756 protein-coding genes, 8 tRNA genes and 40 pseudogenes (2 of these 804 cut by a window edge) are annotated in these 922,746 nt (G+C 41.6%); 384 read left to right on the top strand and 420 right to left on the bottom strand.

Annotated features, from left to right (window positions below):
* The 7 genes from QUD05_RS30700 to QUD05_RS30670 all read left to right on the top strand — a co-directional run.
* On the top strand, positions 1–13 hold the 3' portion of the coding sequence (locus tag QUD05_RS30700; RefSeq protein WP_289799349.1) for a hypothetical protein. The gene continues 224 nt to the left of window position 1, outside the view; the window shows 13 of its 237 coding nt (coding positions 225–237); its start codon lies off the left edge, out of view; it ends in the stop codon at positions 11–13.
* Positions 14–182: 169 nt separating this feature from the next.
* Positions 183–2,345 carry a DNA helicase RecQ gene (gene recQ / locus QUD05_RS30695; protein ID WP_289799348.1) on the top strand — a complete coding sequence of 721 codons (2,163 nt, stop codon included), beginning with the start codon at positions 183–185 and terminating at the stop codon, positions 2,343–2,345.
* Between the two features lie 44 nt (positions 2,346–2,389).
* Positions 2,390–2,938 (top strand): hypothetical protein, encoded by a 549-nt coding sequence (locus tag QUD05_RS30690; protein WP_289799347.1) that lies wholly within the window; start codon positions 2,390–2,392, stop codon positions 2,936–2,938.
* A gap of 63 nt (positions 2,939–3,001) precedes the next feature.
* Entirely contained in the window at positions 3,002–3,574 is a 573-nt protein-coding gene (locus QUD05_RS30685; protein WP_289799346.1) for a Uma2 family endonuclease, read from the top strand.
* Between the two features lie 12 nt (positions 3,575–3,586).
* Entirely contained in the window at positions 3,587–3,835 is a 249-nt protein-coding gene (locus QUD05_RS30680; RefSeq protein ID WP_289799345.1) for a hypothetical protein, read from the top strand.
* 317 nt (positions 3,836–4,152) lie between these two features.
* Positions 4,153–5,415: a glycosyltransferase family 4 protein gene (locus QUD05_RS30675; RefSeq protein ID WP_289799344.1), complete on the top strand. Its 1,263-nt coding sequence runs from the start codon at positions 4,153–4,155 to the stop codon at positions 5,413–5,415.
* A gap of 388 nt (positions 5,416–5,803) precedes the next feature.
* Positions 5,804–7,537 (top strand): Rqc2 family fibronectin-binding protein, encoded by a 1,734-nt coding sequence (locus tag QUD05_RS30670; RefSeq protein ID WP_289799343.1) that lies wholly within the window; start codon positions 5,804–5,806, stop codon positions 7,535–7,537.
* Positions 7,538–7,668: 131 nt separating this feature from the next.
* Here the strand turns inward: QUD05_RS30670 and tnpA are convergent, their stop codons facing one another.
* Together tnpA and QUD05_RS30660 are read right to left on the bottom strand one after the other, a co-directional pair.
* Positions 7,669–8,079, bottom strand: coding sequence for an IS200/IS605 family transposase (gene tnpA, locus QUD05_RS30665; protein WP_289799342.1), 411 nt, complete (start codon positions 8,077–8,079; stop codon positions 7,669–7,671).
* 413 nt (positions 8,080–8,492) lie between these two features.
* Positions 8,493–11,123: a DNA polymerase III subunit alpha gene (locus QUD05_RS30660; RefSeq protein WP_289799341.1), complete on the bottom strand. Its 2,631-nt coding sequence runs from the start codon at positions 11,121–11,123 to the stop codon at positions 8,493–8,495.
* Between the two features lie 193 nt (positions 11,124–11,316).
* Here QUD05_RS30660 and QUD05_RS30655 point away from each other — a divergent pair, with 193 nt between their 5' ends.
* Positions 11,317–12,609 (top strand): dicarboxylate/amino acid:cation symporter, encoded by a 1,293-nt coding sequence (locus QUD05_RS30655; RefSeq protein ID WP_289799340.1) that lies wholly within the window; start codon positions 11,317–11,319, stop codon positions 12,607–12,609.
* Positions 12,610–12,649: 40 nt separating this feature from the next.
* On the opposite strand, the gene QUD05_RS30650 is transcribed toward QUD05_RS30655, so the two are convergent.
* Both QUD05_RS30650 and QUD05_RS30645 read right to left on the bottom strand, forming a co-directional pair.
* Positions 12,650–12,829, bottom strand: coding sequence for a hypothetical protein (locus QUD05_RS30650; protein ID WP_289799339.1), 180 nt, complete (start codon positions 12,827–12,829; stop codon positions 12,650–12,652).
* 430 nt (positions 12,830–13,259) lie between these two features.
* On the bottom strand, positions 13,260–15,941 hold the full coding sequence (locus tag QUD05_RS30645) for a U32 family peptidase (protein ID WP_289799338.1): 2,682 nt from the start codon (positions 15,939–15,941) through the stop codon (positions 13,260–13,262).
* A gap of 266 nt (positions 15,942–16,207) precedes the next feature.
* On the opposite strand from QUD05_RS30645, the pseudogene QUD05_RS30640 reads away from it, so the two are divergent.
* From QUD05_RS30640 to QUD05_RS30630, 3 genes and pseudogenes are all read left to right on the top strand, one after another.
* Positions 16,208–16,624 (top strand): annotated as a pseudogene (locus QUD05_RS30640) (XisH family protein).
* Entirely contained in the window at positions 16,612–16,944 is a 333-nt protein-coding gene (locus QUD05_RS30635; protein ID WP_289799337.1) for a XisI protein, read from the top strand. Before QUD05_RS30640 ends, QUD05_RS30635 begins: the two are co-directional and overlap by 13 nt.
* A gap of 268 nt (positions 16,945–17,212) precedes the next feature.
* Positions 17,213–18,610, top strand: a complete 1,398-nt coding sequence (locus QUD05_RS30630; protein WP_289799336.1) for a hypothetical protein — start codon at positions 17,213–17,215, stop codon at positions 18,608–18,610.
* Between the two features lie 123 nt (positions 18,611–18,733).
* On the opposite strand, the gene QUD05_RS30625 is transcribed toward QUD05_RS30630, so the two are convergent.
* From QUD05_RS30625 to QUD05_RS30595, 7 genes are all read right to left on the bottom strand, one after another.
* The gene (locus QUD05_RS30625; RefSeq protein WP_289799335.1) at positions 18,734–19,129 is read right to left on the bottom strand and encodes a type II toxin-antitoxin system VapC family toxin; all 396 of its coding nucleotides are present in this window, start codon (positions 19,127–19,129) and stop codon (positions 18,734–18,736) included.
* Positions 19,116–19,379, bottom strand: a complete 264-nt coding sequence (locus QUD05_RS30620) for an AbrB/MazE/SpoVT family DNA-binding domain-containing protein (protein WP_289799334.1) — start codon at positions 19,377–19,379, stop codon at positions 19,116–19,118. Before QUD05_RS30620 ends, QUD05_RS30625 begins: the two co-directional genes overlap by 14 nt.
* A 171-nt stretch (positions 19,380–19,550) precedes the next feature.
* Positions 19,551–20,954: a ferredoxin:protochlorophyllide reductase (ATP-dependent) subunit N gene (locus QUD05_RS30615; RefSeq protein WP_289799333.1), complete on the bottom strand. Its 1,404-nt coding sequence runs from the start codon at positions 20,952–20,954 to the stop codon at positions 19,551–19,553.
* 200 nt (positions 20,955–21,154) lie between these two features.
* Positions 21,155–21,946, bottom strand: coding sequence for a DUF5331 domain-containing protein (locus QUD05_RS30610; RefSeq protein ID WP_289799332.1), 792 nt, complete (start codon positions 21,944–21,946; stop codon positions 21,155–21,157).
* A 32-nt stretch (positions 21,947–21,978) separates the two neighbouring features.
* Positions 21,979–22,845, bottom strand: coding sequence for a ferredoxin:protochlorophyllide reductase (ATP-dependent) iron-sulfur ATP-binding protein (gene bchL / locus QUD05_RS30605; RefSeq protein ID WP_069070723.1), 867 nt, complete (start codon positions 22,843–22,845; stop codon positions 21,979–21,981).
* Between the two features lie 663 nt (positions 22,846–23,508).
* Complete coding sequence (locus tag QUD05_RS30600; protein ID WP_289799331.1) at positions 23,509–23,763, bottom strand: TIGR02450 family Trp-rich protein; 255 nt, start codon at positions 23,761–23,763, stop codon at positions 23,509–23,511.
* Between the two features lie 68 nt (positions 23,764–23,831).
* Positions 23,832–24,206, bottom strand: coding sequence for a hypothetical protein (locus QUD05_RS30595; protein WP_289799330.1), 375 nt, complete (start codon positions 24,204–24,206; stop codon positions 23,832–23,834).
* 96 nt (positions 24,207–24,302) lie between these two features.
* Here QUD05_RS30595 and QUD05_RS30590 point away from each other — a divergent pair.
* Together QUD05_RS30590 and clpB are read left to right on the top strand one after the other, a co-directional pair.
* Positions 24,303–24,575, top strand: a pseudogene (locus QUD05_RS30590) (ACP S-malonyltransferase); the annotation flags it as partial.
* A gap of 209 nt (positions 24,576–24,784) precedes the next feature.
* Positions 24,785–27,403 carry an ATP-dependent chaperone ClpB gene (gene clpB / locus QUD05_RS30585; protein ID WP_289799329.1) on the top strand — a complete coding sequence of 873 codons (2,619 nt, stop codon included), beginning with the start codon at positions 24,785–24,787 and terminating at the stop codon, positions 27,401–27,403.
* Positions 27,404–27,511: 108 nt separating this feature from the next.
* Here clpB and QUD05_RS30580 read toward each other — a convergent pair whose 3' ends face one another.
* Positions 27,512–28,069 (bottom strand): SRPBCC family protein, encoded by a 558-nt coding sequence (locus QUD05_RS30580; protein WP_289799328.1) that lies wholly within the window; start codon positions 28,067–28,069, stop codon positions 27,512–27,514.
* A gap of 431 nt (positions 28,070–28,500) precedes the next feature.
* Between QUD05_RS30580 and QUD05_RS30575 the strand changes: the two genes are divergently transcribed.
* The 5 genes from QUD05_RS30575 to QUD05_RS30555 all read left to right on the top strand — a co-directional run bounded on the left by QUD05_RS30575 (position 28,501) and on the right by QUD05_RS30555 (position 32,891).
* Positions 28,501–28,695, top strand: a complete 195-nt coding sequence (locus tag QUD05_RS30575; protein ID WP_289799327.1) for a hypothetical protein — start codon at positions 28,501–28,503, stop codon at positions 28,693–28,695.
* A 140-nt stretch (positions 28,696–28,835) separates the two neighbouring features.
* A complete protein-coding gene (rd, locus tag QUD05_RS30570) occupies positions 28,836–29,000 on the top strand; it encodes a rubredoxin (protein WP_289799326.1) in 165 nt (54 codons plus the stop codon).
* 51 nt (positions 29,001–29,051) lie between these two features.
* Positions 29,052–30,290 (top strand): BaiN/RdsA family NAD(P)/FAD-dependent oxidoreductase, encoded by a 1,239-nt coding sequence (locus QUD05_RS30565; protein ID WP_289800121.1) that lies wholly within the window; start codon positions 29,052–29,054, stop codon positions 30,288–30,290.
* Positions 30,291–30,429: 139 nt separating this feature from the next.
* Positions 30,430–31,482, top strand: a complete 1,053-nt coding sequence (gene lpxD / locus QUD05_RS30560; RefSeq protein WP_289799325.1) for a UDP-3-O-(3-hydroxymyristoyl)glucosamine N-acyltransferase — start codon at positions 30,430–30,432, stop codon at positions 31,480–31,482.
* A gap of 677 nt (positions 31,483–32,159) precedes the next feature.
* A complete protein-coding gene (locus tag QUD05_RS30555) occupies positions 32,160–32,891 on the top strand; it encodes an iron-containing redox enzyme family protein (RefSeq protein WP_289799324.1) in 732 nt (243 codons plus the stop codon).
* Between the two features lie 436 nt (positions 32,892–33,327).
* Here QUD05_RS30555 and QUD05_RS30550 read toward each other — a convergent pair whose 3' ends face one another.
* The gene (locus QUD05_RS30550; protein WP_289799323.1) at positions 33,328–34,233 is read right to left on the bottom strand and encodes a CoB--CoM heterodisulfide reductase iron-sulfur subunit B family protein; all 906 of its coding nucleotides are present in this window, start codon (positions 34,231–34,233) and stop codon (positions 33,328–33,330) included.
* Positions 34,234–34,657: 424 nt separating this feature from the next.
* Here QUD05_RS30550 and acpP point away from each other — a divergent pair, with 424 nt between their 5' ends.
* From acpP to QUD05_RS30515, 7 genes and pseudogenes are all read left to right on the top strand, one after another.
* Positions 34,658–34,912 carry an acyl carrier protein gene (gene acpP, locus QUD05_RS30545; RefSeq protein WP_289799322.1) on the top strand — a complete coding sequence of 85 codons (255 nt, stop codon included), beginning with the start codon at positions 34,658–34,660 and terminating at the stop codon, positions 34,910–34,912.
* A gap of 236 nt (positions 34,913–35,148) precedes the next feature.
* A pseudogene (fabF, locus tag QUD05_RS30540) lies at positions 35,149–36,400 on the top strand (beta-ketoacyl-ACP synthase II).
* A 385-nt stretch (positions 36,401–36,785) separates the two neighbouring features.
* Positions 36,786–38,812, top strand: a pseudogene (tkt, locus tag QUD05_RS30535) (transketolase).
* A 124-nt stretch (positions 38,813–38,936) separates the two neighbouring features.
* The gene (locus QUD05_RS30530) at positions 38,937–39,230 is read left to right on the top strand and encodes a hypothetical protein (protein ID WP_289799321.1); all 294 of its coding nucleotides are present in this window, start codon (positions 38,937–38,939) and stop codon (positions 39,228–39,230) included.
* A gap of 9 nt (positions 39,231–39,239) precedes the next feature.
* A complete protein-coding gene (locus tag QUD05_RS30525) occupies positions 39,240–39,650 on the top strand; it encodes a type II toxin-antitoxin system VapC family toxin (protein WP_289799320.1) in 411 nt (136 codons plus the stop codon).
* Positions 39,651–39,710: 60 nt separating this feature from the next.
* Positions 39,711–40,355, top strand: a complete 645-nt coding sequence (locus tag QUD05_RS30520; RefSeq protein ID WP_289799319.1) for a leucine-rich repeat domain-containing protein — start codon at positions 39,711–39,713, stop codon at positions 40,353–40,355.
* Between the two features lie 131 nt (positions 40,356–40,486).
* Positions 40,487–40,993 (top strand): hypothetical protein, encoded by a 507-nt coding sequence (locus QUD05_RS30515; protein ID WP_289799318.1) that lies wholly within the window; start codon positions 40,487–40,489, stop codon positions 40,991–40,993.
* A gap of 405 nt (positions 40,994–41,398) precedes the next feature.
* Here QUD05_RS30515 and QUD05_RS30510 read toward each other — a convergent pair whose 3' ends face one another.
* Together QUD05_RS30510 and QUD05_RS30505 are read right to left on the bottom strand one after the other, a co-directional pair.
* Positions 41,399–42,478, bottom strand: a complete 1,080-nt coding sequence (locus tag QUD05_RS30510) for a coiled-coil domain-containing protein (RefSeq protein WP_289799317.1) — start codon at positions 42,476–42,478, stop codon at positions 41,399–41,401.
* Positions 42,479–42,531: 53 nt separating this feature from the next.
* Entirely contained in the window at positions 42,532–43,515 is a 984-nt protein-coding gene (locus QUD05_RS30505) for a coiled-coil domain-containing protein (RefSeq protein WP_289799316.1), read from the bottom strand.
* A 509-nt stretch (positions 43,516–44,024) separates the two neighbouring features.
* On the opposite strand from QUD05_RS30505, the gene QUD05_RS30500 reads away from it, so the two are divergent.
* The 5 genes and pseudogenes from QUD05_RS30500 to QUD05_RS30480 all read left to right on the top strand — a co-directional run bounded on the left by QUD05_RS30500 (position 44,025) and on the right by QUD05_RS30480 (position 49,798).
* Positions 44,025–44,777: a winged helix-turn-helix domain-containing protein gene (locus tag QUD05_RS30500; RefSeq protein WP_094349166.1), complete on the top strand. Its 753-nt coding sequence runs from the start codon at positions 44,025–44,027 to the stop codon at positions 44,775–44,777.
* Positions 44,778–44,830: 53 nt separating this feature from the next.
* A complete protein-coding gene (locus QUD05_RS30495; protein ID WP_289799315.1) occupies positions 44,831–46,150 on the top strand; it encodes a sensor histidine kinase in 1,320 nt (439 codons plus the stop codon).
* 28 nt (positions 46,151–46,178) lie between these two features.
* Positions 46,179–46,847 carry a phosphate signaling complex protein PhoU gene (gene phoU, locus QUD05_RS30490; protein WP_289799314.1) on the top strand — a complete coding sequence of 223 codons (669 nt, stop codon included), beginning with the start codon at positions 46,179–46,181 and terminating at the stop codon, positions 46,845–46,847.
* 534 nt (positions 46,848–47,381) lie between these two features.
* Positions 47,382–47,999, top strand: coding sequence for a Crp/Fnr family transcriptional regulator (locus QUD05_RS30485; protein ID WP_289799313.1), 618 nt, complete (start codon positions 47,382–47,384; stop codon positions 47,997–47,999).
* Positions 48,000–48,147: 148 nt separating this feature from the next.
* Positions 48,148–49,798 (top strand): annotated as a pseudogene (locus QUD05_RS30480) (iron uptake porin).
* Positions 49,799–49,880: 82 nt separating this feature from the next.
* On the opposite strand, the gene QUD05_RS30475 reads toward QUD05_RS30480, so the two are convergent.
* Entirely contained in the window at positions 49,881–50,141 is a 261-nt protein-coding gene (locus QUD05_RS30475) for a hypothetical protein (protein WP_289799312.1), read from the bottom strand.
* Between the two features lie 232 nt (positions 50,142–50,373).
* Between QUD05_RS30475 and QUD05_RS30470 the strand changes: the two genes are divergently transcribed.
* From QUD05_RS30470 to QUD05_RS30460, 3 genes are all read left to right on the top strand, one after another.
* Positions 50,374–50,976: a DUF3318 domain-containing protein gene (locus QUD05_RS30470; protein WP_289799311.1), complete on the top strand. Its 603-nt coding sequence runs from the start codon at positions 50,374–50,376 to the stop codon at positions 50,974–50,976.
* A gap of 108 nt (positions 50,977–51,084) precedes the next feature.
* Positions 51,085–52,647, top strand: coding sequence for a hypothetical protein (locus QUD05_RS30465; RefSeq protein WP_289799310.1), 1,563 nt, complete (start codon positions 51,085–51,087; stop codon positions 52,645–52,647).
* A 473-nt stretch (positions 52,648–53,120) separates the two neighbouring features.
* The gene (locus QUD05_RS30460; RefSeq protein ID WP_099099661.1) at positions 53,121–53,312 is read left to right on the top strand and encodes a hypothetical protein; all 192 of its coding nucleotides are present in this window, start codon (positions 53,121–53,123) and stop codon (positions 53,310–53,312) included.
* 186 nt (positions 53,313–53,498) lie between these two features.
* On the opposite strand, the gene QUD05_RS30455 is transcribed toward QUD05_RS30460, so the two are convergent.
* The 6 genes from QUD05_RS30455 to QUD05_RS30430 all read right to left on the bottom strand — a co-directional run bounded on the left by QUD05_RS30455 (position 53,499) and on the right by QUD05_RS30430 (position 57,659).
* Positions 53,499–53,903, bottom strand: coding sequence for a hypothetical protein (locus QUD05_RS30455; protein ID WP_289799309.1), 405 nt, complete (start codon positions 53,901–53,903; stop codon positions 53,499–53,501).
* A gap of 539 nt (positions 53,904–54,442) precedes the next feature.
* Entirely contained in the window at positions 54,443–55,216 is a 774-nt protein-coding gene (hisA, locus tag QUD05_RS30450) for a 1-(5-phosphoribosyl)-5-[(5-phosphoribosylamino)methylideneamino]imidazole-4-carboxamide isomerase (RefSeq protein WP_289799308.1), read from the bottom strand.
* Positions 55,217–55,260: 44 nt separating this feature from the next.
* Entirely contained in the window at positions 55,261–55,563 is a 303-nt protein-coding gene (locus QUD05_RS30445) for a DUF3593 domain-containing protein (RefSeq protein ID WP_289799307.1), read from the bottom strand.
* Positions 55,560–55,895, bottom strand: coding sequence for a DUF2499 domain-containing protein (locus QUD05_RS30440; protein WP_289799306.1), 336 nt, complete (start codon positions 55,893–55,895; stop codon positions 55,560–55,562). Before QUD05_RS30440 ends, QUD05_RS30445 begins: the two co-directional genes overlap by 4 nt.
* 123 nt (positions 55,896–56,018) lie before the next feature.
* Complete coding sequence (locus QUD05_RS30435; protein WP_289799305.1) at positions 56,019–57,017, bottom strand: glycosyltransferase family 2 protein; 999 nt, start codon at positions 57,015–57,017, stop codon at positions 56,019–56,021.
* A 102-nt stretch (positions 57,018–57,119) separates the two neighbouring features.
* The gene (locus tag QUD05_RS30430; RefSeq protein WP_502911442.1) at positions 57,120–57,659 is read right to left on the bottom strand and encodes a TVP38/TMEM64 family protein; all 540 of its coding nucleotides are present in this window, start codon (positions 57,657–57,659) and stop codon (positions 57,120–57,122) included.
* 622 nt (positions 57,660–58,281) lie between these two features.
* On the opposite strand from QUD05_RS30430, the gene csaB reads away from it, so the two are divergent.
* From csaB to QUD05_RS30415, 3 genes are read left to right on the top strand one after another with little or no spacing between them, the layout of a single operon-like run.
* On the top strand, positions 58,282–59,319 hold the full coding sequence (gene csaB, locus QUD05_RS30425; protein ID WP_289800120.1) for a polysaccharide pyruvyl transferase CsaB: 1,038 nt from the start codon (positions 58,282–58,284) through the stop codon (positions 59,317–59,319).
* Between the two features lie 25 nt (positions 59,320–59,344).
* Positions 59,345–59,851, top strand: a complete 507-nt coding sequence (locus QUD05_RS30420; protein WP_289799303.1) for a pepsin/retropepsin-like aspartic protease family protein — start codon at positions 59,345–59,347, stop codon at positions 59,849–59,851.
* A gap of 8 nt (positions 59,852–59,859) precedes the next feature.
* Positions 59,860–61,188 (top strand): IS701 family transposase, encoded by a 1,329-nt coding sequence (locus QUD05_RS30415; RefSeq protein ID WP_289799302.1) that lies wholly within the window; start codon positions 59,860–59,862, stop codon positions 61,186–61,188.
* 54 nt (positions 61,189–61,242) lie between these two features.
* On the opposite strand, the gene pgeF is transcribed toward QUD05_RS30415, so the two are convergent.
* Positions 61,243–62,028: a peptidoglycan editing factor PgeF gene (gene pgeF / locus QUD05_RS30410; protein ID WP_289799301.1), complete on the bottom strand. Its 786-nt coding sequence runs from the start codon at positions 62,026–62,028 to the stop codon at positions 61,243–61,245.
* A 77-nt stretch (positions 62,029–62,105) separates the two neighbouring features.
* Between pgeF and QUD05_RS30405 the strand changes: the two genes are divergently transcribed.
* Both QUD05_RS30405 and QUD05_RS30400 read left to right on the top strand, forming a co-directional pair.
* Positions 62,106–62,924, top strand: a complete 819-nt coding sequence (locus tag QUD05_RS30405) for a biotin--[acetyl-CoA-carboxylase] ligase (RefSeq protein WP_289799300.1) — start codon at positions 62,106–62,108, stop codon at positions 62,922–62,924.
* A 90-nt stretch (positions 62,925–63,014) separates the two neighbouring features.
* The gene (locus QUD05_RS30400) at positions 63,015–64,598 is read left to right on the top strand and encodes a M23 family metallopeptidase (RefSeq protein ID WP_289799299.1); all 1,584 of its coding nucleotides are present in this window, start codon (positions 63,015–63,017) and stop codon (positions 64,596–64,598) included.
* Positions 64,599–64,663: 65 nt separating this feature from the next.
* Here the strand turns inward: QUD05_RS30400 and QUD05_RS30395 are convergent, their stop codons facing one another.
* Entirely contained in the window at positions 64,664–65,344 is a 681-nt protein-coding gene (locus QUD05_RS30395; protein WP_289799298.1) for a riboflavin synthase, read from the bottom strand.
* Positions 65,345–65,684: 340 nt separating this feature from the next.
* Here QUD05_RS30395 and QUD05_RS30390 point away from each other — a divergent pair, with 340 nt between their 5' ends.
* Together QUD05_RS30390 and QUD05_RS30385 are read left to right on the top strand one after the other, a co-directional pair.
* Entirely contained in the window at positions 65,685–66,182 is a 498-nt protein-coding gene (locus tag QUD05_RS30390; protein ID WP_094349146.1) for a bifunctional nuclease family protein, read from the top strand.
* 145 nt (positions 66,183–66,327) lie between these two features.
* Positions 66,328–67,459: pseudogene (locus tag QUD05_RS30385) on the top strand (aldo/keto reductase).
* 193 nt (positions 67,460–67,652) lie between these two features.
* On the opposite strand, the gene QUD05_RS30380 reads toward QUD05_RS30385, so the two are convergent.
* The 3 genes from QUD05_RS30380 to QUD05_RS30370 form a co-directional block, all read right to left on the bottom strand.
* The gene (locus QUD05_RS30380; protein ID WP_289799297.1) at positions 67,653–67,910 is read right to left on the bottom strand and encodes a ParE family toxin-like protein; all 258 of its coding nucleotides are present in this window, start codon (positions 67,908–67,910) and stop codon (positions 67,653–67,655) included.
* Positions 67,888–68,109 carry a hypothetical protein gene (locus tag QUD05_RS30375; protein ID WP_289799296.1) on the bottom strand — a complete coding sequence of 74 codons (222 nt, stop codon included), beginning with the start codon at positions 68,107–68,109 and terminating at the stop codon, positions 67,888–67,890. The genes QUD05_RS30380 and QUD05_RS30375 overlap by 23 nt, the downstream gene beginning before the upstream one ends.
* A gap of 123 nt (positions 68,110–68,232) precedes the next feature.
* A complete protein-coding gene (locus tag QUD05_RS30370) occupies positions 68,233–68,499 on the bottom strand; it encodes a hypothetical protein (RefSeq protein ID WP_289799295.1) in 267 nt (88 codons plus the stop codon).
* Positions 68,500–68,946: 447 nt separating this feature from the next.
* Between QUD05_RS30370 and QUD05_RS30360 the strand changes: the two genes are divergently transcribed.
* The 3 genes from QUD05_RS30360 (at position 68,947) to QUD05_RS30350 (ending at position 73,501) form a co-directional block, all read left to right on the top strand.
* Entirely contained in the window at positions 68,947–70,755 is a 1,809-nt protein-coding gene (locus tag QUD05_RS30360; protein ID WP_289800119.1) for an ABC transporter ATP-binding protein, read from the top strand.
* A gap of 171 nt (positions 70,756–70,926) precedes the next feature.
* Positions 70,927–71,544, top strand: coding sequence for a Uma2 family endonuclease (locus tag QUD05_RS30355; protein WP_289799294.1), 618 nt, complete (start codon positions 70,927–70,929; stop codon positions 71,542–71,544).
* A 166-nt stretch (positions 71,545–71,710) separates the two neighbouring features.
* Entirely contained in the window at positions 71,711–73,501 is a 1,791-nt protein-coding gene (locus tag QUD05_RS30350) for a GmrSD restriction endonuclease domain-containing protein (RefSeq protein ID WP_289799293.1), read from the top strand.
* A 109-nt stretch (positions 73,502–73,610) separates the two neighbouring features.
* Here the strand turns inward: QUD05_RS30350 and QUD05_RS30345 are convergent, their stop codons facing one another.
* On the bottom strand, positions 73,611–74,492 hold the full coding sequence (locus QUD05_RS30345) for a LysR family transcriptional regulator (RefSeq protein WP_289799292.1): 882 nt from the start codon (positions 74,490–74,492) through the stop codon (positions 73,611–73,613).
* Between the two features lie 692 nt (positions 74,493–75,184).
* On the opposite strand from QUD05_RS30345, the gene QUD05_RS30340 reads away from it, so the two are divergent.
* Together QUD05_RS30340 and QUD05_RS30335 are read left to right on the top strand one after the other, a co-directional pair.
* Positions 75,185–75,742 (top strand): hypothetical protein, encoded by a 558-nt coding sequence (locus QUD05_RS30340; protein ID WP_289799291.1) that lies wholly within the window; start codon positions 75,185–75,187, stop codon positions 75,740–75,742.
* 77 nt (positions 75,743–75,819) lie between these two features.
* Entirely contained in the window at positions 75,820–76,464 is a 645-nt protein-coding gene (locus QUD05_RS30335; RefSeq protein WP_099099657.1) for a DUF3318 domain-containing protein, read from the top strand.
* Positions 76,465–76,716: 252 nt separating this feature from the next.
* On the opposite strand, the gene QUD05_RS30330 is transcribed toward QUD05_RS30335, so the two are convergent.
* The gene (locus QUD05_RS30330; protein ID WP_289799290.1) at positions 76,717–77,514 is read right to left on the bottom strand and encodes a 7-carboxy-7-deazaguanine synthase QueE; all 798 of its coding nucleotides are present in this window, start codon (positions 77,512–77,514) and stop codon (positions 76,717–76,719) included.
* Positions 77,515–77,713: 199 nt separating this feature from the next.
* Here QUD05_RS30330 and QUD05_RS30325 point away from each other — a divergent pair, with 199 nt between their 5' ends.
* The gene (locus QUD05_RS30325; protein ID WP_289799289.1) at positions 77,714–78,763 is read left to right on the top strand and encodes a sugar transferase; all 1,050 of its coding nucleotides are present in this window, start codon (positions 77,714–77,716) and stop codon (positions 78,761–78,763) included.
* A gap of 303 nt (positions 78,764–79,066) precedes the next feature.
* On the opposite strand, the gene QUD05_RS30320 is transcribed toward QUD05_RS30325, so the two are convergent.
* The 6 genes from QUD05_RS30320 to QUD05_RS30295 all read right to left on the bottom strand — a co-directional run bounded on the left by QUD05_RS30320 (position 79,067) and on the right by QUD05_RS30295 (position 84,639).
* Complete coding sequence (locus QUD05_RS30320; protein WP_289799288.1) at positions 79,067–80,524, bottom strand: YcjF family protein; 1,458 nt, start codon at positions 80,522–80,524, stop codon at positions 79,067–79,069.
* 103 nt (positions 80,525–80,627) lie between these two features.
* Positions 80,628–80,704: transfer RNA gene (locus tag QUD05_RS30315), tRNA-Met, on the bottom strand.
* A 46-nt stretch (positions 80,705–80,750) separates the two neighbouring features.
* The gene (locus QUD05_RS30310; protein WP_289799287.1) at positions 80,751–81,704 is read right to left on the bottom strand and encodes an asparaginase; all 954 of its coding nucleotides are present in this window, start codon (positions 81,702–81,704) and stop codon (positions 80,751–80,753) included.
* 93 nt (positions 81,705–81,797) lie between these two features.
* Complete coding sequence (locus QUD05_RS30305; RefSeq protein WP_289799286.1) at positions 81,798–82,298, bottom strand: CGLD27 family protein; 501 nt, start codon at positions 82,296–82,298, stop codon at positions 81,798–81,800.
* A complete protein-coding gene (gene rsfS, locus QUD05_RS30300) occupies positions 82,295–82,753 on the bottom strand; it encodes a ribosome silencing factor (RefSeq protein WP_181928677.1) in 459 nt (152 codons plus the stop codon). Before rsfS ends, QUD05_RS30305 begins: the two co-directional genes overlap by 4 nt.
* Before the next feature lie 611 nt (positions 82,754–83,364).
* Positions 83,365–84,639 carry a glycosyltransferase family 4 protein gene (locus tag QUD05_RS30295; RefSeq protein WP_289799285.1) on the bottom strand — a complete coding sequence of 425 codons (1,275 nt, stop codon included), beginning with the start codon at positions 84,637–84,639 and terminating at the stop codon, positions 83,365–83,367.
* A 374-nt stretch (positions 84,640–85,013) separates the two neighbouring features.
* On the opposite strand from QUD05_RS30295, the gene QUD05_RS30290 reads away from it, so the two are divergent.
* The 5 genes from QUD05_RS30290 (at position 85,014) to QUD05_RS30270 (ending at position 91,276) form a co-directional block, all read left to right on the top strand.
* Positions 85,014–86,192: a DNA cytosine methyltransferase gene (locus QUD05_RS30290; protein WP_289799284.1), complete on the top strand. Its 1,179-nt coding sequence runs from the start codon at positions 85,014–85,016 to the stop codon at positions 86,190–86,192.
* A gap of 170 nt (positions 86,193–86,362) precedes the next feature.
* Complete coding sequence (gene deoC / locus QUD05_RS30285) at positions 86,363–87,043, top strand: deoxyribose-phosphate aldolase (RefSeq protein ID WP_289799283.1); 681 nt, start codon at positions 86,363–86,365, stop codon at positions 87,041–87,043.
* 138 nt (positions 87,044–87,181) lie between these two features.
* On the top strand, positions 87,182–88,132 hold the full coding sequence (gene recO / locus QUD05_RS30280; RefSeq protein WP_289799282.1) for a DNA repair protein RecO: 951 nt from the start codon (positions 87,182–87,184) through the stop codon (positions 88,130–88,132).
* The gene (locus tag QUD05_RS30275) at positions 88,119–89,771 is read left to right on the top strand and encodes an MFS transporter (RefSeq protein WP_289800118.1); all 1,653 of its coding nucleotides are present in this window, start codon (positions 88,119–88,121) and stop codon (positions 89,769–89,771) included. Before recO ends, QUD05_RS30275 begins: the two co-directional genes overlap by 14 nt.
* 356 nt (positions 89,772–90,127) lie before the next feature.
* Entirely contained in the window at positions 90,128–91,276 is a 1,149-nt protein-coding gene (locus QUD05_RS30270; protein WP_289799281.1) for a glycosyltransferase family 4 protein, read from the top strand.
* Between the two features lie 537 nt (positions 91,277–91,813).
* Here QUD05_RS30270 and QUD05_RS30265 read toward each other — a convergent pair.
* On the bottom strand, positions 91,814–92,692 hold the full coding sequence (locus QUD05_RS30265) for a pentapeptide repeat-containing protein (RefSeq protein ID WP_289799280.1): 879 nt from the start codon (positions 92,690–92,692) through the stop codon (positions 91,814–91,816).
* 90 nt (positions 92,693–92,782) lie between these two features.
* Between QUD05_RS30265 and QUD05_RS30260 the strand changes: the two genes are divergently transcribed.
* Entirely contained in the window at positions 92,783–93,217 is a 435-nt protein-coding gene (locus QUD05_RS30260) for a DUF29 domain-containing protein (protein WP_289799279.1), read from the top strand.
* A gap of 79 nt (positions 93,218–93,296) precedes the next feature.
* Here QUD05_RS30260 and QUD05_RS30255 read toward each other — a convergent pair whose 3' ends face one another.
* The 12 genes from QUD05_RS30255 to QUD05_RS30200 all read right to left on the bottom strand — a co-directional run bounded on the left by QUD05_RS30255 (position 93,297) and on the right by QUD05_RS30200 (position 102,075).
* Positions 93,297–93,533 carry a YlcI/YnfO family protein gene (locus tag QUD05_RS30255; protein ID WP_289799278.1) on the bottom strand — a complete coding sequence of 79 codons (237 nt, stop codon included), beginning with the start codon at positions 93,531–93,533 and terminating at the stop codon, positions 93,297–93,299.
* The gene (locus QUD05_RS30250; protein WP_289799277.1) at positions 93,530–93,961 is read right to left on the bottom strand and encodes a putative toxin-antitoxin system toxin component, PIN family; all 432 of its coding nucleotides are present in this window, start codon (positions 93,959–93,961) and stop codon (positions 93,530–93,532) included. Before QUD05_RS30250 ends, QUD05_RS30255 begins: the two co-directional genes overlap by 4 nt.
* 56 nt (positions 93,962–94,017) lie before the next feature.
* On the bottom strand, positions 94,018–94,827 hold the full coding sequence (locus QUD05_RS30245; RefSeq protein WP_289799276.1) for a peptidase: 810 nt from the start codon (positions 94,825–94,827) through the stop codon (positions 94,018–94,020).
* Positions 94,828–94,837: 10 nt separating this feature from the next.
* Positions 94,838–95,071 (bottom strand): preprotein translocase subunit SecG, encoded by a 234-nt coding sequence (secG, locus tag QUD05_RS30240; RefSeq protein WP_109011945.1) that lies wholly within the window; start codon positions 95,069–95,071, stop codon positions 94,838–94,840.
* 149 nt (positions 95,072–95,220) lie between these two features.
* Entirely contained in the window at positions 95,221–96,819 is a 1,599-nt protein-coding gene (gpmI, locus tag QUD05_RS30235; RefSeq protein WP_289799275.1) for a 2,3-bisphosphoglycerate-independent phosphoglycerate mutase, read from the bottom strand.
* Between the two features lie 221 nt (positions 96,820–97,040).
* Entirely contained in the window at positions 97,041–98,726 is a 1,686-nt protein-coding gene (locus QUD05_RS30230; protein ID WP_289799274.1) for an ABC-F family ATP-binding cassette domain-containing protein, read from the bottom strand.
* Positions 98,727–98,881: 155 nt separating this feature from the next.
* Entirely contained in the window at positions 98,882–99,700 is an 819-nt protein-coding gene (locus QUD05_RS30225) for an Rpn family recombination-promoting nuclease/putative transposase (protein ID WP_289799273.1), read from the bottom strand.
* Positions 99,701–99,746: 46 nt separating this feature from the next.
* The gene (locus tag QUD05_RS30220) at positions 99,747–100,070 is read right to left on the bottom strand and encodes a hypothetical protein (RefSeq protein WP_289799272.1); all 324 of its coding nucleotides are present in this window, start codon (positions 100,068–100,070) and stop codon (positions 99,747–99,749) included.
* Between the two features lie 32 nt (positions 100,071–100,102).
* Positions 100,103–100,276: a hypothetical protein gene (locus QUD05_RS30215; RefSeq protein WP_289799271.1), complete on the bottom strand. Its 174-nt coding sequence runs from the start codon at positions 100,274–100,276 to the stop codon at positions 100,103–100,105.
* Positions 100,277–100,474: 198 nt separating this feature from the next.
* Positions 100,475–100,951, bottom strand: a complete 477-nt coding sequence (locus tag QUD05_RS30210) for a hypothetical protein (RefSeq protein WP_289799270.1) — start codon at positions 100,949–100,951, stop codon at positions 100,475–100,477.
* Between the two features lie 116 nt (positions 100,952–101,067).
* A complete protein-coding gene (locus QUD05_RS30205) occupies positions 101,068–101,547 on the bottom strand; it encodes a DUF29 domain-containing protein (protein ID WP_289799269.1) in 480 nt (159 codons plus the stop codon).
* A 165-nt stretch (positions 101,548–101,712) separates the two neighbouring features.
* The gene (locus QUD05_RS30200) at positions 101,713–102,075 is read right to left on the bottom strand and encodes a helix-turn-helix domain-containing protein (protein WP_069070753.1); all 363 of its coding nucleotides are present in this window, start codon (positions 102,073–102,075) and stop codon (positions 101,713–101,715) included.
* A gap of 240 nt (positions 102,076–102,315) precedes the next feature.
* Between QUD05_RS30200 and QUD05_RS30195 the strand changes: the two genes are divergently transcribed.
* Positions 102,316–102,849, top strand: coding sequence for a hypothetical protein (locus QUD05_RS30195; protein WP_289799268.1), 534 nt, complete (start codon positions 102,316–102,318; stop codon positions 102,847–102,849).
* Between the two features lie 7 nt (positions 102,850–102,856).
* Here QUD05_RS30195 and prfA read toward each other — a convergent pair.
* The 31 genes and pseudogenes from prfA to rplC all read right to left on the bottom strand — a co-directional run bounded on the left by prfA (position 102,857) and on the right by rplC (position 120,986).
* Positions 102,857–103,955: pseudogene (gene prfA, locus QUD05_RS30190) on the bottom strand (peptide chain release factor 1).
* Between the two features lie 104 nt (positions 103,956–104,059).
* Positions 104,060–104,302 (bottom strand): 50S ribosomal protein L31, encoded by a 243-nt coding sequence (rpmE, locus tag QUD05_RS30185; RefSeq protein ID WP_251955662.1) that lies wholly within the window; start codon positions 104,300–104,302, stop codon positions 104,060–104,062.
* Between the two features lie 147 nt (positions 104,303–104,449).
* On the bottom strand, positions 104,450–104,866 hold the full coding sequence (gene rpsI, locus QUD05_RS30180) for a 30S ribosomal protein S9 (protein WP_289799267.1): 417 nt from the start codon (positions 104,864–104,866) through the stop codon (positions 104,450–104,452).
* Complete coding sequence (gene rplM / locus QUD05_RS30175) at positions 104,866–105,327, bottom strand: 50S ribosomal protein L13 (protein WP_114081992.1); 462 nt, start codon at positions 105,325–105,327, stop codon at positions 104,866–104,868. Before rplM ends, rpsI begins: the two co-directional genes overlap by 1 nt.
* A gap of 122 nt (positions 105,328–105,449) precedes the next feature.
* A complete protein-coding gene (gene truA / locus QUD05_RS30170) occupies positions 105,450–106,298 on the bottom strand; it encodes a tRNA pseudouridine(38-40) synthase TruA (protein ID WP_289800117.1) in 849 nt (282 codons plus the stop codon).
* 117 nt (positions 106,299–106,415) lie between these two features.
* A complete protein-coding gene (rplQ, locus tag QUD05_RS30165; protein ID WP_100901254.1) occupies positions 106,416–106,766 on the bottom strand; it encodes a 50S ribosomal protein L17 in 351 nt (116 codons plus the stop codon).
* A gap of 31 nt (positions 106,767–106,797) precedes the next feature.
* Positions 106,798–107,748 carry a DNA-directed RNA polymerase subunit alpha gene (locus QUD05_RS30160; RefSeq protein WP_289799266.1) on the bottom strand — a complete coding sequence of 317 codons (951 nt, stop codon included), beginning with the start codon at positions 107,746–107,748 and terminating at the stop codon, positions 106,798–106,800.
* Between the two features lie 392 nt (positions 107,749–108,140).
* Entirely contained in the window at positions 108,141–108,536 is a 396-nt protein-coding gene (gene rpsK / locus QUD05_RS30155) for a 30S ribosomal protein S11 (RefSeq protein ID WP_012410703.1), read from the bottom strand.
* Between the two features lie 54 nt (positions 108,537–108,590).
* Positions 108,591–108,971, bottom strand: a complete 381-nt coding sequence (gene rpsM, locus QUD05_RS30150) for a 30S ribosomal protein S13 (RefSeq protein WP_104906411.1) — start codon at positions 108,969–108,971, stop codon at positions 108,591–108,593.
* A gap of 115 nt (positions 108,972–109,086) precedes the next feature.
* Entirely contained in the window at positions 109,087–109,200 is a 114-nt protein-coding gene (rpmJ, locus tag QUD05_RS30145) for a 50S ribosomal protein L36 (protein WP_015129703.1), read from the bottom strand.
* 118 nt (positions 109,201–109,318) lie between these two features.
* The gene (gene infA, locus QUD05_RS30140; protein ID WP_006276978.1) at positions 109,319–109,543 is read right to left on the bottom strand and encodes a translation initiation factor IF-1; all 225 of its coding nucleotides are present in this window, start codon (positions 109,541–109,543) and stop codon (positions 109,319–109,321) included.
* 175 nt (positions 109,544–109,718) lie between these two features.
* Complete coding sequence (locus QUD05_RS30135) at positions 109,719–110,273, bottom strand: adenylate kinase (RefSeq protein ID WP_289799265.1); 555 nt, start codon at positions 110,271–110,273, stop codon at positions 109,719–109,721.
* A gap of 2 nt (positions 110,274–110,275) precedes the next feature.
* The gene (gene secY / locus QUD05_RS30130; protein WP_289799264.1) at positions 110,276–111,586 is read right to left on the bottom strand and encodes a preprotein translocase subunit SecY; all 1,311 of its coding nucleotides are present in this window, start codon (positions 111,584–111,586) and stop codon (positions 110,276–110,278) included.
* A gap of 74 nt (positions 111,587–111,660) precedes the next feature.
* The gene (gene rplO, locus QUD05_RS30125) at positions 111,661–112,104 is read right to left on the bottom strand and encodes a 50S ribosomal protein L15 (RefSeq protein WP_289799263.1); all 444 of its coding nucleotides are present in this window, start codon (positions 112,102–112,104) and stop codon (positions 111,661–111,663) included.
* 103 nt (positions 112,105–112,207) lie between these two features.
* On the bottom strand, positions 112,208–112,735 hold the full coding sequence (gene rpsE, locus QUD05_RS30120; protein ID WP_190891248.1) for a 30S ribosomal protein S5: 528 nt from the start codon (positions 112,733–112,735) through the stop codon (positions 112,208–112,210).
* Between the two features lie 93 nt (positions 112,736–112,828).
* Positions 112,829–113,191, bottom strand: coding sequence for a 50S ribosomal protein L18 (rplR, locus tag QUD05_RS30115; RefSeq protein WP_094349098.1), 363 nt, complete (start codon positions 113,189–113,191; stop codon positions 112,829–112,831).
* A gap of 2 nt (positions 113,192–113,193) precedes the next feature.
* On the bottom strand, positions 113,194–113,742 hold the full coding sequence (rplF, locus tag QUD05_RS30110) for a 50S ribosomal protein L6 (RefSeq protein ID WP_163927942.1): 549 nt from the start codon (positions 113,740–113,742) through the stop codon (positions 113,194–113,196).
* A 72-nt stretch (positions 113,743–113,814) separates the two neighbouring features.
* Positions 113,815–114,216, bottom strand: a complete 402-nt coding sequence (gene rpsH / locus QUD05_RS30105) for a 30S ribosomal protein S8 (protein WP_094349096.1) — start codon at positions 114,214–114,216, stop codon at positions 113,815–113,817.
* 20 nt (positions 114,217–114,236) lie between these two features.
* A complete protein-coding gene (rplE, locus tag QUD05_RS30100) occupies positions 114,237–114,785 on the bottom strand; it encodes a 50S ribosomal protein L5 (protein WP_094349095.1) in 549 nt (182 codons plus the stop codon).
* Between the two features lie 116 nt (positions 114,786–114,901).
* Positions 114,902–115,255: a 50S ribosomal protein L24 gene (gene rplX, locus QUD05_RS30095; protein WP_069070771.1), complete on the bottom strand. Its 354-nt coding sequence runs from the start codon at positions 115,253–115,255 to the stop codon at positions 114,902–114,904.
* Positions 115,255–115,623, bottom strand: a complete 369-nt coding sequence (gene rplN / locus QUD05_RS30090) for a 50S ribosomal protein L14 (protein ID WP_069070772.1) — start codon at positions 115,621–115,623, stop codon at positions 115,255–115,257. Before rplN ends, rplX begins: the two co-directional genes overlap by 1 nt.
* Before the next feature lie 46 nt (positions 115,624–115,669).
* Positions 115,670–115,918 (bottom strand): 30S ribosomal protein S17, encoded by a 249-nt coding sequence (rpsQ, locus tag QUD05_RS30085; RefSeq protein WP_094349093.1) that lies wholly within the window; start codon positions 115,916–115,918, stop codon positions 115,670–115,672.
* A gap of 6 nt (positions 115,919–115,924) precedes the next feature.
* Positions 115,925–116,152 (bottom strand): 50S ribosomal protein L29, encoded by a 228-nt coding sequence (gene rpmC, locus QUD05_RS30080; protein ID WP_289799262.1) that lies wholly within the window; start codon positions 116,150–116,152, stop codon positions 115,925–115,927.
* 3 nt (positions 116,153–116,155) lie between these two features.
* Entirely contained in the window at positions 116,156–116,581 is a 426-nt protein-coding gene (gene rplP / locus QUD05_RS30075; protein WP_012410718.1) for a 50S ribosomal protein L16, read from the bottom strand.
* 87 nt (positions 116,582–116,668) lie between these two features.
* On the bottom strand, positions 116,669–117,451 hold the full coding sequence (gene rpsC / locus QUD05_RS30070) for a 30S ribosomal protein S3 (protein ID WP_069070776.1): 783 nt from the start codon (positions 117,449–117,451) through the stop codon (positions 116,669–116,671).
* A gap of 53 nt (positions 117,452–117,504) precedes the next feature.
* Positions 117,505–117,861, bottom strand: coding sequence for a 50S ribosomal protein L22 (rplV, locus tag QUD05_RS30065; RefSeq protein ID WP_069070777.1), 357 nt, complete (start codon positions 117,859–117,861; stop codon positions 117,505–117,507).
* Positions 117,862–117,954: 93 nt separating this feature from the next.
* Positions 117,955–118,233 (bottom strand): 30S ribosomal protein S19, encoded by a 279-nt coding sequence (gene rpsS, locus QUD05_RS30060; protein ID WP_012410721.1) that lies wholly within the window; start codon positions 118,231–118,233, stop codon positions 117,955–117,957.
* A 108-nt stretch (positions 118,234–118,341) separates the two neighbouring features.
* Complete coding sequence (rplB, locus tag QUD05_RS30055; RefSeq protein ID WP_289799261.1) at positions 118,342–119,205, bottom strand: 50S ribosomal protein L2; 864 nt, start codon at positions 119,203–119,205, stop codon at positions 118,342–118,344.
* Positions 119,206–119,304: 99 nt separating this feature from the next.
* Complete coding sequence (locus tag QUD05_RS30050; protein WP_069070779.1) at positions 119,305–119,619, bottom strand: 50S ribosomal protein L23; 315 nt, start codon at positions 119,617–119,619, stop codon at positions 119,305–119,307.
* Positions 119,612–120,250 (bottom strand): 50S ribosomal protein L4, encoded by a 639-nt coding sequence (rplD, locus tag QUD05_RS30045; protein WP_289800116.1) that lies wholly within the window; start codon positions 120,248–120,250, stop codon positions 119,612–119,614. The genes QUD05_RS30050 and rplD overlap by 8 nt, the downstream gene beginning before the upstream one ends.
* Before the next feature lie 103 nt (positions 120,251–120,353).
* Entirely contained in the window at positions 120,354–120,986 is a 633-nt protein-coding gene (gene rplC / locus QUD05_RS30040) for a 50S ribosomal protein L3 (RefSeq protein ID WP_289799260.1), read from the bottom strand.
* Between the two features lie 914 nt (positions 120,987–121,900).
* Here rplC and QUD05_RS30035 point away from each other — a divergent pair.
* Complete coding sequence (locus tag QUD05_RS30035) at positions 121,901–122,377, top strand: NAD(P)H-quinone oxidoreductase subunit N (protein ID WP_289799259.1); 477 nt, start codon at positions 121,901–121,903, stop codon at positions 122,375–122,377.
* A 109-nt stretch (positions 122,378–122,486) separates the two neighbouring features.
* On the opposite strand, the gene QUD05_RS30030 is transcribed toward QUD05_RS30035, so the two are convergent.
* A complete protein-coding gene (locus QUD05_RS30030; protein WP_289799258.1) occupies positions 122,487–125,753 on the bottom strand; it encodes an efflux RND transporter permease subunit in 3,267 nt (1,088 codons plus the stop codon).
* Between the two features lie 62 nt (positions 125,754–125,815).
* The gene (locus QUD05_RS30025) at positions 125,816–127,345 is read right to left on the bottom strand and encodes an efflux RND transporter periplasmic adaptor subunit (protein WP_289799257.1); all 1,530 of its coding nucleotides are present in this window, start codon (positions 127,343–127,345) and stop codon (positions 125,816–125,818) included.
* Positions 127,346–127,924: 579 nt separating this feature from the next.
* On the opposite strand from QUD05_RS30025, the gene QUD05_RS30020 reads away from it, so the two are divergent.
* Positions 127,925–128,464: a phycobiliprotein lyase gene (locus tag QUD05_RS30020; RefSeq protein ID WP_289799256.1), complete on the top strand. Its 540-nt coding sequence runs from the start codon at positions 127,925–127,927 to the stop codon at positions 128,462–128,464.
* A gap of 264 nt (positions 128,465–128,728) precedes the next feature.
* Positions 128,729–129,043, top strand: a complete 315-nt coding sequence (rbp, locus tag QUD05_RS30015; RefSeq protein WP_289799255.1) for an RNA-binding regulator — start codon at positions 128,729–128,731, stop codon at positions 129,041–129,043.
* Positions 129,044–129,512: 469 nt separating this feature from the next.
* Here the strand turns inward: rbp (QUD05_RS30015) and QUD05_RS30010 are convergent, their stop codons facing one another.
* From QUD05_RS30010 to QUD05_RS29975, 8 genes are all read right to left on the bottom strand, one after another.
* Entirely contained in the window at positions 129,513–129,689 is a 177-nt protein-coding gene (locus QUD05_RS30010; RefSeq protein ID WP_289799254.1) for a hypothetical protein, read from the bottom strand.
* Between the two features lie 313 nt (positions 129,690–130,002).
* Entirely contained in the window at positions 130,003–130,761 is a 759-nt protein-coding gene (locus QUD05_RS30005) for a YebC/PmpR family DNA-binding transcriptional regulator (RefSeq protein WP_289799253.1), read from the bottom strand.
* A gap of 175 nt (positions 130,762–130,936) precedes the next feature.
* Positions 130,937–132,505, bottom strand: a complete 1,569-nt coding sequence (locus tag QUD05_RS30000; protein ID WP_289799252.1) for a metallophosphoesterase family protein — start codon at positions 132,503–132,505, stop codon at positions 130,937–130,939.
* A gap of 286 nt (positions 132,506–132,791) precedes the next feature.
* On the bottom strand, positions 132,792–133,217 hold the full coding sequence (locus QUD05_RS29995) for a type II toxin-antitoxin system VapC family toxin (RefSeq protein WP_289799251.1): 426 nt from the start codon (positions 133,215–133,217) through the stop codon (positions 132,792–132,794).
* 7 nt (positions 133,218–133,224) lie between these two features.
* Positions 133,225–133,440, bottom strand: coding sequence for a hypothetical protein (locus QUD05_RS29990; RefSeq protein WP_289799250.1), 216 nt, complete (start codon positions 133,438–133,440; stop codon positions 133,225–133,227).
* Positions 133,441–133,566: 126 nt separating this feature from the next.
* Complete coding sequence (locus tag QUD05_RS29985; RefSeq protein WP_289799249.1) at positions 133,567–134,799, bottom strand: damage-control phosphatase ARMT1 family protein; 1,233 nt, start codon at positions 134,797–134,799, stop codon at positions 133,567–133,569.
* 186 nt (positions 134,800–134,985) lie between these two features.
* A complete protein-coding gene (locus QUD05_RS29980; protein ID WP_289799248.1) occupies positions 134,986–135,387 on the bottom strand; it encodes a hypothetical protein in 402 nt (133 codons plus the stop codon).
* 10 nt (positions 135,388–135,397) lie between these two features.
* A complete protein-coding gene (locus QUD05_RS29975) occupies positions 135,398–135,622 on the bottom strand; it encodes a hypothetical protein (protein WP_289799247.1) in 225 nt (74 codons plus the stop codon).
* 576 nt (positions 135,623–136,198) lie between these two features.
* On the opposite strand from QUD05_RS29975, the gene QUD05_RS29970 reads away from it, so the two are divergent.
* Complete coding sequence (locus QUD05_RS29970) at positions 136,199–136,483, top strand: DUF427 domain-containing protein (RefSeq protein ID WP_289799246.1); 285 nt, start codon at positions 136,199–136,201, stop codon at positions 136,481–136,483.
* A gap of 133 nt (positions 136,484–136,616) precedes the next feature.
* Here QUD05_RS29970 and QUD05_RS29965 read toward each other — a convergent pair whose 3' ends face one another.
* Positions 136,617–137,285, bottom strand: coding sequence for a PEP-CTERM sorting domain-containing protein (locus tag QUD05_RS29965; RefSeq protein WP_289799245.1), 669 nt, complete (start codon positions 137,283–137,285; stop codon positions 136,617–136,619).
* Between the two features lie 678 nt (positions 137,286–137,963).
* Between QUD05_RS29965 and QUD05_RS29960 the strand changes: the two genes are divergently transcribed.
* Both QUD05_RS29960 and QUD05_RS29955 read left to right on the top strand, forming a co-directional pair.
* Positions 137,964–138,194: a DUF433 domain-containing protein gene (locus QUD05_RS29960; RefSeq protein ID WP_289799244.1), complete on the top strand. Its 231-nt coding sequence runs from the start codon at positions 137,964–137,966 to the stop codon at positions 138,192–138,194.
* A 59-nt stretch (positions 138,195–138,253) separates the two neighbouring features.
* Complete coding sequence (locus QUD05_RS29955; RefSeq protein WP_289800115.1) at positions 138,254–138,562, top strand: DUF5615 family PIN-like protein; 309 nt, start codon at positions 138,254–138,256, stop codon at positions 138,560–138,562.
* 548 nt (positions 138,563–139,110) lie between these two features.
* Here QUD05_RS29955 and QUD05_RS29950 read toward each other — a convergent pair.
* The 9 genes from QUD05_RS29950 to QUD05_RS29910 form a co-directional block, all read right to left on the bottom strand.
* Positions 139,111–142,119 (bottom strand): HEAT repeat domain-containing protein, encoded by a 3,009-nt coding sequence (locus QUD05_RS29950; protein WP_289799243.1) that lies wholly within the window; start codon positions 142,117–142,119, stop codon positions 139,111–139,113.
* Positions 142,120–142,188: 69 nt separating this feature from the next.
* Positions 142,189–142,629 (bottom strand): hypothetical protein, encoded by a 441-nt coding sequence (locus QUD05_RS29945; RefSeq protein ID WP_289799242.1) that lies wholly within the window; start codon positions 142,627–142,629, stop codon positions 142,189–142,191.
* Between the two features lie 273 nt (positions 142,630–142,902).
* Positions 142,903–145,947 carry a hybrid sensor histidine kinase/response regulator gene (locus QUD05_RS29940; protein WP_289799241.1) on the bottom strand — a complete coding sequence of 1,015 codons (3,045 nt, stop codon included), beginning with the start codon at positions 145,945–145,947 and terminating at the stop codon, positions 142,903–142,905.
* A 234-nt stretch (positions 145,948–146,181) separates the two neighbouring features.
* Complete coding sequence (locus QUD05_RS29935) at positions 146,182–148,992, bottom strand: methyl-accepting chemotaxis protein (RefSeq protein ID WP_289799240.1); 2,811 nt, start codon at positions 148,990–148,992, stop codon at positions 146,182–146,184.
* 61 nt (positions 148,993–149,053) lie between these two features.
* Positions 149,054–149,551, bottom strand: coding sequence for a chemotaxis protein CheW (locus QUD05_RS29930; RefSeq protein ID WP_289799239.1), 498 nt, complete (start codon positions 149,549–149,551; stop codon positions 149,054–149,056).
* 4 nt (positions 149,552–149,555) lie between these two features.
* Positions 149,556–149,933 (bottom strand): response regulator transcription factor, encoded by a 378-nt coding sequence (locus tag QUD05_RS29925; protein ID WP_069071198.1) that lies wholly within the window; start codon positions 149,931–149,933, stop codon positions 149,556–149,558.
* A 62-nt stretch (positions 149,934–149,995) separates the two neighbouring features.
* Entirely contained in the window at positions 149,996–151,063 is a 1,068-nt protein-coding gene (locus QUD05_RS29920; protein ID WP_289799238.1) for a response regulator, read from the bottom strand.
* A 603-nt stretch (positions 151,064–151,666) separates the two neighbouring features.
* Entirely contained in the window at positions 151,667–152,329 is a 663-nt protein-coding gene (locus QUD05_RS29915; RefSeq protein WP_289799237.1) for a tetratricopeptide repeat protein, read from the bottom strand.
* Positions 152,256–152,906: a tetratricopeptide repeat protein gene (locus tag QUD05_RS29910; protein WP_289799236.1), complete on the bottom strand. Its 651-nt coding sequence runs from the start codon at positions 152,904–152,906 to the stop codon at positions 152,256–152,258. The genes QUD05_RS29915 and QUD05_RS29910 overlap by 74 nt, the downstream gene beginning before the upstream one ends.
* A 302-nt stretch (positions 152,907–153,208) precedes the next feature.
* On the opposite strand from QUD05_RS29910, the gene QUD05_RS29905 reads away from it, so the two are divergent.
* Both QUD05_RS29905 and QUD05_RS29900 read left to right on the top strand, forming a co-directional pair.
* Complete coding sequence (locus QUD05_RS29905) at positions 153,209–153,625, top strand: XisH family protein (protein WP_289799235.1); 417 nt, start codon at positions 153,209–153,211, stop codon at positions 153,623–153,625.
* Positions 153,613–153,948 carry a XisI protein gene (locus QUD05_RS29900; protein ID WP_289799234.1) on the top strand — a complete coding sequence of 112 codons (336 nt, stop codon included), beginning with the start codon at positions 153,613–153,615 and terminating at the stop codon, positions 153,946–153,948. Before QUD05_RS29905 ends, QUD05_RS29900 begins: the two co-directional genes overlap by 13 nt.
* A gap of 372 nt (positions 153,949–154,320) precedes the next feature.
* On the opposite strand, the gene QUD05_RS29895 is transcribed toward QUD05_RS29900, so the two are convergent.
* Together QUD05_RS29895 and alr are read right to left on the bottom strand one after the other, a co-directional pair.
* A tRNA-Leu gene (locus QUD05_RS29895) sits at positions 154,321–154,402 on the bottom strand.
* A gap of 97 nt (positions 154,403–154,499) precedes the next feature.
* Positions 154,500–155,687 (bottom strand): alanine racemase, encoded by a 1,188-nt coding sequence (alr, locus tag QUD05_RS29890; RefSeq protein ID WP_289799233.1) that lies wholly within the window; start codon positions 155,685–155,687, stop codon positions 154,500–154,502.
* A 424-nt stretch (positions 155,688–156,111) separates the two neighbouring features.
* On the opposite strand from alr, the gene QUD05_RS29885 reads away from it, so the two are divergent.
* From QUD05_RS29885 to QUD05_RS29840, 11 genes and pseudogenes are all read left to right on the top strand, one after another.
* A complete protein-coding gene (locus tag QUD05_RS29885) occupies positions 156,112–156,609 on the top strand; it encodes an HNH endonuclease (protein WP_289799232.1) in 498 nt (165 codons plus the stop codon).
* Between the two features lie 655 nt (positions 156,610–157,264).
* Entirely contained in the window at positions 157,265–158,548 is a 1,284-nt protein-coding gene (locus QUD05_RS29880; RefSeq protein ID WP_289799231.1) for a DHH family phosphoesterase, read from the top strand.
* 175 nt (positions 158,549–158,723) lie between these two features.
* Positions 158,724–159,194: a DUF29 domain-containing protein gene (locus QUD05_RS29875; RefSeq protein WP_289799230.1), complete on the top strand. Its 471-nt coding sequence runs from the start codon at positions 158,724–158,726 to the stop codon at positions 159,192–159,194.
* 130 nt (positions 159,195–159,324) lie between these two features.
* A pseudogene (locus tag QUD05_RS34545) lies at positions 159,325–159,486 on the top strand (ParE family toxin-like protein); the annotation flags it as partial.
* Positions 159,487–159,537: 51 nt separating this feature from the next.
* Positions 159,538–160,032, top strand: coding sequence for a phosphohistidine phosphatase SixA (gene sixA, locus QUD05_RS29870; protein ID WP_289799229.1), 495 nt, complete (start codon positions 159,538–159,540; stop codon positions 160,030–160,032).
* Between the two features lie 108 nt (positions 160,033–160,140).
* Entirely contained in the window at positions 160,141–161,277 is a 1,137-nt protein-coding gene (locus QUD05_RS29865; protein ID WP_289799228.1) for a citrate synthase, read from the top strand.
* A gap of 540 nt (positions 161,278–161,817) precedes the next feature.
* Entirely contained in the window at positions 161,818–162,936 is a 1,119-nt protein-coding gene (nuoH, locus tag QUD05_RS29860) for an NADH-quinone oxidoreductase subunit NuoH (RefSeq protein WP_094327297.1), read from the top strand.
* A gap of 153 nt (positions 162,937–163,089) precedes the next feature.
* The gene (ndhI, locus tag QUD05_RS29855; RefSeq protein WP_229462911.1) at positions 163,090–163,674 is read left to right on the top strand and encodes an NAD(P)H-quinone oxidoreductase subunit I; all 585 of its coding nucleotides are present in this window, start codon (positions 163,090–163,092) and stop codon (positions 163,672–163,674) included.
* An 89-nt stretch (positions 163,675–163,763) separates the two neighbouring features.
* Entirely contained in the window at positions 163,764–164,378 is a 615-nt protein-coding gene (locus QUD05_RS29850; RefSeq protein ID WP_289799227.1) for an NADH-quinone oxidoreductase subunit J, read from the top strand.
* Positions 164,379–164,437: 59 nt separating this feature from the next.
* Entirely contained in the window at positions 164,438–164,743 is a 306-nt protein-coding gene (gene nuoK, locus QUD05_RS29845) for an NADH-quinone oxidoreductase subunit NuoK (protein WP_006199065.1), read from the top strand.
* Between the two features lie 6 nt (positions 164,744–164,749).
* A complete protein-coding gene (locus QUD05_RS29840) occupies positions 164,750–165,670 on the top strand; it encodes an NAD(+) kinase (RefSeq protein ID WP_289799226.1) in 921 nt (306 codons plus the stop codon).
* A 170-nt stretch (positions 165,671–165,840) separates the two neighbouring features.
* Here QUD05_RS29840 and QUD05_RS29835 read toward each other — a convergent pair whose 3' ends face one another.
* A complete protein-coding gene (locus tag QUD05_RS29835) occupies positions 165,841–167,610 on the bottom strand; it encodes a pentapeptide repeat-containing protein (protein WP_289799225.1) in 1,770 nt (589 codons plus the stop codon).
* A 544-nt stretch (positions 167,611–168,154) separates the two neighbouring features.
* On the opposite strand from QUD05_RS29835, the gene QUD05_RS29830 reads away from it, so the two are divergent.
* Entirely contained in the window at positions 168,155–171,175 is a 3,021-nt protein-coding gene (locus QUD05_RS29830; protein WP_289799224.1) for a zinc-dependent metalloprotease, read from the top strand.
* 332 nt (positions 171,176–171,507) lie between these two features.
* Here the strand turns inward: QUD05_RS29830 and QUD05_RS29825 are convergent, their stop codons facing one another.
* Complete coding sequence (locus tag QUD05_RS29825) at positions 171,508–172,245, bottom strand: DUF1995 family protein (protein ID WP_289799223.1); 738 nt, start codon at positions 172,243–172,245, stop codon at positions 171,508–171,510.
* A 336-nt stretch (positions 172,246–172,581) separates the two neighbouring features.
* Between QUD05_RS29825 and QUD05_RS29820 the strand changes: the two genes are divergently transcribed.
* The 6 genes from QUD05_RS29820 (at position 172,582) to QUD05_RS29790 (ending at position 181,176) form a co-directional block, all read left to right on the top strand.
* Positions 172,582–173,424: a DUF2382 domain-containing protein gene (locus QUD05_RS29820; protein WP_289799222.1), complete on the top strand. Its 843-nt coding sequence runs from the start codon at positions 172,582–172,584 to the stop codon at positions 173,422–173,424.
* A gap of 430 nt (positions 173,425–173,854) precedes the next feature.
* The gene (locus tag QUD05_RS29815; RefSeq protein WP_289799221.1) at positions 173,855–174,763 is read left to right on the top strand and encodes a DUF2382 domain-containing protein; all 909 of its coding nucleotides are present in this window, start codon (positions 173,855–173,857) and stop codon (positions 174,761–174,763) included.
* A gap of 321 nt (positions 174,764–175,084) precedes the next feature.
* The gene (locus QUD05_RS29810) at positions 175,085–175,975 is read left to right on the top strand and encodes a YsnF/AvaK domain-containing protein (RefSeq protein ID WP_502911420.1); all 891 of its coding nucleotides are present in this window, start codon (positions 175,085–175,087) and stop codon (positions 175,973–175,975) included.
* A 280-nt stretch (positions 175,976–176,255) separates the two neighbouring features.
* Positions 176,256–177,170, top strand: coding sequence for an ion channel (locus QUD05_RS29805; protein ID WP_289799219.1), 915 nt, complete (start codon positions 176,256–176,258; stop codon positions 177,168–177,170).
* A 459-nt stretch (positions 177,171–177,629) separates the two neighbouring features.
* Positions 177,630–179,330 carry an alpha/beta hydrolase gene (locus QUD05_RS29795; protein WP_289799217.1) on the top strand — a complete coding sequence of 567 codons (1,701 nt, stop codon included), beginning with the start codon at positions 177,630–177,632 and terminating at the stop codon, positions 179,328–179,330.
* A 1,024-nt stretch (positions 179,331–180,354) separates the two neighbouring features.
* Positions 180,355–181,176 (top strand): SDR family NAD(P)-dependent oxidoreductase, encoded by an 822-nt coding sequence (locus tag QUD05_RS29790; protein ID WP_289799216.1) that lies wholly within the window; start codon positions 180,355–180,357, stop codon positions 181,174–181,176.
* Between the two features lie 55 nt (positions 181,177–181,231).
* On the opposite strand, the gene QUD05_RS29785 is transcribed toward QUD05_RS29790, so the two are convergent.
* Together QUD05_RS29785 and QUD05_RS34210 are read right to left on the bottom strand one after the other, a co-directional pair.
* Positions 181,232–182,137: a ScyD/ScyE family protein gene (locus QUD05_RS29785; protein WP_354666165.1), complete on the bottom strand. Its 906-nt coding sequence runs from the start codon at positions 182,135–182,137 to the stop codon at positions 181,232–181,234.
* Positions 182,097–182,447: a ScyD/ScyE family protein gene (locus QUD05_RS34210; protein WP_354666164.1), complete on the bottom strand. Its 351-nt coding sequence runs from the start codon at positions 182,445–182,447 to the stop codon at positions 182,097–182,099. The genes QUD05_RS29785 and QUD05_RS34210 overlap by 41 nt, the downstream gene beginning before the upstream one ends.
* A 435-nt stretch (positions 182,448–182,882) precedes the next feature.
* On the opposite strand from QUD05_RS34210, the gene QUD05_RS29780 reads away from it, so the two are divergent.
* Positions 182,883–184,382: a polysaccharide deacetylase family protein gene (locus QUD05_RS29780; protein WP_289799215.1), complete on the top strand. Its 1,500-nt coding sequence runs from the start codon at positions 182,883–182,885 to the stop codon at positions 184,380–184,382.
* Positions 184,383–184,603: 221 nt separating this feature from the next.
* Positions 184,604–185,188 carry a hypothetical protein gene (locus tag QUD05_RS29775; RefSeq protein ID WP_289799214.1) on the top strand — a complete coding sequence of 195 codons (585 nt, stop codon included), beginning with the start codon at positions 184,604–184,606 and terminating at the stop codon, positions 185,186–185,188.
* 124 nt (positions 185,189–185,312) lie between these two features.
* On the opposite strand, the gene QUD05_RS29770 is transcribed toward QUD05_RS29775, so the two are convergent.
* Positions 185,313–186,671: a sensor histidine kinase gene (locus QUD05_RS29770; protein WP_289799213.1), complete on the bottom strand. Its 1,359-nt coding sequence runs from the start codon at positions 186,669–186,671 to the stop codon at positions 185,313–185,315.
* Positions 186,672–187,022: 351 nt separating this feature from the next.
* Between QUD05_RS29770 and QUD05_RS29765 the strand changes: the two genes are divergently transcribed.
* Together QUD05_RS29765 and QUD05_RS29760 are read left to right on the top strand one after the other, a co-directional pair.
* Positions 187,023–187,814: a Uma2 family endonuclease gene (locus tag QUD05_RS29765; protein WP_289799212.1), complete on the top strand. Its 792-nt coding sequence runs from the start codon at positions 187,023–187,025 to the stop codon at positions 187,812–187,814.
* 103 nt (positions 187,815–187,917) lie between these two features.
* A complete protein-coding gene (locus QUD05_RS29760) occupies positions 187,918–188,970 on the top strand; it encodes an S-layer homology domain-containing protein (protein WP_289799211.1) in 1,053 nt (350 codons plus the stop codon).
* Positions 188,971–189,321: 351 nt separating this feature from the next.
* Here QUD05_RS29760 and QUD05_RS29755 read toward each other — a convergent pair whose 3' ends face one another.
* Positions 189,322–189,759 (bottom strand): CAAD domain-containing protein, encoded by a 438-nt coding sequence (locus QUD05_RS29755; protein ID WP_289799210.1) that lies wholly within the window; start codon positions 189,757–189,759, stop codon positions 189,322–189,324.
* A 975-nt stretch (positions 189,760–190,734) separates the two neighbouring features.
* Between QUD05_RS29755 and QUD05_RS29750 the strand changes: the two genes are divergently transcribed.
* Positions 190,735–192,459 (top strand): sensor histidine kinase, encoded by a 1,725-nt coding sequence (locus QUD05_RS29750; RefSeq protein ID WP_289799209.1) that lies wholly within the window; start codon positions 190,735–190,737, stop codon positions 192,457–192,459.
* A gap of 599 nt (positions 192,460–193,058) precedes the next feature.
* Here QUD05_RS29750 and QUD05_RS29745 read toward each other — a convergent pair.
* From QUD05_RS29745 to QUD05_RS29730, 4 genes are all read right to left on the bottom strand, one after another.
* The gene (locus tag QUD05_RS29745; protein WP_289799208.1) at positions 193,059–193,760 is read right to left on the bottom strand and encodes a carbonic anhydrase; all 702 of its coding nucleotides are present in this window, start codon (positions 193,758–193,760) and stop codon (positions 193,059–193,061) included.
* A gap of 28 nt (positions 193,761–193,788) precedes the next feature.
* Positions 193,789–194,100, bottom strand: coding sequence for a P-II family nitrogen regulator (locus tag QUD05_RS29740; RefSeq protein WP_289799207.1), 312 nt, complete (start codon positions 194,098–194,100; stop codon positions 193,789–193,791).
* 4 nt (positions 194,101–194,104) lie between these two features.
* Positions 194,105–195,073, bottom strand: a complete 969-nt coding sequence (locus tag QUD05_RS29735) for a sodium-dependent bicarbonate transport family permease (RefSeq protein WP_289799206.1) — start codon at positions 195,071–195,073, stop codon at positions 194,105–194,107.
* Positions 195,074–195,495: 422 nt separating this feature from the next.
* Entirely contained in the window at positions 195,496–195,687 is a 192-nt protein-coding gene (locus QUD05_RS29730; protein ID WP_289799205.1) for a hypothetical protein, read from the bottom strand.
* A 15-nt stretch (positions 195,688–195,702) separates the two neighbouring features.
* Between QUD05_RS29730 and pcrA the strand changes: the two genes are divergently transcribed.
* Positions 195,703–198,027: a DNA helicase PcrA gene (gene pcrA, locus QUD05_RS29725; RefSeq protein ID WP_289799204.1), complete on the top strand. Its 2,325-nt coding sequence runs from the start codon at positions 195,703–195,705 to the stop codon at positions 198,025–198,027.
* Between the two features lie 396 nt (positions 198,028–198,423).
* Here the strand turns inward: pcrA and QUD05_RS29720 are convergent, their stop codons facing one another.
* The 3 genes from QUD05_RS29720 to QUD05_RS29710 are packed head-to-tail and all read right to left on the bottom strand — an operon-like array spanning position 198,424 to position 199,854.
* Positions 198,424–198,717, bottom strand: coding sequence for an antibiotic biosynthesis monooxygenase family protein (locus tag QUD05_RS29720; protein ID WP_289799203.1), 294 nt, complete (start codon positions 198,715–198,717; stop codon positions 198,424–198,426).
* The gene (locus QUD05_RS29715) at positions 198,707–198,934 is read right to left on the bottom strand and encodes an AAA family ATPase (protein ID WP_289799202.1); all 228 of its coding nucleotides are present in this window, start codon (positions 198,932–198,934) and stop codon (positions 198,707–198,709) included. The genes QUD05_RS29720 and QUD05_RS29715 overlap by 11 nt, the downstream gene beginning before the upstream one ends.
* A gap of 5 nt (positions 198,935–198,939) precedes the next feature.
* A complete protein-coding gene (locus tag QUD05_RS29710; protein WP_289799201.1) occupies positions 198,940–199,854 on the bottom strand; it encodes a metallophosphoesterase family protein in 915 nt (304 codons plus the stop codon).
* Between the two features lie 135 nt (positions 199,855–199,989).
* On the opposite strand from QUD05_RS29710, the gene QUD05_RS29705 reads away from it, so the two are divergent.
* Entirely contained in the window at positions 199,990–200,871 is an 882-nt protein-coding gene (locus QUD05_RS29705; protein WP_289799200.1) for a hypothetical protein, read from the top strand.
* 108 nt (positions 200,872–200,979) lie between these two features.
* Complete coding sequence (locus tag QUD05_RS29700; protein WP_289799199.1) at positions 200,980–201,810, top strand: ATP-grasp domain-containing protein; 831 nt, start codon at positions 200,980–200,982, stop codon at positions 201,808–201,810.
* A gap of 538 nt (positions 201,811–202,348) precedes the next feature.
* Here QUD05_RS29700 and QUD05_RS29695 read toward each other — a convergent pair.
* Entirely contained in the window at positions 202,349–204,382 is a 2,034-nt protein-coding gene (locus tag QUD05_RS29695; RefSeq protein WP_289799198.1) for a GAF domain-containing sensor histidine kinase, read from the bottom strand.
* A 94-nt stretch (positions 204,383–204,476) separates the two neighbouring features.
* Between QUD05_RS29695 and cobN the strand changes: the two genes are divergently transcribed.
* Together cobN and QUD05_RS29685 are read left to right on the top strand one after the other, a co-directional pair.
* On the top strand, positions 204,477–208,598 hold the full coding sequence (gene cobN / locus QUD05_RS29690) for a cobaltochelatase subunit CobN (RefSeq protein ID WP_289799197.1): 4,122 nt from the start codon (positions 204,477–204,479) through the stop codon (positions 208,596–208,598).
* Positions 208,599–208,607: 9 nt separating this feature from the next.
* Positions 208,608–209,738: a peptidoglycan-binding domain-containing protein gene (locus QUD05_RS29685; RefSeq protein ID WP_289799196.1), complete on the top strand. Its 1,131-nt coding sequence runs from the start codon at positions 208,608–208,610 to the stop codon at positions 209,736–209,738.
* 131 nt (positions 209,739–209,869) lie between these two features.
* Here the strand turns inward: QUD05_RS29685 and QUD05_RS29680 are convergent, their stop codons facing one another.
* The 4 genes from QUD05_RS29680 to lipA form a co-directional block, all read right to left on the bottom strand.
* On the bottom strand, positions 209,870–210,325 hold the full coding sequence (locus QUD05_RS29680; protein ID WP_012407750.1) for a Fur family transcriptional regulator: 456 nt from the start codon (positions 210,323–210,325) through the stop codon (positions 209,870–209,872).
* A 442-nt stretch (positions 210,326–210,767) separates the two neighbouring features.
* Positions 210,768–212,021, bottom strand: a complete 1,254-nt coding sequence (gene sigC / locus QUD05_RS29675; protein ID WP_289799195.1) for an RNA polymerase sigma factor SigC — start codon at positions 212,019–212,021, stop codon at positions 210,768–210,770.
* Between the two features lie 808 nt (positions 212,022–212,829).
* Complete coding sequence (locus tag QUD05_RS29670; RefSeq protein WP_289800113.1) at positions 212,830–213,765, bottom strand: NAD(P)H-dependent glycerol-3-phosphate dehydrogenase; 936 nt, start codon at positions 213,763–213,765, stop codon at positions 212,830–212,832.
* A gap of 23 nt (positions 213,766–213,788) precedes the next feature.
* Positions 213,789–214,673, bottom strand: coding sequence for a lipoyl synthase (gene lipA, locus QUD05_RS29665; protein ID WP_289799194.1), 885 nt, complete (start codon positions 214,671–214,673; stop codon positions 213,789–213,791).
* A gap of 136 nt (positions 214,674–214,809) precedes the next feature.
* Here lipA and QUD05_RS29660 point away from each other — a divergent pair.
* Positions 214,810–214,883 (top strand) — tRNA-Pro (locus QUD05_RS29660).
* 486 nt (positions 214,884–215,369) lie between these two features.
* Here the strand turns inward: QUD05_RS29660 and QUD05_RS29655 are convergent.
* Positions 215,370–215,522 (bottom strand): annotated as a pseudogene (locus QUD05_RS29655) (IS66 family transposase); the annotation flags it as partial.
* Positions 215,523–216,028: 506 nt separating this feature from the next.
* Between QUD05_RS29655 and psbA (QUD05_RS29645) the strand changes: the two are divergent.
* The 3 genes from psbA (QUD05_RS29645) (at position 216,029) to QUD05_RS29635 (ending at position 221,361) form a co-directional block, all read left to right on the top strand.
* Entirely contained in the window at positions 216,029–217,111 is a 1,083-nt protein-coding gene (gene psbA, locus QUD05_RS29645; protein ID WP_289796474.1) for a photosystem II q(b) protein, read from the top strand.
* 415 nt (positions 217,112–217,526) lie between these two features.
* Entirely contained in the window at positions 217,527–219,851 is a 2,325-nt protein-coding gene (locus QUD05_RS29640; RefSeq protein ID WP_289799193.1) for a PAS domain S-box protein, read from the top strand.
* Between the two features lie 10 nt (positions 219,852–219,861).
* Entirely contained in the window at positions 219,862–221,361 is a 1,500-nt protein-coding gene (locus tag QUD05_RS29635; protein ID WP_289799192.1) for a hybrid sensor histidine kinase/response regulator, read from the top strand.
* A gap of 15 nt (positions 221,362–221,376) precedes the next feature.
* On the opposite strand, the gene trhO is transcribed toward QUD05_RS29635, so the two are convergent.
* Complete coding sequence (gene trhO, locus QUD05_RS29630) at positions 221,377–222,291, bottom strand: oxygen-dependent tRNA uridine(34) hydroxylase TrhO (RefSeq protein ID WP_289799191.1); 915 nt, start codon at positions 222,289–222,291, stop codon at positions 221,377–221,379.
* Between the two features lie 71 nt (positions 222,292–222,362).
* Between trhO and QUD05_RS29625 the strand changes: the two genes are divergently transcribed.
* From QUD05_RS29625 to QUD05_RS29610, 4 genes are all read left to right on the top strand, one after another.
* Positions 222,363–222,435 (top strand) — tRNA-Ala (locus QUD05_RS29625).
* Positions 222,436–222,671: 236 nt separating this feature from the next.
* Complete coding sequence (locus tag QUD05_RS29620; RefSeq protein WP_289799190.1) at positions 222,672–223,118, top strand: DUF2127 domain-containing protein; 447 nt, start codon at positions 222,672–222,674, stop codon at positions 223,116–223,118.
* Between the two features lie 128 nt (positions 223,119–223,246).
* Complete coding sequence (locus tag QUD05_RS29615; RefSeq protein WP_289799189.1) at positions 223,247–224,656, top strand: lysophospholipid acyltransferase family protein; 1,410 nt, start codon at positions 223,247–223,249, stop codon at positions 224,654–224,656.
* Positions 224,657–224,848: 192 nt separating this feature from the next.
* Complete coding sequence (locus QUD05_RS29610; RefSeq protein ID WP_289799188.1) at positions 224,849–225,052, top strand: hypothetical protein; 204 nt, start codon at positions 224,849–224,851, stop codon at positions 225,050–225,052.
* A gap of 115 nt (positions 225,053–225,167) precedes the next feature.
* On the opposite strand, the gene QUD05_RS29605 is transcribed toward QUD05_RS29610, so the two are convergent.
* Entirely contained in the window at positions 225,168–226,481 is a 1,314-nt protein-coding gene (locus QUD05_RS29605; protein WP_289799187.1) for a hypothetical protein, read from the bottom strand.
* Positions 226,482–226,494: 13 nt separating this feature from the next.
* Complete coding sequence (locus QUD05_RS29600) at positions 226,495–226,965, bottom strand: hypothetical protein (RefSeq protein WP_289799186.1); 471 nt, start codon at positions 226,963–226,965, stop codon at positions 226,495–226,497.
* 269 nt (positions 226,966–227,234) lie between these two features.
* On the opposite strand from QUD05_RS29600, the gene QUD05_RS29595 reads away from it, so the two are divergent.
* The 12 genes from QUD05_RS29595 (at position 227,235) to QUD05_RS29540 (ending at position 240,833) form a co-directional block, all read left to right on the top strand.
* Positions 227,235–228,554, top strand: a complete 1,320-nt coding sequence (locus QUD05_RS29595) for an nSTAND1 domain-containing NTPase (RefSeq protein WP_289799185.1) — start codon at positions 227,235–227,237, stop codon at positions 228,552–228,554.
* 84 nt (positions 228,555–228,638) lie between these two features.
* Positions 228,639–229,979 (top strand): transposase, encoded by a 1,341-nt coding sequence (locus tag QUD05_RS29590; RefSeq protein WP_289794346.1) that lies wholly within the window; start codon positions 228,639–228,641, stop codon positions 229,977–229,979.
* A gap of 29 nt (positions 229,980–230,008) precedes the next feature.
* A complete protein-coding gene (locus tag QUD05_RS29585; protein ID WP_354666191.1) occupies positions 230,009–233,056 on the top strand; it encodes a WD40 domain-containing protein in 3,048 nt (1,015 codons plus the stop codon).
* Position 233,057: 1 nt separating this feature from the next.
* Positions 233,058–233,231, top strand: coding sequence for a hypothetical protein (locus QUD05_RS29580; RefSeq protein ID WP_289799183.1), 174 nt, complete (start codon positions 233,058–233,060; stop codon positions 233,229–233,231).
* A 48-nt stretch (positions 233,232–233,279) separates the two neighbouring features.
* Positions 233,280–233,693, top strand: coding sequence for a GIY-YIG nuclease family protein (locus QUD05_RS29575; RefSeq protein ID WP_289799182.1), 414 nt, complete (start codon positions 233,280–233,282; stop codon positions 233,691–233,693).
* A gap of 355 nt (positions 233,694–234,048) precedes the next feature.
* Complete coding sequence (locus tag QUD05_RS29570) at positions 234,049–234,375, top strand: hypothetical protein (protein WP_289799181.1); 327 nt, start codon at positions 234,049–234,051, stop codon at positions 234,373–234,375.
* Positions 234,376–234,459: 84 nt separating this feature from the next.
* Positions 234,460–235,773: a Tudor-knot domain-containing protein gene (locus QUD05_RS29565; protein ID WP_289799180.1), complete on the top strand. Its 1,314-nt coding sequence runs from the start codon at positions 234,460–234,462 to the stop codon at positions 235,771–235,773.
* Between the two features lie 295 nt (positions 235,774–236,068).
* On the top strand, positions 236,069–237,187 hold the full coding sequence (locus QUD05_RS29560) for a phosphotransferase enzyme family protein (RefSeq protein ID WP_289799179.1): 1,119 nt from the start codon (positions 236,069–236,071) through the stop codon (positions 237,185–237,187).
* Entirely contained in the window at positions 237,184–237,723 is a 540-nt protein-coding gene (locus QUD05_RS29555) for a DOMON-like domain-containing protein (protein ID WP_289799178.1), read from the top strand. Before QUD05_RS29560 ends, QUD05_RS29555 begins: the two co-directional genes overlap by 4 nt.
* Positions 237,724–238,109: 386 nt before the next feature.
* The gene (locus tag QUD05_RS29550) at positions 238,110–238,349 is read left to right on the top strand and encodes a hypothetical protein (RefSeq protein ID WP_289799177.1); all 240 of its coding nucleotides are present in this window, start codon (positions 238,110–238,112) and stop codon (positions 238,347–238,349) included.
* Entirely contained in the window at positions 238,346–239,617 is a 1,272-nt protein-coding gene (locus QUD05_RS29545; RefSeq protein WP_289799176.1) for an ATP-grasp domain-containing protein, read from the top strand. Before QUD05_RS29550 ends, QUD05_RS29545 begins: the two co-directional genes overlap by 4 nt.
* Before the next feature lie 28 nt (positions 239,618–239,645).
* Positions 239,646–240,833, top strand: a complete 1,188-nt coding sequence (locus QUD05_RS29540) for an MFS transporter (protein ID WP_289799175.1) — start codon at positions 239,646–239,648, stop codon at positions 240,831–240,833.
* 164 nt (positions 240,834–240,997) lie between these two features.
* Here QUD05_RS29540 and QUD05_RS29535 read toward each other — a convergent pair whose 3' ends face one another.
* The 21 genes from QUD05_RS29535 to QUD05_RS29435 form a co-directional block, all read right to left on the bottom strand.
* On the bottom strand, positions 240,998–242,134 hold the full coding sequence (locus tag QUD05_RS29535; protein WP_289799174.1) for a glycosyltransferase family 4 protein: 1,137 nt from the start codon (positions 242,132–242,134) through the stop codon (positions 240,998–241,000).
* A 247-nt stretch (positions 242,135–242,381) separates the two neighbouring features.
* A complete protein-coding gene (locus QUD05_RS29530; protein WP_289799173.1) occupies positions 242,382–243,851 on the bottom strand; it encodes an O-antigen ligase domain-containing protein in 1,470 nt (489 codons plus the stop codon).
* 63 nt (positions 243,852–243,914) lie between these two features.
* Positions 243,915–244,871: a glycosyltransferase family 2 protein gene (locus tag QUD05_RS29525; RefSeq protein ID WP_289799172.1), complete on the bottom strand. Its 957-nt coding sequence runs from the start codon at positions 244,869–244,871 to the stop codon at positions 243,915–243,917.
* Positions 244,789–245,991: a glycosyltransferase family 4 protein gene (locus tag QUD05_RS29520; protein WP_289799171.1), complete on the bottom strand. Its 1,203-nt coding sequence runs from the start codon at positions 245,989–245,991 to the stop codon at positions 244,789–244,791. The genes QUD05_RS29525 and QUD05_RS29520 overlap by 83 nt, the downstream gene beginning before the upstream one ends.
* Positions 245,992–246,202: 211 nt before the next feature.
* The gene (locus QUD05_RS29515) at positions 246,203–247,195 is read right to left on the bottom strand and encodes a glycosyltransferase family 2 protein (RefSeq protein ID WP_289799170.1); all 993 of its coding nucleotides are present in this window, start codon (positions 247,193–247,195) and stop codon (positions 246,203–246,205) included.
* A 34-nt stretch (positions 247,196–247,229) separates the two neighbouring features.
* Entirely contained in the window at positions 247,230–248,390 is a 1,161-nt protein-coding gene (locus QUD05_RS29510) for a glycosyltransferase family 4 protein (protein WP_289799169.1), read from the bottom strand.
* Between the two features lie 183 nt (positions 248,391–248,573).
* Positions 248,574–250,424: a heterocyst formation ABC transporter subunit HepA gene (gene hepA, locus QUD05_RS29505; protein WP_289799168.1), complete on the bottom strand. Its 1,851-nt coding sequence runs from the start codon at positions 250,422–250,424 to the stop codon at positions 248,574–248,576.
* Between the two features lie 196 nt (positions 250,425–250,620).
* The gene (gene hepC / locus QUD05_RS29500; protein ID WP_289799167.1) at positions 250,621–251,340 is read right to left on the bottom strand and encodes a heterocyst development glycosyltransferase HepC; all 720 of its coding nucleotides are present in this window, start codon (positions 251,338–251,340) and stop codon (positions 250,621–250,623) included.
* 654 nt (positions 251,341–251,994) lie between these two features.
* Positions 251,995–254,223 (bottom strand): GumC family protein, encoded by a 2,229-nt coding sequence (locus QUD05_RS29495; protein WP_289799166.1) that lies wholly within the window; start codon positions 254,221–254,223, stop codon positions 251,995–251,997.
* 125 nt (positions 254,224–254,348) lie between these two features.
* Positions 254,349–255,449, bottom strand: a complete 1,101-nt coding sequence (locus QUD05_RS29490) for a glycosyltransferase (RefSeq protein WP_289799165.1) — start codon at positions 255,447–255,449, stop codon at positions 254,349–254,351.
* Positions 255,450–255,756: 307 nt separating this feature from the next.
* Positions 255,757–257,070 carry an NAD(P)H-dependent oxidoreductase gene (locus tag QUD05_RS29485; RefSeq protein WP_289799164.1) on the bottom strand — a complete coding sequence of 438 codons (1,314 nt, stop codon included), beginning with the start codon at positions 257,068–257,070 and terminating at the stop codon, positions 255,757–255,759.
* A 346-nt stretch (positions 257,071–257,416) separates the two neighbouring features.
* Positions 257,417–257,962 carry a dTDP-4-dehydrorhamnose 3,5-epimerase gene (gene rfbC / locus QUD05_RS29480; protein WP_289799163.1) on the bottom strand — a complete coding sequence of 182 codons (546 nt, stop codon included), beginning with the start codon at positions 257,960–257,962 and terminating at the stop codon, positions 257,417–257,419.
* A gap of 132 nt (positions 257,963–258,094) precedes the next feature.
* Positions 258,095–258,940 (bottom strand): phytanoyl-CoA dioxygenase family protein, encoded by an 846-nt coding sequence (locus QUD05_RS29475; RefSeq protein WP_289799162.1) that lies wholly within the window; start codon positions 258,938–258,940, stop codon positions 258,095–258,097.
* 21 nt (positions 258,941–258,961) lie between these two features.
* A complete protein-coding gene (locus tag QUD05_RS29470) occupies positions 258,962–259,804 on the bottom strand; it encodes a phytanoyl-CoA dioxygenase family protein (protein ID WP_289799161.1) in 843 nt (280 codons plus the stop codon).
* A gap of 50 nt (positions 259,805–259,854) precedes the next feature.
* Positions 259,855–260,862, bottom strand: a complete 1,008-nt coding sequence (locus tag QUD05_RS29465) for a glycosyltransferase family 2 protein (RefSeq protein ID WP_099101522.1) — start codon at positions 260,860–260,862, stop codon at positions 259,855–259,857.
* Positions 260,863–261,080: 218 nt separating this feature from the next.
* Positions 261,081–262,124: an NAD-dependent epimerase/dehydratase family protein gene (locus QUD05_RS29460; RefSeq protein ID WP_289799160.1), complete on the bottom strand. Its 1,044-nt coding sequence runs from the start codon at positions 262,122–262,124 to the stop codon at positions 261,081–261,083.
* A gap of 436 nt (positions 262,125–262,560) precedes the next feature.
* Positions 262,561–263,775 (bottom strand): L-2-hydroxyglutarate dehydrogenase, encoded by a 1,215-nt coding sequence (gene lhgD, locus QUD05_RS29455; RefSeq protein ID WP_289799159.1) that lies wholly within the window; start codon positions 263,773–263,775, stop codon positions 262,561–262,563.
* 126 nt (positions 263,776–263,901) lie between these two features.
* Positions 263,902–264,675 (bottom strand): glucose-1-phosphate cytidylyltransferase, encoded by a 774-nt coding sequence (gene rfbF / locus QUD05_RS29450; RefSeq protein WP_289799158.1) that lies wholly within the window; start codon positions 264,673–264,675, stop codon positions 263,902–263,904.
* 327 nt (positions 264,676–265,002) lie between these two features.
* Entirely contained in the window at positions 265,003–267,168 is a 2,166-nt protein-coding gene (locus QUD05_RS29445) for a tetratricopeptide repeat protein (RefSeq protein WP_289799157.1), read from the bottom strand.
* Positions 267,169–267,225: 57 nt separating this feature from the next.
* On the bottom strand, positions 267,226–268,008 hold the full coding sequence (locus QUD05_RS29440; RefSeq protein ID WP_289799156.1) for a PP2C family serine/threonine-protein phosphatase: 783 nt from the start codon (positions 268,006–268,008) through the stop codon (positions 267,226–267,228).
* A 50-nt stretch (positions 268,009–268,058) separates the two neighbouring features.
* On the bottom strand, positions 268,059–268,733 hold the full coding sequence (locus QUD05_RS29435; RefSeq protein ID WP_094351580.1) for a vWA domain-containing protein: 675 nt from the start codon (positions 268,731–268,733) through the stop codon (positions 268,059–268,061).
* A 747-nt stretch (positions 268,734–269,480) separates the two neighbouring features.
* Between QUD05_RS29435 and QUD05_RS29430 the strand changes: the two genes are divergently transcribed.
* From QUD05_RS29430 to QUD05_RS29420, 3 genes are all read left to right on the top strand, one after another.
* Positions 269,481–270,866, top strand: coding sequence for a response regulator (locus QUD05_RS29430; protein ID WP_289799155.1), 1,386 nt, complete (start codon positions 269,481–269,483; stop codon positions 270,864–270,866).
* Between the two features lie 54 nt (positions 270,867–270,920).
* Positions 270,921–271,130: a type II toxin-antitoxin system VapB family antitoxin gene (locus QUD05_RS29425; RefSeq protein ID WP_289799154.1), complete on the top strand. Its 210-nt coding sequence runs from the start codon at positions 270,921–270,923 to the stop codon at positions 271,128–271,130.
* 102 nt (positions 271,131–271,232) lie between these two features.
* On the top strand, positions 271,233–271,730 hold the full coding sequence (locus QUD05_RS29420) for a hypothetical protein (protein ID WP_289799153.1): 498 nt from the start codon (positions 271,233–271,235) through the stop codon (positions 271,728–271,730).
* A gap of 227 nt (positions 271,731–271,957) precedes the next feature.
* Here QUD05_RS29420 and QUD05_RS29415 read toward each other — a convergent pair whose 3' ends face one another.
* The 3 genes from QUD05_RS29415 to QUD05_RS29405 form a co-directional block, all read right to left on the bottom strand.
* A complete protein-coding gene (locus QUD05_RS29415; protein ID WP_289799152.1) occupies positions 271,958–272,434 on the bottom strand; it encodes a hypothetical protein in 477 nt (158 codons plus the stop codon).
* Between the two features lie 403 nt (positions 272,435–272,837).
* A complete protein-coding gene (locus tag QUD05_RS29410; RefSeq protein WP_289799151.1) occupies positions 272,838–273,020 on the bottom strand; it encodes a DUF6887 family protein in 183 nt (60 codons plus the stop codon).
* Positions 273,017–273,193, bottom strand: a complete 177-nt coding sequence (locus tag QUD05_RS29405; RefSeq protein WP_322639371.1) for a DUF6888 family protein — start codon at positions 273,191–273,193, stop codon at positions 273,017–273,019. Before QUD05_RS29405 ends, QUD05_RS29410 begins: the two co-directional genes overlap by 4 nt.
* A gap of 252 nt (positions 273,194–273,445) precedes the next feature.
* Between QUD05_RS29405 and pheT the strand changes: the two genes are divergently transcribed.
* The 5 genes from pheT to QUD05_RS29380 all read left to right on the top strand — a co-directional run bounded on the left by pheT (position 273,446) and on the right by QUD05_RS29380 (position 278,053).
* Positions 273,446–275,896, top strand: a complete 2,451-nt coding sequence (gene pheT / locus QUD05_RS29400; RefSeq protein WP_289799150.1) for a phenylalanine--tRNA ligase subunit beta — start codon at positions 273,446–273,448, stop codon at positions 275,894–275,896.
* Between the two features lie 114 nt (positions 275,897–276,010).
* Positions 276,011–276,280: a YciI family protein gene (locus QUD05_RS29395; protein ID WP_289799149.1), complete on the top strand. Its 270-nt coding sequence runs from the start codon at positions 276,011–276,013 to the stop codon at positions 276,278–276,280.
* A 261-nt stretch (positions 276,281–276,541) separates the two neighbouring features.
* Positions 276,542–277,336 carry a Tab2/Atab2 family RNA-binding protein gene (locus QUD05_RS29390; protein WP_289800112.1) on the top strand — a complete coding sequence of 265 codons (795 nt, stop codon included), beginning with the start codon at positions 276,542–276,544 and terminating at the stop codon, positions 277,334–277,336.
* Between the two features lie 140 nt (positions 277,337–277,476).
* Positions 277,477–277,707 (top strand): type II toxin-antitoxin system MazE family antitoxin, encoded by a 231-nt coding sequence (gene mazE / locus QUD05_RS29385; RefSeq protein WP_289799148.1) that lies wholly within the window; start codon positions 277,477–277,479, stop codon positions 277,705–277,707.
* On the top strand, positions 277,694–278,053 hold the full coding sequence (locus QUD05_RS29380) for a type II toxin-antitoxin system PemK/MazF family toxin (protein ID WP_289799147.1): 360 nt from the start codon (positions 277,694–277,696) through the stop codon (positions 278,051–278,053). Before mazE ends, QUD05_RS29380 begins: the two co-directional genes overlap by 14 nt.
* A 52-nt stretch (positions 278,054–278,105) precedes the next feature.
* Here QUD05_RS29380 and QUD05_RS29375 read toward each other — a convergent pair whose 3' ends face one another.
* Positions 278,106–279,005, bottom strand: coding sequence for an aspartoacylase (locus QUD05_RS29375; RefSeq protein WP_289799146.1), 900 nt, complete (start codon positions 279,003–279,005; stop codon positions 278,106–278,108).
* Between the two features lie 198 nt (positions 279,006–279,203).
* Here QUD05_RS29375 and QUD05_RS29370 point away from each other — a divergent pair, with 198 nt between their 5' ends.
* From QUD05_RS29370 to QUD05_RS29350, 5 genes and pseudogenes are all read left to right on the top strand, one after another.
* Positions 279,204–280,385, top strand: coding sequence for a n-acyl-d-glucosamine 2-epimerase (locus tag QUD05_RS29370; RefSeq protein ID WP_289799145.1), 1,182 nt, complete (start codon positions 279,204–279,206; stop codon positions 280,383–280,385).
* A 55-nt stretch (positions 280,386–280,440) separates the two neighbouring features.
* Complete coding sequence (locus QUD05_RS29365; RefSeq protein WP_289799144.1) at positions 280,441–281,028, top strand: Uma2 family endonuclease; 588 nt, start codon at positions 280,441–280,443, stop codon at positions 281,026–281,028.
* Positions 281,029–281,132: 104 nt separating this feature from the next.
* Complete coding sequence (locus QUD05_RS29360) at positions 281,133–281,615, top strand: cupin domain-containing protein (RefSeq protein ID WP_289799143.1); 483 nt, start codon at positions 281,133–281,135, stop codon at positions 281,613–281,615.
* 206 nt (positions 281,616–281,821) lie between these two features.
* A pseudogene (locus QUD05_RS29355) lies at positions 281,822–282,070 on the top strand (serine/threonine protein kinase); the annotation flags it as partial.
* Positions 282,071–282,244: 174 nt separating this feature from the next.
* Positions 282,245–283,387, top strand: a complete 1,143-nt coding sequence (locus tag QUD05_RS29350) for a serine/threonine protein kinase (RefSeq protein ID WP_289799142.1) — start codon at positions 282,245–282,247, stop codon at positions 283,385–283,387.
* Between the two features lie 51 nt (positions 283,388–283,438).
* Here the strand turns inward: QUD05_RS29350 and QUD05_RS29345 are convergent, their stop codons facing one another.
* The 3 genes from QUD05_RS29345 to QUD05_RS29335 form a co-directional block, all read right to left on the bottom strand.
* Positions 283,439–284,767 carry an ATP-binding protein gene (locus tag QUD05_RS29345; RefSeq protein ID WP_289799141.1) on the bottom strand — a complete coding sequence of 443 codons (1,329 nt, stop codon included), beginning with the start codon at positions 284,765–284,767 and terminating at the stop codon, positions 283,439–283,441.
* 94 nt (positions 284,768–284,861) lie between these two features.
* Entirely contained in the window at positions 284,862–286,151 is a 1,290-nt protein-coding gene (locus QUD05_RS29340) for a tellurite resistance TerB C-terminal domain-containing protein (protein ID WP_289799140.1), read from the bottom strand.
* Positions 286,152–286,465: 314 nt separating this feature from the next.
* Entirely contained in the window at positions 286,466–287,815 is a 1,350-nt protein-coding gene (locus QUD05_RS29335; protein ID WP_289799139.1) for an ATP-binding protein, read from the bottom strand.
* Between the two features lie 87 nt (positions 287,816–287,902).
* Here QUD05_RS29335 and QUD05_RS29330 point away from each other — a divergent pair, with 87 nt between their 5' ends.
* The 3 genes from QUD05_RS29330 (at position 287,903) to QUD05_RS29320 (ending at position 291,427) form a co-directional block, all read left to right on the top strand.
* Complete coding sequence (locus tag QUD05_RS29330; protein WP_289799138.1) at positions 287,903–288,223, top strand: TMEM14 family protein; 321 nt, start codon at positions 287,903–287,905, stop codon at positions 288,221–288,223.
* Positions 288,224–288,971: 748 nt separating this feature from the next.
* Positions 288,972–290,213: a phosphotransferase family protein gene (locus tag QUD05_RS29325; RefSeq protein WP_289799137.1), complete on the top strand. Its 1,242-nt coding sequence runs from the start codon at positions 288,972–288,974 to the stop codon at positions 290,211–290,213.
* 125 nt (positions 290,214–290,338) lie between these two features.
* Entirely contained in the window at positions 290,339–291,427 is a 1,089-nt protein-coding gene (locus QUD05_RS29320) for a T3SS effector HopA1 family protein (protein ID WP_289799136.1), read from the top strand.
* A gap of 261 nt (positions 291,428–291,688) precedes the next feature.
* On the opposite strand, the gene xth is transcribed toward QUD05_RS29320, so the two are convergent.
* On the bottom strand, positions 291,689–292,471 hold the full coding sequence (xth, locus tag QUD05_RS29315) for an exodeoxyribonuclease III (protein WP_289799135.1): 783 nt from the start codon (positions 292,469–292,471) through the stop codon (positions 291,689–291,691).
* Positions 292,472–292,928: 457 nt separating this feature from the next.
* Between xth and QUD05_RS29310 the strand changes: the two genes are divergently transcribed.
* From QUD05_RS29310 to QUD05_RS29290, 5 genes are all read left to right on the top strand, one after another.
* A complete protein-coding gene (locus tag QUD05_RS29310; protein ID WP_289799134.1) occupies positions 292,929–293,999 on the top strand; it encodes a glycosyltransferase family 4 protein in 1,071 nt (356 codons plus the stop codon).
* A gap of 55 nt (positions 294,000–294,054) precedes the next feature.
* The gene (locus tag QUD05_RS29305; RefSeq protein WP_104909358.1) at positions 294,055–294,240 is read left to right on the top strand and encodes a hypothetical protein; all 186 of its coding nucleotides are present in this window, start codon (positions 294,055–294,057) and stop codon (positions 294,238–294,240) included.
* Between the two features lie 107 nt (positions 294,241–294,347).
* Positions 294,348–295,370, top strand: coding sequence for a zinc-dependent alcohol dehydrogenase (locus QUD05_RS29300; protein ID WP_289800111.1), 1,023 nt, complete (start codon positions 294,348–294,350; stop codon positions 295,368–295,370).
* 68 nt (positions 295,371–295,438) lie between these two features.
* A complete protein-coding gene (locus QUD05_RS29295; protein WP_194043991.1) occupies positions 295,439–295,699 on the top strand; it encodes a hypothetical protein in 261 nt (86 codons plus the stop codon).
* Positions 295,689–296,135 (top strand): HNH endonuclease, encoded by a 447-nt coding sequence (locus QUD05_RS29290; protein WP_289799133.1) that lies wholly within the window; start codon positions 295,689–295,691, stop codon positions 296,133–296,135. Before QUD05_RS29295 ends, QUD05_RS29290 begins: the two co-directional genes overlap by 11 nt.
* 18 nt (positions 296,136–296,153) lie before the next feature.
* Here QUD05_RS29290 and QUD05_RS29285 read toward each other — a convergent pair whose 3' ends face one another.
* Positions 296,154–296,726: a hypothetical protein gene (locus tag QUD05_RS29285; RefSeq protein WP_502911419.1), complete on the bottom strand. Its 573-nt coding sequence runs from the start codon at positions 296,724–296,726 to the stop codon at positions 296,154–296,156.
* A 309-nt stretch (positions 296,727–297,035) separates the two neighbouring features.
* Between QUD05_RS29285 and QUD05_RS29280 the strand changes: the two genes are divergently transcribed.
* Positions 297,036–297,800 (top strand): ABC transporter ATP-binding protein, encoded by a 765-nt coding sequence (locus QUD05_RS29280; protein ID WP_289799131.1) that lies wholly within the window; start codon positions 297,036–297,038, stop codon positions 297,798–297,800.
* Between the two features lie 65 nt (positions 297,801–297,865).
* Here QUD05_RS29280 and QUD05_RS29275 read toward each other — a convergent pair whose 3' ends face one another.
* Entirely contained in the window at positions 297,866–298,396 is a 531-nt protein-coding gene (locus QUD05_RS29275; protein WP_289799130.1) for an orange carotenoid protein N-terminal domain-containing protein, read from the bottom strand.
* Between the two features lie 223 nt (positions 298,397–298,619).
* Between QUD05_RS29275 and QUD05_RS29270 the strand changes: the two genes are divergently transcribed.
* Complete coding sequence (locus tag QUD05_RS29270; protein ID WP_289799129.1) at positions 298,620–298,997, top strand: hypothetical protein; 378 nt, start codon at positions 298,620–298,622, stop codon at positions 298,995–298,997.
* A gap of 129 nt (positions 298,998–299,126) precedes the next feature.
* Here the strand turns inward: QUD05_RS29270 and QUD05_RS29265 are convergent, their stop codons facing one another.
* Entirely contained in the window at positions 299,127–299,762 is a 636-nt protein-coding gene (locus tag QUD05_RS29265; RefSeq protein WP_289800110.1) for an HAD-IA family hydrolase, read from the bottom strand.
* Positions 299,737–300,710 (bottom strand): annotated as a pseudogene (gene queG, locus QUD05_RS29260) (tRNA epoxyqueuosine(34) reductase QueG). The gene QUD05_RS29265 and the pseudogene queG overlap by 26 nt, the downstream one beginning before the upstream one ends.
* Positions 300,711–300,948: 238 nt before the next feature.
* Between queG and QUD05_RS29255 the strand changes: the two are divergent.
* A complete protein-coding gene (locus QUD05_RS29255) occupies positions 300,949–301,380 on the top strand; it encodes a ketosteroid isomerase family protein (protein WP_289799128.1) in 432 nt (143 codons plus the stop codon).
* A 163-nt stretch (positions 301,381–301,543) separates the two neighbouring features.
* On the opposite strand, the gene QUD05_RS29250 is transcribed toward QUD05_RS29255, so the two are convergent.
* The 3 genes from QUD05_RS29250 to QUD05_RS29240 form a co-directional block, all read right to left on the bottom strand.
* The gene (locus QUD05_RS29250; RefSeq protein ID WP_094351551.1) at positions 301,544–301,969 is read right to left on the bottom strand and encodes an ATP-binding protein; all 426 of its coding nucleotides are present in this window, start codon (positions 301,967–301,969) and stop codon (positions 301,544–301,546) included.
* Between the two features lie 3 nt (positions 301,970–301,972).
* The gene (locus QUD05_RS29245; RefSeq protein ID WP_289799127.1) at positions 301,973–303,646 is read right to left on the bottom strand and encodes a SpoIIE family protein phosphatase; all 1,674 of its coding nucleotides are present in this window, start codon (positions 303,644–303,646) and stop codon (positions 301,973–301,975) included.
* Between the two features lie 163 nt (positions 303,647–303,809).
* Complete coding sequence (locus QUD05_RS29240; RefSeq protein ID WP_289799126.1) at positions 303,810–304,529, bottom strand: response regulator transcription factor; 720 nt, start codon at positions 304,527–304,529, stop codon at positions 303,810–303,812.
* Positions 304,530–304,949: 420 nt separating this feature from the next.
* Between QUD05_RS29240 and QUD05_RS29235 the strand changes: the two genes are divergently transcribed.
* Complete coding sequence (locus QUD05_RS29235; RefSeq protein WP_289799125.1) at positions 304,950–305,705, top strand: WecB/TagA/CpsF family glycosyltransferase; 756 nt, start codon at positions 304,950–304,952, stop codon at positions 305,703–305,705.
* Between the two features lie 195 nt (positions 305,706–305,900).
* Positions 305,901–306,647: a cell division ATP-binding protein FtsE gene (gene ftsE, locus QUD05_RS29230; protein WP_289799124.1), complete on the top strand. Its 747-nt coding sequence runs from the start codon at positions 305,901–305,903 to the stop codon at positions 306,645–306,647.
* A gap of 70 nt (positions 306,648–306,717) precedes the next feature.
* Here ftsE and QUD05_RS29225 read toward each other — a convergent pair whose 3' ends face one another.
* Entirely contained in the window at positions 306,718–307,491 is a 774-nt protein-coding gene (locus QUD05_RS29225; protein ID WP_289799123.1) for an armadillo-type fold-containing protein, read from the bottom strand.
* Between the two features lie 186 nt (positions 307,492–307,677).
* Complete coding sequence (locus tag QUD05_RS29220; RefSeq protein WP_289799122.1) at positions 307,678–308,262, bottom strand: hypothetical protein; 585 nt, start codon at positions 308,260–308,262, stop codon at positions 307,678–307,680.
* Between the two features lie 617 nt (positions 308,263–308,879).
* Between QUD05_RS29220 and QUD05_RS29215 the strand changes: the two genes are divergently transcribed.
* On the top strand, positions 308,880–309,776 hold the full coding sequence (locus tag QUD05_RS29215; protein WP_289799121.1) for an alpha/beta fold hydrolase: 897 nt from the start codon (positions 308,880–308,882) through the stop codon (positions 309,774–309,776).
* A 141-nt stretch (positions 309,777–309,917) separates the two neighbouring features.
* Here the strand turns inward: QUD05_RS29215 and QUD05_RS29210 are convergent, their stop codons facing one another.
* Complete coding sequence (locus QUD05_RS29210; RefSeq protein ID WP_289799120.1) at positions 309,918–310,451, bottom strand: DUF4330 domain-containing protein; 534 nt, start codon at positions 310,449–310,451, stop codon at positions 309,918–309,920.
* 393 nt (positions 310,452–310,844) lie between these two features.
* Between QUD05_RS29210 and QUD05_RS29205 the strand changes: the two genes are divergently transcribed.
* Positions 310,845–311,708 (top strand): M48 family metallopeptidase, encoded by an 864-nt coding sequence (locus QUD05_RS29205; RefSeq protein WP_289799119.1) that lies wholly within the window; start codon positions 310,845–310,847, stop codon positions 311,706–311,708.
* Between the two features lie 300 nt (positions 311,709–312,008).
* On the opposite strand, the gene QUD05_RS29200 is transcribed toward QUD05_RS29205, so the two are convergent.
* On the bottom strand, positions 312,009–312,764 hold the full coding sequence (locus QUD05_RS29200; RefSeq protein ID WP_289799118.1) for a metallophosphoesterase family protein: 756 nt from the start codon (positions 312,762–312,764) through the stop codon (positions 312,009–312,011).
* A 270-nt stretch (positions 312,765–313,034) separates the two neighbouring features.
* On the opposite strand from QUD05_RS29200, the gene QUD05_RS29195 reads away from it, so the two are divergent.
* A complete protein-coding gene (locus tag QUD05_RS29195; protein WP_289799117.1) occupies positions 313,035–313,319 on the top strand; it encodes a DUF2470 domain-containing protein in 285 nt (94 codons plus the stop codon).
* Positions 313,320–313,689: 370 nt separating this feature from the next.
* Here QUD05_RS29195 and QUD05_RS29190 read toward each other — a convergent pair whose 3' ends face one another.
* The gene (locus tag QUD05_RS29190) at positions 313,690–316,131 is read right to left on the bottom strand and encodes an NHL repeat-containing protein (RefSeq protein WP_289799116.1); all 2,442 of its coding nucleotides are present in this window, start codon (positions 316,129–316,131) and stop codon (positions 313,690–313,692) included.
* Between the two features lie 172 nt (positions 316,132–316,303).
* Between QUD05_RS29190 and QUD05_RS29185 the strand changes: the two are divergent.
* The 4 genes and pseudogenes from QUD05_RS29185 (at position 316,304) to QUD05_RS29170 (ending at position 321,881) form a co-directional block, all read left to right on the top strand.
* Positions 316,304–317,655: pseudogene (locus QUD05_RS29185) on the top strand (glutamine synthetase family protein).
* A gap of 27 nt (positions 317,656–317,682) precedes the next feature.
* Positions 317,683–318,822 carry an amidohydrolase family protein gene (locus QUD05_RS29180; RefSeq protein WP_289799115.1) on the top strand — a complete coding sequence of 380 codons (1,140 nt, stop codon included), beginning with the start codon at positions 317,683–317,685 and terminating at the stop codon, positions 318,820–318,822.
* Between the two features lie 686 nt (positions 318,823–319,508).
* A complete protein-coding gene (locus QUD05_RS29175) occupies positions 319,509–320,678 on the top strand; it encodes a glycosyltransferase family 4 protein (protein WP_289799114.1) in 1,170 nt (389 codons plus the stop codon).
* Between the two features lie 63 nt (positions 320,679–320,741).
* Positions 320,742–321,881: a glycosyltransferase family 4 protein gene (locus tag QUD05_RS29170; protein ID WP_289799113.1), complete on the top strand. Its 1,140-nt coding sequence runs from the start codon at positions 320,742–320,744 to the stop codon at positions 321,879–321,881.
* 215 nt (positions 321,882–322,096) lie between these two features.
* Here the strand turns inward: QUD05_RS29170 and QUD05_RS29165 are convergent, their stop codons facing one another.
* Positions 322,097–322,366 carry a hypothetical protein gene (locus tag QUD05_RS29165; protein WP_069069307.1) on the bottom strand — a complete coding sequence of 90 codons (270 nt, stop codon included), beginning with the start codon at positions 322,364–322,366 and terminating at the stop codon, positions 322,097–322,099.
* Positions 322,367–322,936: 570 nt separating this feature from the next.
* On the opposite strand from QUD05_RS29165, the gene QUD05_RS29160 reads away from it, so the two are divergent.
* Positions 322,937–324,235 carry a cation:proton antiporter gene (locus tag QUD05_RS29160; RefSeq protein ID WP_289799112.1) on the top strand — a complete coding sequence of 433 codons (1,299 nt, stop codon included), beginning with the start codon at positions 322,937–322,939 and terminating at the stop codon, positions 324,233–324,235.
* Positions 324,236–324,373: 138 nt separating this feature from the next.
* On the opposite strand, the gene QUD05_RS29155 is transcribed toward QUD05_RS29160, so the two are convergent.
* From QUD05_RS29155 to crtD, 3 genes are all read right to left on the bottom strand, one after another.
* On the bottom strand, positions 324,374–324,763 hold the full coding sequence (locus QUD05_RS29155) for a hypothetical protein (RefSeq protein WP_289799111.1): 390 nt from the start codon (positions 324,761–324,763) through the stop codon (positions 324,374–324,376).
* A 379-nt stretch (positions 324,764–325,142) separates the two neighbouring features.
* On the bottom strand, positions 325,143–326,249 hold the full coding sequence (locus tag QUD05_RS29150) for a saccharopine dehydrogenase family protein (protein ID WP_289799110.1): 1,107 nt from the start codon (positions 326,247–326,249) through the stop codon (positions 325,143–325,145).
* Positions 326,250–326,451: 202 nt separating this feature from the next.
* A complete protein-coding gene (gene crtD, locus QUD05_RS29145) occupies positions 326,452–327,966 on the bottom strand; it encodes a C-3',4' desaturase CrtD (protein WP_289799109.1) in 1,515 nt (504 codons plus the stop codon).
* On the opposite strand from crtD, the gene QUD05_RS29140 reads away from it, so the two are divergent.
* Positions 327,966–328,121, top strand: a complete 156-nt coding sequence (locus QUD05_RS29140) for a hypothetical protein (RefSeq protein ID WP_289799108.1) — start codon at positions 327,966–327,968, stop codon at positions 328,119–328,121. The two genes, crtD and QUD05_RS29140, sit on opposite strands and share 1 nt — an antisense overlap.
* Positions 328,122–328,180: 59 nt before the next feature.
* Complete coding sequence (locus tag QUD05_RS29135) at positions 328,181–328,909, top strand: Uma2 family endonuclease (RefSeq protein ID WP_289799107.1); 729 nt, start codon at positions 328,181–328,183, stop codon at positions 328,907–328,909.
* A 138-nt stretch (positions 328,910–329,047) separates the two neighbouring features.
* On the opposite strand, the gene pirA is transcribed toward QUD05_RS29135, so the two are convergent.
* On the bottom strand, positions 329,048–329,203 hold the full coding sequence (gene pirA, locus QUD05_RS29130) for an arginine synthesis PII-interacting regulator PirA (protein ID WP_289799106.1): 156 nt from the start codon (positions 329,201–329,203) through the stop codon (positions 329,048–329,050).
* Between the two features lie 109 nt (positions 329,204–329,312).
* Between pirA and QUD05_RS29125 the strand changes: the two genes are divergently transcribed.
* The 3 genes from QUD05_RS29125 (at position 329,313) to QUD05_RS29115 (ending at position 331,897) form a co-directional block, all read left to right on the top strand.
* Positions 329,313–330,143: an SAM hydrolase/SAM-dependent halogenase family protein gene (locus QUD05_RS29125; RefSeq protein ID WP_289799105.1), complete on the top strand. Its 831-nt coding sequence runs from the start codon at positions 329,313–329,315 to the stop codon at positions 330,141–330,143.
* Positions 330,144–330,551: 408 nt separating this feature from the next.
* Positions 330,552–331,208, top strand: a complete 657-nt coding sequence (locus tag QUD05_RS29120) for a DUF2301 domain-containing membrane protein (RefSeq protein WP_289799104.1) — start codon at positions 330,552–330,554, stop codon at positions 331,206–331,208.
* Positions 331,208–331,897 carry an ElyC/SanA/YdcF family protein gene (locus tag QUD05_RS29115; RefSeq protein WP_289799103.1) on the top strand — a complete coding sequence of 230 codons (690 nt, stop codon included), beginning with the start codon at positions 331,208–331,210 and terminating at the stop codon, positions 331,895–331,897. The genes QUD05_RS29120 and QUD05_RS29115 overlap by 1 nt, the downstream gene beginning before the upstream one ends.
* 239 nt (positions 331,898–332,136) lie before the next feature.
* Here the strand turns inward: QUD05_RS29115 and QUD05_RS29110 are convergent, their stop codons facing one another.
* Positions 332,137–333,216, bottom strand: a complete 1,080-nt coding sequence (locus QUD05_RS29110) for an SGNH/GDSL hydrolase family protein (RefSeq protein ID WP_289799102.1) — start codon at positions 333,214–333,216, stop codon at positions 332,137–332,139.
* Positions 333,217–333,747: 531 nt separating this feature from the next.
* Here QUD05_RS29110 and dprA point away from each other — a divergent pair.
* Both dprA and QUD05_RS29100 read left to right on the top strand, forming a co-directional pair.
* A complete protein-coding gene (gene dprA, locus QUD05_RS29105) occupies positions 333,748–334,890 on the top strand; it encodes a DNA-processing protein DprA (protein ID WP_289800109.1) in 1,143 nt (380 codons plus the stop codon).
* Positions 334,891–335,106: 216 nt separating this feature from the next.
* Positions 335,107–335,916, top strand: coding sequence for a prohibitin family protein (locus QUD05_RS29100; protein ID WP_289799101.1), 810 nt, complete (start codon positions 335,107–335,109; stop codon positions 335,914–335,916).
* Positions 335,917–335,949: 33 nt separating this feature from the next.
* Here QUD05_RS29100 and QUD05_RS29095 read toward each other — a convergent pair.
* The 4 genes and pseudogenes from QUD05_RS29095 to QUD05_RS29080 all read right to left on the bottom strand — a co-directional run.
* Positions 335,950–336,183: pseudogene (locus tag QUD05_RS29095) on the bottom strand (IS66 family transposase); the annotation flags it as partial.
* The gene (locus tag QUD05_RS29090) at positions 336,167–336,409 is read right to left on the bottom strand and encodes a DUF6444 domain-containing protein (protein ID WP_502911441.1); all 243 of its coding nucleotides are present in this window, start codon (positions 336,407–336,409) and stop codon (positions 336,167–336,169) included. The pseudogene QUD05_RS29095 and the gene QUD05_RS29090, both read right to left, overlap by 17 nt.
* Positions 336,410–336,653: 244 nt before the next feature.
* Entirely contained in the window at positions 336,654–337,115 is a 462-nt protein-coding gene (locus QUD05_RS29085; RefSeq protein WP_289799098.1) for a DUF7980 family protein, read from the bottom strand.
* 405 nt (positions 337,116–337,520) lie between these two features.
* On the bottom strand, positions 337,521–338,912 hold the full coding sequence (locus tag QUD05_RS29080) for a malic enzyme-like NAD(P)-binding protein (protein WP_289799097.1): 1,392 nt from the start codon (positions 338,910–338,912) through the stop codon (positions 337,521–337,523).
* A 618-nt stretch (positions 338,913–339,530) separates the two neighbouring features.
* On the opposite strand from QUD05_RS29080, the gene QUD05_RS29075 reads away from it, so the two are divergent.
* The 5 genes from QUD05_RS29075 (at position 339,531) to QUD05_RS29055 (ending at position 344,099) form a co-directional block, all read left to right on the top strand.
* Positions 339,531–339,881, top strand: coding sequence for a YtxH domain-containing protein (locus QUD05_RS29075; protein ID WP_289799096.1), 351 nt, complete (start codon positions 339,531–339,533; stop codon positions 339,879–339,881).
* Positions 339,882–339,892: 11 nt separating this feature from the next.
* Entirely contained in the window at positions 339,893–340,432 is a 540-nt protein-coding gene (locus QUD05_RS29070) for a DUF948 domain-containing protein (RefSeq protein ID WP_289799095.1), read from the top strand.
* 446 nt (positions 340,433–340,878) lie between these two features.
* Entirely contained in the window at positions 340,879–341,688 is an 810-nt protein-coding gene (locus QUD05_RS29065) for a TPM domain-containing protein (RefSeq protein WP_289799094.1), read from the top strand.
* 109 nt (positions 341,689–341,797) lie between these two features.
* Complete coding sequence (locus tag QUD05_RS29060; protein ID WP_289799093.1) at positions 341,798–342,427, top strand: precorrin-8X methylmutase; 630 nt, start codon at positions 341,798–341,800, stop codon at positions 342,425–342,427.
* 259 nt (positions 342,428–342,686) lie between these two features.
* Complete coding sequence (locus tag QUD05_RS29055; RefSeq protein ID WP_289799092.1) at positions 342,687–344,099, top strand: right-handed parallel beta-helix repeat-containing protein; 1,413 nt, start codon at positions 342,687–342,689, stop codon at positions 344,097–344,099.
* Positions 344,100–344,307: 208 nt separating this feature from the next.
* Here QUD05_RS29055 and QUD05_RS29050 read toward each other — a convergent pair whose 3' ends face one another.
* The 6 genes from QUD05_RS29050 to QUD05_RS29025 form a co-directional block, all read right to left on the bottom strand.
* On the bottom strand, positions 344,308–344,994 hold the full coding sequence (locus QUD05_RS29050) for a DUF8619 family protein (protein ID WP_289799091.1): 687 nt from the start codon (positions 344,992–344,994) through the stop codon (positions 344,308–344,310).
* Between the two features lie 32 nt (positions 344,995–345,026).
* Positions 345,027–345,863 carry a 4-hydroxy-tetrahydrodipicolinate reductase gene (gene dapB / locus QUD05_RS29045; RefSeq protein WP_194041462.1) on the bottom strand — a complete coding sequence of 279 codons (837 nt, stop codon included), beginning with the start codon at positions 345,861–345,863 and terminating at the stop codon, positions 345,027–345,029.
* A gap of 421 nt (positions 345,864–346,284) precedes the next feature.
* The gene (locus QUD05_RS29040; protein WP_289799090.1) at positions 346,285–346,464 is read right to left on the bottom strand and encodes a hypothetical protein; all 180 of its coding nucleotides are present in this window, start codon (positions 346,462–346,464) and stop codon (positions 346,285–346,287) included.
* 15 nt (positions 346,465–346,479) lie between these two features.
* Positions 346,480–347,259 (bottom strand): 3-methyl-2-oxobutanoate hydroxymethyltransferase, encoded by a 780-nt coding sequence (gene panB / locus QUD05_RS29035; RefSeq protein ID WP_289799089.1) that lies wholly within the window; start codon positions 347,257–347,259, stop codon positions 346,480–346,482.
* Positions 347,260–347,380: 121 nt separating this feature from the next.
* On the bottom strand, positions 347,381–348,487 hold the full coding sequence (locus tag QUD05_RS29030; RefSeq protein WP_289799088.1) for a ligand-binding sensor domain-containing protein: 1,107 nt from the start codon (positions 348,485–348,487) through the stop codon (positions 347,381–347,383).
* A 42-nt stretch (positions 348,488–348,529) separates the two neighbouring features.
* Complete coding sequence (locus QUD05_RS29025; protein ID WP_289799087.1) at positions 348,530–348,814, bottom strand: hypothetical protein; 285 nt, start codon at positions 348,812–348,814, stop codon at positions 348,530–348,532.
* A gap of 749 nt (positions 348,815–349,563) precedes the next feature.
* Here QUD05_RS29025 and QUD05_RS29020 point away from each other — a divergent pair.
* The 5 genes from QUD05_RS29020 to QUD05_RS29000 all read left to right on the top strand — a co-directional run bounded on the left by QUD05_RS29020 (position 349,564) and on the right by QUD05_RS29000 (position 353,564).
* Entirely contained in the window at positions 349,564–350,994 is a 1,431-nt protein-coding gene (locus QUD05_RS29020) for a form I ribulose bisphosphate carboxylase large subunit (RefSeq protein WP_069072882.1), read from the top strand.
* Positions 350,995–351,094: 100 nt separating this feature from the next.
* Positions 351,095–351,502, top strand: coding sequence for a RuBisCO chaperone RbcX (rcbX, locus tag QUD05_RS29015; protein ID WP_289799086.1), 408 nt, complete (start codon positions 351,095–351,097; stop codon positions 351,500–351,502).
* Between the two features lie 45 nt (positions 351,503–351,547).
* Positions 351,548–351,877, top strand: a complete 330-nt coding sequence (locus tag QUD05_RS29010) for a ribulose bisphosphate carboxylase small subunit (protein WP_069072884.1) — start codon at positions 351,548–351,550, stop codon at positions 351,875–351,877.
* A gap of 413 nt (positions 351,878–352,290) precedes the next feature.
* Positions 352,291–352,836, top strand: a complete 546-nt coding sequence (gene psbP / locus QUD05_RS29005; protein ID WP_289799085.1) for a photosystem II reaction center PsbP — start codon at positions 352,291–352,293, stop codon at positions 352,834–352,836.
* A 131-nt stretch (positions 352,837–352,967) separates the two neighbouring features.
* Positions 352,968–353,564 (top strand): Maf family protein, encoded by a 597-nt coding sequence (locus QUD05_RS29000; RefSeq protein WP_289799084.1) that lies wholly within the window; start codon positions 352,968–352,970, stop codon positions 353,562–353,564.
* An 84-nt stretch (positions 353,565–353,648) separates the two neighbouring features.
* Here QUD05_RS29000 and QUD05_RS28995 read toward each other — a convergent pair whose 3' ends face one another.
* A complete protein-coding gene (locus tag QUD05_RS28995; protein ID WP_289799083.1) occupies positions 353,649–353,879 on the bottom strand; it encodes a hypothetical protein in 231 nt (76 codons plus the stop codon).
* Between the two features lie 201 nt (positions 353,880–354,080).
* On the opposite strand from QUD05_RS28995, the gene QUD05_RS28990 reads away from it, so the two are divergent.
* From QUD05_RS28990 to QUD05_RS28975, 4 genes are all read left to right on the top strand, one after another.
* Positions 354,081–354,818: a phycocyanobilin:ferredoxin oxidoreductase gene (locus tag QUD05_RS28990; RefSeq protein ID WP_289799082.1), complete on the top strand. Its 738-nt coding sequence runs from the start codon at positions 354,081–354,083 to the stop codon at positions 354,816–354,818.
* A gap of 952 nt (positions 354,819–355,770) precedes the next feature.
* Positions 355,771–357,195, top strand: coding sequence for an HlyD family efflux transporter periplasmic adaptor subunit (locus QUD05_RS28985; RefSeq protein ID WP_289799081.1), 1,425 nt, complete (start codon positions 355,771–355,773; stop codon positions 357,193–357,195).
* 168 nt (positions 357,196–357,363) lie between these two features.
* The gene (gene devC, locus QUD05_RS28980) at positions 357,364–358,518 is read left to right on the top strand and encodes an ABC transporter permease DevC (RefSeq protein WP_289799080.1); all 1,155 of its coding nucleotides are present in this window, start codon (positions 357,364–357,366) and stop codon (positions 358,516–358,518) included.
* A gap of 125 nt (positions 358,519–358,643) precedes the next feature.
* Positions 358,644–359,354, top strand: coding sequence for a DevA family ABC transporter ATP-binding protein (locus QUD05_RS28975; protein ID WP_289799079.1), 711 nt, complete (start codon positions 358,644–358,646; stop codon positions 359,352–359,354).
* 206 nt (positions 359,355–359,560) lie between these two features.
* Here QUD05_RS28975 and QUD05_RS28970 read toward each other — a convergent pair whose 3' ends face one another.
* Positions 359,561–360,385, bottom strand: a complete 825-nt coding sequence (locus QUD05_RS28970; protein WP_289799078.1) for a hypothetical protein — start codon at positions 360,383–360,385, stop codon at positions 359,561–359,563.
* A gap of 104 nt (positions 360,386–360,489) precedes the next feature.
* Here QUD05_RS28970 and QUD05_RS28965 point away from each other — a divergent pair, with 104 nt between their 5' ends.
* Positions 360,490–361,287 carry an HAD family hydrolase gene (locus tag QUD05_RS28965; protein ID WP_289799077.1) on the top strand — a complete coding sequence of 266 codons (798 nt, stop codon included), beginning with the start codon at positions 360,490–360,492 and terminating at the stop codon, positions 361,285–361,287.
* Between the two features lie 50 nt (positions 361,288–361,337).
* A complete protein-coding gene (locus tag QUD05_RS28960) occupies positions 361,338–362,099 on the top strand; it encodes a Uma2 family endonuclease (protein ID WP_289799076.1) in 762 nt (253 codons plus the stop codon).
* A gap of 86 nt (positions 362,100–362,185) precedes the next feature.
* On the opposite strand, the gene QUD05_RS28955 is transcribed toward QUD05_RS28960, so the two are convergent.
* On the bottom strand, positions 362,186–362,896 hold the full coding sequence (locus tag QUD05_RS28955; protein ID WP_069072893.1) for a DUF4336 domain-containing protein: 711 nt from the start codon (positions 362,894–362,896) through the stop codon (positions 362,186–362,188).
* Positions 362,897–362,926: 30 nt separating this feature from the next.
* Positions 362,927–363,433, bottom strand: coding sequence for an MAPEG family protein (locus tag QUD05_RS28950; protein ID WP_289799075.1), 507 nt, complete (start codon positions 363,431–363,433; stop codon positions 362,927–362,929).
* 287 nt (positions 363,434–363,720) lie between these two features.
* On the opposite strand from QUD05_RS28950, the gene QUD05_RS28945 reads away from it, so the two are divergent.
* The 6 genes from QUD05_RS28945 to QUD05_RS28920 all read left to right on the top strand — a co-directional run bounded on the left by QUD05_RS28945 (position 363,721) and on the right by QUD05_RS28920 (position 371,896).
* Positions 363,721–364,635, top strand: coding sequence for a helix-turn-helix domain-containing protein (locus QUD05_RS28945; RefSeq protein ID WP_289799074.1), 915 nt, complete (start codon positions 363,721–363,723; stop codon positions 364,633–364,635).
* 849 nt (positions 364,636–365,484) lie between these two features.
* Positions 365,485–366,279, top strand: a complete 795-nt coding sequence (gene rpsB, locus QUD05_RS28940) for a 30S ribosomal protein S2 (protein ID WP_289800108.1) — start codon at positions 365,485–365,487, stop codon at positions 366,277–366,279.
* A 252-nt stretch (positions 366,280–366,531) separates the two neighbouring features.
* Positions 366,532–367,476: a translation elongation factor Ts gene (gene tsf, locus QUD05_RS28935; protein WP_289799073.1), complete on the top strand. Its 945-nt coding sequence runs from the start codon at positions 366,532–366,534 to the stop codon at positions 367,474–367,476.
* 250 nt (positions 367,477–367,726) lie between these two features.
* On the top strand, positions 367,727–368,569 hold the full coding sequence (locus QUD05_RS28930; protein ID WP_289799072.1) for a hypothetical protein: 843 nt from the start codon (positions 367,727–367,729) through the stop codon (positions 368,567–368,569).
* Positions 368,570–368,705: 136 nt separating this feature from the next.
* Positions 368,706–371,294 (top strand): ATP-dependent DNA helicase RecG, encoded by a 2,589-nt coding sequence (recG, locus tag QUD05_RS28925; RefSeq protein WP_289799071.1) that lies wholly within the window; start codon positions 368,706–368,708, stop codon positions 371,292–371,294.
* 227 nt (positions 371,295–371,521) lie between these two features.
* On the top strand, positions 371,522–371,896 hold the full coding sequence (locus tag QUD05_RS28920) for a hypothetical protein (RefSeq protein ID WP_289799070.1): 375 nt from the start codon (positions 371,522–371,524) through the stop codon (positions 371,894–371,896).
* Between the two features lie 100 nt (positions 371,897–371,996).
* On the opposite strand, the gene QUD05_RS28915 is transcribed toward QUD05_RS28920, so the two are convergent.
* Positions 371,997–372,938 (bottom strand): glycosyltransferase family 2 protein, encoded by a 942-nt coding sequence (locus tag QUD05_RS28915; RefSeq protein WP_289799069.1) that lies wholly within the window; start codon positions 372,936–372,938, stop codon positions 371,997–371,999.
* Between the two features lie 274 nt (positions 372,939–373,212).
* On the opposite strand from QUD05_RS28915, the gene QUD05_RS28910 reads away from it, so the two are divergent.
* Together QUD05_RS28910 and QUD05_RS28905 are read left to right on the top strand one after the other, a co-directional pair.
* On the top strand, positions 373,213–375,552 hold the full coding sequence (locus QUD05_RS28910; RefSeq protein WP_289799068.1) for a PhoX family protein: 2,340 nt from the start codon (positions 373,213–373,215) through the stop codon (positions 375,550–375,552).
* A 790-nt stretch (positions 375,553–376,342) separates the two neighbouring features.
* A pseudogene (locus QUD05_RS28905) lies at positions 376,343–378,506 on the top strand (PhoX family protein).
* A gap of 127 nt (positions 378,507–378,633) precedes the next feature.
* On the opposite strand, the gene QUD05_RS28900 reads toward QUD05_RS28905, so the two are convergent.
* On the bottom strand, positions 378,634–379,179 hold the full coding sequence (locus QUD05_RS28900; RefSeq protein ID WP_289799067.1) for a PEP-CTERM sorting domain-containing protein: 546 nt from the start codon (positions 379,177–379,179) through the stop codon (positions 378,634–378,636).
* Between the two features lie 319 nt (positions 379,180–379,498).
* Positions 379,499–379,759, bottom strand: coding sequence for a hypothetical protein (locus tag QUD05_RS28895; RefSeq protein ID WP_289799066.1), 261 nt, complete (start codon positions 379,757–379,759; stop codon positions 379,499–379,501).
* Between the two features lie 583 nt (positions 379,760–380,342).
* Between QUD05_RS28895 and QUD05_RS28890 the strand changes: the two genes are divergently transcribed.
* Positions 380,343–382,412, top strand: coding sequence for a tetratricopeptide repeat protein (locus tag QUD05_RS28890; protein WP_289799065.1), 2,070 nt, complete (start codon positions 380,343–380,345; stop codon positions 382,410–382,412).
* A gap of 11 nt (positions 382,413–382,423) precedes the next feature.
* Here the strand turns inward: QUD05_RS28890 and QUD05_RS28885 are convergent, their stop codons facing one another.
* From QUD05_RS28885 to QUD05_RS28875, 3 genes are all read right to left on the bottom strand, one after another.
* Entirely contained in the window at positions 382,424–383,212 is a 789-nt protein-coding gene (locus QUD05_RS28885) for a hypothetical protein (protein ID WP_289799064.1), read from the bottom strand.
* 131 nt (positions 383,213–383,343) lie between these two features.
* The gene (locus QUD05_RS28880) at positions 383,344–384,906 is read right to left on the bottom strand and encodes a DUF1565 domain-containing protein (RefSeq protein ID WP_289799063.1); all 1,563 of its coding nucleotides are present in this window, start codon (positions 384,904–384,906) and stop codon (positions 383,344–383,346) included.
* A 559-nt stretch (positions 384,907–385,465) separates the two neighbouring features.
* On the bottom strand, positions 385,466–385,996 hold the full coding sequence (locus tag QUD05_RS28875; RefSeq protein ID WP_289799062.1) for a pentapeptide repeat-containing protein: 531 nt from the start codon (positions 385,994–385,996) through the stop codon (positions 385,466–385,468).
* A gap of 438 nt (positions 385,997–386,434) precedes the next feature.
* On the opposite strand from QUD05_RS28875, the gene QUD05_RS28870 reads away from it, so the two are divergent.
* Positions 386,435–386,644 (top strand): hypothetical protein, encoded by a 210-nt coding sequence (locus QUD05_RS28870; protein WP_289800155.1) that lies wholly within the window; start codon positions 386,435–386,437, stop codon positions 386,642–386,644.
* A 157-nt stretch (positions 386,645–386,801) separates the two neighbouring features.
* Here the strand turns inward: QUD05_RS28870 and QUD05_RS28865 are convergent, their stop codons facing one another.
* Positions 386,802–388,196, bottom strand: coding sequence for a TldD/PmbA family protein (locus QUD05_RS28865; protein WP_289799061.1), 1,395 nt, complete (start codon positions 388,194–388,196; stop codon positions 386,802–386,804).
* Between the two features lie 358 nt (positions 388,197–388,554).
* Here QUD05_RS28865 and rbp (QUD05_RS28860) point away from each other — a divergent pair, with 358 nt between their 5' ends.
* Positions 388,555–388,872 (top strand): RNA-binding regulator, encoded by a 318-nt coding sequence (rbp, locus tag QUD05_RS28860; protein WP_194042424.1) that lies wholly within the window; start codon positions 388,555–388,557, stop codon positions 388,870–388,872.
* 120 nt (positions 388,873–388,992) lie between these two features.
* Positions 388,993–389,184: a 30S ribosomal protein S21 gene (gene rpsU, locus QUD05_RS28855; protein ID WP_289799060.1), complete on the top strand. Its 192-nt coding sequence runs from the start codon at positions 388,993–388,995 to the stop codon at positions 389,182–389,184.
* A gap of 334 nt (positions 389,185–389,518) precedes the next feature.
* Here rpsU and QUD05_RS28850 read toward each other — a convergent pair whose 3' ends face one another.
* The 3 genes and pseudogenes from QUD05_RS28850 to QUD05_RS28840 form a co-directional block, all read right to left on the bottom strand.
* Positions 389,519–390,454, bottom strand: coding sequence for a hypothetical protein (locus QUD05_RS28850; protein WP_289799059.1), 936 nt, complete (start codon positions 390,452–390,454; stop codon positions 389,519–389,521).
* A gap of 207 nt (positions 390,455–390,661) precedes the next feature.
* The gene (locus QUD05_RS28845; protein WP_289799058.1) at positions 390,662–392,146 is read right to left on the bottom strand and encodes a galactose oxidase early set domain-containing protein; all 1,485 of its coding nucleotides are present in this window, start codon (positions 392,144–392,146) and stop codon (positions 390,662–390,664) included.
* Positions 392,147–392,612: 466 nt separating this feature from the next.
* Positions 392,613–394,870: pseudogene (locus tag QUD05_RS28840) on the bottom strand (amylo-alpha-1,6-glucosidase).
* A gap of 131 nt (positions 394,871–395,001) precedes the next feature.
* On the opposite strand from QUD05_RS28840, the gene QUD05_RS28835 reads away from it, so the two are divergent.
* Positions 395,002–395,613: a peroxiredoxin gene (locus QUD05_RS28835; protein ID WP_289799057.1), complete on the top strand. Its 612-nt coding sequence runs from the start codon at positions 395,002–395,004 to the stop codon at positions 395,611–395,613.
* Positions 395,614–395,770: 157 nt separating this feature from the next.
* Positions 395,771–396,307: a peroxiredoxin family protein gene (locus QUD05_RS28830; RefSeq protein WP_289799056.1), complete on the top strand. Its 537-nt coding sequence runs from the start codon at positions 395,771–395,773 to the stop codon at positions 396,305–396,307.
* A 299-nt stretch (positions 396,308–396,606) separates the two neighbouring features.
* Here the strand turns inward: QUD05_RS28830 and QUD05_RS28825 are convergent, their stop codons facing one another.
* The 5 genes and pseudogenes from QUD05_RS28825 to QUD05_RS28805 form a co-directional block, all read right to left on the bottom strand.
* Positions 396,607–398,181, bottom strand: a complete 1,575-nt coding sequence (locus QUD05_RS28825) for a serine hydrolase (protein WP_289799055.1) — start codon at positions 398,179–398,181, stop codon at positions 396,607–396,609.
* Positions 398,182–398,355: 174 nt separating this feature from the next.
* Positions 398,356–399,096, bottom strand: coding sequence for an RNA methyltransferase (locus QUD05_RS28820; protein ID WP_289799054.1), 741 nt, complete (start codon positions 399,094–399,096; stop codon positions 398,356–398,358).
* A gap of 164 nt (positions 399,097–399,260) precedes the next feature.
* Positions 399,261–399,503 carry a hypothetical protein gene (locus QUD05_RS28815; RefSeq protein ID WP_289799053.1) on the bottom strand — a complete coding sequence of 81 codons (243 nt, stop codon included), beginning with the start codon at positions 399,501–399,503 and terminating at the stop codon, positions 399,261–399,263.
* 141 nt (positions 399,504–399,644) lie between these two features.
* Positions 399,645–399,777: pseudogene (locus QUD05_RS28810) on the bottom strand (TrmH family RNA methyltransferase); the annotation flags it as partial.
* Positions 399,725–399,907 (bottom strand): hypothetical protein, encoded by a 183-nt coding sequence (locus QUD05_RS28805; RefSeq protein WP_289800154.1) that lies wholly within the window; start codon positions 399,905–399,907, stop codon positions 399,725–399,727. The pseudogene QUD05_RS28810 and the gene QUD05_RS28805, both read right to left, overlap by 53 nt.
* 39 nt (positions 399,908–399,946) lie before the next feature.
* Here QUD05_RS28805 and QUD05_RS28800 point away from each other — a divergent pair, with 39 nt between their 5' ends.
* From QUD05_RS28800 to QUD05_RS28775, 6 genes are all read left to right on the top strand, one after another.
* Positions 399,947–400,135, top strand: a complete 189-nt coding sequence (locus QUD05_RS28800) for a hypothetical protein (protein WP_289799052.1) — start codon at positions 399,947–399,949, stop codon at positions 400,133–400,135.
* Complete coding sequence (locus QUD05_RS28795) at positions 400,122–400,940, top strand: ABC transporter ATP-binding protein (RefSeq protein WP_289799051.1); 819 nt, start codon at positions 400,122–400,124, stop codon at positions 400,938–400,940. The genes QUD05_RS28800 and QUD05_RS28795 overlap by 14 nt, the downstream gene beginning before the upstream one ends.
* The gene (locus tag QUD05_RS28790; RefSeq protein WP_289799050.1) at positions 400,937–401,755 is read left to right on the top strand and encodes an ABC transporter permease; all 819 of its coding nucleotides are present in this window, start codon (positions 400,937–400,939) and stop codon (positions 401,753–401,755) included. The genes QUD05_RS28795 and QUD05_RS28790 overlap by 4 nt, the downstream gene beginning before the upstream one ends.
* Before the next feature lie 304 nt (positions 401,756–402,059).
* Positions 402,060–402,860 (top strand): ABC transporter permease, encoded by an 801-nt coding sequence (locus tag QUD05_RS28785; RefSeq protein WP_289799049.1) that lies wholly within the window; start codon positions 402,060–402,062, stop codon positions 402,858–402,860.
* Between the two features lie 126 nt (positions 402,861–402,986).
* Positions 402,987–405,548, top strand: coding sequence for a penicillin acylase family protein (locus QUD05_RS28780; protein ID WP_289799048.1), 2,562 nt, complete (start codon positions 402,987–402,989; stop codon positions 405,546–405,548).
* A gap of 202 nt (positions 405,549–405,750) precedes the next feature.
* Positions 405,751–406,194: a hypothetical protein gene (locus tag QUD05_RS28775; protein ID WP_289799047.1), complete on the top strand. Its 444-nt coding sequence runs from the start codon at positions 405,751–405,753 to the stop codon at positions 406,192–406,194.
* 42 nt (positions 406,195–406,236) lie between these two features.
* On the opposite strand, the gene QUD05_RS28770 is transcribed toward QUD05_RS28775, so the two are convergent.
* The 8 genes from QUD05_RS28770 to rppA all read right to left on the bottom strand — a co-directional run bounded on the left by QUD05_RS28770 (position 406,237) and on the right by rppA (position 415,240).
* Entirely contained in the window at positions 406,237–406,920 is a 684-nt protein-coding gene (locus tag QUD05_RS28770) for a class I SAM-dependent methyltransferase (RefSeq protein WP_289799046.1), read from the bottom strand.
* A 29-nt stretch (positions 406,921–406,949) separates the two neighbouring features.
* Positions 406,950–407,249: a low molecular weight protein tyrosine phosphatase family protein gene (locus QUD05_RS28765; protein WP_289799045.1), complete on the bottom strand. Its 300-nt coding sequence runs from the start codon at positions 407,247–407,249 to the stop codon at positions 406,950–406,952.
* Positions 407,250–407,252: 3 nt separating this feature from the next.
* The gene (locus QUD05_RS28760; protein ID WP_289799044.1) at positions 407,253–408,116 is read right to left on the bottom strand and encodes a putative endonuclease domain-containing protein; all 864 of its coding nucleotides are present in this window, start codon (positions 408,114–408,116) and stop codon (positions 407,253–407,255) included.
* A 95-nt stretch (positions 408,117–408,211) separates the two neighbouring features.
* Positions 408,212–408,670 (bottom strand): aspartyl protease family protein, encoded by a 459-nt coding sequence (locus tag QUD05_RS28755; RefSeq protein ID WP_289799043.1) that lies wholly within the window; start codon positions 408,668–408,670, stop codon positions 408,212–408,214.
* A gap of 104 nt (positions 408,671–408,774) precedes the next feature.
* Positions 408,775–411,567 carry a preprotein translocase subunit SecA gene (gene secA, locus QUD05_RS28750; RefSeq protein ID WP_289799042.1) on the bottom strand — a complete coding sequence of 931 codons (2,793 nt, stop codon included), beginning with the start codon at positions 411,565–411,567 and terminating at the stop codon, positions 408,775–408,777.
* Between the two features lie 305 nt (positions 411,568–411,872).
* Positions 411,873–412,466, bottom strand: a complete 594-nt coding sequence (locus tag QUD05_RS28745; protein ID WP_289799041.1) for a cytochrome C — start codon at positions 412,464–412,466, stop codon at positions 411,873–411,875.
* A 595-nt stretch (positions 412,467–413,061) separates the two neighbouring features.
* The gene (rppB, locus tag QUD05_RS28740; RefSeq protein ID WP_289799040.1) at positions 413,062–414,501 is read right to left on the bottom strand and encodes a two-component system sensor histidine kinase RppB; all 1,440 of its coding nucleotides are present in this window, start codon (positions 414,499–414,501) and stop codon (positions 413,062–413,064) included.
* Entirely contained in the window at positions 414,488–415,240 is a 753-nt protein-coding gene (gene rppA / locus QUD05_RS28735) for a two-component system response regulator RppA (protein ID WP_289799039.1), read from the bottom strand. Before rppA ends, rppB begins: the two co-directional genes overlap by 14 nt.
* A 758-nt stretch (positions 415,241–415,998) precedes the next feature.
* Between rppA and QUD05_RS28725 the strand changes: the two genes are divergently transcribed.
* Together QUD05_RS28725 and QUD05_RS28720 are read left to right on the top strand one after the other, a co-directional pair.
* Positions 415,999–417,093, top strand: a complete 1,095-nt coding sequence (locus QUD05_RS28725; RefSeq protein WP_289799038.1) for a cysteine synthase family protein — start codon at positions 415,999–416,001, stop codon at positions 417,091–417,093.
* A 35-nt stretch (positions 417,094–417,128) separates the two neighbouring features.
* A complete protein-coding gene (locus QUD05_RS28720) occupies positions 417,129–418,457 on the top strand; it encodes a hypothetical protein (protein ID WP_289799037.1) in 1,329 nt (442 codons plus the stop codon).
* Between the two features lie 130 nt (positions 418,458–418,587).
* Here QUD05_RS28720 and QUD05_RS28715 read toward each other — a convergent pair whose 3' ends face one another.
* The 4 genes from QUD05_RS28715 to surE form a co-directional block, all read right to left on the bottom strand.
* Complete coding sequence (locus QUD05_RS28715; protein ID WP_289799036.1) at positions 418,588–419,496, bottom strand: AAA family ATPase; 909 nt, start codon at positions 419,494–419,496, stop codon at positions 418,588–418,590.
* Between the two features lie 227 nt (positions 419,497–419,723).
* On the bottom strand, positions 419,724–420,797 hold the full coding sequence (locus QUD05_RS28710; protein ID WP_289799035.1) for a bifunctional riboflavin kinase/FAD synthetase: 1,074 nt from the start codon (positions 420,795–420,797) through the stop codon (positions 419,724–419,726).
* Between the two features lie 132 nt (positions 420,798–420,929).
* Complete coding sequence (locus tag QUD05_RS28705) at positions 420,930–421,826, bottom strand: MBL fold metallo-hydrolase (protein ID WP_289799034.1); 897 nt, start codon at positions 421,824–421,826, stop codon at positions 420,930–420,932.
* Between the two features lie 276 nt (positions 421,827–422,102).
* Positions 422,103–422,909, bottom strand: a complete 807-nt coding sequence (gene surE, locus QUD05_RS28700; RefSeq protein ID WP_289800107.1) for a 5'/3'-nucleotidase SurE — start codon at positions 422,907–422,909, stop codon at positions 422,103–422,105.
* A 464-nt stretch (positions 422,910–423,373) separates the two neighbouring features.
* Between surE and pheS the strand changes: the two genes are divergently transcribed.
* The 4 genes from pheS to QUD05_RS28680 all read left to right on the top strand — a co-directional run bounded on the left by pheS (position 423,374) and on the right by QUD05_RS28680 (position 426,782).
* The gene (pheS, locus tag QUD05_RS28695; RefSeq protein ID WP_289799033.1) at positions 423,374–424,366 is read left to right on the top strand and encodes a phenylalanine--tRNA ligase subunit alpha; all 993 of its coding nucleotides are present in this window, start codon (positions 423,374–423,376) and stop codon (positions 424,364–424,366) included.
* A gap of 44 nt (positions 424,367–424,410) precedes the next feature.
* A complete protein-coding gene (locus tag QUD05_RS28690) occupies positions 424,411–424,626 on the top strand; it encodes a hypothetical protein (protein WP_289799032.1) in 216 nt (71 codons plus the stop codon).
* Positions 424,623–424,907, top strand: a complete 285-nt coding sequence (locus QUD05_RS28685) for a type II toxin-antitoxin system RelE/ParE family toxin (protein WP_322638513.1) — start codon at positions 424,623–424,625, stop codon at positions 424,905–424,907. Before QUD05_RS28690 ends, QUD05_RS28685 begins: the two co-directional genes overlap by 4 nt.
* A 321-nt stretch (positions 424,908–425,228) precedes the next feature.
* Entirely contained in the window at positions 425,229–426,782 is a 1,554-nt protein-coding gene (locus QUD05_RS28680) for an RNA-directed DNA polymerase (RefSeq protein WP_289799031.1), read from the top strand.
* Positions 426,783–426,979: 197 nt separating this feature from the next.
* Here QUD05_RS28680 and QUD05_RS28675 read toward each other — a convergent pair whose 3' ends face one another.
* On the bottom strand, positions 426,980–428,194 hold the full coding sequence (locus tag QUD05_RS28675) for a chromate transporter (protein ID WP_289799030.1): 1,215 nt from the start codon (positions 428,192–428,194) through the stop codon (positions 426,980–426,982).
* 139 nt (positions 428,195–428,333) lie between these two features.
* Between QUD05_RS28675 and QUD05_RS28670 the strand changes: the two genes are divergently transcribed.
* Complete coding sequence (locus QUD05_RS28670) at positions 428,334–428,756, top strand: protein tyrosine phosphatase family protein (protein WP_289799029.1); 423 nt, start codon at positions 428,334–428,336, stop codon at positions 428,754–428,756.
* 151 nt (positions 428,757–428,907) lie between these two features.
* Here the strand turns inward: QUD05_RS28670 and QUD05_RS28665 are convergent, their stop codons facing one another.
* A complete protein-coding gene (locus tag QUD05_RS28665; RefSeq protein ID WP_069074159.1) occupies positions 428,908–429,210 on the bottom strand; it encodes a PadR family transcriptional regulator in 303 nt (100 codons plus the stop codon).
* A 320-nt stretch (positions 429,211–429,530) separates the two neighbouring features.
* Positions 429,531–431,420 (bottom strand): S9 family peptidase, encoded by a 1,890-nt coding sequence (locus QUD05_RS28660; RefSeq protein WP_289799028.1) that lies wholly within the window; start codon positions 431,418–431,420, stop codon positions 429,531–429,533.
* Positions 431,421–431,572: 152 nt separating this feature from the next.
* On the opposite strand from QUD05_RS28660, the gene QUD05_RS28655 reads away from it, so the two are divergent.
* Positions 431,573–432,264, top strand: a protein-coding gene (locus tag QUD05_RS28655) for an IS1 family transposase (RefSeq protein WP_289794349.1) whose coding sequence is annotated in 2 segments (ribosomal slippage) — positions 431,573–431,897 and positions 431,897–432,264 — 693 coding nt in all. Because the reading frame shifts where the segments join, the coding sequence is not laid out codon by codon here.
* Positions 432,265–432,327: 63 nt separating this feature from the next.
* Here the strand turns inward: QUD05_RS28655 and QUD05_RS28650 are convergent.
* Together QUD05_RS28650 and QUD05_RS28645 are read right to left on the bottom strand one after the other, a co-directional pair.
* Complete coding sequence (locus tag QUD05_RS28650) at positions 432,328–432,756, bottom strand: hypothetical protein (RefSeq protein ID WP_289799027.1); 429 nt, start codon at positions 432,754–432,756, stop codon at positions 432,328–432,330.
* Positions 432,701–434,146, bottom strand: a complete 1,446-nt coding sequence (locus QUD05_RS28645; RefSeq protein ID WP_289799026.1) for a RecQ family ATP-dependent DNA helicase — start codon at positions 434,144–434,146, stop codon at positions 432,701–432,703. Before QUD05_RS28645 ends, QUD05_RS28650 begins: the two co-directional genes overlap by 56 nt.
* A 154-nt stretch (positions 434,147–434,300) precedes the next feature.
* On the opposite strand from QUD05_RS28645, the gene QUD05_RS28640 reads away from it, so the two are divergent.
* Positions 434,301–434,726 (top strand): GNAT family N-acetyltransferase, encoded by a 426-nt coding sequence (locus tag QUD05_RS28640; protein WP_289799025.1) that lies wholly within the window; start codon positions 434,301–434,303, stop codon positions 434,724–434,726.
* Here QUD05_RS28640 and QUD05_RS28635 read toward each other — a convergent pair.
* Positions 434,667–434,894, bottom strand: coding sequence for a type II toxin-antitoxin system RelE/ParE family toxin (locus QUD05_RS28635; RefSeq protein WP_289799024.1), 228 nt, complete (start codon positions 434,892–434,894; stop codon positions 434,667–434,669). The two genes, QUD05_RS28640 and QUD05_RS28635, sit on opposite strands and share 60 nt — an antisense overlap.
* Positions 434,891–435,148: a type II toxin-antitoxin system ParD family antitoxin gene (locus tag QUD05_RS28630; RefSeq protein ID WP_289799023.1), complete on the bottom strand. Its 258-nt coding sequence runs from the start codon at positions 435,146–435,148 to the stop codon at positions 434,891–434,893. Before QUD05_RS28630 ends, QUD05_RS28635 begins: the two co-directional genes overlap by 4 nt.
* A 314-nt stretch (positions 435,149–435,462) precedes the next feature.
* Here QUD05_RS28630 and QUD05_RS28625 point away from each other — a divergent pair, with 314 nt between their 5' ends.
* Positions 435,463–437,919: a HEAT repeat domain-containing protein gene (locus QUD05_RS28625; protein WP_289799022.1), complete on the top strand. Its 2,457-nt coding sequence runs from the start codon at positions 435,463–435,465 to the stop codon at positions 437,917–437,919.
* Between the two features lie 166 nt (positions 437,920–438,085).
* Here QUD05_RS28625 and QUD05_RS28620 read toward each other — a convergent pair whose 3' ends face one another.
* From QUD05_RS28620 to QUD05_RS28600, 5 genes are all read right to left on the bottom strand, one after another.
* On the bottom strand, positions 438,086–438,766 hold the full coding sequence (locus tag QUD05_RS28620) for an ester cyclase (protein ID WP_289799021.1): 681 nt from the start codon (positions 438,764–438,766) through the stop codon (positions 438,086–438,088).
* 181 nt (positions 438,767–438,947) lie between these two features.
* Positions 438,948–439,427, bottom strand: a complete 480-nt coding sequence (locus QUD05_RS28615; RefSeq protein ID WP_289799020.1) for a GNAT family N-acetyltransferase — start codon at positions 439,425–439,427, stop codon at positions 438,948–438,950.
* Between the two features lie 100 nt (positions 439,428–439,527).
* A complete protein-coding gene (locus QUD05_RS28610) occupies positions 439,528–441,132 on the bottom strand; it encodes a 2-isopropylmalate synthase (RefSeq protein ID WP_289799019.1) in 1,605 nt (534 codons plus the stop codon).
* A 95-nt stretch (positions 441,133–441,227) separates the two neighbouring features.
* On the bottom strand, positions 441,228–441,749 hold the full coding sequence (locus QUD05_RS28605; RefSeq protein ID WP_041565194.1) for a LabA-like NYN domain-containing protein: 522 nt from the start codon (positions 441,747–441,749) through the stop codon (positions 441,228–441,230).
* A 124-nt stretch (positions 441,750–441,873) separates the two neighbouring features.
* Entirely contained in the window at positions 441,874–442,002 is a 129-nt protein-coding gene (locus tag QUD05_RS28600) for a hypothetical protein (RefSeq protein ID WP_289799018.1), read from the bottom strand.
* Between the two features lie 486 nt (positions 442,003–442,488).
* Here QUD05_RS28600 and QUD05_RS28595 point away from each other — a divergent pair, with 486 nt between their 5' ends.
* The 4 genes from QUD05_RS28595 to QUD05_RS28580 all read left to right on the top strand — a co-directional run bounded on the left by QUD05_RS28595 (position 442,489) and on the right by QUD05_RS28580 (position 446,346).
* Complete coding sequence (locus tag QUD05_RS28595) at positions 442,489–444,852, top strand: CHASE2 domain-containing serine/threonine-protein kinase (RefSeq protein WP_289799017.1); 2,364 nt, start codon at positions 442,489–442,491, stop codon at positions 444,850–444,852.
* 328 nt (positions 444,853–445,180) lie between these two features.
* Positions 445,181–445,588, top strand: a complete 408-nt coding sequence (locus QUD05_RS28590; protein WP_289795575.1) for a transposase family protein — start codon at positions 445,181–445,183, stop codon at positions 445,586–445,588.
* A 119-nt stretch (positions 445,589–445,707) separates the two neighbouring features.
* Positions 445,708–445,989: a hypothetical protein gene (locus QUD05_RS28585; protein WP_289795576.1), complete on the top strand. Its 282-nt coding sequence runs from the start codon at positions 445,708–445,710 to the stop codon at positions 445,987–445,989.
* Between the two features lie 195 nt (positions 445,990–446,184).
* Complete coding sequence (locus QUD05_RS28580; RefSeq protein WP_289794484.1) at positions 446,185–446,346, top strand: hypothetical protein; 162 nt, start codon at positions 446,185–446,187, stop codon at positions 446,344–446,346.
* Between the two features lie 208 nt (positions 446,347–446,554).
* Here QUD05_RS28580 and QUD05_RS28575 read toward each other — a convergent pair whose 3' ends face one another.
* A complete protein-coding gene (locus tag QUD05_RS28575) occupies positions 446,555–448,879 on the bottom strand; it encodes a tetratricopeptide repeat protein (protein WP_289799016.1) in 2,325 nt (774 codons plus the stop codon).
* 243 nt (positions 448,880–449,122) lie between these two features.
* Here QUD05_RS28575 and QUD05_RS28570 point away from each other — a divergent pair, with 243 nt between their 5' ends.
* A complete protein-coding gene (locus QUD05_RS28570) occupies positions 449,123–449,977 on the top strand; it encodes a peptidoglycan-binding domain-containing protein (RefSeq protein WP_289799015.1) in 855 nt (284 codons plus the stop codon).
* Positions 449,978–450,304: 327 nt separating this feature from the next.
* Here QUD05_RS28570 and QUD05_RS28565 read toward each other — a convergent pair whose 3' ends face one another.
* The 4 genes and pseudogenes from QUD05_RS28565 to QUD05_RS28550 all read right to left on the bottom strand — a co-directional run bounded on the left by QUD05_RS28565 (position 450,305) and on the right by QUD05_RS28550 (position 452,421).
* Complete coding sequence (locus QUD05_RS28565; RefSeq protein WP_289799014.1) at positions 450,305–451,906, bottom strand: TROVE domain-containing protein; 1,602 nt, start codon at positions 451,904–451,906, stop codon at positions 450,305–450,307.
* A gap of 37 nt (positions 451,907–451,943) precedes the next feature.
* A pseudogene (locus QUD05_RS28560) lies at positions 451,944–452,069 on the bottom strand.
* A gap of 62 nt (positions 452,070–452,131) precedes the next feature.
* A tRNA-OTHER gene (locus QUD05_RS28555) sits at positions 452,132–452,255 on the bottom strand.
* Between the two features lie 36 nt (positions 452,256–452,291).
* Positions 452,292–452,421: transfer RNA gene (locus QUD05_RS28550), tRNA-OTHER, on the bottom strand.
* A gap of 623 nt (positions 452,422–453,044) precedes the next feature.
* Between QUD05_RS28550 and QUD05_RS28545 the strand changes: the two genes are divergently transcribed.
* Positions 453,045–453,770: a hypothetical protein gene (locus QUD05_RS28545; RefSeq protein WP_289799013.1), complete on the top strand. Its 726-nt coding sequence runs from the start codon at positions 453,045–453,047 to the stop codon at positions 453,768–453,770.
* A gap of 133 nt (positions 453,771–453,903) precedes the next feature.
* Here QUD05_RS28545 and QUD05_RS28540 read toward each other — a convergent pair whose 3' ends face one another.
* Entirely contained in the window at positions 453,904–455,037 is a 1,134-nt protein-coding gene (locus QUD05_RS28540; protein WP_289799012.1) for a quinone-dependent dihydroorotate dehydrogenase, read from the bottom strand.
* Positions 455,038–455,134: 97 nt separating this feature from the next.
* On the opposite strand from QUD05_RS28540, the gene QUD05_RS28535 reads away from it, so the two are divergent.
* From QUD05_RS28535 to QUD05_RS28525, 3 genes are all read left to right on the top strand, one after another.
* On the top strand, positions 455,135–455,560 hold the full coding sequence (locus QUD05_RS28535; RefSeq protein WP_289799011.1) for a GNAT family N-acetyltransferase: 426 nt from the start codon (positions 455,135–455,137) through the stop codon (positions 455,558–455,560).
* A gap of 200 nt (positions 455,561–455,760) precedes the next feature.
* Entirely contained in the window at positions 455,761–458,685 is a 2,925-nt protein-coding gene (locus QUD05_RS28530; RefSeq protein ID WP_289799010.1) for a sensor histidine kinase, read from the top strand.
* 623 nt (positions 458,686–459,308) lie between these two features.
* Positions 459,309–460,166, top strand: coding sequence for a PEP-CTERM sorting domain-containing protein (locus QUD05_RS28525; RefSeq protein WP_289799009.1), 858 nt, complete (start codon positions 459,309–459,311; stop codon positions 460,164–460,166).
* A 591-nt stretch (positions 460,167–460,757) separates the two neighbouring features.
* Here the strand turns inward: QUD05_RS28525 and QUD05_RS28520 are convergent.
* The 3 genes from QUD05_RS28520 to QUD05_RS28510 form a co-directional block, all read right to left on the bottom strand.
* The gene (locus QUD05_RS28520) at positions 460,758–460,922 is read right to left on the bottom strand and encodes a hypothetical protein (RefSeq protein ID WP_289799008.1); all 165 of its coding nucleotides are present in this window, start codon (positions 460,920–460,922) and stop codon (positions 460,758–460,760) included.
* Between the two features lie 142 nt (positions 460,923–461,064).
* Positions 461,065–461,310, bottom strand: a complete 246-nt coding sequence (locus tag QUD05_RS28515; RefSeq protein ID WP_289799007.1) for a hypothetical protein — start codon at positions 461,308–461,310, stop codon at positions 461,065–461,067.
* A gap of 106 nt (positions 461,311–461,416) precedes the next feature.
* Complete coding sequence (locus QUD05_RS28510) at positions 461,417–461,623, bottom strand: hypothetical protein (RefSeq protein ID WP_289799006.1); 207 nt, start codon at positions 461,621–461,623, stop codon at positions 461,417–461,419.
* An 815-nt stretch (positions 461,624–462,438) separates the two neighbouring features.
* On the opposite strand from QUD05_RS28510, the gene QUD05_RS28505 reads away from it, so the two are divergent.
* Both QUD05_RS28505 and QUD05_RS28500 read left to right on the top strand, forming a co-directional pair.
* On the top strand, positions 462,439–462,633 hold the full coding sequence (locus tag QUD05_RS28505) for a DUF2256 domain-containing protein (RefSeq protein WP_289799005.1): 195 nt from the start codon (positions 462,439–462,441) through the stop codon (positions 462,631–462,633).
* Positions 462,633–463,586: an isoaspartyl peptidase/L-asparaginase gene (locus QUD05_RS28500; protein ID WP_194041108.1), complete on the top strand. Its 954-nt coding sequence runs from the start codon at positions 462,633–462,635 to the stop codon at positions 463,584–463,586. The genes QUD05_RS28505 and QUD05_RS28500 overlap by 1 nt, the downstream gene beginning before the upstream one ends.
* On the opposite strand, the gene QUD05_RS28495 is transcribed toward QUD05_RS28500, so the two are convergent.
* From QUD05_RS28495 to QUD05_RS28480, 4 genes are all read right to left on the bottom strand, one after another.
* Positions 463,577–463,999, bottom strand: a complete 423-nt coding sequence (locus QUD05_RS28495; protein ID WP_289799004.1) for a DUF29 family protein — start codon at positions 463,997–463,999, stop codon at positions 463,577–463,579. The two genes, QUD05_RS28500 and QUD05_RS28495, sit on opposite strands and share 10 nt — an antisense overlap.
* Before the next feature lie 115 nt (positions 464,000–464,114).
* Positions 464,115–465,494 carry a bifunctional UDP-N-acetylglucosamine diphosphorylase/glucosamine-1-phosphate N-acetyltransferase GlmU gene (gene glmU / locus QUD05_RS28490; RefSeq protein WP_289799003.1) on the bottom strand — a complete coding sequence of 460 codons (1,380 nt, stop codon included), beginning with the start codon at positions 465,492–465,494 and terminating at the stop codon, positions 464,115–464,117.
* Positions 465,495–465,696: 202 nt separating this feature from the next.
* Positions 465,697–466,941, bottom strand: a complete 1,245-nt coding sequence (locus QUD05_RS28485; protein ID WP_289799002.1) for a response regulator — start codon at positions 466,939–466,941, stop codon at positions 465,697–465,699.
* Between the two features lie 501 nt (positions 466,942–467,442).
* Complete coding sequence (locus tag QUD05_RS28480; protein ID WP_289799001.1) at positions 467,443–468,366, bottom strand: tRNA (5-methylaminomethyl-2-thiouridine)(34)-methyltransferase MnmD; 924 nt, start codon at positions 468,364–468,366, stop codon at positions 467,443–467,445.
* Positions 468,367–468,392: 26 nt separating this feature from the next.
* Between QUD05_RS28480 and QUD05_RS28475 the strand changes: the two are divergent.
* Positions 468,393–469,215 (top strand): annotated as a pseudogene (locus QUD05_RS28475) (sulfurtransferase).
* Between the two features lie 54 nt (positions 469,216–469,269).
* On the opposite strand, the gene QUD05_RS28470 reads toward QUD05_RS28475, so the two are convergent.
* The gene (locus tag QUD05_RS28470; protein ID WP_409879259.1) at positions 469,270–470,586 is read right to left on the bottom strand and encodes a hypothetical protein; all 1,317 of its coding nucleotides are present in this window, start codon (positions 470,584–470,586) and stop codon (positions 469,270–469,272) included.
* A 648-nt stretch (positions 470,587–471,234) separates the two neighbouring features.
* Here QUD05_RS28470 and QUD05_RS28465 point away from each other — a divergent pair.
* The 4 genes from QUD05_RS28465 (at position 471,235) to QUD05_RS28450 (ending at position 476,693) form a co-directional block, all read left to right on the top strand.
* Positions 471,235–472,929 carry a FecR domain-containing protein gene (locus QUD05_RS28465; protein WP_289799000.1) on the top strand — a complete coding sequence of 565 codons (1,695 nt, stop codon included), beginning with the start codon at positions 471,235–471,237 and terminating at the stop codon, positions 472,927–472,929.
* A 333-nt stretch (positions 472,930–473,262) separates the two neighbouring features.
* Positions 473,263–474,639, top strand: a complete 1,377-nt coding sequence (gene gor / locus QUD05_RS28460) for a glutathione-disulfide reductase (RefSeq protein ID WP_289798999.1) — start codon at positions 473,263–473,265, stop codon at positions 474,637–474,639.
* A 112-nt stretch (positions 474,640–474,751) separates the two neighbouring features.
* Positions 474,752–475,387 (top strand): YqiA/YcfP family alpha/beta fold hydrolase, encoded by a 636-nt coding sequence (locus QUD05_RS28455; protein WP_289798998.1) that lies wholly within the window; start codon positions 474,752–474,754, stop codon positions 475,385–475,387.
* A gap of 157 nt (positions 475,388–475,544) precedes the next feature.
* Complete coding sequence (locus QUD05_RS28450; RefSeq protein WP_289800104.1) at positions 475,545–476,693, top strand: histidinol-phosphate transaminase; 1,149 nt, start codon at positions 475,545–475,547, stop codon at positions 476,691–476,693.
* An 8-nt stretch (positions 476,694–476,701) separates the two neighbouring features.
* Here the strand turns inward: QUD05_RS28450 and QUD05_RS28445 are convergent, their stop codons facing one another.
* Both QUD05_RS28445 and QUD05_RS28440 read right to left on the bottom strand, forming a co-directional pair.
* Positions 476,702–477,256, bottom strand: coding sequence for a hypothetical protein (locus QUD05_RS28445; RefSeq protein WP_289798997.1), 555 nt, complete (start codon positions 477,254–477,256; stop codon positions 476,702–476,704).
* Positions 477,257–478,152: 896 nt separating this feature from the next.
* The gene (locus tag QUD05_RS28440; RefSeq protein ID WP_322639206.1) at positions 478,153–478,791 is read right to left on the bottom strand and encodes a GNAT family N-acetyltransferase; all 639 of its coding nucleotides are present in this window, start codon (positions 478,789–478,791) and stop codon (positions 478,153–478,155) included.
* 1,032 nt (positions 478,792–479,823) lie between these two features.
* Between QUD05_RS28440 and QUD05_RS34540 the strand changes: the two genes are divergently transcribed.
* From QUD05_RS34540 to QUD05_RS28425, 4 genes are all read left to right on the top strand, one after another.
* Positions 479,824–481,530 (top strand): GAF domain-containing protein, encoded by a 1,707-nt coding sequence (locus QUD05_RS34540; protein ID WP_502911418.1) that lies wholly within the window; start codon positions 479,824–479,826, stop codon positions 481,528–481,530.
* Entirely contained in the window at positions 481,517–483,355 is a 1,839-nt protein-coding gene (locus QUD05_RS34535) for an ATP-binding protein (RefSeq protein ID WP_502911417.1), read from the top strand. The genes QUD05_RS34540 and QUD05_RS34535 overlap by 14 nt, the downstream gene beginning before the upstream one ends.
* A 68-nt stretch (positions 483,356–483,423) precedes the next feature.
* A complete protein-coding gene (locus QUD05_RS28430; RefSeq protein ID WP_289798995.1) occupies positions 483,424–484,668 on the top strand; it encodes a hypothetical protein in 1,245 nt (414 codons plus the stop codon).
* Positions 484,669–484,718: 50 nt separating this feature from the next.
* Positions 484,719–484,789: transfer RNA gene (locus QUD05_RS28425), tRNA-Gly, on the top strand.
* Between the two features lie 262 nt (positions 484,790–485,051).
* On the opposite strand, the gene QUD05_RS28420 is transcribed toward QUD05_RS28425, so the two are convergent.
* Both QUD05_RS28420 and QUD05_RS28415 read right to left on the bottom strand, forming a co-directional pair.
* Positions 485,052–486,098 carry an ABC transporter permease gene (locus QUD05_RS28420; RefSeq protein WP_289798994.1) on the bottom strand — a complete coding sequence of 349 codons (1,047 nt, stop codon included), beginning with the start codon at positions 486,096–486,098 and terminating at the stop codon, positions 485,052–485,054.
* 157 nt (positions 486,099–486,255) lie between these two features.
* Positions 486,256–486,774: an adenine phosphoribosyltransferase gene (locus tag QUD05_RS28415; protein WP_289798993.1), complete on the bottom strand. Its 519-nt coding sequence runs from the start codon at positions 486,772–486,774 to the stop codon at positions 486,256–486,258.
* A gap of 454 nt (positions 486,775–487,228) precedes the next feature.
* On the opposite strand from QUD05_RS28415, the gene QUD05_RS28410 reads away from it, so the two are divergent.
* The 4 genes from QUD05_RS28410 to QUD05_RS28395 all read left to right on the top strand — a co-directional run bounded on the left by QUD05_RS28410 (position 487,229) and on the right by QUD05_RS28395 (position 490,403).
* The gene (locus QUD05_RS28410) at positions 487,229–487,855 is read left to right on the top strand and encodes a DUF3038 domain-containing protein (RefSeq protein ID WP_094350233.1); all 627 of its coding nucleotides are present in this window, start codon (positions 487,229–487,231) and stop codon (positions 487,853–487,855) included.
* Complete coding sequence (locus QUD05_RS28405; protein ID WP_289798992.1) at positions 487,852–489,285, top strand: DUF4335 domain-containing protein; 1,434 nt, start codon at positions 487,852–487,854, stop codon at positions 489,283–489,285. The genes QUD05_RS28410 and QUD05_RS28405 overlap by 4 nt, the downstream gene beginning before the upstream one ends.
* Positions 489,286–489,593: 308 nt before the next feature.
* On the top strand, positions 489,594–490,001 hold the full coding sequence (locus QUD05_RS28400) for a transposase family protein (protein ID WP_289795575.1): 408 nt from the start codon (positions 489,594–489,596) through the stop codon (positions 489,999–490,001).
* A gap of 129 nt (positions 490,002–490,130) precedes the next feature.
* Positions 490,131–490,403, top strand: coding sequence for a hypothetical protein (locus QUD05_RS28395; RefSeq protein ID WP_289794483.1), 273 nt, complete (start codon positions 490,131–490,133; stop codon positions 490,401–490,403).
* Positions 490,404–490,930: 527 nt separating this feature from the next.
* Here QUD05_RS28395 and QUD05_RS28390 read toward each other — a convergent pair.
* Both QUD05_RS28390 and dnaK (QUD05_RS28385) read right to left on the bottom strand, forming a co-directional pair.
* Positions 490,931–491,929 carry a DnaJ C-terminal domain-containing protein gene (locus QUD05_RS28390; RefSeq protein ID WP_289798991.1) on the bottom strand — a complete coding sequence of 333 codons (999 nt, stop codon included), beginning with the start codon at positions 491,927–491,929 and terminating at the stop codon, positions 490,931–490,933.
* 108 nt (positions 491,930–492,037) lie between these two features.
* A complete protein-coding gene (dnaK, locus tag QUD05_RS28385) occupies positions 492,038–494,107 on the bottom strand; it encodes a molecular chaperone DnaK (protein ID WP_289798990.1) in 2,070 nt (689 codons plus the stop codon).
* 326 nt (positions 494,108–494,433) lie between these two features.
* Between dnaK (QUD05_RS28385) and QUD05_RS28380 the strand changes: the two genes are divergently transcribed.
* Positions 494,434–495,282, top strand: coding sequence for a M28 family peptidase (locus tag QUD05_RS28380; RefSeq protein WP_289798989.1), 849 nt, complete (start codon positions 494,434–494,436; stop codon positions 495,280–495,282).
* A gap of 106 nt (positions 495,283–495,388) precedes the next feature.
* On the opposite strand, the gene QUD05_RS28375 is transcribed toward QUD05_RS28380, so the two are convergent.
* The 5 genes from QUD05_RS28375 to QUD05_RS28355 form a co-directional block, all read right to left on the bottom strand.
* Complete coding sequence (locus tag QUD05_RS28375; protein ID WP_289798988.1) at positions 495,389–496,303, bottom strand: bestrophin family protein; 915 nt, start codon at positions 496,301–496,303, stop codon at positions 495,389–495,391.
* A gap of 455 nt (positions 496,304–496,758) precedes the next feature.
* The gene (locus tag QUD05_RS28370; RefSeq protein WP_289798987.1) at positions 496,759–497,166 is read right to left on the bottom strand and encodes a VOC family protein; all 408 of its coding nucleotides are present in this window, start codon (positions 497,164–497,166) and stop codon (positions 496,759–496,761) included.
* A gap of 851 nt (positions 497,167–498,017) precedes the next feature.
* Positions 498,018–498,953: an SIMPL domain-containing protein gene (locus QUD05_RS28365; protein WP_289798986.1), complete on the bottom strand. Its 936-nt coding sequence runs from the start codon at positions 498,951–498,953 to the stop codon at positions 498,018–498,020.
* Positions 498,954–499,092: 139 nt separating this feature from the next.
* Positions 499,093–499,467: a hypothetical protein gene (locus tag QUD05_RS28360; RefSeq protein WP_289798985.1), complete on the bottom strand. Its 375-nt coding sequence runs from the start codon at positions 499,465–499,467 to the stop codon at positions 499,093–499,095.
* A gap of 508 nt (positions 499,468–499,975) precedes the next feature.
* Positions 499,976–501,064: an NAD(P)/FAD-dependent oxidoreductase gene (locus QUD05_RS28355; RefSeq protein ID WP_289798984.1), complete on the bottom strand. Its 1,089-nt coding sequence runs from the start codon at positions 501,062–501,064 to the stop codon at positions 499,976–499,978.
* 328 nt (positions 501,065–501,392) lie between these two features.
* Between QUD05_RS28355 and QUD05_RS28350 the strand changes: the two genes are divergently transcribed.
* The 5 genes from QUD05_RS28350 to QUD05_RS28330 all read left to right on the top strand — a co-directional run bounded on the left by QUD05_RS28350 (position 501,393) and on the right by QUD05_RS28330 (position 507,961).
* Positions 501,393–502,235: a YaaW family protein gene (locus tag QUD05_RS28350; protein ID WP_289798983.1), complete on the top strand. Its 843-nt coding sequence runs from the start codon at positions 501,393–501,395 to the stop codon at positions 502,233–502,235.
* Positions 502,217–503,584, top strand: a complete 1,368-nt coding sequence (locus QUD05_RS28345) for an O-antigen ligase family protein (protein ID WP_289798982.1) — start codon at positions 502,217–502,219, stop codon at positions 503,582–503,584. The genes QUD05_RS28350 and QUD05_RS28345 overlap by 19 nt, the downstream gene beginning before the upstream one ends.
* A 733-nt stretch (positions 503,585–504,317) precedes the next feature.
* The gene (locus QUD05_RS28340; RefSeq protein ID WP_289798981.1) at positions 504,318–504,839 is read left to right on the top strand and encodes a Ycf51 family protein; all 522 of its coding nucleotides are present in this window, start codon (positions 504,318–504,320) and stop codon (positions 504,837–504,839) included.
* A gap of 702 nt (positions 504,840–505,541) precedes the next feature.
* Positions 505,542–506,732 (top strand): iron-containing alcohol dehydrogenase family protein, encoded by a 1,191-nt coding sequence (locus QUD05_RS28335; RefSeq protein ID WP_289798980.1) that lies wholly within the window; start codon positions 505,542–505,544, stop codon positions 506,730–506,732.
* Entirely contained in the window at positions 506,729–507,961 is a 1,233-nt protein-coding gene (locus QUD05_RS28330; protein ID WP_289798979.1) for an aspartate aminotransferase, read from the top strand. Before QUD05_RS28335 ends, QUD05_RS28330 begins: the two co-directional genes overlap by 4 nt.
* A gap of 511 nt (positions 507,962–508,472) precedes the next feature.
* Here QUD05_RS28330 and QUD05_RS28325 read toward each other — a convergent pair.
* The gene (locus tag QUD05_RS28325; protein ID WP_289798978.1) at positions 508,473–508,877 is read right to left on the bottom strand and encodes a hypothetical protein; all 405 of its coding nucleotides are present in this window, start codon (positions 508,875–508,877) and stop codon (positions 508,473–508,475) included.
* Between the two features lie 196 nt (positions 508,878–509,073).
* Here QUD05_RS28325 and ppsA point away from each other — a divergent pair, with 196 nt between their 5' ends.
* The 17 genes from ppsA (at position 509,074) to QUD05_RS28240 (ending at position 532,623) form a co-directional block, all read left to right on the top strand.
* On the top strand, positions 509,074–511,554 hold the full coding sequence (gene ppsA, locus QUD05_RS28320) for a phosphoenolpyruvate synthase (RefSeq protein WP_289798977.1): 2,481 nt from the start codon (positions 509,074–509,076) through the stop codon (positions 511,552–511,554).
* Between the two features lie 285 nt (positions 511,555–511,839).
* Positions 511,840–513,417: a dolichyl-phosphate-mannose--protein mannosyltransferase gene (locus QUD05_RS28315; RefSeq protein ID WP_289798976.1), complete on the top strand. Its 1,578-nt coding sequence runs from the start codon at positions 511,840–511,842 to the stop codon at positions 513,415–513,417.
* A 323-nt stretch (positions 513,418–513,740) separates the two neighbouring features.
* Positions 513,741–516,047 carry a sensor histidine kinase gene (locus QUD05_RS28310; protein ID WP_289798975.1) on the top strand — a complete coding sequence of 769 codons (2,307 nt, stop codon included), beginning with the start codon at positions 513,741–513,743 and terminating at the stop codon, positions 516,045–516,047.
* A complete protein-coding gene (locus QUD05_RS28305; protein ID WP_289798974.1) occupies positions 515,992–516,438 on the top strand; it encodes a response regulator in 447 nt (148 codons plus the stop codon). The genes QUD05_RS28310 and QUD05_RS28305 overlap by 56 nt, the downstream gene beginning before the upstream one ends.
* Before the next feature lie 213 nt (positions 516,439–516,651).
* Positions 516,652–517,815, top strand: a complete 1,164-nt coding sequence (locus tag QUD05_RS28300) for a hybrid sensor histidine kinase/response regulator (protein ID WP_289798973.1) — start codon at positions 516,652–516,654, stop codon at positions 517,813–517,815.
* Positions 517,816–518,955: 1,140 nt separating this feature from the next.
* A complete protein-coding gene (locus QUD05_RS28295; RefSeq protein ID WP_289798972.1) occupies positions 518,956–519,681 on the top strand; it encodes a helix-turn-helix domain-containing protein in 726 nt (241 codons plus the stop codon).
* Complete coding sequence (locus QUD05_RS28290; protein WP_289798971.1) at positions 519,575–522,295, top strand: peptidase domain-containing ABC transporter; 2,721 nt, start codon at positions 519,575–519,577, stop codon at positions 522,293–522,295. Before QUD05_RS28295 ends, QUD05_RS28290 begins: the two co-directional genes overlap by 107 nt.
* 153 nt (positions 522,296–522,448) lie before the next feature.
* The gene (locus tag QUD05_RS28285; protein WP_289798970.1) at positions 522,449–523,972 is read left to right on the top strand and encodes a beta-barrel domain-containing protein; all 1,524 of its coding nucleotides are present in this window, start codon (positions 522,449–522,451) and stop codon (positions 523,970–523,972) included.
* 125 nt (positions 523,973–524,097) lie between these two features.
* On the top strand, positions 524,098–524,865 hold the full coding sequence (locus QUD05_RS28280) for a peptidylprolyl isomerase (protein WP_289798969.1): 768 nt from the start codon (positions 524,098–524,100) through the stop codon (positions 524,863–524,865).
* A gap of 1,123 nt (positions 524,866–525,988) precedes the next feature.
* Positions 525,989–526,216: a hypothetical protein gene (locus QUD05_RS28275; RefSeq protein WP_289798968.1), complete on the top strand. Its 228-nt coding sequence runs from the start codon at positions 525,989–525,991 to the stop codon at positions 526,214–526,216.
* 119 nt (positions 526,217–526,335) lie between these two features.
* Positions 526,336–526,563, top strand: coding sequence for a hypothetical protein (locus QUD05_RS28270; RefSeq protein WP_289798967.1), 228 nt, complete (start codon positions 526,336–526,338; stop codon positions 526,561–526,563).
* A 119-nt stretch (positions 526,564–526,682) separates the two neighbouring features.
* The gene (locus tag QUD05_RS28265) at positions 526,683–526,910 is read left to right on the top strand and encodes a hypothetical protein (protein WP_289798966.1); all 228 of its coding nucleotides are present in this window, start codon (positions 526,683–526,685) and stop codon (positions 526,908–526,910) included.
* 147 nt (positions 526,911–527,057) lie between these two features.
* Positions 527,058–527,297: a hypothetical protein gene (locus QUD05_RS28260; RefSeq protein WP_289798965.1), complete on the top strand. Its 240-nt coding sequence runs from the start codon at positions 527,058–527,060 to the stop codon at positions 527,295–527,297.
* Positions 527,298–527,923: 626 nt separating this feature from the next.
* Positions 527,924–529,087: a phosphotransferase gene (locus tag QUD05_RS28255; RefSeq protein WP_289798964.1), complete on the top strand. Its 1,164-nt coding sequence runs from the start codon at positions 527,924–527,926 to the stop codon at positions 529,085–529,087.
* Between the two features lie 597 nt (positions 529,088–529,684).
* A complete protein-coding gene (locus tag QUD05_RS28250) occupies positions 529,685–530,785 on the top strand; it encodes a T3SS effector HopA1 family protein (RefSeq protein ID WP_289798963.1) in 1,101 nt (366 codons plus the stop codon).
* Positions 530,782–531,822, top strand: a complete 1,041-nt coding sequence (locus QUD05_RS28245) for an aldo/keto reductase (protein ID WP_289798962.1) — start codon at positions 530,782–530,784, stop codon at positions 531,820–531,822. Before QUD05_RS28250 ends, QUD05_RS28245 begins: the two co-directional genes overlap by 4 nt.
* A 30-nt stretch (positions 531,823–531,852) precedes the next feature.
* Positions 531,853–532,623 carry a peptidylprolyl isomerase gene (locus QUD05_RS28240; protein WP_289798961.1) on the top strand — a complete coding sequence of 257 codons (771 nt, stop codon included), beginning with the start codon at positions 531,853–531,855 and terminating at the stop codon, positions 532,621–532,623.
* Between the two features lie 199 nt (positions 532,624–532,822).
* On the opposite strand, the gene QUD05_RS28235 is transcribed toward QUD05_RS28240, so the two are convergent.
* From QUD05_RS28235 to trmB, 3 genes are all read right to left on the bottom strand, one after another.
* Positions 532,823–533,260 carry a nitrogen fixation protein gene (locus QUD05_RS28235; RefSeq protein WP_289798960.1) on the bottom strand — a complete coding sequence of 146 codons (438 nt, stop codon included), beginning with the start codon at positions 533,258–533,260 and terminating at the stop codon, positions 532,823–532,825.
* Between the two features lie 161 nt (positions 533,261–533,421).
* Positions 533,422–533,652: a hypothetical protein gene (locus tag QUD05_RS28230; protein ID WP_289798959.1), complete on the bottom strand. Its 231-nt coding sequence runs from the start codon at positions 533,650–533,652 to the stop codon at positions 533,422–533,424.
* A 761-nt stretch (positions 533,653–534,413) separates the two neighbouring features.
* Positions 534,414–535,067 (bottom strand): tRNA (guanosine(46)-N7)-methyltransferase TrmB, encoded by a 654-nt coding sequence (gene trmB / locus QUD05_RS28225; RefSeq protein WP_289798958.1) that lies wholly within the window; start codon positions 535,065–535,067, stop codon positions 534,414–534,416.
* 398 nt (positions 535,068–535,465) lie between these two features.
* Here trmB and QUD05_RS28220 point away from each other — a divergent pair, with 398 nt between their 5' ends.
* From QUD05_RS28220 to QUD05_RS28210, 3 genes are all read left to right on the top strand, one after another.
* Complete coding sequence (locus QUD05_RS28220; RefSeq protein ID WP_289798957.1) at positions 535,466–536,194, top strand: MotA/TolQ/ExbB proton channel family protein; 729 nt, start codon at positions 535,466–535,468, stop codon at positions 536,192–536,194.
* Positions 536,195–536,236: 42 nt separating this feature from the next.
* On the top strand, positions 536,237–536,929 hold the full coding sequence (locus QUD05_RS28215) for an ExbD/TolR family protein (RefSeq protein WP_289798956.1): 693 nt from the start codon (positions 536,237–536,239) through the stop codon (positions 536,927–536,929).
* Positions 536,930–537,325: 396 nt separating this feature from the next.
* The gene (locus QUD05_RS28210; protein ID WP_289798955.1) at positions 537,326–537,688 is read left to right on the top strand and encodes a phage holin family protein; all 363 of its coding nucleotides are present in this window, start codon (positions 537,326–537,328) and stop codon (positions 537,686–537,688) included.
* A gap of 75 nt (positions 537,689–537,763) precedes the next feature.
* Here the strand turns inward: QUD05_RS28210 and psb29 are convergent, their stop codons facing one another.
* Entirely contained in the window at positions 537,764–538,471 is a 708-nt protein-coding gene (psb29, locus tag QUD05_RS28205) for a photosystem II biogenesis protein Psp29 (RefSeq protein WP_289798954.1), read from the bottom strand.
* Between the two features lie 209 nt (positions 538,472–538,680).
* On the opposite strand from psb29, the gene QUD05_RS28200 reads away from it, so the two are divergent.
* A complete protein-coding gene (locus QUD05_RS28200; RefSeq protein ID WP_289798953.1) occupies positions 538,681–539,277 on the top strand; it encodes a chromophore lyase CpcT/CpeT in 597 nt (198 codons plus the stop codon).
* 85 nt (positions 539,278–539,362) lie between these two features.
* Here the strand turns inward: QUD05_RS28200 and QUD05_RS28195 are convergent, their stop codons facing one another.
* Together QUD05_RS28195 and hemF are read right to left on the bottom strand one after the other, a co-directional pair.
* Positions 539,363–539,731: an STAS domain-containing protein gene (locus QUD05_RS28195; protein WP_094351701.1), complete on the bottom strand. Its 369-nt coding sequence runs from the start codon at positions 539,729–539,731 to the stop codon at positions 539,363–539,365.
* Between the two features lie 252 nt (positions 539,732–539,983).
* Complete coding sequence (hemF, locus tag QUD05_RS28190; RefSeq protein ID WP_289798952.1) at positions 539,984–541,024, bottom strand: oxygen-dependent coproporphyrinogen oxidase; 1,041 nt, start codon at positions 541,022–541,024, stop codon at positions 539,984–539,986.
* A 599-nt stretch (positions 541,025–541,623) separates the two neighbouring features.
* On the opposite strand from hemF, the gene QUD05_RS28185 reads away from it, so the two are divergent.
* The 8 genes from QUD05_RS28185 (at position 541,624) to QUD05_RS28150 (ending at position 551,361) form a co-directional block, all read left to right on the top strand.
* Positions 541,624–542,148: an SRPBCC family protein gene (locus QUD05_RS28185; RefSeq protein ID WP_289798951.1), complete on the top strand. Its 525-nt coding sequence runs from the start codon at positions 541,624–541,626 to the stop codon at positions 542,146–542,148.
* A 242-nt stretch (positions 542,149–542,390) separates the two neighbouring features.
* Complete coding sequence (locus QUD05_RS28180; protein WP_289798950.1) at positions 542,391–543,461, top strand: Mrp/NBP35 family ATP-binding protein; 1,071 nt, start codon at positions 542,391–542,393, stop codon at positions 543,459–543,461.
* A gap of 160 nt (positions 543,462–543,621) precedes the next feature.
* Positions 543,622–544,935: a rod shape-determining protein RodA gene (gene rodA, locus QUD05_RS28175; RefSeq protein ID WP_289798949.1), complete on the top strand. Its 1,314-nt coding sequence runs from the start codon at positions 543,622–543,624 to the stop codon at positions 544,933–544,935.
* Between the two features lie 160 nt (positions 544,936–545,095).
* Positions 545,096–545,293, top strand: a complete 198-nt coding sequence (locus QUD05_RS28170) for an NAD(P)H dehydrogenase subunit NdhS (protein ID WP_094351697.1) — start codon at positions 545,096–545,098, stop codon at positions 545,291–545,293.
* A gap of 120 nt (positions 545,294–545,413) precedes the next feature.
* Positions 545,414–546,070: an HAS-barrel domain-containing protein gene (locus QUD05_RS28165; RefSeq protein ID WP_094351696.1), complete on the top strand. Its 657-nt coding sequence runs from the start codon at positions 545,414–545,416 to the stop codon at positions 546,068–546,070.
* Between the two features lie 148 nt (positions 546,071–546,218).
* Positions 546,219–548,357 (top strand): cation:proton antiporter domain-containing protein, encoded by a 2,139-nt coding sequence (locus QUD05_RS28160; RefSeq protein WP_289798948.1) that lies wholly within the window; start codon positions 546,219–546,221, stop codon positions 548,355–548,357.
* A 513-nt stretch (positions 548,358–548,870) separates the two neighbouring features.
* Positions 548,871–549,821 (top strand): UDP-glucuronic acid decarboxylase family protein, encoded by a 951-nt coding sequence (locus tag QUD05_RS28155; protein ID WP_289798947.1) that lies wholly within the window; start codon positions 548,871–548,873, stop codon positions 549,819–549,821.
* A 148-nt stretch (positions 549,822–549,969) separates the two neighbouring features.
* Positions 549,970–551,361 (top strand): UDP-glucose dehydrogenase family protein, encoded by a 1,392-nt coding sequence (locus QUD05_RS28150; RefSeq protein WP_289798946.1) that lies wholly within the window; start codon positions 549,970–549,972, stop codon positions 551,359–551,361.
* 171 nt (positions 551,362–551,532) lie between these two features.
* Here QUD05_RS28150 and QUD05_RS28145 read toward each other — a convergent pair whose 3' ends face one another.
* From QUD05_RS28145 to QUD05_RS28125, 5 genes are all read right to left on the bottom strand, one after another.
* The gene (locus QUD05_RS28145) at positions 551,533–552,327 is read right to left on the bottom strand and encodes an LmeA family phospholipid-binding protein (protein WP_289798945.1); all 795 of its coding nucleotides are present in this window, start codon (positions 552,325–552,327) and stop codon (positions 551,533–551,535) included.
* A gap of 649 nt (positions 552,328–552,976) precedes the next feature.
* Positions 552,977–553,282, bottom strand: a complete 306-nt coding sequence (locus tag QUD05_RS28140) for a small RNA NsiR4-regulated ssr1528 family protein (RefSeq protein WP_109007959.1) — start codon at positions 553,280–553,282, stop codon at positions 552,977–552,979.
* A 207-nt stretch (positions 553,283–553,489) separates the two neighbouring features.
* The gene (locus QUD05_RS28135) at positions 553,490–553,744 is read right to left on the bottom strand and encodes a hypothetical protein (RefSeq protein ID WP_289798944.1); all 255 of its coding nucleotides are present in this window, start codon (positions 553,742–553,744) and stop codon (positions 553,490–553,492) included.
* Between the two features lie 72 nt (positions 553,745–553,816).
* The gene (locus QUD05_RS28130; RefSeq protein ID WP_289798943.1) at positions 553,817–556,918 is read right to left on the bottom strand and encodes a phosphoenolpyruvate carboxylase; all 3,102 of its coding nucleotides are present in this window, start codon (positions 556,916–556,918) and stop codon (positions 553,817–553,819) included.
* An 84-nt stretch (positions 556,919–557,002) separates the two neighbouring features.
* Positions 557,003–557,257, bottom strand: a complete 255-nt coding sequence (locus tag QUD05_RS28125; RefSeq protein ID WP_289798942.1) for a hypothetical protein — start codon at positions 557,255–557,257, stop codon at positions 557,003–557,005.
* 458 nt (positions 557,258–557,715) lie between these two features.
* On the opposite strand from QUD05_RS28125, the gene QUD05_RS28120 reads away from it, so the two are divergent.
* From QUD05_RS28120 to QUD05_RS28105, 4 genes are all read left to right on the top strand, one after another.
* On the top strand, positions 557,716–560,733 hold the full coding sequence (locus tag QUD05_RS28120; RefSeq protein ID WP_289798941.1) for a DUF1574 family protein: 3,018 nt from the start codon (positions 557,716–557,718) through the stop codon (positions 560,731–560,733).
* Positions 560,734–560,830: 97 nt separating this feature from the next.
* Entirely contained in the window at positions 560,831–562,330 is a 1,500-nt protein-coding gene (locus tag QUD05_RS28115) for an MBOAT family O-acyltransferase (RefSeq protein ID WP_289798940.1), read from the top strand.
* A gap of 351 nt (positions 562,331–562,681) precedes the next feature.
* Positions 562,682–563,764 (top strand): photosystem II q(b) protein, encoded by a 1,083-nt coding sequence (gene psbA / locus QUD05_RS28110; RefSeq protein ID WP_289798939.1) that lies wholly within the window; start codon positions 562,682–562,684, stop codon positions 563,762–563,764.
* Between the two features lie 63 nt (positions 563,765–563,827).
* Entirely contained in the window at positions 563,828–563,956 is a 129-nt protein-coding gene (locus tag QUD05_RS28105; protein WP_289798938.1) for a hypothetical protein, read from the top strand.
* 41 nt (positions 563,957–563,997) lie between these two features.
* Here QUD05_RS28105 and QUD05_RS28100 read toward each other — a convergent pair whose 3' ends face one another.
* On the bottom strand, positions 563,998–564,333 hold the full coding sequence (locus QUD05_RS28100) for a hypothetical protein (protein WP_289798937.1): 336 nt from the start codon (positions 564,331–564,333) through the stop codon (positions 563,998–564,000).
* Positions 564,334–565,101: 768 nt separating this feature from the next.
* Here QUD05_RS28100 and QUD05_RS28095 point away from each other — a divergent pair.
* A complete protein-coding gene (locus QUD05_RS28095; protein WP_289798936.1) occupies positions 565,102–566,094 on the top strand; it encodes a metal ABC transporter solute-binding protein, Zn/Mn family in 993 nt (330 codons plus the stop codon).
* Positions 566,095–566,458: 364 nt separating this feature from the next.
* Here QUD05_RS28095 and QUD05_RS28090 read toward each other — a convergent pair whose 3' ends face one another.
* The 20 genes and pseudogenes from QUD05_RS28090 to QUD05_RS27995 all read right to left on the bottom strand — a co-directional run bounded on the left by QUD05_RS28090 (position 566,459) and on the right by QUD05_RS27995 (position 616,025).
* Positions 566,459–566,956: a DUF427 domain-containing protein gene (locus QUD05_RS28090; RefSeq protein WP_289800103.1), complete on the bottom strand. Its 498-nt coding sequence runs from the start codon at positions 566,954–566,956 to the stop codon at positions 566,459–566,461.
* 109 nt (positions 566,957–567,065) lie between these two features.
* On the bottom strand, positions 567,066–568,649 hold the full coding sequence (locus QUD05_RS28085; RefSeq protein ID WP_289798935.1) for a beta-barrel domain-containing protein: 1,584 nt from the start codon (positions 568,647–568,649) through the stop codon (positions 567,066–567,068).
* 113 nt (positions 568,650–568,762) lie between these two features.
* Positions 568,763–571,774 carry a peptidase domain-containing ABC transporter gene (locus QUD05_RS28080; RefSeq protein WP_289798934.1) on the bottom strand — a complete coding sequence of 1,004 codons (3,012 nt, stop codon included), beginning with the start codon at positions 571,772–571,774 and terminating at the stop codon, positions 568,763–568,765.
* Between the two features lie 815 nt (positions 571,775–572,589).
* On the bottom strand, positions 572,590–575,370 hold the full coding sequence (locus QUD05_RS28075; protein WP_289798933.1) for a putative Ig domain-containing protein: 2,781 nt from the start codon (positions 575,368–575,370) through the stop codon (positions 572,590–572,592).
* A gap of 455 nt (positions 575,371–575,825) precedes the next feature.
* Positions 575,826–578,264, bottom strand: a complete 2,439-nt coding sequence (locus tag QUD05_RS28070) for a beta-propeller fold lactonase family protein (protein ID WP_289798932.1) — start codon at positions 578,262–578,264, stop codon at positions 575,826–575,828.
* A gap of 267 nt (positions 578,265–578,531) precedes the next feature.
* Complete coding sequence (locus QUD05_RS28065) at positions 578,532–582,827, bottom strand: non-ribosomal peptide synthetase (RefSeq protein WP_289798931.1); 4,296 nt, start codon at positions 582,825–582,827, stop codon at positions 578,532–578,534.
* Positions 582,827–586,090 (bottom strand): annotated as a pseudogene (locus tag QUD05_RS28060) (non-ribosomal peptide synthetase); the annotation flags it as partial. The gene QUD05_RS28065 and the pseudogene QUD05_RS28060, both read right to left, overlap by 1 nt.
* A 72-nt stretch (positions 586,091–586,162) precedes the next feature.
* Entirely contained in the window at positions 586,163–587,305 is a 1,143-nt protein-coding gene (locus tag QUD05_RS28055) for an acyltransferase family protein (RefSeq protein ID WP_289798929.1), read from the bottom strand.
* A gap of 240 nt (positions 587,306–587,545) precedes the next feature.
* Positions 587,546–588,544 carry a cupin-like domain-containing protein gene (locus QUD05_RS28050; RefSeq protein ID WP_289798928.1) on the bottom strand — a complete coding sequence of 333 codons (999 nt, stop codon included), beginning with the start codon at positions 588,542–588,544 and terminating at the stop codon, positions 587,546–587,548.
* An 87-nt stretch (positions 588,545–588,631) separates the two neighbouring features.
* A complete protein-coding gene (locus QUD05_RS28045; RefSeq protein ID WP_289798927.1) occupies positions 588,632–593,566 on the bottom strand; it encodes a type I polyketide synthase in 4,935 nt (1,644 codons plus the stop codon).
* Positions 593,560–595,596, bottom strand: a complete 2,037-nt coding sequence (locus QUD05_RS28040; RefSeq protein WP_289798926.1) for a non-ribosomal peptide synthetase — start codon at positions 595,594–595,596, stop codon at positions 593,560–593,562. The genes QUD05_RS28045 and QUD05_RS28040 overlap by 7 nt, the downstream gene beginning before the upstream one ends.
* Positions 595,597–596,209: 613 nt before the next feature.
* Entirely contained in the window at positions 596,210–600,991 is a 4,782-nt protein-coding gene (locus QUD05_RS28035) for an esterase-like activity of phytase family protein (RefSeq protein ID WP_289798925.1), read from the bottom strand.
* A 461-nt stretch (positions 600,992–601,452) separates the two neighbouring features.
* Entirely contained in the window at positions 601,453–606,873 is a 5,421-nt protein-coding gene (locus QUD05_RS28030) for a phytase (protein ID WP_289798924.1), read from the bottom strand.
* A gap of 109 nt (positions 606,874–606,982) precedes the next feature.
* The gene (locus QUD05_RS28025) at positions 606,983–611,077 is read right to left on the bottom strand and encodes a choice-of-anchor I family protein (protein WP_289798923.1); all 4,095 of its coding nucleotides are present in this window, start codon (positions 611,075–611,077) and stop codon (positions 606,983–606,985) included.
* A gap of 392 nt (positions 611,078–611,469) precedes the next feature.
* Complete coding sequence (locus QUD05_RS28020; RefSeq protein WP_289798922.1) at positions 611,470–612,252, bottom strand: COP23 domain-containing protein; 783 nt, start codon at positions 612,250–612,252, stop codon at positions 611,470–611,472.
* A gap of 278 nt (positions 612,253–612,530) precedes the next feature.
* A pseudogene (locus QUD05_RS28015) lies at positions 612,531–613,257 on the bottom strand (Uma2 family endonuclease).
* A 310-nt stretch (positions 613,258–613,567) separates the two neighbouring features.
* Positions 613,568–613,738, bottom strand: a complete 171-nt coding sequence (psb34, locus tag QUD05_RS28010; RefSeq protein ID WP_289798921.1) for a photosystem II assembly protein Psb34 — start codon at positions 613,736–613,738, stop codon at positions 613,568–613,570.
* A 233-nt stretch (positions 613,739–613,971) separates the two neighbouring features.
* Positions 613,972–614,142 (bottom strand): photosystem II assembly protein Psb34, encoded by a 171-nt coding sequence (gene psb34, locus QUD05_RS28005; protein WP_289798921.1) that lies wholly within the window; start codon positions 614,140–614,142, stop codon positions 613,972–613,974.
* A gap of 109 nt (positions 614,143–614,251) precedes the next feature.
* Positions 614,252–614,383, bottom strand: a complete 132-nt coding sequence (locus QUD05_RS28000) for a hypothetical protein (protein ID WP_289798920.1) — start codon at positions 614,381–614,383, stop codon at positions 614,252–614,254.
* A 13-nt stretch (positions 614,384–614,396) separates the two neighbouring features.
* On the bottom strand, positions 614,397–616,025 hold the full coding sequence (locus tag QUD05_RS27995; RefSeq protein WP_289798919.1) for a mucoidy inhibitor MuiA family protein: 1,629 nt from the start codon (positions 616,023–616,025) through the stop codon (positions 614,397–614,399).
* 158 nt (positions 616,026–616,183) lie between these two features.
* Here QUD05_RS27995 and QUD05_RS27990 point away from each other — a divergent pair, with 158 nt between their 5' ends.
* Positions 616,184–617,233, top strand: a complete 1,050-nt coding sequence (locus QUD05_RS27990; RefSeq protein WP_289798918.1) for a polysaccharide pyruvyl transferase family protein — start codon at positions 616,184–616,186, stop codon at positions 617,231–617,233.
* A 360-nt stretch (positions 617,234–617,593) separates the two neighbouring features.
* Here QUD05_RS27990 and QUD05_RS27985 read toward each other — a convergent pair whose 3' ends face one another.
* From QUD05_RS27985 to QUD05_RS27955, 8 genes and pseudogenes are all read right to left on the bottom strand, one after another.
* Complete coding sequence (locus QUD05_RS27985) at positions 617,594–618,520, bottom strand: LysR family transcriptional regulator (protein ID WP_289798917.1); 927 nt, start codon at positions 618,518–618,520, stop codon at positions 617,594–617,596.
* Positions 618,521–618,766: 246 nt separating this feature from the next.
* A complete protein-coding gene (gene ccmO / locus QUD05_RS27980) occupies positions 618,767–619,555 on the bottom strand; it encodes a beta-carboxysome assembly protein CcmO (protein ID WP_289798916.1) in 789 nt (262 codons plus the stop codon).
* Positions 619,556–619,613: 58 nt separating this feature from the next.
* Positions 619,614–620,387, bottom strand: coding sequence for a beta-carboxysome scaffolding protein CcmN (gene ccmN / locus QUD05_RS27975; RefSeq protein ID WP_289798915.1), 774 nt, complete (start codon positions 620,385–620,387; stop codon positions 619,614–619,616).
* A gap of 169 nt (positions 620,388–620,556) precedes the next feature.
* Positions 620,557–620,802, bottom strand: a pseudogene (locus QUD05_RS34530) (RuBisCO small subunit-like domain-containing protein); the annotation flags it as partial.
* A 108-nt stretch (positions 620,803–620,910) separates the two neighbouring features.
* Positions 620,911–622,566 (bottom strand): annotated as a pseudogene (gene ccmM / locus QUD05_RS27970) (beta-carboxysome scaffolding protein CcmM); the annotation flags it as partial.
* Between the two features lie 81 nt (positions 622,567–622,647).
* Positions 622,648–622,950, bottom strand: a complete 303-nt coding sequence (ccmL, locus tag QUD05_RS27965; RefSeq protein ID WP_289798913.1) for a beta-carboxysome shell vertex protein CcmL — start codon at positions 622,948–622,950, stop codon at positions 622,648–622,650.
* A 6-nt stretch (positions 622,951–622,956) separates the two neighbouring features.
* Positions 622,957–623,301, bottom strand: a complete 345-nt coding sequence (locus QUD05_RS27960) for a carbon dioxide-concentrating mechanism protein CcmK (RefSeq protein WP_010995041.1) — start codon at positions 623,299–623,301, stop codon at positions 622,957–622,959.
* Between the two features lie 92 nt (positions 623,302–623,393).
* Positions 623,394–623,702 carry a carbon dioxide-concentrating mechanism protein CcmK gene (locus QUD05_RS27955; protein ID WP_012410633.1) on the bottom strand — a complete coding sequence of 103 codons (309 nt, stop codon included), beginning with the start codon at positions 623,700–623,702 and terminating at the stop codon, positions 623,394–623,396.
* A 656-nt stretch (positions 623,703–624,358) separates the two neighbouring features.
* On the opposite strand from QUD05_RS27955, the pseudogene QUD05_RS27950 reads away from it, so the two are divergent.
* The 4 genes and pseudogenes from QUD05_RS27950 (at position 624,359) to QUD05_RS27935 (ending at position 629,288) form a co-directional block, all read left to right on the top strand.
* Positions 624,359–626,216, top strand: a pseudogene (locus QUD05_RS27950) (NAD(P)H-quinone oxidoreductase subunit F).
* A gap of 149 nt (positions 626,217–626,365) precedes the next feature.
* Positions 626,366–627,871 (top strand): NADH-quinone oxidoreductase subunit M, encoded by a 1,506-nt coding sequence (locus tag QUD05_RS27945; protein ID WP_289798912.1) that lies wholly within the window; start codon positions 626,366–626,368, stop codon positions 627,869–627,871.
* A gap of 148 nt (positions 627,872–628,019) precedes the next feature.
* Positions 628,020–629,150: a CO2 hydration protein gene (locus QUD05_RS27940; RefSeq protein WP_289798911.1), complete on the top strand. Its 1,131-nt coding sequence runs from the start codon at positions 628,020–628,022 to the stop codon at positions 629,148–629,150.
* Between the two features lie 12 nt (positions 629,151–629,162).
* On the top strand, positions 629,163–629,288 hold the full coding sequence (locus tag QUD05_RS27935; protein WP_289798910.1) for a hypothetical protein: 126 nt from the start codon (positions 629,163–629,165) through the stop codon (positions 629,286–629,288).
* Positions 629,289–629,328: 40 nt separating this feature from the next.
* On the opposite strand, the gene QUD05_RS27930 is transcribed toward QUD05_RS27935, so the two are convergent.
* The gene (locus tag QUD05_RS27930; protein ID WP_289798909.1) at positions 629,329–629,799 is read right to left on the bottom strand and encodes a GNAT family N-acetyltransferase; all 471 of its coding nucleotides are present in this window, start codon (positions 629,797–629,799) and stop codon (positions 629,329–629,331) included.
* A gap of 272 nt (positions 629,800–630,071) precedes the next feature.
* Between QUD05_RS27930 and QUD05_RS27925 the strand changes: the two genes are divergently transcribed.
* Positions 630,072–630,578, top strand: coding sequence for a hypothetical protein (locus QUD05_RS27925; RefSeq protein ID WP_289798908.1), 507 nt, complete (start codon positions 630,072–630,074; stop codon positions 630,576–630,578).
* A 228-nt stretch (positions 630,579–630,806) separates the two neighbouring features.
* The gene (locus QUD05_RS27920) at positions 630,807–631,130 is read left to right on the top strand and encodes a DUF6464 family protein (RefSeq protein WP_289798907.1); all 324 of its coding nucleotides are present in this window, start codon (positions 630,807–630,809) and stop codon (positions 631,128–631,130) included.
* 243 nt (positions 631,131–631,373) lie between these two features.
* Here QUD05_RS27920 and QUD05_RS27915 read toward each other — a convergent pair whose 3' ends face one another.
* Positions 631,374–632,402, bottom strand: coding sequence for a DUF8189 domain-containing protein (locus tag QUD05_RS27915; RefSeq protein WP_289798906.1), 1,029 nt, complete (start codon positions 632,400–632,402; stop codon positions 631,374–631,376).
* Between the two features lie 635 nt (positions 632,403–633,037).
* Here QUD05_RS27915 and QUD05_RS27910 point away from each other — a divergent pair.
* From QUD05_RS27910 to QUD05_RS27890, 5 genes are read left to right on the top strand one after another with little or no spacing between them, the layout of a single operon-like run.
* Complete coding sequence (locus tag QUD05_RS27910) at positions 633,038–634,300, top strand: ABC transporter substrate-binding protein (RefSeq protein WP_289798905.1); 1,263 nt, start codon at positions 633,038–633,040, stop codon at positions 634,298–634,300.
* Between the two features lie 7 nt (positions 634,301–634,307).
* Positions 634,308–635,258 carry a branched-chain amino acid ABC transporter permease gene (locus QUD05_RS27905; protein WP_289798904.1) on the top strand — a complete coding sequence of 317 codons (951 nt, stop codon included), beginning with the start codon at positions 634,308–634,310 and terminating at the stop codon, positions 635,256–635,258.
* Between the two features lie 14 nt (positions 635,259–635,272).
* On the top strand, positions 635,273–635,875 hold the full coding sequence (locus QUD05_RS27900) for a Uma2 family endonuclease (RefSeq protein WP_289798903.1): 603 nt from the start codon (positions 635,273–635,275) through the stop codon (positions 635,873–635,875).
* Between the two features lie 53 nt (positions 635,876–635,928).
* A complete protein-coding gene (locus QUD05_RS27895; RefSeq protein ID WP_289798902.1) occupies positions 635,929–636,858 on the top strand; it encodes a branched-chain amino acid ABC transporter permease in 930 nt (309 codons plus the stop codon).
* A 55-nt stretch (positions 636,859–636,913) separates the two neighbouring features.
* Positions 636,914–637,705 (top strand): ABC transporter ATP-binding protein, encoded by a 792-nt coding sequence (locus QUD05_RS27890; RefSeq protein ID WP_289798901.1) that lies wholly within the window; start codon positions 636,914–636,916, stop codon positions 637,703–637,705.
* Between the two features lie 2 nt (positions 637,706–637,707).
* On the opposite strand, the gene QUD05_RS27885 is transcribed toward QUD05_RS27890, so the two are convergent.
* From QUD05_RS27885 to QUD05_RS27870, 3 genes and pseudogenes are all read right to left on the bottom strand, one after another.
* Positions 637,708–638,070, bottom strand: a complete 363-nt coding sequence (locus QUD05_RS27885; protein WP_289798900.1) for a DUF4351 domain-containing protein — start codon at positions 638,068–638,070, stop codon at positions 637,708–637,710.
* 142 nt (positions 638,071–638,212) lie between these two features.
* A pseudogene (locus QUD05_RS27875) lies at positions 638,213–639,521 on the bottom strand (NF041680 family putative transposase).
* Positions 639,522–639,948: 427 nt separating this feature from the next.
* Complete coding sequence (locus QUD05_RS27870) at positions 639,949–640,350, bottom strand: AAA family ATPase (protein ID WP_289800102.1); 402 nt, start codon at positions 640,348–640,350, stop codon at positions 639,949–639,951.
* A 654-nt stretch (positions 640,351–641,004) separates the two neighbouring features.
* Between QUD05_RS27870 and QUD05_RS27865 the strand changes: the two genes are divergently transcribed.
* Positions 641,005–642,786, top strand: coding sequence for a M61 family metallopeptidase (locus QUD05_RS27865; protein ID WP_289798899.1), 1,782 nt, complete (start codon positions 641,005–641,007; stop codon positions 642,784–642,786).
* Between the two features lie 117 nt (positions 642,787–642,903).
* Here the strand turns inward: QUD05_RS27865 and pyk are convergent, their stop codons facing one another.
* On the bottom strand, positions 642,904–644,673 hold the full coding sequence (gene pyk / locus QUD05_RS27860; protein WP_289798898.1) for a pyruvate kinase: 1,770 nt from the start codon (positions 644,671–644,673) through the stop codon (positions 642,904–642,906).
* A gap of 381 nt (positions 644,674–645,054) precedes the next feature.
* Between pyk and crtR the strand changes: the two genes are divergently transcribed.
* A complete protein-coding gene (gene crtR / locus QUD05_RS27855; protein ID WP_289798897.1) occupies positions 645,055–645,945 on the top strand; it encodes a beta-carotene hydroxylase in 891 nt (296 codons plus the stop codon).
* Here the strand turns inward: crtR and QUD05_RS27850 are convergent.
* Together QUD05_RS27850 and QUD05_RS27845 are read right to left on the bottom strand one after the other, a co-directional pair.
* On the bottom strand, positions 645,933–646,133 hold the full coding sequence (locus QUD05_RS27850) for a DUF433 domain-containing protein (protein WP_289798896.1): 201 nt from the start codon (positions 646,131–646,133) through the stop codon (positions 645,933–645,935). The genes crtR and QUD05_RS27850 overlap by 13 nt on opposite strands.
* Before the next feature lie 4 nt (positions 646,134–646,137).
* Positions 646,138–646,308 carry a hypothetical protein gene (locus QUD05_RS27845; RefSeq protein WP_289798895.1) on the bottom strand — a complete coding sequence of 57 codons (171 nt, stop codon included), beginning with the start codon at positions 646,306–646,308 and terminating at the stop codon, positions 646,138–646,140.
* Between the two features lie 106 nt (positions 646,309–646,414).
* Between QUD05_RS27845 and QUD05_RS27840 the strand changes: the two genes are divergently transcribed.
* The 3 genes from QUD05_RS27840 to QUD05_RS27830 all read left to right on the top strand — a co-directional run bounded on the left by QUD05_RS27840 (position 646,415) and on the right by QUD05_RS27830 (position 647,722).
* A complete protein-coding gene (locus QUD05_RS27840) occupies positions 646,415–646,606 on the top strand; it encodes a hypothetical protein (protein ID WP_289798894.1) in 192 nt (63 codons plus the stop codon).
* Between the two features lie 78 nt (positions 646,607–646,684).
* The gene (locus QUD05_RS27835; protein WP_289798893.1) at positions 646,685–647,158 is read left to right on the top strand and encodes a TspO/MBR family protein; all 474 of its coding nucleotides are present in this window, start codon (positions 646,685–646,687) and stop codon (positions 647,156–647,158) included.
* A gap of 90 nt (positions 647,159–647,248) precedes the next feature.
* Entirely contained in the window at positions 647,249–647,722 is a 474-nt protein-coding gene (locus tag QUD05_RS27830) for a TspO/MBR family protein (protein ID WP_289798892.1), read from the top strand.
* A gap of 5 nt (positions 647,723–647,727) precedes the next feature.
* Here the strand turns inward: QUD05_RS27830 and QUD05_RS27825 are convergent, their stop codons facing one another.
* Positions 647,728–648,435: a M15 family metallopeptidase gene (locus tag QUD05_RS27825; protein ID WP_289798891.1), complete on the bottom strand. Its 708-nt coding sequence runs from the start codon at positions 648,433–648,435 to the stop codon at positions 647,728–647,730.
* 141 nt (positions 648,436–648,576) lie between these two features.
* Between QUD05_RS27825 and QUD05_RS27820 the strand changes: the two genes are divergently transcribed.
* From QUD05_RS27820 to QUD05_RS27800, 5 genes are all read left to right on the top strand, one after another.
* Positions 648,577–650,046, top strand: coding sequence for an aminotransferase class I/II-fold pyridoxal phosphate-dependent enzyme (locus tag QUD05_RS27820; RefSeq protein ID WP_289798890.1), 1,470 nt, complete (start codon positions 648,577–648,579; stop codon positions 650,044–650,046).
* A gap of 195 nt (positions 650,047–650,241) precedes the next feature.
* Positions 650,242–651,222: a choice-of-anchor A family protein gene (locus tag QUD05_RS27815; protein WP_289798889.1), complete on the top strand. Its 981-nt coding sequence runs from the start codon at positions 650,242–650,244 to the stop codon at positions 651,220–651,222.
* Positions 651,223–651,357: 135 nt separating this feature from the next.
* Positions 651,358–652,377: an ABC transporter ATP-binding protein gene (locus QUD05_RS27810; RefSeq protein ID WP_289798888.1), complete on the top strand. Its 1,020-nt coding sequence runs from the start codon at positions 651,358–651,360 to the stop codon at positions 652,375–652,377.
* A gap of 105 nt (positions 652,378–652,482) precedes the next feature.
* A complete protein-coding gene (locus QUD05_RS27805; RefSeq protein ID WP_289798887.1) occupies positions 652,483–653,370 on the top strand; it encodes an ABC transporter permease in 888 nt (295 codons plus the stop codon).
* Between the two features lie 39 nt (positions 653,371–653,409).
* Entirely contained in the window at positions 653,410–653,808 is a 399-nt protein-coding gene (locus tag QUD05_RS27800) for a hypothetical protein (protein ID WP_289798886.1), read from the top strand.
* Positions 653,809–653,885: 77 nt separating this feature from the next.
* Here QUD05_RS27800 and QUD05_RS27795 read toward each other — a convergent pair whose 3' ends face one another.
* Entirely contained in the window at positions 653,886–654,323 is a 438-nt protein-coding gene (locus QUD05_RS27795) for a peroxiredoxin (RefSeq protein WP_289798885.1), read from the bottom strand.
* Between the two features lie 194 nt (positions 654,324–654,517).
* Between QUD05_RS27795 and QUD05_RS27790 the strand changes: the two genes are divergently transcribed.
* The 5 genes from QUD05_RS27790 (at position 654,518) to QUD05_RS27770 (ending at position 657,806) form a co-directional block, all read left to right on the top strand.
* Entirely contained in the window at positions 654,518–654,922 is a 405-nt protein-coding gene (locus QUD05_RS27790; protein WP_289798884.1) for an Npun_F0494 family protein, read from the top strand.
* Positions 654,923–655,294: 372 nt separating this feature from the next.
* Positions 655,295–656,779: a cobyric acid synthase CobQ gene (cobQ, locus tag QUD05_RS27785; protein WP_289798883.1), complete on the top strand. Its 1,485-nt coding sequence runs from the start codon at positions 655,295–655,297 to the stop codon at positions 656,777–656,779.
* 212 nt (positions 656,780–656,991) lie between these two features.
* Complete coding sequence (locus QUD05_RS27780; protein WP_289798882.1) at positions 656,992–657,228, top strand: 2Fe-2S iron-sulfur cluster-binding protein; 237 nt, start codon at positions 656,992–656,994, stop codon at positions 657,226–657,228.
* Between the two features lie 154 nt (positions 657,229–657,382).
* Positions 657,383–657,595 carry a type II toxin-antitoxin system HicA family toxin gene (locus tag QUD05_RS27775; RefSeq protein WP_289800101.1) on the top strand — a complete coding sequence of 71 codons (213 nt, stop codon included), beginning with the start codon at positions 657,383–657,385 and terminating at the stop codon, positions 657,593–657,595.
* On the top strand, positions 657,588–657,806 hold the full coding sequence (locus QUD05_RS27770) for a type II toxin-antitoxin system HicB family antitoxin (protein WP_289798881.1): 219 nt from the start codon (positions 657,588–657,590) through the stop codon (positions 657,804–657,806). Before QUD05_RS27775 ends, QUD05_RS27770 begins: the two co-directional genes overlap by 8 nt.
* Positions 657,807–658,005: 199 nt before the next feature.
* Here the strand turns inward: QUD05_RS27770 and QUD05_RS27765 are convergent, their stop codons facing one another.
* The 4 genes from QUD05_RS27765 to QUD05_RS27750 form a co-directional block, all read right to left on the bottom strand.
* A complete protein-coding gene (locus tag QUD05_RS27765; protein ID WP_289798880.1) occupies positions 658,006–658,449 on the bottom strand; it encodes an SRPBCC family protein in 444 nt (147 codons plus the stop codon).
* Positions 658,450–658,491: 42 nt separating this feature from the next.
* Entirely contained in the window at positions 658,492–659,931 is a 1,440-nt protein-coding gene (zds, locus tag QUD05_RS27760) for a 9,9'-di-cis-zeta-carotene desaturase (RefSeq protein ID WP_289798879.1), read from the bottom strand.
* Positions 659,932–660,208: 277 nt separating this feature from the next.
* Positions 660,209–660,385: a ribbon-helix-helix domain-containing protein gene (locus QUD05_RS27755; protein ID WP_289798878.1), complete on the bottom strand. Its 177-nt coding sequence runs from the start codon at positions 660,383–660,385 to the stop codon at positions 660,209–660,211.
* A gap of 2,044 nt (positions 660,386–662,429) precedes the next feature.
* Positions 662,430–664,061: a DUF6930 domain-containing protein gene (locus QUD05_RS27750; RefSeq protein WP_289798877.1), complete on the bottom strand. Its 1,632-nt coding sequence runs from the start codon at positions 664,059–664,061 to the stop codon at positions 662,430–662,432.
* A 321-nt stretch (positions 664,062–664,382) separates the two neighbouring features.
* Here QUD05_RS27750 and QUD05_RS27745 point away from each other — a divergent pair, with 321 nt between their 5' ends.
* From QUD05_RS27745 to QUD05_RS27735, 3 genes are all read left to right on the top strand, one after another.
* A complete protein-coding gene (locus QUD05_RS27745; RefSeq protein WP_289798876.1) occupies positions 664,383–664,739 on the top strand; it encodes an iron-sulfur cluster assembly accessory protein in 357 nt (118 codons plus the stop codon).
* A gap of 95 nt (positions 664,740–664,834) precedes the next feature.
* Positions 664,835–665,257, top strand: a complete 423-nt coding sequence (locus QUD05_RS27740) for a tetratricopeptide repeat protein (RefSeq protein WP_194045447.1) — start codon at positions 664,835–664,837, stop codon at positions 665,255–665,257.
* 126 nt (positions 665,258–665,383) lie between these two features.
* Positions 665,384–665,629 carry a DUF8620 family protein gene (locus tag QUD05_RS27735; protein WP_094352470.1) on the top strand — a complete coding sequence of 82 codons (246 nt, stop codon included), beginning with the start codon at positions 665,384–665,386 and terminating at the stop codon, positions 665,627–665,629.
* 113 nt (positions 665,630–665,742) lie between these two features.
* On the opposite strand, the gene thyD is transcribed toward QUD05_RS27735, so the two are convergent.
* A complete protein-coding gene (gene thyD, locus QUD05_RS27730; RefSeq protein WP_289798875.1) occupies positions 665,743–666,663 on the bottom strand; it encodes a thylakoid membrane protein ThyD in 921 nt (306 codons plus the stop codon).
* A 229-nt stretch (positions 666,664–666,892) separates the two neighbouring features.
* Here thyD and QUD05_RS27725 point away from each other — a divergent pair, with 229 nt between their 5' ends.
* Positions 666,893–667,240: a hypothetical protein gene (locus QUD05_RS27725; protein ID WP_289798874.1), complete on the top strand. Its 348-nt coding sequence runs from the start codon at positions 666,893–666,895 to the stop codon at positions 667,238–667,240.
* 81 nt (positions 667,241–667,321) lie between these two features.
* Here the strand turns inward: QUD05_RS27725 and QUD05_RS27720 are convergent, their stop codons facing one another.
* The 7 genes from QUD05_RS27720 to QUD05_RS27690 all read right to left on the bottom strand — a co-directional run bounded on the left by QUD05_RS27720 (position 667,322) and on the right by QUD05_RS27690 (position 677,318).
* Complete coding sequence (locus tag QUD05_RS27720) at positions 667,322–667,810, bottom strand: FHA domain-containing protein (RefSeq protein ID WP_094352473.1); 489 nt, start codon at positions 667,808–667,810, stop codon at positions 667,322–667,324.
* A gap of 197 nt (positions 667,811–668,007) precedes the next feature.
* Positions 668,008–670,509, bottom strand: a complete 2,502-nt coding sequence (locus tag QUD05_RS27715; RefSeq protein ID WP_289798873.1) for a heavy metal translocating P-type ATPase — start codon at positions 670,507–670,509, stop codon at positions 668,008–668,010.
* A gap of 590 nt (positions 670,510–671,099) precedes the next feature.
* The gene (locus QUD05_RS27710; RefSeq protein ID WP_289798872.1) at positions 671,100–671,375 is read right to left on the bottom strand and encodes a TM2 domain-containing protein; all 276 of its coding nucleotides are present in this window, start codon (positions 671,373–671,375) and stop codon (positions 671,100–671,102) included.
* An 821-nt stretch (positions 671,376–672,196) separates the two neighbouring features.
* Positions 672,197–673,771 carry a CPBP family intramembrane glutamic endopeptidase gene (locus QUD05_RS27705; RefSeq protein ID WP_289798871.1) on the bottom strand — a complete coding sequence of 525 codons (1,575 nt, stop codon included), beginning with the start codon at positions 673,769–673,771 and terminating at the stop codon, positions 672,197–672,199.
* A gap of 270 nt (positions 673,772–674,041) precedes the next feature.
* Entirely contained in the window at positions 674,042–674,479 is a 438-nt protein-coding gene (locus QUD05_RS27700) for a DUF29 domain-containing protein (RefSeq protein ID WP_289798870.1), read from the bottom strand.
* A gap of 81 nt (positions 674,480–674,560) precedes the next feature.
* Complete coding sequence (locus QUD05_RS27695; RefSeq protein ID WP_289798869.1) at positions 674,561–675,235, bottom strand: Nmad2 family putative nucleotide modification protein; 675 nt, start codon at positions 675,233–675,235, stop codon at positions 674,561–674,563.
* 154 nt (positions 675,236–675,389) lie between these two features.
* The gene (locus QUD05_RS27690) at positions 675,390–677,318 is read right to left on the bottom strand and encodes an alpha-amylase family glycosyl hydrolase (protein ID WP_289798868.1); all 1,929 of its coding nucleotides are present in this window, start codon (positions 677,316–677,318) and stop codon (positions 675,390–675,392) included.
* Between the two features lie 478 nt (positions 677,319–677,796).
* On the opposite strand from QUD05_RS27690, the gene QUD05_RS27685 reads away from it, so the two are divergent.
* The 3 genes from QUD05_RS27685 (at position 677,797) to QUD05_RS27675 (ending at position 681,763) form a co-directional block, all read left to right on the top strand.
* Positions 677,797–678,849, top strand: coding sequence for a tellurite resistance TerB family protein (locus QUD05_RS27685; protein ID WP_289798867.1), 1,053 nt, complete (start codon positions 677,797–677,799; stop codon positions 678,847–678,849).
* Between the two features lie 494 nt (positions 678,850–679,343).
* A complete protein-coding gene (locus QUD05_RS27680) occupies positions 679,344–681,158 on the top strand; it encodes a serine/threonine protein kinase (protein WP_289798866.1) in 1,815 nt (604 codons plus the stop codon).
* 386 nt (positions 681,159–681,544) lie between these two features.
* The gene (locus QUD05_RS27675) at positions 681,545–681,763 is read left to right on the top strand and encodes a hypothetical protein (RefSeq protein ID WP_094352484.1); all 219 of its coding nucleotides are present in this window, start codon (positions 681,545–681,547) and stop codon (positions 681,761–681,763) included.
* Between the two features lie 36 nt (positions 681,764–681,799).
* On the opposite strand, the gene ribD is transcribed toward QUD05_RS27675, so the two are convergent.
* The 4 genes from ribD to QUD05_RS27655 all read right to left on the bottom strand — a co-directional run bounded on the left by ribD (position 681,800) and on the right by QUD05_RS27655 (position 685,913).
* Complete coding sequence (gene ribD / locus QUD05_RS27670) at positions 681,800–683,020, bottom strand: bifunctional diaminohydroxyphosphoribosylaminopyrimidine deaminase/5-amino-6-(5-phosphoribosylamino)uracil reductase RibD (RefSeq protein ID WP_289800100.1); 1,221 nt, start codon at positions 683,018–683,020, stop codon at positions 681,800–681,802.
* 347 nt (positions 683,021–683,367) lie between these two features.
* Positions 683,368–683,985, bottom strand: a complete 618-nt coding sequence (gene mreD / locus QUD05_RS27665) for a rod shape-determining protein MreD (RefSeq protein WP_289798865.1) — start codon at positions 683,983–683,985, stop codon at positions 683,368–683,370.
* Between the two features lie 25 nt (positions 683,986–684,010).
* Positions 684,011–684,805 (bottom strand): rod shape-determining protein MreC, encoded by a 795-nt coding sequence (mreC, locus tag QUD05_RS27660; RefSeq protein ID WP_289798864.1) that lies wholly within the window; start codon positions 684,803–684,805, stop codon positions 684,011–684,013.
* Positions 684,806–684,905: 100 nt separating this feature from the next.
* Positions 684,906–685,913, bottom strand: coding sequence for a rod shape-determining protein (locus QUD05_RS27655; RefSeq protein ID WP_289800099.1), 1,008 nt, complete (start codon positions 685,911–685,913; stop codon positions 684,906–684,908).
* A 373-nt stretch (positions 685,914–686,286) separates the two neighbouring features.
* On the opposite strand from QUD05_RS27655, the gene QUD05_RS27650 reads away from it, so the two are divergent.
* Entirely contained in the window at positions 686,287–686,649 is a 363-nt protein-coding gene (locus QUD05_RS27650; protein ID WP_289798863.1) for a single-stranded DNA-binding protein, read from the top strand.
* Between the two features lie 139 nt (positions 686,650–686,788).
* Here the strand turns inward: QUD05_RS27650 and QUD05_RS27645 are convergent.
* Positions 686,789–687,533, bottom strand: a pseudogene (locus QUD05_RS27645) (SIMPL domain-containing protein).
* A gap of 62 nt (positions 687,534–687,595) precedes the next feature.
* Between QUD05_RS27645 and QUD05_RS27640 the strand changes: the two are divergent.
* From QUD05_RS27640 to murI, 5 genes and pseudogenes are all read left to right on the top strand, one after another.
* On the top strand, positions 687,596–687,784 hold the full coding sequence (locus tag QUD05_RS27640; protein ID WP_289798862.1) for a hypothetical protein: 189 nt from the start codon (positions 687,596–687,598) through the stop codon (positions 687,782–687,784).
* Positions 687,785–687,858: 74 nt separating this feature from the next.
* Positions 687,859–689,337, top strand: coding sequence for a cation:proton antiporter (locus QUD05_RS27635; RefSeq protein WP_289798861.1), 1,479 nt, complete (start codon positions 687,859–687,861; stop codon positions 689,335–689,337).
* 634 nt (positions 689,338–689,971) lie between these two features.
* A pseudogene (locus tag QUD05_RS27630) lies at positions 689,972–691,857 on the top strand (N-acetylmuramoyl-L-alanine amidase).
* 752 nt (positions 691,858–692,609) lie between these two features.
* A complete protein-coding gene (locus QUD05_RS27625; protein ID WP_289798860.1) occupies positions 692,610–694,526 on the top strand; it encodes an N-acetylmuramoyl-L-alanine amidase in 1,917 nt (638 codons plus the stop codon).
* A gap of 129 nt (positions 694,527–694,655) precedes the next feature.
* On the top strand, positions 694,656–695,522 hold the full coding sequence (gene murI, locus QUD05_RS27620; RefSeq protein ID WP_289798859.1) for a glutamate racemase: 867 nt from the start codon (positions 694,656–694,658) through the stop codon (positions 695,520–695,522).
* 80 nt (positions 695,523–695,602) lie between these two features.
* Here the strand turns inward: murI and QUD05_RS27615 are convergent, their stop codons facing one another.
* Complete coding sequence (locus QUD05_RS27615) at positions 695,603–695,755, bottom strand: hypothetical protein (RefSeq protein ID WP_289800153.1); 153 nt, start codon at positions 695,753–695,755, stop codon at positions 695,603–695,605.
* A gap of 968 nt (positions 695,756–696,723) precedes the next feature.
* Here QUD05_RS27615 and sds point away from each other — a divergent pair.
* Positions 696,724–697,695 carry a solanesyl diphosphate synthase gene (sds, locus tag QUD05_RS27610; RefSeq protein WP_289798858.1) on the top strand — a complete coding sequence of 324 codons (972 nt, stop codon included), beginning with the start codon at positions 696,724–696,726 and terminating at the stop codon, positions 697,693–697,695.
* Positions 697,696–698,251: 556 nt separating this feature from the next.
* Here the strand turns inward: sds and QUD05_RS27605 are convergent.
* Entirely contained in the window at positions 698,252–698,725 is a 474-nt protein-coding gene (locus tag QUD05_RS27605) for a hypothetical protein (RefSeq protein ID WP_289798857.1), read from the bottom strand.
* A 204-nt stretch (positions 698,726–698,929) separates the two neighbouring features.
* Here QUD05_RS27605 and hetZ point away from each other — a divergent pair, with 204 nt between their 5' ends.
* From hetZ to QUD05_RS27590, 3 genes are all read left to right on the top strand, one after another.
* On the top strand, positions 698,930–700,135 hold the full coding sequence (hetZ, locus tag QUD05_RS27600) for a heterocyst differentiation protein HetZ (protein ID WP_094352496.1): 1,206 nt from the start codon (positions 698,930–698,932) through the stop codon (positions 700,133–700,135).
* Positions 700,128–701,105 carry a PatU gene (locus tag QUD05_RS27595; protein ID WP_289798856.1) on the top strand — a complete coding sequence of 326 codons (978 nt, stop codon included), beginning with the start codon at positions 700,128–700,130 and terminating at the stop codon, positions 701,103–701,105. Before hetZ ends, QUD05_RS27595 begins: the two co-directional genes overlap by 8 nt.
* A 352-nt stretch (positions 701,106–701,457) precedes the next feature.
* Positions 701,458–703,761, top strand: coding sequence for a transglutaminase TgpA family protein (locus tag QUD05_RS27590; RefSeq protein ID WP_289798855.1), 2,304 nt, complete (start codon positions 701,458–701,460; stop codon positions 703,759–703,761).
* A gap of 75 nt (positions 703,762–703,836) precedes the next feature.
* Here the strand turns inward: QUD05_RS27590 and QUD05_RS27585 are convergent, their stop codons facing one another.
* Together QUD05_RS27585 and QUD05_RS27580 are read right to left on the bottom strand one after the other, a co-directional pair.
* Entirely contained in the window at positions 703,837–704,550 is a 714-nt protein-coding gene (locus QUD05_RS27585; RefSeq protein ID WP_354666162.1) for a hypothetical protein, read from the bottom strand.
* Between the two features lie 202 nt (positions 704,551–704,752).
* The gene (locus QUD05_RS27580; RefSeq protein ID WP_289798854.1) at positions 704,753–704,884 is read right to left on the bottom strand and encodes a hypothetical protein; all 132 of its coding nucleotides are present in this window, start codon (positions 704,882–704,884) and stop codon (positions 704,753–704,755) included.
* Positions 704,885–705,034: 150 nt separating this feature from the next.
* Here QUD05_RS27580 and QUD05_RS27575 point away from each other — a divergent pair, with 150 nt between their 5' ends.
* Positions 705,035–706,369: a hypothetical protein gene (locus QUD05_RS27575; protein WP_289798853.1), complete on the top strand. Its 1,335-nt coding sequence runs from the start codon at positions 705,035–705,037 to the stop codon at positions 706,367–706,369.
* 420 nt (positions 706,370–706,789) lie between these two features.
* Here the strand turns inward: QUD05_RS27575 and QUD05_RS27570 are convergent, their stop codons facing one another.
* Positions 706,790–707,557: a circadian clock KaiB family protein gene (locus tag QUD05_RS27570; protein ID WP_289798852.1), complete on the bottom strand. Its 768-nt coding sequence runs from the start codon at positions 707,555–707,557 to the stop codon at positions 706,790–706,792.
* 170 nt (positions 707,558–707,727) lie between these two features.
* The gene (locus QUD05_RS27565; protein ID WP_289798851.1) at positions 707,728–709,011 is read right to left on the bottom strand and encodes a type IV pilus twitching motility protein PilT; all 1,284 of its coding nucleotides are present in this window, start codon (positions 709,009–709,011) and stop codon (positions 707,728–707,730) included.
* 731 nt (positions 709,012–709,742) lie between these two features.
* Between QUD05_RS27565 and QUD05_RS27560 the strand changes: the two genes are divergently transcribed.
* Entirely contained in the window at positions 709,743–710,114 is a 372-nt protein-coding gene (locus tag QUD05_RS27560) for a hypothetical protein (protein ID WP_289798850.1), read from the top strand.
* 261 nt (positions 710,115–710,375) lie between these two features.
* Positions 710,376–711,488, top strand: a complete 1,113-nt coding sequence (gene wecB, locus QUD05_RS27555; RefSeq protein WP_289798849.1) for a non-hydrolyzing UDP-N-acetylglucosamine 2-epimerase — start codon at positions 710,376–710,378, stop codon at positions 711,486–711,488.
* Positions 711,489–711,609: 121 nt separating this feature from the next.
* Here wecB and QUD05_RS27550 read toward each other — a convergent pair whose 3' ends face one another.
* The 4 genes from QUD05_RS27550 to QUD05_RS34205 all read right to left on the bottom strand — a co-directional run bounded on the left by QUD05_RS27550 (position 711,610) and on the right by QUD05_RS34205 (position 714,556).
* Positions 711,610–712,200, bottom strand: a complete 591-nt coding sequence (locus QUD05_RS27550; RefSeq protein ID WP_289798848.1) for a peptidoglycan-binding domain-containing protein — start codon at positions 712,198–712,200, stop codon at positions 711,610–711,612.
* 257 nt (positions 712,201–712,457) lie between these two features.
* Complete coding sequence (locus QUD05_RS27545; protein WP_289798847.1) at positions 712,458–712,904, bottom strand: response regulator; 447 nt, start codon at positions 712,902–712,904, stop codon at positions 712,458–712,460.
* Positions 712,905–713,100: 196 nt separating this feature from the next.
* On the bottom strand, positions 713,101–713,811 hold the full coding sequence (locus QUD05_RS27540) for a Crp/Fnr family transcriptional regulator (RefSeq protein ID WP_289798846.1): 711 nt from the start codon (positions 713,809–713,811) through the stop codon (positions 713,101–713,103).
* Between the two features lie 412 nt (positions 713,812–714,223).
* On the bottom strand, positions 714,224–714,556 hold the full coding sequence (locus QUD05_RS34205; protein ID WP_354666161.1) for a cyclic nucleotide-binding domain-containing protein: 333 nt from the start codon (positions 714,554–714,556) through the stop codon (positions 714,224–714,226).
* Positions 714,557–715,739: 1,183 nt separating this feature from the next.
* On the opposite strand from QUD05_RS34205, the pseudogene QUD05_RS27530 reads away from it, so the two are divergent.
* The 3 genes and pseudogenes from QUD05_RS27530 (at position 715,740) to QUD05_RS27520 (ending at position 719,065) form a co-directional block, all read left to right on the top strand.
* Positions 715,740–716,777: pseudogene (locus tag QUD05_RS27530) on the top strand (NADP(H)-dependent aldo-keto reductase).
* A 103-nt stretch (positions 716,778–716,880) separates the two neighbouring features.
* Complete coding sequence (locus tag QUD05_RS27525) at positions 716,881–717,855, top strand: aryl-sulfate sulfotransferase (RefSeq protein WP_289798845.1); 975 nt, start codon at positions 716,881–716,883, stop codon at positions 717,853–717,855.
* A 538-nt stretch (positions 717,856–718,393) separates the two neighbouring features.
* Positions 718,394–719,065 (top strand): glutathione S-transferase family protein, encoded by a 672-nt coding sequence (locus QUD05_RS27520; RefSeq protein ID WP_289798844.1) that lies wholly within the window; start codon positions 718,394–718,396, stop codon positions 719,063–719,065.
* Positions 719,066–719,281: 216 nt separating this feature from the next.
* Here QUD05_RS27520 and QUD05_RS27515 read toward each other — a convergent pair.
* From QUD05_RS27515 to QUD05_RS27485, 7 genes and pseudogenes are all read right to left on the bottom strand, one after another.
* Positions 719,282–719,497: pseudogene (locus QUD05_RS27515) on the bottom strand (zinc-binding dehydrogenase); the annotation flags it as partial.
* A 39-nt stretch (positions 719,498–719,536) separates the two neighbouring features.
* A pseudogene (locus QUD05_RS27510) lies at positions 719,537–720,571 on the bottom strand (group II intron reverse transcriptase); the annotation flags it as partial.
* 106 nt (positions 720,572–720,677) lie between these two features.
* A complete protein-coding gene (locus QUD05_RS27505) occupies positions 720,678–722,465 on the bottom strand; it encodes a reverse transcriptase domain-containing protein (protein WP_289794279.1) in 1,788 nt (595 codons plus the stop codon).
* 499 nt (positions 722,466–722,964) lie between these two features.
* Positions 722,965–723,543 (bottom strand): annotated as a pseudogene (locus QUD05_RS27500) (reverse transcriptase N-terminal domain-containing protein); the annotation flags it as partial.
* Between the two features lie 562 nt (positions 723,544–724,105).
* A pseudogene (locus tag QUD05_RS27495) lies at positions 724,106–724,901 on the bottom strand (zinc-dependent alcohol dehydrogenase family protein); the annotation flags it as partial.
* 237 nt (positions 724,902–725,138) lie between these two features.
* Positions 725,139–726,162: pseudogene (locus QUD05_RS27490) on the bottom strand (tetratricopeptide repeat protein).
* 254 nt (positions 726,163–726,416) lie between these two features.
* Positions 726,417–726,551 (bottom strand): annotated as a pseudogene (locus QUD05_RS27485) (ATP-binding protein); the annotation flags it as partial.
* Between the two features lie 280 nt (positions 726,552–726,831).
* Here QUD05_RS27485 and QUD05_RS27480 point away from each other — a divergent pair.
* The 7 genes from QUD05_RS27480 (at position 726,832) to QUD05_RS27450 (ending at position 737,908) form a co-directional block, all read left to right on the top strand.
* Complete coding sequence (locus QUD05_RS27480; RefSeq protein WP_289798843.1) at positions 726,832–728,712, top strand: ABC transporter ATP-binding protein; 1,881 nt, start codon at positions 726,832–726,834, stop codon at positions 728,710–728,712.
* A gap of 448 nt (positions 728,713–729,160) precedes the next feature.
* Positions 729,161–730,639: an ATP-binding protein gene (locus tag QUD05_RS27475; protein WP_354666160.1), complete on the top strand. Its 1,479-nt coding sequence runs from the start codon at positions 729,161–729,163 to the stop codon at positions 730,637–730,639.
* Positions 730,626–731,201: a hypothetical protein gene (locus QUD05_RS27470; RefSeq protein WP_289798842.1), complete on the top strand. Its 576-nt coding sequence runs from the start codon at positions 730,626–730,628 to the stop codon at positions 731,199–731,201. The genes QUD05_RS27475 and QUD05_RS27470 overlap by 14 nt, the downstream gene beginning before the upstream one ends.
* Positions 731,202–731,273: 72 nt before the next feature.
* Entirely contained in the window at positions 731,274–731,831 is a 558-nt protein-coding gene (locus tag QUD05_RS27465; RefSeq protein WP_289798841.1) for a V-type ATP synthase subunit I domain-containing protein, read from the top strand.
* Between the two features lie 354 nt (positions 731,832–732,185).
* Entirely contained in the window at positions 732,186–733,508 is a 1,323-nt protein-coding gene (locus QUD05_RS27460) for an ATP-binding protein (protein WP_289798840.1), read from the top strand.
* The gene (locus QUD05_RS27455; protein ID WP_289798839.1) at positions 733,505–733,975 is read left to right on the top strand and encodes a hypothetical protein; all 471 of its coding nucleotides are present in this window, start codon (positions 733,505–733,507) and stop codon (positions 733,973–733,975) included. The genes QUD05_RS27460 and QUD05_RS27455 overlap by 4 nt, the downstream gene beginning before the upstream one ends.
* Before the next feature lie 18 nt (positions 733,976–733,993).
* Entirely contained in the window at positions 733,994–737,908 is a 3,915-nt protein-coding gene (locus QUD05_RS27450; RefSeq protein ID WP_289798838.1) for an nSTAND1 domain-containing NTPase, read from the top strand.
* A gap of 201 nt (positions 737,909–738,109) precedes the next feature.
* Here the strand turns inward: QUD05_RS27450 and dnaK (QUD05_RS27445) are convergent, their stop codons facing one another.
* Positions 738,110–740,035: a molecular chaperone DnaK gene (dnaK, locus tag QUD05_RS27445; RefSeq protein ID WP_289798837.1), complete on the bottom strand. Its 1,926-nt coding sequence runs from the start codon at positions 740,033–740,035 to the stop codon at positions 738,110–738,112.
* 427 nt (positions 740,036–740,462) lie between these two features.
* Entirely contained in the window at positions 740,463–741,281 is an 819-nt protein-coding gene (locus QUD05_RS27440; RefSeq protein WP_289798836.1) for an SDR family oxidoreductase, read from the bottom strand.
* A gap of 455 nt (positions 741,282–741,736) precedes the next feature.
* Here QUD05_RS27440 and QUD05_RS27435 point away from each other — a divergent pair.
* Together QUD05_RS27435 and QUD05_RS27430 are read left to right on the top strand one after the other, a co-directional pair.
* Positions 741,737–741,940, top strand: a pseudogene (locus QUD05_RS27435) (ATP-binding protein); the annotation flags it as partial.
* Between the two features lie 242 nt (positions 741,941–742,182).
* Complete coding sequence (locus QUD05_RS27430) at positions 742,183–743,781, top strand: sensor histidine kinase (protein ID WP_289798834.1); 1,599 nt, start codon at positions 742,183–742,185, stop codon at positions 743,779–743,781.
* A gap of 95 nt (positions 743,782–743,876) precedes the next feature.
* Here the strand turns inward: QUD05_RS27430 and QUD05_RS27425 are convergent, their stop codons facing one another.
* The 4 genes from QUD05_RS27425 to QUD05_RS27410 all read right to left on the bottom strand — a co-directional run bounded on the left by QUD05_RS27425 (position 743,877) and on the right by QUD05_RS27410 (position 747,801).
* Positions 743,877–745,118, bottom strand: coding sequence for a M20 family metallopeptidase (locus QUD05_RS27425; RefSeq protein ID WP_289798833.1), 1,242 nt, complete (start codon positions 745,116–745,118; stop codon positions 743,877–743,879).
* A 234-nt stretch (positions 745,119–745,352) separates the two neighbouring features.
* Positions 745,353–746,120, bottom strand: coding sequence for a phycoerythrobilin:ferredoxin oxidoreductase (locus QUD05_RS27420; RefSeq protein WP_289798832.1), 768 nt, complete (start codon positions 746,118–746,120; stop codon positions 745,353–745,355).
* Positions 746,121–746,201: 81 nt separating this feature from the next.
* Positions 746,202–746,999 carry a 15,16-dihydrobiliverdin:ferredoxin oxidoreductase gene (locus QUD05_RS27415; RefSeq protein WP_289798831.1) on the bottom strand — a complete coding sequence of 266 codons (798 nt, stop codon included), beginning with the start codon at positions 746,997–746,999 and terminating at the stop codon, positions 746,202–746,204.
* Positions 747,000–747,222: 223 nt separating this feature from the next.
* A complete protein-coding gene (locus tag QUD05_RS27410) occupies positions 747,223–747,801 on the bottom strand; it encodes a phycobiliprotein lyase (RefSeq protein WP_289798830.1) in 579 nt (192 codons plus the stop codon).
* A gap of 115 nt (positions 747,802–747,916) precedes the next feature.
* Here QUD05_RS27410 and QUD05_RS27405 point away from each other — a divergent pair, with 115 nt between their 5' ends.
* Positions 747,917–748,741: a pentapeptide repeat-containing protein gene (locus QUD05_RS27405; protein ID WP_289798829.1), complete on the top strand. Its 825-nt coding sequence runs from the start codon at positions 747,917–747,919 to the stop codon at positions 748,739–748,741.
* A gap of 141 nt (positions 748,742–748,882) precedes the next feature.
* Here the strand turns inward: QUD05_RS27405 and QUD05_RS27400 are convergent, their stop codons facing one another.
* Entirely contained in the window at positions 748,883–749,083 is a 201-nt protein-coding gene (locus tag QUD05_RS27400; protein ID WP_289798828.1) for a hypothetical protein, read from the bottom strand.
* Between the two features lie 151 nt (positions 749,084–749,234).
* On the bottom strand, positions 749,235–749,897 hold the full coding sequence (locus tag QUD05_RS27395; RefSeq protein WP_289798827.1) for a HEAT repeat domain-containing protein: 663 nt from the start codon (positions 749,895–749,897) through the stop codon (positions 749,235–749,237).
* Positions 749,898–750,084: 187 nt separating this feature from the next.
* Here QUD05_RS27395 and QUD05_RS27390 point away from each other — a divergent pair, with 187 nt between their 5' ends.
* From QUD05_RS27390 to QUD05_RS27345, 10 genes are all read left to right on the top strand, one after another.
* The gene (locus QUD05_RS27390) at positions 750,085–750,666 is read left to right on the top strand and encodes a bilin-binding protein (RefSeq protein ID WP_289798826.1); all 582 of its coding nucleotides are present in this window, start codon (positions 750,085–750,087) and stop codon (positions 750,664–750,666) included.
* Between the two features lie 445 nt (positions 750,667–751,111).
* On the top strand, positions 751,112–751,975 hold the full coding sequence (locus tag QUD05_RS27385) for a phycobilisome linker polypeptide (protein WP_289798825.1): 864 nt from the start codon (positions 751,112–751,114) through the stop codon (positions 751,973–751,975).
* 430 nt (positions 751,976–752,405) lie between these two features.
* Positions 752,406–753,164 (top strand): phycobilisome rod-core linker polypeptide, encoded by a 759-nt coding sequence (locus QUD05_RS27380; protein ID WP_289798824.1) that lies wholly within the window; start codon positions 752,406–752,408, stop codon positions 753,162–753,164.
* Positions 753,165–753,384: 220 nt separating this feature from the next.
* Positions 753,385–753,921: a phycobiliprotein lyase gene (locus QUD05_RS27375; protein ID WP_289798823.1), complete on the top strand. Its 537-nt coding sequence runs from the start codon at positions 753,385–753,387 to the stop codon at positions 753,919–753,921.
* A gap of 91 nt (positions 753,922–754,012) precedes the next feature.
* Positions 754,013–754,642 carry a chromophore lyase CpcT/CpeT gene (locus tag QUD05_RS27370; protein ID WP_289798822.1) on the top strand — a complete coding sequence of 210 codons (630 nt, stop codon included), beginning with the start codon at positions 754,013–754,015 and terminating at the stop codon, positions 754,640–754,642.
* A complete protein-coding gene (locus tag QUD05_RS27365; protein WP_289798821.1) occupies positions 754,636–754,974 on the top strand; it encodes a CpeR family transcriptional regulator in 339 nt (112 codons plus the stop codon). Before QUD05_RS27370 ends, QUD05_RS27365 begins: the two co-directional genes overlap by 7 nt.
* 786 nt (positions 754,975–755,760) lie before the next feature.
* Complete coding sequence (locus QUD05_RS27360; RefSeq protein ID WP_289798820.1) at positions 755,761–756,330, top strand: hypothetical protein; 570 nt, start codon at positions 755,761–755,763, stop codon at positions 756,328–756,330.
* A gap of 220 nt (positions 756,331–756,550) precedes the next feature.
* The gene (locus QUD05_RS27355; protein WP_289798819.1) at positions 756,551–757,375 is read left to right on the top strand and encodes a phycobilisome rod-core linker polypeptide; all 825 of its coding nucleotides are present in this window, start codon (positions 756,551–756,553) and stop codon (positions 757,373–757,375) included.
* Positions 757,317–757,559, top strand: a complete 243-nt coding sequence (locus QUD05_RS27350; RefSeq protein ID WP_289798818.1) for a hypothetical protein — start codon at positions 757,317–757,319, stop codon at positions 757,557–757,559. Before QUD05_RS27355 ends, QUD05_RS27350 begins: the two co-directional genes overlap by 59 nt.
* 630 nt (positions 757,560–758,189) lie before the next feature.
* Positions 758,190–759,401, top strand: coding sequence for a sensor domain-containing diguanylate cyclase (locus QUD05_RS27345; protein WP_289798817.1), 1,212 nt, complete (start codon positions 758,190–758,192; stop codon positions 759,399–759,401).
* Positions 759,402–759,435: 34 nt separating this feature from the next.
* On the opposite strand, the gene QUD05_RS27340 is transcribed toward QUD05_RS27345, so the two are convergent.
* Positions 759,436–760,029 (bottom strand): TetR/AcrR family transcriptional regulator, encoded by a 594-nt coding sequence (locus QUD05_RS27340; protein ID WP_289798816.1) that lies wholly within the window; start codon positions 760,027–760,029, stop codon positions 759,436–759,438.
* An 82-nt stretch (positions 760,030–760,111) separates the two neighbouring features.
* On the opposite strand from QUD05_RS27340, the gene QUD05_RS27335 reads away from it, so the two are divergent.
* Entirely contained in the window at positions 760,112–761,452 is a 1,341-nt protein-coding gene (locus QUD05_RS27335) for a cytochrome P450 (RefSeq protein ID WP_289798815.1), read from the top strand.
* A 57-nt stretch (positions 761,453–761,509) separates the two neighbouring features.
* Here the strand turns inward: QUD05_RS27335 and QUD05_RS27330 are convergent, their stop codons facing one another.
* Positions 761,510–762,100, bottom strand: coding sequence for a thioredoxin family protein (locus QUD05_RS27330; RefSeq protein ID WP_289798814.1), 591 nt, complete (start codon positions 762,098–762,100; stop codon positions 761,510–761,512).
* A gap of 181 nt (positions 762,101–762,281) precedes the next feature.
* Positions 762,282–764,201, bottom strand: a complete 1,920-nt coding sequence (locus tag QUD05_RS27325) for an ATP-binding protein (RefSeq protein WP_289798813.1) — start codon at positions 764,199–764,201, stop codon at positions 762,282–762,284.
* 335 nt (positions 764,202–764,536) lie between these two features.
* Here QUD05_RS27325 and QUD05_RS27320 point away from each other — a divergent pair, with 335 nt between their 5' ends.
* Together QUD05_RS27320 and QUD05_RS27315 are read left to right on the top strand one after the other, a co-directional pair.
* Entirely contained in the window at positions 764,537–764,740 is a 204-nt protein-coding gene (locus QUD05_RS27320; RefSeq protein WP_094348985.1) for a hypothetical protein, read from the top strand.
* Between the two features lie 414 nt (positions 764,741–765,154).
* Positions 765,155–766,009: a cyanophycinase gene (locus tag QUD05_RS27315; RefSeq protein WP_289798812.1), complete on the top strand. Its 855-nt coding sequence runs from the start codon at positions 765,155–765,157 to the stop codon at positions 766,007–766,009.
* 272 nt (positions 766,010–766,281) lie between these two features.
* On the opposite strand, the gene QUD05_RS27310 is transcribed toward QUD05_RS27315, so the two are convergent.
* From QUD05_RS27310 to QUD05_RS27300, 3 genes are all read right to left on the bottom strand, one after another.
* A complete protein-coding gene (locus QUD05_RS27310) occupies positions 766,282–767,199 on the bottom strand; it encodes a M23 family metallopeptidase (protein WP_289798811.1) in 918 nt (305 codons plus the stop codon).
* 648 nt (positions 767,200–767,847) lie between these two features.
* Positions 767,848–768,078, bottom strand: coding sequence for a DUF6737 family protein (locus QUD05_RS27305; RefSeq protein ID WP_289798810.1), 231 nt, complete (start codon positions 768,076–768,078; stop codon positions 767,848–767,850).
* Between the two features lie 59 nt (positions 768,079–768,137).
* Entirely contained in the window at positions 768,138–769,757 is a 1,620-nt protein-coding gene (locus tag QUD05_RS27300) for a cyclic peptide export ABC transporter (RefSeq protein ID WP_289798809.1), read from the bottom strand.
* 339 nt (positions 769,758–770,096) lie between these two features.
* Between QUD05_RS27300 and QUD05_RS27295 the strand changes: the two genes are divergently transcribed.
* The 7 genes from QUD05_RS27295 (at position 770,097) to QUD05_RS27265 (ending at position 779,612) form a co-directional block, all read left to right on the top strand.
* On the top strand, positions 770,097–771,752 hold the full coding sequence (locus QUD05_RS27295; RefSeq protein WP_289798808.1) for a B12-binding domain-containing radical SAM protein: 1,656 nt from the start codon (positions 770,097–770,099) through the stop codon (positions 771,750–771,752).
* Between the two features lie 86 nt (positions 771,753–771,838).
* A complete protein-coding gene (locus QUD05_RS27290) occupies positions 771,839–772,444 on the top strand; it encodes a CDP-alcohol phosphatidyltransferase family protein (RefSeq protein ID WP_289798807.1) in 606 nt (201 codons plus the stop codon).
* 202 nt (positions 772,445–772,646) lie between these two features.
* Positions 772,647–774,284, top strand: a complete 1,638-nt coding sequence (locus QUD05_RS27285) for an alpha/beta hydrolase (protein WP_289798806.1) — start codon at positions 772,647–772,649, stop codon at positions 774,282–774,284.
* Positions 774,285–774,532: 248 nt separating this feature from the next.
* Positions 774,533–775,288, top strand: a complete 756-nt coding sequence (locus QUD05_RS27280) for a phosphocholine cytidylyltransferase family protein (protein ID WP_289798805.1) — start codon at positions 774,533–774,535, stop codon at positions 775,286–775,288.
* A 238-nt stretch (positions 775,289–775,526) separates the two neighbouring features.
* On the top strand, positions 775,527–777,182 hold the full coding sequence (gene aepX, locus QUD05_RS27275; protein WP_289798804.1) for a phosphoenolpyruvate mutase: 1,656 nt from the start codon (positions 775,527–775,529) through the stop codon (positions 777,180–777,182).
* A 157-nt stretch (positions 777,183–777,339) separates the two neighbouring features.
* Positions 777,340–778,524, top strand: a complete 1,185-nt coding sequence (aepY, locus tag QUD05_RS27270; protein WP_289798803.1) for a phosphonopyruvate decarboxylase — start codon at positions 777,340–777,342, stop codon at positions 778,522–778,524.
* Positions 778,525–778,532: 8 nt separating this feature from the next.
* Positions 778,533–779,612: a 2-aminoethylphosphonate aminotransferase gene (locus QUD05_RS27265; protein WP_289798802.1), complete on the top strand. Its 1,080-nt coding sequence runs from the start codon at positions 778,533–778,535 to the stop codon at positions 779,610–779,612.
* Positions 779,613–779,794: 182 nt separating this feature from the next.
* Here QUD05_RS27265 and QUD05_RS27260 read toward each other — a convergent pair whose 3' ends face one another.
* The 7 genes from QUD05_RS27260 to QUD05_RS27230 form a co-directional block, all read right to left on the bottom strand.
* Positions 779,795–780,796 (bottom strand): type 2 periplasmic-binding domain-containing protein, encoded by a 1,002-nt coding sequence (locus QUD05_RS27260; protein WP_502911416.1) that lies wholly within the window; start codon positions 780,794–780,796, stop codon positions 779,795–779,797.
* An 81-nt stretch (positions 780,797–780,877) separates the two neighbouring features.
* Positions 780,878–781,189, bottom strand: a complete 312-nt coding sequence (locus QUD05_RS27255; protein WP_289798801.1) for a hypothetical protein — start codon at positions 781,187–781,189, stop codon at positions 780,878–780,880.
* 490 nt (positions 781,190–781,679) lie between these two features.
* Positions 781,680–782,108, bottom strand: a complete 429-nt coding sequence (locus tag QUD05_RS27250) for a DUF5615 family PIN-like protein (RefSeq protein WP_289798800.1) — start codon at positions 782,106–782,108, stop codon at positions 781,680–781,682.
* On the bottom strand, positions 782,035–782,373 hold the full coding sequence (locus tag QUD05_RS27245; protein WP_289798799.1) for a DUF433 domain-containing protein: 339 nt from the start codon (positions 782,371–782,373) through the stop codon (positions 782,035–782,037). The genes QUD05_RS27250 and QUD05_RS27245 overlap by 74 nt, the downstream gene beginning before the upstream one ends.
* Before the next feature lie 30 nt (positions 782,374–782,403).
* On the bottom strand, positions 782,404–782,559 hold the full coding sequence (locus tag QUD05_RS27240) for a hypothetical protein (RefSeq protein ID WP_289798798.1): 156 nt from the start codon (positions 782,557–782,559) through the stop codon (positions 782,404–782,406).
* 274 nt (positions 782,560–782,833) lie between these two features.
* Positions 782,834–783,289 (bottom strand): cupin domain-containing protein, encoded by a 456-nt coding sequence (locus tag QUD05_RS27235; RefSeq protein ID WP_194042486.1) that lies wholly within the window; start codon positions 783,287–783,289, stop codon positions 782,834–782,836.
* A gap of 232 nt (positions 783,290–783,521) precedes the next feature.
* On the bottom strand, positions 783,522–784,301 hold the full coding sequence (locus tag QUD05_RS27230) for a cysteine hydrolase family protein (protein ID WP_289798797.1): 780 nt from the start codon (positions 784,299–784,301) through the stop codon (positions 783,522–783,524).
* Between the two features lie 211 nt (positions 784,302–784,512).
* Between QUD05_RS27230 and QUD05_RS27225 the strand changes: the two genes are divergently transcribed.
* Together QUD05_RS27225 and QUD05_RS27220 are read left to right on the top strand one after the other, a co-directional pair.
* Complete coding sequence (locus QUD05_RS27225) at positions 784,513–784,647, top strand: hypothetical protein (RefSeq protein ID WP_289798796.1); 135 nt, start codon at positions 784,513–784,515, stop codon at positions 784,645–784,647.
* A gap of 299 nt (positions 784,648–784,946) precedes the next feature.
* On the top strand, positions 784,947–786,155 hold the full coding sequence (locus QUD05_RS27220; RefSeq protein ID WP_289798795.1) for a NupC/NupG family nucleoside CNT transporter: 1,209 nt from the start codon (positions 784,947–784,949) through the stop codon (positions 786,153–786,155).
* 105 nt (positions 786,156–786,260) lie between these two features.
* Here the strand turns inward: QUD05_RS27220 and QUD05_RS27215 are convergent.
* The 6 genes and pseudogenes from QUD05_RS27215 to QUD05_RS34200 form a co-directional block, all read right to left on the bottom strand.
* Positions 786,261–787,998: pseudogene (locus QUD05_RS27215) on the bottom strand (ABC transporter ATP-binding protein).
* A 351-nt stretch (positions 787,999–788,349) separates the two neighbouring features.
* Positions 788,350–789,567 carry a lipid-A-disaccharide synthase-related protein gene (locus QUD05_RS27210; RefSeq protein WP_289798794.1) on the bottom strand — a complete coding sequence of 406 codons (1,218 nt, stop codon included), beginning with the start codon at positions 789,565–789,567 and terminating at the stop codon, positions 788,350–788,352.
* A 476-nt stretch (positions 789,568–790,043) separates the two neighbouring features.
* On the bottom strand, positions 790,044–790,604 hold the full coding sequence (locus QUD05_RS27205) for an RNA 2'-phosphotransferase (RefSeq protein WP_289798793.1): 561 nt from the start codon (positions 790,602–790,604) through the stop codon (positions 790,044–790,046).
* Between the two features lie 68 nt (positions 790,605–790,672).
* Positions 790,673–791,989 carry an amino acid permease gene (locus QUD05_RS27200; protein ID WP_289798792.1) on the bottom strand — a complete coding sequence of 439 codons (1,317 nt, stop codon included), beginning with the start codon at positions 791,987–791,989 and terminating at the stop codon, positions 790,673–790,675.
* Positions 791,990–792,368: 379 nt separating this feature from the next.
* Positions 792,369–794,297 (bottom strand): hybrid sensor histidine kinase/response regulator, encoded by a 1,929-nt coding sequence (locus tag QUD05_RS27195; protein ID WP_354666159.1) that lies wholly within the window; start codon positions 794,295–794,297, stop codon positions 792,369–792,371.
* On the bottom strand, positions 794,287–795,402 hold the full coding sequence (locus QUD05_RS34200) for a PAS domain-containing protein (protein WP_354666158.1): 1,116 nt from the start codon (positions 795,400–795,402) through the stop codon (positions 794,287–794,289). The genes QUD05_RS27195 and QUD05_RS34200 overlap by 11 nt, the downstream gene beginning before the upstream one ends.
* A gap of 292 nt (positions 795,403–795,694) precedes the next feature.
* Here QUD05_RS34200 and QUD05_RS27185 point away from each other — a divergent pair, with 292 nt between their 5' ends.
* The gene (locus QUD05_RS27185; RefSeq protein ID WP_289798791.1) at positions 795,695–795,979 is read left to right on the top strand and encodes a hypothetical protein; all 285 of its coding nucleotides are present in this window, start codon (positions 795,695–795,697) and stop codon (positions 795,977–795,979) included.
* Positions 795,980–796,611: 632 nt separating this feature from the next.
* Positions 796,612–798,810, top strand: a complete 2,199-nt coding sequence (locus QUD05_RS27180) for a CHASE2 domain-containing protein (RefSeq protein WP_289798790.1) — start codon at positions 796,612–796,614, stop codon at positions 798,808–798,810.
* Between the two features lie 116 nt (positions 798,811–798,926).
* On the opposite strand, the gene QUD05_RS27175 is transcribed toward QUD05_RS27180, so the two are convergent.
* The 5 genes from QUD05_RS27175 to QUD05_RS27155 all read right to left on the bottom strand — a co-directional run bounded on the left by QUD05_RS27175 (position 798,927) and on the right by QUD05_RS27155 (position 804,676).
* The gene (locus QUD05_RS27175) at positions 798,927–799,673 is read right to left on the bottom strand and encodes a hypothetical protein (protein WP_289798789.1); all 747 of its coding nucleotides are present in this window, start codon (positions 799,671–799,673) and stop codon (positions 798,927–798,929) included.
* A gap of 599 nt (positions 799,674–800,272) precedes the next feature.
* Positions 800,273–801,256 carry an RNA polymerase sigma factor, RpoD/SigA family gene (locus QUD05_RS27170; protein WP_099100878.1) on the bottom strand — a complete coding sequence of 328 codons (984 nt, stop codon included), beginning with the start codon at positions 801,254–801,256 and terminating at the stop codon, positions 800,273–800,275.
* 553 nt (positions 801,257–801,809) lie between these two features.
* Positions 801,810–802,034: a hypothetical protein gene (locus QUD05_RS27165; protein ID WP_289798788.1), complete on the bottom strand. Its 225-nt coding sequence runs from the start codon at positions 802,032–802,034 to the stop codon at positions 801,810–801,812.
* Between the two features lie 28 nt (positions 802,035–802,062).
* Entirely contained in the window at positions 802,063–803,793 is a 1,731-nt protein-coding gene (locus tag QUD05_RS27160) for a helicase HerA domain-containing protein (protein WP_289800096.1), read from the bottom strand.
* A gap of 88 nt (positions 803,794–803,881) precedes the next feature.
* The gene (locus QUD05_RS27155) at positions 803,882–804,676 is read right to left on the bottom strand and encodes a glutathione S-transferase family protein (RefSeq protein ID WP_289798787.1); all 795 of its coding nucleotides are present in this window, start codon (positions 804,674–804,676) and stop codon (positions 803,882–803,884) included.
* Positions 804,677–805,414: 738 nt separating this feature from the next.
* On the opposite strand from QUD05_RS27155, the gene QUD05_RS27150 reads away from it, so the two are divergent.
* On the top strand, positions 805,415–806,239 hold the full coding sequence (locus tag QUD05_RS27150; protein WP_289798786.1) for a fasciclin domain-containing protein: 825 nt from the start codon (positions 805,415–805,417) through the stop codon (positions 806,237–806,239).
* A gap of 76 nt (positions 806,240–806,315) precedes the next feature.
* Here the strand turns inward: QUD05_RS27150 and QUD05_RS27145 are convergent, their stop codons facing one another.
* Positions 806,316–807,236 carry a polysaccharide deacetylase family protein gene (locus QUD05_RS27145; protein ID WP_289798785.1) on the bottom strand — a complete coding sequence of 307 codons (921 nt, stop codon included), beginning with the start codon at positions 807,234–807,236 and terminating at the stop codon, positions 806,316–806,318.
* 583 nt (positions 807,237–807,819) lie between these two features.
* On the bottom strand, positions 807,820–809,118 hold the full coding sequence (hemL, locus tag QUD05_RS27140; RefSeq protein ID WP_289798784.1) for a glutamate-1-semialdehyde 2,1-aminomutase: 1,299 nt from the start codon (positions 809,116–809,118) through the stop codon (positions 807,820–807,822).
* Positions 809,119–809,348: 230 nt separating this feature from the next.
* Here hemL and hisIE point away from each other — a divergent pair, with 230 nt between their 5' ends.
* Entirely contained in the window at positions 809,349–809,999 is a 651-nt protein-coding gene (gene hisIE, locus QUD05_RS27135; RefSeq protein ID WP_289798783.1) for a bifunctional phosphoribosyl-AMP cyclohydrolase/phosphoribosyl-ATP diphosphatase HisIE, read from the top strand.
* Between the two features lie 116 nt (positions 810,000–810,115).
* On the opposite strand, the gene QUD05_RS27130 is transcribed toward hisIE, so the two are convergent.
* Both QUD05_RS27130 and QUD05_RS27125 read right to left on the bottom strand, forming a co-directional pair.
* Positions 810,116–811,009, bottom strand: a complete 894-nt coding sequence (locus QUD05_RS27130; protein WP_289798782.1) for a phosphotransferase family protein — start codon at positions 811,007–811,009, stop codon at positions 810,116–810,118.
* Between the two features lie 161 nt (positions 811,010–811,170).
* Positions 811,171–812,433 carry an MFS transporter gene (locus tag QUD05_RS27125; protein ID WP_289798781.1) on the bottom strand — a complete coding sequence of 421 codons (1,263 nt, stop codon included), beginning with the start codon at positions 812,431–812,433 and terminating at the stop codon, positions 811,171–811,173.
* Between the two features lie 483 nt (positions 812,434–812,916).
* Between QUD05_RS27125 and QUD05_RS27120 the strand changes: the two are divergent.
* Positions 812,917–813,108 (top strand): annotated as a pseudogene (locus tag QUD05_RS27120) (DUF2811 domain-containing protein); the annotation flags it as partial.
* A 673-nt stretch (positions 813,109–813,781) separates the two neighbouring features.
* Here the strand turns inward: QUD05_RS27120 and QUD05_RS27115 are convergent.
* On the bottom strand, positions 813,782–814,501 hold the full coding sequence (locus tag QUD05_RS27115) for a response regulator transcription factor (RefSeq protein ID WP_094348795.1): 720 nt from the start codon (positions 814,499–814,501) through the stop codon (positions 813,782–813,784).
* A gap of 646 nt (positions 814,502–815,147) precedes the next feature.
* Here QUD05_RS27115 and QUD05_RS27110 point away from each other — a divergent pair.
* Positions 815,148–815,774, top strand: coding sequence for a CPP1-like family protein (locus QUD05_RS27110; RefSeq protein ID WP_289798780.1), 627 nt, complete (start codon positions 815,148–815,150; stop codon positions 815,772–815,774).
* Between the two features lie 295 nt (positions 815,775–816,069).
* Here the strand turns inward: QUD05_RS27110 and QUD05_RS27105 are convergent, their stop codons facing one another.
* The 10 genes and pseudogenes from QUD05_RS27105 to QUD05_RS27060 form a co-directional block, all read right to left on the bottom strand.
* Positions 816,070–816,762 (bottom strand): HAD family hydrolase, encoded by a 693-nt coding sequence (locus QUD05_RS27105; RefSeq protein ID WP_289798779.1) that lies wholly within the window; start codon positions 816,760–816,762, stop codon positions 816,070–816,072.
* 102 nt (positions 816,763–816,864) lie between these two features.
* Positions 816,865–817,923, bottom strand: coding sequence for a 4-hydroxyphenylpyruvate dioxygenase (hppD, locus tag QUD05_RS27100; protein WP_289798778.1), 1,059 nt, complete (start codon positions 817,921–817,923; stop codon positions 816,865–816,867).
* 106 nt (positions 817,924–818,029) lie between these two features.
* The gene (locus QUD05_RS27095) at positions 818,030–818,734 is read right to left on the bottom strand and encodes an SDR family oxidoreductase (protein ID WP_289798777.1); all 705 of its coding nucleotides are present in this window, start codon (positions 818,732–818,734) and stop codon (positions 818,030–818,032) included.
* 81 nt (positions 818,735–818,815) lie between these two features.
* On the bottom strand, positions 818,816–820,090 hold the full coding sequence (locus tag QUD05_RS27090) for an IS1/IS1595 family N-terminal zinc-binding domain-containing protein (protein ID WP_289798776.1): 1,275 nt from the start codon (positions 820,088–820,090) through the stop codon (positions 818,816–818,818).
* A gap of 186 nt (positions 820,091–820,276) precedes the next feature.
* Positions 820,277–821,056: a phosphate ABC transporter ATP-binding protein gene (locus tag QUD05_RS27085; protein WP_289798775.1), complete on the bottom strand. Its 780-nt coding sequence runs from the start codon at positions 821,054–821,056 to the stop codon at positions 820,277–820,279.
* Between the two features lie 820 nt (positions 821,057–821,876).
* Positions 821,877–822,672 (bottom strand): annotated as a pseudogene (gene pstB, locus QUD05_RS27080) (phosphate ABC transporter ATP-binding protein PstB).
* A complete protein-coding gene (pstA, locus tag QUD05_RS27075; RefSeq protein ID WP_289798774.1) occupies positions 822,666–823,589 on the bottom strand; it encodes a phosphate ABC transporter permease PstA in 924 nt (307 codons plus the stop codon). Before pstA ends, pstB begins: the two are co-directional and overlap by 7 nt.
* A gap of 1 nt (position 823,590) precedes the next feature.
* Positions 823,591–824,505: a phosphate ABC transporter permease subunit PstC gene (gene pstC, locus QUD05_RS27070; RefSeq protein WP_289800095.1), complete on the bottom strand. Its 915-nt coding sequence runs from the start codon at positions 824,503–824,505 to the stop codon at positions 823,591–823,593.
* Between the two features lie 111 nt (positions 824,506–824,616).
* Positions 824,617–825,630 carry a PstS family phosphate ABC transporter substrate-binding protein gene (locus QUD05_RS27065; protein ID WP_289798773.1) on the bottom strand — a complete coding sequence of 338 codons (1,014 nt, stop codon included), beginning with the start codon at positions 825,628–825,630 and terminating at the stop codon, positions 824,617–824,619.
* A gap of 514 nt (positions 825,631–826,144) precedes the next feature.
* Positions 826,145–827,099: pseudogene (locus tag QUD05_RS27060) on the bottom strand (stage II sporulation protein M).
* Positions 827,100–827,179: 80 nt separating this feature from the next.
* On the opposite strand from QUD05_RS27060, the gene QUD05_RS27055 reads away from it, so the two are divergent.
* Complete coding sequence (locus QUD05_RS27055; protein WP_289798772.1) at positions 827,180–828,025, top strand: hypothetical protein; 846 nt, start codon at positions 827,180–827,182, stop codon at positions 828,023–828,025.
* A gap of 45 nt (positions 828,026–828,070) precedes the next feature.
* Positions 828,071–828,856 carry an RDD family protein gene (locus tag QUD05_RS27050; RefSeq protein ID WP_289798771.1) on the top strand — a complete coding sequence of 262 codons (786 nt, stop codon included), beginning with the start codon at positions 828,071–828,073 and terminating at the stop codon, positions 828,854–828,856.
* A gap of 144 nt (positions 828,857–829,000) precedes the next feature.
* Here the strand turns inward: QUD05_RS27050 and QUD05_RS27045 are convergent, their stop codons facing one another.
* The 3 genes from QUD05_RS27045 to QUD05_RS27035 form a co-directional block, all read right to left on the bottom strand.
* Entirely contained in the window at positions 829,001–829,450 is a 450-nt protein-coding gene (locus tag QUD05_RS27045) for a type II toxin-antitoxin system VapC family toxin (protein WP_289798770.1), read from the bottom strand.
* The gene (locus QUD05_RS27040; protein ID WP_289798769.1) at positions 829,447–829,698 is read right to left on the bottom strand and encodes a hypothetical protein; all 252 of its coding nucleotides are present in this window, start codon (positions 829,696–829,698) and stop codon (positions 829,447–829,449) included. Before QUD05_RS27040 ends, QUD05_RS27045 begins: the two co-directional genes overlap by 4 nt.
* A gap of 153 nt (positions 829,699–829,851) precedes the next feature.
* Positions 829,852–830,640, bottom strand: coding sequence for a DUF1868 domain-containing protein (locus QUD05_RS27035; RefSeq protein WP_289798768.1), 789 nt, complete (start codon positions 830,638–830,640; stop codon positions 829,852–829,854).
* A gap of 195 nt (positions 830,641–830,835) precedes the next feature.
* Between QUD05_RS27035 and holA the strand changes: the two genes are divergently transcribed.
* Positions 830,836–831,825 (top strand): DNA polymerase III subunit delta, encoded by a 990-nt coding sequence (gene holA, locus QUD05_RS27030; RefSeq protein WP_289798767.1) that lies wholly within the window; start codon positions 830,836–830,838, stop codon positions 831,823–831,825.
* Positions 831,826–831,934: 109 nt separating this feature from the next.
* Entirely contained in the window at positions 831,935–832,417 is a 483-nt protein-coding gene (locus QUD05_RS27025; RefSeq protein ID WP_289798766.1) for a DUF4168 domain-containing protein, read from the top strand.
* Positions 832,418–832,675: 258 nt separating this feature from the next.
* On the opposite strand, the gene QUD05_RS27020 is transcribed toward QUD05_RS27025, so the two are convergent.
* Both QUD05_RS27020 and QUD05_RS27015 read right to left on the bottom strand, forming a co-directional pair.
* Positions 832,676–836,599, bottom strand: coding sequence for a PAS domain S-box protein (locus tag QUD05_RS27020; RefSeq protein WP_289798765.1), 3,924 nt, complete (start codon positions 836,597–836,599; stop codon positions 832,676–832,678).
* Between the two features lie 239 nt (positions 836,600–836,838).
* Positions 836,839–839,213 (bottom strand): annotated as a pseudogene (locus tag QUD05_RS27015) (glycoside hydrolase family 31 protein).
* 467 nt (positions 839,214–839,680) lie between these two features.
* Between QUD05_RS27015 and rsgA the strand changes: the two are divergent.
* The 3 genes from rsgA to nifH all read left to right on the top strand — a co-directional run bounded on the left by rsgA (position 839,681) and on the right by nifH (position 843,363).
* Positions 839,681–840,742: a ribosome small subunit-dependent GTPase A gene (rsgA, locus tag QUD05_RS27010; protein WP_289798764.1), complete on the top strand. Its 1,062-nt coding sequence runs from the start codon at positions 839,681–839,683 to the stop codon at positions 840,740–840,742.
* Between the two features lie 968 nt (positions 840,743–841,710).
* Positions 841,711–842,103: a substrate-binding domain-containing protein gene (locus tag QUD05_RS34195; RefSeq protein ID WP_354666190.1), complete on the top strand. Its 393-nt coding sequence runs from the start codon at positions 841,711–841,713 to the stop codon at positions 842,101–842,103.
* Positions 842,104–842,469: 366 nt separating this feature from the next.
* Positions 842,470–843,363 (top strand): nitrogenase iron protein, encoded by an 894-nt coding sequence (gene nifH / locus QUD05_RS27005; protein WP_289798763.1) that lies wholly within the window; start codon positions 842,470–842,472, stop codon positions 843,361–843,363.
* A gap of 169 nt (positions 843,364–843,532) precedes the next feature.
* Here nifH and QUD05_RS27000 read toward each other — a convergent pair whose 3' ends face one another.
* Positions 843,533–843,829, bottom strand: a complete 297-nt coding sequence (locus QUD05_RS27000; RefSeq protein ID WP_289798762.1) for a hypothetical protein — start codon at positions 843,827–843,829, stop codon at positions 843,533–843,535.
* A 224-nt stretch (positions 843,830–844,053) separates the two neighbouring features.
* Positions 844,054–846,147: a TonB-dependent receptor plug domain-containing protein gene (locus tag QUD05_RS26995; RefSeq protein ID WP_289798761.1), complete on the bottom strand. Its 2,094-nt coding sequence runs from the start codon at positions 846,145–846,147 to the stop codon at positions 844,054–844,056.
* 609 nt (positions 846,148–846,756) lie between these two features.
* Between QUD05_RS26995 and glgX the strand changes: the two genes are divergently transcribed.
* Entirely contained in the window at positions 846,757–848,883 is a 2,127-nt protein-coding gene (glgX, locus tag QUD05_RS26990) for a glycogen debranching protein GlgX (RefSeq protein ID WP_289798760.1), read from the top strand.
* Positions 848,884–849,006: 123 nt separating this feature from the next.
* Here the strand turns inward: glgX and QUD05_RS26985 are convergent, their stop codons facing one another.
* The 9 genes from QUD05_RS26985 to QUD05_RS26945 form a co-directional block, all read right to left on the bottom strand.
* Positions 849,007–849,408, bottom strand: a complete 402-nt coding sequence (locus QUD05_RS26985) for an iron uptake porin (RefSeq protein WP_289800094.1) — start codon at positions 849,406–849,408, stop codon at positions 849,007–849,009.
* 40 nt (positions 849,409–849,448) lie between these two features.
* Positions 849,449–850,543 (bottom strand): iron uptake porin, encoded by a 1,095-nt coding sequence (locus QUD05_RS26980; protein WP_289798759.1) that lies wholly within the window; start codon positions 850,541–850,543, stop codon positions 849,449–849,451.
* Positions 850,544–850,846: 303 nt separating this feature from the next.
* On the bottom strand, positions 850,847–851,827 hold the full coding sequence (locus QUD05_RS26975) for a phosphotransferase family protein (protein ID WP_289798758.1): 981 nt from the start codon (positions 851,825–851,827) through the stop codon (positions 850,847–850,849).
* A 21-nt stretch (positions 851,828–851,848) separates the two neighbouring features.
* The gene (locus QUD05_RS26970) at positions 851,849–853,645 is read right to left on the bottom strand and encodes an ABC transporter ATP-binding protein (protein WP_289798757.1); all 1,797 of its coding nucleotides are present in this window, start codon (positions 853,643–853,645) and stop codon (positions 851,849–851,851) included.
* 139 nt (positions 853,646–853,784) lie between these two features.
* On the bottom strand, positions 853,785–854,954 hold the full coding sequence (locus tag QUD05_RS26965) for a glycosyltransferase family 4 protein (RefSeq protein WP_289798756.1): 1,170 nt from the start codon (positions 854,952–854,954) through the stop codon (positions 853,785–853,787).
* A gap of 13 nt (positions 854,955–854,967) precedes the next feature.
* Positions 854,968–856,233: a glycosyltransferase gene (locus QUD05_RS26960; RefSeq protein WP_289798755.1), complete on the bottom strand. Its 1,266-nt coding sequence runs from the start codon at positions 856,231–856,233 to the stop codon at positions 854,968–854,970.
* Positions 856,234–856,345: 112 nt separating this feature from the next.
* Complete coding sequence (locus tag QUD05_RS26955; RefSeq protein WP_289798754.1) at positions 856,346–857,617, bottom strand: glycosyltransferase family protein; 1,272 nt, start codon at positions 857,615–857,617, stop codon at positions 856,346–856,348.
* A gap of 526 nt (positions 857,618–858,143) precedes the next feature.
* Positions 858,144–858,701, bottom strand: a complete 558-nt coding sequence (locus tag QUD05_RS26950) for a hypothetical protein (protein ID WP_289798753.1) — start codon at positions 858,699–858,701, stop codon at positions 858,144–858,146.
* Positions 858,702–858,713: 12 nt separating this feature from the next.
* A complete protein-coding gene (locus tag QUD05_RS26945; RefSeq protein ID WP_289798752.1) occupies positions 858,714–859,610 on the bottom strand; it encodes a coiled-coil domain-containing protein in 897 nt (298 codons plus the stop codon).
* Positions 859,611–859,925: 315 nt separating this feature from the next.
* Between QUD05_RS26945 and QUD05_RS26940 the strand changes: the two genes are divergently transcribed.
* Entirely contained in the window at positions 859,926–860,552 is a 627-nt protein-coding gene (locus QUD05_RS26940; protein WP_289798751.1) for a Uma2 family endonuclease, read from the top strand.
* Positions 860,553–860,562: 10 nt separating this feature from the next.
* Here the strand turns inward: QUD05_RS26940 and QUD05_RS26935 are convergent, their stop codons facing one another.
* The 4 genes from QUD05_RS26935 to QUD05_RS26920 form a co-directional block, all read right to left on the bottom strand.
* Positions 860,563–861,486 carry a tetratricopeptide repeat protein gene (locus tag QUD05_RS26935; RefSeq protein WP_289798750.1) on the bottom strand — a complete coding sequence of 308 codons (924 nt, stop codon included), beginning with the start codon at positions 861,484–861,486 and terminating at the stop codon, positions 860,563–860,565.
* A gap of 169 nt (positions 861,487–861,655) precedes the next feature.
* The gene (gene petJ, locus QUD05_RS26930; RefSeq protein ID WP_289800093.1) at positions 861,656–861,991 is read right to left on the bottom strand and encodes a cytochrome c6 PetJ; all 336 of its coding nucleotides are present in this window, start codon (positions 861,989–861,991) and stop codon (positions 861,656–861,658) included.
* A gap of 366 nt (positions 861,992–862,357) precedes the next feature.
* On the bottom strand, positions 862,358–862,852 hold the full coding sequence (locus QUD05_RS26925) for a GNAT family N-acetyltransferase (protein ID WP_289800092.1): 495 nt from the start codon (positions 862,850–862,852) through the stop codon (positions 862,358–862,360).
* 163 nt (positions 862,853–863,015) lie between these two features.
* Positions 863,016–864,188: an RpoD/SigA family RNA polymerase sigma factor gene (locus tag QUD05_RS26920; RefSeq protein WP_289798749.1), complete on the bottom strand. Its 1,173-nt coding sequence runs from the start codon at positions 864,186–864,188 to the stop codon at positions 863,016–863,018.
* Positions 864,189–864,992: 804 nt separating this feature from the next.
* Here QUD05_RS26920 and priA point away from each other — a divergent pair.
* Positions 864,993–867,599, top strand: coding sequence for a primosomal protein N' (priA, locus tag QUD05_RS26915; RefSeq protein ID WP_289798748.1), 2,607 nt, complete (start codon positions 864,993–864,995; stop codon positions 867,597–867,599).
* 505 nt (positions 867,600–868,104) lie between these two features.
* Positions 868,105–870,303, top strand: coding sequence for a PQQ-dependent sugar dehydrogenase (locus QUD05_RS26910; protein WP_289798747.1), 2,199 nt, complete (start codon positions 868,105–868,107; stop codon positions 870,301–870,303).
* A 521-nt stretch (positions 870,304–870,824) separates the two neighbouring features.
* Here QUD05_RS26910 and QUD05_RS26905 read toward each other — a convergent pair.
* Both QUD05_RS26905 and QUD05_RS26900 read right to left on the bottom strand, forming a co-directional pair.
* The gene (locus QUD05_RS26905) at positions 870,825–870,950 is read right to left on the bottom strand and encodes a hypothetical protein (protein ID WP_289798746.1); all 126 of its coding nucleotides are present in this window, start codon (positions 870,948–870,950) and stop codon (positions 870,825–870,827) included.
* 228 nt (positions 870,951–871,178) lie between these two features.
* Positions 871,179–871,250 (bottom strand) — tRNA-Thr (locus QUD05_RS26900).
* A 367-nt stretch (positions 871,251–871,617) separates the two neighbouring features.
* Here QUD05_RS26900 and argF point away from each other — a divergent pair.
* The 7 genes from argF to QUD05_RS26860 all read left to right on the top strand — a co-directional run bounded on the left by argF (position 871,618) and on the right by QUD05_RS26860 (position 878,519).
* Positions 871,618–872,538 carry an ornithine carbamoyltransferase gene (argF, locus tag QUD05_RS26895; protein ID WP_289798745.1) on the top strand — a complete coding sequence of 307 codons (921 nt, stop codon included), beginning with the start codon at positions 871,618–871,620 and terminating at the stop codon, positions 872,536–872,538.
* 211 nt (positions 872,539–872,749) lie between these two features.
* On the top strand, positions 872,750–873,355 hold the full coding sequence (gene lexA, locus QUD05_RS26890) for a transcriptional repressor LexA (protein ID WP_289798744.1): 606 nt from the start codon (positions 872,750–872,752) through the stop codon (positions 873,353–873,355).
* A gap of 234 nt (positions 873,356–873,589) precedes the next feature.
* Positions 873,590–875,062 (top strand): DNA phosphorothioation system restriction enzyme, encoded by a 1,473-nt coding sequence (locus tag QUD05_RS26885; RefSeq protein ID WP_289798743.1) that lies wholly within the window; start codon positions 873,590–873,592, stop codon positions 875,060–875,062.
* 308 nt (positions 875,063–875,370) lie between these two features.
* Positions 875,371–875,544, top strand: coding sequence for a hypothetical protein (locus QUD05_RS26880; protein WP_180277607.1), 174 nt, complete (start codon positions 875,371–875,373; stop codon positions 875,542–875,544).
* The gene (locus QUD05_RS26875) at positions 875,541–877,613 is read left to right on the top strand and encodes an AAA family ATPase (RefSeq protein WP_289798742.1); all 2,073 of its coding nucleotides are present in this window, start codon (positions 875,541–875,543) and stop codon (positions 877,611–877,613) included. Before QUD05_RS26880 ends, QUD05_RS26875 begins: the two co-directional genes overlap by 4 nt.
* Positions 877,614–877,766: 153 nt before the next feature.
* Positions 877,767–877,964, top strand: coding sequence for a PDDEXK family nuclease (locus QUD05_RS26865; protein ID WP_289798741.1), 198 nt, complete (start codon positions 877,767–877,769; stop codon positions 877,962–877,964).
* A 93-nt stretch (positions 877,965–878,057) separates the two neighbouring features.
* Entirely contained in the window at positions 878,058–878,519 is a 462-nt protein-coding gene (locus QUD05_RS26860; RefSeq protein ID WP_289798740.1) for a DNA phosphorothioation-associated protein 4, read from the top strand.
* Between the two features lie 29 nt (positions 878,520–878,548).
* On the opposite strand, the gene QUD05_RS26855 is transcribed toward QUD05_RS26860, so the two are convergent.
* Positions 878,549–879,739 (bottom strand): DNA sulfur modification protein DndB, encoded by a 1,191-nt coding sequence (locus QUD05_RS26855; protein WP_289798739.1) that lies wholly within the window; start codon positions 879,737–879,739, stop codon positions 878,549–878,551.
* 105 nt (positions 879,740–879,844) lie between these two features.
* Positions 879,845–881,446, bottom strand: coding sequence for a DGQHR domain-containing protein (locus tag QUD05_RS26850; protein WP_289798738.1), 1,602 nt, complete (start codon positions 881,444–881,446; stop codon positions 879,845–879,847).
* A 172-nt stretch (positions 881,447–881,618) separates the two neighbouring features.
* Between QUD05_RS26850 and dndC the strand changes: the two genes are divergently transcribed.
* The 6 genes from dndC to dndD all read left to right on the top strand — a co-directional run bounded on the left by dndC (position 881,619) and on the right by dndD (position 887,489).
* The gene (dndC, locus tag QUD05_RS26845) at positions 881,619–883,229 is read left to right on the top strand and encodes a DNA phosphorothioation system sulfurtransferase DndC (protein ID WP_289798737.1); all 1,611 of its coding nucleotides are present in this window, start codon (positions 881,619–881,621) and stop codon (positions 883,227–883,229) included.
* A gap of 87 nt (positions 883,230–883,316) precedes the next feature.
* On the top strand, positions 883,317–883,949 hold the full coding sequence (locus QUD05_RS26840; protein WP_289798736.1) for a Uma2 family endonuclease: 633 nt from the start codon (positions 883,317–883,319) through the stop codon (positions 883,947–883,949).
* A gap of 110 nt (positions 883,950–884,059) precedes the next feature.
* Positions 884,060–884,467 carry a transposase family protein gene (locus QUD05_RS26835; RefSeq protein ID WP_289795575.1) on the top strand — a complete coding sequence of 136 codons (408 nt, stop codon included), beginning with the start codon at positions 884,060–884,062 and terminating at the stop codon, positions 884,465–884,467.
* Positions 884,468–884,596: 129 nt separating this feature from the next.
* Positions 884,597–884,869, top strand: coding sequence for a hypothetical protein (locus tag QUD05_RS26830; protein ID WP_289794483.1), 273 nt, complete (start codon positions 884,597–884,599; stop codon positions 884,867–884,869).
* A gap of 195 nt (positions 884,870–885,064) precedes the next feature.
* A complete protein-coding gene (locus tag QUD05_RS26825) occupies positions 885,065–885,382 on the top strand; it encodes a hypothetical protein (protein ID WP_289798735.1) in 318 nt (105 codons plus the stop codon).
* 118 nt (positions 885,383–885,500) lie between these two features.
* Positions 885,501–887,489, top strand: a complete 1,989-nt coding sequence (gene dndD / locus QUD05_RS26820) for a DNA sulfur modification protein DndD (protein WP_289798734.1) — start codon at positions 885,501–885,503, stop codon at positions 887,487–887,489.
* A gap of 296 nt (positions 887,490–887,785) precedes the next feature.
* Here dndD and QUD05_RS26815 read toward each other — a convergent pair whose 3' ends face one another.
* Complete coding sequence (locus QUD05_RS26815; RefSeq protein ID WP_289798733.1) at positions 887,786–888,370, bottom strand: DUF726 domain-containing protein; 585 nt, start codon at positions 888,368–888,370, stop codon at positions 887,786–887,788.
* A gap of 175 nt (positions 888,371–888,545) precedes the next feature.
* On the opposite strand from QUD05_RS26815, the gene dndE reads away from it, so the two are divergent.
* The 7 genes from dndE to QUD05_RS26780 all read left to right on the top strand — a co-directional run bounded on the left by dndE (position 888,546) and on the right by QUD05_RS26780 (position 894,401).
* Positions 888,546–888,932: a DNA sulfur modification protein DndE gene (gene dndE / locus QUD05_RS26810; RefSeq protein ID WP_012410821.1), complete on the top strand. Its 387-nt coding sequence runs from the start codon at positions 888,546–888,548 to the stop codon at positions 888,930–888,932.
* Positions 888,933–888,983: 51 nt separating this feature from the next.
* On the top strand, positions 888,984–890,441 hold the full coding sequence (locus QUD05_RS26805; RefSeq protein WP_289798732.1) for a DNA phosphorothioation-associated putative methyltransferase: 1,458 nt from the start codon (positions 888,984–888,986) through the stop codon (positions 890,439–890,441).
* 242 nt (positions 890,442–890,683) lie between these two features.
* Positions 890,684–891,976: an AmpG family muropeptide MFS transporter gene (locus QUD05_RS26800; RefSeq protein WP_289798731.1), complete on the top strand. Its 1,293-nt coding sequence runs from the start codon at positions 890,684–890,686 to the stop codon at positions 891,974–891,976.
* On the top strand, positions 891,961–892,383 hold the full coding sequence (locus QUD05_RS26795; RefSeq protein WP_069068991.1) for a hypothetical protein: 423 nt from the start codon (positions 891,961–891,963) through the stop codon (positions 892,381–892,383). Before QUD05_RS26800 ends, QUD05_RS26795 begins: the two co-directional genes overlap by 16 nt.
* Before the next feature lie 250 nt (positions 892,384–892,633).
* A complete protein-coding gene (locus QUD05_RS26790) occupies positions 892,634–892,825 on the top strand; it encodes a DUF8624 family small hydrophobic protein (RefSeq protein ID WP_289798730.1) in 192 nt (63 codons plus the stop codon).
* A 16-nt stretch (positions 892,826–892,841) separates the two neighbouring features.
* On the top strand, positions 892,842–893,468 hold the full coding sequence (locus QUD05_RS26785; RefSeq protein ID WP_289798729.1) for a GNAT family N-acetyltransferase: 627 nt from the start codon (positions 892,842–892,844) through the stop codon (positions 893,466–893,468).
* A gap of 174 nt (positions 893,469–893,642) precedes the next feature.
* On the top strand, positions 893,643–894,401 hold the full coding sequence (locus QUD05_RS26780) for a HEAT repeat domain-containing protein (RefSeq protein WP_069068994.1): 759 nt from the start codon (positions 893,643–893,645) through the stop codon (positions 894,399–894,401).
* A gap of 107 nt (positions 894,402–894,508) precedes the next feature.
* Here the strand turns inward: QUD05_RS26780 and QUD05_RS26775 are convergent, their stop codons facing one another.
* The 7 genes from QUD05_RS26775 to QUD05_RS26745 form a co-directional block, all read right to left on the bottom strand.
* On the bottom strand, positions 894,509–894,916 hold the full coding sequence (locus QUD05_RS26775; RefSeq protein WP_069068995.1) for a phosphomannose isomerase type II C-terminal cupin domain: 408 nt from the start codon (positions 894,914–894,916) through the stop codon (positions 894,509–894,511).
* 395 nt (positions 894,917–895,311) lie between these two features.
* Complete coding sequence (locus tag QUD05_RS26770) at positions 895,312–896,655, bottom strand: PQQ-dependent sugar dehydrogenase (RefSeq protein ID WP_289800091.1); 1,344 nt, start codon at positions 896,653–896,655, stop codon at positions 895,312–895,314.
* A 300-nt stretch (positions 896,656–896,955) separates the two neighbouring features.
* Positions 896,956–898,167 carry an EAL domain-containing response regulator gene (locus tag QUD05_RS26765; protein ID WP_289798728.1) on the bottom strand — a complete coding sequence of 404 codons (1,212 nt, stop codon included), beginning with the start codon at positions 898,165–898,167 and terminating at the stop codon, positions 896,956–896,958.
* Positions 898,168–898,334: 167 nt separating this feature from the next.
* A complete protein-coding gene (locus tag QUD05_RS26760; protein WP_289798727.1) occupies positions 898,335–899,153 on the bottom strand; it encodes a histidine kinase in 819 nt (272 codons plus the stop codon).
* A gap of 569 nt (positions 899,154–899,722) precedes the next feature.
* On the bottom strand, positions 899,723–902,533 hold the full coding sequence (locus QUD05_RS26755) for a glycoside hydrolase family 10-like protein (RefSeq protein WP_502911415.1): 2,811 nt from the start codon (positions 902,531–902,533) through the stop codon (positions 899,723–899,725).
* Between the two features lie 1,336 nt (positions 902,534–903,869).
* Positions 903,870–905,195 (bottom strand): TIGR03279 family radical SAM protein, encoded by a 1,326-nt coding sequence (locus tag QUD05_RS26750; RefSeq protein WP_289800089.1) that lies wholly within the window; start codon positions 905,193–905,195, stop codon positions 903,870–903,872.
* Between the two features lie 132 nt (positions 905,196–905,327).
* Positions 905,328–906,152, bottom strand: coding sequence for an undecaprenyl-diphosphate phosphatase (locus QUD05_RS26745; protein WP_289798726.1), 825 nt, complete (start codon positions 906,150–906,152; stop codon positions 905,328–905,330).
* Positions 906,153–906,589: 437 nt separating this feature from the next.
* On the opposite strand from QUD05_RS26745, the gene QUD05_RS26740 reads away from it, so the two are divergent.
* The 3 genes and pseudogenes from QUD05_RS26740 to nadB all read left to right on the top strand — a co-directional run bounded on the left by QUD05_RS26740 (position 906,590) and on the right by nadB (position 910,266).
* Positions 906,590–907,369 carry a DUF3120 domain-containing protein gene (locus QUD05_RS26740; RefSeq protein ID WP_289798725.1) on the top strand — a complete coding sequence of 260 codons (780 nt, stop codon included), beginning with the start codon at positions 906,590–906,592 and terminating at the stop codon, positions 907,367–907,369.
* A 587-nt stretch (positions 907,370–907,956) separates the two neighbouring features.
* A complete protein-coding gene (psbU, locus tag QUD05_RS26735; protein WP_194040639.1) occupies positions 907,957–908,385 on the top strand; it encodes a photosystem II complex extrinsic protein PsbU in 429 nt (142 codons plus the stop codon).
* Positions 908,386–908,588: 203 nt separating this feature from the next.
* Positions 908,589–910,266 (top strand): annotated as a pseudogene (gene nadB / locus QUD05_RS26730) (L-aspartate oxidase).
* A 1,123-nt stretch (positions 910,267–911,389) separates the two neighbouring features.
* On the opposite strand, the gene QUD05_RS26725 reads toward nadB, so the two are convergent.
* The 3 genes from QUD05_RS26725 to btpA form a co-directional block, all read right to left on the bottom strand.
* Positions 911,390–913,594 carry a CHASE2 domain-containing protein gene (locus QUD05_RS26725; RefSeq protein WP_289798724.1) on the bottom strand — a complete coding sequence of 735 codons (2,205 nt, stop codon included), beginning with the start codon at positions 913,592–913,594 and terminating at the stop codon, positions 911,390–911,392.
* Positions 913,595–913,975: 381 nt separating this feature from the next.
* On the bottom strand, positions 913,976–914,959 hold the full coding sequence (locus QUD05_RS26720; protein ID WP_289800088.1) for a vitamin K epoxide reductase family protein: 984 nt from the start codon (positions 914,957–914,959) through the stop codon (positions 913,976–913,978).
* 159 nt (positions 914,960–915,118) lie between these two features.
* Complete coding sequence (gene btpA, locus QUD05_RS26715; RefSeq protein WP_289800087.1) at positions 915,119–915,967, bottom strand: photosystem I biogenesis protein BtpA; 849 nt, start codon at positions 915,965–915,967, stop codon at positions 915,119–915,121.
* 755 nt (positions 915,968–916,722) lie between these two features.
* On the opposite strand from btpA, the gene rimO reads away from it, so the two are divergent.
* Positions 916,723–918,042, top strand: a complete 1,320-nt coding sequence (gene rimO, locus QUD05_RS26710; protein ID WP_289798723.1) for a 30S ribosomal protein S12 methylthiotransferase RimO — start codon at positions 916,723–916,725, stop codon at positions 918,040–918,042.
* 259 nt (positions 918,043–918,301) lie between these two features.
* Entirely contained in the window at positions 918,302–919,834 is a 1,533-nt protein-coding gene (locus tag QUD05_RS26705; RefSeq protein WP_289798722.1) for a DEAD/DEAH box helicase, read from the top strand.
* 163 nt (positions 919,835–919,997) lie between these two features.
* Here QUD05_RS26705 and QUD05_RS26700 read toward each other — a convergent pair whose 3' ends face one another.
* The 5 genes from QUD05_RS26700 to QUD05_RS26680 form a co-directional block, all read right to left on the bottom strand.
* A complete protein-coding gene (locus QUD05_RS26700; RefSeq protein WP_289798721.1) occupies positions 919,998–920,945 on the bottom strand; it encodes an aldo/keto reductase in 948 nt (315 codons plus the stop codon).
* A gap of 125 nt (positions 920,946–921,070) precedes the next feature.
* Positions 921,071–921,478, bottom strand: coding sequence for a type II toxin-antitoxin system VapC family toxin (locus tag QUD05_RS26695; protein ID WP_289798720.1), 408 nt, complete (start codon positions 921,476–921,478; stop codon positions 921,071–921,073).
* Positions 921,475–921,690: a hypothetical protein gene (locus QUD05_RS26690; protein WP_289798719.1), complete on the bottom strand. Its 216-nt coding sequence runs from the start codon at positions 921,688–921,690 to the stop codon at positions 921,475–921,477. The genes QUD05_RS26695 and QUD05_RS26690 overlap by 4 nt, the downstream gene beginning before the upstream one ends.
* 245 nt (positions 921,691–921,935) lie before the next feature.
* Positions 921,936–922,160, bottom strand: a complete 225-nt coding sequence (locus tag QUD05_RS26685; protein WP_289798718.1) for a hypothetical protein — start codon at positions 922,158–922,160, stop codon at positions 921,936–921,938.
* A gap of 293 nt (positions 922,161–922,453) precedes the next feature.
* Positions 922,454–922,746: the final stretch of a hypothetical protein gene (locus QUD05_RS26680; RefSeq protein WP_289798717.1), read on the bottom strand. It continues 1,861 nt past the right edge of the window; 293 of the gene's 2,154 nt are visible here — the last part of the coding sequence; its start codon lies beyond the right edge, outside the window — the gene reads right to left on this strand; the stop codon is at positions 922,454–922,456.

Below are 922,746 nucleotides of genomic sequence, written 5' to 3'. Positions count from 1 at the left end.
AGCCGATGTATAAGTTAGTTATCACGAGCAAATTTAAAAGAGCTTTCCGAAAATTTACTCGTCGTCATGCTGACTTACAAGCCAGAATAGAAAGTTCTGACCAAGGCTACCAATGATGTGAGTTAAAATCCTGATATCTTCAATCACTACTCACGCAGACAGCCTCCGAAAAAGCGATCGCTATGCTTCAGTATCCCCATCTCGAACAAGCGCTAAAATATCACTTCGGTTATGACCAATTCCGCCCCGGACAACGGCAAATTATCGAAGATGCGCTGCAAAATCGAGATTTAATGGTTGTGATGCCGACTGGCGGGGGAAAATCTCTATGTTTTCAGCTACCAGCATTGTTGAAAAATGGACTAACTGTGGTAGTTTCGCCGTTAATTGCTTTGATGCAAGACCAAGTAGAAGCACTGCGAAATAATAATATTAACGCGACATTTCTCAATAGCAGTTTGAACGCTTACAAAGTGCGATCGCGGGAAGAAGCCATCCTCAACGGTAAAGTAAAATTACTCTACGTCGCCCCTGAACGCCTCTTGAGTGAAAGGTTTCTACCGTTTCTCGATTTAGTTAAAGAAAAAATCGGGATTTCTAGCTTCGCTATTGATGAAGCGCATTGTGTTTCGGAATGGGGACACGATTTTCGTCCAGAATATCGCCAGTTGAAATCTCTGCGGAAACGTTATCCTGATGTTCCTACGGTCGCTCTCACCGCCACAGCAACTGATCGCGTCCGTAGTGATATCATTCAACAATTAGGGCTAAAGCAACCTAGCATTCATCTTGCTAGCTTTAATCGTGAAAATCTTTATTATGAAGTTCGTCCTAAAACTAAATATGCTTACGCTGAATTGTTAGAACTAATTCGAGAAACTGAAGGTTCGACAATTATTTATTCTTTAACTCGTAAAAAAGTTGATGAACTCACTTTTAAACTACAAAATGATAAAATTGGTGTTCTGCCTTATCACGCCGGATTAACTGATGAGGAACGTAGTAGTAATCAAACGCGATTTATTCGAGATGATGTCCGGGTGATGGTAGCAACAGTTGCCTTTGGGATGGGAATTAATAAACCCGATGTGCGGCTTGTAGTTCATTTTGATATGCCCAGAAATATAGAAAGTTATTATCAAGAATCGGGTCGAGCAGGTAGAGATGGAGAACCATCTCGGTGTACGATATTTTTCAGCTTTGGTGATGTTAAAACAATTGAATGGAGTATCGATCAAAAAACTGATCCTCAAGAACAGTTGATTGCTAAACAACAACTGCGGCAGATGATCGATTATGCTGAAGGCACTGATTTTAAGCGAACGATTCAACTAGGTTATTTTGGAGAAAGGTTTCCTGGGAATTGTGGTAACTGTGACAATTGTCGTCATCCCAAACCCATGCAAGATTGGACAGTTGAAGCCATGAAGTTTTTATCTTGTGTGGCGCGTTGCAAAGAAAGATTTGGGATGCTACACATAATCGATGTGTTGCGAGGGGCAAAAAAAGACAAAATTCTCCAGTACGAACACGATAAACTTTCTACTTATGGTATTGGTAAAGATAGAACTGTAGATGAATGGCGAATGTTGGGGCGATCGCTTTTACATCAAGGGTTAATAGAACAAACTAGCGATGGTTACTCAGTTTTAAAACTAAATGCCCACAGTTGGGAAGTAATGCGAAAACAGCGCACAGTTTCGCTAGCTGTAACCACAGTCCAAAAGATTAGCTGGGAACAGGGGAGTGAAAAAGCAGAAGTTGCAGAAATATTATTACAGAAGTTGCGATCGCTCCGTAAACAATTAGCTGATGAGCAATCTGTACCACCTTACGTGATCTTCCATGATTCCACTTTAAAATTGATGGTACAGGTGCAACCTCAAAACTTAGCTGAATTTGCCAAACTTTCTGGTGTAGGTAGTCACAAACTCGCTCAATATGGCGAAAAGTTTATTACAGAAATTCGCGCCTACCGCCAAGAAAAAGGTTTGCAAAATAAATCTGCTACTTCCGTGTCTTCTCCCAAATCATCTTCTTCTTACACCGAATTACAGACATTACAATTGCATCAACAAGGTTTAAATATTGCTCAAATTGCCCAAAAGCGCAACCTTAGTCCAGCAACAGTTAGCAGTCATCTAGAAAAACTTATTGAGAAAAATCAGCCAGTTGATTTAAATCAATTAGTACCTATAGAACATCAACAAAAAATTTGGCAGGTTTTAGAAGTACTCGGTGACATTTCTCTCACTCCCATCAAAGAACAACTAGGCGAAAGGTACACTTTTGATGAAATTCGCTTAGTACGGAGTAAGTGGCGGCGTGAAAATCGCAAGAGATAATTTGCTTAGGACAAGTAATAAAAAAACACAATGATTGTTTTGTTATGAATGACAATCAAAAAAATAACGAGAGAGATAAATCAAAACTCTCAAATATGCCAAAATCAATACACTGCTTTAACTTTATATATTTGCTTTTTTGTGTTTCGCTTATTGCATTTGGAGTCAAGTTAATATCTGCACCAGAGAAGATTACCACTTTTTCTTGTGAGCGAACACCAAAACACATCAATTGTCAGTTGACTAATCGAGATTGGTGGGAGTCGTCTGTGAAAATTTATTCGGAATTAGATTTATGGATGGGCGTAGAAGTTAAGGCAATCAATGATGATGGAGGCAAACAATATTATGTCGCCCCTGTTATCAAGGATGGAAAAGATTATCGCATTTCTAACTCCTCCTACTGGCAACCATCAGCACAAAAACTTGCTGACAAAATTAATGCCTTTGTAAATGATTCTCAACAGAAAGTTCTGACACTCACTCAAGACAATTCTAACCCACTTATATTAGGTGGCTGGTTTTGCGTTTTATTTGGTACATTTTGTTTAAGTCTTACTATTTGCTCATATATTTGTTTTTTGAAAAACTAGATAAGAAAGCTCAATTTAAATCTTATGATTAAAATACAAGAGCAATATCAAAGGAGTTAGCCAATGAGTCAGATACTTAATACAGGAGTACGCTGGACAATTCACGATGTGGAACTATTTGCAGAAAATGAAGGGACGCGCTACGAGATAGTTGATGGAGAATTATTTATGACCAGGGCACCTCACTTTAAACATCAGCAAACTTGCGGCAGAATTTTTCAACAGCTTAACATTTGGTCAGAGTCTACTGGTTTAGGAGAAGCTGTAATCAATCCCGGTGTTTTGTTTTCAGAATCAGATAATGTAATTCCTGATGTAGTTTGGGCTACTAAAGAAACCTTGGCGCTAACATTGGATGAAGCGGGACATTTAACTGGCGCACCAGATTTAGTAGTCGAAGTCTTGTCTGAAAGTAAGTCAGATGAAAGACGGGATAAGGAAGCAAAACTTAAACTTTATTCTTCCAGAGGAGTAAAAGAATATTGGATTGCTGATTGGCGATCGCGTAAACTAGAGGTCTATCGACGCGAACAAAGTCAACTTAACTTGGTAGCAACCTTATTTAGTAATGATAATATAATTTCTCCACTATTGCCTGGTTTTAGCTGTACTGTAGACCAGTTTTTTCCTGTATAAATTTGAGGTGGAATGGAAAAACAAATCTCAAGTAGCGGATTAACTAAAGTCCAGGTAGTGACTATGGCGATCGCATCTGGTGTCTGTGTTGCTAATGTTTATTATAATCAGCCAATCCTCAAAGATATTGCATCATCTTTTCGAGTCAGTGAAGGCGAAGCGGGTAGCATCTCTGTGCTGACGCAAGTTGGTTACGGTTTTGGGCTTTTTTTAATCCCCTTGGGCGATAAAATCAACAAGAAAAAATTAATTTTTTCCTAACGCTGTTGCTGTTCTGAAATCGGTTAGGGGGTCAGACCCCTTATTCGCTGTATCCTCACAGAAGACAGAAGTCGGAGATTTGAGTCTCTGGGTGGAGAGCAAATTCAATATTTGTATTTAATCTATTTGTATTTGCAGTTTTCATGTATTTGAACCACATCTGTCGTAAGGGCATAGCAATGCTTTGCCCCTAGGGGGTGGTCTATTTACCTGAAAATAGTTGTAATGTTTAATCTAAAAGTATACTTCTGGCAGAGGATGTAAAAAAATTAGACATATCGTAATCAATCTTTGTCAAAATCAGCAACACACAAACTATGAACTCTACCACCGAAAAACGTATCGCCTTGATTTCAGTCCACGGAGATCCGGCGGTTGAAATAGGCAAAGAAGAAGCTGGAGGACAAAATGTTTATGTACGCCAGGTGGGCAAAGCACTAGCACAGCTAGGATGGCAAGTTGATATGTTTACCCGCAAGGTGAGTCTGAAGCAAGACTCGATTGTTGAACATAGCGACAATTGTCGAACTATTCGTTTAAAAGCTGGCCCTCTTGAGTTTGTGCCGCGAGATGAGATTTTTGAATATCTGCAAGAATTTGTGGATAATCTCCTCCAATTTCAAGTAGAAAATGACATTACATACCAATTGGTTCACACTAACTATTGGCTCTCTGGTTGGGTGGGCATGAAGTTAAAGGAAATCCAAAAGAGTAAACAGGTTCACACCTACCACTCCTTAGGAGCAGTCAAGTACAACACTGTAGAAGATATTCCTTTGATTGCTAATAAGCGATTAGCCGTGGAAAAAGATGTGTTGGAAAAAGCAGAGCGAATTGTAGCGACAAGTCCACAAGAACAGCAACATATGCGATCGCTAGTTTCCACAAAAGGCAGTATCGACATCATTCCCTGTGGTACAGATATTCAGCGCTTTGGTTCGATTGCACGAGAAGCAGCTAGGGCGGAATTGAGAATTGGCAAAGAAGCCAAAGTTGTGTTGTATGTAGGGCGTTTTGACCAACGCAAAGGTATAGAAACCTTGGTGCGGGCAGTAAACCAGTCTGGGCTACGCGATTCCAACAATCCCCAGCTAATTATTGGTGGTGGTAGCACTCCAGGTAACAGTGACGGGATAGAGCGCGATCGCATTGAGCAAATCGTCAACGAATTGGGAATGAGCGACTTTACTATCTTTGCTGGTCGTCTGAGTCAAGAGATTCTACCAACTTATTACGCAGCTGCTGATGTTTGTGTTGTTCCCAGTCATTATGAACCCTTTGGACTAGTGGCGATTGAAGCTATGGCAAGCGGTACACCAGTGGTAGCAAGTGATGTCGGCGGACTTCAGTTTACTGTAGTTAATGAAGAAACTGGTTTATTGGCTCCACCACAAGATGTAGATAGCTTTGCGTCTGCCATAGACCGAATTCTCTTAAATCCAGAATGGCGAGATGAATTGGGTAAAGCTGGTAGAAAGCGCGTCGAAAATAAATTTAGCTGGGATGGTGTAGCAAATCAGCTGAGTGAACTTTACACCCAATTGTTGCAGCCACAACCAATAGCGTCAACAGCAAAATAACTAGTGGACTCAACAGCAAAAAAGCCAGTTAAAACCAGTTTTGGTTGCTAAATAATTCTCTTGCGTAACAGATAATGATGCGTGAGTAACTCGGATAAGATTTTGGGTTTAACTTTGGCAGCGTAGGCGTTGGCGTAGCCTCTCGTAGAGAAGCCCGCCGTAGGCATCGCCTGAGCTTGGAAAACTCAACACCAAACACAAACTGTATAAAAAAGTAACTTGTCACCTCAACGTAGAAGTCTATCTCATGATAGAACTCTGCGTTTTTTGATTCGCAGCTATCACCAAACCAAGTAACCGCTATGATAGTTGAGGTCTGTTATGCTTTAACTAAACAAAAATAAAAGCATAGCGATCGCTACCATTTGAATGTTAAAAACTAATCGCTTTGCAACCAGTTGACTTTACCACTCTCACAGCTGCTTGTAGCGAAATCCGCGCTAACTGGCTACCATCACGCTTAGAACAGGTTTACCAGCGCGATCGCTACACGATTGTGATGGCATTACGCACCCTACAACAGCGAGATTGGCTACAGATTTCTTGGCATCCCCAAGCTGCCCATATTTGTATTGGTGATCCGCCACCGCGATCGCCAGATACCTTTACCTTTAGTCAACAATTAATACACCAATTGGGTGGTTTAGCACTGGTGGCGATTGAAGCGATCGCTCCTTGGGAGCGGGTTATTGATTTGCAATTTGCTCGTCGTCCCGGAGAAAGCGCCCTGTATCATGTCTATGCAGAAATCATGGGCAAGTATAGCAACGTTATTCTCACCGACGCTAACAATATAATTATCACCGCCGCCCATCAAGTCAGTCAGCAACAATCTAGTGTCCGTCCCATCCAAACCGGACAACCTTATGAAACCCCACCGAAACTGACTGGAACTGTCCCCAGTTTGGGCGAATCTCAAGAACGTTGGCAAGAACGGGTAAGTTTAGTCCCAGGAGCAATCAAGCGGCAATTGCTCAAAAGTTATAGTGGCTTAAGTGCTGCACTAGTGGAGTTAATGCTGCTAGAAGCAAATATCGCGCCAGAAACATCTACCGATACTCTCAACCCCGACGACTGGGGACGGTTGTTTGAGCGTTGGCAAGAATGGCTGCAAGCACTAGATTCCAAAGAATTTCAACCCGCTTGGACAAAAGATGGTTACACCGTAATGGGTTGGGGTGCAGTTGAAAAGGTCAAAAATATCCAGGAGTTACTTAACCGATACTACAGTAACCAAATTGACCAACAGTTATTTTCTCAATTGCGCCATCAGTTGAGTCAGAAATTAAATAATATTCTGACGAAATTACGGAATAAAGCTCAAACCTTTCAGACGCGCTTGCAGCAATCAGATCAAGCCGATGAGTATCGACAGAAAGCTGATTTATTGATGGCTCATTTGCAAAACTGGGAACCGGGGATGAAAGAAATTATCCTTGCTGATTTTGAGACAAATTTGCCAATTGCGATCGCACTTCAGCCAGATAAAAATGCCGTCCAAAATGCCCAAAGTCTTTACAAACAGCACCAAAAGCTCAAACGCGCTCGTGCTGCTGTGGAACCGCTACTATTGGAAGTGCAGACAGAAATTGATTATTTAGAGCAAGTAGAAGCTGCGATAAGCCAAATAGATAATTACCAAACAGCAGAAGATTTGCGAGCTTTAGAAGAAATCCGTGAAGAGTTGATTGGGCAAAAGTATCTGGAAGATCCAGAATATCGCAGCCGCAGTGCCAATGAACCCCCCAGCACCAACTTTCATCGTTACTTTACCCCCAGTGGCTTTGAAGTATTAATCGGTCGTAACAATCGCCAGAATGACCAATTGACCTTCCGTGTAGCAGGGGATTATGACATCTGGTTCCACGCTCAAGAAATTCCAGGAAGTCATGTATTACTACGTTTAGAACCGGGTGCTGTTGCAGAAGAAGGTGATTTGCAATTTGTAGCTAATCTTGCTGCATACTACAGTCGCGCCCGTCAAAGCGATCAAGTGCCAGTAGTTTACACTCAGCCAAAACACGTCTACAAACCCAAAGGAGCAAAACCGGGAATTGCCATTTACAAGCAGGAAACCATACTTTGGGGAAAACCGCAATTAACAATTCAAAATTCAAAATGACGCTCTTTACTTCACCAAAACCTAAATCAGTTATTTTAGTTTTTCTCCGCTTACTTTTTTCTCTGGGTGCAAATTGATTAAATTAATCAGCTTTGAGTTGCCCGTAGATATTAGCAGTTTCTTTTTCTTGGTTATGCGCCTGCTTTTTCTAAATGGGAATTTACTGTGCCTTCAAGATGATGTATTTTTTGATTTTGAACATATATAACAGCTTGCTCAAGTTGCTTACTGCCCAAAGAAAATATACCATATCCTTCTTGCCAAGTAAATTTTTCTGATGTAGGGTAAAGATTGTGATTGAAATGGTGAGAACTACTTACTTTAATTTTTTTCACAAACTCTGCAATCGCTATTGTCGGCGGGATAGATACTACTAAATGTATGTGGTCTTCAATACCTCCAATGGCATGGAGTCTACAATTTAAACTATTGGATTTATTAATGATGTAATTATAAAGCTCAGTTTCTTTATCGGAGGTAATTAGAGGTTGGCGTTTTTTTGTTGCCCAAACAATATGATAATAAAGTCGCCACAGAGACATAATATTTTTTAAATTTTGTATTTATTTACATACATTTATGTTTCCCATATTGCTGGAAAAAATTATCATATTAGCAGTGTCCGTAAGCCAGCCAGAAGGCAGCAGCCAGCAGCCAGCCAGGGAATGAAATTCCCTGTCTGAAAGCTAAAGTCATCTGAAGACGACTATGTGAAACTAGTGAATAATTAAACCAAGTTTTTTCTAGTCCTCTTCTAGAGGACTTGCACCATTAGACAGGGAATTCTATTCCCTGGCGGTTTGGTTGCTAAACTGGCGGTTTGGTTGCTAAACCAATGAATTTGGTTAGCGGGATGCCACCAACTAAAACCCATCAAACCCTGGTATTATTGGCGCATCTTCTTTAATTTTACGCGGTTTCCACCCCACAATAGTTAAAACTAATACCCCTCATCTCAATTCGGTAAACCCTCTACCCGCATCAAATCCAATTCCCGTTCAAATATTTCATCAATTGGCAACATTTGACCATCAACAGTCATAAATTTATGGTCTTTTGTCGCCCGAATTATTGAACCATCTTCCAAACAATATTCAAATACCTCTTGTTCACCGCGATCGTGCCATTGTGCTACAGGTTGCGTGTAAATATTTCCATTATTATCAATGCTGTACACACTGCATTCAATGCCTTTTTCGACAATTTCTCCAATCGGCATTAATCCATATTCTACTGTCAATATTTCCGTGTCATAACTTAAACAATATTCAGCAAACTTCAACATTTGCTCAAATAATTCATCCGCAACTTTTTTCTGAACACCATTTTTCGCTGCGCCATCCACGAATTTTTCTCGCTGCTTTTGCATCTCCGAAACTTTCTTTTTACCCATCGCCCGACGCAGCAAGTCAGCTTGTCCTAAAGAATATCCAGCCATATCCTGAGCAATTTTCATGATTTGCTCTTGATAGACCATAATTCCATAGGTTTCGTCTAATATTGGTTCCAGAACTTGGTGTTGATAATCAATTTTTTCTCGACCATGTTTGCGGTTAATAAATTTAGGTATCAGTCCCGCATCTAATGGGCCCGGTCGATAAAGTGCCAAAATTGAAGAAATATCTTCTATATTAGAAGGTTTCAAATCTCGCACGATCTGACGCATACCAGAAGATTCTAATTGAAATATTCCTTCTAACTCACCTGCTTCTAATAACTCATAAGTTTTTTGGACATCTTTAGGTAAACTGCTATGTTCACCTTTAGCTAATATCCTCTGGGCTTTTCTTTCTTGGCGAGGAATTTCATCAGGATCAACCCGATATCCTCTCGTTTCTTGAATCAAATCTACAGTTTTTTGAATCAGCGTCAGGTTCCGCAAACCCAGAAAATCCATTTTCAACAAACCCATTGATTCCAAGTCTTCCATGAAATATTGGGTAATTACAGAACCGTCATTATTCTTCTGTAGCGGGACAATTTCATCAAGTGGATCGGCAGAAATTACCACACCTGCTGCATGAACACCAAAAGTTTTGTTAGTTCCTTCAATTCGCATTGCCATATCAAGCCAATGGCGAACATGGGGTTCTTTATCATATTTATCTTTAAACTCTGGTTCTGGAGTTTTATCGGAAACCATTACCTTGAGTTTCGTTGGTTTCCCGCGTACCACAGGAATCATTTTCGCCATTTTGTCAGCTTCCCCATAGGGAATATTTAATACTCTGGCGACATCTTTCAAAACTGCTTTAGAAGTTAGGCGGTTAAAAGTAATAATTTGAGCAACTCTATCTGCGCCGTATTTCTCAGTGACATAATCAATAACTTTATCCCGTTGTTCAATACAGAAATCCGTATCAATATCAGGCATGGATTTCCGTTCTGGGTTCAAGAAACGCTCGAATAGTAACCCATGATGTACAGGATCAATATTAGTAATTCGCATCGCATAAGCGACTAATGAACCAGCCGCCGAACCCCGACCTGGCCCTACAGGAATATTATTATCTCTAGCAAATTTGATGTAGTCCCAAACAACTAAAAAGTATTTGGAAAAACCCATCTGCTGAATCATTTTCAGTTCGTATTCCAATCTTTCTTTATAGACGGAATCAACTTCCTGGCGAGATTTGCGATTTAAGCGTTCTAAAAGTCCGTTCCATGCAACATCTTCGGCGTAAGTGTCAGCAGTATGACCAGAGGGAATGGGAGGTGTAGGAATCTGAGGCTCACCCATGATATGGTAAGGCTCGACTTTATCAGCGACTTCTTCCGTAGTTGCGATCGCTTCGGCAATTACATCATCCGGCAAATGGTCGCGAAATAACTGCCGCATCTCTTCACCAGATTTGAGATACTCTGTGCCGCTATAACGCATCCGCTTATCTTCAATAATTAATTTGCCCGTTTGGATACATAGCAAAGCGTCGTGGGCTTCAACGTCGAAACAAGAAATAAAATGTGAATCATTAGTCGCAATAATTTTAATGCCTAACTCCCTAGCAATTTTAACTATTTCAACATTCACAATTCGGTCTTCTTGGGAGCCGTGGTCTTGAATTTCTAGATAATAATCATCACCAAATACATCTTTATACCACTGAGCAACTTTCCGGGCTGCATCTGGTCTATTACTAAGAATGGCTTGGGGAACTTCTCCACCCAAACAAGCGCTGGTGACAATCAAGCCTTCATGGTATTGTTTTAGTAAATCTTTATTAATACAAGGACGAGAAAAAATTCCTTTGCCTTGAACACCTTGAAGGTGAGAAATTGTAGTTAATTTTACTAAATTTTTGTAACCTTTGGTATTTTTAGCTAAAACAACTTGATGATATTTCGGGCGGCGTTCTTGTTTTTCAATATCGCCATTAATTACATACATTTCATTGCCGATAATCGGCTTAATATTTTGACTACGGCAGATTTTTATTAGTTCAACGGCTCCATACATGACACCATGATCGGTAAGAGCGATCGCTTTCATTCCCAGTGCGATCGCTCGATCTACCAACTCTGGTAGCTGACTTGCCCCATCAAGTAGACTGTAGTCACTGTGAATATGTAAAGGCACAAAAGACATAAGCATCTCCAACCACAAGCCAAGATATCTCTAGGGGCCTACCTTGTGGTATACCCTTTCGAGGCAGATTTTGCAAAGCAACGGAATCTTAGATTAACAGTTTTTAACCAAAATTAAAGCTGTTCTTTTTCGGGAATTATCACTATCATTAGTGTTGTTTTAATAGTTACAGCAGTTAAACAGTACCTAGCCAATGAGTCAAACAGAGAGAACTACTTCGCCTGAAACCAAAGCTAGCCCTTGGTGGCAGCGTATCCCTCTCACGTTGCAAATTCTCATCGCCTTAGTAGCAGCGGTCAGCGTCGGAATTACCCTTGGTGCAGGGAATCCCAATCCTAGCAACGCCGCCTTAATCAACAATTTAGCAATTCCGGCTGAATTGGTACTAAAGGCTCTCCGCGCCTTGGCTACACCCCTAATTCTGGTAGCGGTGCTGCATACTTTGATGACTACCAATATCCCTGGTACAGCCGGACGGCGGTTGGCAGTGTTACTTTTAACTAACACTACCGTAGCTATTTTGGTGGGACTGTTCGTAGCCAATGTACTGCGTCCGGGGACTTGGGGCAATGTAAACACCTCAATAAGTACGGCAATAACTGCTCAGAGTCTCGATCCTTGGGGAATACTCAAAGATGCTGTACCCGAAGCTGTCCTCAAGCCATTGGTTGATAATAATGTCATCCAGCTGATTGTGATTGCCCTAAGTTTTGGCATCGTCCTGCGGGGCTTAAAATCTGAACAAATCGCCCAAGGGAAGAATGGATTCCAGCCGATAGAGGATGTCATCGGAATTTTATTTGAAGCGGTAGTCCGCATCCTCAACTGGGTAATTGCTTTAGTGCCGTTCGCAGTCTTTGGGATTGTGGCTAAAACTATTGCGATGCAGGGCTTTGCCCCATTTAAATCTTTAGGTGCATTTATCGTCGCCGTATTATTAGCACTGGTATTGCAGGCTTGCTACTACCTGATCAGAGTAAAATTTGGTTCTTGGGTACACCCGCTAAAATTCCTAGCTGGTGGTTCTGATGCGTTTTTGACAGCTTTCTCAACTTCTTCCTCTGCGGCAGCAATGCCCATAACCTTTGAGGTTTTGCAAACAAAAGTCGGTTTAAGGGAATCTTCTGCTGCCTTGGGGGCATTAGTTGGGGCAAATTTTAATAATGATGGTACTGCCCTCTATGAAGCAATGTCTGCGTTGTATATTTCCCAACTAATTGGGCAACATTTGAGTCTGACACAGCAGTTAATTGTCATCCTTACCTCGATTTTTGCATCGGTAGGTGCGGCAAATATTCCCAATGCGGGACTGGTAACGATGACACTGGTGTTCACTTCTGTCGGCTTACCTACCCAGTACATCGCTTTGCTAGTTACTGTAGACTGGTTTTTGGATCGCTGCCGTACCGCGATTAATGTTATGGGAGATATGACTGTTAGCGCTCTACTTGACGGCAAAAAGCCACGTTCTGTAGACGAGGCTTAGTTTGCCAGCTTTTATTTGAGTTCAGCAGCTTGTCAAATATCTAATGCTGTTGAGGTCCTTTGGCGTCACATGCTTTAGTCCAGCAACGTTCTAAAAGTTGCAGACGCCAGATCAATACAAAGCGTTGGGGATTCAATACTAATTTAGTATCGCTACTAAATAAGGGCTGGTTCAGATACTGCCAAAGAGGAAATTTAATTTTGGTGTGTTTTGGAGTCATAAAAACAAGAAAAATAATATAAAAGTTGTGTCTAGGAATTACCTAATACTGTTTTTCTAGTTAAAGGCTACCCTGCGTTTTTGCTATTGTCTTTGTGGCAATTGCGGAATTCCAGCAAGTGAATTTATGTTGTTTACGCTTTAATACTGAAATTGCGCGCACCATTTTTCTGATTCCATATCCAGTGAAATATTATGACTTTTCTCAAGATTGCGTGAGATTATCTTTTGCTATACAAGTCTTGAAGTCTGTTTGTAGCTTAGACTACTATTTTTTATTTTTCAGCAAGCCCTATTTAAGTTTGTATGTAAATTTATGTAACTAATGATTTTGATATGTAATTTAAATGTGGAACAGCTTATCCCCTACATTCCCAGAATTAAACTTGACTGCTAAACAGATTTTTAAAGCTGGGCGTTCAGAAAATCAATTATGACCGCAGTGCTGACACTCCCATCGGGCCACGAGTCACGCCTAATTGATTTTGCAACTTCAATTCACGCCAGAGTTGGGAACCAGTAATTTCGCCTTGCAATAATTGACTATAAAAATATATTGTTTTACTCACTTGCTCTGGTGTTTCATTCACAAACTCGATGCGAAAGTGACGTAATCCCAGTTCTATAAGGCGCTGTACGTACTCGGCTCCCGTTTGAGCAGTGCCGTTAAATACAGTATTACGGCAACCTACATCTGCTTTGATGACGTGTTCGCTGCCTACACGGTCTTTTAATTTCACTTCCTGTTTTTCACAAGGTCGTCCACAGTTGGTGTAATCTGTACCCGTCGAGAGAAAGGCGCAAAAAACACAATGTTCCATGTGAAACATTGGTATATGTTGATGGATTGTCACTTCAAACCACTGGGGTGGACAACTGGTGAGCAGGTCTTGCAGTTGGGTAATATTCAGGTCATAGGATGCCGTCAGCCGTTCTAAACCAAAGTGTTGCTGAAAGTAGTCTGCTGTTAAGGGATTAGCAACGTTGAGCGAAAAATCTCCAATGCAACGGTCTTGAGCAAAGAATTGCAATTGGTCATAGTTCCGTATCAGATAGCCATCTGCTTCCGAGGCACGTACTTGCTGTAAAATCCAATTTTCCCCCGGTTTAGTAATTCGGGGTGGTGCAACCCAAATTGTGGGAAGTTGGGAGTTAGGAGCGATGCCCTGAGCCTGTCGAAGGGTTAGGAGTGCTGAGTTATGAGTTAAAAGTGAAGAATTTTCTGCTTTGTTTTTTTGCTGTTGCTGGCGCACCATTTGCACCGCTTCTTGGTAGGCACGGGGGTCTTCAAATTCACAGTACAGTGTTTCAACACCAGCTTTGAGGGCGGCTTGGAGTTGCTTGAGATTTCGTACTAGGACGATGAGTGAGGGAGATGTAGCTTTAGCTTCCCGCAGGGTGGGAGATGAGGGGAGTAAGTTTTGGAAAGAGACATCACAATGTAATTGCCAGCGTTTGGGTTGACTTCGCAATTCTTCCAACTGTGCTACGATTTCCCGCCGCATCCGGTTTAATTCACTTACGGGTAGCATAATAGCACCGCTGAGGTGGTTGGTTAGTGTTCCTAAACAGAAAGGGGTGTTACCCAAACGACCAAATTGTTCTTGTAAACGGTCTGTATCTAGGGGTTTGGTGTGCGCTTCAACTAGTGAAATTGCGGACTCTACCTGTACAATATTACCAAGTTGATCACGAGCGATCGCAATCAACGCCTGACCAACTTCTCCATAAATTTCTACATTAATGGGACGCTGAAATTGGGGATTTTCGCCAGCAAAACTCTGACGCACTTGCTTATCGAGTTCTGGATCGCTGGTTTTCCAAATGCGATCGCCTATATGCACTCGGCGCAGGTTCAAGTCATTTCGCCCAAAGGTCAGCATGGTTTCATTACCTTTGTGTACCACAGCATAAACCCGGCCACCTTCTTCCTTCGCCTCTGGATGACCGCAGTCAAACACAATTCCATCCCCTGGTTTTACAGGTGCTTCTAGTTTGACTGTTACCTGTTCGTTGTGAATGCGGCTGACTTCACCTAAATAAACCCCACGTTTTTTACCAAAACGGGCGTGAACTAGTTCTTGATTATTAATTCCGCCAAACCAACCCGTGTAGAGTCCGCGAGAAAATGCCATTTCTAGGTTGTAATGTTCTCGATCTGATTGACCTCTCCCCCAACCCCTCTCCGTTTCGGAGAGGGAGCCTTTTGTTCCCCCTTCCCTGATAGGGAAGGGGGTTAGGGGGTTAGGTCTTTCCAATTGCGTCATTACACTATCCAAAGCTTGCCGATAAACACGGGTGACATTAGCAACATACTCTGGAGCCTTCAAACGACCTTCAATCTTGAGACAAGTTACTCCAGATTTCACCAAATCGGGCAAAACATCTAACCCTGCTAGGTCTTGAGGACTGAGTAAATATTTGCGCTCTTTTAAATTTACAACTTCCCCATCGGCGATTAAATCGTAGGGCATCCGGCAAGCTTGGGCACATTCACCTCGGTTAGCAGAACGTCCGCCTAAAGCCTCACTAGTCAAACACTGACCGGAATACGCTACGCACAAAGCACCGTGAACAAAAACTTCCAAAGGCAGCGACGTTTCCTGTTGGGCAATCTGCTGCTGTATTTTATTGATTTCTTTGAGAGAACATTCACGCGCCAATACCACCAATTGACAGCCAAGAGATTTGGCAAATTCCACCCCAGCCGCACTGGTAATTGTCATTTGCGTGGAAGCATGGATGGGAAAATCGGGCGAAAGTTGACGGATGAGACGGCATATACCGATATCTTGAACGATCGCTGCATCCACACCAGCTGCAATAATTGTGCGGAGATATTGCTGTGCTTCTGCTAGTTCTTTGGGAAATATGAGTGTGTTGACGGTGACATAACCCTTTACGCCCCGACGGTGCAGGAATGCCATCAATTGGGGTAAGTCCGCCTCAGTAAAATTTTGTGCCCGCATTCTGGCGTTAAACCGATCCAAACCGAAGTAAATCGCATCTGCCCCATTTTCCACAGCAGCTTTAGCACATTCCCAATTACCTGCTGGCGCAAGTAATTCAGGACGTTGAAGAGAAAGTTGGGAAGAAGGGCGATCGCTTTTCATTATATTTAGAGAGAATTAACTAGCACCATAGTGATTTTATCGAAGTTATTGGGGGATGGGGCGTTCCCCAAAGGGGTTGCCGTAGGCATCGCTTTCTCCTCTGCGGTTTATTCAATCCTCTTCTCCTCTGCATCTGGAGTAAGTAGACAGGCGAGAAGAAACAGAACTATATTAAATTTAGTTAAAAAAAGTTTCGCTAAGTTCTCAATGTATTAACAAAATGGAAATTCTTAAATCAAGTGCCGCCATAAATTGGAATTAAACCTGTGCCTGCTAAAGATGCCTTTCATACAGTTGTCAAAACAGCACTTGAGAAAGATGGCTGGTTAATCACTCACGATACTTATGCTCTACAGGCAGGAACCCTTGAATTATATGTTGATTTAGGAGCAGAAAAAGTTATTGCAGCCGAAAAACAAGGACAAAAAATAGCTGTTTAAATTAAAAGTTTTCTAAGTCCGTCAAAAATTACAGAACTTTATGCTGCATTAGGACAATTTATTATTTACCGAATTGCTTTACAAAAACAAGAAGCTAATCGCACTTTATATTTAGCAGTTCATAGTACTGTTTACAATGAGTTTTTTATCCTTCCATTTATCCAATCTGTAATTAAAACTAATCAACTCTGTTTACTAATTTATAATATTGAACAGGAGGCGATCGCAGAATGGCAAAGCTAAACGAATATCGAGAATATATTAAGAATTTACTTCAACAACACGCCAGTATTGTTTGGGATAATCGTATTCAAGCACAGACAATTTTTGATACAGAACACGATCGTTATCAATTAGTTTATGTAGGTTGGCGCGAACAAGACCGCATATATTGGCCTGTTCTCCATCTAGATATTATTGACGATAAAATCTGGATTCAGCAAGATGGGACAGAGGTAGGAATTGCTAATGAATTGGTTGAATTAGGTGTCCCAAAAGAGGATATTGTTTTAGGTTTTCAGTTACCCTCTGTACGAAAATATACAGAGTTTGCTGTTAGTTAATTGAACTTCTTAAAAATAGCGATCGCTCTCTCATCTGTAATTTATTAATTTAAGTTAGATTTCCAGCCGCGTTCAATGATTGTATCTGCGATCGCTCTGCATCTTCTGGTTAAAAAGAGCGATCGCTTTTCTTTGTTAGCATTGGCGATTCGTTAAAAAGAGCGATCGCTATTAGACAGAATTGAACTTGCATTAGTAATTGTTAGACAACATATCAATTGGGGAATACTGAGTAAAGTGTAGATATTTTAGCAATCAGGAGAAGATTATGACTATACCATTAACAGTAACTTTTACACTTGCTAGTTGGATTGCCAAAGGGCTGCAAGATGGAACTTTAGTAAGGGTTGGAGGTGTAATTATAAACGCAACAAGCAAACATATTGTTACTTGGTTAAGAGAATCCAATAATTCTCCAATTTCAGCACTAAGTTCTTCCCCTAACAATTTACTCAACCTTGCTTTCTCTGGTGCAAATCTTGTTGCTTCTGGGGCAAATGCTGCTGCTACAAGACAAGGATTAGCTGATGTCAGTGGACGCTTGGGTGGAGTTGAACAAGCAAGTCTAGGCAACATAGCTGTTTCAAGGGTAAATCTGATTGGAACAGTCGCTAATGCGGCTATTTCTGGGAAAGGATTCGCCGATGTCAATGGACGTTTAGGTGGGATTGAAAATCAGTTAGGGGAAATTGGGCAGAATCTGCAATTAACTCAAGGTTTTTTGCAAGTAACTACTGCTGCTAGTGTACTTAATCTAGGTGTTTCAGTAATGGGCTTTGCTGTAATAGCACAGCGTCTCAATGAGCTAGAAAAACGCCTAAAACAAGCGGAAGAACTATTGAACAAAGTCAACCGCAAAATTGACCTGAGTTTCTATGCTAATTTCCATGCTGGAATAGAATTAGCACTTAATGCTTTCACGATGACTAAACCTGAAAATCGTAGAAGCAGTGCCTTACAAGCTATCAATCGCTTCTTAGAAGCAGAACATATTTACAAAGATTACACAGTTAATGAACTTTCCCAGAAAAGCCCAATTATTGACAAATATATACTGACATTATCTCTAGCCTATATTGCGGAAGCACGTTGTCACTTAGAACTAGAAGAACATGAGACAGCGCTTCGTCGTTTTCAAGAAGGAGCAAAATTTATCAGGTTGCTGCTTCACAAATATATTGAACTCATGCTTACTTCTAATCCAGCAGCATACTTACATCCTCAGTTTAAAGGTCAGATTGATTTACATAAACTAACCCAAATTTACCAATGGATTGACCCGAATTTTAATGAAAATACAGTTTTCGAGATGCAACGCGAGAATATGTTTAAACTAACTCAAAGTCATGATGAATGGTTATCATCACTTCCATCGGCAATTGTAGATCGTAGTGAAATTCAATGGGGCATATTCGGAGGAAATCCTACTCCATTCACAGGGAGATTTGAAAAAGAAGCTTACAAACGTCTTCCCCAAGTGTTTGAAGTAATGGAATCTATGATTGAAACCAATCGCCGCTTTGAATCTTACCAAACAGAAGTACAAGCAATATCCCAATTAGGAATCAGCTTTCATGACTGGCTTAATTTAACACCATCTACAGAAATTAAACCAGACGGCGCAGAATTAATGTATATAATTCCATCCAAACCTTTAGAGTTGTAACCTTCCATGTGAACTAAGTACAGCATTTCACTCGTAGCGAATTAAATTTAGCAAGACTCCGCGTTCCTCTGCGTTTAAAAACGCTACTATTTGAAGTAAAGCTGTATTAAGTTCGCTATTTTCCTAAGTCAAAGGCTTTTTAACTTCACACTGCATCAGCCCCTTCGCTCTTTTTACAAACTTTTCATCAAATGTGTAAAACTCAGAACAGTGCTGACTATGGATTAGATGAAAAGCATCAGCAAAATCTAAACCATTTTCATGCAACTGGATTAATTGAGCAATTAAGCTGGGATTGGTAAGGTAAATATTAGGCAAACCAAACAGGTTTTTCAAAGCTGTACAAATCTCATCTGATTTCAATTTGTATGCAAACCTTAATACCCATTCAGTCTCAAGTATTACTGTATCCGTAATAAAAATATCTTGAGTCTGGAAAATTTCTCTGCTCTTTTGAAACTGCAATTCATCATCTTGAGTCAAAAATCTAACAATTATATTTGTATCAACTGCAATCATGCCACGATTCCTCTATACCTTGGCGAATTGCATTATCCATATCCTCAAGAGTTTTAGGTTTTCCCTGATATTTTAAACAACCTGCTACATCATCTAATTTAGTTTCTGCAAAAGGTTTCTTAGGCTTTAAAAGAATTCCATCACCCATATCAATAATAATAAATTCTTGACCTACTTCCCATTGATGAGCTTCCCGCAAAGATTGGGGAATAATTACTTGTCCTTGGGGAGACAATTTGGTAATTTCCATTAATTTAAGAAGTAAAAAACTAAAAGTAATATAAAAATTTTAGCATTTTTGATTATCCCCATTTCTCCTCTTCCTCTGTGTTCTCTGCGCCTCTGCGGTTCATAAAAAAGGACGAACCAAAAAGTTCGCCCGTAACATAGTATTATGCTGTTGCTAAATCCAAACCTAAATCTAAATCTTTGCTTCTTCTCTTACCAACTTATCCCAACCCAAATCTTTCAAATTATTATTCCGACGCAACGGACGAGTCACCAACTCTAACATGTCACGCGCATTCGTAAAGCCGTGAATTTGAGCAAAAGTGAACTCCACAGACCACTTAGTATTAATACCGCGTGCTTCCAATGGGTTAGCGTGAGCCATACCAGTAATTACCAAGTCTGGTTTCAACTCATAAATTCGTTGAAGTTGATTGTAATTATCCGGCTTCTCTACAATCTTTGGCAGGGGTGAATTCATTTCCTGGCAAGTTTTCTCCAGCAATGCTAACTCAGCAGCTTGATAGCGCTTATCCATGTAGGGAATGCCGATTTCGTGAACTGTCATCCCACAACGGATTAAGAATCTTGCTTGGGAAATTTCCAGCAAGTTATCACCCATGAAGAATACAGACTTACCGCGAATCAGTTTCACGTAATCTTCCAAGCCTGCCCAAATTTGGGCTTCCCGTTCATCCAAACCCTTGGGAGTAATACCGAACACCGAGCAGATTTTCTCAATCCAAGCGCGGGTTCCATCGGGGCCAATGGGGAAGGGTGCGCCAATGAGTTTACACTTGCGGCGACGCATTAAGGTGGTAGCTGTGCGGCTGAGGAAGGGGTTGACACCAGCGACATAATACCCTTCTTCCAGTACTGGCAATTCTGTGAAGCGCTTCGCGGGTAGCCAGCCGGAAACCTTGATGCCTTGTTTCTTCAGTTCCAAGGTTAACTGAGTAACTACGGGGTCAGGAAGGGAGCCAAAGAGAACTAAGGGTGGATGATCTACGTACTCAGACTCATCTTGGGCGACATCTTCTTTCTTCTTACCAAAGTTGAGCAATTTAGCGATCGCATTACGTTCACTTTTTTCTGTTTCCGCCACCGGAGCCTTATCAGGGCAACGGTTAGCCATTGCTGCTAATACAGTGTCTTCCCCTTGGGTAAAGGCGTAATCTAGACCATTTGCCCGCGCTACAACGATGGGAATCCCGATTTCAGATTCTAGTTTCGGTGCCAAACCTTCCAAATCTGTTTTGATAATTTCTGTAGTGCAAGTGCCAATCCAGACAATTACACTAGGATTGCGATCGCGTTTAATTTGCAAGCATAACCGCTTTAACTCTTCATAATCACTCAGCTGTGCCGAAATATCGCCTTCTTCCAACTCTGCCATTGCATAGCGGGGTTCAGCAAAAATCATCACCCCCATCGCGTTTTGCAGGAAGTAGCCACAAGTTTTTGTCCCAATCACCAAAAAGAAGCTATCTTCAATTTTTTGATATAACCACGCCACGCAGCTAATTGGGCAAAAGGTATGGTAATTCCCGGTTTCACATTCAAAGCTTAAAGCTTCTGGTTGTTGAGCGACAGTCATTTTGGTTTTTTCTCCCCTTGATATTTAATGGCAGTTCAACCAATTTCAGATTTTAGACTTCGGCTTTGCTCAGTCGAACGATTGATAATTTTGGATTGAAGGCTGGGACAACAAAAGTATCCGCTGTCTAACGACAATTTCCCTAATTCCTCATCCAAAACCCCAAATCTAAACCTTAAAATTGCGAAGAACGGCAATAATTAAGCGTTGGGGAAGAGGCGGGCAATTTCTGATTCATCAAAAACGCCTGCTGGCAGTTCTTCCCCTAAAAAATCGTTATTTTCTTCAGCCTTTTGTAAAGCTGTTTCATCACCCCAGACATCTGATAACACGTCTTTAAACGCATTCTCATCTAGTGGACTATCTCCAAGCCCCTCGTCTTCGTCTTCATCCAGCTTTACTTCCGTTGCAGCTGTTGTATCGAAGGCAATTTCCCCAAACTCATCTGCTTCTATAGAGTTTTGGAGAGACTCATCTTTTGAGTTGTGTCCGTTGGTTAAGGAAATATCGCCAAAGCCATTTTCCGTTTCTTCCAACTCGCTGATTGCCAGGCTTTCATCCTCAGAATCCACCATTGTGAACTCTTCAACTACCGCCACCGCCGCAAAGCCATTTGTATGAGCGTGTGTCAATGTTTCATCTTCAGGCTTTTCATCAATGACATCTGCTGCTTCTTCTACGTATTTCTCTACATCTGGGTTGACGACAAAGCGATTACCGAGAGCTAAATCTGGGTCAAAATGCAAATCCAGCACCTCAATTAGGGTATCGGCGTCAGGATTGAGTTTGGCAAAGGGCAGCATTAACTGCGCTAGTTTTGGCTCTAGGGCGTTAAGAACTCCCAGGATGAGGTAGGAAGGTGGTCGCTTCCCGCCATCAGGGGTGTACACCGATTCCACTTCCATGTGGAGGGTAATCCAGTCTCGATTATTCTGGAAAAATTGCAACCACTTTTGCTTTATTGAATCTGTAAAGCTGTGAAAGAATGCCATGTTATTGTCCCCCATCCTGAGAACTTGGTGATTTATACAATCATCAAGTCTAGTTCCTCTTCTGAATTAGGAACCTGGGGTTTACCCGGATTTAGATAAAAATCGGACAACAAAGCGAACAGCTCCCGATCTGGTGTGTCATTAGGTACAACACCTTCGGGACGGGCTAGAATTTGGTCGGCGATGTTTAGGTAGTAGTCGCAAACGTAGTCTAGGGAAGGATCTTGCTCTGCCATTTCAAACAAAGTTTTGCCTTTCACACGGGAAACGCGGATATCTTCGATTAAAGGTAAAACTTCTAGAACTGGCATGGGCACTGCTTCTATATATTTTTCAATCAAGTCGCGCTTGGAGGTGCGATTGCCAATTAACCCAGCTAGACGCAGTGGGTGAGTTCTTGCTTTTTCGCGGACTGAAGCAGCGATCCGATTGGCAGCAAATAAAGCATCAAAGCCGTTGTCTGTAACAATCAGGCAGTAATCTGCATAGTTGAGTGGTGCTGCAAAACCACCACAAACTACGTCACCCAGAACGTCAAAAAGAATTACATCGTACTCATCAAAGGCGTTGAGTTCTTTAAGTAATTTTACGGTTTCACCGACTACGTAGCCGCCACATCCAGCACCCGCAGGTGGGCCACCAGCCTCTACGCAATCAACACCGCCGTAGCCTTTATAAATTACATCTTCCGGCCAGACATCTTCGTAGTGATAGTCTTTTTCTTGGAGGGTATCGATAATTGTCGGAATCAAAAACCCAGTCAGGGTAAAGGTACTGTCATGTTTGGGGTCGCAACCAATTTGCAGCACTTTCTTGCCACGTTTAGCTAGGGCGACGGATATATTACAGCTAGTTGTGGATTTACCGATACCACCTTTTCCGTAGACTGCTAGTTTCACTGTTGTTTCCCTCTTATAGCTTCTTGTCAAACTTGTGGCTCAAACATTTGCCTTCACCTTTCCTGAGATGGCGATGCGTGAGGTCTGTTGATGTCATTATTGGGCAAATTACCTAGAAAGGAAAGTGGCTCCTAATCTGTAAAACGGTCTTATACGATGAATTCAATCTTAATTATGCATATTTGGCTTTTTAGCAGCTTTAAAGACTTTAAAAGCCCTTAAAAGAGTTATTAAAAAGTTTTTATTAATTATTTTTATAAAAATAGTTACAAAAAACAAAAAACTGAAATCGGCTTTTTTGAATGCTTTTCATAGAATTAGCTGATGTTATGACAACGTGTTTTCAAGGCATTGGGGCGCATGGTTAAGGTTAAAGAGAGGTATATGCAGCCTGATGCTGGAAATACTACTAGAATTTGCGTTAGCGTAGCTCACCGTTCGCGCAGCGTTCTGCAGGAAAGGTATCGCAGATAAATTGCCAGTTTTCAACCGATAGATAAGACTGTTTAATTGCTGCTTGAGAGTAAGTTAGTGTGATTTTGTAAAAATTTATTAAATTACCAGATATTGTCTAAGATTATTAAAATCTTTCGGCTGCCGCCTTGTTCACAGGCGGCAGACTATTAATGGGCATTCTCAGACAGATACTGGGAAGGAGGCAAATCAGGACACCTCAGTTTCAAGTCCGTGGATTTCCTGTAATGTTTGCCAGCCAGCTTGCCACTGGGAGTTATCTTGTAATAATTTGGCATTTATCCAAAAACGGACTTTCGGATCGCAAGCAGAAACCATTTCGGCATAAACCCACTTAGCCTGATTTTTACGATTGACAACTTGGAAGTGCCGCCAGCCATCAACTTTTCGCTGTGCTGTCCACTTAGAACCAACTAGGTAAGGAAATTTTTGTTTTTTAGTCATTTTTTATTCGTGATTTGTCATTTGTCATTGGGAAAACATTTTCTTTATCCCAAATTTGCAATATTCAATTAAAATGTCACCAAATCACCATTACGGGTAAACTTTTGGCAATGCAACTCACTATCTTGCTGGACACATAGCGAAAACCATCTGATATGGCTCCAGCAAGTGTTGATGTTGTTGGTAATTTTGCGCTTTTTCTTGCAAAGGCGTTGTCTTACAACTTCATTAGGGCAAAGAATTTCTAACGTGCCTGTACCATCTTCGTAATCGACGATGCGAAATAGACAGTCTTGCAACATAGCACGGCTGCTGCTGTCGAAGAACCGCTTAAATCGCTGTAGCTTTTCCCCTTCAGTCATTTGGCTAATGGGTTTTATTTTCAAGAAATCCTCATCCTCAAAATCAAAGTCATCATCTTCAAAGTCGTAGGGGTCAATCATTTTTCAGCATCCACTAAGCGACCTGGAATTATGGTAGCTCTGTGTGGGGGCAAGAGGAGAATAGTAGGGGCAAGGTAAAAGAACTTCATTATCACATCTATTAATAGCAGCGACAGAGTTGTGTGGAGATTTGCTCAAACAAATCAGATGCTCCTACTCACAGCCAATCGCAGAATGAAAGGAAAGGATTCCCTAGAGCAAGTATTGCAGGAAGAAAATACGGCGACTTCGTTTCCTGTGATCACGATTGGAGATACCGATCGAGTTTTGAATGACCCTGATTACCAGCATCTCTGTGTTAACCGCCTACTTGAAATTGTTCTTTATATTGAAAATTACATGGGGACACGTAGAATTTTCATTCCATAAGTTGTTCTGCTTGTTGTGCAATGAAAAAGAATCGCACATAGGAAAATCAGAACTAGGGGAAAATACGACTTTTACAAGACGTGAACACCGATCTAGGCGATCGCTCCCCTCTTCATACAATATCTATTAACAGCAGAAATTATCTTTACTTGGTGTTCTGGTGGTAGCCTCTGACAAGCTGCTGCACCTCTACGTTCCTGAAAAAGCCTATGCAACCTACTAATCCTAACCAATTTACAGAAAAAGCCTGGGAAGCGATCGCCCATACCCCGGATATTGTTAAACAATATCAACAACAGCAAATTGAAAGCGAACACCTGATGAAAGCGCTGCTAGAACAAGATGGTCTAGCAATTGGGATTTTCACCAAAGCGGGTGTTAATCTTCAAAAGCTGCGCGATCACACCGAACAATTTTTTCAACGTCAGCCGAAAGTATCTGGTAATAGTACCTCAGTATACTTAGGACGGAGCTTAGATACACTTCTAGATCGAGCAGATGGGTATCGCAAAGAGTTTCAAGATGAATATATTTCAATTGAACACTTATTGCTGGGTTATGCCAAAGATGACCGTTTTGGCAAAGCTTTATTCCAAGAGTTTGGTTTAGACGAAGGCAAACTCAAAAATATTATTAAACAAGTTCGTGGGAGTCAAAAAGTGACCGATCAAAATCCAGAAGGCAAATACGAAGCACTGGAAAAATACGGGCGCGACCTTACAGAAGCCGCGCGTAAAGGTCAACTCGATCCAGTGATTGGGCGAGATGATGAGATTCGCCGCACTGTGCAAATTCTCTCTCGCCGCACCAAGAATAACCCTGTGCTAATTGGTGAACCGGGTGTTGGTAAAACTGCGATCGCCGAAGGATTAGCACAGCGCATTATTGCAGGTGATGTACCCCAATCTCTCAAAGACCGCAAGCTGATTTCTTTAGATATGGGTGCTTTGATTGCGGGAGCAAAATTCCGGGGTGAATTTGAAGAACGCCTGAAAGCAGTATTAAAAGAAGTTACTGAATCTGGCGGCAATATTGTTTTATTTATTGATGAAATTCACACCGTTGTCGGCGCTGGTGCTACTCAAGGCGCAATGGATGCGGGTAACTTATTAAAACCGATGTTGGCGCGGGGCGAATTGCGCTGTATTGGGGCAACAACTCTAGATGAATACCGCAAACACATCGAAAAAGATGCCGCACTAGAAAGACGCTTCCAGCAAGTTTATGTCGATCAGCCTAGTGTAGAAGATAGTATTTCGATTTTGCGCGGGTTGAGAGAACGTTATGAAAACCACCACGGGGTGAAGATTTCTGATAGTGCTTTAGTTGCCGCCGCCGTATTGTCGAGTCGTTATATTAGCGATCGCTTCTTACCAGATAAAGCAATTGACTTGGTAGACGAAGCCGCCGCGAGATTGAAAATGGAAATTACCTCCAAACCAGAAGAACTCGACGAAATCGATCGCAAGATTCTGCAATTGGAAATGGAGAAGCTATCGCTGCAAAAAGAAAGCGATGCCGCTTCTCGTGAACGTCTAGAAAGATTGGAAAAAGAAATTGCCGATCTCAAAGAAGAACAAAGAACCCTCAATACTCAATGGCAATCTGAAAAAGATATCATTGACAAAATTCAGTCTGTTAAAAAAGAGATTGAACGAGTCAACTTAGAGATTCAGCAAGCAGAACGCGATTATGACCTTAATCGGGCTGCGGAATTGAAATACGGTAATTTAACTAGTTTGCATCGTCAATTGGAAGCAGTCGAAGCTGAATTGGCAAGCGCTCAAAGAAGTGGTAAATCACTATTACGGGAAGAAGTTACAGAAGGTGATATTGCTGAAATTATTTCTAAATGGACAGGAATTCCCATCAGCAAGTTGGTGGAATCAGAGAAAGAAAAACTGCTGCATTTAGAAGATGAACTGCACCGCCGCGTGGTTGGACAAGAAGAAGCAGTCACAGCTGTAGCCGATGCAATTCAGCGATCGCGCGCTGGATTAGCCGATCCTAATCGTCCCATCGCTAGCTTTATCTTTCTTGGGCCTACAGGTGTGGGTAAAACCGAGTTAGCGAAAGCGCTGGCGGGGTTTATGTTCGATAGCGAAGATGCGCTGGTGCGAATCGATATGTCGGAATACATGGAGAAACACGCCGTCTCTCGCTTAATTGGTGCGCCTCCAGGATACGTAGGCTATGAAGAAGGCGGACAACTTACAGAAGCGATTCGTCGCCGTCCTTACTCAGTGATTCTCTTCGACGAAATCGAGAAAGCACACCCCGATGTCTTCAATATCTTCTTGCAAATTCTCGACGATGGTCGCGTCACTGATGCCCAAGGTCATAAGGTGGACTTTAAGAACGCTATTATCATCATGACCAGCAACATTGGTTCGCAGTACATTCTTGATGTCGCTGGGGATAACGCCCACTATGACGAAATGCGCCGTCGGGTAATGGAGGCAATGCGGAATAGCTTCCGTCCAGAATTCCTGAACCGGATTGATGAAATCATCATCTTCCACGGTTTAGATAAGAAGGAATTACGGCAGATTGTGCTGTTGCAAGTTGAGAGATTGCGCCAAAGATTAAGCGATCGCAAAATATCTCTCAAACTATCGGATGCTGCCCTTGACTTTTTAGCAGAAGTAGGGTATGACCCAGTGTATGGAGCGCGTCCACTGAAGCGGGCGATTCAGCGAGAGTTAGAAACTCAAATTGCTAAATCCATCTTGCGCGGCGAATTCAACGACGGTAACACCATCTTTGTAGATGTGCAAAATGAAAGGTTGTCGTTTAGCCGTTTACCAGTTGAAGTTTTTACCGGATAATTACGCCTGATAAATCACACACAAAAACCCGTTTTCTCACAGAGAGCGGGTTTTTGAATTGTCTATATATAGGTAAAGTGAAAATCCAATCAGCAACGTCTGAATTTTTTATTGAGTCTTACACATAACTTGTCGCATTTTACGCATATTTGCTGGCAACTCTAAATTCATCGCTTGTTGAATAAAAATAGATGGAATCGGAATTAGAGGTGTCGCTTGCACAGTATAAGCAAGTATTGTGCCATTACCACAATCTTGTAGTTCTAAATTGGCGTTAAAGTCCTCAAAAGTCCCATTTACCATGCGAAATTGGATTTGCTGCCCCAGCACTTCTACAACATTGAGGTAAATTTCTACTTGAGCCGTAAAAAAGAAGAAGGCTTTTTGTGCTGCTTGATACAGACGTTTGACTTCACCTTTATGTACTACCTCACTCTTGGTGATATCGGGAAAATATTGTACCCAGCGGGGATAATCAGTTAATTGCTGCCAAACGTGCGATCGCACCATCGGCAAATACATCCAGGCTGTCACTGCGCCACCCGATATCTTGTGCGATCGCGTTTCTAGGAGAATTTCACCCTGTACCAGCAACTTTTGCTTGTCTTGACTCCAAGCCATATCTGAACCTGCAATAATTGAATCTGATATATAAGACGCAGACATAATGATTAAGTTACTCCTCAACTCATCCACCTAAATAGAGTTGAAACTACAAGCCATAAAACTTGATTTAGATCCAACCCATTATTAAATTAGTTCCAGTTTAATACTTATCTTTTCCGGAAAGGATGATTTTTTGCTCATCATTTCAGTTACTTTACTGTAAAAACTGTGTTTCTTATCACAATTAACATAATTAATACTTCAGTAAGTATTGTCAAAGTAATACTTGTAGATGAAAAACTGCGTTGTTAACAGCTAGAATGGCACAAACATGATTTAACATCAAGTACCTTACCTTAACGTTTGCTAACGTTTGGATAGTATCTCTCGGTTTTACGTGTTATTTCTGATGAAACTATAACTTCATCGTAACTTCATATTTTAATTATCAATATCAAGTGTAATGTCTGTTGAGTTGAGAGGAAAATTAGGTGAGTCAATCTTCTTTAAATCGTAGATTAATCCAGATTTTTGGTATACTTCTCGGCATTAGCGTTGCCGTCTGGGTACTTAGAGGTATTGGTATTCTGACTTTTATCCCAGGTGGAATTATTTGGCTCTTGCTACTTGGGGCGATCGCGATCGGAATTATTAGTTACGCTCAAAGGACATGGTGGCGTTTTTAGTCATTTGACTAATGACTTTGCGAAACGGTTTGATTTTCATACCGTAGTCTCGTTTAAGAATTGTAGCTTGCCTATTTTGACTCATTGCCAAAAGTATTTAATAGGGAAGCAATGCCAATAATTTACGAGGGGAAAGGAGCATGGCAAAGTATAAATGTACTGTTTGTGGCTATATATATAACCCAGCAGAAGGCGATCCAGATAGCGACATAGCACCGGGGACAGCCTTTGAAGATATCCCAGAAGATTGGTCATGTCCAACTTGCGGTGCGACAAAAGACGACTTTGAACCTGATGAAGAGTGAAAATAACAGCTAGCCTAGAAAGTAGGTGCTGTAAAAGAGACATTTTTGAAATTGTTACCGTTACAAATTGTAGTTATTGGGGGTGGAGCAGCGGGATTTTTTGGCGCGATCGCTTGTGCTAAAGCCAATCCTGAAGCCCAAGTTACTTTACTCGAAGCCAGTCGTCAACCCCTAGCGAAAGTGCTAATTTCTGGTGGCGGACGCTGCAACGTCACTCACGCTTGCTTTGAACCGGAGGAATTGGTGCAAAATTACCCCAGAGGTGCAAAAGCTTTGCGGGGTGCTTTGACTCGGTTTGGGCCTCAAGATACAGTAGCTTGGTTTGCTGCTGGTGGAGTCTATCTTAAAACGGAAGCTGATGGCCGGATGTTTCCTGTCACCAACACTTCAGAAACCATTGTGGAATGTCTAATTAAATCGGTGGCGAAATCTGGGGTAAAACTCCGCATCGGTACGCATGTAACTTCAGTGAGAACCTCAGCAGACGGGGGGTTTGATATTCTTCTGAAGTCGGGAGAGACAATTAAATGCGATCGCCTACTTTTAGCGATCGGTAGTAGCCTTGCGGGTTATAAAATTGTCCAAGAGTTAGGTCATCAAATTGAACCGCCAGTACCCTCGTTATTTACCTTCAACATTGTCGATCAAAAATTGCGGGAATTGGCTGGAGTTAGCGTTAACCCTGCCCAATTACGGTTATCTGCGGGCGGAAAATCCCAATTGCAACAAACTGGGCCATTGTTAATTACCCACTGGGGTTTGAGTGGCCCCGCTGTTTTGAAGCTTTCTGCTTGGGGTGCGAGAGTTCTGCACGAAAGCCGCTATCAAGCCAAATTATCGATTAATTGGCTGCCCATGATGCAACAAGAACAAGTGCGAGAAAAAGTTTTAGCAGTTAAAGATGAATGGGGAAAGAAAGCGATCGCCTTGCATCGCGGAGTCGATCTACCCCATCGTCTCTGGCAATATATCATTGCCCGTGCAGGCATTACCACAGAAGACCGTTGGGCAGAAATATCTAGTAAAACCTTAAATCAACTGGTGCAGGAACTTACTCAGGGACAATACTTAATCAACGGCAAAGGAGCCTTCAAAGAAGAATTTGTTACCTGTGGCGGTGTCAAACTCAAAGAAGTCAACTTCAAGACAATGGAAAGTCGGTTAGTTCCTGGTCTTTATTTTGCCGGAGAAATCTTAGATATTGATGGCGTTACCGGTGGGTTTAACTTCCAAAGTGCTTGGACAACCGGGTATTTAGCAGGTGTGGCAATGGCGACTAGCTACGAATAGTCTTAAAGTAATCCAACCTGAAGCGAAACTAGGAACAGTCTGATTGCTTCACCACTACGCGTCTACAAAATTATTGTATTGGAGCATAAAGAGGGAAAATTATCTTGCAATTGTAGATCAATTTTGAACACACCCAACAATGAAATTCAGCGAAATCCTCCGTCAATTTGGTGACGCGGCTACCAATCATAGCCTGACTAGCAACCCAGACCAAGACCCCGAAATTACAGGGGTAGCAGCCATTGATGAAGCTACCAACGGTACGATCGGTTACGTAGAAGGCGCAAAATTTAAATCTTTTGTCAACACTACCAATGCTAGTGCTTTAATTTTGCCCCAGGACGAAAAATTACAGGCGCTTGCACAAGAGAGGGGTATTGTCTGGCTAGCAACCCCAGATCCGCGACTTTTGTTTGCCAAAGCGATCGCNACTTTTTATCAACCATATCGCCCTACCCCAGAAATTCATCCCACCGCTGTGATTCACTCCACCGCAAAAGTTGGTAGTAATGTTTATATTGGCCCCCATGCTGTGATTCAACAAGGAGTGGAAATTGGTGATGGTGCAATTATTCATCCCAATGTAGTGATTTATCCAGATGCCAAAATAGGCGATCGCACCACCTTACACGCCAACTGTACCATCCACGAACGCACCCGTATCGGTGCAGATTGCGTCATTCACAGTGGTGCTGTCATTGGTGCAGAAGGCTTTGGTTTTGTTCCCATCCGTACTGGTTGGTTCAAAATGGAACAATCAGGCTATACAGTCTTAGAAGATGGTGTAGAAGTTGGCTGTAACACTGGCATTGATCGCCCAGCAGTGGGAGAAACACGGGTAGGTCGCAATACAGTAATCGATAGCTTAGTGCAAATAGGTCATGGTTGCCAAATCGGTTCTGGTTGTGCGATCGCAGGTCAGGTTGGCATGGCCGGAGGTGTTAAACTTGGAAATCGCGTTATTTTAGCTGGACAAACAGGAATAGTCAATCAAGTGAAAATGGGAGATGGGTCGATGACATCTGCTCAAACTGGAATTCACAACGATGTTGCACCAGGAGAAATTGTCTGCGGAACCCCAGCCCTTCCTTACAAACTATATCTCAAGGTATCTGCTGTTTATGGCCGCTTGCCAGATATGTATCAATCGCTAAAACAATTGCAACGTAAATTCAAAAATAGCAATGAATAAGCTGAAAGTTATCTAAATTACATAACTAAATTCAAATTAACTCTTGTGGGGCGTGAATCTTGCACGTCCCATTCTGTATTCTTGTTCAAAAGGATTTTTTATTCCTATTGACAGATGACAAACAAAAATACTTTACGATCATTTTATACCAACTTTAGAAATTGCGGGAAAAAGTAAAGATTGAGTTAATGATTCTTTTTATCTGCGTATAAAAAAATATAAAGACTAAAATATTTATTAGGACAAAGTACGAACTTGTACTGAATTTTTCCACAAAGTAGGGTAACATATTAGTTAAAACAACTGTGCATACAGTTCCGTTAACCAAAAACAAAATTTTTGGAACGCATCCTAGTTAAATTTTAGACTCAATTGTTGAAGATAATGTCAATTTTCAAGCCGATACGAACCGAAATAAGCATTTGCAAATAACTTGTGAAGTATGGTTACAAAGGGTATACAAACTGCCTGACTAATTTTCCATTATTCGCATCTAATCAGTCAATCAAGTAACTGAAGTGAGTTCACTTTTTTAATAAGCATTTGCAAACATACTCTGAAACATAGTTACAAAGGGTATGCATTTTTTGCAATGCAAGCTGCGTGAGTAATTGTCCAAATATTCACGCTCAATTAGACAATTAAGATCGATAAAAATCCACTTATCCCCTAGAATAATGACTGCAATTCTTTCTTTGGATGCTAAGATATCCAACCAATTACAGCAAGTTTTGTTAGAACTCACAACAGCACAGGATTTGTCTCTACATCCCTTTGTTCAACGCTTTGCCAAAGGAGAATTTTCACAAGATGCAATCCGCCAGTTTGCAATGAAAATGCTACCTGGCTCTAACAGATTCAATATGGCTTTTCTGAAAGTTGCATCCAAAATGGATAGTTACCATGCTAGAACGATTATGCTAGAAAATGCATTTACAGAGCATGGAGAACTCAACTCAGACCTTGCTCATGTAGCATTATTTATGCGTTTCATGAAAGGTATTGATTGCCCTCAGATTGATATCAATGCCGATGATGGAGCGTTTCTCATTCCAGAATTACGCTTTAAGAAATTTGAATTTTGTGATGATGAACCTATAGTACGCTCTTTAGGAAGATTTGCAGCAATTGAGCAAGTCTTACCTGGAATTTTCATCAAATATATCGAAGGACTTCGTAAGATATTTAAAGGTATTGATGACCATACCATCGAATATTTTCATCTCCACTGCCACTTAGATCCAGAACATACAGATGAATTGATTCAAGTGGCCCAAATTTATACCAAGTCTGAGAAAGATGTTGCATTCTTCCGTGAAGGAGTTGAAGATATGGTTAAATCAATTGGCGATATGTTTTCTTGGATGGATGAAAACCTTGAAAAAGAAGCGTTAACTTTACGAAGCTAATACCAAAGCAATTCTCAAAATTAGAGTTTAATTAAAGTTATCCAAAATTACCAGTCTTATATATTATTGTAAGTTGGTTAATTTTGGAAATTTTTTATCAAAACAGAATAAAGGCGTCAGTTGTCAGAATACAAAAAGGTTATTCTGTACGACTAACGCCTTGGCGCAGCTAATGATTGCAACACATTCTTGGGTAAAGACGCGATGAATCGCGTCTCCACAAATGGTCTATTTGTCGCATTATTTTTTCAAATTGGTATTAGAACCAGCCTTTCAAGGTGGGTAAAATTTTGCTCAATAAACTCTCTTTAACCTCTTAACTCTGTGTTCTCTGTGCCTCTGTGGTTAAATAAAAGACTTTTCAACCGCAGAGACGCGGAGGGCGCAGAGAGAAAAAGAGATTTTACCAGTCACATTGAAAGGGCTAGTCCTAAAACTAAAATCCTAATTTCTCTAACACTGGCTTTGTAGAAACAATGTGACGGTCTAAACCCAGTTCTTTTGGACTAACGCCAAGTGCCAAAGCAATCAACTGGGGTAAATGCAACACTGGTAAACCTAGTTTTTGTTCAATCACCTTTTCTACCTCTGGCTGACGCGAATCTAAATTTAAGTGGCACAGAGGACAAGGTGTAACTATACAGTCAGCACCAGATGCTAAAGCATCTTGAATATGCATCCCCGCCATTTTAAAAGATTGGGTAGTGGCATAACTAGAAAGCGGCCAACCACAACATTGTGTCCGTCCTCGGTAATAAATTGGTGTTGCACCCACCGCCCGAAACATATTTTCCATCGCTTCCGGTTGGAAAGGGTCGTCATCAGGCATAGATTTTTGGGCGCGGAGGAGATAACAGCCATAAAAAGCCGCACATTTTAATGCAGTTAACTTCCGGGTGACACGTTTGGTAATTTCCTCTAAACCGTAATCTGTTACTAAGGCGTAAAGAAGATGTTTAACGTCAGTACTGCCGCGATAAGGCGAACAGCCTTCTTTATTTAGCAAGCCATTAACCTGTTCCATGTAGACAGGGTTAGAAGTCTGACATTCTTTCAGGTGTTCGTTGACATGACCAATAACACCTTGACAAGTGCTGCAATGGGTAAGTAAGGGCAGATTTAATTCTTCTGCTAGGGCAATATTTCTGGCGTTGACTGTATCTTCTAGCAGTTGCGAATCTTCTTTAAATGTGCCTGAACCGCAGCAAGCAGCTTTTTTAAGTTCAACTAGTTCAATACCCAATGCTTGGGTAAGCGCTTGAGTTGATTGATAAAGTTCCCGACAGGCCCCTTGAGCAACACAACCGGGGAAGTAAGCGTATTTCAGTGTCTGAGGTAGCATAGAAGTATGTTTGGGTTAGAGCGATCGCTCTAAACAATAACTGTTTTATCATTCCCTTGTTAGCACTAAAGTTCTGATGTTTGACGTTTAGCTACCTTTAAGCGTTTAGGTTAAAGGGCCGCGGCATCTACATATTCTTAACTGCTAGCAAGGCTGTAAATACTGACCGAGACATTGTAAAAAATTTTAGCAANNNNTTNGGAAAACCAAAGCATTTACACGGTATTGGCGATGGCGTAGCACGCTCTACTGCTCAAGTGTTTCCAGAAAACTTACCCCATTTATTTNNNGAATGGCAGAGGTTTTCTAACAGAAAAACCTTTGGAAGTATGCGGGCGATCGCGCTTGACGATAAGATGTATATGCTCAAAACAATCTCTCCTCTAAAGAGCAGATCGNNNCAAGTGGTTAAGGACTTTTATTTATGAGCCAAGCGGAACTTTTTGAAAAGGTCAAGAAAATCGTTATCGAACAACTGAGTGTTGATCCCCCAGATAAAGTCACACCACAAGCCAAGTTTATGGAAGACCTGGGAGCAGATTCTCTGGATACTGTTGAGTTGGTGATGGCTTTGGAAGAAGAATTTGATATCGAAATTCCCGACGAAGCTGCGGAGCAGATTATATCCGTTCAAGACGCAGTAGATTACATCAATAACAAAGTTACCGCCTCAGCTTAACTGGGGATTGGAATTGGGGATTGGGATTGGGGAGATTTTTCTCTAATGTCTAGCCACCCTTCGCGTGACGCTGCTAATGTCGCTAATGCTGACGTTAACGACAGTCACTTGAAGTCAGCAAATCCGATGCCAGTCGCTCGTAAAGGAAACCTTTAAGACCGCGCTGGCTCACCAAGTACCTAGTCGCTAACCTCAAATTTTTTGCCTGCTGCTTTTTCGCCATTTTTAACTGAATCATGACAGATCATACACGTAAACGCGTTGTTGTAACTGGTGTTGGCGCGATTACACCTATAGGTAACACAGCAACAGAATATTGGAATGGATTATTGAGTGGACGCAATGGCATTGACTACATCACATTATTTGATGCGTCTCGCCATGATTGCCGGATTGCTGGTGAGGTGAAAAACTTCGATCCACATGATTACTTGGAGCGCAAAGAGGCCAAGCGCATGGATCGATTTTCCCAATTTGGGGTTGCGGCAGCAAAACAGGCTCTCGCTAACTCGGAGTTAGCGATCAATGACCTGAATGCAGAACAGGTAGGTGTGATGATCGGCTCTGGCGTTGGTGGCATTAAGGTATTAGAAGACCAGCAAACTATCTACCTCAACCGTGGCCCCGATCGCTGTAGTCCATTCATGATCCCGATGATGATCGCCAATATGGCCGCAGGATTAACGGCAATTCATACGGGTGCTAAAGGGCCAAACTCTTGTCCTGTAACTGCCTGTGCCGCTGGCTCAAACGCTGTAGGCGATGCTTTTCGCTTAATTCAAGGGGGATATGCCCAGGCGATGATTTGCGGGGGAACGGAGGCAGGCTGTCACACCATTGTCGATAGCTGGGTTCGCCGCCTGCAAAGCACTCTCTTTTAACAATGATGACCCGGCTCATGCTTGCCGTCCCTTTGACCGCGATCGCAACGGATTTGTCTTGGGTGAAGGTTCAGGAATTTTAATTCTCGAAGAACTGCAACACGCCCTAAGTCGCGGCGCTCACATTTATGCCGAAATGATCGGTTACGGCATGACCTGTGATGCCTACCACATCACCTCTCCCGTACCTGGTGGACTTGGAGCCGCTAGAGCGATCGAACTGGCTCTTAAAGATGCTGGCATAACTCCCGAAGAAATTAGCTATATTAATGCCCACGGCACTAGTACCCCAGCTAATGATTCAACTGAAACTTCAGCAATCAAAAAAGCCTTGGGAGAACACGCCTATAAGGTGGCAATTAGCTCCACCAAATCGATGACAGGTCATTTATTGGGCGGTTCTGGAGGTATTGAAGCAGTCGCAACAGTACTAGCGATCGCTAATGACCAAATTCCACCGACAATCAATCTGGAAAACCCCGATCCAGAGTGTGATTTAGATTACGTGCCTAACTCTAGCCGCGCTCAAAAAGTCGAGGTGGCAATATCCAATTCTTTTGGGTTTGGCGGTCATAATGTCACACTGGCCTTTAAGAAATACGTTTAAAAGAAGGCAGGAATCAGGAGGCAGGAGTCAGAATTCAGAATTCAGAATTCAGAATTCAGTAGTTTAATCCGACCTGCTCATTTGCCCCATGCCCACTTGCCCTGAGCGACTTGTGCCGAGCATCTCGACTCCGCTCGATGGAACCGAAGCCGAGGTAAGCCGAAGGGATGCCCAATGCCCAAAGTATCAGAAATATCATTCCGATATAACTTAAGCGTTCAGCATGACCCAATTATCTGCTTGATTTATCACCAGAAACTCAGGAGATCCCGCTTGTCCATCGACAAGCGGGAGTGGGATGATGAGGATACNTGTGGGGAATCTAAAATAACCCCAGCAAAAGAAGCTACGAAGAGTGCTAACCCGTCGTTAAAAACAAGAGATTATGACTGTTGCAACCCAATCCGCCAAAGAACTGTCCCTCGAAGAACTTTGTATTAACTCGATCCGCTTCTTGGCTGTTGATGCCGTAGAAAAAGCTAAATCGGGACACCCAGGACTACCAATGGGCGCGGCTCCGATGGCTTTTGTCCTCTGGGATCGCTTTTTGAAGTTTAATCCCAAGAATCCCAAATGGTTTAATCGCGATCGCTTTGTCTTATCTGCCGGTCATGGCTCGATGTTGCAGTACGCCCTGCTTTACTTGACAGGCTACGACAGTGTAAGCATTGAAGATATCAAACAATTCCGTCAATGGGAATCCAAAACCCCTGGACACCCGGAAAACTTCATGACCCCAGGCGTGGAAGTCACCACTGGCCCCTTGGGTCAAGGAATTGCCAATGGAGTCGGTTTAGCGATCGCCGAAGCGCACCTTGCTGCTAAATTTAACAAACCCGATACCAAGATTGTTGACCATTACACCTACGTAATTTTAGGTGACGGTTGCAATATGGAAGGGATTTCCGGGGAAGCTGCTTCTTTCGCAGGACACTTGGGATTAGGCAAACTCATTGCTCTGTACGACGACAACCACATTTCCATCGACGGTTCCACAGATGTGGCATTCACCGAAGATGTTTCCAAGCGCTTTGAAGCTTACGGTTGGCACGTTTTGCACGTTAAAGATGGCAATACCGATTTAGAAGCGATCGCCAAAGCAATTGAAGAAGCTAAATCTGTCACTGATAAACCATCAATGATTAAGGTGACAACCATCATCGGTTATGGTTCCCCCAATAAAGCCAACACCGCTGGCGTTCACGGTGCTGCCCTTGGTGGAGACGAAATAGCTTTGACTCGGAAGAATTTGGGTTGGGAATACGAGCCTTTCGTAGTTCCAGAAAACGCCCTCAACCACACACGTAAAGCAGTTGAGCGCGGTGCAGGCTACGAAAGCGATTGGAACAAAACATTTGCTGACTACAAAGCTAAGTATCCCCAAGAAGCGGCTGAGTTTGAACGCTACATTAGCAGCAAACTACCCGATGGTTGGGACAAGGTACTACCCACCTACACCCCAGAAGATAAAGGACTACCTACCCGCAAACACTCAGAAACCTGCCTCAACAAAATAGCGGCAGTTTTACCTGAATTGATTGGTGGTTCGGCTGACTTAACCCACTCCAACTTGACCGAAATCAAAGGTAAGGGCGACTTCCAAAAAGGGCACTACGAAAACCCCAACATCCACTTTGGTGTGCGGGAACATGGTATGGGCGCAATCTGTAATGGTATCGCGCTGCATAGTTCAGGATTAATTCCCTACGGTGCTACCTTCTTAATCTTCACAGATTATATGCGTGCTGCCATCCGCTTATCCGCCCTTTCTCAAGCTGGCGTGATTTGGGTGATGACCCACGATTCCATTGGACAAGGTGAAGATGGGCCACACACCAACCCATTGAAACTCTGGCTTCCTTGCGAGCTATTCCTAATTTATTAGTGTTTCGTCCCGCAGATGGTAACGAAACCTCTGGTGCTTATAAAGTAGCGATCGAAAAGGCGAAGGAAAATGCTCCGTCTCTGTTGGCTTTCACCCGTCAAAACGTCCCCAACTTGGCAGGTACATCGATTGAGGGCGTAGCCAAGGGTGGATACACCGTGGTGGATAGCGAAGGTACACCCGATCTCATCCTAATTGCCACTGGTTCAGAACTGAGCCTCGCCGTCGGCGCAGCCGAAAAACTTAAGGCTGAAGGTAAGAAAGTCCGTGTTGTCTCCCTACCTTCATGGGAACTGTTTGAAGCACAGGATGCGGCTTATAAAGAGTCAATTTTGCCGAAAGCTGTCACCAAGCGTTTATCTGTAGAAGCTGGCGCTAGTTTCGGTTGGCACAAATATGTGGGTACTGAAGGCGATACTGTTAGTATCGATCGCTTTGGTGCTTCGGCTCCAGGCGGTGTTTGTTTAGAGAAGTTTGGTTTTAGCGTTGATAATGTATTAGCTAAGGCTAAACAATTGTTGGGTTAATAGCAACAGGATATTCTCAAAATATTGTGGGGTGGGCTGAAAAGCCCGCCTTTTTTTTACATAGAGAAGGGCTGAGGAAGATTAACTATAATTGAATAAATCAGTTACGAATTGAGAGGAAGTTATGCAGGAAGTTTCGGGTAAAAGAGATATAGCGATCGCACGGTTATCAAAAATCGTCGATAAGTTAATTCAAGATAATAGTCTCTATCAAGAAAGATTAGATAAACAAGAAATTATTCAACATCTAATTAATTTATTAGATAAGTTTTCACCAGAATTTATAAATGCTCTTTCTGAAAGGGAATTAACAGATAGAATTGATAGTATTCTAGTGATAGAGGCAGTTTCTGGGACATTAAATGACTTAACACCAGACCAAATAGAGATGTTTGATGCAGCAGTAGAAAGGAGATAGGAATAAATAATGGGCTATCTTCTCGACACGAATATATTAACAGCTATTCTGAAGAAGAATCAGAAGGTAAATAGTAAACTAGAGGAGGTGCGTTTTCTAGGAGAAGATGTATTGATAAGTTGTATAACATATTTTGAATCCAAAAGAGGATTGCTTTATGCAAATGCTAGCAGACAGATATCTGATTTAAATAAATTCTGTGGAATTTATAAAATTTTATTTTTAGATAATTTAGAAATTATAGAAAAATCCTGCGAAATTCATGCAGATTTAAAAAGAAAGGGTAGGAAAATACAAGAGGCTGATGTATTGATAGCGGCTACGGCAATTGTACGCGGATTAATCCTGGTTTCTAATGATTCTGACTTGCTGCGAGTTGAAGAACTAAGCTTGGATAATTGGCTATCAACAGATTATTAGAAATAAGAGCTTTGGCAAATAGATTTTAAGCTAACTATTAATGATTATTTACTAATCTATATGACTTCTATTAACATTGCACACACTCTAGAAGAACTTGACAAATTTATTACTTATCAACCTCAATTAACAGAACTTAGTATTTACGATTGCCACTACGTGGAATATTTACCTGATAGTATTGGCAATTTCGCAAGTTTACAGGAACTAGATATTTGTGATTGTGCTTGGCTCAAAGAAATACCAGACAGCATAGGAAAGTTGGCAAATCTTGAGAAACTACTAATACGAGGTTGTATAAGAGATATTTCTAGGTTAAAGAAACTTCCTGATAGTATTGGACAACTTAAAGCTTTGACATATTTTAAAATTAGTAACACAGCAATCACCTCATTACCTGAGACAATTGGTAATCTTAAAAACTTAAAATATCTTTCTCTTGAAAATGGTTACTTCACGTCTTTGCCAGAATGTATTGGTGAATTAAAAAGTCTTGAATTTTTAAATATCAGGCAAAACTATTTAATAGATTTACCAGAAAGTATTGGCAATTTACAAAATCTTTGGTACATAGATGCTCGTGACAATATGTTAGAGTCTTTACCAGATAGTATTTGCGATTTGAAATTACTGGAGGATATCAACATAGAGAATAATCCTAAGTGCAATTCTATCCCAAAGCATATCCGAAAGCTATTGGAGTAAAATTGCTGATACATTGTATAGCTCGTAGTAAGCGATTTATCGCTTATTTTATGTACTAAACTATCCACTACATGTGAACCGATTCTTAAAATATATTTCTTATAGATAGCCCTTCTTTATCTCAAAACGATTTGCTAATAAATATTACTTTCTTTGCAGGGATTGTAATTGGAGTTACAAGTGCAACTCTAGTTATTCATTTAATGAAGGAAATTACTAATTTTAATTTAGCTATTGCCGGAGTAAAATTAGGAGCTGTTCTTGTAATTATAACTGTAGTTATTATTTGGAATATACGGTATATTCTTAAAAAATATTTTTATATTAATATATTCTCTTGGTTAGTAACAGCATTGATAATAGGAACTATAGTGGCGCTAATTATTGAAGATAGAATTGGAACTATAGTTGCAGCAGGATTCACATTTGGTATTGTAGTAATGACTGCTACTTTAACTTTAGTTGGTTATGTCACTATTGGTATTTTATCTATTGGTTTTGATGCTAGATGTACGATTTTGGTAAATTCGTTTGAGGTTATTAGGGTATTCTTGACTGCGCTGGCAGTAAAGCTGATAGTAATTATCTTTTTCTACGGTATGGATATACAAAGCATAAAGTCTTATTTGCTTTGGTAAGCGATGCGTGCCGCAGGCTACGTCTACGCACCTCCACAACCAACTATAAAAAATGCCATATTACTTATTACTTAATTAACCCTCACATTTAGGATGCTGCTACAGAGGTAACATTATTTACTAAGTTGTTTTAGTTAAACTTAAATTTCCTGTGATATAGTGATGTAATCAAGAATACCCGTAAGGGAGATATTAAAACTTAGTATTATGTCTAGTCAAGAACAAAATTCCAACAAAACATTGAAGCAAACGCAGACTAGCCCAACAAAGAAGAAGAAAGTACAACCTCCCGCAGACCTCAAAAAACCAAAGAAAACTGAATAAAAAGCATTATAGTTACTTGCAGAGACTTAAATTACTTAAATTAAATTAAGTCTCTGCAATTTTTATCAAAAATAAATAAGCTTATTTATTTTTCGCTTGAGTCTTTGCTTGTTCTAAAGCTATTTCTTTGATTGCCTGATATGAATTAACATTTGAAGTACCTTCAATAGCTTTAACTGCCAAATCCTGAACTTGTTTGAGAGCGGATTCAAGTTGTTTAGAAAGATTTTGAATTCGCGTCTCTTGATTAGTAATAGTTTGTTCTAGAGATTGCAGCCTTTGTTCATAGAAACGCTTTTGCCCTTCTACTTCCTTAGAATATAAATCTGATTTTATTTTCGCTTGGTAGTTGGCGATGCCTTTGCCTTCTTCTGTAGCTTTTTTGATGGCTGCTTCTTTATCTTTTGGAAAAGCCTCTACCTTGGCTTTTAACTCTTCAAATTGTTTCTCTCTTTCCGAAATTGCTTTCTCCCGTTCAGCCCACTGCTTTTCTGTTTCTTGTAATAATTCTTCCAGTTGCTTATATAGCGCTTTCTGTTCCTGCTCGTATTCGTCATTTTGCAGTTGCCGCTGGAGTTCTAGATTATACTTGTACTCTGAAGCATCGCGTTGCCGAGTTTTATTCAAGTTTTCATTCCGTTCTTTTATCGCCCGTTGCTGTTCCTCTTGTTCTTTTCCCCAAGTATTTCTTTGCTCTAGTATTTCTTGGAATAACACTTCAGAACGTCGGCTATATTCTTCCTGATAAGCTTTAGTATTATCTTCATAGGCTTGGATGAGAGTATCCAAGATATCATCAGAAACTTCTAAATTATGCAGTTGTGTTAATTGTTGAATTTCTTCTTCTAAAGTTCGCCTAATTTCTTCCAATTTAGAGGCTTTTGTGGTTAGCTGTTCCGATAATTCATTAGCAGCACTGCCAAAACCTAATTGAATTTTTGCCAAGCTTTCAATTGTATTGTTCATTTTTTGTTGGACACTAGAAAGCTGATTCATAGCTATTTTTTGTTCTAATTTAGGCTGTTCTTTAGTTCCAGACTGGTTTTCTTGGGCAACTTTATCGAGTTCTGATTTCAGTGCTGCTTTTTCTTTTGCCAACTCCTCATACGCCTGAAGAATTTCTACTTTAGTATTCTTATCAGTCGGTTTTTTCCCCACCACAACAAACCTCCTCTTCAGGAATTCAAAATGATTAAGATGCTACGAACTCACAACTATTTAGGGTTAGAACTACCAAAAGCCCTCATAGCTAAGTCTTGTGCTTGTTTTAATGCAGTTTGCAATTGAGCAGAAATGCCTTCTATTTGCTCAGATTGTTTCTTAATTGTTTCTTCCAGAGATTGAATTTTTTGTTCATAGCTCTGTTTGTTCGATTCCCATTCTCTTTCAAATAAATCAGCCTCGATTTTAGCTTTTTGGCTTGTTTCTTTAATTGCTTCTTCTCTAGCTTTCTTAATGGCTTCTTCCAGTTCGCTGGGAAATGTAGTTACTTTTTGTTCATAATCTGCGAAGAGTGGTTGGCGTTCAGCGAATATCTTTTCTCGTTCTGTCCAATCTTTCCCTTTCTTTTGAGAATTTTCCTGTATTTCCCTTTGTTGTTGGCGTTTTATCCCTTCGTAGCTGTCTGTATTGAGTTTGCGAGTAGTTTCTAACTTATACTGAAATTCTTCTTGTTCTTGCTGGCGGTCTTTGGCTAATAAATCGTTATATGCTTGAAGTTTTTCTTCATACTCTGCTTGCTCTTTTTGCCATTCTTTCCGCCTAATTGCAATTTCTTTCTCTAGTGCTTCCTTTTTGCTAATAGTATCTTGTTCGAGAATTTTTAATTTTTCTTGGTGTTCTTGACTTAAAACGTCTAAAGTATCCGCTACAACTCTAATTTGTTGCAGTTCTTGTAGACGTTGAGTTTCAATTTCTATAGCTCGGTTCAATTCATCTAACTTGGAATTTTCCTGAGCTAGTTTTTCAGATAATCCATTGAGAATACTGCCAAACTCTAATTGTAAATCAGCTAAACCTTTGACAATACTATCAACTGTATATGCAGAAGCTGCTTGCAGAATTTCTTGACTTTTTGCCTTTTCTGCTTCCTCTTGTTTGGTTGCTATTTTGGATTCAAGTTTTTTTCTTTGGATAATAATTTGTTGAAATGCTTGCATTAGTTGTTGTTTGCTGTCTTTGACTCCAACTGTAGTCATCTTCCAACTCCCTTCAATAGGCAAATGATTTATTGGGTAGCAAGCCATACCAATGACTACCCTATGCAGACATCAGAGTAGCCTTTAAATCAACATTTTTAACGCAGTGGAAATACTGAAATGATCCACATCTGACACTTAGTGGGTACGAATTTTCCACATATATGTCCTTCTGTTTTTCAGTATAGTTTTTCTTTTGAGGTTTTATAGTATTTTTGTACTAAGATAAATATACCTAAACTAATCTCCTCTGTCAAGATAATCTTCATGCAATAGTGTCTTTGGATCTTGTGAAGACAGAATCGAAAATTGAAAGTCTTTAATTAAAAACTATTAGAAGCTTGCAGCCACAGTGATTTATGATTTAGGATACTGCTGTGGTGTATATTACTTTTTGTAAAGAAAATCTAAAAGAATTAACCCTAGTAGAAGCGCGGTTGCAGTAAGGCGAGATAATAGACTCATCATCCTAATTGATACAAACACAGTCGTAGACTTTTGTGATATCAATGTATACCAGTGAATCGACCAAATATTCTGCCAGAACGGACATTGGACAAACCAGCCGTATTCTAGTAGTAGAAGATGAAGAATTAATCCAGGAAATGCTAGCTGTAGCTCTGGAAGAAGAAGGTTACGGGGTGATAACTGCCCCTGATGGGCGGTCTGCTATAGAATATCTCAAAAGTTTTGAAACCAATTCAGGGGAACTTCCCTTCGATCTGGTCATTCTTGATTTGATGCTGCCGCAAATCAATGGGCTAGATATTTGCCGTTTGCTGCGTCATCAAGGCAACCCAGTACCTATTTTAATGCTCAGTGCTAAGGGTAGTGAAACTGACCGTGTTTTGGGGTTAGAAGTGGGTGCAGATGACTACCTGACCAAACCCTTTAGTATGCGAGAGTTAGTGGCTCGTTGTCGCGCTTTACTCCGCCGCCAACGCCTAAGTAATTTACCACCAATACCAGTATTAAAATTTAAGGATGTCTCCTTAAATCCCCAAGAATGTCGCGTGCTAGTTCGCGGTCAAGAAGTGAGTCTTTCTCCCAAAGAGTTCCGTTTGCTGGAGCTGTTTATGAGTTACGCCCGCCGGGTATGGTCACGGGAACAATTGCTCGATCAGGTTTGGGGGCCGGATTTCGTCGGCGATAGTAAAACTGTAGACGTTCACATTCGGTGGTTGCGCGAAAAATTAGAGCAAGATCCCAGTCACCCCGAATATATTGTGACTGTAAGAGGTTTTGGCTATAGGTTTGGATAATTAGTTTCGATAGTTGTTAGTTTTTAGTAGTCACCAAAAAACTAACAACTCAAATGCTTTTATTGGGATTTTTTCTGGGTTTAGCGGTAGGCATTGGGTTTTGGATTTGGCAACAGATTCAACTTAACCGCTACCTGGGGCGCTTACTCCGACCGTTAACCTCGCATTCTTATAAGATGGGACTGCTGCTGATTCCTGGGTTGCGGCAGGAAATAGCGATGGTGAAACAGCAGCGACAAGATTTGCAGCAGTCGTTGCAAACTTACCAAGACCTGCTAGATTTTGCCCCAGTGGGATATTTGCAGGTGGATGAGGAAAATCAACTGCTGTGGTGCAATCGACAGGCGCAGGAAATTTTGTATCTGCAAAGGTGGCAACCAGAACAGGTGCGCTTGTTATTGGAGTTGGTACGGTCTTATGAACTTGACAATTTAATTGAGCAAACTCGCGATCGCCAAAAACCACAAACGGGAGAATGGATATTTCATCCATCTTGTGATGATACGGCAGAGATGGCAACAATCAAATCTCTGGCTTTGCGGGCGTCTAGTTTGCCTTTACCCAATGGACAAGTGGGAGTATTTTTAGAAAATCGTCAACCCCTATTAGATATAAATCAAGTACGCGATCGCTCTTTTTCCGATCTAGCACACGAACTCAGAACACCGCTAACTTCGATTCGCTTGGTTGTAGAAACTTTACAAAATCGCTTGGAACCACCTTTAAATCGCTGGGTTAACCGCCTCATGCAAGAAGTTGACCGACTGATTAACTTAGTGCAAAGCTGGTTAGACCTTACCCAAATGGAAGCAAACCCAAATCTGCAATTGCAAGCCAAAGCTGTAGAATTGCGATCACTAATTACATCTGTTTGGGAAACACTAGAACCCTTAGCACAACGTCAACATCTGTCTTTTTCTTATTCTGGCCCCGAAAATCTGTGGATTAAGGCAGATAAAGCCAGGATTTACCAGGTTTTTCTCAACTTGCTAGACAACAGCATTAAGTACAGTCCTCCTTGCACAAGTATTCATGTTGAAGCGAAAATCTTATCAACAAAAGATAACGATCCTGTTTCCCCAATCTTGGAAATAAATCTTATTGATTCGGGAGTTGGCTTTTCTGAGGCAGATTTACCCCACGTTTTTGAGCGATTTTATCGAGGAGATAAAGCCCGAACCCATTCTCCCCAAGATAGTAACTCCATAGGAGCGATCGTTGGCAGTGGATTAGGTTTAGCGATCGTTGAGCAGATTCTAATTGCTCACGGTGGTTCAATCAAAGCGATGAACCATCCAGAAACCGGCGGTGCGTGGATGCAACTCCAATTTCCTGAAGTTATGGCAAACTCCCTAAGCCAAGACTATAGTTAGTAATATCTTCACCTTTGAGAAAACAAGTGTGAAAGCCGTCGATTATACTCCCAATCCTCAAAGACCACAACTCGCACGCGCCATTAGGCGCTTAGAACGGGATGTATTACGCATGGGTGCCTTGGTAGAACAATCATTTCGCCTCAGCCACCAAGCGTTATTTACTCGTAACTTAATAGCCGCTGAGGAACTCCCCCGATTAGATAAAAAGATCGATCGCTTTTATCGTCAAATCGAATCAGACTGTACGGCGATTATGACGCTACAAGCGCCTACGGCTCCTGATTTGCGCTGCTTGAGTGCTTTTATGCAGCTGGTGCGAGATTTAGAGCGCATTGGCGATTATGCTGAGGATTTAGCTGAAATTGCGATTAAAATTTTTCCTTACGCGCCTCATACGTCAATGCCCGACATTGAAGCTATGTCCCTTCACGCGCAGGCGATGCTAGCAACTAGCTTAAAGGCTTTGGGAGATTTTGATGAAGCCGGTGGACGCCGTTTAAAGCATCTGGATGATACTGTAGACGATGCTTACGATCGCGTTTATCAGACTTTAGCCCAACAACGAGATGTGCCTGGTGTAGTCGAGCCAATTATACTGCTAGCACTGGCAATTCGTTGTCTGGAACGTATGGCAGATCATGCGACAAATATCGGTCAAAGAGTAGCATATATTGTCACCGATCAACGCTCCTAATTGATATGCTGCCCAAATCTCCGACTTCTACGCTCCAAGTATCTGCAAGAAGTCGGGGATATAAATCCAGCGACTTAGTAAGCTCCATTCCACCCTCCTATCTTCATATAGGACTCCGATTTGATTTCTGAAAACATACTGAGACTGAAAAGCCAGTTTTATCAGGGTTTTATCTGAAATCTTGTTCAAAAATCAGATATGAGTCTTATAGATTATTTGTGCCTACATACATACTTAGTCTTCAAAAAATACCAAATTATTAAAAATAGGTTAACTAAATATTTTACTAAAAGCTTACCTATTCTTAAACTTACACAATTAAAGTAGCGGGTAAATAACTAAAAATTTTGGTTCTATCTCACTGATAAATACCTTAAGCAAAAGTTGTTGCCATCAGAAGATTTTGAGTTAGTCCCTAGCTCTAATTGAGAAGAATAGACTTTCCGAGACACAAGTAAATTTTGATACAAGTTATTAGAGTTTCTTAATCATTGTGAATAGCGAGATTCCCTGATAATTGTGTAATTACGGTTAATGATGTATTCTACAATTCCTAGTTCAAACTCTTCTGCCGTGTCAAATAGCTGTGCTTTCAGCAGACAATTACCCCAGCAGATATTTACCCGTCGGGAAGTAATTCCACCTCAAAATGATGTGCTTTGGCGTATTGAATACGGTGCAGTTCGTACCTTAACATGGAGTGAAGATGGAACATTCATCACTCTCGGTTATTGGGGACTAGGGGATCTGATTGGCTATCCTTTGTCTAGAGTCAAGCCCTACCAAATTGAATGTCTCACGGGCGTGGAAGTAAGCATTGTGCCACCTCATTTGTGGCATCAGGATATTAATGCTTTGTTGTCTCATATTCAACAAGCAGAGGATCTACTAAGCATTGTGCATCGAAAACCAATTTTGCTACGTTTATGGCAATTTTTAGTATGGTTAAGTGAAAAATTTGGCCGTGACGTAGATAAGGGTAAGCTAATTGATTTAAATGTTACCCATCAAGATATTGCTGAAGTCTTAAATACTACGCGAGTAACAGTTACGCGACTCTTACAGCAGTTAGAGGAAGAAGGAACAGTTTTACGTCACAAACGCCGCATTATTTTGCGCCTACCAAATAAATTAATTAAAAACTATATATAGTTCAGCAGTATATTAACTGACTTGCTTGTAATAATCACAGACTAAATGTATAATCATCGTTGTGATTGTGTGTGAAATCCACGAAAGAAAAGTGTTTAAAGCATTTTGTTATGACTGGATTACTGTAGGTGTGAGTGAAAGTAAAAACATGACAAAACGATTCTGGAATCTTTTTAAGGTTAGTCCGGTTGTATTAGCTGCTACATTTTTCGTTGCTAACAGTGCCTTAGCTGCTGAAGTTAACGAACAGGTAACAAATGTTGGCGAGTTATCTGAAGCTCAAGAGTCTAACGACATGAGTCAGGTAACATCAGTTTCTCAGTTTTCGGATGTGCAGCCTACAGATTGGGCGTTCCAAGCTTTACAATCTCTAGTTGAGCGCTATGGCTGTATTGCAGGTTATCCTAACAGTACTTATCGTGGGAACCGTGCTTTAACCCGTTATGAATTTGCCGCAGGTTTGAATGCGTGTTTAGATCGGGTTAATGAACTGATTGCTACAGCTACTGCTGATTTGGTCAGCAAACAAGATTTAGCTACTTTACAGCGTTTACAAGAAGAATATTCTGCTGAACTAGCAACTCTGCGCGGTCGCGTTGATGGACTAGAAGCCCGCACTTCTGAGTTGGAAGCTAATCAGTTCTCCACTACCACCAAGTTGGTTGGAGAAGCAATTTTTGCCGTGTCTGATGTTTTTGGTGACACTAGAGCCGCTCGTGGTGGCGATCCTACTCAAGATTTAAATTACAACACCACTTTTAGCGATCGCGTTCGTTTAAAATTGTTGAGCAGTTTCACTGGTACAGACCAGTTGGAAACACGTCTAAATGCTGGTAATATCGTCTCCAATCGTGGTAACGATGCATTGGGTACCGGTACTGGTACTAACATGAGCCGCTTAAGTTTTGATGGAGATACTGGCAACAGCGTTAGCATTGATAAACTCAACTATGCTTTCAACTTGACTGATGCAGTACGTGTCAAAGTTGATGCTACTGGTGCTGAATTATACGAAAACATCAATAACTTCAACCCTGACTTCGCCAGTTCTGGTAAAGGTGCGCTCTCACGCTATGGACGTTTCAGCCCCATATATCGCCAAGGTCAAGGTGGCTCTGGTGTAACTGTTACCTTCAATCCTAAAGGCGCCATAAGTCTCAGCGGTGCTTATCTAGCTAGGACTGCTAACGACCCTACCCTTAATAATGGGTTGTTTGATGGTGATAACGCTATCTTTGGTCAGATATCTTTCCAACCCACCAAAGCCTTTAATATTGGTCTAACTTACGCTCGCACTTATCAAACTGATGGTGCTGCCAATAACCTTTTCCAAGGTACAGGTAGTATTTTTGCCAATACTCCTTTTGGGGCTAACACTCGTACTGAATCCAACAACTACGGTGTACAAGCTACCTTCCAATTTAGTCCTCAGTTGGCTATTAGTGGTTGGGGAGGTTACACAACTGCTGATGCTAGGACTGGTATTAATGCAGGTGCAGACGCAGATATTTGGTACTGGGCTGGAGCGCTTGCTTTGAAAGACTTTGGTGGCGAAGGCAACGTTTTAGGTGTGATCTTTGGTCAACCACCCAAAGTTACTGGTGGTAGCATCAAAACAGTTGCTTAGCAATACTACCTTCGACGACAGTACTTCTTATCACTTAGAGGGTCTTTACAAGTACAAGATTTCCGATAATATTCAGGTTACACCTGGTTTGTTGGTAATCTTCAACCCAGAACACAACGACGCTAATGATACTGAATACGTAGGTACTCTACGTACTACTTTCTCCTTCTAAAATTGGAGATGAAATATAAAGCTGAGAATTAGATAAACAAAACCCCACTTTTAGGTGGGGTTTTGTTTAGGAAGAAAATTGGCTATGTAGGATTGTAATCTGGCTGATTGGATATATCTTTTGGGGGGCGATCGCTACTCCAAGCCCACCACACAGAACCACAGTGACAGTAGTAAAACTCTTGCCATTTACGACGACGGTCTTCCGTAAGAACAGGCGATCGCCGATTGAGCCAAACTTTCTCAGCTTCTAGGCTACTTGAGTGGCAGTTAGGACAGCAAAAATCATAAGCATGTATTGCCTTATTCGTCCATTCAGGTGGGAGGGGAGCAAAAGCGTCCATGTAGTTACAAATATAGTCTTAATGGCAAGCCAAAACTTTGAGGTTTTGAATTTGGCGGCAAAGGAATACTATAAAATCCCGCCATACTATCAAACTGCTGAATAAATATTCTTATAGCTCGATCTGAATCTATTCAAGACTGCGAGAGTATTTCATAAATCAAAGGTTAACATGAAAACTTTATTTTTTACACACCTAGTTACTATGCACATTATGGCTAATAATTAAATTTATGGAGCCAAATGTTGAAATTCGCCGTTTGTTAGATGTGATGCCTGCTTCTGGTCGGATGACGACAAAAATCGTCAGTAAGCCAGAGCAAGCAAAAGTAATTGACGCTTCCTTTCCCCAACCCTGGAACCAAGCGCGACCGATATACATTAATTTTGATTTGTGGCGTCGCCTGACAAAGCCGCAACGAGACTTGCTGCTGTTGCAGATGGTTAGCTGGTTGACGGGGGTAAAGTGGTTTAAACCCGACATTTATCAAGGTGTGGTGTTGGCTGGGCTGTTAGGCGGATTCTTAGAAGCAGCACAATCAGATGTAGTGGGTGTAGCTGTCGCTGGGGGATTAAGTGCGATCGCTGCTTTTCGGATCTGGCGCACTAATAAATCTCAAGAGTCAGAGTTAAATGCCGATGCAGCCGCAATTAAAATAGCACAGCGGCGTGGTTATTCAGAAGTTGAAGCAGCACAGCATCTATTATCAGCAATTGAAGCGGTAGCCAAAATTGAAGGGCGTTCCAGTTTCAATTTTACTGAGTTGATTCGTTGCCAAAACTTACGAGCGATCGCAGGTTTATCAGCAGTGGGTATACCAAAAAGTTATAAGTAAAAATGAGTAATAATTCCGAAGTCAGAATCCATCTGTCTGAATAGTTAAAGAATCAGAATAATATCTGATGATAATCACATTTACAGCAATCTTGATCGTACAAAAAAATTGGATTCTGAACTAACAATGTTAAGCAATAAAATTAGCAAGCTTAATTCAAAATTACCTTTGAATTCTCCTTGGTTTATTATTCTTCTTTTTTCTTTTCTTGGTTTAATAGGTATTCTTAACCATTCCATGTGGCGAGATGAACTAAATCCCTGGCTGATTGTCAGAGATAGTGGCTCGTTCGGAGATTTAATTGCAAATATTCATTATGAGGGTCATCCTGTTCTATGGTATTTTTCTCTGGCCATTCTGATAAAAATAGTCGATTATCCTATTATTATGCAAATTTTCCATTTGGCAATTACTGTTGTTTCAGTTACACTTTTTTGCCTATATAGCCCTTTTAACTATCAACAAAAATTTCTATTTTCCTTTGGGTTCTTTCCCTTTTACGAATATCTTTTAATTTCTCGAAACTATGCCTTTAGTATGTTATTTGTTTTTGCATTCTGTACAGTTTTTGCATCTAGAAAAATAACTTATGCTTATTTGGCAATTTTATTGGGTTTACTAGCAAATAGTAGTGCTTATGGTTTACTAGTATCATTTGCTTTATTATTGACTTTACTGGCTGAATTTTGTTTTGATCGTGAACATCGACAGCAGTATTTTAGTCAAACCAAAAAGTACGACTTGTTTTTAAGTATTTTAATTATCACATTATCTTTTATTTTATCCATTTATATTATTACTCCTCCGACAGATAGTTATCTTCACGGTGGCTTAAATAATGGTTGGCTAATAGAATTAGATGTACGTCATCTGTTGAGAAGTATCGGCAGAGTATTTGGTAGTTATTTATTAATTATTCCTGCACATAAAAGATGGCTGGATTTAATTGTTTGTGCGACAATTGCTTTATTTATTGTAGTTTTAACTTTAATAAAATTATCTGAAAAGCCAGTTGTTTTCTTTTTCTACATGATAGGCAATGGTATATTATTTGCCTTTACATACTTGAGATTTTTAGGTATGCCACGGCATTTTGGACATTTTTATTTAGTTCTGATAGCAGCTTTATGGCTGGGAAGTTATTATCACAAGTCTATATTTTTACTTAATAAAATTTCTATTCTTCCACGTTCAATTACATTTATTCACAAATGGCATTATATCGCTTTAATGCTCATTCTTTATGTCCAGTTTGGAGGAGGAATTTATAGTTTTTCAAGAGATTTAGTTGTACCATTTTCTGCTAGTCGTGAAACAGCCCAATATATTCACAAATCTGGATTAGATAATGAGTTTATTGTTGCCAGTCGAGATGCGAATATGGCTCCTTTATCGGGTTATCTTAATCGAAAGTTTTACTATCCAGAGGTGGAAAAAATAGGAAGCTTTACTTTATTTAAAAAAGGTCGTCAAGAAGTTGAACAAGCTGAGATATTAAGCCAGATTAATTCTCTACTTCAAAATCAAGATGAGCTAAAGAAAGTTTTGCTGATTTTAAATAAAAAATTGAATGTCAACCGCAATGATTTGAAAATTGTTCCGATTAAAGATTTTCAGAGAGGCTGGGTGGATAGTGAAAGATATTATCTTTATTGGGTAGATGAAGTATAAGGATAATGCGCCAGAGAACTTTGTAGTTTAATATAGTATGGACTTTTTTGTAATAGAGGATCAGCATTTACATTTGAATGTGTCGCCATAAATACTTGTTGTATCCAGTGGCTATCGCTAACAAAAGATATTTCATTAAAGTTATAGCAAGGAACTAATCCTGCTTTCTTAGCCATTTTACAGCGCTGTTCTGTCTTAAAAACTAAGGGCTTAATTGTTATACAAGCAAAATGTGTCACCAAAACACCTCAAAAATAACGCTTTTGCATCTTTTGACTAGCTTGCCACCGCTGATAACTAGCTGGGATGCGTGAGCCTAATCTACACTGGAATAAGAGAATGTGTGTTTAACTGGTTTAGATATCAAAAACTGGGGAGTTTTGTCATACCTTCTCGGTGTTGCTTATGAGGTGATTACCTCGTGTGGTAAAACTTAACTTAAATTCTGTCAGTTACTAACGGAGTTGATGGGAATGAGCACCTTAATTTTTATTGGCTTGATAGGAGTTTACGGAGGCGGCGCTTGGAAGTTTTGGAATGGGTTTGAACGGACTAATTTTAATCCAAGTTTGACCAATCGCATTGGTTTATCTTTGCTATGGCCAGCTTTGTTTATTACAAATCAGTCTTATCGTCGAAACTTTAGAAAGGCGTTGAAGGGCTAAGGATTACTATTAAACCTAACGTCATCCAATCCTGACGGTGGTATATATCTCAAATAAATCTAACCTACAACCTCGCTCCCCTATTAGGGAAGCGAGGTTAGGTTTGCTCTTTTTACGAAGCAGAGGAATTAGGGAAGGATAAGTTCGTTAATCGTTGGCAAATATTTCAACTGATGAATTTACGAATTATTTACCATTGGTTAATAGATGAATTGCTGCACCTACAGCGGCACCATCAACAGCATTGCCAAGAGTATCTCTTTTATCGCCAGTAACTACTCCCGTTACTGCGCTAGCTCCTGCACCAACTCCGATATCTTGAGCAGCGTTTCGGTGACGGCGATTACGAGTATTTCTCAGACCATTTGCACCATTGACGGCTGCACCAGTGACACCACCCTTAACAGCATTCCCTAATACACTGCCATTTCCCCTAACAGCTCCGGTTACAACGTTGGTAACAGCCCCGATACCTGCATCTCTTAGTACTTGGTCATCAGCAGCAGCGGGTTTGGCGGGAACTAAGGTTACACCAGTTAAACTTGCAGCCATGAGGCTGGGTAAAAGTGCGCGTTTTAGGATTTTATTCATTGTGTTACCTTCTCAAAACATCAAACAACTTTCTAAAAACCAAAGTTACTAGAGTCTGATAAAACCTGAATTTTTTATTTGAACTACTAGCAACTATTTATTGTTTGAGAACATATTCATTGTTGCATTTGCAAAGTCATAACTGCATCTACTGAAAGCATGAATATAAATTCAGTCCAGAGAAGGCCTTAATGATTTTTTAAATCATACAAGGGATTACATCTTGACAAAATTAATTAAATATGTACTTTAGATTTGTCACAATTAACAAGGGATTTGTAATGACAAATAAGTAGTGTTTACCTTATCTATCTCAGGACTTACGCAAAATCATGAAAAAACGAACCACAGAGGGCGCAGAGGACACGGAGAAATAAGAGTTTCAGAGAGTTCTTGCGTAAGTCCTATATCTAAAGATAGTTGTCAAAATAATTAAATTAATATCAATTCAATTAATGATTGCAATACATTCTTGGCTAAAGACGCGATGAATCGCGTCTCTACAAGATGGTCTATTTGTCGAACTTGCCAAGAAAATGTCAAGCAAAGGTAGAAAAACCGAGATTGGGTGGAATATCCTGAATTCGCCCAGGCCCGATCGCTCGTAATGCTTCTTTGAGTAAAATATCCTCAGTATACAAGGCACGTCCGACAATTACGCCAGTCACGCCTTGAGGTTCTAACGCCAACAAACTCAACAAGTCGGTGACAGAACTTACCCCGCCAGAAGCAATTATCGGGATGGAAATTGCGGCTGCAAGTTCTCGCAAAGCTTCTAAATTTGGCCCTGTCAGTGTACCATCCCGGTGGATATCTGTGTAAATTATGGCGGCTGCACCTAATTCTTGCATTTGTACAGCTAGTTGAGTTGCTAAAACTTCCGAGGTTTCTAACCAACCGCGAGTTGCGACTCGACCATTACGGGCATCAATACCGATAATAATCTGTTCGGGAAATTCTTGGCAGAGTTCTTGCACTAACTGGGGTTGTTCTACGGCAATGGTTCCAAGAATTGCCCACTGTATGCCTAGATTAAATACCTGTTGTACACTAGTGCGATCGCGCAATCCTCCGCCAATTTCAATGGGTACTGACACTGCTTGAGCGATCGCTTCAATTGCCCCCAGGTTTACTACTTTACCTGCTTTGGCACCATCTAAATCAACTATATGCAATCTGGTAGCACCTTGATCTACCCACTGTTTGGCAACATCAGCAGGATTTTCGCTAAAAACTTGCGAGCGATCGTAGTCTCCCTGATACAGTCGCACACAGTGACCTTCTAGTAAATCAATCGCTGGAATTACGTCCATTTAACTCTTCCTCATTGCAATCAAAACGCTATCTATAGCTGAATTTACGATTTTTCATTTTTCATTTGTAATTGCCTTACAGCTTGCCCAAAACCTAGCACAAGCAAGATGTTAGAAAGCGTCAAAAAAAGTTCTGCACCACCGTGCAACCAATCTACATTGGCCAAAGACTCGCCATAATGTAATTGGGCGTAAATTCCGGCTGGGATGGTGATAGCAACAAAGACAAGCGTGCCGTAAAATCCATACAACGCTAAACGTGGCATTTGCGGACTGCGGCTGATAAACCACAAGAAACCCAAATAGGGAAACAGTGAAAGTGCAAACAGGGTTTCTTTAGAAATCATTGCTCTGATTTGATAGGTTTTGGTTCAACAGTGTTGACAGATTTGGTAGAACGCCAAATCAAAAACGCCGCCGCCCAAAGCGTAAAATTACCAACTAAAGTCATGGTAGCTTGAAGCGTTACCATCCATTCCAAAGATTCGGCGTTGTCGAAATAATGCCAGGTACAGGCACACATAGCGCTGACTAAAGCTGGTAACATCGCCAGGGATAATCCCCACCAGCTACGGTTATTAGTCAGTTCGCCGTAAGTCCAGATTAACCAAATGGCCGCAATCCACTCAATAACGCTAGAAATATGAATAATCCAGGTTGGAATCGAAAGGGTGTGCATAAGAAAGTTAGGAGTTGGGAGTTAGAGATTTGGAGAGGACATTACTACTGTCAAGGTAATATGTCGCTTGAATTTTATATTTGTTTAAACAAACCTTTATTATGCAACGCCAAATAAAAATTCTTATTTGTAAGCGTCTTCTAAATTATCTAGTTTGTCAGAATTGCTCGTTGAGTTGGAGGATTTGCGCTCAAAACCACCTACCTCTGCCAAAGTATAGAGGGGTCTGGCTTTAACTTCTTCGTAGATGCGTCCTATATATTCACCTAAGATGCCAAGACTTACTAACTGCACAGAGCCGAGGAAGAAAATTGCCATCAAAATAATCGTAAACCCAGTTAAAGGCGAATGGGGGACAAAAAGACGCCAATACAAGACTAATAAAGCCATGAAAATGGCCGCCGCCGCTGCTACTAAGCCTAAGTAGGTTGATAACCGCAGTGGCACTATTGAAAAGGACACTAGACCATTGATAGCAAGGGCTAAGGATTTGCTAAAAGTGTATTTAACTTCCCCAGCAAAGCGGGGGTTGCGCTCGAACCGAATTGCTGTTTGCTGAAAGCCAACCCAAGAACGTAAACCACGAATATAGCGGGTACGTTCTGGCATAGAATTGAGAATATCTACAATCTGCCGATCCATTAGACAAAAATCACCAGTATCAGTAGGAATCTCTACATCTGCAAGCTTCTTAAGGATACGATAAAAGAAATAGGCAGTAAAACGCTTAAACCATCCTTCTTTTTGGCGTTGAGTGCGTTGAGCGTAGACGACTTGATAGCCCTGTCGCCATTTTTCAACCATGTCGGGGATTAGTTCTGGTGGGTCTTGTAAGTCTGCATCAAGGATGACAATAACTTGACCCCGAACAAAATTAAGACCAGCAGTTACTGCAATTTGATGACCAAAGTTACGAGCAAAGCTCAGATAGCAAATGCGCGGGTCTTTTTGATGGAGGTCTCGTAGTAATTGTAGGGAGCGATCGCGGCTACCATCATTGATTACAATTAATTCGACAAGCCCATCCATCCGATTCATGACTGCACTCAGTCTGCGGTATAGTTCTGGAATAGTTTCTTCTTCGTTATAAATTGGAACAATGAATGAATACTTTGGTAACATCTAAAAATATTGTTTAATTTTTTAACAGATGATAGACTGCTTGTAATTATAAAGATTTGCTTCTCACCATACCTAATAAGACTTAAGTCAGATTGTTATAGTTTATTTATTCTTTAGGTTGAGNTCATCTGAAGAGTCTGATTTTTTCAGCCTTTCTACAGCTTTTTTGGGAAAAGTTCGACGATGGCGATACCAAGTAGACCCTGCTATGAGTGTTCCAGTTAAACCTAATGCAAGTATTAGCGGCAAAAAATCGCCTGTATTCACTGCCTTCAGACCAGAACTACCTAGTAGTACAAAAGGTAAGACACTAGGAACAGTACCAAGTGTTGTACCGAGAACATAATCTTTAAAGCTAATCGAAGTCAGTCCCGCGACAAAGTTAACCAAGCCATAGGGCATGATTGGTACTAATCGGATGGCAAACATATAAAAAAGCCCTCCACGACGCACCTCAGCATCCATAGTTTGCCAGCGTCCTGCTAGTCTTTTTGCAACTGCTTTGCGTCCAATAGTTCGAGTAAAAACGAAGGCAATTATTGCCGCAATGACTGCTCCAACACTAGTCCAGACAGTACCTAGCCAAGGGCCAAAAATGGCACCTCCAGTCAAATTTAGTACCGTTGAGGGCAAAACTAACATGGTTGCCACAACGTACAAAGAAATATAAATAATCGGTGCCCAGATACCAGAAGATTTGAGCAAAGCTTGAATTTGTACTGGTTCAATGCCACCAAGAAGATATACGGTTATACCAGTTGCAATTATGCAACTCAGCGTGAGTAGCAAAATACCAGTTTTCAAGTTCCACATTAGAACTCTACTCCTACTTTTTGTGTAACAAAACCCATCTTTTGAAAATTTAAATCCTTGTAGAGACGCGAAATTTCGAGTTTCTACAAGGATTTTTCACTAGATGTCTATTGTATTAGCTAGTTTTAAAGAGAAGCGACGTAACTTTTATCCCAGTATCCAAGCACAGACCAGAAACCGCAAGCTAGCAAGACTTGTGTCAATGAAACCGGAAGTGAACACTTTGGAATGGAAAAAATGTAAGTAATTATAGCGCCTGCTATCCTGCTTAGGACAAGTCTGCTATGGATAACTGTTACAGTAGCTCTCTGACGATTTGCCAATGAATGTCCTAAGTTGTTTGACCACTGTTATAGAACTTGGGAATGAGTTTACCATCTATATGGTGGACAGAGATTCATTTAACAATAGCTATTAATTAATCTAAAATCCAAAATCCAAAATGGTCAAAATGCGGGCATTATTGTCTGGGTATTACGGTAAAGGTAATGGTGGTGACGAAGCTTTATTGGCAACGCTTTTGCAAATGTTGCCATCTCACGTAACGCCTGTGGTGCTTTCTGGCAATCCAGAGGAAACCCGCGATCGCTACAATGTAGAAACCTATGATCGCATGGCTACTTTAGATGTACTACAAGCTTTACGCTCAAGTGATGCCTTAATTTGGGGCGGCGGCAGTCTCATTCAAGATGTTACCAGTACCATCAGCCCATTTTATTACGGGGGACTAATGGCACTGGCGCAGAAAATGGGTTTGAAAACTGTTGCTTGGGCGCAGGGTATTGGCCCTTTAGTGCGTCCGCAAACTCGTTGGTTGGCACGGCAAACCTTTAGTAATTGTACCAAAGTTAGTGTCCGCGATCGCGCCAGTGCGGCTTTATTATCTGATTGGCAAATTCCTTGTATGATAGCGCCTGACCCAGTTTGGGCGTTGGAATCTCAACCAGTACCAGGACTTTGGGATTTACCTGCGCCGAGAGTTGCGGTAACGTTGCGATCGCATCCCCAACTTACAGAAACACGTCTGGCAAACTTAACTCGCGCTTTGGTGGATTTTCAAAAAGCCACGCAAGCATTTATTTTATTACTGCCGTTTCAAAAAAGTGAAGATTTAAGTATTGCTGAAGCTATTCAACCACACCTTAAAGATGTCAGCCAGATTTTGTGTCTGGAAGATCCGCAACTTTTAAAAGGTGTGTTTCGCGGCGTTGAAATGGCGATTGGGATGCGTTTGCACAGTTTAATTATGGCTGCTGCTGAAGGTTGTCGTTGTTTTGCTCTTAGTTATGACCCCAAAGTAAATCGTCTGATGGAAGATTTAGAAATGCCTGGATGGGATTTAGCAAGTTTACCCGATGACCCCAATTTGATTGGTCTGACTTGGATGGAGCATTATGCCAATGGCGATCCTTTATCATCAGAGAAAATCCAATCTTTGGTGGATGGCGCTTTAATGCACTGCGAGTTGTTGAGTGAAGCCTTAAGTTAAAGAATTTCCCAAAATTATACAGATTATGGTAAATCTCAATCGTGCCAATTCTGCCGCTAATCAACCTATGGGTGCAGTTCGCGTCAAAATCAAGCTCACTAATGCCATTGATGAAGCACTTGTCAGTCGAGGAATGCTCAATCCAAATATGCTGCGAGTGTATGAAACAGAAGCATTAGTGGACACAGGGGCAGTACGTACTGTATCTATTGTCCAGCAACTTGGTCTAAGAATTCGAGGACAGCAGATTGCTCAATACGCTAACGGTAGTGAAGAATCTATCGGCGTAACTGAACCCGTAATTATTGAATTGGCAGGACGGGAAACTACCGAAGCCACATTAGTTACAGGGAATATCGTCCTGCTTGGACAGACGGTTTTAGAAACGCTGGATTTACTGGTGGACTGTAGAAATCAACGACTTATCCCGAATCCTGAACATCCTAACTATCCTGTAATGAGAATATCCCTCTTCTGTCACTTTCCGAGTATTCTTAATAAAAGGATTAAAAGAAAAAACTCTGGAAGGTAAGCAGGGCAATGGATGTAGAATTACAAATCCTGAAACATTTGGCAAGAGACGCCCACCCAACAGTTGCGATCGTAGATGAATATTGTGCAGAGTATCAAGATTTATTTAAAGAGGTAAGAAATTATGAGTGCTTCAAATATTTGCACTTAGGAATAATCTCGCCAATAAAAAGAAAATCATTACCAGAAATAGCTAAAGTTGTGAGTATAAACTCTGCACAGTCATTACATCATTTTATAGCCAATTCAAATTGGTCAATAAATGAATTAAAAATCCGAAGATTAAATCAAATCAAGAGAGCATTAAATGGAAATGCCATTACGGTAGTAATAGATGAAACAGGAGATAGGAAAAAAGGTAAAAAGACAGATTATGTAGCAAGGCAATATCTAGGGAGTGTCGGAAAAATAGATAATGGGATAGTTACAGTCAATGCTTATGGAGTTTACTCTAATATAACATTTCCATTAAGTGTAAAAGTATTCAAGCCAAAAGGGACATTAAAAGAATCAGATAGATATCAAACTAAAATAGAGTTAGCGTCAGAAATCATTACAGAATTAATTGAAGATGGCTTTAATATTGAACTGGTACTGGCAGATAGTTTATATGGTGAAAGTAGCCAATTTATTAAAAAATTGGCTGAATATAAATTAAATTATGTAGTAGCAATAAGAAGTAATCATGGAGTCTGGTTGCCAGCTAATCAGAGGGTTAGGGCGAATAAGTGGTGTAAATTTGAGAGAACATTTAGCAATCAAAAATCAGAGATTAGATACATTAGGGAAATAGTTTATGGTAAAAAAAGAGCCATAACTTACTGGGAAATAACTACTGACCCAGAGACCATGCCGGAAAATTCTACAACATTTGTGATGACAAATCTTCAAGGAAAGCTGAAGAAAACTTTAGGCGATCTATATGGATTAAGAACATGGGTAGAATATGGTTTTCGCCAGTGTAAGCAGGAACTAGGTTGGACAGATTATCGTTTTACTAATTTCCAACATATTGAGAGGTGGTGGGAAATTATTTTTTGTGTTTACACAATGATTAGTTTAAATTCTTCAGCTTTCCTAGAATTAAATAAATCTCGTCAAATGGGAACAGAGATACAACAAAATACTTCTGTTGATTTTTCTAATCATAAACTATGGAACCATGAGGTCGGATGGAAGAATACTTTAAATAATCTCCGTCTAATTCTCCAACCGCTCTTACTATTTTGGTTGATTTATCCTTGGCTAGATATTTTTCCTAATTCCGATTTATTCCTGGGATTCAATCATTTAATTAGTGCAATGAATCAATTTAAACCTTCTTATGCTTCTGGATAGTTTAGTTTATTTACTACTTGCTTATTCCGGAAAGTGACAGAAGAGGGATATAGGCTAGTGACTAGTTTTGCCGCTGACAATCCCTGACCACTGTACTTTTTTCTCTTTCTCCCGACGGTAAGAAAAGAAATGCTCTGGAGTTTGGAAAGTACAATAAGGTGCGATCGCAATTTGTTCTGCACTAATTCCCATATTTTCCAGTTGTAAGGTATTCACTCGCCGCACATCTAGCCGTACCTTGCCAGGATTAGGATCTTCTAGTAAAGGTGAATTTGGTAATTCATGCAATGCCGTTACAATTTTTTCTTCGTCATTATGTGATATAATACTAGCCCCGATTTCGGCAGCCACTTCGGTAGAGACTTGGTAAACCTCACCAGCGATCGCTGAGCCCATTGCAATTCTCAAATCATCAAGTTTACTGCCTTGAGATTGTAGTCGAGCGATCGCCAAGGGAACAATCTTTTTAGCAGTCCCCCGCCAACCAGCGTGTAATGCCGCCACCCGTCCAGTTCGCACATCCCCAATTAGCACGGGTGTGCAATCTGCGCTAGCGACCCAAACCGCTTGTCTTGGCTGTTCACTCATTAAACCATCTGCCGATGCGAAATCCTCCTGTGCAGAGCTTAAGAAGCTTTCAACTTCTTGGGGGGTGAGAACAGTATTGCCATGAACCTGCTTTAAGCGATAGACTGATGCCTCTGGTTGCAATACTTCTGTGATAACTTGTGGCGATCGCGGCTCAAACTGTTGGGTAAAGAAGCCGTGGTGCCAACTTTCCAGAATACTACAAGTTAGATAGGGGAGTCCTTCCCAATTGCGCCAGTGCCAAGTGTGCATCTTCAACCAAACCTAAACAGAAATCACTCATCAGCCAATCAATGCTAACTTGAACAACGGAATTTGGGTTAACTGCTGTGGGATTTAATCTGCAAAACTTGGAAGCAGCCTTGCAAGCAGGGCGTAAGCATACATATTTACCATTTTCTCTTCAATTTTTTGAAAGCGTCTCCTCAACCAACCAAACCCTCTGGAACTTACTCAACCAAGGGGCTATTTCAGGGACAGTAGTAATCGCAACTCAGCAATCTGCTGGGCGTGGACAATGGGGACGCCAGTGGATTTCTCCGGCTGGGGGATTATATGTTTCCGTGGCGATTTCTTTCGACCATAAAATAGAGGCTACTGACAGCTACCAGCTAACTTTCGCTACTGCTTGGGGCATTGCGTCGCAATTGCGCCAATGCGGTATAGATGTTGGGATAAAATGGCCCAATGATTTAGTTTTAAATGGTCGCAAACTAGGCGGCATTTTGACAGAAACCAAAGTAAACAAAGGACAAATTACCCAAGCAGTAATTGGTGTTGGTATTAACTGGACGAACCCAGTTCCAGAAACTGGAATCAATCTGAAATCGTGGCAAGCTTCCCAAGATATTAGACCAATTTCTTGTCTGGAAATGCTCACCTCTAAAGTCTTGCTGGGAATAGAATCCGGTATGGAGTGCCTTTTTCAAGAAGGAGTAAATATACTCTTGTCTGGCTATCTAGACTTGCTTACAAACATGGGCGATCGGGTGTACATCAATAATCTTTCAGGTACAGTAGTTGGGGTAACTCCTCAAGGAAATTTACGAGTTGATTTAGAAACACATCATACAAAGGAACTAATTACACCGGAAATTTATATTGAACCCGGTACAATCAGTTTGGGGTACCATAAATCTTCCGTTTAAATTTGAGGTTTGTTCAAAATTTCGCTCTTTGGGCAAGACAAACCACTAGCATCATCTCTTTAGGCCAATTACACACAACTGAGAGAACAAATGACGCAGCGCAATAATTCTGCCCATCATCGTTTGCATTACTTATGGCAGCAAGGTCTAACAAAAAAACGTTTTGCCTCAACACTACCAGCTCAGAGCCTCTGTTGGCTGAGTAGCGTTAGCCTCCTTAGCGGTGGCTTCGTGTTTGCCCAAACGGAAACACAAATAGACAATATAGTTCCTACTGTTGAAAGTTCTCAACCAACAGCAGTTACAAATCCAGTTAACACTGAGCGAAGTCGAAGTGTTAAAAAACAGGCTGTTGCGTCGCCGGAAGCCGCTCAAGCGCAACCGGAATTTTCCCAACGGCGAGCCAGACTCAGACAGAGACTAGGCAAGCCAGAGGTTGCTCAATCAAAAGAGCCAGTTAAGCAGTCTACACCCAAAATCGAAGCAGCTGAACCTGTTGTAATTATCAGACAGTCAAAGCCCAAAGTAGAAGCCTCACAAGTCACTCCTGTAAGGGTGAGACAGGAAAAACCCAATACCCCTGCCCGCTATGCACCTGAAAAACTTCCAGTAGTTGCTCAACCATCAAATAACTCTAACAGCCCTGTCAGTGCAACGGCGGAGAAAAAGAAGGATTATAATAACGCCTATATCGATCCTAATAGTTATGACAGTGGTGCAACAGGTACTTATCAAGCACCAAACTCTGTAATTGTTACAGAACGCTCCAGCGGTTGTCGAGCCATTTTGCCATCAGGGCAAAGTGTATTAGGCGGCGTTTGCGCCAAAGTACCCCAGAAGAGTGTAGCTGATTCTAATGGTAAAGCAGCACCCAATTGGCTCAGAAGAAGTCAAAACGCCCAATTACCAGTAGTTCCACCAGTGCGGCAAATTGCAACTACTGGCAACACCAGTAGATGGCGTGCTGCTCAAAGTGGTTCTAGCGGTGTCACCAAGAGCGCATTTCGCTCGAATCGGTTTATCCCGACTCCCGCAGAATTCAGCCCCACAAGAGTGAGTGCAACTCCCATTGCACCGAGTGGTGGGACTTTACCGCCACCAATGGCAGATGGTAACATTGCACCCCGCCCCAGCAACGTAGCTTACGACTTTTCACTGGCATCAGTATTGCCGCAAATTCCCTACATGGGGAGAGTTGCATATAGTGGTACGGGAATGATGTATCCCTTGTCTATTCCCGCTCCCATTACTTCTTTGTTTGGTTGGCGAGTTCATCCAATCACCGGTAATCAACGCTTCCATGCAGGTACAGATTTGGGTGCGCCTACGGGTACGCCAGTTTTGGCAGCTGCTGCTGGTCAAGTAGAAACTGCTAACTGGTTGGGCGGTTATGGTTTAACCGTTACTCTGAATCACAAATCGGCTCAACAAACCCTCTACGGTCACATGTCAGAAATCTTTGTTAAACCCGGTCAGTGGGTAGAACCTGGAACTGTCATCGGGCGAGTTGGCAGCACTGGTAACTCCACAGGCCCTCACCTGCACTTTGAAGTCCGTCACCTGTCACCAAACGGGTGGGTTGCTACTGACCCAGGCGTGGAATTACAAAGTGCCCTCAGTCAGTTAGTGCGAGGTTTGCAAACCGCTCAGGTAAGCCAAGAACCAGGCAGTTAGAAGAAAGTTAGGAGTGAGGAGTGAAGAGTTATGAATTTAAAACTCCTAACTCCTAACTCCTTTACTTACAAATACCCGTGTTCTGCTAGGAATGCGGGTGTAATGCCATCTATACTATTGTCATCAGTGCCTCTGGTGTGGGGATTGCCAGAATAAAGAAATTTTTCGACGTATTTGCCGAGAATATCCCCTTCTAGATTCACCAAACTGCCAGCAACCAAATAGCGAAGATTGGTCTCGCTGTATGTCAGGGGAATTACCGCTACTTTGAATTGGGAGAGTTCTGGCTCATAATCGGCGACTGTGAGACTGATGCCATTGACGGCAATGCTACCTTTGGGGACAATGTACCGTGCGATCGCATCAGATGCAATAAAGGTCATTTCCCAAGAACTAGCCGTTTGTTCTGCCACTAGCAATCTACCAATTCCATCTACATGCCCCATCACAAAATGACCGCCAACTTTGCTGCCTACTTTTAGCGACGCTTCTAAATTGACATATCTCTGTTGGGTTTGCTCACCTCCCAAGGTTGTCCGGCGTAGAGTTTCCGGTGAAGCCGTGGCAATAAACCCGTCTTTTAAAACTTGTTCTACTGTCAGGCAAACACCATCGACAGCAACGCTGTCACCATAAGCCAAATCTTGCATAATTACTTCACCCGAATGGCTTACACAAGTAATTTGCCAAGAATCGCCCCCTAAGGGTTCCATCGTTCCTAATGCTTGGATTAATCCTGTAAACACGGCTTTTTTGTCAAACTAACTCTATTTATTGCCTAATTTTGCCTGAAATCAATTGGTAATTGTCACAGAAATCTCGAACATCCAAGTATATTTTCTGACTTTTTTTAGGATAGGAATATTAACACATTAGCATCCTTCACAAGGCATACTTGGTTAAGAAGGTTATTCTTTAAGAAGACCAATTTGACTTACTCTGGTTTTCACCACAAGTTCGGAGTTTAATAGAAGCAATTATAGAGAACGAATGCTTATGTTTATTACTGTCACCAAACCGCCTAAAAAAGGGTGCTATTTATTACACGGCATCCAAGGCTCTCAAAGCATTGTAGAGGCTTAGGCAATGATTGAAATGAAAGTCGCTGGCATAGCATTAGATGCCATAACCCGCAGCCCGATCGTCCTTTTGAAAGATTCTTCAGATCGGCGGGCTTTGCCAATTTACATTGGTCAGGAACAGGCTAGGGCAATTATGGGCGCACTGGAGAATCAGAAGCCTCCTAGACCCTTAACTCACGACCTGATTGTAAATATTTTAGAGACTTGGAACATGACTCTAGAAAAAGTCATTATTCATTCCCTGCAAAAGGATACATTTTATGCAGCTTTAATTGTCCAGCAAGGCGAAGTCAAAAAAGAAATTGACGCGCGTCCTAGCGATGCGATCGCTATTGCTCTCCGTACAAATACTCCCATTTGGGTAATGGAAGAAGTCATTGCCGATGCTTCTATCCCTGTTGATCGCGATGCAGATGAAGCCGAACAGCAAGCCTTCCGTGAATTTATTTCTAATCTCCGTCCTGAAGATTTGATCAAGCGCTTTGGTAATGGCGACAGCTAGGAAAGTTATGAGTTAGGAGTTAGGAGTTATTAGTTATGAGTGATTTTGCTTCAACTCCTAACTTGTAAGCAAAAAAGTTAGGAGTTAAGAGCTATGATTTACTTCCTTCAACTCCTAACTTATAACTCCTAACTCTTTGTTAAAAATGCAATACCGACGCTTTGGAAAAACGAATCTGCACCTCTCGGTTTTTTCCTTGGGAACAATGCGCTACTTGACTTCTTTTGAAAATGCTCACCAGACTATCGAACAAGCCTTAGCGCTAGGAATTAATCATTTAGAAACCGCCAGAGGTTACGGCAAAAGCGAGGAGTATCTTGGTAGAGCGCTAAAAGCTGGGTTGTCAGTACCCCGAACGGAGCTTTATGTCACTACCAAAATCTCAGCTACAGCAGATGCTGACACCATGCGTCGGTACATTGACGAATCCCTAGAACGATTACAACTAGATTATTTAGATTGCTTAGGTGTTCATGGTTTGAATACCTGGCAACATTTGGAGTGGATGCAAGCCAAAAATGGCTGTATGCAAGCTGTAGAAGAAGCTGTTGCTGATGGCCGAGTACGACACGTTGGTTTTTCCACCCACGGGCCATTAGAGGTAATTCAGGCAGCAATAAATACAGATTTATTTGAATTTGTCAATCTGCATTATTACTATTTTTTCCAACGGCACGCACCAGCAGTTCAACTAGCTGCCGAAAAGGATATGGGCATTTTCATTATTTCCCCTGCTGATAAGGGAGGACGCCTCTACACACCACCTCAAACCTTAAAAGACCTGTCTTATCCGTATTCACCCTTAGAATTGAGTTATCGATTTTTACTTGCAGATCGCCGTATTACTACTTTGAGTATAGGACCAGCTAACCCAGGTGAATTAAGAGAACCTTTACAAATTGCTGACCATGATGGAGAGTTAACACCAGCAGAAATTTCCATTTTCCAGCGGTTAGAAAATCATCAAAAACTTGCTTTGGAAACTGATAATTGTAGCCAGTGTTATGCTTGTTTACCTTGTCCAGAAAATATCAATATTCCAGAGGTATTGCGGTTACGTAATCTTGCCGTGGCATACGACATGAAAGACTATGGGGAATATCGTTATGGAATGTTTGAAAATGCTAGGTCACTGGTTCCCTGGAATGAAAGGCAACCGTTGTACAGAATGCGGTGATTGTTTGCCTCGGTGTCCAGAAAAGTTAGATATTCCAGCTTTGTTAAAAGATACTCACCAAAAATTAAGTGGGAAAGCAGGTAGGAGATTGTGGGGTTGACAAATCCAGGGTCAAATTCGCTATCAGTCCCTCTTCTGGGCAACTACTTTGACCTGTGCAATTGCACCCTCTGGAGCTATATGTATAACGACGTATAACGGCTAAAGTGAGCGGTGTCGAGTAGACTAGAACATAGCGCGAAGTCTCTCTACCGTCTGCTCCACTGCGTTGTTAGCTGGCTTGTCGCAACGGGCTAGTTCAAAAAACTCTCATATTCATCATGATCACCGATCCAAATCCAATAATAATCGTCACCCTTTTTCAAAGCTAATGCTCGATACCTATCACTGAGACGGGCAGACCAAAGGTTTTTACCAACTTTTTTGAAATGCAACGAGGGATGAAGTGAATTTTCCTGCCAAAGTTGATAAGCTTTCCGCGCTTGCTCTTGCATCTCAGGTGACAACTCGGCATACGCTTTCCAAAAATCATCCGTCGCAAAGGACTTCATCGAGATCCCTCACGTTGTTTGCTGCAATGTCCTCCTCTGCTTGAGCAATGAGACGATCTAATTTTCCTGATGCTAAGTCCACTTCGATTTTCCGATCCCACATCTCATCGAGATATTCTTGAAGCCATTTTGCCAGATTGCGAACTTCATCCTCTGATAATTGCTTGATTGCTGATTCAACTTCTAGGCGAGTGTTCATCGGGTACTCCACATACTAAAAGCAGACATATATGCCCACTAATTATAGCTTAGAGGTCAGCAGAGCTAAAAAAATAGACAGCAGCTATTTGAAAGTTTTTGTGTAAAAGTCAGTACTCAATGTTTATTCAAAATCATCAGGCTCTTCAAAGCTCGACGGCTGAAGACGAACAATATTGCCATCCTCTATTCCTTCGATTTTGTTGAGAATCTTTTTTGGGGATTCTTCAGAGAATGTGACTATATATTCATAGATCAAACCATCATCACTCTCGTTTGTCTCAATATCCCACTCCAATTCAAGCAGATCGTTGTATGATATGCCAAGCTCAGACGCTAATTTCTGATTTGCCAACTTTTCTTGCATCTCTTCAAGCTGCCGATTACTCATTGTCCTGATCTCCGTATTAAATTTTAAGGTAACTATTTATTATACAAAACTTTCCGTATATTTTTTCTAAATCCTAATATATCAAGCATTCCCGACATCCGCACAGTGCAGGAATTACTCGGATACAAGGATTTAAAAAGCACGATTATTTACACCCATGTATCTAATAGGGGTGGTAAAGCTGTTCGTAATCCGCTTGATTAGAACTACTGATATATATATATTGCATGAATTTTGAACACCTAAAATGGTACAAAGTTAACACCCTAGTGCCTTAGCCTACGGCATAACACACCCTACAAAACTAGTTTTTAGGTTTCAACTTCGGGGTTTTCAGCCAACATTCTTAGAAAAATGTAAAATTAATAAAGATTTAATAGAGTCAGGAAGATCCGCCTAAGCTGGGGTATCTCGCGGCAATAAAGATGAAGATTAAAAAAAAGAAATATCCTGCGCCAATCACTAACGGTTTTCCGCTACAGTGGACGGGCTGTAAGCTTAGTATGGACTACTAGCCGATCGCTTACTATTTTTCTGGCTAGTTTAACTTTGGTGGCTGGTCTATTACCAGCGGCGATATCCTACATCAGTAAATTAATTGTTGATGCAGTGGTATTTGCCTCTCAAGCTAATACACAAAGCAATGGTTCTGTCAATATTTATCCTTCACTATTTTATGTAGGATTAGAAGCGATCGCTGTAATTTTACTAGCAGGCAGTCAGCGAGGAATCACTATTTGTCAGTCGTTATTGCGGGCGCTAATGGGTCAGCGAGTAAATGTACTCATCTTAGAAAAGGCGCTGACACTCGATCTTAGGCAGTTTGAAGACTCAGAATTTTATGACAAATTGACCAATGCCCGACGAGAAGCATCGGTTCGTCCCCTTTCCCTAGTAAACCGCACCTTTGGATTGGTGCAAAATGCCCTTTCCCTAATCACCTATGGGATTTTGCTAGTAAATTTCTCAGTTTGGGCGGTGGTGGTACTGATTTTGGCAGCTATGCCTGTATTTATTGCCGAAACAAAATTTGCTGGAGAAGCCTTTCGCTTATTTAGTTGGCGTGCGGCAGAAACCCGTCAACAGCACTACTTAGAAAATCTATTAGCAAGAGAAGATTTTGTCACAGAAGTCAAACTTTACCAGTTGGGAGAGATGCTGCTAGGACGTTATCGCAGCCTATTTGAACAACTCTATGGTGAAGACCGTGATTTAACTCTGCGGAGAGGATTGTGGGGATATCTCTTGAGTTTGGTCAGTACTGGTGCTTTTTACTTAGCTTATGCTTGGATTGTGTTGGAAACAGTGTTAGGTAAGATTTCCTTGGGAGATATGACAATGTATCTCACTGTTTTTCGCCAAGGACAGTCTACTTTTTCCAATGCCCTCACTTCTATTGGAGGGATGTATGAAGACAACCTATATCTATCAAATCTCTATGATTTCCTGGAAGAAGAAGTACCAAAATCTTGGGGTAAGGCAACCATTGGTTTAAATCCCCAAGATGGTATCCGTTTTGAGAATGTCTCATTTACTTATCCGGGAAGTTCCAAGCCAGCATTGAGAAATATTTCGCTGCATCTTAAACCCAGAGAGAAACTGGCTATTGTGGGTGAAAACGGTTCCGGTAAGACTACCTTAATCAAACTACTTACCCGACTCTACACCCCTGACTCTGGGAGAATTTTGTTAGATGGCTTGGACTTGCAGGAATGGGATGTGGATGTGTTGCGGCGTCGCGTTGGTGTGATTTTTCAGAACTTTGTCCGCTACCAGTTCACTGTAGGGGAGAATATTGGCGTCGGCGATGTAGAACATCTCGAAAATAAAACACAGTGGAAAACTGCTGCTGAAAAAGGCATGGCTCAATCTTTTATTGACCAATTACCTCAAAGCTTTCAAACTCAACTTGGTCGTTGGTTTAAGGGAGGACAAGAACTTTCTGGGGGACAATGGCAGAAGATTGCTCTTTCTCGTGCATTTATGCGATCGCAAGCAGATATCTTGGTGTTAGATGAACCAACATCAGCAATAGATGCCCAAGCTGAATTTGAGATTTTCAATCATTTTCGCTCGATTACTCAAAATCAGATGGTACTTTTGATTTCTCATCGCTTCTCGACGGTACGAATGGCTGACAAAATTCTAGTCATAGAAAACGGCGAAGTTATAGAACAAGGAACTCACGAAGAATTGTTACAGCTAGGAGGACGTTATGCCAAGTTGTTTCTCTTACAAGCTGCTGGTTATCAATAGGAAAAGAAGCTAGTAGACTGTGTGAATTGAGATAGCGATGCCTACTTTGGGCTGCGCCTACGCTCACTTTGTAGAAAGCACATAACTTCTCTATCTAACCACGTTAAACTGTTCAGTAAATATGGGTCACTAGACACTCCGTATCGTTCAACATTGCTACCTGATAAAATTATGCAAATCACAAAACAGCGATACTATACCCCAGAGGAATATTTAGAGTTAGAAGAAGCTGCTGACTACAAAAGTGAATACATTGACGGGCAAATAATTCCTATGGCGGGTGGAACAATAAATCACAATCGAATCTCGTTGAATCTAAGTGCTGCCTTAAATTTTGCATTTCGCCAGCAAGATTACGAAGTTTTCATGGGTGATGTTCGTCTGTGGATACCCCAAAAGCTTACCTATACATATCCAGATGTGATGATTCTGGCAGGTGAACCAGAGTTTTTTAACAACCGGAAGGATATAATTCTGAATCCACAGATTATTGTTGAGGTTTTATCAAAATCTACCAAAGGCTACGATCGCGAAGATAAATTTCAGGCTTACCGAACTATTTCCACTTTCCAAGAATACCTATTAATTGACCAAACTCGGATTCATGTAGATCAATTTTCCAAAACTGGGAAAAAGCAATGGACGCTTCGTGAATATGATGAAGAAGATGAAGCGATCGCACTTGTAACCGTACCATTTGAGATTTCTCTACAAGATTTATACAACAAAGTGAAGTTTGAGCCTGTTGAGTTTGAAGGGGAAAGTGCAGATGTTGAGGGATTGGGGTAAGGTGCGATCGCTTAATTTATCTTTATTGAGAAAGGTGATCGCTTTGTTGAATTAAACGATGTGTAGCTTGTACAATAAATGTAAATTAATTGTTATTCTAATAGCCCATTTAATTTAGTTATTATATACTCAATTAAATCTTACTGCCTGTATCAAAATTCTCATTATGTCTAGTTTACCAATTAAGCCTCCTGTTTCTTCGCTTCAAAAAGAGCTTGCAATTAGAAGTGAGCCTATTCAAAGAATATATAATTTTTATGTTAACAATCAATTTTATGTAAATCGTAAATATCAGAGAAAGCTTGTCTGGACTATTGAAGAGAAAAGGGCATTTATCGATTCAATTTTACATGGGTTTCCAGTACCTATAATATTACTAGCTCAAGTTAAAGAAAATATAGCTTATGAAATAATAGATGGAATGCAAAGATTGAATGCAATTACTGCTTTTATTGAAGGTGAATTTGATGTCTATAGCAAATTTTTTGATTTGGCTACAATGGTAGAATCAAAATCTCGTCTTGATCAGGGTTTTGTAAATCAGAAAACACCTGTATTAGAAAGAAGTCTATCTGAAGTAATAGCAAGTTATGTAATGCCTCTTTCTGTTTACTCTTTTAATGACGAAGAAAGAATAGACGAAATATTTCGAAGAATTAATTCTAATGGCAAATACTTATCTAGGCAAGAGTTAAGAGCATCTGGAGCAACTGCATTCTTTCCTGACCTTGTACGAAAGATATCTAGTGAAATCCGAACTGATACTTCTGCTTCAGATACTTTGCTTTTAAATGATATGAAGTTAATAAGCATAACTAATAAAAATCTTGAGTATGGAATTAAAGTTGATGAGATTTTTTGGGTAAAAAATGGTGTTTTGACTAAAGAAATGGTTAGAGANATCAAAAGTGAGGAAATAGTAGCTGATCTGGTTGCTTATATGGCATTGCCAGAAATACCAAGGAGTAGTTCGGAAGTACTAGACGAATTTTATGGTTTAAAAGAAAGTCCCAGACAAAAGGAAATAGAAGCAGCACTTCAAAAAGTTAATCCTGACATTATTAGAAGGCGCTTTATTAAAGTATATGATCAAATTCGTAAATTATTAGAAATATCTCAATGTAAATTTAGTGAATTAATATTTTCACAACCACTTCAAATTATACCTCGCTACTTTCAAATAATTTTCCTAAGTATTTATGAATTAATGTTTAAAGAGAATATGGAAGTAAAAAACTATCAAGAATTGTCCGATAAACTAAAGAATATTGGGCAACACATTAATATAACTACTGGTGGAAACTGGAGTACGAAAAATAAAAGCAATAATATAGGTGGAGTGAAGGGGATTATTCGAGATACTTTTAAGATAAAGGAACAGGTAGACCCTGCTACTGATAGTTGGTTAACTGAGTTTGAAACTTTACTTACACAATCTCGGACAGAGCAAACTCTTTTTGACTTCAAGCAAGGATTTACAAGATTAGATGGAAGAGGAGAGTTTGATGAAAAAAGTTTTAGTAAGATAATCAAGACTCTCACCGCTATGGCAAATCACTCTCCCGGAGCAATAGGATATGTATGTATTGGAGTCGCTGATAATGAGAATGATGCAAGTAAAATAGAAAATTTATACAATATTATTAGCAATAAATACCAAAACTTTCACATTACTGGAATAGGTCATGAAGCTACAAGATTTGCAGGAAATATTGATAGTTTTTTTAGATTATTGATACAAAAAATACAGCCTCAGCCAATTGATCAAGCTGTCAAAGATAATATTGGTAGAAATATTAAAATAGTTAATTATTACGGTAAAGATGTGGTGGTATTTTGTATCAAAGCAGGAACAAGCCCTGTCATGTATGACAACAGATATTATCAACGTATTGGAGCAAGTGTAGAAGAAGTTAAACCCGAAGGTTTTCTAGAGTTTTTTCGACGGTTTACTTAAGTATTTACTACCAAAGTATACTGGCGTACAAGCGGTTAAAGCAAAATTTACTGTACTAAGTGGATAGTTAGCGACCGCCACCATCCCTCAATAACTTCGATAAAATCTCTCAACAGATACTGCTGACAACTTGTAGAAATTCTCTTAATACAGGTGTCATATCCTCTTCCCGCCACACTATAGCCGTTTCTACTAATGGTGTTTTCTCCTCCAGAGTACGATAAACTACACCAGTTCTCTGAAGATTTTGCAATGAAGACGGTGCGATCGCAATCCCCATTCCGGCTGAAACCAATCCGATAATCGTCTGCATCTGAATCGCTTCTTGAGTCACTTTTGGGCTGAAGTTTCCTTGCTGACAAAGGCTTACGATTTGGTCGTAAAGTCCAGGGCCCAAATAGCGAGGGAACATGATAAAGTTTTCGTTTACTAGCGATCGCACTGAAATCTTTTCTTGTTCAGCTAAAGAATGAGTTTCCAACATAGCGACAATTAAAGCTTCTTGCTGAATGCATTCCTGATTGAGTGTGTTGTCTTCTAAAGGTGGATGGGCAAAACCTACATGGATGTGCCGATTCTGTAGTGCTTGCTCTTGCTGAGTTGTGGTTAATTCTTGCAATACCAACTCTACTTCTGGAAACTGTTCTCTAAACCGCCGCAAAATCACAGGAAGCAAATCGTAAGTTACCAAACTGGTAAACCCAATTCGTAATTGTCCCTTTTCACCTCTTCCCGTTTTTTGAGTTAGCTCAATTGCTTTTTGGAGTTGAGCTAAAAGTTGATAAGCCTCTTGCAAAAAAACTTGTCCTGCTTCTGTTAGTTGCACCTGTCGTTTGGTCTTGCGGTGAAACAGTTCTACTCCCAATTGCGCCTCTAATTGCTGAATTTGCTGGCTTAAGGGTGGTTGAGCGATGTGCAGTCGCTCGGCGGCTCTACTGAAGTGCAGTTCTTCAGCTACAGCAATAAAGTAGCGCAAGTGTCGCAATTCCATTTCTTTTTCATTTTATAATGTTTCAATTCTCTATAAATATATAAACGCAGAGAGGCGCAAGTTAGCGCAAATATTTTAGAGAATTTGTAACAAAAACTAGAGGTGCGATCGCTATGATTAATGCTAATTTACGTATAAATTTCATTGATACTCGACAATCAAAAATGTATTGCTCACTAGAATCATCCCGTGAAAAAATGTTGCTTGTAATATAAAAATGTATAAGTTTCTATGCTATATTTATTAGTTTTTAGAAGCAGCTATTGAAGTTTTTACGTATTGTTATAAAAGCCTCAGATGCTATGTAAAAATTATTTAAACTTGGCTTCAGCGTTCAAGCTTGATTACAAATCCTGCCACCATACTTGATCTACCAAGAGATTCATTCAAACTATAAAATAATATTAAGTTTTAAGCATTTTAGTGCTATATGCTTTACCAGCTAAGATTTTAAAAATAGTAATTATCGCTTCTTTAATAATGAGCAAGAGTGTTTCAAAAAATATTATTCATAGCGCCGAATAATGATCTATTTTTCTGATCTTCAATGCCCCATGCCCCATAACCTATACCCAATACCTTAATTGCATACTTCTATGGGATTAGAAGTATCCACACCAACCCAAACAAATACCCCTAGCAGGTTAAACTAGGTCTGGTAACAACTGCTCCACGTTCCTTATGAGGCTTTTATGGGAGCTAACCTCAAACAGATTGCCAGCTATTTAGACAACCTTGGTTGGGACTACCGTTTTGATGATGAAGAAGACCGAATCATAACAGGTGTGGAGGCTGATAACCTAGAAGATTTCCTAATAGTTGTCCAACTGGATGAAGAAGGAAAATTTTTTCGAGTATTTGCCCCTCAAGTCCTAGGAGGAATCCAAGACCATCCTCACAAGGCAGCTATCCTCCAAACAATGCTTGCCATTTCCTGGGAAACCAAAATGTTGCAATGGGAGTATGACCCATCCGATGGTGAAATTCGTGCCATTATTGAGTTCCCTTTAGAAGACTCGATTCTCACAGAAAAACAATTTCACCGTTGTCTGAGTGGATTAATTCAGATTGTCGATGGCATAGCAATACCTCGATTGACAGAAGTTATGGCAACAGGCCTCGATCCGGGGAATATAGAACTTGGGGAAAGACTATTACTCAGTATCCAAGAAGAAGCCCCAGGATTGTTAGATTTACTAGAAAAAGCAATGGAAGCGCGAAAAAAGCGAGGAAGTTTTCCTAGTGAGTGAGACGGATCATCACTTAAATAGCTATACTCCAAAGTGATACCCTCACTATATACTGAAATTTTCTGGGGCTGGATATTATGACATCCTATGCAACCTCCTCTGCCAAAGCGGAAATGAGTGAACTACGGCGGTTGAAAGGCTTACTACCGCCAGAATTACAGAGCTGGGTCACGGTTGAAGGCACAACTGAGGTCAATCCACCCCTGGTTCGCTGCGAAGAAATTGGTAAAGACCAAGTAGAAATTCAAATTGATTTGGTGAAATGGGATGCCCTCGCAATGGATCAGCGTAATCTGCTGTTCTGGCATGAGGTTGCTCGCGTTCAAAATGACACAATTCCTAAAGATGGTTGGGAAATGGCAGCTCTAGCCATCGGTTTAGGTGGTGCTGTAGGGGAATTGTGGGTACAAGATGGATTGCTGCTGGTGTTAGCTTTGTCGCTTTGTGGCGTGTCAGGCTGGCGACTGTACCAAAAGAATAATGGGGAAAAGCAACTAAGAGAATTGCTCAATGCTGATGAGAAAGCGATCGCTTTAGCAACTCGTTTTGGTTATAGCCTCCCCAATGCCTACAAGAGTCTCGGTAGCGCCTTGAAAACCTTGATTGATAATACTCCTAGTAAGCGCCAACGATCGAGATACGAAGCAAGACTCTCTGCCCTCAAACGCAGTGCCAATAAGGCAAAAGCTAAATCCAAGGCTCCAGATGAGGGCGCACTATAGCAACCAGAAATTAGGTTGGGTGGGTATTGCTCACCCCCTGAACTAAATCAACGCCTTGAACTAAAATTCAAGTTTCTCTTTGAGTTGGAGAGAGAAGGTTTTATGTAATAAAACCTCTTAGTGGTCTTTTGATTTAGCTAATTAGACTGCCTACTGAGGAGGCTGCTGCCTCCCTAATTAGCGGCAACAGCCCAATTACCATTTCATAAAATCTTACTTTTTTCTTGACTACATCTTTATCAAACTAAAATTTTACAACTGGTTCAGCATTTTATGCGTCTGGGGGATCACTCGTACGTGCTTGACAAACCCCTTCATCAAAGCTTGCCACGTTAAAACTTGATCGCTGGAAGGCGCAAGTACAGGTACTGGAGAAAATTGTTCTGATACTGCCAAAGGCGTAACTGGTTGTAAAAATACTGAGATATCTGGACTAACCTCTGCCACCAACGAAGCTGAACGTTCTAACTCGGCGGGATCTGTGTTTTGAGACACAATTATCTTGACAAAAACATTTAAATATGAGTCATAACATAACTGGAGAAATTTACTATGTTCTTGCCAATGACTTTCGCCGCTAACACTGGGCAATTTTAAATCCATACCTACAGAGTCTAAGTATGGGATAATCATTGCTAGTTGTTCTGGGCGATGTCCGCCGGTTTCTAAGTATATAGGTAGACCAGTTATGGCTCGCACTTGGGGTAGAAACTGCGTTAGAAATGAGGCATGAAGAAGTGGTTCGCCGCCAGTTAAGCTAATGCTATCGTGTAGACAAGGCAGATTTTGCTGTTCCACCCATTCGATTAATATGGGTAATGGGACGGGGTTAGAGTGGATTTCAAAGTCGCGCAATCCAGGCGATCGCTCTATCCGACAAGTTGTAGGTGCACTCCAAGTGTGGGCGCTATCACAAAAGTGACAGCGCAAATCACACAAAGCAAAACGAATAAATATCTGACGTGTCCCTACATTCAGTCCTTCCCCTTGAATGGCAGAAAAGACCTCAATCAGGCGTGCGGTAGGTGTAACCGTATTTTTAGAAATCATTTGATGAGAGCAACGCGATCGCGCTGCGTCGGCACAACAGCAAGGATGTTTTTTGGCTTCTTGTTCTATTGTGAATCGTCGCTAGCGATCTCCAATCTCAGCCTCGGTAAATAACAGTTAGTCCTGATTACCACCAATTTCCGATATTAGGTTAAGTAATTTTGTAGGACAAACTAATGTTTGGCATATTACATTATACATGGCAACGAAAGTGCAGAGCTTCATGACTAGCCAACCGACAGAGGTCGATTTTCCAGTTAATTCCCTAAACGACATTGCTATAGTGCAGGTGCCGACGCGGTTGAGCGTGCTGGAGGCTTTAGGCTTTAAGCAAACCTGCCAAGGCTTAATTGGGCCCAATTCACATCCCAAGCAAATCATCATTGACTTTCACCAAACTACTTTTATCGATAGTAGTGGTTTAGGTGCCCTGGTAAGTAATTTTAAATATGCTCAGGCTAAGGATATTACATTAACACTGCGGAATGTAACACCTCAAGTCATGGCAGTTCTAAAACTCACAGGGTTGGATCAGGTTTTTCCTCTAGAACTTGTGGGGGATGGGTCGTTAATAGAACAAGATGACGTAGTAGATAATCGAAAGACAACTTCTCGTAAAGTAGAGCAGTTACCTACTACTCACCCATCTATGGCATCTTGGATGAAACGGTTCTTAGATATTGTTGGGTCAGTGATTGGTTTATTAATTACAGGAATTTTATTTATTCCGATTGCGATCGCTATTCAAATTAACGATCCCGGCCCCATTTTCTTTAGTCAAATTCGTTGTGGTTGGATGGGGAAACGCTTTAAGATTTGGAAATTTCGCTCTATGTGTGTGGATGCAGAAGCGAAGAAATCCCAAGTCAAAAACCAAGTGCAAGGTGCTTTTTTCAAGAATGAAAATGACCCTAGAATTACTAAGGTAGGGCGCTTTTTACGGCGAACTAGTCTTGATGAATTACCCCAATTTTGGAACGTCCTCAAAGGAGAGATGAGTTTAGTAGGCACTCGACCACCTACACCCGATGAAGTTGAACGCTATGAAGTACCTGAGTGGCAACGTTTAGATGTCAAACCCGGTATGACTGGCGAATGGCAAGTAAATGGGCGTTCTACAGTCCGTAGTTTTGAAGATGTAATTCGTCTGGATTTGCAGTATCAAAAAAATTGGAGTTTAGTGTACGATTTAAAGCTAATTTTCAAAACTATAGCTATTCTGTTTAATAGAAACAGTGGTGCTGTTTAGCTAATTATCCTTATTCACAATTTTTTGAGAACTCGCAACTCTCACGATATTCTTAAATACACCCAAGCCTAAAATAGGCTTGGGTAAATTTTAGGTTTACTAACAGCAGCACACAAGTATCAGCCAATTTTAGTTTTGAGATTTTAGACTGATCCCACGGATCAATCCTCTTTATTAAAACAAAGATGTTTATGTATTTTTATCCTCTATTAAAATCAGGGTTTGAAAAAATTTTGGATTTTGAATCATTCAATCCAAAATCCAAGATTCAAAATCTCAAATTTGGTAATCCTGTGTATGAGATTATCCCATTGCTTTCTGAACACTAACTACTTCAACCAGCTGCACCTCTGGCAACAAACGCTTCATGCCTTGCTTAACAAACCCCTGCAAAAAACCAATCTGCTGATTTTGTTGAAATACCTTTTGCAATGTTTGCCGCAAATTCTCCAAATTCAAACCAGTTCCAGAATCTATCGCTATTTCCTGCTGTTGGAAGTAATCAACTAGACTTAACCCTGCGACTCTAGTCAGATAAGCCGCACTTACTCCCTGCACTACACCACCAGCAACAAAGGTAACGGCATTACTTTTCAGAACAGTACTAATCGCCTTTGTAGAAAGTTCAACTAAACCCAATTTCAGCATTAAACTTCCCATTGTTCCAGCTACGGTTTGTGCCTGTTCTAGAGAAAATTTTTGCTGATAGATATTACCTAAATCCATTACCATTTGAGCATTAATTGCCGCAGTTGCCAGGATATCAAAGGCTGGTACTGGGTTAGCAAAGGCAGCGGCAGCAGCTATCCACTGATATTGTTCAATAATTGGGGTGGCGCGATCGCGTCTGGTTCCATTTAGCCAATTTTTCGCCTCAGCTTTCAACAATCCGGCTTTCCTCATGGTTGTTAACCAAACTAGCCGTTGTCCTTGCTGTGCCAAAACTTCACCCAACTGCTGCGTTAATTGCTGGATATCAGCTGCTGGTTGCTCCATCCACTCTTGCACAGAACCATCAGCCTCATGCTTTCGGACTTTGATGGCAATGGGAGAGGCCGCAGTTGCAACTACATTTCCCTGCATCCGCTGTTTCAACGACAGCAAGATGTTGGCGCTTTCATCGGTTAAATACTGGTCTTGTTTGTTGAAAACCAGCATATTAGGCTGATTTGCTGCCTTTAGCTGCTGTAAAGTTTGAAATTCTGAGTCTGTCAAATCACCGTTTGTCAGAAATAGCACAAAATCAGATTTTGCTACTTCTGCCAAAATAGCCGCATCTGAGTTTTCACCCACTTCTCTAAATAAAGGTGGTGTCTCTTGTAGAGATACGAAATTTTGTGTCTCTAGATTTTGCTCTAGCACTTGAATTAAAGTGCTTTTACCCACGGATTTCCCGCCAGTCACAGCTACTTTAATTTTTTGCCTGTCTAATTCCAACAATAATTGGGCAATTTGTTCTCTGAGTGTCTCTAAGGCTGGATGGTTTTCCGCTTCTTGTGCTAGTTGGTTAATTACAGTTTCAGTTTTAGCGATCGCACTTTCCGCAGCCGCTCGATCAACCACCATCCCATCTAGCTGCTTTAAACTGTTTTTGGGGCGATTTTGCTGGAATAACCACAAACCACCGCCTACAGCTAAGGCACTCAACAAACCAAACTCACTCACCTGTACTATAGAATCGTGCCAACTGTCCAACATCCACAGGGAAAAGGAAAGTCCCAATCCTCCCACTAAAATTGGTCGCTGCAACTTCACAACCATGATTCTCCGCGCTTTTTGGATGGCTATTTCTTCCAGAATAGATCAAAATAAAACAAAACCCCGCAATCTTTACTGATTGTAGGGTTTTGTTTTACATTTTATTTGGTGGCGGGAAGTGGATTTGAACCACTGACCTTCGGGTTATGAGCCCGACGAGCTACCAGGCTGCTCTATCCCGCGTTGCTCTCGACTTATTTATAGTAACCTATAGTCAAGAGTTTGGCAACTACAAAAACGATAATTCTCCAATTACTTCTAAACGCTTGTATTTTCCCAAGGTGACAAACTTTTCTGAGAGGCTTTCGGCGGCACTGGGACTAATCCACCCCATTTGCTGGAGTAAGTGAATAGCTACGGCATATTTTGCCCGTTTTGCCCCATCCATAACTTTGATTGCCAATCCCAAGCCTTCACCGAGTCTACCAATACACTGCACTCCTTCGGCACCAGTTTTGCTGACTAGTTCTCCTGGAGTTAAGCGCATCAGTTCCGTATCAAATTCTCCATCTCCTGCTACCATTGCGGGGTGATGAGTCATGGCACGGACAATGCGCTCCATATCCAAGTTTGTACTAGAGGCTAACAGTGCATACAAAGATGCCATGTGACCGAGTTGCATCAGATAAGTTGGTGCGCCACAGTCATCATGAGCGCTGATAAATTCTGCTGCTGGCATTCGCAGCAACTCTGCGACTTTGCCCAAAATTAACTGCTGTATTGGATGCTTGCGATCCAAGTAGTTATTCAAGGGCCAATGGCGTTGCTGACAAACAGCTAACATTCCCGCATGTTTTCCAGAACAGTTGTATTCCAGAGGACTCCGTTTGCCTTCAGGAATTGGACACTGGAGTATAGTTGGGTCAAGATCCGCCCGCCAAAGGATATTAAATACCTGTCGGACTTGATCTATTCTTCCTTTATGGGAACTTGTGATAATTGCTAAGTCGCGATCGCTGAGTTGATAGCGTTCCAGTGTACCTGTGGTGGTGACAGCAAGTGCCTGAAATGGTTTGAGGGCTGAACGGATAAATGCAGCAGTTTCAGAATTTCCGGCAACAGTTAGAACCCGTCCTCGTTCGTCGCAGACAACAGCTTGGACTATATGCCTGGATTCAATAATACCTTCCCGCAGCAACCGGACTTCCAGTGCTGTGGCTTGAGTTCGTTTTCCCATTGTCATGGGTTTATATTTATCACCTTTTTTTAGTTAGGAGTTAGGAGTTAAGAGTTATGAATTATTAACTAATCACTCCTAACTCCTAACTCCTAACTTTTAAAACAAATGCCAACCTATAGTACCAATAACGTACATTCCCGCCAACCCAGCAAAGGTAAATTGTAACCGCCGCAGAATGGGTTTGATTTCGTATGAGACAATTAAGCGATCGCGGTTGAGAACTTCCTCTGGTTTAGTCCAAGTTTGACCATCGTACCAGCCGGACTCTTCATAAAATACTGTGGGACTACAAAGGCGATCGCACACGTAGAACCAACCTAAGTACAACCTTACCAGTATCAGTACTAATCCGACACTCGCTCCGGCTGCACCACAGAGAATAAAATGTGCAATATACTTGTGAGGGGGAAAACTTGCCGCAGCTATGGGTCCTGCGAATAGCCAAGATAAACCCCAAATCCAAACAAGTTTCGTGATATACTCGCGCCAATCTAAAGTAGTATCACGAAACAGCCAGGAAGTTTTTAACTCTTCGTATTCATTGAGCGGTTGTTGGTCTGTAGGAACTGGGCAATTAGAAACCGAAGACCTAATCATGTTGGCTTACCCTCACCTTCATCAGATTCTGGAAGGGAAATACGTTCTGCATGAATCCAGAACGCTTCTAAATTATAAAACTCCCGTTCCTTGGGCATCATGATATGAACGATCACATCACCGTAGTCTTGTAGTACCCAACTACCCTCAACTTTTCCTTCTGTCCTTAAGGGACGGCGTTGCAACTCAGTTTCGACTTTTCCTTCAATTGCTTGAGCGATCGCCCTTACCTGTACCTTAGAATAGCCAGTCATCATCACAAAGTAATCCGCCAGGTAAGATACCTCTGCTACTTTGAGCAATAAAATCTCACCTGCTTTGCGATCTGATGCCGCAACAGCGATCGTTGCAGCTAATTTTTCGCTCGCCTCTTCGGTTTGGCCGTGGCTTATTACCGCACTCTTCGTCAGTGGGACAGATTGCAATGGGAAATTTCCTTGGAAATAATCAGTCATTAAACCTCAGGTGCTTTCTTCCTTTTGAAACAATTGTTGACATTTACTTACAAACAACGAACAATTGATCTGACAAATGTGTCAATAGGTTTTTTTGAATACTAACAAAAAAACAGGTGTCTATGGGATTAGTTTGATAATTGGCTGTTGAGATTTCGATATCCGCAACAGCTGAAAAGCTGATGGTTATTGTGCAGCGATAAATCAACCAATAACTTTCCAGCAGGAATTAACAGCGAAAATAATCGCAGATTCATCAAACAGCATAATATGTAATGTAAAGCTAGTAATTCGCAGGTAACTATACATCTACGCTTTATACTGTCTACCAAAAATTATGATACAACACAGCATACTAATAACTGGTCTAGCAAAAGTGCGCTTTATTATATACGTATAAACTCAGTATTTATACATAATTTATCAGTAATAACCCACGGATGGAATGAAGTGAAGCCGTGAGATTTTTAGTTCAACAATCCACCTGACAACCTGCTTGTCTATCGCTATATTTTTAATAGTAAAATTAGCTACCCTCAAAATCTCATAATATTTAGACATGAGGGCATAATTGTAATCTCTACAGATGTAACATAACTTTGCAGTAAAGATTAAACTTCTTGTTTCGTAACTATGCCTCTAGACTGAATTGCTCTACGTTCTGCTGTCAATGAGTAACATAAGGACTCATACTGATTTAAAGCTTGCTCAAAAGCATATTGCTCAACGGCATATTGGCGACTTTTGTAACCCAGAGTTTTGACTTTTTCAGGGTTTTGGTACAAATCTAAAATTGCCATCGCTAAAGCTTGGGGATCTTCTGGAGGAACGATAACTCCGCCGCCACTTTGCCTAATGGCTCTTGCTGCCGTACCATTGTCGGGGACAGAGGCAACTAAGGCCCCTCCACTAGCAAGTAGCACTTGAATTTTTGACGGCATATTGAAGGATACAACATTTTTCTTTTGCACCACTAAACCAACATCCGCAGCTGCTAACATCTGTGGTAAATCTTTGCGGGGTTGAAATGGCAGTAACAACACATTATCTGCGCCGCAGTCTAGACATTCCTGTTGCAATCGCTGTAAACCTTTTGCCTCTCCAACGATGACAAAGACAATATCTGGGATATGACGCAATACAGAAGCAGCTTTGACGACGCTTTCTAAACCTTGAGTTAAGGCGATGTTACCAGAATAAAGTACTACAAATTTGCCATTCAGATTATGTGCTGCGCGGAAAGGGTTATCCTCTTTAGGCAAAGGGCGGATAAAATTTACATCAACCCAGTTGGGAATTTGCACAATTTTCTCAGCTTCTACGCCCTTAGCTCGCAAATTGTCCACAAACCCATCGGCGATGACGCTAATTTTACTGGCACTGCTATAGGCAAATTTTTCCAATAATGTAAACAACCGGATAAGTAATTTATTTTTCAGTAGACCGACATGGACGGCTGCTTCTGGTAATATATCTTGTAGATTTAAAATCACAGGACAAGCACGTAACCATCCTAAAAGAGCAACTGGTACACAGCTTGGCAAGGATGGCGATGTTGAGAGAATCACATCTGGGCGCCAACCGATGAGGGCGGGTACAAAACTAGTGACGACGAAACTAGCATCTAATAACACCCTATCTAATAGGTTGGGTTGTGGACGAATCCAAACGTAACTGCGTTGAATTTGAACGCCATTTTTGTATTCGTTGACATACCATTTACCCCGATATTCGTGGTAAATTTGCCGCTCAGGGTAATTGGGCATAGCGGTGACTACACGCACTTCATGCCCACGTTTCACTAGTCCCTCTGCTAATTCAGTCATTAGTGGGGCAATACCAATCGGTTCTGGATAGTAGTTGTAGGAGTAAATTAAAATCCGCATAAAAATTTAGTCCGAAGTACCCCGGTTTTTTATTTAGTGACAAATATTTGTCTGAAATATCATCTGGGCTTGGAAAACCCTATATCTAATTGTGACTCCAGACTGTTTTTATGTCAGGTGTTTTCCTTAAAGATTGAGTAAACTTTGAGATGTAATACTTAGGGTAACTATAAATTTTTTTTACTATTTAAACAGTTTTTCAATTGTTATGTTTTGATTGGTACTTACGTAGAAGCCCTAAGTATATTAGGTTTTACCAACTCTTAAAACCAAATTGGGATAGTTAGTATTAACTCTCTTTATAAGTTACGCACATAAACCATTTTCATAGAATCTGAATATTAATAATATTTTTTGATCGTACTAGTAATTCAATGAGCGATCGCCCTTGTATTTTCTCTTTTTTTGCTGGCTCAGGTTTCCTCGATTTAGGTTTTGAAACCAGCGGTTTTAATATTGTTTATGTCAATGAAATCTTCGCTCCATTCATCGCCGCCTATCGCCATTCACGAGAAGTTCTGAAAATGCGATCGCCTGAATATGGATATCATCACGGTGAAGCCGCCGATGTAACAAATCTTATTGCCGGAAAAGAAGCGCAACGCCTACAAGAATTAGTCAAAAATTGCCGCAAATCTCATAATATAATTGGTTTCATCGGCGGACCTCCCTGTCCTGATTTTTCTATTGGTGGAAAAAATAGAGGAGGTTTGGGAGAGAATGGTAAGCTTTCTGCTTCTTATGTTGAATTAATTTGCCGCAATCTTCCAGATTTATTTTTATTTGAGAACGTTAAGGGTTTATGGAAGACAACAAAACACCGTTTATTTTTTGAATCGCTTAAGCAACAATTACACGAAGCAGGCTATATATTAACAGAGCGATTAATTAATGCTATCGAATATGGCGTACCCCAGGATAGAGAAAGAATTATTATAATTGGTTTCAAAAAGAATTTTCTTCAGAACATAGGGATCAAAGTTGGTAGTGAAAAATTACTACATGAGGTGTATTTCCCTTGGAATAATTATATTTTATATTCTCACGAAAAAGTCTTTTCTTACCCTTGGCGCAAGTGTGAACCATTCCAAGAAAATTCTCTAATACCTTGTCCTGACAATATACCTGAAGAATTAACAGTTGAATACTGGTTTAGAAAAAATAACGTTCTGAAACATCCCAATACTGAAAACTGTTTTCAACCAAGGGCAGGGATCAGAAGATTTGCTTCTATTGATGAAGGAGATGATTCTAAAAAGTCTTTCAAACGTCTGCATAGATGGCGTTACTCTCCGACAGCTTGCTATGGAAATAATGAAGTACATTTACATCCTTACAAAATCCGGCGGATTTCTGTAGCAGAAGCTTTAGCTATCCAATCTTTGCCTGCCAATTTTGTACTTCCAGAAAATATGTCACTCACTAATATGTTTAAAACTATTGGTAATGGTGTCCCATATTTGGCATCGCAGGCATTGGCTCAAACTATTATTAATTTCTTAGGAAATAGTGTAAAAAATTCTGTTGATATTCCTAGTATTACTACTACTTAGCGTTAACTTAAATACTTGCACTAATTCCGGGATATCTGTAAAGCCAATATTAAAGACAATTCAGCAGCTTGTTTTCAGGATAAACTCGTAATAAATGTGGTTTAATGTATATATAAGAAATGTTTTAATTTTTTATAAAGTTTAATAATCAATCACTGGCAGAAGACACGATGGCAGCAGACTATCCAGACATTGATATTGCGCCATTTATCGATCACTCCCTGTTAATACCAACAGCTACTCCAGAGCAGGTTGAACAATGGTGTGAAGAAGCATACAGATTCAACTTTGCGGCGGTTTGTCTGTTCCCCGCTAATGTTAAGCAAGCAGTAGAACTCCTCCACGGTAAAAACCCCAAAGTCTGTACGGTGATTGGTTTTCCTTCTGGTGCAACGACTTCAGCCGTGAAACTGTACGAAGCTCAAGAAGCGGCGGATAGTGGGGCCACTGAGTTGGATGTAGTCATGAACTTGGGCTGGTTGAAAGCTGGCAAAACTGAAGAAGTCCACCGGGAGATTGCCGAAATTTGCGAAGAGACTGGACAAACGGTCAAGGTGATTTTGGAAACTAACCTGTTGACAGATGCAGAGAAAAAAATAGCTGCTGAAATCGCTATGGAGGCGGGAGCAGCATTCTTAAAAACTAGTACAGGTTGGAATGGTGGTGCCACAGTGGCAGATATACGACTTTTGCAGGAATTGGCAAAAGAAAGAGTGGGAATTAAGGCTTCAGGTGGTATCCACACTATCAATCAAGCCCTAGACTTAATCGTAGCGGGTGCTACTAGATTAGGCACATCTCGCGGTATGGATTTGATCCGTCAGCGCGATAACTTGGGAAAGGGTGAATAGTCATTTGTCCTACCCTGCGGGAAGCCGCTGGCGCGTCTATGTCATTTGTCCTACCCTGCGAGAAGCCGCTGGCGCGTCTATGTCATTTGTCCTAATCTAATGACCATTGACTAATGACTAAATAACTACTAATGACTAATGAGTAGAACCTACAAAGCAACTGGTATTAATCTTAAAACCCAGGCGCTAGGAGAATCGGATAAAATAGTGACGATTTTGACACGAGAATTCGGTCTAATTCGAGCCGTGGCTCCAGGGTCACGTAAGCACAACTCCAGTCTGGGCGGTAGGAGTGGAATGTTCGTTGTGAATGAACTATTGATTGCTAAAGGGCGATCGCTTGATAAAATTACTCAAGCACAAACGTTAAAAACTTATCCTGGTTTAGCTAAAGATTTGGGAAAACTGGCTGCCAGTCAATATTTAGCAGAAATAGTTCTGTGTGAAGCTTTGAGCGAACAACCCCAAGAAGAACTTTATGATTTGTTCAATGAACATCTCCATCGCTTAGAAGCGGTGTCTAGTGCAAATCCATCTGGTGTTTTAGCTCATCTGGCTCATGGTGTATTTCACCTTTTAGCCTTAGCAGGACTGACGCCGCAAGTGCAAATCTGTTGCCTATCTCAACGTTCCCTTAAGCCAGACTTCACAGACCCCAACTGGCAGGTAGGATTTAGCATCCCTGCGGGTGGAACGGTTTCCTTAGAAGCTAGGGAACGTTTACGAAAAGAGGGGGAGAGGGAGATGAGGGCAGAAGGGCAGAGGAGCAGGGGAGCAGGGGAGCAGGGAGAGCTTAATAACCAATGCCCCATATCCAATCTTTCATCCTCCATGCCCAAAACCCAAACAGTTGTTGTGCATCGGCAAGAAATACCTGTGATTTCTTGCCGTCTGGGTGCTATGGAACTGACTTTGCTTCAACATCTGTTACAACCAGAGATAATGCAAATTGATGGTGCTAGAGATTATGACTGGTTATCTGTTGAGCAGATTTTGCGCCAGTATGCTCAGTATCAATTAGGTCGCCCTATTCGCTCTGCTACCTTGATCGACTCTTATTTTGCTGCCAACCATGATGCAACCGTTTGATTTGGATAAGAAAATCCTGCCTTTGTCACCAAGCCTCGCCAAAAAACAGAATAGGGTATCAGATCCTACAGTCAGGAATCACTTGAGTGCTGTTCCCAAGTGTACACCTAGTCAAATAAATGGCCAAGAAATGTCCCCAAAAGATGTTTCTCAAAACGATCAAAGTTGGACAGCGGAGATCCCAAAAACTGATCTTCCAAGCCAATCAAAAACACAATCAGAGGACAAATTAACCACTGCTGAGGTAGATAGTAACGGCACTAGTAATGGGCATAGTTTGCCAGTAGCCACTATCCCAGAAAAAGAATTACCAAAATTAGATGGGTCTGGTTCAGGTGGAGAAGCTATTGCAGGGAATGTAAAACAGCTAGGATTTTTACCTGTATTAAAAAATCCTAATTTCTTAGCTCTTTGGGGCGGTCAAGTTTTCTCTCAACTAGCAGATAAAGTTTATTTGGTCTTGATGATTGCCTTGATTAATACTCAGTTTCAAGGAAGCAATCAGAGTATTAGTGGTTGGGTGTCAGTCTTGATGATGGCTTTTACGATTCCAGCCGTATTGTTTGGTTCCGTTGCTGGCGTGTTTGTCGATCGCTGGTCGAAAAAGGCTGTACTGGTAGCAACGAATATTTGGCGCGGCATCCTAGTTTTGTCAATTCCCTTCCTGGTGTGGTTGACTCATGATTGGAAACCCATAGGAGTGCTGCCAGTGGGTTTTTTGATTGTTCTGGGTGTGACTTTTTTAGTTTCCACACTGACGCAGTTTTTTGCCCCAGCAGAACAGGCGGCAATTCCCTTAATCGTAGAAGAACAGCATTTACTCTCGGCTAATTCGCTTTACACAACAACGATGATGGCATCGGTGATTGTTGGGTTTGCCGTTGGAGAACCGTTGTTAGCGATCGCAGATGGACTTTGGCTGCAAATTGGTGGTAGTGGTAGTTTGGGCAAAGAACTTTTAGTAGGTGGCAGTTATGCGATCGCTGGACTAATTTTGTTCCTTCTGGCAACTAAGGAAAAACATCACCACCCCGATACAGAATTCCCTCACGTATTCTCTGATTTGCGGGACGGTTTTGCCTATCTCAAAGCAAATCATCACGTCCGCAATGCTTTGCTTCAACTGATTATCTTGTTTTCTGTTTTTGCAGCATTAACTGTTCTAGCCGTTCGGATGGCAGAAATAATTCCCAACATGAAAGCTTCCCAGTTCGGCTTTTTACTAGCAGTTGGCGGTGTTGGTATCGCTGGTGGAGCAACAATTCTCGGTCAATTTGGTCAACGCTTCTCCTATACTCGGCTAAGTCTGTGCGGTTGTATGGGTATGGCAGCATCCCTGATTGGTCTGTCAGTATTTACAACTCAACTGTGGCTCGTCTTGTTACTGGTGGCGCTAGTGGGCATCTTTGGGGCACTAGTGGGAATTCCCATGCAAACTGCCATCCAAACAGAAACACCTCCAGAAATGCGTGGTAAAGTTTTTGGCTTGCAGAACAATGTAATTAATATTGCCCTCTCCTTACCTTTAGCATTAGCAGGTGTCGCAGAAACCTTTCTGGGATTACAGGTAGTTTTTTTGGGATTAGCTGCGATCGTCTTTTCAGGAGGTATATTAACCTGGTATAACTCACACAAGTAGTTATCAGCTAACAGGAGTTATTATTCATTACCTTGAGGTAATTAATATTTACTTAAAGCTTTTGCGTTCATGGTAAACTGTGGTCAGTGAAAATTTATCACATACTTGCCGGATATGAATCTGACATTAGTCAGAATAAGTTGTTTAAATATCAGAAATTAACAACTTATAACTAAAATAAATAAAGCCATCAATCCACTGGTTTAATCAGCTGACAATAAGCTTTTTAAACTAGTAGAAAGTTTTGGGAATTTTTAATAAATAAAAAAACCAGCAAGTATAGCTAGATAAAAGAAAAATCACAAAGGACACACAAGTAATACATTACACCCGCTTTTCTTACAGCTAAATAAAGAATGCGTATAGCCTGGATTGGAAAAAAATCGCCCTTTTGCGGCAATGTTACCTACAGTCGAGAAATTACAAATGCCTTGCTAGATAGGGGACATCAAGTTAGCTTTCTTCACTTCGCCCAGGAAGATTCTGAACCTGATAATTGGCCAAATCTTCGAGAGGTTTCCCTACCTTTCATTTACAAGTCCCAGGTTTACACTATTCCCACTTTTAAAGCCACCAAAGTTTTAACCGATTCACTGCGGGAAATCAAACCAGATGTAGTCCATGCTTCCTTGACGTTATCTCCTCTAGACTTTTTTCTACCAGAAATCTGTGAGGAACTGAGGTTGCCCTTAGTTGCCACTTTTCACACACCGTTTGCTGGCAAGGGAGCAAAGCTGGTATCGGGAACACAACTTTTGGCTTATCAGCTCTATGCGCCTTTTTTAGTTAACTATGATCGCGTGATTGTATTTTCCCAAATTCAGCGAGAATTATTGGCAGGGATGGGCGTAAGGGAAGAAAATATTGCCGTAATTCCCAACGGTGTTGATACCAGCAAGTATTCTCCAGGATTTTCTCAAATTAAAACAGAATTTAAAGCCGAACGCTTGTTTGTCTATCAGGGTCGCATAGCACCAGAGAAAAATGTCGAAGCCCTCCTCCGGGCTTGGAAGCAGTCGGCAATGGAGCCTGGTACTAAATTGCTAATTGTTGGCGACGGCCCTTTGAAGTCTTCCTTAGAGCCATTTTATGGTTCAGAATACGGCATTATCTGGTTAGGATTTGTCGCTGATGAAGACCGACGCATTGAAATTTTGCGGGGCGCAGATGTATTTGTTTTGCCTTCATTGGTAGAGGGTTTGTCCCTATCTCTGTTAGAAGGAATGTCATGTGGGTTGGCTTGTTTAGCAACAGATGTGGGTGCAGATGGAGAAGTATTGGAAAAAGGCGCAGGTGTCGTCATTAGTACCAAAACAGCGCGATCGCAATTGAGAACGCTCTTGCCAGTGTTGCAAGACCATCCAGAGTTAACAACTCTACTGGGGCAAAAAGCTAGACAGCGTGTATTAGACCGCTATACCCTCAGTAAAAATATTAGTCTGCTGGAAGAACTGTATAAAGGAGTTTTAGCACAGCGACCTCTACCACTAAGTCGTAGAGCGTAGGGAAAGGAAATAACCCTGTTCTGTCACTCTCCGAAAACTTTTGCCATTTCTGAAATAGAGAGCTTTTGTATAGCAAGCGATTGCGCGATTATTTCTTAATAACAAATACAAGAGCGATTTTTTTCTAATAGTATAGCTTGTATTGATTGCCTCATAGGGCTTCTAGCGATCGCCCTTCCGGAAAGTGACAGAAGAGGGATAAAGTGCGATGCCTGCACCTACGCATTTTTATGCTTATCAGTGTTCTCCAGATGCATTAGGTGCAGTTTAGCTTTTCTTCATCAGTCTTATATTAGGTATTAGGTTTTAACCTTGCTCTAATAATCATCACAGAACAGTGGCGAAATTCCAATATTTGGCGAGTAGAACTTTGAGAACTTGAAAATATTTTTAATGCTCAGGCAACAGGCGGTGATAGTTTTAACTTCTTATCTAATATTCGTGATGAAAATATTAGGAATCTTTTGAAAGGACGTACCCACAGTCTCCCTTCTAGCAACTGTAGAAGACATAACTATTTTAACAGAGACTTCGGTATTAATTAAGCCACCAGCGTTCAACGACAACATCTCCATCAGGACAAATAGTGTTCCACAATAGGGCATCCAAGAGCCAAGCGTCCTCCCAATTAGCTCCTTCCAAGTTAGCGCCACTCAAGTTGACACCAACCATTTGAGCGCCTCTCAAGTCAGCACCTCTCAAGTCGGTGTCACTCAAGTCAGCATGGTTCATTTCAGAACCAGCGAGATTGGCACCACTCAAGTTGGCACCCCAGAAATTGAGCTTATTCAAGCTAGCCTCTTCCAAGTTAGCACCCCTCAACTCAGCGTGACTCAAGATAGCTCGACTCAATGCAATGCCGCGCAAATCAGCTCCTTCGAGGTTGGCGCGATGAATAACTACGCCGAAAAACTTTCTCTCACCACTGGCATAACGTTGGAGCAATTCCTCAACCTTAATTACCCTGCTGCGATCGCTATAAATACTCCCATCTGGCATAGTAGTATTACAGAAAAGGGTTCCTTCAGTAGTAATGGAACTCCAGTTTGCTCTCAGCAAATTGGCATCAGTCAGGTTGGCACGACTCAGGTCAATACCAGTCAAATCAGCACCTCTCAAGTCAGCAAAACTGAGGTCAGTTTCAGCCAAATTAGCACCTCTCAAATTAGCACCACTCAAGTTAGCCCGCCTCAAGTTGGCGTACTTGATGTCGGTTCCTTCCAAACAGGCGTTACTCAAGTCGGCTCCACTGAAATCAATATGATATCTAGTGATTCCACTCAGATTTGCACCTTTGAGTATGGCATCCCTAAAGATGGGTACTCTGTAATGGAAATTCATAACTCTTCTCAAATTAACACCGCTAAAGTCCCGCTCTCCAGCATCATATCGCTGGAAAAATTCTTCGCTTTCCATAATTTAACCCTCGCATCAAGCAACACATATAAAATACATTGTATATACAACGCTAGAATGGCTTAATGGAATAAATAATAAAATTAAAAAATGACTGCAATTATTGACCTAAAAACATTATATGAATCCAATTACCTGCAATGGTTAGAGGAGACTATTAAATGTCTCAAAAATCGACAATTAGCAGACATTGACTATGAAAACTTAATAGAAGAATTGGAAGATTTGGCTAAAAATGAAAAAAGACGAGTAAAAAGTTTATTAGAACAGATTATTAGACATTTATTACTTTATCAATATTGGGATTTAGAAAAGCAAATAAATACTAATCATTGGGCAGCAGAAATTATTAGTTTTCGTAATCAAGTAAATGAAGATTTAAGCACTAATATACGCAAACATTTAGAGGATAATTTCAGCAGAATTTATAGCAATGCCTTAGATTATGTGAAAGCTAAAACAAAGCTAACCAATTTACCTGAATCATGTCCTTATTCCTTAGAGCAAATTTTAGATAAAAATTGAGTTACCTTAATCTTAAATTTTAATTCTTGGCGCAAGGTATATTCATATTTTAACTGATCAATACCATAAAATTAAGTCGCTACAACTTATCATATTCTTCTGGTTCTACGTTAGGCACTTTATTCAAAACTTGCTGGAATTTTTGCCAACTACCGCTTTTGGCTTTTTCTTCCAAATAGTCTTTGGTCATCCATGCGGAAACTTGTGCAGATAAGGCAATAGTTGCAAGTTGTTCAATAGAAATATTTTCTCTGGCTGCTAAAGCTTCAATTTGTTTATATAAAGATTCGGGTAGCTGTACATTTAAGTTAGTCATGGAATTTCTCCTACTATTTGCAAGAATTCTTTGGGTGAAACTACCGTCAGTCCGAATTTTTGGGCTGCTTGTAAATCTTTTTTATTGTAAGTGATGATAAAGTCGGCTTGGCATTCAACAGCTAAATCGATGAGAAAATCATCATCAGGATCGCGTGCTACTGGCCGCCATAAATAGAAAATGCTACATCTATTAGCGATTCTACAAATAGCTTCAATAACGTTGTCAATATCTTCATCGCTCAATCCAAGCTGCTCTTTTTCTCGTTTGAGAATTTCTTCATACTCGAAGACTAAGGTGGTAGAGACATTTAACTGCCAACGTGTATCATTCAGAATTGTTAACAGTTTGTAAGATGCACCACGATTAGATCGTAAACCAGTAAGCAGTACATTAGTATCAAGTACAAGTTGGTACGAATATGTCATTATTTCGCTATTACTAGCATTTTTCCGTAGTGACGAGCTTATAGTCTACCTATCGATCAATTAATCTTTGAATTATCCATTAAAGACCATCCTAAACTGGTTGGCTGTTCATAAACCCGCTTTAGAGTATTTACATCTCTGGCAGAAATAGGCGACGGGTTACGAACTTGAGAAAAGTATAAAGCATCAGTTTGTAGCGGACTATGACCCCAAATTCCCAACGCATGGCCAAATTCGTGGCGGCTAGCTGCAATGAGATACTCACCTGTTTGACTGGGGCTTATCAAGATGGTAAAGCGGTGGGATAAAATTTTGCTGCTGGTATATAACTGGTAAGTAGTTTGTGCTGATCGCGCACGAGGTATATTACTACCAGGGGAAATTTGTAGAGGTGGCGCTTTTCGCGCGATCGTAATATCAGCAATTTCTGGCTGTTCGACTATTGTCAAAGGTAAATAAGTAGTCCACTCCTTTACACCCTGCAAGACACCATTAACCCATGCTTGAGCTTGTTTTTCGCTGACAGATTTTGGCAGTTCTACGTAAACTCGAATGGGAAATTGTGACCAAACTAAATAACCAACTTGGGTTGTTGTGACTTGGGAAAAGTAGTCACCACTGTTAGTGTTATCTTGCCACTGCGCCAGTGTGGGCGGTAAGGGATGAGGTTTTGGGGAAGTGGGGAGAGAGATTATTAAATCTGAATATACATATTTTGATATTATTGTAAACCCATGAATCGACTCGATATTAGTAAAAACGATTAACAGCCCTGTACCAAAAAATAAGGCAAGAGCTTTAATTAACCGTCGTGAAATTAAATTTATTAGGGTGTTAAGTATCGGGTGTTGGGTTCTTTTCCCCATTTACCTATCCTTATTTAGGCAGCCAACCAGCACTTAAAACTACTGTTAAACCGAGAAAAATTACTGTCAATGCCCAAGTAATTCGGTTTAAGGTGTTTTCTGCACTTTTGGTGCTGCTAAATAATTGGGCTTGTCCGCCAATAGCGCCAACGCCATCACCTTTAGGACTATGGAGTAAAACCAAGATAATCAAACCAGTGGCGGAAAATGCCCAAATGCCTTGCACGATATTACTAACTGTCATGGTAGGAATCTCATTTATAACAATTTTTCAAACAGGGAGTCAGAGTTGGGAGTTGGAAGTTGGGAGTTAGGAGTTAGGAGTTAGGAGTTAGGAAAGTTTTAATTCATCACTCTTGACTATTAACTCTTAACTCCTCACTATTAACTGTTTTACAGCCCTACTTGCACGGGAGTGCGAGTACGTTGCAGCTCGTATTCTGCTGTTTTCAGCAGCGATCGCCCGGTCATTTCTGGTGGCTGAGGCAGCTGTAAAATCTCTAGAATTGTGGGAGCGATGTCGGATAGCTTGCCATCGCTTCGCAGTTCGACATTTGTACCATATCCAGGGATTTTAACTCTCTCTCCTTCTACCAAGATGAAGGGCACTGGGTTAGTGGTATGAGCCGTCCAGGGATTACCCCCTTCATCTAGCATATACTCAGCGTTGCCATGATCGGCAGTAATAATTGTTGTACCGCCGGATTTGATAACGCTCTCTAACAAACGTCCCAAACAGCGATCGACTGTCTCAATTGCTGTAATGGTAGCTTCGATTTGACCAGTATGCCCTACCATGTCTGGATTGGCATAGTTAATCACAACTAAGGAATATATACCCTTTTGAATCGCAGCGATCGCAACATCTGTAACTGCTACTGCTGACATCGCTGGGGCGTGATCATAAGTCGCTACCATTGGACTGCTTACCAGTTCCCGATCTTCTCCAGCAAAAGGTTCCTCCAGACCCCCATTAAAGAAATAGGTGACGTGGGCGTATTTTTCGGTTTCGGCGGTGCGGAACTGATTCAAACTGTGATTGGCTATGACTTCTCCCAGAATGTTACTGAGATTCTGAGGCTCAAAGGCTACAGCCACGGGTAAGTCTGAATCATACTGCGTAAAGGTAACAAAAGACAGGGGTGTGATTAGCTGTCTTTCAAAACCGTTAAATGTGGGACTGACCAAAGCTTGAGTTAGTTGTCTGGAGCGATCGGGGCGGAAGTTGAAAAATATCACCCCATCCCCTGGTTCTATTGCGCCGGGAGCAATTCGGATTGGGTTGACAAATTCATCTTTTACCCCTTCGGCGTAAGATGCTTGCAAGATTTCTACAGCCGTGCGATTATCAACCACACCATCTTGAGTCATCACGTCGTAGGCACGTTTGACGCGATCCCAGCGGTGATCGCGATCCATCGCGTAGTAGCGACCGCTGAGGGTGACTATGCGCCCAATTCCTGTGCGGTTTATATAATCTTGCAATAGTGTGATTGCTCTTACACCGTCAGTTGGGGCGGTGTCACGACCATCGGTAATGGCGTGAATACAAACTTCTGGAATTCGCTGGTCTTTGGCTAAGTCAAGTAGTCCGAATAGATGGGTGATATGTGAATGTACCCCTCCCTCAGAACAAAGGCCTACTAAATGCAGCTTGCCATTCCGAGAGCGAACTTCCTGGCAAATTTTGACGAGTGCTGGGTTTAAGGCAATAGAACCGTCTTCAACCGCATCAGAGATGCGTACCAGTTCTTGCGGTACTACTCGCCCAGCGCCAATGTTCAAATGACCAACTTCCGAGTTGCCCATTTGACCCTCTGGCAACCCTACGGCTTTTCCTGATGTGCGGATGAGGGTATGCGGATAAGCTGTCCATAAACTGTCCACTATGGGAGTTTTAGCAGCAACAATAGCGTTTCCTCGCCTTTCCTCGCAGTAGCCCCATCCGTCTAAAATGACTAGCACCACAGGAGCAACAGGTGCTTTGGTCATAGTAAAATTGCCCTTTACTTTTTGTAATACCCGAATGATACCACTGCTAATCCACGCCGCAAGTGAATTTTTGCTTATTAATTTCTTTTATGAAAGACTTACAGTTTTTTGAAATATTTTTTAAACTTAAGCAATTTTTCTGTAGTGTTGCCGATCGCTAACAACAAGTGATTACTTAGTAGTAGCATTTTAGCACTACTACTAAGTCTGTACTTGATCTATTATTTCTTTTTACTGGAAGCTTTTGCAGCTTTTTTAGCAGCTTTTTCAGCAGCGATCGCAGCTAACTTTGCTTGTTCTTTTTCCTCGGCAATTTTCTGGAGATAGTAATGATAGTCTCCTAAGTAAACCCGGAATTCACCATCACGAATTTCGACGATTTTGTTAGCTACTTGAGAAATAAAGTAGCGATCGTGGGAAACTACAATTGCCGTACCGTCATAATTTTTGAGAGCTTCTTCCAGCATTTCCTTCGCTGGAATATCTAGGTGATTTGTCGGCTCATCTAAAATTAGTAAGTTTGCGGGACGTAAAAGCATTTTTGCCAACGCCAAACGAGCTTTTTCTCCTCCACTTAATGCCCCAACTGCCTTAAATACAGTATCACCTGTAAATAAGAAGCGTCCCAAAAGCGTGCGGACTTCTTGATTATCCCAGTCTGGAACTTCATCATGGATAGTTTCCATGACAGTTTTTTTCAAGTCCAAAGCTTCAGCTTGGTTTTGCTCAAAGTAACCAGGAATAACGTTATGATCCCCTAATTGAACAATGCCTTCTGTGGGTGGTTCCATACCCATAATTACGCGCAGAAGGGTAGATTTTCCAGCACCGTTGGGGCCAAGAAAAGCAATGCGATCGCCTCTTTCAATTAGCAGATTTGCTGCCAAAAACAAGATTTTATCACCATAAAGATGAGTTAAATCTTTAATTTCTACTACCTCGCGTCCACTGCGGGGTGCAGGGGGAAAACGGAAGTGTAGAGTTCTTACCCCAGCAATGGGCGCTTCAATGCGCTCGATTTTGTCGAGTTGCTTTTCCCGGCTTTTTGCCTGGGTACTGCGGGTAGCACTGGCGCGGAATCTATCAACAAAGGTTTGCTGTTTCTCTAATTCTTTTTGCTGGCGTTCGTAAGCACTCAGTTGTGCTGATTGACTTTCGGCTTTTTGTTCCAAATATGCCGAGTAGTTACCAAGGTAGGTACTGGAAACGCCACGTTCAGTTTCCACAATTTGGGTGCAGAGGCGGTCAAGGAATTCCCGGTCATGGGAGACTATTACCATCGGCGTAATCAGCCCTCTGAGGTAATTTTCCAACCACTCAATTGTTTCTAAATCTAGGTGGTTAGTCGGTTCATCCAGCAGCAACAAGTCGGGTTTTTGCAGCAGGATTTTACCTAAACTCATCCGCATTTGCCAACCACCACTGAAGGCACTGACGAGGCGATCGCCATCTTCTAGCCCAAACCCCATTTCTGGCAGAATTTTCCCAATGCGTGCATCTAAGTTGTAGCCGTCTAAGGCTTCAAATTTACGCTGCAAGCGATCCAACTTGTCGATCAGTCGATCCAGTTCCTCTGGGCTAGCCGTTTCCATCTCTTGTGGGATGTGCGCCAGAGATAACTGTACTTCGTTGGCTTCTTTGAAGACAGTCCAAAATTCTTCTCTAACGGTGCGAGTGGGGTCTACTTCAAACTCTTGGTTAAGGTAGGCTATATGTAAGCTATTAGGACGAATGATTTCGCCAGCGGTGGGTTCCATTTCCCCAGAGATGATTTTAAGTTGGGTTGATTTTCCAGCACCGTTGACACCGACTAAGCCAATGCGATCGCCTGGTTTAACTTCCCAGTTGATATCTTTGAGAACTTCGCCTGTGGGATAAATTTTACTTATATGTTCTAGTCGCAGCATTAAGTTTCTCTCAGGTAGGGAGTGGGTGGTTGAGGACGAAGTACTAACACCGCCTCTAATATTAACAAAAATTAACTATAAATTCGTCGTGATCAAGTTTGGAAGCCGCAAACCAAATTTGGCTTGAGCCACGGATAAAATTTACCACATCTATCTCAAGGCTGACTTTGTGCTACTTCTCTGACTTCTTCGACATTCAAATCTAACGCCTGTGCTACTTGTTCTACAGTCAACCCTGCTGCCAACATTGCTGGTACTGCTTTTAGTTTCCCTTGAACTTTACCTTCTTCAATGCCTTGAACCTTACCTTCTTCAACACCTTCCTGAAAGGCTTCTTGATAAAATCTGGTTTGTTTTAATTCGCTTAAGCCAAACATTTCCTCCATCTCCTCCCTACTCATTGTGGGAAATTTGTAAGCCAAAATCGTCTCTATAAATTGTAATAATTGCTGCTGTTTTGGTGGTGAGCTTATCTCTGACTTGGTTCTGTCTATCAACTCCCTTGCTTGTGCGATCGCTATATCGTCAGTTGCAATTACTAATTTAGCAGTTGCAATGCCAATTGGAAGCGATGCAGCTTCACCTAATTCATCCAAATAAATGCGCCTGACGCGCCCACTTGTGAAAAACTCACGGTAATGTTTGATATTGCCTGTATCAAGATTCCTGTTTGGGTATAAAACCACAGCACCCCAGTCATTTGATGGTTGATTCTGACGGAGGTATAAACATATTTCTGCAATTAGCCGTGAATAAATTTCCCCATCAGCTTGAAATTGCACTTCAACAAAGTAAATCGGGTTATCACTTCCTGGTGTAGGCAGAAATACGCCATCGATTCTGAAGGCTGTTTGTTTGATTTCAGCTGATGAAAATTGATAAAGACTAGCTGATTCTGGAGGATTACCAATAAGTTCAAAGAAGATATCAGGGAATTCTTGAAACAGCCGATAAAAGATGATGTCTGTTTTCACAATTTTATATCATTTGAAAATTTTTATTTGCTGTTCATTTATTACTTTATTCTTCAGAACCATCTCGCACTTTGAGCAATTGCTCTTTTGCCATCCCTAATATCCGTGAAAGGGGCGCTAATAAACTATCATCAAATGCTTCTCCAGCATAAATACTATTCAGTTCAGTAGGGGATAATTTAAAGGTATCGCAGAATTTAGCAAACTCCTGGTTACTCAAGTCAAGCTCTTTTTGCCTATCCTGAAGTAAAACTGCGATCGCTCTAGTTCCATACTTGGGACGTTCACTAGTTTTTATATATTTTTCCATTAAATAATTGACTTTTCTGGTATCGCCGCCGATTTTTTTAATTAAATCAGTACAAGCCATTTTTAGCGCTTTTTTTAAAACTTCTTCTTCATTTAAAACTTTAATAATTTCACTAGCATATTCTGGTTTAAAAATCCCACCAAATTCCCTTGATGATAAACTGGTATATAAGGATTGTTGGTTTCAACTTGCCAATCTAAAGGCTCATTGCGTAGCGACATAGCTGCACCCCTAAATATTTTCAGATTGCACCATTTTAAAACCATTTATTCCTTAACTGCCAGTAAAATACCCTAGCACTGGCGATTAGAAATCGCAGCTATACAGACAAAACCCACCTCCGTGGGTTTCAACTTGCTGGAGTCCACGCAGACGGGCTTAGTTTATATAGTCATTACGTATTTCTTCCAGAACCTCTAACTCAGCCAAAATTAGCGATCGCCAGATGAATCAAGGCGATTCTACTACTCACACGCCTTGTTTTGTGATTCGTATTCTTCAAAAATTATTACAGCAGCTTCTAAGTATCGATCTAATAGACGATGAGCGGATATATCAGGTAATACTAATTCGACTGCCCTAGTGGTTTCCATTACTCCACCACGATCTTCTCCATCTTTAAAAGCTGCGATAGAACCCCATAGTCGAGCTATTGCAGTTTGAATTTCTTCCCTTTCAGGCAAATACCATATTTCTCGACTAATTTCATTACACTGTAAAGGAGTTAAAACATTTTGCTTTGATAAAGCTTGCTGAATATATTTATTAAGCTGGGAGAGTTTGTCCGATTCAATCTCGGATGAATATATTTCTATGCACTCTATTGCCCATTTAATTGCCAAACTATAGTGATATTTTTGTAATTTAAGTGCAATTGGATAAGCCCAAAGTATTTCTTTTTGCGCTATAGTTTGTTTTACATTTTCTATTACTTGTTTCATAGATGTAACTATATCTAACTAACTTGGAGTAAAACTTATAAGTATATAATTTTTTTCACCTCGTTTTACTTAAGGTATCTCCAAATAACAAATGAGCGTCATAAAAATGGTACTAATTATCCTTCCCAGTCTTGACGAGTATCGCACAGAAAATTGTCTGCGTAGGCGTAGCCCGTCGTAGACATCGCATCATCAAATAAATAAGGGCAATCCTTTGGAAAAGTTCGTAATGGTAAGTTAGTTTCTCGTAGCGCCAAATCGACTCCGGCTTCAAAGCCATCTAACAATGATTCTTCGATTCGAGACTTTAAACTAGGGTTCTGTCGCAGATGCCTGTGGATGGCGCGACGCTGTTCTCTAATTGTTAAAAACCAACTGCGAGAGCGTTGTTCGGGTTGATACTCCCACTTTAAGAGATGACCGAGTAATACACTCAGACGGCTCACGAGTTCCCGATACTCCTGTCTCCCCAAAGCTTGAATTTCCTCTTGCAGGTGTTGCCAGTCTAGTTCCATAACTAGCCTCTGCTCTAACGCTTTAGCCTGCTGCTGTGTCCAGCCATAGAAGTCTTGGTCATACAAAAAAGGTTTGTCCATAGAGTTGAATCTTGACAGCAAGAAACCACAAGCTAGTTTGATCCGATTTTGCGCTAAATCGCCCTTAAAAAACTTAATTACGAATTACGAACTTGTACTGAGCGTCTTGCCTTGAGCGAAGTCGAAAGGAGCCGAAGTATTACGAATTACGAATTATTTTAATATTCAACTTGCTTTCGCTTCATCCCCAGACGCTTCAGCCACAGCCGCCAATCTATCTGCCGCAGCTTGCACAATTTGAGCTACTTGGCTAAGAGGCATGTGCTGGATTTGTCTCAGAATCAGACTCAAATCTGAAGTTTCTGGAATTGGCTTACCATCAATGCAGCTGATTAACTCTTCCATTGTGTAGCCTGCTTTCGATGCGATTTGAGCCAAATTTTCTGTATCTGGAACCTTCACACCTTTTTCCCACATCTGAACAGCAGTAGCAGATACTCCCAAAAGCTTACCAAACGCTCGCTGACTCATTGAACCGCGAGCTAGTTTAATGATTTCAATCAGTTTTTGTTTGCTTTCGATCTTCACTGCTTATATAGCTAGCCAACTTTATTTACAAGTTTACTTTCAATAATACAAGTTTACTTTTATATTGACAGCCTTGTGTTTTAGTACTAAACTATATCTCTGGTTGTAAATCGGCAACTACAGGCATCAAGCTAGTAGAATAACCCATCTATCTTTAATCAACCCAAAAAACTTAGTTTGCTACGGCGGTTGTGCTAGTAGTTAGACTTTGCTGCGAAGAAATAATATCGAAGGTGCATCATGTTTCGCAAGCCAGGCAAAATTAACCAATATCGCCGCAAAGGTAAAAATCTTATAGCCATTAATAAAATTAAACCAGAACAGTGGAACATTTCTGACGCAGAAACCAAAGAAGCTTTAAAAGTTAAAGGCTACGATGTTAAGCAAATCAAAAAAATCCACCTTCTGAAACATCAAGTGTGTATTTCCTACTGGGATGCAAAAGGCAATATATGCAGCAGCTTTTTTAGCTACCGGATTTTTGCACGTTGGCAAGAAGAAGTGGAAAAGCTAATTTATACCTGTGAAACCCTGAAGGAATGGGCGAAGCTAAACTACGTTATGAAGTACGAATTTGCCTATTACCATTATCCCAGTGAAATAGAAGATATACTCCATGCGATATTAGAAAACCACCTGTCCGTGTTAAAAGCAACATTGCAACAAGTGGTTTTACAGAATATTNNNCAACANGCACAGCAATTANNNCCATTTGTAGAGACGCGATTCATCGCGTCTTTATCCAACCAAAGATGTGTTGCAATCATTAATTGAATTGGTATTAGTTAGCGGCAGAAGTCGCTAACTCCGCAAGACGTTCCTGTTGGTCTAGAGATATACAAGATTGGATAAGCGTCTCTAAATCACCATCCAAAACAGGGGTAAGGGAATAATTCTGACCTAACCGATGATCGGTAGCGCGGTTATCTTTATAATTATAGGTGCGAATTTTTTCCGATCGCGATCCAGTACCAACCTGCGATCGCCGCATGGAAGTAACAGCTGCTTGTTGTTCGCTTAACTTGATGTCATACAACTTCGCCCGCAGAATTTGCATCGCCCGTTCTTTGTTTTGCAACTGGCTGCGTTCTTCTGTACAGAAAATCCGAATCCCTGTCGGTTTGTGCATCAAGTCAACGGCTGTTTCCACCTTGTTGACGTTTTGTCCACCAGCACCACCAGAACGGGCTGTAGTCATTTCAATATCTTTCGGGTCAATGTGAATTTCCACATCATCTACCTCTGGCATAATCGCCACGGTAGCTGTGGAAGTATGAACCCGTCCCCCAGATTCAGTTGCTAAGCACGCGCTGCACACGATGCACTCCAGCTTCAAACTTTAACTGGCTGTAAACGTCATTACCTTTAATTTCGAGAATGACCTCTTTCCAGCCACCCATTTCTCCGCGAGATTCGCTTACTAGAGAAACTTTCCAACCTTGAGTCTGGGCATAGCGGGTGTACATCTGCATCAAATCGCCAGCCCAAATACTTGCTTCATCGCCACCAGTACCAGCCCGAATTTCCAACATGATATTCTTTTCATCATTGGGGTCGCGTGGTAGTAGTAAGACCTTCAAGCGAGACTCTAAATGTTCTATTTTTTCTTCAAGTTCTTTTACTTCCAGTGATGCCATTTCTTGCAACTCTGGGTCACTTGCAGATTCTTTGTAAACCTGACGCGCTCCAATCAAGTCTTCTTGGGCTGTTTTCCAAATTTCATAAGTATTAACTACCTCTTCCAAAGAAGAACGAGACTTAGCAATTTCTTGATACTCATCAGGATTGCTAGCGGTATCGGGGTCGCCAAGACGACGTGTTAATTCATTAAAAGTTTGTTCAACGGATTTTAGTTTGTCCAGTAAGTATGATTCAGCCATGACGATTGCGATCGCTCCTTAAAAAAATAACAAATTGGCTCGAGCATATAAATAAAAATCGACCCAGCTGATGCAGGGCCGTCGTTAACAGCAGAGCCAACTCGCTACTTTTTGTCTTGTTCGTCGCCAGATGTTTGAGTGCTGCTCATACCGTACTTGCGGAGGAAGCGCTCTACTCGACCTTCAGTGTCAATAATCTTCTGAGTGCCAGTGTAAAAGGGGTGATTTCCAGACCAAACATCTACGTGCAATTCTGGCTTGGTAGAGCCAATGGTCATAACGACTTGACCGTTGCAGTAAACTTTAGCATCTGGATACCACTGGGGGTGAATATCAGCTTTAGCCATTGTTCTTTTTGTGATGAATCTATATAAATTATAACTTTCAGGTTTCAATTGGAGCTAGGAGAAGGGAGAAGGGAACAGTTTACAGTTAACAGAAAACTATCACCTGTCCCCTGTAACCTATCACCTTCTTCACCAATGCCCAATTCCCTAACGCTTAGAGTATTGAGGTGCTTTCCGAGCTTTGTGTAAACCATATTTCTTCCGCTCTTTTGCTCTGGGATCGCGAGTCAAGTAACCTTCGGTTTTCAAAGGTGGGCGGTTGTCTGGGTCGAGTTGGCACAAAGCACGAGCAACTCCCAAGCGAACAGAATCAGCCTGTCCGGTCAAGCCGCCGCCTTCTGCTTTCACCAAAATGTCATACTCGTTTTCTAATCCCAGAGTTTCTAGGGGTGCTTTAATCACTCCCAGGTAGTTGGGGTTGAATTGGAAATACAAGGTTCCATCTTTACCGTTCACAATCAGTTGACTGGTGCCTGGAACCAAGCGTACCCGTGCTACCGCATTCTTACGGCGGCCAGTACCCCAGTATACGGCGCGACCGCTATTAGCATCTGCTACTACCATTAATTTTCTTCTCCAGGAATTGTATTAACTTTTAGTTCTTTAGGTTTTTGAGCATCATGGGGATGCGTAGGCCCAGCATAAACTTTCAGCTTGGTGAACAACTGCTTACCCAAGCTATTTTTAGGTAGCATACCTTTAACAGCTTGTTCTAAAATTCGCTCTGGTATGCGGTCTTGCAGTTTAGCGAAAGTTTCCGTTTTCATTCCACCAGGGCGACCAGAATGGCGGCGGTAAAGCTTTTGAGTGCGCTTTTTGCCTGTGACTGCTACTTTCTCGGCATTGATGACGATTACGAAGTCACCTGTATCTAGATGAGGTGTATATTCGGGTTTCTTTTTGCCTCTCAATACCTGGGCGATTTCGCTGGCGAGGCGACCGAGGCGTTTGTCGGTGGCATCTACTATGTACCACTCACGCTCAAGGGTTGCTTGAGAAGGAAGGTATGTTTTAACTGTTGTCATTTGTCATTTGTCCTTTGTCATTTTTAATTTGTCATTAGTCATTTGTCTTTTGTCATTTGTTATTTGTCCTTTGTCCTTTGTCAGTTGTCCTTAGTTATTCACTAATGACTAATGACCAATGACTACTGACCAATGACTAATGACTCTTGACTAGTGACGAACTTTGGCAAGGTGTCGTACCAAATCTCTTTTGGAAAGGGAAAATCGGGATAGCCGACTCGCAACAAACACAAGCCTTGAGGCGGGGCAGCATATTTCACTTCTTCCCGGCGTTCTTCTTTCCAGAGTTGGGTGAAGCCAGAAAGTGTTCGTTGTCCAGAACCTACTTCTACCAGCATCCCTACCAACAGCCGTACCATGCCATACAAAAATCCATCTGCCTGTATTTCAATATGGATAAATGGCCCACTGCGACGACACTCTGCTGCTTGTACCTCTACCCAGGAATGCGATCGCTTTGAGCCTGCACGGTGAAAAGCAGCTAAGTGATGCTTTCCCAAGAGAGGTTTCAAGGCAGCTTGGATTAAAGATTCATCCAGGGGTGCATAATAATAATGCCAACTGAAGGGTCTTACAAACAAGTTAAGCCGATCTTCAGTATATATTGTGTAGCGATACCGTCGATAGGCTGCACTAAAGCGAGCGTGCCAACGGTTATCGACACCAGCTGAAGCCCTGATTAATATATCTGGCGGCAGGTAGCTGTTGAGGATTGTTGCCCACTTGTGAGGCGGAATAAAACCTGTTGCTTCAAAATGGGCTACTTGAGCAGCAGCGTGAACTCCAGAATCGGTTCGCCCAGCTCCATGCAGTGTTACATGATACCCAAGAATAGTAGCGATCGCAATTTCAATCTCTTCTTGGACTGTCCGGTGTTGTTTTTGCCGTTGCCAGCCATGAAAATGAGTGCCTAGGTATTGGATTACCAAGGCTACTCGATGAGTTTGTGTAGGCTGGTGGCTTTCTAACATACAGATTTTGTCCTTTGTCATTTGTTTTTTGTCATTTGTCCTTTGTCACTTGTCCTTTGTTATTCACCGATGACCAATGACTAATGACTAATGACCAATAACCAATGACTAAATGACTTAAACCAATTCAATTATTGCCATTTTTGCATTATCGCCCCGACGCGGTACGGTATGCAGGATGCGGGTATAACCGCCCTGGCGATCGCCATATCGAGTTGGAGCTTGCTCAAATAGAGCGTGAACCAGTTGTTTGTCGAAGATATAGCCAAGAGCTTCCCGGCGTGCTGCCAAAGAGCCATTTTTGGCTAGGGTAATCATTTTTTCCACTTCACTTCTGAGAACTTTCGCTCTAATTAAAGTGGTGGTGATCTTACCATGACGGATCAACTCGGTGGCGAGCGATCGCAGTAAAGCACGGCGTTGATCGGCTGGTTTACTGAGTTTTTTGACGCGACAACGGTGACGCATAATTATGCACTATGAATTATGAAGGTTTTTCTTAAGGGTGTTTAGAGCCTCTTTCCATTGGCAGGGTAATGCCCAAGCGTCGCTGCAAAGCTTCCACAACTTCTTCTGCTGACTTCTGCCCAAAGTTCTTAATTTCTAAGAGGTCTTCTTGGGTATAATCCAGCAAATCTGCCACAGAGTTAACTTGTGCCCGTTTGAGACAGTTATATGCCCGCACAGAAAGTTGCAACTCTTCGATGGGTATCTGAGCAGTTGGATCGTCTGGAATATCCGAACCTGTGTCTGTTGGTTCTAGGGAGATGTCTTTCAACGGATTGAATAAATCTACCAAGATTGCGGCAGCAGAAGATAGTGCTTCTTGAGGGGAAATACTGCCATTTGTCCAAACTTCCAACAGTAGTCGGTCTTTTGGAATCAAGCCTTCCCCACGAGATTCTTCAACACTGTAGTTGACTTTTCGCACNNNAGCNATAAATATTGAGTCGATTTGCAGAAAATCCAACGATGTGGCTTCCTCACGTCCTCGCTCTACAGTGCGATAGCCTTTGCCTTTCTCGATCCGAAATTCCATTTCTAGCTTTCCACCCTCAGCGATGGTGGCTACATACTGGGTCGGATCGATGACTTCTACTTCACTGGGCAAATCAAAATGCGCCGCAGTGATTGTTGTTGGACCGGTAACGAGTAATCTCCCAATCTGAGGCTGCGAAGAATAGTTTTTGAGGATAACTTCCTTCATTCTCATGAGGATTTCCAGCACATCTTCCCGCACGCCCGGAACTGTAGCAAACTCGTGTGAAACGCCCGCAATCCGCACTGCTGTAACTGCTGTACCTTCTAAATTAGACAGTAAAACCCGCCGCAGTGCGTTGCCAACAGTTGTTCCTTGACCGCGTTCTAGAGGTTCCAATACAAATTTACTGTAATGGTTCCGACTTTCTTCGGTATTCGACTCTACACATTCAATTTGAAACTGCGCCACGGATGAGCCTCCCTTTTTCTAAGGTGCTGCTAGCAGACAAATCAATTGCCTCCAGAATTGATTGCCAATTTTCGATTTTGGACTTTGGATTTTGGATTGTGCTTCTTTGGTTCATGCTCCGCCTCTGATTGGCGCAACAAATCTTAAATCATCAACTTAAAATCCACGAGCCCAGCACCCTTATAATCGGGTTCAATCTAAAATCGCAAATCTAAAATCCAAAATTGATTAATAATATTTTTGGTAGCCGGAAGTTTAACAGCTTTCCCGGCGGGAAAATCTGACGCGCTTCTGGTTGCCCAAGCTTTGACTCAATAACAGTTTGCACGTTAGACGCTCAAGCGGTCATTGCTGGCTGTAACTTTTCGTCCTCACTGCCCAAGTCTTGGTGTTTAAACTCGACGGCGCTTGGGCGGACGACAACCATTGTGAGGAATCGGGGTAATATCCCGAATCAGGGTAATTTCCAGTCCTGCTCCTTGAAGTGCCCGGATAGCGGTTTCTCTACCTGCTCCTGGCCCACTGACCATTACCTCAATTTGGCGCATTCCTTGATCGATAGCGCGACGGGCTGCACTTTCAGCAGCGGTTTGCGCTGCAAAGGGAGTTCCCTTTTTTGCTCCCTTAAAACCGCTAGAACCAGCACTAGCCCAGGAGATGACATCTCCATTTTGATCGGTAATGGTGACAATGCTATTGTTGAAAGTAGACTGGATGTAGGCCATTCCACTGGGTACATTCCGTTTCTGCTTCTTGCTCCCGGATTTTTTAGTTGGTTGTCTCGCCATACTTGTTTAGTTGATTTAAGGTAAAACTTGCTCGGATTAGCAAGCGTTGCAAAATTATTTCCCTGGAGCCTTCTTCTTCCCAGCCACTGTCTGCCTTCTGCCTCGACGGGTTCTGGCATTGGTGCGAGTTCTTTGGCCTCTGACTGGTAAGCCCATGCGATGACGACGACCTCTGTAGGTACCAATGTCAACTAAGCGCTTGATGTTCAAAGACTCCAAGCGCCGCAAGTCGCCTTCTACTTGATAGTTGGTTTCTATTTCCCCTCGTAGGGCTGTCACATCGGCATCACTTAAGTCTTTAACGCGGGTGTCTGGGTTCACACCAGTAGCCGCTATAATTTCTTGAGAGCGTGATAAACCAATTCCGTAGATGTAAGTTAGACCGATCTCGACGCGCTTATCGCGTGGAAGGTCTACTCCGGCAATACGTGCCACAATGAACTCTCCCTATTGTTCTCGCAATTACTGTTGGTTGGAAAAACGTGACTAATCGCGTCTTTTCGTTTTAATGATGATGTGCGTGTTACAACTCACTCTGTTGGTAAGAGTTTTATCCTTGACGTTGCTTGTGTTTCGGGTTCACGCAGATCACCATAACGCGACCACGACGTTTGATCACGTTACACTTTTCACAAATTTTCTTGACTGAGGCTCTAACTTTCATGGCCTTTTATTTTTTGACTCCAAATATAAAATTATAGCATTTATAGGAAAATTAATCCAGTTAAATGACTAGTAAACAGTCAAAAAAATGGTTTTATGGTAAAATTCTCTACATACACTTACTTCTTTCGTAGTCGATAAGTAATTCTGCCTTTGGTCAAGTCGTAGGGTGTTAACTCCACCTTGACGCGATCGCCGGGCAAAATCTTGATATAATTTCGGCGAATCTTGCCGGAAATGTGTGCTAGCACGTTAAAACCATTGTCCAAGTCAACGCGAAACATCGCATTGGGCAATGACTCTGTAACCGTGCCTTCCATTTCAATCAAATCTTGCTTAGACAATTTGTTTTTTCCTCAACTCAACAATTCGGTGTTCAGTTGCAGCGCTTCATCTGCAAAGAAACACATTTTAAGAAATATATCAACAGTTTATTAATATATCTTAGCTAAAATTGATCTTTTTCTTGGGAGTGTGGTTGGGGAGTAGGGAATTATGTACTCTCTATTCCCCTTCTTTTCACGAAGCGATTACCTTTTGTAGTTCACCAGTGACATCTTCTTGGGACTGATTGCCATTGACTGTTAGGAGTTTTTTGCGATCGCCGTAATAATCAATTAAAGGTGCAGTTTCAGCACGATACACTTCTAAACGACGACGAATTACCTCTTCAGTATCATCTTTTCGTCCTCTAGCTAGCAAACGTGCAATTACAATTTCATCTGGTGCATCTAAATTGACTACCCTTTCGCCACCTTGATGTATTGCTTCCAGTAACTTCTCCAAAAAAGCTGCTTGGGTCACTTTCCGGGGAAATCCATCCAGAATCCAACCATTTTTGGCATCTGGTTGATCGAGGCGCTCCTGTACCAAGTCCTGCACTAGCTGGTCGGGTACTAACTCGCCGCTATCAACATAACTTTGAGCTTTGATTCCTAAAGGAGTCTGCTCTTTCATAGCTTGTCTTAATATTTCACCCGTAGAAATATGGGGAATATTCAAGTGTTCAGCCAAAGTTTGAGCTTGTGTTCCTTTACCCGCTCCAGGTGGCCCCAAGAAGATTAATCGCGTCACTATTATTTCACCATTCCTTCATAGCGCTGAGATATGACATAAGTTTGGACTTGTTTGGCTGTCTCAATTGCCACACCAACTAAAATTAACAAAGAGGTAGCACCTATCCCCTGGAAAGTTTTCACATTCAAAGCACTTTCCACGGCTGTGGGGATAATCGCAACAAAGCCCAAAAAGATCGCACCCAAAAAAGTGAGTCGGTTGGAAACGCGTTCGATATACTCGCTAGTTGCCTTGCCGGGACGAATTCCAGGAATACTAGAACCCATTTTTTTCAAGTTCTGCGCCACGTCTACTGGGTTGAGAATCAACGAAGAATAGAAGTAGCTGAAGAAAACTATGGAAACCATGTAGACCAAGGCATAGACCCAGGAGCTAGAACCGCCTGGACTCAAATAAGTGTTAACTATATTCGCCAATTCGGCATTTTTAGTAAAATTGGCGATCAGCAGTGGCAAGCTGAGGATGGCAGCAGCAAAAATAATTGGCATTACGCCGCCTTGATTTAGCCGCAGAGGGAGATAGCTACGTTGCTCTGCCAAAACTCTCCGACCTACTTGGCGACGAGCCGAAATAATTGGGATGCGGCGCATTCCTTCTTGAACAATCACAATACCAACAATTGTTGCTAGGAAAACTAAGATCAGCACGATCACCCGACCTACTGTTTCCCGACCGCCGACTTGCACCAAGTCGATGGTGTCACCCAAAGCTTTTGGTAATGATGCAACAATATTGACAAAAATCAACAAGGATGCACCGTTTCCAATACCCCGTTCTGTAATTAGTTCTGATGCCCACATAACGAACATTGAACCAGCAGTCAGAGCGATCGCAGTTTCAGCGACAAATATGGGACCTGGGTTTAAGGCAAATTGCTGGAGGAATAATGCCGAAAAAGCTGTACTTTGAAGAATTGCCCAAACTACAGTTACATATCGGGTAATTTGCGATATTTTTCGCCGACCAGCTTCCCCTTCATTTTTCTGTAAATTTTCTAAAGATGGAATGGCCGCCGTGAGCAATTGGATGATAATAGACGCATTAATGAAGGGCAAAATTCCTAAAGCAAAGACTCCCAAAGTCGAAAGTCCTCGCCCGGAAAATATATCCAGTAAGCCAAATATGGAATTACTGCCCGATATGGCTTCGGCAAATCTTGGTCTATCAATCCCTGGAACGGGTAAGAAAATACCCAGGCGAACCAAAATTAAGATACCGACGGTGACAAGCAGCCTACCTCTTAGCCCGGCTGCCTGCGCCATCTGCATAAAAGTTTCTTGAGCCGTTGGGGCTTTATCTCGACTGATCATAGAGTGCTACCTTTATAGTGAACCAAGCACTGGCAGCGAGTTGGCTTGCATTTAAGTGCGCTGTTCCGGCTCACTCATAAGACTTCACAACTACCACCAGCTGCCTCAATTTTGCTACGCGCTGAACCTGTGAAAGCTGCCGCTTGTACCTTGAGCGGGATGCTCAATTCCCCGTTACCTAGAACTTTCAGTGGCCCCTTGACAGCAGTCAGGATACCTGCGGCTTTCAATGAGGTCAAAGTTACTTCCGTATTCGCGGGAAGGGAGGCTAGCTTCTCTACATTAATCGTAGTGTAAATCCTCTGATTAATAATCGGAAAGCCCTTCAGCTTAGGTAAGCGGCGGTACAATGGCTGTTGACCACCTTCAAAACCTGGTCGGGTACCACTACCAGAACGAGATTTTTGACCCCGCATACCTAAACCAGCACTAGCGCCTTGTCCGGCAGAAATACCTCTAGCTACACGGCGCTTGCGTTTTTTTGAGCCTTTTTGCGGCTTAACATCATGGAGTCTCATAATTTATCAAGTTCTCATTTGTCGTTTGTCATTTGTCGTTTGTCATTTGTCATTTGTCCTTTGTTATTCACTAATGACTCATGACCAATGACTAATGACTAAATTAGATGTAGAGATTTTGAATAGGAATACCGCGATCTTCGGCGACTTCAGCAAGGGTACGCAGTGTAGATAAGGCATTAACTGCGGCTCTAGCATTATTGAGCGGATTGTTGGAGCCTAGTTGCTTGGCTAAAACGTTACGAACTCCTGCTAATTCCAACACAGTTCGCACAGCACCACCCGCAATTACCCCAGTACCAGGTGCGGCTGGACGCATAATCACTTTTGCACCACCACCGACACCATCAATGGGATGGGGGATGGAGTTGGATTTGGTGATTGGGATATCAATGAGGTGTTTTTTGCCGTCGGCTACGCCTTTTTTGACGGCACCTATTACATCTGAAGCTTTGCCTACTCCAACTCCAACCTGACCGCGTTCGTTACCAACGACAACAATCGCTCGGAAGCTGAGTTTTTTACCACCTTTGACCACTTTACTTACGCGGCGGATTTGGATAACCCGCTCTTGCCAAGTGGTTTCTTCTTTTTTGGCACGCTTTGTTCTACTTTTACGCTCTGTTGCCATAATTTATGCTCTGGTGAACGTCATTTGTCAGTTGTCATTTGTCATTTGTCCTTTGTCATTTGTCCAATAACTAATGACTAATGACTAATGACTTTAGAAATCTAAACCAGCTTCGCGTGCTGCATCAGCTAATGCTTTGACACGACCATGATATAAGTTACCACCGCGATCGAAGACTACTTTGGTAATGCCTTTTTCTAGCGATCGCACTGCGATCAACTTACCAACTTGTACCGATGCATCGCGGTTTGCACATGACGCTAAACTAGATTTCAACTCTGGTTCTACAGTCGATGCAGCCACGATGGTTTGATGCTGAGTATCATCAATCAGCTGGGCATAAATATGCTCATTAGAACGAAATACCGCTAAACGCGGACGTTCTGGGGAGCCAATCACTTTGCCACGAACGCGTCGATGACGACGGTTTTTTGATTCTCTACGAGTAAGTTTCATTTCTACTTCTTACCACCCTTACCAGTCTTACCAGCTTTCCGTCTGACCACTTCACCAGCATAGCGAATGCCTTTACCTTTGTAAGGTTCTGGTGGACGAACGGCACGAATCTTGGCGGCTGTGTTACCGACGATTTCTTTGTCATAGCCGCTAACAATGACGTTAGTGGTACCTTCTACGGCAAACTGAATTCCATCTGGTGGTTCAATTTGCACTTGATGGCTGTAACCCATATTCAAAACTAGGTTACGCCCTTGAAGTTGTGCCCTGTAACCAACACCTTGAATTTCCAAACGGCGCTGAAAACCTTGGGAAACTCCCTCGACCATGTTGGCAACTAAAGTGCGGCTCAAGCCGTGCAATTGCTTCGATGTCCGAGTTTCATCCCGACGATTTACGTGTAATATTTCCCCCTCTTGAGAGAGTGAGACATTATCTCTGAGAGTGCGAGAAAGTTCTCCTTTCGGGCCTTTCACCACAATATTCGTACCATCGATCGCCACTTGAACTTTGGCGGGAATAGTAATTGGACGTTTACCAATACGTGACATGACTTTTTGTCCTTTGTTATTTGTCCTTTGTCCTTTGTCTTTCACTAATGACAAATGACTAATGACCAATGACTACCAAACGTAACAAAGTACTTCGCCACCCAAGTTCTGACGCCGCGCTTCGCGGTCAGTCATAATGCCACTGGATGTAGAAATAATGGCAATGCCAATGCCGCCTAGTACTCTTGGTAATTCTTTTCGATTTGAATAAACACGCAAGCCAGGCTTACTCACTCGCTTTAAGGCGGTGATTAGAGGCTGACGGTTTTTTCCCTTGTATTTCAGGGAAATCACCAGATTGCGTTTTACCCCTTCTTCTGCTTCTTCGATTTCAGCAATAAAGCCTTCCTCCCGTAGCACTTTGGCAATGCTCCGGGTCAATTTTGTAGCTGGCACTTGTGTAGTTTGATGCCGCGCCAGGTTGGCATTGCGGATGCGCGTCAGCATATCTGCAATTGTGTCGTTAGCCGCCATCGTTCCCTCTATAGATGAACTTACTGATCGCGAAAGGGCATTCCTAATTCTTTAAGTAAGGCGCGTCCCTCTTCGTCGTTTTTTGCTGTAGTGATAATGGAAATATCCATCCCACGCACTTGATCGATGCTGTCGTATTCGACTTCTGGAAAAATTAGCTGTTCTCTTACACCCAAAGTGTAGTTACCGCGTCCGTCAAAGCTTTTAGGGCTAACGCCGCGAAAATCTCGAATTCTGGGTAATGACAGGCTAACTAACCGATCGAAAAAGGCATACATCCGTTCGGCTCTGAGTGTCACCATGATCCCCACAGGCATACCTTGACGAATCTTAAAGCCAGCGATCGCCTTTTTCGCCCTTGTCACCACTGGTTTTTGACCTGTTACCAGGGCAATTTCGTTGATGGATGCCTCTAGAGACTTCGCATTTTGAGCTGCTTCACCCAAACCCCGGTTAATCGTAACCTTTACCAACTTCGGTACTTGATGAACGTTGGTATATTGAAACTGATTAATCAGTTTGGGGACGATTGTCTCTTGATATAAGGTTTTGAGTCTTGTTGTCGGCATAGTTTTTTGTCCTGATATCCCTGGGCTTGGTCAGGGAACAAAGTTATGAGTTATGAGTTATGAGTTATGAGTTATGAGTTAAATTTAATTCTTAACTCTTAATTCCTAACTTCTAACTATTTATCCAGAATTTCGCCAGTTTTCTTGAGTTTTCTGACCTTTTTGCCTTCTGAGGTAAAGGTGTAACCAACACGACTGGCAACGTTTTGCTTAGTGGAATAAAGCATCACGTTGGAGCTATGAATTGGGAATTCTTGGGTAATAATTCGCCCTGATTCCCCTTCTTGCTGGGGTTTGACGTGCTTGGTCTTTATGTTGACACCTTTGACGATGACTTTACTCAGTTGGGGAAGTGCCTGAGTAATTTCGCCAACTTTTCCTTTGTCTTTGCCAGCAATCACTTGTACGGTGTCGCCAGTTTTGACGTGCATTTTGTGGAATACTTTGGGCGTACCCTGTTTGGTTGCCATTAAAGCACCTCCGGAGCCAGAGAAACAATTTTAGTAAAGTTTTTATCGCGCAGTTCCCGTGCAACTGGGCCAAAAACCCGTGTGCCTCTGGGATTACCGTCTTTGTTGATGATCACAGCGGCGTTATCATCAAAGCGAATACTCATACCACTGTCACGACTTACAGCTTTCCGAGTCCGAACAATTACTGCTTCTACAACATCAGACTTTTTTACAGCCATGTTGGGTGTAGCATCTTTGACAACTGCGATAATTTTATCGCCGATAAAACCATAACGACGGTTGCCTCCGCCTAAGATGCGGATACACATTAGTTTGCGGGCGCCGCTATTATCTGCGACATTCAGGTAAGTCTGGGGTTGAATCACAATTATTCTCCCTTGTAATGTTGTTAGCTTCTAACAACGATGAGGTTTAAGTAGGCTTGACGTTCAGGACTTCTGTGATTTTCCAGCGCTTGGTTTTACTCAGGGGTCTAGTTTCCTGAATGCGAACGCGATCGCCTACTTTACACTGATTTTCTTCGTCGTGAACTTTATATCGTTGGGTGTTAACCACAATCTTGCCGTACTTGGGGTGAGGAGCGCGGTTTTCTATGGCGACTACCACAGTTTTTTGCATTTTATCGCTCACTACCAAGCCAACTCGTTCTTTAACTGCCATAATCTCCTACTTTGCTTCTTTAGCCGATTGACTTGCTGCCCGTTTGCGTTCTGTTTCTAGCGTCAGCAATTGGGCTAGGCGGTGGCGCAATTGTCGGAACTGATGGGGCTTTTCTAGTTGTCTGGTGGCTTTTTGCAAGCGCAATTGAAATAGTTGTCTTTTGATCGCGACAATTTCATCAGAGAGCTTCTCGTCGCTTAATTCTCTAGCTTCTGAAATTTTGGGAAGAGGCATAAGCTACTCCTGCTCCTGTGGTTGAGAGCGCACAATAAACTTAGTTTTGATGGGCAGTTTAAATGAAGCCAAACGCATCGCTTCACGAGCGATTTCTTCAGAAACTCCACCAATTTCAAACAAAATTCGTCCTGGCTTGACTACAGCTACCCAAAATTCTGGATTACCTTTACCGGAACCCATCCGGGTTTCAGCAGGACGCATGGTTACAGGTTTATCAGGGAAAATCCGAATCCAGATTTGTCCACCCCGACGAATATAACGAGTCATTGCCCGACGGGAAGCCTCGATTTGACGTGAGGTAATCCAAGCAGGTTCTTGTGCTTGGAGTGCAAAATCACCGAAGTTGAGGGTACTACCACGGGTGGCTAGTCCTTCCATCCGTCCCCGCTGTTGTTTGCGGAATTTAGTTCTTCTAGGGCTTAACATGGTTGGTCACTTGTCATTTGTCATTTATCATTTGTCATTTATCATTTGTCATTTACTAATGACTAATGACTAATAACTAATGACGATTTATCCTTCATTTGAGCGGTCTTCAAATTGCTGGCGACGACGTTGTTGTTGACGGCGACGGGGTTCACGTTCGCGATCACGTGGGTCACGTTCGCGATCGCGGCTTGCTGGTGGTAGCGGTTCTGGTTCCTGTCCAGGAATAATTTCTCCCTTAAACACCCATACTTTGATACCCAAAATGCCGTAAACAGTTTTTGCTGTGCAATAAGAGTAGTCAATGTCAGCCCGTAAAGTATGTAAAGGTACTCTACCTTCACGAGTCCACTCTGTCCGGGCAATTTCTGCACCGTTGAGGCGACCGCTAACTTGGATTTTAATACCTTGGACACCAGCACGTTGGGCACGTTGAATAGATTGCCGCACTACCCGCCGAAAGGAAACCCGACGTTCCAATTGTTGAGCAATGTATTCAGCAATTAGGTAGGCATCAGCATCAACTCGTTGAACTTCAACTACATTGATCCGAATTTGACGATTACTACCCAACAATCCTTGGAGTCCGGTACGTAACGATTCAATACCTTGTCCACCACGACCTACTACTACCCCAGGTCTAGCTGTCCGTACTTCTAAGTCGATTTGGTCGGCTTTCCGCTCAATCCGTACTTCGGAAATTCCGGCGTTGTTTTGAGCCTGTCTACCCAGCTTTTGTTCTATATATTGACGCAGTTTGTAATCTTCTTGTAGAAGTTCTGGATAACGATCAGGAACAGCAAACCAACGGGATTGATGTTCATGTGTAATACCCAGACGAAAACCAACTGGATGAATCTTCTGTCCCACGAATGCTTCCTCTAAAATTTCTTACTTTACGCAATTTATTCGTGTAAACGTGCTTATTTTTCTGGGGCGGCTGCAACGGCCACAGTAATATGACACGTCGGCTTGCGAATTTGGTAAGCTCGACCTTGCGCTCTTGGTTGGAACCGCTTCAACGGCGGCCCTTGATCGGCATAAGCCTGAGTAATCACTAGTTGGGTCCGATCTAACCCAGCGTTGTGTTCGGCATTGGCAGCAGCGCTTCTGAGAACCTTCAAAATGGGTTCAGTGGCGCGATAGGGCATGAATTCCAGGATGATTAACGCTTCTCGGTAAGATCGCCCGCGGATTTGATCGAGTACCCGACGCACTTTATAGGCCGAGATGCGGATAAAACGAGCGATCGCTTTTACTTCAGTAGTATTAGTAGCCATAATTTTCTCCAATTTTATCTTTCGTCCTTTGTCTTTTGTCCTTTGTCGAAAGCTAATAACTAATGACCAATGACTATGACAAATGACTAATAACTACCTACCCGCTTTTTTGTCGCTTTTTCCATGACCCCTGTAGGTGCGTGTTGGGGCAAATTCACCCAATTTGTGTCCTACCATCTGTTCATTTACAAAAACTGGAACGTGTTGGCGTCCGTTGTGAACAGCGATAGTATGACCTACCATTAGAGGCAAAATTGTCGAAGCTCTTGACCAAGTTTTAATAACTTCTTTTCTGTTGTTGTCGTTGAGCTTTTCAATTTTCTTTAAGAGATGATCCGCAACGAAAGGACCTTTTTTTAGAGAACGACCCATAGTTCAATTTTGGCTTTAGGATTTAGGAATTAGGAGTGAGGAGTTAGGAGTGAGGAGTTAATAAGTTTAGATTCAACTCATAACTCATAACTCATAACTTCTAACTCTTTAAGATTCACGACCACCGCGACCGCGTTTAGAAGACTTACGACGACGACGCACAATCAACTTGCTGCTAAGTTTCTTGCGATTGCGTGTCTTCGCACCCAATGTGGGTTTACCCCAAGGTGTAACAGGCCCCGATCTACCGATAGGGGCTCTACCTTCACCACCACCATGTGGGTGATCCACTGGGTTCATGACGCTACCTCTAACCTTAGGACGGCGACCTTTCCAGCGATTTCGTCCGGCTTTACCTGCACTCAGGTTTCTTGCATCGGTGTTGCCTACTTGCCCAATGGTGGCGTAGCACTCACGTCGAATCAAGCGGACTTCTCCTGAAGGCAACTTGAGAGTTACATAATTACCTTCTTTTGCCACGACTTGGGCGCTAGCACCAGCAGCACGTACAATTTGACCACCTTTACCAGGGGTAAATTCTACGTTGTGAACACTAGTACCTAAAGGAATCTTTGAGAGCGGTAAGGCATTACCATCTTCAAAGGGAGCTTCTGGCCCAGAAATAATTATTGTTCCAACTTTCAACCCGTTGGGGTGAAGGATGTACCGTTTTTCCCCATCTTGGTAATACAAAAGGGCAATCCGGGCATTGCGGTTAGGATCATATTCAATTGCTGCGACTTTTGCCGGAATATTATGTTTATCCCTTTTAAAATCGATGATCCGATAAAGCTGTTTATGTCCGCCACCCCGGCGACGACTAGTAATCCGTCCGTGATTATTCCGACCTTTAGCGCGATGCTTCGAGGTTGTTAGGGATTTTTCTGGCTCGGTTCTGGTAATTTCCGCAAAGTCAGAGATTGTAACTTGGCGAGTGCTGGGGGTATAAGGGCGATAAGAACGGGTACCCATATTTTTAAGTGCTGAGTGCTAAGTGCTGAGTTTGAAATTTTGAGTGCTGAGTTTTGAGCGTAGTAACTCCTAACTCTTAACTCCTAACTCCTAACTTTTTTAGACTTCTGGGAATAGAACTTGTCTAATCTTGTCTTCATCCCCAGGTGCGACGGTGACGATCGCTCGCTTATATTGGGGCTTATAACCAATAAATTTACCAACGCGCCGCTTTTTACGCGGTGGTAGGGTGGTGTTGACTTTTACAACCTTGACCTGAAATAAATCTTCGATCGCAGCCTTAATTTCTGGCTTTGATGCCTTGGGAATTACTTCAAAGGTGTACTTGTTTTGCTCCATCAAGATGGTCGCTTTCTCGGTGACGATTGGGCGACGTACTAAGTCGGCAAGGTCGCGGGGGTCAAAGCTAGGCACTGTAGACCTCCTGAATTTTTTCTAGGGCTGATGCCGTAACTACAATTTTGTCAGCGTGCAGTAAATCAAAAACATTTAGCTGGTCGGCTGCAATTAGTTTTAAATTTTCAATGTTGCGGGCTGATAAATAAACGTTATCTGTATCCGCAATTTCAGACAAAATTAACAGTGCCTTGCTTTCTGGTACTATTCCCCAACGGGCAAGTGCTGCCACTAATTCTTTAGTCTTCGGGCGAGATAGCTCGGTGCTAAATTCTTCTACTACGATCAAGTCGTCAATACGACCGACAAATGCTGTCCGCAGTGCTAAACGTCGCTCTTTCCGGTTCAACTTCAGGTCGAAATCTCTAGGCTTTGGCCCAAAGATCACACCACCACCACGCCACAATGGTGAACGAATAGACCCTGCACGAGCGCGACCAGTACCTTTTTGCCGCCAAGGTTTACGGCCACCACCTCTGACTTCAGCACGAGTTTTTGTGCTGGCATTTCCTTGACGAGCATTAGTCAATTGCCGTACTAAGGCGCGGTGCACAATATGAGACGCTGTTCCTTCTTTGGCAACACGCAACTCGAAGGTCGTTTCGCCGACCTGTTCTCCTTGCCAATTTTTAACTACGCTTTCAACCATCTTTGTTATCTGTCCTTTGTCCTTTGTCATTTGTCATTGGTCTTTTGCCATTTGTCCTTAGCCAATGACTTTTGACTAATGACTTTTGACTAATGACTTTTGACTATCCCACTATTTTTGCAGGCACAACACTTACTAGAGCGCCTGGTTTACCAGGTATAGCTCCCTTAATCAGCAATAAGTTGCGTTCTGGGTCAACTCGCACTATGGTCAGTTTGCGGATTGTAATACGTTTTCCACCCAAACGGCCTGCCATCCGCTTACCTGGATAGACACGACCGGGCGTTGTACCAGCACCAATAGAACCGGGCGCTCTGTGGTTTTTGGAACCGTGTGACATTGGTCCGCGACCAAAGTTGTTGCGCTTCTGGTTTCCCGCAAAGCCGCGACCAATGCTTGTGCCGACGACATCGACAATTTGACCAGCGCTAAAAATATCTGCTTTAATCTCTTGACCTAAAGCATAATCACTAGAGCTATCGGTGTGATATTCATTTAAGTGACGCAATGCTGGGGCAGATGATTTAGCCAAATGACCCAGTAGAGGTCTGTTTAGTGCCTTGGGTTTAACTTCGCCATAACCAACTTGAATGGCAAAGTAACCGTCGGTTTCTTTCGTTTTAACTTGTGTAACGGTGCATGGCCCTGCTTGAATGACAGTTACAGGAATAGATACTCCTGCTTCGTCAAATATTTGAGTCATGCCCAGCTTGGTGCCGAGAATACCTACAGACACAGTAACTGGTTCTCCTTTCTACTTGCTGACCTTGGAATTGGACTCTAGAGGACACGCTTTGTACGCATCAGTTTAGGCTGGGTTAGCCTGCGAAATTTGGAATGGCTTTAGTAAGCCGCTCCAAATGCTTTCGGACACAACAAACCGTGTCCGTACTGCTTGGTGAATCTGTTTAGCTTCACTCACTAGATCACCAGAACAGCCACAAGTTCCTTCATATTGGGAAGGGGTAACTTCTGGAATCAATGCAAGGCGCTACAGCTTAAAGCTGTGTGCAGCAATGCTTTCGTCCAAGCAATTGCTCTGGCACTTTCTGGAGGCAGCGCTGTCGGCGGGTTTTCCGATTTTTACACGCCCCAAGGGCGGCTTCCCGGAGATTGGCTACTGCCGTGTTGCAGTTGGACTTAAGCGGTTTTTACCGCCCAGTATCCGTTAACTGAGACTGACGTAATGCCATGAAACCAACATTGCTGCTCAGTCTTTACTTCCCTAAACACCTTAAACTATTGTTTAAGATTTTGCCTACTTTTTCAGAGGCACAGGAGTAAACCTACTCTGGAGCTTACATAAGCTCCAATGTTGACCTGAAAGCTTTTCTAGTTTACCAGTCTATGATCAATCTGAGTCAGATTATCCAATTTGGATTTATTCGTTAGTTTTTTATGCTAACACTACCCCAGAATGACAGTTGAGAAGTTCACTACTTTGCGTTTTTGGTCACAATCTAATAATATAAATTATTTATTTATGTTTGTCCAGTAATTTATAGAGTTATTTTTAGGGAGTGGGGACTGGGGACTGGGGAAGAAATAATTAATAGCCAATGCCCAATGCCCAATGCCCAAAAAAATGCTTTTAATCTATCGGTTCAGGGTAAATAATAGAGATATCTAAGTGGGATAAGACGAAAATCTATGGCACTAATTACCACTGGCAACGGTTTAATCCGCGATCTGGAAAAATTTGGCGCTCTTGGAGTGTATGTACCTCTGGAAGGGGGTTATGAAGGTCGATATCAGCGCCGACTACGGGCTGCTGGCTATACCACCCTTCACATTACCGCTAAGGGACTGGGTGACGTAGCTGCGTATCTCACAAGAATTCATGGAGTCAGACCTCCTCATCTTGGTAAAAAAAGTACTGGTAGCGGTGCAGCAGTAGGTCAGGTACACTATCTACCCCCAATTCTCAATTCTCATCTAGAACAGTTACCACCAAAGTCAAAGGGGCTGGTCTTGTGGATTATTGAAGGGCATATTCTTTCTAATGAGGAAGTTGAGTATTTAACGAATTTACCTCAGCTAGAACCACGAGTGAAAGTCATTATTGAGAGAGGTGGCGATCGCGCTTTCCGTTGGACTTCTCTAGAAAAAACTCTGTTAGCTAGCTAACAGTTACAAAAGTGAGGAAGGTATGAATTTTAACTCATAACTTCCTCACTCTTGAGATATTGGCAATTATTGATCAAACCAGAAGCTCTATGTGCAACTTAAATGCTCATTAGTTTGTAAGTTTTTTGGTAAATCCCTGCAACCGGATTAACACTGGCTTCGCCCAATTTCCACCCAGCAAATCGTGCAACAGGGTATAAAAACAGGGAATGATAAACAGCGTCAGCACTGTTGCCAAAGATAAGCCCGAAAACACTACCACGCCTAATGGTTGCAGAAATTCTGAACCTTCCCCAATTCCTAAGGCTAGGGGAAACATACCTAAAACAGTGGTAATGGTTGTCATTAATATTGGTCGTAGGCGTTGAGGAGCCGCTTTCAAAATCGCAGTTTTCCGGTCAACTTTTTCCCGTTCGAGAATTTGATTGGCCAATTCCACCATGATGATGGCGTTATTAACTACAATACCCACCAGTAAAACCGCGCCGACAATCACTGTCGCACCAATGGCAGTTTTGGTGATGTAAAGTCCAAAAATCCCCCCAGCTAATGCCAAGGGAATTGTAAACATAATTACTAGCGGGTCGATGAGGGAATTGTATTGCACCGCCATCACCACAAAGACTAAAAAGGCAGCTAATCCACCTAATAGTTGTAGTGAGCTTTGGAGTTGCTGATTAGATTCTGCTGCTGAACTGGGTAAGCGGCTAACACCTTCAGGTAAATCTAGACTATCTAGTACCGTACTGACCTGTTCTAGGGCCTCACTAAGGCTAGCTCCCTGTGTTAAGTTGCCAGCAATTAAGAAAACCTGACGCTGGTTGATTCGCTGAACTTCTCCTGGGGCTTGAGCTTCAGCAATTTTGGCAACATCACTCAAGCGAATTTGGCGATTGTTATCGACAAACAACGGCAACCTCTGCAACTGAGAAGCTGCTTGCAATGATTTTTCATTCAACTTGACGCGAACATCGACTAAACGGTTGCCGCGTTGCAACTGAGTTGGTACGCTACCTTCAAGAGCAGTCTGAATTGTTTCCCCAATTTGTGTGGTAGTTAAACCCAAAGCTGAAACTCTCTCCCAATCAGGAAGAATCTGAATTTCTGGTTGGCGATCGTCTGCATCGGGACGAAATCTAGCTAGTGTAGCTTGTTCTTCCAAGGCTGCTAGTACCTGACGACCAGCTTCTTCTAAATTATTTACGTCATTTCCCTGAAGCATCACGTCAACATCAGCACCACGGATCGGAGAGTTGCTGAGAATCAAACCCCGTACTTGACCGGGGGAAAGACGCAGGCGAATTCCTGCTAAATTTAGCTTGTTCAACTCTTGGGTAACTCGTTCTACATAAGCTTGGACATTAGTACCCGCCTTCAAGGTAATATTGCTGGAAGCTCGTAGGGCATTAGCATTGGTAGTGTTCCCAAAGAGGGAGCCACCAATTGTAGAGAAAACATATTCTGTTTCTGGCTGCTTGCGGATAATCTCATCCACCGCAACCATTACTTTTTGGTTGGTTTCTAAAGGTGTACCGGGAGGAAATTGGGCGTTTAAGTTGGCTTGTCCGGTGTTGATGCGGGGGAGAATTTCTTGGGGAATTTGCGGAGCCATCCACAAACTGCCGCCGCCAAAAAGGATAATAGCGATCGCTACCGTAACCAATCGCCAGCGTAATATCCCAGCTAAAAAACTGCCGTATCCTCTGGTAGAAGCATCAAAGCGGTTATTAAACTTTTGCAAAAGCCAAAATTCGCTCAGACGGCTGGAAAACTTCCATGCCAACATCCGGGAAGCAAGCATTGGTACAACGGTTACGGCAATCAAAATTGAAGCTGCAACTGAAAAGGTGATGGTGAGAATTAACTCATTAAATAGTAGTGCGATAAAACCGCCGATCAGCAAAAACGGTAATACAGCTACCAAGTTTGTACTAGTAGAAGCAATTAAAGCTGATTCTACTTCTTGGCTACTTTTTTCTGCTTGATAAATTAGTTGCTGCGAATTCAAGCTGGTTCTATTATCCTTACCGGGAGTCATCCCAGCCCCTTCGGCAATGTTCTCTAACATGACGATGGAGTTATCTACCACAATACCCACACCCAGCGCTAGACCACCCAAACTAAAAACGTTGATAGATAAGCCAAATAGCCCCATCAAGATGATGGCAGCTAGGGTTGCTAAGGGGATGGCTAGGACGATGATGAAAGTTTGTCGTAGAGAACCAAGAAATAGGAGAACTGCGATCGCAGCTAGTCCAGTACCAATCAACCCAGAACTGGTAACATTGGAGATAGAGTTGCGAATAAACCGCGACTCATCCAAGGTGGGTGTAAGAATTGTCCCTTCGGGAATTACCCCAGATTGCCGGAGTTCTTCCAAGCGTTTTTTCACACCTTCAACAACGTTAATGGTGTTAGCATCGGGCTGCTTTTGGATGCTGACTTTTACAGCTTCTTCCCCGTTGAGTAGAACGTACACCCGTTGTTGTTCTGAGCCATCAATGACTTCAGCAAAGTCACGCAAATAGACGCGGCGGTTGGGGACTGGGGATTGGGTACTGGCGAGTGGGGACTGGGTACTGGTGACTGGGGAAGAAGGAGCAGAAGAGACTTCAAAAGAAAGATTGCTAATTTCATTGGCATTTTGGAACCGCCCAACGGTACGGGTTAAGGGTTCAGAATTCTGCCCTAAAATCCGACCACCAGAAATATCTATGTTGCGATCTCTGAGTTCATCTAGGACATCGGTTAAACCTACACCCAAAGCTTGCAACCGATCCAAATCAATATTTACCCTAACTTCTTCTTGAACTCCTCCCGATATATCTACCCCTGCAACTCCAGATACAACACTCAGTTCGCGGGCTAGTTCTTCTTCGGCAAAAACGCGCAAATCAACGCCTTCTAGAGAGGGCGAAGTTAATGCCAATTCGTAAACTGGCAATTGGGAAGGATCAACTTTAAATAAGCGTGGTTCTTCGATGGCGTCTGGTAATGTGCTTCTAGCTCTGTTAAAAGCAGCTGTCGCATCGTTTAAAGCTTGGTCAATATTGCCACCTGGTTGAAAGAACAGATCCAAATTTATCTGTCCCTCACGAGTTTGGGAAAAAATCTGTACCACACCCTCGGTAGCCGCAAAGGCTTCTTCTAGGGGTCTGGTAACTTCATCAACTGCTACCTCTGGGGAAATCCCAGGTGCTTGTATTCGCACACCAATTCGAGGATAGGTAATTGATGGTAGTAAATCCACGGGTAACTTTACAACAAAAAATACACCCATGACTATCACTGCCAACGTCAGCATGAGTGTGCCGATGTGTTGGCGGATTGATATAGCACTGATACTAAATCCGCCGCCGTTTTTTACTTGCTGCATTACTGTCGCTGCGCTCCAATTAAAAAGGCAAAATGAAAAATTCCAAAAGACATTTTGAATTTTTAATTCCCTTTAGGGGATGACTCTGCTGTTTCGGAAAGAATTGATAAACGTACAGCGGCTCCATCTTTTAGGGGTTGACCACTGCGAACAACATAGCGCTCCCCGACTTGTAAGCCAGATAGAATTTCAACTTTGCCATCAACCCTTTTTCCTAAAGTGACAGCACGTGCTGCTACTTTCGTCTTGCCTTCTGTGTCTTTGACTACAAATAGTGTTCCAGATGGGTTTTCTTGCTCTCCACCTGCTCTTTTTGCTGCCCCTGCTCCTTTTGCTGCCCCGGCTTGTTTTTGAATAGCTGTTTGTGGCACTACTACTCGCTGTTGAGTCTGAGTTTCAAAATTGACTCGCGCCAGTAATCCGCTACCAATCTTCCCTTGATTGTTGGGAATCACTACCTCTACAGGTATCAAACGAGCTGTGGCATCGGCAGCTGGGGAAATGCGCGTAACTCTGCCAATTAATGTTTCGTTGGGGAAGGCATCTAAGCGGACTTGTACAGACTGCCCAACTTGAATTTGTGCCAGTTCTAATTCGGAAACTTGCACAACAACTTTGACACGGTTAAAGTCACCAATTTTCAAGACTTCGCTACCTGCTTGCAGAAGATTGCCCGGTTCTGTCACCTTTTCTGTGACTACGCCAGTAATGGGGGATGTGAGTCGAGCATAAGACCTACGCTCTTTGGTTTGGGCAACCAATGCCTGTTGGGCAAGTACTCTACCTTGGGCAGCAGCGACGGCTTGCTGTTCTGTGCGGACTTGCTCTTGGGCTGCCCGTAGTGCCTGGGCGGCTGTTTGCGCCTGTGTACGTGCTTGTTCGGCAGATTGTTGGGCGATCGCTCCGGCTTTGAATAGATCCTGTTGTCGTCTTGAGTCTGCCTGAGCTTGTACCACTTCTAGCCGCGCCCGTTCAACGTCTGCACGAGCATTGCTTACTTGATTGGTTGCCCTAGCTACTTCGGATTTCAGGGCTGCTAGTTCTGCTTCTGCTTGCTTTAATTCGGTCAAAAGTATGGCATCATCTAACTGCCCGACGTTTTGCCCTTGTTTTACCGTATCGCCCACATCTAAGTTCAAAGCCAACAACCGGGCTTCTACTTGCGATCGCACTGATATAATCCGAAAAGGTGTTGTATTACCTGTGTACTCTGGTTGTGTTTGCAGCGAGTCAGTTCGAGCGATCGCCGCATCTACAGGTGTTCCACCACCGCGTTCTCTACCACCAGGTTGCTGAGATTGTGCTCCTGCTGATTCCTTGGGCAGTGATCCGCAACTTGCCGTCAACAGTCCTATACCCACCAAACAGGGAATCAATAAACTTCTTACAGAATTGGAAGAAAGGGAATAATTTCTTTCTTTCCCTTTTTCACTTATTGCACAAGTGCTGTTTGCAAGAAGTCTACTCTTTAAATCTGCGGTAGCCACTTCAGTTTTCACAACTGAATCTAACTGGATATTAATTAGTTGATTAGTGGCTACTGGATCTGTCATTTTCACCTGTTTGTGCGGCTTATTTGCATCCAAAATCATTTATTTTTCTCCTATTGGGGAGCTTTTGGGGTTAAACAGCCGTGTTTTAATCAAGTAATTTTGAGAGATATCATTAACAAAAAACGGCGAGAATGAATAAGCTGTCTGACAGTAATTTTTTGCATCAAAAACTACTGTTTTCCCACAAAAGTCCAAAACTTCTCACCGCTCTACTTCTGACGCAGAGGTAGATAATCTTCTTGCAGTTAACAAATTATAAACTTAGTATAAATATTTGTCATTTTTCTCGAATCTACCCATAGGCTAAATCTGGCTTTTTCTAAAGATATGAGCCAAAAAGTTTCGTATTCTAACATAATGGGCAGTCTTAAAAAATGATTTTTTATACATTCAATACTATATTCTATTCTACTGCAACTTTTAGTATTTACAGTACTTAAAAATGTTAAAAATATTAAAGATTTATTGCTTTTTATGTCTATAATGTAATGGCAAACACTATTTTTTCTTACCCCCTTGCGTAAGATGGCGAGAGACAAGGCAATCAGTGTTATGGCAACAACAGCAAGAATTAGCTTTTGCCAAAAATATATTTGGATTAGGTGAGGAAGGTAAGACGTGACATCTCTGTTAAAAATTGCACAAACTGCTGATGAATCCCAGATTTCCGAATTTTTCCAAGAATCAGCGGGTAATTGGCGATCGCAACGGCGCTACTACACCCTACCCAAGGGAGAAACCAAGGAGATGGAGAGTATCGTTACGATCAATTTTCTTGAGCAGGGCTGTGATGAATTGCAAAAGCTAGCTCAGATGCACGATTTGGCTGATACGGGTAGTTTGATCTGTGGTGCAGCAGTAACATGGGAAAGTATGGATGTGCTTAAGGACAGGAAAGAGTCGCAAGGTTCAACAATATTTGGAGCTTTAGGAAATATTTTGTACCGCGATCGCGGCTTTGCTATATCTAAACCAGTCACCGCTCAGTATTATTTCTCCAACCCTAAAACAATGTGTTTGCGAACTGAGTATAACGGTTCGGTCTTTGAAGAAGAGTTAAAGCTAATTGGCAGCAAATACCGCACCAGGCAAAGCATTATCTCCCGTGCTGGTGAGCAGTTGATGATTGGTCAATATTTAGAAAAGAGAGTGGATTAGTCGATCTCGTGGGTGGGGTTCACTTGGTCTCACCCGTTTTTAAACCAGCCAGGATCTAGCTATTAACCACTTACATAACTTTTTATAACAGTTTTNNNAACTTTTACCCAGAAATTTGCTTCNNNTGTCATCATGGGAAGTGAAATGAGAATTAATTCGGCGACAGTGTTTGTTTTTAGTATTGACAGGCTTTTTCCTTTTGGTATTACAGACTTCTCTCCGAAATCTAAATCTCTACAAACNTTATGATTTTGGAGACATTTGATGTCAATTTACGTTGGTAACCTCTCCTATGATGTTACACAAGATGCGCTAAGTGCTGTATTTGCAGAATATGGTGCTGTAAAGCGTGTTCAACTACCCACTGACCGTGAAACAGGTCGTTTACGCGGTTTTGCTTTCGTGGAAATGAGTTCAGAAGATGAAGAAACGAAAGCCATTGAAGCTCTTGATGGTGCTGAATGGCTTGGTCGTGACCTCAAAGTAAATAAAGCCAAGCCCAAAGAAGACAGAAGTGGTGGTTCCTTTGGGAACCGTGGTGGTGGCGGCGGCTACAACCGCAGCAACAACCGCTATTAAGCTTAATTGAATTTAGAAAAGGCTCAGGCAGGAATGCTTGAGTCTTTTTTATGCAAAATGATCGCTACTAATGATATTTTGCGATCGCTTTAACTTTGATTTTTATGAGACGATCGCACCCTTGAGCAAGTTAATTAACGTGAGTTCGATGAACCTCTCCCTCCCAGCCTCCCTCTCCGAAACGGAAAGGGAGGAGCAACGAAAAATTAAGCTTTTTGCTCCCCTCTCCGTGTCGGAGAGGGGTTGGGGGAGAGGTCAAATAAGACTTGTCAAACTCACGTTTAATTAGGGACTTCCAAATAAAAAAATATTCAATATTGGATAATTTATTTCTTGGAGTTCCCTTAAAAAAACCCGCTGATTGGTAGGGATTCCAGCGGGGTTAAATAATACAGTTATCTTTTCAGAGAAACCAACACTAAACTTGATTACAGAGCTACTAGAAACTTTTACGACTAATAGTAACTATTTATAAGTGTTTATGAACTAGTTTTTTAGCATGATGTCTGTGATGCTTAGTGTGATGAACTTTAGCAGATTTTACGCTAGTATGATGGATAGTTTTAGCTTGAGCTTGAGATGCAAAAGCGGTTACAGGTGCAGCAAAAATTAGAGCCAAAAGTAAAGCTTTAGCGAACTTATTCACTTGAAAATCCTCATCAGGTAATCAACAATTTAACTATCCAATAGACGTATGTCATCAGTTTGTAATTGAGATGAATCTTTCATGTCTATTTTTACATTCGTCAAATATAGGATTTACTCGGTTAAGGCAAGAGATGCAATGAATCGCCGTCTCTACAATCTAGAATTTTCATCAAAAAAGCTTAATTGAATTGTATGGGCTTACGTGGAATACTTAGCTAAAAAATACTTGCTGGCATTTCAATCTTCAATGTAACAATTTGGACATCATCCAAATAACTGTAATTTGGCTATGATACTTGGGTTAATTTTGATTAGGAAATGGTGATAGACATCAATTCTTCTGATATTTCAAAGTTAGCTGTGACATTTTGCACGTCATCCAAGCCTTCTAGAGTATCAATTAACTTGAAAAGCGATCGCGCCTGATCAGGATCGGTAACTTCTACACTATTACTAGGAATCCAGCGCAATTCAGCATCAGTTACCTTAAAGCCTTGATTTTTGAGTGTCTGACTAAGGGTTTCTAAATTTCCAATATCAGTAAAAACCTCAGCCATCTCATCTTCAGTCATTTCATAAGACTGGGCACCGCCTTCGAGGGATGCTTCTAAAAGCTGTTCTTCGTCAAGTACACCCTGCACAACACAAACGCCTTTTTGTTCAAACATCCAGCTAACGCAACCTGTTTCACCAAGATTGCCACCATTTTTACTAAAAGCTACACGCAAGTCAGCAGCAGTGCGATTGCGATTATCTGTGAGGGCTTCGATTAAAATCGCTACACCACCAGGGCCATAACCTTCGTAGCGAATCGCTTCAAAAGTAGCACTATCGCCGCCAAAAGTGCCTGCACCTTTAGCGATCGCTCGTTCAATATTATCATTGGGAATACTCGCAGCCTTTGCCTTGTCAACTGCTGTACGAAGTTGAAAATTCAGTGCCGGATCTGGGACGCCGCTTCTAGCCGCAACGATAATTGCCCGCGATAACTGAGTAAAGGTTTTTCCCCTTTTTGCATCTACTACCGCTTTTTGGCGCTTAATATTTGCCCATTTACTGTGTCCTGCCATAATTTGAGATGATCGTAACTCTATTTAAGATTAGGATATACCTAGCTTTTGTCTCAATGCAAAGGTGCATTTGGTAAAACACCAACAGAATCACTCAAAGCAATCCAGCAGCACTGAGATTTGATTTTTAAATGAGATGGGGAATGATGTAGTTCAATTACTTACCGTATCCCATTTAAATAACAAAAGGTTCCAGTTCTGTGTTATGCCACTCTTGTTCAAACCGTTCAGTAATCAACGGTCTAATGATAAACTTGGGCGGGCTACCATCCAGAACATCAATCCGCACACATGAATAGGGCAGTCGGTTCTGGAAATTGTAATTATGACGGCCTACAAATAGCGTTGAATCCGCAACTTTCCGAGTGGGTTTACCTGCAATCTCAGCAAAAGTTTCCATCAATTCAGTCCCTTCTCGCCGTTGATAGCGGGGACGATGACCGCTGCCACCAGAGATAATACAGTTAATATGCGAGTCTGCAAATCCGGTGTCAGTTGTGCAAAGATGCTCCAAACAGTGAGCGTGACCGTTTAAAATCAAATCGACTATGGGACGTTCTTTAATTAGAGTACCAAGAGTTTCTGCCACTTGTTCAAATACCCAGCGCAAACGGTGACGAACTGCCAAGGTTTGGGCCTGATTCCACTTGGTAGCTTCTGTGACGTAGGGAGGATGGTGGAAAAAGATTACACGTCCACGCACTTCGGAGGTGTTCCAAGATTCGATTAGTCTGCTTCGCAACCATTCAAGTTGTTCAAAATCGATCGCAGGCATTTGATGAGATGCTAGTTGTTTTTCAATGTCGATTTTGATTTCGTTTATTTGGTCTAATTTGGCACTAAAGTCATCAAGTAGTTCGGCTTCGGTGGGTTTATCTGGGTTGAGTTTATCGCATATTCCCAAAATCTCCAATTCTTCTCGATCTATTTCCTGGCGACGCTTTTGTAATTCCCGACGGTAAATTTCTCCCTCTTGAGTTGCAGGTAAAGGTGATGGTGTATTAAAGGTATTAGAATCGAGTGCAAAAAAGTCAATCCCGCCGTAACGAAAGGTGTAATAGCGATTGGGTAAACGGGTAAACTGTCCAGGTTCATAACGCAAACAGCGCCCTGTGTCGGTCTTTGCAGTGTAGTGCCGATCTAAATGACGTTCTAACTCTTGTGGAGACATCGCTTGAGTGTAGTCCATAAATGCCCGTGCATAAGCATTACCTTGATACGATCCATGCCAGCCAATCTCGATATCTTTGTAGCGGAACAGGCGACGTAGTGACGATGTTGTGCCAGTAAATAAACGGTACATCAACGGTACATCGTAGTAATCATGATTACCAAGTACTGGCAAGAACGGCAGATTAAACACCATACGGTCATAAGGAATGCCTTTCGGGTTGTCACCATCGACAAGAAATTCCCGGTAAGGCTCAATAAAGTTTGTTGAATAATATTCTTGGGAACCCACCACATAGATTACATCGCCAGTGTGCAACACAAAGCTGCAATCATCGCGGTGAGTCAGCATCAGTTCGGCAACTTTTCGTTGGGGATGGTGTCGAGAATGAGATTTAGTGCCGGAATCGCCGATAACCATAAAGGAAAATTCTGGATTATCTTGCCTGCGATCGTCAATAACTAGACTGGTTTGGTCAATTCCCCGTTGCACAAAACTTGGATGCATCCACCGCACCCGTTCCTTCATCTTTTGAATTTTTACAGGAATCGGTGGATCGGAAATCAATTTCATGGCTGATAACTCTTGAATGCCTAATGCACACACCGATTGTAACGAAATATTTAATTGTCATTTGTGAATAACCAATGCCCAATGTCCGAATGGCACTAAGAAAAGCCGAAAGGCTTGTTTCATCTCGTTCCCAGTTTGAAGACTGGGAATGTCTTCCCAGAGGCAGAGCCTCTGAGTCAAGCTACTGGAGGCGGAGCCTCCAGGCTGGGAACCAGTTAGGGCAAAGCTTATAGCTTTTCTTAGTGCCATTCCCCCATGTAGCATATCTAATGCTCAATCCCCAATCCTACGGCAAATTTTCTCGCAGTAATGCTCGAAAGCCTGCTTGTTGAAAATGCTCATCGGCAGTTAGTGCTTCAGTGATGCCGCTATATTGCATAACAATAAAAGATACGCAATCGACAAATCCCCATTCTTTCTCTGTTCGTTCGCGATATAGCTGGAAAGCACGTTCGTAAAGTTCTTGGGAAAGGGGGACAATTTCGACTTTGGAGTCTGCTACTAGAGAATTTAATAATATGATTGCCGCCTGACGATAAGGTTGTTGGGATAAGGCATTGCCAATTTCCAACATCACCGCCTGTGTTGTCACCAAACGAGTTTCTGCTACTTGTAACATTTTAGCCAGATGTAAGGCTCGGTCATGCAAGCGATCGCTCGGTGCAGATAAGGCAATGGCAAATGATGTATCAAGAAAGACTTCAGAATGCATGAAAAGTTTATTTACTGTACAAATATTTATCTATATTGGCAGACCAGTCAGGCGGCCCTTCGAGGTTGAGCGATCGCGCCGTTTGCAAAAATGATACCGTTTCATGTTCGCTTGGCGGTAAAATTTCAATACTGATTCGCACGCGGGTATTAATTGGCAGTGCGATCGGTTCAGACGGATAGAACACTTGGCCATTAAACACAGCTGTGATTTTTTCTACCATTTTCCTTAGAAAGTTCTTCTAGTCTATCCTAAGCTGCTTGTAATGATACGGGTAGGGTAGACGACCCTATAAGTAGTGAAGATACGTATATTTGTTTTACAAATTATCTCGATTTTTCAAAATTGCCTAAATCACCAACTGAATCACACCCCACTGTCCATTTGTCAACCAAGAAGAGTCAGATTTTGCTACTTTCTCAATAACTTCTGGTTTTAAACCAACTGCTACTTCTGACTTTAGGGTGCGTAGAGCTACCATTGGCACGGGTAGGTAGCAGACTATATCTGCAATGTTGGTGCTAAAATTCCAATGGCGATCGCCTAGTAATCGGCGATAATTGGCATCTCCTTTGACTATAACCAAACTCGCATTGGCTAACTCATTTTTGAGGGAGTTGGGTATTTCCCAAAAGGCTAAAGGTGATGTCCAAAAGTAATCTTCAGATAGTACTAAACGCCCTGATGCAATATTGTTTTGCAGTCTTTGGGTAAAGGATGTAAGTTGTTGATTTCCAGTAGCGGCTAAAAAACTTATTGTGTCATGTACATCCTTAATCATGGCATCAGATACAAAAGTCGGATGTGGCTTTAAGTGTAGATAAACCCGATTAGCCAATCCGCTACTTAATAAAAAATCCACTAAAAATAAATCACAAACAAGTTCAAAACCAGCATTGTCTACAACAAAATCAATCCGTCCCCCTTGAGAATTGGTTAATAATTCCGTGACTTGGGAGGCATCATTTACTAAGATATGAGCTAGTTGGGTTTGAATATCAAAACGACTGCGATCGCTCTCGGATGCTGACCATAAACTCAAGTCAACTCGATTTCCCCACAAAGCAAAATATAACAGTGCGATTAAAGCTGTTTGATTTGATTCTCCCTTCAGTTGGGAATTATTTAACCAATTGTTAGCCCGATCGCACAATAGAATAATCGAATCTAAAGATGCTTCTAAACTTTGAGACTTTTGTAACTCAAATGGATCGACACCTTGCCAGACACCAGGGCAAAAATAATTAGTAATTTCTAGTATTAGCCGAAAAAAATAAGTTTCGGCAAAAAACCAAGGAACATCTAGCCAACGCTGACCTTTGTATAATTCTAAATATGTATTCCAGGCTGAAAAATCTACAGCAGTCTTATCAAAAAGAGGTTGCACATATCCTGCTGGCAATTCTCTAGCTAGGTTTTCTAAGCTAGTATTAATTTCAAACGAGAAATTATTTTCAGCGATAACTTTGCGAGCGATCGCAGGCATTCGTTGAGTAACTGTATACTCAGTAAAAGAACCAACTTCTGACCCCAAAAGAGACGGTGGTATGGGTAATTTGGGGATGTGGGATATATTCGCCACAAACTTTGATTTTCCTCATCTTTTCAGTTATTTTAACTCCGTATGCGACTTTCTTTCAAATTTAATCAACTCAAAAGTGGCACAAATCGCCGTCAAGACGAAAGACTGATTATTGTAGAGACGGCGATTTATCGTGTCTAGAGTTATAGGGAGACGCAAAGCTGGATTTCAGCACTCCTAAATTGTCTATTGTGAATCATTAATATCGCCAAATGATTTCATCTGTAACTCGACTGCGTTGACGTAACCTCGATCGTTCAAAACTTCCGCTGGTAACTTATTAGCCCTGATAGCAGCCTTAACCACATCTTTTGCAGTCAAGTATCCGGTTTGGTATCTGAATAACAAAGTGCCCCCACTGGGAATACCCTGCTCTCTTAAATAACCTTGATAAGCGAGAAAGGCAATATTAAAGGGTTGCAGATATTTAGTATCTGTAGGATTTTTAGGTAAAGTATTAGAGTTGACATCTGTATTTATTTGTTTACCACCATTATTGGTATTAACTGTTTGAGCGCCAGCAATTATCGGCATAAAAGCCATAGAAGTAATGATAAGTGCAGAATTGAGCAAAGTTGTGAATTTCATGATTTTATCCTTATTCAAAATTACCAAAACCCATCATGTAATAGGCAATAGAAGCAGTATCAAAAGGTTTGAGATAATTGGCATTCTTGGAATAGCTAAAGGAAGTATCAGAGTTTACGGCTGTGTTTATTGATGGAATATTGTGATTTTTGGCTTGATTAAGGCAAGTGATTTTAGGCATAGAGTTAATCCAAGCAATAATATGTGCAGATTTTAACGAGTTTGTGAATTTCATAGAGTTATCCTCAATTAGAACAAAATGCAATTGCAATCAGTATTCTCTAGTAATAGAGTCCACTTTTTTATTAATCTCAACCTTTTAGGATCGGTTCATTTGATAAGTTGATTTGTTAATTACTCAAACGGGTTAGTCAAATTCCCCCAAATTGGAGAAATTGAACATTCTGAGCAGTTTTAGTCAGAACTTAAAAGATGTAAAATATGTTAAATAAAATCTTTAGCTGACGAGCATTTCTAGAAAGTGCGTTAGCGTCGCTCACCGCAGGCATAGCTTACTCACATATTTAGATATTTTTTGCTTCGAGGCTATCAACCGAAATTTAACTTTGTTTTGGCTAATAAACTTTCCATACCAATATGCTAGAAAATCTTTATGATGTAAGCAAATGCTTTTAATTTTCAAATTGATAAATAAAAGTGATTGTAATTAATATCTAGAGGGAAATCCTGTAACTCATTGCCTCTTCATGACTTCTGAACTATTTTGGCAGCGTCACGGTTCCATAAATTCACTACAAATAAGCTGATAGTGTCAAAATGTTATATGTATAGTTTATTTACAAAGTCATTTATGCCGAAAGCAATTTGGAATGGAGTTGTTTTAGCCGAGAGTGATAATACTGTAGTTGTCGAGGGAAACCATTATTTCCCTGTTGACACCATTAACAAGCAGTACTTTACTGAAAGTAACACCCACACTACTTGTCCTTGGAAAGGTGTTGCCAGTTACTACAGTATCGAAGTTGAGGGGCAAACCAATAAAGATGCTGCTTGGTATTATCCCAGTACCAAGGAGAAGGCTAAGAATATTGAAGGTTATGTGGCCTTCTGGAAGGGTGTAAAAGTCGAGGCTTAAGAAAGGTTCCTGGAATTATTTTAGTTTCAGGTAATTAATATTATGTCCAACTAATTGCCCATTAAATAATTAGCCCGCACAAACGGGCTAATTATTTAAACTATTTCATCTACAAACTTGTTTGAATAAGTAATTATACTTTCGCCTTGCGAAATACTACTTGCTTTCTCTTCACCAGCCAAGTCAGACTACCAGCAAGTATAATACCAGCGATCGCACTTGGTTCGGGTACTGGTTTCGATAGAATAGCACCAGGGTTCAATATCAAAGTACCAGAGTTGATAGTTATGTTGCCTGCTGATCCTGAATTAATATTACCAGCAGCGATCGCACTTGTTTCAGGCACTCTTCTCAAAATCAGGTTAGAGGTTGTAAGAGTTATGTTACCTCCTGCTCCTGAATTATTATTGCTATCATCAGCGATCGCGCTTGGTTTGCGTACTGGTTTCAATATAATAAGGTCAGGGATTGTAAGAGTTATGTTACCTCCTAATCCTGAATGATTGCTACCAGCAGCGATCGCGCTTGGTTGGGGTACTGGTTTCGATATAATAGCACCGGGTCTGACTGTAAGAGCATTGGTTGTAATAGTTAGGGTGCCTGCTGCTCCTGAATTCTTGCTACCACCCTTAATATAGAGTTTATCAGTAGAGATAGTTAAATTGCCGCCGATAGTGATGCTATCGAGAGCCGCCGTCAAGGTAGCAGCTTGTACTGATTCCACTTCCATTATCATCCAACCCAGAGCAACGGTTGTGGAAATAGCTTGAGCGATAGCCTTTTTTTTATTGTTTTTTATCACCTAAAAATCCTCGGATTAATTTTTCAAAATTAAAAAAATCTCGGATATTAATCTTGTTTCTGGCAGTTTGAGGAACTCTGCTAAAAAGATTGATTTGTGCAGCGTGGTTGTCATAGCTGTGCAAATGCCATATTTGATTGGAATCTTAGCATTTTCTGTCCTGGGATTTTAGGAAGCGAGTCTATTCTCCTTAATGTTGCTGCTTAAAAAAAGGTAGTTTACTCTGCATCAATACCTTGCCAAAGTTGAGATACAGGTACAGTAGACCTCTTGCACGAATATTTGAAAGCAAGAGTTTTAAAGTTCACGCAGAATCGCAAAGCCGTAGAGAATAATGATACACTTACATGTTTGATAGTTACAATCTGATTTATGCAAGAAGTCTAATAACAGGGGTTTTCCTTGTGTAGTGCATGGCAGAAAATTGACAATATATATCTTGAGCAACAGACAGCAACTTCACAGAATCAGTCTTATCGCAAAAACGAGCGGTTGCTAGGGTGTGGCAAAATACCATAAGTAAAATGCAGGACATAGCCCATCACAGAAAGGTAAAATGTATGTTTATCGCATTGCTTCCCATCTAATGCTTAACGTGAAAGATCAGATAATAGAAAAAATGGACGCAGTTATTTATAATTCTTCAATCTAATAACTCCACATAGCGAGGCAACAACCATGCAAAATCTCACCAGAATTACCCGCAATCCAGAAGTGATGGGTGGTAAACCCTGCATTCGAGGAATACGTGTTACTGTTGGTACTATCGTTGGGTTAATGGCATCTGGACATACCAATAGCGATATTCTTAAAGCATATCCTTACCTCGAAGAAGCTGATATTTATGAGGCACTTGCCTATGCTGCATGGCGAGTTGAAGAAATTGAAGTTCCTCTAAAAAGTGCATAAAAATTTTGATTGATATGAACCTTTCCCCTGATTGGGTTGCGGTTTTTTAGAGGTACAATATTTCGTCTGTCCACTGGTCTACTATTGGCAACCCCCGTGAGAAAGATGCAATCATTATGGAGTGGGCAAGAACTAACAGTTATATCGTCTTTACTCACGATTTAGACTTTGGTACTTTGTTGGCTGCAACAGGTGCTGATACCCCCAGTGTAATTCAAGTTCGCGCTCAGGATATTTTGCCAAACAGTATCGAAAATCTAGTCATTTCAGCCCTGAATCAGTTTGAGTCGTTACTAGAGTCAGGCGCATTAGTCACTATTGACCAAGCTCAATCAAGGGTGCGTATTTTACCAATTAGACGTGAATAGCCGGGAACTTTGACTACGTTGTGAATCTGAGTTGCGTTATTAATAATATAAGACTTGTATTTATAAGTTTTGCCTAAGCTGTAGTAACTACAATATAAGCATTTGCTACAAATGAACAAGCTGTAGTAACTACAATAACCTCATATATAAGTTTTGCTTAAGCTGTAGTAACTACAATATAAGCATTTGCTGCAAATGAACAAGCTGTAGTAACTACAATAACTTCATATATAAGTTTTGTTTAAGCTGTAGTAACAACAACATAAGCGTTTGCTGCAAATGAACAAGCTGTAGTAACTACAATAACTTCATATATAAGTTTTGTTTAAGCTGTAGTAACAACAACATAAGCGTTTGCTGCAAATGAACAAGCTGTAGTAACTACAATAACTTCATTAGTAATGTCCGCTTGTGCGTTTGTAACAAATACACAAGCTGTGGTAAAGACAACAACTTTATTCTTAACGTCCGCTTCTGTGTTGGTAACGAATGCACAAGCTATTGTTACCAACGGACAAATATTTGTAACGTCGCTGCCGCAAAAGTACTTAAATTATTCTTGTGAAAAGGATTTTCTTTAAGCTTTGCATGGCACGAGTAGCAATATTATGTTGATGCCAAGCTTGATAGAAATCGGGGTAAGGCATATTCTGGGCACATTTCCAGGCTAAATCGTAGTATTCACCATTCAATTGCCGATAACCACTTAAAGCTTTGACTAACGCAATGCGATGCTGATTATCCTGTATAATTTCCCCTAAGCTTGATGCTGCCTGCCTACGAGTGTAGTCATCCACAGTAGTTGATTGCAGCAGTTGAACCAAGGCGGCGATCGCAATTTCATTGCCAGTGCCGATTTGCCCTAAGCTTTCTGCTACCTGCTTCCGAGTGAAGTCATCCACAGTAGTTGATTGCAGCAGTTGCACCAAAGCTGCGATCGCTATTTCATTGCCAGTGCCGATTTGCCCTAAGCTTGATACTGCCCGCCAACGGGTGGAATCATCCACAGTAGTTGATTGCAGCAGTTGCACCAAAGCTGCGATCGCTATTTCATTGCCAGTGCCGATTTGCCCTAAGCTTTCTGCTACCTGCTTACGAGTGAAGTCATCCACAGTAGTTGATTGCAGCAGTTGCACCAAAGCGGCGATCGCTATTTCATTGCCAGTGCCGATTTGCCCTAAGCTTTCTGCTACCTGCTTACGAGTGAAGTCATCCACAGTAGTTGATTGCAGCAGTTGCACCAAAGCGGCGATCGCTATTTCATTGCCAGTGCCGATTTGCCCTAAGCTTGATACTGCCCGCCAACGGGTGGAATCATCCACAGTAGTTGATTGCAGCAGTTGCACCAAAGCTGCGCTCGCTATTTCATTGCCAGGGTCAATTTTCCCTAAGATAGATGCTGCCTCTTTACGGGTGAAGTCATCCATAGTAGTTGATTGCAGCAGTTGCACCAAGGCAGCGATCGCTATTTCATTGCCAGTGCCGATTAGCGCTAAGTTTAATGCTGCCTGCTTACGGATGGAGTCATCCACAGTAGTTGATTGCAGCAGTTGCACTAAGGTGGCAATCACAATTTCATTGCCTGTGCCAGTGCCAATTAGCGCTAAGCTACATACTGCCACCATACGGGTGGAGTCATCCACAGTAGTTGATTGCAGCAGTTGCACCAAGGCGGCGATCGCTATTTCATTGCCTGTGCCTGTGCAAATTAGCGCTAAACTTAATGCGATCTGCCAACGGGTCTCGCCAGCCACAGTAGTTGATTGCAGCAGTTTCACCAAGGCGGCAATCGCTATTTTATTACCAGGGTCGATTTTCCCTAAGCTTTTTGCTGCCTGTATACGGGTAGAGTCAAACACAGTAATTGATTGCAACAGTTGTTCCAAAGCTGCGATCGCAATTTCATTGCCAGGGTCGATCTCCCCTAAGCTTGATGCTGCCTGTATACGGGTGGAGTCAAACACAGTAATTGATTGCAGCAGTTGCACCAAGGCGGCGATCGCTTTTGTGCGGCCCGTTTGTTGCAGTGCTGACCTAGCTTCCTCTTTGATTGGACTCGGACTATAAATTATCCACTTTAAAATTTGTGTTACTATTTCATCTGCTTTAAAATAATCTCTAAACTCTACAATTCCTGCGGCGGCTAAAAAATAGGCACGATATTTATAAAATTTTCGACATCCATATTTAAAACTAACTAAAGCATCGATAAACTGTTGCTTTTGCTGTTTGAGATTTTCTTCTTCTCGTCCCAACCAAAGTAATATTGTCTGCTTCCATTGCGCTTCAAAGATACGATAAGTTCCTTGACTGAGATTTTTAGGAACAAGGTTAAGAAAAAAATGCCAGTCATCAATTGCTATAGCAGCAAAGTACTCTTGAAATGAAGCATGAAAGAAAGCGTAAACAGGTTTTCTATTCGGATCTATCCCGACACAGTTCAACCAGCCGCGATTTAGAGCCAATTTCAGCAGCGACTTTTCGTCATCAGCATTCCCCAAAAACTGACTAACAAAATTCTCCCGCAACCGAAAACGGGTTGTTTCTTTGTCTATTGCTTCTTTAGCTAATTCGCCTAATTTGAAATTGAGTTGCTGACGCTGTTCAGATGTTGTAGCAAATTCATCTTTTTTCCACTTGTAGAAGTCATCTACAAATTGCTGATAGAGTCCCGCTTGAGTATCCGGTAATTTACCTTTTCCTGATTGCCAATTCAAACACAGCAGTGTCAACCGCAGAGGATTTTTCACTAAATCCTGAATCCGTTCCTTACCTAATTCTTTCAACGCAGTACATAACTGCTCCCCTTTTTCTCGATTAGCAGCGAACCATTTATGAATAAATTTCTCTACCTGTTGTGGATAAGAAAAATCTAAACTGCGATAGGTATCAAAATCATCAAGTGCATTAGTGCTGCCATCCCACAGATTAACCCGACAGGTCAGCACAATTCGCGCTTGAGAAATTAACCTGACTTCACGGAATTGTCGTGCAATTTCTGTGAGAGGATTACCTGAAGATGCAGACATTTCATCTAACCCATCTAGCAGCAGCCAGACATTATTTTGATTAAATAGAGCAACCAAATCATTCTTCAGTTGCTCAGTGGGTTCAGCTTTACCTGTTTTTTCAGCAACCTGAGTTAACCAAATTTCAAACAGATAAGATTTTAGTTCCTTCTGTCGCAAATCTGCTAAAGATACCCAAATGACAATCGATTGGTCAATCTCATGAGATACCCAATCAGCAATCTGCTGTAATAGTGTTGTCTTTCCTGCTCCTGGTTCGCCAATAATCGTAATTCGCTTACCTTTACTTTTAGGCGTTTTCTGCTGTTTGAGAACTTCTTCAAGAAAAGCATCATGCTCAAATGTTTTGGTGATTTCTGTCTCCTTGTACAGTTCTGAACCCTGTTCTGGAGAAATATCACCTTGAGGCTTGGATGGTTTTTTGCGCTCAACTAATCCTAGTGGTACGTAAACATCATCAACTTGCAGAGCGACTCCTTCAGTTGATGTCAGAGGATTTGTAGTCAGCTTTCGCCGTTCTGCCAGCATTTCACGGCAGATTTTACGCCAGTCATCGGGAGTTAACTTTGTCCCATCCTCCCCTTGAGACGACTGTAGTCAAAAGGTGAAGTTATTAGTTTGGTTATTTATCTGTCCTTGATTTACAACCCCAATTTTTTCTGCTAGCTGCGTCAGATTTTGAATAGTTGGCTGTTGAGACTTGAGGGTATCTTCGATTTCTTGAATTTTTTGAGTGAGTTTTGGCTCTGCTTTTGCTGCTGCTTCCACTTTTACAACAGCTTGAGCAATTTCTGAGTCTGCGTCTGCTGCTGCTTTCAGTTCTAGCACTGCTTGACCATAATCTAAACGCTGCGGTTCATTTCCGTCTACAGCACTGGTGAGTAATGGCGATTTATTCTTTTGGCGGAGCTTTTCTATTAACTTGCTACTTAGCGTCCATGTAGCATCACCAATATTTTCGCCGATTTTCTCCTGTGCTTTAGTCCAAAGTGTAGTAGCGATCGCAGTAGCAACAGCCGTCAATGTTACAGTTACCATAAATTCACTACAAATTGAGTTTATGTAGAAATTATTTCAATTGACATAAATAGTATGACGCAAAAGCTAGGCGATTACTGATATAACTCAGTTTTTTAACCCGCGCAGGTGGTCACTGAGCCTAGTCGAAGTGCGGGTTTTGTATTTCGACTCCGCTCAACACAAGTCTGTGTAGCCGCGATTTATAATCGCCAAGGCATTATAAAACAAACGGTGCGTTAGCCTTTGGCATAACGCACCATAAAAAAATATATTAAACCTAATTATTAATTATCAATTAGAAGCTGCTTTTTCTGCCACATTACGGATTATTTCCTCCAGCGTTTGGAGTAATTCTTGTTCGTTATAAGGTTTAGAAAAGTAAGCCCGCGCCCCCAATTGCATAGCTAGTTGCCGATGTTTATTGCTGCTACGAGAAGTCAGCATTGCAACTGGAATATTTTTTGTATCAACGTCTGAATTTACCTTACCTAAAAAGCCATAGCCATCAAGGCGCGGCATTTCAATATCACAAATTACTGCCTCAACCTTCAATCCACTATGAAGTTTTTCTAAGGCATCTTGACCATCTTTAGCTTGCTCTACTTGATACCCTCCTTTTTCAAGGGTCAGGGCTAAAAAGCGGCGAACATTAATCGAGTCATCTACGATTAAAATTGTGCCTTTCTGCTTAATAGATGCTGCTGACAGTTTCTCTTCATCAAATATCAGGAACGGTGTTTTTAACCTTGCTGATGGTAATTGAGTACCTCTAGGAGTCTTTTTATTTGTAGCAATCCAATACAGCAACTCATTAACATTAACTAGTGGCACGACTCGACCATCTCCGAGAATTGTGCAGTTGCTAAAGCCTTCAGGTAAAGGTATATTCCCTTCAACTTGGCGAATCGCAACTTCTTGTTCGCCCCAGCAACGATCTATTTGGATGGCTACTGGCTGATTATTACCTTTGACTACTAACACACTGTTAGTACTAATAGCTGCCGGAATTTCTAACTCTGCGCTATCGTAGCGTAGGCAATTAAACTCTAAATAACGAGTTAAGCGAATCAGTGGCAGCATGGTTCCTTGCCAATTTAAAACTTCGCTACCAGCCATTTCAAAAACTCGCTCGTCTTGAAGCAAAGATATTTCTGAAATGACATCTGTGGGAAATGCTAATAGAATTTTATTGATTTCTACCAGCAGAACTCGTGCAACGGAAAGTGTAAAGGGTAGTGATAAGGTGAAGGTAGTACCAACTCCTGGTTCCGTATCAACTTTCACATCTCCTCGAATTAGTTTGAGGTTGTTGCGAACCACATCCATACCGACACCGCGACCAGATAATGCTGTGACTTGTTCGGAGGTGGTAAACCCTGGTTCAAAAATTAGTGATAATAGTTCTTCATCACTAGCATTAGCGAGTAGAGAAGCATCTAATCCCATAGCTAAGGCGCGGGTGCGAATTTTCTCCAGAGAAATGCCCCAACCATCATCACGGATAGTGATAATGGTGCGATTGCTGCGGTGAGTAGCTGTAATTTCAATTAATCCTTGTTCTGGTTTCCCCAAAAGGCGACGCGTGGCAGAGTCTTCGATACCATGATCGAAAGCATTCCTTAATAGGTGCATTAAAGGTTCGTTTAAAGCTTCTAAAATGCTGCGTTCAATTAAAGTGTTGCCACCTTCAATTTTTAACTGAACATTTTTGCCATACTCGACATTTAAATCGCGTAAAGCTCTGGGAAAACGTTCGATTAAATCGGAAAGCGGCCGCATTCGGATGTGATTTAGCTTGGTTTGTAATTGTTTCGATGTTTTGTTTAGTTTACGAGCAATATGATCTGTATCATCTACACTGAGTTGCACATCTGTTGTGACTTCCTGTACCTGAACAATGGTTTCCATAACTTCCTGCGATCGCAGGTTTAATTCGTTATAGCGATCCATTTCTAAGGCATCAAATTCTGTGTTTGTACCTTCTACTTGGTGGCCATTTTCAGCTTGTAGATGCGCCCCATTAAACATGGTAGCTTGAGTGGAAATTTTGTCAGAAACTATACGTAATTCCTGGTTTTCGCGGTCGAGAATTTGGACTCGCTGGTTGAGGTTGCGAACGAGTTTGCGTAATCTTTCTAATTGCGAGTTTAAGCCATTTCGCTGAACAATTAGTTCGCCAAATAAATCATTAATTTGCTCTAGCTGTTTGCTAGGAACTCGAACGCTATTTTCATGAATTTCTCTTTCTTTAGCAACGGCAACTGGCTCTCCTTTACCTTCGCTCAGTTTGGCATCTGGGGGATTTTCTTCTTTAGCAAATATTGTATTGTGTTCAGTGACATTGACAGCATTTACATCATCGGCAAATTCTGCATCTACAAATGTAAAATTGGCTGCGATACCTGCGGTGGGCTGCGCCAACTCTTCATCTTTAACCCAAGTTTCTGGAGTTATCTCTGCTTGCCAAATCGCTGTTGACGCTACTTCTGTGTCGAGGACATCTGTAGGGAGAAGTTGTGGTATCACTTCTGCTGGTAATAGCGGCAGAGATTGCGTAGAACTACTCAAGTCAATTTCTGTAGGTAAGCTATCTAGCTGATTCGTCAGCACCAAAGCTTGCGATCGCCGCCATGCTTGCAATGCTAATTGGGCAATTTCGGGAATGCGATCGCTACTAACAGTTTCCAAGTGCTGCGTTACCGACTGACAAAGCTTGCTAAAAGCTGGCAACTGGAGCATTTCACCCAAACCGCCTAATTCAGCTGCCAGGATTGCAATTTCTTCATGCAATCCGGCTTGTTCGCTATCTGCCAAGATAGATTCTAGACGCTGCAAACACTCTTCTACTTCTGTGGCAAATAGCAAAGGGATAACGTCTTGCCCGTCCTCTGGGGATAGCATAGTTGAGGCATCTTCTGGGGTGGGGTCGCCCAAGCGATCGTGCAACTCATCGAAGATGGGATAACAAAAAGTTGCTAACCACTGATCTTCGACAACATTCCCTTCTGCAAGCAATTCGACAATTTGACGCAGCCAATCAACTCCAGATAGCAATAAACTTTGCAACTGAGTATCAATTTCTAAAGAATTTTTTTTAGTTTTTAAAACTTTAAAGGAATCTTCCAGACGGTGAGATAAATCACTTAGCGATTTAAATCCCATCATCCCCGCGCCACCTTTTATAGAATGAGTGGCCCGGAGTGCAGCATTGATTTTATCCAAATCGATGCGGTTACTAGTATCGATTTCCAGCAATACCCCTTCTAAGGTATTTAAGTAATCCGTTGCTTCTTCCAGAAACTGCATCTGGATTTCTAGTTCTTTGTCTTGTAGCATGGTTTTTGTCCTTAGTCATTGGTCAATCAATTTTGGATTTTAGATTTTAGATTTTTTTTCAATCCAAAATCTAAAATCTAAAATTAAAATTTGCATGGTCATTCGTCACTTGTACTGAGTTTCGACTGCGCGGAAATCGAGCGAAGTCGAGATTCAACTACCGCGTAGTCGTTGGCATAGCCTCTCGTAGAGAAGTATTCGTCACTAGCAAAGGACAAATGACAAATGACAAACTTAACTAACTTTGAAAGCCTCGACAGTCTCTTGCAACTGCTGGGAAATATCCACAGTTTGTTGCAGAGATTCAGAAACTTGGCGAGAAGAATCGCTAGTACGTTGTGATATAGCAGCGATATCTTTCATCAATTGGCTAACACTTTGTGATGTTTCAACCTGAGATGCAGTTGCAGTGGAAATCGACTGCACTAAGAAGTCAATTTGAGAAGATACATCCAAAATTTCACTCAGACTTTGTTTAGCTTCCTCCACAATTCGAGTACCTTCTACCACTTGGGTAGTACCTATTTCCATTGCTTGCACTACTTCACTGGTTTCTCGTTGGATATTTTCAACAATTTGTTCAATTTCTTGGGTTGCGGCGGCACTCCTGACTGCTAGTTCGCCGACTTCTTCAGCCACTACGGCAAAACCTTGACCTTCTTCACCCGCACGTGCTGCTTCTATACCGGCATTAATAGCAAGCAAGTTAGTTTGAATCGCTATTTGATTAATCAAAGAAACCACGCGAGAAATTTGTTGCGAAGACTCTCCCAAACGTTTCACTTTCTTAGCAGTTTCACCGACAGTTTCCCGCAAAGAGAGGATGTTTTGTACTGTCAAATCCATTGCGTGTCCACTCTTGGTAGCGGTATGAGCAGCATGGTTAGCAATGAAGGCAGTTTTTTCGGCACTTTCGGCTACAGCCTGCATAGATTGGGTCATGTGGTCAACAGCATCAAGGGTGCGATTGATTTCGGCAGCTTGAGTGAGTGCTTCTTCTGCTAGGTGGCGGATGGCTCCTTCGTTAGAGCCAATGGCACTATTTACATGGATGGCAGCTTGTTTAACTTGGGTAACAATATCCCGGAGGCTTTCGACAATGGAGTTGAAGAAGTCGGCAACAGTACCAATTTCCCCAGCGGTTACATCTGCACGCACTGTTAAATCGCCTCTGGCTGCACCTTCTACGTCGTTGAGTAGTTGTAAAAGTTGTTGTTGCAGTGTTTCGTCTGACCCACTTATAGTTACATTTCTGACTTTTTCGATTTCTTCTAATAACTTGGCTTGTTCTAAGGCATAGCCGACTTGAGTTGCTATTTGTTGAAACAAGTCAATTTCCGGCTGTTGCCAAACACGAGGAGTTTCGCAATGATGAGCAATTAATAAGCCTAAAAGTTTTTCTTGGGCAAGAATCGGTACGATTAAATGACCTTTGACAGCAAATTTTTCCAACAGTTGGATGTAACCGTCGGCATTTTTCAAGCTTTGGTCTTGATGAATATCGGCAACTGCTTGCACTTGTTCATTGTGATCGCTTTCTAGATAATGTTCCCGAAAATAAGGGTCATCAATTTGCACTCCCAGCATTTCCGGCCAATTACCAGTTAACGATTCCGCAACGACAGCGCCAGTCAAAGTACCTGGATTCAGACTATAAATGATTACCCGGTCTGTTTTGAGAATTCGCTGAACTTCTTTGACTGCGGCGTGATAAATATCTTCAGTTTTAAGAACTTTCCGAATCCGTAGGGTAATATCTGCTAGTAATTTTGTCCCTTCAACGTCTACTTCCTGTTGCTGTTCTTTAACTAAGACCTGCAATTGTTCGGCCATCAGGTTGATATTTGCACTCAATACCCCTAATTCGTCTTCTCTTTCAATTTCCAGACGGGTATTAAATTTACCTTGACCTAGTTTTGCTAATGCCGCAGTTGCATTGAGAATTGGTAGTGTAGTCAGTTTAGCTAACCGAGATGCGATCGCACCTACAATCAATGCTGTTACTGCTGTACCGATGGCTATAATCCACAACAATTGTCTTTGCGGCTCAAATACAGTTGCGGTATCTGTAGCTAAAAGTACCTGCCAATTTAGATCGGGTAAGCCATCGATCGTACTAGCTGGTACATAGCTAACTAGTTCTTGTTTTTTGTGAGTTTTCGGAACTTCTATAAAACTATTTACCTTTTTAGCTGCTAACAGTTTAGGTAAATTAGAATACTCTGCCTTAGCCTCTTTCCCCAATAATTCCTTTTGGGGACTCAAGAAAACGGTTCCTGAAGCATCGAGTAAATAATATTGTTGTCCGTTGGCTGCGTAGTTTTTGGTAACTTCCTCTAAAGATTTTACGGGCATACGTGCTTGTACGACGCCAATAGTTTGACCCGTTCTTGTCTCTTTCACAGGTGCAGCTAGATAAATACTCACGACACCAGTATTTTTTGCTGCTTCCGGTTTGCTGATGAGAGGAGTTTCTTTTTGTAAAGCGTCTTGAAAAAAGGTACGGTCTTTTTGATTTTCCAGGGGTTCGCCTGTAGACTGGACAATCAAATTACCTTGGCGATCGAAAACAGCAATACTGTCATAGGCTTTGTAGGCTTCGACAACCCGATCTAAGACTGCTTGCTTTTCTTGAGTACTAATACTAGCTTGAGAATTTGTCAAAAATAGCAAGTTTGATATTACCTGAATATCACCGTAGCGTCCCAGCATGAAGCGGTTAACTTTATCACTCAAGCCAGTGGCTTCGGCTTGTTGAGATTGGGTAATTTGCTTAGTAATGGATTTGTTGGCAAAACCAAAAGCGATCGCACCGATGCCCAAAACTGGTATTGTACCGATTGCGATCGCTAAAATAGTCGCTTTCTTAACCAATCCCAGTCTGGTAAAATAGGCAATCCCCTGATTCCAAGAAGAATTATTAGCATTTTCAGTAGTCAGCTTATTTGGTAGCTTTACTACAGTTCCAATGGCTTTTTGAGATGAAATCAGCGATGCTCGATTTTGAGCGCTATTACCTTGATTCGTGTTAGTTTTATTAAACATAAAAGTAGTTCTCCTAAGTATGTGAATAAGAACACTAAAAAGCTGTTTTTAGTAGTAAACCCTAATCACTGCGGAGAATAGAAGATTGCGCGATCGCCTGTGCATCTAATACCAGTAATATTTCTTCCTGTTGCACAACGCACCCACATAAATAAGGAACTAAACTGGATGTCACTTGTCCGATAGGAGAATGAATATCATCAACTATGAACTTGGTTGTACCTTTTATTTCTTGTACAACTAATCCCAACACCAATGATTCCACTTGGATAACGATCACATTGTATTGTCGCAGTCGATAATCTAGGGATTCTAAATTGAGCATTCTTGGTAAATCAACTACCCAAATTATCCGACTCCGCCAATTCATTAATCCTAATATGCAGGATGGCATATTAGGTATTGACGTAATAGATTCAACAGGCACAAGAATTGCTTCTTGCGTATGCCTCATTGATAAAACAGCAGTAGTTTGTTGATTTAGCTGAAACTTCAGATAACTATCTGCTAAATTATTCGGGATTGGTTTTGAAGAAAGAGTAATGTTTGTACTAGTCATTGATTCAAATTACCACTGATTTAATAGTACGTAGGAGATGTTCGCGGGTGTAAGGTTTAGTTATATAGGCATCTGCACCTTGTCTCATTGCCCACAAACGGTCAATTTCTTGATTTTTAGAACTACAAACCACAATCGGCACTTTTGCAGTAATCGGATTTCTTCTCAGAGAACGACACAATTCAAATCCGCTCATTTCTGGCATTACTACATCAGTAACGATCGCATCTGGTTTTTCTAACACAGCTTTTTCTAAACCCTCTTTTGCACCACTTGCTTTAATTACGTTGTAACCACTCTCTTTGAGATAATGGCTCATTAATTCCAATTCACTGGGAGAATCTTCTACAATCAAAATTGTGCCAAGCAAAGTCAGGCTCACTATTAAATCTCCTAAAAAAATAAATTAAACATATTTTGTTATTTTTATTTGCCTTATTTCAATCAACCAAGATGCTTAAAAACCATTTTTAGCAATTCTGATTGTGTAAAAGGCTTGGTTAAATATCCTGACGATCTGACCATTTTAGCCTTTGCCCTGTCGATAAATCCTGTTCTACCAGTCACCATAACGATCGGTGTATTTTTAAAAGCTGAATGTTTTCGTAATAAAGAACATAGCTCATAGCCATCTAAACTTGGCATTTCAACATCCAGCAAAATCAGATCGGGCTTACTCCGTAGAATTTGCATTAAAGCTTTTACCGGATCGTTGATCATCACAACTGAAAATGTGTTTTCATCCAAAAAGTGTTTGATAGAATTCAAAACAGTTTGGCTATCATCAATGCAGGCAATCGTATATAGTTTTTTACCAACAGGTGGCTGAGTAATTTTATTATTCTCAGGAATATCAAAATTGATTGGTATTGGCAATTTTTGCCCAAGCTTTATTTTTAGATGTGGCTGAACTTGAGACGATTGTGTTGTAGAAAAAACTTGGGAATTTGCACCAGCCGGAATTGATGACTGAATATTTTGCCGATTTCGTAATTGCTTTTGACAGTGTTCAACAAGCAACCGTAAATCCAGGTGACAGAACTTTGGTTGTTCGTCCAAAGAGCTTTCTGGACTGAATTCATAGCTACCTTCTTTTAAACATAGAAATGATTCCATTACTTCTTTTGCCAATTCGTCTATCAGGCTTCCTGCTTGCACAGAGGTAATATAGTCCTGATTGACTAACCAACAAATAGCTTGGTAATCCGCATTTGGTATTGATTGATGTTCATTTTTCGTCTCAAACATCAGCCGCATCTGTACGCGAGTGGCGCTGTTGAGAGCAGGAATTTGCTGACTCAAACGCCGTAAGTGACTATCAAGGCGCTCAAATAGTTTATCTGAATAGGAGGCATAAGTAAGTTTACCGTCCTCTAGATAGATTGACCAAGAGACTATCCCGGTAAATACGCTTAAGCAACCCGTAGCACGCCGACTTGTTAATTGTGCCAACAGAGATAGCGGATGTAGTTTCTGGAACAACCTGTAGCTACCTATAGGAGTTGTGCTCATTTTGCTTTTACTTCAGCTAAAATTCGATACGTGTAAGCTAAACTCGTGTAAAGTTATTCCACAATTAAAATCAAGTAAAAAGCATTAAACTTTTGGATTTTAAAGTACATCAGTTTACATCTAGGTTTGTGGTGAAACTCAACGAGAGTAGCGTTATTTTCAGATGAGCAAATCTTAGTAAATTCGTAAATTGTGATTAATCTACTTAGTGTTACTGAGATTTATCAACATCTTTCGAGAAATAAGACATAAAAATGTCAAGACTAGATGAAGCCACTTTCCATTGAGTAACCCCAATCTGACCACAGGAATAATACTGATTTTATTAATGTAATATCTTTTAACTTCTGTATTTACACTTAAGTAAAATCTAGTTTTTAAACAAGTAAGAACTATCTGAAGCCACTTTTAATTAAATACTCCCGTTATGACCACAGGGATAATACTGATTTTTTTTGACAAAAATAAAACAGAATTCAGAAGGGTTAGCAACTGTACCAGGAAAAGGTGTGAAATTAACTGATGTCTCCAGGTTAATTTTTCTGGTTATCCAAAATGCGCGTAGGCGTAGCCCGTTGTAGACATCGCACAGCAAAATTGTTCCTACTGTGGATGTTTACTGTAGGTACTGCCAAGACTATTTTGTGTCCTTGCCCAATCATAAGGTAAGCACTCACGAGTGCGTTCTTCTAGTGATTCTTGATAGCAAGCAATGGCGGTTTCCAAATTCTCCGCGTGTTCCCCAAAAATACGATTACTGTAGGCAATGCCAAGATTATTTTGTATCATTGCCCAGTGTCTGGGAAAGCGATCGCGAGTACATTCTTCTAAGGCTTTTCGACCGCAGGCAATGGCTTTTTCCAAATTGTCAGCTTGTTCCCCACGAATACGCTCATTATAGGCTTTCGCAAGACTCATGTGTATCCAACCCCAAAACAAAGGGTTGCGATCGCGCGAGGATTCTTTTAATGCTTCTTCATAACAAGAAATTGCTGCTTCTATATTTTCGGCTTCTTCTCCACGGATGCGGTTACTGTAGGCATTACCAAGATTAATTTGTGTTGCTGCCCAATCTTGGGGGAAACGCTCGCGAGTGCATTCTGTTAATGATTCTTGATAACAGGAAATTGCTGCTTCTAAACTATCGGCTCGTTCTCCCAAGATGCGATCGCTGTAGGCAGCACCCATATCCTTAAGTATCACACTCCAGCGATAGGGATTGGCGTTGCGCGTATATTCTTTGTAATGCTTCTTGATAACAGACAATGGCTGTTTCTATATTCTCTGCTCTTTCCCCACGGATACGCTCATAATAGGCATTACCAAGATGATGTTGTGACAAAGCCCATATTTGGGGAAAACGATCGCGAGTACATTCTGTCAGTGCTTCCTGAGAATAGGCGATCGCAATTTCCAAGTTATTAGCATACTCTCCGTGAATACGGGATTTATAGGCATTACCAAGATAAGTTTGTACTTTTCCCCAACTATCAGGAAAGTCTTGGCGATTAAAAGCTGTTAGTGCTATTTCATAACCAGCAATAATAATTTCGATATTGTCGGCACGATTCCCCAAGACAAAATCTAGGAGTAAATTACAGAAAGTAAAAATATTTGTTCCTGTATCAAATAGTGATTGGTCTGGTTGTGCTTCTGCTAGTTTTTCTGTTGCCCGAATTTTCAGCACATCCGCCAAATGCAAATCTAATTTAGCCAGATTTGCTTGTAATATGGTATGTACTATTATTGGGTCGCCATTGCTGTTATGGACTGCTAGCAATACCTCTTGCAAAAAATCCAAGTATTTGCCATCTCTAGGGGTTGATGATGATTGACCGTTCATAGGTAAGGGCGTGAGACGCAATTTTATTATGAGAATACTTCAACACCAGTACCCTAGATTCCAAAAAAGTATCAAATCTTATCACAGATGATAATTTACTAACGGCGATCGCTAATCCCCCTACATCTACATTCAACAAAAAACTAGCTACTGAAGTTTTTAAGATTATCCTTTAATTGTTGATGAATGCGTTGGCGTAGCCCACCGCAAGTGATTGCCCACTTACAGTTTCAGTAACAGGAGGATGCGATCGCTACATAATTACGAATTACGAAATAGAAAATCCTTTATAATGTTATATTATGCCAGCAAGAGATATCTTTCACAACGCAGTCAAAAAAGGGCTAGAAAAGGAAGGGTGGAAAATCACCCATGATCCCTTACCCGTCAGTTTCGAGTTAGGGGATATGTACATAGACTTAGGTGCAGAAAGAATTCTAGCAGCAGAAAGAGAGGGTGAAAAAATTGCTGTTGAAATTAAAAGCTTTTTTAAAACATCTGCAATTTCTGAATTTCACACAGCTTTAGGACAATTTATTAACTATCGACTAGCATTATCTGAACAAGAACCAGATCGGACTCTCTATTTAGCAGTTCCCATCGATACATATACTTCCTTCTTCACTATCAGACTTGTACAAAACATTATTAAAACATATCAACTTAAATTGATTACTTATCAGCCTGTAACAGAGGATATTGTCGAATGGATAAACTAAAAAAATATCAACAAATAATTCAGCAACTTCTCCAAGAATATGCTGCAATTTCTAGTCAAGATCCAGAAATTGAAACCCAATTAATTTTTGACACAGAACATCACCACTATCAACTTGTAAATATCGGTTGGAAAAATCAACGTCGTGTTTATGGTTGTTTTTTACATCTAGATATCAAAGATGGTAAAGTTTGGCTGCAACACAATGGGACAGAAAATGAAGTAGGAGAAGATTTAGCAAATTTAGGTATCCCCAAGCAGGATATTGTCATCGGTTTTCATTCGCCATTTAAGCGCCAATTTACAGATTATGCTGTGGGTTAAATATCATTGAAGAAGAATTCAGCTATTCTGAATTCAGGAGTCAGAATCAATCAGTCGGGGATTCAGACACGCAACTGAATTGTTGCACTACCAAATTTCAATTTGGTGGGGGTGCAAAAACGCCGATTATTCAGACGATCGAGTACTCGCTAACGCTGCGAAGCACCGCCAGTCGTACAGAAAACATTGCTGAATTCTGACTCCTGACTTTTGAATTCTGTTCGATAATCCACTAATCAGCTAAAAAGTCTTAATCTAAATATTCATCTATCGGTATAATCTATGTCTATCAACTCTCGTGCTTGCACTTGAGGATGAATTAATTCAAAAACTGCATGAGTCTGTTGGCTCATGCAGTTTTCATAAATTAAGTGCGGATGAAAGGACTTGAACCTTCACTCCTTTCGGAACTAGAACCTAAATCTAGCGCGTCTGCCAATTTCGCCACATCCGCATCAGTTTACTAACATATCATAATAAAATAATTATGGCAATAGGGAATAGGGGACAAGGGAGAAATTAATTTCCTATGCCCCATTCCCAATTCCCAACTACATAACTGCAACACGAGGCAGACGATGCTTGAAACCACAGAGAATTTCCCAAGAAATAGTGTTTAATTGTTTTGCCCAATCGTCCGCTGAAATTTGTTCTTTTCCGTGTTCCCCTAGCAAGGTGACTACTTCTCCTTCTTGGATATTGGGTATGGCACTCACATCCAGCATCAACTGATCCATTGTAATTGTCCCAATTTGCGACACCCGCTGACCGCGAATTAACACCTGCATTTTGTTAGAAAGACTGCGAGGAACACCGTCAGCATAGCCAATTCCCACGACGGCGAGGCGAAGTTCACGCGGGGCAATAAATTTATGCCCGTAGCTAACAGCTGTTCCTGCGGCAATTGTTTTGACTTGGGTAACTCGTGCCTTAAGTTGCAAAACGGGCTTGAGATCGATCGCATTTTGTAAATGGGTTGCTGGGTAGAGTCCGTAAACAGCTAAACCTACACGCACCATGTCGTAGTGCAATGCCGGATTTGTGAGTGCGGCGGCTGAGTTTGCCAAGTGCAAGCAAGGCGGTTGAATTCCCATTGCTTTGATTTGAGCGATCGCATCCTCAAATCGTTTATGCTGTTCTTCCATTGCCGTGGTATCAGGATCGTCTGCTGTCGCCAAATGAGAATAAATACTGGCAATATTAAGATGTGGTAATCGCTGCACTAATTGCACAAATTCGCCAGCTTGCCGCCAATCAGTTCCCAACCTCGACATTCCCGTGTCTAATTTAATGTGTACGGGCACTGGAGAACCATGATTCATCGATTCTAAGGTATCAGAAAATACTAAAGCTTGTTTAGGGCTACAGAGTGTGGGCTGAAGTTTCCATTGGGCGATCGCATGAATTTGCTCTAGTGTATGAGTTGCCCCTAAAATCAAAATGGGCGCTTGAATCCCGCCTTCTCGCAATTGAATAGCTTCTGGAACTGTAGCCACTCCTAAGCAACTAGCTCCCGATTGGATGGCAATTTGGGCGACTGTTACTGCTCCATGTCCGTAGGCATCAGCTTTTACTACTGCCATCAACTGGGTACGCGGCGATAAAAACTGCACCAATTGCTTTACATTGTACGACAACGCCTCTAAATCAATTTCTACCCAAGCTCGTTGCGAAAACCACGCGTAGGTATCGCACTGCTGATTCGGAACTACACCAGGGATTTGTTTGCGACTTAACATTTGTACTGACTCCTATCCCGCCACGGCTAAACTTGCAAGTTATCTATCTATACACGCTCCTAAAAGCGAGATCAGATTAAATAGGAAGTTTAACCTTCAGATTGGAATTGATACAAGATGTTGCGGCGCTAAAGTAAAAGTTAAGAGTTATGAGTTATCAGTTATAAGTTAAAAGTAAATCTTATGGATCAACTTTTCACTCCGTTCTTCTCTACGAGACACTGCGCGATTGCGTTAGTCTAAGTAATAATTTTAATCAAGTAATAAATTTGACTTTCCAACTCTTAACTCCTCACTCCTCACTCCTAACTTTTTATTCATCACTCAATTTCCAAATTCTCCCGAAAGTATAATTTCTTCTTATCCCCCTAGCAGGGTGTATTTGTGTTAATATATTGTAAAACTCATACCCTGAGCGCAAATAATGGGGAAGGTTTTAGTCTTAAACGCCTCTTACGAACCTCTCAATATAACGAGTTGGCGTCGCGCTGTAGTTCTTTTAATCAAGGGCAAAGCAGAACGCGTGGAACACAACGGTAAATTTCTGTACACGGATTTCCCGTTGCCGACCGTGATCCGGTTGCGTCATTATGTACGCGTTCCTTATAAAGAAATCCCTCTAACTCGCCGAAATATATTGCACCGTGATGGTCATGCCTGTCAATACTGTGGTTTCACAGGGGATGAATTGACACTAGACCATGTAATACCGCGATCGCGCGGCGGAGGCGATACTTGGGAGAATATTGTTACCGCTTGTGTCCGTTGCAATGTCAAAAAAGGCAGTCGGACTCCCCACGAAGCTCACATGCCTTTGCGTCATCCCCCGCGCCAACCTTATAGCAGTCTCTATTTCGAGGTCAGCAAACATCTTAAGAGTGGACTGCATACAGAGTGGCAAAAGTATGTTATAGGTCTTTGAGCAAAAAACAGAGGAGCAAAGGAAAAAGGAGAAATACCCTCTTTCTTTGGGAGATAGCCAATAACTTTAGTTATGGAGTGTTNGAAAAATTGGTGGCTATATGGCTTTGTAAAACCAAGGTCAATGCGTCAACGCTCAAGCCTTTACATTTGTTGTATATAAGTTTCCCCTTTGCTCCNNNTTCCTCCTGTCTTTTTCCATTAGACTTCACTCTNNAATTTTTAGAATTTTCAAAGGGGATATGAAACACGCCTTGCTCATCAAAAATAATTGTTAATTGCTCAATAGTCACAATAATGAGAATATTAAGCATAAGAATATTTCAAATATCAAGGACTAATCCTAAAGTATAAGATAGAAAATATACCCTAAGTTAGATAAAAATCCCCCTGATTAAATTTGCCGACGAGAGAAAAACTCCTAAAACAGATACCTGCTGCCACATACAGCCTGATATCTTAAACTTACTTGCTGTACTCCCTCTAGTGGAATTTAGTTGATTCTTGAGCGCTGTTACTGACAAAAAATATACTTAGATGTATAGTGCAATGTCTTGAGATTTTTGCGAAGATCATAATAATGTGGCTAAATTCAGGGAATTGCTGCTCGTAGTATTTCTGAATAAAAGGAGCCTCACACTTTAAAAAAGTTCCCTATGTACTTTAATTCTCCCGTTACTCAGTTTGAGAATTTGTCGTTGACCACAGAGCCAAACCCAGAGGAACCTGAAATCGAGAAAGCGCCAGTGGAAGTTGCATTTAAAAGCCCATCATTACCGCCATCGGTAGGTGATGGGGCTATATATCTCAGTCACCGTGGTAATTCTCTGGCACAACAAAAGTCAGAAGAACTGCAAAGAACCCTTTTGGCACACCGACACGATCGCCAACTGGTAATTTTGCAAGATTTTCCTGACCCTGATGCCCTTTCCTGTGCCTGGGCTTATCAGTTAATTGCCCAGCAATATGATATCAAATGTGAAATCATTTATGCTGGCGCGTTAAGCCATCAAGAAAATATTGCCTTGGTAAGGCTGACTAATTTACCCATCCAACGCTGGACAACGCAAACCTTGAAAACCAAAGATTTGTCATCTTATCAAGGTTTTGTGCTAATTGACAACCAGGGAACCACTTCGCAACTACTGTCATCGGTGCAGCAAGCTGGAATTCCTTTAGTGGTACTCATCGACCATCACAGTATCCAAGGCGATTTGCAATCAGAGTTTGAGGATATTCGTCCTTATGTAAGAGCGACGGCAACAATTTTTACTCAATACCTCCAAACAGGATTATTAGCATTAGATAGCAGCATAAATCAACACGTCAAATGCGCTACTGCCTTGATGCATGGCTTGCGATCGGATACAAATCGGTTAATGCAAGCGCAAGAAGAAGACTTTATGGCAGCGGCCTATTTAAGCCGATTTTATGATGCCCAACTGCTGAATGCCATTTTACAGGCGAACCGTTCCAAGCGGGTAATGGATGTAATCGAGCGATCGCTAAAAAATCGCATCGTCCAAAATAACTTTTCCATTGCTGGTGTTGGATATTTACGCTACGAAGACCGTGACGCCATCCCCCAAGCGGCTGATTTTCTTGTCACCGAAGAAAACGTCCACACTGCTGTAGTTTACGGTATTGTTCACGATGAAGATGATGAACTGGAAATAGTCATCGGCTCCCTGAGAACTAGCAAACTTACCCTTGACCCCGATGAATTCATCAAAGAAGCCTTTGGACAAGATAGTGCAGGGCGGTTTTTCGGCGGTGGAAGAACAAGCGCAGGTGGCTTTGAAATCCCGATGGGCTTCTTATCCGGCAGTAATGAAAATTCCGCCTATGCGAAAATGAAATGGGAAGTATTCGACGCTCAAATTAAGCAAAAACTGTTGAGGTTGGTTAATCCTAGAGATAATCCGATTCAGTCGGAGTAGAGGGAACTCAAGGAGACGCGGAGAACTCCTAACTAATGCAGCAGTCAAAGTGTTTATTTAGATAGCATCCCTTCCCGATTTTTGATAAAAGTCGGGAATTTGGGTTTTATGGCGAATGCTGAACTAAATCAAAGTTAACTTGCGCCTACCTATTTATTTGTGAAGAAGGAGCGCCATGAAGTCTATAAAACTCCAAATCTTACAAACTCTGTATGAGCAAGATTTTTATGCTTGGGTAGAGCAGACAGCAGAGCTTTTGCGATTGCAGCACTGGGACACGCTGGATTTAGAACACTTAATTGAGGAAGTGGTGGACTTGGGTAAGAGTCAACAACGGGCGTTGCAAAGTGCGTTGCGGTTAGTCTTATCGCATTTGTTGAAATGGAAGTATCAACCAGAACGTCGTAGTCATAGTTGGCAAGTGACCATTACCCGTGAGCGACTGAATATAGATGAATTGCTGCAAGAAAGTCCTAGCTTGCAGCGTTTTTTAAATGATGCCGAGTGGATTAATACTACTTATCAAAGAGCGCGGCGAGAGGCAATGGTAGAAACGAGTTTATCAGCAGATAACTTTGCGATCGCTTGTCCGTTTTCTGTTGATGAGATTTTAGACTTAGACTTTTATCCTAACGCTGACCAATAATCGTAAAGTTATTTACCCTCTAACAACCGCTACTCATAGTCTAAATTAAGTAAAAATACGGCTTAAATTTAGTATGATAAATGGCTAACATCATGATAATCATGAGCGATGTTACGAGTTTCTTCGGGAAGATCCCAAATATCCATCATTGCATTTCAAAAAAGTCGGTCAGTTTTGGTCAGTGCGTATTGGTATATATTATCGGGCGCTTGCTGTAAAAGAAGATGATAATTTTGTATGGTTTTGGATTGGCTCACATCCAGAGTATGACAGATTGCTAAGTGGTGGATAGCGTTCTAACATTGCATAAGAGCAGCCTAACCGATCACTAATAATACAAAGTATGGAACTATACTTAATTCGTCATGGCATCGCCGAAGACAAGGGATTAGGCATCAAGGATGAAGATCGCAGCCTAACCAAAGAAGGAAGGCAAAAAACGGAGAAAGTTGCCCAAAAACTTGTTAAATTAGGTTTAAACTTTGATTTAATTCTCACCAGTCCCTTAGTGCGGGCGCGCCAAACGGCTGAAATCCTCATAGCAAAAAAACTAAGCTCCCAGTTAGAGGAATCTAGCCACCTCGCGCCTGATGGTCAAATTTCTAATTGGCTCAAAGACTGGTTAGAACCAAGAAATTATTCCCAAAATACCCAACTGGCGCTGGTTGGACACGAACCTAATTTGAGCAATTGGGCAGAAATTCTCCTGTGGGGAGAAGCCAAAGAAAGCTTAGTCTTGAAAAAAGCAGGTATGATTGGGATAAAACTACCAGAAACAGGTTCTCCTCTGGGTCGGAGTCAGATGTTTTTGTTGACACCACCCAAGTACCTGCTATAACAGTTTTTCAACATTTCCAATTGTTGTTAGAACGGCTACTGTTATGGCGACAATAAATTTCTGGTAAGTTAGCTTGATCAGATATTTCACAAAGCGAATGGTGTTGCCATGATGGTGTGCGAATACAAGCCTGGTTTAGAAGGCATTCCCGCCGCCCAATCAAGTATCAGCTATGTTGATGGGCAAAAGGGAATACTAGAATATCGTGGCATTAGGATTGAGGAATTAGCAGAAAAAAGTACATTCTTAGAAACTGCTTATCTCTTAATCTGGAATAAACTGCCAAGCAAGGAAGAACTGGAAACATTTGAGCATGAAGTTCGTTACCCTGCACGGATAAAATACCGCATTCGGGACATGATGAAATGCTTTCCAGAAAGCGGCCATCCAATGGATGCCTTGCAAGCCTCTGCTGCGGCTTTAGGTTTGTTTTATTCGCTCCGGGATTTACATAATCCTGCCTATATTCGAGATTCAGTAGTACGGCTGATAGCAACTATTCCGACGATGGTGGCGGCCTTCCAACTGATGCGAAAAGGCAATGACCCGGTGCGTCCCCGTGATGATTTAGACTATTCCGCCAACTTTCTATACATGCTCAATGAGCAAGAACCCGATCCTCTAATGGCGCGGATTTTTGATATCTGCTTGATACTTCAAGTCGAGCATACAATGAATGCTTCTACCTTCAGTGCTAGGGTGACAGCTTCCACCTTGACCGATCCTTATGCTGTGGTTGCTAGTGCTGTAGGAACTTTGGGCGGGCCCCTGCATGGTGGAGCCAATGAAGAAGTAATTCAGATGTTGGAAAAAATTGGCTCTGTGGAAAATGTCCGTCCCTACATAGAGAATTGTCTGCAAACTAAATCTAAGATTATGGGTTTTGGACATCGTGTGTATAAAGTAAAAGACCCACGAGCCATAATTTTACAAGGTCTAGCAGAACAACTGTTTGAGAAGTTTGGCTATGACAAATTCTATGACATTGCTCAAGAAATGGAACGAGTGGTAGAGGAAAAACTCGGTAGTAAAGGGATTTATCCAAATATTGACTTTTACTCCGGTTTAGTGTATAGGAAGATGGGTATTCCTACAGACTTGTTTACACCAATATTTGCGATCGCTCGTGTTGTCGGTTGGTTAGCCCACTGGAAAGAACAACTAGCAGAAAACCGGATTTTCCGTCCTACCCAGGTTTACAACGGTCTGCACGAAATTACTTATACACCGATTGACCAACGGTAACTGGGCATAGGGCATGGGGCACTTTTACTGAGCGTACCCCTCCGGGGAAGCAAGCTACGCGTAGCGTCTCGTAGAGAAGCCGAAGTATTGGGAATTGGGTACAAGAGGCAGAGGGGAAAGACTTACTGCACTTCTCCCCTGCCACCCTGCTCCTTTCAAGGGCAGGCTTTTAGGCTTTCGATAAATAGTTGAGAATGTTCTCAATTATTGAACGTAGTTTTAAGTTCTCAGACAATGGTTTTGGTTTTAAAATCCCAAAAATTTGTCTAATCAAAAAAACCTGCCCCAGAAAGCCACCCTGCTCCCCTGCTTCCTCATTCTCCGTCTCCTCAATAGCCAAACTCAATGCCAACCATAAGTAGAATTCTCATCTCGCTTCAGGGTGGTCAAACCATCCAACGATATACTAGGCATGGGAATTGGCAACAAATCTTCAATCGGAAGTCATCACAGCAAAAATTAAAAATGGGTGAATTTACAGGTATTAATTTAACTAATAGTTGTAATTCACTATGACTCGATGTCTTAAAGAGCGGAAACATGAATTCAGGAATTGACCTCCAAGGAACTTTTATTGAATCCCTCCGGGATTTAGGTTTACCAGCAGGAACAGCCAAAGCGATTTGGATGCCCCTGCCAATGATACTGATGCTAATTGGGGCAACAGTGGGGGTATTAGTTGCTACTTGGCTAGAACGGAAAATTTCTGCCTCCGCACAGCAGCGAATTGGGCCAGAATATCAGGGACCTTTTGGGTTGCTGGTGCCTGTAGCGGATGGTCTGAAGTTGGTATTTAAAGAAGATATAGTACCAGCCAAGTCTGACCCCTGGCTGTTTACTCTTGGCCCAATTATTGTTGTAATTCCGGTGTTTCTGTCGTTCCTGATTGTGCCCTTTGGACAGAATATCGTAATTAGCAATGTGGGCATGGGCGTATTCTTGTGGATTGCCTTGTCAAGTATTCAACCCATTGGCTTGCTGATGGCTGGCTATGCATCTAATAACAAATACTCCCTCTTAGGGGGCTTGCGGGCAGCAGCGCAATCTATCAGTTATGAAATTCCTTTGGCGTTGGCGGTGTTAGCGATCGCTATGATGTCTAATAGCCTCGACACCGTTGATATTGTCAATCAACAATCTGGCTATGGCATTCTAGGCTGGAACATTTGGCGACAACCAATTGGTTTTCTGATCTTTTGGATAGCCGCCCTCGCTGAATGCGAACGATTACCTTTTGACTTACCCGAAGCGGAAGAAGAAATCGTCGCCGGCTATCAGACGGAATACTCAGGCATGAAATTCGGTCTGTTCTACCTGGGTTCATACGTTAACTTGATCCTTTCTTCCTTACTAGTAGCAATTCTCTACCTGGGCGGTTGGGACTTTCCTATTCCCCTCAACCTCATCGCTGGTTGGCTGGGAGTCAGTGAATTAAATCCCGTGTTCCAGATAGTAACTGCGGCTTTGGGTATCACGATGACCGTGTTCAAAGCCTATTTACTAGTGTTTGTCGCCATCCTGTTGCGCTGGACAGTACCACGGGTACGGATTGACCAACTGTTAGATTTAGGATGGAAGTTTTTGTTACCAGTTGGTTTGGTTAATCTGCTATTAACCGCCGCCCTGAAACTAGCCTTTCCCTTCGCCTTCGGCGGGTAATGAGAGAGTTAGGAGTTATAAGTTATGAGTTATGAGTTATGAGTTATGAGTTATGAGTTTTTAATTAACTCCTCATTCCTCACTCCTAGCACCTTACTCCTAACTCCTCACTCCTCACTCCTAACTTTTATCACCTGAAGAGAGAGACACAAAATGCTAAAGTTCCTAAAACAAGTTGGTGATTACGCCAAAGAAACGGTACAAGCTGCGCGTTACATTGGTCAGGGACTTTCTGTCACCTTCGACCACATGCGGCGGCGTCCAATTACTGTACAGTATCCTTACGAGAAACTAATTCCTGGCGAACGGTTTCGCGGTAGAATTCACTTTGAATTTGATAAGTGTATTGCTTGCGAAGTTTGCGTTCGCGTTTGTCCAATTAACCTACCTGTAGTAGATTGGGAATTCGACAAAGCCAGCAAAAAGAAAAAACTCAACCACTACAGCATTGACTTTGGAGTTTGTATCTTTTGCGGTAATTGTGTGGAATTTTGCCCCACTAACTGTCTATCGATGACAGAAGAATATGAGCTTTCCACTTACGATCGCCATGAATTGAACTATGACAACGTAGCGCTAGGTCGTCTGCCGTATAAAGTAACAGATGACCCAATGGTTACACCACTGCGCGAACTAGTTTACCTACCCAAAGGCGTCCTCGAACCACATGGATTGCCCGCAGATGCGCCACGTGCAGGTGCGCGTCCAGAAGACTTGGTAGAGCAAACAGAAAAATAAATGTCATTTGTCATTTGTCCATTATCCTTTCTTAATGACCAATGACCAATGACTAATGACCAATGACAATTGACTAAGGACAAAAAACAGTGAATCTAGCAGAAGGAGTACAGTTAGTATCACTTGGCATACTGGGCGTGATGATGATTGGGGCAGCCATTGGTGTGGTGCTGTTTTCCAACATCGTCTATTCTGCCTTTTTGCTGGGGGGTGTGTTCATCAGCATAGCGGGAATGTACCTGTTGCTAAATGCTGATTTTGTTGCGGCTGCACAAATACTAATTTACGTTGGGGCGGTTAACGTGCTGATTTTGTTTGCCATTATGTTGGTGAACAAGCGGCAAGATTTTGTAGCATTTCCTAACTCTTGGGTGCGAAAAGTACTGACGGGTGTAGTTAGTGTAGGATTGTTTGGTCTTTTAAGTACGATGGTGCTGGCTACTCCTTGGGCGTATTCAACCGCTCCTGTAGCTGGTGGTGAAAGTTCTATTGTTTTAATTGGAGAACATTTCTTCACTGACTTTTTACTACCTTTTGAACTAGCTTCCATTTTGCTGCTGATAGCGATGGTAGGAGCAATTATTTTGGCACGTCGTGAGTATTTGCCAGATCAACTGACACGATCCAATGTGGGGCAAACTGTTTTGACTTTACAAGAACGCCCCAGAGAACTAGTATCAACAACCAGCGAAACCAAAGAGTAATATTTGCGACCAGAATCGCAGATAAACAGCCAGCTTTTTCAGGAGGGATACCCAGATTCATGCAACTCCAGTACTTTTTATTACTAGCAGCAGCTTTATTCTGCATTGGCATCTACGGTTTAATTACTAGCCGCAACGCTGTGCGGGTGCTGATGTCAATTGAATTACTGCTCAATGCTGTTAATCTGAATTTAATGGCATTTTCCAACTTCCTCGACTCAACATTAATTAAGGGTCAGGTTTTCACAGTATTTGTGATTACCGTGGCCGCAGCCGAGGCGGCGGTGGGTTTAGCGATCGTGCTGGCCATTTATCGCAACCGCGATACCGTCGATATGGAGCAGTTTAATCTCCTGAAGTGGTAATTGTGCGTGCAACTCAAGCAGGTAATCATTGCTTATAAAGCGCGAGATGCCCGGAGTAAACAATGGGCAGAACTCTGTGCGAAACAACTAGAAAGTCGCGATTGCCAAGTGTTGATGGGGCTTAGCGGGCCGAAAGACAACCCCTATCCAGTCTTTTTGGCTTCAGCTGGTCAACCAATCGATCTCGCTTTGGTTCTCGGTGGCGATGGTACTGTTTTAACTGGTGCCAGACATCTAGCCCCAGCTGGTATCCCAATTCTGGGAGTGAATGTAGGAGGCCATCTGGGGTTTTTAACTGAGTCAGTGGAAGAGTTTCAGGATACAGAGAAAGTTTGGGATCGACTGTTTGAGGATCGCTATGCTATCCAACGACGGATGATGTTGCAAGCTGCGGTGTATGAGGGGCATGGGTCTAATTTAGAACCAGTGAGCGAACGTTACCTGGCTTTGAATGAATTCTGTGTCAAACCCGCCTCCGCTGACCGAATGATCACCTCAATTCTGGAAATGGAAATCGATGGTGAGGTAGTCGATCAATACGTCGGGGATGGGTTGATTATTTCCACTCCTACAGGTTCCACAGGTTACACTGTTTCTGCTAATGGGCCAATTATGCATGATGGTATGGAGGCGATTACCATCACTCCTATTTGTGCAATGAGCCTTTCTAGTCGTCCCCTCGTTTTACCCCCTGGCTCTGTGGTGAGTATTTGGCCTTTGGGGGATTACGATTTGAGTACCAAGCTGTGGACAGATGGGGTTTTGGGAACTTCAATTTGGCCTGGACACCGTGTTGATGTGCGGATGGCAGAGTGTCGGGCTAAATTTATTATTTTGCGCGAGAACAATTCCTACTATCAGACGCTACGGGAGAAGTTGCTGTGGGCAGGTACAAGGGTTCACTACAGCAATAATCACCGTAATTAATTAAGTATTTTAGAGTGCATTTACCGCAGATTGCGATCGCGTAACCGTAGGCGATCGCAACCAAAATTACCCAAGCCCCTGGATTCATCTGGGGGCTTTCTAGTTGTGTGGAGAAATCTATACATAAATGTATTGGCTCTTTAAATTTTAGGATAAAATATTACCTCATCTCAATTCAGTCCCAGTTCTTCCTTCAACGCCTCCGGTACATTAACTGCTGTCTCCAATCCCCGCACCCCTTCCCACTGCTGCTTTTTACCCCAGATCATCTCTTCTAAATTGGCGTCGCTGAGGTCTGCACCACCCAAAATGGCATAACTGAGGTTGCTATGGCTGAGATCAGCGCCGTTGAGGATAGCACCACTGAGGTTACTGCCACTGAGGTTAGCATTGTTAAGGTTGGCATAGCTGAAGTCTGTGCCAAATAGTATAGCGTCGGTGAGGTCAGCACCACTGAGGTCGGCGTCGTTAAGAATCACGCCGCTGAGGTCGGCTTCGTTGAGAATCACCCGACTCAAGTCTACACCGCTGAGGTCGGCACCTAAGAACATTGCACCGTTAAGTCTGGCATTGTTAAGTTTGGCACCGTTAAGTTTGGCATAGCTGAGGTCTGCGGCAACCAGGATAGCATCGCTGAGGTTGGTACTGAAAAGAATTGTGTCACTGAGGTTAGTACCGTTGAGGATGGCGTGACTCAAATCAGCACCACTGAGGTCGGCGCGGCAGAGGTCGGCATGGCTAAGGCTGACGCTATTAAGGTTGGCTTCACTCAGATTTGCACCGAAAAGGATAGCGTTACTTAGGTCAGCATGGCTGAAGTTAGTGCTACTAAGGTCAGCGCGGTTGAGGTCGGCGCGGCTAAGGTCGGCGCGGCTAAGGTTGGTATTGCTAAGGTCGGCGCGGTTGAGGTCGGCGCGGCTAAGGTTGGCACAGCTAAGGTTAGCACCGCTGAGGTTGGTGCTACTGAGGTCGGCTCCGCTGAGGTTAACACCGCTGAGGTTGGCACCGCTGAGGTTGGCATCGCCGAGGTTGGCACCGCTAAGGTTGGCACCACTGAAGTTTACGCCAGTTAAGTTGGCATCGCCGAGATAAGCAAGGCTTAGGTCAGCACCGCTAAAGTCTGCCCCGGTAAGGTTGGCATCGCCGAGGTAAGCACCCCTAAAGTTACCGCCTTTGAGGAATTGTCCAACTATACTGCTAAAGTTGCCAATTTCCAGGGCATCGCTATAATTAATAATCCGCAACAGTTGGGATGTGAAAAAATTGTCTGTGTCCGGTTGGGCAGATGGATAGAAGATGATTTTTTGTTTGAGTTCATCTTGCCCTTGGGCGTAACGGTGTAACTCTAATAATAAAATCAGTACGTTCAGCCCTGTATATATGTCTACCTGTCTCAACCCAAGAGCAATATTTTGTGCCGCTAGCTTTAACTTTGTTTTCTGAGGCAAGTTATCATCTGGTGTGCCATCGATAAATTCTCCCTGACACCAGCGACGATAAAAATCTTCTAGCCGCCCAAAAAGCAATTCTGGACGAATTTTTTGACCAGTCACAACCAATTCCATTAGTTGGTTTACTATTTCAGGTTTCAGGGCACCACTGCCCAATAAATCATAAATCTCTTCATACATCTGGCGATCGCATACTTTAAAGCAAAACCCAGTGGGTAAAGTGCCCAATGTGCGATCGTCTATCTGAGAACTCAAACCGTTCTTTGGTATTGTCCATTTTTCTAAGCTTTTTTGCAGTCTTGGAGAGTATAAATATTCCTGCAAATTATCTTGAGCTAATCTAACGCTTTTGTCTGGTTCTTTAATATTTTTTCCTAGAGGTAAAACTGCCTCAGTTTCTAGCGATGTGGTCTTTGGCATCTCTTGTAACCTTATACCCCTCACATAATTTCTCAGCAGCTGCCAAACTTGAGATAAATATGTTGACATTTTTGTTTCCGTTGTTACATTTAAATAACTGTTTTTGATAATCCTGAATTAAAAACTTTTCTATGGTAGTTTGCTTTGCATTGCCAACAATCAACAGTATAAATAAATACTATAGTAAAAAAATCATGAGTTGGCGATGTTTACGGCGGGCTACTTCTGATGAATTGCCAACGGCGTTTCTGGATGGCAACTTCTCGCTCACCTGTAGTAGCCTTAAGCTTCCTCTCATTATGTAAATAAAGTGTTAACTTCAAAATTATTTCCAAGCTCAACTAATTCTATGATTTAGCTAATTTGTTATACTTTTTATCCAAGAAATTTCTTAGTCTGATGTAAAAATCATACTTACTGTTTGCAGGAGATGCAATTGTTAGGAAAAATCCTACACTAAAACAGCACAACAAAGCTGAAAAATGGCAATTAAAATTTAAGTCAAAAGTTTTTTGCCTAATATAAAGCAGCTAAGATAATCGCTATAGGGCAGGCTATATGGCTTTGCAAAAGTTAAAAATTAACGAGAGATAGTTATCAGGTAATGAATGTAATGAACAGATTAACTTTTTATATGATTTTGTTACATAGTTTATTTTTAGGGATAGCGACAGCTAGCGCGAAGTCACCGTTTCTTAACAATGTTGATACAGGCAAGCATATTCTTGGAAAAGATGTGGTTACAGTCAGAAGTGGAGAGAAATTCAATAGTCATTTATCGACAGAAACTTCTTCAACTAAAATCTCAGCCTTATCATCAAATAATATTAATTTTCCTCAGAAACAGAGGCTACCGTCAAATCACGTTTGGGTAGTTAATCAAAATAAACACGTACAGCCTCAACCGTTTATTTGGATAGTAGAAAATCTGAAACAAGCAGGTCAGCAACCATTTTTACAAGTTGCAAAACCCCCAGAAAAACCGAATACAAAGCCTAGAAATACCAAGAAACCAGCAGCAAAGGATGATTTAGAGCCATTTAACGAAGTAATTAAAAATACCCAAAAGTCAGGGGGATTGTTCACACTTTATCGGAATAAAGAAAAGAATAAGATTTATCTAGAAATTAAGCCAGAACAACTTAATAAAAATTACCTAGCTACGGCAACTCTGGAATCGGGTATTGGCGAACGGGGTATTTACAGTGGTATGCCTCTGCAAGATTTTTTATTTTATTTTCAACGGGTGGATGATAAATTACACTTTGTCATTCGCAATGTAAATTTTCGCACTCGTGAGGGAGATCCCCAGGTGCGATCGCTGACGCGATCGTTTAGCGACTCTGTTCTCTACAACATTTCCATTAAAAGCATTCATCCAGAACGCAAAACCCTTCTCATTGACTTAGAAGATTTGTTACTCACAGACTTAGCTGGATTATCTGTAGGTTTAGGAGTTCCAAAAACCGCAAGCCAGTCCTATTTTGGTACTGCTAAAGCCTTTCCCCAAAACTTAGAAGTTGAATCAGTTTTGAATTACTCTAATAGCGTTGACCCCAACAATGAAATTGCAAGCTTTGGGTCGCTAGCTGACAACCGTGGCTTTACCTTGCGCGTCCACTACAGTTTCTCCCAACTACCCGATCGAGATTATCGACCGCGCCTTGCTGACGATCGCATCGGCTATTTCATCACCGCCTATCAAGATTTATCCAAAGACGACGATCGCGGCGATTCTTTTGTCCGCTACATAAATCGCTGGCATTTAGAAAAACAAGACCCGAAAGCAGTCATTTCTCACCCCAAAAAACCGATTGTTTTCTGGATTGATAACGCTGTGCCCTTAGAGTACCGCGATGCCATGAAAGAAGGCGTTCTCATGTGGAACAAAGCCTTTCTCAAAGCCGGATTCAAGGATGCAATTGAAGTCCGCCAAATGCCAGATGATGCTACCTGGGACCCGGCAGATATTCGTTACAACACGATTCGCTGGATTAACACAGTCGATGGCTACTTTGCAATGGGGCCATCCCGCGTTAACCCATTGACAGGGGAAATTTTGGATGCAGACATTCTCGTAGATGCTAGCTTTATCCGGGCACTCAAGGGTGAATATCGCAAAATCGTCCAACCCAGCCAAACAGAAAATCGCACGACTTTATCAGCTTTGATGCAAAATCGTCTACTTTGCACTAATGGTTTAGATGGGAAAAACAATGGTGTCCCCCAGAAGATGCAAGGACAAGAGGGGTTGTTGAATCGTTTATCAAAAATGGCAGGCGAGTACGATTTATGCTACGGCATGGAAGCTGCTAACCAGTTTGCCTTTGGTTCGCTGGCAATGTCTCTGCTGCCTGATACTATAGCTACTCCAGACAAGGTAAAAGAATATATTAATCAGTATTTACGTTTAATCATCGCTCACGAAGTTGGACATACTCTTGGTTTACGTCATAACTTCCGTGGTAGTACACTGCTACCACCACAGGAGATGAATAATACAGAAGTTACCAAAAATAAAGGTCTGACAACTTCTGTCATGGATTATATTCCCCCAAATATCGCCCCTCAAGGTACAAAACAAGGAGATTATTTTCCTACGATGGTGGGGGTTTATGATGAATGGGCGATTAAGTATGGCTACACAACAATTCAGACATCAACTCCTTTAGCAGAAAAGCCAATTTTGGAGGAAATTGCTGCACAATCCTACAAGCCAGAATTGAGTTATTCCACAGATGAAGATGTATATGACCTCGACCCAACCGCTAATGCTTGGGATAATAGCGGTAATGTGCTGCTTTATTCTCAGTGGCAATTGAATAATTCGCGGGTGATGTGGGAACGTCTCGATAAGCGTTTCCCAATGGCTGGTGATAGTTACAGCGATGTGAGCGAACGTTTTAGTACAGTTTTGGGTAACTATTTCCAGCAAATATATTTCACCACAAAATACATCGGCGGACAATCTTTCTATCGCATTCACCCCAGCGAACTACCTGCCGAGAAAGTCTCTGGAGTTCCGCAACGCCGTTTACCATTTGAACCAGTTGCAGTTGAAGAACAACGCCAAGCTTTAGAAACGCTACAAAAATATGTATTTGCAGAAGATGCCCTCAGTTTTTCACCAGAATTACTGAATAAATTAGCACCTTCGCGTTGGCGACATTGGGGTAGTTCTCCACAAGTTGGTCGTTTGGATTTTCCCATTCATGACTTGGTGTTACTAATGCAGGGTTCTGTGTTGCGAGATTTACTCTCAGGCGATCGCCTCTCTCGTCTCAAGGATATTGAACTCAAAACTCCCGAAGGAAAAGCATTGACTCTACCAGAACTATTTGACACTTTACAATCAGGTATTTGGACGGAAGTTATCCAACCAAAAGGTAAACCAATGAAGATCGCTAGTTTGCGGCGAGGCTTGCAGCGTCAGTATTTAGACATTTTGACTGATATGGTATTGCGAAAAGAAAATGTTCCAGAAGATGCTCGCACTTTAGCTTGGTATAAACTCAAACAGCTTAATGAAAAACTTAAGGGAGTTAATTCTGAGGATGAATATACCAAAGCCCACTTATTAGAAACGCGCGATCGCATCGAGAAAGTTTTAAACGCCCCATTGCAAGCGAATTAAAAAAGTGAGGAGTGAGGAGTTAATAGTAAAATTCCTCACTTCTCTTCTTTTACCCTCATTTTGGCAAACAGAATATATTGATTATGTTGTGGGATAAGGACTAACTCACTAACTCCAAAAACCCCCTTCCTTGAGTCGTCCTTCATTCTGAGTGCAAGCGCTGTTTAGTCCACTGTCAACTACTTTCGATCAACCCAGTAGCGAAGTATTCCGATCATACTTTAGATCATTCGCTCTACATGTGTTGCACCGTTGACAAAAGGTATATCAATAGAAAACTTACCGAGGAGGCAGCAGGCAATTAAGTTTCCTCCTGCTACCTCTGCATTATCCTAACTACTCAATGCTTTTAAGAAGCGTTGCAAACTCTTAAACACATTGGGCTTTCTCGCAGGTGTCGCGTCAGTTGTTGTTGTTTGCGGTTGTCCTTTTAAAACAATCAGATCCAAATCATCACCAGATGGTTTTGTGGGTAATTCGGCAATTCTTTGATATTCGCCGTTGGTTTCCAGCCAAACTTCCCACTGTCCTGGGTAGCAGCGATATAGGGCACTTTCATCGTCTATGGGGCGCACGTAATAGGCGGATTCAATGGTACTGATAAAGCGATCGCGGATTTTTCTGGCTGTATAACCAATGCCCACGGTTCCAGAATCTTCTAAACGGGGATTTAACAAAACTAAAGGGCGATCGCCTATTACTTCACACAGCTTTTCCAACTGCGGCACTTCTACGGATGTGGGGGCGATGAATAAGAAAATTTCATCCTCTGGCTGAATTTTTGTCTGCAAGGAAGCAGCCCTACCCGTACCAATATCCAAAATTTGAAATGGTGCATCTGCCCAATCACGCCGGGCTAGAGCCGCAGCGCCAGCGTCAGCAAAGAAAATCTTCAAACGGGAATCATAATCTGTAAAAGTCGGTAGAAATTGTTCCGCCACAGGCATAAACTTCAGTTCTGGGAACAGGAACTCAACTTGTAAGCGAGTACAACCATCTGCAAGGGCAGCTTGAACGGCTGTACGAGATTGGGCGATCGCATCTTCAAGCGTATTTGGAAGTTCACTCATAATCTGCATGGTTCTGTAGTGTCTACTCCCATTGTTTCAGTATTGGCTCTTAATTAGGACTTACGCAGACGAGATTTCCCAATCCCCTGAAAACGCAGGGCTGTTTCATTGAGTGTTCCTCTAATAAGCTAAACCACATCTAGTTTGCATATCTAAAATTTATATAACTCTTGTAGAGTGGGCATCTTACCCGCCTTAATTATGCAATTGAAATGTAGAACAGCTTAATATAAATCCTCAAATATCTCCATTGAACTCAGTCGCCAGCAGGAGGATACTTAGCGCAATATTTTTTACACTGGCAAATAAACCTTATAAACAACTTAGGAACAGCGTATGCCTCTTCATAAACTTGAACATTTTGACCAAAATTATCGAGATACTTTTGGCGGAGACGATCTGAAAGCGCTGGATCTTTATACTGGCGGAGAGGATAGAGTTGGCTCAGTTGCTGACGTTTTAGTTGATGATTATGGTCATTTCCGGTATTTAATTATTGATATCAGCTTAGATTTTGTTAGCAAGAAAATATTACTACCAATTGGTCTTTGCCGGATCAGTTATCCAGAAAGACGCGCCTATGTTGACGGGTTAAGCAGACAGCAAATAGAGGGTTTACCCGATCATACAGAAGATGCGATCGTTAATAATGATTACGAAGAAAAGGTACGTAGTGTATTTCGTTCTCCAACCAGCGGTGTGACTTACAATCGCGATACATACAATTACCAAGAAGATCCAGATTTGTATGGGTTGAATGAGCAATCTCATCAAACTTTTAAACTATATGAAGAACGATTAATTGCCAGCAAACAACGCATCAAAACCGGAGAAGTAACGGTTGGGAAGCATATTGAAACAGAAACTGTACACGTTACAGTACCCGTTCAAAAAGAACGAGTTCTGATTGAGCGAGTTACGCCAACAGAAGCAGGAAAGGCTATAAATCCCAATGAACTTCAGTTTCAAGAAGGGGAAGTAGCACGCATAGAAGTGTACGAAGAAACCCCTGAGATACATAAAGAAGCATTTGTGCGTGAAGAAGTCCGGGTGAAGAAAGTAGTAGAACGGGACACTGTGGAAGCACAAGACACCATACGTCGAGAGGAATTAGATATTGATACTGCGGGGAATTTACATGTGCAAGAAAATGATATCGCCACACATGAAGCTCTTTAATTAGTTAGTTCATAAATTTATTTAATAGATTTATCTGAATAATCAAACAGGCAAAGTTAATTTTTATCTCTGCCTGTGTTTTTTTATTAAACAACAAGAGTCCTAACTTATGAGACAAGTCGGAAATCTGAACATGCAAAAAAATTGCATCTTGATAAATTATGTAGAAATGTAAAAACAAAAAAATGCAATGAGCATCTTAATATATCTAGAGAATCCCGTGTATTAAGGCTAGACATACTTTTTTTTGCAAAAGAAAGTGAGATGCTTACATTTTGTGTCTCTAGTTAGCCATATCGATCAAAAATATCTATAACTTTCGATTATTTAACCCTGGAAATAATTCATTCGGCAGAAGGATGTACAAATATAAATAAATGTCTAGTTTAGATATTAAGAGATGACAAAAAAATATTTGAGGTTAAACATAATGGTTCTTTACAAATTAGAAGATTTTGAGCCTAGCTATCAAGAGAGTTTTGATGGTCATGACATTAAAGGGTTGGGTGTCTATACACAGGGAACTGATGAAAAAGTTGGTACTGTTAGCGATGTTTTAGTTGATGAAGAAGGTCATTTTCGCTATCTAGTTGTTGACTTAGGCTTCTGGATTTTTGGTAAAAAAGTATTACTACCACTTGGCCGCGCCCGTATCGACTATAACGTCGATCGCGTTTACACAATTGGTTTGACTAGAGAGCAAGCTGAAGATTTGCCTGAGTTCGATGAACGCCAAACCCTTGATTACGATTATGAAGAACGGGTGCGTGGGGTATATCGCCAACCCACAGACTACAACAACCTTCCTGTAGAAGCTGCAACACCATTAGAACCTTTAGCAGGATTAGATCCTTTAGGAGCGCCTGTAGCATCATTAGGGACAACTCCTACTTACGCCCGTGATAGCTACACTTACGATAATGAGCCTGCTTTATACGGGTTAAATGAACAAGATCATCAAACCCTGAGATTGTATGAAGAACGGCTGATTGCCAGCAAACGACGCCAAAAAACTGGAGAAGTAACGATTGGCAAGCATGTTGAAACTGATACCGCACGGATTGCAGTACCAGTAGAAAGAGAACGAGTTGTGATTGAACGTGTAACTCCAGCAGATGCCGGTACGGCTGTTTCTGGGCGCGAAGCAGACTTCCGTGAAGGCGAAGTTGCTCGCATAGAAATCCACGAAGAAACTCCTGAAATTCGCAAAGAAGCATTTTTGCGTGAAGAAGTCAGAGTTAGAAAAGTGGTCGATCAAGACACAGTTGAAACTCAAGAAACCGTGCGTCGTGAAGAGTTAGATGTGAATTCTGGTAATCTTCCCATTGAAGAACGCTAACTAAAAATAGTCATTAGTTAATCGCTAATGACTAATAATTAATTCTACAGCTCACAATAGCTGATACTACTTACAATACTTTTTGGATAAACCCAACAATCTCTCTTTTGGTTTGGGTAAAGGTGAAGGGCAAAGGGGGAAAGGGAAATTCAAATCCTTTCCCCTTTCCCCCTGAACCAAAAAGTATTGATATCACTTAGAGTTTTTGATTGCAAATATTACTCTGGATATGAGTTGGATAAATCCATCGATCGCAAATATTTTCTAAATGGTATCCAGATGATTAATAAATTTAATTTAGCTAGTTAGTAAACTTTCCAGATGAATGGCCAAACTATGGCAAAAAACACTTTACAGGCAAAGGGTAATTCTCGCGCTATCTCCTCACTGGCAGATTTAAGAAAGAAGGTGAACAATTTTGCTGTGTTTGATAAGCAAGGTCAGCTAGTAGGAGTAGTTCATGATTTAATTGTGGATGGTAATCGTCGGCTAAACCTCGTTATCTCTAACCAGGCTAATCAACAAACTGCTGAATATAACCAGCAGTTACCTAATCAACATCCTTCTTTATTTCAGTTGCAGAGCCAGAGNAATAAAAAAATAGACAAGCCGACTCAATCTGTTTTCATAGACTTAAACAAATCAGAAATTGAATATATGCCTGAATATTTAGAATCAGAAACACCAGGCGATTTTAACTCAACTGAGCAACTAGCTAAAAATCAAATTACAAATAGCCCAGTTGAGCCATTAAATAATTTAGAACAGGTTCCTGAAGAACAGATTATTCGTCTACTAGAAGAACGACTATTTGTTGAAAGCAGTAAGCGTAAAGTTGGTGAGGTAATTGTTCGCAAAGTAATTGAAACCCGGATGGTACAAGTTCCTGTCCGACGCGAAAAGCTGATTGTGGAACAAATTAGCCCAGAACACAAACAACTCGCAGAAATTGATTTAGGACAAGGAGAAATTTCTGGGCTTGATTTGACCGAAGTCGAAAAACTTGAAGCTACTCATAACAACGGTTTGACGGTAAGCGGTGAATTTAGCTCGCCTAAAATTGCTAATTTATTATTGAATGCGATCGCACTAGAGCGAAATCACGGCTGTAAGCAGGTGCGTGTTACCATTGCAGTTGAAGACGAGTTGCACCAGAAAAAATACCAGGAGTGGTTTGACCGCTGTTCCAAAGGTCAATCACTAAAACCATAACAACAAGTTTCTCATAAGTTTCTAGCAGATAAATTAGTAGGGTGGGCATTGCACACCCTATTTTTTTGCTGATTTACAGCAGTTTTCATGTATTTGAAGCACACCCGTTGTAGGGGCGCAAGTCCTTGCACCCCTACCGTATGGTCTATTTACCTGAAAATAGCTGTAAGAAAAGAAAGTTTAAATTTCCGCTACCCACTCCCTAATTGTCTAGAGTGAATGTCTCTAATGCAACTTAATTTACAATACTAAGCAGTTGCCGTCCTTTTGGCTACTTGCAATGACATTTCGACTCAAGAGACTTTCACCCAAGAAACGACAGCGTTTGATCTCACCGATTAAGATTCAAGTTCAAAATGGAAAATTTGAGATTATAGGTATGGGTGCATGGCATTCCTACTGGCGCGATCCTTATCATCTGCTGCTAACGATTCCCTGGACTGGCTTTCTGCTGCTGATTTGTACTTTCTATATAACTATTAATGCTCTATTTGCCCTAGCTTACTTGATAGGAGGAGATTGTATTGCCAACGCCCAACCTGGCTCTTTTTTAGATGTCTTTTTCTTTAGCGTCCAAACGCTAGCATCTATCGGCTATGGGGCAATGTATCCGAAAACAACTTACGCCAACATTATTGTCACGATTGAAGCAATGATCGGTTTGGTGGGAATTGCTGTAATGACAGGACTAGCCTTTGCTCGATTCTCTCGACCTACAGCCCGTGTACTCTTTAGCCGTGTTGCTGTTATTACAGCTCATAATGCGATGCCAACTCTCATGTTTCGTAGTGCTAACCGGCGTCGCAATATGATTTTGGAGGCGCAGATGCGAGTCTACTTGATGCGCGACGAAGTAACCCTAGAAGGACAATTCATGCGTCGGTTCCACGATCTCAAACTGGTGAGGAACCAAACACCTAGCTTCACGTTAAGCTGGTCAGTGATGCATGTCATTGATGAGTTTAGTCCTTTATATGGAATGACACCAGAATCTTTAACCCAGACAAATACTATGCTGATTGTCTCTTTGAGTGGGATTGATGAAACGGTTGCCCAGGTTGTCCATGCCCGTCATAGCTATGGTGCGAATGACATTTTGTGGAACAATCAATTTGTCGATATCTTTCACCACACACCTGATGGACATCGCTACATTGATTACAACCGTTTCCACGATGTTTTACCTTTAGAGTGAAAGAGTGAAATTTCTGAAAGTTACTCAGAAGTATGATTGAGTGGTGGTTGTAAGGGTTTAACGACCACCCGGCCATTTTCGATTACAGTGCAATTTTTAACCGTGCTCTTACTGTGGTTAACTGGCACATCCTGGCACTGGTTTTGGTGGGAGATATTTTGCTCTTGTTGTTGGTTGAGGACGACAACACAACAGGCGCAGGAAGCAAAGGACATATAACTTAATTTTGATCTCTATATCTATTATCGCGCTACTGATGCTATTTGACTGAAAAATTTGCTACTCATGTATTTTGCTCGTTCAAGGCTCCTGTCAAATTTATGGTAAGTACTTGCTTTATTGTGCTTGTAGCCTGTTTGATGTATCTAAACCAATTCAACAGGAAAGCGGTTATAGATCCCGCCCCGCTTTCCTCCCTGCCCAAAGTTGTTTGCCAGGGTTAGATAGTGGGTTTTTCTAATGAAAAAATTTTTGAGATATCTGGGTTTAGGTTTGCTATCTACGTTCTTGACCGCTACTCCTGGATTGGGGGCTGAACGCATTAGCTTTTATTATCCTCCCTTCGGCGAATTTTCCTTATCGGTAGATTCGCTGGAAACCTTTGCTAAAGAGGGCAAAATCGATCAAGATTTGTCATTTTATGCTAGCCGTGCGACTCCTGAACAACTCGCTCAACTGCGGGATCTACTCCAGCAGCGCTTTAATCTTACTCCTACACTAGTATCTCAAGTTACCTACTCACCAATAGGCGAGCAGTTGGTGCAACAACTGGGAAAATTACTCCTCACTGAGTCTCGAAATAATGGCTTCTATGCCATACGTGCCTCTTTAATTTTGTCTGCTGCCGATCAAAAAGAGGGGTTAACGGTTGTGAATTTACTGCGGAAATTTCCTAGCGATACTATACGGGTGAATTTCACAGAGGGGTTGAGGATAGTCGATGACTTGTCGCAATTGATTAAAAGAAAGGATGAAGTTTTTGCTTCTCTGCAAAAAGAAGCGATCGCTCAAGCAGCCACTTCCAATATTGATTTCTCCCAAAAACCAGATTTGCGATCGCCAGGACAATTCACTTGGCAGAAAAAAAGCCTGGAGTTAAATGACATTTCTCGCTCGCGCCGTCTACCTGTGGATATCTATCTCCCTTCAGCAGGTTCACAAAACACTGGAGAATTATTCTCGCCTCCCTTTCCCCTGATTGTAATTTCTCACGGACTGGCCTCAGATCGCTCTACCTTTGTCTACCTGGCTGAACATCTAGCATCATACGGTTTTGCTGTTGCTGTACTAGAACACCCTGGTAGTAATGCCGAACGTTTTCAACAATATTTTGCGGGTTTGGCAGGGCCGCCAGATGCAGCAGAATTTATCAACCGACCTTTGGATATCAAATATCTACTCAATGAACTCCAGCGTCTAGATAAATCCGATCCCAGCCTCCAGGGAAAATTCAATTTTCAGCAAGTTGGGGCGATCGGTCAATCCTTTGGTGGTTATACTGTTTTGACTTTAGCAGGAGCCAATATTAACTTTGAGCAATTGCGCCAAGATTGTAATCCCGATAATTCATCCTTTAATTTGTCGCTGTTTTTGCAGTGTCAAGCAAACGAGTTACCTCCAAAGAATTACGAACTCAAAGACGATCGCATCAAAGCCATCATTGCGATTAATCCCATTGACAGCTCAGTTTTGGGTCAGGGGGGAATCAGTCAAATTAAAACTCCCGTCATGTTGGTAACAGGTAGTCAAGATGTTTTTGCACCACCTGTATTTGAGCAAATTCGCCCCTTTACCTGGCTTTCTAACTCTAATAAGTACTTGGCTTTGATCGAAAATGCTACCCACTTTTCAGTGATCGCCGAACCTACTCCTGAAAATGATGTCTTACCTGTGCCACCCGCCTTGCTGGGTCCCGATCGTGCTGCTGTTTATTCCTATCTCAACGCCCTGAGCGTCGCTTTTTTAGAAACCCATCTCCTCAACCGTCCTGAATATCGTTCCTATTTGCAGCCTTCCTACGCCACATTTATCAGCAAAGAGCCGCTTAATCTCAGTATTTTACAGTCGTTGTCGGTAGCTCAGTTCAATCAAGTTTGGAGTGGATCAACTCCCCAGTCAAGCAAACCATCAAATCCTCAACCTACTTCTACACCCCGTTAGGTTGGGAAAATACAATAGATATATGAGTGAAAACTTTTGTAGAGATGTAGTAATGCCACGTCTCTACAAGAGTTTTGAATAGAGAAATATTTCCGCCAATATCTATCCTTACTCCAAGCAAGTCGATTTAGCCGTGGGATAATAATTACTAATTACGTAAATTTACGGGGTACGGCTTTAGGCAGAATCATCAATTAGGAATCATGTTGACTTACAGTTAGATCACCGATTTATTAAAGAAGTTGGGGATCTTAGGGTTCGAGAATGATTGAAGTTTGCTATAGACGAGTAAGTCTCAAACATTACTTTGATGAACTCAAAGCTAAACCTAACAAATTACTATTTGTCCTAAAGTTTTGGCAGATAATTTCAGACAGCGATCTAGCCCTTTTTGATTATTTTCCATCAATCAAAGCCATCAACCTTACTTTTCAAGAAAACAGTAAATATACTGTTGCAATTATATAAGTTAGTTGAGACCTCTAACTATTGCAACCATCAGCCAAAATGCTATATGTCTTTTTTGTTTCTAAACCANNNATTAGATATCACAATTTCCTAAANACAGGGCTATTTGTCAGGAAAATGAGATATTTATACNNNGGGATTCATAAAAACTTATTTAATAAAATCTTTTGTATATATATACTTGCGTTAAGAAGTATTAAGAAATACTTATTAAAGAATATTGCAATAGCTTGATTTAATTGCTAACGTGTGTATGACAGCAATGCTGATGAACGCTCGGATCTAGGAGAAATAAAATCTATGAGCTATACCCATTCAGCCAAGTGTTTTAGGCTTTGACGGGTTCAAAACGAGAAAGTTCTGCCTCATATAGACAACTATGAGGGATTGCAGATTAACCAAGAAATATCTCATTGCTAAAGGCTTAGTTTCAGTTTGATTTCAATTGCGATTGATTATTTGTCTTACTTTGTGCCAACAAGTGAGTAGCTCTTGCTTGTGTGTATCGGCAATAACGAGGAGTTTGGTAAGACTTAAATTTTGGAGAATAAAACTAATGGAGATTCAAGGTAAAGTTGCCCTAATTACAGGGGCTTCGCGTGGAATTGGACGAGCGATCGCCCTCGAATTAGCGCAACAAGGCATCAAACGGATGATATTGGTAGCACGCGATCGCCGCAAGTTAGTGGAGGTAGCCAACGAAATCGAGGCGATGGGTACTGAAGCTGCGATCGTCGCCTTAGATTTGACTCAAACAATTGAAGTAAATATCGCTGTCGCTCAACTGTGGCGCAATTACGGACAGATTCACCTGCTGGTTAATTGTGCGGGAGTTGCATACCAAAGCTCATTTTTGCAATCTAAAATGCCCCAAGTTCAAGAAGAACTCTCTGTGAACTTGTTAGGAATGTACAACCTCACTAGTTTGATTGCTCGACGCATGGCCAGCCAAAGACAAGGGACAATTGTCAATGTATCGAGCCTGATGGGGAAAGTTGCAGCACCAACGATGGCGACATACTCAGCAACCAAGTTTGCCATCTTAGGATTTACCCAAGCTTTGCGCCAAGAATTAGCTGAACACAATATCCGCGTCATTGCATTACTGCCTTCCCTGACAGACACAGACATGGTGCGCGACTTAAAATTATTTCGCTGGGTGATCCCCATGACTCCCCAGCAAGTGGCTAAAGCACTCGTCACCGGAATGCAGAATGATTCATCAGAAATTTTAGTTGGATGGCAAAGTCATTTAGCCGTGTTGTGTCAACGCCTCGCCCCTTGGTTGTTAGAGCTAATTTTACGAATAGCTACACCACCAGCACCAAGCAGACAACGGCTGATGGAAAAACTTATCCCTTCGCGTAGCATCTCGTAGAGAAGGGGAGACACCGAGGGCGATCGCTGACTCAACACTCCTGAACAAACTTGTCCTAAATCTTCAGTCCTTTGGCTTTACCCTTGCGTGACAAAGTAAGGCTCACAGTGCCAAGAAATGCTAATAAGCTGAAAGTAGAAGTAGATTCAGGAACAGACTTGGAATTCTCAATTTTGATAACTTGTCCAAGTCCTGGGCGATCGCCTCGGTTTGTCACGTAAATAGCATTATCAGCACCAATAGTCAAAGCAGTAGGAGATTCTAATCCATTGCCACTCAGAATAGTTGTGCGAGTCCCATCCCTTGCTATTTTAATTACCGAACCATCTAGATTACCTTTCCAGAGGGACTGATTAGCGTACTGCAAAGCATATAAATTACCCTCATTATCAAAATCTAAATCAGTAAGTTGCGTAAAGCCATCGGTATAAACTGTTGGTTGACCATCAACACCAACTCGATAGATTTTTGCTTCACCTTCTGGAAAAGGAAAACCAGTTAATTGGCTAATATAATAAGCGCCATCTGGGCCTTTAGCGACATTTGTCGGTACTGCTTGGATTTCAAATGGCAATGATGATGGGTCAGAGGGAAAAATTGGATTAGTTAATGTCTGTCGGGGAATTGTGGCGATCGCATTTAAATTACTGCCATCAGTACCTACGCTGAGTAACTCATTAGCACCAGTATCAACTGTAATAATATTATTTCCATCTATAAGAAGAGAGAAAGGATTGCTAATTACATCGCCTTTATCTGGATTATTTGCAAGTTCATAATTAGCTAAATCAGCAACACTAGTCCAAGAATTTGTATTGAAATTAGCAGTGATGATTTTTCCTAAGTCAGTATTACCCAATGCCGCCCGAAATGTGGGATTTGAACCATACCCAATTGCAATATAAGGCTTGCCAGTAGCATCAAATTTGATATCTTGAGGCTCCAGAAGTATCAGTACCATCTGGTAATGCTAAAGAAGGAAGTCCTGTAAGTATACGTTCTTGCGTACCATTTCTAATTTTGGTGACTGCACCAGTTGTGCCATAACATAAAGATTGGTTTGCAACGCTCGGTGAAGGAACACAAGCTCCACTGCCACCTGTTCCTGCTTCCGTGACATAGAGACTCCCGTCATTACCAAAAGTTAAACCCCTTGGATTATTAAGACCATCAGCAATTACCGAAAATGATGCCGCCTCTGCTGCTTCCATTCCCGAAAAAGCAGCAATACAAACACTCAAAAATGTAATTCCAAATTGTTTTAGTTTCATGACACTCCTCCTAAAATTAAATTTGCGTAAAGCATAAAATAGGAAATTTTATCTTGATAAATAATAATTTTTAATATTTATAGTTTCTGTGGATTTTAGAGCTTATTTAAAAGAGGGAAACAGATTCAAACCTAGAAATCCAGATGAAATCTGAATTTCTGAATTTTGAGTTGTATCATACCATTTCCAAAAATCTTTGCAACATAATGAATCGGTTATAGGGGCGTACAGATGTACACTACTAGCAACAAAATTAAATAGAATTACTGTATATTTTTAATACTTTTTATACAAATGTGATATCCCAACTGTTGAACTACACAGATATTGTGGGATTACAAGACGATCGCAGTTTGCATCAATACATAAAGTTGCAGAGCAGAAATTGCTGGGCGATCGCATAATTAGACATACCTTGTTTCGGAGCAATCAGAAATGCTTTCCTTTCCCACAACGCTGACTCCTTTGCCCGAAATCATTGATGGCTTACCGAATATTTCTGGTTGGGAAACAGAGGTTCTCTCTGTGGTTAACCAAGATCAACCAGTATTTTTACCAACAACGAATATCCGCTTAGAAGACGTAAATGCTGTATTTGCGATCGCTTTGCACATGCACCAGCCAACTATACCTGCTGGAAATGACGGTACACTCATCAGCAATCTGCAATATATGTTTGAACATCCCCATGAAGGGGATAACCACAACGCAGATCCTTTTGCTTATTGTTACAGTCGCATGGGTGACTTGATCCCCGAACTTGTGAGTCAAGGTTGCAATCCGCGTGTGATGTTGGATTACTCTGGTAATCTGCTGTGGGGACTGCGGCAAATGGGACGCGGTGATGTTCTCGATAACCTTAAACGGATCACTTGCGATCGCACCTACCAACCTTATGTAGAATGGCTGGGTACAATGTGGGGTCATGCAGTTATTCCTTCCACACCCATAGCAGATATAAAATTACATATCGTTGCATGGCAACATCACTTTGCAGCAATTTTTGGCTGGGAAGCACTAGCGCGAGTCAAAGGATTTTCGCCCCCAGAAATGCACCTACCAAATCACCCTGATGCTCTCTTTGAATTTGTGAAAGCACTGAAAGAATGTGGATATCGCTGGCTACTCGTTCAAGAACATTCTGTAGAAACTCTTACCGGCCAATCTCTCACTTATAAACATTTACCACATCGTCTAATTGCCCGTAATTCTCAAGGCGAAACAATTAGCATCACAGCTTTAATTAAAACCCAAGGTTCGGATACGAAATTAGTTGCTCAGATGCAGCCTTATTATGAAGCGAAAACATTATCCAAACAACAAGTTGGCAGTGTATTTGTACCACCAATAGTTAGCCAAATTGGCGATGGTGAAAATGGCGGCGTGATGATGAATGAATTTCCTAGCGCTTTTAAACAAGCTTGGTGGGATATGGTAAATAATGGCGGAGGAAAATCAGGTGTAGTTGGAATGTGTGGTACAGAATATTTAGAATTAATCGAAGCAGCTGGATGCAAACCTGAAGATTATCCAACTTGTCAGCCAGTGGGGCAACATCAGATTTGGGAGCGAGTTTCACCAGATAATATTCAACCGCAAGCTGTAGAGAATGCCATTCAAGAATTAAAGCAAACAAACTCTAATTTTCATATGGATGGAGCCTCGTGGACAAATCATATCAGTTGGGTAAAAGGATATGAAAATGTGTTGTCTCCCATGTATCAATTAAGTAGTTTATTTCATCAAAAATTTGATCCATTACAACAAGTTGACTCAGGAGAACCTGTAACCAGACAATCTCATTATCGTAATGTTCTTCTACATAACCTGTTGTTGCAAACCAGTTGTTTTCGTTATTGGGGACAAGGTGCTTGGACTGATCACGCGCGGGAGATTTACCAACGTGGCGAAAATTTGCTAAAAACGATATTTTAATAATAAAGAACTCAGGTGAAAAAATGAAACAGCCCTGCTTTTTTAAAAGTGGGGCTGAGGCTATACAGCACTTCCGGCAGCTATGAGGTACATCCTCAAATCTGAAAGCTTTGATAGGAGAGGGCAAGGAGAAAAACTGTATTGCATAATAGCCAGAAGCGCTGTATTGCAGGAAAAATATCACTAAATAAAGTATATTGTTTTCTAAATAGGCGATATAAATGAAAAATATTTATGAGATTTTAGAAATGATGAGACCAAGACCACAAATGTTTTTAGGACAGCGTTCCTTAACTGCATTAAGTGGCTTTATTGGTGGCTATTTTTGTGCTATGGAGGAAAATGGGATCTTAATTGAAGAAGAGAATCCTTCCTTTAGTCAGTTCCACGACTGGGTAGCTCGATATTATAAATGGTACGAATCAACAGCAGGATGGAAAAATATTATTCTCCGAGAAGTTGGAGACGAAGCAAAAGCATGTGATGTATTCTTTGAACTCCTTGAATTATTTAAGCAAAGGTTTCCTGTACTCAAGTATCGTGTTTTCTTAAATCAGAACCATAAATCTACTGGAGCTATATATCGACGTATATGTATAGATGGGATATACAAAGATTTAGATCCACCTAAAGAAATTAGAATTGTGCAATATACAACCGATTCTGGCTTTTACCGTTTCGATGTATCCCAAGCGGGAGAAATTTCAGAAATTGGCTATTTTGAGACAGAAAATTTAGTTATGGAAGAAGTTAAGAGAGAGTTTGAAGTTTCTTTAGATGAGTGGGAAACCTTAAATAACATTTAAGTATCCGAAAGTGATCAAAGACTAACTTAAACACGATCTCATGCTGATTTCAGAATCAGTATTTGAGCAATTATTTATTTGAAAAAATTGTTAATATATGGATCATTTTTCTCAATCTATCTTCTTACACCAGAGGTAATAAAATTTCAAATTTTGTACCTATACCAATCTGTGAATGGAAATTTAATTTACCGCCATGTCTTACAGTGATAATTCGATAACTTACTGCTAAACCAGTATTTTTACCATTCTTTGTTTCCAGAGAAAAAGACTCCATAATTTGCTGTTGTAATTCTTCAGACATTCCAGAGCCATTATCAGCAATGCGAATTAAAACCCAGCGAGAATCTGGTGCATCTGGGTTGCTTGCTTCTTGGGATATAACTTCTGTGGTAATCTCAATTCGGGGTTTTTGAACAGTCTTTGTCTCTTCTAAATGTAACTGCTGTCGCACTGCTTCATTGAGTAAAGTATCCACAACTTCACTTAAAATATTCATCAAAACCTGGTTTAATTGCCCCATAAAGCAATACACTGGGGGTAATTGACCGTAGTATTTGACGATTTCAATTTCTCCTTGAAGACGGCTATTAATTAATAAAATAATGCTATCTATACAGGCGTGTAAATCTACTGGCTTGGGAAAAAGTTCATCAATATGACAGAAGTTTTGCAAACTAGTAACGAGTTTTTTTAATCTTTCCGCTCCCGTGCGAATACTAGCAAGCGATCGCGACAAATCTTGTTCTAAAAAATCAAATTCAATCTCTTCTTTAATCTGATTAATGGCCGGAGAAACTGATGGTAACTCTTGCTCGTAAGCGGCGATTAGTTTGAGTAAATCTTGACTGTAGTTTGAAACATAGATTATGTTACCCCAAATAAAACCCACTGGGTCTAAAACTTCGTGGGCTACGCCGTCTACTAAACGCCCCAAATTTGCCATTTTATCATTTTGAATCATTTGGGCTTGACTGCGTTCATAGCGGATCAGATTGTCGATTCCTCGAATTTGCCAAGAAATAATATTCAATTCTTGGACATCTAATAATCTATAAGCACCAGATTCGGTTTCTACTACAATTGGTTCTGCTAATAATTCTGGCGATCGCTTTAAGCTCAGTTGCATTGTTGTTAAAATCGATGTTGTATCAGTAACAAGCAACATCGGTGTCCGCACATAGCTGTAGAGAACAGCTAATGGTTGCTGAACAAATAACTCTTGTCCGAATGGACGAATCAAAAATTCTAGTAGTCGCCGCCGCGAAATCATCCCAATGAAATTTCCCTGTTCTACCAAAATTACTCCTGGTAGCAAGGGGTATTTGTCCAAAAAACTAGCCACTTCCATCCCGGTGTGGCTAATTTCCACTGAGAAATTATACATTGGTAGTTCTTGGAGGGTTGAATCTAAACCAAGATCGCGATCGCTACCCTCAGACAAAAATGGCGGTGAAATTTGGCAACTGAATTCTTCTGGCACTACACACCCTGATTTTTTCAAAGACAGGTAAAGAATAAGTTAATATTTTACATTCTGCCACCCTCAAAATCCGGTTTTAGTTTAGGTATCTAATAAAACTACTGATCTGTCAATCTGAAAATCTTTCTCAGGCGACTGGAAGTAATTGGCGTGCAATTTAGAATCTGGGTGGAGAATATTGAGAAAGCGATGTCTACGATGGTCACTGAGCCTGTCCTGAGCGTAGCCGTTGGCGCAGCCTCTCGTAGAGAAGGGCGCAGCCGTTCGCGCAGCGTCTCGTAGAGAAGTGCGGGCTACGCCTACGCAAGCTAAACTAAAAATAACCTTTACCAAAAGTGCAAAGGTAGCGTTATGACTTCTGTAACCGATCCACCCAACGCTCTCGCTCCTTTCCCCTTCCCCGATCATACCCAGCTTCCTGAGTCCAATGGTACGTTCGTGTTCGCGGAGCGTGCCGGAGGCAAAAATTGGCAAGAACATCCCCAAAGCCTTCTACTAACTGACTCAATTACACCCATCCTCAAGCAATTAAATCCTGAAGGGGAATACTGTATAGGGCAAGACTTAGGAATTTACTGGCGCTTGACCGATCCCCTTGAAAAAGGCGCGGAAGCACCAGATTGGTTTTATGTACCGAATGTACCATTTTTGCTCAATGGGCAAACGCGACGTTCTTATGTGATGTGGCGAGAGTTTATTGCCCCGTTGATTGTCTTAGAATTTGTCTCTGGGGACGGTAGTGAAGAACGAGATAAAACTCCTTTGAAGGGTAAATTTTGGATTTATGAGCAGGTGATTCGTCCTGCCTTCTACGGCATTTATGAAGCGAGTAAAGCCAGCCTAGAAGTTTATCATCTAATTGAGGGACAGTATCAAGTTTTACCAGCAAATGAACGAGGACATTATCCTATAGTTGCTTTGGGTGTTGAATTAGGCTTATGGCAGGGAAAATATCAGAATGTGGAATTACCCTGGTTGCGTTGGTGGGATTTACAAGGTAATTTGTTGTTGAGTGGAGATGAAAGAGCCGAACAGGAATCCCAAAGAGCAGAACAGGAATCCCAAAGAGCAGAACAGGAATCTCAAAGAGCTGATCGTCTAGCTGCTCAATTGCGATCGCTTGGCGTTGAACCAGAAATCTAATACCGTACTACAAATTACGAATTAAAAAAGGGCTGGTGTAAAAGAGTCATCTGTGGCTTAATTTGTTTAGACACAAATTTTTACTGCTACTAGGGTAATCACGATGACAAATAGACCTCCTTCCGAACCGGAGTCATCTCAAAAAACTGCCCTTGGCTTTGATGAATTTATAGCCATTTTGGTTGCCTTCACCACTATCGGAGCGATTCTTTTTTGGTCGTTGTCTCGCAGAGACTCTAGTTGGAACTTAAACGGGCTGCTGTTACCTTCCTCCACTCCGTCTCCTAGTGTTCGACCAAATCCAGTATTCCCCTCTCCTACTGCGAAGGTAAAACCTTATGCAGTCCCCGACAACGTTTTGCCATCTTCTTCACCGGAAGTTGTTGAACCCACTACGCCTTCATTCCCAACTAACAGCGCAACTCCTTACCGCGCAATGTTACCATCTATTCTGGTAATCCCAACTCAATCCCCACAACTACAAACACCTGTATCTCCTCCAACAGAAGTTGAGTCATCACTCAAATCATCAGCTTTGCCTTTAGTAACTCCGGCAAAACCAAAATCAATCATTCCGCCGCCAATTGCATTTAATGATGTGCCCAATGACTTTTGGAGTCGGCGTTTTATAGACGTTCTTTCTGCCCGTGGGATTCTCAAAGGGTTTCCTGATTATTCTTTTAGGCCAAATCAGCCTGTAAATCGCGCCGAATTTGCTGCCATACTAGAAAAAGCCTTTGACCAAGAACCGTCTAAGACTGCGATCGCATTTCAAGATGTACCAACAAACTTCTGGGCAACTCCAGCAATTGACCAAGCCATTAGTGCAGGATTTCTCAAAGGCTACCCGAAAAAAACCTTTAAACCACAACAAAATATTCCGCGAGTACAAGTTTTAGTTGCCCTTGTCAGTGGGCTGAATTTAAAAGCACCCACTTCTCCAAATCAGATTCTTAGTGTCTATAAAGATGCTAAAGACATTCCGCCTTATGCTGTAGGCAAAATCGCTGCTGCTACAACCAATGGTCTAGTAGTTAACTATCCAAATCCCCAAGTCCTCGATCCTAACAAAGTAGCTAGTCGGGCGGAAGTGGCGGCGATGATTCATCAAGCTTTAGTCAAACGGGGCAAACTGCTAAGCAATTACATCTCCTAATATAGTGCGATCATCGTCCAAAATATCTCCAGAACTTCCACAGAGTCCAAAAATACCGACCCCAAAAGCTAAATTGACCACCGGAGGTTCGCCTCAACAATAATTACTAATTCGTAATTAAATTAAGGATCGTAGGAAGCAACTTCTACGAGTACTAGCGTTATGGGTGTAGTTTTGATATTACAAATTGTAAAAAAATTTCGTCAGGAATTTTGAGAGAAGTCTGAACGCCGACTTTCGGCATTCAGACTTCATGATTTGGAATTAGAGCGTACTTCTACACAGGAGCAAGTTATGCGTAGCGTCTGTCTACGACACGCTGCGCGAACGTAGAGAAGCAATAATTAGATATTAAGCTTCTGGAATTTGTTTACCGACAACTTGTGATTTAAGAGTGGTGATTTCACTAGTTAACTCTTTCCTAGTTGAGGCTTTGAGTAAATAGCGGTAAACAAACCAGGCAGAGTAACCAATACCGATCAACTCAAAAGTAGGTGCTACCAAAGGGATATCATTCAAAGCATCTAATATTGCCAAGAGTACCTTAACGGCAACAATTGATCCTACAATTAAACCAACTGTTACCAGGGGTTGCTTATATTGATTAAAAAAGCTTCCCAGATAATCTGGTAATGTTGCTAAAAAGGTAGAAATTTGCTCTCCGTATTTTACCCATTCGTCTTGAGGCTGTGCCGGAGGCTGAAGTTTGGTAATGGTTCCTGTTTGGCTGTTGATCTCTGCCACTGTAGTCTCTTTAGATGCGGTTTCGGTAAATTCTTGTTCTGGCATTTTCACTCCTATTAATTTGACAGTTGAGTTTTTCTAATCTGGATAATTACAACCAAAAGATTGTTGATTAGGTAATGCACTTGTGCATCAGTACAATTTGGTGAGAGGCACAAAAATATTTTAGTGTCCTATAACCATAGTTGCCCCGTACTATCTACTGCATCAACTACAAGGTAGACAGTCAGTAGGAGGATAGAACTCAGAAGGCAGCAGGATGTATTATAATCAACTTCCTGAGTTCTATTTTTGGAATCAACTGGAATTCTCAGGTTGTGATTATCCCATTCTGTGTCATTTGCTCATAATCGTACTAAATCTAAGTACAAATCATGCAAAAATCACTCCACCTCTCATTTATATAAGCCTAGAAGCCGATTTTATCCGATATTAAAGCTATCTTAAGCCGCGTTCGTCAATTAACGCATTCGTATTGATATTAATACGTAATAAAAATTTTTGTGTGTTCATATAGACTAGACTTTTAAGCTCTTTTATGATATGTGTGTTTGGGATGAAGGAGACAAGAGGATAAACAAAACTCAGCACTCTTTTTGCCAATCCCTAATCCCCAAGAAGTATCAAACCTTTTGTTTTTCTCCTGATTGTATTAATTTTATAAGGAAGCAATAAGGTAGAGTAGTGGCGTAGGCGATCGCAAGAACTCATTGCTTGCTATCAACCGCATATTGTGGAAAGTAGTGTAGTAAGGAGAAGACGCTCTTAGGAGGGTCTTTAGTGCAGGAAACTATATCGTTGCTCCTACAAAGAAGCGAACTCTATTAAGTTTAGTAATTATACTTACAGAGGCTGTTGCAAAATTAACTTATATAATCTAAGCTGATGCTAATTATCTAGCAAGCAATGATTTGCTCTTGCGATAAAAGAAGATAATGTAGATGTTAATGACTAATTAAGGTATTTTGACAATCTAGATTAATTTGATTATTTTTGCGGGAAGGCAAGGAGGTTTGAGAAATGCCAACTCAAAAGCCAACCCCTATCTACAGCAGTTCAGAAAGCAAAAAAGTGTCAGCCGAAGAGCCATCGACAGACGAACTCCCAACTATAGAATTTCCTTCACGAGGGAAACTCAAAGCTAGTTCTTGGCGTATCCATCAAAAAATTGGCTATGGGTACTTTGTAGCTATCGGAATTGGCTTTTTTGGCTCACTGACTGGATTAGTGATTGCTAATTACTACCGGGGAAGGGAAGTTAGACAATTTAATCAAGCTTATGAACAAGGACAACTACTGAGTAATTATAAAGATGCAGTAGTAGGGGCGCAATTACATAGTTCTAACCTAGTTGCTGTATTAGAAAATTCACAACAACTGCAAAACAAAAAAGCGGATTTTCTGAATAATGTTGAAAAAGCCAAGGAACTAGAGTCAAAAATTGGCGGATTTATTGACAGTAAACCTAAAAGACTTGCAGCAACAAGTTCGACTTTACAGACATTATTGCTGGATTACAAGACTAATTTAAAAGCCTACGTTGAACAAATTGAGGTCGTCTTACAGAAAATTGACTCCCGAAAAGTGCAGCCTCAGCAGATTTCTTCTGCCCGATCGCAGTTATTGGCAATTATGCGTGGTCAAACAGCCGTGCGGCTAGACCAGCTTTCTCAAAGCTTGACTAACATCCTGCAAACTGCTGAAGATCAAGAGCAAGAAAGGCAAAAAGCTGTCGAGCAGGCGAGAATAGTTGAGCGGTTAATTGTAATAATGAGTATGCTGGTTTCGGTAGCGATCGCAGCCATTGTAGCTTGGCGTACCAGTCGAGCGATCGCAGAACCAGTTATCATTGTAACCCAAGTAGCTGAACAAGTTGCCAGGAAACATAATTTCGATTTGCGAGCGCCCGTTACCACTGAAGATGAAATTGGATTACTTGCCAAATCTCTAAATCGTTTAATTGAGCGAGTATCTGAGCGAACAAAACAACTACAACAAGCTAAAGAATTAGCCGAAGCTGCTAGCAAGGCAAAAAGCGTATTTTTGGCCAATGTCAGCCACGAATTACGCACACCATTAAATGCTGTCATTGGCTTAAGCCAACTACTAGAAGACGACGCTACCGATCTTGGTTTATCGCCAGACTTTATTACAGATTTAGAAACAATTAATGCTGCTGGGAAACATCTACTGCACTTGATTAACGAAATCCTCGACTTGTCAAAAATTGAAGCGGGGAAAATGACCCTGTATCCTGAGACATTCGAGATTGCAACGCTGATTCATAACGTTGTCCTCACAGTCAAGCCAGCTATAGAAAAAAATGCCAATGTTTTAGAAGTGGATTTTGATGAGCAACTTGGCACCATGTATGCCGATCAAACCAGGATGCGGCAGGTGTTATTAAACTTACTAAGTAACGCTAGTAAGTTCACTACAAACGGTAAGATAATGCTGACAGTCAAAAGAGAAAAAGATGAAGTACGGCTGGATGCTCCTTTAGGCAGCATTATTTTCACCGTTACCGACACAGGTATCGGTATGTCTAACCGTCAACAGCAGCAGTTATTTCAACCTTTTACACAAGGTGACACTTCAACTACGAAAAAGTATGGAGGTACGGGATTGGGGTTGGCAATTAGCCGCCACTTTTGCCAGATGATGGGTGGTGAAATTATTGTCAAAAGTCAGCCAGGAATTGGCTCTACTTTCACTATTCGTCTACCAATGACTGTGCAGGATTGAATATAATTCGTAATTCGTAATACTTCGGCTCCTTTCGACTTCGCTCAAGGCAAGACGCTCAGTACAAGTTCGTAATTCGTAATTGAATAAGGGTTGATACCAATACTGCTCGGTTAAGCCTAAAAAAGCACTCTGGGGTAGGTTGGGTTGAGGAACGAAACCCAACATTTTCAGGGTTTTGTTGGGTTTCATATCATGTCCGCATAATTAGTTATGATTTCCACAGTCATTGCACCCCACCCCCAGCCCCTCCCCGCTCTTCGGGAGGGGAGACAAAGCGCAGCTTTGGCGGGGTGGGGTTCTTGGGGTTTAGTAAGTAATCAAGCGGACATGATATCACTCCGTTCAACCCAACCTACGAATCTTCTTAACCGAGCAGTATTGGGGTTGATACCCTAGTTTTTATAAACGGCTTGTTTGGTGTCGGGGTTTAAATCCACGTCACAAAACATAATTATGTTAGCGGCAGCGTACTCCTACGAAGAAGCAAGCTACGCGTAGCGTCTGGTAGAGAGGAACGAGCGTCATTACGAATTACGAATTGTTTAATGGGCGTTTTGTAAAGAAGTGAGATTTCCCCCCAGGACTCAAACGCAAATTCAAATAATAATACTTACTTTGCCTGTATCTAAATCGTAACGACCCCCGACAATTTTCAATTTGCCCGACTCCACCTGCTTAGTTAAAAGCTTTGATCGCTTCAATCGTTCAATTTGATATTCCACATTTGCCACCACAGCGTTTTCAACTGCATCACCCGGCTGATCCTTGACCCTTTTCAGGGCTGGCTTAATTGCCTTAACAAAAGTACTAATATCACCAGGTAATGATTCCTTTTGGACAGCGGCGGTTACTGCGCCACAACGTTCATGGCCCATCACCATCAGCAGTGGAGAACCTAATAAGACAACTGCATATTCAATACTACCGATCGCTTCATGTGTGGCAATATTTCCGGCAATCCGCACATCAAAAATGTCTCCAATGCCTTGATCGAAAACAATTTCTGCGGGGACTCGTGAATCCGCACAACTAAGAATAGTTGCAAATGGATGTTGAGCTTGAGCAACTTCGTGCAGCCGCAGTTCAGATTGATCGGGGTACTGGGGATGATGCTGAATAAACCGCTGATTTCCCTCGATCAGCTTTTGTAAGGCGGCATCGGGACTGAGGGATTCAGCAGAAGTTGAGGGGATTTCGGCAGCTTTCGCCTGTTCTACCCGCCAGAGTAAATCGCTGGCAGATAGCATCATCCCAAATGCCCCGGTCATTCCCAACTTCAAAAAGTCACGACGTTCCATGAAATGTTTCATTGAATTTATAACTCTCTTACAGAGACGCGATACATCTGACAGAGCGAATTTCCATCACATCGGAAACGTAACAAGTACCTCCGAATTTATTCAGGAGTGGTCTGATATTTTCGACAACACGCTTGAGTTCTTCTGGCATACAAAACGCGAGGATGTAAACATTATCAAGCATGGTCATGTCTAAATCTTCTGTCGTTCCTCGTAATCCTTTACCAACAACATTTCTAATGACGGCATGGTTATGTACACCTGACTTGTCTAAATTATCTAAAATTTTGGCAAGCTCAAAGGAATTGGCGATAATTTCTATCTTTTTAACTACGTGCATATTATTACCTCCAGAATAGGTTAATTCCGTAGAGATATAGCGGAATTCCCACAATAATATTGAACGGAAATGTGACTGCTAGAGCGGTAGAAACATATAGGCTGGGATTTGCTTCGGGAACAGTCATCCGCATCGCCGCAGGCACAGCAATGTAAGAAGCGCTGGCACACAATACAGCGAATAATAGCGAATTTCCTTGAGGCATACCGATGAATTTGGCGATCGCTAACCCAATCCCTGCATTGAGTATTGGAATTAGTATGGCAAATAAAATCAGGAAAACTCCGGTTTTTTGCAAGTCTTTAATTCTTCTGGCAGCCACCAGTCCCATATCCAATAAAAAGAAGGTGAGAATGCCATAAAACAACCCTTGAGTAAAGGGTTCTAATACGTGCCAACCACGTTCTCCTGTCAAGACACCGATTAAGAGGCTACCGACTAGTAGAAAAACTGAACTATTAAGAAATGCTTCTTGCAAAACTTCTGACCAAGCAAACTCTCGCTTTTCATCTGCGGTGAATATACTTACCAAAATCAGACCAACAATGATCGCCGGAGATTCCATCAGGGCAAGAGCTGCTACCATGTAACCATCGTACTGAATACCAAGCTCAGTTAAAAAAGCGCTAGCAGTGATGAAAGTGACGGCACTGATAGAACCGTAGGTTGCTGCGATCGCCGCAGCATCGTAAGTATCCAGTTTCCACTTTAAGATAAAAAAGGTGTAAATTGGAACAAAACAAGCCATCAACATTGCTGCCAGGAGTGTTAAAATTACTTCCTGATTCAGTCCGCTTTTGATTAGTTCTACCCCTCCTTTAAAACCAATTGCAAACAGCAAATACAACGAAAGGAGTTTGGGTACTGGTGGGGGAATTTCCAAATCAGACTTGACAAAAACAGCAGTCATGCCTAAAAAGAAAAACAAGATTGGCGGATTCAAAATGTTGGATACAATTAAGCTAAAATCCATATCCACCCCTCTTTATACTGGTAAAACCTGCAATTAAAGAAATTTTTCATCTTTAAAAATTTAACGGTTCAATGATGATGTATCGTGTATTGTTACCTAATGTCAATTGGTTACTCAAGGAGTGCATAGTCCGATTGGTGACTATACTCTCAGTTAGTTATGTACAGCGTTTTACAAGCAAATAAACCACGGGCTAGATGAACATTCTCATGTCCCCATGAAAACCTTTAGGGGCAATTTATTAATTGCCCCTACTGTTGACAACACAACAAGTTAGAGCTTGCCTACAATCTTTTGATGTTTGATTCCCCGTGGCTGATTTTACGACACAACGCGCCGGAATAACTAGTGGCTAAGTTTTCTACGTAGAAAAGTTAACGTATTGTTAGAGCAATTATGAATTGCCCCGACAATGTTTTGGTTTATGTTTCGCGGATTTTTGGCATAAACCCGATAAAGATGATACCTGACAATCTTTGTTGACCAAGTTTCGTTAGGATGTTGTAACCTGGGCAATAGCAACTCTCTATTGATGTGATGCCAGGCGTAGGCGTAGCACTTCGGCTCATTTCGGCTACGCTCAATGACCAACGCTCAGTGACCGTCGGAGACATCGCTTTTTCACATCTATGACAACAACCATCGACTTTCTCAGTCACCTTAACCCTAGCCAACGTCAAGCTGTCGAACATTACTGCGGCCCGTTGTTAGTTGTTGCTGGCGCAGGTTCCGGTAAAACACGAGCGCTGACTTATCGGATTGCGAATCTAATTCTGAAACACCGTGTAGATCCAGAAAATATCCTGGCGGTTACTTTTACCAACAAAGCCGCGCGGGAGATGAAAGAACGGATTCAACGGCTGTTCGCTGAACAACTGGCAATGAAACAACACGGTCAGCGGTTAGATTTGTTGACAGAATACCAACAAACACAACTGCGATCGCAAGTTTATAAAAACACGATCAAAGACTTATGGTGTGGGACTTTCCACAGTCTATTTTCTCGCATTCTCCGTTTTGATATTGAAAAATATGTAGACGAAAAAGGACGCAAGTGGAATCGTAATTTCTCTATTTTTGATGAATCAGATGTTATCAGTCTGATCAAAGAAATCGTTAATAAAGAGCTAAATTTAGACGATAAGAAGTTTGACGCCCGCTCTGTCCGCTACGCTATTAGTAACGCTAAAAACCAAGGTTTATCGCCCCAAGAATTTGAGCAAGAACAACCAAACTATCGTGGACGAGTGATTGCCCAAGTTTACAATTTATATCAAGATAAGTTAGCACAAAACAACGCTCTCGACTTTGACGATCTTATTCTTGTACCTACTAGATTATTTCAACAAAATGAGCAGGTATTGGGTTATTGGCATCGCAAGTTTCGTCATATCCTTGTAGATGAATATCAGGATACTAACCGTACTCAGTATCAACTGATTAATTTATTAGTTACTAATGGCGAAACCAAAAAGAGCGAATGGCAATGGGAAAATCGCTCAGTTTTTGTTGTCGGCGATGCAGACCAATCAATTTACAGCTTTCGGATGGCAGATTTCACCATCTTGCTAGGATTTCAGGAAGACTTTGGCGATGGTTTGGTAGATGATGATACCCGAACGATGGTTAAGCTGGAAGAAAACTATCGTTCTTGTGAAAACATTCTGCAAGCGGCTAATGAACTAATTGAAAATAACACCCAACGGATTGATAAAGTCCTGAAAGCGACGCGGGGAACGGGTGAACAGATTACTTGTCATAAAGCCGATGAAGAACTGGCAGAAGCGGCATTTGTAATTAATCAAATTAGCACTTTAGAACAGCAAAATCCAGAGTTAAACTGGGGTAGTTTTGCCATACTTTATCGGACGAATGCCCAATCTCGTCCCTTTGAAGAATTGTTGGTTAAATATCAAATTCCTTACACAGTTGTAGGGGGAATGAGGTTTTACGATCGCAAAGAAATTAAAGATGTCGTTGCTTATTTAAGAGCGATAAATAATCCAGCTGATACAGTCAGTTTATTACGAGTTATTAATACTCCCCGGCGGGGAATTGGCAAAACCACTATTGATGCTTTGATGAACGCATCTCAGCAATTAGGGACGACTTTGTGGGAAATCCTCAGCGATGAAACATCAGTTAATACATTAGCTGGACGGGCGACAAAAGCTGTAAATAACTTTGCCGCAATAATTAGCCGTTGGCAAGGACAAGTCGCCACGCTTCCGGTGACAGAGGTTTTGCAAGGAATATTAGAAGATTCTGGTTACGTTCAAGACTTGATGAATCAAGGCACAGATGAAGCCACAGATCGGGTACAAAACGTCCAGGAACTTTATAACGCCGCACTGCAATTTCAAGAAGAAAATGAAGAGATTTCCCTACGAGATTTTCTAAGTAGCGCCGCCCTCAGTTCCGATTTGGATAACTTAAAAGAAGGGCAGACAGCCGTTTCTTTGATGACTTTGCACGCTTCCAAAGGTTTGGAATTTCCCGTAGTATTTTTGGTGGGATTAGAACAGGGGCTATTTCCCGGCTACCGTTCCCTAAGTGATCCTGCATCTTTGGAAGAGGAACGCCGCTTGTGTTATGTGGGGATTACTCGCGCCCAAGAAAGGTTGTATTTATCACACGCGCGGGAACGCCGTTTGTATGGTTCTCGTGAACCTGCGATGCGATCGCAATTTCTCGACGAATTGCCAGAAGAATTAATATCTACCAAACGCGCGAGTCGTCAAAGTTATACCAAAAGTGCCTCTAGTTCTAGTGGTAAACAAGACTCAACGCAGAATTGGCAAGTGGGCGATAGAGTATTACACAAAACCTTTGGTCTTGGTGAAATCACTCACGTCTTCGGAACGGGTAATAAGATGTCTGTAGCAATTAAATTTGCCAGCTTGGGACAAAAAATTGTTGACCCAAGAGTAGCACAGTTGCAACGAGTAGAGTAATGAGGTGTATAAACGACCAGATAGAATATTATCTTTTGATGGTGCGTTGCTACATAACAAGCTGTGTCAACTACAGAAGAAGCATTTGTAACTCCAGAACGTGTTGGAGTAACTAAAACTTGTTAATTTGTAACTCCAGAACGTGCTGGACTAACTAAAACTTGTTCATTAATAAGTTAGAAAGAAGTTTTACTAACTAAAACTCCTATTTTACTTATCATTTTTTGACTTTTTATAATCAATGATTAAATCGATGAAATCCAACTTTAGTTTTACTTATCTAAAAAACGAGTATTTGTAACTAAAGCATTAACATTTATAAGTTGAGCTTAAGTTGTATTAACTCCAGCTTCTTCCGAACTTATCAAAGAATGAGTTTTTGTAACTTGTTGTTTTTCATATTTCAATTTCTTCAAAGTGTTCAACAGTTGGAAATGGCTCATAAAAATGATGCAGAAGTTTTTTCCACTCTTGATACTCAGCAGAACTTCTAAATCCTACAGTGTGAGATTCTAAAGTTTCCCATCTAACAAGTAATAAGTATTTACCTTGAACTTCTATACATTTATGCAATTCATGAGATAAATATCCGTCCATTGAGGAAATAATTTTAGAAGCTTTTTTGAAGGCAACTTCAAAATCGGATTGCAGACCAGGTTTAACAGGAAGCATAACTGCCTCAAGAATCATATACTATTTGGTATCCTAAACTCCTATTTTTACTTATTGACTCTGCATATGCAATATCCCTTATCAACTGTGACAAAAGAATAGCAAGGCAATCAAGAATACTCGATTTGCCAACACCGTTAATACCAATCAGCGCCCTTGGACTCGTTTCATCAAACTCAAGCGTCAAATCGCCGATTCCACGGAAGGATTGCATTTTCGAGCGCTTGACTTTCATAATAATTACGCTGATTTCAACTGAATAATACCTTTATCAAAAACGCGATTATTAGTGGCGATCGCACTTATTTCTATTCTATCTTTATACACTTCATAAACAGCAAAACTTAAATCACTGGTAGAATACCCTGTCCACTCAGAACGCCCTACAGGACGATTCCCAGCACCCGCGCCACAAATTAAGTAAGTTGTACCATCAATAGCACGAGTGCGTTCATAATTATGTTCGTGACCATTGATGTAAAGTTGAACGCCGTATTTTTTAAATAGGGGAGTAAAAGTTTTAATAAAATCTGGATTGCTCCCATATTGACCCGATGAATAAATCGGATGATGACCAAACACTACTTTCCAAGGAGCTTTACTAAGACTTAATTCTTTTTCTAACCAAGGTAACTGGTTTTTCCAATCAGCATTCCCGTTAGTATCTAAAGCAAAAAATTGTACAGTTCCCCGGCGAAATGTATAGTAACGTCCCTTCATATTAAAGCCAGCATACTTGACTTGTGGATCGCCATTAGCTGTACGAATATCGTGATTACCTAAACAAGCATGAAATTTCACGCCTTGCTTGAGTAAACCTTGATAAGGACGCTCAAAAACTGCATTAATTTTCTCAATTTCGCCGTTATTGTAAATGTTGTCTCCAGCTAAAACAACTAAATCATAGGGATTTTTCTTATGATACGCATTCATCGCTCCAGCCACAGCATACTGTCCCTTAGCGCCAGTCCCCGTATCTGCTACAGACACAAAACGTAATAACAAGTCTTTTTTGGCTGGGTTGGCGGCTATAGCTGTTGTTGAATCGGTAATATCAGCAGTTTGATAATTTTGACGAAACGTCCAGCCGAAAAATCCTGTACCAATAGTGCTGACGCTACTTAAAAATAAAAATTGACGGCGTTTTAGGTTCATAATTCACCAAATTTAATAAATAATCAGTTTAGCTGAAGCAATGCACAATGTAGTGATACATTAAGGCAAAAGAAGGCAGCACCAGTAATAATGTACGTTGTTTGTCTTTGATTCGCTGCTTTTGGTGAAAGTTCCATGTCACAAGACAATCAGTCAAAACCGACGGATAAGCAAGTAACTCAACCTCCCCAAAAACCTTACCAGAGAGTTCAGCCATTTTGGAAGGCTAAAATTATCCAACTTCTCCAAGGAACGATTGGGGTTCTAGAAGTAACGGTGGAAAAACTGGAGACAACACCCCCACCTGGTACTGAGGAAAAACCTGGTTTTTTTCAGCAGCTTCAGTTGAGGTGGGGTGGACTGTTAAGGACAATCCGCTTGTTTTTACCATCAAATTTGTCAACAAAGTTATCAGATACAGCTTTGACGGGAATTGTGACTGGAGTTGCTGTAATTCTTGTTTGGACGACTACAACCGTATTTACTGGTAAACCTACGGAAATAGCAACCGTTCCCCCGGTTGAAGAGGTTCCGATACCAACACCAACGATAACTACTCCACCGGAATCAGTCGCACCAGAACCACCAGAGGAAATTACGCCACCGCCAGAAGTACAAACTACGCCACCAACGCCGGAACCAGAACCAGAACCAATTCCTACGCCAAAGCCAATCCCAACACCAACGCCGACACCAATCATAGAATTGACACCAGAACAAGCTTTGATTGCGGCTATTGAAAATCAGGTAGCTGAAATTAGCGATCGCGTTGCCTCTGGTCTGATAAAGTCAATTCAAGCTAACTTCCGTACAAGTAACTTGACTGTCAAAATTAGTAATGATTGGTATACTCTCAATGAATCTCAGCAAGACAAACTAGCTGCGGAAATATTACAACGCTCTCAAGAACTTGATTTTACTCATTTAGAAATTATCGACTCCCAAAATAGGCTAATAGCTCGTAACCCGGTTGTTGGGACTGAGATAGTAATTTTTAAACGGCAAATAGCAAGTTAAAATAATTCGTACCTCGACTTCTCTACGAGACGCTACGCGTAGCTTGCTTCCCCGAAGGGGTACGCTCGGCAACCTAATTCGTAATTTGGAGTTTAACTTTAAGTATTTATGTTAGACAATGTTTCGTTATTGCTGAAAGCCTGTGAAAATTTAAATATCAGCTATGAAATTCTTCATCCTTCAGAAAACTTAATCAAAATAAAATTGAATAGTAAACAGCATTATTTTTGCAACTATAGTACTCCGTTGCTTAATCAAGCAGTAGCACACCTGCTCAAAGACAAAGAATATACTTATCATGTTTTAAATAAAAAAATTAAACTCCCTCGAACGGTGGGTTTTCTTTCCCCTTTTTGTGACACCAAATATAAGGTTTACTTAAAATTCCCAACTATTCAAGATATCGTATTGGAAATAAAAGAAAATTTTGAAACACCAGTAATTATTAAAAGAAACTCCGGTGCAAGCGGGCATAATGTTTTTTTATGTAAGAATATAGATAAAATTGAAACTGCTTTAAAAGAAATTTTTAATATTAATAATAAGTATGATTACGTCGCTCTTGCTCAAGAATTTATTCACATCAAATCTGAATATAGAGCGGTTTTCTTAAACAAAGAGTTAGTTTTGCTCTATGAAAAAGATATAACTGATGCGAAATTTGTCGGTAATCTCAGCCCTCTACACTGGGATGGTGCAAAAGCTAAGTATATTAACGATCCACAAATACTATCAGAGATTGCTAATTTTGCTCAACCAGTTTTTGAAGAATTAGACCTTGATTATGGTGGTTTTGATATCGTATTAGATCGAGATAATCAATATTGGTTAATTGAAATCAACTCTCACCCAAACTTTGGCATTTTTATTAGAGACAATGGAGAGGAGTATGTATTGAAAATTTTTGAAAAAATGCTCGTTAGCCTAGCCTCAAATTGAAGAAATAATATCATGTCCGCTTGATTGCTTATTAAACCCGAAGAACCCCACCCCCGCCAAAGCTACGCTTTGTCTCCCCTCCCCGCAAGCCTATGGTGTACACACAAGTGCTTTCCACATACGTTTCAACTCTTTTACCCACATTTTTGTCAGACGTCAGAGTTAAGCTGTCATACTTACCGATATCCCGCCCAGAACTAAAGTTCAGGGCTAATAGCTGAAGTCCACTTCAGTGGACTGAATAATCAATTTAGTCCACTTAAGTGGACTTGGGCTATGAGACTCGGAATTTATTCCGAGGCGGGATGGGAACGCAGTGCGAGATTTATTAATAAAAATATGGCTGCGACAAGACTTGTGTGTACACGGTAGCCACGCTTGCGGGGAGGGAATTAAGGGGTGGGGTGTAATGACTGTGGTTAGCATAACTAATTATGCGAACATGATATAAATCATCACAAAGACGCGATAAATCGCCGTCTCTACAAAAGACTGATTATTGTAAAGACGGCGATTCATCGCGTCTCTTGCTTAACTCCTAACTCACCACTCTCATGGTCTGAGTTGGTATCCATACAGTAAAAATTGAGCCAATACTTACAGTTGATTCTACTTCAATTCGACCGCGATGAAGTTCTACAAGTTGTTTAGTTAAAGCTAGTCCAAGTCCAGTGCCTTCGTAGCGGCGACGATAGGGTGTATCGAGTTGCTGAAATTTCTCAAACAGTAATGGCAATTGTTCTTCAGGAATACCGATTCCGGTGTCTTCTACTTGAAAAATAGCAGTATCATCTTCTACCCAAAGACGTAAGGTAACGCTGCCACTTTCAGGGGTGAATTTAATCGCATTAGTTAACAGATTCAAAAGAATTTGTTCTACTCGTTTTGCATCGGCGGTAAAGCGATCGCGTCTGGGATCGATTTGCAAATCAAGTATAAGATTAATTTGTTCGCTTGCTGCTTTTTTTCGCAGTGACTCCATAGCACTTTCGGCAACATTCACCAAAGAAAATTCCGAAATATTTAAAGCTGTCTTACCAGCCTCGATTTGTGATAAATCGAGGATGTCGTTAATCATTTCTAATAAATGTTCTCCACTATCGTGGATGGTTTGCAGATAACCGCGTTGTCGTTGACTCAATTCACCCAAAGGCCAGCGTAATAACGTCGAAGACATCCCAATCACATAAGTTAAAGGCGTGAGCAATTCATGACTGATAGTAGCGAGAAACTCACTTCTGATCCGGCTAGCAGCTTCGGCGGCGAGGAGAGCATCACGCAGAGCCATTGTGCGCTCAATAACTCGTTGTTCGAGATTTTGTTTTTCTTGGGTGAGGGTTTGCATTAACTCAGCTTGGTGAATTGCGATCGCTAATTGTTCTGCGATCGCAACCAGCAAGTTTTTTTCGCTATCATTCCACTGGTGGGGTTCATCGCACTGATGAGCAATCAGCAATCCCCACAGTTTGTCTTCAAACATAATCGGTGCAGCGAACTTAGCCCTAACTTGGCATTCCCTTAAAAAATTTAACAAACACTCTTCCAGAGCATAAGTTTTTTCGACATCATCCACAGCTAAGGTAAAACCTTGCTGATACTTCTCCCAACACTGAGAGGTTCGGATAAAGCAATTTTTCTCCGTGTAATTCAACACGGATGTAATAGTATTTGTAGCACGGGCTTCATAGACAATATAACCTCCATATTTTTGATAATCTTCTAGAAGAGGTTGATTATTGACTGATATAAAAGGTGAGTCTTTATTATTGTTATCGTGTATATAAAAATCGATTTCAGAAGTTTCCCTAACTGATAGTTCTATGCCTATTGCCAGTGCCGTTTCATTGAGGGGAATACTATCAGATTGGTATTGTTGAGTACTAACTTGGGAACCTTCAAATTTATAAATTACTAATCTGTCTAATTCCAGAAACTCACGCACCTGTGTAATTGCCGTTGCCATAATGACAGGCAAATCCAGGCTTTTGCGGATCTGCGTTGTTACCTGATTTAACAACCGCTCTTGAGAAATCTGTTTTTTTAAAGCATCTTCCACTGGCTGACAGATATAAACTGCTGGCCCAACTGGGCTGGGAGATGCTATTATTTCTTGGTTTGGCTGAGTTAGGAGATATTCTAATAACAACAGCGTAAATTGACTTTGGAGCGTAGCATCATTAGGTCTAATAATTTGCTGATAGCGTTCGAGATTTTGGTGAGTATAAGAATCGCACTCAAACAAGTCTCTCAATTCGTAGACAAAAGAAGCGATCGCCTCCAAATTAAACGTCAACTGAGTATTGATTTCTGAGTAAGTTTCTTCTCCCTCTGTTTCCCTGTTTCCTTGCTCAAAGGTTCCTACCAAAAGGACACTAAACTGCTCGGAAATCACTAGCGTAAACCTTTGTCTTTGCCACTCTACAGGTATGCAAATCCGCACCAACACAGCTTCTGTCAGTATCAAAACGGCACTTCCCACCGTTTGAGCCATCTGTTCTAACAACTCCCCAAGCTGATTAAATACAACAATAGGCAAGGTTCGAGAAAAGCTCAAATCAGGAGAACTAAGCATTTTCAATCATTTTGGTAAGAGAGGGCGCAATCCAGGGAAAAAAGTTTGTTTTGATTATGTACTAACCAATAACTTAAAACGGTAACACAGGATTATGCATCGTATAAGTAGCACATCGGGTGGATGGAATCAGTCAGAGGGTTTAATTTTTTTAGAACAAACTCCCGCGCCTTTCGTGTTGATTACCGCTGCTGATACTGACATTCAAACCTTGGCAGCTGCGGTGACAAAGTTACCCCCAAGCTTTCCGGCATTAAGAGTCGCCAATCTATTACAGTTACAGCAACAATTAAGCATAGATACTTATGGAGAGCAAGTTTTGGAACTTGCCCAAGTAATTATTTTGCGCCTATTAGGAGGACGTTCTTACTGGGGTTATGGCTTAGAAGTAGTGCAAGAAATTGTGGAACGTAATGGTAGAACCCTCATTGTAATGCCAGGGGATGACGCTTTTGATCCCGATTTAATTTCCCAGTCTACCGTGCCCTTGGGTATTGTTAACCAGGTATGGCAGTATTTTAGCGAAGGCGGTGTGGAAAATTTCGTTAATGCTCTGCAATTTATCTCCGATAGTTGCTTGTTAACTGCATATAATCCTGCACCACCTCAGCCGATTCCGCGCGTGGGATTGTATGAATGGGGAGCAGGGGGGCAGGGGAGCAGGGGAGCAGGGGAGGCAGGGGAGGCAGGGAAGCAGAGGAGCAGGGGAGAGTTAGAACTGGATGAATCCACCTCAGAACTCCGTTCATCCACCTTTGAACCTCAAATTTCCCAATCCCCAATCCCCAAAATCGGCATCCTTTTCTACCGCGCTCATTATTTAGCGGGGAATACTAAAGTAATTGATGCTTTATGCGAAGCTTTGGTACAGAAAAATTTACAACCAGTGCCAGTGTTTGTTTCTTCATTGCGTGAACCAGATGTGCAAGTTGAGTTGAGTGAATTTTTCCAACCTAAAGAAGCTGAATCAATCGCTGTACTGCTGAATACCACCAGTTTTTCTCTAGCACGCTTGGAAAGCGAAACGCCTCAAACCGAACTGTGGCAAAAATTAGATGTGCCTGTGTTGCAGGTAATCCTCAGTGGCGGATCAATTGAGCAGTGGGAGTCACAATTTCAAGGGCTTTCTCCCCGCGATATTGGGATGAATGTAGCGCTACCAGAAGTAGATGGGCGGATTATTACTCGTGCTGTGTCTTTTAAAGCACTGCAAACTCGTAATCCCCATTTAGAGACAGATGTGGTAATTTATGAACCAGTGAGCGATCGCATCGAGTTCGTTGCTAAACTAGCAGCAAATTGGGCGCGTCTACGTTCCAAACCACCCCAAGAACGGCGAATTGCCTTAATTCTGGCAAACTACCCCAACCGCAATGGCCGCCTCGCCAATGGTGTGGGACTCGACACTCCAGCAAGTTGTGTAGAAATCCTACAAGCTTTACATCAGGCTGGGTATGAAGTAGAAAATCCACCTGCTCAAGGAGACGAGTTGATTCAACGGCTGACAGATGGTGTAACCAACGATCCAGAAGGTAGAGAATCGCTTCCGGTACACCAAAGTGTTTCTTGGGAAGAATACCAAGAATATTTCGCTTCATTACCGCCAGCAGTTCAGCAAGGTATCAGTGAACGGTGGGGAAATTTAGAGCAGGGAAACAATCAAGAATTATTCCCCCCTGCCCCTCGGTCACTGAGCGCAGCCGAAGTGTGCCCCCCTGCTTCTTTCCCCGTTCCCGGAATTAAACTCGGCAACATCTTCGTGGGAATTCAGCCAGCAAGGGGTTATGATAATGACCCCAGTTTGAATTATCATGCACCGGATTTAGAACCAACCCATGCTTATTTAGCTTTCTACTATTGGGTTAGAGAAACTTTTGGTGCTGATGCTGTAGTTCATGTAGGGAAACACGGAAATCTAGAATGGCTACCGGGTAAAAGTGTGGCTTTATCGAGTAATTGTTATCCAGAAGTAGCTTTCGGCGCACTTCCCCACCTGTACCCGTTTATTGTCAACGATCCTGGTGAAGGTTCCCAAGCCAAACGTCGCGCTCAAGCGGTGATTATAGATCACCTCACGCCGCCAATGACTCGCGCGGAACTCTACGGTTCGTTGCAACAGTTAGAAAATTTAATTGATGAGTATTATGAAGCCGACAGTTTAGATCCTTCGCGTTTACCAGTGATTCGTGATCGCATCCACGAACTGGTAATCAAAGAAAATCTCCATCTAGATTTAGGAATCCAAAATGAAACAGAAATTTTTAAGTCTGAATCTTTAATTTTGAATTCCATAGGTGGTTATCTTTGTGAATTGAAAGAAGCCCAAATCCGCGATGGCTTGCACATTTTTGGGCAATGTCCCCAAGGACGGCAATTAAGGGATTTAATAGTAGCGATCGCTCGCATCCCCAATCGCCATTCTTCAGGTATTACCCGTGCGATCGCTCAAGATTGGGGACTAGATTTCGACCCTCTCACAGCCGATTTGTCAATGCCTAGTGGTGAATACTCAATAGTCAATGGCACAGAATGCCGCACCCTCGGTGATATCGTCGAAGTCCTAGAAGAACACGCCGCCCTTTTAGTAGAGCAACTAATAAATCAGGATTCAGAACTCCTAACTCCTAACTCCTCACTCCTAACTCCTCACTCCCCACTTAGCACTACCCTTAACTGGATAAGCGATCGCCTACTTCCCGCCTTACAACAAACCCACGAAGAAATCACCCATTTATTACACGGACTCGATGGCGGATATGTCCCCAGCGCTCCATCTGGCGCACCCACGCGCGGCCGCCCAGAAGTTCTACCAACAGGGAAAAACTTTTATTCTGTCGATATTCGCGCCATTCCCACCGAAACCGCTTGGGATATCGGGAGAAAAGCTGCTGAAACTCTCGTTGAATATTACACTCAAGAGCATGGTGAGTATCCCAAAACACTAGGCTTATCAATGTGGGGAACAGCCACTATGAGAACAGGTGGTGATGATATAGCCGAAGCTTTGGCTTTACTTGGAGTTCAACCTGTATGGGATGGTGCAGCACGGCGAGTAGTAGATTTTGAAATTTTGCCCCTAGCGATTTTGGGGCGTCCCCGTGTAGATGTCACCTTGCGAATTTCGGGATTCTTCCGCGATGCTTTTCCCAACTTAATTGACTTATTCGATCAAGCAGTATCAGCAGTAGCAGATTTAGATGAACCGCCAGAACAAAATCCCCTAGCAGATGCAGTTCGCCAAGAGACTGATTTGTGGACAAGCCAAGGATTAACTGTAGAAGAAGCAGTGGTGCGATCGCGCTATCGCATTTTTGGTTCTCGCCCAGGTGCTTACGGCGCAGGACTCCAAGGTTTAATCGAATCGCAAAACTGGACAGATGACGAAGATTTAGCCCGCGCCTACATTAACTGGAGTTCTTACGCTTATTCTTCGGGAAACTTGGCAGGGGAGCAGGGGAGCAGCACTTCTCTACGAGAGGCTTCGCCAACGACTACGCCCTTCGGCTACGCTCAGGACAAGCTCAGTGACCGAGGAGCAGAGGGGCAGGGGAGCAGAGGAGCAGAAATTCTTCCTAATTCCCAATCCCCAATCCCTACTCCTAACTCCTCACTTCTAACTCCTAATTCCCCATTCCCCTCTCCCGAAGCCTTCGAGCAACGCTTGTCGCAAATGCAAATTGTCCTGCACAATCAAGACAACCGCGAACACGATCTACTCGATTCTGATGATTATTACCAATTTCAGGGTGGCTTAACAGCAGCGGTGCGTTCTCTACAGGGAAAAAATCCTCAAACTTATTTTGGAGATAATTCTATACCCGCCCAACCACGCGTCCGTCAACTGAAAGAAGAAATTGCACGAGTGTATCGTTCTCGCGTAGTTAATCCCAAATGGATTGCAGGAGTAATGCGCCACGGATACAAGGGAGCTTTTGAAATGGCGGCGACGGTAGATTATCTATTCGCCTACGATGCAACCGCAAAATGCGCTGAAGATTACATGTATCAAGGCATAGTAGATGCTTATCTACTCGATCCAGTTGTTGTAGAATTTATTCAGCAAAAGAACCCTTACGCACTGCGTGATATTGCTGAAAAATTATTAGAAGCACATAAGCGCAATTTGTGGGAGGATGTAAACATAGGAACATTAGAAGCTTTGAGGAACCTAGTACATCAAGCTGAAGCAGTTATCGAAGAAAAATCAATGGTGTAGGAAACAAATATGGAAAATCTTGCGTATTTGCACCTAGCTTTCGCCTACGAAGACAGCACACCCAGTGAATTGGTCTCCCTCAGTTCTTTGTTTAAGGACGCAGCTGCACCAGACTGGAAAAGGCTTTCGGGTAGGGCTTGGAAGTATATGTTGCCCCTTGCTCTGTCTTTATCTATTCTTGGCGCTGTTAGCAGCGTCATGGCACTAGAAAAAGGCGATCGAGGCCCTTCTGTCAGAAATCTACAACAAAATTTGAAAACAGCAGGTTTTTACCAATCTTCTGTTACCCAAGTATATGACGCACCCACACAAGAAGCTGTACGGCGCTTCCAAAAGGCCGCTGGTTTACCAGTGGACGGCATTGTGGGAGCAAGCACCCTGCAAAAATTAGAAAGTTGGCAAGCGAAAAAACCTACAACTAGGGCTACACAAGCTCAAAGAACCGCTGCTGTAGGCGCACAAGCGAAAAAGTCCAGCACTACTAGTTCAGCCACCAGCAAACGCCGCAATCCTAACTACCTTGCTAAAGGGGATGAAGGTGAAGATGTCAGAGCTTTGCAAGAACGGTTAAGAGTTGCAGGCTTTTATTACGGAAACGCCACAGGCATATTTGGCCCAATTACCGAAGAAGCTGTCAAACGGTTCCAAGATTCTTACAAATTAAGCGTTGATGGAGTTGTTGGCCCAGCAACATTAGGTAAATTGCCGGGAGTTGGCATCGGTGATGGAGAAGAGGCTCCCAAAAAGGTAGTCAATCGAGACAAACTTCGTGTAGGCGATCGCGGTGAGCCAGTTAGAATTGTTCAAGAACAATTGATCCAGGCAGGATATTTAGAGGGAGAGCCAAATGGCTACTATGGCCCTTATACTGCTGATGCTGTGAAGAGATTTCAGGCAGCTAATTTCTTAGCAGCAAGTGGTGTTGCTGACCCAACTACGCGAGCTAAGTTATACAGCTCAGTTAATACTGCTAGTAAAAGCGAATTTAATACCTTAGAAATTCAAACTCGACTACGAGAGCGAGGTTTTTATAAAGGCAAGCTCAATGGTGTGATGGCAGATGACACCAAAAAAGCGATTAAACAAGCCCAAGAATTCTACGGCATTAGCCTCAAGGATCTTAAGAGCGGACGCTTTTAACATCCGCTTTGGTGTCGTTATTATCGGTTCCCAACTGGTTGCTTGCCTCCAGTAACAGCAAATTACGAACTGCTCAGATTCCATTTATTTGGTTAATTTGAGTAGTTTCGTCTTATTTATCCACCCAAGTGCTAAAGCGGCATCAGTGCCCGTTGGCATTTGGGGCACACTGCATGGATGGTCATTTGACAATCTAAGAGGTGAAAACCTTCTTTTTGAGCGGTTTTTGACCCAATTTTTAAAATTGAATCATTTTTAAACTCAATAGTTGAGTTGCATCTAACACAAATTAAGTGATGGTGGTGATGAGGATAGGGCTGGTTGATCTCATAATGCTTATGTCCCTCGCCCAATTCTAGTTCCCGTAAAATTCCCATCCTTGCCATCAACTTCAAAGTCCGATAAATAGTTGACAGACTGATCCCTTCACCATCAGTTTCGAGCCGATGATAAAGATCCTCCGCACTCAGATGTTCACCTTGCGGAAGTTCTTGAAAAATGTGTAAAATTGTTTCGCGCTGGGGAGTTAAACGCCAGCCTCGTTCGTTCAGTTCTGCCTTGAGTGAAGTAGTTGTGTAGACAGTCATACTAATAGTTCTCAACAAAGCTTGTTAGTTGAGAATATAACAAATCTTGGGAGCAATTTGCAACAATCATTGCCTATTGAGAATTCTTACTAAATATTTAAGAACAATTCATCAAATCTTGAGCAAAATTCAAGTAGTAAGCTGTAGTGCATTTAATTTGCATACAGCTAATAGTTAGGATACTTGTAACGATTGCATCCCTTGACGTTGAATTTTGCATAAGTTAAATTTGAATTCTAAGTTGCTCCCCACCTTCAAGATATCTGAGCAAAGATTGGGGACAACTTTTATACGGTTTAATGCTAATTATTTGCTGTAAGCCTATAAAAGGCTTTTAACTTAGGGATCAAATCAGCCCTTTGTCCCTAGTCATTTGTCAAGTGTAGTTTTCTAATGACAAATGACTAATACTTCGGCTCCGCTCAGTACAAGTGACAAATCACTAACTTAAAGACTCCAAATAGTCGCGGATGAGGTTGCGGCGCTTGGGTTGACGTAGCTTTTGCAAAGCCTTGGATTCAATTTGGCGGACTCGTTCGCGCGACAAGTCAAGAGCGCGGCCAATTTCTGCTAAAGAATAAGGATGACCATCTGCCAAACCAAACCGCATCAGAATTACATCGCGCTCCCGGCTAGTTAAATCTGACAGAAGATGATGCAAATCTCTTTGTAAAGATTCTCGCATTAACATCTCTTCTGGAGTTACACTGTCAGTCTCGAGTAATTCGCCTAACTCAGTGTCTTTATCTTTTCCTACTTTGGTTTCCAAAGAAACAGAGCGAGGAACCCGCAACAAAACTTCTCGGACTTGGGTTGGTGTCATCTCTAACTCAGTTGCTAAATCTTCTAGAGTTGGGGTGCGACCTTTTTCTTGAGCAATTTTGCGTTGAGCCTTTTTAATTTTGTTTAACTTTTCGGTGATGTGAACCGGTAGGCGAATCGTGCGACTAGAAGTAGCGATCGCCCGTGTAATACCCTGACGAATCCACCAGTAAGCATAAGTACTGAAGCGATAACCCTTAGTTGGGTCAAATTTTTCTACAGCCCGCTCCAAACCTAATGTACCTTCTTGGACTAAATCCAACAATTCCAAACCACGATTTTGATACTTCTTAGCAACAGACACAACTAAGCGAAGATTCGCCTTAATCATGTGTTCTTTTGCTTGGAGTCCTTGGGACTGAACTTGCTCCAACTCTTCTACAGTCAACTTGGCGATTTCTGCCCAGCGACGTTTACCATTTGCCAAAGTTGGTCTAAGATCGGATAAAACTATATCAGCAGTAGCAGCCCATCTTTCCAAAGACGGTCGATGTCCTAGTTCCGAAGTAAGACGTTCTTGAACTTCAACTAACCGAAGATAAGGCGTAATCACTTCATCCCCTTCCTTGGCGGCCTTAGCAAGTACTATCCGCATCCGCAAGTAGCGTTGGACTTTTTGAGCTTCTGAAACCTCTTCATCGCGCCCCAACAAACGAACCCGACCAATTTCTTGAAGATATAGACGTACTAGGTCTGTACTCCGACGGTTGGTGCTAGCAGCAGCAAAGTTAGCATTGTCAACAGAAGCCAGTTCTAGCTCCTGTAGGTCATCTACCGATAACTCACTGTCATCAACCGTGAGATCCGAGTCCAAAGCCTGGCTAGACTTTTTGGTGTTGTAGGGGGCGTCTGCATAAAAAGATGTTGCTGGCATAAAGATCGTCTCAATGGCTCCAGGTAACAATAGATTTCGGTCAGCTTAGATTACGGTCAGCTATTCAACTGTTGCTATTGTTCCCGCGATTAACGATGAACTAACATGGTTGAACGTTCCATTACAATTTTTTTAGAAATTAACTGTAAGGGTTTTATTGGATACAGGATTACTGAACTTAATCGGCTGCTAAACTTTTGATTAAACCAATAGCTATTTAAATCCACAGCTAGGTTTGCAATATTTCAACTACTTAGTTAATATTTCAACCTTGATGGTTTTGTGATAGTAACTTTTGTAACACAGTATAAACATCCTTCAGTGAATGTCATCTTTATAATTGGCATAGTCACATTTACATGGGTGCAAAAGTAATATCCTGACGATTTAGCAATTTTTTCTCAGGATTATTCAGGTATAAGTAGAACTAATCGATATCGGGGAAGTGATTAGCATTAACGGCAAAAATTCTCTCGACACGGAGATAAAAGACGTGGGGAAATTATCAAATACTCTCTCCGTGTCCCCGCGTCCTCTTGTATATCAGCCTTAACCTGCCCATTTCAACTTAATGGACTACTCACTAGTGGTCTGTCCCATTGATTTTGATCTGTGAGGGTGGTTAGATCCCCGACTTCTTGAAGAAGTCGGGGATCTCGCAGCCATCAGAATTAATGCAATGAAGCACTAGTAGTCCATCAAGCTAAGGAAAGCCTGTTAATTAGTAAGCACTTCAGTGCTTAATATAACGACTAAAGTCCTTACTACGAACTTATTTAGGCAGCAAGTTGATTTGACAGACTACTAACTAGTAGTTGTACTCTGGCTTGATATCTCGCAACATCAGTTCATCAAGTGCTTGTCCGGGTGTGATTTCGCCTTGAAGTAACCGATAAACTTGCTCGGTAATTGGGACTGCAATGTTTTCTTGCTTAGCTCGTTGCATCAAAACTCGGCAAGTGTTTACTCCTTCAGCAGTTCCTTGTAAATTTGCGAGAGTTTGTGTAAGTGACTTACCGCCAGCTAACTGATAGCCGACTTGGTAATTGCGACTTAAGGGACTGTTGCACGTTGCTAACAAATCTCCTAGACCCGATAAACCATAAAATGTTTCCGTCTTAGCGCCCCAGTTGTTGCCGATGCGAACCATTTCGGTAAGTCCACGGGTGACTAAAGCAGCTTTGGCATTGGTTCCCAGTTGTAAACCATCGCACACACCAGCTGCGATCGCAATCACATTTTTCAGTGTTCCCCCCAGTTCCACGCCCAAGGGGTCGGGATTGGTATATACCCGGAAACGATGAGAAGAAAATACTAACTGCACTACTTCCGCAGCCGTGGGGATGTTACTGGCTACCACCGTGGCTGCTGGTAATTCCATTTGAATTTCTTTTGATAAATTAGGCCCAGACAAAACAACCACTGGATGGTTAGGGAATATTGTTTGCCAAATTTGTGAAGGCGTGCAGGTGGTTTGGGGGTCTAAGCCTTTCGTCGCCGTCACAAAAATTGTCTCTGGAGAAAGGGGGAAAGACTGGACTTGGGAAGCAACATCTCTCACACCAATCATCGAGATAGCAGACAGGATGATTTGGGCATCTTTTAAAACTGCTTCCAGAGTTTGGGAACCTTGACGCGACCACACACGCACCTGATGACCATTCGCAGCAGCGAGATTTGCTAGAGATGCACCCCAAGCACCCGCACCCAGAATTGCAACGGAAAGTTTTGTGTTGGAGTACATCTGCTCACTCATAATTCCTATTCCTAACTCCTAACTTTTGAGCGTGGATAACGTTTCATCAATTCTCTAACTTGTTCTGCATGATATGAACTTCTTGTCAATGGTGAAGAAACAACTTGTAAAAATCCGATTTCTTCACCGAATGCTTTCCAGTCAGCAAATTGTTCTGGATTGACAAATTCGTTTACCTGCAAGTGTTTTTGACTGGGTTGGAGATATTGCCCAATGGTCAAAATGTCGCAATCCACAGTTCGCAAGTCTTGCATGACTTGGCGAATTTCGGCATCAGTTTCACCGAGTCCAACCATGATGCCAGATTTAGTGTATGTACTAGGAGAAAGTTGACGAGTGCGTTGCAATAATTCTAATGTGCGATCGTAGTTTCCTTGGGGACGCACCCGGCGATATAGGCGTGGAACAGTTTCGGTATTGTGGTTTAATACCTCTGGCGCAGCCTGTAGAATTAACTCCAGAGCATTCCAATTACCGCATAAGTCAGGAATTAGCACCTCAATTGTGGTGTTGGGTGAAACAGAGTTAACTGCATCAATACACGCTATAAACTGAGATGCACCACCATCAAGCAAGTCATCTCGGTTTACAGAAGTGATTACTACATGATTAAGATTCAAGCGGCGAACAGCTTGGGCCAGTCGTGTAGGTTCTGTAGGGTCTAGTGGTTTGGGTTTTTTCTCAAAATCAATATCGCAGTAAGGACAAGCGCGTGTACAAGCCGGACCCATAATCAAAAACGTGGCAGTCCCAGCGTTGAAGCATTCACCAATATTCGGACAGGACGCTTCCTCGCAAACTGTATTGAGGGCTAAATCCCGCAAAATTTCTTTAACGTTACCGATGCGCTCACGCCCAGGTGCTTTCACCCGCAACCAGTCTGGTTTTACAGTCACAATCCGCTTTTACCACTAGAGTTATACAAATTTAATCCTAGCAAGCAAAGTCTTTAGTGAAGCGATCGCATATAGATGTAATTCTGCTATTTGGTACAGGTTGTGATATTCTTAATTTACGATGCCATCTTTATGGCGGGATGTGGCGCAGCTTGGTAGCGCACTTCGTTCGGGACGAAGGGGCCGCTGGTTCGAATCCAGTCATCCCGATTTATTATTGTCGAATAACACTTTATTTGTCGTCGTTAACACATTAGTGTCGTTATTAATGATTTAAATATCGTCTTCACAAATTAATGTCGCCGATTTACCTCAGACATTCGTTAACAAATTAATGTCGACGACTTTGTAAGTGGAGTTGAGTCCAGCACATCTCTAATATACTCACAAATGTTGGAATATTCCCGAACGAAGTGCGCCTTTTAACCCTCTCAAAAAAATTTTAATGCTTCAAATATTTTTCTTAATCCACTCCTAGCCGGGATGGTTGTTGAAACTCTAAAACTCAAATACCCAGTGAAGACAAGCCATACTTTCAACCCACCCCTAGCCGGGATAGTTCTTGAAACCCTGATTCAACCAAATGCAGATATTCCACTTCCTACCTTCAACCCACCCCTAGCCGGGAAGCATTACTCCTTATTGCAGGGAGCGCACCTATCCTGTCTTGCGACAGCAGCATCAGAAGCGGGCAGCTACCAGAGTCAAACTTTGTACAAAAGTACTACCAGCTTGGGATTGAGAACCAAAACTAGTCCTTCGCCAAATCACCGCCGGACGGATAGCACGTTCAGCAGCATTATTTGTTGGTTCCACGCCCTCAACCTGGACAAATAGCCAAAGCGCTGGTTATTGTGAAAGCTTTTTTTGACGCTTCGCCATTGTACTAAAAGGTAAAAAGCAGTGAGGGCATTCACCTTGCGCCCAATCTGCGGGAATTGGGAAAGGTGTCTCACAATTCGTACAATTTGGTTAACAGACGTAATTGGTGGCAATCGCAGTTCATTTTGTCTTTAAACTGCTACTCAATGCGGTGGCAAGGTGACTCTTGGTAACAAGCACTATTCTTGTTCTCTTTTCTACCAAAGGCTGCGCGAATAGAGGGTTAATCCCATTCAGCAATAGTAGACATAAATCAGACACCAATTCTAAAGAGGCATATAACCAGATATGTAAAGATAACTTTGGTCTATTCCTGCCTCGTTGTTTGCTTTTAAATAAGCAAACCTGATAACTAGTATCAGGTTTACTGTAGTAATAGAACTTGATTAAAAAATGTAAAGCAGTGTAAAGTAGTTTCACAGGCAAAGACCTTACCGCCTGATTCATAAATAACTAACCGCAATCATAAAACAATGACAACAACCTTACAACAGCGCTCAAGCGCTAACGTATGGGATCGATTCTGTGAATGGATCACCAGCACCAACAACCGGATCTACATCGGTTGGTTCGGCGTAGTAATGATTCCAACCTTGCTAGCCGCAACAGCTTGCTTCGTAATCGCCTTCATCGCCGCTCCTCCCGTTGACATCGATGGAATCCGCGAACCAGTAGCAGGTTCCTTGATATACGGAAACAACATAATTTCCGGTGCAGTAGTACCTTCCTCCAACGCTATCGGTTTACACTTCTACCCAATTTGGGAAGCAGCATCCTTAGATGAGTGGTTATACAACGGTGGTCCTTACCAATTGGTAATCTTCCACTTCCTGATAGGCGTATTCTGCTACATGGGACGTGAATGGGAACTATCCTACCGCTTAGGAATGCGTCCTTGGATTGCGATCGCTTATTCTGCTCCAGTAGCAGCAGCAAGTGCAGTATTCTTGGTATACCCCATCGGACAAGGTTCATTCTCTGATGGTATGCCTTTAGGTATCTCAGGAACCTTCAACTTCATGATCGTGTTCCAAGCAGAACACAACATCTTGATGCACCCCTTCCACCAACTAGGTGTAGCAGGTGTGTTCGGCGGAAGTTTGTTCTCAGCAATGCACGGTTCACTCGTAACTTCCTCCTTAGTTCGTGAAACCACCGAAACCGAGTCACAAAACTACGGTTACAAATTCGGTCAAGAAGAAGAAACCTACAACATCGTTGCAGCCCACGGCTACTTCGGTCGGTTAATCTTCCAATACGCTTCCTTCAACAACAGCCGTTCACTGCACTTCTTCCTCGCAGCATGGCCTGTAATCGGCATCTGGTTCACCGCCTTAGGTGTAAGCACAATGGCGTTCAACTTGAACGGTTTCAACTTCAACCAATCAATCATTGACTCTGAAGGTCGTGTGATTGCAACTTGGGCGGATGTAATCAACCGCGCTAACCTGGGTATGGAAGTAATGCACGAGCGCAATGCTCACAACTTCCCTCTCGATTTGGCTGCTGGCGATTCTGCTCCTGTTGCTCTTACTGCTCCTGCTATCAACGGTTAATTCTGAAGTTTCGCTAAATCATCAAAAAGCGCTCTCCGTAAAAGGAGAGCGCTTTTTGTTTAAATGTATAGAATTGCAAGTTCAATGCATTTGCAAAATTTCATCCACTTGTACTAGCCGCCTTGGCGGGTGCTATAGGGAGCATCTCAATGAGTGTAAAAACACGCCTGTCCTGGCGAATGGAATTCGCGGCTATACAAACAAAACCCACCTCCGTGGGTTTCAAAGTCTTTAAGTCCGCGTAGGCGGACTACCCTTTTTTGATCTCTAAATATCAAAGAGCTTATACATAAAATTCTGAATTAGTAGAAGATTGAATCATAAAAAACAAATTTTGCAAAAAATTAACAATTGTTTCAGGTTTAAACTCATTAAAATTTAGTACATAATAAAAACTTTTATTACACAATCACTAATGCTATTTTCTGAAAATGAAAGCCAAAGGAGTTTTAATTTACTTTTCTCTAAAAATCCCAACCCGATGTGGGTATATAACCAAAATAATCTGCAATTTTTAGATGTAAATGAAGCTGCTGTTTTTCACTACGGCTACTCACGAGAAGAGTTCTTGCAAATGCGAATAACTGATATTCGCCCTTCAGAAGATGTGCCTCTCTTGCTTGAATATTTACGACAAAAGCACTCTACCTTAGACTTTACTGGGCGATGGCGACATCAGCGAAAAGACGGACAGATTATTGATGTTGAAATTTTCACACAGACAATAGACTATAGCAGTTATAAGGCTCGCTTAGTTCATATACGAGACATCACAGAACACAAACAAATAGAAAGAACTCTTCAACAAAGTGAAGCTAGATTTCGAGTGATTTCTGAAGCGATTCCTGTTCCATTCATTATTTCGCGTGTGTCTGATGGGTTGATTTTATACGCTAATACAGAGTTGCTTCAAACATTTCAGTTTTCTCCAGAGTATTTAGTTAATCGCAAAAGAATTGTAGATTTGTATCATAATCTTACAGATTTAGAAGCGCTGTTAAAAGTTCTTAATCAGCAAGGTTTTATTCATAATTATGAACTGCAATTAAAAAAAGCAGATGGAACTTATTTTTGGGCGATCGCTTCTTTACAATATTTAGTTTTTAACAATGAGTCAGCCATTTTAACAGTATTCAATGATATTAATGACCGAAAAAATACCGAAACAAAACTTCAAGAACAAAATGAGTTTTTGCGGATAATTTTTGAGAACATACCATTGATGATTGCCCTGGTCAATGCCAATGGTAAACTCCAGTGGGTGAACCAAGAATGGGAAAATATTCTCGGTTGGAAATTTCAAGATTTCCAAACTCGTGATGTATTGGAAGCGCTATACCCTAATCCTGAATATCGACAGTACGTAATTAATTTTATGCAGTCTGCACAACGCATTTGGGGGGACTTTAGAACTCAGATACGTGATGGTCGTTTATTGGATACGTCTTGGACTAATGTTTACCTTTCAAATGGTCAAATTATTGGTATTGGGCAAGATATCACAGAACGTAAGCAAACTGAACTAGCTCTAAAAGCCCAAGCTGAACGGGAGCAATTGATGCGAACTGTTGCTCAACGGATTCGTCAATCTTTGAATCTTCAAGATATTCTGAATGCAACAGTTCAGGAAGTGCGAGATTTACTTGGGGTTGATCGAGTAGTAGTGTATCAGTTTGACTTAGAGATGATCGGCACAATTATGGCGGAATCGGTAGAACCTGGATGGATGGTTTCGTTGGGTGTAGAGATTTATGATACGTGTTTTCAAACAGGCGCAGGATTGGAATATTATCAGGGACGCAAACGGGCGATCGCTAATATTTATGAAGCTGGACTAACTGATTGCCATATTCGCCTGTTAGAACAATTTGAGGTGAAAGCAAATTTAGTTGTGCCAATTTTACTAGAAGTAAGCTCTCAAAACCCCGGCTCTCACATTTGGGGTTTACTGATTGCTCACCAATGCTCTAGTTTTCGTGAGTGGGAAGAAAATCAATTAGATTTGCTCGATCAAGTGACAGTCCAATTAGCGATCGCAATTCAACAATCCAGCATCTTAGCGCAAGCTCAAACTGAACTTGTTCAAAGACAAAAAGCTCAAATAAAGTTAAAAACAGCCTTAGCTGAAAAAGAAGTTCTTTTAAAAGAAGTTCATCATCGAGTTAAAAATAATTTGCAAATTGTCTCCAGTTTATTACAACTTCAGTCTCAAACACTCAAAGATCCAGAAATAATCAAAGCTCTTCGAGAAAGTCAAAATCGAATTGAGTCAATATCTCTAATTCACAAAAATTTATATACTTCCGCTAATATCGGACAAATTAATGTCGCTGACTATATCAGTAATTTAGCAGCTAGCTTGCTCATTTCCTATCAAATATGCCCTGGTAAAATTTCTCTAGAAACTGATATAGATTCAGTCAGCTTGAATGTCGATCAAGCTATTGCCTGTGGATTGGTGATTAACGAATTAATCTCCAATGCCCTCAAACATGCTTTTCCCAATCAACAAGTAGGCACAATCAGTATTGCTTTACACAATATTGGCAATAGTATCGAGATGACTATCCAAGATAATGGGATTGGTTTACCAGATAATTTAGATTGGAGAAATACTGATTCTTTAGGTCTGTCGTTAGTACATGACTTGGTTACAGAACAACTAGAAGGCGATATTACTCTAGAACGTAATTATGGAACAGTATTCAAAATAAAATTTACGCAGTTAACTTTGCATTAATAAATATCAAATGGGTCAAGCTAGGATTTTAGTTGTTGAAGATGAAGTGATTGTGGCTAGAACTATTGCTAGTCAACTCAGTCAACTAGGATACATTGTTACGGGTACAGCTTCATCTGGAAAAGTTGCCATTGCCAAGGCATCGGAAACTCAACCAGAACTAGTATTAATGGATATTATTCTTAAAGGTGATATGGACGGTATTGCTACCGCCAGTCAGATTCGCGAGCAGTTAGATGTACCTGTAATTTATTTAACCGCTTATGGCGACGATCATACTTTAGAAAGAGCCAAAATTACCCAGCCTTTTGGATACATAGTTAAACCATTTACTACAAAAGATTTAAAAATTGCGATCGAGATCGGTCTCTTAAAACACCAGTTAGAACGTGAACTGCGGGAGAATCGAGATCAGTTAGCAACCCTTTTAAACTCAATGAGTGATGCTGTAATTGCTACTAATGAGCAGGGAAAAATAACATTTATGAATCCTGCGGCTGAGGCGCTGACTGGCTGGCAGCAAAAAGATGCTTTAGGAAATGAGGCGGCGAAGATTTTTCATATTGTCAATGAAGTTACAGAGGCTACATTAGAAAATCCTGTGACAAAAGTACTGCGTGAGCAACAGGTTGTTTATTTAGGGGAATTCACATCTCTGATTACAAAAAACGGCAAAAGAGTTCCCATTGGCGATAGTGCTTCACCACTGAAGCGAGGAACTGACCAGGTAAATGGTGTAGTAGTTGTTTTTTGGGATCTTAGCGAACGACGGCAAACAAAATTGCTAGAGCAAGCATTGGAAAAGGAGCAAGAACTTAACCGTCTCAAGTCCCTATTTATCTCTACTGTATCTCATGAGTTCCGTAATCCCCTAACTGTTGTTCAAACGGCAGTAGAACTCATAGAAATGCAAGGAGCAAATTTGACAGATACAAAAAGAGGTATCTATTTAAAGCGAATTCAAGGAGCTGTGCAATCTATGGAAAAGCTCATGGAGGAGGTGCTATTTATGGGTCGAGCGGAAGCAGAAAAACTCATATACAACCCTGCTTCCCTTAACTTAGAGCAATTTTGTCGAGAGTTAATCGAAGATTTTTTGATGCTTGAAAACAGGGTATGTGAAATTATTTTTACCTGTCATAGTGAGAATACATCCGCTGTGATGGATGAAGGACTTTTACATTACCTATTTGGAAATCTGCTCTCAAACGCAGTTAAATATTCTCCCCAAGGTGGCAAAATTCAATTTGATTTAATATGCGACCCCATTGAGAAAGTAGCAACTTTTTATATTCAAGATCGAGGTATGGGCATTCCCGAAGCAGACCAAGCTCGACTTTTTGAATCATTCTACCGAGCCTCAAATGTCAAATCAATTCAGGGTACTGGATTGGGCTTAGTAATCGTTAAAAGGTGCGTTGATGCTCATCAAGGTCAAATCAGTGTGACAAGTGAAGTTGGAGTTGGTACTAAATTTACAGTAATTTTGCCCTTAAATTCCGAATCATGAGTTATGAATTCTTCTTCAACTCACATCCTGATTTTTGTTGCCAACTTGGGTTTGGTAGTGGCGCAATTTTTCTTGCTGACGCGCTCTTTTCTCTTCGGTGAGGCTATCAAAACAATAGGGACAGGAGATACCTTGCTCATATTTGGGAGACGCTTTATCTTCCTCAGAAATCGGACGTCCACAACAGAGGCACAACTCATAACTTCCTTTCTCCAATCCATGACTAACGGCTACCCGCTCATCAAAAACAAAACATTCTCCTTCCCATAAACTTTCTTGTGTTGGAACTTCCTGCAAATACTTAAGAATACCGCCTTTGAGATGATAAACTTCTCCAAAGCCTTGGGCAAGCATGAAGGATGAAGCTTTTTCACAGCGAATGCCGCCTGTACAAAACAGAGCAACCTTTTTGTGTTTAGTTGGGTCGAGATGGTGGCGCACATAATCAGGAAATTCACGGAATGATTCAGTTTGGGGATTTTCTGCCCCTTGGAAAGTACCGATATTCACCTCATAATCATTGCGGGTGTCAATCACGGTTACTTCTGGATTGGAAATTAAATCATTCCATTCTTGGGGATTGACATAGATACCAACTTGCTCATTTGGGTCAATTTCTGGCAACCCCAAAGTGACAATTTCTTGCTTCAACCGCACCTTCATCCGTTCAAAAGGTGGGGTTTTGGTATAGGACTCTTTGGATTCTAAGTCTGCTAAACGAGGGTCAGAACGCAGAAACCAGAGAACTGAGTCAATCGCCTGACGCGAACCAGCAATTGTACCGTTAATCCCTTCAAGTGCCAGCAAAATCGTCCCCTTGACACCTTGCGCTTGGCAGTAAGACAGCAGAGGATCTCGTTTCTCGGTAAAATCTGGCAGCTTAACAAATTTATACAGTGCTGCAACAACTTGAATATTTTCTGGCTTCATTCCTTTGGTAATAGAACAATATAAGTTACAATAACAACGGTAATCAAAGTTATCTACTATTTTAACTTTATGGGGGTTTAGCTCAGTTGGTAGAGCGCCTGCTTTGCAAGCAGGATGTCAGCGGTTCGAGTCCGCTAACCTCCATTAGAAACGGTTTTTGCTAGCCTACGCACATTCAAATCAATTAAAACCCCTTTCATTATCAAAAAATGGGGTTATTTTCCTTATTAGGCAAGGGGTTCGGGGAGAGGAAAATATGGTATTGCATCCATTGCACCGATTCAAAGTCCTACTTAGTTAAAGGAGGTAAACTCTGACTTGACAGTACTCAGGTAATTTTGATCGTTCAAAATTTGACTTATCTTTACTTAGGGGGTTGTTTGGAAAAGCGTTCATTGGGGTTAGTGGCAATTGTTCTCTACAAATCATTTGCCGCCTTGCTGCTTATGCTTACTTCGATCGCTTTATTATTGACATTAAAAAATTATCAAACTCTAGAGGCATTTTCAGAAAATTATGTTTTAGAAGGTAAATCGATGATTATTGATTGGCTTTTAAAGAAAGTTGTTAACTTAAATCCTAGAACTCTAGAATTTAGCGGTATCGGAACAGGAATATATGCTATTGTTACTGCTATTGAAGCTGTTGGTTTATGGTACGAAAGGCGTTGGGCACATGTCTTAGTATTGGGACTTGTCGGTATCAGTATTCCACCAGAGATTTATGAATTGATTCAGGGAATATCTCTGATAAAAATATTCGTTTTTTTGTTGAATTTAGCAGTGTTTGGCTATCTATTCCGAAATTTTCCTAAACATCCAAACTAAGTTTTTGATAAGAAGAAAGGCAGCAGGAAGAAAGCTATTTGAAATGGTTGACGACAAGAGGCAACGGGTTTACGCAAAACCAAGACCCCACGTTGTACAATCGCTAGAAATACAATCTGGAGAGCAACTTGCCTAGATCGATTCAGTCTACTCAACCACCACTAAAATTTATTCCTCAAAGGTTGAATCCTCTGGTACTCCATATTGTTCGGTGGTTACTGCCGATCGCACTACGGTTTCGTACTCGCCCTTGGCTACGAACTGGGATTGTCAAGATTGAAGCCAAGAATGTTGAAGTATTAGCTGAACTCTATCAACAATTCCAGTCTGGAAAAATTCGCTTTTTGTTAGCATTTCGCCACCCAGAGGTAGAAGATCCCCTCTGTATGCTGTATTTGCTTTCTCGAATTGTGCCACAAGTTGCTCGTCAAAAAGATATTACACTAAAATCCCTGGTTCACAGCTATTTTCTTTATGACCGAGGTATGACAGTTTGGGCTGGAAAGTGGCTAGGTTGGCTGTTTTCTCTACTGGGAGGNTGTGCTNNNGTTCGTCGTGGTAGGCGACTAGATCGGCAAGCGATCCAAAATGCACGAGAGTTGTTTGCTAATGGCGAACTACCGATCGCAGTAGCACCGGAAGGAGGTACTAATGGTCATAGTGGCATTGTTAGCCCCTTAGAACCTGGTGTTGCTCAAATGGGCTTCTGGTGTGTAGAAGACTTACAAAAAGCCAACCGAACTGAGACTGTGATCATTGTGCCGATCGCCATCCAATATAGTTACGTTGAGCCACCTTGGTCTAAGATAGATTGGTTGTTGAGTAAGTTAGAAGCTGATAGTGGCTTGAAAGTTTCGGAAATTGATTCAGGTAATAGCGCAGAGATTTACCATCAACGCCTCTGTAGGTTGGCTGAATATCTAATTACCGAGATGGAAGAGTTTTATCGTCGCTTCTATCATCAAGATATCCCCAAAACCATCTCAACTGATGAATTGAAGAGTGCTAATCAGGTATTAATTGCCCGACTCCATCGCCTACTAGATAACGCATTACAAGTTGCCGAACAATATTTTGGAGTTCAAGCGCAGGGTAATTTTATTGACCGTTGTCGCCGCTTAGAAGAGGCTGGCTGGAGTTACATTTACCGAGACGATTTGCCAGATATCAATGCTTTAGCACCCTTCAAACGCGGTTTGGCAGACTGGATTGCTGAAGAAGCCGACTTGCGAATGCGGCATATGCGGATAGTGGAAAGTTTTGTTGCAGTCACAGCTACTTATATTCAGGAACAACCAACGGCAGAACGGTTTGCAGAAACAGCTTTGCTTGTATTCGATATGCTTTCTAGAATTCAGGATACAACGCTTCCGGGACGACCGAGGTTAGGTTTGCGACAGGCACAAATCACAGTGGGGGAGCCAATTTCAGTTACAGAACGTTTCAGAAATTGTCAGGGCGATCGCCAAGCGTCTAAACAAGCTGTGAGCGATTTGACAAAAGATTTGCAAATCGCTTTAGAGAAGATGATTAGATAACAGAAATTCTAAGACTTTTTCGCTCGAATAAAGAACGCCAAGCCTTAGTTACAGCACTTCCAGCTATTATGCAATACAGACCACCAGGGAATAGAATTCCCTGCCTAATGGTGCAAGTCCTCTAGAAGAGGACTAGAAAAACTTGGGTTAAAGCACTGACAGCTATTATGCAATACAGTACAGTTTTTCTTCTTGCCCTTTTCTATCATAGCTTTCAGCTTTGAGGATGTACCTCATAGCTGCCGGAAGTGCTGTAAGCAACGGATTGAAATTGAAAAGCAGTTAGAACGTGATACTAGCGAACTCAAACAAGCCAAAATAGATTTAGCTCAAACTGCGATCGCAGCTACTGCCGATCATTTCCCAACTCAATATTTTCTCGAAGTTTCTGAGTAGCTAACGATAGAACAGTGCTTGTAGTAGCTTAAATTGTATAACTTTTTTATACTTATACAATAGTTACGATAGCTGTTCGCGCTAGCGTCTCCACAGGAGAAGGCTTAAGCTTCGCTTATCGCAATCGTTTTCTCAGCCACCAAACCATAAAACCAACAATCATTCCAACTATTAAACTGGCACTTAAAGGATACTTGCAAAAGAAGTCAACTTGCTTAAAAATATCTTTACACTCTTTTGCTGTCTCTCTTATCAGGGATACAGTTGCTATACCAGCACCCGCAACAGCTACAAGCTCTTGAAAGTTACGCTCTCTTTCAGATTTCTCGACTTCTATGCGACTGCGAGTAGCGTTAATTGTATCTTCTAAAAGTTGCAAGCCAAGCTGCATATTTTCGATATCTTTAGTAATTTGTGGTAAATATTTTTTGTTGGCTAGGTTGCTAAATTTTTCTAAAAAATCTAACTGATTATTTTGACCTGCTTTTTCTTTAATCAAAGCCAAGCGTATTTGATAATTAGATAAATTAATTTCAATAATTTGTTTTTGAAAAGACAGGTTGAGTAAGTCGATTGTGTATTGTTGGAGAATGTTATCAATATTATTTAAAATTTGCCGAGAAGTAGTAATTTTTTGATTTTCCTGCCAATAGTTACTTTGATTAGTAAATTTTCTATTTTCTTCTATTTTTTTATAATGATTGAGCAGAGATTCTTTGACTAAACGACTTTGCCAATAAGCCCACGAAATCTTACTGCGATAACAAAATAAACCCATCCAATCTTTATAAAATTCCGCAGCTTTTTCTGCGCTCTCTCTATTATTATAAATAGCAATAATCACATGATGTTCATTACTATTTAGAGGCGTTGTTACGTTTTTTATGCTCTGATTTATATATTGCGATCGCCCTACTTCAAAAACTTTCCCATCTAAAAAAATACCTGTTTCTGGTTGCCAAGAAGTATCTTTAAACAAAGCATAATAGCAATCCTTGGCAATATCTTCATGGTTTTGAGATGAGTTTTCTGGTAGCCAACCAGAAAGCAACCAGGTTTTTCCAATTATTGTCAGTTCTTTATTTAGTTTTTGTTCTATTTCAGTTTTTAAGATTGCAAAAGACTTAGCTGGTTGAGTTTCGGTTTGATTATTAATAGAACAATCAATTTGCAAGCCATAAGTGTCATTTAATCTAACACCATAATAGTATCCTTCTAAGGTTTGATTTTGGGAAATAAAGTTAATTTGAGGAGGCTGGGTAATCTCTAAATACTCAGTTTCAATGTCAGGATCGTTGAATTGAGTATCATAGGGTAATTGAGATAAAAAAGTTGCTTGGTTTTTTTGTGTTTCTGCATCAGTTGTGTTTAAAGAAGTTTTTAAAGCATATAAAAACAAATCAAGTGTCGGATAGATTAAATCGCTCATCACAAGGGCAAAACTAATTTGATTGATTGGATTGAGATAAAATTTGTTTCCATTTTTCTAAAAATTTGACTTGTTTCACTGTTTCTTCTGGTTTTTCAGAACTACCAACAATGACTACAACGTTGTTGAGTTGGGTTTCGTAACCTGTAGCTTCATATTTGGGTTTAAAGCCTCTAGTTAGTGGATAGGTTGCAAAAGTATTGAACCCACTAATCTCTGCTTCAGTAGGAAGTAAATCATCAGGAATTTCTTCTAGATCATCTAATTGAGATTTATAGAATTGATAAGACTGATTTAACTCAGGATTAGGGGTAATTATTTCTAATAAACGTCCTTTAATATAGTCTTCCCAAGCTTTGGGTTGTGTGTCTAATTGCTTGGCAACTTCTTTTAAATTCTGTTTCTCTTGTTCTCCAAGGGCGGTTTTTAAGTCTTGAAACGCCAAGAGAAAAGCGATGATAGTATTGTCAGCCTTTGTGTTCATAGGTTTTTATACCAAACTCACTACGATTAGTATAAACGTAATTTCAGTGAGATAATTACACTATGTATTTCATGTTCAGTTTTGATTTTCTATCTCTAAAAAGAATAATTTATTAAATAAAATGTTTTTTATTATACCTTTTACTATGTAAATTAATCTAGTTTATTGCACTGTATTCTAGTGATTTTTCATGCAACCTAAAGAATGCTGTGGGCAGATTTTGCCTACAGTTTAACCAAAAAGTTATCAGAGTCAGTCAGGTAAGAAAAATGGCATCGGAATGGGCTGCTCAAGTTATTGGAATTAATTATTACCCAGAGTACACCACTCTAAAGCCGCTAACGGCAGCAGCAGAGGATGCAGAGAAAATTGCCGAACAATTAGAACAATACGGTTATAGACCTTTTCGCGCTCAGTGTTTACCTAGAACTTTAAACCCGAAGGGAGAAAGCAAAATTGATCGCCAAGGGGCGGTAAAGGTGCAAGAATTGAGAGAAGCGATCGCTAATCTTTTCAATCCTCCCGATCCAAACCCCACGCCAGAAACAGCGTTATTCTTCTTTTCAGGACATGGGTGGTGCAAAACTGTGGCGGGGAAAGAAGAAGTATTTCTAGCTACCAGTGATGTTTTACCTGAAGCAGAAGTCTATGGTATACCCTTAAGTTGGTTGGGTGAGCAGTTGCAAATCAGTCAGGCTAAACGAGTCGTTGTTTGGCTAGATTGCTGCTATAGCGGTGAATTGTTGAAGTTTATTCCCACAGATAAAGACTACTGTTTTATTACTGCAACCCGTTCTTACGAAACTGGAGTGGAAATTCCCCACGCGCAGGGGTTGATGACGCAGACTTTACTTGCAGGATTGAACCCGGAAAATGACGCAGATGGGATCATTAATAGCCACAAATTGGCAGATTTCATTATCAGCCGAATGCCGAATACAGTCCAGCGTCCGTTAATTGCCAATTCTCCACGCGCAATTTTGTTGACAACTAAGTTTTCGCAAAAAAGCTTTCAGGATAAGTGTCCTTATCGTTCTCTGTCGTATTTTACCGAGACAAAGGAAGATGCTGAGGTTTTTTATGGGCGGAGTGCGTTAACTGGGCAGTTGATTAAACAGGTAAGAGATAAGCATCGCCTCATTGCTGTATTAGGTGCTTCCGGTAGTGGAAAATCATCTATGTTACGGGCTGGGTTACTTTACCAGCTGAAGCTAGGACAAGAAATTCCAGGAAGCGATCGCTGGACTTATATTACTCCGTTTACGCCTAAAGAATCTCCTGTTAACAGTTTACAGGAGGCTTTTGCACTTTCTTTGCTTAGATCCCCCCAACCCCCCTTAAAAAAGGGGGGCGAAGAATCTCTTAAAGTCCCCCTTTTGAAGGGGGATTTAGGGGGATCTAAAAAGTTAGGCGGGACAATGGAAAATCTTGCCCATGTCATCGGCGAGGAGTTAAAAGCATTAAACACACCAGTCATTTTGATTATCGACCAGTTTGAAGAATGCTTTACTATGTGCGATGACAGCCAGCGCCAAGAATTCTTTGACTGTTTGCGGGAATTAATTGACTGTACAGATACAATACCTTAGCCAAAATAAGAGGATGAGGAGAGAGGGCCGATGTAGTAGAGTTATTGTCTCTCACAACGACAACTCAAAAACTACAATCAGCCCATGTCCGATATCTTATCACTGCTACAATGCTTGCTACCGCAGATAAACGCTACGACGATGCGGCAATTGAACCAGATAATCCTGGCTATGTTAGCGATGAGCGGACGAGTCACGATGTTGGGAATTTCCCGTTGGGCAGGCATTGGTGGTAGTTATCGGACGATGTTGCGGTTTTTTCATACAGTAATACCTTGGGCTACATTGTTTTGGCTATTTTTCCGCAAGCATTTGTTCCGTGCGAATGAGGTATATTTGCTTGCAGGAGATGAAGTTGTAGTCAGTAAATCGGGTAAAAAGACTTATGGATTAGATAGATTCTTTTCTAGCCTAGCCAATAAACCGATATCAGGATTATCTTTCTTTGTATTATCATTAGTGAGTGTTGAACAGAGGCACTCGTTTCCGATTCAGATAGAACAGGTAATAAAGAAAGATACTCAAACAAAAAGTACCTCGACAATCGAAAAACCAAACAAAAAAGAAAAGCGTGGGCGTGGACGACCAAAAGGAAGTAAAAACAAAAATAAAAAGGAAGTGATATTAACATCTGAATTAATACTAATTCAGAAAATGATTGGTTCACTATTCAAGTTATTAGCTAACTCTATTTCCCTCACCTACTTGGTAGTAGATGGTCATTTTGGTAACAACAATGCTTTGCAGATGGCACGTCTTGTCAACTTGCAGATAATTTCCAAATTGCGCCATGATTCAGCATTATACTTCCCTTATGAAAATCCTGACTCCAGTAAGCGCTCTCGTCGTAAATACGGTGATAAGCTAGACTATCGTAATATACCTGACAAATACTTATGTAAAAGTGCTATTGAGGATGATATTCAAACTGATATTTATCAAGCCACTCTTATTCACAAAGAATTTGCCCAAGCTCTCAATGTAGTGATTTTGGTCAAAACCAATCTTAAAACTAATGCTTGCAGCCATGTAATTATTTTTTCTAGCGACCTAACTCTGTCATTTGAAAAAATTATCGACTATTACAAACTCCGTTTCCAAATCGAGTTTAATTTTAGGGATGCCAAGCAGTTTTGGGGATTGGAAGATTTTATGAACCTGAGCCAAACTGCCGTGACTAATGCTTCTAATTTAGCATTTTTTATGGTCAATTTATCCCACCATCTTCTCGCTGATTTCCAGCAACTCAATCCCGGTTCTGGCATTATTGACCTTAAGGCTTACCATCGTGGTTTTCGATATGTTCGTGAAATGTTAAAAATGCTTCCCGAAATCCCTGAGCCTATTTTATTAACCCAGATTTTTGCCAAGCTTACTTCTTTAGGACGTATTCATCCCGTTTCCACTGGCGTTGAACCCTCGTAAATTGGCAGAGGTATTGAGATAACCTCTATATTTTCATTGGGATGCGATCGGATTTTCGGGGGAGATGGCGAGAATATCCCAAATTTGCGGGCAGAATTAATAAACCTTACATCAACGTCGAACACTTAACCCGTGAGGAAATTGAAGAAGCCATTACTAAACCGGCTGATTGGGTAGGTTTAGGGATTGAAGGAAGGTTAAAACAGCAACTAATTAATGATGTTGAAGATTACCCCGGAAGTTTGCCTTTGCTGCAATATACCTTGACAGAATTGTGGCGTGAGTCGAGAAATCAAGGCGATGAGGTTCTCAGCCTGAAAATTTATGAGGATTTAGGCGGGGTGGAAGGAACGCTACAAAAACGCGCCGATGCAGTTTACGAAAGTCTTTCAGCAACAGAAAAAATTGTGGCGCGGCGGATTTTTCTAGAATTAACGCAAATGGGAGAAACCACAGATGTTAGGCGGCGCGTGCGTTTACGCGAGTTGGTTAATTCTCATCATTCCTTGGAACTTTTGCAACAGGTGAGTGAGAAGTTAGCCGATAAAGATGCACGATTAATTACGAAGAGAGATGAGCCGGATTCCCAGGATGTAATTTTAGATGTTGTCCACGAAGCCTTAATCCGCCATTGGCAAATGTTGCGGGAGTGGAAAGAGGAATATAAGTTGGGAATAGCCCTTGAGCGACAGATTGAAGCGGAAGCCCAAGAATGGGAGAGGAATGAGAAAAAGCCAGGGTTTCTCAGAAAAGATGACAGATTAGCAGTAGCAGAGGCATATTTAACTAGATTTGGTGATTGGCAAATGCTGAATGGGGTAGCGGAGAAATACATTCAGGAGAGTCAAGAATTAAGAAATCGCCTTGAGCGAGAAGAGAAAGAACGCCAACAAGAAAAGTTAGCAGCAGCAAAGCGGCAAAATCGAATTGTTACTTTGTTTAGTATGGGGTTAGCTGGAGTAGCTATCTTTGCGGGTTATCAATGGTATGATGCCCAAAACAAAGCCAGGGAAGCAACACAACAAAGTATCATTGCTCTGGCGCAAAGTTCTGAAGCTTCCCTATTGTTGGATAGGCAACTTGAGGCTGCGGTTGCAGCTCTACAGTCAGGGAGACAACTTTCAGGTAGACCACTTAAGGCTGCTAATCTAAAGGAAACGGTTAATCAGCAAGTTTTAATAGCACTCCAACGAGCAATTTACAATGTGCAGGAGCGAAACCGTTTGGAAGGTCATAGCGTAGCATTTAGCCCGGATGGCAAGACCATCGCTTCTGGTAATGACACAACAGTGAAACTCTTGGATGCAGCTACAAGTAAAGAAATCACCACCCTCAAGGGGCATAGTGATAGGGTCAGTAGCGTAGCATTTAGCCCCAATGGCAAGACCATTGCTTCTGCTAGTGCTGATAAGAGCCTTAAACTCTGGGATGTGGCTACAGGTAAACCCATTTCCACCCTCAAGGGGCATAGCGAATTGGTCTATAGTGTAGCATTTAGCCCGGATGGCAAGACCATTGCTTCTGCTAGTAAGGACAAAACAATGAAACTCTGGGATGCGGCTACAGGCAAACCCATTTCCACCCTCAAGGAGGATAACGTTGAGGTCAATAGCGTAGCATTTAGCCCGGATGGCAAACTCATTGCTTCTGGTAATTGGACCAAGGGTGTCACACTCTGGGATGCGGCTACAGGTAAAGCCATCTCCACCCTCAAGAACGATAACGCTGCGGTCACTGAGGTAGCATTTAGCCCGGATGGCAAGATCATCGCTTCTGGTGGTTTTGGCAGAATCATCACACTCTGGAACACGGCTACAGGTAAAACCATCTCTACCATCTATGAAGGCCAATCGGTCTATAGTTTAGCATTTAGCCCGGATGGCAAGATCATCGCTTCTGGTGGTTCTGACAAAACGATGAAACTCTGGGATGCGGCTACAGGTAACGCCATCTCCACCCTCAAGGGACATAGCGTTGCGGTCACTGAGGTAGCATTTAGCCCCGATGGCAAGATGATCGCTTCTGCTAGTGCGGACAATACCACCAAACTCTGGGATGCGACTACAGGTAAAGAACTCTCCACCCTCAAGGGGGATAACGCTGCGGTCTCGGCTGCGGTCTTGAGCGTAGCATTTAGCCCGGATGGCAAGACCATCGCTTCTGGTAATCTTGACACAACAGTGAAACTCTTGGATGCAGCTACAGGTAAAGAAATCACCACCCTCAAGGGGCATAGTGATAGGGTCAATGAGGTAGCATTTAGCCCGGATGGCAAGACTATTGCTTCTGCTAGTTGGGACAACAGCATCAAACTCTGGGATGCGGCTACAGGTAAACCCATCTCCACCCTCAAGGAGCATAGCAAATCGGTCTATAGTGTAGCATTTAGCCCTAATGGCAAGACCATTGCTTCCGCTAGTGAGGACAAAACAATGAAACTCTGGGACGCATCTACAGGTAAACCCATCTCCACCCCCAAGGGGCATAGCAAATCTGTCTATAGTGTAGCATTTAGCCCTGATGGCAAAATCATCGCTTCTGCTAGTCTTGACGGAAGCGTCAAACTTTGGAATGCGGCTACAGGTAAAGAAATCACTACTTTCAATGGGCATAGTGGCTCAGTTCATAGCATAGCATTTAGCCCCGATGGCCAGACCATCGCCTCTGGTAGTGCTGACAACAACGTCAAACTCTGGGATGCGGTTACAGGTAAAGAAATCAATACCCTCACGGGGCATAGCGAAGTGGTCAGTAGCATAGCATTTAACCCGGATGGCAAGACCATCGCTTCCGGTAGTTCTGACAACACCGTGAAACTCTGGGACACGGCTACAGGTAAAGAAATCACCACTTTCAACGGGCATAAGTCATCAGTCCATAGTGTAGCATTTAGCCCAGATGGCAAGACCATCGCTTCTGCTAGTTGGGACAATAGCGTCAAACTCTGGAAGGTGTACCCAAATAACCTAGATGATTTAATTGTCTACAGTTGCGCTAGGCTACGTGGTTATTTACAATCAAATCCCAATGTGAGCGACAAGCACCTCTGCGATGGCATTGGTACTAAGAGCAATTAGAATGTTCCCTTCCCTGCGGGACGCTACGCGAACGACTCCGCTCAGGGAACGTCTTGTTGAGAGAACGTTTTGCTTAAGGAAATCAATTACTGCTACTGCAATTGTACTGATTAAAACAGGCGATCGCACTTTCGGTATTTCGGAGCGATCGCTTCACTGGTATTTGCTGATTTAAAGTTCACTCCTGTTCAAGTTTTACAAGGATGATGAAAATTCAGAAGGAGTGTTCCCTGAGCGAAGTGTTCCCTTCAACTTCGCTCAGGGAACGCTTTTTCTAATAGAAAGCGATCGCGCAAATCAATTTATGGCTTATATGTACATTCTTGAATGTGCTGATGGTAGTTACTACACGGGTAGTACAACGGATCTTGAGCGGCGGCTGTGGCAACATCAACAAGGTAAGGGCGCAAACCACACGGCAAAACGGTTGCCTGTAAAGCTGGTTTTCTGCGAGTATTATCAGTCTGTGGTGGATGCTTTTGAGCGTGAGAAACAAGTCCAAGGTTGGAATCGAAAAAAGAAGCAAGCTTTAATTTCAGGGGATACAAATTTGTTGCATAAGTTAGCCGAATGTCAAAATGAAACTCATTACAGTAGGCTGACTAGCTTCGACCACAAAAACGCTCCCGCTCCCTGAGCGAAGTCGAAAGCTCCCTGAGCGAAGTCGAAGGGAGCGACTGAATCTTGTAACAACTTCCACTTTGCTTGCAGCAACTTCTGCTTTAACGTTTCCGCGTTTCGCGCAAGCTGTAGCAACTTTCGCTTAGCAAGCATTAAATCTATTAGTCCAACTCTCGATGTCGGAGAGAGCTTAACAGTCAAAGATTATACTGAAAAAATCGAAAGTCTCCGAAAATCTCTAGAAGCATACAATACCACTCTCTCTACTATTGATGTCTTACTAACCCAGCTCGTTGAAAATGAACAGGATTTAGCAGACTATTCTGAGAAAATTTTGCGTGGTACTGCTTATAAATATGGCAACAATAGCCATGAGTATCAGATGGCTGGAGGTACTCGAAAAAGCGATGTCTACGATGGTCACTGAGCGCAGCCGAAGTGCGGGCTACGCCTACGCAAGCGTGCTGTGCGTCAAAACGTGGTTTTGCCAAAATAATACCATTTTGGATTCAAAATTGCTGTCTGCGTCTAGGTTTGTCAATGCATCTGGGTTTTGTCTGGAAAGCGAGCGCATCCCTCGCAGACTCAAGCAGTTGATTCAGCTTTGCGTTTGGGATGCGATCGCCTTTGCAATATATTTAGATGTAGCGTCTGTTACTAACATCGTTATTTTTTGGTCAGGTTGGGGAACTCTATAAATACGGTTCAGCAATTGCCCAGCGCTAGATATGGGCTGCTCCGAACCGTGTTGTAACGATATCTGGAGTTTTGAGGATCGGCTGATGGATAAATCAATTATTCAGTTGGTTGACGAGTTACCGACTGACAATATTACTGTCAAAGTGTTAAAGGCTCTTGATTATGTAGCACCAGGTGAATGGAGCAATTTAACGGGGTTTGACAATAATATCCGCGCCATTACAGGAGTTACCGATGCTAAGGTAATTCAAAAAATCCGCGATCGCGCTGTTACTTTATACCAAGATCCTCAAAAAGGCTACCAGTTTGCCATCAAACTTTATCAAACAATTGATAAAGCAGACACAGCGATGGCAGCGGCGGCTTTAGCGAATAAAGTTAGTGAAAAAATCGGCTTTCTTTCTTTTTTAGGCAACATTACTCCCAAAGCCGATGTCACTCAATCCATTGACTTAGTATTAAAAATTGCTGTCGAAATCATCGCCTTTTGCAAACTAAATGGCATTCCTCAACCTAATCCCCAAGAGTTTGCTAATTCCCTGACTAACAACTATCAAAATGCATCTCTAATGCGTATGGTAGCTTTGGTTTGTCTAGATGGAATTCTGCCCTTAGGCCCTGACTTTCTCAGCAAAATTCACGGAGTTATTAGTGGTACTGATGCTAATGCAATAACTCAAAATCCGGTTTTCTTAGCCGTTAATAACTTTCTTCCAGGCAGCAATCCTTCTGATAAAGTTGGTTTTATCAGTCAGGGTTTCAACTCCGTGCAAGGCTGGATGAATAATTTAGTATCTAGGACAGGCATAACCCCGCAATCAATTTCTAGTAATTTGGGTAATTTTATTCAGATTGCTGATGATAATTTAGATTTAGTTGCAGCATTCCTAGATCAAACTACCAATTACTACGAGCATACAGGAATTCAAACTGTCACTCGCAGTTTGATTTTGCAAGCTTATGCTCTAGTAAAAGAGGAAATCAAACAAGAGGAACAAAAGCCGATTCAAGATGTCTCATCTGCCGTTAAATCAGATAAATCAGATAAGACTCAGTATGAAGTCAGCAAAACAGTAGAAGTCTGGGATAATGATGAAGAGGATTGGTATCAAGGAACTATTGAGAAAATCCAAGATGACCAGTTCTTTGTTCATTACCTTGGTTATGGTTCATCTTATGACGAGTGGGTAGGCGAAGATGACATTCGGACTCGCGATCTTCGCTCCACTGATGAAAATGGATATGCAGTAGGTCAAAAGGTAAAATGTTGGGATGATGACCAAGAGGCTTGGTATTCCGCAACAATTCAGCAAATCCAAGGTCAGCAATACTTTCTTCACTACGTTGGTTATGACTCATCTTATGATGAGTGGGTTGATAGCGATGAGATTTCCTAACTGTTGAACTAGCACGGGGTTGACAAGAATTGCAACCCGCAGATCCTCGACTTTTTTGAAAAGTCGGGGATCTTGTTTTTCACAAATGGTTCAGAATTGCTGTAGTACTTTTAAAAATTCATAATTGACATCTCGTTAATCAATTACGAATTACAAACTTGTACTGAGCGACTTGTGCCGAGCGGAGCCGAGGTAAGCCGAAGTATTACGAATTACGAATTATCTTGATACTTGCGCTACGATATCCCCTATTGCTTTCGTGCAATGTACGTGAGGAGTAGTACAGGTCAAACTGATGATAGAAGAATTTAATACACACGGTGCAGAAAATCTGGTGGCGATCGCTAACCAATTCGCCCAACTGGGAAAGGTTACAGGCGTTAAAGCATTTGGCAGTGGTAATATCAATGACACTTTTTTAGCAACTCTAGATTCCTCAAAAGAACAACATTTTGTCCTGCAACGCATTAACACGCAAGTGTTTCGTCAGCCACAACTGATTATGCAGAATATGCGTACCTTAACTGAACACGTTCAAAAAAGGTTGCAGGATACACCCCTGAATCGTCGCTGGGAAGTGCCACGCGTACTGTTGACCAAAAACGCTCAAGACCATTGGAAGGATGCAGACGGCTCATTTTGGCGGGCAATCAGCTTTATTGAAGGCTCCCAGTCCTTTGATAGTATGCGCGATCGCTCCCACGCGAAAGAAATCGGTTATGCCTTGGGGATGTTCCACAATTTAATCAGTGATTTGCCAGCAGAAAAACTAGCTGACACCCTCGAAGGGTTTCATATTACACCCTTTTATCTCCAGCATTACGAGGAAGTTTTGCCAAAAACTAGTGTGCGTCAATCTTCGGAAGTTAATTATTGTTTACAGTTTGTTAGTGATCGCCAAACCTTTGCACATATCCTAGAAAATGCCAAAGCTGAAGGCAAGCTACCTCTGCGTCTGATGCACGGCGATCCCAAAATTAATAACGTGATGTTTGACATTGTTACCCAGCAAGCCGTTAGTGTCATCGACCTGGACACCGTAAAACCCGGTCTGGTACATTACGATATTGGTGATTGTCTGCGATCGGGTTGCAATCCGGCTGGTGAAGAAACCGAAAATTGGGAAAGTATTTATTTCGATACCGATTTATGTCAGGAAATCCTCCAGGGTTATCTCGCTGTGGCTAAAGCATTTCTGACCGAAAATGATTATGCATACATCTATGATGCCATCCGTCTAATTACTTTTGAACTAGGACTGAGATTTTTTGCTGATTATTTAGCAGGGAATGTCTACTTTAAAGTTAAGCACCCAGAACATAATTTAGCAAGAGCGATCGTCCAGTTTAAGCTGACCGAAAGTATTGAATCTCAAGAAACGCAGATTCGCAAAATTATCCAAGATATGAAATGAACAAGCAGACATTTTCCCTGCAACCTTTCTTTTCTACTGAGTTATTTTCTAATTTGAAAATTACAGGCAATATCTCTCGAAATGCTAATCAACTTGCCATTGACTACAACCTTGGAGGTGACTTAAAAGAAATTGCAATTTACCCACCATCAAATGCACCATCACGCAAGCATGAATTGTGGGAAGACACCTGCTTTGAATTCTTCCTTGGTATCAAAGATTCTGCACGGTATTGGGAGTTTAATCTCTCCCCCGCCGGACACTGGAATGTCTATCGTTTTGATGGCTATCGTCAAGGGATGCAAGAAGAAACAGCTTTTGAAAAGCTACCGTTTAGCGTTCAGAATCACGCTGATAGTCTAGAACTGGCTTTAAATGTTGATTTGAATAAAATTGTCTCGGCAGAACAAGAAATTGAAGTTGCCATTACTACAGTTATTAAACATAGAGATGGCGAGGTGACTTACTGGGCGTTAACTCATCGAGGCGCGGAGGCTGACTTTCATCTACGAGACAGTTTCATCGTTGATTTGTGAGATGCAAGACGCTTGGATTAGCCCCAAAAAGCTTAAACTACGCAGGTTGGGTTGAAGAACAAAACCCAACATTTTTAGGGCTTTTTTGGCTCGATCAGTACAGCTTTGCCTATGGATATGTTTAAGTTTTTAATTGGATGAAATACAAGTTAACCTTTTCATTAAACCATTTTGCACAAGCTGAAATAACCCCTGTACATCTAAGGTATGGGGGTTTTAGATTAGGTGTCTGTTAAATAATTTCGGTTAAGGCAAGAGACGCGATAAATCGCCGTCTCTGCAATCATCAGATAATAAATAAACTAATTTACTTATTTCGTTTGATAGAGTTAATTAAAAGATAAGTAAGATATATAAATAAAAGTCAATTATCAAATATTAGCTTTATGCAAAAAAAATATAGCAATTTTCAGGCTATAAAATCTAGTAAAACAAAACAATTGCAACTGATTTACAAACAAAATCAACCAAAAGATAGATTGATTTCACCGAAATTTACCCAAGCCTTAGCTGGAATTACTAAAGAAATTGTCTCTGAGCAAGATCGGGTTTTGCTGGCAGGAGTGCAGATACAAGATGTATCTGTCCAATTGTTTGAGGATGCGGTTTCTGGGAGGGCGAAATGAACTCACAATATAACTTTCAATACTTTCAAGGGAGTTCTCTTTCCGATCTGTTTGCTCAAGATATCACAGATGCATCTTATGGGTTTATCCTAAATTACCCTGCAACTGCCAGTTGGGCTGCTTATCCCAATCTGGAAAAATATTTTATTCAAGATGGCAGTAGTGAAGCCACCAAAACCTCCTTTGACAAGATTTGCCAAAAGGAACCTTGGAAAATTTTAGCTGTATTAGGCGATCGCATTCCAGGAATTGCGATTAATCCGCCACCAAAGTCGCTGCTTGCATACTGGCAAGAGCATTTTGGCTTTAGCTACTCCAATAGGTTGATAATGGATCGATTGACTTACCTGGACGATCTCAGCCACAGCGAACGCTTTGACAAACTCATCACTCTATTTCCCTTTGATCGCCTCAAAAAAGAAAAACACGCTATTGATTCAGACACTCATTACCGTTTACTCAGCAAAGTAACCCTAGCCGAACTGGGTGTGCAATGTCCAAAATACGAGAGTTACGATTTACGCACCTGTAGTCTAGAAGACATTCATTTACCACAATTCCCCTACTTAATTAAAACTTCCCACGGACTCTCAGGGGAAGGCACTTATATCATCAAAAGCCTCGGCGATCTGAATTACTGTTTTGAAGAAATCAGGAAATATCTCAATATTAAGTTGCTTGATCGGATTATTGTCTCGGAGTTCGTTAAGAATGAGATACAGAATTACTGCGTACAGTTCTATATCAACAAAACGGGAGAGATAACCCTCATCGGCACTACCAGCCAACTCGTCACTCCAGAAGGTAATTATTTAGGGGGACTGATTGACTACCGCAACACTGACATGAGCAAGTTCTTTGAGATGATTGCCGCCATTGGTGAGTATGCTTACAAACAGGGTTATTTCGGCGTGATTGGGTTCGATGTACTTGAAGATCGGGACGGGCTGTTTTATGCAATCGATGCCAATTTCCGAGTCAATGGATCGACTCCGTTGTGCTTGCAGCGTCACACCCTACTGGGATTGGGAAAGGAAGTTGCTAAATATTCTAGTAGCTACCGCATGGAAGGAACGTTAGATTCAATTTTAGTCACCTTAAAACCAGAACTAGATCGCAAAGACTTGATCGTTCTGTCGGCTTTAGAGAGGGTCAAATACGGAAAAATCTACACCGAAATTTATGCGATCGTGACTGGAGAAACTATCCAGGAAATGCAGCAGATCGAGCATAAATTACAGAATAAGGGATTACAATGGCTCCCTTAAACTTAGCAGTTCAGGAGCATTCCAGCCAATGACAGACTATCAACGCACCTTACCGCCTCTGTGGATAGGTTCGGCGATCGCCTTTTATGCCTTTATTGCCATTGGTATAGCTGAAGCAGGATTAGGAGTTCTTCTGCCCTCCATTCTCTCTACCTATAACCTGACTCCAGCAACCGTCACCCTGCTGTTTCTCAGTCAAATTAGCGGTTACATTCTGGCAGCAGTCACTAGTAGTCTGGTGAGTAGTCGGCTGGGGTTAGCGCGAATGCTGTTGATTGCTGCGGGTGCGCTGACGATGGCACTGATAATTTATGCCATCTCACCCTCCTGGTTTCTCATGGTTGCGGCAGGATCGGCGTTGGGATTGGGCATTGGGTTGATTGATGCAGGCATTAACACTTACATTGTGCAAGATTCCCGCAGTGCCAATTTGATTGGTTTGCTCCATGCTTTCTATGGTATTGGCGCACTTTCAGGCTCCGCGATCGCTACTACTTTGTTGGCAGTTGGCATGAACTGGCGACAAGTTTATGGAGTATTAGCCGGGATTGTCAGCCTATTAATTGTCAGCGTGTTGGGCGTAATCATCTTCAACTACACACCAATGACAGTAAGGGTATTGCCCTCAAAGACAACTGCGTTAGAAAATCTGGGCAGAGCGCTGCAAACTCCGATAGTATTGCTAACTGGGCTACTTTTGCTGGTTTATGTTGGCACTGAAGCCTGTATCGGCAACTGGGCATACACTGTGCAGTCTGTCGCTCGTCATACTCCCACGCTGATAGCTGGTTACAGCGTTAGTGCCTACTGGGTGGGATTAACATTGGGACGTTTCATCTTAGGTTATTTCTTGCAACGGCTTGGAGCAGTCCGCACAATCAGTATGTCGCTCAGTCTTGTAATCATTGGGTTGCTTGCTTGGTGGCAACTGCCAGATCAATGGATTAGCTTACCGTTGATTGGCTTTGGGTTGGCAGCCATTTTTCCTGCAACCATTTGGTTAATCCCTCAACGATTACCTGATCCCCATGTTCCTGCGGCTGTTAGCATTGCCACTAGTGCCGCCAGTTTGGGGGCTGCGATTATACCCACTGGAGCCGGTTGGGTTGCAAATTGGACAAGTTTAGAAATCATCCCCATGTTGATGCTGCCATTAGCGCTGTTAATGGTGGGCTTACATTGCTGGCTGGTGCAACATTCGGTAAAAGGCAAGTAATACCAATTAAAAATCGTTTGTAGTAAGGACTTTAGTCCTGAATTTTTAAGCACTAAAGTGCTTACTACAAACCTATCAAAACTTTTGCGATAGAGGACTAGTGAGTCGGGCTGCTAGATCCCCGACTTCTTTAAGAAGTCGGGGATCTGAACACCACTAACCTCTCAAAACTTTTGGGACAGACTACTAGGCATTACAGAGCGAATTGCACTAATAAAATTTTGGGCATAATTCTGCGTTGAGAAATCGAGGGCGCGTTCTCGTGCAGCTATTCCCGCACTTCGGGCAAATTCTTGCTCGTCAAGATAGCGGAGAATTGCGATCGCTAATTTATCCGCATCGCCGTAAGGTGTTAATAGTCCATTCATGCCATCGGTGATAATCTCTGTCAGGCCGCCTGCACTGCCAGCAATTACAGGTTTACCCAGCGCCATCGCCTCAATAATCACAATCCCAAACGGCTCATTATCCGACGCATGAACAAATACATCCATCGCCTGCACCCATTCCGGGATATTGCGCTGTAGTCCAGCCATAATTACTTGGTCTTTCAAGCCCAAAGCGGTGATTTCACCTTTTAAGAAGTCCTCATAATCTGGTTCCAAATCGTGCTTACCGCCAACCACTACACAATGGGCATCGGGATACTTCTGTAAAATTTTGGGCATTGCTTGCACCAATACGTGCATTCCCTTCCATCGTTGCAATCGTCCCACAATTCCAATCAAAGGCCCGTGTAAGGGTAAGCCCAGTTTTCGCCGTGCTTCTTCTGGAGTTGGTAAAGCATTCGGCTCAAATCGGTCTAATGCGACACCAGGATAAACCAAAGGTGTTGGTCTGTGGGGCCAAATCTCTGCCTGTGCTTGCTTGCCATCTTGCGAAAGGGTAATAATTGCCCGCGCTGGAATTAAAGTTGCCAGTCGTACCAACCAAGTTTTATCGCTAGGTACTTCTAGTTGATACCACACAGCAGGCAAGCCAGCCAACATTGCCGCCAAACCTCCAGATATATGCGTAATCCACATCCAATTGACAATTATATCTGCACGTTCGCGGCGAGCGATCGCAGCTATCCGCAAAACAGCGCCAATAAAACGGTGGATTTGGCGTAAACGTCCACTTTCTACAACTCGCGCATCAATACCCAGAGACTTTACTTGTTCGACCATCGGGCCGTTTTCTAAAAATATCACCAACCACTCAACACCAGCATTACGTCCCTGCTGCACCAAATCCCAAAGCATCATTTCACCACCGCCTCGTTGCTCGGCTAGTGGCATAACAATAATTACTTTCATCATCTATAAAAGTCCTATTTAAGTTGTAAGAAAAATGGGTTTAAAACCCCGTATTTCCAGCACGGCTTTAAAGTAATAAGTAAGTAGTAATGAGTAATGAGTGGATGAAAAATGGGTATTTACTCATTACTTATTACTTATTACTTATTACTCATTACTCCTTCTTAAGAGTGCGTACCCTTCTCCTGACGGAGACGCTGCGCGAACGGGAACGCCAAGGGCGAACACGGCGGTGAGGATGTCAAAAGATTTATGAGATTCTCGATTTCTTAGAAAAGTTAGGAATATTGGAGAACATCTGAGGATTGCTATAGTATTTATGTCCTGCCATAGCCATAGCTAAAAATCCCCAAAGAATCATCCCTGACACACTCAACATCCCGCTACCGATAACTAACTGTGAAGCAGAACTGATCCCAATGGCGCGGGCAGCACTGACAAAACTATCGAAACGACCTTCACCATAGCTGCTAACACTAATAATCAAAAAGATTAATCCACCCATATAAAATATGCCTCCAAACCAACCAAGGGTGAAAAACATATCTAAAATGCCACTATCGATGACCACTACTTCAATTTGACCAGTTTTTTCGTTGACCTTCCAAATATTTCCTAAGCCATTACCTAGAGCATTAGAAAGGGCTAAACCAAGATTTCTGTCGTAAGTTCCCGATCTATCTTTAAAGCTGCCATCTTCTTGAATATTAGAAAAAGTTTCAAAACGTGCTGCTACCACCCCAGCAATTGGTTCGATAGTTGTCAATGGCACAACACAAATAGCCATAACCACAATTATGGTAATTAAGCGCATTTGAATTCTGGCTCTGACTGAACCCATAATCATAATTATTCCAAATAACCAGCCTCCCCAATTAGTACGTGCTTGTGTTAATAGAAAAGATAAGTAACCAACAGCTGAAGCCGGAAAAATTAAGTTTCCTGAACTGGTAAATAACAACAGTAACCCAGCTTGCATAACCGAACCAAAGGGGCCGACTGAGTGTAATGTACTCCAGACGCGCATCCCGAAAGGTACAGGGTTTCCCGAACTCATGAATAATTTTGATTGTATGAGCCAGTACCTATCCCACTCAGGAGCTACCACAAATTGATATACGCCATAAGTTCCTAAAATCAACACAGACCAGAGAAATGTTCGCTGAATATTCTGGCGATAGGTGGGATAATCTCGCCAGTTGATAAATAAGTGAAAAGCGAAAATAATCGGACTGAGCCAATCCATCAATCCGCGTGCTACAGGGATAGGTGCGTTGTAAATAAGACCGATGAGAAAGCCATAAAACACTCCGATAAAAGCCAAAACAAACGGCAAACCCCCTTGGCGAGAAGCGCGGGGAAAGTGTCGCAAAAATGTTGCTATGGTAATAAACACCACTAAATAGGGTGCTATGAGCATTTGACGGCTAGCATCCCACCCTACCCGATAGTCAACTAAGCGAGTAGCTAAGGGCGTGAGAAACCAAATCCACCAAGTAAAGCCAATGTAGAGAATGGGATGCCGCAAGTATAAAAATAAAGCTACTACTAAAGCTGTCGCCGGGTAAATTAGGCGCAATGCGGCAGTAACACCACCAAAATAGCAAACTACAGTTAGTAATATAAAGCCTGCGATCGCCATCCAACCCTGTAGCGATCGCTCTTCGGGAGAATAGTTTTCTTGTAAAAAACTATTGAAAAGTATCTGCTTAGAATTCATTCAATTTTAGATGTACATATAAATAAGTTCAACTCGTTCCCAGGCTAGAGCCTGGGAATGAAGTCATTCGAGGCTCTGCCTCATTCTGAATTGCGAATTCTGAATTTTGAATTGTTTATATCCTTGCCAACGCCCACGCCAAGATGCTAATAACTTTTTCCCTGCCAACTGCCCTTGGCTAGGTAAAAATCTCAGCCATTGTACTAAGCCCAAACTATCGCATGTACCCACAAATACTGCCCAGAACAAAAATGCAATCCGGCGGATAAATGGTAAATGCTCTAGTAAAACTAAGGTTTCATTATGGACTAAATTAATAAAGGCAATTTCATTAAAGTTATTTCGCTGATCTTCGTCAAAACGTTGGGCTGGATAATGATCTACAGCAACGCTAGGATCGTAAATTATCTTCCAACCAGCCCGCTTTAATGCCAAGGTGAATGCCATTTCAAAGTGTACTTGCGCTCCAGTACCGCGCATCCGCTCATCAAAGCGCAGTTGTCCAATCGCTTGGGTACGAAAACTCATGTTCACGCCCTTGAGAATATCGACTTCGCGGGGTTCTCCCACTCCCAGGTGATGGTTGCCAATGACTCGCCCAAACCACTGCAACTGTCCCACTACTGGGCGGGATTCGTCTTCTAATTTGCTGCCGTGGTATATCCAATCACGCCCTCCCAGTCCGCCGAGGCGACGATCACAGGTAAAGTAAGCCGCAATCCGCTCTAACCAATCCGGGTGGGGCGCGGCATCATCATCAGTAATGGAAACAATATCGCCCTCCACTGCTGCTAATCCGGCGTTGAGAGCTGCTACTACCCCCTGTTGTGTCACTTTCACGGTATGCAGTGGCAAGTTGTGCGCTGTGTATTGAGCCAGAAATTGCCAAGTTTCTACATCCGTATCGCGGACAACCACTATCACCTGATCGACTGGTTTAGTTTGCTTCTGTAGCGCCAAAAGGCAGCGTGAGAGGTCTTGTGGACGGCGATAAGTCGGTATAAGAACGGTGTTCCGCATTCTTGCTTAACTCCTCGAATAAATCCACATAAGTTTGTGCCATAGTAGTCCAGCTGTGCTGTTCTGCCACAGAACGAGCAGCTTGACTCATTTGCTGCATGAGCATATCTACACTTACCAAGGACATCATCGCCACAGCTAAAGCTTCGATATCATTTGAGTCGGTTAAAACGATGCCACATTCTGGTGTCACCAACTCTGCACCCCCGGTAGCTGTGGCAGTAATTACTGGTAGTCCTGAAGAAAGTGCTTCTAACAATACGAGGCTACAAGCTTCATATCGGGAAGGAAAAATAAATAAATCTACTGACCGCATAATTTCGGGGATATCACGGCGAAATCCGACAAAATGCACGCGATCGCTTAACCCCAAGGATGCCGCTAGTTGTGGGAAGGGACTACCTTCGATATGACCTACTACCGCCAAATGTAAATCGGGAACTTTCACCAAGGCGTGTAGTACTGTATCTAAATTCTTTCTGGGTGTGCGGATGTCTCCAGCGAACAGGGCTAAGGAGACATTCTCCGGTAAACTTAATTTTTGGCGATCGCTTTCACCAGGGGTAAACTCTTCTAAGTCAACACCATTGACAATTACTTTAATTCGAGAACGTGGTACACCAATGTTGACTAATTCTTGAGCTACCTTTTCGGATACAGCCACCACAACCTGTGCTTTTTGGAAAGCTTGTTTTTCCCAACGGGCATTAAAAGCCGTAAATAGCCACTGGTAAAAACCATATAAATCGCGGCGATTGCGAGAAATATGGACAGGCGATCGCAACCATGAACTGTGGACAAAATGTACAGCATTTACATCAGCCGCAGCCAGATTAATTGCTCCATTGACTTTAACTAAATCAATCTCAGAGCGATGTTTACGCAACCAATCTGCACTTTTTTGGGCAAAGATGAAATTACGTACAAATTCTGTAGGATAACCTTTAACTGGAATTTTAATCCAATTAACTTGGTTATTCTCTTCTAGTTCTGGTGCGACTTCACTAGCTAATAATGTCAAGTGATGACCACGACGTATTGCTTCCTTAGCAACCTCATAGTTTACCCGTCCCTGACCATCACCTTTTTTGATTTTATGAGTAACAATACAAAGTTTCATACACTACTTCCTTAAGGATAAAAAGCTTGAATCACCCCTCCGTTATAAGGGGTGTCTATTCAACAACTCAGAGATATTGAGATATTAGGGACTTACAAATAAAAAAATATTCAATTATTTATTGTGGGGTGGGCGTCTCGCCCGCCTTTGTTTATTGGGCGCTCATGTTGCCCACCCCACAATATTGGATAATTTAGTTCTTGGAGTTCCCTTATTTCGATATTCCTATTAACTTACTTGCTAAAAATCGCGGCGTAAAACTAAGACTAAGTGCTGCCATAGTTCGCACATTAAACTTTTGTTGATTCAGCGCTTGCCAAAAATAAGGACGTGCTGCGGCTATCTGTTCACTTCGTAGCAAACCAATTCCCAAGGTAGTATTAGCTTCTAACCATTTCTGTTGAAAATGAGTTCTAAATTCCTGTAACCGAGGATCTTCCATAAATACTTGATAGCAAAACATTTCGCTTTTCGCTTTGCGAATTTTTGCTTGTACATCTCGACTACCACTGAGCATAGTATCAGTTTGTTCATGGGCACGATACTGCGTCAATCTTTCTGGACAATAGTAAGCGCCATAACCAGATATACAAAATAGATAGGTTAAATATAAATCCCACATCCCAGCAACTTCTGAGGGAATACTATACCAATCCACCAAATTATTGCGAATCAAGCAAGATGCAGCAGTAGGTATACTTTTATCTACTAACCCAATTTTGGAAAAAGGTTTATAAATTCCTTTTGCTAGTTTATCTCGCTTGTAAGCGCGTGTGTTTTCTTCAGTACCAGCATGATTAATTATGCCATTAGCATCTATTATATATTGGTCACAAAAAGCGAGAATTAAATTAGAATTGGCTTCTAGTGGTGGTACAAGCTTTGCTAAAAAGTCTTCATGCCAAATATCATCGTCATGGAGACTAGCAACATATTTACCTTGCGCCATATTGAAACCATACTGCTGATTAGCTAACATCCCCACATTTTGCGGATGCTGCCAAAATTTAATGCGTGAATCACCAAAAGATGCAACAATTGCTTGGGGATTTTCGGAACTACAATTATCAGAAATAATAATTTCAATATTTTGATAAGTTTGTTTTATCGCACTTGCGATCGCTTGCTTGAGATAGTGTGGTCGATTATAGGTGGGGATAACAACGCTGACTAAAGGTTGTTGACATTCTTGATCTAATGACATATTTTTCTCCCTTGATATTTTTAACAAATTCAGCTTATTTAACTGGAGAGATACTATATAGTTTGTTGGCTTGAGAAGGAGATTCAGCTATTGTTTTTGCATAAATTGTTCGGAGATTATTTACATGAGCAGCCATTGTAAATTCCTTCATCAATAAACTATGACCTTGCTCACCCATGTATCGGCTTTTTTGATAATCTCTAGACAATTCATTAATAGCATCAGCAAGCTTTTGGATATTATTGCTTGGAACAAGAATACCCGTTTCTCCATCTAGTAAATGTTCTGGAATTCCTCCGACTGCACTACCAATGACAGGTCGACAACGAGAGTATGCTTCCAGAGTTACAAGACCAGCAGGTTCAGGCCAAACACTGGGAAAGATGACTGCAAAACACTGTTGATAAAGTTTATCTAATTGATCCGAATCGCACCAACCATGCCAAGTGATTCGCTTATTCAATCCGAGTGTGCTTGCTAACTTTTCTAACCGTGGTCGTTCCCAACCTTCACCTGCAATATCAAGTTGAATTTTCGGGTCTGTATGTATTAAGGTTTTGAGTAACCATTCCAGACCTTTATCAGAAACAATTCGTCCAGCAAATAAAATTCGATTATTTTGATGCACTTCCAAACTTAGGGGTGAACTTGCTGTTTCTGGTATAGAGATTCCACAGTGTAGCGTTATAGTTTGTTCAGAAGGTACACCATTTTGAATTAACTCTTGTCGGACATATTCGCTATTAGCAATGAAAGTAATTTTTAGCCTTTTTAAGACATCTAAAAACTGATGAGTGGTTTGAAGTTCTCTAATAGTTCTTAAAGGTCTACGGCTACCACATTTATCGACTAATTTACCCCAGGTACATCCTAAGTAAGAGAAGTTGCGATCGCAGATTGTCCGTTGCTCTGCTAAATACTTTGTGCCGCTAGGACAGTAGAATGAGTGATTATGAACGCTGAAGATAGCAGGACATTCGCCTGTAAGCTGCAATAGCAAATCTGGACTGTGGATGTGCAGCAGTTTAAACTGGCTTTGATCGATATTTTTAAGTGATTTTATCACGCGATCGCTAACATCAGGTGGTCGATGTTCAAATAGAGAGGCTAAATAAGTTTCAACACCTCCACTCCCACCGACACCGAAACTTGAACATTGATAAATTAGGTCTTTGTCAAAGGTTTCCTGAGACATATTTTCTATTACTTTTAAGGATATAGGACTAACTTTAATAACTTATTTATAGGAATAATAAGTGTTTAAAATATTATTGTTTTAGCATTTTGCAAAATTATTGATACATATTTGGGGGTTTACGGCTGTAGAGATGTACAGCCGTGAATATGTTGTAATTACTTTGGTAATTGGATGTTGTTACTAATCTGGCTGCCTTAGTTCATACTGCATTTGATGATATTTCCAAAGCTTGCCTTTTTGCTCCAATAATTCTTGATACTTACCTTGCTCTACTATTCGTCCCTGTTCTAAAACTACAACTTTATCTGCTTTAGAAATAGTAGAAAGGCGATGAGCGATCGCAATTACTGTTTTACCCACAGATAGCTTTTCTAATGAATCTTGAATTAAGCGCTCAGATAACGAATCTAAGGCACTAGTTGCTTCATCCAAAATCAAAATTTCTGGGTTCCGTAGTAGAGCGCGTGCAATAGCAATTCGCTGTCTTTGTCCTCCAGATAATCTAACACCCCGATCTCCTAATTGGGTATCAAAACCTTCGGGCATTTCTAAAATAAATTCTAGTGCGTTCGCTAGTTTAGCGGCTTCTTGAATTTCCTCATTCGTCGCCTCTGGAGTGCCGTAAGAAATATTCTGCCAAACATTAGTATTGAAGATGAAGGTATCTTGACTGACAACAGCTATTTTGCGACGGAGAGAGTTAATTTCAAACTGCTTGATATCGATTTCATCAATGTAAATATATCCATCTGTAGCATTATAAAATCGGGGAATCAAATCAGCAAGAGTTGTTTTACCAGCACCAGACGATCCGACTAATGCTGTCATCTTTCCCTTTTCAATGGTCAGGGTAATATTATGCAGCACTAGATTTTCATCATCATAGCCAAAATCCACAGATACTAAATCTATTGATCTGTTTAATCCCTTAAACTGAACTCTGCCATTTTGAAAGTAATATTTTTCATCACTTTTCAACAGATTTTTAATATTGTCTGCTGAACCATGTAAAGTACTAAGATATGCTCTCGTGCCATTAATATCTTGAACAAATGGGATAAAGCGAAATAGTACAAAGAAAAAGGTTAGCAAAGAAGCAACTTGTAGCGTTCCATTAGTGACAAGACTAGTGAATGCCAAAATAATCATTCCGATCAATACCGTAGTCGCTACTGCTTCGGCAATTGGCTTCACAAGTGTCCAGGTAAATACAACTTTTGTTGTACTACTTATTACCTTATCGCTAGCTTTATAGTAACGCTGACGCTCAAATTCTTGAGTACCACAAGAATGAACAGTGCGGATACCATTAATAAATTCTATGGCTGTTGATGTAAAATTAGCATTAGCAGTTGTCATGCCAAAACTCGATTCCCTGACTCTAGCATTCAGATTTGACAACCCCACACCTAAAAGTGTAAATAGCAATGCTGAGATTATCGTCAATTGCCATGAGATCAAAAACATTGATATTAAGTAGACAAAGGTTGTTAGTCCTCTAGTTACTAAAAAAGCTCCGCCACTAAAACCTTGTCTGATCCTTTCAATCTCTGTAGTAATTGTGTTAATTAGTTCGCCAGAACGAGTTTTACTGAAGTAACTTAGTGATAATGATTGTAACTGTTCAAAAATTTGCTTGCGTAAGCGATCGGCAAGATGTAGTTGAGATAATTCAGTATAGACTTGAGAAAAATAATTGAAGGTAGCACGTAACCAAGTACTCAATAAAATCAGCAAAGATACGCGATATAAACGATTAATTGCTGATGTCTTGGCTCCCAAAATCCAAAGATCGAACCATTCTATTCCTGTTTGGACGGGTTGAGCATTGGGGCTAGTTAAGCTTTGCAAGAAGGAAAGTAAAAAACCAATACTTACACCTTCAAAGGTAGCCGCCAAAATAGAGAAAACCAGAGCTAAAATTGCAATTTTACGAAAGTGTTTAAATTCTCGCAATATCAAATAGTTGTCCTGCCAAAAGCTGCTAGCTTTGAGCAGATTATTGAGTGGTTGAAGAAACTGGAAATTCATGGATTTTATCATAATAGTTTGGCAAGGTAGATAGACCTCTATAGATTAATGAAGTCCAGATAAGCCTAAAACCCTGATGTAGAGATGCGATTTATCGCGTTTGGAAAACTAATTATCTAGAATTGGATGCTACATAAATAATTTTTGTTTGAGCCTCAGTGCGATAAATGAAATCATCAATTACCGCACCGATAAATTACAGAGTTTGGCTATCCAGATGTAATAGATGAGACTGTGCCTCTACTTCCCAGGAAGCTGTAATTTCTGGTAATTTATTTAGCTGTACTGCATCTTCCAAAGTCCAACAACGAGATCCGGTTAAACTCATATCACCCCGTAGCACGTTAAATAACTGTGGCAGATTGTCGAGATTGTATTTACCCATCCAACGCCCTAGCGGTGTGTCATTGTGGGTGCAAAAGCTGATCGCTTGAAAGAGTTTACCCCGTTCCCCAACACGCCATTCATGACAAAAAAGTGGTCCTGGCGAGTAAACCTGCATTAATACAATCAATCCCAACATAACTGGACTTACTAATAGCAGTAATACGGAAGCAGCAATCCAATCAATTACTCGCTGCAACTGTCTAAAGGGTTGGTTAGGAAGTTTTTTGCTAGCGGGTATGCTTAAGAATATTGGTTTTTGAGCTGCTTCACATGCATCTGCCCAAAATTTGAGCAAAGTCTCACCCAATTTTGGATCTATGCTGACCAAACTTACTGGAGAATGTTGTAAGCATTCTACTAGCGATCGCTTATTATCTAATGAAGCCAGATATGGTTGTTTCACTCCTCCAAGCGGCTTCACCAACAGCTTACCCCGTCGCCACAGGAGTGTACAGTACCCATGATTATCTTGCTGTGACTGGGTTACATCATATAAATTCTCTAAAGTTGGAATTATTGAAGTTGTCATAATGTCTTTGGGTTTATACAGGAGTGAATTACTGAGGCGTTATCAAAGGCTATTAATGCCAAAGACCCAAATCCGAATCTTGTTGTAAGTCCAAAAAGTTGGAGAGAATTGAGGGCAAAAATATGCAATAGTATTTGCCACTCAGCCAAGTACGTATTGCGTAGAATTCTGCTGATGTAGAGATTTACAAATTAGACAGATACTAATTACATAGGTAGCAATCACCGCTACTATTAACATTCATGGGCAAATCTTGATTTTCCGGAAACTACTGACAGTAGAGAAGTGTAGAGGGAAATTACCCATGAATCTATATCTACGTTGAATTACGCTGAGGTGTTCATTGCCTCGATAGATTTGAAAAACCAGTCTGCTCTTGTCTTCTAGCCTTTATGAAGGTGCTTTAATCTCTAGAATATAAGACTCTATAGAAATAGCGATCGCTCAAATAACTTCTTTATTTATTCTTTAAAGAGTCAGTGATTTCTCTGAAAACTCATAAAGATAGCATAAATATACTGAATTCTTCCCGATAGCAACAAAATTCAATTTGGTTCATCAAAACGCAGAGGCAATTCATGAATCGAAAAAATGCAAAACGCAAAATCCCCGACTTCTTTAAGAAGTCGGGGATTTATCATCTAGCCATACTAGCTACTTTTCTACAGCTTGGCGTAGAGCCAATTGCTGTTGCTTGACATTAGGTACGTAATTACTACTATTTGATACCCCATTAGCTACAACCCCAATCAGATTTAACTTACTCAGCATAGCTGTCGCTTGATTAAGCTGACTTCGTGTCACAATACCAATGCTTGCCACCATAATCACACTACGACAAGATGATGCAGTAAGCATGGCATCCACCAAACCGAGAACTGGGGGCGCATCTATCAAAACCAAATCATAATTTTCCTCAAATGCTGCCATTAATTGCATCATCCTAGGAGAACTCAACAGATTAGCTGGGTCGGCAGGTTTGGGACCAGCAGTCAAAATATCGATGTAGGCGGAACCTGAATATTGAAGACTAATTTGGTTGGGTAGAGTTGTATCACTCGCCAATAAAGTTGAAAGTCCCTGTTCATTAGGAAGATTCAGTTGATGGTGCAAACTGGGATCGCGTAAATTGGCATCAATCAGCAGTACCCTTTTGTGTAAACGAGCAGCACTCATTGCCAAACCCAACGCCAAAGCTGATTTACCCTCATCAGCTAAAGCTGAGGTAATCATCAAAGATTTTAAATTAGTAACAGTATTTAAAAGTTCAATGTTTTTGTAAATCAGATCCAGCGATTCCCAACGCGGTGGAGATTGCAATACCTGAATCGTCCAGGGTGCGAGAACTTCTGGCTTGCCAAAAGGCAACTTGATCATTGATTCTCTGGGTTTGGCTGGCGGTAACTTGGGAGTTGTTCCCAACAACGGCATGGCCATTTGCTTCTCTAACTCAGCAGTGGTGTGAACTGCATCATCAGCCGATTCGCGAATAAAGGCAGCAATACCTCCTAACATTAAGCCAACCACAGCACCTAAGAGCAAATTCTGTTGCAGATTGGGGCCTAATTGTGCGCCTTTTTGGGGATCTTCTACCACTTCCCAATTAAATCCACCCTTGGAAAGTTCTTGTCGCAATTGTTGTTCTGCTCTTAAAAGCTGCTCTAATCTTTCACGACTAAATTGCAACTGCGGTAGCATTCGATTGTAATAAGCCAACAGAGGCGGGAAGCGTTTGATTTCCAAACGTAGCTCGTTTTCTTTCTGAGCCAAAGTTTGATCGCGAGCAGTTAAAGCAACTATAGTTGTCTGCGTTTCTACTAACTGACCAGCAAGGCTGAGATCAATTTCACCGAGTTGTCCTCTTTCAAGAAGAGAGTCTCCAGAGGTGAATGCACCAGCAGATTTTCCACCTAAAGTTCTTCCTACTTCTTGTTGCAATAATTCCTTCTGACCCTGAAGCTGTTCTTTCAGCTTTTGCACACTCGGAGTTTGATCTGTAAAGCGTAAGCGTTCTTGTGCTAGTGCCAATTCGCTTTTTTGGATTTCGTTTAGTAAGCCTTGGTAGCGAGTAGACTGACTCAAACGAGAAGCAACTAGAGCATTTTGGGGAGAACGGTTAAGTTGTTCTTCTAAAGATTTTTGGCGTGCCAATGCTTCCCCATACTGAGCGCGAGTTGTCTGTCTTTCTTGGGAAAGATTATTTAAAGCTGTTTCAATCGCTTTGGCCTGTGACTCTGGATCGATTAAGTTCTGATTTCTGCGAAACCTTTGTAAATTTGTCTCAGATGCGTTTACTTCTTCACTAGCTTTACTTAACTGTTCCCTGATGATTTGCAGACCTTTTTGTAAACGCGAAGTCTGTTGTTGTTTGTTATATTCCAGATAAACTTGTCGAATTGCATCTAGAACTTTTTTGGTCTTTTCAGGATCGCCAGCGGTATATTCAACTTGAAATATTTTAGTAGCGACATTATCTTCTTTGCTCCTGATTTGAGTTAAGACCAAAGAAGCTTTAATTTCTGCTGAAGTTATATCTGGATAATTAGACTGAAGTTTATCAACTGCTTTTTGGATGAGTCCCGAACTTTGCATCAAGTTAAGCTGAGTTGCAGTATCTATGACCACATTAGAGTCAGTAAACTGATTGTCTACCGCCGCACCACCTTCGGTTTTACCTTGATAGTTAGGTTCTACTAGCAGTTGCATAGAACTTTTATAAGTAGGCTTGGTTTTTACAGTTACTATGCTGGCAATTGCAATAGAACTAATTAATACTGCTAAGAACCAAGGAAATCGCCGCACAAATACGGCAAATATTTGCCCGTAACTTGGTTCACTTTCAGAAGTTGGAGCTAGATGAGGATTTAGACTAGTTTGAACCACTTTTATATCCTTGTCTTCAAGACTTACGCTAAGAGAGATTCTGAAGAATACCTATTTTTTTACAAACAGCCAATGAGGAGAGGGTAAATAAATAGGTAATCTGATAGTGGAAAGAGATTCAGAAATCAAATGAATAATTGCTGCACACCACAAGCTTGATTAATAATTTGCTCAACCTTGCCAAAGAATGCATTTTCTGAAAAATTTGCTACTGCATGATTACGGATGCGATCGTAATCCCAAGAAATACCATTGGCTTCTTGTAATGCAACTTGGAGAGATTCGGGTGTTTGTCTTTTGAAAAAGACTCCTGTTTCACCTGGTATTTGAGTATCTAATACTCCACCTGCACCATAAGCGATGACTGGTGTACCGCTTGCATTAGCCTCGACTGGAACTAATCCGTAATCTTCTAAGGCTGCGACAATAATAGACTTGGCTTTGGAAAACAAATCTTTGCGGGTTCTATCACTTACGTGTCCCAAGAACACAATATTTTGTAATGCTTTGGATTTTAACCGTGCTAGTTCTGGCCCGTCACCAGATATTAATAGCCGCCACCCCAACCAATTAAAAGCTTCGACTATTATATCAAGTCGCTTATAACTGATCATCCGGGCGGAGGCCAGATAATATTCATCTTTTATATCAGAAAAAACAAATTTACTAGTATCAATTGGATAGTTCACCATCATTGCCTTTTTGCCATAAATCTTTTCAATTCGGCGGGCAACAACACTAGAATTAGCAATGTAAAGGTCAGGTTCCTGTGCATATTTCAAGTCTACCTTTCTCATGACTTGAAATACTTGTTCGATTAAAGGAGCAAAATATCTATAGTCCCCGTACTCTCTTAAATAAGTTGCTGTATCCCATAAGAAACGGGTAACGTTATGGCAAAAACAAATGTGGTGAGCATTGGGATTTTTTCGCACTGCTTTGGCGAAGCTGGTGCTACTACTAATAATTAAATCGTAGTCTTGCAGATCCAAGGCACGAAAGGCAGGAAAATATAGAGGAGCCATTGACCTGAAATATTTTGCTGCACCAGGAATCTTTTGCAAGAAGGTTGTATTAACTATGCGATCGCCTAAATCGATAGTTTTTTGGGGATCGTACAAAGATGTGAAAATATCTGCTTCGGGATAGCGCTTACAAAGCAGTTCAAACACACGCTCTGCCCCACCTCGCTGGGTTAAATAATCATGGACGAGAGCAATTTTCATGAAATTTGACCTAAAGTTTCGATCGGGTTTGTTGAAACGCTCCCCAGCAAGTTACTATCAACAACTTTAGTGTCCCGCAGTATAGCTTTCTATCCTCTTGATGAAATTCTGGCGACAAACATATAGGGGCTTCGGAGATCCCCCCANACCCCCCTTAAAAAGAGGGGGGCTTTTTGTAATTTTTACCCCCTTTTTAAGGGGGTCGCCGCAGGCGGGGGGATCTTATCCGAAAAGTATTAGGGGTGTACAGCTCAGCTGTACACCCCTACAGCCAATTCATTTGTGGCAAATGTTTTGAGAACCGATATTATCCAACTGCTACTAGGATTTTTTCTGGAGCAAAATAATTGTTTTGCTCAGTTCGTAGTTGGTCGCAAAGTCTGCCTTCAGGTAATTCTACATCCTCATAAGTGAGGACTTGATCTTTAGAAATATCTCGTTTGAGGCGGCACCCTTCAGCTAGACCCATTGGTAGAAGATTTTGCTGTTGGACGATATCGGAATTTTCACATTGTCCGTAGGTCATGTAGTAGCCGATGCCATCTAAGGTTTCTCCTGCTTTCAGGTCGATTTTGGCGGTGGTGACAACATCTACTAGCGGGCCTGCTAGTGGAGACATAACGGCATCACCAAATAAAACAGCACGCGCTACGGACAAGGGAACTTCAAAATGACAGAGGTGATAAGGAGTATAGAAGCTGTAAAGTGGGCCTTCGCCTAATTTATATAAGTTGAGATAGTGGCGTTGCTTGGGGTCGTCGTGAGTGGCAAATACATATACGCCTGGGCCTGGTTTGGCTCCAACTACATAATCGACGATGCCGCCTAGTTCTTTGAGTTGTTCAACATCATATAACTGGGTCATTTCATCGACATGACCGCTGAAGTCATATCCCAACATTCCCCGTTTGGCGACTTTCATGCCTGTGGCATTGGCAACGATCGCTTGCTCGAAGGAAATTTTGCTTCCGTCGGCGAAGCTAGCCACCATGTGGGGCTTTTGACCCCAACGTTTAGCAAATCCTTCCTGGGTGGTGGGATTGCGATAGGGGTCTTGGAGTCCTTTAATGTTACCGCACAATAAGGGAGTTAAACCAATGCTTTTTACAAAGCGATAAAGGTTCATTTGCACCCCTGGCTGATCGCCATCACAAGCGCTGAGAATCACGCCTGCTTTGTCGGCATACACTTTCAGGATGGGGCCAATCGTGCCATCGAGTTCGGCATTCATCATAATCACATGTTTGCGGTGGACGATCGCTTCCATAACGATCTCAGCGCCAAATTCCACTGCACCCGTGACTTCGATTAATGCATCGATGCCTTCAGCCTGACACAGTAACTTAGCGTCCTCTGTGACTGCATACTTACCGTTAGCGATCGCATCTTCTAATTCGCTGATAGTTGCAACAACTTGGATATCTTCAATTCCTGCTTCCGAATAAGCTTGTTTAGCTGCACCAATCTGACGATTAGAGATAGCAACTAACTCCATTCCTGGCACTGAATTGACAATTTGGTTGGCAATTCCTCGACCCATAAAACCAGCACCGATCATTCCCACCTTGATAGGATTTCCTGCTGCTGCTCTGGCTCGTAAGGCGCGATCGATAATAATCATGAACTAAACTCCTTTTTAGAACTGTTTGTTGTGTTACAAATTCTCGATAATTTTGCACTTAATAATTTTTTACAGCTAAACATTAAGTACATTTTCATAAGAATTATCATTAATGATAGCTACTAACTGGGTGTTTGCTAGATGCTATAACAGCAGTCTGTTTTTCCAGCTATGATTTTTGATAATTTGCTCCACAGCATTTCTGTAGCTTGGGCAAACTTTTATTTGGTATGATTTGCTCTTGCTCCCCCTGCCTCTATAGCAATGGTATATTTTTTGGAAATACCTTACCTCATACAGAGGAGCCAGTGTGTTGTGTGGAAAACACCTGGCACAGAGAAATAGTCTATACGCCAACAGTCATCATTCTCAACAAAGGCCAATTTAAATCTTTCTCGGAGATTTCAGTCACATCTAGAGGCCAATCAATGTTAAAGAATGGATCGTCATAGCGTAAACCTCTTTCATATCCTGGGGTGTAAAATTCGCCCACTTGATATACAACTTCAGTTTCATCGGTGAGCGCTTGATAGCCATGAGCAAACATTTCTGGAACATACAAAGCGCGGCGATTTTCTGGGGTTAGCTCTACACCGATGTGTGATAGAAAAGTGGGAGATTCAGGACGCATATCAATAATTACGTCGTAGATTGCGCCTTTAGTACAGCGAATTAATTTTGTTTCTGCTGCTGGCAGAACTTGATAGTGCATTCCCCGGATAGTCCCTTTTTTGTAATTAAAAGACAGGTTACATTGGGCAACTGTCGGCTTTAATCCGTGTGCTGCAAATTCTTGAGCGCAGAAAGACCGAGCGAAAAAACCACGGTGGTCTGGCTTTTCTTCTAAATCAATGATGAATGCGTCTTTTAGGGCAGTTTGAGTGAAGATCATGAATGAATAACCTCGATAGGAATATTGACGACAACAAAACTTGGCAAATTTCAAAACTTAACTTGTTATAAATCTCATTAAGAATAGTCTTGAGCCTATTTTTAGATTAACAAGTAGCTTGCTTTAACTGAATTAGATGGCGCTATTACTGACTGTTTCAGTTAACTTTGGTCGGGGAAAAGTATTGTCTCGATATTGAGTACAAACTTCTGGACGATCGGGAGAAGTAGAAGTGTAGCAGGAGAATAGAGTTAGCCTATCTTCTGTGCGTGATGTACCGTGATGTATGGCTTTTTTGGGATCGACAATAATCACTGTCCCTGCTGATCCTGTACAAGATTTCCAAGCCTCTTTCGGGATAATTTCATTTAGCTCTTCATCGGTGATGCCTAAATGACCAGATTGCCAAAGCTTGTAGTAAGTACGGTAATAGTTTAATCTAAATAAAGAGGTTAAAGAGGCTGGGATATATTCAAATGGTCCGTGCTTTTCTTCAACATCATTTAAATAAATAATGATTTTGATCATCCGGCGGTCTTCTGCATCTTTATGCCATAGTTGTGTACCAAACTGATTTCTGTTAGGGAAATCTTTGCGGAGATGTACACCATGAAAAATAATTGGCAGACCAATGTAGTTTTCAATGATGTTTAGGAGCCTTTTTTCGCTTCCCCAAGTAGCAAATTCAGGTAAATATGTAACTGTGTAAACTTGGGGAAATTTTTCCTTTGAATCGTCATGATTGCCAGATTCCATTTGAGACGAATAACCATAAGCTGCCTTGAGCAATTCTGGTGTTGAATCGAATCCCAATTCAGCAAGTGTGGTAATATGAATACCATCACATTTAAGATCGTCAAGAATTTTGCGATCGCTTGCTTCTAGTGCAGGTAAATTAGCAGCATGTTTCAAAAGTGCTAATCTGTAAACTAACTCAGATCCCAATGAAGATATTTTGCGTTTAATCTTGATCAGCATGGCATGACTACCTTTAGTACGCTATCGGCTATTTTCGACTTGCTGCCTTAACTCTGCTCTGGGATAAGTATCATCCCAGTATTGGGTGCAGAGTTCTGGTCTTTCAGGAGGGTTGGCGGTGTAACAAAAGAATAGTGTTGAGCGTTCTTCTGTGCGGACTGTGCCGTGATGCAAAGCATTTTTCGTATCTACAATAATGACTGTACCTGCTGGGCCTGGGCAGGATTTCCAAGCTGATTTGGGGATGACTGGTTTTACTTCTTCATCATCGATACCCATATAACCTGACTTCCAAAGTTTGTAGAAAAGCCGAATATAATTCCAACTAAACAAGGAAGTTAAAGAGCGGGGAATGTATTCAAAAGGCCCAGTTTTTTCTTTTACATCATTCAAGTAAATAAAGATTTTGATAATGCGGCGGTCTTCAGCATCGCTGTGCCATAGCAGTGTGCCAAACTGATGTTTGCTAGGGAAATCTTTACGTAAATGTACACCATGAAAAGCAATAGGCAGACCAATATAATTTTCGATCAGATTGAGAAGTCTTTTCTCCATTGCCCAGGCATAAAACTCTGGTAAACCTGTAACTGTGCAAATTTGTGGCAGCTTTTCGTCTAGATGGTCGTTGTTGGGATTTTCCATCTGAGACAATTGCTGGTAAGCGGCTTTGAGCAGTTCGGAGCTAGAGTTGAAGCCTAAATCTGCCAGTGTTGTGACATAAACACCGTCTTTTTTAAGAGTCTTCAGGATATTGCGATCGCACCCTTCCAATGCTGGCAGATTTCTGCTATGCTTCCAACGAGCTACATAATATTCCAAGTCAGCAGATAATGTAGATAATTTGCGTTTAATTAGATTAAACATGCGGTAAACTCTTTATAGTTTCAATGTCGATTTATCAGTAATTTAGTAGCTTATGGCTTATAGCTCCGTATTTCTTGAGCAGGTATTTCACTTGATTCGGCTAAACTAAATTCTTTAGAAATCATCACGTCAAAAGCACATAAACCGACTAAAGCCAAAAATGGGACTACTGTCTGAATGGCAGACATAGGCCATCTTCTTAAAGCACCTAAGAAAACTTTCAAGTTGACTTCTTTACCGTTTTGCAAAAGCATCCGCCGACAAAACTGCTTAGAATATCCACTCTGCTCCAATTTCAAAATTACTTCGGGTATGTGTTTGTATTGCATTAAAAGTGCAGATTTTGGTTCTTTCTGCCAATAACTCACACCCACAACACATTCCAAATAAGTCTCTTTCGTGACAATTACACGACCATTAGAGGCACAATACCCGGCTAAATATGCTAAGGATATCCAATTATTCTCAGCATCTTGCCAATTTTGTAGAGCGCGTTTCACTAAATCAGTGCGGTAGATTGTCGCAGTCAGAAAAATGACTGCACCGACACTTTTTGAGAAACAATGCTCAAATATAGCTTTCCCATCACCATCACCATCTTCACTATCTATATCAAACCAGCGATTACCAACAATTGTTGGTGGATGAACTGGTTCACCAGTAATTTGGTTCCGACCGGAAAAGTTGAGAAACAACAATGATAAATCTTCATATTGCTTAAGTTTGCTAATCACATAAGCAATGGCTCTATCTTGAATTGGGTCATCATCACCAATCGTCCAAACATATTTTGTTGTAGTAGAATTTAGGCAATACATAATATTTTTGACGACGCCTAAATTTTGAGGATTTTTATTTGATTTAAATGGGATACTGCTAAGTATTATTTGCCATTTTTTAATCACATCCTGAGTATTGTCTGTTGAACAATTATCAGAAACTAAAATTTCACAATCATCTTCAAAACCTTTGATAGCTTGAGCTAACCATGCTAACTGTTTATCCAGTAATTCAGCACGATTATAAGTCGGTATAGCAATGGTCAGTAATTTCTGCATGGTAAAATAGTAGTTAATAAATTGATATATGAATGGTTGCAAGCTATAGCGATGAAGCCCAACGGCAATCTATTTAGCTTTCAGATGGCGAACTCGTTTCCTAATACTGAGATGAGCGCCATAGAATTTAACTCGCTGATTGCAAATAATTTGATGGATGGAATAAGTCCGAATCAATACTATTTGATTCGGAAGCTTAGATTCTTTTTCCGTTGCGGCTAGGCGACTTTAGCTACTTTTTTATTCCAGAAGAAATCTTTGTCAATTTGCTCTGTCCGAATTAGATACTCTAGCTGTTTTAAGCGAGTAAATCCTCTAAACAAGAAAGTATCTTCAGCCATGTGTATTTGACTGAATAAATCAAATAGCTGCTGGGCACCAAGTCGAGCATTCCAATCACATTTAAATCCAGGTAGGATTGTGTTGATTTTCTCGAAGGATACGCGATAGCTGCGGTTATCTGCGCCGTTGTTACCAAAGGACAATTTACAATCGGGGAAAACATCAGCAATAATTTCCGCGATTTCTTTAACGCGATAGTTATTTGCTGTATCTCCCACGTTGAAGATTTGGTTATGTACAATGTCTCGTGGTGCTTCTAAGGTGCAGACTATTGCTTTGCAAATATCCAATGCGTGGACTAATGGCCGCCAAGGTGTGCCATCACTAATCATTTTGATTTCTTTGCTAGTCCATGCCAACCCTGCTAAGTTGTTTAAAACAATATCAAAGCGCATTCTGGGAGAAGCACCAAAGGCTGTCGCATTCCGCATAAAGGTGGGAGAAAAGTCATCGTCAGCAAGTGGTGCGACATCTCTTTCTACGAGAGTTTTACATTCTGCGTAGGCTGTTTGGGGATTAACTGCGGATTCTTCTGTGACATCACCTGCGGTAGCGACACCGTAGACACTGCACGAAGACATATATACGAAGCGACGCACACCCATAGCCTTAGCCAGACTAGCTAGACGAACTGAACCTACATGATTAATTTCGTAGGTAATATTAGGTGCCAATTGTCCGGCTGGGTCGTTGGAGAGTTCCGCCATGTGAACTATGGCTTCAATACCTTCCAAATCATCAGGGGTGATGTTGCGGATATCTTTGTTAAGGGTTTTGGGTGTGACTCCACTAGGGTTGTACAGCCAACCAACTTTATAGAAGCCAGTATCTAGACCAATAACTTCATGTCCTCGTTCGATTAACAGAGGCGGTAATAACGAACCTAAATAGCCTTCTGTTCCAGTTACTAATATTTTCATTGTGGTTAATTCCTTTGTATTGATGAGTTAAATTTTTCGTTTAGTAGGGACGCACAGATATTCGCCCTATAGGGTGTTGCATCTAAGAGGGAACCGCTATATTTTTCGTTGGTATGCAATAACTTGACCTCTCTCCAAACCTCTCTCCTCTTAGGAGAGAGGCTTTGAATCTTCCATTCCCTTGTAGGGAAGGGGTTGGGGGTTAGGTCATTGGACTAAAACCAGAAGCGCTATGTCTACGGCTAACAATCATTACATAGTTGCCGACTAGAGCATTGGGTAGCAGGACTCTATAGCAGTTCTTAATTGATGCACTACACTTTTTTCTTGGGAGATGGGTATCTTACCCGTCTCTTGTATTTCCAGGCTGGAAAAGATGCCCACTATACAAGATTCATCCTTTTATTCAGCAGCCCGGAAGTAATAACTATGATATCTATGCAGTAACTACACTCTCTAGATGCGAAAGTTGGGGAATTTCTGCCACAAGCGCTTTGCCGATTTCTAGAGAAGATGTAGCAGCCGGAGAAGGAGCATTGCAAACATGAATGGAGTTTTGACCAGAAACAATCAAAAAGTCGTCTACAAGCTTGCCATCGTTCATTAAGGCTTGAGCGCGGACTCCTGCATGGGTGGGAACTAAGTCTTCTGCTTGGACTTCGGGAATTAGTTTTTGTAAACTTTTGGTGAAGGCTGCTTTGCTAAAAGAACGAATGATTTCTTGAATGCCTTCATCAGCGTGTTTAGCTGCTAACTTCCAGAAACCGGGATAGGTGATGACTTCCAGAAAATCTCGTAAGTCAAAGTCGGTTTTTTTGTAACCTTCGCGTTTGAGGGATAAAACCGCGTTTGGTCCTGCATGGACGCTACCATCAATCATCCGGGTAAAGTGGACACCCAGGAAGGGGAAATCTGGATTGGGAACTGGATAGATTAGTGTTTTGACTAAATGGCGTTTTTCTGGGGTGAGTTCGTAGTATTCTCCCCGGAATGGCACAATTTTGGCTTGGGGTTCAACTTGCCCTAGTTTGGCGGTGCGATCGCTATGCAATCCAGTACAATTAATTACAAAGCGGGTTGCAAAGCTACCTTTGTTTGTTTCCAATACCTGATTTTTACCACTTGGAGAGATTTTCAGGACTTTTGTATTCAGTTGTAAATCTCCACCCTGCTGTTGAATTAGCTGGGCATATTTTAAACAAACTTGCTTGTAATTAACAATACCAGTTGAGGATACGCGAATGCCACCTACACATCTGACGTGAGGTTCAATTTCCTTGACTTCTTCGGGGCTAATTCTCTGAACTTCTATGCCATTGTCTAAGCCGCGTTGGTAGAGATTTTCTAAGCGTGGTAGTTCTTGTTCTTCAGTTGCAACAATTACCTTACCACAAACTTCATGGTCAATTCCATGCTCTTGGCAGAATTCTACCATTGAACGAGAACCATCACGACAAAATTTAGCTTTGAAACTCCCTGGCTTGTAGTAAATACCAGAATGAATTACCCCGCTATTATTGCCAGTTTGGTGAAATGCCCATTGACTCTCTTTTTCTAGTACTAAAATCCGGGCATTAGGATAGCGTTTTCCTAAAGCCAACGCTGTCGAGAGTCCAACTATTCCCCCACCGATAATCGCAAAATCATACATTAGTATTATCGCACTTCAAATTACAGTAAATCTATAAAGTCATTGGGCATTGGGCATTGGGCATTGGTTATTAATTATTCTCCTCTGCTCCTCTACTCCTTTGCTCCCCTGCTCCCCCTGCTCTCCTTACCATACCTTCCAAGGAGCCTGATTGTTATTCCACAGCCCTTCGAGATAGTTTTTATCGCGTAAAGTATCCATCGGTTGCCAAAAACCATCATGTTTAAAAGCAGATAGCTGTTCCATATCAGCTAGCTTTTCTAATGGTTCTTGCTCCCATACCGTAGAGTCATCAGCAATTAAGTTGATGACTTCTGGTTCTAACACAAAATAACCGCCATTAATCCAAGCTCCATCACCTTCGGGTTTTTCCCGAAAGCTGGTGATTTTAGTTTGTTCATATCCTAAAGAAATAGCACCAAAACGTCCGGCTGGTTGAACGGCTGTGAGTGTTCCTAAGCTATTTTGTTCTTTGTGAAACTTAACTAGCTCGGTGATATTAATATTACTTACACCATCACCATAGGTAAAGCAAAAAGTCTCATTACCAAGATGTTCGCTGATTCGCTTTAAGCGTCCGCCTGTCATTGTATTATCACCCGTATTTACTAAGGTGACACGCCAGGGTTCAGCATAACCAGAATGCACGTTCATCTGGTTAAAGCGCATGTCAAAGGTAACATCTGACATGTGTAAGAAGTAGTTAGCAAAATACTCTTTAATGATGTAACCTTTATAACCGCAACAAATGATGAAATCATTAATGCCGTGGGCAGAATATGTTTTCATTATGTGCCAGAGAATTGGTTTACCACCAATCTCAACCATCGGCTTGGGTCTAATACTGGTTTCTTCACTGAGGCGTGTACCAAGACCTCCAGCCAAAATCACCGCTTTCATGCAATTACCTCGGAGATTTGTAGGGATATGATTATTTGACTTTTGCGAGATGAAGAGGATGCACTTCAAGGGAGAAAAATGTATTTCTGATTTCTGTTTCTCCGTCAATAATCTAACTGTAATTTCCGATGAAATTATAAAGGAAAGATAAATTAAAATCTTTTCTATATAAAAGCTCTATGAATATCTATAAATACAGAAATAAATTACTCAATGAAATAAAAATATCACCAATAAAATAACTAGGGTTAGCGCCAGCTAACCCTAGTCAGGCTTGATTTTTTCAATCAAAACCAAGAAGATACTAGTAACAAAACTTACTTGTTTCTAGTTAGTTTTTTCCACATTACTTGAGCCTTGGAATAAAGGGTCACATTTGTTTTCGATGACTACACACATATTACTGAGTGCTTGTTGATAATTATCCATGTCACCTTGCTCAAGAAAGATTTTGGCAGATGCCTGTATATCTTCGACAGCTTTTGTCTGGTTTTTGTTAGCTTCACTACCGCCATACTGTGCCAGTTCATAGCGAACCATACCTCGTTTGAGATATGCTTTTGCTAGTTTGGGGCTAATAGTTAATGCATGGTTAAAGTCAGCGATCGCTTGATTATATTCTTGCTGATAATTGCTGCTATATTGAGCAATTTGGTAATAGACAACACCCCGCTGGAAGTAAGCTTCGGCTTTGGAGACATTAAGTTGTATGGCTTGAGTAAAATCTGCGATCGCTTTTTTGTAAGCTTGTTGAGATTCACCACTGTATTTAGCCATTTGGGCGCGGACAATCCCCCGTCTGACATAAGCTTCAATTTCATTATTATCCAGACCAATGGCTCGATTATAGTCTGCGATCGCTAGATTATATTCTTTATCAGGATCGTTACTATATTCAGCGAGCATATAGCGGGCATTGCCCCGATTTACCAGAGCTTTAGTTTGATTGGGATTGATTTTCAGAGCTTGGCTATAATCTGTAACTGCTCCTTCGTAGTCTTTCAAGTTATAGCGGGCATTGCCCCGATTTACAATTGCTCTAGCATGTGTCGGTTCTTGTTCAATTGCTTGGCTAAAGTAGACAATTGCTTTGTCATAGTCTCGCTCTTTGTAAGCAATATAACCTTGCTGATAGGAATCAGCGAAGCTGAGTTTGTTATTTGGCTGGGAAGATTTGATTGTTTGTTGGGTGTAAGCATTTTGGGAAACCAACGGCTGAGTAAATTTAATCATTACGTCTGCATATCCCAATAAACCAAAACCCAGCAAACAACAAATAACCGGGTACAACTTTGACTTTTTGGCAGGTTTATATGAACCGCTGGGAGTCATTATTGGCTGCCAGTAATTAGCTACCTGCGGTGACATGGCGCGCTGGGGAAAATGCGGTGTCTGATTGTAGCGCTTTCTCGCTTTGATTCGCGGTTGGAGATGTTCTCTAGCTTCTATAGCCCGATGTGATGGGAAGGGGTCGCGTCCACCTAATCGCACGGTACGTTCGCACCACGGACAGCTACGCATGTGGTTGTTGTAGCGATGTTGGGGATTTGTCGTACAGGTAATTAGGGAATCTTCGGCTTCAGCGATGGCTGAGAGCCAAGTTTGGGCACTGGGGCGCAGCAGTGGGTTGTTGTGACCATCTTCAAAACAACGAACAAATAGTTCTTGTAAGCTGGGATGGAGAATTTCCCAAGGGGGGGCAATGGGTGTTGGCAGGTAGGGTACGTAACGCTTTTCGCTGTAAGTGAAATGACCCGATGCAATGCGTGCTTCGTAAGGTGGTGGCTCAATCGCACCTTGAAAAATCCCCGAAAATGGGTGGGTGCCTTCCATTAAGAGTTGAAATACTAGCACCGATAACCCAAATAAATCGTGAGAAATTTCGCGATCGTGCTGGGCAAAAGTTTTATTCTGTAGTTCTGGTGGAGTAAACTCTGGTTTACCCACTGGGCAGCGATAAACAACATTGCTGTTTGGGTCGGTTACTTGGAAAGAGTCTGTGTCTATCAAAGTCACCAGTGCTGTATCACTGACGAGGATATTAGACTCATTCACATCACCAATGCAATATCCACTAGCGTGCAAAGCGGCAAAAGCTGCCGCCAGGTTACGAGCCGTGCGGAGCAGGTACTGATAGTTGAATAGGGGGCAGTGTTGCCGACGGGTTCTGGGGTTGTAAAAGTCGATGATTGGACGCATCCCCTGAATACGTGGCATCAAAAAGCCCAGGATGCTATTTTTGCCATCTGCTGCCCGTAATAAATCCTCTGGCCAAGCGATAGAGATATGCCCTAAACTCGCCGTCGGGTTTTCTGGCGGGTTGGCAAGCATCGCCTGGAGTTTATCAGCATGGGCAGTGGTTGGCTTGTGATAAATCTTCGCCACTAAGTCGTTATCGGATGGCACTGCATAAACACAAGCTTCACCCCCACGCCCCAAACTGACATTGAGGCTGAGGATTTCTTTTCTGGGGGAACAACGTAGTACCTGCATAATGAAATTACCGCTAACGGAAGTTATTGTAAGATGTGAAACCTGTAGATTTGTTGCTCATGAGTCGTTGAATGCAGCTATAATGAGTGTCAAATCATCATCAGTGCGTTGCGTAATCCGCTCTGAGCGTAAAAATTTTACCAATTGCTCCTTCGCTTCTGTCTTATCCTCGGTATTGGCGACAAATTCAAACAGCGGAAAAAAGAATGGTTTGTGAGGTTCGCCAACAACCATATTCAAAGCCAGCATTTGTAATCCGTCGGTGATGATACCAACGTTTACTATGTCTGTGCGCCATAATCTCATTTGTGCTGTATCTAAGGCATTAGGCGAAGTCAAAAAAGTGGTTTCGTTGATGTATTCACCACTGTCAGGCATAGTCAGTGCCAACAGGTTGCCCAGACGATCTTTTGCTACTGCCAAACCATCACCTATCTGAACTACAGCTACAACTTCTGGTGTGGCAACCAGCATAATTAAGGTAGTTGCTAAATCTTGAGGCTGTTTGTCACAAGTAGCCGCCTCATCTTCCACAGCTTTTTTGGCGGCGAATATGGCATCATTTAAGAGCGATCGCACCAACGTATCATCAGTCAAACTTTTGCGAGTCAGCCCCTTGGCAGAAATGTTTTCGATTGCTGTCTCCACAGCAACCATCGCTCCCACTTTCCCAAGGCTAGCAGAACCAGCACCATCTGCTGCGGCCGCCACTAAAACATTATCTGACAATATCTGCCAGTGATGAGCATCCTGACATAATTGATTGTTTTTTAAGTGACTTGTACCACATACAGAAGCAGCCACAATCCGCCATTGAGCAATCTGTTTTGATATGTTCATAAATTTTTTTCAAGCAGCTAGCTGTGTAAACATCAAGCTGCGATTTTTCATTAAACAGTTCCCCAACCAATGGGCGGTAGTGCTACCTGTTCGTCTACTTGTGAATGAGAAACAGCCGACATACTAGTTGACAGCCAGACAAACATCTCGATAAAATTTAATCCTTTAAGCTTTAAGGGAGTACGTACAGTTATTTGATTTAAACGTGTCATATTCGCATTTTCTACTCCAACTGTAAAGAATGCTACCCGCTTGTTCGCCTCGTCTCCCTGTAGGCGCTGGGATGCTTGCTCTACCACTTGCTCTAACTCACCTTGGGGTTCTCCATCGGTAATCATAAATACCCAAGGACGATAGTAAGCAATCCCGTTGGCACGATACTGAGATTTCCGCTCTTGAATTATGTCCAAAGCTTTATGAATTCCCGCACCCATTGTTGTCAAGCCCTGTGCTGTCAAAATAGGTGGATTGAATTGATCGGCAGTCACAAAGTCTTGTACTACATTGATATTACTATCAAAAGTGACGATCGCCACTTCCACCCGTCTAGCGGCTAAGGAATTTTTGACTAATTCATCCTTCAAACTCAGTAAACCCTGATTTAAAGCCTCAATCGCCTCTCCTTGCATCGACCCAGATGTGTCTAATAAAAGTACACAAGGACAACGGGGTTCTGGGTTCTCAGCAAATTCTACTACTTCATCAAGTCTTAATGTATCATGCATAACTTTTTGTGTTATGTTAAAGTCCAAAGCTTTATTTCCCTTTGCTCAGAGTATATAGTTTAAATCGCCGAGGCGACTACAGAATATAGTATCTATTGGTAGATGCTCTAATCTTTATTAAACAAATTATTTTCATGAAGTTCTCTATATATTTAAGATGAACTTGAGCAAAGCTTAGTTTAGCAAAAAAGAGTTTATCAAAACCCAGCATTATCTGTTGTAATGTATCTACCAAAAAGTTATATCCATTAAACCTACAGTACAATACATACGTAAACTTTCCTAGATAAGTTTTTAAAGATTTTATGTAGAATAATCGCTTCTTTAAGGAAAAGTAATTAACCATAATTAAGCTCGTTAACTCTAGAAGTATACCAGTGTAACTACGCGAACTTGGAATCAAATTTGCATCTTGAAGGGAGTGGGCATAAATAAACGTCATTATTAAGGTCTTCACTCAAGAGTTGTCAGTAGTTAGTAAAATCCAGAATTAACCAACATCTACTGATAATCTAGCTATGATAGATGCTTACCTTTATTCATCCCTACTTGCTTTTTGAGATAAGTTAAGTAAAATGTGCTAAATGTAACAAAGGACTTGGAGATATTACAATTTTTAATATATGTACATATTTTCAAATAAATAATTGGTGGTTAGAAAAATATTACAAAGAAGAGAATACTTTATAGCTCATATTTTCAATCTACAAATGTTCGGTTGTTGATTCCGCAAAAAACTTGAAAAATATGAATAACTCAGGTACATTCACAAAACTACGTCCTCTAAGTTTGTTAAGACAATTATCCAATTGTTCCGACAGTACTTGTTTACAAGTATTGAGTAACTCAGTTTCTTGGTCGATTTACTTAGAACAGGGCAAAATAACTTACGCTACCCATTCCGTGGAACCCTTCGATCGACTAGAACGCCATTTGCGACGCCTCAGCCAGCAAATCCCACTCCTTACTAATGAGGTTCGCTCTCAAGTACGGCTGATGTTTGAAGCTGACTTACACAGTCAGTTAATCAAAGATGACACTAATTCCAGAAGCAACCCTCCTGAGTATCAGGCTATATCCTGGCTTGTTAGTCAACAACATCTACATTCTACACAAGCAGCAGTGCTGGTTCAAGAATTAGTTAAAGAGGTAATTGAATCATTTCTGCTCATCAAAGAAGGTACTTATGAATTAACAGAACCACTTGATAGAATGCCAAAAATTTGCAGGCTAGGTATAGAAAAAATTCTAGAATATTGCCAAGTAAGATTACAGAATTGGCAGGCTTTTGTACCTAAAATTTCTTCTCCATATCAACGTCCATATCTGTTGATTAGCAGCAAGTTTGATAACCAAGATTTACCAAATCTCCAGCCAGATTTAATTAACTGGATGAAGGGTTTTAGCCTGTGCCATCTGGCTGTAATTTTGAATCAAGATGAAATTCAACTAGCTCGCAATTTATACCCTTACATCCTTAAGGGTGCGATTATCCTTCATGAACCCGATCCACCATTTGATAAGTTACCAAAGATTTTTGAGGAGCAATCGCTTTTCTCAAAATTGATTTCAGGGTTAGTTGACACCAAACAAGAACTAAGTAGCACTGTCAATTCTTACCCAAATATTCCTGAAGAGAAAATAGTTCCTGTTCAGCGATTACCACAGATTTCTACTCCTTCCAAAGAAAACTTTCAGGAACCAACAATATCAAATAACATAAATTCTGCTTCCCAAAGAGTAACGGCTGCTACGGTAACAGTAAAAAAAGTCCACAAGATCGTTTCTGTAGATGATAGCCCGACAATTCTTAAAGAAATTAGTTATTTCTTAGAAAATGAAAATTTTTCTGTAGTGACTATTAACGATCCAGTGAAAGCCGTTTTGTCAATTATAAGGCACAAACCGGATTTAATTTTGTTGGATTTAAACATGCTAGGAATTGATGGCTATGAGTTGTGCCGTATTATACGAAATAATTCCCTATTTCAAAACACTCCGATTATCTTTGTCACTGGGAATAAAGGAATTGTAGACAAAGTAAAAGCGAAATTAGTTGGGGCTTCTGGATATCTGACGAAACCGTTTACTCGCGCCGAATTACTGAAAATAGTCTTTATGCATTTGACTTAAATTAACTACTCCAATGAGTTTTTACTGCACATTACTTTGTGCGATAATCTACACATGATTACTAATCTCGAAATTGACGAAAACTTAATTAAGGGAGTACTCGAACTTGGTGGCCATCCAACAAAGGATGCCGTTGTAGAAGAGGCATTANNNGAGTATGTACAGCGTCGAAAACAACTGAAAATTCTGGAGCTATTTGGTACGATTGAATACGAGGATGATTATGACTACAGTCAACAGCGCCGGAGTCGATCTGGTCTTTAGCTCTCAGACGCAAAAACTTGACTCTAGCAGAAAACAGAACAATTTATAAGTCTACTTTCTGGCTCAACTCATAATAAAATTCCTGACTATGGAGTATAAAAAATGAAAAGTGTAGTAAACGCAGCAGTTATATTAACATTGATTGGTGGAGCAAATTGTTTTCCTACATATGGACTCTTATCAAATATCAAGCCTTCAAGTATAGAAGTTAAATCAATTGCTCAAGGTAATCATCAACAATTGATGGCTAGAGTTGGAAGTACTTTAAATACTCCATTTTATCTTAGATATGGAAGGACAGCTTACCTACCCACTGAAAATATTGAAATCAAATTTTCAAAAGTTATCCAGGATTCTCGGTGTCCTTCTGATGTAACTTGTATTTGGCAAGGGCAAGTCATTATTGGATTAGACATAATAAAAAATGGTCAGCAAGTTTCAACATTAATGCTAACCCTGATACCAGGTCGTGATGCTTTACCAATTCAATTTTTAGATAAATATTCGGTGAGATTGATAGAAGTTTCCCCGTACCCAAATAGCAAAAAGGCGATCGCCCTCAAAGACTACATCGCTAAAATTGTTGTTAGTAGAAATTAGATGACTAACCTTTGACCTTTTTTTAATTAAAAATTAAAAATTAAGGAGAATAATAATTTCTAATTAATTTGGGGTTTTGATGACATTTCTATTTATGCCCTACTCATTACCAGCATGATATAGGAGTCCTAAATCAATTGCTCACAGCAAAAAACTAGGCTTGTTGAGAGCAGAGAAAAAACAAGCCCATGTTATATCGTTATCTTGTATATAGCTCTACGGCATTTCTAAGGATATACAAAAAGGATAATTCTTACAGGACGAAACTGAAAAGCACCTGAATTTATTATTCCCTGTACATCTGTATTATTCCACCAAAACCGATTGTCAACGGAATTACTGAATTCTAGAGTGTGCCAATTTCCATTAACATGTTGTATGGCTACTTGGATTCCGTAAATGAAAGAGTTCCCCAAACCATGTCCTACAGAAAAGAAACCATCCCCGTTTGTTGCAGTAGTTAAATAGAAAGTTCTGGGAGTTATAGGCAATGCCTGAGCAATCAGGTAGTTATCTTTTTGATATAACTCTACCATTTTTTCTTGTTCAAAGTTTTTTAAATCATCATTAAAATCATCTCTTCCAGTAATAGTTGCTATTTGATTGAATTGTTGAAATGAGTTGTTTGAAAACTCAACAGCTTGAGCAGAATTAATTTTAAAGGTCGTCAGAGTTACAGCAGTACTCGCCAAAACGGTAGACACACATAATTTCTTCAGATTCATCATAATAGATTAAACCTCTCTAAAAGTTGTATTTAACCTCGTCCTTTTGAAATCTGGAGTGCGGGCATCTTGCCCGCTACAATATGGGAGCAAGATGCTCCCACTACTTTGAAAAACTATATTTCTCAAAATAGATGTGGTTTAACTGCAAACATAAACGCTTCAAACTAAAAGTTAGGTCACGCTGTTCGCTGGTTGTTTGCTAGTTACTATATATACTCAGATAAAGTATTTAATTAGTCAAGTATTGGGGACTACTAATTTTGGGTGGATAAGCGCGAAACTGTCACTTAGGCAAAGTAAGTCTAAAACTATTGGTATACAAGCTTTTTAGCTATTGATTCTCTGTAAAATTGTGTCTGTAGTGAATAAAGGGTTTTACTCATAATGCGAGTCTTTTTCTTAACTCAGCCTCCAACTGTTCACCCGTGCTAACCACAACCCTATTTGGCTTAGCTCTAACAAGTCTGAGATAGTGTTGAAAAGCTTCTTCATCTTGGGGATGATGCTTTACATATTCCCGTAATTCTGCTTCAGTTAATTGCTGATAATCTAAATTACTCATTGGATAATTTCCTCTCCGTTACTCAAAATTTCTACTTGAATAGTTTGACCTATTAGCACTACTATTCTTTGCGATCGCATGTCGTACCTGGTTAGCTCAATTGTTTGTAGTAGATTACTTACTCGCACACATAAATCGTAGAAAGCCTTTAACTGTTCAATCGTGGGTTCCATTTGTAATATATAAGCTACTGAATCTCTACCTAGTGTTGGTTGATATTTCAAAGCCGCTCGCTGGGTACATAGCGAATCTCAAACATATAAGCCAACACGCCAAGAAAAGATTAGCATCAGAGATTGTTCTGTCAGTCTAACGTAGTAGGATTGTTCAAGTGAAAGGGTACGCCTTGCGAGACGAGTAGCCATCGAGCGCTTCTTGCACCCTAAAATAAGAGCAAAAGACGATTCCTAAAACAAGCACACTCCATGCGTATTTCTCTAAATTGGCTGCGCGAACTAGTAGAGATAAAACTTAGTCCAGAAGAATTAGCCGAAACCCTGACAATGGCGGGGTTTGAGGTTGAAGAGATTGAAGACCGCCGCACTTGGGCAAATGGCGTGGTTATCGGCAAAGTGCTTGAGCGTCAACCCCATCCCAACGCCGATAAATTGAGTGTTTGCCAAGTCGATATCGGTACAGGTGAAACTTTAAATATTGTCTGTGGCGCTGCCAATGTGAAGGCAGATATCTATGTACCTGTGGCAACTACGGGTACTTACTTACCCAACATCGATTTAAAAATTAAACCTGCAAAACTACGTGGTGTCCCATCTCAGGGCATGATTTGTTCTTTAAAGGAACTCGGTTTGCCCACCGATGTCGATGGAATTCATATTTTTATCCAGGAAAATTTACCATTGGGTAGTGATGTGCGGCCATTGTTGGGTCTAGATGATGTAATTTTAGACCTCACCGCAACTGCCAATCGCGCTGATGCTCTGAGTATGGTAGGCGTAGCCAGAGAAGTAGCAGCTTTAACTGGTGGAAAGTTAAGCATTCCTGAGCCTGGTGAAGTCTCTATTCCCAAAAATTCTGGGAATTTAGCTTTAAAAATTGCCGATACCCAAGCTTGTCCTGCATACATCGGTACGGTAATTGAACAGGTAAAAATTGCTCCATCTCCCGAATGGTTGCAACAGCGTTTACGGGCGGCTGGGGTACGTCCCATTAGCAATGTTGTGGACATTACTAACTACGTTTTGTTGGAATGGGGACAACCACTGCACGCCTTTGATGGCGATCGCCTAAAATCTGTTGCAGGTAGCGAAAATTTAACCATCGGCGTTCGCTTCGCCAATAATGGAGAATTCCTCAAAACCCTGGATGGACAAACTCGCACTTTATCAACCCAAAATTTGTTAATTACCGCTAACGACAAACCCGTTGCACTGGCGGGAGTCATGGGTGGGGAAGAAACAGAAGTCCATGAAGGGACTCAAAGCCTAGTTTTAGAAGCAGCTTTATTTGATTCCGTGGCAATTCGCCGTTCTTCGCGCAGTGTTGGGTTAAGAAGTGAGGCTTCTGGCAGATACGAACGGGGAGTTAACCGCGCTGAGTTGGAAATAGCTAATCGCCGCGCCTTATCCTTAATTAGCGAATTAGCTAGTGGAATTATTGTCCAGCAAGAAATTGCCGACACCCGCCCCGATCCGTCTACCTGGAGTCGTTCTATCGCCCTGCGTTTAGACCGGGTTAATCAGATATTAGGGCCCATCGATTTAGAAGAGGACACAGGCGAACTACAAAAACAAGATGTTGAGCGCATCCTGACTGCATTGGGGTGTCAGTTAACTTCTTCAGGAGAAGATAACAGCCATCAACCTACGTGGTCAGTATCCGTCCCACCTTATCGTTACCGCGACTTAGAGCGAGAAATTGATTTAATTGAAGAAATCGCCCGTCTCTATGGTTACAACAAATTCTGCGATACTTTACCAGAAAAAGCGGAAGCTGGTTATCTACCTTTAGATCAAGAACTAATTCGCAAATTACGAGCTTTCTTGCGGGCTGAAGGGTTGACAGAATTAATCCATTATTCTTTAGTCAAACCAGGAGAAGACAGAAATATAGTCCTGTCAAACCCCTTATTTGTCGAATATTCAGCGCTGCGAACCGATTTGATCTCTGGGTTAATTGATGCCTTTCAATACAATTTAGAGCAAGGTAATGGTGCGCTGAACGGTTTTGAAATCGGGCAAATTTTCTGGCAAGAAGAAGACGGTTTGCAAGAAACAGAAGCGCTTGCGGGAATTATCGGAGGCGATCGCACCCTTGGTAAATGGTCAAAAAGTGGACGCGAAGAACCCATCACCTGGTTTGAAGCCAAAGGCATTTTAGAAAGTGTATTTCGGCAACTTAGCTTGCAAATCGAATTTCAACCCGATCGCCGCGACGATCGCTTACATCCAGGACGTACCGCTTCTTTGTGGATTCGGGGTAACAGACTGGGTATTTTTGGGCAACTCCATCCCCAACTGCGACGAGAAAAAGGTTTACCAGATTCCGTTTATGTTTTCCAGTTGGATCTAGATGTGCTTTTAGAATCTGTAGGGCAAGACGAAGTACTCGTTCCAACATTCCAGCCCTATTCTACCTATCCAGCTAGCGATCGCGACATTGCCTTTTTCGCACCAGTGAAAATCTCAGTTGTCGAAATTGAAAAAGTAATTACCAAAGCTGGTAAAGATTTGCTCGAATCGGTAGAATTATTTGATGAATATCGGGGTGAAAATGTCCCCGAAGGACAGCGGAGTTTAGCATTCCGCTTAATTTATCGGGCTAGCGATCGTACTCTGACTGAGGCTGAAGTTGAACCAGTACATAATAAAGTCCGCGAAGCTTTAGTGGAAAAATTCGGCGTGAACTTGAGAAGTTAGGAGTAAATACGGGAAAAGGTTATAGGTGACAGGGTACAGCAAAGAAAAACTATTCCCTGTAACCTGTACCCTGTAACCTATAAACTGAGATTTTAAATTTTTAATTGATTAACCATGCCTAAATATGTACTCTGGGGAACTTACTGCGAAGACGTTATCGAAAAACGCGCCCCCTATCGTCAAGCTCATTTAGACGGATTAGCAAAACAGAAAGAATCCGGTGTGCTGATTACCATCGGCCCCACCAAAGATGTTACAAAAGTTTTTGGGATTTACGAAGCCGAAGACGAAGCCACTGTGCGCCAGTTAATTGAAAACGATCCTTACTGGAAAAATGGCATCTGGACTGAATATTCTGTCAAAGAATGGATTCAGGCTTTATAAATTGGTGTTGGGCATTGGGCATTGGGTATTGGGCATGGGAAGATGAGCTTGAATGTTGAACCTTTGAACTCGGAAGTTGAACCTTTGAACTCGGAAGTTGAGCCTCTGAACTCGGAAGTTGAGCCTTTGAACTCGGAAGTTGAGCCTTTGAACTCGGAAGTTGAGCCTTTGAACTCGGAAGTTGAGCCTCTGAACTTAAAACTTTCAGTTTTAACTCTCCCCGATCTCTCCCATCCCTCCATGCCCCATGCCCACATAATTATGAAAATTTGGCAGGTTGATTTTTATCGTAGTCCCTCACAAGATGCATCTGGACAAGTTTTATGGGAGTTGTTGATTTGTGACGCAACTCGCAGCTTTCAATATGAAGCCACCTGTCTCCAGTCAGCAGCAAATTCTAATTGGGTTGCGACTCAAATTGAGCTAGCTGCTGGTGAAAAATTGCCAGATGTGATTCAGGTATTTCGCCCTCAGTCTCTAAGTTTAATTGAAGCGGCTGGACGCAACTTAAGTATTAATGTCGAACCTACTCGCCACACCTTGGCCTTAAAGCAGTGGTTACAAGAAAAGCAATATCCTTCAACCCTGGATAAACCACCCCCAACACCATTACCAGAAAACCTTTGGGGAGAACAATGGCGTTTTGCAAGTTTAGCTGCTAGTGATGTAGAAACGAGATTTAGCGATCGCCCTATTCCCATTTTGCACATCCCAGAACATCTCAAACCAATCAATTTAGGTTTAGCATCAACAGTCCCCGTTCCTGGTGTAGTAATTTATGGTGGACGGCAATCAATGCGCCTAGCAAGGTGGTTGCAGCAAGCCCGTGCCGTCAGCTTGAACTACATTTCTGGCGCACCAGATGGCTTAATATTAGAAGCTAGCTTGGTAGATAGGTGGATTGTTGCCACATTTGAAGATCCAGAAGTTACCACAGCAGCCCAAGCATTTGAACAACGCAAAAAGCATTGCCGAGGATTGCATTTTTTATTAGTTCAACCCGATGATTCTGGTATCACTTATAGCGGTTTTTGGTTATTGCAGACAGAAAATTGATATTAATTGCCAAAAATATTTGTCTGCTTAATTTTTATAGCTAAATAAATGCTCTACTTATGGGCAAGGTGTATAAGTCTAGCAAATTTTAGTATGATGATAAAGTCATACTAAATAGTAATACTAAAAATTAATTATAGATGCTCAAAGTCACAATTACCTTAGAAGAAGACATTCTGCAATTTGTAGATCAGTATGCACAGGGGAACCGTAGTGCATACATCAATACACTGCTAGCAGAACACCGCCGCCGAATTTTAGCAGCAGAAATGATTACAGCGCTAAAGCAGGATGTTGAAGATGCAGAGTATCAAGCTGAAATTGCTGCTTGGGACGGCGTTGCAGGAGATGGCATAAATGCCAGGGAGTAATTTAACTTATCGGCGAGGAGAAATACGTTGGGTGAATCTCGATCCAACAGTGGGGGCTGAAGCAAAAAAAATCCGCGCTTGTTTGATTGTGCAAAATGACATCATGAATCAGTATGGATTACTGACAATCGTCATACCATTTCGCCCCGGAAGTAAACAAGCCCCCTATGTTGTCAATATAAAAGCAACACTAAATAATGGACTAGACCAAGACCGTTTTATTGATGTTGGGCAAATTCGTGCTGTTGATCATAGTCGTATTTTGGGTTTGGTTGGTGTACTAGAGTCAGACTACTGGGAACTTATTCATACAGCTTTAAATGTAGTTCTGGGATTTGTGGTTTAGGAGTTTAGGGAATAAAAATAGAGATAAAACTGAGGCGAAGGTGATGAAAAAATTAAACTATTTCTTCCTGCTTTTGACTTAAATACATCGCAATTCCTTTCTCGTAGTAAGCTGCTTCATTAATAAAAATAGGATAAACAGTAGACGCTCCTTCATAGAAAATATCTTTTCCTTCAAAAGTCAGAAACATTGGATCGCCTGGATGCAAAGGTTCATAATCCCTAAACTGAAGCTGGGGGTGAATCATGGCTTGAATTTCCCCGCGTAGGCGCAGCCCACCGTAGGCATCGCTTCTAGGATAATCGACAGTTCCAATGTATTTATAAAGTGTAAGGTGGTTGCTTGTCTGCGGAATATTCCCTTGATTGCACCTTTCAAAATAATCTAAAACTGCATAAATAAGCTGTTCTGTTTCTTGAAATAATTCGGCGTTTAAAACATTTTGAGCTACAGCCCCAACTTCTATAACAAAACCCAATTCACACAAAGAACGGAGAAAACCATTTTCTTTGGATTCCTGATTAATACAGACTTTTACTAAAGGATTGATAGAACTTAAATAAGCACCTAATCGAAGTAATAAAGGATGCATATCACAAAAAATCAAAGTTAACCCCATATTGGCAGTTGTGCTGTGCAAATCAACAATTACATCTACAAAGGGCTGATTTTGCGGTTGCAATATCTGTTGAATTGCTTTTGCCCGCGTATCTTCATAACTTGAGAGTTGGGGATTTTGTAAACCTTGATTAGTGAAACAACGATTTAAATCTTTTTCAATGTATCGTTTGCCTTCTTCAATAGCTTTGAGATTGCCAAGTAATGCCAGAGTTTCAAAACTTGCCCTGTTAATTAAATTAGGATATTGCTGAAACTTTTTGACTAAATGTACTCCTGTTAACTCATTACCGTGGTTTCCTCCAACGATCGCAACTCGTTCAATCTGACTCATAACAACCTCATCTCTAAAAAACTACCCTACGGTTATTGAGAATGGTGCAAGATCCAAGATAGAAGTATAACTTCTGTTGACTAAATCTTGTAAAAGCCTGACACAATGTCTACGAAGGGCTACGCCTACGCTCCATATNNNAGCCAAAATATGATAACTGTTAAGCTGTTAGATTTAGTACAAAAGAGAAGCAAATTTATGGAGAAGGACTTTCAAGCGAACGCTGAACTTTACAAAAACGCCCTCCTCAACGACGTACTCCCCTTTTGGGAAAAATATTCTCTTGATTGGCAGCAAGGCGGCTATTTCACCTGCCTCGATCGCGAAGGCAAAATTTATGATACAGACAAATTCATTTGGCTGCAAAACCGCCAAGTGTGGACTTTTTCGATGCTTTACAACCAGCTAGAAAAGCGGGAAAATTGGCTAAAAATTGCCAGCAATGGCGCTAATTTTCTCGCCCAACATGGCAGAGATAGCGATGGTAACTGGTACTTTGCTCTCACCCGTGAAGGGAAACCATTAGTTCACCCTTACAACATCTTTTCTGATTGCTTTGCAGCGATGGCATTTAGTCAATATGCACTCGCTGGCGGCGAAGAATGGGCAAAGGATGTAGCGATGCAAGCTTATAACAACGTATTACGCCGCAAAGATAACCCCAAGGGCAAATATAATAAAACCTATCCCGGCACACGCCCGATGAAATCATTGGCTGTACCGATGATTTTAGCCAACCTGACTCTAGAAATGGAATGGTTGCTACCAAAAGAAACACTAGAGAATGTCCTGGCTGAGACAGTCCACGAAGTGATGACCGATTTTCTCGACNNNGAACGGGGACTAATGTACGAAAACGTTGCCCCTGACGGTTCCCACATCGATAGTTTTGAGGGAAGGCTGATTAATCCAGGTCACGGTATCGAAGCGATGTGGTTTATTATGGACATTGCACGTCGCCAAAACGACACCAAAACTATTAACCAAGCGGTTGATGTGGTGCTAAATATCCTAAATTTTGCTTGGGATAGCGAGTACGGCGGATTGTATTACTTTATGGATGCAGATGCTCATCCCCCACAACAACTGGAATGGGATCAAAAATTGTGGTGGGTTCACCTAGAGTCATTGGTTGCATTAACGATGGGTTATCGGTTGACAGGGCGTGAGGTGTGTTGGGAATGGTATCAAAAGATGCACGATTACGCCTGGTCACACTTTGCTGATTCCGAGTATGGTGAATGGTTTGGCTATCTGAATCGGCGTGGAGAAATCTTATTGAACCTCAAAGGCGGCAAATGGAAAGGATGTTTTCACGTACCGCGTGCATTGTACCTTTGTTGGCAACAATTTGAAGCATTGCAAAACCTGGGGCGGTAAACAACGCAGTCAGTTTAATCTCTGCTAGTGACAAGTACTATTGGAAAGATGTCTCATGAATGCTGTGACACCTAAGCGATTTACGATCGCAGAATACCATCAATTGATTGAACTCGGATTTCTCACAGAGAGCGATCGTATTGAATTGATTCGAGGGGAACTGATTCAAATGACAGCAAAGGGAACGCCTCATACAGTTTGTAGTTCTATCCTATGCCGTCAATTGGATCGGCTTCTAGGCGATCGAGCAGTCATCCGCGGACAAGATCCCATAACCCTTTCTAATCAGAGTGAGCCTGAGCCGGATGTTGTCATTGCACGAGGGAGAGATGAAGATTATCTCGCTCATCATCCTTATCCCGAAGATATTTTGTTAGTAATTGAAATTTCGGATAAAACCCTAGATTATGACCAAACAACCAAGCTGTCTTTGTATGCAGAAGCCGGAATTTCTGATTACTGGATTGTGAATTTGCCAGATAGTCAACTTGAGCGTCATAGCCAACCGTATCAAAATGCTCAAAATAAGTTTAGCTATCTCAGCAAACAGATTTCTCTATCTAACCAGTCAGTGGCGATTCCTGGATTTGAAGATGCATTATTAGACTTTAATCGGTTGTTTGTAGAGGGTACTAATGAATGATTTTCGTTCATTTTCTAAAGTGAGTTAAGCTACTTATGCTTATTAGACAAACTAAACACAAAATGATGTAATTAAAAGTATTGCTTAAACAAAAAACTTTTAATATGAGAAAACTGTCTCTGATTCTTCCCTTAGCTATCCTAGCTTTTGGCAGTGTAGTTGTTAAGAGCCAAGAAATCTCCTCACCCAATACTTACACTCAATCTGTTACCCGTGAAGTTTTAGCGAGTGGTTATCCTACTCAAGATCAAAAACAGATTCTTGAGCTTGTACGCTATACCATCGCACCAAGAGCAAAACTCCCTACTCATACTCATCCGGGAATGCAGATTGAACGAGTAGAGGCGGGAAGTTTAACTTATACTGTTGTGGAAGGAGAAGCTAAAGTAACGAAAGCTAACGGCACAGAATTGATTCTTCAAAAAGGGAAAACTATACAGCTTACAGTGGGAGATTCTTTAGTTGAATCTGCCGGAATGGTTCATTATGCAGAAAACCAAACAAACAAGCCGATTATTTTGTTGTCTGCTTCTCTATTTAATGCTAATCAACCAAAAGCTATTTTAACCAATACTGAAAACAGATGAATTCGATGAGAATTGCAGGTTTGATTGAGTTTTATTCCTATACATTTTTATTTTTAGGCAAAATCTAAGCAGTATTGAGTAGATAGTAAGTCGAATTGTAGAAAAATACTTTCCCTAATGCTTGTTGCTAACTTAAGTAATCTTACAGTGGGGCAGTAACAAACAGCAAAGCTATAAAAGCAACAAAGCTTTGGAGTCACGAGCAAATGACAAGTCGAGAATCGCCAGATTCTAATCAAGAAATCCTGTTAGAAAGGTATCAAGTGCAACAGGAATTAGGCAAAAAAGCCGGACGACGGACGCTGCTAGCTCGTGACTTACAAACTCTAGAATTAGTAGTAGTCAAAATACTGTCCTTTGGTAATGAGTTTGAATGGAACGACCTCAAACTGTTTGAGCGAGAAGCTGAAACTCTCAAAGCACTTTCTCACCCAGCCATTCCCCGTTACCTTGACTACCCCTCTTCTGTCACTCTCCGAAAACATTTGCCTTTTCTAAAATCTAGAGCTTTTGTATAGCAAGCGATTGCGCGATTCTTTTCTAATAGTAAATACAAGACCCATTTTTTTCTAATAGTATAGCTTGTATTGATTGCCTCATGAGGCTTCTAGCGATCGCCCTCCCGGAGAGTGACAGAAGAGGGCTACTTTGAGCTAGATTTACCTAACAGCAGAGGATTTGCACTCGTACAAAGTTATATCCCAGCCCAATCTCTAGAAGCGCAACTCAAAGCAGGGCGTAGTTTTAGTGAAGAAGAAGTCAAAGAACTAGCAAAAGCAATTCTAGAAATTCTCAAATATCTGCATGGTCGTCAACCGCCCGTAATTCATCGTGACATCAAACCAAGTAATATTTTATTAACAAATCGCTCTGGTAATAGTGTGGGTGAAGTCTACTTAGTAGATTTTGGTTCAGTGCAAACCATCGCCAGAACAAGCAGCACTATGACAGTTGTGGGAAGTTACGGCTATATGCCACCAGAACAATTTAATGGTAGAGCTACCTATGCTTCTGACCTTTACAGTTTAGGAGCAACTTTAATTTATTTAGTAACAGGTCAGCATCCAGGCGATTTACCACAAACAGACCTACAAATTGAATTTGAACAAGCTGCTAATATTAGTTTTGGTTTTAGCGGTTGGTTAAGGCGGATGACAGAACCTATTATGAGTAAACGCTTGGCTTCCACTGAAGATGCTATGCGAATCTTGGAGGATAATCAGAGTCAGCTTAGGGGCACGGCAATTAATTCAATTCCTAAAAAACCTCATGGTAGTAAAATTTTGTTGAATAAGAATGCTAATTTTATAGATATTATCATTCCAGGGGCAGGATTATTATCTATTCAAACACTTACATTTATAATTCTCTACTTTTTTATACTTTTTATAATGAGTATTCCGCTGTTAAGTGGTGATTGGAGTAGTTTATTAAGAGGTATTTTATTCATTTCCCCTGTAGCTTTTATTCTGATTTGTATATGTGTATTTGGGCGAAAGCGACTTTACATAAATAGACAGCAGATTTATTTGATTTATAAAATATTTCAGCTTGAAGGTCACAATCCGCTTCCAAGTTCTAGACAAGAGATTTTACGGTTAGATATAAACAAAAGTGAGTACAATAGATATCGTTTGACAATATGGGCAGGTATTAAAAAATATGTAATTTCCAGTAATGAACTCGATATTTTTACTGTAACTCTTTTGGAACTTGACTGGCTAGCTCATGAACTCAGCGATTGGCTAGGCTTACCAATTACAAAAAAGTAAACTTTGTAGAGTAATCTGGTTATTTTTATTGTTCAGTGTCTTCATTATTAATCACAAACTAAATTCGGCTGCGCCATCCTCATCCACATCTGCATCTTTACCCATAGCAGTAGGTTTAAATTTAGAGCCATGAATTAATTCAGCAAACGCAATTCCTGGATTTTGGTGAAGAATATTCAGCACACTCATAAAATCTCGCACAATTTCCCCTGGTGTCAGTAATGCTTCTGCACCCAAGCGATTAATAATTTCTTTCACAAACTCCTTCAACTCACGATTTGTCAAAGTCTGTTCATACCCAAAATTGAGTGCATGAATCTCAGCTAAACGTTGCAAAAGCGTCAATATTTCTGCTTCACTCAACGGATTTAGCCGAATCACTGGCCCTAAATGTTCCTGAACATTAGCTTGGGCAACAAAACGACTTTCTTTTGTGCGTCTTTGCCAAGCTTGATCTGCAAAAAGTCCTCGTTTAGGGTCTTCTAAAAATTTAGTTGTTCCACCAACGACAATACCAAGATGTTCAGCTTTGCACTGCATAGTATCGTTAAACATTGCCAGGAGTCGATTATAATTTTTTTCCCGCGTCACTGTAGTAGATATTTGATATAAATGTACGGCTTCATCAACTAAAATTAACAGCCCTTTATAACCAATTTCAGCGACAAATTTAGCAAACAGTTTTATATAGTCATACCAACTATCATCATCAATAATAACGCGCACTCCTAAAGCTGCTTTCGCCTCAACTTTAGTAGTAAATTCTCCCCGCAACCAGCGCATCGCCGCATTTTTTAAATTATCATCATCCAATCGGTAGCCACGCCAATAAGCAATAATCACGCTACCAAAATCGAAACCGTGAACTAAGTCTTCAATATATTGAACTACTTCCCTAATTTTTGATTCAACTTGGTCATCAAAACCATCATCATTGGGACGCATTTCAGTTTCTTTAACCACTTCTTGTTGAATTTTATTAATCCATCCTTCTAAAATTGAGACTAAAGCACCACCATCAGGACGAGTTTTTGTAGCTAGGTGGCTCATTAATTCTCGATAAGTCGCTACACCTTCATTGTTACTTCCAGCTAATCGGCGTTCTGGGGATAAATCAGCATCAGCTACTACAAAACCTTGCTCCATCGCGCGGTTGCGAATTAGTTGTAATAAAAAACTTTTACCGGAACCGTAGTTACCAATTATGAAGCGGAATGCTGCGACACCTTCTGCAATATCATCGAGATTTTGTAATAGGCTTTTTAGTTCTTTTTCTCGACCTACTGCTATATATTCAACTCCCACTCTTGGTACTACCCCCGCACCAAGGGAATTGATTAAAGCAGTGGATATTTTCTTCGAGATTTTGAGCTTTACCATGTATTACACTTCACTTTATTCTAAACGCAGAAGCACGCAGTAAGTAGGGAAGGGATATGATCTTACTACTAAATCTTACGACGGCAATAACAATTTAATTTGACGAAGTATGTCTGGTCATGAGGTCTTCATACATCGCAATCATTTTTTTGACATCTGTTATATGCTCAGGGTAAACTTTTGGACTTTCAGAATCAAAATTAATTATTAATTCCCCAATAGTATCATTTGCACGTTCATTTATAGAATCGATTAATAAATTTGGCATAGTAATATTTGCTTCGGCAATTTTTTTAATAGCACTATTAGGATTATCTTGTTCAACTATAGCTTTTAATACTTGTAACTCATGTGCTGGAAGATTTCCGAGAAAATTAGTCCATTCTTCGGGGATATTTACCGATGTCTCAACTTCCGAATTTTCAATTACATTTGAAGATTCAATTATTTCCGAAAATGGGAACAATTCAATCTCATCTTCTTGGGAATTATCAGATAAAGGCTCTGGATTCAAGGTTTCTACTTGTTGTAGTAATTCCCATACTTGATTTTGTAATGAGTCTCGTTCTTCTTGCAATAATGAAACTTGTCCTTGTAGTTGCTGCAATTCGGCTTTGTATTCTGCTAGTTGAGTTTGTGAATAATTAAGAATAGCTTGGATATTTTCTCTTTCGGTTTTCGTTGCAACAAGCAATTGATTGTTTTGGGTTGTCTCAACTTCTAGCTCTTGAATTGTAATTCGCAGTTCGTATAATTTTTCTTCTAATTGGGGTTTGAGTCTGCCTAAAAGAGTTAAATTACTTTCAACTTCTTGTTTCTCGTGTTGTAGCTCGGAAATTTGGCTTTGCAATTGGGTGATTTCAGCACGAGATACATTACAATTTGACTCTAAACGGCGCTTCTCTGCTGTGAGGATAGAAAAAGCATTGTTCAATTCATTTTGATTGTTCTGCAAATTATTAATTTCAGTTTGCAGGCTACTAACTTCTGTTTCTAATTGCTTCTTTTGTCCGGCAAATGTTCTTAATTCTCGATGTAAACTATCTCTTTGGCTACGGCTTTCTATGACTTGATTTTGCAACTGTTGTGATTCAGCATATAGTAAATTATGATGTTCTTCAATTTGATTGATTTCTCTGACAACACGAGCCTTTAATTCCTCCATATCTTTAATTCGCTTGCGCAGAGAACCTAAAACAAACATTTCATAATTTCTGCGCCGCTTGTCTATGAATAATGCTGTTGTATGGATAGTAACGGCAGTAATTACACCTGTGAGAAAGGCTTTATTAAAATCCCAGCTTGGGACAAGGCTAAGACCAAAACTCACACTAAAGGCAACTATCACTAGTATAAATCGATTGCTGATCGTTACTGATTGCATATTGCTGGTTTTTAGCGTAGTTAAATTATCTGAATAAGTGACTCTCATACTAATTTATAATTCGTAATACTTCGGCTTACCTCGGCTTCGCTCGGCACAAGTCGCTCAGTACAAGTTCGTAATTCGTAATTAAACATATACATAAAATACTTAATGTAAGTGGTTTTTAATTCATTGTTATGTTTGGTTAGTCAAGATATTTTTCTCAAGTTTGGTATCAGAATTTTTATGAAACCTCTAATTTTAGTTAATGTTGCATAACATTGTTCTGTAAGTTACAAAAAAGCGCAATCATTAATGAAACAATATTAATGTTAAGTGTTGGATATGTTTTTATTTGCATGAGAAAGTGTTAAATCTGCTTTTAAAAAATCAACAAACTGCCGTGCTGTACGTCCAGAACGACCATTATGACGAGTTGCCCATTGTAATGCTTGAAATTCTAAATCTTCTTGGGTAATATTAATTTCAGCTTGTGCCACTAGATGTTGTACAATTTTTAAATAAGTTTTCTGATTGGCTGGTTCAAAAGTTAAGGTTAAACCAAAGCGATCGCTAAACGAAAGCTTCTCCTGCATCGTATCCCAGGCATGGATTTCCTCGTTATCCTTGGGAGTCGGTCTATCCACAAAAAACTCCCGAATCAAGTGGCGGCGATTGGAAGTAGCATACACAACTACATTTTGAGGNCGCGCAGTTAAATTACCTTCTAAAACTACCTTGAGAGCTTTAAAGGCATCATCATCTTCTTCAAATGAAAGGTCATCGACAAAGATAATAAATTTTTGTGACACACCTCGTAAATGTTCCACGATTTCTGGTAAGTCTTTTAAATCAGATTTTGCAACTTCCAATAAGCGGAGGCTGCGATAGCTATATTCATTCAACAAAGATTTCACTAAAGAAGATTTGCCAGAACCGCGACTACCGTAAAGTAATACATGCAGTGCCATCTCTCCTGATAATAAAAACTCTGTATTTTTCAGCAAAGCATCTTTTTGAGATTCGTAACCGACAAGGGCACTCAGCTTAATTTGGTCAGAATACCGGATACCGATAAACTGCCCAGATTGCCATCGCAAAGCGCGATATTCTGCAAATAAACCAGAGCCACATTGCCGATAATAAGCTGCTAACTCTTCTACAGCATCACCCCAATTATCTAACTCTTGTAGATATGTAGTGAATTTTGTCTCTACTCCTAGCAATTCTTGCTCTTTATACCACACTACTGGTGAAATCGGCATATAAGCTACGTCTTGTACCCACTCGCTCAAAGAAGCGCTGCTACATTCATAGAGACTTTGCAATATTTGTAAATCATGCTGAACTGCTGTCACTAAAGCTGAGGGCAAATCTTCAAATTCTCGCACTCCCGCCAGCCTTGTAAAGGGATTCTCACACAAAAGAAGTTGAGTAATTAAATAGTCTTCCCAGTTTTGATTTCTAGCAGCCAAAGCATGGAAGTAACTACCGTAGGCTTGGAGACAGCCTCGTGCATCGGCATCAGTGTAACGTATAGCTTGCAACAGTTCCAGAAATGCCATCCCCACTTCGCCTTGCAGAACAGACTGGTACAGTAAAAGTGAGGCTGCTTGGCGCTGGAGAAATTGAACCTTTGTATATAAGGAGGTACTTGCCATTGGTATCGCTAAATTATCCATCAATCAACTGTGTGGTATAGCTAAATAGCTATGGTAAATTGTCTGCTGACCCTGGCAGTAAAGTCAAAGTCTACATAGGTTTTAACAATGAATTTAGGTATAGTTGCTGCTTTTGCCTACGGCATATTAGCGATTGTTGGTGGCGTTATTGGCTATATTCAAGCTACAAGTAGAGTTTCACTCATAAGTGGTAGCATTAGCGGTTTATTACTAATACTTGCCGCTTACTTTCAACTCCAAGGACAAACCTGGGGTGCGATTTTAGCAGTGTTAGTTACTGCTGTTTTAGTAGTTTTCTTTGCATTTCGACTGGCAAAAACACGCAAGTTTATGCCTGCGGGATTAATGACAATTTTGGGTATGCTGGCATTGGCGGTGATGGTGAATCAATTTGTGGCTTTAAGGTAGCATTAGTTTCTCAGCAATAACCACCCTCCTGTGTTTTTGGTATGGCATGACTTTCCCTGCTTTGAATGATGCTAGTACATTTATATTACTGTGACTTGTTACCCTTGCCTTTGAAAAATGCCCTGTTTCAAGCTTGACAAAAGTACACTTACATAAGATGCGCTCATGTAGCTTTGTTTGCGATCGCCCATAGTCATCTACAATTTGTAGGTGACGAAAATAACGTGATAACAAGCTTTCCAGACATCAATTCTGAAAATTAAATCAAAAAATAATTACTAATTGCTAAAAAACTCCGGTTTTTTTGGCTTTGTGATGATAAATAAAAGTAATAGTGTTGAATGTCATGCTTTGTATCGCGAAGGATTACTCAAATTCTTCGCTGCTTTGAGGATGACTACTGAACATCANAACACATCTGCTACCAATCAGTTTTTTTGCTGGGGATGTTTCTTGTCCACAAAAAAAGGCTTTACCACAAAACTTACTCTAGATGTATCTAAGTAACTATGCTGATAAAGTGTAAAGATGTCAGGGTATCTGGGAGCCAATTTTAAAGGAATTGCAAAGGAATTGGTGCCATTTTGGCAGGTTTTACTCCTAAATATGAGATATTAGTAGATTGTAGAAATCTTTATTGTTATTCACATCTCTCTTCTTGCATTAGTTCCTATCTACTAAAAACTCTTAAGACCAAGCAAATTTGACACGATAAGTTTAATTAATTTAATGAAGTAGGAAATAATACATGGTATTATCACTGTCTTCTCATAACGTTATCCAGTATCTGCAAGAGGCGGGTCTGTGTAGCTCAGAAGATGGCCCATCAGACAAATCTGAGTTGCCAGGAAGTAGTCAGAACAATTTCAATTTACTAGTGACTTTAACAGATAATCGCCAACTGCTCGTAAAACAAGAACGTAACGTTAACAACAATGACGGCGCGCCTCATGAATTGTTTCAGGAGTGGCTGTTTCACCAATTGCTACAACAGTTTCCAGTTCTAGGTAATACTTCAGCCATCGCGCCATTGGTAGTGCATTTTGACGAAGAAAATTCGATTCTTGTCCGTAGCTACTTGAATGAATATCTAGAGCTTGCGACATTGTACCACAACAATGAGATTTTTCCACAAGAAATTGCTTCTGCCATCGGCACAACTTTGGCGGGACTGCATCGCGCCACCTACAACCGCCGAGAATATCGGGATTTTATGGCAACTGCTCCCCAAGGAGAGTTTCGCTACGGGTTTTACAATCCAGCTCAAGGGGTAGGGTCGATTGGGCCGGAGATTTTTGGGACTGTTCCCACGGATGCACTAAAATTCTATGTTCTCTATCAACAATACGAGAGTTTGGAATCTGCGATCGCAGATTTGGCATATAGCTGGAATCCTTGCTGTTTAACTCACAACGACCTGAAATTGAACAACATTTTGGTTCATTCCAAATGGGAGCAATTAGACAATTGTCTTATACGACTAATTGACTGGGAAGCTTGTTCTTGGGGAGACCCAGCCTTTGATTTAGGAACTTTACTGGCCAGCTATTTAGGAATTTGGCTCAAGAGTCTGGTAGTAGACCCCACCATTGAGTTAGAAGAATCTCTAAATTTGGCATTAACACCGTTAGAGATTTTACAACCTTCAATTATTGCCTTAATTAGGTCTTATATAAATGCTTTTCCAATGATTTTGGAATACCGCAGTGACTTTATTTCGCGCGTTATCCAGTTTGCGGGGCTGGCACTAATTCATCAAATTCAGGAGATGATTACGTGCCGGAAACACTTTAATAATGTTGAACTCTGTATGCTGCAAGTAGCTAAAAGTTTACTTGTAATGCCAGAGCAAGCTGTACTGACCATTTTTGGGATATCAGAGTCAGAAATCCTGAATCCTGTGGCAAAGATTCATAAATTTCCTCAGCCTGTGAAAGAGCAGCAGTTACTTCGGATTTATTACGAGAAAACTCGGCTACGTGGTTGTTAGTAATAGGTAGCAGAACAATTTAAATCAGAACACAAAATTCTGAATTCTGACTCACCTCGACTGCGCTCGGCGACCACCTGACTCCTGAATTCTATTTTATTCAAGTTTGATTTCTGAATGGATTAATGCTAAATTCCTCTATCAATCAATCGCTAAATTCTCTATTTGATATTGCTCAAAATATCCAGATTGAGTCTAATTTTTGTATTTACCATCCCAATTATCAACCCTTCGCTCTGCCGACTAAAATAGCCGATAGATTTCAGCAAAATTCCGTAGATTTACAACAAAAGTATCTCACTCTTCTGCTGCGAAATTTTCTCTATGGAATCTATTACAATGGCTCCCTGCAAAGTACTTTGGCAGTCAATATTGATAATACCAATCAACCGCCAAAGCATAATTTAGCAGATAATTCCATTTTGGAGATTGACTGGGACTTTTACGAGCAACTGCACGCCAGTAATCACGGCATAGGTTACTTTGACCCTCGATGGCAGGTCTTACGGAAAGAACCTGATGGAACTATGGCTGTGACTAAAGGCGGTTTAACACTTTATGTTGAGCCAGATTGCCATCTAGAATCCAGTAAGAAATCTACCAAAGTTGGTGATATGGTAGCAATCTGGATGCCCAAAAATCGACTGCAAAATGGCTGTTACTTAGCAGTTAGCAATGTTGGACAGGAACGGCAAAGCAATCCAGACGCCGATTTAGGAGCAGGGCGAATCTACTTTAACTTTACGGCATCTGGTGCGATCGCTCTCATGGAAAGCTTGACACTGCAACTAAATGCAGCCTCGATTCCCTTTAGCTTTCAGGTTCTCCACAACCCCTCTGCATACGGACGCTATGATTCAGGGCTACTTTACTTTGAACTCCCCGACTATCCAGCAATCCGCACAATCCTTCAGACTGTTTATATCGAAAATCAATTTCATTTCCAGCCCGAAATTCCTTTGTTTACCAAATTTTTAGCTCCAGGGTTAGGTTTAGCCGAAGAACCAACCCAAAAATTTGCGGCACAAGAAAGTTTTGGGATGAACCGTTGCCAAATCGTTGCTAATGCTTTATTGGAAGCTTGGCAAAAAGGTAAAAATGCGATGGAGGAACGGATGAGGGTTATTGACCAACACTTTGCGCGGCATCTAATAGATTTACAGCGTCCTTATCTCAATCCCAGTTCTGAGGATATATATAAGCCGTTAAATTGATGGGGAGTGGGGAAAGAGGCAGAGGAGCAGGGGAGCAGCACTTCCACACCTCTGCCTCTTATCCCGGATTTCTCACCACACCTCTTAAAGCCTGCGCAAGTGCCGGGGAGAAGTAATGAGTAAGAAGTAAGAAGTAATGAGTAAGAAGTAAGAAGTAAGAAGTTTTTACTTATTACTCATTACTCATTACTCATTACTTCTCCTCTGCTCCATCAAACGCCTTGAGCTTGTGAGAAATGCGGGTTATGCCCCATACCCAATTCAAAATTCCACAATTACCAGCACATGGTCACTAGGTTGAGTTAACTTTCTGGGTGCGACATCGATAACGCAACTTATAGCACGCTCATATAGCACGGGTGTGAGATAGTGATGGTCAATTCGCCAACCTAAGTTACGACGGAAGGCGGCAGAGCGATAATCCCACCAGCTATAATTTCCACCTTCTGTAGTGAATTTGCGAAAAGCATCGGCAAATCCCAGTTTCAGAATATCCCGTAAGGCTTGGCGCTCTGTTTCTGTTGCCATAATGTGATTTTCTGTACTCACTTGCTCGTGAATATCCTTATCTTCCAAGGCGATATTGAAGTCGCCGCACACACAAATTGCGGATTCTGACAACGCTAGCAATCGCAAATACTCGTGTAGCGCTGTTAACCAACGCAGTTTGTATTCGTATTTCTCCGTTCCTACTGCTGCGCCATTAGGAACATATAAGTTTACAATCCGCACACCATCAATTACACCAGTAATCACGCGCTTTTGCTCGTCCCATTCGTGGTGTAAATCTGGCAAAATCGCCCTAAACCCGCTACTGACATTTACGAGTGGCTGGCGGCTAATCAGGGCTACACCGTTATAAGATTTTTGCCCTGACATATAAAGGTTATACCCTAACTGCTCAAAAGGCGATCGCGGAAATTCCGCATCCACAACTTTGGTTTCTTGCAAGCAGAGAACATCAACGGGATTTAGGGTTAACCAATCGATAACCTGTTCAAGGCGAGTGCGAATTGAGTTGACGTTCCAAGTAGCGATTTTCATTAGTTAATTATCAGAATTTTTGTAAATTACTAATTACAAATTATGTAATTATTGTACAATTACTTAATATTTATATTTTCTGTTATCTTTCCAAATTACCTTTAAATAAAGCTTTAATGACTTGATCCCATTGAATATTTTAGTATTGTCAGCTACCAAATATTCAATTTTGTAAGTTCTGCTACAAAACATTCTACCTCTTTATGATCCCCAAGACAGATGCAACAAATAATAGATTAGCTATAAGGTTAGAAGTGTAGCTCAGAGTTGACTTTTGCCAATAGTCAATTAGATTTGTTGGTAGAAAATTTGCGGTACGGTTAACCGTTATTGCGCTTTTGATAGCCTGTTAGGTTAATTTAAATGTCAAAAGAGTAAGTACAAATGCTCTTTACTCATAAAATAATGATCTAGCTCATTATTGAGGACAATTTCATAGACTGAACCAGAAAAACTTATGAAAATCGCTCAGGTTGCCCCCTTATGGGAAAGGGTTCCACCTCCTAATTATGGAGGAATAGAACTGGTAGTGAGTCGCTTGACTGATGAACTTGTTCGTCGCGGTCATGAGGTAACTTTATTTGCCTCTGGTGATTCTCAAACTTTGGCTAACTTAGAAGCAGTTTATCCACGTGCATTACGCTTAGACCCAAATGTGAAAGAGTATGCAGTGTACGAAATGCTAGAACTAAGCCAAGTTTACCAGCGTGCCGACCAATTCGATATCATCCATTCTCATGTAGGGATTTCGGCGTTACCTTTAGCGAGTTTGATAACAGCAACTGCTACAGTCCACACCCTGCACAATAATTTTACAACTGATAACCGCCACGCATTTAGCTACTACCAAAAGCAACCATACATCAGCATTAGTAATTCGCAGCGTCAAATCGATCTCAATTATGTTGGCACGGTTTATAACGGAATTGAGCTAGCAGATTACCCATTTGTAGTCCAACCATTAGAACCTTCATATTTAGCGTTTTTAGGTCGTTTTTCGCCAGATAAAGGCCCGCACCATGCGATCGCCATTGCTAAACAAAGTGGTTGGCGCTTGAAGATGGCAGGGAAGGTTGATGCAGTAAACTCTGAGTTTTTTGAACAAGAGATTGCTCCCCACATAGATGGTCAGCAAATTGAATATCTCGGTGAAATTAACCACACTGAAAAAACTGAACTTCTGGGCAATGCTGCCATAACTCTTTTCCCCATTAGCTGGCAAGAACCTTTTGGTTTAGTAATGATTGAATCAATGGCAACTGGTACGCCAGTAATTGCCATGAATTTCGGCTCCGTACCTGAAGTTATTGCTCACGGAAAAACAGGTTTTATCTGCAATAGCTATGCAGAAATGGCGGCAATGATTCCACTAGCTTTGAAACTCAATCGTCAAACCTGTCGAAAACATGTAGAAAACAACTTTAGCGTTAGCCACATGGTTAACGGATATGAAGCTGTTTACAGACAAATTATTAAAGACCGCATAGAATCGAATGGCCGCATTCATGCAGCTAAAATTCAGTTTTAATCAACAGCTTTTTTGACTTAGTTTAAAACAACAATTTTTTAAGGAGGACATTGGTATGAGTACGAGAGCCAACACTTGCCCATGCTGCGGTGGTTCCCTCCTGCGTCATGCTCGTCATGGTGAACTATATTGGTTTTGCCTGTCGTGCCGACAAGAAGTACCCCTGTTAACAGCTACTCGTCTGCCAAATGTGGAAACCCGAAACACCGGAGTAGTTCCCCAGCCAGCGGTGAATACCTAGTTTTTGAATATATAAAACCTACTAAAAATCAATACTGATTTAGTTTAAACCTATCAATAAGCCCCAACTGGTAAAATCAGATGAAGCTAATCGATAGGTTTAAAGTTTTGTTAGCAGCGTTACTTTATGGTCAAGAAGATTTACGCCTAGAGGAAGTTTCTGACCCCACTCCGGCGGCTGGCGAAGTTGTTATCCAGGTGGGGACAGCAACAACTTGTGGTACAGATTTGAAAGTCTGGCGGCGTGGTGGTCATGCCAGGATGCTGATACCGCCGACGCTGTTTGGTCATGAAGGTGCTGGGCGAATTGTTGCCTTGGGTACTGGGGTGACAAATTGGCAAGTAGGCGATCGCATCGTCGCTAATAATTCTGCCCCATGCATGAAATGCTTTTTTTGTCAACGTCAAGAATATTCCTTATGTCCAAATTTAACCTGGAATAATGGTACCTTTGCCCAATACCTAAAAATTCCCGCACCGATAGTAGAGCATAATATGTTGCAGATTCCCGATGAGTTGCCGTGGGAATTGGCAGCCATGACGGAACCTTTAGCTTGTGTGTTGCATGGTGTAGCGCGTTCTAATATTAAGCCCAAAGATAAAGTAGTCGTCTTAGGAGATGGGGCGATCGGGCTGATGTTTGTGGCGGCGTTGAGTGAGAAAGCTGAAGTTTTGCTGTGGGGAGGTAATAACCACAGACTAGAAATTGGTCAGAAATTGGGTGCAACCCAGACCTTTAATTATCATCAAATCCCGGATATTCCCAGTGTGGTGAAAGAATTTACCCAAGGATGGGGTGCAGATGTAGTAATTGAAGCCACTGGTGTCCCAAGTGTTTGGGAAACTGCGATCGCCTGCGCCCGTCCTGGTGCAACAGTCAACTTATTCGGTGGATGTCCACGGGATACCAGCATTACTGTGAATACAGAACAGCTACACTATAGCGAACTTACCATCAAAGGCGTGTTTCATAATACACCAGAGTACGTGCGATCGGCCCTTGCACTGATAGCTAGTCGTAAAATTCCCTTTGAGTTACTTATTAGCGAACAACGACCATTAAAAGATTTAGAACAGGTGTTTTCTGATATGAAGGCGCGTAAAGTAATTAAGGTAGCAATAATTCCTTAGTATTTTGGCAGCCAATTCACAGGGCACACTACAATGACTATAGCACCACAGACTTAGGCTAAAGCACTATGACTCCTCAAGTCATTACCCCAGTATTGATGATTGAACCCTCATCATGGCTCCGCTCTGGCATTACCATTGAGAAAGTTGATAATGTTAACCTTGCTAAGTTTACAGATGAGTTACATACTCGTCTAGAAGAATTACTTGAGAAACGAAAATCTGGATTACTGACTCCTGAAGAAGAAGCAGAATATGCTGGAATTGCTGAACTAGAGCGCATTCTAACTTTTGTTAACGCTAAACTGATTGCCAGTCGTGGGTGTTAAAGATGGCACTCGGCAGTTTGTGCGCGAAAGAGCTAAATATCTGTGTGAATATTGCCACTCTCCAGAACGCTCAAGTTCAGATCGCTTCACAATCGATCATCTCATTCCACAATCATTAGGTGGCTCAGATGCAGATGACAACTTAGCTCTAGCTTGTCGTCGCTGTAATGAGCGTCGTTACAACTTCACAACTGGCATTGATGCTCAAACTCAGCAAGAAGTCGCCTTATTCAATCCTCGTCAGCAACGGTGGGTAGATCACTTCATCTGGACAGGCGATGGACTAAAGATCATTGGCAAAAGTGCTACAGGTAGAGCAACTTGTCATCGACTAGATATCAATGATGAATTTCACAACCAAGGATTTATCCAAGAATCTAGGCAGTTATGGATACAAGGAGGGTGGCACCCACCTGTAGACGATCCTCGTCTTTGATGCCTGAACTAGCGATGTCTATAGCTGCCAACATCGCGCAACAAGAATAAGACAACGATCTCCTATAAAAAGGTATGGCGCAAAACCACAATTTGAGTCTTCATCATCTTCCATCTTGTAGAAGATAATCTCGTCTCCTAACCAAGGTTGCACAGACTTGAGCCATATATTAAGTGCTTCCTCTTCTGACTCATCTGGATGGAATGTATCTTGCATCCAAATTGCAAAATCAAGCGCCTCAAGCATCTCAGCGGCATCTTGCATATCTTCCTCAGTCCACCATTCAGGTAATTGGGAATAATCATAGTCATTTGGATAAAGATTTCGGCAAAGTGTCAATAAATCAATAATTTCAATTTCTGTAGTCTCTTCGTCACAATCAAACAGGGTAAAGTCTTCAGGTTTTGTAAAAACTCGAATATCAACCACTCCGTGGTTCCAGGTTTTTCTCCCACCTAGCATTAAATCTAGAGAATTTTGCATTGCTGCATCAAAACCAAAGTTTGGAATTATGTATGTATTGCCAATTTCGATAGCCTCATTCGCGTAGGATTTAGCAGTTTCACCATGCTGCTGAATTAGTTTTTCCAAATTGATCATCTGTGATGTTTTCTTGGTCGGCACGAGATCCGTAGTACTCCTTTATCTACTGTTTCTGAATAACTTCGTTGGAAGCTTAATCAGGTGGTAGATTTCCTCTAGTCAAATTCCAGTAAAACATGACAACACTACAACCACCCTTTTCAGTATGCTAGATAATAGTTAGCTTTTATTTGTTCTAATACATCACCTTAAAGAGTTATCACAGCAAGAGCTAGGAAGAACTTCTCTGCTTGCTTTTTATAGTTTAATTGAGCGATCGCTATAATTGCGTCTCTACCACCTAATAACTAAATCCTTATGGCAAACACTATTTCAATTACCGATTCTCTAGTTCCTAATCCCGTCCCTAAATCAACAATTATTCGTTTGGAGAATATCTTTAAAATATATGGCAGTGGCGAAACTGAAGTTAAAGCACTTAACAATGTCAATTTGATTATCCACGAGGGCGAATATTGTTCAATTATGGGCCCATCTGGTTCAGGTAAATCCACAGCTATGAATATTATCGGCTGTCTAGACCGACCCACAGGCGGACATTATTACTTAGATAATATTGATGTGGCACAAATGGATGATAAATCTCTGGCACACATCCGTAATAAAAAGCTGGGTTTTGTCTTCCAACAATTCCATTTATTACCCCAACTCACAGCATTAGAAAATGTGATGCTACCAATGGTCTATGCTAGTGTGAGTCCGAAAGAAAGAAGCGATCGCGCCACGGAAGCTTTGACGCGAGTAGGTTTAGCAAATCGCCTTAACAACAAACCAACTCAACTATCTGGTGGACAACAACAAAGAGTAGCGATCGCGCGGGCGATCGTCAATCGTCCTGTAGTACTCCTCGCCGATGAACCCACAGGCGCACTTGATTCGCGCACAACCCAAGAAGTCTTAGATATTTTTGGCGAACTCAATGCCAGTGGAATCACAGTTGTCATGGTGACACATGAACCAGAAGTTGCCCGTCAAACCCAGCGCATCGTTTGGTTCCGTGATGGTCAAGTAGTACACTCCAACCTCACTCCAGCCGACTTGAGTCAGTTAGCTGTCTCGTAGTTTGTTAAAGTCCGCCTCTGCGGACTTTAGTTTGGGTAGCCGCGACTTCTAATCGCCAAAGCTGATTACAAACTTGATGTTTTTCCAGTTTCTGCTTGCGTTGCGATCGGTTTAACATCGGTGTAACCCACTTCACCAGCTATTGTCCGAAACACTGACATTTGCTCTTCAAAATCTAGTCCTTCAATTTCGGAAAGCAGATCCTTAATTGCCTTACTTGCCTGGTAGCTAGCTGGCATTCCCACCACCGTATCCCCCATAGCTACTGCCCAAGCATACCAAACTAGCAGCTGGTTATTTTCTTTTATAGCCCCATAAGCACGGGAATATTCTGTGTCTTTGCGGTTAACGATATCCCGCATAATATCTAGCTGCTGGTCATCGGATAATTTAAAATAATCTCCTAGCAGAAGTGGTGCTAACTCTGGTTCAGCCGCAGCAGGAGCAGCTGGCGTGATCGAATCACCCATTTTTTCATAAACAAAATAGAACCAGGCTAATTTGGCATCGGTATCTAAGGCGTTAAACTTATCCACCAATTCTTGAGTTTCATTGCTCTGAGCTTGAGAAATAGTTTTGTCGTAACTTGCAGTCATTATTGTTTGTTTCCAAAATAATTTAATAGGCAAACTAATTGTTAGCAGAGTTCGACAATCAGATTCTACTATCGATAGAAAGAGTTAAATTTATTGGAAATTGCAGCTTTAATCTACCTTTTAATAGAGGTACAAGTCTCTCTATAGGAAGCAATAAAGAAACCAATTGCTTTGCTATGATTGCCCAAGTAAGCAATAAAAAATTTACCTAAAGGTTTTAATTATGCCCGATCAAGAAGTAAAGCCCAATTTAAATGAAGCTTCCACCCAGGATGCACAATTAGCTGCCGAAAGTATAGCGAGTGGTGAAGAAAAAGCGCCAACGGTGGATTTTGATGCTGATTATGCAGCTGCACAAAAATTCAGCGTGAGCGAAGTTGATCGCACAGGTAAAGGTGGAGCAGCAGCCGAAGCAGCTACTGCGCCTAAATATCAAACCTCTAAGCCACAAGAGACAAAACCTCAAACACAGTCAACTGGCAATCCCGATGATTTTATGGAGTCAGCAAAAGAAGTTGGGAATTCTCAGACTGGGGGTGCAACTAATGTCAGTGATGATTTAGTAAAGCAAGCTTTAGAAAAGGGTGAACGGAAAAATTAATTTTTCCTGATATCTTGCTATTTTGTCAGATGGGCAATGTCACCAATATGAAAATAAAGGTTCTCGGTATTAGTAGACATTGCTCACTCTACTGTTTCGATCGATTGTTCATCCGCTTTTGATTATGAATTAACGACTGTTCATCACTCCTAGTAGTTCGCTAGGTTGCTGAATTAAATAATCTGGATTTTGCTTGGCTAGTACTTCCGGTGAGTTAAAGCCCCAAGTAACTGCAATCACTTGGATATTTGCTTTTTTTGATGCTTCTATATCTCTGGTTTCATCTCCAACATAAATAACTTCTTGAGGTTTGAGTTGCTTTTGCCTCAAGACATTATTGATGATAGTTGTTTTGCCAAAAATTGTAATTCCTGAGTAAATAAAATCAAATAGATGATTTAAATCATTGATTGTGAGGAATTGCGTAACATTTTCTTTAGAATTAGAAGTAATAATACCCAGTTTATATCCTTGATTTTGGAGTTCTGTTAATGCTTCCTTAATACCCAGAATGGGCTTTAATTCTGGAATTTTGTTTTTTAATTCCCCTTTAACTTTTTTAACTAGAAAAGGGATCTGAAATAAAGAAACTCCTGAGTACTTAATAATTTCCCTTGATGTTAAGTTCTTGAGGAAGGCTAATTGTTCTGGGCTTATTTGTCTATAACCAAAGTCTATAGCTAAACGATTAGCAATACTTACAAGGGCATCTACTGTATCAGCAATTGTGCCATCAAAATCAAAAATAATTACTTTCTGGGTCATTCTCTGCCTGGATGCGTCAAGATTAGCTAGGGCGTTGCGTCGTAACATTTCTGGCTTAATCCGCCGCAAGGCAGATGCTGGAAATCGTTTATCCCACTCCCGATCTGAGATTTGGGCTAATTCTAGCAGGTGGGGAGCAATATTCACTGGATTTGGCTGAAACTCTTCAATATCAGTTGTTTGGGCAAAACGTTGATTCCAAGGACAAACATCTTGACAAATATCGCAACCAGCAACCCAGCCTTGCAAATTAGATGCGATCGCCTCTGGCAATTCCTTGTCACGATTTTCAATGGTATGATAAGCGATGCAGCGATTAGCATCGACAACAAAAGGCTGAGTAATTGCACCTGTGGGACAAGCCTGAAGACAACGAGTACAGCTACCGCAATGTTCTGTGTGTGGACGATCGCTCTCTAATTCTAAATTGGTCAATACTTCTCCCAAAAATACCCAAGAGCCATATTCCCGTGTAATCACATTACCATTCTTGGCAATCCAACCAATTCCAGCTTGTTGAGCCAACACTTTATCTGGCACCGGGCCAGTATCTGCATAATAAAGAGCTAATACACCTGCATCAAGTGATTTTAGCCATATAGATAGCTGCTTGAGTTTTCCATGCATCACCTTGTGATAATCCCTTCCCCAACCATAACGGGAAATTTTGGCGTATTCCTCACTTTCAGGACGTTGATGTGGTGTGTAGTAATTCAGCGCTACACACACTAGCGATCGCACCTCTGGCATCACTAAGCGGAGATCCTGACGCTTTGGATTAGCCATCCATTTCATATCAGCCTGATAACCTAGTTCAATCCATGCTTGCAACCTCTGGGCTTCTGTGGCATTTATCCGATCTACAGCAGTAATTCCAACTTTGTGAAAGCCCAACTCGCTGGCTTTTTCTTTCACCAGACTGCTGCTCGTTACAGAATACTGATTCATTTTTTTATCTGGATTTTGCCCAAATAAAGGCTTTTAAATTATACATTAAGTAGCCAATGTATTTCATTAAGATTTGTTAACTACCCGATATATAGCCTGTCTTGAACCGCATAGCAGTTCAAGACTTCCATCGTTAGGAAGATTTATTAATATGTAGCAATCTATCTCAATAGCAGCTTTTCTTTTACTTATTTTTGTATTGAAATTAATATTCAGACACCATAATACAGGTAATTTTATGACCTCTACTGAATTTATATCGCCAGCGCAGTTTAAAGAAGAATTCCAGATTGAGGGAATTACAGAATCAAGCGTTCTGCGTTATTTTGAAACCTTAAATGCAGGAGAATTTGAGGCAACTGCTGCCTTATTTGCGATAGATGGTGTGATGCGTCCGCCATTTGAATCTGATATTGTGGGGACAGATGCGATCGCAGCCTACTTAAAACAAGAAGGTCAAAACATCAAAGCTTACCCGAACACAGGAATAGCCGAGACTTTAGAAAATGGTGAGATCGAAGTCCAGGTAACAGGCAAAGCACAAACTTCGTGGTGTAGTGTCAATGTTTTGTGGCTATTTATCCTCAACCAACAACGGCAAATTTCTTATACTAGAATCAAACTTTTAGCTTCCCCCAAAGAGTTACTTTCTTTACGTCGTGAAAAGTAAGTAGCAAATAACTACAAAGAGCAAAGTTTTAAACCAATATTTTTTCACCCAGTCACACAGGATTCATGGCTTTATTCTGACTCCTGTTAGCGATAGCGGGGCGTTTAGCCCATTCTGAATTTTGACTCATCAATAGCATGACTTGAAAAATATTCACTTTTGTCTATTGGACTAATTCGGGTAAAGTAGCTTCTAACTTCAGACAGTTGGCGCCATTAACCTGCAACTTGTAATCTACTTTATCCATGAGACGATTCATAATCAGCCAACCATAACCACCTTCTTGCTTTTCCATCGGGTTGGGAGCGTAGTAGTTAGACATATCAAAGCCTTCGCCGTAGTCCCAAATTTCTAGAGCAAAATCTCGGTCTTTCACTTCTAAACGTAGTAATATGGGTAAGTTTGGTTGATCCTTGTGGGCATGACGGACTGCATTAGAGTACGCTTCCACTAAAGCCAGTCTCAAACGACTTGATTGCCGCGACCAATCCACAGATTCTCCTAGCTGAATTTTCAAACATCCCAACAACCAGTTTTCAACAATATTCAGAAAATTCAAGTCGCTTGGTACATGAAGCTCACTTTTCATGACTTACAAAATCTCCAGTGAAAGTATAGTTTGATCGTCTTCTTGAACGTGATTATCTGCCTGGATGCGAGCTAGTAAATGGTTAAGAGAAAGTGGTTGTTGCTCTTGTTGTAAGAGTTGCCAAAGACCATCTTGATTCAGCATCGAACGGTTTACTGACTCAACCCCAGCCTCAGTTTTTACTGTTGAATCAGGATTATTTGATACCATTGCTTCTGTAATGCCATCGCTGGCTAATAACAATGTGTCTCCAGCAGCGAGAACCAAGCGACCAGACTGTGCCTGCCACTTAGGCAAAATCCCCAAAGGAACGCTGCGAACTTTCAGGTAATTGGGATTTTCGGCTAAAGCATCTTGGCGTGACCATAATATTGGATAAATATGACCGGCATTAGTGTAGACCAGTTCCTTAGTGCTAGGGGTATAACAAGCTAACACAAGAGTGACAAAATAATTGTTGCTAATTAAATCTTCACTGAGAGCGTGGTTGAGGTTCTGCATGACCACATTCGGCTCTGCTGGTGTCTCTTGAGATAATTCTCGGCGCAAAACTGAAATAATACTAGCCATAAATAAAGCTGCTGGGACGCCCTTGCCAGAAACGTCACCCACTGCCAACCACAAGTCGCCTTTAGGATGGACAAAAACTTCAAAAAAATCGCCTCCTACTTCGCGCGCCGGATAGCAGCAAGCTTGTACCTTCACACCTTTAATGTCAGGTAAACTTTGGCGTAGCAGGTTGTATTGAATTTGGCGAGCCACCTCTAATTCAGTGTGAATCTGCTGTTGCTTTTCTTGGAGGCGTTGGTAGAGTTTTGCTTGGGAGAGGGCTAAGGCTGCTTGTTCGGCAACACCTGCAATTAGTTGGATGTCTTCGTCTTCCCAAGGGCGATCGCGTCCCCATTGGTGGAGGGTCAGCACAGCCAATAGATGCTGATGATAACTAAGTGGCACAACTAGGTGGTGACTAGGATTACCTTCATATATATCTTGAGCGAGTTGATAATGACGCGTTTCCAGCACCTTTTCGATTAAAACACTGGAGTCAAAGCAGGAATCTAATACATCAGATTTCGGATCGTGGTAGAAGAACTCGTCTTGTGTGAGGCGATCGCCCTCTACTGGTTTGAGCAAGCAACTGGTAGCTTCAAATGTTTCTCCAATAGTTGCGACAATTTTTTGCAGCATACTATCGTAGTCTAAAGATTCCCGAATTGCTGTTGTTACCGCATTAAACAAAGATTCTCGCCGTAGAGTTCGACGCAACTCTTGGGTACGCTTTTTAACTAAGCGATATGTATCAGTGGCTTGCTCAACTAAGCTTCTCAGCCGTTCTGGATTCCAGGGTTTGGTAATGTACTTGAATACCTGACCGGAGTTAATCGCATCTACCAAATCTTCGACATCAGTAAAACCAGTTAACAAAATCCGAATCGTGTCTGGAAAGCGTTCTACGGTGCGACTAAAAAATTCAGTCCCATTCATTTCTGGCATTCTTTGGTCAGAAATAATTACCGCCATTTCGCCAAATTGATCCAAGATTTCCAAAGCACCAAAGGCATGATTGGCTTTATATACTTGAAAATCTCGCCTAAAAGTGCGGTAGAGTAAATCTAAGTTATCTGGCTCATCATCTACCACCATGAGCTTAAGTTTTTCCGTCCCAATCTCAGCCATATTTGACTTTTGTTTTCATATATTTGAATGGCGAGATAATATGATGTTTATCTCACCTAATAAATAAGAGAAAACCAGAGAAGCCATTCACTTTGAAAATATAACTTTTCAAAGTTGTAAGTTTCCCTTGATTATCCTCAATTGATCCACACCAAAATGAAATTTATCCAACTAACCCAGAACGCAAGGCGCGGACTGCTGCTTGGGTACGGTCATCGGCACATAGCTTATTCAAAATATTGCGAACGTGAGTTTTAACAGTGCCAACTGTGATGTAAAGTCTTTCCGCAATGACTGCATTACTACAACCTTCGACAATCAACTGTAACACTTCCAATTCCCTTTCTGTCAGGGTGTAAGGTTGAATTTCTTCCAGATTCTCAAAAGAATCTGGGTTAGGAGCAATAGTCTTGGAATCGACCAAAACCGATTCCAACTTTTGAGGATTTTGTTGCGCTTGTTGTAATACAATCCGAGCGATCGCTGGATCGATCCAGGCGTTGCCATTGTAAGTTACTCGTACTGCTTCCAGCAAATTATCAAATTTGATATCTTTCATACAGTAAGAGTCTGCACCAGCGGCAAAAGCTGCCAACACCGCTTCTTTGTTATCCCGCAGCGTCAAAATTAGTACTTTTGTAAGTAGCTGCTGTCCACTAGTAGTAGATTTTACCTCCCGTGTTAACTCAATGCCATCTTTATCTGGTAAACCAATATCGACAATGGCAATATCTGGTTGTAGCATTTTTAACATTTTTAGACCCTCAGCAGCATTAGCAGCTTCACCTACAACTTCAATTTCATCTTTTTGCTGTAGTGCTGTACGAATACCCACACGAGTTAGGTCATGATCTTCAATCAGAGCGATACGAATTTTACTCATAGCCAACTTCAGCCCGTTACACTATAACCATAAAGTCGAGTTTCGTGATATACTCGCACACTTGCAAGCAGTATAGTGGGGGTTTCTATTCCCAAAACCAGAGTTGCGAGTTGAGCGTTTTATACTGAGTGAATATTACACTGTAACAATAAAAGTTAGACTGGTTCAGCCCAAGTACAAGCGCCCAAGATTAATAGACAGAGGAGTGAAATTAATTATGTGTTATCTAAAACCCTTATATATACGTAGCAGGGCTGCGTATATACATTTTTGTTCACTCTTATGTCTATTTAGTTTAATTATGCTTACTCTCGTTGCAGGGCAAAGGAGAATCTCTTTTGCCTAAGTTCTAATATAAAAAAATTTGATAAACTTAACATTCATGCAAAATCTGGTGTGAGTATTACTTAAGAATAGGCTATGTCTAACGGCAATCAAGCATTTTCAGTGTTGGGAATACCAGTTCATGTGATGGCTGACTATCCAGGCTGGTTGTTAGAATGCCTGCACACAGGCAGAGGAACTCATGTCGTAACGCTCAATGCAGAAATGACTATGCAGGCAGAGCGAAATCAATTATTATCTCAGGTGATTAAAAATGCTGAACTGGTGATTCCAGATGGAGCTGGGGTTGTTCTGTATTTACGATGGCTGTTATGGCAAAAAGTGCAGCGGTTTCCAGGGATTGAATTAGCAGAAAAACTTTTGCAAGCACTTGGGCAACAAAAGACAGGGACAAAGATATTTTTCTATGGAGGAGCGCCTGGAGTAGCAGCAAATGCGGCAGATTTTTGGCAGCAGCAAATTCCAGATTTGAATATAGTCGGCACTCACTCAGGCTACCATTCTCCAGAAGAAGAAGCACAATTGCGGCAAACTCTGGCTCAATTGCAGCCACAAGTGATTTTTGTTGGTTTGGGAGTGCCGCGTCAAGAGTTATGGATTGCCGAAAACCGCCATTTGTGTCCCCAAGCAATTTGGATTGGCGTTGGTGGCAGTTTTGATATTTGGTCGGGAACTAAAACTCGCGCTCCCGCCTGGTTAGGAAATAATAATTTGGAATGGTTGTATCGCCTTTATCAAGAACCTTGGCGCTGGCGGCGGATGTTGGCTTTGCCAGCCTTTGCTATGAAAGCGTTTGTTTATCGTTTGACAGCAAGAGGTGCAATTAGTTAAGAGTGCTGAGTTCCGAATTCTGAGTTCTGAATTCTGAGTGTTCTTACTTAGCTAGTATTAAAGTCTTGAAAAAATTTTAAATTTTCTTTGTTGAATTTTAAATTCCCAGGCAAAACCTGGGAATCCTTATTTTGGGGAGAATGTCACATTTAAGCAGTCAAACTGTTTGGTTGTGGGTATGAGGAAAATTTAACAATGCCAGTATTAACAACTCAGGTTAAGAAAGACTTTTCCGTTCGTGGAGAGGACAGTGAAACTCAACAGCACGGTAGCAATACTATAACGAAGATACAATTGCAATCTGTAAGCAAGACTTATGCTAACGGCACTCACGCCTTATTAAATGCAAACCTTGAGGTAAAAAAGGGAGAATTTCTGTTTATCACGGGGCCAAGTGGTTCTGGTAAATCAACGCTCTTGAAACTCCTGTATGGCCAAGAGTTGCCTACACAGGGAGAAGTAATTGTTGATGAATGTAATGTAGCGGATTTGCGGGGCGATCGCTTGTCATTATTACGGCGACGGATTGGTATTGTGTTTCAAGACTACAAACTGATTAGCCAACGAACAGTAGCAGAAAATGTCACTTTTGTGCTGCAAGCTCAAGGGTATACCCGTAAAGAAATTCAACGACGTTTAGAACCAACCTTAAAGCTGGTAGGTTTGCTGAGTAAAGCTGACTGTTTTCCAGATCAACTGTCTGGAGGAGAGCAACAGCGGGTGAGTATTGCCCGTGCGATCGTTGGTACACCACCCCTACTGTTGGCGGATGAACCGACTGGAAATCTCGATCCAGATAATTCCTGGCAAGTGATCCAGATTCTCCAGAAGTTAAATTCCTTTGGAGCTACGGTAATTGTCACCACCCACGATGAACAATTGGTACGGCGGTGCAATCATCCGGTAGTGCAAGTTCGTAATGGAACATTGTCTCGAAAATAGTCATTTGTTATTTGTCATTAGTCATTAGTCATTTGCAAAGGACAAAGGACAAAGGACAAAGGACAAATAACTAATAAACGTGGTGTTTGACTTTTGATGATACAGGTACGAAAGGTACTGCTGTTTTTAGGGGTAGCACTTGTAGGCGATCGCAGGCTTGTAAACTCTTAAAAGCTGCCTCTCGCACTACAACTTCTTCTTCTCGACTGAGTAGGAGTTGCAAGCATTGGACAATATCTTGCTGCACTGAAGAATCAACTCGCTTACGGCTGATGAATTTACTTAGTTGACCTAGAGCAATCAACCGCTTCAATGGATCTTTTTCTGTTAAATTCATCAACAACCGATCGAGGTGGTCTTCTTCTCGATTTTCATAGAAGTTGACAATTTGCCATACCAATAAAATTAAAGTTAACAGGGTTCCCACACCTTGCGCGATCGCACCAGCAGCAATCCAGTGACTTTGAGAGTCAACCCATATTGCCGCTGCCATGTAAGTGCTGACAGTAGCAATACCACCACTGATGACTGCTAAAACTAACCGACGATTTGAACTATTTAAGAAATTACGTATTTTTGACCAGCGCAATTGCCAGTCCCATTCCTGCATTGAGTAAACCAATACCATTACTCCAATGCCGATTAAGAGAGCCAGTAGCAGTTTCCAGTTCCACAACAACATGGCAATGATAATTGTCAGGAACCCAAGAAAGCCCCCAGGGCCAGAGAAACGTTTAAATGTTTGCTGCTTTATGGCTCCCTTTGTCTTAAATTTTGGAAGCGACCAGTTCCAGTTGGGGATTTGGTTGATCAATTGCTGCCAAGAAGACGAAGCCTGTGCCACAGTGTTTACCTACTTGATTACGAAATTACCTATTGTATAAGTTTTACTATGGATGAAGGAAGGATGAAGGCTTAAATCACAAAATGCCTGGTTTTATAAACGGATAGTAGACTAATACAGCACAGCGCAAATTAAGATACCATTTTCAATCGCTCAGAGCAAGGGCATTTTGTACGTAAGTCTTAGTTAAAGACAAAAACGAAAGTTATCAAGGGTGAATTGACCATCAAAAGTACAAAAGGTAACGCTGTGAATGTTATTCACATTTATAGATAATAAGGTATTGGGGGAAATTGGCGAGTCGGAATTGGCAAGATTAGAGCCTGGTAGTTCAGTTTGAGCGAGTAGTTGCCGATCGCGATCGTAGGCGGAAAGCACTAGCCGTTGCGAACTAGTGACAAAGGCACTAACCGAATTAACTGGACGCAAGAAAGTAGCTTCTAAAAATCCGCTTTTGGGCGCTCCCATTAAGACTATTAGCCCTGAATAGGTTGGAAATGCTGGATTTGATGGCTGTATTGCTAGAGAATTGTGAAAAATGACTCCCCAACGTTCATATTGGCGCTCTACCGCTTCAAAACACTTCAAATCTTCTAAGTCTAAACAAATACAAGTAGGTACAGTAAGTCTGGCAGCATCAAAAACTGGCTCGACCTGACCCCGCCTAGCTGAAGCTTTAATTTCGTTTTGTATATTCAAGTTGTCAAGCGCAAATTTAGCGTCTTCAATCGTTGGTAGTTTATTTGATTGAAGAGTAGCCTGCTTTACCATGACATCCCGCCTTACTATTACTTAGATAAAAATTAGATTAGTTATACATCAAAAGCTGTAGTTACTACATATATAAGTAGAATTAACAGCTTATTAAAATAAGCGTTTTCACTATATGTTTACGTGTTGACGCTCAAAATTATTTATCGGTTTTTTGATAGACTACCATAAAAACTTATGCTGGATTCGCGCTGGAGCGATCCTCGCTACCATGAAAAACCCTTATATAACAGTAATTTCAACGTTCAGTTACTTTATTTTTATGAAAAAAAGCACCAAATCTTTACAAGTAATCCAGTAATTTTATATCTACTTAATCTGACGCTAGCGAGAAGTCTGAGAGTGATTGGTTCGCTGATAATAACAATGAGTGGGGAGAGTTTGAACTAGACGCATGAAAAGTGCTGAGTTAAAAGACTGCCTACAAGGGACGTTGCTCTTATTAAGTACATAAATATTAAGTGCTTTTTAATTTACTCAGCACTGAGTGCGGTAAACATCTAGGGTGACAAAAGGGGAGGCAGAGAAATTATCAAATCTTCTCTCTGTGTGCCTGCGTTCCAGGTATCGTGTCTTACTTGTGCCAACGAGTCAATATAGTCAACAAAAAAAGACTTATGTTTCAACCACTAGGATTTGAACAACGCTCTATAGATACCTCACTAGGTAGAATGGTATATTATATTGCTGCTGGAGCGCCTTGGGAAGATGATGTGACAGCCAAAGACGATCGCGAAACTTTGGTATTTCTGCACGGCTTTGGTGGTGGGTCTTCTGCTTATGAGTGGTCGAAAGTTTATCCAGCTTTTGCGGCTGAATATCGGGTCATTGCGCCAGATTTACTCGGTTGGGGTATGTCTGAACATCCAGCACGGAGTTATAAAATTGAGGATTATTTAACCACGATTCGGGAGTTTTTCGAGCAGACTTGTACTGGGCCAGTAACAGCGATCGCTTCATCTTTGACCGCAGCATTTACAATTCGGGTAGCAGCAGCTCATCCTGATTTATTCAAGTCTTTAATTCTTACCACCCCCGCCGGACTTTCTGACTTTGGCGAAGACTACTCCCGTAGTTTTTTTGCCCAATTAGTTAGCGTTCCCATTGTCGATCGTTTACTTTACAGCACTGGAATTGCTACTAGTGGTGGTATTCGCAGCTTTTTAGAACAACGGCAATTTGCTCAATCCAATCGAGTCTACCAAGAAATTGTAGATGCTTATCTAGAATCTGCCCAACAGCCTAATGCTGAGTATGCAGCACTGTCCTTTGTTCGTGGCGATTTGTGCTTTGATTTATCCCTTTACATTCAACAATTAGCCACTCCCACCGCCATTATTTGGGGACAAAAGTCGCAATTTACAGGCCCTTCAATTGGTCGCCGCCTTGCTGAAATCAATCCACTCGCGATCCGATTTTTTCAACAGTTGGAAGATGTCGGATTGACACCACAGTTGGAATTGCCAGCAGTGACAATCGGGTTAATTCGCAAATTTTTGCCGTTGCTTAATTAATTTAAGAAGTCAGAATTTAGGAGTCAGAATTCAGAAGTAAGCTTGGATTAGAAAATCAAAATTACTATCATTTATTTATTTTTTGAGTTGATTCAGCTTGGTATAAAACCATTCTGAATTATGAATTCTGACTCCTGAATTCTATTTGTCTTTCAATCTGATATCAATGACAGTTGCATTGAAGTTGTAGTTAAAACCTTCTAACTCAAATGGCATCCCAATTTTCACTTTACTGTTACCCAAAACTGGCCCACTTTCAGTAACTTGGGCTTTGCCATCTAAAGTTAAAAGAAAATCTGTACTGTAATTGTTGCTCTTGGGATCTGGCAGTTCTTTAACAGTCCCATCCGGTTGAAAAACATTGACTGTTCTAGGTAGCTGTTGAATAGATTTAATTTCAATCTGTCCATAAGGTTGATTGCGGATAATCACATTGGTTTTTCCGCCTTTTTTTAAACCATTGTCAATTAATTTTCCTGGGTCACGTACATTCAAACCACGAACTACTAAGTCTACTTCTATGGGTACTGTTTTTGCACCAACTTGGGCGACAGAACCAGAAGTGCCAGGAAAAACAAAGATGCCAAAGATAACTAGTAGAATTACCAGCACAGCACCTAAATCTAGGAGATTGATTTTGCCAAACAAGCGACCTTTTGAATCTAAAATAGCCATAAAAAGTTTTCCGAGATAATAGCGAAGTAATGGATTGTAGCCAGAAATTTTTCGATGGAAACAGTAATTTTCCCTATTTAGTAATAACTCAAAGTATTCGGGGGTTGCGGTTATGCGACAGTTTATCACAAGTTCGTAATTTCCGAGGAGCGGCAGCTAACCTTCAAACTTTTACCAGTTAATACTGACGCGCCTAGAAAGTAAAATCTAGTTTTTAAGCCTATCTCTAGAGAGAATCCCTAACCTCCCACAGTTCGGTAGATTTGAGTCAAGATTATCTGTATAACAACTCCTTTAATATTGAGTTAAGAATGCAACTTAGAATACTCTAAATCCGTCTCATGATTTGTCTCCTTATTTTATGTTCTCCCAAAATAATCTTCAGAGCGTATTATGTTCAACTGGAAAGGTTTTGTTACAAATTACCGTGTGTGGCGGCGTCGCTGGTTTTATCCTCTAATTTCAGTTGTAGTCGCCCTGAGTCTGTGCCTGAGTACACCCTTGCCTGGAAGAACTTTAGACTTCTTGCCTCTAATATTGCAGGGAGTCCAGGTACTTCAGCTTTCTAATATATCCGATCGCCAGGAAACTGATATTGGCAAGCAGATTAATCAGCAAATATTAGGGAGTCAAGTCCGACTTTACCGTAATTCTGAAGTTAATAGCTATGTCGAACAAATCGGTCGGCGTTTAGTGGCTAGTAGCGATCGCCCCAATCTTCCCTTTACGTTCCAAGTAGTTGAAGATGACGCTATTAATGCCTTTGCCACTTTAGGAGGTTATGTATATGTCCATACGGGTTTGCTGAAAGCCGCTGATAATGAAGCGGAACTCGCCAGTGTTATCGCCCATGAAATTGGTCATATTGGCGGGAAACACCTGGTTAAACAGATGCGGCAAAAAGCGATCGCTAGTGGTTTAGCATCAGCAAGTGGTTTAGATCGTAATACGGCTGTGAACATTGGTGTAGAACTGGCCTTGAATCGTCCTCGCAGTCGTCAAGATGAATTTGATGCCGACCAAAGAGGGTTAAGAACTTTGACACGCGCTGGTTATGCCCAGTCTGGGATAGTTTCTTTTATGCAAAAGCTGATGAAAAAGGGTGGTTCTACTCCGACATTTTTAAGTACTCACCCCGGAACCAGCGATCGCATTGATGCCCTCAGACGTGCAATTAACTCTCAACCTAGTAATGGAAAATATGGCTTAGATAATGCTAGTTATAAAGCTAATATTCGACCATTAGCGAAGTCTTGAGGAAATTGGGAAAGAGGAGGCAGTGTTTCGACTCCCTTCTCTACGAGAGGCTGCACTTCTCTACGAGACGCTCCGCGAACGACTACGCTCTGTTACCACGCCAACGGCTACGCTCAGGGCAAGTCGCTCAACAACCAGGCAGGGGGCAGTGTTTCAACTACACGGCAGTTGAGGGTAGTCGAAACTCAACAACCAGACAGGAGGCAGAAGTTCTTTAATTTTGAATTTTGAATACTTCGACTGCGCTCAGTACAAGTTTTGAATTTTGAATTGATTTCTCCCCCTCATTTCAAATATTCCTCAATTCCGATTGCGGCGATCGACTTTAATTTTGGCTGGATCAACTGTACTTACAACCTCTTCTAAAGGCAGGATACGGATATAGTTTTTAAAGATATTAACTTGATAAACCAACTGATTTGTGACATCTAGTCCAGTCAACCAGCCACTCCGGGGATGATAAGCGCCAGTATCTATGTCTAGCCATCCCTTTCCTTGGGCCAGTTTACCAGGAGAAACACCCGGCAGGGTAAAAGTAATGGTGTGACCGATGATAATTTGTTTATCTGGAAAGTAGGGTTTTTCAATGCTGTGAAAATCCTCTCGTATCCAGCACAGTTCATCGGCAGTTTGTTCTGCCACCGACTTGGAAGGGTCAACACCAGCATGAGTTAACCAAATATCCCCTAAGTCAAGGTATGTAGGCAAAGCTTTTAACCAATCCAAATGGTCATCAGGAATGGGAGCCTCTTGGTAACTGGCCACGGTAGCTTGCCCTCCACCAAACAGCCATGCTTGCATCGTCGAGGAGGAAGTCCTTTCATTGGTCAGAATGTTTAATAACATCTGCTCATGATTTCCCAACAAACATGAGTAATTATTTTGCTTGACAAAATTAACTACTTGCGCACTATGAGGTCCGCGATCGATTAAGTCTCCTAGAAAATAGACTCGATCTTCTGACGTGGGGGCGATCGCCTCCAACAGTGTCATTAAACCTTCATAGTGTCCATGCACATCCCCAATTACAATTCGTCTGGGGCTAGTTTCGCTCATTGTCTCTTAGCTGCAATAGTTTTGGCTAATACTTCTGCTACAGTTTACGCTGTCTAGTTTCCGCAATGAAAGGTAAAAATACTGGATAATGCTTATTTTAATTTAATTTTTGTACCAGTAATAAACTTAACTTATCAAATATATACAACAGCAATTGTTTTTCAGATATAACTTATAATAACGATGGCGTAAGACTAGCTTTTTCTGCTAATTTAAACTAATTAGCCGAGAATTTAGGCTCTTGCCATATTCATCACTTTTAAGTTCACAATGTCTAATGGTTTCTCTGCTGAAATTAGTTCGCGCATCTGCAAACACATGAATGACGATCATGCTGATGCTGTAGTTATTTATGCTAAAGCTTTTGGTGGTGTCACAGATGCCAATGCAGCCGAACTGCTTTCAATTGATGCACAAGGTATGGATTTAACAGCGCAAGTAAATGGGGAAACTGTACCAGTTCGCATTCAATTCGATCGTGTTTTAGTAGATGCGGAAGATGCTCATCAAACTTTGATTGCAATGGTGAAGCAGGCGCGAGTAAAGGCTAAATAGAAAGTGACAAAGTAATTGACACTAAATCTGCGATACATTTAATCACATATTTTTGTGCATATAGCAATACTAGATTGGGGAAAGGTTAAAGGTTAAAGGGAAAGGGAAAATTTCATAGCTTTACCCCTTCCCCTTTTCCCTTTTCCCCAAACCAAATTTCAATTTAAAATTCTTAACCGAGCAGTATTGAAAGCTGTGTTATATCATGTCCGCATAATTAGTTATGATTTCCACAGTCATTGCACCCCACCCCCAGCCCCTCCCCGCTTGCGGGGAGGGGAGACAAAGCGCAGCTTTGGCGGGGTGGGGTTCTTGGGTTTTAGTAAGTAATCAAGCGGACATGATATTATGTCGTAATTACCATAAATACTCACCCCGCCAGCCGATACATAATCACTTTTCCTTTCCAATTTTCTTCCACAAATACCAGATGCTCACCATTGGAACGCCGAAAAGCGCGAATACCGTAGGGTATATCAATCCAGCCACTTTCGCTGCCAACTTCTGGGCCTGGTTTTAACTGTTGTACTTGCGCTCCCGTCTTGGCATTGTAGACATATACCTCTGCGGTTTTGACTGTCACGGCAAATACATAGTCTCCCGTCACACTGATTGCTGCTGTAGACACTTCACGCTTCCCGGTTCTGTCGTAGGGTATTACAATCCGCCATTTGGGAGTACGATTTCCTTTACTCCAATTGTCAAAACGGGCAATCTCAGATCCAGCAACTCCAGCATCGTCACCAAATGCAGGGCGATCTATCGTAAACCCCGACAAAAACATACTATCTGTTTCAGGGAAATATTCGATCCGCCGCAAGTCGTTAAATATTTTGGGAGTAGTTTGCTTTTCCATCGAACTATAGTTGTAGATGGGGTTGCCTTTAGGATCTATTCCCTTTAAAGGATAGTGTCGAATGCCATCTTCTGTTCGCAAAGCTTTCCAAACATCTCCTTTGCTGTCTACCCACCAGCCGCCAAGATGAGGATAATCTTTGCTGCGATCGTATTCATTCTTTTCAAATTTGCCATTACCGTTGCGATCGCGCCAGATCCATTCGCCTTGTTCTGGCTGATGCGGTGGCCAATTTCCAGCAATAAATGGTTTATCTGCGCCATTAGTACCAACAAACATTCCGGCTGGGATGGCTATTTTACCATCCGTGTCTGGATTAAAACGATAGATTTGCAGAAAGCTGTTATACATATCTGTGAGGAACAAAAACCGCTTCCCTTGGATGCGGCGAACAAAGGTTCCATCTGGCGATGTATGCAGACGTGGATCTTGAGGATATTTGAAAGGATTTAAGGTGTAGGCTTTGTAATTCCATTGCTTACCAGCAGCCTGATTGTAATCCATCAGATAGTGTTCTTGTTTGGTGAATACATCTACACCATCGGTTTTAGGATCGGCATCTGCATTATCGACGAATATCAATCCTAGCGATCGCCACATTAGTTTTCCCGATGGCGAAAATTTCCGCAAATCTGTTCCTGATTTGTTGAAACCATTACTATTTATATAGATATTGCCTGAAGCATCTGTACCGACTCCGGTAAGTCCGTAAAGTTTCAAATCTCGAACTTCACCAGCAACTCCTGCATAGATACCGCCTTTAGAACCAAAACTACTCACCTGTATCGGTTTATCTTTGATGTCATAAGTCAACATTTGCTGACGCAGGCCATTTTCTGCTACTAACAGCTTACCTTGATGATTAATAGCGATCGCAGTTGGTTCAACGATATCTGCAATCTGTTGGGGCAATTGCTTGCCACTTTGGGAATAATGGAGAATCTTGGCAGGCTTACTACCATTTTTACTTTGAATAATCCACAGATTTTTTTGTGGATCGATAGTTATTGCTCCCGGATTAGCAACGGTAAAGCTACGAAGTTCCTTCATCGTCTCAGTATCATAAACACGAATCCGGTTAGCAGCAAAATCACTCACATACAACTCGCTTCCCACAGTTGCTAATCCAGTAACTTCACTTTTTGTACTGGTAATCAACATACTTTTATCCCAACCACGTCCATTCGGAAACGGCGCAGGTTTTCCTGATAAGTCATAGCGTCTAACGCTATACCAAGTTGTTCCTTCTGGTGGGTAATCTTCTTTTGTATCGCCCCTCGAACCTTGAGTCATGGCAATGTAAACATATTTACTATTTGCGGTTACAGCTTTGCCACCACCACGACTCCAGCCATGAGTATCCCCAAGGGCAGCAATAACCTTACCATCTTTATATATTCCTGCCTCCATTGCCGCCTCATCCCAATGGCTGTTAGTATAAACCGTGCCATCAGGAGCAACATACATTGCCTCAATATTATTTTGTACCCGCAGATTTCCACTGCCTATAGTATTACCTATCCACGATGTTTTGTAGTTAAGCGCGGGTGTTTCAGTATTGTTTTGTACTCGCAGATTTTCACTGCCAATAGTATTACTTATTGGTGATATTTTGTGTGTAAGTGTGGGTATTTCAGTATTGTTTTGTACTCGCAGATTTTCGCTGCCAATAGTATTATTTATTGGCGATATTTTGTCTGTAAGCCTGGGTATTTCAGTAGTGTTTTTACCCCGCAGATTTTCACTGCCAATAGTATTATGTGTAAGCGTGTCTGTTCCATTTGTCGCCCAGTCTGTTGTAATTCCAAGGGTAGTAACAATAACTCCAATGGTCAGACTGAATAAAAAATTGAAAGTTTTATTTCTTTGTAAATATCTAGTATTAGATAATTTTTTGATGTGCTGATTGAGCTTGTGACGTAGTTTTTTTAACCGCGTCGGTAATTTATTTATCATATAATTTTCAGGTTTTAATTATTTATATACAATCATTGTTTATGAAATCCGTAAAAAAATATAACTATTTTGAAGTGCTTAAGATCCGGTCTATGTATGGACACGGCGTCTGATATCACTCTGCCATAACTTTTATGAGAAAATAATCGAGTAAAAATAAAAATAACTAACAATGGCTGAAAAAAATAACTTTAAAAAAATACGAAAATATCTTGAAGAAGCTGATGTTAAATTTGTGCGAGTTCTTTGGTGCGATAATGCTAATATTATCCGTGGCAAAGCTGTGCATCTGGGAATGTTAGCTCACTACTTTGAACATGGAGTAGGGATTTCTGTAGGGCAGCAGGGAGTTCCCGTAATGTATGATGCAGTTGTGCCAGAAACAAATTTAGGGCCAGTAGGTGAAATTCGCTTAGTCCCAGATTGGTCTAGTCTCAAGCCTTTACCTTATAGTCCTGGTCATGCTCGTGTCATGGGCAATATGGTATTAGATGGTGCTGCTTGGGAGTTATGCCCGCGAAATTTTTTGAAGCGGATGATTGCGGCAGCTAAATCAACTGGTTGGGAAGTACGAGCAGCCTTTGAAAATGAGTTTTATTTATTACGGCAAACACCTGATGGCATCATTCCGGCTGACTCCACAGTTTTTGCTTCAACTCAGGCAATGGATCTCCACCGCGAAGTAATTGATGAAATCGCTGATGCACTTATTGCCCAAGGTATACCTGTAGAACAGTATTATCCTGAATCAGGCCCAGGTCAGCAAGAAATTTCCATGCGCTATACCGATGCTTTACAAGCAGCTGATTGGCAAATTGCTTTTCGAGAAACTGTCAGAGCGATCGCCCACCGCCACAACCTCATCGCTTCATTTTTACCCAAAATTTTCCCGGATGCAGCTGGTAGTGGTTGTCATATCCATCTGAGTCTTTGGCATAGGGAGAAAAATCTATTACCCGATCCTCAGAGTATCTATGGTCTTTCTGAGGTGGCATTACAATTCATCGCTGGTATCCTACACCATCTGCTTAAGCACTGATGGCACTAACTACCCCAAGTACTAATTCTTACCACCGCATTCTTCCTCATAGTTGGAGTGGTGCTTTCCGTTGTTGGGGATTAGATAATCGGGAGGCTGCCGTTAGAGTTCCTAGTGACCCTGCTTTGGGCTGTCCCAGCCACTTTGAATTGAAAACTGTAGATGCCTCAGCTAATCCTTACTTAGCTTTAGGAGCAGTCATTGCAGCCGGACTTGATGGTGTACAGCACAGTCTCACACCACCAAACCCAGTCAATCAAGACCCCGGATATTTATCAATTCAAGAGCGCAGTGCTAATGGAATAGACCCATTACCAAATAATTTGGGGCAAGCGATCGCTCACCTCCAGCAAGACGATATCCTATTAACAGCTTTAAATCCCCAGTTAGCCAAAGCGTTCTTAGCAGTGCGTCAAGCAGAGTGGCAAGCAATGAAAGATTGGGAATTAACGGCAGAAGTGAAAACATTATTAGAAAAATACTAGCACCCCACTCTCTACTCCCTACTACAGATGAATCTGGCTGATATTCCCTTAATTGACCAACACGCCCACAACATCTTAAAACCAGAGGTAGCTGCCCAGTCTCCTTATGCGGCTGCCTTTACTGAAGGCTACGAACCTGAAATAATTAACTACCATGCCCGTCATACCTTCTTTTATCGGCGTAGCTTGCGCGATATTGCCGCTTTATTGAACTGCGAAGCTGAAGAAACAGCAATTTTGGCACGGCGGGAAAGTCTCGGATTAGAAGAACTAACGCAGATTTATTTTCGGGCTGCTAACCTAGAGGCAATTTACTTAGATGATGGTTTGCAGCCAGAAACTATCCTACCTCTGTCGTGGCATGAAAGGTTTATTCCTGTGCGACGGATTTTGAGATTAGAACTATTAGCAGAACAGCTAATTTTGCAATCTCCTGATTTTGCTACTTTCCTAGCCAGATTCAACAGTGAACTCGATCCCCCACCGCTGGGAGTAGTAGCTTTTAAAAGTATTGCCTGTTACCGGAGTGGTTTGGATATTCAATCGGTAACTGACGAGGTGGCGGCGGCTCACTTTGACAACCTCAAACAACAATTGCACAATCAACCTCTGCGACTGACAGATAAACCTCTGATTGATTTTTTGTTACAACAGGCATTATTAGTAGCAGCAAAATACCGCTTACCAGTGCAATTTCATACTGGCTACGGCGATCCCGATTTAGATTTACGATTGGCTAATCCTTTAAATCTGCGATATTTACTAGAGTTACCGCAGTATCGACATGTACCAATAGTATTGCTACACGCTTCATATCCTTATATGCAGCAGGCTGGTTATTTAGCTTCTGTATATCCCCAAGTTTATCTAGATTTCGGTTTGGCAATACCCTTTTTAAGCGTATCTGGAATGCGGGAAGTAATCAGGCAGATGTTAGAATTAACTCCCACTACTAAATTGATGTATTCTTCTGATGCCCACTCAATTCCAGAATTGTACTACTTGGGTGCAAAGTGGGGTCGCCAGATTTTAGGGGAAGTGCTAGAGCAAGCAATTATAGATTCTGACATAACTGTAGCTGAAGCTGAGACAATTTCTGTAGCAATTTTACGTGAAAACGCCTTAGTTCTCTACCAATCAGCGAACGAAACAAGTACTAAGCATTAGCATTATTTATTACCTCAATTACTCTTGCTTTCAAATTTGGCTGAGATTTTTCGTTGAACAGAGTGATTGCAGAGCGATATATAAGTAGCAAATTATTTTACATCAGCTTTATGTAGCTGCTCTTATTCTTTAAATTTTCAGTTAATATCTTTAAAATATTATTTAAGCTCGACTTTATCCAAAATTAAGAACTGGGTTTTATTGATCCGGTAAAAATTCTAGATTTTTGGTAAATACTTTTTCCACGTCACAGATATCGATGAAGTTAAGAAAGTAAACTTCCCTTCCCACAAAGGTTTCAGCTTAGGCGTTCGCGTTGCGACAAAAATGGATATAGTCGAGTTAAGGTATTAATATTTACTTATTTTTAAATCAGAATGGTAAATATTAATACAAAAACATTCTATATTTATTATTTTGTAGCAGCTTTTCTCTCTCCCTATATAGCATTCACATTTCTGAATTGATAGGTATCATATATATCTATCTAGGTGTAATCGAGTTAATAAAAATACAGTTTTAATTCCTTGTTGACGTTGATATATAAATAGTTTATAAATTGGTTTTCTATACAAAAATTATTATTGGTAATGTGTATTCATAAATTCTATTGATTCAGTTATAAATACAGATGTAAAAGCGCACAGATGTGCGCCCATTTTAGTATATTTATAGGAGATACATTAGTGGAAAAGAAACTAGAAAATTTTACTTCATCATCTGCATCTATTCTCACTCTGGGATTAGGCTGGTTTCCCAAAAGTCCTGGAGGACTAGAAAGGTATATTTACGAACTAACTCATAAATTAGCCGCAAATCAAGACCAGATTGAATTATGCGGAGTCGGTCTACCAGAGACTGAAATAAATTCGCCCATTAAGCTGACTAACTTGGCGAGTCCGGATAGTGCTATTTGGCAAAGATTATGGTCAATTCGCACGAACTTCCAGAAAACAAGAACCAGCAAACCAGATGCTATTAATTTGCACTTTGCATTATACAGCTTTCCGATTTTAGATATTTTACCAAAGGGAGTACCAGTTACTTTTAACTTTCATGGCCCTTGGGCTTCTGAGAGTCAGCAGGAAGTTGTTAACAAAAACCTCAGTCTTTTAATTAAACACTGGCTAATAGAACAAAATACTTATAATCGCTGCGATCGCTTCATTGTTTTGAGCAAAGCTTTTGGGAAAATTTTACATGATAAATATCAAGTACCGTGGAACAAAATTAATATTATTCCTGGTGGAGTTGATATTAATTGGTTTCAACCAAATTTATCACCCCAAGAGGCTTGTAGAAAGTTAGGCTGGCCTACTAATCGCCAGATTATATTTACATCACGCCGCTTAGTACATCGAACCGGAGTTGACAAATTATTGCAAGCTCTGGCTATAATTAAGCCCAGAATACCAGATGTTTGGCTAGCGATCGCAGGTCGTGGTCACATCCAAGCTGCACTACAACAACAGGCTACAGAATTAGGACTAGAAGACAACGTTAAATTTTTAGGTTTTCTGCCTGACGAGCAATTACCCATAGCTTACCAAGCGGCTGAATTGACTATTATGCCTAGCCAATCTTTTGAAGGATTTGGATTAGTAATAGTTGAGTCTCTAGCCTGTGGTACTCCTGTTTTATGTACTCCAATTGGGGGAATGCCAGAAATTTTATCAGAATTTTCACCAGATTTAATTACTACTTCAACAGACGCCTTAGCTATTGCTGAAAAATTAGAACAAGCACTTTTGGGTAATATCCCCATACCTTCACGAGAAGCCTGTCGCCAGTACGTCACCACACACTACGACTGGAATCAAATTGCCCAGCAAGTACGGAATGTTTTATTAGCTTAAACAAATAATTGTAATAGATTTTATGGTTGCTGCGTGGGTCAAATTAGATAAATTAGAGGTTTTATGAAAATTCTTTTTTTAGACCAAAGCGGTAAACCAGGCGGTGCCGAATTATGTTTAATAGATATTGCTAAACCTTATGGCGATCGCGCTTTAGTAGGTTTATTTGCAGATGGATCGTTTAAAGATTTACTACAACAAAATCATATCCCAGTAGAAGTTCTCACAACTCAAGCAATCCAAGTTCGCAAAGAAAGCAGTTGGCTACAAGGATTCAAGAGTTTGGGACAACTTGCACCTCTGATTAGTAAGGTAGTTAAAAAAGCGCGGACATACGATTTAATCTATGCCAACACCCAAAAAGCATTAGTTGTCGGTGCATTGGCAAGTTTTTTCAGTCGTCGCCCTCTGGTTTATCATTTACATGATATTCTTTCCCAAGAACATTTTAGCCAAACTAATCTGCGCATTGCTGTTAACTTAGCTAATCGTTTTGCATCATTAGTAATTGCTAATTCTCAAGCTAGTCAAACTGCCTTTGTACAAGCAGGAGGACGCCCAGATATCATCGAAGTTGTTTATAACGGCTTTAATCCAAAAATTTATCAAACTGATGAATCTTATATTAAACAATTACAGCAACAGTTAGGATTAGAAGGAAAATTTGTCGTCGGACACTTTAGCCGTCTTGCACCTTGGAAAGGTCAGCATATTTTAATTGATGCCCTGGCTAAATGTCCGCATAATGTGATAGCAATTTTAGTAGGTGATGCACTGTTTGGCGAACAAGATTATGTTCAAAAGTTACACCAACAAGTTAGTGAACTAGGATTAGAAAACCGCGTCAAATTCTTAGGATTTCGTTCTGATATTCCCCAGTTAATGGCAGCTTGTGACTTAGTGGCACATACATCTACTTCGCCAGAACCCTTTGGTAGAGTGATTGTAGAGGCGATGCTATGCGGAAAACCTGTAGTTGCAGCCAAAGCTGGGGGCGCAACGGAATTAGTAGAACATGGACTTAATGGTTTTCTAGCAACACCAGGAAAACCCCAGGAACTTGCACAAGTAATTATCACTTGTTTACAGGAGACGAAAATAACTGCGACTATAGCTAATAATGCCAGGACTACTGCTAGTCAGCGTTTTGATATTGCAACTATTAATCAGCAAATTTCCCAACTGCTGTCCCACAGATTATAATTACTTCTCTAATCTTACAATCACCGATTTTGTTTAGATAACCCCAGATTCACATCTGGGGTTTATGGGTGTGATTACAAACCAACTAATTCACGAGATTCAAAATCAGAGAGTTGTTGAGCGATTCCTACGGCGGCAAGCTACGCTAATCTTGCTTCCAACTTAGTTACACTAAACTGGTTACGCAGATATTCCAAATGAGCGATTTTGTAGCCTCAAGCCGCTTCCCGCAGTTGTGGTTGTGAGGGCACACTCACTTCTGGAAATGAAAGCGAGAGTTGTTCGGCTTGAGGTACTGCCGCTTGCTGCAAAACTTGAACTTCAATATTCACGCTGACCAAATAACTACCTGTATCAGCACCAACTGCTTCGGCAATTAGTTTAGCAATGTCTGGGCGTTTGGCAGTCAGCGGGTCACGTAAAATACACCGATCCCATTCATGCTTGGCAGTCGGATTGAGGTTGAGAATATAATGCTTCATCATCGAACTAACCCTTGAATCCATCTTCCAGAAGGTTTTCACAGAGCCATTATGCATTTGGCTAGGCTTTGTGGACGCTATACCCATTATAGTATATTTGTACTAAGTTGGGCGATATCTGAGTCAGAAAGTAGGAAATATATCCTGTCCGTCCAATTGGCTATATTCCCTAATCTATGCAGAAAGCCTAAAAATCCCTTTAACCGGACACGATTAAGCTGTTCCACATTTAATTTGCATAATTAGCGTAGGCTTTTCGACCTATGCCACAAGAGTTATATAAATTTTGGATTAGATGTCGTTTAGCTTATAAACCTTCCTAAAAGCGTATAGGTGTGTCTTAGCTATATTCCCGTGCTACATCCGATTAGTTAAAGGACTTCTAACAAATAATCAAATAGCAATGTCTACGATGGGCAAAGGCAACGCCAAATTTATCTATTCCTTTCTTCTCCAATTTGGTGATGTCTCTAAATTCATAATCCCAGAAAATCTGCCTATAGGTAAATTCTAATACAAAGGTATTGCAACTAAGCTTACAAAGCAACACCTTATATTTATGTAAATCGCTATATGGTAGATATCTATATTATTGACCTATTTGTAATTGGTCTACTTTTACTGATGGTAACTTTAGGGTCGGGTTGGATTAGTCGCTTACCCCTTTCTTTTGCCATCATCTACCTAGTGGTTGGTATTTTTCTAGGCCCTTATGGCTTAGGGCTGATTCAATTACGTCGAGATGACGTTTTTAACAGCGAACTGCTGGAGAAAATAACAGAACTTGTAGTAATTATTTCTGTATTTAGCTGTGGCTTAAGAATTGTTCGGCCTCTAAAGTTGGGGGTTTGGGATATTACGGTGCGATTGATTGTATTTCTGATGCCAATTTCAATTTTTGCTCTGGCTGTTGTGGGTAAATTGTTTTTAGGGATGAATTGGGGAGAAGCAATTTTATTAGGAGCAATTCTCGCACCGACCGATCCAGTATTAGCATCAGAAGTACAACTCACCAGTGCAAATGACCAAGATGAGTTAAGATTTGGTTTAACCTCTGAAGGTGGGTTAAATGATGCTTTAGCTTTTCCCTTCGTTTATTTTGGCATTCATGCCTTAGAAGATGACAATTGGGGTAGCTGGTTTCAACAGTGGATTACAGTTGATTTAATATGGGCGATCGCATCTGGTATTGTTATGGGAATTGTTGTCGCCAAATCTATAGTTTGGATTGAAAAAAAAGTTCAAAAACGCCGTCCTGCCGATGAGTTAATGGAAGATTTTATTGCTATCAGCACAATTCTCATAACTTATTCATTAACAGAAATGGTTAATGGCTATGGATTTTTGGCGGTATTTGTTGCTGGGTTAGTTGTCCAACGCAGTTACAGGAATTCTGAAAAACCGATAGAACAATTAGAATTTGTCGAGCAAGTAGAAAAACTGCTGGAAGTTGGGACAATTTTACTATTAGGTTCAATATTATTATTGAAACCAATGCTTAATTATGCTATGCAATCTGTGTTAGTGATAATTTTGTTATTCTTTATCGTCAGACCTTTAGGAGTTTGGATTAGCACAATAGGTAAACGTCCTTTAGATTCACGCCGACGAACCTTCCACCCAGGAACTCGGTTGTTATTTGGATGGTTTGGTATTCGCGGTGTTGGTTCTTTATATTATCTAGCTTATGCCTTTGGTCATGGCTTGAAAGGTGAAGCAGCAGAACAAATTGCTTGGATAACTTACACTACTATTGTAGCCTCGGTAATTGTGCATGGAATTAGTGCAACTCCATTAATGAAGTGGTATGAGCGCAATTTTGCTAACAAGAGAAAGACTACTCCTCCCACCACAATAGACGAATTTGAGTGAAATCAATTAATTTTTGCAGTCACTTTTAGATAGTGGCGACAGTTTCATTGTCTGAACATTACTTCAAACCTGAGAGTTGCTTTTATTCTTAATTCCCCTTTCTTATAAAGAAAGGGGTTTACATTAAGTCTATATTCCCTATTTACCTGTCACTTTTTCAATAACTTCTTTCGCTTTGTCGCTAAAACTTTCTGGGGAATTTTGTTTTTGTTCCGCCTTCAAATTTCTTTCGTAAGTCTTTTCGATAGTATTAAGATTTTTTGAATCTTTTATTGCTTGCTCATAAGCTTTTTGTCTATCTTCCTCTTGAATGCCAACACCTGGATCGTATTCGTTAGCACGATTAATTTTTTCTTCAGAATTTGGTTTATATTGTGGAGGGACTAGTTTTAATTCTTCAAGAGTAGTTGCATAACTACTTTGCTGAACAAAAATGAAGGAACCTGTCAAGCTGATGAAAACCATCAAACCAACAACCAAAAAGCTTGAACGTAATGCTTGTTTTAAACTTAATAGAATTTTTTGCATGAAAAAAATCTCCTAATTTTTTGTGATGAGCTTTTTTAGGTAAAAGATAGGTTAGATATCTTAGGCTCACAGGCATCCTAAGTGTTTAGGTATAGTTCTTTCTTCTATCTCAAGGTATATTAATTTTTAGCTAGGGTAATCTTATTCACAAGACTAAAATCCCCGACTTCTCTAAAAAGTCGGGGATCTCGTTGTTCACAAATGATTTAGTAGTAGGACAAAATCGTGCCACCTTAGCCGTGTACCTCTTTAAAATGATAATCGCTATAGTCAAAAATTGTCGTGCTTACTAACATACCATCTAGAACTCAACTTCTGGACTAATAGCTCAAGTCTACTCAAGTAGACTGATATTTTGACTTTATTATCGGATAGACACTTATGACCAACTGTGATTAATTTTAATTCCTCGGTTTTGCATTACCTCTACAAATAAATTTGTTGGTAATACTTCTTCTACAGGAAAAACTCCTGGTTTCTTGAGTTTACCTTCTAGCAATAATTGAGCAATACTACCTGTGCCGCAACCAGAAGCCAGCGCTGTATTTTCATGTACTACAGTTGAACAATAAACGGCTGTCTCACCATTCTTTTGACCTGTAACTTCTGAACGAACTGCTACTCCAATTCCACTAAAATTATTAGTGACATCTGTCATTGAATGGCTGACATGAGATAGAAATTCAATCATGTAACGACGCTGCATTAACCACTTGGGAAAAACGTGTGCCGCAATCCAAGTTAAGTGATTATAAAAATCTGGAACAGAGCCAAACTTGGTAATTACAGTTTTCACTGATGGGAATGCATGGGGTAATGTAAAGGTTTCTGGCATATCAAACCAGTAAACTCCGCTGCGTCTATAAGGAGATGGAAACTCAACTACTTCCCTTTCACTGTAAGGTTTGACTATTTCCCATTTTCCATCTATCCAAGCCTCAAAAGGATACTGCAACCCTAGAAAAGTTGTCCGCATCACTGTAATGCCAGCACCACCAGAACCAGAAACTAAATAACTTAAATGGATCTTTTCTGGTCGATCGAATTGTTCAACTCCCTGGCGTACCATGCTGTTAGAAATACCAGGAAAAATGCCACTATTAATAATTGCCGTCACGCCAGCAGTAGCAGCTTTTTCATGATAATTCAGAGCCTTGCTTGTATAAGAACGGTGGTCGCTAACATCTAGATAATTAACGCCTTCAGCAATACACGTTTCGAGAACATTAGTATCTCGATAGTGAAATGGCTCAGCACAATGAATGACTAAGTTAGAGTTTGCGATCGCATCTCGCAACTTGTCAATCTCTGTCAAATCTAATATCAAAAACTGCACTTGTCCCCCCGAAGACAAGCTAACAGCCTTCCCAAACTCCGCAGAACGTCCAGTAATCGTAATTTTTGCTTGCGTATGGGTAGCTATATCTTCGGCAACACTGCTACCAATCCGCCCTCTTCCTCCAAGAATTAAAACGCTGTCTGTCATTACTCAAAATTGGCAATACTAACCTTATTTCATCAGTTTTGCGTCCTGTCTGGCATCGGTTATAAGTATGATTTATAGTATTTAATAAAATTTCTGCTCTATCTAAATAGTTGTAGACAATTTTGTAGTAGGGACTTTATTGGTTATTTTCTAAGCACTAAAGTCCTTACTACAAACTCTTCATTACTAACTTTACAAAATACTACATTTGCGCTTCAATTTGCCTAACTACCGTCAGCGCCGAATAACTCACCCCAGCAGTACCTTCGCCGGGATGGGTGGAGTCACCAACTAACCACAAATTCTGAATTGGAGTCCGATTGGCGAACCCAAAGGGGCCAAAGGTAGGAATTCTTTGACCAATACCACCAACTATACCGCGATCGCGGGCTGTGAAATGGGCAAAGGTACGGGGTGTTGCCGCTTCTTGATAAATAATAGTTTCTGGTTTGAGATAAAAGTATTGGGCAAGACGAGCGATCGCTTCTTTGGTAAACTTTTCTTTTAGTCCTTCATAATCATCAGTCTGCCACCACTGTGTAGGATCGACAAACGAAGAAGCGATAATTGTCGCTTTCCCCTCCGGTGCGCGACCATCTCCGGCATGACTGACGGAAACAAATAGGGAATTATTCTCGCCAATTGGGCCATTGACATCGTAGAGAAATTGGAGATGTGGAGGACACCCAGGCGGAATCGCGCTGATATCTACACCCAAATACACCACAAAAGCACCCGATGCTTGGGGCAGTTTTTCCACCCGGTTTTTATAACCAGATGGCGCTTGTTCTCCTAACAACTGCACCAAATTTTGCACGGTGACGTTGCTAACTATGTGGTCGGCGGCTTCTGTCCAAACTTCGCCAGTTTTTTGATTTCTAATAACTACAGCAGTAGCTTTACCGTTTTCTACTTTGATTTCTTCTACTGTGTGGCGCATCAATAATTTGCCGCCATCTCTCTCTAAGGATTGTACCAAGCGATCGCTTAATACTTGCATACTTCCCTGGAGGTGAAACAATCCTTGGGGCAGTTGGGATACACTCAACGCTGTGGCTGCGTAAAGTAATGCTGTCTCGTCTGCATCCACCTGGGAGTATAGCTTCAGTTGCAAATCTAAAAAAGTTCTCAGTCGTCGGTCATTTCCCAATCCACATAACCGTAAAGCATCTCCTACCGTAAACAAGGTGAAGGGTACGGTAATTAATGTACTCGGACGCACCGCCTGAGTTAGCTGCCACAAATCCCATAAATTACGCGGTGGTAGTACCGGGTCGCGTCCTTGAAATTCCCAACTAGCATCAAATAAGGTTGCCATCAACTGCCAAAATGGTTCGCTACCAGGAAACTGTTTTTGTCGTTCTTCTTGCCATTTCTCTTGGTCGCGCCAAACGTTGATGGGTGTGGTTTCCCCAGGTAAATACACCGCACAAGCAGGGTCACAAGGCGTTGCTTCTGGCAAATCTATTGACAATTCTGAGAAAATTCGGTGGTGGATTCCCCCTGGTTCCAACCCTGCAACCTGAGTTGCTCCTACATCAAAGGTAAATACCTGGCGTTTAAACGTTGAAGCACAGCCTCCTGGTACGAGGGCTTGATCTAAAATTAAGACACTGTAACCTCTATGAGCTAATAATGCTCCAGCAGTCAGTCCACCTATTCCGGCACCGATAACGACTACACGAGAGTTACTTTTGTCAAGAGGTATCCTGGACATTGATTATTTTCTTTAAAATTCTTAATACTTTTACTTATAATTTTACCTTAATCTCTGACTTCAATAGGGTCGAAGGGTGCGATCGCGATCGCTATACCCGCATTTCTTACAAGCTTGAAGTCAGAGGGGCAGAGGGGAAAGAACTTGGTATTTGAACTCTCCTCTGCTCCCCTGCTGCCACAATAGAATTAAGCTGCTATCTCCAGTATTTCTTATGAGTGAATCTATTACCTTGACAGACGCGGGCTTCTTACCAGAAGATTTTTTACCAGATGTTAGTCTTCTGGCGACAGAAGACGATGAACCCTTGGATAATTTACCATCAGAAAAACAACAAAGATTACTAACAGAAACCCTTTACAGTTCTTGGAACGGGCCAAGTAATGCCCAAGGGTTTCTCGTTGCTGCCAATGTGGGTTTATTTACCACTGGTAAGCAACCGCCGATTGTGCCAGATGTATTTTTGAGCCTAGATGTACAGATAGCAGAAAACTGGTGGGAAAAAAAACATCGCTCCTATTTCTTTTGGGAGTTTGGCAAACCGCCAGAGGTAGTAATTGAAATTGTCTCCAATCGAGAAGGCAATGAAACAGGGCGAAAATTATTAGAGTATGCCAGGATGCGGGTAATGTACTACATTATCTTTGACCCAACTCAGCAACTTGGTGGTGAAATTCTACAAATGTATGAGTTGCGAGGGCGGCAATATATACCTACAAGCGAGCAATGGCTGACTGAAGTTGAGTTAGGTTTATGTTTGTGGGAAGGTGCGTATGAAGGTAAGCGGGATGTTTGGTTGCGGTGGTGTGATACTGAAGGTAATGTGATTCCTACTGGTGCAGAACGAGCCGAACAAGAGCGAGAAGCTAAAGAAATTGCCCTGCAACGGGTTGAACGCTTGGCAGCACAGTTACGAGCCTTGGGTGTTGAGCCAGGAGCGTGAGGAGGGAGTAGGAAGTGGGGTAATTCAATTAATTGCAAAACGCTGTCAGAGCGAAATTGCCAGGAAACTCCTTATCTAAAAAGAAAAAACCCGCCGTAGCGGGTTACACAACAAAACTATGAACAATGAAAACTTGATTTAGCTGGAATACCTCATTTCAGCTTCCAGTTGACGAATCAGCTGTTCGTCGCCTTTTGCTCTGGCTATTTCCAACCGATGCTCTAGGCTTCTTTGAATATTGGCTCTGTGAGCTTCGCGTGATTTGCTCAAACTTTGTAGTCTATTTTGACTCATAGTGATTACCTGCTTTAATTTTTCAGTTTATGTCTTGTATTCTTAACATAACACATATTTTGTAGCTGTTGCTACAGAAAATATATTTTTTATATAATTCTACCAAAATATGTCTAATAACCAGATAGATCGACAACCCCTTGTGACATTACTAAGCGATTTCGGCGATCGCGATGTTTATGTAAGCATAATGAAGGGAGTCATAGCCCAAATCAACCCTAGACTGACGGTGGTAGACTTAACGCACCAAATTCCGCCGCAAGATATCGCCGCAGCCAGGTTTAGCTTGATGAATGCTTATGCTCATTTCCCAGTTGGGACAGTGCATCTGGCAGTAGTAGATCCGGGAGTGGGAAGCAAGCGACGAGCGATCGCAGTAGAATTTGCTCAAGGGTTTTTGGTCAGGCCAGATAATGGTATATTCAGCGGGATACTCAGTCAAAGTCCTGCAATCGCAGCCGTCGAACTTACAAATCTTAATTATTGGCGCACTCCTCAACCAAGCAAGACTTTTCACGGTAGAGATATCTTTGCACCAGTGGCAACTCATCTTGCTAGTGGTGTCCCCCTCAAACAGCTAGGACAAGCAATCGAACCAGTAAGTTTGGTAAACCTGGATATAGGCAACTGCAAGCAGACAACCACCAGTGTAGTGGGTTGCATTCAATATATTGACCACTTTGGCAACCTAGTGAGTAACATTCCAGCCAGTTACGTGCAAGGCAAAAGTTGGTATGTGCAAGTTGCCGGATTGAGTGTACCAGGCTGTGAAACTTACAGTGAAGTCAAAGCGGGGGAGATAATAGCTTTAGTTGGCAGTCACGGCTGGGTAGAAATTGCCATTAATTGCGGAGATGCTCACTCACAATTACAGATTAATTTACAAGATGTGCTAGAAGTCTTGTTTTTTTCAGAAAATCAGACCAGTGAATATTGTTAAAGTTAAGACAGTAAAAAATCACCAGGCTGCAAAGTGCCTGTTACTGATTTGTAGGGAAGTCAAAGAAAGGGGGAAATTCTAGATATAAAAAGGAGGATGGGCAACTACACACCACTTAAAAACAAGCATTTTCATTCACCGTAGGCAGTGCCAATTCGACAAAAATTTCTAGAAAGCAACTGCTAAAAGACGTAAGTTTAGGAATGGTGACATGAAGTTCGCTTTATAGCGTTTACTAATCACATGAGGTACATCATAGTCCCCTCTCGAAGAGCGGGGAGGGGGTTGGGAGTGGGGTTCTTGTACCTCACTCAACTGATAACCGCTATATTGCTCATAATAATAAAAGTAACCCTTGAGCAATTTCCTGTTGTACTCTACTAGAGAATCATAATTATATTCTTAGCTATGACTACACAAACACTCTCTGCACCAGAAGTTTATCAAGGTCAGTTTGGGGAATTTACAATTACTCAGAGCGATCGCACTGGCGTAATTATCTATCGCGCTGGGTTAATGTTAGCAGCACTGAGCTTTACCATCGGCAGCGCCTTAATTTTACTCAACAATAACCCAACTGTTGTAACTTTACTGACACCTCTATATGCTTGTTTTAGTCTCGCGCTTGGTGTAAGTTTATTTACCATCCATATCTATATGGCATCACTGCACCGAACGTTGCAAGTTTTTTGGGCGATTGGTAGTATCGCATCAGTGATTCTGGCAATTACTAGTAGTGAACCTTTAGCTCTTGCTGTTTACAATCATCCAATTACCTTATTTGGGGTTGGTTTTATCTTCGTAGCTTTGACAGGTATTTATTTTAAAGAGGCTTTTTGCTTCAATCGCCTGGAAACCAAAGTATTAACCCCAATTGTACCGCTACTGTTGTTAGGACATTTGGTAGGAATTTTACCAACCCAAGGAGAAAGCATTTTATTAGGAACTTGGGCGATATTATTTTTAGTGTTTGCTCTGCGCAAGACAGTCCAAGCAATTCCTGCTGATATTGGAGATAAGTCTGTGTTTACCTACTTGAAAGAACAACGTTTAACTAAGGTTTAATGCGGATAAAAAATCGTCGGTGTCAAAAATTTCCCAAAATCAAACTAATCAAACGCCAAGAAATGTGGACACTTACGGCTCAAGGGTGGGCGATTGCGATCGCTTTGATTGCTTATTTAATATTTTTCCTTTTTACTCATGTACACTCATTTCTCGCCGTAACTTCCCCGATCGAATCAGCAGAAGTATTAGTTGTTGAAGGATGGCTACCAGATTACGCTATAGAAAAAGCTTTGACTGAATTTAAAAACGGTTCTTATCATCAAATAATTACTACCGGAGGCACATTAGGAAAAGGAAGTTATCTTACCGGATACAAGAACTTTGCAGACGTGTCGGCTGACACTTTCATAAAACTCGGTTTAGAAGCAGAAAAAGTAGTAGCTGTTCCGACACCTTTTGTAGTTAAGGATCGTAGTTATGCATCTGCTGCTGAATTTGAGCGTTGGCTATCCAATTCAAATTTAAAAATAGAATCGATTAATCTTTTTTCCTTGGACGTTCATGCCCGTAGGAGTTGGTTTCTTTTTAAAAAAATACTTGCCCCTGAAATTAATGTTGGTGTGATTGCTGCTACAACGCAAGATTATAATCCAAACAAATGGTGGAATTCTAGCGAAGGTGTGCGGACGGTTCTTGATGAAGGTATAGCTTATCTTTATGCACGTTTTTTGAATTGGAAAGCCTAACAGTGATAATTCGTAATTCGTAATTCGTAATATCATGTCCGCCAAATTACCCATAATCAAATAACCCCACCCCCAACCCCCTCGCCTGCGGGGAGGGGAGACAAAGCACAGCTTTGGCGGGGTGGGGTTCTTCGGGTTTATTAAGCAATCAAGCGGACATGATATAATTCGTAATTCCCCGACTTATTTAATAAATCGGGGATCTATCTAGTGAGCATTTTATGTTTAATTAGGTTGACCTACTTACCCAGGATTTGTAATAATGCTTGCCGATAAATTTTCAGACCCTCTGCATTCAAATGGTCGCCATCACTGGTTAAATTTTCTTTCAAAACATTATTTTCATATAATGGTGCTAGTCCGGCTGCGGCAACTGGTACTTTTTCTGTTTCAGCAACTTGATTAATCAGAACATTAATTTGTTCAACTCTAGAAAGTGGGGCTGCTACTTTTGGATCTGAGCTTGCTGCCACTGTTGAATAAAAAGCCGGAATCAGAAAAATCTCTTTAGTTCCCATTGTACGGATAAGTGCGATCGCCTCTTGGAGATTTTTGCTAAATAACTCATCACTAATTCCATACAAAGCATCATTTCCACCTATGGCAATAATGGCTTTTTCGCATTTAACCTTGGTAGGAATTAAACTTTTCAGTTGTTCTATTAATGAGATTGTACTCAGACCATTTAACCCAAAATTAAAAGTACCACTCCCAAGGGTATTACCAAGTCCAGCCGAAATAGAATCACCAAATAAGCAACCTGAGAACTGTTTATCTTGAGCGGCGAGTGTTTGATATTGTAGGGCAACTTTCCCTAAAGGTGAAGAAGTTACGTCATCTTTCGGCGGCGCATCAGCAGAACTAGCAGAGGAATTCGCCATGCCGACTAGTTTCTTAATTTTTGACACATCAATAACTAGTTGATTACTGGGATAGGCTTCTAGAAAGCTAGTTATTCCTAAACCTTCCGGTGATTTTGCTCCGATGATCAGGGCAGATCGTAGTGCTTGTATACTGGCTTGATCGCGACGAGCGATCGCTTGGGAAGTAAAAGATAAAATTTGTTTGCCCATTCCTGTGTTTACCAGCTTATCTAAAGCCACAATATCAAGCGACATTTTCACTTGTAGGGCTTCTTGAAATTTCTGTTTTTCTTTAGCGCTAAGGTAATCTAGAAAAGATTTTAGATCGGCAGAAACCTTTTGTGTCTCATCATAGTTGCGTATATCTGCCACCGGAATCGATTGCTCAAACAATCCGTACCTGACGGTAACTTTTTCGGCTGCCAAACTAGGTAATAAACCAAGGCCACTATGCACCAGTAAAAATATTAAGCACCCAGATAGGCTTATTAGAAGACGATAAAAATATTTCATCACAGAAGATAAGAAGATAGATAGTCAATAGTTAATAGTCAAGAGTCAAGAGTCAAAAGTCAAGGGGGATTGGAAATTGGGCATTGGGGAGGCAGTGCGAGTCTTCTCCCAAGGGGAGACGCCAAGGGCGATGGGGTCTCCCCAAGTGGAGCAACTGCCGTCATTGGGCATGAAGAAGAAACAAAGGAGACAAGAAAGAAGGGGGAGACTTGGGAGAGATTTTCAATAATTCCTCCTTGTCCCCCCTACCCCCCTACCCTTTCAAGGGCAGGCTTTTAGGCTTTCGATAAATAGTTGAGAATGTTCTCAATTATTGAACGTAGTTTTAAGTTCTCAGACAATGGTTTTGGTTTTAAAATCCCAAAAATTTGTCTAATCAAAAAAACCTGCCCCAGAAAGCTCCCCACTCCCCCTAGCCATCAACAGCCAACCCCAATTTGGGAATACTCAATCCAGTGGCGTGAGGATAGAACGGTGGTAGAAGAAGGCGCATATTGGCTAGCTTGGGCACAAATTTCGGGAATTGGGCCAGTATTACTGCGACGGCTGCAACAGCATTTTGGCACGCTAGCAACAGCTTGGAACGCTACTAAGGTACAGTTAGGAGAAGTAGAGGGTTTTGGTTTTCAGACACTAGAAAAAGTAGTACAACAGCGATCGCGTTTGCACCCAGAACAACTCTTCACCAAGCACCAGCAGGAAAATTCCCATTTCTGGACGCCAGCAGATGCAGATTATCCCCGTTTACTGCTAGAAACTCCCAGTCCACCGCCAATTTTGTACTATCGCGGTGAAGTCGAACTCCAAGAAAATCTCGGACAAAAACCAATGGTTGGGATTGTCGGAACCCGCCAACCCTCAGAATATGGTATCCGTTGGACTCGCCAAATTAGTACAGCTTTAGCTAAAAATGGTTTTACAGTCGTTTCTGGTATGGCAGAGGGAATTGACACCGAAAGCCACATCGCCGCTATGAAAGCAGGTGGACGAACGATCGCAGTTTTGGGAACTGGTGTAGATGTTATCTATCCGCATAAAAATCGGGATTTGTACAAGCAAATTTTGACGGCTGGGCTAGTCGTAAGTGAGTACCCCACAAAAACCCCACCCGATCGGACTCACTTTCCCCGTCGAAACCGAATTATCGCAGGTTTAAGCCGCGCCATTCTGGTAATGGAAGCGCCTTTAAAATCTGGTGCCTTAATTACTGCTACCTACGCAAATGAATTTGGTAGAGATGTCTATGCATTACCTGGAAGACTTGACGATTATCCATCCCAAGGATGCTTAAAGTTACTGAGTCAGGGAGCTTCCTTTATTCTTAAGGAACTAGACGAACTGTTAACAATGCTAGGAGCAATACCACAAATTGATGCAATTGAGACTTCTACACCACCAGAACAGTTAAGTTTGCCAACTTTATCGCCAGAATTGCAAACAGTAATGAATGCGTTCGCCGCAGGCGTGCCGGAGGCACTCGCAAGTGATGCTTTGCCCTTTGATTTTATTGTCCAACAAACTGGCATGGCTGCTGGCTCAGTTTCCGGTGCTTTGTTACAGTTGGAACTTATGGGTTTTATTTCGCAACTACCAGGTATGCGGTATCAAAAAAGTTAAGAATTAAAAGATAACAACATTATTTAGCTTGGTTTTTAGCAATTTATAGCGGTTCTCAGTTGCATAGAATACAGACCTAACCCCCAGCCCCTTCCCTAATAGCGTTGGGAGTAAAATTCAAAGCCTGAGTGGTTAATCCTATCGAAGCATTTTTCAATATCGAGTTCAATTACTCGTTTTTCTATTCCGTACAAGATGCATACATGGTTCACACAGATGATAAAAATTACAAGTTTTAACAGTGTTGGTAAACTGACTGCTCTTTTGTTTTTGATAACTCTCTTTCTGACGCCCTGTGTAATTGTAAATGCAGGAGAACGTGGTGTATTAATGAAATTTGGCGAAGTACAAAACCAGATATTAGGAGAAGGACTTCACTTAATTATTCCTGTAGTTAATACTGTAAAAAAGTTAAGTATTAGAGTCCAAAAGCAGGAAATTTCTGCTGAGGGTTCTTCCAAAGATTTACAAAATGTTTTTGTCGATGTAGCTCTCAATTGGCATATTATTTCTCAGGAAGTCAATGTCATTTTTCAGGAAATTGGAGATGAACAAAATGTAGTTATTCGGATTATTAACCCAGCAGTTGAAGAAGTACTAAAAGCGGTAATAGCAAAGTATACTGCTGAAGAAATTATCACTAAACGAGGAGAAGTCAAAAGTGGAGTAGATGATGCGTTGTCCACAAGATTGGGTAGCTATCACGTTGCAGTTAATGATATTTCTCTAGTTCATGTCCATTTTTCAGAACGATTTGGTGAGGCGGTGGAGGCGAAGCAGATTGCTGAACAAGAAGCAAAACGAGCAGAATTTATCGCATTGAAAGCAACAAAAGAGGCTGAAGCAAAAGTGAATTTAGCCAAAGGAGAGGCTGAGGCACACAGATTATTACGTGATGGTTTAACTCCAGAAATTCTGCAAAGGCAAGCAATAGAAAAATGGAATGGTAAGTTGCCATTAATTGTAAGTAATGAAGCTCCAAAATTGTTGAATTTAAGTGAATTTTTAAAATTTGATGATAATTGATCTTCTTGTTCGTTGATTTGTAAGGATTCAGGTCTAGATTTGAGGAATTAAAGAAGGAGTCTGCACAGTAGGGTGAACCATCGCTTTGATAGCTTGATCAAAAAAGTCAATAACAGAACGTCCTTGATGACGACAAGTTTGTATAACCGTCAATAAATTGGCAGTATCTTGGAAGCGCTCCATAGAACGAGAACCGCCACTGACTTTTCGTTTTGTGACTGCTAAACGTAACGTTCGTTCAGCTAAATTATTACCAGGCGGCATGTCCCGGATGTCCTGGCTGTCCTCCTGGTTTCCGTTTTGGCGTTTCACTCTCCCCTGGTTCATCTTCAAGTTTTTTCTCGGTTTTTTTGAGGATGTCTGCCGACGGTGGTTTTGATGATGTTGTTGTGCTGTCTAAATCTCTGCTGACTTTGAGTTTCTCTATTATAGATTCTAGTTCTATTACTCTGGATTTTAGCTGTTCTATAGCTTTTGCCTGCTCAGGGAGCATCTCTACCAGTTGCTCTTTCTCCAACTGTTTTAGGGTTTTAATGTCTAGTTTTGGTGGCAGGTCTTTTTCCATAATTGCTATACTCTGCTTCCCCTACCACACTTGTCAATACCCTCAGCACCTGAATCCTTACGCTGATTTACTCTCCATCCAGAGACTCAAAACCGCGATTTTTTGAAATAGTATGGACGTATAGAGGTGCGCCCATACTATCGATTCCTTTGTAGAAAGGTGATAAACTAAATTAACTCTTGGAGAAGAAAATGGGAGAATCAATAATCTTTAACTGGAGCAATAGCATAATCAACAGGGTATAAACTGTTGAAGAAATTAGACCTGTGAACAATTCTTTTTTGAGGTTATGCTCTTGAGGCTCTTTTTGAAAAATGTCCTTAGAACCGAATTGCATCAAAAGAATTCCCATAATATTAGAGAGCCAGTATCCGATAATTGAACAAGGTATAAGCAATTTTGGTAAAAGTAAACTACATGCATACCCAAAACCATAAGCTATTGGCAGATTGAATAGTAGGTCATTCCACCAACATAGTGGTGATAGTAAATATCCTAGTACCAGAAAAAATCCACCTCTGAGTTTTTTGAAAATGTCTTTTTTGAACTCTATTGGAGTAGACTGTTGTAATTGCTCTAGTGCTGTGTCTCTTGTTACATTCAACTTTTGACTAATGTTTTGGACGCTTTCCATAAAAAAAAACCACTATTCCTATAGTTTTAGTGTAGTTTAATATATAAACTAAATCAATGTCTATTATACGAGTGATGAAATTTTGGCTTTTTGATACTGAAACTTTTAAGTAGGTCAACCCAAAAAAACGTAAGATAGAGAGAGTTCAGAAATTAAGTGAGAGATAATGCCTAGTGCGTTAACAGTATCAAATTGAGCGTTTTACGTTTAATTAAGTTGAACTACTTAACAGAATTGAAGGGTGACTGGTGGACAGCGCAGCGTCTCGTAGAGAGCGTCTAGAATAAAAGGTGAAACATCGCACCAAATTTTGAATTTGGTAGTCAACTTTTGTAGTGACTGGTCTAAATCGTCAATGGAAAAGCATTCAGAATTCAGAATACAGAATTCTGAATTCTCTTTTAATTAATTTCGCGCGATACCTTCTTCACGCGCGGCGAGTTGCACAGCAGCAGCAACAGCGGTGACAACGCGCTCATCAAAGACGGAAGGAATAATATGTTCCCGATTTAAGTCTGAAGGCTTAACTAAAGAAGCGATCGCACTTGCGGCTTCGAGGTACATTTTGATGGTAATTGTCTGTGCCCGACAATCTAAAGCACCACGGAATACCCCAGGAAAAGCGAGGACGTTATTGATTTGATTTGGGTAATCGCTGCGACCTGTTGCGATGACAGCAACATCTTTACTGATTAATTCTGGCTGAATCTCTGGAATCGGATTTGCCATTGCAAAGATAATTGGATCTTTAGCCATCGATTGCACCATTTCTGGTGTCAAAACTCCTGGTGCGCTGACACCAATAAACACATCTGCACCTTGCATTGCACCAGCTAATGTACCCTGACCTTTCACAGCAAATTCAAGTTTTTCCTCTGTTAAATCGGTGCGATTGGTAGAAATAATCCCTTTAGAATCGCACATCCAGATTGTTTCTGCCCCAGCTTTACGGAGTAACCGAGCGATCGCTACTCCCGCCGCCCCAGCACCGTTAATCACGATCTTGATTTCTGCTAAGGATTTATGCACCAGTTTCAGCGAATTAAACAACGCTGCCAAGGTGACAATTGCTGTACCATGCTGGTCATCGTGAAAAACGGGGATATCTAACTCTTGGCGTAATCTCTTTTCGATTTCAAAGCAGCGAGGTGCAGCAATATCTTCTAAATTTACGCCCCCAAATACCGGAGCAATATTTTTAACTGCTTGGATAATTTCTTCTGTATCTTGGGTGGCGAGACAGATGGGAAAAGCATCCAGCCCTGCAAATTCCTTGAATAGCATTGCTTTACCTTCCATGACTGGTAGGGCGGCGGCTGGGCCAAGATTTCCCAAACCTAAAACCGCACTACCATCGGTAACAATGGCTACGGTGTTTTGTTTGATGGTTAAGTTGTAAACTTCCTCTGGATCTTGAGCGATCGCAGTACAAATTCGACCGACTCCGGGCGTGTAAGCCATTGCCAAATCGGAAACACTCTTCAGGGGGATTCTACTGGTAATGCTGATTTTGCCACCGCGATGCAAATTAAAGGTGCGATCGTAAACACTGAGTAACTTGATATCTGGCAAGGCTTTGACTGCTTGCACAATGGTTTCAGCGTGTTCAGTACTGGCAGCATCCACAGTAATATCGCGGGTGGACTCTTTGCGGGTTTGCTCGATTAAATCAATTTGTCCGAGATTACCACCAGTAGTTGCGATCGCCTGTGTTACCGACGCCAACATCCCTACACGATTGGGAATCTGCAAGCGTAGTGTCAAACTAAAACTAGAATTAGGAGTTAGGTCTGCCATGTTGATTTTGGTTTTTAAGTTTTAGATTTTATATTGAATTGAGACAAAAACTAAAATTTGAGATTTGTAGTCTGTGGAAACACAATGTATGTAAACTTTTGGGATAATCATCAGTAGTTGGTTTACCCACTGGTGACAGTTTTGATAATTATTTTTATTTATACCAATGCATTTACTAATATAAATGAGTAACAATTTAGTAATTGTACCCAAATACACCAGATATTTTTTTATATTTTATCTATGTAAATATTTGTATAAACCTCGTCTAAACCCAAGCAGTATTGGGATGTATTGGCTTCTAGTGTAGGCGTAGCCCGCCGCAGGCATCACTTCCCCTTTCCATACCCTCAAAGCTTGTCATTAAGAGCGTCTCCATCAGGAAAAGGGTACAGAACTACCCAAGACATAACCCAAAGGGACGCCCAGCAGAGGTATCAAAACTTTAGGAGATACGGGGAGTTTTGAATAATAAGTAATTAATGCTTTTAGTATTAATGAATAAAAGCAACTTTTCTGGCTGATATTTTGTCACCATAGATTAACTGAATAAAATCAGTTGAGTCTTGCAAGGGGAGAAAACCCACCTAAAATGGGTGTAAGGAGAGAAACAATAAGATGTCTAATAACCGTTCTGGAGTATTTATTGGCGGTTTGATGCTGGGAGCTACCATCGGTGCTTTGACCGGTTTGCTGGTGGCTCCACGCACAGGGCGCGAAACGCGTAAAATTTTGAAAAAATCTGCCAATGCTATCCCAGAATTGGCAGAAGATTTATCAATGAGTGTACAAATTCAGGCAGATCGTCTCTCTGCTAGCGCCCTGCGAAACTGGGATGAGACTTTAGATAGATTAAGGGAAGCGATCGCAGCAGGTGTAGATGCCAGCCAGCGAGAAAGCCAAGTCTTGAAGCGACAAACAGCTGTTGAAGACTCAGATTCGCTTCCCCAACAATTAGAACGCTCATAAATGACATAACCGTGATTGAACCCCTGTTTTGGTTGGGACTTTCTTTACTTTTAGTCGCCACAAGCTTGACTGCGGTTTTAGTGGCGGCAATACCGGCATTGCAGGAGTTAGCACGCGCCGCTCGTAGTGCAGAAAAGCTATTTGATACCCTCTCACGGGAGTTACCACCCACTTTAGAAGCTATACGTGTGACTGGTTTGGAAATCACTGACTTAACTGATGATGTTAGTGAAGGTGTAAAAAGTGCCAGTCAAGTAGCTAAACAAGTCGATCAAAGTCTTGATAATGCAAGAATTCAGGCTCAAAATCTGCAAGTAAGTACGCGCAGCATCTTGATTGGCGCGAAAGCTGCTTGGAAAAACTTCACGCGCCAAAAACCTGTAAGGCGGACGAGCGATCGCTTACCAAGCAATGAAAAACCACCACTAACGTTGCGAGAACGAGAAGTGCTGAGGCAAGAAAATCGTCGGAGCAAAGCAGAGGTATACCGCGTTAATGACGGTTATAACGACACTGCTAGCTGGGAAACAAATTTCGATGACGAAGATTGACCAAAAATTAATTATGCAGCTATAGCTCTATGCTACAAATCAAATCCAAGATTACACCAAAAAGGTTCTCACCTGTTGAATTCGCAAAAAGTCATTATCACTCGAAACAACAGTTAATTAGTCCGCGCAGACTGACTTTGTTTGTGTAGCTGCGATTTCTTTCTAATCGCTTGGATTATTCTCTCTCCAGAGCCATAGAAGAGCGCTAGTGTCTATACCCCCTCCCCTCTCCCTTAGGCACAGGGATATTTTGAGTATTTTAAGCGCTTGACAAAATATACTTTATCTTTATGTATCACGAAGGCTACTCTCCACTCCCCAAAAACCTTTTGCTTTGATCCCTTAGATTAGAGTAAAGTAAACAAGTGTAAAGAACTATCATTTTTCTAGTACTCTTTTAAAACAACTTGTTCGCTTTTACCGTTAATATTTGTATAAAAACGTCCATGCAATCTTGTTTTTGGCGACGAATTCTCGTATCTATTGCAATATTTTTCCTGGCTGGGTCAATTTGGGTGATGCANTTCCCCCCAGCACTGGCTTATGACAATCCTGAGTTACTTCCTGACACTTTTACCCCAGTTGTAGATTTAGCTAAATCTCTGCCTGTACTGCAAGAAGAAAAGCTTGTCAAAGATTTAGAGCAGTTTGAAGCTGACACGGGCTGGAAACTGCGAGTATTGACCCAATATGACCGCACTCCAGGTAGGGCAGTTATCAAATATTGGGGTTTGGATGACAAAAGTATTCTACTCGTTGCTGATTCTCGTGGCGGTAACATCCTCAGTTTTAGCGTCGGCGATGCTGTTTATGAACTTTTACCCCGGACTTTTTGGATAGAACTGCAAACCCGCTTCGGTAATTTGTATTTTGTCCGCGAACAAGGCGAAGACCAAGCCATTCTACAAGCCTTAGAATCGGTTAAAGGCTGTTTGCTCAAAGGGGGTTGCAATGTTGTCCCCGGATTACCACGAGAACAGTGGATTCTCACCTTGATTAGCTCAATAATTGGTGGGGTGATTTGTGGATTTGAAGCTCAACCCCGCGAAAAAGGACAAGTTTTTGCTTGGCAATGGGCTTTAATTTTCTCACCTTTGTGGGGAATCTTGTTTATTGCCTTCGGCATTGGGCCAGTTGTGACACGTACAAGCGACTGGTTGCCTTTAGTTCGCAATATCTCTGGGTTTCTCATTGGCGTCTTGGTTGCCTACCTATCTCCTATTTTCAGTCGGTCTTCTTCTAGTAATGAGTTATGAGTGAGTAGTTAGGAGTGAGTAGTTTAATTAACTTATAACTCCTAACTCCTAACTCTTAACTCTCTGAAGCTGATAAGCTGAAAGCTAATATTTGAGAAGCTCAACAAAAATGGAATGGCACGTAACTGATGCTCAAAGTTTAGCAATCATTGATAGTGAAATTGGCGATCATGTCTTTTCACCCGCAGAGTATGAGATTGTGCGTCGGGTAATCTACGCCACGGCTGACTTTGAGTATAAGTCTTTGATTCGCTTTTCTGAGCGTGCCTTGCAAGCTGGAGCAGCAGCGCTAGCCGCACGTACCACGATTGTGGTAGATGTGCCGATGGTACAAGTAGGTATTGCTTACGACATTCAAAACACCTTTGCGAATCCAGTGTATTGCAGCATGGAAGCTTTAACACGCCCTCAAAAAGAAAAGACTCGCGCCGCATGGGGAATAGAAACCTTAGCCAAGCGTTATCCAGAGGGCATTTTTGTGGTAGGTCAAGCACAAACGGCACTGACTGCACTGGTGGATTTAATTGAAGTTGAGGAAATTAGACCTGCTTTAATAATTGCAACTCCAGTGGGATTTGTAAATGTTGATGAAGCTAAGGAGCGTTTACAAGACTCTCTAGTGCCTCACATTATAATTGACGGTCGCAAAGGTAATGCAGTTGTAGCCGCTGCGATCGTTGATGGATTAGTAGACTTAGCTTGGCAAGCCTATGGACAAGATGGAAATCGAGGGAGCTAGGAAAGTCAGCTCTATTCTATTCTGTATCCAAAAGAGTATTCATCAATCACTGAATATCCTGATATTTTTGTTAAGTAACGCGGTGTGCAACTTTATCTCAAACCTAACCCCTTCCCTACTAGCGTTGGGGAGTAAGATTCAAAGCCTCTCTCCGCTTGCCTAACGGCAGGCTAACGCCAACGGGAAGAGAAATGGAAGTGGGGTTTTAAAAATAAGTCGCACATCGCGTTAAGTAGTGCTGTTCAAGGAGCCTTTTCTTGTGGTAATTCAAGGTTTCAGTTTAAGCGCATATCTTGCAATTCCTGTGATATTAAGTCTTTTGGCTGATGGAGAAGGAATAAAAGTATCTTTGGTTAAAAACGTTCGTCAGGTATCTACTAACAAAGAAATTATCCTATCCAGCCGTGAGCTAATCAGCACTAGGGCAACTCCAAAAACATACTATGTTAGTGGTGTTGGAAATGACACAAATAGCGGACTCTCTAGTTCATCCGCCTTTAGGACAATTCAAAGGGCAGCAAATCTGACTAACCCTGGCGATACAGTATTGATTATGAATGGAGTCTACAGGAATGCAAAACCAAGTGGGGACGTAGTATCTATTACTCGCTCTGGAACAGCAAATGCATGGATTAAGTTTAAAGCATATCCTGGACATCAACCGAAAATTCAACACAATGGATGGCAGGGAATTTTCATTCACAAGGGAGCGTCATATATTGAGATAAATGGGTTGGAGGTGATAGGAAATAATGCCAACATAACCCTTGATTATGCGATGAGTCAGAAAACTAACAAATTAAACCCGCTAACGAATGGAAACTGCATTAACATAGATGGACGAAAAGATGGTCATAGTCACCATATACGTATTGTCAACAACAAGGTACATGGGTGTGGAGGAGCAGGCATTTCCGCTATTCAATCGGACTATGTGACAATAGATAATAACGAAGTGTTCGATAATGCCTGGTATAGCGTTTATGGTTGCAGTGGCATTTCGATATTGAGCAGTTGGAATTATGACAACAAACGGGGATACAAGATGTTTGTTACTAACAACAAAACCTACAACAATCGGATGTACATCCCTTGGATTGCAGTCGGAAAGATCACAGATGGTAATGGCATTATTATCGATAGTACAAAAAATGATGAAAACCCCAAATTGGGTGCATATAAAGGATACACTTTAGTTAAAAATAATCTTGCATTTAATAATGGTGGATCGGGTATTCATGCATTTTTAAGCGAACATGTTGATATTGTAAATAACACAGCTGTTTTAAATAACCAAAGTCCAGAACTTAATGGCGGGCAAATATTTGCTCACACATCATCTGATGTCAGAATTCTTAGGAATATTCTTTATGCTTTTCCTGGAAAAAATATTAATAATAAGACTAAAAATAAAAATGTTATTTATGATTATAATGTCTACATTAATAGTTCTAAAATAAATGTTAAAGGGTCTCACGATATTGTTGCAGGCTCACAATTTTTAAGCAAGTATCCTACTCTAGAAAAAATATCCGGCGATTGGAAATCGCGGTTAGATAAACAAAATCCGCCAAAACGACCTTATGTAGAACCTAAGTCGGCAGGTTTTGCCTGCGGGACAGTGACTTATCGTTTGCAAGGGAAACTCATCAAAGTGGGATGCTCTCGTTAGCAAAAAGTCAGGAGAGATTTATCCCGAATCCAAATGCTCGAGTCTTTTGGGCAACTATCAAGAAGTTTTGCAGTTGAGAGCAAACTGCCGAAATATTTGCGATTAAGGCTCTTAATTACTAAACGACTCACACAATGCGTAAATGCAGGGTGTGAGTCTATCTCTATCTTGTACGTTTCTGAAAGAGAAGCCTGTACTAATTACCTCTTCAATCCTCTACTGTACGACGCCGACGACGCGGCTTTTGTTGTTGGTCTTCACGCAAGCGGCGACCGACTTCATTAAAGAAATCCCGCCGCAGAAAAGGATAATCGCTAACCCACAGGTCGCGATTGGGAAAGTATATATCGCTGAATTCTTCAATACTGCTCAAATCTGGACGATTTGACATCACTACCATTTCTGCAATTTGGCCGCGAGTAATAACTTTGTGGGCAGGACGCAATGGTGCTACAAACTCAATGGTAAATCCTGTATCATCACCTATCTCTAAGTTTATCTGTTTTTCTCGGTTTTCTATAATCACCAATTCGCCTTTGTTGTTGACTGTTTCGGTTTTACCTATCAACTGGTCTGTAATCCACCAATCTAGGACTCGACCACGGAAAAAGCCGCCATACTTGTAACGGCGGCATTGTAAATTCCGCATACTTGCTTGAAACACTGGATACCACAGCCAAAAAAANGCGCTAATTACCCCTAGCACAAATACTATTGAAGCAAACTCAAGCTTGAAAATAACTATTGCAAGCAAAATAACAACTACCGCAACTACAGAAATTAACAGCCGTTGCAAAAAATTTGAGAATTTCCCCCAGTAGTACTTATACTGCAAACCAGTGGCAATTAGGGGGACAACTTGTTCAAATTTCTGGCGAGTCAGTGGTACTAACATGAGTGCTAAGTAATAAATGCCCAATTGTGTGTTTAAAGTATCTTTTCTAATCCATATACTAACGACTTTAGCGCTAAGACTTTGCGAATCGCTAGTAGCACTCCTGGCATATAGCAAGCGCGATCGCTCGTATCATGTCGTAAAGTATAAATCTGTCCTGCTGCGCCAAAAATTACTTCCTGGTGGGCAATCAATCCCGGCAAGCGGACGCTATGAATTCTAATTCCTTCATCTGCGATACTGCCCCTCGCTCCTGCTAATTTTTCCGTTTCTTCTACAAGAGCAGGGTTAAAAGTTTTACCCAATTCTCCTAATAACTGCGCTGTTTGAATGGCAGTACCGCTAGGAGCATCAGCTTTTTGATTGTGATGCAGTTCGATAATTTCCACATGGTCAAAATATTTTGAGGCTGCGATCGCAGCTTGTTGCAAAAGTACCATCCCAATGGAAAAATTAGGAATAATTAGACAACCAGTGCTAGCTTTGTCTGCAAAGTCTGCCAAATCTTGAATTTGTTCTGGACTTAACCCAGTGGTGCCCACTACAGGACGAATACCGTAAGCGATCGCACTGCGAATATTGTCATAAACTGAATCGGGATGGGTAAAGTCTACAATCACCCCTGGAGGAGACTGTCTGTCACCAGCCACATACCCCAACATCGGTTCTAATTGATTGGTAATCGGCACTTCCAGAGGTTCGCTTAAACCCGCCAACTCCCCAGCATCTTTATCTTGATGTTCTAAACTGTAGTCAATTGCACCCACTAGGTTTAAGTCAGGTGCTTGTGCCACCGCCTTAACCACTTCACGGCCCATTTTGCCAGCAGCACCGTTGACAATAACCGGGATAGGAGCTTGATTCGTCATAGGTCGAGAAATACTTTTTGAGTCAACAAGGGAATTGTAAAGACTTTCGCGATCTAGTAGCTAGCTTCTCAAATTTTTGGCTTAGGGACTTCCAAGAAATAAATTATCCATTTTGTGGGGTGGGCATCTTGCCCGCCCTAGATATTGGGACGGGTGGGGACACCCATCCCACAAGAAAATTTGGGATGTTTTTATTTGGAAATCCCTTAATTCCACCTACCCTGAATTGTGCAGCTAATCGCTTACTTTTTCCACTCCTTAAAAGTTCGGTTCTCGTTTTCATCCCACTATCTTACCCAGTAACCCGTTTTATTTGCCGATCGTACTGCCTTGATAAATAGGGGCGGCGAATTACATCAGCCTTCATTTGTCAAGTCTAGTTGACTATTTGTAATATTATTGTTATATTTATTTACATAGCTTAGTAAAACCCAAAAGAAAGGTGCATAGCTAAAATTGCACCTTGTCTATTACCGATATAGTTTTGGTTGCATTGGGTGTTAACTAAGAAAAACAGACTTCGGTTTTGCAATATCCCATCGACATTTGGACTTCTCCCATTTACCTCGGCTATCAAGTCGGGGTTTTTTATGTTCTCCATTAGCAGCTTATTTCTTTAACTTTTCTCAGGAAACTTTCGCTCTCGCACTTCCACGGCATAATCTTGCACGGCTTTGGTAATCGTCTCACGCAAATTTGTGTAAACTTTGGCGAATGGTGGATGCTTTTGGGCCAGTCCGAGGACATCTGAGGTAACTAAAACTTGTCCATCGCAGTGAATTCCCGCACCGATACCAATTGTGGGAATACTCAATTTTTGGGAAATCTGCATTGCTAAATCTGCGGGGATATGCTCTAACACGAGGGAAAATACACCTGCTTGTTCGAGAGCGATCGCTTCTTGTAAAATTCTCTCACTAGCTTCTTGCGTCTTTCCTTGTTGTCGCAAACCCAGTTGATGTATTGATTGCGGTGTCAAACCCACATGACCCATGACTGGAATTCCAGCTTCTACTAAACGAGCTACAGTTTCGGTCATTGCTGGATAGCCACCTTCCAATTTTACCGCTTGAGCGCCCGTTTCCTTTAGTACTCGCCCAGCTGAGTGCATCGCTTGTTGGAGACTTTCTTGATACGTCAAAAAAGGTAAATCTACAACTACTAATGCCCGTTTCACCCCACGGCGTACAGATTTGGCATGATAGATGATTTCATCCAAAGTTATTGGCAGTGTCGTTTCATACCCTAAAACTACTGCCATAGAGTCACCCACAAGGATTAAGTCTACACCAGCTGCATCGAGGAGTTGAGCGATCGCATAATCCCAGGCAGTCAACGCGACAATTGAACGTCCCTGTTGTTTCCATTGAATTAATTGCTGGGTAGTGATTGCCATTTTTATAGGTGAGGAGTTAGGAGTTAGGAGCGAGGAGTTAGGAGTTAAGAGTGAGAAGTTAGGAGTTTTCAATTTCAAAAATTCTTTAATTTATAACTCCTAACTCATAACTCTTAACTAATCATTTAACGGCGCGGCTGAAAGCAATATGGGGTTTTGCACTGTCGGTTTTGGGCATTAACCAAGCTAGACCTTCACTAGTGCCAATCCATAATTTATTGCCGATGTCAGGTGCAAGGGTAAGAACCCGACTAGAAGGAAGTCCAGCAACTTCTTCGTCTAATACAGCTCCTGTATTTGGATTTAATCGTAACAAACCATTATTAGTCCCGACCCAGAGACTACCATCTTTAGCAAAACGTACCGCTGTCACGTCACGCCCACGCAAGCGAGTCACAGACCGCAACACTGCACCAGTTTTTGGGTTAATAACTAGCAAATTATTCGGCATTCCCGCCCAAATTAAGCCTTCTGGACTAATAGCTAAAGCTTGTACAGTCGTCCCTGGTAAATCGGCTATTCGCTTCATAATCGCAGCACTAGCAGTATTTACCCGCACCAATCCATCCAGAGTACCAACCCACAATTGACCTTCAGCATCTAAAGTCAAGGCGTTAGCGCTGACACCAGGCAGATTTTTTAATGTTGTCATAATCAAGCCTTGGTCGGGACTAATGAGAGCTAAACCGCTATCGGTTCCAGTCCACAAATAACCCCGTTTGTCAAGTAAGAGTGACAACACGCGTTTAGAAGGCAAAAATAAATTTTGTGCGGTGATTTCGTTAGTGCGGGGGTCAACTCGAACTAGTCCCTCATAACTTCCTACCCACAAACGTCCTACTTTGTCTTGGGCTAAAGCCCCAATGGCAACATTCGGTAAGCTAACACGAGAAATAATCTTGCCGGTTTTAGGATCGATCCGCGATAGTCCCCGCCATGAACCTACCCAAAGATTACCTGTAACATCTCCCAATAAATTACCAACACGATAATCAGTTTTCGGCGAATTTTCTTCAACGCCCCGCTCATCGGGCAAAGATTCTACTCGCGGTGGCGGTGCGGAAGATGGGTAAGCGGGGGTTACATCAGATGAATTAATGTCAGGGGTTTTTTGCGCCCATCCCATATTTGGCAAAGCTATCAACCCCAGCAAGATAGAAGTAATTAATAAACTAGTACGCTTGTAAAACAATACCACGGTGACATTTCCTTTGGAGACAGTACCCATAGCATTTACCTAAACTGGCTTTGGGTTAATTTCAGTGTTCCCTTAGCTGGTATTTTTTAAACATTGGGGATTGGGGACACAACTCTTGGAGAGGCTATGCCAACGACAAGCGGTAGTTGAATCTCGACTTACCTCGACTTCGCTCGGCACAAGTCGCTCGATTTCCGTGCAGCGATGCACTGAGCCTGTCCTGAGCGCAGCCTCTCGTAGAGAAGGGCGCAGTCGTTGTGTCGAAACTAGAGTGTATTGGTGGTAACTGGGGATTTCGCCATCTATTGGCGTGTCAAGGCTAAAATGTTGCAATAAATTTTCTTGTGGGGCGGGCATCTTGCCCGCTAATTAGGACGGGCTAGAAGCCCATCCCACAAGAGTTTGCTAATGCACAAATTTAGTCTTGACACGTCACGACCCGATCATTTCAGTCCTTTACAGTTATTAATGACATTTTGTAAAGCTTTTGTAACAAAAAGTTTAAATCTTTATGTAATAACAAAATTAAATAGATAAGTTAAAAACTTTCAAAGAATAACTTATCGAATTCTTGATATATTGTGAAACAAGTTACAAATTACGCGGTGTGCAATTCTTTTATCTTTTGCTCACCACTCTGCTAAATCTCTGTCAAGTAAATTCTTTTCTGGTATCTTTTCCAACAAAGGAAAAGATATAAGGAGTGTAAAGGCGGGAATGTGTGCCAGCCAGCCCAATCCCCTGAATACCCTGATTTATGGGGGAATTATCTAAATGCTGCCCACAAAAGGCGGAAGTTTTGGTGAAATTGAGAAGGTTTAGTTGGGTGCGAAGAAGAAGTAAAAAAGAATTTTGATTTTTAGCAAGAGGGAACAGTAGAAGCGCTAGGTCGTGTACCCCTAGAAGGGGAAAACACTGGTGAGGAGGGCTACCACCGCTACCAAAGTGTCCGCCGCAAAAAAACTGCTAACCTTTGCCAAAAACAATCCTTAACAAAAATTTTCCTGATCTTTTCTCCGATAAGGGGGGTAAGAGCTGAGTGATGGGAAGTTGCACAAAACGTGATTTGATAATTAACAAGAGTGATTTCAGGGAAGGATAAAATTATGTCTTACGCTCAAACGAAGACTCAGAGCAAATCTGGGTATCAAGCCGGGGTTAAAGATTACAGATTAACTTATTACACACCCGATTACACACCAAAAGATACCGATCTTCTAGCTGCGTTCCGTATGACACCTCAGCCTGGTGTTCCTCCCGAAGAAGCAGGTGCGGCTGTTGCGGCTGAATCCTCCACAGGTACTTGGACAACTGTGTGGACAGATTTGCTTACCGACCTCGATCGCTACAAAGGTCGTTGCTATGACATCGAACCAGTTCCCGGCGAAGACAACCAGTACATTTGTTACGTTGCCTATCCTTTGGACTTGTTTGAAGAAGGTTCTGTAACCAACGTTTTGACCTCAATTGTTGGTAACGTATTTGGTTTCAAAGCTTTACGGGCACTGCGTCTAGAAGACATCCGTTTCCCAGTAGCTTACATTAAGACTTTCCAAGGACCACCTCACGGTATCCAAGTTGAGCGCGACAAGTTAAACAAATACGGTCGTCCTTTGTTGGGTTGTACCATTAAGCCCAAATTGGGTCTTTCCGCTAAGAACTACGGACGCGCTGTATACGAGTGCTTACGCGGTGGTTTGGACTTCACCAAAGACGACGAAAACATCAACTCCGCACCATTCCAAAGATGGCGCGATCGCTTTTTGTTCGTAGCTGAAGCTATCAACAAAGCTCAAGCTGAAACCGGTGAAATTAAAGGTCACTACCTCAACGTCACCGCCCCCACCTGTGAAGAAATGCTGAAGCGGGCTGAGTACGCTAAAGAACTCAAAATGCCCATCATCATGCATGACTACCTCACCGCAGGTTTCACCGCCAACACTACATTGGCTCGTTGGTGCCGCGATAACGGTATCTTGCTGCACATTCACCGGGCGATGCACGCTGTAATTGACCGTCAAAAGAACCACGGTATCCACTTCCGTGTATTGGCTAAAGCCCTACGTTTATCTGGTGGCGACCACATCCACACTGGTACAGTAGTTGGTAAGTTGGAAGGTGAGCGCGGCATCACAATGGGCTTCGTTGACCTGTTGCGTGAAAACTACATTGAGCAAGACAAGTCTCGTGGTATCTACTTTACCCAAGACTGGGCTTCTCTACCTGGTGTAATGGCAGTTGCTTCTGGTGGTATCCACGTATGGCACATGCCCGCACTGGTAGAAATCTTTGGTGATGACTCCGTACTACAATTCGGTGGTGGTACTCTGGGACACCCTTGGGGTAACGCTCCTGGTGCAACCGCTAACCGCGTCGCCTTGGAAGCCGTTGTTCAAGCTCGTAACGAAGGCCGTAACTTGGCTCGTGAAGGTAACGATATCATCCGCGAAGCTGCCAAGTGGTCTCCTGAACTGGCTGTTGCTTGCGAACTGTGGAAAGAAATCAAGTTCGAGTTTGAAGCAATGGATACCGTCTGATCTGAGTTAACAGTTAAGAGTTAAGAGTTAAGAGTTAGGATTTGCATTAATTCATAACTCATAACTCATAACTCATAACTCTTCAGGGCTGGGGTCAAGCATGAATCTTAAGCAAATTGCGAAGGACACAGCCAAAACTCTCCAAAGCTATCTGACTTATCAGGCTCTAAGGACAGTATTGGCACAGCTAGGCGAAACTAATCCGCCATTAGAACTTTGGTTGCATAACTTTTCGTCTGGCAAAATTCAAAATGGTGAGTCATTCCTTGAGCAGCTGTTGCGAGAAAAACCAGATTTGGCTTTGCGAATCATGACTGTCAGAGAACACATTGCGGAAGAAATTGCAGAATTTTTACCGGAAATGGTTCGCACTGGCATTCAGCAAGCCAACATGGAGCAGCGTCGCCAGCATTTAGAACGGATCACACGAATAGACACATCTAACCCCAGTCTGCAACCAGAACAGCAAACAACTTCAGATCAGAATTTGGATAACTTATCCAATTAGTTCGGTCAATCTACTAGTAAAAATCGCAACCCATTATCAAAAGCTATGCAAACTTTACCAAAAGAGCGTCGTTACGAAACCCTTTCTTATCTTCCCCCTCTGTCTGATGCTCAAATCGCTAAACAGGTTCAGTACATCTTGAATCAAGGTTACATTCCTGCGATCGAGTTTAACGAAACTTCTGAGCCAACAGAATTATATTGGACAATGTGGAAGTTGCCTTTGTTCGGTGCTAAATCTACTCAAGAAGTATTGAGCGAAGTTCAAGGATGCCGCTCTCAATTCAACAACAGCTATATCCGTGTTGTGGGTTTTGACAACATCAAGCAGTGCCAAGTTCTCAGCTTCCTTGTTCACAAACCCAACAGATACTAAGTCTAGTTAGTTGGAATTAATCATGGGATAGTTCAAGTAATTTGTTTGTCCCCGTATAGGAGAGGTAGATAATTCTACCTCTCCTTTTTTATAATTAGGTGTTACGGAACATTGAGCTTTATCAGGACTTACGCAAAATTATGGAAAAACGAACCGCAAAGGACGCAAAGGACACGAAGGGAAGAAGGTTTCAGAGAGTTCTTGCGTAAGTCCTATTTATGATAAAACTCATCATGAAGCTCAATGTTTGCTTTCTAGTATCAGCAAACTGGAAAGACTAATATCATTGGAAACTTTAAGCATTTATACTTCACTATCTAATGCATTATCCGAAGCGTCCCGGTTGGTGGGAGAATAAAGACGAGAAATGATGCAAGCCTTGTGTTATCTCCAGCCCAAAGGAATCTGTAGAAATGTGGAAACGAATTGTATTAATTTTGCTATTGGTGTTGAGCTTCAGTCTGAGTAATTCGGATGTAGCGTCTGCTGCTGGACTCAAAAGCTTTGTAGACAGTGGTGATGGCTATCAGTTTTTATATCCTAACGGCTGGCTACCAGTTAAAGTTGCCGATGGGCCAGATGTGGTTTTTCATGATTTGATTGAGGTGTCTGAAAATGTTTCGGTTGTGATTAGCCCAGTTCCAGAAGGCAAAACTTTGTCAGAATTGGGAACCCCAACAGAAGTAGGATACAAATTAGGAAAAGCGGCTCTCGCGCCTCCTGACTCTGGTCGTTCGGCTGAATTAGTCAATGCCGCACAGCGAGAAGTAGACGGTAAAACATACTACCTTTTAGAGTATGAGGTTAAACTCCCCAATCAACAGGAACGACACAACATCGCCAGTGTCGCTGTGAGCCGTGGTAAACTTTTTACCTTCAACGCCTCAATTCCTGAAAAACGCTGGCAGAAAGTTAAACGGATGATTGATGAGGTTGTTAATTCTTTTTCTGTCTATTAATTGGGGAGTGGCAAGTAAGAATTTTAGATTTTAGATTTTAGATTTTAGATTGGAATTTAATCCAAAATTTAAAATCCAAAATCCAAAATTGAATAGCCCAATGCCCAATTAACAAATTTTTCTAAAATCTCATGAAAATTCCACTTTTTGTACTTGCTTCAGCTTCCCCAGCCCGACGCCGCTTGTTGCAAACTGTTGGTATTGAACCGATAGTTCGAGCAAGTGACTTTGATGAGTCGCAAATTGAACTAAGTGAACCAGCAGAATTGGTCAAAACTCTTGCCCAGTATAAAGCGGAAACTGTAGCCCCACAGTTTGAATCAGCTTTGATTATGGGTTGTGATTCAGTTTTGTCCATCAATGGTGAAATTTACGGCAAACCAGCAGACTTCTCTGAAGCGATCGCTCGTTGGCAGATAATGCAAGGTAACTTTGGCGATTTGTACACAGGTCACGCTTTAATTGACCATGACCAAAATCGAACTTTAGTCAAGTCACAAGTTACAAGAGTTTACTTTGCTCAAATGAGCGAAAAGGCAATTAAAGCTTATGTTGCCACTGGTGAACCACTCAAGTGTGCTGGAGCCTTTGCCATTGAAGGTTTTGGAAGTTTCTTCGTAGAAAAAATTGCAGGCTGTCACAGCAATGTAATTGGACTTAGTTTACCCCTGCTGCGCCAGATGCTAAGTGAATTGGGATACGATGTCACTGATTTCTGGCAGCAATAGTCCCTTGTCTAAAGTTATTAACCAATGAGTAATGAGTAATGAGTAATGAGTAATGAGTAATGAGTAATGAGTAATGACTAATAACTAATAACTAAATTGCCTGATATTGAGTATTGCCTCTCCATGATCTGGAATCCAGGCTAGCCACTCATCTGCTGAAACCGGACACAATAAAAGTGCTTCGTCAAAACTAAAGGGGTTGGGAAGTTGTAAAAGGTTTACCCAAGTAGAAGCTCTGAACCTCTGTAAACCTTCCAGATTATTGTGCCTTTTTGTTTGCATAGCAAAATCTGGTCTATGAGAATCTAGTTTCATAGCTTTCTATTAACCTTCACAAATGGGTTAATCTAAAATTATTTCTGTAACCTAGACTACAAAATAAATAATCCTTGTGAAAAGCATCTGTCTTATAAATTTACGTTGGCTGGGTGCAAGTGTTTGCTTATATTGCAGACCAGAACAGGTATGGCACGACAGGTTGTAGACTGGCCATTAGATCGCATTCCCAACTAGAATATGTCATTTACTTCTATGCCCTCGCTGCGTGAGCAACAACATCCCCTAATTCGTCAGCTAGCTGATTGTATTGAGGCAGCTTGGCATCAACACCTGGATTTATCCCCTTACCATTTGCCTAATGAGTTGGGGTATGTGGAAGGTAGATTAGAAGGCGAAAAACTGACGATTGAAAACCGTTGCTATCAAACGCCCCAGTTTCGGAAAATGCACTTGGAACTGGCAAAAATCGGAAATATGCTGGATATTTTGCACTGCGTCATGTTTCCCCGTCCAGAATACAACCTGCCGATGTTTGGTTGTGATTTAGTTGGGGGTAGAGGCCAAATTAGTGCAGCGATCGCAGACCTTTCTCCAATTCACGTAGAGCGCACCTTACCAGAATCTTATACTTCTGCACTGACACAGCTAACAGTGCTTAACTTTTCCCAACCCCGTGAATTACCAGAATGGGGAAATATTTTTTCAGATTTCTGTATCTTTGTCCGCCCCAGTTCCCCAGAAGAAGAAACAATGTTTCTCTCGCGGGTGCGAGAATTTTTAGATATTCATTGCACCCAAGCGATCGCCTCACATCCTGTTTCAGTTGAACAAGTCACCCAAAATCTTGCCGGACAACACAACTACTGCACCAAACAGCAGCAAAATGATAAAACCCGCCGCGTACTAGAAAAAGCCTTTAGTCCAGCTTGGGCAGAAAATTACATGACCACAGTTTTATTCGACCTCCCAACTTAAAATAATTCGTAATTTGTAATTCGTAATGCCGCTCACGGACTCGCTAACGTCATTAAGTTTTGTAACTCTTATAAGACAAGAGCCACAAAACTTGCATCTGTTAGTTGCTATGCAACTTAAACCCCCCAAATTAGTTAATTATTTCCCTCATCTCCCTCATCTCCCCCATCTGTAGGCTCTGCTACGTTTTCAGCTAATGGATAAATGTAGAATTCATTCAACGAGAGTTTTATGGAGTTCCAAAACAGAACAGGGAGAATAGTAAGGTCTTTGAAGCGAATATCACAAAATGGTTTGTTGTCCTAGTAGGTGCAAACAACTAGAGACAGCTAACTCATTGACCAGAAAGTTAAGGAAACTCTGATGTTAGGAATGTTTAAATTGACAGACATTTTTTAGTTAGTTAATCGTTGATTGACTTAAGGAAGACTAACTTTTTTAGCAAGATTGTGTCCAACAAAGGCAACAGTCTATTTTTGATGTTTCTTTTCAATTTTGTGACTAACTATAGCCGTAGTGAATGTAGCAGTAAAGTACCGCATCATACCAATTTAGAATTTTTTATAGAGATGTGATATATCGCGTCTCTATATCTAGATTCATACTGCTTGTGAATTCTGCTAACTCCCATTGCACTCATGTCTCAATAATACTCAGAGTTATTGCATAGTCAGCTACTATAGCGTTTCTTAGTTTCAATACAGACCTAATCCCGCCCCTTAGTAAGCCTCAAAGCCGTTTGGAGAAAGGTCAAAGTGTATTGCATACATAATGATCGGCTATAGAAAACACCATTTTGTAAAGCCATAGTGTTGAACGTTCATCACACAATGGATTTTTAAGCCATACCCAGCTTGAAACCACTGTTGTTTGTCCTAACAGCTGGCTGTTGATTAAAAACCTTTTTATTTTTACTTCCATCAGCACAATTCAGGTAAATGGGCAACATACTATGTCAAGGGTGACTGAAAAGCCGAAGCCAAGTGAACAGACACTAAATCATGAACAACCTAAGATTTGGTGGGGTATTGCTGTAGCTGTGCCAGTAGTAATCGCTGCTGGGATACTAGGTACGGCTAAAATCGAGCAGTTAAGAAAACTAGCTACATCCGTACCAGTAATGCCATCTACCAATAGCATTAGTGCTGTAGGGCGTTTGGAACCGCGAGGCGAAGTTGTTAAATTGTCCGCCCCATCATCAGGATTAGCGCCATCGTCACGAATTCAGCAACTTCTGGTGAAAGAGGGTGAAAAGGTAAGGCAAGGTCAAATTGTGGCAATTTTGGACAATCGCGATACCCAAATAGCCGGACTACAAGAGGCAAAAGCGAAAGTCCAAGAAGCCCGTGCGAATTTGGCACAAGTCAGGGCTGGTTCTCCCAGAGATATTCAAGCTCAAAGAGCAGTTATTGCTCGCCTACAAGCACAGTTAATTGGCGAAAGGAATGCAGGGCAAGCAGCGATCGCGCGGGTTGCAGCTCAGTTAAGTGGTGATAAACTTGTCCAACAAGCAACCGTGAATCGCCTAGAAGCTGAACTTAGTGGGCAAAGAGATGCTCTGAGAGCAACGGTTGTACGTATTAAAGCCGAACAGCGCAATGCTCAAGTCGATGCCGGACGCTATGATTATTTATACAAAGAAGGTGCTATTTCTCAGCAAGAGCGGGACAGAAGACGCTTGAGTGCAATAACTGCTAATCAGCAGGTGGCTGAAAGCCAAGCTACCCTAAAGCAAACATTGGCAACCTTGCGACAGCAACTTGCGGAAGCTAGAGCCAACCAAATACAAAATTTAGCAACTTTGCAACAGCAGTTAATCGAAGCTAAAGTTAACCGCGATAAAACTGTCGCAACTTTGCAAAGACAAATCGATGAAGAAAAGGCCAAACTAAGCAGAATTTTAGATGTTAGTCCTACCGATGTGCAAGTAGCACAAGCTCAAGTTAGTAATGCGATCGCAAATGTCAGAAAAGCCGAAGCAGAACTAAGATTAAGCTACGTTCAAGCACCAATCGCTGGAGAGATTTTAAAGGTTTACACCAAATCGGGTGAAGCGATCGGCGCAAATGGCATTGCTGAAATTGGGCAAACCAACCAAATGTTTGTAATTGCTGAAGTCGCTGAAGACAGCATTGGTAAAGTCCGTCTTGGTCAAAATGCTACTATCACCAGTGATAACGGCGCATTTAGCGGCGAATTAAAGGGAACTGTCACTGATATTGGCAGAAAAATTGGTAAAAAAGATGTGCTGAATACAGATCCAGCCGCAGATGTGGATGCCAGAGTTGTAGAAGTGAAAATTGCTCTATCTCCAGAAGATAGCCAGAAAGTTTCTGGTTTAACTTACGCCAAAGTTATTGTCGATATTAATAACTAATTAAGTTGTCGGTGAGCAGTAATCCTAATCCATAATTTGATATTTTGGATTAAAAATATTCTTGAATGGTCTGTTTAATCAATTTTAAACATTCTATCAATTCTGTACGGGTGTCACCATAATGGGTTGAAAATCTAAAATTGCTACTCTTGTTGAGACGCCTATAAAATGAATCAAAAAATACCTCTATCGTGGCTACAACTGACAAGAGAAAAAACTCGTCTGGCTGTTGCTTTAGCAGGAATTGCTTTTGCCGATATTTTAATGTTTATGCAACTCGGCTTCCGAGATGCTCTGTATTATAGTAACGTTAGATTCCATAACAGCTTGCAAGGCGATATTGTTTTAATTAATAGTCAATCTAACGCTATATTGGCGATGAGAAGCTTTTCTCAACGACGATTATATAAAGCTTTAGAATTACCCGCAGTTCAATCAGTACATCCGATCTATTTGGACTTTACAATTTGGAAAAATCCTGTTACAGGTCGTCCTCGGAGTATCCTAATTTTTGGAATGAACCCAGAAACTAACCTAGTTAACTTACCTGGAGTTCAGGAAAATTTAGATAAACTTAAACTACCTGATGTCGTTCTATTTGACCGTTCTTCTAGAGTAGAGTATGGGCCGATCGCTACTAATTATGATCAAGGAAAGCCTGTAACAGCAGAAGTACGAAGGCGGCGAATTAAAGTAGGAGGACTCTTTACATTAGGTGCATCATTTGGTGCAGATGGTAATTTAATTACGAGCGATCTCAACTTTTTCCGAATATTCAGTAATCGTCAAAAAGGATTAATTGATATTGGGCTAATTAGATTAAAGCCGGGAGCAGATGCTAATGTTGTTGCCCAACAATTACGAAAGTATTTACCTAATGAAGTAAATGTTTTAACTAAACAAGAATTCATTGATTTTGAGCGGAGCTACTGGGCGAATAGTACAGCTATTGGCTTTATTTTCACATTAGGGACTGTCATGGGTTTCATTGTGGGGACTGTGATTGTTTATCAAATTCTTTATACAGAAGTCGCAGACCACTTAGCTGAGTACGCTACTCTCAAGGCGATAGGTTACACGCAAAACTATTTATTGACGGTCATTCTTCAAGAAGCTTTATTACTAGCAGTTTTAGGCTATTTTCCTGGAATAGTTTTTGCCTTATTTATGTATGATAGTGCCAGAAATGCAACACTCTTACCAGTTTTTATGAGTTTTGAACGAGCTACAATGGTATTGATTTTGACTATGCTAATGTGTATTATTTCTGGTGCGATCGCAGTTAGAAAATTACGCTCTGCCGATCCAGCAGATATCTTTTAATTAATATTGTATTAATTAAAAGATATTAATAATAAGTTTGACTTATGATAAAAACTAAGCAAATTTAATTTCTGACAGCCACTACAGTTAAATTTTGGAAATACTAATTTATAACTAACAAAAATATGATGGAAAAAGAACCTGTAATCGCCATTAAAAATCTCAATCACTTCTATGGCAAAGGCTCACTGAGAAAACAGATATTATTTGATATCAACCTAGATATTTATCCAGGTGAGATTGTGATTATGACCGGGCCATCAGGTTCAGGTAAAACAACCTTACTGAGCTTAATTGGTGGTTTGCGGTCTGTACAAGAAGGAAGTTTAAAATTTTTAGGTGAAGAACTTATTGGCGTCAGTCAAAGCAAATTAGTGCAGATGCGACGCAACATTGGTTATATTTTCCAAGCTCACAATTTGCTAGGTTTCTTGACAGCCAAGCAAAATGTGCAAATGGCAGTAGAATTGAACGATAATATTTCTCAAACAGAAGCAGTGGCTAAATCAAAAGCTATGCTGGGGTCTGTTGGTCTAGAAGAACGAGTTGATTACTACCCAGACAATCTTTCTGGTGGACAAAAACAAAGAATTGCGATCGCTCGCGCCTTAGTGAACCGTCCTCCTTTGGTACTAGCAGACGAACCAACAGCAGCATTAGACAAACAATCAGGACGCGATGTTGTAGAAATAATGCAGAGTCTAGCCAAAAATCAGGGAACTACTATCTTATTGGTGACACACGACAACCGGATTTTAGACATAGCCGATCGCATTGTCGAAATGGAAGATGGTCTTTTAACCCGTAATTCCCCCAATACAGTTATTCAGTCATGATTTTTAGTCATTTGTCCTTTGTGAATGACCAATAATATCATGTCTGTTTAAACACTTATAATATTTGTAGGTTGGGTTGAAAAACCCAACATTTGATCCTTGTTTATGTTGGGTTTCACTGGTGTTCAACCCAACCTACATTGATAGATTTTATTACAAGTAATAACCTGAACTTGATATGACCAATGACCAATGACAACCATAATTTATTGTCTAGCCGAGCCTGATTTTTTAATTCCAGATGACTTTGGTGGAGTTGGAGTATTTGGTTGGCGACTGGTACGAAAAGTTACATTCACCCCTTCATTCGATTGTTCCAGCACAAGTAGAGGCGTAGGTTTAGCCTTTTGATCCCAATGCATAGTAGCAATCCGACCTTGAATTATTGGTTGCCAACTATCTTCGTCTTCTATGGGGCTTAAATAAGTTTCTATACAATCAATAATTTGACTAATAGTCGCAGAAGTTGCTTGCGTCGGTAACTTCATTAACTTGATTTGAATCCGAAACAGCACCCGTTTAGCAGAATTCCCTGGACTACCAGTTTCATACTCGACATCAAAAATTTCATCTACTTGCCGTCCAGCACTATTAGCGATTCCAACTGATCCTTGTTGGGCTTGACTTGGACGCAGAGCTTGAGAAATTTTTTCTTTGATCTGAATCTTTATTTGATTAAGAATTGCAAAGTGAAACACCTCCTCTGACATCCGCATCCGCAGATAATCCAGGTTAAAATCCCGTGAGTTCACCAAATCGGGATTAGTTTCCATTTTGCGAATTGTTTCCAGCGCCAGCTTAAACTTTTTCTCTAGTTCTCGCGCGCGGAAGTGTTCAAACTTAAGTTTTTTCTCCAGCCTATCCTTCTGGAGTTTAATATATACAATCAAAGCAATCACCACTAAAGCCAGTCCTCCAGAAGTTACCAACAGTAATGGTGGTATTTGAGGATTACTTGCTGGCACTTCCTGGGATGCCTTTTTAGTAGTCTTTTTCCCAGAGGATTGGGCAAGAAACATTGAAGTGGACATGGTGGGAAACTGAAAAACTTGACTCCTGATGTTTAGGATGCCCAAATCTTCAGGGTCATCTTGCTGTATGATTAATATTTTTTACAGCCTTTTACAAACCGTATATGTCCAGAGATTTGAGCCTCCCTCCCCTATCAGAGGTTTCATCTATTTGCCTGAGCAATATTCGTCTGATAGCCACAGATATGGATGGCACCCTGACTAGACGAGGAAAATTTACTCCCGCACTGCTGCAAGCTTTAGAGGATTTAGCCGCAGCTGACATTAAAGTGCTAATTGTCACCGGACGTTCGGCTGGGTGGGTAAGTGGATTGAGTAGCTTGATGCCAGTAGCAGGTGCAATGGCAGAAAATGGCGGTTTGTACTTTCCACCGGGGAACCATAAACCAGTAGTTTTAACACCCATTCCCGATTTAGTTAAACATCGCCAGCAGTTAGCTACAACTTTTGAGAATTTACGAACTAAATTTCCCCAAATCCAAGAATCTGCTGATAATCGCTTTCGCATCACCGACTGGACTTTTGATGTAGCTGGTTTGCTTCAAGATGAACTACAAACCCTAGATAGTCTTTGTCAACATATGGGTTGGGGATTTACCTATAGCAATGTGCAGTGTCACATTAAACCCCAAGGACAAGATAAAGCTGTGGGATTGTTGCAAGTATTGCGCGAATATTTGCCCCAGTACTCATCAGAACAAATTGTCACTGTTGGCGATAGTCCCAATGATGAAAGTTTATTTGATCAGCGTTATTTTCCTATTTCTATAGGCGTGGCAAACGTGCTGGAATATATAAATCAGTTGAAATATCACCCTGCTTATATTACTAGCGCTGCTGAAGGCGAAGGATTTTGTGAGTTATCTAGTTATATTTTGAAAAGCTTGCACATCTCAAGCTAGGAAGAACTAGAGTTGTTCTACAATAATTTTGTAGCGCTGATTTTACAACCATGACGGCTACTTTACCTGTTAGTGTCGAATCAGAAATATTTTACCCCAGTGCTGATGGTCAACCAGTGGCAGAAACCTACGACCACCTTTATGCCTTACTAACTACCTTAGAAGTCCTGAAACAGTATTTGGCAAATCGTCAGGCAACAGTATTAGGAAATCAATTCCTTTACTATGCACAGGGCTTTCCTAAGTTGCGGGTAGCCCCAGATGTGATGGTGATTTTTGATGTTGCACCTGGCGGTCGGGACAACTATAAAATCTGGGAAGAAGGTCAAGTACCCACAGTTATTTTTGAAATGACATCTTTTGGGACTAAGGGACAAGACGAAATCTTCAAAAAGACCCTCTATGAGCAGTTGGGTGTCAAGGAATACTGGCTATTTGATCCTAAAGGCGAGTGGGTGGAACAACAGCTACGTGGTTATCGTCTGCGGGGAGAAATCTACGAACCTATAGAAGATGGACGCAGTGAACCATTACTACTGCGTTTGGTGATTGAGGGAAGGCTAATTGGGTTTTATCGAGAAGATACTGGGGAAAAATTACTCATCCCTAATGAACTGGCAGAGGCTTTGGGGCAGGAAGTTTTAGCAAGGCAGCAGGCAGAAGAACTGGTAGAACAAGAACGCCAACGAGCAGAACAAGAACGCCAACGAGCAGAACAGGAACGCCAACGAGCAGAACAAGCAGAATTGCAGATAGAACAGTTAAAGGCAAGGTTGCGATCGCTCAATGTAGACCCCGATACTATTCAGTAACGGGTGGGGCTTTTTTGAAAAGACTAATTTTATTTTGGTATAAAGTTCAAAAACAGAATTATATATTTTATGTGAGTAAAGTATCACTACAAAGGAGTTTCTAAAAACCACTCATAACCAGCTTTAAACTGAGATTTACCATTTTGTTCAATTATGCTGCCATGCGCCATGATTACTCGTTCAAAATCCCAAGTGAGAAGCTGTTGAATTGACCATTTAACTTTGACTTTATCCTGAGTTGCAAATTTCTCCAATAACGATGGACGAAGTTGGTTGTAACCACCTAGAAGTTTGGCTACTAACCTTGTGCTTGGCGAACATTGATCATCAAAATGGAAAACTGTATCTGTGACAATCAAAGTCCGGCTTTTGACATGAAAAAAGACGCATTCATTGAGTGGTGAAAATCCACTAGTATCCAGTGTGTTAAAGCCTTGTACTAATAAATATTCAACCCCATCAATCAGGTGAATAGTGCGATCGCTAATAATCTGGTCGATTTGCAAATCTGGTCGTTTCCGCTCTAGACCAGATACTACCCATAGTTTGGCACGAGGATAGCACAGCTTGAAGTCAGCAACAAATAGATGATGATACAAGTTGGGGGCGACGATGTAAATAACTTCTCCCAATTGATTTAGCTCATTGATAGTTGCGTCATCTATACCAATAGGTGAGATCACCATTAATTTACCACTGGTTAGACGAATCACAGTCATCCTCGTCCCTACTTCCAAGCCAAAATATTTTAGGGGTTGTTCAGCAACCCAAAGGTCAGTATCAATTGCTTTAAGCATTATAATTTTTGAGTTAGAACCGTCGCTGGACTATAAAAATTGCTGCACGCTGTAGTAAAGACAAGCCAGACTGCCGACGATATAAACTAGCCAAGTTCCGAAAAAACCGATCGCCCTGCCCGGTGATGGGCCATAAGTCTGTATTAATCCCCAGGCATGGGCAATCCGAGCTACTGTCAATAGAGTACCTAGCATCCACAACAGTCCGTTAAGAGCTTGCATCCACTCTAGGGCAATTAGGAACATGAGGCTAAGGGGTACGTATTCTGTAAAGTTCCCATGCGCTCGGATAGTACGCTGTAACACCCCATCTTCCATGTTTTTCGTGACAATAGATTGTTGTGTTATTTTTTCCACAAACTCTGCCCAAGTATTCGGATGATCTAAGTAATTGGGCTGTGAGGCAACCTCAGATAAAGATGCACCATGCCAAATCCGAGTACGGGTGCGTTCCATTGCCACTCGATAGGATAAACCTAGAGCAAGTAGCCCATGACAGCCGATAAAGAAGGTTGAAATAGGAATCAGAACAGGCATTGACAATCACTCGAATCGAAATCATAACTTTGAAAATACTTGCCTGCAATTGTTACTGTCTTTTCAATTCTTGCGGAATATCGAAATCTACTTTTTGAGACAATCAGGTTGAAGTATTTAACAAACAGAATTCAGGAGCCAGAATGGGCTAAACGCCCCGCTACCGCTAACAGAATTTAATTCTGTGTGAGTGGCTTATGAATAAAGGGGTTTAAGTCCCCCACCAAATTAATTCTGGATTTTGCATTCTTCTTCAAATTGCTGTTAATACTTGATTGCCTCTGCCCATGAATCTGCTAAAAGAGTTTTTGTTCAATCCCCCAGAATGTAAAATTCCTCTTGATCAGCCCCCACTAGAAGCTCTACCGCAGTGGGGACACTGGCTAGAAACACCAGAGTTGATGGTAGCAATTATTCCGCCAGGACATTTAGAAGTCAATATTCGCTCACCACTTAACCTTGTGGTAACAAGTTTTGGGGAAACTCGTGGGATTGCTGCCTTCAATGCTGATCGACTGCAACCTTACCAAGCGCTACCAGGAGGTTTTGATATTGTGCCTCAAGGCAGTACTTATAGTTCGGTGGAAGATGCTTCTTGTTTTGTGGTGTTTGGATATTCCCAATCTTTTCTAGAGCGGATAGTCAAAGTGGAAGCAGAGGGACAGAAAATTGAATTACAGCCAGGGCAAATTCCCAAAACTCATTGGGGCTTGAGTGCTGCGATCGCTATGCAAGAATTTTTTGATAATGGACAAATTGGTGGTGCATTTTACTTAGAATCGGTTGCAACGGCGGTGTTAGCACAGATTATTCACCGACGTTCAAATCTATCTGGACGGCTCAAACGTCCACCAGAGTTTTTAGACCCAAATTTGTTAAAGTCTGCCTTGGAATACATCAGAGCACATCTATCCGAGGAACTTAACCTGAACCAGATTGCTGCTACGGTAGGATTTAGTCCCTACCATTTCGCACGAGCATTTAAAGTCACAACTGGACTATCGCCTTATCAATATGTCCTCCGGTGTCGGCTGGAACTTGCCCAAAAACTCTTACAAAACCAAAAGCGATCGCTAGCACAGGTAGCCGCAGAAGCGGGATTTGGCAACCAAAGTCACATGACATCTGTGTTTCAACGAATGCTACGCACAACTCCCAAGCGATATCAGCAAGAAATGAGTAGTATTTTAGACCATACATAAAACTTTATGTGTAGTTTTCTGCAAGACGGTTTGAAAAACTTGATCCTCTCTGGGTTTGAAAACTTGCTATATCTGAATTTTTCACAACAGAAAATCAAGCCTTTCCAGATCATCTTCCAGGTTTTTGGTTATATCTCAACCCAATGCCAAGTAAACAATTTGTTACCTGCATCTTTGCTATATTTATTACCTTAGAGAGAATACAATAGATAAATCTCTAGCGCGTTTCAAACTAGTAAGTCTCAACAATACTGATTTAATTGATCAGACTGTTTTATACAGTCATTTGCAAGCAAAACTGAATCAAAGGATAAATAAACCGCCAGCTTTTTAAGCACCCAGAGACGCTAAGAGACTAATAGATACTTCAAGGACAGGTTAGCGTTTTATTTCCTACTTCCACTAGAAAGTCCAAGACCGATGTAGAGTCAAGAATTTACCTTCAAATACTGAGGTATCAAATTCTGCAAGAAATTGAAAGATTTTTTGGCAACTTGTTCAGTGGTATAGTCAACCGCTTTAAGTATTCTGCGATGGACGCTGCCGATCGCAAAATGAGAGAAACTATCGACGAGCAGATCGAACAACGGCGACAAAAACCCAAACCCCAAGATCGAGAAGACCGCGAGTAGACTTTTAAAACAGCAAGATTTTCATTACTAAGTGGCTGCCCGATTGTTGAGTAGGCAGCACTATCTTTTTGACCTCACTCGGTCAAGCAACTACAACTCTTCGGAATATGCTAACCTAGTATGGTTAACTAATCTCGCACATCTAAGAATTCGGGTGTTTCCCGATTGGGAAATACACTTGGATGGAGGTTTAACCCGAATCGGAGTTGAAAAATATATGCCAGTAGTTTCATTGGCTCAAATGATGGAGTCAGGGGTTCACTTTGGGCATCAGACCCGGCGTTGGAACCCAAAAATGTCTCCCTACATTTATACTTCCCGCAATGGCGTGCATATTATCGACTTGGTGCAAACTGCCCAGTTGATGGACAATGCTTACAACTACATGCGATCGCACGCAGAACAAGGGAAGAAATTTCTTTTCGTCGGCACCAAGCGCCAAGCAGCTGGAATTATTGCCCAAGAAGCTAGCCGTTGTGGTTCCCACTACATTAACCAACGCTGGTTGGGTGGAATGTTGACCAACTGGGCAACCATTAAAACACGGGTTGCTCGGCTAAAAGATTTAGAACGCCGTGAAGAAACTGGCGCACTAGATTTATTGCCGAAAAAAGAAGCATCAATGCTACGTCGGGAAATGACGAAGCTTCAGAAATACTTGGGCGGCATTAAAACAATGCGGAAAGTCCCCGATATCGTGGTAATTGTAGACCAACGGCGGGAATATAATGCAGTTCAAGAATGCCAAAAGCTGAGTATTCCCATTGTGTCCATGTTGGATACAAACTGTGACCCCGATGTAGTCGATATCCCCATCCCAGCAAATGACGATGCTATCAGGTCAATTAAGCTGATAGTCGGAAAATTGGCAGATGCCATTTATGAAGGTCGTCACGGTCAGCTGGATGCTGAAGATGATTACGAAGATTACGACGGTAGTGAGTATGACGATGACTACGAAGAAACCGAATATACTGATGCCGTAATTCCCGACGAGGAAACAGAAGAATAGTGCTGAGTGAAGAGTGCTGAGTGCTGAGTCCTGAGTAAGATAGAAAGACTCAGCAAATTGAATAGTGCTGAGTCTTGATTTTTGAAGTTGTAAGTTGTGATTTGTCAATGAAGAATAAAATTGATAACTGAACACTCAAAACTCAGCACGGGCTAAACGCCGAGCTAACGCTAACAAAACTCAGTACTCAGTACTCAGTACTAAATTAGGTGAGTGATTACAACTCGAGGTCAAGTTAGGAATTGAGGCAACATGGCGGAAATATCTGCAAAACTCGTCCAAGAGCTACGCCAAAAAACTGGTGCTGGCATGATGGACTGCAAAAAGGCGCTGATAGAGACTGAAGGCAACGTAGAAGAAGCCGCAGACTGGCTACGCAAAAAGGGCATCTCTAAGGCGGGAGCAAAAAGCGATCGCATTGCGGCAGAAGGTCTAGTAGACACTTACATTCAACCCGGAGGTCGGGTGGGTGTACTCATAGAAGTCAACTGCCAAACCGACTTTGTTGCTCGTAACGAGGCTTTTAAAGCTTTAGTTAAGAATCTAGCAAAGCAAGCAGCGACAGCTGATAGTGTTGAGTCTTTGTTAGCTCAACCCTATATTGAGAATGAAAGTGCGACTGTAGAAGAATCCATCAAGCAAACTATCGCCACCCTTGGTGAAAACATCCAAGTGCGCCGCTTTGTTAATTTTGCAATAGCAGAAGGCACACAAGGTGTAGTAGACAGCTACATTCACACTGGTGGTCGAGTTGGTGTATTAGTAGAACTGGGTTCCCAAACTGAGTCAGTAGCTGCTAATTCAGAGTTCCAAACCTTGGCACGGAACACTGCAATGCAAGTTGCGGCTTGTCCCAATGTCGAGTATGTGAGCGTAGACCAAATCCCCGCCGAAATTGCCCAAAAGGAAAAAGACATTGAAATGGGCAAGGATGATTTGGCGAACAAGCCTGAAAACATCAAAGAAAAGATTGTTCAAGGACGGATTGAAAAACGCCTGAAAGAATTGACTTTGCTCGATCAGCCTTACATTCGCGATCAGAGTATTTCCGTGGAAGACTTGATAAAGCAAGTGAAGGCACAATTAGGCGAAGAGATTCAAGTGACTCGCTTTGTCCGTTATATATTGGGCGAAGGCATTGAAAAGCAAGAAATGAGCTTTGCTGATGAAGTCGCTGCACAAATGGGCACTAAGTAATATTAGTTAGGAGTTAGGAGTTAGGAGTTAGGAGTTAATAGGAAGTTAGCTTCATAATTCATAACTTATAATTCTTAATTCCTAACTGCTTAAAGGACAGGTCAAGCAAATAGCCTGACCTGTATTTTATTTAAAAAAGACAGAAAATTTCGCATTTGATTTAAAATCTAAAATTCTCTGAAAAGTTATCCTAAAATAAGTTTGTACATTTGTACTATGTAATGGTTCAGATGGGCAAGAGCGAAAAAATATGGCAAGAGCAATCGAGCGAATTGAGCAGGATATTGCAGCACTCCAAGAAGCGATCCGGGCGATCGCAATCGAACTACAAAGCGCTTATGCTAGTTATCTAAATACCTTGGGACTAGCTGTACGCAAACAGTTGATTCTCGCAAGTTACCACCTCTGCACTCAAGGATATCCCGAAAACTTTCTGCATTTGTCATTGAATCAGCGCCAACAATTGCAACAAGCTATTCGTAAGTTGGGTCAACTGGCAGCTGAACAATTGCTCATTTATCTTACAAGTGAAGAATCAGGGGAAGATGAAGTAGATGAGATGGATGAGGTAGATGAGGAAGTAATATCCTCTTCATCTTCACTATTTCTGAACACTTATAATTCTCAGTATCTCACTGCCAACACCTCCGATCCGATAGAACTGGCAAAATGGCAACAGAAATTAGAAGAGGTTGCCCAAGAGATACTGAAACAACTTTCGCACGATGCTAATCTTTTGTTACAAAAAGCTGGAGTATTGCCGAAAAAATTACCAGAACCGATTTTAGCAGCAGCGGCGGCAGCATCAGAAGCATCTGCGGAGGTCATGCCAGGGCCACCCAATTTATTAAACTTAGTAATTGAAATTGAAAATGAGCAACAGTCAGAAGATTCTGGACTGACTCAAATTATGGCTATTAACTTGCGACTAGGAGAAATTGAATTTGCTGATGTGACACTTTCCTCCGATCGCAAGCGAATCCGCAGTATTTTAGTTCAGCTAAACAAACTAGGAAGAGAGTATAAAAAGAGATATAAAGAAAAAGCGATCGCTGAAGCGGAAGCTGCATGGCGTGCTAGTTGGTTTGAATAAAGTTATGAGTTATGAATTATGAGTTATGAGTTATTTATTCCTAACTCCTAACTCCTCAACACCACTTGCTACAACGGGGGGAACCCCCGCAACGCAGTGGCTCCTCCTAACTCCTAACTCCTCACTCTGCTGACCAATGACTAATGAAAAACCAGATTGGATACGATTGCACAAAGCCTTGGCAATAGAAGCTGAACGTGGCTTTACAGACTTGATGGGCAGAGAATACCGTTTCAGTGAATTTCTCAGCCTAACTTTGGGCAAATTCCCAACAGGCTTACCCCATACTGAACGCCGCCGTTGGCAAGGATTAGCGGTGCAATTTGCTAGTTATCCACATCTAGCACTGGAAGAAAGGCAGCATTTAGTAGCAGAGACTCGTAGGTATCTTTCCCAATTACAGCAAGAGGAGGAGGGGGAACAGGGGAAGCAGGGGAGCAGCACTTCTCTACGAGAGGCTTCGCCAACGACTACGCCCTTCGGCTACGCTCAGGACAAGCTCAGTGACCGGGGAGCAGGGGAGCAAGGGAAAACTTATCAATCCAAAGTTCAAAATCGTTCGACTGAGCGTAGCCGAAGTCCAAAATCTCCAATTGTTACTGAGGTAAGTCGAAGACTTGCACCAAAAATTGAGCAAAAGCTCAGTGATTTACCAGAAATAGGTTTTAAAAAAGCTGATAATTTGGCACGGCTTGGTTTACATACCGTCCGCGACTTGCTTTTCTACTATCCTCGTGACCATATTGATTATGCGCGTCAGGTGAATATTCGCGAGTTACAGGCGGGTGAGACGGTGACAATAGTGGCTACAGTGAAGCGTTGCAACTGCTTTTCTAGCCCTAAAAATCAGAAATTATCAATTTTAGAATTGGTAGTAAAAGATAACAGCGGTCAAATCAAAATTGGTCGTTTTTACGCAGGTACGCGCTTTAGCAGTCGCGCTTGGCAAGAAAGTTTAAAACGCCGTTATCCAGTAGGTAGCATTCTAGCAGCCTGTGGATTGGTGAAAGAAAGTAAATACGGCTTGACACTGGATAATCCAGAACTAGAGGTTTTGGCAAGTCCAGGAGATACGATTGAGTCGCTAAATATTGGGCGGGTAGTACCAATTTATGGACTAACTGAAGGCGTGGTGGCGAATACAGTGCGACAGGCGGTAATTGCTGCTTTGCCTGCTGCGGCAAACCTGAAAGACCCTTTACCAAGTGGTTTGCGGCAGAAGTATGGTTTGATGGAATTGAAAGATGCGATCGCTAATATCCATTTTCCCAGTGATAGTGACGCTTTAAAAGTTGCCCGTCGTCGCCTAGTTTTTGATGAATTTTTCTACCTACAACTTGGCTTACTGCAACGTCAACAGCAAGCAAGAGCGATTCAAACCAGCGCCATCCTTGTCCCACGCGGTCAACTTGTAGAGAAATTTCACGAAATACTGCCTTTTAAACTTACTGGCGCACAGCAACGAGTTCTCAACGACATTCTCAACGACTTACAAAAACCTGTACCAATGAATCGTTTAGTGCAAGGTGATGTCGGTTCTGGTAAAACAGTCGTCGCCGTGCTGGCTATCCTTGCAGCAATTCAATCTGGCTACCAAGCAGCGCTGATGGCTCCCACAGAAGTTTTGGCAGAACAACATTATCGCAAGTTAGTTAGCTGGTTTAATCTACTGCATTTACCAGTGGAATTACTTACAGGTTCGACTAAAGTTGCGAAACGAAGACAAATACATTCTCAGCTAGGAACTGGTGAATTACCTCTGTTAGTGGGAACCCATGCCTTGATTCAAGACCCTGTAAATTTTCAGCAACTAGGGTTAGTAGTCATAGATGAACAGCATCGCTTTGGCGTAGAACAACGGGCACGTTTGCAGCAAAAAGGCAATCAACCTCATGTCTTAACTATGACAGCAACTCCGATTCCCCGAACCTTAGCACTGACGATACACGGGGATTTGGATGTGAGCCAAATTGATGAGTTACCACCTGGGCGGCAAAAGATTCAGACAACAGTATTGTCAGGTCAGCAACGCAACCATGCTTACGACCTGATCCGCCGAGAAATTGTCCAAGGTAGACAAGTTTATGTGGTTTTGCCCTTGGTAGAAGAATCAGAAAAATTAGATTTGCGATCGGCTGTTGACGAGCATCAAAAGTTACAAGAAAGTGTTTTTCCTGATTTTCAAGTTGGGTTGCTACACGGTCGCATGAGTTCAGCCGAAAAGGATGAAGCGATAACCAAATTCCGTGATAATCAAACGCAAATTTTGGTTTCTACTACTGTCGTTGAGGTTGGTGTAGACGTACCTAATGCTACAGTTATGCTGATTGAAAATGCAGAGCGATTTGGCTTATCGCAACTGCACCAACTGCGCGGGCGTGTTGGTCGTGGCGCGGCTCAGTCTTACTGTCTGTTGATGAGCAGTTCCAGAAGCCCTGATGCTCAACAACGGTTGAAGGTATTGGAACAATCTCAGGATGGCTTTTTTATTTCCGAGATGGATATGCGTTTTCGTGGGCTGGGGCAAGTACTGGGAACTCGTCAATCAGGAGTGCCAGATTTTACCTTAGCTAGTTTGGTTGACGATGAAGAAGTTTTACTTTTAGCGCGCCAAGCAGCCGAGAAAATTATAGAGATGGATGTTACTTTAGAGCGTTGGTATTTGATGAAAGAAGAGTTGAAGTATCGATATGAGCGTTTAATGGGTGGAGCGATTTTAACGTAATATATCTCAGTTAGTTTAAGAGAGAAACTGACTATGCATTCCTACCTTTTAAAAGTAATTTATTCTTTTAACTTGGCATACTTTTACTTTTCTTAGATTTCACTTATCTGACCCAAGGCATGAAGGATGCAGTTTATAGTCCAATAGCCTAAACATGGGTTGAAGATGATATCAGCAGAACACATTAGTAAAATATAAAATAATTATCCTTTAAGAATAATTGAGGAATGTCCAATACAATAGTAAGATTAATTCTATCGACAGTAACAATAGCAGCACTGATAGGAGCGATATTTTTTGCGATCGCCACAGTGCGTTTGAAAAATTTTAAGTACAGTTTATTAACATTTTTGCGCTCATTTATTGTTGCCTTACTTGGTTCTAGTGCTGGTTTTTTTCTTGGTTGGCTGTGGTATAAATGGACGCTTAAAACTGACCCAAGTTTCTCAAATCCTAACCTGAGTGGTCTAAGTCAGGGAATAATGGCAGGATATTTAATTACTGTTTGGTTATTTTGTGTTCAAACTGGAACCATTCTAGGTGGGATTTGGGGCGGAGTCCGTGGGTTAAAGTATTATCAAACACGTAGCAAACGTACCTGAGCGTCCGCGCTTTTACCCTATGTCGTCTTCCCCCCATTACCCGACATCCTGCATCTTTACACGGTTGATTACATGGTGGTACTTACCAAAGGTGTTTAAATCACGATGCTTGCTGTATTTCAGCATAGGCTTGATAAACACCCTTCACGTTATACCAGTTGAGGAAAATTCGGGCAATTTCTAAAGCTAATTGAGGTTTACCTAAGTTAATTAGCCATTGCAATAACGGAGCCATTGTCCGTTCATTCAGTGCGCCATTGAGTGACAAAATTCCCCAAAGTAAGCGATGCAGCCAAGTCATTTGAATCATCATTCGCACTTCCCACGTGGGATGCTTTTGATAAAACAAAACTCCCATACGTCCGCGTTGAATTTCTTGGTCAATTAATCGGGGAATTTGCTCTAAGTTAAATGCTGGATGCCAGTGATATCCTACCGCTTCTGGACATTTAATTAGTGTCAAACCTAGTTTTTTTAGCCGCACACCTAATTCTAAATCTTCCCAGCCATAGAGTTGAAAACTAGTATCAAAAAGTCCTGCTTTATCTAACCAATGTTTGGGAATTGCTACATTTCCTGTAGCAAAAAAAGCTGCTGAAAAATCTGTGACTTTGTAAGGTTCAGCCGTTGGATTATTGAAATTACAAGTATTAATAACTGCACCGTAAGTGAAAAAGCGATCGCTCCTCAATTTCTCTTTCCCCTGCACTAGTGCGTCAGCATGAGCTTGCAGGAAGTTCTTCAACACTACTAAATCGCTATCAATAAAGATAATTGTGTCTCCCTGCGCCTGTTCTACCCCCAAATTTCGAGCCGCAGCTAGTCCAGCATGATCTTGCTGAAACCAGCGCACATGAGGAAACTCCTCTTTGTGTGCTGCTAACCACTCCAATGTGCCATCAGTAGAACCATCATCTACCAAGACAATCTCGTAACCAGTAACGGAACTTGGCTGACTTAACTCCTGCAACTCCAAGGCGCGGAGGCACTTTTCTAAAATCGGTTGGCGATTATAAGTCGGTATCACAACGCTGAAAAACACAGTCTCACCCACAACACTATTGATTTATCCATCTCCAGGATAGGACAGATGGGGCGCTGACACTGTTCCTTACTTGATTCGGGCTAAGGAAATAGTAAGAGGGATAATTTTTAGTTAATTCACTTATAACCTTAGCTTAATTATTTTCAATTAAAGTAAATAATAAAATAATTATCCCTTTATTGTTAATAACTTATTCGTTATTTAAGCGGCAAATTTTCAGAAATTAGAGTTTATTTCTACTAGTTTTTTCTGTCACACAGAGGAAAGTTTGATGTCTAAATTAAGTCGGAGAGAACTTTTAATATTTCTTGCTGGCAGTGCTGGTGCTGCTATTTTGGGAGACAAACTTCTAAATAGTTTTGCTAGTGGGGCAGATGTAAAAACGCCCAGTATCAGCTTTACACCTGTACGCTTACCACATCCTTTACCAATTTATCAACAACAGAAAAATTTCTTGCCAACAGGAATTGGTCAGGGAGAAGTAGTTAATGTATCTGCGGATATTAAGTTAGGTAGCTACAACGTTATTGATGATGTGATAGTGCCGCCAGAGTACGAACGTTATGTAATTGTCAGTTGGGGCGATCGCGTCTTTCCCAACAAAGATGATTATTTCGGTTACAACAACGATTTCACTGGGTTTATTCCCCTTAGTAAAACTGATAATGTCGGGTATTTATGGGTGAATCATGAATACATTAGTTTTCCATTTTCTAGTTTAGTAGTAGAAGATTCATCCGATCTGAAAGGACTGCCCGACGCATTTGAAAAGGTAATTGGTTGGACTTTACCCTCCAGCAGAAATATTGAAGTTGAAGGTGAATTTTTATATAATCAAGGCGGCTCAATCGTTCGTATCTCTCGCCAGAATAAGAATAAACGTTTTGCTGTAGTAAAAGATGCTAAAAATCGCCGCATTCATGGTCTATCTGGGTTAGGAATTAATAGCCAACGCAATGATGACTACAAAAGTATCACAGCTTGGGGAAGTCGCAATCATCAAAAAGGTGACAAAAATTATTTAATTGGAACTGGCCCGGCTGCGACCCAAGTTTTTAATCTCTCCTCTGATGAATTGGGCAACAAAATTATTGGTACTGCCTTCAACTGTTCTGGCGGTAAAACTCCTTGGGGAACGATTTTATCTGCGGAAGAGAACTTCCAAAATAGCTTCACAGAAGGAGTCAAAGCTAATGGTACTCAGACAGATTATACAGACAAAACTATCGGCAAGACTTTTGGTTTAGTTGGCGAAAAATACGGCTGGATTGTAGAAATTGACCCCAAAAATCCGAAATACCGCCCCCGCAAACACACTTCCTTGGGTCGTTTTCGCCATGAAAATGTTGCCCTGCGCGTTGAAAAAGGCAAAAAATTGGTTGCTTACTTGGGTGATGACAGACGCGGGGGACACACTTGGAAATTTGTCAGCGCAAAAACTATTTCTTCACCCACCAGTAAAACGAACAGTAGCTTATGGGAAAAGGGAACCTTGTATGTTGCCCGTTACAATCCAGACGGTACAGGTAAATGGATACCGTTACTTTTAACTACTGCTACCAATCCAATTACACCGACAGTTTTATCTTCCGTAGAATTTGCTGCCTTGCAGAAAGTACAAAAAGAAGGTCTTTTACCACTACCGAGACGCAATGGGATTGCAGGTGAAACCAAAGATGGTGGTACATTTAAATGCGATCGCACTAACGAAACAAAAGCACTACCTGATTATCAAAATAAGAAACTCTCTGACTTCTACTCTAGCCAAGGTGCTGTACTCACTGACGCCTTTTTAGCTGCAAACTTAGTCGGGGGAACTCCCACAGCGCGTCCAGAAGATGTAGAAGTGCATCCAACCACCAAAGAAGTCTTCATTGCCTATACTGATGGTGCGCCAGGAAGCGATGGTTATCCTGATTCGCGGATTTTTCAAGTTGCCAAGTTAAGTACAGATGCCAAGGCGACTCAGCAATCAGGAGGACTGTACAAAATTATTGAAGATAGTGCTGATGCCACAGGTTTAACCTTCCGGTGGCAGAGATTTGCCCAAGGTGGCGAAGCAGGTTCAGTTAATGGTGCTGGTTTTGCCAACGTTGATAATCTAGTTTTTGACAATCAGGGAAATGTTTGGGGTGTCACGGATATGTCTACCGACACTCACAACGGTTTTGATGTAGGTGCTGAAGGTAAGCAAACCAAAATCGATCATACCGTTAGTGGTAATGTTTCTGATTTTACCGGAGTATTCGGTAATAACTGGCTATTTTTTATCCCTACCAGTGGTGCAAATGCCGGACAGGTAATACCGTTTGCTCATGGGCCAGTGCGTTGCGAAATGACCGGGCCAACTTTTGTCGGAAATACACTGATTATTTCAGTACAACATCCTGGTGAAGATTGTCCAATTAACGATGGCACAATGCTAAGTCGCAGCATTGAATTACTAGATTTGAATGGTACTACATTCAATCAAACTCGAAGTTTACCTCGTGGCAGTAGTTGGCCAAGTAATATCTCGAAAAGTGATGGTGGTAAGGAGCAAGCTACAGGTATCCCCCGACCATCTGTAATTGGTATTCGCCCGAAAAATTCTCGCAGTCAGTTTATTTAAGCTGATATTTTACAACACTCTCAATTAGCACCATCGCCCGCCCAGAAATTTATTCTGAGCGGTTATTATATCTGCTGTAATATATCAGCTTTGACTCACATCTCACATTATTTTTAATAACTTTATTTTGTAGGATAAAGACTGTCTATTGATGCCAAATACCTTAATTTTAGTGTTTGTGTTATTACCCATATTACAGTTATTGCTTGCCGAAATTTAGTCTCAGGTAGCCATCTGTATTTGTCAAACATAATTCAGGATGAATTATGACCGGAAAAGCTGACAGTAGTCTACTAATGTCTGAATAATTCGGTTTACAGCAGTTTTTATATATTTGAACCACACCTGCCGTAGGGGCGCAAGTCCTTGCGCCCCTACGACAGGTCTATCTACCTGAAAATACCTGTAAGACCCCCGCCAAATTGAAGTTTGCTAGTCTTCAATCAGTCGGGAATTCAGACCCGCGACTTCTGAATTCTTCTTCAATTATCGAAAATATATTCTGATCAAAGAAAGTTATTGATAAATTCAAATTAATCAATATATAACCCAATGTTAATACTTAGTAACTAAATTAAAGTAAGCATGACTATTTTAGTCTGTGTAAGCAGCATCAGACAGTCTTAATTTGTTATTCATTGCTATCTATTAGCTGTTAAATATGTGTCAAATCTCAATAAAAATCTAAGTAATTGTTGTAAATATATAGAGTTTTTATTTACCAAATTACTCATGTTATTGAGAGATGAACTGAATAGCAACCTCGCAAGCCTTAAACGGAGAACAAAGAATGAAAGGACGCTCTCACCCTAAAAACAATTTGACCCTCAACCCATCTGGTAACGAGTCAATTCGTGATGTGATTGACCGCGTTAGCTTGAGTCGGCGGCGGTTCATCATGACGGCTGTGGGTACGTCGGTGCTAACTGTTGTGGGCGATGTTTCCATCGGTGGCTTTCTCCAAAGTGTTGATGCAGCGCCGATTCCCAAGGGAACTGGATTTGCTGGCATAGGCTTCAAGAGCATTCCACCGAATCTACTCAACCCAGCTACAGGACTTCTGGAAAAGGATCTTGTCAGTGTTCCTGAAGGTTATACAGCCAAAGTGCTGATTGCTTGGGGAGATCCGATTGCACCTGGTGGCCCGACTTGGCTAGCAGATGCCTCCCAAGATGCGGCTGCTCAAGAAAAGCAGTTTGGTATGCACAATGATGGGATGCACTACTTTCCTTTACAACCAGGGAATGTTGTTGGTCGGACAGTAAGTTCACAAACAAGATCGCTAAGAGGCTTTTTAAACCAGCCCATCAATACTGGTCTGTTGTGCGTTAACCATGAGTACACCCAGGAATCAATTTTGCATCCAGATGGCCTGGATGTAGTCACAATTGCCAAGGTACGGAAGTCTCAGGCTGCTCATGGCGTGTCTGTTGTGGAAATTTCCAAAAATGGCAATGGCTGGAGTTTTAATCGTAATTCGTCTTATGGTCGCCGCATTACCGGCAACACCAAGATGCGAGTATCGAGGCCTGCGGCTGGCGATGCATTGTTAAAGTCGAAAAAGTTTTCAATTCAGCCAACTGGCTCTGTTGACACTCGGCACACTTAATGACGGCTACACCGCTTATGGTACTCTCAACAACTGCGCCAACGGCTATACTCCTTGGGGCACTTACTTAACCTGCGAAGAGAACTGGAACGGCTACTTTGCTAATCCTACAGGAGATGTAGCTGCAATTCCAGGCATCGAAAAGTCTGATATCCTCGCAGGGCAGAATCGATACGGTGTACCTAGACAGTCTAGCTATCGCTGGCCAGAAGTTGATCCACGATTCGATGCCAGCACCAACCCACTTGAACCCCATTTATTCGGCTGGGTGGTTGAGATTGATCCCTACAATCCGCAAAGCAAACCAGTCAAGCGTACTGCCCTTGGTCGGTTCAAGCATGAGAGCGCTCAGGTTGTTGTTGATGACAATAACCGTGTTGCTTTCTATCAGGGTGATGACGAGCGCAACGAGTATATCTACAAGTTCGTTTGTGCCCAAACTTTCAATCCCGGAAATCGTTCTGCTAACCGCGATTTGCTTGATAACGGTGTTTTATACGTTGCCAAATTCAATGACAACGGTACTGGTAAGTGGCTTCCTTTGGTCTACGGTCAGAATGGTTTGACACCAGAGAACGGTTTCAGAAACCAAGCTGAAGTGCTGGTTAAGACAAGACAAGCTGCGGATAGAGTCGGCGCAACCATGATGGATCGCCCAGAGTGGGTAGCTGTGCGTCCTCGGATCGGTGGATATAAAGAGATTGAAGTCTACTGCACATTGACCAACAATAATCGTCGGGGCACAACTCCAGTTTCCTCCAACCAGCCAGACGGCACAACAGCAGCAGGCGGTGCGCGTCCTCCCGTGAATCCTCCCAACCCACGTCCTGACAACCGTTACGGTCACATCATTCGCTGGCGCGAAGATGGACGCAGCGTTACAGCAACTACCTTCAAATGGGATATCTTCTTTGAAGCTGGCGACAAAACTAGACCCGAACCAAATCTCAAGGGCAACATTAAAGGTGACGATTTAAGTTCACCAGATGGTCTCTGGTTCGACGACTTCGGACGCCTTTGGATTCAGACTGACCACGCAGGTGATGGTATCGGCGACTTGGTAAACATCGGTAGCAACACTATGTCATGTGCTGACCCCAATACCAAACAAGTTAGGCGCTTCTTAACCAGCCCTACGGATTGTGAAGTAACTGGTATTACTAGTACACCCGATGGTAAAGCGATGTTTATCAACATCCAACACCCAGGCGATCGCGGAGATGCCTCGAATCCCACACTCGGCAGCAATTGGCCTAATAGTCAAGGGTATGGCCCATCAGGTCGCCCACGTTCATCAGTGGTAGTAATTACCCGTAATGACGGTGGCGTTATTGGTGGTCTTTAAAAACGATAGGAACAGATTTATTTAGCGATCGCTCCTTTGTCACTACAGTATCTTAAATAGTTTTAAATCACCTTAATCCTTAACCTAAATACGGGCAAGGATAAGGTGATTTACTCATTGTCTACAGTTAACCCATAACTTTTGTTGCTCTCTTCTTGCGTTGCATCCACAATCCCATAACAGCAGCAAAAGCCGTACCACCAACAGCTAACGGTTCGGGTACTTTAGCGTAGCTTACAGTACCTACTTGTGTTGTATTTACTGATTGATCAATCAGATAAAAGTTGTTTCCTCCAACATCTGGAGTATTTGGATCGCTTGCGATCGCAAATTGGTCTGCAATAAAATAGCTTAGTCCCAAAATTTTGCCATTATTAAAGCTAGCTATAGGAAAACTGTTAAAATCAGTATCATCTACCTCTGTATAGTTAGTACCTAAGTAGTTGAATGCCACTACTAATCCATTCTCCACTCCCAATGTTTCAAGACCTGTATTGGTTAAAGTGGAGTCATCATACCGAAAAGAGCCAAAATACTGACCGGGGCGATCGCCAGATGTTGCATTTACGGTGAAATCATAATTAACTAAGGCAGCTTGCGTCGGTTTAACAACAGCAGCAACCGAGATAGCAACAGCAAAAACCGCAACGCTAATATCTTTAGCTAATTTCATCAGAAAAATCTCCGAAACTAAAAAATGAATAATTCTGTAATCTCACTTAAATAAACTTTTAACCAATGTATATAGGTTAAGAAATAACCAACAAAAGACGATCTTTGTTAAATCTTTAAGGTTGTCAGATATATATAAATTTTGTGTAAACTTATTTCAATATTTACAGTAGGTTATGTTTTGAGTTTAGGCGTAGGCGTACTCACACATAGCAATCCTATCTAAGTTGTGAAAATGAACAAACCGCTTTTTCTGCGAAATACCAAGAAGAGAAAAAGAAGTTTTCACATCTAATTTAGGACTGCTATAGTTGCGAAAATCAGGCATGGAGATTTGCTTGTTCCTGCAACCACGGATCTACAGGTTGTCCATCTTTACGGCGTAATTCAATTTCCACAACCATCACTTCTTTGGAACCAGGAGGTGCAGGTTTTTTATGGAAAAGAATGTCATAATCTTCTGGATTATGTTTACGTTCTTTCAACCATTCCTGTACCTTGGTTGTGGCAAAAAATGATTGCCCTTGCTCAAACATTCGGGTAATCTGCAATTGCAGTGTGTAAGGATTTATGCGACCCATTTTCTACCGCCTTTGTTAAGTTAATTTGAGAACAAGTAATCTATTTACTGTAGATATAGCAATCCTATTTGATTTGTGAAAATGCGCGGTGTCCAGATCCCCGACTTCTCGAAGAAGTCGGGGATCTAATTTTTCACAAATGATTTCAGATTGCTATAATCTAATGTTAATGCGAAGTAACCACACATGACACTTCCCATACAGCTAGAACTTCCACTTTCAATGTGTTATCTGTAAAAATAAAGCCCGAACCTTCTTCGGTGGATGGTCTAAGAAAGCGTCGATGCTTTCGCATTTTGTCTTTAACTGGTTGATAAATTATTATTTTTACTGCTTGACTTTCACCATCTTTAGCAGTAAATACAAGATAGTAATGTTATAGTAGGACATCACCAAAAATTGTCACAAACTTGACTGCACTCTACGACTAAAGTTGTACGTACACTCAGGACGAGAAAACGGATTAGTTAAGGATTGTTCAGAATTTTACACTGCCTCTACAACATTTAACCACTTAATTCTGTTATAGATTGGAGAGAGGCACGCCGCTTCAAAAACTGACCAACAGACTCAGATGGTTGTTATGCAGAGCAAAAATCAAGCTGTTTTCGCTTTAATTGGAAAAAGTACTATTGTATTTTTACCCTTATTGTTATCCATTGGAATCGCCAGTGGACAATCTGCACCATCACCCAACCCAGCACTAACTCCGGCTCCGGTGTTATCGAATTCAGAACGGGAAGAGTTAGCACGACTACGAGCAGAAAAACGAATTCAACAGCAAGTCCAATCTGATTTTAAAAGCACTTTTAGCCGCACAACTATATTACTAGATATTTGGCTAGTTATACTAAGTCTTTTTCCAGTCGCAGTCATTGCTTTGTTATGGCTGTTGCGACGGGTGATAATTCGGGAAATTGTTGATAGGGCAATGCAACAAGTCCAGGGAATGGAAAAATTACAAAATCAGCTAACCACCGTTAAACAAGAAGCTGAAAAGGTTATTCAAGATGCGAAAAAAATAAATTCTGAATTAGAACAGGAAGCAACTGCTTTACAACAAAAAATTAAAAATGAACAAGAAAATGTATCTATTCTGATATCCGATCTGGATTTAAATAAAGTACAGGTATTAAGTAGATTAGAAGCGGAACTAAAAAAATCTCAAGAAAATATAGAAAATTTAGAGTCAAAATTTGCGTTGGGGTTATCTAAGTTAGAGTTTGATGCTCAACAACAAAAAGATATAGCACTGGAAAATTTAGGAAAATTAGCATCTGCGATCGCAGAAGAACTATCTAAGTTAAAGTTAGGTGTGCAACAACAGCAAGAACTAGCCGTTGCTGATGTAGAAATATCAAAGTCTGAGTTCACATCTCAACTTTCTGGATGGCAGTCTGATGCTCAACAGCAAAAAGATATAATTTTTGAAAGTTTAACAAAATTACAGGCAGAATTTGTAGAAAAGTTATCCGAATTACACGTTGATGCTCAACAGCAAAAAGAGATTGCCGTTAACAATTTAGGTATATTTGATCGGCAACTTAAATCTCAATTATCTGAATTACAGGTAGATGCTCAAGAACAAAAAAATAAAATTCTTGCGAGTTTAGAAGTATTGCAGTCAGAATTTAAATTGCAATTATCTGAATTACAAGTCGATGCTCAAAAATCTAAAGAGCTAATCATTGAGAATTTAGAAAAATCTGGTTCTGAGTTTAGTTCGCAATTCTCAGAATTACAATGGAATGCTCAACAACAAAAAATTCTCATTTTAGAGAAGTTAGAAAGATTAGAAACTGAGTTTGTCTCTCAACTCTCTGAGTTACAATTGGATGCCCAAGAAAGAAAGGATCTAATTCTTCAAGAACTAACTGAAATTACGCCGGAATCGATTCTAGAAGTGGTGAATTTTGAAGTTGAGCAAGAAATACAGGAACAGCCGCAACAACCGGAATTCACTGCTGATGAGTATGTAAAACAGGGAGACGATCTGTTTTCTCAAAGGCGCTATGAAGATGCGATCGCAGCTTACAATCAAGCAGTGAAAATCCAACCTGATGAACCTGTGAGTTGGTTAAAACGTGGTTTAACTTTGGGAAGGTTGAAACGCTACCAAGATGCGATCGCATCTTATGATAAAGCGATTGCAATTCAGCCAGATTATCATCAAGCTTGGTGCGATCAGGGCGTTGCTTTTGGAAATTTACAACAACATCAGCAAGCCTTTGCCTCATTTGACAAAGCTACACAAATCAAACCTGACGATGCCGTTGCCTGGTTAAATCGCGGTCTTTCCCTAGTAGCATTAGAACAATACGAAGAGGCAATCGTCTCCTTTGAGAAAGCCCTGGAATTCCAACCCAATTCTCCCAAAATCTGGGATAAACACGGTTATACATTGGTAAGATTGGGACGCGATGATGAAGCGATCGCTAGTTTTAACAAAGCCTTAGAAATTAAGCCAGATTATGCCAGTGCTTATTACAACAAAGCAGCCTGTTACGCACTGCAAAGACAAGTTGACCGATCTCTGTTAACTTTACAACAAGCGATTGAACTGAATCCCAGGTATAAAGAAGACGCAGCAAGTGACCTCGATTTTGATGATATTGCCGACGATGAGCGCTTTAAGTTGTTAGTTGCAGAATAAAATGTCATTTGTCATTTGTCATTCTCCCCCTGCTCCCCTGCTCCCCTGCTCCCCACACCTGGGTTATGTTCGCTAGACATGGCTTTGAGTTTAGATGTGAAAGAATCAGAGCGATCGCTTGTTTCGGGGGTAAATTGCCCGATTGGGGCATGAATAGGAGCAGGTGGAAGCAGTTTTGGCTGTCGTTGATGATGGTTTTGTGATGGGGAAAGCGCTGGACTTTCTTGTGAAGTTTGCCTCTGGCTGACAGCAGATAATCGCTCAAGGGTTGCCGAAGAGGTAAATTTCCCAGAAAGCGGAGACTTCAAGACGGTTTTATTGTCTCTATCTTCCTGCTTTCCATCTTCTTCGGTCAAAGATGTTTTTGGTTCATAACTTTTCAGTTGGAGAGTCGCAGTATTGCTGTGTTGATAGCCATTGCGAATCCTAGCTGGTGGTAATTGAGGACTCGTCACTTGCTCTAGAGTGGGTTTTTTCTTGGCTGGCGGTAGAGCTGGTGCAGCCGATGACGTTAAGCTTTGAGGAAATTTGCTACAAATCATCCGTTCAAATTCCATGTTGAAATGATATGTAGCCTGATCCCGGCGCTGCCAAAATACTAAAATTTGCTGCACGGAAACGGCTTTATAACGACCTTGATATAGTGCCTCAATCACTGCCAGGTGTAGCCAATTAAGGGGGTATTGCGTTTGCCAACGCTCAACTAGCTCATTGGCACTATACCCACTGAGATCGAAACTATAGTTAATTAATAAGGCGATCGCCAAGTTGGCAGAGGTGTCTGGAAGTGTTGTTAACATGGGGCTATTAGCTTTAGGCAATAGGTCTAAGATTTGTCACCCATCGCATATTAGCCTAGCGTGCTTTTAACTACATGGTTTATTTTTCCAATAGTTGTCAAGCCAATAGGCAGTGTTCCTTATTCTACTTGTCAACTTCTAGAATGCAACCCTACATAGACTGATTTAATCGCAGATGTTCGCCCAATGGCGACTAATGCTTGATAAACCATCGCTGCAACTTCGGCGTATGTTGCCAAACGTAAAGGTGCAAGCACTTTTGGATCTGGATAGTTGACAACTATTCCTTGTTGTGTAGCAGTGGCAACGGCTGTTTGGGCGTAGTCGGGAATGGTATGACGATCGCTATATATTTCTAAAACATCACGATCAACAGCTGGTAGTCCCAGTCCGTTTACTAGGGAGACAATCACCTGTAGCCGCTGCACACTTTGATCGGGGCGGAAAGTGCGATCGCTAAATCCGCCAACAAAACCACCGCTAGCCGCGATTTGAATAGCGCTATAAGCCCAAAAATCCTTGGGTACATCCGTAAAATCAGGATATGGGATTTTGGGAAATGGGTTAAAAGCGATCGCCACCAAAGCTGCATATTGGGCGCGAGTCATCGGTTTATCTGGCTGGTAGCTACCATCGGCAAAAGCATGAGTTAAATCCATCCTCGCTAATGCCTGAATAAATGGTTCTGCCCAATGTCCATCTAGTTCGGGAGAGGCGGGAGGGGGAGACAAGGGGACAAGGGGACAAGGGGACAAGAGGGGTTTTTGATCTGTCGATCTATCAGAGGGACTGGTGTTAACCGTTACTCGATTGTTTGGGAGTAATTCTACCAAGCCCTTGACTAGAGACAGATTTAATTGATTACCTACGGAAACTAGCTTTTGTGTAGTGGCATTATATAAATCAAATTCACTATGCTCCCGAAAAATATTATCACCTGGATCTTCGCTATTACCTAAATCTGGGACTGCATTGCCATTGACTAATAAACCACCTTGGGTATTTTTCGCAATCAGATTTTGACGTAGCACAGGTTGGGCATTGCGAGAAAGTGCGATCGCCGTGCGATTTTCTGATAATTTGTTATTGGCGATCGTTGGAGCAGCAAAATCACTAATTGCTATGCCTAAAGGGTTTTTTTGAAAGACATTCCGCCGCACCTCTCCCTGGCTATGACCTGCCATTACTAACCCGCTAGCAGTATTTTGCACAAATACGTTATGTAAAATTGCGGGTTTGGCAGTCCCAGTGGTAAACACACCTTCCCGCCCACAGTTGCTCAGAGTATTGTTACTTAAAGTAGGTGCAGCCGATTCAATCCAGATACCAGCACCTTTGGCTGAGGGATTAGTGACAGTTACACCTAAAAGATTGGCATTATCTACCAAGAGCAGCGTAATATTTTGTATACCAAAACTGGGACTTTGATACTCACCACTCCCGGAAATTACAATCCCTGCACCTTTGTTAGCTTCATTACCCACCACTGTCACCCCTCCAGGGACGATTAGTGGAAATACCTCGCCACTAGCAGCGTTATAAGTCCCCGACTCCAGATGAATTATCGTCAGGATTTTGGTTACTTTTAAAGCACGGGTGAGGCTTTTAAATGGACTCAACCGTGAACCAGTATTGCTATCATTCCCTGTCATAGGGTTGACATAGAGCGTGACGACGAGGGTAGAGTTCACCATTGATAGTTGAGAGTCAATTGTTTTAATTATGACAATCGTAAATAACACTACTTGTAGCAAACTTTTTCACGGTAATATCCTTGTGTATAGAAAATATATCCACCTGACTTTTTCTGAGAAGCAGATCGTGTGTACACACAAGTTATAGACTCTTGTGCAACATTCTAAGTTCTCATCTCAATGGCATTGTCAGTCAAAACAATCGCATTGTCAGTCGAAACAATGGCATTGCAACTCTAAAAAATTTGTGTGTAAGGGACTTGCGTGAAAATAAAGTACCAATAAACCGAGTTTCGACACTATAACCCGCAGATCCCTAAGCTGTCGCGTCTGCTCTGCGGACAGGAGATTAAGAGAACCAGCACGGTCTTCTCCCTTGGCGCTAGCCTCTCCCCAAGTAGAGCATCTGGCGTGTGAGATTCTCCGGGTTTAATTAAGTAATCAAACAAACATAAAATGAAGCTCAAGTTTCGAGTTTTAATCTCGGTGTTCCGAGGTACTGTTTTGGTTAATGTATTGAGTCAGCAACCCAGAACCCTTGCTCTGTAAGAAAATGAGATTAAAGATGCTCATCCAAAATAGTTCCTTCTATATTGGCTCCAGACAAATTTGCTCCACTCAAATTTGTCTGGCTCAAATCTGCTTGAGTGAGATTTGCCTGGGATAAGTCAGCTACAGTTAAGTCTGCGCCACTTAAATCCGCTCCATCGAGATTCGCCGCTATCAAGTTTGCTTCCTGCAAATCCGCTTCACTCAAGTTAGTTTCAATCAATTTCGCAACCGTCAAATCAGCCTGACTCAAATTAGCTCCTTCCATTGCTGCTCCATCCAAGATAGCTCCATCCAAAATTGCTCCGCTTAAGTTGCTACCACTGAGATCCGCATTGCTCAAATCTGCCCCATTTAAGTCTGCCTCAATCAAACTGGCGTGGGCTAAATTAGCGTGACTCAGATTAGCTCCATCTAAAATTGCTCGATCTAAAATTACACCACTGAGATTGGCTTCTCTTAAATTGACCTCGCTCAAGTTGACGCCAGTAAAGTCTCTGACACCTGCGGCATAGTTTTTCAGAAGTTGATCTGCTTTCATATCTGTCGCTGTGCTAAGGAACGTTTAAATAATTCGTAATTCGTAATTCGTAATTTTTGAGTGTGATTCGCCTTTATTTATATGTAGGTAGCTTTGTTTCAGTTTGGGTTTAAATAAGAGTATGAAACAGTCTTTAAATTAAGAATTACGCTAGTACAGCAATGGCGAGTCCGCAAGCGTAATTATCAATTACGAATAATTTGGGACTATCCAGACAGAATATCCTCAGCACGCGCTACGGAGGATTAGTGTAGTGAATCAAACAAGAGTGGATATTGAATCAACTTTACCTAGATTAGCTATTCTTATTTATTGGCGCTACTACCTAGAGTTATGAGTTAATTTCATACTTGAGATGGATGTTGCTCGCCTTAAAAATTCAAGCATTAGTGCAAAGCGATCGCTATACTCAATTGTGGTGTTCATCTGGCAGAGGTTATGGCAAAACCAATTCGTATTCTTTTGCAGACTACGATTCCTACGACTGAAGATGACTGGAGTATTTTTCGTTTCTCGATGTTAAAAGATTATTTAGCATCGATTCAAGACGAAGCCGGAAACTCCTTATTTGAAGTCATTGGTCATTGGTCAAGCATAAGTCCACTGCGATACTTAGTATTTTCGGTATCACCACATATTTGGGTCTGAATCATAAGGCTTCACGCAATGCTTTAAAGTAATGAGTAAGGAGTAATGAGTTTCATAGTGGATGAAAAATGGGTATTTACTCATTACTTATTACTTATTACTCATTACTCCTTCTTAAGAGCGCCTTTAGGTCGGTGAGGATATCAAGGCGGATAGTTCATGTTTCCCCACCAACCACTACATCTCGAATTCGCAGGCTAGGGCCACCACAACCCACTGACAAGCCATTTTGACCTCCCTTACCACAACCGCCAGATTCATCCCAATAAAAATCATCACCAAGTGCCTCAATATCCGCTAAAGTTTGGAATACATTTCCCGAAAGTGTCACATCTCGCACAGGTTCAGCAATTTTGCCGTTCCTAATCATCCACGCTTCCCCAGCACTAAAGGTAAACATTTCCCCATTCGTCATCCCACCCAACCAATTACGGGCATAAACTCCTTCTTTGATATCGGTGAATAAGTCTGCAACTGGTGTTTTACCCCGTTCAATCCAGGTATTTGTCATCCGCACAATGGGAGCAAAGTGATAGTTAAGACAGCGGGCGTTACCCGTAGGCGCTTCCTCCAATTTGCCAGCAGTTTCACGAGAATGTAAACGTCCCACTAAAACTCCATCTTTAATTAGTTGAGTAGTAGTGGCAGGTGTGCCTTCATCGTCGTAAAAATAGCTACCGCGATGTCCTTCTGGAGCCGCACCATCAAAAATTTGCAGTTCTTCTGGGCCAAACCGCCGTCCGATGGTCATCACTTCCAGCAGATCGGGGTTTTCGTAAGCCATATCAGCCTCAGAAAGATGTCCGAAGGCTTCGTGGACGAATAAACCCGTGAGAATTGGGTCAATGACTACAGTGTAAGTATTGCCTTTGACCGATGGTAGAGATAAAGCAGCGATCGCTCTTTGAGCAGCACCTTGTACCTGTTCATCCAAACTAGTTAAATCTTCGTAAGCTTTGCGAGAGCCAGTAGTTTCCCGTCCAGTTTGTACGGTTTCGCCATTTCTGGCGGTGGCGGCAAAGCGCATTTCCATATCCACCCAAGATTGCTCGATCAAAGTACCTTCTGAAGTAGCAATGATGACTTTTTGGGCGCTGTCACCGTAACGCACCGAGGTAGTCGTAATTCGGCGATCTACGCTTTTAAGCAATTGGGTATAGCGATCGCACAATTGTTTTTTTTGCGAGAGTGGGATGTTTCGCGGATCAGTACCTTTTAGAGGTAGAATGCATATTGCTTGCACCGGGTCAATGGGTGCAAGTAAAGTTTCTTCATCACCAACCATCCGCGCAGCTGCGATCGCTTCTTCTATGCGATCCTCGATTGTTGCCAGCTGGTTAAAGCAGCTCAACCCCCATCCGCCTTTATAACAAGCGCGAATATGTCCACCAATGGAGATGCCTTCACTGAGAGTTTCTACCTTGTCGCCACGCAACAAGATATCAGTCCCTTCTGCTTCTTCAAGGCGAATCATTAGATAATCTACACGCTTAGAGTAGCGAGCGATCAGGTCAGAAAGTAAATTTTGTGCGTCAACAAGTGTAGTCGGCATTTCCAATTAGTAACAATGACGAACTGCATTTATTTTGCAATTATTTGGGGGATTTCTGCTAATCAATATTATGAGGAGACTGAGTACTGAAAGAGATGAGTGAGTGCAAAAACAGGGGAGAAGTTGCAGTAAGTTTTTCCTCTCTACCCTTTACAATTCTGCCTCTTGTGCCCAATCTCCAACCCCCAATCTTGAGTTACGGTGGGTAAGAACTCAATGATGTGCTAAGATAATCAAGTGAGAATAAAATTCGGTTACATTCTTTGTTTTTAGTATTGACAGGCTTTTCCCTTTTGGTCTTAACAAGCTTGCCTCCGAAATCTAAATCTCTACACACCTATGATTTTGGAGATGATGCATGTCAATTTATGTAGGTAATCTATCCTACGAGGTCACACAAGATGACCTCAATTCTGTGTTTGCCGAACACGGTACTGTAAAGCGGGTTCAGTTACCTACTGACCGTGAAACAGGACGTCCACGCGGCTTTGCCTTTGTAGAGATGGGCACAGAAGCTGAAGAAACAGCTGCCATTGACGCTCTTGATGGAGCTGAGTGGATGGGACGCGACCTCAAAGTCAATAAGGCTAAACCAAAAGAAGATAGAGGTGGTTCTTTTGGTGGTGGCGATCGCCGCGGCGGTGGTGGTGGTGGATACAATAGATCACGCTACTAAGCTTTAAGATCAAAAATTAAGTTTTAACGTCTAAAGGGCAGAATCATTATCTGCCCTTTTTGCGCTCCGGTCTACTGGATGGCTTAAATTGCCCAGTACCAATTAAGTAGGAGATGATAAATGACCCAAGTATTTGTGGGCGAAAATGAAGGAATTGAGTCAGCTTTACGTCGATTTAAGAGGGAAGTTTCCAAAGCAGGTATTTTTCCAGACATGAGAAAGAATCGTCACTTTGAAACGCCTTTGGAAAAACACAAGCGCAAAGAAGTCGCTAGACACAAACAACGCAAGAGAAATTTCCGTAGTAATTAACTATTAAGGATACCTCCGGTTAGCTATGCTAACACGCTCTCTCATTAGATTCTTAGCTATCGAAAAGGCGATCGCTGTACTCCAAAAGAGAATCTAATGAGTAAGTTTTGAACATCGGCAACCTTTCCTGATATAAGCTATCTCTCAAAATTATTATAAATTTGTTTGAGTTACTGCTCTTCTGTATCAATCAGAATTTCCAGGGGTAACTAATTAGAAAATAAGTCAAAAATATTCTTAATAATAAGCTGTACCAATCAATGCCAATAAAAAGCCCTCAAGCAAAGATGAGGGCTAGGCAGTTTTTTTGCTAGAGATATCAGATCAATTCCTTCTAAGCACGAGTACGCGTAATCTGAGCAGTATCAAAGTCTTGTAGCCGAGTCATATTTCCGCTCTTCTTATCAACAATAAACACAGCATTAGGTGTCTCATATCTCATCGCTCCCAAGGCGAGGAGTTGACCTGTTGTAGAGCAAACTAAGCTTTGTAAGCCATTATTCCATGCTTGACCATTAACTTTCAATTGTCCTAGTCGGATGGGCTTTTTTTGATTTGGCTCTAGCTGCACCAGAGTTGTCTCACCATACGCACCAACTATAGAGGTATAAAGTATTCCATCTGGGCACTCAGCTAGATTGCTGACCCGCTCATCGTCCAGGAATTTAATCTTACTAATAGAACTGATCTCTCCTGTTTGAAGATTAATATCTACCAATCTAATCGGTGGTGTACCATTCTTCTTTCCTACTAGACCAATGAGTCGCCCATCATTAGTACCTAGCAAGCTCCCAAGCTGTTGATTTGGTTTAAGTCCTGAGACTATCAAACTTTTTACAGGCGTACCCAAAAATGTAATGCGAGTAGGTGTCGGCTGTCTCTGACTAATCGCAACCGGAGTAATGGCTACAACAAGTGTGCCATCGCTTAAAGAGGTAAAACCACTCAATATCTCATTAGGCTCTAATAGAGGTGTACTTTTATCCCTAAGTACCTGAGCCTTTCCTGTCATTAAGGATTGCAAAATTAGTCCTACAGGCTTAATATCTGTGCTTACACTGTTGAGGGCAGTATTCTCTACTAATTCAGTGGTGTGTACCTCTGTAATAACCGTTTGGTCAGTATTAACGAGCGGGCTAGAACCTATACCTACAATATTTAAACTTGGTGTTTCTGCCAAGGCTTTCTTGGTTAGATAACTAAGTCCAGATACTACAGTTCCAGCAAGGGCCAACTGTCCAAACCGTCGACGTGATACCTTGTAATTCATATCTTTCTTCCTAGAATTGATGACTTTTATTAGGCAGCAGTGTGAACATAAACAGATAAGGCTAAGAGGTTGTTTGAAAAGTCCTCAAGCGTATGTTTCACTACCCTGGCTACCGAGAAACTGCTACGAGAGAATCGGAGTTTTGGGATTTAAGATCGCGCTCCTGAGTAGCACTTGAGGCTCAAGCAAACCCTTTTCAAACATCCTCTAATATATTTGCGCCCAGGTTGCTACTGAGGGTGTTCCATTGTTGTCACTAATAAAAAGCATGTACCAGCCTGGGGGTGCGATGTTTCGATTGTTTATGACCGTGACCCTAAGAGAAGTAGCGTTTCTAGAAATAATGGGTGCATCCACTAACCTTTGTTCTGTATCGCAGGAATGGGTACTTGCCATTGGTCTAATAAAACTAACCCATTTAATATTCGCAGCCTGGGGTGTCTGAATCGTAAATTCCTGCCGATAGGTCAATATTTGAGGAGCGCTCTGAATAACTGGACGCGATCGCGACATATACGCAGGACTGTAGATTTCTAATCGCAGTTCATTGACCGTCCGTTGAGGGTTTCCCCCAGCGGCTATGACCCTACCATCTGGTAACAGCAAGGCCACCGAGTGATATACGCGGGGGACAGTTTGTTTCGCTACTACTGTCCAGGTATTTGTAGCTGGATTGTAGATTTCTGCTGGCAGCATTGATTTTGTTGTGTCCTCATTCATTTGGCTACCATTGCAAACAAACACTGTGCGATCGGGCAATATAACTGCGCTGTGATGCATCCGGGCATAGTTTAAAGGCTTTGCTGCTACGTAAGTTGGATTACTAGCTTTTAAATCGACAATATTTACCCTCTTTGTTGCTGTCTTACCACTACCCCCACCGAGAATCATCACCTTTTGATCTTGTGCAGGTGGTAAAAGCAGACTGGCAGCTTGATCGCCAAAAGCTATGTCTTGCAGCCCTGTCACCACTGTTTCTGTAATGGATTGTGTAAATGCCTCTGGTAGGGTTAATATCCTTGGTGTCACTTGAGTGGGACCCATCTGAGCACCTGAATAAAAAATTTTTCCACTACTTAGTAGAAACAGATGGGCGTATGGGGGTAAGGCACTAGTTGTTGGAAAAGCGTTCCAACCATTTGGAAAGAAAGCAGAATAAATTTCTGGTTGTATATTGAGCTTGCCATCTTTATCCGGCCCAGACACTGCTAAGACTCGACCGCTGCCTAGTGTTAACACAGTAGGATACCAGCGACCATTATTCATTGATAGTATCTTGACCCATTTCTCAGCAATGGGATCAAACATCAGAGCATAGGGTGAACCATAAAATGGGTCATAGCGCAAAGTTCCACCTGCAACCAGTAACAGACCATCAGGGCGGAAGGAGTGACCAGCGCAAAAAAGATCCATAGGTTGATTGTTACTATCCAATGGAGGCGCTTGCCGGGTAAAGGTTCCCTTGTTGACATCCCAGACCACACTGTCATAGGGAGTATTTAACCGAGTTGAATCGTTACCTGAGCCACAGAAAAAGAATATCTTACCAGTACGAAGTAGAGCGGCATGTATAGGTAGGATTGGGGCACTATACGACAATACTTGCCATTTATCTGTAGCAGTAGCCTGAGCAATAAAAGTCCCTAAATCTGTTTCCTCTTGAAGGTTAGTCTTGTTATTAGTTTGAGTCACTTTATTTACAATTCTTCCTACGTGGACTTGATTTTTTGTACTTTATTTTATTAATTGATTTCTCAATTTATATCTATACTTCTTTAGGCTTATTTAGCATTAAGATATGATGTGTTTTATAATAAGTAAATGTAAAATCAGCTTTATTAATAGTAATTGCGCTGTCAATCATCCATCCTGTAGCAGTATCTAAATTAAGCCTGAAATACATTGCTGCTATAAATAATACTACATCTCATTCCTGAAATTTTATCATCAAATATTTTCTCACAGAAGAAAATAAACATCTTTGGTTTTGCAGCCTCAATTGGTGAAATCATCGAAAATCTAGTCACTTTTGGATAATTCAGATAAATTAATAAAAATCTTGTATAGTAGTAGTTTTGTAGGTTAAAACTAGCAAACATTAATTCTTGAACGTATATTAATCAAGAATAATTATCCAAGACCATCTGTATCCCTATAACTATTTAATGTTAATGTGGCGGATTACTTCGGCAACTGACCAAGCTTGAGCGATCGCTCCTCTGGGTGTGTGAGGTGAATCGCCATCAAAAATCTCAGAAATAGAACCAAGACAAGCGTCAAAGAAAAAGTGATCTAGCAAGGGTTGCCAATCAAAAGGTAGCGATTGTTGTGGATAAAAACGTTGCCAAGCCCGAATATACGGCCCAATTAGCCAAGTCCAAACAGTGCCTTGATGATAAGCGCGATCGCGTTGTTGTTGATTGCCCTCATATTTCCCTTTGTATTCAGGATCTCCTGGATCGAGACTGCGAAGACCATAAGGTGTGAGCAAGCTGGTAGTTGCCAAATCTAATATCTGACACCCTTGCTGTTCGGAAAACCCACAATGGTGTAGCGACAGCGCCAAAACAGCATTCGGACGAATTTGAAAATTCCGGCGATCGTCCGGCTCAATAGTATCGTACAGATAACCTAACTGAGGATTCCAGAATTTTTGCAGTGAGGTTTTCACGTGTTGTGCTTGGTTAGCATAACGCTGTGCTTGCTTAGTGAGACGCACTGGTGAGCCATATTCCATTTGGCTCAAACGCTCTGCCCACTGACTCAGCCAACATAAAGCAGAATACCACAGCGCATTGATTTCCACCGGCTTCCCGTAACGGGGTGTAACAGGGTGTGCGCCAATTACCACATCCATCCAGGTGAGAGCTACACCACGAGCATCCCAACTAACTAGCCCATCGGTAGCATCGACCTGGATATTGAAATGTGTACCACCGACAAATGCTTTATAGATTTGCTGTACTACAGGGAATTGCTCTGCCAAAAAATCCCAGTCTTGGCTAGCTTCTAAATAAAGTCCTAAAGTTTCAATCCACCACAATGCCGCATCAATACTGTTATAAATTGGTTCGCCATTGAGATCGGGAAATGCATTCGCAATTAAACCGTGGCGACAATAATGCCCAAAAGTTCGCAATACTCCTTTTGCTAGGTCAAAGCGCTGTGGAACTAGTGCCAACCCTGGTAAAGCGATTAATGTATCGCGTCCCCAATCATTAAACCAATGATAACCAGCAATGACCGTAGGGCCTGCAACTGAGGCACGATAGACGATAAACTGATCGCTGGCTTTGAGTAGTTGTTGCCAGATTAGGGAGTGGGCATTGGGCATTGGGCATTGGGCATGGAGAAGAGACAAAGGAGACAAGAAAGAAGGGGGAGACTTGGGAGAGATTTTCAATAATTCCTCCTTGTCTCCCTTGCTCCCCTGCCCCCTGCCCCTCTGCCTGAGTCTCTCCATCCAAAAATCTGTGAGAGCCTTTCTTGCTCTGCCTCCACAGCTTCTGCAAAGGTTTTGACGGTGAGAACACCTGGAACTGAGTCAGGAAAACCGACTCGTGCTTCTAAAGTCACCGTATCTCCTGGTTGAAGTGTGACTATCAAGTAACCAGGACTGTGGAGGTCTTCTTTGTCGCCTAATCCCCGTTTTGTCTCCTCAGACAATCTATAATCCCAATACCAAACTGCATCTGGTTGATAATTTCCTTGTGTCCAGCGCAAGTGCCAAGGTATGCCGAAGCGACCAGAATTAATTGCTTGCAGACAGACTTGCTGTTCCCCTAGCAATTGTGAAAACTGTAATTCTTGACTAGCAGTCTGCTGGTGGTGAAAGTCACGTTCTGCTATCAACAGTCGCAACCGTAAAATCGCTGTTTCAGTTCCCTCGTAGCGATACTGGATTAAAATTCGATGGCAAAATTGGGCATTGGGCACAAGAGGCAGAGGGGCGGAGGGGCAGAGGGGCAGAGGGGAAAAACTTTCTGCAACCTCTCCCCTACTCCCCTGCCCCCCTGCTCCCCTGCTCCCCTGCTCCCCTACTCCCCTGCTCCCGCGCCCTTCGTCCCCAGTCCCCACCAAACCATAAGGCATCACCAATTGTCTGGTTAATTGCCAGTTCTCTTGACCCCAAGTCCATTTAGGAACTGGGTCAATATCAAAACGGCGTAGCTGTTCGTAGCCTGTTCGCTCAATCTGACCGTTACCCCAAACATTTGTCCCCAGTGCCACAACGCTCCCTAATATTTCTAAGCTAGCTTCTAGGTGCGAAAACAGCAGAGTCCTTCCAGAAGGTGGGTTGGTGGCGGCAAACAGCCAACCATGATAAGCGCGCGTGCGGACATCAGAAATTGTACCGCTGGCAAAACTTCCTAAGCCGTTGGTAAGCAACCATTCTCTTGTATCTAAATCAGGCATTTGCTACTCAAAATCGTTATGAGTATGATATAGTCGTAACAGATCGTAATTAAACTGTGAGAGCGTGGATGGGTAAATTTTACTTGACCCAAATTCCAACGCTACTAAACCGATAAAGGAGAATTAGGTTAATGTCCCTTACTTACGGAACCGAAGGAAGCCTCCGCGTTGGTCAACAAGCTCCCGATTTCGCAGCAACGGCTGTGGTAGATCAGGAATTTAAGACAATCAAACTTTCCGATTATCGCGGTAAGTATGTTGTTCTGTTTTTCTACCCACTAGACTTTACCTTTGTTTGTCCTACTGAAATCACAGCATTTAGCGATCGCTACGAAGAATTCAAGAAAATCAATACCGAAGTCCTTGGGGCTTCCGTTGACAGTGAATTCTCTCACCTCGCTTGGATTCAAACAGATCGTAAGTCTGGTGGCGTCGGCGACCTGAATTATCCTCTAGTCTCCGACATCAAGAAAGAGATCAGCGCCGCTTACAACGTTCTTGACCCAGCAGCAGGCATTGCCTTGCGTGGTCTGTTCATCATCGATAAAGATGGTATCATACAGCACGCCACCATTAACAATCTAGCTTTTGGTCGTAGCGTTGATGAAACCCTGCGGACATTACAAGCAATTCAGTATGTTCAGTCTCACCCCGACGAAGTTTGCCCAGCTGGTTGGCAACCTGGTGACAAGACCATGAATCCTGACCCAGTGAAGTCTAAAGTCTACTTCTCTGCTGTCTAAATTTAGTTAGCTAAAAAACTCTAATCCAGCCTTTTGGAGTTGAAAGCAAAATCAATGAAAACCACAGATAAACAGAGATACACATTAAACAATGTCAACCTCCGTAAATATCTGTGGTTTTTTATCAAATAATATTTAAATAATCAAGGTTAAAAATATGTTGACTTCAACTGACTTTAGTGGCTTATTAAATGAGCGATTCTTCCGCAATTTTTTACCAGTTCCAGCTAGCAATCAACTCAGATTGGGAGTGGGAACACCTGATTTTCAACTGCCAGATATTACCAACGGAACTTTAGTAAAGTTGTCTGATTATAAAGGCAAACAACCAGTGTTACTCGCCTTTACTCGCATTTTTACCGAAAAGCAATATTGCCCTTTTTGTTTTCCGCACATCAAAGCTTTGAATGAAAATTACGAACAATTTAAAAATCGTGGTATAGAAGTTTTAATGATTACTAGTACCGATGAAAGGCAGAGTCAAATAGTTGTCAAAGATTTAGGCTTACAAATGCCACTATTGAGCGATCCTAGTTGTCGAGTATTTCGTACATATCAAGCAGGACAAGCGCTGGGAGCGCCTTTGCCAGCACAGTTTGTATTAGACAAAGAAGGAAAACTGCGCTACTGGCATTTATTTTCTTTTTTGGATCACAATGCTAGTATTGAGACATTGTTAGAACAATTCAATTGACTATAAATATTCAAAATAAATTGCGTTTAATGTTGAAAACTAGCTATTAGGAATTGGAACTCTTAAGATTTGAATGGTAATTCAGACCCTAATCATATCATCTAATCTTAAGGTGATTTCCGACAAAGAAAATACTTTGGTTGGCGAGTTTCGACTTCGCTCAACTCTCGATCTATCAGTTGGTTGAGCGAAGCGATGCACTGAGCCTGTCGAAGTGTCGAAACCAACGCTATCGGTATATTTATTCTTGTAAATCACCTAATAGTTTCACTTGTTTGAAAAGTATTACGAATTACAAATTATCTTTGAGGATAATATTGAGGATTCGCAACTTGGGGCTGATAACCGTTTGTGGGTACTGTACTTGCCATGCCGTTAGGTACAGGAGTAACAACAGGAGGCTGATAAATGCTCATGGGCGCAGTGCCTGTTGTACCGTTAGGTAAAGCAGGATTCGCAACCTGGGGCTGATAACCATTTGCGGGTAGAGTGTTTGTAGTGGTGTTTGGTGTGACAGGATTTTGGCTAAACTCTTGGTAGGCAGCACGAGAAATTGAGCTAATCAATTTTTCGGCGCGAGGATCGTTTACTGGACGTTGTACCATGACAGAGGCTATGTAACGCTTACCAGTTGGAACAACAATTAAACCTGTATCTGCCAACATTGTGCCGATATCACCCGTTTTGTGGTATGCTCTTGCACCTGTTCCCAAACCTGATGGCAGCAGAGTGTCTCTTTGGGTGCGACGCAAGATATCAAGCATGAGATCGCGTGATGGCATACTGACTAAATTTCCTTGACTCACAATCGCCATCAAATTCGCTAGTTCTTTGGGGTTAGTAGTGTTTGTCCCTTGCAAATCTGGGAGTTGATTACGAATTGTTGTGGCTGTCAATCCCCAACTACGGAAACGCTGGTTTAAAGCGTCTATTCCTCCCAATCGGGCAATCAGCATATTTGTCGCCGTGTTGTCGCTGATTGTAATCATTTTAGTGACGACTTCCAAAGCAGCGTACTGAGTTCCCGCTGGTTTGTATTGCAGATTTCCCGAACCGCCAGCTACCATATCTTGTTGCATGGTCAGCATTTCATCTAGGCGAATCTTCCCCGCGTCTACATCCTGGAAAAAGGCAATCAAAATCGGCACTTTAATCGTGCTAGCCGCCGGAAAACTGGTAGAGCCATTGACATCTACATAATTACCAGTATCTAAATCTACTAAGAAAATTCCAGGTGTGAGATTTGGGTTAGTAGCCGCCAAATTTTGCACGGCATTTTTCAAAGAGGTAATTTCTTGAGACAGGTATAGACTCGAAGCTGCGGTTGGGGGAGTTTGGGTAGGTTGTGGCTGCGATCGCACCACATTATTAACATTATTATTAGATTGCGACGCCGAATTTGTGCTGATGCGATTGGCTGGGTCTAATACTGACAATACAGTGCCCACAATTGCACCCATCCCAATACCCACAATCAATAACCGCAAAACATACAATACGGTTTTGGCCATTGGCTTTAACTGGGTTTTTCGCGATGAGCGTCTGCCTGTTTTTGGCTTTTCCATCCGCACTGTTTTAACCATTACAGCACCCGGTCGGAAGGGAGGAATTTTTCCCTTTACACTAGGTATTGGTTTTACTGCCGTTGGCATAACTAACCCCGATTTTACTCTACGTGTAGCGCCAGAGATCGGGGGAGGACTAATTTGATTTTTTGGGCGTGTTAGTACCCCTTCTTGCCCATTTGTAGTTTGCTGCTGACTGTTAGCTTTAACTCTCTTTTTGACCACTTTTTGAACTTTTTGTGGCTGCTGGCGGCGATTTAAGGGTTGACGCCGCGAGAAAGCTGTTAGTTCGCCACTTGATTCTGACACCGTTACTCCTTGTGACCGACTTGACTGTTTTCTTGCCGACTCTTGACCCCAAACTTAATCTCTAAGCAATATTAATACTCAAATTCCACTTTGCCACTAAGTAGCATTTTTGTGTTTAGTTTAAGCCATATTAATTATTTTGGGGGGATGATTGCGTATATATTAAACGAATAATTACAAGTTTTCACTATCCTTCTGGTTTTTCAGGGCCCATTCTACCTGCTGCAAAATTCCTCGCAGCATGGCCACCTCCCCAGTTTTCAAGTGAGCGCGATTATACAATTGGCGAAATTTTCCCATACGACTAGCTGCCGTATGGGGATATACATAACCAATTTTCAGTAATACTGATTCTAATTGCTGGTAGTATCCTTCCACAACATCCAAGGGTGCGAGTTCAATTTGAGGTAAGGTTTGAATGTCAAGTTTTTGGGCACATTGTGACAATTCATAACAACAAATTGCTACAGCAGTAGCCAAATTCAGGGCGACATAATCTTGACTTGTGGGAATGCCAACAAACCGCTGTGCATAATTTAATTCTTCATTGCTTAATCCCCGGTCTTCTCTGCCAAAAATCAGGGCTGTGGGTTTTTCTGGTTCCTCCAGTAACCAGGGTAGTGCAGTGCGAGGATTTTCTAAAGGTGTTTCTAAACTACGAACGCGACCAGTGGTAGCGATCGCCCGTACACATCCATGCAATGCTTCTGGTAAGGTTGCCACTATTACCGCAGATTCTATAATTTCCTGAGCGTGAACAGCCATCATCAAAGCTTCCGTCGAAAGCGGATCGCATTGGGGGTTCACTAATACTAAATTATATAGACCGAAATTTTTCATTACCCTGGCGATCGCGCCGATATTTATCGGCCTAGCTGGTTCTACCAACACAATTCTTAATCCAGCCAAGCCCATTTTTTGCCTCCTGCGATCGCACCAGTACTTACAGACTAATTTTCAGCGTTGTGGTTCTACTGAAGAGTTTCCCTGAAATCATTTTACCTGTGTAAGTGAATGCCTGCGTCAGGTTTGAACAGTTCAGCGCAATCTTTGCCGTTGGACTAGTCGTTCGTCGCTATTTAGAAGTTACCTGCTTTAATCATCACAACTAAGTGTTCAATACGTTCATACTCATCTAGTTCTTTCAACTCCGTGGGTGTAAGTTCACCTGTGTTACTGCGTGTTAACAAGGTACGCAATCGTTCTTGCATTTCGGGAGTAGGTCTAAATTCAGCAATTTGTTCAGGAGTGGGGTTGCTAGCCAAAAAATCTAAGATATATCGGTAAACTTGTGCTGGTACAGCTGGTTGTTGGAGACTCAATGCAAGTAATTCCTCTGATACTTCTAGGGTGATTCTTGGTATGGGGACAGGACTTACGCAAAATAATGGAAGGAAAAACGAACCGCAAAGGCGCGAAGGACACAAAGGAATGAGAGTTTCAGAGAGTTATTGCGTAAGTATTAGGGGATTGCATTGGCAATTTACTTATTATTAAATGATATATCTCGAAATTTTTCATTACCCTAGCGATCGCTCCGACATTACTCACCCCAGCTACCTCTACCAAGACAATTCTTAATCCAGCCAAACTCATTTTTTACCTCCTGCCTGGTTGTTGAGCGACTTGCCCTGAGCGTAGCCGTTGGCGTGGTAACAGAGCGTAGTCGTTCGCGCAGCGTCTCGTAGAGAAGTGCAGCCTCTCGTAGAGAAGGGAGTCGAAACACTGCCCCCTGCCTTTCTTCGCAATAACAGACTCACAAAATATGTCTCACATTCTTGTCGAAAATCTCAGGAAGACTTTCTTTGTGTCTGAACGCTCCTCTGGGCTTTTCGGTTCAATACGAGGACTTGTGCAGCGAAAAACTAAAGAAGTTTATGCCCTCAAAGGAGTTTCGTTTTCCCTGGAATGGGGAGAACTTGTAGGATACATTGGCCCAAATGGAGCTAGGTAAATCGACCACGATTAAAATTTTGAGCGGTATTCTTGTACCTTCCAGTGGAAAATGCCTAATTGGCGGACGAACTCCTTGGAAAGATCGAATTAAGCACGTTAATCGCATCGGTGTAGTGTTTGGTCAAAGAACGCAACTCTGGTGGGATTTGCCAGTGATTGAGTCTTTCGATTTGCTGCGGGATATTTATCGCGTTCCCCAATCAGAGTATCGCCAGACACGCGAAGAAATGATTGATTTGCTTGGTCTTGAAAGCTTTCTCTCCACTCCAGTGAGGCAGTTAAGCCTTGGTCAAAGGATGCGATGTGACTTTGCAGCCGCAATGCTTCACAGACCGGAAATTCTTTTTCTTGATGAACCCACCATTGGGCTTGATGCAGTTTCCAAGCTTGCAGTCAGAAAATTTATCAAAGCGCTGAATAAAACTCATCAAGTAACCACCATCCTAACTACTCATGATATGGATGATATCGAGGCATTGTGCGATCGCATAATTATTATTGGTGGAGGTGAGATCCTTTGTGATGGAACTCTAGCAGCACTGCGTTCTCAAGTTTCCTCGCGTCGGTACTTAAGAATCGACCTAGCAAACGATGATTTCTTTTTTGAAGAAGAAGGAGTCAGTATTATCTCTAAAGAAGGTCGCACTGTAACTCTAGCCTTCGATCCCACAAAGCTTTCTGCTGCATCTTTGATTAGCCAAGTTACCTCACAACACGAAGTAGAGGATCTTTTTGTGGAAAATCCACCCATTGAAGAGATAATTGCTGAACTTTATGCAATTTCAGCCGGAATTATCCCATGAAAGCATATTGGTCACTATTTGTTGCTAGATTTACACTACTGTTGCAATACCGTGCTGCTGCTTTGGCTGGTGTTGGAACTCAGCTTTTCTGGGGGTTAGTGAAAGTAATGGTTTTACAGGCATTCTTTACTCATACAACCTCTACTCAACCTATCACTTTTCAACAAGCTGTAGGATATGTGTGGCTGGGACAGGCGTTTTTGATGGCGATTGTCCCTTGGGGAGGTGATAGAGATATTCAAGAACTCATCCGAACTGGTGCTGTCGGATACGATCTTCTTCGACCCACAGACCTTTATAATTTTTGGTTTACTCGCGCTTTGGCACTTCGCACAACGCCCTTGATACTTCGTAGTATTCCGCTTCTTGGTGTCACAATTTTTATTTTTCCCCTTTTGAGACTTGATGAATGGTCGCTTTCTTTTCCACCCTCCTGGGCTTCTTTTTTTGCCTTTTTTATCTCTTTTATTGGCGCAATTTTACTTTCGTCTGCATTAACTATGCTTCTGACTGTATCAATGATGTGGACAATTTCAGGCGAGGGAATTAATAGTATTCTACCTACTCTTGTTACTATCTTCTCTGGCATGATTGTTCCTTTACCACTTTTTCCTGAGTGGAGCAAACCTTTTTTGAATGCACTTCCTTTTTCAGGACTAATCGACAAACCTTTTCGTCTTTTTACTGGTAATCTTCAACCAAACGCCCTGTTTAATGTTTTGCTGCATCAAACTTTTTGGATAGTTGTCATTATTATTCTTGGGCGTGTTCTTGTGAAATATGGCATTAGAAAGCTGGTAATTCAAGGAGGATAAGTAAATAATTCGTAATTCGTAATACTTCTATACGAGAGGCTGCACTTCTCTACGAGACGCTGCGCGAACGACTACGCTCTGTTACCACGCCAACGACTACGCTCAGTACAAGTTCGTAATTCGTAATTTTTTAAGCAGGAAGATAGGTTATACCATTTCTTTGTGAGGCTGCGCCAAATTTTCTTTCTTCCTTTGTGTCCTTCTCTAACGAGACGCTAAAGCGAATGCGGTTCGTTCCTTATATAATTTTGCATACATAATTGATATTAGATAATTTATTTTAAATAAAAATTACAAAGCAACTATGAATGATTTTTCGCTTTACCTTCGATATATTTCTGTATCTTTCAAGTCGCAAATGCAGTACAAAGTTTCTTTCTGGCTGCAAGTCATAGGGCAGTTTTTAGGAACTGCTGTTGAATTTTTTGGAGTCTGGGCACTTTTTAGTCGTTTTAATAGTATTGGTACGTGGACTTTAAACGAAGTTGCTCTATTTTATGGAATAATTAATATTTCTTTTGCCTGTGCTGATGCCCTTGGAAAAGGCTTTGACTCATTTACAACAATAATTAAAAGTGGAGACTTCGACCGTTTGCTTGTTCGTCCACGCACCACAGCAATTCAACTTTTAGGTAAAGAGTTTACTTTGAAACGAATCGGAAGATTATTTCAAGGAATTGTTGTTATGTGGTGGTCACTTTCATCACTCCAGATTCCTTTAACTTTTAAAACTTTATGGCTTTTGGGTACTTCATTTTTTGGTGGAGTTGCACTCTTTGTTGGCATTGTCATTATGCAAGCAACCATCACCTTCTGGACTATTGAATCTCTCGAAATTATGAATATCCTCACTTATGGAGGAGTCGAAACGGCTCAGTACCCACTTTCGATTTATAACAAGTGGTTTCAGCGATTCTTTACTTTCTTGATACCACTTGCTTGCGTCAGCTATTTTCCTTTGCTTGCAGTACTTGAAAAAGAAGATGCTTTTTTAGTGCCTTTGTGGTTTTGTTATATCTCACCAATCGCAGGCATTCTCTTTCTAATAGTTGCGCTTCAGCTTTGGAAAATAGGAGAGCGATACTATTGTTCTACTGGCAGCTAGTACAACAAAATTTTAGCTGTGTACTCAGGTGTATTTTAAATGAGCAGATCGCACTTTTCTAAAGATGCTGATTTAATACCTTGTAGTATTGCCTGATTTCACCAAACAATGCCACGGGAAGCTCACATGAAAAACTCCAGGAAAGGTTGGTTACGTAAAAGACTCAAAATTACTCTGATTTTCCTGTCAGTGCTAGGGCTATTGTTAGTAGGATTTGTCACCTACACTGTACGCCAATCCTTTCCGCAAGAGAGTGGCACAATTCAAATACCTCAACTAAAAGCTGAAGTAACCGTTCAGCGGGATAAATGGGGTATTCCCCATATTTATGCTGCCAACTCTCACGATTTATTCATGGCGCAAGGTTATATCCACGCCCAAGACCGATTTTGGCAAATGGACTTTTGGCGACATATTGGTTCTGGGCGACTTTCAGAAATGTTTGGTTCATCTCAGGTTGACACTGATAAATATCTGCGGACAATGGGTTGGGCGAGGGTGGCGCAGCAAGAAATTCAGGAAATTAATGCAGAGATGAAAGCATACCTGCAAGCTTACGCCGATGGTGTCAATGCCTATTTGAGAGAGCATCAAGGCAGCGCCCTGAGTCTAGAATACACTGTGCTAAAGTTCCTCAATCCTGGGTATCAGCCAGAACCTTGGCAAATACTGCATTCTCTGACTTGGGGGAAGGTAATGGCTTACGATTTGGGCAGAAATTTCGAGCGAGAAATTGAACGCGCTATTTTGCTCAAAACCCTTAACCCCAATCAAGTAGAGGAACTTTTTCCACCATACCCTCAAGACTTGCCAGTTATTTTACCTAAGTTCCAGAAGAAAGAGAACACAGGGACACAGAGACAGGGGAACACGCAGAGTTATTTGCCCGCTTCTTCTTCACTTCTCGACTCTCCAGATGTATTACCTGCTTTGGAGTCAATTACTAAGCCGATGATGGCTTTGGAACAACTTATAGGGCCCACGGGAATAGGTATTGGCTCGAATAGCTGGGTAATATCTGGTCAGCGAACAGCTACAGGTAAGCCAATTTTGGCGAATGACCCGCACTTAGGTGTGCAAATTCCCTCTATCTGGTACGAGGTTGGTCTACACTGCACACCGAAGAATGCAGAATGTCCCTACAACGTTTCTGGTTTTTCCTTTGCGGGAATGATTGGAGTAATTATCGGTCATAGCGATCGCATTGCCTGGGGTGTCACCAATGTACAATCTGATGTGATGGATTTATACATTGAGAAAATTAACCCGAAAAATCCTAATCAGTATGAAGTCAATGGCAAATGGGTTGATATGCAACTCGTGCCAGAGACGATTCAAGTCGCTGGAAGTCAATCGATTGTGCAAACGGTACGCTACACCCGACATGGGCCAATTCTCTCTGATGTTTCGCCCAATCTAAAGCAATTCCAGCCAAGTCAGTCGCTAGAATTACCGCAAAATTACGCCGTAGCCCTGCGTTGGACAGCCCTAGAACCTTCAAAACTAGGGTATGCTGTTCCCCAAATCAATCGCGCTCAAAACTGGCAGGAATTCCGCACTGCTGCCAGCAATTATGATGTCCCCGCTCAAAACTTGGTCTACGCTGACATTGATGGCAATATTGGCTACCAAATGCCTGGTAAATTCCCCATCCGCGCTCAGGGAGATGGGCGTTATCCCGTTCCTGGTTGGACGGATGAATATGAGTGGCAAGGCTATATTGACTTTGAGAAATTGCCCAAAAGTTTCAATCCATCTCAAGGTTATATTGCTACTGCCAATAATTTAGTTATGCGTGAATATCCTTATCTAATTACCGCAGACTGGGTTTATGGCTATCGGGCACAGCGCATTGTTGAGATGATTTCACAACAAACGCAACCGATTTCCCTCAAAGGTGTGCAGCGAATACAAGGAGACGATCGCAATCTGAATGCACAAACATTAGTACCACTACTGCAATCTATCACTGTTGATACTCCTCGCTTGCAAGCAGCCCAAAAATTATTACAAGATTGGAATTTGCAGTTAGGAATGACATCGCCTGTTGCTGCTTTGTTTGAAGTCTTCTGGAAACACTTACTGGCAGATACGTTTCACGATCAGTTGCCTGAAAAGTACTTTCCGCATGGAGGCGATCGCTGGTATGCTGTGATCGCAAATCTGGTCAAACAGCCCAATAGTTCTTGGTGGGATAATCGCAACACCCCAGAAGTTGAGAGCCGCGACCAAATCCTGCGACAATCCTTTATAGAAGCCGTGAATGAATTAGAACGAATTCAAAGCAAAGACCCGAACAACTGGAATTGGGGCAAGCTGCATACCATTACTTTTCGGAATGCCACTTTAGGTAAATCTGGGGTTGCACCGATTGAAGCTTTATTTAATCGTGGTGCATTTGCTACATCTGGTAACGGCGAAACAGTGAATGCTAACCGTTGGAGAGCAAATAAATCCTTTGAAGTGACTGATATTCCTTCACTGCGGATGATTGTAGATTTGGGAAATTTGGATAATTCAGTAGCAATTCACACCCCTGGGCAATCAGGTCATGCTTTCCATCGCCACTACAACGATATGGTTGAACCTTGGCGCAAGATTGAATACCACCAGATATTATGGGAATCAAAGAATGTTACAGAAAATACGACTGCAACACTGAGATTAATTCCAAAATTGCTAGAGTAAAGGACAACACGACTATCTAATTTAAAATTGGGTTATTTGCGTGTAATTACATACACATTATCGAAAAAATGAAGTATAAAGTAACAGGGCAGAAAGAAAGTTAAAAACAGAAATAAAGATTCTTTTTAGAAAAAGTATTTTCTCTAACCATCCATTCCTACTGTCCAACTTTCACTAAATATAGTTGGAGATCATAGAACCTATGCAACGCGTATTTAAGCAAAGTTTTATACTTTCAGTCACTACTGCGATCGCATTATTATTTGCAGGTTGTGGCGAAAGTAAAGTTGCTCAATGTAACAAAGTTATCAAAGTTGCCAATCAGGCATCTACTCTAGGTCAGGAATTCGGCAAAAATCCCAATCCAGCAAAAGGTTCTAAAGCTTTAACTGAACTTGCTGGTAAGATAGATCCACTTGCCACAGAGATGAAAGCACTAGAAGTTAAAGATGAAAAATTGCAAGGTTTTCAAGGACGCTTTCTCACACTTTATCAGAACATCAGCAAGGAATTGAATAATGCAGCAGCAGCCATAGATAAAAAGAATCTACCAGCAGCAAAGGGCTTTTTGGTATCTCTGCAAAAAAGTAGTACTGAAGAAAGTTCAATAGTCAAGGAAATTAATAGCTACTGTTCTGGCAAATAATCAATTCTCCTCTGCTTGGAATCTCGATCGCAAAAATAGCGGTTAAATAGTTGGTCGATAACCACCAAAAACAGCAAAGCTAAAATTTTTGTACCAGCAATCCACATTTTGGAACCCAGCCGCTTCTAACCAGCGAAGTTGAATATCAAGGGTTGCCATGCGATCGTATTCCATGCGTTTCTGTGCAGCGTTGAGATCCTCTTCTGAGATATTCTTCGCGCGGACAGAATCTAACCAGTGTTGACGGTAAAGTTGTTCTAAATCAGGCGTTTTGCCGAGAACTTGATCGGCGTTGACAAATATCCCTCCAGGATTGAGGACATTATAAATCCGTTGATAAAGAAGTTCTTTGTCAACATCTGACAAATGATGAATCGATAAGGCAGAGATTATCAGATTATATGAATCACCTAAATCAGTATCAATATAGTCACCAATTAAGATTTTGGGAGATTTACCCATTTTGCTAAATCTCAACTTAGCTTTTTCTAACATCTCAGGGGCTAAGTCTAGCAAGGTGAACTCTGCATTCGGGAAAACGGACTGAACCATACCTGAGTAAAGTCCAGTACCAGCACCCAAATCTAGAACCTTCAGCGGTGCAGTGCAATCTCCTGGGATAATTTCAACAGCTGTTTTGTAAAAGTCATCAAAACAGGGAATTAAAACACGACGTAAGTTATCGTAATCTCCTGCGGCAGAATTAAAAGCTTCTTGAATATTCATTTTTTAATCTTTAATAGAGGTAGAACTTTCTATTTTAACAACTCAATTAAAGCGGGTTCCATATACTCATATTCATCTGGTATATCTAAACATATAATTTTTTTATCTTTCAGAAAAGGCTGAAAATTTTTGGATAGTTTATTTTTATGGGATTTTTCCATTACAAAGATAATATCAGCCCATTGAATAGCCTCCGTTGATAATGGTACTTCAGCATGGCGATCTAAGCCTGCGGAGTCTGTTTCAAATCCTTCATATTCAGAAAACACAGCTTCGGCGGTAGGACTACGTAATTTATTTTGGCTACAGAGAAATAAAAGCTTTTTCATTAATTAATATGTAATATTTACTATTTCTCTTATTAGTTTCATGAATTCTGTCCTACCCTGATTATCTGAGGCCTTTCTAATCCTATAAAGTGTTTGTCCAGCCAATGCCAAAATCTTATCCTTATAACTATCTCTTAATTTTTGTTCAGGCGAATCATGATAAGAGCTATCTAACTCAAAAAATTTAATTGGTTTATAGCTTTCATGTTGATCAAATACAACACAATCTACAATTCCTCTAAAAAAGAAGCTCCTCTCTTCTGGGGACAAATTACTCTTAATTTTGTCAAAGTTAATTAAACAACTTAATGCAACATTAGGATAAACTACAAACATTTGAAAGTTTTCCCTAACAGCCATGAAAAATTCTATCTCTTGATGAGATTTAAAGAGGCTGGTAGTATATTTTACATTAGCTATATTTTTATTTTCTGTTACCTTTATTTGATCACTTTGAGAATGTTCTACAACTTTGGGTAATGATTCCTGGTGCAGCTTAATTACTTCAGCACATATTTCCTGTTTAGGATAAAATTTAGCATAATTATATGCTTCAAGGAGTAAGCCTTTATTTCTATATATCTTGACCAACTCAACAACGACTGTAATAGCTCTATCTTCTGTTAAAGTATAAATCTTACCTTTATGAAGTAGAAATAGATTTTCTAATACAGTTTCAATATCATCCTTTGCAATTCCTTTATCTAATTCTCCAAAAAACTCATTTTCAAAAGTATTTACTACTCTCCTAACTAATTCATCTGAAGAAGCAAATTTAGAATACTTATAAACAAGCTCCAATAACTCAGCCCATTGTTTACGGAATGTCAGTTGATAAATTTGCTCATAATCAATGTTTTCTGCCATATAATCTACTCTTAACAGAGGCATAACTTAATTATCGGTTATAACAGATACCTGAAAAACTGAGTACCTGCTTTCAGCATAAAACATACGATCGCTTACAATACACTCAGATAAGTTTGCTCATAATTCATCGGCAAAATCCGCAACTTCCGATTTTTAAGGTCTGGTTCTAACCCTAAAACTTCCATTGGTGTTACACCTAAAAGGGCATAAGATACTTCTGTGAGTTCTAAACAATCAAAGGTTCCTTGACGCTCTGCAATACTAAGTTCAACATCTCGGAAAATTCGCCCCTGCTTAACTCCAGCAGCAGTTTCTACCTGGGCTTCTCCACCTTGGACTAAACCTAGTTGACTAATAATACTAGTAGGTAAACACAGCAAAGTTGCGCCCGTATCAACTAAAACATCATCCAGAGTATAAGAGCGAACTTCCGCCGAAGAAATAAAGCCTCGTTGAGCCAAAACTCGATCAATTCGATTCGTGACAGTGAGGGTAACTATTACTTGCCCCATTTGCTTACCCTGAAGATTTGGTAGTATCAACTTACCCATTTCAGCAAACTCCTGAAAACAAAATCTTTTTGAGAGATGCCTTAAAACACAAAGACGCAAAAGCACTCTCTGCGTCTCTGCGTCTCTGCGTGATATATACGCTACTACACCATCTCAGACGAAGGCTGCACCATCTGCTGAGGCTGAGGCTGGAACATAAACAACGAGTAAACAACGTCTCGGCGAATGTTAACCATCATATCCAAGAAGAGTTCGTAACCCTCGCTCTTATATTCAATCAGCGGGTCTTTTTGCCCATAACCACGCAATCCTACTGATTCGCGTAAGGCATCCATTTGTTGCAGGTGTTCCCGCCACAGGGTATCAATGCGTTGCAAGATAAAGAAGCGTTCAGCTTGGCGCATCAGTCCGGGTTGAACTTGGTCAATTTGCGCTTCTTTGAGGTCGTAAGCAATTCGTACCTGTTCGTGGAGGAAGGCTTTAATTTCGCTGACTGTGATATCTTCTAATTGACTTGCTTGCAAATCTGCTAGCAGATAGACGAATTCTTTGACTTTCTCAACCAACTTTTCTAACTCCCACTCTTCCGAGGGTAAGTCTATGTTGATGTAGTAGTCAACGATGTCATCCATCGTTTTTTCAGCGTATTTAATTACCTGTTCTTTCAAATCTTGACCTTCTAACACCCGACGGCGTTCGGCGTAAATAGCACGACGTTGATTATTCATCACCTCGTCATACTCAAATACCTGCTTCCGAATGTCGTAGTAATAGGTTTCAACTTTTTTCTGTGCGCCTTCCAAACTGCGGGTAAGCATCCCAGATTCGATGGGCATATCTTCTTCCACTTGGAAGGCATTCATTAACCCAGCAACGCGATCGCCACCAAAAATCCGCAGTAGGTTATCCTCTAAACTGAGGAAGAATCTTGTGGTTCCAGGGTCGCCTTGTCTTCCTGCACGTCCGCGCAACTGGTTATCAATCCGCCGTGATTCGTGGCGTTCTGTACCAATTACGTGCAAACCGCCAATTCCCACTACTTCATCATGTTCGCGGGTAGTAAATTGTTCGTATTCCTGCTTGACGCGGTTGTAAGCTTCCCGCAATTTCTGAATTACAGGGTCATCGATGGGAGCTTTTTCTGCGGCTACAGCTACCTTGTCTTCTGCTTCAAGTTCCGGTAAACTACGTTCACCATACTCACGCACGGCAATTTCTACTGCATCTTTGAGTAGTTTCTCGGTTTCTTTTGTCAACTGAGTTGGGAAAATTTCTGGCGAAGCCCGCCAAGTTTTGACTTTCTTACCAGGGACAAAGCCTTGACCACCACCATGTCCTGTAGGCAATCCGGCTGCTCTTTGCACGCCAAAGCTATCTTCATCTTCTGGCATGACGATCCGCGGCATAAAGTATTCCCGCAGCTTTAGACGCGCCATATATTCGGAGTTACCACCCAGAATGATGTCTGTACCTCTACCAGCCATGTTAGTAGCAATAGTAACAGCACCTTTTCGTCCAGCTTGGGCGACAATTTCCGCTTCACGCTCGACGTTTTCCGGGCGGGCGTTAAGTAATTCGTGAGGAATCGCCAATTCCTTCAGCAGCCTACTCAGAAGTTCAGATTTTTCTACACTAGTGGTTCCTACTAATACAGGTCTACCGAGTTCGTGCATTTCGGCACATTCTCTCGCGATCGCCCCCCACTTGCCTGATTCTGTCTTAAAGACCATATCAGATAAATCTTCCCGTCTGCGATCGCGATTGGTGGGAATTACCGCAACTTCGAGTTTGTAAATTTTTTCAAATTCTGGTTCTTCGGTTTTTGCTGTTCCTGTCATTCCACCGAGTTTTGGATACAGCAAGAACATATTTTGGTAAGTGATGGTCGCGAGAGTTTGAGTTTCTGGCTGAATCTCTACGTGTTCTTTCGCTTCAATCGCTTGGTGTAATCCATCACTCCAACGCCGTCCGGCTAGCACCCGACCAGTAAATTCATCCACAATTACCACTTCACCATTGCGGACGATGTAATTTACATCCTTGAGAAAAAGTTCCTTGGCTTTAATTGCATTGAAAATGAAGTGCGCCCAAGGATCTTCTGGGTCAAATAAATCTGTGACTCCCAAAAGATTTTCCGATTCCGCAAACCCTTCATCTGTCAATAGCACGTTACGAGCTTTTTCATCTACATCGTAATGTTCGTCTTTTTTGAGTGTGAATGCTATTTCAGCAGCTTGCAGATATTTTTCTGTAGGTCTTTCCACCTGCCCAGAAATAATCAGTGGTGTCCGCGCCTCATCAACTAAAATCGAGTCAACCTCGTCAATTACGCAATAATTAAACGGACGTTGCACCACATCTGCCATTGATGTCGCCATGTTATCCCGCAGATAGTCGAAGCCGACCTCGCTGTTGGTAACATAGGTGATATCGCAATCGTAGTTTTTCTGACGTTCACTAGGAGTCATGCTTGACTGAATTAGCCCCACACTCAGCCCCAAGAACCGATGTACCTGTCCCATCCATTCAGCATCCCGACGAGCCAGGTAATCGTTCACGGTAATGACGTGTACACCTTTACCAGTAAGGGCATTTAAATAACTCGGCAAGGTGGCAACTAGTGTTTTACCCTCACCAGTTTTCATCTCGGCAATTTGCCCTACGTGCAAAATGATACCGCCAAGGAGTTGGACATCAAAGTGCCGCAAGCCTAAGACTCGCCGTCCTGCTTCCCGGACAACGGCGTAAGCTTCTGGCAATATGTCATCTAAGGTTTCGCCTTTGGCAAGCCGTTGTTTAAATTCGACGGTTTTACCTTTTAACTCATCATCGGAAAGAACCTTAATTTCTTCCTCTAAAAGGTTAATTTCAGTAACAGAAGGTTGGTATTTTTTAAGCTTACGAGCGTTGGGGTCGCCCAACAGAAGTTTTAGCATGGCAGATTATAGAACTGAATCAAGGGGATGGGATTAAAGGGTCGGCATTGATTATAAACATTTAACCCAGCCCAACCGTCTTGGTCGTGGATGGGTGTTAAATGAGAATTAACTCAAAAACAGGAGAAAAATTAGCCAATCATTTAGTAAACTGATTGCTTTTAACTCTTATCTTATATTTAGTCTTTCTTCATAGTATCATTTTGCCCACAGATGGGGTCAGAGAGGGAGTGGGGGAATAGAATTAGGAGTTAAGAGTTATGAGTTATGAATTTTTCAACTCCTCGCTTCTAACTCCTCACTCTTCACTGCCATTCTGCGGTCAAGCGGCGAAAATTGTAATCACTAGCACTGGGATGACAGCTGACGCAGCTGCCAATCTGGACAGGACGTGGTAATTGGACTCCTGGATGCAAAGCTTTGAAATAACGTGAGTTGTTGAGGCGATAGGGTGTTTCTTCGTCGTCTAGCTGCACACGGGAAAAAGTCGAAAGATATTTCCACACTAAGATACGCGGTGGATCGACTAAAGGCTTGAGTTGTGTGCCGTAGTGCTGCGAGTCTTGCAGGAGATTTTTCCAAGTTTGGGTGGGTAAAACTGCTGGTGGTATACCGATGTGACATGTGGCGCAGTTTTCCAAATACAGTTCTTGCCCTAGTTGGTATTGTGCAGGTACTACGTCAACAGTGCCAATTTCGGCGGTGGGAGTCGCACTTTGGGCATTAGTTGCCAAAGCTAGAAGCCAGCCCATAGCTAAACTCCACATTACAATTACCAAAAGTAAACCGAAAAATTGGCGTTTGAATTCACGTTCGGCGCTTTGCTGTAGTGCTTGGCGGTCGCTATCAGGCTCGTGCTTTTCGCGATCGCGGGTTTTGCGCTTAACAAAAATTGACATTCCTCACATTCCCAAATATTTAAAAGTGGCGCTTGTGCTAATCATAAGACTTACGCAGTATTGGCAGTGTTTCAAATTTTGTGTAAGTAGTTTTGTCAAGCAACACATTTTTAATATTGATAACAGTAATATAAATATCCAGGGTTAGCGCGCCTCAAACCCTATTGACAGTTGGATTCTAGCAGAGTAGTGAGTTTTGGAGAGCTACTGCCAAAAGAGAAACCATGTACTGCTCATTCATAGCTACGAAAGATAAAAAATCTTTGAACAAGAATTCAGAAGTCAGAATTCAGGAGTCAGAATAAAGACGCTCGTTCGCGTAGCGTGTCGCAGACAAGACTCGCTAACGCTTCGCTATCAGTCGGGGATTCAGATCGGCGCAGGAATTGAAAACTACCAAATCCTAGATTTTGTGGGGGTCTTAAACCCGCTTATTCAGACGCTCGCAGACTCGCTCTAAGCGAAGCATCCCGAAGGGTATACGCTACGCTATCCGCCAGTCATACAGAAAACATTGCTGAATTCTGACTCACTTCGACTACGCTCAGTGACCTCCTGACTCCTGAATTCTGTTCGATAAATTAGGTAAAAAATTTTATTTATAACCACGTAAATTGCGATACATCAATTTCCATAGAAACATAGAGCGATGCCTAGGTTGGGCTGCGCCTACGCTCCTTAGTGGAGCAACATTCAAAAGTAATTGAACTGTAAAAGTACTACCTTGACCCAACTCGCTTTGTACATTTAATTTACCTTGATGTGCTTGAACAATAGCTTGAACAATAGCTAATCCCAATCCAGAACCACCAGTGCTACGGGAGCGATCGCTACTCACCCGATAAAAGCGATCAAAAATTCGATTCAGTTCGTGTTTTGGGATACCAATGCCTGTATCTTGAACTTTAATTACAGCATTATAGTCATTGCGATCTAAAAAAACTGTTACCTCTCCTCCTCTGGATGTGTATTGAATTGCATTGACAATTAAATTAGAAAACAAGCGATAAAGCTGGTCAGCATTACCTATAATATTCAGAGCTTGATGCACTTGTATTAAAGATGTCAGCTTTACCTCTGCGGCATTTGCCATCGCTTCAAACTCCTCAACTAAATCGCTAACAATATCATTTAGGCAACAAACTTCACATTGTAACTTTTGGGCTTGTTTATCTAAACGTGCTAACATCAATAAATCAACAACTAAAGTAGTTATCCGTTGATTCTGACGCTGTATAGTTTGCAAAATATCCCTTGTATCTTCTTCGTCTATTCGTGACATTAAAAGTGCTGATTCCACCGTTGCACCTGTTGCAGCTAAAGGCGTTCGTAATTCATGTGCTACGTCTGCTGTAAACTGTTGAATTTGTCGATAGGATTGATAAATTGGCTGCATAGCTAATCCTGATAACCACCAACTAGCACCAGCAATCATACCCATTGCAATTAACAGCCCTAATACCGAAACTAATTTCACACTATCCAAGTAATGATTAAACTCTTGCAGACTTCGCCCCACCTGCATATATCCCCAGTCTTGATAATTTTGGGTATGCAGTGCTAGAGTAATTTGATGGTAATCTTTGCCTTTGCTGTCTTTAAGAAATTGCCAAGTTTTTTGATTAAAAACGTCAGGTAATCCCTTTGGATAATAACCAGCATTAGCAATCAATTTTCCAGAAATATCAAAAAAACGTATATAGTAGCTAGTCTTAGTAACGATACCAAGAAGATGACGTTTAGAATGCGGCTGTTGTTGAATACAATTAGTAGCTCCAGTTGCACAGTTATCTAGATTTGGGAATAACTTATGTGCCAAAGGTTCCAAACGTCCAGGTGACTGTAGTTTTAGTTCGATACTGTCGTGCAATGTTCCCGCTACAGACTCGATTTCACTGTCTAAAGCCATCACATGGGCATGGAACACAGATCGATAAAAACCGAAGGCACATAGGCTTAAAATTAAACCCATAACGATGGCATAATACAGAGCCAACCGAATACGGGTGAGTCGAAACAGCTTATTCTGATTCATTGTTGAGATTAAGACGATATCCCATACCGTGCAAAGTTTCAATTAAGTTAGCACAGTGGCTATTGGTGAGTTTGCGACGTAACAAACGTATTTGTGCCGCCACTACGTTGCTAGTGGATTCAGCATTAACTTCCCAAATTTGATTGCGAATTTGTTCAGTAGTAACAATCTGGTTGGGGTGTTTCATAAAATATTCCAATAGTTGGAATTCTTTATTAGTTAAAGGAATCTTTTGTTGTTCACCTGTAGTATTTTGTCTGACAACTGTACTGTTACCATAATCAAGAGTTAAGTTATCAACAGTCAATTGTTGAGGTTGGAAATGCGGAGAGCGACGCTGCAAAGCCCGCAATCGTGCCAGTAGTTCTACCATACCAAATGGCTTTACCAAGTAGTCGTCAGCACCTGCATCTAGTCCGGCTACTTTATCTTCCATTCTATCTCTAGCAGTTAGCATCAGGATAGGAAGAGGGTTTACTTTGTAACGCAGTCTTTTGCACAATTCTAAACCAGTAATTCCCGGAAGCATCCAATCAAGAATTGCGACTGTATATTGTGCCGAGCTATTTTCTAAGTAAGCCCATGCTTCATTACCATCCATTACCCAATCAACTAAGTACTTTTGTTGATTTAAGGTGCGCTTGATAGCAGCCCCTAAATCCGGCTCATCTTCGACTAGCAGCACCCTCATATCAAATTGAATAGTTAAAGGTTCGTTGTAAATTTGTGATGTAATCATAGTTTGCAATAGGGATATCCCTATAAATAGGTTGACAGAAGTTTATGAAATTAGAATGAAATTCTTAAAAATTAGGATTAAGCTATGCAAGACTTAACAACAGACTAGAGTCTTATCTGATACAGAATTAAATAAAAAAGACTCAGTAGACAACTTGCCACAATAGGGTGTACTCGTGGAATTTGCTATTAAGCTTCTTGGTACAAGGATGAAAAATTCTGGAGCGCAGTGGAAAGTTGACAACGTTAATTCAGTACTTTCTGTTCGTTGTGCTTACATCAACGGAACACTCGCTATTTGATGTTTGCACCAAAGAAAAATGCTCCCATAATTATGATTTCTGAATCTGAATTTTTCTTCAAGTTATACAATAATGAGAAGTCAATTAGATGACAAAAACACGTTATGAATACTGAACTTGGAAAATTATTAAAAACAAAATAGAAAATTTCATCTTGATTTCATATTTATCATTCAAGATAAAAAATAGGTTGATTCCATAATGGATATCAATATTTTTGTGGACATGAATTAAAGGTTTACTCAGGTAGTTATCGTTAAGACCGAATTTATATTTGCTTTTGGACAAATTGAAACACTTTTAAATTGTGATGAGCTATATCAGCAATAGTCACTACAATTCGGAACGTCAATAAAAGAATGTAGTAGTGATATTGCAAATAAAAATCCGCTCCAATGAGCAAATTCATTCAGCCCTGACAATTCCTACTAGGTTTTAAATTTTTTGGATGGTAAATATGAATCAGCTTGCAAAATCTTCATCATTCGAGAACATTTCTAACTGTCAATGGAAAAATCATAGTAAATGGAAAAAGATTACTGCCTCTGATGTTACCGAGGCAATAGGAAATGTACCGATTGTAAAACTCAAGAATATTTCTCCTGTATGTGTTGTCTCAGAATGTTTCTTGAAGTTAGAGACCTGCAATCCTGGAGGTTCTATTAAGGAGAAAAATGCAGTCTACCTCGTTACTCGTGCGGAAGAAGAAGGGCTTCTTGTGCCTGGTGGTACGATTATCGAGTCAAGTTCAGGAAATTTCGGCGTTGGTCTGGCTATGGTAGGAGCAGTGCGAGGGTATCGAGTCATTATTGTTGTCGATGCAAAAACTGCTCCACCGTTTAGACGAATGTTGAAAGCATACGGTGCAGAACTTGTAGATGTACCGTTACATGAGGCAGATGAATCAGGCTCAATGCAGAAGGCAAGAATGAAACGAGCGCGTGAGCTTGCTGCGACCATTCCTCATGCTTGGTATCCGTGTCAGCACTTGAATCCTTTGAATGCTGAGGCACACTCATACTACACTGCGCGTGAGATTGAAGCTCACTTTTCCTCTAACCTTGATGCCGTGGTCGTCGGTGTTAGCACAGCAGGACAAATAATGGGAATAGCTCGTTATCTTCTACCGCGATTTCCAGGACTACGCATTGTTGGCGTTGATGTTGAGGGTTCAGTCATTATGGGAACGCCAGCAAAACCATACAAGATGACAGGTGTTGGATTATCGTTCTTTCCACCTAATCTGGAGCTTTCGCTGCTGAATCGTGCTTATGTGATACCAGAGGCGATCGCTTACTCGGTGTGCCATGCACTTGCACGTCGTGAGGGATTGCTTCTTGGTGCTTCCACAGGGGCAATTGTAGCTGGTGGTTTACATCTGGCGCGCTCTCTTGGTGCGGGTGCGCGGATTTTGATGATCAATCCAGACCGAGGAGACAGATATCTTGAGACAGTCTACGATGACCATTGGCTTAACCGTTATGGATTTACCCTTAAAGAAGGAGAGCATCTTGATGATGCGATCGCCTCACTAACTCCTGTGTATTTTTAATAACTCATCATAATCATATAATACTGAAAATTTTCATGAATACCTCACCTCAACAAGAACAGGAAGGTAATAAAACAGCTTCTGGGCGATCGCTATTGATGTTACTTGCCCAGTTCATACCTCTTTCCTTAACTGATGTGGCAATGACTCTGGGCGATCCGCTTCAGACCTCTGCACTTAGTCGCCTAGCCTTTCCCCAAGAGACATTAGCCGGAGTTGGGGTAGTCAAAGGAGTTGCCGTATTTCTAGAAAGCCCCATCATCATGATTTTTCATGCCTCAACCGCACTGGGAGGCCAAGCCAAATCTCGGCGCGCACTTTGGCAGTTTACGGTAATTGCGGGACTAGCTCTTAGTGGTATCTTTCTTTTACTCACTTGGGAACCTTTGTATAACTGGTTACTGCTTGATGTCTTCGGCGTTAGCTCATCAATTGCCGCACGAGGAAGAACTGCTTTTATATTAATGTTCCTTTGGCCTTTCGTAATTGCTTGGCGGCGATTCTTTCAAGGGTTGCTGATCCGCGCTCACAAGAGCATAGCTGTAGGTTGGGCAAGTGTAGCGCGATTGACTTGGGTAATTGTGACGCTGGCAGTGGGAGTAAGCTTGAGGTTAGATGGAGGATTGCTAGCAGGTATTACCATGATGGGAGCAATACTCATTGAGGCAGTACTGGTCACATGGTTTTGTTTGCGTCTTGGTGCTATTTCTATTCTTAACCAACAAGTACATTCTGAGACTAAAAAACTGCCTCAAACCTTTCAAGAAGTCACCTTTTACTATCTTCCTTTAGCCTCAACAATGCTTATTGTTTGGGGTGCAAGGGCAATACTCCTGAGTCTCATTGCGCGCTCATTCGATGGCAGCCTCGCACTTGCTGTATGGCCCGCTGCTTGGGGGCTACTTCTTTCGATCGCTAACGGTACACGTATGATTCAACAAGTGGTAATTTCTACTTATGAAGAAACTTCTAGGCGAACACTTGTTGCTTTTGTGGCTCTTGTCGGTTTGGGTTTTACTGTAATACCAATTTTTATTGGGTTTACAGACAAAGGATTATTACTACTTGGTCAGTTTTTGGGAAATAATTCATCTCTTGTGGAAGCAGCTCGTCCGGTAGTACAAATACTGTCATTTCTACCCCTGCTCTTAGCACTGCAAAATACGTTTCAAGGGCTACTTATTCACAAAGGCAAGAACTGGCTGATCAACTTGGCAACAGTAGTTGCTGCAACTTTTACTTTAGTAGTATGTGGCAGTCTGATTTTTACCAGACATAGCGGAGCTAATTCAGCAGCGTATGGAATGCTTGCGGGCGTTATTAGTGAAATAATCGTGCTTGTTTTTGCGCTTCAAAAGAAATAAATTGGCTCAATTTTTACTAGCGACTATGGCACTATTAACACTGAACAAAAAGCATGTTTAATCGCTAGCAAGAAATAGAGTTATCGCCATCTCGGATAGCTGTTTTTTAGCTCATCGAAGTCACCTTACCTTAAGGAATAGAAACCGATCGCAATAATCGCTCAACAACAGTTCTTGAATTGCGTCCTCCTCTAGCAATAAGGCGATGGCAAAGAACGTGAGGGACGAGAAACTTCACATCATCAGGAATCGCATAATCACGCCCTGATAGAAAAGCTAGGGCTTGGGCAGCTCGTTGCAATGCTAATGTGCCACGTGGACTGACGCCAAGGGCAATTTCCTCATCTTGGCGTGTTACCCGCACCAATTCGAGAATGTACTGTTGCAAGGAAGTTGCTACTTTTACTTGAGAACAGAGGTAACGCAATTCCTGTACTTCTGCCAAGGTAATACAAGGCTGCAAATCAGCAACCTTTATACCATTTTGAAGATTTTGCAGCATCAGGAGTTCTTCTGCCTCGGAAGGATAGCCTAAACTCAGCGACAACATAAACCGATCCATTTGCGCTTCCGGCAGGGGAAAAGTACCTTGATACTCGATAGGGTTTTGAGTGGCGATGACAAAGAAGGGTTGGGGAACTGGACGAGAGACACCATCGACTGTTACCTGGTGTTCTTCCATAACTTCCAGCAACGCTGACTGAGTGCGGGGCGTAGCACGATTGATTTCGTCAGCTAGTAACACATTGGTAAAGACTGGCCCAGGAAGAAAAGTAAATTCGCCGCTTTTAGGATTCCAGATGTTGGTGCCTGTGATATCTGTTGGCAGTAAATCGGGAGTGCATTGTAGCCGTTGAAATTTGCCATCCAGTGAACGAGCTAGAGATTTAGCGAGGAGGGTTTTACCAACACCAGGGACATCTTCTAGGAGGGCATGACCACCACCCAATAAGGCGACTAGCACTAAGCGTATTGCTTCAGCTTTGCCAACGATGGTAAGAGCTAGATTTTGTGTTAAAGCGTCGATTTTTTCTCTCATGCGTTGTAGGAGTGGGGAGTTGGGAGTTAGGAGTTGGGAGTTAGGAGTTAGGAGTTATAATAATTCTTCCCTAATGCCCAATGCCCAATTTTCCTAAATACATTGTTCCCACTTAGAACTCCTAACTCTGCCAATTTTAGATTTTGAATTTTGGATTGAAATAAAAATCTAAAATCTAAAATCCAAAATTGAATGACTCCAAACTCCTAACTCTTAACTCCTAACTTTTAACTTTCCGCTCCAGCACTCAAAACTTCTCTAGCAACAACGCAGTCAAGTTGAATTTGTGTTTTCAGGGCTTCGAGAGAAGGAAATTTTTGTTCAGGGCGCAAAAATTTAACTAGCTGCACGACCAGTTTTTTGCCATACAAATCACCTGACCAATCGAATAAATGTACTTCCGCAGATGAATAAGTACCGTTTACAGTTGGACGATTACCGATATTCATGACACCCAAGTTCTCACTAGGAGCGGTATCTGTTGTTTCATCGAGAGTGAAAACGCGGACAGCGTATACTCCTTGGCGGGGTAAAAACTTTTCTTTTGGTAGTTGAAGATTAGCGGTGGGAAAGCCAATTGTTCTGCCCAATTGTTGACCTTGAACGACATCACCAAGGAGGGTGTAAGGGCGTCCTAGTAGTAGATTTGCGTTTTCGATATCTCCCTGCTCAAGGGTTTGGCGGATCAATGAAGTGCTAATGCGGGCATCCTGAGCCGGAGTAGTACTGACGCAACTACTTTGAATGGGCGAGTCACCTGTATAAGTTTGTAAAGGAACGATCGCAACAGGGATATTGTACTTGGCGGCGATTAATTGCAAATCTTTAGCAGTACCACTACGCTTTTCACCAAAGCAAAAATCCTGCCCGATGCTAATTCGTTGGCATCGCAGTTGTTGCACAAGAATTTTTTCGACGAATTCTTCGGGAGTCAAAGCAGATAATTCTTTGTCAAAGGGCAGTAGTACCAGCTGTTCTACCCCAAGCGATCGCAATTGTTGGACTTTTTCATCCAGTGGCGTTAACAAAGTCCGGGGTTGCCCTGTAAAGAACTCTTGTGGATGGGGGTCAAAGGTGACAACTGTTGAATAGGTATATTCTTGATTTGTCAGTTGATTTCCCTTGGAGTGCGGACTACTAGCTCCTGACAAGTGACCAGTGTGCAAGACTGGTTGAATTACCCTTTGATGACCAAGATGAACGCCATCAAACTTGCCAAGGGCAACAGCAGTCGGCGTTAGTAGCCCAACGCTAGAAAAAGCAACCCGCACAGAACACCCATTTTTAGACAAATTTAGCACGTGGATTCTGAGATTTTAGGTTTATTTTAGCTCTCAGCAGGAAGCTACCCTATGGTAAACCGCCTTCAGGAGCGCTGAAAGCCTCTGATCACCAATCTAATCTAAAATCTCCAAATCCTCTGATCGCAATCTTTAGGAAGACAACTTACTAACAGGAAAAGATTCTGATAAGGCAACTGAAGTCGGAACCTGAAGTACCAATCCTTCCCGTGCCATAATAGCACCAGGAAATTTTTCAGCAGCTTCTTTGCCGACACGATCCAAAAAGTCGTCATCGTGCGCCGGGTCGTGGTGGTAAATCACCAGAGTTTTGACGTTAGCAGCTTGTGCCACTTTTACCGCTTCTTGCCAGGTAGAATGTCCCCAGCCAATTTTTGGGGATTTTGGCGAGTGGTATTCCTCGTCTGTGTAGGTAGAATCGTAAATTAAGATGTCGGCATTACGAGCTAGCCACAACACATTGTCATCGAGTCGATCGGGAAAATGTTCGGTATCAGTGATGTAAGTAGCTGCACCACCACGCCAGTTGACGCGGTATCCGACAGCTTCACCTGGATGGTTTAAAGGTGCTGTTTCTACGGTAAGGTCATCGATATCGATTGGTTGCCCCGGTCGAACATCGTAGAAATTTAAATTGGCTTGCATAATTTGCAAGGGTACGGGGAAGTTCGGGTGCAACATTTGATCGTTGAGGCGCTGTTCTATGGTAGAACCATCAGGTGCGATCGCGCCGTAAATATGAAATTCATTCCCCTTCACAAACCCTGGTGTAAAGAAGGGAAAACCTTGCATGTGATCCCAGTGAGAGTGGGTAAAAAATATGTGAGCTTCTAACGGCATTTGGCGCAACAGAGATTGCCCCAAAACATGTAGTCCCGTGCCAGCATCGAAAACTAAGCGTTTATCGCCCGCTTGCATTGATATGCAAGGGGTATTACCGCCGTAACGAACAGTGTGTGGCCCTGGGCTGGGGATGCTACCGCGAACGCCCCAAAATTGTACGGTAAATTGATTCTCTATCCTAGACATGGGTGTTGCTTGCTGGACTGAGCGGGCGATAAATGAAGGAATTGTTACTTATTTTGTCTAAGTTTATGCTGTCTCAGCGATTTTGCTAGAGGGAGGATTTCTTGGTAAAACAGCATATCCTGTTTCTGGCTGATTGTGTAAATGTGAATGAAATACGTCAGTGAGAATTTTCCAGGCTTTGGGGTGAATGTGTATCGGTTATTTCAAGAGTGCCCCTACGTTATAGCCTACTTTTTCCGTGATGCATTTGAATAACCTCATTTTTTTCCTGATAAATCAAATGATTCCAGGAAAATTGAATTCCCACTCCGATAATTTCTCTAATCCAGTTGCGTAGGTAAGATTGTATTGTAACGGGGTAATACTGATGTAGTTTTTACGTACAACATGCACATCTAACGGTACATTTTGAGGCAGATTTGATCCGGTTGGGGGTTCTACATCCTCAATTACCTCTCCGGTTAACCAGTAGTACGTTTTTCCACGAGGATCGACTCGTTTATTAAACACATCAATGTAATGCCGTAGGCCTTGACGGGTGAGAGCAACTCCGGCAATTTCTTCCCATTTGACCGCAGGAATATTGACGTTGAGTAACATTAAATCTGGCAGTGGTTTTTGGGCTAGCTGGTCTACAAGAACTGTGGCAAACTTAGCAGCAGCTTGAAAGTCTTTAGATGTATGACTTATAAGACTCAGCGCTACACTGGGAATGCCTTCAATTAAACCTTCCATTGCCGCAGAAACAGTGCCAGAATACAAGATTTCAGTTCCCAAATTCGCACCTTGATTAATACCAGAGAGAACCAAATCCGGGGGAGTTTCCAGCAAAGCCCACAGCGCCAATTTGACGCAATCTGAAGGCGTACCATCGCAAGCCCAAGCTTTGATAGCAGGATGAAAAATCCCTTCAACAATTTCGGCCCGAATGGGTTGGTGTAAAGTTAACCCGTGTCCAGTTGCCGATCGCTCTCGATCTGGGCAAACTACACTCACATCATGACCGGCCTCTGCCAAGTAGTTGGCTAGGGTACGAATCCCTAGGGCAGAAATGCCATCATCGTTGCTAATTAGTAATTTCATAGTCATTGGTCACTTGTACTGAGTTTCGACTTCCTTCGACTGTGCTCAGGGCAAGCCGCTCAACTACCGCGTAGTCGTTGGCGTGGTAACAGAGCGTAGTCGAAGTGCAGCCTCTCCAAGAGTTGTATTACTCATTGATCATTAGTTATTAGTTATTTGTTATTAGCCATTTGTCAATGTCTGAGGTCACAACCAGCAAAAAAACATTTATCCTCACTAGACAGTGTGGCGGAATTTTGCTTACCTTTAAGACAAGTTGCTCAATTCCCAAGCTGGTTAAGTGAGATGTTAGCTGGATTTACGTGCCCGCTGTACTAGCCCAATCATCTTTAACTGATAAACAGAGGTTTGGTTTCAACCCTCACCTTTAGCTGATGTTAATGGTATTGCTGTAAGTTTATTTATCGACCAGTTCACAGCTTTTGACTATAGACTAATGACTAATGACCAATGACTAATAACTAATGACTAGCAATTTAGAAGCTCAACTTTTAGCACTGCGGCAAGAAGGAGAAAAAGCGATCGCAGCCGCCGACACCCTAGAACGTCTGGAAGAACTCAGAGTTAATTATCTGGGTAAAAAAGGGGAACTGGGGGCACTGTTGCGAAGTATGGGGCAGATGAGTGCAGAGGAACGGCCAAAAATTGGAGCGATCGCCAATACAGTCAAAGAATCCCTGCAAACTAGTCTAGACCAGCAACGTGCTGCCTTAGAAGCCGCGCAAATTCACCTCCAGCTAGAGGCGGAAACTCTGGATGTAACTATGCCCGGAATTTACAGCCCCCAAGGTCGCATTCATCCCCTCAACGGCATTATCGACCGGGCACTGGATATCTTTGTTGGTATGGGTTACACCGTGGCTCAAGGGCCAGAAATGGAAACAGATTATTATAATTTTGAGGCTCTTAATACCCCGCCTGACCACCCTGCGCGTGATATGCAGGATACCTTCTATCTGCCAGATGGTAATCTTTTACGTACTCATACCTCGTCAGTGCAAATTCGTTACATGGAAAGAGAAGAACCACCGATTCGGGTCGTGGCTCCAGGGCGAGTTTATCGGCGAGATAATGTAGACGCGACTCACTCGGCTGTTTTCCATCAAATAGAACTTTTAGCTATTGACGAAGGACTAACTTTTACAGACCTCAAGGGCACAATTAAAGTATTTTTACAAGCAATATTTGGCGATTTACCAATTCGCTTCCGCGCCAGTTATTTCCCATTTACTGAACCTTCCGCTGAAGTGGATTTGCAGTGGAATGGTCGCTGGCTGGAGGTAATGGGCTGCGGTATGGTCGATCCAAATGTACTTAAGTCTGTGGGTTATGATCCAGAAGTTTATACAGGGTTTGCTGCCGGTTTTGGTGTAGAACGGTTTGCAATGGTGTTACATCAAATCGATGATATTCGTCGCTTGTATGCTAGCGATTTGCGATTTTTGCAGCAATTTTAGGCATACGTAATAGTTATGTACTGCAAGCAAGGTAACAATAAACAATGACTTCAGTTTCCAGGTTAGATCAAGTTCTAGAAAGCGTCGAAAACTTATCAGTAGATGAACAAGAAACATTAATTGATCTGGTAAGTCATCGGTTGGCAGAACGGCGGCGTTCTGAAATTGCTGCTAATATCGCTCAAGCACAAGTAGAATACCAGACGGGTAAAGTGTTCCGTGGAACTGTTACTCAAATAATGGATGAGTTAAGCAAGTGATAACTGTAGTTTTGGCATCATCGTTTAAACGAGCATTTAAGCGATTGGTACGACGACAGCCAGAATTACAAGAGCGGATTGGAGAGCGGTTAGCACTACTAACCGCCGATCCATTTGATCCATTGTTGCAGACTCATAAACTTAAAGGCAAACTGTCTGGAGCTTGGGCGTGTTCAGTGGACTATGATTGTCGCATTGTCTTTAACTTCGTGCAAAATATAGAATCTGGGGAAGAAGAAATTTTGCTAATTGATATCGGCACTCATAATGAAGTGTACTGAATTTTAGGTGCTGTTGAAGAAACCAGATTTGCAGGAAATAGTGCGATCGCTTCTACTATTTTCCCAGAGTTACAGCTAACCGCAGAGCAAGTACTCAAAGCTGGATAAAGCAATGTGGTTAAAAGGCAGACAGACGAAGTGATTTGAGAGGTGCGATCGCGCAGTTTTCTTACTTAGTTGCGGCTCAAGAAGCTACTTTATTGTACAAAAACCTTGCTTGATTACAGTTACTCCATTCATTAACTGCAATTACAATTGCTTTTATCTCGATTTCAAGGCAACATATCTTATAGTAAATTCTATAATCCTAAAATACTAAAGATGAATAGCAGAGATTTAATAGCTAGAGGATATTTTCCAAAAGAACTGCCTCCTCCTTTTAATACTATTTCCCTCGCTGACTTTGTTACATCTGGTAAAATAGCTTTTCCACGTTACCCTAAGAGAACTGCAAAAATTTATAGTCATAATCATGTTAGATATAACTCATTAAGAAGAAACTTAGGTATTCCAAACCCAGTATTTTTTTTAGAAATTTCCAATTTATTAGATACTAATTGGTCTACAGTTAATCAAATAATAAAACGTTCCAATTTTTCAAAAAGTAAGCCTACTCATACTCCTCATCCACAACGTGAACGTTCTATTTCGCCTGTACTTGATTTCTACTTAATTCCTGTTGAAAGAGCTAAAAATAGAATAGCCGGACGATATATATTACATACAGATATTTCTCGATTTTATCAATCTATTTACACTCATAGTATTCCCTGGGCAATACATGGAAAATCATTAGCCAAACAACAGAGAAATGATATGACTCTTCTGGGAAATAATCTTGATAAAATTTTGAGAAATAGTCAAGATGGTCAAACACTAGGTATCCCTATTGGCCCAGATACTTCATTAGTCATTGCCGAACTGATACTTTGTACAACAGATATAGAACTAGAAAAGCGATTAAAAAGCACTTGTAACTATCCATTCAAAGGCTTTCGTTATAGTGATGATTATGAGTTTGTATTTCAAAATATTTCAGATGCTGAATCAGCTTTAAGCCAAATTCAACAGGTACTTTCAGAGTTTGAATTAACTATTAACTTTGAGAAAACCAAAATTCTTGAGTTACCATGCTCTTTGGATTCAATATGGGTTTTAGAACTATCTGACTATAAATTTAGCGAAAATGGGCTTGCACAAATGCAAGATATTATTCGTTATTTTGATAAAGCATTTCAACTTAGAAATGAATTCCCTGGGGAACCAGTACTTAAATATGCAGTTGCACGAATTAGTAAGATTAGCAATCTTGATATAAATAATTGGTCTCTTCTTGAAAGTCTTCTCTTACAGTCAATTAGTATTGATCCTAGTACTTTACGTGATTCTCTTTCAATAATTCAAGAAAAGAAAATAAACAAATATAACATTAACTTATCCTTGCTTGAAGAAGTTATTAACTTTCAAATCTACAGAAATGCAATACTTGGACATAGCAGTGAAGTTGCTTGGGCTATCTGGTCAGCAATGGTTTTTAACTTATCAATTAACAAGCTAGCTACAGAGTCTATTTCTAAAATGGAAGATTCTATAGTAGCAATTTTAGCTTTAAATGCACGTAAGCAAGGGCAGATTAAAGAAAGTTTAGATATAAGTACATGGGAACAATTTTTAAATGAAGATGAACTTTATGGTGAGCAATGGCTCCTTTGTTATGAAGCTAATCTACAAGGGCATTTATCTAAAAAAGTCGATTATGTATCAAAAGATCCTTGGTTTTCTCTGCTCAAGGATAATGGCATTACTTTTTATGGAAGTAAGACTCCTTTAGTTATTCCGCCAAACTCTACTAGTGGTCCCTCTGGTAGATTCTGACTTTGGCAATTTAATTTAACCTGTTAAAACTAGTATTTTGCGAGAAACTCTTCTGCGATCGCTTCTACTATCCTCCCAGATTTACACCGCACAGCAATTACTCCAAGCCTGAGAAAGAATACACCCAGCAAGGCAAAAGTAAAAAGTTAAAATTCACTCATCAAAACAGGTTTATAACTACTTTTGTATCGCTATCTTCAGCCAAATAATATGTGTGAAGCAAGTCCAATCGCTCCTCCTGCTAGCACCAACCAGGCTGAATTAATTTTAAATCGAAACACAGCGATCGCACTCAAAATTGCCATGATAATTGTTAACCAATCTACCAGTGCGGCTTGTCCCAATGCGTAAGTGACTCCTGCCATTAATCCTAAAGAAGCCGCATTTACACCATCCAAAAATCCGCTTGCCCAAGGAGATTGACGCAACTTAGGAACCCAAGGATTAACCACCCACACCAGCACAAATGATGGTATAAAAATGCCGATTGTAGCAGCGATCGCTCCAGCATTTCCTGCTAGCAAATACCCAATAAATGTTGCGGTGGTGAAAACAGGCCCCGGTGTAAATTGTCCGATCGCTACGGCATCTAAAAGCTGTTGTGATGTCAACCACTGGTTGCGCTCGACTAAATCCCGTTGCAGAAATGCCAGCAATACATAGCCACTACCATAGAGAACACATCCAATTTTGAGAAAAAAGACAAAGACGTTAATCCAACTGACTGATGTCACTGTTGCTGTTGTACTCCCAACCTGCGCCAGCATACCTGAAATAGGTAACAAGAATGCTCCGCTTGTGTGTCCTCTGGCTTGCCAATTTTTTAGTAGCATCACAGCAATACCTAGCAAAATCAGCACTAAAATTTCATTCAATCCAGCTAGATACCCTATGATCGCAGCCACCCCGGCAATAATTGTCGGTACGTCTTTGGCTGCCTTTTTCCCCAAGTTCCACACAGCCTGAATCACAATCGCAATAATTACAGGTTTAATTCCATAGAGGAGCCATTCTACCTGGGGAACTGTTTGATAACGAGCATAAATGGCGGCTAATGCCCAAACAATCAACATCGCAGGTAGAATAAAGCAGCTACCCGCAACTACTAAACCACGCCATCCGGCTCGTTCGTAGCCAATGTGAATGGCTAATTCTGTTGAGTTGGGGCCTGGAATCAAATTCGTAATTCCCAGTAAATCTAGCAGTTTCTCCCGGCTCATCCACTGACGGCGATTCACCACTTCATTGTCCATCATGGCGATGTGGGCAGCAGGGCCACCAAAAGCGATCGCCCCCAACCGCAAAAACACCGCCGCCAGTTCTGTTAATCGCTGCTTTTGTTGTTTGGGAGTCAAAACTTTATAGGAAACCACTTCTTGCTCTTTTTGGATATCCTCAGCTTCTTGTGTCACTATGGTTTTCCTGATTAATGATGATGACAAAACTACAATATCGGATTTCGATAACGAAAAGCTATATACTTAGAAATAAATTTGTAATACTATGCCATTGACTAAAATACGGTAATAAAATAGAGATTACGGAGTATGTATGAGTGATGTCAAGAAAGTGAGCGATGAATTTTCGCCAGGTGGACAGCCAACCCCAGAGACACTAAAACAGCTTGCTGATGAAGGGTATAAGTCTGTGGTGAATCTGCGATCGCTTGATGAAACTGGAGCGTTAGCAGACGAACAGCAACAAGCAAAAGCCGCAGGTCTTGAATATGTCAATGTTCCACTCAAGACAAATTCAGCCAACGACAACTTGACTGCAACAGTTCTCTCAGAACTAGAGGAATTGCCGACTCCTATATATTTTCATTGTGGTGCGGGTGGACGAGCCAGCGCCTTAGCGCTCATTGCCTTTGCAACTCAACAAAAGCTGAACCGTGAACAGGTTTTAGCAAGAGCAAAAGAACTTGATATCAACCCAGATCAACCTCATCTCCAGAAGTTTTTAGAAAACCTCTAGTCAAATAATTTTGGATTTTAGATTTTAGATTTTAGATTGACCCCATACTTTCTTCGGGAGTTGAGTCAAGAATCTGAGATTTGAGCTAAAACGGGCATTTAATCCAAAATCCTAAATTTAAAATCTAAAATTCGGTGAAGGGATGATTTTACTATTCCTCGAACAATTCGCCAAATAATTCCCGTACCTTTTCTTTAGCATCCTCTAGGGTCATTTTTCCTAAATCGGTAGCTCGATAGAGTCGTCGGCTTTGCCGCCCCGATCTCTCCTCAACAGAATATAGATATCCCTTGCGCTCCATATCATGCAACATTGGATAGAGTGTTCCGGCACTGAGTTTATAGCCGTGACGTGCCAGTTCTTCAATAATACCTAGCCCAAAAATTTGCTCCTGAACTGCATGATGCAGAATGTGAAGCCGAATCAAGCTTGAGTAGAACTCTCTTCCATCCATTGAGCAAGGCTTTTACGACACTTAGAATTTCATTTTCGCTTATCGCGCTGGGCATTGTGGGATTTTTTTATCGAGGATGTTGGAGNNGCAGATAGCGCAGCGTTAGCGAGTCCGCGAGCGTCGGGCAGTCAAGAGNNNAGGATAACTGCCCGACGCTCCTCTCCTGAGCTNACCGCTGCGCTATCTGTAACAGCCCGCGACTATAGGAAGCAAGGGTTTAAGACAAGAACTCCAAAAATTCTAGTTTTGTGGCTCTTTTTCAGGAGGAGTTTGAATCCCCAACTGAGGTAAAACCTTCTGCCTCCTGCCTCCTGCCTTCTTCAATTAACTATTCCTGAATGACCGGGTATATCTGCCAAAGGTTCAAATCTGCCGCCTAAATATTTGGCGAGAAACTCTTCTGCGATCGCAAAGAAGTGCAACCGATTTTCTGGTCTGGCAAAACCATGTCCTTCATCTGTATAAAGCGCATATTTCACTGGTAAACCAGCTTGCTGCATTGCGTTGACAATTTGATCACTTTCTGATTGTTTCACTCGCGGATCATTTGCACCTTGACCGATAAGTAAAGGTTTTTGAATTCGGTCAGCGAAAAATAAAGGCGATCGCGATTTCAAAAACTCCTCTTCTATCTCCAAGTTACCGACACGATGGTAAAGCATTGCCTTCAATGGTTCCCAATAAGGCGGTATAGTTCCTATCAGCGTAATTAGGTTACTCGGCCCGACAATATCCACACCAGCGGCAAAAACTTCTGGTGTAAAAGTTAACCCCACTAGGGTGGCATAACCGCCATAAGAGCCGCCCATAATCGCAATCTTTTGCGGGTCAGAAATACCTTGTTCCACTAGCCAGTTAACAGCATCAATCAAATCGTCGTGCATTTTAGCAGCCCATTCCCGATTTCCAGCATTCAAAAATGCTTTGCCGTAGCCAGTGGAACCACGAAAGTTTACTTGCAGAACAGCGTAACCCCGGTTAGCTAACCATTGCGCTTCCGGATCTAAACCCCAGGTATCCCGCATCCAAGGACCGCCGTGAACCAGGAGTATTGTTGGTAGATTCTGGCTAAGTATTCCCACAGGGGTTGTGAGGTAAGCGTGGATAGTTAAACCATCCCGTGCCTCGTAGGAAATCGGTTGCATTGATGCTAACTGCAAACCTTCGAGTTTGGGTTTGTTGCTAAAGAGGAAAGTGCTAGTTTTCGATTCTCGGTTATAGGCATAGTAATAAACTGGACCATCGTCTGTGTTGTAAGCTAATAGCCAGTTTTTATCTTCCAAATCGCGGCTAATTAAAGAAAACTCCCCAGAACGTACCTTGGCAATTTCTTCAAAATCAGCGGCGATACTTTCGTCAATTACCTGCCATTCCTGTTTGTCTTTGTAGAAAGAAACTGCTTGGATAACTCGTGTTACAGGCTGAATGACTATCCCCATAACATCATACTGCTCATCTTGGGCGATCGCTGTTTCTTCACGGGTATCTAAGTCAACAGCTAGCAGACGTTGGGCGTTAGCATCATGACTGCCTTCAATATAAAGTGTTTTGCCATCAGCCGAGAAGCTAACAGAATTCCCTTGTTCTTCTAGTCCCCAGTGACGGAGAACATCCCACTCTTTATCCGTAGTTTCCCGTAATAACAAATCGTAACCACCATCAGGAGTACTAGCTATTGCTGCACGTACTTGGAAATCAGCGTCAGATGTCCAACTGATAATGTTACCGGGGTTATCGGTGTCGAACTCAACCGCACCATTTTTTAGATTGATGCGATAAACGTCAAACTTTTGGGGATTGTTCAAGTTCAACGCTACGAGTGCTTGATCTGGAAATTTAGGTTCCAGTTCCACAAGTTCGGCTTTTACACCTTGGAATGGCGTTAAGTCACGCACAATCTTGGAGTGGATATTAACCAAGTGGAGGTGAAAGTTCTCGTCACCATCCGAGTCTTGCATATAAATCAACTGGTCGGCGTTATAAGTCCAGAAGAAAATGCGGATACCGCGCTTTTTGTCAGCAGTTAGTATTTGGTCGTCTTCTTGTCCTATAGTTCGCAACCATACCTGCAAGACATTTTTCTCATCAGGGGCGATATATGCCAAGTACTTACCATCAGGCGAGAGTTGTGGGCTAGTTTTTTCGGGATTCCCAAACAGAATTTCGCGCGGAATCAACGGTGCTAGAGAGGGCGCTTGAGCAGATGACATATTTTTATCCTCTACTTGATTACCCTATTGTCACTTGGTGGTGAAAATGACAATTCATCCTATTGGATGAACCTAGCTGGAGAATATGTAGCAGAGCAGGGCAAAGAAAAAAAGGCGTTGCATAATGGCGGTATGAATTGAGGTAAAACTGGATGGAATGTCCGCGTTGTGGGTCGTCTCATATCCGTAAGAACGGAAATAAAAGAGGTAAACAGAATCACATTTGCTGTAATTGCGATCGCCAATTTATTGATCGGTACGAACCACCTCAAGGATACAGTGATGAAGTGAAACGGGAATGCCTGAAAATGTACGTTAATGGTATGGGATTTCGTGGCATTGAACGGGTCAAAGGTGTGCATCACACGACATTGATTACTTGGGTAAAACTTGTAGGAGAACTGCTACCTGATGTTTATGATCCAGAGACAATTCCAGAAGTTGGCGAACTCGATGAACTAGAAACGTTCGTCGGCTCAAAAAAAACAAAGTTTGGCTTTGGACAGCAGTGAACCACTTCACACAAGGTATTTTAGCGTGGGTTTTGGGCGACCATAGCGCCGAAACTTTTCGACCGTTATGGGATATTGTAGGTACTTGGCAGTGCTATTTCTATGTCACGGATGGATGGTTGGTCTATCCAGGCTTTATTCCAGAGGGCGACCAGATTGTGAGCAAGACTTACATGACACGAGTTGAGGGGGAAAACACCCGGTTGCGCCACTATCTCGCTCGATTGCATCGAAAAACGCTATGTTATTCCAAATCAGCACAAATGCTGAAATACTCGATTCGATTGCTACTTCACTATCTCAAGTTTTGGGATGTTCCAGTTTCAGTATGATTCATACCGCCATTATGCAACGCCAGAAAAAAGTTTTAACTTACTCCCTGTCCCGCTATAAAATTATTTATCTTTTCTTTTGCATCTTTCTCTAACAAGACGCTGCGCGATCGCAGTTATTAAAAAAAATCCACGTATTCTAGCGGGAACACCTGACGGCGAACAAGCAGCAAAGGAGTAATACTCGTAAATGAGTCTTTTATATTCGGCGATGAGTCTTTGATACTCGTGAATGAGTCTTTTATACTCGGCGACGAGTCTTTGATACTCGGCGATGAGTCTTTGATACTCGGCGATGAGTCTTTTATACTCGTGAATGAGTCTTTGATACTCGGCGATGAGTCTTTTATACTCGTGAATGAGTCTTTGATACTCGGCGACGAGTCTTTGATACTCGGCGATGAGTCTTTTATACTCGTGAACGAGTCTTTGATACTCATTGACGGCAATTGTCGCAATGTCCGCAACGCAGGTTAGCTGCTTCTTTGTCAAAACCAAAGGCATTTAACAAAAACTGCCAACGACACTGCTTAGTTGTTAGGTATTGCTGCATCTGTTTAACAGCGTGTAATTGCGTCGGTGGCTGATTTTCGGCTTTTTGCCCAATACTGTAATGGAAAGGATCAAGCCAGTTTAGCTGACCGTTGCTATGGAGTAAAGCTAGCGCCGTTGCACCTTCGGGAAATTGTCGAGTTACAGCATTCACTTCTCCCTGTTTTGGTAATTTTTTCACAAGTTGCTGCGCTATTTGTTGTTGCGATCGCATTTGTTCTTGAAAAAACTCCTGTCTTTGCTTATCCCCTGAATCTAACCACCCTGTAGGTTCACTTATCAATGTCAACGCTTCTGCTGGTTTCCCATCCCTTCCAGCGCGGCCAATTTCTTGCACATATTCAGATAACAAATGCGGCGCGTGAAAGTGGGCCACCCAGCGAACATCACTTTTATTTATCCCCATGCCAAACGCACAGGTGCAAACGACAAAAGGCATTTTACCACTTAACCAGCTTGCTTCTACTTCACGCCGTTCTGTTGCACCCAATCCTGCATGATAGCTAGCTGTAGCGTAACCCATCTCTGCTAACCATTGGGCTAAATCTTCACTATCTCTCCGAGTGCGAACATAAACTAACCCCGATTGTTGCGGTCTATTTTGAATAAACTTTAATAATTGTTGTTTTCTACCTCGTGGTGTCCAAGCGATGCGAACGCTGGGATGCAAGTTCGGACGGTAAGGATTCAAGCGGAAAATCTCTGGTTGCTGTAATTGTAAAACTGTTTGAATAATTTTTTGGGCTGAGGGGTCAGCAGTAGCAGTAAAAGCGGCGATACTGATTTTTGTTCCTGGTGGTTTTGATTTGAGCAATGCCGGACGCACCGCCCCTAATCTGCGATAAGCTGGACGAAAAGTATCACCCCACTGCACTAAACAATGAGCTTCATCTAAAATCAAACCATTAACTTGCAATTGCGGCTGGCATAATCTTTCCCACACTGGGACGCTTAGCAAAGTTTCGGGCGATAAATAAAGTAATCTTAGCTGTTGACGTTCTAAAGCTTGCAGAGTTGCACGGCGTTGAGATGAAGATAATTCACTATGTAAAAGTGCTGCTTTTTGGTGACTTTGTAGTAATTCCTGAACTTGGTTTTCCATCAACGCCACCAAGGGCGAAACTACCAAAGTTAATCCTGTTTGTAGCAGTGCAGGAAGTTGAAAACAAATCGACTTACCGCCACCTGTGGGCATAATAATCAGCGCATCTTTCTGTGCCAATAAACTGCTGACAATTTCTCCCTGTGGTGGACGGAAATCTTCATAACCCCAGATTTGTTTGAAAGCAGCGAGGACTTCTTGCCAAGATTTTGTTGTAGGCTGATTCATAATCAATAACTATATGCACCCATATCTTTGAATGCTGAATATAGCCTCTCTTATGCAGCTAATGGTTCAGTAATTTCATCATTTGACACTATAAACCACTGACCCCAAGAATGAATTATAATTTTCCAACCTATTAAATAAAAGATATAGCGAGATGAATGAAGAATTAAAACATCGATTTTACATCAACACCGATAAATCTAAATTAGATATTCAAATGATTCATGATTTTTTACAAACTTCCTATTGGGCTGAAAATATTCCGTTAGCCACGGTGGAAAAGTCAATAAGCAATTCCTTATGTTTTGGACTTTATGAAGATAATCAACAAGTTGGCTTTGCACGAGTCATCACTGATTATGCAACTTCTGCGTTATTAAAAGATGTTTTTATTTTAGAGCCTTATCGAGGACAGGGTTTAGGAAAATGGTTTGTAGAATACATTTTAGAATATCCAGAATTGCAAGACGTTCAAAGGTGGTTGTTAGGCACTGGCAACACGAGTAATACTAATTCCGTCTTACCTTGGATAGTAAAATATAATGTAATCATTCACAACAAAACTGCGCAGATTTGGTAAAAGCCTTCCATAGCTTTTTCCCATATTAGGGAAACTCGCTACTAATTTACATTTTGAGCGAATGTCATCAAAAAGCTTACTGGCTGCTTTTGGGTTACTCCGAGCAATATATTCACAAATTTCATCTAAATCTTGAATTGCTGCATCTGAAAATGAATAATTACTCATTCATAGGACTCCTCAGAAATTAGACGAATTTTTTCTTGTAATCTGGCAAATACAACTTCGCCGTCAGTTACTTGTCCCTGAGCAATTTGTTCAGTTCCTACAGAAATTTTTTGCCGTAATTCTTCAAGTCGCTGCTCTCTTTCTTGTAACAGTTTAAAGGCTTCATTGATGACATCATCTGCATTAGTAAATCTACCACTTGCAACCTGTGCCTGAATAAATTGCTCTAGTTCTGGTTTAATTTGGATGTACATATTTTTTAGCTTTATAGAATTAATATTTTTATCTAGATTCTAACAGCATTGACAGAACGAGAGAAAATCATGCTAACCAAGCTTGAGTAAAGCGGGGGCAAAGCAGTGCGACGCCGAATAGCCCGCACTTCGGCTGCGCCCTTCTCTACGAGAGGCTGCACTTCGACTACGCTCAGTGACCACGCCAACGGCTACGCTCAGGACAGGCTCAGTGACCATCGTAGACATCGCTAACCCACATTGACAGTTAGATTACAATCTTAGGTATAGTTTCTCTGACTGGAGTTGTTCATCGGGTGATTCAATCCGATTCAATGACAAAGCATACCAGACAAGTATTACTTAGTGCGCTCAAGGTAGTTGTCTTATGCCTGACACTGTTCCTACTATGCACAAGCAATAGTTGGGCGCAAATCACTACTGACAGCAAAATTGCTCCCCTGATTGAGAAGCTGATAGATAACGATGCCCATATCAGAAGCCTTGCAGCAGACGCATTAGTTAATATCGGTTCGCCAGCAGTGCCGTCTCTGATTGAGGCTTTGAAAAATCAGGATATTAATCTTCGCTGGCACGCCGCTTCAGTTCTAGGAGATTTGGGTGCAGAAGCAGCACCAGCAGTCCCAGCCTTAAGTGCGGCATTGCAGGATGAGGATGGACAAGTCCGCTTGTACGCCACCTTAGCTTTAGGAAATATTGGTACAGCAGCCAAAGCAGCAGTTCCATCGTTGATGGCGGCATTACAAGACAAGGAGCAATTCGTTCGCATTTATGTTCCTTCTGCACTCAGAAAAATTGGTGTAGAAGCGAAAGTAGCTGTCCCAGTATTAACTGCTGCCTTAAAAGATAAAAACCCCACTGTACGTTACAATTCTGCCTATGCTTTGGGTGCAATGGGTACAGAAGCAGTATCGGCTGTCCCGAATTTAATTGCGCTGTTGAATGATAGCCAGTTTTACGTGCGTTTAGGTGCTATCAAAGGTTTAGGAGGAATAGCAGCAGGCTTTCAGGACAAGGCAAATGCTTTACCTACCTCCAAGTTGCAGAAAGTCATCTCAGACTTTGAAGAGGTATTGGCAACTATACAAAAATACAAAGATAAATTCACTGAGACGGACATTAAGCTGATACGTCGCCCTCTCAATGCCCTGAAAGCAGAAAAAGAAACTCGCCTCTTTGATAGAGTTCTGGAATCGCTATTTAAGCATAAATTACTTTTGGGAATTGCCGCCTACGTTATCTTATTGCCTTCTATTTGGTTAATTCTCTTGCGGGTAGCCCCTTTATGGTTGTTGAAAATTAACAACGCCCTCAAACCCTACACAGATTTTTCTCTCCCATTTATCAGCGTTAATGTACCTCTGCGATATGTGCTATTTGTTGGCTGGTTTCATTACCATCCCAGAGTATTAGATGCGTGGGTAGCTAAATATATCAAAGCAGCCCGCGAACAATTTCCCAAAAAGGATACAGTTAGCAGTCGCGCCTGTTACATTCCCATTCCCGTTGTTCTGGATGGTACAACAGTTCCCCAACTGATGAATGAGAATTTGCGCTCAACTTTTGAGAAACAACGTAGCTGTCTAGTAATTGGTGGGGAAGGGGGTGTAGGTAAAACCAGTTTAGCGTGTCGAATCGCTGGATGGGCAATGGCTGAGACTGAAGACCAACAACTCTGCAAACATTTGATGTTACCTGTGCTTTTAGAAGAAGAATTTCGGGTAAGTGAAGGTAAGTCGCCGCTTTTAGAAGCTATCAGAGGACAGTTGCAAGCTTTAATTGATGAACCAGAGCCGATTTGTCAAGAATTACTGTTACGTTTGTTAAGAAAGAAACGCATTCTAGTGATTGTAGACCGATTCTCAGAAATGAATGCGACTACACGAGAAGCAATTGAGCCGGAGTCGCCAGAGTTTCCGGTGAATGCGTTGGTGATTACTTCCCGAATTGAGGAAAAGCTGGGGCGGGTTAATAAGACGATAATTAAACCTCTGCGGATTGAGGCGAATAAACTATCGTCCTTTATGGAAGCTTATCTCATGCAGCGAGGTAAACGCGATCGCTTTACTGACCAGGAATTTTTTGACGCTTGTAATCGTCTTTCTCTGATGGTCGGTCAAAATAATATCACTGTTTTGCTGGCGAAACTTTATGCTGAACAGTTAATCGCCAGTAAAGACGTTACATCGAATATTTCTGCGTTACCAGAGAATATTCCTAATTTGATGCTGGGTTATATCAACGAACTCAATCGTGATGTTACAGACAATCAATTTGATGACCGCACTGTTCATCAAATTGCCAAAACCATTGCCTGGGAATGCTTGCAGCAAAGTTATCAACCAGGAACAGCCAAGCGTGCCGATGCGGTTGCTGCATTAGCAAATTTGGGTATTGATGACCCCGAAGCACACCTCAATTATCTGGAAAAACGTTTGCACCTGATTCAAACTATCGGTTCTGCCAAAGATAGAATCCGTTTCTGTCTTGACCCTTTAGCTGAGTATCTTGCAGGTTGGTATTTAATAGAATTGTATGGCAATAACGATAGCAAATGGCGATCGCATTTTTTCAAAAAGGCGGACGATTTAGTTAAAACAGGCGCACCAGATGCCATCAAAGGCTTGTTGTTAGCAGTGCGAGATTGCTACTTATCTGAGGTTCAAGGTAGCAAAGAAACGGATTTTGTACCCCAGAAGTCGGGTAAACTGGCTGGGTTTACACCTTCAGTCAATACACCAGCTACTACTGTGCAAATACGAATACCATAAATGACATTTTTTAATTTCTTAAAATTTCTCTGCATCCATTATCAGCCTTAATAATAAATCTTAAATTGCAGACTTTCGATGATTATAATCACTCGATCGGCGCTTACTGCTGTTTGCTAAGAGCGCCGATGAGCGTGCTATTCGATAGACTATAACTAAATGAAAATTAGTGATTGTTCTGATTTTGAGAATGGAAAGGACAACCACCTGCCGTTAATTTCTGAAGAAAGACATTATTATCAAAATAATGTTCTAAAGACTCAATCTTCAAATCATCAGTGACGCGAGCAATACTAACTCCGACGATTTCTATTGTTTCACCTGTGGGTGCATAGTCCTTATAGGAACCATTAAATGTTCCCCAATGTCGCCACTTAAAGGTAACATTAGGCGGCCCCGAAAGGACTTCTGTTAATTCCCAAAGAAAGCCATTGGGAAAGGCTGTATGAAAAACTTGAAATGAAGATTCAAAGGTTTCTGTTTCAGAGTCATATTGCTCAGTTTTACCCAAAAACAGGTTATAAGTCCCTTCATCTGCAACATCCTGAGCGGTGAATTGTTGTCCGCCATTGGTACTCATCTTAAACTTATCAGTAACAATCGAAAGCCACTGTTGAGGATTAGATTTATTAGAAGCTTCCATCTCAAAAGTGCGGACTAAGTTTTGAGCGATCGCTTCTAAAGAACCTTCAGGATGTTGAAATTTACTCTCTTGATGAAGAAATTCATTGGTGTATGAATAATCTGGGCGTTTTCCTTCTCGCCACTGTACTTCTTCATCATGAGCAATGACTATATCTCTATCTTGTAACCAGAGTGGCAATTCTGTTGTTTTCTCACTACTCATACAAGCTAACTAGTTATAAACGTCGTTTCTTAGAATAAAGTTTTATGCATATAAGTAAATATAAAAATCTAAAAAAGTAAACAATATTAATAATTAAATCAATATTGCACAAAGCTTCTTGAGCTAGAAACTTATCCTATTGAATTTAGAAACTTTTTAGTCTGCAAAAAAATTGGTGTACTTAAATCAAATCTAATTGCATTATATTCCCTTCAGCAAAACCGAGGCTGGAGTAAACTGGTTTACCCAATGGCGAGGCATTAAGAACCACTCGCGTGCAACCGATCGCTTTTAAATATTCAATTGCTCTATTAGTCAGAGATTTAGCAATGCCTTGTCTGCGGTAAGACTCTTCAACATAAACGCCCCAAATATATCCAAATTTGCGGTATTCATCTTTGAAAACATTGGGGTATAAACCTGCAAATAGTTGACAACTTACAGAACCCACAACTGTATTATCAATCTCTGCAATAAAAGCCTTATAAAATAAATTTCGACGCGCTTCTTCTATAAATTGCAGGGTAATATTCTCCCATTCCATAATAATATTACTCTCATCAACACCAATATCTAACCACATTTGGTAAGAGTGTTTTGCAATCAGTGAGTCTTCTTTGATTGTGCCTTCTCTGATAGTTGTATGTTTTTCTGTCAGCATAATTTCCAACAATTTTTGTAACTCACAAATAACTCCTCACCAAAGTTGGAGAGGAGTTTGTTAGCATCAGCTAAAAACTAGCAGTTTCACAGATACAATCTCAGACTTTCTGTGCAGTTACTTCCTCTGGCTTTTGTTGAGTTTGCAAAGATGCATACAACCTATTCAAGGCATTTACATAAGCTTGTGCGGATGCCACGATGATATCTGTGTTCGCTGCATGACCAGAAAACACTTTAGATTCATAACGTAAACGAATCGTCACTTCGCCAATAGCATCAATACCAGCTGTTACTGACTGCACAGAAAACTCAATCAACTCGTTAGGCACATTCACCACCCGGTTGATGGCTTTGTAAACTGCATCCACTGGGCCAGTACCGATCGCAGCATCGGTTAATTCTTCACCTTCTGGAGTACGCAGAGTAACTGTAGCAGTAGGACGGGCGTTGCTACCACAGGAAACTTGCACCAACTCTACCCGGAATAAATCGGGCGCTTGTTGGATTTCATCGTTAACGATCGCTTCCAAATCCCAATCAGAAATTTCTTTCTTTTTATCTGCTACTTCTTTGAATCTAACGAAGGCTTTATTTAACTCACTATCCGACAGTTCAAAGCCCAATTCTTTCAACCGAGTACGAAAAGCATTTCTCCCTGAATGTTTGCCCAAAACAATTTGATTGTCTGTTAAGCCAATCAATTGGGCATCCATAATTTCATAAGTTAGCTTGTTTTTTAGAACACCATCTTGGTGAATTCCCGACTCATGGGCAAAGGCATTCGCCCCAACGATCGCTTTATTTGGTTGTACCAACATTCCCGTCAAATTAGAAACTAAGCGTGAGGTTTTATAAATTTGTCGGGTGTCGATATTTGTCAGCGATTCTTGAGAATCTTCTGGTCTGCCGAGATAAGGGTTAAAATATTGCCGCCGCACGTGCAACGCCATTACCAATTCTTCTAGTGATGCATTGCCGGCACGTTCGCCAATGCCATTGATCGTACATTCTAGTTGCCGCGCACCATTTTTTACGGCTTCTAAGAAGTTAGCAACTGCCAAGCCTAAATCATTATGACCGTGAACGGAAATAATCGCTTGGTCGATGTTGGGGACATTTTCAATAATGCCCTTAATCATTGCTCCAAATTCGCTAGGAGTTGTGTAACCGACAGTATCGGGAATGTTAACTGTTGTTGCACCAGCTGCGATCGTTCGCTCTAAAACTTGATACAGAAATTCTGGATCGGTACGAGCCGCATCCATCGGTGAAAATTCGATATCTGTCATGAAGGACTTGGCATAGGCTACCATTTCTTCGGCGATCGCTAGCACTTCTGCCCGTGACTTTCGTAATTGATACTCTAAATGAATATCAGAAGTCGAAATAAATGTGTGTATTCTGGCATTAACTGCTGGTTTTAATGCTTCCGCAGCCGCTTCAATATCTGCCTTAATCGCTCTTGCCAAACTACAAATTACCGGGCCATTTTCTGTCCCGACAATTTGAGCAATTTTCTTGACTGCTTCAAAATCTCCGGGACTGGCAAAGGCAAAGCCTGCTTCAATTACATCTACACCTAGACGCGCTAATTGCTTGGCAATAACTAGCTTTTCGTCTATATTCAAAGTCGCTCCCGGACACTGCTCTCCATCTCGCAATGTTGTATCAAAAATGATAATTCGATCTGTTTTGTTTGTCATTTGCCGTTTGCTGTTTAGTGTTTACTTGAGGCTTAATATATCTTCAACCCTAGTTTTTGTTTTACTCTTACTTTTGTAAATAATTGTTAAAGCTACTAACCTTCAGTTTTTTCTATTTGATCTCTGATATCATTTAAATCTATATATCTATCAGTAGCATTGCGTAGTTCTCTAGCAATCATTCCTTCCGTTGATACTACCGTAATATGTGTATTTTTTGAGCGTAATAGTTCGATTGCTCTTTCAAAATCTCCATCACCACTGAATAATACTACTCTGTCATACTGGTCTACTGTATTAAACATATCTACAACAATTTCAATATCTAAATTCGCTTTTTGCGAGTAACGACCTGACGTATCATCATAATATTCTTTAAGAATCTTAGTTCGTACTGTATATCCTAGACTAATTAGAGCATCTCTGAAACCTCGCTGGTCTTGTGGATCTTTTAAGCCAGTGTACCAGAAGGCATTAATTAATGTTGTTTCTGATTGCTCATGTTTGAAGTATTCTAAGACTCGCCGCGGGTCAAAAAACCAGCCATTTTTTTGTTGAGCATAGAACATATTATTTCCATCTACAAAAATAGACAGACGATTCATTGGAGAACCCATACAAATTTACACCTAATAATATATATGAATTTAGATGGAACAATAGATTATAGCAATTTTCAAATGCCTTGTTTGCTAATATCTATAACGTAGTTCTTTATCTATAGCTTTTATCCTACCTCTTTCAAGACATAAAAACGCCTGCAATATTGAAGTTGAGATCCTGGGTGTTAACCTGATTCACCTCCAGCACTGCAAGAGCCACTTGGCGATCAAAATCTACCCATAAAATTGACCCAGTAACAGCATTCATCGCTGCATAACACTAAAGTTTACTCCTAAAGAGGTATAACATAGGCTTAAGGTAAGATATAAATAAATGCCTATCTTTCGGCAAAGCTGTCAGTATCAGAACACGCTTTCTGGAGATTACCAACATTGCACCAGAGACAGAAGACAGCCTTGGGACTGCTTCTGGTATAGCATCCAGTTAGTAACGTAGTTGTTGGTTAGGTAAGGGTAAAATCTTGCCACAACCAAATTCACAGCTAGAGTATATCCGGCTCCGATCTATGAGACAATCACTACTTGTAACTCATTCAACAGAAAAAGAATAAATTAAGTAGTGGTTGAGTAAGAATTTTTTGGGGGCTGGCTCTGCCAATAAAAGTTTGTTGATGAATAGAAGATACTTTACAAATGTATAAGATTATCATTTAAGTCTTATTTCAATGTGCTTACACTAAAACGCGGTCTGAATAAATAAAAGTGTTGGACTAAAATCAATCAGTAACACGATATGGCAGAAGAACCTACGTCTACCTTAACTAAAAACTATGTCTCTACTGCCAATAAACTGTCAAGTAAACCAACAAAAGTGACTTCAACAGCATCTGCTCGCCACTCCCGGTGGATGGTTCGCTTAGGTCATCTACTGGCAGGTACTTGGGCAATTGGGGGCGCACTATTGAGCGCTTCTGGTGGGGAATTGGTTCAATTGATGGAAAATCAGGTGCTTTCTGGCTTTTTTCAAATGCGCGGGCCGATTGTGCCTCCAGAAGACATTGTAATTTTAGCAATAGACGATCAGTCAATATCGGTTCCCGAACAGTACTATAAAACCGATCCGAAACAGTATGGCTACTTAGAAACGCTGAAATCTTATCCTTTTAAACGGGCCGCATACTCCCAGGTAATAACAAAATTAATCGAAGCAGGTGCCCGCGCTGTAGCATTAGATGTAGTTTTTGATACGGCAAGCAGTTATGGAGTTGCAGACGATCGCCAATTCCAAGCAGCATTGCAAAAATATGGCAATAAAGTTACCTTAGCAGCCATATACGAAAATTCCCAGACGCACCAAGGGTCTTTTACGCAATTGACTGACCCACAACAAATGTTTCGTACAGGGTCAGTATCCATTGGCTCAGTTAATTTCCCTTTAGAAGTAGATGGAAAAGTTCATCGATTAGCGAGTGAGTATCCCAAGTTATTAGGTGAAGATAATTTATTTACCAAAAAGCGACTCTCTTTTGATGAAGCCGCGCTGAAGGCAGCACAAGTAAATTATCCCCGACCAAAGGGCGATCGCATTTATTTNTTGGGGCCTGCGGGTACATTTGAGCAAAAACCTTTTTGGCACGTACTCGACCCGGAAAACTGGAACACCTATTTGCAGCAGGGAAAAGTTTTCAAAGACAAGATCGTGCTGATTGGTGCAACAGATCAGTTACATAATGATTATTATCCAGTCGCTGGTAGTAATAGCACTGAACAGATGTCGGGCGTGGAAATTCACGCCAATGCGATCGCAACTTTGATGTCAGGAAAAGCGATCGCCCCAGGAATTAAGAGTCCACCATTGCAGGGTTTGTTTGTGCTAATGCTAGTAGGCAGTTCAGCCTTGATGATTAGCAGACGCAAGCGTAGTATTAATAGATTTTTCTATAGCCTTGGCCTGTCTGGCGCTTGGGGAGTAATTAGCTATGGGTTATTTGTCTATGGTCAGTTAATTTTCCCCACTAGTGTACCAATAATCGCGATCGCCATGACCGGAGTTTGCTATTTGGCAACCTCAGTCATCAGAGAAAGCATCAGAAAACGCCAATTGGTAGACATTTTTCAGAAGTATAAAACTTCACCCGTTGTCCAAGAGATTATCAGCCAACAAGATGACTTCCAACACCTAATTCAGCAACGAGATTTAGCCTTATCTGGCAAAGTTTTGGCTAGACGCTACAAAATTGTCAAAGTTCTCGGTTCTGGTGGATTTAGTGAAACCTACATTGCCGAAGATACCCAACGTCCTGGTAATCCGCAATGTGTTGTCAAACAATTAAAACCAGCCAACACCAAACCAGAAGGATTGCAACTTGCCAGACGTTTATTTCACTCAGAGGCACAAACACTAGAAAAATTGGGAAGGCACGCTCAAATTCCTCAACTTTTGGCCTATTTTGAAGAAGATGAAGAATTTTATTTAGTCCAAGAACAGATAATTGGTCATCCTTTAAATCAAGAACTTCCAGCAGGTAGAGCAATTGAAGAAATTGCAGCGATCAAAATTATCAGGGACTTATTGCAAACATTAACATTTGTCCATGAAAACCACGTGATTCATCGGGATATTAAACCCAGTAATATCATCCGGCGACACTCAGACGGAAAACTAGTATTGATTGACTTTGGAGCCGTCAAGGAAGTCGGCATCAAACAACTCGATCGCCAAGAGTCAACTCCTTTCACCATTGGTATTGGTACTCAGGGTTACGCACCAAGCGAACAATGTTTTGGGCGTCCACACTATAGTAGTGATATCTATGCAGTTGGCATGGTTGGGATTAAAGCTTTGACTGGTGTAGCACCCCGTGAGCTAGATAGAAATTCTGATGGAGAAATCAAATGGAGCAATCGCACTCAGGTGAGCCACTCCTTAGCTAAGATTCTCAGTAAAATGGTGCTGGATGACTTCAAAGAGCGATATCAGTCTGCATCAGAGGCTCTTAAGGATCTTGAAGCTCTGAAAGCTATTAAAGCTCTTGATGATTTGGTAAATTCCCAACACAGAGACTATATTCCACAAGATGACTTATTAATGAATACTTTAGATGAATTAGGCGCTCCCACAAAATCTTACTCAGAACCATCCTCAGAAAATCCCTGAGAAGGAATGCAGGGACAATATTTAGATATAAAGGGAACAGCGATCGCGCAATTCTTACTAAGCTATATTACATTGTGTTGACAAAAAAGCACCTTATTTAATTGTAAGAGGTGAAGTTTGCGATCGCACTTGGCCAGCAGCTATACGAGTGATATCATGTCCGCTTGATTGCTTATTAAACCCGAAGAACCCCACCCCCGCCAAAGCTACGCTTTGTCTCCCCTCCCCGCAAGCAGGGAGCAGGGTGGATTAATTGTCGAGAGAGAAAATATAACATAGAAGGATGATTCCTTAAGAAAAACACGGTTCTCCCAGAGGAAAGTTAGGAATGAATTTAATCGAAGCAATCCAAGGGGTTCCCGATTATCGACATGCTAGAGGTATTAGACATAGACTTTGGATAATACTAACTATAGTTTTGTTAGGTAGTTGTACAGGATATTGGGGGTATAAACCTTTAGCTGAGTTCACAAAAAATCATCGATTATCTCTAATCAAATTATTAGATTTATCTCCAGATATTCAATTTCCGTCAGCATCAACATTCAGAAATATTATGATGTCAATTGATTTTCAGATATTAGCTGAACTGTTTAACGTCTGGGCAGAAAAGAGTTTGCCAATTAATTTCAAAGAATTATTTGCCATCGATGGGAAATGTATTAAAAGTACTGTAACCGGGGGAAATCAATCCTATCAAAACTTTGTGAGTATCGTTTCAGTTTTCAGTTTATAGTCATCAGCAAGGATGGGTAATCAGACATCAAGCTATGGAAAATAACAAAAACAGTGAGATTAGTGTGGTAGAAGAGCTAATTAAAAAGCTTTATGGGCATCATATCGTGATTACAGCCGATGCACTACATTGCCAAAAAAACTGTTGAGCTGATTATCGAGGGAGAAAATGACTACATTATTACTATTAAAAGAAACCAGCCAAATCTCCTGAAAGTAGCTACTGAGCTAGCTGAATCCTCAATCGCTATCGATACCAATTACCATGATGAAAATTTACATGGACGAAAGACTACTCGTCAAGTCAAAGTCTATCCAATTCCATTTGAGTCACTACCTGATTGGGTTGGCGCTAAAAGTTTAATTGAGGTTAACAGATATGGAACTCGACCTCAAGGATAGAATTGTCGTCGCCAGATTGTTGACTATCATGAACAACACTTTTATTTAAGTAGCTGAAATTATTCAGCTTCAGAATTCGCGGAGATTATTCGTGGTCATTGGTCAATTGAAAATCAACTTCATTGGGTCAAGGATGTAACTTTAAATGAAGATAACTGTATTCATACTGGCGGTTTTTCACCAGCTAATTGGGCGATGGTCAGACAGTTTTTAGTTTCCCTGGCTCGTCAGTTAAATTGTCGGACTCTTCCCGAAGCGTTAAGGCTGATGGCTAACCAACTTCAAATGATTTTTGATGCGCTATTTGACCACTCCGACTCCTTTTGCCCAATGCCTGTGAGTCCAATGGTCGAGTGAGAAAACTTTTTCTCGCCCGACAATTAATCCACCCTGCCTCCCCGCAAGCAGGGAGGGGATTAAGGGGAGCCAGTGCGGTCTTCTCCCAAGGGGAGACGCCAAGGGCGATGGGGTCTCCCCAAGTGGAGCATCTGGCGTGTGGGGTGCAATGACTGTGGTTAGCATAACTAATTATGCGGACATGATATGATGCATTGTTTGCGTATAATTACAGAGAATCAAGAAAAATTTGCATATCCTGTGCATCTTGTGTCATCCCTAATTGCTTAAAACCATTAATAGCCTTAGTTGACCATTCTTGAGCCTTCTCTACGCTTCCCCACTTTTTCTCCCAACGGGCAAAAGAACGTTGATAGCGAGCTAAACGCCGCTTGTTGTGAGTCATTTCAGCAACAGTGAATCCTTGAATTAATAGCTTTTGAGCTTCTTCGCGATCGCCTTGTTCAATGGCAAGATCAGCCAGCCAATTGCTCGCAGAATTGATCACCCGATGCCAACTAATGTTTTCTGCACTTCTCATCACCTCTTGAAATAGCTGCTTTGCTAAAAGATATTCACCCTCTAAATAAAAGATTTCAGCCTGATGGTAAAGAACGGGAATAAAATAGCGGATATGCTGTCGCTCCTCAAGATTTGCCTCGATCACCAATTTTTCTTCTACCGTCAGCCAGTGGCGTGCATCTTGATAATCCTTTTGTCTAATTTTTAGCCTAGCCATACTTTCGGCTAAGTCAGCCTGAACGCACAAATCCGCATGGTCACGCAAAATCCATGTCCGCTGCAAAATTTCGTCTGCTTCTTTCAGACTTACAGAAGAACACTCTCGAATTAGTAACCAGCTTTTGCGGACGGTGATTTTTACGAAAGAAGACCATTCCCCACGGCGTTCTGATTGTTCAATGAGCCATTGCAGCCAATCTAGGCGATCGTCCCAGTAAGCGTAGACATTTGCATAATGGATCAAGAGCATCCATAAATCTCTAACTGCTTCGTAGCGGTCTTGGTCTTTACACCAATAAAGTACTGTGCGCAGATTTGCTTCTTCTGGCTCTAACTTATTGTAGTGTATCCACTTTTCCCAATCTTCATCAGCATAACTGTGGGCAAAATCCAAATACCATTTAACCCACCTATTACGTGCTTCCTTCTCAAAATCTGGGTAAGCAGCCAATTCTGCTAAAGCGTACTCACGAGTCAGAGAAAGCATTTCAAACCGCTTAGTCTCTGGGTTTAGATTCACCAAGGAAAGTTGCTGCAAACGTGCCAAGCCATTATTTACAGGATCAGGAGCGGTTGTTAGTCCAGCAACCTCAGCCACAGCAGCAAGTATGGGAGAGTCAGGAAAAATCGCTAGTGACATCAGTAACTTGTGGGGTGACTGTCCTTTGATTCCTTGCACTGATTGCTCGAAGCAAAAACAAGCTACATCATCTGTAGCCGAGGTTAATCGATCCAATACCGAGTTTAAAGAGTAGCCACTGGATACTTGACCGATCGCATACACAATCGCGAGAGGGATTCCACCAGTGTTTTTGTAGAGCAGCTTTGATTCCTCATCGTTGAGAGCTATACCTTTTTCTTCAGCTTGTTGTCGAATCAGCTGCAAACCATCATCTAAGGGCAAGTTTCGTAGACGAATCGGTAGCAAGGCAATTTGCTCACGGGTAGTAATTACCACTTTGACGCAAATGGGCAGATTATATAAAAACTCAATAACCTCATCTCTGTCTTCTATAGTCTCCATGTTGTCCACAATCAACAGTGTTCTTTGTCTTGAGAGACTTTGGCGTACACGGTCAAATTGGTCATTGGCAGGAGATTGAATAATCGTAGGATCATCTAAAGCATTGGCAATTTCCCGAAAGATATCGCGCAGGTTACGCTGTCCCTGTTGCCGCCGCAATATACTATTGTTGGGAATAAGTTCTTGTTGTTTGGCTGAAGTGAAAATAATCGCCTCAAATTTTGGTGCATCAGAAAAGTTTTCATTACTGGCTTTTAAACACAGGTAAGCAGCGGCTAACACCAACGCCGTTTTACCCACACCACCAATACCATGCACCGTGATGATATGAGCGCCATGATCCGGTGAAAGGCGTTTTAGTAGCTTATTCATATCCGGTTCCCGGCCAATAAATTGCGTGTAAGTTGGTGCTGGTAAATTGTGGGGAATAGAGCGGCTTTTGATCGTGGATACCACAGAATTTTTGCGATACCCATGTTTTTCTAAAATGTGGACAAGATTACTGGACTTGACAGTGTTATTTGGTTCTCCTGTCAAAATTTCAATGTCCCGATAGATATTGCTTAACCCTGCTCTGACAACAGAATTTTCCTTGTGTAAATCTTGACCAATCTTTTTCAAGCTACACCCACAGAGTAACCCAAGTAACAGGTCTTTCCTGGTACTTTGTCTATAACGTTTTTGAAGCATAGACTCTAAGTCAGTCAGTAGTCGGTTTATCTCCCAGCCCTGCAAAATCTTGCTATTCCAACTTTTAGGTAAATTCCAAGGTTCTGACTGACCTGACATAAATATCACCTAATAAATTTGTCATCAATGTGGCATTAATAACAACATTTTAACGAACATGAGTTTGATAAATCACTAACATTTTTTTAACAATGTTAATTCATGCCTGAAATTTAATCAGTAAGCTAATTTATAAGTCTATTTTTTTCTCTAGTTGTTAGAGGCTAGAGGCTCTCGACATACTACCTTCTAAGCTCTAAAAGTAGACCCGGTTATTTTTTTCAGAAATTACTCAATAAAACTATGACAAAGAAAGCATTTAGTTTCCTAAATCTCTTGTTTGGGCTAAAACAATCCCGGCGTTATTTCCCAGAAGAAAGACAAGTCTGTGTATTCAATAAGCGTCCCATATTATACCGAGACTTTTCGCCAAATTCTGCACAAGAATCAATTAATGAACTGCAAGAACGACTGCAAGCTCAGGGGTTTCTCTCAACTCTTAGTGGTAAATTTGACTTAGAAACAGAAGAGGCTGTAATAAAATTTCAGAAAGCCAATAATCTTCAGGTGGATGGAGTAGTCGGGCCACTAAGTTGGGCTTGCCTTTTCTACCCAAGGCTTTACCGCAATCAGAAAAGTATGTCGCCAAAATTACAGGATGCTATTAAGGAACTGCAAACTATCCTTAATGAAGAAGGATTTTTAAAAAAAGAACCTGATGGATATTTTAGTAGGGAAACTGAAAGAGGTGTTAAACGCTTTCAAAGAACTTATGGACTGAAAGATGATGGCATAGTTGGGGCTGCGACTTGGGCTGTATTAATGGGAATGCGACAAAAAATAGATAACAAAAGCTTTCTCCAGTTAGTTTATTTTCTATCGCCCCAATCCTGGTTTTTTTGTGAGCAGCTTTTAATGATCTCTTTCATTCTACTGGGTATTTATTGTAGCCCCATACCAGTAGCAGATGAACTGAAATGGAATATAGCCTTAGCAACTGCCTATGGACTCACCTGTATAGTGCCTTTTCTCTTGGAGTGTTTACCGCTGAAGCCCTCGAAGCACTCAAGTTTACCGCTTTTAGAATATGCTCCTTATGTGTTAACTGGTATCTTTTGGAAACCAATTATCGGTTTTTTGGGGACATTGTTTAATTAACATTGAGTGGGTGAATAGATGATGAGCGATCGCTGTGCTTCTAAAAATAGCGATCGCCTATCCGACTGATGCGATCGCACTTTTTGAGAAGTACAACACCAATATAGAAAAACGACCATTCAAAAATTAAATTGCTTTCTTCTTTGCGTAAGGAGAAAATCAAAAANTAAAGGCGGGTGCGGGGATTGAACCCGCTAATCCCCACAATGGTGGAGACGTAACCGATAACCCTAAATTCCTCGGCCCCGAAAGGCAAGTTGCGAACAAGGATAACCCGCCATGAAGCATGAAGGATAAAGTGTTTCATCCTTTACCCTTCAGCAATATCTACAATTCACCCGTAGCAAGCATCTGGATGATCCGAGGCGTACCTGGGTCGAATCCTGCCAAATCCCAAGACAGCGAATCTTCAGGATCTACTAAAGTAATTTGGTAAGGTGTCAAGGTGACATACACCGCCTTGACGTTAGGATTTACCTTTTTGCGGTACTCCTTCAGCGCTTGACTTGGATGCTTATACCCAGCCCAGCTTTCCGAGTCAGTCCAAAAGCAGACTACATCTGCTTTGAACTTATTTTTAATCATCCAGTCGTAAGCTACAGACGCATCCGTTCCACCGAAGTTTTGGTTGCTAGCTTTGCGAACCGCAGAACTAAAACTATCTTTGGCAGTGATACTTAATTCCCGGAATTCTGTAGCAAAGCCGCGAATCATGTAGTTTTTCTCTGCTTTTGCTGTCACCAGTGCCATTGTGGTGGCAATTTCACAGCAAGTCAATCCCATATCTGCAACCATGCTACCCATAGAACCAGAAACATCCACGGCGTGTATGAACACTTTACCTGTAGGTTGCACAACATCAAAAGACAGTTCAACCGACTTTTCTAAAATGTCCGCAATCCGAGGAACTGGGTTCCAAGTTTTCTTACTGCGTCCTAATGTCCCACCAGATTCATAAGTTTTGAGTGCTTTCAAAACATCAATTGGATGGATACGACCTTTACGCAGATGTTCCTTATTGTTGAGAACTGCTTCTACTCGCTCCAAGTTGGCAGTTTCGTCAGTTTGCAACACACCCAGTTCAGTCAAAGAACCCAGGTTACGCAGCATTGCACCTATTGGCATTTCCTGAAAGATTAGCTGCCAAGCGGTTTTGTCCATTTTGCCCACAGGTGCAGCCATTTCGTGAGTTAGGCGTCCTTGGGAAATAGCTTCATGGGTTTGAGTGGGATTCCGCTTGAGCCACTCATACCACCAAATCTGCGCCAACGCTTCTGAGGGGATATCTGCTGGCAATTCTTCCCAGCCTCTAACTACCCACTCAAATAGTTGACGGTGATTTTCTGTAGGCGGTTTGACATGGAACAACCGCAATGCATCTCGGTGGGAGAAGCCTTGACGCTGTTGATATTTCAACAGTTGATAAGCCAAGCCTTTGACATCTTCCCTTGAGAGCCAAGTTTTACCAGCTTCCCGCACTACTTTGCCAAATCCCCGCAGAGATTTGGTGTAGTTCAACCATTCGTAGAAGTGGCTACCAGTACGGACAATTTGCGGGAAGATTTCACCAAACGCCTGTTTTGCTTCTGGTGCTTCACCCATTGATAGCAACACTAAAGCCAAGATAGGCGCACTATTATTGATGGCGCGTCCATCGCTAGCATATAGAATTTCTTCTGCTACACGGCTGGGATTTTCGGCAACAGCTTTTCTGACAACTGCCACAAAATCCTCTGTTAATTCCTGTTTACCAGCGTAGTAAGTGCTTTTTGCTGTGCCAACTAACAAACAACGGTGCAGCATTTTCCAAATACCAGCGTCAAACATCCAACCGCCGGAACGTCCCTGAACCATTTCTGCTTCTCGTCCGGGGATAGGTTGATTTTGGGGTGTATTTGTTTTCTTTTTAGTGAAAAAATTGTAATTCATCGCTTCATCTCCGGGCCCTTACGGGCAAAAATGAAAGGTGGCAGAGCAGGAATCGAACCTGCGACATCCGGCTNNNGAGGCGATAACCCTAATTCGTCGGCCTTTTCAGGCAAGGTGTGAACAAGGATGTTTTTCGGCGCTCTACCAACTGAGCTATCTGCCACATAAAAATTTTGATTTTGGATTTTGGATTTTGGATTTTAAATTTAATTCAAAATTATTTAGTGTAGCGGAGCAGGATTTGAACCTGCGACCTCTCGAACCCTAATCGATAACCCTAATTCGTCGGCCTTTGCAGGCAAGAGGTGAACAAGGATGTTTAGCGCTCTACCTCTGAGCTACCCGCCACATGAAAATTCAAAATNTTAAAATTCAGTACTAAATTTGGTGTAGTGGAGCGGGAATTGAACCCGCGACCTCCCGCTTGGCAGGCGATAACCCTCAATTCGTCGGCCTTTTCAGGCAAGGTGTGAATAAGGATATTTAGGCGCTCTATCCACTGAGCTACCCACCACATATAAAGTTATGAATTAAGGTGAGGAGTTATGAGTTAAACATTTAAAATTCGTCACTCAGCACTCAATTTTCTGTAGCGAAGNNNGATTTTTACCTACACCTCCAGAAATTTGATCGGGGGTGTTTNTATTTATATGCGATAACCCTCGATACGTCGGCCTTTTCGGGCAAGGTGGGCGCTCTGCCATTTGAGCTATTCGCTATGGTGAAAGCTAACTCCCTCATGAAAGTTGACTTGTATTATTAATGTAGTGTGTGTATTATCTGTTGTCAAGGGTCTGACGAGCCAATTTAAAATTATTGCTTTGGAAATAAANAGTCTCAGGAGTACAAGTAAACTGTCGCTTAGAATTTCGAGGGATATTATCTGAGATGTATTACGATCGCCATACATCAAAACCCTCTTATTTTCTCTGTTAAAAAACTTTTGCGCGTAGTTTACCGCCGTAGGCATCGCAGACCAATCTTATACGAGCAGAAGGGTGATAAAGCTATAACACCTACTGGGTAAAGATTTTGCCGGCAAATTTGCCACAACTTTGCCAAAAGATACAAAAAAGTGACACAATTTTTGCCAAGATAGATAATATTATTTACTAAAATTCACTTGGCAAAAATCGGCATGAGTGAGAAACCCATAGAAGATAACGGTAAGGCTTTTCTCGTTCTACTTTTGCCCATCTCGTTTTTGATTATTTTCCTAGTTGCCACATGGAGAATTTTACTGGCCCTAATTGTGCTGGTAATTGGCTTCAAGCTTTGGCAGGAATATCAATGGCAACAGTGGACTCATCGAGTTAATCCAATTTTTCATCAATTGGTTCGTGAAAATCAGGGCAGACTGACGCCAATGGACTTGGCAATCAAGGGCAATTTTCCTGGAACAACGGCAAAACGCTACTTGGATAGTAAAGCCTCGGAATTTGGTGCCAGTATAGTCAACTCTGAAGAGGCAGGGCAGTCTTATTACTTTATAACTGCCAGCATTCTCGGCAATATTCTTGATAGTAGTGAGCCTGTTAAAGAACTTCCGGCTCAAGCAGTTACTAAAACTGCGCGATCGCTATTAGCACCACCGCCAACCCCACAGGAGGAAGAACCAGAAACCGAATCACTCCCACAGCCAACTCATGAGGAAGCTAAACGATCGCTGGAAAAACAGTTAATTTTTGGCTCTCTGATCCAATCTGAACTTGCGAAACGGCTAAATGTCTATTCCAGCACGGTTTATAAACGGCGAAATGATCCAGAGTTTTCAGAGTGGAGTCGCAGCAAAGACCCTGATAATATTGCCTGGTCATACTCGGAAAAAACTAAGGAGTTTTTCCCAGTGGAGGAAGAAGGGTAAAACAATTCGTAATATTTCGGCTCCTTTCGACTTCTCTACGAGACGCTACGCGTTAGCGGAGCTTTCGCTTTAGCGATACGCTCAAGGCAAGACGCTCAATACAAGTTCGTAATTCGTAATTCGTAATTCGTAATTAGAATTTTGGAATTTTTACTTGTAAACCCACAGCTTCGTTGATGGAATTTAATCCGCTTTGTTCTAGCTTGGAAAGTAAACCAGCTAGAATTCGGCGTACCATCATTGGCCCTTCGTAAATCCAGCCTGTATAAACCTGAATCAAACTAGCACCAGCAGTAATTTTTTCCCAAGCATCTTCTGAGGAAAAAATACCACCAACCCCAATTATTGGGATTTGTCCTTGGGTTTGCTGCCAAATAAAACTAATTACCTCAGTGGAGCGATCGCGCAATGGTTCACCACTAATTCCGTCGGCTTCTTCCTGGGGTGATTTGCCTGTTTGGTCAATAACCTGGGTCTTGAGTCCATCACGGCTGATGGTAGTGTTAGTGGCGATTATTCCTGCCAGTTGGTAGGTTTTAGCAAGATTTATAATGTCAGCGATCGCTTCCCATGATAAATCTGGCGCAATCTTGACAAAAATTGGTTTATGTGTAGTATTTTCTTGTTGTAATAAATCTAAGATGGCACTGAGCATAGAAGCATCTTGGAGCGATCGCAACCCTGGTGTATTGGGAGAAGAGACATTAACAACAAAATAGTCTCCCAAATCTTTGAGTAAACGAAAACTATCGAGATAATCCTGTGCGGCTGCTTCTAGGGGAGTTATCTTAGATTTTCCCAAATTTATTCCTATGGGTATCGATCGGGTTAACTCATGCTTTTGCTGTGCCAAACGTGCCGCCATTACTGCTGCACCACTGTTATTAAAACCCATCCGATTGAGAGCAGCTTTATCTAACGGTAGGCGAAATAAACGAGGACGGGGATTTCCGGGCTGTGCGTGAAAGGTTACAGTTCCTAGTTCTGCAAAGCCAAAACCCAGGTTAGACCAAATGCCCGCAGCGACTCCATCCTTGTCGAAGCCAGCTGCTAACCCTACAGGATTTGGAAAGTTTAGCCCAAACAAATTTTGTTCTAAACGTGAATCGTACAGGCATAAAGACTTCTTTAAACGTTGGTTTACCCAACTAGAAGGCGTTTGCGATAGCCAATTAAAACTGCGAATCGTCTGCTGATGTAACCACTCCGGGTCTGTTTTTACCACATTGAACAAAAGCGGACTAATTGCAAATTTATAAATATCCATTAGCTTTTATAAAGAAAAACTCAGAAATCAGAAGTCAGAATTCACTCTGAAATTATGTACGAGTAGGCTCAAAACCTTACCCAGAAGCAAAATCAGGATGATTACAGTTCAAGTAGAACAAGAAGTAACTCAGCAGGATCGGATGACTGTCATCCAAATGATTCGCGAGTTCAATCAACATTTTTTTCCGTTGTCGCAGTGGCAACCTATAGCAGTTTTTGCACGAGATGAATCAGGCTTAATTGTTGGTGGAATTCTGGGTGAAATCGGTTGTGATTGGCTTTATATCAGAGTTCTAGTTGTTCAAGAAGACTTACGCGGTAAAGGAATTGGAAGCAACATCCTGAAAATTGCTGAAAAAGAAGGTCAAAAGCAAAACTGTGTAGGGGTTCATCTTGAGACATTAGACTTTCAAGCTAAGGAATTTTATGAATCTCAAGGCTACACTGTATTTGCTTTTCAAGAAAATTACCCACTGGGTCATAAAAGATACTTCATGCAAAAGTTGTTTAATCTGAGTTAAACATTCAGAAGGCAGCGATTTTAAGTTGTATAGTTCAAATCGCTAGAAAGACGCAAAAATGCGGAATGCAATTTGAATGACGATTAGCTTAATGTCCTATTAACCTGTCCAGGTTCAACATTAAACACTTGTGGCAATATTACTCAGGGTGCTTTTCTGGGCATCTTATATATTACAAGTTATGTTAACCAATAAATCAGATGGGGCAGCCACAAAAACCTATAGCCGCCGAACAGCAGATCCTCTCTTTGGGGCGCGTCCTCCAGAGCCTTAGAGAAGAAGATGATGTTGACGTTCTGATTGAAACTACTATTTCTTATCTCAAAGAAGAGTTTGACTACAAACTGATTTGGATTGCTCTTTACGATCGCCTGAATCACATATTATTTGGAAAAGGGGGCATCACACCCGATCGCGACATGAGCTTTTTACGCCAAAGGGTTGTTCTCAGTCCTGGGGATTTATTAGAGCAAGTAGTAATTGAACAGCATCCTTTAGGCGTAGCTGATTTGCAAACTGAAATCCGTGCCGCAGAATGGCGAAAAATTGCCGAAAAATCCCAAATCCAAGGAACGATTATTTTACCGATTCGCTACAAAGACCGTTGCTTGGGCTTGGTATTACTGGGTTCAGAACGCTGGGGCTACCTACTGACAGGAGAAACAAAAGCACGTTTAATGATGGTTTTAGGTGAACTGGGGGCAGTGCTTTATCAAAATGAAATGCATAAGCACCAAAAGCAAACCAGGCGAACTGACGAGCCATTATTAGAACTGCTAGAAAATTTACGCACCCTCAGCAACCTGAATCAAAGACTTGAAGCAGCGGTGCAAGCAACTCATAAATTTGTCTCTCCCAGCCGGACAAATGTTTACTGGTTTGAGCGAGAAGGGCGCTACTTTTGGTGTCGAATGAGCAATCAGCTGGTCAAAATGGATCGCAATTCTAGCAGCCAGCAAGCAGCGGGAATGACTGTACAGGACTTGAGCGATTTTTATTATGCTTTGGCAGTTAACCAAATTGTCTCCATTGGTGATGCCCGCAGTTCTTTAAAAAGCCATTTTACGGCTAAATTGCTGCAACGTTTGAACGTGCGATCGCTCCTAGCAGCTCCGATTATCTGGCAAAAGAACTTAGTCGGGTTTCTGGCGGTGGAAAGCAATGAACCTCGCATCTGGACAGACACAGACAAAAATTTCGTTCAGGGTGTTGCTGGTTTAATTTCTCTGGTTGTACCGACCGAAAGCATGGAAAGTACGATTAAACAGATTCAAGAGGATGCTCAACTTACTAGCCAAGTTGCTCAAGGTATCTATAGCGAACATGATCTTCAGACAACTTTACACAGTTGTGCTAAAAGAGTTTTAGCTCGATTAGGTGCTACCCGCTTTTTGTTGTTGCAGTATGACCCCGAACAGAAGAATTATCAATTTATTTACCAAAGTCAGCCCCAAAATCGTCGTCCGTTGACATTTACTCTGCATACTCTCAAAGAATTAGATGGGCAGCTTTTGCAAAGTTCCACTCAAGCGGTGGAAATTGAGAACTTAGATGAAGATTTACGCTTTTTTAACTGGCGACCCTCGTTATTAGAGAATAATGTGCGATCGCTACTTGTTTGTAAATGCACTCACGAACATATACCAGCAGCCCTTTTGGTGATTACTCATGACACCCATCGTTCTTGGACAACTTTGGAAAAAGAATTGCTGTGNGGCGTCAGTCAACAGATTGGTGTAATTGTTCGTCAGTGGCAATTACATAACCGCACCACCCAGCAGCAAAAAACTTCCCAGGCATTTGAGCAATGCTTACGTATCCTGACACAATCCCAAAACAGCGTTGAGGTCGAAAAAAAGCATTTAGAATCTACAGCCCTCGAACAAATAGCCTCAATTTTGGGTTGTCCCCTAGCGCTAATGCTATCTTGGGCACCTGGTGAAAGTTGGGCAGAAATTATTCCTGGAGTGATTGACAATAGCCAATTTGGGATTTTTTCTGATGCATCTATTTATATCCAGGCTGAAGCCTTAATTCAGTGGGCACTTGTTACGGAGAATTATCTGACTTTGAAGGTGGATAATTTACCTCCAGAAACCCGGAAATGGTTGAATGTTCCAGACAAAAGTCAAATTTTGGTAATGGCATTACGTACAACTGCTGATTATGAAACCACTGGTGTCGTGTTGCTTGTAGACTATCAAGAGCGTCGTTGGTCAGAACAAAACCTGAGTGCAACAGCAACTCTGATTTCTCAATTAGCCTGGTGGCGTCGTGAAAAGCAAATTACCCGACTTTTAGAATCCACAACCGAAGAATTACGACAACTTAACTGGTATAAACATCGTCGCCTAGAGGAAATTCAAAGAATAACGGCGCATTCTCTTAAACAAATACATGATTTGGGAATTCCTGCCAATGAACTGACTCAGATGCGCTACCAGCTATTACTGCGGCAGTTAGACCATACAGCCACCTCTATGAGTGGAATGCTAAAACTTGAGAACTGGCAGCTACATATTAGTTGGGAAACTATGCCCATAGCTAGTTTACTGAAGCGATCGCTCGAACGGATCGACAATTTACTTAAACAACAAAAGCTGTGGATTGGTGTACATGGTTTGGGACAACCTATTGACGAGCAAGAATCGCCCAAAAATTCTTCATTAGTTAGAGGCGTTCCTCCCTCCAGCGCTCAATCTGCAATGGCGATCGCTGGTGATATTGTCAAAATTGAATTAGTTATCCATGAATTATTGATTACTGCCTGTAACCGTTCTCAAACCGGTAGCAGAATTGATATTTGGTGTCGCCGTTTAGATGCGTCAAAACCCTTAGATATAAAATATTCTTCTTCTACAACTGGAGCGGCTGAACATCAGACATCGCTAGAACTATCAATCACGTATAACGGTGTCATCGAACCACAGCTACTCACGGAACTACATGATAATACACCTAAAGATGTGCTTGCTCCTTCCAAGCTCGACCAACCACCAGCTTTACATCTGGTGATCTGCCAAAACCTCATGCAAGAACTAGGAGGAGAGTTGAATTTCTATCAGTTACCAGATAATCGGGTAGTTAGTCGCTTGTTGTTGCCGTTAGCTATTCATGATTCTTAATACCAATTCGTAATGACGCTCTCTACGAGACGCTAAAAGCGTAGCTTGCTTCTCTGAAAGAGTACGTGGACTCGCTACCGCTACGCTAACGTAATTCGTAATTAAGAAAGTCAGATATGGCCTGGCTTTCGGGGTTTGAATGTGTTGCCTCATTTTAGAGAATTGGTATTAGAACTCCTGCCTCCTGCTATACAGTGACTTGCTTGCTCATCAAAGGATGCTTTGGCAGCAACATCACTTATGTAAACTTTTCTCTACTGAATTTGTGAACTTTTCCCTACGGAATCCTTACGTAAATTCCAATTAAAAAACGCTCTTTTTTACTCTAGCTTTACAAGAAACTAGTGGATGTACGATTAGTATAAATATGTAACCAATTAAACGCATACTTAACTTAATAACTAAATTACTTACGCGGTTATTACTTATAGAAAAGTGTGTCAATGGTAAATAAAAATTAGTCCTTAAATAGAAGATTTCTTCTACATAAGACCAATATAGCTTGAAAAGTTCTCAGGCTGACCATCCTCCTTGCCTATAACTTGTTCTTACTTATCAGTAAGGCAGTAGATAAGCATGACAAATTTGCAATCTTAACATCCTAAACAAAAACAAAAATTTGTATGAAAAGCTACACTGAAATTGTAAAGCGTTTTTTTGCATTGGCTACTCCAGCGATCGCTACTTCGATATTGGCAACCTTACCAAGCCAAGCTGCTACCATTGCATATTCTGAGTCCAAATTCAACATCAACAACTTTAGTACTAGCCCTTCAGATGTTAGGACTTTGACTGATAATGTAACCACAGCAATTAGCACAGGTGGTCAAGTAACTGCTGATGCTAACGCTGAGGCTAAGTTTAATATCGATGCAAACAACTCTGCCTCGAATTTGTCCTTCAGCCAAGCTCAAGGTCAGGGTGATGGCTATACAGGGTCGGCGGAAAGCTTTGCTGGGATTATCGGTTATGATTTCATAGTTGACAAAGAGTTTTCTTTTGATTTCAGTGGCTTATTTAACCTGAAAACATCCATTGATGATGCCGTGACTGAACGTGCAAATGCTAGTGGAGAGTTTTTATATCAGTTATACGACAGCGATACTGGTAATCTTTTAGACTATTTCAAGATTTCTGGAAATTTATCAACAATAGGTAACAATGATGCTTTTGTATTTGAACCGAGTAGTAACATAACTCTTGATTCAAATCAGACTACTATTGATAAATCTTTTGGCGGAACACAGGAATATGCTTTGACTAGCTTTAAGGGTAAATATTCCCGTACTTTCGATAAGTTAACTCGTTTAACCTTAATAGAATCTAAAAGTAATCAGGTGAGCGTCTATACTGTCCCAGAACCCTCAACAATTCTAGGTTCGCTGTTTAGTTGCACTATGTTTGGTGCTATCTCAATACGCAAGCGAAAAAGAGCTTCTTCATCTGCGTTGTTGGTTAATAAAGATTTAAGGTCTGTTTAGTATGTTTGCACTAAGAAAAGTTCAGGTCTGAGAAATGACATTTATGGAAACCCCAAGTCAGTAGGTATGCAGATAATTTTGTGATTTTGCACCCTGACAGACAAGCATTAAAAAAATGCAAATAAATAGCGATAAAAATGAAGTTGTCATCTAGAAGGGATGAAACTGCGAACTCAATCCTCATGGATTACCCTGTAGAGGCCAGTAATCCACCAATTATTTGGTTTCGACTGAATGAATCGCACTTTATTGCTGCGTTTTCGTCCCTACCCATTACACAGCCACACTTACAAACGTGTATTCTAGTGGATAGTGTGAGTCATTAACACTTTCTTAATTTAATCGCCCAATGCTTTTTTCTTGTTAAAAGTTATAGATTTTCGATCATCCACAAGTTTGTACCCTGATTTTTTGTAATCAACAGGGCGACAATATTTTTGGAACTGTGGATATCGTTTTAAACCCGCAGTACCCCTTTTACGGTTGTCATAAAACCAAGAGATAGAAGACTATGCTTGTTCTCAACTGGTAAGTCTTGCCATTGAGTTAAGTTCATTAGCAAAAGAAAAGTTAGCTGCAAATACAGCACAATCAATTCCATAATTTATGCAAATCTTTTTTAGCTGTATTTTTAATATTCATCCATAGCCAAATACAGCTATTTTGAATGAGTTTTACAGTCAGAATTGCATTATCTACTGCTGTTATCTGGGCTGACTTTTCATCAGCTTTGAACTCAAAAACAAGCATAGTCATTTAGCAACGCCGAAGTGTCACTTTTACCTACTGTCTTATACTACATATATGTGGTATCAGATAGAGGTATAAAAATATTCCTAACAAACTTTTATGGGCTATGTCCATAAAAGCTTCCTACAATTTGGTTATGCCAGCTTTATTAAACTTTTGCCGATGTATCGACAGATGCAATAACCTTATCACCATCAGTAATAGCGGCAGCAATACCGGCACCAATAGCACCTGAAATCTCAGCTGAAATACCGGATTTGTCTATTTTATAACTGCTCTTCTTAGCAGTAGAATAACCACGTGCGTAAGCAGATGCAAATCCCCCTTGTACTTGACTAAGATCGGAAACTTCATCTTCACAAAAACTGAGATCGGAAATTCTTAATCGTTCCATAAAAAAGCTCTCTTTGAAAAACAAATGTATTGCTGAAAGTTATCAAAACTTTCAGCAATTTTTCTATCTAAAATGCACTGTAGCACATTGTAGTGCTAAGGCATATTTAGCCGGCAGAAGAACTAGATGAACCGACACTAGCAGATAGGCTGAATTTCTTAGAGACAGCAATGGTGCTAGTGGCAATGCTGGTGATAGCGATGTTTTTACCAAAAGCGAATGCTTTTGAATTAGCATCTGCAAAAGCTATTCCACCTTGAACATTCTCATTTTCAAGAACGGTTTCTACATGAGAAAGATCGTTGATAATCATGATTTTCTTTCCTAAGAGCTAGTAAGGTAAACTTGTTTGTTGTCGTGCCACTACAACTTGTTTTTTAGCAGCATACAAAGAATAGCACTATTAGAATTCGATGAATAGTAGTTTTACGTAAATTTTCTTTCAACAAGTAAAAAACATTCTATTATCAAGTTACTGACACTTTCTAATATTTAGATATTGTTTAAAAAGTATCTTGCTGTGTATTGTCAAGTTACTGACACTTTCTAGTATTTAGATATTGTTTGAAAAGTGTCTTGCTGTGTATTATCAAGTTACTGACACTTTCTAGTATTTAGATATTGTTTGAAAAGTGTTTCACTATGGCTTTAGGCACTTTTACATTCCCTAACTTCCAGGGCTATTTAATTCGATCTATTAGGAATATTGCCAACAGCATAGGCAATAAATTTGGTGAAGTTAGTAATCGAAAAATTACTATCTTAAAGAGTCAATTTCAGTGGGTTGCCAAAGCCTTGACGTAGGCATCACCATTTTCTTGTGCAATCAGATTTTTTATTCACCTGATTTTTTTGCTTGAAGCGCTTGTAAATCAGCACCTTTTAGGAAATGAAACACTCCTGACGGGTTAGGGGTATCTACATAACCTTTTATTTTTTTCAAGTCCCTAAAAGAGAAGGATAGTAAGATTCAAAGCCTCTCTCTTTTTAGAAAAAATATTGTAAGTAAGTCTAAGGATAGATTGACAATATATTTGTTCGTCGAATTTATCCTGCCTTCGTAGCAAACTGGTTATAATTATCTTCCATCTCCCTCAGAGATTAAATTCTCATCTACACAGTATTTATATGGGACGTGTTCGTTCTAAATCTGACCTACCCACAAAAATCTGTCCGGTATGTCAACGTCCTTTCACATGGCGTAAAAAGTGGCAAGATTGTTGGGACGATGTGAAATATTGTTCAGAACGTTGTCGTCGTCGCCGTTCTGAAGCTCAAAATGAAACCAACCGCGATACAGACGCAAATAGCGCAAGAGATTAATGGAGTTACAGGTGCAACCTAAATTAATTATTCATGGAGGGGCTGGTAGTTCTCTCCACGGTAAAGGCGGATTAGAGGCGGTGCGCCGATCGCTCCATACAGTAATAGAAGAAGTTTATTCTCTGCTATTGTCAGGAGCAACTGCCTCTGAGGCAGTGGTGCAGGGTTGCCTAATGCTCGAAGACAACCCCCGTTTTAATGCTGGTACTGGTTCAGTATTGCAATCCGATGGACAAATCCGTATGAGTGCTTCCCTGATGGATGGTGCATCAGGACGATTTAGTGGTGTGATTAATATCTCGCGGGTGAAAAATCCGATTGATTTAGCGCAATTTTTACAAAGCTCGCCAGACCGAGTGCTATCAGATTTCGGTTCGGCTGAGTTGGCGCGGGAAATGCAAATTCCCAGCTACAACGCCTTAACTGATTTGCGATTACAAGAGTGGATACAAGAGCGCCAGGATAATTTTAAAAGCACAATGGCTGGCGTGGTAGCAGAACCCGAACTACTAGAAACCAGCAATGCCGGACGCGGTACCATCGGTGTAGTAGCTTTAGATGCATCTGGTAAGCTAGCTGCTGGCACTTCTACTGGTGGTAAGGGATTTGAGCGGATTGGCCGGGTAAGTGATTCGGCGATGCCAGCAGGTAATTATGCGACTAGTAATGCTGGTGTTAGCTGTACTGGCATTGGCGAAGATATCATCGATGAGTGTTTAGCTGCACGGATTGTAGTGCGTGTCACTGATGGGATGTCACTGAAGGAGGCAATGCAGCGATCCTTTGGGGAAGCCCACGAGAACAAACGCGATTTGGGAGCGATCGCCTTAGATGCTAGTGGAGCGATCGCTTGGGGGAAAACTAGCGAAATCTTACTCGCCGCCTACCATGACGGGGAAAAAGTTGGTGACACCTTGGAATGGAATGATAGTGAATTGATCGGCTATTGTTGAATCAGTTTCAGTGCTTCGGCTAAAGTTTCTTGCTGGTCAACCATTGCAGCTAATTCTTTGGCTTCATAACGCCCTTCAAAAGTTTCTAGCGCCGCTCGTTTCAGTGCCACTTGATATCCTTGTTGCAGAATATCGAGTAATTCTGCTTGATTCAAGTAAAAGCCACCAGATTTGCGGCGCTTGTTTATTTTGTTGATTTCCCGCACTGTATTTTCTATTGAAACATCCCAAGAGCGAGTAGAACGTTTTTCGGCCATTTGTTTAATTAAATGGATGAGCAGAATCACACCATAACTATCAATTTTATTGATTTTGTCACTGAGGCTCATTTCTTCTAACTCATCCACCAACAGTAGCGCCTCATGGATTTTGCCTTGTTCTAGAAATTGCCTAAGTTCTAGCAGTTCTTCCATGTATGTTATGTGTTGAGATTTTGGCTATATTACTAATCTAACTAGATTAGATATCTGGCAAAAATCGTGACTTTAGACTATAAACCACAGATCAACCGCGATTAACACCGATGAATTATTTATGTTGATCTGTGGTTTCATTTTCAACATTTTTCCTTCGCCAAGCTGGTTTCACCACCTGACGACTACGGGCAATTACCAGAGAATCATCAGGCACATCTTCTGTCACAGTAGAACCAGCTGCGATATAGACATCATCTCCCAAAGTGAGTGGAGCCACTAAAACGGTATTGGCACCAGTTTTTGTGCGATCGCCTATTTTGGTGCGATGTTTCTTCACGCCGTCATAGTTGGCAGTAATTGTACCAGCACCAATATTCACCTGATTGCCGACAACAGTATCGCCTATGTATGACAAATGTGCTGCATTGGTGCGATCGCCTAATTGCGTATTTTTCAATTCCACAAAATTCCCCACACGGCAACCAGCACCCACCTGTACTTGACCGCGCAAATGAGTATAAGGCCCAATTCGGCTTCCGGCCTGCACGGTGCTATTTATGACTACTGAATATTGCACTGTGACATTTTCACTTAATTGACTATTTTCAATTAAACTCCCCGCNCCAATGTGACTTCCTGCTTGGATTACCGTATTTCCCCGCAGGTGAGTTTGGGGTTCAATAATTACATCTGGCTGCAATTCCACTGTTTCATCAATGGTGATGCTTGTGGGGTCGATGAGGGTGACACCCGCCAGCATCCATTTTTCCTTGACTCGTTTTTGCAAAATTTCGTATGCTGTTGCCAGTTGCAAGCGATCGTTGATGCCGAGAATTTCTTGGTAATCTTCCACATCCACTGCCATAACTTGTCCCACCTGAGTCACAGCATCGGTAAGATAGTATTCTTTTTGAGCATTGTTTGCCTGGAGGTGGGGAAGCACCTTTGCCAAATCTGGCCAGCGAAAGCAGTAAACTCCAGCGTTAATCCGCTGATTTTTTCTTTGAACAGCAGTACAATCCTTGTGTTCGACCATTTCTTGCACAATATTTTCATCGTTACAAAAAACGCGCCCATAGCCTGTGGGATCAGGTAGGTGCGAGGTGAGAATAGTGGCAGAGTTTTGATTTTGGACGTGAGTTTGTAACATCTGCTTAAGAGTTTCGCTGCGTATTAACGGTAAATCGCCGTTAAGTACCAGCAAATCTCCAGTGTAATTTTCCAAGTGAGGAAGTAATTGCTGGATAGCATGACCTGTACCCAATTGCACAGTCTGTTCGACAAACTCCAAACTGGGGATTGAATGCATGGCGGCTTGCACTTCCTCGGATTGATATCCCACAATCACGATTCGCCGTGAGGGCGAAAGTGGTTCTACACTTTCGAGAACTCTCTCTACTAGCGATCGCCCACCTAAAGAATGTAAAACCTTGGGTAAGCGTGATTTCATCCGTGTGCCGCGTCCCGCCGCTAGAATTGCTACAACTACCATAATTAGCTATCAGCTATCAGTGAAATGTGATTAATGCTGTTGGTACTTTAAAATCTCGGCTCAAATCATACCAGCTAATTATAGAAGACTGAAAATATTAAAGGAGTCGGAATTAAGGAGTCGGTATAACTTTACTCCTCAAAAGCAGAGATGATCGTAATACCAATTAGCGTTTATTACAGCAGCTACAAATCATTACTCCCTATTCCCCACTCTTCCCTTTTTTCTGACAAAAGCAAATAAACTCTGCAAACTGCCGCATTAGTTTGGGGTTACGCCAACCAGAATCAGTTTCTTCTTGCATCACTAAAAGTGCTTCTGCTGAAGTAAAAGCTCTTTTGTAAGGTCGTTCGCTGGTTAAGGCATCGTAAATATCAATTAACTGAAATACTTGCGCTAGGTAGGGAATATCATCCCCTTTGAGTCGATCGGGGTAGCCTGAGCCATCCCAACGTTCGTGGTGATGACGAATAATCGGAATTACACCCCGCATACTCCGTAGTGGTTGGCAGATTTTTTCTCCAATCAAAACGTGCTGCTGCATAATTTGCCAATCTTCGGGGGTGAGTTTGCCTTTTTTTAGCAGCACAGCATCGGGAATACCTACCTTTCCGATATCGTGGAGATAACCACCCCACATCAAATCTCGAATTTGATAGCGTGAGAGGTTGAGGTATTCACCAAAAACTTGTCCCAGTTTTACTAGACGTTCGCAATGATTGCCCGTATTAGGATCGCGACTTTCAATAGACATGGCAATGGAAAACAGTACTTGTTCGGCATGGTCTAAATCTTCGTTCAGACGCTTCTGCCGCACTAAGGACTTTACACGCGCTGCTAGTTCTACCCGATCGAATGGTTTGGTGAGAAAATCATCTGCCCCAACTTCAATTCCCCGAATGCGCGATCGCCTGTCATTTAATGCTGTAATAAAAATTACTGGGATTAGCCTAGTCTGCTCATCCTGTTTAAGCAATTGGCACACTTGAAATCCATCCATTCCTGGCATCATTACATCCAGCAAAATCAAATCTGGTTGTTTTTGAGTTACCAATCCCACAACAATAGAACCACTGTCCGCCTCAATCACTTCGTATCCTTCCATCCCCAAGAGGGCAACAGCAGTCATCCGACTGGCGGCATGATCGTCAACAACTAAAACCTTCGGCGGATCTAAATCAAACCCATTCACTTTAGAACCTTTGGCTTGTAGTGTTCTAGAGACCAATGAATCATCATCACAATTAACATCAGATTTTATCCAAGAAGACATTGCTTGCCGATCTTCAAGCATAAGGTCTCCTTGAGATAAGCCTAAAGAATAACCCTCCGCATTTTGCGATTCCACGGCATGATTTGAAACGATACTCTTAACTGTGCTAATGGGGTTTGACCCATTAACAATTGTTTCTGTAAAGCCTGTATGGTTGGATTTCCATTGAATCACAAAGGCACTCCAAGTTTTTGCACAAGTTAACAGTGTCAGATTTTAAAAACCAATTTAAGACTCGACTGTATCTGAGCCAGAGTTTCCATAGGAATTATGCATGATGTCAAGCTGCCGATCTGATCTCAATTTTTCGCAGCATGTATCCTTTATGGTACGAACAAGGTGTATCTTGTTGTCAAATTTTTTGCTTCTAATTCCAGTATGATAAATTCTCACAAATGTTAAATCAGGTTTTTTACGGAGATTTTTTAGCATTGTGGCATCAGAAAGCGTTAAAATTGACTGCTTTATATCGAGATATCGAATTTTGAGTTTCAAGTCTTTATAGTAATCATTAGATATAAATGTTTTTACTTCAGTTATAGCAATACTCAAGTACTGTTAAGGAGCATGTGATATTGAATACTAACATATAGATAAGCTATGTGGCTCGTAAAAACTCGTTGAATTAGGCTTGCAGTTCATAGGCATAGCATATTGTATGATATTGCAATCAAACTACAAACTACTTCCCATAAAATCCCTGCCTTGTGTTCGCAATAGCCACCTTTTTCGCCAATGAGAGGCAGGTTCTAGGCAAGAAGTTTGTTGCTCTTGTTGTCGCCGCATGATTATTACTTCGGTTGGATCGCTCATTTGAGAATCGCGATAGGGAATAGCAGCACGAGTTAGCAAGTGTTCTTTTTCGACTTCTGAGAGGGTAGTGAGTGGGAAGTGGTTTTTAGACTCAGAATTTTGAGAATGTGTTGCCACGGTACCAGGCGATCGCCTTCCTACGGGTGGGGTAGAACCTATCACCAAGCCAGCAGACAGAAGTGCTGTGCGTACAGCAGCAGCACAAGAATAAGTGGCTAATAAACCATCTGGGTGTAAACACAATGACAACTGTTTAATAAATTCAACAGTCCATAATTGAGGACACTGTGGTGGTGAAAAAGGATCGAGGAAAATTGCATCTGCCCAGAAACCTGACTGACGTACTAACGCGATTGTAGTTCTAGCATCGCCAATTAGTAGCTTCGCTTTCAAGCAAGGTGTTTGCACTTGATGCTCAAAAGCTAGCTGTTTCAAAATTTTAATATAGTTAGAGTTCCAATTGTCGAACAACTGATGAGCGATCGCCGCTTGTGGCACTGCTGGATTCAGTTCTAAACCAATTACTTCAACACAACAACTAGGATTGACTGCCCAAATTGTTTGCAAAGCAGCGGCTGTGTTATATCCTAGACCATAACAAACATCCAATAGTCGCAAGATCGGTTTTTGCGCTGCTGTAGCCAGTTGAGTAGGTTCCACAAACTTACAAAAACTTTCCTGCATAGCTCCATAATGGCTGTGAAAGGATTCACCAAACTCTTGAGAGACAAAGGTGAAAGAACCATCTGCTGTTAACTTAGGTGTAAAATTCTCTAAGTCTGACATCTTACAAAAAAACTAAATAATGACTAATGCCCAATCCCCAATTTGTTGTTTCGCCAGCTTGGCTGTTTGAACATCTAGAAGATCCACAAGTTGTTATTGTGGATTGTCGCTTTTCTTTAACCGATCCACAACTAGGACAACAACAGTATCAAACGAGTCATATAGAGGGGTCATATTACTTAGATTTGAATCAGGATCTTTCCAGTCCAGTGGGTAAGCATGGCGGAAGACATCCTCTACCTAACCCTAATCATATAGCTAACAAATTGGCAGCGATTGGGGTAAATTATCAAAAAAGTTTAGTTGTAGCTTATGATGATTCGGGCTTTGCTTTTGCAGCTCGTCTCTGGTGGCTGTTGCGCTATCTAGGACACGAGCAAGTAGCAGTGCTGGATGGCGGCTTGACTGGATGGCAAAAAGCTGGATATTCTGTTACACATATTATTCCTTCCCCCCGAATGGGTACGTTTGTCCCTCAAGTACAAACAGAAAAGGTGGTAGATATTACAGCGGTGAAAAGCCGGAAAGATAGCCACGAGGTAGTACTGGTAGATTCAAGAGAGAGCGATCGCTACCGAGGCGAACGAGAGCCAATCGATCGAATTGCTGGACATATTCCCGGTGCAGTCAACTATCCCTGGCAAGAAGTTACAGACTCTTCCGGCTACCTAATTCCTCAAGAAGAACAACGCCGTCGGTGGGAAAAGCTAGAAACAGCGGAAGAAATATTGGTATATTGCGGTTCTGGCGTTACTGCTTGTGTGAATTTACTTTCTTTAGAATTAGCTAGGTATTAGCAAGGGTAAACTTTATGCTGGTAGCTGGAGTGATTGGATTTCCTATTTATAGTTAGGAGTTAGGAGTGAGAAGTTAAAAATTAAAACTCCAAACTCCTAACTCTTCTCAAAACCGACCTAATTGCAAACCGTAATTAATAGTGAAGAACCAGCCATCAAAATCAATGTTTTCGGCGGTTGAACTACCTAAAGTCACTCCAGCTTGGACATTCATATTAATAGTGTCGGATATTCGGTAATTTAAGTGTCCGAATAGCCGATAAAATTCGTCTTCTCGATCGCGCTGTGTAAAGTCTGATAAGTACATCTGGTAGCCAATACCAACCTGAAGAGGCTTTTGTAAGTAGTAGTTCAGAGACACCCAAAAGGAATTGATTATCCGATTACGACTTTGGGGGTCAGCAAAATTTACACTCAATTCGTAGAAGCTATCTAGGGTTAATCTTGAAGTTAAGGGATCTCGCCGTCCCAAAGACAGTTGTAAGGAATTTTCATTTAAAAAGCGATCGCCTGCTTTGAAGCTATCCAAACGATTGCTGCTGTTGGCATAAAATAACTGTTGATTGCTCCAACTGATTTCTCCAAACATTCGTTGGGATAGCTGCTGGTAAATACTGAGATTGAATCTCACCTGGTTGTAATTATATTCTGACTGATTTATATAACGAATCAGATTGCCATCAATTGAGCCATTTAAAAAAGTTTTAGATCCCAAAGGGAAATATGTAGAGGCTAGTGTCAGTCCAGAAATAATTAAACCATCTTCTATAGGACTATCATTTGAGGAAAATATGTTATTCGTTTGGAAGTAGCCGACACGTCCTTGTAGATAGCCGATAGGTTTAAACTGAGGTACAGGTTGTTCTGTCGGTGGTGGTAGCTGTTGTTCTAGGGGCCGTAACCGCACCCGTAACCCCAATTCGCGATCGCTATTAGATTCAAATGGTAGTTTTGGCGATCGTAGTAGTTCTATCAACCTCTCTCGCCTTTGAGAATACTCTCTCTCAGGTAAATTTAATAGTTGCTCCTTTGAGTCTGAAGGAGATATGGGCAAATTATTTGGCTGCGATTCTAGCTGTGGCGGGTCATTTTGCTTTTGAGTATCTATAGGTTCTTCGGTTTGATCTGGGATTTGAGTCGTTTCTGGTATTTGCTGTGCCAGATTTAACGGCATCCGAGAGTCTAAAGTATGTAACTCACTTGACAGCTTGCAAAAAGAGTTAATTGCTTTTTGCTCCAACTTATGACATAACTGCTCATGAGTTACCTGTGTAGTTGCTAAATTACTAGTATGCAAAACATCTGTAATTGCAAATTCTGCCGCATCCACTCTAATGCAACACCAGCTTCCACCACTGGACGTTAACAAAATACAAAAAAACAAATTTTTCCAGTTATTGAGTCGCATCTGGTTAGATCGCATTGATTGCGTTTGGCAAATGTAGACCCACAAGCTGTATCGGAAGTTCCGACTACAAAGATACAGTTGATTGCATCTATTTTAAGCTTTGTAGGTATATACTGAAACTACAAACTAAAATTATTGCTTTTCGGATTTTTCCCAGATTTTTTTGAACAACTGAGATGCTCCGATAAAATTACTGCTTAAATTTTAGTGAAATACAGCAAGTGGGTAATTTCACAACAAATCTTAGCAAGTTATTGCCCCCTATAATTAATGACCCCCTGACTGAACTGATTATAAAGGATTATATGTAAGGTGCTTCTCGTTTAATTTTTTATATCAAATACTAACTTTTCAATCTCCCACAGACTTTATTGCATACAATTTCATTTTCTGAAGGAAAACTTAAATCAACTAGATACATATAGTAATCCAATTTGATTCATGAACTGGCTTGTATAGATAAGGAACATGTAAATACGAAAAAAATAATAGATGTGTACTGAGTTTTTTCAAAAATAAAATATGAGTCTCTTGTTTGATTTAATGCATTAAATCTAAATTAAAATTTAAACTAATTTATCTAAAAAAACTCTTACAACAATTAGCATTAGCTTAAACTTTAATTTTTGTGATATTAATTGAAGGTCAAAATTTTTTCAACCTATGTTTTATAAATCGTTTCCATTATTAGTGATTGGTTTATGGGGACTTATAGTACTTCCTCTGCCAAATCGGGTAAGTGCTATAACTCCTCTAACGCGAGCAGAGATTCAGAACCTCCGCAACATCGTACAACTGATACCCAAAGATAAATTGAAGAAACGTCCTGCACGCAAATTAGATGCAATGACCCCTGGGGACGGGTTGTCAACTGGTCGAGCTTCTCTAGCAGATTTGCGTTTTAATGATGGCTCTTTGGCACGAGTTGGAGAACAGGCGTTATTTCAATTTTTGCCGAAGACTCGTGACTTTAAACTGACAAATGGGACTGTGTTGTTGCTCATCCCACCAGGAAAGGGACAAACACGTATACAAACACCAAATGCAGCAGCAGCAATTCGTGGTTCAGCATTATTTGTACGCTACGACCCACAAACAGACACCACGATTGTAGGTGCGCTGACAAATAGCGGTATTGAAGTTTCTAACAAGAAAGCTTCTCAAACTCAGGTGTTGGAAGCAGGACAAATGGTGATTATAGTTAAAGGCGAATTTCAGAGGTTATATGATTTTGATCTCAGAAATTTTTATGAAACGAGCCAGATGGTTCGGGAACTTGATTTGAACAGGCAGAGTCCTGTGCCTACACCCGATCCTGCAATCACCAGTGTTCAAGCCGAAACTGCTGCGGCTTTGGAAGCACAGCCACCGATAAAAGGTGAGGGAGTATTTGAAATGAATCTACCTCCTACACGCAACACCCCAACTGAGACAACATCCGACACCTCAACTCAGACAACATCCGACACCCCAGCTAAGACAACACCCGACACCCCAGCTAAGACAACACCCGACACCCCAGCTAAGACAACACCTGTAACGCCGATAGATCCAACACCCGTAACTCCAGTAACACCAACATCTGTAACCTCAACAGATCCAACACCTGTAACGCCGATAGATCCAACACCCGTAACTCCAGTAACGCCAATACCTGTAACGCCGATAGATCCAACACCCATAACTCCAGTAACGCCAACACCTGTAACCTCAACAGATCCAACACCCGTAACGCCGATAGATCCAACACCCGTAACTCCAGTAACGCCAACACCTGTAACCTCAACAGATCCAACACCCGTAACGCCGATAGATCCAACACCCGTAACTCCAGTAACGCCAACACCTGTAACCTCAACAGATCCAACACCCGTAACGCCGATAGATCCAACGCCCGTAACTCCAGTAACACCAACACCTGTAACCTCAACAGATCCAACACCTGTAACGCCGATAGATCCAACGCCCGTAACTCCAGTAACACCAACACCTGTAACCTCAACAGATCCAACTCCCGTAACGCCGATAGATCCAACGCCCGTAACTCCAGTAACGCCAACACCCGTAACCTCAACAGATCCAACTCCCGTAACGCCGATAGATCCAACGCCCGTAACTCCAGTAACGCCAACACCCGTAACTCCAGTAACGCCAACACCCGTAACTCCAGTAACGCCAACACCTGTAACCTCAACAGATCCAACACCTGTAACGCCGATAGATCCAACACCCGTAACTCCAGTAACACCAACACCCGTAACTCCAGTAACGCCAACACCCGTAACTCCAGTAACGCCAACACCCGTAACGCCAGTAACACCAACGCCCGTAACGCCAACTGACTCTCCAAGTACATAAAAATTGCTAATGGTAGTAAAAAATGCTATGCAAACACCGAAGGCAGTAGGTTTTGTCATAATTTTGCGTAATTCTTGTGGAACTTAGCTGCTTCAATGCGATAGCACAGACTTATGCTCCACTAGGGGCAGAACTATACAACTGTTAACTACTGCTTTTACAAGCTGCCAAAGCAAAAAGTGATATTCCCTACGACCAGATAGCATCTGCTAACGCTAGATTAAATCAAGGACAGGACTTACACAGGGTTCACCGGATATCCTTATATAGTTCAATCACTTTCTGTGTGTAAGTTCCCAGGAACTCACTTGTTGCTAAAGAGAACATAAACTTATGACTTTTGATTACGACCTGTTTGTAATTGGTGCGGGTTCTGGAGGTTTGGCGGCTTCCAAACGAGCGGCTAGCTACGGCGCAAAAGTGGCGATCGCTGAATATGATTTAGTTGGTGGCACTTGTGTGATTCGCGGTTGCGTTCCCAAAAAACTCATGGTCTATGGCTCTCACTTTCCCGAACTGTTCAGTGATGCTTCAGGCTATGGCTGGAAAGTAGGTAATGCTGAGTTTGACTGGGAATATTTCATTACATCTATAGATAAGGAAGTTCGACGGCTGTCGCAACTACATATAAGCTTCTTGGAAAAAGCCGGAGTAGAACTATTTTCTGGCCGCGCCACATTGGTAGACCCCCACACCATAGAAGTTGATGGACGTAAGGTTACAGCAGACAAAATTTTAATTGCTGTTGGTGGGCGTCCTGTCAAGCCAGATTTACCAGGGATGGAACATGGCATTACCTCCAACGAAATGTTTCATCTAAAAGAACAACCAAAACACATCGTTATTATTGGCGCTGGTTATATCGGCACGGAATTTGCTTGTATTATGCGTGGTTTGGGTTCTGAAGTGACACAAATTACCAGAGGTGAAAAGATTTTAAATGGTTTTGATGAAGATGTCCGTATAGAAATTGAAGAGGGCATGACAAACCACGGAATTCGCTTGATTAAGAATAATGTGGTGAAAGCAATTGAACGTGTGCCAGAAGGGTTGAAATTGACTTTATCAGGGGACGATCAAGAACCAGTAATTGCCGATGTGTTTTTAGTAGCGACTGGTCGAACTCCCAATGTAGATGGATTAGGTTTAGAAAACGCTGGGGTTGATGTTGTCGCCAGTTCTATAGAAGGGCCTGGATACGCTACCACAAATGCAATCGCAGTCAATGAATATAGTCAAACTAGTCAACCGAATATTTTTGCTGTTGGCGATGTCACCGACCGAATCAATTTAACTCCCGTGGCCATTGGCGAAGGTCGCGCCTTTGCCGATAGCGAATTTGGGAATAATCGCCGCGAATTCAGTCACGAAACTGTGCCCACAGCCATATTTTCTAGCCCAGAAGCCGCAACAGTCGGCTCGACAGAAGCCGAAGCACGGGAAAAACTTGGTGATGCCGTCAAAATTTTTCGCACTCGCTTCCGCCCCATGTACCACAGTTTGACTGGTAAGCAAGAAAAGACAATGATGAAGTTGGTAGTTGATAGCAATACCGACAAAGTTATAGGCGCTCACATGGTAGGTGAAAGTGCCGCTGAGATTATCCAAGGTATAGCGATCGCAGTCAAGATGGGCGCAACTAAAAAAGACTTTGATGCCACTGTGGGTATCCATCCCTCATCCGCAGAGGAATTTGTCACAATGCGGTAATAAAACTTAGGAGTGAGGAGTTGTGAGTTATGAATTATAAATGAGTCATAAAAAATGATAAATCTTTATTTATCAACACTCAATAATTTTTAACTCCTAACTGTTTACAACTTTGGACTACATATATCTTCACGGCTTTGCTTCTAGCCCTAATTCTGCCAAAGCGCGGGATATAAGCGATCACTTTACCCAAATTCACACAAAGCTGAAAATTCCCGATCTCAATGTAGGCGATTTTTCCCAGTTGACAATCACTCGTCAGATCGCTCAAGTTGCCGCAGAATTTAACAATGATTCTACACCAGTAACGCTGATTGGCTCAAGTTTGGGTGGTTTAACTGCCGCCCACTTGGGACAACAAAATTTGCAAGTACAACGCTTAGTTTTACTAGCACCAGCTTTTGGGTTTTTATCCCATTGGTTGCCCAAGCTAGGAGATGAAGAAGTACAGCGTTGGCAGCAAGAAAAATCTATCATGGTCTACCACTACGGGGAAGAGCGATTAATTCCTTTAAGTTACGATTTCGTCATAGACGCTGCCCAATACCAAGAAAAACTTTTGCAACGTCCTATCTCCACGCTAATTTTGCACGGAAAAAAGGATGAAGTCATTCCGATAGAAGCTAGTCGTGACTTTGCGCGATCGCGTCCTTGGGTTGAGTTAGTCGAACTCGACAGTGACCACGCTTTGGGTAATGTTATGGAAGAAATTTGGCAGGCAATTCGCCTCTTTTGCCAATTACCTTGAAGTTGTAAAATATTAGACTCACATATAAATAATGTCCTTAGTCATTTGTCCTTTGTTAGTTACTAATGACCAATACTTCTCTACGAGAGGCTGCGCCAACGACTACGCTCAGTACAAGTGACTAATGACTAATGACCAATGACTAATGACTAAAACTATGCTTCCCTTCATCCGGTCAGATTTAGCCCAATTCACCGCCTATAAACCTCATCCTAGCAGCGATACAGCCGATTCTGTCGCCACACAGTTTGATCGGCTAGATACAAATGAAAGCCCTTACGATTTACCACCTGAGTTAAAAGAGAAGCTGGCGTGGACTTATCAGCAAGTAATTGAAACAAATCGTTATCCTGATGGCGGACATGAAACACTTAAGGATGCGATCGCTGAGTACGTCAATCACTCAGCCGCCCTCTCATCATCCTTATTTACTGCTGTCAATATTTCTGTTGGTAATGGTTCAGATGAACTAATCCGCTCTTTATTAATCGCCACCTGTCTAAAAGGAGAAGGGTCAATTCTCGTTGCCAATCCCACTTTCTCGATGTACGGAATTTTGGCGCAAACTTTGGGGATTCCTGTAGTGGCGGTGGGGAGAAATGAAACAAATTTTGAAATTGACATAAGCGACGCACAGTCTGCGATCGAACAAACTCAAAATCCTCCTATTCGCGTAGTTTTCGTAGTACATCCCAATTCGCCGACTGCTAACAGCTTAACTGAGGCAGAGTTGGCGTGGTTAAGAAGCTTGCCACACCATATTTTAGTAGTAATTGATGAAGCTTACTTTGAATTCAGTCAAACTACCCTAGTAGGTGAATTAGCACAGCATCCTAATTGGGTAATATTACGCACTTTTTCTAAAGCTTTCCGATTGGCATCTCTCCGTATTGGTTATTGCGTTGCCCATCCCGAAGCGATCGCCATTTTAGAAAAAGTTCGCTTACCCTACAATCTCCCCAGTTTTTCCCTAGCAGCTGCCTTAGTTGGTTTACAAAATCGTAAACTCTTGCTCGAATCAATTCCCCAAACCCTGAGCGAAAGAGCCAAACTCATCGAAATTTTATCCCAACAACCGGAACTACAAATTACTCCAAGTGCTGCCAACTTTATTTACCTGCGTTTTAAACCAAATGTCTTTAATTCACAAGAAGCTGCTTTAAAAACTTTCCACCAGAAACTCAGAACACTCGGCACTCTTGTACGGTACATTAGTGGAGGATTACGAATTACTGTCGGAACGATAGAAGAAAACGCCCGCACCGTTAATCGAGTAAAAGCTGCTTTGGCAAATTTGTCATCTTAGCAATTTACTCAGTAATTAAACCTGCTATTTACCTCACTCCCCAAACGGCGTACTACTCCAACTGTTTGTGGCAGCACACCTACTAAAAGAGCAAAGGCAACATCCGGCAAAAGAGCCACTATTTCTGGTGGAAAGTATTGTTCAAATTGATCGAGAATTTTCTGTACTCGCTGCCCAGGCAGTGGATTTTCTGTAATTTGCTTGATCAATCGAATCCACTGTCGCCTAATCAAGTAAGCCTTCTGGCGTTCTTCATTAGATTCAGGAGTTAATAAAGAAAGATTACCTATGGGCAGTGCCCTTTGGCAATCACAATCGTAATCCCCACCCACAGCAGCCCCAGGGCCAGCAAACTCTGCATGGTAGCGTTTAAAAAGTATTAATCCATTTCGCCTACGACTATTGACGATGAAAACTTCTCCACTGTGCAAACGTGTAAGGATATCCGAGCTTTGTGATTGCTCAGTTCCGTCTGACATGACAACAGAGTCAAGGAAAGTAGTTTCAGGGTAATAAGTTGATACCATAGAGGTCTGATAGCGTCGATGCTGTTCGCTATCCATGTTTTTTAAACTTTTAATGAATGTTGTTGTAGTATGCACTTCAAAACGGAACTAGCTGTTATATCAAATCAAGTTTTTGAATTCTTTTATTATCAAGACCTTTCTGGTCAATCCAACTAAAAATAACAATATATAGGCGTTGTTTCAGTAATTGAGTGATTATATTTTATGAGATATAACTAGATTTGTCTGTAAACTATACGAGTATTTTCTTAAAGTTTTTATAAAGATGAATATATTAATTACAAATTTTTTATGAGGAAGTAATTGATTTCTTTCAATGCAATTTCGCGTATCTTCCGATTATAGTCTATTTTCATCTATATTGAATGCTTTCAAAAATTTGTTAACCATAAATTCCAAAAGCTAAATTTAACATTTTTTAATATTAAAAATATTTACCAAAAAGATAATTTCTTTATAGGGACGAGGTTATTTTTCGTAAAAAGTTTAAATCAAATATTCTTTTGATAAAAAATTTATTAAAAGCTATTTAAGAAGCGAGTAAATTAACAAACATATTTTAGTTTTAATTTATAGGACTCCTATTTGATTGCGTCAAAAAACTCAATATAACTCAAAGAGCCTTATTTATCGTTAGCTTTTGCCTGCTAAAGCAAGTCAGTCATCGAAATCAAAGCGGATTTATCTGGATATTTAGCTAATGTTGGCTAGATTTCTAATTAAACCCCATCCAGTTGAAAACCTGGAGTTCTTAAGAAGAGTATATTATTTAGTCCTGGCTTGAGTTTTGAGCTTTCTCTAAGTCAAAATAACTATGGTTCTCAAGGTAGAAGTGGTTTAGCTTAGTTTGTGTTTGATTGCCGCTATGAGTTACAGATTTTATCGAATTAATTGGAACAGAATACAAAACTTGACAATTGCCAACACAAAACTCAGATAATGGAATCAGCACTCAGGTGCTTATGCAATAACATCTGGCTTGAGCGTCTTAGAAAAAATGTATTCCAATTAGATTCGACTTTATGCACTCGATATCCCAGCTTGAAATACAGCTGTCGTGCTTGATAGTTATTTTCTAAAACATGGAGATATAAGTCTTGAAATCCCCACTCGCGAGAGACTTTTTCACAGCTAGTAAGTAATCCTGAAGCCACACCATGTCTACGGTATTTTGGGTGAACCGCTAAATTAGATAAGTAAGGAAAACCTACACCAACCTGGTTCCATGAATCACTGCTGTAGCGTATACCCATTTCCACACTTCCTACTAAGTTATTAGCTTCACTAGTAGTAGCTTCAAAGGCAACTAAGCAAAGATGACGGGGCGCAGGTGATGCCATCCGATGCCTTAAGTCTTCGTAAATACCCAGACGTAGCAACGGGAAAGCCCATCCCCATATACCCTTGTGGGAGTGAAAGCTTTCAGTAATAATTTGGGCAACACCAATCAAATCAGCAGGTGTAGCTGTACGAATTTGGAATTGGCAGGAAGCTGGATCGATTGGTTGTTGGTGGTATGGGTGAAAAAACCGATATTTCAAGGCTAGTTTAGTATTGATTTTATTCAACAAAAATTTTCTCAAATATCCTAAAACAAGATTAAAACTAAATCAGAACTTTATAGAGTTGCCCAGAAAATTTAACTGAACCAATATTGCTAATTCGCTTTTGCTTGTAGATTAAACAAATTTTTACACTTTAGTTTGGAGTTTTATAACCTGCATTTTTAAAAGAGTATTAGGAGTTACAACTTCATAAATCTATAACCTTAAATTCAGTATATTCATCGCATCCCTTGTTTTAGGTAGGCACAATCTCAAACTGATTGCCACAAAAACATTTGTAAAGTGATAGAGCTTTGAGCCAGTGGGCAGAGAAATAGCATAACTTGTCTGTAAGCAGCATCTCCAAAATTGTTAAGTAAGTACACTATTGGCAAACTCTGGTTTAAGACCACCTTTGGTTGTACTACTGAACTTGTTTTTTGCAGTTACCGCTACACTGATACTACTTTGCTACTAAGTCATCTAAATAGGCTGTACAGTTACTGGGACAAGAATCTGTAAGGTTCCCTAATCCCTAATCTCTAACTCCTCAAGCACTACCACTTGTCTTAATGATAGTTCTGATTGCTAAATTAGAAAGAGGTATTTGTCTAATAGTATACTTTGGCTTTAAATCTTATTGTTTTAATTTCGCTGACTCTACCATGACTACCATAAATAAAATTTACCTGCAAGTGTTATTACAACAGCTGTGGAGGGAAAACTTAATATGCAGCTTTATCTGGATTTTTCAGCTGGCTATGAGCGCTGTATGTATTATCAGACATTGCTCACAGGAGGTGAAAAAAGATTTGGCAAGTAAGCGTCGACTCTGTAACACTAAAACTGACAATGAAAGCAATTACACTGCACCAACGCAAACGGTAATCGGCACAAGCAATTGAGACGAATTTCTGTGAGCAAACGCTCCTACACTCAGCAGTCATGTAGCCAAATAGCCCTATTGGTCGAAATGCTCTGCTCTTACCTGACTCAGAAAAATCCTTACCTGATCAGATTATTCTTTATCCGACTGCCGTTGCAGCAGGAAAGCGGTGCATGAAATCCCAAGCAAACAGTAAGCCTAAAATTTTGGTTGTCGATGATGAACCAGACAACCTTGACTTGCTTTACCGCACTTTCTATCGTGATTATAAGGTGCTAAGGGCAACCTCTGGCCCTGCGGCCCTCGATCTGCTGGCTCAAGAGGGAGAGATCGCGGTGATCATCTCCGATCAGCGGATGCCGATGATGAGCGGTACAGAATTTTTGAGCCTAACAGCAACTCAATATCCAGATATTATTCGGATTATTTTAACTGGCTACACCGATGTCGAAGACTTGGTGGAAGCAATTAACGCTGGTAAGGTATTTAAATATGTCACTAAACCGTGGGAAGCGGAGGAACTAAAAGCGGTGGTACGCCAAGCTTTGGATACCCACAATGTCCTCAAAGCTAGAACCCGCGAACTTACCCGCACACTCCGTCAAGAATCGCTGCTGAATACCGTTACCAATACGATTCGCAGCGCTTTAGACTACAGACAAATTTTGCAAGCAATTGTAGACACAGTGGGTCACATGTTGGAAGTGGATGTTTGTCTGCTACGTCCCTTCCAAGATGAGCAGTTGGCGGATAAAGGGTTTATTTATCAGAAACCTCTTTCTGAAGAAACAGAGGTGCAGGAGATCGGAGCGGAAGTAGCAGTAAGTCTTTCCTCTGTGCCCGCTATATCCTCTGCAACTCCTCTGCCTCTTTTGGCTCAGACAGTGTGGGAAACCCGCGAAGTTCAAGTGATTCACGATGCGATCGATGATGAGCGCATTCACGGTAACACTCCCGAACTGCGTGAGCGGGGGCAAGCTTTTGCTGCTGCTAACATTTGTTCTAGTTTAGTTGTGCCATTGATCTGCCAACAAGAACTGATGGCGGTGCTAGCGCTGCACCAGTGTTCTGTTCCTCGCTTCTGGGGCGAGGATGAGGTGCAGTTAGTTTTGATGGTAGCGGATCAGGCAGCTTTAGCTTTGTCTCAAGCTTATGCTTACGAACAAGTACGTGCCCTTGCCAAGCGAGAGAGCTTGATTAATACGATTACTAGCGCAATTCGCTCTAGCTTAGATCCTCAAGATATCTTTGCGGCTATTACCCAACAATTGGGACAAGCTTTACAAGTTGATGGCTGCGTCTTGTCTTTGTGGACAGAGGAAGATGAGTTTGTTGAATGTGTGGGTTTGTATGATAGTTTTCAACATCTAGAAAATTTAAGAGCGCCAGCCCCAGATCATAATTTAAGTAGCAATAATCACCTACCAAACCAGAGATTACCCTATTCTCAAGCATCGATTCAGGAAAATCCCATCCTCCAACAAATGCTACAGACACATGAACCTGTGGTAATTGGTAATGTGAGCCATTCTCCCTCAGATGTGCGGGGTTTTGATTTGCCTTTAAAAATGCCAGCGCGATCGCTAATGTTTGTGCCATTATTGGCTGATGGTAAATGTATTGGTAGTATTACTTTGCATGAAGGTAAAAAAGTACGCCAGTGGTTGCCATCTGATATCGATTTGGCGAAAGCAGTAGCAGCGCAAGCCGCGATCGCTGTGCAGCAGTCACACTTATATCAAAAAACTCGCCAACAAGCTGAACGCTTACTGGAATTAGACAAACAAAAAACCGAATTTTTCCAAAATATTTCCCATGAGTTTCGCACACCGATTACCTTGATTCAAGGGCGCTTTAGAGTCAGCGGTGGCGGCTGGTGAGGGATTATCTTACTCCCAAAGTGCGATCGCCCTGCGTAACTCCCGCCGCCTGCTGCGACTGGTAAATCAACTCCTGGATTTACAACGCCTGAATGCCGGGAGAATGCAGCCTAGCTTCCATCCCTGTGATTTAGTCGAATTTGTCAGCCAAATAGTTGAATCTTTTCGTCCCTACTGTGAGAAAAAGAGACTGCATCTAGCTACCCAGTTAGATGAGTGTTCAACGGTGTACTTGGACATGGAAAAATTTGACAAGGTGGTTTATAACCTCTTGTCAAATGCCATGAAGTTTACTCCCGAAGGTGGCACCATCAGTGTCAGACTAAAATCTGAGCGCGATCGCTGCATATTACAAGTGCAAGATACTGGAATTGGTATTGTTAAAGAACAAATTCCCCACCTATTTGAGCGCTTTCGCCAAGCTGAAGGTTCAGCAAACCGCTCCTATGAAGGCAGTGGTTTGGGTTTAGCTTTAGTTAAAGAATTAGTAGAATTACATGGTGGTCAAGTCACTGTGGAATCAGTGTATGGTGAAGGTACTACTTTTAGTTTATGGCTGGTGACTGGAAATGCTCATTTACCTACACAGCAAGTAGTAGAAACGCCTACAGAACTGAATACAAGCCGCGCTAGCGTAGAATTAGCTGATTTAGAACTAGTAGAGTCAACAACAGACAATATTGAAGATATTACAATAAACCTCTCCCCCAATGTTGATACTCAAGACTCAGCACATAAGACTCAGCACTCAATTTTAGTTGTAGATGACAACCCCGATTTGCGAACCTATGTATCTGAAATTTTCCGCCGTAATGGCTATCATGTACAGACAGCTCGTAACGGTCATGAAGGGCACAGTAGAGCGAAGGAAATTCTACCCAGCTTGATTGTGACTGACTTAATGATGCCGTTAGTGAGCGGACTTGAGATGATTCAGATGATCCGCAATGAGGAGACGTTGAAAGGAACACCAATCATTCTGCTGACAGCGAAAGTAGATGAGGAAACCCGCATCGAAGGTACAGAAAATGGCGCGGACGCTTATTTAGCAAAACCATTTAACGATCGGGAACTTTTGGCAGAAGTTCGGAATCTTTTAGCGTTGAAAGAAAATGAACGGCGAATTGTGGAGTTAAATACTTATCTAACAGAATCGGTGCTAAAGCGCTTTTTACCTGCTGTATTGGTGCAAAAAGCCGCAACCGGAGATTTAACGTTAGATTTGCGCCCAGAACCGCGCTTAATTACAGTTTTATTTAGTGACATTGTGGGTTTTACACAGCTAGCAAATACTCTCAGATCCCGACGAGTTGCAGAGCTGCTAAATGAATATTTAGAAGCCATGACCAAAGTTGTCTTTAGCAATGGCGGCACTGTAGATAAATTTATGGGAGATGCTATTTTAGCTTTATATGGAGCGCCGGAAGAACTAACCCCTAATGAACAAGTGCGTCGTGCCATCAATACAGCAAGAGCAATGCACCGCTCACTGGCTGACTTGAACCAGCGCTGGCGAGAGCAAGGTGTATTCGATAGCGACAAACTTACTAGCGTACAGTTCCGATGCGGTATTCACCAAGGTACTGCTGTTGTGGGGATGTTTGGTAGCGCTGAACGCGCCGACTATACTGCTATTGGCCCAAGTGTGAATATTGCCGCAAGGTTGCAAGCTGCCGCTGTTCCCGGTACAATCCTGGTTTCTGCTGCCGTAGCAGATTATTTACAGGAAGGAGAAATTACTAAAGGTAGTCCGCTAGAACTTAAAGGCGTAGATGAAACAGTTTTGACTTTTGCTGTTTCACCAGAGGTAATGGTTAATCGCTAAAATTTAGACTGGTATTTTAAAGCATTACCAATGAGTAAAAGTGCATAATCATATCCAGTTTATATAATATGACACTATCGGTTGCAGACAAAACTCCAATTCCAGCCAAGGTCTGGAGACGACACAGCGATCCACCAGGTTTGTGGATTTTTGTCGTTGTCAGTTCAGTCTCTCTGCACTTGCTGGTGTTCTGGCTGATGCGCTCATCTAATGCATTTAGTCTGTGGTTTCCCCAGCAAAATCAATCTGCTGTTCCGATCGAATTGATAGAAATTGCTCCTAAAACAAAATCAATAATCAAATCAAAATCAACAGCAAAAATAGTTTCGTCAAAGCCACTATCCTCAAATCAAAAGTCTGTACCAGCACGTTCATCACAAACAGCACGAACTACGCCTATCAATCAAGATTTTGGTGCAATAAATTCTCCTGAGAATCTCCAGAAAAAGAGCCGAATTTATGCCTCTCAACCTAATAGCGAACCTTCTAGACAACAGATAGTCCCCACGCCAAAACCGACACCAACACCTCAAGCCACACCAACACCTCAAGCCACACTGAAGCCTATAGCTAAAGCCACACCGACACCTCAAGCCACACCGAAGCCTATAGCTAAAGCCACACCGACACCTCAAGCCACACCGAAGCCTATAGCTAAAGCCATACCGACACCTACAGTTCCAGTCGGTAATTTACCTTGGAACCGTCGTCAAGAAATTAAACTGGGAAAGGGAACGCAACTTCCAACAGGTATTCCATCAAATCGACCAGTTTCAGAACCTGAAAATAGAGAAACTCCACCAACTTCGACTAGAGAAACTCCACCAACTTCGACTAGAGAAACCCCAGCAACTTCGACTAGAGAAACCCCAGCAACTTCGACTGGAGAAACTCCACCAACTTCGACTAGAGGAGCATCGGTAGCAATAGTAACTCCCTTATCTAGAGATGAAGTGATTGGCTTGATACAATCAAAAGGATTCCGACAAGATGCTTTACCTGACGTTATTGCTTTATACAAGGGAAGCAACACAAAACAATTAGACCCAAGTTTTCTTGTCCAGAATTCTGAACTTGAGCCAGCACAACTCTTGGCTAGCTTGATAATTGATCAGAATGGCAACTTTCAACAGGCTGTAGTTCTAGAAATAGAACCAGCAAAACTGCAAAGTGAAAAAAGTACATACGAGCAAGCCCTGAGCGAAGTTTTCAAAACAGAAAACTTTCTTGCTGCCCACAATAACGATGGCACAAAACCAGACTTAAGCAATTTGTATGTCAGGATCAAAATGCAACCCGCAAATTCCAACTGAATACTTGAATTTTTACAGAAACTGTGTTAAATTCATAGAGTTGGAAATTTGCGGGCGTAGTTTAGTGGTAAAACTATAGCCTTCCAAGCTATTAATGCGGGTTCGATTCCCGCCGCCCGCTTAGAAAACCTCTTAAATATGCGAAAGCAAGAAGTAAAGCTGAATATTGGTAAAATAACCAGCTAAACACCAATTTGCAATTTTGCAGTTGCAGAATTAGCTTGAGACTGAGAACAGCCAAATTTAAGACGGGATGAGGAATCAGAAAGACTTTATTCAACGACATCTTCATCCTGGCTATTTAGTTATTTGTTGTTTGATAGTTGGCAGTACCCTGAAAATCTCTCAATAAGTTTTTGGTTTTTTGAATTTAGATATTTCTGCTAATTGAGATTTTCTAGGCGAATGCGTGGATCGGCTGCTTTGAGCATCAAGTCAGCGATTAAATTGCCAACAATCAGCAGTACTGCGCCCATTATCAAGCTTGCCATTAATAAATATAAATCTTGAGCTTGTAAAGCCTGTAAAGCTAATCTCCCTAAACCAGGCCAGTTGAAGAAAAATTCGGCGATGAAGGCACCGTTTAGTAAACCAGCTAATTCAAAACCCAATAAGGTAATTAAGGGATTTATGGCGTTGCGGAGTGCATGAACGTAGATGACGCGGTTTTCTGGCAAACCTTTGGCACGAGCCGTTTGGATGTAGTCTTGACGCAGAACATCCAATAATTCGCCACGAGTGATGCGTTGCAAACCAGCAAAACTAGTAATTGAGAGTGCGATGGTGGGTAAAATCATGTGCCAGCCGATATCTAAGATTCTGCCAAACCACGACAGTTCTGAGTGATTGATGCTAGTCATGCTACCCACTGGGAAAAGCGGCGAGGTGATTTGGGCTAAAACCAGCAGCGCTAAGGCAGTGATGAAACTGGGAAAGCCTTGTCCAGCATAACTAATCACCTGTAAAATCCGGTCTGCTGGCCTATTTTGTTTGACAGCGGCAAAGATCCCTAGAGGGATGGCGATCGCCCATGTGACAATTAGAGATGCGATCGCTAATAGCAAAGTCGCTGGGACTCGTTCCCACAAGAGCGATGCAACTGAACGTTGATAAATAAAACTCGTGCCAAAATCCCCTTTGGTCAAGATTCGCCATAGCCACAGACCAAATTGCTCTGGCCAAGACTTATCTAGACCAAACTGCCGTTTGATTTCCTCAATTCTTTCTGGGGATATCTTCGGATTTTGCCGCAGCGTATCTACATAATCACCGGGTGCGAGTTGAATGATAAAAAACGACAACGCTGACGCCAACAACAAAGTTAGCAGTGCCTGCAATAGCCGCTTTATCACATAAACAAAAGTTTCGCTCGTGACTAGCCCGATTAGCCAATCCCGACCTGTCTCCAAGGAAATTTTCGTAGATGTCATTTATCTTTTGTCCTTTGTCATTTCTCCTACCCTGCGGGTTCGCCTTTGGCGTTCTCGTAGACTAGCCGCTGGCGCGTCTATGTCATTTGCCATTTGCCCTTCATCATTTGCCAGTTGTTTTTCTATTGACTAATGACTAATTACCTATGAATTATGACTAATATTCAATTAAAGAGATAATCGGCACGTCCGGTAAATGTGTACGCCCTTGCAAATCCCGTAGCTCGATAATAAACCCAAAACCTACTAAGTCGCAGCCAATCTTCTGTACCAACTTTGCTGTCGCACTCGCAGTTCCGCCCGTAGCAATCAAATCGTCCACAATCAAAACTCGGCTACCTTGATGTAAAGCGTCTTGATGCACTTCTAGACAGTCTGTACCATACTCTAGTTCATATTCAATTGAGTGAACGGCTGCTGGTAACTTCCCTTTTTTGCGGATGGGAATAAAACCAGCTCCTAATTGATAAGCCAGAGGTGAACCAAAAATAAATCCTCTCGACTCCATACCAATAACATAATCAGCTGTTATTCCAGCTTCATTACATTTTTGTGTTAAAAAGTCAATAGTGTAGCGCAGTCCCTCTGGATCGCGCAGTAACGTAGTAATATCCCGAAATAAAATTCCGGGTTTCGGGAAATCTGGAATGTCACGAACCAGAGACTTTAAATCCATAAAATGGGGAATAAGGAATGAGTTAGATAAATTAATAAGCAATGCCCAATACTTTAGCTTCTCTACGAGACGCTACGCGTAGCTTGCTTCCCCGGAGGGGTACGCTCAGTACAAGTGCCCAATGCCCAATGACTAATTTCAGATACCTGAAAAATCGTACACTATAATGTCATACGCTGGGGGTCAAGTGGGGATAAAGGCTAAAGCTTCGCTCTTCATTGACGATAATTAGAATCTAAACCAAGCTAGAAAAGGTATTTCACTAATAAATGAGGTGAATTTAGTGATGTTTTAAAATTTTGATTTCAATATAGGGAAAACTTTGAGTAGAAAGAGTTAAGTAATGTATATATCAGGTAGTCATGCTCCTGCCACAAGTCTAACGTCAAGTCTTGGCTACCGATCTTAAATTTGTTTTATCTAGTCTGTTGGAACCGCACAAGGTATTTATAGAATGAATGTTTCAGCAAGTTTAACGCCGTTCAACAGTCCAACCCAAGACTCACTGCCGATGATTCTGGACACTTTACCAGATCCTGCGATCGCTTCCAAAACGTGTCCTCGGAGAACTAGGCTGCAAATTGACCTGATTTTACTGGCAATTGAAGCTTTAGAACTTGGTGGTTCGGAAGCAATCCTGGCTTTTGCTCAAGAGTTGGATCTGAAAGGAATTGTTAAAGACAGAGTGAATTTATGGCGGATGCGTAGCTCTAACCCGCTACGAAGAGCGCACATGCGCCGTCCTTTAACTATTATGGAAGCCAAAGCTTTGGTGGTCATTGCTTGCTACATAGCACGGCGTTTAACTGTTGTCATCCGCCAGTTATTAATGATATGCCAACAAATGGAAGAAAAACAGATTCCATTAGAACAGAATTTGCGGCTATCTAATTATTTAGAGCGGTTTAGAGCGCATTTTAAAAGCCGGATGAATGCTCGACGTTCTGGTGTACTAGCATTAACTTCTGATGAAAAATTAGATGCGCTAGCAATAAATTTGTTAGGACAATTACTATTTTGTACTGGTACTGCTGGAATGCAGCGGTTCTGGATTAGTCTTTTTGACGGTGAAGTGGAATGAATATTCAACGTAAGTACAGTCTACCTAATTGTACTCTTCTTTTAGAAGGGTTAAGTGATGTCACTAGGGCTGCACAGTTCCAGGAAATGCGCCCAGAATTATCAATATTGGTAAATGCAGAATGCTATTTATCTGGTTACAATCAACCCCTAACCGGAGGGCGAGAATTTTTTGAAAGTTTGGTGAGGGCTGTTAGTGGTTACGCCCAAGAATTTCTGAGTACTGTACCCAATCCGCAAGCACACAACCAGGAATCGGAGCTAGTAGAGTTTAAAAAAATTGACGGCAACCGCCACAGGTTAATCGTACATTCAGAGAATGCTCCAGAGGGGTTTGAGTCTCACTCTAATAATTCTAAACGTCCGCCGATTGAAATCGATTTGAATACGGTGCAGTTGTTTGATTTAGTAGAAGCAGTGGATCAGTTTTTTGCTGATAGCCAGACTTTACCAGAATTATCCCTAGAACTACAACCAGTTACTAGACGCTATGGTGGTGCTAGTCAGGCTGTAATTAGGCAAGCTGTTCCTGCTGCTGTGGGAGTATCAAGTTTAGCAGTAGCAGCGATCGCATTTAACTTGATTCCACCTCCTCAAATTCGTCCACCGCAGCCTAAGCCAGATGAGCAAACTAGCTCTACAACAAAGAGCCTTAATCCTCCAGCATCAGCGGCTGCAACACCCATCGAGGCTGCAACACCTACAGCAACACCCACAGCCAATGAAAAGCCAGTAGTCAAAGATTTAGAAGCACTTTTAAATACAGTTCCAGAAATTACCGATCCATCCCAGCTGCGTGCATTGAATCGTCAAGTGTATAACCAAGTTCATCCAGCTTGGACTAAGCGTTCAGGATTGCAACAGGATTTGATCTATCGTTTGGGTGTAGCTGCGGATGGAGCCATCGTTGGTTATAAAGCGGTGAATAAAGAGGCCAATCAAGGAGTTGGGCAAACTCCTCTACCTAACCTACTTTACAATCCTGCTAATCGCGCTCCCATTTCTAATGAACCGATAGCCCAATTCCGAATAGTGTTTACTACAAATGGTGTGCTGCAAGTTAGCCCTTGGCGAGGATATGCTAAGACACCAGAGGTAGTCGGTGCAAAAATTACTGACTCTAATATCACTAAAGGTTTAAATAAAAAGCTTTATAATGCAGTTCGTGAAACCTGGAGTGGCACTCCCACCTTTACGCGAGATTTGAAATATCGGGTAGCAGTCAACAAAGATGGTGTAATTGCTGACTATGAACCACTTAATCAAGTCGCCTTTGATTATTTCCGAGAAACACCTCTTCCTAAGATGTTTAACGCCATCTATGGTTCTAATGTAGCTGCTCCCAATGACAAAGAACCTCTAGCCCACTTCCAAGTGATATTCAAGCCTAACGGCAAGCTGGAAGTCACTCCTTGGAAGGGATATCAGTAATTAGGCATGGGGTATGGGGCAAGAGAATTAAGTTGCTATTCCCTGTGCCCTACTCTGAGCAATAACATACCTCGCTTGCCGCTTGACGCTATCCACTTTTTCGTTCAGAATTCAATTCTGTTAGCGGATAGCTAAGGTTTAGCCCATTCTGACTCCTGATATCATGTCGGCTTGATTACTTACTAAACATCCAAGAACCCCACCCCGCCGCACGGGGAGACAGGGTGGATTAATTGTCGAGAGAGAAAATATAACATAGAAGGATGATTCCTTAAGAAAAACACGGTTCTCCCAGAGGAAAGTTAGGAATGAATTTAATCGAAGCAATCCAAGGGGTTCCCGATTATCGACATGCTAGAGGTATTAGACATAGACTTTGGATAATACTAACTATAGTTTTGTTAGGTAGTTGTACAGGATATTGGGGGTATAAACCTTTAGCTGAGTTCACAAAAAATCATCGATTATCTCTAATCAAATTATTAGATTTATCTCCAGATATTCAATTTCCGTCAGCATCAACATTCAGAAATATTATGATGTCAATTGATTTTCAGATATTAGCTGAACTGTTTAACGTCTGGGCAGAAAAGAGTTTGCCAATTAATTTCAAAGAATTATTTGCCATCGATGGGAAATGTATTAAAAGTACTGTAACCGGGGGAAATCAATCCTATCAAAACTTTGTGAGTATCGTTTCAGTTTTCAGTTTATAGTCATCAGCAAGGATGGGTAATCAGACATCAAGCTATGGAAAATAACAAAAACAGTGAGATTAGTGTGGTAGAAGAGCTAATTAAAAAGCTTTATGGGCATCATATCGTGATTACAGCCGATGCACTACATTGCCAAAAAAAACTGTTGAGCTGATTATCGAGGGAGAAAATGACTACATTATTACTATTAAAAGAAACCAGCCAAATCTCCTGAAAGTAGCTACTGAGCTAGCTGAATCCTCAATCGCTATCGATACCAATTACCATGATGAAAATTTACATGGACGAAAGACTACTCGTCAAGTCAAAGTCTATCCAATTCCATTTGAGTCACTACCTGATTGGGTTGGCGCTAAAAGTTTAATTGAGGTTAACAGATATGGAACTCGACCTCAAGGATAGAATTGTCGTCGCCAGATTGTTGACTATCATGAACAACACTTTTATTTAAGTAGCTGAAATTATTCAGCTTCAGAATTCGCGGAGATTATTCGTGGTCATTGGTCAATTGAAAATCAACTTCATTGGGTCAAGGATGTAACTTTAAATGAAGATAACTGTATTCATACTGGCGGTTTTTCACCAGCTAATTGGGCGATGAGTCAGACAGTTTTTAGTTTCCCTGGCTCGTCAGTTAAATTGTCGGACTCTTCCCGAAGCGTTAAGGCTGATGGCTAACCAACTTCAAATGATTTTTGATGCGCTATTTGACCACTCCGACTCCTTTTGCCCAATGCCTGTGAGTCCAATGGTCGAGTGAGAAAACTTTTTCTCTCCCGACAATTAATCCACCCTGCACCCCGCCGGCGGGGAGAGGGCTGGGGGTGGGGTGCAATGACTGTGGGAATCACAACTAATTATCCGAACATGATATGACTTCTGAATTCTGTTTTGATAAAGGTATTAAATATAGATACACAACCTCATTTCTAACGTATTAAATCAGCGCGGGGTTTAAAGGTTTCAATTTGCCGTAACTTTTCGTAAAGCTCCCGTTCTTCTTGACTAATATTTTTTGGTGTAACTATTTGAATTTCTACTAATTGATCGCCACGTTTTCCATCATCGTTAGGATAACCTTTATTACCTAGTCGAAATTTTTGACCAGACCTAACGCCCGGAGGGGTAGTCATTTTCACAGGGCCGTCAAGAGTAGGTGCTTCTACCTGTCCTCCTAAAACTGCCTCGCTGGGAGTAACAGGTACTTGGCAGACGATATTTAAACCTTCTAGCTTAAATAATGGATGAGGTTCAACGGTAATTTTTAAGTATAGATCGCCACCACCAACGCCTTGGTTCCGCAAACGGATGGTTTGACCTGTTACCATCCCTGGTGGCATATTAACTTCTAGCGATCGCCCATCTTCCAAACGAATCCGTTCATTACCACCTTGATAAGCTTTTTCTAGTGGAAGCGTTAATCTGGCTTCTATATCTCGACGGGCTGTCCGAGGTGGTGGAGTATTAACTGTATAGGCAACTTTTGTTCTGGGGGAACGAAACGGATCGCTAGTATTGCCATTACTAGAGTTATTTGCCGCACTCTTATTTTTAACGCCGATAACTTGATTAATAAAGCTTTCAAAGTCGGAGAATTGGCTAGGATCTACGTCCTGATTCCCGTTGCGATCGCTAGCACTACTCTGCCAAGTTTTAGCCTTTGGCGTTTGTTTGTTACCTGCAAAGCCTTTTTGCTTCCAGTAGCGGCTAAACTGGTCGTACTGCGATCGCTTGGCTGGATCGGAAAGAACTTCATAAGCCTCGCCAATATCCTTAAATTTTTCCTCAGATTCTTTGTTACCCGGATTCAGATCGGGGTGATATTGCCTTGCTAACCGCCGATAAACCTTTTTAATTTCCTCAGCAGAGGCATCTTTAGATACTCCTAAAATCTCATAGTAATCGCGAAAGTTCGGCAAATTTTGCATAGTTCAGTTATTTAAATTTTATATTTTAGATCCATTAAGAGTTAGGAGTTAGGAGTTATGAGTTGAAAGATTTATTTTTAACTCCTAATTTCTAACTCCTAACTTTTCTTATAACCAATCATTGTCTTCTTCATCATCCCAGTTATCTTGGTAGCTGGGGCGGGATTTGCGTGGAGGACGGCTTTCATAAGAGGAAGAACGATTATCGCGGCTATAATCTCTACCGTAATCTTTGCCATAGTCTTTACTGTATGAGTCGCGTTCTCGATATGTATCTCTGGGAAATTCGCGTTCTCGTTCTTTCTCACCGCCAGTAAAGATGTCACGGATAGTCCCAAACAAATCATCGTCTTCATCTTCAGCATAAGTCTGGCGGACTTCCCGATTTAGCTCATAGAGAGCATCTTGCAAGTCGGCGTACGCTTGATCGATACCGCGATCGCTATTTTCCTGAAGACTCTCCTTTAGTTGTCGGCAAATATTATCAATTCTTTGGCGGCGGCTGCGGGCAAACTGCATACCAAATTCCAGCGCGACTTCTCTCAGTTGCCGTTCTGCTTGGAAAATCAACGCCTCAGAACGAGTCCGCTTTTCTATTCTTTCTTTACGTTCGCGATCGACATCAGCGTATTTTTGAGCGTCTTGAATCATCCGATTCACTTCTGACTCGTTCAAGGTGGAAGCGCCTTGAATGGTGATACTCTGCTCTCGTCCAGTGGTTCTATCTAGGGCTGTTACCTGTAAAATACCATTAGCATCAATATCAAATGACACTTGAACTTGGGGAATTCCTCGTGGCGCTGGTGGGATGCCATAGAGCTTGAACCGTCCTAAAGACTTGTTGTTTGCTGCCATTTCCCGTTCGCCCTGAACTACGTGAATTTCCACAGTATTTTGGTTATTTTCAGACGTGGAAAAAATATCAGAACGGCGTACTGGAATTGTCGTGTTGCGGGGAATGAGTTTTTTCATCACACCACCGATGGTTTCCAATCCCATAGAAAGGGGTGTAACATCCAAAAGCAGCACATCTTTGAGTTCGCCGACGAGAATACCTGCTTGAATTGCTGCACCCACCCCCACGACTTCATCAGGGTTAACGTTCTCGTTCGGTTCTGTACCAATTAAGTCCCGCACAAGCTGCTTTACCATTGGCATTCTTGTAGAACCGCCAACTAACACAACTTCTTCAATGTCTCTAGGTGAAAGTCCGGCATCTTTGAGGGCGCGTTTCACTGGTGTCCGCAATCTTCCCACCAAATCACCACACAAACCTTCAAACTGGGAACGAGTTAAACGAGTTTCGAGATGTTTCGGCCCATCTTCCGTGGCAGTGATGAAGGGTAAATTAATATCGGTGACACTGACAGCAGAAAGCTCAATTTTGGCTTTTTCCGCGGCTTCCATGAGACGTTGCAAAGCTTGGCGATCGCGTCTTAAGTCTACCTCTTCTGTTTCCAGAAATTGCTCTGCCAACCAATCTACTATTATTTTGTCAAAGTCATTCCCACCAAGTTGCGTATCGCCACTGGTAGCTTTGACTTCAAATATCCCATCGCCAACTTCTAAAATCGACACGTCAAAAGTGCCACCGCCCAAGTCAAAGACTAAGATAGTTTCCGTGTCACCCCGATCTAATCCATAAGCCAAAGATGCCGCTGTCGGTTCATTGAGAATCCGCAGTACTTCTAAACCAGCAATTCTGCCAGCATCACGGGTTGCCTGCCGTTGAGAATCGTTAAAATAGGCGGGTACTGTAATAACTGCCCCTGTAACTGGTTCACCCAAATAGCGGCTAGCATCGTCTGCCAATTTCTTCAGCACCATTGCCGAAATTTCTTCTGGGGCGAAATCTTTATTCAGACGAGGACAGGCAATTTTAATATTACCTACTTCGTCTTTGCGGATGGTGTAGGGCACACGCTTAGAATCTGCATTCAGTTCACCATACTTCCGCCCAATGAAACGTTTAACTGCAAAAAAGGTATTTTGAGGATTGAGGACGGTTTGTCGCCGTGCCATCTGCCCAACCACCCTTTCACCTTCTTTGCTGAAGCCAACTACGGAGGGGGTTGTTCGCATTCCTTCTGCATTGGCAATCACCATCAGCTTGCCACCCTCCATAACGGCGACTACTGAGTTGGTTGTACCCAAGTCGATGCCGACTACCTTGCCCATGCGTTACTCTTCTCCTAAAGTGTCTTATATATTTATTATGATTGGGCGGAACTACCTCTAGCTTTGTGCTACAAGATAAAAACACCTCAATGTATAATACTCAAATACTCATCATTAAGGCAGTAAGCTAAGAAGTGCAGCTAGAGGAGATAGTTGCAAGACTAGGATAGCATTGAGATGGTTGGCGTGCCCAAGCAGCCTCAATTCTTGATATCCGGCTATTTCTGTTTAAGTTATCTGCAAATTGGTAAGTTAACCTTAATAATGCTTACTTTGCTTGTTTGAGTGCCTGAAAATTCTAATATTATTGCTACTACTTAAAAGATTTGAATTTAACAGAGCGATTACAGACTTCCCTGAGTGCGATCGCGCGAGAACGCGATCCTTACATGGCAACGGCTGGACATTTTTTTGTCCAAGAATATATCCGCCAGCAATTTTCCCAATGGGGGAGTGTGGAAATCCACACCTTTGAAGTCAGAGGTAAAGCTTGTAATAACTTGATATTAAATTTACCATCCCAAGCTCAAGGGCAAAAAAAGGATTTACTACCGATTTTAATTGGCGCTCATTATGATGGCGTTCTAGGAACAGTTGCAGCTGATGATAATGCTACAGGTGTAGCGGTGTTGCTGGAATTGGCAAGAAAGTTTGCTGCTGAACCTGTGAGATATCCCTTAAGGCTGGTTGCTTTCGATATGGAAGAATACGGCTTACTGGGTAGTGCTGATTATGCAGCCCTGTTGCATCAACAAAAGCAACAGCTACGCTTAATGATTTCCCTAGAAATGCTGGGCTATAAGGATTCTACACCTGGTTCCCAAAGTTACCCCCCTCCTTTGGAACGCTTCTACCCAGATACGGGTGATTTTATTGCTTTAATTGGCAATTTGCGGACATTGCCTGACTTAATTGGGATGAGCCGTAATATTCGCAAAGCTGGCGTATCTAGTCAATGGCTACCCGTGCCGAATCGAGGTTTAATAGTTCCCCAAACCAGACTTAGCGATCATGCTCCATTTTGGGATTTGGGTTATCCGGCAATGATGGTGACAGATACGGCATTCTTGCGAAATCCACATTATCACAAGGCTAGTGATGCGATCGCTACTCTGGATTTAGATTTTCTGACTCGTGTATGTGAAGGATTGGAAATTGCGATTCGGCGGTTGTGAAAAGATATTTTATCTTATATCTGATGCGTGGATATTGGATTTTTCATCTCACTTACTTGCAAACTGCTGTATATTCTTTTTTATTAATCAATATCCTCAGCTTTTTTCAATTGGTTATACTATCTTGTTGATGCGATCGCGCATTGGGAGTCAAAGTAATTAAATCGTCAATATTGCGCTTCATTGTTTCACAAATTGCATCTAATGGTAAATCATTAGCGTCATAACCAAAGGGGTTTTCTATCTCTAAGCCAATGGCTTCAATGCCAAACAAAGTGAACCCAACCAAAGCAGAAACTAAACCTGTCCACCAACCGAGACTGTCTACTATTTGAAATGGTAGCAAGAAACAATATAGTATCAGTAATTGCTTCAAATGAATAGCATAAGCAAGTGGCATAGGTGTTTTTAAAATACGTTCGCAAGCACCTAAATTATCCACAAGACTATTCAATAATTCTTGCAGAGATGTTAGCTGGTAGCTATTAAGACAATTACGATCGTACTGTTGCTGTAAATAATCTCCTATCCAAAAGGCAACCTCTATAGGAGGATTATTCATAATCTTCAGTTTTATATACTTAGTAGATGGCATTAAGTCTTCTAACTCGCTATTGACAGTTTCTCCTCGCAAATGTAATTTAGTTGTCACAGCAAAAGCTGCCAATAAGTTCAATGCTGTAATTTTATTGTCTTTATCTTCTGGTGAAATTTCATCAACTGATACCCAAATTTGCCTCGCTAAATTTCGGGTGTTATTTACTATAGAACCCCAGCATTTTCTTCCTTCCCAAAATCGTTCATAAGCAGTATTTGTACGAAAGACAAGTAACAAACCTAAAACAATGCTAGGAATCACATTTGCTAAAATAGGCTGGGATACAGGTTTTTCAAAATGGTGAAGCAGAGAAATTAAAAATCCGAAAGCTCCACACCATAAAATATGTTTGAAAATTGCTTTCATTACTGAACCTTTAGGTTGTAATGCTGTGCGGAGCCATTGGATTTTTTCGTTCATCATTTATTCACCCTAGTAAAATATTTATTTAACCGATATATTCAATATTTGTTAGCTTAAAAACAAGCATTATAAAAGTAGCATAATTATCACAGAGATCATTAAAAAAATCTTCTTAAGAAGAACATAATATACTGTTGAATATGTATTTTATTCTAGTTTCTGTTATACAATTTAAAGTCCGGTTAAATACTTATTATTAGCACTGAAGTAAACATCATATAAAAGTCAAAAGCAGTGCTAGGGCTGGCTACAACTAAGCAACAATTGTAAATAAATGTAAATATTTTCCAGTGGCAGCATAAATTACGCATTGTATCCCGATAAATCTATGGAAGAAAAGGTATATTCCTATCGATAATGTTCATACAGCATTAGTCGGTATCATGTACCCCAGTAAATCAAAAAGTTCTAGCCTGTAAAAATCCTGCCCTGTACATTAAACGTCTAGACATAACTTATTTGGTTATGTCTTTTTTGTTGTAGTTAGTCTCAAAACGTTGAATTTCAATCAAATAACCATCAGGATCGCGGAAAAAGCAGTGATAAATATTGTACTTTTCATTTAGTGTAGGTGGCTTTTCAAATTCGACGCCACGTTCTTGGAGATATTCAAACCATTCATCCACCTGCTGTGTTACCAGGGTAAAAATGACACTTGAGTGTTTATCGGTTGGGGGAGTTAATTTTTCGCTTGCTTGACACAATCCTAAGTATCCAGAACCACTAACAGTATAAATTCGACAGTTTCCTTGGTCAAGCCATAACTCCAAACCTAGCTTTTGTTCGTAGAATTCTGTAGATATATTGAGATTATGGGTAGAGAAGAAGGTAACTTGTTGGTCGATTTGCGGATGAGTAGACATAAAACACATTTGAGTATATACCCTAACGACATCGGGCGATCGCATAGGTAAAAATTGATTGATGTTAGAAACCTGTTACTGCTCCAGAATGCCTTAAGTGCATCTGGAGTTTCTTTTTGGAAAAAGCCATAAAAATTTTCCCAATCATCCTGATATGGCAAAACATGGCTGAATAAGGATGCATACTGAATTATCTATATTTAACACGGGCATCAGTTATTGATGTACCCTTCCTGCCAAACAACTCTCGCAAAACAGCCTCAGATTATCTGGGGCTGTTTTGCGTTACTTCCAACAGAGAAGGTGTGTAAATGAGAATCCTCAAACACTTTTATCTACATTTGAGTGTATACCCGGATGACGTAGGATTTTCTCAGGGTGAAAATTTGGTATAGGTAAATGCGTATCTTTCCTGACTCCAGATTTGTCACAAACATTTCTGGAGTTTTTTCATTACTGAAGTTTGAAATCAGCAATCTAGCCTAAACTAAAGTGAATATTTGATTTTTATTATGAACACGCTATAGGTGTGCGTTAAAAGAATTACTAATTTTAGCCAAATACTGAGTATTATTAATGATTTATATAACCTATTTTTTAACTTGCATATTCAATCTTTAGGGTGCGTTACACTACGTTAACGCACCTGAATTAGCTTGCTATTTTTTGTTTTCTTTCGCTAAGTGATATACTCCCAAAGCAGCCCCTATTCCTAATACAGCAGGAGCAGCAACTCCTCCTACAATAACAGCAGCAGCGCCTCCGTTGATTCGGTTCAGAGGAAAAATAGTTAAGAGATCGCACTTCCAATTTTGACTCAATCAAAGTGCGATCGCACTAAATATAAATGTTTATTTCGTTGTATATGTCACAAAAATATCCTTTTTCATTTCAACTTCTGCTGGGGCATCTGGATTATAAACTGGTGATAATAAAAAACTAGCAAACGACGGTAAAGGAACTCCAGTTTTAGAACTACATGAGGGATAAAGTAATGTGTAAAATGGCTCGGCGACAGAAGGAGTACCAAGTTTAACTTCCATCGCAGTTGCTAAAGCCTGAGCGCGGCTTTGGGCATCTTTCATCGCTGATTGATAAACTGAACTCTGCAAAGCTTGACAGTCATTTACTGCATAGTCAACACCCACACTCTTGACAGAAAGGTTTTCAATTTGGCTCGTGGACTTGTTCGCTGTAGCAACAATTTCTTGGACGCGAACCTCCAAAGGAGGAGCTTCGCTAACGCGTGTTGGTTTTTCTAGTCTCACCAATATTTTGGCGTTATTTTCACTGGCATTAGGATTAATTTGCACTTGAATTTTATCAGTCCTAATGCCTTTAGCAACTAAGCTATCCACTACAGGCTGAAGAGTTGCTTTCGTTGGGGATTTTTTGTTTGGTAAAGGTTCTGCTGCTGTTTTGTAATTAAAAAGTAGAGTTGGTGAGGCAGCCCGGTCTTGTTGTTCCAACAAAGAGGGACTGCCGAACCCGGAGGGTGAGGATAGACGGCGGGTTTCGGGTAGAGATGATGGTTGCGTTTGTAACTCATCATTGCTACTTCCACTACTGAATACCAACTCAATATCCGCTGTATCTGCTGGCACTCTCACAACCCCTTGACCGATTACCATTAATGAATGGCGATCGCTTGCTGGTGGGTAAAACAATTGGGCATTAGTGACTTTGGGTGTTAATGCCCCTACCCCTACAGTCACGGAAATACTTAGCATTAGAGCAGTTATTTTTCTCATATCCTGGGAATATCCTTTGAAGTTAGTAATTGTCAAAGTTTACACCTCAATTGGAATCTACTTAAAAAATATTGAGCTAATCCCACGACTAAAAGCTGTGGGATTAGCTCAAAAATTAAAAATTCACTGCGGGCGTTATGATATCTCAGCAGAGAGCCAAATCTCGTTAGAACTCTTAACCAAACCAGTGAGAGGGTTCACAAGCTGGTTGAACTGTTTCACAAACACGATGGCTAATCCAATCTGACTTTTCTTGAACGATTAAACAAATGCCTTGGTGAATCAAATTCTGTAAATGTAGTTGCTGCTCTAAGGGTTTACGAGGCAATTTGTAATAAGCCAAGCTTCCTTGTTCAGCCTCCGCTGGAATCTGTTCATCAGACATGATGCTGTAAAAGGAGGGAATGCGGTTAAGAACGAAAGTAATTAGCTCTTGGCGTAAATCAGGAATCGCAAAGGCTTGTTGATATGGATGGGATGGATATGTATTCAAAACACTTTCAATTTCTCCCACTATTGATTGTTGTGTTAAATTGACTACCGTTTTCATGATTTCTAAACTCCTTTTTTAATCAAGTAAATACTTTGTGGAGAAAATAATTTTTTTAGATGGCAACGTCTTAATTCCAATCAGTTAACTTACTTTNNNCTGATAGATGCAATNTTCCCNNNNACTAGCCTCTTATCTTGGTACAATCTCAGACATTTGGCTTTGCTTATTTTAGTTAAAGTTTATACTGTCTCACAGCATGACTTATTAAAACAGCATCCAATAAGCTGGTAATTTACCGACATTTTATATTTATAATCCTAATTATTTCAAATTTCTACCAAAAAGGCAGAAATCTACATAAAATGCAGCATAAAAACTAGGGGATCAAGATTAACAGCAATAAAACTACTTGAATTAGGAACAAGTTTTTCATGAAGTTAAGCTTTTTGGGTAATTGGCATCACTTTTTCGGTTGGCGACAAAGTTTGTTATTTCATCTAAAAAACTTATTTATTGCACTTTGATTTAGTCAGTCAGAAAAATAGAGACTCACTATAGTGCAAAATCAGTCTAGCGACAGATGAAATGATCGGACAAAAACGTTTAAAAAGTTCACATTATCGAAAGGTAAATGACGCAACTGATTATTAATTTCGTCAGCCGCAGCTAATCCAGAAAGCATCGCACCTTCGATAAGATTGCCGCCACACCAATCACCACAGCAAACTAAAGGTAACGGAGTTTTGGCAGACAAAAAAGCTTCGTGCCAAGGACGGCTAGAAAAGGCATAACGCCAACGATGTACTTGCATCCATTCGGGAGTATTGAGCCAAGGAAGAGAGAGNNATTCAGCTGCTCGTTGCAACATCACTTTTCCAGCAGGTTGTAAATCCTGTGATTCTAAATGACGTTGGGCAAAATCAGCGCTACTTTGCACCACAAAATGTGGTTGTTGAGGGTTAGGACGCTTGCTACTGTCCAAACCAATCCATGCTAAATCAGCATCATCTACAAAAGTTAGGGCTTTCCACTGAGGGAAGGGTTGGGATGTAGAAGCATATCCCGCGATCGCACTAATCGAAGGATAAAATTCTACAGAACGCAAGTTATCAAGAAAGGCTGCATCCAATCCACTTTCACCCAAAGGTTCTAACAGCATCACAGCTTGGGGTGCAGGAATGGCGACGACTATAGCTTTTGCAGTTAATTCTTCATTACTAGATTCGAGAGTCAAACGCCAGCTATGTTCAGGAGTTGGGGTAATAGCGATGACACGTTGATTCAGTAATATTTCTAAACCTGGAGCGAGAGATTTAGCGATCGCACTCATTCCCCCAGGCGCAACATAACGCGGACTGCGGTTTTTGGGTTCAGATAAAGGAGCGCCTGTTGTAAGTTCGTAAACCTCATCTGTCCAAACTTCCAGGATATGGCGATCGCGCAATATCTCCACAAAATGTCTAAATAATTCACCCTTTGGCTTCAGGTAACAAGCCCCATGATCCGCAAAAGTTCCATGCAAGCGGCGTGTAGCTAGTCTCCCTCCTAAACCGCGCGACTTTTCTACCACTACCACCGAATATCCAGCTTGACTTAACTGCTGGGCACAGACTAAACCAGCAATTCCGGCACCAATCACTGCAATATCAGTCATGAGTCAATAGTCCTTAGTCATTAGAGAAGGCAGGAGGCAGAGGGCAGGAGGAAAGAAGTATCATTGATTACTTTAATTCTGGGTCATTAGCCAGTTTAAAAAGAAGATACTGGTACAAGTAAGTGCCGCAAGATATAAAGTGTCCACAGCCTAAATCCCACGCAGTTGCGCGCGGGTTACTCTTACCTCCTATAGTGGGATTATATTAAATGAAGTTGAGTTACTCCTGCCTCCTGCTATTATCAAAGGACTAAATTACTACTAATGAGTGCTGAAAGCTAATAGTAGAATAAGGTACAGAAAGCTGCACGGAAGGGAGGAAGGGAAATTGGATGAAATGAGGGCGGCGCTAGAGTTAGCGACCGAAGAAGAATTGCAAGATTTAACGGCAATTCTATTTAGTCGTAAGTTCAATCCCTTAGACTATGTACACACACCCGAACCCATCGAAGTACAAAGCCAAGACCGCAAAGCTTGGTTAGATGCACTAGAGGGTCGCTTTCGTTTTTTGGCAGCAGATGGGATGACAGTATTACGGGGACGTACAGGCCAAGTAACTTACCGACAAGCGTTAGTTCAAGTATGTAAGTATCTAAAAATTCCCTATTCTAATCAGCTGGCAACTATTGATTTAGAAGCAGAAGTATTTTTGCATCTACTAGGACAGGTGTGGAAAAAATTACCGGAACAGGAAAAGCAAAAATTGACTGTACAGGTGCAGCGTCAGCTGCTCAAATCAGAATTAAAACAACCCTTACCACTTTTATTACAACGTGATCCCTTGGGTTTACTTTTCAAAGGCGGTAGTGCGATCGCGGTTACTTCTCTTCTCCAGCCACTTGTACTGAAGCAAATTGCCCGTCAATTTGCCATCCACTTTGCTACTTATGAAGTAGCCAAACAAGCGGCGATTACAGGCTCAGAAGCAGCTGCAACCCAATTCAAAAGCTATGTAACGATGCAAATGGCGCAGCGGGGTATGACAGTGAGTGCAGCTCGTTATGGGGCAGCCCGCACGATGTTTGCTGTGATTGGCCTGATGATGTGGACTTGGTTTATTGCAGATTTAGGCTGGAGAGCGATCGCTACTAACTATGGTCGAATCATCCCCACTATCTTCGCCTTAGCTCAAATTCGCCTCACCCGTGAGGAATGTTGGGAGCCAGCTTGAACAAGGTTTTTGACTATTTCAAATCTCGTTGGCAATCTTCTTGGAACTACTCTCTATGGGCACTGTTAATCTTCCCATTGAGTCCTTTAGTGGGGGCTGTAACTGTAGGTATTGTCTCATTAATAACTTGGCTGAAACAATCCCGCAAAATTAATCGCCGCCCCCTCAACTGGGGATTTGCCCTGTTGAGTATTTTACTGATCGTGAGTGCTGGCTTTGCCCAAGACAAAACAGCAGCTTTCCTCGGCTTATTTAATTTATTACCATTCTTTTTACTTTTCGCTGCCCACAGCGCTCTGATTCAAACATTTACCCAATTGCGGCAAATGGCTTGGGCTTTGGTAATTGGTTCCATGCCAGTAGCAATTATGGGCTTGGGACAATTATTTTTAGGCTGGAGTTTCAAGTTCCAGTTTGTGTGGGTTGTGTTTAGTTGGACAATCAGACCAGGCGGAAACCCACCAGGTCGTATCGCTTCACTTTTCTTGCACGCTAACACCTTCGCAGCTTACGTAGTCATAGTTTTCATCCTTAGTCTAGGGTTGTGGATCGAACAATGGCGATTGGGTATAAGAGGCAGAGGAGCAGAGGAGCAGAGGGGCAGAGGGGAAAGACTTACTGCGCCACACTCACCAGTTCCCTTTCTCTTTCTAACCGTGGCAGTGATTGCGAATTTTATTACCTTAATTTTCACCAACTCGCGTAATGGGTGGACGATCGCTATTTTTGCCTGTTTAGCTTATGCACTCTACCAAGGTTGGCGCATTCTTGTAGGTAGCGTTGCTGCGATCGTTTCTAGTATTCTTTTAGCGGCTTTTGCTCCCTCACCAGTCGCTCACATTTTTCGCTGGGTAGTTCCTGCCTTCTTTTGGGCAAGGTTAAATGACGATATGTATCCAGATAGACCAGTCGCTTTAATGCGAAAAACTCAGTGGGAGTTTGCCTGGTCTTTAGCTCAACAACATCCTTGGACTGGTTGGGGATTACGCAGTTTTAGTACACTTTACAAAGCAAAGATGCAGATTCCCTTGGGTCATCCCCATAACTTGTTTTTAATGTTATCTGCTGAAACAGGTTTTCCCAGTGCTTTTTTATTTTGTGGCTTACTAGCTTGGATTTTGATTACAAGTGTCCAACTACTCCAAAAGTCAAAATATATAAATATAGGAGACAAATTGATATTTTTCAGTTATCTTCTGTCCTTTGTTGGGTGGATTTTATTGAATACAGTAGATGTAACCCTCTTTGATTTTCGTTTGAATGCGATTTCATGGCTAATTTTGGCTGCCATTTCTGGAGTAGTACATCGTTATCACGAAAAAGACAAGCTTGCATATCGTCAAAATTAACTATTAGTTTTTTCAGTGTATGCACTGGGGACATTGAGAGTTTTCAGTTAATAAGATTGTTATATTCACGTCTGTGAGTGTGACTGATACCTAATTAGTCACTGTTGCTGATTGTTGGGAAGGTGTAGGGACATCCCTTTTGGGGTTTTCCTGCATGACGGGCATCTCTTGTAGATGCCCTTTTGTATATATATTATTTTCATTGTAGTTAAACACGATTCAAAAACAGGATTGATCGGTTATATATCAGAACTTAATTTAACAACAAAANNNTTTAGANNNAACNNNAATATTCAATTAGATATTGTTATAAAAATCAANNNNATTTATATTATTAAAAANTTGGTTATAACAAAATTTTATAAAACTTTTATTTTGCCTATATCACTAGTTNNNGACTTGTTCCATCTCCTGATTCTCGCTGCAATTGCTGCCAAAGAAAATGTGGTTTTTTGCCGACTTGACGACGCAGCGGCTAAAATTAAGATGCGCTCTCAATGGAATAAAGATGCTGATTGAACAGCAATTATCGCTGTTTTATGACTCTCATGAGATAAAAATTAGAAACCTGTGTTGTAATTAGTTTTTATAAATCTAGGCGTAGGTTGGGTTGAAGAACGAAACCCTTTAATATTCTGATTGGCATTAAAGACTACGATAACCCTTATGGTGTAAGCTCTCGGTAAAATGGGTGTGTCGGTAACGAAAAAAAGACGCCTCCATAACCAACCTTATGCTCACAACAGCTAACTTTCTTCAGTACACCCAATGGTCAGGTATAGCTACCTTGGTATTTGCTGCCTTGACATTTTTGGCTTTTATTCTCAAATGGGGCATCCGCTTTCGGTTGGTGGGTACGACTGGCTTTATGCTGGTGGTGACTGCTGGTTTATTTGGACTCTCAATAGTCCCCTTGAGTCGGACTGTGATTCCTGGAGCAGCCCGGTACACTCTAGTTTATGATAATGGCTCAACACAAGCGGTGATTGCCACATCACCCCAAATTACACCCACACAATTAGAAGCAACTTTACGTCAAGCAGCTAGCAATCTCTTTTCTTATGGTCGCTCAGGTACACTGGAAGACGGAAATTTGACAGTTCGCGCCCGTACCATTATCCACCCGGAAACAGGGATTTCTGTCCCAGTTTACTTGGGTGAGGTCAAGCGATCGCTCATTTCTCATCAAAATTCCCCGGTAACAGTCAAAATTTACACAGAGAATTTCGCCAAATTGCCAAAACCTACTGCTTAAGAGGCAGGGAGCAAGGAAGCAGGGGAGCAGAGGAGAAGTAGCAGTAGGTCTTTCCCCTCTGCTCCTTTGCACCTCTGTCTCTTGTACCCAATGCCCAGAGAATAAAAATAATTTACCTGTTATCAGGATGACAAAATTTATTTTGTATTTACTGATACATTAATGATTATATTTAGATTAAGATATTTACACTTTAGTGGTTATACTGTGGGAAAAGGTTAATCAGCGTGGGGGTAATGGTTACTGACAGTTGTGATTTGTCAGTTGTTGTCCTAATTGCCCCTGTTGCCGTTTTTAAAATTCTTTACAGCAAATCAAGGGGTTGTAGGGGGATATCTTTGCATACCTTTACATATATAGTCTGTAGCTAAGGAATGCATGAAATAGCACGATCGCCTATACATTATCAATTATCGATTGCTTTTCTTGAGAATCTGACAATGGTAATGTTAATTAATTATACGGTTATTCAAAACTTTGATAGTTCGGAATTTCAGTCCAATGGGTTTTATAGATTCAAGCAATGTCGTCAAACTACTCAATCAGTCGGCAACATNCACTTGTCTATTNNNTTGCTTGGCTCAAATCCAGATGATCTGGGTGTCAGGTTGGAGCTATCCAAAAACCANGCTTGGCAACAAGTATCCTTGAACGCCAGTCTATTTGATTAAGAAATATCAAGGTTTTGATAAACGAGATTATATGCCCAATAATTTTTCTACTCAACCTTCTTTGTCTACTCAAACCTCTAACTCATTCTTTACGCTCACAGTTTCCCCCGCAAAAGTAATCCGTGGTTCTGGGGTGTTGCAAACAGCCGCCGCAGAGATTGCCTGTTTGGGAAGTCGTCCCTTAATTGTGGCAGGTAAGTCTACTCTCGCTATCAGCCAACAAAATTTACAACCAATTTTAGAAGCGCAGCAGTTACATAGTGTCCAAGCTTCTTATGGTGCAGATTGCTGCGAAGCTAGTCTGAAATCTTTACAGAAGAAGGCAAAAGAACATAAAGCTGATGTGATTATCGGTGTTGGTGGTGGCAAAGCCCTAGATACAGCGAAATTAGTCGCGCAGCAGTTACATTTACCAGTGGTGACAATTCCGACATCCGGGGCTACTTGTGCAGCTTGGAGTGCCTTATCGAATGTTTATTCGGAAGATGGGGCTTTTCTCTACGATGTGGGGCTATCTCGTTGTCCCGATTTATTGATACTCGATTATGACTTGGTTAAAACTGCACCACAACGTACCTTAGTAGCTGGAATTGGTGATGCGATCGCTAAATGGTACGAAGCCTCAGTTAGCAGTGGACACCTGCAAGACACTTTAATTATTGCTGCGGTGCAACAAGCACGAGTTTTGCGAGATATCTTGTTACAAAAGTCAGCCGCCGCCCTGGAAGAACCAGGTAGTGAGGTTTGGCGAGAAGTGGTAGATGCTACTGTTTTATTAGCTGGGGTAGTTGGGGGACTTGGAGGGGCGCAGTGTCGCACAGTTGCCGCCCATGCCGTGCATAACGGTTTAACTCATATTTCAGGACATGGCAGTATTCATGGCGAAAAAGTTGCTTTTGGAATTTTGGTGCAACTGCGTTTAGAAGAAATGCTACAAGGCAATCAACTAGCAGCATCAGCACGGCAACAGTTGTTAAAGTTCTACACAGAAATTGGACTACCCCAGAAATTAAGTGATTTGGGATTGGGCAATATTACATTAGGCGAGTTGCAAACAGCCGCCGAAATGGCTCTAGTTCCTAATTCTGACATCCATCGACTACCGTTTAAAGTCGCGCCAGAACAGTTGATGGCAGCAATGGTTTCTACCACTGCACCTATAGATAGTAGAGATACTACAAATCGAGTTTCGCCCAAGGGAATGAGTGACGAGGTTTTATGAGTTTAAATTGGATTGTCCCAGCAGAACGCATACAAAAACTACCACCTTATGTATTTGCCCGTTTAGATGAACTGAAAGCTAAAGCACGGGAACAAGGGTTAGATTTAATTGACTTGGGTATGGGAAACCCCGATGGTGCAACGCCAGCACCAGTAGTAGAAGCGGCGATCGCAGCCTTGAAAGATCCTAGCAATCACGGTTATCCACCTTTCGAGGGCACAGCTAGTTTCCGCCGCGCTATCACCAACTGGTATCGTCGCCGTTATGATGTGGTTCTCGATCCTGATAGCGAAGCCTTGCCATTGCTGGGTTCTAAAGAAGGATTAACCCATTTAGCACTCGCCTACGTTAACCCTGGTGATTTAGTTCTGGTTCCTTCCCCAGCTTATCCGGCACATTTCCGTGGCTCGGCGATCGCTGGTGGAAAAATCCATAGTATGATTCTTAAACCTGAAAATGACTGGTTAATTGATTTAGCTGCCATTCCTGATGAAGTTGCAAGACAGGCGAAAATTCTCTATTTCAACTATCCCAGCAATCCCACCGCCGCCACCGCCCCCCGCGAATTTTTTGAAGAAATCGTCGCCTTCGCCCGCAAATATGAAATTTTGCTGGTGCATGATTTGTGTTACGCCGAGTTAGCTTTTGATGGTTATCAACCTACTAGCTTGTTAGAAATTCCTGGCGCGAAAGATATTGGTGTGGAGTTTCACACCTTATCTAAAACCTACAATATGGCTGGTTGGCGCGTCGGGTTTGTCGTGGGGAACCGCCATGTAATTCAAGGTTTGCGGACGCTGAAAACTAACTTGGATTACGGCATTTTTGCAGCATTGCAAACAGCAGCCGAAACAGCTTTGCAACTGCCAGATGTGTATTTGCACGAGGTACAACAACGCTACCGTACCCGCCGCGATTTCCTCATTAATGGGTTAGGAGAGTTGGGTTGGGATATCCCCAAAACCAAGGCGACGATGTATCTTTGGGTGAAGTGTCCCGTTGGCGTTGGTTCCACAGATTTTGCCCTGAACGTGTTGCAACAAACAGGCGTTGTGGTGACTCCAGGTAATGCCTTTGGGGTTGCAGGTGAGGGTTATGTCAGGATCAGTTTGATTGCAGACTGCGATCGCTTGGGTGAAGCTTTAAACCGCTTCAAGCAAGCTGGCATCCGCTATCAACCTGAAGCTGTAGTCCCTGCTTCAGAAGCGATCGCCGATCTGGTTAGTTGATTAGAGAAAAGACAACCAATATTAGATGACTAAAATTTTTGCTGATGATCTTTGAGATCGTGTAAAAAATACGATTATACGAAGCGACAGCTATTGCAAGTGAACTCTCTAACGTGGACTTCCAGGTTGAGACAACCCGTAGCTATATTCAATAGACTTCTTGCAGAAGTGGGGGAAGGGATAAAGGTATGGAATTTTCCCTTCCCCTTTAATCTTTCCCCAACCAGAAAGCAAAAATAACTTTGCAAGATGTGTAATATCTGCTTTGCCCGCAAACCAGGATATTGAATGAAGATGGAGGGCAGTTCGAGTCTACGGAAGACTGCCTTCTGCTTCCTGTCTTTCTTAATAAATACCTAATCTTAAATCCAATATCTATTTTTTTTGCTATGGTGATCCCAAAGGAATTGTTAAGTGCTTACGAGATGTAAATTAAGTGATTAATTACGCACTGAGTATTATAAAATACAAAAACTTGTAGATAATTTATCTGTAAAATACATCTTTCTTGTTACTTAGTGGGTTGGGCAATACGCGTTTCAATATCTTCTAATGTTTGTAACAATAAACGATTTGCCTGCAATTTCCAACCCCATTTCTGAACTCTATAAGCTAATACAGTTCCAACTACAGATGCTAACAAGCCTATGGGTTGATTTAAAGAAATTCCTAGTAACAAACCCAATCCCGCAATTCCCCAAAATGGTAAGGCTACTGCTTGTCTTTGTTCTTCTACAACTTGGGTAATTATATTAGATTTCATCGTAGCAAGTAATGCCTCTTTCACTTGCTGCTGTTCTGTTACGGATACTGTTAAACCTATTTTACGGCGTAGTTTTTCTATTTTACGGGCATCAGTGCTGTATTCAGTTAGTTCATCTTCTGCCATTTTCAGGAGTCGTTCTAGTTGCGCCATAATTTATTACATCCGGTATTTTGAGCGAGTTATTAAACTGAATAATTGTTAATTTTTATTGCTTATATTTTTGGATTTCATCGCCAAATATCAAACTACGCGACAGAACCAAAAATCTCAAGTTGAATATGGGAAAAATAAATATAGTAGCAGTTATGCACTGACAAGTTGAGTATAAACTAAAAAGGTAATATTTATGACTACAGTATCTAAAAGCACTTTGTCTCTATCTGCCCAAGAGCGATCGCTCATCTTGTGGTTTGATGAAATTGGGATTGCTGATATCCCAGTAGTTGGTGGTAAAAATGCCTCACTAGGGGAAATGATTCAACAGCTAACACCCAAAGGCATTAACGTTCCCACAGGATTCGCCACTACTGCTTATGCTTATCGTCATTTCATTCAATCAGCGGGGTTAGAAGCAAAGCTACGCAAACTCTTTGCTGACTTGAATGTTGAAGATGTCAAAAATTTACGAGAACGTGGCAAAAAAGCGCGATCGCTATTAATCCACACACCATTTCCTGTAGAATTGCGCGAGGCGATCGCCACAGCATACCATAGTCTCTGCGAACAATACCATGCAGACACAGATGTGGCAGTCCGTTCCAGTGCCACTGCTGAAGACCTTCCCGATGCTAGTTTTGCTGGACAGCAGGAAACTTACCTCAACGTTGTCGGTGTCGAAGGAGTTTTAGCAGCTTGTCATAAATGCTTTGCGTCTCTATTTACCGATCGCGCTATTTCTTATCGCCACGCCAAAGGATTTGACCACTTTAGCATTGCTCTGGCTGTGGGCGTGCAAAAAATGGTGCGCTCTGACTTAGCAACCTCTGGGGTGATGTTCTCCATTGATACAGAAACAGGCTTTAAGGATGCGGCACTAATTACAGCCGCCTACGGTTTAGGTGAAAATGTTGTCCAGGGGTCTGTAAATCCCGATGAATATTATGTTTTTAAACCAACTTTAAAAGCTGGTTTTCGCCCAATTATCGATAAAAAATTGGGTAGCAAAGAACTGAAAATGATTTATGATGACGGCTCAAAATTTACGAAAAATGTTTCGGTTTCACCCAGCGAAAGAGGTAAATTCGCTCTGAGTGATGAAGAGATTTTACAACTAGCAAGTTGGGCATGTTTAATTGAAGACCATTATTCCCAAGTCCACGGCATTTTTACTCCAATGGATATTGAGTGGGCAAAAGATGGGATTACTAACCAACTTTTTATTGTGCAAGCGCGCCCCGAAACCGTCCAGTCACAGAAGACGGGAAATGTGTTGCGGAGTTATCGTTTGTTATTAGGGAATAGGGAATCGGGAATCGGGAATGGGGAAAAATCTTTCCAATCCTTAATTCCCCTGGTTACGGGAAGTGCAATTGGAGAAGCAATTAGTCAGGGAAAAGTACGCCTAATTCTGGATGTTCAGAAACTAGAACAGTTCCAAGCTGGGGAAGTTTTAGTGACAGAGAGAACCGATCCCGATTGGGAACCAATTATGAAACGCGCCAGTGCAATTGTCACCAATTCTGGAGGCCGCACGTGTCATGCAGCAATTATTGCGCGAGAATTGGGTGTACCTGCGATCGTGGGATGCGGCAATGCTACAGACATCTTGAAACCCGGTCAAGAGGTAACAATTTCTTGTGCTGAAGGGGAAGAAGGAAAAGTTTATCCAGGCTTATTACCTTTTGAAGTTAAAGAAGTCCCTTTAGAAAACTTACCCCGCACCCGCACTAAAATTTTAATGAATGTGGGTAATCCCCAAGAAGCATTGAGTTTATCGGCAATTCCCAACGATGGCGTAGGTTTAGCGCGGACAGAATTTATCATTGCTAACCAAATTCAAATTCATCCAATGGCCTTGATTCACTATGACTCGTTAAAAGATGAATTTGCCAAAGCTAAAATTGCTGATATTACGTCACTTTACGACGATAAACCCCAATATTTTGTAGATAAATTAGCTCAAGGCATCGGTAGAATTGCCGCAGCTTTTTATCCAAAATCAGTGATAGTCCGAACCTCAGATTTCAAAAGTAATGAATATGCCAATTTATTAGGTGGACGACAGTTTGAACCCCATGAAGAAAACCCAATGTTAGGTTGGCGAGGGGCGGCGCGTTACTATGATGAAGGCTACAGAGAAGCTTTTGCCTTAGAATGTCATGCCCTCAAACGGGTACGGGAAGAAATGGGTTTAACAAATGTCATCCCCATGATTCCCTTTTGTCGCACCCCTGACGAGGGGCGTTTGGTTTTAGCAGAGATGGCAAAAAATGGTTTAAAGCAAGGTGTTAACGGCTTGCAGGTTTATGTGATGTGTGAGTTGCCCAGTAATGTGATTCTGGCTGAGGAATTTGCTGAGGTATTTGATGGCTTCTCCATTGGTTCTAATGATTTAACTCAATTGACACTAGGGATAGACAGGGATTCGGCCTTAGTAGCGCGATTATTTGATGAACGCAGTCCAGCTGTTAAGCGAATGGTACAAATGGTCATAGAAACAGCGAAAAAATGCGATCGCAAAATCGGCATTTGTGGGCAAGCACCCAGCGACTATCCAGAATTTGCCCAGTTTTTGGTGGAACAGGGAATTGACTCGATTAGTCTAAATCCAGATTCGGTTTTAAAGACGATGCTAGAAGTGGCAAAAGTCGAGAGTGCTGAGTCTTGATTGCAGTGGGTTTTGTTGTGTTAAATCAAGCGGTCGCACCGACGCAACAATGGTAATGGATCTTGGGCAATTGTCGAAAAGGAAACTACAACAATTGTGGAAACTATCTTTCTTAAACAATTGCCCGCAAAAGATGGTTTACCCACTCAAGATTATGAGGTAGGCTGGCACTTGTGGCGAGCTTATCCTGTTCCAAATGTACCTGAAGAGTAGAGGGGGGTGAGGGAGACAAGGGAGACAAGGGGGCCTAATGACAAATGACAAATGACCAATGACAAATGACTAATGAATAAAAAATGGTTCCGAATTGGGATGGTGAGTGTATTTATTCTCTCACTTGCCTTACGGTTTTGGGGACTGGAGCGATTCAACACTCTGGTCTTTGATGAAGTTTACTTTGCCAAATTTGGTAATAATTATCTTACGCATACGCCATTTTTTAATGCTCATCCGCCGCTAAGTCAATATATGATTGGCATCGGCATTTGGATTGGCAGTCACATTCCTTTTTGGCACGATACCGTGAATGGGCTGACAGGTTCATTGCGATCGCCTTGGACTTATCGTTGGTTCAATGCCCTCATCGGCTCATTTATTCCTGTAGTTGTGGCTGCGATCGCTTATCAGTTAAGTTATCGTCGTACCTTTGCAATACTTGCAGGATTATTCACAGCTTGTGATGGTATCTTTTTAGTTGAGTCTCGGTATGCTTTAAGTAATATTTATATCGTCATTTTTGGTTTGTTAGGGCACTGGTTTTTATTATTGGCATTAGATAACCAACATCGGCGACGTTCTTTTTGGTTAATTTTTGCTGGCATTGGTTTTGGTGCGTCAGTCGGTACTAAGTGGAATGGTTTATGGTTCCTATCAGGTGCTTATCTCATTTGGATAGCAGCTTGGGTAATTCATTTAATACATTCTTTTCCTAACTCCAAACTCTTTTTTAGATCCCCTTCATTAGAGCAGGAGGCAGGAGGCAGGAGGCAGGAGGCAGGAGGCAAGAGTAGGAGTCAGGAGGCAGAAGGCAGGAGTCAAGAGGCAGGAGTTAGTACTTATTCTCCCTCATTACCTTCATACTCCTCATCTCAGACACCACTACAAAATTTAACTCAGCTAAATATTTTTCAGATACTGTTTTATCTAGGAATTATCCCAGCTTTTGTTTACAGCATCATCTGGATTCCTCACCTTCAACTAGATAAAACTTATGGATTTATTGCAGTACATCAGCAAATTTTGAAGTTTCATTTACATCTAGGTGGCAATAGTCCTAACGTGCATCCTTATTGTGCTGCCTGGTACAAATGGCCGTTGATGACTCGACCAATGGCATATTATTATCAAACGGCTAAAAGTATCACTGAACCGCTACCTGTGATGGGGCCGCCTTTACCTGCTGGTGCTGGACAAGTTATCTATGATGTTCATGCAATGGGCAATCCATTTTTGTGGTGGTTTGGTGTCGCTGCCATGTTGTTTTTAGTAGGAATGCTGGTGTCACAAGCGGTAATTCCTTGGGTGAAAGAAAAGCGTTTTTCTACGCCTGCAACTCTTAGTGTTGATACTTGGATTGCTTTGTATTTAGTCATAAATTATGCTGCTAACTTATTACCTTGGGTGAAAGTTACAAGGTGTGTTTTTATCTACCACTATATGTGTGCAGTGGTGTTTGTATTTTTAGCGATCGCTTGGTTTGTCGATCGGTGTCTTTGCAGTTATTATCAACAACTCCGAGCGCTAGGTGTCACCATTACTTTTATCATTCTGGCTGCTTTTATTTTCTGGATGCCCATTTATTTGGGTTTACCCCTTTCTCCTAACAGTTACAAGCTGCGAATGTGGTTCAATTCTTGGATTTGATTGAAAGGCATGGAGCATTTAAAGAATAACTTCAAACTCCTAACTCCTAACTTATTTCTAAACTTAACATAGCTACACATATATAGAATTGTTCAATCACATGGTTTTCACATTTCTTATCGCTATGTAACTTTAGTCACTGCTAGACTTTTCAAAGCACAAGCAGATCGAACTAAGGCTGCAAAACGCAACACCAGGGCATGGGAAATTAGATACTAAGTAAAAATGATGAATGGAAAATTATAAAATTATTTACATTCATCATTCCGCATTATTATAGATACTCTAGTTTTGATGCTCCCGGATAACACAGGAGGATCGTCATGGAAATGAATTTACAATTCCCAGGTATTAATTTAATTAGCTTGAAAGAGGCACCGATTCATATTTCTAGCCAAATTCAGCCTCATGGTGTCCTGTTAGTTTTGGACGAGCCTGAGCTAAAAATATTACAAGTTAGCACCAATACATTAAAGATTTTCGGAGTTTCTCCCGAAAATATGTTAAACAAAAAACTAGAAGATTTACTCGATCCCTTTCAGATAGAGAGAATTAAAATAGGGCTATCCGGGGAAAATCTTGATTTTATTAATCCCACCAAAGTTTGGGTGCGAAAAAAAGGTGATGAATATATAGTATTGGATGCAGTATTTCACCGTAATACAGAAGGGTTTTTAATTCTGGAGTTAGAACCTGCTCTTACTCAAGAAAATATCCCATTTTTAAGCTTTTATCATCTAGCTAGAGCTTCCATAAATCAACTAGAAAAAACAGCAAATCTTCGCGACTTTTGTCAAGTTATCGTTCAAGAAGTTCGGAAAATAACGGAATTTGACAGGGTAATGTTATATAAATTCGATGATGATGGGCATGGTTCCGTTGTCGCTGAAGAAAAACTAGAAAGCCTAGAACCATACTTAGGGCTGCATTACCCAGAGTCAGATATTCCCAAACCAGCAAGAAAATTATTTGCTGCTAATTCGATCAGAATTATCCCGGATGCTTATTCCCAGCCAGTCAAGCTGTTTCCTGTCAATAATCCAATTAGCGATCGCCCGATTAATTTAACCAACTCTATTCTCAGAAGTGCGGCTCCCTGTCATACAGAGTACTTGCATAATATGGGTGTTGGTGCTTCACTAACGATCTCTTTAATTAAAGACCAAAAACTTTGGGGATTAATTGCTTGTCATCATCAATCTCCTAAACATGTTTCCTACGAATTGCGTAAAGCTTGTGAATTTTTGGGGCGAGTGATATTTGCAGAAATCTCAGCTAGAGAAGAGACAGAAGACTACTATCACCGGATAAATCTGACACACCTTCAATCAATCTTGATTGAATACATGTCTCAAGAAGAAAACTTTATTGATGGTTTAGTCAAAAACCCGCAGCATCTTTTAGATTTAGCCAGCGCTCAAGGTGCAGCCGTTTGTTTTGGCGGAAATTGCACGGTAGTTGGTGAAACCCCTAGAGAAGAAGACCTGAATTTTTTAGTCCAATGGCTCAAGAATAATGTTGAAGAAGAAGTTTTCTCTACAGATTCTTTGCCACAGATTTATCCAGATGCCGAAAGTTTTAAAAATGTCGCCAGTGGTTTATTAGCTATTCCCATCGCCAAGCGAAATTATGTTTTGTGGTTTAGACCGGAAGTAATTCAAACTGTAAATTGGGGTGGCGATCCTAATAAGGCATTTGAAGTTAACCAGTCAGAAGGAAACGTTCGTCTGTGTCCGCGCAAATCATTTGAACTGTGGAAAGAAACGGTTCGCTTAACATCTTTACCTTGGAAAGATGTAGAAGTTAAAGCAGCATTAGAATTGCGGAAAGCAATTGTTAATATTGTGCTGCGTCAAGCCGATGAACTAGCCCAGTTAGCGCAGGATTTAGAACGTTCTAACGCCGAATTGAAAAAGTTTGCCTACGTCGCCTCTCATGATTTGCAAGAACCACTCAATCAAGTTGTGAATTACGTGCAACTGTTAGAGATGCGCTATAGCGAAGAACTTGACGAAGATGCTCAGGAGTTTATTAGTTACGCTGTGCAGGGAGTTAGCCTGATGCAGACGTTGATTGATGATGTGCTGGCATACTCGAAAGTCGATATGCAAGCGATCGCATTTCAAATGAACGATGTAGAGAAAGCCTTAAATCGAGCGCTGGGCAATTTGCGTCAACGCATTAATGAAACTGGGGCTACTATCACCCACGACCCCTTACCCGTAGTTATGGCTGACAGCACCCAACTGATGCAGCTATTCCAAAACCTTATCGGTAACGCCATTAAGTTCCACAGTGACCAGCCACCACAAATCCATCTGGGAGCAGAAAGGATAGAAGATGCATGGCTGTTCTCAGTTCGGGATAATGGTATTGGTATTGATCCGAAATTTAGCGATCGCATTTTCGTAATCTTTCAGCGTTTACATACGCGGGATGAATATACTGGTACAGGTATGGGTTTAGCCATCTGTAAGAAGATTGTCGAATGTCACCGGGGGCGGATCTGGGTAGAGTCAGAACTGGGTGAAGGGGCAACCTTCTACTTTACGATTCCAGTTGGAGGACGCGAACTTGAGCGTAGAAACGGGAGAAAAACACAAAACCATCTTTTTGGTCGAGGACAATAAAGCTGACATTCGCTTAATCCAAGAAGCGTTGAAAAATAGTTCAGTGCCCTACCAAGTGGTAACGGTCAGGGATGGTATAGATGCTATGGCTTATTTACGCCAAGAAGGTGAATATGCTGATGCACTACGCCCTGACCTCATTCTGTTGGATTTGAACTTACCTAAAAAAGACGGTAGAGAAGTGCTGGCGGAAATAAAAGCCGACCCAGCACTAAAACGCATTCCAGTTGTTGTGTTAACAACCTCTAAAAATGAGGATGACATTTTTCACAGCTACAATTTGCACGTGAATTGTTATATCACTAAATCCCGCAACCTCAACCAATTATTTCAAATCGTCAAGAGTATTGAAGATTTTTGGCTAGGTACTGTGACGCTACCATCGGAGTGAGGCAGGGAGCAAGAAGGCAGGGGGGGACAAGGGGAGTAATGAGTAATGAGTAATGAGTAATGAGTAATGAGTAATGAGTAATGAGTAATGAGTAATGAGTAATGAGTAATGAGTAATGAGTAATGAGTAATGAGTAATGAGTAATGAGTAATGAGTAATGAGTAATGAGTAATGACAAGATAGAGCAGCAATAGGGGGTGAAACCTGAAGATTATGGTTGTAAGCTACTCAGTAAAAATCTTGTTAATTGAGGATAACCTGGCTTCTGCTAGGTTGTTACAAGAGTTTCTGAAACAAGCCCAGTCCCAAGAGTTTACTCTGGTTCATGTGATGCGATTGGGGGAAGCACTTCAGGAACTAAATCAATGTAATTATGACGTTATTTTATTAGATTTAACTCTACCTGACAGTCAAGGATTGTCATCTCTACCTCCTCTGATCGATCGAGCGCCAAGTATACCGATTGTTGTCCTAACCAATACAAATGACGAAGAACTGGCAATTGAGGCAGTGCGGCAGGGGGCACAAGATTATCTAGTCAAGCGCCAGGTAAATGTAGATGTGTTGGTTCGTTCTTTGCGTTATGCGATCGAGCGCAAGCAAGTTTTAGAATCATTACGCACAGTCAATGAAACGTTACAAACTAGGGTTGAAGAACGAACTGCGGAACTGGTGAAAGCTAATGAACTCAACCAGTTCAAATCTGAATTTGTCTCAATGCTCTCCCATGACATCCGCAATCCGCTAAATACTATTCTCTTGGCTGCTGGATTGCTACAAAATCAGGATGAAAGATTAACCAAAGAGAAAAAACAGAATCATTTGAAAATGATTCGCTCGGCAATTAAAAACATGGCAAAGCTATTGGATGAAGTTACATTCATCGGTAAAGCTGATTCTGGTAGACTCGGTTTTGAAGTCATCTGCTTAGATTTAGAAGCTTTTTGCCGCCAAATGGTCGATGAAGTTCGATTGATTGCAAATGATAAGCAACTGACTTTGGTGTTCGCCAGTTTTGGGCAATTAGATGACGCTTTATGGGATGAAAGCTTACTGCGGCACATTTTGGGCAATTTACTTAGCAATGCTATTAAGTATTCACTACCGGGCGGCATGGTGCGCTTTGAACTAATTGGTCAGGAAAAAGCGGTAATTTTCCGAGTTCAAGATTGGGGAATTGGCATTCCTCAAGAAAATCAAAAACGACTGTTTCAGCCTTTCCGACGTGCGGACAACGTGGGAAATATACCTGGTACTGGCTTGGGGCTAGCGATCGCCAAAAAATGTGTCGATGCACACGGGGGAGAAATTGTAGTTAATAGTCAGGTTGGAGTCGGTACTACATTTACTGTCACTCTCCCTTTGATCGGAATTTAATTTGCCATTTGAGAACAAATAAATAAGTTCGTTTAAGACGGAAGTTAAAAAATATTGATTGCATATTAGCAGAAGTTAGCGCTTCTATCTGTGGATAGAATTATATTGTTTCTGGTTTATGAAGTTGAACTTCATAAACTATTGGTATCAACACTTCTCAAGTCCTAATCTCTTTTTTATACCATTCATAGTAATTTTCAATAAATTTTATAATTTCGGCTGCTTCTCTTGCCTCAAACATACTTCAGCAAAGAGTTACGATAAATTTCCTAATTATTCTCTCATGAAAGTTATTGAAGACATATAAAATAGTGATTTTATATAACTTTACATAAAATATAGTTTTTGAGTAAGCATTGTAACGCCGATTTATCACTCTTATTCTTAAAGCCTTACAAAACCTAAATTTAGGCGTTTCATGTTGGTTCAAAACTTTTACGCATCCAAACCGAAATGTAGTCTGGGCAAAGGTTGTGGTAAATGCGATGCGTGCGGTGGGCATAGCCATTACAGAAATTGTGACAAATGCAGGTATAAAAAACTTAATTGCTCGTTCTTCAGAATTTACAAAGTTGATTTGTAGTTAATCTATATCTACATTGTAATTTTAAAGTAAAAATGAATACTTGTAAAATCTAGTGCCATTACGCGTTGTATATTCACTTAAAAACTGCTTTAAAAGTAATTTTCATCCTTAATAACAGAGATTTTGTGATGACTATTTTTCCTCTCGTTGCAAAAAATTATCTTTACAAAAATTTTATTAAAATTTAGCGAGTATTTCCGTAATTTATAAATTAGGAATTGTAATCTAATCTATATCTACAAAAGCAATACACGAAACCTGGCTGTAAAAAAATATCACTTGTTAACATTCAAGTCCTTGTATTGAATGAAAAACAAAACATGATAGTTATTACAGCTACAGCGTTTCCTAATCAGATGAGGTACACCATAGTCCCCTCCTCGCTTGCGGGGAGGGGTGGAGTTCTTGTACCTCACTCAACTGAGAACCGCTATGTAAGGAAAAATTAGCTTTTGCATATTTCTACTTATTTCTACGTAGAGTAGAAATAAGTGCTAGATCATGATTAAACATCAGGCATTCGTATATCTAAAAAACTAGTGAATTGTATGTGTATGTACGACTACCAAATGAGAATTGGAAGCAAGGATACAATTTTAACGAACAGTAAATATTTAACATCATTTCAGCGAAAATTACTGTTAGAAAATTTGGAAAAAACTTTACCTGAATCTTACCGACAGCGCATTGAAATCATGTTGTTGGCAGATGAGGGAAAAACTCAAACGGAAATTTGTCAAATTTTGGGGTGTTGTCCAGCAACAGCAAGATATTGGATACACATAGCCCGGACTGGGATGGCGCACCTATGGCAAGATTGTCCTATCGGTCGCCCTAAAGCAATAAATGACCAGTATTTAGAACGTTTGAAAGAACTGGTTAGTAGTAGTCCCCGCGATCATGGCTATGTTTTTCGACGGTGGACAACAAACTGGCTGGGGAAACATCTGGCAAAAGAATTTGGTATTGAGGTAAGCGATCGCCATATTAACCGACTGCTCAAACAGATGGGGTTATCCACGCTACCAAAACCCAGCAATTCTGAACAAAGCAGCACTGAACAGATCCAAGGTTCCAAAATTTTGATTAGTGACCTGAAATCGGCAGTTATTCCTGATAATTCCGAATTTTTACCTATTAACTTTGCAAAATTAGGAAAAGATGTAAATATTCATGGCGCAAGATATATCTGCTCAATTAGTAACTCTGCAAGATTTCAACAATACTCTGGGTTATTCTCTTTCGACAGAGGAATATCAACATTGTCTTCAACAAGGTAAATTTATCAACCCAAAAGTCGGCAAATTCTGGCAAGGAACTGATGCTCAACCAGGAATTTATATTGCGATCGCTGGTAAGGTCAGGTTGCTAGATAACGCCGATGAGTTAATCGCCACTTTAGAGGCAGGTGACTCATTTGGAGAATTTACCTTGTTTAAGGAGGGTGACTTTAAACCTTACGCTGCCAGGGCTTCAGTAAATTTGCAACTGTGCTTTGTTTCGGGTGAAGTGTTGTGGCCATTGATGGCTAAATATCCCCAAATTCGGGAGCATTTGTGGGCTAAGGCGCTATCTCGTAATCCCCAACAGATGGACTCAGATAACCCCCCAATACTGCCATCGGACTCACATGAAACACATATATTTTCAACGCCAGCAGTAAAGCCACACGAGAAAAAGATCAGCAAAGCCTATTTTCCCAACTCCACACAGCGAGTGGGGCATTTATTACAGCGTGTGATTCGGCGCTATCCGTATTTTGCTCAACAGAGTGGATCGGATTGCGGTGCAGCTTGTTTAGTAATGGTATCTCGCTATTGGGGAAAAAACTTTAGTGTAAATCGCCTGCGGGATATGGCCAATGTTGACCGCAATGGTTCGTCGCTGCGGGGGTTATCGGCGGCGGCGGAAAGTATTGGGTTTTCCACGCGACCTGTGAAGGCGAGTCTTGACCAATTGGCAAAGCAAAAATTGCCTGCGATCGCCCATTGGGAAGGCAAGCATTACATTGTTGTCTACCAAATTACCCCCAAACACGTCATTGTAGCCGACCCCGCCATTGGGCAACGCACCCTCAGCCACGCCGTATTTAAAGCCAACTGGACTGGTTACACATTGCTGTTGCAACCAACAGCCATGCTCAAGGACACCAAAGAGACTTCTACCCCCTTTTGGCAATTCTTTGAGTTGATGAAGCCTCACTCTTTGGTAATTCTGGAAGTGTTTGTTGCTTCTTTATTTATTCAGATATTTGGACTTGTTACCCCCCTATTCACACAGTTAATTTTAGACCGAGTGGTGGTGCAACGTTCTGAACTCACCTTAACAGCGGTGGGGTTAGGGTTACTAATTTTTAGTTTATTCCGTGTGGCGATGACAGGGTTGCGGCAATATCTGTTAGACCACACGGCGAATAAGCTCGATTTAGCATTAATTGTGGGATTTATTCGCCATACCCTGCGGCTACCCTTGAGTTACTTTGAGTCTCGTTATGTGGGGGATATTATCTCTCGTGTACAGGAAAACCGCAAAATTCAACGCTTCCTCTCCGGTGAGGCGTTATCCATCCTGCTAGATTTACTCACTGTCTTTATCTATTTAGGATTGATGTTTTGGTACAGCTGGAAAATGGCGTTGCTGGTGTTGGTGATTGTACCGCCTTTTGTCCTGCTGGCATTGATTGCCACACCTTTTTTACAAAAGATTTCTAGAGAAATCTTTAATGCTGTTGCCCAGGAAAGTAGCTATCTGATTGAAGCCCTTTCTGGTATACGAACAGTTAAATCCACAGCGGTGGAACAGACGGTGCGTTGGCATTGGGAAGAGTTATTAAGTAAGGAAATAAAAACTAACTTTTCTGGGCAAATTATCAGCAATCGCCTGCAAATATTCAGCAACACAATTGAAGCAGTAGTAACAACTATCTTGCTATGGTTTGGGGCGTACCAAGTGATTCACAACCAGCTAACCATTGGGCAATTGGTAGCATTTAATATGTTACTGGTCAATATTATTACGCCCTTCCAACGATTAATAGTTTTGTGGAATCAATTGCAAGAAGTGGTGATTGCAGTAGAACGCATTAATGATGTCTTGGATGCCGAACCAGAAGAGGATTTGCAGTATCAGATGCGGCAATCTTTACCACCGATTCAAGGTAACATTCGCTTTGACAACGTGACGTTTCGCTATCACCCTGAAAGCGATATCAATGTTTTAGAAAATCTCAGTTTTGAAGTCCACAGTGGGCAAATGGTTGCCCTGGTGGGACGGAGTGGTTCAGGGAAAACCACGATTTCTAAGCTGGTTTTGGGGTTATATCCCCCCACAGATGGCAAAGTGTTGATTGATGGTCACGATATTACCAGTCTTTCATTGCGTTCTCTACGCGAACAGGTTGGGGTAGTTGACCAAGATACCTTTTTGTTTGGTGGAACGATTCGGGAAAATATTAGCTTGGCGCATCCTGGAGCTACTTTAGCAGAGATTATTGAGGCGGCGCGGTTGGCGGGCGCTGATGAGTTTATCAAAAAGTTACCTATGGGTTATGAAACCCAGATTGGTGAAGGAGGGGGACTGTTGTCTGGAGGACAGCGACAAAGAATTGCGATCGCTAAGGCGTTGTTAGGCAATCCCAAGCTGTTGATTTTGGATGAAGCGACTTCCCATCTGGATGCAGAGTCAGAAAGGATTATTCAGACGAATTTAAACACAATTCTTCAGGGGAGAACCACCTTAATAATCGCCCATCGCCTCTCAACTGTGCGGAATGCAGATTTGATTTTGGTGCTGGATCGCGGCGTGTTGATTGAGAGTGGGACTCACCAAGAGTTGATGGCGAAGCGGGGACATTATTTTTATCTCAATCATCAGCAGCTAGATGTTGCGGGATGAAAGAAGAGGACAGTTCGGATAGGACTTGATTCCCCCGCAGCGACCCCCTTAAAAAAGGGGTAAAGATCAGAAAAAGCCCCCCTTTTTAAAGGGGGTTGGAGGGATCTCCAATGTCCCCACTCCCAAAATCCAAAATTGATATCAGGAAAAATCATGCCAAACACATTAAATGGAAAGCTTGAAACTAAAATTTATGAGGTAGAACAGCGCGAGGAAGTTTTAACGGAGCAAACACCAGCTAGATCAACTGATGATTGGGCTTACGTGACCAAGGATTTACTTGATAGCTTACCCCAAGTTTGGACAAGAGGGTTGCTATATTTTTTAGTGGTGTTTGTATCGATCATTTTACCCTGGGCGATGCTATCTAAGGTGGATGAAACGGGTACGGCAAGAGGGCGACTTGAGCCAAAGGGAAAGACAGTTAGGCTGGATTCTGCTGTCGCAGGTACTGTTGCCGAAATTCGGGTAAAGGAAGGTGATTATGTTAGAACTGGGCAGACTTTATTGGTGTTGGAATCAGAATTAGTTAAGGCAGAATTGCGACAGGCACAGGAGAAGCTAGAGGGACAATTAAATCGACTTTCTCAGTTAAAATCATCAAAAAGTCAGTTAGTTGTATCTTTGACAACTCAACAGCAACAAAACCAATCTCAACAGTTAGAAAAGCAGACTCAAATCGATCAAGCGCAACAGAATCTGAATGCTCTTAAGAATTCCTATGATTTACAAAAAGACGAAAAATTGGCTCAAGTCAATCAGGCACGGCAAACTCTTGAGCATAGTCAAACTGCTAGTAAGTTAGTCAGCAGTAGTTTGGCGAGTGGCGAGCGAGAAGTTGAACGCTATCGCAGTCTTTGGCAGTCAGGGGTTGTTTCAGAAACTAATGTTGTTCAGAAGCAAGATATAGCTAAAGACAGGCAACAGTTATACGAACAAAATAAGTCAGATATTCAGCAGGCTAAACTACGTTTGGTAGAACAACAAAGTAGTTATGAGCGGACTATTCGCCAAGCCAATGCAGATATTGAACAGGCACAATTGCGAATTAAAGAACAGGAAAGAAGTTATCAAACTTTGACTCGTTCTGGTCAGTTGGCCCTGCTAAAAATTGACGAACAACAGAAGAATTTACAAACAGAAATTACTACGCTTCAGGCAGAAATTGCTCAAAATAGAAGTCAGATTGTCTCGTTAAAATTCCAGTTAGGACAACGAGAGTTAAGAGCCACCGTCAATGGTAGAGTATTTCAGCTACCGATACAACGGGCTGGGTCTGTGGTGCAGTCAGGAACAATGGTAGCAGAGATTGCGCCTCAAGCTTCGCCTTTAATGGTTCGAGCGCAAATGGCGACAACAGAGAGTGGTTTTTTGCGAAAAGGGTTGCCAGTAAAGTTAAAGTTTGATGCTTATCCATTTCAAGATTATGGCGTGATCGAAGGAGAATTGTTAGAAATTTCTCCTACTACCATAGAGGTGGATACACCTAATGGGAAAGTAGCAGCTTATGACTTACAAATTGCCCTAAAACAAAATTGTCTTGTTTCGGCTAATAAGTGTATTACCTTGCATCCTGGGGATACGGCGACGGCTGAGGTAATTGTGCGCCAGCGTCGGATTATTGATTTTCTGCTCGATCCATTTAAGCAGTTGCAGCAGGGCGGTTTAAAGTTATAGAGCGATCTCATATTATGTATTCCTAAACCTAACCACCTAACCTTTTTACAAGTAAAGAAGAAGAACACAAAGCTGCACTTCAGATAAAAACATTTAATGCCGTCTATCTACTTAGGAATAACATCATGCTACAAACTATCACTATTACCAACGAAGATATTGTTTCTCAAGTCAAACTATGTTGCAAAATTCCTGAGTTTGTTGAGGCGATTATTGCCCGCAAGGTTGTAGAAAACGCCGCATTTGAGGCGAGTCTCAAAGTAGAGACAGAGGAGCTTCAGATAGCAGCAGACCAAATCCGGTTAATGAACAAACTCAATAGTGCTGATGAAACCTGGGCGTGGTTGGAAAAACATAGTCTTTCCATAGATGATTATGAAGAAATTGTCTATAGCACAGTCATTTCTAATAAGTTAGCCGCTCATCTGTTTGCAAATAAAGTTGAACCCTATTTCTTGGAGCACCAGCTAGATTATGCTGGCGTGGTCATGTATGAGGTTTTTTTGGATGATGAAGATTTGGCGATAGAACTCTTTTATGCAATCAAAGAAGGTGAAATAAGTTTTTATGATGTTGCTCACAAATACATCCAGGATAGAGAATTACGTCGCAAAGGTGGATACCGGGGGATAGTGTATCGTCAGGATTTGAAGCCGGAAATCTCCGCTGCTGTCTTTGCTGCTAAGCCCCCCCAACTTCTCAAACCTATAGTGACATCTTCGGGAGTACATCTGATTTTGGTGGAGGAGATTATTCAACCGGAATTAGATAATGAGCTATACCAAAAAATTGCTTCAAATTTGTTTTCTGAATGGCTAAAGAAACAAATCGCTAAAGTTGATTTTGTTAAGCTGTTAGACTCTGATTTTTTAAGCTCTAATTCCGAAGCCTAACCTTAAGTCCTATTCTATTAGACATTTCCGAAAAAGAATCTCAAACCCTTATCCTGTCTAGATAAAACCTAATTTCTGGAGATATTTATTGGCAACAGGTGAACTTATTATATTTCTTTTCCCGTATCCTCTTGACAAAATTAGCATGACTTTTAACCTCTTACAAATGGGTTTGGAGAGAGGTTAAAAGCCATGCCACAATATGTATTTTTCTTTTTTAAGATAAAATAACCATGCTAAATTTCCCTTGAAAAGAGAGACTCCGATTGCAGTTCTCTCTTTTTAAGGCTTCTTAGGGGAATCAATCAGTACCTAAAATTACTGCCAACCACTTTTCAAACAACCTCTCAAAGATGTAGTCGCTCAGACACGACATTAAAAGACAAAACTCTTACACTAATGTCTGTAAAAGTAGTCATCAAACCATTGACTTTTTCAATACAAGGGACTTTCAAAGAAAAATTATTCCAAAAAAAACAAGAGATAGCAGGTATTTAATAATAATTTTTATAAAAGCAGTTACCAACAGCAACCTCTTTTATCCTAATACGGTTCGGTTCAGATCCCCTCACCTCTGATAACCATCTTTTAAGCGGCTAAAAGCTGGTTATAGGTAAGCCTTTTTAAGGGGGAGATTGGGGGGATCTCCAAAAGATTAAAACGTTAACCAAACCGTATTGCCTTTTCTCCTATACAGTCTTATTTAGAGAGCCTTGTGTAGCAAGACCTTTGGAAGAAAATCGGACTAACCCTTTTTTATTACTCTCAACAGATAAAATTTGAGATTAGTCCGTGCAAGTGGACTTTGCCTCTGTAGCAGCAACTTCCAGTCGCCTAAATTATTCTTTTTCCAGAGTATATAAAAAAGTATTAATTATGCAATAAAGCCATACCAAACTATAAAAAGGTATAAGCCTTAGTAAAGCTCTATCCCAATATAATCTACTGTCAAAGCTATATTTTAATTTAGAGACATAAAAGCTTTAGTTGTGTCTATAAAAGCAACTTAAAAAGCTTGATTTTCAAAGTTTATTCAATAACAATGAAATCAAGGGGTTAAACAAAGTAAAGTTTAATCTTCTAGAAAAATTAGCTCAACTTAATTTTTTGAAGGAGAAACATCATGGCTTCCATTAAAATTTCTGAATTACGTCCTGCTGGTTCTGAATTGTTCCAAGATTCTGAAAGCTTTCTTCAGGAACTCGGTGCTCAAGAAATGGGAATCACAGGAGGTGCAACAGCAGCAATAACTCTAACTCTAATCAACAACAGTGTAATTGTTAGGACTATTATTGGCAATACTGCCAATGCTAACACATTCGGTAACGTCAACACAGTTGTTGGACAGTAACTTCAAGTTGTTGTTACTTAATCTGGCTACTAGCTCATAATCAAATCAAGGGTTAAACAAAACCAAGTTTAATCTTCTAACAAAATTAGCTCAACTTAATTTTTTGAAGGAGAAACATCATGGCTTCCATTAAAATTTCTGAATTACGTCCTGCTGGTTCTGAATTGTTCCAAGATTCTGAAAGCTTTCTTCAGGAACTCGGTGCTCAAGAAATGGGAATCACAGGAGGTGCAACAGCAGCAATAACTCTAACTCTAATCAACAACAGTGTAATTGTTAGAAGTGTGGTTGGCAATACTGCCAATGCTAACACATTCGGTAACGTCAACACAGTTATTGGACAGTAACTTCAAGTTGTTGTTACTTAATCTGGCTACTAGCTCATAATCAAATCAAGGGTTAAACAAAACCAAGTTTAATCTTCTAACAAAATTAGCTCAACTTAATTTTTTGAAGGAGAAACATCATGGCTTCCATTAAAATTTCTGAATTACGTCCTGCTGGTTCTGAATTGTTCCAAGATTCTGAAAGCTTTCTTCAGGAACTCGGCGCTCAAGAAATGGGGATCACAGGAGGTGCAACAGCAGCAATAACCGTATCTCTAATCAACAACAGTGTAATTGTTAGAAGTGTGATTGGCAATACTTTCAATGCTAATACCGTAGGTAACGTTAACACAGTTGTTGGACAGTAACTTCAATTCAGCTGTTGTTACTTAATCTGAGTACTAGATCATAATCAAATCAAGGATTAAACAAAACTAAGTTTAATCCTTGTAGACTGAATTTAGATGTGTTTACCCTGCATTGTAATTGACTCAATATCACAAGGAGAAAAGTAAATGCCCAATATCAAAATTTCAGAACTATATCCCCTTGGTTCCGATTTATTCCAAGATTCAGAAAGTTTTCTCAATGATATGACCAATGATGAGATACAGTCTCTCACAGGAGGTAGAAAACGCGGAGGACTGGTTGTCAACGTAGGTTCTGTTAATATTAATATAAATACAGCCTTTAGTGCTATTGCAAACACTATCAATGCAAATTCAATAGGTAATGCAAATTCAGCAGTCGGTTGATGATTAGCTAAAATACATCTTTAAGCTAAAAAAGTGGCTTTTTATAAATGTTTTAATGCTTCGTATATCATATCAATTGTATGGAGCATAAATGCTTTAAAAAAAGCTACTTATCTTAACCAATACATCTAGTTAAGTAAGTCAACGCTAAAAAACTCATTTCATTTATGTAATTAAATGTAAAATTAATGTATAAGTAATTATTTGAAATTTAATAAATTTTAGATCATTTATTTTAAAAAGTAATTATTATATAATATATAAAGCGTATTTAAGTTAGGAGCAATAAATTAACACTATCAAGATTAAAAATCTGTCTAACTTTTGGCTATCTTTCTATTTCAATTCTGAAACGTTTTTTAATGAGTTAACAGAAGATGAGCTAAACTTGTAAAAGGAGAATTAATAGATATAGAATTATTGCTTATAGCTTTTATTAACGAGCTTTTTAGCAAATTAGCAATCCCTACTTAACAAAACGCAACAAGTATTAATGGGCAAGGCTTTAATGCTTATACATGCAATAACATCAATACATCTCCATAATCAACGATAAAATTATTAGGTAGAGATCCTGGTAGTCTTGTTGGTATAAAATAACATAATCAAATGTTAATTGTTGAAATATGACTTTATCTTTGAGTTCTCAAAACATTTTTGATTATTTAATTAAGCTAGGTCTTTGTACTCCAGAAGACCAAGAATATAGCCAAATTGAACCGAAATACGCCAAAAACTTTAACTTATTACTGACTCTTACAAACCAAAGTAAACTTCTAATAAAACAAGAACCTCTTAACCAAGAAGGGAAAACATCTGGTGAATTCTTTCGGGAATGGCAAATTCAAGAATTTTTCCAGAAATTTCCAGAGTTAAGCCAAATGCGCGGCTGGATATCAGAGGGAGTGCATTTTAATCCAGATGATTCCATTATCATTTTTAATTACTTGGATAACTATCGTGACGTGATGGCTTTCTATAGCAAGGAAAATGTTTTTCCCACAGAAATAGCCTCTGCTATAGGCACAATTTTAGCCAGCATTCATAGTTTAACTTTCAACCATACAGATTATAAAGCTTTTTTCACTCAAGAACAGGGTAATCAATCCTCTCAAAACCTTCCTCATTTAGTTAAAAAACTGGGACGGATTGGCCCAGAAATTTTTGGTTCTGTTCCTGCTGATGGTCTGAAATTTTTTTCCTTGTATCAACGATATGACAGTTTAGGCCAAGCCATAGCTGAATTGGGAAATTCTTTAAAATCTAGTTGTCTAACACACAATGATCTGAAATTAAATAATATCCTTTTAGCTGATGATTGGGAGCAAGGTTTTGGCAACAGTACGATACGATTGATTGATTGGGAGAGGTGCAGTTGGGGAGATCCAGCTTTTGATTTAGGTACGCTCATCGGTAGCTATCTAAATATCTGGTTGAATAGTATGATTACCAGCAAAAACATGAGTATCGATGAATCCTTGCGGATGGCGACAACTCCCTTGGAGGCTATACAACCTTCTATTGCTGCTTTAGCGATCGCATATTTAAATCACTTTCCAGAAATCTTAGAGCATTGTCCTGACTTTTTACAGCGAGTTGTACAGTTTGCTGGTTGGAATTTGATTATCGCTATTCAATCAACCCTGCAATACCAAAAATCTTTTGGTAATACGGGTATCTGTATGCTGCAAGTGGCTAAGTCTTTATTGTGCCGTCCAGAAGCATCGATTTCTACAGTTTTTGGAATGCAAGCATCAGAACTTACATCCACAAGCTTATCTACCGTTTAACTTCAAGCAAAACAAGCCTTTTACTCATCTTGAAAAGAGGGCGATTGGTGCAGCGTCTCGTAGATAGAGCGTCGCAGTCCCACCCTTGAGCAATATTTGATTTCAAGACGCTTGCGGACTCGCTACCGCTACCCTATCAAATGAGTGATGGAGTCGGTGAATAATCGCCAATTTATGTGTTTTTTCTGGTAAAATACTTGTGGTTTGCTTCATCCACACTAGTGTCTGATAAGCCTCTGTCCAGNNNTATAATGACTACTGGCAAGAGACTCCGNNNCAGAGCATAGAAGTTAGTCAGCACATTTTGATTAATACAAGTTACCAATTGGTTTGAGAGGTAGCGCAAATAAGCCAGCATCTCATCTAGGGCAGTAAAACTTGTATGGTATAAGGTAAGAAATTCTAGTCTGCGGTAGGTCATTTCGTGGACTTTAAACAAAGCTCAACGCCTCCGTTCACATAGCTAGCGTCTTCGTAGGAGAAGCTGTCTTCTGGATTAGTTGAGAAGCCTAAACTGTACAGCTTGTTGTCAGTGTCGGAGTATGTCACAAAATGGCATTTTTCTTCCCATCTCCCTTTAGTTAAAGGCAAGCACCTATGCAACTACTAGATCCGTTGCCAATACAATTAGCAGCTATTCCAGAATCATTGCAGCATTCATTGCAAGATATAGTTAATAAAATTCACATAGAATCGAAATTTTGTATTCGCCATCCCGACTACAAACCCGTTGAAGTTACAGCTGAGACACTTCCACGATTTCAGCAATTGCCTTCAGATGTACAAGATAAATATTTAAACGCTCAACTATCTAATTTTCTCTACGGTATTTATTACAACGGTTCTCTCAAACGTGCTTTAGCAGTTGATGGGGAGGAAACAAATTTAGCAGTCAACCAAAATTTAGAAAATAACACCTTTCTCGGCGTAGATGTGGTATTTTACAATCGCCTCCATGAAAGCAACAAGGGTGAAGGCTACTTTAGTCCCGATTGGCTGGTGGTGAAAGAAGAATCAGATGGCGCTTTAGCAGTACACAAGGGTGGTTTGACTCTGCACATTGAACGCAGTAAACATTTACAACCGCAAGACGAAGCTGTGACTGTAGGAAATCCAGTTGCGATCAAACTACCCAAGAATTTGGTGCAAAACGGTTTTTACATGGCGGTTAGTAATGCAGGCTCTTACAGTGGTGAAAATATAGTAAGAGTCTATTTCAACTTAACTACTGATGGTGCAGTTGCAGTCATGGAAAGCTTGACTACTCAACTTAATGCCATCGCTCTGCCTTTCAACTTTAAAGCGTTATATAATCCTTCAGATTATGGGCGTCATGACTCAGCGGTACTTTACTTTGACAAAAACAACTATGAAGTTGTCCACCCAGTACTAGAAAAGGTTTATGCAGAACATCAATCCCATTTTCTGCCAGAAGTGCCTTTATTTACTAAACTTATCGCACCAGGGTTAGCGATCGCTGAAGAACCAGATCAGAAATTTGGCGAAAAAGAAAGCTTTGGGATGAATCGCTGTCAAATTATAACCAATGGTTTGATAGAAGCTTGGGAGCAAGAGGATAATTCGCCAGAAGGTCGGATGGCATCGATTTTGGCACAATTCTCCGCACTGGAAATTGATCTGCAACGTCCTTACCTCAATGCCAAGTCTGAAGATATTTACCCAGCTTTAAAGTCATGAAAATTACTCATCTTGCTCCTGATATTCAGACTCCTAATGTTCAGCCACAGTTAACATCTGCTGAGGAACTTGCCATTGCTAATAGTAGATTTGCTCAATCAGATCTACCTTTCTACCGCAAACTTGGGCGGACTGACTTAACTGTTAGTTGTTTAGGACTAGGAGGTGGAGGCCACATCTCCAGTGAGGATACCCTTTACGCCTTCGACCAAGGCATCAANCTTTTTTTCTACTCCAGCGATTTACATCAATATCTTTATAGTTCGATGCGTCCTGCGCTCCGCCAATTATGCGGACGCGGTTCCTCAATGCGTGAGAAGGTAGTTCTGGCAACTGTCAGTTACATGATTAGAACCCCAGACACAGCATTCACCTATTTATTCGATCAATTTATCGACTTAGGTATTGACTACATTGATGTGTTTTTCTGGGGCTGGATTGATGAGCATAATCATCCTGCTTTTGAGAAGTGTATCAGGGCCTCTGACGATATCCGTGGCCCGGGGTCAGTAACTCAGCGCCAAATAGAAAGAGTATTTGGTATTTCCGAAAAGATGAAAGAAATGGGTGTAGTGCGCTATATTGGTGCTTCTTTTCACGACCACGATTTAGCAAAACAGTGGCTAAATAGCCCTTTTTTGGATGTTGCGATGGTGAGGCACAATGTGGCACATCGTACAGCCCAAAAAAAGGTGTTCCCCCATTTGGATGCCAACGATCCCTATAGACCAGGGATTGTCACCTTTAAGTCCGCAGGTATGATGGGTGCGCTCTGGGAACCCCCGGCTGGTTTACCAACTGGATGCTGGCAACCTTCAGTCCCAGATTTATATCGCTATTCTTTAAGTCAAAACTCTGTAGATGTTGCGTTAGCAGGTTGGCAAACTCGTGAACATGTAGATGCAGCAATTCAGGGTGTGCAAAAGGGCAAACTTACCCCTGAAGAAATCGACTACCTCAACCTTTACGGCGACTTACATCGCAACCACATCAAACCTCACGAAATCCCTACAGAACGTTTGCTTGTTGGCAGATAGAAAACACTATTACTTAGATATCATTAAGCCATGACCGAACAATTAGAACAAACTTTACCGCCCAAGGTTTTAACCAACGAACCCGTGCAATCTCATCCAGCAACCGATGCAGAAATTTTGACATATCTGCGTCATTCTGCTAGGTTTGCAGAAATTGCGATCGCTGCTGAACGTGAGGCATTAGTTTTAGCTAACTGCAACCAGTTAGGAATTGAAATATCTGATGATGAATGGCAAGCCGCTGGCGATGCTTTTCGCTTGGAACGCAAGTTATGGGGAAATGCAGAAACTAGTGCATGGCTGGAGGAGCAGCGCATTAGTGTAGATGAGTGGTCGCAAGGAATTAAAGTAGTACTGTTGGAGAAGAAGCTTAAAGAACATCTGTTCGGTGCAACAGTCGATGGCGCTTATGTTTCCAACCGCGACAACTACAGACGGGTAGCGCTATCGCAAATTCTGGTTACTGATCTGGCAACTGCTTGGAAAATCGTGCAAATTCTACGCGAAGGACAAGCTTCTTTCTGTGCTTTGGCTTTGGAACATTCTAAGGGTCAGCAGTCACAAGAAAATGGCGGTTTTGTAGGAGTTCGCTATTTAGTAGAACTGGTACCGGAAATTGCCAAACCTCTTACTGAAGCTAAGGAAGGTGAAATTATTGGCCCTGTGCAAACAAAAGTGGGGTATCACGTTATGAGAGTGGAAAAGTGGTTCCCGATAGAATTGAATCAAGCAGTGAGAGAACAAATTATGGACTCGTTGTTTCAAGCGTGGTTGCAAAATTTGAAAAATACCCACGATTAGGATTACATAAACATAGGAATGAAAATGAATGTAGAGACGTAGCACTGCTATGTCTCTACATGGGTTTTGGATAACTATTTAGTATTTTTTGAGTTTATAATCAAAGCTCTTTAAACATTTAGCTTTTGTGTTTATCTAATATGAAAATTCTCCTCATTAATCAATAAGTTTTTTGAAAAATATTGAACTTTGATTTGTTCTAATCAGATATTGGTGCCGCTACCTTAACTGCTAACTCAGATGCATTGTAGTTATCTGTAATAACTTGCGGACAACGCATACAAGCGGCTCTACCTTCTTGTTGCCACCACCGACAATTTCGGCGTATGGAACAGGGGGATAGTTCTTCTGCTACTACAGGTAACTTTTCTACAATTCGCATCGCTAGACGGCAATCTTGTCCATCAAAATGCTGACAACCTTTAGTAGCGCAAGGTGCTGCCATTCGAAAAATTTCCGCAGGTGTAATTGGACTAGCTTTTGCTATTAGTTCATCTGTGATAGGTTGGGGCTTTTTGAGATAAGCTACACGGGGTTCTGTTACTGTCCCAACGACTACGCCAAAGACAACACTATCCCAAGATTCGGGCCTAGCACTGGGACAGAGTGTAGTTTTATCCACAACAATGTCTTCCATCAATTGAGCCTCCAGTGGAGATAATATTTATGAATACAACGTCTCATACCATTTCTTTGTGAGGCTGCGCCAAATTTTCTTTCTTCTTTGTGTCCTTTGCGCCCTTCTCTAACGAGATGCTGCGCGAATGCGGTTCGTTCCTCATATAGTTTGGCGCATCTTCATACAGAATTGGTATCAGTTGGATTGGGTGCTATGATTCCTATAGTAGTAAGAATAAAAGGTGCTAATACTCCACCTGCAACGTTTTTTGCTTCTTCGTCAGACATAGATAAAAAAGCTTCTTCTGAATTCAAAACTTCGTTCCGACGTGTCACAGCATTTTTCACAGCATCATCAATCAAATCGCTAATCTCAATTTGACTGTTATACTTTCTTTCTTTCGCTTTCATCTTGATTTTCCTCTAATTTTTGACTAGTGATTATTTTTAGGCAATTATTATATTTATTAGTGTAATTGCCTATAGCGATTCTCGGTTGAGTGAGGTACAAGAACCCCACCCTCAACCCCTCCCCGCAAGCGAGCTATCCATTAGTCACATCTTTCTTTACAATCTTGAAACCTATGCTCTATAGCCGTCTTAGACACTGAAGAGTTAGGCATACTTGACAAATTCGCTTTTAATATTGTCGCTAAAACTGCGTTTTTATTGAGAATAAACAACGAACCAATAAGGGTTATAAAAGCCTGAGTCAATACTCTCACAAATGTTAAGAAAGATCCGGGTAATGGATAGGCAAGCGAGGAGGGGGCTAAGATGTACCTCATGTGATTAGGAAACGCTATAATATACCTTTATGTTAAAAACAAATAAAGCTAATTACTCTATTTTTTAGAACTTGAATAAGACAGAAATAAAACTTTTATGTCCCTAAAAAACGATAAATTTTGAGTTATTCTTATTTTATGTAGGGGGACATATAAGTTCCTCAAGCTGTAAACTCTTACATACCAATTAAACTTTCATATCATATTTCAGGCAATTTCAACCATTAACTAAAACATTTATGTCCCGAAAATATTGCCAACTGACAGAAAATATCTAATGTTTAAGTTGACTCTATATAAACTTAAAAAAAGATAGAAACTCTAAAATCTCAAGATAACAAGCCATATTGGCCATGGCGCTAGACTATCGCTCTAAGGCTATCACTACTCCTCATTCGCAACTTCTTGCTTGACAAACAAAGCTCGATAAACAGGCTCACCCTTTTTTTGCGTGCCTACTTCCCGTTCTGTGGGGACTGGTAGTGGATTTTCAGCGAACCATTCTCCTGTACCAACTTTCTGGTAAGCTGGATGAGCGGCAAAGCGATCGCGCATTTCTACAGCTACAAATTCCATATCTGATTGCAAAAATACCAACCCCCCAACCGCAAGATACTTAGCTAAGTCTGCCACTAGTTCTGGTTGCACTACACGACGTTTAGCGTGGCGGGTTTTAAACCAAGGATCGGGAAATTGAATAGTAACGCGTTGTAAACTTCCTGGAGGCAGGGAAGATAAAAGTGAGTGCAGTGAGTTATTCACATTGCAAAATAAATAGTGCAGGTTGGTTAAACCTAATTCAGAACGTAACTTATTCGCCTCCACCACCAGCGGTTCCCGAATTTCCAAGCCGAGAAAATTCCAGTTGGGTTCTATCTTGGCCATATTCAACAAAAACAGGCCCTTCGCGCAGCCAATATCTAAATGTAGTGGTTGATTTGGCTTTGCATAAATTTTTTCCAAGTCTTGGGGACTTGCTGGTGTTTGATACTTTTTACCAAGTGGATTAACATGCTGGCGGACTCGGACTGCTGCCAAAATTTGTTCTCCTTAACGTGAAAATATCCTGTGGTGAAATTTCAGGTTATATCAATTCAAAAAATGTTTGCGACCAAACACCCACCCTCACTGACACGCACCCTCCCCGAAGCCTTGGAGAGGGTTGGAGAGGGTCTTATCTATGTATCGCATTGTTTTTTCAAATTGGTATTACAAGGAAGTCTAGCAAAAGTATGCCAAAAATTATCGGTCTATCATTCAATTGCCTACCTAGCAGCAAGTTTGTACAACAGTATCATTCAAATACGTCATTTTTGCACTGTTTTTTTAGGTTTTCGAGAAATTTATATTTTGGAAGTCCCTCATTTTGCATTAATCTCTAGAATTAAAATGCTTTAACACATTTGCTCTAATCGTGGAGGGAGGAAACTTAAACAGTGGATATTTTAGATTTGTTTTATAAGGGTGGGTCAGCAATGTGGCCTTTGCTAATTCTCTCGATTCTGGCGTTGAGTGTCATTTTCGAGCGTATATGGTTCTGGTTGCGAATTTTGACTCAGGAAAAGCAAATAGTCGATCGCATCCTGGATGCTGCCCAGGATAATTGGGAAGTAGCTGCGGACATTGCAAGACAAGCAAACCATCAACCTGTTGGGCGCTTTCTCTACGCCCCTCTACGTTTTGCGAAAAGTGATGCGGAAACCTTTCGACTAGCACTGGAGGCTACGGCAGAAGACGAATTAGCCGGGATGCGGCGGGGCGAAAAACTTTTAGAAGCCGTGATTGCTCTAGCGCCGTTACTAGGATTGTTGGGAACAGTTTTGGGTTTAATCCACTCTCTGCGTTCAATTCGGATTGGCGATTTGGGAACTGAATCTACTGCTGGGGTGACTACTGGTATTGGTGAATCCTTAATTAGTACGGCAAGTGGGCTAATAGTCGCCATTATTAGTTTGGTATTTTACCGCCTATTTCAAAGTTTTGTAGTCAACCAAGTCAAAGTTTTTCGGAAAGCAGGGAATGAAATGGAATTGCTCTATCGCCAGTCTCCTCCTGACTTTAGCAATAGGACATCAGCAATTGTGCCAGAAAATTTCACTCCACCCCGCAAGCCAGTAAAAACTAGGTTGCCTGAACCTCCTGAACCCCCAAATACACCTAATTAAGAGTCAATAATTCAACCCCTGAACCAGGCTTGAGAGTGAGACATGAAAGTTAATCTACATACTCCAATTGAAGAAGTCCAAATTCAAATCATCCCTTTAATTGATGTCGTTTTTTGTATCCTGACATTTTTTTTATTAGCGGCTTTACAATTTACACGGCAACAGGCAATAAATGTTGATTTGCCTAAAGCCAGCCCCAGTACAGTCTCTGGAATAACATCACAGAGTGGAAGTGTGATTGTTACCATCGATGCTGTGGGTAATACTTACATAGAAAAACAGCCTGTAAAACAGGAAGATTTGAGACAGAGTTTAAAACAGTATCTGCAAGCAAACCCTAATGCCGTTGTCGTGCTGAATGCTTCGCGCACCGCAACTTACAATGATGTGATTGAGACATTGGATTTGCTACGACAAGTAGGGGGCGATCGCGTTTCTTTGGGAATTATTCCTGGCCCATCTCAACCATCCATAAACTCGCCTAACGAGCCTGCTGTCCCCTCTTTTCCAATCAATCCTGGTGCTGCGCCACTTCCAGGCATCAATCCCGAAGGGAATATTACCCCAAAATTCCCCTTAGCACCTAATTCTGTACCCTTTCCTAGCATCACTCAGCCTCCAACTGGGCAAGGCATCAGTCCTATCAATCCTGGTATTTCTCCTGTAGTTCCTAACTCAACAGCGCCTCAAGCGCCTGTAGCACCCAAACAAACTCAACCTCCTCTTAAAAGATGAGATAGAGGGGCATGGGGCATGGGGCATAGGGCAATAATTAATAGTTCTTCTCCCCCTGCCTCCCCTGCCTCCCCTGCTCCTCTGCTCCCCTGTTTCCTCATCCACCACTCCCCACTTCCCCTGCAAGCTTTTTCCCAAACCTAAAGATATCTAGAATAAATCTTGGCTAGATAAAAAAAAGCTGCTAATTTACAAATAATTGGTTGAGCTTTAAATATTTTTTCACCTATAGACTGAGCAATTTATCACCAATTACCATCCACATTTCATACCAAATTGGGGAAGGATGTCCAAATAGGTTAACAGATTGAAAAGCACTTGTATCAAGCGTCTTTCAGTGTGTCCTAGTTACGAATTACGAATTACGAATTACTAATTAGTATCAGGGGTTGTGGCATGAATATCGTGACGCTTTTAATTGTTTGGGTCGTAACCGCTATCAGCTTGTTGATAATTAGTAAGTTGCCTTTGGGAGTTGAAATTGATACTCCTGGTAAAGCGTTTCTTTCTGCCGCAGTGCTTGGTATCGTGACGGCAATAGTCAGACCGATTTTAAGCCTCATTTTTGCAGTACCAAACCTACTCACTTTGGACTTATTATCCGGCATTTTCACATTTATGATTGCCGTGGTTTGTTTTAGTATTGCTGCTTGGTTAGTAGAGGGCTTTCGCTTGCGCTACGGAATTTGGAGTGCTGTTATTGGGGCGTTTACGCTGACTATAATTAACAGCTTAATCTACAAAATATTGGGCGTCTAAAGCTAAGAGTTAGGAGTTAGGAGTTATTAACAATTCCTCACTCATAACTCCTAACTCATCACTGCCAAATTCTAACTATTCGTTGGAACTTGGGGGAGCAAGTGGGGTAGTTGATTGTTGTTTACGTTGGTCGCGTTTTTTGCGATCGGCTGAGAGTATATCTGCCATCACTACTAGCGCTTGCGCCATTTTATCTAGGTTAGAACGGTATAACTCCAAATCCTTGTTGAGTTTGTCATCAGAAAGATGCAAGCCAGCAGCGATCGCTTTTAGCGCCTCAGTGAGTTGCTTTTCATCTTTGACTAATTCGGGATCTGACTGTTCTAATAACGAAAATACACCAATTGCGAACAAACGGTTGTATTTAAAGTTAGGATTATTGGCGATTGCTTGTAGGGTTGCTTGCAAGTCAGCATCTCTATCTAAGTAAGTAGTTTGGTCCAGCCACCCAATTAAATCTTTGACTGGCAAACCTTTAGCTACAGTTTGCAATCTCTGGGCATCCTGTCGATATTGTTGCGGATCTTTTTCTATAGCCTGACATAAGGCGTTAAAAATTGATTCTTGATCCCGTTCTGGTTGATAGCCTTCCATGAAGCGATCAAAAGTAGTGACGACACCCAAGGCATAAATTGGATTGTAGCTAAAATCGATATTTACTGACAGCAGATGCATTTCCACCATCAATTCTTCTACTACCCGACGATAAATAGTGTTGATCGGACGGGTGTGAAGATTGTAGAAAGTTCGCTTTGTATCAGAGACTGTACGGACGTTATTCACAAAGAAAAAAGAAATGTTAAGGGCGACGTATCTTTATTTTCTCGCTTAAAGGCTACTTTGCCAAGTTGAGCTTTTTGCGGGTGATGGTTTCATTTACAATATATACATATTAGAAGTATTTTATAAACTGATAGCTACAGGAGATCAGACCTTTTCTCTTAAAAAACTAGCCAAAAATTATTATCCTTAATGATTTATTTTTTGTATTTATGAACTTATCGCCAAAGTTAATTGCTTTAGGTGAGTACTTAGCTGGTAAATTTGATAATCGGGAACAAGCCATAGCAGAACCAGTTTGGTATGTCCACCTGTGCCTGTGGCAAAGACCAGTTAATCTGTTCGCAGAAGATAGTATCACCTTATTTGCCGAACAGGCTAACGTTATTACCTTAGATCAACCTTATCGCCAGCGAATTATCCGGTTGCGTCAAAGCAGCGACTCTGACGCAACGGTGGAAGTTCAATATTATATGCCTCAAGATCCAGGTGCATTAAAAGGCGCAGGTGATAATCCTGCTCTACTAAACACACTGACATCCGAACAATTAGATTTACTACCAGGTTGTATCCTAACAGTTACTCAGGAGAAACTAGCTGGCGATCGCTATAATTTTACCGCTACCCCACTACCAGAGAGTCATTGTAGCTTTACTTATCTTGGCAATAGTATCCATGTTTCTTTAGGTTTTGCAGCTACAGCGACAGAATTTCACAGCTACGACAAAGGAATTGATCCCGCAACTGGAAAAGCAACCTGGGGAGCTATTATGGGGCCTTATCGCTACACCAAGCGGAATCAGTATTGAATAACATAAAGTTATGAGTTATGAGTTATGAGTTATGAATTTTGAATCAACTCCTCACTCCTCACTCTTAACTTCTAACTGTTTTTTAGCTGGCAATGCTACGAGGTACACCTTCTAAAGCTTCCTCTTCTGTTTCAAAGATTTCAAAAACAGTATCCATCATCGTCACTTCAAACACGAGTTTGGCTTCTGGGTGTACATTACAGATGCGGAAACTGCCCTTGACTTTATCAGCATCACGCATTCCAGCTACCAAAGATGTAAGACCAGAACTATCAATAAAATTTACCTGAGCCAGATTTACAACTACATGGCGACTGAGTTTGGAAATACACTCTTGTAACTTCAGGCGAAATTGCCAAGCCGTGGTGATATCCAGACGGCCTGATGGTGTCAAGACGATAACGGTGTTTCCGTCTTGGGTTGTATAAGTTTTTTGGTCTATATGAATCACTAAAGCCCTCCCCGTGGCATTCCTTTTAAGATTAACTAGTGACAGAATTTTCTAATGCTGTCACTTGAGATTAACAAGCTATAGCTAAATTTGTCACCTTTTTCAGGTAAGTGCTTAACTTTAGTAGTTATAACTCACCAAAATAGTGGGGAGTGGGAAAGATGAGGGAGATGAGTGAGATGAGGGAGTTGGGGGAGATGAGGATAAATTATCATAACTCCTCACTCCTAACTCTTAACTCAGCACTCAGCACTATTTAGGTGTCCAGTTAATCCAATCTTGAGGTTTGAGGAAAGTTTCATACAACTCGGCTTCAGGGGAATTGGGTTCCGGTTGATAGCCGTATTCCCAGCGCACTAAGGGAGGTAGGGACATGAGAATTGATTCGGTGCGTCCATTGGTTTGCAGACCAAAAATAGTGCCTCGGTCATAAACCAAGTTAAATTCTACATAACGTCCCCGGCGGTAGAGTTGAAAATTGCGTTGGCGATCGCTATACTCTATCCCATTGCGCCGTTCTACAATTGGTACGTAGGCTGGTAAAAATGCTTTACCACAGTCTTGCACAAAAGCAAACAAATCTTCCCAATTGCGGGTTGCTGGTGTTCCCACCTGGTTGCTATAAATAGCCGCTTCTCCATTGGGATTTGGCCCGCGGTATAAAGCACCCCGACCATCTTGGTAATCAAAAAATAGACCACCGACACCCCGTGTCTCATCACGATGCTTGAGGTAGAAATATTCATCACACCACTTCTTAAACACTGGGTAATACTCTGGGTGGTGTTGGTCGCAAGCCTGTTTTAACGTTTTGTGTAAATGTGCCGCATCTTCAGCAAAGGGGTAATAAGGTGTCAAGTCTAAACCACCACCAAACCACCACACTGGCCCCGCTTCAAAGTAGCGATAATTGAGATGAACTGTGGGCACATAAGGATTACGAGGATGTAATACCATTGAAGTGCCTGTGGCATAAAAGCCATGCCCTGCGGCTTCAGGGCGTTGGGTTAAAATTGAGGGTGGCAAATGGGAACCCTGAACTTCAGAAAAGTTTACACCTGCTTGTTCAAATATTGCACCATCTCGCAGCACGCGCGATCGCCCTCCCCCTCCTTCTGGGCGTTCCCAACTATCTTCATTAAATTTAGCCACACCATCTAGTTTTGCCAATGATTCGGTAATTTCGTCTTGCAGTTGTTTCATAAACTGACTGACCCTAGTCTGGGCATCAGGTGCTGGCAAAGACTTTGATGATTCTGCTTCTACAGTTGGTGTTTGCGAGTTGGTCAACATAGATTCCCGAACCTAAATTACAATTTCCAGAAAGCCACAAATTTTTCATTTTAAAATTTGGGGGAAACAAGCGCCAACAATCTAGCTCTATTTGCCCAACCCGCTTTTTCTTCCTGGGTTAAGCATTTATTCGATTGATGGGCATCACTAGAGTTATTTTCCCTCAAATGCGTATAGGCTTGTATATTGAATTAATTTTTTTTGAAATTCTTAATTGGAATATTCTGGTATAAAGACTAAATTTTAGACTTAAGCTTGAATTATCAAGGATTTGACTGGTCTACTCAAGACTTTTTTGCCATATTGCTGATGTCGGCTGTTTGGGTCTGTATTGAATCGAGGCTTGCTATGTTTAGGGCATTTTTGAGAAAGTTTTAATTTAATGTGATCTCGACAAGTCTTATTTGACCTCTCCTCCAGCCCCTCTCCGACGCGGAGAGGAGAGCAAAAAACGGAATTTTTCTTGCTCCTCCCTTTCCGAAACGGAAAGAGAGGCTGGGAGGGAGAGGTTCATCGAACTCACGTTAATTTAGCAGTTGAACGTAATTGCACACCATACCAGAGTTACCAGAAAGTATCTAGGGAGGAGGATTAGGAAAATGCAAGGTTGGTTATCCAAATTCATCCACCGCAAACGTCGTCGGTTTTGCGCTTCTCTGGTGTGGACATATCGAGAGATTAGTTCTGCTTCTGTAGATGAACTGTGGCAAAAAGTGGTTGACTTAACAGATGTTTCCTGGCATCCACAACTTAAGAGTACTAATGTTCCTCACGGATTAGTACCCAAACCAGGATTAATTTTTCAAGCTGTAACACGCTTTTCGCCGATACCCATCAGAATTTTTGTGGAACGCGTCAATCCCAGAGAGATGTTGAGTATCCGAGTGATGGCGATTCCTGGAATAGAGGAACGGGTAACTTACCAAGTAGAGTCAACGGTTTGTGGTACTTGTTTGTCTTATTCTGTAACTCTACGGGGTTGGTTATCGCCCCTAGTTTGGTCTTTATCCCGTCCTTATGCAGACCGCGTTGCACGCTCTTTAGTCGAGGCCGTAGAAAAGACGGCATTACCAGCGGTATCTGGTAATAAAAAATCTCTTAATGACAGTTGTTTTGATTTTTAGGTACAGGGGAGCAGGGGAGAAGAGGTTTCCCCTCAGCAAGAGTGGCAGCGTGCCCTTCTGTCTCTTTTAAATGCCCATGACCAAAGAAAGTTAAGATTCTATTAGGTAATAATGCTATTTGCTAAGTTTTGTCACGGCAGTAACAGTGATAAAACTTAGCTGACCTTACTTAAGAAGGCATCCAGTTAATAGCTAAGATATTCCCCCCAAGTGTATTTATTCTTTTTGAATTTTGAATTTTTATGTACGATGTCCTCGATTCCCGCTCTGTTTTAGAAGTTTTGCGACCAGTGGAAGACCCAGAACTCCGCAAAAGTCTGGTAGAACTGAATATGATTCGCAACGTAAAAATTGATGGTGGTAAGGTTAGTTTCACTTTAGTGTTAACCACCCCTGCCTGTCCTTTACGTGAATTTATTGTCGAAGACTGTCAGAAAGCTGTCAAAAAACTCCCAGGCGTGACAGATGTCAGTATAGAAGTGACGGCAGAAACACCACAACAAAAAAGTTTACCTGATCGCACTGGTATTTCTGGAGTGAAAAATATTATTGCTGTTTCCAGCGGTAAAGGTGGCGTTGGTAAAAGTACGGTGGCGGTGAATGTCGCAGTGGCTCTAGCTCAAACTGGGGCGAAAGTCGGTTTGCTAGATGCTGATATTTACGGCCCCAATGACCCCACCATGCTGGGTCTGGCTGATGCCCAAATTGTTGTGCGTTCTACTGAAACCGGTGAGATCCTGGAACCTGCTTTTAATCACGGCGTCAAATTAGTTTCGATGGGCTTTTTGATTGACCGAGATCAACCAGTAATTTGNGCGGGGCCTATGCTCAATGGTGTAATTCGCCAGTTTCTCTATCAAGTGCAATGGGGAGAACTGGATTATCTGATTGTAGATATGCCACCAGGAACCGGAGATGCTCAGTTAACTTTAACCCAAGCAGTACCGATGGCAGGGGCAGTAATTGTCACCACACCGCAAAACGTAGCTCTGTTAGATTCTCGCAAGGGATTGCGGATGTTCCAGCAGATGAATGTTCCGGTATTGGGGATCGTGGAAAATATGAGCTATTTTATCCCCCCCGATCAACCAGATAAGCAATATGATATCTTTGGTTCCGGTGGTGGCTCCAAAACAGCTGCGGAATTGGGAGTGCCACTGTTGGGGTGCGTACCGCTAGAAATTTCCACGCGAGTTGGTGGTGATAGCGGTGTACCAATAGTTGTTGGCGACCCAGATTCAGCTTCAGCAAAAGCATTAACAGCGATCGCTCTTACCATTGCTGGTAAAGTATCAGTTGCTGCCCTGACATAATTATAAATTTTAATTTCTATCTACTTCCTGGGCTATGGCTTGGGAATACTAGAAATTGGGTGTTAGGGATTAGAGAAGTTGGGGAAGAATAAATATTGATTATTGACTAATTCTCAAACTCCAATCCCCAACAATTAAAGCTAAAGTCTAAACTGGCACAATGTTGTTAAAACGATCGCTCCCCAAAATTCGCTGGAAGTCTTGGGTTAAGCCCTGGCAGCATGTAGATTGGCTACTTTTTTGTTTGCCGATTGCTGTCAGTATATTTGGCGGCCTGATGATTCTCAGTACGGAACTGAAGCAGCCAGTAACTGACTGGTGGTGGCACTGGATGGTAGCGGGTATCGGCGTGCTTATAGCCCTGTTTTTATCTCGCATCCGTTACGAACTTTTGATGCAGTGGCACTGGGTAACTTATGCAATAACGAACTTCAGCTTAATCATAGTGATGATTGCTGGTAGTAGCGCCAAAGGGGCACAGCGGTGGATTCCTATTGCTGGTTTCAATGTCCAACCCTCAGAATTTGCCAAAGTCGGCATGATCATCACCTTAGCTGCTTTGCTACACAGGCGCACTGCTTCTACTCTCGAAGGTGTTTTCCGTGTTCTGGCAATCACCGCTGTACCTTGGGGATTAATATTTTTACAGCCAGATTTAGCAACATCAATGGTTTTTTGTGCGATCGTCTTAGGAATGCTTTACTGGGCAAATGCTAACCCAGGCTGGTTAATTCTGATGATTTCTCCGGTGGTTGCCGCCATTTTGTTTAGTATCTCTTGGCCTTTATCAGCACCAATAGTTTTATTTAAAGAACTATCTTTTGGCCCATTAGGGATAGTTTGGTCAGTTGCGATGGCTATTGTGGGCTGGCAAACTCTTCCCTGGCGTCGATTTGGTTTAGGTGCTATCGGTGCATGGACTCTCAATATCCTGGGTGGTGAATTAGGAGTCTTCGCCTGGAAGCATATTTTGAAAGAGTATCAAAAAGACCGACTAACTGTATTCATGAATCCCGATCACGATCCACTCGGTGCTGGATATCACTTAATCCAATCTCGCATTGCTATTGGTGCTGGTGAAATCTGGGGATGGGGTCTGTTCAAGGTGCCCATGACACAACTGAATTTTGTACCAGAACAGCATACAGACTTTATTTTCTCCGCAGTGGGCGAAGAATTTGGTTTTGTCGGTTGTTTAGTAGTGCTGTTTGTCTTCTGCTTAATTTGCTTCCGTCTACTGCATGTTGCCCAAACCGCCAAAGATAACTTTGGTTCCTTGTTGGCTATTGGCGTTTTGTCCATGATTGTGTTTCGCTTGATTGTCAACATTGGTATGACTGTTGGTTTAGCACCTGTGGCAGGAATTCCCCTACCTTGGATGAGTTATGGGCGTTCTGCGATGCTGACTAACTTCATTTCCTTGGGAATAGTAGAATCGGTAGCAAATTTTCGCCAAAGACAGAAGTATTATTGATTCGTCATTAGTCATTAGTCCTACCCTGTGGGTTCGCCTTTGGCGTTCTCGTAGAGTAGCCGCTGGCGCGTCTATGTCCTTTGCTAATGACCAATGACTAATGACAAATGACTATTAACAAGTATTAAGCTATTAAAAGGAAACAAGCGAGGCTAAAAAAATGATTCTGCCTGGAGCAACTGTTCGCGTCAAGAATCCCGCAGATACCTATTATCGCTACGAAGGACTCGTCCAACGGGTGAGTGACGGCAAAGTAGCCGTATTATTTGAAGGTGGTAACTGGGATAAATTAGTTACCTTCCGCCTGAGCGAATTGGAACTCGTAGAAACCACCGCCGGACGTAAAAAAGCCAAATAAGACTTAGTTAGGAGTGAGAAGTTAGGAGTTAGGAGTTATTATTCCTCAACTCCTAACTCCTAACTCTTAACTCTTAACTCAGCACTGGCTCAACGCCCCGCTATCGCTAACAGCACTCTCATGCGCCTCCCCCTACCACAGTTTGCCACTGGCGATCGCCATCCGAACCACATTGCGGAGGTGATTGAAACTACTAGTACCGAATTTTTAGCTCAGTGTTTAGAGCCAGAAGATTTAAGCTTTCCCTCCATGCCACCTTTTGGTAGTTGGGTCTGTTCTGTAGATGAAGAATCTGGCAATCAAATTTATGCTGTAGTTTATTATGCCACAACTATGCCCATAGATTCCGTACACCGGGCGAGAGCATTAGGGTTATCCTTGCAAGACTTACGGGAGGAACAACCTCAAATATTTGCCATGCTCCGTACAGAATTCCGGGCTGCGATCGTGGGATTTGAACTATCTTCGCAAAATCAAAGTTATAACCAAAGAGTATATCAGTATCTTCCACCCCGTCCCCCACAAATTCATCAAGCTGTTTATCGATGTGAACCAGAAGCTATCATTAAATTTACTGAAGAACTAGATTTTTTACGGACACTGCTGTGTATAAATGGTGCGCCAATCGAGTCTTTAGCCGCAGCTGCCATTCGAGATGTATACCAGTTACGCAAAGCTGACCGACAATGGCTAATTAAAGCTGGACGTAGCTTAAGTGTGCTACTAAAAGACGACTACGATCGCTTACGGTTCATTTTGAGTCAAATCCACCCGTAGGTAGTTAATTCTTAAATAATCGCTTAGTTAGTGTAAATTAAGAAGATTTTTGATTTTTCGTCAGGTGGCTTCTCTATTTATTCATATTGATCGGGCGATCGCCGCCAAGGTAATCGCTGTTTTACCATAGCCCCTTCAATTCCTATATATGGAACTAATATCACAAGTTCTTGTTCTGGAACCAACTTCCCAAGTTCTTGGCAAAGAACCAATTGTTCCCTTTGCTATTTTGCTGGTGGTCATCTTAGTTATACCCATCATGTTTGAGCGGCTAAGATTACCAGGATTAGTGGGTTTGGTTTTCTCAGGACTGGTACTTGGACCCTCCGGTTGGAATCTTTTTCAGTCTGACTCACCGATGATTAACCTACTATCAGACATTGGGTTAATTTATTTGCTGTTTGTCGCTGGGCTAGAAATTGATTTAGAACAGTTTCGCCGGAAAAAAAGTCGTGCCTTTGGGTTTGCTAGCTTTACTTTCTGTGTACCCCTACTCATGGGAACCTTAGTAGGGCTGATTTTAGGCTATGGCTGGAATACTTCAATCTTAATTGGCTCTTTATTCGCTTCCTATACCCTTTTGGCATACCCCATAATCAGCCGTTTGGGAGTGATAAACAACGAAGCTGTTACTGTCACCATTGGAGCTACGATTTTTACAAACATTGGTGCAGTACTAATATTAGCCATTTGTGTAGCGGTCTCTCATACTGGTGCATTCAGCTTTGCGAAACTACTCACTTTGTCTGGTTGGTTAATTATTTACTCTGTGGCCGTTGTGACAGGCTTTGATTGGGCAGGCAAAGAATTTTTCAAACGGTCTGGAGACGATGAAGGAAACAAGTTTTTGTTTGTGTTGATTTCTGTATTTCTGGCAGCTGTGGGCGCTCAATTGATTGGGGTAGAAAAAATTGTTGGTGCTTTTTTAGCGGGTTTGGCGGTGAATGAAGCGGTGGGTGAAGGCCCAGTCAAAGAAAAGGTGTTATTTATTGGCAGTGTGCTGTTCATTCCCATTTTCTTTGTTGATCTTGGCTTGCTGATCGATTTACCCGCCTTTGTGAATAATCTGAACACGCTCAAGTTAACCCTGTTGCTCGTAGTTGGTTTGATTATCAGTAAATTGATCGCAGCTTTGTTGACAAAACTGGTTTACCGCTATAAGTGGCAAGAAATGCTAACGATGTGGTCGCTGTCACTTCCCCAGGTTGGTACAACGTTAGCAGCAACGTTAGTGGGATATCAGGCTGGGTTGCTGCCACTGGAAGTATTACACAGTGTGATTGTCTTAATGCTTGTCACATCAACCTTGGGGCCGTTGATCACCAGTCGAATAGCTGTTGGTTTGAATTCCCCACCAGATGAAGATCCAGCACCACCCCTAGCTGAGGAAAACACATCAGAAACAGACAGTGCTTTTACTATAGTCGTACCTATATATAATCCTCAGACACAGCAGTATTTGATTGAAATGGCAGCGTTATTAGCACGTCAGTCTCATGGCAAAATTATACCCCTGGCGATCGCAGCAGCAGCTGCTCACATGGATGCGCCCCAGTTAGAAGCGTCTCTACAACGGAGTGAGTGGTTGTTGAATAAAGCCACGACACAAAGTCGAGCCTTGGGCGTAGCCGCAGAACCAATGCTGCGAATCGATGATGCCTTTGCTCAAGGAATTAGCAGAGCGGCTCGCGAACAAAAGGCTAATTTAATCGTGATGGGTTGGGGTAAACGGACTGGGTTACGAGCGCGTTTATTTGGGAATGTGATTGATGGTGTGCTTTGGGCATCTCATTGTCCAGTAGCAGTGACACGTTTAGTAGAATCACCGAAAAAAATTCAGCGGATCTTAGTACCAATAGAAAATTTAACAGCACCGATATTACAACCTGTACAATTTGCTCAGATGCTAGCCGAGGCAAATCAGAGCCACATTACTGTGCTGAATGTGTGCGATCGCCGCACTAGTTCTAGTAAAATTGCTTGGAGGCGATCGCATCTCTCACTACTGGTATCTAAATTGGCTTTGGCCAATGCCCCAGAAATTCAAATTATTGCTCACGAAAATGTTGCCCAAGCAATTTTGCAGGCAGCAAGATTATATGATTTAGTAATTTTACCTTTTATACGTAATCGTACCAGTCCCGGAGGGTTAGCGATTAGCGATGTCACAACCCAGCTAGCCAGACAACTCACCTGCTCAATTATCATGCTTGGAGAACCGCAACGCACTCAAAGCACAAATTTAATTCTGTCTACTACGGTTAGCAGCATTACATCTGCTGTATGATGTAAGGCGGAATACAGTTCAAGTAAGTGGACTTGGGCTGCGTTAGCGTAGTCCGCACTTCTCTTACGAGACGCTGCGCGAACGACAAGCTCAGTGACCGCCGGAGGCATCAAATTTCCAAAAATATTGGCAATAAATGAATCGGCTGTAGGGATTTACATCTGTATTATTTGCATATATTTGTAGCGCGAGTGTCAACCCGATCTCGACTAATTTTTTGTATCCAATTAAAAACTCAATAGCCGTAAAAATACTTTATATTTTTGAAGATTTGATAAAGATAGGCTGAACAACAAACAATTTTTAAACAATTTTTGTTATTTTGCTAATTAAATTCTTAAGAAAACAGGTAAAAATATAACAAAACTACAACCGTGAAAAAATAAGTAAGTTCAACAACAATTTTTGATTGAGCCTTGTTCTTTTTTTTGTTTTGTATTTTTGTACCCAAGGTGGGTAATCTAAAAGTAAGTGCAATAGCTACTGAAAATATTTGTAAGTAACTGGGAAACTATGAGAATTTTGGTGACGGGCGGTGCTGGGTTTATTGGTTCCCATCTCATCGACCGACTAATGGCTGCTGGGCATGAAATAATATGCTTGGATAATTTTTACACTGGTCATAAACGCAACATTTTGAAATGGTTAGGCCATCCGTACTTTGAATTGATCCGTCACGATATTACCGAACCAATTCGGTTAGAAGTGGATCAAATTTATCATTTAGCTTGTCCTGCTTCACCAGTACATTACCAGTACAACCCAGTTAAAACTGTTAAAACTAACGTGATGGGAACACTGAATATGTTGGGGCTAGCTAAACGTGTGAAAGCACGGTTTTTCCTAGCTTCCACTAGTGAAGTATACGGAGATCCAGAAGTTCATCCTCAAACTGAAGAGTATAGAGGTAGCGTCAATCCCATTGGAATACGTTCATGCTATGACGAAGGTAAAAGAATTGCTGAGACTCTAGCATTTGATTACTACAGGCAAAATAAAGTTGATATTCGAGTTGTGCGAATATTCAACACCTACAGGCCGAGAATGTTAGAAAATGATGGTCGGGTAGTGAGCAACTTTATAGTTCAAGCCTTGCAGGGTAATCCTTTAACCGTATACGGTGATGGTTCGCAAACTCGTAGTTTCTGCTACGTTTCCGATTTAGTAGAAGGATTCATCCGCCTAATGAATAGCGACTACATTGGCCCAATGAACCTGGGTAATCCTGGTGAATACACGATTTTACAATTGGCACAAACAGTGCAAAATATGATCAATCCAGACGCGCAGATTAAATTCGAGGCACTACCTTCGGACGATCCCCGACGTCGCCAGCCTGATATCACAAAGGCAAAAACTTGGTTAAATTGGGAACCTACTATTCCTCTGGAAGAGGGTTTAAAACTAACAATAGAAGATTTTCGCGATCGCATTCAAAGCGATGTCAATAATTCAACCACCTGAGTGGCGTCTAGTGTCGCTCTGAATTTTTATGCAGGCTAATCCCATCGGTAGCTAGTATATTTAGTTGCTGAGTTTTCCCAAATGTGTAAGTGTAAAATTGATAACTTCTTTTTGAAGATTAAGCCCAAATAAGTGAGGAGTTAAATAAATGCGTGTTTGCGTTATTGGTACTGGTTACGTTGGTTTAGTTACAGGTGCTTGCTTGGCTCATATTGGGCATGATGTAATTTGCGTAGACAACAACGAAGAAAAAGTTAAGTTAATGAAGTCTGGGCAGTCTCCAATTTTTGAGCCAGGACTCTCAGAAATTATGCAGTCTGCCATTCAAACAGAGAAGATTCATTTTACTAGCGATCTTGCTGCTGGAGTTTCCCACGGAGAAATTCTGTTTATTGCTGTGGGAACGCCACCTTTACCCACTGGTGAAAGTGATACTCGTTACGTCGAAGCTGTAGCCCGTGGGATTGGAGAAAACCTCAACGGTGGTTATAAAGTCATAGTGAATAAATCTACAGTACCCATTGGCTCAGGTGACTGGGTGCGGATGCTTGTTCTAGATGGTGTTGCAGAGCGGCAGAAAACACTGATACCCGCGGGTGGAGTGCCAAGTGATGAGAAATTACCTGAATTTGTAGCCGAGTTTGATGTAGTCAGCAATCCAGAGTTTTTGCGCGAAGGCTCGGCAGTTCACGACACCTTTAACCCTGATCGCATCGTACTAGGAGGCAATAGCCAAAGAGCAGTAGCCTTAATGCAACAACTGTATGCCCCGATTGTAGAACGCAAGTACGCTGAAGATCAATCTTTACCCCCAGTGCCAATTCTGGCAACAGACCTGAGTTCGGCAGAGATGATCAAATACGCTGCGAATGCCTTTTTAGCCACTAAGATTAGTTTTATTAACGAAGTTGCTAATATTTGCGATCGCGTCGGTGCTGATGTCACCCAAGTAGCCAAAGGTATCGGTCTAGATTCACGCATTGGTAACAAGTTTTTACAAGCTGGTATTGGTTGGGGTGGTTCTTGTTTTCCCAAAGATGTCTCAGCTCTGATTCACACTGCTGATGACTATGGTTATGAAGCCCAGCTACTAAAATCCGCTGTCAGTGTCAACGAACGTCAGCGGTTGATTGCTTTGGAAAAACTCCAACAAGTTCTGAAAATTCTCAAAGGCAAAACAGTCGGACTACTCGGACTGACCTTCAAACCCGATACCGACGACTTGCGAGACGCCCCAGCACTCATCCTAATTGAGCAGCTAAACAGACTTGGAGCCAAAGTCAAGGCCTACGACCCCATTATCTCCCAAACAGGTATGCGTCATGGTCTTTCTGGGGTGTTAGTAGAAACCGATGCTGAAAGACTAGCCGATGGCTGTGATGCTTTAGTACTCGTCACCGAATGGCAGCAGTTCAGCACTCTGGATTATGTGAAGATGGCAAAACTGATGGCCCACCCCGTTATCATCGATGGTCGTAACTTCCTCGACCCCGAAGCAATGATACGCGCTGGATTTCAATATGTAGGCGTGGGAAGATAAAAAGTTAGGAATTAGGAGTGATAAATAAAAATTAATTACAATCTATAATTAACAACTCCTAACTCCTTTCAAAATCAAAACCTAAAGATTTAAATTACCGCCTAAATGATTTTAGGCGGTATTTAATTTGTTTAAATCACTCTACTTTAATTTGTTGCCTATAATTTTGGATTAAGGACTATTTGGAATACGTTCAATTTCAGCATATCCACTGAAAATAATTTTTTTACCTTCAGTTTCTAATCGGTTGAGGCGCATTTTCACTCCATCAAGGTCAAAACGATCCAAATCGACCATATTATCTAAAATTTCTACCAGCGCTACGCTCAAGGTTTGTGAGATTTCCCGTTGTGCTTCTGGCACTTGGTCAAGTTGAATTTTCGGATCTTTGAAAGAAACTCGCCGCCGTCTTTCAATACCTACAGTTAAAATCATGCTCAAGGGTACGAGTTCGCCATTGTTTAAATCTGCTTTTGCTACAAGCTGTAAGCGATTTTCTGGCAATAGCTGTACCTGAACATCTGTAAAGGAGACTGGTTCACCGCCAGATAATTCTGTCAGTGATGGTACGGTGAGGTTAAGCAGGCGCTTTTTCACCAGTTCCGCATTAAAGGCTTGGTTTATGCCTGCTTCTGATAATATGACTTGAGCGATCGCTTGAGTGGGCTGTTTAAGGCTAAGTTTTCCACTTAAAACCGAGCCGAAGTCAATGGCCACCGCATCAGTTTCAAACGACATCTCCTCAACCGCGAAATCTCTCCGAATCACCAAGCCACGACCGCTCATTTTGAAGCTATCAATGCTGCCTTGCAAGAGCTTGCTGGAGGGGTAGCAGCGCACAAAGACTTCTACTGACTCGCTTTGAGTAAACAGGTGGCGAATCGTTTGGCTGGCGACTGTGTTGAGCATTCGCTCTCCCCAATCTGTGCTTTTAGGATCTTGTAAACCAGTAAGTCCGCCGAACATGTGGTTTTGGGTCTCTAGAAGTTCTTTGTACTTTTGTAACAAATCGTGAAGAATACAGCAAGCGATCCCGTGATTAATTGTACTGATGGATAGGCGTAGGATAGCTGATGGTTGACGAGATGACGTATTAAATATTACTAATTAAACTTAGTAGGAAGAAAGTCGCAGCATTCATGACACTAGTAATCATACGCTAAAGTTTTATGTAGTAATGGGTTGAGAGTAAACACCCCACTTTTGGGTGTTAAGTGCGACTTTTAAGCAAGCTGCGTAGGCGCAGCCCGCACTTCTCTACGAGACGCTGCGCGAACGGCTGCGCTCAGTGACCGTCGTAGACATCGCTTGTCCAATAAATATATAGCTAGCGATCGCTCCACAGTTTTTATAATCTTAAATTCATTAATAAAGTTATTACAATTGGATGATTATATACCAGTGACGCTAGTCTAGATTGGTCATAATCGCGCACTCCGAGCCAGAGAAAATAGTTTTAAAAGTTATTGGCGGGATGCTTGGGTAAAAATGAATTTTGCTTGGGAGCGAATAAAACCAGAAAGATATCAGTGCGAAGGAGTGTCAGAGTTTGTCGCCAGACATCGCTAAAGTATCTTATTTCAACGAACTCCTAACTCCTAACTCCTAACTTTATTTATTTACCACTATAAAAAAAGGCAATTTCTTTTTCTTTTAGAGGTGCAAAACCAGCATCTACGAGTAATTGGTCGAGTTCTGCTTGGGGAATGTGTTTTGCACCAATCCGCACAATACGCGATCGCATGGTATTAGATACACCACTGCGCTGTCTATTGGCTTCTAGCGCCATAACTTTACCATAAAGTTCTAGCTTGGCAGGTGGAATAGGAGAACCATCAAAATCAATTCCCTGTGCGATCGCTTCGTCAATCGCATCAGCTCCTGTAGTAGTCTGATTCCCTGGGTTAGTTTCGGTAGGCATGTTGATTTTCTCTTCTTCGCTATGGGTAGATTTTACCAGCCTTGCTGACACCAAAGCTGCCAACCTTCAAACTCACCGAAACACTTCTGAGTGCTGAGTAACGTTAGCGGATAGCTAAGGTTTAGCCCGTGCTGAGTAAAAAAGTAATCATCGTATTCAACGTTTTAACTATAGGGTAACTCAGTACTCAGCACTCCTAAAGTTAGACTAATCACGAGCTTGTCGCGTCACCACACCACCAACAAACGCCCCTAATATAGTTCCTGTCCATAGTCCTGTTGTACTACCTTGCCACATTGCACCTGGTGTCATCCAAGCATTGCACATCTCCTTTAAACCCCAAGGTTGGTTCTGGCACTTTTGGCTATGCAGCATCATGGTGATTTGCCCACTGGTGTAAGCGCTCAAAAAACCTGATGACAGTGCCAAGAAAGTGCAAATTAAAATTCTGTTTTTTGTCATTTGTCATTTGTCATTGGTCATTGGTCATTATGCCCTATGCCCAATGCCCAATTCCCAATGCCCCATTCCCAATCAACCTGTATTTCTCATCCCGGCTGCAATACCATTAATAGTTAACAATGCTCCTCGCAGTAACTCGCCTTTGCTATAACGAGAATGAATTACTCCAGAAGTAGCAGTAGAATTTTGGGACTGCCGTAGACGCTTGAGTAGTGAAACTTGGATAAATCCCAAGGGGACAATTGTGCCATTACGTAACTGCACAGATCGTTGCAATACCGGATCGCCATCTAATAGTCGATTGTGATCGGTGATTTTTAACACCAAATCTCTTGTCAGATAGAACTCGCTAGCAATTTGGTCAAACACCTTGTCAAAGCGAACTTGATCTTCTGGTTTTGACAGTTCTTGGACATAGTGGTGTGCCATTTGCATATCTACTTTTGCCAAAGTCATCTCGGCTTTAGAAATCACCATCTTGAAAAAGGGCCACTTAACATAAAAGTAGCGTAGCAATTTCAAGTGTTCTTCTGGTTCTGCGTTCAGGAATTCTTGTAATGCTGTGCCAACGCCATACCACGAAGGAAGTAAAAAGCGAGTTTGCGTCCAGCTAAATACCCAAGGAATAGCTCGCAGACTGCTTAAATCTTTCTTACCAGATGGACGGCGTGCGGGACGGGAACTAATTTGCAGTTGGCTAATTTCTTCAATGGGAGTTACTTCGTGAAAGAAATCAACAAAATCAGGCTGTTCGTAAATTAAAGCACGATAATGTTGGCGCGATCGCGCTGCTAATTCTTCCATAATCTCATTCCAGGGTTCAATATCATCAAACCCTGTTCGCAGCAGACTAGCTTGAATCACGGCAGTGGTGATGGTTTCCATGTGGTACAAAGCCAAGTCCAACAAGGAATATTTGGAAGCTAAAACTTCTCCTTGTTCGGTAATCTTGATTCGCCCATTGATACTATGACCTGGTTGAGCCAAAATAGCTTCGTAAGCGGGACCGCCACCTCGTCCCACAGAACCGCCGCGTCCGTGGAAAATCCGCAAACTTACATCATAGTTTTCTGCTATTTGTTGCAGTGATTTTTGGGCTTTATGAATTTCCCAGTTGCTGCTTAAAAAACCAGAGTCTTTGTTGCTGTCAGAATACCCCAGCATGACTTCTTGCAAGTTTGTGGGAAGCGGGGAGGAAGCAGGGGAGCAGGGGAGCAGGGGAGCAGGGGAAGTAGGGGAGGATGAGTTTTCATCCACAACACTCTCTGCTTTTGTCTGTTCGTAGCCATCGGCTAACAAAGCGCGATATAACGGCAGTTCAAACAGGTTCCGCATCACGCTTCTGGAGCGTTGTAAATCTTCTACTGTCTCAAATAGGGGGACTACTTGAATAGTTCCGACGGCAATGGCGGGGTCAAAAAGTCTGGCTTCTTTGGCTAACAGTAGTACTTCCAGCACGTCGCTCACGTCGCGACACATGCTGATAATGTAAGTTTGGCAGATGTTGAGACCAAATTCTTGTTGCAGCGATCGCACGACGCGAAAGGTTTCAATTACATCGTTGGTTTTTTCCGAAAATGGCAATTCTGCCGGAATTAATGGCCTGCGGGTTTGCAGTTCTCCTGTGAGCCAAGCAACTCTTTGCTCCTCGGATAGTTCGTTGTAAGGTTGAGGTAATATTTGCAGGTATTCCAGTATTTCATTGAGCGCATCGGCGTGGCGAGATGATTCTTGGCGGATATCTAACTGTGTCAAGTTAAAGCCAAAAATTTCTACCTGACAGATGAGATTTTCTAATTCTCGACAACTTAAACCTGTTTCTGTCAAGTTCCGCTGAATCATTCGCAGCTCTGCTAAAAAATCGGCTCCCGAACGATACAGAGGGCTATCTTGATTTGTTGGCGTTTCCCGATTGTACAAAGCGAGATTGCGATCGCGAGTATTTTCCAATCGTTTCAGCACATAAGCCAGTTTGAGCCGATAGGGTTCTTGTCGATAACGTAGCGCCAGCGCGTCGTAGACTTCGCTCAACTGGGATTGATCTAATTCTAGAGATTCCAGTAAGTCTGGTAAAACATCACTCCAATGCATCGACACACTCAACAATTCAATCAGATTTTTCACTGACTGAATATATCTACCCAGCACCATTTTGCGCTGATAGCAAGCCGTTTTCCAGGTAATTTCAGGTGTAACTGATGGGTTTCCATCTCTGTCTGAGCCTACCCAGGAGCCAAAAGAGCAAAAGTTTTTACTCGGTGGTTCTAGCCAAGGAAAGGTATTGGATAGAGTATGTTTGAAACGTTTATACAGTTGCGGAATGCCATCAAATAAAACTTCTTGGAAGTAGTGCAGGGCATAATCTACTTCATCTAGCACTGTGGGTTTGAACTGGTGAAGTTCGTCTGTACGCCACCATAGGCGAATCTCTTCGAGCAATTGTTCGCGCACATCTATTGCTTCCCAAGGATATGCTCCTGGTGTGCTACCAGAGTGGTTTTCCAAGGTATCCAGTTTTTGCAAAAGTTGTACCACCTGTCGCTGCTTATCGCGGATGGTATGACGAACAATTTCTGTTGGATGCGCTGTAAAAACTAACCGCACATCCAGATGTGCAATTAGACGTTGAATTTGCTGGGGTGGGACATTCAGTTTGAATAAATAGGGAAACAAGGCAGCAAAAGTACCTTTTGGTTTGACTTGCGCCTTTTCGAGATAATTCTTTTTGAGGAAGTCTGCTGCTATTCCCTTGCTAACAGGCGCGTCATCTTCTCTTTGATTAGAGGAATAGTTAACATTGGACAGTGTTTCCGGCTCTATTTCCTCTGTATCTGCTTCATAGCGGCTCAATTGCTGCCGTTGTTCGTATTCCTGCTCTATGATGTTAATCAACTGAAAATATAGAGCAAAAGCACGAGCCGCACGAATTGCTTCGTTGATATTTAGTTGTTCAATTAATTTGACGGCTGAGGATGCTTGGTCATTTGTTGCTTGTCCTTCTGGCGAACATAGATCGCGTAACTGACGCAACAAGTCCACCATATTTTGACCACATTCTTGCCGGAGAACTGACTCCCACAATTCTTCCACTACCTGGAGACGATGGCGCAAAAATAATTCCGACACCGGGTATATATCAGCAGTTTGAGACGAAGAGTATAAAAGGGAACCCATATTCTCTATTCTTGTAAAGCTAATTACTGTTTACGGTTCTAGGTTTTGCACTTAATGCTCACCGGGTTGTTCCTGAGCAAATAATTATTTGGTGTATATCTTCTCATCTTGATTGATTTCGTGTTCATCTGGGAAGTCTAGATTGGGTAGGCGATCGCCTCGAAATAATTCTTCACTAGCTTCTCCTATGGCTTCTAGTGCTCTTACTGTAGTTTTTCCAGTAATCAGCAGCAGTAATATAGACGCTGTACCTATTTGTAAAAGGAACGATTGAGGAATGGGAAACAAATCCAGATTGGATGCGGGTTTAGGTGAAGACTGTTGGTTGGTAGGAGGCATTGCTAATTTTTGGTTATGGGAAGCATGAGTAAGAAGGAGTTAGGAGTTAGGAGTTAGGACTTAGGAGTTAAGATGGCTCCAACGATAAAGGGAGGGAGTTTAATGAGATAAGCTTATTGTTTGTTTCACCCGTCAGGGGCATTAGAGCAGTGGGACGCAAATCCGGCTTTCAAGGACAAGTTATCAACCAGTCATATAGAATTATTCTGACTTCTGGCTCCTAACTTTTAACTCCTAACTCCTAACTTCTGATTTCTGACTCCCTATTAGTAAAATAAACGCAAAACTCAACATNNNTCAGACTTGCACCTATACAAGACTATCTTGTCCGATTTTGTGAGCTACGAAGGTAACAAAATTGTTAAAAAAAAACGTCAGAGTGTGATAGANCCTATGGTTCTAGTTTACAAGTGCAGGCACTATCCCCCAACCATCGCTTCCTGTAAAGTTAACTGAGCATGAAAACAGTATTACCAGATCGCCAGCAATCCTTAGTGCAATGGGTGAGCCAAGCAACAGGGATCAACACTTTCGGAGTGAAAGTCCGGTTGCGGGGAAATGACCTTCATATTCTTTGTGAAGGTACAGAATGTCCGCAGCGTTGGCGTACTTTGTCTGATTTGCTGCAAGCACTACAGCAAACAAACTTAGATATCCTCACAAGCAGCGAACAAACTTCAATATATCAAGTATTTGTCTATGGTCGCAGAAAAGGGGAACAGCGCCCCTCATGGTGCCATCGAGTTCACTTGAATCAAATAGATAAGCATCTCGATCAGGTGCAACAAGCACTGCTAGCAGACTCGGAAAAATCAAAACAACCGGGTGGGGCGCTAATTGTCTCTAACGAAAGTTTGGCACGCCAAGGAAATCCAGAAGCGATCGCTCGATATCTAAGCGAAACTCTGAGTACGTTAGGTGTATCGATACAGGTAAAGATTAAGCTATATAAGCCCAAGAATTCTCAGCCAGAAGAAAATCGCCTGTGGATATTTTGCCAGTCGAGTTATAGCCCTGATGCATCGTTGCTTGCCGAACCCATAGCACAAAAGTTGCGTTATCTCAAGCTTTCCGGCTACCAAGATGCCGTAATTGTTTCTCAGGTGAGCGGCGAAACTGCCCCTGATTGGCTGCTGCGGGTAGATTTGACACCACCAGAGGTAATGCTGAAGGAGTGGGCGCGTTGGGGAGATATCCAAGCGATCGCTCGATTATTAACTGAGGTACTATCAGGATTAAAAGTTGGTGTCCAAGTTTCTTTGAAAGAATCAACGCTACATATTTTTTGTATCCCAGCTTTCGATCCTTTAGGAACTGCCCCAATTCCAGACAAGGTAGTGTGCTTAGAGGCGATTTTACCGCAACTAGAAGCGATCGCTCCTCAAGGCATTCTCGCCGCCACCATATACGGGCAAAAAGCAGGTGACAAGGAACCCACTTGGATTGATTGGCTGGCTTTACCCGCAGCAAACCATCCCGCCTTTGCCCTATCACCACTTGATTTGGCAAATACTGGTGATGAACCAGCGATCGTATTTTTAATAGAGCGCTTACTCAATCCTGATTTGGATTGGCGATTATTGACAGGTGGAATTCGCGTACTTCTACTGAACAAAAATGGTTTATTGCACATTATGTGTGATGCACCTGTTTGTCCACAGCGGCAACAAGTAGCAAGTAAAATTACGCAGTTTATCCGTCAGTTAAAAATTTCCGGTATTATAGGAGTACGTATCTACGGTCGCCGGGCTGGGAATAAAGAACCTTTTTGGCATTATGGCGTCGATCTTGAATATCGCCAACGTTTAGTACCAGAAGCAACCCCAGAATTTGCTGCTACTTCTATATACATCAACGATTTAGTAACACCTGAGACTAGTGAGCCAATTTTGCGCCCAGACTTAACGACAGAAGAAGTTCAAAATTTTGTAACAGAAGTAGCGCGAGATTGGATAGCAACGGCGAGTTCAACCGCGAGAAAATTCCTCTTGAAAAGCCAGCTATTTACCGAAAGCAACGAGCCAGCCGAACGTAATCATGATGTTCAAGGAATTAAAATTGCTCTAGTTTGGGGAACACTGGGATTATTACTCACCCTCCAAACCGATTGGGTATTGGGTCGAATTATTGCACGTAATACGCCCAGTTCGCCAAAAGTCGCTAGTGTTACCCTCCCATCTTCGTCTTCCGAGCAAAAAGCATCTTTGACATCTGGGAAAAATCAGACTGAGAAAACAACATTTTTTAGCAGCACTTCCAAAACAAAATCTCCTCCAAATCAGAGTTCTGTCTTTAACGCTTCGGAATTTACCCAGAGTGATGATACCCCAAAAAATAATTTGGCAGCCGCACCACTGAAGGAAAAAGCAACCGCAACAGCTATTCTTTTAGCAGCGCGATCGCAGATGCCAAGTTTTAATGTCAGGCAATTAGACGAGCAACTAGCACTGTATAAACAGCGTTTAGCTAGAACTGGTAGTCCCCCGGACGTGTTGATTATTGGCTCCTCCCGCGCCCTCAGAGGAGTAGATCCCGCAGCACTTTCTAAAGCTTTAGCAACTCAAGGCTATCCAAATGTTGACGTGTTTAACTTCGGGATCAACGGTGCTACGGCACAAGTTGTAGACTTTGTGATTCGTCACGTACTAGAACCATCAGAACTACCCAAAATAATTATCTGGGCAGATGGTGCGCGTGCTTTCAACGGTGGACGCGAGGATATTACCTTTAAATCGCTGGCTGCATCAGCTGGTTATAAACAAGCATTTCAAAAAACACCAACAACGGCAAGTAGCAATGATTTGCCAGAAAATACGGTAAATTCGGGAGAAGAAAAGACAAAGGAAGAAAAACAGGAGATTAGTACTTATGAAGCCGTCAATCAGTCGTTAAATCAGGCTCTAGCCTCTGTTTCTACTAGCTATCAAAACCGCGACCAAATTAAAAGTTTACTACAAAAACAATTGCTCGTATTTGGTAAGAATCAGGCAGTTGCATCACAAAAACAGTTGACAGACGGGACTTCGGATGAAAGTATTTCCCAGCAAGCCGTTGACTTTGATGGCTTTCTACCCTTGTCTATTCGCTTTAATCCCGCGAGATACTATCAAAAACATTCTAGAGTTCCCGGAAATTATGACAACGACTATAAATCTTTCCAAGTAGAAGGACAGCAAGATACTGCTTTTCAAGAAGTGCTTCAGTTTACCCAGTCCCAGAAAATCTCCTTAGTGTTTGTCAACATGCCTCTGACGGCAGATTATTTAGATCCAGTGCGTAAACAATATGAGCAACAATTTCAGCAATATATGTTGCGTTTGGCTACTAATCCCAACTTTATTTATCGTGATTTGAGTCAACAGTGGCCAAAAGTAAATGATTTCTTTTCCGATCCTAGCCACCTCAATCGTTTTGGTGCATACGAAGTCTCGAAAAAGCTAGCTAACGATCCGATGATTCCTTGGCCGGTGAAGTAGGAAGTATGGGAAGCAGGGGAGCAGGGAGACAAGGGGACAAGGGGGATTACTAAAGCTAATGCTCAATGACAAATGACAAATGACTAATGACTAAAAAATGAACTTTATATCAATTTTCTATGGACTGTTCCTATTGAGTGTATTAGGAATTTACTGGTCTTTAGCACAACATAAATTGCGATTGTGGACGCTGCTAATTGCTAGTTTGGTTTTCTATTCATCTTTGCACATTCAATACATACCATTACTATTAGCATTAACGTTTATCAATTTCCGTATAGGGCTGGAAATTGGTAACAACACATCACCAGGAAAACATTCTCTTGACTGGCAAATTTCTAATGAAGAGTGGCAATTTGCTCAAGTTGATTGGAATCGTCGCCGTCTAAAGGTTTTGTGGGTGGGTATAATTCTAAATGTTTTACTGCTATTAGCTTTTAAGTATTTTACCCCTTTATTCAAGTTTGTTTTTCATGTCCAAACAAACTCATCAGATAGCTCTTTTAAATTAATTGCACCTTTAGGAATTTCATTTTTCACCTTTGAATGTATTGCTTATTTAATAGATGTCTATCGCGGTGCCCCTGCTACTGATAATTTTCTTAAATTTGCTACATACAAATTATTCTTCGTCAAACTGATTTCAGGGCCGATTACGCGCTATCACAACTTAGCAAATCAATTCAATACACTAGAATTACCTAGTACTAATAGAGTTGCTGAAGCGCTGTGGTTGATTGCTAGGGGCGCAGTCAAAAAAGGTATTTTTGCAGACCACTTGGGAATTTTTGTAGATTTATGTTTCGGTAATTTGCAACGGGCGGGTAGTACGGATCTCTGGTTAGCTACATTCGCTTATGGCTTGCAATTATATCTAGATTTCAACGGTTACGTAGATATTGCCCGTGGTAGTGCTATGCTTTTCGGCTTGGTTCTACCTGAAAATTTCGACTTTCCTTATTTCAGCACCAATATCTCAGAATTTTGGCGGCGCTGGCACATGACTCTGGGAGATTGGCTACGTAACTATGTCTACTTTCCGTTGGGTGGTTCCCGTCGGGGTTTAGTCCGTACCTGCTGGAATTTATTTCTTGTGATGCTAATTGCTGGTATCTGGCACGGTGCCGCTTTGGGTTATGTCGTTTGGGGTATACTCCACGGATTGGCTTTGGTGGTTCATCGACTTACAGATTCTATAAGCGATCGCTCTGAAAATCTAGAACAATTCTGGCAAAATCCTCTGGGTATCTTTGTCGCTTGGTTCTTAACTCAACTGATGGTTTTTACCTCTTGGATTTGGTTCCGTCTACCTAATCTCCAAGACTCTTCTTTGGTAATTCGGCATCTTTGGGGTTATCCGGCTGACGCCCAGTTTGCTGAAAAAGTCTATGTAGAAGCCTTAAATATGAGCCAATCCCAACTCGCTTGGGTACTTCTAGGTTTAGCTGCGCTTATGACTGTAGTCTATGCATTCAATCGAATGCTGAAGTTAGAGTTTAACTGGCCTCTTAAGCTTGTCTTCGTCCCCCTATGTTTTTACGCTGTTTGGTTATTAGCTCCTGAAGGCAGTTTGCCCTACATCTACTTTGATTTTTAACTGGACTATCAGACAATATAGAACTTATTATCTCGTTACAAATCAGCAAGACTTAAAATGTTTCTAAATGGTAAATTGTAAAGAAGTGTAAAGGAAAAAACTAGGCGATCGCATCATTGAAAGTGATAGCTAGATTGTAGTTTAAATGGCTTAAAAAGCCTCAATCCATTACTTTCATGACTATTGTTTATAGTAGAAAACTTTACAGTTAGATGAGCTTTGTTAAAGTATTTTATTACAGAGTATTAAGTCACAGATCGCGTCAAAATAAATTAATGTAGACTGTATTTCAACAAGCAAAAATAAACTCCGCTTGTTCCATATTTAACAACCCATTGCACTTATAAAACAATGACCACAACCTTACAACGGCGCTCTGACGCTAACGTATGGAATCGCTTTTGCGAGTGGATCACCAGCACCGACAACCGTATTTACATCGGTTGGTTTGGTGTTCTCATGATCCCAACCCTACTAGCTGCTACAACTTGCTTTGTGATTGCTTTCATCGCTGCTCCTCCCGTGGACATCGACGGCATCCGCGAACCAGTTGCAGGTTCTTTGATCTACGGAAACAACATCATCTCTGGTGCAGTTGTTCCTTCTTCAAACGCAATCGGCTTGCACTTCTACCCAATCTGGGAAGCTGCTTCCTTAGATGAGTGGTTGTACAACGGCGGTCCTTACCAGTTAGTAATTTTACACTTCTTGCTCGGTTGCGCTGCCTACCTTGGTCGTCAGTGGGAACTTTCTTACCGCTTAGGTATGCGTCCTTGGATCTGCGTAGCTTACAGCGCACCTCTGGCTTCCGCTACCGCAGTATTCTTGATCTACCCCATCGGTCAAGGTTCATTCTCTGATGGTATGCCTTTAGGTATCTCTGGAACATTCAACTTCATGATTGTGTTCCAAGCAGAACATAACATCTTGATGCACCCCTTCCACATGTTAGGTGTGGCCGGTGTATTCGGCGGTTCATTGTTCTCAGCAATGCACGGTTCTCTAGTAACTTCTTCCTTGGTGCGTGAAACCACCGAAACCGAATCCCTTAACTACGGTTACAAATTCGGTCAAGAAGAAGAAACCTACAACATCGTTGCAGCCCACGGCTACTTCGGTCGTTTGATCTTCCAATACGCTTCCTTCAACAACAGCCGTTCACTGCACTTCTTCTTAGCAGCATGGCCTGTCGTCGGAATCTGGTTCACCGCCTTGGGTGTCAGCACGATGGCATTCAACCTGAACGGTTTCAACTTCAACCAATCAATCATTGACTCCCAAGGTCGCGTCATCAGCACCTGGGCAGATGTAATCAACCGCGCTAACTTGGGTATGGAAGTAATGCACGAGCGTAACGCTCACAACTTCCCCTTAGACTTAGCTGCTGGTGAAGTTGCTCCTGTAGCAATGACTGCTCCTGCTATCAACGGCTAATACTTAAGTATTCGCTAAATAAAAAGCGCCCTCCAGAAATGGGGGGCGCTTTTTACGGCTTTTGTGGAACATAGCTTAAATAATAGCGTTTTTATCCCTCCCTTAGAAAGTGGCGATCGCTTAACCCGCTACGAATTTGAGCGTCGTTATACAGGAAACTATCCCACTAATAATATTTTGAATATTTTGTGAATCCAGATGTGGATAGTGATGTTATGTGAACCTGACATAACTCATTTTGCAACTTTTCTTTTCCCAGATATTAACTCTAGCTTCGGAAAATAACGCTGCCAGATTTGCCGTACTAGCAAAAGTAGACTGATAATTTGCCGCACTTGTTGAATTTGTATTTGTAGCGCTTGATTTCTCTGCCGTAAGTTATAAATATTTTGTTGGCTGAGATAAATATTTTCGGGTGCTTTATTCAGTGCTGCATTGGTACAACTTTCATAGGTGGTTAACCTATCTGCTATATATGCTAGCTGCTGCTTAAGTTGCCACACCCGCCAAGCCACATAGAGTAGTACCAGTGAAATCAGGGTGTTAATTATGACAACTAAAATTACCATTGTTTATCTTGACCAATATTAGCTTTGAGGAATTGTTATATATACTTGATTTGGCNTCTTATTTAATGATGAAAAAACTAGAGGATATAATTTATGGCACAGAGTACATTCTGGATTCTGGCAATAAAAAGNNNTTAGATAATGCTCTAAGCGATATTGAGAGGCTTTGCNNNGTGAAAATTAGTGTAACAAAGGCTGATGGCTAAAAAATCGCCAATTTGCCAATTTTGTAACAATGATATGTCCACACCTTGCAAAACCACAGCTACAATTGCCAAGGATTCACGACTCGGNTTTGCGAAATCAACCCGTATGTTCCATAAGCCCCATCATTACTACCTTTCACTTCTTAATCTGATAATCCTAGTCAATTTGGAGCTTTGNTGGGATGTAAGCACAATGGTATAGACCCTTCAACAGATGGTGAGAGAACTACACTACCCTCCTTGGATACTCCCCAGCATTGCCTTTATTATTGTGCTCCTACCTCTACCAGTTTTCCAGTCTGTCGTGTGCAGTTAACTAATATTTTGCCCGCAAAAACCTCACTAGTGGTTCACCAACCAAAAATTGCTGGGTGTGGAGTTGGGAAACAGATAAGGGACTTGCGGAGAAAATCTTTTAATTCCTCTTCCCTTTACCTTTTTATTTGCCGAAGGCTTCCCCATCAGCCCTTAACCTCTTCCCGCTGAAGACTTTCCCCTGGTATTTTACTAATACTTTACCAATAATGATTATCTTTTTTTATACATCCAGTAGGAGTTGAGGATGTCAAAAAAATCACCATTGAATAATTTCTTCCCAGTTATTCTTGCTGCCTTGACAATTGGATTTGTTGGATGTAGAAATCAAGCTGTAAGCACTACATTCACTCAGACTAACACCCAGGTAAATGAGAATCTTCCCCGAGTTGTAGCTACTACAAGCGTACTGTGTGACTTAACCAAACAGGTTGCCGGAAATACAGTTAACCTCACCTGCTTAATTTCTCCTACCGCCGACCCCCAATTTTATAAACCAAAACCGGAAGATCGTAAAGCCATTGAGCAAGCTAATCTTATTCTTTATAATGGCTACAATTTTGAACCAAATCTGATCAAGTTAATTAAAGCGACTAAAAACCCTACACCAAAAATAGCTGTCGCTCAACTGGCAGTGCCTAAGCCACAAAAATTTCAGGCAGGTGGTAAGAATATAACCGATCCTCATGTTTGGCACAATACCAAAAATACTATCAGAATGGTGGAGGTAATTAATAGTAACTTAAGAAAATTACAATCTAGTGATGCAGAGGCTTATAGCAGTAATACTAAAAAAATTACTAATGAACTCACTCAACTAGATAGTTGGATTAAGTCAAGAATTGCTAGTATTCCTACCAAAGAACGTAAGTTAGTTACAACCTCTGATGCACTGAGTTATTACGCTAAAGCATACCGTATTTTATTGGCAGGAGGATTGCAAAGTATTAATACTAAAGAAAAACTGACAGCAGAACGAGTCAATAATTTAGCTACAAACATTAAACGGACTAAAGTATCAACAATTTTTGCTGAAGTGGAAATTAATCCTAATTTGATTCAATCTATAGCCAGAGAAGCTGAAGTGGACATTTCTGATAGAAAGCTATATGTTGAGGGACTTGGGGAACCAGGAAGCGACGCTGACACTTATCAGAAAATGATGATTGCCAATACACGCACAATTGTAGAAGGACTAGGAGGCACGTATTTGATGTTTGAAAGAAAAGCTGCTAAGTAGCCAGAATATCAATTTAGTAATCCGAAAAACTCAGTTTATTTAGTAGTAAGTTGGATTGAGGAACGTAGCTTGCTTCCCGTTTGCGTAGCGTCCTGAAGGGAAGGTTAACCCAACATTTAAGGGACTTGCGTGAAAATAAAGTACCAATAAACCGAGTTTCGACACTTCGACTGCACTGAGCGCAGTCGAAGTGTCGAAACCCTCCTGGCTGGGACACTATTAACCCGCAGATCCCTAATCATTGTTTCTGTTGGGTTTCACTGCCGTTCAATCCAACCTACATTGATAGATTTTATTATTTAAAATTTAAAATCGTTAGACTGAACGCTCACGACAAGTCCAAAATCTAAAATCCAAAATTGACTCACCATCCCCAAGTACCAGGAGCGCCTTTAAATGGCCCAACAATATCACTGGTTATCCAACCGCCATAGAAGTTACCTGGTTGTGGTTGCACCTCTTCGCCATTAACGTAGCATTTATCCATTAAATGAGCATAAAAAGCTACATAGTCTTTGATAGATTCAAAGGCGGGTGTGGGTTTGGGGTAGAACCAGGCAGCATTATGGACTTCTTTATCACCAACTCGGATTGTGTAGTAACCAGCACTTCCCTTCCACTCACAAAAGCTAGATTGCGGAGTCATCTGTAGATATTCCATTTTGATATCCGCTGGGGGAATGTAGTAAGAAGGAGGATGACTGGTTTCTAAAACACGTTTGGCGCTGTGAGTATCTACAATTACTACTCCGTTAAAGATTATTTGGATATGTTTGGTTGTGTCCTCCAAAAGAGGAGGACGGGGATAATCCCAAACTGATTCTTGTCCGGGAACAGGTTCGATGCGTTGAAAATTAACCATCATCAAGAGTATTGAGTTCTGAAAGAGGAAAAAGTACTCAGTACTAATGTACTTAGTAAAGCAGCAACTCTCCTTGTGGAGTGACTGCGGTCTTTTAACTTAACCCTCTTTATCGTACCTCTTTAAGAGCATCAACTTGCTTGGTAAACAACTCAGTGAATAAACTAAGCACAGTCCGTTCTTCGCGCACTTTTATATTGGCACTGATAGACATACCTGATTGCAAGTTAACTTTTTTGCCCTTAATTACTAGGGATTGCTTATCTAATGAGACTTTTGCCGGAAATCTGTAAAACTGATGGGTTTGGTCTGGCGGTAATGCGTCTGAACCTATCCCAGTCACTTCTCCCTTGATATCGCCAAACTCGCTGTAAGGAAAGGAGTCAATTCTGACATCTACTTTCATCCCTTTTCGCACAAACCCAATATCTTTGTTAGTGATGAAAACTTCAGCGATATAGTTTTCTTTGGGGACAATTTGCAACAGTTTTGTAGTTGGAGTTGCGACAAATCCAGGATTTTTTGCTTGCAAATCAAAAACTGCACCAGCTACAGGCGCGCGAAGTTCTTGATATTTAACGTTTAACTGTGATTGAGATATTTTACTATTGACATCTGCCAAACGCTGCTCATTCTCCAGCATAACTTTCATGAATTGGCTATCGATTGTGGCAATCTGCTGTTTGTTCTGGGCTATCTTATCTAAAATGTTTTTATCAGAAACAGCCACCGTATTGCTTAATTCTTGTTGTCCTTTTTCTATATCAAACTGGAGGCGTTTCAGTTCTTCACCTAGTTGTGCTACTTCTGCCGTGCGGTTTTGTACTTCTTGTTGCTGGTTAAGATACTGAAGTTGAGAAATACCACCTTCTTCTGCTAATATCTTTAGCTTACTTAAAATTCCCTCTTGAATGGCTAAACTTGATTTACTATCTTCCAGCTTAATTTGATTTTGAATCAGTTGTTTTTTAGTCTTTTCTACTTCTAATCGCGCTGCGGAAGAGCGAGAGTCTAATTCCTGTTTGGCAACTCGTAGAAGTTGTTGTTCATCAATTCCTACTCCAGAATCTTGCCCAGAATTTTTTAATTGAGTGCGCAATAATTCATTTTCTGCTACTAATGCTGCCCGACTTTTCAGCAAAAAAGCAGTTTCTTGTGGCAAATTACCGCGCAAATATAACAGTTCAGAGCCAGTGCCCGTGCTTGCACCCATCAATCGGCGATAAATTTGGTTTTCTTTCATTAATGCAAGGCGAATTTTATTCAAAGAATTTAATTCGGCAACAGAGGCTATGGAATCAAAAGTTAGCAGTAAATCACCTGGCTTTACTTCTTGTCCATCTTTTACATTAACTGTTTTCACCACTCCACTCACAGGAGCCTGAACTTCTTTGACTGTTCCTTGGGGTTTTAATTGCCCGGTTGCTGGCACTACTTGCTCAATTTTTGCAAAATAAGCCCAAGCAATTCCAAAGCAGGCTAGCCCCACTAGTGTAATCATGATTGTACGCGACCAAATTGGAGATTGGCGCAAAACAATAGATTGCTCAAATTCCTGATTGTTTAAGTTAGTAAAAGACTCTTGAGCAGCTTTTTGTTGTTTTGTCAGTACCTGTGAATCGTGCTTCACTCCATTTTTGTGATTGCCGTTTTTCTGATTGCCGTTAAGGTGATTCCCATTAAGTTGAGTCATAACGATTTTGGGTTTTGGATTTGTCGTGAGCGTTCAGTCGAACGATTTGGAATTTTTTGTAGGGTGGGCAATGTTTCCCGATGCCAAAAACCTTTGCCCTCAAGAATGACTAATTACAAGTTTACATCTTGTTGCTGATACAGGTAATAATAATGACCTTTAGTAGCCATTAATTCTTGATGGCTACCTTGTTCTATAACCCTGCTGTTATCCATCACAACAATCATATCTGCATTACTTACGGTGTTCAGTCGGTGGGTAATAAAAAATACTGTATCACCCTTGAATGCTTTGGCTAAGTTGAGACATATTTGCCGTTCTGTGGGATAATCTAATGCACTAGTTGCTTCGTCTAAAACTAATAATTTTGGTCGTTGTAACACAGAACGAGCGATCGCAATTCTTTGTCGTTGTCCACCTGAAAGTGCAGAACCCCGTTCTCCCACCCGCGTGTTGTAACCGTTGGGTAAGTTCATGATAAACTCATGGGCGCACGCAACTTGAGCGGCTTCGATAATTTCTTCGGTTGTGGCATCGGGATTCGTTAGGGCAATATTTTCCTGAACGCTGCCGTCAAACAATAATGTCTCTTGGGGAACTACGCCAATTTGTCGTCGCAACGAATAAAGTTCCACTTTGGCAATATCATAACCATCAATCAAAATTCTGCCGGACTCAGTTTCGTAAAGTCTCAGCAGTAACTTCATCATCGTACTTTTACCAGACCCACTTTGTCCGACAATGCCGACAAATTTCCCTGGCTCAAATTCGAGGTTGACATTAGAAAGTTGCAGAGGGCCACTTGTGCCAAAACGGAAGGAAACATTTTCATATTTCACTGCTCCCTTAATGGTAGGTAAGGGTATATTGTAGCGGTCTGTTTCTGCTTCTTGTGGCGTATCGACAATATCGCTTAAACGCTCTAGAGACAAGGCAGTTTCTTGGAAGCTTTGCCAGAGTTGAGCTAAACGTAATATTGGGCTGGTGACGTAACCCGATATAATCCTAAAGGCAATTAATTCACCTAAAGTTAATTCTTGTTGCAGTACTAAATAAGCTCCTACCCACAAAACTAGTAAACTGCTGAGTTTGTTGAGAAAGTTGCTGGTAGAGTTAGCGAGGGTAGAAGTTACGACTGTTTTAAAACCAGCGGCGACAAACCGGGCGTAACGCTCTTGCCAAGAAAAGCGCGATCGCAATTCGATATTTTGCGCTTTTACGGTTTGAATGCCTGACATCACCTCCACTAAATAAGATTGAGTTTCGGCGTTGCGTTCGGCTTTAGCACGTAACTGTCTGCTAATAGTGGGAGAAGCAATTAAGGTGATCACGACAAACACAGGAATTGTGCTTAAGCCGACTAAGGTGAGTTGCCAACTATAAATCAGCATCACACCGATATAAACCACCGAGAACAGAGCGTCCAATCCCACTGTTAAGGCAGTACCTGTGAGGAATTGGCGGATATTTTCTAGTTCGTTAATACGAGTGGAAAGTTCACCCACTGGTCGGCGTTCAAAATAGCGCAGCGGTAGACGTAGTAAGTGGTCAATGATTTGCGATCCTAAACCCATATCGATCCGGTTAGTGGTATCGACAAATAAGTAGGTTCGTAAGGTAGTCAACACTGCTTCAAATAGCCCGACTACTAATAGCAAAATCCCCAAAATATGTAGTGTACCAATACTATTTTGAGTGATAACTTTGTCGATAATTAACTGAACAACTAGCGGATTTGCCAACGCTGCCAACTGCACGAAAAAGGAAGCGATAAAGACCTCTATTAGGACTCGACGGTGCTTTGACAAGTAGGGCAAAAACCACCGTAAACTAAAACGTTCTTGGGGTGTTTGGTTGGTAGCAGTCAGCAGTAATACCCTAACTTTGGGCGGAAAGTCAGTTGGATCGACATCTAATTGTTCAACCAATTGAGCGGGTTTGCAACGCACAATTCCTTTGGATGGAACACCGACAACCACAGTATTGGCATCTACTTCATATAAAACGGCAAAATTATCACCGTAGCGAATCAGCGCTGGTGTTGGAATGCGCGTGACTGAAGCGACTGGTAACTCTATCAACTGCGCCTTCAGTCCGATTAACTCTGCTAGGTAAGCAGTAACTTGAAACGATATAGTCCCCTGACGTTTGACTTGCTCAGTTAAGATGCGGCGAACCACCTCTCGACGAAATGGCATTTCTAGATGCTTCGCGATCATTTGGAAGCAGGCGAAGGCTGAATTTAGTTCTCCTTTACCGCCAAAAAATGGGTATTTTTGTTTTGACGAATTCTTTGAGTTTTGGGGGGCTGTCTGTGGAACTATTTCGTCTGATGCGTAGGGAATAATATCTAGATCGTCAGCGCTATCTTTATCTACTCTGGTTTCAGTTACCGCAAGTTCTATCTCATGACTATCTTCTAAGATCAAATCCGACGGATGTATGCCAAGCAACCGTACGGGGTTTTGACCGATAACTTGAATCTTGTCTCTGTCATCTTCTGATTCTAAGCGATCGCCAGGTGAAAAATTTGTGACTGTACTACCGCCACTTACAAACCAAACGCTTTTGCTATCAAGTTGGTTGAATGGAGTTTTTCCTGAAGGGAGATAATGTACTTTCGCCTGGGGTAAGGCTTTTTCTGCCAGTTCTCTGAGATTTAAGGTAGCGATCGCTTGCTTTTGCCAATAGGAACCGAGAATATCGAAAACTTCTACCAAATAACTACGGTTCTTACGAGCTTCCGCAAAAGCTGGGTATGAAGCCAGAAAGCTAAAATATGCTGATGCACTCAAGGTTAAACATACTACTTCGGTGGAAGCGATCGCTGTTTCACAGGCGACATCGCGTAACAAACCAATTTCGCCGATAATTTCCCCTGGTTGTAATAATTTTAGGGTAATTGGCATTTGCGTCTGGGGTTCATATCCTAACAGCCGCACTTGTCCCTCATAAATGATGGTGATACGTTCCGGGAGACTTTCTTTACCAATGATTTTCTGACCTATGCGATAGCGCCAGGCTTGCAGTTGTTCTGATAGATTAGCGATCGCTCCATCTGGCAACTGCTCAAACCCCTCTAGGGTGGTGAGAAATTCGGGAAAAGTGTTCTTAATATAAGTCATATAAAACTAGTTAAAGTGAGGAATTAAGTCGAAAATATTAGGGAGTATCTCTTTTACTAACAGTGGCAGTGTTTGGTTTTATGCCAGCAGTGACAAGACTTATGTGGAATTTAGGTGTTTAAATGTGTAACAGCACAGAGGGAAATTTAGTCTAATTGCAGACCTGTATTTATATCACACGGTTACGATTGTTACGCGTTTTTCAAAATAAAGCATACTGTAAATAGATCGAGGACAAGTTATCACTTGGTTAACGCTACATAATTTATACAAAATTAAACTCAATATTGATGATTGCAACTATGCAATATCGATATTCATCATCAAACTAAAATACATAAACATGGCTGTTAAATTTAGAGATTTATATTTTACTTTATGATAATCAACATGAAAGTATCACAGATGCTTTCCTAAGTAAATACCCTAGTTAAGAATTATGTAATAAAAAAAACTTTAAATTTCTGAATTATTTTTTACAAATTCTTGAATATAGGTATTGACAATATCACTAATGGCGAAAAATAGGAACTTTCCTCGTTGAACATCACCTATACCTATTTATGAAATAATTCTCCATCACTTTTTTGCTAGCTTAATTTAATAAAAATTAACTGGAAAAGTAAAGCTGAAGATTTTTTGTCACTCTAGAGGAATCAACTATTAAATTTATGAAGGAAAGACAATAACTGCCTTCAGTAAATTTACTAGTTTAATTAATAGCGAGTCCATCTAATCGCTACGCATAAAATAACCTCATCCCGCAACCGGGATAAGGTTATTTTATTTATCCAAGTAATTGCTCGTAGTTGATACTAGGCAATATTGACACTCAAATTGATCTGCACAATCATATCGTTATAATCTTTATCACCACCATTAGCTAAATCTTCAAAACCAAAGGTATTATTTCCCAATAACCGAATGTGATCTACCTTATCTGAATTAGCACCCAAGAATGTGAAGTAAACATTTTTATTGGCATTACCATTGAGAATTGCATCGGGTCTGCCATCCACAATAATAAATGGTGCAAATAAAGAATTCGGCCCGAAAGTGCCAGTGTAATTTGCAGTGCTTTGGTTGCCCACTGCCAAGTCAATGCCTGCAACACGCCCGCGCACAGCAGCTTCGGCGTAACCAGCCTGACCAACAAGAATATCTGCTGTACCATCACCGTTGGTGTCAATACCACCATTTTCATCAGCCACCTGATAGAAGCCGACAAAGTTATTGTAAGCTGCCTCTCTGTTGACTGCAAACTCAGCTGTTACCGATTGTGTCACACTCCGTAAATCAATCAGTTCGCCTTGATATTTGCCTTGCAGACCAGTACCGAAAGATACTTCTTGATTGGTTGGCTGAATATTCACTACCAAATTCTGAAAATTAAGAGAAAACCCTTCATCTTCTATGTCGTTATTTGTAGCTGAGGAAAAAAGCACACTTGAGAAGGGGGTTTTTCCAGACAGTACAGACTGAGTAGTACTGTTGGATACCAGATAAAATCTGAGTTTGGTATCAGAGTCGAATTCTAATATGTTTTTCAGGTCGGCAAGATTAAAACCATTAGGCAGATTGGCAAGAGCGGAGAAAACCACCTTTGAACGCAAAAGAGCCGCTTGCGTATAGCCTTCTGCACCAGGGGCTATGCCGTTAATCCTACCTTGTTCATCGTCAACAGTAAATACATTTAGTTCGTTCACCTCTTTAGAGGTGTTGTTTCTAATCTTGATTGAGAGTTTTCCTTTATCACCTTTAATGTTCAGCTTAGTCTTGACACTAAAGATATCGCCTGTAATTTGTGTTACTACAGCAGTATTGTCAGTAACCCCAAGTTTAAACACATCACTGGCTTGCTCTCCTGCAACATCCTTAGCTGTGACTTTGATGTTTAAACTACCTACATCCTCATTCTCAGGAGTACCACTGAAAATAAGAGTAGTAGGATTGAAGTTCAACCAAGTAGGTAGTAGGTCATTATTTTCCAGCGTTGCAGTATAGGTGAGAATGTCTCCAACATCCACATCGCTAAAGGTGTCAGCTGGGACGGTGAAGTTGAAGAGTGTGTCTTCAGTAACTTGTTGGTCTGCAATTTCTTTTATTAAAACTGGAGGATCGTTGACATTATTAACCGTGAGTTTAAACACATCACTGGCTTGCTCTCCTGCAACATCTTTAGCAGTAACTTTGATGTTTAGACTACCTACGTCCTGATTTTCAGGAGTGCCACTGAAGGTACGGGTAGTAGGATTGAACTTCAATCCCATTGGCAGAGGAGCATCGTTTTCTAAGGTTGCAGTGTAGGTAAGGATGTCTCCAACATCCACATCGCTAAAGGTGTCATCTGGGACTGTGAAGTTGAAAAGTGTGTTCTGGGTGGCTTCTTGGTCTGTAATTTCTTTTATTAAAACTGGAGGATCGTTGACATTATTAACCGTGAGTTTAAACACATCACTGGCTTGCTCTCCTGCAACATCTTTAGCAGTAACTTTGATGTTTAGACTACCTACGTCCTGATTTTCAGGAGTGCCACTGAAGGTACGGGTAGTAGGATTGAACTTCAATCCCATTGGCAGAGGAGCATCGTTTTCTAAGGTTGCAGTGTAGGTAAGGATGTCTCCAACATCCACATCGCTAAAGGTGTCATCTGGGACTGTGAAGTTGAAAAGTATGTTCTGGGTGGCTTCTTGGTCTGTAATTTCTTTTACTAAAACTGGAGGATCGTTGACATTATTAACCGTGAGTTTAAACACATCACTGGCTGTTTCTCCACCAACATCTTTAGCGGTAACTTTGATGTTTAGACTACCTACGTCCCCATTATCGGGAGTACCACTGAAAGTCTTGGTAGCAGCATTGAACTTCAACCCATTCGGCAAAGGCGTATCGTCGTCCAGAGTTGCAGTGTAGGTAAGGGTATCTCCGACATCTAGATCGGTGAAAGTGTCATCTGGTACAGTGAAGCTGAAGAAAATATCTTCAGTGGCTTGTTGGTCTACAATTTCTTTTCCCAAGACTGGAGCAGTTAGTACTGAAGCGTAGGCTGCCATTACTTCTGGCTGAAATGCCAAAGTAGGAACAATTGCCCCCGTAGAAACTTTTAGTTTCCAGTTACCACCTAATGCAGTACTCCCCGTTAAGTCATCAGACGCCGCTACTACTGCACCTGTCAATTCACTTAGGCGCTGTACAAATGCTTTACCTTGCTCTGTTTGCCCGACTTCGCAACCATACAACAGCAGTTGTGCATTTGCACTCAAAACATTTGCCCAGTCCATGAGTTGCCAAGCATAATGGTTGAGGGTTTCGTAGCTGAGTTGACTGTTTCCCAGATAAACTTGCCCTGGTGCGCCGTGAGAAACAATGTGTAGGCTGTTGATTTCCCGATGAGTTGCCACCACTTGGCTAATTTGTTCAATGCCATTCTGGTCAGGGTCTAAGACTACAACAGAGGTGTTAGGCAATACACCTGCTACCAGACTGTGGTAGTTCTCAACCTGTGAGTCGATGAAAACTAAGTGAGTAGCAGGTATTTGCTCATATAAGTCTTGAGTTGGCTCTTTTGCGATCGCGATCGGGATGGTGTCTGACATAATTACTCTATATTAATAATTAATGGTTTTTTTGTGACAGCCATTACGTGCCATAACCTGTAAATCACGTAGAAACAGGATTTTTTTGGTATCGTACAGGAGTCAATTATTAAACTTATATAAAAGGCTAATAGTTAACTCCAGTAAATTTACTGCCTAAACCTGCGGATCAATATTACCATTGCCATCGCAAATAGCATCATATTTGCCATCAACAATAATAAATAGCGCAAACAGCGAAGCAGCTTTGAAAGTCGCGGTATAATTTGCTGTCCTTATTCACCGTAAAAAATGCCTGTAACACGCCTATAAATAGCTTTAGAGTGATGCAAAGACTTTATTGGCGATCGCATTTATACATATATGAGTCCATGTAATCGCTACGCAGAAAACAACCTCACCCCGCAACCGGGATGAGGTTGTATTATTTTTCTAAGTAATTCCTCGCCTTCGATCTAGGCAAGATTGACACTCAAATTTACCTGTACAATCATATCGTTGTAATCTTTATCACCACCATTGGCTAAATCTTCAAAACCAAAGGTGTTATTTCCCAACAGTCGAATGTGATCTACCTTATCTGAGTTAGCACCCAAAAATGAGAAGTAAATCTTTGGATCGTTATTGGCATTATTATCGAGAAACTTATCTGCTTTACCATTGATAATAATAAAGGGTGCAAATAACGAATCAGTTCCGAAAGTGCTGGTAGATGTTGCCGAACCTTGATTGCTCACCGTCAAGTCAACGCCTGTAACACGCCCACGCACAGCGGCTTCGGCATAACCTGCTTGTCCAACAAGAATATCTGCTTTACCATCGCTATTGGTGTCAATGCCACCATTTTCATCAGCAACCCGATAAAAACCGACAAAGTTGTTCAATGCAGCTTCTCTATAAACCTTAAAGTCAGCTTTTACCGATTGTCCTACACCCCGTAAATCAATCAGTTCGCCTTCTTTTTTGCCTTGTAAATTTGTCCCCAAAGATATTTCTTGATTTGTTGCCTGAACCGTTACAGCAAAATTTTGGAAGTTGAGAGAAAAACCTTCCTCTCCTGTGTTGGTATTTGTGGCTGAGGAAAAAACGACACTTGAAAAAGATGCTTTTCCAGACAGTACAGCCTGAGTAGTACTGTTGGATACGCTATAGAATCGGAGTTTGGTATCAGAGTCAAATTCTAAGACGTTATTCACATCGTCATGCTTGAAACCCTTGGGCATATTAGCAAGGGAAAAGAAAATCACCTTGGAGCGTAAAAGAGCAGCTTGTGTATAGCCTTCTGCACCAGGGGCTATGCCATCAATCTTACCTTCATCATCATCAACATTAAATACACACAGCTCATTCACCTCTTTAAAAGTGCTGGTTTTAATTTTGATGGAGATTTTTGCTTTATTGCCTTTAGTCTTCAGCTTAGTCTTGACACTAAAGATATCGCCTGTAATTAATGTGAATAGAGTAGTAGGAGTATTTTTATCGGCAACCCCAAGCGTAAATATATCACTAGCTTCCTCTCCAGCAATATCTTTAGCAGTGACTTTGATGTTTAGATTACCTACATCCTTAGTTGTGGGAGTCCCACTGAAGGTAAGGGTAGCAGGATCAAACTTCAACCAAGTAGGCAGTAAATCATCATTTTCTAAAGTTGCAGTGTAAGTCAGGATATCTTCAACATCTACATCGCTGAAGGTGTCAACTGGAAGGGTGAAGTTGAAGACACTATCTTCGGTGGTTTCTTGATCAAGAATTTCATTTCCCACCTCTGGCGCATGATTGAAAGGCGCACTAAACACCGCCACCGCCGAGTCATCAGATCCAGCAGTGTAGAGGTATTTGCCATCGGAGGTGAGAGTTACAGAAACCGCACCACCAAGTCCATCAACACCATCTGTATCATCTTTTTGAACTTCCACAAAACTCAGTTTGCCTGTGGTTGTATCCCGCTCAAACACAGCTACAGCCGAGTCATCATATCCAGCAGCATAGAGGAATTTTCCATCGGAACTGACAGTAATGGAAGAGACACCACCAAGCCCATCGACACTACTGATACCATCTTTTTGAACTTCCACAAAACTTAGTTTGCCTGTGGTTGTATCCCGCTCAAACACAGCTACAGCCGAGTCACTATATCCAGATGCATACAGGAATTTTCCATCGGGGCTGACTATGAGGGATTTAGCACCAGCAAGCCCATCGACACCATTTGTATCATCTTTTTGAAATTCAACAAAACTCAGTGCGCCTGTGGTTGTATCCCGCTCAAATACCGCTACAGCCGAGTCATCATATCCAGCAGCATAGAGGAATTTACCATCGGGGCTGACGGTGAGAGATTCAGCACCAGCAAGCCCATCGACACCATTTGTATCATCTTTTTGAAATTCAACAAAACTCAGTGCGCCTGTGGTTGTATCCCGCTCAAATACCGCTACAGCTGAGTCACTATATCCAGATGCATACAGGAATTTACCATCGGGGCTGACTATGAGGGATTTAGCACCAGCAAGCCCATCGACACCATTTGTATCATCTTTTTGAAATTCAACAAAACTCAGTGCGCCTGTGGTTGTATCCCGCTCAAATACCGCTACAGCCGAGTCATCATATCCAGCAGCATAGAGGAATTTACCATCGGGGCTGACGGTGAGAGATTCAGCACCAGCAAGCCCATCGACACCATTTGTATCATCTTTTTGAAATTCAACAAAACTCAGTGCGCCTGTGGTTGTATCCCGCTCAAATACCGCTACAGCCGAGTCACCATATCCAGATGCATACAGGAATTTTCCATCGGGACTGATTGTGAGGGATTTAGCACCAGCAAGTCCATCGACACCATTTGTATCATCTTTTTGAACTTCTACAAAATTCAGGATTTTCTGCGTCATATTTCCCTTGAGATTGCAAAATAGTTTGTAAAAGTAATGTTCTTTTCTAGCAAAGAGAAGAATGTACTATATAGCTTATTGTCTGATTTTTATTCAAGCCTCAGTAGATATACTACGTATTTTCCAGCTTACAACTTATGCAAGAGCTTTAGTAGCAATTGAATTTATACATATATAGTTAAAGTTATTACTTAGAAATAAAACAACCCCATCCCGGAAGCGAGATGAGGTTGAAAGTTCTAACTATTTCTGCAAATTAAATGAATTTCAGATGTCTACAATAGCTTGATCTATACAAGCCCTCATCTTTTCAGATAGAGTTCGGACATGGGGTTCTCTAAAAATAGAATCGTGGTTTCCTGGGACATTTTGAATATCCAAACCTCCTAAGACCATTTCACTCCAACCCATTTGGGGGTCAACCTCCCGTTTTTCCAATGCAACGCGCTCTTCTGCTCGGAATACAGTGACTCGACCTGGATAAGCTTTTAGAACGTATTCTCTGGCTGCCTGTTTATTGGCCTCTTCGATTGTTAATTTCCGGTAGTTATAAGGTACAGTCCGCCAGATTCTTAAGGAAAACTTAAAGATCAATTTTCGGAACTTTTCTTGAAGTTTATACTTCAGCCAAGAGCTTTTGTTCCTGATTTGCTCAAGCACGTAATTAGTCCCAAGTTTTGTCAGGTTGTCCCAATGCTGAGAAACTCGCTTTTCTAATGGCGCTTGTTTAATATAATTTGGGCCAGTAGTATCAAATAAAGCTAACAGAGCTACTTTTTGACCTTGTTTTACTAATTGTTGAGCCATTTCCCAAGCTACTAGTCCGCCAAAGGAGGAACCACCCAAAAAATAAGGGCCTTCAGGTTGAATAGTTTGTATCTCTTTGATGTAATGAGCCGCCATTTGTGCAAGCTTGGTAAAAGGAGCTTCTTTCCCACTTAATCCTCGTGCTTGTAGCGCATAAAATGGCTGATTTTCACCTAAATGAAGTGATAAATCTCGGTAGTAGAGGACACTTAAACCAATTGCATGGATGCAAAAGAGAGGTGGCTTAGAACCGTTGGGCTGCATTGGTACTAATGATGACCAAGGCATCGGTTTTTCTGAGTTGGTACTAGTATTACTCTCAACCCGATTATGGCTTTCTGGCAAAAACCCTTGCTGGCGAATAAAACTAGTTAATTGCTCAATGGTTGAAGATTGCAAGAGAATAGCTAGGGGCAGATTTAGACCAAATGTCTTTTCGATCTGAGAAAATAGATGTACTGCAAGTAGTGAGTTTCCACCCAAATCAAAAAAGTTGTCTTTTATGCCAATAGGATGAATACCTAAAAGGTTTTCCCAAATTTTAGTTAACTGAAGTTGTAATGGATCTTCTGCTGTGGCAAATATTTTTTCTATTTTAGAATTAGTTGGATTCACCGCAGATAAGGCTTGGCGATCGACTTCGCTATTAGCATTTAATGGCAGAGAATCGACTATGAAAAAGGCAGAAGGCAACAAATGTTCAGGTAACTTTTGCTGGAGAAAACTCAGCAGTTGCTCACTCCCAAAAGTTTCTCCTTGTTTGGTGACAACATAAGCAACTAAACTTTTATCCCCAAGAACATCTTCTTTGGCAATCACCACAGTTTTTTGTACGCCTGGATATTGACCTAAAATTATTTCAATTTCAGCCAACTCAATGCGAAAGCCGCGAATTTTTACCTGATTGTCTAAGCGGCCTAAAAACTCAATATTGCCGTCACTTAAGTAGCGTCCTAAGTCACCAGTTCTGTAAAGGTATGCCCCAGATTCGCTGCTAAAGGGATTGGGGATAAATTTCTCAGAGGTTAATTCGGGACGATTAAAGTAGCCTTGGGTAACACCGATACCGCTGATGTAGATTTCACCAGTTACACCAATAGGGAGGAGTTGCGATCGCCGATCGAGGATGTAGATTTGGGTATTGGCGATCGCTTTTCCTATGGGAATTTTTGACCGAGTGTTATTGGCTTCAGTGGCAGTCTTTGGATCGTAAACCGTGGCGGTTAAAGTTGTTTCTAGCGCTCCATAAGCATTCAGCCAGCGTACTTGCTTGCCAACTTTTTCTACCCAAGTTAGATAAGCCTGGCGTGAGACTTTTTCTCCACCAACCATGACTAAGCGCAAGCTGGCTGGCAAAGTTTGTGGAGACACAGATAGCTCCTTGACTAACTCATACCAAAAAGACGTGGCTAGATTAACAACAGTAATTTGTTGTTGAGCAATGAATGGGAAAAACTGCCCCGTCGATTGCATCTCCTGAGATTGGAGAATTGCAGTAGCACCAGTAATCCAAGTGGGAAAGAGTGATTCAATGAACGTATCGCAACTGATACTAAGTATGAGTAGTAGGCGATCGCTCTGAGTCAACTCCCAAGTTTCGCTAATTGCCAAGCTGTGGGTAACAAGATTATCGTGGGTAATAGCTATACCGTTGGGTTTTCCATTGCAGCCAGACACATACATTACACAGGCGAGAGTCCGATCTGTGCCATAACTTTCTGGATTTTCAGTCACGTGTACGGCAATAACTTCCCAATCACTATCCAAACAGATAGCTTGTGCTTGATGCTCAGAGAGGTTCTCAACTAATGAGCTTTGGGTTAACACCAAAGATATTTGGGCATCTTCTAAAATGACAGCCAGACCATCTTGCCCAGATGTCGGAGCGAGCGGTACGTAAGTTCCACCGACTTTCAAAATACCCAACAGCCCCACAATCATCTCCAGGGAAGGCTCTAGATAAAGACCGATGAGTACCCCCGATTCTACCCCTAAAGTTTGCAAATAGTAGGCTAGTTGATTTGCCCGCTGGTTAAGTTCCTGATAAGTTAATTGCTGATTTTTAAAACTTACTGCAATATTATTTGGAGTTCTTTTAGCTTGAGTTTCAAACCACTGATGGATACAAGTATGCTGGGGATAATCAGCTAGTTTGCTATTCCACTCAACTAATAATTGATGTTGTTCAGGTGCTGTCAACAGGGGTAATTCAGCAATCGGGCGATCGGGATTAGCAACAATACCTTCGAGTAAAGTTTTGAAGTGTCCCAACATCCGCTCTATCGTACTAGCATCAAACATTTCGGCATTGTAATCAAATACCATGCCTAGACCATTATCCTGTTCTCGCAAGACCAATGTCAGATCATATTTGGTCTTGCCATGATAGATGTAGCCAAATAGAGAAGTGATAGTCAAATCAGGTAGTTGCACTGATGCCATGCCACGACCATTCGACCAAGGAGGATTGAGGGAGAATTTTACTTGAAACAGTGGCGAAGTATTGCGACTTCGCTGTTCTGGTTTAAGTTCTTCAATTAGCTTTTCAAAGGGTAGGTCTTGATGGGTATAAGCCTCTAAGCAATCCTTACGCACTCGGTCTAATAATTCTCGGAAAGTTGGGTTGCCTGCAAAATTACTCCGCAGTACAAGAGTATTAGAAAAAAATCCAATCAGCCCCTCGGTTTCAACTTGTCCTCGACCTGCACTTGCAAAGTTAATTAGTAAGTCTTCTTGTCCAGAATAACGGTAGAGCAATAGCTCAAATGCTGCCAGTAGAGTCATGAACAGGGTGACACCCCATTTTTGACTCAGGTCTGTCAGGGCATGGTTCAGCGCCTTTGATAGCAGCAGGGCAGCGCGATCGCCTCGATAGGTTTGCACTCCTTGAGGACGGGGGCGATCGTAAGGTAAATCAATAATGGGTAAATTGCCTTCTAGCTTTTGCTTCCAGTAATTTACCTGTGACTCTAAAACCTCTCCCTGGAGCCATTGATATTGCCAATTGGTAAAATCAGCATACTGCACTGGTAAAGGAGTTAAAGGAGAAACTTGACCTGCTGATAATGCTTTATAGATGGTAATCAGGTCTTGATAGAACAGATCGGACGAAGCTCCATCACAAACTATGCAGTGCATATTCCAAATTAGCAGATGTTCGCGATCGCTCAATTGCAGCAGTAACACCCGCAAAATCGGCCCATTGCCTAAATCAAAGGGTTGATGAGCTTCTTTAGTTGCCAGTAGATGAGCTTCCGCTTCTCGTTGTTCATCTGGTACTTGCCGCAAGTCAATTATTGGCAGTGTCAAGGAAACATCGGTGGCAATGACTTGAGTGGGCTTTCCATTCACTGCTGGAAAAGTTGTCCGCAGGACTTCATGGCGACGAACGACTTCTCTTAAACTTTCTTCTAAGACAGCAACATTCAGATTCCCCGTGAAACGCACCACAACTGGCATATTATTTGAGGAACTATCAGGTTCAAACTGATGGAGAAACCATATCCGTTGCTGACCAAAGGAAAGCGGCAAGTCGCCATTCCGTTCACAAGCGACAATTGGAGGAATTTGTGAACTGGCGGCTGTGTTAATTTGTCGGAGAAAGTTGATGATTTCGGCTTTTTGAGTTTTTAACTCGGTTAGCAATTCTGGTGTGAGACTATCTTTTGCCGCCCGATAGCGTAAGCGATCGCCCTCTAGCCAAAGTTTGACATCGCGCTGACGTAGCTCAGATAGTAATTCATCTAATGTTTTCATAGCTCACCTTCCTCGTAATCATCAGCTGTTTCACTCTCAGCAGCTTGAACACCTTGGGTTGCCCACCGCAGAGTTTCCACTCGTTCAGCCAAATCCGCTACCGTTGGTAATTCAAATAAATTGGACATCAAAATTTCTGCTTGCAAGGCTTGGCGCACTCGAGAAACCACTTGAATTCCTAGTAGAGAATATCCACCCAATTCAAAAAAGTTGTCGTTAATTCCAACCTGCTTGACATTAAGAACCTGCGCCCAAATATCTGCAATCTGCTGTTCAATGGGAGTGCGGGGCGCTACATAATTTGCCTCCAGTTCCGGGCGGGAAGCATCAGGCTTTGGCAATGCCTTGCGATCGACTTTGCCATTGGGGGTTAACGGCATCGCTTCTAGTGCCATAAAGATTGTTGGCACCATAAAGTCAGGAAGCTGTTGTTTCAAGAATCGACGCAATTGCGAAATCACTTCCAAGCTATCTTGACCAGTTTCGGCAACAATATAACCGACTAAACTAGTCTCATTAGGAATGTCTTCTCGAACAATTACAACAGCTTCTTTTACTCCTGGATGTTGTAGGAGTGCGGTTTCAATTTCACCCAATTCTATGCGGAAACCACGCACTTTTACCTGATAGTCGATACGACCTAAGTATTCAATATGTCCATCTGGTAAATAACGAGCCAAATCCCCAGTTTTGTATAAACGCGATTCAGGGTTTGAACTGAAGGGATTAGAAATAAATCTTTCAGCAGTCAGTTCGGGACGATTTAGATATCCCCTTGCTAGCCCTTCGCCACCAATATACAACTCACCTGATATACCAATGGGAACGGGTTGTAAATGGGAGTCTAAGATGTAGATTTGCGTATTAGCTAGAGGACAACCAATGCCTATTGGTTTATTTGCCGTTGTCACCTTGTAGCCTGTTGACCAAATCGTTGTTTCTGTAGGGCCGTAGAGGTTCCAAAGACAAGCTCCCTTCGGTAATAATTGATTTGCGAGGTCTCTAGGTAAGGCTTCACCTGTGGAAATCATCTTGAGTTGAGGACTACTTTGCCATCCGGCTGCTAGTAATAACCGCCAAGTAACTGGTGTCGGTTGCATAAAGGTTGCCCCGGAGGTGGTTAGGGCTTTTAACAGTTGAGTACCATCAGCCGCAACTTCACGGCTTACCAATACCAACTTCGCGCCTACAGATAGAGGTAGAAAAATTTCTGAAACGGCAATATCAAAGGATAGGCTAGTAACAGAGAGGAGAGTATCCTCAGCGGTTAAACCGGGTTCTTTAGCGATCGCATTCAGCAGATTAACAGCACTTTGATGTTGAATTTGAACGCCTTTCGGTTGACCTGTCGAGCCAGATGTATAGATGACGTAGGCTAAGTTATTAGCAGTGACGTTAGGTGTTGGGTTATCTAACCCGTAATCTGTGGATTGCCAGTTGCTATCAAGGCAAACAATCTTTGCTTGATGATTGGGTAGCCCCGACTTTAGCTTCTCTTGCGTTAGTAGCACTGATACCTGAGCATCTTGCAGCATGAAAGCTAAACGTTCTTCAGGATAAGCATAATCTAATGGTACGTAGGCTCCTCCGGCTTTGAGAATGCCTAAAACTCCTACAACCATTTCCAAACTGCGCTCAACACACAGACCAACCAGAACTTCTGGCCCGACTCCTAAGCTTTGGAGATAATGGGCTAGTTGATTGGCTCGCTGATTCAGTTCGCGGTAACTAATTTGCCGATCTTCAAAAACTACAGCGATCGCATCTGGAGTCTTCTCCACTTGAGTTTCAAACAGCTGGTGAATGCAGATATCTTGGGGATAAGCTGTTTGAGTATTGTTCCATGTTGCTAATAACTGTTGCTCGACTGCTGGCAAAATTGGCAATTTAGCAATAATTTGATTAGGGTTAGCAACTATGCCCAATAACAAAGTTTCAAACTCTGCCATCCGGCGGCGGATAGTATCAGCGTCAAATAAATTAGTGTTGTACTGGCATTCCAGAATAAGTTCACCATGCGATTCCGTAGCATTGATAAACAGTTCAAAATTCTCGAATGCGCGGGGATTGGAGAAAAATTCTACCTCTAAATCGATAAAGGGAAGTCGATCGCTATCTAAGGCTTGATCGACATTAAATATAATTGGTACTAAGGGAATACGGCTGGAATCCCGTGGCAATACTAATTTTTTGACCAGACTGCCAAAGGTAAATTGTTGATGGTCATAAGCATCTAAGACAGCCGAACGCCGCGTTTGCAAGTAGTCGCTGAAAGATTTTTCGCCATTAATCTGGCTACGCAATGGTAGTAAATTAACACAGTGACCTACGAGATTATATTGTCCTAAAGCAGCTTGTCCGGCGGCTGGAATACCTACAACTAAATCGTTTTGTCCTGTTAGTCGGTGCAGCCAGACCTCGAATCCTCCGAGGATCGTAGTCATAAAGCTACAACCGAGTTTTGTTCCTAGTTGTTTCAGGTTGGCAACTAATTCGGGATTTAAATGCCAATCTTCGCGGGCGGCGTTAAAGGTTCTGAGTGGGGGACGAGGGCGATCGCTAGGGAAATCCAGTACAGGTACAGAGTCAGCGAATTGTTGTAACCAGTATTGTTCTGTGGCGATCGCTTCTGGACTATCCGCCTCTTCTTCCTGCAAAATCGCATATTCACTTAAGTCGTCTGGTTCTTCTAATTCAGGAACAATACCCTGTTGCAAGCCAGAATAAAGTTTACCCAAATCTGGCATCAGCACTGCCCAAGACCAACCATCACAAATAATATGATGGGCTGTCAAAGTAACTAGATGCTCTTGCGGCTGCAATTTGACAATTTTTGCCCGAAATAGAGGGCCATGTTCCAAATCAAAAGGTTGCTCTACCTCTTGTCGCAAGATACTAGCTAATTTTTCCTGTTTTTGTTGTGGTTTTAAGTTAGACAGTTCAATAATCGGAATTTCAATTTGCCGAGAAGCAACAATGCAGAGTGTATTGCCATCGGTACTAAAAGTTGTCCGTAGTGCTTCATGACGTTGTACTAACTTTTCCACCGCAGATTGGAAAAGTTTGACATCTAGTTCGCCTTTTAGTCGCAGAGATTGAGACTCATTATAAGCACAATTAGCAGCATCGCCCATTTGCACAGAAGCCCAAATTTCTTTTTGTGATTCTGTAGCGGGGGCGGTTAGAAGTAATTCTCCATCTGCAAATGGATCAAAATCAACCGCAGTTAATGTCGATTGGTAATCTACAGGTGATAAGGTCATAAAACTCTATTATTTTCTCAGTTTATTGAATGTGGATAAATTTCAATCTTTTTCTTTGTTAAATTACTGACTTTAAATACATTGTTTAGCCAAGATTGTAGACTTTAAATAATTACGTGCGGGGACTTCTACAAATCTATATGTCAATGATGCAGCCAATAAGACAATCATAAGAAATACTCCTAAAGATGTCAACGATTGATATTCTGTGAATTCTTTGCCAAAAACATTGTGAAATTTATAAAACCAGAAAAATTTTAACAATTCTTGAACAAACCAATGAACCATATAAATTGAGTAAGATATAGTCCCGACATATAGCATTAACTGTGAATTGAGAAACTTTGATATTAGACTTTTGTTGTTGATAGATACAGATAAAATCAGTAGAGAGAAAGCTGGTAAAATTAGCCAATCATGAATGTTACGAAAATTATGCCAGTAATAATGCATAATCAAAATTATCCAAGTTATAGCTATAATTGCTAGAAAATTAAGATTAAAATACTTTTGATAATTACCTCTATGATAAATTTTATAGGTTATAACACCAAGGATGCATTCTAGCCCACATCTAGCTATCGAAGGTATACCAATAATCGTATCTAAATTTCCACGGGTAAAAGTGATTAGTAGTAATATAAAAAAGAGAGTATAAATATAAATTATTAAATCGGTTTTAAAATTATTTTTTAATAAGAGTAATAATAACAATGGAAATATACAGTAAATGAAAAACTCTACACTTATTGACCAAGCTGGCTCATTCCAATAGGTATTACACCATAATAAAGGTAGGCACTTTAGGTCAAATGCTTGGAGAAGAAAAATATTGGAAAAAAGAGCCGTTAAGTTAAATTTACCAGTAAAAGCAGAAGTGCTTAGAAAAAATAATTTTACAACCTCTAATCCAACAAATAGAAAAATAATAAATATATGCAGAGGATAAATTCTTGCAAAACGCGAGAATAAATATGAACGATAGTTCTTTAAACTGACTTTTAAACAAAAAGTATTGGCATAAACATGGGTCATAATAAAACCACTCAGAATAAAGAAAAAATCAACCCATAAATATCCATTCTGAAAAAAATTAGTATAGGCTGACAAAGTTGAACCTGTTTTCGGTAAACCGTAGTAAGAAAAATGGTGTACAACAACAACCAAGGCTGCAATACCGCGTAAAGAAGTGAGCGATTTGATGTGTTTATACATTGATATTTTTAGTTTTAGTTTATATCTATAGCAATCCTATTTAAATTGTAAAAACTATTTTTAAAACTAGACGCGTAGTTGATTTATGTCGGCGGCATGAAGGATGTAATAAGTACTTATCTTGTATAAAAATAAGCTTCGCGAAGTGCCTAAAAGAAAAGATTTCACAAATGATTTAGAATTGCTATAGAACACCGATTCAGTATTCAGGCTAATTAATAATTAGTCATTTAAGAAAAATTAGATTTTTTTCACAATCTTGTTGATAAATTGCTTTAACTTTCCTTCAATAGATTTTAGTTTTAATACACCAGAGCGCAGGATCATAAATTTACTTTTCGGTCGGCGATCCGATAAAAGACCCAGAGCAAAAATTTTGAGCCGATCTTTCAAAGCAGATTTATCTGGTGAAGTGGGTTTTAATCCCAGTCTGCGTAAGTAACTGTTGACTTGATATATTCTGGCTTTGAGATCGTAAGGTCGCAGATAAAAGAGGATACTCAAAGCTACAGAAACATTATTACTATTTTTAGCCCAATGGGGTGCCAGTATCGGATGATGGAGTCCCTTACCTGGTTGCAAATGGTAAACAGTCGCTTTACTCTGATTCTCCTCTTTATAATTTGCTACATTCAGGTCGCCTACATAAAATTTTTCAATTTCCTCTTCGCTCAGTACAGAACGATCGCTTTGATTGAAGAGGCTCATATCTTTCTCGCCCTGAATTTGAAACAGGAAATTCAACTCACTATCGATATGGTAAGGTGTAATAGAATTTGGGGAACCAATAAAGATGTAAGCACCTAGCCACGTCATCTGCTTACGAAGGGGTTTACCTGTAAGAGTTTCGAGTTCAGTTATAATCTGGTTGACCAGGGCAGCATATTCTGGGTCTGCTTGAACATCTTCAAGCATGACCCAAGAATCCGATTCACCAATATGTGCGATCGCCTCGTTAATGTGCTTGATTCCAGGTCGCTGATTCCACTTTTGCTCAACAGGAACTTTGCTGATATAAGACTGGATTTTATTTGTTCTTCCCTGACTTAGCATGGTATTTGCAAGCTCAACTAAGCGGGGGATCTCAAATAAAGGATGTCCTGCAAGGTTGTGCGAAAACATGAAGTGAGAAGAGTTGAAGTTTTCCCGAAAGTTTGAAACATCAGTTTCAATGATTTGTTCAGGAAGCTTCGGATCGCACTTAATAGAATTCGGTTCAAGTAGATTATCAACTGACATACAAAACCTGGATGGATGAGTATTTACTATTTGCAAAAATTACTGAAGCTCACTACACTTTCTATACACTCGATTTTTTAAAGCACTTCAGAAAACACTTGCGACTTGTAAATATTTCCCAGGACGCTCGATATCGGGGATATACCAGGCGGGGTTCCCTTGGGGATCTCGTCCTAATTTGGCATTAGGTTGCGGAGGACGATTGCGTAGGCTGTTATTGGTAACTTCGCAGTTTGTTACTTCTTTTGGCGGTGCAGACAAGAAGCCAGCAGACTGCATTTCAGCAATACTTTCTTTAAAAGCTGCCATTACAAAAGCCAGATCAGCTTCGGAATGGGCTGTTGTCAAGAAGCAAGGACGGTGATCCCAAGTATGCACTCCCTTATCCCGCAGCAAGTAAAATAGTAAATCTCCGTAGGCGAACTCTGGTGCAGATTTCACCATGAACAAGGAGCCGAAATTATAGGCTGTGAACGGTGCTTGAACTTGCTGGAAATAGCCCATAAGTTCCGCTACAAACTTATCGGTTCTGGCATTAAGATTTTGCTGCAAGCTGGGGCCACTCTGTTTTAAATGCTGAAGTACTGCTTTGGCGGCTGCTAGTGCGAGAGGATGGCGGACGAATGTGCCAGCAAAGTAAGTCACGCCTACTTCTGGAACGGAGTCATCGCCAAACTGCCAAAATCCACCGTCCAAAGCATCCATATATTGTGATTTGCCAGCAATGACTCCAATTGGTAGCCCACCGCCCACAATCTTGCCGTAGGTTGCTATGTCCGCCTTGATACCGAAATGTGCTTGAGCGCCACCTGGATGAATTCTAAATCCGGTAACGATTTCATCAAAAATTAGGGCAATCCCAGCTTCTTCGGTGAAATCACGCAATTGCTGGAGGAATTCTTTGGGCTGGTATTCAGGGCGACGGCTTTGCACGGATTCCACCATCACTGCTGCTAACTCATCAGCCCGACTTCTGAGGATTTCTAGAGACTCAGGCGAATCGTAATCTACCACCAAAATGTTCTCTACCATTTCGGGTGGGATACCAGGAGCAGCTGGAATTGACCGGAGTTTTTTTGTACCCCGAACAATTACTTCATCCAAAATACCGTGATAAGCTCCAGAAAATATAGCGATTAAGTTACGCCCTGTGATGGTGCGTGCCATCCGCATCGCTCCTAACACCGCTTCCGAACCTGTGTTGCAAAAGGCTGCTCGGTCAAAGTTGGTCAACTCACACATCAGCTTCGCCACTTCTCCAACCAAGGGAGTTTGCGGGCCAATTTCCATGCCGAGTTTGAGTTGTGCTTCAATTGCTTCGGTAATGAAAGGTGGCGACCAACCAAACAAATTCAAGCCAAAGCCATTGCTTAAATCGACATATTCATTGCCATCAACATCCCAAAGTTTAGAACCAGATGAACGAGACACCACGATGGGATAAACCATCTCTTTCATCGTCGGGTTAAACCCGGAAACAGTTCTTGGATCTGCCAAATAAGGGCGATGAGTTTGAGTATATTCTTTGGATTTTTGAGTCCGTTTTGTATATCTTTGGATAATTTTGTCTAGATGAGTGCGTTGTTGGGCTGTCAAAGTTTTAGTCTGGGTCTTTTCAATTCGAGCCGCCGCACCAAATGCCTTTTTAGCACCATTTGACTCTGTTTCTACTGATGCTGATTCTTTGCTGGTTTGGGTTGGGGGGATAGATACAGCGTTTTGTGGCTTGACACCATTATTTTGAGATGTCGCCGCAGGTACAACTGGGACTGTTAAAGATTGACTGCTATTACCCAATAGCGCCAATTGCTGGCTCATAATTTGTAGCTGCTGATTAATCACACTTTCTAGGACGTTACTAGATGCAGCAGGTTGCAGGGAAATCTGAGGTGCAAATCCATTTGATCCATTTGTATGAACTTCATGCACTACCAAAGTGGGTGATGTGGTTGCAGGTGGAGGTTCTGGCAATGGTGCTTCTGGAATTGGGTCTGCAACGGTTTCTATTAATCCTAGTGCAGATAAAGTTTCGGGAGACAAGGCTTGATTGATCAAGTCAGCCAACGTTACTAAGTTCGGGCAAATTTCTAGTAACTGCCTAAGTGTTACTTTGACTTTAAATTTTTTCTTCAAAGCTAACCCGACTTGCGTTAGAGATAAGGAATCTAATCCCATTTCTAAAAATGTTGTCGAGTCGTCAACACTAGCAATTTCCAATCCTGATGTTTCTTCGATAACTTCTTTGAGCAGAGGAATAAGCTTTTGCTGAGGGTATGTTGTCATAGTTTGGGTCTTTTCTAATAAATGAGGATTTAAAAGTTTGGAAGTTGCTGCACGATTGGGATGAGGTGGAGGATCAATCCAGAAGCGTTGGCGCTCAAAGGGATAGGTAGGTAGAGGAATTCGTTGTCGCGTTTCCCTTTGATAGAAGTTGCTCCAGTCAATAGATACTCCTGCTAGCCACAGTTGTCCTACTGCCTTGAGTAATGCTGTCCATTCAGCTTCGTTCTCAGCATTATCACTTAGAGAAGGAATGGCTATCTGTTGTTTAATATCTTTTGCTTGTTGGCGGGCTAAGGTCGTAGTTGTGATTCGTGGCCCCACTTCTAACAGTACGCGCTCCGGTTGCTGCCATAGAGTTTGTACGCCCTCCGCAAATCGCACAGTCTGACGCAGATGTGTAGCCCAATACATCGGATCAGTTGCTTGTTGGGCTGTAATCCAGTCGGCGGTAACTGTGGATACAAAGGGAATTTGGGGTGGCGATAATTTAACCTTTCCAACTACCTCAGCAAAGGGGGCTATGATGCTATCCATCATTGGGGAGTGGAAAGCGTGGGAAGTGTGTAAATGGCGACAGACAACTTCTTCGCTTTCTAATTGTTTTTGTAGAGCCGCGATCGCCTCTGTGGGGCCAGAAACTACACACAGGGAAGGGCCGTTAATTGCTGCGATCGCTAATTCTGCACTCAATCGTGGCTCTATCTGTTTGGCTGGAAGGCGCACCGAGAGCATCGCCCCTTCTGGTAACTCCCACATGAAGCGACCGCGATTTGCAACCAACATCAGCGCATCTTCTAAGGTGAATACACCCGCTATACAAGCAGCAACAAATTCACCAATGCTGTGACCAATCATGGCTTGGGGCTTGACTCCCCAACTTTGCCACAGTTGCGCTAAAGCATATTCAATGACAAATAATGCTGGTTGAGTAAAGCAGGTTTGCCGCAGAGAGATAGCCGCAGTTTCGCAATCGCTCGGTGCTGGATACATGATTTCTCGTAAATCCCTACCCAACAAAGGTTTAAGGATTTCAGCACATTTATCTACCACTTCCTGAAACACAGGTTCGCGGTTGTAGAGATTCAGTCCCATGTCTACATATTGCGATCCTTGTCCGGGGAACATGAAGACAACGGCTGGATTGCGGATTTCTGTATGCCGGGTATTTACTTGATTTGGATCTAAAGATTGCAGCGCTGCGATCGCATCTGTGATGTCGTGACAAACTATACTGCGTCGGTAGTTGAAGGCTTTACGCCCTCGCTGTAAAGTATAAGCTACATCAGCTAAGTTAATTTTGGGATTATACTGCAAATGTTGGTGTAAATTCGCTGTTGCAGCCTCTAAAGCTTGACTAGTTTTTGCCGAGAGCAACAATAGCTGCTGTGGGCGCGAAGATCCTGAACTTTGGATTTGTGGCGCTTCTTCTAGCACAATATGAGCATTAGTCCCACCGACACCAAAAGAACTTACACCGGCTCGTCGCGGAGTTTCACCTTCTGACCATTCAGCTAGTTTGGTATTTACATAGAAGGGGCTGTTGGCAAAGTCAATTTTGGGGTTGGGAGCCTCAAAATTTAAACTAGGTGGAATCTTTTTATAATGCAGGGCGAGAGCGGTTTTAATTAAACCTGCGACTCCAGCCGCCGCAACTAAATGTCCGACATTGCTTTTAAGAGAACCGATCGCACAAAATTGTTTAGCATCTGTATGTACTCGGAATGCTTGCGTCAGCGCTTCAATTTCAATGGGGTCGCCTAAAGGTGTAGCTGTACCGTGAGCTTCAATATAAGAGATGGTTTCTGGGTGAAAGTTGGCATAAGCTTGGGCCATTGCAACGGCTTCTGCTTGTCCGTCTACGCTAGGAGCAGTAAAGCTTACTTTATCAGCCCCGTCATTATTGATACCAGAACCTCGAATTACAGCATAGATGCGATCGCCATCATTGAGTGCATCTTCTAAACGTTTGAGGACAACTACTCCTGCACCACTATTGAACATTGTGCCCTGAGCGCTGGCATCAAAGGGACGGCAATGCCCATCTCCAGAGAGCATACTGCCTTCTTGAGCCATATAACCGCTGTTTTGAGGTGTAGTCATAGATACACCACCGGACAAAGCCAAATCGCACTGATAGCTGGTTAAGGCTTGGCAAGCCTGAATGACTGCTACCAAAGAAGTGGAACAGGCTGTATTGACGCTGACGGCTGGGCCTTTGAGGTTGAGTTTGTAAGCAGCACGGGTAGTCAAAAAGTCTTTTTCATTGGCTAGCATCGTCTGGAACTCGCCGATGCGATCGACAATTTCCATACGTCCAGAAATGTGGCTAGCAAAATAAGTATTTTGACCGCAACCAGCGTATAAACCAATCAAACCCTCGAAAGATTCTGATTCATAACCAGCATTTTCTAGAGCTTCATAAACCAACTCTAGAAAAACTCTGGCTTGTGGGTCCATAACCACAGCTTCCAGTGGATTAATGCCAAAGAAGGCAGCATCAAAAGTTTCTCCCCCAGAAATAATTCCTCTAGCTTTCACGTAGCTAGGATCTTTACAAAGGTTCGGATCAATACTAGGGTCTAGTTCGTCATCTTGAAAGAAAGTCGTTGATTCTAATCCGTCACACAGATTGCGCCAAAACTCATCAACATTTCCAGCCCCAGGAAATCTTCCTACCATGCCAATAATGGCAATACCATCATTAGGATCTTGGTTATCGGATGCTTGCATATTTACCATTGCTTAACACCTTGTTGATGATTACGACGACGAGTCCGAGCTGCTTGTTGGCGTTGGGCGCGATTTTGCAGCTTGTCAGAAGATGGTTGGCTATTCTGGTTGGAATGCAAATAGGTTGCTAAAGAGCCAATCGTTGAATACTGAAATAACTTCACAGCAGATAGCTCAATACCAAGTTCCTGTTTTATTCGCGCAGCAACTTGGAGAATTGAGATTGAAGTTGCTCCCAAATCAAAGAAATTATCATCAATCCCAACGCGATCGATTTTGAGCAGTTCAGATAAAATACCTGCAAGCAGACGCTCTAAATCGGTTTGGGGAGAAATGTAAGCTTGTTCCAGTTGTGGACGTTCTCTACTTGGTGCTGGCAATTTATGTCTATCGACTTTGCCATTTGCAGTCAAAGGCAGCGACTCTAACATCACAAAGGCTGATGGCACCATGTAATTAGGTAGTCGCTGTTGTAAGAAACCACGTAATTTATTGTGCGTATATCCACTGTTATAGTGAGGAACAATATAAGCTGTCAACTGTTTTTCACTTGTCTCATCCTGACGAGCTAAAACGACAATTTCCCGAACATCAGGATGTTGTGCAATTTCTCGCTCAATTTCCCCTAGCTCAATTCTGAAACCGCGAATTTTTACCTGATTGTCAATACGACCTAAGAATTCTACTTTGCCATCTGGAAGATAACGAGCTAAATCTCCAGTCTTGTAAAGGCGCGTTTCTAAATTGCTATCAAATGAGTGAAAAATAAATTTTTCGGCAGTCAAATCGGGACGGTTTAAATAGCCTCTAGCTAATCCATCACCACCAATGTACAATTCGCCAGTTTCTCCTATTGATACTGGTTGGAGGTTTTGATCTAATATATAAACTTGGGTATTAGCAATTGGGCGACCAATAGGAATAGAAACATCTGGTTGCAGTGGCGCTGTTATAGGATGGCAACAGGTAAAAGTTGTATTTTCAGTTGGCCCATAACCATTAATTAGCTGACAGTTGTCCACTGTTTGCAGAAACTTCTGCACATGGGGAACAGATAAGACATCACCACCCGCTAAAAGTTGACGCAAGGATTTCAAAGCATCTATTTTTTCATCCACTATCAGGTGGAATAAACCGGCTGTCAGCCAAAGAGTAGTAACTTGATATTGCTGAATAATCTGTCCTAATTCTTCTAAAGATGGTGTATGAGGAGGATAGATTATTAATTGCCCACCGTTCAGTAAGCAACCCCAAATTTCAAAAGTTGAAGCATCGAAGGAAATAGGAGCAAGTTGCAAAATTATTTCTTCATCTGTGAGGTGAGCATAATTAGTTTCTTTGACTAATCTAACTACACCACGATGGATAACGCTAACACCTTTGGGTGTACCTGTAGAACCTGATGTATACATGACATAAGCCAAGTTATCAGCAGTGACACTAGTGTTTAGGTTCTCTTTGTGATTTTGGGAGATTGTATTCCAATCTGTATCTAAACAAATTACAAATGCTGTATGAGTAGGTAATTTTGCAACTAATTCTTTTTGAGTTAATAGTATTGATACCTGGGTATCTGATAGCATGAAAGCTAAACGTTCTTGTGGATAACCTGGGTCTAATGGTACATAAGCTCCACCTGCTTTAAGGATAGCTAAAAGTGCCACAATCATTTCTAAGGAGCGCTCTATGCAGATTCCTACAAGAGTTTCTGTTCCTACCCCTAGTGATTGCAGATGTTGTGCTAGTTGATTAGCACGACTATTCAAATCTCTATAAGTAAGATGCTGATTATTAAAAATTAGTGCTACAGCATCAGGCGTTTTCTCTACTTGTGCTTCAAACAACTGATGAATAGACGCTTGTTGAGGATAATCAGTTTGAGTATGATTCAACTCTATTAGTAGGTTATTTTCAGATTTTTTCAAAATAGTTAATCTTAAATTATCTCGTTCTAAGTTGTTTTCTGATGATGAAAGTTGACCATCATTCATCAGTAATTCATTTTTATTTTGAGCCAATGAATTAGTTATTATTTTCATTTTTAAGTTGAAGAAAAATACTTATATCAATGAATAACAAGGAATTGGGTGTATTTAAATTTAAGATGAGATGTTTATTTTCCGTATTTAGAGAAACAGATAAAATAAAAAGTGGTAAAGCATTTTTATATATTTATCTATTAGTGTTTACACGTAGAATTGATGGTTACATTGTTAGCTTTAAAATTATATTAAAAGATTAATTTGACAAAAAATTATGCCGCAATCCTACAATATTTGTGTGAAAGGGCACTGACTCTAAGATTTAGTTCTTTCATTCTGACCTATTTCCTCCAAATCGTAGTTATTTTCAATACATCTTCATTGAAAATTAAAACTTTAGAGATGTTTGCAATGGGAATATTAACTGTACGTAGGCTTATTTTGAGAGAATAAGAAGAATTAATACCTTGAAGAACAAGGAATACTGCGATTTTAGCAACTGATAAGTAATGTAACCCCTTCGAGGTAGATTGGACTCCAGCGAAACGAGAATAGGGTGAGCATTGTAATGCCCACCCCAGAATAACGAACTATTTGCTGTAGTCTACGTAATTGAAAACCACTGTTTCAACTGATAGTTATTTCTGCCACGCTGCACTAGGTGAACAGACTAAGCCACAACGCTAGCAGAGAAAACGAAGTCATTTGCAGTCAGGCTAGTTGCGGTAATTTGCAGTAATGAAGCCAACTCTGTATTTCCGCTTTTTACGATAGTGTCAGCACCCTGTTGCAATAGGGTTAGGGCACTAAACTGAGTAACACCAATACCGCCCAGCCCGATTTTATCAATGGCGATCGCAAAATCAGTCACAATGTTCTTGCTAGTTGGCAGACTGGCGTTAGCAATCCAGAATTGGTCAGCACCAGCAGCACCACTCAAGCGATTACCACCCTTTTGACCAGCAAATAGCACATCATCACCATCGCCACCAAACAGGGAATCATTCACGCTGGAGAAGAGTTTATCATCGCCAGAACCACCATACAAACGGTTATTGCCACCGTTGCTGGTGAGGGTATCGTTACCTGAACCACCGAAGGATAATTGACGTGAGCCTTCAACTACTGTCAAAGTATCATTACCTGCTGCTCCAAGTAAATTATTAGTACCATTGGCTTCAACTACGGTAATTTCGTCATTACCATTGCCACCATCAGCACTAGTTTTGTTAGCAGGGCCATTGGCACCAATCAAGACTTGATCGTTACCCTCTCCTGTGGAGACTGAGGAGTCACTACTTACCACCACTGTGTCTTCACCATTTCCAGTCTGGATTGTGTTACCTGTAGTACCCGTTACAAAGTCTGCTCCGTCACCTGTGAATAAGGTTTGATCCGGCTGAACGGTAATATCATCGCTGCTAGTGGAGCCAAAATTAATTTCTTCAGCTTGAGGTTGACCTAAACCAGCTGCAAGGTTAAGGGGCTTTTCCAACTTCAGCAGTAGAATTTCGTTGTTGTCTATGACTGGATTCTGAGGATCATTACCAGGACGACCTGTAGAGAAGGGATAATTGTTGTCATTAGCTACCAAAATGGTGTTTTTGTCAACAACTAAAACATTTTCAATGGTTACAAACGGGAAGTCAAAGGTGGTTTTGCCATCTCCATTCAGGTCGTTGGGGTCTTGGATGTTTAACAAGTCTGCAACTTCTTCTTTGGCTACATAGCCATTAGAATCTGTTTTCGACAAGTCAATTTTGTAGATTCTCTTGAATTGAGCAGCAGTTCCTTGACCACCATCCCGCTCAACGACTAAGTACTCATTGTCATTAATGACTGCTAAATCCCCGATCGCATACGCGGGATTTTCCAACTTGTAGTAAAGTTTATTATCGGTGTACTCGCGGCTGGCAATATCAAATTCGTTAATCCGCAAAGCACCAGCAGCATCACCTTGAACCGTACCCTCTAGCAGCATATAAAGCTTGGTTTTGCTGGCGTTGATTGCTCCACCCTCAAAACCTTTAGAGCCACCTAAGTTAGCAAAAGTATCTCCTGAAAGCACATCGGGGTTTTGTGGCGATCGCACTAAGTTATTCTGAGGATCGCTCAAGAAATCTCGGACTTTATCGCCTGTCTCTGGGAAGTCTGTAAATAGTGCATCTACGCCTAATTGATAGAACTGCTGAAATTCTAGTTCTGGATTACCTTTGTAATCTGCTGCTAAATACAGGTCTTCATCGCGAAAGGTGTAAGGATGAACCTGTAAACCTGCATTGTGAGCATCTTGAATTAAGGTAGTGGGAGCTAACAGCGTTCTGTCAGCATCATTTACTGTGCCGTCGTTGTTGATATCATCTGCCAAACCATCGTTATTAGCATCAGTACCTTTGACACTGACAATTAACCGCTTCCAAGGGCCAATGCCATCAGCATAGGTAGCGATTTCAGCCAAACCTTCTGGAGTCCGTAAATCACCATAAGTGCGAAGGTCGCCACTGACTTCAAAATCATAAGGCTGAGTCTCTATGATCTCACCGTTTAGCTCAATTCCAGCTGCATCTAGAAGTTGAACCAGGGGAATATCTACACCTGCATTAGGCATAATGCGATCGTGGAGATCCTTGAGATTACCAACTTCAAAGGATTGGATGAAAATCCGACTGGGATCGGTGAAGTTCTCAGCCTTGAGTGTATCGATTAATATCTCGCTGATGTTTCGGTTAATTTTGTTCGTAGTGCCTACATAAGTAGCTTCTTCGGCAGAATAGGTAGGATGCTTAGTTTCGGGATAGATGCCAATCTTTTTACCTGTCTCGGCTTCTACTTCTTTAACCAAGTCGATGATTTCGGCGAGGGTGGGAATTTCAAATTGACCATTGAAGGATTGGTCGCGGAAAGGTACACGCTGTATCGCTCTTAAAGTCTTGATTTCTTCTAAAGTAAAGTCTTCAGCAAACCAACCTGTAATTTCAGTTCCATCTAGACTGACTGTTTTCTTGCGATCGGCAAATTGTGGATACTTGGTAACATCGTAAACGTCTGTGGTTGTATTGCTTAAATTAAGAGTGCCATCAGCATTCAAAATTGCCAAAGCAGGTTCATGACGAGCAATCAACACGCCATCTTTTGTAACTACTAAGTCTGGCTCAATAAAGTCAGCACCGTCTTCAATTGCCCGTCTGTATGCCTCTAAGGTATGTTCTGGGAGATCGCCACTTGCACCTCTGTGTCCAATAACTTTAGGTGCTTCTCCATCTAAAGTTTTGAATTGGTCAGGTGTAGCAATGGGAGCTTCCAACAACTTACCACTGGCATCAAAATGCAATAGGTAAGGGCCAAACTCTTCTCCAACCCAGATTGTGCCGTCTTTATCAAAGACGAATGACTCGACATCAAAATCTGCGCCAGTCAGTAATCTTCCAGTAGTTCCTTCATTCACAATTTGGAAAGGAACTTTGTTGTTAGGGTCAGACAGTTGAATGTAATCTAAAACTTTAACAGTGCCATCGCCATTTTCTGTTCCCTTAAAATTCGGGTCTACACGATTGATTCGTAACAGGAAGTCTTCACTATTATCTTTGCTACCGTAGCCATTATCTGACAGGAAGTACAAAGAGTTGCTGTTAGCAAATTGAACACCGCTAAAACCCTGAATTGGCTGTCCAGGGAAAGGCCCGGTTCTGCCATTGGCTGAAATTTCTGCACCAGAAGCAGGCCCATCACTATAGGTATCAGCAGGTAAAGAAGCAAAACCTACTAACTCAACTTTTGGCTTTATTGAAGCAAACATCGTTTGGTAGATGTGGGTTTGATCATTTAAACCCGCAATTCCTGGAATATCAAAACCGTAGGCGTTATAACCTTGACCTACCAAGCTATTTAGAACTTCAGAACCAGCACCTTGGTAGTAAACAGGTACGGGACGGTTTGTGTGAGTTCCCCAACCATACTTGACGGTAGGATCTGACCCCCAGTAGTGTCCAACTTCTGCTGGAGTATCCAAATTGGTTAATGCTTCAGCACCTTGATTTTGTACTACAGTCGGAAAATCACCGTCGAGAGTCAGGTAGTGATCGTGATCAGCAGTAACAATTAGTAGGTTTTCATCCCAACCACCATTGTTGTTGATCCAGTCAATCGTTGATCCAACTGCCTTATCGAAGTCCAAAGTGGTGCCGATCAAGTTGTCTATGTTGTTATCATGGGCAGACCAATCAATATCGCCAGCCTCAACCATTAACCAGAAACCATCGGGGTCTTTACCCAATACATCTAATGCAGCATTTGTCAATTCATTGAGGGTTGGATTTTCGTTAACCTCTTTGGCAATGAAAGATGCGTCCGTTTCTCCAGGAAGGAGTGGGCGTGTGGTGTCGACTTTGGTGTTATCACCTTGGTTAGTGAAAACGCTGAACATATCTAAACCAGTGGTGCTGTAGTCGCCGTTGGCAGAACTGACAGGCAAGTTACCATTTTGACCACGCGCACCGTATAGACCGAAAAGGCGATCGCCTTTTTCTGGATCGATTGTCGCCGCAGTTTCAGCTAGTTTCTGGGCGGCATTCTTACCCCGCTCTAAAAATGTGTAATCGTAGAGGTTGTTTGTTGGTTTAGTGCTAAGTTCTGTGTAGGTAGATTGGCTAATATATTCATTGCTTGTATTCGGCTCAACCTCCGATGGTAGTAAGTCTCCAGGAGCAGAGAGTGGGTGTCCGCCACCAAGTAATACTGTTGGTTGATAGACACGGAGTTCCTGTTGCAGAATGTTGTCTAATGCCGGATAGTCACCATCATACTTATTGCGACGGTTAACGTTGGCAGCAGCGGCACCAGGTGTTGCATGGTCAATGGGAACTGAAGTCACCAAACCAGTAGATTTACCAACTTGGTTCGCCGTTTTGAGAATTGTTTCTAGAGGATTCTCAAAAATATCAACGCCAATAGCGCTGTTGTAGCTCTTGACGCCAGTGTACAGAGTTGTTGCGGTGTTTGCCGAGTCAGGATAGCTGTACTTAATATATTCAGGATCGTTACCGGGAGTCCAAGGGTTAACACCACCTCTAGTAGGGTCATAACCTACTAGATTCCCAACAGCACCATCACTGACTTTTGCGCCACCTGTTGGGGTATTACCTGGGTTAAAAGTTGGATCAAAGGTGAAACCAGGACGAACCTGGCTCTCTCCGGTAATGGGATTGGTATCGTCAAGAGCTGAATTACCAGTGCTAAAAACTCCATCACTACCAGCGATCGTTGTCCCGTATGTAGTTGCCAAACCGTAGCCTTGGAGTGTTTGAAAATTGAGTCCTTGTCCCTTACCTTGTGTATAAAAATCACTTAGATTAGCGCCTGTCTTACCATTTTGAATCTCTTTATAGATGGACGCAGCACGAGCCATTTCCCAGCCCATACCATCCCCAATCATAATGATGACGTTCTTAGCCATGAAAGAGAATCTCCCTGTGTTTAATTGTTGAGATGGTCTTCGCTCTAGTGAAATCAAAAAAGCAATATGGTGAGGAAAAACTAATAGTTTTAGGCTGCAAAGATGTAATTTACTTGTAAGCTTTTTGAGTCTTAACTATTAAATGTAAACTACCACTACAATTGATATTTCACTAGAGCATTTTGGTATCAAAATTAACGATGAAAATTGCATAATAATTAACATACATACCCAAAGTTGTGAAAAAATTGTGGGCTGGTTAAGAAATCTTGTATTGCAATCTTTTAGATAATGTGTTATGTACAAAATCATGCATAGTTTTGATGATCTAAAAAAGTTTTTGGCGTCAGATACTCATTTATTTCTAATCTTTATCTTTAGACACTTTCGCAATAATTAAATACAGCTTCATTAACTTTGACTGTGTAATGAAGCTGTAAAAATCACGTTATGCAAACAAGCTAAACTACACTAGCAGAGAAAACGAAGTCATTTGCTGTGAGACTAGTTGATTTAATTCCAACTAATGAAGCCAATTCTGCATTTCCAGTTTTCACCAAGGTGTCACTACCCTGTTGCAATAGGGTTAAAGCACTAAATTGAGTGACACTAATACCACCAATTCCAATCACATCAATTCCTGGAGTAAAGTCAGTGACGATGTTTTTACTATTTGGCAGACTGCCATTAGCAATCCAGAATTGGTCGATATCAGCACCACCACTCAGGCTATTACTACCCTGTTGGCCAGCAAATAGCACATCATCACCATCGCCACCAACCAGGGAGTCATTGGCATTAGAGAAGAGTTTGTCATCTCCAGAACCACCATAGAGACGGTTATTGCTACTGTTACTCGTCAGGGTGTCATTACCTGAGCCACCGAATAATGATTGACGAGAACCTTCAATTACCGTGAGAGTATCATTACCTGCCGCCCCAAACAAATTATTACTACCACTGGCTTCAACCACAGTAATAACATCATCGCCAGTGCCACCATCAGCATTGGTATTTTGAGCCGGGCCATTTTGACCAATAAATATGCGATCGCTACCATCTTCCCCGGAAACTGAAGAGTTATTCCCTGCAAGCACTGTGTCATCTCCGTTTCCAGCCAGGATTGTGTTACCTTCAGCACCTTCTACAAAGTCTGCTCCGTCACCTGCATTAAAGAATTGTCCTGGCTCAAGATTGACAGTATCGCTGTTGCTAGAACCAAAACCGTTCGGAAAAGTAGGTTGTACAGTTGTCAGATTATTAGGTAATTCGAGAATAGCGAGTTTTTCAGCAGCCGTATTACCTGTAATGTTGAAGTCGTTGTCGTTAAGCAAGGCTAGAGTATTGGGTGCTACCAATGCTAGACCTTCTAATTTTTCCACCCCGGTGTAACCCAACTGAGCAGCATTAGCAATCAAACTCTTGCTGACAGGGTTAATATTGGCAGTAGCTAACTCCGCAGAGGTAAGTTGTTCAATAATTTTACCAACTGGCAAGGTAAAGTTAGCAGGGTTATTGATGTTGGTCGCGCCAGCTAAATCAATTTGGTAAATTAGTTTATTGCCAGCAGATGTAGCATTGTCGTCTCGTTCAACTACTGCAAATTTGCCGTTACCCAAAGAAACTGCATCGCCAATCTTATCGGTTCCTGGTAGACCTTCTAGGCGATATAAATACTCTCCTGTTACCTGCTTGCTGACAATATCAAACTTTAGAATTCGGAGATTGAGAGAAGCTTTAGAAGTCGCATCATTGGCGACATCTGGATTATCAATTGGACTCTGAATAAAGGCATATAATTTATTACCTTCTAGCGCTACAGCTTCAAATCCTCGGTTATTGCGGCGTTGGGCATAAACTGCTGGCAATACCTCAGTGCCAAAAGTTCCATCTGGTTGATCTGGGTTGGGTGCTGTGGCAGTTCCTTGAGGGATAAAGCGATCGCTCAGTTTACCATTAACATCAAAGTGATAAATTGCCGGACGGTACTCATCTACCAGCCAGTAATCTCCATTTTCTGCAATTACAATTCCTTCTAAGTCAGCACCTAAAGGATCGTTAGCTAAAACATTTTTGTCTAAGTCAACGGCAATTTCATCTGTGTAGGCTAAACCGTTTCCTACACCTTGCAAATTAGGCAATCCCGTTAATGGGGTCGTTCCATCTTGGCGAAATAGTCCTGTTCTGTTGGTAATGCTGATTTCACCTGTGGTGCGGTTGAGTTCAAAGCTAACTATTTCTGGCTGGAAGTCGGGTAATAAAAATGGTCTATTTACACCATCAGGTTCTCCATTGGGTCCACGATCTGTGTTGGTGACAAATTTCAGGTTGCCATTTGCTGCAAACCCTTGGAAATATAATCCAGAGAAACCACCCAAGAAAATATCTTGATTTTCAGAGGTTGTACCTAACTTGGGTAAGTTTTCAAATTCATAGATAGTCAGCTTGGGTTGAGCAACAGGATTGCGCGGATCGTAACTAGTAGTGTCGATATTTAGAGAATTAGGGAAGGCATTGGCAATATTTTCCCAAGGTACCAGCTTGAAGTTAGAACTAATATTTTCCTCTTCACCTTCATCACTAACTATTTTGGCAGGTTCATTAGAACCATCTTGAGTGACAAATAAACCAAATGGAAAGTTAGGCCCCAATGGTACGTTAATTACATCAGCACCATCTGACTCTTGTACGCTGTCAATTGGCCCATTGTTACCAATGGCAAAGTTACCCAGGTATTCGTTGTTACCTTCACGAGTGTAAGCAACAAAAGTGTTGTCGCCTTGGCTAGATGCTAATAAGTAGCCTGTGCCATTTTTGCCGTAATAAATGGTCAGTCCTTCTACGTCATCGGTAAGGTTAGTACCGCCCAAATCTCTGACTTGATCAATTAACTTACCAGTTGTGCCACCGTTTGGTTCTGCTTGGAACTTCCAAATACCGACATTTTCCTGGCCGATGTAGAGGAAGCCAGTTTCTTGGTCTACCACCATACCCTCAGTTTGAGGATCGCGTCCCTCAATTGTCGGTACAGTGAATTCCCGCACACGTTCAGCCCCAATTTTGCCATTACCTTGGTCAATCAGTTTAAACTGAGCCACATCTCCAGTTTCTCGGCGACTGGTAAAGACATAGTAATCATTGGTGATGGGGCTTCGGTATAAAGTAAGCCCGTAAGCACTCCGGGAAGATGAGGAATAAGGTTCTGCAAAAGGTGCTGCTTGGAAGATAGTACCAATATTGCTATCGGTGATATTTTCCAGGTATTGTCCGGGGGTGGAAGGATTGGGGTTAATTTTGAAGATTGCTAGTTTGTCGTTGTTGCGATCGCTAGCTACGGCAATATCAACCGATTGATTGCCTAATTTAAAACTGTATTGCAGATCAATATTGTTGTAGCGAATACCACCAGGATTAACTGCTTGTAACAAATTACCAGACAAGTCATAAACCCGCAATCCAGCATTTTTGACTGAAGTTAATACTAGACTATCGGCAGAATTTGTGGCATTAACATAGATCGCAGGATCATCAGCATCGGCACGTTGATCTACTGGGAGTGTTTCATCGTCCAACAAATCGGGACGGGTTTCTAGTGTGGGTGCAGCAGTTGGAACTAAGTCTGCATCCAAAGTCAGGATTTGGGTAAATTGGCTTTGGTTAAAGTTGTTATCACTCACCAGCACAATCGACTGGCTACCATCTGCTAGTTTGGGGCCAAAGGTAATACCCTCAATGTTATCTGTACCGTTAGGTAAGTTTAAGTCATTTAAATTCAACAGCAGACGTTTTTGAGCGGGTTTGATAGTAGCTAATTGTTCAGTACTCAAATTATTGAGAGAATCGTAGAAGCTAATATCTGTTGCACCTTGCAAAGAAACTTCGTAGATTTTGATCGTGTTACCTACACCTTGTGCAAAGGAACGTTCTAACGCTAGTAATGTCCCACGATTATCTATTGCTAATAAATCTGTCAAACCATTGTCAGCAAAGCCTGTGCTAGGGTTGGGCGCTTCGGAAATCGCATCCGTAATGTAGAGGTATTCTTTTTCTGGTTGTCCGCTAACCAGATTGTATTGCAGAATTCGGGAAGGGCTGCCACTACTGAGCGAAGCCCTTAATCCATCTTGGGAAAGCGCGTTTTCAGTGGCAGTGAATAGGGTTTTCTGGTCAGGTGTGATGGTGAGGCTTTCAAAGGCTAAGTTATTGTAAACACCTGATGTCTGCGTGTCACCTGCATCGATAATACCGTTGCTGTTGGTATCTTCAACTACTGGTAGGAATTTGCTGGGGACAAATAGCGATCCTATTTCTTGCCCTGTTGTCAGGGAAAATTCCTTAATAAAGGGATCGCTAACTCGACCTGCACCAGGATTAACTTCACCTTCAGAAGATATGAAAACAGTACCATTGTTAGTTAAAGCAATGCCTTCTGGGTCAACGCTAAATGTTGCAAATAAGTTGCCATTACTATCTTTCAGAGGTGTGACATTGGTAAAAGCCACCTCAGTATCAGCAGTGAAAGTATAGAAGCGGGCGGGGCTAAATTGCGAGCGATCGTCTGAGATTGCATAGTAGCGGTTGTTAACTGCATCGTATGTGACACCAGAAAGTCCCCCTAATGGAGTCGGTGTTCCATTCACAGTTCCCGCCGTGCCAGCAGGAATAAACCCTGTGGCAAAAGTACTCTGTCCCACAAATCTTACATTGGGAATGGTTTTACCTGGTTCCATTGCTCCGGTTTGCACATCTGCAAATACTAAACGATGGTCAGAACTGGGGAAGGGAAAAGTACCTACCAAGGGAAACGTCGAATCAGTATTCAGAGGCCAAAATACTCCTGAGTTGGCAATTGTCAAATCAGCCGAGGGTAGCACATAGTCAGTCCGCAGGTTTCCGGGAGTGTTATCAGCAAAGTCTGCGGTGTCAAAACTAGGATTACCCTTTTGGCTAGCGTTTGCACCAGTTTGTAAGTCTGCTTGTTGGAGCGCACCCAGACTGGTAGGGATGACATTAGTATTGATATTGGGATTTTGCAACAGTTGGCGAATAGCGTTGTCAAAACTATCACCATCCAACGGATCTGCATTTTGGTCGCCCACAATCACAAAGCTCGATCCAGCAGCAATACCGCCAGTTTTACCCTCATCATCGTAAATGTAATTACCATTACCAGGAGTAATATAGTCTGCCCAAAACCGGATCTCGTCATGGTTGCGCTTACCGTTACGGTCTTCCGCGCCATCAAAAGTTGGGGGTGTGGGGTGGCTGGCGAGGATGTGAATTATCTCGCCGTTTACCTGGATGGGTACATCCCAGTGACTTTTAGAAGAAAGGCGTAGAACTGCCAATTCCTCCTGAGAATAACAATCATTTGGCTGTGGTGTTGTCGGATCGTCAGGAAGCAAAGCATTGGGCATATCCTTCCAGAGAAAATTTTGAAAGGTGCGGATGTTGGCTGTGTCAATGGGATATTTGGACAATAGCAACATCCCGTATTGACCAGGGAAATTCCCGAATCCGAAAGCATCATCGCCGTATCCGGTTGCGCCTGTGGTTGTAACTACTGTGCCGTTGTTGTTTAAGTCAAACCCAGAGGCAATACCCGTATTGGAAGGAGCGATGTAAAAGTAAGGGTAGTCAACGGGTGTTGTACCATTCTGGCTGACGGCTAGATAATTTTGCCGGAATAGTTGAACTGCCTCCGGGGAGTAGTCAAACTCGTTAATTAGCAATACATCCGGGTTATTACGCTGGATAATTTCTGCAACTGCCTTTGCTTGAGCATTGTCAGGAGTAGACAAATCGCTGACTAACTGACCTTCGGCATTACGATTCAAAGAAGCGTTGAACTGAGAAAAGCGAATTGTATTAGTAGTTACCATGTTTAATTCTGAGATAGATTCTAGACATGAGACTGCTTTGAACATTGGGAATAGGGAACCGCAGAGGCGCAGAGTACACAAGAGTTGTCGGAGTTCGATTAAATCTGCGTTAAATAAAGACGAAACGAGTATCTGTTGCCAAATTTGTATTGCGGTTTAACCCGTTTTCTACAACAGCAATCAATTCCGTTCCATTGTTGGTGAAAATACCTACAGCCGATCTCACTGACCCTAGTGAGTAATTGTTAGCAACTCCCTGAAGCTGAATTAGATCGTTTGCTTGAAAGTTGAGAATCTCGGCATAATCATTGTTGCGAGAACTGGTATAGAAAACTGAAGTGGCATCACCTAAAACGTAAGTATCCGTACCTTGTTCACCGTTGAGGAGGTCAATTTCGTTTGTGCCACCGCCCCAACCAATCAAGCGGTCATTGCCATTGCCCCCAGAAAGTCCGTCACTGCCAAGTGCACCTAAGATTGTGTCATTGCCATCACCACCAAGGAGTACATCTATGCCTCCCTTACCATCCAGGTAATCATTGCCTGTTCCACCGTCGATTAATTCACTGGTATTAGTGCCGATGACGCGATCGCTCCCTGCAAGAGCATTGACTATGTATTTGTTCAAACCAGTAAGTTCGCTGACAAAGATGATGTCGTTGCCAGATGTCGCCTTGTTATTGGCAACAGTCAAGTCAAAGGTATCGCTAACATTAGCGCCTTTAGCATCAGCAGCGGTAACTGTAACTGCGAAAATGCCGATTTGGGAGATAGTGCCGGATATCACACCTGTGTTGGCAATGATACTAGAACCAGTGGGTAAACCTGTAGCACTGTAAGTCAGGGTGTCACCTGGATCTACATCAGCAAATTTGTTACTGATATTGAAAGAAAAAGCTTTATTAGTAGAAATGATTTGGTCGTCAATCGGCTGTACTACCGTGGGAGCATTATTTTTAGGGAGATTAAACCGAGCTACGCTAGGGTCATGATCGCTATCCTGATCGGCAAACTCTGAGTTGATGTGAACTACATCATAACCATCCAGCTTGTTGAGCAAGTTGTTGCTAACTAAAACGTGGTCAAGGGTTTGGGCGTTACCTTCAAAATTGTAGGTGTAACGCTCATTTTGCGGCAGAGTTTCAATTAAGGAAGTCAGCCCGGCGCTTTCTAGGGTGCTGACGGGGTTGGAAAATTCAAAGTCATTTAAGTCACCCGCCACTACGACATTGGCATTGGGAGCGATCGCTAAAATAGACTCGACAAAGTTTTTCACCAGGGTAGCTTGTTGCTGGCGCTGGGTTTCACTACTGAGAGTTGGTGGTTGATTCGGCCCAAATAATGGTTGGTCGCCACCTTTAGAATTAAAGTGGTTGCCAATTACATAAACAGTTTCACCGTTGAAAGTAAATTCACCAACTAACGGCTTACGACTGCTGGTAAAGGCGGAGTTGGTAGGGTTGATTAAACCAGGACTATTAGAAACTGTAGGAACACCAGAAACATTGGTAACTGTGGTGTTGGTGGTGGAAGTACCGCCAGGGCGATCTACAAAGTTGACACGATTGGGATTAAATAAGAAACCCACCCGGATATTTCCACCAGGTTCACCGCCGTTCGTATCGTCTACTGGGTTAATTTGGCGATATTGATACGTGGGGCCACCAGCAGCAGTAATTGTATCAATTAACTTTTGGAAGGTAGTGCTGGCATCAACGACGTTATCATTTGTTGCACCGTTATTGTCCTGAATTTCTTCGAGACTAATGATATCTGGTGATTTGAGATTATTAACAATGCGATTAGCTAGGTTGTTAAACTTGGTTTGATCGTCACTTGGATCGAGATTTTCGACGTTGTAAGTAGCGATCGTCAGTTGGTTGGTGCTGGGAGTTAGGTTAGTGACTTCTTTTTGAATGTTACTGTTCTGTACTACTGTGGGAGCAGCCGATACTAAAACTTCATAGTTGTTAAAGCTGTAGTCAACGACACCAACAATAGTGCTAAGTTGCGTACCAACATTAACTTCAGGTAACACTAAGGAATTGTTCAGATCATCTATCTGAATCCGTTCAGGATTGAAGTCTGAAGCACTAATCAGGCTCCCACCGCGAACCGTTCTACCCGTCGCATTTGCGCCATTGTCTGCTAATACCCAAATTTCCTCTGATGTGCCAAAGTTTGCAGTGGGTGAAGTGGTAATTGGGTTATTAACCTGTACCAGCATTCCTTCTAAGCTTTCATAAAAGTCAATGCCATCCTGAGCAGGATCGAAGGTGGTTGTTCCAGTTTCAATATTAGCGATCGTGTCGTTATCGATTACCGTTGTCGGGATTGTTCTGCCACCATTACCTAGGATTGTAGCAGTGGGTAGATCATTGCCACTAGAAACGGTAACAATTGTGGGAGTGGTAATTTGCGTTTTAGTTAAATTATTGGCATCGTTGCCAGGACGAAACTCTGTAACTGTTCCACTGACTAATACCGAATCGCCGACGGATACGGTTGGCGCTGATGATGTGAAGACGAAAATACCTTCAGAAGTGCGATTGTCGTTGTCTGGAGTGGGGTCTTGCAAGTAAAAACCGTTACTTGCTTTCACTGTGACAATTCCCGCTACATTGCTGACAGTCTGATTTCTAAAGGATGAGATATGTGCCGTTCCCTGAATGTCGCTAATCCGAACGGATGGAGTTATTTCAAACACCGCAACCGTCTTACTGACTTCGGCCGTAGTAACTAACAAAGGCTTGCCTGTGGGACTATCAGCCGCCGAGACAAAGGTTAATCCTTCGATCGCAGTATCTTCAGGAGGGTTAATATATTGAACAAAGCTTGGCTTGTTGGGATTTGTCACTTCGTAGACAATGACATCGCCAGTGCGTTCTAAACCAATAAAAGCATAGGTGCGGTTGTTGATAACTCCAACTACCACGCCTTCGGGTTCAGGCCCTTTATTATCGCTGCGGGTGTCAAATGTATCAGCCGCACCATCTGAGTTAAACAGAGTTGGTACTTTGGTCGCGGTAATTTGTTCAAATTGGTCGCCACTATCAAATATTTGATTACCGCTTGCGTCCCAAATCGAAAAGGAACGCGCCCCAAATGCTTCGATGCGGTCAAAATCTCCGTCTCCGTCCGTGTCTCCTGTGGCATTTGTAACGGTTAACCGCCCCAGGTTGGTGTTTTGCTTCAGGGTAGCCGCATTGGGGAAAACAGTTGGATCTAAAGCATATCCGGCTGCGCCAACCCGGATTTCCTCGCTAAAACCAGTGTAGTCGCGGGAATCTCCTTCGTTGGCGGTGATGTAGTAAGTCTGTCCGTTGGCACTGAAGCTAGCGATCGCATCGGGTTGATATAACCCAAATACTGGCCAATTTTGAATATTGATCTTACCATCGCGATCGCTAGCATCTAATCCGTTACCTGGGAGATTGTAATTCTTCGCACCAAGGGGCAAAATATCGGTGATGGTGGCGCTGGCAATATCCAGAATAGCGATCGCATTATTTTCTTGCAAGGTAATGCGTGCAGTTTGACCGTCTGGAGATACAGCAATATACTCTGGTTCTAAGTCTTGTGCCACCGTCGAGCCGGGGCCAGTAATCCGTACACCTGCGGCTTTGAGTGTGGCGATCTGGCTATTGAAGCTTGTAAATGAGGCTTGGGCAACGGTTGCATTCGCCACGCCACCGGAAATATCAATAATGCTAACTGAACCTTCAGGATCTACCGAATTTGGTTGCCCGTAGCTGTTGGGTTCTCCCTCATTTGCTACTAATACCTTCGTGCCATCGGGCGTAAAGGTGAGCATATCGGGTAATGCACCCACCGCCACCGAGTTCAAAAAGTTGCCATTGGCGGCATTGTAAAAACTCACCTGTCCTGTCTGTTGGGCGTTTGTGCTGGTGTTTTGAATGGCGTAGGCGACTGCGACAATACCATTTTTCACCGCAACGCTGTTGGGAATAGCTTGTGTCCCTGCGGGAGGCGTAAATCCTGTTGTCAAAGAACCAGCTAAGGTTAGCGTCCCTGTATTGCTGACATTATAAATTTCAACTATGCTGCTAGCAACCACAAATAAGCGATCGCTTCCTGAATCAAAGGCGGATATTTCGGCTCCATTAGTACTGGTGAAGCTGCCAACTTTCTGCAAAATGCTGGAGTTATTGTTGGTCGCAATATCGCCTTGTGTCAAAGCCATTAATAACGTCTCCTTCAATTTATTTTGTATTGTTTGAAAATCGCCTGAAAAGCTGATGCTCAGTAATAATTTGCAAACATAATCTAGTCACATTGACAATCGCAATATCACTATCAAGAAAAACTATTTTGTAGTCAAAAAATTTACGGATTTTACTGATATTAATCCATATTTAACAACCTCAAGTTATCTCAGCAACGTTAAGAAACTGCTAGCAAAAGGTTAAAAGAATAAATAATATACAGCTGGATTTAGATCCTCGACATCTCGAAGAAGTCCAGGAGGCAGCAATTTGACGCCCATAAAAAAAGGCGGACAAGATGTCCGCCCCACAATAAGTAGTTGGATATTTTTTTATTTGAAAGTCATTTTGTATTAAAAACCACTCTTGCTTACCGGAATTTACCAGGGCTTAGACGAACACCGTTAGGTTGAGACTGACGACGAATTGCTACTCCACTCCGCAAATTGTTTCCAGTACCACCATCTTGACGATCGAGGAAAGGTTTCAGATTAATCCCACTTCTAGATGAACTAACCCGATTATTGCCACCGCCTAGAAGTGTGCGTCCTAAATTATATAATTCGTTGCCTCCACTACTGCGATCGCCATAAGTGTTAACGGCTATAGTCTGTTGTCCACTGTCAGCAGTAGTCAAGTTTTGGAAAATGCTATTGCGAATAACAACAGGATCTTTTCCACGGGGGACTGTCAGCACAATTCTACAGGTTGGATTAGCTTCAGTTGTAACGCAGACAGTATTTTCGTTGTTTTCTACGGATGTCTGAAGTTCTTGTAAACCATCTGGACGATAAAGTTCCAAGCGACTGGCAATTGCTGTACAACGCTTTTGTGCGTCCCAACCGCCACCTAAAGCCGCAGGTGCTGCCCAAGGAAAGAATTGTCCTGGTTGACTTTGTGGCTGGTACATGACAGTATACTGTCCATTATAAGTCTGACAGGTAAACCGAGTTGTACCATCAGCAGAGGGTGAAGGTGGTACACCTGTCGATGTGTCGATTGGGACTGGTGCTGATGTGCCACCTGATGGTACTGTTGGTACTACTACACCATCGCCAGTAGAATCATATTGCGCCATTGCTGCCGAATTGCCCAGACACAAAGATAAGCCAAGACTGCCCAAAGTTATCAACCGCAACATTTGTGATGACATAAATCATCCTCCAGGAGAAATTAAGTAGGGAATTGATAGTTTAAGTGACGAATAATTCTGGCTTTTGATTCAGCAAAAGCTTATTTTTTTCTCTCTTGCTTTTTTCTCAGCAATTAGCTTTTTCACCTGTGATTGAATTTCTGCATGATGCCCCACTCCTTAGTAGGCATAAGGGTTGTAGCTATTACGGGTAATCAGGTTTTCTAAATCACTGACTCGCTCACCACTGCCTGGCTGCGAAGAATTCGTTTCATTCTGCGGACACCTATGCATATATGCTAAGGCAAATTAATTGGATCGATACCTTGAGATTGTAAATAGGCAATTAGCCGTTCTTTTTGCTGGCGTTCCTCTTCAATTTGTTCCACTGCCCAAAGTAACAAATTACCTGCCTCATCCCACCAGCGCAACCAGTAACCAGTTCTGGCTTCTTTTGTTCCTTCCCAGGTTCCCAGAAATAAACCCATTGAATCAATCCAATGACGGCCATTTTCATCAGGTTGCTTTAACTCGTAGCGCCTGTTTTCGAGTTGGTAAAATTCTAATAAACCACCTTTTGGGTCAAAAATTATGTAAATTGGGACTTGAAGAATCTGCTCGTAAAAAAAACCATTTTCCTGGTGGATAGGTTCGTTTAAAAGAGTATTCTCCACCCTCAGTGTCAGATAGAAATTCCATCACAATTGCTGGAATATCTCCATCTAAATTAGGTGTATAGCTTTTGCGTTCTCCTAAAATCTGATTTACCGATGGCACATAAACCCAGTCGGGTGCTTTAGCAATAAATTGTCCGTTTACCGTCGCACAAAGTCCAAAATTTGAGGCTATCAACATCTGCGGTTGGATGAAACCACTTATCTCAAGGCTTTCGCGCAAAGCACCAGCCAATAGTGGCTGACCTGTATTTTCCACTGGTTCATCCTTTAAGTGAAAATCTGCGGGCAATGCTTCCCAAGATACTACCAGTTCTGTTGAAGATTTAGCTTCACCGAGTTGGGTTGCCATAAACACCCCCTTTTATTGATTTGTCTTCATTTTATGGCTGACCAATGGTTTGTTGCTGACCGAGCAATAAAAAAAGCTAGATGCAGAGAAAATATGTTATTGATTTGAGCGATACCAGCAAAAAACTGTGATGCTTGGTCGCGCTTGGTGTCTGCCTTTGTGAGAAGACTCGCTCACGCACTTGTTTGACAATATAATACACTCGCCGTTTGGGACACATAAAACACAAAAAACCCCGGCTAATTTAGCCGAGGTAAAGTCGAGAAGTGAGATTAACGATGAGATACAGCGATACCTAAATCAAAAAATCTTAGCTAACACTCAAACCAACCAAAACTAAAGCGGTGACGATTAAAGTCGCAAAAAGACCCTGTAAAACGTATTTACGTTGTTCCCAAATTGCTGGGTACTCAGCGTAGTACATCTTGGGTTCTGCTGCGTAGTTGTTGAGAATGCCGTCTTCGTTAGTGGTGGTGTACATAGTTTTTTCTTTTCTTTGTTTTGTTATCTTATGTAAATAAATATAACAATTTTGTTACAAACTGTCAACATGACTTGACAAAAAAATACTAATAGTAACTATAAAACTGACTTATCAGCATACTACTGCCGTTTGGGATACGTAAAACACAAAAAACCCCGGCGAAACTAACCGGGGTTACAGAGAGAAGTATGAATGACGATGAGATACAGCGATACTGAAATCAAACAATCTTAGCTAACACTCAAACCAACCAAAACTAAAGCGGTGACGATTAAAGTCGCAAAAAGACCCTGTAAAACGTATTTACGTTGTTCCCAAATTGCTGGGTACTCAGCGTAGTACATTTTAGGTTCTGCTGCGTAGTTGTTGAGAATGCCGTCTTCGTTAGTGGTGGTATACATAGTTTTCTTTTTTTTGTTTTGTTATCTTATGTAACTAAATATAACAGTTTTGTTACAAATCGTCAATAAGACTTGACAAAATAAGACTGATGGTAGACATAAAGCTAACTTATCTGCGATCGCGGACTCTGGCAAAGTGATTCGAGTCTGCCAACACCGGATGTCTCTTAACTCGTCGCTGCTGGCTCCAAATCAAGAGCGACCAAATCCTATAGCTGATTGCTCTTTCTGCCTGCTTCAATTTTTGGGATTCCCTAAATTTCTAACCCAACTACCATTAAGTCGGGTGGATATTCAACATTAAACTGGTAATATATATCTCGTCGCTCTTGAGGTGAAAGAGTTAGCAGCCATTCTAAAATTCCCATTTCACCGAGTTGAATTTGTGGGTTGCTGCGACTGAGGCGTACTTTAATTTGCTCGTTGCGGCTAACTGGCAATTGTTCGGTTAATTTTAGATTTACTTCTTTCTCTAGCAAGTTAGTAACAATCAACCGATAACTATAAGTAATCCGGCGCTGGTTGCTAATTAATCTTTTATCTACCAGACGTTCAACTAAATCGCGCTCAATTTTTAAACCTTCGTCAATTCCTAAGTTCAGTTTAAACTCTTGTCCTGGTGCAATATTCTCCAACCCAGTAGTGCCGACAAAAACGTTATCGCGGAAAATATTTGCTTTACCTGCTAACAAAGTCGCACCGCTGGGATTATTTTTCACATTAGCTTGTAGATAAGCAAAACTTACCAAGCGCGGCATTGCCACATAATCGAAGCTACAAGGATAATCATCATTGAAAATCGTAGTTTTATGAGGTGCGCCATCGCTGGGAATGTTACCACCACCATTCAGTTTAAAGGTAACTACACTACCTTCTTTGGATACTTCTGCTGTAACGGTTTCTGCTGGGATAAGACTATCCTGTGTAACTTCGTCTTGTTCTTCCCAATCCGCTCTGGCAGCAGCAGGTGGTTCTGGTATACTAGGCAGCAGTGGTGGCTGGGCAGCTAGTCGAGATCGTCGTAACATTTGGGGACGTGGCGCATCAATATACCAAGGTTCAAGTTTAGGTGGAAGTGTACCTAATCCTGGTTTAGCAGTAGAAAGGGTGAGATTTGCACCAATCCAATCTTCGCCAGTGCTTTGAGTGATTTCTGCAAGGTAACTCAGATGGACAATATCGCTGGTAGTGCTAAACCGTAAGTCATAAAGCGGATTCCAGCTAGCGCGATTTACGATGTAAGACACCTCTAATTCAAATTCGCCTTCACCCGCGACTTCAACTGCTACAAGTAAGCTAAAACTTTCTTTGGGATGGGGTGTTTGGATTATTTGCAATGAGGTGTAGAGTGCTTGCAGTTGTTTGTCTAACTCCTGCTGTTGAGTTTTGCACTCTCCAGATGCGATCGCATATTCACTATACTGGCTTCCAAGAAAGTTGAGGAAATCCAAAGTTTCACTGAGGCTGAGATTTTTCCGAGACAAACTCTGTGAAAAGGGTTCTTCTGTTTTTTCACGTAAGCCTGCAATAAAACTAGATTGCAAGGCTAAAGCATCCACCTGAGCTTGGAGGTGGCGTTTTTCTGCTTCTAATTGCTGAATTTGCCTAGTCAAATGTGCTACTCGCTCCGCTACAGGTTCAGTAGTGTAGATGCGATCGCTACTAATTCCTACCAAGCGTACCCCTACCGTACCTGTACCGCTAACCCTGACAGACTCAGTTTCTAGAGTTATTGGCACTGGGGTAATTACTAATTCCTGTTCAATTCCTGTTAAATCAACTACACCTCGCCGTGTAACCAATGCTCTGTCAGTATACACGGTAACAGCTACAATCTCGCTTTGTACTGTTTTGCGCCAAGACGGTATTTCCGGGTTAACCACTGCCAGTTTTCCCCCATTTATAATAACTCTGCTGGTTAATTGTCAATGCTTCTCGGTCTAACCGTCAACCCCTTTAGGTCATTAAAAATTTAAATTTTTAATTTTGCTTGACTAATGCAATGTCATAATAAATTACTAACCTTTAAAATTGTATCAATATGAATATTTTCCTTATCGGTTATTATGGTGAGGGTAATGTAGGTGATGATATATTTGTAAAGCAATTAACAACTTTTTGGAAAGCCCAAGAAGTTGTAGAACAAGTATTCGTGATGTGTCAAAATAATTATTATGATAATTCAGACAGTAAAATCCAAATTTTTAGCATTCATAAATTAACTAGATTACACAGGCTTTGGTTAATTTTAAAAAGTGACTATATTGTTTGGGGAGGAGGTAGCTTAAACCTCAGCATTAAGCCTAAATATTTAGTCAGACTTCAATTGTTATCAAAATTAATGGGTAAGCGTTTTTGCTTTATAGGCGTAGGTTTAGAAGGTGTTAAAGCAGAAGATAACGTAACGCAGATATATAAAAATGCAGATTTCTTATATGTTAGAGACAAAGATTCGTATCAAGTAGTCCAACAAAAAATTAAATACAATAAACACTTTTGTATGGGTGGTGATCTAGCATTTTTAAATTTAAATTTTTATGAAAAGTATCTAAAGAAAAAAACAATATCCAATAATATAAATAATATATCTTTTTCTGGAACATATTGGTGGGGCGAAGGTAGAGGCAAGTTTTATGCAGAACAGTTAATGCCATTGATTGAGAAGTTTAATTCAGTCATTCATTTACTGCCAGCACATATAGGAGATCAGAAAAACGACAATAACTTTCATAAATTCCTGAAAAAGTATTTACCCGAACAAAATTGTGTAATTCATTCATGGAACAAACCAGAGGAGTTTATTGAAATCCTTAGCAAAATGGATTTTCACTTGGGAAATCGTCTGCACTCTATAATACTTGCTGACATATTAGGGGTTCCTAATATTGGAATTGGTAATCATCCTTCAAAGATTAGTAACTACATTAATAAAACCGAAATGCTAACTACCGAAAGGATAGCAGATTTTATGGAGCCATTATCTCTAGACCGGATTATGAATATTTTTCAAACATATAAAAGACCAGAGGAATTTATTTTTAACGAGTCTAAGACATCTAAGGAAGGTTTAGAAAAACTTTTTAATATTTAAAAGGCATAAATTTTCTCTAAGAAAAAACTTACCATTAAATATAGAGTTATATCAGCACGCCAGTTCTTCACTTGAAGGTAAATAAGGTAACTGTTCACGGAGATAACGAGAAAATAAGAGTTACAGGCAAATTAGTGAGATGAGTTAGGCTTGTTTCCTCCTACTCTAGGGCTTGATAAGTAGGTAGACATGATGAAATATAAAATAAACTTCTAGTTTGTAGTGAGCGATTTATCGCTCAGAGCAAGGATTATCAGGACTAAAGTCCTTACTACAAACAATAAATTTATTTATTCCTAGATACTTAGTCGCTCAAACCCTCTTAAATTCGTATCCTCCCTGAACGCTTACCTTATCAGATTAAAGAGTATTAAAAGTAGTATCAGCTTTTTGGTCAACAATATTTTTTGCCGCAGCTAGTAGATACTCATAATAGGCACGAGCGACGATAGATAGCTGCTTGCCAGATGGGTAAACCATGTACCAATGCCGCTGAATGGGGAAGTGTTGCACGTCTAAAATGCTGAACTCTGAACCGTCTGATAGTAAGGTATGACGAGATAAAACAGAAATTCCTAAACCACCTGCGATCGCTTGTTTAATTGCTTCGTTACTTCCCAATTCTAACTTGACTTTTACCGTCACTGCTTGTTCTTCAAAGAGCTTTTGGACGGCACGACGAGTTCCTGAACCTGGTTCCCGCATAATAAAAGGTTCGTTAGACAGGCGTTCTATAGGAATATTTTTTTCTTTGGATAAAGGATGATTAGTCGGCGCAAAGACTATCAAAGGATTTTCTAGAAATGGTTCACAAGTCACATCGATATTGTCTGGAATTTGACTCATAATATATAAGTCATCCAAATTTTGACTCATCCGTTCCAAAATTTGTTCGTGATTTGTGACTTGTAGCGAGATATCAATCCCTGGATAAAGTTCGCAAAATGGCCCTAACAAACGTGGGATAAAATATTTAGCTGTTGTGATCACTGCCAAACGTAATTGTCCCTGTTTTAGCCCTTTTAAATCTGCCACCTTCATTTCGTACTGGGCTATATTGTGAAAAATCTGCCGACAAGTGGCAAATAATTCCCGTCCGGCTTCCGTCAGATACAACCGCTTCCCTACTTGCTCAAATAATGGCAACCCTACCGATTTTGTTAGTTGCTTGATCTGCATAGAAACGGTAGGTTGGGTGAGAAACAATTCCTCAGCAGCACGAGTAAAGCTACTGTGCCGTGCCGCCGCCTCGAACACCTTTAACTGGTGCAGCGTCGCTTGGTTCAAGGGTGATTCTCCTGTATATAGCGATTAATAGATATAAAACTAGTATTGCTGAACACTGGCAAATGATATAGTGATGCTCACAGAAAGTTACGAGTTCTATCCATAGATAAAACTCTACTGTTTTTATTAAAATAAAGGTATTTTACTTATGGTTATAAGAAGCTATTATCAGAACAGCTAAAGCGTAAGATGCCTTCCATCTAAACGATGAATGCTGAATGATGATTTGACAAAATTCATCTATCATCATTCATCATTCCATAATTCTTCTTGAACTTTTGTCGGTAACTTGGTTAAGTCTGGTAATCTTAGTACCTCGATTTCCGCAACTTGTTCTTTGATATTCACTGGCAAGTTTAATGGTTCGCGTTCTTCTATCCAGCAGCTTGCCAATGGCAAAGTTAACTCCATTTCATCCAGCGGCCGAGGAATTACCATCACTGCATTTAATTCTCCAATGCGTTCTGCTTCAAACATTCCCGCTTCTACTGCTACCGCCACATTGGCTACGGAACCCCGAATAATTGCTGTACACAAACCCCCACCAATTTTTTCATAAGCTGCTAAATGAACATCAGCAGCTTTGAGCATGGCATCACATGCTCCTACCATCGCGGGAAATCCTCGCGTTTCGACCAAACCAATTGCTTGGTTACTCAGGCGGCTGGAATTGCCCTCTTGCATTAATTTAGTGAAACGAGTTGTAATGGGAAGCACTATATCTAGGTTGGGATAAGGTCGGGGAATCACCAAACTAGAAACCAACTGACCAAACTGTTCAGCTGTTTGTACACCAGATTCTACCGCTAGACGCACGTCAGCAATTCCACCACGGACGATCGCAGTACAATAACCACCACCAATTTTTTCATACCCAACTAGGTGAACTCCCGCTGATTTCAGCATCATATCCGCCGTCCCAACGATCGCCGGAAAGCTGCGGGTAGAAACTAAACCCAAAGCAGTATCTTGAAAGGTTTCTTGACTACTCGCTCCTTGGATAGTGCGAATAGACCGTTGATTGTATGTTTCCATTGATGAATTCTCCAAAATACGGAAAAAGCCGACACCTTACAATTAACACTTACTCTGACTAATCGTCAGAGTTTGGGTCGCTCAAGGATTGTCTATGAGGAAACAGTGTAGTCAACAGTCTGCTTATGCTCCCTTGTCCATAAATTTGAGTCCCAAAACCGTTAGGGGATTCTGTGGTTGGCTGATTGGGGTCTAAGTTATGTTCTGTTGACGGTTTGGCTGACTCCAAAGTGGAGTCAGCATCATTGATCGGTTCCTCCACAGGAGGTGGCTGACTTTCTGGAGTTGCGGGAGATTTAAAATAAGAGATCGACTTGTTTTGTTTAAAATCGACAAAAGCCGAAGCTGAGAAGTTAGTTGAGGAAACTACTTTTTCCTTAACTCCACCTGAGCTATTTTCCTCTTCCTTCAGTGGTGGTGTATTGGTAGTAGAAGTTGGGTTATTTGTAGATGTTTCCAGCTGTTTTGTTGGCTCAATCTGCCGACTGGTATCTCCTAAAATTGAACCAGGCGGTACTACTTGCCCAGGTTCAACCGAATAGTTAAAAACTGTTGTCGCAGAACCAATGCAAGCATTTGCGCCAATTTTGCCTTTGCCAATCATCAAAAAACCGGCTCCCAGGTTTGCACCTGCTTCTACTTCTAGAGTGCCTTCATGGACTTGGAGAATTGCTCCCATGCCAATACAGACCCCTGGACCAATGACGATCTTGCTGTTTACAGCCGCTTGGAGGATTACCCCAGGTGCAAGTACCGCGCTTGGATGAATAGTCACCTCACCACTAATATAAGTATCAAAGTTATTGCTGAGGCGCAGTAGCGGCACAGACATGGAAATTTTAACCTCGGAAGCCGGAAGAAGATAGAGAGTTAGAAGTTAAAAGTGAGGAGTTAGGAGTTAGTTAAAAGTGGGGAGTTATAAATTTTAAGTTTAGAGTTATGAATTAACAATTTTTTTTAACTCCTAACTCCTAACTCCCAACTCCTAACTTCCTAACTCCTTAAGGTCGTTGAATAATCGTTTCCAATACGCGACGCTTGGCTTTGGGGTCAACACCAATTAAGCGCACATATTCCCCTTGATATTCGCCGAGTTGTCTTTCTACGGCGGCGATCGCTTCTCTTTCTGAGGAGGCTTGAATTTGACCGGTACTAGTCCAGGAACCTGTACGGAATCGCCGTTGATCTACGTGTTCAATGCTAATTTTTGAGCCGCTAGCCAATAATTGCCGGAGTTGGTCTACTACTTCACTACTCAAGCGGGTAGCTGTTGCTGTTGCTGTTGCTGTTGCAGAGGGTGCTGCACTAGTAGTAGTAAATGATTTCTGACTGCCAGAGGAGGCTGCTTGACCATTTGGACGTTGGATAATGGTCTCTAATACCCGCCGTTTAGCTTTAGGGTCAATACCAATTAAACGTACATATTCCCCTGGATATTCGCCGAGTTGTCCTTCTACGGCTGCGATCGCTTCTCTTTCTGAAGAGGCTTGAATTTGACCGGTACTAGTCCAAGAACCTGTACGGAAGCGGCGCTCATCTACGTGTTCAAGGCTAATTTTCGATCCGCCAGCCAATAAATGCCGGAGTTGGTCTATTACTTCACTACTCAAGCGGTTACTGCTAGCTGTTCCCGTACCAGAGGGTGCTGCATTAGTAGTAAATGATTTCTGACCACCAGAGGAAGCTACTTGACCATTTGGACGTTGGATAATAGTCTCTAATACTCGCCGTTTGGCTTTGGTGTCAATACCGATTAAACGTACATACTCACCTTGATGGCTTGCTATGCATTCTTCCAAAGCGGAGATGACTTGATTTGTGGAAGTTGCATCAATTGGCTTACAACTAGTCCAGGAACCAGTACGGAAACGACGCTCATCTACGTGTTCCATGCCAATTTTGTAACCACCTGCCAAGAGTTGGCGGATTTGCTCTAGAGTTTCGCCACTGACCTTGCCACTGCTAGAACCGTTACCGTTGCCGTTACCATTACTACTGCTGTAACTGCTATTGCTACGACCAGTCGGTGCTTTAAAGCTGCTAGCTGGTTTTGCATCATCATCGGGACGTTGGATGACGCTTTCTAGCACACGTCGTCTATCTTTGTCAATCCCAAACAGTCGGACATACTCTCCGCTATGGTCATTTAGACAGCTTTCTAATGCTGCGATCGCTTCACCGAGGGATCTCGGTTCGATTGGTTGGCAACTAGTCCAAGAACCTGTGCGGAAACGTCTTTGGTCTACGTGTTCCGTACCAATTTTATACCCTTGTCCCAATAGATACCGTAACTGATCTATTGTTTCTGCACCCAAGCTATTGCTCGACACTTCACTACTCCTTTCCAACTCTAAAACAGTAATACCATTACCTGTATAAGATTTAGCGTTCTCATCCCGGATGGGTGCTATACATTTGCTATCCGCAGCACAGAGATAACCAGCTCGTAATGCCTGATTAATCCCAACCACATGATGAGCAAATTCTTTATCCTGATCTTGCACATCTGGCAAGCGATCGGCTTGCTGCTGGCTGGTGATTATCGCTCCCGAAGGTACATACTTACCAGAGGGAATCTCTACATCTTGAATCAAGGCGTGCATCATTACGATGCAACCTGCACCCACCCTGGCATTAAACACCGTAGAGCGAAAGCCAATGAAGGAATTATCACCTACATAAGCTGGCCCGTGAATTAGAGCCATGTGGGTAATACAAGCGTTTTTACCAATCCATACTGAGTATTTATTTTGGTCATCGCCAATTACTCTGCCTTGCTCCAACCCATGAATGACAACACCATCTTGAATATTGGTGTTTTCACCAAGATAAAAGGGTGTGCCTTCATCCGCTCTAATCGTAGTCCCCGGAGCAACGATTACATTTGCACCTATTCGTACATCCCCAATCAGATTGGAGAATGAATGTACAAAAGCTGTTTCATGGATTTTGGGTTCAGCTAAATTCCTTGACCACGGGGTTGGGGGTGCCGCCGTGCTGCGGACTGCCATCGCGAGATTCCTCCTGTATTGTCTGCCATTAGTCATTTGTCCTTTGTTGAAAGCTAATGACTAATGACCAATGACTAATGACTATCGATATTGATCTTTTTTGCTGTAAATGAGGCGATCTTCAACGTAAATAGTATCTATGATCGCCACCACTGCTGCATCCAATGGACGCTGTTCATTGCCAACAACTTGACGAGCGGCACTACCACGAGTGATGAGTACCCACTCATCTACTCCTGCTCCCACAATATCTGCTGCTACTTCATACTCTGGTAGGATATTGCCGTTTTCATCTACTAATTGTAACAATAGTAGTTTCACACCTCTAAGAGTTGGCTCTTTTTGGGTGCTAACTACTGTGCCGCGAACTTTGGCAATTTGCATTACAAATTACGGTCTTCTACCAAAAGGACGAATTGCGTTCACATTTTCCCGGAACTGCTCTACGTCTTCCGTATAACGAATTGGGAGAACGTATTCCAAGTTTTCGTGAGGACGAGCAATGATATGAGTAGACAGCACTTGTCCACCATTAACTCGCTTTACAGATTCAACTCCTGCGGCTACAGAAGCTTGCACTTCCGAAACGTCACCCCGAACAATTACCGTCACCCGACCACTACCAATTTTTTCATAACCTACTAAAGTGACGCGGGCAGCTTTCACCATTGCATCAGCAGCTTCCACTACTGCTGGAAAGCCCAGCGTTTCAACCATTCCCACTGCAATTGACATTAGTTTTAATCCCTATTTCAAAGTTTTTAGCCTTGGACAAAAGTGATGCTCTTTTCAGGCAAAGAGCGTTAATTACTTTGTTTAAACAGCTTTTAAGTACGGAATTGTTCCACCGCTTCTGTGTAACGTATCGGCAAGACGTATTCCAGGTTTTCGTGAGGACGAGCAATGATGTGAGTGGATAATACTTCACCACCAAAGACTCTTTTGGCCGCTTCAACCCCAGCGGCTACAGAAGCTTGCACTTCCGATACATCTCCCCGAACTATCACGGTGACGCGAGCGCTACCAATTTTTTCATACCCTACTAAGGTGACACGGGCGGCTTTCACCATCGCATCAGCAGCTTCCACCACTGCTGGAAAGCCCTTCGTTTCAATCATTCCAACTGCAATTGGCATCGCAGAACTCCTACAAAATTAATGCAATCTGTACTGTCGTTTGAATTTTTTGACGGGGAGAGCCTGATCTTATAGCTAAGAAAACACTTCCAAATTAAGCATAGGAAAGCTTGGCGTTCCTGGCAATATAAATTACTATAATAGTTTATGATAAGAAAGTTTTAAAAAACTTAACAAAAAGTTATCTAGGCATCTGAGCAATTAAAGTTTACAGATTCCTTGAGCTGGCACTTATGCTTTATAATTTCTTTATTACATTTACAAAACGACATTCATAACCAAGGCTAATCCCATCTGATGAGGGGTAAGCGGCGGCTGTATGTTTTGCTGTATCTATCTTTCCTCAAATATTTCTAGGTGTACAAGGACTAAGTGAAACATATATAATTTTTTCAAATATATCGTATAAAGTACTCTGCTTAAAGTAGAAATACAAATGTAAAAAGGTCGGTGATGTTAAGGCAAGTAAATGCTTTTGCTTATGTAAAGTTATATTTTACTTATATTTAATAGGGTAGCATTAAGTAAAAGTACTTCTGGAAGTTTAGTTAAAAAAATAGTAAAGAAACATCGATATTTTGGTAAGTTGATTTTATTAAATAAATAATTGGTTGGAATTTTTTTTAAATCAAGGCTGAGTAATTAAGGGAATTTAAATGGAGCAATTTCTATTTTCAACAAGTTGGTTTGTGCCTTTGTATAGCTTATTGGGCGCAATTTTGACCTTGCCGTGGGGAATAGGAATAATTCAGCGAACAGGGCCAAGACCTGCGGCATACTTCAACTTGTTGACGACCGTTTTAGCTTTTATCCATAGCCTGTTTGTATTTAAAAATATCTGGGATAGAGAACCAGAAAACTTACTAATCAATTGGTTCAAAGCAGCAGATTTAGACTTATCTTTTGCCTTAGAACTATCGCCAGTCAGCATTGGGGCAACAGTTTTAATTACGGGGTTAAGCTTACTGGCACAAGTTTACGCTCTGGGTTATATGGAAAAGGACTGGTCGTTGGCGCGTTTTTTTGGGCTACTGGGATTTTTTGAAGCAGCGCTATGTGGTCTAGCAATCAGTGATTCTTTGTTTGTCAGCTATGCCCTTTTGGAAGTCTTGACGCTTTCGACTTACTTGCTGGTAGGTTTCTGGTACGCTCAACCATTAGTAGTGACAGCGGCACGGGATGCGTTTTGGACTAAGCGGGTAGGAGACTTGTTGCTACTGATGGCTGTAGTGACACTTTCTACCTTAGCCGGAAGTTTGAACTTTTCGGATTTATATGAGTGGGCGCAAACAGCTAATTTAAGTCCAATGACATCGACGCTGCTAGGTTTGGCACTAATTGCTGGGCCTGCTGGTAAATGTGCCCAATTTCCACTACACCTGTGGTTAGACGAGGCAATGGAAGGAGCCTAACCCCGCCTCGGTAATGCGGAACTCTCTGGTGGTAGCTGGTGGTGCTTATTTACTGTATAGATTTCAGCCATTATTAGCGCTGTCGCCAATTGCCTTGAATGCTTTGGTAGTCATGGGTACGGTGACTGCGATTGGGGCCACATTAGTATCTATAGCTCAAATTGACATTAAGCGATCGCTGTCTCATTCCACCAGTGCATACATGGGGTTAGTGTTTTTGGCGGTGGGGTTACAGCAAGGGGGTGTAGCCTTGATGTTGCTGTTAGCTCATGCGATCGCTAAAGCATTATTATTTATGAGTTCAGGTTCAGTCATCTTGACTACCCAAAGCCAAGACTTAACAGAAATGGGCGGTTTATGGTCGCGGATGCCAGCCACCACCACAGCCTTTGTAGTTGGTTCAGCCGGGATGGTAACACTGCTACCCTTGGGAAGTTTCTGGGCAATGCTAGCGTGGGCTGACGGTTTCGTGAGTATTAGCCCTTGGGTAATTGGAGTTTTAATATTAGTCAATGGTTTGACAGCATTAAATTTGACAAGAGTATTTAGATTAGTCTTCTGGGGGAAACCGCAACAAAAGACCCGTCGCACCCCAGAAGTTGGTTGGCAGATGGCCTTCCCAATGGTGTTTCTGACAGTGCTGACTCTGCTTCTACCTCTGATGTTACAGCAATGGTACTTACTACCAGATTGGGAAAGTATTAATTGGTATGTGGTGTTAGCCTTGTTTGGGTCTACCGTAGTGGGGGTAGGTGTAGGGTGTACAGTTTATCTGCACAAAGCTTGGTCAAGATCCAGAATCTTGGCGTGGAGATTTCTGCAAGACCTGTTAGGTTATGATTTTTATATTGACCGAGTTTATCTTGTAACCGTGGTAAGTGTAGTAGCACTGCTATCTAAAATCTCTGCTTGGAGCGATCGCTACTTGGTTGACGGTTTCGTAAACTTGGTTGGGTTTGCGACCATTTTCGGCGGACAAACCTTAAAGTACAGCATTTCTGGGCAATCTCAGGGCTATATGTTGACCATCCTAGCAGTTGTCAGCGTCTTGGGTTTTTTCATCAGTTGGTCATTAGGTTTACTAGATAAATTGCCTTTTTAAGCGAGTTAGGAGTGAAAAGTTAGAAGTTAGAAGTTAGGAGTTATTATTCTCCCCCTGCTCCCCTGCTCCCCTGCTCCTCGTTCACTGAGCGTAGCCGAAGTGCTGCTCCCATACTCCCCTGCTTCCCCCGCTCCCCTTACCTAAAGTCTATGCTTAGTGTTTTAATTCTAGTGCCGTTAATCGGCGCAGCTTTAATTGGTTTCTCCCCCTCTGGCATCAGTGGTAAATTTGCCCGTGTAGTGGCTTTGGTTTTTGCCATTATCGCTTTCTTGTGGACAATCGTATTAGTAAGTCAGTTTCATCCAGGGGAAATAACTCAACAGTTTGCTGAGTCTCTCCCTTGGGTAGATGCTTTAGGGCTGAACTATAACCTTGGGATAGATGGTTTATCTTTGCCATTGCTGGTTTTAAATGGATTGTTAACTGCCATTGCCATCTACAGCAGCGATGAATCGCTACAGCGCCCTAAATTTTATTACTCTTTGGTACTATTATTAAGCGCTGGGGTGACAGGAGCCTTTCTAGCACAGGATTTACTGTTATTTTTCCTGTTTTACGAATTGGAACTGATTCCGCTGTATTTGTTGATAGCCATTTGGGGTGGCGCCAAACGCGGTTATGCTGCGACTAAATTTCTTATTTATACAGCCGTTTCGGGAATCCTGCTTTTAGCAAGTTTCCTCGGTATGGTTTGGCTGAGTGGTTCCTCTAACTTTGCACTAGCAACCTTGAACGCGACAACTTTACCTCTAGGAACACAGCTTTTATTGCTAGCGGGAATTTTGATCGGTTTTGGAATTAAAATTCCCTTGGTTCCGTTCCATACTTGGTTGCCAGATGCTCACGTTGAAGCTTCTACACCGATTTCCGTGCTATTGGCTGGGGTGCTGTTGAAGTTGGGAACTTACGGCTTACTGCGCTTTGGCATGAACTTGTTACCAGAAGCTTGGGCTTATGTGGCTCCTTGGTTGGCGACTTGGGCAGTAGTGAGTGTACTGTATGGTTCCTCTTGTGCGATCGCCCAAACCGATATGAAAAAAATGGTAGCATACAGCTCCATTGGACACATGGGTTACGTGCTTTTAGCGGCGGCGGCGGCTACACCTTTAAGTGTATTGGGTGCTGTGATGCAAATGATTAGCCACGGCTTGATTTCCGCCATGCTGTTTTTGCTGGTAGGAGTTGTGTATAAAAAAGCCGGAAGCCGTGATTTAGCAATCATTCAAGGATTACTGAACCCAGAACGGGGTATGCCAGTAATTGGTAGCTTGATGATTGTCGGAGTCATGGCCAGCGCTGGTATACCGGGAATGCTAGGGTTTATTTCCGAATTCGTAGTTTATCGGGGAAGTTTTCCAGTTTTTCCAGTGCAAACCCTGTTATGTATGCTTGGTACTGGTTTGACAGCAGTTTACTTCTTAATTCTCGTCAACCGCGCCTTTTTTGGACGCCTGTCTGCACAAGTTACTAACTTACCACGTGTGTATTGGAGCGATCGCATCCCAGGTGTAATTTTAGCTGTACTGATTGTGATTTTTGGCATTCAACCTAGTTGGTTAGTGCGTTGGACTGAACCAACAATTACAGCAATGATAAATACCCAAAACGTAGTAGTAGCAGTGTCCTTAGATAAAGCAATGGAGAATGGGAAGTAGGGAGTAGGGAATGGGGAATGGAAAATGGGGAATGGGGAATGGGGAAAAGTTTTCCTAATGCCCAATGCCCAATGCCCAATGCCCAATGCCCAATGCCCAATGCCCAATGCCCAATACCCCAATCCCTAAACTTTTTGGAGAGATGGCAATGGTAACTATTAAAAAGAAAGCTACTCACAATCCCTTAGCTGAGTATATTGAACGCCTACAAAAAGGAGATGCATTAGTCCCCGATAGTCCAGAGAATGTCCTGGAAGTTGTTGGTATTCTTAAAAGCTATGGGGTAGTTTTAGATGCTTACTCAAAAAATCTTAACTATATTGCCGAACATCAGTTTTTAGTATTTTTCCCATTTTTTAAATACTTTAATGGAGAGGTTTCTTTTCAGAAGTTACTCCGTCACTGGTGGCATGACCGAATTAATTTTGAATATGCCGAATATTGCATGAAAGGCATGATGTGGCATGGTGGCGGCGGATTAGATACGTATTTAGATACATCAGAATTTCAAGAAAGAGCGCAAGCCGTTATTGCCGCAAAATTTAAAAATAATCCCTTGATTCTGGGTATTAACCAACTGTTTCCAGATTTCTTAACAGAACAGTTGCGCGTCTCTGCTTACTACACTGGTTTAGGTCAATTCTGGCGAGTCATGGCTGATATGTTTCTCGACTTATCAGACCGCTACGACCGAGGCGAAATCAAATCGATTCCCCAAGTTGTAGACCACATTAAATCAGGGTTAGTAGCAAATGCATCAAACCCAATTACCTATGCTGTCAAAATTCGAGGTAAGGTCTATGAAATCATTCCCAAAAGTGTTGGTTTGACCTTCTTAGCAGATACAGCAATACCTTATGTAGAAGCAGTATTCTTCCGGGGAACTCCTTTCCACGGCACTGTTTCATACAACGCCCAAGCTTATCAAATCTCCCCAGATCAAAGTCGATTTCAATATGGCGCATTGTATGCCGATCCTTTACCCATCGGCGGCGCTGGTATTCCTCCTACCTTGTTGATGCAAGATATGCGTCATTATCTTCCAGAGTATTTGCACGAAATTTATCGTCGCAGTCTTCGGGGCGAAGATGATTTGCGAGTTCAAATTTGTATGAGTTTCCAAAAATCGATGTTTTGCGTGACGACAGCAACGATTTTGGGACTGATGCCTCATCCTTTAGATACTAAAGATCCAAATGAGCAAAAAGGCAATCGAGTTTATTTAGAGAAGTGGATGAGTCGGTTACAAACTTCGCGGTTGCTGGATGTGAATAAATGACAAATATTGGCAATGCAAAACGATGAGCAACAGGGCAATATTGAAAAAGCAATTATCGAAGTATCCTCAAAGTATGTCACAGAAAATGGTATGGAAATTTCCACTTCTGTGATGCTGGCTCTAGCTTACAAAGCATAAGCTAAAACAACTTTTTTGAAATTGCTTGAATCTGATGAATTTAGTAATTGTTGAAGTGTTTTTCCATGACAAAATTTATCAGCTTTTGCCCTCTACGCTCTACCTCTTGCTTTTTGATAACAATAAATCCCTGACTCTCAAAAAAAGGTTTAGCTGTAATACTGGCTTCGGTAAATAACTTTTCCACTCCTAAAGAATGTGCTTTTAATTCAATCTGTTCTAATATTTTCTTACCAACACCTTTCCTTTGAAAATCTTTATGGCAATAGAAACGGTCAATATGACCATTAGCCTTTAATTCTCCAAAACCAATAATTTTGTCTTGTTCTTCTGCTACATAAGTAAACTTACTTCCTAAACTTTTAATCCAAACTTCAATATCCATGTTTGCTGGTGCCCAAGCAGCTACTTGTTCTTCTGTATAATTATGAATATTCACCTCATGAATAGTGTCGTAGAACAATTTCATAATTTGTTGGGTATCAGGCATTTCGTATATTCTTACTCTCATAAAGTAATTAACGATCGCTAACTCTAATTAAGAATATTATCAGTGTTGATGAGTCTGAATGTTTCCACAGTGGAGCATATTTGACGGCGCTATTCTCGCTTCATCAGAATAGACTTCTGGCATGAATCTAAAGCCCTCACCCTAAATCCCTCTCCCAAGCTTGGGAGAGGGACTTTGAAATTCGCTGACGTTCAAGGTAAATTATTTTTAGTACAAAAGTACTATTTGCTGCTAAAATGCCTTACAAGTCAGCTAGCCTTGTTTGAGGTAGTATGCAAAAAATCCAAAACATTGACAAAAAGGCCGTTTTGCGTAAAGTTTCGTTGTTGCAGCCTAAATCTGTAACGACTGCGATAGTGCCACTCCGACCCCAAAAGGAAAAAATCATCAGCGAAGGAGAGCGTTTGATTGCACAAGTTGAACGTATTAATCGGATGGCAGGAGAGTTAGAAGCAGCGATATTCGAGTTGAAAGCGATCGCTAACACTCTGAATACTCAAAAAAGCTACCCAGTTCTCAATCAGGAGCCATGCAAAAATATTTGTCAGTATTTTACAGTTAGCGTTCCTTGGGTGAAACGAAAGCCTGATAACTCATTTATTTTGACGACGCGAAGAGTTGATTTATTCCGAGCCGAAAGGGAAGCCACACAGTTAGCACAGCAACTTCGTCAGCAAACCAAAAAAAGATTAGCATCGCAGCCACAGACAAAAAACAAGAATGGGGCTGAGGGTGACACAAAATGCTTGTTCAAAAAGGTGTTAGTCAACAAATCTTAAAATTATCAACATTCAACGGCATCTCACCCTTAAGGTTGTAACAGTTATGCTGATTGAAGTGGCAGAAGGAACTTATTCTTCAAAATTGTTAGATACCACACTGCCATTATTTCTTTGCAACCATAGTTGGTGACAAAGAGACAAAGCCGCCCTAATATTTGCACTTCCGTAAAACCAGAGTGTAACATCAGGGACAATCAATCAGCGCACAGAAGAGGTAAAAAGAAGGTGTTAAAGACACTTTTAGTGATTGCCGTTGGTTTTTTACCGTCCTTGTTTTCCCTGTGGATGATCCGTAGAACCCAGCGATCGCGCTTGCGGATGAGGCAAGCAGCCATGAATTTTTCAGTGATACAGGGACGGCACAACGTCAGACCTGTGGAAGGCGATCGCTATTATTTAGAAGGAGTGGGTTATTTAATTGGCGATATCAGCTGCAAGTTTAATGCTCGATCTGGCTATATCCGCTGTGCGATCAATCCTGAAGGCCCATGTAACGGTTGCCGTCACTACGAACCTAAGGAATTAGCTGGTAGTGAAAAAAGGTCTTAATAAGTTTTACCTGCCTAATACTCAAACAATCTCAAATTACTAAAGAAGGGGAAGGGGATAACTGGAGAGAGAGCAATTTATCAAAGCGTCCGTTAACCGATGCCCTAAACTAAGTACAGCATTTCATAAATCCGTGACGGATTAAGTGACCTACTAGTAAGGCTTTGCAATACTCGATAACCCTACGAACTTGTGAAATCCTGTACTTAGCCGACGTTTCACCCAAGAGAAAAACCGCTGTAACTATAGACCAGTATTAACATAAAGTGCATTATCGCCTCCTCGGACGGCACAGATAACCTGACTTGTGCCTAAGGAAGCACAACTAGGATCTGAGGTGACTGTACCTCCCAGACCCTGATACCCACTCCACGAAATGCCATTAAACTGATTAACATAAAGTGCATTATCGCCTCCTCGGACGGCACAGATAACCTGACTGATGCCTAAGGAAGTACAACTAGGATTTGAGGTGACTGTACCTCCCAGACCCTGATACCCACTCCACGAAATGCCATTAAACTGATTAACATAAAGTGCATTATCGCCTCCTCGGACGGCACAGATAACCTGACTTGTGCCTAAGGAAGCACAACTAGGATCTGAGGTGACTGTACCTCCCAGACCCTGATACCCACTCCACGAAATGCCATTAAACTGATTAACATAAAGTGCATTATCGCCTCCTCGGACGGCACAGATAACCTGACTGATGCCTAAGAAAGTACAACTAGGATTTGAGGTGACTGTACCTCCCAGACCCTGATACCCACTCCACGAAATGCCATTAAACTGATTAACATAAAGTGCATTATCGCCTCCTCGGACGGCACAGATAACCTGACTGATGCCTAAGGAAGTACAACTAGGATTTGAGGTGACTGTACCTCCCAGACCCTGATACCCACTCCACGAAATGCCATTAAACTGATTAACATAAAGTGCATTATCGCCTCCTCGGACGGCACAGATAACTTGACTTGTGCCTAAGGAAGCACAACTAGGATCTGAGGTGACTGTACCTCCCAGACCCTGATACCCACTCCACGAAATGCCATTAAACCGATTAACATAAAGTGCATTATCGCCTCCTCGGACGGCACAGATAACTTGACTTGTGCCTAAGGAAGTGCCTAATGAAGCACAACTAGGATTTGAGGTGACTGTACCTCCCAGACCCTGATACCCACTCCAAGCTGCAAGAACTGGTTGGCTTACCAACGATAAAATTACCGATGCTGTGCCTGCTAAAATTGTAAATTTCCTTTTCATAGAATCTAATGTCTTCCTCCTTTAATATTGCTCTGTGTTTTGTTGGAAAGATTTAGACAGATGTAAAGTTTTAATTCCTGAATTTTTCTTTCAGTTTGACTGGTATTGTACGATAAAAACACGTAGCTATTTTGGATTCAGTTTTAGTTCTAAAAGCGACAGAAATCAGTTACAAACCTTTACATTATCCAGTTCCAACTCAGAACCTTCGTGCAATAGAACTGCTATTATCAGCCGTTGTATCAACACTGATCGAATGAAACTCTACCAAAGTAAACTTTAGGTAAAACTTTGTTTATATCAGAGTTGAAGTGTGAACAAATCATGTATCAACTTAGTCTGATACTTTACCGTTAATCGGCTGCATCAGTTGAGACACTTAAGTTTGACTTGAACATCTGACACCTGACAGCGCTCGCACTTAACGATTCCCAAGTTTTACCTGGGAATGGTAAAATCATAGCTAACTATAATTTGTATTTACAAGCACTTTGAATATTTCTCTTTGCATGGTGAAATAAGAATGATTTAATAGAATTCGTGCAAAAGTGTAAATCTGCATTATTTTGTTTGCAGATTATAACCTTTACTATTAACTCTTGCCGAATATCTCATAACTAGATGATTATCTAACGATGAACAACGCGATCGCTCGGACAACAGCATTATTATCAACTTGCGCTTTGCTACTAACAGGCTGTGGTGGTGGCACTACCACAGTCACAAATTCTCCCACTAATACTCCAAATATTACCCCAAATACCACTGCAACCAATACCCCAGCAACAACAGCTACATTATCAGGTGGTATTCCCATCGGTATTGGTGTTGCCCAAACTAGCAATGTGGCATTACTGGGTCAAGAGCAAGTAGCTGGAGCCAAACTTGCCCAGAAGTATTTCAATAGTAAAGGTGGTGTTAATGGCACACCAATTAAATTAGTTTTTCAAGATACTAGCGGTGATGAAGCGGGAGCAATTAACGCTTTTCAAACATTAATTAATAGAGATAAAGTTGTTGGAATTGTAGGACCAACTTTGTCACAGCAAGCCTTTAGTGCCGATCCCATTGGCGAACGAGCAAAAGTACCAATTATTGGGCCATCAAATACTGCTAAAAATATTCCCGAAATTGGTGATTACGTTGCTCGTGTTTCGGCACCAGTTTCAGTTGTTGCACCTAATTCGGTGAAAGCGGCACTTAAGCAAAATCCCCAACTGAAAAAAGTCGCAGTTTTCTATGCCCAAAATGATGCATTTAGCAAGTCAGAAACGGAAATTTTTCAGCAAACAGTTAAGGATCAAGGACTGGAATTGGTAACAGTCCAAAAATTCCAAACCAGTGATACAGATTTTCAAAGTCAAGCGACCAATGCAATTAATCTCAAACCAGATTTGGTGATTATTTCTGGCTTGGCTGCTGATGGTGGTAATTTAGTTAGACAATTGCGGGAACTGGGTTATAAAGGCTTAATTGTCGGTGGAAATGGTCTAAATACATCGAATTTATTGCCAGTTTGTAAAGCACTTTGTGATGGAGTATTGATTGCTCAAGCCTACAGTCCAGAACATCCAGGTGAAATTAACGCGGCATTTCGTAAAGCCTATATTGAAGAATATAAAAAAGAACCACCCCAATTTAGCGCCCAAGCTTTTACAGCAGTGCAGGTTTATGTCGAAGCACTCCAATCTTTAGATAAAAAGAGCAAAATAAACAAACTACAGCTACCAGAATTACGGACACAGTTAAACAAACAAATACTTGAAGGATCATACAATACACCATTGGGTGAAATTGGTTTTACTCCCACAGGTGAAGTTGTACAAAAAGATTTTTATGTTGCTCAAATTAAAATGGAAAAAGACGGTAGTCAAGGTAAATTCACATTTCTAAAATAGTTGCTAAATGAATATCAATCTCTTTTTGCAGCAATTATTAAATGGGTTATCCATTGGTAGCGTCTATGCAATTTTTGCCTTGGGATATACCTTGGTTTATTCTATTTTGGGCATTATTAATTTAGCTCATGGCGCAATTTTTACCTTGGGTGCATATTTTACTTATGCACTTATGGGTGGGAACTTTGGATTTAATGGCTTGCTGGCTAATGCAGCCTTGCCGATAAAATTACCATTTGCTATAGCCTTAATTTTAGGAAGCACCTTAGCAGGATTGGTAGGGGTAGTGATGGAACGCGTTGCTTTTCAACCTTTGCGCCGTCAAGGCTCCGATCCTTTGCTAACTGTTGTTTCCAGTTTGGGCGTAGCAGTGGTAATTGTGAATTTAATCCAGTATTTAATAGGTGCGGAAAGTTATACATACCCCGCAAATACTTACGGTAATTTGCCACCTGCGATTAACTTTGGGAGTCCAGAAAACCCAATTCCGATTCGCAGTGTTCAGGTGGTAATTTTTACTGTATCAGTGGTGATTGTGGCAATTCTTACCTATTTTATCAATCGGACTAAATATGGTAAGGCAATGCAAGCGATCGCAGAAGATCCAACCACAGCTAGTTTGTTAGGAATTAATAGCGATCGCTTTATCATCCTAACATTCTTCATCAGCAGTTTTTTAGCAGGATTAGCAGGAACTTTAGTCGCCTCTAGTGTTAGTATTGCAGGGCCATATTTCGGCATTGCTTTTGGTTTGCGGGGTTTAGCGGTAATTGTCTTAGGTGGTTTAGGTAGTATTCCTGGTGCAGTATTGGGAGGTTTGTTAATTGGATTAGTAGAGGCGTTTGTCCCTGCTGATTATTCTGGATATAAAGACGCAGTAGCCTTTGCGATTTTGTTTATCATGCTATTAGTTAGACCCCAAGGTTTGTTAGGGCGGCGGTTTATTCAGAAAGTTTAAAGAGACGTAGCGCCATGAAAACATATACCAAACAAAAGTTAACTTTTGACCAATTTTTAGAACAGTGTCCAGAGTCAGGTTTATATGAACTTGTGGATGGGGAAATTGTAGAAGTGCGTGCAACCAGAAATCATGATGATGTCGCTAATTTTCTATTGTTTGGTTTTAATGATGAAATTAGGCGACTAAATCTGAATTATGTAGTAAAAAATACAGCAGTCTTTAAAACTATAACTACTAATGGCATAGAGCAAGGGCGCAAGCCTGATGTAAGTGTCATAGATAAAGATAAATGGCGCTCAAATTGTTCTGCTTATGCTGCACTTGAAGAACCTATCCAGTTAGCTGTGGAGGTGACATCAACTAATTGGGAAGATGACTACATTGATAAATTAGGTGAATATCAACGTTTAGGTATTACAGAATATTGGATTGTAGATTATTTAGCGATTGGGCTAAGAGAGTATTTAGGAAATCCAAAAGTTCCGGCTGTGTTTGTTTTTCTATTAGATACTGAAGGGAAATACCAACGGGCACTGTATAGAGGTTCAGAACGAATTAAATCGCGAACTTTTCCTAAACTGGCGCTGACAGCAGAGCAAATATTAACAGCTTAAAAGTTGATAAAAGCGATAATTTGATTAAGTTTAATCAAAATATATTAAATAAAATGGCTGATTTTTTCGCTACTTACGCTTCTCTAATTGTCTCTATGGTATTAGGGGCGTTACTAGGGTTATCGCTTTACTTACCCCTAATGACAGGACAATTGTCTTTAGCTAGTCCAGGATTTTATGCTTTAGGTGGATATATTGCAGCAATTTTATCCACAAAATTTTTTACATCTAGCAGTAGTTTATTTCCAATTCCTTTGTTGTTATTGGAGATGTTAATTGCGGGTGTAATTTCTGGTTTGTTGGGTATCTTAGTGGGAATTCCAGCATTACGGTTGCGAGGAATTTATTTAGCGATCGCAACTATCGCTTTTGTGGAAGTTCTGCGCGTAATTTCCCTCAATTTAGATATTACAGGCGGTGCTGTCGGAATTTTTGGCATTCCTCAACCCTTCCAAACACAACTTGAATATTTATGGATTGCTTTGCCATTACTATTAATTAGTATGGTGTTACTTTATCGTTTAGAACGCATCCGCGTCGGCAGGGCTTTTATCGCGATCCGCGAAGATGAATTAGCTGCGGGTGCAATGGGAATCGATCCCACTTATTACAAAGTTTTGGCATTTACATTGGGGGCTATGCTTGCAGGGGTTGTAGGTGCAATTAGCGCTCACTTCCTCAATACCTGGAATGCTCGTCAAGGTACTTTTGATGCCAGTATTATATATTTAACTTTTGTTTTAATTGGTGGTTCAAGAACTTTTTTAGGCTCGGTAATTGGAGGTATGGTATTTACAGCTTTACCAGAGATTCTGCGAAGCCTTGCTGATACTGGTGGTTTACCTAATTGGTTAGCACAGTTTTTGCGAGATGGTAGATTAATTATTTTTGGCTTACTAATAGTAATAGGTACAATATTTTTCCCGCAAGGACTAATTACTCCAGATATTTTTCAAAGGAAAAAACGAACCGCAAAGAAGTAATAATAGTTTCAGAAAGTTATTGCGTAAGTCTTATAATCCATAATAATATGCGAAAATGTCACATAGTATTCCAGGAACTAATAACAGCATTGTCTTAGAAGCAAGAGCATTAACTCGCCGCTTTGGTGGTTTAGTGGCGGTCAATAATGTATCTTTTAGTGTAAATCAACATGAGATTTTTGGACTGATTGGCCCTAATGGTGCTGGCAAAACAACACTGTTTAATTTGATTACTGCCTTCATTCCACCTTCTAGCGGGCAATTAATTTATCAAGGTGCAGAAGTTTCTCAACTGCGTCCTCATCAAATTGCGGCTTTAGGTATCGCCCGTACCTTCCAAAATATCCGTTTATTTGGGGAATTATCGGCGTTAGAAAATGTGATAGTTGCTCGACACTTACACACTAAAAGTAATATGATTACAGGAGTTTTGGGATTACCACCAGCACCTCGTGAAGAATTGAAGACTAAACAAAAAGCTTTAGATTTATTAGATTTGGTGGGATTGAGCGATCGCGCTGACGAAAAAGCCAAAAACTTTGCCTACGGCGATCAACGGCGGCTGGAAATTGCCCGTGCTTTAGCATTACAACCGCAAATTTTACTTCTTGATGAACCAGCAGCGGGGATGAACCCCAACGAAAAGCAGCAATTGAGTGAATTTATCCGTAGTTTACGCGATCGCTTCAATTTGACGATCATTCTTATAGAACACCATGTACCATTGGTCATGGGTTTGTGCGATCGCATTGCTGTATTAGATTTTGGTCAATTAATTGCCTTGGGTGAACCATCTATAGTCAGAAATGATCCGGCTGTAATTGAAGCTTATTTAGGAAATGATTGAATTTATGTAGCCAAAATACTCACAAATTCGTCTAAAGAACTCACAGCGATCGCGCTATCCATTAAAGTTTCTAATTGTTCCACACTTTCGCTCTCAAGCCTTGCTTCCACTTCATGAGGAATTTCGCCAAAGCGTCGTCGTAATACTCGTACTAACTGCCGTTGTACACCCTGCTGAAGACCTAGCTGAATACCTCTTTGCTCAATTTCCTGATACCAAGGCGATTCTCGCAATACTGCCATATCCCACCTCATGATTTGTTGCACTAAAGGTGTGTCTAACACAAAGCTAGCAAAAAATGCCAGCAATGATTCTAACTCGTTCAACTGTGCATCTGCTCTTAGCGCCTGTAGTGCGCGTTGCACAACTGATACTTCTCCCCCTCCTCGCAGGATTGGCACAAAGGGTAACAAGGATGGTAACTGGAGTTTAGACTAAGCCATGCAAAATGACCCAGCAGGGCTGAGTTAATCAGAGACTTAGTGAAATTATCAATAATCTTGAGTATTAAACTGCAATTGATGGTTCTTTGCGTGGTCGTGTTACAGTTTTTTTAACAATCGGACATCGGTTTTTACGGTGACGCTTTTTTCCTGGTTGCCAACCAGGGGACTTTCCACGAGGTTTGGGTGCAGAGGTGGGAGTACCAATGGCCGCGAAAACTCCACCCATAGCTTGAGCAACTCTTCCAGGGGTCAAATTACCCTGAGACTTCTGCCAAGGTAAAGGATTGTCAGTTACAATATCACGGGCTAACCACAATTCCCAAGTCATCAGAGGCATGAGGTCACTCCATCTTTCACAATGCTATTGGAGTACTGAACTGTGGCACTGTCCAATGTAGACGTTGCTTTAAAAAGCGATACCAATGGTCAATGGTAAAGCGACGCAAGTAGAGACACCAAACTTCCTCTAATGGTGGGATTTCTTCTCCTACCCAAGCTAACCACAAAGGTTTGGATACTCGTTCATTGCCTTGTGCGTCGAGACGTTCAACCCGCAGGAGTAACATTGGGCGTGTAGCAGCCTGACGGAAGTGTAAATCTTTCCACAAGCTAACACGCACACGCCCTAATTTTGGGTCATTCATTTCCAACACAGATGTGGCTTCACTCCATGTTATTGGTTCATTGAGCTTAAATTTATCACCATGCTTCTTGGGACGGCCAATCCCTGGATAAGCTCCTGGTTCACCCCATAAACACAAATTTGAGCGCAACCGAACGAGAATATCTGCGGGAATACTGGCAGTTTTTAAGACAAAAGGGGCGCATCCATATTCACTATCCCAAACTGAAATCGGTCTAACAGGTAAATATTTACACACCTGTTTAAGTTGCCAAACCGCTTTCCCTATTGGACTTTCCCCACTTGTGATCCGCTCATGTCTCAAAGGTAATGCCCAACTGCCTGATTTTTCAGGTATCCAGGCAATTGTGCTATATCCTTGACCAATGGTAATCGGTTTATTTCCAGCTATGGATGTGCCACTATGTTCATAAGTTCTCTCTTGTAACGTTACTGCATCTGGGCGTGACCAGTTTGTATGGTCTCCTGCTAACAATGGTCGTCCCTCTGCTGGGATCTGTTTGATGTATAGCTGCATCAATTTTTGTCTTTGTGGTCTGCTATCTTGTAAGGCTTCATAGATGCTTGGCCACTTGCGTCTAAATACTGGTGATAAGGATAAATCTGCTAAGGAATAAACATTGCGAGTCAGCAATATGGCATCTGTTAATTCAAACGTCGCATCTTTAGCTCTACCTAAATATTTGTAAGCTACTTGACGAAACTCTTCAAGTCTGGCATTTTTCATGTTGGCAGGTGAGTAATGGTAGTTCTTTTCTCACTTTCTGCCAAAAGGGGGGCTGTATTCAATTAGACACCCCTTTTTTCTTGCTCATTATCTGATAATGATAATCGAATAAGGGGGGTGGGAGAGAAACGAGCGATGCTCGTTTCTCTCCCACCATTTTCATGATTATCATTATTGTATTATTTTCTCGGCAAGCATACTACACAAAAATTGTTCAAGGTCGCGGATGCTTTGAGGCTGACAAGATAATATTTTTAACCTCTAATTCCTTTTGATTTGCGTTCTCTCATATCGCTTTTAGTCTAAACTCCAGTTACGAAGCATTCTTAGGCTGGAAAATGTTCCTGTGTCTATTCTAGAGAAATTAGCAGATAAATCAGATTACAAAGTACAACTACTAGCGCTAGCTAATGGCAAAAGACGGCAATCAGTTGGTTCGAGCAGCAGCAAAAGCAACGTTGCGGGATCTCTCTAAAATCAACTGTTGAGCAACTCCCTGCATTGCTGGCGGTGCCATATTTAGTTCATCTATAAACAAAATGCCTTTACCGTCACGAGGAAGAAATTCTGGTGGATACCACTTAGAGATACCATCTTCAGCAACGGGTAAACCGCGCAAGTCGGTAGGCGCGAGTTGACTGAGGCGCACATCCACAAAGTCGATATCATTCTCTTGAGCTATCAGTCGNNNAAGCCGNNNGGACAGTTTGCGGGAAACGCGTCTNNNACAGCGTACTTTGTGATTNNNTTGCTGTCCTAAGCTCCCTGTCCGTTGNNNTATCTGTCCGACGATGCTGGATTTGCCAATGCCAGGAGGCCCCCAAATCATCGTACTAATTTGCAAGTTTTTACGGATAAGGTTGTCTAAATATGCTTTTAGATCGGAAGGTGTCACCTGCTTCGCTCCGAATTCAAAATTCAAAATTCAAAATTTAAAATTAATGATCCCCATAAATAAATTTAGTTGCTGTGTATCTTTTTCGTTTTCAGTCATGGATTTTAATTTTCGATAAATGTTGAATAGATGGAACTTTGACTTCTGTTGAGAAGTCAAGGATACGGGTACTATATTTAAGCATCTACACTACGGGTACTATATTTAAGCATCTACACTACGGGTATTATATTTGAGCATCTACACGTTGTACCTGAAAACTATATTTTCAAAATGGGTTTTCCAATCGGAGAATCTGCACCATCCAGCTTACTTTTGACTTGGCCTTACTAGTGCGATTTTTTGGTGCGTTGGCGTAGCCCTTCGTAGACATCGCAGTTATTAAACATCGCTGAAATACTCAAATTATATGTAGTATTTATGTACTACAACTTTGTTTACGGAAAATAAATAAAGTGTAATCTTTATTTGAGAGCAAGCGGATTTATCCATAGGGTCTAAACTACGAATTACTGTCTTTTCTATGAGATGCTCCGCGATCGCAGTGGGGCGTAGCTTATTAACAATTACCTCAGCAAACAAAATAAGATGACTGAAGCAACAGCAACTCGTCGCAATACCTACGTTGAGGAAACTGGGTCAACGATTCATTACCTGGTGGCAATGTCTCAACCAGAAACCCATCTGTTTGAGGTGACTTTACACCTTATCAATTATTCCTCACCGATTCTCGATTTAAAACTGCCAGTGTGGACACCCGGTTCCTACTTAGTCCGAGAATACGCCAAGAATTTACAGGATTTTGCGGCTTTTGCAGAGAATAAGCCTTTAACTTGGCGTAAGCTTGGTAAAAATCATTGGCAGATAGACAAAATAAATGTTTCAGAATTAACTGTACGTTACCGCATTTTTGCCAATGAGCTATCGGTACGAACGAATCACTTAGATAGCACCCACGGTTATTTTAACGGTGCGGCACTATTTTTTAGAATACCTGGGTGGGATAAGCAACCTATTCGCGTCACCATCGTACCACCACAGCCGGAATGGCAGGTAACTACTGCCTTACCACGCGTTGGTGAAGAAACGAATACTTTCTTAGCTAGCGATTTTGATACTCTGGTGGATACTCCTTTTGAGATTGGTAGTCACCAATTGTATAAATTTGAGGTATTAGGAAAACCCCATGAATTGGCAATCTGGGGGCAAGGTAATTACCAAGTTCAGCAGCTGATTGCTGATATTCAAAAAATTATTCAAGTAGAAGCGCAGATGTTCGGCGGTTTGCCTTATGAACGATATGTGTTTCTGCTACATTTATTTAGCCAAGCTTTTGGCGGTTTGGAGCATAAAGACTCTTGCTCCTTAATTTACCAACGTTTTGGATTTCGCGCTCAGGAAAAATACGATCGCTTTCTGCAATTAGTTGCACACGAGTTCTTTCACTTGTGGAATGTCAAGCGAATTCGCCCAAAAGCATTAGAGGTTTTTGATTACGACCAAGAAAGTTATACCCCATCATTATGGTTTTGTGAAGGTACTACTAGTTACTACGACTTGTTAATTCCTTTGCGGGCGGGAATTTATGATGTTCAGTCGTATTTGAATAACTTGGGTAAGGAAATTACCAGATATGAAACAACACCGGGGCGAAAGGTACAACCAGTTTCCGAGTCGAGTTTTGATGCCTGGATAAAACTTTATCGCCCAGATGCCAATAGCGGTAATTCCCAAATTTCTTACTATTTAAAAGGAGAAATGGTATCGTTGTTGCTAGATTTGCTGATTCGCTCTACTCACAACAATCAGCGCTCCCTTGATGACGTGATGCTGAAAATGTGGCAGCAATTTGGGCAAGATGAAATCGGCTATACCCCAGAACAGTTGCAAGAAGTTATCGAATCTGTCGCCGGAATCGATTTGACTGATTTCTTTAAACGCTACGTTGATAGTACTGAGGATTTGCCTTTCAATCAGTATTTAGAACCCTTTGGCTTACAGTTGGTAGCTGAACAGCAAGAAGAACCTTACCTGGGTGTGAGAATAAATACAGAAAATGGGCGGGAGATTATTAAGTTTGTGGAGACTGGTTCACCTGCACAAGTAGGGGGAATTGATGCAGGTGATGAGTTGTTAGCAATTGATGGGATTAAGATAACTGCGGGTGGCTTAAGCGATCGCCTGAAAGATTATCAACCAAACGATACCATCCAAGTCGCAGTTTTCCACCAAGACGAACTGCGTATTTATTCCATCACCCTCGCATCACCACGTGCAACTAAATATCAGGTAAAGCCTGTTGAGCATCCTAACTCCATACAGCAGCAAAACTTTGCTGGATGGCTTGGGGCTGCGATCGCAACAGTTTGATAAAGGGATTGGGCATTGGGCATTGGGTAGAAGAGGCAGAGGGGCGGAGAGTTAGAGAGGAAAGACTTACTACTAATTCTCCCCTGCTCCCCTGCTACCCTGCTTGTTCACCCACTTCTAAGCCGTCCTCACCGCCCCAGAGTAAATCAAACCCCGTTGCAGATCCAGCGTTATAATTGCCCCATCTCGAATCACCTGCGTTGCCTGCTTCACGCCGACAATGACTGGTACACCGAGACGCAACCCAATTACTGCTGCGTGACTTGTGAGACTTTCATCTTCGGTAATAATCCCGGCAGCTTTCCGAATTGCTTCCACAAAATCGGCACTAGTGCGGGGTGCAACCAAAATATCTCCGGGATTAAAGTTACTCACATCCATGCCAGTATTAGCCACCCGTGCGCGACCACTTACTGAACCTTGTCCCAGTCCAATTCCCTGACCTAGTACTGCCGTCACCACCTCTACCTTAATCAAATCTGTAGAGCCAGAAACACCCTGGAGTGTGCCAGCAGTCATCACTACTAAATCTCCTTGGGACAGTAACTGAAGTTCCTGAGCCACGTTAATCGCAGCTTGAAATGTCTGACCAGTGGAAGGTAATCCTAGCACCAACAGCGGTTTAACTCCCCATACCATTTGTAGCTGCCGCGCCACATTTACATGGGGTGTCACTGCCAAAATCGGTGTGTGAGGACGGAATTTAGAGACATTGCGAGCTGTTGCCCCCGTTTGCGTTAGGGTCATAATTGCCGCTGCACCTAATTGTTCGGCAATTTGACCAACAGCTTGACTAATCGCATTGGGAATGGAGCGTCGGGCATCTCTCACAGAACGTAGGTTTAGGTGTTGGGCTTCTTCCTGCTCCATACGTTCGGCAATTCGCGCCATCGTCGCCACTGCTTCTACAGGGAAGCTACCCACTGCGGTTTCGTTGGAGAGCATCACCGCGTCTGTGCCGTCTAAAATCGCATTTGCCACATCCGACACTTCCGCGCGAGTGGGACGGGGATTGCTCACCATGCTGTCTAACATCTGAGTAGCGGTGATGATGGGAATCCCCAAGCGATTTGCTGTCGCAATTAGCCGCTTTTGGAGTACCGGAACATCTTCTGCTGGCAATTCCACCCCTAAGTCGCCTCTGGCAACCATCACGCCATCACACAAAGCCAGAATCGCCTCCATTTGTTCAATGGCTTCGTGCTTTTCAATTTTGGCAACCACTGGCACTTGCTTGCCTGTACTAGAAATTAGTTCTTTAATTTCGATCATGTCCTGGGGATTGCGGACAAAGGAAAGTGCCACCCAATCGACACCCTGATCTAGACCAAACATTAGATCCTCTCGGTCTTTGTCGGTCATTGCCTTAATTGACAGGTAAACGCCGGGGAAGTTTACGCCTTTATTGTTAGAAAGTTTTCCAGGCACGGTGACGCGACAATGCAAATCACCTTTGTCTCGGTTAATTTCTTCCACCAGCATTTCTACTCGTCCATCGTCGAGGAGAATTTTTGCCCCAACTGGGACTTCTTCGGCTAAATAATCGTAGGTGACGCAACTAATTTCCTGCGTGCCTACTATTGGACGATTTGTCAAGGTGAAGCGATCGCCTTTTGCCAAAACTATAGATCCGTTGTCAAACTTCCCCAAGCGAATTTTTGGGCCCTGCAAGTCTTGGAGAATAGCCACTGGCTGATTTAATTCAAAAGCGGTTTGCCGAATTAAGCGAATACTACGCTGATGGTCGGCATGAGTTCCGTGGGAGAAGTTTAGCCGCAGCGTCGTGGCTCCCGCTTCAATAATCGCCTTGAGCATTTCAGGACTGCTAGTGGCGGGGCCAATAGTAGCGACAATTTTTGTCCGGCGCAGAGAATCTCGTAATTGCATAGGGGCTGAAGTTAGGGAGCTATCTGGGAAGTCATCGTAACTTAAGTGGCATCTCCTTTTCAGTCACTGCTATATCAATAAGATATAAGCAGTTAGATGAGGGTTTATTGGAGAGTGGGGGCTGTGGGATAGACTAGATATAGTACATCAATCTTGTATCCATCCTCCCAACGAAGGAGTTTGTTCCATTAACTTCTTGCCGATGGTCATATCCCACTTATCAGCAAAGACTAGGCTTCGTCTGGAATCATAGCGTTATTCATCTACTGATATTCAAAGCTGTGGATAAATCTTGCTATACAAAAATTTGCAAAACTTTATTATTCAATAATATTTATCGTATATTCGTAATGTCTGCTCAAGAAGGAGTCAATCTTAAAGATGATCGCATCGGAGGCACAAAAGCCACTGACAATCCCCCCCAAGGAATTTTTAGCGCCTCCTGGTGATTTCAATCCGACGCTGCTGCTGTTTTCTGTAGCTGTGGTAATGTTGGTGTTATCCAACTTTGGTTACTGGTTTTGGGAATGGCCGCACTGGCTATGCTTTAGCGTTAACACGATTGCCTTGCATTGTGCTGGAACGGTAATTCATGATGCCTGTCACCAATCTGCCCATCGCAATCGAGTGATGAATGCGGTGTTAGGGCATGGTAGCGCTTTGATGCTAGCTTTTGCTTTTCCAGTCTTTACGCGGGTGCATTTACAGCATCATGGTCATGTCAATCATCCTAAAGACGATCCAGATCATTATGTCTCTACGGGTGGGCCGCTGTGGTTGATTGCAGTCCGGTTCTTGTACCACGAGGTATTTTTCTTTCAACGACGACTTTGGCGTAAATATGAGCTACTAGAATGGTTTATCAGCCGCTTAATTGTCGGTGTAATTGTTTATATCTCAGTGCAGTACAACTTTTTGGGTTACATTCTCAATTTTTGGTTTATACCTGCTTTTGTAGTCGGGATAGCACTAGGATTATTTTTCGACTATTTGCCCCATCGTCCTTTTGCCGAGCGCGATCGCTGGAAAAATGCTCGCGTTTATCCTAACCCGATTCTCAATATCTTGATTATGGGACAGAATTACCACTTAATTCATCATTTGTGGCCTTCTATTCCCTGGTATAATTACCAGCCTGCATACTATGTGATGAAGCCCCTGTTAGATGAAAAAGGATGTTATCAAACTTCAGGATTGTTACAGAAAAAGGACTTTTTTGAGTTTGTTTATGACATCTTTTTAGGAATTAGATTTCATCATCAAAAAGAATAGAGTTTTTGCATAGTAGCGATCGCTTGCTCACGGCTGACACTGGGAAAGCGATCTAAAAACTCATCCAGTGAGTCACCCGCTTCTAGATAATCAAGCAAGGTTTTTATCGTCACACGAGTACCAGTAAAAACAGGGGTTCCTCCCAATATATTGGGGTCGCTATGAACAACACGTGATGTGGATGTCATATAGTTAGCTTGTCTGCAACAGACTACCTTCCGATCCTAGCTCTGGTTGTCTCAGAGGTTGTTTGAAAATCTGTTCGTATTCATAAAGGCTAACTAACCTGAAATCATTGCAAGAAGGGTTTAGCGTTTTTATGGCTTCTTCAATATCTACTCTGAAATCTAAGCGTTGAGTCATAAAATCTACATCGCTCTAAGAGGCTGTTTGAAAAGTCGGTTATGTTGTAAAAAAGCTCTCTCAGTATACGCTGTGAATAGATAGTAGACAGCACTGAAAGAGCAACATGAGTAAAGCATACCCCAGCAATCTCACCCGTGTTCAATATGAATTTCTGAGTAGACATAAAGCGATGCCTACAGCGGGCTACGCCAACGCCTGCAAAGCGATAGCGATGCCCAATGCCCCATTCCCAATATCCATAATTGAAAATCCTGCCAAACGATGTGAAGGTTTCAAACTCAGGGATGATGAGTAATTAGCAATTAAATTGACAAAATCACACTATAAAGAGTGATATTAAGCGATAAATAGCGCTTGTAAAGGACTAACGGGCATGATTAAATCTTGGATGGTGATTGGAGGTGTGGCTTTCTTGGTTGCTTTAGCCGCGAACGTGATTACGCCTAGCGATCGCCAATGGTTCAAGCGTTTACAACGACCGAGATGGCTAACTTTTGAGGGCGCAATTCCCATTATTTGGACTGTAATATTTATTTGCGCTGCTTGGTCAGCTTATATTGTCTGGGAAAAAGACCCAGGAAGCACCTCAACCTGGTTAATTATGGGTTTATATCTGCTATTAGAAATTGTTACCATTGCCTATACGCCTGTAATGTTTAAGCTTCGCAGTCTGAAAGTGGGCACAATTCTCGGTGGCACAGGTTTAATCATTAGTGCTTTATTGATACTTGCAGTCTTAGGGTTTTCTGGTTGGGCAGCCCTATTACTAGTTCCTTATTTACTCTGGAGTCCCATCGGTACTTATACCACTTGGCAGATGATCCGTCTCAATCCTCAAGATGCTTAAGAATCGCACCAGAGAATGATTAAACATCTAGCCTAAATTGTCACACTTGCAGTGTATGACTTGACAAAATACACAAAGCTTGAGTGCATTATGATTCCATCTTGGATAATAATTGGGGCTGTAACTTTCTTCATTGCCCTTGGGAGTTTCTTAATCACGCCGCGTGATGTTAAATGGTTTGCACATTTAAGTCGCCCTCGCTGGCTAGTTTTTGAGCCGCTGATTCCGTTCATCTGGACTGTGATTTTTATCAGTGGTACAGTTTCAGCTTATATTATCTGGGAAAAAAATCCCGGCAGCTTAATTACTTGGCTATTAATGGCTTTGTATCTCGTGGTAGAAATTATTACCGTCGCCTACATACCTCTAATGTTGAGATTTCGCAGTCTCAAAACCGGGGAAATTCTTGGACTAATTGGTTTGATTTTAGCCCTTGTCTTGGCAATTTGCGTTTTACCGATTTCTTTAATGGCGGCGCTGTTACTCCTTCCCTATCTAGTTTGGACTCCCATTGGGACTTATACCACCGACGAGTTAAGAGAGTTAAATCCTCAAGATGCATAACGCATCTATGTAAGCCGTCCATAACGTGCTGTGACAGGATTGGCTGGATTAGATTCATTGTTCAGCCAAGCCCACATTTGATCGCCAACAGAAAAATGCCACCATTCTCTAGGATTGCGTTGAAAGCCAGCTTTTAACATTACATCTCGCAATAGCTGACGATGAGCATGATACTTTTGGGTTTCAGAGCGATCGCTATTGGCATAATAATTAGGATGCGATCGCTCTGACATCTCATCAATTGGCGAACCCATATTCACTATTTGCCCTGCATCATCTACCAACGTTACATCTACTGCCCCACCAGTACTGTGAGGAGGGGGAGTTTTTTCATCTAAACTTGGTGCAGCCCAAATTGCATAAACCGCTTCCCAAATCTCTTGGCGTTGGTTTGGGGATAATTCCACATCAGTTAATCCCCTATCCCGCACTGCTTGGGTGAAGCTGTAATCTACCATAAACTGCTGGACTGCGATCGGGCGATAAGCATCAAAAATTTGGATACGCCAGTTAGGATGCAGAAGATTAAGATAATTTTGCGCTTGGATCAAATTTTCAATGACGCTTTGACGGAGATAATAGGGAGAGCGATCGCCATAAGGCGCACCTAATTTTTCATAAGGATGGGGAGATTCCACCGCAAATAATTTTAGAGGAATCGCCATTAGCGGTTCACCACACTCGAAAATTGGGATTTGATGATAAGGCCTCATGTGAATAATTCGTAATACTTCGGCTACGCTCAGTACAAGTTCGTAATTCGTAATTATTACCTCATGCTGTGCATCAGGAATAATTTATTTTTGTACACTAATAAATTTACCTTTCTTGTACCTTCAATTACGAATTATTAAATGCTCAATCAAAACAAAACACCTTTATTAGATGCCTTAAAAGCTAATGCAGCAAGACATCACGCGCCTTTTTACACCCCAGGACATAAACTAGGTGAGGGAATTTCTCAACCCTTGGCTGACTTACTTGGCAAAGCCGTCTTTCGCGCTGATTTAACCGAATTAGCAGATTTAGATAATCTCTTTGCACCCCAAGGCGTTATTCAAGAAGCCCAACAACTAGCGGCTGAAGCATTTGGCGCTTCGCAAACATGGTTTCTTGTAAATGGTTCTACCTGTGGGATTGAAGCGGCAATTTTGGCTACCTGTGGCACAGGCGATAAAATTATTCTGCCTCGCAATGTGCATTCTTCTGCGATCGCAGGTTTAATTCTCTCTGGTGCAATACCAATTTTTCTCAACCCTGAATACGATCCAGTTTTAGATATTGCCCACAGCATCACGCCCAACGCTGTACAATCTGCACTCCAACAACATCCAGATGCGAAAGCAGTGTTGGTAGTTTATCCAACATATTACGGTGTTTGTGGAGATTTGAGTGCGATCGCCAATATTACACATCAATATAATATCCCTCTACTAGTAGATGAAGCACACGGCGCACACTTTGCCTTTCATCCCGAATTACCAACATCAGCTTTAGCCGCAGGTGCAGATTTAACTGTACAATCCATCCATAAGGTACTCGGTGCAATGACACAGGCATCGATGCTGCACATTCAAGGTAATAGGATAGATGGCGATCGCATCAGTAAAGCTTTGCAGCTAGTACAATCTACCAGTCCTAGTTATTTACTTTTAGCTTCTTTAGATGCAGCGCGTCAGCAAATGGCACTCCACGGAAAAATGCTGATGTCTCGCACTCTGCAACTTGCTGAAGAAGCTAGAACCAGAATCAGTCAAATTTCTGGATTATCAGTTTTGGAAATGCCTCATTTGGGGGGATCTCCCGGCTTTGTAACTTTAGACAAAACGCGACTAACTGTCACTGTTTCTGGTTTAGGTTTAACCGGATTTGAAGCAGATGAAATTCTCGATGAAAAATTAGGTGTTACTGCTGAATTCGCCTCACTGCAACATCTCACCTTTATCATTAGTTTGGGCAACACTCCAGCCGATATTGAACAATTAGTGCAAGGTTTCACCACCATCGCCAAAGAATATCGCCGAAGCAACTTGACTGTTAAAAACCAGGTTTGGCTAAATCTAGACAGAACACTAGATTATGCTTTACAACTTTCTCCCCGTGAAGCTTTTTTTGCTGTCAGTGAAATACTACCTTTGACACAAACCAATAAACGCATCTGTGCTGAAATCGTTTGTCCCTATCCTCCAGGAATTCCTGTGTTAATGCCGGGAGAAGTCATCACCATATCAGTCCTTGAATATCTACAACAAATCCAGGCTATGGGTGGATTTATCAGCGGTTGCAATGACATTAGCCTCAAAACTTTGAAAGTTGTGAAATAACGTTATAACTATTGAATTCTTCTTCATAAAAGTTTAATTGATGAAGTCAATAGTAAATGTGCGGTTTTTCAGATGATTTAGGTAAAAATATATAGTAGTTCTACCAGTGTGAAACTTCAATAAAAATAGCTACTAGACTAGTGCAATCTTTGATTTATACCCATAGGATCATCTTGATGATTCCTAAACTATAAGATGAAATCAAAAACCTATTATATTTGGGGGCAAATAGCAGCTCCGATTGTAGTCACTCTAGCGCTGGGTTTCTCAGCAAGAGCGAATGCAGTTGAGTTAGGCGCTGCCTCTGACTACAATGTATTTGTTTTGGGAGATATCTCTCAAAAATATACAGATATCGAAGGAAAAGTTGCTGCTGGCGGTAACATAAATTTCGTCGGCGGACTTGGAAGCAGACTTTCTGGTAATAGCGGCAACGTAGTAGTCGCTGGACAGAATTTAACTCTGAGTAACGGTCAAGTCTACCACGGTAATGCTGTCTATGGAGGCAGCGCCAATGTATCTAGCAATGTAGGATTTCCCCAAGGAACTCTCAGCCAGGGTAATCCCATTGACTTCAATGAAGCAGGGAAACAACTTCGAGGGTTATCTGAATATTTGGCAACCTTGACTCCTACTGGTAACACAACAGTTCAACCTTGGGGTGCTATTAACCTTAGTGGCAGTGGTACTGCTTTCAATGTTTTTAATCTTGCAGGCTCATCTGTCTCCAAGACAAACTATTTTGAAATAAAGGGGGACGCAAATTCAACTATCGTTGTCAATATCAGCGGTAAGGATGTGTCACTACAAAACTTTGGGTTTAATATCATTGGCGCAGATAAACAAAAAGTAATCTATAACTTTTATGAAGCGACAAACCTAACTGCCAGTAGCATTGGCATTCAAGGTAGTATTCTTGCGCCTTTGGCTAATTTCAATTTCAATAACGGTCAAATTAACGGCAATGTCGTGGTAGCTTCTTTGACAGGAAATGGTGAGTCTCACAACTATCTATTTAATGGCGATCTGCCAGATGTCCCAACGAAGTACTATAATCCGCCTAAGCCTCCCACTCGTAAGGTTCCAGAGCCTGCAAATCTTCCAGGTTTAGGATTAATTGCTGTAGTATTTGGTTTGTTTCGCTACAAACGCAATCAAACAACTTGTTTAGAATAATTAAAAATTTTTGGCAGCATAGCGCATGAAGCGAACTTATTTACAGATTTTCGCTCATGCGCTATTTCCTTGCTCTCTACCTTCTACAATAAGGATAGACTTTATTGAGATTTGTATAGTTGGGGATCGGCTGTCATGGCTCCCGCCGTTTTAATTCAAAATCTGCAAAAACGTTACGGTACAGTGGTTGCCGTCCAAGATGTTTCCTTTCAGGTAGAACCAGGAGAAATTTTTGGTTTACTTGGCCCCAACGGTGCTGGGAAAACTACTACCTTGCGTGCTTTGTGTACGCTGACCACACCGGATGCAGGCATTATCGAAGTATCTGGCATCTCTGTGTTAGATAATCCCAGAGTGGCAAGACAACGACTAGGCTACGTAGCTCAGGAAGTCGCTATAGATAAGGTGTTGACCGGAAAAGAACTGCTGCAATTACAAGCAGCACTTTATCACCTTCCAGGCGCAGTAGCCAAACAGCGTATTGAAACGGTATTAGATTTACTCGGTTTGCAAGAATACGCTAACAAAAAGACAGGAACCTACTCAGGCGGTTTACGCAAGCGCCTAGACTTGGCTGCCGGGTTGCTCCATGCACCGGATGTTTTGGTGTTGGACGAGCCAACTGTGGGACTTGACATAGAAACTCGTTTTGTGGTATGGGATTTCCTGAGAAAATTACGCGCCTCTGGGACGACGGTAGTAATTACCAGCCATTATTTAGAAGAAATTGACGCTTTAGCCGATCGCGTGGCAATTATAGATCGCGGCGTTGTAATTGCAAGTGGTACACCTTCGCAATTGAAAGATCAAGTAGGGGGCGATCGCATCACCTTGCGAATCCGCGAGTTTTCCCCCATTGAGGAAGCTGAGAAAGCTAAAAACCTCCTGAAACCTTTGCCCTTTGTCCAAGAAGTCATCATCAACAGCGCTCAAGGTAATTCGCTCAACTTGGTAGTGACACCTCAGAATGATGTTCTTACTAACATACAGCAATCGCTGAATACCGCTGGCTTGCCCATATTTGGCATCGCCCAATCTCGCCCCAGCCTTGATGACGTTTATCTCGCTGCCACAGGACGCACCTTATTGGATGCAGAACTCGCAGCCGTCGCCACCCGCGATCCCAAAGCTGAAAAGAAGCAGAATATGAGATAGGTAGGGAGCAGGGGAGCAGGGGAGCAGTAGCAGTAAGTCTTTCCCCTCCGCACCTCTGCCTCTTGTGCCCAATCTAAAATCCAAAATCCAAAATCCAAAATTGCTATGAGTGTTACTCCTAAATCTGATATCAATTGGCAACCATTAGCATCGCCACAAGTAGATACTAATACTGCACCTAACTTTTTCGGTGAATTGGTACAAGAGACGTTGGCTTTAACTCGTCGCTTGTTTATTCAGTTGCAACGCCGTCCCTCATCTTTAGTCGCTGGAATTATTCAGCCAGTAATGTGGTTAGTGCTATTTGGTGCTTTGTTCCAAAATGCTCCCAAAGGTATATTTGGCAATACAACAAATTACGGTCAATTTTTGGCTGCTGGCATCATTGTGTTTACAGCCTTTGCTGGGGCGCTGAATGCTGGTTTACCTGTAATGTTTGACCGCGAATTCGGCTTTTTGAATCGTTTGCTGGTAGCACCGTTAGCATCACGATTTTCCATTGTTTTTGCCTCAGCCATCTTTATCATCAGCCAAAGTTTGTTACAAGCAGCTGTAATTGTAGCAGCAGCGGCGTTCTTGGGGGCTGGACTACCCGATGTAGCGGGTTTAAGTGCGATCGCTCTAATTGTTTTACTCTTAGCTTTGGGTGTAACAGCTATCTCTCTCGGTTTAGCTTTCGCTTTACCCGGCCACATTGAATTGATTGCAGTGATTTTCGTCACCAACCTCCCATTATTGTTTGCTAGTACAGCTTTAGCACCTCTATCCTTCATGCCTCAGTGGTTGCAGGTTGTAGCTACTCTAAATCCTCTCAGCTATGCGATCGAACCAATTCGCTATCTATATTTCCATAGTAATTGGGCACTAAGTAGTGTAGTTATGCAAGCTCCTTGGGGCGATGTTACCTTTGGGGGAGCATTGCTGGTGTTGTTTGGCTTTGCCCTAGTCGCCTTGCTAAGTATTCAACCCCAACTGCGGCGGACTCTGGCTTAAAAAGATAAAATAGATCAATTTTATTTAGGGTCAAAACCCATGAAAAAACCATTTTTACAAATTACTAGACTCTTTCTAGCTACGGCAGCAGGAATTAGCTTTGCTTCCTTGCTTATGGCTCAACCAAGTTCCGCTCAAATCAGCAGCCCAACGGATGCTTTCCCCAGCAATAGTACAACAGACCAAAATACCGATCCTTTCGCCCGTTCAAACTCAGACAATTTCAATATGTTCGATCTGATTCATCGGGCAAATTTCGGGAATCTCAACTGGGATTCTAACCAACAGAACGAAGAACTCAACTCAGCAGCAGCAGCCTTTAAAGCAAGGCAACAAAAACTAATTCAAGGTCAACAACAGCAACCTACCCTCAGTTTGCCAACGGTTACACAACCATCAGTTACGCCGCCATTGGTGACACCACCATCAGGTAACTGAATCAAACAAAGAACCCCAAGCCTCTAGAAGCTTGGGGCTAAGACTATTTAAAAAATCCTGAATTATCAGGTAAAAAACTACAGCCCAAGTGCAGCTAAAATATCGCTAGCATGGTTGCTGGTATTTACATTAGCGTCAACATGGGTAATTTTGCCGCTGGGGTCAATTACGTAGGTGACGCGCTTGGCATAACCGCCGCCATCCACATCGAAAGCTTTGATGAGGGATTTGTCGCTGTCAGCCAGTAGGGGAAAATTCAAATTATATTTTTGGGTGAATGCTTGATGGGAGACTTCATCATCTGCACTGACTCCCAAGATGACAATATCTTTACCTTGATATTGAGACTGGGCATCCCGAAAACTACAGGCTTGTTTGGTGCAGCCTGGCGTGTCATCTTTGGGGTAAAAATACAAAACAACCGTCTTTCCGGCAAAATCAGATAACGAGACTGTATTGCCGTTTGTATCTTTGGCGGTAAATGCAGGTGCATCCGTACCAACTGCTAGAGGCATAATTAACCTTTCCTGTTTCAGATTGTTGATGCACTTGAAATTTTACATTAATTTATAATGTTTAAATATAATTACTAAAAAATAGGATAAATACACTTTAGGTAACTAATTTTGGTTTAATGGGGTATTTGGTACAAGAAAAAATATATTCTTAAATTAATCTTTGTTAGAAGAAAAATTTCTACCAATACACAATGGCTGCTGTTGATTCCCAAAACCCAAATATTTTTGTCTATCCTCAAAGCACAGTAGAAAGAGCCGAGCGATCGCTAGTGTGTTCGCCTTTTAATGTATCTTTATTTGAAATGATGGGTCATCAGAGTGTATCAGTAACTGCGATCGCTCTGGAAAATGGACTCAAGCAGGGTTATACTAAACGCCCTTTATCAGAATTAGCCTGTGATGACGCTTTGGGCTGGTTGATTCAAGTAGGTGTATTGCGCCGAGAAGTCGATGGTCAGGGAATTACAGATAGTTTTCGTCTCACTCCCTTGGGACGCCAGTTAGTGGAACAATACCAGGGTAAAAATTGGCGTACTCCTTCATGGCGTGATCGTTTCTATGATGCTGTGATTCGTTGGTTACGGATACCTTTTTAGAANNNAAAATCCAAGAGTTAGGATTAGGGAATCAAAGGGAACAATATACACGGAAACATCATATCTATTCANNNAGTCTTTACCATAACCATCCAACTGCAATTTGTGATGGTTATAGTGGGCTTGGGCACTTGTACNNNGCGNNNTCGAAGTATTGGGCATGGGGCATTGGGCATGGGGCATTGGGCATTGGGCATTGGGCATGGGGAAAGGGAAAGGGGTAAGGGGAAAAGGGGAAAGATTAAATTTATTCCTTTTCCCTTTAACCTTTAACCTTTTCCCCTGCTCCCCCGCTTTTCCACTCCCCCTGCTCCCTTGTTGTTCGCTCCTAAAAATTAACTCTGTATCTTGAAAAACTAAGTGATAGCAACTATGAAATCAATTATGGTAGTGGGGACAACATCCCATGCAGGGAAATCACTTTTAACTACAGCTATTTGTCGCATTCTGTCGCGGCGTGGTTGGCGAGTGGCTCCCTTTAAAGGTCAAAATATGGCTTTAAATGCTTATGTCACTGCCAGTGGTGGAGAAATTGGCTACGCTCAAGCAGTGCAAGCTTGGGCGGCGGGAGTCGTGCCTTGGGTAGAAATGAACCCAATTTTACTCAAACCTCAAGGGGATATGACTTCCCAAGTAATTATTAAAGGTAGGTCTGTAGGTAAAGTCAGTGCCTCAGATTACTACGAGCAATATTTTGAACTGGGGTGGCGGACAATTGAAGAATCGCTACAGCATTTAGGAACAGAATTTGACATGGTGGTTTGTGAAGGTGCTGGTAGTCCAGCAGAGATTAACCTCAAGCACCGCGACTTAACTAATATGCGGGTAGCAAAACATTTAAATGCACCAACCATGTTAGTAGTTGATATTGATCGGGGTGGTGCTTTTGCCCATGTGGTAGGGACTCTAGAGTTATTAGAACCGGATGAACGCGCCTTAATTAAGGGTATAGTAATTAACAAGTTTCGAGGACAGCGATCGCTATTAGATCCAGGGATAAAATGGTTAGAAGAACGCACAGGTATCCCCGTTATCGGTGTTATACCTTACTTGCAAGAAATGTTTCCAGCAGAGGATTCCCTTGACTTACTAGAACGTCAATCGTCGTCGAGTAAAGCGCAAACTGACCTCAACATTGCCGTCATCCGCTTACCAAGAATTGCCAATTTCACCGACTTTGACCCACTGGAATCAGAAAGTACAGTTTCAATTAAATACTTAAGTCCTAAGCAAGATTTGGGACATCCTGATGCCGTGATTATCCCAGGTACAAAGACCACAATTGCTGATTTGCTACTGCTGCAAAAAAGCGGTATGGCAGAAGCTATCCAAAACTACGCTGCTTCTGGGGGGACAGTTTTAGGTATCTGCGGTGGCTATCAAATGCTCGGTCAAATCATCGCCGATCCAGAAGGGATAGAGGGACAAGCTGGCAGATTTCAAGGGTTAAATCTTTTACCAATCAGAACTGTAATTACAGGACAAAAAATCGCCCGCCAGCGCCAAGTTAGCTCAAATTATCCCCAACAAGGTTTACCAGTTAATGGCTTTGAAATCCACCAAGGGCGATCGCGCATTGAACAGCAAGGTATAGATCCCCAATCCTACCATGCCCTATTTGACGATATTAATTTAGGGTTAGTAGATAGTTGTCAATCAGTGTGGGGAAGTTACCTGCACGGGCTTTTTGACAATGGGCCTTGGCGACGCGCTTGGTTAAATCGCCTCCGTCAACAGCGGGGTTTAAAATCTTTGCCCACTGGTGTTGCTAACTATCGAGAACAGCGAGAGCAGATTTTGGACTCTCTAGCCATTGAAGTTGAAAGCCATTTGGACTTAAGTCTGTTTTTGTCTTAAGCTAAAATTCGTTGAAATGTCATTAGTCATTGGTCACTTGTACAGAGTTTCGACTGCGCTCAACTACCGCGTAGTCGTTGGCGTGGTAACAGAGCGTAGTCGTTCGCGGAGCGTCTCGTAGAGAAGTGCAGCCTCTCGTAGAGAAGTATTGGTCATTTGCAAAGGACAAAGGACAACTGACAAATGACAACTCTATTAAATGCGTAATATTGATGATTGTTCGTGTCCGTTTTTTACCAGATGATGTCACAGTAGATGCCGAAGTGGGAGAAGCCCTCTTAGACGTAGCAGACCGGGCTGGGGTATTTATTCCCACCGGTTGTCTCATGGGATCTTGTCACGCTTGCACCGTCGAATTAGAGGATGGAGAGATTGTTCGCGCTTGTATCACCGGAGTACCGCCACGCGAGGAATTGACGATTAATTTGTTTAGCGACCCAACTTGGTAATGTCAGTCCTGGTTATTTGACAAGGACTAGTATAGTAAAACAAGTCAATGCATAAACAAAAATCTAATCAATGATTAGATTCTTTTGGATAGACAGCAAGGAATATTTAAACCATTGTTTTTTACTGTGGCGATCGCATTTTTTAATAAAATTAATGCCAAAGAAAATCCGGGAACTGAAGCAAATGCTTTCCCAAGTAGGTTTTACAGAAGTCCCAGGAAAAGGAAGTCATACTAACTGGGTGCATCCCCTATATAGTGGAAAAATCACGATTTCAGGCAAAGACGGAGCAGATGCTAAACGCTACCAAGAGAAGGAAGTGAAACAGGCAATTGAGGAAGTAGAAGGGACAGAAAAAGATGAGTAAGCTTAAGTACCAAATGATTATTCAGTGGTCTGATGAAGATGATTGCTTCTTAGTAGGATTCCCTGATTTTCCAGGACAACGCTGGCGGACTCATGGAGATACTTACGAGTTAGCTGTGGCAAATGGGATTGAAGCCTTAGAGTCTCTAATTATTGCTTATGAAGCTACAGGTGATTCACTTCCAGAACCAACAGTAAGTAGAGTGCGTTAAGGCGATTGAGTAGGTGGTAACTAATGCTGCACAATTTGCGCGATCGCAATTTTTTGGTTTAAATCGTATTTTTATGTATTAAAGAATTCTTAAATTTTTACTTCGTAATAAAGACACCGATTAAAAATCTATATTTTTCCTTCTAGGCAGCAAGAAACTTTTACCCATTGTTCCTTACTGCCTGGTTTTGCTATCTATATCAATTAGCTTTAACATTCAGCGCGTATTCTTTAAACCTTTCCAAATCAGCTTGAATCGTTGATTCAACTATCCGCCCCAAAAACAAGTTATCCATAATTTTGCCAAGAATGCCGGGGATAGCATAAGAAATAGTCATTTTAACAATACTACTATTGTGGCGATCGTAAAAGCGAATCGCTCCCTGATTTGGCAAACCATCAACCGATTCCCATTGGATAATTTGGTTAGGAATAACTTTGAGAATTCGGGATTGCCAAGAAAATTCTAGACTGCCAGTTTTTAATTTCCAAAGAGATATATCTGGATTATCTGGCGGAATTTTCACTGAATCAATCCACTTCATCCACCGGGGCATTTGCTCCAAATCAGACCAGAGGCTCCATACTAAATCTATGGGAGCCTCTACTTCTACCTGCACAGTATGCTCTAACCAATCTGACATCTCTACTTCTTCCTTTGCGCCCTTTGCGCCCTTTGCGGTTGGTTATTTCTTCAAACTCTCCAAAATCACTTTTGCCGCCCGTCGTCCAGAAATAGTAGCACCTTCCATGCTGTCGATGTAGTCTTGCTGAGTATAACTGCCTGCAAGGAAGAAATTATCTACTGGTGTTTTTTGGTTAGGACGATACGCATCCATCCCTGGCGCTTCTCGGTAGAGAGACTGAGCAAGCTTTACAACACTGTACCAAGTCATATTTAGCTCCCGCGACGAGGGAAACAGTTCATGAACTTGCTTGAGAACATGTTGTGCGATCGCTTCATTACTTTGTCCAATAAACGGATCTCCCGGTGTCAGCACTAGCTGTAACAAAGACCCCTGTCCTGGGCGATAATAATCAGCAGGGCTAGTCAACGCTAAATCGGCAAAACAAGAAAAGTCAGCATCGGCTGTGTAAAGTAAATTATCGATTCCAGCCGCATGGTTTAGCTGTTTACGTTGCTCTCCATCCTTCAGTTCTGTTACCCAACCATCAAAGCGTAACTGCACTGTAGCCACTGGCACTGCATCGAGTTTGTAAATATTGTCAAATTCTGACCACTTACGCCACTCGTGGGGTAGGATGCGTTGAATTCCTGGAACATCACAGGCAAAAACGTAAGCATCAGCGGTGATAGTTTCTACTGCATCACCTTGCGCAACCACTATACCAGTGACACGGGTTTGTTTGGCTGACTCAGTAAACTGAATTTCCCGAACTTGTCGGCGCGTGTAAATTTTGGTGCCTCTAGCTTCCAGATATTCCAGAATCGGCTTGTGTAAATATTCAGATGGAGAACCTTCCAGCATTCGTAAAACTGAAGCTTCAGTTCTAACTGCAAATAGCTGGAATATGGTTAACATACAACGGGCAGACATATTTTCGCAATCAATAAATCCCAATGCGTAAGCAATCGGGTTCCACATCCGCTTGATGCTGCCATTACTTCCACCATGACTGCGGAACCAATCAGCAAAGCTAACTTTATCTAAATTGCGGATAGTTTTCATCGCCCCATCAAAGTCTACCAATCCGCGAACTACCGGACTAGTACCCAAAGCGATCGCATTTTGCAATTTATCCTGCAACGATAGTTGGGAAGTAGTGAAAAATGCCTTTAACCCATTGAAAGGCGCACCTGTAATAAAACGAAAATCTAAAGCACCAGTGCGCCCACCTTTATTAATAAAAGTGTGGGTATGTTCCTTGAGGCGTAAGTTTTCTAACACCCCCACTTTTTTCATTAAGTCAAATAGTTGGTAGTAGCACCCGAAAAATACATGCAACCCCATTTCTAGATGGTTGCCATCTCCATCAACCCAACTGCCAACTTTACCACCGACAAACGGACGAGACTCAAAAATCTCTATTTCACAACCAGCATCAGCTAAATCTACTGCGGTTGCTAGCCCAGCCAGTCCCGCACCTACGATTGCAACACGCATTCCGTCGTTCCTTTTCAGTTTCTTTACAGATTGTAACTGGGTTGGTGTCGGAATTTGCTACTTAATATCAACTCTAGCAGCATATTAAGGCTTGCCAATATCGATATTAAAACTTCTTTGATTACTTTTTTTAGTCCCGGTAAATGACCAGACGCGATAAAAACGCGTCTGTATCATCTAGACAAACTTTTGTCCATAGCGACGGACTCTCAAAAGTATCAGAGATATTTTTTTGTTGGCAAAGCTGTTTTCTGGATAATGTTGTGAAATTAACTTCTTAGTTGTTTGCATCTTTGTTGTCGTCGGAGACAGGCAAACTTCTAATCAGTTCACGAATTACGTCAGTTGCAGGTCTACCTGTTTGTTGGCAATATTTTTCTAGTTTTTCCGCTTCCTGCGTTGCGAGATTAACTGTTATGCGTTTAACTGCCCATTTTTTATTTGTCATTATCATGCTATCTGCTGTATATTTAGCTGGTCGAAAGAGTCTAAATTAATGAGGGAACCGATAAGGTTATCAGAGTTTGTCTCAGGAAACAAGTAATACCATTAATATTAAAAATGTTTGTTTTGGCAAAGGATTGATCATTTTCTAAAAAAATCAAAATACTACANCTNNNTTTGTTACTATTGTGACAGCATAAATAGCACATAGTTGCTTTTGAAGATAATAACCCTACTAACAGCATGAGTAAAGCCTGACAATGAAATTTTATAAAGGAATTCGAGATACCTACTATTGACTCAATGAAGATTTCCAAAGTTATTCTCCATTGAAAGCATTTGACCTTCTCTCTTAACTAAGTTTGCCAAACTCACTTGGAGAGAATATCTGCTAGAACCCCAAAAAATAAAGCTTCAGAATCATTATCATGCTGAAATACTGGTTGACAGGCGGTTTAGAGTGATGTGTATAGAGCGTGAATAGTGACTTAGAAAGTAGGCAAATCAGCGATCACTTTAAAACAAACACCCATATGTAACCAGACTGCAACCAATAACTTAAGAGCTACTTGAACTGTTATGAATTTTGGCTTACTTCGATCAAGCTGATTGCTTTTCACTGCCAATACAGTAGCCAGAAAAAAAGGGAACAACGCTCAGTCTACTGAGTGTAAATTGCCAAGTATCTTGGTAAATTTTGACAGCAATATCTGTAATTTCACACAGACAAATTAATCCAGAATATATGTGATGTTACTTGACTGTTGCCGATAATAATATTTTAGTTTTGTTTCATACTTTTACAATAAATTATCCTCAGAATGCAATGAAGTATTGCATACTTTTATCTTCTTTCTAGCGATATAGCTTGCTTGAAAATCAGCAGTTTTTTGCGATTTTTCGTCTTCATCTATCTGGAGGTTATATAAATCATTTTTAGCCAAGTAGGGCGTTATAAGTTTTACATAAGACATTTTCCTCATATCTAAGTCCAGATATAAATTACTGCCAATAAAATTTTTATTACAACTATTTTTATCTGGTAAGTATACCCATATAAATAATCGTATCTTTTAAATTTTTCGGCATTGTGTTTATTATAGCTATTATTTACGCACTTTAAATAATCTTCATTTAGACACTAATAAAGCTATTTTTCCTCCTTTATAAAAAAATTACAAAGAAAAACATATGTATCTGAACTTTTGCTTAATGATATTGATATATAACAGGATGCTAAACTCAAAAACTTGTTAAAAAAAAGATTCCAATATCTAAGTGCATCAGTTAGCTTTGATTCAAGCAGTCTTTGTAGATAAAATTTTATTTTTTTGTCGTTATTTATACCTAAAATATTTAGATAAAATAACTAGAAAACTATGAAAATACAGGTACTTCATGAAATTTAGGTAAAGTTAGCTTCTCAAGATTGGTCGCGTATTAGTATTGACATATACATGAATATTCATTACAAAGTGCCGCACCCTGATAGGTACGCAGATTGCAAAGACTGAGTGGAGCCGGAAGCACTCTGCCTCTACTTAAAAGACTGCCTACAAGGGATGGGGTATATACCAATATGGTTTTGTTAAGGGTTATTGTTGTAAACGATTGGTTTTTCAAGACGCGATAAATCACGCCTCTACATCTGGGTTTTGTTGCTCATTCTGAACTTTTTTTGGGGTATATACAAAAGTGAAAACCCTGAGTCCTGTTTACTTCCCTGAAACAGTTACTCCTTAATTCAGAATTCTGAATTAAGGAGTAAAACACTCTTTATATCTGGGTAACAGACTTAGCTTGTGTAACTCACCAACTGGAAATCTGCTGTCAATGATGCGTTCTAACTTCAATCCCCAGGTTTTGCTATGGGGTAAGATAGTATCTCAGCATTGGTGAATTAACACTCCGTTGGTAAAGAGAAGGAGGGTAAACGTTAAAAGGCAAAGCCTTCCCTTTTTTGCTCTCAAATGCAGTTTTAATCAATCAAATACACATCAACTTAATTACTCATGCCGATAATTTGAGATTGAGGATTGCGGCAATTCATACAATTATTCAAATTTCAGTTGGGGCATAAGTTGGAGAGTGCCAATACCTAAATCTTTAGGTGAAAGCGATCGCCCTTCAAACAAAGCCATCATATCTCGTAACTGAGGATTGCCACGGGAGGCTCCTGTTAGTCCTTTGGCAATGATTAAGCCACAGTATCCCTGAGTATTTTTACACCGCTGATTCCATTTTTTTCGGGCTTCGACATGAATCGGATCTTCATCTAAAAATTCACCGAATAGGAACAATTCGCCATTTTGAGTTTGCAATAAACCCAGGTCGTAGCGATCGCCATCAAAAGGATCGGCACCTGGATTAAAGCAAATTGCTCTCAATCCGCCTGCTGCTTCAATTCTTTCAATTACAGTCTTCGCCTTAGGNCGAGAAGTTTGAATTAAAATCACCGACAAACCATCACCCACTTGTTCGATTTCACTAGCCTGGTAGTAGCTGACCCCCTTTCGTAGAGAATCCAATATTTCCCAAGACACTACACCTAAGCTGAGGAAGGAATCTTCTGGTATCAAGTCATCTCGCAATGATTGGAAATCAAGGTTGTCAATCTCCTCATCATCAATACCAAAGCCTGCCATTTCCTCTAATTCTGCTGCTAACTGCGGCATGGTAGAGACTGTTACAGGCACTGATTTAGTTGATTCTTCCGACTGCGGTAGAGAAATGCGATAGCGACGGCCCAGAGTAGGGAAGATATCCTCATGAAGTTGGCGACGGTGATCCCGAATAAAGCGGCTCAGGCTTTCGATCGCAACCAACATTACCAATGCCTCTTCGTCATACAAAACAGACCGTAGTCCTTCTAAGGGGTGGATATTACCAAAAGTCGGGTCAATTTCTGATAATGGCAGATCCGCCAAATCATCTTCTTCATCGTCATCTTCATCGGTTTCGTCAACGCTCTCAAAAGTGAGAAACAAGCAATCTTGCTTGAGGAACGCTTCTTCTAGATGCTCAGTTGATTCTTCATCCGTTAAAACTGCGGCGCGAAACTGTTTTAAAGACTCTTCTGAGCGATAAAACAAAATCCCATACTCCATTCCCAGCATTCCCATAACTGAGGCGTAGAGTGTGCCAACATCCCACTTATTAATCTCGATTGACAAAATTTGCTGTTCTTGCAAAAATTCCCAAGGTGCTGCTTGCCAAATTGCAAATGCTTTCTCTCGCAAGATTTGTGCATACTGCGGGGGTAAGTCGGGGGTTTGACTATCGAGGATGTCGGCGAATCCACGAAATAGTTCGTCAATTAAAGGCAGTTCTGGTGCATAGTCAATGGCGATATCCAAATCTTGCAGTACTCCCCGCAGATAAAATTGGATCTCGCGGTCTTTGACTACAATTCTTTGGGGTCTAGCAGGCCTTGCTGGACTTTGAGGATGCTCCATTGCTTGCATTAAGGTGCGAACTATTGCTTCTGAGCCAATATCTGAAGCTACCACGTCCATTCCTCGAACAACACCTTGGGAGTAATCTACCCAAAGAATGCATTCTCCCTTTGCATCTGAGTCGGACAGATGGTTTGGTGATGACAACGGACGGCGATCGCCCTCCCATACAGAAGGAATTTGAGTTAATTTCTTCAACCGACGACTGGTAGAGCGATTAAAACTTGTCATAGAGATCAAAAGAAGCAATTTGGAACTAAACTTTGGGGGNNNGCTAGCCTCGGANNNAATTTTTATGGCTGCACCTGAAGGGTGGTTGCTTCTGTTGCTGCCGTAAGGCTTAAATTTTAAGAATACCGAATGTATAAACACATTGAGTCTNCTAATTCTAGAATAAAAATCTTTGGCTACTTTTGACGGAGTGTTTACAATTTGGTATCTAGCAACATCTAAGCCGCTAGAATGAATACAAAAACACTTAACNGAGCAACCCAGAAGCATTACAAGCCGATATAGGGTAACGCTTATACTAATTAAGGAGTTGAAAAGCAGATGACACAAGCAATTCAGCCTCAACAACGCGGAATTCTGTTGAGCGAAGCCGCATTGCACCAGGTAAAATCCCTCCGGGACAAGCAAGGCACAGACTTCTGCTTACGGGTAGGAGTGCGTCAGGGTGGCTGTTCTGGGATGTCTTACATGATGGATTTTGAAGATACCAGCAAAATCACCCCTGATGATGAAGTTTTTGACTATGACGGCTTTAAAATTGTCAGCGATCGCAAGAGTTTGTTATATCTCTACGGTTTAATGCTCGATTACAGCGATGCCATGATTGGCGGTGGTTTCCAATTTACTAACCCCAATGCTAATCAAACTTGTGGTTGCGGCAAGTCATTTGGGGTGTAATATTGTCAGTTGTCCTTTGTCATTTGTCTTTTGCAAATGACCAATACTTCGACTACGCTCAGTACAAGTGGCTAATGACCAATGACTAATGACCAATGACTAATACAGTTGAATCCCTGTTTGATACAGGTTTAGAACGCTATAAAGCAGGAGAATCAGCAGAATCTTTAATCCCTGTATTTAAAGAAGTGTGCGATCGCGCTCCTAAAACTAGTGCTGCTTGGGTTTGTTTAGCATGGTTGTATCTACTCGACAACAAACCCAATTTGGCTTACAAAGCTGGACAGAAGGCAGTCAAGTTAAATCCCCAAGATCCCCAGGCTAGAATCAATCTCGCCTTAGCAATGCTGGAAACAAAGCAAAAAGGTTTGCGGGAACACATTGACATAGCACAGCAGTTGATATTTGTCAATGAAGAATGGAGCGATGAAATAAAAAATAGTATTGAGGACGGTTTAAGTAGAAAACCAGATTGGCAGAGTTTAACAAAAGTCAAAAATTGGCTGTTTGAAAAGTAAAAGATGGGGAGTGGGGAGTAAGAATTTTAGATTTGAGATTTTGGATTTTAGATTGAAATTTAATCCAAAATCTTAAATCCAAAATTGAATTGCCCCATTCCCAATTTCCCATTCCCCAATCCAATCATGAAAGATAAATTGTTAAATTGGCTAAACATGGTTTTAGTCGCCGATGTTTTTTTGGTTTTGTTTGGTTTTGGCTGGTTAGCGATCGCTGCGATCGGTGATGCCGCTGGAGTAAACTTGGGTTTAGATTTGTGGCATCAACTGTGGCAACCCTTGTTTAACCCCGCAATTGGCATTCTCATGGGCGGTGCAATTCTCAGCGGTATTATCAGTTGGGTTTCCAAAAAATTTCTTTCTAGTCAATAGTCAAAGAATAAGGCATGGGGCAATTCAATTTTGGATTTTGGATTTGAGATTTTGGATTAAATTTCGATCTAAAATCCAAAATCTAAAATTCTTGCTCCGCACTCCCTTTGAATCTATGTAAGAATTTGTGTTAATGCTGATTGCAAATTAGGATATTTGTACTCAAAGCCTGTTTGCACAGTGCGTTTTGGGATAACTTGCTGACCTTCTAAAACTACTATAGCCCCGTCTCCTAAAAGAGCTTCGATCGCAAAAGCAGGAACAGGCAACCAAGAAGGTCGATTCATCACTTGTCCCAAAGCTTGGCTTAAATCTGCCATCCGAACTGGGTTAGGGGCAGTGGCATTATATACACCTTCTATTTCCGGTTTAGTTAAAGCTTGCAAAATCAGGTTAACTAAATCGTCTACGTGAATCCATGAGAACCACTGCCGACCACTGCCAATAGGCCCGCCAGCAAAGAGTTTGAAAGGCGGAATCATTTTACCTAAAGCACCACCATTGCCCAGAACAATTCCAAAACGCAGAATTACCAGTCGCACACCAGCATCTTTTACTTTTCTCGCTTCAGCTTCCCAGGCTTGGCAGACTTGGGCAAGAAAATCGTTACCAGATAGACTGGTTTCATCAAAGGTAGCCGTTTCACTGGTGCCGTAGTAGCCAATAGCTGAAGCGTTAATTAACACTGATGGTTGAGGATTAGCGTTGGCTATTGCTTCAACTATTTTTTGTGTACCTAACTTTCGGCTATTGAGGATTTCTTGTTTCCGTTCTGGTGTCCAGCGTCCTTCACCAATAGGTTCTCCTGCCAAATTAACTACGCCATCACAACTAGCGATGACACCTTGCCAAGAACCAGATGCATTTGGTGTATAGGCAACAATTTCTACATTAGGGAAAGCCTCAGAGGGAAAAACCTTTTGAGCAAAAGTGGTATTCCGAGTTAATACTACTGTTTTATGACCTTCCCCGTGTAATCGTTGTACCAAACGACTACCGACAAATCCTGTTGCCCCAGTAATTGCGACTTTCATTTTCTACCTCAGCCAAACCTTTATTGTAAAGTTTTTGATCAAACTTTCAGCTTACCAAAGAAGTCAGAGGGCAGGAGGCAGGAGGTCACTGAGCGTAGTCGAAGTGTCCTGCCTCTTCGTTGACTGTATATCTGTACCTGCTCTGAAAAACTTTGATTTTTTAATGACTTTATATTTAGATACTTCGGTATTATAGGATGGACGGAGTGTTGCAAGGCTTGGGGCTATTATGGCTCGCTATACCTGTTCATTTATTGTTTCTGTTCCTAGTGACCATCTGTTGCCGTTACTTGTAGAACTTCTACAGGACTGTCAGTTGGATATTCAATATCACACAGCCGAATATATTATCGGTCGTGAGGTTCCTGGAAATGTTCCTTTTCCTAAATTAATAACAGTAGAAGTACTGATTGATAAATCAAAATCTACTGAAACGGAAACTCGCATGAGTATTGTGATTAAAAATGAAGAACTACCAATTCACCTAGATAATTACTGCCGACAAATGTTTGAGTTAATCAAGCAATCTATTGAAAGTAGCCGTCATTGGCATTTGATTGAAAGTATTGCAGGATAAGCTTTGGTGATTGAATTGATACTCCCACGGCTTGAAGCTGTGGAAGTGTCAGACTGTAATTGGTAGTTATAATTCACTCGCTTACTCCTCTAAATCCTCGGCCATCCCGGGGTTTATTAGTGTAATATCATACTCACTCGAATCTGTTTGTCCTAAACGCTGAGTATTTCTTAAAAGGTAATAAATGGCACGTACTTGAGGCCCAAAAACGATCTCGTCTTCATTTCTGAGATCGTGGGCTGGTATCTTGCGTCCATTAATCATCAAACCATTAGAACTAGGCTTACCTTTGGCATCGCCATCTACAATCCGGTAATAGTAGCTATGACTATTATGCTCTCGTGGCAATCTCACTAATGTGGCATGGCGGCGGGAGACAAACTGCGACATTAAACGGATATTACATTCGCGGTCTCTACCAATAGAGTAGACGGGGTGCTCCAGAGAAAATTCTTTGCGACCTTGATCGTCTTCAATAATTAGTAGATGGTTTTCATTAGTTTCTGCTGCCATTGACAAATCGGTGGAACTGTAATTGATTAAGATTTGTTTAGTATCGTATCTTGCCATTTTCGCGCACCATCACTCTGTGGTGCTAATCTAAATAAGCTTTAAAATTGCATAATACCTTGAAAGAGTAGAACATGGCCGTTCTACTCCAGTAGCTATGATAGCTTTGGTAAGTGTCTTAATCTGAAGACTGACTCCTGAATTGTGTTTTGATAACCAAGATTTGTGCTGGCAAATTGGACTTGTAAAGGAGTTTTCTACGGGCGATGAGCGAATCGCCGTAATAATATTGAGTTGGTGACGACGCTAACAGAGCTAAAAGCCATTAATGCAGCAGCACCAGATGGGTTAAGCACAAAACCCAGACTAGGGAATAAAACACCTGCTGCTAAAGGAATGCCAAGTGTATTATATGCAAAAGCCCAGAATAAATTTTGGCGGATTTTGTTGAAAGTGGCCCGACTAAGCTGAATAGATTCGACGACATCGTTTAGGCGATCGCGCATTAAAATAATTTCAGCAGTTTCCATCGCCACATCTGTCCCGGAGTGTAAAGCAATTCCTACATCAGCTTGGGATAAAGCTGGAGCATCGTTGATTCCATCTCCTACCATTGCGACTACCGAGTGCTGAGTTAGGAGTGGGGAGTTAGGAGTTAAGAGTGAGGAGTTAGGAGTTTTCTTTGCCCCCTTGTCTCCTTGTCCCCCTTGTCCCCTTGTCCCTTCTAACTGGAGAGACTGTATTGCCGCCGCTTTTTTAGCTGGGGGAACACCTGCTATTACATCAGCGCTATCTAATCCTAGTTGTTTGGCTATGGCACTAGCTGCTTCTAGGCGATCGCCACTGAGCAACATTACCCGTAAGCCCATCTGACGCAACTTATCTACAGTGGATCGAGCATCCGATCTGAGGGTATCAGAAACACCAATTAGTCCGGCTAAAGTTCCGCCAATTGCTACACAAACGACTGTTTTACCATCTGTTGCTAAATCCTGTGCTACCTGTTGTGTGGTTTCGTTAATTGCAATGCCGTGCCAACTCAACCATTCCCAGTTACCCAACAATACAACTGTGCCCTCTACCACAGCAGATACCCCTAGCCCTGGTTCCGTGTGAAAGTCTACAGCCTCTGGAATCGATAACTGTTGCCGTTGTGCCTCTTGCTGAATCGCTTTTGCTAGGGGATGGTGAGTACCGCTTTCTACGGCTGCTGCTAGTTGAATTAGGGAGTAGGGTTGACTACTCCCTATTGCGCACTCGCCATTCCCCATTTCCTCAATTAACAGACAATCTGTGACAATGGGATTACCTGTGGTGAGAGTGCCAGTTTTATCAAATACTACGGTGTTTAACTGGTGTACTCTTTCTAAAACGTCGCCACCTTTGATTAACAAACCTCGTTCTGCGCCCATAGCAGTTCCCACGAGAATGGCTGTTGGTGTGGCAAGTCCCAAAGCACAGGGACAGGCGACTACCATAACTGCGATCGCTAGTTTTAAACTAATTAATAAGGGAGAGGAATGGGCGTTATGTGTAGCGTGGTTCATCATTTCCATACCACCAGACATGGTGATATCAGTCCAAATGTGAGTACCGAAAAAGTACCAAAATCCAAATGTTAAGACAGATGCCGTCAACACTCCATAGGTAAAGTAACCAGCTACTGTATCTGCTAATTTCTGTACTGGTGCTTTCCGAGTTTGTGCAGCTTCTACTAGGGCGACAATTTGAGCTAGAGTTGTATCACTTCCAATCCGGGTTGCCCGAATAGCGATCGCTCCTGACTGGTTTAGTGTCCCCCCTGTCACCATATCTCCTGGTTTTTTGATTACTGGTACTGATTCCCCAGTCAACATGGATTCATCAACCGTTGTTTGACCAACCACCACTTCACCATCAACGGGGATTTTATCGCCTGGTAGCACTTGTAAGCATTCACCGACACGCACTTGTTCAGCAGGAATCTCAACACTAGAAGAACCCATTCCGGCTTTTTCTGGGTTGGCGATTAATCGCGCTAAGAGTGGCTGGAGTGCTAGTAATTTCCTAAATGCAGCCGCCGCGCGACCTCTAGCTTGTTGCTCTAATGTCCTTCCTAAGAGAATAAAGCCCAGCATCATTACTGGCTCGTCAAAGAAGCATTCCCAACCCAATTGGGGAAAAAGCAACGCTACTAAACTTGCAATGTAGGCTGTCAGCGTTCCCAATCCCACTAGGGTGTTCATGTTAGGCGCATTTCGCCGCCAGCCCAGCCAGCCATCTACTAAAATCGGACGACCGGGAATTAACAGCGCTACTGTCGCCAGTCCACAGTGAAACCAGATGTTATTTAGCACTGGCAGCACTGAGCTACCAAGATTACCAAAATGTCCACTTCCCGACAATAATAGTAAGATTGCAGCGATCGCTAACTGCCATAGAGAAGAACGCATTTCTCGGCGTTGTCGTTCTGCTGGATCTGGTAAGGTCGATATTTCGCCTGCTACTGTGCCATTAGCTTTTCGGGGTTGAGTCGGGAATCCAACGGCTGTTAATCGCTGTGCCAGTGCATCTACATCTATTGCACCAACTTCTGACTCTACAACTGCTACCTCTGTGGCCAGGTTCACACAGGCACTCTTGACTCCTGGATGTTGGATCAGCTGTCGCTCTACTGCGTTCACACACCCAGCACACTTCATACCCCCAACATCTAAAATAATCTTCTCTAGGATTGGGTCAAGTTCTAGGGCTGGCTTAGTTTTCGGGACAAGTTGCATGGCTTGTGTTTAGATTCGCTACAGAAATTCAACGCCTGACTAAAAGCGTCTCTAATTCGAGCGTAGGCTAAATATGGAACTATGACTCAATGTCAACCATATTAAAATTATTAATTTATCGTACTTTGTTGGGCATGAACGACTATCGCTGTACTTAATTCAAGGTTTCAAGTTCCTAGATTTATCTGTAGAGTTTTTAATTTTTAANTTTTTAATTTTTAATTCCCCTACAGGGGGTTGACAGTTCCAACGTCGATAAGTGACATAAATAATTGCTGCCACCTGTATTGGCGCGATCGCAATCAGGTTTTTGAAGAAATAGTTGATTTCTAAATGAGACATAACACTGAAATATCCTAAGCCTAACAAGAAGAATATTGCCCAATTAAGCTGTTTAGTTTTGAAAATAAGCATATCAATAAAAATAAATATAGGAGGTAGAAGTGCTATATAACTTCTGCTAAGGGTGAAGCGAAAGGGAAAAAGGATCTTTCTTTGGGTTGCTGCCCTTTATCCCTGCGCTTTTGCTGCAATCCTAAGCTTGGAAGTGGGTATCATTTTCTGCTTCCAGCAAGAAAGCTATTCTTGCACTAGAACCAGCCTTGCTTATTCACAAAATAGGTATTTACAAATCCTTCAGGGGATTTATTTAAGTAAATCATGCCTTCAATTAGACCTACAAGTTGCATAACTAACAAAGCAACGCCGTAGGTAAAAGAACCCCCAACTACAGAAATCACTAACATGATAAAGCCTTCCGAAGCGTATCCTAGAATAAACTTATGAACTCCGAATGCTCCCAGGATAATGCCACAGTAACCAGCGAGAAGTTGTTTGGTAGGGTGACTGGGGTTGAGATTTGCCATATAAGTGCTGCTCCTTGATAAGTGAGTATAAAAATAAAGTCTTTATTGTAATGGAAGCAAATACATTTACTTGCTTAATAAATAGATTTTTAATTTTTTCAGTCTGAGCAAGTCTCAAGATGAATAATTAAAATCAGCGTGCTTTTATTCCAGAGGAGACGCCAAGATGTCTTGCAGTTTAGACCGAACTGGCGCTCCTTGATGACTTTTGCTGGATTTGACGATCGCAAACCCTGGTGCAGCAGTTTTGCAGATTTTTAGCTCAGAAATTTATCTTGAGCAGAATCAATCTTAAATAATCAGCAAAAGCTGCTACATACACCACTTTTTACAAGTCCATCAGTATTCTTTCCGGATGTTTTTGCGTAGGCGTAGCCCGCACTTCTCTACGAGACGCTGCGCGAACGGCTACGCTCAGTGACACCGTAGACATCGCAACAATGGCAAGACAACTGTGTGGCTAGTGGGAATCTAGAAGCGCAAAAGGCATCTTCCATATCTTTCTAACCGCTTTTTAGTTACCGATCCCCACTTCCATGAGCGCAAACCGGAATTGCATTCCAATTTATGACAGCTAAAAATGGTTCAAGAAGACAATTAACATCTCGAAAAATGGCTCAAATCTACCCGAATGAGAATAAATGCTTAACTAGATAGTTTGTTGTCTATGTTAATAGCATTCTTTAATTTGCTTTCGCCATTATCGTAATTGGGTTTTCAGCTAGTATTTATGCTTATAACCAATTATTACTAGTAAATTGTCTCTACCTATGGTGATAAAATCAGATATTTTTGTTTTTGGCAACAGTATTGTACTAGTATTAAGTGCTACCCAAAATGAATAAACTTAATAGCGTACCACTATTCCAAAGGCTGTGGAGGAGCATAGGAGCGAGGAGATTGCGCGATCGCGTGTAGACTACTCCCAAGACAATGCCCAATGCGGTCAGGGGGAGAATTTCCGATAAGCTGAGGTGAGCGATCGCAAACAACAAACTACTGATCAGAATCGATCCCCACACGGGTAAGTAACGAGTTAGAGAGGGTAACAAAAAACCACGAAATAGGATTTCTTCAAAAAATGGAGCTGCGATCGCCGCTGTGGAGAAAAATATACCAAGTGCGATACCATCTTGGCTTTCCAGAGCTAGTTGCAACAGAGGATTACTCCCGCCCTGTCCTTGCCATAGCTGCTGATTAATCAAAGATACCACCACAACTACAGGTAAAGCCGTGCAATAGCCTCCCAGTCCCCACAAAAACCAGTTATCTTGAAAACGGAAGCGAAACCAGAATTCTGGTAGTGGAAAAAAGCGCTTGAGAGAGAAATACAGTACTAACAGCGCACCTAATGCCACCAAGAAGTAACTAACCAACACAGAAAATGCCTGAAGTCGCACATCCACAATGGGACGCGGGATAGGTAGCAGTGATATCACCAAAGGTACAAAAATTTGCCCCATAAAGAAAAAGCCGATGATAAAAACCTGCAAAACCGTTTCACCACCCCAAGGCGTTGACCAAGGGATATCAGCATTTTGAGCTAATAACGAGGCTTTTCCTTTCAACAAGCGTTGAGCAAATAATAAAATCAGCAGTATTAGACCAATTAAAGCTGCCAAGGTGGGAATAGTGCCAATAACTGCCAATTTAACAACTGCTTGAGCAGAAGATTCTTGTTGTGCGGCTTTTACTGCTGATAACGCATCTTGTCGTTGCTGAAGTTGGTATAACTTAACCAAAGCAGTAGAGCGAAACCAACCTTCTAAATTCTTTTGAATTGGTTCTTGAGCATTTGGGAGGATACGAGGAGGATTGCTCCACAGTCCAGTCAATACAGCGGCGGTTTCCCAAAACCCTGAATTAATATCTGAGCGTTGTTGTAATTCGCTCCAAGTCTTGAAGGCTGTATCTGTCTGTCCTTGCTGTGCTTGTAAGATTCCCAAACGCAGGTCTAATTCAGCCAGTAATTTTTGTAATTGCTTAAAAGACTGCTGTAACTGTTGTTGTCCCTGTTTAGAAGTTTTAATAGTGGGAGGAGCGTCTGGTAGAGGTTTCGGAGGCGTGGGAGTTATTTCAGCTTGAGAGCGTAATTGTGCAAGTTTGTTGTTAACTTTGTCTAAATTAGCTTGAACTGATTGACGCGCCTCCTGATACTGCTTTGTAGCGCTTTCTAGGGGTTGCTCACCAAGTATTGCTTCCCGAATGGTCTGGAGTTTGTCATCACCGCTATCTTCTGATTGCCAAGCTTGAGCTTGTAAAGCAATATTTGTTTGGTATAGTTCCAAACGACTTTGAAATTGAGGTTCTTGCCAACTGCCGAATAAAGCCGAAACTGCTAACAGAACTGCTATCGGCGTCATCACAAAAAATAAAACCAACCGCTTGAGTGTCATCTATCCCCCTTTAACTGACCAGTGGAGAGCGCGTCCCCCTTGGGAATTATCGCAATAAAAAGTCAGAGGTGGATAGATATCATCAATATTGTAAGTTTGCGATGCCTATGGTTTTTGCTAGCTTATGCACGCACGATGTTAAATTACAGCAATGTTCCTCCACCTTGAGGAAGCCGATAATCTTTGTTTTGAGCGATGAATCACTCTCTACTAACTAGTATTTTATTTTATGTTTAATTATGCCTACTTACTGAGTCTCAGCAGTCTAACTTAGAGGAATTCAGGATCGAGAAGTTGTTCCATAGTAAAAGGACACTCAAAGGGAAAAGTTTCTATTGGCTTTTGAGTCTCATTTGCGGCATCTCGACGAGCGCGGCGATAATATTTCTGTATCCACTCCCAGTCTTCTAGAAGGCGCTGCAAACTGGGAGTATCTTCTAAGCAATCTTGAATTTTATTTCGGCAATTTGAGATTGTTTTAACCCAACTTTTGGTTTTTCGCTCTGGTTGATATTGGCATTTGAGTAAGTGCATTAAAAGCACCTGTAAATAACTTCCAAGTTCTTTTTGTTCGCTCCGACCCAAAGCCTCTAGTTCCTCTACCAAATGTTCAACATCTAACTCAGCCCAGCGTCCTTTCTTCAGGCACTCAGCTTGTTGCTGTGTCCACACCAGAAAGTCCTGATTGTAGAGTGTCGTTTTACTCATCAACACTTACCCCTCTGTTTTCAGCGGCATTTCTCATATTTTTGCTCAATGTTGACCCACGAATAATCTTACAAAAGTAATCTAGCAATTACTCCTCTTATCAGCATCGTCATCTTGCAGGTTGCGTCGGGCACAGAAACCGCTGATATCTGGGTTTAAGATAAATTCCTTTTTGAGTTGAGGTTCACCATGTACTTGATTAGGCGTGTACCCTAAATTATCGATCCAAGTTACAAATGGTTTTACGTATGGCTGATTGGCTGTCGATTTATGTCCTTGGTTTTTATGAACAAGTGGAGTGAATGAAGCAGGTAAATGAACAGCCTTATCACCGAAGTAGTAGAAGTGCCGTGACATCAAAACATTTATACCGCCTAAATCTGTTTTTTGATTACTGATGTCATGAACACTCGGTCGCAATACTGGTTGTTCTCCTTGACTGTAATCATAGATGCAATCACCAACACGATACTCAAATATTTCGCTGTTCCATTTTGGAATTTTGTGAGGACTATAAATTCGGCAAAACTCGTCGTATTTTCGCAATGTCATTTTGTCCGTTACCTGCATTGCATATACAATGCAATCGGTAATATTCCCAATTGGTGACTGTGTAGAACCAAGTCCTACAATCCAATCTCCAATATTTGCGGCTCGTCGGATAACAGGCTTGCAAATTGCGAGAGTGCAAAGTTCCCAGAATGGGTTAGGAGCCGCGCCATCATCATAACGTAGGCAGTAAGAGAAGAGTCTCATCAGTACAAATTTACTAAAGTATCTAACTACTACACTATGGCGCACACTGCGGTTAGATACGTTTATTTATGTATTTTTTGTTACTGGAAATTTGTAAATAATCAAGAGTGAAGAATCAAAATATGAATCCTTCACTCTACCTCATTCTATATTTCTAAGATTCTCTTCCCGATGCCCAGGTATCACGCCATTTTACAGTACCTTCTTTCGCAATCACCCAGCGGCGATTTACGAGATTTTCGCGCAGAGGCGATCGCCCTTCCCGCCACATGGCATATTTATAAGCAATTAGCTTACCAGCACTTTCATCAAAGGGAATCTCGGCAAACCAAGTATTGGTGTTGATGTACTCTAGGGGATAGGCTTTGCTGATATCCCAGTTACCTAACTCTGGGCAATCTCCTGTCACCACAATGATTTCACCAGGTTGGGTCTCTACGCCATTGAGTTGGACGCGGACAATTGTTTGTGCTTTTATCCGTTCGCCAACGTGGCTGAAAACAATCACTCCCCGTTCTTCTAGTACTAGGTCATAAATCTTGCCATCTTTCACCTCATACTTGTTGCGAGTCACCACGCAGGTATGTTCGCCATCGGGTAATTCTGTTTCTACTTCTGGGAGAGTAACTTCTCCTCCCCGGTTTAAAGCGACAAAACACGCAGAGTCACGATAGCGGCGTACATAGCAGTAAACATCCGGTGTTAAGTATTTTTGCCAGTGGCTACCCATTGACACGGCTGGATTCAGTCGTCGTAAGCCAGACAGCAGTCTAATGCAACGATAAATCTCACTCTCAGTATCCCAATTTTCCATCATTGGGCGGTTGTACGGGTCGTTACCGCCATCAGTGTCGTTATGCAGATACTGTTCTGTGCCGTAATATATGCAGGGAATGCCGCGACAGGTCATAATTAAAGCGATCGCAACCTTCAGCATCGCTGGATCGGGGTTCAGCGATTGGAAACGGCACATATCATGGTTATCAATGAAGGTAACTAGCTCTGTTGCCCCGTTGTAGCAATGATCTTGGTCAAAAATATATTGAATTGTTTGGAATCCCATTTCTGAACCTTGCCCTAGTGCAGCTCGAATTGCCACGCATAACCCAAAGTCCAGAAGTGTCATGCCTGAGTGATTGGCAAATTCCACTGAGCGATCGTCAGTTGGATTACTATAAATCCATTCACCAAAAATGAATACATCTGGTTTGTGATTGCTCATCTCGCCAGTGAATTCTTGCCAAAACCAGATCGGCATATGCTTGACAGTATCCACCCGCAGTGCATCCACACCCCGGTCTAGCCATTGTTTAATTGCTGACTTAATATACTCTCGATATTCAGTATTATTTTCATTAAAGGTTGCTAGACCAGCTAGTTCACAGTTTTGTACTTGCCAATCATCTTCCCAATTTTGCACTTCGCCATAGTGGTGATACCAATGATTGACATCATCATTGAAATCAGCAATTTTGACACCATCATCATACAATTCACCTTTACTACCGCTAGTATCAGGTGTGCTATGGTTGCAGACAATATCCAGCACTAGCTTCATATTGCGCTTGTGCATTTCTGTAATTAACCGATCGAAAGTTGTATTTTTCTCTTCTTGAGTGGCGTTTAAAGAAGGGTTCTCTCCCTCCGCAATGAATCGAGGATTAATCCGTTTAAAGTCTTTTGTCCAATAGCCATGTATTGCTGCATTGCCAACAAATAACTCTTCAACCTGCTCGAACAGAGGAGTTAACCAAAGAGCGGTAACTCCCATATTTTTGAGATAATCTAATTTATCGATAACACCTTGCAAGTCGCCACCCCAGTACTTACCCCAATCTTGTCTAGTTGGATCGTACAGTTCTGAGTTTGCACCTTCGCTATTATCTGGATCGCCATCATAAAAGCGATCGACTACGAGAAAATAAATTGTTTCCTGACGAAATTCAATATCTCTGGTGTAAAGGAACTCTAGAGCAATCTCAATATCTAACTGCGGTTCTTGTATAAGAGCTTCTACATTTTCCTTTGCAGGATCTACTTTATATTGATCTGGTGAAAACTGGGATGGTGGGGTTTGTACCATAAAAAACTCAAAATTTCATCTAATTCACACTTGCAGAACCAACACTACAACGTTTCAAGTATTGTGTGTCACTACAAACTTCGGTATTGTGACATCCTGCCTACGGTGTAGGTATCTATCGCTAGCTAGTTTATAATTCTATCGGTAGATATAATTCATCTGCTAGAGGATAAAAATAAAGGAATATAGCAGTTATTAATGATAATTGCTGGGTTACAAAAATTTACAATATTTAATTAAATTGACTTGCGGTAAATATTGAGCCTAGCTCGTGTTTAAGTGTATATTCGACAACAGATTTTAGAAAACCTCAACTCCTGGGAAATTAGTTGTCAATGAAGTTTTGTTACACCTGAGCAATACTGAGTAAACCACGTATAAGCCAACTTTTTCTCTAGAAGATTCGCTCCATTGGTAAACTGACCATTGTCACTTTCAATCTGTTATTACTATCAAGGAATTAATTTAGGTAGCAATTATGACCAAGTATGACAAGGTTTTTAACTCACCAAAGACATCAGAGGAATCACTAAGTCCAGAGGAAGCAGTGGCGGCGATCGCAACTGTGACTGCGATCGCTGATTCATTTATTGAAGAGGTAGATGCAGAAAGTTTAGCGGGTATCCTCTGGGAATTCGAGGTTTTCGAGGAATACTCAGAAGATGAAATTGCAGAAATAGTTGATAGACTCATCTCCATTGCCGAAGAAGAGGGAATTGGGCCCCTGTTTAATGCCGCCAAAGTATCTCTCTCAGATGAATTAGTGCTAGATGGTTTTGCTGCTGGGGTAATAGTGCTTTTAGACGATGACCTCGCCATCCCCAAACCAAAACAAGCCTACCTGAAAAAGCTACAAGCAGCTTTAGAACTTGAGGATGAAGAAGCAGAGGAAATCATCAAGGAGGTAATTGCAGCCTTTAAAGAAGCAGAAGAGGAAGAATATGCAGACGATGATGATGATGAAACAGTGGTCATCGAAGATTTTAGCGAACAGACCTATCAATCCCCTTTAGGTAATTTTACCGTGCCAATTCCGGTTGATCCGCAGCAGGGCGGTAGAATTCAAAGCCAGGAAGGAGTAGTTGGCTTTTCTGATGACATCGGTACTTTACTGAGAATCGATTATTATCCTTTCCCCCTAGAACAGTTAGAGGAATTGGAGTCTGTTGGACAAGAAGAATATTTACAAACAATTTTAGTAGATAAGTATGTACCTCAAGCGATTTTTGCCAATGTACCAGATGCTTCTGTGGAATATACTGAATATCTGGAAAATACTTTGCGAGGTGCTTACTACGTATTAATTGATATGCCCAAAGGTTCCACAATTTCTAAGCAAGAAAATAATGGAACTGCGATCAGATTAGATGCGTACCGGGGTTTGCTCACCTTTATCAGTGGTGAATTTTTGTATATAGTTAGTAGTCAGCACAGCTTTATCAACGGCGAAACTCCTGATTCTGTTGAGGAAGAGGCTGAAGACATCAAAGAAAGTATTTTAGAGTTTGTTGAGACTATAGAGTTCACTTAGTACAGTATTTCATTCATTTGTAGCGAAGTAAATTTGGGAAGATTTTGCGATACCAATGCATCGGCTTGCATTAGATACAGCAGAATTCAGAAATTCAGAAGTCAGAATGGGCTGCGCCCCGCTGCGCTAACAGAAGTCAAACAGGCTTTGTACCTGACTTTGAGACTTAGTATGTGTACTTCACTAAGCTAATCGTCATTCATTTTTCTAGAATGATTCGCTTGTAGTAAGGGCTTCAGCCCTGCTTTTATGCAACTTAAATGCCGATTAGCTTAACTTGAAATCCACTGTATGTGCTGAAAAAGAATGGAGGGACGTAGCACTGCTACGTCTCTACAAGGGTTCATGATAACGCATATTTAATTTCACCAGAGTATATTCGCCCTGGCTTCGCTTATGTGATGTACATTTGGAAAGGGCAATGTCTGACGACAAGTTCGGAGAAGACAACAAGTCTCCGGCTCTGCACTGGGTGTCTACGCTAATAATTTTTCATGACAATAACCCTGCTAAACAATCGCTATCAAGTTATCCAGGTAATCGGCGCTGGTGGGTTTGGCGAAACCTTTCTAGCAGAAGATGTCCATATGCCTTCTCGCCGTCGCTGTGTAATCAAGCAACTAAAACCAATAACCAATAATGACCCGCAAACCTACCAACTTATCCAACAACGGTTTGAACGGGAAGCCGCAACCTTGGAGTATTTGGGTGAAAGTAGTCACCAAATTCCCAAACTCTACGCCTACTTTTCTGAAAACGGGCAGTTTTACCTCGTCCAAGAATGGATTCACGGTCAAACCCTGACAAAAATTGTCGAAGCCAAAGGATTTGAGAGTGAAACTGCTGTTCGGCAAATTCTCTTGAGTCTGCTTTCAGTTTTAGATTATGTCCATAGCAAAGGCATTATTCACCGGGATATCAAGCCAGATAACATTATTCTGCGTTCTGTTGATAACGAGCCAGTTTTGATTGATTTTGGTGCAGTCAAAGAAACAATCCGTTCAGTGGTGAATTCTCCAGGATACCCCACGCGATCGCTTGTTATTGGTACGCCGGGATATATGCCTAGCGAACAAGCCGTTGGCCGCCCAGTTTACGCCACTGATATCTACAGCTTAGGTTTAACGGCAATTTATCTGCTGACTGGCAAACACCCGCAAGAACTAGTAACCGATTTAAAAACTGGGGAAATACTTTGGCAGCAGCACGCCCCTACCGTTTCTTCTCAATTGGCAGCAGTACTCAATCAGGCAATTAAGCCTCATGCTGGCGATCGCTACACTACTGCCAGTAAAATGCTATATGCCTTGCAGTCTGCTACTAATATACCTCCTGAGTTAACTACAAATACTCCCACAGTTAGTTTTTCTCCCAATGCATCGACTCGACAAACTCAGCCATTATATTCTCCGCAAAACAATTCTGCGATTCCAGGTTCTTCCAATCCTGGAAACTGGCAAAAATCTGCTGTGATTATTGGTAGTTTGCTCATAGGTGGGTTGATTGGTGCAGTAGCAATTCCTAGCATCATTCGTCAGCAACAACCAGAAACAAACATTGCCACAAGTTCCACGCCATCGCCAGAATCTTTTCCCGCTCCTGCATCTACTGAACCGCCTGTTTCCTCCCAAACTTCTCCAGTTCCAGTTATCCCTAGCTCACCACCACGACAGCGGCCAACCTCTAATCCCCCAGTTATACCCATACCACAGCCAGAAAAAGAGCCTATAACTTCAGAGACTCCAGCACCGATAGTAGTATCTACACCACAACCAGAACCAGAGAATGAGGCAAGTTCAGTTCCCACACCAGAAGCGCGTTCCACACCACAAAACAAGCCGCGCAGTAAATTAGCTGCCACTGCCAGCAGACAAAGCGTTCCCGCATTTCCAACAGGTACAACAAGAAACATTGTAGAAGCTACCCTCGGCAAACCAAATCAAGATTTAAGAGGCGCATGGGGCAACACTCGTGCTGTCGTTTACAAACTTGTACCAAACAAAATTGACCTTGGCTACTTATTCGATCGTAATTCTAAAAGGCTGCGTCAAACTGAGGTATCTTTTGCCCAGTCGGTAGACCTAGAAGTAATGGAAACTACCTTAAATGGAATGTTAGCAGGGCAAGCCACTGAAGAAATTCAGCAGGGACTAAAACAGGTACAACAGCGCCAATCGGATAATTTTAGTTTTAAAAATGGCTCAGTCAAGGGTCAGATTATCCGCCAAGAATGTAATTTTATTTACATCAGCATTTGGGATGCAGATTTACATGATTTTGTAAATCCATCTACAGCCAAACAGTGTTAATTTTCTGGCAAACACCATTCTCAAAAGTTAGATTTTTGTATCTTACAAGACAGACTCAGTATTCAACATCGTGATTTAAAAACTGGCTTTATTTGGCTACAATCAAGATAATTTCAGTCTTCCCAAATACAAAAACCCAATTTTTAGAATTAGTGTATTTGTTTTCTAGATTTTGCAACTAAACCTATGAAAACCTGTCTTTCCCATGCCTAATTCCCCATACGCATTCTCAAACTGAGTTTCAAATTCTTAATCTTCATAAAGTTATAAATACCATTATTAAGTTTTTAATAATACTTGTCTCAGCTTCTACATTCATGTCGTAAAGTTCGATTGGAATTGTGTAATCTGAAGACAGCAAAGCTAAATTATTCAATTGAGGTCTGATGACTCCTACAATCATGCGTCAGCTTTGGTCAGTGGTTGAAACCGCTCAAGCCAAGCTACTTTTACAACTGGATGATGCTACCTTGGTGCAGTGGTTAGTGAAACAAACCGAAACGCAAGTGTTGTTAGATTCTAACGAAACTGATTTTCTTAGCCACTACATTCAATCTCGACTAGCCCTCATACGCGATCTTGCCCATGAACGCCAGTGTTCATGATTGCAAAATCAAGATAAATAGATTGATCGTCAAGCGTTATGACTGTTGACTATTGGCTTTTTGGGACAAATAACCTTCCACTAAGCAGTCAGAGCCTACTACACGCCAACGAACACGTTCTAAAGACAACGCCTCAGTCATGGTAGTAAAACCTAAATCACCCACTGGTGTGGGAGCAATACTACCACCAATGATTTTTGGGGCAATAAATGCTAAAACTTTTTGCACTGCTCCTTGAGCGATCGCACTAGCAGCTAAAGTACCACCACACTCCCACAGCACGCTACAAAAACCTCGTTCATATAAGTATGCCATTGCCTTATCCGGCGTAAGTGATGCTAATTCCACTACCTCCACACCCTGCTTGAGCAACAGTTCTTGAAAATCGGGGTTAGCACCCTTCTGTGTCAACACCAAAGTTGGTGCATCCGCAGTTTGCCACAGATGGGCACTTGTCGGTAAGTTAAGATGGCGACTCATCACCACTCGTAGGGGATTATGTGCCTCCACCTGATGGCTGGTTAAGTAAGGATTATCTTGTCGGACTGTATTACCGCCGACAATTATGGCATCACAAGCCGCCCGCACTAGATGTACTTCGCTGCGGGCTTCTTGACTTGTCACCCAAGCGCTATGACCAGAGGTAGTAGCAATTTTGCCGTCTAAAGTCATGGCATATTTTAAAATTCCCATAGGTCGCTTATAGAGAATGCGATGCACAAAAGCTTCATTTAGCTGACGGCAAGCTTCCTCTTCTACTCCAACCAATACTTCGATTCCCGCTGCCCGTAAACGGGCGATACCACCTCCAGCTACCAGTGGATTGGGATCAACCATACCCACCACTACTTTTGCCACCCCTGCTTCGATCAATCCTTCCGAACAAGGGGGAGTACGCCCATAGTGGTTACAAGGTTCGAGGCTAACATAGATTGTTGCACCACGAGAGCGATCGCCTGCTTCCCTCAAGGCAAACACTTCTGCATGAGGCTCACCTGCGCGAGGATGAAATCCTTCGCCGACAATCTCGCCATCCTTGACAATCACCGCTCCTACTAACGGATTTGGCGAAGTCCGCCCTAAAGCGCGACGAGCCAGTTCCAAACACCGCAGCATCATGCGAGAGTCAAAGTCAGTTCCTACCTTTTGCTTCGGTGGTGAATTCGAGCCAGTTGCTGACTCCACTATTGGTGTATTTTCCTGAGTGTAATTTGGTAAGGATGCATCTGCTTGAGCGACCACTGGGGAATTATCCATAATTTTAGGCAACACTGTAAATATTCTGCACGCGATCGCGCAGCCTCTCCACAAGAGAATCGCGCTTTGCTCCTGATAATTAAACAGTAATATCTAGGCGCTATTATTGGCTCTCTCAACTTACATGAGTCTGTAATATTCATACTTACAGTTCACTGTAGCTTGAATCCATATTGCCAGAGGTTGCCCAAATTCCATAAAAATTTAGGTTACAGGGTACAAAAGATAATTTTTTTACTGTCACCTGTAACCTATTCCCTTCCTAACTCTTGTACAGACACGATTAATCGCATCTCTACTCCTAACTCTTGTACAGATGCGATTAATCGCGTATCTAACTCCCTTTACTATTGCTCCAACAATTTCATCCGCTGCCACCAAAGATTCAGGGGATAATAGACCACAGGTGCCCATAGACTACTCAGAATGGCAGAGGCAAGAGCGACGCGCTGATAATATGTCCAAATATCTGTCACTTTGCGCTCATTGCCGAGCAAAGTTAATTGCAACCCAAAGATAGTTTCTGCTAAAACTGCCAAAACAAAAACAATTACAGCAATCGAAATAAAATCTTCTTCGATAAAACGCTGTTTCTGAAGCAGAGCAGTTAAAGCCCCCACAATACCTAAACTGATGGCATGAGTCGGGCTAGGTGATGTCATCGAATCTTGAAGTAGCCCCAGAACTATACCTGCCAATGCTCCGGCAAACACCGTGCGCTTCACACTCCAAGCTACCACCCAAATTAACAGCCAGTTAGGGCCAATTCCCAACAATTCCATACCTGGGAATCGGGTTGGTAATAATAGTAAACATAATAGTACAGAACTAGCCGTCACGATCCAACCCAACAACTGACGTATACCGGGATGCAAACGAGCAAGCGGCTGGATTCGGAATTTCGATTTTCGCTCTGACGATTTTGGCTTTTTCTGCCTGCTACCACCAAATGCAGGAATCTTCATTTTTCTATGGATTTTTTCAAAGAATTTACTTAGACTTTTGCGGCACTTGATTTGCCGACTCTTGGTTTTCTGGCTTGGGATAAACAGCTACCCAATCGAGAGAGCGGATTGGCGGAAAAAGCTCAATTTTTGCCACTGATGCCGGGAGTTTCTTTAAATCCAGCGACTTAATTCGTCCTACTGCCAAACCAGAGGGAAATTTCTGACTATAAGTAGATGTGGAAACTAAATCTCCTACTTTCACATTTGGAACTTTTTCATAAAACTCCAATACAGCTTCAGCAGAAGAATCTCCTCGCAAAACGCCTTTAGCTGCTGTGCGGCTAATCGATACACCCACTTGACTTTTGAGGTCGCTGATTAACAACACGCGGCTAGTATTAGGAGTTACACTCTCCACCAGACCAACTAATCCGCCTTCTGCCTTGACTACGAAGCCTTCCTGAATCCCCGCATTCGCACCGCGATTCAGCGTAACTTGTTGCCACCACTGGTCAGCACTACGTCCTACCACCCGTGCTGGAATTGGTCGTGATGCCAGCGGCTCTTTTTCCACATAGCCTAATAAATCTTGTAACTTTGTCTTTTGACTTTCCAAATCTACTATACGGGTTTGCAATTCCATCATCCGGGCATCTCTGAGACGTTCTTCTGGAGTTGGCCCTGACTGCAACATCTCTAATGGACGAGTAATTGCCTGGTATGTCTCAAGCACTAGTTCACCTTGAGTCTGCCGCAATATCCAAGCACTACCAAGTACTAAAGCTAACAACCCAATTTGCAACCCTTTACGATCCCACCAACGCCGTATTGTCACCATATATACCTGTATGTATTTATATAAATTAAGTTCTACTTGGATTCTATTTATATAGAACCCAAATAGAACTCAAATAGAACTCAATTCTGATATTTTTTTGCTACATATTGCGAGAGCTTTCGGTAACAACTCGTTCCAACTGTTTAAAGTTTTCTAACACACGACCTGTTCCCAGCACAACACAGCTCAAAGGATCGGCAGCAATGTGGGTAATAATCCCTGTTTCATGGCTAATGAGGGTATCTATGCCTTTGAGCAAAGCACCGCCACCAGCTAACATAATACCTCTGTCAATAATATCTGCTGCCAGTTCTGGCGGTGTGCGTTCCAATGTCCGCTTCACAGCTTCGATGATTACTGATAGAGGTTCCAACATGCTTTCACGGATTTCTGGGGCTTTGATGGTTACAGTTCGCGGTAAACCAGAAAGCAGGTGTAAGCCTCGGACTTCCATCATCGCGTCATTATCATCATTAGTCGGATAGGCAGAACCAAGCCGAATCTTGATTTCCTCGGCAGTACGTTCACCAATGACTAAGTTATGAACTTTCTTAATATACTGAACGATCGCATCAGTCAGTTCATCTCCAGCAATGCGTACTGATTCGCTAATCACCGTACCTTGAAGACTCAGCACTGCAACTTCTGTTGTGCCACCACCAATATCGATGATCATGTTGCCTGTAGCTTCGGCAACAGGTAGTCCTGCACCAATGGCCGCAGCTACAGGCTCATCAATTAAATAGACTTTTCTGGCTCCTGCTTGGTGAGCTGCATCCATCACTGCTCGCCTTTCTACTCCTGTAACGCCACTAGGAATACCAATGACGATTCGGGGTAGGATTAAAGACTTACCTTCATTTACACGCTGAATAAAGCTTTTCAGCATTAGCTCGGCAATCTCAAAGTCAGCGATTACACCATCCCGCAAAGGACGGAGAGCAATCACATTTCCCGGTGTGCGACCGAGCATTTTTTTGGCTTCTTCTCCTACTGCTAGTGCAACCTTTTCGTTGACATCGATAGCAACTACAGAAGGTTCTTGTAGTACAATACCTTTACCAGATACATAAACCAGGGTGTTCGCGGTACCAAGGTCGATACCCATATCCCATGAAGTGCGAAAGTTCCTAAAAATACCCACGCGTCTGTAAGCCCCCTATGTGCGATACTTTTTGACTACAACGGTAATAGTTAATTGTGCCGGATTTGATAAAGTTCTTATCCTGAGTTGAGTCAACTTGACTATATTTTTATATGATTCCCAGGAATATTTAGTATGTCTCAAGCCCCGTACTTTTTGATATTCTCTGGTTAGATTAGTATATCCGTATATTTTTATGTGTTTCTCCAAATAGTGTGTATAAATTTTCAAGTCAATTATATTGTTAACTGTTTAACACAATATTTTCAAGTCTTTCACAATTCGCTATGATGAAAGTCGAAATTGCTAAGTACGTTTGTACTGAAAGGTAACGCACATGAGTATTAATATTGTCACTCTTGTTGGTCGTGTAGGTGGCGACCCTGATATAAAATATTTTGAATCCGGTAGTGTGAAGTGTAGATTGACACTCGCGGTAAAAAGGCGATCGCGCAACAGCGATGAACCTGACTGGTTCACGCTGGAGTTATGGGATAAGACGGCTGAAGTGGCAGGTAATTATGTCCGTAAGGGAAGCTTGATCGGCATAAAAGGTTCCTTAAAGTTTGACACATGGAGCGATCGCCAAACAGGAGCAAACCGTTCTACACCAATTATTAGAGTAGATCAACTGGAATTATTAGGCTCTAAACGAGATGGAGAAGGCGGTACAGGAGATATGTCTTCAGAACATTTTTAATTGGGCATCCCTTCTCTGCGAGACGCTACGCGTAGCTTGCTTCCCTGGAGGGGTACGGCTCCGCTCAGGGCAAGTGGGCATTGATTATCAGTCCTTTGCCCTCACAAATTACAAAGGACAAAGGACAAATGACAAATGACTAATAACTAATTTGCAGCGTCACCGATGCTTCTACTTGCTGTTCACCACCAACAATCGGGGTGGAAGCATCAGCTGATTTCGCAGCCTCAGCCCGTAAAAACATTGGTGGTGGTGGAGGCGCACTGGCATTATTAACTTGAATGCTGACTATTTCTTTGGATTTAAAACCCAAGGCACTGAAAACTGCATCAGCTTGCTGCCGCGCGTCTTGAGTAGCTTCTTTTAATGCTTGCTTTTGAGCAGCTCGCGATCGCTTCATCATTCGCAACAAAACTAATGCCGTTAATTTGTGTTGCACCGGCTTTGACTGCATCATCTAATAATGTCCCAGCTTGCTCAACAGGAATACTAAAACTCACAGTGTTAGTGGCAGCATAGCCTGTAATCCGCTGCACATTATTGGTGTAGCTGTAAACCGGGTTGAGACGGACACCAGTAGTTTGTAATTTTTCAACATTTTTGCTCTTGAGAAACGCAACCACCGCCGATGACCTCTGAGCGGCTTCTTGCTGTACCTCTTGGGCTGTTTTCCCTTGAATCTCCACTCCTAAACTGACTTCTGCCAGAGTTGTCGGAATTGTTTCCACTCCGCGACCACTGACACTCAGGGTTCGCCACAATTTATCTTTTTCTTGTGCGAATGCAGGTAGTACAAAAGTTGCACATACAAGCATTGCTAAAGGCAGTATTTTCCACAGGTTTCCAGATGGAAATTGAGAACCGGGTAAGGCGGCTCTAGTCATCATATTTGCACTCCTCAAAGTATCCACAGATGTTTTGAATAAAGGTATGTAGCAATCTTCTAGTGGTCGTTGAGAGACAACAGCCACCATCAGTTTTTCACAACTCAAGTGCGATCGCTAGATCCGATTTGTATGTTCTTACTTTGACACTGCGATCGTCAAAAGCTGAAATGGTTACATTTTTTGAAACTAAAAAAATTACATCAATACTGCACAGCGTCAATGAAACGTTGACGCTGTATTCATTTTGAATTCGGACTGCTTCACCATAGGATGTTTTTCAGAAACGCGTCAGAATCAAAGAGAAGGATTTTCAGAGAACCTAATGCATTTGTTAGATCCAATCAACTTCTCTTTTCCTCTGCTGGCTAGCGCAATAGAAGCCGCAGACAGTTCAATGGTAGTCGAAGCAGTACTACTAAGCTTAGTAGTCGTTTATCTCGCCAGCAAAGTTGGTGGAGAATTATCAAACCAAGTGGGTTTGCCGCCTGTTTTAGGTGAACTCGTTGGTGGTGTAGTAGTTGGCATATCTGTTTTCCACCTTTTAGTGTTTCCTGAAGGCGGCACAGACAGTTCTAACTCTTTGATTATGTCCTTCCTTCAAACTACTGCTGGTTTAACGCCTGAAGCCGCTCCAGCAGTGTTTGCAGCTCAGTCCGAGGTCATTTCCGTTCTGGCAGAATTGGGTGTGATCATTCTGCTGTTTGAAATCGGCTTGGAGTCGAATTTAAAAGACTTAATGGCAGTTGGTATTCAAGCCACCGTCGTAGCAATAGTGGGGGTAGTAGTACCCTTTACAGCTGGTACTGTCGGACTGATGACTTTATTTGGTATTAGTGCTGTACCCGCAATTTTTGCAGGGGCGGCTTTGACTGCCACTAGTATTGGTATTACTTCCAAGGTGCTGTCAGAACTGGGGCGACTCAATTCTAGAGAAGGGCAGATTATTTTGGGTGCTGCTGTAATTGATGATGTACTAGGCATCATCGTTTTAGCGGTAGTTGCCAGTTTAGCTAAAGACGGCGTGGTGGATGTCAGCAAAGTCATTTATTTGATTATCAGCGCCACTGGTTTTATTTTGGGAGCAATCCTACTAGGCAATGTTTTCAATAAGTCCTTTGTAGCGATCGCCGATAAACTCAAGACACGCGGTGGATTAGTAATCCCAGCATTCATTTTCGCTTTTGCTATGGCATACCTTGCTGCCGTCATCCACTTAGAAGCAATTCTGGGAGCTTTTGCAGCTGGTTTAGTCTTAGAAGAGACAGATAAGCGTAAAGAACTGCAAAGGCAAGTCTGTCCCATTGCCGATATGTTGGTGCCAATTTTCTTTGTGACTGTTGGCGCAAAAACCGATTTAGGAGTGTTAAACCCAGCAATTCCCGACAATCGGGAAGGGCTAATTATGGCAACTTTCCTGATCATAGTAGCCATTCTCGGTAAAGTTATCACAGGCTTAAGCGTGTTTGGTCAACCGGAAATCAACCGTTTAGCGATCGGTGTGGGGATGATTCCTAGAGGCGAGGTTGGGTTAGTGTTTGCTGGTGTTGGCGCTGCCAGTGGCGCTCTCTCGAAACCATTAGGAGCAGCAATTATCATGATGGTTATCTTGACAACCTTTTTAGCTCCTCCATTGTTACGATTTGTGTTTCCAGATCCAAAAACTGTGGACGGAAGCTCAGAGCAACTAATTTTAGACGGTTCCTCTGGGACTTCGTTGGTAATTGAACCACCATCATCGAGGGTGCCAGCATCAAATGACAGCGGCAATTTGGGAGTAACTCCAGATTCTGGCGATCGCTAATTATTAAGAATGGGGCATTGGGCATTGAGCATTGAGCATTGGGAAGAGAGGAAGAAACTTGTTCAATATAATCTCCCCTGCCCCCCTGCCCCCCTGCTCCCCTGCCCCTCTGCTCCTCTGCCCCCCTACTCCAATTACGCAGTGGAAACTTCTATCCTCAAATCTCCGTCCCGTGTGATTGTAGAATAATCATTTGTTTATATATTTCTACCAGCCTTCAGAATGTACTTAATTTCNNNTCTCCCTCGGCTTGTGAGCCTTTATCTGAATATTTTCCAGATAATCGGGGAGTAACACCCATAAATCTTGCTAGATCGTTTGACAGTAATGGGAATTATTTACTCAGTGCATCGATGGCAACAAAGAACAAACACTTATCAGTAAACAGCTATCAATTATCAGTTTTCTAGCTTTATTGGGAGTCAGAGTTCTCCACCTGTAAAGGTGGAAGGTTTCGCATGGGGATTTAAACTTAATTTGAAACCCGATAAATGATTTAAGTGTGTCTAAATATCGGCTTAAAAATCAAACAAGGGATTCAGAGGTCAAGTTTAGGTGGTGATGGTGTGATGATGATTTACCAATGAGTTGAGATATTGACGGCTCCCATGAATGTGAATTAGGAGAAAGGACTGTGAAATTACACTGGTTACTACCCAGCACTATTGGAACTATCTTCATGCTATCGTCGCCAGCAATGGCCGCGAGACTTGAATCTTGGCGCTTTGATGCCAATCAAAACAGGCTGGAAATTAATACTGTCGGAGCAGTTCAACCCCAAGCACAACTAATTTTCAACCCAACTCGGCTGGTAATTGATTTGCCGGGAACTACATTTGGTCGTCCGCAGTTAACCCAACAGGTGGGTGGTGGAATTCGCTCAATCCGTGTTGGACAGTTTGATGTAGATACAACACGCATAGTTGTCGAACTGACTCCTGGTTACAGTTTAGACCCCAAAGGAGTGAAATTTGTTGGTACAACTGGCGATCGCTGGACAGTGCAATTACCTACGCCAGAAGTTGAAAAAGTAGCTGCTTCTCCTAGAAATGCTTACAGCGTAGTTACCCCAAACTCGGAACCTAAACCTAGTATTTCAAGGGTTGTCAGTACTACACGAGGAGCGACTCAAATTGAGAGCTTACAGGTAACAGGTGATGGGTTATTCATTCGTACCAGTGGTGGTAATACTCCGACTCAGGTAATTCGCAGCCGCGATCGCGCTACCATCTTCGTCGATATCTCTGGTGCATCTTTATCACCAAGTCTGACGCAGCAGAGTAATAATATAGCCGTTAACAAACATGGTATTAGCCGCGTCGAATTCACCTCATTGCAAACCCAACCTCCTGGTGTCCGCCTAACTTTGCGGGTAGATAAAAATAGCCCAGATTGGCGAGCAAGTAATAGTAACGATGGTGGTTTGATAATTCTACCTAGTCGCGTTGTCACATTGCCTGGAAGTAATAATTCGGACAATCAGTCAGAAGCCGTTTCCTTACCCAATAGACCATCTGCCAATAACTCGGTAGCAACAATTGAATCTGTACAACTTGCCGATAATGGCAAACAATTGCTAATTAGAGGCAACCAACCTTTATCTGCTACGGGAACCTGGGATAGATCCTTAGGTATTTTCCGCGTCACAATTAATAATGCCAAGTTAGCTCCCAGAGTTATAGGGCCTACTTTTGCTCCCAATAGCCCCATTCTTCGGGTACGTCTGCAACCTCAAACATCCACCAATACAGTGGTTGTTTTAGTTCAACCAGCAGGAGGAGTGCAGCTTGGGCAACCCCAGCAAATTGGCGACCAGCTTTTGGCTCTACCAATACAAGGTTCTCGGCGAATTGTCTCCCTCCCCGGAAGACCACCCTTTGCTTTACCTGGGCTACCACCGCCAAACCGCGGAGCCATTCCCAGACCCAAACAATCCAAATCCCCAGCCCCTAACACAACCACAACGCCGAGTTACCAATGGGCGAGTGGTAGTCCTTATTGACCCCGGACATGGCGGTAAAGACCCTGGAGCTGTAGGTCTTGGTGGACTACGCGAAAAGGATGTTATTTTGCCCATTAGCAAAAGAATAGCTCAGGTATTGCAGCAAAATGGCGTACAGGTAGTTATGACGAGGGATTCTGACTATTTTGTTACCCTTCCAGGACGAGTGCAATTAGCAGAGCGAGCTAATGCTGATGTGTTTGTTAGTATTCATGCTAATGCAGTCGGCCCAGGTCGTTCGGATGTCAGTGGCTTAGAAACGTATTATTACGATAGTGGTTTGGGTTTGGCTCGCACTGTCCATAACAGTATTCTCCAAGGTGTAAATGTCAGAGATAGGGGAACGCGGCGAGCCAGATTTTTTGTCCTCAGAAAAAGTTCTATGCCTTCGATTCTGGTAGAAACAGGTTATTTGACTAGGTCGAGAGGATAACGCTAAACTCAGAAACTCAGCTTACCAAAATCAAATGGCAGAAGCGATCGCTCGTGGCATTCTTCAGTATCTAAAGAGAAGATAAGTAATTTAGTCTAAATTTCTAAATTGTTGAGTAAGTACATCTCATCTTTACCATTTTTATCCAATTTAGTAGTAAAACAATTTAAGTATTCTTGCGGCGGGATAAGAGTAGCTTCTTTGTTATTGTCATTTGATACTTTGCAAGTCAACAAAGTTTGGATTTTAGACTTTCCTGCGGAACGCTACGCGTAGCTTGCTTCCCCGGAGGGTACAGCTACGCTCAGTCGAACGATTTTGGATTTGTATCACCTACAACAGGTGTTAGTGTAGCAAGACCCTAGTACAACACGGCGTAAATCAACCACCTATTCCAAATCAACGAAACTCTTACGCTGTATTCATTTTGAATTTTGTTAGCGCAGCGTAAAGCCTTCTCTTTCAGAGACGCTAACGCGAACGGCATGGCTTGTCTGCGACACGCTGCGCGAACGCTTAGAGCGAGTCCGCGTACCCTTACAGGGAAGCAAGCTACGCTTTTAGCGTCTCGTAGAGAGCGTCATTTTGAATTTTGAATTCCGCCTTGCGGTACTAGTCTGGCAGAAAACTAAAATCGGGAATCTAAAATCTAAAATTGGCAGTCAAATTTATCTAGGCTAATGGCATGGCAAAATCAGAGGAGCGTGCTATATTTTACGCCATTAGCTGTGTCTTAATAACAGCGCCAAACTCAAGTGTGCGCGGTGACGGTGTGAGGATTTGCCAATATGTTGAGATGTTGACGGCTCCCATAAATGTGAATCAGGAGAAAAGACTGTGAAATTACGCTGGTTACTATCCAGTACTATTGGAACCATCTTCATGCTATCGTGTCAAGCAATGGCCGCGAGACTTGAATCTTGGCGTTTTGATGCCAATCAAAACAAGCTGGAAATTAATACTCAAGGGGATGTTCAACCCCAAGCACAATTAATTTTTAACCCGACTCGACTAGTAATTGATTTACCAGGAACCACATTTGGCCGCCCGCAGCTAACCCAACAAGTGGGCGGTGCAATTCGTTCTATTCGTGTTGGGCAGTTTGACGAACAAACAACGCGCATAGTGGTTGAACTGACTCCTGGTTATAGTTTAGACCCCAAGAGAGTGCAATTTGTGGGTACAACTGGCGATCGCTGGACAGTGCAATTACCTACGCCAGAAGCCGACAATGTACCGACAAGAAACACTGAGGGGCAACCAGAACAAGCTATAGCTACTGATACTTCACCCAGAACATCTACACAAACATTCTCCCCAAGGAATATTTACAATGTGGTGACAAGCGGTTCTGTAAATCCACTGAACAACAGACCACTGAACAACAGAATGGTTGTCGCCAAAGTTACTCAAATTGAGAACTTACAAGTCACTGGTGATGGTTTTTTTGTCCGTACCAATGGTGGTAATCCTCAGATTCAGATAAATCGTAGCAACGATCAGAAGGCAATTAACATCGACATTGCTGGCGCAACTCTATCACCAAGTTTAGAGCAGCGAGATTTATCGATTAATCGCTATGGTGTTAGCCGTATCCAGTTCACCCAGCTGCAAACCAGCCCATCTGTTGTTCGCCTGACTTTACAAGTGGATGAAAATAGTCCAAATTGGCGAGCAACCACTAGTAGTGTTGGTGGTTTTGTGGTTCTGCCCAGTCGTGGAGTTGCCCAACTGCCTGGAAGTAACAGTCCACGTCCTATAGCACCAAGTAACACACCTGCTAACATTCAGTCTGTGCAACTGGCTAATAATGGTACACAACTGCTGATTCGAGCCGACCAAACTTTATCTGCTACAGGAGGCTGGGATAGAACCTCTGGTCTGTTCCGCATCACTATCAACAATGCTAAGTTAGCTCCCAAAGTCACAGGCCCGACTTTTAATCCTAATAGCCCGATTTTACGGGTACGCCTGCAACCACAAGAATCCAACACTGTCACCGTCTTGGTTCAACCAGCAGCCGGAGTACAAATTGGGGAACTCAATCAGGTGGGCGACCAGCTTTTAGCTTTAGAATTACGACGCTCTAGTAGCAGCATCACACCGCCCATTGCTTTACCTCCCCTGCCATTACCAGACCAAGGTCAATTACCAAATCCCATAGATAATCCCCGTCCAATCTCCCAGTCACAGCCACGCCCCTCAACTCCCAGAGGGAAATTGCTAGTTGTTATTGACCCAGGACATGGTGGAAAAGACTCAGGTGCCCCTGGTTTGGGGGGACTTTTAGAAAAGGATGTAATTCTGCCTATTGGGAAAAGGGTAGGAGCAATTTTAGAGCAAAATGGTGTACAAGCTGTACTCACGCGGGATGCCGACTTTTTTGTAGAACTTCAAGGACGGGTAGATATTGCCAAGCGAGTTAACGCGACTCTGTTTGTCAGCATTCACGCTAATTCCGTTGATAATCGCCCTGATGTCAATGGCTTAGAAGTTTATTATTACGAGAGCGGTTATGGTCTGGCTGAAGTCGTTCGTAAAACCATTCTCCAGGATATCGGTACTATTAAAGATCGGGGAACCCGCAAAGCCAGATTCTATGTTCTTAGGAAAAGCTCCATGCCTTCGATTTTGGTAGAAACAGGCTATATGAGTGGTTACGAGGATAATCCCAGATTGGGAACACCAGAATATCAAAATCGGATGGCAGAAGCGATCGCTCGTGGCATTCTAAAATACTTACAGCAGAGGTAATATAGTACAAATTACTAATTAAAGAGGTGGTATTTAAACTTCTTTGACGCGCAGAATTTAGTGGTCAATTTGGAGATTGTCTGCTAAATTCTGTATTTTAAATCCCAAAACCTAAATATATATCTGCCTGTGTATTCATCTTCCATTTTTGAAGGGAATCTTGACGATTTTTCCGAGCGAGAACCCCAACGTGCCCCAATTGGCATCTTTGATAGTGGTGTGGGTGGGCTGACAGTACTGCGACAAATATATCGACAACTCCCCAATGAATCAATTGTTTACTTTGGGGATACAGCTAGACTTCCTTACGGAATTCGTTCACAAGCAGAAATTTTACGATTTACACGTGAAATTATTACCTGGCTACAACAGCAGCAGGTAAAAATGGTAATCATGGCTTGCAACACCAGTTCTGCTTTAGCCCTAGAAACTGTGCGTCAAGAATTCAGCATACCTATTTTGGGAGTAATCCTACCGGGTGCAAAAGCTGCGGTGCAGCAAGGAAAGCGAATTGGTGTAATTGCCACTCCAGCTACAGCTAAGAGTAATGCTTATAAGCACGCTATTCTTGAAATTGCTCCTGATGTCCAAGTCTGGCAAGTTGGATGTCCAGAGTTTGTACCACTGATTGAGCAAAACCGCATTCACGATCCTTACACTGCCGAAGTAGCACGAGCCTACCTAGAGCCTTTATTAGAGCAGGAAATTGACACCCTAGTTCACGGCTGTACTCATTATCCCCACCTTACACCAGTACTGCGATCGCTCCTCCCCTCTCAAATTCAGTTGGTCGATCCGGCTGTTCATGTTGTGGCAGCTTGTGCGCAAGAACTAGACTTACTAGGCTTAAAAAATACTCATCTACCATTACCAACTCGCTTCGCCGTCAGCGGTTGTCCGCAACAGTTTTCCCAGTCAGGAGTGCAGTGGCTAGGATATACCCCAATGGTTGAAGAGGTTTCCTTCACTGATATCGCTATTTCCCAACTCCAATAAAACTAATTAGTCCCTAGTCCTTAGTCATTCGTCATTTATCGAAACAAATGACGAATGAACTAAGGACAAATGACAAATAACTATTGACTATTAACCGATATCTCCTGCTTGTGTTTTCCTTCGGTAGATGAAGGGAAACTTGTAGGAACAGTCTTTGTACCCGTTCGCTTCGCCAGTGCCAATAACAGGTAGACTGTGAACAAATATCCAGAGGCTAAAATAAAAATCATCATAGGTATACTTCCGTAAATCATTGTTCTACTAGCACCCTTCTAAACGAATATAAAATTCCATAAAATTAGTAGAACCTCAGCCAAACAAGTGCATTCTTGATGACTGTAGTTTCCTATGGTAAAATTACCTATAGAGATAAAATCCTCTACGGACAAAGAATTTATGAGCTAATGCGACTTCTTGCAGACCATAGATCCCACAGCAGTTAGCTTGCCGTTTAGCAATCTAAAACTACGATTCTCAGCGGTCTACCCGATCTGCTTTATTTTTGCTCAAACTGCTGTGAAAAGAGCAATGCTTGCGCTCTACGTGCGCGGAGTACGTAGAGCGGCTTCCCATAGGAATATGACACAGCTCCAAACCAGGAGTTTTGCCTATCGTAGGAAAAATTAAAGAATTTATTCCCTTAATCTAACCAACGAATACTTATTTTAGAATCACAACACCAGATCAGTAAAATCAACTAGTAGCTAACTTAACTTTTGAGGTGCGAATATCTTACAAAATTTAAAATTCCTATATTTTAGCGTAACACAACGACCCTGAATTTTGAGCTTATTCGGCTGCTAAATTTCAAATTTTTTGAAGAGCTACACCTCAATCTGGATAAATTTATCCTTACCTCTTGGCGACGAATTTAAAACGCTGCATTTTTGTCAATAGGTAATATTGCTTAAATTATCTTTGGAACTGTGGCAAGAAAGGTGAGATGAGAAACTACTTAACACAATTTAATTTGGCATTTATCCCGTGTACTGAGAATTGATGTTTTAAGTTAGTTTAAAGTTTGAATAGCCACAAATTAAGCATAATTACTTATTGACAAAAACCTTGGCAACCTTAATTATCACCCATAGACTCATAAAAATGGGATTACCTTATGAAAACTTTGCGCTGGCACAGGGTTATCTTAAAATGAGTATAGGATATGTAAACTTTCGTAACCTAAGTCAGAGTCCGCCCATCCATGACCCCAGCCACCTCCTTGTTTACCCCTGTGGAAGCAGACCTGCGACTACTAGCAGATAACCTAAAACAGCTAGTTGGAAATCGCCACCCCATTCTGTTTGCAGCAGCCGAACATTTATTCGGAGCTGGGGGAAAGCGTATCAGACCAGCAATTGTCCTGCTAATATCGCGGGCAACAATGTTAGAACAAGACATTACACCGCGTCATCGCCGCCTTGCTGAGATTACAGAAATGATTCACACAGCAAGCTTGGTACATGATGATGTAGTAGATGAATCAGACGTGCGGCGAGGCGTTCCTACCGTTCATAGTTTGTTCGGGAACCGCATTGCCATCTTAGCAGGAGATTTTCTCTTTGCCCAATCGTCCTGGTATTTAGCAAACTTGGACAATTTAGAGGTAGTGAAACTGCTCTCAGAAGTCATTATGGATCTGGCTACTGGGGAGATTCAGCAGGGACTAAATCGTTTTGATGCTGGTATCTCTATTGAAACTTACATTGAGAAGAGTTACTACAAAACAGCTTCATTAATCGCCAACAGTTCTAAAGCTGCTGGGTTACTTAGTGAAGTCTCGCGAGAAACTGTTGAGCATCTGTATAGCTACGGTCGTCATTTTGGTATAGCATTTCAAATTGTTGATGACATTTTAGATTTCACCAGTACAACAGATACTTTGGGTAAACCAGCAGGGTCGGATCTCAAAAGTGGTAATCTAACAGCACCCGTTTTATTTGCTTTGGCGGAAAAACCATCTTTGGAAGTGCTGATTGAACGAGAGTTTGCTCAAGAAGGAGATTTAGAGCAAGCACTAGCACTGATTCAAGATAGTCAAGGTATACAGCAGGCGCGAGAGTTAGCTGCTCACCATGCTAAGTTGGCAATTGAACATCTTACAGTTCTCCCATTTTCAGAATCCCATCAGGCATTGATTAACATAGCTGAGTACACACTGAGTCGCCTTTATTAAATCAGTTATCAGTTCTTAAGTAGAAAGTGGGGATTTAGATGTAGGTGTGTTGTGCCTTCCGTAACGCACCGAAAATCTGAAATATTGTGTTGTACTAACGCTTTAACACACTAAAGCAGTTTTATGTGTAACTCAATCCACTTATTTAGCAGGTAGAAAGTGGGGTTTTTCTTTGGAAGTTCTTAGGGATTTCCAAAAAATAAATTACTACTACTTCTGGGGTGGATAGTGTTCAACTGAACGCTCACTCTAAATACTTGCCCGCTTTTGGTTACTGGCCACCTCACAATAAAGCATGGGATATTTTTTGATGTGAAAGTTCTTAAGTATAAAACTCTGCTTCACCAAGAAACTAAAACTTAAAAACGGAAAAATGTTCACTGATAACTATTTTTTAATCAATTTTAGGTTTCACCGAAAGTTGAGTAAGTCGTATGGTGTAACGGAAGGAAAAAATTTCTTTTTTCACTGATTTAGAAAACTTTTTTAAAGAAATTTGAGATTTAAAAATTTGGATGTGGGATTGTATCTAAAAAATCCCACATCCAAATTTTTTCTATGCAATATCAGGGGGTATTTGTTTAGGCGATCGCTGTTGTCGTAACTGTTTCTGCATAAGTTTTTCTAGTTCAGTGCGCCGAACTTCGACGGTATGAGTGGTCTTACCCGGCGTCTCCAAAAAAACGATACTATCTACGGGTTCTAATGCCACCATTTGGAACAAAATATGGGTGACAGGAGTAATTTTAGCTAGCATTTGAGGGTCAAGCCCAGCAGGGGAAATTAGAGAGACATCCTGTATGGTAGGGAAAGCGTAAATCACACGCTTTTCCAATCCTGGATTAGCACGATTGCTCAACGTAGTTAAAACCCAGCTTGCCTCCGAATTTTGGAGAATATAGTACTGGGAGTAGCGTAATTTTTGAGCGATCGCTCTAAGGGCAGGAGCAATTGCTGCAACAAGATGTGGTGTCATACCATCGCGGGGTGCATTGTCAATCAGCAATTGAATTTGTGCTTCTAAATCCATAATGACTTGTATACGACTCTTGGGTAATGGCAATAACATCTATCAAGTGTGAACAATCCCATCAGAATTGGGAATAATAAAATCAGCCATATCCTCAATATAGGATTGGTCTGCGTTTAGCTTATACGTAAAACCAAACCAGCCAATACCCACAGTCGTACAGGTTGTATTTAAGTAAGTTAGGGTCTTTTGAAAACCGAGACTATGAATTCAGCCGCAACCGCAACTATTCCATCTGCAACTATTCTGGGAGAAAATTCTACAGGCGTGGAGGCGATCTTTCAACTCCTGTCCAAGGAGTTTCAGCAGTCAACTAAAGCTTCGGAACAGAATTGCCACGATGTAGCAAGACGTATTACCACCGAAGTCTACCGGATTTGTCATGAGAGTAAACGTATCCAAGCTTCTGGATCTGTAGAAAGCTCGGCGATGACCCTGGCTCGGCATCGGCTGCAACAGTGTCTCAGGTACTATCAGTTGGGTTCAAATCGGGGCAGGGTCGAATTACACAGTACTCTGAGTGCAATTATTTATCGATATATTAATCCTCCTCAGAAGCAATTGAGCTATCAAGGGCGGCTGACGATAATTGAAGATTTCCTCCAGAGTTTTTATCTAGAGGCGTTGAATGCTTTCCGGCGAGAAAATCAACTTGGTGCTACTTATCGCCCTCAGACGCTCTTGGAATTGTCCGAGTATATGGCATTTACCGAGCGCTACGGCAAGCGACGCATTCCTTTACCAGGTCGTCAGCAACAGCTAATTATCCTGCGGGCACAAACTTTTTCCCAACAGCAGCCTCCAGAAACCAGCGTAGATATAGAACAAGCCGCAGAAGGTAGCAATAATGAAGGTGACGGTTCTTGGGAAGAACCAGCAATTCACCAATTACGCTCCACAATGGCAACACAAGCCGAACCCGAACCCGAAGAAGACACCTTGCGTTCCGTTGTGGTTACGGAATTAATGAATTATCTCGAACAACGACAACAATCTGACTGCGCTGATTATTTTTCTCTCCGCCTCCAAGATTTATCAGCACAGGAAATTGAATCGGTTTTAGGTTTAACTCCTCGTCAGAGAGATTATTTGCAGCAGCGCTTTAAGTATCATTTGATTCGATTCGCCCTGTTGCACCGTTGGGAATTAGTTCACGAGTGGCTGGAAGCTTCTTTGCACACAAACTTGGGCTTAACTCCCCAGCAATGGCAAGTATACACAGCACAGCTGGACAATAAGCAACGGTCTTTATTAGAGTTGAAGCAACAAGGACAAGCTGATGAAAAAATAGCAAAAACTTTGGGGCTATCAATGGCACAACTGCAAAAACGATGGTTTAAGATTCTTGAGCAAGCTTGGGAAATTCGTAACTCATTAGTTTCCGGATCAGGTGCATCTACTCATGAATAGTGACTCAGAATCCTTACAACACCAGTGTCTCGATTGGTTGTTGACAGATAATGTCAAAAATAACGAGCAATCGGTAGAATGTGAGGAAAATGACGGGGTAAAAAACCTCCTCAAGGAAGCCACTGCTTCAAAAAGCAGTGAGCCAAAATTGGGAGGAACGCCCCAGACCTTTCAACTGGGAGAAATTCCTACTGTGCAAGATCGTTTTCAAGCTGTCCTTAAGAATCGGTTACAAATCCAAGCCCAAGAACACCCACCGTTGTTTCCTTGGGAAACGCAATTAATCGAATATCCTGATTTTGTTGATGAGCCTTCCATGACACTCGTTCCTAGCTGGGGATGGATGGTACAACAGTCAAAGTTGACCTTGCCAACCCGCTTACCGGAAAGAGTTTTCCAGCAATTGCTAGAACAATGTCAGGCTTTAGTGACATCTTCAGTGCCATTGGGGGCAAAATTAGTTCAAGTGGTGGAGAACTTTTTTCCCAATGAGTCTCAAGCACTAAATGATATAGCTGGATTGGTGCTAAGAAGCACCTATCGGTCTGCAAGTACTTTGGAGACAATGCCCGCTATTCAGAGCGATTACTCAGATTTACAACCGCGTCAACAGATGGCTTTGTCGTTGCTAGCAGCTAAACAACTGCTGGAAAATCTGACTCTACCAGTTTCAGCAACCAGTCCGGTGGTAGAAAGACAATGGCTAACCAGTGTTGGTGCTTTGAACATCAGAGTAGAATACCAGTCTCTAGGCAAACTTACGAAGTTGCTTGTTCAAGCTGAGTTACCTGTTAAAGGAACTTTGACCCTGCGGGGAAGTGGCACTTTAGCAATGACAACATCTTCAACTTCGGGATACTTAAATGTAGAGTTAGGCTGCGAGCAACTTAACCCAACTTATACCCTGGAAGTTGAATTTCCAGAAATAGACGAACAGTCGTTGTTGTTTGTGATTAATCCCTCGATTTAGGTTAAATTTCCACCGCTAGCACACTATCTCAATCAACGCCGATATATATTAAGAGGATTTTCCTGGTTTTGAAGCTTATCCTATTTTTCAATAAACGGTCATTAGGGTGTCTACGAGAAGCAGTTATTACAAAGACACAGGGACACGGGAATATGGGGACATGGGGATATTGAGAAAGTATTTGATTATTTCTCGATTCACTGCGTTACCCATTTCTCGTATATTTCCATCTTTACCCCTTAGATATCATTTTTTTAACACAGTGCTAGGGTAGCAAATTACGTCCCCTGTATTGTGTTTGTTGCATCTACATCATTGCTTCTACTAGACTCAAATGTTTAACTTATCCAGGATGAATCGGTTTTGGCGTCTCCCTGTAGGTAATTTCTGGCGGCAAAATCCGCAGGGGTCGCCTTTGATTGAAGTGGAAGATTCAATTTTTTTGCGGGTGCTGGTGCTAGCGTTGGTTATTTTGGGAATTGTGGCGACGGATATTGCCGCTGAGACTTCATTCAGTTTTTGGGCGTTACCCCTGAGTGTTGTGGGTGCAATTTGGAGTTATTATCGTCGCCGCGATCGCAATGTTGCAATTAAATTCTGCATCGCCATCGGTATGTTAGTAGCACTAGGTGCTTTCTTTGGGCGATTAGTCGGAGAGTTGAATGATACGCGGTTGGGTTTGGCAGAGTTATTAATTCAACTCCAAGTGTTACACAGCTTTGATACACCCCGCCGGAAAAATTTGGGCTATTCGATTGTTATCGGACTGATTTTATTGGGTGTAGCAGCAACCCTAAGTCAGACTTTAGCATTTGCACCTGTGTTGCTGTTATTTTTAGCGATCGCTCTGCCAACTTTAGTACTAGACTACCGCTCACGCTTGGGTTTGCAGCCATTAAAAACTCAAAAGGAAAAATTCAATCAGAAGAATTCCTCAAGTCTTAATTTTAAATTTTTAATTCTAACTTTTTTACTAATTGTCGGTCTGGGGTTGGCAATTTTTGCTGTTTTACCCAGATTTCCCGGCTATCAATTACGCAATTTTCCTGTAAGTTCTGCTATTCAAGTAAAAAATAATTTCACAGGTCGTAGTATCATTAATCCCGGTTATGTCCGCCAAGGGAAAGGTGAGAATCAAGGCAGTGGTAGCGGTGGTACGGGACAAAATAAAACTGGTCAACCAGGTAAAGTAGATAATAATTTTTATTACGGTTTTAATAGCCAAATGAATCAAAACCTGCGGGGCGAGATGAAACCCAAGGTTGTCATGCGGGTGCGATCGCAAGCTGAGGGTTTTTGGCGAGTATTAGGATTCGATCGCTATACAGGTAAGGGATGGGAAGTTTCTCGCAATGAAAATGTTACGACTGTTAGGCGATCGCCTTGGTCTTACCAAATTTTTCTTTCCCCATCTGTACTCACTGGTAAAACCCAAGAAGTAGTGCAAACTTATACAGTGGTGTCAGATTTGCCTAACCTGATTCCAGCGATGACTTATCCCAAAGAAGTTTACTTTCCAGCACCAGTGATCGCTGTTGATAAAGAAGACGGATTGCGATCGCCTGTAGAATTATCAGAAGGCTTCACCTACACAGTAATTTCTGAAGTACCATACCGCGATCGCACTTTGTTAGGTAAAGCTTCTACTAAATATCCAGAACACATTAAAAAGCATTATCTGCAAATTCCTCCCGAAATTGCCGAAAAAGTGCGGCAACGTACCGAAGAAATCCTCGCTAACTACAATCAAGAAAAAGTCGCAAAGTCTGCTAAAAGCTTAGATTCACCCTACGAAAAAGCTCTCTACTTAGCTCAATATTTAAAGCAACGCTACTCTGTTCCCCAAAATCCCTTAGAACTACCTTATTTAAGTGAAAAAGAAGACTTGGTAGAAACTTTTTTGTTTAAGCAAAAGGGAGGATATCCAGATCACTTCTCTACAGTTCTCACGGTGATGTTGCGTTCCATTGGTATTCCAGCGCGGTTAGTAGCAGGGTTTAGCGCAGGAGAATTTAATCCATTTACAGGGCTGTATGTTGTCCGTAATACTGACGCTTATGCGATGACGGAAGTGTATTTTCCTAAATATGGTTGGTTTGCCTTTGACCCTATTCCCAATCATCCTCTGATACCACCTTCAATAGAAGACACTCAGACTTTTAGTGTGTTGCGCCAATTGTGGCATTGGGTTGCTGGCTGGCTACCTTCTCCGCTGACAGGTTTGTTGAATAATGTATTTGAGACAATATTTAAATGGGTGATTAAAGCGATCGCTTGGTTTTTAGCTTTATTCTCTCAAGGTTGGTTTGGTGTATTAACTGGCTTAATCTTGTCAACTACAGCAGCTTTCTTCGCTTGGCTAGGTTGGGGTCAGTGGCGAGAGTGGCGCAACCGCCGATGGTTAAAGAAATTGCCAGCAATGGAAAGCCTTTATCAACAAATGCTGCAATGGACAACCCAAAAAGGTTTAGGCAAACATCCAGCACAAACACCTTTAGAGTATGCCAGAATTTCATACCAGCATCATGCTCTAGCAACTGCTGAGGTCATAGATGAAATTTGTCAAGCTTATGTTGGCTGGCGTTATGGCGGTCATACACCTAACTTGCAACGATTGCGAGAGAGATGGCAAGGTTTGAAAAAAGCTGCTAAGTAACTCATCAATGCTAAATCACTTAGTTGACTTAAATACCCTTTACAAAGAAATTAAGGCAAGTAATTGATGGCTTATTTATGTGTCTACTTCTAAACTCTTGTTCTTATTCAAGTATTCTTCAAATAATTCAAAAAATTTCTGTAGTGCCTCATGCTCGTCTACAGAATAGAAAAGGATTATCTTAGACCATGACTGACCTGACTTAATCCCATATTTTTCTTGAACCCATGATTGAAAACCTTCAAATTCTCTTTCCTGCTCAGTTAGGGGTACGCCAACTTCTCTTTGAGCCAGACTATATCCCCGCAAAAGCATATCAAGCTTAGTAATTGAGCTAGTACCTAAGTACATTCCAGGTCTTTTCTTGATACTATCCAGAAGCTCATAGAGAGCGCGTACCGAAAACCTCAAATCATTCCCAGAAGAGTTAAGGCTTTTTCCATTTTCCTTATTTGGTGAACTCTCATTTTGTTTCAAAAATATTTCAAACAGTTCAAAAAAATTAGAAAAAGCACTTCTTTCACTCCCACCAAAAAATAGAAGTATACCAGCCCATGATTGTGAAATATTAGTTTTTTCTCTTTCTTGTATCCAATCTTGAAACCCCTCAATTCCAGACCCTTCTCTATCTAATCCCATCTCACTTCGAGTGCTTAAATACCCAATTAAAAATGAATCAAGACAAGTAATTGATGGCTTATCTAAATACATGACTGGATTTTCTTTGATATCTTGAAGAAGTCTAGATAGATTCCTCATATTGATTACTCCAATTAAATTTAGCGTCATTGTCCACCATGCTGAAAGTAAAACCAACCTGTTTTACGCAAAGATCCACGAGCTAAACCTTTTATGCCGAGTTCTGGGATGATTTACCCCATCGTCTTTGATGCCAATCACTTGCTAGGAGCTTAACTCTCAAGCAGCATAGTAGATTTAAAATAGGAGAAGTAAGCTTGTTCTTTAAAACCAACCAATAGCGATTTTGATATCACCACAGTACACCTTGCGGTCTGAGTCTAGATCCTACAGGTGGCGATCGCTGGTAACTCAAATAAAATACCATAACTGCGATCGCTGTCCAAACACCACACCGCCGATTTCGCCAAGGGTTTAATCCCAATAACCTGGCTGTGACAGATGTTAGCTGTAGTATGCCTGCACGATCAAACCTATTTTGCTAAGTGTGCATTTCTATAAATCTAGCAATAGCTAGATGCTGAAATTCTCTCAAAGGCTATAATCTACATCTGTTGCACCGAGAGATTTACTTGTGGATGTCATATTAGAACGATCGCACGAATTAAAACAAGCCTTAGTTGATTTTGTCCTTGATGCTGAAGGCGAACTGGCACAAGCACTGGAAACTTATGCCGCAGAACAGTTGCGTCGTGGAAGTGGAGATAATACGCAGCAAGACTTAACCATCGATAGCTTTTTGACAGCCGGGAAAGTCGGTGATAAATCTCCATTAGAGTTGTTTATCGAAAGCCATCCAGATTTAACAGAAAGCGATCGCAGCCTGATTAACAGTTGGCATCATACTTTTATTGGCTTATTTGCCATCACTAATATTTTGCCTGATGGCTTTGAATTGACGAACTGGCTTACAGATAAACGCTACATTGTCAAGCCAAACAATACTCAAACATTACAGGCAATATCTCGGTTAAAAGTCGGAGAAATCTTGCTAACTCGCATTTCTCCCGTTACCGATAGCTACTGGATGTTTTCTGGCCCCTACACAATAATGGGTAAATTAGGTAAACCAAAACTTGCCGTAGCAATTGGTAATTTCAAAGAAAACTATAAAAGTAATCTTTACAGCGATGCTCCAGACTTGCTAGAAGAAGCTTGGCAGTCAGTAGAACAATATCATCAGCAGTTTGTGGACTTTTTTGGTACTGATGAAATCACACTATCTGGATACCAGCTTAATAAAAAAATCGCGGAATTTCAAGAAGTAATTACTGAAAAAACTTTTGCAGCCGCAGGAATTGATACTTCTAAATCTCTGGCTGAAGTGGTAGAAGCGGCTGGCATTGGAGACGAGGAAATAAAAGCCGCAGCACAAGAATTTGGTGCTGATTCCAACGTAGTCTCTGAAATGTTTAACAGCAAAAGCACCAAGAGCAAAATGGTGATGCCAAAGGTTGATTTGCCTGCTGAACTCAAGAAAGCAGAACAGGTAACGGCTCTTTCTCATCCCCGTTGGGGACAAATGTTTTTACCAACTTATAGTAAGGTACAAGCAATCTTATCGGCAGAGGACTGGCAAAGTGTTCAAGGAGCGGAAAAACTAGTTCGCTATTACCTCGAAGATAAAAGTATTAATGCTTTTATTTGGCATCGATTAGGGCAACAGTATCCAACTCAATTAGAAAATGTGTTGCAATCATTTTTGCAACGTCCAGAGTTTAGGCTTGAAAGTGACTTGGATACACTTTTGCAAGAATTCCACAAACCTATTGAGCCAGAGTTGCCAGACATAGCCAGTGTACCCATACATTTGCATAACTTATTTCAGGAAGCTTTAGGAGAAGTTAACAAATCTAAGCCCAAGGGTAAGGGGCAACAAAAGCCAGCAAAGGGTTTTCAACGAGGTTAGTAAATATATCCAATATATAATCCTACTTACTTAGGGTTATATGTTTTCCTTTTTTAAAGTAGTTTTTAGGAGTGTATAGCTAGCTGTGCGCTCCCACAAAGTATTTCGTGAAATCAGTATCAAAAACGAGATCGAGGCTGGCTAGTTATATCTAAATCGGTAGATAACAGGTGAACAATCTCATCGACATCAGATTAAACGCATATGGCTGGTATGTGGAAAAAATCGCGGATCATTTAAATTGGACTGCACAGACAGTGAGAGAGGTTTTGCACAAATGGATTATATAAGGTGCGCGGATGGTTTAAAGATGCTAAAGTCTCAAATCCTTGCAGCTACGACAATCTAACCATTTTTGTAGTTCCCCCTTCACCAACACCTACCCATTCGCGCACTTAGCAAAAAAACTAGTCTGATTACTTAAATTTTTTCCTTAGCAGCTAACATGTGTAAAATCTTTTCTACATGATCCAACTCTCCAACGATTCGCCGAATTGGGTGAGGCCAAACCTTGACAAGGGTAGGAGTTGCAGAAACCTGATTTAGTTCTGCTTGTTCTGGATGACTTAAAACATCAATCACCTTCAGAGTATAAGGGTGTCCGAGCGATCGCTCTAACAATTCGTGTAAATTTTGCAGAATGCGTTCAGTAGAACTGCTATGTCCGGCAACAAACAAGCGGAGAACATAGCCTTGGGTGATGGCTTCTTTTTTTTGTATTATTACTGGTTGGTGGTATTTTGGTACAGGTTCAGAAAGGTCTAGACGGACAATTAAATCGTGATCCTCCCAAAGCTGCCCAAATGACGAACGATAGGTTGTTAACACCATGCGATCGCACAATCCTTCTTGCCAAGGAGCTGCTTGCCATACTAATTCTCCCGTGCCAAAAACAGCATTAAGCAAAGCTTGATGTCTAATTACAGCTGGATAAGCTTCAGCAAAAGTTCGCACTTGTTGAGTGCGCGGATCTAACCAATTATCAATAGTTGCAGTATAACAAGGCACTAAAAAGTGCGGTGGCTCTGGTAAATCTAGGATTTCTTGCAAAGCCGAGCACAAATGCAAATGCCATCGACCTTGCTTGCTAGGGTCGATGCAGTAAATTAAATCTCCTCCAGGCGTAAATAGCGCAATGCCTTTAAACAGCTGGGGCGTAGATAGTTTATTTGTCGTCAAGTTATTCACAGAGGTTAGGGAACTAAAAGTAAAAATTCTCTCTTTTACCTTTTACCTTAGCTATAACCTCAACCAGGATCGCAAAGATATTTGGAATTGGGTACTGGGAGAGCAGGGAGAAGAGTTTTCTTCTCTGCCCCCCGCACCCTGCTCCTCTGCCTCTTCCCCAGTCCCCAATCCTAAACTCGACCTCGGAGAAACTGTGCCATTTCGTTAGGAGTTGGTGACATTTCCAAAGCAGTTTCTTCAGTGATGCGTCCGTCTTGATAGAGATTGAGCAATGACTGATTCATCGTAATCATGCCATCAAAGCCAGCTTGTTTCATCAACTCGCCAATTTCATCATACTTACCGTCTTTGATCCATTCCTTAATCGCCTCAGTATTGATCAGCACATCGTGGAAAGCAGCCCGCTTACCGTCAGTTGTGCGACACAAACCTTGAGCAATTACTGCTACTAAAGACTCAGAAATCGCCACCCGCATTGCATCCTGTTCATCACCAGAATAGAGGTTGAGAATCCGCTCAATGGTTTTGACCGCACTATTGGTGTGCAGGGTTCCCATGACTAAGTGACCAGTCTGAGCAGCTTTTAGGGCGGTGTTAACTGTTTCCTTGTCCCGCATTTCCCCCACCAGAATCAAATCTGGGTCTTCCCGCAAAGCTGCTTTCAAAGCGTTGTCAAATTTTCGGGTATGCATTCCCACTTCCCGCTGTTTGACTAAGGACTTGCGGCTTTGATGGACAAATTCTATCGGGTCTTCAATAGTGATGATATGTTTGGCCATCTCCTTATTGATGTAGTCAATCATCGCTGCCATTGTGGTGGACTTACCAGAACCAGTGGGCCCCGTTACTAGAATTAAACCTTTATGGTGATGACAAATATCCCGAAAAATTGGAGGTAATCTCAACTGTTCCATAGTTAAGATTTTTAGCGGAATCAACCGCAGCACCATTGCAGGCCCTTTCAGGGAGCCAAAAACATTAATCCGCACGCGAGCAAATTCGTATTGAGTTGCTCCGTCAAATTCTAAGGATTCTTCAAAGCGCTGAATTTCTCCCTCACTCATCACCTCCCGCAACCAACTCATAAAAGTTTCTTTGTCTGTTTCTGGATAATCTCCTGATTGAATTTCTCCTCGGCTGCGAAAGCGCGGTGGTTCACCTACACCCAAGTGCAAGTCAGAATATCCCTGATCGTAAGCTTCTCTGATTAACTTCTCTAAAGTGAGTTCTGGACTGCTGTTTTGAGGGCGAACTGAATTAGGTATTGGCGGTGGACTACCCGGACGATGACCTGCAACAGGCGGATTTGTGCCCCTATCCATTGACATATCCAATGTTTGTGTCATCTGCCGCTGGGTACTAAAGGTTGGAGTTGGCGGTGGTGGCGGCGGCATTGGTGGCAAATTACGTCCGGCAGCAGAGTTAGAATTTAATGGAGACTGTGATTCTGTCATATATCTTCACATTTGGCAGTTAAAAAGTTGAATTAACGAGAAGTAAAGTCACTTGCTTTGATGACTTTTGGAGAATGCTTGTCTGCAAGCCTTAGCGGTGATAGAAGGCGATTGAAACTCTAGAACCACGGTCAATCTATTTCATCCACCTCAGTTGGTATCTTTTATTTCCTAAAATTTCATTACTCAGAATATTTAGATAGATTATTTAACCTATCTAAACTGGTTTAACACATGTAAGGACTTAAAAGACCTCAGTAAATACACATGGAATTAAAAGTTACTTTTAATGCTTTTAATTTAAAGTAAATATTCTCATGACTTAGATGAGAAATTTATCCCAGGTATGGGCACGAATTGCCAGCAATTAACAGCACAAATACTAGCAGATCATTTATTCAGGCTGTCTAGGAATTATGAGAAAGACTACTAATTTTTATAAGAAATGTTAAGTTGAATAGGAATGATATCGTGGGGATCAAGGTTCAAAGCTCATACATTCTAGGTTCTATACCTGAAGGTAGATGCAGTAAACAAGTTTTTCTAATAGATAGAAAATTGACTTTATATCCATAATTACGAAAAATTAACTGTAAACTTTAGTAAACAAATGCTCATTTTCCCAATTAGTTTTTATATACTGAATTTCACTGAAGAACAATTCAGTTTACTCGCAAAAAGCGAGATATGACTGAAATTAAAATCTGTTGTGTATTTTGGGAGGAAAAGTCATGGTTTCTGCTGAAAGCTCTAATCAAGGAAAGACCTACTCCTTGTTGATGATTAAAAGCTTTTTAATATGGACTTTTACATTAGCAGTATGTTTGTTGGTTGTGGGTTTTCCACTAGTTGTCTTAATGGCTACGGTCGGATGTCTGTTGTCGATTATCTTGCAATCTGTGATGCCTGTTAGTGCGGTTTTGCTTGTAGCAGGCGCTCTAATAATGTTTAATGTTATGGCAGTTGTATTGGCTGCGGGTGTGCTAACTGTTAAGGGAGTTCATCCTAGCGAAGTTAAGTGGTTAAGCTGGCTGCATGGAGAGGCAGACCAAATGCAGGCTACTGTTTACGCTGCTTGCCCTCTAACTTGTGAGATTAAATAGTTATTACAGGTTAATTAGACAAACAGTGCGTCTGCCCGGTTAAGCCGGGTTTTTTCATGGTTTTTATAATTTGAACTTTTAAATAGTTATTACAGGTTAATTAGACAAACAATACATTTGCCCGGTTAAGCTTGGTTTTTTTATATCTTGTGTGATTTATCCATTAATATTTATGGTTTATGTAAGGATTAACCACCGACGATTGACTATAGACCATTGACTATAGACGATTGACTATAGATGGCAAATTACAGATGACTAATGACTAATCAAAAACGCGTTTGCATTATCTTAGGTACTCGCCCGGAAGCGATTAAACTCGCTCCAGTGATTCAGGTTTTCCAGAAGTCTTCAGAATTTCAGTTGCAAGTAATTCTAACTGGACAGCATCGTGAGATGGTTGAGCAAGTTATGCAACTATTTAATATCAAGGCAGATTATAACTTGGAAATTATGCAGGTTCAGCAATCTCTAAATGATATTACTTGCCGAAGTTTACAAGGGTTAGAAGCATTATTTAAGGCAGAAAAGCCAGATTTCGTAATTGTGCAGGGAGATACTACCACTGCTTTTGCCGCTGCTTTAGCAGCTTTTTATCAAAAAATTCCTATAGGTCATGTAGAAGCAGGGTTAAGAACTGATGATATCTTCAATCCTTACCCAGAAGAAGCTAATCGCCGATTGATTTCTCAAATTACTCAGTTGCACTTTGCACCGACTCCTTGGGCTGTGGAAAATTTGCATCGTTCTGGTGTTTTGGGTGAAATTCACATGACAGGTAACACTGTAATTGATGCATTGTTAAATGTCGCTGCAACCCAAGTAGTTTGCGATGTCCCAGGCTTAGACTGGGAATCATATCGGGTTTTGTTAGCAACAGTTCATCGTCGGGAGAATTGGGGAGAACCTCTATTAGCGATCGCTCAAGGCTTTTTACAAATCTTAGACAAGTTTCCTGATACAGCTTTGCTCTTACCATTGCACCGCAATCCGACAGTGCGAGTCCCGTTGCAGGAACTTTTAGGGAATCATCCCCGAATTTTCTTGACAGATCCTCTAGATTATGGAGATTTGGTGGGAGCAATTAGGCGATCGCATCTTTTGCTCACTGACTCTGGTGGTTTGCAAGAAGAAGCCCCCAGCTTGGGAAAACCAGTACTAGTTTTGAGAGACACTACCGAAAGACCGGAGGCTGTGGTAGCTGGTACAGCCAAACTTGTTGGCACTACGACTGAGAACATTGTTGCAGCCGCTACTGAGTTACTCAGTGACTCAGATGCTTATGAAGCGATGGCAAACGCAATCAATCCTTTTGGGGATGGTCATGCAGCAGAGCGCATTTTGCAGATTGTCCAAAATTACATTTATGGGTAAAAAAGTTCGTAGTAAGGACTTTAGTCCTTATTTCTCAAGCACTAAAGTGCTTACTACAAACCCTCAAAACTAGTTTGACAATATTTACCAAACCACGAGGTTTTTTAAGGGTGGCTTCTGGTTAAATACCCAGAGCTGCTCGAGTTTCGGGGCCTACAACACCATCTACAAGTAGACCTTTGCTTTGCTGAAAGCTTCGGACTCGGCTAACAGTTTCTTGACCGTAAATTCCATCAATTCTAAGATTACCTAAAGCTGTTTGCAAGTCTCTGACGAGCTGACCTTTAGAACCAGGGGTAAGAATCACTGAACCGCCAACACCACCAGGTCTAGTCACAGGACGATTATTAGGTCTATCACCAATCCATCGCGCAAAAACGTATCTACCTGTAGAAAGTCTGGCAAAACCATTTTCATATCTTTCAATGGCTGGAAGTGTTGCGCCATTTGGTACACAGTCCACATACGAGTAGCTGCTGCTTGGGCCGGTACGGACACGTAAACAACTGCCGTTAGTCTTGACATAGGCAGCCGAACTCATTTGAATTTGGGTTACAGCAGCAAACAATACACCAACACCAGCTAAAGCTAACCAAGCCGAAGATTTAAGCAGTTTTTTCCAATTGAATTGAGGTTGAGGAAGATTGTACTTAGTGTTTCCAGATGCCTCTTCTTGAGCAATAAACATCTGGGAATAAGCAAGATATTCCATAATGCACTCCTTAATATGAAAAAATGAGTACTCGCAGAGAATTACTTGGTGGTTCTCTGTATTTATTCTTAGTATATTTTATATCACTACCTTTGAATAGGTTTTTACTACTAGCGAAATTAATAAAAAATAAAATTAGTCAGAAGATTGCTGAGAAAAAGCATCGCCTGATGATTTAGGAGAAAATCACCAGGCATTGGCATAGGCCATCATAGAAATTGTATTTTTAGAATAAATAAAATTTAGTTAAAGCTTTCTTACTTACTGGCTTCTTCCTTGTTGCATCCCAATATCTCAAGCCTATTGTCGATTCCGATTAAACTGACAACCATAAAAGCTAATTCGTCTAAATCTATAGGCTTACATCGATATATATCATAACCTACTGCTAAAGCAAAATCATGGTCTTCTTCGGAAACAGATGCCGTCAAAGCAATAGCTGGAATATGTCTTCCTCGCTTTGCTTCCAGATTTCTGACCTTCAAAAGTAGTGAGTAGCCGTCTTCATCTGGTAAACAAATCTCACTAATTAGGATGTCTGGTTTAAAAAATGACATTATTGCCATAGCTTCCCCTACTGAAGCAGCAGTGATAATCTCTGCTCCACCTAATTCAAACAGGTAATTAAGTAATATTCTTGTATCAAAATCGCCGTCAACAGCTAGCAATCGTACACCTTGAAAAGACATCGATTGATTAGACATTATTCTCACCACTGTCTAGCTCAAAGACTTAAAGTAGTAATCACATTAAAAGGCACGTATTTGTAAATACCATTTGATTGCTTACTTCACTAAATCTTAAAGGAACTCCCTAGCAAGTGTCTGTCCGGTTTCGGACATAGTAATTTAAAATGATTCTTTGGCGATGTCTACGACGGGCTACGCCTACGCGCCTTGGCTAATTCCCCAGCAACCGAGTAAATTCGCCTCTTATGACCCCATAACACTCGCAGGAAGTTGCTGATAAATCCTCTCGGTTGAGGATGCTAATATGACCACGCTGGTAGCGAATCATTCCGGTTTTGCTCAGGGTATTAGCCGCTACTGTCACACCGGAGCGCCGTACACCTAGCATCTGGGCGATAAATTCTTGTGTGAGTGGAAAATCTTCTAATTGCAAGCGGTCAGAGACTGTGAGTAGCCAACGAGCCAGCCGCTGCTCTACGGTATGAAAACGGTTGCAGGCACATCCTTGCACCAATTCAGTGTATGCAGCTTGTACATAGCGCAGCAGCAGGTTTTGAATAGCTCCACCCTGATTGAACTCGGTTTTAAGTACATCTGCATCCATTTGCATAGCAGTACCCGAAACCTGCACAAACGCTTTTGTGGTTGTTGTGTTGCCTCCTAAAATTACTGGGATACCGATCATCCCTTCATTGCTCACTATCCCAACTTCCATCATTGAGCCATCTTTTATACTACTGACTAAAGAAACTACTGCGTATTGGGGAAAATAAACGTGTGCGATCGGTTCTCCTGGTTCATAAATGACTTGCCGAGTTGAAAGCGAAACTAACTTCAGGTGCGGAAAAAGACGCTGATAATCACTCGCTGGCAAAGCCGTGAGTAACCTATTTACTTGCGGCTTAAAAGTGTTTTCGTTCACTGAACATTAAAAAATAAATTTGCTCAAAAATACTTTAAATCAAGTTATTTTTGCGAGTCTGTTCGGTTTCGTACGCATATAGCAGGGGGCAGGAGGCAGGAGGTAATTATGTTTACCTACTTAAAAACATTACTCTTCCTGACATTCACGCTTGTCATTATGTCCTAACCTATATGACTACAGCTATAGCTCAAAAAAATTTTTTTGCTCGGTTATTGGGCTTATTACCCAATAAATGAGCAAATTCATCTTCTATAATCTGATAACATTTACAGGAGGTTTTTTCTAAAGCCTCTCAATTCAGGATCTTAATCTCACCACAGTGGTAGGCGATGATTTCAGTTTGCCTCAGGGTGCTAGCTGCTTCGCTGACACCAGTGCTATGTACACCTAGTATCTGTTAAATAAATTCTTAGGTAAGTGGAAATTCCTTTGATTCCAGACGGTCAGAAACTGTCAGCAGCCAACGATCCAGCCACTCCTCTAGCTGATGAAAACGGTTGCAGGCAGATTCTTGTACTATTTGAGTGTATACACCTTGAACATAAGGCAGCAGCACGCTTTGAAGCACTGTACCTCGCTTAAACTCGCTTATTAGTATATCTGCATCGATTTGCATGGCAGTGTCTGGAATCTGCACAACAGCATTTGTTGTGATTGTGGTGGTGTCTCCTAAAATTACCGACATACCCACCATGCCTTCATTGCTCAATAAACCAACTTCCACTGTCGAGCTATCTTCCATAGTGGTGACAATAGAAACTACTGCTTTGTTAGGAAAATAGACCTGTGCGATCGGTTCGCCTGTTTGGTCAAGGACTTGCCGATTTGATAGCGGAACCAGCTTCAGGTGGGGAATAAGACGCTGATAATCACTGGCTGGCAGAGCAGCAAGTAACTTATTTGTTGGTTGCTCAAAGGCATTTTGTCAAACGACATTGGAATTATCCTGAGTGTAGCCGTCTCTAGAAAAGGCAACTTTAGGCATAAGGAAAAAAATCAACAATATAATTCCAATGCCAAAAGGTGTAATCCCTAAAAAAAGTTGTAATAAGAGTTTTTTATACTCCTATATATAAACATAACATAACTAAATTATTTAATGTAAAATAAAGGGCATTGCTGATTAAAAATATGAATTTGTTTCACACAGAGGCGCACAGACACAGAGAGTAAGAGTTGAGAATATCTGATTTTTGCATTTCATATCTAAATTCAGCAACGCCAGATAAATTATTAATATGCCGCTTTTTAACTGCAATTGAATGTATCAAAAGTGTCGTAATAATCTCAGCCACTATTTTAAGTTCTCAATATAATTCTATTTACTTGTTACTTAAATCAGATTGCTATAGATATGAGTATCGTTATCAGCGATCGCAGCAATAAACTCCTGGTTATGCAAGTTATTAAAACCCTAAATCTTTGTCATTGCTACCAAATCTTGTTACTTGGTAACTTTGGTATATTTTAATTGCCGTAACAACAAGCTACATATAACCAAGTATATTAATATAAATATTTATTAAGATTTAATTCTAGCTAGAAGAATCTTAAGATTTTTAATATACTACGATAAACCTACCGATTTAGTGTATTATGTACTTAACCTTAAAAAGTCCATTTTATAAATACCCAAAAAAACAAGTATTTTATACTACATATTTAAAATTTTTATTACCCAAAAATAACTTACTTATCTGGTTAATCTATGCAATAATAAACAACTGTGCCTAGTAACTACATTTCACCTATCGATTTAAAGTAGTATTTATATCAAAGATTAGCTGAAAAATTTATATTGGCTTAGTGTAAAATTCAGTATTGGGTGAAGATAATTTACTTAAAAAATAATAATGCCCTTGACAAAATACGAAATTTTAAACAAAAATATCACTGTTCAATTGACTGAATAACAACGTAGAAAGATGAAGTATAACCAACTTGGCAAAAGTGACTTAAAAGTTTCTGAAATTTGTCTAGGTACTATGACTTATGGACAGCAAAATACTATTGAAGAAGCCCATAAACAACTAGATTATGCTATTAGCTAAGGAGTCAACTTTATTGATGCAGCAGAGATGTATCCTGTGCCAACAAGTGCCGAAACTTATGGATTAACAGAAACTTACATTGGGGAATGGTTAAAACGTCAACAAAGAGATCGAGTTATTTTAGCTACTAAAATTGCTGGCCCTGGTCGAGGCTTTAAATGGGTACGTGGAGGAGCCAAAGCAATCGATCGTGATAATATCAAACAAGCTGTAGATGATAGTTTAAAAAGATTACAGACAGACTATATCGATCTGTATCAGATCCACTGGCCAGATCGCTACGTGCCAAGGTTTGGGCAAACGGTGTTCGATCCGAATCAGGTGGGAGAAACGGTTCCCATTGCTGAACAGCTAGCAGTTTTTGACGATGTAATTAAAGCGGGGAAAATTCGCTATATCGGTTTGAGTAACGAAACCCCTTGGGGAGTTGCTCAGTTTAGTAACGCTGCTAAACAATTAGGATTACCTAAAGTTGTTTCCATTCAAAATGCTTACAACTTGTTGAATAGAGTATTTGATGGAGCCTTAGCGGAAGCAGTTTATCACGAAGAAATTGGGTTACTAGCTTATAGTCCTTTAGCATTTGGCTTCTTAACTGGCAAATATCTAAACGGCAAACCAGAGAAAGCCAGAGTCACTTTATTTGAAAATTTCGGTCAGCGCTATCTCAAACCAAAAGTCAGTCAAGCCGTATCAGCTTATGTAGAAATTGCCAAGCGCCATCAACTAAGTCCAGCGCATCTAGCCTTAGCATTTGTGCGGAGTCGTTGGTTTGTGCCTAGCACAATTATTGGTGCTACTACACTGGAACAACTTAAAGAGAATTTAGAAAGTGTGAATGTAGTTCTCGACAAAGACATTTTGGAAGAGTTGGATATAGTTCATGCTCAGTCGCCAAATCCAGCACCATAAGAGTGCTGAGTAGTGAGTCCGAATTGTTCAGAAATGAGTAGAGGTAAGCAATGCATTCTGTCTTAATTATTAGATTCACAAATAGATATTTAGTAGGTAAAATATGACTTTTACAGCAACATTAATTGACCAGAATACTATTCGTCGTCGGGGTACTGGTTTAACAGCTTACAATCCTGAAAAAGCCTTTAAAGGGTATACACTTTTCACACCTTTGACAGGTCAAGGTGAAGTCTATCTTCTGAACTTGGAAGGAGAAGTAGTACACCAGTGGAATCTGCCTTATCCACCAGGGTTATACGGTTATCTTTTGCCCAATGGCAATCTTTTTTATAACGGTAAGACTCCGCCAGAAGAACCACTACGTTTTGCTTTATGGGCTGCATTCAAAAGTGGCGTTGTTTTAGAAGCAGATCCCAAGGGAAATATTATCTGGGAATATAAGCATCCAGATCATCATCATGATGGACGCAGATTAGCTAATGGCAACACAATTATACTCGCCATTGAAAAGATACCTCAGTCTTTGGTTCCCCGGATCAAAGGTGGCGTACCAGGTACAGAACCAGATGGTGATATCTATGCGGATGTGCTTTATGAGGTGACTCCAACAGGTGAAATCGTTTGGACTTGGCACGCCCACGAACACCTCGATCCAGATATATTTACGATTACACCCCAAGATCATCGACATGAATGGACTCATGGAAATACTGTGGGTGAACTCGCTGATGGCAACATTATAGTCAGCTTTCGTAATATCTCCACAGTTGTCATCGTCGATCGCAAAACTGGAGAAATCATCTGGACGTTGGGCGATGACGTGCTAGCACAGCAGCACTTCCCGAACGAATTAGCTAACGGTAATATCCTGATTTTCGACAATGGCGCACATCGCCGTAACATTGCTCTCAATTTTTCTCGTGTGATTGAGGTGAACCGTCAAACCAAAGAAATAGTTTGGGAATACACCGACAATCCGCCCCAAAATTTCTTCAGTTCTTATATATCAGGGGCGCAACGTTTGGCCAATGGCAATACCTTAATTACAGAAGGTGCTTATGAGTCGAATATTTGAGGTGACAGTTACAGGGGAAATTGTTTGGGAATACATCAATCCCCACTTTGCAGTTAGGAATATTCCAGGTGAGAAGTCGTCGAGTAACTCTTGGAGAGCAAAATACAGTCTTCCGCGCCTTCCGTTATGCACCTGAAGAAGTGCCCTGGCTGTAGGGGAAGGCAGGGGAGCAGAGGGGGAAATAATTAACGTGAGTTCGACAAGTCTTATTTGACCTCTCCCCCAACCCCTCTCCGACACGGAGAGGGGAGCAAAAAGCTGAATTTTTCGTTGCTCTTTCCGTTTCGGAGAGGGAGAGGTTCATCGAACTCACGTTAATTAATCCCTATTCCCTATTCTCTACCCCCTATCCTTACCAACAATTTTGGATTATTTGAGTATTATTCCAGTTTCAAAGTTTGGTTAGTGTCGATAATTTTTCACGCTACATTCGCTTCAACAAGAGTTTGCGACACTAACAATTTAAGATTTGGGATTTTGGATGAAAATTCAATTCCCAATGCCGATTAACAAGTCTTATTTACCAAGGTACTTAAACATGGCTGAAATTAAAGTATACAGTGCAGTTGTTTGTCCTTATGCTCACCGTACCCGCTTGGTACTCCAAGAGAAAGGCATCGACTTCGATTTGATTGAGATTGATTTGCAGAATAAGCCTGAAGGGTTTACCAAAGTTTCCCCCTATGGTAAAGTTCCTGCACTAACTCATGGCGATAACCGAGTTTGGGAGTCAGCGGTAATTAACGAATATCTTGATGAGGTATTTCCCAATCCACCACTGTTACCTAGCAACCCCATTGATAGGGCACAAGCTCGTATCTGGATAGATTTTGCTAACACCAGATTCGTTCCCGCTTTTTCTACACTGCTGCGGAGTTCAGATCCCGAAAAACAAGAAGAAGCTAAACAGGAACTATATAAACATCTGGAATTCATTGAAAACGAAGGTTTAGCAAAGCTTTCTGGAGAAGGCCCTTACTGGTTTGGTGAATTTATCAGTTTGGTGGATTTCACCTATTTCCCTTGGTTTGAGCGCTGGGCTGCACTGAAGCAATATCGTGGTTTTGGAATACCAGAGCAATTTACCCGTCTACGCCAGTGGAAACATGCTTTGAAAGAGCGTGAATCTGTGAAAGCGATCGCTCACTCTAAAGAATTCTACATCGAGCGATATGCTAAATTCGCTGCGCCTACTCTCGCTGCTGTTTAAACGCAATTCATAACTATGTTTCAAGTGGGGTTTAAATTCCCACTTGAAACATAGAATTAAACTCTTTAAAATTACGAACTTGTACTGAGCGTCTTGCCCTGAGCGTATCGCTAAAGCGAAAGCTCCGCTAACGCGTAGCGTCTCGTAGAGAAGCCGTTGGCGTGGTAACAGAGCGTAGTCGAAGTGCAGCCTCTCGTAGAGAAGGGAGCCGAAGTATTACGAATTACGAATTACGACTTTACCGAAGTGAGCCGCACTTTTGAGGTAATGATAAGCCTCTCGTGCTTCAGCAAAGGGGAAAACTCGATCAATAATTGGTTTGATTTGATGCTGTTGCATCGCCTGATTCATCGCCTCAAACATTTCTCGACTGCCAACATAAATTCCCTGAACTGTTAAGCTCTTAAAAAGTATTGGCATGGGGTCAATTTCATTGGTTGAGTCGATGGGGGATATTATTCCCCGCACCTCTCAGTTAAATCTGGGCGTGCGACTTTCACCGCACCCAGCTTCCGATGTTCTTAGCTTTGTGCTTTTGCTCATGTGCTTGTAATCGTGGCAACTCTCATGAATTGCTTCAAGATTATTCTTTTTCCAGTTGGCATGATTTCCGTCGATGTGATGTAGGTGAACCCGTTCCTCATCGATGAATTTTAAACCGCAGGAAGCACATCTATGGTTTTGCTTCTTAAGAGCTTTAGAGGTTTCGCCGTCATAGAGTTTACTGTTACGTTCACTCCAGTAGGCTGTATCTCCGTCATAGGGGGATTTAGTTCCTTTGACAGGGACGTGTTTGTGTTCGGAGTAGGGAACTGCTGGGAATGCTTTGTCTAGTAATTTCTTACTGGAGTAGCGATTTAGTTTGGTTTCCTTGTTAAATACCTTTTTTGCTCTTGTTTCGATGTGGTATAACGAGTCTCTAGCCCCGTCCATCTTACAGAACTTATGGTAATTTCTCCAACCTCTAACTACCGGGGCTAATTTCTCAGCCTTTGTGGCAGCACCATAATTCGAGTTGTTGACGATGTGTTTTACTTTCTTACGGAATGCTTTGAAGTTGTCCACTGAGGGAGTACTTCTGAACTTTCCGTTGCTCTGCACTTTGAAGTGCCAGCCGAGGAAATCAAACCCATCTGTCGCGGCGGTAACTTTGGTTTTCTTTTGGCTTACATTCATTCCGCGTTTGCGGAGGAACTCGCTGATTCTTTCAAGTATTTCTATCGCATCATCTTGGGGGCGAAGTATAATAACCATGTCATCCGCGTATCGGACTGATGGTTCGCTCATTGTCCCTTTTGCCCACCCTTCAGTTTGGTATCTGTGTATACTCTCAATCCCGTTGAGTGCGATATTGGCTAGTAATGGGCTAACTACTCCCCCTTGAGGTGTACCCTGTTCGGGGAATTCTGGGTTTACTCCAGTCTTGAGGCATCGGTAGATACCGAGTTTTAAGCCTTTGGGAGCGATGAGTTCATCCATTATCGCTGAGTGGTTAATCCTGTCGAAAGTGGGTAGCTAGCTAGCGAGGTTTCCAAGCCTTGGCTCCTTTTCTAACTAGCCCCCTCCGAACCGTGCTTACGAGTTTCCAGGTACACGGCTCTCCAGTACTCTGTTATCGCGAGACTTGTTGAGATATTGGTTTACCAGCGTGTATTGCATCATGGCATTGAGGGCAAACCATGAGAGTTTTTCTTCTACGTGCGGACATGATTTGCATCCATTGCGGTTTTTCTTTCTTGCCTTTAATTTTGAGGTCTTTAAGGGCATGAATATGGTGAACTTCAATATCACCTGTTGCCCCGCAAATCTCACATTCCGAAGCAAGAAGCCGTTTAATCAGTTCATTTCTGAACGCGGGTTTTCGCACTCGTGGCAAATCTTCTATGGTTGCTTTTAAGTTGCGTTTTAATTGTATGCCCCCGAAACGAGTTACCAAGGGTTTCTTACCTTCTACTGGGACGGTTATTTCAACACACTTTCTCCTTCCTTGTGGAAGTTTTACCGTCTTCTGGTACTTGGCGCAGATTTTGGCTACGCTAGTTTTGTGTTTACAGGCAAGGGTTTTCATTAACGAACTCCACATAACCCATTGGAGTTTACGGAGCCATGCAATGTTTTGAGCAAGGCTGTAGAATTGTACGTAGCCTCTGAGTTCTGATTGGTAAATGTTAATGATAGTAAAATCATCGTCATTTATTAACTCAGGACGATGAATGGGTTTGCCATTCCTCATATAAAGAGCGCATTTTCCTTCTACAAAACTTGCTGGGATTCTTAGTGCAGTAATTCCATTAAGTGAGCGTTTACCATTGGTATGCTTATTGTCGGAATATTGAACTAAGATTTCGTAACCTAAGAAGTTCGCTGCTTCATTTCTGGCATTAGTAATTAAGGTCTTTTCTGCTGACATTTCTAACTGAAGATTGTCGGCTAGGAATGTCTTTAGTTTTTCCTTAATTTCTTTTGCTTCTTGAAGTGAACCAATGAAACCAAGTAGAAAATCATCAGCATAGCGGACGTAATTTAGCCTTCTGTATTCTGGGTCACGGACATCTTTGGAGGGCATTTTCTGGTATTTAATCTCCAGTTGACGCGCTTTATCGAATTGTCCATTTTTCCTGTAATACCAAGCAAGTTTTACGAGCCTTGAATACTCTCGATTTTCTGCCCGACATTTACCTCGTGTATATTCTGGAATGACTGTCTGTTCGACAAAATTATCTAGCTTATCAAGGTAAATATTTGCGAGTATGGGTGAGACAATCGACCCTTGTGGCGTTCCACTCAGTGTAGAATGGTATCTCCATTGCTCACAGTAACCTGCCGTTAATAAGGTTTCAATCAATCTCAAAAATCGATTATCTTGGATTTTCTCACGGAGAATTGACATTAAGATTTTCTGATCTATATTGTCAAAACAACCACGGATATCTCCTTCAATAAACCATTTGGTTCCTTGCCAAGTGCGGTCTATTACTGTTAATGCAGTATGGCATCCACGCTCTTGTCGAAAACCATGACTGCTGTTAGAAAATTGGGGTTCGTAGTACGCTTCTAATATCAAACGTATTACTTCCTGAACCAATTTATCGTTCCAAGTGGGAATGCCCAGTGGTCGCGTTTTCCCATTTTTCTTGGGAATATTAATTCGCCGTACTGGTGTCCATCGAAAACGTTCATAGCGAATATCTTCTATGAGGTTTTCAATCTTTTTGATGGACATCCCATCCACAGTCTCTGATGTAACTCCTTGCGTCATTGCCCCATTATTTTTGTAAATGCGACTGTACGCCAAGAGGTACAGGTTAGGATTGAAAAGTTGCCTGTAGACATCATCCAGAGGTAAACCACGATTTCCTCTGTCTCGGATTACACTTAAAACCGTTTCGGCGTTTCGCATCTCGCGTACCTCCCGATATAAGTGTGAAGAATACCTGTTCTCCTTTGCCATGTAAGCGGCTTTCCCGCTCTCGGACTACTATGAGAACTCTGTAACCATAGGGGTCGCCCCCCGTAAGTCATCCCGCGCTTTATTAACTCGATACGTAGTAGTGTGATTTAGGTGTCCCATTCATTCGTTAAGCCATCTCATCGCTGGCTGACTCCGTTTGAAGAAGTTGTGTGGTTCAAATGTTTAAAACTACACACAAACGATTATTCCTGTTAGGCGTTGTAGGAATAGGCAATCGAATATACCGTCAGAATTAGGCTTCAGGTAGTTTAACCTTCACCCTGTCACACAAGTCTTGCCGGACTCTAGTTTTAACGCCTTCTCTCTATTTCCGGCTTTACCAACATGCGGTTGTTCCTTTTGTCTTTCGACTCTAGGTAAGTTGGTTGACTTAGAGATGTTCTTCTTAATCTCTCCCAATTTGATTGGGGATACCGCGTTAACTGTCACGGCGCACGCACTTCTCGATATCGAGTTCGATAACTCGTTTCTCTATTCCGTTAGCGTTTGAGCTTAGGTTGCTAAAGATGTACTTTTGTGCATCATGGGCAGAGCGCCCAGTTCTAAACCCATAGCTCCTAGCGTGGAAGGTGGCTTCGTGCGCTGGTTCGAGTGCATATTTTGCGAGGCATTGCCAAGCTCTATCCGCGATGGTTGGTATCTTAAGCATTCTGGTTGTCCCGTCCTTTTTAGGGATGGGGATTTCCCGTAATCCTTGATGCTTCCAATTTCCGCTATTCATTTTCAGTAGTTCTTCTAAATTGAAGCGTTCCTCAAATGAAAGGGATTTCTTACCATCAATACCAGCCGTCTTCTTACCAGCATTTAGCTGAGATACTTGTCTAATTGCAAGAAATCGAGCCGAGGTGGATTTTAGAATAAGCTTTTGGAGTGACCTAGCTTTCCGCTTGTCTCCAACTTGAACCGCTTTGTACACGCGCTTTTGAAGGCGGAAAAGGTTACGGCGGAATTTCTTCCACGGTAAAGCTCTCCAAGATTCACTAGTATGTCTACTGTGTCTAATCATTTTCTCTTCGAGAGTTTGTGTATTCTGAACACCTCAGACCAATTACGGTCTGTCCTACCCGAATTGTGGGGATTCCTCCGCTCGTCTGGGCTACTTTGGGGTTCGACCGCCCCTAGACCCACAATTCGTTTTTATTCGTTCCCTCGGAGAGATTGATTGTTCCTTTAGGTGTAGCCAATTCAACCATTGGATTCCCTGGACTCTTGCCGCTTCTAGAAAAGTGATGCGGCGGGAATAANTCTCCAATGAAGTCAGGGTTTTTTGTGTTGCGCCCCGCTTTCAGGTAGGTCACTTTTATAGGCTCTGTTTCACCGTGGGAACTCCCTGTTAGCGCCAGTGTCAACCCGCAACGGTCGTCTGGTTGCGCCCTGTTCCCAGCTTCACTCTACAAGAACCGAGCTTGTTCGGTGTGGGCAGGTAAGGAGTCAATTCTGAGTCTGAATGGTAGGACTTTCACCTACATCTGACCGAGAGTTCAGCCTTTAGTGACAGTAATCTGCTGTCGGGCTGGATTAGTTATTTACGGACTGATTACCGTGATTTGCTAATCAACGAATCGCACTCCTCTACCTGATAATACGCCAATCAAACTAATACGTCCCCCAATGCGGACTGCTTGTAGCGATTTTGACAGCGTACCTGCACCGCCTACCTCAACTACATGATCTACACCCGTGCGATTGGTTAATTGATAAACTTGCTTTTCCCAATCTGGTGTTGCTTTGTAGTTGATTGTCTCGTCAGCACCAAGCTGTTTAGCTCGTGCCAATTTCTCATCACTGCTGGAAGTAATAATCGCTCTAGCACCATGTATCTTGGCAAACTGGAGAGCAAAAATTGAAACTCCTCCAGTACCGAGTAATAAAACACTATCACCTGCACCAATATTGCCTTTTGTAATCAGTCCATGCCAAGCTGTAACTGCTGCACAGGGTAAAGTTGCACCTTCAATGTAGGATAGGTAATCAGGTAATATTACTAAACCATCTTGGTGTAATACGACATACTCAGCTAGCATTCCATCGATACCGCCTCCGAGATCGGATTTCATTTTCTCTTTGGTTAAAGAGCCATAAATCCAGTCTTGGAAGAAAATACCAGCGACGCGATCGCCTATTTTTACCCGTGTCACACCTTCCCCCACTGCCACAACTTCTCCCGCACCGTCAGACATGGGAATTAACGGATATTTCTGTCCAGCACCGTAAGCTCCTTCAATGACAAGCAAATCGCGGTAATTTAAAGATGCTGCCTTCACTTGAATCAGAACTTGTCCAGCTTGCGGGTTTTGCTTGGGGGCGATCGACTAATGCCAGGGCATCAATTCCGGCGTTGCTTTGAATTTCGTAAGCTTTCATAGATGTCCTTGTTCTAGCTACAACTTTGGTATTGTAGCTAGGGTAAAAAAGAATCTAGAGACGTAGCAAGTGCTACGTCTCTACAAGGGTTCTGCATAACGCATATTTAATTTCACTAGTAGGTTTGCCCTCAATACGGTTCGGTTAAAGGGTAAAGGGGAAAGGTTTTGAATACATCCTTTCCCCTTTACCCTTTCCCTTTACCCCGCCAAGTTGACGAAAGCGAACTACTAAAAGCTACAGAGAATCTATGAACTGCTGTACTTTTTCTAAAAGTGGTTGATATTCGATTTGCTCTGCTAACTCTTGGGCATTTTTGTAGCACGATCGCGCCATTTTTTTGCGTTTCGTGGTGGCGTAAACGCTTCCCATATTTAGCAAAGTTGAAATTTCTCCGAGATTATCGCCGAGTTCTTGATAAATCACAATGGCTTGCTTGTAGAACTTCATTGCTTGGCGATGTTCTGCCAGGGTGCTGTATGTAAAACCAATGTTGTGAAGGGTTGTTGCAACACCTGCGCGATCGCTAATTGCTCGACGTGTTAAAAGAACTTGATAGTAAAGCAATAGCGCTTGTTTGGGTTGTCCTAAATCATGATAGACAGAAGCAATATTGTTCAAGGTGGTTGCTTCTCCAAGCATATTCTTGGCAAGCTCGTTGAATTGGCAGTGCTGCTTGAAAAAATTCTAGCGCTTGCTCAAACTTGCCTAAGACATTGTAGGCAAATCCAATACCATTGAGCGTTGTTGCCTCGCCAGAAAAGTCACCTAACAATCGGCGCATCCTCAAAATTTGGTGTTGTAGCAACAGCGCCCGTTTTGGTTCTCCTAACCGCGTATAAATTAGTGCGACATCATTAAGAGTAGAAACTTCGCTTTGAGTATCTTGCGATCGCCTAAAGATTAGCAGTGCTTTGTCAAAATATTCCAACGCTTGCGAAAAGCGTCCAAGACGGCTGTAGGTAGAACCCAGATTGCTAAGTGCAGTGGCCTCTGCTGGCGTGTTGCCAATTTCAACAGCAACCGAAAGCGCCTGATGAAAGCGCTCTAATGCTTTTTGAGGTTGCCAGCAACTGAGGTGAGCTAAACCGAGGTCATTTAATGTATAACCTTCTCTGGCTCGATCTGGAATTGCTCTAGCCAAGTGTAAATTTTTGGTTGCAAGATCGAGAGACTCTTGAAATTTCCCTCGTTGGTAGTAGCGGTTTGCTTCGTCACGACGTTGTTCCCATTCTTTGACTTGATTTAAAGGTTGCGTCATCTGACCTCAGTTGCATTCTGCGATAAGTAGGTAGAACATCTCTTGGGAATGAACCCCTCTTAGGTTTCCCAAATTTTAACCTCGATCTTCTATCTTTAGATATAAGACGTAAACAGATAAGTATGCTATTTTTTCATACTTACAGGAATATTTATGAAGCAATTAATACAAATACTGTAGGGACGCACTTCTGTGCGCCCTCGGATTTCCGATTTATTTCAAAAGTCGGGAATCTTGTTGTTACATCGCTATTTTCAACTCAACCGTTGTCGCAACCACAAGGCCAGTAAAGGCAATGCCAGTTGATAACCTGGCTCGGCATGATAAATCAAGCCTTTGTGCTGTAACCCAGTTAGCGCACCCTGAAGACTTCCACTTCTGGAAAGGAAAGTCCTTATGTTTAGCAGTTGGTTCGCCAATGATTCTGTAGGCTGCGGTTGTGAATCGTTTTGATCCGCCAAATCAAATTAAACAGTGGCAACATTTCTGGGTAGAGGACTGATAGTTTCAAGATTGCAAAATGTAAAGGAAATTATCCAAATCGTGAGGAATATCGGGTCTTAGTAGTATTCTTGCAGTTTCTATCTCAGGCATGGTATCAGAGTAGGAAGATAAACGCTACTTTAAACAAGCGTGTTTTTTTCCAAACATTAATATAATGCTCTTACTATGAGCATCTACCAATCTCTGAAAAAATCTTATACACCAGATCGTCGGCGTGAAAATGACTGGCGGTTATTTTTGCGTTTGGTGCCTTATGCCCGTCGTAACGGACGGCTATTGGCGCTGTCGATGTGCCTACTCGTACCGATCGCACTAGCTAATGCCGTACAACCTTTCTTGATTGGGCAAGTAATCTCTCTGATTCGTAATGAACCAAGCACTTACGAATTTTTTAGGAATCGTCCCTTCTCGCAAGGGCTGAATATCCTAGAGGGATTACTGGTAATTGCGATCGCCATCCAATTGATGTTGACAGGTTTTCAAGGTTATATAGTCCAAAAGCTAGGGCAACAAATCACCGCAGCAATTCGCCAAGACTTATTTCAGCATGTAACATCTCTAGCAGTGCGCTTTTTTGACCGCACACCCGTAGGTAAATTAATTACCAGAATTACCAGCGATGTAGAAGTGTTAGGCGATGTCTTTTCGACTGGGGCGGTTGGCATTATATCCGATTTGTTTTTAATGCTGGTGACTTTGGGTTTAATGTTTTCCATCCAGTGGCAACTTTCTTGCTTGCTGGTATTGATGCTGTTACCAACTAGCTGGGTAATTGTTTACATTCAAAAACAGTACCGCAAAGCCAATTACAAAGGGCGAGAAGAACTTTCGATCCTGAATTCACAGCTACAAGAAAATGTGCTTGGTATTAACGTCGTGCAGTTGTTTCGTAGAGAAAAATTTAATGCCGAATTGTTTCGTGCGACAAACAGCCACTACACTCAGCAAATGGATAAAACCATCTTTTATGATTCATTTGTTTCAGCAACCTTAGAATGGATTGGACTGATTGCGATCGCAGGTGTTTTGTGCGTGGGTGGGTGGTTGCTGTTGGAAAAAAACTTGACTTTCGGGACTTTATCGACATTTATATTGTATGCACAGCGATTATTTGACCCTTTAAGGGCTTTTGCAGAAAAATTTACAGTAATTCAAGCTGGTTTCACTGCCATTGAACGCGTAAGCGATATATTAGATGAACCGATAGAAATTCGCGATCGCGCCAATGTCCGCTTCTCAATATTTGATGCAAAATTTGGCTACATAGACGAAATCCTAGCAAATCTAGAATCTCCAGACCTCACTTCCCCCCCAGAACTGGGAGAGATTCGCTTCGATCATGTCTGGTTTGCTTACAAAAATGATGATTACGTAATTAAAGACTTAGATTTTACCATTCATCCTGGTGAAAAAATTGCATTAGTCGGCCCTACAGGTGCGGGTAAAACTTCGATCATCCGTCTTTTGTGCCGCCTTTACGAACCCACCCAAGGACGCATTCTCATAGATGGCGTAGACATTCGGGAAGTACCACAAGCAGAACTGCGGCGCTACATGGCAGTAATTTTACAAGAAGGCTTTTTGTTTGCTGGCGATGTTAAAAGCAACATTTCTTTAGGAGATGGCTACACCATTGAACAGATTCAACAAGCAGCGGAAGAAACCAACATTGCCCAGTTTATAGAAGAACTACCCCAAGGCTATGATACTCAACTTCGAGAACGGGGCACAAATATTTCTAGTGGTCAAAAGCAACTTTTAGCCTTTGCACGCGCTGCCATTCGCAATCCGCAAATTTTGGTACTAGATGAGGCTACCGCTAGTTTAGATGTTGGCACAGAAGCTTCAGTTCAAGAGGCATTAAACCAGCTTTTGCTTAGACGTACCGCCATTATTATTGCTCACCGCTTGTCTACAATTCGCAATGTAGACCGGATTTTTGTTCTCAAGCGTGGCGAATTAATCGAACAGGGAAGTCACGAGCAACTTCTGCAACAAGGAGGGCTTTATGCCACTTTACATAACTTACAAATGTTGGGGGCTTAGACGATATATAGTCAAAAACTAACATTTACTACAAAAACGGCTTAATTTTGCGGAATGAGTGGCAGAGTTTGTGTAGAAAACAATGAATAGCCTTTTTGCAAAATCGTTACTGAAACTGAATTTGCAGAAATTTTAGTGTGTGTGCAACCTTAGCATATTTAGCTTTTGTATTGCACTTGATTGAAAATGACCATAGGTTTATCACAAGCTGGCTCTAAAGACTTTGTTTTTCTGGAAAGCAAATCAGCCTTTGTGTTTATTTTATTGAATACGCTGAGGTAAATTGTGGAAGACCTGGATGTACGTAAATTTTTTCAAGCAACTCAGCCCAGCAAGACGCTGAATGTGAAAAATCAGGACGAGGGAAAGTATTATATTGATTTTTCCTCAGTCCGTGGTGGTCAGATCATTGAGGAATTGAAGGAAATTATCACCTTCCTTTCACCTGATGAGCCAACCTGTAATCTATTTACAGAGTCATATAGGTTGTGGCAAATCTACTGAGTTGCTGCGACTCCAAGCAGAACTAGAGTGGGAAGATTTTCATGTAGTTTACTTTGAGTCTAGTAACAACATGGAAATGGAAAATGTCGATATTGCTGATATTCTGTTAGCGATCGCTAGTCGTGTGAGTGAAAGCTTACAACCATTCAAAATCGAGCAACCAAGGCGTCTTCAAGCGTTGCTAAAAGAAGCGGAACGGCATTTACACACAGAAGTCGGGTTAGAAGCAGAAGGTTCGTTAACTCATAAAGGCAGTGAAGAAGAAATTCATCTTTCTCTACAAATAGGAAAAATTGGTGCTAAAGCCAAAGTCCCTGCACTTCGCAGCCGATTGCATGAGTATCTGGAACCACGAACAGCACAATTTATAGATATTATTAACCAGGAATTGCTTCAACCCGCCATAGATAAACTGAAGCAGTTCGACAAAAAAGGACTTGTAGTAATTGTTGATAACCTCGATCGCGTCGATGTTTCCCCGAAACCGTGGGGACGTCCTCAGCCAGAATACTTGTTTGTGGATCGGGGAGACCAATTACGAAAATTGAAATGCCATTTAATATACACTATCCCCTTGGCGTTGATTTTCTCAAATGAATCGGCAACACTCATACAGAGGTTTGGGGTGCAACCCAAGGTGTTACCAATGGTGCCAGTGCAACATCGAGATGGCAGCGAATGCAAGGAAGGAATGGACTTGCTGCGTCAGATGGTGTTAGCAAGAGCTTTCCCAAACTTGATGCCAAAGCAGCGTATTGACAAAATCAAAGAAGTTTTTGATAGCTCTGAAACATTAGACCGTTTGTGTCGGATCAGTGGAGGTCATGTTAGGAATCTGCTCGGAATCCTCAATGCATCTATTAGGAAGCAAAGAAAACTACCTCTGGAATCTCAAATTCTAGAAGAAGTAATTCGAGAGCAAAAAAATTCGCGAGTTGCTGCAATCATAACCGATGAAGAGTGGGAGTTGCTAGAAAAAATTGCTCGAGAGAAAAAGGTGGTTGAAATTAACCAATGCCGAATGCTGCTCCATAGTATGTTTGTGTACGAATACCGTGATTCCGAGGGATCTTGGTTTGATGTTAACCCTTTATTTGCAGAAAAGACAGAATTTAAGTCGCGCGTAGAATCTCAAGAGCTACATCAAAATAAAAGTGTTAAAGATATTATTGATTTAACGCTTTTTACTGGATTAAAAAAAATTTCTAAGGAGTATGATAAGTTCTTTTTAAAAAAAGATTACCCCCAAGCATTTGACTCAGCAGTTTCTGCCTATAATTTTTGTCAAAGCATTCTTACAACTCTAGATCAAGAAAACCAAAGAGATATTTATAGTGTTGTTAATGCTCTATTTGAATACTGGAAAATAAATAAAGAACAGGCAAAATTTTATGGAGGTTTAGAACAAGATGACTTCGAGTAATTATTCACGCTTTTCTTTTGAACTCATCATTCATGATATTAGACATATAAAATCTTTCTTAGATACTATACCTATGTGGAGATTTTTTTTATCAAAAAAAAAGATAAATTGCGTAATAGTAAGAAATATAGCTAATCTTATAGAAGATAGATTAAATGAAGAAATTCAACTTATTGCTCAATTAAATCAATCATTAAGTGATTGGAACTCATTCACAAGAAAAGTTTTGCTTGCTAGAGAGAAAGCGAGCAGTGCAGCATATATTTTAACAACTTCGACTAAACAAACTGGGTATAAAGACATATTTGCTAATCAGGCACAGACTGAATATGGAGAAATTTCTTCTGATATAAACCAGCTTCGATTTTTGAAGGAGTCAGAGTCAGACATGGGCAAACTGGATTTATCACTAGATTTGATTCGTGACATTATTAGAGATTTGAATAACTGTAGTCAGGATGATGTCAAAATGGCTATAAAGCTTTTCAATGACACCGCAACTCAGTATACAGATATGCAGAGAACAATTTCCAAAATTATTGCTAGGGTTCTGAGAAGCTAAATTGTGCTTTTTATATTCCTTTTTTCTCGTAAATAAAAATTTAAGCTTTAATTTATATTGAGGAGTAAAACTATGATTTTTGATTTATCATTAATAGCTTCTATACTTAGAACAATTGGGGACATAAAATCTATCTTGGATACAGTTGAAAAAACAAATATATTTCAGCGCCAACCTAAATTAGACGAACTAAAAAGAGAGATTACGTCTCTAGAACAACAAGTTAATACTGGGTTTCCTACTTTAGTACAACTTCTTCGCTCTTATTCTTCAATATTATCAGATGTAAAAGTAGTAACAGCCATATCAAATAAGGCTTCTGAACTGATTGCGATCGCACCAGATAAAGCACTATTGTATACAGGAAACTTTATCAATCAAATCGAAGCTAATCATGGCCAAATTAACTTGGGTATCAGTCAGCTTCCACCCCTGAATGTTAGAGAAGCAGGAGAATTAAGTGGAAGGCTAAATTCAATTCGCGATTTGATTAGAGATATCAAAAGAGAAGATGATATCCAAAGTATCAAAAGAACTTTTGAGAATATATCTACTCAATATACGGATGTACAATCGATATTATCACGATTAGTTGAAATAATTTTGAGTAGTTTGGAGTCAAGGAACTAGTACTGCTATGGGTAAGTCAGCGCTGTAGCAACTGGTGTTGCGTTGTCGTGCAAAGCACTGTCAAAAATTCAAGGTGTGTTAGCCTATGGCATAATACACCCTATTTCCGAATGGTAATTACTTAAAGCTTTGTTCCTGCCCAGACCCCCGACTTCTTCAAGAAGTCGGGGATCTAAATCCAATGACATTCCAGCCTACTTCCTTAATTATTCTACATGGTTATCATTAGTCATTAAGACCGATAATCTCATTCACCTTTTAAAGATTAATTTATAGAAAACGCTTGAGGCTGTTATATCAATCTGGTCTGCATCAACTGTGTTCAGAAGGAAATTCTCTAGGAACTGAATTAAAATGACACTCGATTTGCAGAAATTTTACCAGGCTTGCAACCCCAGCAAGACCTTAGTAGTGAGCAATCCCTCGGATCGGCAATACTATATTGATTTCTCCTCAGTGCGTGGAGGTGAGATTATTAAGGAATTAAAGGAGAATATTACATTTTTCTCACCTGATGAGCCTACCTGCGAACTATTTACCGGACATATTGGCTGTGGTAAGTCTACCGAATTATTGCGGCTAAAAGCTGAATTAGAACAAGAAGGCTTTCATGTAGTATATTTCGAGTCCAGTCAAGACTTGGAGATGTCTGATGTTGATATCGGAGATATTTTACTGGCCATCGCGCATCGAGTCAGTGAAAATCTCTCTCACTTGGAAATCCCTGAACCCAGTGGTTTAACAAAAATACCTGTTGGAGCCGCTAGGCTGTTGATGACAGAAATTGAGGTTTCTCAAACAAGTGAAAAATCAGGACTGGCGCTGGTGCAACTAGGGATTGGCAAGATTACAGTCAATGCTAAAAATAGCCCGGAATTTCGCAGTAAGTTAAGAGAATATTTGGAACCGCGCACAAACAGCATCTTAGATGTGATTAACAAGGAACTGCTGGAACCTGCCATATATAAACTAAAGCAGTCCGGCAAAAAAGGACTGGTGGTGATAGTCGATAATCTCGATCGCATTGAGACGACTACTAAACCTTGGGGAAGATCGCAACCAGAATATCTATTTGTAGACCGGGGTGAACAATTACGTCAACTTAGCTGTCATCTTGTTTACACTATACCGTTAGAGTTGATGTTTTCCAACGACTTGAACCTACTGACACAGCGATTTACGGTAGATCCAAAAGTCTTGCCGATGGTGCCAGTCAGGTTCCGAGATGGTAGTGAATGCCTCGAAGGTATGGCACTCCTGCGACAGATGGTACTAGCAAGAGTTTACCCTCATCTGCTTCCAGGCGATCGCTTGGACTTGATTACCAATATTTTTGATACACCGAAAACATTAGATAGATTATGTATAGTGAGTGGCGGTCATGTCCGAGAACTACTCAGATTGCTCAATGACTGCATCAAAAAGGAACGAAAGCTACCTCTGTCTGGTGAAGTGTTGGAAACTGTGATTAGAAACTACTGCAATCAAATGACCTTGGCGATTACAGATGATGAGTGGGATTTGCTGCGCCAGGTGCAACAGCAAAAATGGGTCAGCGGAGATGACGGATACCGAATTTTATTACGTAGTCGGTTTGTGTATGAGTATCGTGATACTCAAGGGTCTTGGTTTGATGTTAACCCAATTTTGGCGGAATCCAGAATATTACAACGATGACAAACCTAAGTTGCCGGAAAAATGTCACTGCCTACCAGAATGAGTCCTTGGAGGAGTTGGTATGGGCAATAAAGGCATCTAAAGGCAAGTTTTCATTACTTTTAGCCCATTGTAACGATCTTCTCCTACAAGATGCGATTAGAGAGCATCTGCGAACAAGATATGAATTTAGGATTCAAGAAGTATTTATTGATAAATCTGATACAAAACTTTATACCTTTATCGAAGCTGAATTAATAAATGAGCAGGTATCAGCCTTAATGGTATGTGGTCTAGAATCAGTTACTGAAATAGATACAGTGCTGATTACGACAAATCTTGTCCGAAATAATTTCAAAAATTTTTCACTCCCTATTGTGATCTGGGTTAATGATAAGGTTATAGTAAAGCTTCAGAGGAAAGCAGCTGATTTCTATAGTTGGACTACAACAACTCAATTTGAAGCCATTCCTGATGAATCGCGATAAAACGCCAGAATTTTAGTTATGGTCAACCTACATCACTCAGAAGATGTACTGAAGTTCAACAAAAATTCTTTACAGGAATTAATCTGGGCGATCGCTACTTCTCAAGGAGAATTTTCCTTGATTTTAGCACTTTGTAATTCACCTAGCTTGCAAAAACTCTTGGTGAAACATCTGCGTATATCATGTTCACAGGAAATTCGGGAAATAGTTCTGGATCAGTCTGTGAAGACATTTTACACAGATATCAGATGCATACTAGGTGAAGAGCATCCCCAGGCGTTGATAGTATTAGGATTAGAGTCGGTCAGGGAACTGGAAGATTTGCTAATTGCTGCTAACCCAGTCAGGGAGGAGTTGAGAAAAAATTTTCCCTTTCCTTTGGTATTGTGGATCACCGATGAGGTACTCTATAAGCTGATGCGATTAGCAACAGATTTGCAGAGTTGGGCGACAACAGTTGAATTTGCGATCGCTACCGATGATTTAATTAAATTTATCCAGCAAACTGCTGATGAAGTCTTTGAACAAGTTTTAGCCGCTCGGACAAGAAAATATCTTGACAACACCGCGCTCAATTTACAAAGTGGTTCCTTACGCCGCGTTGAATTGGAGTCAGCATGGTATGATTTGCAAAATGGTCGTTTGAGCCTCAACCCAGAGCTAGAAGCAAGTTTAGAATTTATGCTAGGTCGGGCTAATTCCGATTCAATGGAACAGTCTCGGCAGCATTACGAGCGGAGTTTGGCACTTTTCAATCAAGACTCCCCATCTTTGCGGATTTTAGAGCGACGAGCTTGTTTACTTTACTCTCTGGGATTGTGGTGGCGTACATATGCTATGTTCCATCAATCGGAACAGGAAAGTGCTTTTAGTATTGCTAAAGATTATTTTCAACAATGTATTGAGTTATTTGAGCAAGCTAACCGCAAAGATTTAGTCGCCAAATTTATTAACGTCTTGGGATCTGTACTTCAAAGTCTCCAGTCTTGGCAAGAGTTGGAGACTGTTGCTAACAAAGCATTGGCACTGCATAAAATATATCCCAATCAGTTTAAAACAGCCAGAGCTTATGGCTTTCTGGCTGAAGTAGCGATCGCCAAATTAGCCTGGACTGAGGCACAGAAAGCGGCAAACCAAGCACTTTTTATACTCGATAGTGTTCAACTCAATACATTAAATCCCGTCTTTGAAGAGATCAAGGCAGATTTAGAGTGGGAAAATTCATCCCATCGGGGTTGGTATTTATTTGCATTAGCGCGATCGCAATCTGCGCTCAATCAACCACAAGCAGCATTGCAAACTTTAGAAATAGCAAGAGCAAAAACTCAAGTTCAGTATAATCCAGAGCTTTATATTTGCCTATTAACAGAGCTACACAATAGCTATTTTAAAGAACGTCAATATCTCAAAGCATTTAATATTAAACAAGACCAACGCTCCATTAAACAGCAATATGGTTTCGTGGCTTTTATCGGTACAGGTAGATTACAACCACAACAACAGGTGAATACCCCGGATTTACCTGTTGTTGAACAAAAAGTAAAAGTAGCTACAGAAATTGCTGATTCTGGAAGACAACAAGATATTAATCACCTGATCGAACGGATCAGTCGCCCTGACCATAAACTAACAGTAATTTATGGACAATCAGGCGTTGGAAAAAGTTCAATTTTGCAGGCAGGTTTAATCCCAGCATTAAAACAAAAATCGATTGGTACGCGTGATGTCTTACCTGTGTTGCAACAAGTTTATACAGATTGGACTGAAGAATTATACACACAGTTACAAAATGGCATTCAAGAAATTAAACACCATTACTCTATAAATAGTGCAAAAACAGATATAAATTTCACAAAATCTATTTTAAATAAATTACGCAATCATGATAATGACAACCTCCTCACAGTTTTAATATTTGACCAATTTGAAGAATTTTTCTTTGTTTACAAAGATCCAAAAGACAGACAAAAGTTTTATGAATTTTTACGTGAATGCCTTAATATCATGTATGTCAAAGTAATCTTGGCATTGCGGGAAGATTATTTACACTACCTTTTGGAGTGTAATCGTCTTGTAAATATTGAGGTAATTGACAACAACATCTTAGATAAACATCATCTCTACTATTTAAACAATTTCTCCCCAGTAGACGCCAAAAAAATTATTCAAACATTAACTAAAAAAACGCAGTTGATTTTAGAGAACTCATTAATTGATGAATTAGTAAATGATTTATCTAGAGACTTAGGGGAAGTTCGCCCAATTGAGTTACAAGTGGTTGGAGCACAAATCCAAACCGAAAAAATTACCAAACTAGAGCAGTATCGGCAACACGGCCCTAAAGAAAAATTTGTTTGGCGATTTTTAAAAGAAATCGTCGAAGACTGTGGCTCTGAGAATGAGCAAATAGCCAAATTGGTATTATATTTACTCACAGATGAAAACAATACACGACCTTTAAAAACTCGTGCTGATTTAGAACTAGAGTTAAATGTTAAGGCGCAAACACTAGATTTAGTTTTAGAAATATTAGTAAGATCGGGGTTAGTGCTGAGAGTGCCAGCCTCCCCTGATAATCATTATCAACTAGTACATGATTATTTATTGCCGTTTGTTCGTCAGCAACAATCAGCCCGATTAATTGCTGAACTGGAGAAAGAAAAAGAGCAACGACAACTAACGGAAGCAGAGCTTTCTCAGGTTCTCAACCAAAAACTTATAAAAACACGTAAGGGAATACTTCAGCGAACAATATTGAGAATCGTAACCGCAGGATTGGCGATAATTTTGCTGATCAATCAAAACAATGCTGAACTTATTGCTATAAGTACTGAATCCCAATTGCTGCTGAAGTCAAATCAAGATATAGACGCGCTGATCCAAAGTTTAAAAGCAGGGAAAAAACTGCAAGATTTTTGGTCAGTTGGAGTCCAATCAGAAACCAGGATAAAAGTTTTAACGGCATTACAGGATGCAGTTTATGGTTTCAAAAATCGCAATAGTTTAGATGAGTATACCACCCATTTTATCAGATGTTTTAGTTTTAGTCCCAATGGTAAAATGCTAATTTCTGGTGATGCAAATGGGTTGCTAAAAATCTGGAGTCGAGATGGTAAAAACCTTCAAACCTTCAAAGCGCATGACAAGAGAATAAACAGCGTTAGTTTCAGTCCTGATAATCAAAAAATAGCTTCAGGCAGTGACGATAAAACCGTTAAACTGTGGAGTATACATGGTAAAGAAATCTCTACTTTTAAAGGACATCAAGGTAGTGTCAATAGCATTAGCTTCAGCCCGGATGGCAAACGGATTGCCTCAGCTAGTCAGGATAAGACAGTGAAGATTTGGCAACTTGATGGCTCTCTACTTGAAACCTTCAAAGGACATAGTAAAAGCGTCAACAGCGTCACTTTTAGTCCAGATGGTAAACTGATTGCCTCTGCCAGTGATGACAAAACTGTGAAACTTTGGCAACTTAATGGCACAATAATTAAAAATTTTGATCAGTATGGAAGTGGAGTTAACAGTGTAAGTTTCAGCCCTAATGGCAAGATGATTGCATCTGGTAGTAAAAACAACACCGTGATAATTTGGTCATTAGATGGTACAAGACCTGTAAGAGTATACGATGCCGATTCTGTAAACAGCATCAGTTTTAGTCCAGACAGTCAGGTTATTGCCTCAGCTAGCAATAAAACAGTGAAACTGTGGAACATTGATGGCACTTTGCTCACTAACTTCCAACGCTTTGGTAGCTATGATGTGAGTTTCAGCCCAGATGGTAAGAGTATTGCAGCTATTGGTGATGGCAAAATTTTAGTTTGGGATTTTGACCTCAATGAACTTCTGAAGCGCGGTTGCAATGCGGCGTATAATTATCTGAAGAATAACCCAAAAGTAAAGAGCGATCGCTCTCTCTGTGATGACATCTAAAAACAAAAATGAAAGCTTGAGGTGTCAGCTTTTGAGTAAAATAAAACACCTTTAAAAGACTATTATTTTTAACCTATTTCTGGAGTGCGATCACTAGTTTGCAACTAGAGTATATACTAACAAAAAATCCCCACCCAGGCATTTACCTGAGTGGGTAATATTAGGTCGAACAAAAGAATTTTCCCAAAAGAAGTAGAAAAATTATTTGCTCTCTGTAAAATCAGCGTCAATCACATCGTCGCCGTTACTAGAGCTAGAGGAACTACTATCTTGAGGTTCACCACCAGATGTAGCACCTGCACCGGAACCAGCACTAGCACTAGCACCCGCTTGTTGATAGATGTTGCTACCCACAGCGAATAACGCTTGTTGCAATTCTGGGGTGAGCTTCTTGATTTGCTCATCGTCTTCTTGAGCAACTGCTTCCCGCACTTCCTTCACTAAAGCTTCGACTTTAGTCTTGTCAGCATCGGGAACTTTATCGCCCAATTCTTGTAACTGCTTTTCAGCTTGGTATGCCAAAGAATCGGCTTGGTTCTTGCGTTCAATCTTTTCACGCCGCTCTTTATCAGATGAAGCGTTCTGTTCAGCTTCTCTTACCATCCGGTCAACATCATTTTTATCCAGGGTGGAAGCGCCGGTTATGCTGATGGACTGTTCTTTACCAGTTCCTTTGTCCTTAGCGGTGACATTAAGGATACCATTAGCATCAATATCGAAGACCACTTCAATTTGAGGGACGCCACGTGGTGCAGGAGGAATACCATCGAGGCGGAAGGTTCCCAAGCTCTTGTTATCGTTAGAGAATTCGCGTTCACCTTGCAGAACGTGAATTTCTACGTTGGTTTGTCCATCCACAGCGGTGGAGAAGACTTCCGATTTCTTGGTGGGAATTGTGGTGTTGCGGGGGATAATTTTGGTCATCACGCCGCCCAATGTTTCCACACCCAAAGATAGAGGTGTCACGTCTAACAACAAGATGCCAGTTACATCACCAGCCAGTACGCCGGCTTGAATGGCAGCACCAACTGCTACAACTTCATCAGGGTTAACGCTTTGGTTGGGGTCTTTACCCAATACCTGCTTCACAATCTGGTGAACTGCGGGAATCCGCGTAGAACCACCAACTAACACCACTTCGTCAATATCGCCTTTGGTTAACTTGGCATCCCGGAGGGCGTTTTCCACAGGAATACGACAACGGTCGATTAAGTCAGAGCAAAGTTCTTCAAATTGAGCGCGAGTCAGGGTTGTATCCAGGTGCTTAGGCCCGTCCTGGGTAGCGGTGATAAATGGTAGGTTAATTTCTGCTTGGGTAACGCTAGAAAGCTCAATTTTGGCTTTTTCTGCGGCTTCAGTCAGACGTTGTAAAGCTTGCTTGTCTTTCCGCAGGTCAATACCTTCGGCTTTCTTGAACTTCTCAGCTAAGAAATCAACTATTTTTTTGTCAAAGTCGTCACCACCAAGGTGGGTATCACCAGATGTGGCTAGTACTTCAAAAACTCCGTCTCCTACTTCCAGCACGGATACGTCGAAAGTACCACCACCAAGGTCAAATACTAGGATGGTTTCGTTACTCTTCTTGTCAAATCCATAAGCCAGAGAAGCAGCGGTAGGCTCGTTGATAATCCGCAGAACTTCAATCCCGGCAATTTTCCCAGCGTCTTTTGTTGCTTGTCGCTGGGAATCGTTGAAGTATGCGGGAACGGTGATTACAGCTTGGGTTACAGTTTCACCCAAGTATTTGCTGGCATCTTCAACTAGTTTGCGAAGAACTTTTGCAGAAATTTCTTCAGGAGCAAACGGTTTACCAGCGATTGGACAATCTAATTTGACATTGCCGTTGCTGCTGAGAACTTTGTAAGAAACTTCCGTAGCTTCGTTACTAACTTCATCGTAGCGGCGACCGATAAAGCGTTTGACTGAGTAAAACGTATTTTCGGGGTTCATCACCGCTTGGCGTTTGGCGATTTGGCCAACCAAGTTGTCGCCATTTTTCGCAAATGCGACTACTGATGGCGTTGTCCGAAAACCTTCAGCATTAGCAATTACTGTGGGTTTACCACCTTCCATCACTGCCACGCAGGAGTTCGTTGTTCCTAAGTCAATTCCAACTACTTTTGCCATTTTAGGTGCTGGCTCCGTATAACTACAAATGAATGAATGAGAATATAAAGCACTAAATTNTTGAACCAACAGGGCAAGAAATCAGCCAGTTCAGCATGAACNACCTTTGTTTTGGCTTTCCTGGGGTTAAAACTCCAGACTATGCTGATATATATACTGAAGCTTAGTGGTAGCCAGTCCATGAAGGGTGGTTTCCCGAACCTTGCTTGGGACGGTTAAACTAACTAAATTGTGTTTTTAGTTGGTTCATGGATTAATTTGTCTTCACTCTGTCTAATGTAGAAGAATTAATACTTTCAGTAATTAGGGTGAACCGTAACGTCCGAGTGGTGTTTGCCGTCTTTTGAGGCAATAAACTACAGAAGCAGTGAGGATTCGGGATTGGGCATGGGGTATGGGGAGAGAATAATAACTCAGCACTCAGTACTTACTCAATCCCAGAAAAGAGAGTTTCCCAGTCAATCACAGGTGGTCTTTGTCCTTGGTTGACTATTTCAAAAATTTTCCTAGAACTACTTGGTTGAAAAAGGCATTCTACGCAAGCGTTGGCGACATCAATCCGGCTGGCATCACCCGAAAGTGTATCCCCAATGCCTATGACTACACCGTATTTACCCCCAGTTTTTGCCTTAAGGAGGGTGTTGAGGTCGTATGAGGTATAGGGGCCGTCAATGAGGCGTCCTGGGCGGATAATGGTGTAGGGTAATCCTGAATTAATAATGGACTCTTCGCCTTTTTGTTTGGCATCCAACACGCCAAAACCATTAAGAATACTAAAAGGAAACTGATTTTTACGGAGAATTCCACAAGAAGAGACGAAAACGAATCGCTTCAAATTCTGGGGTGCTGCTGCTACTAGATTGCTGACACCTTGAGCATCAATTTTTGTCGGACTATTCTTTGCTTTTGCTTCACTAGATTTGGGATTAAGGAAAATAATTCCCCATTCAATCAAGTTCGGGGTTTCGTCAAACTCCCATCGCGCAGAGGGAAAGGCAGTAGTTCCAGCACAATTTATGATGTGGGTAACACCTAGCATTGCAGCTGGTAGTGTAGCTGGTTGGCGGATATCGCCAACGGCAATTTCCACTTTTTGGTTAAACATCTCTTCAGCTTTTGCAGCATTGCGTGTCAGAACGCGAACTTTTAAACCCTTTTCGAGTAACTTGCCTACCACTAATTGCCCGACTCCACCTGTAGCACCAGCAACTAGTACCAAATCTTTAGCTGAATCAAAAGAAGTCATAAAGTGCCCTTGAGATAGTCTATTGCTAATCTACCTAAAAAATACGATGTCTACGCCAGGCTGTGACGCTCGATAGCGCAGCGTAAAGCTTTCTCTTCTCCTTTTTCTGTCAAAGACGCTAACACGAACGCCAACCGCATGGCTTCTCTACAAGACGCTACGCGTAGCTTGCTTCTTTGGAGGAGTAAGTTTAGAGTGAGTCCGCGAACGTCGATTAAAGATTTGGCTAATGGTTGTTGACTCTGTAGCTTTCAGGCTGATAAGGGACTTGCGTGAAAATAAAGTACCAATAAACTGAGTTTCGACACTATTAACCCGCAGATCCCTAAGTGGGAATTTTAGGAAAAGGGCAAACTCCCTAAAACTGAATTAGCACAGTAGTCAGCACGAAATACGATCGCAAGATCAGATGCTAGCCCATCTGCAAGAGCATGTTCAATCGCTACACAAGTATTGACCCTTTTTTCACCACGAAAGCAGTTGGGAAGGGGACTGGCATGGGTCTATCAATAAGTTACCAGATAATTACTGACAAGCATGGTGGATCTTTGCAATGTATTTCATCACCGGGACAAGGTGCAGAGTTTGTAATTACAATCCCAATTCGAGTAGGGAAACCAGCACAATTATCAGTCGGCGATCGCCACGCCTATCGGTAAAAGTCAGTGCCAATATTTTTCAGCTATTCAGTGCGTAAGCGTAGCCCGCACTTCTCTACGAGACGCTGCGCGAACGGCTACGCTCAGTGACACCGTAGACATCGCAGTTAGAGGGGAATTGCCCCTGAATTGTTCGGTTCTACCACTGTCACCAGTACACAAATAGCTATAACCTCTTAGATAGTAGTGAAATGTCTAACCTAGACGCTGTTAGTCGCTCTTGAATTAAGGGGTGAAAGCCTGTGTACCAATGGATATTGCCAAGCCTGAGCGAAATCTTGGCCCAAAATCAATCAAGTGTGGCAGAATGTTCACCTGCTAAAGCAGAGCAGCAGTGGCGTATCAGCCTCGCAGCGACAGAACATTTGCTATTAAATACTTTAGCAGACCCTTCAGTTGACACAACCCAAGGATTAGTTTTAGCCGCACCAGCACCCTTGTTTAGTCAACCAAAATTGACTCAAAGTTTACAAACAGTAACTTTTACAGCAAAACCATTTAACCCTTTGGCGCTGATGCCATTTCAGATGCCAGGTGCGATACCTGCGGCAGACTACGCCAACGCATCTGTAAATGAAGACATTGCTCCCCATGATTCGGTACTTCCGTTACTACCTGCCGATCCTCTGGGTGCAGAACAGTTTTGCTTAGTTTTTACAGATAAATTTAGATTAGTGCTGGTTTTAGCAACCCACAAAAACGGTAAAAAAACTTTTTCATTTTCTTTTGAGCCAGAGATAGTGCAGCAGGCTTGGCGATCGCTAGGGGCACGGGTAATGCTGGCTAATCCAGAATTTTTCGCGCGCTTGGACGCATTAGTAGAACAGTATTCTCCGGTAGCACCAGACTACCGCATGATGATTCACTTTAGTCAGTTATTGCTTCAAGAATTAACAGAACCAGAAGAGACTAGAGATTCTTTACTAGGGACTGGGGAAGAAGTAGGGGAGCATACTTCTCTACGAGAGGCTACGCCAACGACTGCGCTCAGTAACCGAGGGAGCAGAGGAGCAGGGGAGCAGGGGAGAAGAGTTTTCCCCAATCCTCAATGCTCAATGCCCAATGTCCATTACCCCTTATCCCCAGAGGGGGCCCCACCTTCCCCAAATCCTGATGTAGAATTGCTCCAAGCCTTCGCTCACGAAGTCCGCACACCTTTAACAACTATTCGCACCATGACTCGTCTGCTGTTGAAGCGGCGAGACTTAGATGCTAGTGCGATCAATCGCTTAAAAATTATCGATCACGAGTGTACCGAGCAAATTGACCGTATGGAATTGCTGTTTAAGGCCGCAGAACTAGAAACTACTGCCTCAGCAAAATCGTCAAAAACTCAACTCACGCCGATGTCTTTAGATCAAGTGTTGCAGCAGAGCATTCCCCGTTGGGAACAAGCAGCGCATCGGCGGAATTTAACTTTAAATGTTATTTTACCTCAGCAATTACCGACAGTGGTAAGCAATCCCACCATGTTGGATCAGGTTCTCACTGGTTTGATGGAAAATTTTACTCGCAGCTTACCCGCTGGCAGCCATATTCAAGTACAAGTTATCCCAGCTGGAGATCAACTGAAGTTACAATTATCGCCGCAATTCCGGTGCAAAGATTCAAATAAAGCCGCCATACCTGCAACACCACCAATTCGCAAGGCTCTAGGCCAACTGCTGATGTTTCAACCAGAAACAGGTACGATTAGTTTGAATATCGCTGCAACCAAGCATTTGTTTCAGGCGATCGGTGGCAAACTAATTGTGCGTCAGCGTCCACACTATGGGGAAGTGATGACGATTTTCCTGCCTTTAGAAGTTAGCAATAAACAGAAACCGATAGTGACGAATTAGAGATATAGCAATCCTAAATGAGATTGTGAAAAATTTTGTTATGGTCGTCTTTAGTCATTTGTCCTTTGTCATTTGTGACTACAACGGACTAATGACTAATGACATGAAACAAAGTACTTTTCCACGCATCTAACAAATATTTCCACACCCATTGCCAAGGCGGTTTCGTCAAAATCAAACCGGGGATGATGATGAGGATATGCTAAATCTTTCGCGGGATTAGCAGAACCCAGAAAGAAATAACAGCCAGGAACCTCTTCTAAGAAAAATGACATATCTTCAGCAGCCATAGTTTGGCATTCTGGCACAATACCCACAGGAGTTTCTACCACTTCTTCTGCGACAGATCGTACTAATTCTGCTATTTTAATATCATTAATTACTGGTGGATAAAGTGACCAATATTCTAAGTCATAATTTGCACCATGACTCTGACAAATTCCAGCAATAATCTGCTCGACACGCTGCTTAAAAAAGCCTTTCAAACTAGGATTAAAATACCTGACGGTAGCACTCATTCTCGCTGTATCAGCAATTACATTGCGTTTGGTTCCAGCATGAAGTTCTCCCACTGTCACAACTGCTGAATCAATGGGATTAACATTCCGAGCGACAATAGTTTGCAAAGCATTGACGATTTGGGCAGCAACAACAACGGAGTCAACAGTTTGATGGGGTAGTGCGCCATGTCCACCTTTACCCAAAATTGTGCAGTTAAAGCATTCCACAGCTGCCATCAATGCGCCAGCGCGTACACCCACTGTTCCTAAAGGCAAATTATTCCACAAGTGCAAACCAATAATCGCTTCAACATCAGGATTTTTCAAAACTCCAGCTTCAATCATCGGCTTTGCGCCTCCTGGTGATTCTTCCGCTGGCTGAAAGATAATTTTTACAACACCAGAGAAGTCTTGGCGATGTTGCTGGAGATAATAAGCTGTACCTAAAGCGATCGCTGTATGTCCATCATGTCCACAAGCGTGCATCACTCCATTATGCTGCGATTTGTACGGCACTTCGTTGAGTTCTTGGATTGGCAAAGCATCCATATCCGCGCGAATCGCTAAAACTTTTGGATTTTGGATTGTTTCTGAAACTTCCCCTTTACCTTTGATGGTGGCAACAATGCCAGTGTGGGCAATGCCAGTTTGATGCTCAATTCCCCATTCTTGCAGCTTTTGTGATACAAACTCAGCAGTCAGTTTTTCTTGAAAACCCAACTCTGGTTGTTGATGCAATCGCCGCCGCCACTCTACTAATTGCGGTTGCAATGAGCGGATCGAAAGTCGGATGCGAGATAGATCAACAGAAGCGGGATTGGGAAAGGTGAAAACCATTATGAAGACAAACTAGTTTAAGTACAGCTAATACCAATTTGAAAAAAGAATACAATACATTACAGATAAGACCTCTTCCGCATCCTTCCCAAGACATCGGGAAAGGTATGGGTTAGCGATCGTGTCGCAAACATTTTTTGAATTGGTATAACTTAGATTGTTTTCCTAGTTTAACGTGACTTGGATGAGTCTTCAGTAAGGAGGTACTCAGCACTGATTGCAGTCAAAGGGCCTTTAGTTAATAGCTGTTAATTTTCTCTCTAGGTCAAATAAAAATCCGTGGATATACTCTTCAGTCCATTCCGCACCATAGAAGCGTTTAAACATCCCTCGCGCTGGGTCTTTTTCAGCCCGATATCGCAGGTATCGCAGTTGGGCTTGCTCAATGGCTACTAAATTTTGGGAATTTGTTACAGCTTCTGCCTGCTCTACGAAATCGAGATAAGCTTTCAAATAGTCTTTGAAAGCGGCAAACACCTTAGTCTCTACTACAGCCGTTTCTTGAGGGCGAGTCCACAGAAAAGCGGGAGAGAAAAAAGGCTGTGCTTCTTCGGGAAAATCCCCTCCCCAAGACAGATGTTGTTGATGAGTGTGGAAAATCGGCAGAATTGGTTCAGTATATTTCGCTTGGTATGCTAGATCATCTCGAAATAGGGGCTGCATATCCAAAGCAATTAGATGTCCTCCTGGCAATGTCACCAAATCTGCGCCAAAAAAGGGTAAATCGTAGTTGAGGCGCGGAAAAATTACAAAATTCAGTACTTGCAGCGAATTGCCACCCTGTACGTGAGCTGCCCGAATTTGCCGCAATTTTGAAGTTTGAAAGGCATAACTGGTAGTGACAACCTCTTCCTGATTTTTGCCCTTGCCCACAACAGCACTTTTGGACTCAAACCCAGTGGGGATAGGATAGGGCTGTAAATCCAAACGCGATCGCATATAGGCGATCGCATAATCTAGAAATGGCTGATAAAGTGTCACGTCGCTTCGCTCCGAATTCAAAATTCAAAATTAATAATTAAAGAACTTCTACCTGGTTGTTGAGCGTAGTCGAAACACTGCCTCCTGCCTTCTCCCTTGGCGCTAGCCTCTCCCTTTGGGAGAAGGGGAGACGCTAAAAGCGATCTGCCTCCTGCCTTCTGCCCTCATCTTTTGCCTAGCACCAACTGCTAGGGGAACAGCATCTTCAAATAAGAATTCATGGAGAAAGCGCTCTGCCCATTCATGACCAAAGTAACTGCTAAACAAACCAGATGCGGGATCGCGGTCTGCACTATATTGGTCATAGTCTTTTTGGGCTTTGACAATCCGCTGGATATCTTCAGGGTCTGGGAGCGGTTTGGCATCTGCTAACATTTGCCAATACAAGTTTAAATAATCCTGAAAAGCTTCAAAGACTCGTGTTGCCACTGTTTCCGGGTCGGTTTTGGCAAACAATAGGTATTTAGAAAAATACTGGTTGGCATCGTAAAACTTCATTTCTAAGTTTTGCGCCAAATCCGGGTATTTATCGTGGAGAGATTTTAGCGGAAATATATATTTTTTTTGATAGTCTTCATCCTGAAATAAAGGCTGAAAATCAAGCACAATCAGGTTTTTGACTTTCCCAAAGGATAAAAAATCAATCCCTAACAGAGGTAAATCGTAGTGATGACTGGGATAAATCACGCTGTTAAAAATTTGAGCGCTTTCCCCAGCATCAATGTAGGTATAACGAATTTTCCGCAACTCTTGACATTGGTGACACCAACTGCGAATAGTTGCTGGGTTTCTGCCGCGATCGCTAACTTTGAATTCCAAACCAGGGGGAATAACCCTACTTTGTAAATCAAACCGCTGAAATAGCTCTTTTTCTAAAAATTCCAGGAAAGGCTTATACATGGAGCATGATTTGTTAACCCTTGCATGAAAATAAGTTATGGCGATCGCGCACGTCTCATTTATGAGAAACAAAGCAACATTCCTTAATGGGGCATGGGGCATTGGGCATTGGGAATGGGGAAAGGGAAAGGGGTAAGGGGAAAAGGGNGAAAGATTAAATTTATTCCTTTTCCCTTTTCCCTTTAACCTTTTCCCCTGCTCCCCCTGCCTCCCCCACTCCCCTCTAACGCCTAGCATGATTGCGACCGATCATTTGCTCCAAGACTTCTTGGGAAACACAGCGACGCTCGGAACAATAAGTCATCAAGTTGATTCCGTTCATCATTCGTACTGTACTGACTCTGACACGAAAATCATCCGTCACAAACCAACAACGTTCCTGACCTTGATTATTGTCGTAGTCAGTATCAATCGTCAGCACTCCATCATCAGCAAACTGATATCGGCTCACAACTGGAATGCTCTCAACATAGCCTTGGTTGCGAATCAGTTTTCCAGAACGCCTCGTTTCGTCGGGAACATCAACCAAAATCGCAGCATTATCGGTATTCGGTAGCCTGGTATCTAGGTTAGCTTGCCATGCAAAGCTAGCACCGCCTGTTGCTTTACTAGGATCTATTCCTTGAGCTTTACAAACTTCTTGGACTTTCGGATCGTCATTTCCCATGACTTTTATAATCAAATTTGACTCCCCCGACTCATCCGCCGCCGAGTCAAAATGATGAACGGCGCGTTCCGTAAACCATGTACCCTCACTTTTACGGAAGAAGTCGATCATTGTCAAAGGCGGTATTATATGCATCTGTTTTGAAACCTCGTTTGATCAAATTTTGGCGTTATTAATACTAGTGATGAGATGAAGTCCCGATTTAACTAAAGTGTAGAATAACTCCAAAAGTGATATTTTAATCAGCTTGATGACAAATAGTGAAATTCAACTTATTACAAGCGTTCGCCCCAGTCCAACTCCAGAAATTTTAACAGCCCTCAAAGCCGGAATCCCTGTAGATTCGGTAGAGTTGTACCAATTTAATCTAAAGGAAGTCGATTTCCGACAAGCTAACTTGAGTAAAGCCAAGCTATTGGGAGCCGATCTCAGTGAGGTGGTATTAAGTAATATCGATTTGAGTGGAGCAGATTTGCGAGGCGCTAATCTGCGAGGAGCCGATTTGAGTGGGGCTAATTTGCAGGGAGCCTATTTAAACCGTGCTGATCTCCAACAAGCAAATCTCAGTGGTGCAAATTTGGAGGGAGCTAAACTCCAAGTAGCGCGTTATGATTCACAAACGAAATGGCCTGAAGAATATAACTACAAAGCTTCGGGAGCGGTAGGGCCAGGTGCTAATCTCAATGGTGCTTTTCTGAATACAGCTTCTTTACGAAATGCAGATTTACAAGGTGCTAATCTGCGTGGAGCCTACCTGAGTGGCGCTGACTTGACAGGAGCCAATTTGCAAGGTGCTTCTCTGAGTGGTGCTGATTTGACAAAAGCTTATTTGACAGGGGCTTGCTTACGAAATGCTCGATTGACTGGAGCCGATTTGCGGGATACAGACCTGCGAGCAACCGATCTCAGTGATGCAGAGATGGAGCATCTTCTAAGTATCGCTGGGGCAGATTTTACTCTTGCTCAAGGACTCACAGAAGCAACTAAAGCGATGCTTTCCAGTCGTCCACATTCAGAACTCGACGTTTGGAACGCCTATACCCGCACAACAACTCGTGAAAGTTTGAGTGCTTGACCGTGCCAATTTTAGATTTTAGATGCAAGCCGCGCTCCTTGTGAGCGAAATAAATTCAAAATCCAAGTTGCGCTGGAAGCCTACTAAATCAAGGTGCGACCCAAAATCCAAAATTGTTTGATCAGTTTTTCTGTAGCGAGTTTACAACGGCTGCCAGTTCTTTTTCAGGAGTGCTAAAAATGTCGCGTATCCTTCGGAAAAACCGGGCGGATCGGGTAGAACATATTGTGGAAATTCTTTATACGATCGCCAAGGTTCCGAAGCATTATGCCGCAAATGTAAGGCACATTCTGAGGAACCTGGTAGTCGCCAAGTCATTTGACCAGCTTGTATATCAGTCACAAATGCCTCCTCATATAGAAAAAGTTGATCTTTTCTTCCAGATTTTGGCAGAGTAACCGGATATTTTGGTCAAATTTAAGGTAAAATAAAATATTTACTACTTATTTAATAAGTTTTTTCACAATATTGCATTGCGGACAAACCCAGGCCGCTATTGTGGCAACAGGTCTTCTAAAGCAGCTCCAACAACTCGGTGATCTTTATCCTGTCTAAGTTGGTTCAGGGCTGCTTTGGCTTCCGGCTCATCATATCGTTTGAGAGCATAGCTAACTCGCACGCGCATCCGCCAAGATTCATCATTTACCAACTTTAGTATTTGGGATAATGCCGCAGCACGTTGGTTAGAATTAGCCAGTAAGCCAAGTGCATCAACAGAAGATTCCCGAACAGTGAAATCTTCATCTTTTAAACCCTGAATGCAGATATCAAATAGTTCTTCAGGGCAATCCATTTCAGCGATCGCAGCCAAAATACTCCGTCTAACTAGCCAGTGGTCATCCTGATAATATGCCAAAACTAGATGAGAAACTGCGACTCTGCCAAATAGCGATAAAGAATTTGCCGCCTCCGCCCGCACGTTGGGAGTATCATCAAATTTCATAATTTGCATCAAAGCTGCAAAAGATTCCGCTGATTGTTGATTACCCAAACCCCTGGCCACAAAAGAACGCACCAAAAATTCTGAGTCATGAAGTTTACTGGTGAGCAGAGGAACTGCAACTTCTGATTCATAATCATTGAGGGCAGCGATCGCCTTCAAACGATAGTGAAAATCTGGGTTCTTTAGTTCTGCTTGGATTTTATGGATTTCCATAAGTGCATTTGGTACAGCTATTCTTTACTTTATTTTACAGATGTCACCAAATGGCGATCGCATTCTAAGAAGATTGAATCTAAGGGCATTGGGATACAAGAGGCAGAGGGGAAAGAACTTGTAGAAGAACTCTCCCCCGCTCCCCCGCTCCCCCACCCCAATGCCCCATGCCCTATCCCATAAATCAATGACTCAATTAAGCGAAACCGTTAAAGAATTAATAGCCAAAGCTAGAATTGTCAGCTTTGCTGAGTGGGAACATTCCCATCCACAAGCAGCGATCGCCATATTTCAAGCTGCGGATGATGCTTTTCGCTACCTGAGCGATGAAGATTTATTGCAGATTAAAACCTTGTCACCCGATAATTCTGAGTTGATTCCTGTTGCTCAATTGTTACGCGATCGCGCAGCCGAAATCGTTGATGAATCTAGAGAACAAGTTTTGGCGACTTATCCCGAAATTATCCAGCCTGGAGGCGGTCTTTATCCACCTGAACGTGCCCAAGCTTGCTGGCGAGATTTTTGGCATTTTCTCCGCTGTATTACTTATGGCATAGCAGGTGGCCACACTGAGTATACAAATACCACAGGACTGCATTATATGAACTTGCTCTATCAGGAATTACAAGTTCCGTTGGATGCAATGGTTTTAGGCTTAAAAAGCATCAAGGCTGCTAGTTTGAAACGCTGCCAAGCCGATCGGCAGCAAATTCTTGCTCCCTATTTTGACCATTTAATCAGCCAATTGGCTACTTTCCAAATTCGATAAGTTAAGTGGGTATGAATAATTAAAGGTTGCTATTCAGGGCTGAAGCTCCTGCTAAAAGACAATCTTAATTAATTTTACATTGCGTAGTATAGTTGAATTTATTCATGCCCACTTATTGAGATAAACTTGGGTGAATCAGCATTATTAATACTCTGGCTCAAGGGAATGGGATAATACCATCACTTGCATCCCAATTGCAAATCAAATACTAAAAAAAGCTGAATTTTCTCTAAAGTATTATTTAACTTAACAAATTTTAATAAATATGGTTTCGGCATCGTATCACAATGTGTAAAGGCAAACGATGCAAAAACTTAAAATCATCACGACTAATAAGGATTTAAAGTCTCTATGTCCCCTACTTTGTCACTATGATGTAAAGTTTTTTAACATCTGCTGAATATCCTTCTCATAAAATTTAGTTGTTAACTGGGAGATAGTTTGAATGACTTTTGGACCAGCATCACGATTAGGGGTCGCTCTATTTGAAGACACCGATCCCATTGATCTGTGGCCAAATCGCTCTAATGAGGATGTTGAAACCGTAATTAGAAGTGTCTACAAGCAAGTTCTAGGCAACGCTTATGTAATGGAGAGTGAGCGGCTTTCCGTTGCTGAATCTCAACTCAAACGGGGTGAAATTAGCGTTCGCGGGTTTGTGCGTCAAGTCGGGAAGTCGGAACTTTACCGTTCGCGGTTTTTTGATAGCGCCCCTCGTTATCGGGCGATTGAATTAAATTTCAGACATTTCCTTGGTCGTGCGCCATTGGATCTAGAAGAAACGCGTACACACAGCACTATTCTAGATACAAAGGGCTTTGAAGGTGAGATTGATTCTTATCTAGACAGCGACGAATACCAAGAAACTTTTGGGGAAAACATTGTCCCTTATATTCGGGGCTACAAAACCGAAGCTATCAAGAGTTTGGTTCAGTTTACCCACTTGTTTCAACTGGTACGTGGTTCCTCTAGCAGCAGCCTGAAAGGTGACTTAGCTGGCAAACAACCAAAATTAAACAGTTTGCTAATTCAAAGCACACCTACTCCTGTAATTTCACCAGCCAGCAAGGGCGCTACATTCCGCAACCCAACATCTACTCCTCGCACTCGTCAGGGTGTGGGTTCTGGTGATGATGGAAAGGTCTACCGGATTGAAGTCACTGGCTACAAGGCAAATGTGGTAAATAACATTTCCAAATTTCGCCGCAGTAACCAAGTCTTTTTCGTCCCATACAATAAGCTTTCACAAGAGTATCAGCGGATTCACAAGCAGGGCGGTACGATCGCCAGTATTACCCCTGTCAACTAAAGAATAGAAATTGGGGATTTAGAGATTAGGGATTGGGAAATAATTCCGCTGTACTCAGTCTCTAATCTTTCAATGCCCAGTGTCGCTCGTTCTGGGATTTACGCAAAACTACAGGCACTTCAGAGGCAATATGCGGGAAGTTTGCTTCTCTGTTAGACGCTTCGGCAATGCGCCTACATACATTACCCTGACCTAAAAATTATTCTTTTCGGCTGTAGTTTGCGTAAATCCTGATCGATCAAAAGTTAGCTAAAGCGATCGCTGCTGTCAGTTGTCAAATCCGAAAATATTTAACCCACTTTCACAAACTAAAGTTTTACAAAAGCTAGTCAGTAGCAAAAATAACTGACAACTGATGGAAAATTCTACCTATACAACGGGTAGGATGATCGGAAATTTAATTTAATTAGCGTTTTCAGGAGATACTTCAATGTCACTTTGGGCTATTGATTCACCTACTGTTGAGCTGCGTCCGAACACCAGCGAAAGTGAATTACAAACACTGATTCGGGCAGTTTACAAACAGGTTTTGGGTAATGCTCACTTGTTGGAAAGTGAGCGACTAGCCACTGCTGAATCGCAATTGCGCGATCGCAAAATCAGCGTCCGCGAATTCGTCAACACCGTTGCCAAATCAGAACTTTATCAATCCCTGTTTTTCAACTCTTCTTCCCAGTATCGGTTCATTGAACTGAACTTCAAACACCTGCTAGGGCGTCCTCCTGCTGATCAAGCAGAAATTTCCGAACACGTCCGCATCTACAACGAACAGGGCTATGATGCTGAGATCGACTCTTATATCGATAGCAACGAATATCAGCAAAATTTTGGCGAGAATATCGTTCCTTATGTTCGCAGCACAAGCTCCCAAATCGGAATTAAGAATGTTACCTTTAACCGCACCTTTAGTTTAGTCAGAGGATTCGCTAGCAGTGATAGCGATCGCAAAGCCAAACTAATCGGCGATATTGGTTCTAATTTACCCACATCCATCAAAGCTCCCGCAGCTGGTTCTAGTGTCAACAGCACCGACAAACGCTTCTTGATTAAAGCTGTTAAAGGTGCAGGTAATCTCCGTACTCGTCTGGGCAACCTGGAATATGTAGTTAACTACAACCAACTATCTGGACAAGTGCAAAACATTCATCGGACAGGCGGCAAAATTATCAGTATCACCGAAGTTGCTTAGATTTGTCTAAGTAAGGGAGTGAGGATTGGGGAATGGGGACAAGGGGATAAAAGAAAACTTTCTAACCTCTAACTCTTGTAGAGACGCGATTAATCGCGTCTCTACTCCTAACTCCTAAATGCGGTTGTAGTCAAGGAGGCTAACATATAGACTAGGAGAATAACTCTTTAACCAAGATTTTTCTTGGATTTTAAGCTACTTTTTTAAGATCACTTTTCTAATGGAAATTACTGAATTTTTTGAACTTTCAATTGGACGATGGCGATCGCAGCGTAGCGCTCATCATTTAGCATTTGCCCACTTTGAAGAGGTATTATCTAACATTGAAATTGAGTCTCTATCCACCACCGATCCAGCAGTCGTGGCAATCTGTCAATTGTATGACACTGAACCCGCCAGTATCACTCATCCCTTTCGGATGACTTGGGAAGGTGAGTCAGACTGGGACGATAAACCAATTTCTGGCAGTACTGTACTAGTACCAATTCCCGATGTCGAAAATCCTTCTAGAGGCAAACTCCTGCGGGACAAGGGGTACGCTGAAACAATTCCAGCAGTGGCTAAATATCATCTGAGTGACGATGGTATTTTTACCCTGCTAACAGAGTATGAACTCGCTGCTGCTGAGGAAAGAATTTGGTTTGCTAACCCAAATCTCCGATTTCGGGTAGCGACGATTAAAACCAGTGATGGTAAAGGCGTGACAACAGCTTCCTTTTCTTCAGAAATTCGCTCTTTGTCAAGTGCAAAAAGTTAGCAATATCAGGTTAAAACATAAAAGGATACAGGCTCCTAAATTTATTTAGGGGGATTGTAATGCGTGAATTTTGAATTTGGAGCGAAGCGACGTGACGATAGCGCCCAGCGAATCTAGCACCAACGCTAGCGATTTGCTCACCTTAGCCTGTTGGATGGCAGGAGATTTTAGCAACTACAAGCAATCTTTTGCAAATCCGCAACTTTACGCCCACATTCACATTTATTTTCGTCCTTTACCATTGGAATTTTTTTCTGGTATCGGTTTTTATTCTGAACAAGCTTATGACCACGATTTATGGACACCCTATCGTCAAGGAGTACATCGAGTAGTAGATTGGGGCGATCGCATTTATATCGAAAATTACAGCTTGAAAGATCCTATGCTTTATGCAGGTGCGGCTCGTGAATTAGATATCCTCAAAACCATCACCCCAGAAAGTATCGAACGGCGTTATCACTGTTCAATGGTTTTCCAACGAGAAGGTGAAATGTTTCGAGGCAGTGTGGAACCGGGCAATCAATGTCTGATTCAACGCAACGGATGCCAGACATATCTTGTCAGCGAAGTAGAAATAACCGAGCGTACTTGGATAAGTCTAGATAAAGGTATGGATATTGAAACCCACAAGCAAATATGGGGATCTACCGCTGGCCCATTACAATTTGACAAACGGCAAAGTTTTGCTGATGAATTACCTGTGGTGAGCGCATTATGTTGATTCAGCTTGAATCTGTTAAAACCAAAATGTTGCCTCCACTGGCTGAAAAAAAGATGCGCTGCTGGATTCGCAGCCGCCATTTGATTTGTTCGGGTAATTTTTTTATATTCGAGACATTAGAATATACAACGATTGAGAGATTCTCTGAATGCGTTGCTTCTTTAGGAGGGACAGTAATATCCGTTGACCCCATTAATAAAATTTGGATGGGAGATCATCGCCAAGTTATTTTATATCAGGCAAAAGCTAGTTTACATACACCTCATCATACTTTGAAACAATACTGGATAAAATACGGTGGTTTCTACACTAGATTTGATGAGCGTGCTTGAAAGTTACTATCTTGTAGAAATTCTTCTGACAGGTGTTTATACTTGAATTCAAAATTAAGTTTTGAATTTTAAATACTCCCCAAGGGGGTTGACGGCTAATTGTTAATGTCTAATTGCTAATTTCCGATCGTGATTAGCTGTTAGTTATTAATAGTTAGCCGTCTAAGTTTGTTAGAAAATGTAACTAAAAAAATCCCAAAAAGTTGATAAGTTAATATCAATAACCAGTAATTAGTAAATCTAAAGTAACGTGAGTTCGATGAACCTCTCCCTCCCAGCCTCCCTCTCCTAAACGGAAAGGGAGGAGCAACCAACGAAAAATTCAGCTTTTTGCTCCCCTCTCCGTGACGGAGAGGGGTTGGGGGAGAGGTCAAATAAGACTTGTCGAACTCACGTTAAAGTAGGGTGTGTTATGACTTTAGCCTAACGCACCATGTTATCGAGAGGTGTCTTAGCAATACGGTTGGGATAAGCATTCTTAACCTTCCTTGTGGTTTGGGAAAAGGGTAAGGGGTAAAGAGGTCTATGTTTGAATTTACCCTTTTCCTTTTACCATTTCCCCCTTAACCAAACCGTATTGGGTGTGTTAGGTGCTTTGATTTATATTTTTTGTAACAAATCATCTCAAATATCCCCTTAACACAACGCCCTTCAGGTAATGCTCCTAACGTCACTAACACTAGTTACTGTCCTACTGGTCTACGCTCAAATTCCAAATTAAGTCTTGAATTTGCTTTTTGCTATTCGGCTTTCTGGTTTTATGACTGTAAATATGGAGGTATCTTTGTGTCTAACGATCTTTCTCGACGTCAGCTTTTGAAGGCGGGTGGCGGCTTCCTTGGTGGAACAGCGTGTACGACTCTACTCGGTAGTAATCTCGCTTCTGTTTTGGCATCCACTACTTTATCGGGGCAAACAGAGTGGCGATACTGTCAGAAATGTCAAGCAATGTTCTTCAACGGATATCTGAGCAAGGGCTATTGTCCTGCTGCTGCTGGTGGACACGAGGCAGCGGGGTATAACTTCGTCCTCCCCCATGACGTTCCTCCAACACCTAACGCTCAAAGAGATTGGCGATACTGTCAAAAATGTCAAGTAATGTTCTTCGACGGATACCTGAGCAAGGGCTATTGTCCTGCTGGTGGTGGACACGAGGCAGCAGGGTATAACTTCGTCCTCCCCCATGATGTTCCTCCAACACCGAGCGCTCAAGCAGAGTGGCGATACTGTTACAAATGTCAAGCGATGTTCTTCAACGGATATCCAAGCAAGGGCTATTGTCCTGCTGGTGGTGGACACGAAGCGGCGGGGTATAACTTCGTCCTCCCGCATTTTATACCAGGGCAGGACATATGAGACAATAAATGCAGTTATATAGCGGTGCGTTAGCGCTTTAATTTATATTTTTTTTGTGACAAATCATCTTGAAATATGCGTCTAACACAACGCCAGTTACTTCTCCTGTCGGAGACCCTGCGTGAACAAGCCGGGGAACCCGTCCAACCCACTGGTTCCCCTACAGAAATTTTATTCTTAGTTTCCAAAATTAGTCACTCTTACCCACACTAACCCAACTATGCAGACCTTCTTAGACGAAGAAACCAGACGACGCCAATATCAAGCATTTCCCCAAACAGAACCTATCGAACTGTGGACTACTGCTTCAGCTGATGACATTGAAATTGTCATTCGGGCAGTTTATCGGCAAGTGTTGGGTAATGCCTATATCATGGAAAGTGAGCGGCTTATTGTTCCAGAATCTCAACTCAAGCAAGGCATAATCGATGTGCGTGAGTTTGTGCGTCAAGTTGCCAAATCAGAGTTGTATCGCTCTAGATTTTTTGATAACGTTTACCGCTATCGGGCAATTGAACTGAACTTTAAGCACCTACTCGGCCGCGCTCCCGATGATTACTCCGAAACTAAACATCACAGCAACATTCTAGATGAGGAGGGTTTTGAGGCAGATATTGATTCTTATCTTGATAGCGACGAGTATCTAGATGCCTTTGGTGAGAACATAGTGCCATATTACCGGGGTTATAAAACTCAAACGGGCAAAAAGATATTGGAATTTACCAATATGTTACAATTGCTGCGGAGCAACTCTAGCAGTGATAAGAACTTAGCAAATAATAATGAACCTCAACTGGTGCGATCGCTAATTACCAACGTTCCTTACGGTAGACAGAAACTCACGGATATTAATGCATTGCTGGCTGAAATATTCAAGCCCAAGCCAGAAACTGCTGCTCCAGTTAATACCTTTATTGCAAGCTCCTACAGCAGCCGAACAAAGCTTGCGGCAAAAGATTCAAGAGCAAGAAAGCCAGATTGCAACTTTGCAACAACAATTAGCAGACTTAAGACCATTTGCCAGCATCGGCACAACAAAATTTAGTAGTAGTTGGCAGTCTTCTAGTTCGCCCACCAGCACAGGTGAATATACATCTTTGCAACAGCAAGCTGACGCCCAAGAAAAACAGATTGCAGCTTTGCAAGAGCAAATTGCTGATTCCCGACGGTCTGCCATAATTGGAGAAGCCCGATTGAATAAGTGGCGCAGTCGAGTTTTTAATGGTTAATTTCTCTAATGTTTAGTTTTATCGGGTGGGTTAGGCAAGTTTAACTCACCCATTTTTTACTGTGGACATGATATAAAACCAAGACCTCGTTGGTGAATTCAAGGTCTAATATCATGTCCGTCAAATTACCCATAATAAAATAACCCCACCCCCAACCCCCTCCCTTTCAAGGGCAGGCTTTTAGGCTTTCGATAAATAGTTGAGAATGTTCTCAATTATTGAACGTAGTTTTAAGTTCTCAGACAATGGTTTTGGTTTTAAAATCCCAAAAATTTGTCTAATCAAAAAAACCTGCCCCAGAAAGGGAGAGGGGGTGGGGTGTAACGACTGTGGGAATCATAACTAATTATACGGACATGATATAAGACTGTGCTGTGCTGCAAAGTTAAGCGATCGCTCAAGCAAATTATGAGAAGAAGTTCCCCTAACCAGTTTCTAACCCTCGGAACTTATATACGTACAAACAAATTAGTGGTATCAAAAACATTAATTTATGATTAAGAACTCTAACAATATAATAAGTTTTGATAATTTTTTGCGAATATTGATATTTTTTAAGTTCCTTTTGGGCAAAAGACCTTGTAAGTATCTAGATACTTAGGGAATTTGCACAGGGAAAGTTAGGGTGACATGAACAACAGAGCAAACCAAAGGCATGAAGCACATCATGTAATAAAATATTTCTGTATATTCAACCGAATGTTGATTTTTGTTGCAGAGATGTTAATGTCAGGCAGCCTTGTTGCTGGAGAGGTAATGCTGCGGTTGTTCCAAAATTTCCAGTGTCCCAAACTTTCCTGGCTAAGGCTTAGACACTCATCGGTGAAAACTCAAGCTGTTCCTCTACCTGATAATGAAGCGGAAAGGCTCAAAGCCCTGGCGGACTACAATATTCTAGATACCCTACCCGAACAAGCTTTTGATGACCTAACAGCTATTGCTGCCTACATTTGTAAGACTCCAATTGCTTTAATTAGCTTAGTTGATAGCGATCGCCAATGGTTTAAATCTAAGGTTGGACTAAAAAATAGCGAAACACCCAGAGATGGGTCTTTTTGCTCCCATGCCATTCTTCAACCAGAAGATATATTAGTGGTTCCCAACGCCATTAAAGACGATCGCTTTAATAACAATCCCTTAGTCAAAGGCAATCCCAAAATTCGTTTTTATGCTGGTGTTCCTCTACTTACGCCCGATGGTCTTCCAATTGGGACGTTGTGTGTTCTAGATACCATTCCTCATCACCTAACTTACCAGCAGTTAGATGCACTGCGCCGCTTAAGTCGTCAGGCGATCGCTCAAATAGAACTCATTCAGGAAGTTCGCAACCGCAAACAAGCAGAAATAGAAGGAAGACAGTTATTGCTGACCGATGAACTAACAGGTTTGCATAACCGACGTGCTTTCTTCCTAATGGCTGCACAGCAGTTGAAAATTGCTCAGCGCATGAAAGTGTTTTGCTGGGTGATGTTCATTGATTTAGATGGGCTAAAACAGATTAACGACACCCTTGGTCATGACATGGGAGATGCCTTGATTATTGATGCTGGTCGATTACTTAAGCAAACTTTTCGGAACTCAGATATTGTTGCCCGCTTGGGTGGCGATGAGTTCATTGTTTTCATCTCTAGCTACTTTAAGGACGCTGATAGTATCCAAGGGCGTCTACAAACAAATATCGCCAACTTTAATCAACAGCAAAACTGTAGTTATAAACTTTCGATGAGTATCGGCATAGAGCGTTATTCTCCAGAGAGCAATATGTCACTAGAACAACTAATCGCTAGGTCTGATGAATTAATGTATGCTCAAAAGCGGCTCAAGCGGCAATCTCTTATATGAAGGGGAAAGGGTACAGGGGACTGGGGATTGGAAATTAGGTAGGTAAATTGCTTTTCACGAAAAGCTCCAAAGCACGGCGAATATATGCCTCCCAAGACTCAGAGGTGGGAGGGAAGATTTGAGCGTAGAGCATTGCCCCACTCATCAAGTCGAAGATTAAATCGCTGTCTGTGTCAGTCTGGATTTCGTTTCTTGTTTTTGCACGCTCGATCACGACTCGGAAGGCTTGGCGTCGCGGTTGTAGGTATTTTGCCCAATAGACCTGGCTAAACTGTGGACTACTCGAAGCGGTGCTGAGGATCAAGGCTTTAATCTGACAACCCAAGGGAGTTAGGGTGGTTCTGGCGGCACTCTCAATGATGAGATCGAGATCACTCCAAAGACTACCAGTATCCGGTATTGATATTTCTTCTCTTAAACTTTCAATAGCATCTGCTACGAGTTCTTCTTTAGAACTATAACGCCTATAGATGGTAGGTTTTCCTACCCCAGCACGCGCTGCGATCGCTTCAATACTCATGCGTTCATATCCAACTTCCGCTAACAAATCCAAGGCCGCTTTGAGGATGGCTTGATGTGATAGGACACTCCGAGGTCGTCCGGGCGAGTTTTTGACAGATTCACTCATGAAATCTTACCGATTGACATACTCTTTTAAATTTACGATACTGTTCCGTAACTAAAATAATACCTTTTTTCCCACAATAAAAATGACAACTTTCTCTAAAGAGCGCCTCCCATTACCCCCTGGTAACTTGGGCTTACCTATCATTGGCGAAACAATTAGCTATTTGCGCGATCCAGGACGTTTTATTGAGCAGCGACAGCAGAGACATGGAACAATCTTCAAAACTCATTTATTGGGTCAGAAGACAATTGTCCTGATTGGGGCAGAAGCCAGCCGTTTTCTGTTCACTAACGAGGGTCAGATATTGGCCATGACTAACCCTTTAAGTTTTGAGGTGTTATTGGGAGCAGGTTCTATTGGGATGAAAACTGGCATCTCTCACCAAAATCTGCGTAAGCAGTTGTCACAAGCTTTCCAGCCCAGAGCTTTAGCGGGATATGTCTCCAGAATGGAGGAAATAACCCGCAGCTATCTGCATAAATGGGAACGCTTGGGTACAATGATTTGGTATTCTGAACTGAAAAAATATACCCTTGATGTTGCCTGTAAGTTGTTAGTGGGAGTTGATACAGCCTCGGATGAGAACTTAGAAAAAGTCTATGAAACTTGGGGAGAAGGATTGTTATCAGTTCCGATTCGATTACCTGGGAGTAAGTTTGATCGCGCAGTACATGCTCGTGAACAACTTCTTGCCAGGATTGATGATCTGATCTACCAACGCCAGCAAAATTCTTCCTTAAATCAAGATGTCTTAGGAATTTTGTTGCAAGCGCGAGACGGGGAGGGAAATTGTTTGAGTTTAGAGGAAGTGAAGGATAACGTTTTGGCATTGCTAGTAGCTGGACATGAAACCTTGACTTCAGCACTGACTTCCTTTTGTTTGCTGCTAGCCCAGCATCCAGAAGTGCTAAAAGCTGCCCGTATAGAACAAGAGCAGCTAGGGTTGATAGAACCGCTGACTCAAGAAAACCTCAAGCGAATGACCTACCTAGAGCAAGTTCTCAAAGAAGTTTTACGGCTGACACCTCCAGTGGTTCGCAGTGGATCTAGGGAGGTGATTAAGGCGTGCGAATTTGGTGGATACTTAATTCCCAAGGGCTGGAATGTACATTACCAAATCCCGGAGACTCATCAAGATCAGAATGTTTATACTGAGCCTGAACGTTTCGACCCGCAGCGCTTTGCTCCTGAACGGGCTGAGGACAAAAAAATCTTTAGCCACATACCCTTCGGTGGTGGTATCCGAGAATGTTTAGGCAAAGAGTTTGCCAAACTGGAAATGAAGTTGTTTGCAGCTTTGTTAATCCGTGACTATCAGTGGGAACTGCTCCCTGGACAAAATCTTGAGAGGGTTTTACTACCGTTCTCTTGTCCTCGTGATGGCTTAAAAGTGAAATTTTGTCGGCGATCGCATTTAGTATAAGTCTGCCTGTGCGGATTTCGTTCTTATAGCCTAAACTTCAGGATACTGTTGTTTTTGCTAATTTACCACCTGGCTGCCATGACTGCGGGGGTCATCTTGATTAGTCGTTGGTGCTACTGGGGCTGAAAATTTGGAAACTTTGCCGCTAGCTTGAGCATAAGGGAGAGGCGAAGCAGTAACCAAAGCTTCTAAGTTACTAGCCATAATCGTCCGGGGTTGATCGCCGATGGCTTGGGCGATGGTTTCCCCTTGCTGACTCAAAAATACAAAATGGGGAATTCCATCGACCCGAAATCTCAGCATTTCCGGCAGCCACTTGGTATTATCTACATTCAGCATGACAAAATTCATCTTGTCAGCATACTCTATTTCTAGTTGAGTGATATCTGGGGCCATTTTTTGGCAGACAGTACACCAATCAGCATAAAACTCTACTAGAGATGGTTTGCCATTGCTGATTGCTACTTCTAACGGTGTGGAATTCTCGCTTAACTTGGCTAGAGTTGCCGAGGTTGTTTCAGTTCGCAATCCTAAGACCAGGGAAACGCTAAGTGCGATCGCTACCATTACAATTAAGAAGTTTCTCAGACGCTTCCCGAATGTAGATTCAGGTTTTTCAGGAGAATTAACAGGTGAATCAGTACTCATAACATCAGAATTATTAAAACTTCTTAAGCAATTTCTTCTTTAGTTTAGCTGACTCCAGGCATTCTCCGAAGAAACAAGGCAGGAGGCAGGAGGCAGGAGGCAGAAGGGCAGACGGGAAAGACTTACTACAACTTCCCCCTGCTCCCCTGCTCCCCCTACTCCCCAATCCCAAAGCGCCTATTTACTTAACTTCCAAAATCGCTCCAGTTTCCTTCAAATAAACCCGCGTAAATGGTTCATCTTCACCCAAAGTATAATCTTCAATCAACCCTTTGCGGCGAATAGAAATATCGTTGCCTTTTTTAATCACCACAGTCGAACCATCGAAAACATCTCGCGCCAAGATCATCTCAGTTTCGGTAGGATTATCCAAAACTACGATATTACTATTTTGGTAAAATATACCCTGTTCTTCGAGGATTTCTTCAGGATACTCGGCAATTAGTAAATCCAGTTTGGGATGACGCAGCAAAGTTTGAACATTACTGTTGTAATCTTTGCTTAATACTTTTTTCGAGCGATTCACAAAAACGGCATCACGACAAACAGCACCTATAGTCAAGTTGGAATTTTGCAAAAGGATATGGTCAATCGTTGCTTGCAGTTCTTCAACTGAGATTTTGTTAAAGGTCATAATTGGTATTCTGGCATCTGTACCCGACTCAAAAAAGGTTTCTAAAATATGAGAAGGTACATCAACACTTTCACCAACAGAAGGTTTAAGATGCATTAAAACGCCTGGTGCAGCATTGATTTCCAGGATGGCAAAATTACTAGATTTCCAAGATTCTGCAAGACTTTTGGTAATGACATCAATCCCCAGACAAGTCAGTTGAAAATGTTGGGCAATATCTTGCGCCAAAATAATATTGTCATCATGAACTGTCGGGGTTGCATCGATGCTCATACCTCCAGCTGAAAGATTGGCGACTTTACGTAGGTAAACAGTGCGTTCTTTCTCAATCACGCTGTCTAATGATAAGCGCTGTTCGTCTAGGTAAAGTTCCATCGCTTCATCGATCTGAATTTTACTCATCGGCGAAGTTGGCGTGTCTAAACGTGCAGGTTTGCGGTTCTCTTGGCGAATTAACTCTGCAAGTGTTAAATACCCATCACCCACAACTGATGCGGGACGGCGTTCTGTGGCGGCGACGAATCGACCATTGACACACAACATACGAAAATCCGATCCTGAGATGCTTTTCTCAACAATTATTCGGGTTTGCTGATTTTCGGGAATTGCTGCCACTGACCGATTAAAAGCAGATACCAGTTCTTTTGAGTCTTGCACATCAGCCGTAACGCCAATTCCTTTGTGACCTACCACTGGCTTAACTGCCACTGGGTAGCCAATTTCTCTTGCTGCTGCCAAGGCTTCTTTTTCAGAAAAGACAATACTACCTTCAGGGACTGGGAAACCCAAGGTTTTCAAAAATGCCTTACAATCATCTTTGCGGGTAGTAAACTCTGAATCTAGATGGCTATCACAGTTAAATGTTGTTGCTACCCCCCGGACATGTTTTTTTCCCAAACCGTATTGCATCAAGCCTTCTTCCCACAAATAAAAGGCGGGAATACCTTTCTCATAAGCTGTTCGCAATAGGGCGTAAACCGTGGGGCCTCCGTAGACAGATGCGCGAAATCTATCTTGCAGCCTCACCAGCTGCTCATCAAAGGCAAAGTCTTCGTCTTGGGTAATGGCTTCAAACCAATCCCAAATAAAGTAAACTACCTCTCTAGTTGTGCGTTCATGTAGTGATTGGATGCTAATCCGCGTGAGATTTGGATATGGCTTCACACTCCAGCGGTTCAGGTGTAAATCCATGTCCAATTTTCCGGCTTCGGACACAACTTGGGCAAAGAGATGGGCATAAGATTCGTAGGTTTGATCGCGAAGATTTGGATAGCGATCGCCAATGCTGGCAATATAATCTTCAATGGGCAAAGGCTCTCTAGAGTCAATTAGAGCAAAATCAAATACTAGCGCCCCTACATCTAAATAAGGGTTGGGGCCAAGGTAATGCTTGAAGTTGAAAATATCGAAGACATCCGTTCTTCTAGCATTAATGCGGACTAATTCACTGCTTTTTTGTAGAACCATTGATTGCGAACCTTCGGCTAAACACCCTGAAATTTTAATGCTGAGTTGTAGTTACTCAGACTTATTGATTGTAGATTGACTCATGACTCAGGTTAATTTTGGAGAGTAATGGCTTTGCCACTGAGCCAATCAGAACCCAGGCTAACCCTATTAGTAAGCATTTTTAACTATCTTAAGGCATAATTAAATCTCCAATCTTCTGCCAGGAAGCAAGAACAGTCAATTCATCCTCATGAATAATCAAAGATATAACCTTTGAAAGGTGCAACACTCATCCAAAAATCGTATAAATAGATGTGGGTTATTAAAAAGACAGTATAAAAAGACAGCAAAGTATGAATAGCACACAAGCTGCTTTAAGAGATGAAATTCGAGAACTAGCTGACGAAGCTTTTCACCAAAAACTGATCTCTGGACATGGAGATGGGGCAGACATGAATGAGTATCAAATTGTCTACCAAGGCAAACCCAGGCATCTCCCACTAGAACAAGCACGTTTTTTCTTAACTAACTTGCTTTACAGAAGTCGAGTTCATTAGGACTTGCCATCAGATATCTCTTTGCATCTAGTTAGGGTCAATACCAATTACTCACATCGCCCGATAAATCTCCAATCAACAATTAGCAATATAGCCAAAAATGCCTCTAGAAAATACTTCTAGAGGCAGTTGACATTGTTGATTTTATTTAGTGATTAGATAATTTTTCAGAAAAGTATTTTGGTCTAATTGCGATGTCTAACGACAAGCCGCTTCTCTACGTTCCCTGCGGGACGCTTACGCGAACGCGCAGCGTGTCGCAGACAGACGCTCCGCGTAGCAAGATTCCCGTAGGGGTATGCGTCTACGCAAATGTTAACCCTACTTTATCAAGGAATCTATCAAAGGGATGATTTGATACATGGAATTGTCATGTTTTAGTGAAATTTATTAACTCAAATCCCAGGGGACATCATGGTGGAAAGTAATATTAAAAAGCAATTAGTAATTATTGGGGGAGCGGAAGATAAAGAGGGTGATTCCGTAATTTTACGGGACTTTGTACGACGCGCTGGAGGTACAAAGGCTTATATTGTAATTATGACAGCAGCCACAGAACTACCAAGAGAAGTGGGAGAAAATTACATCAGAGTGTTTGAGCGGTTGGGAGCCGAAACTGTTCGTATTATTGATACAGAAACCCGTGAAGATGCAGCTTCATCTACCGCATTGGAAGCTATTAAGAAAGCAACTGGAGTCTTTTTTACAGGGGGAGACCAAGCTCGTATTACCAGCATCCTCAAGGATACCGAAATCGATGCGGCAATTCACCAGCGCTTTTCTGAAGGTGTAGTTATTGCAGGGACAAGTGCCGGGGCTGCTGTGATGCCAGACGTAATGATTGTGGAAGGCGACTCAGAAACACATCCTCGGATTGAAACTGTTGAAATGGGCCCAGGTATGGGATTTTTACCAGGGGTAGTAATTGACCAGCATTTTTCCCAACGGGGACGCTTGGGACGTTTAATATCAGCTTTGATACTACAGCCTGCTGTCTTAGGATTTGGGATTGACGAAAATACCGCTATGGTAGTGGTAGATAACCAAGTTGAAGTAATTGGTGAAGGGGCGGTTACGATTGTTGATGAATCGGAAGCTACATATAACAATATGGGTGAAATTTTGAAGGATGAGTCTTTGGCGATTTGTGGAGCAAAGCTTCATATTTTGCCACATGGCTTCAAGTTTGACCTGAAAACTCGTCAGCCTATCCTAAATAATGGCTCTGTACCAAATGGTTCTCAACCACTTGCTTCAGTTAACACTTAACTAAAAGTTAAGTGTGTTTGAACTGAAGTTTTATTGAACAGAATTCAGGAGTCAGGTGGTCGCCGAGCGCAGTCGAGGTGAGTCAGAAGTCAGTTGGGTATTCTGTACGACTGGCGGATAGTGCAGCGTAAAGTCTTCTCTTTTCCCAAAGGGAAACGCGGCGCGTAGAAAGCGTCTTGATTCTGAATTCTGAGTTCTGCATTCTTCTTCAATTAATCGCTATAACACCCCTGCCTCAACCTTTGGTAGGCAGGGGGATATCAAGAAGAATATCAAGGCGATTTCGTTAAACTATAAAAACTGTCAGAACGAATCTGACTGCCATTTCGCCAAACTTCAACTCTTTGTGGAGTGACTAAATAATAAAAACTACCATTATCTGCTCGATATCTGTCTTTACCAATATGCAAAGCTACTATCTTTATAGGCTTGCTTAGGGCTTGCTTCAGTTGCCCAATATAAAATAATTGACCATTTTCTTCACAGACTTTTACACGAGAGCTTGTAGTCTCACCTTCAATAAGACTAATTCCATTGCATTTAGTATCAGTGCTTACAGGTGCAATATCTATTGGAATTGGCTGCTGTGAGGGGGAAACTTGATTGGCTACTGGGGGTGGCGAGACTGGGCGGTTTGGGTTATCCACTTGCTGAACTTTAGAACCGGAGCCAACACTTGCAGTTACGGATGTCAACAAACGAAGGGGGTCAACTGCTATTCGACCATTTGAATGAACTTCAAAGTGCAGATGAGGTGCTGTACTATTGCCTGTAGATCCCATTTCGGCAATCATTTGACCTTGAAGAACCTGTTGACCTTTGCTCACCAACAAACGGCGATTGTGGCCATAAACTGTAATGCTGCCATCGAGATGTTTAATAGTTATGGCATTTCCTAATCCCCAATTATCCCAACCTGCTTTAACAACTGTACCGGATGCCGCAGCAACAACAGGAGTTCCAGATGCCCCTGCAATATCAATTCCTTCATGTTGATATTTGCGGAAGCCTTGAGAAATAAACCCTTTAGTTGGCCAGATTAAGTTAGAAGCAGGGATAGGAATTTGCCCAATTGGGGAATCGCTTGCCAATTGTGTTAAGGCAGATGTCGCTGTACTTAATACAGCGGTTAAGGATATTAACCAAACTAGTCCATAAGTACGGTATCGATAAACTATAGATTTTTTCATAAGTTGCAAGTCTATTAGAACAATAATTCAGACACTTTCTGATTATTTGTTGTTTCAAGCTTACTCGCAAAATATCAGGAAATCTTTAGTGAGTTTGTAGCCTTTTAGCTTGTTATATCATGTCCGCTTGATTGCTTATTAAACCCGAAGAACCTCACCCCGCCTGCGGGGCTACCGTGTATACACAAGTCTAGTTGGCAATCAAATCAACGAAAAACAACGGAAAATTATTTTTTAAATCCTTGATTTTCCGTTAGAACTCTATCAATAAGCTGACACTATTGATAATCAGTTCGCTTAACTCAAAACCTTGCCTACCAAAGCTTGTATCTTACCAGGCAATGATTTTAGGACTTGTGTATACACCGTAGCCTGCCTAGACAGCGATAGGATATTTTTTTAGTTGGAAGTCCCTTGGGGTTTAGTAAGTAATAAAGCGGACATTGTATCTATCATCTCTGCATAGGCGTGCAGAGATGATAGATACAATGTCCGGCTAAAGATTTATCATCAAGACCATAGAGGAGTAGATGGGAGGATTTTTTGAGCTTTCTGCATAGATGGCTACGAGCTGAGATGCTAAATTCTGAACACAGTGGAATAATTTTCTCTACCTGGACTAATTTCCCGCATTACATTAAGCTCAAACTACTCTTTATACGACTCCAAAATTCCACTGCGAATCATTAGTTGTGGCCAAAAAAACACAAAAAATACCATCCATGTTCCTATTGGGATGGAAACGAGAACTGTTAGCCAGATAGTTTTAAATAGTAACCAACTACCACCAATCAGTATTACAGTTGTGAGAACTATAGACCAGGGTTGACACCACCAAGGTTTATAGTTCCAAGGATTTATGGGCTTTTGTTCAGACATTAGTTTTATTTAGTCAAACTCCAAATATTCTTTTAACAATTATGAATTGTTTTAACAGATTAAGCTTTATCGTACTCTATTTTTCCATAGTCAAGTTTGATAATTCGGTCTGCTAAATGAAAATAGTGATCGTCATGGCTAATCACCAGTACTGTTTTACCCCGCGATCGCAATTCTGGAAGAAGTTGAGTGTAGAATATTTCTTTGAATACTGGATCTTGATCGGCTGCCCACTCATCAAATAGATAAATTGGTCGATCTTCCAAGTAGGCTGTGAGTAAAGCTAGCCGTTTTCGTTGTCCTTGAGAAAGAGCAGTGGTAGAAATTTGTCCATTTTCAACTTTCACTTTATGGTCTAGTTGCAGTTTTTGTAAATATTTTCTGGCTTGAGCATCCAAGTGAGAATTTTTTAATCCTAGAAGTTCTTCAAATAAATAGAAGTCGGAAAAAACCACGGAAAAATGTTGGCGATACCATTCTCGATTCTGTTCGCTAATTAACTCGTCATCAAACCAGATTTCGCCGTTTTCTGCGATATAAAGCCCAGTAATTAGTTTGGCTAATGTAGATTTACCGCTACCATTACCGCCGACAATGAAGACCAATTCTTGAGGATAAAGTGTCAAATCGATGGGGCCAAAAATAAAGCTATTGTCTTCTTGCTCTGTGTAATAAGTGTGGGTGACACTTTGAAATTTTAACCTATACCAGTCAGATTTCAGAGCAGGTGGAACAGTGGATATTTCCGTTCGACTAGCTAGAGATAAACCCAGTGACTCAATTTTTTGTAAAGCAATGCTGGCTTTGCTTAATAGAGGAAGTTTACTGATGATGTTATCCATTGGTAACACCAAGTAAGTGAAGGTCAAAATGTAGCCAGAGAGAGTTTCGGGATTGATAGTAAGCAGATTAGGCAGTATAAACAGTACAAAACCGAGAGCAAAAAAGAATATGAGTTGACCCCAACTTGAAGTTATGGCAAAAAGGCTTAGACCATTAACGTTGTGATGACGAAACTCGTTAGCAGTTAATTGTAGTTTGTCTTCTAAAAAGTCTTCACGCCGCTTGTAGTTGAGTTTGAGTTCCTTGACTCCTTCGGTAATCGTGCGAAAATGTTTAAACAGATGATCTTCATCTTCACGAGCTAAAGTAAGTAATTGCCCGCCTCTGTTTAGTAGCCACTGACAACTAGCGATCGCAACTACTGAAATCCCACAAACCATCAGCAATACTAACCAAGAAAGCCAGGTTATATAGGTTATACAACCCAAGACGATCGCTAAATTAATAAAGATGAAAGGCATCTGATAAACAGCATTAGCCACCGCCTGAATATCTTCTGTTAAAGTAGCCAATAATCGAGGATTACCTAAGCGTTCCAGATGACTCAACTCGGAAGCGAGAATCTGGCGACTTAAACGCATCCGTAATTGTAAAACTGCATTCTGAGAAAGGCGAATCAGCATCACTTGAGAAACGATACTGGTAATTAGTGCAACTATAGCCAGCCCCGCAAAACCCCAAATTATCGATGTGAGGCGGGAAGAACTACCGCTACTTGCAGCATGGCTAATTAAGGCAATCAAGCCAGCACTACTACCACCACTCAAAAATCCGGTAGCGATCGCGATCGCTACCATCCCCCACGAAGAACGCAAAAGAAAGTAAATCAAATTCATGACAAATGCCTATACCCATTTGGACACAACAAAAAATGAAAATCTCTCTTTTTATGTCCCATGCGCGATTTCCATAATAGTTGTTTGCCAACCAATTAAATTTGCATTGCTAGGGTAGATTTTATATTTTACCAGTTAAATACCCTTTCAAATATCATGATGAATCAGGCAGAAGGCAACATTGGACGATTTATAATCTTTAAGACTTTGTTTTGAGCAAAAATACATTTATAATCTCTTCTGCCTTCTGCCTTTCTTTGGTAAGCTAGTTGGAATTACAGCGAATTATGTCAATAAACTGTCAAATTGCCTGCTCAGTTTTCCAGGGTGAAATTTGCGATGACTGTGAATTTAAAGTCTTTAGAGAACCAAATTAATGTAGCCGACAATTCTCAAACCGCTTCTGTCACTCAAGGAACCCGCTACGTTCCTTCGCACCATCGACGCATTCTGTGTATTTTTCCCAAGTACAGCCGCTCCTTTGGTACTTTTCATCATGCTTACCCACTTATGGGTAGTGTCCGGGCTTTTATGCCACCCCAAGGTATTTTAATTGTGGCTGCCTACTTACCTAAAGAATGGGAAGTGCGGTTTATTGATGAGAATGTCAAATCAGCAACGAGGGCTGATTATCAATGGGCTGATGTGGTGATTGTGAGTGGAATGCATATCCAAAAACCACAAATTAATCAAATTAACGAACTTGCCCATCGAGCGGGGAAAATTACCGTTGTGGGCGGCCCCTCGGTATCTGGGTGTCCAGAATATTATCCTGAGTTTGATATTTTACACTTGGGCGAATTGGGAGATGCTAGCGATCGCATGATCGAATATCTCGACCAAAACTCTCAACGTCCGCAACAACAAATTCGCTTTGAAACTAAGGAACGTTTACCCTTAACAGAGTTTCCCACCCCAGCTTATCATTTGCTGAATATCAATGATTATTTCTTGGCAAATGTCCAGTTTTCTAGTGGTTGCCCTTATCATTGCGAGTTTTGCGATATTCCCGAACTCTATGGCAACAGTCCCCGGATGAAAACGCCAGAGCAAGTAGTTGCGGAGTTAGATGCAATGCGACAATCTGGCAATTTGGGGGCAGTGTATTTTGTCGATGATAACTTTGTTGGCGATCGCCGCGCCGCCATGAAGTTACTTCCTCACCTGATTGACTGGCAAAAACGCAATGGTTATCCCATCCAGTTTGCCTGTGAAGCAACGCTCAACTTAGCTCAAAGTCCAAAGCTTTTGGAAATGATGCGCGAAGCTTATTTTTGCACAATCTTTTGTGGCATCGAAACACCTGAACCAAATGCTCTCCATGCGATTTCCAAAGACCAAAATCTGAGTATGCCGATTTTAAAAGCGATTCAGGTTTTAAATAGTTATGGCATGGAAGTAGTATCAGGAATCATTATCGGGTTAGATACAGATACACCAGAAACAGCAGACCGAATAATCGAATTTATGCGGGCATCGCAAATTCCCATGTTGACAATTAACCTGCTTCATGCGTTGCCGAGAACTCCATTATGGCGGAGATTAGAAGCAGAAGGACGACTTGTCTATGATGAAAGCCGCGAATCAAATGTTGAGTTTTTAATGCCCTACGAGCAAGTTGTTGAGATGTGGCGGCGCTGCATCACAACTGCTTATGAGCCAGAATTTTTATATCAGCGATTTGCCTACAATATGGAACACACCTATCCAAATCGCATCGAAGTTCCTAACAGCCCATCTCGCACTTCTGGGGCTAATATTCGCAAGGGTCTAACTTATTTAGCTAATATTTTGCTGCGGATAGGCGTATTTAGTAACTATCGTCAGACTTTCTGGAAAATGGCCAAGCCAGCATTGAAAGCAGGTAATATTGAAAACTTGATTCACGTTGGACTTGTCGGACATCATTTGATTAAGTTTGCCCAAGATTGCGCCAAAAATGAAGAATCAGCTTCGTTTTATTCCCAAAAAATTCTCACCAAAGTTCGTAGTTAACGTCACAAGTAAAATAGGTATTGAGAGGCTGTGGTAATTTACAGTGCTATGAATATTCAAAGACCATATCAAATTCAAGTTCATCTATGACCACAAAGCCTTGGGATGCTCAACTTGCTTACTGGCTAGTTCGACCTCTAAAAGACAGTTGGGTAAACCCCAATCATCTTACTACAGTGCGACTTTTGACAGGGTTGGCGGCGGCTGTTGCCCTCGCAGTTGGTAATACCATTTGGGTTAACATTGGGGCATGGCTATTTGCTTTATCTAACTTTCTCGATCATACAGACGGTGAATTAGCCCGTTTGAGTGGAAAAAGCAGCAAATGGGGACATCAATATGACCTTGTTAGTGACGCCATCATCCATATTCTATTGTTTGTGTGTATTGGATATGGTCTTAGAGAGGGAAAATTTGGTTGGTGGGCGTTGGTGATGGGGATAGTATCTGGCGTGTCTGTTGCTTGCATCTTTCATTTGCGAAACCAAATGGAACAACGTTTAGGTAAAGACGCCAGCCGTCAACCAAATTTCGCCGGGTTTGACATTGAAGACGTGCTGTATTTGTTTCCCATAGTTACCTTACTAAATGGACTAGAGCCGTTATTAATGGCAGCAACAATTGGAGCGCCAACCTTTGCAGTATGGGTAATTTGGCAATTTTGGACACTCCCGCAGCCGGAATCAAACTAATCTAACGGGGCATTGGGCAGGAAGCTAATAAAACAGGCTTTTTAGCTTTATTGAATGGTATGTTTATTTTTGCAATCCTGATATCAGGATCGAATTATCAATGGAGCTTCAAACGGAAATTGCTAAAGCTATAGCAGCCATTGATTAGCAGAAACGCGATCGCTCTCCTTAACCGTTAATATACTATTTTAAGAGGTATGTAATGACTCATTTTATACGCAAACAAACTGTTTCGCTAAAATTGGCTTTGAGAATTTTTAGTATCGGGTTGCTGCCTACACTAACTGCTTACCCCGCTTTAGGTGCAGAGCGCCTAAGATTTAATTACGGTCTTTTAGAAAGGTCTATCCCAATTAGTTCGCTCGAAACTTATGCTAGAACAGGCAAAATAGACGATGATTTGGCTGGATATACTCAGTATGTAAATAAAAAAGAACTAACTCAACTGCGAAAACTTTTACTAACTCCTATTCCTTTAAATAAAGTAGAAGTTTCGCAGTTTCTTTATACACCAATTGGTGAAGAATTATTAAAAAAGATGGGGGAAGTTATTCAAACAGAATCTAGATTGTCAGGATTTTATGCAATTCGTGCAGCACTGATTTTGTCAGCCGCAGATCAAAAAGATTTTACGCTTTTAAATGTATTACACAAGTTTCCTGTGAGCGCAATTTCAATTAATTTAGACCAGGGTTTGGCAATTGCAGAAACATTGCATAATTTAGTCAATCAAACTCAAAAATCAGTAGCACTTATTAACCAACAATCCCAACAAAAGACAACTACTGCTTCTACACTTAATATTGTTCCATTGATGGATTTAGGAAAAACCGGAACTTCTCGTTTCTTAAAGCAAACTATCACACTTAAAGACCTCTCGCGCGATCGGATTTTTCCAGTCGATATTTACCTTCCAATTGCTGAAACTCCTCGTCCGATAATTGTCATTTCGCACGGACTTGGTTCTGACAGAAGAAGTTTTGCTTATCTAGCCGAACATCTGGCTTCTTATGGTTTTGTAGTTGCTGTTCCAGAACATCCTGGCAGTGATTCAAAACAACTGCAAGCATTATTATCAGGTACAGCACATAGAGTGACCAATCCTAGAGAACTTATTGACAGACCTTTAGATATTAAATTCTTACTAGACGAATTAACTGGTTTATCAAAGTCTAATCCAGCATTTCAGGGGAATTTAAATTTAGAGAAAATTGGTATAATCGGACAATCATTTGGTGGGTATACAGCATTAGCATTAGCAGGTGCAAAGATTAATTTTGAGCAATTGAAAGTTGACTGTCCAGCTTTGGAAAATACGTTAAATATTTCGCTTTTACTTCAGTGTTTAGCAGTAAATTTACCACAAGCTGAATACAACTTATCTGATGTAAGAATAAAAGCAGCAATTGCAGTTAATCCAGTTGATAGCAGTATTTTTGGTCAAGCTAGCCTCAGCCAAATAAAAATTCCCGTGATGATTGTATCTGGCAGTTCTGATACTGTTGCTCCGGCTTTAATAGAACAAATTCAGCCTTTCACTTGGTTAACAACTCCAAATAAATTTTTAGCACTTATCCAGGGCGGTACACACTTTTCTACTATTGCAGAATCACCAAATGGAACCATACCTGTTCCTACACGGGTAATCGGTTCAAGTCCGGCTTTGGCACGTCATTATGTTAAAGCTTTAAGTGTTCCCTTTTTTGAAAACTATGTTACTCAACAGCCAAGTTACCTTCCCTATTTGAGTACAGATTATGTTAATACAATTAGTCAGCAACCACTACCGTTAAGTTTGATTAAATCGCTAACATCTGAACAACTACAACAGGCGTTTTAATATAACATTTTGAAGCTAGATGAACTTTACAAAGATATTCCAGAACGGTAGATGGAAATGCGATCGCTCTCCTCGACTCCTGGTACTCTAGTATTATTCAATGGTTACAAACTTTACCACAGAGTTACTGTTTCTTCAATGTTAAGAATTAATTAACAAATATTATCTTGAGCAAAAAACAGTCATTATAAAATACTGGGAAAATTTCCAGATTTACTGGTGTCTAAGCTACTGTTGGTGATTTGACGATGAAGGCAATTATCTTAGCTGCTGGCGTTGGACGACGCTTAGGTAAAGACGGGCAAATCCAACCCAAATGCTTACTGAAATTTAACGGCAAATCCCTACTAGAGCGGCATTTTCACTATCTCCGTCATTACCAAATTGATGAAGTAGTGATTGCTGTGGGTTATCAAGCACAAAGAATTCAGGATGAAATCAAAGCATTAGGAGCCGAAAGTTGGGTCAGTACAATTTACAATCCTGACTACACCAAAGGCAGTACAATCAGCCTTTGGACTGTACGTCAGCATTTAGTTGCTGGCGATGACATATTATTAATGGATGCAGATGTATTGTGCGATCGCCGTATCATCGAACGATTGATAAAGACAAATATCCCCAACAGCTTCTTATTAGATCGAGATTTTGAACCGGGAGATGAACCCGTGAAGCTTTGTGTTAGAGATAATTATCTAGTGGAGTTTCGTAAACAAGTAGCTCCTGGTTTAGCTTATGATTTTTTAGGTGAGTCAGTGGGATTCTTTCGTTTTGGAAGTGCTGTTGCTCACCGTCTTGCTACTCGTACAGAACAGTATGTTGCAGACGGACGGGATAATGAACCTTATGAAGAAGTAATTCGGGATCTATTATTAGAAACTCCAGAAACATTTGGCTACGAAGACATTACTGGATTACCTTGGCTCGAAATAGATTTTCCCCAGGATATTCAACGTGCCCAAAATGATATTTTACCTCAGATAGAAGTCGCAGAAAATGTCTGAAAATATCTTTTAAAGAATTCAGGAGTCAGGTGGTCGCCGAGCGCAGTCGAGGTGAGTCAGGAGTCAGTATGAATATTTGCTACTAGTGGGTGAATCAAGGGGTTGAAAATACCCATTAAATATCTGATTTAGTGGTTCAAAATATAGTGACGATTTTGAATCTCCCAGTAATTGATTCTGAATTCTGACTTCTGAATTCTTCTTTCATTATTACTATAGGTTGAAAAAAGCAGAATAAATGCATCCAATATTTGCACCCAATGATACCTCTGCAAAATTAAATAAATGTGCCCAATTAAGGTTATTACTAGAATCGCCTCAACTCGACTTCATCATGGAAGCTCACAATGGGATTAGCGCCCGGATTGTGGAAGAGGCTGGATTTAAAGGAATTTGGGCGAGTGGATTAGCCCTTTCGGCTCAGTATGGCGTTCGAGATAATAATGAAGCCAGTTGGACTCAAGTTGTAGAAATGCTAGAGTTCATGTCTGATGTCACCAGCATCCCGATTTTATTAGACGGCGATACAGGTTATGGCAACTTTAATAATATGCGTCGCCTAGTTAAGAAGTTAGAACAGCGAGGAATCGCTGGAGTCTGTATTGAAGATAAGCTTTTTCCCAAAACCAATAGCTTTATCAACGGTAGTCGCCAACCTTTGGCTGAAATTGATGAATTCTGCGGCAAAATTAAGGCGGGTAAGGATAGTCAGACAGATCCAGATTTTTGCATCGTCGCCCGACTCGAAGCTTTGATTGTAGGCTGGGATCTTTCGGAGGCTTTGCGCCGAGCTGAAGCTTACCACGCCGCTGGAGCAACCGCGATCTTGATTCACAGTAAATCATCGCGCCCCGATCAAGTGCTAGCCTTTGCTAAAGAATGGGGGGGTCGTTCTCCGTTAGTGTTTATACCGACCAAATATTACAGCACACCTACTGATGTTTTTCGCAAAGCTGAAGTTAATTTGGTCATCTGGGCAAACCATCTGATTCGAGCTGCTGTTGCTAGTATGCAAGCGATCGCACGTGAAGTGAAAGCCAGCGAAACTTTAATCAACATTGAAGATGATATTGCACCCGTAAAAGAAATTTTCCGGCTACAGGGCGCGGATGAACTCATAGAAGCTGAAAAACGCTACTTTAACAACGGACGACAAAATACCCAAGCGATCGTTCTGGCTGCTAGCAGAGGACAAGAATTAGCAGGGTTGACGCAAGATAAACCAAAGGTGATGTTACCCCTTGGCGGTAAACCTTTACTCAGGTTATTGGTAGACAAATTCAAGAAACTTGCTATCAATGATATTACCGTTGTCGTAGGTTACAAAGCAGAAACTATCAATGTTCCGGGGACTAAAGTCATCCGCAACCCAGATTATGAAACAACGGGAGAATTAGCATCCTTAGCCGTAGCTCAAGCCAGTTTTGGCGAAGAAATGCTGGTGCTTTACGGCGATTTACTATTTAGAAGCTACATCCTGCGGGATTTATTAGAATGTCCCGGAGAAATTGTGGCTGTGGTTGATTCTGTAGCCAACAACAAGTCTGTTAGCGGTTCACCTGACTACGCCTATTGTTCAATTCCAGACGATCTTTCTTTGTTTGGACAGGATGTCAACCTGTTGAACGTTTCTAAAACGACACAAACGCAATTAAGAAAGTCTAGCGGCCGCTGGATTGGGATGTTGCGCTTGCGGAGTCAAGGTAGAGAGTGGGTGAGTGAAGCACTCAATGAATTGCAAAAACGACCGGAATTTAACAGTCTGGGTTTACCAGAATTATGCAATTATTTAATCGAGCAAGGCAAACCGATCAAGGTGCTTTATATTCGCGGTAACTGGTTAGATGTTAATTCTTTGGACGATCTTGACCTTGCTTTTCAATTAAAACAATAGGAGTGGGGCATTGGGCATTGGGCATGGGGCATGGGGAAAGGGTAAGGGGAAAAGGGGAAAGATTAAATTTATTCCTTTTCCCTTTTCCCTTTAACCTTTTCCCCTGCCCCCCCTGCTCCCCTGCTCCCCTGCTCCCCTGCTCCCCCCATCACTTAATATGATCCAGGCAGAAGAATTTGTAGAAGCTGCGCGTCATCTTGGCTTTGAGTGGTACACTGGCGTACCCTGTTCTTTTCTCACGCCTTTTATTAACTACGTCATCAATGACGTTCAACTTAAATATATCTCCGCAGCCAATGAGGGAGATGCTGTAGCGATCGCAGCTGGAGCCGCAATTGCTGGTAAACCCGCAGTAGTGATGATGCAAAACTCTGGTTTGGGGAATGCAGTTAACCCACTAACCTCCCTCACTTATATCTTTCGGATTCCACTGTTGCTGATTTGTACTTTAAGAGGCGATCGCGTATTGCAAGATGAACCGCAACATCAATTAATGGGGCAAATCACAGAGAAATTGCTGCAAACAATGACTATACCTTGGGAATTTTTTCCCACAGATGTAGCACAAATAGAACCCGTTTTGCAAAGAGCCACAGCCTATATGCAACAAGAGCGCTGTCCTTATGCTTTAATCATGCGTAAAGGAGCGATCGCCCCCCATGCCCTCAGCCGTTCTTCTATCCCCGAACGAGAAAATAGTGCTAGCGCTCATATTCAGCAAAGCTTTTTTCGGGATAACAAAGAACAACGCGTTTCTCGCAGTGAAGCATTAGCTAGGATTGTGGAACTTACCGATCCAGAAAACACTGTAATAATTGCCACCACCGGATATACGGGACGGGAACTCTTCGCCAGTCAAGACAGCGCCAATCATCTTTATATGGTCGGCTCGATGGGCTGTGCTTCCTCAATGGGATTGGGATTATCCTTAGCGCGTCCAGACCTCAAGGTAGTAGTAATTGATGGCGATGGGGCAGCATTAATGCGGATGGGTAATTTTGCGACCATCGGCACTTATGGCGGTGCTAACTTGACTCATATTCTTTTAGATAATGAAGTCCACGATTCCACAGGCGCACAAGCCACCGTTTCTGCGGGTATCTCCTTTGCCAAGATTGCCGAAGCGTGCGGTTACGGCGTGACATTAGCCGGAGATGATCCCGCCCTTTTAGATACTTTATTTACCGCAGATGCTAACACCAGACCTAAATTCGCTCATTTAAAAATCCGTCCCGGAACTTTAGAAAAGCTACCCAGACCCAATCTCACCCCAGAAGAAGTTTTACAACGCTTTATGAACCATATTGGTTCTAACTGGCAACTCCTAACTCCTAACTCCTAACTTTGGTAATGATTTTACTAAATCCCGGCCCCGTCAATTTGAGCGATCGCGTCAGAAATGCCCTGTTGCGTCCCGATTTGTGTCACCGTGAGGTGGAATTTTCCCAACTTCAAACCAGAATCCGCGAACAGCTACTTCAAGTTTATGGTCTTGGAAGCGGCTGGGCAGCAGTTCTCCTCACGGGTTCTGGTACTGCCGCGATGGAAGCGATGATCAGCAGTTTAGTACCCACAAACGGGAAATTACTAGTAATTGAAAACGGTGTGTATGGGGAACGACTATCCAAAATTGCCAAAATCCACGGCATTGATTACATCACACTTTCCCATCCTTGGGATGCCGAAATCGATATCAAGGCTTTAGTCAAGCTTTTAGATGAAAACGCCGACATCACCCACCTTGCGATCGTCCATCACGAAACTACTACTGGTCGCCTAAATAATTTGGCGGAACTTGCGCCAATTTGCCAAGAACGCCGTATCAAATTATTAGTAGATGCAGTCAGCAGCTTTGGTGCTGAAGAAATAAATTTTGCAGATTGGGGAATCACTGCTTGCGCTGCGACAGCGAATAAATGTCTGCATGGTGTCCCTGGAACGTCTTTTGTCATTCTGCGACGGGATACACTGCCTTCAGTAGACACAATCCCCCGCACCTTATATTTAGATTTAGCAACTTATTACCAGCAGCAAGAACGAGGCGGCACACCTTTTACGCAATCAGTACAGACATTTTATGCCTTAACAGAAGCTTTGCAAGAAATGGCAGAAGCAGGAGGTTGGCGTGCTAGACACAAACATTACAACCAACTTGCCAGCTTAGTTAGAGACGGGTTAGCCTCAATTGGAATTAAACCCTTACTTCCTCTTGGCTGTTCATCCGTTGTCTTGAATGCCTATTACTTACCAAACGGTTTCAGCTATGAAGAATTTCACGACCAACTGAAAGCACGAGATTATATAATTTATTCTGGACAGGGGAATTTAGCTCAATCAATCTTTCGAGTCTCGACAATGGGAGCTATTACCCAAGCCGACATGGAACGCTTTGTTGGCGTTGTTAAGGAAATTATTTCAAAAAGACAGTAATTAGACCTGTCCGAAATATTAACCATCGCCTCGAAATACAACACAACCAACTAATAACTTAAAGCGGCACAACGTTCCTGTTGAGCGGCTGCAAGTAACCTTTGTATCACAACCAAGATCACTCTCCAGTCCACTCCAATAGGGTTGTTAGCCTGCGACCATAAAATTACAGCCTGCGGTAACTATGATGAACTACCTCCTGGATCAACAGCCTGTTTAAGCAACTCAAACGCTCTTGTAACAGCACTACGTATCCATTTCTCTGTTTCTTCGGTGGCTGCATCTTTCACTGTTTCTAGCACCTTAGCGAAGTGAGGATTCTTCTCTGCTTCCTGTGCTAAGTTCTGGGCAACCTTTTCTACCTCTACCGTAGAAGGCTCACTTTCATTATTCAAATACACAAGCGGTTGCCCTACTTCCTTGACTAAAGCGACTACAGTCTCTCTATCAATGTACATCGGTACTAATGACTTATTAGCCTTATACGTAACCACATTGAACGTTTCATCATCTAGTATCCATCGAATCAAAGGAGCAACAAAACTTCTTTTTCCTCCTTGCGGTCTACGTCTTATCCACTTTAGAAATCTGGCAAACAATGGTAGTTTTGCAACTAAGGCGATAAATAAAGGGTGAGTAACAAGTAAAAGGAAGAATAGCAATGGCAAGAAGATTAGCAGAAAGCCGACAAGATTATAAAAGTAATCTTGTGACAACAAAAACTTTAGTCTTTCTGATATCCAATTATAGTTAGCTTGTTTTTCTAATTCACTCTTCTTCGCTTCTTGTCCTTCATCAATAATCCAATTATTAACTCTATCTAATAGTAATTTGTCGTCGTACACCACAACCCCATAAGACTCATTAGTAAATCCATAAGCTTTCGGCTCTATAGAATATGAATCTTTTGAATTTGTTTCAAGTTCCTTTAAGATACTTGGCAGCAAAATTTCATCACTAATGTATGCATCAATATAGCCTGATTCCAATTTATTAATAGCATCAGCTCTATCAATAACTGGTACAAGCTTGGCAGTTGGATAGATACTATTTACAACGTGTTCAGTAGTCGTCTCTCCTAGTACTCCAATCTTAAAGGACGGTGTAGTCTCATTGAGGAAATGACGCTTATCATTTCTAATTATAAACTTCGCACCTGTTGTGAAGAACGGAACTGAAAACACACCTTGATGTTTTTTCAGATCCTGCGTTCTTTCTTCAGAAATTGTATTTGCACCGCACTCAATATTTATTTTTTTATAACCTTAAAATCGATTATTATAAGGTATTATTTCATCGTGTTCCGGAAATATATAATACCCTTCCAAGTATTTTTTTAATTGGTTGCAGTATCCCTTTACACCGTAAGGAGATTCATAACTTACAGGTTGAGAATCTTTAATGTAGCCAAATTTTATGCGAGGTTTAGAATCCATTGACTGAGCAAGTATCGAAGGATTAGAGTTCCCAGATATTGCTTTCTCGAATACATGGTGAACTTGTCCTTGTGTCACCCCAGAAAAAACTAATGAAAACAGGATAGCTAGTAATGCGATCGCCCAATATTTAAGCCGCATAATAACACTAAAAAATTGTTTACGTATAGATAATTAAGCACAACAACTAGTCAGCCGCAGTTTGTACTCAGTAGTGTTCATCCCACAGGCGAGGTTTCAAGCACCGTCCCATCGATAACCTAGCAGGCTGACTATTTCTTATACAGAAAGTTTTCATATAATCTTTTCCTTAATAAGCTAATCCGCCTTTAAGTTGCATAATCCGTAGCCTCAGAAAAACGCGGTGATGCGAAGAAGGCGAGACGGAGGGATGCAATTTGAATGATTATTAGCTTAACGATACAAAAGCATTACACTTAGGTTTTGTCAGAATATACGAAAATTTTCTTTATTATATTCATATTTTGAGATTATACAGTATTTTTCCGTATAATCAGCCTTTGCAGAAGGATTATATAGAATTTTCCCTATATCTCTTGATGTTATATAGATGGCATCGCCACATCAACCAATCTGGGAAATCTTTGAATTGTTAAACCGCGCTGAGACTTTAACGGAGAGGGAGATATTGCACTTGTCCTTCCCATTCGCCCTCAAAACTTCCCTCCGCGATTAACAAGATATCTTCAATTGCCAATCCCACTGAGACGCTGCGACTAATCTCAAATACCCCTGGCATTGTTAACCCTGCCTGTACACGCTCGTAAGCATATCGAGTTATTGTTTCTACATCATGAGTTAATAGAACCCGGCCCTGTTGCGCCGCCCATTCCAGAATGACTCGATCATCAGTTTTGGACAAACCTACATCCTGAACTCTAACAATATCAATCTCAGATTTTCGTCGAAGAATACCCCGAACAATTTGGTTGTTAAAGTTCTCGTCTGCTAAAAGGCGCAGCATTTCAACTCTGCCCTTGGTGGGTAAGTCTTGCCATAAGGCGATCGCGTATCCCAATTGGATTGAAACGACGCTCATTTTGTTGACGAACTTGGATGCCACGCTCTTGTCGAATTTTTAGATAAGCATCAACTTCAGTTTTCCGTCGAAGGTAGTAGCCTATCACCAAGTACACATCTGCAAGCTGAAGAGATGGATATTGCTCGACAATCTCTTCTGCTGTAACACCCTCCAAGAAGGCGGTAACTAAAGTATCAAGAGTTACGCGAGTATTACTAACACGCACAACACCATCAGAATCAGGTGATAGAGGTATGGGATCAGTTGCTACGGTAAGAGACATTTTAGGTTACGGGAGACTTAGCTTTACCCACTAATTTAGCGCTTTTTCATCACTTCCATAAGAGAGAGAATCGCTAACTTCATCAACAAGCCTGGTAAATCGCACAACAATAATTGAACCTCCCTGCTCAATAACTGCTTGCCTCAACAGATAAATTCTTAACCGAGCAGTATTGAGGTATGTCATAGCCCCCTCATCGCTTGCGGGGAGGCTCAGGGTGGTTTCATACGAAAAAAGAAAAATATATAAGTCTTGATTCTTCATGTATAACCATAGATTTTGACCCCACTTCCATTCCTCTCCACGTTGGCGTCAGCCTGCCGTTAGGCAAGCGGAGAGAGGCTTTGAAACCCAGTTTTAGTTTTTCTCTCGTTGTATGAAACCACCCTGCTCATCGCTTGCGGGGAGAGGGGTGGGGTTTTTGTACCTCACTCAACTGAGAACTGCTATAAAAATTATTTTAACAAGGCATCAAAGCATCAAATCTCCCTATTACTGCCATATCTTCTTCATCTAACTCCGCCGGAATCCCACTGCGAATCAATTCCGAAAAGTCTTCATTGGGAATCATCACAGTCAACGTGTACAAGCGAGTAGAACCAGTATTTTTAATCAAATGAGTACCAGTGGGAGGGACCAATAAACTATCTCCAGCTTTGATCGTGGCACTCTTGCCATCACATATAGCGATCGCTTCTCCTTTGAGAACAAAAAACATTTCCACCGCCCACTGATGGCGATTTGGGGGTGTTTGCCCACCAACATCAAAAATTTCTATGCAGCAAGTCAAAGAAGTATTAGCATTCGTCGAATCGAAGATAATTGCTAATCGATTAGAGGCGTCGGGACTGATGCGATATACTTGGTAATCTTTGCTAGATTTGATAACCGGAATTACACAACGAGTAGCGTACATTTATTTATCCCCTCTGAGTTATCGATGGGCATGAAAATTCTTAAAATTTGAGTCTTAAATCACATAATTTTAGATTTTAGATTGTAAATTTTGGATTGAATAATTCAAAATTTAAAATTATCCCAGAGAAAGCGAATTGAAACGCGAGAACAAATCTAAAATCTAAAATTTTTGCTCAAAGAAAGAGCATTCATGCATGGGATCAATCTAAAATCTAAAATCCAAAATTGATTCACTCCTCACCATTTTGCAGCGCTGTTAAAATCTCTTGCGAGTCAGTGACAAAACCGAAGCATTGTTTGACATTATACAATGTCGCCAGCCAACAATATTCAGGAGAAGTTGTGGCGGTGCAATCTTTAACCAACACGCAGTCATATCCTAAGAAGTTGGCATCACATAAGGTAGTTAGCACACATTGATCGGCATTAACACCAGCAAAAAATAATGTTGTCCTTCCCAAATTCCGCAAGATACTATCTAATGGTGTATCCCAAAACCCACTCATGCGGTATTTATCCACACGAATATCTTCGGGTATCTGTTCTAGCTCATCTACTACTGCCGCGGCCCAACTACCTGCCATGAGTACTCTAGCACCATTGCTTGGTAGTGGATCGCCCAAACCCACACCTTCCCCTGTGGGATTATAGACGTGGCGCGAACTAGCACTAATATTGAGCAAGTCGGGACGATTTCCCCAATTTACCCAAATGACTGGAACACCAACCTCACGCAGTTCGGGAAGTAAGTTGTTCAAAGGTTTAATAGGCTGACGCGCCGGAGTTACGTCCACACCGATATGCGCTAACCAGCCATCAGGGTGACAGAAGTCGTTTTGCATATCAATGACGAGGATAGCAGTCTTTGCCAAGTCTAGGCGCAGGGTTTTAGTTTCTGTTGATAAGATAACGGGTTGTGGGGTCTTTGATGGGCGAGTGATATCTGCGATCGCATCATTCACTGTCCACGCATTTGGCGCAACTCCCAATGTCCGTAATGGTAGATTCATAAAATTCCAGTACCCAACACCATTTTCTATTTTGTAACTTGAAATTCAAGTCAAAATACAATTACTTAATTAAGGTTAAATATGGTAAATTTCACTATCTAGAATGTTTTGATTGCCGTCAGTGATGATTATCCAAAGGTAGATATATAGATCGTCAATGGTGCAACCGTAGTCATTTTCCCCAATCTACAAGTAATTGGCACTGTCATAGATGGCAAAAGTAAGCTATTACTACCTGGCTTTTTCAACGCCCACATCCACCGATAGTGCCACTTTTACTTTGTCTGATGCTGAACGCCTTGCTGCTTGGGTGCGCCAGCATCCACTGTCTGGTTTTGAACACTGACACTTTGTTGGCAAATTAATCAATAGTTCTCTTTTCCCTCCAAGGTTAATTTTTTCCTGTTTACATTGATTGTTCCTATTAATATAAATGTGCTTAAGGTTTGGGCAGGCAATTTTGTAACAAGATATGAATGTGCGTAGGCGTAGCCCTTCGGCTGCGCTCAGTGACACCGTAGACATCGCTAAATTCTTATTTACAGCATCAAAACTCTAGCAATTGACTACAAAACCCCAAAAAAAGGCAGATTTTGTGTATGCTCTGTGACTAAGTGCCTTAACAATACCTTTTCAGGAGTAATCATGGAACGCGCCATCTCTGCGTTGGGAATCTTAGTTTTTATCGGTATATCCTACGCCTTTTCTGTTAATCGTCGTGCGGTGCGTTGGCGAATAGTGGCATGGGGTTTGGGATTGGAGTTTGTGTTTGCATTAGTGATTCTTAAAACTGCTTGGGGTTTAAATCTGTTTAAATCTCTGGGAGATATTGTCGGTCAATTTTTAGCATTTTCTGATGTTGGTGCAAAATTTGTCTTTGGAGAAAATTTTAAGGATCATTTCTTTGCTTTCCAAGTGCTGCCGACAATTATCTTTTTCTCTGCCTTCATCAGTGTGTTGTATTACTACGGCATTTTACAGCGAGTTGTAAACGTGATGGCGTGGGTAATGATGAAGACGATGAAAACATCGGGTTCTGAATCTTTATCTTGTGCAGGTAACATCTTTTTGGGGCCAACAGAGTCGGCGCTGATGGTTAAACCTTATATAGCGAATATGACGCAATCGGAACTCCATGCCGTGATGACGGGTGGTTTTGCCACAATTGCAGCGGGAGTACTAGGAGCATATCTTTCCTTTGGCATCCCAGCAGAACACCTGATTGCTGCTTTCTTTATGACTGCTCCCACATCGTTGGTGGTATCAAAATTACTTTACCCAGAAACAGAAGTATCAGAGACGGCTGGCAAAGCAAAAGCGTATGTAGAAACCAATTATGTAAATGTAATTGATGCTGCTACCACCGGAGCAATTGACGGCGTGAAGCTAGCAGTTAATGTTGGGGTGATGATTATCGCCTTTTTGGGATTATTAGCTGCCCTGAATGCATTGCTGGGATGGTTGGGGGCATTTGTGGGCTTACAACAACTCTCACTACAGTGGATTTTGTCTTTTCTCATGGCTCCCGTGGCGTGGCTAATGGGCATACCTTGGGCTGATTGTCGGCAAGTTGGGGCTTTATTGGGTACAAAAACAATTTTGAATGAGTTTATTGCTTTTTTGGATTTGAAGGCACTAATTGAAAGTGGAAAAATTTCTCAACGGGCAGTAATTATTACAACTTACGCATTATGTAATTTTGCAAATATCGGTTCAATTGGCATTACCATTGGCGGCATTGCGGGGATAGCACCTAATCGCCAGCATGACTTAGCTCGTATGGGTGTAAGGTCAATGATTGGCGGATTGTTAGCGGGTTTTATCACCGCTTGTATTGCTGGGGTGTTGATTTGAAAAAGTTAGAGAGACGCGATAAATCGCCGACACCAACTGTCTTTAATTTTGAAGTAATGAGTAATAAGTAATGGGTATTACTCATTACTCATTACTCATTACTCATTACTCATCTGTAGAGTAGAACTGTTGAGCGTAAAAACGGGCATACCGTCCTTCTTGAGAGAGGAGGGAAGTGTGAGTACCAGCTTCAACCACCTCTCCTTGTTCGATGACGAGAATGCAGTCAGCCCGACGAACACTGCTCAAGCGATGGGCGATAATAAACACGGTACGATTTTGCATCACTCGTTCTAGTGCTTCTTGAACTAGTGCTTCTGATTCCGAATCGAGGGCAGAGGTGGCCTCATCCAAGATGAGAATTCGCGGATCGTTGGCAACTGCTCTGGCAATAGCTAATCTTTGGCGTTGTCCTCCCGATAGGTTAACTCCACGCTCTCCCACCCAGGTATGATAACCCTGAGAAAACTGGGTGATAAAGGAGTGAGCGTTGGCAATCTTTGCCGCTTCCTGAATCGCTGCTAAATTTAATTCTTCTTGACCGTAACCGATATTTTCTGCGATCGTTCCCGAAAAAAGAGTAACGTCTTGGGGAACAATGCCAATTTGATGGCGCAAGCTAGTGAGTGTGACATCACGGATATCAAGATCGTCAACCAGAATTTGACCTCTCTGAGGGTCATAAAAACGAAGTAAAAGGTTGATTAAAGTCGATTTACCAGCTCCAGAAGAACCAACCAAGGCAATAACATCACCAGGAGAAGCGTTCAGGCAGAGATCCTTTAGCACTGGCTGATCGGGATTGTAAGCGAAATCGACATGACGATACTCTACCTTGCCCATAACTCGTGGCATTGCCTGAGCATTCGATTTTTCGCTGATACTAGGTTCCTTTGCCATCAGTTCAAAGATGCGTTCAACAGAAGCTTCGGTCTGTTTGTACTCGTTGTAATTGCTAATCAGCATATCGATTGGCTGAATCAGTATAGCCACAGCAGCTAAGAAACTGATAAACCCTTGAGCTGTCGAGCTGATTCTGAGAAATCTGCCATCCTCCTAATAAAAACAGCAGTATAATACTAACTGCTTCCAAAAAACCGACAACGGGAAACTGAATGGATTTGAGTTGTAGAGCGCGATACTTAGCTTGGCGATTGATTTCTGCTTCTTTATTGAATCGCTTCACTTCATATTCTTGGGCTGCAAAAGCCTGAACAACGCGAATCCCGCTAAATACTTCAGTTAGCATCGCTGACAAATTGGAAACCTGATTTTGGCTTTGGCGAGATAGCACGAGTAATCGTTGACCAAATTCCCCGATTAACCAAGCCATTAAAGGAGCTAAAATCAAACCCGCAAGAGTAAGCGGCCAATTCAGGTAGAGCATGTAAATGGGAATTGCAATTAACTGCAACAAATTGGAAAGAAACTGATGGGATAACTTGTCCACAATTTCGCCGACGCGATCAATATCTTCAGTCAGGCGATAAGTCAAGTCTCCCGTCTGTGTGGTTTCAAAGTAATCTAATCCAAGTTTGTGCAGGTGAGCATAAACCCGCTTACGCAAGTTTAAAACCATGTTCAGGGCAGCAGCGATCATAAAGACATTCTGCCCGTATTGACAAAGCCCTCGAACCAAAAATACTAAAGTGGCTAGTCCGAGCCAGTAGGCAATCCGGTTTACATTTCCCTGGCCAAGATAAAAAGCGACCTGACCTGCTAAATAGGGCACTGCTAGGGTGAATAACACAAATCCTAAGATACAAGCCAATCCCCGAATTAACAGCGGCCATTGGGGCCAAAGATAAGGCAACAGTTGCCAGTAACTAGAGCGGACTTTCATAGGTAAGTAAGAATTCAGGAGTTAGGAGTTAGGAGTTAGGAGTTAGGAGTTAGGGACTTCCAACTAAAAAAATATCCCATCGCTGTCTAGGCAGGGGAGCATACTTCTCTACGAGAGGCTGCACTTCGACTACGCTCAGTGACCACGCCAACGACTACGCTCAGTAACCGGGGGGCAGGGGGCAGGGGGAGAAAGAAAAATATTATCTGAGTAAATTGGATAATTTATTTTCTGGAAGTCCCTTAAGAGGTAGGAGTTAGGAGTCAGGATTCAGAATTGAGATGCATTACGGCGTTAGCCTACCACATCATGTTACCGAACCGTGCCGACTCCTAAATTCTGACGCAATTTCTACTCAGTTTCTCCTAGAGAGTTTAGTAGAAAGCGGGCAATTCTCTCAGATGCGCCGGGTGGGCCAAATCGCTCAGGGCCATTTACTTTGCACTTAGCGAGGTAGTCTGAATCTTCTAAAGTTTCAACTACTCGTTTAGCTGCTTGCTTGAGAATCTCAGGGGTTGCTGGCTTAGTACCGATGGTTTGAGCAGAAATGCCCGACAGCCGCGTTTGCGCTTCTGCAAATTGATAGGTAAATTGAGGGCCCTCTCCGGGAATCTGGATGATAGGTTTCCCCATTGCTACAGCTAAATCCACTGCTAACCCTGCCATGCCAATGACGAGGGTAGAGTAATACAAGATATCACTGAAGGCATCTGAGTAACATCTCACTTCTACAAGCGGTGATTCTTCAGCAGAAGTTCCTGGAGGAAAATAGCTGAGTATGCCTTGATTCAGTTGCCAACCTTGACTTTTAGCAATTTCGTCTAATTGCTCCATCAAATTTGGTACTAAGGCGGCACGAAACTGGAATCCTGACTCAGGCATCACCTTGGCGATTTCTATCACCAGTTGCAACTGCAAACTGAAATTTCGCGCGGCTTCCGGCATTCGCGATCCTGGTAAGATTGCGATCGCAGGAATATCCGGTTTCAGGTACAAGTCTTTCCCTGTGGGGACAACGCGATCTAAAGCCGGAATCCCACCAAACCTAGCCTTTGCTATACCTTGCCGTTGGAGATCGGAAGCTGTATAGGAATCTCTAGTAAAAACTGCCAGACATCGGGAAGAATTAAGGTCGTGCCACAGCAGTGGATTGATACGCAATTGCCCTTCATAGAGGGCAGAAAGACAAGAGATAAACGAAACGAAGGGACGCTTTGTTAAGTAAGCAAATGTCTGGGAGACAAAATCCCCAGTAGACATAATTAAATCGCAGTTAGGAGCATACTGCAACACCGCTTGTAATTGTCGCCACGTTAACCCAATCAATCCCGATTGAAAATCTTTGAGTATATAGAGGCGCTTCATGTAAAAGAATCCGCCAGAGGGCATTATTTGTGTGGGCCCAATAATGGGAATGTCCAAGCTGCGGTAAGCTTTTCCTTCACCCACAATTGGCATTGCCGCCATCTCAATCGAAGGACACAATTGGCGCAGGGTCTGAATAACATGAGAGGTATGGTTGTCCTCTCCGTGGCCGTTACTGATAAACAAGATTCGCTTAGAAGGCATCTTGGGGTTTGGATAGGTCTAAAATGCTTGTTTGGTGAGATTTTTAACCTACATTCGGTGAGTAGGCTAAGAGATTGATAGTATTTTTACTATAGAGAGTTTGTAATTTTATAGACAAATCTACAAAGTTACTTTTTCTGGTGTAGACCGGAATGGAATTACTGCTAATCCCTGTTTTTGCAAACGCTAATCTATCAGAGAATACAGTATTAGGAGTACAAGCGCTATGGTTCCATTAGACTTCTTGCATGAATTAAAAGCCCTCACCCTAAATCCCTCTCCCATTTTTGGGAGAGGGACTTTTAAATTAGCTCCCCTTCTCCAAAAATGGGAGAAGGGGATGTAGCAAGATCCCGTAGAGTGGGCAAATCTTGTATTTGTGCAAGAGGTCTATTGATCTGAGTTCAATTCCAATATGCAGTAATTGTTGCAACTTCCGCATTATGTAACTTCTTGGCAAATATCGGTTAAATATTCTATTTTGTTAAAATTAAAATTATTTGTAGATACTCAGGTGGCACGCGATCAACTAACCAAACACCATTAGCAGAACAATAGAAGATATAACCTGCTTGATGCATTGCCGCAGTATTTACAGCAAAAACTACTGGTTTTCCATGCCTAGCACCAACAGTTTGTGCTGTTTCTATATCCTTTGATAAATGCACATGATGTCGTAACATTTTGCAAAGTCCTGTTTGCAGAATTAACTCTACAGATTTGCGTCCCGTGCCGTGATAAAGCTCATCTGGAGGAACAACAGCTTCTAATTGTAAATCGACTTTTACACTATGTCCTTGGTTCGCACGAATCAAATTACCTGTAGAATCAAAAGAAAAGCGTTGTTTCTCGTTGAATTCAACTACCACCTGTAATTCCTGACGGGTAATCGGAAACTGATTTTTAGCACAAGCGGTAAGTAATTCATCAACAGCAACCCAACCACCGGGAGCAAGTTTAATTCCAATGGCATCCGGTGTATGTCGCAGATATTTGCTGAGATATTTGCTGATTTTGACAAGTCGAGAATCACTCATTTGATTGTGGTTAGCATATTTGTACTACACCTATAGTTTTTTGTAGCACATAATTGTTATTGATGGTTTTATTTTGTGTAAATTGACAGAATTTGCCTTCCCATCATGGCTAATGCCACTCCAGCAATCGCAATGAGTGTAACCTTGCCGCCAGGAACGAGTGGTTGATTTGTGCTATCTGAGTTTTCTTGTTCTTGACGTTGCTTCCAACTCATTAACGCCGGAATAATTCCACCTAAAACTGAAATACTAAATGTTCCAGTGTAATCTAGGGCAGTAAAAAAGATGCTGGGGTTAAGCGTTCCGAGAGTCATTGGCGGGAAAAGAACCAGGGAATAGAGGGGTAAGCGGCTAGAAAGTTGCCACTGTGCAGGTAGGAAAATATCTTTGAATAAATCCAGCAATCCGTACACAAATCCAATAAATGATGTGACGATCGCAAACTCTGAAAAAATAGATACTAGCACTCCTAACCATTGCCCCGCACTACCTCCTCGGAGAATTTGTAGTGGATCAAAAACACTTGTACTGCCAGATGTGCTATGTAGCATATCGGGACTGACGCTTCCTAAAATTACGGCATTCCACGCCAAGAACATAATTAGAGGAATCACAGAACCAATAAAGATAGACTGACGAATTTTGCGGGCATCCCCTTCGAGTTGCGTCACAACCAATGGCACAACGTTTTGGAAAAACAGCGCCACAGACATCACTGAAATGGCACTACCAAGGGCACTCCAGTTTTGAAATAATAGTTGGGCATTCTGAATATGCCTTCCTCCCAGAAATAATAGTCCTAAGAAGGAAACAATGACAATTCCAACAAAGGCGCTGTTTAATTTCTCAATAAACTTTTCTCGCCCAAGATACATAATGCCACCAAATAAGAGCGTGAAAGCCATTGTGCCCACCCACGTAGGCAATATCTGCATACCCCAGATTTTTGCCGCCGCCGCTCCTAAAATCTCTCCTCCTTCGGTGATGTATGCCACCAACAGAGCATAGTGCATGAATAAATATGCACCGCCAGCAATTCGCGCTCCTAGTTTACCAAGGATATTCTCAACAACTCCCAAAAAACCTATACTTGAAAGCCCTTTTGTTCGCATCGTGTTTAAGGTAACTTCTGCAACCAATAACCCCGAAACTAAAGCGTAGAGCCAAACAGCAATTAGTCCAGATGTGGATGGCACAATACCCGATGGCAGGGTAACGGCTGGTAGAGCGAGAATCCCAGCCCCAACGGTAGTTCCTGCAATCAATGCAGTACTTCCAAATACACTACCCGGTTGATGATTGAGTTTTTTTCCATCAAATTCGAGATGAGAAAACAACCGAGTGACTTGCTCTGAATTTTTTAGAACGGTCTTTATGGGAACCATACTGAATATCCGTACCTAAACCAAACAATATTAACATATGTAAATATTATTCGTAAAAGCCCTGATGCTATTGGTTTTTCAAGCAATTTTTTTTGCTAAATAAGCGATCGCTACTTCATTATCAACACAATTTTTGGATTATAAATGTCACTTATAGCACTTTATCCCACATTCCGCAGGTGCGATTGTAAATGCTGCACTTTAGAAGCATGACAGCATCACCATTAGATATAAGAGTACAGGATACTGAATTAACGCTGAAGGCAATCCTTTCAGTTGCTCAAAGGAAGAAGCGATCGCAAATATTCTGACAGATATGATTTAAAACTGACAATTAGTTTTAACTGTATCAAGTAATGGTGAACAGCTAGAGGCAGGTTTATTCAGCTATTAAGTTAGCGATCGCATCTACTAACTCACTTGGCTCTACTGGTTTGGGAATATGCTTGTTAAATCCGGCTTTTAGTACCTGTTGAGCGTTCATTTCTCCAGCATAGGCGGTAAGTGCGATCGCTCGAATTTTTCCTCCCTGCTCTGGTGGCAGTGTTCTCAACTGTCGGATGAACATACATCCATCCACTTCTGGCATTCCAATATCGCTTAAAAGTATATCTGGCAAGGATTGGGCTAAAGTAGCTAGGGCTTCATTTGCTGATGTGACTGCTGTTACATTTGCCCCATACTGCTCCAGTAAGAAAACAATAAATTCTCGCGTATCTGTATCATCATCCACTACTAAAATTTTGACACCATTCAAATTTGAGGATGGCTCAGAATTGCTACTGTCTTGTTTAATCTCTAATTGATTTTGGATTAATGGTAGTCTCACAGTAAAAGTTGCCCCCCGATCTTCGCCCCCACTTTCTACCTGCACTGTCCCGCCATGCAGTTCGACTAAGTGACGAACGATCGCTAATCCTAACCCCAATCCACCAAATTTTCTGGTGGTGCTGCTGTTCTCTTGACGAAAATATTCAAACACGTAAGGCAGAAAATTGGGGTCGATGCCTTTACCTGTGTCGCTGACTTGAATCAGTGCTGAGTTGAAATTAGGACATGATAATAGTCGAATATCAACCCGTCTCCCCGCAGGTGTAAACTTAATCGCATTTGAAAGCAGGTTCCAAACGATTTGCTGCAATCGGTTGGAGTCTCCCAAAACTTGTCCCAAATTTGCTTCCAGGCTGATGTGCATCTCAATTGACTTAGCTTCTGCCGATAGCCGCACTGTCTCCATTGCTGCCGAAATCACAGATGTCAGATCGACTGGGTAGATATTCAAGCTGATTTTACCTTGTAAAATCCGGGAGATATCCAGTAAATCTTCAATCAGTTGAGCCTGTAACTTCGCATTTCGCTCAATAGTCTTCAACGCTTGAGGAATTGTCTTTTCATCAAGTTTTTTGGTTTGGAGTAGCTTTGACCAACCTAAAATTGGGTTGAGTGGCGATCGCAATTCATGAGAAAGTACTGCCAGAAACTCGTCTTTAATCCGGTTGGCGTTTTCTGCTGCTTTCCGGGCGGTTTGCTCTGCCTCGTATAAACGGGCACGTTCCATCGCTTGAGCGCACTGCTGTGCCAGTGCCAGCATAAAGGCTCGATCGTCTTGATTAAACTGCTGAATTTCGGTAAAAGCTAGAGACATTCCACCAATAGCTCGTCCCTCGATGATTAATGGAATCGAAATCCAAGCGCCGTAGTTGGACTGAGCGTATTCCTGAGCCAGATTTGCGTAACGAGCAATTCTTGTTTCGGTTGGCTCTTGCCAAATAGGCTGCTTAGTTCTTACTGCTTCTGCCAGTGGTGCAGATGCATTAATCGAGAATCGACGCCAGGAATCTATTATTTCTTGTTGTTCGCCACTAGTTCGGACAAGTTCTAATTCAGTGCCGCTTTGAGTCAGTAGTGCCACAAAAACAGAACTAGCTCCCAATGCTGCCATACTTTGCTCAACAATTACTTCAGCAACTTGTGTCGGAGTTAAAGATTCAGAAAGGGCAGCGGTAATTGCTTGCAGACGGGTAGTGCGAGATGCTGCGCGTAAAGCCGCCTGTTGAGATTGCTGGGCTTCTCTGTAGAGTCGGGCATTATCAACGGCTACGGCAGCACGACAAGCCAACTCCTCAGCTAACATCAGGCTTTTGGTGTTGTAGCGACGACCTGAAGAAGAGACTAAAGTCATCGCTCCCAACACCCGTCCCCGAACGATCAGCGGTACACTCATGCCAGATGTCGGATTTAATTCTTGCAAGATTTTTCGGTGACTGGCGTTGTGGCTTAACCCTTGGATCTGTTCATCAGAAATCAAATGAATAATTTGTGATTTGCCCGACTCGTATTACCTTCGCAACACCTGCTGTTTGTGCCAAATCAGGGGGATAATTTTGTAACTGTTCCACCAATTCTTGTTTCTCTGGATTGGCATGGGCTGCTGCAAGTCGACGAACTAATTGATTGTCACAAATAATATCAACTAAGCACCAATCAGCGATTTCCGGTACTGCTAAACGCGTCAAACCTGCTAAGGTTGTCTCGTAGTCCAATGATGCGGCCAAAATCCCACTAGCCTCAGCTAAGAAACGCTGCTCCTCTTCCACCTGTTTGCGCTTAGTAATATCTCGCGAAGACGCTTGCATCTCTAAAATTTCTTGAGTTTGGCGATCGCGGATAGCTCGAACAGTTGCTTCCAACCAGATATAATGTCCCTCTTGGTGACGCGCACGGTGAGTAATGGTATAAATACCTGGTAAATCAGCATTGACTGGATAATTTTTCGCAATCTGTACCAAATCGTCAGGGTGAACTAATTCATGGCTGGGATGACCGACTAATTCCTCTGGTTGATATCCCAGTACCGTGTAGCAAGCTGGTGAAACGTACAGAATAATTCCATCTACTCTAAGGCGGGAAATAATATCAGTTGAATTTTCAGCCAGCAGCCGAAAACACGCCTCACTGTCGCGCAGTTTGGCTTCAGCCTGCTTGCGTTCGGTAATATCGACGCACATTCCCACCCATTCGCGGATTTCGCCTGTTTCGTCGAGTATAGGCACACCGCGTATATTCATATAACGATATTCGCCGTCATGCCGTAGAACACGATACTCGGCAACTGCAACACTGCGTGTAGAAAACGCCTGTTGCCAAATTTCCACCATTGAGGCACGATCTTCTGGGTGCAGTGCCTCAACCCAACCCCATCCTTTATATTGTTCGGGACTTTGCCCTGTGAACCCCTGCCAAGTTGGAATATTATCAACAACATTGCCCGAAGGTGCTGCCCTCCAGACAATGGATGCGCTGGCCTCTGCCAGTGAACGGTAGCGTGCTTCACTATCGCGCAGCGCGACTTGCTGTTCGCTCAAATATTGCTGCAAATCAGTAACCTCTTGAGCTTTCAGGTTCTCAGTCATTTTAAAAGTATTTGGCTAAAAGCGACTCGCCAGGTTCTCCCATTTGCTGTAATAGTATATTTTGATTTTTCTCATGCAATATAGCAGATGCTATGGCTCTAACTGCACCCATCTAAGGTTATAGAGATTGTCAAGAAAAGGCAGGGGAGCAGAGGAGCAGGGGAGAAGTTGCAGTAAGTCTTTCCCATCTGCCCCTCTGCATTCTTGTAAGTTGGTGATTATGTATTACATCAACTATCATGCAAGCTATTTAAGCTAGTAATAGAATTGTTTAAATTCAGGGGATAACAATATGAAGGTTTGGCTTGCTTGCTTTTTGGTGCTGTTTGCGTTAGCGGAACTGTTTGACTGGTTGAAAGAATTTAATCTGCCATTACCTATCTATATTTTGGGTGGCGCTTTTTTAGCTGTTGCTTCTAACTATGATAAAATTTTTGGCTCCTATTTTGCAGATTCAAGCATTGAAGCATCACTTGAACAACCTCAGTTAGATTCACTAACTCCATCTACTAATCCGATTTCTTTCCCAATTAGCAGTCCTGTTGAAGACGTTCAAACATCTCAAACAGATGGTTAGTGGTTGTCTGATTCTATGGTTGACGCTGGGCGTAAGCTTGCTTTAAAAGTAGGAATACGTCAAAGTCTCTAACTAATAAGTAAATTGCTACATTAATAGGAGTTTTAGGTTAATTAGCTTTTAACCTAGATTCCCAAAATTGACTTCTGCGCCTATAACATCTACCCAATTCAGGCTACCGCCTCAACGCCGTGATTAGTGGACTATTAGAAAAACTCCGTGTACCTTTTGTCAAAGTTCAGGATTCCCGTGAAACTTCTAAGAGCAAAAGCTGGCTGCAAATATTTTACAATCAATTTTTGGCTCCTATTTTGCAGATCAAGCATTGAAGCATCACTTGAACAACCTCAGTTAGATTCACTAACTCCATCTACTAATCCGATTTCTTTCCCAATTAGCAGTCCTGTTGAAGACGTTCAAACATCTCAAACAGATGGTTAGTGGTTGTCTGATTCTATGGTTGACGCTGGGCGTAAGCTTGCTTTAAAAGTAGGAATACGTCAAAGTCTCTAACTAATAAGTAAATTGCTACATTAATAGGAGTTTTAGGTTAATTAGCTTTTAACCTAGATTCCCAAAATTGACTTCTGCGCCTATAACATCTACCCAATTCAGGCTACCGCCTCAACGCCGTGATTAGTGGACTATTAGAAAAACTCCGTGTACCTTTTGTCAAAGTTCAGGATTCCCGTGAAACTTCTAAGAGCAAAAGCTGGCTGCAAATTATTTTTGTTACCAGTGTAGGAGTGACCGCCTTTATCTGGGGAGTTCGGGAACTTAGATGGTTACAGCCTTGGGAGTTAAGAGTTTATGACCAGATGTTGCGATCGCGTCCATCAGAAGCACCCGATCGGCGGATTGTGCTAGTTAAAATTACTGATAAAGATATCAAACGTGAGAAATGGCCTCTATCAGATCGGAGAATCAATCAGCTATTAAAGAAAATAGAGTCTTATCAACCGCGAATTGTTGGTTTATATCTTTTCCGACCAGAAGACAATAATTTGGCGGCTAATCTCCAAAATCAAGATAACATTGTCACTACGTGTTTTTTCAGCAGCTTGGATAGAGATGAAATTCCCCCGCCGCCGAATGTCCCTATAGATAATGTTGGGTTTAGCGATGTGGTTGCTGATAATGAAAACGACCAAATTCTCCGCCGTACTTTATTATTTGCTAACTCTACAGACAAGAAATGTACAACATCATTTGCATTTGGTGCATTAATTGCAATTAATTATCTAGAAAAACAAGGTATTGAATACGATTTCACTAAAAAAGGAGATTTTATATTAGGTAAAACCTTATTTGGGCGTTTACAACCTAATTCTGGTGGCTACCAACATTTGGATGCACAAGGCTATCAAATATTATTAAATTACCGTCACCCCAACAGCCTCGCCGACCAAGTAACCCTTACAGATGTTCTTAGTGGGCAAGTCAACCCCAGTTTATTCAAAGACCGTCTAGTAATTATTGGCACTACAGCGACTAATATCCCTCCAGGTGGCTTTTATACGCCCTACAGCGCTTTGCCAGATCAACCAGCCAGAATGCCTGCTCTATTTATTCATGCACAGATAGCAAGTCAACTCATCAGTACAGTGTTAGATGGGCGACCCTTGATTTGGTATTGGCCAAACTGGGTAGAACTTATTTGGGTGTGGGGGTGGTCGCTATTAGGTGGTGTTTTAGTATGGCGGTGGCAAAATCCGCTGCTTTTGCTAGTGGTGGAAACGATAACTCTATTTAGCTTAGTAGTAATCTGCGTTGCTTTGTTTTTGCAAGCTGGATGGGTGCCGTTAATCCCTCCTGCTCTTGCTTTGGTGATTAGTAGTATTTGTGTGATTACTTATACTAGCTACCAAAATCAGCGGCAAACTCAGGTGATTATTCTGCAAGTTGAAAAACAACAAGAAGCGATCGCCCAATTAAATGTACTCTTAGAAGATAAAACAGCAATTCCCGACTCGTCTGTTGACTTTCCTCCCCCAGTTGATTCGCTAGAAATAAAATCAGGTGATTTGCTTTTGAGTGGACGCTACAGAATCTCTCAAACTCTCGGTGCAGGTGGATTTGGTCGGACTTATTTAGCACAGGATACTCAACGACCGGGTAATCCTACTTGTGTAGTTAAAAAGTTAATGCCAGCCCGTCAAGATGCACGATTTTTGCAAGTCGCTCGCAGATTATTTCATAGTGAAGCTGAAATTTTAGAAACTTTGGGTAAACATCATCAGATTCCTGAACTACTTGCTTATTTTGAAGATAACCACGAATTTTATTTAATTCAACAATATATTGAGGGACATACCCTAAGCGAAGAATTACCACCCGTACAAAATGTCCAAAACGAATCATTTGTGATGGAAATGCTCAAACAAGTTTTAGAAGTTCTAGAATTTGTTCATCAGCATCGAGTGATTCATCGCGATCTCAAACCGACTAATATTATTAGATGCGCTCAGAATAATCGCTTGGTATTGATTGACTTTGGTGCTGTCAAATTGATGCAACCGCCGAGTAGCGAGCAAACAGAATTAGCCACAGTAGCCATCGGGACGCGGGGTTATGCACCTCCAGAACAATTTGCCGGTCATCCCCGTTTATGCAGTGACATTTATGCTTTAGGAATGATTGCTATTCAAGCCATAACTGGGATACCACCGCAAGAACTCTACCCACATCCAGAAACGGGGAATGTGATGTGGCGACAAACAGTGCAAGTTAGCGAAGAATTAGCGGCAATTTTAGATAAAATGGTTTGCTATCATTTTAGCGATCGCTATCAATCAGCCACCGCAGTTTTACAAGATTTGAAACGAATGTAGCTCTGGGGATTCTAAATCGTGGCTACACATTACTTTCGTCCGCTCATACAAAAAATTAATGGTTTGCAACCCGCATCTGCGGGTTTTATCTGTAATCTCAAGGGTTTCTACTTATATCAATTATTAATGCTATTCATTTTTGTCCCATATTGACCTTGTTTTTCTATAATCTGAGTCAAAATTTTGCGGCAATGACAGTCACTTCCACATTGATTTAATATGTCTTGTGCAGCAATGTTGCTAGAACCTAAAGCCAAAGATATTTTTCCAGTACAAGTAAGCTTAAAATAGTCTCTTAAATTGCCTTGAGGAGGCAATTCGTTAATTTGATAATTTGTTAAAGATTCAATAAAGCCTAATACTCGTAAATGTCTCAATCGTTGCTCACAGGATTGTTCTTTTTTGTATGGAAACTGTCTTTGATCTTTTTCAGCATTAAATAAGTTTTCCAGAGTTGTTCGCTCTCCATCGTCTAGCAAAGAGTCAAAAAACTTTCTTTGGTTTTCATCATTTTCTATTAAAGTTCCTAATAAGGCTAAAGCTTTTGACTCCTTTTGATTAGCCTCTATATTAGCTTTGATTTTACTATGTACTAGGTTAAGTTCTACTCCATTGCTACCAAACTGAAATTTTTCTATTCTTTCAAGAACTGAAGAGTTTAACAATAGTATAATTGTTAGAAGTCCTACTTCTGTTGTCTCTAATCTCCTGTTTTTATCAACTCCTTTAAATGGAATAAACACTAAGTAACCTAAAACCACGATACTTACGATCATCCTAGAGGCTAATGCCCATTTTTTAGCTAAGTTTCTGAGGTTGGGCTGAAAAGAATTTTTAATGTTTTCAACTATTTTCTGACTCATACTACATTGTTAGATAAATATAATTAACTTTTCTTTGATAGAAAGTAATTGCTGATAAGTAGGTTTAAAAAATAAATAGCTAGTTACATCGAAAAATAACATAGCTTTTGACCCTGTTATTATCTCTGGAATATTTGAAGATATTTACCTCAAATTATTGCAGAACTGATAACAGTTGACTTTTCACGGTATCTGGAAAACCTCTCTTCTATTTCTCTCTCCTCAAAGGAGAGACTTTGAATTTTCCTCCTTTTTGTGTCGGAAGGGAGTTAGGTTTTTCCAAATGACCTAAACCACAATGAGCAAAAAACTAACACTTATGTCTACATTCTGAATCTATAGTTTTTCGGATACGTTCCCAAATTTCTGATTAACTGCTCAGTTAAAAATATTCGTAGGTTGGAGCATAAACGTTATTCGACAAACCCTGCAAAATGTTGGGTTTTGTTTCTCAACAAACGCATAGCGCAGGTATCGAACCGATAGCGAATACCTGATTAACTGCGTTTCCTGGTTTTCAGCAAAAAAAAATCGCCCCCTGAATTCAGGAAGCGCATCACCAAGGTGGTGTAGAGACGCGAAGTTCCGCGTCTCTTGTTTTAACTAGCAACGTATTCTTTGACATTGGCACGACGGCGACGCAGATGAGCCAAAGCTTGATGCTCTAACTGGCGGACACGTTCGCGGCTGAGATTCAATCTCTCACCGACTTTCGCCAATGACATTTCATTACCATCTTCTAAACCAAAGCGTAGGGCTACAACTTCTCGCTGTTGCGGGGTTAGTTCTGCTAGCAGATTGTTCAAGTCTTGGCGTAAGAATTCCTGGTTGGTGTAATACTCTGGTGATGGGCCATCATCTTCGAGCATTTCTTGCAACTCAGTATCTTGGTTCTCCCCAACCCGCACATCCAAAGAAACTGGTTGACGAGCCATATTCAAGTACTCGCGAATCTGGGCAGGTTCTAGTTCTAGTGCTTTGGCAATTTCGGCTGGAGTCGGCGATCGCCCCAAACTTTGAGCCAACTCGCGCTGTACTTTTTTGATTTTGTTCAGCTTCTCGGTAATGTGAATCGGTAAGCGGATGGTACGTCCTTGTTGAGCGATCGCACGAGTAATTGCTTGGCGAATCCACCAGTAAGCATAAGTCGAGAACTTATAACCCCTCATCGGGTCAAATTTCTCCACACCCCGCTCTAATCCCAGTGTTCCTTCCTGGATTAAATCCAGAAACTCCATATTTCGCTTTTGATATTTTTTAGCAATAGCAACAACCAAGCGTAAATTCGCTTCGATCATTTTTTGCTTTGCGCGCTTACCTTGTGCTACTGTTTGTTGCACATCGGTTTCCGATTGTTGAACGTGATCGGCCCACTCTGAAATATCCGGTTCGCGTTGCAACTTCTTCGCCAAAGCTTCCTTGGCGTCGATCAGCGTCATCATTTGTTGCACTTGCTTCCCAAAGACAATTTCTTGTTCGCGGGTTAGCAGTGGTACACGACCAATTTCTCGCAGATAGGTTCGCACCATATCAGCCGTGAATTTGGTGTTGAGATTTTCGGTTTGGGTATTGACAGTAGGCATTGGTGCGATGTCCTCTACTTCGTAAAGATAATGTATGTTTTATTACTAAAATGGAGGGAAAAAAGTAGTACATCTATCACGAAATGTCGGGAGCTACCAAAAGCAATTAGTTAATTGATACAGCCGTTGTTAAGACGGTAAGCCCCCAATGATAGGTTCCCCTACCTTCCCTAAATTTTCAATCTTTTATAAGCACGCTGGTTATTTTTGAGAATTCTTCTCTTGGACAGTTACTAACACCGAGCGGTAAATCCGAAGTCGGTATGAGTTCCACTTAACTTATGATACGATAAATCAGGCAAATAGTAAACTATCTTTAGATAAAACCTATCATTATAAATCAAAAGCAGCAGTTATAGAAAAAAATTTAAACTTCCTTGAAATTACTTACTACATCTATAGTGACGCCAAAAACCCCTCTTCTGTTGCCAAAAACTAGCCAGATAACCGAACTTAATTTGCTGTGACAATGGAGGGATGTCACGAATTGGTCATTTGTCATTGGTCACTTGTACAGAGTTTCGACTGCGCGGTAATCGAGCGAAGTCGAGATTCAACTACCGCGTAGTCGTAAAGCCTGCGGCATAGCTTCGCTTCGGGCGTAGCCTCTCGTAGAGAAGTATTGGTCATTTGTACTGAGCGACTCGTGCCGAGCATCTCGACTTCGCTCGATGGAGCCGGAACCGAAGTAAGTCGTAAAGCCTGCGGCATAGCTTCGCTTCGGGCGCAATGTCTGTCTCCGAAACACTGTTCGCGTTCGTAGAGAAGTATTGGTCATTTGCAAAAGACAAAGGACAACTGACAATCTAAAATCCCAGATCAGCTTTGGCTAGTTCCGCAGCGGCGAATACTTCTGCGTCAGGTTTTTCTTCCCAGGCTGGCTCACCAATTTCTGCGTAAAAAGTTGCGTCGTAAGGACGGGTACGTACTACTACTGGCATGGGAACGGCGTGACCCAAAATTAAGGCTTGTTGCTTCGAGTCTAGCTTTGCCAATACCGATCGCAGTCCGCTACCACCAGATACACCTGTAAAAATCGCGTCAATGTCTTTTTCATCATTCAACAAAGCAGTAATACGAGTCCCAATTTGGGACATAACTTCATTATCTATGCCTGATGGACGTTGATCAACTACCAAAAGTGTGACAAAATACTTTCGCAGTTCGCGGGCAATAGTCCCAAAGATAGTACTTTGGACGATAGCCGGGTCAAGGAAACGGTGCGCCTCTTCAATGGTAATCATCAATGGGGTCGGGCGATCGCTAGGATTTTTGCTTTGCAGAAATTTGTCTGCTTTTTTGACGTAATGCTCGTGGATACGTCGGGTGATCATGTTTGTCACCAACATATAAGAGAGCATATTAGACTGGGAACCAAATTCTATCACAACATTCTTCCCAGATTCCAGGCATTGCACAATTTTACTAATATAATTCTGGGGGCAAACTGCTCGCATATACTTCAAGCTATCCATCCGCAAGAGTTTGCGCTGCAATGCCATAATCGAGCCTTTGTGTCCGCGCTTCTCGTCGCAGAACATCTCGATTTCTTCGTTGGTCATATTCAACAACTGGACAATCCAAGACTTGCCAAATTCGCTATACAGAATATTGGCGTTATCTAAGGCTGCGTCAGAGAGTCCTAAATCTCGGCTACATAACTTAATATCTTCAACTTCTATTTGCTCATAGCTCAAATAAAGTTCTTGGGCATCACGCACACCCCGACGCTTTGTCGATTCCGGGTCGAGGGTGTAAACTTCTACCTTACTAGGAAAAAGTTGCTTTAAGCCTTTAACGGTATTAACGTTCTTACCTTCTGCAACGGCTTCCCAGCCATACTCGGAGTGCATATCAAAAATCAAGTTAACTGCTGCATTTTTACGGATAACGCCAGCTAAAAGTAACCGCGTTAGAAAAGATTTACCAGTACCCGATTTCCCAAAAACCCCATTACTCCGTTCTACAAAGCGATTCAAATCGATACAAACTGGCACATCCATATCCAAAGGTTTGCCGATGGAAAAGTTGCGCCTTTGGGGGTCATCTTCCCAACCAAATACCCGGCGAAAATCGTCAACACTGGCTTCGTAAACTTGACTAAAGTGACTAGGAATAGTTTTAACAGGCAACAATTCCATCGTTGTGCTGGTTTGGGGCACAAATGAAGCCAAACCCGTCACCGATGGGAGGAAAGGATTGGCCGATTTGCCATTTGTTGGGGAGAAAGATTCTTCCGCTTCGGGAGTGAACATCAACATCGGCGCGAGGTTGATAGTACCGTAAGTACCACTTCCGGCTAAAACATCTCGTAAAAAAGTGTCTTCCCAACTGGGGGGATTAGCAATAATTCGGGCATTAGCAGCTCCCAATGCTACATCTGTCAGCATACAAAAAAAACGCGATCGCATCCCTTGCACAACAAGAAATTTACCCACCCGCATATCTTCTACAGAAATGTCAGGATGCAATCGTACTTCTAAACCTTCAGTTAAAGAACCTTGAATGACCGAACCTAATGGCTGTGCCGAATTCATCTGATTAGTCATTGGTCATTTGTCATTTGTCATTTGTTTTTCTTCTCCATCCCCTATGCCCTATGCCCAATTCCCCATGCCCAATTATCTAATCAATCTGAATTGAGGTTGGCGCACTTCCTGTTGATGGAGTGGTACTAATTAACGGTTTGCGGAATTGGGCATAAAGGCGATCGCGCCAGGTGAAGAATGGTTCATAATCTATATTCTCGGCAAAGATTGGCAATCCTTTGCCTCTGATAGAAGCTGGTAAATCCAGATAGGGCCCAGAGGGGAACTTGAGTAATATCGATAATCCAGCCACCGCTAAGTCAGCTAAAGTCGGCTCATCTCCTGTTAAATAAGGACTATCTGCCAATAATAACGTTAAGGCTTCCAAGTCTTGTTTTAAAGATGTGATCGCTGACTGTATCACATCTGGGCTGTAACCTACGCCAAAACCCAACACTGACAGTAAGTCACTAGGTACTCCTTGAACCAGACTTTTAAATATATCTGGTGTTGAGGTGGGTAATAAAGATTTACGGAAATTTTGGTCTTGACTTACGGCTGCAAATAGTGCTTTGCGACCTTTGATGCCTATGGACTCATCCGCCCATTCTTCTATTAATAAAGTTAAACCCCGTTGTTTAGGATCTTGCGGTATTATGGGGCGATCGGGATACTCTAAGTCTAAATACTTAGCTATTTCCGTAGAATCCGCAATATATTTATTACGATCCTTTAATACAGGCACTTGTCTTTGACCAGTCAGCCGGAACAGTTCTACCTGTCCAATCCCAGGTGTAACCTCTATTTTGCGGTAATCTAGTCCTTTGAAATCTAGAATTAGGCGCACTTTCTCTGAGTATTGAGAGAGTTCCCATTGGTATAATTCCAGCATGTGTTCTATCTCTTGTAACTGGTCAACTTATTAACTTTACAATTGTATCTTTAGTTTAAGTAATTTTTATTGGTATTAGTTGGTTAGCTGTCTATTTAATTGACATTAAGGTTTAACCGATGCCTGATTTTTGGCAAAATTATCGATTTAAAAAAATATTGTTTTCTGATTGATTACAATATTAAATAATTAAGTAATTTCATTCAGCATATAAATAAACTCAACCCCTCATTCGCGGGTCTTCAACAGTTACTTCAATTTTTGTCAGCGTTAGCCTACGTTAAAATATTTCGGTAATTCATTTCTGTGTTTTTGCTGAATAATCAATGGTTAATTTGGAAATATAGCTTTTTTCCCTATGTAATTCAGGATTTATGAATCAACTATTAATTTACGTACAAATTTATATATAAATTGTCTTTATAAGTATAATTTTGCTCCTGAGCTAATTGTCACTCCTAGCTTGTAGAGGTGAGATTTTCACACTTTCTGAGAATTTACGTTACACGAGTGGGATTTTTAAATTTGCGTGTGATCAAGAAAATTTGCTCAATTTACATTAAATATATGGTAGATATATTTCATACCTGATCAGCGTGAATCGAGGTAAAATATTTTACCTCGCTAGCGCAAAGTCTTCTAGATAAAAATCTTACTTCCCTCTTGAGTTAGATTTTGTGCATAGCAAAATGTTATAAATCTTTATGTAATGTGTGGACAACAAGAAAAACAAAATTTATGAAGACAAATTACAGCAAATTTCTGACCACGTTGGCAGGCATAGTAGGATTTACTAGTTTCAGCGTCCTCATTACTTTACCATCTGATGCGAAAGAGGTACTAAATCCTAACCCCAGTATTTTCAACGAAGCTCCCTATAACCAAGGTCAACGCCTTCAAGCAAACAATCAATACACACCTGCTGAAGCCGTTTCCCAAATAGAAAAGGGCAATACCAAACGCAAACTAGTAGCACAGAAAAGTGGTGCAACCCTAAATCCCAAACCAAGTATTTTCAACGAGCCTCCCTATAACCGTGGTGGTGGTAGTGTTACACCTAGTGAACCTACACCCGTCACCCCAGGTACTCCACCCACTGAGACACCGACCATAACTCCACCAGCACCAGGGGCAACCAGCAATCAAGGCAAAAACTTGTTAGCCTTGGCAGAGTCAAACGCTTCCTTTACCACCTTGACCAAGGCTTTGAAAGCAGCAGGATTAACCGGAGCTTTACAAGGCAAAGATAACTTAACTATTTTCGCACCCACTGATGCAGCTTTTGCTAAGTTGCCAGCAGATGCTTTGCAAGAATTGTTAAAGCCAGATAATAAAGAAGTATTGCTCAAGATTTTAACTTACCATGTGGTGGCTGGTAAGGTATTGTCCACTGATTTAAAGTCTGGCGAAGTTAAAAGCCTCGAAGGTGGCGTAATCAACGTTAAAGTCGATCCTGCTACCGCTGTAACTGTTAATGATGCTAAAGTGACACAGGCAGATATCACAGGTAGTAACGGCGTAATCCACGCAATCGATCAGGTGATTTTACCTCCTGACTTGTAGTTGTAAGGTCTCAGCACAACTGGCAACATAACTAGATTGGCATAAAGTATTAATACGTTAAAATTCCGTTCAGATGTTAGTTTTGGACGGTTTTTTTGTTTGCAGTTAGTTTTTGATCTTTATCTTGCATTTCTAAAAGTTCAGGAATAGTAACAAACTTATAGCCCTGTTTCCGAAAGTTGGCAATAATTTCTGGTAAAGCTTGCACAGTTTTAGAGCGATTACCACCACCATCATGCATTAGCACAATTCCACCTGGCTTGGCTCTCCTAAACACATTATTAATTAATTTTGGTACAGCAGGACGTGAGTAGTCTACAGAGTCAGATGACCAGCGAATGATGGCATATTTGCTATTTCTAGCGTAACTAGCCACCCCATTGTGCATGATTCCCCCTGGTGGTCGAAATAAATTTGTTTTAATCCCTGTCACTTGATAAATCAAGTCTGCTGTGTGGTCAATTTCATATGCAGCTGCTTGTGGATTTAAGAATTGATACCAATGATGCCAAGTGTGATTACCAATTACGTGACCCTCAGCAATCTCCCGCTTTACTAAGCCTGGATAATTCTTCACGTTTTGTCCAATCAGAAAAAATGTCCCTTTAATCTGATTTTTTTTGAGAATATCTAGTACTTGCCCGGTACTTTCAGGCCATGGCCCATCATCAAAGGTGAGCGCAATTACTTTCTGTTCGGGAGTCAATTTTGCCGCATCAACTATTGCTCCTTGAAAACGCTGTGGCACAGTATATGAAAAACCTTTTGTTTGTACTTGCTGCTGCCAACTTCTAAGCATCGTCGCTTTTAGTTCTTCAATCTGCTGCTGAATTCCAACTTTGCTTGGTTGATTGTTTACATTTATATTCTCTGTACTTTGAGCATTAGAGGAGCTTGACTTAATAAGCATCATCGTGCTTACACTCACACTCCCACTCAAGACAAGCAACGTAACTAATATTTTTTGCAGACCAAAAAATGACTTATTGTCGTCCACTTCATAGCTCCTTCCATGTCGAACCGTCTTTTTTTTCACAATACTTATGGCAGCTTTTTCTACTCTGTAAGCCTTGCCATACAAGCTACAGTTATGACTGGTATATTTTTTTTAAGTTAGCTCCAACCCTGACTCTGAAAAAATACCTTATATAAGTTTTGCAACGGAAATCCAAACAAGAGCCACAAAACTCGACACTTCTTATTTGCCAGGGACTTAGCCCCCTATAATTTATTAATCCTGCCTCATTAACTATGAATCTTAATGTAGGCTAAATATTGCATATTCTCTTGACGAAGCCATTGCGAAATGATGACGAAGATGTGACCTTTATTGAGTAATGACGGTAGAGAGCAGACCTGTTAAAAAATTTCTTCGATCCCCAGCAGCGTCAGAGGATTGAACACCATTAACTGCTGAAAATTCTGCAAATAATGCTTTAGAGTGAGTCTGAAAATTCCGCACCCTTGTTTCTGTCTCAAAAAAGGGACTTCCTATAAATCATCCATTTTGTGGGGCAAGATACCCACCCCACAGAAGTTAACAGGATATTTTTATTTGGAAATCCCTTACCCTTAAAAGGTTACAGACTAGACATTACATCCCGTGCAACTGCTAAAGTCTGCTCAATGTCTTCTTCAGTGTGAGCAAAAGACGTAAACCCAGCTTCAAATTGAGAAGGTGCTAAGTAAACACCGCGCTCTAACATCCCGCGATGGAAGCGTCCGAATTTGGCTGTATCAGACTTTTTCGCATCTTCGTAGTTATGAACTGGGCCGGCGGTAAAGAATAAGCCGAACATGGCGCTGATTTGACCACCGCAAGCTGCATGACCACTTTCTTTGGCAATTTGCAGCAAACCATCTGCTAGCTTTTTAGTAATCCGCTCAAGAGACTCGTAAGTACCTGGCTTTTGCAGCAATTCTAAAGTCTTAATACCAGCAGTCATCGCTAAAGGATTACCAGAAAGAGTCCCAGCTTGATATACGGGGCCGGCGGGCGCAACCATTGACATAATATCTCGACGACCACCATAAGCCCCTACTGGCAAACCACCACCAATCACCTTACCCAAAGTTGTTAAATCGGGAGTGACGCCAAATTTTTCTTGAGCGCCACCGTAAGCAATGCGGAAGCCTGTCATCACTTCGTCAAATACCAACAACGCTCCATACTCGTGAGTTAGTTCTCGTAAACCTTCTAGAAAGCCAGCGTCAGGTGCGATAAATCCAGCATTGCCGACGACTGGCTCAAGAATCACACCGGCAATCTCGTCACGGTTTTCTTCAAATAAAGCTCTGACTGCTTCTAGGTCATTGAAAGGTGCAGTTAGAGTAGTGCTAGTTGCTAATTTAGGTACTCCCGGTGAGTCTGGCAAACCAAGTGTAGCAACACCAGAACCCGCCTTTACTAGAAACGCATCGGCGTGTCCGTGGTAGCAACCTTCAAACTTGATGATTTTCTCCCGGTTGGTAAAAGCCCGCATCAGTCGCAAAACTCCCATACAGGCTTCAGTTCCAGAGTTAACAAATCTGACCATTTCGATACTAGGAACGGCATCAATGACCATTTCTGCCAAAACATTTTCTAGGACTGAGGGAGCGCCAAAACTGGTGCCTTTTTCTAAAGCTTCATGCAACGCTGCAATGACTTCTGGATGAGCATGACCACAAATAGCTGGGCCCCAAGTGCCTACATAGTCTATGTATTTATTGCCATCTACATCCCAAATATAAGCGCCTTTGACACGATCAAAAACGATGGGTTGTCCGCCCACAGATTTAAAGGCACGAACTGGAGAACTGACTCCTCCGGGCATGAGATTTTGAGCAGCGGCGAAGACTTCTTGTGATTTTGTTGTTTTAATTGTGGTATTTACCAAAGTTCTCTCCTAACAGTGGGCAATAAAAAGCTCTATCTTAGGATAGGGTCAAACACTGCTTAGAATTTCTATCCTATAAAATTAGCGGAACCAAAAAAATAACATTATGTTATGCAAGTCCAATTGAAGACTTGACTTTAGATATTTAATTCAAAAAAACATACCAGCTGCCCTATTTTGAATGGTATCGTGAATCCATAAATTATTCTCATGAGAGCAAACTAGCTGGTATGTCTTCTAACGATTCGCGATCGCTGCATTACACTATCCCGGTTGAGAAAATTCGCTACGATGAACGGGGTCTAGTGCCTGCAATTGTCCAAGACTATCTAGATGGTACTGTCCTGATGATGGCGTGGATGAATCAGGAGTCGTTACAAAAAACTTTAGAAACTGAAGAAACTTGGTTTTGGAGTCGTTCCCGGCAAGAATTGTGGCACAAGGGAGCGACTTCTGGGCATATCCAAAAAGTACAAAGTATCCGTTATGACTGTGATAGTGATGCCCTGCTCATTGGCGTAGAACAATTAGGAGATGTTGCCTGCCATACTGGAGAGCGCAGTTGCTTTCACCAAATAGAAGGAAAAATTGCTGCACCTCCAGGAGATACATTGTCGCAATTGTTTCAAATAATATGCGATCGCCGCGACAATCCTACTGAAAGTTCTTATACCTGTAAACTATTCGCAGGTGGCGATAACAAAATTTTGAAAAAGATTGGTGAGGAAACTGCTGAGGTGGTAATGGCTTTTAAGGATAATGAAGAAGATGCGATCGCAGGTGAAGTGGCTGATTTGCTATATCATACTTTGGTCGCCCTAGCTCACCATCAAGTGGATTTAAAATCGGTATATCGCAAACTCCAAGAACGTCGTCAATAAAGAATGTAGACAAATGAATGAGCGAGTAGGGGAATGTGTAGATAAACAACTTTTTCCCCAACTCTGTCAGTCTCTAAAATTAAACAAGCGTGCCCTTTGTTATTGGCTATGGCAGGTTAACTTAAGCGTGTACCTAAAGGTTGAACCTCTCTGGCTAAACCAATATGTGCCAATGACAATGAGATATGGTTAAACTTTACTCCAGCCAAAGCCCACTGAAGTTCAAGTGTCCCCATCCAGAAACGCGCCCGGTCGATGACATCTGGTAACATCGGATAGTCGCTTTCCATACGCCGCACAATACTTTCACCGTAATTACCGAGTTGCACTGCAATATCACAAGCTGCATCTCCCAAACCAGCTGTACCAAAATCAATCAGACCGCTGATGCTTTCTGAAATCGGGTCAAATAGAATGTGATACACTGGCTTGTCGCCATCTATCAGTACGGGTGTGTAGTTGAGGTCAAGTTCACCTGTAATTACGGGCGTAAAAAGTTCATGTATCCAAGTTTGCTGATGACGCCATAAGTGAGGAAAGAGAGTTTCCTGAACTTGCTCATACAGCTGCAACCAATCTTCATGAGAACGTTCTGCACCAGATGAAGATACCTCAGCATTAACTAAAACTTCATAGGGGATGCTGTGTAATTGCTGATGAAATCTGGCTAGTTGGGAGATGATACACGCTTGCGATGCTTCACTCAGCTTTAGCAAGGTGTTACGAGATAGCGGTTCACCTTTAATAAATCTGTAGCTAGCAAAGTCTTCTTCCAGGTGTTCAAAGTGCGGAACTCGCAGTTCAACATACTTTTGCACCACTTCCAACACCTTAGATTCATGGGAAAGTACCTGTTTTCCCCAATCATCTTTGGTAAAGCGACATACAAGCTCATGATTAACAATCACCACATCGTTAACCATTCCATCTTGATTAAAGTCAAGATGCTTAACAGAGATATTGGGATAGACAGCACGAATTTTTTCGAGATACGAGGAAGGAATATTCACAGTAAATCCTGACGCAATCACAACAAACAAAAATCAGAATTTATCGGATTTTTAGCCGATCGCAGCAACTTATAATGATTTGCCTGTTTGTTGTATCAACGTACCACTGTATTTAACTCCCTAAAAAATCGCTAAACATGGATATAATACCATTTTGGTGATTAATCAGCCAAAATTCGATTCAGGTACTGTAAAATTGCCGCAGCGATCGCTACGCTCAAAATGAAGCCTAGCCAGTAAGTATTAGTAATAATTTGTGGTCGATCTAATGCCCATCCACCCAAGGGATGACCAATAAAAGAGCCAATAGCCCAGCACAAAGCGTTGATAGAAAAATACACGCCGCGTTGATTTTCTGGGGCTAACTCAGTCACTAAAGAGGCAGCAGATGGGGTATAAGAAACAATCGCCACAGCAAATACTCCCAATGCCAATGTTACCCAAAGCAGATGATGAGATGGGGCTATACCGCTAACCCAAATCAGTCCGAAACCAATTGCCCAGAAAATCGCGGAAACAGTGAGCGCAAGTGTGTGAGAGCAGCGTTTTAAAATGCTGGTGACAGGCAACTGACAAATAATTGCGAACACTAGATGCCAAGCAAATAGTCCGCTAATGGTAGTTTCAGTAAATCCCTTGGTGGTACTTTCGACAAAAACAAAGTTTTTGAAGTAAAGCGGTAGGGTGCTGTGGATTTGAGAAATATAGATTGTAAAAAATATATTAACTACTATGTAGACTAGGAAACGCCCATCTCTTAATACTGCCATCCAAGCAGCAAAAAGTTCTGTCTTTTCAGGTTCCTCTATCTGCTGGTGTTCAGTTTCACTAATCCCTAAATACACAACTCCAAAAAATACCATAAAAGAGATGGCATCAATCACAAATAGCCAGCGATAACTCCCAATTATCGCAATCAAAAACCCTGCTAGCACAATTCCGATCGCTAACCCCAGATTATCAGCTAGTCTGGCGATCGCAAAAGTTTCGCGGCGATTGTCAATTTGGCTGGCGTCAGCAACCACAGCTTCAGCTGCTAGCCAATAGAAACCTATCCCTAAACCGCTAATCAAGCTGCTACCGATTACCAAAGAAGTAAAATTATCGGTTGCAGCTAAAACTAGAGAAGCAATTGCTGAAATCGCCGTCGCTAGCAACAAAGTGCGGCGGCGTCCCCAATCTTCAGAATCAGCCAAAGAACCACCCGCAATCCGCCCTATAATGCCGGAAATCGAGGCGCTACCCAAGGCTACCCCAACACTGGTTGCAGATAAACCAAGTTGATTAACAAAAAAGATGGGCGCATAAAACAGGGTAAAGCTGGTACCAACTTCCGAGAGAAATCTCCCAATTGCGAAAATCCAGACCTGGGGATGTATCGAAGGCAACCACGATGATAACTGCGATTGAGAAGCTAATTTCATGAGCTTAAATGTCATAGTTTGATGACATTTTTGTAATTCTTATCATTGGTTACTATTTTCCTCATTCATTCCACAGGGTTTCCACAGGGATTTTAGCAGTTTTCCACAGGTGCTATACGAGCTAATAGGCTTCTTACTGTCTTACTGGGGATTGTTGATTACAAGCAGCAAAGAAGTTTAAGGACTGAGTTTTTATAAAGTAAAGTAACAAAAAGTGGACTCAAATACCTATTCTTTCGTTCGCATTTATTTTTTATACCATCGTTTTTAACATTTCGCAGCATTGACAAACCCACCCCCTCTTGGCGCACAATGATGCGGCTTGCTTTTATAATCCTTTCAACCACTGCTATCAAATGTGTAAAATATATTACATTAGATGTAAGTGCAGATTGTCGGGATAGCGAAAGAGCTGTAAAGCCNNNAACCGCTTTACCGCAAGCAACTTGTCCCTCTTGATTATCCTCATAGGAGGAAAATCTCATGAAATCAACGGTTAGCATCTTTACAGAAATTCCTGAAACACTCCACGAATCATTAAAAAACTACTTAGAAACCCATCCCGATTGGGATGAAAACAGAGTACTGACGGCGGCACTATCATTGTTTTTACTCCAAAATGGAGATAGCGATCGCCGTGCTGCTCGAGTCTATCTGGAAACTTTGTTCCACCACTCCACAGTAGAAATGCCCTGTACCGACTCACCAGCAACAGCTAATTTACTAGACACCCCATAGGTACTGGTATGAAGGGCGTTATTCCCTATTTATGAATGGGGCACGGCATTCCGTGCCCCATTAAAGGGATTTTAAGCTAATAGCGATCGGCAATATTAAAATAAAAAAGATCGGTAGATTCCGATCCATACAAAAGTTCTAATAGTTTCTCTTATTATTGCCAAAACTAGTTGGTAACGGGCTGAAATTTACCTTTGTTCTCTAGTCTCAGACTGGGAATACCTATTTTGAGGCTGTCGCTTCCCTGACTTACAGCAGCAGCCTAATGAGCAGCATTTCCAGACAGAGGCTAGAAATGGGGTTTCAAGAGGACTTTAGCTTAAGTTGGCTACCAATGCACAGCTATTTACCCTATGAAGTCTAATCTCAGCACCGTTATATCTACCAAAACGGTAACATACCAAGAAATTTTTTCCAGTGGACTCTCTCCCCTGTCCACTATCTTAAATAGATAGACAAATAAATATCTCAAATCACTGTTTGGCGTCTATTTGAGAAATATCTACTTATTTTGATTATCTAAATTTGTCTGTTACTAAAACCAAGAAAATTCACCAACCACTACCCCAAGAGTAAACAGTCAAGAGTTAAAAAACTCCAGACTATAAACTTAGGACTTGGCTTCCAAATGTTGGGGATGAGCAGGAGATTCAAATTTATAGCCTACGCCACGTACAGTTTGAATTAATGCTGGCTGACTAGCATCAATTTCAATCTTCTTGCGAATTTGGCCAATATGAACATCTACAACCCGCTGGTCGCCGACATATTCATAATCCCACACCTCTTGGATTAGCTCCGCCCGCCGCCAAACTCGACCTGGATGACTAGCTAAAAAATGCAACAAGTCAAATTCCAGAGCAGTTAAAGGTACTGCTTGGTTATTAAGTGCTACCTCCCGTCGCACTGGATCGATCATAAGTTTTTCAAATACCAAGCGTTTCTGCTCGGCCGTAGTTATCACTCGCTGACGCCTCAAAATAGCTCCGACTCTGACTTCTAGCTCTCCTAGTCCAAAAGGCTTAGTGAGATAGTCGTCAGCACCTTTAGCAAAGCCGCGAATTTTATCAGCTTCGTCAGCACGGCTAGTCAACATCAAAACAAAAACACCATTACGACTTTGCATCTCTTGGCAGAGGTTAAACCCTGTGACATCTGGTAAATTCACATCTAGAATCACCAAATCAGGGTTAAATTGCTCAAATAGATTTAAGGCTGTCTTTCCGTCTTCGGCAGCCTCCACCTGATAGTTCTGTTTAATCAAAAAGCGTTGGATTAAATTCCGAACCGCAGGGTCGTCGTCAACTACAAGAATCTTGGCAGGAGCCATGACCATTACTTTGCACAAAAATTCGTAAGATTAACAAGAGAATTGCGTAAAAACGCAGTTGCCACTTTAGGACTAACTAAGAATCTACATGGCTACGGTATAACAATCCCGATCGCTCAAGAATAAATACTCTAATCAGGATTGTGGGCAATTAGAAGGCGAAACTTCTGTTAGCCAACAGTATATAAGCGCTCTGACTTTAACTGCAACCGTTCTTGATAGCAAGACACCTTCTCAATCCCCGTTAGGTGGTAACTTAAAACGTTTCAATTTTAAATCGATATGTGGATATATACCACAAGCGATATTCAGTATAATTAAAAAAAACTCTTTTAGGGCACAGTAAGTTGCCAGATTTGAAACATTAAAGTTGATTTTTTCATAAAAACCATCACTTTTAGGTACTCTCCGTTCAAATTCTAGATTAGAGCCAGAATTAGACAACGACATGAGGGTATACACGGAGTTATAGCGATATGTTAAAGTGACTATAGTTGAAATTACAAAGTCGATCAAACTAACCCGTGCTACTATCCTGGTAGGGCATATAAATAGATCGAGACTTTAGTTTCGATCAAAATAAAACCTAAAGCTGTTTTTTTCGATAAAAGACTGCCGCTGACTGAGGCTGAAGTAACAAACTCCCATGAGCGATCAAAATCCCTACGAAAAACTTGGGGTATCAGAAGAGGCTAGCTTCGATGAAATTCAGGATGCTCGTAATCGCCTATTCGAGCAACATAATGGCGATGCCAAGCATTTAGAAGTGATTGAGGCTGCTTACGATGCGATTTTAATGGATCGCTTACGGATGCGCCAGGAAGGTAAAATCAAAGTCCCTGAGCGGATACGGTTTCCAGAGTTGCGAGTACAATCGCCTCCTAAAGAAAGTCCAACCCCTCGCGAGCAGTCACCCGCATGGCTGCAACGGATGCTGGATCAGCCAACTCCTGCGGATATACTCTTACCAGGAGCTTGGTTTCTCGGTTTGAGTTCTATTAGCCTGTTCTATCCAGAGGGAGGCGATCAGGTTTTGCAGTTAGCATTGGTGGTTGGCGTAGGCACTAGTATTTACTTTCTTAATCGCAAGGAAGGCAAATTTGGCCGAGCAGTTTTGTTCACCCTGGTCAGTTTAATAATTGGCCTAATCGCTGGAGGACTAGTTGCTAGCTGGCTCTTACCACAAATATCATTTATCAGTCTGGAAACAAATCAGTTCTCTACTGTAGTGACGTTTATATTGTTGTGGTTAGTTAGTAGTTTTCTACGTTAAACCACTGCCGTAAGCAGGTTTGTATAAAGAAGACATGGTTTATGTGTGTTCTTCTAAGATAAAAAAGTCAGGAGTCAGAATACCCATTCTGACTCCTATTTTAATTTGCAACCTGAATTTCTGATTCATATCATGTCCGCTTGATTGCTTATTAAACCCGAAGAACCCAACCCCGCCAAAGCTGTGCTTTGTCTCCCCTCCCCGCAGGCGGGGAGGGGTTGGAGGTGGGGTTATTTTATTATGGGTAATTTGGCGGACATGATATCATTGAATCTGTTGCAGCTACAAAGCCTTTTTATACCAAGTCTTTAGGTTTTAGAACTATATCTACAGCAGTGCTGAAATCCTGAACGATTAAGTCGGGGTGATAAAGTTCTAGTTGGGTGCGATCGCGAATCCCAGATTCTACAGCCATCACCTTAATACCATAATTTTTCGCAGCGGTGATGTCGGCTTCCGTATCTCCCACCATCCAGGTATCAGCAGCCGGAGGGAGTTCTTTTAATGCCCTAGCCATTAACAAGGGCTTATCTTCAATATCGCGAGTTTTAACGTAGTCGTTACTCAGGCAATAACAACGATTTTCTGGGAAAAATTTACCTAAATCGTATTTTTTAAAGGCATAATCTAGTTCTCTAACTCGGCGCATCGTCATAACTGCTAAATCAATTCCAGCTTGTTGAATTTTTAACAGTGCATCCACAGCACCAGGCGCGAGGGTGTCATAGTTAAAGTAAGCTTCTGTATGAACCGTTTGCCGCCGCAATTGGGAAAATTCTTGAGCTTGGGCTTCGTCCAACCCGGAATTTAAGGCGATTTGTTTTTCAGGAACACGCGATCGCTTTAACTGCCAAAATTCCGCTTTCGGAAGTTCTTGCACTACTTGATCTGGGCGACGGGTTTTATCTAAGCAAAATTGATAAACACGGTAGTACCGTTCGGAAACATCAATAATTGGACCGTCGAAGTCAGTAATCAGTCTTAGCATCGGCGGAAAAAGTTAATTTTTATTAAGATTATCTCAGATGTATGGCTATTTTTGGAAACTATCAAGTTTAGCTAATTTCAATTGATATTTTGCACTCAGGCATTATTGCAAAGTACCGCGTTTGATTTGTTCGCTTTCAATAGCTTCAAATAAGGCGCGAAAATTGCCTTCGCCAAAACCTTGAGCTTGGAAACGGCGTTCAATAAACTCAAAGAAAAATGTCGGTTCTTCAAAAATAGGCTGGGTGAAAATCTGTAGTAATAAGGGTGCAGTATTTCCCCCCTCTAAAGAAGTATATTCTTGCCAGTCTACGAGAATTTCTTGTTGAGCGATCGCTTCCAGTTCTAAGGGTGATAGTGTAAGTCCTGGACGCTGTTTTAACTGGGTGTAATAGGTTTGGGGAACCGAGAGTAAGGATAAACCACTGGCACGAAATTTAGCGATCGCACTTACAAGATTAGTTGTTCGCAAAGCAATATGTTGAATTCCTGACCCCCGATTGACATCTAGAAATTCCTGAATTTGAGAATTCTTGGAAGCAGGTTCATTAATTGGCAATTGGACGCTACCGTTGCGCGAAACCATCACCTGGCTGTGTAAAGCAGAGCGATTGGTTTTAATTTTAAATGCCTGTTGGGGTTGAAAATCTAGAATTTTTTCGTACCAAGCCACAGCATTTTCCAATTCACCAACCGCCACGTTCAGCACTACGTGATCTATGGCGATAAAAGTGTTGTCACTTGTCATTTGTCCTTTGTCAAAAACCAATGACCTTTCTATCAAAGTATGAGTCAATCCACCCCAGGCGGCAATTTTGCCACATTTGATGAACGCCGTACCTACCTGGCGTTCTTGGATGGGTTGTAGGATTGTAGCACCATGTTTTTGAGCTAGTGCGATCGCGCCTTCGACATCTTCGACAGCAAAAGCGACATCTGCCACACCCGGTGGATATTGACGCAGAAATTCCGCTACTGGACTTGTAGGTAACAGTGCTGAAGACAGAAAAAAGCAGACATCACCATTTTTAACCACTTCTGTACAAGTGTGAAATGAACTGATGCGATCGTCGGTTACTGCTTGAAAACCAAGATGGCGTACAAACCAATCCCGCCACACTTTGGCATCTTCTACATAGAAATGAACGTGATCAATTTTCATAGATATTGAAAATCCAGCATAACAGTTTATATATCTGTAAATTTTGCCTTTTTTGCTAGATTTTCACGTCCTTCCTAAGCAAGAATTATCTAGGCGCACTCTGCCTTTAAAAGAACAAATGACTATCAGGTTGAATGTTAATTTCCATTGGCACAGCTTGCGGTTCGGCAGAAAGAGCAAAGAAAATCGCATTGGCAGCAGTTTCAGGACTGAGCATTTTTTTTCGGTCTACTTTTAGGTTGACGTTATCCCAAAAAGGAGAATCTACCCCACCAAAGTAGAATAGCGTGAACTTGATACCAAAACGCTTGAGTTCCTCTGCCATGCACTTGCTAAAACCGACAACACCAAACTTAGAAGCCGAATAAGCCGCCGCCATCCCCATCGAATGCTTGCCCAGAACTCCTACTACATTACAGATGTGACCAGACTTGCGCTTTTGCATCTCTTCAGCAGCCGCCTGAGTGGTGTAAAAGCTACCTTTTAAGTTGACATCTAACATCTTGTCTAAATCAGCGGGTTCTAGGCTGTTGTAGGGCTTGAGTATACCAGCACCAGCTGCATTCACTAAAATATCAATTTGACCAAACTCAGCGATCGTCTTTTCTATCAAAGTATCTACCTGTTTGGGGTCAGTAATATCGGTGGGAACAGTCAAAACTTGTCCTGGTAAATCAGCAGCCAGTGTGGTTAAACGTACCGCATCTCTGGCAGCTAGTACCAACCGAACTCCGGTAGGCGCAAGTTTTTGTGTTAAAGCTGAACCAATACCACCAGTAGCACCGACGATAACAACAACTTTATCCTGCATTGTATTATTTACATTTATTTACATCTTTTTACATAATACAGAATTACAGACTCAGGTTGTACGTAAACATCCAGAAAGTATCTATTCGGAGAGTAGCGCCATTACCTCATATTCCTTGCCACTCGCCTTTAATGTAAATGTGGAAGATGATTTTAGATATTTGGTAAAACTGGAACCTAACTTTAATTTTTTAATAATTGAATTAGGAGATTCTCCGGTTATTCTCCGTAACTCTGAGCCTAGTTTGGACACAGACACTTGAGTTTGGGGAGACTTTATTTGTATATCTTGAATAATTTTTAATAATAATTTATCTAATGTTTTTTCAGTAGGGATTTCCGCAGAATCTTCTTGAATAGATTGTACAGATAAATTATCTATAATAGGGATAATTTCCTCACTTTCTGGTTGCTTATGATTAGATTTATTAGTAATATTGGATCTTTCTTGAAATAAACTCGTAATAGTTGTTAACCTGTGTAATCGAGTATTGATTGAATCTTGTTCATTTTTAATTAAATCTTGAATTTGCTCAACCACCTTTTCCAAGGATGGAACTTCTGTTGACATTGTTAAGGAATAATGAGTTAATTTGCCAGTATTCCGGTTTTCTATATGTAAAGTTTGCCCTTGTCTACGTATCCAATAGACAACTAATCCTTGGTTTTGGAGTTCGTTGCAAAGGTGAATTAAAATTCCATCGCTAGAACAGACTAATATTTCTTTAACTGTTGGATAAGAACGTACAATACAAGCACCGAAAGCGATCATTTTTGCATCAGCACTATTCTTACCCTCTGGGACATGGACAAGTTGATAGCCACGGTTATATAGTTCAATGTCTTGCTTTCCAATACTGGGATTTTTCCAGTTAGCAAATGCCATTTTAAATTGGAGGGGATATTTGCAGACACTAGCTAAAAACAATTCTGAATTAATATCTAGTTTTAAGTTTTCTGCATCCAAAAGTAGAAGCGATATCCCTGTTTCTAGTTGATAGTTTATTTCCGGTTTTTGTTGAATTTTTTGGATAAATTGGCTGAAAGCAGCAGATTCTAACCAACTAGGCGATAATATCGTTTGCAGCAGTTGTTCCGCTAATGTCAAACTCAAAGAGTCAAGGCTTTTCTCTGTGATTTTTTCTTCTGGCAGGTTTTTTGCTAAAGAAAGTTCCGTCGTTTCAGCCTTAGATACTTTAGTGTGTCCGTTGCTGTTAGCAAGCAAGTCAGTTTCTAAGGAACGAGAGAATGCAGGTTCTAGGAATTGTTTACCACAATTTTTGCAGAGGTAATTCTGTTTGTCATTCCGACGACCATTTTTACGATATGAAGTAGATTCGCACCGGGGACATTTCATTTTATGATTCAGGTGGTCTAGAGCAAATACTTGTCTTTAAATATATAGTATAAAAAAATACTGTCAATATCAGATTGCATTGCCTAACACCATAACAACTGAAAACAAGCGGAAATTCAATTTAATTCTTCATTTCCGCTTGCACTATGTATTAATCCTCTGAATAGCTAGAATTTAAGAAACACTTCAACCGACACGAGCGAAAACATAATCGCGGGTGCGAGCATCCACAGGGTTAGTAAAGATTTTATTGGTAGTACCAAATTCAACCATTTGAGTAATCCGATTTTCATTACTATAAAAGAAAGCCGTAAAATCAGATAGGCGAGTAACTTGCTGCATATTGTGAGTAACAATCACAATTGTCAACTCAGAACGCAAATTATGGATCAAATTCTCGATTTTCATACTACCCATAGGATCGAGACCTGAACAAGGCTCATCCATCAAAAGAACATTCGGCTTGACTGCTAAAGCACGAGCAATACATAATCTTTGCTGTTGACCACCAGAAAGCTCTAAAGCAGATTTGTGCAGCTTATTTTTCACTTCATCCCAAAGTTCGGCAGCTTTGATGGCAGATTCAACAATTCCATCTAATTCTACTTTCGGATGCCATCCAACTAACTTCACCCCATAAGCAACATTATCGTAAACGCTCATGGGAAAAAGATTTGGTTTGGGAAAAACCATACTAACTTGGCGACGTAAGCGATTGATGTTGACACGACGCTCATAAATACTCTGCCCAAAAAATTCTACTCTTCCTTCAACCTTTATTTCTGCTTCTAATTCACTCATGCGATTTAACGATTTAAGAAAAGTAGACTTCCCACAACCACTAGAACCAATAATTGCCGTGACTTGGTTTTGGTAAATATCCATTGACACGCCTTCAACTATCTTTTGAGTGTCGTAAGAGAAGCTGAAGTTTTTGACTCTGATGGCTGGAATTAGTTTACTCATATTCCCAAAACGTGTGAAATAAAACTTGATCAAGTAAAACAGTACAAATTAGCAATGCTGTTTCACTATGTTACTGCTAAAATGAGATATTCATAGAAATTACGTAGTTATACAGTAGTCGTGCAGCAGATAAGTGGTTAGTAGATATTTATATAATGCTGTGTTCCAAAATTTATTTTTTACAGACGTTTTTCTAGCACCTTCTCCACATTGACTAATACCTCTTGGTTAAGGAGGGAAGTAGAAAGATTGCTTGCCCTGACTCGTCATATTTTCATGACTTAACCTTTCTGACAAATTGATAAAAATATTATCAGTAAAAAGCAAAGGGTATTTTAAAAATTAAAATTGTATCTCATTTTTATAATTTTTGCGCTTTGTAATTCTACTTAATTGAATCATTGGATTAGTACATCCTCATTAAAAAGATTAGTTGCTAAAAAATGCCTCAACAATGATGATATTTTAAATTATGTTTTTCTGTTGTTATAGTTCTAGTTGAAAATTTTTTATAAAGGTTACAAAGAATTATGCCATGATTGTGAGAGAAATGTCTACGGAATAAGGCTTTCAAGGATTTTGAACCTAGTTTTCCATAAAAAGTACTGAAGAGCCAAAACTCTAATCATCATTAAATTTCCTACGGAAAAAATAAAGCGCCTGTCGATCGCAGGCGCTTTTTCGCAATTTTTAAGTGATTATCATTCTTAGCTGAACTGGTTCTATTTTCGCAAAGTGCGATCGCTCTGTCCAACCTAGGCATCGCTTGAAGGGGCGAGAAACCAGATATAGCAAGCTTTGAGTTTTCTATAAAATATTCTTATCCAAAACGACCATTCACATAGTCTGCCGTTTGTTGCTTCAAGGGGTGATTAAAAATCTTTTCTGTGCGATCAAATTCCACCAACTCACCTAAATACATAAACGCAGTGTAATCAGAAACACGAGCGGCCTGCTGCATATTGTGAGTGACAATCAAAATCGTCACCGTTTCTTTCAATTGATCGATCAACTCTTCAATACTGGCGGTAGCTATGGGGTCTAAGGCTGATGTCGGCTCATCAAATAGAACAATCTCAGGATCGGTCGCCAAAGCGCGGGCGATACACAACCGCTGCTGTTGACCACCAGAAAGGTTAAAAGCTAAATCATTTAGACGATCCTTGACTTCATTCCACAAAGCTGCTTCATGCAAAGCTTTCTCTACTTTTTCATCAAGGATTGCACGTTTCGATTCACCCCGCACCTTCAAACCGTAAGCTACATTTTCATAAATGGACTTAGGAAAGGGATTAGGTCTTTGAAACACCATACTAATCCGCATTCGTACCTCAATTGGGTCAACCTTATTACTGAGCAGGTTAATCCCATCTGGTTCGAGAGTGATTTCCCCTTTATAGCTATTTCCAGGGTAAAGATCGTGCATTCGATTAAAACAACGTAACAGGGTGGTTTTACCACATCCAGAAGGGCCCAATCAGTGCCGTTACTTGTTTTTCACCCACTGACATATTAATGTCTTTGAGAGCGTGGACTGTTCCACCGTAGTAGAAATTCAGATAATTGACCGAAGCTTTGATGGATTTTTCTAGGGTTGATGATGCAATTTCTACCATTTGATTTTTTTGCGTAAACGATAGCGGATATAAATTGCTACAGCATTCATAGCCAAAGTAATGGCAATTAGAACAATACCTGCTGCTGCTGCATTCACCTGAAACTCAGCTTGAGGACGAGATACCCAATCGAACATTTGAATGGGCATAACTGTAAACGGAGCGAGTAACCAAGAGAATGAGATGTAGGGAAACTGCTCAGTAATTGGTGGTTCTGGTAAGAAGGCTATAAATGTCAGCGCACCAATGGTAATTAGGGGCGCAGTTTCACCAATAGCTCGTGCCAAGGCAACAATAATCCCAGTGAGAATTGTGCCTGTTGAGTAAGGCAAAATATGATCCCAAATCATTTGCCACTTAGAAGCCCCTGTTGCATAAGCAGCTTCACGGATACTATTTGGTATAGCACGCAGAGCTTCACGGGTAGAAACGATCACCACTGGTAAAACCAATAACGCCAAGGTAAACCCAGCAGTAATAATGCTTCGGCCGAAGTTGAACCCATAAACAAATACACCCAAAGCCAAAAGTCCGTAAATAATCGAGGGAACACCAGCTAAGTTGGTGACATTAATTTCAATTACATCAGACAACCAATTTTTTCGGGCATACTCTTCTAAGTAAATACCTGATGCTATGCCGATGGGTATGGCTACTAAAGACGTTACAAACATTACTAATAATGTTCCCACCCAAGCTGAGAGGATGCCTGCTTCTTCCGCTCTGCGACTAGGAAACGAAGTCAAAAATTGCCACGAAAGACGTGGAAAACCATCGATGATTAAATCAAATAATAGTGCCAGTAATGTGACAATACCAAACAGCATTGACAAGATGCCAATAATGTTGAAAATATATTGCGATCGCTTATTCCGGCTAATAGTCTTACGGACTTCTTGAATATTAAGAGTTGTCATATCAATAAATTTCTCGATAGCGCTTGGTGAGAAAATGACCAATGATGTTGAAGACTAAAGTCATTAAGACTAACGTCAGTCCAACTGCAAAGATAGTCTGATATTCCAGGCTGCCATGAGGTAGGTCGCCGAGACTCACCGATACAATGTAGGCTGTCATGGTAGCGGCTGGTTCCATCGGGTTAAGGGTCAAGTTAGGTTGTCCACCCGCAGCAATAGCCACTATCATCGTTTCACCGATCGCACGAGAAATCCCCAAAATGTAAGCCGCAGAGATCCCAGAAATAGAAGCCAGTAATACGACTCGCAAAGCTGTCTGGAAACGGGTAGCCCCCATTGCATAAGAGGCTTCGCGTATATGTGCGGGTACTGTACGCATGGCATCTTCACTCAGGGAACTGACATAAGGAATAATCATAATACCGATGACGAGTCCCGCACTTAACATACTAAAACCAGGTAAATCTGGCAAAATTACCTGTAACAATGGTGTGAGAAATAAGAGCGCAAAATAACCGTAAACTACTGTAGGAATACCCGCCAACAATTCTAAAGCTGGCTTGACAATTTCCCGAACGATGGGTGAAGCAAATTCACTCAAGTAAATAGCAATAATCGTACCTAGCGGTACTGCCACTAATAAAGCAACAAATGTAGTGACTAATGTTCCTGTCACCAGAGGTAAAATACCGTAGTGCTTATCATCAAATAATGGTGTCCATTGAGTATCTGTAAGGAATTTCCATAAAGATACTTGTTGAAAAAATAGAATTGACTCGTAAAATAAGATACCAAGAATTGCTACTGTAGTTGCCACAGAAGAAAGTGCCGCTAGAAACAAGACAGACTCTATTGCCCGTTCTTGCAAATCACGCACTAGCTTTCGAGAGAGTTGAGTTTGTTCTACACTACTCATGCTGGAATGCGATCGCTCTTTGGATGATGAATTTAAATACACAAAGAGAGGTACTACACCTCCCTTTGATAAATTGCAGATTTTGAACTAATTCAAAAATCACAATTAGGCTTATTCTCTGGCTTCACGGCTTAATAATTCTTCAATTTTTAGCCCAACTGATTCTTGACCACCAAAAATCGTGCCATATCTCTTCTTATTGAAGTGATTCTGGGCGGTAGTGTATGCTGACGCTGGCAGAGCAACGTATTTTACTTCTTGAGAAAACTTAGCTGCATTTTGCAAGTAAAATTGCACAAACTGCTTTACTTCTGGCTTGTCAATAGACTTGGAACTAACATAGATAAAAATGGGGCGAGATAGCGGACTGTAAGTGCCATTTTTAACTGTTGTTTCTGAGGGCGATACACCGTTGATTGGCACTGCCTTCAGTTTATTTTTGTTTTCTGCGTAATAGGCATAACCGAAGTAACCAAGGGCGTTCTTATCACGGCTAACACCTTGTACAAGTACGTTGTCATCTTCGCTAGCAGTAAAGTCACCCCGACTAGACTTCGATTTGCCAACAACAGCCTCAGTAAAGTAGTCGAAGGTTCCAGAGTTTGCACCAGGGCCAAACAACTTCAGAGGTGCATTGGGGAATCCATTACGAACCTGATTCCAACTTTTGACCTTTCCCTGTGCCCCAGGCTCCCAAATTTTCTTCAATTCGGCGACTGTGAGATTTTTTGCCCAGGAATTTTGAGGGTGAACTACCACTGTCAAAGCATCATAAGCTACTGGTAGCTCAACATAACGAATACCCGCAGCTTTGCAAGCATCGATTTCTTTTTGTAAGATGGGGCGAGATGCACCGGAGATGTCTGTCTCGCCACGACAGAACTTTTTGAAGCCGCCGCCAGTACCAGAAACGCCTACTGTAACTCTCACTCTACCGCTTTGTGCCTTTTGGAAGTCTTCTGCTGCTGCTTCCGTAATTGGGAAAACGGTACTAGAACCATCAACCGTAACTGTGCTGACGCTTTGGGAATGAACGGCAGATATTGATAGACCAAAGGTGGCGGTCACTAATGAGACTATACCTAATACTGTCAGGCTATTAAGCTTAAAGTTCATCTTTTTCATAACAAAATTCCTAGTTTGTTGGACATTGAATTTCCGCTAATTCGCCTCAAGACATAACTACTTTTTCAAGTTAAAACTTTAGTGAATAAACGGAATGTCCATAGTCAATAAGATGACATGAGTAGTTAATGCATGAGTTAAATTTTAGTTAATTAAAGATTAATCAGAATTGATATATTCTTCAGCAAAAATATAGCCGCACTGAGCTATGTAAGCAGCAAATACCAGTACATTAGTAAGATCAAATATTTGAAGAAGAATTCAGAATTCAGGAGTCAGAATCAATGAATCGGGGATACCCCTGCGGTCAGCAAGCTACAGAAGCGCCATTTCATTGTTGACTACTCAAGTTGGGATTGAGTGTAGTGTTTTACATGAGTAATGAGTGGATGAGAAATAGGTATTTACTCATTACTCATTACTCATTACTCATTACTTATTACTCATTACTTATTACTCATTACTCCAGTATCACCGACCCTTCTTTCTCGGTGAGTATGTCAACTTGAATATTTCATGCTTTCTTGCGGCTACAATACATTACAAAAAGTATAAATAATCCTATCCCTGCCAAATATTTAATTGCATCAGGTACATTAGGATTTGGGGAGAAAAAGCCTTCGATCGCACCAGCAATAATCAACATTGGTACAATCCCAAATACTAGCTGCACTGCTTGATAACCATAGAATTTCAGTGCATCCCCACGGCGATATTTACCAGGAAATAAAATTGCTCTTGCTAATAAAAATCCCGCACCCCCAGCAAAAAAGATCGCGGGTAATTCTAAAGAACCATGCGGAAATACAAAGGCCCAAAAAGGATAAGCCAGATTATTTTGACCAACTAAAGTACTAACAGCACCAATTAATAAACCATTAAATACCATCAAATAGGCTGTGTATACTCCAGCCGTTATGCCACCTAGCGACAGCCCCAAAAGACACCGACAAATTATTGATTGCGATGCCGCTGGATGCCAGAGGTTCAACACCGACAATTGAACCCATCCATAATTTATGCTCATCTCGTACTTTGGTAATCAAGCTTTCAGGTACAATCAAAGGCATAAAACTGGGGTTTTGCCAGGAATACCACCAAGCCACTAGTGCGCCTAATAAAAACAGCGCCGTTGCCGCAGCAATATATACAAATGTTTTCTGGACTACAGATGGTAATCCCCAACGATAAAATTCTCGGATTGCCTGCCATTCTTGTCGCCGCGAACCTTGGTAAATCTGCGTATAGGCACGAGTTGTTAAAGATTGTAAACTTTGGATTAAAGTATTGCCGATTTGCTGAGTGCGGGCACGTGCTAAATCTGCTGCTACAGAACGATACAAACTCGCTAACTCTCTAATTTCTGCTGCCCGTAAGGACTTTAACCCTTTTTTTTCTATCTGCCTTAATAGGGCATCTAAACGCTGCCAATTCGGTTCTCGTCGCGCAATCCAACGTTGAATATTCATGAATTTTGGGAACACTGAGTTTAACTTAGCTTAAGATAGCCTCAAATTCATCTCCGTAATTTCAAGGGAAATTTACCATTATGTCTGAAAACTTTGGATCTTCCGGCCAGATACAACCACTGAGTATCGGTAACGTTGTCAGTGCTGCGGTACGGTTGTATCGTTCTCATTTGAAGACTTATCTTAATCTAGCTGCGATCGCGCACTTGTGGGTTCTAGTTCCTGTGTATGGTTGGGCAAAATATGCAGCCATTTCTGGACTAATTTCACGCTTGGCTTTTGGAGAATTGATTTACCAGCCTGAAAGTGTTCAAACTGCCCGCAGCCATGTTAATCCACGTCTTTGGTCTTTTTTAAGAGTTGCTTTCCAAGTAGGTATATCTTTGCTGATAATTTATATTGGATTAGCGATCGTGGGTGGTGTAGTAGCTAGCTTGATCGGAGTAGCATTAGGAGGAATATTAGGTACTTCAGGCATTATAGTCATAACAACATTGGTAATAATTGTAACGGCAGGGATTATATTGTTAGGACTAACCTGGTTCTACTCCCGTTGGATTGTAGCTGAAGTGCCCTTAGCAGTTGAGGAAAATATCAATGGTGGCGAAAGTGTTGCCAGAAGTTGGGAGCTAACTAAAGCCTCAGTATTTCGCATTCAAGCCATTGTTTTAGTTGCTTTTATCGTTACATTGCCGTTGGTGTTTGTATTAAACTATATACCTAGCTTATTCCTAATCAAACTTGAGCCTGGTACTGCTATTTACTCGATTGTGTATATTATTTCTGTGATTGGAAGCTTGATCGGTGGAGTTTTAGTCATGCCATTCTGGCAAGCACTAAAAGCTGTTTTATACTTGGACTTGCGTAGTCGGCGTGAAGGTCTAGGTTTACAATTACGAGAACCTCCCTCGCAAGATTTTCGTTAACTCAACATCTTAATCCAACTCTATTAATTTTGAATTAGTTAAAATATGCGCTTTTTTAATCGCATCACATTCCAAACTCCAGAAAGTGTAGAGTTGGAATTTACTCTAGCGGGAATTGGTAATCGAGCTTTGGCACTCCTGATTGACTATACAGTGTTGGGTGTAACTTTGCTTCTGTTTGTCCTTACTTGGAGTGTCTTCTCGACGCAGCTGTTAAATTTTGTTGAATATTTTTTTAAAAATTTAACAAGTTTAGATATTTGGCTGTTAGCAATTTTCTTCATTATCGCCTTTGCAATTTATATCGGCTATTTTGTATTTTTTGAAACCTTATGGTTTGGGGAAACCCCTGGTAAACGCTTTGCTAAAATTCGCGTAGTTCGAGATGATGGTAGACTCATCGGGTTACAACAAGCAACGCTACGTGCTTTACTGCGGCCCTTTGATGAAACTTTATTTATTGGCGCTTTTTTAATTATGCTGGGTAGCCGCGAAAAGCGCTTAGGTGATTTGGCTGCTGGCACAATTGTCATTCAAGCCCAAGCACCGACTGCATCTACCAGATTGACAATTTCAGAACAGGCAAAAGGACTTCATGAACAGTTAATCGAAATTGCCGAGTTATCGCAATTGATGCCAGATGATTTTGCTGTGATTCGTGAGTATTTACAGCGACGTGGTGCAATGTCGTTAAAGGCAAGAGCCTCACTATCTCTAAAGCTAGCCGAGCAAGTTAAAGCTATTATTAATTTAGAAAAATTGCCAGAAGCTGTTACGCCTGATGTTTTTTTAGAAGCAATTTACCTCGGTTATCAACAACCGAAATTTTAGGCTGGAGATTTTGTTTAGAGCATTGACAAAAGCTAGGTTTACCTAAAAGACAAAATCATAGGATTTATCTTTGAGCTAATTATTTTTAGACAATTACCGCTAACCACTTCAACTAGCACTGTAAGCGATCGTCAAGCGCGTATATTACGGGTTTTCGCTTTCCAACTCACACACCACCAAAACCCTCAATTCCGTTACCCGCTTCAAAGCTGCATCATTAGTCAAAAACGCCTCACAACGAGCAATTATTGCCACCGCCACCTGCAACGCATCGGGTAACTGAAGGTTATAACGTACCCGAATTCTCGCAGCTTCTCGCGCAATAGCAGCATTAATCTCCACAAAAACCACTTGTTCTTGTTGCAACACATCGACAAAAGCTTGCTCTAAGTCAGCTAACCCCAGACGTATAGCACCTACCAAGCACTCTGATAACGTTATCCCAGATGCTACTGCTGTAATGTCAGTTGACAATCGCTCAAAAATTGGATCGACTAAATCCACAAACTGCGGATTGCGTTCTACAAAATAAATTACGGGTGCTGTATCGAGAAACAAGCGAGAAACATTAGCTAATGCATCACTAATCTTCATTCTTCTCCTCGCAACAAACGTTCTCGATGCTCATTTCCTTCCTGTCGAGTCCGCGAAACCCATTCCTGAGCATCCTCACCCAATAGCGGATAGGGAGCCATACCCTTCAAATCGCTCCACTTGCGTTTTGGTTGGGCTTGGTTAATATGCTTTTTTATGCGCTCTACCAAATGCCCCATTACCGTCAATTGGTCTTCTGGAGTCAGTTGCTCAATCTCGCTTAAAATTTTCTCGAGTGACGAACTCATCAATCTAACCCGTTGTCAACATCTGTAAATATTAGCGTCTTTACTCTTGGGTATATCCTAATTCTTTCAAAAAGGCAGAAATAACTAATCATTAGTAGTCAGTTGTCAGTGAATAAGTGGAAACTACTGACTACTAACTACTAAACTAGTTACTTAAAAATCCAAAATCGGCCAGTCTGGTTCACGATAATAGCGTGTCATGTTGTCAAACTTTCGCAATTCGACACGATCGATCAAAAATTCTGGCAAATTCAACAGCCATTCTTCATTCAATTGAGAAAGCATGGTGCTGAAGCTTATGCGGTCTAGGTCAGACGGAACCTCCCCAAAATAGGCTAATGTAACATGGGCTGTGAAGTGATAATGCTGCTCAATACCCAAGGCAATTAACTTGGGATTTTGATAAATTGTTCGACGAAATTGAATAATTTCCTCGTAACAGCGTTCATCTTGGGGGACTAAACAAATGGCTACAGCTCTTGGCATCAGTATTAGTCCCAGCATTTGCCATTTAATTGGATGACTCCTGTTTGTCATCAATTGTTGATATTTTTGAAATATTTCAGCTAAACAAGAGTGTAACTCCTCGTCAAATTTAGGATTTTTTTCGTAGGCATCAAGGTAAGCATTGTCCCAAATTAAATCGGCTAAAGTCAGATGGAAGCTAGCAGGAGGTACAGGTACAATCAAATTACGGTTTACAGGCAACTGTAAAAGTTCCTGTTGATAAGTCTGTAATTTGGCATAGAAATCAGAATTGTGTGATTCTTCTTCTGCTGACGGGGTAATTAGCGTATAGCCAGGAAAGGATGCCGCTTGTCTCAACCCAGAATCTAGCTGAAATTTAGAAGATTCCTGAATATGCTGGGCTTGGGATCTGTAGGCTTCTGGCAGCGTCAGTCTTGCTAACCGATTTAAGTAAGTTTGATAGTTGTCGTCCAATCTTCATAGCCTCACGCTCTCACTTGATAGATTTTAGGGAAAATTACCCCGATTAAGAAAATGATTTCAAAAGTATTTAATTTTTGGGAGTGGGAAGTGGGGAGTGGGGAGTTAGGAGTTAGGAGTTAGAAGTTATAAATATTAACTCTTCAACAATGCCCAATGCGCAGTGCCCATCTACTAAGAGGTTTATCTATGCCAATCTATGTTTACTGGGGTGAAGATGATTTTGCGATGGAAAAGGCGATCGCACTTCTGCGCGATCGCGTCCTCGATCCCCAATGGACAAGTTTTAATTACACTGCATTTTCCCCAGATCAAGCTGATGCTGCTATCCAGGGCTTAAATCAGGTGATGACGCCTACTTTTGGCGCTGGTGGGCGCTTGGTATGGCTGATCAACACTACTCTGTGTCAGCACTGTCCAGAGAATGTATTGGCAGAGTTGGGGCGATCGCTAAGAGTCATTCCCGAAAACTCATTTTTATTGCTCACTAGCCGCAATAAGCCAGATGAACGCCTCAAATCCACGAAATTATTAAAACAGTTTGCGACTGAATTCCGAGAATTTCCCCTCATCCCCCCTTGGAAAACAGAATTACTGGTGCAATCTGTTAATCAAGCAGCCCAGACAGTAGGCGTGAAACTGACTGCCAATACTTCCCATCTGTTGGCGGAATCTGTAGGCAATGATACACGGCTTCTTTACAATGAGTTAGAGAAATTACGGCTATATGTCCAAGGTAGCAATAAGCCTTTAGACATAGATACTGTTACAAAGTTAGTAAGAAATACTACTCAAAATAGCTTACAATTAGCAGCAGCAATCAGAACAGGAGATACAGCTAAAGCTTTGACAACACTGGCAGATTTGAGCAATGCTTCCGAGCCGGGATTACGGATAGTTGCCACACTGATTGGACAATTTCGCACCTGGCTGTGGGTAAAGATTATGATAGAAAGTGGGGAACGGAATCAACAAGCGATCGCTATTGCCGCTGATATCGGTAATCCCAAACGGATTTATTTCTTACAGCAAGAAATCAAGCTGCTTTCTGTGCAACAGTTAATCTCTTGCTTACCCCTACTGCTGGAATTAGAAGTCAGCCTCAAGCAAGGAGCATCAGAAATGTCAACACTCCAGACAAAAGTAATCGAACTTTGTCAAGTATGCCGAGGAAATTGACAATTAAATATAAAAGCTGGATGTATTGATCGGTTCCTGGAACTTCCAACTCCGAAAATAATTCAAATTTCTTATAATATCCCTGATGTAGTTTCGTGTCACACACTATATGAAGAAAATTTCCGATTTATTTTCTCGAACTAGCCGAAAGCGAACCCTTTCGCGATCGTTATTTTTCGGCGCGATCGCTTCTTTGGGTGTGATTTCTAACGCTTTTTCATTGAGTTCTAAAGCTGACGCTCAAACTCCAGCACCAATAGTTAACAATACTGAAATCAACAGTTATGCTCAAGCCGTGCTAGCAATGGAGCCAGCCCGTCAAAATGCTTTTGAAGAAATTAAAAAACTTATTGGCAATGGAGAAATTCCCCAGATTGTTTGCAACGATTCTAATAGCATCAATGGTCTTCCAAAGAAGGCTCAAGATATCGCAGTGAACTACTGTAACCACGCTCAAAAAATTGTCGAAGATAATGGTTTGAAATTTGAACAGTTCAACAAAATTACCATAGAACTACAAAATAATACTATCTTAAAAAAGCAGGTTTACAATACTCTATTACGGCTGCAACAACCTCCTGAGTCTCGGTAATTAGAAGGGCTACGTAAATCCCAGCACGTAGTAAGTAAGTGGTTAACTACTATGGGAATCATACTAATTATTCGGACATTATCGCAGTCCTATTTGATTCATGAAAAATATAGATAAGGCAACGAACCGCTTTCTCTAGGAGACACCATGTTAATGCGTAGTGTCTCCTAGAGAAGGACGCAAAGGGAAGAAAGAGATATATAATTTTCACAAATGATTTAGGACTGCTAGATATAAAAAATTTTGTTCTCGCATCGACTAAACTCCAGGGGATGGGGGCAGAGGGGCAGAAGAGCCGAGGTGGGCATTCTTCAGAAGTGGTAGTTTGACGGTAAATGTCGCTCCTTGTTCTTTGCCTGGGCTATCTACGTGTACAGTACCACCATGTAATTCTACTAAATGACGGACGATCGCTAATCCTAGTCCTAATCCACCATAAATTCTAGTGTTAGAACTATCAGCTTGACGAAAGCGATCGAAAACGTAAGGCAGAAAATCAGGACTGATACCAATACCTGTATCAATCACCTGAATTTGGGCATATTTATCCGTTGTCTGTTGTTTTTCTTGTCCACCAACCACTGACAATTGCAACTCTACCCTTCCGCCAACGGGTGTAAATTTGATGGCATTGGATAGCAGATTCCAGATGATTTGTTGCAAGCGCTCGAAATCGCCGGAAACTAAATATTGAGAATTTTCACCCAGCTTGCTGTTTTCTGAATGTTGATTGGTTTGGGATTGTGCTGCTGGAAATTCGAGATTTTCGTGATTAACTCCTAATTCCCAATCGGAATTTGGCGTTGCTTTTGAGGGAATCAGGGAAAATCTCAAATCGATTTGCTTGGATTGGGCGGCTAAACTAACAGTCTTGATGGCTGACTCAATTATGGGAACCAAATTACAAGTACGGACATCGAGGTGTAACTTGCCTCTAACCATCCGCGATATATCCAGCAGGTCTTCAATTAGCTGGGTTTGCGCTTTGGCGTTGCGCTCAATTGTCTCCGTTGCTCTAGCCATTTGGGTATCACTGAGCTTGCTTCGTTGCAGTAATTGCGCCCAACCAAGGATGGCATTGAGGGGCGATCGCAATTCGTGGGATAATATTCCTAGAAACTCATCCTTCATCCGGTTGGCTTCTTGTAACTGCTCAGTTTGTTGTTGTAAAGAAGCAATTAAACTAGCCCGTTCCATTGCGATCGCTATTTGGTCGCATACTGCTTGCATCATCCCTTTTTGATTGTCGGTGAAGCTTAACCGAGTGCGGCTGCCAAAAGAAAGAGTACCCAACAACCGTCCTTGGGCAATTAACGGATAACCATAATAAGCAGTAATACCTAAAGAACGAATCAATTCTGTTTTCGGGTCAATTGATTGCTGCACATTCTCTAGAGCAATTGCATAACGCTCCTGGGCGACAGTCCCACAAACCGCTTCACCAAATCCCAATGACTCGATTTGGTTTGCCATCTCCTGGGAAAAGCCACTGTAAGACTCTAGCCGCATTACCTGAGAGTTATCCTCAACCAAATAGTTAAAGTAAATATCTAAACCAATTTGGTCTCTTAGTTTTTGGTAGACGCTATCAATTAATACTACTGGTTGCTGACTCGATAATAAATCGTTAGCTGTGTCGAATAGTAGCTTTAACCTTTTGTAACTTAATGAGAGGGCTTTTTGTGCAGCCTTGAGGTTGCTGATTTCTTGGAACACCAAAATACAGGTAGCCGGATGACCATGCATTGCTGGTAAGGTATCGGCAAATACTAGTAGAGATAGCACACCAGCGGGAGTATGCCAATCCACCTCCAATCCATTCAGGCGTTCGCCACGGGCAACCCGCACACCTGGCATAAGTTCATTGGGGATGCGATCGCCAGCGGCATCTGTATAGTAGTAAACTGTGTGATAATCTTCGGCGGGTACACCTTTGGGAAATTCGCCTCCAGCTAATTCGTCAGCAGAGCGATTGGCAAAAGTTACCCGCGCTGTTCCTGGTTCGATAAACAGCAACGGTCTTGGCATCAGATTTAACACATCCTCTAGCCATTTTTGCTGGTTTAAAAGTACTTCTTCTGCGTGTTTGCGCTCCGTAATATCTAAAAATGCACCAACGCTTCCTCTAGTTTTACCCTCTTCGTCAAACAGGGGTGCAACATAGTTCAAAAGCTTGACGATTTTACCATTTTCATGTGTTATATCTAGTTCAGAATTCAGAACTTCGACACCATGAGCAGCAGAGTACTGCATTGGGAGTTCTTCTGTTGACAGTTGCCTTCCCTCGCGGTGTATCTTAAAGCTTGTTGGTCTTTCGTCCAAGGGAGCGTTGAGAGAACCATTTGTATCTGACGATATGCCCAACTGCTTGGCAAAAGCAGGGTTAACCTTAATATTTTGGCATTTTGGATCTTCGGCAATGCCTATTCCGATGGGAATTACCTCCAACAAAGTTTGTAACTCACTAATGCGGCGCTGTAGATCCCTGTTTAGCTGTAAAATTTGCTCCTGGGTCTGCTTTTGCTTGGTGATGTCGCGAGTCACCGTTGCTAAGGCAATTGGCTGACCTGTTTTGTTATCTGTAACGGTGAAGATGTTGTAATCAACTGGTATCGGTTGACCTGTTTGGAGATGCCGGAAGCAGAATTCTCCCTGCCAGCGCCCTTCTGATAGCACAGTCGGCAGTATATATTTTTGGAAATAGGCTTTGTCTTTGGGCATGAAGTAATCTAATACTGCTTTTTGCCTCACTTCATCAAGGCTAGCAAGACCTACCAGCTTTTGACCTGCATCATTTATGTAGAGTAACTGACCTTCAAGGGTGGCGATGCCGATAAAATCAGAGCTATTTTCTACTACCGACACTAATTTGTGTTGCTCTGCCTCTGCTTGCTTGCGTTCACTCAAGTCGAGAATAAACGCTACTGACTCTTTCCGGTTTTCTCCTAGCAGCACATAACCAACTAAAACCGGGATACGGCTACCATCCTTGCGAATATATTCTTTCTCGTAAGGCGTACAAGTAGCGTTGGTATTTCCTTGGGCTTCGGCAACACCTCGCTCATCCAAGTATAAATACTCTGGTGGTGTGATATTGCGCCAACTTAACTTACCTGCTAACAAATCCTCCCGCGTGTAACCAATCATCCTCAAAAATTCGTCGTTTGCCTGCTGGATACCGCCATACACGTCGCCAAACAGAATGCCGATGACGTTAGAATCTACAAAACTCCCTAGTTTAGCTTCGTAGGTTCTCAGTGCTTCTTGGGCAAGGTCGCGTTGATAGCTGAGGTATTCAATAACCCTGGCACTTTGCCAAATCAAAATAGTAAAAATTACAATCAGAACGATCGCAAACACCGATACTGCAAATGCTGGATTGTATTGTCCTGCTCGTTGCCCTTCAACAATTACCCACCCTAATATAAAAGGTACTGCGATCGCGGCAATTAATAAACGACGTGCAACTAAGCCGCCGTAACTATCACTTGTAACTACCCTCATTAAGCCATGTTCTGCCCGCGCCCACAGAATACCTATACTTAGTAAGAGGAACAACACCGCTGTATGTAACGCCATTGATGTTGTATAAGGGGCAAGTCCGTAGAGAACTTCCACTTTGTAGGCATAGCCTATCAGCACTTGAAAGGAAGTTAAAGTAGCAATGAGAGCGATAATTTGGGCATACCAATAACTGCGGTGGGTTTTTGGATGAATCAAAATCTGTAGGGCAACACTGAGCAGGATAAAGTTCAGTGCTGTGTTCAACCCCATTCGCCCCGGATGCGATGTCGCTATACTAGTTGGCGAATCACGAAACACCAGTTCGTCAATGCCAAGATTCCAGCCAAACAGATATTGACAGAGAGTAAGTGCCGCAATTGTGGTGACAGCTATTGCACAGACCTGGGAGATTAGAAGAGTAGGGAAATGGGTAAATAATTTTGAATTTTGAATTTTGAATTTTGAATTGTTTTCCCCTGCTCCCCTGCTCCCCCGCTCCCCTGCTGTTAAAAATAGCCACAGCGACATACCACACAACACAAAACATAATGCCGTGTTGACTTTCATCGTTGCAGGACTACCAGAGAAGCCGCGCTTCAGAACTTCAATACCAAGACACCAGCCAATTAATACCAAGCTACCAATAAAAATAGCGATCGCACTTGCGACTCTTGGCACAAGTGAATTTGTAGAGATTTTAAATCTATCTTGCAGCTCGCAAGCGGTTAATATTTAACATTGAGTGTTCTCTAACCGCATCTATCTAGCGTGGTAAACTTACGTATTTCTTACGATTTAATCATTGATGTTATTTGTATTTTAAGCTACACCTTGACTTGTTTTTCATCTACCTCTATGCATATTTTTCCTTTCATAATGAAAATAATGGTGGCTCAAAAACCACCTTTGTGAGTATTTCAGAATTGCAGGCTATGTAGCTTACCATCATCTTGAAAACGTTGCTCTCCAACACCAACAAGTTCTACAATCACTTCCCTCGGTGGAGGTGTCCATTCTCCTATTCTCGCTCCAATTTCAACTACCGTTTGATCGGAGTCAGTAAATACGCTGATATTTGCTAGCGAGAACTTTTTGTCTTGATACTTGTTTGTCTCTCCATCATCTTCAAATAGCTGATATTCATTATTACCAGGCCAAATCCGTAATCGGATCTGGTGGAGTGGCGATTCCTCAACGTATTGGCTGACAGGTTGCATAGGAACGATCGCACCGCTACGGACATACAGTGGCATTGTTTCTAGTGGTGCATGAGCAAGAATGTGAATCGGGCCTTCATAGCGATCGCCAGTCCACCAATCATACCAAGTGCCAGCGGGTAGGTAGACAGCTCGATGCTCAACTCCAGGGCGGTAAATTGGTGCAGCCATCAGCGATGCACCTAACAATACTTGATCGTAAAGGCTATAGGTTTTCGGATCGTTGGGAAAGTGGTACAATAATGGTCTTAAAATCGGTGCGCCCGTTGTTGCCGCTTCCCAGAAAAGACTATAAATATAGGGAAGTAATTGGTAACGTAGATTAATGTATTCTCGACAGATATTTTCAACGCGATCGCCAAATACCCAAGGTTCATGACGAGCAGTAGACATTGCCGAGTGAGCGCGCATCAATGGGTAAAGCATTCCTACCTGCATCCACCGAGCAAATAATTCAGCAGTGGCGTTACCAGCAAACCCGCCAATATCGCAACCCACAAACCCCACACCCGAAAGTCCCATGTTACAAAGCATCGGCAGAGACATTTCTAAATGCTCCCACAACGATTGGTTATCTCCCATCCACACAGAAGACCAGCGTTGCACACCAGCATAACCCGATCGCGTTAACACAAATGATCGCTCTGAACTTCGATGCCGCTGTAACCCTTCATAACAAGCTTTAGCCATCATCAACCCATACAAGTTATGCACTTCTATATGAGTGGACTTAGATAAATTCTCCTCTGCCCCTCTGCTCCTCTGCCCCTCTGCTCCCCTTCCCCCTGCGGCGCATCTAGAGGAAACCAAATTTTTTCCCCATCATCGCCGAAAGGGCGATCGTTTATGGCAGGTTCATTCATATCATTCCAAATTCCTGCCACACCAATATAAGTTAGGCTTTTGTGTAAATCAGCCCACCAGTTGCTCACATCAGGACGTAAAAAATCAGGAAAAACAGCTTTCTCTGGCCAAACGTAGCCGTGGAACAACGTGCCATCAGCTTTACGCACAAAATAGTCGTTTTCTATGCCTTGGTCAAAAACATGATAATTACCCTCTGGTTCATACTTCACACCAGGATCGATAATTGTGACTGTTTTGAAACCATCCTCTGCTAAATCACTAATCAGTTTTGCCGCATTGGGGAAACGTTGAGGACTCCAAGTAAACACTCGATAGCCCCGCATATAATCAATATCCAAGTGAATAACATCGCAGGGAATGCGGCGCTGACGAAATTCCTTTGCTAGTTCCCGCACAACGGTTTCTGATTCGTAACTCCAACGGCATTGATGATAACCTAGCGCCCATTTCGGCGGTAATGGCATTCTCCCAGTTAGCTGAGTGTAAGTCTCCAGGATTTGGGCAGGTTCAGGGCCGTAGATAATGTAATAATCCAATTCACCGCCACGAGTTTCCATCTTCCAAATACCTGGTTGTTCAGCGCCGATATCGAACTGACTCCAAAAAGTGGTGTTGAAAAAGATGCCATAGCTTACCTGCGGACGCAAAGCCATAAAAAATGGAATTGCCTGGTACATTTCATCAGTTAGTGAATCATAATCTAGAGCATCCGTTGTCCAGTTAGTTTTCACTTCGCTGAGTTTATCCAGAAAGCCTGTACGTTCACCAAAGCCATAGAAATGTTCATCGGCTGCAATTTCCTTCCACCCCGCAACTGCACCCATCCGCCAACCCATCCCCATCTCTGCATCTTGAGCAAAGGGACGATTAGCTTTGTCAAAACAGGCGATGCGACATTTTTCCCGCTGAACGCACACACGAATCTGTTCTGTTTCAATTTCAACCGTTGCTTCAGTTTCTCGCACTACAAAAGGTATTATTGCCCATTCTGCATCATCCGGCGTCACTGCCCAAGAGCGGCGAGGCATAAATTCCCCAGTTGGTGCAAAACGCACGCGGATTAAATTCGGAGTCAGTACGCTGATAGTCAGGCATGAGTCGCCACAGTCAAAATTGACAATATTATTTTCCCAACTTACAGCTTTTACATTGCTAACAGTTGTCCAAGCTTGGTTTGTTGTAGGTAGTTTTCCGAAATATTGCGGCATATCAGTTATTTAGCAGGTAAACACTTATCCGCATTCATGATTACAGAGATACTCAGCCTCAAACTCTTTCTTTTGCTAGAAGTTGGTGAAAAATGAGCAAATATTTTTTACCAAAATTGTTTTTATAATGTGCAAACTTGTGCATTAGTCTTTCAATACGCGATAAATATCAAAGTTAAAATTGCATAATTTAAACGAATTTTCTGGAATAAGCTAATGTAGTAGTGGAGATTATTTACTGTAGTACACAAGGAGGACGAACTATGACTGAGTTGCTAGCAGTCCGGGTTACTTTGACCATCCCAACTCAAATAACACAAGGCGCAGAGATTTTGTTCAGTTCTCTTTTCTACAGGAATGAAAACTAGAATTCACAGACATTCTGGTGCGGGGAGTTCCCCTGCATAGAAGTGTCTTCCTCTGTGGAACCTTGTGCAAAACAAGTAGCACACATCGAGGAAACATCAATGAATTTGGATTATTTAGGCTGGAGTGACTTTTTTGCTCGCAGCTTTGAACCCTATCGCTTACAAGGATTTAGCGTTGGTAGGGTTGCTATTGAATACAGAAATACTTACACCCTCTATAGCGAACAAGGCGAACTTTCAGCAGAAGTTTCAGGTAAATTGCGGCATCGTGCTTCTCAACCACAAGATTTTCCCGCCGTTGGAGATTGGGTTGTGATTAGTGTCAGAGAATCTGAAGGACGAGCCACTATCAACGAGATTTTACCTAGGAAAAGCAAATTTTCTCGCAAGACGGTGGGTAGTAAAACAGAAGAACAAATTGTTGCAGCGAATATTGATACAGTCTTCTTAGTCTCAGGATTGGATGGCGATTTTAACCCTAGAAGAGTTGAGCGTTATCTCATTCTGGCTTGGGAAAGTGGTGCAAATCCGGTAATTGTGTTAAACAAAGCAGATTTGTGCAATTCTCTAGAAGAGTATTTAACACAAGTAGAAGCAGTTGCTTTGGGTGTACCAATTGTAGTTTTAAGTGCCACCAATCATCAAGGATTGGATGTCTTAAAACCTTACTTGCAACCAGGACAGACAGTTGCTTTGTTGGGGTCTTCTGGTGTTGGTAAATCCACCATCACCAACCAACTGCAAGGTGCATCTGTCCAAGTTGTGCAACCAGTACGGCAAGGTGATGACCGAGGTAGACACACAACAACTAATCGTGAGTTGATTTTGCTTTCTACTGGCGGATTAATTATTGATACTCCAGGAATGCGGGAAATCCAAATTTGGGCAGGTGATGAAGGTTTGCAAGAAACTTTTGCAGACATCGAAACCTTGGCTCAAGAATGCCATTTCCGCAATTGTCAGCATAACAACGAACCGGGTTGTGTCGTGCAGCAAGCTTTGGCTGAGGGAGAACTTGATTATTCCAGGTTTCTTAGCTACCAAAAGTTACAAAAAGAACTCGACTACCTGACCCGCAAACAAGACCAGAGGGCACAATTAGCTGAGAAAGAAAGATGGAAGAAGATTCATAAATCTATGCGAAATCATCACAAGCGCTAGTTGCACAGGTGTCAGTACAGAATGGCACTAAGTTAAGATACAGCCCTTGCCCCAACTGCTTCCCAGCCTGGAGGGGAGGCTGGGAATGAGGATACAAGGTAGACAGAGCGCAAGCCAACAGAGACGAACTGAAAGAGCGGATTGCCCAGGCGATTCGTCATGATGGGACGATTGAGCCGCTCAAAGGATTGCACTTCAACCGAGAGTATAAGCGGCTCTTTGGCGCACCACCGATGCGCGATGTGGAGCGGCTGCGAGAAGCTGCTAGGGAGACAGCTAGTTCAATATGATCGGACTTTTCAACTAACTGTAATTTCCCTCAAATTATAGTTAGTTGAAAAAATATAGTTGCTAGATAGGGAACAGCTAGAATGTTTCTAGGTCAAGTGTTTGAGCGTTTTGTAGAAGAAAGTCCGGTTTTGGTATAAGCTTTTCTACTTATTACTGTGTGGAATTTTGTGAGTTATTTAATCTACTTTATTTACAATAATTTTGACTGCAAAAATAAGAATTTATGTTTTCTTTTTCAAACATTAGTTTTAAATACTTTTATCAAATTACCAAAAGTATCTAACTGCACATATTTGTTATCAGAAATAATTTTATTAACTAGTAACCAGTGAGGGCGTAACGTACGACTATTAAAGGTTCTAAGGATAATTTTTTATTAAATAGATAAATAATTTGAGATTCGGCAAATTAATTAGTGAGATGTATGTTATGGTTTTTATAGGAACAAAACGAGTAAAAGCACAAAAAGACTTCAAGACAAGTTTGAGGCAAGCTCAAAAAATTTTTTTTGCTCTGGTAAGTCCCCTTCAATTAGCTACATCTTTTTTTAACGAAAATCTAAAACTAGATTGAGTAGGATAGTAGCCTTTGTAACAACTTGAAGTCAATCAAAATTTATCTGGGTATGAGCCAATAAGAGTTGGCTAACCTAGCTAGAGCATTAACCGCCAAAGGCAATTACTCTTGGAGTCTGGGAAGAAAGACTCTTAGTACAGCCTGACAATTCAATAGGAATACAGAATATTTACNNNCTTCGTCTTGCGGGAGTAAACATTTCCAACCGCGAACTAAGTNNNAGCAGTTGCNNNCTTTTGGAACGAAAACTNTCAAGCAGAATGGTGTCGTTCCATAATTTCGAGGAATTTAGCCATACTGTCAAAAGTCACCAAGATATTATCNNNGCCAGAGTATCAGATGTTGCCTGTGCAAGTACNTATATTACTGCACTGGTAGCTACGACTTTTAGGCTGGAATTTATCTTGCTGCATCAATCACGAAACGAGAAGCGCTATAGATTTTCTTGGTTACTTGACATCAGCAAAATCAGAAAAGTTGTAGCGACCATTTAAGAGTGGGTTGCAATTTGGTTGGTTGTGTGGTTCAAGGAACAAATCTGCGTTCATTTGAATTCCTGCTGCAACCACTCTTGAGGCTTGAGCAACCATTTGGGATTCNGTTACAACAACTGATAATGCTGAAGTCATAGTTTCAAAGGCTTCGTTATTAGGAGATGGAGANNNGATNNNTCTATCTTTTAAGCCATCACTTCGTGGGTAAATATGTTCTGATTTTAAATGTTTTTGCCAGGATGCGATGTGTAGCAACAAGCCGCTATGTGTCAACGCCAACAGGCTCTACTTCCCTACGACGCCAAGGGTAAACAACTACATCAAGCTTCCGACTCATCAACTAAATCATTGTAGGAAAACACAACCATGACTGAGCAAAAGATTAGACAAATAGCTTTCTATGGTAAAGGCGGTATTGGTAAATCTACCACTTCTCAAAACACCCTAGCAGCAATGGCTGAAATGGGTCAACGCATTCTAATTGTTGGTTGCGACCCTAAAGCTGACTCTACCCGTTTGATGCTACACAGTAAAGCTCAAACAAGCGTTCTTCAATTGGCTGCTGAACGTGGCGCTGTAGAAGATATTGAACTCGAAGAAGTAATGCTGACCGGTTTCCGCGATGTACGTTGTGTGGAGTCTGGTGGTCCTGAACCTGGTGTGGGTTGCGCTGGTCGTGGTATTATCACCGCTATCAACTTCTTGGAAGAAAACGGTGCTTACAAAGATGTTGATTTTGTAAGTTACGACGTTTTGGGTGACGTTGTGTGCGGTGGTTTCGCTATGCCTATCCGTGAAGGTAAGGCACAAGAAATCTACATCGTTACCTCTGGTGAAATGATGGCAATGTATGCTGCTAACAACATTGCTCGTGGTGTTCTCAAATATGCTCACACAGGCGGCGTGCGCTTGGGTGGTTTGATTTGTAACAGCCGTAACGTTGACCGAGAAATCGATTTAATCGAAACCTTGGCAAAACGTTTGAACACCCAAATGATTCACTACGTACCTCGTGACAACATTGTTCAACACGCAGAATTGCGCCGGATGACTGTTAACGAGTACGCACCTGATAGCAATCAAAGTAACGAATATCGGACATTGGCTACCAAGATTATCGACAACAAGAACCTCACTGTCCCTACCCCCATTGAGATGGAAGAGTTAGAAGAATTGTTGATTGAATTCGGTATCCTCGAAAGCGACGAAAATACCGCAATGCTGGTAGGTAAGTCTGCTACTGAAGCACCCGTAAAGTAGTACCAATTAAATAATGGTTTAGGGTGGGCAACAGCCCACCCTTTTCCCAATTTTTGCATTTCTTTGTTTGAATCATTAATAGAAATATATAGCGATCGCTTGTCCCCTGTAAGAAGCCGCTACGCATCTATATAGAAGAGATATTTCCAGATTTGAAAGCTATACATCCCTACTCCCAAGTGGAAATATCTCGCAGTAAATTAGGAATTTCTCCTTGAGATAAGGGAAACTCTAGCAAAGTTTCTCTAATACCCAAATATCCAGATTCCGCAAACGATAAAAGCATTCGTGAAAGCGCTAGCCAAACCTCCGGTTCGTATTCCCAATCACGATAACGTGAAGCTTGACCAGCAATTGAACGTAGTGCCCAAAAATAAGAGTTTCTTACCACCGAACCGCCCTTCTTAAACTCTGGTAAATCTTCGTGGTGAATCAAAAGTATTTTATTTTCAATTCTGGCTCTCATAGCAATTTTATATTTTAGATTTTAGATTAAACATAAATTTTAAGTAGGGTCATTATCGCTTTAGCTTAACGCACTATGTTGCACGGCGGAGAGTCATATTTACCAAAAAAATGTTGTAAAACCTCACTTTTCTATAAAGGTAGGAAAGTGAGATTTTCTAATATCATGTGAAAAAACATAAGAATGTAGAGACTTTACAATGGTAAAATCTTTACATTGAATACCTAAAAATTGGCGCTTAAACCCAGACGAAAAGTAAAGCCAGGGCTATATATGCGATTAACTCGCTCATATTGCTCACCCAGTAGATTTTCTAAGTAAACTGTTAGTCCTAAATTGCTACTTAGAGGTATACGCCCGCTCAAATCTAAATTCACGAAAGACGGTGCAAAATCTGTAGGCTTGTCAGTAGGGTTAACGAAGATGGATCTGCGAGCGCCACTATTGTAGGTAACATACAAGTTAGCTTGCCAACCTGAATTTTGATAACCCACACCAGTTTGCAATACAGAGTAGGGAATCAAACCTAATTGTAAACCTTTCTCTGTCCCTGTTTTTATTTGGGAATCTGTATAAGTATAGTTGAGGAAAGTTGACCAGCCAGCCGCAATTTTTAATTGCAATGCTGCCTCTAAACCATTGGTATCTACTAATCCAATGTTTGCCCATTTTCCGGCGATGACTCCCAAGCGATCGCCTATACTACTACCAAAGTAAGTAAACTGTCCAATCAGGTTTTGAGAAAAATTAACATCGACTCCCGCAGTCCAAGTTGAGCCAATTTCTGGGCTTAAATCAGGATTAGGTTCCCAACCATGAACTGTATCATAAACGTACAACTGATCTAACCCAGGATTGCGTTGTCCCCCTGCCCAACTTCCACGCACTGCTACCATTGGTGTGACAGCATAACGTAACCCAACACTAGGGTTGAGATAATTTCCAAATTGGCTGTCAAAGCTTTGTCTTAATCCTAAATCTATCAGAAAATTATCGCTAATATTCCAAGTATTGACAGCAAATAAAGCTGCATTGAACAAACTCCGATCTTCAGTTTCGTTATTGCCAATCCTACTAGGATTGGTACTCAAAACATCACTGGTTAAATCGGTATTTTTTAAATCTAATCCCCAACGCAATTTATTATTGGAGGTAACTTTCCACTCATGATCTACCCTGGCTGTGAGTTGTTGTGTATCTAAAGCTCCTATACGGTAAAACGATCCTGTAGGCCCATAAGTGCTGAAATAATCTTGGTTATAACCAATCGAGGTTGTCAGGTTAGAGCTTTCGCCATTACCTAGCCGAGTTTTCCAAGATAAGCCAACATTTAAACCATCGTGGTCTAATCTATCTCTTTGCAGAGGGAAACCAAAATAAATTAAGCCACGACGACTGCTGAGTGTAGTAACATCTAAATTCAAGGAATTTTTTTTATCTAAATCTACTCCAATGCTACCAAAATAGGTACTTGTAGCTGTGTCTGCATTAAATAAAAATCCTTGTTCATCACGATTTGCTGCACCTACAGGGACGCGGTAACGGTTATCTGTAAAGAATCTTTCAAAGCTAAAGTTGTATTTGACCTTATCAGATGAACCACCATAAGTCACTTGTTGATTATTTAAACTTAACGAGCCAAATTCTGCACTAGCGCTAAATTTAGGTTTGCCATAACCTTCTTTGGTAATGATATTGACAACTCCTCCAAAGGCTGAGGAACCAAATAAAGCGGAGGCTGTACCGCTATATAATTCTACTCGTTCAATCGCCTCTACCGGAATGCTATTTAAATCAGTTCCACCATGATAAGTGTTGACATTGTTGTTAATTGGTCTGCCATTAATCAAAAATACAGACTGATTAATTGACGCTCCCCGATAGTATGTACCTGTGTGAATATCTGCACCATGACCGACATCATTGATTGCAAAACCAGGCATTCTTTTCAAAATATCGGCTAAACTTGCAGCACCCTGCTTTTTAATTTCTTCTTTATCGATTACGTAAGTTGGAGTAGATTGGGGTAGGTTATCTGGTTCTGCGATCGCTTCTATAGAAATGTCTGCATCATCGCTCGGAGTTTGCTCTGTTTCTGGCTGAGTTTCTTCTGGATTAACTTCAATGGGTACAGATTGTTGAGATAATAATTCGGCATTAGTGGCAGGTAGCTCAATTTGACTCAAACTCGGAATATCTAAAATGACTTCGGTTGATTTATTAGTATTTCTCTGCTCAATTTCACCCTCAACCGCATAACTAGGAGATGCTATCAGTAAAGGTAAAGCAACTGTTAGCAACAAAAAATCCTTTTTCACGTTCTCTTTCACACCAAGTAAAAACAGTCACTACGTAGCATTGTTGCTGTAATAGTAAAATCGTGTCAAAAGACACGCTGTCATATTTCCACAGTTCAGATGAGACTATTTGTCAATTCACTATGGGTTAAACCCTAGAGCGATCGCATTTAAAGAAGTCGTATCATATCCGGCTAAAGACTTATCATTTAGACACAGTTCTTGCTGGAGGCTTGCCGTGACTTGTGCCGAGCATCTCGACTTACTTCGACTACGCTCAGTACACAGTCGCTCGATGGAACCGGAGCCGAAGTAGCGTAGCCAAACTGGAGCAGGGAGGAGGGAGCAGGTGACAGAAGCTTTGCTGAGGTTGCTTTACTTAAGCAAATTGTGCAGCGTGTCGCAGACACAGCAGTTTCCTTCCTTCAGGCTGTTGCTCTCTGCATTAATTTTTCTCACTTAAGGAATAGAAATTTCTATTACTAATGATAGATCAAATAACATTAACTATAAGTTAAATTTTAATGTTAGTGATTTTAAAGAATTATTAGTAACTTTCACTATTAACTAATTATTCAAAAAAGTCAAAGTCAATTATTTACAGAAAAACTAATTATTCAAGATTTACTTATGTATGTAGCTTTGNNNCCAGGGAATGTATATCCTTTAGGTGCAACTTGGGATGGAAAAGGGACAAATTTTGCTTTATTTTCGGAAAATGCAACAGGGGTAGAGCTTTGTTTATTTGATAACGATGACGAAGAAATTCGTATACCTTTGACAGAAAAAAACAATTTTGTTTGGCATGGTTACTTACCAGGAGTTAGCTCAGGCCAAAAGTATGGGTTTAGAGTGCATGGAATGTGGGCACCGGAGGTAGGTCATCGGTTTAATCCCAACAAACTATTAATTGACCCCTACGCTAAGGCAATTGATGGTGAGTTTAGTAACGATCCAGCTGTCTTTGGCTACTCTCTAGACGCTGAGGAAAAAGACTTAGTTTTTTCTGAACTAGATGATGCCAAAATAATGCCCAAGTGTGTTGTGGTCGATCAATCTTTTGATTGGGAAGGCGATCAACTGCTTGGTACACCTTGGTATAGAACTGTTATTTATGAAACTCACGTCAAAGGTTTTACTAAACTACATCCAGCTATTCCAGAAGAGTTGCGCGGCACTTATGTAGGCTTGGCACATCCGGCTGCAATTCAACACTTATTGCAATTAGGAATTACAGCAGTTGAGTTGATGCCAGTACATCATTTTCTATCTCATCCGGGACATTTAGAAGATAAAGGATTAAGGAATTACTGGGGTTACGATTCAATCAACTATTTTGCTCCCTATTCTAGTTACAGTGCTAGTGGGACTGGGGGACAACAAGTCACTGAATTCAAGCAAATGGTCAAAGCACTTCATTTTGCTGGAATTGAAGTTATTTTAGATGTAGTCTACAACCACACTGGCGAAGGAAATCATTTCAGGCCAACCCTATCGTTGCGAGGTATTGATAATTCTGTATATTACCGTTTGGTAAAGGATGATCCTCGCTACTACATGGACTTTACAGGCTGCGGTAACTCTCTGAATGTGCGTCATGCTCAAGTTCTGAAGTTAATCATGGATAGTCTGCGCTATTGGGTAATAGAAATGCATGTAGATGGCTTCCGATTTGATTTGGCCTCGGCGCTAGCACGGGAATTATATGAGGTAGATAATCTATCAGCTTTCTTTGATATTATTCATCAAGACCCAATCTTAGCAGATGTGAAGCTGATTGCTGAACCTTGGGACTTAGGGGAAGGCGGCTATCAAGTCGGGAACTTTCCACTGCGTTGGTCTGAGTGGAATGGTAGATATAGGGATACAGTCAGAGATTTTTGGCGTGGTGTAGATGATAGTTTAGGACAATTTGCTTACTGTTTTACCGGTAGCCCTGACTTGTATCAAACAAACGGGCGCAACCCAAATGCAAGTATTAATTTCATCACTGCTCATGATGGTTTTACGTTAAATGATTTAGTCAGCTACAACGAAAAACATAACGAAGCAAATGGGGAAGAGAATAGAGATGGTGAAAGCCATAATAGATCCTGGAATTGTGGTGTAGAAGGTGAAACCGATGATCCAGAAGTGATGCGTTTGCGCGAACGGCAACGACGAAACTTTTTAGCAACTCTAATGCTATCTCAAGGTGTCCCAATGCTATTAGAGGGAGATGAAATTGGCTGTAGTCAAAAGGGAAATAATAATGTTTACTGCCAAGACAATGAGATTTCCTGGCGGCATTGGGATTTGCATAAAGCGAACTCGGATTTACTAGACTTTACACGTGAACTAATTAATTTTCGCCATCAACATCCAGTATTTCGACGGCGTAAGTGGTTTCAAGGTCGCCCTATTCACGGTTTAGGCATTAATGATATTGCTTGGTTTAATGCTGATGGCAGTGAAATGACTGAGACGCAATGGTTAGTTAGTTATGCCAAAGTAATGGAGATTTTTTTGAATGGGCAGGGAATTGCTACTCCAGGGGATCGTGGTGAGCGAATTATTGATGAAAGTTTTCTAATATTTTTTAACGCTCACTATGAGTTAATTGACTTTGCTTTACCCAATGAATTTAAAGAAAAGGTATGGGAGATAGTAATTGACACTAATGAACCTCGCTTTTTAGATCGGGGAAAGTTAGTTTCAGGTTCTCAAAGTGTACCAGTTACAGATCGTTCTCTGATGGTATTACGCCTGATCAGTTAGTAGTGCGAGGAGAAAAAATACTACTCGAACTTCCCTTTTAGAGGATGTTTTAAAAGTCCTATGGTCGGTAGAAAAACCTTTTAGATCCCCCTAAATCCCCCTTAAAAAGGGGGACTTTGATAGTTAAAAGGTAAATGTTGTACGAACCGTACCAACATAAATTTTGTCGTTACTATTATTATTTTCGGGATTCGTAATCACAAATAAACCCGGAGTTATCGCTAGATTATCTGTGATTTGCAGGTGGTAAAAAGCTTCTAGATGTAAAGATGTATCCTCATCTTCAAAGGTATCACCGAAACTATTATCAATCACTTTAGGCGGTTGACCCACCACAAATCCGGCAAAGCTATCTTCTTGGCCAATATCTTCGATCGATAGTAGTAACGCCCATGTGGAGATAAAAGCATTTGGGGTTGCTGTTAAATCTTCTGCTTTGGCATGAATAAAACCAACTCGCCCCCCAAGAGTGATACTTTGGTTAATTTGCCAAGCGGCTTCTGCACCAAAGGAATTAGCAGTAATGGCGTCTGCCTGATTATTAAAGGGATTGTTAGTTAATTCGCTACTGGCGTTCGGTATTCACATTATTGTAAGAGTGGATATAGGTAACGCTAAGTGCTGTTGTTTTGGTGGGTTCAAGGGTGATTTGCGCGATCGCACCATGAGGACTAGCAAAAATTCCCCTCTCTGGATTAGCTGCATCGCTGGTGACGTATGCCAATGACAGATTCAGAGAGTCATTTAAATTATGAGAAATACCGATACCTGCACCGCCACCTTGTCGTCGAATGGGATTTTCTCGTCCAAATGTAGAAATCGATCCGTCTCCACTACCGCTAAAAAGAGGATTGACACTAGGAACAAAATCGCCTAATCCTCCTCCCAAAGCGTACAAAGTTATGCTAGTTTGCTTACCTAGTGGAAATTTATAATCTATCTCATCTACTTCCATCTCATTGTCATCGTCGCCATCAAATCCCAAATTGGCCATTTTAGTTCCAGTAAAATCTGCCAATTCTGGCGTATTTCGACCTTGTAAGCGTATTTGTAAGTTGTCTTTACCTGTAAAACTTGTCTCTAAGCTAAGACGGACGCGATCGCTCAACACTAAATTATCATTGATTGGCTTGGTTCTACTGTTGGCTTTTTTTCCACCAGCAACTCCAGTCATCGCAAAGATAATCTCTCCCTCTAACTCAACTTGAGGCGAAAACTGTTGTGCTTGCAATGCAGCCACTTTGTTTTCTAATAAATCGATGCGATTTCTAAAAGTTGCTAATTCTGCCGAAAACTCTACTTGTAATTTTTGAATGGTAGTTATGGTTTCTCGATTTATTTTACCATTAGTGATTAGCTTATTTATGTGTATGATGCAAGCATTTAAATTAGTAGCAAATTGATATCTAGTCAGAGTTTGATTGTTAGTTATTTTATTGTGGTTAGCGCAGTTATATTGCTCAGTCAAAGCTTGTAGTTTTTTAAGTTCCCAACTATCAGCATTAATATCAGATAATTGAGAAACTGATGTGATTTTATTTAATTGATTATTTTCTCTTATCGCTGCCTTAGTCGTTGCATTAGCTTTATTTAGGCTGCTCAAAGTAAGGAAGACAATTAAACTAATCAAGCGAATTTTCTGCCAAAAAATCAAACCCATCAATACTATCTCCTGAAAATACTACCAGTTTGCAAAAATAGGGTGACAGATAAATTGTCTGCAATACGGTTCCGTTAGTGATGATTGGTCTTTCAAGACGCGATGAATCGCGTCTCTACATGAGGGTTTTGGGGTTACTGTATTGCACTTAATACCAATTCTTTACGAAGCTGCATAGAATTCGATCCCCCTAGCCCCCCTTAAAAAGGGGGGAATTCAAAGTCCCCCTTTTTAAGGGGGATTTAGGGGGATCAAGATATGTGCAACTTCACATTAAATTGGTATAACCCAGAAGCTCTATAATTACGAATTACAAATTATCCCAAGTCGCTGTTCACACAGATTTAATAGTGCTTCTGTAAAAGGACGACGTTCTGGAAATTGGGTGCTGATATAAATATGTCGGACTAAAGTTAGAGTGGTATAGGATTGAATTGCTGTGAGGAATTCATCGCTTGTAAGCTGAATAAATTTTTCAGTTAAAACATTTTCATACTCTTGTAATGCTTGAGAATTACCAAAAGTACGAAGGCTGTATTCTTGAATATGAGCAATAAAATTACCGATATCAAGTGCTGGATTACCTTCACAATATAAATCTAGGTCGATGAGATACAACCGAGAATTATTAATAATCACTTGATCGGGATAAAAATCACGATGGATACCACAGTGTTTTATCTCTGGCGTGTTTTCTCCTAAATGATTACTTGCTTCTAATATTCTCTCTAAACGTTCTTCCCATTGTGGATATTGTTGCGTAACTAATGGAATCCGCTCATGCAAAATTCGTAGTTCATCTGACATAGTATGAGAACGACGAGGAGGAATATTAGCTTGGTGCAATTTATGGGCAGCTTCAGCAATTAGTTTTAAGGGTAAAATACTGTCGGTTTGTGATAGAAATTGAGTAGCAATAACCCCTTCAACCTTACGCTGTAACCACATTTGCCATTCAGGAATTACCCCGACAGGTTCAGGTACAGAAATTCCATCAGGACTATCATCACCAAATCCCGCTGACCATAGAGATTTCTGTAATTCATAACTATGAAAATCCGTTCCCTTAGCCCTAACCTTACCAATCAGCGTAATTATTTGTCCATCATCATTAATCAATTCATATTCAATCAAACAACGCCGCCCCAACTTATGACGAATAACCCGGACTTTCTGCACACAACAATTTGCAGCGATCGCTAAACACCGCCCAAAACACTCTTCCACCCGCAACCGATCAACCGCATCCGCCAAAAAAGGCATCTTCCCATCACTAAAACCCATACTCTGCGTACCTCTGCGTCTCTAAACCCTCAAAGAAGCCTGCACTTGATACAAAGCCGCATAACGCCCATTCTGTTGCATCAATTCCAGATGACTACCTTGTTCCACCACCTGCCCATTTTCCAGATAAAGAATCATATCTGCGCGAGTTGCCAGATAAAGATCATGAGTAATTAAAAAAGTAGTGCGATTTTCCGACAACTGTTGCAGCGCATCAATCACAGCCTTCTCATTACCCTTATCTAACCCCGTAGTCGGTTCATCTAAAATCAGGATAGGAGCTTGACGAATAGCAGCACGAGCGATCGCAATTCTTTGTCTTTGTCCTCCAGAAAGAGTTGCGCCTCTTTCCCCTACAAGGGTGTCGTATCCTTGTGGTAAAGCTTGGATAAACTCATAAGCATTAGCTAAACGAGTTGCATCTTCGATTTCAGCATCAGACACCCCGGCAATCCCGTAGGCAATATTCTCTCGAATACTAGCAGCGAATAAGAGACTATCTTGCAAAACTACACTAATTTGTGGACGTAATGATGCTAATGTATATTCTCGAATATCCCGCCCATCAATCATTACGCGCCCTGATGTTGGATCATAAAGTCGTAATAATAAACTAACTAATGTAGACTTACCACCACCAGAAGTCCCAACGATCGCAACTTGTTGTCCCGGTTGAATGTTTAAGTTGATTTCTTGCAGTAGAACTTGTCCTGATTCATAAGCAAAGTGGACGCGATCAAAACGCACTGCACCTCGGAAAATCGGCGCTGGGATTGCATCTGGCAAATCATAGACATCGGGTTGCTGATTTAATACATCTAAAATGCGCTCACTCGAAGCCGCAGCTTTCGCCAGTCGTCCGGTGTATTTAGCGAAGTTCTGCACTGGCTTAAAGGCATTCTTCAGGTAGGTGAGGAATACCAGCACATCCCCAGGTGTTAAAGCATCCCGCAGCGCCAACCAAGAGCCATACCATAAAACGATCGCTGTTCCCAGTGCAATCACAGCATCAACAGTACGTTCCAAGTGAGCCGCCAGCCGTTGGGTTTTGACGCTTTCTTTGAGACTACGCTGATTTTGTTGAGCAAATACTCGTGCAAAAGCATCTTGCAAGGATAGAGCTTTCACTAGTTTAATAGCAGCAATGGACTCAGCCGCCGTCGCCGCCACAGCACCTTCTTGGTGGCGTTGCTTTAATGAGGAATCTTTAATTCGCTGGCTGAGTCGGTTAGTAACTAGCCAAAATAACGGTAGCGTGAAGAGTGAAAGTAGGGTGAGGCTGGGATTCATCCAAAACATTACCCCAATCATCCCAAATAGAGTCAGAATGCTGACTACTAGTGGTAATGCTGCCGTAATCATAATTTCTTGGAGACGGCTAGCATCGCTACTGACACGGATAATTAAATCGCCGCTACGTGCTTTGGTGTGATAAGCCAAAGATAAATCTTGCAGATGGCAATATAAATGATTACGCACTTTTGCCATAACTCGGCTACCAACTGTTGCTAATCCGACGGTACTCCAATAGGCAGCGAGGGCGCGTAAGCCTGTAATAAGTAAGACTGCAACGGCTGAGAATGTCAGTAATGTTATCGGTTCTAAACTAGCAATGACGGGAATATTATTTATCTTGTCGCCACGCAAGAGAACATAATCAAAGACAAATTTGAGCGGCCAAGGTTCTAATACGCGTAGTCCGACATCTGCAATTAAAGCGATCGCAGAAATCAAAAGTAGTCCAGACTGTGGACGAATGTCAGGCCAGAAATAAACTAAGATTCCCCACAAACCAGGAACATTTTGAGCTTTTGGCATTTATTGTTTCACCACATATTTGGGTCTGAAGCCCCGTGCTTCAGGCAATGCTTTAAAGTAATGAGTAAGGAGTAAGGAGTAATGAGTGGATGAAAAATGGGTATTTACTTATTACTTATTACTTATTACTTATTACTTATTACTTATTACTTATTACTCCCTCCATCGGCAATGGAGATGCTATGTAGAGAACTTGTTTCGCGATCGCATCCCAAGTATGATGTGCGATCGCCGTTTGCCGCGCCGCTTTTCCTAAAGTATGACGGAGAGGAGGCGATCGCCACAATTTTTCTAAAGCCTCTGCTAAAGCGATCGCATCACCTGGAGGACAAAGAATACCATTCACCCCTGTATCAATTAAGTCTGCCAATTGCCCAATCTGACTCACAACTACAGGCAAACCAGCCGCCATATATTCATATACTTTCAAGGGTGAGAAGTAAAAATCAGATTGCGCGGCGTAGGGTGCAACGGCGACATCCATTGCTGCTAATAATTGAGGAACTTCATCAGGATTTACCGCACCAGTAAATTGAGTATGAGCATCTAATCCCCGTGCAGCTAATTCCATTTGCAGATTTTCCCGTTCCGAGTCATCGCCAACAATTAAAAGTTTGGCATTGGGAACACGTTGATGCAGTAAACTAAAAGCCTCTGTGAGAATTGGCAATCCATGCCACGGTTTCAATGTACCGACAAATCCCACTGTAAAGGTTTCTGGTTGAGTTGTAGGACGAAGGGTAGAAAAGCGGTGAGGATTGACACCATTAGGGATAACATGAACTTTGCTACTGTCCACATAATTCATTAAGTAAGTTTTCACTGCATCTGAAACAGCAATCAGTGTTGTAGCTGCTGAAAAAACTCGATTTGCCACTTCTTCGGCACTTTCGCGATCAATCAAACCCCGATGCTGTGCTTGTTCTGCAATCAGAGGCGAATTTACCTCCAACAAACCCGGAATTCCCATAGCTTGGGCATATTCCATCGCGCTATAACTCCAAAGAGAATAACGTTCATAAATGAAGTCAAAAGGGCCAAATCTTGCCAAATTTAAACGTAAATCAGGATTCATTGCTAAAGCAACTTGCTCTCGCGCCGCCCGTTCCAATTTTGGAATAGCTGGGAGTTGATGAACAACAACATTAGCTAAATCTGCGGGTAATTCTCCCCCAATCCGAGTAGCAAACAATGTAACTTGGCTACCTTGCCTTTGCAACGCTCGAATCACCTCTTGGACATGAATCGAGCATCCTTTTTGACCAAATACAGGTATACCCGGATCAGCACAAATGTATGCAATTCGCATCTTCACACCTCCTTTACGCTTTTGCGCCTACTTTGCGAGTTCCGCTTGCGGTATGCGTGAGAAATAATTTCCGTAAAATTGCAGTATTGCGATGAATATCAAACTCAGACTCAATTAATTGCCTAGCCTGGGTTGACAACTTAACCCGCAAAGCTGAATTAGTGAGAAATTGCCCAAGTGCGATCGCTAATTTCTCTGCATCATGTTGTGGCACAATTAACCCAGTCTCCCCATCACGCACCAATTCAGGAATACCCGTCACATCAGTACTTACACAGGGAGTTCCCAAAGCCATAGCTTCCAGTAAAACTGTAGGTAGTCCATCCCGATTACCATCTTTGCCAATGACATAAGGTGCGGCAAACACACCAGCTTTTTGTACTAATTGAAACACCTCATTTTGCGGACGCGGGCCGACAATTTCCACAATAGATTGCAGTTCTAAATCTATAATTTGCTGACGTAAAGTCAATTCTAAAGAACCAGTACCGACAATTTGACACTGAAACTGATAATTTCTCTGCTTGAGAATGGCACAAGCATCAATCAAAACAGATAACCCTTTCTTCTCGATTAACCGACCAACTGAGATAATTAATGGTGGACGTTCAGCCGGAGAAGAATATTGTAATTGTCGTAAATCTAAACCGTTGTAAATGCGCTGAACTTGCTTTGCAGCTAAGTTATATGTGTTGTGCAGATATCTGAGATTATAGTCACTGACAGTTACAACACTAGCCGCATCCTGTAGCTTACGTTGCATATCTTCAAATTCCACGCTTTCATGAAATATGTCTTTAGCATGAGCCGTAAAAGTATAGGGAATGCCTGTAAAGTGAGATGCTAGCCGAGCGACACTAGTTGCCACAGTCCCAAAATGAGCGTGTAAATGAGTAATGCCTTTAAGTCGCGCTTCTCGTGCTAACCATGCAGCTTGGTAGACAGTGCTAGCTTGTTCACCTTGAGCAAAAGCTAGTTTTGGCCAAAAGTCAGGGATAACCTTACTTGCTTCTTGTAACTCCGCCCAAAAATAGCTAGCGGCTGTAGGTGCGAGACTATTGAGTGATTCACTAACCCGCCCTTGAATTGGCCTCCGAATGTAACTTACAGGCGCACGCACTTGAGAAATAATATTTTGAAAGTGAGTATCACATAGTGGTCGTAAGGCAAAAATTTCTATATCTAAGCCAGCCGCTTCATGAGCCAAAATTTCATTGACGACAAAGGTTTCAGAATAGCGAGGATAACGTTTGAGAACATAACCAACACGGATTGACATAATTCGTAGTTCGTAATAATTTGACTCCTTTCGACTTCGCTCAAGGCAAGTCGCTCAGTACAAGTTCGTAATTCGTAATTAATGAGGTGAGATTTTTGACAAATGACAATGACTAATGACAAATAGCTGATATGAGAATTTCATTAACGAATTGGGGAATGCGGGTAAGTCCTTTGATATCGACGAAATTACGGACTTGTGGTGATTCTACCTTAAGTGTTAGCCAGTTCGTTAATGCCGCAGGTGTCAGTTGATGTGGTTGTAATACATCGATTAAGCCGAGTGCTTGTAATCGTTTAGCACGGATTGATTGTTCTTGTCGGGGTTTGATGCGGGGTAAAATTAGCGATCGCTTTGCAAATGACAACAATTCACAAGTTGTATTGTAACCACCCATTGCAATCACACGTTCGGCTTGATTTAGTAACAGCGTCGGCTCGGCTAAATATTCCAACACCCGCAAGTTGTCACGTTGCGCTGCATAGTTCTGGAGTTTTTGCCGGACTTCTCGCGGCATAAAGGGGCCTGTTAAGATGATACCGTTCATCTCTGGTGGTAGTTCAGCATGAGCAAATGTTTCTGCTAACTGCGCTCCGTCTTGTCCGCCTCCCACTAAGCACAATACCAATCGTTCAGATGGCAAATTGAGCGATTTAAATGCTTGAACGCTGTCTAAATCCAGATGTTTGAGGCGGCTACGTTGGTCAAGATAGCCCGTGTAGCGGAATTTAGCAACAGTTTTTGGCTGGAAGTGATACTCTTTTGCTAGGTCATAGATGTTGCGATCGCCGTACACCCAAACCTGATCATAATAAGTTTGAATCGCCTCTTCATTAGCTGCTCGCTTCCAATCTCGACGCACAGAAGCGGGTTCATCTAAAATATCTCGTAAACCTAGAATGCAGTATGTTTTTCCTTGAGTACGCAGGTAATCTAGAGTTGGATCTAGCTCTCTGACTGCTCCTCGCGGTACATTATCCACAATAAAAATATCAGGTTTAAATGTTTTAATGGTGGTGAGAATAACTTGCGATCGCAGTGTAATAATTTCCTGCAATGATAGATCCAATCTTCTTGCCTGATATCGCCCATCAATATTTTTGTGCAAAGCCGGGAGCGTCAAACAATCTACCCCTGGAGGTGTTGGTACATTACTGGCATCTTGAATGCCACTAATCATTAAAACATCAGTTTTGAGGGGTGAACATCCTAAAGTTTGAGCAATCAACAAATTACGGCGTTTATGCCCTAGTCCCATTGTGTCGTGGGAATATAAAGCAATGCGCCACTTCCGAGTATTGCTAGATAAACTACTATCCTCCGAAGACATGATGCTAGCCGATGTTCTGATGATTTTTCCAGAGTGGGATAACAAGTTGTTCATTTGCACTCCTGACTAATTTTTCCCACAGAATCTAATCCCCTTTTTTATCTAGCAATCTGAAATAATTCATGAGAACACACCACATTTATGGAGTTTTTAAAATTCAGAAGACAGAAGGGAACCCACATTTAAAAACGTGAAATTGAAGCAAGCAGAACCATTTGATGGCAGTTGCTTCTCCCAGAGGGAGACAGCGCGTAGCTTGCTTTCCCGTAGGGAAGTCGGGGAACCTGCCCACAGCAGTGGCTTTGCTTTGTATCTCGCGGCACTTTCTGCGACGCTCCTACGTCGCTAACGCTTCGCTATCGATACAATTCTTCTTTTAAACGTAGCTCTATACCCAGAACTAAAGTTTTTACTGATACTGATTTTCTTCCAACCCTACCTTTGTTTGTCAAAATTTTTGCGTACCGTTTAACTTGAACTTAACGTAAGTTTAACAAAAGCTTTATGAGAAGAGAATGAAAGTTACATGAGAACTTTCTCATGTAGCCTTCACAAGATATCAAATATTGTCTATTCGCTTTCAAAAGCTATTTTTACTAGTAACTCTAGTTAAAAAACGCAGAGCTTCATTTACTGCTTCCGAGTTGGGAAACATTTCTGCAACATCCGGTTCTAAAAAAACTATCAATTTTTCAATATTATTACAATAGTCTTCACGAACTATCATATTCTTTACCGTCAAGCCATGATTTGATTGAGTTTTATTCTGTATTCTGCTTGTTTCGGGAGATGCAGCATTTAATTTATTAACTAGTGATTCCCAACTACTAACTTTCAGGTTAAAATGAGCCTTTGCATCTCGTAATGTTTTAAACTGTTGTTTCAGAATATCAACATTATAAGTATGCTTCTGAGATATCTGTGTCTCTGCATTCAGGTCTGACTCAACCATATCAACTACTTCATTAATAAGTCGGTCATGATTTTCGGCAATTTGAGCAGCAGCCCCTAAAATCCTAGAAGTTGTTTTTATCTGTACATCAGTCTCTTGTTTAAGGCGATCGGCAATACTGCGAATTTGATCTCCCAGCCCCACTTTACCTTGTTTTTGCGTAGCTGGGAGTGATTTTTTGTTCATGAGTATACTTGTTTATTCAGAAATAATATCTTTAATTGCCAACCAGATGCGTTTAAATTTTTGTACCAAACCTATAGGATTGTTAGTTGTTTCTTCTTCCACCGAATCAACTAGAGATTGAATCCGATCCATACGCTCCGCGACAATGTAAAGACTGTTTACTGCTTCATCCTTACTTGCTAAAGAGTCACGCAGTAGCACAACCATCTGGGCAATTTCTCGTTTTAGTTTTTCATTCTCGGCTTTCCGGCGAGTTTCCCATCCCTTAATACTAGCTTTGGAACGACGCTCATGCTTAAGTTCTGCTTTAGCCTCATTGTATAAACTCAAATACATTTCTCGTTCAGAGTTTACTGCTTCATATTTAGTAAGAAATTCAGTCGCTCTCGCTTTTTCTTCGTTGTAGAGACAGAGTGTTTGTTGATGACTTTGTTGTTCATCAATATAGAAGCGATAATTTTGAGTGACTTGTTCTTTTAGCTCATTAGCTTCGAGTTGGCAAGTTTGGATCTCTCGCTGGTGAACATGAACTAGCTGAGATATTTTCGCTTTTTCTTCGTTGTAAAGGTAGAGCGTCTTTTGATGATTTTCTTGCTCATCAAGATAGAAGAGATAGTTTTGAGTAAATCGCTCTTTTAGCTCATTAGCTTCGAGTTTTAGCTCATTAGCCTCGATTTGATAAGTTTGAATTTTTTGCTGAACATGAACCAGTTGTGATGCAGCTTCCTTTGCACGTTGTTCTGCTTCATCACGTTGAGATGCAGCTTCCTCATTTTCTTTTGCACGTTGTTCCCATTCATCGCGTTGGGCACGAACAGTCATCAATAGCTGTTGAAGCTCACGAGGAGGAGTTGGTTCTTTCTGCTTTGAGTGAAGATGAATAGGAGGTTTGCGCCTTAGATTTTTCATTGCGATAATTTAAGTTATTATATGAGTATTCGTGATATTTAACTATAAAAATTTAGTTTAGCCGAGATGAACTCATTGAAGTGTGATCTCGGTTCTATTAGTAATATGATCTGATTCTGAGTTGATATATCTTTATAGTCTGCTTCAAACGCTCAAATTCTCAGAGGTGCGATCTCAAAGGGCTAGAGATATTGCGCTCCATAAGCAAGCTAGCTTTNNNAAGGCGAAGGGGAATAAGCCTCAAAGCCTGTGCGTTGTAGTAATTACGAATTACGTTAGCATNTGGAAAACTGGAAGCTTCGCAAACACAATAGAATGATTCAAGCCTTACGCAAACTAGTTACATTCGATGAATTTGTTGCTAAATATCCTGACAACACAGGAAAACGTTATGAGTTGCATGATGGAGTAATAGTGGAGATGCCGCAACCCACGGGCGATCATGAAGAGGTAGTTGGATTTTTAGCCTTTGAAATTACTAGAGAATGTATTCGTTTAAATCTCCCCTACTTCATACCTAAAACAGCATTAGTCAAACCGCCTGAAGGTGAATCGGCTTACTCACCAGATGTGCTGATATTAAATCGCCCCAACTTGGTAAACGAACCTCTGTGGAAGAAAGAATCTACTGTGAGTCAAGTGGAATCAATACCTTTAGTAGTTGAGGTAGTGAGTAGCAATTGGCGTGATGATTATTTAAAAAAAGCTGCTGACTATGAGGCTGTAGGCATCCCAGAATATTGGATTGTAGATTATGCTGCTTTAGGCGGTAGGCGGTTTATTGGCAACCCTAAACAACCAACTGTCTCGCTTTACACCTTAATTGATGGAGAATATCAAGTTAGCCAGTTTCAAGGTAGCGATCGCATTATCTCACCTCTGTTCCCCGAATTAAGCTTAACCGCCGAACAGATTTTTCAAGCTGGTGGATACCCTGTATAGCCTTGCAGTGCTAGAAAAGAGCGACTTCCGTTACAGACGAAATTTGCTGTCGCAGATTCTTCAGTAAATCTAGAGTTTTTTCGTAAGCAACTCTCTTTCCTTGCTGTCCATAGTACTCAGATGCTTTTTGTAAATCAGATATAGCTCCTAAATGATATCCTAAGCGATACTGAGCTACTCCCCGATTAACGTAAGCCTGGGCATTACTGGGGTTAAGTCTGATAACTTGGGAAAAATCACGCACTGCACCAAAGTCATCTCCGTTTCGTCCACAAGCACAAGCCCGGTTAAAATACGCTCTATAATCGTTAGCATTGAGACGAATTGCTAAATTAAAGTCGAGCATGGCTGCTTGGATATCTTGCAAGATAAAATGCGCTAAACCTCGGTCATTATAGATATCTGCAAGCAGTAAGTTAGTTATTCGAGGAATTTGAGTTAGGGCTAAATTAAAGTCAAGAATTGCCTCCGAGTCTTTCCCATCACCAACACGCGCTAACCCTCGGTTGTAGTAAACTCGAAAATCGTAGGGTTTAAGTGCGATCGCTCGATTATAATCAACGATGGCGGCAGGATAATCCCCTTCTCTGTAGAGTGCCAAACCCCGGTTCAGATAAGCCTCAAAGTTATCCGGTGCAAAATTTATGGCTTCAGTACAATCTGCGATCGCTTGATGGTAATCTTGTAGTTGGAGATAAGCAAGACAGCGATCGCTATAAGCTACAGCCAAATCTTTCTCAAGTTCAATCGCCTGATTGAAATTTTTTATTGCTTCCTGATAATCACCGCGTCGCATCTTATCTACACCCAACTCTAAGAAATCACCCGCTGTAATTTGGGTAATTAAAATGGGTGAGGAATGTGCAGGTAAAGTCAAAAAAGTGAGGGGTAAAGCAATAACTATACTGAAAAATAATCGCCATAAATTGCTCATAATACCAAATTAGGATAGGTAGTATTGTTTGATATTCTTGGAACAGTCTTTTTGTAAAGACTCTTAATCCCAAATTGGTATATGCATCCTGTTTGATAATTTCGGCAACTCTAAAATTAGCGGGGCTATTTGTCCCGCTAATTATTAATTTTTGAAGTTAGATTTTAATCTACTTCCAGCCATTATCTGCTTGTGAAAGCACATAAGCAGCTACATTTTCAATTTGTTCAGACTTCAAACGTTTGCCGAAGGCGGGCATAGCACCTTTACCGTTTGTAACCTGGGCAATAATCGCCTCTGCTGAGTACAAACCATACTTTTCCAAATCCGCCTTCTTCAGGCTTTTGGCAGCATTAACCAGATTTTTTCCTCCTGCGTGACAAGAGGCACAATTGGCACTAAATACTTTAGCTCCACCAGCAGCATCTGCTGCCAAAGCTGGACGACTGAAGGCAAAGGTGAAGATTGCTATGCCTAACAGCATGACTGTAATCATTTTTTTCATTTCGTGTTCTCTCTGCAATAACGGCTTATTCGGTGCAATATCCTCCATAATTGTGAGTTGACCCGTTGCCATAGTCAAATGACAAGCTGTCAAACTTTGCTTTATTAAATAAAGTTTTTGGATTTTGAATCTTGGTGATTTTAGATTTAGGTTTATTAGCCCAAAGCAATATGTAAAAAGAATAAATATGCTTCTCTCCAAAATACCCTAGCTTACTTGTTTACAAAAATGTGCATTATGCTGATGATTAAAATGACAATTTATATAATTCTGAATATTTTATAAAAAAAATGATTAAAATTTAAGGATGAAATATTAAAGATGAAAATCTTCCTGATTCATTCTTTATACTTCATCCTGTGTTTTTTATTTTACGGAACCTAATTGAGTAAGCATATCTTCTGTGACGCGACAAATTCGCCAATCATCTAATATAGATGCTCCCATACTACGGTAGAATTCTTGCGCTGACTCATTCCAATCTAAGACACTCCACTCTAATCGCCCACAATCACGTTCTACAGCTATCTGAGCTACTTTAGTTAAGAGAGCTTTACCAATACCTTGCCTGCGATATTCTGGTAAAACAAATAAATCTTCCAGATAAATTCCCGGCTTAGTCAGAAATGTTGAATAATTATGAAAAAATAGCGCAAAACCAACAGCTTGACCAGCAGATTCCGCTAATATTGCCTCTATATACCTCCGCGAACCAAATAAATGCTCCTGAAGTGCTAGAGCATTACCAGCGATCGCGTGAGATAATTTTTCATACTCTGCAAGCCCTTCAATTAATTTAAACAGTACGCTGCAATCGTCTGCTTGGGCAAAACGCACAATCAAATTGCTACCCGAAGTCATTAGTCTATAGTCCATAGTTTATAGTCCATAGTCTATAGGCAACTGGGCAATTTATTTTGAGTATTGACGAAACAAGAGCCGAAAAAAGCTACAAAACGCCCGATTTTTGCGAATTGCAAAGCTAATTAAGTTCCAGATTGCATCTCTATCTTGAGCAATGTAATTAAATCAACCAACCTTTTAAGCGTTTGGCTATGTGAGGACGGCGCAATTTCCGCATGGCTTTGCTTTGAATTTGACGCACTCGCTCACGAGAAAGATTGAACATATTGCCAACCTCTTCTAAGGTGCAGGGTTCGCTGCTTGTCAAACCATAACGCAGAGAAATCACATCTTTTTCTCGTGGAGTTAACACGTCACCCAAGACTTCCCAAATCTCCTGACGCATCATGTTTTCATTCATTTTTGCTTCTGGAGACAAGTTATCCTCATCTTCTAGCAAATCCATCAATTCCGTGTCTTCTTCTTTACCGACGCGGTGGTTGAGAGAAAGTGCTTGTCGCCGTAGCTGTTGTAGCTGGCGCAGTTGTTGCACACTAATCTCTAAATATTCTGCCATTTCACCTTCGGTAGGATTACGACAGAGTTTTTGTTTGAGTTCCCGTTGGGCTTTTTTTAGCTTGTTAAGCTTTTCAACAATATGAATCGGTAGTCGAATTGTTCGCGCATCATTAGCTATCGCTCTGGTAATGGCTTGTCTAATCCACCAATAGGCGTAAGTAGAAAACTTATATCCTTTATCGGGATCAAACTTTTCTGTAGCGCGATTTAAGCCCATTGCTCCTTCCTGAATTAAATCCAGAAAAGGCACTCCTCGATTCAAGTATCGTTTAGCAATAGAAACAACCAATCTCAAGTTAGAGCGAATCATTTTGCGTTTCGCTACTCTCCCTTGATACAAGCGACTTTCTAGTTGCTTTTCCGTCATTCCTAGCTCGGAAGCCACTTCTAATTTGCTGGCTTCATGTTCCAGCTTTAACTCTAAAGCCGCTTGTATTTCTCTAAATTCCTCTAGAAACCTGACTCGCCGCGCTAATTCTACTTCCTCATCAGCTTTTAAAAGCGGATAACGCGCCATTTCTTTAAAAAATGCGCCGACAGCATCATCATGTTCGGTTTTGTTGTATCCCGAAGGACGAGCCGCCGCCATGTCATCGCCATCGCGTTCGTCTGATTCCAGATTTTCTACTACAATTGGAGATTCTGCTTCTGCCACTGCATTTAAACTATCGAGTGATGGTTCTTCGATATCAGCAGCATTCTCCAGTATTTCCATTTTTCCCAATTCAACAATATTCATATTTTCCTTTAGGGATTGTTGCTTTGTTTGGTACATAATTTATTTACACCTACTCGTTTGAGGCTTGGTAGTTTTCCCTAATGGACGATGCACCCGTAAAAAATAGCGAAATATAGGCTGATGCTAATTTGTCTACAGAAATAAAAATCGGCATCTACCTAGTACCTATAGGTTACAGTTATATACAACCTATAACGAAACTTACCTTAGCACCCAGCAAAACTTTTTCTTACGATTCCCAGCAGATATATTCTTCATTTTTTTCTGAATTATCAAATATGTCAAACCTCCTCAAACTTTCTCAACCTTAACAAATATAAAAATTCCAGCTAACCATCCAAATTTCTTAAACTTTCATATATTTTTCTAAATATTTATAGTGTTTTAGGCGCTGGATACGACTGTATAAAAGGAAGACCTACTAATAGGTTACGCATTCCCGATTTGATTTCAAGTTACCTACATGATACAAATTACAAGAGTAGCAGCTTAATTTTGGGACGATATTACTCTGTATAAAAGCATCTCATATACAGAAACGGTTGAATATCTACCGATAGGCGGAAAAAGGCTACTCCATATCTAGTAGATAGAGTAACTGTTGCAGCAATAGCCGACATGCTTTTATTTGTATAGTGGGCACCAAATATTTATTGCATATATAGTTGATACGAATTTGTCTAGTAGATTACATAAGAGGAAAATTATCAAGTATTATGAAGAATAACAGTATTGAGAAATACCATTTAAATTGAAGAAAGCGAAAAACTAAAGTTTAGTTAGCTAGGTTGATTTTGACCAGCTATGTGAGGAAAATATTTAATTATAAAATCAGCAAGTATGTATATTAATGACATAAATTTATCTTCTTTAGTGGTGAGTGAACCGAGTGAATCATATCAGTCAGGTGAAACTGTTAATCGGTGGGTTGAAGTATTGGTAGACTGTCCAGGAGCCTCAACAGAATTAGAGAAAGGGGAAAAACTTTATACGTATCGATTAGCTGCCAAGTTAGAAGTAAAACCAGGGGATATTTTGAGTGTGCCTTTTGGTTTTCAACGACTGGGAGGGGTAGCTATTCGTATATTGGCAAAACCCCCAGCAAATTTAGCAGCAGAAGAAATCAAGGAAGTAGAAGATGTCATTCAGAGGGATTTCATCGGAGATAGTTACTTGACGCTGCTTGAACGGGTATCACAGTATTATTACACACCCTTAATTCAGGTGATACGTATGGCGTTACCGCCTGGGTTATTGGGACGATCGCAGCATCGGATTCGGCTCAAGCGAGAAAACATTCCCAATGGTGCAGTAGAATTCCTTGGTTCAAAGGCAGCTCGTCAAATTCTCCAAATTCTGCAATCTCAAGTTGATGGGGACTACAGTTTCAAATTCCTCAAGCGCCAAGTTCAAGGATTTGATCGGGGAAAAAAGCAATTACTCGAACGCAATTGGGCAGAAAGTTATGTGGAATTACTTAGATATTCTCAACCCCAGACAAAACCAGTAGTCACGTTAGTTGCCGATGGTTCTTACATTGATTTAAATAAGCGTCAGCGGGAAATTTTAAAAGTGCTACGCGATTGTGGTGGCGAGTTGTGGCTAAATGAGTTCCTACAGATTTGTAAGACAACTACCCCTACGCTAAAAGGGTTAGAACAAAAGGGCTGTATCGTCATTGAAGAACGGGAAGTATTGCGAAGAGAACAAGGCCCAGTATTAGCCAAAGATCAACCAAAATCATTAAATGCAGCTCAAGCTAGCGCTTTAGGGACAATCCAGACATTAGATGGATTTGCTCAAGTTTTATTGCATGGAGTGACAGGTTCAGGAAAAACCGAAGTATATTTGCAAGCGATCGCACCTCTGTTCAATCAAGGTAAATCTGCTCTGGTTTTAGTCCCAGAAATTGGACTTACACCGCAGCTAACCGATCGTTTTCGCGCCCGTTTTGGTAATAAAGTCAGCGTTTATCACAGCGCCCTTTCCGACGGTGAACGTTACGACACTTGGCGGCAAATGCTCACCGGAGAACCTCAAGTTGTCATTGGGACTCGTAGCGCTGTCTTCGCTCCTTTGCCCAACTTGGGTTTAATTATTTTAGATGAAGAACACGATAGCAGCTTCAAACAAGATTCCCCTATACCCACCTACCACGCCCGTACCGTTGCCCTGTGGCGAGCCGAATTAGAAAATTGCCCCTTGGTGTTGGGTTCTGCTACGCCTTCGTTGGAAACTTGGGTAAGTGTGGAGAGGCAGGGGGCAGGGGGCAGGGGGCAGGGAGCAGGGGGAGAATTCGTAACTCCTCACTCTTCACTCCTCACTCCTCACTCCTTACTCAGCACTCAGAACTCATTCAGCACTCATTATTTAAGTTTGCCTGAACGCATTAATTCTCGCCCTTTACGCTCGGTGGAAATCGTCGATATGCGGCAAGAGTTGCAACAGGGAAATCGTTCTATATTTAGTAGATCGCTGCAAGCAGCTTTGCAAGAGTTGCAAGAAAGAAAACAACAGGGAATTTTATTTATCCATCGCCGGGGACACAGTACTTTTGTTTCTTGCCGCAGTTGTGGATATGTGTTGGAATGTCCGCATTGTGATGTATCGCTGGCATATCACCATACCGAAGAAAAAGCGCCGGAATTATTGCGGTGTCATTATTGTAATTATGCGCGATCGCATCCCAAATTTTGTCCTGATTGTAGTTCTCCTTACCTGAAATTTTTCGGTAGCGGTACTCAACGGGTAACGCAGGAACTAGCACGACAGTTCCCAGAGTTACGCTTGATTCGTTTTGATAGCGATACCACCCGCAACAAAGGCTCACACCGTACCCTACTCACGCAGTTTGCCAACGGTGAAGCAGATTTATTAGTCGGTACGCAAATGCTCACCAAAGGTTTGGATTTACCACAGGTGACACTTGTGGGCGTTGTCGCCGCCGATGGATTGCTAAATTTATCAGATTATCGCGCCAGTGAACGAGCGTTTCAAACCTTGACTCAAGTCGCTGGACGTGCTGGTAGAGGTGAAGATCCAGGTAGAGTGATTGTGCAGACTTATACTACAGAGCATCAGGTAATTGCAGCAGTGCGATCGCACGATTATCAGTCTTTCTCTCAAGCTGAGTTAGAACAACGCCAAGCACTCAATTATCCTCCTTATGGGCGGTTAATTTTGTTGCGCTTAAGTAGTCTCGACCCGATTCAAGTGCAAAATACGGCGCAAGTTATTGCTACAGCCTTGAGTACAGAAGAAGAATTCGAGATATTGAGCTCAGCACCAGCGAGTATTTTACGGGTAGCTAATCGTTATCGCTGGCAGATATTGATTAAATTTGCCCCCGATGCCTTACCGCGATTACCAGATTGGGAAGAAGTGCGATCGCTTTGTCCTTCGTCTGTAAGTTTAACTATTGATGTAGACCCATTAAATATTATGTGATCGTTATGCGTAGGCGTAGCCCGCACTTCGGCTGCGCTCAGGAACCACCCGTCGTAGACATCGTAAATTACTACCCCAAGGAGCCAAAGCTAGGCTTTGGCTCCTTGGGGTAGAATGACCGTGGAATCATATTTAACTTATAAAAACATTATATTAACTGTATATTAACAGCGCATTAAAAAATTAACTCTGCCAGTACCAATTAAAAATTGGTTTATGATAATAATTTTGAAAATTTATTGCTTTTTCCGTAATCATACTGTGGCAAGTTGAGGAATTAGAAAGTTCCTTTATAATTCTCTTAAAAAGAAGTTCATTACTTATGTAATTTCAAGTATTTATTAAATATTTTTTATACAGTCTGGAGAAATAGTTCCCTGAGACTTGCGGTCATTACGTTCGTTTCTAGCCAGTGAAGGATTGCCAGGAATAATCATTGCAGATACCTGGCCAATGTTAATGGACTACTCACGTATCAACTACGAACACAACGGCAAGGCATACTATGATTTACAAGATCAAACCCAAAATACTGGTATTAGTAATTGTTCAAGGGATTGCTTTCCAACCAAATGACGCGCCTGTACCATCTGGGTATATTAAAGATATCGGTCAAGCCTACAATGATACTAGAGGCTTTGGTTGGGTGCGTGAAGATAGCTTAGGCAATACTACACCCACTCCCCTTGATATCCAACTCAATACACGCGATCGCAACCAAAGTGGCATCGATCGGCGACTCAATAGACTGATTCATCTGCAATATCCTGCTAGCAATGGGGGAACAGCAGTCAGGATACCTGCTGCTTGGGAATATGCCCTATCTAATGGTTCTTACAATGTGACTGTTAGCGTCGGTGATGCTAGTAATCCTGTAAATAGTAAGCACCAGATTAATATAGAAGGGACGGCTGCTATTTCTGGCTTTGTACCAACGCCAACCAAAAAGTTTGCCGCAATTACTCGGATTGTTAATGTTGCCGATGGCAAGCTGACAATTGATGCTAAACGTGGTAAGAATACTAAGCTCAACTATATTGCGATCGCACCAGGTAATCGTCCCTCGATCAGAACGACCAATCCCAATGATGGTCAGACAAATCTCTCGCCAGATATTTCGATTACAGCAGACCTAAATCTTCCCAATAGTGGGATTGCGGTTAATACTATTTCTGCCTCCACTATCAAGCTGATTGATTGCAGCACTAACACGCAAGTCAATACCACTTACAACACTTCCGGTGGTGGAGATGTGATTGTAGTGTCTCCGATAAATCGTCTCAAGAACAATACCAAATATTTGTTACAAATCACCGACGGGGTTAAAGATAGCAATGGTGCTGCATTCTTACCCTATAGCATCAGTTTCACAACAGGTACGTTTGTGAACCCAGTCAGCAATATTACTTTCGAGCAAATCTCGCTAGCGAATGTACCTACCAAATCTTACACCACAGTCTTAATTGGGCCTGACAATAAACTCTATGCTGCCACCCTACTAGGTGAGATTTTGCGTTTCCCGATCAATGCTGATGGTACTCTGGGTACGCCACAAACGATTTCCTCATTGCAGACTGCAAATGGTGGTAATCGAACGATCATTGGTATGCACTTTGATCCCTCATCAACCAATGCCAGCAACATAATTCTCTGGGTAACAAATAACTACTACTGGAATGGAACTATTGATGCACCAGAGTGGACTGGTAAGATTACTCGTTTAAGCGGCACCAATCTAGAGACAGTAAAAGACTATGTGGTTGATTTACCGCGATCGAGTCGGGATCATCTAACCAATAGCATTGAGTTCAAGCCCAACGAGCCAAACGTGCTGTATGTGTTGCAGGGTAGTAATAATAGTACGGGCGCACCAAACACTGCCTGGAGTAATCGTCCTGAGCAGTTGTTAACTGCTGCTGTATTACGAGTTGACCTGTCCAAAATCACCTCACCTCCTTTAAGCGTTAAGACAGAAGATGGGGGTACTTATAACCCCTTCAATGCGGGAGCAGCTGTAACTATCTTTGCTAGTGGTATACGTAATGGCTACGATCTGGTTTGGCATACCAATGGTCAGTTGTATGTGCCAACAAATGGTTCGGCGGCTGGTGGCAATACGCCAAATACACCTATCCCTTTACCTCTTGCCTGCCAAAACCGGATTGATAAAACTACTAATGGGGCTTATACTACTCCACCTGTGCCTGGTCTTAGCAGTCTAGGCACGCAGCGAGACTTTCTGTTTCGCGTTGTTAAAGATGGTTATTATGGCCATCCCAATCCGAAGCGTTGTGAGTGGGTGCTGGGTGGAGGAAATCCTACAGCTGGTACAGACCCAGTTCAGATCAATGAATATCCCGTTGGTACTCTACCTGACCGGAATTGGAAGGGTATTGCCTTCGATTTCGGAGAGCATTTTTCACCTAATGGCGTCATTGAATATCGTAGTAATGCTTTAGGTGGTCAGCTGCAAGGCAAACTGCTGGTGACACGCTTCAGTTTAGGGAAAGATATCATTGTGCTAACACCAGGTGGCACAAACTTGGATATTGTAAATTCCCAAACGGCTATTAGTGGCTTCACTGGTTTTAATCCAAGTCCATTGGATTTGGTTGAGAATCCCACGAATGGAAATCTCTACGTGGCGCAACTCAGTCAAGAGACGGGCATGGGCAAAATTACACTTCTGCGTCCACTTAATTAATATCAGTACCGAGCGATCGCATTGGACTGATTAAAAACCGCATCGCCCAAAACAAACAGATGCAGGACTTACGCAACTGGCACCATTGCTTGTGCCAGTTGCGTAAGTCCTGAATTTATTTGCTCAAGGGACTTTACCGAAATCACCTTTTGATATCATGTCCGCTTGATTACTTACTAAACCCCAAGAACCCCACCCCGCCAAAGCTGCGCTTTGTCTCCCCTCCCCGCAAGCGGGGAGGGGCTGGGGGTGGGGTGCAATGACTGTGGTTAGCATAACTAATTATGCGGACATGATATGATTAAAAAATTGATGTCTGTCCAAGACCAACAGATGACAATCCATCTCACGCGCAAATTGAGCAATCTCCTAGTTACACGAACAAAGGAACTTTTAGAAAAGTTGCAGAAAAGCTGGCACGGCTTGCAACCAAGAGAATTAAGAAAGAAGATTGGGAGATTAAACCACAGGATTTACCAACCTAGTCGATCCTGATATGCTCATCATCTGTCCATATTCACTTAAAACACCACTGTGTGGAGTGGTGTTTTTGTTTGAGATGGCTCAAAAATATATTTAGCCAAAAATTGAGCGATCAAGCGATCGCCTGAAAAACGTTGTAACCAACTGCCAATCAGGGCGGTCATCAAAAAGCGATCGCACCTGTTCAATTTCCAAAGTGCTGGGAATGCCCCTAACCCCTACTTACCTGCTTTCAGGCGATCGTTAACTGCTTCAAGAGTCTATTTCATCGCCCGACACCCGAACTAAATCTGAACTCAATCTTTTCCACAGTTAACCATATTTCAAGGTAATTTAGCACAAAAGCATTACCAAAAAGGCAAAAATCCCTCAAACCTGGGGTTTTGCGTTAAAGCCAGCAGCGGGATTTGAACTCGCGACCTTCCGATTACAAGTCGGATGCACTACCACTGTGCTATGCTGGCAAGTCTGACGATTACTCTTAATTAGCAACCACGATTCATTATTGTACCATAATCTATTTATTTGTCTAGCTGTAAATTCTAAAAAATATCTGCTTCATCATAAAATTAGGCTAAAAGACTAGAAATTTTAGCAATATCGCTGCTTTTGTGCGCCTAGATAATTGTTCTGGCGTTGCCATTGTGATAACCAGAAACAANNNCGCATTCTGAATTACTGATAAGCTTGATAAATTAATATGCATGGCAAAAGCTAANNNAAATTCTGGGCTGGGCGCAAAAATATCTGGCGCAGTTCTAAAACTATATTTTCTTGGCACGGCTGAATAAAGGAACAGAAATATATAATTATTTTTTACAGATTACAAGCATGGCAGCATTGCTCGGACGAGATTTATTAAGTCTAGCGGACATTAGTTCTACGGAACTTCAAGAACTCCTGCAATTGGCAACTCAACTTAAATCACAGCAGTTGAAGTTGCAGTGTAATAAAGTTTTGGGGTTGTTGTTCTCCAAAGCTTCAACTCGTACACGGGTAAGTTTTACAGTAGCGATGTACCAACTTGGTGGACAGGTAATCGATCTCAACCCTAATGTCACTCAAGTAAGTCGCGGGGAACCTTTGCAGGATACGGCGCGGGTGTTAGATCGATATCTGGATATTTTGGCAATTCGCACTTTTGCCCAGCAGGATTTGGAAACTTTTGCTCACTATGCCAAGATTCCGGTGATTAACGCACTTACCGATGCAGAACATCCTTGTCAGGTATTAGCTGATTTATTGACGATTCAAGAAAGCTTTGGCACTCTAGCTGGGTTAACTTTAACCTACGTGGGTGATGGGAATAATGTGGCTAATTCTCTGATGTTAGGCTGTGCTTTGGTAGGAATGAATGTCAGAATTGCTACTCCTAGCGGATATGAGCCAGATTCTCAGATTGTAGAGCAAGCAAGAGCGATCGCTAATCACAAAACTGAAGTCCTCTTAACTCACGATCCAGAATTAGCGGCTAAAGAGTCTGCTGTACTTTACACTGATGTTTGGGCGAGTATGGGGCAAGAGGCAGAAGCAGATAACCGAATGCCAATTTTCCAGCCTTACCAAATTTCGGAACAGCTATTGAGTCTTGCCGAGCCAGGGGCAATTGTTTTACACTGCTTACCAGCTCATCGCGGTGAAGAAATTACCGAAGCTGTTATTGAAGGTTCTCAATCACGAGTTTGGGAACAGGCAGAAAATCGTCTCCACGCTCAAAAAGCTTTACTTGCAAGTCTTTTAGGGGCAGAGTAAGGGAATAGGGCACAGGGGATAGGGTATAATTTTTTTCCTTATAACCTGTAAGCTCTAACCTGTAACCTGTAATATTCTTTATTTGTCAAAAGGCAAAAGAGAAGAAAATAATTTTGCTTTTGCCTTTCATATTTTTACTTTTCTCTTGTTATGGGGAGTTTTTTGTAGTACTAATGTTCTAGAGACATTTATAATTACTTCCCGCAAATTTATGGAACGTCTAACTGAAGCTCAACAAGAACTTTATGAATGGTTAGCAGAATACATCAGAACGCACCAGCATTCGCCTTCTATTCGGCAAATGATGCAAGCGATGAACCTGAAGTCACCAGCACCAATTCAAAGTCGTTTAGAACATTTACGCACTAAGGGATATATAGAATGGACTGAAGGACAAGCGCGAACAATTCGGATTTTGCGTTCTGTTAAGCAAGGTGTACCAATTTTGGGCACGATCGCGGCTGGTGGTTTAATAGAACCGTTTACTGATGCTGTAGATCATTTAGACTTTTCTAATTTTGATTTACCTCCCCAAACCTACGCTTTGCGCGTAGCTGGCGATAGTATGATTGAAGATTTAATTACTGATGGCGATGTGGTATTTTTGCGTCCAGTAGCAGAACCAAATCATTTAAAAAATGGTACTATCGTCGCCGCCAGAGTTGATGGATTTGGTACAACATTAAAACGTTTTTATCGCCAAGGCGATCGCGTTACCCTCAAACCAGCAAATCCTAAGTACAATCCCATAGAAGTCAGCGCTATGCAAGTACAGGTGCAAGGTTCTCTCATTGGTGTTTGGCGCGGTTACAACTGAGTAGTAAGAGAGTGATGAGTGATGAGTGATGAGTTTTAAATTAAGGACTTCCAAGAAATAATTTATCCAAATGAACGAACCACAGAGACGCGGAGAACACAGAGAGGAGAAATAGAGAAAATTTTTGCATCAGTTTTGGGNATATTTTTTATTTGGAAGTCCCCTACCAACTCCCAACTCCTAACTCCTAACTCCCAACTCCTAACTTCTAACTCCTAACTCCTAACTCCCACTATGTACCTGACGCAAAATCCAGTGCAACAACTGCCCACTTTCCGGTTGAAATTACCATTTGCAAGGGAAAGTAAGGGCAGTTATCACACGCAACCATTACCAGGATGCCCAAGAATGCCTCCGTCTCTGCAATTGCGGCAATATCAGCGCCAAGCGATCGCTAGCTGGTTTACCAACAATGGCAGAGGGACGCTGAAAATGGCTACTGGTAGTGGTAAAACTATTACCGCACTTGCGATCGCTTGTGAATTATATCAGCAGATTAATTTACAAGTTCTGGTGGTGGTGTGTCCCTATCGCCATCTCGTCACCCAATGGGCGCGAGAATGTGAAAAATTTAATTTGCAACCCATTTTAGCCTTTGAGAATTTACGCACTTGGCAAAGTCAACTTTCTACGCAAATTTATAATCTGCGTTCTGGTTCTCAACGGTTTGTCACGGTTATCACTACGAACTCCACTTTAATTGGAGATGGGTTTCAGTCTCAACTCAAATATTTTCCCGCCAAAACTCTAATTATTGGGGATGAAGCCCATAATTTAGGCGCACCCAAGTTAGAAGAAAGTTTACCGCGTAGTGTTGGGTTGAGACTGGCTTTATCTGCCACACCGGAAAGGTATTTTGATGATTTTGGCACGCAATCTCTATTTGATTATTTTGGCCCAGTTCTCCAACCAGAGTTTACTTTGAGGGATGCGATCGCTCAAGGTGCTTTGGTACATTATCTGTATTATCCGGTGTTGGTGGAGTTAACTGAAGCCGAAAGTATTGCCTATTTAAAGTTAACTAAAAGAATTGGGCGATCGCTACTTTATCGCGATCGAGAAAATGGCGGAAATTTTGAAGACAATGAAGATTTAAAACCGTTGTTAATGCAAAGGGCAAGGTTAATTGGGGCGGCGGAAAATAAATTAAATGCTTTGCGGGATTTAATGATTACTCGCCGCGAAACTAGTCACACTCTTTTTTATTGTAGTGATGGTTCCCAAGATGCGGGACAACGTTCATCTCTACGCCAACTCAAAGCTGTTGCTAAAATTCTGGGAGTGGATTTGGGGTATAAGGTAAGCACCTATACGGCTCAAACAACTTTACAAGAAAGGGAAATTTTACGTCATCAATTTGAAAGTGGTGAGTTGCAAGGTTTGGTAGCAATTCGTTGTTTAGATGAAGGTGTCGATATTCCAGCAATTCAAACTGCGGTGATTTTATCAAGTTCTGGTAATCCTCGCCAATTTATCCAGCGACGGGGGCGAGTTTTACGTCCTCATCCGGCTAAGGAACGCGCCACTATATTTGACATGATTGTTTTGCCACCAGATTTAGATAGAGAAACTATAGAAGTTGAGCGTAATCTTTTAAAAAAGGAATTACGGCGCTTTGTAGAATTTGCTGATTTGGCTGATAATGCAGGTGTTGCAAGAATGAAGTTACTTGATTTACAAAAGCGATACGGTTTATTAGATATTTGATAATGAACCAGAAAATAGCTGTACTTTTTTATAAAATTTTTCGAGTTTTGAAAAAAGAAGCATTAAGTATGAAATAATAAGATTATGGATTTGATCATAATGGGATGTAAGTTGCTTTAAAAATTTCACTTACATCCCATTATAATATAGATTACTTAAAGTATATAATAACAGAAAATAATTAAAGAATAAAATCTTTTTTCAAATAAAATTCGGATTTTAAAGATAACGCTAATAGTGGGTTTACGGAGGCTATTCTAGCACTAGAGAAAGTTAAAATGTAGAAAAACTATATTTTAAAATTTGATATGTCACAAGAGGCGAATATCGACGATGTGCAGGAGCCAATAACTAGCGCACCGCCGGAAGTACGGCAAATTATTGAGCGCGTATGGAAGCTAGAAAAAGGCAGGTTAGATAAGAAGATTAACAGCCATATAAATGATAATATTTTAGACATTATTAAGGAAGAAGTGCGATGAAGCTGACTTCAATCAAGCTCTGCAACTTTCGCTCCTTTTATGGTATGACACCAGAGATGATCATCGCTGGGGGAGAGGCTCAGAACACGACAATTATTCATGGCAATAATGGCTCTGGTAAAACTAGCTTGCTGAATGCCTTTACGTGGGTATTGTATGATAAATTTAGTGCAGCGTTCGCATCGATAGAGCAGTTAGTGAATAAGCGTGCGATCGCAGAAACTCAAAAAGGTCAAGCTGTAGAATGTTGGGTAGAGATTGGCTGGGAACATGAAGGTAAACGCTATCGAGTGAAACGCACCTGTCGGGGTTATAAAAACGAAGGTGATTTTGATGCTGGTAAAACTCAATTAACTATGTGGGTTGGTGCGGATGATGGCAAATGGAATATCCCAATCCAGCAACCAGACGATATAATTAATCAAATTTTACCAGCTAGTTTACATCAATATTTTTTCTTTGACGGCGAACGAATTGAAGAAATAGTCCGTTCTGATAAAAAAGCTGAAATTGCCGAGGCTACAAAAATTTTCTTGGGTGTGGAAGTAATCAACCGTTCCATCAGACATTTAGGAGATGCTAAAAAAACTTTAGAAAATGAGTTGAAAGCTATTGGTGATTCTGAAACTAAACAGCTATTACGACAGCAAGAAAAGATAGAAAGAGAACGTGAACGCATTACCAAACGCCAAACTGAAATTAAAGAAGAGTTAGAATATCAACAAACTTTTAAAAAAGAGACAAGTAATCGTTTGCGAGAATTGAGTGCAGCTAAAGAATTGCAAGAAAGATGGCAGGATTTAGAATCGCAGAAACTTGCGAATCAAGAAGAATATAAAAAAACGAAGGAAGCGCTGAAAAAAGTTATCTCTGCGCGGGGTTATACTGTTTTATTGTCAGAAACTACATCCCAGTTCCGAGGAATTATCAATGATTTAAAGCAGCGTGGCGAATTAACATCAGGAATTTCGCGGGAATTTGTCAATGATTTACTCAATTCTCAACGCTGTATTTGTGGTGCAGAATTACACGAGGGTAATCATTCTCATACTCATGTGAGTACTTGGTTAAATAAAGCAGGTTCTTCGGCGGTAGAAGAAACTGCAATTCGGATGATAGCACAAGTAGATGAAATTGATAAGCAAGCAATAGGATTTTGGGAAGAAGTTGATAGAGAACAAACCAGGATTAATCAGTTAAGGCAAAGCATATCTCAAATTGAAGGCGATTTAGACAATATTCAAGAACGGTTGCGAAAAGATGCTAATGAAGAAATTAGCAGTCTACAAAAACGGTTAGATGAAATTGAAAGTAAAATTGATGAATTAAATCGAGAACAGGGTGCAAATCAGCAGCAAATTGCTCAACTCACAACTGAAATTGAAGGTTTAAATAAACAAATTGCTAAACAAAAGCTGAACGAAGATAAGCAAACTCTAGCACAGCGACGAATTAATGCCACTCAAGATGCAATCGAACGCTTAACGGAAGTTAGAAATCGTCAAGAACAACAATTTCGTCTGCAACTAGAAAAGCGAGTACAAGAAATATTTATGGAGATTTCTGTGACTCCATACATTCCTAAAATTAGCGATAAATATGAACTTACATTAGTAGAAAATACCACAGGTATAGAAGCACCCGTTGCAGCATCCACCGGAGAGAATCAAATTCTCAGTTTATCCTTTATTGCCAGCATCATTGACAAAGTGCGGGAATGGAGTGAGAAACGAAAAATGATGATGATTCCCGATAGTAGCACTTTCCCAATTGTGATGGATTCGCCGTTTGGTAGTTTAGATGAAAATTCGCGGCGACACATTGCGAAGACGATTCCCCAATTAGCGAATCAGTTGATAGTTTTAGTAACTAAAACTCAGTGGCGGGGTGAAGTGGAAGCGGAAATGACAAACAGAATTGGTAGAGAATATGTGCTGACGTATTATTCTTCTAAGCCAGATTGCGAACAAGATTATATTGAGTTGGGTGGAGAAAGATATCCTTTGGTGAAACAAAGTCCGAATGAGTTTGAATATACTGAAATTATCGCAGTTGAACGTAATCTTTAAAGGATAAATTTAGGGATTTGGGAGTTACATCCTTATGAGGAGGGGGATGAAGTTCATTTAACTAGCGTTGATTTTCACTTTCCTATTTCTTTAGTTTATGAGGATGTTCTGTTTTCAATATAATATAAGTACGGTGATAAGGCTGAGGAAGAAATGGCTAGTAAACGCCGTGATTATTTTGCGGCTGGTACGTTGGTAGTTTGGGATGTAGATGTACTTAAAGAGGAAGTTATTAGAGTATATCGTGCTAGTAATCCTGAAGAACCCCAAATTTATCGCCGTGGTGAGGTGGCTGAAGCTGAACCTGCGTTACCAGGATGGAGTATGTTGGTGGATAATTTGTTTGTTTAGCGATCGCTTCCATGCTAGTATAAAATAATGCGCTAATAATTACTATTACTTCCAACTTTCGGTTAAAATAGCAACAATGTAGATATTAAAACAATGGCTGCAAATAGAATCAGGGTTGCTAAAGATAAGGCTGAGTTGGTGAAATCTCTAGTCGCATCAAAAGACACAACTGGGCCTTTTCAAACTTATGTAGAAGTTATGGTGTTTGCAGCAGCATTGGGTGTTAAAAATAAAAAGCGCATTCCTTTAGATGTAATTTCTAAAGATTTATCCCCACTGCGACAAGATTATTTTACTAGCAGCTTCACTCTATTAATTAATTTGTTGGCTATCACCGAAACAGAAAATATTAAGATTATAGGCGATGATAATGTAGCTGACGAGCAACGCATTCACATTTTTGAAGAGTATGCTAATGCTGGTTTAGAGATTATACAAAATGAACTGCGTGGAGCAGTAGACTATTCAGAGAGACTTTTATTGATTCTTAGTTATGAAAGAACGAATGCAGAGCAGCAAGATGAGGAATTTGATCTAACCAAATTCCTATCTTGATTTTTAAATAATGGTTAAAAGCAATAACTTTACATCCACCCTAGTGTAATTTTTACTATTTTGACTGCATCTGTTACTGCACTAACAGTAGCAGATATTCTATATGGCTTGTCTGGATTTTTAGGTTGGGTATCTATTCTAATGACATTATCCTTCCAAAGTGGGTTTTCTCTTGACCAATCTAGCTGTGCTAGTTGTGAAATTTTTTCTTCATTAAAATAATTGTTTTCTGGCTCATATATATAGTGCAATAAACGCCCTAAAACTTCCAGTCCAACGCTTATACCTAGAATACAGTCTTCTTTAAATGCAGCTACTTCATCTGTTGTGATTTCTTCAACAGTTGTATCAGCAATATACTCAGTGTTACTACATTCTGAGAAAAATTTATTAAGACAGATAACCAAAGGATCTGATGCTTGATAAACATCATAATCTCGAAGCTGATTACCTGGATCGTTAGTAAAAACGCAACTTACAAACCTAGCTATAAAATTGGTTGTGTAAATCAGCTTTTGTTTAGTTGCAGGACTTGATTTAATCTTCTCTGTCTTGCCTTGAAACATTGGCACTCGTTTGATTAATTCTTTAGTAATGCCAACTCGACCAGAGAACTCCCCAAATGATAATAACAATGATTTATCTAGTTGTTTTGTTTGAGCCATGTCTCTGAAATCTGCCTGACACTGTTGGAAATCACCCTCTAAAACTAGAGTAATTGCAAAATCATCATCACTGATTAAGTGGCTTTCAGTACTTTCTATCAATTCGTGAATTGCACGTTTACGGTGTTGTCCATCAGTTATATCCAACTTGACTCCACGACGAATAACAACTAGACAAATACCCCTACCCAGTTCAAGAATTGTGATGTCTTTTGGAGCTACATTTGCACTCAAAGTTCCTACAATCCAAGGTTTTTCTTTTCTGGAACGGTCAACAATATATTTTTTAATTTCATCAGCATGACCTTTAACCTCTGGGCGGTTTTTACCAGAATCAGGATCATTCCCTGTGGATGGTTTAGCTTGGAGAAGACCAGAAAAGTCACTCGCAGGTACATTAATTTGCAGCATTGTCCGCTTTCCCTGCTGAAAAATTAGTCCTGGATAGCAGCGATCGCGATGATATTGTGAGAAGAATGGCTCAATAAAGGAGCTAAACTGAGCTTTTATCTGAGGAGAAATGCTATTATTGTCATCCTCAATCGGTTGAGCCATATAAATACCTAATATAAATTAGTAGATGTTAGCAAACATGATATGCAACCCTTATGGACTGTAGCATCGGTAAAAACCACACTGCAAAATCCCTACTTAACTTTGCTAGTTGAGAATATGTGGAAGTCCTACAGCTTTTGGATCAACAAACTCACCATCGAAACTTATAGTTTTATCTTCAACAGTCCTAGCATCCGCCAAAGCTTTACGAAGTTCAGCACGTTCCATCTGTTCCTGAATTCCACCCAGGATATAAACCAATAACTTCGCCGCCAAATCTCGTCCAGCAACCTGCACTCGCTTTTTATTTGGGTCATACAAAACCCCATACCAGAGAGATTGGGGATATTCCATACCACTAAAACCACCTTGCTGGTCAAACTTCCGCAGTTTCTTAAAAATATCTGCCAGGGAAAAACCTTTTTTAAAAACCAAAATTCCTAAAGCTTGCGCTAATGCAACTTGAGCAACTGGACGGAAAAGCATATTTCCTTCACCTCCATCCTTCTCAAAGCTGAAGCGCCGTAAAGCTGGTGTATCCTCATGTTCTAAAATTTTATAACTAGAAAGACTAGCCAAAGAATCAAATAGCTTTTTAAATTCCTCAATTCCCTGCTCAATTTCTTCATCCTCTGGACGCATGGGAATTAGACCTTTTTCTAAAGGTTTCCAGTGAGGAAACTTATTAACTAAATATCGCTCAGACATATCTTGGAGAGCTTGCAAAGTGGTCAAAACTGTAGAATTGGAAGCGACTGTTGCACTATTCCAATTAACACGAGGATTGCGCTCTTGTCGTTGTTCTAATAGTGGATGTGTAACTGCAATTTTTCTAGCAACGATCGCAAAACCATCATCTTCATTCAACTGTGTTAGCTGACCTTTAGTCAACGGTGCAGCCATCAGGTTGACATGAACAAAAATCGATCTCACCCTCCGCCTCGCCTCGGTGCGAGTTTCCCCAGCTGCTACCGCACAGATGAACTCAATACCAATTTTTTCCTTGGGTAAATTTTGCAAGTAAGCAAGGTCTACTTGGTACTTTTCTATCAAATCATGGACTGTAATAAAACTGTCATCAGCACCTTTATCTTTTTTATAACGCTGGAGTTTACGAGTTTTGATTAACTCCATCAATCCTTGTACCCCCATGAGTCGATGTTGACCATCTAGTGCATAAATAGTCACATCATCCTCAGAAATATTTAGCAGACCTACTTTAGCGTCTTTATCTAAGGGGACGAAATCAGTAGTAGACTTGGTGGCGCGTCCTTCGCTATCCCACTCAGCAGCTTTGGGATTATCTACCCACGGTTGATTAATTACTACCAGCACTGGCGGAAACTTATGGTTGTGTCGAGCCGCCAAATACTGCACTAGTGGCGCTTGACGTGACCAATCAAGGGGACGCTGTTGAATTTCATCAATACTATCCGCGTCAATCTCGACATTATCAGTTTCAGGATTATACTTTTTTTGAAACAGAGGTAAGCCAGAGGCGAAATGAACCCGGCCTGCGAACCATTCTAATGTAACAGAGCTAACATAAGCCTCAGTACCACCCATCTCGGTTTTTTGAACGAGAATCTGATCTTTTCTCCCTAAAAACTTCTCTAGGAGTAAAGCTAGTACCTGTTTTTCCTTGTTTTCTCTTTCCAGGTATTCTCTAGCGATGTCAGCAGTTGGGTCAGATGCACTATCTTTCATGTTAAATTTTAAAAACAGAATAAGATTATGTCGTTTAATTATCCAAAAAATTGGATATTAGTAGTAAAGTTTTTAAAAACTTTTCTTCAACCCAGGTCGGCGGGTTTTGTTTATGTAGACGAGAATTCTATTCGCCCGAATATTACGCCAGTGTTTCCAGAGAGAAGGAGAAATGACTACAGCACAACAAGCAGAAAATAAAAACCAGCAGACACGTACTGTAGCAGAGTTAGTGGACTATATCCAAGTTCTCACCATTGAAATTCAAGAATTGTATTGTTTGGATGAGATACCTTGGGTTTTGGGCGTGTCTTGGGGAAAAGATTCTAGTACAGTATTGCAGCTTGTATGGAATGCGATCGCATCTCTTCCTCCAGAAAAAAGAACTAAAACAGTCTATGTAATTACAACCGATACTCAGGTAGAAAACCCTGTAGTATCTGCTTGGGTTCGCAAATCCATGCAGAATCTCAAGGTAGCTGCTAAAAGACAGGGGATGCCAATTGATCCACATCTATTACAACCAGTAATTGAAGACACATTTTGGGTAAATCTTATTGGTAAAGGATATCCAGCACCTCGTAACCAGTTTCGCTGGTGTACTCCACGTTTAAAAATTAATCCTGCTAATCAATTCATCCGTGAAATAGTTAGAGCTAACGGTGAAACAATTCTTGTATTGGGGACTCGCAAAGCAGAAAGCGTCAAACGTGCTGCCACAATGAAAAAGCATCAAGTTGATCGAGTACGCGATCGCCTGAGTCCTAATGCCAGCCTACCCAACTCCTTAATCTATACCCCTATTGAAGATTGGAGTAATAACGATGTCTGGATATACCTGAATCAGTGGGATAATCCTTGGGGACAAAGTAATAAAGAATTATTTGCTATGTATCGAGGTGCAACAGCCGATAATGAATGTCCATTAGTTGTTGATACTTCTACTCCTAGCTGTGGTGATTCCCGATTTGGCTGCTGGGTTTGCACACTAGTGAATAAGGATAAATCAATGGAGGCGATGATCCAAAATGATGAAGAAAAAGAATGGATGCAGCCTTTATTAGATATCCGTAATGAACTAGATATCAAAGATGACCGNAGAAAAAGAGATTTTAGAAGAATTTGGGGAGATGTCCAACTATTTGAACGCAATAAAAATGGGGAAACCTCCATTGAACCAATCCCTAGCCCCTATACCAAATATTGGCGGGAACATTGGCTCAGACGATTATTAGAAGCGCAAACAAAAACCCGTCGAACAGCGCCAGAAAATATGCGCGATATCACCCTAATTACTCTAGAAGAAATGAGCGAAATTCGCCGCATTTGGCTAGAAGAAAAACACGAATTTGATGATAGCTTACCTCGGATTTATCAAGAAGTGACTGGTGAAGAATTTCAAGATCCCCGTCCTGGCGCTGACTATAGCCTACTAGGTCGTGATGAATGGATAGTATTAGAAGAAATCTGTGAAGGTGACGCGATGCACTTGGAACTCATGGCGAAATTGTTAGACACAGAACGCCAGTATCGCAAAAAAACTCGTCGCGTAGGGATATACGAAACCTTAGAGAAATGTTTTAATACGAGTTCCCGTTCTCCAGAAGATGCGATTAAAAATGCTCGTTTGAAACGCGAATTAAGCGAAGCAGTTAGTCAAGGTGATGTTGCAAAAGTCAAACAGATGACTTTGGGCGATGTTGCAGCGATCAATGAAGTCGATGAAGGTCAAAGTGAAAGTGATGAAGAGGTAACTTGGGCAAGTATGAAATTTAAAAAGTAAAACTTAGAAAAATAGAAGACAGGAGTCAACCAAACTACTTGAAGAACACTTGACAAAGTTGGGTTATCTTAAAACAAGCGAGGTTGTATGATTCAAGCCATACACAAATTAGTAACTTTTGAAGATTTTGCAGCTTGGCGGCCTGAAGGTGGGAGATACGAATTACATGATGGTGTGATTGTTGAAATAGCACAACCAGTGGGAGATCATGAGGATGTTGTTGGTTTTTTGGCGCTAAATATATCTATCGAAATTGGGCGACAAAAACTTCCTTACTTCATTCCAAAAACTGTATTAGTCAAGCCATTTGAAGGTGAATCAGCTTATTCGCCAGACATCTTAATAATCAATCGGCCAAATTTAGTCAATGAGCCTTTATGGAAAAAAGAATCAACTGTATCTCAAGCTACATCTATTCCCTTAGTTATTGAGGTTGTTAGTACTAATTGGCGAGATGATTACTACAAAAAATTAGCTGATTATGAAGCTATAGGTATTCCTGAATATTGGATTATAGATTATGCGGCTATAGGTGCTAGGAAGTTTATTGGCAATCCTAAGCTGCCTACTATATCCATTTATCAATTAATTGATGGTGAGTACCAAGTTACTCAATTTAAAGGCGATACCCATATTGTCTCGCCTACTTTCCCAGAATTGAATTTAACCGCCGAACAGATTTTTCAAGCTGGAGGTGTGCAAATAGACCTAACCCCCTAACCCCCTTCCCGAAGCGGGAAGGCAGGGTGGATTAATTGTCGAGAGAGAAAATATAACATAGAAGGATGATTCCTTAAGAAAAACACGGTTCTCCCAGAGGAAAGTTAGGAATGAATTTAATCGAAGCAATCCAAGGGGTTCCCGATTATCGACATGCTAGAGGTATTAGACATAGACTTTGGATAATACTAACTATAGTTTTGTTAGGTAGTTGTACAGGATATTGGGGGTATAAACCTTTAGCTGAGTTCACAAAAAATCATCGATTATCTCTAATCAAATTATTAGATTTATCTCCAGATATTCAATTTCCGTCAGCATCAACATTCAGAAATATTATGATGTCAATTGATTTTCAGATATTAGCTGAACTGTTTAACGTCTGGGCAGAAAAGAGTTTGCCAATTAATTTCAAAGAATTATTTGCCATCGATGGGAAATGTATTAAAAGTACTGTAACCGGGGGAAATCAATCCTATCAAAACTTTGTGAGTATCGTTTCAGTTTTCAGTTTATAGTCATCAGCAAGGATGGGTAATCAGACATCAAGCTATGGAAAATAACAAAAACAGTGAGATTAGTGTGGTAGAAGAGCTAATTAAAAAGCTTTATGGGCATCATATCGTGATTACAGCCGATGCACTACATTGCCAAAAAAAACTGTTGAGCTGATTATCGAGGGAGAAAATGACTACATTATTACTATTAAAAGAAACCAGCCAAATCTCCTGAAAGTAGCTACTGAGCTAGCTGAATCCTCAATCGCTATCGATACCAATTACCATGATGAAAATTTACATGGACGAAAGACTACTCGTCAAGTCAAAGTCTATCCAATTCCATTTGAGTCACTACCTGATTGGGTTGGCGCTAAAAGTTTAATTGAGGTTAACAGATATGGAACTCGACCTCAAGGATAGAATTGTCGTCGCCAGATTGTTGACTATCATGAACAACACTTTTATTTAAGTAGCTGAAATTATTCAGCTTCAGAATTCGCGGAGATTATTCGTGGTCATTGGTCAATTGAAAATCAACTTCATTGGGTCAAGGATGTAACTTTAAATGAAGATAACTGTATTCATACTGGCGGTTTTTCACCAGCTAATTGGGCGATGGTCAGACAGTTTTTAGTTTCCCTGGCTCGTCAGTTAAATTGTCGGACTCTTCCCGAAGCGTTAAGGCTGATGGCTAACCAACTTCAAATGATTTTTGATGCGCTATTTGACCACTCCGACTCCTTTTGCCCAATGCCTGTGAGTCCAATGAGTCGAGTGAGAAAACTTTTTCTCTCCCGACAATTAATCCACCCTGCCTTCCCGAAGCGGGAAGGGGGAACAATTCAAAGCCTCTCTCCTTTTAGGAGAGAGGTTTGGAGAGAGGTCAAAACTGTACTGCACCCAGGCGAGAACCGCTATCTCTATATTTCATAGACAATATTTTTTTTGAATGCGTCAGACAAAACCATCTAATTAATTTTATCTGATTCCTTTCATCACAAGCTTTCTGCTTCTGCGATCGCTGTCGAACTCATGTTAATCTTAAAAATCAATGATATTTCTTGAACTCGTATTACAAAACTTTGGCCCCTACAGTGGGAAACAGGTAATCAATCTTAACCCAAAAATTGATGAAGAAAACTCACACCCAATTATCTTATTAGGTGGGATGAATGGCGGCGGAAAAACCACCCTTATGGATGCCATTCGTCTCGCCCTTTATGGCCCCCGTGCCCAATGTTCTACCCGTGGTAATTTAAGTTATAGTGATTTTCTCAATCAATGTGTTAACAACAAAATAGATCCAGTTGCAGACACTCGTATTGAATTACTTTTTGAACATATTGAAAACGACAAACCAATAAAATATCGTGTTGTTCGTAGTTGGACAAAAAATCCTAAAGACGGTAAAGATACATTAGGTATTTTAGGTGACAGTGATACATGGCCTGATGCTTTAGTTAATATCTGGGATGAATATATTGAAAATCTCCTGCCATTAGGTATTTCTAACTTATTTCTCTTTGATGGTGAACAAGTTAAAGAACTCGCAGAACAGGAAATACCACCACCTGTTGTAGTAGATGCAATTCGCGGACTTTTAGGTTTAGAGTTAGCAGACAGATTAGCAGTTGATTTAGATATTTTAGTTAACCGAAAACTGAAAGAAGTTGGTAATAGTAAGGATTTAGCAAACCTAGAGGAAATTGAAACTAGGTTAACCCAACAGCAAGAAGATTATCAAACCACAGAAGAGAAAGTAGAAATTCTCAAAAATCAGGTAGAAGAATTAGAACAAAAGCAGCAAGAAGCCTTTGATAAATTCATTTCTGAAGGTGGGAAGATTGCAGCAGAACGCAATCAACTAGAACTACAGCAAAATACAAAAACTGCGGAAATTGAACAAGTACGTCAGTCAATGTGTGAATTGGCGGCTGATGTTTTACCTCTGGCATTAATTCCCAATTTACTTAATCAGGCGCAAACACAGGGTGAAAAAGAATTTCGGCATCAACAGGTACAAATTTCTAAAGATTTGTTACTTGAACGAGATCAGCGCTTACTCACTTGGCTAAATCAAGTTGAAATTTCTCCAATAGAAGTTGAAAAAATCCAATCATTTTTAATCCAAGATGTAGATAGTTTATATGCAAAGACTCTCCAGACGGAAGCACCTTGGCTATTAGCTGATGATGAAACTTTAAGTCAGCTAGATAATCTTATATATCACTTACAAAATTCTAAACTTTCTGCAAAAGAGAAATTAGCTATTCTCAAAAATAAAGAAGAAGAAATTCATACTCTAGAAAGGCAAGTGCAAACGGCAGCAGCACCAGAAGATTATACAAAGCTGCGTCAAGCATTAGAATCGGTACAAAATCAAGTTGTTGAAGCTAAAGCAAATTACGAAACAATCCGCCGCCGTTTAGCTGAATTAGAAACTATTATTGCCAAGTCAAAGAGAGAATTAAGTGATTATACCGTAGAAAATATTAAACATAAAAATAGCGAACATATTATTACCTCAGCAGCGAAAGTTCAAAACACACTCAAGATTTTTCGTGAAAAATTAACTCTGCGAAAACTCAATAAATTAGAGGAGGAAGTTAAAAACTGCTTCCTTTATCTCCTGCATAAATCTGATTTAGTGCATCGTATCACTATTGATACTAAGACTTTTAGCCTTTTGCTTTACGATTTAAATGGTAAAGCTGTGCCTAAACATCGTTTATCTGCTGGCGAAAAACAATTACTTGCGATCGCATTCCTCTGGGGTTTAGCGAAAGTCTCTGGACACCGCCTACCAGTAGCAATCGATACGCCACTAGGTAGACTCGACTCCTCTCATCGCAATAACTTAGTTGAACGTTACTTTCCATCCGCCAGCCATCAAGTAATTTTGTTATCTACCGATACTGAGATTGGCAAGAAAGAAGTAGAAACACTGCGAGAAAACGAAGCGATCGCCCGTGAATACCTCCTAAAATACGACTTCACTACCCGCCAAACAACAGTGGTAGAAAATCAATATTTTTGGTAGTAGATATCGTCTAAAAAAGATATTTACAATATATATCACGACCTTTGGAAAGTAGATAAGCAATTATGAACTCGCCCTATGTATTAAAAATAGAGAATGATCTACGTGTTCTGTCATTAGAAGAATTAGAATAGTTATTAGAACGAATTACAATACAACTGCAAGAAAAAAAGCAAATATCAGATAACTTTACTGATGTAAAATATATGAAGGAACAACTAGCTACAATGGCTAATGATTTAGATATACAGCTAGAAATTGCTGCTATTAATAATGAATTGGGGTTATAAAAAATTTCATATCTGCCATAACCCTTTTCTAACTAACTCTGGTAAGTAGTCGAAGCACTTAGATGGGCTATGGCTTTTACCTATTAGATATGTTGCATCTTCATTGGCAATTCTAGGGTGATACTCTTTTATTGGTTTCCGTCCACAAGCATTTTGTCCTCCTTCAGCTATTTTGAATATATATTTTAATGTTTTATCATCAGAGCTATATACATTGATTAAGTTTCCTGTGATCTGGGAAGTTACATATCCCCAATCTTTGCTACTATCTCTACGAACAGCACCAGCAAGAAGAATCACATTTTCTAATAAATGTTGTTTTTCTGTCCAACCTTCCATACAATAATAAGCAACACGCGCCCCTAATGAATGAGCCATAAAAGAGACATTTTTTTCAGGAATTTGATTACGAATCAAATGAGGAAAGTAATCTCTCCCAAATCGTTCTGCACGATATTTGGTTTTATGCCAGTGACCAAGACCAAAACCCATAAGAGAACTTTCAAAAAGACCAGAATCCCACCATAAATGATATACAGAATGTCGCCAACCAGCATTATTTAAGACATAAAGCAAATTATTGTTTCTCACTTTTTATTCGCTTAAATATCCATCTATAAAAACTAAGGCTTTTGAACTATCTGCTGGGCGTGAGAGAAGTCGCAATTCAGGGCTTTTCATTAATTATTCCTTGGCGAAAACTTAAGACATATTCTTAGTTTTCCCAGCAGTATTATTTCTATATCACTATTTATTTATAAAAACTATGGAATCACCAATCGAAAGAATAAAACTGTCTCAAACAGCCAAAGACCAACTTACCAAACTTAAGCGCAGCACCAAAATCGACCAATGGAATATCCTTTGTCGTTGGGCATTTTGTCGTTCCCTCGCAGAAGCAACTACACCCTCCCCCGTCCCAATTCCCCAGGATAGCAATGTCGAAATGAGTTGGCGCGTTTTTGGTGGCGAAATGTCTGATATACTCCTCCTCGCCCTCAAGCAACGCTGTCACAATGACGGTTATCCCACCGATAAAGAAACTCTCGCCACCCAATTCCGCTTACATTTGCATCGCGGTATTGGTTACTTAGCAGGCGATCCAAATATCAAGAAAATTGAAGATTTAATTGAACTGGCGGTTAAAAATTGAAAGGATATTAGTTGACTGTTAACTGTTCACCGTTAACTGACAACTAATATTATGCCTGAAGCGCTAGAAATTGAGCGTCATAGAGCTGCGATCGCTCGCCCCGACATCTCTCGCCCTGTACGATTGGCTATAGAAGGGTCAATCCTCAATCAAGACACCACTTTTTTTGACTACGGCTGCGGCTACGGTGGTGATGTGCAGCGAGTAAAAAACTTAGGCTACACCAGTGCAGGTTGGGATCCTTACTACTATCCTGATGTACCACGCACCCCCGCCGATGTGGTTAACCTGGGTTATGTCCTCAACGTCATTGAAGACTCAGAAGAACGCCGTCAAAGCCTAATCCAAGCTTGGGAACTCACTGGGAAAGTTTTAATTGTCGCGGCTCAAATCCTGATTAACGCTCCCAGCAAAACCCAACTTGCTTACAATGATGGCATTGTGACGCGCCGCAATACTTTTCAGAAATATTACGAACAACAAGAACTCAAAACTTATATTGATGAAGTCTTAAATGTCGATGCAGTACCGATCGCACTAGGCGTTTACTTTGTTTTTCGAGATGAAGCTGAAAAAGAAAGTTATAAAGCTATCCGCTTCTTTTCTACCACCTCTACACCGCGAGTACGCATCCCCACCAAGCGGTTTGAAGACTATCAAGAACAGCTGCAACCACTCATGGCTTTCTTTACCAAGCGCGGTAGACTACCTGTGAAAGGGGAATTGGAAAATGAACAGGAATTACTGAGCGAATTTGGTAACTTTCGCCGCGCCTTCGGTGTAATTTTGCAAGCAACTGATGAAGCAGAATGGGATGCGATCGCTTATCGTCGTTCTCTCGATATCCAAGTTTATCTCGCCCTGACTCACTTTGATAAACGCCCTGCATGGCAGAAGCTAGCGCCAGAAATGCGTCACGATATCAAAGCCTTTTTTAGTAGCTATGAGGAAGCTTGTCAAGTATCCGATCAAAAGCTTTTCAGCTTAGGTAAACCTGGGGTGATTAAAGCTGCTTGTGAAAAAAGCAAAATTGGAAAACATACACGCGGTGCGCTTTACGTCCATGTTTCGGCACTAGCAGCACTTGATCCCGTACTACGAATTTGTGAAGGTTGCGCTAGTCGTACCATTGGGCGTATCGATGAAGCGACATTAATTAAATATCACACTGATAAACCGCAAATATCCTATCTGTCTTACCCTGAATTCGATACCGATCCCCATCCGGCGTTAAAAGCCAGCATCGGTATTGATTTAAAAACCCTCTTTGTGACTCATCGAGACTACGAAACTAGGGCAAATCCACCGATTTTGCACCGGAAGGAAACATTTGTTACTAGCGACTACCCAGGCTACGAAGAATTTGCTAAACTCACCCAACAAGAACAGGAATTAGGGCTACTTAACCAAAAAAGCGACATTGGTACGCGTGAAGGTTGGGAAAAATGCCTCGCCGCATACAGAGTAGAAATCAGGGGACATCAGGTTTATCCAATTCAGGAAAGTTAAGAAAACGCTGACGCTATAAGGTTATCCTGAATTTGTATTTAACCCAAGTAAATCTTGGTAGTTTGTCATGTTTGGGTAAAATCACACAGCGATGGCGAGTTTCAATCCCGGATAGGGATTAATAGGAACTGCTGCCACTCCGATAATCCAAACCCTTATAGGTACTAGTTACATGATATACTTCTGGATTTCCTCGTTGTATTTTATTGATATTTCCTCAAAAGAGGCAAAAATTTGAAAATATGAGGAAAATTAAATCGCTGCTGGGAGTTTTCGGTAGTCGCAAGATGGCGGCTTTATTATTTTTAGGTTTTTCATCGGGTTTACCGTTATTGTTAATCGGTAATACCTTAAAGGCTTGGATGACTGTAGAGAAGGTAGATTTGGCCGCTATTGGTTGGTTTAGCCTTGCGAGTTTGCCTTATTCCTTAAAGTTTTTATGGTCGCCGTTGGTGGACAGGTTCACCTTGCCAGTTTTGGGACGAAGACGGGGTTGGTTAATTTTGACGCAGATTGCTTTGATTGTAGCGATCGCATTCATGGCTTTCCAACAACCCAAACAAGCATTACAACTACTAGCCATCAACGCCATAGTCATCGCTTTTATCAGTGCAACTCAAGATATTGCTGTTGATGCCTACCGTACCGACGTTTTAGAAAAACTAGAAATGGGGGCTGGTGCAGCCGTTTTTATCTTAGGTTATCGAATTGCCCTATTAGTCGCAGGTGCTTTAGCGTTGATACTTGCTGACAAACTGCCTTGGTCATCAGTTTACTTGTTTATGGCAGGGACAATGGTAATTGGTATTCTTGCCACCTTGTTCGCACCAGAACCCAAGGAAATTAGCCCTCCAGGTTCTCTAGCTGATGCTGTCATCTTGCCCTTTCGAGAATTTTTTCAGCGTCAAGGGATTATCAAAGCTATTTTAATGCTGGCATTCATTACCCTATACAAGCTAGGTGATGCTTTGTTGAGCAATATGACCACGCCTTTTTTGCTGCAAACTGGTTTTACCAAAACCGACATTGGGGCAATTCAAGTGGGGATGGGGTTAATTGCGACGATTGTCGGCGCTTTAGCTGGTGGTTCAATTTTGAGTGCTATTGGCATCAATAGATCGCTTTGGGTTTTTGGTATTCTACAAGCAGTAAGTAATTTAGCTTACTTTTTTCTAGCATACATCGGTCAAAACTACCAAGCTATGGTACTTGCCATCAACGTAGAACAATTTTGTGGTGGATTGGGGACAGCAGCCTTTGTTGCCTTTTTGATGAGTCTTTGTAACCAGCGGTTTTCCGCAACCCAATATGCTTTATTATCCAGCTTAATGGCTGTCAGTCGCGATATTCTGGCGGCCCCTGGAGGCGCGATCGCTCAAAGCACGGGTTGGCCTATATTTTTCTTAATTACCATCGCCGCCGCTGTACCAGGACTACTTCTATTACCAGTATTTGCCCCCTGGAACCCTCAGCCAGTGGCAATATCCAGACCAGGACTTGAGGACGAAGAAGAGGATATATGGGGAATCAAGTAGTTATTGCTGTCGGCACATTCATCCTCTTACTTACTGGTTTATTACTGGGGTATGTTCTCTCGCAGTTAGTTCTGGGATTTCTAGCATTTAACCTCCTAACTTTTTTCGGAACACTCAGCCTAATTTTAATTTTTGGTACACTTTATTACGTTTTATTTTGGCAATTGCGAAGAGAACAATCCCGACCATCAACTCCATCAACCATAAATCAAGGGATACCAACCCAGGTAGACGATGGTGGATCTGATAGCTATCTCAAAAACAGGCTAATCGCTAAATTATCTGGTGACACTGCCGCAGCCGAACGGTTAATTGAACAGGCAAAAGAGACTTATCCTGGGATGCCGGAGAATTGGTATTGCGAAAGAGTTCTTGACGACTTGGAGAGCGATCGCCAGAGGGAGTAGGGGAAGCAACAAGAGAGGGGAAAAGGTTAAAGGTTAAAGGGAAAAGGAATAAATTTAATCTTTCCCTTTTTCCCCTTACCCTTTTCCCCTTACCCCTTTCCCTTTCCCCCTTACCCATTCCCCTTTACCCTTCTTACCCATGCCCAATGCCCCATTTCTATGCACAGAAAATTGCTAAAATAAATCAAGAATACTTCACAAATCTTTAGCTAGGTTCTCATGAAAGTTCCTAGCTTCTTGCAATTAAAATATGGCTATTTTTCGTCAATACATCGCTCCACTGCTTGTAGTACTGGTATTTGTCTTTGCCCTAGTGGCAGTCAGCGCCCGGATCTTTTTACCGTCTGATATGGCAGCACCCGCACCAATTGAAGAGGTACAAGTAACTTCTCAACGTAGTCCAATTGATTTACCTCCAGCAGCACATAACTTAGCTAGCTAAGTCAATAAACATCAGCGTGTCTGAGCAACTATTACCTGGATATATTATTCGCCGTGGCTCCCTTTTGGAGCGATCGCTGCTGCTTAAATTTATGCAGCGAACTTACCAGGATCTTTTTCCCAATGAGGATTTTTCCCACCTAGAGCAAACAGTTAAGCAATACTTCTCCAGCGATACGCCCTTGTGGTGGGTAGAAGAGGAGGGGGAGCAGAGGAGCAGGGGAGCAGGGGAGCAGGGGAGCAATAAAGAATCTCTCTCCTCTGCCCCTCTGCCTCTCTGCCCCTCGGTCACTGAGCGTTGGTCATTGAGCGTAGCCGAAATGAGCCGTTCGCGCAGCGTCTCGCAGAGAAGTGCTGCTCCCCATCCCCCGATAGCTTGCCTCTGGGTGGGCAATGCCATAGATCAAGTACATGGGAACCGTCATGCTCACATTTTTATCCTCTACGTTGTACCAGAACATCGGCGGCGGGGTATTGGTACAGCTTTGATGCGATATGTGGAAAATTGGGCTATTCAAAGAGGCGATCGCCAGATTGGACTGCAAGTGTTTCAATCCAATAAACCCGCATTGAATCTTTACAATCAGTTAGGTTATCAAACCCAATCCATCTGGATGGTAAAATTCCTGAGTGCAGAAAAATAAACTCAAGAATAGCGATAACATACTGTAGCGTATGAGTTATAGAGGTTCTCGTTTGGATAATACTCAACGAGGAAGAAAGGAAAATGTATAAGAACCCAACTAATATATATAAAGCTTTAACTTATTGGCGCGGGGGATTATATGTTAATCCCTTTTCGGGATTGAAATCAAATTATGTATGACGAAGACGATCTAAGCCTACTCGATATTGAGGAGGAGCTAGAAAGCCCCTTAGATAAAATAGAGCCGCTAACTGCCGAATCAGTTGTGGCCAAGCCCGATCCAGAAGTGATGCTAGCCTTGCTGGAAAATCCCCAGCCCCAGCAAAGAATGTTAGCGGCACGTGCTTTTTGTGATATAGAAGATGCCCGTGCTACCCCCCATCTGATTCGCCTGTTAACTGATACCTGTCCCTTGGTGCGGGTAAGTGCAGCTTATGGCATCGGACGCAATCCCAGTTTAGAAGCAGTGAGTCCGTTAATTGCTCAACTAAACAGTGATTGGAATGGCTATGTGCGTAAAGGTGTAGTTTGGGCTTTAGGAAACTGTCGCGATCGCCGTTCTTTAGCACCTTTAGCAAACGCCCTCAGAACCGACATTTCCGCAGTGCGTTTGTGGGCTGCTAGCGCCTTAGCACAGATGGCAGAAGTGGGTTATGAAGCAGTGATAGGGGCAACACCACCTTTAATTGAAGCCTTAGTTCAAGATCCTGTGGCAGCAGTACGGAGTAACAGTGCTTGGGCAATTGGTCAACTGTGCCGCGAACTACCTTCTAATGTAGTTTATGCCACTGCGATCGATGCCCTAATTCAAGCCTTTGCCGAAGACCAAGATTTGGGAGTCCGAGAAGACGCCAAAGCCTCACTATTAGGAGTAGGCGATCCCCGTGGCTTACAGCTGATTGAAACCCTAGAACAAGAAGGGTGGTTTTGATTTGGGCATTGGGCATTGGGCATTGGTTATTAATTCTCCCTTACTCCCTCCCCTGCTCCCTGCTCCCTGCTCCCTGCCCCGTGCCCCTGCTCCCTGCCCCCCAGCCCTTACTGTCCTTCAGCTACAGGTTTGACCAAATTTAAGTCATAAGGGCGCTCAGTATCATCCTCACCCAGATATTCACCATTTTGAATTTCCAGAATAACTAGCGGAATATGCCCAGGATTATCTACTTTATGTAGTGTTGCTGCGGGGACATAAGTTGATTCGTTTCGATTCAGTAATATTTCCGCATCGCCACAAGTTACTTTCGCCACACCGGAAACTACAACCCAATGTTCATTGCGATGATAATGAATTTGTGGTTTAATCCCGTGTCTGGGCTTGATTTCAACACGACTAATTCTATAAGTTTCTCCTTCCTCAATTACCTCTACCTCACCCCAATATCGTGTACCTGAATGTGGAGACAATTCGTTGATATTTGACTGAGTATTATTTTCATTGGGAGTCATAATTTATTTCTCAACCAGATAAGTATTAGTATTTATCGAACAGAATTCAGGAGTCAGGTGGTCGCCGAGCGCAGTCGAGGTGAGTCAGAATTCAGTTGGGTATTCTGTATGAATGACGGATAGCGACGCGGAAAGCGAGTCTTCTCCCTTTGGGAAAAGCTAGCCCCAAGGGCGATAGCGCAGCGTTAGCGAGTATTCGAGCGTCACGAGCGTCTTGATTTTGAATTCTGGATTCTGGATTCTGCATTCTTCTTCATCAGTAATTTACCGTAAACGAGATAAACCTGGGTAGGGAGATGCAGTCACAACGTCTCTATTGATGACAACTGCTCTAACTTTACTTTAGGCAACAGATCCTATCCGTGAATTTCTAAATGTTTGAAGGCGTGAATTGCTTAACCACCCGTATACTGAATCCGATAAATCCGATTATTGGCTTCTTCTGTTAGTAGTAGACTACCATCTGGCAACACGAGTAAACCTACAGGTCGTCCCCAAGTGGTTGGTACAGAAGGGTTTAGCAAAAATCCTGTGAGAAAATCTTCGTAGTAGCCAAGCGATCGCCCTTTAGCATCGAAGGGAACAAATACAATTTTATAACCAGTGCCGCGATCGCGATTCCAAGAACCACGAAAAGCCGCAAAAGCACCATTCTGGTATTTTTTCGGAAACGTTTTACCATCATAAAACTGCAAACCCAATGCTGCGGAGTGCGCCTGGAACAGCACATCTGGCGTTTGAGTCCGGGCTACTAAATCAGGACGTTTACTTTTGTCATCAGTTTTTTGCCGTGGATCGAGGTTGTTTGGCGTTAGATAAGCATAGGGCCAGCCGTAAAATGCCCCCTGTTTAACGCGTGTTAGATAGTCTGGAACCAATTCATCACCAATTCCATCCCGTTCGTTGACAGTGGTATAAAGTTCCTTAGTTATAGGATGAAAGTCTAAACCAACAGGGTTACGCAAGCCGGAAGCAAAAGTTTGCTGTTGGGAACCATCCAAATTCATCACCTGTATCGAAGCCCGTGGTAAGGGTTCCTCATCCACATTTGTTCCTGAACCGACTGAAACATATAATTTATTGCGATCGGGTGAGACAACGACATTGCGCGTCCAATGGTTGTTATAACCTTGAGCGGGCAAATCGGCAATTTTTTCCCCTTTACCTGTAATCTGGTTTTGGCCTTGGCTATAGGGAAAACGCACCACAGCATCTGTGTTCCCCAGAAAAAACGAATTATCTACAAAAGCCATACCAAAGGGTCTATTGAGTCCGTTTTCCCCACTAGCAAAGGTTTCTCGAACGTCGGCTATACCATCGCCATTGCTGTCACGTAACAGACGAATCCGATTTTGCCCGGTTTCAGTCACCAATACATCCCCACTGGGAGTTAAAGCTAGCCAGCGTGGCGCATCTAAACCTTCGGCAAAGACATTTACTGTAAATCCTGGCGGTACACGCAGCACCGGGTTTTGCGGAATCGGTACAACCTCTGGCCGCTTAGAGGCACTTTCTGTTGCGAAGGGTGCTGGTAAATTCTTCAGATTGATGCGGATGGGTGTAGGTGAAAGTGCTTCAGTACGGACAATATTTTTTGGCTGCGTAGGATTCTGTGTCAGTTGGGCAGAAGGTACAGATTTTTGAGGTGTAGGATTATCTGAGTTAGCGCGAGTCTGGTTACAGGCTGCTGCCAAAATCATTAAAAAAACTGGCAGCAAAAAACGCGCAATAACTTTCATGGCGGTAGACACTATACACAATGTTCCTACTCTAGACTTGAGGCTTAATAATTGTCGCCAGTCAAAAGTTTGATTTTTCTTAGTTAGTCAACCTATTAATAATTCCAAAATAAAGCACTAGTACCGCAAGGCGAAAGTCAAAAATTAAGGCTTCGGCTTCGCTCAGCCTTGACCCTGAGCGCAGTCGAAGGGTCAAAAGTCAAAAGTATTATAAAATGGTCTTTTTTAGAGATTTTCAATGGTTGCTCTATTTACGCCGTAGCCTACTAGTGACTAAATTCTATTCCCAATGCCCAATATTTACACATACAAACATTTGTTAGTGAACAAAAAATTTTCAAATTCTGCTGCTGGTAAGGGACGACTAAATAGAAAACCTTGCATAAAATTACAGTTGTGTTGGCGTAAAAAACCTAGTTCTGCTTCCGTCTCTACACCTTCAGCCACTACATCTAGATTAAGATTATGAGCCATCTGAATTAATGCCTTAGCGATGGCTGACTTTTGCGAATCGTTAGCAACATTATGGATAAAATAACGATCTATTTTTAATGTATTGATTGGTAAGTTTTTCAGATAAATCAAAGAAGAATAACCCGTACCAAAATCATCAATCGCAATTTTTACACCCAAAGATTGCAATTTGCTCATAGTAGCGATCGCACTATTTACATCTTGCATAATCATACTTTCAGTTAGTTCTAGTTCTAGGTCATGTGGTTCTAGATTATTCACAGATATAAAATTAACTACATTATGAATGAAATCTGGCTGATTAAATTCAATTACTGACAAATTTACAGCAACAATCAATGAATTAATTCCAGCATTACGCCAGCTTTTAATTTGTTGACATACCCTTTTTAATACCCATTTTCCAATCGGAATAATTAAACCTGTAGACTCTGCTAACGGAATAAATTCTGTTGGATAAATCATTCCTAATTCTGGACTTTGCCAGCGCAATAAACTTTCAGCACCTATTATTTTTCCAGATGCAATATCGACTATTGGTTGATAATAAATTTCAAATTCTTGAAAATTATGTTGTTTTATAGCTCGGTGTAAGCTAATTTCTAACAACTGCATTTTTGGAGACAAGTTATTAATGATAATCTGAGGAGATAAATACCTTTTTAAAGTAGCGTATTTTTCCAACCTGTTCATGATGGCACTTAATAACTCAGTTCGAGTGAATGGCTTAGTTATATAGTCATCTGCACCCATATCCATACCTTGACGGAAGTCAGATTTGGCAGATTTGGCAGTGAGAAATATGAAGGGAATTGTTGCTGTTGATGGATCTTGACGTAATACTGTTAGCACGCCATAACCGTCAATTTCTGGCATCATCATATCACAAAGAATTAAATCAGGAGCTTCGGAAATAGCCAAATGTACCCCGATTCTGCCATTAGCCGCAGCAATAGTTTCAAAGTCCTCAGCTTCTAGCAAATCTAAAATGTTTTCACGTACTGCTTCTTCATCTTCTATTATTAAGATTTTGGGCATAAATTACCTCATGTTTATAAATAGCAACATCCTAAATATTTATTACAAATGTCATTATATTGATAATAAACATTTTACTTTTGGAGATATCTACACACTTTTTTAAAAATGCCATTTTTAATACGCTATTTAGTATAATAACACCATTTATAGTGTGATAAAATGATTCAATAAAATACACTATACATCCTTGGAAAATCCCAATCCTGCAAATTTTTAACTTCAAATGCAGTTTGTCTATCTTGAATAAGAAGATTAAACTTAAAAATGCCATCAAAGGAGAAATATTTAATCGCATTTGAAAACAAGTTAGTCAAAATGTGTACCAGCAGTTTTTCATCGATGCAGCAGGTTACAAATTTATATTGACTGGTGAAAAAAATCAAGCGCCGATAGCCCAGATTCATCTGTATTTGTTCTGGCGATTCTTGGCTATGTTCAACTAAATTGAAGGATGTTGCTTTACACTCTAATTTTCCTACTTCTAACTGGCCGATAATCAACACATCATTCAACATTTCAGTCATGATTATGTGATATTTGGGCGTATTGATTTGCATTATCCTATTAGACTTACGGTACAAGTCCAAATCTTCCTCATAAACTTCAATGAAGTGAGTGTATTTGCCTGTCGTAGCTTTACGTACTATAGCGCGTGCTAGTAACCATTGGGACTTGAGTAATTGTCTCTCAATGAAAATCTGATGTTCTACCTCAAAGGAATCAATACTAGCATTACCTCTAGTTTTCTCTGTTTTTTGTGCCAGTGCTTGACAGATACAGATACTTTCAGGAGTAATATTGTCGGTAATATTACTTTGCTTAGCTACAACTAGAAGTAGTTCCAACTGCTGCTGGTATAACCGTGATAGCACTGAGACTATTTCCGAAAATTCTAACATGTTCAATGTCATGACTAAGATATGCATAACTTCAAAAGTATTGGCTGTTTTCAAGCTAGTTCCAGAAGCTACAAACAGTACCATATCATGCTTTGTGAAGGACACTACTATCTGCGAAGATGAAAAAACAAGATACTTTTACCCCGTGCTACATCAGTGCATAAGCGTAGCCCGTTGTAGAAATAGCATCTACTCTAATAGTGATGTTTTTAACACAACCATCAGGAGCAAACAGTCAATTCTTAACTCTAAGCTTTGTAGCCTGATGAGCTGAGGTAAAGCTTGCATAGATTTTCACGATAGCTATCATCAAATAATAGTTATCTAAAGCTGCTTATCTAAGTATTTTCCAATATTTTGACACTAAGGATCGTGGATTTAATAACCTGTGTAGGTTGGGTTGAGTCTGTGAAACCCAACATCTCTGGGGCGTTGGGTTTCGTGCCTCAACCCAACCTACAAAAGTCGATGTTATTTAATTCTCATTCCTAAACAAGTAGTAATATTTGGGATACAAACACTACAAAAAGTGTGTTAAGAATTACAAACTAGCTTATATCCAGCTAGTTGGGTATTAAGCATTGGGCATTGGGATTGAATCTTCAATTTTGAATTTTGAATTGATTTCTCCCCTGCTCCCCGCCTCTGCCTCTTCACAAAGGACGCAACTGCACCCGCCGTTCGCCATAACGTAATAGCCTTTCTATAGTTACGAGTCGATTTTCCCAAACTTTGACTTGATAGGAATTCGACTTAATTTCTTGGCTCATCAATACCCGGAATTGAGACTGGAACCGAGTTAGAGAGGCTCTCGCCACTAGTAACTTACTAGCAGAAGGTGAAGCTGCCAGTTGATTTAAAGCGCTGCGTAAAACTTCTGCCTGGTTGTTAAAATCTGAAATTTTCTGAGATGACCTTTGTCGTTGGTCATTTTGGAAAACAAATTTCCATTCTCGTTGTAGCGCGGTGTAACGGATGGCGGCAGTTTGAAAAGGCTGGCGGTGAGGAATCGGTTCACTTGTTGTGGATTGAATCCTACCTTGGGTGCTACTAAAGATTTTTTGGAGATCGTTGCTAAAATTTTCTGCGGCAAATAGTGCATAACCGCTAACTGGCAAGTCCCTTACCAACTGGAGTTGATCGAATGCCCCGATGGTTGGCAAAGAAAGTAAGCGAATTCCCGGCACCAACAAGGTAGCTCCTAATTGTTTAGAGGCAATCCAGGGTTGGGCCAGTCGTTGAAACCGAGAAGTATCGAGAGCATAAGTCATGGGAACAATTAAATCTACATCCCCCTGCCTTGCCCAAGTTTCCCAATTTTGTTGAATTTTCTGAATCCGCTCTTGTTCTGGCAAAGGAAATACTGCAACCGACAAAATCAAATTCGGTTGCTTTTGTCGCAATTGCTGTGATACTTGAGCGACAAAGCTATCAACTTGCTCGGTGCGAAATTTTGTCCATTTTTGCCACAAGTCTGCTTGGCTAGGAGAAATATTCACTGGATCTACACCAGTAAGTTGCTGAAATTGCGCTCTTGCAGCTTTCCCATAGCCATAAGTTCGACCTGCTGATGGGTCTTGGAAAGGGTAGCGAATGTAGTCTAGCTGTAGACCATCCACCTTATATTTAGTGACAATTTCCTCATACAGCTTGAGCAAGTATTGCCGCACTTCGGGGTTGGCTGGATCGAAGAATGGCTTGCTTTGACCAACGGGAATCATGTTGCCCAGGTTATCGTAGTTTGCCCAATCGGGATGAGCCGCCAGTACTGGCCCTGGATAAGTAGGATTAAGGTTGAGAATTTCGTTATGACGTTGATTGCCAGCAGCAAAAGTCCAAACCCAAGCGTGTAATTCCATGTCTCGCTCATGGGCTAATTTCACCGCCTCTTCCAGTGGGTCCCACCCACGAATTAATGGGTTTTGCTCTTTGGCGACTTGGCTCGGATAAATTGGATAGCCAGCGTTAACAGTTTCAAAAAAGACGGTATTAATCCCGGCTTGGGCGAGGCGATCAAAAATCTGTGCCAGTCCCGCCTTACTACCAGCACGAACAATCGTCCCCCGATCTAACCAAACTGCGCGAATTTCTGGTTGAGCTAGCTTCCGATCGACAGGGAACTGCTGCCACAAAGTCGTTTTAGCGGCTAGCCATTGCTGACGAGCCAAAGCGTAGTTTTTTTGAGCAATCAACTGGGGTAAATTTTTGGCAATTAGCCTTGCTTGTGCTAAAGCTTGGTCTTTACTTATGGCTAGCGCCCCCAGTTTGGTTGAGGCTAATTGTATTGGCTGTTCTTTGACAGACTGGGGAGTGTTTAAATCCCTAGAAAACTGCTTCTCCCCAGATATTGTTTCGCCAACATTAGCCGCATCAGCTAACACCGCTAAATGAGCGCTTTCCACTCGACCAATCAGATTTTCTAGCTCTTGTTGGAGAGCGATCGCTTGCCTGTTATCAATCGGCTCATTGGAGTTGGGTGCAACATCCAAACGCACCGCTTGTTCTAATTGGTCAATAGCCTCCTGAGAACTTGGGGGTTTGACCATAGGCAGCGATCTAGGTATGGGAACAGTCGCAGTTTTAGGAGGAGACGAGAGAGATGAACCGCCCCCCTGCCCCCCTGCCCCTCTGCCCCCCTGCCCCTCCGCCCCCCTGCTCCCCTGCCCCATTGGCGCAGCAGCCACAGTCGTAGAGCAGCTTTGGGAACCTCCTGGTATTTTTTTTGTCCGATTTGATGGCGCTAGTGCTGTCAAATAGTGATTGATAGTAGTTTTTAACCAGGCATTATCCAACTCGGCTGCTGAGGCTGTATCTGTTCCCCAGCGCCAGCCCAAAAAGGTAGAACGCTCAGTTGTCACGACTGCGGCCGGATTATCTTTGGAATTCCAAACAGCAGGAGATTCAGCGCCCATATCGTTAGGAATCACAACGCCGCCGCGTACTTTACCAAAGAGTCCAGTTTGATTTGCCCATCCTGGGATCTTGGTTTTTGCAGCTTGAATCTGTTCTGTGTCACTAAGGCTGAATCCCCAATAACCTCCCAAGAGCGATCGCAATAACTGTCGTACTCCTGGCGATGACAAACTACCTACAGGGCCACTAGCAATCAAACGCCCTCCCTTACTCATCCATTCTTCTAGAGCGATCGCTTGAGTTGGTGTTAATGTCTCAACATTTGGCAAAAATAATACCCGGCGATTGCCCCAATCTGCCCCACTCTTAACATCATTTAGGGAAATTACACAATATTTCACCCCTATTGTCTGTAAGCGATCGCTTATCCCTTTCCATTGATTTGCATTTTCTTGCCCATACACTACACTCAATACGGGTTCTTCAGTCGCCGCCGTTACTGGCAAAATACTCAAAAAACTTAAAACTACAATTTCACAACTTAAAATAAATAATTTTCTAGCTTTTTTAATTTTTAAACTTATATCTTTTTGGTTTTCCTGATACTTCACCAGTGACTCCTCACTTCATTATTAATTAATTTAGTTATTAGTCATAATTCATTAGTACATAATATAGGACTCTAGCTTTATCCTAGTAAGTTTACTGATATTCTCTCTTGGATTAAGTAAACCTAATCTTTGGCTTTTCAAAAATAAAGTAGATTCCTATAAGCTTCTCGTAGAAGTACTTAGTGAATGACTTTCATCAATCTAGCCTATCAAAAGCAGTAAAAAATGCCAAGATGGATACTCAAATTGCCCAGGCGATTCTATAGAAATTGTTAGCTATTACATTGTGAATTTAATTCTATCGGTGACTAGGTTTTAGAAAATTTTGCATTTACCAATTCCCATAGGCTTTTGCGTAATTGCAGAGAGTTTTCACTTCAACCTAAAATAAAAAATGCCACTCTTGTTCTAATTATCTGTTTTTCAGGATTTTTGTGAGTTAAAAAAGTAATACTAGCGCATCTTAAAGTCCTCACCCTAAATCCCTCTCTCAAGCTTGGGAGAGTGACTTTGAAATTAGATCGGCTCCTTTTCTCACAATTTTGGGAGAAGGGGTTGGCGGATGAAGGCAGATTTAGTATTACTCTTGACGATCGCCAGAGTTAAACTAACAATAATTTCTCATGAGCTTTTCTAGAAAATTTTAGATAGGATAAGACAATAATTTCAACAGTCGCAATTACAATCACCGAAATTTATTAACTGTAAAAGTCAATCAAGTTCATATAAGCCCACATTGATGTAGAGACGCAATTTATCGCATCTAGAAAGACCAATTGTCTACACCAATAACTTTTATGTGAATCGCATTGATGTAAAAGTAAGCAATATTTTTATATTTATAGCAGTCGCCAAAGCCGTTAGGACAGTTTGCGGGAAACGCGTCTTCAACAGCGTACTTTGTGATTTTATTGCTGTCCTAAGCTCCCTGTCCGTTGCTATAATTAAAGTTTCTCAATTTTGGATTTAACGTGAATTCGACAGACCTCACCCACCCAGCCTCCCTCTCCTGCGTTCGCGAAGCGTCTCGAAGAGAGGAGAGGGAGGAGCAACGAAAAATTAGGCTTTTTGCTCCCCTCTCCTGTTAGGACAGGGGCTGGGGGTGAGGTCAAAATCCTGTGCATCGAACTCACGTTGGATTTAACATCCAAATGTTTGAATACAAAAAAATAGTTTGACTTGAAAGGGTTGAAGTTATATCAATTGAAAAAATGTTTATGACAGATAAGCACACCCCCAAACTTTCCTTGTTAAGAATAGGGGTTGGGAGTGAGATTTTGATATGTACTTCATCTACCGGGGAACTGCTATAGACTAAAGAGCTAACAAAAACAGCTTAAAGAATACAGGTGTTGATCAAATCTTCAACTCCTCCTACTGGTAAAATTTTTGTCTCTAATTTACAGGCTAATTCTTCAATACTCATATCATCTAAAAATACTAATTCACCATGTTTAAGCATTACATTTGGCAGTAAAATTCCGTCTCCCAAATCTTGCCCTTGTAAGTTCAACAGCAAATCATGACCCGTTAGTAATCCCGTGACAGTGATACTCTGTCCCCAGTAATCACTACATAAAGCACGCATATTTACTTTTAATCCTTCAACAGAATTTAACCGTTTCAAGATAGGTTCAAAGGCGTTTTCTACTGCGTTGCCTACTACCCAAGTTAATGTCCTCTGAGGATAAACTTTTGGCGGTAGTAATTCTGTTGCCGCGGCTGCAAATTGCTTGATAAACAACTGAATTGAACCAACACCGTTATCAATTTGGGGATACTCTTCATATTCAGATTCGCTCGGTAATTCCTCACCTGCAATCAAAAACCATTCATCAGCTAACCAAGCGACGTTAGAGGAAAACTTTTGGCGAAATTGTTGCGAGAGTATTCGCACTTGAGAAATCACTTCTTTCGCTTTTTCTTTGGTTACGGGTATGAGTTCGTCTTCTGGAGGCCGAAACCTTGTCAATCCGACTGGCACAACTGCCACTGATGCCACCGTAGGCACTTCACCAGTATGAAAGGATGCTAAGTCTTTTAAGGTTTGCTCTAGGTGTTCACCATCATTTATACCAGGGCAAACAACTACTTGAGCATGAATTTGTAGCCGTCTTTTTTGAAACCACTTGAGTTGCTGCAAGATTTGTCCCGCACGGGGATTTTTCAGGAGTCTAATTCTAACTTCCGGCTCCGTAGCATGAACAGAAATATACAACGGAGATAAGCGCATTTGTTCAATTCGCTGCCATTCTCTTTCTGGCAAATTGGTCAGGGTAAGATAAGAGCCGTACAAAAAGCTTAGGCGGTAATCGTCGTCTTTAAAGTACAAGCTGGTGCGCTTACCTGGTGGCTGTTGGTCGATAAAGCAAAAAGGACAGCGGTTATTGCACTGAATTAAGCCATCAAATAGGGCAGTTTCAAATTCTAGCCCCAAGTCTTGGTCGTAATCTTTTTCGATTTCCAGGCTATGAGTTTTCCCAGTAGCGTCTAAAACTTCTAGTTCCAAGACTTCATCAGCACACAAAAACTGATAATCAATTAAGTCGCGGGGACGTGTACCATTGATTGCAACGATCGCATCCCCAGCTTCAAAACCAATCTCTGCGGCTATTGAGTCTGGAAGAACCTTGGTAATTCGGGCAGGATGAATGGTAGTCATGGGGAATGGGGCATTGGGCACTTGTACTGAGCGTAGTCGTAAAGCCTGCGGCATAGCTTCGCTTCGGGCGTAGCCTCTCGTAGAGAAGTATTGGGCATTAGTCATTTACTTTGGACTAATGACTAATGACTATTATCCTTTCCAACCTGCTGCGATCGCTAGTAAGATCGCACTACCGAATGCTAATCTATACCATACGAAAATCAAAGTGTTTTTGGTTGCTAAGTATTTGATCAAAAATGCAATTGATAGGTAGGAAAAAATAAAGGTTGAAATAATTCCGACAATTAACAGTCCAACAATGTTATCTGGCAACTGGTGTTCTTGAAACAACTTGAAGATTTTCAGGCTTTTATACAGGGTCGCAATGGTAAGAGTTGGAAACCCTAACAAAAAGGAGAATTTTGCTGCTGTATCGCGTTCTAATCCTAAAAATAAGGCAGTCGTTAACGTCGAGCCAGAACGAGAAACGCCCGGAATCAAAGCAAGTGTTTGTCCCAATCCAACTAAAATACCATCCCGAATCTGCAATGAATCAAAACCTCGCTTGCGAGTACCAATTTTTTCTGCTAGAGCTAGTAAAAGTGCCATAATAATTGACATGATGCCAATAATTAATGCACTCTCAGGTAAAATATCTTTTAAAAGGAAACCGAAAATTAAAGCAGGCAGTGTTCCGACTACAATACCGACAAGAATTTTCCATTCTTCGCGTTGCCAGTCTTTAGTTTTTAGTGCTTCGATTCCACCTTTGACAATACTATAAATCAGCGACCAAAAATACCCTACAATTGCTATAACACTGCCAAATTGAATTGCATCAACAAAATCTTTAGAACCTAGTTCTTTCCAACCAAATAGCTTGGTAAAAATCAGAAGATGTGCGGTACTACTGATTGGCAAAAACTCTGTAATACCTTGAACAATACCTAAAATAAAAGCTTGAATAAACTCCATATACAATTAATACCTTTTTCGTATTATAGAGATCGTGATGAACATTGTTTAGCTGATGATGTTGCTTTATATACTCTCTATTGCACCCAATCTTGTAGAAAACTCAATTTTACCGATCAAAAACATCATCGAAGACGCTGACTATGTTCTTACACCCACCTCAATAAGTCAACGCAATTTGAGAAATTCATCAAACTTTAATATTTAGCAGACTCATAGCATCTGACTTTTCACCTCTCTGTAGTCCCTCATTTACAAGTAACTACAGAGCAGTTGTGTACATAGTGGAACTTTAATGGATTCGTCTGGCGCAGAATGTTTTGCTTGGTTTGCACCAGCGCTAGTGGAAATTTCAGTATAATTACAATGCCCCAGGGGGGNATTTGAAAATGTGATATCTTAAATAAGATAAAGTTTAGTAACAAATATTAAAAACATTGATTAATAATACACTGTCTTCCTACAGCGCTTCTACCCCTTCTATTGATACCGAGTTGGATTTAGCTGATACTGGGCAGAATGGTATCAGACAATTGGAATCTACACTTTCCCTTTCTCCCTCTCTACCCTTATCTACTTCTGCCCGACAAACTTGGTTAGTGTTTGCGGCGGCGGTGTTTTTAGTAACAGTCCCAGTATTTATAGAAGCGCCAATAGTGCGATCGCTACCAAGTCTGAGTTTAGCGCTGACAGGATTTTGGGTGTGGCTCAGTTTTGCCTTGATGTCACGTCCTGCAACTTACGTCTGGGGCGATTTACTCTTGGGGTTTAGCTGGAGTTGGTTAGCAGGAGCGATTTACTGGGGCTGGTTACGCTGGGAACCTTTATGGCATCTACCGGTGGAATTTATCGGTTTACCGTTTGCTTGCTGGTGTCTGGCGAAGAATTGGGGCAAGGTAGGTAACTGGTTTTATTTAGGTTCTTTACTAGGTACAGTTTTAACAGATGTATATTTTTATATAGTAGATTTGATGCCCTATTGGCGGCAAATCATGAGAGTAGATGCAGATTTAGTACCGCAAATTTTACAAAATGCTCTCATACAAGTACAAGCACCTTGGGGGCAAACTTGGGCGATAATTCTTGCCGTAGTGCTATTAACAGTAGGAATTTCAGCTTTAGGTCGAAATCAAAGACACTGGTATGCCTTTGGTGGAGCCGTTTTGAGTACAATTTTAGTAGACAGCCTATTTTTGTTAGCTGCGATCGCAGCGTGAAGAAGGCAGAAGACACAACTATATGTTGCAATAAGCATGTAGGCTTCTCTTACTGAAACTTTTCCCAGCCCAATCTACGAAACATCAAAAATGATGCTGTAAAAGATTAATTAGTTAAGAAATATTACATAAAAATCCATCAGCATCAAGTCTTTTTTGGTAAGATTTTCGATCTTAGGAATCGTAAGTTTGGTTTTTGCTTGAGAGGTAGAATCAGCCACCCCAAAAAGATTTCGTCTAGCTGAGAATGCTGCCGGGATCGTCGATGCAACGCTATCGCAGCTATGCAAGTACTCTTTCCAGGATAAAAATTTTGCCAAAAGTATAGTCAAACCCAGTAACGGTAAATATTGTGCATATTAATACGCTGTATATTAGTTTCTGATGACTGCTGTGTTGACTAAGCTATCAGCTTTTGTCCTTTGTCCTTTGTCCTTCGTCCTTGGCGCTCTCACGTAGAGGGATTAGCGGCTTCCCACAGGGTATGACTAATACTTCGGCTCCGCTCAGTACAAGTGACTAATGACTAATGACTGTTGTTAGCTTAAAACTTTTATTTCTGTTTGATGGAAAGAGGTAGAAAAATCGTGAAAGGATTGGCGCGTTTATTAACAGTGTTTAGCTTGTTACTTAGTTGCTGGGGATGGTTGGGAACAACTCAGATAGCCCAAGCTGCTAGTTTCAACAGTTTTGCTTTTCCTCAAGTCCCAGTTCTGGCAATTGAGCGGCAGAATCGGGCAGACGCTAAACTAGGAACGGAATTTGGTAAAAAAATTGATTTGAATAATACCAACGTCCGAGCTTTTCAACAGTTTCCAGGGCTTTATCCCACCCTGGCTAAGAAAATCATCACCAATGCTCCTTACCAAAAGGTAGAGGATGTATTGGATCTTCCAGGATTGAGCGATCGCCAAAAACAAACCCTGCAAGCCAACCTCGATAAATTCACCGTGACAGACTTAGAGCCTGCCTTCAATGAAGGAGACGATCGCTTTAACAACGGTATCTACAGATAACTGAATTGCAGTTAATGTAGCAAATAGCATCCCACTCCTGATTCTAGGGAGTGGGAATATTTTGTTAGAGATAAGGGGAATTAGGGAGATGAGGAAGACAAGGGGGACAAGGGGGACAAAATAAAATAGTCTCCCTTGCCCCCCTGCTCCCCTGCCCCCCTGCTCCCCTGCTCCCCTGCCCCCTGCTCCCCCTACCCATTACCTTGTCTCAGATAGATATTCCCAGCCAATTTGATGTCTTAGTAGTCGGCGCTGGTGCTGCTGGACTATACACAGCGCTGTGCCTGCCAGAATCCTTGCGAGTTGGCTTGATTACCAAAGAAACCGTTGCTTTATCCGCCAGTGATTGGGCACAAGGTGGTATTGCCGCAGCGATCGCGCCAGAAGATTCTCCCACACTGCATATTGAAGATACGATCCAGGCGGGTGCGGGTTTGTGCGATCGCACCGCTGTCGAATTTCTCGCCCAACATGCCCCTAGCTGTATTCAATCCCTAGTTAACTTGGGGGTAGCTTTTGACCGTCATGGTCAAGCCTTAGCTTTAACTTTGGAAGCTGCCCATTCTCGCCGTCGTGTTCTCCACGCTGCTGACACTACAGGGAGGGAAGTTACCACCACCCTCACCGCTCAAGTATTACGTCGCCAAAATATTCAAGTCATTCAGCAAGCTTTGGCTTTGAGTTTGTGGATTGAACCCGAAACTGGTTGCTGTCAGGGAATTAGCCTGTTTTATCAAGGTAAAATCACCTGGATAAGAGCTAGTGCTGTGGTACTAGCAACCGAGTGGCGGTGGTCAGGTATTTGCCCAAACCACTAACCCGGCAGTGAGTACCGGTGATGGGGTAGCGATCGCCGCTCGTGCTGGAGCTATCCTCCGCGATTTAGAATTTGTCCAATTTCACCCCACTGCCCTCACTAAACCTGGTGCCGATCGCTTCTTGATCAGTGAAGCTGTACGCGGTGAGGGGGCGCATCTCATCGATAATGAAGGGCGACGTTTTGCCTTTGACTACCACCCTGCGGGTGAACTTGCACCTAGAGATGTGGTCAGTAGAGCAATTTTCAGCCATTTACAACGTACCGCCCTTGATTTGGCTACTGCCCATGTCTGGTTGGATATGCGCCCCATCCCCGCTGACAAGATTCGTCATCGCTTTCCCAACATCATTAAAGTTTGTCAGCATTGGGGTGTTGATGTCTTCCACGAACCAATTCCTGTAGCGCCAGCCGCCCATTACTGGATGGGTGGAATTGTTGCGGATCTAATGAATCGCACAAATATCCCCGGTTTATACGCAGTGGGTGAAACCGCTAGTACTGGTGTGCATGGGGCAAATCGCCTTGCTAGTAATTCCCTGTTGGAATGTATTGTGTTTGGGGCTCAGATGGCTAATATTAAGTTAGAAAATATTGGGCTGTCTTCAGAAATACCAGTGCTGCCGTTACGGAAATTTAATGCCGATCCTAGTAAGTGGCACATCCAACAAGCACAGCTAGAAGCACTCAGGGAGAAGCTACCGCGTCTAGTGTGGGAAAGTGCTGGTATTTGTCGAGAACAATCAAGGCTGGAAAGTGCGATCGCTACTATTGAATCTTGGCAGCAAGATTTCGCTGCCTTGCCTTTAACTCAATTCTTGCTTGCTTTACGTCCAGTAGAACCCGCTAGTTTTGACCTACCAGATGTTGAACGGCAATTGGGACTTTGGGCAGAAACCCGCAATTTATTAGATGTAGCTGATTTAATTCTCAAAAGTGCTGCTTTTAGAACCGAAAGCCGAGGCGGACACTTCCGTTTAGATTATCCTCAACCAGACTCAAATTGGCAAGTTCACACACTTATACAAACAAATCATTGGTGGAAATCTCCACTATTGTCTTGAATAAACTACCTTAAAGAGCCTGACGGTTTTCGCAACCCTAAGCACAACATCTTGCAATGAGCCGCCAAGTAAAAAATGTGGTGTCCAGGAAGGTAGTTAACTCATTCCGCTGCTCTACCAGAATCTAAAATCTAAAATTGCCATCAACGGGTACCGCTCCCATTATGACTGTCGGGACCACCATAATTTGGTGGAATGTATATGTCTTGTAAATTTTGAGAATTGACCTTGCGGGCGATTAAGGTATCACTGCTAGTAGAGGCTAAAGAATTAGCACTTGCAGTACTCAATAGACCTGTGCAAGCAGCAATTTTTGGGATCAGTATATAAGCAGCTATGCAGAATATCATAAACTTTGTGATTCGGAAGTTAGTCTTCATGTCTTTCAGTAAATTTACTAATTTTTTATTTCAGAGCGTATTTTTTATTTACTACCGTATATTTACTGTACTTTTTGGAAAAAGTATTTTAACTTTATGAAATTATTGCTGGTAGCGTACAAGTTATTGTGGTATTCGCTTGTCGATTAACCTTAATTTGCCGATATAAAAGAGTCTTTATACTTAAGTGGTATTCTTCATAAACGGTTTTTACATCAGTCTCAGGTTAGAGATGTCAATGATTTACTGTAAGCATTTTGCTTGATTCACTATTTATTAATAATATCTTAATACTTTTAAGTGTAAACACTATGTTTGCTAAATCAGTAGTTTAGAAAAATGTTAAATAATACTTATTTGATTGTATAGTTTAGACTTAATCGAGTAAAGATGTGTAAAGATACAACAACATATTTATAGTGTTATAAGTATTTTTAAAACTATCAAACAGCCTAATAAGCGAATAAGTACCAGTATAATTTTTGATGCAATATAAATTACATTAAAAATTATTTTCCTAATTATTTCTGATCGCTAATTGCTTTATGACATCAGTTATGAGGTTTAGTCTTAAAGCCAAAAATCCTTGCTGGGTATATATCTTGGCTAAAAATTTACCTCGCAGTACATAAGCTATATTTTTCAAAATAGTGCCTTAGACGTGTCTCCAGTTTAAATTCCTAATTTGAAGGTAAAAATTGTAACTATAGTGAAAAAAAACTGGAGACTTGACTCTTAACTAATTAAGCAAACTCGTAGCGATTTTTACCCAGGCGCTTGGCACGGTACATTGCTGTATCAGCTTGTTTCATCAAAGTTTCACTATCTTGACTGTTGTATGGGTAAACACTAATGCCAATACTGGCAGAGACTCGGATTGTATAGCCGTCCAAAACAATTGGCTTGGTAATACTGCTTAAAATTTTTTCGGCGACTTTAGCAGCTATTTGGACATTAGGAATTGCCCGTAAAATCACAGTAAATTCATCGCCACCCAAACGAGAAACTGTATCACTAGCGCGTAAAGAGTTGCTGAGTCTTTCAGCAATAGTCATTAACAAGCGATCGCCCGTCTCGTGTCCCAAAGTATCATTTACTTGCTTAAAGCCATCTAGATCGATAAACAGCAGTCCCAACAACAAGTTATTGTGTTGTGCCCAATGTAAGGACTCGTAAAGTTGTTCGGCAAAAAATTTGCGATTGGATAAACCGGTGAGGGGGTCGTGATACGCTAAATAACGTAAGTGGTCTTCTTTGAGTTTTAATTCATTGTTAGAGCGGTATAGTTCAGCAGCAGTACGCTTCAGCTGTTCTTCCATCAGCTTACGCTGAGTAATATCTCGGATGACACCAACTAAAAAGAAATTGCCAGCTGAGTCTTTGTGGAGCGATCGCTTCGTGGCAATTTGATGAGTCTGACCATCGGCATTTGTAAATTCTTCTTCATGTTCTTGGGGTTGCTGAGTCCGAAAAACAAGATCGTCCTGTTGTCGAAACACATCAGCCTCATGTTTTGGGAAAAAGTCATAGTCTGACTTTTCAATTAATAACTTATTTGGATAACCGATAAATCGACAATACGCCTCATTTAAAACAATCCACTGGTGTTGTTCATTTTTCACAAAAATTGGATCGGGGATCGTGTTGATAACGTGATGCAAAAATTCTTTGGAACGTTTCCACTCTTCCTGCATGTGAGCGATATGACTAGTCATCCAAATAGCTGAAGTGCCAAAGCAAACCAGTGAGGGAATGAGCGGTATCCACCAACCGTATAAGAAAGCAAGGTATGCACTCACGGTCAATACAAAGCAAGAAACTAGGATATAGAAGAGACTCCTAGTTGCGTGTCGTATCCGCCATATTGTCACGGCTCCCAAATAAGACCAAACAAAAACCCACAAGTATTCCACCAAGTCAGGCCAAACTTTGAGTAATGGTCTTCCATGTACAGCAGCAGAGATTAACTCACTAATAAAATAAGCCTGCAATTGAATACCAGGTACAGGCTTTGCCATACCAATTAAACTGCTGGAGTAGGGAATAAATACAAAATCTTGGAGACTGGGTGCAGTGGAGCCAATAAGTATAATCCGATCTTTGATTAAGTTTGCTTTGACTTTATCTGCCAGTACATCTCTCATCGATACCTGGCGAAAACTACAAAACTCTCCAGAGGAACTTTGACATTTGGGTTTGGGAAAATTGCTCAAAATTTGGTAGCCTCTATCATCAGCTTCCACATAAGCACCATCATTAGCCTCAAAACGAGTAAATGCTGCCTTACCCAATTGCAAATACTCAGGGTTACTTTTTGCTTTAGTGGGAGTAATTCCCTTTGACTTTAAATACAATAAAGCCAACTTTAGAGCAAAACTTTCATGTACTTCACTTTTAATGTGCCAATACAACAAACTGCGACGTACTTTACCATCAAGATCGTACAGCACGTTATTAAAGCCCACTTGATCCGGATTCAGCCCCAGTGGAGGCGAAACACTAAAGTTTTTGTTGTTATCATTTGCTAGTAGTTCAATACCAACTAAGTTGGGCATTGACTTATAAGTATTACGCAGTTCTTGATTACCAGGCTCTACTGGTAAATTTCTGTAGATATCTAAGCCAATCGCACGGGGTTTGTGGACATTTAATTTTTGCAACAACTGGGCAATCTTCGCATCTGGAATTGGCCACGAACGTACTTCGTTTAAATAAGCCTCATCCATCACTACGATCGTAATCCGGTCTTCTGGCGGTTCATTTGGACGTAAGCGAAAAAATTGATCTAAAGCTGCCAACTCCAAAGATTGCAATAATCCAATGGAGTGCAAAAGCAGGACGCAGACTGCAACGCTGACCGCAGTAATCAATTCTCTGTGTCCTCGACTAAGCGATTGTTTCAGTCCAAAGATTAACTTCACAAAACGCTTGCCTAGCTGCTGATTCATTCCCATTACCTAGTAGGCAGAAATATTCTCTATTTCCTATAGCTATTAACTATCGGACTAACATAGCTCAAGTAGGAGCTAAATAGAGTTTCTAAAAATTTTTTAACTCAGCAAGGTTCTTTAAGACATGATTACATCCCAAGGTTGCTCTCAAGTATTATGAGAAGAAATTAAAATATACATTATTTTAAAGTAAATGTACTTAGGTAATTTCCTTGAGCTTAAGTATTTGTAGATAAAAGCCGCAGGAAAATTGGTAATTGGGCATTGGATAAGACCTATTATCTGTTACCAAAAACAAAAAAGCCAACTGGAAATAGATTTTACTGTACTCATCCAGTTGACTATGGGGTGTGAACTACTTAAGGTTGTGTAGGTACTTTACTTAAAATACTTGAAGTTCCGAGACCCTGTGTAACCAGAAACTTTCGCTAATTCCTCTAAGTTTTGGACTCCACTATAGCTTTTACCATTAACGATCCAAGTGGGGAAACCTTCAATTTTTGCAGCTTTACATAGTTCTGGTTGAGCTTTGAGTCCATCAGGGGCGCACTCTACTTTAATACCATTATTGATTATTTCCTCAGCTTCTTTACCAAAAAGCAGCTTTTGTTCATGACAGTGAGGACACCAATAAGCACTGTATTCCTTTGCACCTACCTTTGCCAGATGGGTTGCTAAGGCTATTTCTGCCTCACCAGAAGTAGTGGTAATTTCCCAACCGAACGCTGGGTTGGGGTTTTCCTTGGGAGTAAAGGTAATTTTAGTAGGTTGTCCAGGAGTTCCAGGTGTCACATCTGATTGATTCACGCCAGCATAGACGCCTAAAGTACCAATCAGCGTTACCATCCCGACAATCAGTGCGGTAAACAAGATTTGTCCAATATCCTCCCAAGTCCGACCGATAATCGTTAGTACCAAAAGACTCACAGAGAACAAAGCTGAACCGATACAGTAAGGACAAATAGCTTTGATTTGAGATGTTAGCACATACATTAAGTAGCCGCTAAAGACAGACATAGCGATCGCACCTGCCAGCAGCAGCCACCACGTCCAATTTTCCAATTGTTTGCGGCTATTATTTTCCCCTGATTTAAATACCAAGGGAGCCAAAGCAAATATCACCATACTGATGTATGCCAAAAACCCAAACAAAGCTAATGGCTGACCAAAAACCGTTGCCCAAGGGCTAGAAAGCACATCATTACAGCCCTTAGCACCAGCTTCTGCCACACAGGCGGCAGTGCCTCCGGTTAACTTTTCTATGGTGAGATAACCTGTGATCAAGGCACCACATCCAGCGATCGCGGCAATCAATGGACGTGACCATTTATGAATCCAAGGAGTAGAACGACGGCGAATCATAAATATTGGGGAATGGGGATTAGTAATAGTTAGGAGTTTAAGAGTGAGGAGTGAGGAGTGAGTAGTTAAGAATGAGGAGTTAGGAACAATTACTTTAAAACTCATAACTCATAACTCATAACTCCTAACTCCTAACTTCTAACTCTCTTTTCCCACTTTCTAAGAATGTAACTTCACTTGTTCTGCTGATTTGCTTTCACCTTTGGAGTTCCAATTGCGACGGGCGGCTTCCACAAATTGACTGACGCGAATAGGGTCAATTGGTTGCTCTATCCGTCCGTGACGTTTCAGGGAACTGGAAACGATTACACCATCTGCTGCCTGCATCAATGTATCAATATTTTCCCAATTGGCCCCGCTACCGATGAACACTGGTGTGCCGTTTGCTGCGCCACAAGCTAGTTCCAAATCTTCTAAGTTAGGAGGACTACCAGTAGCCCAACCAGATAAAATCACTGCGTCTGCTAAACCCCTTTCAATGGTGTCTTTTACGGCGACTGTGAGATTTGGAGAACTCAAAGGACGGGCGTGTTTTACCAACACATCGGCCAGGATTTTAACATCACAGTTCAACTCCCGTCGATAGCGGAGTAGTTGATGGGCTTCTCCCTCAATTAATCCTTGGTCAGTTGCCATCACGCCTGTGAGGACGTTGACGCGGATAAATTGCGCTTGTACACAGCTAGCGATCGCTATTGCACTTTTGGCATCATTTCGCAATACATTTAAACCTATGGGCAAAGTCACCAAATTCTGTATCCGCTGCACCACAATGGTCATGGCACTCACAACCACTGGATCGACTTGGTTTTTGGTAAACGGCGCGTCGAAAAAATTCTCGACAATCAGACCGTCAACCCCTCCACTTGCCAAGGCCGCGGCTTCTTGTTCGGCACGGTCAATCACCGCTTTTAGGCTACCTCCCCAACGGGGTGAGGTAGGCAGTGGTAGCAGGTGAACCACGCCAATAATTGGTGAGCGAGTTTTAAATATCTGATATAAGTCCACGTCTTTAATCCGCCTCGCGGAGTCCAGAGTCCAGAATTTTTTGACTATTGAACGCCAGTTCAACACCACTCCTCTTAAGGTCGGGAACCTTTTTAGAGGGGTGGCTCTTCAACGGGGAAAACCCCGCACGTGACTGGCTCCTTTTGACCCTTGACTCTTGACTTTTCATTAACTAGTCAAATGTGTTTTATGATAGTCGGTTTATTGCCTCTTTCCTCAGACGGAAATTGGCGTGAAACCTCCCATAAGATATGTTAAGATAAAACCTGGCTACAAGAGGAGTTTGCCACTCACTAGACGCAAGGCAGCTTTCCGTGGTTTAGGCGTCTTGTCCCCGCATTGTCGTAGGACTTGCCAATCGCCAGGGTAGCATTACTGCTTTATAGGCGTAGTCGCTTTCGTCGATTTCCCTGAGGGTAGCGACTTCTCACAACAAGCCCTTTGGGCGGCTTCCCGATGGGTAGGTTAACAACGCACACGCTGTGGTAATGTAAAATACCAATAGGCGAATTGTTAAAAAACATTACAAGTGTCAAATGTACCCAAAGACACTTCAATTTACCCTGGGGAACAAATTGATAAAAATATCATAACATGACCTCTATTTTTATTATTGATAGGGTCATAATTCTACGGACAGTTGCTGACAGTGAAAATCTGCCAACGTGCTGTTATTAGAAGGATAGCGGTCGGAAAAAAGCGAAATTAGCGCCGGAATGTTGACTACAAGAAAAAAATGAAGATATTTTCAAAATATGGGTGACAAGCCAACGATTGCCATTTCTCATCTGGGCTGCGAGAAAAATCGAATTGATACAGAACACATGCTGGGAATGCTCGTAGAAGCAGGCTACGGTGTAGATACAAATGAAGAGTTAGCAGATTACGTTATTGTTAATACTTGTAGTTTTATTGAAGCGGCTCGGCAAGAATCTGTCAGAACTTTAGTAGAACTGGCAGAGGCAAATAAAAAAATCGTAATCACTGGCTGTATGGCGCAACACTTTCAAGAACAACTTTTGGAGGAGTTGCCTGAAGCAGTAGCCGTTGTGGGTACAGGCGATTATCACAAAATTGTAAATGTAATTGAGCGTGTTGAACTTGGCGAGCGGGTCAAACAGGTTAGTATAGAGCCAACCTACATTGCCGATGAAACGACACCGCGCTATCGCACGACAACGGAGGGCGTTGCTTACCTCCGGGTTGCCGAAGGTTGTGATTATCGTTGTGCATTTTGTATAATTCCTCATCTTCGAGGAAACCAGCGATCGCGTACTATTGAATCTATCGTCGCCGAAGCGGAGCAGTTAGTTAGTCAAGGGGTAAAGGAAATTATTTTAATTTCCCAAATCACCACTAACTACGGTCTAGATATTTACGGTCAGCCAAAATTAGCCGAATTACTTCGCGCTTTGGGGAAAGTAGATATACCGTGGATCAGAATGCACTACGCTTATCCCACGGGACTGACCCCAGATGTGATCGCGGCGATTCAAGAAACACCCAACGTCTTGCCTTACCTGGATTTGCCCTTACAGCATTCTCATCCAGAGATTCTCCGCGCCATGAACCGCCCTTGGCAAGGGCGCGTAAATGATGGGATTATAGATCGCATCAAAACGGCGCTACCAACAGCCGTATTGCGGACAACATTTATTGTTGGTTTCCCAGGAGAAACTGAAGAGCATTTTGAGCATCTACTAGGATTTGTTCAACGGCATGAATTTGACCATGTTGGTGTCTTCACCTTTTCCTCTGAGGAAGGAACCCCAGCTTACAAACTCCCAAATCACTTGCCCCAAGAAGTGATGGACGAGCGCCGATACCAACTTATGGAAATCCAGCAACCGATTTCCCAAAAGAAAAATCAACAGGAAGTAGGCAAAATCGTTGATGTCCTGATTGAGCAAGAAAATCCTGAAAGTGGTGAATTAATAGGTCGTTCAGGTAGATTTTCTCCAGAGGTTGATGGTCTGGTATATGTCAAAGGCCAGGCAAAATTAGGAACCATCGTGCCAATAGCGATTCACCACGCTGATACATACGACCTCTATGGTCAGGTAGTCAATAACTAAATTGTTATTTGTCTTTTGTCCTTTGTCTTTTGTTAAATGACCCTTCCAGATTCACCCTTATTCTGAGGTCAACGCTGCATTAATGGCAGTTTTCATGAGGGTTTACCTGAAGTTCGCGGATTCGTTGGCATAGCTTGAGGCTGCGCTATCGCCCTTGGCTCACTAGTAGCCGATAACTAATGACTAATGACTAATGACTAAATAACTAATGACTAAATGACTAATCCAAAAATCCTTACATAAAATTTAGGACGAATTAATGACTCTTTCATTTCAAGAATTAGGTATTTCCCAAGAGCGTGTCGAACAACTAGAAAAAATCGGTTTTACCGAACCAACTAACATTCAAGTGCAAGCAATTCCCCAATTGCTAGCTGGTCGTGATGTAGTCGGTCAATCTCAAACTGGAACAGGCAAAACGGCAGCATTTTCACTACCAATTTTAGAGCGGCTAGATATCAATCAAAGAGCCGTACAAGCCATAGTTTTAACACCAACTCGTGAATTAGCGATGCAAGTTCACGATGCGATCGCCCAATTCATCGGTAATGAAGGATTGCGGGTGTTAGCAATCTACGGTGGTCAATCAATTGACCGTCAAATGTTACAACTCAAACGTGGCGTTCACATGGTCGTGGGTACTCCAGGACGGGTGATCGATTTGCTCGATCGCGGCTGTTTAAAGCTCGATCAAGTGAAGTGGTTTGTGTTGGATGAAGCTGATGAAATGTTGAGCATGGGCTTTATCGACGATGTGATCAAAATCCTCTCGCAAGCGCCCGTAGATCGCCAAACAGCTTTATTCTCGGCGACAATGCCACCATCGATTCGGATGTTGGTGAACAAGTTCTTGCGATCGCCTGCAACTGTCACCGTTGAGCAGCCAAAAGCCGCTCCCAACAAGATTAATCAAGTAGCTTACTTGATCCCCCGCCACTGGACAAAAGCCAAAGCTTTACAGCCAATTCTGGAAATGGAAGATCCAGAAACAGCTTTAATCTTTGTTCGCACCAGACGTACAGCCGCCGAACTCACCAGTCAGTTGCAAGGCGCTGGTCACAGTGTCGATGAATACCACGGTGACTTGTCCCAACAAGCGCGGGAACGGTTATTAATCAGATTCCGTAACCGTCAAGTTCGCTGGGTGGTAGCAACTGACATTGCAGCAAGAGGGTTAGATGTCGATCAACTCTCCCATGTAATCAACTTCGACTTACCCGATAGCGTAGAAACTTACGTTCACCGCATTGGTCGTACTGGTCGTGCTGGTAAAGAAGGAACAGCAATTTCTTTAGTACAACCATTTGAGCGCCGCAAACAGCAAACATTTGAACGTCATAACCGCCAAAGTTGGCAAGTACTGACGATTCCCACACGCGCCCAGATTGAAGCAAAACACATTCTGAAATTGCAAGAACTGGTGCGGGAAGCTTTGACAGGTGAGCGTTTGGCTTCATTCTTGCCCATTGTCAGCGAATTGATTGAAGAATACGATGCTCAAGCGATCGCCGCAGCTGCACTACAAATCGCTTACGATCAAACTCGTCCCGCTTGGTTGAGTTCAGACGTGGAAATTCCCCAAGAAGAATCCTCTGCTCCCAAACCCAGACTTGGCAAGCGTCGTGAATCATCTTCTAGCGATCGCCCCCGTGCTGCGTGGAAATCAGATAGTAACAATGGTGAAGAAAGACATTCTTCTCCCAAACCAAAACTGCGGACAAGTGGACAGGATTCTTCTGCATCCCCTAGTAAAAAGATAGGTTCACCTATAGCTAGAGAATCAGCTTCTTAGTCAACAGTTAGAAGTTAATCAATTTTGGATTTTAGACTTTTCCTTTAATCCAAAATCCAAATCTAAAATTCGGCAAAGTTAAGAGTTGAGAGTTAAGAGTCAAGAGTTAAGATTTTGACTTTATACTCTTGACTTTTTGGCTTTTTTAGACAGATCAAAAATACTACAGCCAAAGACGACTAACTTGTTCTAAGTCTCCAATTTCATCATCACTCAGTCTCCAGCCCAAAGCACCAGCATTTTGCCGTACCTGTTCGGCTGTCTTCACCCCAGCAATGGGAATAACATTCCCCTGAGCAATTAACCAGTTGAGAGCAACTTGAGCAGGGGTGCGATCGTATTTTTCCCCGAAGTTGCGTAGTAAAGATATCACTGGGGCAATTTTTTGCAGTCCTTCTTTCTTAAATCGCGAGTCTATTTTCCTCGCACCAGTGGGGATTTCAGCACTATCAATACTGTACTTGCCTGTGAGTAATCCTTGTGCTAAAGGACTATAAGCCAAGATAGTCACACCCAACTCACGGGCAGTTGTGATAATACCTTTGCTTTCAACTTGGCGACTGAGTAAAGAATAGCGTACTTGGTTGACAGCCAAAGGCACTCCACGGGCTGCCAATATTTGATGCGCGTCTCGCATTTGCTCTGCTGAGTAATTACTCACACCAACTGCGGCAATTCTCCCCCGCTTCACTTCATCGGCTAGGGCATTCATCAAAGTTTCTTGACTTAAAAAGAAGGCAAAAGGCCAATGCACTTGATACAGAGCGATTCGCTCCAGTTGTAGCCGTTTGAGGCTGGCTGTTAAAGCATCAGAGACGGATTGGGCTGTAAATCGCCACGGTAGGGGGCCAAATTTTGTGGCGATTTGTACGGGTTGTTGTGTCTGTTGCAGAAATTGTCCCAAAAATTTCTCTGATAGTCCCATTCCGTAGACTTCGGCAGTATCAAAGAACGTAATACCAGCTTCTAAGGCTGCGGTAAAGGCTTCTTGTAACTGTTCTGGGCCATAGCGATCGCCATAATTCCAAAATAGTTTATCACCCCAAGCCCAAGTGCCGATGCACAAGGGCGTAACAGATGGGCCATTTTGCCCCAATGTGATGTTTTCCACGGTTGCAAAATTTGATTTATTTACATTTCTTTACTTTTATAGTGTATCGTTACAGACAAGATTGGGTGTGGGGCATTGGACACCATAGCTCAAGCTGAAAATGTTTCAACTGACCTGTGTAACGATTATGATGTCCACAATTCCAGACTTTTGAACCAACTCAAATCTCTGTAATCCAACGTCCAAACACTAGCGTCATAAAGTTGAGCTACCGCTACAACAGAGGCATCCTCTAAACTTCCTTGCCAGTGTGGTATCTGGCGAACCATGCTGTAAATCTCCTGAAACATTTCCATGCTCACTGGTACAGTCACTGTGTTCTCACTAATGACTCTTAGTGCAGTCATTGCAGCACGGCTCGATTGTTCTCGCAACACAAACTTGTAAACTTCAAACAGCACTGGTAGAGGGGTTATAACCTCACCAAACAATTCTGGTAACTTATTAAAACCTGTTTTGCATTCCTGATGGTAGTCATCTCGGACAGAAACCAAGGCAATCAGGGGGCCTGCATCCAAAACGATACGCTTCATCCTTGTATTAAATAGTCTTCATTAACTGAAGCATCTGTAGGAGCATTTTCTACGATTCCAGCTAGCGATAGTAGCTTTGAACCATTTTTAGGACGTAACTTTTCTGCCAGTGCTGCCTGTACAACACTAGATGGATTTTGCTCTGGGTGGTCTTTTAAGTATTGGTCAAGTTGTGTCCACAACTCATCAGGAATATAGAGTGTCCGTTTCATTTTATTAGCCTTTGGAGGTACAACTAGTGTTGTACCTTCATTGTAGTTGCTGGAGTGCGATCGCCAACTTCTTAAAATTCGTTTTCAGTAACGACAGTAAGCTGTTACGCAGCTAAATTTAACAGACAGGATTACCTTTATTTTTAATTTTGCGCTCTCATTTAATAATAAGCTGCTACACAACTTAAGAATTGAGGGAGGCTAATAACCTCCCTTTTATGATACTTAAGTGTATTTAATTTTATTTATGAATTAGATGATTTCTCCTGCTTGGCTTTTTTGATTAATTCCATGTAGACATTAATCTCGCTAATTTCCAAATCATGTTCAACTCTGGTTACTTTCCATCTCTCCTTTTTTAAGTAAACTTCCTCTCCTACTCTGGGAGTAAATTGAAGATCGTAGAACTTTTTGAGAAAATCTTTTTGATTTTCTTCCCATAATATTACTTTGACTACTTCTTTGCTCATTGCTTATGCCTGTTTTTTTACTAGATGAAGGTAAGTATTTTGAGGACATACATACAGCAAGTTTATCTTACTAATTCAATGGAATAGCGTAGTTAAAACCACATTTTCATATTGATATTTTTATGTGGCTTGATTGCGTCAAATAAAGTTACAGAACAATACCATAACTCTAGTCAGTATTACTATTGGGTTTATTTAAACACTGTTTCTCCGTGTATTGGGGTCTAATAAAACATAAGATATAATGCGTCAAAGTAATAGTTGTTGCAGTTGATTAATACTGATTTATACAGTCATTTAGCAACGCCAAAATTTTTATACTCCCTAATATACTTAAATGGAAAAGGGATTACGGTACTTTGCCCTGTACGAACAAAATCAACATCCATAGTTTCAAGCAGTTGTCTGAATATCAGTTTTGAGCCATTCACCGCAACTATTTTACGGAGATGGCAAGCATCTTTAAAATGGAATTGCACATTATCTCTTCGATCTCCAACAAGGTAATAAGCTTCTTTTTCAGTTTCACCAAAATATTTTATGTTAAGAGAAGCGTCGAATAAATCTTCTTTGCTCTGGTTATCCT

This window comes from Nostoc sp. GT001, from assembly GCF_030382115.1.
In the GTDB taxonomy this organism is placed as follows: Bacteria; Cyanobacteriota; Cyanobacteriia; order Cyanobacteriales; family Nostocaceae; genus Nostoc.
The sequence above is the reverse complement of the archived record's forward strand: the minus strand, read 5'-3'. Positions and strand labels throughout refer to the sequence as shown.

Bases quoted from the DNA above. Each gene is read 5' to 3' on its own strand.
- QUD05_RS27735 (WP_094352470.1), top strand. From the start codon at position 665,384: ATGAAAGATAAATTGTTAAATTGGCTAAACATGGTTTTAGTCGCCGAT.
- rplB (WP_289799261.1), bottom strand. From the start codon at position 119,205: ATGGGTACCCGTTCTTATCGCCCTTATACCCCCAGCACTCGCCAAGTT.
- QUD05_RS30295 (WP_289799285.1), bottom strand. From the start codon at position 84,639: ATGCGGATTTTAATTTACTCCTACAACTACTATCCAGAACCGATTGGT.
- QUD05_RS30355 (WP_289799294.1), top strand. From the start codon at position 70,927: ATGCAAATCACAAAACAGCGATACTATACCCCAGAGGAATATTTAGAG.
- QUD05_RS29760 (WP_289799211.1), top strand. From the start codon at position 187,918: ATGACAAATAGACCTCCTTCCGAACCGGAGTCATCTCAAAAAACTGCC.
- QUD05_RS27740 (WP_194045447.1), top strand. From the start codon at position 664,835: ATGACTAATACAGTTGAATCCCTGTTTGATACAGGTTTAGAACGCTAT.
- QUD05_RS29825 (WP_289799223.1), bottom strand. From the start codon at position 172,245: ATGAGTGAACTTCCAAATACGCTTGAAGATGCGATCGCCCAATCTCGT.
- QUD05_RS30330 (WP_289799290.1), bottom strand. From the start codon at position 77,514: ATGATTTCTAAAAATACGGTTACACCTACCGCACGCCTGATTGAGGTC.
- QUD05_RS27710 (WP_289798872.1), bottom strand. From the start codon at position 671,375: ATGGCAAATCTCAACCCCAGTCACCCTACCAAACAACTTCTCGCTGGT.
- QUD05_RS29720 (WP_289799203.1), bottom strand. From the start codon at position 198,717: ATGATTCTTGAGGCAGTTATGCTTCCTGTTAAACCTGGTCTGCAATCC.
- QUD05_RS28985 (WP_289799081.1), top strand. From the start codon at position 355,771: ATGTCAAGGGTGACTGAAAAGCCGAAGCCAAGTGAACAGACACTAAAT.
- QUD05_RS29270 (WP_289799129.1), top strand. From the start codon at position 298,620: ATGCCCGATCAAGAAGTAAAGCCCAATTTAAATGAAGCTTCCACCCAG.
- dnaK (WP_289798990.1), bottom strand. From the start codon at position 494,107: ATGGGCAAGGTAGTCGGCATCGACTTGGGTACAACCAACTCAGTAGTC.
- QUD05_RS28250 (WP_289798963.1), top strand. From the start codon at position 529,685: ATGCAACTACTAGATCCGTTGCCAATACAATTAGCAGCTATTCCAGAA.
- QUD05_RS29735 (WP_289799206.1), bottom strand. From the start codon at position 195,073: ATGGATTTTAGCTTAATTGTATCCAACATTTTGAATCCGCCAATCTTG.
- QUD05_RS26910 (WP_289798747.1), top strand. From the start codon at position 868,105: ATGATTTACAAGATCAAACCCAAAATACTGGTATTAGTAATTGTTCAA.
- QUD05_RS27890 (WP_289798901.1), top strand. From the start codon at position 636,914: ATGTCACATAGTATTCCAGGAACTAATAACAGCATTGTCTTAGAAGCA.
- QUD05_RS27220 (WP_289798795.1), top strand. From the start codon at position 784,947: ATGGAACGCGCCATCTCTGCGTTGGGAATCTTAGTTTTTATCGGTATA.
- QUD05_RS28125 (WP_289798942.1), bottom strand. From the start codon at position 557,257: ATGCCTCCTACCAACCAACAGTCTTCACCTAAACCCGCATCCAATCTG.
- QUD05_RS27715 (WP_289798873.1), bottom strand. From the start codon at position 670,509: ATGCAACTTGTCCCGAAAACTAAGCCAGCCCTAGAACTTGACCCAATC.
- QUD05_RS28665 (WP_069074159.1), bottom strand. From the start codon at position 429,210: ATGGATGGAAGAGAGTTCTACTCAAGCTTGATTCGGCTTCACATTCTG.
- QUD05_RS27560 (WP_289798850.1), top strand. From the start codon at position 709,743: ATGGTTTCTGCTGAAAGCTCTAATCAAGGAAAGACCTACTCCTTGTTG.
- QUD05_RS29200 (WP_289799118.1), bottom strand. From the start codon at position 312,764: ATGAGCGAAACTAGCCCCAGACGAATTGTAATTGGGGATGTGCATGGA.
- QUD05_RS27565 (WP_289798851.1), bottom strand. From the start codon at position 709,011: ATGACAGAATCACAGTCTCCATTAAATTCTAACTCTGCTGCCGGACGT.
- QUD05_RS30415 (WP_289799302.1), top strand. From the start codon at position 59,860: ATGGATGTAGAATTACAAATCCTGAAACATTTGGCAAGAGACGCCCAC.
- QUD05_RS28885 (WP_289799064.1), bottom strand. From the start codon at position 383,212: ATGTTAACAACACTTCCAGACACCTCTGCCAACTTGGCGATCGCCTTA.
- QUD05_RS27085 (WP_289798775.1), bottom strand. From the start codon at position 821,056: ATGAGTAAACTAATTCCAGCCATCAGAGTCAAAAACTTCAGCTTCTCT.
- rodA (WP_289798949.1), top strand. From the start codon at position 543,622: ATGTTGTTAAAACGATCGCTCCCCAAAATTCGCTGGAAGTCTTGGGTT.
- QUD05_RS29265 (WP_289800110.1), bottom strand. From the start codon at position 299,762: ATGACCCAGAAAGTAATTATTTTTGATTTTGATGGCACAATTGCTGAT.
- QUD05_RS28945 (WP_289799074.1), top strand. From the start codon at position 363,721: ATGAATCTGCTAAAAGAGTTTTTGTTCAATCCCCCAGAATGTAAAATT.
- QUD05_RS28910 (WP_289799068.1), top strand. From the start codon at position 373,213: ATGTCTAAATTAAGTCGGAGAGAACTTTTAATATTTCTTGCTGGCAGT.
- QUD05_RS29190 (WP_289799116.1), bottom strand. From the start codon at position 316,131: ATGATAAATAAATTACCGACGCGGTTAAAAAAACTACGTCACAAGCTC.
- hppD (WP_289798778.1), bottom strand. From the start codon at position 817,923: ATGAAAATTGATCACGTTCATTTCTATGTAGAAGATGCCAAAGTGTGG.
- QUD05_RS28120 (WP_289798941.1), top strand. From the start codon at position 557,716: ATGAAAACAGTATTACCAGATCGCCAGCAATCCTTAGTGCAATGGGTG.
- QUD05_RS29755 (WP_289799210.1), bottom strand. From the start codon at position 189,759: ATGCCAGAACAAGAATTTACCGAAACCGCATCTAAAGAGACTACAGTG.
- pstC (WP_289800095.1), bottom strand. From the start codon at position 824,505: ATGAGTAGTGTAGAACAAACTCAACTCTCTCGAAAGCTAGTGCGTGAT.
- QUD05_RS28140 (WP_109007959.1), bottom strand. From the start codon at position 553,282: ATGCCTACCGAAACTAACCCAGGGAATCAGACTACTACAGGAGCTGAT.
- lhgD (WP_289799159.1), bottom strand. From the start codon at position 263,775: ATGTATGATTTTGCGATTATCGGTGGGGGAATAGTTGGACTCTCGACA.
- QUD05_RS29750 (WP_289799209.1), top strand. From the start codon at position 190,735: ATGCCAACTCAAAAGCCAACCCCTATCTACAGCAGTTCAGAAAGCAAA.
- mreD (WP_289798865.1), bottom strand. From the start codon at position 683,985: ATGAAGATTCCTGCATTTGGTGGTAGCAGGCAGAAAAAGCCAAAATCG.
- QUD05_RS30245 (WP_289799276.1), bottom strand. From the start codon at position 94,827: ATGGGGAAAAGAACCCAACACCCGATACTTAACACCCTAATAAATTTA.
- rplR (WP_094349098.1), bottom strand. From the start codon at position 113,191: ATGAAACTTACTCGTAGAGAATCAAAAAACCGTCGTCATCGACGCGTT.
- QUD05_RS26775 (WP_069068995.1), bottom strand. From the start codon at position 894,916: ATGACTCCCAATGAAAATAATACTCAGTCAAATATCAACGAATTGTCT.
- QUD05_RS26980 (WP_289798759.1), bottom strand. From the start codon at position 850,543: ATGGGTTTGATTTTTTGGCAGAAAATTCGCTTGATTAGTTTAATTGTC.
- QUD05_RS28970 (WP_289799078.1), bottom strand. From the start codon at position 360,385: ATGTCCACTTCAATGTTTCTTGCCCAATCCTCTGGGAAAAAGACTACT.
- QUD05_RS30655 (WP_289799340.1), top strand. From the start codon at position 11,317: ATGAGTCAAACAGAGAGAACTACTTCGCCTGAAACCAAAGCTAGCCCT.
- QUD05_RS30460 (WP_099099661.1), top strand. From the start codon at position 53,121: ATGAGCACCTTAATTTTTATTGGCTTGATAGGAGTTTACGGAGGCGGC.
- QUD05_RS26840 (WP_289798736.1), top strand. From the start codon at position 883,317: ATGATTCAAGCCATACACAAATTAGTAACTTTTGAAGATTTTGCAGCT.
- QUD05_RS29830 (WP_289799224.1), top strand. From the start codon at position 168,155: ATGAACAGATTAACTTTTTATATGATTTTGTTACATAGTTTATTTTTA.
- QUD05_RS29940 (WP_289799241.1), bottom strand. From the start codon at position 145,947: ATGCTACAAGACAAAGAACTAGAAATCCAGATGCAGTTTCTGGAAGAA.
- QUD05_RS30005 (WP_289799253.1), bottom strand. From the start codon at position 130,761: ATGGCAGGACACAGTAAATGGGCAAATATTAAGCGCCAAAAAGCGGTA.
- QUD05_RS28920 (WP_289799070.1), top strand. From the start codon at position 371,522: ATGTCCAATACAATAGTAAGATTAATTCTATCGACAGTAACAATAGCA.
- surE (WP_289800107.1), bottom strand. From the start codon at position 422,909: ATGAAATTACTAATTAGCAACGATGATGGCATTTCTGCCCTAGGGATT.
- QUD05_RS29380 (WP_289799147.1), top strand. From the start codon at position 277,694: ATGCCAGGGAGTAATTTAACTTATCGGCGAGGAGAAATACGTTGGGTG.
- QUD05_RS26880 (WP_180277607.1), top strand. From the start codon at position 875,371: ATGTCACAAGAGGCGAATATCGACGATGTGCAGGAGCCAATAACTAGC.
- QUD05_RS30595 (WP_289799330.1), bottom strand. From the start codon at position 24,206: ATGATTGACCCCTACGACTTTGAAGATGATGACTTTGATTTTGAGGAT.
- QUD05_RS27840 (WP_289798894.1), top strand. From the start codon at position 646,415: ATGAGTAAAGCATACCCCAGCAATCTCACCCGTGTTCAATATGAATTT.
- dndD (WP_289798734.1), top strand. From the start codon at position 885,501: ATGATATTTCTTGAACTCGTATTACAAAACTTTGGCCCCTACAGTGGG.
- pyk (WP_289798898.1), bottom strand. From the start codon at position 644,673: ATGCAATTACGAGATTCTCTGCGCCGGACAAAAATTGTCGCTACTATT.
- QUD05_RS29295 (WP_194043991.1), top strand. From the start codon at position 295,439: ATGACTCCTCAAGTCATTACCCCAGTATTGATGATTGAACCCTCATCA.
- QUD05_RS30210 (WP_289799270.1), bottom strand. From the start codon at position 100,951: ATGAAACAAGTAATAGAAAATGTAAAACAAACTATAGCGCAAAAAGAA.
- QUD05_RS28130 (WP_289798943.1), bottom strand. From the start codon at position 556,918: ATGGGTTCCCTTTTATACTCTTCGTCTCAAACTGCTGATATATACCCG.
- QUD05_RS26765 (WP_289798728.1), bottom strand. From the start codon at position 898,167: ATGCCCAAAATCTTAATAATAGAAGATGAAGAAGCAGTACGTGAAAAC.
- QUD05_RS28185 (WP_289798951.1), top strand. From the start codon at position 541,624: ATGCAAGGTTGGTTATCCAAATTCATCCACCGCAAACGTCGTCGGTTT.
- rbp (WP_194042424.1), top strand. From the start codon at position 388,555: ATGTCAATTTATGTAGGTAATCTATCCTACGAGGTCACACAAGATGAC.
- QUD05_RS29670 (WP_289800113.1), bottom strand. From the start codon at position 213,765: ATGTACTCCAACACAAAACTTTCCGTTGCAATTCTGGGTGCGGGTGCT.
- QUD05_RS27990 (WP_289798918.1), top strand. From the start codon at position 616,184: ATGAATATTTTCCTTATCGGTTATTATGGTGAGGGTAATGTAGGTGAT.
- QUD05_RS27440 (WP_289798836.1), bottom strand. From the start codon at position 741,281: ATGACTTCTTTTGATTCAGCTAAAGATTTGGTACTAGTTGCTGGTGCT.
- QUD05_RS27155 (WP_289798787.1), bottom strand. From the start codon at position 804,676: ATGCTGGAATTATACCAATGGGAACTCTCTCAATACTCAGAGAAAGTG.
- QUD05_RS28085 (WP_289798935.1), bottom strand. From the start codon at position 568,649: ATGACTCAACTTAATGGGAATCACCTTAACGGCAATCAGAAAAACGGC.
- QUD05_RS28275 (WP_289798968.1), top strand. From the start codon at position 525,989: ATGGCTTCCATTAAAATTTCTGAATTACGTCCTGCTGGTTCTGAATTG.
- QUD05_RS29125 (WP_289799105.1), top strand. From the start codon at position 329,313: ATGTCTAATAACCAGATAGATCGACAACCCCTTGTGACATTACTAAGC.
- QUD05_RS28345 (WP_289798982.1), top strand. From the start codon at position 502,217: ATGTTGGGAGCCAGCTTGAACAAGGTTTTTGACTATTTCAAATCTCGT.
- nifH (WP_289798763.1), top strand. From the start codon at position 842,470: ATGACTGAGCAAAAGATTAGACAAATAGCTTTCTATGGTAAAGGCGGT.
- QUD05_RS28030 (WP_289798924.1), bottom strand. From the start codon at position 606,873: ATGGTAACTACTAATACAATTCGCTTTTCTCAGTTCAACGCTTCTTTG.
- QUD05_RS26805 (WP_289798732.1), top strand. From the start codon at position 888,984: ATGCCTGAAGCGCTAGAAATTGAGCGTCATAGAGCTGCGATCGCTCGC.
- QUD05_RS28155 (WP_289798947.1), top strand. From the start codon at position 548,871: ATGAGAATTTTGGTGACGGGCGGTGCTGGGTTTATTGGTTCCCATCTC.
- QUD05_RS29465 (WP_099101522.1), bottom strand. From the start codon at position 260,862: ATGCAGAAATTACTGACCATTGCTATACCGACTTATAATCGTGCTGAA.
- wecB (WP_289798849.1), top strand. From the start codon at position 710,376: ATGACTAATCAAAAACGCGTTTGCATTATCTTAGGTACTCGCCCGGAA.
- QUD05_RS29160 (WP_289799112.1), top strand. From the start codon at position 322,937: ATGGTAGATATCTATATTATTGACCTATTTGTAATTGGTCTACTTTTA.
- QUD05_RS26960 (WP_289798755.1), bottom strand. From the start codon at position 856,233: ATGTCAATCCGTGTTGGTTATGTTCTCAAACGTTATCCTCGCTATTCT.
- QUD05_RS26825 (WP_289798735.1), top strand. From the start codon at position 885,065: ATGGTCAGACAGTTTTTAGTTTCCCTGGCTCGTCAGTTAAATTGTCGG.
- QUD05_RS28995 (WP_289799083.1), bottom strand. From the start codon at position 353,879: ATGAAACTAGATTCTCATAGACCAGATTTTGCTATGCAAACAAAAAGG.
- rpsI (WP_289799267.1), bottom strand. From the start codon at position 104,866: ATGGTAGTAGCAGATGCTAATAGCGGTCGCGCCGTATACTGGGGTACT.
- QUD05_RS28645 (WP_289799026.1), bottom strand. From the start codon at position 434,146: ATGAATCAGCCTACAACAAAATCTTGGCAAGAAGTCCTCGCTGCTTTC.
- QUD05_RS27850 (WP_289798896.1), bottom strand. From the start codon at position 646,133: ATGACATCCACATCACGTGTTGTTCATAGCGACCCCAATATATTGGGA.
- QUD05_RS29835 (WP_289799225.1), bottom strand. From the start codon at position 167,610: ATGTCAACATATTTATCTCAAGTTTGGCAGCTGCTGAGAAATTATGTG.
- QUD05_RS29390 (WP_289800112.1), top strand. From the start codon at position 276,542: ATGAAAATTTGGCAGGTTGATTTTTATCGTAGTCCCTCACAAGATGCA.
- QUD05_RS27365 (WP_289798821.1), top strand. From the start codon at position 754,636: ATGTTGATTCAGCTTGAATCTGTTAAAACCAAAATGTTGCCTCCACTG.
- QUD05_RS30290 (WP_289799284.1), top strand. From the start codon at position 85,014: ATGAGCGATCGCCCTTGTATTTTCTCTTTTTTTGCTGGCTCAGGTTTC.
- QUD05_RS26945 (WP_289798752.1), bottom strand. From the start codon at position 859,610: ATGAAAAATCTAAGGCGCAAACCTCCTATTCATCTTCACTCAAAGCAG.
- QUD05_RS29545 (WP_289799176.1), top strand. From the start codon at position 238,346: ATGAACTCACAATATAACTTTCAATACTTTCAAGGGAGTTCTCTTTCC.
- QUD05_RS27690 (WP_289798868.1), bottom strand. From the start codon at position 677,318: ATGGTACAAACCCCACCATCCCAGTTTTCACCAGATCAATATAAAGTA.
- QUD05_RS30555 (WP_289799324.1), top strand. From the start codon at position 32,160: ATGACTGCAATTCTTTCTTTGGATGCTAAGATATCCAACCAATTACAG.
- ccmN (WP_289798915.1), bottom strand. From the start codon at position 620,387: ATGTCTGTGCCGCTACTGCGCCTCAGCAATAACTTTGATACTTATATT.
- QUD05_RS29345 (WP_289799141.1), bottom strand. From the start codon at position 284,767: ATGGTAAAGCTCAAAATCTCGAAGAAAATATCCACTGCTTTAATCAAT.
- petJ (WP_289800093.1), bottom strand. From the start codon at position 861,991: ATGAAAAAAATGATTACAGTCATGCTGTTAGGCATAGCAATCTTCACC.
- QUD05_RS28270 (WP_289798967.1), top strand. From the start codon at position 526,336: ATGGCTTCCATTAAAATTTCTGAATTACGTCCTGCTGGTTCTGAATTG.
- QUD05_RS29020 (WP_069072882.1), top strand. From the start codon at position 349,564: ATGTCTTACGCTCAAACGAAGACTCAGAGCAAATCTGGGTATCAAGCC.
- QUD05_RS27160 (WP_289800096.1), bottom strand. From the start codon at position 803,793: ATGAATTCGGCACAGCCATTAGGTTCGGTCATTCAAGGTTCTTTAACT.
- QUD05_RS27865 (WP_289798899.1), top strand. From the start codon at position 641,005: ATGACTGAAGCAACAGCAACTCGTCGCAATACCTACGTTGAGGAAACT.
- QUD05_RS27295 (WP_289798808.1), top strand. From the start codon at position 770,097: ATGACTGTGAATTTAAAGTCTTTAGAGAACCAAATTAATGTAGCCGAC.
- QUD05_RS30485 (WP_289799313.1), top strand. From the start codon at position 47,382: ATGATGTATTCTACAATTCCTAGTTCAAACTCTTCTGCCGTGTCAAAT.
- QUD05_RS30505 (WP_289799316.1), bottom strand. From the start codon at position 43,515: ATGACTACAGTTGGAGTCAAAGACAGCAAACAACAACTAATGCAAGCA.
- QUD05_RS30230 (WP_289799274.1), bottom strand. From the start codon at position 98,726: ATGCTGCGACTAGAACATATAAGTAAAATTTATCCCACAGGCGAAGTT.
- tnpA (WP_289799342.1), bottom strand. From the start codon at position 8,079: ATGTCTCTGTGGCGACTTTATTATCATATTGTTTGGGCAACAAAAAAA.
- QUD05_RS27520 (WP_289798844.1), top strand. From the start codon at position 718,394: ATGGCTGAAATTAAAGTATACAGTGCAGTTGTTTGTCCTTATGCTCAC.
- QUD05_RS29995 (WP_289799251.1), bottom strand. From the start codon at position 133,217: ATGCATTCTGAAGTCTTTCTTGATACATCATTTGCCATTGCCTTATCT.
- QUD05_RS28600 (WP_289799018.1), bottom strand. From the start codon at position 442,002: ATGAATGCTGTTACTGGGTCAATTTTATGGGTAGATTTTGATCGCCAA.
- QUD05_RS29680 (WP_012407750.1), bottom strand. From the start codon at position 210,325: ATGACTGTCTACACAACTACTTCACTCAAGGCAGAACTGAACGAACGA.
- dapB (WP_194041462.1), bottom strand. From the start codon at position 345,863: ATGACGAATCAAGCTCCTATCCCGGTTATTGTCAACGGTGCTGCTGGC.
- QUD05_RS27410 (WP_289798830.1), bottom strand. From the start codon at position 747,801: ATGCATATAATACCGCCTTTGACAATGATCGACTTCTTCCGTAAAAGT.
- QUD05_RS28050 (WP_289798928.1), bottom strand. From the start codon at position 588,544: ATGTCAGTTGATAATCTACTTGAACCGAATTCTATTAAGTGCGATCCG.
- QUD05_RS29970 (WP_289799246.1), top strand. From the start codon at position 136,199: ATGCCGAAAGCAATTTGGAATGGAGTTGTTTTAGCCGAGAGTGATAAT.
- QUD05_RS30675 (WP_289799344.1), top strand. From the start codon at position 4,153: ATGAACTCTACCACCGAAAAACGTATCGCCTTGATTTCAGTCCACGGA.
- QUD05_RS28795 (WP_289799051.1), top strand. From the start codon at position 400,122: ATGGAGCTAGGTAAATCGACCACGATTAAAATTTTGAGCGGTATTCTT.
- QUD05_RS29700 (WP_289799199.1), top strand. From the start codon at position 200,980: ATGTTAGACAATGTTTCGTTATTGCTGAAAGCCTGTGAAAATTTAAAT.
- QUD05_RS28080 (WP_289798934.1), bottom strand. From the start codon at position 571,774: ATGACTTATATTAAGAACACTTTTCCCGAATTTCTCACCACCCTAGAG.
- QUD05_RS30455 (WP_289799309.1), bottom strand. From the start codon at position 53,903: ATGAATAAAATCCTAAAACGCGCACTTTTACCCAGCCTCATGGCTGCA.
- clpB (WP_289799329.1), top strand. From the start codon at position 24,785: ATGCAACCTACTAATCCTAACCAATTTACAGAAAAAGCCTGGGAAGCG.
- QUD05_RS28635 (WP_289799024.1), bottom strand. From the start codon at position 434,894: ATGAGTAATTATTCATTTTCAGATGCAGCAATTCAAGATTTAGATGAA.
- QUD05_RS34210 (WP_354666164.1), bottom strand. From the start codon at position 182,447: ATGAAACTAAAACAATTTGGAATTACATTTTTGAGTGTTTGTATTGCT.
- QUD05_RS29195 (WP_289799117.1), top strand. From the start codon at position 313,035: ATGTCTAATGGTTTCTCTGCTGAAATTAGTTCGCGCATCTGCAAACAC.
- QUD05_RS29515 (WP_289799170.1), bottom strand. From the start codon at position 247,195: ATGTCATTAGATCAAGAATGTCAACAACCTTTAGTCAGCGTTGTTATC.
- QUD05_RS29410 (WP_289799151.1), bottom strand. From the start codon at position 273,020: ATGAGTAATTTAGATTATCAGCAATTAACTGAAGCAGAATTACGGGAA.
- QUD05_RS27765 (WP_289798880.1), bottom strand. From the start codon at position 658,449: ATGTCAGATTGGTTAGAGCATACTGTGCAGGTAGAAGTAGAGGCTCCC.
- QUD05_RS27830 (WP_289798892.1), top strand. From the start codon at position 647,249: ATGATTCCATCTTGGATAATAATTGGGGCTGTAACTTTCTTCATTGCC.
- QUD05_RS27255 (WP_289798801.1), bottom strand. From the start codon at position 781,189: ATGCGGCTTAAATATTGGGCGATCGCATTACTAGCTATCCTGTTTTCA.
- QUD05_RS29550 (WP_289799177.1), top strand. From the start codon at position 238,110: ATGCAAAAAAAATATAGCAATTTTCAGGCTATAAAATCTAGTAAAACA.
- sds (WP_289798858.1), top strand. From the start codon at position 696,724: ATGACCCCAGCCACCTCCTTGTTTACCCCTGTGGAAGCAGACCTGCGA.
- rplD (WP_289800116.1), bottom strand. From the start codon at position 120,250: ATGGTTGAAAGCGTAGTTAAAAATTGGCAAGGAGAACAGGTCGGCGAA.
- sixA (WP_289799229.1), top strand. From the start codon at position 159,538: ATGGAACTATACTTAATTCGTCATGGCATCGCCGAAGACAAGGGATTA.
- QUD05_RS27265 (WP_289798802.1), top strand. From the start codon at position 778,533: ATGATTTTACTAAATCCCGGCCCCGTCAATTTGAGCGATCGCGTCAGA.
- QUD05_RS28800 (WP_289799052.1), top strand. From the start codon at position 399,947: ATGTCTCACATTCTTGTCGAAAATCTCAGGAAGACTTTCTTTGTGTCT.
- QUD05_RS28055 (WP_289798929.1), bottom strand. From the start codon at position 587,305: ATGTATAAACACATCAAATCGCTCACTTCTTTACGCGGTATTGCAGCC.
- QUD05_RS26760 (WP_289798727.1), bottom strand. From the start codon at position 899,153: ATGGTACTGTTTGTAGCTTCTGGAACTAGCTTGAAAACAGCCAATACT.
- QUD05_RS29000 (WP_289799084.1), top strand. From the start codon at position 352,968: ATGAAAATTCCACTTTTTGTACTTGCTTCAGCTTCCCCAGCCCGACGC.
- QUD05_RS30375 (WP_289799296.1), bottom strand. From the start codon at position 68,109: ATGAACACTCGCCTAGAAGTTGAATCAGCAATCAAGCAATTATCAGAG.
- QUD05_RS28115 (WP_289798940.1), top strand. From the start codon at position 560,831: ATGAACTTTATATCAATTTTCTATGGACTGTTCCTATTGAGTGTATTA.
- QUD05_RS27590 (WP_289798855.1), top strand. From the start codon at position 701,458: ATGAATCGGTTTTGGCGTCTCCCTGTAGGTAATTTCTGGCGGCAAAAT.
- QUD05_RS29600 (WP_289799186.1), bottom strand. From the start codon at position 226,965: ATGAACACAAAGGCTGACAATACTATCATCGCTTTTCTCTTGGCGTTT.
- QUD05_RS28240 (WP_289798961.1), top strand. From the start codon at position 531,853: ATGACCGAACAATTAGAACAAACTTTACCGCCCAAGGTTTTAACCAAC.
- sigC (WP_289799195.1), bottom strand. From the start codon at position 212,021: ATGCCAGCAACATCTTTTTATGCAGACGCCCCCTACAACACCAAAAAG.
- QUD05_RS26940 (WP_289798751.1), top strand. From the start codon at position 859,926: ATGATTCAAGCCTTACGCAAACTAGTTACATTCGATGAATTTGTTGCT.
- QUD05_RS29525 (WP_289799172.1), bottom strand. From the start codon at position 244,871: ATGCGGAACACCGTTCTTATACCGACTTATCGCCGTCCACAAGACCTC.
- QUD05_RS27775 (WP_289800101.1), top strand. From the start codon at position 657,383: ATGCCAAAGAAAATCCGGGAACTGAAGCAAATGCTTTCCCAAGTAGGT.
- QUD05_RS29440 (WP_289799156.1), bottom strand. From the start codon at position 268,008: ATGAACATATCAAAACAGATTGCTCAATGGCGGATTGTGGCTGCTTCT.
- QUD05_RS28820 (WP_289799054.1), bottom strand. From the start codon at position 399,096: ATGGGCTTGGCTGGATTAAGAATTGTGTTGGTAGAACCAGCTAGGCCG.
- QUD05_RS26920 (WP_289798749.1), bottom strand. From the start codon at position 864,188: ATGTACCAAACAAAGCAACAATCCCTAAAGGAAAATATGAATATTGTT.
- QUD05_RS28715 (WP_289799036.1), bottom strand. From the start codon at position 419,496: ATGAGAGAAAAAATCGACGCTTTAACACAAAATCTAGCTCTTACCATC.
- QUD05_RS28100 (WP_289798937.1), bottom strand. From the start codon at position 564,333: ATGGTAATTTTAGTTGTCATAATTAACACCCTGATTTCACTGGTACTA.
- QUD05_RS29030 (WP_289799088.1), bottom strand. From the start codon at position 348,487: ATGGGTACTGTCTCCAAAGGAAATGTCACCGTGGTATTGTTTTACAAG.
- QUD05_RS28775 (WP_289799047.1), top strand. From the start codon at position 405,751: ATGCAACGCGTATTTAAGCAAAGTTTTATACTTTCAGTCACTACTGCG.
- QUD05_RS34200 (WP_354666158.1), bottom strand. From the start codon at position 795,402: ATGACTGAGAACCTGAAAGCTCAAGAGGTTACTGATTTGCAGCAATAT.
- lexA (WP_289798744.1), top strand. From the start codon at position 872,750: ATGGAACGTCTAACTGAAGCTCAACAAGAACTTTATGAATGGTTAGCA.
- QUD05_RS28720 (WP_289799037.1), top strand. From the start codon at position 417,129: ATGAATACCTCACCTCAACAAGAACAGGAAGGTAATAAAACAGCTTCT.
- QUD05_RS29900 (WP_289799234.1), top strand. From the start codon at position 153,613: ATGGATAAACTAAAAAAATATCAACAAATAATTCAGCAACTTCTCCAA.
- QUD05_RS28525 (WP_289799009.1), top strand. From the start codon at position 459,309: ATGAAAAGCTACACTGAAATTGTAAAGCGTTTTTTTGCATTGGCTACT.
- QUD05_RS28585 (WP_289795576.1), top strand. From the start codon at position 445,708: ATGCACTACATTGCCAAAAAAACTGTTGAGCTGATTATCGAGGGAGAA.
- rplO (WP_289799263.1), bottom strand. From the start codon at position 112,104: ATGAGACTCCATGATGTTAAGCCGCAAAAAGGCTCAAAAAAACGCAAG.
- QUD05_RS29935 (WP_289799240.1), bottom strand. From the start codon at position 148,992: ATGTTTAATAAAACTAACACGAATCAAGGTAATAGCGCTCAAAATCGA.
- QUD05_RS27550 (WP_289798848.1), bottom strand. From the start codon at position 712,200: ATGGAATATCTTGCTTATTCCCAGATGTTTATTGCTCAAGAAGAGGCA.
- QUD05_RS29780 (WP_289799215.1), top strand. From the start codon at position 182,883: ATGCTTTCCTTTCCCACAACGCTGACTCCTTTGCCCGAAATCATTGAT.
- QUD05_RS26705 (WP_289798722.1), top strand. From the start codon at position 918,302: ATGACTCTTTCATTTCAAGAATTAGGTATTTCCCAAGAGCGTGTCGAA.
- QUD05_RS30275 (WP_289800118.1), top strand. From the start codon at position 88,119: ATGCAACCGTTTGATTTGGATAAGAAAATCCTGCCTTTGTCACCAAGC.
- psbP (WP_289799085.1), top strand. From the start codon at position 352,291: ATGTGGAAACGAATTGTATTAATTTTGCTATTGGTGTTGAGCTTCAGT.
- QUD05_RS27545 (WP_289798847.1), bottom strand. From the start codon at position 712,904: ATGTCTAATCAATCGATGTCTTTTCAAGGTGTACGATTGCTAGCTGTT.
- QUD05_RS26860 (WP_289798740.1), top strand. From the start codon at position 878,058: ATGGCTGCAAATAGAATCAGGGTTGCTAAAGATAAGGCTGAGTTGGTG.
- rpsU (WP_289799060.1), top strand. From the start codon at position 388,993: ATGACCCAAGTATTTGTGGGCGAAAATGAAGGAATTGAGTCAGCTTTA.
- rplP (WP_012410718.1), bottom strand. From the start codon at position 116,581: ATGTTAAGCCCTAGAAGAACTAAATTCCGCAAACAACAGCGGGGACGG.
- QUD05_RS26975 (WP_289798758.1), bottom strand. From the start codon at position 851,827: ATGGGTTTTAGTGATGGGAAGATGCCTTTTTTGGCGGATGCGGTTGAT.
- QUD05_RS29075 (WP_289799096.1), top strand. From the start codon at position 339,531: ATGTCTAATAACCGTTCTGGAGTATTTATTGGCGGTTTGATGCTGGGA.
- QUD05_RS29210 (WP_289799120.1), bottom strand. From the start codon at position 310,451: ATGGCTATTTTAGATTCAAAAGGTCGCTTGTTTGGCAAAATCAATCTC.
- QUD05_RS27315 (WP_289798812.1), top strand. From the start codon at position 765,155: ATGGTGGAAAGTAATATTAAAAAGCAATTAGTAATTATTGGGGGAGCG.
- mazE (WP_289799148.1), top strand. From the start codon at position 277,477: ATGCTCAAAGTCACAATTACCTTAGAAGAAGACATTCTGCAATTTGTA.
- QUD05_RS27105 (WP_289798779.1), bottom strand. From the start codon at position 816,762: ATGCTAAGACTGATTACTGACTTCGACGGTCCAATTATTGATGTTTCC.
- crtR (WP_289798897.1), top strand. From the start codon at position 645,055: ATGATCGCATCGGAGGCACAAAAGCCACTGACAATCCCCCCCAAGGAA.
- QUD05_RS27940 (WP_289798911.1), top strand. From the start codon at position 628,020: ATGGTAACTATTAAAAAGAAAGCTACTCACAATCCCTTAGCTGAGTAT.
- QUD05_RS28070 (WP_289798932.1), bottom strand. From the start codon at position 578,264: ATGACGCAGAAAATCCTGAATTTTGTAGAAGTTCAAAAAGATGATACA.
- QUD05_RS30520 (WP_289799319.1), top strand. From the start codon at position 39,711: ATGACTTCTATTAACATTGCACACACTCTAGAAGAACTTGACAAATTT.
- QUD05_RS28540 (WP_289799012.1), bottom strand. From the start codon at position 455,037: ATGGATATTTATAAATTTGCAATTAGTCCGCTTTTGTTCAATGTGGTA.
- QUD05_RS28830 (WP_289799056.1), top strand. From the start codon at position 395,771: ATGTTGACTTCAACTGACTTTAGTGGCTTATTAAATGAGCGATTCTTC.
- QUD05_RS27285 (WP_289798806.1), top strand. From the start codon at position 772,647: ATGACTCATTTTATACGCAAACAAACTGTTTCGCTAAAATTGGCTTTG.
- QUD05_RS30620 (WP_289799334.1), bottom strand. From the start codon at position 19,379: ATGGAAATTACCAAATTGTCTCCCCAAGGACAAGTAATTATTCCCCAA.
- QUD05_RS27235 (WP_194042486.1), bottom strand. From the start codon at position 783,289: ATGTACGCTACTCGTTGTGTAATTCCGGTTATCAAATCTAGCAAAGAT.
- aepX (WP_289798804.1), top strand. From the start codon at position 775,527: ATGCATCCAATATTTGCACCCAATGATACCTCTGCAAAATTAAATAAA.
- QUD05_RS30220 (WP_289799272.1), bottom strand. From the start codon at position 100,070: ATGGCTTGTACTGATTTAATTAAAAAAATCGGCGGCGATACCAGAAAA.
- QUD05_RS29375 (WP_289799146.1), bottom strand. From the start codon at position 279,005: ATGAGTCAGATTGAACGAGTTGCGATCGTTGGAGGAAACCACGGTAAT.
- QUD05_RS27385 (WP_289798825.1), top strand. From the start codon at position 751,112: ATGACTTTTGGACCAGCATCACGATTAGGGGTCGCTCTATTTGAAGAC.
- QUD05_RS26685 (WP_289798718.1), bottom strand. From the start codon at position 922,160: ATGAGCAAAGAAGTAGTCAAAGTAATATTATGGGAAGAAAATCAAAAA.
- QUD05_RS28590 (WP_289795575.1), top strand. From the start codon at position 445,181: ATGAATTTAATCGAAGCAATCCAAGGGGTTCCCGATTATCGACATGCT.
- hepC (WP_289799167.1), bottom strand. From the start codon at position 251,340: ATGACAACTTCAATAATTCCAACTTTAGAGAATTTATATGATGTAACC.
- holA (WP_289798767.1), top strand. From the start codon at position 830,836: ATGCCAATCTATGTTTACTGGGGTGAAGATGATTTTGCGATGGAAAAG.
- QUD05_RS30215 (WP_289799271.1), bottom strand. From the start codon at position 100,276: ATGGTTTTAAAATGGTGCAATCTGAAAATATTTAGGGGTGCAGCTATG.
- QUD05_RS29880 (WP_289799231.1), top strand. From the start codon at position 157,265: ATGTACTTTAATTCTCCCGTTACTCAGTTTGAGAATTTGTCGTTGACC.
- trhO (WP_289799191.1), bottom strand. From the start codon at position 222,291: ATGAAGCCAGAAAATATTCAAGTTGTTGCAGCACTGTATAAATTTGTT.
- QUD05_RS29570 (WP_289799181.1), top strand. From the start codon at position 234,049: ATGAGTATCAGATGGCTGGAGGTACTCGAAAAAGCGATGTCTACGATG.
- QUD05_RS28360 (WP_289798985.1), bottom strand. From the start codon at position 499,467: ATGAAAACGGTAGTCAATTTAACACAACAATCAATAGTGGGAGAAATT.
- QUD05_RS28145 (WP_289798945.1), bottom strand. From the start codon at position 552,327: ATGTTCGGCGGACTTACTGGTTTACAAGATCCTAAAAGCACAGATTGG.
- QUD05_RS27720 (WP_094352473.1), bottom strand. From the start codon at position 667,810: ATGGCAAGATACGATACTAAACAAATCTTAATCAATTACAGTTCCACC.
- QUD05_RS30025 (WP_289799257.1), bottom strand. From the start codon at position 127,345: ATGATTTTGGATGCAAATAAGCCGCACAAACAGGTGAAAATGACAGAT.
- dnaK (WP_289798837.1), bottom strand. From the start codon at position 740,035: ATGGCAAAAGTAGTTGGAATTGACTTAGGAACAACGAACTCCTGCGTG.
- pheS (WP_289799033.1), top strand. From the start codon at position 423,374: ATGACTAGCAATTTAGAAGCTCAACTTTTAGCACTGCGGCAAGAAGGA.
- QUD05_RS29950 (WP_289799243.1), bottom strand. From the start codon at position 142,119: ATGCTGGCAGAACGGCGAAAGCTGACTACAAATCCTCTGACATCAACT.
- QUD05_RS29635 (WP_289799192.1), top strand. From the start codon at position 219,862: ATGGGTCAAGCTAGGATTTTAGTTGTTGAAGATGAAGTGATTGTGGCT.
- QUD05_RS28200 (WP_289798953.1), top strand. From the start codon at position 538,681: ATGAACTTATCGCCAAAGTTAATTGCTTTAGGTGAGTACTTAGCTGGT.
- dndE (WP_012410821.1), top strand. From the start codon at position 888,546: ATGGAATCACCAATCGAAAGAATAAAACTGTCTCAAACAGCCAAAGAC.
- QUD05_RS26790 (WP_289798730.1), top strand. From the start codon at position 892,634: ATGGCTATTTTTCGTCAATACATCGCTCCACTGCTTGTAGTACTGGTA.
- QUD05_RS27230 (WP_289798797.1), bottom strand. From the start codon at position 784,301: ATGAATCTACCATTACGGACATTGGGAGTTGCGCCAAATGCGTGGACA.
- QUD05_RS28835 (WP_289799057.1), top strand. From the start codon at position 395,002: ATGTCCCTTACTTACGGAACCGAAGGAAGCCTCCGCGTTGGTCAACAA.
- QUD05_RS29530 (WP_289799173.1), bottom strand. From the start codon at position 243,851: ATGAATTCTAAGCAGATACTTTTCAATAGTTTTTTACAAGAAAACTAT.
- QUD05_RS28495 (WP_289799004.1), bottom strand. From the start codon at position 463,999: ATGGAAGAACTGCTAGAACTTAGGCAATTTCTAGAACAAGGCAAAATC.
- QUD05_RS29565 (WP_289799180.1), top strand. From the start codon at position 234,460: ATGGATAAATCAATTATTCAGTTGGTTGACGAGTTACCGACTGACAAT.
- QUD05_RS27605 (WP_289798857.1), bottom strand. From the start codon at position 698,725: ATGGATTTAGAAGCACAAATTCAATTGCTGATTGACAATGCACCCCGC.
- QUD05_RS27355 (WP_289798819.1), top strand. From the start codon at position 756,551: ATGCAGACCTTCTTAGACGAAGAAACCAGACGACGCCAATATCAAGCA.
- ccmL (WP_289798913.1), bottom strand. From the start codon at position 622,950: ATGCAAATTGCCAAAGTTCGCGGCACAGTAGTTAGCACCCAAAAAGAG.
- QUD05_RS29435 (WP_094351580.1), bottom strand. From the start codon at position 268,733: ATGCATGATACATTAAGACTTGATGAAGTAGTAGAATTTGCTGAGAAC.
- QUD05_RS28340 (WP_289798981.1), top strand. From the start codon at position 504,318: ATGCTCACAACAGCTAACTTTCTTCAGTACACCCAATGGTCAGGTATA.
- ndhI (WP_229462911.1), top strand. From the start codon at position 163,090: ATGCTAAAGTTCCTAAAACAAGTTGGTGATTACGCCAAAGAAACGGTA.
- QUD05_RS28770 (WP_289799046.1), bottom strand. From the start codon at position 406,920: ATGAATATTCAAGAAGCTTTTAATTCTGCCGCAGGAGATTACGATAAC.
- QUD05_RS29395 (WP_289799149.1), top strand. From the start codon at position 276,011: ATGCCTAAATATGTACTCTGGGGAACTTACTGCGAAGACGTTATCGAA.
- QUD05_RS29310 (WP_289799134.1), top strand. From the start codon at position 292,929: ATGAAAATCGCTCAGGTTGCCCCCTTATGGGAAAGGGTTCCACCTCCT.
- QUD05_RS29275 (WP_289799130.1), bottom strand. From the start codon at position 298,396: ATGACTGCAAGTTACGACAAAACTATTTCTCAAGCTCAGAGCAATGAA.
- QUD05_RS29245 (WP_289799127.1), bottom strand. From the start codon at position 303,646: ATGGCTGAGATTGGGACGGAAAAACTTAAGCTCATGGTGGTAGATGAT.
- QUD05_RS30550 (WP_289799323.1), bottom strand. From the start codon at position 34,233: ATGCTACCTCAGACACTGAAATACGCTTACTTCCCCGGTTGTGTTGCT.
- QUD05_RS29710 (WP_289799201.1), bottom strand. From the start codon at position 199,854: ATGAACCTAAAACGCCGTCAATTTTTATTTTTAAGTAGCGTCAGCACT.
- QUD05_RS27300 (WP_289798809.1), bottom strand. From the start codon at position 769,757: ATGAATTTGATTTACTTTCTTTTGCGTTCTTCGTGGGGGATGGTAGCG.
- QUD05_RS27595 (WP_289798856.1), top strand. From the start codon at position 700,128: ATGAATAGTGACTCAGAATCCTTACAACACCAGTGTCTCGATTGGTTG.
- QUD05_RS29155 (WP_289799111.1), bottom strand. From the start codon at position 324,763: ATGCAAAAAATTCTATTAAGTTTAAAACAAGCATTACGTTCAAGCTTT.
- hetZ (WP_094352496.1), top strand. From the start codon at position 698,930: ATGAATTCAGCCGCAACCGCAACTATTCCATCTGCAACTATTCTGGGA.
- QUD05_RS28450 (WP_289800104.1), top strand. From the start codon at position 475,545: ATGCTTCCCTTCATCCGGTCAGATTTAGCCCAATTCACCGCCTATAAA.
- QUD05_RS28505 (WP_289799005.1), top strand. From the start codon at position 462,439: ATGGGACGTGTTCGTTCTAAATCTGACCTACCCACAAAAATCTGTCCG.
- QUD05_RS28150 (WP_289798946.1), top strand. From the start codon at position 549,970: ATGCGTGTTTGCGTTATTGGTACTGGTTACGTTGGTTTAGTTACAGGT.
- QUD05_RS27480 (WP_289798843.1), top strand. From the start codon at position 726,832: ATGAGCATCTACCAATCTCTGAAAAAATCTTATACACCAGATCGTCGG.
- QUD05_RS28660 (WP_289799028.1), bottom strand. From the start codon at position 431,420: ATGTCATCTGCTCAAGCGCCCTCTCTAGCACCGTTGATTCCGCGCGAA.
- rcbX (WP_289799086.1), top strand. From the start codon at position 351,095: ATGAATCTTAAGCAAATTGCGAAGGACACAGCCAAAACTCTCCAAAGC.
- QUD05_RS28565 (WP_289799014.1), bottom strand. From the start codon at position 451,906: ATGAATTACAATTTTTTCACTAAAAAGAAAACAAATACACCCCAAAAT.
- QUD05_RS28075 (WP_289798933.1), bottom strand. From the start codon at position 575,370: ATGTCAGACACCATCCCGATCGCGATCGCAAAAGAGCCAACTCAAGAC.
- QUD05_RS27745 (WP_289798876.1), top strand. From the start codon at position 664,383: ATGACACAAGCAATTCAGCCTCAACAACGCGGAATTCTGTTGAGCGAA.
- QUD05_RS27780 (WP_289798882.1), top strand. From the start codon at position 656,992: ATGATTGTTCGTGTCCGTTTTTTACCAGATGATGTCACAGTAGATGCC.
- QUD05_RS29765 (WP_289799212.1), top strand. From the start codon at position 187,023: ATGACTTCTGTAACCGATCCACCCAACGCTCTCGCTCCTTTCCCCTTC.
- argF (WP_289798745.1), top strand. From the start codon at position 871,618: ATGGCAGCATTGCTCGGACGAGATTTATTAAGTCTAGCGGACATTAGT.
- QUD05_RS29040 (WP_289799090.1), bottom strand. From the start codon at position 346,464: ATGGAGAACATAAAAAACCCCGACTTGATAGCCGAGGTAAATGGGAGA.
- QUD05_RS27825 (WP_289798891.1), bottom strand. From the start codon at position 648,435: ATGAGGCCTTATCATCAAATCCCAATTTTCGAGTGTGGTGAACCGCTA.
- QUD05_RS26865 (WP_289798741.1), top strand. From the start codon at position 877,767: ATGGCTAGTAAACGCCGTGATTATTTTGCGGCTGGTACGTTGGTAGTT.
- QUD05_RS28900 (WP_289799067.1), bottom strand. From the start codon at position 379,179: ATGAAATTAGCTAAAGATATTAGCGTTGCGGTTTTTGCTGTTGCTATC.
- QUD05_RS27340 (WP_289798816.1), bottom strand. From the start codon at position 760,029: ATGAGTGAATCTGTCAAAAACTCGCCCGGACGACCTCGGAGTGTCCTA.
- QUD05_RS29920 (WP_289799238.1), bottom strand. From the start codon at position 151,063: ATGAGCACAACTCCTATAGGTAGCTACAGGTTGTTCCAGAAACTACAT.
- QUD05_RS28520 (WP_289799008.1), bottom strand. From the start codon at position 460,922: ATGACTATGCTTGTTTTTGAGTTCAAAGCTGATGAAAAGTCAGCCCAG.
- QUD05_RS28410 (WP_094350233.1), top strand. From the start codon at position 487,229: ATGAATGTTTCAGCAAGTTTAACGCCGTTCAACAGTCCAACCCAAGAC.
- rplV (WP_069070777.1), bottom strand. From the start codon at position 117,861: ATGGCTACTAATACTACTGAAGTAAAAGCGATCGCTCGTTTTATCCGC.
- QUD05_RS28625 (WP_289799022.1), top strand. From the start codon at position 435,463: ATGACAAAGCATACCAGACAAGTATTACTTAGTGCGCTCAAGGTAGTT.
- QUD05_RS28445 (WP_289798997.1), bottom strand. From the start codon at position 477,256: ATGGATAGCGAACAGCATCGACGCTATCAGACCTCTATGGTATCAACT.
- QUD05_RS28705 (WP_289799034.1), bottom strand. From the start codon at position 421,826: ATGTCTAGGATAGAGAATCAATTTACCGTACAATTTTGGGGCGTTCGC.
- rsfS (WP_181928677.1), bottom strand. From the start codon at position 82,753: ATGACTGATTATTTCCAAGGAAATTTCCCATTGCAATCTGTCCCACTG.
- QUD05_RS29220 (WP_289799122.1), bottom strand. From the start codon at position 308,262: ATGGTAAAGCAGGCTACTCTTCAATCAAATAAACTACCAACGATTGAA.
- QUD05_RS29360 (WP_289799143.1), top strand. From the start codon at position 281,133: ATGAGAAAACTGTCTCTGATTCTTCCCTTAGCTATCCTAGCTTTTGGC.
- pirA (WP_289799106.1), bottom strand. From the start codon at position 329,203: ATGAGTCAAAATAGACTACAAAGTTTGAGCAAATCACGCGAAGCTCAC.
- QUD05_RS27390 (WP_289798826.1), top strand. From the start codon at position 750,085: ATGACTCAATTAAGCGAAACCGTTAAAGAATTAATAGCCAAAGCTAGA.
- hisA (WP_289799308.1), bottom strand. From the start codon at position 55,216: ATGGACGTAATTCCAGCGATTGATTTACTAGAAGGTCACTGTGTGCGA.
- QUD05_RS29705 (WP_289799200.1), top strand. From the start codon at position 199,990: ATGTCACAAGACAATCAGTCAAAACCGACGGATAAGCAAGTAACTCAA.
- QUD05_RS28375 (WP_289798988.1), bottom strand. From the start codon at position 496,303: ATGATGAACGAAAAAATCCAATGGCTCCGCACAGCATTACAACCTAAA.
- QUD05_RS30345 (WP_289799292.1), bottom strand. From the start codon at position 74,492: ATGGAATTGCGACACTTGCGCTACTTTATTGCTGTAGCTGAAGAACTG.
- QUD05_RS28215 (WP_289798956.1), top strand. From the start codon at position 536,237: ATGAAAGTTAATCTACATACTCCAATTGAAGAAGTCCAAATTCAAATC.
- QUD05_RS27915 (WP_289798906.1), bottom strand. From the start codon at position 632,402: ATGAAAAGGAAATTTACAATTTTAGCAGGCACAGCATCGGTAATTTTA.
- QUD05_RS28535 (WP_289799011.1), top strand. From the start codon at position 455,135: ATGATTACAGTTCAAGTAGAACAAGAAGTAACTCAGCAGGATCGGATG.
- QUD05_RS30255 (WP_289799278.1), bottom strand. From the start codon at position 93,533: ATGACTAACTTAAATGTACAGCTACCCGAATCTTTATATAAACAAATT.
- QUD05_RS29815 (WP_289799221.1), top strand. From the start codon at position 173,855: ATGGTTCTTTACAAATTAGAAGATTTTGAGCCTAGCTATCAAGAGAGT.
- QUD05_RS29430 (WP_289799155.1), top strand. From the start codon at position 269,481: ATGAATAACTCAGGTACATTCACAAAACTACGTCCTCTAAGTTTGTTA.
- QUD05_RS30250 (WP_289799277.1), bottom strand. From the start codon at position 93,961: ATGACATATTCGTACCAACTTGTACTTGATACTAATGTACTGCTTACT.
- QUD05_RS27960 (WP_010995041.1), bottom strand. From the start codon at position 623,301: ATGTCAATTGCAGTGGGAATGGTTGAAACGCTGGGCTTTCCAGCAGTA.
- QUD05_RS27895 (WP_289798902.1), top strand. From the start codon at position 635,929: ATGGCTGATTTTTTCGCTACTTACGCTTCTCTAATTGTCTCTATGGTA.
- QUD05_RS27405 (WP_289798829.1), top strand. From the start codon at position 747,917: ATGACAAATAGTGAAATTCAACTTATTACAAGCGTTCGCCCCAGTCCA.
- QUD05_RS27310 (WP_289798811.1), bottom strand. From the start codon at position 767,199: ATGAAAAAATCTATAGTTTATCGATACCGTACTTATGGACTAGTTTGG.
- QUD05_RS27045 (WP_289798770.1), bottom strand. From the start codon at position 829,450: ATGAAGATTAGTGATGCATTAGCTAATGTTTCTCGCTTGTTTCTCGAT.
- devC (WP_289799080.1), top strand. From the start codon at position 357,364: ATGAATCAAAAAATACCTCTATCGTGGCTACAACTGACAAGAGAAAAA.
- QUD05_RS30435 (WP_289799305.1), bottom strand. From the start codon at position 57,017: ATGTTACCAAAGTATTCATTCATTGTTCCAATTTATAACGAAGAAGAA.
- QUD05_RS27635 (WP_289798861.1), top strand. From the start codon at position 687,859: ATGCATTTGTTAGATCCAATCAACTTCTCTTTTCCTCTGCTGGCTAGC.
- QUD05_RS27655 (WP_289800099.1), bottom strand. From the start codon at position 685,913: ATGGGTATCGACCTTGGTACCGCGAACACCCTGGTTTATGTATCTGGT.
- QUD05_RS30685 (WP_289799346.1), top strand. From the start codon at position 3,002: ATGAGTCAGATACTTAATACAGGAGTACGCTGGACAATTCACGATGTG.
- QUD05_RS27125 (WP_289798781.1), bottom strand. From the start codon at position 812,433: ATGAAATTAGCTTCTCAATCGCAGTTATCATCGTGGTTGCCTTCGATA.
- recG (WP_289799071.1), top strand. From the start codon at position 368,706: ATGACTAATGAAAAACCAGATTGGATACGATTGCACAAAGCCTTGGCA.
- QUD05_RS29320 (WP_289799136.1), top strand. From the start codon at position 290,339: ATGCTAAATTCCTCTATCAATCAATCGCTAAATTCTCTATTTGATATT.
- QUD05_RS30500 (WP_094349166.1), top strand. From the start codon at position 44,025: ATGTATACCAGTGAATCGACCAAATATTCTGCCAGAACGGACATTGGA.
- QUD05_RS29280 (WP_289799131.1), top strand. From the start codon at position 297,036: ATGGCAAACACTATTTCAATTACCGATTCTCTAGTTCCTAATCCCGTC.
- QUD05_RS27700 (WP_289798870.1), bottom strand. From the start codon at position 674,479: ATGAGTAAAACGACACTCTACAATCAGGACTTTCTGGTGTGGACACAG.
- rsgA (WP_289798764.1), top strand. From the start codon at position 839,681: ATGAATTTGGATTATTTAGGCTGGAGTGACTTTTTTGCTCGCAGCTTT.
- QUD05_RS28310 (WP_289798975.1), top strand. From the start codon at position 513,741: ATGGAAATGAATTTACAATTCCCAGGTATTAATTTAATTAGCTTGAAA.
- QUD05_RS27425 (WP_289798833.1), bottom strand. From the start codon at position 745,118: ATGGTTTTCACCTTTCCCAATCCCGCTTCTGTTGATCTATCTCGCATC.
- QUD05_RS28405 (WP_289798992.1), top strand. From the start codon at position 487,852: ATGAATATTCAACGTAAGTACAGTCTACCTAATTGTACTCTTCTTTTA.
- QUD05_RS28950 (WP_289799075.1), bottom strand. From the start codon at position 363,433: ATGCCTGTTCTGATTCCTATTTCAACCTTCTTTATCGGCTGTCATGGG.
- QUD05_RS29485 (WP_289799164.1), bottom strand. From the start codon at position 257,070: ATGATTATTATCGATCGCGCCTTACGAGCCAGAGCAGCAGCAGGAAAT.
- QUD05_RS28040 (WP_289798926.1), bottom strand. From the start codon at position 595,596: ATGAAAATAATAACTAATTCATTGGCTCAAAATAAAAATGAATTACTG.
- cobQ (WP_289798883.1), top strand. From the start codon at position 655,295: ATGAAATCAATTATGGTAGTGGGGACAACATCCCATGCAGGGAAATCA.
- QUD05_RS27305 (WP_289798810.1), bottom strand. From the start codon at position 768,078: ATGTCTGAACAAAAGCCCATAAATCCTTGGAACTATAAACCTTGGTGG.
- QUD05_RS27040 (WP_289798769.1), bottom strand. From the start codon at position 829,698: ATGAGTTCGTCACTCGAGAAAATTTTAAGCGAGATTGAGCAACTGACT.
- QUD05_RS28430 (WP_289798995.1), top strand. From the start codon at position 483,424: ATGACACTATCGGTTGCAGACAAAACTCCAATTCCAGCCAAGGTCTGG.
- rplF (WP_163927942.1), bottom strand. From the start codon at position 113,742: ATGTCACGTATTGGTAAACGTCCAATTACTATTCCCGCCAAAGTTCAA.
- QUD05_RS27455 (WP_289798839.1), top strand. From the start codon at position 733,505: ATGACAAACCTAAGTTGCCGGAAAAATGTCACTGCCTACCAGAATGAG.
- psbA (WP_289798939.1), top strand. From the start codon at position 562,682: ATGACCACAACCTTACAACGGCGCTCTGACGCTAACGTATGGAATCGC.
- QUD05_RS27150 (WP_289798786.1), top strand. From the start codon at position 805,415: ATGAAGACAAATTACAGCAAATTTCTGACCACGTTGGCAGGCATAGTA.
- QUD05_RS29590 (WP_289794346.1), top strand. From the start codon at position 228,639: ATGTCCGATATCTTATCACTGCTACAATGCTTGCTACCGCAGATAAAC.
- QUD05_RS30320 (WP_289799288.1), bottom strand. From the start codon at position 80,524: ATGGTTGTGAAGTTGCAGCGACCAATTTTAGTGGGAGGATTGGGACTT.
- QUD05_RS28955 (WP_069072893.1), bottom strand. From the start codon at position 362,896: ATGCTTAAAGCAATTGATACTGACCTTTGGGTTGCTGAACAACCCCTA.
- QUD05_RS27000 (WP_289798762.1), bottom strand. From the start codon at position 843,829: ATGAGAGCCAGAATTGAAAATAAAATACTTTTGATTCACCACGAAGAT.
- QUD05_RS26875 (WP_289798742.1), top strand. From the start codon at position 875,541: ATGAAGCTGACTTCAATCAAGCTCTGCAACTTTCGCTCCTTTTATGGT.
- recQ (WP_289799348.1), top strand. From the start codon at position 183: ATGCTTCAGTATCCCCATCTCGAACAAGCGCTAAAATATCACTTCGGT.
- QUD05_RS27225 (WP_289798796.1), top strand. From the start codon at position 784,513: ATGGCAAAAGTAAGCTATTACTACCTGGCTTTTTCAACGCCCACATCC.
- QUD05_RS30690 (WP_289799347.1), top strand. From the start codon at position 2,390: ATGAATGACAATCAAAAAAATAACGAGAGAGATAAATCAAAACTCTCA.
- QUD05_RS27725 (WP_289798874.1), top strand. From the start codon at position 666,893: ATGGCTCGCTATACCTGTTCATTTATTGTTTCTGTTCCTAGTGACCAT.
- QUD05_RS30270 (WP_289799281.1), top strand. From the start codon at position 90,128: ATGCGTATAGCCTGGATTGGAAAAAAATCGCCCTTTTGCGGCAATGTT.
- QUD05_RS27680 (WP_289798866.1), top strand. From the start codon at position 679,344: ATGACAATAACCCTGCTAAACAATCGCTATCAAGTTATCCAGGTAATC.
- QUD05_RS29255 (WP_289799128.1), top strand. From the start codon at position 300,949: ATGACCTCTACTGAATTTATATCGCCAGCGCAGTTTAAAGAAGAATTC.
- QUD05_RS28390 (WP_289798991.1), bottom strand. From the start codon at position 491,929: ATGCAAAATTTGCCGAACTTTCGCGATTACTATGAGATTTTAGGAGTA.
- QUD05_RS29685 (WP_289799196.1), top strand. From the start codon at position 208,608: ATGGAAAATCTTGCGTATTTGCACCTAGCTTTCGCCTACGAAGACAGC.
- QUD05_RS29580 (WP_289799183.1), top strand. From the start codon at position 233,058: ATGTTCCCTTCCCTGCGGGACGCTACGCGAACGACTCCGCTCAGGGAA.
- QUD05_RS28255 (WP_289798964.1), top strand. From the start codon at position 527,924: ATGACTTTATCTTTGAGTTCTCAAAACATTTTTGATTATTTAATTAAG.
- QUD05_RS28515 (WP_289799007.1), bottom strand. From the start codon at position 461,310: ATGGAACGATTAAGAATTTCCGATCTCAGTTTTTGTGAAGATGAAGTT.
- QUD05_RS27705 (WP_289798871.1), bottom strand. From the start codon at position 673,771: ATGACACTCAAGCGGTTGGTTTTATTTTTTGTGATGACGCCGATAGCA.
- QUD05_RS27945 (WP_289798912.1), top strand. From the start codon at position 626,366: ATGCTTAGTGTTTTAATTCTAGTGCCGTTAATCGGCGCAGCTTTAATT.
- QUD05_RS29990 (WP_289799250.1), bottom strand. From the start codon at position 133,440: ATGGTAGAAAAAATCACAGCTGTGTTTAATGGCCAAGTGTTCTATCCG.
- mreC (WP_289798864.1), bottom strand. From the start codon at position 684,805: ATGGTGACAATACGGCGTTGGTGGGATCGTAAAGGGTTGCAAATTGGG.
- QUD05_RS30305 (WP_289799286.1), bottom strand. From the start codon at position 82,298: ATGATTAGGTCTTCGGTTTCTAATTGCCCAGTTCCTACAGACCAACAA.
- QUD05_RS27835 (WP_289798893.1), top strand. From the start codon at position 646,685: ATGATTAAATCTTGGATGGTGATTGGAGGTGTGGCTTTCTTGGTTGCT.
- rd (WP_289799326.1), top strand. From the start codon at position 28,836: ATGGCAAAGTATAAATGTACTGTTTGTGGCTATATATATAACCCAGCA.
- QUD05_RS28755 (WP_289799043.1), bottom strand. From the start codon at position 408,670: ATGGGTAAGTTGATACTACCAAATCTTCAGGGTAAGCAAATGGGGCAA.
- QUD05_RS28500 (WP_194041108.1), top strand. From the start codon at position 462,633: ATGGAGTTACAGGTGCAACCTAAATTAATTATTCATGGAGGGGCTGGT.
- panB (WP_289799089.1), bottom strand. From the start codon at position 347,259: ATGGCAATCACTACCCAGCAATTAATTCAATGGAAACAACAGGGACGT.
- hemF (WP_289798952.1), bottom strand. From the start codon at position 541,024: ATGTTGACCAACTCGCAAACACCAACTGTAGAAGCAGAATCATCAAAG.
- QUD05_RS29695 (WP_289799198.1), bottom strand. From the start codon at position 204,382: ATGCTTAGTTCTCCTGATTTGAGCTTTTCTCGAACCTTGCCTATTGTT.
- QUD05_RS27755 (WP_289798878.1), bottom strand. From the start codon at position 660,385: ATGATAATGACAAATAAAAAATGGGCAGTTAAACGCATAACAGTTAAT.
- QUD05_RS27380 (WP_289798824.1), top strand. From the start codon at position 752,406: ATGTCACTTTGGGCTATTGATTCACCTACTGTTGAGCTGCGTCCGAAC.
- QUD05_RS29235 (WP_289799125.1), top strand. From the start codon at position 304,950: ATGTCTAACGGCAATCAAGCATTTTCAGTGTTGGGAATACCAGTTCAT.
- QUD05_RS29715 (WP_289799202.1), bottom strand. From the start codon at position 198,934: ATGAAAGTCAAGCGCTCGAAAATGCAATCCTTCCGTGGAATCGGCGAT.
- rppB (WP_289799040.1), bottom strand. From the start codon at position 414,501: ATGAATCAGAATAAGCTGTTTCGACTCACCCGTATTCGGTTGGCTCTG.
- QUD05_RS27090 (WP_289798776.1), bottom strand. From the start codon at position 820,090: ATGAAATGTCCCCGGTGCGAATCTACTTCATATCGTAAAAATGGTCGT.
- QUD05_RS26965 (WP_289798756.1), bottom strand. From the start codon at position 854,954: ATGCGAATTGCATACATTTGTGCTGATCCGGGTATACCTGTATTTGGT.
- QUD05_RS26695 (WP_289798720.1), bottom strand. From the start codon at position 921,478: ATGAAGCGTATCGTTTTGGATGCAGGCCCCCTGATTGCCTTGGTTTCT.
- QUD05_RS28465 (WP_289799000.1), top strand. From the start codon at position 471,235: ATGTTTTATAAATCGTTTCCATTATTAGTGATTGGTTTATGGGGACTT.
- pcrA (WP_289799204.1), top strand. From the start codon at position 195,703: ATGACAACAACCATCGACTTTCTCAGTCACCTTAACCCTAGCCAACGT.
- QUD05_RS30035 (WP_289799259.1), top strand. From the start codon at position 121,901: ATGGCACTAATTACCACTGGCAACGGTTTAATCCGCGATCTGGAAAAA.
- QUD05_RS28670 (WP_289799029.1), top strand. From the start codon at position 428,334: ATGAGTGATGTCAAGAAAGTGAGCGATGAATTTTCGCCAGGTGGACAG.
- rplE (WP_094349095.1), bottom strand. From the start codon at position 114,785: ATGCCGACAACAAGACTCAAAACCTTATATCAAGAGACAATCGTCCCC.
- tsf (WP_289799073.1), top strand. From the start codon at position 366,532: ATGGCGGAAATATCTGCAAAACTCGTCCAAGAGCTACGCCAAAAAACT.
- QUD05_RS29135 (WP_289799107.1), top strand. From the start codon at position 328,181: ATGAGTGAATCTATTACCTTGACAGACGCGGGCTTCTTACCAGAAGAT.
- gpmI (WP_289799275.1), bottom strand. From the start codon at position 96,819: ATGACCAAAGCACCTGTTGCTCCTGTGGTGCTAGTCATTTTAGACGGA.
- QUD05_RS27025 (WP_289798766.1), top strand. From the start codon at position 831,935: ATGAAGAAAATTTCCGATTTATTTTCTCGAACTAGCCGAAAGCGAACC.
- rfbF (WP_289799158.1), bottom strand. From the start codon at position 264,675: ATGAAAGCGGTGATTTTGGCTGGAGGTCTTGGTACACGCCTCAGTGAA.
- QUD05_RS29775 (WP_289799214.1), top strand. From the start codon at position 184,604: ATGAAAAATATTTATGAGATTTTAGAAATGATGAGACCAAGACCACAA.
- QUD05_RS27335 (WP_289798815.1), top strand. From the start codon at position 760,112: ATGACAACTTTCTCTAAAGAGCGCCTCCCATTACCCCCTGGTAACTTG.
- rpsE (WP_190891248.1), bottom strand. From the start codon at position 112,735: ATGGCAACAGAGCGTAAAAGTAGAACAAAGCGTGCCAAAAAAGAAGAA.
- QUD05_RS28545 (WP_289799013.1), top strand. From the start codon at position 453,045: ATGAGTGAGAAACCCATAGAAGATAACGGTAAGGCTTTTCTCGTTCTA.
- QUD05_RS28990 (WP_289799082.1), top strand. From the start codon at position 354,081: ATGTCATTTACTTCTATGCCCTCGCTGCGTGAGCAACAACATCCCCTA.
- QUD05_RS30335 (WP_099099657.1), top strand. From the start codon at position 75,820: ATGACATCCTATGCAACCTCCTCTGCCAAAGCGGAAATGAGTGAACTA.
- QUD05_RS30030 (WP_289799258.1), bottom strand. From the start codon at position 125,753: ATGCAGCAAGTAAAAAACGGCGGCGGATTTAGTATCAGTGCTATATCA.
- cobN (WP_289799197.1), top strand. From the start codon at position 204,477: ATGCATCGTATAAGTAGCACATCGGGTGGATGGAATCAGTCAGAGGGT.
- QUD05_RS28870 (WP_289800155.1), top strand. From the start codon at position 386,435: ATGGCAAAACCAATTCGTATTCTTTTGCAGACTACGATTCCTACGACT.
- QUD05_RS26745 (WP_289798726.1), bottom strand. From the start codon at position 906,152: ATGGAGTTTATTCAAGCTTTTATTTTAGGTATTGTTCAAGGTATTACA.
- QUD05_RS30390 (WP_094349146.1), top strand. From the start codon at position 65,685: ATGATTGAAATGAAAGTCGCTGGCATAGCATTAGATGCCATAACCCGC.
- ppsA (WP_289798977.1), top strand. From the start codon at position 509,074: ATGACTACAGTATCTAAAAGCACTTTGTCTCTATCTGCCCAAGAGCGA.
- QUD05_RS28960 (WP_289799076.1), top strand. From the start codon at position 361,338: ATGACGGCTACTTTACCTGTTAGTGTCGAATCAGAAATATTTTACCCC.
- QUD05_RS28965 (WP_289799077.1), top strand. From the start codon at position 360,490: ATGTCCAGAGATTTGAGCCTCCCTCCCCTATCAGAGGTTTCATCTATT.
- QUD05_RS29240 (WP_289799126.1), bottom strand. From the start codon at position 304,529: ATGAGTAAAATTCGTATCGCTCTGATTGAAGATCATGACCTAACTCGT.
- QUD05_RS27935 (WP_289798910.1), top strand. From the start codon at position 629,163: ATGCAAAACGATGAGCAACAGGGCAATATTGAAAAAGCAATTATCGAA.
- QUD05_RS29730 (WP_289799205.1), bottom strand. From the start codon at position 195,687: ATGTCTCCGACGGTCACTGAGCGTTGGTCATTGAGCGTAGCCGAAATG.
- QUD05_RS28280 (WP_289798969.1), top strand. From the start codon at position 524,098: ATGCTACAAACTATCACTATTACCAACGAAGATATTGTTTCTCAAGTC.
- deoC (WP_289799283.1), top strand. From the start codon at position 86,363: ATGGCAGCAGACTATCCAGACATTGATATTGCGCCATTTATCGATCAC.
- QUD05_RS27185 (WP_289798791.1), top strand. From the start codon at position 795,695: ATGAAGGTTTGGCTTGCTTGCTTTTTGGTGCTGTTTGCGTTAGCGGAA.
- QUD05_RS27320 (WP_094348985.1), top strand. From the start codon at position 764,537: ATGAATAGCACACAAGCTGCTTTAAGAGATGAAATTCGAGAACTAGCT.
- QUD05_RS29640 (WP_289799193.1), top strand. From the start codon at position 217,527: ATGCTATTTTCTGAAAATGAAAGCCAAAGGAGTTTTAATTTACTTTTC.
- QUD05_RS28160 (WP_289798948.1), top strand. From the start codon at position 546,219: ATGGAACTAATATCACAAGTTCTTGTTCTGGAACCAACTTCCCAAGTT.
- QUD05_RS26690 (WP_289798719.1), bottom strand. From the start codon at position 921,690: ATGAAACGGACACTCTATATTCCTGATGAGTTGTGGACACAACTTGAC.
- QUD05_RS29080 (WP_289799097.1), bottom strand. From the start codon at position 338,912: ATGGCAGACCTAACTCCTAATTCTAGTTTTAGTTTGACACTACGCTTG.
- QUD05_RS30470 (WP_289799311.1), top strand. From the start codon at position 50,374: ATGGAGCCAAATGTTGAAATTCGCCGTTTGTTAGATGTGATGCCTGCT.
- QUD05_RS29340 (WP_289799140.1), bottom strand. From the start codon at position 286,151: ATGCAATCAGTAACGATCAGCAATCGATTTATACTAGTGATAGTTGCC.
- QUD05_RS28605 (WP_041565194.1), bottom strand. From the start codon at position 441,749: ATGGGTTCTCCAATGAATCGTCTGTCTATTTTTGTAGATGGAAATAAT.
- QUD05_RS29010 (WP_069072884.1), top strand. From the start codon at position 351,548: ATGCAAACTTTACCAAAAGAGCGTCGTTACGAAACCCTTTCTTATCTT.
- QUD05_RS28260 (WP_289798965.1), top strand. From the start codon at position 527,058: ATGCCCAATATCAAAATTTCAGAACTATATCCCCTTGGTTCCGATTTA.
- QUD05_RS27905 (WP_289798904.1), top strand. From the start codon at position 634,308: ATGAATATCAATCTCTTTTTGCAGCAATTATTAAATGGGTTATCCATT.
- QUD05_RS28620 (WP_289799021.1), bottom strand. From the start codon at position 438,766: ATGAGTAGTGAGAAAACAACAGAATTGCCACTCTGGTTACAAGATAGA.
- QUD05_RS26780 (WP_069068994.1), top strand. From the start codon at position 893,643: ATGTATGACGAAGACGATCTAAGCCTACTCGATATTGAGGAGGAGCTA.
- QUD05_RS27110 (WP_289798780.1), top strand. From the start codon at position 815,148: ATGAGCGATCAAAATCCCTACGAAAAACTTGGGGTATCAGAAGAGGCT.
- csaB (WP_289800120.1), top strand. From the start codon at position 58,282: ATGCGGGCATTATTGTCTGGGTATTACGGTAAAGGTAATGGTGGTGAC.
- QUD05_RS28630 (WP_289799023.1), bottom strand. From the start codon at position 435,148: ATGTACATCCAAATTAAACCAGAACTAGAGCAATTTATTCAGGCACAG.
- rpsQ (WP_094349093.1), bottom strand. From the start codon at position 115,918: ATGGCAGTTAAAGAACGAGTTGGCTTGGTAGTGAGCGATAAAATGCAA.
- QUD05_RS28095 (WP_289798936.1), top strand. From the start codon at position 565,102: ATGTCAAAAAAATCACCATTGAATAATTTCTTCCCAGTTATTCTTGCT.
- QUD05_RS34540 (WP_502911418.1), top strand. From the start codon at position 479,824: ATGAAATCCCAAGCAAACAGTAAGCCTAAAATTTTGGTTGTCGATGAT.
- QUD05_RS28300 (WP_289798973.1), top strand. From the start codon at position 516,652: ATGGTTGTAAGCTACTCAGTAAAAATCTTGTTAATTGAGGATAACCTG.
- QUD05_RS30645 (WP_289799338.1), bottom strand. From the start codon at position 15,941: ATGAAAAGCGATCGCCCTTCTTCCCAACTTTCTCTTCAACGTCCTGAA.
- QUD05_RS29865 (WP_289799228.1), top strand. From the start codon at position 160,141: ATGATGGTGTGCGAATACAAGCCTGGTTTAGAAGGCATTCCCGCCGCC.
- QUD05_RS27205 (WP_289798793.1), bottom strand. From the start codon at position 790,604: ATGAGTGATTCTCGACTTGTCAAAATCAGCAAATATCTCAGCAAATAT.
- QUD05_RS26925 (WP_289800092.1), bottom strand. From the start codon at position 862,852: ATGACTTCGGGTAGCAATTTGATTGTGCGTTTTGCCCAAGCAGACGAT.
- QUD05_RS28510 (WP_289799006.1), bottom strand. From the start codon at position 461,623: ATGATTATCAACGATCTTTCTCATGTAGAAACCGTTCTTGAAAATGAG.
- QUD05_RS28745 (WP_289799041.1), bottom strand. From the start codon at position 412,466: ATGTCAATTTTTGTTAAGCGCAAAACCCGCGATCGCGAAAAGCACGAG.
- QUD05_RS30475 (WP_289799312.1), bottom strand. From the start codon at position 50,141: ATGGACGCTTTTGCTCCCCTCCCACCTGAATGGACGAATAAGGCAATA.
- QUD05_RS30525 (WP_289799320.1), top strand. From the start codon at position 39,240: ATGGGCTATCTTCTCGACACGAATATATTAACAGCTATTCTGAAGAAG.
- QUD05_RS28420 (WP_289798994.1), bottom strand. From the start codon at position 486,098: ATGACATCTACGAAAATTTCCTTGGAGACAGGTCGGGATTGGCTAATC.
- QUD05_RS28165 (WP_094351696.1), top strand. From the start codon at position 545,414: ATGCGCCTCCCCCTACCACAGTTTGCCACTGGCGATCGCCATCCGAAC.
- QUD05_RS27770 (WP_289798881.1), top strand. From the start codon at position 657,588: ATGAGTAAGCTTAAGTACCAAATGATTATTCAGTGGTCTGATGAAGAT.
- QUD05_RS28480 (WP_289799001.1), bottom strand. From the start codon at position 468,366: ATGTCAGACTTAGAGAATTTTACACCTAAGTTAACAGCAGATGGTTCT.
- QUD05_RS27900 (WP_289798903.1), top strand. From the start codon at position 635,273: ATGAAAACATATACCAAACAAAAGTTAACTTTTGACCAATTTTTAGAA.
- QUD05_RS29150 (WP_289799110.1), bottom strand. From the start codon at position 326,249: ATGACAGACAGCGTTTTAATTCTTGGAGGAAGAGGGCGGATTGGTAGC.
- QUD05_RS28295 (WP_289798972.1), top strand. From the start codon at position 518,956: ATGTACGACTACCAAATGAGAATTGGAAGCAAGGATACAATTTTAACG.
- QUD05_RS28265 (WP_289798966.1), top strand. From the start codon at position 526,683: ATGGCTTCCATTAAAATTTCTGAATTACGTCCTGCTGGTTCTGAATTG.
- pheT (WP_289799150.1), top strand. From the start codon at position 273,446: ATGCGTATTTCTCTAAATTGGCTGCGCGAACTAGTAGAGATAAAACTT.
- QUD05_RS27790 (WP_289798884.1), top strand. From the start codon at position 654,518: ATGGCTGCTGTTGATTCCCAAAACCCAAATATTTTTGTCTATCCTCAA.
- QUD05_RS28370 (WP_289798987.1), bottom strand. From the start codon at position 497,166: ATGTCTACTCATCCGCAAATCGACCAACAAGTTACCTTCTTCTCTACC.
- QUD05_RS27925 (WP_289798908.1), top strand. From the start codon at position 630,072: ATGCAAAAAATCCAAAACATTGACAAAAAGGCCGTTTTGCGTAAAGTT.
- QUD05_RS27290 (WP_289798807.1), top strand. From the start codon at position 771,839: ATGACCACAAAGCCTTGGGATGCTCAACTTGCTTACTGGCTAGTTCGA.
- QUD05_RS27210 (WP_289798794.1), bottom strand. From the start codon at position 789,567: ATGCCTTCTAAGCGAATCTTGTTTATCAGTAACGGCCACGGAGAGGAC.
- rpmC (WP_289799262.1), bottom strand. From the start codon at position 116,152: ATGCCTCTTCCCAAAATTTCAGAAGCTAGAGAATTAAGCGACGAGAAG.
- priA (WP_289798748.1), top strand. From the start codon at position 864,993: ATGTATATTAATGACATAAATTTATCTTCTTTAGTGGTGAGTGAACCG.
- QUD05_RS29980 (WP_289799248.1), bottom strand. From the start codon at position 135,387: ATGAAATTCACAACTTTGCTCAATTCTGCACTTATCATTACTTCTATG.
- QUD05_RS30630 (WP_289799336.1), top strand. From the start codon at position 17,213: ATGACTATACCATTAACAGTAACTTTTACACTTGCTAGTTGGATTGCC.
- ccmO (WP_289798916.1), bottom strand. From the start codon at position 619,555: ATGGAAACATACAATCAACGGTCTATTCGCACTATCCAAGGAGCGAGT.
- QUD05_RS28850 (WP_289799059.1), bottom strand. From the start codon at position 390,454: ATGAATTACAAGGTATCACGTCGACGGTTTGGACAGTTGGCCCTTGCT.
- xth (WP_289799135.1), bottom strand. From the start codon at position 292,471: ATGAAAATCGCTACTTGGAACGTCAACTCAATTCGCACTCGCCTTGAA.
- QUD05_RS29330 (WP_289799138.1), top strand. From the start codon at position 287,903: ATGAATTTAGGTATAGTTGCTGCTTTTGCCTACGGCATATTAGCGATT.
- QUD05_RS30000 (WP_289799252.1), bottom strand. From the start codon at position 132,505: ATGAAATTGATTTCCGATCCACCGATTCCTGTAAAAATTCAAAAGATG.
- QUD05_RS29170 (WP_289799113.1), top strand. From the start codon at position 320,742: ATGAAAATTCTTTTTTTAGACCAAAGCGGTAAACCAGGCGGTGCCGAA.
- acpP (WP_289799322.1), top strand. From the start codon at position 34,658: ATGAGCCAAGCGGAACTTTTTGAAAAGGTCAAGAAAATCGTTATCGAA.
- QUD05_RS27650 (WP_289798863.1), top strand. From the start codon at position 686,287: ATGAGTATTAATATTGTCACTCTTGTTGGTCGTGTAGGTGGCGACCCT.
- QUD05_RS27175 (WP_289798789.1), bottom strand. From the start codon at position 799,673: ATGAGTCAGAAAATAGTTGAAAACATTAAAAATTCTTTTCAGCCCAAC.
- QUD05_RS30635 (WP_289799337.1), top strand. From the start codon at position 16,612: ATGGCAAAGCTAAACGAATATCGAGAATATATTAAGAATTTACTTCAA.
- QUD05_RS27200 (WP_289798792.1), bottom strand. From the start codon at position 791,989: ATGGTTCCCATAAAGACCGTTCTAAAAAATTCAGAGCAAGTCACTCGG.
- QUD05_RS29060 (WP_289799093.1), top strand. From the start codon at position 341,798: ATGGAATGGCACGTAACTGATGCTCAAAGTTTAGCAATCATTGATAGT.
- QUD05_RS28025 (WP_289798923.1), bottom strand. From the start codon at position 611,077: ATGGCTTTGACACAAGGCGATATTGCGACCAACAATAACTCCAGCATT.
- secG (WP_109011945.1), bottom strand. From the start codon at position 95,071: ATGACAGTTAGTAATATCGTGCAAGGCATTTGGGCATTTTCCGCCACT.
- QUD05_RS27930 (WP_289798909.1), bottom strand. From the start codon at position 629,799: ATGAGAGTAAGAATATACGAAATGCCTGATACCCAACAAATTATGAAA.
- QUD05_RS27810 (WP_289798888.1), top strand. From the start codon at position 651,358: ATGGCTCCCGCCGTTTTAATTCAAAATCTGCAAAAACGTTACGGTACA.
- QUD05_RS29945 (WP_289799242.1), bottom strand. From the start codon at position 142,629: ATGGTAACTGTAACATTGACGGCTGTTGCTACTGCGATCGCTACTACA.
- hepA (WP_289799168.1), bottom strand. From the start codon at position 250,424: ATGAATTTCCAGTTTCTTCAACCACTCAATAATCTGCTCAAAGCTAGC.
- QUD05_RS30370 (WP_289799295.1), bottom strand. From the start codon at position 68,499: ATGAGTAATCGGCAGCTTGAAGAGATGCAAGAAAAGTTGGCAAATCAG.
- QUD05_RS29540 (WP_289799175.1), top strand. From the start codon at position 239,646: ATGACAGACTATCAACGCACCTTACCGCCTCTGTGGATAGGTTCGGCG.
- pgeF (WP_289799301.1), bottom strand. From the start codon at position 62,028: ATGCACACTTGGCACTGGCGCAATTGGGAAGGACTCCCCTATCTAACT.
- QUD05_RS28315 (WP_289798976.1), top strand. From the start codon at position 511,840: ATGAATAAAAAATGGTTCCGAATTGGGATGGTGAGTGTATTTATTCTC.
- secY (WP_289799264.1), bottom strand. From the start codon at position 111,586: ATGATCAGTCGAGATAAAGCCCCAACGGCTCAAGAAACTTTTATGCAG.
- QUD05_RS26800 (WP_289798731.1), top strand. From the start codon at position 890,684: ATGAGGAAAATTAAATCGCTGCTGGGAGTTTTCGGTAGTCGCAAGATG.
- QUD05_RS29745 (WP_289799208.1), bottom strand. From the start codon at position 193,760: ATGGAACGTCGTGACTTTTTGAAGTTGGGAATGACCGGGGCATTTGGG.
- QUD05_RS28325 (WP_289798978.1), bottom strand. From the start codon at position 508,877: ATGGCGCAACTAGAACGACTCCTGAAAATGGCAGAAGATGAACTAACT.
- QUD05_RS30680 (WP_289799345.1), top strand. From the start codon at position 3,587: ATGGAAAAACAAATCTCAAGTAGCGGATTAACTAAAGTCCAGGTAGTG.
- QUD05_RS29470 (WP_289799161.1), bottom strand. From the start codon at position 259,804: ATGTTTAATCTAATTAAACGCAAATTATCTACATTATCTGCTGACTTG.
- QUD05_RS30610 (WP_289799332.1), bottom strand. From the start codon at position 21,946: ATGGCATTCTTTCACAGCTTTACAGATTCAATAAAGCAAAAGTGGTTG.
- QUD05_RS26905 (WP_289798746.1), bottom strand. From the start codon at position 870,950: ATGACCGCCCTGATTGGCAGTTGGTTACAACGTTTTTCAGGCGATCGC.
- QUD05_RS28680 (WP_289799031.1), top strand. From the start codon at position 425,229: ATGAATAGCAGAGATTTAATAGCTAGAGGATATTTTCCAAAAGAACTG.
- rplM (WP_114081992.1), bottom strand. From the start codon at position 105,327: ATGACAACAGTTAAAACATACCTTCCTTCTCAAGCAACCCTTGAGCGT.
- QUD05_RS27815 (WP_289798889.1), top strand. From the start codon at position 650,242: ATGAAATCAAAAACCTATTATATTTGGGGGCAAATAGCAGCTCCGATT.
- QUD05_RS29930 (WP_289799239.1), bottom strand. From the start codon at position 149,551: ATGACTAGTACAAACATTACTCTTTCTTCAAAACCAATCCCGAATAAT.
- QUD05_RS26750 (WP_289800089.1), bottom strand. From the start codon at position 905,195: ATGACTACCATTCATCCTGCCCGAATTACCAAGGTTCTTCCAGACTCA.
- psb34 (WP_289798921.1), bottom strand. From the start codon at position 613,738: ATGTACACCACCACTAACGAAGACGGCATTCTCAACAACTACGCAGCA.
- ribD (WP_289800100.1), bottom strand. From the start codon at position 683,020: ATGGATAATTCCCCAGTGGTCGCTCAAGCAGATGCATCCTTACCAAAT.
- ftsE (WP_289799124.1), top strand. From the start codon at position 305,901: ATGCCAGTATTAACAACTCAGGTTAAGAAAGACTTTTCCGTTCGTGGA.
- QUD05_RS28235 (WP_289798960.1), bottom strand. From the start codon at position 533,260: ATGGAAGACATTGTTGTGGATAAAACTACACTCTGTCCCAGTGCTAGG.
- QUD05_RS28785 (WP_289799049.1), top strand. From the start codon at position 402,060: ATGAATGATTTTTCGCTTTACCTTCGATATATTTCTGTATCTTTCAAG.
- QUD05_RS28135 (WP_289798944.1), bottom strand. From the start codon at position 553,744: ATGACAAAAAACAGAATTTTAATTTGCACTTTCTTGGCACTGTCATCA.
- QUD05_RS27415 (WP_289798831.1), bottom strand. From the start codon at position 746,999: ATGTATAAGCCTTTCCTGGAATTTTTAGAAAAAGAGCTATTTCAGCGG.
- QUD05_RS29535 (WP_289799174.1), bottom strand. From the start codon at position 242,134: ATGATGAAAGTAATTATTGTTATGCCACTAGCCGAGCAACGAGGCGGT.
- QUD05_RS27845 (WP_289798895.1), bottom strand. From the start codon at position 646,308: ATGACTCAACGCTTAGATTTCAGAGTAGATATTGAAGAAGCCATAAAA.
- QUD05_RS30625 (WP_289799335.1), bottom strand. From the start codon at position 19,129: ATGATTGCAGTTGATACAAATATAATTGTTAGATTTTTGACTCAAGAT.
- rpsH (WP_094349096.1), bottom strand. From the start codon at position 114,216: ATGGCGGCTAACGACACAATTGCAGATATGCTGACGCGCATCCGCAAT.
- QUD05_RS30205 (WP_289799269.1), bottom strand. From the start codon at position 101,547: ATGGACAAACCTTTTTTGTATGACCAAGACTTCTATGGCTGGACACAG.
- QUD05_RS27470 (WP_289798842.1), top strand. From the start codon at position 730,626: ATGACTTCGAGTAATTATTCACGCTTTTCTTTTGAACTCATCATTCAT.
- QUD05_RS28760 (WP_289799044.1), bottom strand. From the start codon at position 408,116: ATGGCAGAAAACATTGATTATGAGCAAATTTATCAACTGACATTCCGT.
- QUD05_RS27805 (WP_289798887.1), top strand. From the start codon at position 652,483: ATGAGTGTTACTCCTAAATCTGATATCAATTGGCAACCATTAGCATCG.
- secA (WP_289799042.1), bottom strand. From the start codon at position 411,567: ATGCTAAAACTTCTGTTGGGCGACCCCAACGCTCGTAAGCTTAAAAAA.
- QUD05_RS28285 (WP_289798970.1), top strand. From the start codon at position 522,449: ATGCCAAACACATTAAATGGAAAGCTTGAAACTAAAATTTATGAGGTA.
- QUD05_RS27820 (WP_289798890.1), top strand. From the start codon at position 648,577: ATGCTCAATCAAAACAAAACACCTTTATTAGATGCCTTAAAAGCTAAT.
- QUD05_RS26955 (WP_289798754.1), bottom strand. From the start codon at position 857,617: ATGAACAACTTGTTATCCCACTCTGGAAAAATCATCAGAACATCGGCT.
- QUD05_RS28470 (WP_409879259.1), bottom strand. From the start codon at position 470,586: ATGCGATCTAACCAGATGCGACTCAATAACTGGAAAAATTTGTTTTTT.
- QUD05_RS29790 (WP_289799216.1), top strand. From the start codon at position 180,355: ATGGAGATTCAAGGTAAAGTTGCCCTAATTACAGGGGCTTCGCGTGGA.
- QUD05_RS27345 (WP_289798817.1), top strand. From the start codon at position 758,190: ATGAACAACAGAGCAAACCAAAGGCATGAAGCACATCATGTAATAAAA.
- QUD05_RS26885 (WP_289798743.1), top strand. From the start codon at position 873,590: ATGTACCTGACGCAAAATCCAGTGCAACAACTGCCCACTTTCCGGTTG.
- QUD05_RS28615 (WP_289799020.1), bottom strand. From the start codon at position 439,427: ATGCTGACAGAAAAACATACAACTATCAGAGAAGGCACAATCAAAGAA.
- QUD05_RS28210 (WP_289798955.1), top strand. From the start codon at position 537,326: ATGAATATCGTGACGCTTTTAATTGTTTGGGTCGTAACCGCTATCAGC.
- QUD05_RS27055 (WP_289798772.1), top strand. From the start codon at position 827,180: ATGTCTGAAAACTTTGGATCTTCCGGCCAGATACAACCACTGAGTATC.
- QUD05_RS29510 (WP_289799169.1), bottom strand. From the start codon at position 248,390: ATGTCTCAGGAAACCTTTGACAAAGACCTAATTTATCAATGTTCAAGT.
- zds (WP_289798879.1), bottom strand. From the start codon at position 659,931: ATGCGTGTTGCAATCGTAGGTGCGGGACTGGCTGGGCTAGCAACCGCA.
- thyD (WP_289798875.1), bottom strand. From the start codon at position 666,663: ATGAAAGTCGCAATTACTGGGGCAACAGGATTTGTCGGTAGTCGTTTG.
- QUD05_RS30580 (WP_289799328.1), bottom strand. From the start codon at position 28,069: ATGTCTGCGTCTTATATATCAGATTCAATTATTGCAGGTTCAGATATG.
- QUD05_RS29405 (WP_322639371.1), bottom strand. From the start codon at position 273,193: ATGGAACCCACGATTGAACAGTTAAAGGCTTTCTACGATTTATGTGTG.
- QUD05_RS29205 (WP_289799119.1), top strand. From the start codon at position 310,845: ATGTTCAACTGGAAAGGTTTTGTTACAAATTACCGTGTGTGGCGGCGT.
- QUD05_RS27395 (WP_289798827.1), bottom strand. From the start codon at position 749,897: ATGGAAATCCATAAAATCCAAGCAGAACTAAAGAACCCAGATTTTCAC.
- aepY (WP_289798803.1), top strand. From the start codon at position 777,340: ATGATCCAGGCAGAAGAATTTGTAGAAGCTGCGCGTCATCTTGGCTTT.
- QUD05_RS29520 (WP_289799171.1), bottom strand. From the start codon at position 245,991: ATGAAACTTTGTATTGTTACTCATAAAATCAAAAAAGGTGATGGTCAG.
- QUD05_RS26835 (WP_289795575.1), top strand. From the start codon at position 884,060: ATGAATTTAATCGAAGCAATCCAAGGGGTTCCCGATTATCGACATGCT.
- QUD05_RS27095 (WP_289798777.1), bottom strand. From the start codon at position 818,734: ATGCAGGATAAAGTTGTTGTTATCGTCGGTGCTACTGGTGGTATTGGT.
- QUD05_RS28725 (WP_289799038.1), top strand. From the start codon at position 415,999: ATGAATCAGCTTGCAAAATCTTCATCATTCGAGAACATTTCTAACTGT.
- rfbC (WP_289799163.1), bottom strand. From the start codon at position 257,962: ATGATCTTCACTCAAACTGCCCTAAAAGACGCATTCATCATTGATTTA.
- rpsK (WP_012410703.1), bottom strand. From the start codon at position 108,536: ATGGCGAGACAACCAACTAAAAAATCCGGGAGCAAGAAGCAGAAACGG.
- pstA (WP_289798774.1), bottom strand. From the start codon at position 823,589: ATGACAACTCTTAATATTCAAGAAGTCCGTAAGACTATTAGCCGGAAT.
- QUD05_RS30530 (WP_289799321.1), top strand. From the start codon at position 38,937: ATGCAGGAAGTTTCGGGTAAAAGAGATATAGCGATCGCACGGTTATCA.
- QUD05_RS28415 (WP_289798993.1), bottom strand. From the start codon at position 486,774: ATGGATTTAAAGTCTCTGGTTCGTGACATTCCAGATTTCCCGAAACCC.
- QUD05_RS29180 (WP_289799115.1), top strand. From the start codon at position 317,683: ATGAATCTGGCTGATATTCCCTTAATTGACCAACACGCCCACAACATC.
- QUD05_RS29460 (WP_289799160.1), bottom strand. From the start codon at position 262,124: ATGAAAATATTAGTAACTGGAACAGAAGGCTATTTAGGTTCGTTATTA.
- QUD05_RS30265 (WP_289799280.1), bottom strand. From the start codon at position 92,692: ATGGAAAGCGAAGAATTTTTCCAGCGATATGATGCTGGAGAGCGGGAC.
- QUD05_RS29605 (WP_289799187.1), bottom strand. From the start codon at position 226,481: ATGAGCGATTTAATCTATCCGACACTTGATTTGTTTTTATATGCTTTA.
- QUD05_RS30650 (WP_289799339.1), bottom strand. From the start codon at position 12,829: ATGACTCCAAAACACACCAAAATTAAATTTCCTCTTTGGCAGTATCTG.
- QUD05_RS28170 (WP_094351697.1), top strand. From the start codon at position 545,096: ATGATTCTGCCTGGAGCAACTGTTCGCGTCAAGAATCCCGCAGATACC.
- QUD05_RS29250 (WP_094351551.1), bottom strand. From the start codon at position 301,969: ATGAAAAGTGAGCTTCATGTACCAAGCGACTTGAATTTTCTGAATATT.
- QUD05_RS28610 (WP_289799019.1), bottom strand. From the start codon at position 441,132: ATGACAAACAAAACAGATCGAATTATCATTTTTGATACAACATTGCGA.
- QUD05_RS28875 (WP_289799062.1), bottom strand. From the start codon at position 385,996: ATGAAAGCAGATCAACTTCTGAAAAACTATGCCGCAGGTGTCAGAGAC.
- QUD05_RS27450 (WP_289798838.1), top strand. From the start codon at position 733,994: ATGGTCAACCTACATCACTCAGAAGATGTACTGAAGTTCAACAAAAAT.
- QUD05_RS28045 (WP_289798927.1), bottom strand. From the start codon at position 593,566: ATGGTAAATATGCAAGCATCCGATAACCAAGATCCTAATGATGGTATT.
- QUD05_RS29885 (WP_289799232.1), top strand. From the start codon at position 156,112: ATGGGGAAGGTTTTAGTCTTAAACGCCTCTTACGAACCTCTCAATATA.
- QUD05_RS29215 (WP_289799121.1), top strand. From the start codon at position 308,880: ATGTTTCAACCACTAGGATTTGAACAACGCTCTATAGATACCTCACTA.
- rpsS (WP_012410721.1), bottom strand. From the start codon at position 118,233: ATGGGTCGTTCTCTAAAAAAAGGTCCTTTCGTTGCGGATCATCTCTTA.
- QUD05_RS28400 (WP_289795575.1), top strand. From the start codon at position 489,594: ATGAATTTAATCGAAGCAATCCAAGGGGTTCCCGATTATCGACATGCT.
- truA (WP_289800117.1), bottom strand. From the start codon at position 106,298: ATGTTAGAAAGCCACCAGCCTACACAAACTCATCGAGTAGCCTTGGTA.
- hisIE (WP_289798783.1), top strand. From the start codon at position 809,349: ATGTCTTCTAACGATTCGCGATCGCTGCATTACACTATCCCGGTTGAG.
- QUD05_RS30445 (WP_289799307.1), bottom strand. From the start codon at position 55,563: ATGATTTCTAAAGAAACCCTGTTTGCACTTTCACTGTTTCCCTATTTG.
- QUD05_RS29445 (WP_289799157.1), bottom strand. From the start codon at position 267,168: ATGCAGGTACTACGTTGTTCCCCCAGAAAAGAAATCCTCAGCCTCAAT.
- QUD05_RS27065 (WP_289798773.1), bottom strand. From the start codon at position 825,630: ATGAAAAAGATGAACTTTAAGCTTAATAGCCTGACAGTATTAGGTATA.
- QUD05_RS29100 (WP_289799101.1), top strand. From the start codon at position 335,107: ATGATAAAAATTACAAGTTTTAACAGTGTTGGTAAACTGACTGCTCTT.
- nuoH (WP_094327297.1), top strand. From the start codon at position 161,818: ATGAATTCAGGAATTGACCTCCAAGGAACTTTTATTGAATCCCTCCGG.
- psbA (WP_289796474.1), top strand. From the start codon at position 216,029: ATGACAACAACCTTACAACAGCGCTCAAGCGCTAACGTATGGGATCGA.
- QUD05_RS26770 (WP_289800091.1), bottom strand. From the start codon at position 896,655: ATGAAAGTTATTGCGCGTTTTTTGCTGCCAGTTTTTTTAATGATTTTG.
- QUD05_RS30260 (WP_289799279.1), top strand. From the start codon at position 92,783: ATGACTGCAATTATTGACCTAAAAACATTATATGAATCCAATTACCTG.
- QUD05_RS28865 (WP_289799061.1), bottom strand. From the start codon at position 388,196: ATGCCGACTACACTTGTTGACGCACAAAATTTACTTTCTGACCTGATC.
- crtD (WP_289799109.1), bottom strand. From the start codon at position 327,966: ATGTCCAGGATACCTCTTGACAAAAGTAACTCTCGTGTAGTCGTTATC.
- QUD05_RS28690 (WP_289799032.1), top strand. From the start codon at position 424,411: ATGACTTCAGTTTCCAGGTTAGATCAAGTTCTAGAAAGCGTCGAAAAC.
- QUD05_RS26850 (WP_289798738.1), bottom strand. From the start codon at position 881,446: ATGAAAGATAGTGCATCTGACCCAACTGCTGACATCGCTAGAGAATAC.
- QUD05_RS29805 (WP_289799219.1), top strand. From the start codon at position 176,256: ATGACATTTCGACTCAAGAGACTTTCACCCAAGAAACGACAGCGTTTG.
- QUD05_RS27170 (WP_099100878.1), bottom strand. From the start codon at position 801,256: ATGCCTACTGTCAATACCCAAACCGAAAATCTCAACACCAAATTCACG.
- QUD05_RS29740 (WP_289799207.1), bottom strand. From the start codon at position 194,100: ATGCACGTAGTTAAAAAGATAGAAATTATCGCCAATTCCTTTGAGCTT.
- QUD05_RS28065 (WP_289798931.1), bottom strand. From the start codon at position 582,827: ATGAAAACATTAGATGAATTACTATCTGAGCTACGTCAGCGCGATGTC.
- QUD05_RS29325 (WP_289799137.1), top strand. From the start codon at position 288,972: ATGGTATTATCACTGTCTTCTCATAACGTTATCCAGTATCTGCAAGAG.
- QUD05_RS28765 (WP_289799045.1), bottom strand. From the start codon at position 407,249: ATGAAAAAGCTTTTATTTCTCTGTAGCCAAAATAAATTACGTAGTCCT.
- QUD05_RS26935 (WP_289798750.1), bottom strand. From the start codon at position 861,486: ATGAGCAATTTATGGCGATTATTTTTCAGTATAGTTATTGCTTTACCC.
- QUD05_RS29085 (WP_289799098.1), bottom strand. From the start codon at position 337,115: ATGGAAAGCGTCCAAAACATTAGTCAAAAGTTGAATGTAACAAGAGAC.
- QUD05_RS28780 (WP_289799048.1), top strand. From the start codon at position 402,987: ATGAAAAACTCCAGGAAAGGTTGGTTACGTAAAAGACTCAAAATTACT.
- QUD05_RS27675 (WP_094352484.1), top strand. From the start codon at position 681,545: ATGACTCCTACAATCATGCGTCAGCTTTGGTCAGTGGTTGAAACCGCT.
- recO (WP_289799282.1), top strand. From the start codon at position 87,182: ATGAGTAGAACCTACAAAGCAACTGGTATTAATCTTAAAACCCAGGCG.
- QUD05_RS30325 (WP_289799289.1), top strand. From the start codon at position 77,714: ATGGCAACGAAAGTGCAGAGCTTCATGACTAGCCAACCGACAGAGGTC.
- QUD05_RS27250 (WP_289798800.1), bottom strand. From the start codon at position 782,108: ATGAGCGTCGTTTCAATCCAATTGGGATACGCGATCGCCTTATGGCAA.
- QUD05_RS29025 (WP_289799087.1), bottom strand. From the start codon at position 348,814: ATGCCCGCCCCACAAGAAAATTTATTGCAACATTTTAGCCTTGACACG.
- QUD05_RS27240 (WP_289798798.1), bottom strand. From the start codon at position 782,559: ATGACATACCTCAATACTGCTCGGTTAAGAATTTATCTGTTGAGGCAA.
- rpmJ (WP_015129703.1), bottom strand. From the start codon at position 109,200: ATGAAAGTTAGAGCCTCAGTCAAGAAAATTTGTGAAAAGTGTAACGTG.
- QUD05_RS29090 (WP_502911441.1), bottom strand. From the start codon at position 336,409: ATGCTCCCTGAGCAGGCAAAAGCTATAGAACAGCTAAAATCCAGAGTA.
- QUD05_RS27955 (WP_012410633.1), bottom strand. From the start codon at position 623,702: ATGCCAATTGCAGTTGGAATGATTGAAACGAAGGGCTTTCCAGCAGTG.
- QUD05_RS27525 (WP_289798845.1), top strand. From the start codon at position 716,881: ATGACTTTTACAGCAACATTAATTGACCAGAATACTATTCGTCGTCGG.
- rplX (WP_069070771.1), bottom strand. From the start codon at position 115,255: ATGGCAACCAAACAGGGTACGCCCAAAGTATTCCACAAAATGCACGTC.
- rplQ (WP_100901254.1), bottom strand. From the start codon at position 106,766: ATGCGTCACCGTTGTCGCGTCAAAAAACTCAGTAAACCAGCCGATCAA.
- QUD05_RS30615 (WP_289799333.1), bottom strand. From the start codon at position 20,954: ATGACTGTCGCTCAACAACCAGAAGCTTTAAGCTTTGAATGTGAAACC.
- QUD05_RS30440 (WP_289799306.1), bottom strand. From the start codon at position 55,895: ATGCACACCCTTTCGATTCCAACCTGGATTATTCATATTTCTAGCGTT.
- rpmE (WP_251955662.1), bottom strand. From the start codon at position 104,302: ATGGCTAAAGCTGATATTCACCCCCAGTGGTATCCAGATGCTAAAGTT.
- QUD05_RS27375 (WP_289798823.1), top strand. From the start codon at position 753,385: ATGGAAATTACTGAATTTTTTGAACTTTCAATTGGACGATGGCGATCG.
- QUD05_RS26720 (WP_289800088.1), bottom strand. From the start codon at position 914,959: ATGATTCGCCGTCGTTCTACTCCTTGGATTCATAAATGGTCACGTCCA.
- rppA (WP_289799039.1), bottom strand. From the start codon at position 415,240: ATGATTACATCACAAATTTACAACGAACCTTTAACTATTCAATTTGAT.
- QUD05_RS28020 (WP_289798922.1), bottom strand. From the start codon at position 612,252: ATGTCATCACAAATGTTGCGGTTGATAACTTTGGGCAGTCTTGGCTTA.
- QUD05_RS28035 (WP_289798925.1), bottom strand. From the start codon at position 600,991: ATGGCTAAGAACGTCATCATTATGATTGGGGATGGTATGGGCTGGGAA.
- QUD05_RS29910 (WP_289799236.1), bottom strand. From the start codon at position 152,906: ATGAACGGTCAATCATCATCAACCCCTAGAGATGGCAAATACTTGGAT.
- QUD05_RS30310 (WP_289799287.1), bottom strand. From the start codon at position 81,704: ATGACAATGGGAAAACGAACTCAAGCCACAGCACTGGAAGTCCGGTTG.
- QUD05_RS34205 (WP_354666161.1), bottom strand. From the start codon at position 714,556: ATGGAAGATAGCTCGACAGTGGAAGTTGGTTTATTGAGCAATGAAGGC.
- QUD05_RS28890 (WP_289799065.1), top strand. From the start codon at position 380,343: ATGCAGAGCAAAAATCAAGCTGTTTTCGCTTTAATTGGAAAAAGTACT.
- QUD05_RS30420 (WP_289799303.1), top strand. From the start codon at position 59,345: ATGGTAAATCTCAATCGTGCCAATTCTGCCGCTAATCAACCTATGGGT.
- QUD05_RS27115 (WP_094348795.1), bottom strand. From the start codon at position 814,501: ATGGCTCCTGCCAAGATTCTTGTAGTTGACGACGACCCTGCGGTTCGG.
- QUD05_RS29420 (WP_289799153.1), top strand. From the start codon at position 271,233: ATGAAAAGTGTAGTAAACGCAGCAGTTATATTAACATTGATTGGTGGA.
- QUD05_RS29595 (WP_289799185.1), top strand. From the start codon at position 227,235: ATGGCATCGGAATGGGCTGCTCAAGTTATTGGAATTAATTATTACCCA.
- nuoK (WP_006199065.1), top strand. From the start codon at position 164,438: ATGCAACTCCAGTACTTTTTATTACTAGCAGCAGCTTTATTCTGCATT.
- QUD05_RS29975 (WP_289799247.1), bottom strand. From the start codon at position 135,622: ATGAAATTCACAAACTCGTTAAAATCTGCACATATTATTGCTTGGATT.
- QUD05_RS29165 (WP_069069307.1), bottom strand. From the start codon at position 322,366: ATGATGAAGCATTATATTCTCAACCTCAATCCGACTGCCAAGCATGAA.
- QUD05_RS26725 (WP_289798724.1), bottom strand. From the start codon at position 913,594: ATGAATCAGCAGCTAGGCAAGCGTTTTGTGAAGTTAATCTTTGGACTG.
- QUD05_RS28975 (WP_289799079.1), top strand. From the start codon at position 358,644: ATGATGGAAAAAGAACCTGTAATCGCCATTAAAAATCTCAATCACTTC.
- QUD05_RS29560 (WP_289799179.1), top strand. From the start codon at position 236,069: ATGATAGAAGAATTTAATACACACGGTGCAGAAAATCTGGTGGCGATC.
- QUD05_RS29960 (WP_289799244.1), top strand. From the start codon at position 137,964: ATGCAAAATCTCACCAGAATTACCCGCAATCCAGAAGTGATGGGTGGT.
- QUD05_RS30495 (WP_289799315.1), top strand. From the start codon at position 44,831: ATGCTTTTATTGGGATTTTTTCTGGGTTTAGCGGTAGGCATTGGGTTT.
- QUD05_RS28570 (WP_289799015.1), top strand. From the start codon at position 449,123: ATGACAAAGAAAGCATTTAGTTTCCTAAATCTCTTGTTTGGGCTAAAA.
- QUD05_RS27165 (WP_289798788.1), bottom strand. From the start codon at position 802,034: ATGACCAATACTTCTCTACGAACGCGAACAGTGTTTCGGAGACAGACA.
- QUD05_RS28580 (WP_289794484.1), top strand. From the start codon at position 446,185: ATGGTCAGACAGTTTTTAGTTTCCCTGGCTCGTCAGTTAAATTGTCGG.
- QUD05_RS30340 (WP_289799291.1), top strand. From the start codon at position 75,185: ATGGGAGCTAACCTCAAACAGATTGCCAGCTATTTAGACAACCTTGGT.
- QUD05_RS27280 (WP_289798805.1), top strand. From the start codon at position 774,533: ATGAAGGCAATTATCTTAGCTGCTGGCGTTGGACGACGCTTAGGTAAA.
- QUD05_RS30380 (WP_289799297.1), bottom strand. From the start codon at position 67,910: ATGAAGTCCTTTGCGACGGATGATTTTTGGAAAGCGTATGCCGAGTTG.
- QUD05_RS30600 (WP_289799331.1), bottom strand. From the start codon at position 23,763: ATGACTAAAAAACAAAAATTTCCTTACCTAGTTGGTTCTAAGTGGACA.
- QUD05_RS27685 (WP_289798867.1), top strand. From the start codon at position 677,797: ATGACCAAGTATGACAAGGTTTTTAACTCACCAAAGACATCAGAGGAA.
- psb34 (WP_289798921.1), bottom strand. From the start codon at position 614,142: ATGTATACCACCACTAACGAAGACGGCATTCTCAACAACTACGCAGCA.
- QUD05_RS27245 (WP_289798799.1), bottom strand. From the start codon at position 782,373: ATGTCTCTTACCGTAGCAACTGATCCCATACCTCTATCACCTGATTCT.
- QUD05_RS28090 (WP_289800103.1), bottom strand. From the start codon at position 566,956: ATGGTTAATTTTCAACGCATCGAACCTGTTCCCGGACAAGAATCAGTT.
- QUD05_RS26795 (WP_069068991.1), top strand. From the start codon at position 891,961: ATGGGGAATCAAGTAGTTATTGCTGTCGGCACATTCATCCTCTTACTT.
- rpsB (WP_289800108.1), top strand. From the start codon at position 365,485: ATGCCAGTAGTTTCATTGGCTCAAATGATGGAGTCAGGGGTTCACTTT.
- QUD05_RS26855 (WP_289798739.1), bottom strand. From the start codon at position 879,739: ATGGCTCAACCGATTGAGGATGACAATAATAGCATTTCTCCTCAGATA.
- QUD05_RS27615 (WP_289800153.1), bottom strand. From the start codon at position 695,755: ATGATGATTTTTATTTTAGCCTCTGGATATTTGTTCACAGTCTACCTG.
- QUD05_RS27330 (WP_289798814.1), bottom strand. From the start codon at position 762,100: ATGAGTACTGATTCACCTGTTAATTCTCCTGAAAAACCTGAATCTACA.
- QUD05_RS29305 (WP_104909358.1), top strand. From the start codon at position 294,055: ATGAGTACGAGAGCCAACACTTGCCCATGCTGCGGTGGTTCCCTCCTG.
- QUD05_RS27505 (WP_289794279.1), bottom strand. From the start codon at position 722,465: ATGCGAAACGCCGAAACGGTTTTAAGTGTAATCCGAGACAGAGGAAAT.
- QUD05_RS29555 (WP_289799178.1), top strand. From the start codon at position 237,184: ATGAACAAGCAGACATTTTCCCTGCAACCTTTCTTTTCTACTGAGTTA.
- QUD05_RS27475 (WP_354666160.1), top strand. From the start codon at position 729,161: ATGAGCCAACCTGTAATCTATTTACAGAGTCATATAGGTTGTGGCAAA.
- QUD05_RS27800 (WP_289798886.1), top strand. From the start codon at position 653,410: ATGAAAAAACCATTTTTACAAATTACTAGACTCTTTCTAGCTACGGCA.
- rbp (WP_289799255.1), top strand. From the start codon at position 128,729: ATGTCAATTTACGTTGGTAACCTCTCCTATGATGTTACACAAGATGCG.
- QUD05_RS28575 (WP_289799016.1), bottom strand. From the start codon at position 448,879: ATGTCAGGTCAGTCAGAACCTTGGAATTTACCTAAAAGTTGGAATAGC.
- QUD05_RS28640 (WP_289799025.1), top strand. From the start codon at position 434,301: ATGAATGAAGAATTAAAACATCGATTTTACATCAACACCGATAAATCT.
- QUD05_RS28290 (WP_289798971.1), top strand. From the start codon at position 519,575: ATGGCGCAAGATATATCTGCTCAATTAGTAACTCTGCAAGATTTCAAC.
- QUD05_RS28330 (WP_289798979.1), top strand. From the start codon at position 506,729: ATGAGTTTAAATTGGATTGTCCCAGCAGAACGCATACAAAAACTACCA.
- QUD05_RS27465 (WP_289798841.1), top strand. From the start codon at position 731,274: ATGATTTTTGATTTATCATTAATAGCTTCTATACTTAGAACAATTGGG.
- QUD05_RS26970 (WP_289798757.1), bottom strand. From the start codon at position 853,645: ATGCCAAAAGCTCAAAATGTTCCTGGTTTGTGGGGAATCTTAGTTTAT.
- QUD05_RS27325 (WP_289798813.1), bottom strand. From the start codon at position 764,201: ATGGTTCTACAAAAAAGCAGTGAATTAGTCCGCATTAATGCTAGAAGA.
- QUD05_RS29875 (WP_289799230.1), top strand. From the start codon at position 158,724: ATGAAGTCTATAAAACTCCAAATCTTACAAACTCTGTATGAGCAAGAT.
- QUD05_RS29115 (WP_289799103.1), top strand. From the start codon at position 331,208: ATGCGGATAAAAAATCGTCGGTGTCAAAAATTTCCCAAAATCAAACTA.
- QUD05_RS29475 (WP_289799162.1), bottom strand. From the start codon at position 258,940: ATGCTGATCAAGATTAAACGCAAAATATCTTCATTGGGATCTGAGTTA.
- QUD05_RS29905 (WP_289799235.1), top strand. From the start codon at position 153,209: ATGCCAGCAAGAGATATCTTTCACAACGCAGTCAAAAAAGGGCTAGAA.
- QUD05_RS27695 (WP_289798869.1), bottom strand. From the start codon at position 675,235: ATGAGACTCTTCTCTTACTGCCTACGTTATGATGATGGCGCGGCTCCT.
- rimO (WP_289798723.1), top strand. From the start codon at position 916,723: ATGGGTGACAAGCCAACGATTGCCATTTCTCATCTGGGCTGCGAGAAA.
- QUD05_RS26950 (WP_289798753.1), bottom strand. From the start codon at position 858,701: ATGAACAAAAAATCACTCCCAGCTACGCAAAAACAAGGTAAAGTGGGG.
- QUD05_RS27910 (WP_289798905.1), top strand. From the start codon at position 633,038: ATGAACAACGCGATCGCTCGGACAACAGCATTATTATCAACTTGCGCT.
- QUD05_RS28880 (WP_289799063.1), bottom strand. From the start codon at position 384,906: ATGGTGAACTCTACCCTCGTCGTCACGCTCTATGTCAACCCTATGACA.
- alr (WP_289799233.1), bottom strand. From the start codon at position 155,687: ATGTTAAGTCGCAAACAAATCCCTGGTGTAGTTCCGAATCAGCAGTGC.
- QUD05_RS27585 (WP_354666162.1), bottom strand. From the start codon at position 704,550: ATGACGCTAAATTTAATTGGAGTAATCAATATGAGGAATCTATCTAGA.
- QUD05_RS29785 (WP_354666165.1), bottom strand. From the start codon at position 182,137: ATGGTACTGATACTTCTGGAGCCTCAAGATATCAAATTTGATGCTACT.
- QUD05_RS28790 (WP_289799050.1), top strand. From the start codon at position 400,937: ATGAAAGCATATTGGTCACTATTTGTTGCTAGATTTACACTACTGTTG.
- QUD05_RS29820 (WP_289799222.1), top strand. From the start codon at position 172,582: ATGCCTCTTCATAAACTTGAACATTTTGACCAAAATTATCGAGATACT.
- QUD05_RS28930 (WP_289799072.1), top strand. From the start codon at position 367,727: ATGGCAAGAGCAATCGAGCGAATTGAGCAGGATATTGCAGCACTCCAA.
- gor (WP_289798999.1), top strand. From the start codon at position 473,263: ATGACTTTTGATTACGACCTGTTTGTAATTGGTGCGGGTTCTGGAGGT.
- QUD05_RS29795 (WP_289799217.1), top strand. From the start codon at position 177,630: ATGAAAAAATTTTTGAGATATCTGGGTTTAGGTTTGCTATCTACGTTC.
- QUD05_RS30660 (WP_289799341.1), bottom strand. From the start codon at position 11,123: ATGTCTTTTGTGCCTTTACATATTCACAGTGACTACAGTCTACTTGAT.
- QUD05_RS28335 (WP_289798980.1), top strand. From the start codon at position 505,542: ATGCCCAATAATTTTTCTACTCAACCTTCTTTGTCTACTCAAACCTCT.
- QUD05_RS28230 (WP_289798959.1), bottom strand. From the start codon at position 533,652: ATGAAAGCGAAAGAAAGAAAGTATAACAGTCAAATTGAGATTAGCGAT.
- QUD05_RS28895 (WP_289799066.1), bottom strand. From the start codon at position 379,759: ATGGGTCGCATAAATCCTTACACACTGCAATTGCAGATTACCCGAATG.
- QUD05_RS29120 (WP_289799104.1), top strand. From the start codon at position 330,552: ATGACTACACAAACACTCTCTGCACCAGAAGTTTATCAAGGTCAGTTT.
- QUD05_RS27460 (WP_289798840.1), top strand. From the start codon at position 732,186: ATGACACTCGATTTGCAGAAATTTTACCAGGCTTGCAACCCCAGCAAG.
- QUD05_RS30400 (WP_289799299.1), top strand. From the start codon at position 63,015: ATGACGCAGCGCAATAATTCTGCCCATCATCGTTTGCATTACTTATGG.
- QUD05_RS27795 (WP_289798885.1), bottom strand. From the start codon at position 654,323: ATGCCTCTAGCAGTTGGTACGGATGCACCTGCATTTACCGCCAAAGAT.
- QUD05_RS29365 (WP_289799144.1), top strand. From the start codon at position 280,441: ATGAATGCTGTGACACCTAAGCGATTTACGATCGCAGAATACCATCAA.
- QUD05_RS29490 (WP_289799165.1), bottom strand. From the start codon at position 255,449: ATGAAAATTGCTCTCGTCCATGATTATTTAACCCAGCGAGGTGGGGCA.
- QUD05_RS27050 (WP_289798771.1), top strand. From the start codon at position 828,071: ATGCGCTTTTTTAATCGCATCACATTCCAAACTCCAGAAAGTGTAGAG.